This is a genomic window from Paenibacillus sp. FSL W8-0426, assembly GCF_037969725.1.
Taxonomy (GTDB): domain Bacteria; phylum Bacillota; class Bacilli; order Paenibacillales; family Paenibacillaceae; genus Paenibacillus; species Paenibacillus hubeiensis.
Map to the genome: position 1 here is coordinate 3,714,706 of NZ_CP150203.1, position 922,746 is coordinate 4,637,451.

807 protein-coding genes, 6 pseudogenes, 4 riboswitches and 5 other annotated features (2 of these 822 cut by a window edge) are annotated in these 922,746 nt (G+C 49.7%); of the genes and pseudogenes, 158 read left to right on the forward strand and 655 right to left on the reverse strand.

The window, feature by feature from the left end; genetic code table 11:
• The 3 genes from MKY59_RS16615 to MKY59_RS16625 all read right to left on the reverse strand — a co-directional run.
• Positions 1–279 carry the 5' end (the start) of a MerR family transcriptional regulator gene (locus MKY59_RS16615; RefSeq protein WP_339272443.1) on the reverse strand. 504 nt of this gene lie to the left of the window's left edge, so 279 of the gene's 783 nt are visible here — the first part of the coding sequence; the start codon lies at positions 277–279; the stop codon falls past the left edge of the window.
• A 466-nt stretch (positions 280–745) separates the two neighbouring features.
• Positions 746–2,443, reverse strand: a complete 1,698-nt coding sequence (locus MKY59_RS16620; RefSeq protein ID WP_339272444.1) for a cellulase family glycosylhydrolase — start codon at positions 2,441–2,443, stop codon at positions 746–748.
• A gap of 235 nt (positions 2,444–2,678) precedes the next feature.
• Positions 2,679–3,965: a DUF418 domain-containing protein gene (locus MKY59_RS16625; protein WP_339272446.1), complete on the reverse strand. Its 1,287-nt coding sequence runs from the start codon at positions 3,963–3,965 to the stop codon at positions 2,679–2,681.
• 143 nt (positions 3,966–4,108) lie between these two features.
• On the opposite strand from MKY59_RS16625, the gene MKY59_RS16630 reads away from it, so the two are divergent.
• Together MKY59_RS16630 and MKY59_RS16635 are read left to right on the forward strand one after the other, a co-directional pair.
• Positions 4,109–4,837, forward strand: coding sequence for a response regulator transcription factor (locus MKY59_RS16630; RefSeq protein ID WP_236412602.1), 729 nt, complete (start codon positions 4,109–4,111; stop codon positions 4,835–4,837).
• Positions 4,834–6,633: a HAMP domain-containing sensor histidine kinase gene (locus tag MKY59_RS16635; RefSeq protein ID WP_339272449.1), complete on the forward strand. Its 1,800-nt coding sequence runs from the start codon at positions 4,834–4,836 to the stop codon at positions 6,631–6,633. Before MKY59_RS16630 ends, MKY59_RS16635 begins: the two co-directional genes overlap by 4 nt.
• A gap of 101 nt (positions 6,634–6,734) precedes the next feature.
• On the opposite strand, the gene MKY59_RS16640 is transcribed toward MKY59_RS16635, so the two are convergent.
• From MKY59_RS16640 to MKY59_RS16685, 10 genes are all read right to left on the reverse strand, one after another.
• A complete protein-coding gene (locus MKY59_RS16640) occupies positions 6,735–7,502 on the reverse strand; it encodes a response regulator transcription factor (RefSeq protein ID WP_339272451.1) in 768 nt (255 codons plus the stop codon).
• Between the two features lie 66 nt (positions 7,503–7,568).
• Positions 7,569–9,296: a thiol reductant ABC exporter subunit CydC gene (gene cydC, locus MKY59_RS16645; protein ID WP_339272453.1), complete on the reverse strand. Its 1,728-nt coding sequence runs from the start codon at positions 9,294–9,296 to the stop codon at positions 7,569–7,571.
• Positions 9,293–11,113 (reverse strand): thiol reductant ABC exporter subunit CydD, encoded by a 1,821-nt coding sequence (gene cydD / locus MKY59_RS16650; RefSeq protein WP_339272454.1) that lies wholly within the window; start codon positions 11,111–11,113, stop codon positions 9,293–9,295. Before cydD ends, cydC begins: the two co-directional genes overlap by 4 nt.
• A gap of 64 nt (positions 11,114–11,177) precedes the next feature.
• Entirely contained in the window at positions 11,178–12,194 is a 1,017-nt protein-coding gene (locus MKY59_RS16655) for a cytochrome d ubiquinol oxidase subunit II (RefSeq protein WP_339272456.1), read from the reverse strand.
• A complete protein-coding gene (locus MKY59_RS16660; protein WP_339272457.1) occupies positions 12,191–13,555 on the reverse strand; it encodes a cytochrome ubiquinol oxidase subunit I in 1,365 nt (454 codons plus the stop codon). The genes MKY59_RS16655 and MKY59_RS16660 overlap by 4 nt, the downstream gene beginning before the upstream one ends.
• A gap of 479 nt (positions 13,556–14,034) precedes the next feature.
• Positions 14,035–15,216, reverse strand: a complete 1,182-nt coding sequence (locus MKY59_RS16665) for a family 43 glycosylhydrolase (protein ID WP_339272459.1) — start codon at positions 15,214–15,216, stop codon at positions 14,035–14,037.
• A 947-nt stretch (positions 15,217–16,163) separates the two neighbouring features.
• Positions 16,164–16,355, reverse strand: coding sequence for a hypothetical protein (locus tag MKY59_RS16670; RefSeq protein ID WP_339272461.1), 192 nt, complete (start codon positions 16,353–16,355; stop codon positions 16,164–16,166).
• 20 nt (positions 16,356–16,375) lie between these two features.
• The gene (locus tag MKY59_RS16675; protein WP_339272463.1) at positions 16,376–17,011 is read right to left on the reverse strand and encodes a TetR/AcrR family transcriptional regulator; all 636 of its coding nucleotides are present in this window, start codon (positions 17,009–17,011) and stop codon (positions 16,376–16,378) included.
• Between the two features lie 60 nt (positions 17,012–17,071).
• On the reverse strand, positions 17,072–17,839 hold the full coding sequence (locus MKY59_RS16680) for an ABC transporter ATP-binding protein (RefSeq protein ID WP_339272465.1): 768 nt from the start codon (positions 17,837–17,839) through the stop codon (positions 17,072–17,074).
• A gap of 12 nt (positions 17,840–17,851) precedes the next feature.
• Positions 17,852–20,185 (reverse strand): FtsX-like permease family protein, encoded by a 2,334-nt coding sequence (locus MKY59_RS16685; RefSeq protein ID WP_339272467.1) that lies wholly within the window; start codon positions 20,183–20,185, stop codon positions 17,852–17,854.
• Positions 20,186–20,683: 498 nt separating this feature from the next.
• Between MKY59_RS16685 and MKY59_RS16690 the strand changes: the two genes are divergently transcribed.
• Positions 20,684–22,678 carry an S-layer homology domain-containing protein gene (locus tag MKY59_RS16690; RefSeq protein ID WP_339272468.1) on the forward strand — a complete coding sequence of 665 codons (1,995 nt, stop codon included), beginning with the start codon at positions 20,684–20,686 and terminating at the stop codon, positions 22,676–22,678.
• A 205-nt stretch (positions 22,679–22,883) separates the two neighbouring features.
• On the opposite strand, the gene MKY59_RS16695 is transcribed toward MKY59_RS16690, so the two are convergent.
• The 33 genes from MKY59_RS16695 to MKY59_RS16855 form a co-directional block, all read right to left on the reverse strand.
• Positions 22,884–25,190 (reverse strand): beta-L-arabinofuranosidase domain-containing protein, encoded by a 2,307-nt coding sequence (locus tag MKY59_RS16695; protein WP_339272470.1) that lies wholly within the window; start codon positions 25,188–25,190, stop codon positions 22,884–22,886.
• A gap of 38 nt (positions 25,191–25,228) precedes the next feature.
• Positions 25,229–27,904: a LamG-like jellyroll fold domain-containing protein gene (locus MKY59_RS16700; protein ID WP_339272472.1), complete on the reverse strand. Its 2,676-nt coding sequence runs from the start codon at positions 27,902–27,904 to the stop codon at positions 25,229–25,231.
• Positions 27,905–27,906: 2 nt separating this feature from the next.
• The gene (locus tag MKY59_RS16705) at positions 27,907–29,124 is read right to left on the reverse strand and encodes an FAD-dependent oxidoreductase (RefSeq protein WP_339272474.1); all 1,218 of its coding nucleotides are present in this window, start codon (positions 29,122–29,124) and stop codon (positions 27,907–27,909) included.
• Positions 29,121–29,459, reverse strand: coding sequence for a (2Fe-2S)-binding protein (locus MKY59_RS16710; RefSeq protein WP_339278416.1), 339 nt, complete (start codon positions 29,457–29,459; stop codon positions 29,121–29,123). The genes MKY59_RS16705 and MKY59_RS16710 overlap by 4 nt, the downstream gene beginning before the upstream one ends.
• Positions 29,453–29,725: a (2Fe-2S)-binding protein gene (locus MKY59_RS16715; RefSeq protein WP_236412573.1), complete on the reverse strand. Its 273-nt coding sequence runs from the start codon at positions 29,723–29,725 to the stop codon at positions 29,453–29,455. Before MKY59_RS16715 ends, MKY59_RS16710 begins: the two co-directional genes overlap by 7 nt.
• Positions 29,726–29,738: 13 nt before the next feature.
• Positions 29,739–31,175 carry an aldehyde dehydrogenase family protein gene (locus MKY59_RS16720; protein WP_339272476.1) on the reverse strand — a complete coding sequence of 479 codons (1,437 nt, stop codon included), beginning with the start codon at positions 31,173–31,175 and terminating at the stop codon, positions 29,739–29,741.
• Positions 31,176–31,230: 55 nt separating this feature from the next.
• Positions 31,231–32,118, reverse strand: coding sequence for a dihydrodipicolinate synthase family protein (locus MKY59_RS16725; protein WP_339272478.1), 888 nt, complete (start codon positions 32,116–32,118; stop codon positions 31,231–31,233).
• A gap of 47 nt (positions 32,119–32,165) precedes the next feature.
• A complete protein-coding gene (locus tag MKY59_RS16730) occupies positions 32,166–33,188 on the reverse strand; it encodes a proline racemase family protein (RefSeq protein WP_339272480.1) in 1,023 nt (340 codons plus the stop codon).
• A 22-nt stretch (positions 33,189–33,210) separates the two neighbouring features.
• Positions 33,211–34,212, reverse strand: coding sequence for a proline racemase family protein (locus MKY59_RS16735; protein WP_339272482.1), 1,002 nt, complete (start codon positions 34,210–34,212; stop codon positions 33,211–33,213).
• The gene (locus MKY59_RS16740; RefSeq protein ID WP_339272484.1) at positions 34,209–35,405 is read right to left on the reverse strand and encodes an FAD-dependent oxidoreductase; all 1,197 of its coding nucleotides are present in this window, start codon (positions 35,403–35,405) and stop codon (positions 34,209–34,211) included. Before MKY59_RS16740 ends, MKY59_RS16735 begins: the two co-directional genes overlap by 4 nt.
• A 23-nt stretch (positions 35,406–35,428) precedes the next feature.
• Complete coding sequence (locus tag MKY59_RS16745; protein WP_339272486.1) at positions 35,429–36,499, reverse strand: Xaa-Pro peptidase family protein; 1,071 nt, start codon at positions 36,497–36,499, stop codon at positions 35,429–35,431.
• Between the two features lie 120 nt (positions 36,500–36,619).
• The gene (locus tag MKY59_RS16750) at positions 36,620–37,450 is read right to left on the reverse strand and encodes a carbohydrate ABC transporter permease (RefSeq protein ID WP_339272488.1); all 831 of its coding nucleotides are present in this window, start codon (positions 37,448–37,450) and stop codon (positions 36,620–36,622) included.
• A gap of 6 nt (positions 37,451–37,456) precedes the next feature.
• Positions 37,457–38,281, reverse strand: coding sequence for a sugar ABC transporter permease (locus MKY59_RS16755; RefSeq protein ID WP_339278417.1), 825 nt, complete (start codon positions 38,279–38,281; stop codon positions 37,457–37,459).
• Between the two features lie 142 nt (positions 38,282–38,423).
• Entirely contained in the window at positions 38,424–39,794 is a 1,371-nt protein-coding gene (locus MKY59_RS16760; RefSeq protein WP_339272490.1) for a sugar ABC transporter substrate-binding protein, read from the reverse strand.
• 99 nt (positions 39,795–39,893) lie between these two features.
• Positions 39,894–41,699 carry a sensor histidine kinase gene (locus MKY59_RS16765; protein WP_339272492.1) on the reverse strand — a complete coding sequence of 602 codons (1,806 nt, stop codon included), beginning with the start codon at positions 41,697–41,699 and terminating at the stop codon, positions 39,894–39,896.
• A 34-nt stretch (positions 41,700–41,733) separates the two neighbouring features.
• Positions 41,734–43,248, reverse strand: a complete 1,515-nt coding sequence (locus MKY59_RS16770; RefSeq protein WP_339272494.1) for a response regulator — start codon at positions 43,246–43,248, stop codon at positions 41,734–41,736.
• 15 nt (positions 43,249–43,263) lie between these two features.
• Positions 43,264–43,809 carry an XRE family transcriptional regulator gene (locus MKY59_RS16775; RefSeq protein WP_339272496.1) on the reverse strand — a complete coding sequence of 182 codons (546 nt, stop codon included), beginning with the start codon at positions 43,807–43,809 and terminating at the stop codon, positions 43,264–43,266.
• Between the two features lie 326 nt (positions 43,810–44,135).
• Entirely contained in the window at positions 44,136–45,548 is a 1,413-nt protein-coding gene (locus MKY59_RS16780; protein WP_339272498.1) for a HAMP domain-containing sensor histidine kinase, read from the reverse strand.
• Complete coding sequence (locus MKY59_RS16785) at positions 45,545–46,258, reverse strand: response regulator transcription factor (RefSeq protein ID WP_339272500.1); 714 nt, start codon at positions 46,256–46,258, stop codon at positions 45,545–45,547. The genes MKY59_RS16780 and MKY59_RS16785 overlap by 4 nt, the downstream gene beginning before the upstream one ends.
• A gap of 306 nt (positions 46,259–46,564) precedes the next feature.
• Positions 46,565–47,719, reverse strand: coding sequence for a VanZ family protein (locus MKY59_RS16790; RefSeq protein ID WP_339272501.1), 1,155 nt, complete (start codon positions 47,717–47,719; stop codon positions 46,565–46,567).
• 172 nt (positions 47,720–47,891) lie between these two features.
• The gene (locus tag MKY59_RS16795; protein ID WP_339272503.1) at positions 47,892–48,476 is read right to left on the reverse strand and encodes a TetR/AcrR family transcriptional regulator; all 585 of its coding nucleotides are present in this window, start codon (positions 48,474–48,476) and stop codon (positions 47,892–47,894) included.
• A 30-nt stretch (positions 48,477–48,506) separates the two neighbouring features.
• Complete coding sequence (locus MKY59_RS16800; RefSeq protein ID WP_236412548.1) at positions 48,507–48,821, reverse strand: multidrug efflux SMR transporter; 315 nt, start codon at positions 48,819–48,821, stop codon at positions 48,507–48,509.
• 1 nt (position 48,822) lies between these two features.
• Positions 48,823–49,176 carry a multidrug efflux SMR transporter gene (locus MKY59_RS16805; protein WP_339272505.1) on the reverse strand — a complete coding sequence of 118 codons (354 nt, stop codon included), beginning with the start codon at positions 49,174–49,176 and terminating at the stop codon, positions 48,823–48,825.
• A gap of 307 nt (positions 49,177–49,483) precedes the next feature.
• Entirely contained in the window at positions 49,484–51,688 is a 2,205-nt protein-coding gene (locus MKY59_RS16810; RefSeq protein ID WP_339272507.1) for a M1 family metallopeptidase, read from the reverse strand.
• Between the two features lie 62 nt (positions 51,689–51,750).
• Entirely contained in the window at positions 51,751–52,119 is a 369-nt protein-coding gene (locus MKY59_RS16815; RefSeq protein WP_339272509.1) for a YxeA family protein, read from the reverse strand.
• A gap of 13 nt (positions 52,120–52,132) precedes the next feature.
• Positions 52,133–54,064, reverse strand: a complete 1,932-nt coding sequence (locus MKY59_RS16820; protein WP_339272511.1) for an ABC transporter permease — start codon at positions 54,062–54,064, stop codon at positions 52,133–52,135.
• Positions 54,051–54,818 (reverse strand): ABC transporter ATP-binding protein, encoded by a 768-nt coding sequence (locus MKY59_RS16825; protein WP_339272513.1) that lies wholly within the window; start codon positions 54,816–54,818, stop codon positions 54,051–54,053. The genes MKY59_RS16820 and MKY59_RS16825 overlap by 14 nt, the downstream gene beginning before the upstream one ends.
• Positions 54,819–55,063: 245 nt before the next feature.
• Complete coding sequence (locus MKY59_RS16830) at positions 55,064–56,041, reverse strand: DUF5643 domain-containing protein (RefSeq protein ID WP_339272514.1); 978 nt, start codon at positions 56,039–56,041, stop codon at positions 55,064–55,066.
• Positions 56,042–56,096: 55 nt separating this feature from the next.
• On the reverse strand, positions 56,097–57,071 hold the full coding sequence (locus MKY59_RS16835; RefSeq protein ID WP_339272516.1) for a DUF5643 domain-containing protein: 975 nt from the start codon (positions 57,069–57,071) through the stop codon (positions 56,097–56,099).
• Between the two features lie 19 nt (positions 57,072–57,090).
• The gene (locus MKY59_RS16840; RefSeq protein WP_339272518.1) at positions 57,091–58,299 is read right to left on the reverse strand and encodes a DUF4179 domain-containing protein; all 1,209 of its coding nucleotides are present in this window, start codon (positions 58,297–58,299) and stop codon (positions 57,091–57,093) included.
• Complete coding sequence (locus tag MKY59_RS16845; protein WP_339272521.1) at positions 58,286–58,843, reverse strand: sigma-70 family RNA polymerase sigma factor; 558 nt, start codon at positions 58,841–58,843, stop codon at positions 58,286–58,288. The genes MKY59_RS16840 and MKY59_RS16845 overlap by 14 nt, the downstream gene beginning before the upstream one ends.
• Positions 58,844–59,182: 339 nt before the next feature.
• Positions 59,183–65,278 carry an S-layer homology domain-containing protein gene (locus tag MKY59_RS16850; protein WP_339278418.1) on the reverse strand — a complete coding sequence of 2,032 codons (6,096 nt, stop codon included), beginning with the start codon at positions 65,276–65,278 and terminating at the stop codon, positions 59,183–59,185.
• 240 nt (positions 65,279–65,518) lie between these two features.
• The gene (locus tag MKY59_RS16855; RefSeq protein WP_339272522.1) at positions 65,519–68,872 is read right to left on the reverse strand and encodes a DUF5107 domain-containing protein; all 3,354 of its coding nucleotides are present in this window, start codon (positions 68,870–68,872) and stop codon (positions 65,519–65,521) included.
• 250 nt (positions 68,873–69,122) lie between these two features.
• Between MKY59_RS16855 and MKY59_RS16860 the strand changes: the two genes are divergently transcribed.
• Positions 69,123–69,944, forward strand: coding sequence for an AraC family transcriptional regulator (locus tag MKY59_RS16860; protein ID WP_339278419.1), 822 nt, complete (start codon positions 69,123–69,125; stop codon positions 69,942–69,944).
• A gap of 30 nt (positions 69,945–69,974) precedes the next feature.
• On the opposite strand, the gene MKY59_RS16865 is transcribed toward MKY59_RS16860, so the two are convergent.
• A complete protein-coding gene (locus MKY59_RS16865) occupies positions 69,975–71,981 on the reverse strand; it encodes a glycoside hydrolase family 2 TIM barrel-domain containing protein (protein WP_339272523.1) in 2,007 nt (668 codons plus the stop codon).
• Between the two features lie 114 nt (positions 71,982–72,095).
• On the reverse strand, positions 72,096–72,932 hold the full coding sequence (locus MKY59_RS16870; protein WP_339272525.1) for an AraC family transcriptional regulator: 837 nt from the start codon (positions 72,930–72,932) through the stop codon (positions 72,096–72,098).
• Positions 72,933–73,074: 142 nt separating this feature from the next.
• Here MKY59_RS16870 and MKY59_RS16875 point away from each other — a divergent pair, with 142 nt between their 5' ends.
• The 4 genes from MKY59_RS16875 (at position 73,075) to MKY59_RS16890 (ending at position 78,447) form a co-directional block, all read left to right on the forward strand.
• A complete protein-coding gene (locus MKY59_RS16875; protein ID WP_339272526.1) occupies positions 73,075–74,820 on the forward strand; it encodes a glycoside hydrolase family 2 TIM barrel-domain containing protein in 1,746 nt (581 codons plus the stop codon).
• Positions 74,821–74,922: 102 nt separating this feature from the next.
• A complete protein-coding gene (locus MKY59_RS16880; protein WP_339272528.1) occupies positions 74,923–76,518 on the forward strand; it encodes an extracellular solute-binding protein in 1,596 nt (531 codons plus the stop codon).
• A 111-nt stretch (positions 76,519–76,629) separates the two neighbouring features.
• Positions 76,630–77,550 (forward strand): ABC transporter permease subunit, encoded by a 921-nt coding sequence (locus tag MKY59_RS16885; RefSeq protein ID WP_339278420.1) that lies wholly within the window; start codon positions 76,630–76,632, stop codon positions 77,548–77,550.
• 15 nt (positions 77,551–77,565) lie between these two features.
• The gene (locus MKY59_RS16890) at positions 77,566–78,447 is read left to right on the forward strand and encodes a carbohydrate ABC transporter permease (protein WP_339272530.1); all 882 of its coding nucleotides are present in this window, start codon (positions 77,566–77,568) and stop codon (positions 78,445–78,447) included.
• 181 nt (positions 78,448–78,628) lie between these two features.
• Here the strand turns inward: MKY59_RS16890 and MKY59_RS16895 are convergent, their stop codons facing one another.
• The 5 genes from MKY59_RS16895 to MKY59_RS16915 all read right to left on the reverse strand — a co-directional run bounded on the left by MKY59_RS16895 (position 78,629) and on the right by MKY59_RS16915 (position 82,531).
• Positions 78,629–79,348, reverse strand: coding sequence for a CPBP family intramembrane glutamic endopeptidase (locus MKY59_RS16895; RefSeq protein ID WP_339272532.1), 720 nt, complete (start codon positions 79,346–79,348; stop codon positions 78,629–78,631).
• Positions 79,341–79,898, reverse strand: a complete 558-nt coding sequence (locus tag MKY59_RS16900; protein WP_339272534.1) for a PadR family transcriptional regulator — start codon at positions 79,896–79,898, stop codon at positions 79,341–79,343. Before MKY59_RS16900 ends, MKY59_RS16895 begins: the two co-directional genes overlap by 8 nt.
• Positions 79,899–80,139: 241 nt before the next feature.
• The gene (locus tag MKY59_RS16905) at positions 80,140–80,403 is read right to left on the reverse strand and encodes a hypothetical protein (RefSeq protein ID WP_339272536.1); all 264 of its coding nucleotides are present in this window, start codon (positions 80,401–80,403) and stop codon (positions 80,140–80,142) included.
• A gap of 217 nt (positions 80,404–80,620) precedes the next feature.
• Positions 80,621–81,358 (reverse strand): MBL fold metallo-hydrolase, encoded by a 738-nt coding sequence (locus tag MKY59_RS16910; RefSeq protein ID WP_339272538.1) that lies wholly within the window; start codon positions 81,356–81,358, stop codon positions 80,621–80,623.
• Positions 81,359–81,505: 147 nt separating this feature from the next.
• Entirely contained in the window at positions 81,506–82,531 is a 1,026-nt protein-coding gene (locus MKY59_RS16915) for a hypothetical protein (RefSeq protein WP_236412520.1), read from the reverse strand.
• 630 nt (positions 82,532–83,161) lie between these two features.
• Between MKY59_RS16915 and MKY59_RS16920 the strand changes: the two genes are divergently transcribed.
• Positions 83,162–83,701, forward strand: coding sequence for an SUKH-4 family immunity protein (locus MKY59_RS16920; protein WP_339272541.1), 540 nt, complete (start codon positions 83,162–83,164; stop codon positions 83,699–83,701).
• A 1,176-nt stretch (positions 83,702–84,877) separates the two neighbouring features.
• Here the strand turns inward: MKY59_RS16920 and MKY59_RS16925 are convergent.
• From MKY59_RS16925 to MKY59_RS16960, 8 genes are all read right to left on the reverse strand, one after another.
• Entirely contained in the window at positions 84,878–85,096 is a 219-nt protein-coding gene (locus MKY59_RS16925) for a hypothetical protein (protein ID WP_339272543.1), read from the reverse strand.
• A gap of 321 nt (positions 85,097–85,417) precedes the next feature.
• A complete protein-coding gene (locus tag MKY59_RS16930; protein WP_339272545.1) occupies positions 85,418–86,443 on the reverse strand; it encodes a hypothetical protein in 1,026 nt (341 codons plus the stop codon).
• Between the two features lie 304 nt (positions 86,444–86,747).
• Complete coding sequence (mmsB, locus tag MKY59_RS16935) at positions 86,748–87,911, reverse strand: multiple monosaccharide ABC transporter permease (RefSeq protein ID WP_236412515.1); 1,164 nt, start codon at positions 87,909–87,911, stop codon at positions 86,748–86,750.
• Complete coding sequence (gene mmsA, locus MKY59_RS16940) at positions 87,895–89,445, reverse strand: multiple monosaccharide ABC transporter ATP-binding protein (RefSeq protein ID WP_339272549.1); 1,551 nt, start codon at positions 89,443–89,445, stop codon at positions 87,895–87,897. The genes mmsB and mmsA overlap by 17 nt, the downstream gene beginning before the upstream one ends.
• 21 nt (positions 89,446–89,466) lie before the next feature.
• Entirely contained in the window at positions 89,467–90,552 is a 1,086-nt protein-coding gene (gene chvE / locus MKY59_RS16945; protein ID WP_290371405.1) for a multiple monosaccharide ABC transporter substrate-binding protein, read from the reverse strand.
• 326 nt (positions 90,553–90,878) lie between these two features.
• Positions 90,879–92,192 (reverse strand): response regulator, encoded by a 1,314-nt coding sequence (locus tag MKY59_RS16950; protein ID WP_339272552.1) that lies wholly within the window; start codon positions 92,190–92,192, stop codon positions 90,879–90,881.
• Positions 92,189–94,081 (reverse strand): sensor histidine kinase, encoded by a 1,893-nt coding sequence (locus tag MKY59_RS16955; protein ID WP_236412512.1) that lies wholly within the window; start codon positions 94,079–94,081, stop codon positions 92,189–92,191. The genes MKY59_RS16950 and MKY59_RS16955 overlap by 4 nt, the downstream gene beginning before the upstream one ends.
• A gap of 52 nt (positions 94,082–94,133) precedes the next feature.
• Entirely contained in the window at positions 94,134–95,141 is a 1,008-nt protein-coding gene (locus tag MKY59_RS16960; protein WP_339272554.1) for a substrate-binding domain-containing protein, read from the reverse strand.
• A gap of 228 nt (positions 95,142–95,369) precedes the next feature.
• Between MKY59_RS16960 and MKY59_RS16965 the strand changes: the two genes are divergently transcribed.
• The 4 genes from MKY59_RS16965 (at position 95,370) to MKY59_RS16980 (ending at position 99,484) form a co-directional block, all read left to right on the forward strand.
• Positions 95,370–96,038, forward strand: coding sequence for a phosphatase PAP2 family protein (locus MKY59_RS16965; RefSeq protein WP_339272556.1), 669 nt, complete (start codon positions 95,370–95,372; stop codon positions 96,036–96,038).
• A gap of 164 nt (positions 96,039–96,202) precedes the next feature.
• Positions 96,203–96,877 (forward strand): response regulator transcription factor, encoded by a 675-nt coding sequence (locus MKY59_RS16970; RefSeq protein ID WP_339272558.1) that lies wholly within the window; start codon positions 96,203–96,205, stop codon positions 96,875–96,877.
• Positions 96,862–97,956, forward strand: a complete 1,095-nt coding sequence (locus MKY59_RS16975) for a HAMP domain-containing sensor histidine kinase (RefSeq protein WP_339272560.1) — start codon at positions 96,862–96,864, stop codon at positions 97,954–97,956. The genes MKY59_RS16970 and MKY59_RS16975 overlap by 16 nt, the downstream gene beginning before the upstream one ends.
• A gap of 52 nt (positions 97,957–98,008) precedes the next feature.
• Complete coding sequence (locus MKY59_RS16980) at positions 98,009–99,484, forward strand: serine hydrolase domain-containing protein (protein ID WP_339272562.1); 1,476 nt, start codon at positions 98,009–98,011, stop codon at positions 99,482–99,484.
• A gap of 44 nt (positions 99,485–99,528) precedes the next feature.
• On the opposite strand, the gene MKY59_RS16985 is transcribed toward MKY59_RS16980, so the two are convergent.
• Both MKY59_RS16985 and MKY59_RS16990 read right to left on the reverse strand, forming a co-directional pair.
• Positions 99,529–100,188, reverse strand: coding sequence for a DUF4386 domain-containing protein (locus MKY59_RS16985; protein ID WP_339272564.1), 660 nt, complete (start codon positions 100,186–100,188; stop codon positions 99,529–99,531).
• A 78-nt stretch (positions 100,189–100,266) separates the two neighbouring features.
• Positions 100,267–102,399 carry a LuxR C-terminal-related transcriptional regulator gene (locus MKY59_RS16990; RefSeq protein WP_339272566.1) on the reverse strand — a complete coding sequence of 711 codons (2,133 nt, stop codon included), beginning with the start codon at positions 102,397–102,399 and terminating at the stop codon, positions 100,267–100,269.
• A gap of 409 nt (positions 102,400–102,808) precedes the next feature.
• Here MKY59_RS16990 and MKY59_RS16995 point away from each other — a divergent pair, with 409 nt between their 5' ends.
• Positions 102,809–103,921 (forward strand): hypothetical protein, encoded by a 1,113-nt coding sequence (locus MKY59_RS16995; RefSeq protein ID WP_339278421.1) that lies wholly within the window; start codon positions 102,809–102,811, stop codon positions 103,919–103,921.
• Between the two features lie 223 nt (positions 103,922–104,144).
• Here the strand turns inward: MKY59_RS16995 and MKY59_RS17000 are convergent, their stop codons facing one another.
• The 9 genes from MKY59_RS17000 to MKY59_RS17040 form a co-directional block, all read right to left on the reverse strand.
• Positions 104,145–105,308: an alpha/beta fold hydrolase gene (locus tag MKY59_RS17000; protein WP_339272568.1), complete on the reverse strand. Its 1,164-nt coding sequence runs from the start codon at positions 105,306–105,308 to the stop codon at positions 104,145–104,147.
• Between the two features lie 125 nt (positions 105,309–105,433).
• A complete protein-coding gene (locus MKY59_RS17005) occupies positions 105,434–105,580 on the reverse strand; it encodes a hypothetical protein (protein ID WP_339272570.1) in 147 nt (48 codons plus the stop codon).
• The gene (locus MKY59_RS17010; RefSeq protein WP_339272572.1) at positions 105,577–106,602 is read right to left on the reverse strand and encodes an LCP family protein; all 1,026 of its coding nucleotides are present in this window, start codon (positions 106,600–106,602) and stop codon (positions 105,577–105,579) included. The genes MKY59_RS17005 and MKY59_RS17010 overlap by 4 nt, the downstream gene beginning before the upstream one ends.
• A gap of 40 nt (positions 106,603–106,642) precedes the next feature.
• On the reverse strand, positions 106,643–107,332 hold the full coding sequence (locus MKY59_RS17015) for a hypothetical protein (protein WP_339272574.1): 690 nt from the start codon (positions 107,330–107,332) through the stop codon (positions 106,643–106,645).
• Between the two features lie 36 nt (positions 107,333–107,368).
• Positions 107,369–109,198, reverse strand: a complete 1,830-nt coding sequence (locus MKY59_RS17020; RefSeq protein ID WP_339272576.1) for an acyltransferase family protein — start codon at positions 109,196–109,198, stop codon at positions 107,369–107,371.
• A 176-nt stretch (positions 109,199–109,374) separates the two neighbouring features.
• Positions 109,375–110,520, reverse strand: a complete 1,146-nt coding sequence (locus tag MKY59_RS17025; protein ID WP_339272578.1) for a WD40 repeat domain-containing protein — start codon at positions 110,518–110,520, stop codon at positions 109,375–109,377.
• Positions 110,513–111,976, reverse strand: coding sequence for a HAMP domain-containing sensor histidine kinase (locus MKY59_RS17030; protein ID WP_236412490.1), 1,464 nt, complete (start codon positions 111,974–111,976; stop codon positions 110,513–110,515). Before MKY59_RS17030 ends, MKY59_RS17025 begins: the two co-directional genes overlap by 8 nt.
• A 5-nt stretch (positions 111,977–111,981) precedes the next feature.
• Positions 111,982–112,674 (reverse strand): response regulator transcription factor, encoded by a 693-nt coding sequence (locus tag MKY59_RS17035; protein WP_339272581.1) that lies wholly within the window; start codon positions 112,672–112,674, stop codon positions 111,982–111,984.
• A 316-nt stretch (positions 112,675–112,990) separates the two neighbouring features.
• Entirely contained in the window at positions 112,991–113,584 is a 594-nt protein-coding gene (locus tag MKY59_RS17040; protein WP_339272583.1) for a TetR/AcrR family transcriptional regulator, read from the reverse strand.
• Positions 113,585–113,688: 104 nt separating this feature from the next.
• Here MKY59_RS17040 and MKY59_RS17045 point away from each other — a divergent pair, with 104 nt between their 5' ends.
• Positions 113,689–114,705: an alpha/beta hydrolase gene (locus tag MKY59_RS17045; protein WP_339278422.1), complete on the forward strand. Its 1,017-nt coding sequence runs from the start codon at positions 113,689–113,691 to the stop codon at positions 114,703–114,705.
• A 415-nt stretch (positions 114,706–115,120) separates the two neighbouring features.
• Here the strand turns inward: MKY59_RS17045 and MKY59_RS17050 are convergent, their stop codons facing one another.
• Positions 115,121–116,548 carry a hypothetical protein gene (locus MKY59_RS17050; RefSeq protein ID WP_339272585.1) on the reverse strand — a complete coding sequence of 476 codons (1,428 nt, stop codon included), beginning with the start codon at positions 116,546–116,548 and terminating at the stop codon, positions 115,121–115,123.
• A 322-nt stretch (positions 116,549–116,870) separates the two neighbouring features.
• Positions 116,871–117,140, reverse strand: a complete 270-nt coding sequence (locus tag MKY59_RS17055; protein WP_339272587.1) for a hypothetical protein — start codon at positions 117,138–117,140, stop codon at positions 116,871–116,873.
• Between the two features lie 138 nt (positions 117,141–117,278).
• On the opposite strand from MKY59_RS17055, the gene MKY59_RS17060 reads away from it, so the two are divergent.
• Positions 117,279–117,755, forward strand: coding sequence for a tautomerase enzyme (locus MKY59_RS17060; protein WP_339272589.1), 477 nt, complete (start codon positions 117,279–117,281; stop codon positions 117,753–117,755).
• 113 nt (positions 117,756–117,868) lie between these two features.
• Here MKY59_RS17060 and MKY59_RS17065 read toward each other — a convergent pair whose 3' ends face one another.
• The 3 genes from MKY59_RS17065 to MKY59_RS17075 all read right to left on the reverse strand — a co-directional run bounded on the left by MKY59_RS17065 (position 117,869) and on the right by MKY59_RS17075 (position 120,705).
• Positions 117,869–118,507: a L,D-transpeptidase family protein gene (locus MKY59_RS17065; protein WP_339278423.1), complete on the reverse strand. Its 639-nt coding sequence runs from the start codon at positions 118,505–118,507 to the stop codon at positions 117,869–117,871.
• 343 nt (positions 118,508–118,850) lie between these two features.
• The gene (locus MKY59_RS17070) at positions 118,851–119,507 is read right to left on the reverse strand and encodes a response regulator transcription factor (RefSeq protein WP_339278424.1); all 657 of its coding nucleotides are present in this window, start codon (positions 119,505–119,507) and stop codon (positions 118,851–118,853) included.
• The gene (locus MKY59_RS17075) at positions 119,503–120,705 is read right to left on the reverse strand and encodes a histidine kinase (RefSeq protein ID WP_339272591.1); all 1,203 of its coding nucleotides are present in this window, start codon (positions 120,703–120,705) and stop codon (positions 119,503–119,505) included. The genes MKY59_RS17070 and MKY59_RS17075 overlap by 5 nt, the downstream gene beginning before the upstream one ends.
• 193 nt (positions 120,706–120,898) lie before the next feature.
• Between MKY59_RS17075 and MKY59_RS17080 the strand changes: the two genes are divergently transcribed.
• The 4 genes from MKY59_RS17080 to MKY59_RS17095 are packed head-to-tail and all read left to right on the forward strand — an operon-like array spanning position 120,899 to position 123,968.
• Positions 120,899–121,831 carry an ABC transporter ATP-binding protein gene (locus MKY59_RS17080; protein WP_339272593.1) on the forward strand — a complete coding sequence of 311 codons (933 nt, stop codon included), beginning with the start codon at positions 120,899–120,901 and terminating at the stop codon, positions 121,829–121,831.
• 36 nt (positions 121,832–121,867) lie between these two features.
• Complete coding sequence (locus MKY59_RS17085; protein ID WP_339272595.1) at positions 121,868–122,668, forward strand: ABC transporter permease; 801 nt, start codon at positions 121,868–121,870, stop codon at positions 122,666–122,668.
• Positions 122,665–123,762: an ABC transporter permease gene (locus tag MKY59_RS17090; RefSeq protein WP_339272597.1), complete on the forward strand. Its 1,098-nt coding sequence runs from the start codon at positions 122,665–122,667 to the stop codon at positions 123,760–123,762. Before MKY59_RS17085 ends, MKY59_RS17090 begins: the two co-directional genes overlap by 4 nt.
• 29 nt (positions 123,763–123,791) lie before the next feature.
• Positions 123,792–123,968 carry a hypothetical protein gene (locus tag MKY59_RS17095; RefSeq protein ID WP_236412474.1) on the forward strand — a complete coding sequence of 59 codons (177 nt, stop codon included), beginning with the start codon at positions 123,792–123,794 and terminating at the stop codon, positions 123,966–123,968.
• A gap of 77 nt (positions 123,969–124,045) precedes the next feature.
• On the opposite strand, the gene MKY59_RS17100 is transcribed toward MKY59_RS17095, so the two are convergent.
• Positions 124,046–124,666, reverse strand: coding sequence for a hypothetical protein (locus MKY59_RS17100; RefSeq protein ID WP_339272600.1), 621 nt, complete (start codon positions 124,664–124,666; stop codon positions 124,046–124,048).
• A gap of 100 nt (positions 124,667–124,766) precedes the next feature.
• Positions 124,767–125,684 carry an ArsR family transcriptional regulator gene (locus MKY59_RS17105; RefSeq protein ID WP_339272602.1) on the reverse strand — a complete coding sequence of 306 codons (918 nt, stop codon included), beginning with the start codon at positions 125,682–125,684 and terminating at the stop codon, positions 124,767–124,769.
• Between the two features lie 140 nt (positions 125,685–125,824).
• On the opposite strand from MKY59_RS17105, the gene MKY59_RS17110 reads away from it, so the two are divergent.
• The gene (locus MKY59_RS17110) at positions 125,825–127,348 is read left to right on the forward strand and encodes an alpha-N-arabinofuranosidase (protein WP_339272603.1); all 1,524 of its coding nucleotides are present in this window, start codon (positions 125,825–125,827) and stop codon (positions 127,346–127,348) included.
• A gap of 178 nt (positions 127,349–127,526) precedes the next feature.
• On the opposite strand, the gene MKY59_RS17115 is transcribed toward MKY59_RS17110, so the two are convergent.
• Positions 127,527–128,546 carry an alpha/beta fold hydrolase gene (locus MKY59_RS17115; RefSeq protein ID WP_339272604.1) on the reverse strand — a complete coding sequence of 340 codons (1,020 nt, stop codon included), beginning with the start codon at positions 128,544–128,546 and terminating at the stop codon, positions 127,527–127,529.
• Positions 128,547–128,688: 142 nt separating this feature from the next.
• Between MKY59_RS17115 and MKY59_RS17120 the strand changes: the two genes are divergently transcribed.
• Positions 128,689–129,579, forward strand: coding sequence for a LysR family transcriptional regulator (locus MKY59_RS17120; protein ID WP_339272606.1), 891 nt, complete (start codon positions 128,689–128,691; stop codon positions 129,577–129,579).
• 127 nt (positions 129,580–129,706) lie between these two features.
• Here the strand turns inward: MKY59_RS17120 and MKY59_RS17125 are convergent, their stop codons facing one another.
• The 9 genes from MKY59_RS17125 to MKY59_RS17165 all read right to left on the reverse strand — a co-directional run bounded on the left by MKY59_RS17125 (position 129,707) and on the right by MKY59_RS17165 (position 137,735).
• Positions 129,707–130,873: an MFS transporter gene (locus MKY59_RS17125; RefSeq protein ID WP_339272607.1), complete on the reverse strand. Its 1,167-nt coding sequence runs from the start codon at positions 130,871–130,873 to the stop codon at positions 129,707–129,709.
• Between the two features lie 91 nt (positions 130,874–130,964).
• A complete protein-coding gene (locus MKY59_RS17130) occupies positions 130,965–132,014 on the reverse strand; it encodes an LLM class flavin-dependent oxidoreductase (protein WP_339278425.1) in 1,050 nt (349 codons plus the stop codon).
• A 62-nt stretch (positions 132,015–132,076) separates the two neighbouring features.
• A complete protein-coding gene (locus MKY59_RS17135; RefSeq protein WP_339272608.1) occupies positions 132,077–132,358 on the reverse strand; it encodes a metalloregulator ArsR/SmtB family transcription factor in 282 nt (93 codons plus the stop codon).
• 146 nt (positions 132,359–132,504) lie between these two features.
• Positions 132,505–133,302 (reverse strand): undecaprenyl-diphosphate phosphatase, encoded by a 798-nt coding sequence (locus MKY59_RS17140; RefSeq protein WP_339272610.1) that lies wholly within the window; start codon positions 133,300–133,302, stop codon positions 132,505–132,507.
• A gap of 256 nt (positions 133,303–133,558) precedes the next feature.
• Positions 133,559–134,833, reverse strand: a complete 1,275-nt coding sequence (locus tag MKY59_RS17145) for a diguanylate cyclase (protein WP_339272612.1) — start codon at positions 134,831–134,833, stop codon at positions 133,559–133,561.
• Between the two features lie 200 nt (positions 134,834–135,033).
• Complete coding sequence (locus tag MKY59_RS17150; protein WP_339272614.1) at positions 135,034–135,546, reverse strand: ClbS/DfsB family four-helix bundle protein; 513 nt, start codon at positions 135,544–135,546, stop codon at positions 135,034–135,036.
• A 387-nt stretch (positions 135,547–135,933) separates the two neighbouring features.
• On the reverse strand, positions 135,934–136,380 hold the full coding sequence (locus MKY59_RS17155; protein WP_236412461.1) for a GNAT family N-acetyltransferase: 447 nt from the start codon (positions 136,378–136,380) through the stop codon (positions 135,934–135,936).
• 165 nt (positions 136,381–136,545) lie between these two features.
• The gene (locus tag MKY59_RS17160) at positions 136,546–137,469 is read right to left on the reverse strand and encodes an IS3 family transposase (RefSeq protein WP_339278426.1); all 924 of its coding nucleotides are present in this window, start codon (positions 137,467–137,469) and stop codon (positions 136,546–136,548) included.
• Complete coding sequence (locus MKY59_RS17165; protein ID WP_339272616.1) at positions 137,418–137,735, reverse strand: transposase; 318 nt, start codon at positions 137,733–137,735, stop codon at positions 137,418–137,420. Before MKY59_RS17165 ends, MKY59_RS17160 begins: the two co-directional genes overlap by 52 nt.
• Positions 137,736–137,785: 50 nt before the next feature.
• Here MKY59_RS17165 and MKY59_RS17170 point away from each other — a divergent pair, with 50 nt between their 5' ends.
• Entirely contained in the window at positions 137,786–138,130 is a 345-nt protein-coding gene (locus MKY59_RS17170; protein WP_339272618.1) for an aldo/keto reductase, read from the forward strand.
• A gap of 53 nt (positions 138,131–138,183) precedes the next feature.
• A pseudogene (locus tag MKY59_RS17175) lies at positions 138,184–138,318 on the forward strand (MFS transporter); the annotation flags it as partial.
• 489 nt (positions 138,319–138,807) lie between these two features.
• Here the strand turns inward: MKY59_RS17175 and MKY59_RS17180 are convergent.
• The 3 genes from MKY59_RS17180 to MKY59_RS17190 form a co-directional block, all read right to left on the reverse strand.
• Positions 138,808–140,739, reverse strand: coding sequence for a fructose-1,6-bisphosphatase (locus tag MKY59_RS17180; RefSeq protein WP_339272620.1), 1,932 nt, complete (start codon positions 140,737–140,739; stop codon positions 138,808–138,810).
• A 446-nt stretch (positions 140,740–141,185) separates the two neighbouring features.
• The gene (locus MKY59_RS17185) at positions 141,186–142,112 is read right to left on the reverse strand and encodes an alpha/beta hydrolase (protein ID WP_339272622.1); all 927 of its coding nucleotides are present in this window, start codon (positions 142,110–142,112) and stop codon (positions 141,186–141,188) included.
• A gap of 108 nt (positions 142,113–142,220) precedes the next feature.
• Positions 142,221–143,003 carry a TetR/AcrR family transcriptional regulator gene (locus MKY59_RS17190; RefSeq protein ID WP_339272624.1) on the reverse strand — a complete coding sequence of 261 codons (783 nt, stop codon included), beginning with the start codon at positions 143,001–143,003 and terminating at the stop codon, positions 142,221–142,223.
• Positions 143,004–143,228: 225 nt separating this feature from the next.
• On the opposite strand from MKY59_RS17190, the gene MKY59_RS17195 reads away from it, so the two are divergent.
• On the forward strand, positions 143,229–143,825 hold the full coding sequence (locus MKY59_RS17195; RefSeq protein ID WP_339272626.1) for a sigma-70 family RNA polymerase sigma factor: 597 nt from the start codon (positions 143,229–143,231) through the stop codon (positions 143,823–143,825).
• 76 nt (positions 143,826–143,901) lie between these two features.
• A complete protein-coding gene (locus MKY59_RS17200) occupies positions 143,902–144,744 on the forward strand; it encodes a DUF4367 domain-containing protein (protein WP_339272628.1) in 843 nt (280 codons plus the stop codon).
• 81 nt (positions 144,745–144,825) lie between these two features.
• Here the strand turns inward: MKY59_RS17200 and MKY59_RS17205 are convergent, their stop codons facing one another.
• From MKY59_RS17205 to MKY59_RS17240, 8 genes are all read right to left on the reverse strand, one after another.
• The gene (locus MKY59_RS17205; protein WP_339272630.1) at positions 144,826–145,248 is read right to left on the reverse strand and encodes a tetratricopeptide repeat protein; all 423 of its coding nucleotides are present in this window, start codon (positions 145,246–145,248) and stop codon (positions 144,826–144,828) included.
• Positions 145,249–145,806: 558 nt separating this feature from the next.
• The gene (locus tag MKY59_RS17210) at positions 145,807–147,795 is read right to left on the reverse strand and encodes a methyl-accepting chemotaxis protein (protein ID WP_339272633.1); all 1,989 of its coding nucleotides are present in this window, start codon (positions 147,793–147,795) and stop codon (positions 145,807–145,809) included.
• Positions 147,796–147,985: 190 nt separating this feature from the next.
• Complete coding sequence (locus MKY59_RS17215; RefSeq protein ID WP_236412451.1) at positions 147,986–149,224, reverse strand: MFS transporter; 1,239 nt, start codon at positions 149,222–149,224, stop codon at positions 147,986–147,988.
• Positions 149,225–149,300: 76 nt separating this feature from the next.
• The gene (locus tag MKY59_RS17220) at positions 149,301–150,410 is read right to left on the reverse strand and encodes a zinc-binding dehydrogenase (RefSeq protein WP_339272636.1); all 1,110 of its coding nucleotides are present in this window, start codon (positions 150,408–150,410) and stop codon (positions 149,301–149,303) included.
• Between the two features lie 182 nt (positions 150,411–150,592).
• The gene (locus MKY59_RS17225; protein WP_236412449.1) at positions 150,593–151,054 is read right to left on the reverse strand and encodes a MarR family transcriptional regulator; all 462 of its coding nucleotides are present in this window, start codon (positions 151,052–151,054) and stop codon (positions 150,593–150,595) included.
• A gap of 429 nt (positions 151,055–151,483) precedes the next feature.
• Positions 151,484–151,966, reverse strand: a complete 483-nt coding sequence (locus MKY59_RS17230; protein ID WP_236412448.1) for a GNAT family N-acetyltransferase — start codon at positions 151,964–151,966, stop codon at positions 151,484–151,486.
• Positions 151,967–152,591: 625 nt separating this feature from the next.
• A complete protein-coding gene (gene uidA / locus MKY59_RS17235; protein ID WP_339272637.1) occupies positions 152,592–154,379 on the reverse strand; it encodes a beta-glucuronidase in 1,788 nt (595 codons plus the stop codon).
• Positions 154,380–154,444: 65 nt separating this feature from the next.
• A complete protein-coding gene (locus MKY59_RS17240; protein WP_339272639.1) occupies positions 154,445–155,809 on the reverse strand; it encodes a glycoside-pentoside-hexuronide (GPH):cation symporter in 1,365 nt (454 codons plus the stop codon).
• 261 nt (positions 155,810–156,070) lie between these two features.
• Here MKY59_RS17240 and MKY59_RS17245 point away from each other — a divergent pair, with 261 nt between their 5' ends.
• Positions 156,071–157,300 (forward strand): helix-turn-helix domain-containing protein, encoded by a 1,230-nt coding sequence (locus MKY59_RS17245; RefSeq protein WP_339272641.1) that lies wholly within the window; start codon positions 156,071–156,073, stop codon positions 157,298–157,300.
• A 104-nt stretch (positions 157,301–157,404) separates the two neighbouring features.
• On the opposite strand, the gene MKY59_RS17250 is transcribed toward MKY59_RS17245, so the two are convergent.
• Entirely contained in the window at positions 157,405–157,788 is a 384-nt protein-coding gene (locus tag MKY59_RS17250) for a nuclear transport factor 2 family protein (RefSeq protein ID WP_339272643.1), read from the reverse strand.
• 229 nt (positions 157,789–158,017) lie between these two features.
• Here MKY59_RS17250 and MKY59_RS17255 point away from each other — a divergent pair, with 229 nt between their 5' ends.
• Together MKY59_RS17255 and MKY59_RS17260 are read left to right on the forward strand one after the other, a co-directional pair.
• On the forward strand, positions 158,018–158,419 hold the full coding sequence (locus MKY59_RS17255) for a MerR family transcriptional regulator (protein WP_339272645.1): 402 nt from the start codon (positions 158,018–158,020) through the stop codon (positions 158,417–158,419).
• A complete protein-coding gene (locus tag MKY59_RS17260) occupies positions 158,416–159,189 on the forward strand; it encodes an SDR family NAD(P)-dependent oxidoreductase (protein ID WP_339272647.1) in 774 nt (257 codons plus the stop codon). Before MKY59_RS17255 ends, MKY59_RS17260 begins: the two co-directional genes overlap by 4 nt.
• A gap of 87 nt (positions 159,190–159,276) precedes the next feature.
• Here the strand turns inward: MKY59_RS17260 and MKY59_RS17265 are convergent, their stop codons facing one another.
• From MKY59_RS17265 to MKY59_RS17320, 12 genes are all read right to left on the reverse strand, one after another.
• Entirely contained in the window at positions 159,277–160,221 is a 945-nt protein-coding gene (locus MKY59_RS17265; RefSeq protein ID WP_339272649.1) for a hypothetical protein, read from the reverse strand.
• Positions 160,222–160,620: 399 nt separating this feature from the next.
• Positions 160,621–162,669, reverse strand: coding sequence for a glycoside hydrolase family 16 protein (locus tag MKY59_RS17270; protein ID WP_339272650.1), 2,049 nt, complete (start codon positions 162,667–162,669; stop codon positions 160,621–160,623).
• 261 nt (positions 162,670–162,930) lie between these two features.
• Complete coding sequence (gene map, locus MKY59_RS17275) at positions 162,931–163,671, reverse strand: type I methionyl aminopeptidase (RefSeq protein ID WP_236412436.1); 741 nt, start codon at positions 163,669–163,671, stop codon at positions 162,931–162,933.
• Positions 163,672–163,766: 95 nt separating this feature from the next.
• On the reverse strand, positions 163,767–164,369 hold the full coding sequence (locus MKY59_RS17280) for a DJ-1/PfpI family protein (RefSeq protein ID WP_339278427.1): 603 nt from the start codon (positions 164,367–164,369) through the stop codon (positions 163,767–163,769).
• 60 nt (positions 164,370–164,429) lie between these two features.
• Positions 164,430–164,511: riboswitch (ZMP/ZTP riboswitch) on the reverse strand.
• Positions 164,512–164,604: 93 nt separating this feature from the next.
• Positions 164,605–165,918, reverse strand: coding sequence for an ABC transporter substrate-binding protein (locus tag MKY59_RS17285; RefSeq protein ID WP_339272653.1), 1,314 nt, complete (start codon positions 165,916–165,918; stop codon positions 164,605–164,607).
• 24 nt (positions 165,919–165,942) lie between these two features.
• Positions 165,943–166,767, reverse strand: a complete 825-nt coding sequence (locus MKY59_RS17290) for a carbohydrate ABC transporter permease (RefSeq protein ID WP_339272655.1) — start codon at positions 166,765–166,767, stop codon at positions 165,943–165,945.
• Positions 166,768–166,785: 18 nt separating this feature from the next.
• Entirely contained in the window at positions 166,786–167,658 is an 873-nt protein-coding gene (locus MKY59_RS17295; RefSeq protein ID WP_236412432.1) for a sugar ABC transporter permease, read from the reverse strand.
• On the reverse strand, positions 167,655–168,743 hold the full coding sequence (locus MKY59_RS17300) for an ABC transporter ATP-binding protein (protein ID WP_339272657.1): 1,089 nt from the start codon (positions 168,741–168,743) through the stop codon (positions 167,655–167,657). The genes MKY59_RS17295 and MKY59_RS17300 overlap by 4 nt, the downstream gene beginning before the upstream one ends.
• Positions 168,744–168,767: 24 nt before the next feature.
• Positions 168,768–169,604, reverse strand: a complete 837-nt coding sequence (locus MKY59_RS17305) for a metallophosphoesterase (RefSeq protein ID WP_339272659.1) — start codon at positions 169,602–169,604, stop codon at positions 168,768–168,770.
• A gap of 37 nt (positions 169,605–169,641) precedes the next feature.
• Complete coding sequence (locus MKY59_RS17310) at positions 169,642–170,481, reverse strand: HAD-IIA family hydrolase (RefSeq protein WP_339272661.1); 840 nt, start codon at positions 170,479–170,481, stop codon at positions 169,642–169,644.
• Positions 170,482–170,493: 12 nt separating this feature from the next.
• Positions 170,494–171,207 carry a glycerophosphodiester phosphodiesterase family protein gene (locus tag MKY59_RS17315; RefSeq protein WP_339272663.1) on the reverse strand — a complete coding sequence of 238 codons (714 nt, stop codon included), beginning with the start codon at positions 171,205–171,207 and terminating at the stop codon, positions 170,494–170,496.
• Positions 171,208–171,347: 140 nt separating this feature from the next.
• A complete protein-coding gene (locus tag MKY59_RS17320; RefSeq protein WP_236412427.1) occupies positions 171,348–171,887 on the reverse strand; it encodes a glycerol-3-phosphate responsive antiterminator in 540 nt (179 codons plus the stop codon).
• A 327-nt stretch (positions 171,888–172,214) separates the two neighbouring features.
• Here MKY59_RS17320 and MKY59_RS17325 point away from each other — a divergent pair, with 327 nt between their 5' ends.
• From MKY59_RS17325 to MKY59_RS17335, 3 genes are all read left to right on the forward strand, one after another.
• Complete coding sequence (locus tag MKY59_RS17325; protein ID WP_339272665.1) at positions 172,215–172,955, forward strand: LytTR family DNA-binding domain-containing protein; 741 nt, start codon at positions 172,215–172,217, stop codon at positions 172,953–172,955.
• Between the two features lies 1 nt (position 172,956).
• Positions 172,957–174,255 (forward strand): ATP-binding protein, encoded by a 1,299-nt coding sequence (locus MKY59_RS17330; protein ID WP_236412424.1) that lies wholly within the window; start codon positions 172,957–172,959, stop codon positions 174,253–174,255.
• A gap of 113 nt (positions 174,256–174,368) precedes the next feature.
• Positions 174,369–176,420: a serine hydrolase domain-containing protein gene (locus tag MKY59_RS17335; protein WP_339278428.1), complete on the forward strand. Its 2,052-nt coding sequence runs from the start codon at positions 174,369–174,371 to the stop codon at positions 176,418–176,420.
• A gap of 108 nt (positions 176,421–176,528) precedes the next feature.
• On the opposite strand, the gene MKY59_RS17340 is transcribed toward MKY59_RS17335, so the two are convergent.
• Positions 176,529–177,041, reverse strand: a complete 513-nt coding sequence (locus MKY59_RS17340; protein ID WP_339272668.1) for a hypothetical protein — start codon at positions 177,039–177,041, stop codon at positions 176,529–176,531.
• 426 nt (positions 177,042–177,467) lie between these two features.
• Between MKY59_RS17340 and MKY59_RS17345 the strand changes: the two genes are divergently transcribed.
• On the forward strand, positions 177,468–178,022 hold the full coding sequence (locus MKY59_RS17345) for a stalk domain-containing protein (protein ID WP_339272670.1): 555 nt from the start codon (positions 177,468–177,470) through the stop codon (positions 178,020–178,022).
• A gap of 32 nt (positions 178,023–178,054) precedes the next feature.
• Here the strand turns inward: MKY59_RS17345 and tnpB (MKY59_RS17350) are convergent, their stop codons facing one another.
• From tnpB (MKY59_RS17350) to MKY59_RS17365, 4 genes are all read right to left on the reverse strand, one after another.
• Positions 178,055–179,248, reverse strand: coding sequence for an IS200/IS605 family element RNA-guided endonuclease TnpB (gene tnpB / locus MKY59_RS17350; protein WP_339272672.1), 1,194 nt, complete (start codon positions 179,246–179,248; stop codon positions 178,055–178,057).
• A 254-nt stretch (positions 179,249–179,502) separates the two neighbouring features.
• Positions 179,503–181,812 carry a stalk domain-containing protein gene (locus tag MKY59_RS17355; RefSeq protein WP_339272674.1) on the reverse strand — a complete coding sequence of 770 codons (2,310 nt, stop codon included), beginning with the start codon at positions 181,810–181,812 and terminating at the stop codon, positions 179,503–179,505.
• Positions 181,813–181,999: 187 nt separating this feature from the next.
• Positions 182,000–182,416, reverse strand: coding sequence for a hypothetical protein (locus MKY59_RS17360; RefSeq protein ID WP_339272676.1), 417 nt, complete (start codon positions 182,414–182,416; stop codon positions 182,000–182,002).
• On the reverse strand, positions 182,400–182,756 hold the full coding sequence (locus tag MKY59_RS17365) for a hypothetical protein (RefSeq protein ID WP_339272678.1): 357 nt from the start codon (positions 182,754–182,756) through the stop codon (positions 182,400–182,402). Before MKY59_RS17365 ends, MKY59_RS17360 begins: the two co-directional genes overlap by 17 nt.
• Positions 182,757–182,970: 214 nt before the next feature.
• On the opposite strand from MKY59_RS17365, the gene MKY59_RS17370 reads away from it, so the two are divergent.
• A complete protein-coding gene (locus MKY59_RS17370) occupies positions 182,971–183,153 on the forward strand; it encodes a hypothetical protein (protein ID WP_339272680.1) in 183 nt (60 codons plus the stop codon).
• Positions 183,154–183,450: 297 nt separating this feature from the next.
• Here the strand turns inward: MKY59_RS17370 and MKY59_RS17375 are convergent, their stop codons facing one another.
• Together MKY59_RS17375 and MKY59_RS17380 are read right to left on the reverse strand one after the other, a co-directional pair.
• Positions 183,451–183,915, reverse strand: a complete 465-nt coding sequence (locus MKY59_RS17375) for an NUDIX hydrolase (RefSeq protein WP_339272682.1) — start codon at positions 183,913–183,915, stop codon at positions 183,451–183,453.
• 181 nt (positions 183,916–184,096) lie between these two features.
• A complete protein-coding gene (locus MKY59_RS17380; RefSeq protein ID WP_339272684.1) occupies positions 184,097–184,513 on the reverse strand; it encodes a YjdF family protein in 417 nt (138 codons plus the stop codon).
• Positions 184,514–184,765: 252 nt separating this feature from the next.
• On the opposite strand from MKY59_RS17380, the gene MKY59_RS17385 reads away from it, so the two are divergent.
• Positions 184,766–185,167 carry a VOC family protein gene (locus MKY59_RS17385; protein ID WP_339272685.1) on the forward strand — a complete coding sequence of 134 codons (402 nt, stop codon included), beginning with the start codon at positions 184,766–184,768 and terminating at the stop codon, positions 185,165–185,167.
• 155 nt (positions 185,168–185,322) lie between these two features.
• Here the strand turns inward: MKY59_RS17385 and MKY59_RS17390 are convergent, their stop codons facing one another.
• From MKY59_RS17390 to MKY59_RS17415, 6 genes are all read right to left on the reverse strand, one after another.
• The gene (locus tag MKY59_RS17390) at positions 185,323–191,676 is read right to left on the reverse strand and encodes an S-layer homology domain-containing protein (protein WP_339272687.1); all 6,354 of its coding nucleotides are present in this window, start codon (positions 191,674–191,676) and stop codon (positions 185,323–185,325) included.
• Positions 191,677–191,694: 18 nt separating this feature from the next.
• Positions 191,695–192,576 (reverse strand): carbohydrate ABC transporter permease, encoded by an 882-nt coding sequence (locus MKY59_RS17395; RefSeq protein WP_339272689.1) that lies wholly within the window; start codon positions 192,574–192,576, stop codon positions 191,695–191,697.
• The gene (locus tag MKY59_RS17400; protein WP_236412410.1) at positions 192,576–193,553 is read right to left on the reverse strand and encodes a sugar ABC transporter permease; all 978 of its coding nucleotides are present in this window, start codon (positions 193,551–193,553) and stop codon (positions 192,576–192,578) included. The genes MKY59_RS17395 and MKY59_RS17400 overlap by 1 nt, the downstream gene beginning before the upstream one ends.
• Positions 193,554–193,599: 46 nt before the next feature.
• Positions 193,600–194,991 (reverse strand): extracellular solute-binding protein, encoded by a 1,392-nt coding sequence (locus MKY59_RS17405; protein WP_236412409.1) that lies wholly within the window; start codon positions 194,989–194,991, stop codon positions 193,600–193,602.
• Positions 194,992–195,389: 398 nt separating this feature from the next.
• Entirely contained in the window at positions 195,390–197,852 is a 2,463-nt protein-coding gene (locus MKY59_RS17410; RefSeq protein WP_339272691.1) for a hypothetical protein, read from the reverse strand.
• 172 nt (positions 197,853–198,024) lie between these two features.
• Positions 198,025–199,062 (reverse strand): LacI family DNA-binding transcriptional regulator, encoded by a 1,038-nt coding sequence (locus MKY59_RS17415; RefSeq protein WP_339272693.1) that lies wholly within the window; start codon positions 199,060–199,062, stop codon positions 198,025–198,027.
• Between the two features lie 308 nt (positions 199,063–199,370).
• On the opposite strand from MKY59_RS17415, the gene MKY59_RS17420 reads away from it, so the two are divergent.
• The gene (locus tag MKY59_RS17420; protein WP_339272695.1) at positions 199,371–200,351 is read left to right on the forward strand and encodes a hypothetical protein; all 981 of its coding nucleotides are present in this window, start codon (positions 199,371–199,373) and stop codon (positions 200,349–200,351) included.
• Between the two features lie 194 nt (positions 200,352–200,545).
• Here MKY59_RS17420 and MKY59_RS17425 read toward each other — a convergent pair whose 3' ends face one another.
• Positions 200,546–200,950, reverse strand: coding sequence for a hypothetical protein (locus tag MKY59_RS17425; RefSeq protein WP_339272697.1), 405 nt, complete (start codon positions 200,948–200,950; stop codon positions 200,546–200,548).
• 1,066 nt (positions 200,951–202,016) lie between these two features.
• On the opposite strand from MKY59_RS17425, the gene MKY59_RS17430 reads away from it, so the two are divergent.
• The gene (locus MKY59_RS17430; RefSeq protein ID WP_339278429.1) at positions 202,017–203,378 is read left to right on the forward strand and encodes an alkaline phosphatase; all 1,362 of its coding nucleotides are present in this window, start codon (positions 202,017–202,019) and stop codon (positions 203,376–203,378) included.
• A gap of 119 nt (positions 203,379–203,497) precedes the next feature.
• Here the strand turns inward: MKY59_RS17430 and MKY59_RS17435 are convergent, their stop codons facing one another.
• From MKY59_RS17435 to MKY59_RS17470, 8 genes are all read right to left on the reverse strand, one after another.
• Positions 203,498–204,337, reverse strand: a complete 840-nt coding sequence (locus MKY59_RS17435; protein ID WP_339272699.1) for an alpha/beta hydrolase — start codon at positions 204,335–204,337, stop codon at positions 203,498–203,500.
• Between the two features lie 187 nt (positions 204,338–204,524).
• Positions 204,525–204,866, reverse strand: a complete 342-nt coding sequence (locus MKY59_RS17440) for a DUF1801 domain-containing protein (protein WP_236412400.1) — start codon at positions 204,864–204,866, stop codon at positions 204,525–204,527.
• A gap of 43 nt (positions 204,867–204,909) precedes the next feature.
• Positions 204,910–206,223, reverse strand: coding sequence for an RNA polymerase sigma factor (locus MKY59_RS17445; protein ID WP_339272701.1), 1,314 nt, complete (start codon positions 206,221–206,223; stop codon positions 204,910–204,912).
• The gene (locus MKY59_RS17450; protein ID WP_236412398.1) at positions 206,223–206,657 is read right to left on the reverse strand and encodes a YciI family protein; all 435 of its coding nucleotides are present in this window, start codon (positions 206,655–206,657) and stop codon (positions 206,223–206,225) included. Before MKY59_RS17450 ends, MKY59_RS17445 begins: the two co-directional genes overlap by 1 nt.
• A gap of 418 nt (positions 206,658–207,075) precedes the next feature.
• Positions 207,076–208,206, reverse strand: a complete 1,131-nt coding sequence (locus tag MKY59_RS17455) for a hypothetical protein (protein ID WP_339272703.1) — start codon at positions 208,204–208,206, stop codon at positions 207,076–207,078.
• Complete coding sequence (locus MKY59_RS17460; RefSeq protein ID WP_339272706.1) at positions 208,203–208,889, reverse strand: hypothetical protein; 687 nt, start codon at positions 208,887–208,889, stop codon at positions 208,203–208,205. Before MKY59_RS17460 ends, MKY59_RS17455 begins: the two co-directional genes overlap by 4 nt.
• Positions 208,890–208,892: 3 nt before the next feature.
• Positions 208,893–209,753: an ATP-binding cassette domain-containing protein gene (locus tag MKY59_RS17465; protein WP_339272708.1), complete on the reverse strand. Its 861-nt coding sequence runs from the start codon at positions 209,751–209,753 to the stop codon at positions 208,893–208,895.
• Between the two features lie 174 nt (positions 209,754–209,927).
• Positions 209,928–210,353, reverse strand: a complete 426-nt coding sequence (locus MKY59_RS17470; RefSeq protein ID WP_339272710.1) for a hypothetical protein — start codon at positions 210,351–210,353, stop codon at positions 209,928–209,930.
• 281 nt (positions 210,354–210,634) lie between these two features.
• Between MKY59_RS17470 and MKY59_RS17475 the strand changes: the two genes are divergently transcribed.
• From MKY59_RS17475 to MKY59_RS17495, 5 genes and pseudogenes are all read left to right on the forward strand, one after another.
• On the forward strand, positions 210,635–212,083 hold the full coding sequence (locus MKY59_RS17475; protein ID WP_339272712.1) for an alpha/beta fold hydrolase: 1,449 nt from the start codon (positions 210,635–210,637) through the stop codon (positions 212,081–212,083).
• Positions 212,084–212,282: 199 nt separating this feature from the next.
• On the forward strand, positions 212,283–212,921 hold the full coding sequence (locus MKY59_RS17480; protein ID WP_339272714.1) for a hypothetical protein: 639 nt from the start codon (positions 212,283–212,285) through the stop codon (positions 212,919–212,921).
• A 152-nt stretch (positions 212,922–213,073) separates the two neighbouring features.
• Positions 213,074–213,577 (forward strand): VTT domain-containing protein, encoded by a 504-nt coding sequence (locus MKY59_RS17485; RefSeq protein WP_339272716.1) that lies wholly within the window; start codon positions 213,074–213,076, stop codon positions 213,575–213,577.
• 70 nt (positions 213,578–213,647) lie between these two features.
• Complete coding sequence (locus MKY59_RS17490) at positions 213,648–214,202, forward strand: methyltransferase domain-containing protein (RefSeq protein ID WP_339272718.1); 555 nt, start codon at positions 213,648–213,650, stop codon at positions 214,200–214,202.
• A 56-nt stretch (positions 214,203–214,258) separates the two neighbouring features.
• Positions 214,259–214,513, forward strand: a pseudogene (locus MKY59_RS17495) (response regulator); the annotation flags it as partial.
• 122 nt (positions 214,514–214,635) lie between these two features.
• Here the strand turns inward: MKY59_RS17495 and tnpB (MKY59_RS17500) are convergent.
• Positions 214,636–215,724 carry an IS200/IS605 family element RNA-guided endonuclease TnpB gene (gene tnpB / locus MKY59_RS17500; protein ID WP_339272720.1) on the reverse strand — a complete coding sequence of 363 codons (1,089 nt, stop codon included), beginning with the start codon at positions 215,722–215,724 and terminating at the stop codon, positions 214,636–214,638.
• A gap of 124 nt (positions 215,725–215,848) precedes the next feature.
• Between tnpB (MKY59_RS17500) and MKY59_RS17505 the strand changes: the two are divergent.
• Both MKY59_RS17505 and MKY59_RS17510 read left to right on the forward strand, forming a co-directional pair.
• Positions 215,849–216,274: pseudogene (locus MKY59_RS17505) on the forward strand (response regulator transcription factor); the annotation flags it as partial.
• Entirely contained in the window at positions 216,267–217,364 is a 1,098-nt protein-coding gene (locus MKY59_RS17510; RefSeq protein WP_339272722.1) for a HAMP domain-containing sensor histidine kinase, read from the forward strand. The pseudogene MKY59_RS17505 and the gene MKY59_RS17510, both read left to right, overlap by 8 nt.
• 118 nt (positions 217,365–217,482) lie before the next feature.
• On the opposite strand, the gene MKY59_RS17515 is transcribed toward MKY59_RS17510, so the two are convergent.
• Positions 217,483–217,980, reverse strand: coding sequence for a tunicamycin resistance protein (locus MKY59_RS17515; protein WP_339272724.1), 498 nt, complete (start codon positions 217,978–217,980; stop codon positions 217,483–217,485).
• 45 nt (positions 217,981–218,025) lie between these two features.
• Entirely contained in the window at positions 218,026–218,433 is a 408-nt protein-coding gene (locus MKY59_RS17520; protein ID WP_339272725.1) for a GNAT family N-acetyltransferase, read from the reverse strand.
• A gap of 436 nt (positions 218,434–218,869) precedes the next feature.
• On the opposite strand from MKY59_RS17520, the gene MKY59_RS17525 reads away from it, so the two are divergent.
• On the forward strand, positions 218,870–219,979 hold the full coding sequence (locus MKY59_RS17525; RefSeq protein ID WP_339272727.1) for an MFS transporter: 1,110 nt from the start codon (positions 218,870–218,872) through the stop codon (positions 219,977–219,979).
• Positions 219,980–220,066: 87 nt separating this feature from the next.
• Here MKY59_RS17525 and MKY59_RS17530 read toward each other — a convergent pair whose 3' ends face one another.
• Complete coding sequence (locus MKY59_RS17530; RefSeq protein WP_236412373.1) at positions 220,067–220,510, reverse strand: Lrp/AsnC family transcriptional regulator; 444 nt, start codon at positions 220,508–220,510, stop codon at positions 220,067–220,069.
• A gap of 253 nt (positions 220,511–220,763) precedes the next feature.
• Here MKY59_RS17530 and MKY59_RS17535 point away from each other — a divergent pair.
• Positions 220,764–220,829 (forward strand): annotated as a pseudogene (locus MKY59_RS17535) (hypothetical protein); the annotation flags it as partial.
• A 384-nt stretch (positions 220,830–221,213) separates the two neighbouring features.
• Here MKY59_RS17535 and MKY59_RS17540 read toward each other — a convergent pair.
• The 4 genes from MKY59_RS17540 to MKY59_RS17555 form a co-directional block, all read right to left on the reverse strand.
• Positions 221,214–222,290, reverse strand: coding sequence for a DUF4179 domain-containing protein (locus MKY59_RS17540; RefSeq protein WP_339272729.1), 1,077 nt, complete (start codon positions 222,288–222,290; stop codon positions 221,214–221,216).
• Between the two features lie 94 nt (positions 222,291–222,384).
• On the reverse strand, positions 222,385–222,966 hold the full coding sequence (locus MKY59_RS17545) for a sigma-70 family RNA polymerase sigma factor (RefSeq protein ID WP_236412370.1): 582 nt from the start codon (positions 222,964–222,966) through the stop codon (positions 222,385–222,387).
• A 347-nt stretch (positions 222,967–223,313) separates the two neighbouring features.
• On the reverse strand, positions 223,314–223,721 hold the full coding sequence (locus MKY59_RS17550) for a carboxymuconolactone decarboxylase family protein (RefSeq protein WP_339272732.1): 408 nt from the start codon (positions 223,719–223,721) through the stop codon (positions 223,314–223,316).
• Positions 223,722–223,967: 246 nt separating this feature from the next.
• Complete coding sequence (locus tag MKY59_RS17555; protein ID WP_339272734.1) at positions 223,968–225,266, reverse strand: NCS2 family permease; 1,299 nt, start codon at positions 225,264–225,266, stop codon at positions 223,968–223,970.
• 402 nt (positions 225,267–225,668) lie between these two features.
• Between MKY59_RS17555 and MKY59_RS17560 the strand changes: the two genes are divergently transcribed.
• A complete protein-coding gene (locus MKY59_RS17560; protein ID WP_339272736.1) occupies positions 225,669–226,238 on the forward strand; it encodes a DUF4062 domain-containing protein in 570 nt (189 codons plus the stop codon).
• 78 nt (positions 226,239–226,316) lie between these two features.
• Here the strand turns inward: MKY59_RS17560 and MKY59_RS17565 are convergent, their stop codons facing one another.
• Positions 226,317–227,087, reverse strand: coding sequence for a glycosyltransferase (locus MKY59_RS17565; RefSeq protein WP_339272738.1), 771 nt, complete (start codon positions 227,085–227,087; stop codon positions 226,317–226,319).
• A gap of 275 nt (positions 227,088–227,362) precedes the next feature.
• On the reverse strand, positions 227,363–228,052 hold the full coding sequence (locus tag MKY59_RS17570; RefSeq protein WP_236412933.1) for a glycosyltransferase: 690 nt from the start codon (positions 228,050–228,052) through the stop codon (positions 227,363–227,365).
• A gap of 244 nt (positions 228,053–228,296) precedes the next feature.
• Here MKY59_RS17570 and MKY59_RS17575 point away from each other — a divergent pair, with 244 nt between their 5' ends.
• Positions 228,297–228,467: a hypothetical protein gene (locus MKY59_RS17575; RefSeq protein WP_236412365.1), complete on the forward strand. Its 171-nt coding sequence runs from the start codon at positions 228,297–228,299 to the stop codon at positions 228,465–228,467.
• An 11-nt stretch (positions 228,468–228,478) separates the two neighbouring features.
• Entirely contained in the window at positions 228,479–228,658 is a 180-nt protein-coding gene (locus tag MKY59_RS17580) for an H-type small acid-soluble spore protein (RefSeq protein ID WP_339272741.1), read from the forward strand.
• A gap of 110 nt (positions 228,659–228,768) precedes the next feature.
• Here MKY59_RS17580 and MKY59_RS17585 read toward each other — a convergent pair whose 3' ends face one another.
• The 3 genes from MKY59_RS17585 to MKY59_RS17595 all read right to left on the reverse strand — a co-directional run bounded on the left by MKY59_RS17585 (position 228,769) and on the right by MKY59_RS17595 (position 231,055).
• Positions 228,769–229,125, reverse strand: coding sequence for a hypothetical protein (locus MKY59_RS17585; RefSeq protein ID WP_339272743.1), 357 nt, complete (start codon positions 229,123–229,125; stop codon positions 228,769–228,771).
• A 227-nt stretch (positions 229,126–229,352) separates the two neighbouring features.
• On the reverse strand, positions 229,353–229,778 hold the full coding sequence (locus MKY59_RS17590; RefSeq protein WP_339272745.1) for a MarR family winged helix-turn-helix transcriptional regulator: 426 nt from the start codon (positions 229,776–229,778) through the stop codon (positions 229,353–229,355).
• Positions 229,779–229,948: 170 nt separating this feature from the next.
• Positions 229,949–231,055 carry a Gfo/Idh/MocA family oxidoreductase gene (locus MKY59_RS17595; protein WP_339272747.1) on the reverse strand — a complete coding sequence of 369 codons (1,107 nt, stop codon included), beginning with the start codon at positions 231,053–231,055 and terminating at the stop codon, positions 229,949–229,951.
• A gap of 234 nt (positions 231,056–231,289) precedes the next feature.
• On the opposite strand from MKY59_RS17595, the gene MKY59_RS17600 reads away from it, so the two are divergent.
• Entirely contained in the window at positions 231,290–231,643 is a 354-nt protein-coding gene (locus MKY59_RS17600; RefSeq protein WP_339278430.1) for a helix-turn-helix domain-containing protein, read from the forward strand.
• A 128-nt stretch (positions 231,644–231,771) separates the two neighbouring features.
• On the opposite strand, the gene MKY59_RS17605 is transcribed toward MKY59_RS17600, so the two are convergent.
• Genes MKY59_RS17605 through MKY59_RS17615 form a run of 3 tightly spaced genes read right to left on the reverse strand, consistent with a single transcriptional unit; the run spans position 231,772 to position 234,170 of the window.
• Positions 231,772–232,629: an alpha/beta hydrolase gene (locus tag MKY59_RS17605; protein WP_339272749.1), complete on the reverse strand. Its 858-nt coding sequence runs from the start codon at positions 232,627–232,629 to the stop codon at positions 231,772–231,774.
• Positions 232,630–232,657: 28 nt separating this feature from the next.
• Entirely contained in the window at positions 232,658–233,047 is a 390-nt protein-coding gene (locus MKY59_RS17610; protein ID WP_339272751.1) for a tautomerase family protein, read from the reverse strand.
• A gap of 46 nt (positions 233,048–233,093) precedes the next feature.
• On the reverse strand, positions 233,094–234,170 hold the full coding sequence (locus tag MKY59_RS17615) for a nitronate monooxygenase (protein WP_339272753.1): 1,077 nt from the start codon (positions 234,168–234,170) through the stop codon (positions 233,094–233,096).
• 130 nt (positions 234,171–234,300) lie between these two features.
• Here MKY59_RS17615 and MKY59_RS17620 point away from each other — a divergent pair, with 130 nt between their 5' ends.
• The gene (locus MKY59_RS17620; protein WP_339272755.1) at positions 234,301–235,182 is read left to right on the forward strand and encodes a LysR family transcriptional regulator; all 882 of its coding nucleotides are present in this window, start codon (positions 234,301–234,303) and stop codon (positions 235,180–235,182) included.
• A 481-nt stretch (positions 235,183–235,663) separates the two neighbouring features.
• Here the strand turns inward: MKY59_RS17620 and MKY59_RS17625 are convergent, their stop codons facing one another.
• The gene (locus MKY59_RS17625) at positions 235,664–236,092 is read right to left on the reverse strand and encodes a DUF1259 domain-containing protein (RefSeq protein ID WP_339272757.1); all 429 of its coding nucleotides are present in this window, start codon (positions 236,090–236,092) and stop codon (positions 235,664–235,666) included.
• A 135-nt stretch (positions 236,093–236,227) separates the two neighbouring features.
• Positions 236,228–236,536: a winged helix-turn-helix transcriptional regulator gene (locus MKY59_RS17630; RefSeq protein WP_339272759.1), complete on the reverse strand. Its 309-nt coding sequence runs from the start codon at positions 236,534–236,536 to the stop codon at positions 236,228–236,230.
• A gap of 62 nt (positions 236,537–236,598) precedes the next feature.
• Here MKY59_RS17630 and tnpB (MKY59_RS17635) point away from each other — a divergent pair, with 62 nt between their 5' ends.
• From tnpB (MKY59_RS17635) to MKY59_RS17650, 4 genes and pseudogenes are all read left to right on the forward strand, one after another.
• Positions 236,599–237,687: an IS200/IS605 family element RNA-guided endonuclease TnpB gene (gene tnpB / locus MKY59_RS17635; RefSeq protein WP_339272761.1), complete on the forward strand. Its 1,089-nt coding sequence runs from the start codon at positions 236,599–236,601 to the stop codon at positions 237,685–237,687.
• 117 nt (positions 237,688–237,804) lie between these two features.
• Positions 237,805–238,100: pseudogene (locus MKY59_RS17640) on the forward strand (NAD(P)H-dependent oxidoreductase); the annotation flags it as partial.
• A 100-nt stretch (positions 238,101–238,200) separates the two neighbouring features.
• Positions 238,201–238,761: an XRE family transcriptional regulator gene (locus MKY59_RS17645; protein ID WP_339272763.1), complete on the forward strand. Its 561-nt coding sequence runs from the start codon at positions 238,201–238,203 to the stop codon at positions 238,759–238,761.
• A gap of 221 nt (positions 238,762–238,982) precedes the next feature.
• Positions 238,983–240,218, forward strand: coding sequence for an MFS transporter (locus tag MKY59_RS17650; RefSeq protein WP_339272765.1), 1,236 nt, complete (start codon positions 238,983–238,985; stop codon positions 240,216–240,218).
• A 173-nt stretch (positions 240,219–240,391) separates the two neighbouring features.
• On the opposite strand, the gene MKY59_RS17655 is transcribed toward MKY59_RS17650, so the two are convergent.
• Positions 240,392–241,219: a manganese catalase family protein gene (locus tag MKY59_RS17655; protein ID WP_339272767.1), complete on the reverse strand. Its 828-nt coding sequence runs from the start codon at positions 241,217–241,219 to the stop codon at positions 240,392–240,394.
• Positions 241,220–241,562: 343 nt separating this feature from the next.
• Between MKY59_RS17655 and MKY59_RS17660 the strand changes: the two genes are divergently transcribed.
• Positions 241,563–244,199: a PAS domain S-box protein gene (locus MKY59_RS17660; RefSeq protein WP_339272769.1), complete on the forward strand. Its 2,637-nt coding sequence runs from the start codon at positions 241,563–241,565 to the stop codon at positions 244,197–244,199.
• Positions 244,200–244,384: 185 nt separating this feature from the next.
• On the opposite strand, the gene MKY59_RS17665 is transcribed toward MKY59_RS17660, so the two are convergent.
• On the reverse strand, positions 244,385–246,082 hold the full coding sequence (locus MKY59_RS17665; RefSeq protein ID WP_339272771.1) for an ABC transporter substrate-binding protein: 1,698 nt from the start codon (positions 246,080–246,082) through the stop codon (positions 244,385–244,387).
• Between the two features lie 188 nt (positions 246,083–246,270).
• Here MKY59_RS17665 and MKY59_RS17670 point away from each other — a divergent pair, with 188 nt between their 5' ends.
• A complete protein-coding gene (locus MKY59_RS17670; RefSeq protein ID WP_339272773.1) occupies positions 246,271–247,152 on the forward strand; it encodes an AraC family transcriptional regulator in 882 nt (293 codons plus the stop codon).
• A 135-nt stretch (positions 247,153–247,287) separates the two neighbouring features.
• Here the strand turns inward: MKY59_RS17670 and MKY59_RS17675 are convergent, their stop codons facing one another.
• The 5 genes from MKY59_RS17675 to MKY59_RS17695 form a co-directional block, all read right to left on the reverse strand.
• Positions 247,288–247,968: a DUF421 domain-containing protein gene (locus MKY59_RS17675; protein ID WP_339272775.1), complete on the reverse strand. Its 681-nt coding sequence runs from the start codon at positions 247,966–247,968 to the stop codon at positions 247,288–247,290.
• Between the two features lie 232 nt (positions 247,969–248,200).
• On the reverse strand, positions 248,201–248,959 hold the full coding sequence (locus tag MKY59_RS17680) for a MerR family transcriptional regulator (RefSeq protein ID WP_339272777.1): 759 nt from the start codon (positions 248,957–248,959) through the stop codon (positions 248,201–248,203).
• Complete coding sequence (locus tag MKY59_RS17685; protein ID WP_339278431.1) at positions 248,934–249,860, reverse strand: DUF2268 domain-containing protein; 927 nt, start codon at positions 249,858–249,860, stop codon at positions 248,934–248,936. The genes MKY59_RS17680 and MKY59_RS17685 overlap by 26 nt, the downstream gene beginning before the upstream one ends.
• Positions 249,861–250,304: 444 nt before the next feature.
• Entirely contained in the window at positions 250,305–251,261 is a 957-nt protein-coding gene (locus MKY59_RS17690) for an alpha/beta hydrolase (protein WP_236412929.1), read from the reverse strand.
• 139 nt (positions 251,262–251,400) lie between these two features.
• A complete protein-coding gene (locus MKY59_RS17695) occupies positions 251,401–252,366 on the reverse strand; it encodes an alpha/beta hydrolase (protein ID WP_339272779.1) in 966 nt (321 codons plus the stop codon).
• A 303-nt stretch (positions 252,367–252,669) separates the two neighbouring features.
• Here MKY59_RS17695 and MKY59_RS17700 point away from each other — a divergent pair, with 303 nt between their 5' ends.
• The 6 genes from MKY59_RS17700 (at position 252,670) to MKY59_RS17725 (ending at position 259,062) form a co-directional block, all read left to right on the forward strand.
• Positions 252,670–253,347: a response regulator transcription factor gene (locus MKY59_RS17700; protein ID WP_339272781.1), complete on the forward strand. Its 678-nt coding sequence runs from the start codon at positions 252,670–252,672 to the stop codon at positions 253,345–253,347.
• Between the two features lie 232 nt (positions 253,348–253,579).
• Complete coding sequence (locus tag MKY59_RS17705; protein WP_339272783.1) at positions 253,580–254,416, forward strand: HAMP domain-containing sensor histidine kinase; 837 nt, start codon at positions 253,580–253,582, stop codon at positions 254,414–254,416.
• A gap of 520 nt (positions 254,417–254,936) precedes the next feature.
• The gene (locus tag MKY59_RS17710; protein ID WP_339272785.1) at positions 254,937–256,451 is read left to right on the forward strand and encodes a spore germination protein; all 1,515 of its coding nucleotides are present in this window, start codon (positions 254,937–254,939) and stop codon (positions 256,449–256,451) included.
• 30 nt (positions 256,452–256,481) lie between these two features.
• On the forward strand, positions 256,482–257,687 hold the full coding sequence (locus tag MKY59_RS17715; protein WP_236412340.1) for a Ger(x)C family spore germination protein: 1,206 nt from the start codon (positions 256,482–256,484) through the stop codon (positions 257,685–257,687).
• 10 nt (positions 257,688–257,697) lie between these two features.
• Positions 257,698–257,934 (forward strand): hypothetical protein, encoded by a 237-nt coding sequence (locus tag MKY59_RS17720; protein ID WP_339272788.1) that lies wholly within the window; start codon positions 257,698–257,700, stop codon positions 257,932–257,934.
• Positions 257,935–257,955: 21 nt separating this feature from the next.
• The gene (locus MKY59_RS17725; protein ID WP_339272790.1) at positions 257,956–259,062 is read left to right on the forward strand and encodes an endospore germination permease; all 1,107 of its coding nucleotides are present in this window, start codon (positions 257,956–257,958) and stop codon (positions 259,060–259,062) included.
• A gap of 248 nt (positions 259,063–259,310) precedes the next feature.
• On the opposite strand, the gene MKY59_RS17730 is transcribed toward MKY59_RS17725, so the two are convergent.
• From MKY59_RS17730 to MKY59_RS17740, 3 genes are all read right to left on the reverse strand, one after another.
• Entirely contained in the window at positions 259,311–259,814 is a 504-nt protein-coding gene (locus tag MKY59_RS17730; protein WP_339272792.1) for a PTS glucose transporter subunit IIA, read from the reverse strand.
• Between the two features lie 82 nt (positions 259,815–259,896).
• Positions 259,897–261,345: a PTS transporter subunit EIIC gene (locus MKY59_RS17735; RefSeq protein ID WP_339272794.1), complete on the reverse strand. Its 1,449-nt coding sequence runs from the start codon at positions 261,343–261,345 to the stop codon at positions 259,897–259,899.
• Between the two features lie 26 nt (positions 261,346–261,371).
• Positions 261,372–263,564: an alpha-galactosidase gene (locus MKY59_RS17740; RefSeq protein WP_339272796.1), complete on the reverse strand. Its 2,193-nt coding sequence runs from the start codon at positions 263,562–263,564 to the stop codon at positions 261,372–261,374.
• A gap of 318 nt (positions 263,565–263,882) precedes the next feature.
• Between MKY59_RS17740 and MKY59_RS17745 the strand changes: the two genes are divergently transcribed.
• On the forward strand, positions 263,883–264,701 hold the full coding sequence (locus tag MKY59_RS17745; RefSeq protein WP_236412328.1) for an AraC family transcriptional regulator: 819 nt from the start codon (positions 263,883–263,885) through the stop codon (positions 264,699–264,701).
• 157 nt (positions 264,702–264,858) lie between these two features.
• Here the strand turns inward: MKY59_RS17745 and hmpA are convergent, their stop codons facing one another.
• The 7 genes from hmpA to MKY59_RS17780 form a co-directional block, all read right to left on the reverse strand.
• The gene (hmpA, locus tag MKY59_RS17750; RefSeq protein ID WP_339272798.1) at positions 264,859–266,079 is read right to left on the reverse strand and encodes an NO-inducible flavohemoprotein; all 1,221 of its coding nucleotides are present in this window, start codon (positions 266,077–266,079) and stop codon (positions 264,859–264,861) included.
• Positions 266,080–266,285: 206 nt separating this feature from the next.
• Positions 266,286–269,954: a GH32 C-terminal domain-containing protein gene (locus MKY59_RS17755; protein WP_339272800.1), complete on the reverse strand. Its 3,669-nt coding sequence runs from the start codon at positions 269,952–269,954 to the stop codon at positions 266,286–266,288.
• A gap of 275 nt (positions 269,955–270,229) precedes the next feature.
• Entirely contained in the window at positions 270,230–271,126 is an 897-nt protein-coding gene (locus tag MKY59_RS17760; protein ID WP_339272802.1) for an ROK family protein, read from the reverse strand.
• Positions 271,127–271,145: 19 nt separating this feature from the next.
• Complete coding sequence (locus MKY59_RS17765) at positions 271,146–272,627, reverse strand: glycoside hydrolase family 32 protein (protein WP_339272803.1); 1,482 nt, start codon at positions 272,625–272,627, stop codon at positions 271,146–271,148.
• A gap of 98 nt (positions 272,628–272,725) precedes the next feature.
• Positions 272,726–274,336 (reverse strand): ABC transporter substrate-binding protein, encoded by a 1,611-nt coding sequence (locus MKY59_RS17770; protein ID WP_339272804.1) that lies wholly within the window; start codon positions 274,334–274,336, stop codon positions 272,726–272,728.
• 56 nt (positions 274,337–274,392) lie between these two features.
• Positions 274,393–275,274 carry a carbohydrate ABC transporter permease gene (locus tag MKY59_RS17775; RefSeq protein WP_236412317.1) on the reverse strand — a complete coding sequence of 294 codons (882 nt, stop codon included), beginning with the start codon at positions 275,272–275,274 and terminating at the stop codon, positions 274,393–274,395.
• Between the two features lie 15 nt (positions 275,275–275,289).
• Complete coding sequence (locus MKY59_RS17780) at positions 275,290–276,225, reverse strand: ABC transporter permease subunit (RefSeq protein WP_236412926.1); 936 nt, start codon at positions 276,223–276,225, stop codon at positions 275,290–275,292.
• Between the two features lie 462 nt (positions 276,226–276,687).
• On the opposite strand from MKY59_RS17780, the gene MKY59_RS17785 reads away from it, so the two are divergent.
• Entirely contained in the window at positions 276,688–277,755 is a 1,068-nt protein-coding gene (locus MKY59_RS17785; protein ID WP_339272806.1) for a LacI family DNA-binding transcriptional regulator, read from the forward strand.
• Positions 277,756–277,808: 53 nt separating this feature from the next.
• Here the strand turns inward: MKY59_RS17785 and MKY59_RS17790 are convergent, their stop codons facing one another.
• A complete protein-coding gene (locus tag MKY59_RS17790; protein ID WP_339272808.1) occupies positions 277,809–278,390 on the reverse strand; it encodes a YetF domain-containing protein in 582 nt (193 codons plus the stop codon).
• 227 nt (positions 278,391–278,617) lie between these two features.
• Complete coding sequence (locus MKY59_RS17795) at positions 278,618–278,758, reverse strand: YjcZ family sporulation protein (RefSeq protein WP_236412306.1); 141 nt, start codon at positions 278,756–278,758, stop codon at positions 278,618–278,620.
• Between the two features lie 553 nt (positions 278,759–279,311).
• Here MKY59_RS17795 and MKY59_RS17800 point away from each other — a divergent pair.
• Positions 279,312–282,320, forward strand: coding sequence for an ATP-binding protein (locus MKY59_RS17800; RefSeq protein WP_339272810.1), 3,009 nt, complete (start codon positions 279,312–279,314; stop codon positions 282,318–282,320).
• 122 nt (positions 282,321–282,442) lie between these two features.
• Here the strand turns inward: MKY59_RS17800 and MKY59_RS17805 are convergent, their stop codons facing one another.
• The 3 genes from MKY59_RS17805 to MKY59_RS17815 form a co-directional block, all read right to left on the reverse strand.
• Positions 282,443–284,485: a serine hydrolase gene (locus MKY59_RS17805; protein ID WP_339272812.1), complete on the reverse strand. Its 2,043-nt coding sequence runs from the start codon at positions 284,483–284,485 to the stop codon at positions 282,443–282,445.
• 507 nt (positions 284,486–284,992) lie between these two features.
• Complete coding sequence (locus MKY59_RS17810; RefSeq protein ID WP_339272814.1) at positions 284,993–286,273, reverse strand: SGNH/GDSL hydrolase family protein; 1,281 nt, start codon at positions 286,271–286,273, stop codon at positions 284,993–284,995.
• Positions 286,274–286,302: 29 nt separating this feature from the next.
• Complete coding sequence (locus MKY59_RS17815) at positions 286,303–287,835, reverse strand: glycoside hydrolase 43 family protein (protein WP_339272816.1); 1,533 nt, start codon at positions 287,833–287,835, stop codon at positions 286,303–286,305.
• 282 nt (positions 287,836–288,117) lie between these two features.
• Here MKY59_RS17815 and MKY59_RS17820 point away from each other — a divergent pair, with 282 nt between their 5' ends.
• Positions 288,118–288,915, forward strand: coding sequence for an AraC family transcriptional regulator (locus MKY59_RS17820; protein WP_236412301.1), 798 nt, complete (start codon positions 288,118–288,120; stop codon positions 288,913–288,915).
• Positions 288,916–289,005: 90 nt separating this feature from the next.
• Here the strand turns inward: MKY59_RS17820 and MKY59_RS17825 are convergent, their stop codons facing one another.
• Together MKY59_RS17825 and MKY59_RS17830 are read right to left on the reverse strand one after the other, a co-directional pair.
• Positions 289,006–289,293: a WGxxGxxG family protein gene (locus MKY59_RS17825; RefSeq protein WP_339272820.1), complete on the reverse strand. Its 288-nt coding sequence runs from the start codon at positions 289,291–289,293 to the stop codon at positions 289,006–289,008.
• Positions 289,294–289,427: 134 nt separating this feature from the next.
• The gene (locus MKY59_RS17830) at positions 289,428–290,282 is read right to left on the reverse strand and encodes a manganese catalase family protein (RefSeq protein ID WP_339272822.1); all 855 of its coding nucleotides are present in this window, start codon (positions 290,280–290,282) and stop codon (positions 289,428–289,430) included.
• Positions 290,283–290,435: 153 nt separating this feature from the next.
• Here MKY59_RS17830 and MKY59_RS17835 point away from each other — a divergent pair, with 153 nt between their 5' ends.
• Positions 290,436–290,954: a DUF3231 family protein gene (locus tag MKY59_RS17835; protein ID WP_339272824.1), complete on the forward strand. Its 519-nt coding sequence runs from the start codon at positions 290,436–290,438 to the stop codon at positions 290,952–290,954.
• Positions 290,955–291,163: 209 nt separating this feature from the next.
• On the opposite strand, the gene MKY59_RS17840 is transcribed toward MKY59_RS17835, so the two are convergent.
• From MKY59_RS17840 to MKY59_RS17890, 11 genes are all read right to left on the reverse strand, one after another.
• On the reverse strand, positions 291,164–292,126 hold the full coding sequence (locus MKY59_RS17840; RefSeq protein WP_236412296.1) for a glycosyl hydrolase: 963 nt from the start codon (positions 292,124–292,126) through the stop codon (positions 291,164–291,166).
• Positions 292,127–292,162: 36 nt separating this feature from the next.
• Positions 292,163–293,845: an ABC transporter substrate-binding protein gene (locus MKY59_RS17845; protein WP_236412295.1), complete on the reverse strand. Its 1,683-nt coding sequence runs from the start codon at positions 293,843–293,845 to the stop codon at positions 292,163–292,165.
• Between the two features lie 91 nt (positions 293,846–293,936).
• Positions 293,937–294,875 carry a carbohydrate ABC transporter permease gene (locus tag MKY59_RS17850; RefSeq protein WP_236412294.1) on the reverse strand — a complete coding sequence of 313 codons (939 nt, stop codon included), beginning with the start codon at positions 294,873–294,875 and terminating at the stop codon, positions 293,937–293,939.
• A gap of 15 nt (positions 294,876–294,890) precedes the next feature.
• The gene (locus MKY59_RS17855) at positions 294,891–295,850 is read right to left on the reverse strand and encodes a sugar ABC transporter permease (RefSeq protein WP_339272828.1); all 960 of its coding nucleotides are present in this window, start codon (positions 295,848–295,850) and stop codon (positions 294,891–294,893) included.
• Positions 295,851–296,064: 214 nt separating this feature from the next.
• The gene (locus MKY59_RS17860; protein WP_339272829.1) at positions 296,065–298,239 is read right to left on the reverse strand and encodes an alpha-galactosidase; all 2,175 of its coding nucleotides are present in this window, start codon (positions 298,237–298,239) and stop codon (positions 296,065–296,067) included.
• 82 nt (positions 298,240–298,321) lie between these two features.
• A complete protein-coding gene (locus MKY59_RS17865) occupies positions 298,322–299,872 on the reverse strand; it encodes a glycosyl hydrolase (protein WP_339272831.1) in 1,551 nt (516 codons plus the stop codon).
• A gap of 188 nt (positions 299,873–300,060) precedes the next feature.
• Complete coding sequence (locus MKY59_RS17870) at positions 300,061–301,602, reverse strand: response regulator transcription factor (RefSeq protein ID WP_339278432.1); 1,542 nt, start codon at positions 301,600–301,602, stop codon at positions 300,061–300,063.
• Positions 301,589–303,391: a sensor histidine kinase gene (locus MKY59_RS17875; protein WP_339272833.1), complete on the reverse strand. Its 1,803-nt coding sequence runs from the start codon at positions 303,389–303,391 to the stop codon at positions 301,589–301,591. Before MKY59_RS17875 ends, MKY59_RS17870 begins: the two co-directional genes overlap by 14 nt.
• 285 nt (positions 303,392–303,676) lie before the next feature.
• A complete protein-coding gene (locus MKY59_RS17880) occupies positions 303,677–304,702 on the reverse strand; it encodes a phosphotransferase (protein WP_339272835.1) in 1,026 nt (341 codons plus the stop codon).
• 511 nt (positions 304,703–305,213) lie between these two features.
• Positions 305,214–306,461 carry an MFS transporter gene (locus tag MKY59_RS17885; RefSeq protein WP_339272837.1) on the reverse strand — a complete coding sequence of 416 codons (1,248 nt, stop codon included), beginning with the start codon at positions 306,459–306,461 and terminating at the stop codon, positions 305,214–305,216.
• Positions 306,462–306,828: 367 nt separating this feature from the next.
• The gene (locus tag MKY59_RS17890; protein WP_236412287.1) at positions 306,829–307,314 is read right to left on the reverse strand and encodes a GNAT family N-acetyltransferase; all 486 of its coding nucleotides are present in this window, start codon (positions 307,312–307,314) and stop codon (positions 306,829–306,831) included.
• 205 nt (positions 307,315–307,519) lie between these two features.
• Between MKY59_RS17890 and xerS the strand changes: the two genes are divergently transcribed.
• The gene (xerS, locus tag MKY59_RS17895; protein ID WP_236412285.1) at positions 307,520–308,608 is read left to right on the forward strand and encodes a tyrosine recombinase XerS; all 1,089 of its coding nucleotides are present in this window, start codon (positions 307,520–307,522) and stop codon (positions 308,606–308,608) included.
• A gap of 98 nt (positions 308,609–308,706) precedes the next feature.
• Here the strand turns inward: xerS and mobB are convergent, their stop codons facing one another.
• The 7 genes from mobB to MKY59_RS17930 all read right to left on the reverse strand — a co-directional run bounded on the left by mobB (position 308,707) and on the right by MKY59_RS17930 (position 313,692).
• Entirely contained in the window at positions 308,707–309,276 is a 570-nt protein-coding gene (gene mobB / locus MKY59_RS17900; protein ID WP_236412284.1) for a molybdopterin-guanine dinucleotide biosynthesis protein B, read from the reverse strand.
• Positions 309,277–309,282: 6 nt separating this feature from the next.
• On the reverse strand, positions 309,283–310,572 hold the full coding sequence (gene glp, locus MKY59_RS17905) for a gephyrin-like molybdotransferase Glp (protein WP_339272842.1): 1,290 nt from the start codon (positions 310,570–310,572) through the stop codon (positions 309,283–309,285).
• A gap of 196 nt (positions 310,573–310,768) precedes the next feature.
• Complete coding sequence (locus MKY59_RS17910; RefSeq protein WP_236412282.1) at positions 310,769–311,506, reverse strand: DUF4247 domain-containing protein; 738 nt, start codon at positions 311,504–311,506, stop codon at positions 310,769–310,771.
• A gap of 11 nt (positions 311,507–311,517) precedes the next feature.
• Complete coding sequence (locus tag MKY59_RS17915; protein ID WP_236412281.1) at positions 311,518–312,024, reverse strand: DUF4178 domain-containing protein; 507 nt, start codon at positions 312,022–312,024, stop codon at positions 311,518–311,520.
• 24 nt (positions 312,025–312,048) lie between these two features.
• Positions 312,049–312,450, reverse strand: coding sequence for a DUF350 domain-containing protein (locus MKY59_RS17920; protein WP_236412280.1), 402 nt, complete (start codon positions 312,448–312,450; stop codon positions 312,049–312,051).
• Positions 312,451–312,553: 103 nt separating this feature from the next.
• Positions 312,554–313,219, reverse strand: a complete 666-nt coding sequence (locus MKY59_RS17925; protein ID WP_236412279.1) for a PspA/IM30 family protein — start codon at positions 313,217–313,219, stop codon at positions 312,554–312,556.
• A gap of 104 nt (positions 313,220–313,323) precedes the next feature.
• Positions 313,324–313,692, reverse strand: a complete 369-nt coding sequence (locus tag MKY59_RS17930) for a hypothetical protein (RefSeq protein ID WP_236412278.1) — start codon at positions 313,690–313,692, stop codon at positions 313,324–313,326.
• A gap of 151 nt (positions 313,693–313,843) precedes the next feature.
• Here MKY59_RS17930 and MKY59_RS17935 point away from each other — a divergent pair, with 151 nt between their 5' ends.
• On the forward strand, positions 313,844–314,659 hold the full coding sequence (locus tag MKY59_RS17935) for a polysaccharide deacetylase family protein (protein ID WP_339272846.1): 816 nt from the start codon (positions 313,844–313,846) through the stop codon (positions 314,657–314,659).
• Positions 314,660–314,721: 62 nt separating this feature from the next.
• Here MKY59_RS17935 and MKY59_RS17940 read toward each other — a convergent pair whose 3' ends face one another.
• The 3 genes from MKY59_RS17940 to MKY59_RS17950 all read right to left on the reverse strand — a co-directional run bounded on the left by MKY59_RS17940 (position 314,722) and on the right by MKY59_RS17950 (position 317,997).
• On the reverse strand, positions 314,722–315,384 hold the full coding sequence (locus MKY59_RS17940; protein ID WP_236412274.1) for a 3D domain-containing protein: 663 nt from the start codon (positions 315,382–315,384) through the stop codon (positions 314,722–314,724).
• 9 nt (positions 315,385–315,393) lie between these two features.
• Positions 315,394–315,589, reverse strand: a riboswitch (cyclic di-AMP (ydaO/yuaA leader).
• 235 nt (positions 315,590–315,824) lie between these two features.
• Positions 315,825–316,547, reverse strand: coding sequence for an amino acid ABC transporter ATP-binding protein (locus MKY59_RS17945; protein WP_236412272.1), 723 nt, complete (start codon positions 316,545–316,547; stop codon positions 315,825–315,827).
• Complete coding sequence (locus tag MKY59_RS17950) at positions 316,534–317,997, reverse strand: ABC transporter substrate-binding protein/permease (protein WP_339272849.1); 1,464 nt, start codon at positions 317,995–317,997, stop codon at positions 316,534–316,536. The genes MKY59_RS17945 and MKY59_RS17950 overlap by 14 nt, the downstream gene beginning before the upstream one ends.
• A gap of 186 nt (positions 317,998–318,183) precedes the next feature.
• Between MKY59_RS17950 and MKY59_RS17955 the strand changes: the two genes are divergently transcribed.
• Complete coding sequence (locus MKY59_RS17955; RefSeq protein WP_339272851.1) at positions 318,184–319,359, forward strand: M20 family metallopeptidase; 1,176 nt, start codon at positions 318,184–318,186, stop codon at positions 319,357–319,359.
• A gap of 204 nt (positions 319,360–319,563) precedes the next feature.
• Here the strand turns inward: MKY59_RS17955 and glgA are convergent, their stop codons facing one another.
• Entirely contained in the window at positions 319,564–320,997 is a 1,434-nt protein-coding gene (glgA, locus tag MKY59_RS17960; RefSeq protein WP_236412264.1) for a glycogen synthase GlgA, read from the reverse strand.
• The gene (gene glgB / locus MKY59_RS17965; RefSeq protein WP_339272855.1) at positions 320,994–323,021 is read right to left on the reverse strand and encodes a 1,4-alpha-glucan branching protein GlgB; all 2,028 of its coding nucleotides are present in this window, start codon (positions 323,019–323,021) and stop codon (positions 320,994–320,996) included. Before glgB ends, glgA begins: the two co-directional genes overlap by 4 nt.
• A 196-nt stretch (positions 323,022–323,217) precedes the next feature.
• Between glgB and MKY59_RS17970 the strand changes: the two genes are divergently transcribed.
• The gene (locus MKY59_RS17970; RefSeq protein ID WP_290371402.1) at positions 323,218–324,444 is read left to right on the forward strand and encodes a glucose-1-phosphate adenylyltransferase; all 1,227 of its coding nucleotides are present in this window, start codon (positions 323,218–323,220) and stop codon (positions 324,442–324,444) included.
• 224 nt (positions 324,445–324,668) lie between these two features.
• On the opposite strand, the gene MKY59_RS17975 is transcribed toward MKY59_RS17970, so the two are convergent.
• The 5 genes from MKY59_RS17975 to MKY59_RS17995 form a co-directional block, all read right to left on the reverse strand.
• The gene (locus tag MKY59_RS17975; RefSeq protein ID WP_339272857.1) at positions 324,669–326,129 is read right to left on the reverse strand and encodes a HAMP domain-containing sensor histidine kinase; all 1,461 of its coding nucleotides are present in this window, start codon (positions 326,127–326,129) and stop codon (positions 324,669–324,671) included.
• Complete coding sequence (locus MKY59_RS17980; RefSeq protein ID WP_339272859.1) at positions 326,126–326,824, reverse strand: response regulator transcription factor; 699 nt, start codon at positions 326,822–326,824, stop codon at positions 326,126–326,128. The genes MKY59_RS17975 and MKY59_RS17980 overlap by 4 nt, the downstream gene beginning before the upstream one ends.
• Complete coding sequence (locus MKY59_RS17985) at positions 326,817–328,019, reverse strand: hypothetical protein (RefSeq protein ID WP_339272861.1); 1,203 nt, start codon at positions 328,017–328,019, stop codon at positions 326,817–326,819. Before MKY59_RS17985 ends, MKY59_RS17980 begins: the two co-directional genes overlap by 8 nt.
• Positions 328,020–328,154: 135 nt before the next feature.
• On the reverse strand, positions 328,155–328,880 hold the full coding sequence (locus MKY59_RS17990; protein ID WP_236412257.1) for an ATP-binding cassette domain-containing protein: 726 nt from the start codon (positions 328,878–328,880) through the stop codon (positions 328,155–328,157).
• 81 nt (positions 328,881–328,961) lie between these two features.
• Positions 328,962–330,149: an MFS transporter gene (locus MKY59_RS17995; protein WP_339272864.1), complete on the reverse strand. Its 1,188-nt coding sequence runs from the start codon at positions 330,147–330,149 to the stop codon at positions 328,962–328,964.
• 215 nt (positions 330,150–330,364) lie between these two features.
• On the opposite strand from MKY59_RS17995, the gene MKY59_RS18000 reads away from it, so the two are divergent.
• Together MKY59_RS18000 and MKY59_RS18005 are read left to right on the forward strand one after the other, a co-directional pair.
• Positions 330,365–331,285, forward strand: a complete 921-nt coding sequence (locus MKY59_RS18000) for a helix-turn-helix domain-containing protein (RefSeq protein ID WP_339272866.1) — start codon at positions 330,365–330,367, stop codon at positions 331,283–331,285.
• A gap of 50 nt (positions 331,286–331,335) precedes the next feature.
• Positions 331,336–332,109: an HAD family hydrolase gene (locus MKY59_RS18005; RefSeq protein WP_236412920.1), complete on the forward strand. Its 774-nt coding sequence runs from the start codon at positions 331,336–331,338 to the stop codon at positions 332,107–332,109.
• Positions 332,110–332,274: 165 nt separating this feature from the next.
• On the opposite strand, the gene MKY59_RS18010 is transcribed toward MKY59_RS18005, so the two are convergent.
• The 9 genes from MKY59_RS18010 to pdhA form a co-directional block, all read right to left on the reverse strand.
• Positions 332,275–334,590 (reverse strand): DNA topoisomerase 3, encoded by a 2,316-nt coding sequence (locus MKY59_RS18010; RefSeq protein ID WP_339272870.1) that lies wholly within the window; start codon positions 334,588–334,590, stop codon positions 332,275–332,277.
• A gap of 122 nt (positions 334,591–334,712) precedes the next feature.
• A complete protein-coding gene (locus MKY59_RS18015) occupies positions 334,713–335,204 on the reverse strand; it encodes a Fur family transcriptional regulator (protein WP_290371401.1) in 492 nt (163 codons plus the stop codon).
• A gap of 290 nt (positions 335,205–335,494) precedes the next feature.
• Entirely contained in the window at positions 335,495–336,982 is a 1,488-nt protein-coding gene (locus tag MKY59_RS18020) for a glutamate synthase subunit beta (protein ID WP_339272872.1), read from the reverse strand.
• Between the two features lie 657 nt (positions 336,983–337,639).
• Positions 337,640–338,128 (reverse strand): dihydrofolate reductase, encoded by a 489-nt coding sequence (locus MKY59_RS18025; protein ID WP_339272874.1) that lies wholly within the window; start codon positions 338,126–338,128, stop codon positions 337,640–337,642.
• Positions 338,129–338,156: 28 nt separating this feature from the next.
• Entirely contained in the window at positions 338,157–338,951 is a 795-nt protein-coding gene (thyA, locus tag MKY59_RS18030) for a thymidylate synthase (protein WP_236412248.1), read from the reverse strand.
• 405 nt (positions 338,952–339,356) lie between these two features.
• Positions 339,357–340,772, reverse strand: a complete 1,416-nt coding sequence (lpdA, locus tag MKY59_RS18035) for a dihydrolipoyl dehydrogenase (RefSeq protein WP_236412247.1) — start codon at positions 340,770–340,772, stop codon at positions 339,357–339,359.
• Positions 340,773–340,775: 3 nt separating this feature from the next.
• Positions 340,776–342,071, reverse strand: a complete 1,296-nt coding sequence (locus MKY59_RS18040) for a dihydrolipoamide acetyltransferase family protein (protein ID WP_339272877.1) — start codon at positions 342,069–342,071, stop codon at positions 340,776–340,778.
• 182 nt (positions 342,072–342,253) lie between these two features.
• Positions 342,254–343,231 (reverse strand): alpha-ketoacid dehydrogenase subunit beta, encoded by a 978-nt coding sequence (locus tag MKY59_RS18045; protein WP_236412245.1) that lies wholly within the window; start codon positions 343,229–343,231, stop codon positions 342,254–342,256.
• A 109-nt stretch (positions 343,232–343,340) separates the two neighbouring features.
• Positions 343,341–344,408: a pyruvate dehydrogenase (acetyl-transferring) E1 component subunit alpha gene (gene pdhA / locus MKY59_RS18050; protein ID WP_236412244.1), complete on the reverse strand. Its 1,068-nt coding sequence runs from the start codon at positions 344,406–344,408 to the stop codon at positions 343,341–343,343.
• 256 nt (positions 344,409–344,664) lie between these two features.
• On the opposite strand from pdhA, the gene MKY59_RS18055 reads away from it, so the two are divergent.
• A complete protein-coding gene (locus MKY59_RS18055; protein WP_236412242.1) occupies positions 344,665–345,399 on the forward strand; it encodes an alpha/beta hydrolase-fold protein in 735 nt (244 codons plus the stop codon).
• Between the two features lie 143 nt (positions 345,400–345,542).
• On the opposite strand, the gene MKY59_RS18060 is transcribed toward MKY59_RS18055, so the two are convergent.
• Together MKY59_RS18060 and MKY59_RS18065 are read right to left on the reverse strand one after the other, a co-directional pair.
• Complete coding sequence (locus tag MKY59_RS18060; RefSeq protein ID WP_339272882.1) at positions 345,543–346,016, reverse strand: low molecular weight protein-tyrosine-phosphatase; 474 nt, start codon at positions 346,014–346,016, stop codon at positions 345,543–345,545.
• Positions 346,017–346,020: 4 nt separating this feature from the next.
• Positions 346,021–346,689 (reverse strand): trimeric intracellular cation channel family protein, encoded by a 669-nt coding sequence (locus MKY59_RS18065; protein WP_236412918.1) that lies wholly within the window; start codon positions 346,687–346,689, stop codon positions 346,021–346,023.
• A gap of 165 nt (positions 346,690–346,854) precedes the next feature.
• Here MKY59_RS18065 and MKY59_RS18070 point away from each other — a divergent pair, with 165 nt between their 5' ends.
• A complete protein-coding gene (locus MKY59_RS18070) occupies positions 346,855–347,496 on the forward strand; it encodes a thiamine diphosphokinase (RefSeq protein WP_236412238.1) in 642 nt (213 codons plus the stop codon).
• A gap of 282 nt (positions 347,497–347,778) precedes the next feature.
• Entirely contained in the window at positions 347,779–348,279 is a 501-nt protein-coding gene (locus tag MKY59_RS18075) for a C40 family peptidase (RefSeq protein WP_236412236.1), read from the forward strand.
• A 63-nt stretch (positions 348,280–348,342) separates the two neighbouring features.
• Here the strand turns inward: MKY59_RS18075 and MKY59_RS18080 are convergent, their stop codons facing one another.
• From MKY59_RS18080 to metH, 25 genes are all read right to left on the reverse strand, one after another.
• A complete protein-coding gene (locus MKY59_RS18080; protein WP_236412234.1) occupies positions 348,343–349,038 on the reverse strand; it encodes a response regulator transcription factor in 696 nt (231 codons plus the stop codon).
• Positions 349,039–349,168: 130 nt separating this feature from the next.
• Positions 349,169–350,224 (reverse strand): ThiF family adenylyltransferase, encoded by a 1,056-nt coding sequence (locus MKY59_RS18085; RefSeq protein WP_339272886.1) that lies wholly within the window; start codon positions 350,222–350,224, stop codon positions 349,169–349,171.
• Positions 350,221–350,988 carry a thiazole synthase gene (locus tag MKY59_RS18090; RefSeq protein WP_236412229.1) on the reverse strand — a complete coding sequence of 256 codons (768 nt, stop codon included), beginning with the start codon at positions 350,986–350,988 and terminating at the stop codon, positions 350,221–350,223. The genes MKY59_RS18085 and MKY59_RS18090 overlap by 4 nt, the downstream gene beginning before the upstream one ends.
• Before the next feature lie 2 nt (positions 350,989–350,990).
• Positions 350,991–351,194 (reverse strand): sulfur carrier protein ThiS, encoded by a 204-nt coding sequence (gene thiS, locus MKY59_RS18095; RefSeq protein WP_236412227.1) that lies wholly within the window; start codon positions 351,192–351,194, stop codon positions 350,991–350,993.
• The gene (gene thiO / locus MKY59_RS18100; protein ID WP_339272890.1) at positions 351,191–352,411 is read right to left on the reverse strand and encodes a glycine oxidase ThiO; all 1,221 of its coding nucleotides are present in this window, start codon (positions 352,409–352,411) and stop codon (positions 351,191–351,193) included. Before thiO ends, thiS begins: the two co-directional genes overlap by 4 nt.
• 14 nt (positions 352,412–352,425) lie before the next feature.
• Positions 352,426–353,112, reverse strand: coding sequence for a thiamine phosphate synthase (locus tag MKY59_RS18105; RefSeq protein ID WP_339272892.1), 687 nt, complete (start codon positions 353,110–353,112; stop codon positions 352,426–352,428).
• 203 nt (positions 353,113–353,315) lie between these two features.
• A riboswitch (TPP riboswitch) is annotated at positions 353,316–353,425 on the reverse strand.
• Positions 353,426–353,576: 151 nt separating this feature from the next.
• Entirely contained in the window at positions 353,577–354,563 is a 987-nt protein-coding gene (locus tag MKY59_RS18110) for a hypothetical protein (RefSeq protein WP_339272894.1), read from the reverse strand.
• On the reverse strand, positions 354,550–355,101 hold the full coding sequence (locus MKY59_RS18115) for a hypothetical protein (RefSeq protein WP_339272896.1): 552 nt from the start codon (positions 355,099–355,101) through the stop codon (positions 354,550–354,552). Before MKY59_RS18115 ends, MKY59_RS18110 begins: the two co-directional genes overlap by 14 nt.
• Positions 355,094–355,495: a hypothetical protein gene (locus tag MKY59_RS18120; RefSeq protein WP_339272898.1), complete on the reverse strand. Its 402-nt coding sequence runs from the start codon at positions 355,493–355,495 to the stop codon at positions 355,094–355,096. The genes MKY59_RS18115 and MKY59_RS18120 overlap by 8 nt, the downstream gene beginning before the upstream one ends.
• 16 nt (positions 355,496–355,511) lie before the next feature.
• The gene (locus MKY59_RS18125; protein ID WP_339272900.1) at positions 355,512–355,997 is read right to left on the reverse strand and encodes an ABC transporter permease; all 486 of its coding nucleotides are present in this window, start codon (positions 355,995–355,997) and stop codon (positions 355,512–355,514) included.
• 31 nt (positions 355,998–356,028) lie between these two features.
• Positions 356,029–358,098: a hypothetical protein gene (locus tag MKY59_RS18130; RefSeq protein WP_339272902.1), complete on the reverse strand. Its 2,070-nt coding sequence runs from the start codon at positions 358,096–358,098 to the stop codon at positions 356,029–356,031.
• A complete protein-coding gene (locus MKY59_RS18135; RefSeq protein WP_339272904.1) occupies positions 358,088–359,914 on the reverse strand; it encodes an ATPase, T2SS/T4P/T4SS family in 1,827 nt (608 codons plus the stop codon). The genes MKY59_RS18130 and MKY59_RS18135 overlap by 11 nt, the downstream gene beginning before the upstream one ends.
• Positions 359,915–359,919: 5 nt before the next feature.
• On the reverse strand, positions 359,920–360,750 hold the full coding sequence (locus tag MKY59_RS18140; RefSeq protein WP_339272906.1) for a hypothetical protein: 831 nt from the start codon (positions 360,748–360,750) through the stop codon (positions 359,920–359,922).
• Positions 360,747–361,460: a hypothetical protein gene (locus MKY59_RS18145; protein ID WP_339272909.1), complete on the reverse strand. Its 714-nt coding sequence runs from the start codon at positions 361,458–361,460 to the stop codon at positions 360,747–360,749. Before MKY59_RS18145 ends, MKY59_RS18140 begins: the two co-directional genes overlap by 4 nt.
• A gap of 71 nt (positions 361,461–361,531) precedes the next feature.
• Positions 361,532–362,527 carry an SAF domain-containing protein gene (locus MKY59_RS18150; RefSeq protein WP_339272910.1) on the reverse strand — a complete coding sequence of 332 codons (996 nt, stop codon included), beginning with the start codon at positions 362,525–362,527 and terminating at the stop codon, positions 361,532–361,534.
• A gap of 118 nt (positions 362,528–362,645) precedes the next feature.
• Complete coding sequence (locus tag MKY59_RS18155; RefSeq protein WP_339272911.1) at positions 362,646–364,115, reverse strand: serine/threonine-protein kinase; 1,470 nt, start codon at positions 364,113–364,115, stop codon at positions 362,646–362,648.
• Positions 364,116–364,359: 244 nt separating this feature from the next.
• Positions 364,360–365,415 (reverse strand): SAM-dependent methyltransferase, encoded by a 1,056-nt coding sequence (locus MKY59_RS18160; protein WP_339272913.1) that lies wholly within the window; start codon positions 365,413–365,415, stop codon positions 364,360–364,362.
• 6 nt (positions 365,416–365,421) lie between these two features.
• Entirely contained in the window at positions 365,422–366,195 is a 774-nt protein-coding gene (locus MKY59_RS18165; protein WP_236412916.1) for an ATP-binding cassette domain-containing protein, read from the reverse strand.
• A 2-nt stretch (positions 366,196–366,197) separates the two neighbouring features.
• On the reverse strand, positions 366,198–366,515 hold the full coding sequence (locus MKY59_RS18170) for a thioredoxin family protein (RefSeq protein ID WP_236412203.1): 318 nt from the start codon (positions 366,513–366,515) through the stop codon (positions 366,198–366,200).
• Positions 366,512–366,853, reverse strand: coding sequence for a cyclic-phosphate processing receiver domain-containing protein (locus tag MKY59_RS18175; protein ID WP_236412202.1), 342 nt, complete (start codon positions 366,851–366,853; stop codon positions 366,512–366,514). The genes MKY59_RS18170 and MKY59_RS18175 overlap by 4 nt, the downstream gene beginning before the upstream one ends.
• A gap of 22 nt (positions 366,854–366,875) precedes the next feature.
• A complete protein-coding gene (locus tag MKY59_RS18180) occupies positions 366,876–367,724 on the reverse strand; it encodes a deoxyribonuclease IV (RefSeq protein WP_339278433.1) in 849 nt (282 codons plus the stop codon).
• Positions 367,714–368,535 carry a bifunctional DNA-formamidopyrimidine glycosylase/DNA-(apurinic or apyrimidinic site) lyase gene (mutM, locus tag MKY59_RS18185; RefSeq protein ID WP_236412201.1) on the reverse strand — a complete coding sequence of 274 codons (822 nt, stop codon included), beginning with the start codon at positions 368,533–368,535 and terminating at the stop codon, positions 367,714–367,716. The genes MKY59_RS18180 and mutM overlap by 11 nt, the downstream gene beginning before the upstream one ends.
• A 7-nt stretch (positions 368,536–368,542) precedes the next feature.
• Positions 368,543–369,352 (reverse strand): TIGR01457 family HAD-type hydrolase, encoded by an 810-nt coding sequence (locus tag MKY59_RS18190; protein ID WP_339272918.1) that lies wholly within the window; start codon positions 369,350–369,352, stop codon positions 368,543–368,545.
• A gap of 393 nt (positions 369,353–369,745) precedes the next feature.
• Positions 369,746–370,690 carry a ribonuclease Z gene (rnz, locus tag MKY59_RS18195; RefSeq protein WP_339272920.1) on the reverse strand — a complete coding sequence of 315 codons (945 nt, stop codon included), beginning with the start codon at positions 370,688–370,690 and terminating at the stop codon, positions 369,746–369,748.
• 80 nt (positions 370,691–370,770) lie between these two features.
• A complete protein-coding gene (gene metH, locus MKY59_RS18200; protein ID WP_236412195.1) occupies positions 370,771–374,211 on the reverse strand; it encodes a methionine synthase in 3,441 nt (1,146 codons plus the stop codon).
• Between the two features lie 179 nt (positions 374,212–374,390).
• On the opposite strand from metH, the gene MKY59_RS18205 reads away from it, so the two are divergent.
• Entirely contained in the window at positions 374,391–374,930 is a 540-nt protein-coding gene (locus tag MKY59_RS18205; protein ID WP_339272922.1) for an acireductone dioxygenase, read from the forward strand.
• 103 nt (positions 374,931–375,033) lie between these two features.
• Here MKY59_RS18205 and MKY59_RS18210 read toward each other — a convergent pair whose 3' ends face one another.
• The 8 genes from MKY59_RS18210 to MKY59_RS18245 form a co-directional block, all read right to left on the reverse strand.
• Positions 375,034–375,708, reverse strand: a complete 675-nt coding sequence (locus MKY59_RS18210) for a GntR family transcriptional regulator (RefSeq protein WP_236412193.1) — start codon at positions 375,706–375,708, stop codon at positions 375,034–375,036.
• 102 nt (positions 375,709–375,810) lie between these two features.
• Positions 375,811–377,442 carry an extracellular solute-binding protein gene (locus MKY59_RS18215; RefSeq protein ID WP_339272925.1) on the reverse strand — a complete coding sequence of 544 codons (1,632 nt, stop codon included), beginning with the start codon at positions 377,440–377,442 and terminating at the stop codon, positions 375,811–375,813.
• Positions 377,443–377,510: 68 nt separating this feature from the next.
• Positions 377,511–378,380, reverse strand: coding sequence for a carbohydrate ABC transporter permease (locus MKY59_RS18220; RefSeq protein WP_236412191.1), 870 nt, complete (start codon positions 378,378–378,380; stop codon positions 377,511–377,513).
• Between the two features lie 12 nt (positions 378,381–378,392).
• The gene (locus MKY59_RS18225; RefSeq protein ID WP_236412190.1) at positions 378,393–379,355 is read right to left on the reverse strand and encodes an ABC transporter permease subunit; all 963 of its coding nucleotides are present in this window, start codon (positions 379,353–379,355) and stop codon (positions 378,393–378,395) included.
• 581 nt (positions 379,356–379,936) lie between these two features.
• The gene (locus tag MKY59_RS18230; RefSeq protein WP_339272928.1) at positions 379,937–380,728 is read right to left on the reverse strand and encodes an HAD family hydrolase; all 792 of its coding nucleotides are present in this window, start codon (positions 380,726–380,728) and stop codon (positions 379,937–379,939) included.
• A gap of 29 nt (positions 380,729–380,757) precedes the next feature.
• Positions 380,758–381,270: a hypothetical protein gene (locus MKY59_RS18235; protein WP_236412187.1), complete on the reverse strand. Its 513-nt coding sequence runs from the start codon at positions 381,268–381,270 to the stop codon at positions 380,758–380,760.
• A 130-nt stretch (positions 381,271–381,400) separates the two neighbouring features.
• A complete protein-coding gene (locus tag MKY59_RS18240) occupies positions 381,401–381,610 on the reverse strand; it encodes a DUF896 domain-containing protein (RefSeq protein WP_339272930.1) in 210 nt (69 codons plus the stop codon).
• A gap of 99 nt (positions 381,611–381,709) precedes the next feature.
• Positions 381,710–382,084, reverse strand: a complete 375-nt coding sequence (locus MKY59_RS18245; RefSeq protein WP_236412183.1) for a LysM peptidoglycan-binding domain-containing protein — start codon at positions 382,082–382,084, stop codon at positions 381,710–381,712.
• A 276-nt stretch (positions 382,085–382,360) separates the two neighbouring features.
• Between MKY59_RS18245 and lexA the strand changes: the two genes are divergently transcribed.
• From lexA to MKY59_RS18260, 3 genes are all read left to right on the forward strand, one after another.
• On the forward strand, positions 382,361–382,987 hold the full coding sequence (gene lexA, locus MKY59_RS18250) for a transcriptional repressor LexA (RefSeq protein ID WP_236412171.1): 627 nt from the start codon (positions 382,361–382,363) through the stop codon (positions 382,985–382,987).
• Between the two features lie 313 nt (positions 382,988–383,300).
• Positions 383,301–383,582, forward strand: a complete 282-nt coding sequence (locus MKY59_RS18255) for a hypothetical protein (protein ID WP_339272932.1) — start codon at positions 383,301–383,303, stop codon at positions 383,580–383,582.
• A gap of 1,230 nt (positions 383,583–384,812) precedes the next feature.
• Entirely contained in the window at positions 384,813–385,670 is an 858-nt protein-coding gene (locus MKY59_RS18260) for a hypothetical protein (protein ID WP_236412163.1), read from the forward strand.
• Between the two features lie 578 nt (positions 385,671–386,248).
• Here MKY59_RS18260 and glnA read toward each other — a convergent pair.
• From glnA to MKY59_RS18355, 19 genes are all read right to left on the reverse strand, one after another.
• Positions 386,249–387,577 carry a type I glutamate--ammonia ligase gene (gene glnA / locus MKY59_RS18265; RefSeq protein ID WP_236412161.1) on the reverse strand — a complete coding sequence of 443 codons (1,329 nt, stop codon included), beginning with the start codon at positions 387,575–387,577 and terminating at the stop codon, positions 386,249–386,251.
• Positions 387,578–387,708: 131 nt separating this feature from the next.
• Complete coding sequence (locus MKY59_RS18270; RefSeq protein ID WP_236412159.1) at positions 387,709–388,122, reverse strand: MerR family transcriptional regulator; 414 nt, start codon at positions 388,120–388,122, stop codon at positions 387,709–387,711.
• Between the two features lie 83 nt (positions 388,123–388,205).
• Entirely contained in the window at positions 388,206–389,459 is a 1,254-nt protein-coding gene (locus MKY59_RS18275) for a methionine gamma-lyase family protein (protein WP_339272935.1), read from the reverse strand.
• Positions 389,460–389,543: 84 nt separating this feature from the next.
• A complete protein-coding gene (hflX, locus tag MKY59_RS18280) occupies positions 389,544–390,830 on the reverse strand; it encodes a GTPase HflX (protein ID WP_236412154.1) in 1,287 nt (428 codons plus the stop codon).
• Positions 390,831–391,325: 495 nt separating this feature from the next.
• Positions 391,326–392,303 (reverse strand): AAA family ATPase, encoded by a 978-nt coding sequence (locus MKY59_RS18285; RefSeq protein WP_236412912.1) that lies wholly within the window; start codon positions 392,301–392,303, stop codon positions 391,326–391,328.
• A gap of 229 nt (positions 392,304–392,532) precedes the next feature.
• The gene (locus tag MKY59_RS18290) at positions 392,533–393,096 is read right to left on the reverse strand and encodes a DUF402 domain-containing protein (protein WP_236412153.1); all 564 of its coding nucleotides are present in this window, start codon (positions 393,094–393,096) and stop codon (positions 392,533–392,535) included.
• Positions 393,097–393,335: 239 nt separating this feature from the next.
• The gene (locus tag MKY59_RS18295) at positions 393,336–396,029 is read right to left on the reverse strand and encodes a PBP1A family penicillin-binding protein (protein WP_339272939.1); all 2,694 of its coding nucleotides are present in this window, start codon (positions 396,027–396,029) and stop codon (positions 393,336–393,338) included.
• Positions 396,030–396,199: 170 nt separating this feature from the next.
• Positions 396,200–396,442 (reverse strand): RNA chaperone Hfq, encoded by a 243-nt coding sequence (hfq, locus tag MKY59_RS18300; RefSeq protein ID WP_056689929.1) that lies wholly within the window; start codon positions 396,440–396,442, stop codon positions 396,200–396,202.
• A 345-nt stretch (positions 396,443–396,787) separates the two neighbouring features.
• On the reverse strand, positions 396,788–397,738 hold the full coding sequence (miaA, locus tag MKY59_RS18305; protein ID WP_236412149.1) for a tRNA (adenosine(37)-N6)-dimethylallyltransferase MiaA: 951 nt from the start codon (positions 397,736–397,738) through the stop codon (positions 396,788–396,790).
• Complete coding sequence (locus MKY59_RS18310) at positions 397,719–398,504, reverse strand: class I SAM-dependent methyltransferase (protein WP_236412148.1); 786 nt, start codon at positions 398,502–398,504, stop codon at positions 397,719–397,721. The genes miaA and MKY59_RS18310 overlap by 20 nt, the downstream gene beginning before the upstream one ends.
• A gap of 17 nt (positions 398,505–398,521) precedes the next feature.
• Entirely contained in the window at positions 398,522–400,675 is a 2,154-nt protein-coding gene (gene mutL / locus MKY59_RS18315; protein WP_339272944.1) for a DNA mismatch repair endonuclease MutL, read from the reverse strand.
• Between the two features lie 23 nt (positions 400,676–400,698).
• The gene (gene mutS, locus MKY59_RS18320) at positions 400,699–403,494 is read right to left on the reverse strand and encodes a DNA mismatch repair protein MutS (protein ID WP_339272946.1); all 2,796 of its coding nucleotides are present in this window, start codon (positions 403,492–403,494) and stop codon (positions 400,699–400,701) included.
• Between the two features lie 205 nt (positions 403,495–403,699).
• A complete protein-coding gene (locus MKY59_RS18325) occupies positions 403,700–404,950 on the reverse strand; it encodes a hypothetical protein (protein ID WP_339272948.1) in 1,251 nt (416 codons plus the stop codon).
• A 180-nt stretch (positions 404,951–405,130) separates the two neighbouring features.
• Positions 405,131–405,691: an outer spore coat protein CotE gene (locus MKY59_RS18330; RefSeq protein ID WP_339272950.1), complete on the reverse strand. Its 561-nt coding sequence runs from the start codon at positions 405,689–405,691 to the stop codon at positions 405,131–405,133.
• 75 nt (positions 405,692–405,766) lie between these two features.
• Complete coding sequence (locus MKY59_RS18335) at positions 405,767–406,744, reverse strand: aromatic acid exporter family protein (protein ID WP_236412138.1); 978 nt, start codon at positions 406,742–406,744, stop codon at positions 405,767–405,769.
• A 312-nt stretch (positions 406,745–407,056) separates the two neighbouring features.
• Positions 407,057–407,890 carry an ABC transporter permease gene (locus tag MKY59_RS18340; RefSeq protein ID WP_339272953.1) on the reverse strand — a complete coding sequence of 278 codons (834 nt, stop codon included), beginning with the start codon at positions 407,888–407,890 and terminating at the stop codon, positions 407,057–407,059.
• Complete coding sequence (locus MKY59_RS18345) at positions 407,887–408,681, reverse strand: ABC transporter ATP-binding protein (RefSeq protein ID WP_236412135.1); 795 nt, start codon at positions 408,679–408,681, stop codon at positions 407,887–407,889. Before MKY59_RS18345 ends, MKY59_RS18340 begins: the two co-directional genes overlap by 4 nt.
• A 30-nt stretch (positions 408,682–408,711) precedes the next feature.
• Positions 408,712–409,716 (reverse strand): ABC transporter substrate-binding protein, encoded by a 1,005-nt coding sequence (locus MKY59_RS18350; protein WP_236412133.1) that lies wholly within the window; start codon positions 409,714–409,716, stop codon positions 408,712–408,714.
• Positions 409,717–409,908: 192 nt separating this feature from the next.
• Positions 409,909–411,423 carry a carboxypeptidase M32 gene (locus tag MKY59_RS18355; RefSeq protein WP_339272958.1) on the reverse strand — a complete coding sequence of 505 codons (1,515 nt, stop codon included), beginning with the start codon at positions 411,421–411,423 and terminating at the stop codon, positions 409,909–409,911.
• 246 nt (positions 411,424–411,669) lie between these two features.
• Between MKY59_RS18355 and MKY59_RS18360 the strand changes: the two genes are divergently transcribed.
• From MKY59_RS18360 to MKY59_RS18375, 4 genes are all read left to right on the forward strand, one after another.
• The gene (locus MKY59_RS18360; RefSeq protein WP_236412129.1) at positions 411,670–412,236 is read left to right on the forward strand and encodes a carbonic anhydrase; all 567 of its coding nucleotides are present in this window, start codon (positions 411,670–411,672) and stop codon (positions 412,234–412,236) included.
• A gap of 189 nt (positions 412,237–412,425) precedes the next feature.
• Positions 412,426–412,989 (forward strand): PadR family transcriptional regulator, encoded by a 564-nt coding sequence (locus tag MKY59_RS18365; RefSeq protein ID WP_236412127.1) that lies wholly within the window; start codon positions 412,426–412,428, stop codon positions 412,987–412,989.
• Between the two features lie 105 nt (positions 412,990–413,094).
• Positions 413,095–413,589, forward strand: coding sequence for a hypothetical protein (locus tag MKY59_RS18370; protein ID WP_236412125.1), 495 nt, complete (start codon positions 413,095–413,097; stop codon positions 413,587–413,589).
• A gap of 5 nt (positions 413,590–413,594) precedes the next feature.
• Positions 413,595–413,876, forward strand: a complete 282-nt coding sequence (locus MKY59_RS18375; RefSeq protein ID WP_339272961.1) for a YxcD family protein — start codon at positions 413,595–413,597, stop codon at positions 413,874–413,876.
• 93 nt (positions 413,877–413,969) lie between these two features.
• On the opposite strand, the gene MKY59_RS18380 is transcribed toward MKY59_RS18375, so the two are convergent.
• From MKY59_RS18380 to MKY59_RS18400, 5 genes are all read right to left on the reverse strand, one after another.
• Positions 413,970–415,748: a glutamine--tRNA ligase/YqeY domain fusion protein gene (locus MKY59_RS18380; RefSeq protein ID WP_339272963.1), complete on the reverse strand. Its 1,779-nt coding sequence runs from the start codon at positions 415,746–415,748 to the stop codon at positions 413,970–413,972.
• A gap of 77 nt (positions 415,749–415,825) precedes the next feature.
• Positions 415,826–416,094, reverse strand: a binding site (T-box leader).
• A 51-nt stretch (positions 416,095–416,145) separates the two neighbouring features.
• A complete protein-coding gene (locus tag MKY59_RS18385; protein WP_236412121.1) occupies positions 416,146–417,183 on the reverse strand; it encodes a glycoside hydrolase family 18 protein in 1,038 nt (345 codons plus the stop codon).
• 28 nt (positions 417,184–417,211) lie between these two features.
• Positions 417,212–419,848, reverse strand: a complete 2,637-nt coding sequence (locus tag MKY59_RS18390; protein ID WP_339272966.1) for a transglutaminase-like domain-containing protein — start codon at positions 419,846–419,848, stop codon at positions 417,212–417,214.
• Complete coding sequence (locus tag MKY59_RS18395; RefSeq protein WP_339272968.1) at positions 419,824–420,864, reverse strand: carbohydrate-binding family 9-like protein; 1,041 nt, start codon at positions 420,862–420,864, stop codon at positions 419,824–419,826. The genes MKY59_RS18390 and MKY59_RS18395 overlap by 25 nt, the downstream gene beginning before the upstream one ends.
• Positions 420,865–420,878: 14 nt before the next feature.
• Complete coding sequence (locus MKY59_RS18400; RefSeq protein ID WP_339272970.1) at positions 420,879–422,165, reverse strand: alpha-L-fucosidase; 1,287 nt, start codon at positions 422,163–422,165, stop codon at positions 420,879–420,881.
• A gap of 210 nt (positions 422,166–422,375) precedes the next feature.
• On the opposite strand from MKY59_RS18400, the gene MKY59_RS18405 reads away from it, so the two are divergent.
• Positions 422,376–424,661 carry a helix-turn-helix domain-containing protein gene (locus tag MKY59_RS18405; protein WP_339272972.1) on the forward strand — a complete coding sequence of 762 codons (2,286 nt, stop codon included), beginning with the start codon at positions 422,376–422,378 and terminating at the stop codon, positions 424,659–424,661.
• Positions 424,662–424,724: 63 nt separating this feature from the next.
• On the opposite strand, the gene MKY59_RS18410 is transcribed toward MKY59_RS18405, so the two are convergent.
• The 9 genes from MKY59_RS18410 to MKY59_RS18450 form a co-directional block, all read right to left on the reverse strand.
• Complete coding sequence (locus MKY59_RS18410; RefSeq protein WP_339272974.1) at positions 424,725–426,344, reverse strand: extracellular solute-binding protein; 1,620 nt, start codon at positions 426,342–426,344, stop codon at positions 424,725–424,727.
• 39 nt (positions 426,345–426,383) lie between these two features.
• On the reverse strand, positions 426,384–427,292 hold the full coding sequence (locus tag MKY59_RS18415) for a carbohydrate ABC transporter permease (protein WP_339272976.1): 909 nt from the start codon (positions 427,290–427,292) through the stop codon (positions 426,384–426,386).
• A 13-nt stretch (positions 427,293–427,305) separates the two neighbouring features.
• Complete coding sequence (locus tag MKY59_RS18420; RefSeq protein WP_339278434.1) at positions 427,306–428,229, reverse strand: ABC transporter permease subunit; 924 nt, start codon at positions 428,227–428,229, stop codon at positions 427,306–427,308.
• Positions 428,230–428,650: 421 nt separating this feature from the next.
• Positions 428,651–429,913, reverse strand: a complete 1,263-nt coding sequence (tyrS, locus tag MKY59_RS18425; RefSeq protein ID WP_236412103.1) for a tyrosine--tRNA ligase — start codon at positions 429,911–429,913, stop codon at positions 428,651–428,653.
• A 136-nt stretch (positions 429,914–430,049) separates the two neighbouring features.
• Positions 430,050–430,276, reverse strand: a binding site (T-box leader).
• 82 nt (positions 430,277–430,358) lie between these two features.
• The gene (locus tag MKY59_RS18430; RefSeq protein WP_339272979.1) at positions 430,359–430,922 is read right to left on the reverse strand and encodes a DUF4375 domain-containing protein; all 564 of its coding nucleotides are present in this window, start codon (positions 430,920–430,922) and stop codon (positions 430,359–430,361) included.
• Positions 430,923–431,096: 174 nt separating this feature from the next.
• On the reverse strand, positions 431,097–432,569 hold the full coding sequence (locus MKY59_RS18435; RefSeq protein ID WP_339272981.1) for a YdiU family protein: 1,473 nt from the start codon (positions 432,567–432,569) through the stop codon (positions 431,097–431,099).
• Positions 432,570–432,804: 235 nt separating this feature from the next.
• Complete coding sequence (locus MKY59_RS18440; RefSeq protein WP_339272983.1) at positions 432,805–434,127, reverse strand: nucleobase:cation symporter-2 family protein; 1,323 nt, start codon at positions 434,125–434,127, stop codon at positions 432,805–432,807.
• 222 nt (positions 434,128–434,349) lie between these two features.
• Positions 434,350–434,814 carry a hypothetical protein gene (locus tag MKY59_RS18445; RefSeq protein ID WP_339272985.1) on the reverse strand — a complete coding sequence of 155 codons (465 nt, stop codon included), beginning with the start codon at positions 434,812–434,814 and terminating at the stop codon, positions 434,350–434,352.
• The gene (locus MKY59_RS18450) at positions 434,811–435,017 is read right to left on the reverse strand and encodes a Dabb family protein (protein WP_339272987.1); all 207 of its coding nucleotides are present in this window, start codon (positions 435,015–435,017) and stop codon (positions 434,811–434,813) included. Before MKY59_RS18450 ends, MKY59_RS18445 begins: the two co-directional genes overlap by 4 nt.
• A gap of 159 nt (positions 435,018–435,176) precedes the next feature.
• On the opposite strand from MKY59_RS18450, the gene MKY59_RS18455 reads away from it, so the two are divergent.
• A complete protein-coding gene (locus MKY59_RS18455) occupies positions 435,177–436,037 on the forward strand; it encodes an AraC family transcriptional regulator (RefSeq protein WP_339272989.1) in 861 nt (286 codons plus the stop codon).
• Positions 436,034–436,954 carry a DMT family transporter gene (locus tag MKY59_RS18460; RefSeq protein ID WP_339272991.1) on the forward strand — a complete coding sequence of 307 codons (921 nt, stop codon included), beginning with the start codon at positions 436,034–436,036 and terminating at the stop codon, positions 436,952–436,954. Before MKY59_RS18455 ends, MKY59_RS18460 begins: the two co-directional genes overlap by 4 nt.
• 178 nt (positions 436,955–437,132) lie before the next feature.
• Here MKY59_RS18460 and MKY59_RS18465 read toward each other — a convergent pair whose 3' ends face one another.
• The 10 genes from MKY59_RS18465 to MKY59_RS18510 all read right to left on the reverse strand — a co-directional run bounded on the left by MKY59_RS18465 (position 437,133) and on the right by MKY59_RS18510 (position 451,481).
• Positions 437,133–438,797 carry an alpha-glucosidase gene (locus tag MKY59_RS18465; protein ID WP_339272992.1) on the reverse strand — a complete coding sequence of 555 codons (1,665 nt, stop codon included), beginning with the start codon at positions 438,795–438,797 and terminating at the stop codon, positions 437,133–437,135.
• A 52-nt stretch (positions 438,798–438,849) separates the two neighbouring features.
• Positions 438,850–440,478, reverse strand: coding sequence for an alpha-glucosidase (locus tag MKY59_RS18470; RefSeq protein WP_339272994.1), 1,629 nt, complete (start codon positions 440,476–440,478; stop codon positions 438,850–438,852).
• Between the two features lie 252 nt (positions 440,479–440,730).
• Entirely contained in the window at positions 440,731–441,624 is an 894-nt protein-coding gene (locus MKY59_RS18475) for a carbohydrate ABC transporter permease (RefSeq protein WP_339272996.1), read from the reverse strand.
• A gap of 13 nt (positions 441,625–441,637) precedes the next feature.
• Positions 441,638–442,552 (reverse strand): ABC transporter permease subunit, encoded by a 915-nt coding sequence (locus MKY59_RS18480; RefSeq protein WP_339272998.1) that lies wholly within the window; start codon positions 442,550–442,552, stop codon positions 441,638–441,640.
• Between the two features lie 60 nt (positions 442,553–442,612).
• Positions 442,613–444,349 (reverse strand): sugar ABC transporter substrate-binding protein, encoded by a 1,737-nt coding sequence (locus MKY59_RS18485; protein ID WP_339273000.1) that lies wholly within the window; start codon positions 444,347–444,349, stop codon positions 442,613–442,615.
• A gap of 333 nt (positions 444,350–444,682) precedes the next feature.
• Complete coding sequence (locus MKY59_RS18490; protein ID WP_339273002.1) at positions 444,683–446,107, reverse strand: response regulator; 1,425 nt, start codon at positions 446,105–446,107, stop codon at positions 444,683–444,685.
• On the reverse strand, positions 446,104–447,816 hold the full coding sequence (locus MKY59_RS18495) for a histidine kinase (protein WP_339273004.1): 1,713 nt from the start codon (positions 447,814–447,816) through the stop codon (positions 446,104–446,106). Before MKY59_RS18495 ends, MKY59_RS18490 begins: the two co-directional genes overlap by 4 nt.
• A gap of 405 nt (positions 447,817–448,221) precedes the next feature.
• Positions 448,222–448,854, reverse strand: coding sequence for a spore coat protein (locus MKY59_RS18500; protein ID WP_339273006.1), 633 nt, complete (start codon positions 448,852–448,854; stop codon positions 448,222–448,224).
• A gap of 215 nt (positions 448,855–449,069) precedes the next feature.
• On the reverse strand, positions 449,070–451,019 hold the full coding sequence (locus tag MKY59_RS18505) for an FUSC family protein (protein WP_339273008.1): 1,950 nt from the start codon (positions 451,017–451,019) through the stop codon (positions 449,070–449,072).
• 21 nt (positions 451,020–451,040) lie between these two features.
• Complete coding sequence (locus MKY59_RS18510) at positions 451,041–451,481, reverse strand: MarR family transcriptional regulator (RefSeq protein ID WP_236412073.1); 441 nt, start codon at positions 451,479–451,481, stop codon at positions 451,041–451,043.
• A 299-nt stretch (positions 451,482–451,780) separates the two neighbouring features.
• Between MKY59_RS18510 and MKY59_RS18515 the strand changes: the two genes are divergently transcribed.
• On the forward strand, positions 451,781–452,608 hold the full coding sequence (locus MKY59_RS18515) for a sugar phosphate isomerase/epimerase family protein (protein ID WP_339273011.1): 828 nt from the start codon (positions 451,781–451,783) through the stop codon (positions 452,606–452,608).
• A gap of 101 nt (positions 452,609–452,709) precedes the next feature.
• Here the strand turns inward: MKY59_RS18515 and MKY59_RS18520 are convergent, their stop codons facing one another.
• The 5 genes from MKY59_RS18520 to MKY59_RS18540 are packed head-to-tail and all read right to left on the reverse strand — an operon-like array spanning position 452,710 to position 458,955.
• Positions 452,710–453,651 carry a family 43 glycosylhydrolase gene (locus tag MKY59_RS18520; protein ID WP_339273012.1) on the reverse strand — a complete coding sequence of 314 codons (942 nt, stop codon included), beginning with the start codon at positions 453,649–453,651 and terminating at the stop codon, positions 452,710–452,712.
• A gap of 47 nt (positions 453,652–453,698) precedes the next feature.
• A complete protein-coding gene (locus tag MKY59_RS18525) occupies positions 453,699–455,411 on the reverse strand; it encodes a discoidin domain-containing protein (protein WP_339273013.1) in 1,713 nt (570 codons plus the stop codon).
• Positions 455,412–455,438: 27 nt separating this feature from the next.
• Positions 455,439–457,124, reverse strand: coding sequence for a hypothetical protein (locus tag MKY59_RS18530; protein ID WP_339273014.1), 1,686 nt, complete (start codon positions 457,122–457,124; stop codon positions 455,439–455,441).
• A gap of 19 nt (positions 457,125–457,143) precedes the next feature.
• Complete coding sequence (locus MKY59_RS18535) at positions 457,144–458,013, reverse strand: carbohydrate ABC transporter permease (protein ID WP_236412062.1); 870 nt, start codon at positions 458,011–458,013, stop codon at positions 457,144–457,146.
• Positions 458,014–458,031: 18 nt separating this feature from the next.
• A complete protein-coding gene (locus MKY59_RS18540) occupies positions 458,032–458,955 on the reverse strand; it encodes an ABC transporter permease subunit (RefSeq protein ID WP_339278435.1) in 924 nt (307 codons plus the stop codon).
• Positions 458,956–459,233: 278 nt separating this feature from the next.
• Between MKY59_RS18540 and MKY59_RS18545 the strand changes: the two genes are divergently transcribed.
• Complete coding sequence (locus tag MKY59_RS18545) at positions 459,234–460,955, forward strand: histidine kinase (RefSeq protein ID WP_339273015.1); 1,722 nt, start codon at positions 459,234–459,236, stop codon at positions 460,953–460,955.
• Positions 460,943–462,292, forward strand: coding sequence for a response regulator (locus MKY59_RS18550; protein WP_339273016.1), 1,350 nt, complete (start codon positions 460,943–460,945; stop codon positions 462,290–462,292). Before MKY59_RS18545 ends, MKY59_RS18550 begins: the two co-directional genes overlap by 13 nt.
• 109 nt (positions 462,293–462,401) lie before the next feature.
• Here the strand turns inward: MKY59_RS18550 and MKY59_RS18555 are convergent, their stop codons facing one another.
• The 3 genes from MKY59_RS18555 to MKY59_RS18565 all read right to left on the reverse strand — a co-directional run bounded on the left by MKY59_RS18555 (position 462,402) and on the right by MKY59_RS18565 (position 464,574).
• Positions 462,402–462,584, reverse strand: coding sequence for a YjfB family protein (locus tag MKY59_RS18555; protein ID WP_236412057.1), 183 nt, complete (start codon positions 462,582–462,584; stop codon positions 462,402–462,404).
• Between the two features lie 200 nt (positions 462,585–462,784).
• Entirely contained in the window at positions 462,785–463,855 is a 1,071-nt protein-coding gene (locus MKY59_RS18560; protein ID WP_339273017.1) for a HAMP domain-containing sensor histidine kinase, read from the reverse strand.
• Entirely contained in the window at positions 463,852–464,574 is a 723-nt protein-coding gene (locus MKY59_RS18565) for a response regulator transcription factor (RefSeq protein WP_339273019.1), read from the reverse strand. Before MKY59_RS18565 ends, MKY59_RS18560 begins: the two co-directional genes overlap by 4 nt.
• Positions 464,575–464,867: 293 nt before the next feature.
• Here MKY59_RS18565 and MKY59_RS18570 point away from each other — a divergent pair, with 293 nt between their 5' ends.
• A complete protein-coding gene (locus MKY59_RS18570; RefSeq protein ID WP_339273021.1) occupies positions 464,868–466,775 on the forward strand; it encodes a serine hydrolase domain-containing protein in 1,908 nt (635 codons plus the stop codon).
• A 162-nt stretch (positions 466,776–466,937) separates the two neighbouring features.
• Here the strand turns inward: MKY59_RS18570 and MKY59_RS18575 are convergent, their stop codons facing one another.
• From MKY59_RS18575 to MKY59_RS18605, 7 genes are all read right to left on the reverse strand, one after another.
• Positions 466,938–467,462, reverse strand: coding sequence for a GNAT family N-acetyltransferase (locus MKY59_RS18575; RefSeq protein WP_339273023.1), 525 nt, complete (start codon positions 467,460–467,462; stop codon positions 466,938–466,940).
• Between the two features lie 191 nt (positions 467,463–467,653).
• Positions 467,654–469,099, reverse strand: a complete 1,446-nt coding sequence (locus tag MKY59_RS18580) for a 6-phospho-beta-glucosidase (RefSeq protein WP_339273025.1) — start codon at positions 469,097–469,099, stop codon at positions 467,654–467,656.
• 64 nt (positions 469,100–469,163) lie between these two features.
• A complete protein-coding gene (locus tag MKY59_RS18585) occupies positions 469,164–471,086 on the reverse strand; it encodes a beta-glucoside-specific PTS transporter subunit IIABC (RefSeq protein WP_339273027.1) in 1,923 nt (640 codons plus the stop codon).
• Between the two features lie 355 nt (positions 471,087–471,441).
• The gene (locus MKY59_RS18590; protein WP_236412032.1) at positions 471,442–472,281 is read right to left on the reverse strand and encodes a PRD domain-containing protein; all 840 of its coding nucleotides are present in this window, start codon (positions 472,279–472,281) and stop codon (positions 471,442–471,444) included.
• Between the two features lie 486 nt (positions 472,282–472,767).
• The gene (locus MKY59_RS18595; protein WP_339273029.1) at positions 472,768–473,328 is read right to left on the reverse strand and encodes an AAA family ATPase; all 561 of its coding nucleotides are present in this window, start codon (positions 473,326–473,328) and stop codon (positions 472,768–472,770) included.
• 197 nt (positions 473,329–473,525) lie between these two features.
• Entirely contained in the window at positions 473,526–474,614 is a 1,089-nt protein-coding gene (locus tag MKY59_RS18600) for an acyltransferase (protein WP_339273031.1), read from the reverse strand.
• Between the two features lie 153 nt (positions 474,615–474,767).
• Positions 474,768–477,473 (reverse strand): family 78 glycoside hydrolase catalytic domain, encoded by a 2,706-nt coding sequence (locus MKY59_RS18605; RefSeq protein WP_339273033.1) that lies wholly within the window; start codon positions 477,471–477,473, stop codon positions 474,768–474,770.
• A gap of 133 nt (positions 477,474–477,606) precedes the next feature.
• Here MKY59_RS18605 and MKY59_RS18610 point away from each other — a divergent pair, with 133 nt between their 5' ends.
• Entirely contained in the window at positions 477,607–478,494 is an 888-nt protein-coding gene (locus tag MKY59_RS18610; protein ID WP_339273035.1) for an AraC family transcriptional regulator, read from the forward strand.
• An 8-nt stretch (positions 478,495–478,502) separates the two neighbouring features.
• Here the strand turns inward: MKY59_RS18610 and MKY59_RS18615 are convergent, their stop codons facing one another.
• From MKY59_RS18615 to MKY59_RS18640, 6 genes are all read right to left on the reverse strand, one after another.
• Entirely contained in the window at positions 478,503–479,078 is a 576-nt protein-coding gene (locus tag MKY59_RS18615; RefSeq protein WP_339273037.1) for a hypothetical protein, read from the reverse strand.
• Positions 479,079–479,246: 168 nt separating this feature from the next.
• Entirely contained in the window at positions 479,247–480,710 is a 1,464-nt protein-coding gene (gene ascB / locus MKY59_RS18620) for a 6-phospho-beta-glucosidase (RefSeq protein ID WP_339273039.1), read from the reverse strand.
• Positions 480,711–480,728: 18 nt separating this feature from the next.
• The gene (locus MKY59_RS18625) at positions 480,729–482,636 is read right to left on the reverse strand and encodes a beta-glucoside-specific PTS transporter subunit IIABC (protein WP_339273041.1); all 1,908 of its coding nucleotides are present in this window, start codon (positions 482,634–482,636) and stop codon (positions 480,729–480,731) included.
• A 109-nt stretch (positions 482,637–482,745) separates the two neighbouring features.
• The gene (locus MKY59_RS18630) at positions 482,746–483,603 is read right to left on the reverse strand and encodes a PRD domain-containing protein (RefSeq protein WP_236412022.1); all 858 of its coding nucleotides are present in this window, start codon (positions 483,601–483,603) and stop codon (positions 482,746–482,748) included.
• A 307-nt stretch (positions 483,604–483,910) separates the two neighbouring features.
• The gene (locus tag MKY59_RS18635; protein ID WP_339273046.1) at positions 483,911–485,314 is read right to left on the reverse strand and encodes a glycoside-pentoside-hexuronide (GPH):cation symporter; all 1,404 of its coding nucleotides are present in this window, start codon (positions 485,312–485,314) and stop codon (positions 483,911–483,913) included.
• A 26-nt stretch (positions 485,315–485,340) separates the two neighbouring features.
• The gene (locus MKY59_RS18640; RefSeq protein WP_339273048.1) at positions 485,341–486,630 is read right to left on the reverse strand and encodes a family 1 glycosylhydrolase; all 1,290 of its coding nucleotides are present in this window, start codon (positions 486,628–486,630) and stop codon (positions 485,341–485,343) included.
• Positions 486,631–486,802: 172 nt separating this feature from the next.
• On the opposite strand from MKY59_RS18640, the gene MKY59_RS18645 reads away from it, so the two are divergent.
• Complete coding sequence (locus tag MKY59_RS18645) at positions 486,803–488,047, forward strand: AraC family transcriptional regulator (protein WP_236412010.1); 1,245 nt, start codon at positions 486,803–486,805, stop codon at positions 488,045–488,047.
• Between the two features lie 56 nt (positions 488,048–488,103).
• On the opposite strand, the gene MKY59_RS18650 is transcribed toward MKY59_RS18645, so the two are convergent.
• The 5 genes from MKY59_RS18650 to zwf form a co-directional block, all read right to left on the reverse strand.
• A complete protein-coding gene (locus tag MKY59_RS18650) occupies positions 488,104–490,893 on the reverse strand; it encodes a family 78 glycoside hydrolase catalytic domain (protein ID WP_339273052.1) in 2,790 nt (929 codons plus the stop codon).
• A gap of 210 nt (positions 490,894–491,103) precedes the next feature.
• Positions 491,104–492,207, reverse strand: a complete 1,104-nt coding sequence (locus MKY59_RS18655) for a metallophosphoesterase (RefSeq protein ID WP_339273054.1) — start codon at positions 492,205–492,207, stop codon at positions 491,104–491,106.
• Positions 492,208–492,398: 191 nt separating this feature from the next.
• A complete protein-coding gene (gene gndA, locus MKY59_RS18660) occupies positions 492,399–493,817 on the reverse strand; it encodes an NADP-dependent phosphogluconate dehydrogenase (RefSeq protein ID WP_236412007.1) in 1,419 nt (472 codons plus the stop codon).
• A gap of 91 nt (positions 493,818–493,908) precedes the next feature.
• A complete protein-coding gene (gene fsa / locus MKY59_RS18665) occupies positions 493,909–494,574 on the reverse strand; it encodes a fructose-6-phosphate aldolase (RefSeq protein WP_236412006.1) in 666 nt (221 codons plus the stop codon).
• 62 nt (positions 494,575–494,636) lie between these two features.
• Positions 494,637–496,163 carry a glucose-6-phosphate dehydrogenase gene (gene zwf / locus MKY59_RS18670; protein WP_236412005.1) on the reverse strand — a complete coding sequence of 509 codons (1,527 nt, stop codon included), beginning with the start codon at positions 496,161–496,163 and terminating at the stop codon, positions 494,637–494,639.
• Between the two features lie 112 nt (positions 496,164–496,275).
• Between zwf and MKY59_RS18675 the strand changes: the two genes are divergently transcribed.
• Positions 496,276–497,163, forward strand: coding sequence for a LysR family transcriptional regulator (locus MKY59_RS18675; RefSeq protein ID WP_236412004.1), 888 nt, complete (start codon positions 496,276–496,278; stop codon positions 497,161–497,163).
• A gap of 88 nt (positions 497,164–497,251) precedes the next feature.
• On the opposite strand, the gene MKY59_RS18680 is transcribed toward MKY59_RS18675, so the two are convergent.
• Together MKY59_RS18680 and MKY59_RS18685 are read right to left on the reverse strand one after the other, a co-directional pair.
• Entirely contained in the window at positions 497,252–497,839 is a 588-nt protein-coding gene (locus MKY59_RS18680; RefSeq protein WP_236412003.1) for a cupin domain-containing protein, read from the reverse strand.
• A gap of 159 nt (positions 497,840–497,998) precedes the next feature.
• On the reverse strand, positions 497,999–499,072 hold the full coding sequence (locus MKY59_RS18685; protein ID WP_339273061.1) for an ankyrin repeat domain-containing protein: 1,074 nt from the start codon (positions 499,070–499,072) through the stop codon (positions 497,999–498,001).
• A 346-nt stretch (positions 499,073–499,418) separates the two neighbouring features.
• Between MKY59_RS18685 and MKY59_RS18690 the strand changes: the two genes are divergently transcribed.
• On the forward strand, positions 499,419–500,441 hold the full coding sequence (locus MKY59_RS18690; RefSeq protein WP_339273063.1) for a serine hydrolase: 1,023 nt from the start codon (positions 499,419–499,421) through the stop codon (positions 500,439–500,441).
• A 92-nt stretch (positions 500,442–500,533) separates the two neighbouring features.
• On the opposite strand, the gene MKY59_RS18695 is transcribed toward MKY59_RS18690, so the two are convergent.
• From MKY59_RS18695 to MKY59_RS18750, 12 genes are all read right to left on the reverse strand, one after another.
• Positions 500,534–501,562, reverse strand: a complete 1,029-nt coding sequence (locus tag MKY59_RS18695; protein WP_339273065.1) for a serine hydrolase — start codon at positions 501,560–501,562, stop codon at positions 500,534–500,536.
• A gap of 9 nt (positions 501,563–501,571) precedes the next feature.
• The gene (locus tag MKY59_RS18700; RefSeq protein WP_339273067.1) at positions 501,572–502,270 is read right to left on the reverse strand and encodes a DUF1361 domain-containing protein; all 699 of its coding nucleotides are present in this window, start codon (positions 502,268–502,270) and stop codon (positions 501,572–501,574) included.
• A gap of 642 nt (positions 502,271–502,912) precedes the next feature.
• A complete protein-coding gene (locus tag MKY59_RS18705; RefSeq protein WP_339273069.1) occupies positions 502,913–503,878 on the reverse strand; it encodes a sigma-70 family RNA polymerase sigma factor in 966 nt (321 codons plus the stop codon).
• Positions 503,879–503,920: 42 nt separating this feature from the next.
• Positions 503,921–504,367: a carboxymuconolactone decarboxylase family protein gene (locus MKY59_RS18710; RefSeq protein ID WP_236411995.1), complete on the reverse strand. Its 447-nt coding sequence runs from the start codon at positions 504,365–504,367 to the stop codon at positions 503,921–503,923.
• 106 nt (positions 504,368–504,473) lie between these two features.
• Positions 504,474–505,505: a leucine-rich repeat domain-containing protein gene (locus MKY59_RS18715; RefSeq protein ID WP_339273073.1), complete on the reverse strand. Its 1,032-nt coding sequence runs from the start codon at positions 505,503–505,505 to the stop codon at positions 504,474–504,476.
• Between the two features lie 57 nt (positions 505,506–505,562).
• Positions 505,563–506,186, reverse strand: coding sequence for an SMI1/KNR4 family protein (locus MKY59_RS18720; RefSeq protein WP_339273075.1), 624 nt, complete (start codon positions 506,184–506,186; stop codon positions 505,563–505,565).
• A 28-nt stretch (positions 506,187–506,214) separates the two neighbouring features.
• Positions 506,215–506,643: a hypothetical protein gene (locus MKY59_RS18725; RefSeq protein ID WP_339273077.1), complete on the reverse strand. Its 429-nt coding sequence runs from the start codon at positions 506,641–506,643 to the stop codon at positions 506,215–506,217.
• A gap of 48 nt (positions 506,644–506,691) precedes the next feature.
• Positions 506,692–507,993 carry a hypothetical protein gene (locus tag MKY59_RS18730; protein WP_339273079.1) on the reverse strand — a complete coding sequence of 434 codons (1,302 nt, stop codon included), beginning with the start codon at positions 507,991–507,993 and terminating at the stop codon, positions 506,692–506,694.
• Positions 507,990–508,748 (reverse strand): SMI1/KNR4 family protein, encoded by a 759-nt coding sequence (locus MKY59_RS18735; protein WP_339273080.1) that lies wholly within the window; start codon positions 508,746–508,748, stop codon positions 507,990–507,992. The genes MKY59_RS18730 and MKY59_RS18735 overlap by 4 nt, the downstream gene beginning before the upstream one ends.
• Positions 508,749–508,846: 98 nt before the next feature.
• On the reverse strand, positions 508,847–509,404 hold the full coding sequence (locus tag MKY59_RS18740; RefSeq protein ID WP_236411984.1) for a hypothetical protein: 558 nt from the start codon (positions 509,402–509,404) through the stop codon (positions 508,847–508,849).
• A complete protein-coding gene (locus MKY59_RS18745; RefSeq protein ID WP_339273081.1) occupies positions 509,401–510,057 on the reverse strand; it encodes a hypothetical protein in 657 nt (218 codons plus the stop codon). Before MKY59_RS18745 ends, MKY59_RS18740 begins: the two co-directional genes overlap by 4 nt.
• A 39-nt stretch (positions 510,058–510,096) precedes the next feature.
• Positions 510,097–510,705, reverse strand: coding sequence for a hypothetical protein (locus MKY59_RS18750; RefSeq protein ID WP_339273082.1), 609 nt, complete (start codon positions 510,703–510,705; stop codon positions 510,097–510,099).
• A gap of 400 nt (positions 510,706–511,105) precedes the next feature.
• Here MKY59_RS18750 and MKY59_RS18755 point away from each other — a divergent pair, with 400 nt between their 5' ends.
• The gene (locus MKY59_RS18755) at positions 511,106–512,095 is read left to right on the forward strand and encodes a multicopper oxidase domain-containing protein (RefSeq protein WP_339273083.1); all 990 of its coding nucleotides are present in this window, start codon (positions 511,106–511,108) and stop codon (positions 512,093–512,095) included.
• Between the two features lie 95 nt (positions 512,096–512,190).
• Positions 512,191–512,616, forward strand: a complete 426-nt coding sequence (locus MKY59_RS18760) for a YlbF family regulator (protein ID WP_339273085.1) — start codon at positions 512,191–512,193, stop codon at positions 512,614–512,616.
• Positions 512,617–512,791: 175 nt separating this feature from the next.
• Here the strand turns inward: MKY59_RS18760 and MKY59_RS18765 are convergent, their stop codons facing one another.
• Positions 512,792–513,505 (reverse strand): YwiC-like family protein, encoded by a 714-nt coding sequence (locus tag MKY59_RS18765; protein WP_339278436.1) that lies wholly within the window; start codon positions 513,503–513,505, stop codon positions 512,792–512,794.
• Between the two features lie 69 nt (positions 513,506–513,574).
• Here MKY59_RS18765 and MKY59_RS18770 point away from each other — a divergent pair, with 69 nt between their 5' ends.
• Positions 513,575–514,279, forward strand: coding sequence for a Crp/Fnr family transcriptional regulator (locus MKY59_RS18770; protein WP_339273087.1), 705 nt, complete (start codon positions 513,575–513,577; stop codon positions 514,277–514,279).
• A gap of 162 nt (positions 514,280–514,441) precedes the next feature.
• Here the strand turns inward: MKY59_RS18770 and MKY59_RS18775 are convergent, their stop codons facing one another.
• The 6 genes from MKY59_RS18775 to moaA are packed head-to-tail and all read right to left on the reverse strand — an operon-like array spanning position 514,442 to position 523,570.
• Positions 514,442–515,953 carry an MFS transporter gene (locus MKY59_RS18775; protein WP_339273089.1) on the reverse strand — a complete coding sequence of 504 codons (1,512 nt, stop codon included), beginning with the start codon at positions 515,951–515,953 and terminating at the stop codon, positions 514,442–514,444.
• Positions 515,954–516,679, reverse strand: a complete 726-nt coding sequence (narI, locus tag MKY59_RS18780; RefSeq protein WP_339273091.1) for a respiratory nitrate reductase subunit gamma — start codon at positions 516,677–516,679, stop codon at positions 515,954–515,956.
• Positions 516,676–517,311 (reverse strand): nitrate reductase molybdenum cofactor assembly chaperone, encoded by a 636-nt coding sequence (gene narJ / locus MKY59_RS18785; protein ID WP_339273093.1) that lies wholly within the window; start codon positions 517,309–517,311, stop codon positions 516,676–516,678. Before narJ ends, narI begins: the two co-directional genes overlap by 4 nt.
• 20 nt (positions 517,312–517,331) lie before the next feature.
• Complete coding sequence (narH, locus tag MKY59_RS18790; protein ID WP_339273095.1) at positions 517,332–518,801, reverse strand: nitrate reductase subunit beta; 1,470 nt, start codon at positions 518,799–518,801, stop codon at positions 517,332–517,334.
• Entirely contained in the window at positions 518,791–522,513 is a 3,723-nt protein-coding gene (locus MKY59_RS18795; protein ID WP_339273097.1) for a nitrate reductase subunit alpha, read from the reverse strand. The genes narH and MKY59_RS18795 overlap by 11 nt, the downstream gene beginning before the upstream one ends.
• Positions 522,514–522,568: 55 nt before the next feature.
• Positions 522,569–523,570 carry a GTP 3',8-cyclase MoaA gene (gene moaA, locus MKY59_RS18800; RefSeq protein ID WP_339278437.1) on the reverse strand — a complete coding sequence of 334 codons (1,002 nt, stop codon included), beginning with the start codon at positions 523,568–523,570 and terminating at the stop codon, positions 522,569–522,571.
• A 326-nt stretch (positions 523,571–523,896) separates the two neighbouring features.
• Here moaA and MKY59_RS18805 point away from each other — a divergent pair, with 326 nt between their 5' ends.
• The 6 genes from MKY59_RS18805 to MKY59_RS18830 are packed head-to-tail and all read left to right on the forward strand — an operon-like array spanning position 523,897 to position 527,084.
• Entirely contained in the window at positions 523,897–524,130 is a 234-nt protein-coding gene (locus tag MKY59_RS18805; protein WP_236411958.1) for a DUF2249 domain-containing protein, read from the forward strand.
• A gap of 17 nt (positions 524,131–524,147) precedes the next feature.
• Positions 524,148–524,522: a hypothetical protein gene (locus tag MKY59_RS18810; RefSeq protein WP_339273100.1), complete on the forward strand. Its 375-nt coding sequence runs from the start codon at positions 524,148–524,150 to the stop codon at positions 524,520–524,522.
• Positions 524,503–525,153 carry a DUF2249 domain-containing protein gene (locus tag MKY59_RS18815; RefSeq protein WP_339273102.1) on the forward strand — a complete coding sequence of 217 codons (651 nt, stop codon included), beginning with the start codon at positions 524,503–524,505 and terminating at the stop codon, positions 525,151–525,153. The genes MKY59_RS18810 and MKY59_RS18815 overlap by 20 nt, the downstream gene beginning before the upstream one ends.
• Before the next feature lie 13 nt (positions 525,154–525,166).
• Positions 525,167–526,399 (forward strand): hypothetical protein, encoded by a 1,233-nt coding sequence (locus MKY59_RS18820; RefSeq protein ID WP_339273104.1) that lies wholly within the window; start codon positions 525,167–525,169, stop codon positions 526,397–526,399.
• Positions 526,400–526,419: 20 nt separating this feature from the next.
• Complete coding sequence (locus tag MKY59_RS18825; RefSeq protein ID WP_339273106.1) at positions 526,420–526,719, forward strand: metal-sulfur cluster assembly factor; 300 nt, start codon at positions 526,420–526,422, stop codon at positions 526,717–526,719.
• Positions 526,720–526,742: 23 nt separating this feature from the next.
• A complete protein-coding gene (locus tag MKY59_RS18830) occupies positions 526,743–527,084 on the forward strand; it encodes a cupin domain-containing protein (protein WP_236411946.1) in 342 nt (113 codons plus the stop codon).
• Between the two features lie 148 nt (positions 527,085–527,232).
• Here MKY59_RS18830 and MKY59_RS18835 read toward each other — a convergent pair whose 3' ends face one another.
• The 11 genes from MKY59_RS18835 to MKY59_RS18885 all read right to left on the reverse strand — a co-directional run bounded on the left by MKY59_RS18835 (position 527,233) and on the right by MKY59_RS18885 (position 544,594).
• Entirely contained in the window at positions 527,233–533,208 is a 5,976-nt protein-coding gene (locus MKY59_RS18835; protein ID WP_339273109.1) for an invasin domain 3-containing protein, read from the reverse strand.
• 221 nt (positions 533,209–533,429) lie between these two features.
• Positions 533,430–536,024 (reverse strand): LuxR C-terminal-related transcriptional regulator, encoded by a 2,595-nt coding sequence (locus MKY59_RS18840; protein ID WP_339273111.1) that lies wholly within the window; start codon positions 536,022–536,024, stop codon positions 533,430–533,432.
• Positions 536,025–536,314: 290 nt separating this feature from the next.
• Positions 536,315–538,255, reverse strand: a complete 1,941-nt coding sequence (locus tag MKY59_RS18845; RefSeq protein ID WP_339273113.1) for an FtsX-like permease family protein — start codon at positions 538,253–538,255, stop codon at positions 536,315–536,317.
• Positions 538,230–539,000: an ABC transporter ATP-binding protein gene (locus MKY59_RS18850; RefSeq protein ID WP_339273115.1), complete on the reverse strand. Its 771-nt coding sequence runs from the start codon at positions 538,998–539,000 to the stop codon at positions 538,230–538,232. The genes MKY59_RS18845 and MKY59_RS18850 overlap by 26 nt, the downstream gene beginning before the upstream one ends.
• Before the next feature lie 176 nt (positions 539,001–539,176).
• A complete protein-coding gene (locus MKY59_RS18855; RefSeq protein WP_339273117.1) occupies positions 539,177–540,166 on the reverse strand; it encodes a sensor histidine kinase in 990 nt (329 codons plus the stop codon).
• Positions 540,163–540,873: a response regulator transcription factor gene (locus MKY59_RS18860; RefSeq protein ID WP_339273119.1), complete on the reverse strand. Its 711-nt coding sequence runs from the start codon at positions 540,871–540,873 to the stop codon at positions 540,163–540,165. Before MKY59_RS18860 ends, MKY59_RS18855 begins: the two co-directional genes overlap by 4 nt.
• Before the next feature lie 100 nt (positions 540,874–540,973).
• Positions 540,974–542,008: a sugar kinase gene (locus tag MKY59_RS18865; protein WP_236411934.1), complete on the reverse strand. Its 1,035-nt coding sequence runs from the start codon at positions 542,006–542,008 to the stop codon at positions 540,974–540,976.
• A complete protein-coding gene (locus MKY59_RS18870) occupies positions 542,005–543,045 on the reverse strand; it encodes an SPFH domain-containing protein (protein WP_236411933.1) in 1,041 nt (346 codons plus the stop codon). Before MKY59_RS18870 ends, MKY59_RS18865 begins: the two co-directional genes overlap by 4 nt.
• 245 nt (positions 543,046–543,290) lie before the next feature.
• Complete coding sequence (locus MKY59_RS18875) at positions 543,291–543,413, reverse strand: hypothetical protein (RefSeq protein ID WP_290371397.1); 123 nt, start codon at positions 543,411–543,413, stop codon at positions 543,291–543,293.
• A 1-nt stretch (position 543,414) separates the two neighbouring features.
• Entirely contained in the window at positions 543,415–543,942 is a 528-nt protein-coding gene (locus MKY59_RS18880) for an accessory gene regulator B family protein (RefSeq protein WP_339273122.1), read from the reverse strand.
• Positions 543,890–544,594 carry a hypothetical protein gene (locus MKY59_RS18885; protein WP_339273124.1) on the reverse strand — a complete coding sequence of 235 codons (705 nt, stop codon included), beginning with the start codon at positions 544,592–544,594 and terminating at the stop codon, positions 543,890–543,892. Before MKY59_RS18885 ends, MKY59_RS18880 begins: the two co-directional genes overlap by 53 nt.
• A 487-nt stretch (positions 544,595–545,081) precedes the next feature.
• On the opposite strand from MKY59_RS18885, the gene MKY59_RS18890 reads away from it, so the two are divergent.
• A complete protein-coding gene (locus tag MKY59_RS18890) occupies positions 545,082–545,795 on the forward strand; it encodes a stalk domain-containing protein (protein ID WP_236411930.1) in 714 nt (237 codons plus the stop codon).
• Positions 545,796–546,015: 220 nt separating this feature from the next.
• Here MKY59_RS18890 and MKY59_RS18895 read toward each other — a convergent pair whose 3' ends face one another.
• Positions 546,016–546,780: a YheC/YheD family protein gene (locus MKY59_RS18895; RefSeq protein ID WP_236411924.1), complete on the reverse strand. Its 765-nt coding sequence runs from the start codon at positions 546,778–546,780 to the stop codon at positions 546,016–546,018.
• Positions 546,781–546,975: 195 nt separating this feature from the next.
• On the opposite strand from MKY59_RS18895, the gene MKY59_RS18900 reads away from it, so the two are divergent.
• Positions 546,976–547,791, forward strand: coding sequence for a DUF6492 family protein (locus MKY59_RS18900; protein ID WP_339273127.1), 816 nt, complete (start codon positions 546,976–546,978; stop codon positions 547,789–547,791).
• A 178-nt stretch (positions 547,792–547,969) separates the two neighbouring features.
• On the opposite strand, the gene MKY59_RS18905 is transcribed toward MKY59_RS18900, so the two are convergent.
• Together MKY59_RS18905 and MKY59_RS18910 are read right to left on the reverse strand one after the other, a co-directional pair.
• Positions 547,970–552,343: a glycosyl hydrolase 53 family protein gene (locus MKY59_RS18905; RefSeq protein WP_339273129.1), complete on the reverse strand. Its 4,374-nt coding sequence runs from the start codon at positions 552,341–552,343 to the stop codon at positions 547,970–547,972.
• A gap of 282 nt (positions 552,344–552,625) precedes the next feature.
• Positions 552,626–553,342, reverse strand: a complete 717-nt coding sequence (locus MKY59_RS18910; protein WP_236411915.1) for a YceI family protein — start codon at positions 553,340–553,342, stop codon at positions 552,626–552,628.
• Between the two features lie 212 nt (positions 553,343–553,554).
• On the opposite strand from MKY59_RS18910, the gene MKY59_RS18915 reads away from it, so the two are divergent.
• Positions 553,555–554,241: a response regulator transcription factor gene (locus tag MKY59_RS18915; RefSeq protein WP_236411913.1), complete on the forward strand. Its 687-nt coding sequence runs from the start codon at positions 553,555–553,557 to the stop codon at positions 554,239–554,241.
• Complete coding sequence (locus tag MKY59_RS18920; RefSeq protein ID WP_339273132.1) at positions 554,226–555,689, forward strand: HAMP domain-containing sensor histidine kinase; 1,464 nt, start codon at positions 554,226–554,228, stop codon at positions 555,687–555,689. Before MKY59_RS18915 ends, MKY59_RS18920 begins: the two co-directional genes overlap by 16 nt.
• Before the next feature lie 82 nt (positions 555,690–555,771).
• On the opposite strand, the gene MKY59_RS18925 is transcribed toward MKY59_RS18920, so the two are convergent.
• A complete protein-coding gene (locus MKY59_RS18925) occupies positions 555,772–556,584 on the reverse strand; it encodes an ATP-binding protein (RefSeq protein ID WP_339273134.1) in 813 nt (270 codons plus the stop codon).
• A 295-nt stretch (positions 556,585–556,879) separates the two neighbouring features.
• Between MKY59_RS18925 and MKY59_RS18930 the strand changes: the two genes are divergently transcribed.
• On the forward strand, positions 556,880–557,032 hold the full coding sequence (locus tag MKY59_RS18930) for a DUF1540 domain-containing protein (protein ID WP_339273136.1): 153 nt from the start codon (positions 556,880–556,882) through the stop codon (positions 557,030–557,032).
• Between the two features lie 198 nt (positions 557,033–557,230).
• Positions 557,231–558,688 (forward strand): 4-hydroxyphenylacetate 3-hydroxylase N-terminal domain-containing protein, encoded by a 1,458-nt coding sequence (locus MKY59_RS18935; RefSeq protein WP_339273138.1) that lies wholly within the window; start codon positions 557,231–557,233, stop codon positions 558,686–558,688.
• A 22-nt stretch (positions 558,689–558,710) separates the two neighbouring features.
• Here the strand turns inward: MKY59_RS18935 and MKY59_RS18940 are convergent, their stop codons facing one another.
• The 3 genes from MKY59_RS18940 to MKY59_RS18950 form a co-directional block, all read right to left on the reverse strand.
• On the reverse strand, positions 558,711–559,277 hold the full coding sequence (locus MKY59_RS18940) for a nitroreductase family protein (protein ID WP_236411905.1): 567 nt from the start codon (positions 559,275–559,277) through the stop codon (positions 558,711–558,713).
• Positions 559,278–559,363: 86 nt separating this feature from the next.
• A complete protein-coding gene (locus MKY59_RS18945) occupies positions 559,364–560,173 on the reverse strand; it encodes a hypothetical protein (RefSeq protein ID WP_339273141.1) in 810 nt (269 codons plus the stop codon).
• A gap of 5 nt (positions 560,174–560,178) precedes the next feature.
• A complete protein-coding gene (locus MKY59_RS18950; RefSeq protein WP_339273143.1) occupies positions 560,179–560,631 on the reverse strand; it encodes a flavodoxin in 453 nt (150 codons plus the stop codon).
• 227 nt (positions 560,632–560,858) lie between these two features.
• Between MKY59_RS18950 and MKY59_RS18955 the strand changes: the two genes are divergently transcribed.
• From MKY59_RS18955 to MKY59_RS18965, 3 genes are all read left to right on the forward strand, one after another.
• On the forward strand, positions 560,859–561,722 hold the full coding sequence (locus tag MKY59_RS18955) for a class I SAM-dependent methyltransferase (protein ID WP_236411899.1): 864 nt from the start codon (positions 560,859–560,861) through the stop codon (positions 561,720–561,722).
• A 3-nt stretch (positions 561,723–561,725) separates the two neighbouring features.
• On the forward strand, positions 561,726–562,454 hold the full coding sequence (locus MKY59_RS18960) for an RNA pseudouridine synthase (protein WP_339273146.1): 729 nt from the start codon (positions 561,726–561,728) through the stop codon (positions 562,452–562,454).
• A 157-nt stretch (positions 562,455–562,611) separates the two neighbouring features.
• Complete coding sequence (locus MKY59_RS18965) at positions 562,612–562,956, forward strand: MGMT family protein (protein WP_339273148.1); 345 nt, start codon at positions 562,612–562,614, stop codon at positions 562,954–562,956.
• Positions 562,957–563,089: 133 nt separating this feature from the next.
• Here MKY59_RS18965 and MKY59_RS18970 read toward each other — a convergent pair whose 3' ends face one another.
• The 23 genes from MKY59_RS18970 to leuC form a co-directional block, all read right to left on the reverse strand.
• Positions 563,090–564,604 carry a DHA2 family efflux MFS transporter permease subunit gene (locus tag MKY59_RS18970; RefSeq protein ID WP_236411891.1) on the reverse strand — a complete coding sequence of 505 codons (1,515 nt, stop codon included), beginning with the start codon at positions 564,602–564,604 and terminating at the stop codon, positions 563,090–563,092.
• A complete protein-coding gene (locus MKY59_RS18975) occupies positions 564,601–565,065 on the reverse strand; it encodes a MarR family winged helix-turn-helix transcriptional regulator (protein WP_339273151.1) in 465 nt (154 codons plus the stop codon). The genes MKY59_RS18970 and MKY59_RS18975 overlap by 4 nt, the downstream gene beginning before the upstream one ends.
• A gap of 222 nt (positions 565,066–565,287) precedes the next feature.
• Positions 565,288–565,725: a MarR family transcriptional regulator gene (locus MKY59_RS18980; RefSeq protein ID WP_236411887.1), complete on the reverse strand. Its 438-nt coding sequence runs from the start codon at positions 565,723–565,725 to the stop codon at positions 565,288–565,290.
• A 240-nt stretch (positions 565,726–565,965) separates the two neighbouring features.
• Positions 565,966–568,431: a DNA gyrase subunit A gene (gene gyrA, locus MKY59_RS18985; RefSeq protein ID WP_339273154.1), complete on the reverse strand. Its 2,466-nt coding sequence runs from the start codon at positions 568,429–568,431 to the stop codon at positions 565,966–565,968.
• Between the two features lie 12 nt (positions 568,432–568,443).
• A complete protein-coding gene (parE, locus tag MKY59_RS18990) occupies positions 568,444–570,423 on the reverse strand; it encodes a DNA topoisomerase IV subunit B (RefSeq protein WP_236411883.1) in 1,980 nt (659 codons plus the stop codon).
• A 75-nt stretch (positions 570,424–570,498) separates the two neighbouring features.
• Positions 570,499–571,488, reverse strand: coding sequence for an ABC transporter permease (locus tag MKY59_RS18995; protein WP_339273157.1), 990 nt, complete (start codon positions 571,486–571,488; stop codon positions 570,499–570,501).
• On the reverse strand, positions 571,481–572,446 hold the full coding sequence (locus MKY59_RS19000; RefSeq protein WP_339273159.1) for an ABC transporter ATP-binding protein: 966 nt from the start codon (positions 572,444–572,446) through the stop codon (positions 571,481–571,483). Before MKY59_RS19000 ends, MKY59_RS18995 begins: the two co-directional genes overlap by 8 nt.
• A complete protein-coding gene (locus MKY59_RS19005) occupies positions 572,446–573,303 on the reverse strand; it encodes a GDSL-type esterase/lipase family protein (protein WP_339273160.1) in 858 nt (285 codons plus the stop codon). The genes MKY59_RS19000 and MKY59_RS19005 overlap by 1 nt, the downstream gene beginning before the upstream one ends.
• Positions 573,304–573,527: 224 nt before the next feature.
• Complete coding sequence (locus MKY59_RS19010) at positions 573,528–574,283, reverse strand: CAP domain-containing protein (protein WP_236411875.1); 756 nt, start codon at positions 574,281–574,283, stop codon at positions 573,528–573,530.
• A gap of 180 nt (positions 574,284–574,463) precedes the next feature.
• The gene (locus MKY59_RS19015) at positions 574,464–574,922 is read right to left on the reverse strand and encodes a GNAT family N-acetyltransferase (RefSeq protein WP_236411862.1); all 459 of its coding nucleotides are present in this window, start codon (positions 574,920–574,922) and stop codon (positions 574,464–574,466) included.
• On the reverse strand, positions 574,912–576,099 hold the full coding sequence (purT, locus tag MKY59_RS19020; RefSeq protein ID WP_339278438.1) for a formate-dependent phosphoribosylglycinamide formyltransferase: 1,188 nt from the start codon (positions 576,097–576,099) through the stop codon (positions 574,912–574,914). The genes MKY59_RS19015 and purT overlap by 11 nt, the downstream gene beginning before the upstream one ends.
• A gap of 137 nt (positions 576,100–576,236) precedes the next feature.
• Positions 576,237–578,087: an ABC transporter ATP-binding protein gene (locus MKY59_RS19025; RefSeq protein ID WP_236411861.1), complete on the reverse strand. Its 1,851-nt coding sequence runs from the start codon at positions 578,085–578,087 to the stop codon at positions 576,237–576,239.
• On the reverse strand, positions 578,084–579,856 hold the full coding sequence (locus MKY59_RS19030) for an ABC transporter ATP-binding protein (protein WP_236411859.1): 1,773 nt from the start codon (positions 579,854–579,856) through the stop codon (positions 578,084–578,086). The genes MKY59_RS19025 and MKY59_RS19030 overlap by 4 nt, the downstream gene beginning before the upstream one ends.
• Positions 579,857–580,129: 273 nt before the next feature.
• Complete coding sequence (locus MKY59_RS19035; protein WP_339273163.1) at positions 580,130–581,938, reverse strand: dynamin family protein; 1,809 nt, start codon at positions 581,936–581,938, stop codon at positions 580,130–580,132.
• A gap of 73 nt (positions 581,939–582,011) precedes the next feature.
• Positions 582,012–583,802 (reverse strand): dynamin family protein, encoded by a 1,791-nt coding sequence (locus tag MKY59_RS19040; protein ID WP_339273165.1) that lies wholly within the window; start codon positions 583,800–583,802, stop codon positions 582,012–582,014.
• A gap of 355 nt (positions 583,803–584,157) precedes the next feature.
• Complete coding sequence (locus MKY59_RS19045; RefSeq protein WP_236420091.1) at positions 584,158–584,430, reverse strand: NAD/NADP transhydrogenase alpha subunit; 273 nt, start codon at positions 584,428–584,430, stop codon at positions 584,158–584,160.
• Between the two features lie 20 nt (positions 584,431–584,450).
• Complete coding sequence (gene nth / locus MKY59_RS19050; RefSeq protein WP_339273167.1) at positions 584,451–585,149, reverse strand: endonuclease III; 699 nt, start codon at positions 585,147–585,149, stop codon at positions 584,451–584,453.
• A gap of 166 nt (positions 585,150–585,315) precedes the next feature.
• The gene (locus MKY59_RS19055) at positions 585,316–588,057 is read right to left on the reverse strand and encodes an S-layer homology domain-containing protein (RefSeq protein WP_339273169.1); all 2,742 of its coding nucleotides are present in this window, start codon (positions 588,055–588,057) and stop codon (positions 585,316–585,318) included.
• A gap of 80 nt (positions 588,058–588,137) precedes the next feature.
• Complete coding sequence (locus MKY59_RS19060; protein ID WP_339273171.1) at positions 588,138–588,857, reverse strand: GerMN domain-containing protein; 720 nt, start codon at positions 588,855–588,857, stop codon at positions 588,138–588,140.
• 33 nt (positions 588,858–588,890) lie between these two features.
• Positions 588,891–590,300: an N-acetylmuramoyl-L-alanine amidase family protein gene (locus MKY59_RS19065; protein ID WP_236419666.1), complete on the reverse strand. Its 1,410-nt coding sequence runs from the start codon at positions 590,298–590,300 to the stop codon at positions 588,891–588,893.
• Positions 590,301–590,559: 259 nt separating this feature from the next.
• Positions 590,560–591,963 carry an N-acetylmuramoyl-L-alanine amidase family protein gene (locus MKY59_RS19070; RefSeq protein WP_339273173.1) on the reverse strand — a complete coding sequence of 468 codons (1,404 nt, stop codon included), beginning with the start codon at positions 591,961–591,963 and terminating at the stop codon, positions 590,560–590,562.
• Positions 591,964–592,174: 211 nt separating this feature from the next.
• Complete coding sequence (leuD, locus tag MKY59_RS19075; RefSeq protein ID WP_236419670.1) at positions 592,175–592,777, reverse strand: 3-isopropylmalate dehydratase small subunit; 603 nt, start codon at positions 592,775–592,777, stop codon at positions 592,175–592,177.
• Positions 592,778–592,806: 29 nt separating this feature from the next.
• Positions 592,807–594,228 carry a 3-isopropylmalate dehydratase large subunit gene (gene leuC / locus MKY59_RS19080; protein WP_236420093.1) on the reverse strand — a complete coding sequence of 474 codons (1,422 nt, stop codon included), beginning with the start codon at positions 594,226–594,228 and terminating at the stop codon, positions 592,807–592,809.
• 440 nt (positions 594,229–594,668) lie between these two features.
• Between leuC and MKY59_RS19085 the strand changes: the two genes are divergently transcribed.
• The gene (locus MKY59_RS19085) at positions 594,669–595,586 is read left to right on the forward strand and encodes a LysR family transcriptional regulator (protein WP_236419672.1); all 918 of its coding nucleotides are present in this window, start codon (positions 594,669–594,671) and stop codon (positions 595,584–595,586) included.
• A gap of 277 nt (positions 595,587–595,863) precedes the next feature.
• Here MKY59_RS19085 and MKY59_RS19090 read toward each other — a convergent pair whose 3' ends face one another.
• From MKY59_RS19090 to MKY59_RS19115, 6 genes are all read right to left on the reverse strand, one after another.
• On the reverse strand, positions 595,864–596,787 hold the full coding sequence (locus MKY59_RS19090; RefSeq protein WP_339278439.1) for an IS3 family transposase: 924 nt from the start codon (positions 596,785–596,787) through the stop codon (positions 595,864–595,866).
• Positions 596,736–597,053, reverse strand: a complete 318-nt coding sequence (locus tag MKY59_RS19095) for a transposase (protein ID WP_339272616.1) — start codon at positions 597,051–597,053, stop codon at positions 596,736–596,738. The genes MKY59_RS19090 and MKY59_RS19095 overlap by 52 nt, the downstream gene beginning before the upstream one ends.
• A 234-nt stretch (positions 597,054–597,287) precedes the next feature.
• Positions 597,288–597,512, reverse strand: coding sequence for a hypothetical protein (locus tag MKY59_RS19100; protein WP_339273178.1), 225 nt, complete (start codon positions 597,510–597,512; stop codon positions 597,288–597,290).
• Positions 597,513–597,571: 59 nt separating this feature from the next.
• Positions 597,572–598,390, reverse strand: coding sequence for a carbon-nitrogen family hydrolase (locus MKY59_RS19105; protein WP_236419676.1), 819 nt, complete (start codon positions 598,388–598,390; stop codon positions 597,572–597,574).
• Positions 598,391–598,500: 110 nt separating this feature from the next.
• A complete protein-coding gene (locus tag MKY59_RS19110) occupies positions 598,501–600,132 on the reverse strand; it encodes an AraC family transcriptional regulator (RefSeq protein ID WP_339273180.1) in 1,632 nt (543 codons plus the stop codon).
• Between the two features lie 222 nt (positions 600,133–600,354).
• The gene (locus MKY59_RS19115) at positions 600,355–601,377 is read right to left on the reverse strand and encodes an ABC transporter substrate-binding protein (RefSeq protein ID WP_339273182.1); all 1,023 of its coding nucleotides are present in this window, start codon (positions 601,375–601,377) and stop codon (positions 600,355–600,357) included.
• Between the two features lie 250 nt (positions 601,378–601,627).
• Here MKY59_RS19115 and MKY59_RS19120 point away from each other — a divergent pair, with 250 nt between their 5' ends.
• From MKY59_RS19120 to MKY59_RS19150, 7 genes are all read left to right on the forward strand, one after another.
• On the forward strand, positions 601,628–602,836 hold the full coding sequence (locus tag MKY59_RS19120) for a pyridoxal phosphate-dependent aminotransferase (protein WP_339273184.1): 1,209 nt from the start codon (positions 601,628–601,630) through the stop codon (positions 602,834–602,836).
• 109 nt (positions 602,837–602,945) lie between these two features.
• Positions 602,946–603,158, forward strand: a binding site (T-box leader).
• Between the two features lie 100 nt (positions 603,159–603,258).
• On the forward strand, positions 603,259–604,362 hold the full coding sequence (proB, locus tag MKY59_RS19125) for a glutamate 5-kinase (protein WP_236419685.1): 1,104 nt from the start codon (positions 603,259–603,261) through the stop codon (positions 604,360–604,362).
• A gap of 258 nt (positions 604,363–604,620) precedes the next feature.
• Positions 604,621–605,868 (forward strand): glutamate-5-semialdehyde dehydrogenase, encoded by a 1,248-nt coding sequence (locus MKY59_RS19130; RefSeq protein ID WP_339273186.1) that lies wholly within the window; start codon positions 604,621–604,623, stop codon positions 605,866–605,868.
• 37 nt (positions 605,869–605,905) lie between these two features.
• On the forward strand, positions 605,906–606,766 hold the full coding sequence (gene proC, locus MKY59_RS19135; RefSeq protein WP_236419689.1) for a pyrroline-5-carboxylate reductase: 861 nt from the start codon (positions 605,906–605,908) through the stop codon (positions 606,764–606,766).
• The gene (locus tag MKY59_RS19140; RefSeq protein WP_339273189.1) at positions 606,763–607,986 is read left to right on the forward strand and encodes a 2,3-diketo-5-methylthiopentyl-1-phosphate enolase; all 1,224 of its coding nucleotides are present in this window, start codon (positions 606,763–606,765) and stop codon (positions 607,984–607,986) included. The genes proC and MKY59_RS19140 overlap by 4 nt, the downstream gene beginning before the upstream one ends.
• Positions 607,983–608,660 (forward strand): 2-hydroxy-3-keto-5-methylthiopentenyl-1-phosphate phosphatase, encoded by a 678-nt coding sequence (locus tag MKY59_RS19145; RefSeq protein WP_339273191.1) that lies wholly within the window; start codon positions 607,983–607,985, stop codon positions 608,658–608,660. The genes MKY59_RS19140 and MKY59_RS19145 overlap by 4 nt, the downstream gene beginning before the upstream one ends.
• Positions 608,661–608,662: 2 nt before the next feature.
• Complete coding sequence (locus MKY59_RS19150) at positions 608,663–609,316, forward strand: methylthioribulose 1-phosphate dehydratase (RefSeq protein ID WP_236419695.1); 654 nt, start codon at positions 608,663–608,665, stop codon at positions 609,314–609,316.
• A 97-nt stretch (positions 609,317–609,413) separates the two neighbouring features.
• Here the strand turns inward: MKY59_RS19150 and MKY59_RS19155 are convergent, their stop codons facing one another.
• The 25 genes from MKY59_RS19155 to MKY59_RS19275 all read right to left on the reverse strand — a co-directional run bounded on the left by MKY59_RS19155 (position 609,414) and on the right by MKY59_RS19275 (position 634,204).
• A complete protein-coding gene (locus tag MKY59_RS19155) occupies positions 609,414–610,664 on the reverse strand; it encodes a multi-tm2 domain protein (protein WP_339273193.1) in 1,251 nt (416 codons plus the stop codon).
• Between the two features lie 28 nt (positions 610,665–610,692).
• Positions 610,693–611,139, reverse strand: a complete 447-nt coding sequence (locus MKY59_RS19160) for a hypothetical protein (RefSeq protein ID WP_236419699.1) — start codon at positions 611,137–611,139, stop codon at positions 610,693–610,695.
• Positions 611,132–611,719 carry a sigma-70 family RNA polymerase sigma factor gene (locus tag MKY59_RS19165; RefSeq protein WP_236419700.1) on the reverse strand — a complete coding sequence of 196 codons (588 nt, stop codon included), beginning with the start codon at positions 611,717–611,719 and terminating at the stop codon, positions 611,132–611,134. Before MKY59_RS19165 ends, MKY59_RS19160 begins: the two co-directional genes overlap by 8 nt.
• 174 nt (positions 611,720–611,893) lie before the next feature.
• A complete protein-coding gene (locus MKY59_RS19170; RefSeq protein ID WP_236419702.1) occupies positions 611,894–612,598 on the reverse strand; it encodes a DnaD domain-containing protein in 705 nt (234 codons plus the stop codon).
• Positions 612,599–612,612: 14 nt separating this feature from the next.
• Positions 612,613–613,908, reverse strand: coding sequence for an asparagine--tRNA ligase (asnS, locus tag MKY59_RS19175; RefSeq protein WP_236419703.1), 1,296 nt, complete (start codon positions 613,906–613,908; stop codon positions 612,613–612,615).
• Between the two features lie 100 nt (positions 613,909–614,008).
• Positions 614,009–615,214, reverse strand: a complete 1,206-nt coding sequence (locus MKY59_RS19180; RefSeq protein WP_236419706.1) for an acetate kinase — start codon at positions 615,212–615,214, stop codon at positions 614,009–614,011.
• Positions 615,211–616,083: a 3-hydroxyacyl-CoA dehydrogenase NAD-binding domain-containing protein gene (locus MKY59_RS19185; protein ID WP_339273196.1), complete on the reverse strand. Its 873-nt coding sequence runs from the start codon at positions 616,081–616,083 to the stop codon at positions 615,211–615,213. Before MKY59_RS19185 ends, MKY59_RS19180 begins: the two co-directional genes overlap by 4 nt.
• 134 nt (positions 616,084–616,217) lie before the next feature.
• Positions 616,218–617,720 carry an AAA family ATPase gene (locus MKY59_RS19190; protein WP_236419710.1) on the reverse strand — a complete coding sequence of 501 codons (1,503 nt, stop codon included), beginning with the start codon at positions 617,718–617,720 and terminating at the stop codon, positions 616,218–616,220.
• The gene (locus MKY59_RS19195) at positions 617,713–618,240 is read right to left on the reverse strand and encodes a hypothetical protein (RefSeq protein ID WP_236419712.1); all 528 of its coding nucleotides are present in this window, start codon (positions 618,238–618,240) and stop codon (positions 617,713–617,715) included. Before MKY59_RS19195 ends, MKY59_RS19190 begins: the two co-directional genes overlap by 8 nt.
• Before the next feature lie 293 nt (positions 618,241–618,533).
• Complete coding sequence (locus tag MKY59_RS19200; RefSeq protein WP_236419714.1) at positions 618,534–619,070, reverse strand: DUF5590 domain-containing protein; 537 nt, start codon at positions 619,068–619,070, stop codon at positions 618,534–618,536.
• Between the two features lie 43 nt (positions 619,071–619,113).
• Positions 619,114–620,418 (reverse strand): amidohydrolase, encoded by a 1,305-nt coding sequence (locus MKY59_RS19205; RefSeq protein ID WP_339273200.1) that lies wholly within the window; start codon positions 620,416–620,418, stop codon positions 619,114–619,116.
• Complete coding sequence (locus MKY59_RS19210; RefSeq protein WP_290371477.1) at positions 620,405–621,112, reverse strand: redox-sensing transcriptional repressor Rex; 708 nt, start codon at positions 621,110–621,112, stop codon at positions 620,405–620,407. The genes MKY59_RS19205 and MKY59_RS19210 overlap by 14 nt, the downstream gene beginning before the upstream one ends.
• 166 nt (positions 621,113–621,278) lie before the next feature.
• Positions 621,279–624,134: an ATP-dependent DNA helicase DinG gene (dinG, locus tag MKY59_RS19215; RefSeq protein WP_339273204.1), complete on the reverse strand. Its 2,856-nt coding sequence runs from the start codon at positions 624,132–624,134 to the stop codon at positions 621,279–621,281.
• Between the two features lie 162 nt (positions 624,135–624,296).
• Entirely contained in the window at positions 624,297–624,929 is a 633-nt protein-coding gene (locus tag MKY59_RS19220) for a tetratricopeptide repeat protein (protein ID WP_339273206.1), read from the reverse strand.
• A gap of 93 nt (positions 624,930–625,022) precedes the next feature.
• Positions 625,023–625,406, reverse strand: a complete 384-nt coding sequence (gene panD / locus MKY59_RS19225) for an aspartate 1-decarboxylase (protein WP_236419724.1) — start codon at positions 625,404–625,406, stop codon at positions 625,023–625,025.
• Positions 625,399–626,301 (reverse strand): pantoate--beta-alanine ligase, encoded by a 903-nt coding sequence (gene panC, locus MKY59_RS19230; RefSeq protein WP_339273209.1) that lies wholly within the window; start codon positions 626,299–626,301, stop codon positions 625,399–625,401. The genes panD and panC overlap by 8 nt, the downstream gene beginning before the upstream one ends.
• Positions 626,298–627,173, reverse strand: a complete 876-nt coding sequence (gene panB / locus MKY59_RS19235) for a 3-methyl-2-oxobutanoate hydroxymethyltransferase (RefSeq protein WP_236419728.1) — start codon at positions 627,171–627,173, stop codon at positions 626,298–626,300. The genes panC and panB overlap by 4 nt, the downstream gene beginning before the upstream one ends.
• A 492-nt stretch (positions 627,174–627,665) precedes the next feature.
• Complete coding sequence (locus tag MKY59_RS19240) at positions 627,666–628,643, reverse strand: biotin--[acetyl-CoA-carboxylase] ligase (RefSeq protein WP_339273212.1); 978 nt, start codon at positions 628,641–628,643, stop codon at positions 627,666–627,668.
• A complete protein-coding gene (locus MKY59_RS19245; RefSeq protein ID WP_339273214.1) occupies positions 628,630–629,940 on the reverse strand; it encodes a CCA tRNA nucleotidyltransferase in 1,311 nt (436 codons plus the stop codon). The genes MKY59_RS19240 and MKY59_RS19245 overlap by 14 nt, the downstream gene beginning before the upstream one ends.
• A 54-nt stretch (positions 629,941–629,994) precedes the next feature.
• Complete coding sequence (bshA, locus tag MKY59_RS19250) at positions 629,995–631,155, reverse strand: N-acetyl-alpha-D-glucosaminyl L-malate synthase BshA (protein WP_236419732.1); 1,161 nt, start codon at positions 631,153–631,155, stop codon at positions 629,995–629,997.
• A 113-nt stretch (positions 631,156–631,268) separates the two neighbouring features.
• The gene (gene bshB1 / locus MKY59_RS19255) at positions 631,269–631,964 is read right to left on the reverse strand and encodes a bacillithiol biosynthesis deacetylase BshB1 (RefSeq protein ID WP_236419734.1); all 696 of its coding nucleotides are present in this window, start codon (positions 631,962–631,964) and stop codon (positions 631,269–631,271) included.
• The gene (mgsA, locus tag MKY59_RS19260; RefSeq protein ID WP_236419736.1) at positions 631,961–632,401 is read right to left on the reverse strand and encodes a methylglyoxal synthase; all 441 of its coding nucleotides are present in this window, start codon (positions 632,399–632,401) and stop codon (positions 631,961–631,963) included. The genes bshB1 and mgsA overlap by 4 nt, the downstream gene beginning before the upstream one ends.
• Before the next feature lie 15 nt (positions 632,402–632,416).
• Entirely contained in the window at positions 632,417–633,220 is an 804-nt protein-coding gene (dapB, locus tag MKY59_RS19265; RefSeq protein ID WP_236419738.1) for a 4-hydroxy-tetrahydrodipicolinate reductase, read from the reverse strand.
• A gap of 77 nt (positions 633,221–633,297) precedes the next feature.
• On the reverse strand, positions 633,298–633,822 hold the full coding sequence (locus MKY59_RS19270) for a tetratricopeptide repeat protein (RefSeq protein WP_236419741.1): 525 nt from the start codon (positions 633,820–633,822) through the stop codon (positions 633,298–633,300).
• Positions 633,823–633,874: 52 nt separating this feature from the next.
• A complete protein-coding gene (locus MKY59_RS19275) occupies positions 633,875–634,204 on the reverse strand; it encodes a nucleotide pyrophosphohydrolase (protein WP_236419743.1) in 330 nt (109 codons plus the stop codon).
• Positions 634,205–634,416: 212 nt separating this feature from the next.
• Here MKY59_RS19275 and MKY59_RS19280 point away from each other — a divergent pair, with 212 nt between their 5' ends.
• The gene (locus MKY59_RS19280; RefSeq protein ID WP_236419745.1) at positions 634,417–635,286 is read left to right on the forward strand and encodes a YitT family protein; all 870 of its coding nucleotides are present in this window, start codon (positions 634,417–634,419) and stop codon (positions 635,284–635,286) included.
• A 99-nt stretch (positions 635,287–635,385) separates the two neighbouring features.
• On the opposite strand, the gene MKY59_RS19285 is transcribed toward MKY59_RS19280, so the two are convergent.
• The 32 genes from MKY59_RS19285 to mtrB form a co-directional block, all read right to left on the reverse strand.
• A complete protein-coding gene (locus MKY59_RS19285) occupies positions 635,386–636,261 on the reverse strand; it encodes a sporulation protein YpjB (protein WP_236419747.1) in 876 nt (291 codons plus the stop codon).
• A 79-nt stretch (positions 636,262–636,340) separates the two neighbouring features.
• Positions 636,341–636,967: a DUF1405 domain-containing protein gene (locus MKY59_RS19290; protein WP_339278440.1), complete on the reverse strand. Its 627-nt coding sequence runs from the start codon at positions 636,965–636,967 to the stop codon at positions 636,341–636,343.
• 275 nt (positions 636,968–637,242) lie between these two features.
• Positions 637,243–638,133, reverse strand: a complete 891-nt coding sequence (locus MKY59_RS19295) for a c-type cytochrome (RefSeq protein WP_339273221.1) — start codon at positions 638,131–638,133, stop codon at positions 637,243–637,245.
• Positions 638,134–638,154: 21 nt separating this feature from the next.
• On the reverse strand, positions 638,155–638,826 hold the full coding sequence (locus MKY59_RS19300) for a cytochrome b6 (protein WP_017687726.1): 672 nt from the start codon (positions 638,824–638,826) through the stop codon (positions 638,155–638,157).
• 15 nt (positions 638,827–638,841) lie between these two features.
• Positions 638,842–639,387, reverse strand: coding sequence for a ubiquinol-cytochrome c reductase iron-sulfur subunit (locus MKY59_RS19305; RefSeq protein ID WP_236419751.1), 546 nt, complete (start codon positions 639,385–639,387; stop codon positions 638,842–638,844).
• Positions 639,388–639,580: 193 nt separating this feature from the next.
• Positions 639,581–640,003: a DUF2487 family protein gene (locus MKY59_RS19310; protein ID WP_236419753.1), complete on the reverse strand. Its 423-nt coding sequence runs from the start codon at positions 640,001–640,003 to the stop codon at positions 639,581–639,583.
• 237 nt (positions 640,004–640,240) lie between these two features.
• Positions 640,241–640,420 carry an IDEAL domain-containing protein gene (locus MKY59_RS19315; RefSeq protein ID WP_236419755.1) on the reverse strand — a complete coding sequence of 60 codons (180 nt, stop codon included), beginning with the start codon at positions 640,418–640,420 and terminating at the stop codon, positions 640,241–640,243.
• Positions 640,421–640,443: 23 nt separating this feature from the next.
• Positions 640,444–640,950 (reverse strand): gamma carbonic anhydrase family protein, encoded by a 507-nt coding sequence (locus MKY59_RS19320; RefSeq protein ID WP_339273227.1) that lies wholly within the window; start codon positions 640,948–640,950, stop codon positions 640,444–640,446.
• Between the two features lie 44 nt (positions 640,951–640,994).
• A complete protein-coding gene (locus MKY59_RS19325) occupies positions 640,995–642,113 on the reverse strand; it encodes a hypothetical protein (RefSeq protein ID WP_339273229.1) in 1,119 nt (372 codons plus the stop codon).
• Between the two features lie 222 nt (positions 642,114–642,335).
• The gene (locus MKY59_RS19330; RefSeq protein WP_339273231.1) at positions 642,336–642,935 is read right to left on the reverse strand and encodes a histidine phosphatase family protein; all 600 of its coding nucleotides are present in this window, start codon (positions 642,933–642,935) and stop codon (positions 642,336–642,338) included.
• 23 nt (positions 642,936–642,958) lie between these two features.
• Positions 642,959–643,609, reverse strand: coding sequence for a hypothetical protein (locus MKY59_RS19335; RefSeq protein WP_236419763.1), 651 nt, complete (start codon positions 643,607–643,609; stop codon positions 642,959–642,961).
• On the reverse strand, positions 643,606–644,199 hold the full coding sequence (locus tag MKY59_RS19340) for a sigma-70 family RNA polymerase sigma factor (protein ID WP_236419765.1): 594 nt from the start codon (positions 644,197–644,199) through the stop codon (positions 643,606–643,608). The genes MKY59_RS19335 and MKY59_RS19340 overlap by 4 nt, the downstream gene beginning before the upstream one ends.
• Before the next feature lie 562 nt (positions 644,200–644,761).
• Entirely contained in the window at positions 644,762–645,856 is a 1,095-nt protein-coding gene (locus tag MKY59_RS19345; RefSeq protein WP_339273233.1) for a prephenate dehydrogenase, read from the reverse strand.
• A 23-nt stretch (positions 645,857–645,879) separates the two neighbouring features.
• Complete coding sequence (gene hisC, locus MKY59_RS19350; RefSeq protein ID WP_339273234.1) at positions 645,880–646,980, reverse strand: histidinol-phosphate transaminase; 1,101 nt, start codon at positions 646,978–646,980, stop codon at positions 645,880–645,882.
• A gap of 81 nt (positions 646,981–647,061) precedes the next feature.
• Entirely contained in the window at positions 647,062–647,868 is an 807-nt protein-coding gene (gene trpA / locus MKY59_RS19355) for a tryptophan synthase subunit alpha (protein WP_236419771.1), read from the reverse strand.
• Complete coding sequence (gene trpB / locus MKY59_RS19360; protein WP_236419773.1) at positions 647,865–649,064, reverse strand: tryptophan synthase subunit beta; 1,200 nt, start codon at positions 649,062–649,064, stop codon at positions 647,865–647,867. Before trpB ends, trpA begins: the two co-directional genes overlap by 4 nt.
• Positions 649,061–649,798, reverse strand: a complete 738-nt coding sequence (locus MKY59_RS19365) for a phosphoribosylanthranilate isomerase (RefSeq protein ID WP_339273236.1) — start codon at positions 649,796–649,798, stop codon at positions 649,061–649,063. Before MKY59_RS19365 ends, trpB begins: the two co-directional genes overlap by 4 nt.
• Positions 649,795–650,586: an indole-3-glycerol phosphate synthase TrpC gene (gene trpC / locus MKY59_RS19370; protein ID WP_339273238.1), complete on the reverse strand. Its 792-nt coding sequence runs from the start codon at positions 650,584–650,586 to the stop codon at positions 649,795–649,797. Before trpC ends, MKY59_RS19365 begins: the two co-directional genes overlap by 4 nt.
• Entirely contained in the window at positions 650,576–651,649 is a 1,074-nt protein-coding gene (gene trpD, locus MKY59_RS19375) for an anthranilate phosphoribosyltransferase (RefSeq protein ID WP_339278441.1), read from the reverse strand. The genes trpC and trpD overlap by 11 nt, the downstream gene beginning before the upstream one ends.
• A 34-nt stretch (positions 651,650–651,683) precedes the next feature.
• The gene (trpE, locus tag MKY59_RS19380) at positions 651,684–653,252 is read right to left on the reverse strand and encodes an anthranilate synthase component I (RefSeq protein WP_339273240.1); all 1,569 of its coding nucleotides are present in this window, start codon (positions 653,250–653,252) and stop codon (positions 651,684–651,686) included.
• A 524-nt stretch (positions 653,253–653,776) separates the two neighbouring features.
• Positions 653,777–654,154, reverse strand: coding sequence for a chorismate mutase (aroH, locus tag MKY59_RS19385; RefSeq protein ID WP_236419779.1), 378 nt, complete (start codon positions 654,152–654,154; stop codon positions 653,777–653,779).
• A gap of 5 nt (positions 654,155–654,159) precedes the next feature.
• Positions 654,160–655,254, reverse strand: a complete 1,095-nt coding sequence (gene aroB, locus MKY59_RS19390) for a 3-dehydroquinate synthase (RefSeq protein WP_339273242.1) — start codon at positions 655,252–655,254, stop codon at positions 654,160–654,162.
• A gap of 1 nt (position 655,255) precedes the next feature.
• Positions 655,256–656,425, reverse strand: a complete 1,170-nt coding sequence (gene aroC / locus MKY59_RS19395; RefSeq protein ID WP_339273244.1) for a chorismate synthase — start codon at positions 656,423–656,425, stop codon at positions 655,256–655,258.
• 243 nt (positions 656,426–656,668) lie between these two features.
• Positions 656,669–657,460 (reverse strand): protein-glutamate O-methyltransferase CheR, encoded by a 792-nt coding sequence (locus tag MKY59_RS19400; RefSeq protein ID WP_339273246.1) that lies wholly within the window; start codon positions 657,458–657,460, stop codon positions 656,669–656,671.
• Between the two features lie 24 nt (positions 657,461–657,484).
• Positions 657,485–657,928, reverse strand: coding sequence for a nucleoside-diphosphate kinase (ndk, locus tag MKY59_RS19405; protein ID WP_236419787.1), 444 nt, complete (start codon positions 657,926–657,928; stop codon positions 657,485–657,487).
• A gap of 167 nt (positions 657,929–658,095) precedes the next feature.
• Positions 658,096–659,070, reverse strand: a complete 975-nt coding sequence (locus MKY59_RS19410; RefSeq protein ID WP_236419789.1) for a polyprenyl synthetase family protein — start codon at positions 659,068–659,070, stop codon at positions 658,096–658,098.
• A 347-nt stretch (positions 659,071–659,417) separates the two neighbouring features.
• The gene (locus MKY59_RS19415; protein WP_339273250.1) at positions 659,418–660,035 is read right to left on the reverse strand and encodes a flavin prenyltransferase UbiX; all 618 of its coding nucleotides are present in this window, start codon (positions 660,033–660,035) and stop codon (positions 659,418–659,420) included.
• Positions 660,036–660,902, reverse strand: coding sequence for a UbiA-like polyprenyltransferase (locus tag MKY59_RS19420; RefSeq protein WP_236419793.1), 867 nt, complete (start codon positions 660,900–660,902; stop codon positions 660,036–660,038). It abuts the gene before it with no gap.
• Position 660,903: 1 nt separating this feature from the next.
• Positions 660,904–661,623, reverse strand: coding sequence for a demethylmenaquinone methyltransferase (locus MKY59_RS19425; protein WP_236419795.1), 720 nt, complete (start codon positions 661,621–661,623; stop codon positions 660,904–660,906).
• Positions 661,624–661,634: 11 nt separating this feature from the next.
• Positions 661,635–662,495 carry a heptaprenyl diphosphate synthase component 1 gene (locus tag MKY59_RS19430; protein WP_236419797.1) on the reverse strand — a complete coding sequence of 287 codons (861 nt, stop codon included), beginning with the start codon at positions 662,493–662,495 and terminating at the stop codon, positions 661,635–661,637.
• Between the two features lie 100 nt (positions 662,496–662,595).
• On the reverse strand, positions 662,596–663,147 hold the full coding sequence (locus MKY59_RS19435; protein WP_236419799.1) for a hypothetical protein: 552 nt from the start codon (positions 663,145–663,147) through the stop codon (positions 662,596–662,598).
• A gap of 211 nt (positions 663,148–663,358) precedes the next feature.
• Entirely contained in the window at positions 663,359–663,580 is a 222-nt protein-coding gene (gene mtrB / locus MKY59_RS19440; RefSeq protein ID WP_236419801.1) for a trp RNA-binding attenuation protein MtrB, read from the reverse strand.
• A 166-nt stretch (positions 663,581–663,746) separates the two neighbouring features.
• Between mtrB and MKY59_RS19445 the strand changes: the two genes are divergently transcribed.
• A complete protein-coding gene (locus tag MKY59_RS19445; RefSeq protein WP_236419804.1) occupies positions 663,747–663,902 on the forward strand; it encodes a hypothetical protein in 156 nt (51 codons plus the stop codon).
• Between the two features lie 88 nt (positions 663,903–663,990).
• Here MKY59_RS19445 and MKY59_RS19450 read toward each other — a convergent pair whose 3' ends face one another.
• The 24 genes from MKY59_RS19450 to MKY59_RS19565 form a co-directional block, all read right to left on the reverse strand.
• Positions 663,991–664,263, reverse strand: coding sequence for an HU family DNA-binding protein (locus MKY59_RS19450; protein ID WP_236419806.1), 273 nt, complete (start codon positions 664,261–664,263; stop codon positions 663,991–663,993).
• Positions 664,264–664,479: 216 nt separating this feature from the next.
• Entirely contained in the window at positions 664,480–665,466 is a 987-nt protein-coding gene (locus MKY59_RS19455) for an ABC transporter permease (RefSeq protein WP_236419808.1), read from the reverse strand.
• Positions 665,456–666,979 carry a sugar ABC transporter ATP-binding protein gene (locus MKY59_RS19460; protein WP_339273258.1) on the reverse strand — a complete coding sequence of 508 codons (1,524 nt, stop codon included), beginning with the start codon at positions 666,977–666,979 and terminating at the stop codon, positions 665,456–665,458. Before MKY59_RS19460 ends, MKY59_RS19455 begins: the two co-directional genes overlap by 11 nt.
• A 128-nt stretch (positions 666,980–667,107) precedes the next feature.
• Positions 667,108–668,205: a sugar ABC transporter substrate-binding protein gene (locus MKY59_RS19465; RefSeq protein WP_236419812.1), complete on the reverse strand. Its 1,098-nt coding sequence runs from the start codon at positions 668,203–668,205 to the stop codon at positions 667,108–667,110.
• Between the two features lie 217 nt (positions 668,206–668,422).
• Positions 668,423–669,901, reverse strand: a complete 1,479-nt coding sequence (spoIVA, locus tag MKY59_RS19470) for a stage IV sporulation protein A (RefSeq protein WP_236419814.1) — start codon at positions 669,899–669,901, stop codon at positions 668,423–668,425.
• A 386-nt stretch (positions 669,902–670,287) separates the two neighbouring features.
• Positions 670,288–671,070, reverse strand: a complete 783-nt coding sequence (locus MKY59_RS19475) for a hypothetical protein (RefSeq protein ID WP_339273261.1) — start codon at positions 671,068–671,070, stop codon at positions 670,288–670,290.
• A gap of 62 nt (positions 671,071–671,132) precedes the next feature.
• On the reverse strand, positions 671,133–671,483 hold the full coding sequence (locus MKY59_RS19480; protein ID WP_339273263.1) for a 2Fe-2S iron-sulfur cluster-binding protein: 351 nt from the start codon (positions 671,481–671,483) through the stop codon (positions 671,133–671,135).
• Positions 671,484–671,494: 11 nt separating this feature from the next.
• Positions 671,495–672,112, reverse strand: coding sequence for a hypothetical protein (locus MKY59_RS19485; RefSeq protein WP_236419820.1), 618 nt, complete (start codon positions 672,110–672,112; stop codon positions 671,495–671,497).
• A gap of 92 nt (positions 672,113–672,204) precedes the next feature.
• Positions 672,205–672,384 (reverse strand): DUF2768 family protein, encoded by a 180-nt coding sequence (locus tag MKY59_RS19490; protein ID WP_236419822.1) that lies wholly within the window; start codon positions 672,382–672,384, stop codon positions 672,205–672,207.
• A gap of 163 nt (positions 672,385–672,547) precedes the next feature.
• Complete coding sequence (locus MKY59_RS19495; RefSeq protein WP_236419824.1) at positions 672,548–672,823, reverse strand: stage VI sporulation protein F; 276 nt, start codon at positions 672,821–672,823, stop codon at positions 672,548–672,550.
• Between the two features lie 110 nt (positions 672,824–672,933).
• Positions 672,934–673,974, reverse strand: coding sequence for an NAD(P)H-dependent glycerol-3-phosphate dehydrogenase (locus MKY59_RS19500; protein WP_236419826.1), 1,041 nt, complete (start codon positions 673,972–673,974; stop codon positions 672,934–672,936).
• A complete protein-coding gene (gene plsY, locus MKY59_RS19505; protein WP_339273267.1) occupies positions 673,967–674,590 on the reverse strand; it encodes a glycerol-3-phosphate 1-O-acyltransferase PlsY in 624 nt (207 codons plus the stop codon). The genes MKY59_RS19500 and plsY overlap by 8 nt, the downstream gene beginning before the upstream one ends.
• A gap of 11 nt (positions 674,591–674,601) precedes the next feature.
• Positions 674,602–675,924, reverse strand: coding sequence for a ribosome biogenesis GTPase Der (gene der / locus MKY59_RS19510; protein ID WP_236419829.1), 1,323 nt, complete (start codon positions 675,922–675,924; stop codon positions 674,602–674,604).
• Positions 675,925–676,210: 286 nt separating this feature from the next.
• Complete coding sequence (rpsA, locus tag MKY59_RS19515) at positions 676,211–677,425, reverse strand: 30S ribosomal protein S1 (protein ID WP_236419831.1); 1,215 nt, start codon at positions 677,423–677,425, stop codon at positions 676,211–676,213.
• A gap of 142 nt (positions 677,426–677,567) precedes the next feature.
• Positions 677,568–678,155, reverse strand: a complete 588-nt coding sequence (locus tag MKY59_RS19520; RefSeq protein WP_236419833.1) for a lysophospholipid acyltransferase family protein — start codon at positions 678,153–678,155, stop codon at positions 677,568–677,570.
• On the reverse strand, positions 678,152–678,856 hold the full coding sequence (gene cmk / locus MKY59_RS19525; protein ID WP_236419835.1) for a (d)CMP kinase: 705 nt from the start codon (positions 678,854–678,856) through the stop codon (positions 678,152–678,154). The genes MKY59_RS19520 and cmk overlap by 4 nt, the downstream gene beginning before the upstream one ends.
• Positions 678,857–679,068: 212 nt before the next feature.
• A complete protein-coding gene (locus MKY59_RS19530; protein WP_339273271.1) occupies positions 679,069–679,293 on the reverse strand; it encodes a hypothetical protein in 225 nt (74 codons plus the stop codon).
• A gap of 76 nt (positions 679,294–679,369) precedes the next feature.
• Positions 679,370–680,023 carry a flagellar brake domain-containing protein gene (locus MKY59_RS19535; RefSeq protein WP_236419838.1) on the reverse strand — a complete coding sequence of 218 codons (654 nt, stop codon included), beginning with the start codon at positions 680,021–680,023 and terminating at the stop codon, positions 679,370–679,372.
• A gap of 124 nt (positions 680,024–680,147) precedes the next feature.
• The gene (gene ypeB, locus MKY59_RS19540; RefSeq protein ID WP_236419840.1) at positions 680,148–681,497 is read right to left on the reverse strand and encodes a germination protein YpeB; all 1,350 of its coding nucleotides are present in this window, start codon (positions 681,495–681,497) and stop codon (positions 680,148–680,150) included.
• A 346-nt stretch (positions 681,498–681,843) separates the two neighbouring features.
• Positions 681,844–682,536 carry a glutamic-type intramembrane protease PrsW gene (gene prsW, locus MKY59_RS19545; protein ID WP_236419842.1) on the reverse strand — a complete coding sequence of 231 codons (693 nt, stop codon included), beginning with the start codon at positions 682,534–682,536 and terminating at the stop codon, positions 681,844–681,846.
• A 42-nt stretch (positions 682,537–682,578) separates the two neighbouring features.
• Positions 682,579–683,193 carry a genetic competence negative regulator gene (locus tag MKY59_RS19550; RefSeq protein ID WP_339273274.1) on the reverse strand — a complete coding sequence of 205 codons (615 nt, stop codon included), beginning with the start codon at positions 683,191–683,193 and terminating at the stop codon, positions 682,579–682,581.
• Positions 683,194–683,378: 185 nt separating this feature from the next.
• Complete coding sequence (locus MKY59_RS19555; protein ID WP_339273276.1) at positions 683,379–683,729, reverse strand: hypothetical protein; 351 nt, start codon at positions 683,727–683,729, stop codon at positions 683,379–683,381.
• Positions 683,730–683,815: 86 nt separating this feature from the next.
• Positions 683,816–684,280 carry a hypothetical protein gene (locus tag MKY59_RS19560; protein WP_236419848.1) on the reverse strand — a complete coding sequence of 155 codons (465 nt, stop codon included), beginning with the start codon at positions 684,278–684,280 and terminating at the stop codon, positions 683,816–683,818.
• Positions 684,277–684,870, reverse strand: a complete 594-nt coding sequence (locus tag MKY59_RS19565) for a type II CAAX endopeptidase family protein (protein ID WP_236419850.1) — start codon at positions 684,868–684,870, stop codon at positions 684,277–684,279. Before MKY59_RS19565 ends, MKY59_RS19560 begins: the two co-directional genes overlap by 4 nt.
• Before the next feature lie 326 nt (positions 684,871–685,196).
• Positions 685,197–685,428 (forward strand) — a binding site (T-box leader).
• A gap of 207 nt (positions 685,429–685,635) precedes the next feature.
• Between MKY59_RS19565 and serA the strand changes: the two genes are divergently transcribed.
• Complete coding sequence (serA, locus tag MKY59_RS19570) at positions 685,636–687,231, forward strand: phosphoglycerate dehydrogenase (protein ID WP_236419852.1); 1,596 nt, start codon at positions 685,636–685,638, stop codon at positions 687,229–687,231.
• A gap of 195 nt (positions 687,232–687,426) precedes the next feature.
• Here serA and MKY59_RS19575 read toward each other — a convergent pair whose 3' ends face one another.
• The 35 genes from MKY59_RS19575 to MKY59_RS19745 form a co-directional block, all read right to left on the reverse strand.
• On the reverse strand, positions 687,427–688,806 hold the full coding sequence (locus tag MKY59_RS19575) for an ATP-binding protein (protein WP_290371480.1): 1,380 nt from the start codon (positions 688,804–688,806) through the stop codon (positions 687,427–687,429).
• 55 nt (positions 688,807–688,861) lie between these two features.
• Positions 688,862–689,578, reverse strand: a complete 717-nt coding sequence (locus MKY59_RS19580) for a response regulator transcription factor (protein ID WP_339273280.1) — start codon at positions 689,576–689,578, stop codon at positions 688,862–688,864.
• Positions 689,579–689,731: 153 nt separating this feature from the next.
• Positions 689,732–690,994 (reverse strand): cytochrome c biogenesis protein CcsA, encoded by a 1,263-nt coding sequence (gene ccsA, locus MKY59_RS19585; protein WP_236419855.1) that lies wholly within the window; start codon positions 690,992–690,994, stop codon positions 689,732–689,734.
• Positions 690,991–692,664 carry a cytochrome c biogenesis protein ResB gene (locus MKY59_RS19590; RefSeq protein ID WP_236419857.1) on the reverse strand — a complete coding sequence of 558 codons (1,674 nt, stop codon included), beginning with the start codon at positions 692,662–692,664 and terminating at the stop codon, positions 690,991–690,993. The genes ccsA and MKY59_RS19590 overlap by 4 nt, the downstream gene beginning before the upstream one ends.
• A 14-nt stretch (positions 692,665–692,678) precedes the next feature.
• A complete protein-coding gene (locus tag MKY59_RS19595; RefSeq protein WP_236419859.1) occupies positions 692,679–693,206 on the reverse strand; it encodes a redoxin domain-containing protein in 528 nt (175 codons plus the stop codon).
• Positions 693,207–693,345: 139 nt separating this feature from the next.
• Complete coding sequence (locus MKY59_RS19600) at positions 693,346–694,095, reverse strand: pseudouridine synthase (RefSeq protein WP_236419861.1); 750 nt, start codon at positions 694,093–694,095, stop codon at positions 693,346–693,348.
• Positions 694,096–694,315: 220 nt separating this feature from the next.
• Entirely contained in the window at positions 694,316–695,137 is an 822-nt protein-coding gene (locus tag MKY59_RS19605) for a serine protease (protein ID WP_339273284.1), read from the reverse strand.
• Positions 695,138–695,204: 67 nt separating this feature from the next.
• Complete coding sequence (locus MKY59_RS19610; RefSeq protein ID WP_290371481.1) at positions 695,205–695,738, reverse strand: spore maturation protein; 534 nt, start codon at positions 695,736–695,738, stop codon at positions 695,205–695,207.
• A 5-nt stretch (positions 695,739–695,743) separates the two neighbouring features.
• Complete coding sequence (locus MKY59_RS19615) at positions 695,744–696,370, reverse strand: nucleoside recognition domain-containing protein (protein ID WP_339273286.1); 627 nt, start codon at positions 696,368–696,370, stop codon at positions 695,744–695,746.
• Positions 696,371–696,421: 51 nt separating this feature from the next.
• On the reverse strand, positions 696,422–697,600 hold the full coding sequence (locus MKY59_RS19620; RefSeq protein ID WP_236419868.1) for a D-alanyl-D-alanine carboxypeptidase family protein: 1,179 nt from the start codon (positions 697,598–697,600) through the stop codon (positions 696,422–696,424).
• Positions 697,601–697,754: 154 nt separating this feature from the next.
• Positions 697,755–698,231 carry a GerW family sporulation protein gene (gene ytfJ, locus MKY59_RS19625; protein WP_339273289.1) on the reverse strand — a complete coding sequence of 159 codons (477 nt, stop codon included), beginning with the start codon at positions 698,229–698,231 and terminating at the stop codon, positions 697,755–697,757.
• Positions 698,232–698,364: 133 nt separating this feature from the next.
• Positions 698,365–699,093, reverse strand: a complete 729-nt coding sequence (locus MKY59_RS19630) for a DUF2953 domain-containing protein (RefSeq protein WP_236419872.1) — start codon at positions 699,091–699,093, stop codon at positions 698,365–698,367.
• Positions 699,094–699,270: 177 nt separating this feature from the next.
• Complete coding sequence (gene scpB, locus MKY59_RS19635) at positions 699,271–699,948, reverse strand: SMC-Scp complex subunit ScpB (RefSeq protein ID WP_236419874.1); 678 nt, start codon at positions 699,946–699,948, stop codon at positions 699,271–699,273.
• The gene (locus tag MKY59_RS19640; RefSeq protein ID WP_236419875.1) at positions 699,917–700,717 is read right to left on the reverse strand and encodes a segregation/condensation protein A; all 801 of its coding nucleotides are present in this window, start codon (positions 700,715–700,717) and stop codon (positions 699,917–699,919) included. Before MKY59_RS19640 ends, scpB begins: the two co-directional genes overlap by 32 nt.
• A 103-nt stretch (positions 700,718–700,820) precedes the next feature.
• Positions 700,821–701,288: a 6,7-dimethyl-8-ribityllumazine synthase gene (ribE, locus tag MKY59_RS19645; protein ID WP_236419877.1), complete on the reverse strand. Its 468-nt coding sequence runs from the start codon at positions 701,286–701,288 to the stop codon at positions 700,821–700,823.
• An 86-nt stretch (positions 701,289–701,374) separates the two neighbouring features.
• Positions 701,375–702,619, reverse strand: a complete 1,245-nt coding sequence (locus MKY59_RS19650) for a bifunctional 3,4-dihydroxy-2-butanone-4-phosphate synthase/GTP cyclohydrolase II (protein WP_290371485.1) — start codon at positions 702,617–702,619, stop codon at positions 701,375–701,377.
• Positions 702,620–702,652: 33 nt separating this feature from the next.
• The gene (ribE, locus tag MKY59_RS19655; protein WP_236419879.1) at positions 702,653–703,321 is read right to left on the reverse strand and encodes a riboflavin synthase; all 669 of its coding nucleotides are present in this window, start codon (positions 703,319–703,321) and stop codon (positions 702,653–702,655) included.
• A 24-nt stretch (positions 703,322–703,345) separates the two neighbouring features.
• Complete coding sequence (gene ribD / locus MKY59_RS19660; protein ID WP_339273294.1) at positions 703,346–704,449, reverse strand: bifunctional diaminohydroxyphosphoribosylaminopyrimidine deaminase/5-amino-6-(5-phosphoribosylamino)uracil reductase RibD; 1,104 nt, start codon at positions 704,447–704,449, stop codon at positions 703,346–703,348.
• A 371-nt stretch (positions 704,450–704,820) separates the two neighbouring features.
• Positions 704,821–704,976: riboswitch (FMN riboswitch) on the reverse strand.
• A 181-nt stretch (positions 704,977–705,157) separates the two neighbouring features.
• The gene (locus MKY59_RS19665) at positions 705,158–706,471 is read right to left on the reverse strand and encodes a hypothetical protein (RefSeq protein WP_339273296.1); all 1,314 of its coding nucleotides are present in this window, start codon (positions 706,469–706,471) and stop codon (positions 705,158–705,160) included.
• A gap of 242 nt (positions 706,472–706,713) precedes the next feature.
• Complete coding sequence (locus MKY59_RS19670) at positions 706,714–707,145, reverse strand: peptidylprolyl isomerase (RefSeq protein WP_339273298.1); 432 nt, start codon at positions 707,143–707,145, stop codon at positions 706,714–706,716.
• A 214-nt stretch (positions 707,146–707,359) separates the two neighbouring features.
• Positions 707,360–708,691 (reverse strand): diaminopimelate decarboxylase, encoded by a 1,332-nt coding sequence (gene lysA, locus MKY59_RS19675; protein WP_236419887.1) that lies wholly within the window; start codon positions 708,689–708,691, stop codon positions 707,360–707,362.
• A gap of 102 nt (positions 708,692–708,793) precedes the next feature.
• A complete protein-coding gene (locus tag MKY59_RS19680; RefSeq protein ID WP_339273301.1) occupies positions 708,794–710,461 on the reverse strand; it encodes a spore germination protein in 1,668 nt (555 codons plus the stop codon).
• A 27-nt stretch (positions 710,462–710,488) separates the two neighbouring features.
• Positions 710,489–710,911, reverse strand: coding sequence for a stage V sporulation protein AB (locus MKY59_RS19685; protein WP_236419889.1), 423 nt, complete (start codon positions 710,909–710,911; stop codon positions 710,489–710,491).
• Positions 710,898–711,554 (reverse strand): stage V sporulation protein AA, encoded by a 657-nt coding sequence (locus tag MKY59_RS19690; RefSeq protein ID WP_339273304.1) that lies wholly within the window; start codon positions 711,552–711,554, stop codon positions 710,898–710,900. Before MKY59_RS19690 ends, MKY59_RS19685 begins: the two co-directional genes overlap by 14 nt.
• 287 nt (positions 711,555–711,841) lie before the next feature.
• Entirely contained in the window at positions 711,842–712,597 is a 756-nt protein-coding gene (gene sigF, locus MKY59_RS19695; RefSeq protein WP_236419893.1) for an RNA polymerase sporulation sigma factor SigF, read from the reverse strand.
• A gap of 11 nt (positions 712,598–712,608) precedes the next feature.
• Positions 712,609–713,064: an anti-sigma F factor gene (spoIIAB, locus tag MKY59_RS19700; RefSeq protein ID WP_236419895.1), complete on the reverse strand. Its 456-nt coding sequence runs from the start codon at positions 713,062–713,064 to the stop codon at positions 712,609–712,611.
• A complete protein-coding gene (gene spoIIAA / locus MKY59_RS19705; protein WP_236419898.1) occupies positions 713,061–713,414 on the reverse strand; it encodes an anti-sigma F factor antagonist in 354 nt (117 codons plus the stop codon). The genes spoIIAB and spoIIAA overlap by 4 nt, the downstream gene beginning before the upstream one ends.
• Positions 713,415–713,578: 164 nt before the next feature.
• Positions 713,579–714,754 (reverse strand): D-alanyl-D-alanine carboxypeptidase family protein, encoded by a 1,176-nt coding sequence (locus MKY59_RS19710; RefSeq protein ID WP_290371482.1) that lies wholly within the window; start codon positions 714,752–714,754, stop codon positions 713,579–713,581.
• Between the two features lie 280 nt (positions 714,755–715,034).
• Positions 715,035–715,859 carry a purine-nucleoside phosphorylase gene (locus MKY59_RS19715; RefSeq protein ID WP_339273307.1) on the reverse strand — a complete coding sequence of 275 codons (825 nt, stop codon included), beginning with the start codon at positions 715,857–715,859 and terminating at the stop codon, positions 715,035–715,037.
• A 176-nt stretch (positions 715,860–716,035) separates the two neighbouring features.
• On the reverse strand, positions 716,036–716,926 hold the full coding sequence (locus tag MKY59_RS19720; protein ID WP_236419902.1) for a tyrosine recombinase: 891 nt from the start codon (positions 716,924–716,926) through the stop codon (positions 716,036–716,038).
• A gap of 76 nt (positions 716,927–717,002) precedes the next feature.
• On the reverse strand, positions 717,003–717,245 hold the full coding sequence (locus MKY59_RS19725) for a DUF4227 family protein (RefSeq protein ID WP_339273310.1): 243 nt from the start codon (positions 717,243–717,245) through the stop codon (positions 717,003–717,005).
• Positions 717,246–717,455: 210 nt separating this feature from the next.
• Positions 717,456–717,923, reverse strand: a complete 468-nt coding sequence (locus MKY59_RS19730; RefSeq protein ID WP_236419905.1) for a Fur family transcriptional regulator — start codon at positions 717,921–717,923, stop codon at positions 717,456–717,458.
• A 106-nt stretch (positions 717,924–718,029) separates the two neighbouring features.
• A complete protein-coding gene (spoIIM, locus tag MKY59_RS19735) occupies positions 718,030–718,659 on the reverse strand; it encodes a stage II sporulation protein M (RefSeq protein WP_339273313.1) in 630 nt (209 codons plus the stop codon).
• Positions 718,660–718,794: 135 nt separating this feature from the next.
• Entirely contained in the window at positions 718,795–720,030 is a 1,236-nt protein-coding gene (locus MKY59_RS19740) for an endonuclease Q family protein (protein WP_339273315.1), read from the reverse strand.
• Positions 720,031–720,032: 2 nt separating this feature from the next.
• Positions 720,033–720,626 (reverse strand): NUDIX hydrolase, encoded by a 594-nt coding sequence (locus MKY59_RS19745; protein ID WP_236419911.1) that lies wholly within the window; start codon positions 720,624–720,626, stop codon positions 720,033–720,035.
• Positions 720,627–720,755: 129 nt separating this feature from the next.
• Between MKY59_RS19745 and mciZ the strand changes: the two genes are divergently transcribed.
• Positions 720,756–720,890: a Z-ring formation inhibitor MciZ gene (mciZ, locus tag MKY59_RS19750; RefSeq protein WP_236419912.1), complete on the forward strand. Its 135-nt coding sequence runs from the start codon at positions 720,756–720,758 to the stop codon at positions 720,888–720,890.
• Positions 720,891–721,119: 229 nt separating this feature from the next.
• On the opposite strand, the gene MKY59_RS19755 is transcribed toward mciZ, so the two are convergent.
• Entirely contained in the window at positions 721,120–722,253 is a 1,134-nt protein-coding gene (locus MKY59_RS19755) for a tripeptidase T (RefSeq protein WP_339273317.1), read from the reverse strand.
• 99 nt (positions 722,254–722,352) lie between these two features.
• Between MKY59_RS19755 and prli42 the strand changes: the two genes are divergently transcribed.
• The gene (gene prli42, locus MKY59_RS19760; protein ID WP_236419919.1) at positions 722,353–722,454 is read left to right on the forward strand and encodes a stressosome-associated protein Prli42; all 102 of its coding nucleotides are present in this window, start codon (positions 722,353–722,355) and stop codon (positions 722,452–722,454) included.
• 29 nt (positions 722,455–722,483) lie between these two features.
• Here the strand turns inward: prli42 and lipB are convergent, their stop codons facing one another.
• The 5 genes from lipB to lpdA (MKY59_RS19785) all read right to left on the reverse strand — a co-directional run bounded on the left by lipB (position 722,484) and on the right by lpdA (MKY59_RS19785) (position 728,541).
• Positions 722,484–723,188: a lipoyl(octanoyl) transferase LipB gene (gene lipB / locus MKY59_RS19765; protein WP_339273319.1), complete on the reverse strand. Its 705-nt coding sequence runs from the start codon at positions 723,186–723,188 to the stop codon at positions 722,484–722,486.
• A gap of 118 nt (positions 723,189–723,306) precedes the next feature.
• Entirely contained in the window at positions 723,307–724,770 is a 1,464-nt protein-coding gene (locus MKY59_RS19770; protein ID WP_339273321.1) for a dihydrolipoamide acetyltransferase family protein, read from the reverse strand.
• A gap of 138 nt (positions 724,771–724,908) precedes the next feature.
• Positions 724,909–725,895 carry an alpha-ketoacid dehydrogenase subunit beta gene (locus tag MKY59_RS19775; protein ID WP_236419924.1) on the reverse strand — a complete coding sequence of 329 codons (987 nt, stop codon included), beginning with the start codon at positions 725,893–725,895 and terminating at the stop codon, positions 724,909–724,911.
• A 2-nt stretch (positions 725,896–725,897) separates the two neighbouring features.
• Positions 725,898–726,926 carry a thiamine pyrophosphate-dependent dehydrogenase E1 component subunit alpha gene (locus MKY59_RS19780; protein ID WP_236419926.1) on the reverse strand — a complete coding sequence of 343 codons (1,029 nt, stop codon included), beginning with the start codon at positions 726,924–726,926 and terminating at the stop codon, positions 725,898–725,900.
• A gap of 190 nt (positions 726,927–727,116) precedes the next feature.
• The gene (gene lpdA / locus MKY59_RS19785; RefSeq protein WP_339273324.1) at positions 727,117–728,541 is read right to left on the reverse strand and encodes a dihydrolipoyl dehydrogenase; all 1,425 of its coding nucleotides are present in this window, start codon (positions 728,539–728,541) and stop codon (positions 727,117–727,119) included.
• Positions 728,542–728,725: 184 nt separating this feature from the next.
• Between lpdA (MKY59_RS19785) and MKY59_RS19790 the strand changes: the two genes are divergently transcribed.
• Positions 728,726–729,043: a DUF2627 domain-containing protein gene (locus tag MKY59_RS19790; RefSeq protein ID WP_339273325.1), complete on the forward strand. Its 318-nt coding sequence runs from the start codon at positions 728,726–728,728 to the stop codon at positions 729,041–729,043.
• 146 nt (positions 729,044–729,189) lie between these two features.
• Here MKY59_RS19790 and MKY59_RS19795 read toward each other — a convergent pair whose 3' ends face one another.
• Positions 729,190–729,402, reverse strand: a complete 213-nt coding sequence (locus tag MKY59_RS19795; protein WP_236419930.1) for a hypothetical protein — start codon at positions 729,400–729,402, stop codon at positions 729,190–729,192.
• A 185-nt stretch (positions 729,403–729,587) separates the two neighbouring features.
• Here MKY59_RS19795 and MKY59_RS19800 point away from each other — a divergent pair, with 185 nt between their 5' ends.
• A complete protein-coding gene (locus tag MKY59_RS19800) occupies positions 729,588–730,184 on the forward strand; it encodes a thymidine kinase (protein WP_236419932.1) in 597 nt (198 codons plus the stop codon).
• 171 nt (positions 730,185–730,355) lie between these two features.
• Here the strand turns inward: MKY59_RS19800 and MKY59_RS19805 are convergent, their stop codons facing one another.
• The 4 genes from MKY59_RS19805 to MKY59_RS19820 form a co-directional block, all read right to left on the reverse strand.
• Entirely contained in the window at positions 730,356–730,832 is a 477-nt protein-coding gene (locus tag MKY59_RS19805) for a hypothetical protein (protein WP_236419934.1), read from the reverse strand.
• 507 nt (positions 730,833–731,339) lie between these two features.
• Positions 731,340–731,984 carry a hypothetical protein gene (locus tag MKY59_RS19810; protein WP_339273328.1) on the reverse strand — a complete coding sequence of 215 codons (645 nt, stop codon included), beginning with the start codon at positions 731,982–731,984 and terminating at the stop codon, positions 731,340–731,342.
• 200 nt (positions 731,985–732,184) lie between these two features.
• Positions 732,185–733,222 (reverse strand): NAD(P)/FAD-dependent oxidoreductase, encoded by a 1,038-nt coding sequence (locus tag MKY59_RS19815; protein WP_236419937.1) that lies wholly within the window; start codon positions 733,220–733,222, stop codon positions 732,185–732,187.
• Between the two features lie 312 nt (positions 733,223–733,534).
• A complete protein-coding gene (locus MKY59_RS19820; RefSeq protein WP_339273331.1) occupies positions 733,535–734,500 on the reverse strand; it encodes a GGDEF domain-containing protein in 966 nt (321 codons plus the stop codon).
• Between the two features lie 370 nt (positions 734,501–734,870).
• Here MKY59_RS19820 and MKY59_RS19825 point away from each other — a divergent pair, with 370 nt between their 5' ends.
• Positions 734,871–736,193 carry a hypothetical protein gene (locus MKY59_RS19825; RefSeq protein WP_339273333.1) on the forward strand — a complete coding sequence of 441 codons (1,323 nt, stop codon included), beginning with the start codon at positions 734,871–734,873 and terminating at the stop codon, positions 736,191–736,193.
• A gap of 306 nt (positions 736,194–736,499) precedes the next feature.
• Here the strand turns inward: MKY59_RS19825 and spo0A are convergent, their stop codons facing one another.
• The 25 genes from spo0A to spoIIIAA form a co-directional block, all read right to left on the reverse strand.
• Entirely contained in the window at positions 736,500–737,315 is an 816-nt protein-coding gene (gene spo0A, locus MKY59_RS19830) for a sporulation transcription factor Spo0A (RefSeq protein WP_339273335.1), read from the reverse strand.
• A 195-nt stretch (positions 737,316–737,510) separates the two neighbouring features.
• Positions 737,511–738,848 carry a SpoIVB peptidase gene (gene spoIVB / locus MKY59_RS19835; protein WP_236419945.1) on the reverse strand — a complete coding sequence of 446 codons (1,338 nt, stop codon included), beginning with the start codon at positions 738,846–738,848 and terminating at the stop codon, positions 737,511–737,513.
• 102 nt (positions 738,849–738,950) lie between these two features.
• The gene (gene recN / locus MKY59_RS19840; protein WP_339273337.1) at positions 738,951–740,687 is read right to left on the reverse strand and encodes a DNA repair protein RecN; all 1,737 of its coding nucleotides are present in this window, start codon (positions 740,685–740,687) and stop codon (positions 738,951–738,953) included.
• A 128-nt stretch (positions 740,688–740,815) separates the two neighbouring features.
• Complete coding sequence (gene argR / locus MKY59_RS19845) at positions 740,816–741,265, reverse strand: transcriptional regulator ArgR (protein WP_236419949.1); 450 nt, start codon at positions 741,263–741,265, stop codon at positions 740,816–740,818.
• Between the two features lie 37 nt (positions 741,266–741,302).
• Positions 741,303–741,791 carry a hypothetical protein gene (locus tag MKY59_RS19850; protein ID WP_236419951.1) on the reverse strand — a complete coding sequence of 163 codons (489 nt, stop codon included), beginning with the start codon at positions 741,789–741,791 and terminating at the stop codon, positions 741,303–741,305.
• 82 nt (positions 741,792–741,873) lie between these two features.
• Complete coding sequence (locus MKY59_RS19855) at positions 741,874–742,719, reverse strand: TlyA family RNA methyltransferase (RefSeq protein ID WP_339273340.1); 846 nt, start codon at positions 742,717–742,719, stop codon at positions 741,874–741,876.
• Positions 742,720–742,910: 191 nt separating this feature from the next.
• Positions 742,911–744,818, reverse strand: a complete 1,908-nt coding sequence (gene dxs / locus MKY59_RS19860) for a 1-deoxy-D-xylulose-5-phosphate synthase (RefSeq protein WP_236419955.1) — start codon at positions 744,816–744,818, stop codon at positions 742,911–742,913.
• 272 nt (positions 744,819–745,090) lie between these two features.
• Positions 745,091–745,996: a polyprenyl synthetase family protein gene (locus MKY59_RS19865; protein ID WP_236419957.1), complete on the reverse strand. Its 906-nt coding sequence runs from the start codon at positions 745,994–745,996 to the stop codon at positions 745,091–745,093.
• The gene (xseB, locus tag MKY59_RS19870) at positions 745,989–746,246 is read right to left on the reverse strand and encodes an exodeoxyribonuclease VII small subunit (protein WP_236419959.1); all 258 of its coding nucleotides are present in this window, start codon (positions 746,244–746,246) and stop codon (positions 745,989–745,991) included. The genes MKY59_RS19865 and xseB overlap by 8 nt, the downstream gene beginning before the upstream one ends.
• On the reverse strand, positions 746,236–747,600 hold the full coding sequence (gene xseA / locus MKY59_RS19875; RefSeq protein ID WP_290371484.1) for an exodeoxyribonuclease VII large subunit: 1,365 nt from the start codon (positions 747,598–747,600) through the stop codon (positions 746,236–746,238). The genes xseB and xseA overlap by 11 nt, the downstream gene beginning before the upstream one ends.
• 8 nt (positions 747,601–747,608) lie before the next feature.
• On the reverse strand, positions 747,609–748,466 hold the full coding sequence (gene folD, locus MKY59_RS19880) for a bifunctional methylenetetrahydrofolate dehydrogenase/methenyltetrahydrofolate cyclohydrolase FolD (RefSeq protein ID WP_236419961.1): 858 nt from the start codon (positions 748,464–748,466) through the stop codon (positions 747,609–747,611).
• 50 nt (positions 748,467–748,516) lie between these two features.
• The gene (gene nusB / locus MKY59_RS19885; RefSeq protein WP_236419964.1) at positions 748,517–748,969 is read right to left on the reverse strand and encodes a transcription antitermination factor NusB; all 453 of its coding nucleotides are present in this window, start codon (positions 748,967–748,969) and stop codon (positions 748,517–748,519) included.
• A 250-nt stretch (positions 748,970–749,219) separates the two neighbouring features.
• Complete coding sequence (locus tag MKY59_RS19890) at positions 749,220–749,453, reverse strand: DUF2273 domain-containing protein (RefSeq protein WP_236419965.1); 234 nt, start codon at positions 749,451–749,453, stop codon at positions 749,220–749,222.
• A 14-nt stretch (positions 749,454–749,467) separates the two neighbouring features.
• Positions 749,468–750,007, reverse strand: coding sequence for an alkaline shock response membrane anchor protein AmaP (gene amaP, locus MKY59_RS19895; protein ID WP_236419968.1), 540 nt, complete (start codon positions 750,005–750,007; stop codon positions 749,468–749,470).
• Positions 750,008–750,150: 143 nt separating this feature from the next.
• Positions 750,151–750,561, reverse strand: coding sequence for an Asp23/Gls24 family envelope stress response protein (locus MKY59_RS19900; protein ID WP_236419971.1), 411 nt, complete (start codon positions 750,559–750,561; stop codon positions 750,151–750,153).
• A 209-nt stretch (positions 750,562–750,770) separates the two neighbouring features.
• Entirely contained in the window at positions 750,771–752,114 is a 1,344-nt protein-coding gene (accC, locus tag MKY59_RS19905; RefSeq protein ID WP_236419972.1) for an acetyl-CoA carboxylase biotin carboxylase subunit, read from the reverse strand.
• A 56-nt stretch (positions 752,115–752,170) separates the two neighbouring features.
• The gene (gene accB / locus MKY59_RS19910) at positions 752,171–752,641 is read right to left on the reverse strand and encodes an acetyl-CoA carboxylase biotin carboxyl carrier protein (RefSeq protein ID WP_236419974.1); all 471 of its coding nucleotides are present in this window, start codon (positions 752,639–752,641) and stop codon (positions 752,171–752,173) included.
• Positions 752,642–752,779: 138 nt separating this feature from the next.
• Positions 752,780–753,607, reverse strand: a complete 828-nt coding sequence (locus MKY59_RS19915; RefSeq protein WP_339273346.1) for a SpoIIIAH-like family protein — start codon at positions 753,605–753,607, stop codon at positions 752,780–752,782.
• Positions 753,608–753,668: 61 nt separating this feature from the next.
• Positions 753,669–754,307, reverse strand: coding sequence for a stage III sporulation protein AG (gene spoIIIAG, locus MKY59_RS19920; RefSeq protein WP_236419978.1), 639 nt, complete (start codon positions 754,305–754,307; stop codon positions 753,669–753,671).
• A 16-nt stretch (positions 754,308–754,323) separates the two neighbouring features.
• The gene (gene spoIIIAF / locus MKY59_RS19925) at positions 754,324–755,172 is read right to left on the reverse strand and encodes a stage III sporulation protein AF (protein ID WP_339273349.1); all 849 of its coding nucleotides are present in this window, start codon (positions 755,170–755,172) and stop codon (positions 754,324–754,326) included.
• A gap of 25 nt (positions 755,173–755,197) precedes the next feature.
• Positions 755,198–756,388 carry a stage III sporulation protein AE gene (gene spoIIIAE / locus MKY59_RS19930; protein ID WP_339273351.1) on the reverse strand — a complete coding sequence of 397 codons (1,191 nt, stop codon included), beginning with the start codon at positions 756,386–756,388 and terminating at the stop codon, positions 755,198–755,200.
• Between the two features lie 21 nt (positions 756,389–756,409).
• Positions 756,410–756,799 carry a stage III sporulation protein AD gene (gene spoIIIAD / locus MKY59_RS19935; protein ID WP_236419984.1) on the reverse strand — a complete coding sequence of 130 codons (390 nt, stop codon included), beginning with the start codon at positions 756,797–756,799 and terminating at the stop codon, positions 756,410–756,412.
• Positions 756,800–756,830: 31 nt separating this feature from the next.
• On the reverse strand, positions 756,831–757,034 hold the full coding sequence (gene spoIIIAC / locus MKY59_RS19940) for a stage III sporulation protein AC (RefSeq protein WP_056696521.1): 204 nt from the start codon (positions 757,032–757,034) through the stop codon (positions 756,831–756,833).
• A gap of 29 nt (positions 757,035–757,063) precedes the next feature.
• Positions 757,064–757,582 (reverse strand): stage III sporulation protein SpoIIIAB, encoded by a 519-nt coding sequence (spoIIIAB, locus tag MKY59_RS19945; RefSeq protein WP_236419986.1) that lies wholly within the window; start codon positions 757,580–757,582, stop codon positions 757,064–757,066.
• Complete coding sequence (spoIIIAA, locus tag MKY59_RS19950) at positions 757,575–758,585, reverse strand: stage III sporulation protein AA (protein WP_236419989.1); 1,011 nt, start codon at positions 758,583–758,585, stop codon at positions 757,575–757,577. The genes spoIIIAB and spoIIIAA overlap by 8 nt, the downstream gene beginning before the upstream one ends.
• Positions 758,586–758,807: 222 nt before the next feature.
• Here spoIIIAA and MKY59_RS19955 point away from each other — a divergent pair, with 222 nt between their 5' ends.
• Positions 758,808–759,641: a 2-phosphosulfolactate phosphatase gene (locus tag MKY59_RS19955; RefSeq protein WP_236419990.1), complete on the forward strand. Its 834-nt coding sequence runs from the start codon at positions 758,808–758,810 to the stop codon at positions 759,639–759,641.
• Between the two features lie 53 nt (positions 759,642–759,694).
• On the opposite strand, the gene MKY59_RS19960 is transcribed toward MKY59_RS19955, so the two are convergent.
• The 5 genes from MKY59_RS19960 to MKY59_RS19980 form a co-directional block, all read right to left on the reverse strand.
• Positions 759,695–760,948: an aspartate kinase gene (locus MKY59_RS19960; RefSeq protein WP_339273353.1), complete on the reverse strand. Its 1,254-nt coding sequence runs from the start codon at positions 760,946–760,948 to the stop codon at positions 759,695–759,697.
• Positions 760,949–761,205: 257 nt separating this feature from the next.
• Entirely contained in the window at positions 761,206–761,763 is a 558-nt protein-coding gene (gene efp, locus MKY59_RS19965; protein WP_236419994.1) for an elongation factor P, read from the reverse strand.
• Between the two features lie 39 nt (positions 761,764–761,802).
• Complete coding sequence (locus tag MKY59_RS19970) at positions 761,803–762,876, reverse strand: Xaa-Pro peptidase family protein (RefSeq protein ID WP_236419996.1); 1,074 nt, start codon at positions 762,874–762,876, stop codon at positions 761,803–761,805.
• A gap of 39 nt (positions 762,877–762,915) precedes the next feature.
• The gene (aroQ, locus tag MKY59_RS19975) at positions 762,916–763,359 is read right to left on the reverse strand and encodes a type II 3-dehydroquinate dehydratase (RefSeq protein ID WP_236419998.1); all 444 of its coding nucleotides are present in this window, start codon (positions 763,357–763,359) and stop codon (positions 762,916–762,918) included.
• 80 nt (positions 763,360–763,439) lie between these two features.
• Positions 763,440–764,006, reverse strand: a complete 567-nt coding sequence (locus MKY59_RS19980; RefSeq protein WP_236420000.1) for a YqhR family membrane protein — start codon at positions 764,004–764,006, stop codon at positions 763,440–763,442.
• Between the two features lie 214 nt (positions 764,007–764,220).
• Between MKY59_RS19980 and MKY59_RS19985 the strand changes: the two genes are divergently transcribed.
• Entirely contained in the window at positions 764,221–765,213 is a 993-nt protein-coding gene (locus MKY59_RS19985) for a DUF1385 domain-containing protein (protein ID WP_339273356.1), read from the forward strand.
• A gap of 5 nt (positions 765,214–765,218) precedes the next feature.
• Entirely contained in the window at positions 765,219–765,545 is a 327-nt protein-coding gene (locus MKY59_RS19990) for a hypothetical protein (protein WP_236420004.1), read from the forward strand.
• A 59-nt stretch (positions 765,546–765,604) separates the two neighbouring features.
• Here the strand turns inward: MKY59_RS19990 and MKY59_RS19995 are convergent, their stop codons facing one another.
• From MKY59_RS19995 to mntR, 3 genes are all read right to left on the reverse strand, one after another.
• The gene (locus tag MKY59_RS19995; protein WP_236420006.1) at positions 765,605–766,618 is read right to left on the reverse strand and encodes a patatin-like phospholipase family protein; all 1,014 of its coding nucleotides are present in this window, start codon (positions 766,616–766,618) and stop codon (positions 765,605–765,607) included.
• A gap of 82 nt (positions 766,619–766,700) precedes the next feature.
• On the reverse strand, positions 766,701–768,326 hold the full coding sequence (locus MKY59_RS20000; RefSeq protein WP_339273358.1) for a family 10 glycosylhydrolase: 1,626 nt from the start codon (positions 768,324–768,326) through the stop codon (positions 766,701–766,703).
• A gap of 199 nt (positions 768,327–768,525) precedes the next feature.
• Complete coding sequence (gene mntR / locus MKY59_RS20005) at positions 768,526–768,954, reverse strand: transcriptional regulator MntR (RefSeq protein ID WP_236420010.1); 429 nt, start codon at positions 768,952–768,954, stop codon at positions 768,526–768,528.
• 237 nt (positions 768,955–769,191) lie between these two features.
• On the opposite strand from mntR, the gene splB reads away from it, so the two are divergent.
• Entirely contained in the window at positions 769,192–770,262 is a 1,071-nt protein-coding gene (splB, locus tag MKY59_RS20010) for a spore photoproduct lyase (protein WP_339273361.1), read from the forward strand.
• A 208-nt stretch (positions 770,263–770,470) separates the two neighbouring features.
• Here the strand turns inward: splB and MKY59_RS20015 are convergent, their stop codons facing one another.
• From MKY59_RS20015 to adhE, 17 genes are all read right to left on the reverse strand, one after another.
• A complete protein-coding gene (locus tag MKY59_RS20015; protein ID WP_236420015.1) occupies positions 770,471–771,184 on the reverse strand; it encodes a cytochrome c biogenesis protein CcdA in 714 nt (237 codons plus the stop codon).
• A 64-nt stretch (positions 771,185–771,248) separates the two neighbouring features.
• Positions 771,249–772,052 (reverse strand): metal ABC transporter permease, encoded by an 804-nt coding sequence (locus MKY59_RS20020; protein ID WP_236420017.1) that lies wholly within the window; start codon positions 772,050–772,052, stop codon positions 771,249–771,251.
• Between the two features lie 50 nt (positions 772,053–772,102).
• Positions 772,103–772,861, reverse strand: a complete 759-nt coding sequence (locus tag MKY59_RS20025) for a metal ABC transporter ATP-binding protein (protein ID WP_236420019.1) — start codon at positions 772,859–772,861, stop codon at positions 772,103–772,105.
• A 53-nt stretch (positions 772,862–772,914) separates the two neighbouring features.
• Positions 772,915–773,892, reverse strand: a complete 978-nt coding sequence (locus MKY59_RS20030; RefSeq protein WP_339278442.1) for a zinc ABC transporter substrate-binding protein — start codon at positions 773,890–773,892, stop codon at positions 772,915–772,917.
• Positions 773,893–774,245: 353 nt separating this feature from the next.
• Positions 774,246–776,261: a methionine--tRNA ligase gene (metG, locus tag MKY59_RS20035; protein WP_339273364.1), complete on the reverse strand. Its 2,016-nt coding sequence runs from the start codon at positions 776,259–776,261 to the stop codon at positions 774,246–774,248.
• A 50-nt stretch (positions 776,262–776,311) separates the two neighbouring features.
• Positions 776,312–776,569 (reverse strand) — a binding site (T-box leader).
• A 52-nt stretch (positions 776,570–776,621) separates the two neighbouring features.
• Positions 776,622–776,876 carry a membrane protein insertion efficiency factor YidD gene (gene yidD / locus MKY59_RS20040; RefSeq protein ID WP_236420023.1) on the reverse strand — a complete coding sequence of 85 codons (255 nt, stop codon included), beginning with the start codon at positions 776,874–776,876 and terminating at the stop codon, positions 776,622–776,624.
• A gap of 3 nt (positions 776,877–776,879) precedes the next feature.
• Positions 776,880–777,338 carry a Fur family transcriptional regulator gene (locus tag MKY59_RS20045; protein WP_236420025.1) on the reverse strand — a complete coding sequence of 153 codons (459 nt, stop codon included), beginning with the start codon at positions 777,336–777,338 and terminating at the stop codon, positions 776,880–776,882.
• A gap of 578 nt (positions 777,339–777,916) precedes the next feature.
• Positions 777,917–780,274: a copper amine oxidase N-terminal domain-containing protein gene (locus MKY59_RS20050; RefSeq protein WP_339273366.1), complete on the reverse strand. Its 2,358-nt coding sequence runs from the start codon at positions 780,272–780,274 to the stop codon at positions 777,917–777,919.
• 252 nt (positions 780,275–780,526) lie between these two features.
• Entirely contained in the window at positions 780,527–782,113 is a 1,587-nt protein-coding gene (gene nagZ, locus MKY59_RS20055; protein WP_339273367.1) for a beta-N-acetylhexosaminidase, read from the reverse strand.
• Positions 782,110–783,762, reverse strand: a complete 1,653-nt coding sequence (locus MKY59_RS20060) for a response regulator (protein ID WP_339273368.1) — start codon at positions 783,760–783,762, stop codon at positions 782,110–782,112. The genes nagZ and MKY59_RS20060 overlap by 4 nt, the downstream gene beginning before the upstream one ends.
• Positions 783,763–785,598, reverse strand: a complete 1,836-nt coding sequence (locus MKY59_RS20065) for a sensor histidine kinase (protein ID WP_339273370.1) — start codon at positions 785,596–785,598, stop codon at positions 783,763–783,765.
• Positions 785,599–785,628: 30 nt separating this feature from the next.
• Positions 785,629–786,459 carry a carbohydrate ABC transporter permease gene (locus MKY59_RS20070; protein ID WP_339273372.1) on the reverse strand — a complete coding sequence of 277 codons (831 nt, stop codon included), beginning with the start codon at positions 786,457–786,459 and terminating at the stop codon, positions 785,629–785,631.
• The gene (locus MKY59_RS20075) at positions 786,459–787,343 is read right to left on the reverse strand and encodes a sugar ABC transporter permease (protein ID WP_339273374.1); all 885 of its coding nucleotides are present in this window, start codon (positions 787,341–787,343) and stop codon (positions 786,459–786,461) included. Before MKY59_RS20075 ends, MKY59_RS20070 begins: the two co-directional genes overlap by 1 nt.
• Positions 787,344–787,394: 51 nt before the next feature.
• Positions 787,395–788,759, reverse strand: a complete 1,365-nt coding sequence (locus MKY59_RS20080) for an extracellular solute-binding protein (RefSeq protein ID WP_339273376.1) — start codon at positions 788,757–788,759, stop codon at positions 787,395–787,397.
• Positions 788,760–789,006: 247 nt separating this feature from the next.
• Complete coding sequence (pflA, locus tag MKY59_RS20085) at positions 789,007–789,759, reverse strand: pyruvate formate-lyase-activating protein (protein WP_339273377.1); 753 nt, start codon at positions 789,757–789,759, stop codon at positions 789,007–789,009.
• A gap of 56 nt (positions 789,760–789,815) precedes the next feature.
• Positions 789,816–792,074, reverse strand: a complete 2,259-nt coding sequence (pflB, locus tag MKY59_RS20090; RefSeq protein ID WP_339273379.1) for a formate C-acetyltransferase — start codon at positions 792,072–792,074, stop codon at positions 789,816–789,818.
• 642 nt (positions 792,075–792,716) lie between these two features.
• Positions 792,717–795,329 (reverse strand): bifunctional acetaldehyde-CoA/alcohol dehydrogenase, encoded by a 2,613-nt coding sequence (gene adhE / locus MKY59_RS20095; RefSeq protein ID WP_339273381.1) that lies wholly within the window; start codon positions 795,327–795,329, stop codon positions 792,717–792,719.
• A 414-nt stretch (positions 795,330–795,743) separates the two neighbouring features.
• Between adhE and MKY59_RS20100 the strand changes: the two genes are divergently transcribed.
• Complete coding sequence (locus tag MKY59_RS20100; protein ID WP_236420047.1) at positions 795,744–796,460, forward strand: Crp/Fnr family transcriptional regulator; 717 nt, start codon at positions 795,744–795,746, stop codon at positions 796,458–796,460.
• Positions 796,461–796,521: 61 nt separating this feature from the next.
• Here MKY59_RS20100 and MKY59_RS20105 read toward each other — a convergent pair whose 3' ends face one another.
• The 6 genes from MKY59_RS20105 to MKY59_RS20130 all read right to left on the reverse strand — a co-directional run bounded on the left by MKY59_RS20105 (position 796,522) and on the right by MKY59_RS20130 (position 802,105).
• Complete coding sequence (locus MKY59_RS20105; protein ID WP_339273384.1) at positions 796,522–797,232, reverse strand: hypothetical protein; 711 nt, start codon at positions 797,230–797,232, stop codon at positions 796,522–796,524.
• A 182-nt stretch (positions 797,233–797,414) separates the two neighbouring features.
• The gene (locus tag MKY59_RS20110) at positions 797,415–798,119 is read right to left on the reverse strand and encodes a hypothetical protein (RefSeq protein WP_236420051.1); all 705 of its coding nucleotides are present in this window, start codon (positions 798,117–798,119) and stop codon (positions 797,415–797,417) included.
• Between the two features lie 212 nt (positions 798,120–798,331).
• Positions 798,332–798,628 (reverse strand): helix-turn-helix domain-containing protein, encoded by a 297-nt coding sequence (locus tag MKY59_RS20115; RefSeq protein ID WP_236420112.1) that lies wholly within the window; start codon positions 798,626–798,628, stop codon positions 798,332–798,334.
• A gap of 496 nt (positions 798,629–799,124) precedes the next feature.
• Positions 799,125–799,853, reverse strand: a complete 729-nt coding sequence (locus tag MKY59_RS20120) for a ThuA domain-containing protein (RefSeq protein WP_339273386.1) — start codon at positions 799,851–799,853, stop codon at positions 799,125–799,127.
• Between the two features lie 25 nt (positions 799,854–799,878).
• Positions 799,879–800,847: a sugar phosphate isomerase/epimerase gene (locus MKY59_RS20125; RefSeq protein ID WP_339273388.1), complete on the reverse strand. Its 969-nt coding sequence runs from the start codon at positions 800,845–800,847 to the stop codon at positions 799,879–799,881.
• A 199-nt stretch (positions 800,848–801,046) separates the two neighbouring features.
• Positions 801,047–802,105: a Gfo/Idh/MocA family oxidoreductase gene (locus MKY59_RS20130; protein WP_236420057.1), complete on the reverse strand. Its 1,059-nt coding sequence runs from the start codon at positions 802,103–802,105 to the stop codon at positions 801,047–801,049.
• 154 nt (positions 802,106–802,259) lie between these two features.
• Here MKY59_RS20130 and MKY59_RS20135 point away from each other — a divergent pair, with 154 nt between their 5' ends.
• On the forward strand, positions 802,260–803,078 hold the full coding sequence (locus MKY59_RS20135) for an AraC family transcriptional regulator (protein WP_236420059.1): 819 nt from the start codon (positions 802,260–802,262) through the stop codon (positions 803,076–803,078).
• Positions 803,079–803,231: 153 nt separating this feature from the next.
• Here MKY59_RS20135 and MKY59_RS20140 read toward each other — a convergent pair whose 3' ends face one another.
• Both MKY59_RS20140 and MKY59_RS20145 read right to left on the reverse strand, forming a co-directional pair.
• Complete coding sequence (locus tag MKY59_RS20140) at positions 803,232–803,540, reverse strand: hypothetical protein (RefSeq protein ID WP_236420061.1); 309 nt, start codon at positions 803,538–803,540, stop codon at positions 803,232–803,234.
• A gap of 42 nt (positions 803,541–803,582) precedes the next feature.
• On the reverse strand, positions 803,583–804,524 hold the full coding sequence (locus MKY59_RS20145) for a Gfo/Idh/MocA family oxidoreductase (RefSeq protein WP_339273393.1): 942 nt from the start codon (positions 804,522–804,524) through the stop codon (positions 803,583–803,585).
• Positions 804,525–804,786: 262 nt separating this feature from the next.
• Between MKY59_RS20145 and MKY59_RS20150 the strand changes: the two genes are divergently transcribed.
• A complete protein-coding gene (locus MKY59_RS20150) occupies positions 804,787–805,398 on the forward strand; it encodes a VTT domain-containing protein (RefSeq protein ID WP_236420064.1) in 612 nt (203 codons plus the stop codon).
• 139 nt (positions 805,399–805,537) lie between these two features.
• Entirely contained in the window at positions 805,538–806,497 is a 960-nt protein-coding gene (msrA, locus tag MKY59_RS20155) for a peptide-methionine (S)-S-oxide reductase MsrA (RefSeq protein ID WP_339273395.1), read from the forward strand.
• 196 nt (positions 806,498–806,693) lie between these two features.
• Here msrA and MKY59_RS20160 read toward each other — a convergent pair whose 3' ends face one another.
• Positions 806,694–807,500 (reverse strand): lipid II flippase Amj family protein, encoded by an 807-nt coding sequence (locus tag MKY59_RS20160; protein ID WP_236420068.1) that lies wholly within the window; start codon positions 807,498–807,500, stop codon positions 806,694–806,696.
• 273 nt (positions 807,501–807,773) lie between these two features.
• Between MKY59_RS20160 and MKY59_RS20165 the strand changes: the two genes are divergently transcribed.
• Entirely contained in the window at positions 807,774–808,244 is a 471-nt protein-coding gene (locus tag MKY59_RS20165) for a DUF2188 domain-containing protein (RefSeq protein ID WP_339273398.1), read from the forward strand.
• 110 nt (positions 808,245–808,354) lie between these two features.
• Here the strand turns inward: MKY59_RS20165 and MKY59_RS20170 are convergent, their stop codons facing one another.
• A complete protein-coding gene (locus tag MKY59_RS20170; RefSeq protein ID WP_339273400.1) occupies positions 808,355–809,074 on the reverse strand; it encodes a YitT family protein in 720 nt (239 codons plus the stop codon).
• Positions 809,075–809,764: 690 nt separating this feature from the next.
• On the opposite strand from MKY59_RS20170, the gene MKY59_RS20175 reads away from it, so the two are divergent.
• From MKY59_RS20175 to cysK, 4 genes are all read left to right on the forward strand, one after another.
• On the forward strand, positions 809,765–810,802 hold the full coding sequence (locus MKY59_RS20175; RefSeq protein ID WP_236420074.1) for a nucleotide-binding protein: 1,038 nt from the start codon (positions 809,765–809,767) through the stop codon (positions 810,800–810,802).
• Positions 810,799–811,038, forward strand: coding sequence for a hypothetical protein (locus tag MKY59_RS20180; protein ID WP_236420076.1), 240 nt, complete (start codon positions 810,799–810,801; stop codon positions 811,036–811,038). Before MKY59_RS20175 ends, MKY59_RS20180 begins: the two co-directional genes overlap by 4 nt.
• Positions 811,039–811,399: 361 nt before the next feature.
• Positions 811,400–811,786 carry a hypothetical protein gene (locus tag MKY59_RS20185; RefSeq protein ID WP_236420078.1) on the forward strand — a complete coding sequence of 129 codons (387 nt, stop codon included), beginning with the start codon at positions 811,400–811,402 and terminating at the stop codon, positions 811,784–811,786.
• A 454-nt stretch (positions 811,787–812,240) separates the two neighbouring features.
• Positions 812,241–813,176 (forward strand): cysteine synthase A, encoded by a 936-nt coding sequence (gene cysK / locus MKY59_RS20190; RefSeq protein ID WP_339273403.1) that lies wholly within the window; start codon positions 812,241–812,243, stop codon positions 813,174–813,176.
• Here the strand turns inward: cysK and MKY59_RS20195 are convergent.
• Positions 813,173–815,140, reverse strand: a complete 1,968-nt coding sequence (locus MKY59_RS20195; protein ID WP_339278443.1) for an ATP-dependent DNA helicase — start codon at positions 815,138–815,140, stop codon at positions 813,173–813,175. The genes cysK and MKY59_RS20195 overlap by 4 nt on opposite strands.
• A 204-nt stretch (positions 815,141–815,344) precedes the next feature.
• Here MKY59_RS20195 and MKY59_RS20200 point away from each other — a divergent pair, with 204 nt between their 5' ends.
• The gene (locus MKY59_RS20200) at positions 815,345–816,943 is read left to right on the forward strand and encodes a catalase (RefSeq protein ID WP_339273405.1); all 1,599 of its coding nucleotides are present in this window, start codon (positions 815,345–815,347) and stop codon (positions 816,941–816,943) included.
• A 210-nt stretch (positions 816,944–817,153) separates the two neighbouring features.
• Here the strand turns inward: MKY59_RS20200 and MKY59_RS20205 are convergent, their stop codons facing one another.
• From MKY59_RS20205 to MKY59_RS20220, 4 genes and pseudogenes are all read right to left on the reverse strand, one after another.
• Complete coding sequence (locus MKY59_RS20205) at positions 817,154–817,735, reverse strand: zeta toxin family protein (RefSeq protein ID WP_339273407.1); 582 nt, start codon at positions 817,733–817,735, stop codon at positions 817,154–817,156.
• Positions 817,728–817,907 carry a hypothetical protein gene (locus MKY59_RS20210; protein ID WP_339273409.1) on the reverse strand — a complete coding sequence of 60 codons (180 nt, stop codon included), beginning with the start codon at positions 817,905–817,907 and terminating at the stop codon, positions 817,728–817,730. The genes MKY59_RS20205 and MKY59_RS20210 overlap by 8 nt, the downstream gene beginning before the upstream one ends.
• 96 nt (positions 817,908–818,003) lie before the next feature.
• Positions 818,004–818,362 (reverse strand): annotated as a pseudogene (locus MKY59_RS20215) (sigma factor); the annotation flags it as partial.
• On the reverse strand, positions 818,342–819,001 hold the full coding sequence (locus MKY59_RS20220) for a hypothetical protein (protein ID WP_339278508.1): 660 nt from the start codon (positions 818,999–819,001) through the stop codon (positions 818,342–818,344). The pseudogene MKY59_RS20215 and the gene MKY59_RS20220, both read right to left, overlap by 21 nt.
• Before the next feature lie 336 nt (positions 819,002–819,337).
• Between MKY59_RS20220 and MKY59_RS20225 the strand changes: the two genes are divergently transcribed.
• The gene (locus MKY59_RS20225) at positions 819,338–820,690 is read left to right on the forward strand and encodes a right-handed parallel beta-helix repeat-containing protein (RefSeq protein ID WP_339273411.1); all 1,353 of its coding nucleotides are present in this window, start codon (positions 819,338–819,340) and stop codon (positions 820,688–820,690) included.
• A gap of 126 nt (positions 820,691–820,816) precedes the next feature.
• Here MKY59_RS20225 and MKY59_RS20230 read toward each other — a convergent pair whose 3' ends face one another.
• From MKY59_RS20230 to MKY59_RS20310, 17 genes are all read right to left on the reverse strand, one after another.
• Positions 820,817–821,098 (reverse strand): DUF6809 family protein, encoded by a 282-nt coding sequence (locus MKY59_RS20230; RefSeq protein WP_339273413.1) that lies wholly within the window; start codon positions 821,096–821,098, stop codon positions 820,817–820,819.
• Between the two features lie 28 nt (positions 821,099–821,126).
• Positions 821,127–821,405 carry a hypothetical protein gene (locus MKY59_RS20235; protein WP_339273415.1) on the reverse strand — a complete coding sequence of 93 codons (279 nt, stop codon included), beginning with the start codon at positions 821,403–821,405 and terminating at the stop codon, positions 821,127–821,129.
• Positions 821,406–821,736: 331 nt separating this feature from the next.
• Positions 821,737–822,189 carry a hypothetical protein gene (locus tag MKY59_RS20240; RefSeq protein ID WP_339273417.1) on the reverse strand — a complete coding sequence of 151 codons (453 nt, stop codon included), beginning with the start codon at positions 822,187–822,189 and terminating at the stop codon, positions 821,737–821,739.
• 590 nt (positions 822,190–822,779) lie between these two features.
• Entirely contained in the window at positions 822,780–823,037 is a 258-nt protein-coding gene (locus MKY59_RS20245; protein WP_339273419.1) for a hypothetical protein, read from the reverse strand.
• A 536-nt stretch (positions 823,038–823,573) separates the two neighbouring features.
• Entirely contained in the window at positions 823,574–823,999 is a 426-nt protein-coding gene (locus MKY59_RS20250) for an ASCH domain-containing protein (protein WP_339273421.1), read from the reverse strand.
• Entirely contained in the window at positions 823,977–825,029 is a 1,053-nt protein-coding gene (locus MKY59_RS20255; RefSeq protein WP_339273423.1) for an N-acetyltransferase, read from the reverse strand. Before MKY59_RS20255 ends, MKY59_RS20250 begins: the two co-directional genes overlap by 23 nt.
• A gap of 17 nt (positions 825,030–825,046) precedes the next feature.
• Complete coding sequence (locus MKY59_RS20260; protein WP_339273424.1) at positions 825,047–825,574, reverse strand: ATP-binding protein; 528 nt, start codon at positions 825,572–825,574, stop codon at positions 825,047–825,049.
• Between the two features lie 113 nt (positions 825,575–825,687).
• The gene (locus MKY59_RS20265; RefSeq protein WP_339273426.1) at positions 825,688–826,062 is read right to left on the reverse strand and encodes an ArpU family phage packaging/lysis transcriptional regulator; all 375 of its coding nucleotides are present in this window, start codon (positions 826,060–826,062) and stop codon (positions 825,688–825,690) included.
• 69 nt (positions 826,063–826,131) lie between these two features.
• Positions 826,132–826,635, reverse strand: coding sequence for a hypothetical protein (locus MKY59_RS20270; RefSeq protein WP_339273428.1), 504 nt, complete (start codon positions 826,633–826,635; stop codon positions 826,132–826,134).
• Between the two features lie 378 nt (positions 826,636–827,013).
• Positions 827,014–827,769 carry a peroxide stress protein YaaA gene (yaaA, locus tag MKY59_RS20275; protein ID WP_339273429.1) on the reverse strand — a complete coding sequence of 252 codons (756 nt, stop codon included), beginning with the start codon at positions 827,767–827,769 and terminating at the stop codon, positions 827,014–827,016.
• 246 nt (positions 827,770–828,015) lie between these two features.
• On the reverse strand, positions 828,016–828,864 hold the full coding sequence (locus tag MKY59_RS20280; RefSeq protein WP_339273431.1) for a cell wall hydrolase: 849 nt from the start codon (positions 828,862–828,864) through the stop codon (positions 828,016–828,018).
• Between the two features lie 277 nt (positions 828,865–829,141).
• Positions 829,142–830,359: an MFS transporter gene (locus tag MKY59_RS20285; protein ID WP_236416356.1), complete on the reverse strand. Its 1,218-nt coding sequence runs from the start codon at positions 830,357–830,359 to the stop codon at positions 829,142–829,144.
• 453 nt (positions 830,360–830,812) lie between these two features.
• Positions 830,813–831,505 (reverse strand): hypothetical protein, encoded by a 693-nt coding sequence (locus MKY59_RS20290; RefSeq protein WP_339273435.1) that lies wholly within the window; start codon positions 831,503–831,505, stop codon positions 830,813–830,815.
• Positions 831,506–831,764: 259 nt separating this feature from the next.
• Complete coding sequence (locus MKY59_RS20295; protein ID WP_339273437.1) at positions 831,765–832,577, reverse strand: carbohydrate ABC transporter permease; 813 nt, start codon at positions 832,575–832,577, stop codon at positions 831,765–831,767.
• A gap of 46 nt (positions 832,578–832,623) precedes the next feature.
• The gene (locus MKY59_RS20300; protein WP_236416361.1) at positions 832,624–833,496 is read right to left on the reverse strand and encodes a sugar ABC transporter permease; all 873 of its coding nucleotides are present in this window, start codon (positions 833,494–833,496) and stop codon (positions 832,624–832,626) included.
• Between the two features lie 3 nt (positions 833,497–833,499).
• A complete protein-coding gene (locus tag MKY59_RS20305; protein ID WP_236416364.1) occupies positions 833,500–834,771 on the reverse strand; it encodes an extracellular solute-binding protein in 1,272 nt (423 codons plus the stop codon).
• 44 nt (positions 834,772–834,815) lie between these two features.
• Complete coding sequence (locus MKY59_RS20310; RefSeq protein ID WP_339273441.1) at positions 834,816–836,030, reverse strand: LLM class flavin-dependent oxidoreductase; 1,215 nt, start codon at positions 836,028–836,030, stop codon at positions 834,816–834,818.
• 400 nt (positions 836,031–836,430) lie between these two features.
• On the opposite strand from MKY59_RS20310, the gene MKY59_RS20315 reads away from it, so the two are divergent.
• Positions 836,431–837,303, forward strand: a complete 873-nt coding sequence (locus MKY59_RS20315) for an AraC family transcriptional regulator (RefSeq protein WP_339273443.1) — start codon at positions 836,431–836,433, stop codon at positions 837,301–837,303.
• A 93-nt stretch (positions 837,304–837,396) separates the two neighbouring features.
• Here MKY59_RS20315 and MKY59_RS20320 read toward each other — a convergent pair whose 3' ends face one another.
• The 6 genes from MKY59_RS20320 to MKY59_RS20345 form a co-directional block, all read right to left on the reverse strand.
• On the reverse strand, positions 837,397–838,305 hold the full coding sequence (locus MKY59_RS20320; RefSeq protein ID WP_339273445.1) for a hypothetical protein: 909 nt from the start codon (positions 838,303–838,305) through the stop codon (positions 837,397–837,399).
• 23 nt (positions 838,306–838,328) lie between these two features.
• Positions 838,329–839,696, reverse strand: coding sequence for a nucleotide sugar dehydrogenase (locus MKY59_RS20325; protein ID WP_339273447.1), 1,368 nt, complete (start codon positions 839,694–839,696; stop codon positions 838,329–838,331).
• 357 nt (positions 839,697–840,053) lie between these two features.
• Positions 840,054–840,857 (reverse strand): response regulator transcription factor, encoded by an 804-nt coding sequence (locus MKY59_RS20330; protein ID WP_339273449.1) that lies wholly within the window; start codon positions 840,855–840,857, stop codon positions 840,054–840,056.
• A gap of 106 nt (positions 840,858–840,963) precedes the next feature.
• The gene (locus tag MKY59_RS20335) at positions 840,964–842,364 is read right to left on the reverse strand and encodes a glycosyltransferase (protein ID WP_339273451.1); all 1,401 of its coding nucleotides are present in this window, start codon (positions 842,362–842,364) and stop codon (positions 840,964–840,966) included.
• A 22-nt stretch (positions 842,365–842,386) separates the two neighbouring features.
• Complete coding sequence (locus MKY59_RS20340; RefSeq protein WP_236416381.1) at positions 842,387–843,595, reverse strand: HEAT repeat domain-containing protein; 1,209 nt, start codon at positions 843,593–843,595, stop codon at positions 842,387–842,389.
• 32 nt (positions 843,596–843,627) lie between these two features.
• The gene (locus tag MKY59_RS20345) at positions 843,628–845,853 is read right to left on the reverse strand and encodes a hypothetical protein (protein ID WP_339273453.1); all 2,226 of its coding nucleotides are present in this window, start codon (positions 845,851–845,853) and stop codon (positions 843,628–843,630) included.
• Positions 845,854–846,741: 888 nt separating this feature from the next.
• On the opposite strand from MKY59_RS20345, the gene MKY59_RS20350 reads away from it, so the two are divergent.
• Both MKY59_RS20350 and MKY59_RS20355 read left to right on the forward strand, forming a co-directional pair.
• Entirely contained in the window at positions 846,742–847,986 is a 1,245-nt protein-coding gene (locus MKY59_RS20350; RefSeq protein WP_236416385.1) for a DNA polymerase IV, read from the forward strand.
• Positions 847,983–848,321, forward strand: coding sequence for a YolD-like family protein (locus tag MKY59_RS20355; protein WP_236416387.1), 339 nt, complete (start codon positions 847,983–847,985; stop codon positions 848,319–848,321). The genes MKY59_RS20350 and MKY59_RS20355 overlap by 4 nt, the downstream gene beginning before the upstream one ends.
• A 369-nt stretch (positions 848,322–848,690) precedes the next feature.
• On the opposite strand, the gene glsA is transcribed toward MKY59_RS20355, so the two are convergent.
• The 9 genes from glsA to MKY59_RS20400 all read right to left on the reverse strand — a co-directional run bounded on the left by glsA (position 848,691) and on the right by MKY59_RS20400 (position 860,399).
• Positions 848,691–849,638, reverse strand: coding sequence for a glutaminase A (gene glsA / locus MKY59_RS20360; protein ID WP_236416389.1), 948 nt, complete (start codon positions 849,636–849,638; stop codon positions 848,691–848,693).
• A gap of 54 nt (positions 849,639–849,692) precedes the next feature.
• A complete protein-coding gene (locus MKY59_RS20365; RefSeq protein WP_339273455.1) occupies positions 849,693–850,181 on the reverse strand; it encodes a GNAT family N-acetyltransferase in 489 nt (162 codons plus the stop codon).
• A gap of 209 nt (positions 850,182–850,390) precedes the next feature.
• Entirely contained in the window at positions 850,391–851,680 is a 1,290-nt protein-coding gene (locus tag MKY59_RS20370; protein WP_339273456.1) for an OFA family MFS transporter, read from the reverse strand.
• 126 nt (positions 851,681–851,806) lie between these two features.
• The gene (locus MKY59_RS20375; protein ID WP_339273458.1) at positions 851,807–852,739 is read right to left on the reverse strand and encodes a LytTR family DNA-binding domain-containing protein; all 933 of its coding nucleotides are present in this window, start codon (positions 852,737–852,739) and stop codon (positions 851,807–851,809) included.
• 23 nt (positions 852,740–852,762) lie between these two features.
• A complete protein-coding gene (locus MKY59_RS20380; RefSeq protein WP_339278444.1) occupies positions 852,763–854,400 on the reverse strand; it encodes a sensor histidine kinase in 1,638 nt (545 codons plus the stop codon).
• Positions 854,401–855,237: 837 nt separating this feature from the next.
• Positions 855,238–855,525 carry a stage VI sporulation protein F gene (locus MKY59_RS20385; protein WP_236416404.1) on the reverse strand — a complete coding sequence of 96 codons (288 nt, stop codon included), beginning with the start codon at positions 855,523–855,525 and terminating at the stop codon, positions 855,238–855,240.
• A gap of 111 nt (positions 855,526–855,636) precedes the next feature.
• A complete protein-coding gene (recG, locus tag MKY59_RS20390; RefSeq protein ID WP_339273459.1) occupies positions 855,637–857,685 on the reverse strand; it encodes an ATP-dependent DNA helicase RecG in 2,049 nt (682 codons plus the stop codon).
• Between the two features lie 7 nt (positions 857,686–857,692).
• Complete coding sequence (locus MKY59_RS20395) at positions 857,693–858,559, reverse strand: DegV family protein (RefSeq protein ID WP_339273461.1); 867 nt, start codon at positions 858,557–858,559, stop codon at positions 857,693–857,695.
• Positions 858,560–858,593: 34 nt separating this feature from the next.
• The gene (locus MKY59_RS20400; protein ID WP_236416410.1) at positions 858,594–860,399 is read right to left on the reverse strand and encodes a DAK2 domain-containing protein; all 1,806 of its coding nucleotides are present in this window, start codon (positions 860,397–860,399) and stop codon (positions 858,594–858,596) included.
• A gap of 629 nt (positions 860,400–861,028) precedes the next feature.
• Here MKY59_RS20400 and rpmB point away from each other — a divergent pair.
• The gene (gene rpmB / locus MKY59_RS20405; RefSeq protein WP_024631107.1) at positions 861,029–861,217 is read left to right on the forward strand and encodes a 50S ribosomal protein L28; all 189 of its coding nucleotides are present in this window, start codon (positions 861,029–861,031) and stop codon (positions 861,215–861,217) included.
• Between the two features lie 181 nt (positions 861,218–861,398).
• On the opposite strand, the gene spoVM is transcribed toward rpmB, so the two are convergent.
• The 19 genes from spoVM to MKY59_RS20500 all read right to left on the reverse strand — a co-directional run bounded on the left by spoVM (position 861,399) and on the right by MKY59_RS20500 (position 883,056).
• A complete protein-coding gene (gene spoVM, locus MKY59_RS20410; protein WP_019424875.1) occupies positions 861,399–861,479 on the reverse strand; it encodes a stage V sporulation protein SpoVM in 81 nt (26 codons plus the stop codon).
• A 175-nt stretch (positions 861,480–861,654) separates the two neighbouring features.
• The gene (locus tag MKY59_RS20415) at positions 861,655–861,906 is read right to left on the reverse strand and encodes a hypothetical protein (RefSeq protein WP_236416411.1); all 252 of its coding nucleotides are present in this window, start codon (positions 861,904–861,906) and stop codon (positions 861,655–861,657) included.
• A gap of 3 nt (positions 861,907–861,909) precedes the next feature.
• On the reverse strand, positions 861,910–862,569 hold the full coding sequence (gene rpe / locus MKY59_RS20420) for a ribulose-phosphate 3-epimerase (protein ID WP_339273464.1): 660 nt from the start codon (positions 862,567–862,569) through the stop codon (positions 861,910–861,912).
• Between the two features lies 1 nt (position 862,570).
• Positions 862,571–863,488: a ribosome small subunit-dependent GTPase A gene (gene rsgA / locus MKY59_RS20425; RefSeq protein ID WP_339273465.1), complete on the reverse strand. Its 918-nt coding sequence runs from the start codon at positions 863,486–863,488 to the stop codon at positions 862,571–862,573.
• Between the two features lie 69 nt (positions 863,489–863,557).
• On the reverse strand, positions 863,558–865,813 hold the full coding sequence (pknB, locus tag MKY59_RS20430) for a Stk1 family PASTA domain-containing Ser/Thr kinase (RefSeq protein WP_236416414.1): 2,256 nt from the start codon (positions 865,811–865,813) through the stop codon (positions 863,558–863,560).
• Positions 865,810–866,583 carry a Stp1/IreP family PP2C-type Ser/Thr phosphatase gene (locus tag MKY59_RS20435; protein ID WP_236416415.1) on the reverse strand — a complete coding sequence of 258 codons (774 nt, stop codon included), beginning with the start codon at positions 866,581–866,583 and terminating at the stop codon, positions 865,810–865,812. Before MKY59_RS20435 ends, pknB begins: the two co-directional genes overlap by 4 nt.
• A 7-nt stretch (positions 866,584–866,590) precedes the next feature.
• A complete protein-coding gene (gene rlmN / locus MKY59_RS20440) occupies positions 866,591–867,631 on the reverse strand; it encodes a 23S rRNA (adenine(2503)-C(2))-methyltransferase RlmN (RefSeq protein WP_236416416.1) in 1,041 nt (346 codons plus the stop codon).
• 276 nt (positions 867,632–867,907) lie between these two features.
• Positions 867,908–869,359 (reverse strand): 16S rRNA (cytosine(967)-C(5))-methyltransferase RsmB, encoded by a 1,452-nt coding sequence (gene rsmB / locus MKY59_RS20445; RefSeq protein WP_339273468.1) that lies wholly within the window; start codon positions 869,357–869,359, stop codon positions 867,908–867,910.
• Entirely contained in the window at positions 869,356–870,309 is a 954-nt protein-coding gene (fmt, locus tag MKY59_RS20450; protein ID WP_339273470.1) for a methionyl-tRNA formyltransferase, read from the reverse strand. The genes rsmB and fmt overlap by 4 nt, the downstream gene beginning before the upstream one ends.
• Positions 870,310–870,321: 12 nt before the next feature.
• A complete protein-coding gene (def, locus tag MKY59_RS20455) occupies positions 870,322–870,810 on the reverse strand; it encodes a peptide deformylase (protein WP_236416423.1) in 489 nt (162 codons plus the stop codon).
• A gap of 152 nt (positions 870,811–870,962) precedes the next feature.
• Positions 870,963–873,512: a primosomal protein N' gene (gene priA, locus MKY59_RS20460; RefSeq protein WP_339273473.1), complete on the reverse strand. Its 2,550-nt coding sequence runs from the start codon at positions 873,510–873,512 to the stop codon at positions 870,963–870,965.
• A gap of 1 nt (position 873,513) precedes the next feature.
• Entirely contained in the window at positions 873,514–874,782 is a 1,269-nt protein-coding gene (gene coaBC / locus MKY59_RS20465) for a bifunctional phosphopantothenoylcysteine decarboxylase/phosphopantothenate--cysteine ligase CoaBC (protein WP_339273475.1), read from the reverse strand.
• Positions 874,783–874,893: 111 nt separating this feature from the next.
• Positions 874,894–875,109, reverse strand: coding sequence for a DNA-directed RNA polymerase subunit omega (gene rpoZ, locus MKY59_RS20470; RefSeq protein WP_236416426.1), 216 nt, complete (start codon positions 875,107–875,109; stop codon positions 874,894–874,896).
• 94 nt (positions 875,110–875,203) lie between these two features.
• Entirely contained in the window at positions 875,204–875,776 is a 573-nt protein-coding gene (gene gmk / locus MKY59_RS20475) for a guanylate kinase (protein WP_236416427.1), read from the reverse strand.
• Between the two features lie 13 nt (positions 875,777–875,789).
• Positions 875,790–876,050 carry a DUF370 domain-containing protein gene (locus MKY59_RS20480; protein ID WP_006209218.1) on the reverse strand — a complete coding sequence of 87 codons (261 nt, stop codon included), beginning with the start codon at positions 876,048–876,050 and terminating at the stop codon, positions 875,790–875,792.
• 51 nt (positions 876,051–876,101) lie between these two features.
• The gene (locus tag MKY59_RS20485) at positions 876,102–877,001 is read right to left on the reverse strand and encodes a YicC/YloC family endoribonuclease (protein ID WP_236416428.1); all 900 of its coding nucleotides are present in this window, start codon (positions 876,999–877,001) and stop codon (positions 876,102–876,104) included.
• A gap of 19 nt (positions 877,002–877,020) precedes the next feature.
• On the reverse strand, positions 877,021–878,910 hold the full coding sequence (locus tag MKY59_RS20490) for a bifunctional homocysteine S-methyltransferase/methylenetetrahydrofolate reductase (protein ID WP_236416429.1): 1,890 nt from the start codon (positions 878,908–878,910) through the stop codon (positions 877,021–877,023).
• A 329-nt stretch (positions 878,911–879,239) separates the two neighbouring features.
• Positions 879,240–880,073, reverse strand: coding sequence for a diaminopimelate epimerase (dapF, locus tag MKY59_RS20495; RefSeq protein ID WP_339273479.1), 834 nt, complete (start codon positions 880,071–880,073; stop codon positions 879,240–879,242).
• Positions 880,074–880,212: 139 nt separating this feature from the next.
• A complete protein-coding gene (locus tag MKY59_RS20500; protein ID WP_339273481.1) occupies positions 880,213–883,056 on the reverse strand; it encodes a calcium-translocating P-type ATPase, SERCA-type in 2,844 nt (947 codons plus the stop codon).
• Positions 883,057–883,418: 362 nt separating this feature from the next.
• Between MKY59_RS20500 and MKY59_RS20505 the strand changes: the two genes are divergently transcribed.
• On the forward strand, positions 883,419–885,170 hold the full coding sequence (locus MKY59_RS20505; RefSeq protein ID WP_339273483.1) for an NFACT RNA binding domain-containing protein: 1,752 nt from the start codon (positions 883,419–883,421) through the stop codon (positions 885,168–885,170).
• A 157-nt stretch (positions 885,171–885,327) separates the two neighbouring features.
• Here MKY59_RS20505 and MKY59_RS20510 read toward each other — a convergent pair whose 3' ends face one another.
• From MKY59_RS20510 to MKY59_RS20545, 8 genes are all read right to left on the reverse strand, one after another.
• Positions 885,328–886,203, reverse strand: coding sequence for a PHP domain-containing protein (locus MKY59_RS20510; protein WP_236416437.1), 876 nt, complete (start codon positions 886,201–886,203; stop codon positions 885,328–885,330).
• Between the two features lie 84 nt (positions 886,204–886,287).
• Positions 886,288–887,190: a selenium metabolism-associated LysR family transcriptional regulator gene (locus tag MKY59_RS20515; protein WP_236416440.1), complete on the reverse strand. Its 903-nt coding sequence runs from the start codon at positions 887,188–887,190 to the stop codon at positions 886,288–886,290.
• Between the two features lie 139 nt (positions 887,191–887,329).
• Positions 887,330–887,767, reverse strand: a complete 438-nt coding sequence (locus tag MKY59_RS20520; RefSeq protein WP_236416443.1) for a hypothetical protein — start codon at positions 887,765–887,767, stop codon at positions 887,330–887,332.
• 212 nt (positions 887,768–887,979) lie between these two features.
• Positions 887,980–888,243: a YlbG family protein gene (locus MKY59_RS20525; protein WP_236416733.1), complete on the reverse strand. Its 264-nt coding sequence runs from the start codon at positions 888,241–888,243 to the stop codon at positions 887,980–887,982.
• Positions 888,244–888,335: 92 nt separating this feature from the next.
• Positions 888,336–888,776, reverse strand: coding sequence for a YlbF family regulator (locus tag MKY59_RS20530; protein ID WP_236416445.1), 441 nt, complete (start codon positions 888,774–888,776; stop codon positions 888,336–888,338).
• Between the two features lie 184 nt (positions 888,777–888,960).
• A complete protein-coding gene (locus tag MKY59_RS20535) occupies positions 888,961–890,829 on the reverse strand; it encodes a helicase-associated domain-containing protein (protein WP_339273489.1) in 1,869 nt (622 codons plus the stop codon).
• Positions 890,830–890,884: 55 nt separating this feature from the next.
• Positions 890,885–892,537 carry a DNA repair helicase XPB gene (locus MKY59_RS20540; RefSeq protein ID WP_339273490.1) on the reverse strand — a complete coding sequence of 551 codons (1,653 nt, stop codon included), beginning with the start codon at positions 892,535–892,537 and terminating at the stop codon, positions 890,885–890,887.
• A gap of 129 nt (positions 892,538–892,666) precedes the next feature.
• A complete protein-coding gene (locus MKY59_RS20545) occupies positions 892,667–893,842 on the reverse strand; it encodes a M20 family metallopeptidase (RefSeq protein WP_236416454.1) in 1,176 nt (391 codons plus the stop codon).
• Between the two features lie 208 nt (positions 893,843–894,050).
• On the opposite strand from MKY59_RS20545, the gene MKY59_RS20550 reads away from it, so the two are divergent.
• Together MKY59_RS20550 and ftsW are read left to right on the forward strand one after the other, a co-directional pair.
• On the forward strand, positions 894,051–894,398 hold the full coding sequence (locus MKY59_RS20550; protein ID WP_236416457.1) for a YugN family protein: 348 nt from the start codon (positions 894,051–894,053) through the stop codon (positions 894,396–894,398).
• A gap of 14 nt (positions 894,399–894,412) precedes the next feature.
• Positions 894,413–895,708, forward strand: a complete 1,296-nt coding sequence (ftsW, locus tag MKY59_RS20555) for a putative lipid II flippase FtsW (protein ID WP_236416461.1) — start codon at positions 894,413–894,415, stop codon at positions 895,706–895,708.
• Between the two features lie 76 nt (positions 895,709–895,784).
• On the opposite strand, the gene MKY59_RS20560 is transcribed toward ftsW, so the two are convergent.
• Positions 895,785–896,147, reverse strand: coding sequence for an Asp23/Gls24 family envelope stress response protein (locus MKY59_RS20560; protein WP_236416464.1), 363 nt, complete (start codon positions 896,145–896,147; stop codon positions 895,785–895,787).
• Positions 896,148–896,327: 180 nt separating this feature from the next.
• On the opposite strand from MKY59_RS20560, the gene cax reads away from it, so the two are divergent.
• Positions 896,328–897,398 carry a calcium/proton exchanger gene (gene cax, locus MKY59_RS20565; RefSeq protein WP_236416465.1) on the forward strand — a complete coding sequence of 357 codons (1,071 nt, stop codon included), beginning with the start codon at positions 896,328–896,330 and terminating at the stop codon, positions 897,396–897,398.
• Between the two features lie 165 nt (positions 897,399–897,563).
• Here the strand turns inward: cax and MKY59_RS20570 are convergent, their stop codons facing one another.
• The 5 genes from MKY59_RS20570 to MKY59_RS20590 form a co-directional block, all read right to left on the reverse strand.
• Entirely contained in the window at positions 897,564–897,857 is a 294-nt protein-coding gene (locus tag MKY59_RS20570; protein ID WP_236416467.1) for a YlaN family protein, read from the reverse strand.
• 230 nt (positions 897,858–898,087) lie between these two features.
• Positions 898,088–898,333, reverse strand: a complete 246-nt coding sequence (locus MKY59_RS20575; RefSeq protein ID WP_236416469.1) for an HPr family phosphocarrier protein — start codon at positions 898,331–898,333, stop codon at positions 898,088–898,090.
• Between the two features lie 98 nt (positions 898,334–898,431).
• Positions 898,432–899,547 (reverse strand): aminopeptidase, encoded by a 1,116-nt coding sequence (locus tag MKY59_RS20580; protein WP_236416471.1) that lies wholly within the window; start codon positions 899,545–899,547, stop codon positions 898,432–898,434.
• A 167-nt stretch (positions 899,548–899,714) separates the two neighbouring features.
• Positions 899,715–900,584 carry a hypothetical protein gene (locus MKY59_RS20585; protein ID WP_339273493.1) on the reverse strand — a complete coding sequence of 290 codons (870 nt, stop codon included), beginning with the start codon at positions 900,582–900,584 and terminating at the stop codon, positions 899,715–899,717.
• Between the two features lie 138 nt (positions 900,585–900,722).
• Positions 900,723–902,699 (reverse strand): GGDEF domain-containing protein, encoded by a 1,977-nt coding sequence (locus tag MKY59_RS20590; RefSeq protein ID WP_339273495.1) that lies wholly within the window; start codon positions 902,697–902,699, stop codon positions 900,723–900,725.
• A gap of 464 nt (positions 902,700–903,163) precedes the next feature.
• Here MKY59_RS20590 and rpsD point away from each other — a divergent pair, with 464 nt between their 5' ends.
• Both rpsD and MKY59_RS20600 read left to right on the forward strand, forming a co-directional pair.
• The gene (gene rpsD, locus MKY59_RS20595; protein WP_236416476.1) at positions 903,164–903,763 is read left to right on the forward strand and encodes a 30S ribosomal protein S4; all 600 of its coding nucleotides are present in this window, start codon (positions 903,164–903,166) and stop codon (positions 903,761–903,763) included.
• Between the two features lie 256 nt (positions 903,764–904,019).
• A complete protein-coding gene (locus tag MKY59_RS20600) occupies positions 904,020–907,112 on the forward strand; it encodes a transglycosylase domain-containing protein (RefSeq protein WP_339273497.1) in 3,093 nt (1,030 codons plus the stop codon).
• Positions 907,113–907,261: 149 nt separating this feature from the next.
• Here the strand turns inward: MKY59_RS20600 and acsA are convergent, their stop codons facing one another.
• Complete coding sequence (acsA, locus tag MKY59_RS20605) at positions 907,262–908,986, reverse strand: acetate--CoA ligase (RefSeq protein WP_339273499.1); 1,725 nt, start codon at positions 908,984–908,986, stop codon at positions 907,262–907,264.
• Positions 908,987–909,263: 277 nt separating this feature from the next.
• On the opposite strand from acsA, the gene MKY59_RS20610 reads away from it, so the two are divergent.
• Positions 909,264–909,896, forward strand: coding sequence for a GNAT family N-acetyltransferase (locus MKY59_RS20610; RefSeq protein ID WP_339273501.1), 633 nt, complete (start codon positions 909,264–909,266; stop codon positions 909,894–909,896).
• 120 nt (positions 909,897–910,016) lie between these two features.
• Here MKY59_RS20610 and MKY59_RS20615 read toward each other — a convergent pair whose 3' ends face one another.
• From MKY59_RS20615 to MKY59_RS20630, 4 genes are all read right to left on the reverse strand, one after another.
• Entirely contained in the window at positions 910,017–910,712 is a 696-nt protein-coding gene (locus MKY59_RS20615) for a 5'-methylthioadenosine/adenosylhomocysteine nucleosidase (RefSeq protein WP_236416489.1), read from the reverse strand.
• 182 nt (positions 910,713–910,894) lie between these two features.
• Entirely contained in the window at positions 910,895–911,902 is a 1,008-nt protein-coding gene (gene ccpA, locus MKY59_RS20620; RefSeq protein WP_236416492.1) for a catabolite control protein A, read from the reverse strand.
• 92 nt (positions 911,903–911,994) lie between these two features.
• Complete coding sequence (gene ytxJ / locus MKY59_RS20625) at positions 911,995–912,342, reverse strand: bacillithiol system redox-active protein YtxJ (RefSeq protein ID WP_236416493.1); 348 nt, start codon at positions 912,340–912,342, stop codon at positions 911,995–911,997.
• A 122-nt stretch (positions 912,343–912,464) separates the two neighbouring features.
• Complete coding sequence (locus MKY59_RS20630) at positions 912,465–912,866, reverse strand: hypothetical protein (protein WP_236416495.1); 402 nt, start codon at positions 912,864–912,866, stop codon at positions 912,465–912,467.
• Positions 912,867–913,147: 281 nt separating this feature from the next.
• Between MKY59_RS20630 and MKY59_RS20635 the strand changes: the two genes are divergently transcribed.
• Positions 913,148–913,675, forward strand: a complete 528-nt coding sequence (locus MKY59_RS20635) for a type 1 glutamine amidotransferase domain-containing protein (protein ID WP_236416498.1) — start codon at positions 913,148–913,150, stop codon at positions 913,673–913,675.
• A 154-nt stretch (positions 913,676–913,829) separates the two neighbouring features.
• Here MKY59_RS20635 and ptsP read toward each other — a convergent pair whose 3' ends face one another.
• The 4 genes from ptsP to aroA form a co-directional block, all read right to left on the reverse strand.
• On the reverse strand, positions 913,830–915,590 hold the full coding sequence (gene ptsP, locus MKY59_RS20640) for a phosphoenolpyruvate--protein phosphotransferase (RefSeq protein ID WP_236416500.1): 1,761 nt from the start codon (positions 915,588–915,590) through the stop codon (positions 913,830–913,832).
• Positions 915,587–917,467, reverse strand: a complete 1,881-nt coding sequence (locus MKY59_RS20645; RefSeq protein WP_236416502.1) for a glucose PTS transporter subunit IIA — start codon at positions 917,465–917,467, stop codon at positions 915,587–915,589. Before MKY59_RS20645 ends, ptsP begins: the two co-directional genes overlap by 4 nt.
• 345 nt (positions 917,468–917,812) lie before the next feature.
• Positions 917,813–918,247 carry a CoA-binding protein gene (locus MKY59_RS20650; protein WP_236416503.1) on the reverse strand — a complete coding sequence of 145 codons (435 nt, stop codon included), beginning with the start codon at positions 918,245–918,247 and terminating at the stop codon, positions 917,813–917,815.
• A gap of 36 nt (positions 918,248–918,283) precedes the next feature.
• Complete coding sequence (gene aroA / locus MKY59_RS20655) at positions 918,284–919,579, reverse strand: 3-phosphoshikimate 1-carboxyvinyltransferase (RefSeq protein WP_236416504.1); 1,296 nt, start codon at positions 919,577–919,579, stop codon at positions 918,284–918,286.
• A 151-nt stretch (positions 919,580–919,730) separates the two neighbouring features.
• Between aroA and MKY59_RS20660 the strand changes: the two genes are divergently transcribed.
• Positions 919,731–920,036 (forward strand): rhodanese-like domain-containing protein, encoded by a 306-nt coding sequence (locus MKY59_RS20660; RefSeq protein WP_236416505.1) that lies wholly within the window; start codon positions 919,731–919,733, stop codon positions 920,034–920,036.
• Between the two features lie 55 nt (positions 920,037–920,091).
• Here the strand turns inward: MKY59_RS20660 and MKY59_RS20665 are convergent, their stop codons facing one another.
• The 3 genes from MKY59_RS20665 to MKY59_RS20675 form a co-directional block, all read right to left on the reverse strand.
• Entirely contained in the window at positions 920,092–920,601 is a 510-nt protein-coding gene (locus MKY59_RS20665) for a shikimate kinase (RefSeq protein ID WP_236416506.1), read from the reverse strand.
• Positions 920,602–920,916: 315 nt separating this feature from the next.
• Positions 920,917–922,326, reverse strand: a complete 1,410-nt coding sequence (gene gndA, locus MKY59_RS20670; RefSeq protein ID WP_236416507.1) for an NADP-dependent phosphogluconate dehydrogenase — start codon at positions 922,324–922,326, stop codon at positions 920,917–920,919.
• A 203-nt stretch (positions 922,327–922,529) separates the two neighbouring features.
• Positions 922,530–922,746: the final stretch of a hypothetical protein gene (locus tag MKY59_RS20675; protein ID WP_236416508.1), read on the reverse strand. Its footprint extends 383 nt past the window's final position; only the last 217 of its 600 coding nucleotides appear in the window; its start codon lies off the right edge, out of view — the gene reads right to left on this strand; it ends in the stop codon at positions 922,530–922,532.

The following is a 922,746-nucleotide window of genomic DNA, read 5'->3' on the forward strand; positions in this document are numbered from 1 at the left end:
CATCCCGATCTCCAGCTGACTCAGCATCCCATCCCATTCTTCCGCAGCCGTATCCGATTCCAAAATGTCCCGGATCTGCTTAAGGGGAAAACCTAAAAATTTCAGTGCCGTGATTTGCTGCAGCCGTTCCATCTGCTCCAGCCCGTATACCCGATGCTCGCCCGTCCCCTGCCGATCAGGGGATAATAGTCCCTGCTCCTCGTAGTAGTGCAGCGTCCGGATCGATACACCCGCCTGCTCCGAAAGCTGTCCCACCGTCAGCCACGTCTGTCCATTCATTTCTGCAAAAAACCTCCTCCATGAACTGTCTTCTCTATGCATGAGATGATTTCATTCTACTCCCTCACGCAGCGTCAGGGGCAAGCAGAAATTAAAATATAGTCGGACTTCCATACTTTATGATACATGCCTAATCAGTAATCATATAAGTTGTTGTCCTTGGATAGGGTCAAGAACTTGTACTGATATAATAAAAAAGCCGCTATAATAGCGACTTTGAATATAACAATGTTCTTGTCCTTCAACAACAAGCTTCCCCAGCTGAGCGTTACACGTGGTTCACACTAACACCATGCCAGAGCCGGAGCATTCCATTCTAAAAAGTATACCAGCCTTCGTCAATATATACCTCTAACAAGGGGAACACCTTACAGCAGCACAAACTCCCCTACTTGCAGATCATCCGACTATGAAAAATCCGCTTGCAGCCGTCGACAGTCCCCCTGGTCTTCGATGCATGGCAGAGCTAGGGCTCGATTCCCCAGACGAGCTTTCCTTTCCGGTACAGCGTAACTTTGTTCCAGTCGCTGAACGACGTCTTCGTCCCGTCGAACGAGTAGTCGTCCGACGGGTTGAAATCCGACCAATCGCTCTTGGCGATACGCACCTGGATGTCGCCGGATTGGCCGCCTGCCGGAATCGAACCGGCCATCGCCGCGAACCGGATTTCCAGATACCCATCCGTTCCTGTTCGCGCCGGTTCGATCGGTGCAAACGTTCCGCTAACGGTGTTTGTCCCGACCTGGGCCCAATCACACCAGAATTTGAGCTCTTTGCTGCCGTCTTTCGTGAAATAATAACGAATCTTCACTTCACTCAGCGGGATGTCTGTCTTACCGTTATTGGTGATGTTAAACGCAGCATGGATCATATTGTCCTCTGCCGCGCTACTGTTGCTCGTTTTGTACTGGACGGCGAGTCCCTCGGCAGCGTTCGTTCCGCCGCTCGCAGGCGCCGTCGCTTCTGCTGCCTTTTTCGATGGCGCCGGATCTGCTGCCTGTTTCGGAGCGGCTGGCTTGCCACCGTTCACGGGCTTCATGATCCTGGCAAGCATCTTTTGCTTCGGCTTGTTCCATGTCTGCCAGTCGTCTAACAGCAGCCCGCCGGTATCTCCGCTGTTCGGGTTGAGGCTCCAATATGTCCAATACAGATCATTCCGGCTGATGTAGTCGACAAGCGCATTTTGCCACTTGCCTTCCTTCGAGGCCGTATCGACGCTGCGTCCGCCGAACTCCCCCAGCAGGATCGGCGCGATTTTTTCCTTATGGATGTAACCCCAGTTCGCATCCCATACACCGGACAGGTTGGCGGGAAATTTCCTGTCGGCAAACCACGGCTGCGACGAAACACCCGGGCCGTAATCGTGCGGCGAATAAACGATCCGGTTTGCCACCTTCAGCCGGACCGGATATTTGCGGACCCCTTTCAGATTGCCGCCCCACCAATAGGAGCCGCTCTGTCCCTTTACTTTCGCGTCCACCCCTTCCACAACGATCAGCCAATCCGGGTTAACGGCGAGAATCGCATTGCCCGCCCGTTCGGCAGCCAACCGCCAGTCGGTGGCCGAATCGCCGCATCCCCAGCAAACGGAACCGTGCGGCTCGTTATGCAAATCGGCGCCGATCACCGTGTCGTTGCCCAGGTAACGCTTTGCAAGCATCTTCCAGTCTTTGATCCATGTCTTTTCCGGAACCGATGGCGTATACCATCGCTCCGTTTGCCCCGAGGCCGTTGGACGGTGACGGTCAAGAATGATTTTCATCCCGCGTTCTCCCGCTTTTTGCACGAGCTTGTCCAGCAGTTGCAGCGGCGTCAGCCCCTTCAGGTCAGGATTTTTCGCATAGTCGATTCCGCTTGGCGTTTTGCCTGGCAACAGCATTTCGTTCGTATATGGAATGCGCAGCAAGTTGTAACCTTCCTTGGCAAGCTGGTCCAGCACGCTGTCCATCGACCGTGTCCACAAGCCATGGGGAGCAAAGTTGTCCGTTTCAAATCCAAACCAGTTCACTCCGTTGAAGTTGGCCGGTTTGCCCTGCGCATCGACGATACGGTTGCCTGACGTGTGGTAGTAGCCCAAAGAAGACAAGGAATTGGCTGATGCTGCAGCCCCGATACCCGAGACGAGCATGGCCACCAGCAGCAGACAGGTTCCTATTTTTTTCATCCGATCCTCCCTTTCTATGATCCAGAATAACCTTAGGAAAGCAGTGTATAATCTCGCAGGTACATCGCGCCTGCAATGACATGCTCCTTAGAATATATCGGTTAATCAAGGCAGTTGTTGTAGATATATTTCGTGTGACAGGGAGAATACGAGCTTCGTTTGGACTTATACCATTCGCTCCGCGAAAAAATATGGACTGATCCTTTGCAATACCGCAACCGGGGTTTACCTTTGTTTAGCGGTTTGCGGCAGCACCATCAGGCTCAAGTGAGTTTGCCTCGCTTTCTAATAGAGTCCGTTGTTTTCGTTTCTTCTTTCTTGGCTGTCCTCTCCAAGACAGGTACGTCCAGATGCGCAAAACGTATTCGACGGGCCCACTGCTGAACTTCTTCAAGTAAACGGGACTAAGCCACAACTGAATGCAATAAACGGCAAGCGCGATGAGCGCCCCGACGAAAACACCTGCACGGCCAAACAGTCCGAGTCCATATCCGTAGAAAATCGTCGTACAGATTACGCTTTGCATCAGGTAATTCGTAAGCGAGAGACGGCCTACCGCTTCAAATCTTGCCATCAGGGCAGCACGGCCGCTTCCCGTATACAGCAGTGCAAAGGCGTAAATGTAGCCAAGCGCAAGCAGCATACCTCCGAGCGTTGTTCCAATTCCGGTGCCTGGCCAACTTTCCACGCCAAGCTGCGGGGCTAATACGCCGTATGCTTTCAGTAACAGTCCAACAGGAATCAGAAATGCGGCGCGGTGAGAATATGTACGTCTCATGGCTGGCGGATCGTCAAACGTTCCGATTCTAGCGGAACGCATGCCGAGCAGAAACATCGGCAGCGTGATAACCGGGGCCAGCACGAGAGCAAGCAAGATGAAGTTCTTATCCATCTCCCCGAAAGGGTCGGCATTGTTGCGAAAATCCTTGATCTCCGTATAGCTGCCGTTGCCGTATACATCCTGGCTTTGCACAATGTAATTGATCATCTCCTGAGACGGAGCAGCCAGTGGGTCTGACGGATCTGAAGCCGGGAGACCAAGCAGACCCGCACCCGTTAGTAATATTGTCGCCCAGATGAATAATGTTTTTGGTTTCCGGTTCAGAAACAGAAGCAGAAGGAAACCGGTGATGCCATAAAACGTCAAGATATCCCCTTCCCACAGAAATGTCGAGTGCAGCAGCCCGATAATGAATAGAAGCAGAAAACGGCGGGCCAGGTGACACTTCGGTCGTAGTTCCCGTGTTTTCAGGCTTTCCGATAGCTTGATCATTCCGAACCCGAACATAAATGCGAAGATTGGCATGAAGCTGCCCACCACCGTAACCTCCAGGAATGAATGAAAAGCCATGTCCGCCCCCTTAATCCCAAACAGATGCAGTGCGCTTTCGCCGAACAGGCCGTACTGGAAAATCAACATATTGGCCAGCACAATGCCCACCAGGCTGAATCCGCGCAGCCCATCGATTAATTGAACGCGCTTTTTATATGTACTCAATTCGATCACCTCGGTATTCAGCATAACGTCCCGTCCTAAATGAGCGTTAAAGCCTTCCTTAACATTTCCTTAACGCGGCATTGGAAACAGGCCTCTCCCTTTAAGCAGCGTTAAGGTTTCTCTGGTACAATGACTAATGCAATATGTAGACAAGGAGAGATTTCCCAATGAATTCTGCAAAAATTCTAATTGTGGACGACGAAAAAGCGATCGTGCAAATGCTCGAGTTCGTGCTGCGCAAGGAAGGCTTCGAGCATATCTATACAGCAGACAACGCGGAAGACGGCATGCAGCTTCTGCTCGAATACGGCGCCGATATTATTTTGCTCGACGTCATGCTGCCCGACCGTACGGGCTTTGAGCTCGGACCGCAGATTCGGGCGCAGTCCGACGCACATCTGATCTATTTGACGGCACGCACGACGGACTTGGATCGACTGACGGGCTTTGCCGTAGGTGGAGACGATTATGTGACCAAGCCGTTCAATCCGCTGGAAATCGCAGCCCGAATTAAAGCGCGTCTGAGGCGAGGAATAGCCGAAACAGCGGTCCAATCCGCCGTCACGCCTAACGCGGACCCTCGTCAGCGATATGACTTCGGGGGATTTGTCCTTGATGAACGGGCCGGTGAGCTGCTTGTCGGCGGCCGGAACGTGCCCTGCCCTGCCCAAGCCTACCAGCTGCTGCTGTTCCTGTGCCGAAATCCAAACATCGTCTTCTCCAAAGCCCAACTGTATGAATCCGTCTGGGGCTTTGACGGACTCGGCGATGACAATACGGTCATGGTTCATGTCCGCAAAATACGTGAACGCATTGAGTCAGACCCAAGCTCGCCACGTTATCTCCTGACCGTTCGCGGACTCGGGTATAAGCTCGTGAAGGGTGAAAACGTATGAAAAAGCAGGCAAAAATGAAACGGAGCCGTATCGCGAGGCGGTTGGGATTCCATTTTACCCTCCAGTTCTTCACCCTTTGGCTGCTGGTGCTGGCCATTGTATTAATTTCATTATTTACAATGATGTATTACATCGGTAACGAACAGTTGAAGACCGACTTACCTTCAGAAGTGCTGGATTCGCTGTCGATGGAGGCGATCATCGAGGGCGACAGCGTAGAGCTCCCTTCTTTCTGGCAGGATCAGCTGGAACAAAAAGGATATTGGCTCCAGATCGTCAACGAAAACGGACGGGAAGTTTATGATCTGAACGTACCTGAAGGCGTGCCGAAGCAATACGCTGCTTCTGATCTGCTGCGAATCAGTGATACGGGAAGGCTGAGCGAATACAATGTCACCACGTTATACGAAGAGATTTTCGGCTCCCGAAATCTTTATCTGCTGGGGCGGAAAGATGCCGACGGATCAAGGCTTGAAGCATGGTACGAGCTGTACTCCGAAAATGGACGGGTACCAGACTCCGCCGCTGCAACATTAGACGATAAAGTGAAATCGATCGGAGCTTCGCTTGTAATACTGGACGAAGCCGGCCGCGTCGCACAGAACTTTGGGCTTCCGTCAAACTATGCGACGTACGGGGCGCTGGCCCTGATTGAGATGCGTCAGCAACCGGCCAAATCGAAGATGGAAGTCTCCTATCATTACGATCCTGCTTCCGAATATACATGGCTGATTGAACGGCCGCGAGCGAGTGAACAACCAACGAACCAGCCGATATTGCGTACGCTGCTGATCATTCTGGCTATCGTCGGCATAGCGATTTTACTGCTTTCCCTTGCTCTCGCAGTGTGGCACGGCTACCGATACGGCGGTCCCCTGCTGCTGTTCATGAGAGGCTTCGAACGAATGGGCAGGGGCGAATACGAACAGGTCTTTACCGAGAAGGAACGCCGGAAGATTTTTGGCAAAAACGGCCGCTTCCGCGCCCGGTATAAGCTGTACCACGAGGTCATCGCAGGCTTCTCCGAAATGGCAGATAAACTAGCTCGTGCGCGTAATGAACGCCTCCGTTTGGAGCAGTCTCGGGAAGAATGGATGACTGGCATCTCGCACGATCTGCGTACACCGCTCACAACCGTCCAAGGTTACGGCCATCTGCTGGAAAGTGGGCAGTTCAGCTGGAGCGAGAAGGAGCTGAGAGAGGTTGGAGGCACAATCCGCGAAAAAAGTACATATATGTTAGAACTGTTGCAGGACTTTTCGCTGACGTTCGAACTGAAAAATCATACGCCAGGTGAAAAGCTGGAACCGCTGGAACTCAATGAATTCGTTCGCCGTGCCGTTCTTCGTTATGTTAACGACGTAACGTTGCAAAACGTCGTTTTCGATTTCGAAGAAAGTCCGGCTTCTCTACGTATTCTAGCCAATCCAAAGTGGTTCCAACGTTTGCTCGACAATTTAATTTCCAACGCTGTCAAGCATAACCCGCCTGGGACGGAAATCGTACTGAGCGTTATGCATGAAGGAGAGTTTGCCTTCATCACCGTCCGTGATAACGGTGTAGGCATGGACGCGGAGACACAATCCCGCCTCTTTGACCGTTATTACCGAGGGACGAACACGGACGAGGGGATGGATGGAGCGGGACTCGGTATGAGTATCGCTTACGCTGTCGTGGCCGCGCATAAAGGCACGATTACGGTGGAGTCCGGCGTTGGCGAAGGCACAATGATCAAACTGACGTTCCCCGCGCTGCCATCTCCGGCTTCCGAACGAGAAACAGGAAGTCACCTGTAGTCGTGGATTAGACGTACTTCAAAAAATGAGCAGCCTGTTTACCCTACAGGCTGCTCATTTCTCATTAAACCAACGTTTCCTTTCCAACTCTCCCTCCTTCTCTACCCTTTTGACTTATTTTCGGGCTTTGCATAGTTAAACTCGTGGAACATATAGCCGCATCCCCATAATGTCTGAATGCATTCATTTCCTTCCGGATAATTGGAGAACAGCTTTACACGCAGACGTTTAATATGGGTATCTACTGTACGTTGATCATAAATCTTCCGGTGCGAAGATTTCCAAACTTCCGTAAGTAATGCCTCACGAGAATATACCTTTTCTTGATGTGTGACTAGGAAATAGAGCAGATCATATTCTTTCGGAGTCAGATGGACCTCATGTTGCTTTACCATCACACGGCGTGCTGAAGGGTAAAGAACGATTTCACCGATGATGATGGCGTTGTTATTCGAGTCATCGGCTTCGGGAACATGGGGGTTGGGAGCATGTACACGAGTTATCATGTTTTGGATGCGCAACACAATTTCTCTTGGACTAAACGGCTTGATGACGTAATCGTCTGCACCTGCTCTAAAACCTTCAATACGGTCCCTTTCTTCCGATCGCCCGGATAACATCAGTATCGGCACATCGGGTTGTGCCTGTTTCAACCACTTGCAAACATCAATCCCATTCATGTCAGGCAGTAACCAATCCAACACGATCAAATCATAATTGACATGCTTCACGCAATAATTTTGGATGGCTTGTGTGCCGCTCTGCGCTTCTTCGACTGTGAATCCCTCTTTCTCCAAATACATTCGCAGCATACTGCGAATGCGCATTTCGTCATCAACCAATAATACTTTTCTATCGTTTTTCATCATTTCTGCCGCCCTCCAACTGCATGAACAACGTGAACCCACCGATTCACTTGCATCACTTCAAGCTTGTTAAACATCGGATGCAATCATCTGCGATTCAATCTGTTTCAACGTATAAAAGTATCCCTTCTGCTCCATCAATTCCGTAAATGAGCCGATCTCCACGATTTCGCCCTGTTCCATGACGACAATCTGATCCATGCTCTCCAGGCCGGTGAGGCGATGACAAATGAGAAGAAGTGTGTCTCCAGCCGCTTGTTCGTACAGTTGCTTCAGGACATGCTGCTCGGTGACGTAGTCAAGAGAAGACGTTGGTTCGTCCAGCAACCATAGACGTCCTTTGTGCAGCATGGCCCGTGCCAAGGCAAGCCGCTGTTTTTCTCCATCGGATAAATTTTCACCATTCTCATAGACCACCTGATTTAGAGAAGCCGTTGAAAATTGCGCTTTAGCAAGCACATCTAATAGTCGCTCGTCGGAATGTTCTTCCGCATTTAATAGTAGATTTTCACGAAGCGTTCCTCGGAAAAAATGGCTTTGTTGCAGCACCACATTGGCCAACTCCCAGATGTTCGCCTCGTCCAATTCGTGAATGGAAACGCCATTTATTGTTATGCTGCCCGACGTTGTTTTTCGTAGTTTGAGCAGCAACTCGATTAACGTAGATTTCCCTGATCCGCTCGGCCCAACAATCGCTGTTTTAGAGCCTGCCGCAAGATGTAGTGAGATATTGTTTAGCGCTGGCCTCCACTCCCCCTCATATTGAAAAGCAAGATTGTTTATTTCAATCGATATGGGCACATCTGTTGTAAAAGGAGTCGACTTTCCCATTGGCGATCCTGCAACTTGAGTCGATAATGTTTCCGCCAGCCGATTGGCAGCATGTTCGCTATCTTGTTTATATGCAGGCAATACGGCCATAGCAGCCGACTCTTCAAAAACCGTTTGCGTGGCCAGCACCAGCATGGCAAGAAATACGCCAGCAAGTCTTCCGTCCACAATCAAATATGCACTGAGCGTCAGGACACTCCAAGCAATGAAAAAGGTAACAAATACATGCATGGACTGTCCCAGCAACAATTGAGCGGAAGCTCGCTGCTGCTCGGCTGCCAATGAAGTCGAATCGCGCTGAAGCTGCTCCTCACGCTGTGCCAATTGCCCGTAAACCTTTAAATCCCGGAAGCCATACAGCACTTCCGTGATTTCCGTGGACAGTTTCGATCGCTGCTCGCGGACACGCTCATGAATTTTCCGTTGTCCCCACAGAACGATGCCAGGCACGACCACTGCAGTAATTACCATTCCCAGCACCAGCAAACCGGCAATCCAGATGGAATAGGACGCGGTAAAAAGCACTGTTGCCAAAAACACCATAATTACAATAACCGGCGGATATGCAACACGCAAAAAATAGTTTTGTAAACTTTCTACATCCCCCACAATCCGTGTGAGCAGGTCCCCGCTTCGATTTTTATTCAGTATCCCGGGTGTCAAAGGGATGAGCTTGGCAAAAAAGGAAGTTCGCAAACGGCTGAGGATGGAGAACGTTGCCCTATGGGTATATAATCGTTCTCCATAACGGCTCGCGGACCGGAGAAAACCAAGCAATTTCACAAGAGATGTAAGAATAATCAATGTGTAGAGCGGTGGCTCAAATACCGTTTGAGAAATCAGATACCCGCTTGCGGAAAAGAGAGCTACACCGGCTATGCCAGCCATAAACCCTCCTAATATCGAAATGACAATATCTTTCCGCTCTTGGAACATCGCCTTTGACAACATAGCCAACTCACTCATGTTAATCCCCCTTTTTGTTGGACAGCGACCATTTCAGCATATTGGGGCAATCGTTTCAGAAGTTCCTCGTGACGGCCTGAATCCACAATCGTTCCTTGATCTACAAACAAAATGTTGTCGGCATGTTGAATCGTATATATTCGATGTGCCACCGTAATCATGGTAGACGTTTTCGATAATGTAGAAATGGAACGCTGCAGTATGCGTTCGGTGTGCAAATCGAGCCCTACTGTAGGTTCATCGAACAATATGATGGCAGGTCGCTTTATAAAAGCTCGTGCCAAGGCAAGACGTTGCTTTTCACCACCAGATAGTCCGCGTCCTCCCTCGCCAACGAAAGTATCCAATCCTTGATCCAATTGTGCCGCAACCGTCGTTAGTCCGGCTTCCTCTGCCGCTTTCTCGATTTCTTTCCTGGAAACGTCCCGACCCGCACCGATCGCGATATTTTCGGCGAATGTGCCTGCGAAAATATAAGGGTGCTGCGTTATATAGATAACTTGTTTAAACCATACTTCTTCATTCTCTTGCGAAAGCGGATTTCCGTTCACCAGAATGGTCCCCGAATCCGGTTTCAGCAAACCGGCAATAAGATGAAGCAGTGTCGTTTTACCGGCACCGCTTTTTCCAACAATGGCAATGTTGCTTCCAGGTTTAAGAAATACACTTCCCGAATAAAGTTCGAATGAATCCGGAGCATACTGAAACCGTACATTCTTTAGTTCTATCGAAGGCGGTATTGGAAGCGACTGGACATGGGGCATCGGGAAGGCTTCATCTGCTTTCGTCATTCGATCGTTCTCATCGCTTTCCTCGGTTCTCACCATGTTCTCCATTAGAACGGGTTTACCGTTACCCCTATTCTTCTCAAGCATGCTTTCCACCCTACGGATCGCCCCCATGCTTGTTCGTCCGCTGTGAAAAGCAGTGCCTGTATTTTTTAAGAGATTATAAAATTCCGGAACGAGCAACAAAACGAGAAATGCCGTGTGGAACGTCATGGATTTGAAAACAACCAACTGAATGGCCAATTCAAGAGCGACAATACCGATACTAAGCATCACAATGGATTCCAACATGAACGTATTCATGAATGCGATTTTCAAAATATCCATGGTTGTATCACGGTAGTTTAAACTGCTATGCTCTATCGCCTGCTGCTGTCGTTGGGCCCGGCCGAATATTTTCAATGTAACCAAGCCTTGGAGGGAATCCAAAAACGTACCGGAGAAGTGGGCCAGCTGCGCATATTTTTCTTCCGATTTATTTTTCGTCTTCAGTCCCACCAAGATCATGAAGATGGGAATAAACGGAGCCGTAAACAACATGATAAGACCTGAATTCGCATGTTGAGTAAACGTAACGACCAGAATCAAAATAGGGATGATCATGGCTTCTACCATTTTTGGCATGTACTGACTGAAATAATGATCGGCCTCATCTACTGCATCCAATGCTACGCTGACCTTTTCTCCCGTCTGTCCCCGAACACTTAAACCCATGGAAGAACGGGTCAAGCTACGCATAACAGATGCTCGCATGCTCGTCTTTGCGTTGGCCGCCATGTGCAGACCTATTCTCCCATTGCCAAATGATAACAGTGTACGTAAAGCCATAGTCACCAAAAGCATGCCAAGGATCAAAACGACGGATGAAAAAGAGGCTTTTTCCACGAAAATACGCTGGACGGCTTCTGCAAGCAGTGCAGCTTGAACAACGATGGCTGTACCAAGTACAAATGAAATGAGGGCAAGAAGAACGACGGATTTTCGTTGTGCAGACATTTGTTGAGCAATGAGGCTCGTCTTTCTTTTCACGTTAACCCTCCTCCTTTCTGGAGGTTGCGTTGAGGGATGCCCCTCAAGGCAACAATGAACTTGTCTATTTCTTTCCTTTCACATAATCCGCATCAAATAGAAAGAGTCTGAAGACCAAGATCAGTGAAGGAACCAAGAGACACATACCGCCGATAAACGCGACCACCAGTGCGAAGCCCATGGATGAGGAGGTGACGCTGCTTTGAATGGTGATGTATGGGTCAAGAATGTATGGATAATGTCCAATTCCGTAAGCAAAAAAAGCGCTGAAGAATTGCAGCATGATGCATATAAACGCCCAGCCGTAACGACGTCCTCGATATAACAGCCACATGGCGATCATAAAGAAGGCCACAGAAAATGCGAGCAGCCACCACAAATCCATCATATTTTGAAAATGCCGTTCATTGTGTTGGCCCAAAAAAATAAATGTCGTCAATGCGATCACGATTGTAGGTGTGCTCCAAAAAAGGGCATAGGTCCGCATCAATTTCAATGCTCCATGATCTTCAGCCCTCGAAGCGTAAAAAGCCAGAAAGGAAGCGCTGATGAATAAAACAGAAACAATGGCCAGCCCAACGATGCTCCAGGACAATGGACTGCTAAAGAGCGCCCAGTAATCCAACGAGGCCGTCTCTCCTTGTTTCAAAATAAATCCGCCTTCGGATAGCGTCAGCGCGACTGACAGTGAGGCAGGAATAAGCACCCCGGTTGCTCCATACAGAAACAGATAAACCAGATTATTTTTTGAACCATAATTCTCAAATGCATAAAATGAACCGCGAATCGCGAGCAAAATGACGGCAAGACTTCCTGGGACAAGCATGGCTGATCCATAATAATAGGAGGTTTCCGGGAAAAAGCCGATTATGCCAATGTAGAAAAAAACGAAAAATACATTCGTAATTTCCCAAACGGGCGATAAATAACGAGAAATCAGCTTATTGGTTACATGATCCTGTTTCGTTAATCGAGCATAAAAAGCAAAGAAACCTGCTCCAAAATCAATAGAAGCGATAATGATATATCCGTACAAAAACAACCAGAGCACCGAAATTCCAATCAATTCGTAACTCATCATGCGTGCTCACCCTTCAATGCTGTTTTATCGCTTGCATGCTGCATCCATTTCTCCATCTCAACTTCTGCCGGATTATGTTTGAACATGCGACGAAGGACAAGACCGCTAACGGTCCCCAACACGATGTATAGAAGAAGGAAGAAGAAAAAAAGGATTCTGACGCTTGGGGATGTCGTCGCGGCTTCCTCTACACGCATAAATCCTCGAATAATCCAAGGCTGCCTGCCGAGTTCTGCGTAAAACCATCCCAGCTCAACGCCTAAAATAGCAAGCGGTGCGCCTAATGCAACTAACCTCAGCAGCCACTTGTTGAATTCATTTCGCTTTTTCCAAAATACGAAGAGGAAATACAGAAAAGAAATGCCTAGCAATGCAAATCCAATGCCTGCCATCAAATCGAAAAAGTAATGAACGATAAGAGGCGGTTGTTCGTCGATCGGAAACTCATTCAGACCCGTTACTTCTGCATTGAAATTTCCAAAAGCCAAGAAACTTAGAAGTTTCGGAAGGTGAAGTGCACCTATAATTTCATGTTCAACATTAAGCCACCCTAAAAATATCAAATCGGCCCCGCTCTCCGTTTCAAAATGCCATTCTGCCGCTGCGAGCTTTTCGGGTTGATGCTCAGCCAAAAACTTAGCGGAGACGTCACCGGCCAATGTATTTATTAAACTGAACACCAAAACCACTGCCATCATCAGGTTTAAGGCTTTTTTGTGGTATCCAGAAGCTCCTTTTCGAAGCATTGCAAAAGCTGCAACGCCTGCCAGCAGAGCCGCTCCTGTTAAATAGGCCGAACTTAATACATGAAACACCTTGGAAAAGGTTGCCGTACTCAGCATGGCTTGAACGGGGTCAACGGCTGTGAATTGTCCTCCTTCAAACGTAAAACCTCCCGGTTGATTCATAAATCCGTTTACCGTTGTGATAAATACGGCTGACATCCCTGCCCCGACCACAATCGGAATGGTTAGCAGCCAATGCATCATGGGGTTTTTAAACCGATCCCATGTGTACAGGTAAATCCCTAGGAAAATGGCTTCAAAAAAGAAGGCGAACACCTCCATAAACAATGGAAGCGCAATAACATTACCCGCAAGCTTCATAAAATGAGGCCATACTAAAGAAAGCTGCAGCGAAATTGCTGTTCCCGTGACTACGCCTACCGCAACGGAGATAACGAACCCTCGTGACCACCTCTTTGCCATAAGTATGTAGTGCAGATCTTTTTTGCGGATGCCTATTAACTCGGCCAGTGAAATCATTAAAGGGATCCCCACGCCAAGTGTTGCGAAAATTACATGGAATGCTAGCGTCATACCAGTCACCAGTTTGCTCCATAGTACCGTATCCATCCCCATCTTTACCTTCTCCCCTCCAACTTTGTTTTTGTCTAAAATGAAGAAACAAAACATCAGGTTTAGATGCTGAACTTCATGACCTTCGGGGGCTAATTGATGCTTAGCTGCTTTGTGATTAGAAAGAGATTTTTTTCACATAGTAGGTTTGGCCGTAACCCGAAACTGTTGAAAGTGCGGTCCAAGTATTACAAAACCTGATATTTAAAATTTATTATATACTTGACGTTTAGCGTTGCAATTGTGGTCACGCCTTCTCCTCTAAACGTTCAAGGAAGGATCAATTCTTTCTTACAACTCCGTGAAAAATGTAAAAATCACCCGATTGGGCTATTGCGTAATAGAGCTAACCTATGGAGAAACATTACAGTTGGACCAACATGCTGAATTAATACTTCTTTAGTTTCATCTCAAAAAAAAAAAACTTTCTTCTAATTCATTGTTAGTCACACAATAACTAGAAGAAAGGTTTTGGGTTGTCATTAATTCAAGCTATTCGTAGCATCTTGCACCGTGATTCTTAATTTCGCTTTGTTTCCAGCCGGATCAAGCTTCCATCCCGGTTCACCGAAGTATGGCGTACCGTCCGGCTTCCATAAGAGCTGCTGAACTCGGGCGTGTCGGTTCGGATCATACAAGGGCTCTCCCGAAATCTCCTTATAGGGACGGGCATGGTAGACAAAAAGGAGCTTTGAGCCGTCTTCGGACATCGTAAAGCTGTTATGCCCCGGCCCATATTGAGAATTAGACTCGCTGCTTGAGAACACCGGTTCTTTCGATTTGGTCCATGAAGACGGATCAAGCAGATCACTCGTTTCATCCGCCGTGAGCAGCCCCATGCAATAACGATCATCAGTCCCGCTGGCCGAGTAGGCCATGAAAACACGCCCGTTCTTGATCAGAACTGCCGGCCCTTCGTTCACGCGGTGCAGCTGAATCTCCCAATCATATTCCGGAGAAGAGATTTTTACAGGCTCGGTCGAAATGGACCATGGCGTATCCATCCGAGCGATATAAAGGCAAGATTCCTCAACAATCTGAGCCCAAACCAAATAACGCTGCCCCCGATGTTCGAACGTGGTGGCATCGAGTGAGAAGCTTTCAACCGGCAGCTTGATTCGCCCCTTTTCAATCCATCTTGTCGTAAGTGGATCGTTGTCCTCACATTCCAGGACATAAGGACGGATTGCCCACTTGTCTTCTGCCGTTCCGGCCGCGAAGTAGATATACCACTTTCCATCAATATGATGAAGCTCTGGTGCCCAAATATGGCTGCCCATCTCCCCCTCTTCGTGTTTCGTCCAGACGACCATCTCCTCGGCATCGGAAAGGCCGCTGATGGTCCGGGATCTCCGCAGCACGATGCGATCGTACTCTGGCACAGAACCCGTAAAATAGTAGTATCCGTCCGTATGCTTAAGCACATAAGGATCGGCGCGATTCAGCACAAGCGGATTCGGATACTCGTCATCTTTAACGGTTCCTTCAACGGTAACCGTACCTGACTGCTCAAGCAGAACGGGCGGGATGCTTTCCCATACCACCGGCAATGTCGTATTTATGCCATTCTCCAATTCGGCCTCGACGAAGCTCGGTAGCTGCAGCGGCTCACCTATGGCCAAACGGATCGAATGCTCGCGAATGTCTTTTATTTTCATCATCATCGTTATGTCCCTCCCTAAAGTTGAACGATCTTGATCACTTGTTAACCTATCAAGCCCTTGAGCGATATATGCCAATCTCTTATGAACATGGAAATCCAGCATCCTCCACATAACCTATAATAAAACTACATCAGTAGTCTAGATCAGAACTAAAGGTCTTACCTTGCAAATTTAAGTTCATTATAATGAGCTCCAACGATTCTTTATTTGTTATAATCTAAACACAATTACTCCCAAAATATAAAGTTCACTTCTCCTAATAGGGGTTCTCAATCTTCTTTATGGGAGTAGTAAGTCGTAAGGTACCAGCTCAACATGCCTCGTAAGCCCCTCGTCCTCTCCCTATCTAATTTTAAAGCATCTTAATCGGATGAGCTTGAATGCCTTGTCATTAGCATCTCTTGAGCTTTTTGCGGATCGTTCATAAGTAGAGTACGATACTCCAGCATCTTGTTAAGGGTGTCCAGCATTCGGTCCCTTGAGCTCTATTCCTAATTAATCCCCTTAAGTCGCGACCTTATTGTCAAAATACCCGCTATGAGGTACATAAAAGAAGTAACTCCAAACAATTTAAAAATACTCGGGGTCATCGTCATATATAGGCTGATAGGAAGCGACCACAAAAATGCAATAAACATAAGTGATGGCTTATGGATAACGGATGCTAACAACGCTACACAAGCTGGAACGAAAAGCGAAAATAGTGTGCTTATTATAACATCGTTCTCAGCACGTTCATGCGTGTAAGGATTTAATAAAGCTAATATAATCCATAGAATCATGGTGCAAATTGAAGATATGACTCCAATACGTTGTGCTATTCTCATTTCCATCCCTCCGTTGTTATACTAGATTGTTGGAATGTCAACGCGATCAGAACAAATTCTGTTTAATATTCCCCTTTGTTCGCTTGCTGATCTAGATGGCATCCGAATGGGCCTCTTTCCTTATAACGAGAGCAGGATGTTGGGCAGAAATGTAAACAGGGTAATGAGGGGAACACTCGTTGCCGTATTCGTCTTTTCGAAGGCATACACTCCCAGTGAGAAGGCCGTAAGGCCAATCCCGATCATGGAGATGAGCTGACCAAACCATACAACCAGAAACTTGCCAAAGGATTTTTGAACCGTATGTTCCATCGATGCTGCTCCTTTCTCTTCTAGGCTTGATGTGGGAAATATAAACGGGTGATGTAGGTGAAGCTTCCTTGTTCCGCTCCCAGAACACGTTCCGTGATATGAGCGAAAGCTTCCACCTTTTTCCGGAGCTCCTCTTCCTCCCATTGAAAAATGCCCTGATCCAGTAAAAATTGTGAGGATACCAGCAAAAATTCAATAGCTTCCTTGGGATTAGGTGTGTGAAACACTCCTTCCTGAATGCCCTGCTCGACCACTTCAGCCAAGATGGGGCTTAATCGGAGAACCGTCTCAACAAGACTTTTTTGATGCATTTCCACATTTTGCACATGGTGCAATTGCTCAATCAGCCCGAGCTTTTTTTCGTCAGGCTGATTTTGCGCCATAATAATGCGAAAAATTTTGTCATGGGCGTTCAGGTTCGGATCAGATACTACACGTTTGGCTGATGCCTCCCCGTTCAGAATAAAACGCATGACGATGGCATTCATAACCTCTTCCTTGGACTGGAAATAATAATAAAAGGTGCCCTTGGCAATGTTGCAAGCCTGGAGAATATCCATGACGGTCGCTTTGGTGTACCCTTTTGTCACGAACAGAATCTCGGCCGCATCCAGTATTTCATTTCTGCGTTCTTCCGGATTTTTAATCAATCTCATATTCTGTCCTCCGATCCATTCGACCGACTGTCGGTCTATTCCAGTCGTGAAGTTTTTGAATTAGAACCCCATTTCAGCTAACCATTGTGACAGATGACTTTCCCTGTTTTTCAGATCCTGACGTTCTCTTGCATATTTGCCGATATGTTTATCTGCGACCAGTTTGCCGTCCATCATGAACAGAACTCGTTCTGACCTGGCAGCGACCCTGACATCATGCGTTACAAGCAGAATGGTAGTACCTGCGGCATTGATGTCGCCAAGAATATCCATGATCTCGTGTGTAGACTTGGAATTCAGTGCCCCTGTCGGCTCATCTCCAAACAAAATATCCGGATTATTGATAAGCGCCCGGCAAATGGCAATCCGCTGCAGCTGCCCTCCCGAGGCTTGCGTGATGTTGTGATGAGCCAGCCCGTCAATTCCCATCTTTTTCATGAGTGACAGCGCCCTTGCATTAATGGCATCCCTGCTGCTGTTCTTGGCAAGATACGCGGAAAGTACGATGTTATCCAGCAAGTTCAGATTCTTGAGCAAATGAATGTTCTGAAAGATAAACCCCATCTTGGTCAAGCGCAAACTTGCGAGGTCGCTCTCCTGGAATGCGGATATTTTTTTGCCGTTAAAGTAGACACTGCCGGCACTGACCTGATCCATGCCGCTGATGTTGTACAATAACGTAGACTTGCCTGAGCCGGACGGGCCCATAATGGATACGAACTCTCCTTTTTTTAATTGGAGATTAATATCTTTCAAAATGCTATGCTCTTCATTCTCACCGATTGCTACGGATTTATTCACGTCTTTGGCTTCTAGTATCGTTGTCATCGTTGTTCCTCACTATTCCACGATCATTTTGGATATGCTGGCTTCCTTGATCGACTGGATGCTGATCCAAGCCGTCAGTACGATGGTTCCTGCAAGCAACAACGGACACAGAATATACGCCTGTATCGGGTCAATAACGAAGACAATACTGGAAGCGCCAAATGTGGACATAATACTGCTGACAAGCAGTGGTCCGAGCGTATTGGACAGTACTGTTCCGGCAGCAACTCCGAAAGTCAATATGATAAGTGACATGACTACATACTTCAGCTTAATCTTGGACAAGGCAAAACCGAGACTTCTTAGCACAGCAATATCGTTATTATCCTTGGCTACCAACATTTGAAGAAACAACGAGGTGATTAGTATCGATATGAATACCCCGATGGCCAAGGCCAGCATGGTGACCAACTTTAATTGCTGAATGGTTCCCCCGAGCGTCTGATCCAGATACCCTTGAAGATCCGTCACTTTTGCTGGAGAGAAGGATGTTTCAAATTCGGCAATTTTGGCAGCCATTTGACTGCGATCTTTCAGATCAAGGCTGACCACATACCACAGCACACTATCCTTGTTGTATGGCAGCAGAGCTTTTGCCGTTTTTCCGCCATTCGTTACGTCCTGATAGATACCGCTGACCGTCATGACCTGGTCTTTGCCATTAACCAGCAAGGTTAGCTGTTCTCCCGTCTTCAGCCCGAGCTCGCTGCTGTTCGCATCGGACAATGCAATTTCGTTCTCGGTCGTTGGCGCATTACCGCTGACATAAGACAACGGGAAAATGCTGAAGTCGCCGCTTTCCACGCTCAGATTATCATAACTGCCCTCTGCATTCCGAACTTTGAACCGGCTTGTTACCAGCGGGGAATACGTTTTGATGTCGGGATCGGTCTTGATCCGGGAAATCAGATTTTCATAGCGCTGCTCAACATCGTCAGTATGCCTCAAGTCAATGCGAATATCGCTTTGTCCTACACCCATATAGGAAATAAAGCTTGGTGCCTGCAAAGTGTTAAGGAAATTAATCGGCACGATCATGATGAACGAACTGACGACAAACACGAATAATAACAAACGGAACATCTTGATTCGCTGTACGACTTCTTTCAGTCCCAGAAAGATCGGCACGGAAGACCAGCGATTGCGGGACAGACTGAGACGATTGCGAACGATCTGTGTATCTCCCAGACTTCCCGTCCGAAGCGCCTCCACGGCAGAGATGGACCGAAACCGCCGCAGCACCGTCCGGCAGAACAGAACGACCATGGCAAATATCAATCCGGCAGCCAGTAAAGGCACGGCAAAATGCAGCAGGGTTGCAGGTGCTTTGCCCATATACAACAAAATATTTGAGACAAAAAGTCTGTTAACGCCTAGTGATGCAACGTAACCCAGCAGGGAAGCGAACCCGGCCATAAATACATACTTCATGAGATACAGTTTCTTAATGTCTTTCTCTGCGATCCCGATGGCTTTCATGACACTGATCTCCCGGTAATCCTCTTCGATCGTAGCCAGCATCGTGAACCGGATACAGAGCATGGCGATCAGAATCAGCACAAGGCTGACCAAAATAATAACGGCTGCTATTACGCCATCAGTCATGGCATTCAGTAACTGAAACAGTCCATAAGTCACAACCGGACCGGCATTGGGAAGTCCGGCGTTCTGATAGGCTTGTGTGAACTCTCCTGTCTTTCCGGGATCGGTCAATCGAAATTCGATGAGATACTCCATCTCTCCGACACCCTGCTTCAGTTCCATCAGGTTGTCCGGGCTCACCACGAAACGTTTGGAGTGTACAACTGACGGGTTCATCTGGGCATCCCGGACAAAATCGACAATGGTATACGAACGCTCAAATGGTCCATTATCGATTCGTATCTGGTCCCCCACGCTTAATTGATTCTGCTGCATGTAATATACGGGGACAGCAATCTCGCCATCCTTAACCTGTATAATTTCACTGTTCAAATTCAGTAAGTAGTCGAAATCCTGATTCTGAGCAACAAAATCGATGTCCATGACGCTATTTTTTTCAGATTCTGCTCCGAGAAACAGATTGGCGCCATCAATATTGACCATCTCTACAATCTGATGCTGCGCGACCATGGGTTGATCCTCGGCCCATGTGTGTACTTTGGCCTGATCCATCTCTCCGGCATGCATTTGCACAAAGTGTGGTGTCTTGGATTCAGAGAATAAATATTGAATGGAACTCGTCAGCTCCATAATCATCCGTGACCCCGAAGATACCAGCAAGGCTGCCAGCAGTACAAAAATAAACAACGCAGCCGTGATTCCTTTCTTTCTGGAAATATCATTTCTCAGCATTCGTAGCAGCATAAACAAACATGGCTCCTCTCATCTACAAATTCCTGCCCCATTCCCGACGTGTAGATATCCACATTATATAATCGCTTTTACATTTGTCAATTAGTACATATTTTTCTAATTTGTCGAAATATTTGTCATTTTCATTCTCATATATGCAAAAAGTAAATCCATATAGTTCTATCAATCTTCAAAAAATTGTACTTCAACCCTGAATTTACATTATTCGTCATAGATCAAAAAAAGTATGAATACATTCATCCATGCCCCAACGTAAATCGTCAGACCCTTTCTTTACCACAGGGACTCTACTTTTGGATGTCTCACTTGGATGTATATATGTATATGCAAGTTCAATGGATTGATTTTAGAATGGGCGACCTTCCATTTTCATCTTTATGTATATACACCGGGAATTCTGAAGTGAATTTTGTAATAAAATAGTATTAAAAATCCCCTTGCTGAATCCGATATAATATAAGTCTTTTATACTGTATTAAGGGGATATTTATGAAAACACGTAAACTGGCTGCAGCATCCATCCTTTCAACGACTCTTTTGCTGGGAGTTTTAGCATCCCCAATTGCAGCGTCTTCATCATCCCTCACGGATATTCCAAACAATTATGCCAAAAACGCCATCATCGAATTGGCAGACGCAGGGATAATGAACGGGACCGGCAACGGAAAATTCAATCCATCCGGCAACATTACAAGACAAGATTTTGCAATCGTATTATCCAAAGCATTAAATCTTGATTTAAGTATAGCCTCATCGCAATCAACAACCTTCTCGGATGTACCTGCAAGCTCCTATGCATTTGCTGCCGTTGAAGCAGCGTATAAAGCAGGATTAATTCAAGGTGTCGGCAACGGAAAATTTGCTGGTACCGAACCACTCACGCGCGAACAGATGGCAGTCATTTTTGTGAATGCTTTAAACGTTGATACAACCGGCAAGGGTTCAAAACTTGAATTTTCCGATTCTTCATTTATTTCAGACTGGGCTAAAGAATATGTGGCAGTTGCCATCGAAATGAAATTAATGGAAGGAAACAAAGATGGGAGTTTTAATCCTTCAGGAAGTGCAAAGCGCCAGGATGTAGCTTTGGTTACTTCTAAATTTCTCACGAAAAAAACCGAGTTAGATCAAGAACAAGCAGAAGAAGCAACGACCAAACCTGAGCCGGAACAAAAGCCAGAGCAGGAGCCTGTGAAAGATCCCGTCAAGCCTGTACAGCAACAACCATCGACGCCTGTATCAAGCTCAACTCCTGAGCCAGCTTCTCCATCGGTGCCTGATCGTGACCCATCGCCAACACCATCTCCCGCACCAACTCCAAATCCAGAGCCAAATCCGAATCCAGAATCACCAATTAATGCGGCTCCTGTAGCTAAAGATTTGCGTTTTATGTTTGAAGAGGAAACCGAAAAGTTGGTTGTTGGTCAAAAGGTCACTATCGGCTTTACCTATGATGATGCAGAAGATGACCAACAACAATCTGTGAATTATGCTTGGTATCGCTCAGCGAATAGTGAGGGAAGGGAAAAAGTATTAATTCCTGATGCCAATAGTAGTTCCTACACTTTTACTTCAGATGATGTTGATCATTATATCAGCGTTGAGGTAACACCGATTGCTGCTACAGGAACCACGACCGGGGTAACAAGTTATAAGGTTTTAGAACAGGTCGTAATGGAGCCACCGACTGAAGAAGCGCCTCTCACAGTGGACGCAAGCAAATTTTCAGTCATTGATAATTACTCGAATGAGGTTGACCGAATCATCGGGCAGGCATCTGCAGTAAGCCGTGCAAATGCATGGGTGTATATCTACCCATGGGATGACAAAAATGGAAATAATGTTGTTGACGACGGTGAATTGGGATCAGGATATTTCAAGGGAACAAGTCAAAGCGACGGCTCATTAACTGGCGATCTCGGATACCTTGAACCGGGTGACTATACCTTTGTAATAACTGCCATGTATACTGGAACACAATACGAGTCTGCAAAGAGTGCCGAAAATGCATTTAAATTTACTTTGACTAAAGGCGTACAGACTCCTACGATTGGCAGCGACCTTTTTCTTTTTGGAAATTATGAGTCACGAGCAGCGTTCAACTCAGGGGATAGCGGTGTAAACCTGGACTTCTATTACCAGACTAATGATGATTTCAACAATGGTACTTTAGAAGTAACTGTCGAAGGAATTACGTTTGCAGAAGGTGATGAATACTCTATAAGTAACGAAACTCTTAATGATGTACCATTGATCACTCGAATAGCTCCCGAGCAAATCAGTGATGACGGCAAAACACTTACTATATCCGGAATAAACGGTAAATACACTTTGGTGTCCTTCTATTTGAATAATAAGGATATACCAGAGCAAGGCAGCTACAATATAAATGTTAAAGCAGACGCTGACGGAACAGAATCCAGCAAATCTCCAGCTCCAGACCAATACATTACATTCGTTTCAGAACCAATTTTTGAATATTAAAATCCTGTTAGCCACCTCTTTGGGTCGTATGAACGATCATAGAGGTGGCTCTTTTTTGTTATGGAACTTTAAGATGCTGCTTACCTTTAGCCCGTTCCTGCTGCTACCGATTATTTTAGTGTAATGTCCAAAGAAATAATGAACTCCCCTGTTCTTGTCTTACGAAAAAACGCACACTGCAAAAGTGTGCGCTTGCATTTCCACCCTATGATCCCATCGGGTTCCGTTCAATATAGACGTGATATCGTTCGTGAAACACACTCGCCAGCGGAATGAACAACAAATCCTTCAAAGTGTATCGGAAAGCAAACCCATGCTGCCCAATCTCCTTGGTGAAACTTCTCATCAGGTCATCTTCGTGCAATTGAAGCTGCAAATAGTCATTTGCATCAGAGAGCGCAGCCAAAATGTACGGTCCATACGCAAGAGATGCCAGTTCTTCCCGATCCGGCGCCGTTTCCAGGCGGAGCCTGCAGTCGAAAAAGAGCTTGATCTCGTCTCCATCCTGCCAATCCCGACTGATGCAGATATATCCTGTAGGGTCATCGGCCATGTTGGCAGGCTTGCCGTTGATCTCCATGCGGCATTCCGGTCCGGCCCAGTATGGACGGCGAATCTTCAATGCAAAATCCCCCGTTCCCTCCATCCGCAGCGCCGCTTTTCCGGGATCTTGCGGCTCCACGTCCAGCGTCAGCTTCATCTGCCGTTCCCGCCAATGGAGGGTTGAAGGAACCAGCAGGTTCACATACAGCGCAGATTTATCGTAATGATAAATAGCTTCGGCATATTTAAAATGATTCTCCAAGCCCGTGCCATGGCAGCAAGTATTCCCCGTCACGTCAAAAGACTTTGTCCCGCCGGGTGCCAGCGGCATGAAATACGTGCTGCCTCCCGTCGGCTGATGATCGCATGAGGCCAAAATGTGATTAAACATCGTACGCTCGTAATAATCCATATATTCCGCTGCCGGATGATACGCAAACAATTCCTTCGTCAGTTTCAGCATATTGTACGAGGCGCAGGTTTCTGCGGTTTTTTCGCTGAGAAATTCTCCAATTTTGCCTGGCTGCCGGAACATTTCGCCTTCTCCCGTGCCGCCAATCGAATAGATATGCGCACCCGTGACGGCCTGCCAAAAAAAGCGGGACATGTCGTAATACGCCTTCTCCCCGGTTGCCTGGAATATTTTCAGGGAGCCGATCACCTGGGGGATATGCTGGTTGGCGTGGAGGCCGCCGAGGGCATCTATACCCGCGCGCAGCGGAACGAACAAGCGGTCGTTGTCAAACAGGTTCGCCGCCGCCAGATGTTCAGACTTGCGCGTGATGGAGTACAGCTCGGCAAGCGATTCGTTCATCCCGCCGAATTCGCCGGCGATGTACATGCCCCACATCGTTTTGAGCACGCGGTTTGGAAGCCGGTTCAAACGGCGGTATACCCAATCGCCAAGCTGATCGGCGATCTTCAGCGCCGTATGGATTCCCAAAAGGCGATAACAATCGAGCAATCCGGCAAAAATTTTGTGCAGGGTATAGTAAGGAGCCCATATTTCCGGATACCGGGTAAACTTCTCCAACAGGTCAAACTGCTCCTCGGAGTAACCGCTGAGGAAGCCGGCATCAAATCCAGGCTGACCAGCAAAAGCATGCTGGCACTCTTCCAGCGAAGCGATCATATACTCCGCCTTCCGCTTGATGTCCTCATCTCCCGAAGCTGCGTAGCACAACGCCAGCGCAGACAGATAATGTCCGGTCGTATGTCCCCTCAGCAAGCACCCTGGCGAATCCCAACCGGTCATTTCCGGAGCATCGCGCGTATCCAGTCCGGCAGCGGCTCGGAAATTATACAGCATCTGATCGTCATTGACCTTTTTCAAGAAGGCAAGGCTCCTGTCCTGAGCCGCTTTAAAGGCGGTTCCTTCCTTCAGCGCCACCGCCACAGCGGGAAAGCCATGCACGGCAGGAATTGTGTCCATCGTTTCCCGATCCTGCCCGGCTGCCGCCCAAACCTCGGCGCTTACCGGAATGGCCGTGTCTTTAAGGACACCTTTAACCATGATGGGACCGGGCTCATCCATCGTATATTCCTCTCCCGGTTCCCAATCCACGGCATGGGAAATGATCTCCCCCTCGGCCGTTTCGACCACGGCCACCGCCGGCAAATAAAATGGTTTCCCCACATCCGCTTTCAGGCGTATCGGATAAATCCGAGACACGCGAATTCGATTCTCTTCCTCCAAAATGGTCACGTTGTAGACTTTTTCCTTGCTGCAGCCGCCGTATCGAAACGTTGCCCGCAGCGGAACCGTGCGTGTGCCTATGCCATATTTCGGCCGATTTACCGTGCCGTCGTCCTGGAGAAAACGGGAGTCTCCCGATATCCAGCTGATTTTCGAGCCGTTTTTGCCTTCCCGGGGCAAACGGAGATCAAATTCCACCGTGGCCAGATTGCCCAAATACAGCGCCTCCATATCCTGGATTACGATGCGTTCCTCCTCTTTAACCGAACCCATATCATGCCCCCCCTATTCGCTTGTGGTACGTCCGACCGTTAACCTGGAGATGGGACGGACGTTCCGATCACCTTCCACTGTTGAATGCCTGTGGATGTCGTTTCCTTGGCCTTCATGGTAAGGCGGATTTTCGTCGTCGTCACCGGATCGAAGGAGGTCACGTTATACTGATCCGGAAGCACGCCATATGCAGAAGGATCAGGCACCTCCACCCAATCGGTTCCCGTCCAATACTGGATGTAAAACGATGCCGGCAGATCGATCCCATCATTGTCGTCAAACCAGTAAACCTCGCTTGAGGAGAGGGTGAACGGTCGGTCGAAGTCATACTGCACCCACTGCTCGCTCCCGCGGGTATCCCAGTTTCCGTAGACCGGATGCCCCCTGTCCGCCGAGCTTGTCGGCTCGTATTCGTCATTCAGCCCCGCCAGGCTTTCCCAAGGCGAGACGTAGGAGGCTGAGACGGTTCCTTCGATCGCCACGTTCGGATTTGCGGGATCCGGCGGTTCAACAACCGGCGGCGATGGTTTATCCGCGGCTAGAGCGGCGATCTCTTCACCAACCAGCGCACGCGAATAGAGCTTGATTTCATCGAGGCTGCCGGCAAAATAATGTCCGTCCGTCCCGGACTTTCCGATATACTTGTTCACTCCGTTCAGCAGGGAACGAATACGTCCTGGATTCATTTCCGAGGTCCTGGCCTGTTCTACCCCATCCAGGTACAGAACTGCCGTGTTTCGGGATAGGGTGACCGCCGCATGATGCCATTGTCCGGATGTCAAGCCGCTGCCGGCAACGCTCACGGCTCCTGTCCCTTGCGGGCCCGGTGCTGTGAAGCGTAACGTACCGCCGGCTTCGATGGTTAGGTCCGCCGACGTGCCTGCGGCTGAAACAAATTCGAAAATGCGCGCGCTGGCTGTGTTGATATCCGAATTGTCAGAGGATGCACCGTCCGGACTCGGACCCCCGTTAACGTTTACCCAGGCGGAGAATGTAAAGTCCCGGGTTCCTTTCAGCATCGTATCGGGTAGCTTCATGTAGCTTGACGAGCCGTTCAGGCCCAACCCTCCGCCTCTTGCGCCGTCCGTGCGCGAAGCATGGTAAACGGCGGCATCATGGCCCGCACCGGAATAATCAAGGGCGATACCGGAATCCCCGGCCTCTTCTTCATCAAACAAGTAATTCCCTGCCAGCTCTCCCTGACCGACGTTTAACGTGAATTCCTTTTGCACCGGGGCGCTCTTTTCGTCATAATCCCGAAGCTGTACCGTAAATGTGTAGCTGCCCTTGGCTTTGCCGGATACCTTGCCGGCGATCGTACCTGTAAAGCGGTCCAGCGTCAGCCCCTCCGGCAGCGATCCCCCTGTGATATTCCAATCATAGAAAGGAACTCCGCCTTCGGCCTGCAGCTTCAGTTCATATTGCTGTCCTGTCTTTGCATTGGGAACCGGAACGTTTTTAATCGACGGGCTAAGAAAAGGTGTCAGGGAACGATTCAATTTCCAGCCCGCTTGTTCCGCAATCAACAGCGTCAGTTTGGTCAGCATCCAGCGCTTGTTGTGAAAGAGATGAGTACGGCCGCCGTTCTGGCCGCTGATCCGGTCCCAGTATTGCGGTTCCCCGGGAATATGATAGGTGTCATCCAGCGGGACCGGGACCCCTTGGTAGGCAACGATATTATCCGCCGTTCCTCCGCTGCGCTTATAAGCAGCCATGCCTCTCCAACTATGGGAAAACGCAAGCGCATGCCCGAATTCGTGCATGATGAGTCCGTACACGTCCGTAGATGTGTCGGACATCTCCGTCAGGTACCACTGCTCATCATCCAGCGAGGTAAACGGCGTTGCGGTATCGTAAAAGTCCAAAATGGTGAGAAGCGACCGGTGAATTCGGTCAGGGACCGTCACGCCGTTGCGTTTATGATATTTCCCGTTGTCGGACGCTCCGCCGGTCGAATAAGGGCCGTTGAGCCCTCTAAGATAGATCCACATCCCGTTGTAAGGCTCATCATTGGTCACGGAGTCATGACCGTCAAAGTTATCCTTTGGCAGCCGGGTGACTTCCGAATTCGCCGGGACGGTATCAAAGGGCTCCATATCAAAGAAGTAGAACCAATCCTTGATCGCCTGTTCGCTGGCCTCTCGGATCGCGGGATCGCTGAAATAGGGCTGGATCGTATCGTATCTGTAATCAAATTTCAGCGGCAAGCTCGGCTCTCTGGCATCATCCTGGTCCCATACGCGAATCGGGGTGGTTTGTTTTCGGACAGCGCCATTGGCATCCGTGACCGCGAGCTCCAGCGTGTAATGTTCGATCTCCCCATTGCCTCCGATTCGGTCGGGATGGATTTCGAGCAGAAAGGGCTTGCTTTCGCCGGCATTTTGGAACGTTAACGTCTTTGCCGCCCCGGTTGCGCTCAGCGTGCTCGGACGGTCCATCATCAGGCGGGAAGTGCCTTTGGCTTTAATATCGATCGTCAACGGATAGGCGGCGTCCTCGGGCGGAACCACGTTCAGTTTCACGTAAGGATTGGCGATGTATCCCTGCCAATCTACCAGCTCAACGCCGTAATCGTTAAGCGTTCTGCCAAAAATGTCAATGATCTTCGCCTCTTCGCCGGTGGATTCCGCCTCCGCCGGCTCGGCCGCGGCCGGGAATGCAAATAAGGACACCAGCAGCGAAAAGCTAAGCACCATGGATAACCACCTTTTCATACTCATGCCTCCTTATTCCATGTCTTATATAATCGGTCTCTGGCGCCCGAAATACCTGAATGAAATTGGATCAAAGCAGCGGCGCGAATCCGGCGAACATGCTCCATCGCTTCAAGCAGGTTACGTTCCCGGTCCTTCCCCGGTGCTCCGGCATCGCGGCAAATGGCGGCCGCCGCGACTCTTCCCTGGGCCATAGCCACCTGCGCGCTTTCGATACCCGTTATGTTTCCGGCGACGTACAAACCCTCGACCGGCGTCTGCATATCCTCATTGTGCAGCGGAACATGACCACCGAGTTCCTCTGCATACACCAATGGACATCCGGCCACCGCGGCCAATTCGGCGAGCGGGGATAAACCTCCGGCAAGAGCCACAAAATCGACGTTTTCCTCCCGTTCGCTGCCCGGAATGATTTCACCTGTCCCGGTTACATCCGCCAGCGTCACGGATTCCACATGATGTTCGCCATTGATCGAAATCGCGGAAGTGCGCAGCCGTAAAGGGATATCCCATATTTTCAGCCCGCGCCGCGGAAAAAAGCGGGATATTGCACCAGCCATCCCCAGGCGGGCGCCCAGCTTTCCCCCGATCCTCATCAGCGGAGACGGGGCCAAATGAGCAAGGCCCAGCAGACGTTTCACTGCTTCTTTAGGCACATCTTCCTTGCCGAATACCGAATTTTGTTCTGGCAGCACGATTCCGGCGAGCGAAATTCCGCTGACGGACAGCTCGCGGGCAATCGCCATGGCGAGCACATTCACGCCGATGATCAGCCCGCGACGGCCCGGCTTCACAAAGTGTACATTGGTCATTACCTGGGCGGCTCCGATCGACATGACCCCTGGCAGCATCCAGCCCGGCGTCGGCTGGGGAATTTCGGCGGCGCCGGTGGCGAGGAGAACCCTTGCAGCCGTGAACGACGCGCCTCCGGCTCTCACGACCCAGCAACGTTCATGCCGAAACATGCCGTGAACGGAAACGCCGCAGCGGATATCCACTCCCAGCACGCGGCATTGTTCGATCAACTGCTCCGCAGCCTGCCTTCCAACCCACCACTTCCCCTTTTCCTCGTGGAACTGTCCCAGCATGCGCCCGCCGGGCTGCGGGAATTCATCCAGCACAGCTACGCTCAAGCCATGCCCGGCCGCCACTGCGGCGGCCGATAAGCCCGCCGGGCCGGCTCCGACGATCAACAGATCGAATGACGTCGCCGGGGTCATGGCAGCTTCCTCCCCGTAATTTCATTGGACAGCTGCCGCCCTTCGGAAATGCGCATCCCCTCTTCAAGCGGGGTTAGACAGGAGCGCACCTGCCCCTTGCCTTCCACGGTCAGCCGGCATTCCATGCAGTGGCCGATGGCGCAATACAGGCCGCGGACCGCACCGGACTCCTCATGCCTGCGCAGCCTGCGAATCCCCGAGGCCAGCAGGGCAGCCGCAATCGGCTCGCCCTGAAGTCCGGTCAGCGTCCTGCCGCCAAACATAAAGCTGACCGGTTCCCTGCCTCGTTCCCACCGGCCCAATATCGGATGATTCGTAATCCGTTCCATCACAATTCACCATTGGCCAACTGGCCGAAGGTCACGGGCCGCACCGGAGGACGATGGGACAGGAGCTCCGGGTCTCGGGGTGACTCCGGATTTTGGGCATGCACCCAGGTCTCGAGGAGATGTCTGCATACCCTGCCCTGACAAGCTCCCATGGCGGCCCGCGTTTTCATTTTTAGCTGCCTCGAAGTATGGCATCCTGACCCGTAGGCAGTCTCCAATTGAGCGAGGGTTACTTCTTCGCATCGGCAAATGATCATGGAAGGGCGTTTCATAGGAAACCTCCTATCAATAAGAAATGGCGCACGTCTTAAGCTCGGTGAAAAAATCCAGTCCAGCCTGGCCCTGTTCGCGCGAATGGGAGCTTGACAGCTTCATGCCGCCAAACGGGGACTGATACTCGACACCCGCGGTTTCCTGATTGACACGGACCATTCCGGCCCGAGCCTCGTCCAGGAACCGATGGGCAGCCGATAAATTTCGGGTAAACAGCGAAGCGCTCAGCCCATAAATCGATTGATTGCACAAAGCTACCGCTTCGTCAAAGTCGGCCGCTTTCAGCACCGCGGCGACGGGGCCGAATATTTCCTCCTGGATCAGTGGGTGACCTGCGCTTACGCCGGCGGCTACGATCGGCCGAATATAATACCCCTCTGAATCTCCGGAGACAGGCGGGCCCTGCGCCAGAATATCCGCTTGTTCGTTCGCCATATGCACATAGGACATGACGGTTTCATACTGTCCTGCGGAAGCCACGGGACCGAGGTAAGCCTCGCTGTCCAATGCCGGGGCCAGCTTGATGTTGGACATGGCATGCGACAATTCCCTGACAAACGAATCGTAGATGCCTGACTCCACGATAATCCGGCTTGTTGCCGTGCATTTTTGCCCCGCCGATCGAAACGCGCCGCTGACAATGAGCGGCACAGCCGTTTCAAGATCCGCGTCGTTTAATACGACGGCAGCATTTTTGCCGCCCATTTCGGTCTGATATTTGATATTGCGCCTGGCGCACATTTGAGCAATGCCAAGTCCTGTGGACGTGGAGCCGGTAAAACTCACGGCGTCCAAAGGCGTTTCCTCCAGCAGCGCCTTGCCGATCCGGCTGCCCTTGCCGATAACCAGATTGATGACGCCGGGCGGAAGCCCAGCTGCTTCAAACAGTTCCGCCAGCCTGGTCGCGGTCAGCGATGCAAGCTCGGCCGGCTTCCATACGACCGTGTTTCCGCAAATCAGCGCGGGCGCTATTTTCCAGATCGGAATGGCCACGGGGAAGTTCCAGGGCGTAATGATGCCCGCCACACCGAGAGAAACCTTCCTGGTGAATTGCAGCACATTCCGCTCACTCGAAGGGATGACCGCACCGTTCGCCCGCAGGCCCTCGGCGGCGTAATAACGCAGCAGATTCACCCCCCGCCTTACTTCCCCGTGCATTTCGGCAATCGGTTTCCCCATCTCCAGGCTTGAGAGAAGGGCGACGTCATCCGAGGCCGACTCCAGCAGATCCGCCATCCGTTCCAAATGACCGGCTCTGGCGGGGCCGCTCAAGCCAGACCAAGAGCCGTAAGCTATTCGCGCCGCCTGCTCCGCCTGAACGACCTGCGACGAATCCGATAAATGCAGCACCCCTACCTGCTCTTTGGTATTGGATGGGCTGAATACGGCGCACTCTCCCGCCGTCGGCTCGATCCATTCTCCCCCGATCCAGTTGCGGCTGTTTTTCATTGGCGTTCCTCCTTTTGCAGAGCTCATCATTCAGCTGATCCCCCAAGTCCAGTGATCATGGCTGGCTCCATTCGCGCTTCACGGCAAACTCAAATGCTTCCTTAATGGCGGCATACTCGGCTTCCGGGAGAGGAAGGCGGGGTGGACGCGTCGGTCCTGCCGAAAATCCGGCCAGTTCCATCATATATTTGATCGATTGCACGAGCTGCGGACTGGCATCGAAGTGAAACAGCGGGAGAAGATGGCGATATAGATCGGTTGCCTCCTGAACTTTTCCTTGTCTCGCCAGATTAAACAGCTCCACGCCTTCCTTGGGCAGGGCATTCGGCACGCCCGAAATCCAGCCCGTTGCTCCGCACAACGCACCTTCCATGGCTAAATCGTCAACGCCGATCATCACTTCCAGATCGGTATGGGCCAAAATAGCGTGCACGCGGCGGATATCCCCGGAGAATTCCTTCACGGCCACGACATGTTCAAGTCCGGAAAGCCTGGAAAGCAGCTCTGGCGTCAAATCGACTTTGTAATCATGCGGGTTGTTGTAAACGATGATCGGTAACCCCACTTCATTCAGTGCTTCATAATGAGCGACGACCTCAGACTCGAGCGGCTTGTAATTGATCGGCGGCAAGGCCATCACGCCGGCGGCTCCCGCATCCCTGGCGTGCCGTACCCAATCTACAGCCTGCTTGGTGGAAGGCGCCGCGGAGCCGACGACCACCGGCACTCGTCCTGCCGCGGCTTCGATGACCGTCTCTACCACCTTGGCCCGCTCCTCCTGCGTCAAAGTTGCATATTCGCCCAATGATCCGGCTGGAATCAAACCGTTCACGCCCTGTAAGATGAGCGTATCGCAAAGCTCGGCAAGACGCTGGTAATCGACCTCGTAATCCGCTGTAAACGGTGTGACAAGCGCGACATAGACCCCTTCAAATGTTGGCATATTGATATTTCTCCCCTCAGTGTTATCCAGCCTGCATCGTACTCGATTCAGTACAGAACAAAGCCTTCCGGCAGCGGGTCCGACGGATCGAGCAAAAAGTTCATAAAGCCCAGAATGTGAGCAGTTCCGGTAAGGCTGGGAATGACGGCATGATACCCGTGAGTTTCCGTTTCACTCGCGATGCTTCCTACGATTTGGGCGCCAGTGATGCCTTCATATATAACCTGCTGCCCGGGCTCCAGCGGACAGCGGGCATGCAGAACCGCCATGTGGGCGCAGGCGGCGGCCCCTCCGGGCGACCGATCAAGCTGCTCTCCGGCCAATGCAGCCGCACAGCGATATGCGAGCCGGTTCGGGTGTCCGTCATCGCCCGTTGCATCGTGCCTTTGATAAAAAAAGACGCCGTGAATTCCGGTTATCCAGTCCAATTGCGGATGCCTTACCTCAAGCTGCCGCTCGATCTCCTCCCGGATCAGCCTGCCCCATTCCCGCAGCTTCGGAAGCGCAAAAACATCACCGGTTTCCCACATCGACGTATCGACGACAGCATAAAACTCACCGCCAAAGGCGACATCGACCCTTGCCTCCATGCCTTGAACCTTCACCGCAAGCTGCTCGGCATACACGAAGCTTGGGACATTCCAAAAAGAAACCGAGCGGACCTCATGCCCGTTGCAGTCGGCAAATGCCTTGACCGTTCCGGCAGGGCAATCGATCAGAATGCCTTTGGCCGCTTCCGAAGGAGACAGCTGTCCCGTCGACGTCCATGCCGCGACGGCGGCGATGATTCCGTGGCCGCTAATGGCCGAAAGGCCCGCCTGGTTCAGGAATAACAGCCCGAAGCTTGCTTCCTCCGTCGTTGGTGCCGTCACAATCGCCCCCGTCATCTCGCGGTGTCCACGCGGTTCAGCGAGCAGCAGCTTTCGGACGGAATCGAAATGTCGTTTGAAAAATAAAGACTTCTCATACTGGGAGGAGCCGCTGATCTGCGGCAGCCCCCCGGTGATGATCCGCAGCGGCTGACCGCAGGAATGCGTATCGAGCGCCGCATACCATTTCGTTGTTTCCATAGCTGGCCTCCGATTAACTTCGTTAGAGCAGGAAGAATCCCTTACTCAACGGGTCTTGGTCCTGGTAAACAAATTGATGAAAGCCCGTAATCCACGCCGAACCGGATATTTCGGGAATGACTGCCGTCAATCCGCCCACGGTCGTTTCCTCCAACACTTTGGCCCGGAACATGGAGCCCACGATGCTTTCATGCACAAACTCCTCTCCCTTTTGCAGTTCCCCCTTGGCGTAAAGAACAGCAACCTTCGCCGAAGTCCCCGTGCCGCAGGGAGAGCGGTCAATGCCGCCGGGGGGCACAACAACCGTATTCCGGCAGCTGGCCGACGGCGATACGGGATCACTATAGAACTCGATATGGGTGAGTCCGCGAATGACGGGAAATTCGGGATGTACCACCTCGATTTCACGATTGACCGCCTCCCGGATCTTGATCGCCAGCCCGACGATTTCCGAACCCCGGCCGGGAACGAGCGGCAGACGAAGCGGACGCGCATCCACAAGCCCGTAAAAATTGCCCCCGTACGCAATATCCACGGAAATGACGCCAATGCCCTCCACGCGAACCCGTACATCCGACTGGTATAAAAAGGAGGCGATGTTGGTGAACGAAACCTTTTTCACCTTTCCGTTCTCCACCGTAAGCTTTGCTTTCACCATACCCGCCGGCGTATCCAAATGGATGACGTCCTTGCTTCCCGGGTAAATTCCTCCCTCGATCAACGCGGTGCATAAACCGATGGTGTCGTGTCCGCACATCGGCAAATATCCGCCGCTTTCAATGAAGACAACCCCGATGTCTGCCTCTTTATTGCATGGCGGGGTCAAAATGCAGCCTGACATGACTTCGTGCCCCCGCGGCTCCAGCATCAGGGCCCGGCGAAAATCGTCGTAATGCTCGGACATGTACACCATCTTCTCGGTCATTGTGCAGCCGATCAGCTCGGGTGCTCCGCTTGTTACGGTCCGGGTGGGGTTTCCCCCCGTGTGCGTGTCGATGGTGGTCACCAGCTTGGATATTTTCAAAAGACTACCTCCTGTCTGCCCGCCTCTCGGCGGAAACGGTCATAACGCAGCGGATCAACCGGAATGCAGGTCGGGACTCCTTTCAGCATTTCGCTCATGACCTTTCCCGTAACGGCCGCGAGGCTGATGCCATCGCCTTCGTGCCCTGCCGCGACATAGAATCCGGGAATTTCATCAACAGCAGATACGATGGGCAAATGATCCGGCGTCCAAGGGCGCAGCCCCGCGTAGGTTCGAAGCAGCGGAACCTGTTTCAGGACAGGAAAAAATCGAATCGCCCTTTCAGCGATAAGCTGGATGACCTCCTGATCCACCCGGGCGTCCATCCCCGCAAATTGGCGGCTCGAGCCAATCAGGAAATTTTGCGAAGCAGTCGGTTCGAATACGAGCGCGATCCCGTATTGTTCAAATTTCGGTTCCACGCTGCGTTTTCCGCCAAACTTGCTCATCAGGTAACCGAATTCCATCACCTTTCGCTTCCCGATGCTCTCCCAGCGGGAAGCGACCAGAATGTGACCCTTGCGGGGTTCGATCGGAATATCCAGTCCGACCATTTGTCCAATATGCTTCGACCATACCCCTGCAGCATTGATGACGGTCCGGGTATGAATCGTGCCGGCGGCAGTCTCCACTCCGCGTATTCTCCGCTTTGCATCAAGCAAAATCGCCGTAACGGGCATATGGTTCCGCAGCCTGGCTCCGTACCGTCGGGCGGCAGATGCCAGCGAATAGGCGAGCAGCACCGGATTCACCGTCGAATCCGTGGCACACTCCAAGCCGCCGGGCAGATCTTCGGCCAGTGCCGGCCATTCGCTGCGGAGATCTTTTTGGTCGAGCATGCGGAACGGAAGGCCGGCCTCACGCTGGCGTATAACCCAGTTTTCGGCGGCAAGCATCTCCTCTTCCGTCTCGCAGACCAGAATGCTGCCCGGGGCGCGGTATTCGAATTCCTCACCCAGCTCCCGAGCCCATTCCGCCACCAGCTCCTGCGATTTTAAGGACATCTGGCTGTCAAAGCCGGGGTCCTTGTCAATCGCAAGAATATTGCCGTCGCATTTGGAAGAGGTTCCTCCGGCGAGCTCCCCTCGCTCCACCACAATCACGTCCATACCTTGCTTCGCTGCATAATAAGCAATGGACAGGCCGATAATGCCTCCGCCGATGACAACAACTTCCGCAGATTCCGCATTCATGAATCGCTCCCCTGCCTCCCCTCTTACAACACAATCAGTTCTTTATTCGATGTTGTCAGCACTTCAATGCCCGTATCGGTAATCAGAATGTCGTCTTCGATGCGGACGCCTCCAAAATCAGGAAGATAGATGCCGGGCTCAACCGTCATAATCATGCCAGGCTCCAGCCGATCCTCCGTTTGTTTGGAAAACCGCATAAGCTCGTGAATCTCCAAACCAAAGGCGTGACCAAGGCCATGGCCGAAATACTCCCCGTACCCGCGGCGGGAAATATACTCCCTGGCCAACGCGTCGCCCTCCTTCCCGGTCATGCCCGGTTTCAGTCCCTCCAGAACGGATTTGTTAGCGTCCAACACGATCCCGTATATTTCCCGATGGCGTTCGGTCGGTTTGCCGATAAAAACCGTGCGCGTCAAATCGGAACAGTATCCATCGTAATTCGCGCCGAAATCCAGGGTCACGAATTCATTCATGCCCAGCGGCTTGTCGCTGGCCAATCCGTGCGGAAGCGCCGAGCGCGCACCGGAAGCGACGATGGTCGGATACGCCGACGACACCGCGCCTTTTTTACGCATGAAATATTCCAGCTCCGTCGCCACCTCCCTTTCGGTCACGCCCGGCTTCATTACGCCCAGAATAAACGCAAAAGCCTGTTCCGTAATTTCGATCGCCTTGCGGATACAACGCTGTTCCTCCTCGTCCTTGATGCCGCGCAGCTTTTCGATGACATTCCCGGTTGGCGCCAGCTCGATCCCTGCAAACGTCCGCTCGTACGCTTCATAGTCGGCAAAAGGAACATGATGTTTTTCAAACCCCATTTTCTTGACGCCGGCAGTACTCAGTTTTTCACGGATGAATTCAAGAGGCTCGCCCCCATGCTGCACCACTTCAAATTCCATGGCTTGCTGCTCCGCTTGGCGAACATAACGAAAATCGGTCACCAGCCATGCCTGCTCCTGTGTAATTACGGCCCAACCGGCGGTGCCCGTAAAACCGGTAACGTATCTCCGGTTAAACGGACTGGAAATCAACAGTGCATCCAGTTCCTGCCGCGCAATTGCTTCTCTTGCCTTGCCGAGTCGCCGAGCTTTCATATTGGATCACGCTCCTTCCGTATTGTGACAAAGCGAATGTATACAGTCTCTTCAGCATGTAACGAAATTGGGTTGAATTTTCTTCAACCATGTTGAATCATAGGGATGCCGACTCTTGAATTACCCCTTCATTCCGGTCAACGTAATCCCTTCGATAAAATAACGCTGGCCTATGAAAAAAACGACGATAACCGGTAAAATAACGACGGTCGAGGCCGCCATCAAAAGGTGCCACTGCGCGCTGTGAAGCGACTGGAACATTTGCAGGCCCAGCGCCAGCGTGAACTTTCTCTCCTCATTCAAGTACACCAGCGGTCCCATGAAGTCGTTCCAGGAATTCATAAAGGAGAACAATCCGATCACGATCAGAGGCGGTTTGGACAAAGGAATGATGATCCGGGTGAAAATGGTCCACGGGCCTGCACCATCCACATATGCAGCTTCGTCCATATCTTTCGGTATCGTGGAATAAAACTGCCGGAGCAAAAAGATATCAAAGGCCGAGCCAAACCATACCGGCAGAATCAGCGGGACATACGTATTGATCAGGTCGGCAAACCTCCACCCGATAAACGTAGGAATCAAGGTGACGGCGCCGGGAAGCATCATGCTGGCCAGCAGCAGGCCGAAGAAGAGCCGTCTTCCCGGCCATTCCAGCCTGGCGTAGCTGTAAGCTCCAATCGAACTGCTGAAGAGTGCTCCAAACAGACAGCTGATCGTAATGATCAGTGTGTTGCGGAAAAACAGGAAAAAGTCGATGGTGGTTAGCGCCTCCACATAGTTTTGAAGCTGAAAGGGCGAAGGAATCCACTTCGGCGGCATCTCGAAAATTTGCAGCGAATTCATCATGGAACTGCGTACCAGCCAAAACAGGGGCAGCAAGCAGAAGGCAGCTCCCGCAATGAGGATCGAGTAAACGATAATCTGCTGAATACGGCGGCTTTTCTTCACAGGGAGCTACACCTCGCTTTCATAGAATACCCAGGATTTCGACGTGCGGAAGAATATGACCGTGACCAAAAGCACGATGATGAACAGAATCCACGCAATGGCGGATGCTTGCCCCATTTCCCCGAACTGAAAGGCCTGCCGATAAATATAGTAGTTATAAAACAGGCTGGCATTGTTGGGCCCTCCCTGCGTCATAATCAGCGCCTCGGTAAATACCTGGAAGGCTCCGATCGATCCCATGATCAGGTTAAAGAAGATAATTGGCGTCATCATGGGAATCGTAATATGCCGGAATTTCCGGAATGCGCCGGCACCGTCCACAATGGCCGCCTCATACAAGGATCGCGGCACCCCTTGCAAGCCTGCAAGGAAAATGATGATGGTGCTCCCCATCCCCCAAAGGCTCATCATCACAATCGAAGGCACCACCGTTTGTTCGGAATACAACCAGTCGAGCGTAGGCAGATTCAGTGCTTCAAGAAAGCTGTTGAACAGTCCCAGATCAGGACTAAACAGCCAGAGCCAGATCATGGAAGAGGCGACCGCAGGCACGATGGACGGCAAATAAAAGATCGTGCGAAAGACGGATTTGCCGCGAATGAACTGCATGTTCAGCAAAAAAGCAGCCATAAAGGAGAACACAAGGCCAAGCGGAACACGGAGAATGACGTATTTCAAGGTGACCCACAACGAATTGTAGAAATAGGGATCCGTCCCGTCAAAGAGCCGAATATAATTGGCGAATCCGATAAATTTAGGCGTGTTGACGATCCGGTAATCCGTAAAGCTGAGCAGCAAACTGGCGAGCATCGGCAGCATGACAAACAACATCAGTCCCACAATGCTGGGTAGGGCGAACAGGATGCCCGCCATGGCGATCCGGCGTTTGTGCTGAATATGAATCCCCCCTATCTTCAATGAATACCGTCAAAGTCATGGACAGACCGCGGTTTGCTGCTTCCGCCGAAAAGGATCACCTTCCGTAATAACCCTCGATCAGCGGCACAACTTTGGGCTCCACCCCTTTTAGCGCCTCTTCCGCTTTTTGTTTGCCCGTCCATACCAAGTCAAGTGCCGGCGTGACGAGCGCGTTGATTTTGTCCAGATTCTTTACTTCAAAGCCGGGCGTGCGGATTCCGTTTTCAATGGTTTGTTTCATAAAAGCCTCCGTGTAGCCTTCCGGGTGCGCTTTGTTCCCCGCCGCCCATTTGTTGATCAGTTCGGGATTCGTGTACCACTCCTTCTTCAGCGGCATCCATAATCCGCCCTCGATCAACGGCAGTACCGATTCGGGATCGGTCATATATTTATACAGCAGCCAAGCTTCTTCCGGATGTTTGGTTGATTTGAAAATGACCGTTGGTGCACCGTCCAGCAGCGTGTTGCTTTCCTTCAGCTTCGGCAGGACTCCGACGCCGAGATTAAAATCCTGTTCCGCAAAGGCTTGAAGCGCCCAGTTGCCGGATACCGTCATGGCGACCTTTTTCGTCTGAAGCGCCGTATCCGGCATGTTTTTGGCCTGCAGCGGCGTAGGGGAAACATGGTGCACATACATCAGGTCCGCAAGCTTTTGAATCGCCTCAATCGCTTCCGGCTGGGCCAGCCCGAAGCCTTTACCGTCTTCGGTCAGGAAGTTCCCGCCGTTGGATACCACCGCCGCCATCATGTTGTACGGATCATACTGAAGGCCGAACTGCCTAATTTTATCCGGGTTGAAATTCGGGTCCAACGCATTTCTTCCCTGATCATCGAGCGTTAATTTTTTGGCATACTCCACAAATGTGTCCCAATCCCATGCTTTGTCTGCATCCGTTGGAGGCAGCTCGACTCCCGCTTCCAGCAGCAAATCCTTGTTGTACATAAGACCATACCCTTCAACAGCGGTACTCGTCCCGATGATGTTGCCAGGAGCAATTTCATACCATATCTGATCCAGGTAATCGTCCTTGTTGAAATCGGGATCGTTTTCCATGAGCGGGGTGAGGTTCAGCAGCTTCCCGTCACGTCCCCAGCTCAGAGCGGCCCCCGATGACAGGTAACCGAGATCCGGTGCAACGTTGCCTGCAACCATCGTCGTCAATTTGGTCAAATAATCCGCTGGAACATGCATCGGTTCGACCTGGATCCCGGTTTCCTGTTCAAAACGCTCAAGCGCCTCCGTAACTGTTTTCTTTTCAATGGTGTCTCCCCAAAAGGAAAATTTAAGTGTGACGGGCTCCTCTTGACCGTTCTGGCCGCCTTGGGCTTCAGGAGCATTTCCGGTATCCGAGCAGCCCGCCAGCAGCAAGCTGATCGCCAGAGCAGACGATAATATCGCTCCTGTGAGACGTTTGGCTATGTTCATCTGCGAAACCTCCATTCATTGGCTGATGGTTTGTATATTTATTGTAAAAAAAATCCGTCGCCCAAAAAATTCGAACATATTTGTATAGGTGGAGTATTTTCACATGTTTGATGCCGGCAGGTTGATTTGTACCCTAGTGCCCTGTCCCTCAACTGAAGTCAGGGTGACGCCATAGCCGTCCCCATAGATGAGTTTGATTCTTTTGTCCACATTCCGGATGCCGATGGATTCGCCTGCACGCTTACCCAACTCTTCCAATTTGCTCGGAGCGATGCCCGTGCCGTTATCCTCGACCGTGAAAAAACGTTCGCGTCCGGTCACCCATCCCCGGATGACGATCTCTCCCCCGCTATGCAAACGGGAAAATCCGTGAACGATCGCGTTTTCGACAAACGGCTGCAGGAACAGCTTGGGCACTTGGTATGCATACAGCTCGGGGGCAATGTCATAGCTGACGGTAAACCGGTCTTCGAAACGCTGATTGGTAATGAAAATATAATGCTTCAGCCAGTTCAGGTCGTCGGCCAAATCGCCGGTGTCCTGGCTGTTCCGGGTCGTATACTGCAGCATGGAGGATAAACTGACGATCATGCGGCTCAGCTCGGTCTGGTTGTTTTCAAGCGCCGTCCAATTCATGATGTTCAGCGTGTTGTACATAAAATGGGGATTCAGCTGAATGTTCAGCGACATGATCTCGGTCTCTTTTTCCCGCAGCTTGACTTTGTAATTCTCTTCGATCAAATTGTTGATTTTGACATTCATTTGATTGAATTTGTGGATTAACAGTCCCATCTCGTTATAGGATTCAACGGGAATTCGCGTATCGAACTCGCCTTCACCCGTTTTTTTGATGGCTTGCAGCAGCTGATGAATGGGCTTGGTAATGGAATTGGCAAAAATATACGCGAGCAGGAGTGAAAGAAGCAGGAGGATCACGGCCAAGTAAAAGGTGTAGGATTTGATCTCCGGCAAAAAAGCCGACACCATCGCTTCGGGCGATATGGTGATCCCCGAGATCCATCCCGTCACCCCAGACGTATCAAAACAAATGATAAGCGGCTTTCCATCCTGCGTCACATTCAAGGTTCCGCTTTTCCTCTCCGTCATTTCATCCAGCCAAGCGGGATCGATGGCAGCCGTTTCCTGCTCCATGGATGTGCCCGCCACTGGCTGCCCTTCCGGGCTGATCACAAAAAAAGAAGCTCCGGCGGACGGGAGCGTGTCGGCGAAGCGGGAATGGTACATTTCCGGCCGATACACAACGGCCAGCACGGGAAGCTCGGCCTTGCCCTGCAGTTCGGCGACTTCGCCATTATTGATATTGAACAGCTTCAGCAAACGGACGCCAGCCAGAAGGCGAACATATTCGGGAGGCTTGGAACGGCGGATATTCTGCTGAAACATGTGATCAAACGAAAAGGTAGGTACCCACTCCATCGCCCCGTCCCCCCGTAAAGCTGCTTGGTATAATGCCGTTTGGTTGAAGCTGCTATACGGAATAAAAGGAGAGGCGCCCGTGGAGCCAATATTGGAATAACTGGTTATGAGATGGATGGAATACATCTGTCCCAGGTCCGTAAAGTACGTGTTTAACGTCCGGCTGACCTTTTTCTCCATCGAGATCATGCTGTATTCGTCATCAGGGTTTGCATGCAGGTACTGCTCATACAACGTTTGGTCCGCGATCATGGCCAGGCTGCTTTCTTCTACCCGCGCGAGTTCGGCGTCCATGATTTCATTGTTTTGTTTAACGATGGAATACCAATTTTGCTTGGCAAATTCGGAGACGAAATCCCTGCTTGAATGAAAATACATCCAGCTCAGGATGCTGAGGGGGAGCGAAACGATGAGTGCATAAGTCAGGAAAAGCTTGGACCTGTAGGTGAGATCTTTAAAACGCGGCAATGGGCAACGTCCTCTCAAATGGCATCCCTTCCTTTTAGCGAATAGCAGATAGATGGCGATACTCTTCGGGGCTTGTGCCAAACTCCTTGCGAAACAGACGAATGAAATACTTTGCGTCCTTGTACCCTACGCTTTCGGCAATTTGGTACACTTTCCGGGGGGTCTGCAGCAGCAAGTCGGCGGCAGCCTTCATTCGGGTATGCGTGATGTACTGATGAACGGTCATCTGGGAGTGAGTTTTGAAAAGCATGCAAAAATACGAGGGATTAAAATGAAATTTCGTTGCCAGCGTACTGAGCGACAAATCATCTTCGCCATAGTGCGTATCAATATAAGCCTTGCAGCTGTCGATAATGGATTCGGCTTTGCACTGCCGTCGTTGTTCCAGACGTTCCGTCAGCCCGAAGATCCATTCCCGCGCCGCCTCTTTAAGTTCATTTACGGTATGACAGTGAAGCAGTGCTTCCTCATAGGCTGTGCTATTCAAGGGTGCAAACCCTTTTTCCATTAAAAGGGAGGCCGCTTGATGAATCGATGCAGCGAGAAAATATTTCAATTTTTCCGGCTCGGGAAAGGCGTTCCCGTCATCCTGGCGAACAGCGGAATCCAGACAGGCCTCAATTTCCGGCTTGTTTCCGGACAACACCGCTCTGATCAGCCCGTTGATTTCAAGCTTCACGACGGCAGGCGGGTCTTCGCTATTGATCAGCCCGGCTCCGTACAGCGCCCCTCCGCCTTTATAAAATCTGGCTTTGAGCGCATGGCAGGCTTGCTGGTAAGCTAGTCTGACGCCATGCCATTCGGCAAAACAACGCCCCAAGCCAAACGTTAGTTCCGCTCCGTATGTCTGCAGGAAGTGTCGAATGACCCCATGAAGGCTGTCCTCGAAGCCGGGCGGCACCATGGAGGTCGACTCGGAGTTCATAATCAAGACGGTGAGCATTCTTTCCTTCATGCAAAATGCGCAGGAGAATCCGAATTCCTCCATGATTTCCAGCAGTGTCCCTTTGAGGCTGCTCAGCAGAAGCTGATGGTCTTTCGCCATGCCAAAAACTGCGGCCAGCACGACCCCTTGCTTGAATGCCGGGAATGTGCTTTCCAGCAATCGATAATTCTGGTCAGATGGATATCCTTCCAGCAGTTCGGATAGTGTGGATTCCAAGCATGCCAGACGCGCAGTGCTGGCTTTACGCTCTGCTTTCGCAAGCAGCGGCATGATGTTTTTTTCCTCCACCGGTTTAAGCAAATAATCGCTGGCGCCTAACTGGAGCGCACGCTGCGCATAAACAAAATCGGAATAAGCACTCAAAATGACAACGCTTTCATCTCTTCCCCTGCGCGTCAACTGTTCCATTAATTCCAGGCCGTCCATCACCGGCATCTGAATATCCGTAAACACCAGATCCATCGAATGAACATCCAAACTTTCCAAAGCCTCCTGCCCGTCTCTGGCATCAAAGATGGTATACTCCGGTTTCAGAGCCTTCAGCATGCTGGACAGCCCTCTTCTGTGCCTCGGTTCGTCATCCACAACCAAAATATTTAACATGTTTCATCCCCTTTCCTACCCATTCGTATCGGAACAAAACACCGACAAATACTTGACTTCATCGGATACCAGCACATATTTGTGGTTCTCTACCGAATCAAAATACAGGCTGTCGCCGGCATTTAAAGTGTATTCTTCCTTCCCTACGTAATAAATCATCGTACCTTCAAGCACATAAATAAATTCCTGCCCGAAATGGGAAAACGTCCTTTTGCCTGTCTTGCCTTTCTGTACGACAAAGTAAAACGGCTGCATCAGTTTTTCCGGCCGTTTGGCCGCAATGGCGGAAAACGCATACCCTTGGTCCGTCTGTACCATTTTTTCCATGTTGCTCGCTTTTGGCGTGTACACCGTTCCGTTAAAATCGTTATCATCCAGCAACATGGAAATTTTGGTTCCAAGCGATTCGGCAATCCTGATCAGCGTGCCGATGGGAGGGACCGTCTTCCCGTTTTCGATTTTGGACAATAAGCTTTTGGTAAATCCGCATGCCTGTGCGATCTCCTCCTGACTCCGGTTTTGTTCCAGTCGAAGCTTTCGGATTTTGCTTCCCAATTCCATTCCATTGCTCTCCTAACCAAGTGTCATTCAACATAGTTTAATCATATGAAACAACATTAAATTCAAATTGTCAATAAATTTTAACAAATGCATCTAGACAATTTAACATAGCCGTGATAGAACAATGGCAAGGTTGTGTTTTTTGCGATGATTATTCCATCAACAAACAAAAAAGCCGCTAAAATAGCGACTTTTACTAGGTTTTGTTTTGTCCCTCGACCATTTTGGCGATCGAACGCTGCCCATTTCCAACACGTATTATGATGGGGTATTCAGCGATGATCGAAGCAAGCGTTAGTTATCTCTGATGGAACTATCGTTCTCCTTCAGAGCAGAATTTCGATTCTTGTTCCGCTATGAAACTCGCTCATAACGTGGATTTCCCCATCATGGGCCTTCACGATATCGTTCGCGATGGCCATGCCGAGTCCTGCCCCTTTATGCAGCTCGCCTGTATTTGTCCCGCGATAATAACGGTCAAATATCCGTTCAAGCTCCTCTTCACGGATTCCTTTCCCGTTGTCTTCGACAGCGATTCGGACCGTATCGCCTTTCTTTTCGACGCTTACAACAATAGAAACATCCTCGGAGTTATGGACTACCGCGTTGTAGATCAAATTGGCGACCGCCCGGCGGATCAGGATTTCGTCAACCTCTTTGAGGATTACTTCGTCGCTGTACAGGAAATCGATATTCCGATTGCCGTACCGGGTATCGTTCAACGTATCAATGACCGTGTTCCGAACGAGGCTGACAACGTTTACGCTCTTCAGATTGAGCGTGAGACCCTTGTTTCTCAGACGGGTGGAAAGGTTCAGATCTTCAATCACGTCTTTTAAATAAAGCGACTTCCGCTCGATGATTTCCGCGTAATCCCGCATTTCCTCGACCGTAAAATCATAATCCTTATCCCGCATCATTTCGGAGTATCCCTGGATCGAAGCTAGCGGCGTTTTGATATCGTGCGAAATGTTCGCGATCCACTCCTCTTTCATGCGGTCCAGCCTGTTCCGTTCCAGTTCGCTTGCCCGCAGCTCCTCGGTCAGCATGTTGACGTTGTAAAACACGTCCTTGTAAATGCCCTTCGTTTCGTAGTGTCCCCGGTAGTTCTTATGGGCCAGCTGTTTTATTCCGTCTATAAGCGCGGAAAGCGGCCGGGTTAACCTCTTGCTGAACAGATAAGCGATGCAGAGCGCAATGAAACCGTCGACGCAAAGCACGGTCACGATCCCGATTTGAAGAAAACGTCCGACCTTCCGAATATCATAGGTGAGGATATTCCGCTCCAGATAAGGGTCCTGAAAGCCGATCAAATAGCTGTAGCGCTTCCCGTTCCCCTGCTTTTCCCCGATAAATACGGTCGACATCAATTCTTTTTCCATATACTTGTAGGTTTGCACGATATCCATCGGTGTGTATTTGGTCTTGGCCTCTGGCGGCACACGAAAGCCATAGACCTGATTCCCGTTTTCATCCAGAATTTGAATCCAGGCCTGATTACGCTCAAGCGTGTCCTTCCCCTGACCCGTAATGTCCATCCCCGTTTCGGAAAGAACAATCTCTTGTCCGAACGAACGGGTGATGGCCTCGGCCGAGTTGTCTCCTTGAAGAAACGGATACTTTGGTGATTCATTCTGGTATATATAAAGCCCGATGATTACCAAAATGTTTATGAAAATGACGATGACGACAATAAGAACGACGGATGCCAGATATCTGCCGGTCAGCCGCCATTTCATCGTCCCGGTTCCTCCACGGCAAGCTTATACCCGAGTCCCTTTACGGTCACCAAATATTGCGGGCTTGAGGGATTCTCCTCGATCTTTTCCCTAAGCCGCCGAATATGAACCATGACCGTGTTGTCATAACCGAAGGAATCCTCTCCCCACACCTGGTCGTACAAGCTTTCCTTGCTTATGATCCGGTTCGGGTGCTTCAGCAGATAACTAATGAGGCCCAGCTCTTTCGGTTTGAGCTCAATGATTTCGCCGTTTTTCTTCAGCTCCAACTTATGTTCATCAAGCTCGAACGGGCCGGCTTTCAGCATGCGTTCCTTTTTTTCCTCATCCAAAGCAGCCTCCGTTCTTCTGAAACGGGCTTTGATCCGGTAAGCCACTTCCTTTGGACTGAACGGTTTGGTAATGTAATCGTCACCGCCTATGGCAAATCCGAGTATTTTGTCGATTTCCTCCGTTTTGGCCGACAAAAAGAATATCGGCACGTTCGAAACGCTGCGGATTTGTTTGCATACGTCATAGCCCTCGCCGTCCGGAAGCATAATGTCCAAAATAACGAGGTCGGGCTGCTTGTCCTGAAACCGAATCCAGCCTTCTCCGGCGGAAGAGGCGGTATACACATGCTCGAAACCTTCCTTACCCAGCACGGTTTTCAGCAGCTTGACGATATCCTCCTCATCGTCCACGATCAATATTTTCTGACTTAGCGGCAATTGGTTCGATCTCCTTTCTGCAGGCAGGAAAAAAGACCGGCAGCTAGAACCTGCCGAGTCTTCAGTAATCATCTTCCCCGCCTTTCCACGACTATAACCATATACCGAAATGGGCATATTGGCCAGCGACTCTATGATTATTCTTCACTTTTTTAGATACTCATTTTCCATTTCAAGCTGCTTGGGAATGCAAGATGGAGAAGAAAAATGCACCTTCACTGTTGGAGTGTGTCCTAACAATTGGGGTGCAGTTCAAAAAAACTTTTAATGGGCAATGTTCTTGTTCTATAATTACTCCCGCATTTGTTATTTAGGATCAAATTTATGTTTCCTTGGTACTAAATCCGCAACATAGTCAAAGTAAAAGTTCCGTCTCCCTCTTTTCATTAAGATGAACATCGTATGGATAAATAATACGGCCCACATAATGATGAGAAATGCAAGTATAATCATTGTGATCCATACGTGATAGGGATTAAGAGTTATATCTAACTCAACACCAGAAAATATATTTAGGGCCCATGATATTGCGAAGGGTAAATATATCGCAAAGGACCTTTTCAGCATGGACTGCCACGGAGGTGCTTCACCATCAACATGAACTAGTTTAAAACGAAGTATTTTGGTTCCAATTGTATTTCCCCTCCAAATAAAAGGAACTACAAAGAACAGAATAAAAAAGCAAGTCGTTTTATAAACAAATTCTGCGAATCCACTTGTTGGAAAAAGTCCAGCTGTAAGGTTCCAACTCATCTTGATCAATAGATAGTCTATAATTACAGCCAGCAATTGCGACAAAGGAGGTACGAGAGAATTTTCTTGCATTTTTTCTCCCTTGGCAATAAGGCTCTTTCGAGATGGAAATAGAGCAAGCAGGACAGGAGCAATGACGAATCCAAACAAAGCACCAGTACTGTTTAATATAAGATCATCCACATCAAAGATACGATACGGACAATTATAGATCCCATAAATACCTGTTATTTGTGTTGTCTCAATAAAAAGGGATAACGCAAATCCAAAACCAAGTGCTTTCTTCCAGAATCGTTTTTGTTGGAAAAAATACCTTAGATAAACACCTAGGGGCAGCAACAATAGGAAATTGAACGCCGCCTGCAAAAATGCACTTTGCGTTAGTAATCTCACATAGGTGGAAGGCTGTGACCAGACAACGGAACCGCTATTCATAATATCCCTAACGAAATTAAACGGGATTAGATTATAATGCACCGTATCAGGTGATTGAAGAGCACAAGTATTTCGAGTATCCGGAAGAGGCAAAAGAACTAAAAACAAAACCGATAACATATAAAAAGTAAAGGAATAAGCCACTATTGAAGCCCAAAGACTTAAATAACCATATTTTCTATAACTATAGACTAACCAAGGGATAATTAGAAAAAAGCTCAACACACCGAATAAAATAAAAGCGATTTTTATTGGAATTAAATATACAGACATATGGGTACCTCTTTAATAATTTAGTTCTTCAGCAATAAACATATTTCCCTATTCATTCTTTTCATATACCCCTTTAACAAATTCCAACGAAAACCTGTACATTCTACATGATCGGAAGAAGGTACTGCCCTCGCAGTGGCCTTCTGTGATCGATTAGTGCGGTTTATACAGATCACATTTCACGGATCCCCTTCCAAAATACAGACCAGGTCATATTTAATCTACGTTCATATTCTTGATAAGGGGAGCTCATCATATGAAAAAGCATACCGTCTAGTATGATTGTAAAAGAAGTAACGATAGTCTCCTCATCGATAAGCTCATTCTCTTTGTTGTTTCTTAAGATGGAAAAAACAAGTTCTCGAATCCCTTCTTCTACCTTCTTATTTTGGGCTGTTATGAGTTCTTTAAAATTATCCGGAGGGTAAATCCCATACCTTTTTAGAAAAGAACCTTTATCATTCATATAATAGTATTTATTCAATTCAACTAAAACATGATATAATTTTTTTTCTAATGATAAATTTTCAATAACATAAAATTGTTGTTGGATAAACTCTAAATAATCTTCAATAACAAAATTTACAATTTGTTCAAAAAGATCTTGCTTGCTCTCAAAATAAGCATAAATCGAAGGCGTTTTAATGTGCACATTTGCAGCTATATCTTTAAGTGCTGTTTCCTCGTAACCATACGAGGAAAACAGCTTTAAACCTTGTTCCAGTATCATTCTTTTCGTTTTTTCACCCTTTTTCAATTCACTTTTCACCTCATTTGTTGGCATTCATCAAGATATCAATTTTAAGCTTACTATGCTGAAAATAATTCCTGCAACCAAAATAAGTTTCTTCACATTCTTCGGTTCTTTAAATATAAACATCCCAAGTAACACACTTCCTGACGCGCCTACCCCAGTCCATATACCATAACCGATACTAATAGGTATTTCGATTAATGAGACGGAAAGAAAGAAAAAACTTAAACATAAACATAAGATAAAAAAGATGGTTGGCTTTAATTTTGTAAATCCTTCCGTCAGCTTCAGATTAATGATACCTCCAACTTCAAACAATCCAGCTAATATTAAGGATAACCAATACATTTTACACACTCCCTCTTGATCGTTTCTCTTCCTTCGGTTCATCCGAAATTAATTTTAGTCCAATAATACAGCTAATTAATAGAATGACTAACACAATCTTGGTTAAACTTACGGGGTCGCCTAAAATTGTCATGCCCACTAAAGCCGTACCAAAAGCACCCAGGCCAGTAAATACTGCATAAGCCGTCGAAACGGGAAGTATTTTTAATGTTTTAGCGAAAAACCACCAACTCAGGACTAATAATACAACTGTCGGAATAACAATTTCTATTCTTGTAAACCCTTCTGAGAAACCTAGACCAAGTGCCCAACCTACTTCAAGAATTCCACCAATAATTAAGTACAGCCATGCCATGATAACCTCTCCCCTTTAAAAACTTAAATCTAACTAATGAACGTTAGATTTTTTGTTTAAAAATTTTTGTCGCTTTGTAATGAAATATGACGACCATTGAACAGCCTTTCAAATAATTTAACTAACGTTCATTAGATTTTATGATAGTTATGCTGATTTTGCAAGAGTACAATTGATTTTCAATCCAAAAAGCAAATCCTACGTTCCTTAAGCATGATTCGTTGGATGTTATACTTTCTGCAAACAGGGAAAAAGACCGGCAGCTGAAACCTGCCGAGTCTTCAGTAATCATCTTCCCCGTCCTGCATTATTCTTCGCCGAAAAATTTCGCCAATGGGTTAGCGATCTTTTTATCTGTTGCGACGTGGCCTGTTTTGTTCAAAACGTAATACTGATAAAAGCTGCCGCTAAAACCGAGCGATTGCAGCATCTGCTCCGCAAACGGCTCGACCGCGTTGTCGCTCAAGGCGTCACCGTTCCAGAAAAAATGCACCAGCAGACGGTTTTGATTGTAAGGATGCTTAACGACGTATGCTCCCGAAGCTGACTTTTGGTTCATGTTGCTTTTCCAGTCGAAGCCGATGGCCTTCGATTTTGGGATGATGCCAGGTTTAAGCGCCTGGATGAGTCCGTTCGTATTCGCGCTGCCGATGGCAATGATATTGCTGGTTCCGAGCTCCTTTTCCAGCTTTTTCTTGAGCGTTTGCCGATCGGAAATGACCTCGTATGGAATACCCATGATCCCCAGAGTCCCTTTAAGCTGTGTCAAGATCGTCTGCTGCTGCTTTTTCGCTAGGCTGCCGGCCTGGTCGCTCAGCACAATCGTCAGCGGTTCGCCCTGCAGCGCCTTATCCATGATGCGGCTCATCGTTTCCGCTGGGAGATTTGCAACTTGAGCCAGGGACGAATGGTATGAGTTCTTAAACTGTTCATGCCAATACGAAGCTTCTTCCGCCTCAGACAATCGGTATTCGGGCTTTAGAGCAAACTGCGGATCATGCAGCGCCTTGTCCATTTCCTTTCGTGCTTCGTTTCCGAGCGTATCCTGTATTGTTTGCAGAAGCCCTTGGATCGTCGCGTTTTTGTACTGGTACCGCTTAAAATATTCCTGCATGAACGCATCGAATTTGTCCTCGCCCACCATGCGATACAACTGGTAGATGGCCTGGCGTCCTTTATTATAAAATGTCGGGCTTTCCAGGCCCCCCGCTTCCGTATTGGTTGCGGCGATCGGCTTGTCTATCGAAGACAAATCATCCATTTGGATCGACTTGAACCCGTTCAAGTCGTCACCTTGTTTTTCCGCGAAATAGACCTTCGAAAAATCGGCAAATCCTTCATCCAAAAACGATTCTGTCTCCGAATCGTTGCCAATCAAGGCATGGAACCATTGATGGGCAATCTCGTGCACGAATGTAGTATCATGTGCCGGATCCCTGTTCGGCCGGATTTGTCCCATTTGAATGACCCGGGCAAACTCGACAGCCACTCCCTCGACATACGACTCTGCAATCCGGAACTCAGGGTAAGGGTATTTCCCGTATTTTTCGCTGAAAAATTGAATAGTCTTAAAAGCGGCGTCGATGTATTCATCGACGATTTTTTTCTTGCCTGGCATATTGTCGAAATAATAATATTCAATGGTCAGGCCGTCACGCGTTACGCGCTCCACCTTATAATTCGGGCTGGCAAAAAAGACATGCTCCCGGGTGTTATCGGCAACGGCGGTAACGACTTTCCGGCCGGGCTCTCTCGGGTCCGCCTGCGTGGTGATCGTCCCCGGCATCAGTACTTGATAGGCTTCCGGGACGTTAATATGAACTTCGAAATCCGCTGAATCATAATAATCGGTTTCGAAGGTCTTGCTGTACGGCTTTTTGTTCCACTCATGCTTGTTCTCGTCATAGACCGACATGACCGGGAACCAATGTGCGCCGTTGATGATGTCTTTGTAGTAAGACAGGCGCTGCATGCCGTAAGGGATTTTCACCTCAAAGTTGATTTCAACCGTCACCGCTTCCCCAGGCTTTAGCTCCTGCTTCAATTCAACGGTCAGAGCCTGATTGATGTTTGAAAAAACCAAAGGTTGTCCGTTAGCCGCCGCGCTGCGAATGTCAATGCCGCCAAGAAAATCCTCCGGCTTCTTCTGTGGATTTTCCTTCTGGATCTCCTCGTTGTTTTGCTCAAACATCGAAGTTTGGGTCGCTTTGGACCGATTGGCGTCGGCGAACGTATGGAAAACGATCTCCCGCAGTGTATCGTTGGACCCGTTCCGGTAAGTGACGGTCTCGCTTCCTTGAATGCGCATATTTTTCGCATCCAGCCTTGCATCGATCCGATACTGGACCTGGGCGTGCGCTTGTGACATTTCTATGGATTCCGCGGATGCGGCGGCTGGTGCTGCAAGCACTTGGCCGGCACCGACGACCGGACAGGCCGCAAGCGTAAAAGCCAGCGAGTAAACCAGCGTTTTTTGGGATACCGTTTTAAATTTAAAGGTTTTTCGATACATTGGATTCTCTCCCTTGTTCACATGTTTTAGTAGACTACATCCTGGTTTTCCGTATAATCGTGTTATTTCACGGCACCCTCGAGCTTTTGCTTTGCTTGTTCGGGCAGCTCGTCCGCCTGAACTTCCTGGTAGGAGCTGACGTCATTCCCTTTCACATAGATTCGAAGGTACGCATCTTTGCGCAGTTCTTTAGCTGCCGTAAAGGTCAACACCTTTTCTTTTCCTTTAGAGTCAAAGCCCTCCTGAGTGTATTCGTAAGAAACATACTTCTGTCCACTGTCCGACTTATCTTCGATTCTCTTTCCGTCTTGGTTAATCTGCACGTAATATTGCTGCGCGCCGATTCGGTTCACATTTACGTTTTGGATGAATACGACGAATCCGACCAGAGCGATCACAACGACCGCTACAGCGGTAATTCCCTTTTTCATTCCCGTTCACTCCTTATTTTTTATAGGTAACGATTTTGCAGTACGCATGTACGGTCAACAAATAATAGATCAGATAAATGCAAACATAGACACCCATGCAGATCATGACGGGCACGACCAGATTGGCCATCATCAGCTTCGACAGTGCCGACAGGGCGACTGCACAGTGCGCGATGCCGAAAGCAAGCGGCAGGGCAAAGATGAACAGTACCTGCTTGGCGACGGATTTGCGGATTTCCCGTTTTTTGACGCCGATTTTATGCAAAATCACATAACGGGCTTTGTCGCTGCCGGCTTCCGTCAACTGCTTGAAGTAGATGATGCTGCCCGTCGCGGCGAGAAACACAAGGCCGAGGAATCCGCCCATAAACATCAAAAGGCCGGTGGATTCCATTCCCCGCGAATAATCGCTGTAATAGCTTGAAAGCCCGGCTTTCTCCGGTAAAATCTCTTCCAGCTGCTTTGTCAGCTCTTTCGCCTTGTCCTGATGCGTGATGCGATATGCTTCGACAGCCATGGCTTTGGCATTCGGCTTAAGCTCCGCAAACATATCATCGCTGACGACAATGGTGGAGTAGACCGTTCCAAGATTCAGCACATTGTATTTTTTTACTGTTTTGAATTGAATGGTTTCACGGATCCCTTCACCCTTCAGCTTGATTGCCGAACCGACATACTCCGGCGAAATGCCTTCCAGATAGGCAGGTTCAAGCGCTGCGGCTTCGCTGCCTTCAAGGCTTATGGCATCCTCCCTCCCCTGCAGCTTGGCCAATCGGTTAAAATCGCGGCTTGATATGACGGTAAACGACTGCTCCTTTGATCCTTGGGCATAATCCTGACCGGAGGTGTCCGCATCTACCTCCAGGAGAGGAATGGACTCATGGTAGAGCACGTTATGCCCCGCAGCCTGCTCGATCGCCTTATCGGCTTTTCCTGTGGCCGTGCTGTCCACGCCGATAAACATATAGCTGTTCGGATTCGAAACCGCCGCGTTCGTCCGGGTGTTGTAATACGTGCTGTACGCCGTTCCAACCGCTGTCAGCGTCGTTGCGCTCAGCACAGCGATGATCGTAAGCGTCCGTGCGTTGCCTTTAATCCGGTACAGCAGCTGGGAAGTCCCGATCAGGTTCAGTCCGCGCCAGTAGCTTTTTTTGTGTTTGCGCGCCAGCTTCAGCAGCGTAACGGTCAACGTGTTAAACAGCAGATATGTGCCCAGGATGACGGATACTAAAATAACGAGCGGAGTCAGCATGAAGCCGATCGCAGCCCATGCCTTGGAAGTAAACATATTTTGCAGCGCAAGCCAGTAGCCGAACCCGATGAGCACCACAGACAATAACGCAATGAGCAGGGAAGACTTGGGCTCTTTCTCACGCTCTTGATCTGCTTTGAACAGCTCGATCAGCTTAAATCGATAAATCAAGCGATAGCCTTGGACTGAAGTGATCAGCGTGATGATCATGAACACCAGAAACGTATTCAGGATCGCAGCTGGGGAAATAGAGAAATTAGCCACGACAGCGTAACCCATCACCTTCATCAACATCATTACAAAAAACCGACTAAGTACCGCTCCCAGCGCGATTCCGGCGATCAGGGCCAGGATGCCCATCAGAAAGTTTTCATAAAAAAGCATCCGTCCGATCTGTTTTTTTCGGACGCCAAGCAGCGAATACAGCCCGACCTCTTTTTTGCGCTTGCGCGTGAAAAACGAATTCGAATACCAGATGAACACCGCCACGAAAACGATCAGCACGACCGCTGCCCCGCTGAACGCCGAGCTGATCTTCTGCGATCCTTCCGATGCGGATGCGATCGTGCTGTCGTATTTCAAGGACACGAACGTAAAGTAAATGACGATGCTGAATATCATCGAAGCGAAATAAAGAAAATAATTCATGAAGTTCTGGCGGATGTTCTTCCCGGCGATCCTAAACAGCGTCATGCTGACCACCTCCGAGCTCCGCTAATACCTCGAGAATCTGTCCGAAAAATGCTTGTCTCGTCATGCTTTCCTTATGAAGCTCCTTGAACAGCCGGCCGTCGTTGATGAAAATGACCCGCTTGCAGAAGCTCGCCGCATAAGCGTCGTGCGTAACCATCAGGATGGTCGCTTGATTGTGCCGGTTCAGCTTGCTTAAGCTTTCCAGCAGCCCGGTCGCCGATTTCGAATCGAGTGCGCCGGTCGGCTCGTCCGCCAAAATGAGGCTCGGATTCGACACGATGGCCCGCGAGGCGGCAGCCCGCTGTTTTTGACCACCAGAAATATGATATGGGTACTTATCGAGAATCTCGCGAATGCCGAACGTATCGGCGATTTCCTCAACCCGCTTTTCGATTTCGACTGCAGGAACCTTGGAAAGGGCCAGCGGCAGCAGGATGTTTTCCTTGACCGTCAACGTATCAAGCAGGTTGTAATCCTGAAAAATAAATCCGAGTTTATTGCGGCGGAAATCAGAAAGCTTTTCCTCGTTCATGGCCACAATGTTTTGCCCGTCGATCGTAATTTCACCGGAGGTCGGCGTATCGATGGTCGAGAAGATGTTCAGCAGCGTCGATTTCCCCGCTCCGGACGGGCCCATAATGCCGGTATACTCTCCTACTTCAATGCTTAGATTAATGTTTTGCAGCGCCGGATATAGGTTTCCTTTTGTGCCAAAGGTTTTGTTTACGTTTTTTGCTTGCAGTATGGTTTTCATGGTGTCGCTCCTTAACATCGATAAGAATAAATCCAATTTTAAAGACCCCACCTTACACCGTGATAATCCCAACCTTACAGCAACCTTACAGTTATGCAAAAACCCTCAGGGTCTTTATTGCATCCCTGAGGGTAAAATTTATTTTGAACGATGCCGTTATCATTAACTCTAGCTCTGAAGCAAAACCTCTGGTCGCACGAAATGCGCCGGAGGCTTCTATCGTCATGAAAGGACGTTTGATTCCATCACTTCACTTTTACCGTCATTTCCAGTTCTTTCACGTATGATTTGACGATATTGCCGTCGGCATCCAATTTATACGCTCCGCTCGTCGCTCCATCTTCGGCATATTCGGGTTTGAAAGCTTTGACTATAATCGACTTGGCGTTTTTCCCCAAAGGGCTCAGCACGAAATCGTGGTACATGTGGCCGGCTTTATTATTCTCGTCCGATCCCCGGCCCGAAAGCATATCCAGCTCGTTGCCTTGGTCATCCCAAAATTCGTAACTGATATCGGAAGACTTGCCCTTCTCCAGCCCCTTGACGATCAACTGAACGCGGGAAGAGGTGGAGGTCAGGTTCATTTTGCTCAGCGTCACGGTGAGTTTGCCCGTTTTTTTCGTCAAATTCGGTTTCAGGGCAGTCGCCTTATCAGCACTCTTTTGCATTGAGAGGTCAAAAGTGTAAGGTTTGCTTACGCCTTCCAGGGTGATCTTTGCCGTCAGCTTGAACTTGTCCGGGAAGGAATACTGCTCACCGCCGAGCCAGGAAGGATCGGACAGATGAATGATGGCTGTATCCGGGGTAGAACCCGGGCCCCAGCGCATGTCCGGCCTTTTGTCCATTGATCCGCCTCCGAGATCATAAGTGTTTTTGCCGTTGATCAGCACCTGGATATCTTTGATGGCGCCTTTCTCCACAATTTCCTTCTCGGTTTTTTCATCAAATTTGCGTTCGGTCATGCCGCCGACAAGTCCCTTTCCGCTCCGCTGCAATGAAATGTGGATGTAATTTCCGTCATGGACCGCTTTGCTCACCTTCAGCGTAATGCCGTTCTGGGTGATGCCAGCCGTTTTTTCCGTTTTCTGCGCCGCAATGTTTTGAACCTCCGGAGCCTTGGCAGCCGCCGCATCGCCGGACTTTGATGTAATTGCCCAAGCTCCTCCACCAACCAGCACCCCCGCCAATGCAGCAGAAGTCATGACTTTGTACATTTTGTTCATTCGTTTGAATCCTCCAATTGTGTTTTATCTCTTTATACAATTCCGTTTCTGTTGTTTACTTTACGTTTACCGTCATTTCCAGCTCTTTAATATAGTGTTTGACGATATTCCCGTTCTCGTCCAATTTATACGCTCCGCTCGTTGCCCCCGGTTCTTTAAATTCAGGTTTGAACACCCGGAGCGTAATCGACTTGGCATCTTTCCCCAATGGACTTAACACGTAATCGTGATACATGTCCCCGTCTTTGTTATTCTCGTCCGTGCCAAAGCCTGAAAGGAAATCCAGCTCATTGCCTTGGTCATCCACAAATTCATACATCAAATCGGAAGGTTTGCCCGATTCATACCCTTTCTCGATCAACTGTACGCGGGAAGAGGTCGACGTCAGGTTCATTTTGCTAAGATTAAGGGTCACCTTGCCCGATTTTTTCGTCACATTCGGCTTCAGGACAATCGATTTGTCTGCGGTCTTTTGCATGGGAAGATCAAACGTATACGGTTGCTCCACGCCTTCCAACGTGACTTTTGCGGTCAATTTGAACTTGTCCGGAAAAGCAAACTCTTGCCCGCCAAGCCAGGAAGGATCGTTTAATTCAATGATAGCCGCATCTGGCGTAGAGCCTGGCCGCCAACCCAAGCTCGGTCTTTTGCCAAGAGATCCACCACCGATCTTATACATGTCTTTGCCGTCAATAAAGATCTGAATATTTTTGATTGCCCCCTTCTCATGGATCAGATCCTGGGTCTTTTCATCAAATTTGGAGTCGGTGATACCGCCGACCAAATTGTTGCCGCTGCGCTGCAGCGAAATTTTAATGTAATTTCCGTCATAGAAGGCCTCATTCACCCCAAGCGTAATCCCGTTTTGCGTAATCTCGGCCGTTTTTCCCGCCTGCGTCGCGTTGCTCTGTACTGCTGGAATCTTGGCCTCCGCCTCAACGGTCGCCGGTTTCATCCCCCACGCTGCCCCGCTCAACAGTAAACCTGTCGTCAGTGCAGCAGTGGTCATTACTTTGTAGATTTTATTCATAAGGGAACCCTCCAAATTTTCACTTTGAAATATCATATAATTTATCCAAACCGGCACGGTCCACCGGAACCGTGATTTCAAGCTCCTTAACATACTTCTTGATCAGTTCTCCATGACTGTCGACTTTATATCTCCCCGTGGAAGCTGACGGGTCTTCCATTTCCGGCAAAAACGCTTTAAGCGTCACCGATTTCGGGGCATCCACAAAACGGTCAAACAGCAGTTTGTTGATCATTTGCTTTTGTTCATCGTTATTAAAAAATCCAAAGCCGCCGACAAGGCCAAGCATCCTGCCGCGATCGTCCCACAGCTCAAAGGATAGATGCTGTCTAAGGAGCCTGGCCTCTTTATCGTTCGACGTGATGTTAAAACCTACTTTTGTCGTAATCGGCGTGAACTCGATTCGTTCAAGCGTAACGATGTTTCCTTTCCATTCCCTCGCCTCATTGAAAGCGGCAGCGAGCTGATCTGTGTTTTTGCGTACAGGAAGCTCGAAGACGAACGGCTCTTCGATGCCCTCCAATCCAATTTTGGCCGTCAGCACAAACGAGTCCGGCAAAATGGGTCCAGGTTCACCCGTTAAGGAATAAGCCGTCAGTTCGTAGAGCGCCGAATTCGGATCAGAGGTTGGCTTCCCGGAAAGACCGATTTCTCTCTTTCCCGTCGTTCGATGAACCGGTTGGCCATCGATCAACACGTCAAATGAATGTATTGCTCCTTTGGGGAAAATTGCCGGCATTCCATTCCCCGTCGACTCCGAATCCATGATTCCACCGACGAGCCCTTCCCCCTCGCGCGTTACGGCCAAAGATAACCGGGTTCCGTCATACACCAACTGCGGAATGCGAAGGGTAACCCCCTCATGGGTTACACTGGCGTCGGGATGGGCCGCAAGCCCTGTTTCGTCCGCTGTCCGTAACCCCAGATCGTCAGCCAGCTTGAAAATGCTGCCGATCAGCGGAATGTTCTTCAGCGAATCCGCCATCGCCGGTGATACCATGGCACCGCCTATACCACCAACCAGAGCGATCGCTGCGGCCGAGGCCGCAACCAAGGCAATCCGGCGGGTCTTGCGCAACCCCGCGGTTTGGCCGCCTCTGCCATGCATCGGAAGGTCGGCCAAGGAGGCATAGACTTCATCCTGCCGGCGGCGGACGATTTCGGGAACCTCAGGCAGCGGTTCTTTGCCAATTTCCCGAAGCTTTCGATCGATATCATAGGTTTTCATAAGCCAGCTCCCCCTTCCGAATTTGCTTTACTTCATCGGCCAATATCCCGCGGGCTCTGTGCAGGCGCGCCCTTACGGCTCCATCGGAAATATCCAGCACGGATGCGATCTGTTTGATCGGCAGATCCTGATAATAAAACAAGTGGATGACGATTCGTAACGATTCATCCAGATTTTCCACCGCTTCCCGAAGGTCGAGCTGACGGTTGTCCTTATAATAAGGCGCTGAGCGATCCAGGTTCGCCTGTTCCGGGAGCTCCGCCATAACTACCGTTCTTTTGCGCATCCGCAGCAGCTGGTTGCATTCGTTAATCAGAATCCGGATTACCCACGTTTTAAAATATTTCGGTTTTCGCAATGTCGACATTGATTTATACGCCTTAAGCGTCGTTTCCTGAAATGCGTCCGCACAGTCTTCATCACGTCCGACAATGGACTTTGCCAAACTGTACAGCTCGGGCTCCAGCCTCCGGAATAGCCGGATAAACGCTTCACGATCTCCCCGCTGCGCTCGCTTGACTTCCAGTTCCATATCTTGCTGCACGAATTTCATCTCCTTTTGAGGGCCCTCTATAGGATTAGATGGACTCCCCTGCCAAAATGTTATATTTCGCCGTAAAAAATTTTATCATCGTACGGACTTGTCATCGTTAGACATCCGTTTGGCCTGCTCCTCCAATGCTCATTTCGTCGCTCACACGAGCCTTTCTGATGACCAAGCTTGGAAATGCTGCATCCAACGGCCGGTCGTGCAGACGCCCAAAGCCTTGTTTCTCCGACGTAATTATACAGGGAATGCAGCATGCAGAATCAAAAAAGGCTGCGATGAACGATCTATCGCAGCCTTTGGGCTATTCCAGGCTATCCTTTTTGCCTTTGAATCCTAAAGCGAAAGCTTGAGCATCTCACTCATCATTTTGGCCATTTCGGCCCGGGTAACGAAACCCTTCGGTTCGAAACGTCCATTTCCTTTTCCGTTCAGCACGCCGAGTGCCTGCATTTGCGTGACGGCATCCCTTGCCCATGCAGAGATCGACCCGGCGTCATTAAACGCTGCATCATTTCCGAGAGGCATCGCCGAAGGCTCTGCCTTAAGGACTTGAGCCATTTTATACAGGATGACCGCTGCTTCCTCCCGCGTAATGCTGTCCATTGGCCGGAAGCGCCCGCCGCTGCCCTGAATGAGCTCCAAGCGTGCGGCTTGCTTGACCGCTTCCGTATAATAAACATCCGGTGCAAGATCGGCGAATTGCACATCCGCCGTTTCCGCCTCTCCTCCAAGCATTCTCGTCAGCACAAGCGCAAAATCAGCGCGGGTTACCGGTGCTGCAGGAACAAACCGCTCCGCGTCCACACCTTGAATCAGGTGCTTGGCTGCCAATTGGCGTACGATATTCTCTGCCCAGTGACCCCTCAGGTCCGAGAACGATTTGCGCAGCTCAAGGATCTCGTAGGTTCCCGGATGATCGGTTGTAAAAGTTACCGTGCGTCCGGCAAACGAACCGCCTGCATAGCGCAGTTCCCCGTTCACCCTCTCATAGACGCCGGCGTAGTCCGAATCGAGAAGTTTGGCTTGCTCATCTGTAAGGTTGAGCTGAATTTCCGCCGCCGCATCCAATTTGCTAAGTTTTCTCGACTCCGTTCCCTTGATCAAGAACATGCCGAGCTCATAGGCGATTCCGGTGGAACTCATTCCTTTTTCAAAACCCGAGTTCCCCGGTACCCCTGTTCCAAATGTAATGCTGAGCTGGTCCGCTTCCCCGATCTGATTTGGCAGCGAACGGTGCATAAACGCGATCTGGCTGCCCGGCGCACGAACGACCAAAGATCCCTGGTGTTCCTCGAAAAATTCGCGGAGTGCGGCCGCGTCCAATTTCAAGGTAACAGGCTGCCCGGATTCGGCATTTCCCGGTTTGATCTGAATCTCGAGCTTTCCGTTCGAAGCCCCGGCTCCCGCCTTCCGCAGCAGTTCCGCGCTCACCCCGTACGTTCCGCTGCCGATTGGCGTTGCTATGACTACTCCGTTGCTTGCAGGCTGCTCGGCTTCCGGAGATCCGACCGGTGTGGATATGCTACCACCGGAGGACGGCGTACGGCCGGAATCCCCGCCGCCCGGCTGAACGGTTCCCGGTGGATTCCCTTCGCCCGAAGCAGAACCGGTATGGAAACCCCATATTTCCGAGAACGTTTGTCCGCTGTTCGCATCCTCTGCTTTGGCATACCATTGATAATAGGCATCGTCCGCCAGTCCGGCCCAACGAACCGAAGCGTTATCCCCGCTATCCACGTTCTCCTGCCGGCCGATCAACTGATCGGCATACACGCTCACCCCGATGTAATCGGTGGCTACCCGTTTGGTGGCAGCCTGGAGATTCAGGTCGAGCGAAAATTCGTCTTTGCCCGGGTACTCCTGGGGATCATAAAAATTATAGTCATCGAGATAAGGGGAATACGTCTTGATATGAAGCTTGTTATTCGCCATATCGAACTGCATGAGACGAATGTAACCCAGGCCCCCTTCCGGAGCTCCCTGGTAATCCGCCAGCATCTGGTACACATTGCGGTCCGGAATGCCGTCCCCGTCATCGTCCAGTTGGTCGATCTTAAGTTCGGCATCATGATAATGGCCGGACAATGCCGCGATGACGTTTTTGTTGGGTTTCACCACCTTCTCAAAAATCTGGTCCGCGATCGGCGCACGATTGTTGGAAACGAGCAGATATTCATGCAAACAAAGGATCGCTTTGCGTTCCGGATACATGGAAACCACCTGATTCATCCACTCGATCTCTTTCTCGCCCAAGCCCCAGCCCATATAGACGATAATGAAATCGTTGCCGTTCGCGGAGACGAGATCGTAGTGGCCGCGGTTGTTTTCATAGGAGCCTGCAAATACCGGGCTGTCCTGAAAGCGGGAGTTCCCGAAATATTTGCTGAACTGGGAGTAATCATTGTCCTGATGGCCCACATCATGATTGCCGGCAAGCACCCCGTACGGAATATTTGCCTGCTCCAGCACCTTCATGTTCTGGTCGGCTTCGATCCATTGATATTCCTGATCGGCTTTATCGACGACATCCCCGGTATGAATAATGTACTTCAGCTTGAGCTGATCCTTGTTCTCGGCGATCCACTGCACGTTTTTCCGGTAAATGTATGGATAGTCCTGGGAATAATATTGGGTATCCGACATCCACAGGAACGAGAAATCGTAAGGGTCCTCGGATATCGGCCCGCTTTTTGCCGTCCGAGCTGCCTCCTCCCCGATTCCGGCGCCTGCAATCTCGTCCTGAACCATGACCGAAATCATGCCGTTATGCGCATAATCGCCGGCTTTGACGGTCGACTTAAGCGTAAAGTCCTCCTCACCCGCAATCACCTGTTTCAGGGTAATCCATTTGGATTGCCCCTCGCTCCAGACATAAAGACTGACTTTACGGCCCGGCAGGGACTTCCCTTTCCATACCACGTCCACCCGGTCGCTAGGCTTCACGGAAGGGTCCAGTTTGATTTCGAAACGCTGATAGGGAAAACGATCGTCCGAATCCGTCGTCAGGTACTGCCCGTCCTCCGCCCCGATTTTAGCGTAATCCTCAGCATCCAGACTTTTCTCGCCCGATGGAGCAAGCTCTCTTGGGGGCTCCGTGTCCGCGGTATTCTGGAAACCCGTAAAACCGTGCTTGCTTGTTCCGTCATACAAAAATCCCCGATAAAACGAGACGTCCATCCGATCCCCCGTAGGGTCTTTAACGTTCACCTTCAGATCAACGGTGCTGCCCACTCCGGTTTGGCCGTTTGTCGGCGAAATCAGCCGCGGCGATTCCGGATTCTCGGCAGGCACCTCGAAGCGAATCGTCTTCTCCGTTACGTTTCCGGCCTGATCGGCGGCCTGGATGTACAGCTCGTGCGGTCCGGCAGCCAGCTGGGACGAGCTCGTCTCGATCGGGAGCCGAATCGGCTCTCCATCAAGCTTCGTTTCGACCTTGGCAACCCCGGAGAGGGCATCGGTGACTTCCGCTTGAATCGTAAACTTGCCGCGGTACGATTTACCGTCTTCGATACTTGCGGCGATGCTTGGAGGCGTGTTGTCGACCGTTACTTTGGCACTGGCAGAAAACCCGCCGCTAACTGCTTTAATGACATGCTCCCCATCCGACTCTTGCACAGTATCCCAGAGCCAGGACTTGGCCGCAAACAGGCTTTCGGGGAGCGTAAAACGGAACCCGATCGCTTCATGCTTTCCTGCGGAGTCGCCCATTTTGATCTCCACGTCCCGCTTGGCATAAGCCGGGTCCATGATTTCGGTACCGTCGGCCAAAACAAGTCGCACGTTTTTGATCTCGAAATCATCCTTGTTTTCCTCTACCCGGTCATCAAACGGACCGGATTTGGAACCTGCCCGAATATAGATCGTGTTGTCCTCGCCCGGCTTGAGGCGGCTGGCTTCGATCGGAAAGCTAAGCGTCTGGTAGGATGTAATCGGGTCCAGGAAGGTATATAGAATGGTTTCGTCCTTCAGTTCCTCGGGTCCCATCGTGATCGCATTTTTGAAGTAATAGTCCACGTTTTTAACATCGAACACAAAATAAGCGTCATGCTCCAGCGCGGTTCCCGTCGGCGTCGTGACTGGCTGCCCGTCCATTTCAAAGATAACGCTGTCCGGATTGCCCGTCTTGGCCGTGCCTTTGATCGTTTTCGTACCGCTGACCAGATCGCCATCCTTCACGTTTAAACGCAGATCGGATTGATCGGGCCCGCCGGTAATATCCACCTTGTACTTCGGCGATGTCACTTCGTTAAACCCATCGGACACGATGTAGTAGTACTCGATGGTTTTTCGTCCAATCAGGCCCGCCGCATAAATGGTGTGGTGATAGTGCAAATCACCGTAGTCCTCGGTAAGCTGGTACGGAATATAATCGGATTGTTTGTCGGATTTCACGTACAAAGTCACGGATGCGACCTGCTGGTCATCCTCTGCCCAGGCCTTGATCTCGAAGCCTTTGCTTTGGTCCGTCGCCGTGATTCCCGTCCGGTCCTCGAGAGTCGGCGGCACGGTGTCGATCACGACAGTAACCGGAACATCGGGGACTTGCTTGGCTTCCAACGCGCCGGGGCCGGGGAATAGGGTGCCGCTGCCGATCTTGATCATTTGAGTGCTGCCATTGACCGGGTATTTATATTGGAGTCCGGTATTTTCCTTCGTTTCCGTTTTACCGTCCTCGTACACGGTATCCGCATCATAATAAGCAGCAGAGATTTCCTTGCCGGTATTCGTTTTCACCACAAATCCGCGTTTCCCCGAGTTGGAAATGCCTCCTGCCGCAACTTTAAACAAATTAACGTTTTCCTGCAGATCCGTCCCGTAGAATTGGTTAAAATCGGCGACCGTCAAATGCGGGATGCTGCTGTTGATGATCCAGAAGACGACAGCTTGCCTGGAAGGAATCACAAAGTCCTGTTTATCCGGAGACCATATGACATCCGCTGCCGGTCCTTTATCCGTGTAACGGTAATACAGCTTGTAGTTCCGGAAATCGATGTCCTGATCCGAATTGTTGTAGATTTCCACGAATTCATAGCCATCGGCTCCATTGACATTCGTGGTATTCGGAACGACCTCCGTCACCAGCAGCTGCGGAGCCTTTTGCGGGTCAAAGGCCGGAACATTGCGGATCTGCACCGTATAGGAATCGGTGATCACCGACTTCCCGCCGCTAACCGCTTGAATCCGGTAGTCCAAAGAGGGCTCGACGAGCTGTTCCGCCGGGATCGCAGCAGCATATACACCGCCCTGCGGTTTCATCGCCACGACCGTAAACTTGGATTGCGAAGCGGTTTTATATAGAAGATTCACAGTAGAATCCGCCGGCTCCGCTCCGGCATGTTCCAGCGACGCATCAATCGTCAAATCCGCCGCCGCGTCCGCCGCGGTTACCGGTGTATGCTTAATGAGAAGGCCAAGGTCGGCCTCCCCCGGGGCTTCCGTTTGCTCCTTCGTTACCTTTCCCGGCGTTGCCGGAAGTGTCCCCGGCCCGTCCATCATGATCATGTCGACGCTGCCTGCCGCAGGGTGCCGATAAAAGATTCCCTTGTTCGGCTGCGTCTGTTCATCGTTCTGATACGAGGCCGAAACCAGCGTCATGCCCGAAGCAGCCAGGATCTCAAGGGTTCTTCCGGCGCCGTTGGCCATTCCGCCACCTCCGTCGATCCGGAACAAATCCGAGCCTTCCGTCAACTGGGTTCCGTAGTTTCGGTTAAAATCGTCGACGGTCAGATGGTTGTTGCTGCCGTTCATGACCCAGAGCACGATGGCTTTTCCAGCCGGAATGACCGCTTGGGAGCTGCCTGTAAGCGGCCACTCCACATTCGTATTATATCGGAGCCTGAAGTCTGCAAAATCAAGCTCTCGCCCGCTATTGTTGTATACTTCCACGAATTCGTAGGCGTCGGCCGAGTTCACGTTATCACTGTCCGGCACCAATTCGGTAATCAATATATCCAGCGGTGCCGACATGTCGGGCTGCGACTGGCCCGTGATCTGTACCGCATACTCGCTGCTGCGTACCGGCACGCCTTCCCCTTCGCGAGCTTCGAAATAATAATTCAGGCTGCCTCCGACGATCTGGTTGCCTTCAATAGTTGCAGCATATTCCTGCCCGCCAATATTCGTCAAAACCACTTCTTTCGGCGTTTGATCATCCACCCTGTAATACACCGAAGCGGTTACCGTGGTCTGCCCCCCCGAGATTTGGGCGGATAATGTCAAAGGCTGCCCCGACGCATGGGTAGCCACTGCGGGCGTATGTACAATTTGCAAGCCTTGAGCTGCCGTGCTCTCCGCTGTCCGGTCGGCTTCAGCCGCGCCCGTTTCTTGAAGAACGTACGGAAGGCTGGGATCCGCATATCCGGCAGGGGCCGCAAGCCCAAACAGCATTCCGGTAATCGCCGTGATCGCGCCCCATTTTTTCAGGTTCACTCGGTTCAAATTCCTTGCACCCTTTCTGCTTTTACTTTTTTTTGGATTTTTTTGTGCATAGGTACTTTGAAAAATATACATTTGTTTTGTAAACGCATGATAATACGAAGGTAAATTCAAGTCGCACCCTTCAAAAGGGATGCCGCCTTGAGACAACGTTTCAGTAGTAAAAACAAACCACCGGTATCAAAAGCATACCGGTGGTCTTATGATTCACGCCAAACTGGGCCCTGTTTTAACTCAACATAATTGCAGATGAATTTTCGCTCCCTGGTGGTTTGGTTCCAACTGCAGCGCTTCATTGAATCGTTTCTTCGCTTCTTCTTTATGACCAAGACCAAGCAACCCAAGCCCGAGCATGAACAAGCAGTGCGTTTGATTTCGCTTGTTCAAATCATCTTCAAATACCAGAAAATCGGGTAAGGATACGGCGAAGTAATCGATTTTAACATCATCAAACCAATGTTTTTCTGCAAAATCGATCAGCTTGTTAAAGCGTCGTTTTGCTTCTTTTGAATTGTTCAGTCGATCCCAAGCAAGGCCTTGATAAAAAATCATCTCTGGCGGCTGGTCATTATAATACATCGCACTAGCCGGTTCCTCCAGCCCCTCTGAAGCGAGCGTCCAGTGATAGACGGCCTCTTTTGGCTGTCCGAGTCCCTGGTAGGCAATACCCAACTCATAATGAATATTGTTCTCCTGCGCGCCTTCAAGTTTGCCTTCACCCAGATTCTCCGGATATTGGAGTGCTCGTTGAAGCAGCGAAACGGCATCTTGATAAGATTGGCGTTTATTCTCTTGCTTGGCGAGCTCAACTAGTGCAAGCGTATATTGTCCTGTCGCTTTTCCCTCTCCGCCTTCCCAAGGATGGAAACGACGACTTAATAATGACGACAATGCTTCATGATGTTGGCCTAATGTATTCAGCAGCGTAACATATTCGAGATATAGGTCGTCGCGATGTTCTACAAGGTTCATATGCTTCTGAAGCTTCGTTAATCGTTCTTGTGCAGGAACGCCCGTTTTTTTATGCAGCTGATCGAGCTCGTAAAATACTCGGGCATCGTTAGGATTACATTCGAAAGCCCGGTTAAGCGACTGCAATGAAGCCTCGGCATCGTTGCGTTTATTGTAGTAAGCCAGCGCAAGATTGCGGTGGGCCGTGGCGAATTGCTGATCCAGGCGGACGGAGGTCTCCCAATGTTTTATGGCATCTTCCGCCCGTTTTTTATCATAGTAGAGGTTGCCCAAGTAATAATGAGCTTTGCTATCCGATGGATTTTTATCGAGCGTGTGAAGCAATACGCTTAACTCGAACAAGCTGTTCGGGAAACAGTAATCAGGTGCAGCTGCACTCCCAAGCTGACGTTCATGTTCCGCTGTTTCGCTTTGTCCCATTTTGTCATAAACAAATGCAAGTGTGTAATGAAGCATTGGATAAGCCTTTTCATTTTGGATGGAACAAATCTCTTCCAACACACGGGCTGCTTCCGCGAACAAACCACATCCCGTATAATCCGAAGCCAGATTCAAGTAATTATGAGCGTCATCCCTCATAAATCGGCGGAGCTCCGAACGCACCAGTTGAGCCTCTTCGTTTTTTCCCATGGCTTCGAGAATCATGAATTTCTCATATCTGGCTCCGAAATCGGCAATATCCATCGTCAGCGTTTCGTCCGCAAATGCAATGGCTTCCTCATGACGGTCCAACTTGCGAAGCAGCGCGGTTTTGAGCAGCCTTGATTTGTAGTTTCTTGTATTTCGAACCAATGCACGTTCTACCAGCTCCAGCGCTTCCCAGAACGCTCCCTTTTCGCATGCGATCTGGCTTAATGCATAGTAGCCGCTATCCTGGTACGCTGCCGACCAAACTGCCTTATAAAACGCCTTAAATGCCTCTTCATTCCGTTCTTGAAGCCGGAGAGCCAGGCCAAGTTGGTAGTAAGCTTCGCTATCATACGGATTGGGATTCCGCCAGGTCAATGATTCGATTGCCGTACGGAAGTGTGTTTCCGCCTTTTCCAATTCCCCTCTTCGAAGCATCAGTGTGCCATAAGCGACATTGAGCCGAATGTCAGAAGCATCTCTTCTTAATCCCTCTTCGTAATAGGCTTCCGGTTCGAACGTGGCATGCCGGTACTGCTCCAAATGAAGGCCGGCAAGATACAACTGTTCTGTGCTCCTCAATTCTTCCGGGAGAGGAAGCGGCTTGGCAGCATCCGGGATTTGTTCGATGGAAGGTTTCGCCGGCTTGTAGCTGATGAGCAAACTCTGTTCGGCATTCCGTACGGTTAGGAGCAAATCATGCGGTTGATCCCCCTCGTCCAACGTAACGACGGTTTTGTAAGTGGATTCTGGAGAAAGTGTGACTCGATCATCTACATACGTACGCTTACGACCCTTTAGTTCGATGGTCGCTCCTTCAAAGACGGATGTAGCATAGGCCATTACCGTCGCAACGCGGAGCGTTTCATCTACCTCCAAATTCACTGCCGCATCAATGGAGGCGTTTTTGACGACGCCGATGTTTTTGTACGGCATGAAATACTGGGTGAACGACTTTTCTTCGTACGGCTGGAGCCATGTAAAATCAGGCTGGTTGTCCGTGAATACGCCGGTCATCAACTCGATGTAAGGTCCGTCTTCGTCCGTCAGGCTTCGGTCCCAGGCTTGACCGAATTCCCCGTTGCCCCAAGTCCACTGCTTTTTGCCCGGGGAGACATGATGATTGGCTACGTGCAAAAGGCCAGCTTGAACACTGTGGTCGTACCCTCCCACAAAGTTATAGTCGGATTTGTATGCCATATAGGAAGTCGGGACCGGAATATTTTTGTACCTGGAAATGTCGACGCCCTCGGAATAATCCATTTTGTAATATGTCCCTGTAGCAATCGGGAATCTGGACACATCGCGTTTTCCATGGTCGAATACTGCCGTTACATCAGGAGGAAATACCGTTTGCGTATGATCATTGACGGCGACGGCCGGATTGGCCCACCACAAAAACGTTTGCGGCTCCGACGTACGGTTGTACAATTGCGCTGTAATTTCGATATAGGCCTTGCCTGGATGCAAGGTGAAACCTGTCGTTACTTTTGTGCCGTACATTCGATCAATCTCACTGACCCAAACGGTCGCGCTGCCGTCTTCATTCTCCGTTATGGTGTGCTGCACAGGTCCAAATGTGTTCGGTCGATGATGCTGCGGCCAGTTAAACTCGATGCCCCCTGAAATCCAGGGACCCGCAAGCCCGACAAGCGCCGGTTTGATGACGCGATTATAGTATACGAAATCATAATTGTTCGTTTTATCTAATGCACGGTAGATCCGGCCACCGATCTCAGGCATGATTTCGACTCGAACGTATTCGTTTTCAAGAATGGCCATGCCATATGACTTTGTTTCTTTCTCATCCAATATTTTATCGATGACCGGAAGCGGGTAAACTCGTCCAGAGCTCCCCTGATACACACGCTTCTCCAGAAACATTGGATTTTTGTCCGGTTTACCCGTTCCGTACGTGGGGATTTCAACTTGTTCCTCCCAAACCCGAACCTTACTCGAAACAGCCGATGATGGCTCTTTTGTGCTCATTGCGTAATCCTCCTTTGTGTTTATAGGTTAAATTTAACGGCTCTACCCCCTTTATACAATTGACGAAAGTCGGTAGTTCATGGATTATATTCTTACAATAGGTTTATGAATTCCCCTTTTGGATAAGGGAGTGTATGATATTATTGAAGGATATTCTGATACAAAGGCGGAGATACGTATGCTTGGGGCAGATCTGAATTTGAAGTCCGACGGATTCGAAGAAGAAAAGATTTTTATACAGCCTGAATTTATGCTCAAGGAACTACAGAATGACGCATTAACAAGTCATTTTCATGTAAGCGATATCGGATTTTTTCCAGAAGCAAAATTTCATTACAGAGAAAGGCCAAAGGGTTGTGAAACTCATATTCTCATATACTGCGTCAAGGGCGAAGGCTGGGTGGAAACGAACAGAACCGTTCAAATTCAACCTCGGCAGCTTGTCGTTATTCCATCGGAAACCCCGCATCGCTATGGTGCCTCTAATGAAAACCCGTGGTCCATTTATTGGATGCACCTTACAGGGACAGACGCCGAATCTCTGATCCGAGCCTATTCCCTGAACGTCGGACCTCTCCCTTTTACATTGAACTTGCACTCCCGGTGGATTGAAGATGTTGAACAATGTTATGCCTTGTTGTCGGATAAACCGTACGCCATGAACAATCAGATCTATGTGTCACAGTGTATCCGGCACCTCATTAGTCACGTCGGCTTTAGTTTGATGCATTCGCTTCAAGACAATAAAAACGAACGATATCTGGAACAGGCCGTGCAATACATGACGGAGCGGCTGACGGAGTCCCTTTCGCTTCCCGATTTGGCAAGTCATTTAGGGTTATCCAAACAACATCTGATCTACCTGTTCAACAAGGAAACCGGCGTGCCTCCTATTGAATTCTACCTCAGACTTAAAATGCAGCGTGCTGGACAAATGTTGTCCTTAACCTCTAAAAGCGTCAAAGAAATTTCCGGAGCTGTCGGTATGAAGGACCCCTATTATTTCTCCAGATTATTCAAAAAAATAATGGGATGCTCCCCGACCGAATATCGGAGCATCCCAAAAGGTTGATATAACATATAAGAAATGAAGACAACCGTATCACGGAACCAAGTTATCGGTGAAATAACCGACATAACTGGTTAATGAACCGCTCGTCACCGAAAATCCGGTAGGTCTTTCAACATGTAAACGAATGTCATCCCATCTGGTCTGAGGGATGTCCATAAAATGTAATACGCATCGCTCTCCAGGTTCCAACTCGGGAATTTCTTGTTCATAAAAATCACCGTGTGGATCAATAAGCCTTAAAGTATATCCAGATGTCCTATAAGATGGGATGTCATCCGAAGTTTCTATAGTTACTGCCACCTTACCCGCACCATTTTCCAAATTTACGGCAACGCGAATCGGGGAAGCCAATTGACGCAGGGCTTCATATGAAGGCTTGGGCGTGCCATCCAAAGTCATGGAACCGTGTACACGTTGGCGCAGCATGCCTTCCCCTGCTTCGCCCATCTGTGTCCGATAATCGTTCAGACTGAAATAGATAAGGGCAGCAATCCCAGGGTGTTTCCGGTATTCCGTCGTGTTGTCCGTCAGGATTTGCTTTCGTCGTTCGTCTCCACCCTCGTAAGCAGGTTCACATAGTCCATACTCGGCAACGATCACAGGTTTATCTTTATGAGCCTCTGTAATGGTTCGAATCACCGCGGGTCTGTCCAAATCGCCGTGCCACGTTCCAATGTAATCATTCCACATGATAACATCGCCTACACCCGTCGCATCCTGGGAGGGATTTTCATGCACCGTATTGGAAACGTAGTTCATAAATCGGGTGTCATCCAGTTCGCGAACAAGCGTTTTTAATTGTTCAAAATAACGGACCGTGACCGCAGATTGCCCGTTTACCTCGTTGCCTAGCCCCCAAGCATAGATACATGGATGGTTGTAGTGTCGATGAATCATTTCCTGGGCATGCTGCATGGAGGTCTGGAGCCATTCGTCGTCAGGATCATGCGGCGTTTGCCAGTGGGGAATCTCCTCCTGTACTAATAAACCGTTTCGATCACACCATTCCAGCAGCTTGCGATCTTGCTGCCAATGAAAACGGGTGATGACGCAATTGGCTTCTTTAATATGTCGGAGCATCTCTTCAAGTTGGCTCGACGTTTCAGCCATCCCTCGATCCGGATGTGATCCAGGCATCCATTCGACCCCCATAAGACGCACCGGCTCTCGGTTAAGCAGCAGTGTACTTCCTTCTGAACGAATCTCTCTGAAACCAACCTCAATCGATACCTCATCCGAGAGTATATCCCCCGAGTATAAAGCAAGATCCACCTTGTACAAATGAGGATGGTCGAAATGCCACAATTTTGGGCTGTCCACCTTGATATCTTTAAAGCGTAAAATGCCTTTGTTGCTAAGGATCTCCCATTGCTCTGAAATTTGTGCGCCATCTTCACTCGCTGCGGTCACGACAAGCCTTAGAGAGGTGCTATTCGCCGCCTCCCCACTCTCCCACAAATGAATCTCGCCTGATAATAAACCGTACGGAGAGCAACGCCTGTCTCCTTCTTCGTTAAAGACAGGAACGGCCTGGATTTTGGCATAATCGATCGCTGCGCGACCGCTAACGATAAGCGATACGCCGCGTATAATTCCGCCATCGTCCGCCCAATCAAAGCTATTCCCTACGGGTAGGGCTGTCTGACTGTTCTCATTATTTGCCGATACCACAATCCTGTTGTTTTCTCCAAAGATGATGGCGCTTGAGATGTCTAAAACAAACGCGGTGTAACCTGAATCGGCATGTTCTCCTACCTTCTGTCCATTGATCCATACAACGGCATCACGATACACCGCATCAAACTGCAGACGAAGCAACCTGCCTTCCCATTCAGGAGGTGCAAAAAAAGTGCGGCTGTACCAGCCTGTGCCACGAAACTCCTGCAAACCCTTTTGCACATTCCATGTGTGCGGGATTTGAATGTTCTCACCCATGGAAGGGCCATGTTCATGCCATTTCAGTTTCAACCCTTCATTCTTTAGATCTGCCTGAAATGTCCAGGATTCTTCCAACGGAATATTTAATCTGCCGTGCATGCGATTTCCCCTCTTTCTCACATTTGTGCTTTATTATAGGGAAGCAGAACGCTCAAAGCCATTGAGCATCTTCTGATTGCATGGACAATATGCTGGACTTTTCTCAGGCGAGTATCACTCTCCCTGCATTCTGCGATATTCGGTCGGAGAGAAGCCGTTGCGCTTCTTGAACGTTTTGCTGAACTGGTAGACGTCAGAGTACCCACATGCTCTCGCTATGTCCGTGACGGAATCACCTGTGTACCGGAGTCGGCGAACGGCATGCTCATTGCGAAGCTGATCCAGGTACTGCTTGGGACTGCACCCGTACCTGTCTGCGAAGGTTCTGCGTAAGTAAACAGGAGAGAAACCCGTCTGCTCCGCCAATTCGGTGATGCGAAACTCGGTGGCAAATTCCGTATCCAGTTTCTCTTTGAACCTGCGAAGAGCCGCTGTTATTCCTTCCTCACCGCTGTGTCTTCCCCCTGCTTCCGCCGCCTCGTGTACCTCTTGCACCAAGCGATACCAGACCGATTTCACTCGTGCTTCCCGCACAAGATCCCCAGGTACCCATTCCCTTTCCGCTTCCCGGAACAGTTCCCCGATCTTCCCCGTACGCTCACTCTGTAAAGGCAAAAGAAAGGGCAGTCGCAGCCGCTCGATCGGCTCCGGCCCAACCCATTCATTCTCATTTTTCCTTAACGAAGCGCAATCGAAGAGCAGCATCGTCATTCGGAGTGGATGCGCCTCGGAAGACTTCATATAAAGAGGCAGCCCGGGCCAAAGGTAGACCAATGTGCCCCCCTCCACTTCCACGTCCCTCTCCTCGCAACGAAAAATCCCCTTGCCGCTGTAAATGTAATAAAAGGTGTGCCCGGATACGGTCTGCCGAATATCTTCCCAGCCTGGCAGCGCCGGCTTGGCGATGACCCAGTGCAGATGCACCACCATATTTCCCAAAGCATACTCCATAGATACTTCCCTTCTTTATTTGTATCATTTTTGACAAATGATTAAGATTGTTTTTACCATTGTCGCTTCATTGCTACGAATGCTAAACTCCGAACATACAGACCATCGATTATAGATGTTCTACTGGAAAAATGAATTGGAGATGATGAAATTGATCCGCACGTTTCAGCAGCATCGACGTAGAGAATGCCAACTGCTTGATGGATTATGGGATTTCGTTTTTGACAAGGATGACATTGGATTATCGGAAGATTGGCACAGGAACTTCCCTTCCAACCACGATCGCATCCCCGTGCCAGCCTGTTGGAATAACGAGCTTGGCAAATTCGACTACGAAGGAGTAGCATGGTACCGCACGTGGGTAACCCTTGATGATATCAGCCATCTGCGTCTACTGTTCCACGCTGTGATGGGACATGCCGATGTGTACTGGGATGGACAGCATCTGGGATACCATTATGGTGGATTTACTCCTTTTGACTTTACGATTCCTAGCGTGACTGCCGGAGTCCACGAACTCGTCGTCCGCACAGACAGTACGCTGGGGACGAACACGTTGCCATACCATATCGTGGACTGGTTTCATTACGGCGGAATCATTCGACCCGTTGAGGTTCAGCGCTTACCTGATGTTTGGATCGAGGGGATGCGCATTACCTATGACATGAAAGAAGATTCCAGCACTGACGTCCAAATCCGGCTCACGCTCCGCTCCATGTCGGATACTCCAGTCGAAGTGCCCGTATCCTTCTATAGGAATGATGAGATATTTCGAAATGATAACGCTTACCTCCCAGCTAAGGGTAGCATGGAACTCGTTGTGGAACAAGCCTGGTCAGACCTCAAGCGATGGGAACCGGAAAACCCGGCCCTTTACATGATCAGAGCCGTAGCCGGCCATGACGACCTTACAGACCGCATCGGGTTCCGTACCGTGGAGGCCCGGAACAAGAAGATTTGGCTCAACGGCAGGGAGCTTTATTTGCAGGGAGTTAACCGCCACGAAGAGCACCCCGAATGGGGCTTCGCATTTCCCAACAAATTGATGACCAAAGAGCTCGATATCATCCTGCAGATGGGATGCAACACTGTACGCGGGTCACATTACCCCCAAAGTGAATATTGGCTCGATCTGCTGGATGAGCGAGGCGTACTCTTCTGGAGCGAGATTCCGATTTGGGGCGCAGCGTTCCCGGCGGAACATACGGACGACCCGCTCTTCGTAAAACGTGCGATGACCATGATGGATGAGATGATCGAGCGAGATCTTCACCATCCCTCGATCCTGTTCTGGTCTGTCCATAATGAAATTGATACACGTTCCAAAGAGGCCTATGAATTGTCCATCAAGATGACAGAGCTTGTTAGGAGCAAGGATCCGTCAAGGCTGGTGGCTTATGCCACGATGCACCCTATGACAGACATCTGCCTTGGACTATTCGACGTTATCGGAATCAACTATTATGGCGGATGGTATTTCGGACATGTCGAGTTCGAAGAGATGCTCGAAATCTTTCACGAGCGCTGCAAGGAATATGGAGCAGAGCAAACCCCTGTGCTGATGACCGAGTTTGGCGGAGCAGGCGTATACGGCGATTCCGGCTGGGAACCCCGCCTATTCAGCGAGGACTACCAGGCGGATCTACTCGGAAAGTCGCTGAAGCTCTTCCGGGCCGATCCGAAGATTAGCGGAACTTATGTGTGGCAATTTGCAGATACAAGGGCTCAACTTCAGAGTCATTTTCCCCACTTCAGAGACCGGGCACGCTCCTTCAACAACAAAGGACTGGTCAACGAATATCGCAAACCAAAGCTGGCCTATCGCGTAGTCAAGGGCATTTATACCGACCATAACGATCCATACGACTGGGGCTCCACATTGAGATGATAAGCAAAGGGCTATCCCTGGAAGGGATGGCCCCTCCAGATCAAAAAACGTCATTCCAAATTGATGAATACCATGATGGAGAATGAGGAGGACGATTTGTTCATGTTCATGTACACGCGAAAGATGAGCAGGCATGCCGTTGTTTTAATGATCTTGGGACTGTTTACGACTACGCTGGCTGCGTGCAGCGAAGGAGGAGCTGAGCCAACAGACTCGTCAGGAGTAGAGCAGAATCAACCGCTAACCCAATTAACGTATTGGGTGGACTTGTTTCCGGATGCTGCTGCCATTATGAAAAGTTATGGAGAAGTAACTGCCTGGAAGGAAATTGAAGCCAAAACCGGTGTGAAAATCGAATTTCAGCACCCGGCACAAGGCCAACTCGGAGAACAATTCAACTTAATGGTAGCATCGAATAAGCTGCCTGATGTTGTAGATTATGGATGGAACGCATACCCAGGCGGCGCACAGAAAGCAATCCGAGATAAAAAACTCATCCCATTGAATGATTACTTGGATCATGCCCCCAACCTGAAAAAACTGCTGGACGATCATCCGGAATGGAGAAAAATGGCTTCCACAGATCATGGGGATCTCATTGGCTTCCCGTTCATTCGTGAGGATGTCACCCAACAAGTGTTCCTGGGACCTGCAATACGCAAAGACTGGCTGGACCAATTAAATTTGTCGGTACCCACGACAATCGATGAATGGCACACCGTTTTGAAAGCGTTTAAAGAACGGGACCCGAACGGTAATGGTGAAGCGGATGAAATTCCGATTCTAATTTCGGCAGGAGAATTAACTTTTGCGGGTGCCTTCGGGACACCTAACGATTTCTACCGGGAGAAGGATACTGTCAAATACGGGCCGATTGAACCCGGCTTCAAGGAATACCTCGCCACAATGAACCAATGGTATAACGAAGGTCTGCTCGACAAGGACTTTGCGACGACGGATGCCAAAATGACCGATGCCAAAATAACAGGCAATCAGGTGGGGTCGGCGGTCCTGTTTCTCAATGGCGGCATTGGAAAATACATGGACTTGATGGCGCAAAGCCAACCGGATTTCAAATTGGTCGGAACCCCCTATCCGACATTAAATCCTGGCGAAAAGCCGGTCTTCGGACATATGGATAATCCCGTTACCGGCATCTTCGCAGCCATAACCGGAAGCAACCAAAACGTTGTTGGTACCGTGAAATTTCTGGATTATTTATACAGTGAAGAAGGAAAACTCATTATGAACTTCGGCAAAGAAGGCGAAACATACACGCTCGTTGACGGCCAACCCCGGTATACGGATGCGATTTTGAATAATCCTGACGGACTGCCGATTTCCCAAGCCTTCAGGAAGCATATTATGGGCGCTACCTCCGGTCCTTTTGTGCAGGATGTACGTCACACGCAGCAGTATACGACCAAGCCGGAACAAAAAGAGGCCATGACGTTGTGGTCAAACACTACACAGGAAAAAAGAATGCCTCCCGTTAGTATCTCTGTAGAAGATAGCAGCCGATACTCCTCGATCATGACCGACGTCAATACATTTAAAGACGAAATGATTCTGAAATTTATTATGGGTACGGAACCGCTTGATCATTTCGATAATTATGTAGAAATGCTGAAAGGGTTAGGCATCGAGGAAGCGATCCAAATCCAACAAGCAGCTTTGGAAAGATACAACAACCGATAAGCAAAGCTTACCATTCCGGAATATGACGAGCATGCATGTCATATTCCGGACATCCGGGAGGGAGAATTTGTGCCTGATTTAGACAGAAACGCTGTACAAGCAGCAGCCAGAATGCCCGCGGAAAGCAAAAAAAGGATCATCATGAGGGACTTGGTTCGTAATCGCTACATTTATTTGATGCTTGTTCCCGTTATTGTTTATTACGCCATCTTCCATTATGGTCCTATGTACGGCTTGCTCATTGCTTTTAAGGATTACGGGATCGCAGATGGCGTATGGGAAAGTCCTTGGGTCGGTTTTACCCATTTTAAGAACTTTTTTGAAAACCCTTACTTTTGGCGTCTTCTTCGCAATACCTTAATGATCAGTATTTATGAATTGTTGTTTGCATTTCCTGCCCCGATCATCCTTGCTCTATTGCTGAATGAGATACGTCTTGTCATTTTCAAACGAGTCGTACAGACGATTAGTTATCTTCCCCACTTTATTTCAATCGTGGTCGTAGCCGGCATGCTTGTTGACTTTGCTGCCCGTGATGGCCTGGTGAATAACATGCTCGGCTTTTTTGGATACGAGCCCATCGCATTCCTGCAGGAGCCGGGATGGTTTCGCTCGATCTATGTATCCTCCGGGATCTGGCAAGGAATCGGCTGGGGTTCCATTATCTATCTCGCCGCCATGTCCTCCATTGATCCTACGCTGTACGATGCGGCTCGTATTGATGGTGCAGGACGTTGGAAGCAAACCTTGCATATCACGATTCCAGGCATTATGCCTACCATAGTCATCTTGTTTATCCTTAATATAGGATCCATGCTTTCCGTGGGAAGCGAAAAAATCATTCTGTTATACAACCCGCTTACTTACGAAACGGCTGATGTCATTTCAACCTATGTTTACAGAAAAGGTATTCTTGGAGCCGATTTCGGATATTCCGCTGCAGTAGGTTTATTCAATTCGGTCATCAGCTTCATTTTGCTCATACTCGCGAATACGATCAGCAAGCGAGTAAGCGAACATAGACTGTGGTAAAGGGGATCGTGAAAAATGACATATAAACGTTCTCTGGGTGAAACGGTATTTTCATGGTTTAATATTTGCTTTATGCTTTTACTCTGCTTCGTTACGCTCTATCCATTTATTTATATCCTGTTTGCATCTCTAAGCAATCCTGCAGAAATGGCCCAGTTTCGCGGCATGCTGTTCTACCCGCAAGGATTTAGTTTCGCTGCTTACAAAGCGGTACTGGAAAATCCCATGGTTGCAACCGGGTACCGGAATACGCTCTTCTATGTCACAGCAGGTACGGCCATCAATTTGGTGATGACAACGCTCGGTGCCTATGCCCTCTCCCGTCGCAACGTTTATTTCAAAAACCACATCATGCTCATCATCGTGATTACTATGGTGTTCAGCGGGGGACTTATTCCTTCTTACCTGCTGATCAATCATCTCGGGATGTTGAATACACCTTGGGCACTTCTCTTGCCAGGGGCCATCAATTCGTTCAATTTGATTATTATGCGAACCGCATTTCAAGGCATCCCGGCAAGTTTGGAGGAATCCGCGCGCATCGACGGAGCGAATGACTGGGTTATTATGACAAGAATTATTATTCCCCTGTCCATGCCCGTCATTGCCGTCATGATTTTATGGTACGCCGTAGGCCATTGGAATTCGTATTTCAATGCATTGATTTATTTGCGGGACCGGGAATGGTTCCCTCTTCAGCTGGTGCTCAGGGAGATTCTGATTTCCAACAGTACAGACAGCATGATGACAGGAGCAGCAGCCGGCGATCGTCTGGATATCGGGATAACGATAAAATACGCGACGATCATTGTGTCTACACTGCCGATCCTGATCCTGTATCCGTTTCTGCAAAAATATTTTGTGCACGGCGTTATGATCGGTGCGCTCAAAGAATAATGGACAGATGGTTTCAAGGTTGCACACATTTGCTGCAAAACCTTGAAACCATTTTTGCCAAAAGCGTGATATATCTAAATTCAAAACAATCTGGGGATAACAGTGATCGGAAGATGGTTCTGACCACGTAGTGACTCCGTGTAAAAATCATCGGTTCAACTTATATAGGGACCCTGGGCAGCTATTTCATAAATAAGGCACTGAAAATCACGACATCCTGCAAGAAATGGATCGTTAGCGCCCAGAAAAATCCTTTTGTTTCTAACATTGATTTGGCCAAAAACCATCCGATAAAAGCAGCCATCAATACGCCTGGTATCCCGCCCGGATTTCCAAAATAATGAACGATACCAAAGATCGATGCGGCTAATCCTTGCGCTACATACGGAGAAAATCCATATCTGCTAACAACGGCAACAAACGAAAACCGAAAGATGATTTCTTCTGAAAAAGCATTCATAAGCGCAAATAGAAGGATGAGTATAACCCCGGGATATAGCTCCAGACTTACGCCCCCTCCATGAACCACTTGGAAGTAGATGACGACAGACGTTACCAACGTAATCACGATTGCGAAGTTTACACCTAACTTTTTCCACGTCTCCGTCTCTTTTGGCTTAACGCCAATCCACGGTTCTGGCCGGATTATTCCATCCCGCCTTTTAAGGTTTAAATACGCAAGTCCCTCTTTCCCCGCGATTCCATAGACGATGCCGATCACAATAAAAGCCAATAACAATACCGTGATTTGATAACTCATCTCTAGATTGTATCCAGCACTTTCGAATATTTTTAATAGGAGGGGCGGACTGCTTTTGAACCATACCAAGAGAGGGGCACAAGCAGCAACCACGATCGAAATGAACAGGATGGGAACGATATTGAACCGTTTTTTATTCATTCTCTTGCCCCCTGTCTGGACGGTTTAACGATTCCAACGCATGTTGGCACCATTCGATGGTCATTCGCAGATATCGCTCACCGTAGTCGAGGGTCAACAACCAGAGCTGGGCCTGTTTGCTTTCCTTGTCAGGAACACTCGCTTTAATTCCTGCAAGCATCGCAGTTAACCGCTCGCTCTCTTCTAATTCTTCCTGGAGAAAAGCGATTAATTGGGGGATATGCCGTTCATCGGAGACAAAGAGCTTCATAAGCAATTCGTTCCTGATCACAGATTCCTCCGGCGGGAGGGCTAACCATGAATCAAGCTGTTCACATCCTTGTCGCGTAACACCATAGACGATTTTACGCCTCCCCGTCTCAGCTTCTTCCACAACGGACACATAACCCTCTTGCTCCAGTTGTTTGATGCTCTTATGAATATGTCCGTAGGATTCGTTCCAGAAAAGGCCGATGCTTTCCTTCGAAAACTTTACAAGTTCGTAGGCACTCATGGGTTTAATGCGAAGTAAGCCGAGAATGGCAAAATGGGTGGTATTGATTCTTTTCATACGTCCCTCCTCCTTCACAATATATCTTTGAGATATATCCAATTAGCATAATACTCCATAAGGCTAAGGATGGCAATCCATTTAGAGAAAAAATAAGCTCAAGCCATTTTTAGCATTGGAAGCTCCACAACTTGAATTGCCGTTACTTCAACAAAAAAAGCAGCCCCGAACGGACTTCCCACACTGCTAATCAGTTAACAATGGAGTAGTTCATTCAAGGGCTACCTTTTTTATTTAATATTTACCAAGTAATCCAACCGCTTGTTCGTTTATAATTGTGAAGAAGTTCGTATTCTTCACTACGCATCAGTCGTTTCATTTTTGTTCTATAAAGGCGATAATCATCTTTTCGTGCTGCTTTACACTCTTTGTTGTAATGAACGCTCTTGATTCCTTTACGGAAATCTTTAAGCTTCTCTCTCCTTGGATCAATGGGCTTCCTGTTGATCTCCAGACTACGCTGCTTCTCATCTTCCCAGGATTGAATCTCTTCACGCGTAAACATCTTCATCCCCGTTGTGCCGGGTTAGATTTTGGCTTTTGAAGCCATGACCTTAGACACAACTAATAGAAGAAGATCTTCGGATTGAACATGAAATCACCTCGGTTTTTATTCAACCTAATTTTAACATATGGTAGCAGATTGGTGCATGGCCTGAAGGTGGCTGCATAACGTTTAGATATCCATTTAATCGGCAACCGGTTCAAGTTCTCAGAATGACTCAAGATTTATATTTATGGATTAATTGTTGGATCGCTTGTCGAACATCACCATGAAATAAACCTCCATGATAACAAATCAGCTGCTCGATATCGTAGTCAAGCAATCGCTGTACCGATCGTACGGCCTCATCCAGATCCATTGTATACTGGGGATTAGCAATGGCGAGCTCGCCTTCCTCGATGACGGCGGCGTCTGCAGCGATCAGTGTTTTACTGGCTGGCAAATATAATGAGATGTGCCCGGGCATATGACCTGGCGTGTGGATGATCTTAATCCCGCCGCACCAAGGCAGCCAATCCTCATCGGCTACCGTCCGGTCAACGGCAACCGGCTCGATCGACTTCAAGAGGCGAATAAATTGCTCCGCATATGGCTTTGCTTCATCGGTCAATGCGTCAAACGTTGATTCTGCCTGTTCAAGCCGCAATGATTTTTTCGTTCCTTCAATGTAAGGCGCTTCTAGCTCGTAAGCAACGATTTCGATGTGTGGATGCGCCCTCTTCAAAGCAGCGACTGACCCCATATGATCCATATCGTGATGCGTCACGATCAGTTTAGTCATTGAATCGAGAGTAACGTTATACCGGTTAGCCGCTTTTTCAATAAGAGGCATGAAATCGGGATAACCGCAGTCGATAAGAATCGTGTCAAACTCATCTTGAAGAAGGATTGGGGTAATGACCTGTTTTTGTCCGTTATATTCAAACTCAATATCAAGTAGATGATAAGTACTCATCAACATACCTCCTAACTAAACAACAATAATTATTGCATATTATTAACACATGACCTTCTCCTGCGATACGAAGCGCCGAAAGCCCCCATAGCCCCTGCGTCATCACGCTCCAAATGAAATTTCACCGTCATACGGTGCCCTTCTTCATTAATCTCCGCCACCGCCGCAGGATGAGCAGCTGGATGAGCTGCAAGAAGAATCTGAGGATGATCCGGAACCTCCGGATGAACCACTGCTGTCTGTGCAATGATCTGCATAACAGCTGGCACTGCTCGTGCAACTGCTGTTTGACGAAGACCCGGAGGCAGTCTTTTCCTGCGGGAGGATTTCCTGCTCCAGGCGACCCATGCGCACCCCGTATGTCGCTTCATGATGTATGGAATGGTACACCATGGCACTCGCCATGAGAAGAGCCACATCGCCCGTACCCGGAGATTCAAGAGAGAGTTCATTTGCGCTTAGACTTGCCGATCTTTGCAGTTTTTCAATCAAGTAGGTAATAACCTGCGCAGCTTCAGGACTCTCCTGCATGCGCCTGGCATGGAAGAGTTGATTCACCAGTTCGGACGGGTCTCCCTGCGCGATCAACTTTTGCACATCACCGGATAACGGATACCTGAAGAAATCGCCCCAGATCACGGAACTATAGGGAGTAAACGCGAATAATTGACAGTACACCCAGTCAAACCAGGCACGTGCTCCTGGCGTTTCGCGGCGGGTAACAGCCGGCTCATGATGTACAGTGGAACCCATAAACTCTGCGCAAAAGTCAGCGTAGGATCTCGTAAACATCAGCATTTCATGCCAAAATTCGTCTACCTCCTCGCTGAACATGGGCACCTGCTTAAGTAAAGAAGCCATAATGAAGTATCTCTTCAGCTCCAGCAGCTTCCATCGATATTCGTGCGTTGTCATATGAGGATATTCCTGTCCCATACGGATCTTCAGTTTGTTGGAAAAATGTTTATTGAAACTCTTTTCCAATTGAAGAACGGTTTGTTTATAGGAGACCTCTTCGCGAAGTCCAAGATTCAAAGGTAACTTTTTGCGTCTGTACGTCACTTTTGCATGCCTTCTGCGGCTTCCCGCCGGACGGAAAATTCTGATCTTACGCCGAATCAAATATACCCCAATAACCAATAAAATGGCTGCGATGTAGTAGTAGATAGGCACAGCGCCTCTCCTCTCCGTTGATATCGTTTCTATGTATGGGTTAAACTCTCACTATTATAAATGACGACCGGTAATGACTAAAAGAGCCCTTTGGCATAAATGCCAGGGATGTATGTTTCTATGCCTGCCCATTCCTTCAAAAATCCAACGTTCAGGGAATTTACCCCTAACCTACGAAATTGCTCGAACATCGAATACAAGCAGGAGTTGGTCTGCTGGTTTGACTTGTCATCTGATATAACAATTATCAATACTAGTCAATAAACCTATTTTTGTGATTGCTACTCTCTCCATTGGACATAGCCACGCCACCGACCTGTGCCAGTGCTTCCAACAGATTTTTTATCTTCATCAATTTCCTCCAAGATTCGATCAACCCATAGAAATGGATTTCTATGCGGTATTACCTCTTGTATTCTTTCAACATCAAACATGATTGCCTTCTCTTGTAGTTTATTTAAAAACCGATTCAAGTAAATTCCGGGACATCTTAGATGCTTATCTAATCGGAAATAAGAACATGTTCTTGTCCCTCGACATTTAATGACCAATTAATGGTATGATTATAATACCCTGTTTTCGTTTTTTATTTTGCCGACCAGTCGACTAAATTTTCAGTGAGGTGCAGCTATGGAGCCTGTTATCCGAGAACTTAAATCCAGTTTTGAGAGTCTGGATCCCTCCGAAATTGAGCAATCCGAATACTTGTCGAATCTAACAACCGAAAGACTTCGGCTGATCCCCTATCCGAACTTCGCTATCGAATTTGACAGTCCTTTATACCTCTTCCGGTTTGAAGATCGAACGCTTGCGATATTCGGACATGATCTCGGTGGTTATTACGCGGTCGATCTCGAGAGTGGCACCGTAACATATATCCACCAGGAAGACGCCCTTTACCGGCTGCAATTTTGCAATTCAAGCTTTGATTCTTTTTTGCAATTTCACAACTTGTTTATGCAGCAGGTAAAGTGGCGAATTGAATCCGGCAACGATCCGCAAAAAGCGGTGGAAGCGCTGGAAACAGAGTTCAGACGCTATGATTCTCAAGCCACGGAAAACGACGATTCCTTTTGGCCGATGCGTTTGTACGAGCTTTCCGACGACCTGTTTCCGCTGAATGATCTGCGTATAAACTTTTACCGATCGATCCTCGACAAAACGAAATGAGATCGTTACCGATACCGCGAAACGTTTTTCCGTGACGATCGCTAAAATGTCCGTATTGCGTTTTTGTTGTATTTATGCACCAATTCTTCCCTTAGTGGACTATCTTGTCTAGTATATAAAGCATCTTCGTTTCGCCATAGATCAAACCAGGGAATGGCCTCATTCTCTACAAATAACAATATTTGATTTGCACATCTATTTATAGAATCCTCATCTTTATGATACCTGAAGTTATAATGTATTGAATATTCATTTTTGTATCCATTTGCTTGGATTCCGTTTAAAGCTATAAAGTCCAGATCATCTAATAGAAATCGTATCCCCGTATGAACTCTATAGAAAGGACCAGATCTCAATTTATGCAGATGGATAAACTCAATTCTTTCTTCGTATATCCTTGTATAAAAGCTCGGCTTAGTTCTAAAAAAGCCATGGGGCAATAATAATTCTCTTATATAGGTTGAACCAATGATTTTTACACAGAGACACTACCGCGGTCAGAACCATCTTCCGATCGCTGTTATCCCCAGATTTCTTTGATCCCCTTTTTCAAGGGGAACATCCGGTGATCAGCCTATGCTTCCGATGCAGCTTTCTTACAGAAAGCTTTTAAGCGACCGCTTCGCTTCTCCAGATTCTTTCTGCCCTCTTCGTTATCGTGTAAATTTCCGGTTCAATCTATATAGTCTCTTTTTTACGAGTCCTCCATGCTTTTTCTCAGGGAATTTATCTTTCATTGCGATCATGTCCCCTTCTTCAGTGGCTCGTCTATGTCTAAATTCATGATTACTTTCAGAAGGAGTATCCTCCAGCATTTAAGTACTCTTGGTTCCACTCGTGTACAGGAACTGGAGTAATGCAATTCATATAATACTCCTTATACTTATCCAGCCCGAAATTAACAGAGTATGACCAGTAGAGCCTATGCATCAAATCTTTAGCTGTATGTAATGCGGTTAGTTCATAAGGCTCTAATCGTTCAAGTGGATTCGCGGGATAGATATCCGTTTCCACGATGGGATTTCCCATTCCCAAATCGCCGATTCCTGGATCAATATACACCAGATTGAATCGAGTAGAACATGAATCCGGACGATTTCCAAAATCTTGGCTAATATAATGTTTGGGTACATCCACATCTGTTTTAGGAGCTATGGCTGCATCTTTCAATTTTTGCTATGCGGTCAACTTTACAGCTGAATTCAACACTCGGATCACTCGAAATTCTTGAATATCCTGTAATTTAACCTCATCCCAAGCAGAGATTGAATTCTCCAAAAAGATATTAAACATGATAATATAAGGCTTTTTGAGTAATTGAACAACTGTTGAAACTGAGTCTGTCACAGGTACAAAATAAACATCATTTTCTTTCCAGCTGAATCGATTTAACATAATGTCTGGCGCCCCCTTTAGATCCATTTTTGTAGTTGTAGAAGAGACCCTTTTCTACTATATAGGTTTGAACCAATGATTTTTACACAGAGACACTACGCGGTCAGAACCTTCTTCCGATCGCTGTTATCCCCAGATTTCTTTGATCCCCTTTTTCAAGGGGAAAATCCGGTGATAAATGCGACCGCTTCGCTTCTCCAGATTCTTTCTGCCCTCTTCGTTATCGTGTAAATTCCGGTTCACTCTATATAGTACATCGTCTTTGGAGAGTAGAAGGCATGCCTGGTCTTATGGCTACTTATGAATTTACCGCTATTTATTTTATCCTATATGATTTTGTAAATGTATTCGCCACATGGACTTCATTCGCTTGTCTTCAGCAATATTCTCATAGAGGATATGCTCCTTCCCTGCTTGTTTAAACCAATCGCGTAATGCTGCAATCCTTCCTTTATTAAAATCAATAAACTGAAAATCTAGTTGTTGTAAGTGCTCCATTTCAAGTAATGCCTCTAAATCCTTGGCTTTAATACTTGTAGAAATCTGCCTTAATTCTAACATTTCAAGAAGGGGGGCTGACCACAAAAGATCTATATGTTTTAACGCTTTCATATTATCCAGTTCCAACTGTCTAAGGTTATGCATTTTAGAGAAGTCACATAAAGCCTCCACCTTAGATAAGGACAATCGTAAATAAGTAAGATTATGCATTGAAGCTATATCATCCAGATTCGTTAAGTTTCGTATATTTGCTAAGCTAAGCATTTTAACTGTAGAATTCGCAAGTGCTGCTAGGGAACCTTTCAAAGTACAATCATGAATAAAGAGACACTCCAATTTGGTTAACTGACGAACAAAATCAACTTCATGAATAGTAGTACTCAAAATGAGCGTGTCAAGTTCAGTTGCATCGCCGATCGGTGTTAAGTCTACAAATTCCCCATTTAATGAAAGATATTGAAGATTTCTAAAGTTAGAAGTAAAGTTTAAGTTTACCGGCTTTTTACTTGTAATTGATAAAAATTGCAATCGCTCTAGTTTACCAAGTATACTCAAATCAATATGATGTTGAAGGTTTAATTGTAAAGCTGTTATATGCTTTAAGTCAGCGATGATCTGTAATAATTCCTCTGTATAGCGCCCTTTCATATCAATTTGACGAATAGACAATACTAAATCCGGACGTTTAGCAAATACATGCTTATCTAATTCTTGTAAATCTTCGAGCTTATCTATATCAATGACAAACGAAATAAGCGCCCGATGTCCCAGTTGCTTAATCGCTTTATTCATTTTCCCTATTGTCCAAGGTGCACCATGCATAGAGCTCGTCCATACTTCTCCCATAACGACTCCCCCAATTGTTTTATGCTACCCATAATCTACCTAAATATTATTGTTAACCAAGCGATCAGAATCTCTATCTGAGATAGTTTTAATTTTACTGCATTTTACAGCGAATCCATATGGGGAGCAAGTTTATGGTTTATTTCTCCTTTAGAGCATCCTTCCTTGGGCTATTCTCTCTCCTAAAATAGCGGCTTCAATGGGATCATGTTCTTGTCCCTCGACAGAAAACAGACCCGCTATGATCGGTAGCGGGTCTGTTCTTCATTTCCATATCTGTACAAGAACGTGCTATTCTACAGTTTTAGGCCGATCTTTTGTTTTTGTTGTAGATATCGAAAGCTACGGCAAGCAGAAGCACCAAACCTTTGATTCCCTGCTGCCAGTCAATGCCCAAACCAATGAGGGACATCCCGTTATTCAGTACCCCCATTACCAAACCGCCGATGATTGCTCCAAACACGGTTCCAATGCCACCGGAAGCTGAAGCCCCGCCGATAAAGCAGGCTGCAATGGCATCCAATTCGAAGTTGGTACCCGCTCTTGGAGTGGCCGCGTTCAGACGGGCAGCGAAGATCAGACCGGAAACGGCGGCGAGCACGCCCATGTTTACAAATACCCAGAATGTCACTTTTTTGGTTTTGACTCCGGACAGTCCTGCAGCCTTTTCATTTCCTCCAAGCGCGTATACATGACGTCCCATTACAGTACGGTTCATGACAAAGGAATAAACGATGATCAGTACAAACAGCAGGATCAAAATATTCGGAATTCCGGCGTAACTTGCCAACACGAAGGTAAACAGGTTCGTCACCGCAGCCACCACAATCAGTTTGAGCAGGAAAAGCCCCTGCGATACGACCGCGAATCCGTATTTCCGCTGGGAGCGGCGTTCCCGCAGTTCATTCACGATGTACCAGACCGTAAGCGCAACGCCGACAAGGATCGAGATGAGCCCGAAACCCGAGAATTGAATATCAGGCAGGAACCCGGAGCTAATCTTTTGGAATCCTCCCGGAAAAGGAGAGATGGACTGCCCTTCGAGCACGATCATCGTCAACCCGCGGAAGAGCAGCATGCCCGCAAGGGTCACGATAAACGCAGGGATCCGCACATAGGCGATCCAGAAGCCCTGCCAGGCTCCGATTAACGCCCCGACCAGCAAAGAAGCGATCACCGCCATCCAGGCCGGAAGCTGCCAGTCGACCATCATGATTGCTGCCACTGCACCGACAAAGGCTGCAACGGAACCTACCGACAGGTCAATATGTCCGGTAATAATGACCAGTACCATCCCGATGGCGAGCACAAGAATATAGCTGTTCTGCAGGATCAGATTCGTAATATTGATCGGTTTCAGTAAGAGCCCGCCAGTCAGCAGCTCGAACAAGATCATAATGACAACCAGGGCGATGATCATCCCGTATTGGCGTATATTGTTTTTGAACAGTTTAGTTAGCATTTCCATGCTTCTCGCCTCCAGACTTCGTCATATATCTCATCAACGTTTCCTGCGTAGCTTCTTCGCGGCTGACTTCTCCCGTGATGCGCCCGGCATTCATGACATAAATCCGGTCACACAAGCCCAGAACCTCCGGAAGCTCGGATGAGATCACCAGCACGCCCTTGCCCTCTGCAGCAAGGCGGTGAATAATGGTATAGATTTCGAATTTGGCGCCCACATCGATTCCGCGGGTCGGTTCATCCAGAATGAGAATATCCGGACCGGCAAAAATCCATTTGCTCAGCACCACTTTCTGCTGATTGCCACCGCTCAGGTTTCCGGTTTTCTGCAAAATGCTCGGTGCTTTGATATTCATGCTTTTCTTCATTTCTTCGGCAACCAGCACTTCTTCACGTTCGTTCACAACTGCATTTTTGGTCAGCTTGCTCAGACCGGTCAGTGAGATATTGCGTTTGATATCATCCATAAGAATGAGCCCGTATTCCTTCCGATCCTCCGTCACGTAGGCAAAACCATTTTGAATCGCCTCCGTTACGCTGTTGTTCTGAATCGGTTTGCCATCCTTGATCAGCTGGCCCGATATGTTTCGTCCATAAGATTTGCCGAAGATGCTCATGGCCAGCTCCGTACGTCCCGCCCCCATCAGACCGGCAATGCCCACGATCTCGCCACGCCGGATGTTCATGTTGACCTGATCCAGCACCTTGCGTTCGGCATGATGCTCGTGATAAACGGTCCAGTCCTTCACTTCCAATATGACTTTACCGATATTGGCATGACGTTCCGGGTAGCGGCTTGTCAGGTCACGGCCCACCATTCCGCTGATAATCCGGTCTTCGGTGACGTTATCCTTTCTCATGTCCAGCGTCTCGATCGTCTTGCCGTCCCGCAATATCGTAACGGAGTCCGATACCTTGGACACTTCATTCAGCTTGTGGGAAATCAGGATACACGCAATTCCCTGCTTTTTGAATTCCAGCATTAATTGGAGCAGATTTTCGCTATCATCCTCATTAAGCGCTGCCGTTGGTTCATCCAGAATGAGCAGACGAACCTTTTTGGAGAGTGCTTTTGCAATTTCGACCAGCTGCTGTTTACCCACGCCGATGTTGGATACAAGCGTGTTCGGATTTTCGCTGAGCCCCACTTTGGAAAGCAATTCACGTGTACCGACCAACGTTTCTTTCCAGTCAATGATGCCTTTGCTGGCACGTTCATTGCCCAGAAAGATGTTCTCCGCGATGGACAGGTAAGGGATCAGCGCGAGCTCCTGATGGATAATGACGATCCCCAGATCCTCGCTCTGCTTGATATTTTTGAACTCGCATGTTTTGCCCTGAAACAAAATATCCCCTTCGTACGTTCCATGTGGATATACACCGCTAAGCACTTTCATCAGCGTGGATTTTCCTGCACCGTTCTCACCGCACAGCGAATGAATTTCGCCTTCCCGGACCTTGAGATTGACGTTCTCCAGTGCTTTGACCCCAGGAAAGGTTTTGGTAATGCCCTTCATTTCCAATATGATTCCGGTCATGGGATTTGCTCCTTTCCATTATTATTTCAATCCAATTTCTTCTTTGGTGTAATATCCGGTGCCTACAATGTCCTTCTCCACGTTTGTGCGATCCACTGAAATCGGATCCAGCAAATAGGCTGGTACGATCTTAATTCCGTTGTTATATGACTTTTCGTCATTCACTTCCGCTTGTTTTCCTTGCAAAATGCTATTGGCCATCTCTACCGTTTGTTCCGCCAGCTTGCGGGTATCCTTGAATACCGTCTGCGTCTGCTCTCCCGCAACAATGGATTTGATCGAGGCCAGCTCCGCGTCCTGACCCGTAATGACGGGCAAAGGTTTACTCTTTGATCCGTATCCGACGCCTTTTAGCGACGAGATGATGCCAATGCTGATTCCGTCGTACGGGGACAAGACCGCATCCAGGTGATCTCCCGAATAATAGGCGCTGAGCAGGTTATCCATCCTCGACTGAGCCAATGCTCCATCCCAGCGCAAGGTCGCGATCTGCGCCATCGTGGTTTGGTTGCTCCGCACGACAAGCTTGCCGGAATCGATATACGGCTTCAGCACAGACATCGCACCGTCAAAGAAGAAATACGCATTGTTATCGTCGGGCGAGCCGCCAAACAGCTCAATGTTGAACGGGCCCTTGCCTTCCTTGAGGCCCAGCTTCTGCTCAATGTAAGAAGCCTGGAGCACGCCCACCTTAAAGTTGTCGAACGTCGCGTAGTACGTTAAATAGGGCGTGTTGCGAATCAGACGGTCGTAGGATATGACTTGAATGCCTTCATCGTGAGCCTTCTTGATCACATCCGTCAGCGTATTGCCATCCACGGATGCAATCACCATCACATCCACTCCCTTGGTGATCATGTTCTCAATCTGTGAAATCTGATTTTCGACCACGTCCTCAGCGTATTGCAGATCCGTTTTATACCCCTGTTCCTGAAACAAACGGACCATGTTCTCTCCGTCGCCGACCCATCGCTCGGAGGATTTGGTTGGCATGGAGATGCCGACATATCCTTTTTCCTTGCTGCCTGCCCCACTCTCAGCCAGATTGCAAGCCGACAGCATCAGGGTCATCACCAGAAGCCAGATCATCACTGCTCCTTTTTTCATATCAAGTTCCCCTTTCCTCAAAATCATGCGGATCGTGAACGAATCATAAGATAACGCTTACAACGTTCGAAGTGACCCATACTGCTTTCTGTTTCCGCCTGATCCAATCGTAGCATTATGACGTCGAGACCGTCTTTGCAGCTTTTGAACCTTTTTTATAATATTTTAACTTTTGTATAACCTGTAGAAGTTAAGGTGCTGAATCCCTTGCCTCGAGTATCGTTCATCCACCGGGTATAAAAAAAGAGCTGATCCGCTTCGCAGAAGCAGAACAACTCCGTTGCCCTTGTCCATGTCCGGTGATGTTATCCCTGGTCCGCTTGATGTTATACCAGGTCCGCGGAGGCACTGTGCCCTGTGCCCCCGTCTTTTCGGTACTGCGCAGGCGAGATCCCCATCTTTTTCTTAAACGCCGTGCTGAAATAATGCTGGGTGTCGTAACCGACCCGTTCTGCAATGCTGTGGATGGGCATCGTCGTGGAATCCAGCAGCTGCACCGCTTTACGGATGCGGGCATGCGTGACCAGGGTTACGAAAGTATCGTTCAGCTCTTTCTTGAGCACCCGGCTGAGATATACCGAGGAGACTTGCAAGCGGGCAGCGAGCGATTCAAGCGTCAGTTCCCGATCCGCGTACTCCTCATTGATGATCTGCCGAGCCCTGCGCACCAGCGGAGACAATCGGGCTTCCCCATAAACAAGTTCCCGGCATAGCCGGTAAGCATTCGGGGCCTCTTCTAATGTACCTGTATTTTGCACCACACGGGCATGAACGGCAATATTGAGGCAGGAACCGATCTGCTGTTCAATGATGCAATCCAGCTCTTCCGGAGCCGCCTGCCACAAGCAAAAGCCGATTAACCCATTCGGGTCCCTGAACAGGACATGCGGAAGTTCTCCCAGCAGTTCGCCGATAATATTCTCCACGGCAAAAAGAAACAATTGGCGGTCATTCTCCCGCATAAGGGACTGACGGGCTTCGGCCGCAGGCCAGCGGACGATCCCGAGCTGCACGGGCGGATCGGATGGCAGACGCAGGAACGCCAGCTGCTCTGTCAGATCTTTTCCTTCCGCAAGCCCTTCCAGCCACTCCAGACAAAAACGCTGACGCAAAAGCGGAATATTGCGTTCGATCTGATCCGCAGCCTGCTTAACGTAAGCGGTCCGCTTGCGTTCTTCGTCCATCCGCCGATGCAAACGCTCGAGCGCAGCATGCAGCCGCTCCGCATCTACCGGCTTTAGGATGTAATCCTCCACGCCAAGTCGCACGGCCTCCTGAGCATAAGCAAACTCATCATGACCGGAGATGATCAGACAGCGGCAGCCCGGACATTCGTCCTGAAGGCGGCGGATCAGATCAATCCCGTTCAGAAATGGCATATTCATATCCACAAGGATGATATCGATACCGAGCTGGACAGCCAGCTCCAGCGCTTCTTCACCGTCTTCCGCTTCACCGGCAACCTCCATGCCCAGCCGATCCCAATCAATGGCATCCCGTATGCCTTCGCGAATGATCGGTTCGTCATCTGCAATCAGAACTTGGTAGCGCCCTGAAGTCTGCAATGTCTGGACTCCCGCCACAGAAACTGCCGCACTCTCCAATTCTGTCCAAGCTGCTTGCATGGTTGCTCTCTTCATTGACTCTCCCGCCTTCCTTCAATATCGAATTGCAATGCTTGTGGTAGTTCCTTCATTAACGGCTGAGTGATGGTCACGCAGGTCCCTTCACCTTCCTGACTATCCAGGCTGATTCCGTATTCTTCGCCAAAAGAAAGCCGCAGACGTGCCTGTACATTCAGCATGCCATAACTTTTGCCACCCTGGCCGGCTTCCTGTATTTCCATGCTCTCCAGGGGTGTGCTGAGGAGACGAGTCATCTCGTGCAGCCGCTCGCCTGTCATCCCGGCGCCATCGTCCTGTACCGTAAGCAACAGCTTGTCGTCTTTTACTTTAGCTTCGATCCGAATGTTACCCGGCCCTCGTCTCCCCTTAATCCCGTGATAAATTGCATTTTCCACTATGGGCTGCAGCACCAGCTTAAGCACGAACAGCTCCTTTAGGTCCTCGGGAATCACCAACTCACATTGAAGCCGGTTCCGGTACCGGGTCTGTTGAATCTGCAGATAGCTGGATATATGTTCAATCTCGGAACGCAGAGGAATGAAATCATTGCCTTTGCTGAGCCCGATCCGAAACAGTCTGGAGAGGGCACCCACCATCTCGGATACATCGTCTACGCCTTTCCTCTGTGCCATCCAATGAATCGTATCCAAGGTGTTATATAAAAAATGAGGTTTGATATGCTCCTGCAGGCTTCGCATTTCCGCATCCCGTTTCTGCCGCTCCCGCAGTTCATTAAGGGACATGAGCTGCTGGATTTGCACCAGCATTCGGTTGAAGCTTCTGCCGAGCATGCCGATTTCATCGGCACGATCGCTCCAGCGGCCGGATCTGAGATTTCCCGTTTCCGCTCTGCGCATATAAGACATCAACCGGAAAATAGGCTGAGCGATGGAATTGGAAAATCGCAGGGAAGCGCTCAGGCCAAAGAGACAGACCACGAAAACAAAACTGACCACGTAAAACTGGATCTGGCGGACTTCCGCCGTCGATTCCTTGGCCGGGAACACCCCTACGGTTCTCCATCCCGTAAACGCGGAAGACTGGTACATGAATAACAATTCCTTCCCTTCTGCTTCTGCGTTAAATGTTCCGCTATCTCCCGATGTGAACCACGCGGGTGGAATCTGCTCAACGAGTGGATTGTCCGGCATATAGACGCTTCGCCCTTCTGCATCGGTCACCATGACATATCCGGATTTCCCCAGCGTTACATCCCTGGCGGCCTGTGAGACGGTACGCAGCTTGAGATCAATCATAATGACACCGAGCACGCGTCCCGATGATTCATCCGTGATGGAACGTGCGACGGACACAATTTCACTGTCTTTATACCGGACATGCGTCGTGATGTTACGATGTCTCGGTTGGCCCAGAACGGTAAAAATGCCGGCATTCCCGGCCGCGCTTTGGTACCATTCCTCCTGAACCAGGCTTTGATTGGTTTTCGGATACATCTCATTGCTGATGTAATCTCCGTTTCGGTTAACGAGCACGATCCCTGCGATTTCCGGGTACAATGTCGTGAAGCCCTGCAAATATTGCTTGATTCCATAAAGCTGATCCTGATCTTTGGCCCGATTCAGATCGTTATAAGGTACAGCTGTGCCTGTATGGCCGTCAAAATCCGTTTTCCCTTCCATAAAAGCACGGATATCCGGATCAAAAGCGATCAGATAGGTCATATTCTGCAAATTCTCCATCTTGCTGTCAAGGGCTTCATTGACTTTGCCGATCAGCTGCATCGTGTGCCCTTCAACCTGTCGTTCGACAATCCGTTCCACCGTCCAGTTCACCAGCAGCCCGAGTCCCACCGAAGGAACGATGGCAAAGAGCAAAAAGAGCAGCATCAGCTGATAACGCAGCGGCATATTGCGCAAGCGCAGCCGCTGCAATCCGCCCTTCATCCGGAAGCGGATTTTCCTCCAGCTGAGGGACATAGTTGACCGATTATTATTTTTATTTGGCATAGTAATCATCTACATTCGAACGTGTCACCACAGAGATTCCGGTGTCTACCCTAACAGGCAGCGGTGCGTTCTCATCGGAAGAGGACGGTGCGGGTACGGTCAATTGGTGGTGCAAATGAAACAGATATTGAAGGGACCAATATCCCATGTTCCAGGTTCCTTGTGCGATCGTTGCAGAGATGGTGCCGCTCTTGATCATATCCAGCGTAGCCTTATTCGTATCAAAGGAGATGATTTGGAGCGGATGTCCCGCATTTGCATTCTGAACCGCTTCGCCTACGCCTGCCGCTCCCGTCGCCTCGGTTACAAAAATTCCGCCGAGCTTCGGATACGCCTTCATCATTCTGAGCGCTTCATCTTTTGATTTCATTACATCTCCGTGTCCATCGGCAACTTCAACGACCTTCATGGAAGGGTACCGGTCACGGATCGTATCGCGGAACCCCTGTGTTCGTTCTTCATGATTTTGCTGGCCCGGCATGGTCAGAATGGCGACTTCTCCCTCCCGGCCCAGAAGCTCGGCCATTTTGTCCGCAGCAGTCACCCCTGCCTGGTAATTGTCCGTACCGAGAAAAGAATAGGCTCTGCTGTCCGGTGCGTCCGCATCAAACAAAACGACCGGGATACCCGCGTCCAACGCCTTGTTTATGACGGGAATCAGCGATTGCGGGTCAATGGCGGAAATGGCGATGCCTGCCGGTTTTCGTGCAATCGCCTGCTCGATGACTGTGGTCTGTTCCTTCGGATCATACCGCGTAGCTCCCCGGTATTCCACCGTTACCCCGAGCGCATCCCCGGCATCCTCGAAGCCTTTGAGCACACTTTTCCAATATTCCAAGCCGGACTGGAACGTGATCATGATGTAAGTTTCACCGATATCTCCGCGCAGTCCCCGGTCCTCCCATGAGCCATTCGCTTCGCTTGCGTATTCGTACCTGAACACATACAGCGCAAAAGCCGAGATGAGCAAAATATAAACCAGCAGCGTTTTTTTCATATTCGTCTTCACTTCCTTAGAGGTCTCTCCACCTGCGTTCCGCTTAAATTGTAAACGCAAACACGAAAAAAAGAAACCGCTTTCCGTTTTAGCCAGAGTCATCTGTGTATGGAGACACAGGGCTAACATTTACTCAAGCAATATTTATTGTAAAATTATAGCATAATACAAATATCATATGGCCGGCTCGACCTATGAAATTCAGGCATCTTGGAGGATCACGACATTTTGGCACAGCATGAGAAAAAGACCTTCTCTATCCCGCTGCTCATTGCAGCATTAAGCCTTACCGTATTTGCACTGATTGCCTTGTCCGTCAGTGATCACCAGATCCACCGGTTTGATGACAACCTGATCGGATGGGTTCAGGGCATGGAATCACCCGGCATGACCAAGTGGATGCGGGTATTCACATGGATCGGCAGCGGACGGCCTGTCATCACCATCACGATCATGTTTATGATCGTATTGTATATTTTCCTGGGACACAGGCGGGAACTTCTGTTTTTGGCCGCGGTCATTGCAGGTTCAGCAATGCTGAACACCTTGTTGAAACTGGCATTTCAGCGTGCCAGACCAACCATCCATCGCATTGCAGAAGCGAACGGATACAGCTTTCCGAGCGGACACTCGATGGCGGCGTTCAGCCTATATGGCGGATTGGCCTTTCTGATCTGGAAGCATATTCCTACAGCAGCGGGCCGGGTGATGATGATCAACGTCAGTGCGGCCTTAATTTTGGCGATCGGCCTGAGCCGAGTTTATTTGGGCGTGCATTATCCCAGCGATATTGCCGGAGGTTACTTTCTGAGCGGCAGCTGGCTGGCGATCTGCATTTGGTTTTATCAGCGTTATTTGGAGCGGCTGTCGCTGCTTCATTCCAAACCTCAGACATAGAACTTTATAATGAGAAAAAGTCAAAGACCCGCCACCCTCAAGCTGAGGTTAGAGCAGGTCTTTTTCCCTATTAGTTCAGGTCCCCCCGATGAGATGGAGATTTTATTTTTTGTGGATTTTTGCTATGCTGGGTTACATATTTGGATACGGGAGACTGAGCATGAATGCATAAAATACTGATCGTGGACGATGAAGCAGATCTTCGAAAGCTGCTGACCGATTATTTTGAAATCAACGGGTATTCCGTCCTAACTGCCAAGGACAGCAGGGAAGCGCTGCGAAAAGTGGAACAACAACCCGATCTTGTTTTGCTGGATATCAACATGCCTGAGCAGAACGGCCTTCAATTATGCGAGAAAATCCGAGACTTCATCTCGTGCCCGATTTTATTTTTAACGGCTCGAATTGAAGATGCCGATAAAATAGCCGGATTTCAGGCCGGAGGCGATGACTATATCCTGAAACCTTTCAGCATTCACGAGCTGGGGGCCAGGGTCGAAGCGCATTTGCGCAGAGAACAGCGAATCCAGACCAAATCCTCGGTAAGGTTTAACGATGATTTGGTCATTGATTATACAGCCCGGGAGCTTTACTACCAAGATAAGCAAATTCCACTCGTGAAAAAAGAGTTTGACATTATCGAGTTACTGTCCACACATCCCAATATCGTGTTCGAAAAGGAACGCATATACGAAAAAATTTGGGGGTGGGACAACCAGGGAGACAGCAGTGTGATCGCGGAACATATCCGGCGAATTCGTTCTAAATTAAAGGAACATGGCTGCGTTGACCGAATCGAGACTGTTTGGGGAGTAGGATACAAATGGCCAAGCTCATGAATGCACTGCTGCTCAGGCGATTTACCTTACGGCAATCTTTTATGCTGTTATGCGTAGTCACGCTCATTGCCGTACTGGTCGTCATCACGCTGGAGTTTGCCTGGGCGGAGAAGCTGCGGCTGCGTTTCGGAGAATCGGAGTGGGTGCTGCCCTCCCTCGTCGCGGCAGTGATGCTTACCGTAGCAGCCGGAATCGTCACCATGGCCATCTTATTTTACAGATGGAAACTGAAACGTCCGCTGGAGCTGTTAAAGCAGGCATCCGAGAAAATTTCGGCAAACGATCTGGACTTCCACATCTCCTATGACAGCCGGGACGAGATGGGCGAGCTGATTGCGGCATTTGAGAACATGCGCTCCACATTGGAGAAAAACGTAAAGACGCTCTGGCGGTCGGTGGAGGAACGCAAGAAACTCAATGCCATTTTTGCTCATGACTTGAGAACGCCGCTGTCCGTGTTGAAAGGAAACACCGAGCTCCTCGCCACCTATCTGCCTGAAAAGAAATTGTCGGAAGAAAAGGTGCTGGATCTAATCCATACCATGAATCTTCACATCGTGCGTCTGGAGAGCTATGCGGAGGCTATGAGCTCGATTCAGAAGCTGGAGGATGTCCCGGTGCATCGCCAGTCGATCGATACGATCTCGTTGACGACTTTGTTAAACGACAGTGCCGAACAAATCGCAAGGCAATTCGGCAAAACCTTCGTGTCATCCATGGAATATGATCATGCCGTAATCAACGTGGACCCCTATATCGTCATGCAAATTTTCGAAAACATGATGGCCAATGGGGCTCGATACGCAGCCAGCCAAGTGAACGTTCACTATGACATTCAGAAAAGCACGATGAAGATTACCGTCTCAGACGACGGGCATGGTTTCTCGGATGAAGCCCTGCACAAGGCTGTGCTCCCTTTTTATCGCGGCGAAGTGTGGGACGCGACCGAACATCGCGGGCTGGGCCTTTATATTTGCAAGGTGTTTTGTGAAAAACATGAAGGGGACCTGCAGATCGCAAACGGTCCTCATGGCGGCGGGAGCGTTACGGCAAGTTTTGGGACCCGAGTTGATAAATAGTTGAAAAAGTGCTGATAGCATTTCCTTATCTTGAATTTTAGGAGTGCTAATGATGCCAAAACTGAAAAAAAGAATGTTTGTTGCAATCAGCTGTTTATTGTTGTTATGTTCCGTGTGGCCGAACCCCATGTCCGCCACGGAAGCCCCGGACAGGTCGGAAATCCTGCAAGACATCGACGAATATATGAATCGGAGCATGAAGGCCAATCACATCAAGGCTGCTTCACTGTCCATTGTTAAGGACGATGAGGTCTACTACGCCAAAGGCTACGGAACATTCGCAGACGGCCAAAGCGTGACGGACGACACTCATTTCCCCATTGCTTCGTTAAGCAAGTCCTTTACTGCGTTGGCCGTGCTGCAGCTGGCAGACCATGGACAAATTGACCTGGATGCGGCTTACGATTCTTATTTTCCCGAGCATTCTCCACTGGATCCCCGCGTACATGACATTACGGTCCGTCATTTATTGAATCAGACCAGCGGTCTCAATGACAAAGTAAATCCGGATATGACGAGGAACGCGCCGTTCCAAACCCTGCATGAGGCGAATCGATTATTAACGGAGGTTCAACTTGCCCATAGCCCCGGAACCGCGTACAGCTATCATAATCCCAATTACGTGCTGCTGGCGAACCTCGTGGAAAGCGTAAGCGGAGAGCGTTTTTCGGATTATCTGAACAACCATATTTTTGAACCGCTAGGAATGAACCATTCCTTCAGTGTCAGCACGACGCAGCAAATCAATGAGAATGAAACGATCCCGTTAGGACATTACTTGATTTTGGGACGTTCCGTAGGCCAATCGGAACCGCTCTGGTTCATTGAGGGCCCGGCCGGCATCATTTCAACCGCAGAGGATATGTCCCTCTGGATGCTTGCCCAATATCACGGACAGCTCCTTTCTCCTGCCCTAATGAAGCAATATCACGCAGCCGGGGCCATCGGTCCGTACGGCATGGGCTGGCTTGCAAACCAAGACGAATCCGGGGGCAAAATGATCTCCCATAGCGGCATCTTCTGGACGTACAAGTCGGAAGAAATGATTTTTTTGGACGAGAAAATGGGCGTTGCGATCATGTTTAATTCGGGTATAAATGCTTTTGTGAATTACTCGGCTTTTATTCATGATATTGCGAAGATCATGAGAGGGGAAAAGCCTGAAACCTCATTTGTGAACGGTCGAAACATGGAAATGATCATGATTGCGCTGATCATCGCAACGCTCGCATGGGGCGTATATGCCTATTTTCGCATCCATCGGAGGAACAAACGCCTAACGATGAGTAAATTGATTCTGATCACGGTTAGAAAGCTGATTCCGGTCCTAATACTCTTGTCCCTGTCCCCATTGATGACGTTGATCGGCGGAGGACGCGTGCTGCCTTGGTTCGGCATCTGGACTACTCTGTCGTCTCCAATCATATGGCTTGCTGTATGGTCGCTTGTCAACTTCGTGCATTTGGCTTGTTATTATTACATTTATGTTCAGAATAAAAAGAACGGTCGTTGGGATTTACCCCAGTAGTTTTATTCGCATAAATGAGCTGCCGTTCTGGCGTGTGTCGATCATCAGGAGTTTGCTGTGCGCTGATTGAATCCCTTCACGATGAGCCAGAGCGGCAGAACTATTTCAAATATTGCCCCTGGAACATAAAGAATCGTTCCGAGGTCTAGACCAGCGATCGCCAGGCAGCTGGATGTTAACAATCCGGCATACCCGATAAATCCGATCATGGACAATAAGCGCGGAACCAACCTGGACTGGTAGAGCACATAACAGAATAACAAGCTGCCCAGACTCAGTACGACCATAGCTAGTTCAAAAAGCATAAAGTGAGATTCTACCGCTACCTTTGCTAGTACTTGAAAGTATCCGCCACCTGATTCTGTCTCCCTGTAATCTCCGCTCAACGCGAGGAGCAGTATCGGAACGATTAAACTAAGGATAAGAATCGCTGACTCGATCACCCTGGAAGCGAAGTACCCTAGCGTAAACGCTTCGTTCTGTTTTTTTAATACAGGGTACAGCAGCATGGCAATTCCCACAACCGCTATCGCGTTGATTAACTCCAAAAACAATCCTAAGATTACGTTGGTTCGGTCCAAATTTAAAGCTGCCAGTTGTTCGGGCTGCTGAAGAACGGGGTTCAGCAACCCGCTCCCTAACAGATACGCAACCGTCGACAACAGAAAGAGTGACCCTGCTACCCTTAAATTCCATTTGCTCATGCTTATCTCCCCTTCGCTCATGTTATAGAAATCATAGCTTAGGGGCTTGGGGATCAATAGACACTTTAGTGTGGTTTTTTATCGTTCTTTGGGGAGTAAATTCAGCTCATGAGCACGTGCAACCGCTTCAGTGCGCCTCCGAACTTGAAGTTTCTCGAAAATTCTGCGATTATGCCCTTTTACCGTGTCCACAGCCAAGGAGAGTTTTGCACCGATGTCCCGGTTGGAAAGTCCCTTGGCAACAAGCGCTAGCACATCGAGTTCACGCTGGCTGAGCGGCTCAACCAAATTGCAATTCTTCGTTGATTGAAGGATCGTCCTGACACGCTCCAGGCCAGCTTGTGCTTCGCGAAGAGCCGGAAGCGGAAGATCGCCGGCCAGCTTGATAGCCTCTTCGTAGCATTCTCCCGCCAGGTTGGGTCCATTGTCTGCTTCATGTAATTGACCCAGTCCGATAAGAGACATAATGGCCATCAGTTTATGTCCCATCACGTGACTGTAAGAAATAACTTCATTGTAGGCTTTTTGAGCTCCCGCATAGTCTCCCCGCCGTTGGCTTGAGATGCCCAGCATCCATGCCGCCGCCGTCCGAACAGGAAGATTATCCTGGCGGAGATACGCTAACGCGAGCCTGGATTGGTTAATAACTTGATCGATCTCATAGGCTGCACTCCTCAAAACATTCTTGCCCGGAGCAATAAGCTCGATGAGGTCATCGCTTTTGTCGTCATGTTCCGTCATTTGCATGAACTTTTCAGCTGTCTGTAATTTTTGATGGGTCCCGTTAGGATTCACGGCCATCATTAACGAACCCACTGCAGCCCGGGTTGCCGCAATCAGCCCGATCAAGTCTCTTACGCGAACGTCCTGTCGGGCGCCTTCGAGCGCTGCCTCTGCCGCTTGCAGCTTGGGTTCAACGTGCGTCGGCTTACCTGTGATTAGCAAAGCTGAACCGTACATCACCCACAACGCCGGTCTGGCGTCCAATTCTGCAGCAGGCAGCGACTCCAACCATTTCAGCGAAATGCCTGCTGCCCCGCGAAGATGCAAAGGCATCCCATTGCCTTCCAAAAGAAGCGCGGAGCGTTCAACATCAGCTGTTTCAACGGCATGGTGAAATGCTTCGATTTCAAGGCCGTGATTTTCATACCAAACGCTTGCCCGTTGGTGTAGTTCTGCAACATTGGAACCGTTGAGATGATCCTCTAACCGTCTTTGCAATGACTCGGCGAACAAGTGATGGTAGCGATACCATCTTCGTTCATGGTCCAAAGGAATAACGAACAGGTTTTGGCGCTCAAGATCCAGCAACCGTTGCTTCCCTGATATTGCCGGATCGAGCAGAATAGCATCGCAAAGAGAACCGCACAGGCGGTCGAGAATCGAGGTGCGTAACAAAAAGGTCTGAACAGCCTCCGGTTGCCGCTCCAGAACCTCTTCTACCAAATAATCCAGCACAAAATGATGGCTGCCAACAATAGACTGAATAAACCGGTCTGTACCACGATCGCCTTGAATAGAAAGGGCGGCCAACTGCAAACCGACAATCCATCCTTCCGTTCGTGATGCCAGCTCATCGATGATATTCTCAGGTAGGTTTAGTCGCATGACTTCGTTAAGAAACCCTTCAACTTCGGGACGCGTAAATTTCAGATCTGCTTCACGCAGCTCTGTTAACTGGTCTTGAGCTCGTAACCGGGCCAATGGAATAAACGGATCCTCGCGTGTGATCATGACCAGATGGATATGCGAAGGCAGATGATCGAGGAGAAAGGAAATCGCCTCGTCTATCGGCTTCGATTTCGCTGCGTGATAATCATCAAGGACAAGAATGAAAGGTGATATGACAGCAGCTTCCTTTAGGAGCACCTCTATAATGGACTCCATCGGAGGCAGTGCTGGAGATTGAAGCATTTCAAGCACGCCTTCCCCGAGCTTCTCGGCAATCGTTTGCAGCGATGAAATAACACAGGTTAAAAACCGCGTAAGCTCATTATCTCCTTCCTCAAGTGATAGCCATGCAACAAGCCGCCCGCATTGGGGAATCCATTCGCCAACCAATGTGGTTTTGCCATAGCCAGCGGGCGCGGAGATCAAGGTCAATTTACGATGTAATTCACATTGAAGCCTTTCTATCAAGCGTTGACGGAGAACTGTATTTTGCCGAAAAGGCGGTATATTGAATTTAGTGGAAAGGTTACGCTTAGACATAAGCATATTTTACCATTAGGGTTTGCCGCCATCAATGAATCGAATTACCAAACTTGAATGAAGACCAAAGGATTTCTTTTTCGATTAGATAGCGGCATTAGAAGACCGTATATTGCTCTGGGTTGGGTCATTTCTCGGTTAAACTTTAGTCTCCGGCCGCCATCCAAAAAAAACGAAAGCAAATAAAAAGTTCTGTGACATTTTGTTTACAAGTTGATCAAACTTTGGCGACAAGTCCCTTCTATATTGAATTAGTGAGTGCTGTAAAGGAAGCACAAGCTAACAAGTAATAGAAACAGACTAGGAGGAATATGAATTGTCATTAAACTTTTTGTCACCGAATGAGATAAGGCATCAAGGCGTGGAAGTTGACCCTGGTGCCCCCAATTCTCAGCAAAATAACGCGGATTTGTCGCATAAGCGAGGTAACCCACGTGGGTCCGGACGACTTATGGCTCTAGATGCTGTAAGGGGTCTAGCCGTGATCGGCATGTTTTTACAGCACTTTGCTTTGAATGAAAGAAATGCTATCGTTGCAGGCAATACGACGCTATTATTTGTTCTTTGCGGAGGTATTTCGTATTCGCTTATGGCTCAGCGGATGAAGGAGCGCGGAACGGATGCAACCGTTTTTCGGTCAAGAATGCTAGCGCGGGCTGTATTTGTGGATGTGATCGGCTACCTCCTAATCCTGCTGAATACCCCATACGGCATCATCCTGCCTGCTTACGCTGTCATGTTCGTGCTTGGATTAGTGCTCATTCACCGCTCAACTCGTGTATTGGTTTACACTGCTTTATGTTTACTGGTGTTGGCACCGCCACTTATGCTTCTGGGGTTGAGTTACTTCAATGGAGCAGATCTGCTTCAAGATATTGCCGGGGGGCCGATGTCTGCTCTCGCACTTTCTCCTGCTTTTGTAGCAGGAATGGCGATTGCGCGATTCAATCTAACCAATAAGCGAATTGCAGTCTCGCTTGCCATAAGCGGTTTCGTCATGCTTGTCATTGGTAAGATGCTGGAAGCTTATGTCCTTCCTGATCTAAGAACATCTTTTGAATCGTGGATCGTTCATGTTCAAGGTACGAATTTCGTTCCAGTTGACGAATATGCCATTTGGCCTTTTAATGTAAATCCACCGCTCTGGCACATGCTTCTCCAGACAGCACCGCATACCGCGTCAACGTTCCAGACGTTAATCGGGCTCGGAATTGCATTTCTGGCCATAGGACTTGCATTCCTGATCCCGAGTAAAATAAGCGTCATTTTAAGCCCTTTTGCAGCAGTTGGTCGTGTCGCCCTTACGATGTACGCCGCTCAGTTCATCGTTGTTTGGGTGTTGACCCTCCTGGGAATCGATTATGGTTTAGGTGAATTTCCGCTTGGTGATCTAATCGTAGTTGTAATCACACTGGTGGTGGGCTCTATTATTGCTCTTAAGCCTACTGGTCCACTCGAGTTAATGATGCGACGATTCGACCAAAGATTCAGTTCCATCGGTCCAGCACCAGCATCCAAATGAAAAATCTAATCCGCAATTATACATCTTCAATGAGCAGCCCACCCTCGGGTGGGATACTCATTAAAGAACCCAGAACAAGATATGTTCCAGGTTCACAGAGCAAATATAGGTAAGATCACAATAAGCAACGATAATGAATATCCAAGTGAATATATGTAACTTCCTCTCAAGTTGAAAAGAACTTTAGAGACTCCCTTCATTCAACAAAATACGTTACATTGATTCACTCCACATTAGAGAAAATACGCACGGTTAGCCCATCTTGAAATCCCTCAAGAGAAGCGGTCAAATCCGCATGATTAAGAAAAGAAAGAGCTCTGCTATCTGTATTTACTGTTGGCTTTAAAGCCCCATTTACAGACTGGTTAACAATGTGCAGTTGACATGATTCGCCATGATAATCTGTACCCTCCAAGGTATACACCGCTCGAACATGGACTAATTTATCTTCCAAGTAATCCTGAATATCTACTGCTCCTGGTAAAATTAAACCTTTGAAGTAAGGACTCTCGCTTTCTCCTGTGAAAAAAACTGCAGTTTGTCTTCCAGCACCTTCTTCCATACGTACCTCGCTGCCCGTAATCCGAACATCGATTGTCAAGACTTCTTTCCTGCCCAGTAAAAATTGCTGAATGGATATCATCGAACTGCTTGTTTGTTTCTCCGTAAATTGATGTCCGGCTCCTCTGACCAGTTGCAAGTGACATTGACCTGGCGCATACGATTCTTGGGCTTTAATAGAATAACTATAATGTACGATTTCATCCGCAGTACCATGGATAAGCAGCACCGGTCCGTTATACGGAATGATCTCTTCGAACGGATTCATATTAACCACTGTTTCATGGAAGCTCTTGCTAATGGACATCCTCCCGCAATCAATAACTTCCGGAACATGTTCGACATCATATGAAGAGTTGGCTAAAGCACCTTTACGAGCATCATCGGGGATACAAAATGCTGGATAAAGCAGAATTAACGATTCTACTTCATGTGCGCGCTGAGCTGCTGTCAATGCTGATACAAACCCTCCCTGACTGAAGCCGATTAACGTCAGACGATTCTGATCAATGTAAGGTAATCCTTTAACATAATCCATCACCGCCATTAAATCCTCACATTCAGTCAGCACCGTCATATCTGTTGATGCCCCGTCACTTCTTCCTTCTCCATGAGCAGAACCTCCACAAAAATCAAAACTATAGGATGCGTAACCCCATGATGCAAAAGTTCTGCAGCATTCACCTAAATCGTTGGAATTCCCACCAAATCCATGACTAACAATAACGGCTGGAAGGCTATTTCCCTTCGGTAGAAATTCTGTGCCGCGAATCGTTAACCTGTCCCTTTTACAACTAAAATCACGTTCTACAACATGGCTGCACATCGTTCAACATCTCCTTTAACAAATAAATTCGCTTTCACCCCACTTATTGTCATTATATTATAAAACTGAATAACGCCGCTCAAATTTCCCATGATATCAACTATTTTAGCGTAATTGACGTAATGTCATGTCCCTCCCTCAGCGGCTGCCGATTCACGGATTTCGTCTCCTGCCCAAGATTCAACACGGTCCAGATCATGAAGCTCTGCCGTTGTTCCCTGTACCTGAGTCTCTGCCGAAACCGCATTGAAGATGGATTTTCTCTTTTTCATTCTGCAACCTCCCCACTCTCCCGTTCCTGATCAAGCGGTGAATTACCGGTTTCTATAGTCTCGAACTCATCGGCTTCAAGTATGTTCCGAACGTAATCCTTCAGTTCATTGTCGTTTGTTACGCCAAGTACAGCTGCTCTTCCGACATAGGTTTCTTTAAGCAGCTTCATCGGCGGGATTTGCTCACTTGCCTCCATTTTGCTCTTGTAACCAACCGATGCCAGCTGCCACATATCATTTACCGACAAATTCGTGTCGATATACGGACTGACTTCTTGGAGGATCGATGGAAGCTTCATGATGGATGTTGTGCTTTTCATTTTTTCGACGATGGCATTGGCAAAATCGCGCTGCCGCTTCGTTCGGGAATAATCCGATAGGGCATCATGGCGGAAACGAACATATTGAAGTGCCGTCTTCCCGTCAAGATGCTGCTCCCCTTCCTTCAGGTTGATATCGTACTCATGATGATCAGCTTTACTTTCATAAGTCATATCCTTCTCCACATAGAAATCGACGCCACCGACTGCATCCACGAGTTTGATAAAGCCTTGGAAGTCTGTGTATACGTAAAATTGGACCGGTATACCAAGCAGCTCGCTTACGGCGCGCATTGCCGTTTTAGGTCCATGGGTGACCGCTGTGTTGATGCGGTTCTTCCCATGCTCCGGAATATCAGTATAGGTATCCCGAAGAATGGAAAACACATGAATACGTTTTTTAACAGGGTCGAGGGAAACAACCATCATGCTGTCAGATCTCGGAATCTCGTTTTTCTTGTTGCCGCGTGCATCTACGCCCATCAGCAAAATATTGACAGGTTCCTCGCCAGCCCATTTTGGAGGTTCTGCGACGTTCTCCTCGCTCGCCATCACTTGGGCAAAGGGAGAATCCTCCGACGTTTTTTTCAACCCCTCTAACCCTCTGTATATGGATAAGGAATAATAAAGCCCGAAAGCGACAACTGCTGCTAAAATCATGATGCTTATTACCGCTGTAAATTTTTTCTTTTTGAACGCCATGGCGGACACTCCTTTTCTTGGTACTCAATAGACAAAACACTCAATGTTCCTGTAATCCTTGAACGAGAAGCGAAGCATAGAATCTGCTGCCATCCGGCTTCAGATGAACGCCGTCTTTGTAGAAGAACTCATCTTTGCCTTCGCTCGCTGCGTACCAATCCACCACTCTCGCATTATCAAATTCATTTACAACATCCTTAATGTTGGCGTTCACTGTATCCTGCCATCTTTTTGGAACCCGGGTTGTCACGACCAAAACCTGTTTGGCTTCCGATAATGATGTAAGCAAATTGCGCAGTTGATCTTTGGAAAAGGGGCCGTTCGTGCCAAGCTCTATAATGATGCGGTCTCCCAACTTCCCCTCAGCACTTAATTGTTGAATTAATTTTCCGGCCTGGGACATCTGTCTGCCGACCTTTCCATCAACGGTGACTTTCGGAAGCTTCTCTTTCAGGTAAGGCTCAACGCCAACCATGACGGAGTCTCCAATGACGGTAACTCCTTGCCCATCGATGGACGAAGATTCAGCTATGTCTGCCTTTAGGGAGCTGATGTCTTCCTTTACTTCAGATGGGGTCAGGCTTGAACTATTCTCGAATGTTTCAAAAGATCGGCGATCCGCTTTTTCTTGTTCACCTTTGGAAGAAGCCTGGTTATGAAAAGCAAGATACCCAAGGATGGAGATGAGGAGGACAAGCCCCCAGTACATCCACGTTTTTCGTTTTTTCATCGTATATTCCACCTTTCTTATCCATAAAAATGGATGCTACGCGTTTTGCTTAAGATGTTGGACGAGTAAAGAAGCGTAATATTGAGCTCCTTCGGAAGTGAGATGAATCCCATCAGAAGTAAACAGTCCACTTTTTTCCTCACTGGCTGCATACCAATCGATAATGTTTACATTGGAATAATCACGTGCAACTTCTTTCAAAGCATCATTCACAGGATCCTGCCAAGCTCTGGGCACCCGAGTAGTTACCAGATAAAGCTGCTTGTCTTGCAGCGTATCTATTAGCTTTCTTAGTTTGCTTTGATTAAAAATCCCGTTGCTCCCCAGTTCAATAATGATCTGGTCCCCCAGTTCTCCTTCTGCTTGCAGCTGATCCACAACCTCTTGAGCATGCGTCATCTGCCTGCCGACCTTTCCGTCCACCACAATGCCCGGAAGCATCTCTTTCATGTAGGAATCCACATCCAGTGTGATCGAATCCCCGATTAGTGTGATGCCTTTTCCTGAATAAGACGAGCCGGCAGCAGCATCATGACTTGTTTGGGGCATGTCATCAGTGATCGGCTGATTGTCATTGATCGATGGCTGTTGCTGGTTAGGGATCTCCTGTTCATCCTTTTGCAGTGTATCGGGAATGCTCACGGCTTGGGCGAATTCAGGCTGATCCTTCGAACCGCTGGTTATCCAGGATAGGGCGATAAAGAACGCAATCAACGTCAGACTTATGCCGACCATGGGTTTAAAACGTTGATGACGCCGGATATCACGCCATTTCGCGTGAAAATATCCCTTGCGAATCGGTTCTTCGATGAACGTGTACGAAAATACGGACAGCAATAGGATCAGGCCGAGACGCAGCATCAATGGCGCCAATCCAAGCCCTTCACTACTCGCCCCGTCGGGTTGCATCAAAATAATCACGGGATAATGCCATATGTAGAGGCTGTAAGAACGCTTGCCAAGCCAGGTCAGTGACCGGCATCCCAAAACGCGGCCTAGACGACTAGCCGGATGCGCCAAGACAGAGATCAATACTGCCGTAACCAGAGAGAGAAGGAGAAATCCATACTGATATAGCGAATCTTCATACTCATTCGTGCGAAGAATACACATGATCAGGATGAACAGTGCACATGCACCAGTGACATCAAGCGATCTCCGTGCCCCGGGTGAAATCTCCTTCCCCAACTTCCAGCTTGGCCATGCAACCGCTAAGGCCGCACCGATCAGTATGGCAAACGCTCTGGTGTCTGTTCCGTAATACACTCTGCTTGGGTCTGTTCCCGGCACATACATTAGAGCCATGGCCATCGCAGATACAAGAGCCAGCACCAACATGCATGAAAGCAACTTTCCGCGCCGAGGCGCAAACCTTAGAAAGATGAGCAGTACGATCGGCCAAACGACGTAAAACTGTTCCTCAATGGAAAGAGACCAGAGATGTCCAATGGGCGAAGCTGGGCCGAAGCTTTCAAAATACGAAACTTCGTGAAAGATGAGATACCAGTTATTCACATAGAAAACAGAAGAGATAAAGTCTCCTTGCAGTAACAGAAGTCTCGCGGGATCTGCAGCCAACAACCACAATGCAACCAGCAAGAGCATACTTAACATCGCAGGCAGCAATCTGCGAAACCTTCGCAGCCAAAAGTTCCAAAGCGATACATGATTCACTTTCCACTCCATTAGAAGCTGATCCGTAATCAGGTAACCGGACAGGACGAAAAATACGCCTACTCCCAGTAATCCTCCCTGGGCCCACTTCAAGTCCAAATGGTAAGCGATGACAGCCAGTACGGAAATGGCTCGTAAACCATCCATTCCAGGCATATAACGCTTCATCGGTTGATTCAATTTCCCACGCATTGTGCTTCATTCCTTGTCTGTATTGGGGCTAAATCTCTTTAATCAATATAAACAGCGGATGTCGCCAAAGTTTGATCAAGATGTAAACAAGTTGTCACAACAGGGACATCGTTATTGACAACGAAAACACCCTTGAAATGGAATGTAATCCGTATCAAGGGTGTTTTAACGAAGTGCTATTCAAATTCGATGATAAATGCCGGCTCCTCTGTGGAATCATCATTGGGTATGCTTTTCGGATTCACAAAGGTTTTAGGCCCTTGTATGAACAAACTTGTATTGTCCAGACTCCATTTCATATTCAACGGCAATATACCACGGTAAACGGGCTCGTTATAAAGCACATTTCTGCCTTGCATTTTCCCCACATAAACAGCATCTTCATCTTGCAACGTATATGCAATAAATTTTTTGTCCGGTGAAAATTCAAATGTAGATACTCTCTCCAGAATAACGGAAAGCTCACCGTTCCGCTGATCGTATTCGTACAACGTATCATCTCTACCCAAAAAAGCAAACTGATCGTCGCCAATCCAGATCATTGGTTTATCAGCAATTTGACGCTTGTACTTTGTCTCAAAATGCCCATCGATCAATTTGCCAAGCGCGATGGTGGGCCTGCCCGATTGACGGGTATCAAGCAGCTTAATCAAGGCACTGCGGCCATCATTGGATACCTGGACATCAAGAAGTGTATCATCCGAATTGAACTCGTTTAATGTGTAGGATTTGGATGCCTTGGTCTTCGTATCATACACCCGCAGACTGTTCTTTTCGCTTTCAGCAGCGTCCAGAACCAGATAACCTATCATTTGGCTGTTGTCAGACCAGGACATATTTTGCAGGTAACTCTGACCTTTGGGGTTAAATGTGTCGACCTCTTTTTCTTTTCCGTCACTGGCAGAAATGAAAACAGTCGTGATTGTCGTTTTGTTTATACGTACATCGGCGACATGCCTACCGTCCGGCGACAGTGACATTAGAGAGTGGTCCACATCGTTCTGCATAATGTCTTTACTTTGTTCAAAAGGGAGAGTCAATTGTTTCAACATGAAACGCTCAGGGAAACCTGTACTTTTGAATGAACCCAATAGCGTGTCGATTGTTGACCAGCCCAACCAGTACCCTTTATCCACTTTTTCTTCCGGAAGGCGGTAAATTTTTTTGACCTGAACGGGACTTAAGTCTTGATGTGTTTGTTCGTTTGCCTCGTTCCCTGATATGATGATGGTTTCGTTTGGAAAGCGGGCGCCACAACCTGTTAACAGAAGGACAAGCAGAACAATCACGCTTAAACCAAACCCACCATATTTCTTAGCCATGATTGTTCCCCTCCTCTACGGATACATGGTTAAACTCTACCGTAACTGCAGTATGGTAATCTTGACTGACGACAGAAATGGTACCCTCCAGTTCATCGACAATGGATTTGACGATACTTAATCCGAGCCCCACGCTGCCCTCTTCTGGATCTTTGGAATGAGCGAAGTAGAAAGGTTCGAACAGCTTGGAAAGCTGCTCCGCATCAATGGGATCACTTGGATTGTCAATGATAAAACGGACTTTCCCGTCCGTACGAAGCCCTTTTACCGTTATCTCGGAGAAGTCCAAACTGTATTTAATAGCATTATCCAGCAGGTTAATAAAGAGTTGCCGAATTCGTTCCTCCTGGGCGAGCATGTATAATTCGGTCTCCATGTCTACAGATATGCTTTTTTTGTAGCGTTGTGCACGTATGGACATGGATTCGCATACATCTCCTAGAACGGCTCCGACTTCAATGCGGTCGAGTTCATGGTTGGTTGCATGACGACGCGAGACTTCAAGCAGCTTGAGCACCATCTTATGAAGACGTTTGCTCTCTTCGATGATGTGGTTCATGCCTTTTTCAAAAAAGGTGCGATCCCTCTCTCCATTCGCCTTGATCAATTCTGCATAGCCCAATATGGAAGTTAAAGGTGTTTTGAGTTCATGGGTAACATTATCAAAGAAACGCTTTTCCTGCTCATGAAGATCCTTGAGTTGATCCCGATCTTTTCGGATAATGTTCATTTGCAGGCCGATCTGATCAATCATGTCATTAAAATTTTCGGCAAGCCGTCCGATCTCATCCTTTCGTTTGAACCGGATGCGAACGTCCAGATTGCCATTCTTCACTTCGGACGAGGCACGGGCCAGTTTCCCAAGTGGAAGAGTAATGTGTCTTGACAGAATGAAAGAAAATAAAAAAGTAACTGCAAAAATAGCAAGTGTGATATAGAGCGTAGTATCCAGAATTCGACTGCTTTGCTGATACAGCTGGCTAAAGTCCTTGTAGAAACGTAGAATCCCTACTTTTGATCCATCGATCACGACGGGGTAAGAGAACAGAACCGTTGTTTTGTCATCGTCATAATTGATGTTATACGCAGTTTTTCCATCGATCGCTTCTTGCAGATCCGTTCTCTGCGGCTGTGAAAATAAAGACTTGTCCGAGGCAAATAACATCTCTCCGTCAAGGGTATATACGCCGACACTATTTCCAGTGGCATGATTCAAATTAATGCCGAGTTCCTCAGCCATTTCCCCAAAATATAGCTCGTTACTCGAAAAATGGTTGATCAGAAAGGTTTGACGAACATAAACATTGCTATTATTTTTGAGTCCAACGAGTTCGGTTGTGATCAGATTTTGGTTGCTTGTATGAATGATCTCCTTCACCGTTTGGCTCAATACTAGAAATGAAAAGGAGAAAATCAACAGGAATCCGAGAAGAAATTTGATGCTGATTTTACGCATGTTAATCACCTGCTTTTGAACTTGTATCCGATTCCGAATACCGTTGCAATATGATCTGTTGCATCCAGCTTTTTGCGAAGTCGCTGGATATGCGTATCTACCGTCCGAGTATCACCTGCAAAATGATAGCCCCAGACAACATCAAGCAATTCAGATCTGCTAAATGTTCTCCCTGGATTCCTCACCAGCGTCATAAGCAAATCATATTCCTTTGGCGTTAATTCAACCGGTTGACCGTTTTTGTTTACAAGCCGTTCTTCGGACCGAATCTCAATATGATCAATACGGATGATATCCGGTTGCGAATCGTTCTGTTGCCTGTGATTGGATTGCTCCAAACGGCGAAGTATAGTTCTAATCCGGGCAATGACTTCGCGGAGGTCAAATGGCTTGGTGATATAATCATCTGCGCCGAACTCTAGTCCGAGCACTTTATCCGTTATATCGGATTTGGCCGTTATCATGAAGATGGGGATGTTATACTCGGCGGTAACCTTTTTGCATATATCCAGCCCGCTCTGGTCTGGAAGCATCCAGTCCAGGAGCAGCAGATCAGGCTGAAAGGACTGAATTCCGCTTATTCCAGCGGCTCCATTTGATGCGATAAGTGTCTGGTAGCCCTCCAATGAGAGTCCGTACGAGAGCAGGTCCGCAATGGGGGCATCATCTTCAATGATTAGGATTTTCGCATTCTTCATTATAATCTCCGTCTCTTCTAAGTACTTATGTCAGATGTAACACTGACATTGTTTCTTATGTTAACGAGTTGTGCAGAAATAATCAATTCTCGTTAAATCGAAGAGTTACGATCATGAGTACTGTGAAATAGTCAAACTTCTTTTGGATGGAAGTTAGATCACGATAAAAGAAAAAGACGAATCAATTTAAGATTGACTCGTCTCTCGTACACATATTAACGTTCTCCCTGTTTTGATTGATCGCTAAACATTTCTCCGCCAATAGCATAACAATTTGCATCAACTTCACGAAATCCCCCTTCTTCTTTTGCTTCCGTTACCCCTGACAGAGCATGTTCAAATGCTGTTCAATGACTTGCTCCACTCGCTCAGCTGTAAGCCTTTCAGGCTGCATTAACATATGAATGGCGAGTCCATCGATCAGTGCATACAGCTTCTCTGTCTCGACACCGGCATCCATATCCGGATCGGTCAAGCCCTGCGTTTGCAGCTCCTGGATCACATATTGGGCTGACATATACATCCCCTGATGCATCTGATCACTTAATTTTTTTAATTCGGGGTAAACAAGCACTTTGGCTGTAAAAGAAAACCAGACCTCCATTTCTATTTTCCTGTCCTCGTCCAACGGCAGAAATTGCAAGAGCAGATTTTTCATGTTCTGCAGTACAGATTCATTCATCTGCAATGCCTCCACTCTCTGCTGCACCCGGTCAGCAAAAAGATTCATGCAAAAGGCAAACAGCTCAGCCTGTGTGGCAAAATAATGCCTCATTGAACCTACGGATAGACCCGCTTCCTTCGCGATATTCCGAACGGTGGCATGCTCCAGTCCGTGGTCCCGGATGACGCGGATGGCAGCAGCGGCAACCATTTTTCGTTGTTTTTCATGATCTACGATTTTTGGCATAGTCCTATTATACACCAAGCTTCTCTTTTATAGTACACTGTGCTATAATCCTTTTTAGTACAATGTACTATAAAAACGCACAACAAGAAAGGAATTCGTGAATGATGGGCACAAATATTCAAAGCAGACCAAAGCGCAAGTTTCGAGTATTAAAATTCGCACTCCTATTTTTCTGTTCGGTTCTGGTGGTTATCGGGGCAGGGTTTCTCTATGAATGGTATGCCTCTTCTCAAGCCAAAGATGATTTTCCTCCTCCAGGAAAGCTGGTTGAAGCAGGAGGCTACAAACTTCATATTCATAAACAAGGAAACGGATCACCTACCATAATTATGGAAGCCGGCAGCGGTGAAACCAGTTTATCATGGAGAGACATTCCCTCGGAGCTTGCTAGACATGCAACTGTGGTGACCTACGATCGTGCAGGTTACGCCTGGAGCGAGGCCGCGCCCACAGAGCGTACAGGAGCCAACATTGTCCAAGAGTTACATCTGGCGCTTCAGAATGAAGGCATTGATGGACCCTATGTCATGGTAGGTCACTCCTTGGGGGGCATGTATGCCAGACTATTTACGCAGATGTACTCCAACGAAGTACAGGGCCTTGTCTTAATTGATGCCCGCCCTGAGGATGATGAACGGAATACGAAAGCTTTACTCCAACAGGATCATTTCAAAGGCAACCCACCTGCCGCATTACTATCCTTGTTGAAGTTATCTGGAAGCTTTCGTCTATTTCCGGACTTCATGCTGGAAGGATTGGTTGCAGAGCAAGATCGGGATGCATTTATTAACGTGATTGCAACGCCTTCCTTTTTCCGTGCCAAAGAAGAAGAAGGCAACCTCGCATATACGACAGAAGATGCCATTCGCGGGCAGAAACTCGGGTCCATTCCTGTTCGGGTCATTGCGCGCGGTCTCCCTCAGAACTATGCCCAGGCGGGAATTTCAACTGAAGTTGGGCACCAGCTTGAAGCGATCTGGCAAGCAGGTCAGCGTAACATGATGAATCTGTCCAGTGACAGCAAGTTGATCATTGCCGAACAGAGTGGTCATATGGTGATTCATGATGAACCGGAGTTGGTTGTGAAGACCATTCTTGACTTGGTTTCGAATATAGACTGAACGAGACGGATTGAAACATAGTCCTGTACCGCAGAACATTTTAGCAGAGACTGTCCTTACAAAAAAAACGCCTGACGGCGTCCTTTAGGTTCGAGCATCTATTTCATTGTAGGGTTCGACAATGGCGTTGTGGGAGGCGGGGCTGAACGCAAATTTTAAACAAAATATGGCCACATTATCAATTGAAGCAAGGAAAAGCCTTTGACGACTCCCGATGTCAGCAAAGGCTTTCCGATTCACATACTTTACTTGTCACTCAAGTTCGTGACTTTCAGCATTCTTACGATAAGTGCCGTCACTTCCGCACGCGTCATTGATCATAAGGTTGGTGAATCCATCCAATTGTTCTCGGGTTTAGCGTAGTATACAAAAAATGTAGATCTGTTTCCAAACGCCAAAATGGCACAATGAGAACTTACCAGACGATATCACGATTCAATATATTGGATAATTTCTCTGCTCCCTTGTAATTCATGTGAGAAGGATCGTAGAAATCAGAATCATCAAACTCATCGGATGAATAGTAGTCCAGAAATTGAAAATGATGTTCCGAAGAAAGTTTATTAATGATTTGATATAATTCATGCTTAAAAGCCATAGGGGTAAAACTCTGATACAGTTTGGTAACAGGACATATCATGATAATCGGTTTAATTGAGTTCGTCAGGAGGAATTCCAGATATCCCCTCAATATTTCTTTGTTCTCAGCTACGGTGATCGGATAATTTTTGTTAAAATCTCTTTTTATCGATTTTATCCCCTCAACAATTTCCTCGTACGTTTGTTTCTGACAGTCATACTCTACCGAATAACCATCGCTTATTATTTTTTGAAAATAATCTTTTTCAGGTTCAAAAGCAGCCGAGAAATGATCTTGCTGTAAAATAGCATCTTCAACTTTCTCGAGCATATGATGATAATAAAGATACTGGTCGGTTCTTTCGTTATTATGCATCGTATTGGTTATTGGATAATAATAATTCACTCTGGCTTCGTTAGTACTTTTGGATAAATCATAGTGAAAACTATAATAACTTAACCCAATGACTGCATGCTGCAGATTTTCTCTGACTTCTTTATGACTATACGCATATTTAAACATTTCAAAATCATAGAACAAGTCTTGGCCCGGGTTCGCCAGATTAACGAAATTTCCCCTGAGCAGCTTTTCATTTACACCCTTTTGTACATAAGATAACCCTGTTAAAATACCAGTATAGTTTTTTTCGTTAGACAAGAAGTCAAAGTGTTTAATATAAAATTCAGGGCTGCTCAAAATCAGGGTCTTCAATAAATGATAATCAAGGAAGCGCTCGTCCCCTAGAATCCTTTTCAGATTACTAGCTAAATGATCATTCGTACTAATACTAAATACATAGTCAAACGTTTTATGAGCAATATCATTGAGGTCAATAATTTCAAGTTTGTTTATGTATTTTCCCGAATTGTCGCCACCATCATCAATAAAAGCAACGATATCCGCTTTATTTCGATCAATAAGTCTATCTACGCATAGGGAAAGGTGGTTTACGCCCAAAACAAGTATTTTATATTTCATATGTTTGTTCAACAACTCAGCCCAGATCTTAAACTCATTTTGCAATTTCTCTAAACTTCCGGAAGTTTGATTGCTTTCATTGTAGATTTCAACGATTTCAACTAAAACGCTACTGAGCCGCTCGGTACCTTCCCGCACCTCTTCGAAATCGGGACATCCATTCATTGACTTGTTTGTTATTAAAAACAAGTCAATGAATTCATTCAAATGCTCTTTACTGGCATCTGTATTCTCATTTTCTTTTGCAGCGAGAAGACAGTTATCCATCAATTTAAGATTGTTCATAGTGGAGATCCTATAACTACCCGTATTCAAATTCTATTCCACGCTTTCCTGAGATTAAATTATCTCTTATTTTTTCATATAAACTCTTATGACATTATACCCTAAATTTCAAAAAAATTTATACTCCTTTTTACACTTGCCTACGCACTATTCGGCTAACTAATCAATGCGCACTGCCCTGTTTTAAAATGACCCTGTAAGATACACACTTTATCTTATAGGGTCTTTTTGTTAATCATTATGAAAAAAACGAAATATGGTAAAATGAGTATTTACGCACTAATTTTGGGTTTCATCATCAATTATCGGATTAAAGACTTGGTCAAGACTGTAACACTTTCACACTGTCCTGGCACCATTGAATCAAACTAGAGAAATGACTTTTCCCGTATTGGTTGGCGATCATCCAGTATTTATAGTTCACATCGGATCGATCCATGTTCAAAAGCCATTTCTCGAGATTCTCGAATACCCTTAAGCTTTCTTCAAGCTTACGTTGATAGGCTTCAATATGCATGATGATTATATCCGGCGATGAGTTGCTGCCAAAGAAAACCCTCAGCAGCAGCTCGTTTTTCTTAAGCTCTACCAAATAATCCGCTGGCTGGGATAACCAATCAGATATTGTCCGCCTGCCTTGATCCGTAATTCGGTAAAGCTTGATCTATATTTGATTTGCCGGCAAAAATCCATTTTTATAAAATGTATATTCTTTTAAAGGAGCATATTTATGACAATTATCAATGTGAATTACCCTGTTGGTCGAATGACCGTTCAGCAGCGCAGTCAGTTGGCTGAAGCTTTAACGGATGCAGTATTAGTTCCGGAAGTAGGACAATATTGCCCGCCTGCAAGAGAAGGATTTCAAGTCCATTTTACGGAGCGTCCTAAAGATTACATGGCAATCGGAGGAAAGTTATTATCTGAGCAGCCTGACCGAGACGTGATTACGGTCAACATTCTCGTCATGGATGGAGACTGGCCAAACGAGGTCCGCAGCATCGTGATTTCAAATATATACAAATGCCTGACCAGCATCCTTGAAGTTGAGGAACCTTCACCGAATTGGTGGGTAAGTTTTCAAGTCATAGAAGATGGAAGCTGGGGATCTCGCGGCGGTGTGCTTTCCATACTTGACTTGGTGGAATCCGGAGTCTTTACAGATGAAAAGATACAAGCCATTCGGAAGAACATGTTACCTGAATAAAAACAATCGACATATTGAAAACACCTCCAGTTAATCTCTACATCTTTCGATATAGATGCTTTATCTTGAGGTGTTTTGATTTGCGCCTGCGGTCCCTTGCCTTGGATTCACATCTATTCAACCAAACCTAACTCTTCATATACCTTCTGAGAAACAACACCATTCGGAATAAGGTGATGATCCTTCTGATATTTCTTAAGTGATTCGGTTGTATTGAAGCGGAACTTCCCGTCACATTCCCCATTGTAATATCCTGCGCTTTTTAACCGGGATTGAATAAGCTGCACGTCTCCACCAACATCCCCCTCGGCTAAATCCCTCGGATTTTGATTGATTTCTCCAAGCACATGACCATATATCGTTACTTTGGTTCCAATCGGGATTAATTCGTACAGTTCGATGACATCCCGGTTAAGCATCCGGATACAGCCATGGCTAAGGTGTTGACCGATGGAATAGGGTTTATTCGTACCGTGTATTCCAAAATTGCCCCACGGAACATTCAATCCGATCCAACGCGGGCCAAACGAGGGCCCCCAGTTGGTTCCTTTATATTCGACTCTATAATCTCCAACTGGAGTCGGTGTTGACGGATTGCCAACGGCTACAGGGTAGGTCTTAATGACTTGCCCCTGCTTTCGTACAAGCAACTTGTGACGTTCAGGATAGATCGCAATCTCAAGATCGCTTTGCTCATGTATAATGGGCAAGACGGGCGGAGTTAAATGAAACACTCCAAGCATTGCCAACATGATTAGAATCCATTTTTGATTCGTTAGTATCATGTGTTTTCACCATGTTAAGTCAATTTCATATTGATCAAACATCTTTAATATTTAATCAATAACGACATTTTATACACTTCATTTTGTTGATTTCCCCTCCTTCCCCTACGAGGTCGACCATGGGCTCAAATCAAGTTTTTTCAGTCAGGTTAAACCAAAAAATTTAGAGCTGTATACTAAAACCGTTAAAAAAAGGAGCGCTGCTAATTGGCAACTGCTCCTCGCTTTTCTTCAGTAATTCACACAGGCTGCAAATTTTCCTTATAGTATACATGAAAGGCAATGCTTCGTAGCATGATCACTGCTTTCGCTAAAAAGACTCCCACCGACTTAGTAGTAGTCCAAGCTCCGTTCGGTTTCGGCATTCTAGTTTCTCAAGAATGCGGGACACATAATTTTTCACTGTGCCCTCTGTGACGTATAGAGCAAGCGCAATGCTTTTGTTGCTTTTCCCTGATAAAATTTGCCTGGCCACCTCCAATTCCCTTGGAGTCAGCAAGTCCAGTTTTTCATGATGAGTATCCGATGAAAACCCTTCATGGGGAGCATAGGAACCCGTCAAGCCTTTCACCATCTGCTCTGTTACCCGAGAAGTAAGCAGGATGCTGCCGGAGTTGGCCGCTTTAATGGCATTCATAATTTCCGCAGAACCCGAATCCTTCAGGATATACCCGTCGACCCCGTAGCTTAATCCCCTGATTATATAATCCTGTTCGTTGAACGTGGTAAGAATAATGATTCGAATATCGGGGTATTGATCCTTGACCCGCTTTGCTGCTGTAATTCCGTCCATCACGGGCATTCGGATATCCATTAACACGACGTCTACTTGCAGCTTGTTCAAAAGGTTAAGCAATTCTTGTCCGTTCACTGCCTCTCCGACGACTTCAATTTCCTCATGCAGGCTTAGAATCATTTTGAGTCCTTCCCTCACGATTTCCTGATCATCCACAATCATAACTCTAATCAAGGCAGATGCCCCCTTTATCCATTGAATTCAATTCGGTTTTCCCGCTCACGACAGGAAGCCGGACTTCTATTGCAAATTCGGGATTAAGATGAATCATCATTTGTCCCCCGAGGGCCGTGATCCGTTTTTCCATGCCAAGCAACCCATAGGATTTGTCCAGCGAATGGCTGACCTGGCCGTTATTACGGATTTGCATGTAGATCCCCTCTTTGCTTTTCACGATCCGAATATGGAAACGGGTTGCTCCCCCATGCCGAATTCCATTGGTCAGAGCCTCTCTAACGGTTTTAAGCAGGCAATCTTTAATCTTGGAAGGTTGTTCCTCTATGGATGAATCCAGTTCAAGCTCGAATCCGACCCCTGTCGTTGGATCAAAATTGGAAAACAGTTCGTTTAGCGCGACTCTCAAATGGTCGATCTTGTTTGTGGGATTGAGCGTATCCACCGCTTTCCTTAAACTGGCCATGCCTTCCTTGGAGATCAGCAGCGTTTTGCCCAACACCTCTTTCGTTCTCTCGGGGGATTGGTCAACCGTTTGGTACGCATACTCCAGATTCATGCCCAAGGCAACCAGCGAATGGCCGATGGAGTCATGCATTTCCTGGGCGATTCTTGTCCGTTCTTTCGTGATGGTTAGCTCCTGGACCATGCTTGAATATAGCTGCAGCTTGCGATTCGCATCCTGAAGTTCGCTATATAAACGTTCTGTTCTGGTCTTCTCCGCAATAATCGTTCTGAACAACAAACCCACAACCAAAAAGCCGGCAAAGTTGATGACATCATTGAACAATTGGTCTCCCAATGGGAACGAAACCAGATCTGGAAGAACGTAAGCCATACCATCCAGACCTACGAGAAGGGGGATCAAACGATCGCCAAAAATAATGAGTTCGATCAATATAAGCTGAATCAGGGCAGAGATGCCTATCGAGGGTAACAGGAGGTTTAGCGCAGCCAAAATGAACATGCTGGCGGCCATGGAATACACGAACGCACTGCGTTTACGATAAGATAACAACCCGTATCTCCCACGAATGAAGTCATTCAGAGCAAGCGCACCGACCAACGGCCAAACTGCAAACGGAATGGGTCGATCCAGGTTCCATAACTGATGGACGAAAGACATAAACAACAATACTTTAAACGTAAGCAGTACATAAATCCGGTTATTAACGGAGGCAAACAACTCCAACATCAAATCTCCTCACTCCACGTGGTAAATAGACAGTTCTTCCATCATACCACGGTTGAATCTCGCAGAGTAGATAACGAAAGTCATGTTAACAAGACACCCCTTCGAATGGTTACTTTCGTGAATTGTTGCCCCCGCAACGAGCTAATACACTGGTATAGCAGCAATGCCAAGTCAACCTTCTGGAGGGAAAACATTGTTAGAACTAATTCAAGTAACTAAAGCATACGGCAACCGAAAAGTCGTTCAAAATTTAAGCCTACATGTCCACCATGGCGAAATTATGGGACTTCTTGGCCCCAATGGCGCGGGAAAATCCACAACCGTTTCGATGATTTCGACGATTTCGGAACCGGATCGCGGTGACATAAGAGTAAATCAACAAACCGTCAAAGGACGTTTAGCCGAGGTCAAAAAGATCATGGGCGTTGTCCCTCAGGACCTCGCCTTGTACGAAGCGTTGAGCGCCCAGGACAATCTGGAGTTTTTTGGCTCCCTGCATGGAATGAGGGGACAGACACTCAGAGACCGCGCCCAAGAAGTTCTTGAGCTCATGGGACTGCATGATAAAAGATATCAAAGCGTCGGAGAATTTTCCGGAGGGATGAAGCGCCGGATCAATATAGGCATTGCGCTGATGCACAGACCCCAATTGCTGATTTTGGACGAACCGACCGTCGGCATTGATCCACAGTCCCGAAACCATATCTTGGAGATGGTCAAACAATTAAGCCGGGATCAGGGAACAACGATTATATATACCAGTCATTACATGGAAGAAGTTGAATATCTGTGCGACCGTGTAGCTATCATGGATCACGGCAGGCTTATCGCCTGTGGAACGAAGCAGGAACTTAAACAACAGTCAGAGGCTCTGGATATCCTGACAATCACCTATCAGCCGAACGGGTTTGAAGATTGGGAGGCAGTCAGCCGGATCGGGGGAATTCAAAAGATGGAACTGGAAAGCAGCCGATTGATTCTTTCCATTAATACGGCGATCGGAAGTGTTATAGACATTTTGGATGCATTGAGAACATTGGGCGTACAGATGTCCTCTTTTCAATATGAGGAAGTTATCCTGGAGCATGTGTTTTTGCAGATGACGGGAAAATCTTTAAGGGATTAAGGGGGGATTTTTGTGCATCCATGGATTCGCATTCTATTGCTGGATATCAGGCTTTTATCTAAATCGAAAGTGTTTTATTTCAAGCTTGTTTTGCTGCCCATTGCCATGATTTTTAATTTGGGCACTCTGTTCGGCAAATCCTCGCTCCCTTCCCATTCTCATCAAGAAGCTTCCACCGGACGGGTAGGCACGGATTCAAACATTGTTTTTCCTGTCGAATGGGTATCCGCCACAAACCAAACGGTTGACCCGATGCAATATGAGGCCGTAGCCATGACGGTACTGTTTTCCTTTCTCACGGCTTTCGAGCTCGCACACAGTCTGGTACGGGACAAACTGAATCACACACTGGGCCGCATTCAATCCTCGCCTTTGCCCATGATTCATTATGTCGCGGGAAAGCTTCTTGGCATTACTCTTGCCATTGTTGTTCAGATGGTAGTGGTTATGTTCAGCAGTCGTCTGTTTTTTCAGGTAACCTGGGGCCATGTTCCGGCGGTGCTCTGTATTACGGCCCTTTACGGGCTTTGCATTGGTTCGGTGGTCTTAAGCTGTGGTTTCTGGGCCAAAGATCATGCTTCCATTTCCAGTTTTTCCGCCCCCGTACTGTACGGGCTTGGTTTTTTGGGAGGCAGCTTTTTCAATAAAGACAGCTTCCCGTACATATTAAAAAAAATCCAGGAATGGACACCCAATGGGCGAGCCATCGATGCCTTCTTACACGTAATGCAAGGGAAGAATTGGTCGGCACTTTTCTGGGATATGCTCATACTGGCGGGAATGGCAGGCCTGTTGTTATTGATGGTCTTGCTCTCCGCGGGCAGGAAGGTGAAATGAATATGCAGTTATGGCTTATGGTAACAAAACAAATGAAGTTGATGCTTGCGAATCGGATCGCCCTGTTGGCACTTTTGGCCGCCCCTCTCCTGCTCACGTATTTATTCGCGTTTGCCCGGGATGAATATCCGATTACGATCTATATCGCCGACCAAGACCAGAGCGGCTACTCTCACCAGTTGACCTCAATGCTTAAGGAGGACGGCAGCTTTAATGTCTTGATCCTGCCGGAAAACATTATGCATGAGAAAATCATGGAACAAGATACGGCTGCGGGCATCGTCATTGAGCAGGGGTTTGAATCAGGCGCTGGAGAAGGAAATGTTCCTTCACACATTAAATTGGTGCTGCCTAAGAGCAGTGCTCATCAAAACGTCGGACAATTTATCGGTGCAAAACTTGAAGCGTTCCTGCTCCATCAGGCGGAACCGGATCAACGCCTTCTTTCTTACAAAAAAGCGATAAATTCGTCGGAGGGATCGGTTCGTTCAAGGCTTGACGGATTCCTGCTGATGTTCCTGTGGTTTGCGGTGATCCAGGGATTCCGCACCTTGATGGATGAACGCGAGAACGGCCTTCAGCGCAGGCTGCTCATGGTGCCGGTACGCTTTGCCAAATACCTTCTGTCCAAGGTCATTTCGGCTTACCTGGTTGGCATTTCGATTGCCTTCCTTGTATTGATCGCCAGCACATGGTTTCTGGACACGACGGTATGGGATCATTTCGGATTTGACATGGCGATTTGGGCCTCTTACCTGCTGGCTATTACAGGGCTGGTGATGCTGCTTGTGCCCTGGATCCATTCCCACCAAAGTTTTACCGTAACCGGGTCTGTCATTATGGCTTTAGCCGGGATTTTGGGAGGGTCATTCTTCCCGATTGAGGACAGCTTCCCCAAATGGTTCAGGCTGATTTCCGAGTGCGTACCCGGTACATGGGCCATGAGGGCGTTGAAGGACCTAAGCATGGGGAGCTATTCCCTTACATCAACCCTCGAAGTGGTTGGCGGATTGAGCGGGATTGGAATTGTGACTATAGCGCTATCGTTCCTGCTGATGAATTATACACTGCACAAACAAAAACGGAACGGTTAAACGTTCAGGTAAAAGGAGTTTGTTCGTTCATGAATCTAATGGGTTTGCTCGGCATGATCGAGATCATTTCAGGAATACTTGTCAACGTATATATCGGCCCTCTGGCCAACATTCTTTTTCGGAAAGACGGGACAGGTCCGCGCATTCCGCTGCGCGTAGCAGGCATATATTTAATCATTAACGGCTTTTCTAGATTGACCAGCTGAATCGATTACCGAAAAGCCAGAACAGCGGGGAATCCGCTGGTCTGCTTCAAGAATGAATTGGCACAGCATCTCGTCCGTCACGCTTTCGTATATTGCAAAATGGCCGCTGCTGCACGGACGCGCAAGTCCTCCTTGTCGCTGTGCAGCGCAGCCTTCAAAATATCGAGCGCAGATTGTACCGTTGCTCCATCCACATGGACCGAAGGTGCATCGTTCGATTTTTCGATGGCATCGGTCGTCATATGCTCCAATTGGGCCTGGGATACCGGGTGTCCGAATTTTGCAAGGGTTGAGGAACTGTGGCAAAGCTCCCGAACTTTATCGTTTGCCTCTTCTAGGGGAACTCTGCCCAGCCAGGTCACTCCTCTTCGATGGCAAATCAAATCTTCTCCGATTCCGCAAGAATCATCGTAATAGTAATCACCCACGTCTCCAATATAGATCCAATGGCCGTCGTGAATCAAAACACGGTCCCCGTCTTGCATGACTTCTGCAAATGTATGCAGCGTCTCCATGGAAGCCGCAAGCTCGCCCCCTTCCAGCTTATAGCTTGAAACAAGCCGTTCCTTCCATGCTGCCGGTGGATGCATTTCCAAATCTCCTGTTCCCGGCCATGCAATCCCGATGAAGTTGTCGGCAAGAAACGACGATCGGCGGTCAATGTCGTGCACCGCCGTTTGAATATGAAAGAGATTCATCTTGATTCCTCCAAAAGCTTAAATTAATGTCTACTATTCAAATTTACTTGTCGAACAGAACTCAAGCCAAATACGTTTGCAACATGATGGAGCATTCTTCTTAGGTATCGGTCGGCAAATCGTAATAATATCGGATCACGATATCCTGATCGTAATTGCCGAAGCCCTTTCCGAACAGCGTTAACCCGCCTCTTCCCCGCACCGCTTCTTCGGGATGGATCCGAAAGGCCCAGTTCGTGGCCTCTAGCTGCAAATCGTGAATTCCGACATCCGAGATGCGCTGTCCGTCGATGAAAGCACCTTGGTCATTGATGCGTAGAACCTTCAATAGGCCGTATTGGTTCACGTCGGAATGCCACCATTGCGGTGTAAGCCTACCCCTTCGGTTCCCGAAATCTCCCGGGCTTGTCCAGGTTCCTAAATGTTGCCCGTTCAGCGAAAAACGGATGTCCGAAGGCCAGTTTTCATTGGTTTGAGGAGCCTCTGAACCGAGTTCCAGCGAAATTTCAATTTCTCGGAGTATCTCATCCTTATGTAAATAATTCGGGATTTTATACTCGACGAATCCTCGCGCCATCCATAATATGCCCGCATGAACCCGATCCGGGTCCATGAAGCAGGCCGGCGTGTCGTACTGTCCGATCATCCGGGTCGTCGTGGCAATGCCGCATGTCGGCCACGCTTCGTAATCCGTGTATTGTCCAACGGGAATCGACACCTCGTGGTAAGAAGCATCCACCTGCTCGGGAGACAGTTTGATCAGCATGTACTCTTGCGTGACATAACAATATTTATAGGTTCCCCCGTTCTTTCGCTTCATCCGGCTTCCCACAATGCCGGCCTTTTGCAGCTTGCTGACATGAGTGCTCACAATGGCTTTGCTGAGATAAAGCTCGTTTGCGAGTTCATTGATATGCATTTCTTTATTCAGCAGCAGCAAACGAATGATATTCAAGCGCGCTTCGCTTGCCAACGCCTCGTAGACCGCAAGAGAAGATGCGTCCGTACTTAACTGCATCGTTTAGTCCCCTTTGACTAGAATTCGCTATTTAGCGAACTCATAAAAATAAGCTTGCCCCTTATATCTACATTATGATACACATTAATTATCAAATCAACCTATTGATTTCGCTATTTAGCTAATTCAAAGATAAAGATATGGAGGTTTTCCTTTTGCTCAAATCCAAAATGCTCATCGACAAAGACTTTCAGATCGCTTCGGTCGACTCCCGTATATACGGGTCTTTTATCGAACATCTGGGGCGAGCCGTTTACGGCGGTATTTATGATCCGGGGCACCCTACGGCCGACGAACGCGGGTTCCGCAAGGATGCCATCGAGGCGATCAAAGCGCTGAACGTGCCGATTATCCGTTATCCCGGCGGCAATTTCGTATCTGGGTATAACTGGGAAGACGGTGTAGGTCCGGTAGAAGAGCGGAAACGCAGACTTGAGCTTGCATGGTGGACTATCGAAACCAATGCGGTAGGGACGAACGAATTCGCGGATTGGGCCAAGCTCGTCGGAACGGAAGTCATGATGGCGGTCAATCTCGGCACGAGAGGCATTGATGCGGCAAGAAACCTTGTCGAATACTGCAATCATACTTCAGGCACCTATTGGAGCGACCTGCGCATTTCTCACGGCTATAGGGAGCCTCATAAGTTCAAAACCTGGTGCCTTGGCAATGAAATGGACGGCCCATGGCAGATCGGAGCTATGACGGCTGCCGAATACGGCCGAATCGCCAACGAAACGGCAAAAGCGATGAAATGGGTCGACCCGAGCATTGAACTCGTGGCGTGCGGCAGCTCCAGCCGGGGCATGAGCACATTCGCGGAATGGGAAGCTACCGTGCTTGACCTGTCCTACGAGAATGTCGATTATCTGTCTTTGCATGCCTACTACAATAACAACAAAAACAACACTTACGATTTCCTGGCGACATCGCTGGATCTCGACCAATTCATAGACAGCGTAGCATCCATCTGCGATTTTGTTCAGGCCAAGAAACGCAGCAAAAAGAAGCTTATGCTGTCGCTTGACGAGTGGAACGTTTGGAATTCCATCGGAACGAGCCGGGCCGAGGAGCGTTGGCAGATCGCGCCGCCGGAATTTGAGGACGTGTACACGCATGAGGATGCGCTGGCGGTGGGATGTTACCTGATTACGCTTCTCAAGCATGCGGATCGTGTGAAGATGGCCTGCATTGCCCAACTGATCAACGTTATTGCGCCGATCATGACCGAAAACAACGGAGCCATCTGGTTTCAAACCACGTATTATCCGTTCATGCATGCATCCAATTTCGGACGCGGCACCGTTCTGCAATCCATCGTCTCTTCGCCGAAATATGATTCCAAGGATTTTACCGATGTGCCCTATCTCGAATCGATCAGTGTGTACGACGAGGAGCAAGGAACCATCACGATCTTTGCAGTAAACAGGCATCTTGACGAAAAGATGGAGCTCGACGTCGATCTTCGTTCCTTCGGGGAAACGACGTTCATTGAGCATATCGTTTTGGAGAACGATGATCTGAAAGCCGTCAACACCAAATCGAACCCGCACAACGTCGTCCCTCACTCCGGCGGACATACAAAGGTAGACAACGGCCAATTGCAATCCGTCCTGAACAAAGCATCATGGAACGTCATCCGTCTGCAAACCAAGCAAGTTTAAATTGGCTTGATCATCACCAAGAACCATTATCCCGATAAGCTGAACCTAAACGTAACATTTGCAAAACCATAAAGACCTCCGCCCTGAATTACAGGGTTGGAGGTCTTTTCGACTTGGATATAGGATACCCCTTAGCATTCAGGAGATTCGGCAATATCGTCCAAAGCAAATAACCGATCTATTCATTTGTGCTACGTGCCAACAAGTCTTTCAGGTTGTCATCAATAAATTGATTATCGATCCTGTTGATTCCCCGACCGGCAAAATGGCCCCAAACCGACGGGATTGGGTTATAGACAGCATTAGGCATAAGCTTAGCCTCGTATTCATTATCTTCTGCTGCACAGAAGAGATCCGTACTTCCCGGCATGATGCAGGCAAGAGCTTTAATGCTTCTGAGCGCTTTATCGAAATCTCCATTATAAGTGGGGTTTGCACTAATATCTGCATGCTGACCCGTCCATAACATGGCCAGAACATTATGAGGGTCCATATTCATAAAGCTATCTTCCCAGACGCCGGATATAAAATCTTCCAAGGATTCAAACCCCAGCTCTCTATAAAGCTTCTCCCTATAAAAAGCATGCGACACCCCCCATCCCCCATAGACCCGGCCAACGGCACGCATGTCTGCAGAAGTCAGCTGGTTAAGCTTACTTGAATCGAAACGGGCTGCAGCCATGAGCGCAGCTTTCATACCGTCCAAGACAACAAAGGTATGGGGCCAAGACTTGGAGACACCCGCGAAAGGTGCAATTCGTTCCACCATCTCCGGATAACTTGCACCCCATTGAAATGCCTGAATGCCTCCCATGGACCACCCAACGACGAGAGCAATCTTCTGAATACCGAATGTTTCGGTCACCAGCCGATGCTGAAATTTAACGTTGTCGTAGATAGTTACCTGCGGAAAATGAGCCCGGTCGAATGGTGGAGGCGTATTACTGGGAGACGAGGATAAACCGTTGCCCAGCAGATTTGGAACGATAATAAAATATTTTTCCGGATCCAGGGCCATCCCGCTGCCAATCAGCCATTCATTCTGAACATGCTGGTCGCCAAAAGCAGTCGGATAGAGAACGACATTATCTTTCTGTTTATTTAATTTTCCATAAGTCTTATAAGCAAGAAAAGCGCTTGGCAACGTCACTCCCGATTGCAAGGTTACATCACCCAAATTAAAAATCTCATAATCCATCGTATGTTCGCTCCCTTCAAAATAGAAACCACACGTCCAATGTGTAATTTCTTGTACATAGTATAGAGCTGTGATACTCTCAGTAAAAGTGAATAGAATTCAAGATAGTATTCAATTAAATTGAAAGTAAAGGGGATGTATGATGGAGCTGCGTCAATTGATCACGTTCCGCACCGTTGCTGTAACATTGAATTTCACTCGGGCTGCGGAAGTTCTGAACTACGTCCCCTCCAATGTGACAATGCAAATTAAAGCTTTGGAGGAGGAGCTTGGCATTCGTCTCTTTGATCGTTTGGGCAAACAGCTTGCTCTCACTACGGCGGGCAAACGCTTTTTAACGCATATCCAAGGCGTTCTTGACAAATTGGACGAAGCCCGCAGCGTTGTTCATGACAACGAAAATCTAAGTGGCACTCTAACGATAAGTGCCAATGAGGTCATTTGCGCCTATCGCCTTCCAGCCGTCTTTCAACGGTTTCGTTCCCGGCATCCTGGAGTTCGTCTGATTTTCCGCTCCGTTCCAAATCAAGAGCTCAAGCAAACCCTTTTGGAGGGAACCTCGGATGTCGTCTATATGTTGGACGAACCCATTCGCTCGAGCGCGCTTGTCGTGGAGCCTTTACTGGAAGAAAATTTCCGCTTGTTCGCTGCACCCGACCATCCACTTGCCAAACAAACGGATTTACGACTGGAAGATTTCCATAATGAAGTGTTCCTGACGAATGAAAAAGGTTGTCCCTATCGAACCATGTTTGACCGGTCATTTGAAAAAGAGGGCATGGACAGCATTACGTATTTAGAGTTTCAAAGTGCCGAAGCGATTAAACAATGTGCAATTTCGGGAATCGGCATTGCTTTTCTTCCTGAAATCGTAGTGGAAGTCGAAGTTGAACGCGGAGAACTTGTGGCCCTTCCATGGCAAATTCCAGACTTGCACGTGTTTACACAGATGTTGTGGCATAAAGACAAGTGGCTTTCACCTATCATGGAATCTTTCATAGAAGCATCTAGGGAACTTCTTGCAAAAGAATAACAACGACGTTAGATTACTAAAACAACACTTTAGTTGAACAAAAAGAGCCGATCGCATTGATCGACTCTTTTGTTTTTTGCTCAATAAAGAGCGCTTCCCGGAATTGAATCTCTGCCCGTGACTGTTCTTATCCTCCAATATTAGATTTGCTCTTCATGGAAAAAGATAACACCGCCGGAATGATCCCAAGCGCAACACCGATCGCTCCAAATAAACCAACGGATTGAAGGGATATGTTTTCCACGACCATTCCCCCAATTATAGCCCCACCGGCCATACCCAATTGAATGATTGAAGTGTTTAAGCTCAGGACAATCCCCGAGGCTTTTGGAGCCATACCAATTAGATATACCTGTTGGACGGGGCCTGTTGACCAGGCAAAAAAGGACCACAACATAAGTAAGGGCAGCATGATGAATACGGAAGTTTGGGCGAGTCCTGTCATTAAAAGCAAGATCCCGGAATGGAAAAGCAGGCCTCCAATCAATGTACGGGGAATCCCCCATTTATCCGCACCATAGCCGCCGACCTGGGAACCTAGCAGACTGGCTATACCGAATGCAAACAGCCCTATACTGACCATGCGGTCGCTCATTCCAGTAATGTTCAACAGGAATGGAGAAATATATGTGTAAATGATGGTATAACCAAGTATCCAGAAAAATCCTATGGATAGAGCTATAGAAATTCGAGGCGTTTTAAGCAAGGATAACTGCTCCCGTATCGGCACAGGAGTCTCTCCCTTAGACTTAGGAATAGTCAACCCAAGTACAAACATTGCAATCAAGCTGAGTATGCCGATTCCCGTAAAAATGATCTTCCAATCATAGGAACCAGCAATCACTCTTCCTAAAGGAACACCGAGAATAAGCGCAAGGTTAAAGCCTAAAAGAACGGTAGCAATTGCACTTCCTTGCTTGCCTTGTTGAGCAATGTTGGCGGCGACGGTCAAGGCAACCACCATAAATACACCCGTGCCAACCGCCAGTATGATTCTAGCTCCCAGCAGCATGGAGAAACCGGTCGTTAAAATCGTGACTAGATTGCCTATGAAAAATAGCGTCAACGCAGCCAGCATAAGCTTTCTTCGATCCATTTTTGCAGTGATTGCAATCAAAATCGGGGTGCCGATTGCGTAAGCAAGTGAGTAAACGGTGATGAGTTGTCCAGCGGCTGCCAGCGTCACTCCGGTATCACTTGCTATTCTATCCAGTATACCCGCGATTACAAATTCAGATGTGCCTACCAAAAAACTGACAATGGCCAGAATATAAATTTTCCAAGGATTTCCCATGTTATTCCCTCACATTCATTTCTATAGTTCCAAAACTGTAGAACTCATGTTTAATATTGAGCTGTATCTGATTAGCTCACATCCTGTCTTCTTATTTTCTGGCGAGCTCCTTACGAACAATAGGAGCAACTTTAGTGCCGAGAAGCTCGATCGTCCGCAGCAATTCCAAATGAGACAGTGAGCTGAAATCAACATACATCAGAAAACGGGTCAAACTTAATTTCTCTTGCGCAAGCAGGATCTTCTCGGCTACATATTCTGGATCACCAACATATAGAGCACCCCGAAGGCTGCAAGCTTCTTTGAACGTGTCGTGAGTATAAGGTGCCCACCCTCGTTCCCGTCCAATCTTATTCATCTGCTCGGCCATAACGGGAAAGTACTGTTCAGCGGCTGATTCAAAGGATTCCGCAATAAAACCATGGGAATGTGTTGCAATTTGCAGCTTACCGGGATCGTGTCCGGCTTTCTTAGCAGCTTCCTTATATAGCTCCACCAATGGTGCAAAACGTTCCGGCATGCCACCGATAATGGAGAAGATTACGGGAAGACCCAGTATACCGGCTCGAATGGCTGACTCCGGGTTACCGCCAGTGGCGATCCATACCGGCAATGGGTCTTGTTGTGCACGGGGATATACGCCCATATCATGAATAGCCGGACGATGTCCGCCACCCCACGTCACCTTTTCATTAGCGCGTATTTTTAATAAAAGTTCAAGTTTCTCTTCGTACAACTCTTCGTAGTCGTTCAAGTTATACCCGAACAGTGGAAACGACTCAACAAAAGAGCCGCGTCCGGCCATGATCTCAGCACGCCCTTTCGATAGAACGTCCAGTGTTGCGAAATCCTGATATACCCGGACAGGATCATCCGAAGAGAGCACCGTTACAGCGCTGGATAGCCGAATCCGCTTCGTTGTGGATGCTGCAGTCGCAAGAATGACCGCCGGTGATGAGCTTGTATAGTCGATTCGATGATGTTCGCCAACAGCATACACATCGAGCCCAACCTGATCAGCCAATTGAATTTCCTCGATCGCTTGCCGCAGCCTCTCTGCTGGCGATACACCACCATGCTCTGGATTGGTATGTAGAAAGGTAGTTATGCCCAATTCCATGTTTTTTGACCTTTTTTCCATCATTATTTGCTCCTTTATCATTTCTTCACTTCTAGAAATGTAGAACTGTTGCTCAAAAAAATTTACGCCAGCAAATAAGGCGCAAATTTCTCTGCCATTTCCCGATCAACACAATAATGAATATACGATCCACTTTTAGACGAATGAATTAAGCCCGAGTCAGTTAATTGCTTCAGGTGATGTGACAACGTCGAGCTAGCTACGGTTTCCAGTTTCTCTCCAATAGCTGTAAAGCATTGATTGCTCTCTTTCACCAGCAGCAATGCAATTTTTAAACGTGTGGGTTCACCTAACGCCTTGTATATTTTGACCGCCTGGCCCATTTCTTTTTCGTTTTCAGTCATGGTTAATGACCTCCTTTTCAAGCACAACTCTACATTTCTATAAGTGTAGAACTGATGATAACACCTTATTGTTTAAATGTAAAGGGAACTATGGCTTGCCACCAGAGCTTGAGTTAACGAAAGTGGAACCGGTGCGGATCGAGCTGTTACTGCATGACGATGGAATAAAAGAGAGCTGCCAGGATGAAACGATATAGAGCAAACCACTCCAGTCTCAGTCGCTTGATGAGTTTAATAAACGTCACAACCGCAATCATGGCTATAAGGAAGGAAGTTATAAAGCCAATTAACATCAGATATATATCGTCTGAGCGAAGTAAATCGCGACTATCGTATAAATCCAGCAAGGTTGCACCAAACATGACTGGTACTGAAATAAGGAAGGTAAAATCCGCGGCTGCTTTTTGGCTGGTCCCCAGCAAAAGGCCGCCTGAAATTGTCGATCCTGATCTCGAAAACCCTGGCCACAAAGCCAAACATTGGAACAGGCCAATACCGAAAGCTTGTTTATAATTAATGTTATCCATCGTATCAGCGGTTTCTTTTCTTCTGCTCCGTGCTGCGACAATCAACAACACGCCACCTGCAACCAAACCAATCAAGACAGGAGTTGGACCGAATAATTGGCTTTTGATCGTATCCTTGAAGAGAAGATATACAATTAACGCTGGTACCATAGCTAAAATCATATGGATCACGTTTAGTCCTTTTGAAAAATCCATCTTGATTAAATTTGACCCAATTTCCATATATCTTTTCCAGTAAAGAATGAGCACTGCCATTACTGCGCCCAACTGTATAACTATTTTAAAGGTTGTTGACGCTTCTCCCTCAAAGTTAAGCAAATCACCTGCCAAAATAAGATGTCCAGTAGACGATACTGGTAAAAACTCGGTTAAGCCTTCTATGATACCGAGTATTATTGCTTTAATTACATCCGTCATCCGTAAATATCCTCCTTAGGAAAATAAACTTGTTTAACAATTATAAGTATAAGGGGTTTTGTTTGTTCCCTCCCATCGATTAACGTAACAATATTCGATTCAGCGTGACATTATTGTCACATAGGATGTGAATCTCTTTCGAATATGGCAAAACGGATAACGATGTTCGATTCGAAGAAAAAACGAAACGACCGTTCTCCGGTAAAGTGCCGGGAAACGGTCGCAATTTCATATTGTTTTTTGTTACACCGATATTTTACGAATGAAAAAAGGAGAATATACGATATGTATTTTTTCCTTCTGCCTTAGCCAGATAGAGTGCGGCATCTGCTTTTTGAAGAAGCTCTTTGACGGTATCCCCTTTTTCGCAAAATGCGATGCCTATGCTGGAAGTCGTACGAAGTTCCTGCCCTCCGATATTCCAAGGAAGCTGCAATTGTTCTAAAATATTTTCGGCCAAAACACGGGTATCCGAGAACGTGGTGCGAGGAAGGACAAAGACGAATTCGTCACCGCCCATTCTCGTTAAAACCTCATGTTTACGAAGGCAAGCCCCTGCTCGCTTTACAAATTGCCGCAGCAATTCATCCCCTGCTTCATGACCTAATGTATCATTGATCTGCTTGAAATGATCCAGATCGGCAAACATCACAGCCACCTGTTCTACGCCCGTTGTTTCTTCATTTAAAACCTGATTTAACATTTTCGTTAGAAACCTTCGGTTTGGCGCTCCGGTTAAAGCATCACGGTAACTTAATTGCTCCAGTTGTTCCTGATGCTTTTTTCGCTCTGTCACTTCCCTTCCGACCAGCATCATATTTTTAAAATTACCGTGTTCATCAAACATGGGCGTTCCCTTCAACTCCAGCCATACGGGATCTCCCTGCTCATGTTGGCGTTGTATTTCATAGGTAAAGGGCTGTTGCAAGAGCAGCATCTCCATAAAAACGGCACGAAACTCCTCATCCACTTCGTCATTCGGGTTGTAGAATACCCACTTGCCTATATACTCTTTTGGATCAAACCCAAGTACCATCTTATGAGAAGGAGACGCATACTCCACGATTCCGTCAAGATTGATCAGCTGGATCAAATCCAGCGAATTATCCGCTAACAATCGATAACGTTCTTCGCTTTCCTTCAGAGCCGTAAGCAGCTTTTTTTGCTCCGTAATGTTCTTGCCCACTCCAAAAACGCCATTGACCTTCCCTTCATAAAACAATGGAACCTGCTTTATTTGCAAGTAAACGATATCTCCGTTTTTATGCTGCGCTTCGGTCACGTATTGACAGGATGCACCCTTTAGAACCTCACCGAAAAACTGTTTAATCAAATCAAGCTCATGCTGACAAAATAAATCTTTGTACGACACACCCATAATTTCTTCCTTGTTATACCCTAAACATTCAGTAACCCCTTCATTCACTTCTACAATTTTTCCCTCGTTGGAAACGATAAAGATGGCATCTGGATTGTAATTAATGATCGATTTTAATGCCTCTATAGACTGCTCGCTCAAAAATTCTCTCATTCTTCTTGTTTAATCCTCCGCCATGATTACGAAATTTGTTAACGTTATACGATATAGTAGCAAATTTTGACTTCGTTTGGTATTACCAAAACTTACCAGTTGGCGTCTCGCAAGAACTTCGTTCCTTAAAACAAAAAAAAGCCGCTGTAATCGCGACTTTGAATGGTACAAGTTTTTTTTATCCTTAAACACTACATTGACTATTTCCCTTGCAACTGATTCTTTTTCCACTTTCTTATTTTGGTCCTGAATGTTGTGAATGGTGCCACGGAATTGATGTGAATATACCTTATGGCAGGCCACCTCGGATTGCTTCCCGTCCATTTTAAAGTGCCTTGAGTATATAATTCTTCGGTAGTAAGCGTATCAATCCAGGACTGGAATTGCAGCTCCACTTTTTTGAATTCTTGACGCAGCTCAGTTAACGAAAGATGAGCATAATCGTTATAAAAAGATTGATAGAGCGCACCTAACTGGTTCCATTTGTAATCAGGAGAAGGAGTTACGACTTTTTTTCCAGCACGCTCATCCTTGTCCCAACTCATCACAAGATTTAGCCACCCGAGTTGGTAAGCAATCATTTCACTTGGTGTCCGATCTACATCCTTGTCACGTGTATCTTTAAGTTCTTCAGGAATTTCGTCAAACTCACCATCAAATAACAAAAAGCGTTTATGAATCTCTTCCTTTAAACGGGTTTTAGACTCGTACATGGTACCACTCCTTATCCGTCTTTAACTGAGGTGTGTATATTATTTAATGAAAAGAGTTTCCGGTGAAGAACACTAGTGTTCGTTAGCTCATCGGATGCCACTCCTCTTTAATAAGACCGTATATAACTCGGTCAACATATTGATTGTGAAGCAGCTCATAGTTTCTAATAATTCCTTCTTGAGTAAAGCCCAAGCGTTCTGGTATCGCTCTGCTTTTGAAGTTGTTAGTTGCATGCATGTGACTGCTGGAGAATCGAAAGGTATGTCTGATCATCAATGATGGCTTTGTACATAGACTAATCGCCCCTTATTTGGTCGCCCACAATTTGGTTAGAGCTATTGTAGCAAAATCCAATAATGTTAGCTACCTAAGATCAAGAGAAGTTTCTATAATTTCCATTCATATTGAATATCAGGCAAATTCTCCTCATTCTCATGTCCTCGACCAATCATTTCAAATCCATTTTTCTCATAAAACCTTTGGGCATTTTTATTAACTTCAAATGTATATAAGGTTAATTTTCCACTGGCTTGTGCCTTTGCTTTATTAAGCAAAGTTTGCCCTATACCCCTACCTTGATAATCAATATGAATATAAAGTTGGCTGATCTCCGTTTCATTATAGGCAATCATTCCAACGACTTTGTCATCCATTAACGCTAAATCGATTTGATACTGTTCAGCTAATATATGTTTTAAGAAATAAAGATGGCTGTCGAAACTATGGATTTCAGCCTGACCAATGGCCCGTTCCTTACTGTCTCTCCACATTTTCACTGTAGGTTCAGCATACTTGGGATGATACTTAGATACTTTAATTTCTAATTTGTTCATTACATACCGCCTTTCAATGTATAGATTTTCAGAATGCAGTACCGTTTGTTTCTGTACAACTACTTTCGAGTATACAAGAATAATTATCTTATGTTAATTACAAGGTGCACTCACAGGCAAATATAATGCCAATTGCTCTTCTGTCAATAAAGTGGACACTCTCGTTTATGAGGTTTTTTGGTAATACTGTTGCTCGAATTCCCAAGGAGACAGGTAACCCAGTGTACTGTGTGAGCGTTTGCGATTATAAAAGAATTCCAAGTAGCGATATAGTGCTTCATAGGCTTCTGCCTTCGTTTTAAATCTAGGGATGCGATAGATCAGTTCTCGCTTCAATGTGCTGTGAAAGGCTTCAATACAAGCATTGTCATAGCAGTTTCCAGGCCTGCTCATACTCGCTTTCATCCCATACTGTTCCAACTTGCGTCGATACTCCTTGGAAGCATATTGTGCTCCACGATCAGAGTGGTGGATGAGCCCTTTTGCTGGCTTTTTCGCAGTATAGGCCTGGTTTAATGCATCCATGACGAGATCAGTGGTCATGCGGTCGCTCAGCTTCCAACCTACAATTTGCTTGGTATACAGATCCAAAATGCTGGCTAAATACAGTCTGCCCTGACGGCATGGGATATAGGTGATGTCTGCGACCCATTTTTCGGCCGGTTTTGAAGCTGAAAAGTCTTGCTGGAGCTCATTAGGCGCTACCGGAAACGTATGTCTGGAATCCGTTGTACACACTTTAAACTTAAGCGAAACACAGGAACGAAGTCCGTTTTCGCGCATGATGAAGCCGACCGTACGCTCCGATACGACCCAACCTTCTTTTAAAAGTTCATTGCGAATACGAGGACTACCATACCTCGAATCCGAGTCATGATAGTGCCACAAAATTCGATTCGTAAGGCGTTTCCTCCGCTGATCTCGGTTGGATGGTGCAGCCAAACGCCATTTGTAGTAGCCACTCCGAGACACTTGCAAGACCTTGCACATCTTCTCCACTCGAAAGTCGGAGCGATACTCTTCGATGAATTGGAACCTCAGTTCTTTTCCTTGCTGAAGATGTGCAGCGCCTTTTTTAGAATAGCCAATTCTTCTTTGAGATCTTCAATTTCACGGTCTTTCCGGCGTTGTTCTGCTTCATTGGCCCGTAGTGTTTGTTCGAGATTTCGGATCTTTTCGGGATGATTGACGCTTTCCTGATCGAACTGCCGATACTTGGTCATCCATTGACTCAGCGTACTTTTAGGAATATTTAAATCTTCCGCTACATCGGATAACGTCTTCGTTTGCTCCTGAATGTACTTTACCGTTTGTTTCTTAAATTCTTCATTATAGCGTTGCCGTTGTTCTCCCATGCCGTGGACACCTCTTCTTTCGTTAGGTCTATTATTTCTGTTCCTTAACGATGTGTCCACTTTTTATTCTAGCTGCAAATCATCCGTTTAAAAGCAATACAAGAAGAGGCGAAGCTTTTAATATAGAAACTCTGCGAAAACTTCAACATTTAATCGATGTAATGGGCGAGATTGGAGACAAATATAACGTTGGACCGGCGACCACAGCAATGGCTTGGGCCATTGCAAAGGGAACTGTACCCATTATAGGAGTTACCAAAGAAGCACAGATCGACGATGCATTAGCTGCTGTTCATCTCACATTAGAAAGAAAGGACATTCAAGATTTAGAACAAGCTGCTATGGAGACAGGTATATCCGTCAGAGGGGCATGGGAAAAAAGCATGAAAAAATAATTTTGCGGTTTATACTAAACGCTCTTCGGATTTGGATGGAGGAAGATCATCCCCCCAACGCAGGAATTTTCCTGATTTCTTCCCTGTTCATCGGCCTTGGCTCGGTAGTCGCCCAGATTCTTGTACCTTACGCTACTTTTTTATCTTCAGAAAAACAACGTGGACGAGTCGTGGACAATGTCTTGAGCGCGGCTGGAAGACTGCAGCTGTTCTGGGCATCATTCTTCCGGCTGCAGCGCTGCTTTACTTCTTCACCGAACGAAAATCCGTCTTTTGCAAGCTGGAACAAAGCTAAACCTGGTCACCAATACGTTCAGCCAGTCAACAGGACTTGAAACATGTCTTTTGACTGGCTTTTATCTGGTTTGCTGCACCCTTACGTGAAATGAAATAGTTGTCGCACAGGGTTATGACCATCGGGCAGCTCTTTTTTTATCTTTACTATATAGGTTGAACCAATGATTTTTACACAGAGACACTACGGGGTCAGAACCATCTTCCGATCGCTGTTATCCCTAGATTTCTTTGATCCCCTTTTTCAAGGGGAAAATCCGGTGATCAGCCTATGCTTCCGAAGCAGCTTTCTTACAGAAAGCGTTTAGACCGCTTCGCTTCTCCAGATTCTTTCTGCCCTCTTCGTTATCGTATAAATTTCCGGTTCAATCTATATAGTCGTTTCACTTCATGTAACGATATTCCAGCAGTTTTTTCAAATTCGAAATTTTTTGCTGCAGCTTCTCCCCAACATTGGTTTCCCTCACAAGCTTCCGTTCCAGTTCTTTGTCCACCAGTCTTTTTACAGACAATACGTCCGTGCCGTTGCATAACACGTCTTCTTTTGAATTAAACTTCTGATGGGCGACGAGCTGCATGCCAAAGGAATTATACAACAAGGTATATCCGGCGATGCCTGTTGTGGATTGATAGGCTTTGGAAAAACCGCCGTCAATGACGATCATTTTCCCGTTTGCTTTAATGGGGTTCTCTCCACGAATTTCTCTAACTGGCGTGTGGCCGTTAATGATATGTCCGTGATCCGGATTCAAATCAAACTCCAGCAGAATTTTCCGGCAGATCTCTTCATTTTCACGCAAATAGTAGTAAGGGTTCTTTCTCTCCTTATGGGTTTCTTTATCCTGGATAAAGTACCGTTCAAAGGTGGTCATTTCTCTTTTTCCGAAGAGCGAGGAACACTCCCCTGTCCAGATGTACCATACCATATCCGTAGCCAGATCATCCGTCTCTTCCGGATGCGCAAAGGAGTAGCGCAAGTAATATTCAAAAACATCGAGCAGCTGGCGGCCCGAATACGTTTTGTCTTCAATCTGCATTTCTTCCATGTTTCCTTCTTCATCCAAAGGAATACAGCCGTGGATTAACAGATTCCCGTTGTATTTTAAATAAAGGCTGCCCTTTTTCATCAGAAAATTCATATGTCTGGCCAGCTTTTCGGAATGCTGAACGGAGAACAGCAGCTTTTCCATCACCTCGTGTTCTTCCTTCAGCAATTGTTCAGGCTGCTGCGGGTCTACGGTTGCGAAACAGGTGTTTTCCAGCGGGTACGTTTTTTCGCCGATTTTGATTTCATTTTTGTCGTAATCAATCTGCTCAAGCAAAAGTCTTTCTGCCATATTAAAGTATGGGCGTCTCTTGATAATCGGAACTTCAAGCTTGAACTGGATCATGGCAATAGCTTGATGAATTTTGGTGATCTGCAGAATTTCTTGCTCCGTTACATTATGGCCTGCCTGCAGCTTCGGTCTGAAGGCCGCATTGTCATCATAGTATTTCTCCGCCAAGTTCAGCAGTGGGCGAAGATTGATACCGTAAACGTCTTCGATGATATCCAGATTGTCGTATCTGGCGCAGATTCGGATAATATTCGCAAGGCAGACCAGGGAACCCGCGTAGGCGCCGATCCACAGGACATCATGGTTCCCCCACTGAATGTCTACAGAATGGTAGTTGATCAGCGTGTCCATAATTTTATCGGGGTCCGGTCCCCGGTCATAGATATCTCCGACCACATGAAGATGGTCAACCACTAAGTGCTGGGTCGTATAAGCAAGGCCGATAATGAGCTTGTCCGCCTGGCCCAAGGAGATGATTTGCCGGTATATTTCCTCATAATAAGGATCCTTATTGTTGGTCGAATCTGTTTTGTATAAAAGCTCTTCTACAATATATACATACTGCTCCGGCAGAGCTTTACGCAATTTCGAGCGCGTATACTTGGAAGAGGCATACGAAATAAGCTTAAGCATTTGTTCAATCGTTTGTCTATACCATTGGTTCAAGGCTTGTTTACTGCATAGGGCTCCTTTAACCAGCTGTATTTTTTCTTCCGGATAATACACTAATGCCGCAAAATCATTGATTTCTTGATCCGTCCAAACCTCTCGGAATAAATCTTTGATTTTCTCTTTGACGGTACCCGAACCGTTTCTTAGTACATGCTGAAAAGCCTGGAACTCCCCATGCAAATCACTGACAAAATGCTCGGTTCCTTTGGGGAGATTGGAGATCGCTTCAAGGTTGATGATCTCGGTGATGACTTTTTCTTCCGTATCATATTTCTGGGCCAATAAATCTAGAAACTGCGCATCCAAAACAGATGTCCCCCTTCAAGGAAATAAGTGGTTATGATCCATACTTACTAACAAATGAATAGAAACTTACATTTAATTATTCATATCATAACATATACCCAACATTTTAGCTTACTCACGTTGAGAAGATAAATTTTAAGGTACCGGGCTCAGCGGTTTTGCTCAGGCTAGTCAGGAGTTCGAACTACCGCCCAACAGGAGATCACTATGCAAAAGGTGATCAAGATGTTTTGAATGTGAATTTGATCAGTTCTTCACCTCATTAATAGATTTGCCGAGCCGATTCGCGGCGCCGTAGCAACAGCAGTTCCCCATACGATACGTTTATCCTTCAAAGTTAATTATATTCACATTTTCTGAATTACAAAAAGGCCAACCAGTAATTGCTGGTTAACCCGATCTTACGAAAAGGGGTAATTTAGCGACCAGCAGGCAACGATCGCGGTTCATTTCAAATGGAGGGACTCTATCGCTTTCATAACTACCTCTGGGTGATTTTGGGGAATCATGTGTGCAACGTTTTCCTGTACGATCAGTGTGGAGGTCGGAATTTCTTTGTGCAGTCGGAAACTATGCTCCTTTGTTTCGAAAGGATCGTCCGCGCCTACCATAATGACTAGTGGCACCTTGATTTCTTTGTATCTCTCCGAAACAGCCTTGGCAGCGGGAACAAAAGCAAGAACATCTTCTCGGTTGGCCCTGAATTGGGATGGTCGAAGCCAGAAAGCATATGTTGCTTTTCGATACGCTTCGGGGACCTGTTCCGGCTTAAAGGTGTTTTTTAGAATGATATCGGCCAATGAAGGTCCAATTACAGCCAACAACATGTTCATCAGGACTCTTCCCAACACAGGAATGGTAATGATGGTGGAGATGGGGTCGCCTCTCTCGGCAGGGTATCCTTCCGAGTACATGCCAGCGCCTAGCGTGACAAGCCCGGATATGTCATCTGGATAATCCAGTGCATACGTTAGCATCAACACCCCGCTCCATGAATGGGCAACCAGTATCGGCTTTTCGACGCCCAGCGTCTTTAAGGCTTCGTGAATCAGCTTTGCTTGCATTTTGGGTGTCATCTGCATGTTTCCGGGGCGATCACTATACCCGTAGCCTGGCCGATCAAACGCAATTCCGCGAAAACCGCTGGATGCCGCTAGATCTATCACCTGTTTGAAATCATTCCCGGTCAAAACGCCGCCATGAAGAAAAACGACCGTCCTTCCTTCGCCTTTACTTATATAATGAAGTTTCATTCCTTTTACCGTTACAAACGTTCCGGTTGGAGGAAATTGCTTCTCTGCCCGCCGAAATTGGAATTGGCCATACCAATAAAGAGCCGCCATGAACATCACGATGATCGCTAACACAACCACCCGTATTCCTCCTCACGATCATTATATTCACATACTTATATATACATTAAAAACGTACTATATAGTATGTTAATGGCATAATAACGCGTTTAATCTCAGGACAAATGTCTAATGGTTGGCAGGCCCTCTAATTCCATGCCACAACGTTTTTGATATCGTATGGATAAGGGCGCGCAATGAATCCGGCCGTGGGTCGAGCATCCATTCGATGAGAACGCCTTTTAGCAATGCATCCAGCATCAAGGCGATCGAACGGGGATCGACGTCTTCTGCCATGTACCCCCTTCGTTGCATTTCTTGCAGCAATATCCCTATTTCATCCATCATGTGTCCGTGAAGTTTTTGCAAGTTTTCGCGGATCTCGGCTTCTCCGGAAACTAAAAACTCCAAAAATAGGCTGGATCGTTCTTCTCCAGCCTCAAGGCAATTAAACTGGGACTCCAACCATTCCGACAAGGCAGTCATCGGTTCGTTCGATGACAGTATATGGTCCACTTGGTGGGGAAGCAGTCGAAGCTGCTGCTCATAAGTTTGTTTTAAAATCGAAAGAAACAAATCTTGCTTGCTGGAGAAATGCCAATAAACCGCCCCCTTGCTTAGCCCGGCATACTCGGCAACTTTATCCAAAGAAGAGTTTACATATCCGTTTGAAGAAAAGACATGTGCAGCTGCTTCCAGTACGCGGGAACTTGTGTCCGTAAGATCGGCATGGAGTTCCGCTTGCCTTTCCTTTAACCATTCCCTCATCTGCTCCTTGCTGCCAAAATGTCTGCGGACAGCAGTCCAATGTACGCCGGCCACTCTGGCTATGTCAGCAAATGTAATCAGGTCGAATGCTTTCGTCTTGACTAATTGTTCTGCTGCTTGAAAAACTTTGTCACGAACATTCAAATCGAATCACCTCCACACACCTACTATAGATGTGTTATTCAGATACCCATCAGTATGCTAAATATAATAAAACCCCTTCAGTATGTTGTCAATTTAATGCATTGTTCTTCCCCCGTAACAGCTCCCGATTTACCGATGAATGACGTCATATCAAGTTTTTTCGATCGATTTGTCACATTTGCCTGATGCTGTTCCGTAATACAAGTTGTAAGGAGGGGAAGCAACTTGGACGAACCGATTCAACAAATTGTCAGTGACGTTCTGAAAGGGGAGAAAGACAAGTATGCATTGATCGTCATGCGTTGCGAAAAATTCATCTTCAATTACTGCTACCACATGCTCGGGGATTATGGAGAAGCAGAGGATTGCAGTCAAGAGGTGTTCTTGAAGGCATACCGCAGCTTGCACAAATACGATCCAGACAGACCCTATGAGGCATGGTTGTACCGGATTGCCTTTAACCATTGCATTGACTTGCTGCGCAAACGCAAAATCACGCGATTTCTGCCCTTTTTGTACAAAAGTGACCGGGACAACAACCAGGTCGATCAAGCTATTGATCACAAATATTACAATCCGTCCGTGCTGCGTGCGCTGGCCATGTTGTCCGCCGAGGAACGAAGCTTGCTGATTCTGCGCTGCGTCGAGGAAAAGAGCTATAACGAAATTAGCCCTATTCTGAATCAAAACGCGACCTATTTACGAAAGAAATACGAGCGGGCCGCCGCCAAATTCAGAACATACTACGTCAGTACAGAGGAGGAAAGAAAAAATGAGCATCGACCCCGGCCAAGACCTGAAACCACTATTTCAAAGAGTTGAACCTTCAGGAACCGCCCTTCAAGATCGGATCATGAACAACATAGGAGAAAAACCTTTCAAAAGGGAGCGATTTTTTGTGAAAAATAGAGTGAGCTTTCTCCTCTTAGCCGGCATGCTGCTGACTGCATCAACGGGATTTGCCGCCGTAAAATACCAGTCCTTGGCCAACGACAAAGGGGAGATTCTTTTTCAAGAAAAGCCGTTCTCCACTGCCCCTGCATCGAATCGCACCGAGGACGAAGCAAAACGAATTTCCAGAATGAACGAAATTTGGGTGAATGACATCAAGCCCGGCGAGGCTGCGATCATCTACGTCGTGCCGAACAATCCGAACCATGTCCTCGATCTCAAAGCCAATTCACATATCGTAAAGAGTTTCGCCGAATTAAAGAAAATGCTGCATGTACCCGGCATGCCCCTATCCAAGGAACTCTCTGGCTCAAGCACGTATACGTTCCAAAAGGCAAGCGTACATATGGAGCACGGGATGGATCTGAATACGCTCTCCGAAGAGGAAAAAACAAAAATTGCAAAGAAACTGCTGGCCGAAGCCCAAGCTTCCGGCAAAGATTATGCCTTGATGCCGGTGAATTTTACGGATGATTTCTGGCTGTCGTTCCTAACCTATGCCAGCGGCAAAAATGAAATTTCACTAAGTATCCTAAACGCCAAAAATACCGGCCCTGTCACCGCCTCATATGAAGACGGACTGAACAGCACCAGCCAAAAAATAAAAATAAACGGACAGGACGTCATTCAGAGAACCTCTCGCGGGGGTTCCACCGAGTTAATATGGGTCTATGAGGAACCTGAAACCAGCTATGTTTATCACTACACCCTAAGTGTCCGCAAAGGTAATATCTCTCCGGAAGAGCTGATCCGCATTGCCGAAACGATCATTCCCGGCTCGAAACATTGAGCATCCCCGCTTCGTTCTACACAAGACTAGACCCGCTGGTGAGCCCCGGTGGGTCTTTTCATTATGTTCTTATCCTCTCAATCAAATCTCTATTTTTGTCTCTAAAAACTCCAGATACTTTGGATCATCCTCCATAAAAATCCCAATACCCGCACCCATGTAAGCCCGTGTTAACTCGTCCGCCGCCTTTTCAAGGTTCCCCTGTTCATAATACAACTGCCCTAACCGGAGATGAATATAGGGATTCCCTACTCCCTTCGGACATTGTACAGCGTTATAAAAGCATTTGAATGCCTTATCGTAATTTTTCATATGGAAATGGACATCCCCGATTGCCACGTATAACCACGTAGCGGCCTCCCATTCTTGATGATTTTCCGGTAATAATCGCAGGGCCTTAACATACTTATGCTTGCCCGCCTCAAAATCGCCTGCCTTCACCAAATCATCGCCTTGTTTACTTAGAGCTGTAATCTCGCCATAGGTTGAATCTGAAAGCTGCATCGCTATTTCTCCTGTCCTATTCAATTTGTATCATTTTCTAACGAATGATCGTTTTTTGATTTTCATCAAAAATGATTGCGCCTTGTATCGCCAACAAATATTCTATCGCCCAAATGAAATGATTCGTGAAATCCAGAGTATTTGCCCACTAACCTGACACGTAAAAAACGCGCGCCCTGAAAATGAAAGTTCTTCAAGGCCTGCTTTTGATTAAAAATACCTCCATACATCCTCAGTCCAGCAAAAACCATTCTTCGCCCATCGGTCTCCGAAATTACGGTGCAATCATGCAGTTCCAGTTTCGGACCCAATACCTTACCTGAGTCCGAATAATAATCATATTACCCTCTGTTCATTCTGCCCCAGATCGCGTTCTATGAAAATCCTGCAAATTTACCAATTCAAGTCTTCGATCTGCAATATTCAACAATAATAAACCTCCTTCTGATTCATTGTTGGTCATACAATAAACTAGAAGGACAGTTTCTGGTAGCGCAATGGATTAACGTTTTTAGAATTCTATTTCCTCATATAGACCTCAACTGATTTTGGTGGTTTTTATAAAACAAATCGTTTCACTTTTTGATTCAGAGAATGTGAAATGCCCTGAATCTCTTCGCTGGTTGACTTAATCCCATTTATCGCGGTTAATTGTTCTTGACTTGCCGCCACTACTTTTTCAAAAGCATTAGATGATTGATCAGCAATATTAGCGATCTCATTGACGGAAGCTGTAACTTCTTCTGAACCCGCAGACAGTTCCTCCGTCACAGCGGACACATCTATAATCTGTTGAACAACATTTTTCGTAGCGTTTTGTATCTGTTCAAGCGCTAACTTGGCACGGTCTGCTAACTCTACTCCCTGAATGGATTCTTTGTATACTTTCAAATTCATAACATGATGAATTTGCTGAACAAGCGTATTCACTTGCTTAATATTATCTTCTATATGATTAGCTGATTCTTTTGACTTATTTGCTAGCTTCTTAACCTCGTTAGCCACCACTGCAAAGCCTCTTCCTTCTTCACCTGCCTTAGCTGCTTCGATCGCTGCATTTAGAGACAATAAATTGGTCTGCTCGGCAAGCGAAGAAATCATCAAACTCATGTCCGTAATTTGAGTATTAAGTAAATTCAACTTTTCAATATACAAAGAAGATTCTTCTACAGACTGAAGGATGATATCCATTTGTTGGCTGACCAAATCCATTTGTTGATTGCCGTGTTCAATGTCTTTCTCCGTTCTCTGAGACAATTCTGCGATCACAGTTGACGACTCAGCAATTTTTATAGTTCCAGCCGTCATTTCTTGCATCATCATCGACGATTCTTTGGTTGCCAATGCTTGTTGTTTCGTACCTTTCGCAGAAGTGTCTATTAAGCCGCTAACAAGCTCAACAGTGGTTTTGGTTTGTTCAGCCGAGCTATTTAGCTCCATGCTGGTTGACAATAATGCATTAGATGACATGGATACATCCGCAATGATGTTATGTAGGGCGGTAATCATTTGATTTGAATATTCGCTTAATCTTCCAATCTCATCCGTTCGTTTGACAATAACGCGTTCATTTAAATAGCCTTGACTTACGCGCTCAAGAACATGAACGATTTTTGCCAGTGCAGTAGTGATGCCTCTAGTCATCCAAAACAGTATGCTTATTGCGATAATAATACTTATCGTTAGTATCGTTACCAAATTTCGTAGAATGGGCTTTGCTGCTTCGTTAAATTCATCGAAGGGTAGAACTGAAATGACCTTCCAGCCTGTCATTGCATTTGTAACAAAGTAGGCTTGAGCCTGGGTGTTATCATCAGGATTATGGAGCGTAGCTTCTCCCTGATCTGTTTTAAGGATGTTTCGGTTACCGGAATCTGACAATAGTCTTCCCGTCTCGACGAAAGGATTGTAGATAACTCTCCCATCAGAATCAATGACATAAATAAAGCCTGTCTCGCCTAGTTTTGTACTTTCAAACAAATATTTAAGCGTATCCACTGAAGATTCAATAGTTATAACGCCTGATCCATTTTCAAGTGATTGAGAAAGACGAATACTGTAAGAACCATCAACGGGTGATTGCTCTATCTCGGAAATATAGACACCATCGCCCGATAATGCTTCATTATACCAAGCGCTGGATAGGATGTTTTCCGTTTGTTCTTTGTTTGGGATCTGGACAGCTTCACCTGTAGCAGAAATGGCAGATATGGATTTCAGTTCAGGATGAAGCTCTAAAAAATCCGTCATCATTTTCCGGTTATGCGGATTATCCATTTCACTTCCATCTATAAGCCGGCTTAGTTGAGCAACATTTGCCTTTTGTGCAAAGAACGTACTGTCTAGAGTCGAGCTTAGTGAAACGGAACTGGTTTTAGCCGTCTCCCCTAGTTTTATTGCAATTTGCATTTTGGATGTTTCATATGATCTCCAACCTAATGCAAGCATGGGGAGAATTATCAGTAAACTAACGATAATAGTCAGCTTAGTTCCAATCCTTCTAATCACAAATTTTTCTTTCATTCTTTTCATCCATTGCTTCTTCATCCATTAATCTCCTTTACCATCTTAAGTATACAAACGCTTGTTGAACTTAAAATTCATATCATATACTTTATCGGTAAGATACTTAGTAGTGTTTATATCTTCTTTTGTCATACTACGAATATGTCGATAATGTTCCTACATATAGACAGCGCCCGTCCTTCGAAAAAGAAGAACAGGCGCACTTTCGAGATTATTTATTCTTTTTACCGATCGGCCCCGTTTCAGGAAGCATTGCGGTCGAAATTATGGCGAACAAAGCCAAGAAGCTGAAATACAGTAAAGCGTCACGCAGTCCCGTATACTCTGCGATCCAACCGATCACAAGTGTTGAGACAGCGCCTCCGAACATGCCCACGCTTAGAATTAGTCCCTGCGCCGCGCCTGCCCGTTCCGGAGTCATGCCCTCCAATTCCATTACACTTGTAAACATGGCTGGCAGCCAGCCATTCAATGCAAGTCCAATCAAAATCACGGAAGTATACAGTAGTATTCCATCCGGAAAAGTGACGGAACCAATACATCCGACCAGCAGCAATGTTAACAATGGCCACATGAATATTTTACGTCTTCCCAAAGCGGCCATGAGAATGCCCACAAGGAGTCCCGCAACAACCGAAGCCAGCGAAATAAGGCTCGTAATGGTTCCAGACTTCGCAGCAGACATGGCTAAATCGGTTTGAAAGTAAGTGGGCAGGAACGTCTGCAAGCTTTGCGTGGACAGCATAAAGGAAAGATATGCAATAACCAGCAGAATGACCTCTTTTTTTCGAATGACCGATTTCAATGGGCTTTCTTTGGAGGAAGGTTTGTTCTGTGATTGGTCTGACATATTTCCCTGACTCGTTTGAGCGTTGTTTCTTGCAAAGATAACCCAGAGAATCGTTGTTATCAGCATAGCAATTCCAAACCACTCAAGTGTAAGTCTCCAATTTTGACCAACCAGATTATACAACGGAATCGCAACAGCCAGAGCAATGAAAGATCCAGCCAGAGACAAGATGGAGTTCAATGAATTAATCAAAGGCCGTTCTTTTGGAGGATACCAATCCATCGTGACGGCAACCGATGTTCCTGCCGAAATGCCCATCCCAACCCCGATCAACACGCGACTGATTAACAATATGGCATAGCTGGAGGTGAACAGAGGAACGAGTCCTCCGACTGTATAAAAGAGCAGTGCTATCGTACGCGTGCGTGCAATACCGAACTTGCCCATCAAGCTGCCCCCCATAGTGCCGGTCAAACCAGCTCCTAGCAGCACGATCGTAACCATGACGCCCGCCTCAGCTGTTGTGATGTGCAAATCAGTCATCATCATAGGAATGAATACTGTGGGACCAACAAAAACAATGGTTGGAATAAGTGAAGTTAACGCTGACAATATCAACATGATCCAGCGGTATTTGGAGTAAGTCACATGATGTTCCATGAGTTTATGCCACCGGAATACAATACGTATTGGACGGCATGATTCACCTCTTTAGTTCATTTTTTGGAGTATCTGTTTATATTTTTGGAAGTTCAATTTGATCTGGAGCATATATGCCGTCTCCATCCAGTTGAGGGACAATCAAGATTTTGACTTGTTCAATCTTTTGCTCCCCTCCCGGTCGTAGCGCGGCAAACGCATGTTCAACTCCATCGAAGCCGGTATATGCTGTTACGATTTCCGATGGATCAAATTTCCCAGCGATTAGGTCCTCGAAGGTTTCTTTCAAAGCCGTATAAGAGGTTTCACCATAACCTGGCCCTGTAATAAAGTCCAAGGTGATGTTTTTGTTGATGAGACTTGTCGGTTTAAGCAGATTGTCTTCCATGGAGGCTCCAACTATCAGGAATTTGGTATAGTGAGGCACAGCATCAATCATGTTATAAATCAAGTTTTTTACGCCGGAGGCTTCAAAAACGTGTAGACGCTGACTGTCTTTGGCCAACCCTCGATACACTTCGACCGGATCCTTTTCCAAAGGATTTACGACGGCATGAGCCCCATATTTCATGGCAATCTCCCGTCTTTTGACAGATGGATCGGAAACGACGATCGGGTGGATGCCACGAGAAGCAAGTGCTATGACGGCACCAAGGCCAACGGTTCCGGCTCCTGTCACAATCGCTCCTCCATCCGGTCCAATATCCGCTCTCAAAACACTATTGTAACCGGTTGCGAGTGGCTCAGTAACCGCAGCATGATAAGGATTGACTCCATCGGGAATCTTGAAATGGCCTCCGTTGCCCACAAGCACGCGCTCCGAAAATCCTCCCGGATAATCGTTCGAGTATCCTACGGTATACATCACTCCGTCATCACCGATCACCCAAGGCAGTACAACAATCAAATCCCCTGGTTGGTAGTCAATGACATTATCACCGACCTCGATGACTTTTGCTGTAAACTCATGTCCCAAAACCAAATCCTTGTTCGGATCAAATGCTTGCCCGACGCTCCCCGCTTTGCGTACACTCTCGAGGAAATCCTCCGTGTGTGCTACTGCAGAGAGATCACTCCCGCAGATTCCGATCGCTAATGGTTCAACCAACAGTTGGTCCTTGTTTGGTTGAAGATCCCCTATTTCTTTCATTTGAAATTGACCTTTTCGAAAAACAACCGCATTCACACTCAACACATCCTTATATATTATTTATTAAATACTTATAAATAAGTATCTTAGTACTAATACAAATACTATAATACGGTTAACCTACTTTTACAATTCATAAATTAGTCACAATACCATATTGTTAATAGATGATATCCATCACTATTTTAGATAAAAAAAGAACAGTACACGTTCAGAAATTAATCTGAATGTGTACCGTTCCTCTTTTCAAGAAGGTGGTGAATCAGTTTCTTATACAATTTGTTCCACAGCATAATTTCTTCATCAGTCAACACGCTGAAGTGTGAACTTACCAAATCCAGTCTCATGGCATAAGCTTCATCGACGATCTTTTTCCCTGCATCCGATATCTCCAACATGACGGAACGCCGGTCAATATCTTCGTCTCTCCGTCGAAAGATCAGTCCTTTCGCCAGCAATTTGTTACAGATCCCCGTAATTCCCCCGGAAGTAATATGTAGTGGTTCTGAAAGCTCTTTGGCTCGTTTGGGGCCTTCATCATTCAGTATTTCCAATATGCTGACTTCCGTCATGGAGAGATTTAAATGATTTTTTTTATTCCAATCCGTCAACCATAGTTTGTTGTGCATGGACGACATATAAGAATTCTCAATTAGCAGTTCTTCTCTTTTATTCCTCATAATCCCACCCTAACTTTAACGAATATTATTATGGTTCATTATAACCCCAATAAAGAACAAATGCACTTAGTCCAAAATCTCCAAAATAAAGAGTCGTTTGGCGATTTGAATTAACCTTATACAATAGACAACAGTAAACCTTATGAGCTCCCTCGTCTGACTGCCAAACCATGCCGTTGCAGGGCGGAACTTTGGGAAATGTGTGTTATCACCCCAAGCTCAATGCTTAAGAAAGTGAATTCCGATTCTCGTCATCGTCCTCTGTGTGGAGAAACGCTGAACAGCACAAAAAAGGTGCGTCCTCTTGCAAGAGGACCACCTCACCGATATACAAGAAACACGAGGGCATGAGTACATGGGAATTCTGCTATAAGGATACACCTACATTTATCCGCTTAGCGATCTGCCACAAAGGTTCATGCCCCGTATTCAATGTAGTTCTAACTCCATAAACACATCCGCTCTTACATAGGGCATGGGCCCGATCTGCTCGACAGGAACGTGTTTGAACCCAACTGATTCATAAAGATGAACGGCATTCGGCAGCTTGGTGCTGCTTCCCAAAAAGAGCGATGTAGCGCCTAGTCCGCGTGCGCGGTTAATGGCCGCTTGAATGATTTTCCGTCCGTATCCACGCCCGCGCATCTCGGGTGCAACGCTCATCTTCGAGAGCTCGAACACGCCGGCTCCGGTCGGCACGAGCGCAACACATCCGACGATCGAATCGCCATCACGTGCGATGAGTACGTCCCCTCCTCTGTCCACGATGTTCTCTACCGGGTTATCGAGGATGACCAGGTCCGCCTCTTCGACGGCGAAGATACGGGCAATCCATTCCTCGTTAAGTGTTTTGAAGGCCCGAGCTTCTTCGGGCGTCTGCATCGAAGTGATCGTAAGCGCTGTTTCAAGCATCCAATGTTTCCTCCTCTTGTAGGGGTTATTCCCACTATAGAAGAAACCAAACGATTGATCAATATCGGTATTCCTATTACGTTCATGGACAATACCTATATTCGGATGGTCACCCAATGTTGGGTTTGCGGATTCATTTCGTCTGACCTTGATGACGGCAACAACGCAGAACATAAAAAAGATGGCGATCCACCTGGATCGACTGGGGAAGCGAAGCTCCCCTATTCTATAGCTTTTTTTCAATCACACTCCGGCATACGAGGAGAAGCCGTCATCTATTGGCAATACTACACCAGTTACAAAACTAGCTGCCTGTTCGCTAACCAAGAATCATAATCCTCCAATGAGCTCTTCAGGTTCCCCAAATCTTTCCGTGGGTGTATTTTCAGAATTTTCCTCTCTCTCGGAGCAGGGGTATCTTCATCATTGAATAATAATGCTTTATTTTGATGCGTAACAAAAAAATTGGGGGCAATCGCATTAACCCGAAAACCCGTTTAGACGGGCCAACTCTGCAATGGCTTCATCGGCTCCGGGCGTAGAGAAAGTGACTTCGATAGAGCGTATTCCGCCCGCAAATGCTTGTTTGGGGAAACTTGGGTAACAATCATAATCTCCCTTTCAGCTAGTTCTTGTAATAAAAATCAGGAATGGCCGTCCATCGTCTTTTAAGTTCATGGGCAATGGCTTTAGGTTTTCGATCACGAGTGAAGATCCCCTTTTTGTTTCCTTGTACACGAATGATTCCCTGGCTCGTTGCAAAATCGGCAAAGTTCCACACTTGCTCGCCAACAAACTGTTGAAATTCATCAAAAACTTCATGGTTTGCTTTATAAAACGCAACTTGGTATTCTTCTGTAAACATAATGGGTTCGACATCATGCAATCCGGCGACAGTGTCCGCTCCATATTCGGTCATCATAAATGGTTTGTCTGGACATCTTTTCAGCCATTCCTTAAATTCAGTGCGCAGCATCTCTTTGGCTGATACCAAATCACCACCATCTACATACCATCCGTAATAGCGGTTAAAGGTAAGGATATCTAATAACTCCGCCACTTGATCCTTTTCAGGTGAAGATTCAATTTGAGTGACAATCGTAACAGGACGCTTTTGCGGATCTAAATCTCTGGCTAATTCGATTAGCGGTTTAAAATATTCATAAGCACCCTTTTCCTCTGAGGCAGGCTCATTGGCTATATTCCACATCACAACAGAGGGATGGTTTTTGTCTCTTTCAATGAGTTCCCTGATCACCTCTTGGTGATGTTCGAACGTTTTAAGCTCATCCCACGTATTTCTAAGTTCTCCGCCACGATGCAGCACCATCATGTTTAAATGCATTCCCACCGCGGGTACTTCATCAATGACAACAAATCCTTCCCGATCCGCAAGCCTCATCACTTCTTCTGAATATGGATAGTGAGCGGTACGGAATGAGTTCGCTCCCGTCCATTTCATCAGATTAAAATCCAAAACATTGGCTGCTTCATCTAACCCTCTTCCATGAATAGGCGTATCTTCGTGCTTACCATAACCTTTGAAATAGAACGGTTTATTATTGATCAGGAACTGCCCTCCGCTCACCTCAACCGTTCTCACACCAAATGGCTGTTCATAAACATCGATCGTTTCACCTTCATCTTCCAGTTCAATCCGAAGGGTGTACAAATAGGCATTTAAAGGTTCCCACAGCTTAACGTTGGGAATCGTAAGTGTGCTTGATTTTCCTTCTGACTCTGAAATAACGATGCCCGATTCATCTACAATCTTTGCTTTAACAGATGCTGAACCAACCACATCAATGGAGTAATGAACTGTCCCATCCAGTTCAGTTACGATCGTCACATCCTTAACATAAATGGTCGGCGTCGTATATATTTTTACAGGACGATGCAAACCGGCATAGTTGAAGAAGTCAAAATTAGGATGATTCCGAACAACCTTTCCAACACCAGCAACGTGCTTCTCGGTTACAAAACCAACGGGTAAGGTCGTCTCATCCACAATATTGTTCACCGCAACGGTTAATCGATTTTTGCCTTTTTGTAAATATCGATTAATTTCAGCCTCAAAGGGTAAAAAGCCCCCTTTATGCTCTACAACGAATTCCCCATTCAAATAAACTTTTGCGAAATGGGTGGCAGAACCAAACCGTAAAACCACTCGTTCTTCGGTCATCGAACTTGGCAGAGTAATCTCCCGCTCATACCAAACCCAGCCAACATGGTCACGGATGTTTGCACTGACTGCCATATCGTTAAATGAACCAGGAACCACCATACGGCTTGGATCCTTCAACGTTTGCTTCTGCCAGTTCTCTGTAAATCCCATGCCAGAATCCAGTTTAAAGTTCCAAATCCCGCTTAAATCTATAATGCTACGCGTTTCGGTAAGTGTAGGATAAAGCATATATAATCTCCTTTTTTTCATTCATTAAAGTGGTTGAAATCCTTAATCCAAACTAAGTTGGGTTATCACAACGAGTCTTTATCACTTCTCTTTTTATTTAAAACGCTTACAAGTTCAGCCGTACGCTTTTTGTTTAACGGATAGAAAAAGGCCATACAAATAAATACGAGCAGAAGGCCGATCGATGGTACTAATGTCGCTAATAAATGAATCCCGTCCAACGTACTTGCAGCTTGGGATTGAAGTTCAGCATTGTAACCAACGGCGGCCACAGCTATACCGCCTATTCCTCCAGCTACAGCCTGTCCTACTTTACGCGCAAAAGAATAGATGGAGTAGATGGTTGCATCCTCTCTCATACCGGTTACATGTTCATGGTAGTCAACCAAGTCCGTTATAAAAGCCCAACTTATTAAATTGAAAAGAGCATATCCGAATAAACCCAGCGATAAAATACAAATATATTGAACCGCCGATAGGTTTGGAAGCAAAAATAAAATAAAGTAAACGATGGTCGATAGTAGAAACCCAGAGGCAGCTACTTCTTTTTTTCCGAACTTGGCTACCAAAGGTTTGACAATCGGCATTCCTATAAGGATCGTTGCCGATTGAACGAGGCTAAACACACTTAACAACTGGGCATTTCCAAAGTAATCCTTAAACAAATACGTATTCACTGTTCCAATTAACATTAAATTGATTAAGAAAATAAGTGAGCCAATGAGAAATACAATTAACGGTTTATTTTTAAGAAGACCTTTTAGCGTTTTTTTCAAATTCATATTCGGTTTATGATTTTCATCCATGACCACACGTTCTACGGTTAATTTATAACAAGCCATATAACTTGCGATCGACAGAATGCCAAAAATGACTGCCCCCATTAAAAAGCGATTGGCATTCGCCTCGTTATTCACAAACATAAGCAGTGGACCCAGAACACCGACAATCAATTGAGCTAATGTCGCTCCAAGTGATCGCCATGTGGACAGCGTCGTCCGTTCTACAGGGTCAGCTGTAATGACTGAAGCCATTGAACCGTATGGAATATTAACCGTGCTATACAACGTGCCCCATAAGATATAAGTAACATAGGCATACGCGATGTAAAATCCATTGGACATTCCCGGTATGTGAACAAACATTAGAACGCCTGAAATGACGAGAGGGATCGACATTCTAAAGATCCAAGGTTTGAATTTCCCGTTCTTTCCGGCTTTTCTGGTATCGATAAAGCGCCCCCACGTGATATCTGCAATCGCATCCCACAGACGAGCCAGCAAAAATAATCCCCCTACCGTAGCAGGATTAATTTGAAAGACATCGGTGTAATACACCATCAAAAATGACCCCACCAGAGCAAAGAAAAAATCATTCCCAAAATCACCAAACAAATACCCAAACTTATCCTTGAACCCAAATGGACGCATAGAACCCACCTCTTCATATATGTTGGCCGTAACAGTTTGTTTGAAGTGCAAATTGAATTAATGATTTGTTGGCGCTTTCACGATTAAAAAGGATGGTGCTTTAACGATTGGTTAGCCCCCTGTTTCCTCCCTCATTTCAATTGTTGAAATCGATTTCACAGAAAAGTATAATCACTATTAGATATTCTTTATGGTAAATTCCACAGATAAAAAGGAATTAACACATCTAATTTCTTCACTCTACAACCTGGAGGTTTCAACATGCATAACTTTCAGCAGGAGAATATCGAATTTATATGTAACTTGGCACACAATATCTATAAAATACCTATATACTATTTTGACAGTGAGAATACGTTAACTTATGAAGCGGCTCTTGATTTCCGGCATAACCCTTTGTACACGTCCAACCCCGCCATTATTACAGAGTTATTTACCGAAATGGGATCACAACATTTTCCCGTTATTCGCGAAACCCTGTATCATGAGAAATTTTTCGCAATAAATGTCCATTTTAATCAAGAATGCAAAGGGAGAATCGTCGTCGGTCCAGTAATTAATTTCAGGATGACCGAAGAGACTATTAAAATCACGTTAAGGGATTTAGTAACCCGGGGAAACAAAGAGGAAATAAAGCATTACTATGATCAAGTTCCGGTAATCAGCAATTTTAATTTTATTAATCTGAGTATGATTATTTATTTTATGCTTTATCAACAAAAGCTGGAGCTGGCTGACATTTTGCTGAATAATGAAGGTCTTGATCAAAATATGCTAGAGATTGAACAACCCTATTCCCAAATTATTGATGGACGTCAAAATAATTTAGTACACACTGAAATAGATAAAGAGAAGAAGCTTTTGGATTTTATACGGTTAGGGAGAACAGATAAAGTATTGGAGAATTTTCATGCTATTCATAAACAAGGAAAGAAAGGTGTGTTATCAAAGACCAGTTTTTTGAGAAGTCAAAAGAACATCGCCATTTCTCTGATCACGTTAACCACCAGAGCAGCAGTAGAAGGAGGATTGTATCAAGAAATCGCCTATAACCTTAGTGATTTGTATATCCTTAAATTAGAGGAATTAACCGAAAGTAGAGCGGTCGATGAATTGATTGAGGATGTTTTAATTGATTTTGCTGAACGAGTCGCAAACAGTAAAAAACATAAATACTCAAGACCTATAAATATTTGTCAAAATTTTATTTTTAATCATCTGAATAAAAACATTACCGTTTCCCAACTGGCCGAATTAACTTCCCTGAATCCCAATTATTTATCTAACCTTTTTAAAAAAGAAGTCGGGATTTCGATTCCTCAGTTTATCCAGAAAACCAAAATAGAAGAAGCTAAAAACCTGCTGTCTTACTCCAGTTATTCTTTAGCTGAGATTTCAACGATGTTGAATTTTTACGATCAAAGTTATTTTGCTAAAGTTTTTAAAAAGTTTACGGGATGTACGCCTAAACAGTTTATAAATCAAAATTGAAGCACCTAAATTTTAATGTTGAACTATGATCATAAGAAAAACCGCCTTTGGTGAAAAGGCGGTTTTTTGAGCTATCGTTCTCTTTCGTTGAAACGTTGTATTACTCAACTGTAATCTTCAATCAATGAGATTTTTCCTTCCTTAAACTCGAATTTCGACTTTCCATTTAATTGCAGCTTATCTCCAATTTTTAATCCGTTAGGTAAATCCACGGCAAGAATACCTTCATAATCAATTCCAACCTCTACTTTGTCATTGATGACACTGTACTCGGTGATGATCTGGCGACGGCTGGTGAACATCGTTGACGACTGTTCTGCCAATTCCCTGAATGCTTGTATTCCTTTGGTTTCCGTAGTGGTTTCGCCATTGGAAATATTCCTAAATATGATATCCTTCTGCAAGAGGTTTACCATGCCTTCAATTTCAAATGAATTGTATGCCTCAAGATAATTTTCAATGATATCCCTTATCTCTTTGCTAAGCATAACCGTACTCCCTCCTTGATCTTGTTATGTAAAAGATATACTCCTAATTCTATAGTACCATAATAAAGAAAAAATCCGACACGTCCCGTTATTCCGTTGCTCAAGTCCAAAAAAGCAAATAAATAATCGTTTGATACATATTTCGTTTTAAAAAATGTTGACTTAAACCATGGTTTAAGACGTATCCTATTCCTGTCGGCAATGAAAGATAAAATTTGGAGGCCTCCAGATGAAGTATTGTTCCATTAGCGAAGCTTCAGCCCGATTCAACATTCCGGAATCAACCTTGCGTTATTATGAAAAAAAAGGACTGCTGCCGCTAATCGAGCGTGATGAAGCCGGCAGGCGGTTATTTTCAGAAGATCAAATGACGCTCCTTAAAATCATTATTTATTTGAAAAACACGCATATGCCAATAAGTGGCATCAAGAAATATATTGATCGGGTGGTAGAAGGAGACCAAACCACGGAACTCCGACTGGAAATGCTGAAGAAACACAAGCAAGCCGTGCTGGCTGAAATAACTTTGATGACAGAAGCCTTAGAAGGCATTGATGTAAAAATTGCACGTTACACCAAACGGGTTCAGGAAAGAAGAATAAACAAAACAGAAAAGAGGCGCCATAAATGAAACCTTCAGGAAATACAATACTGATTACAGGCGGAAATACGGGAATAGGATTGGCTTTTGCAGAGCGCTTTTTAAAAGCTGGAAATAACGTCATTGTTTGCGGACGGCGTGAACAGGCCCTTCAACATGCGAAAGAAAAATTCCCTGATCTTATTACCCGTGTATGTGATCTGGGCATTGAATCCGAACGTGCAGCATTGTTTGATTGGGTAACAACGAACTATCCAGCGGTGAATGTGCTGGTGAACAATGCAGGAATCCAGCAACGGTTTAATGTGTTAAAAGCGGATGCAAAGCACGATTGGAGTTATTTCAATCAAGAAATTACAACCAATATTGAAGCGCCTTTCCACCTATCCATGCTGTTTGCTCCGTATTTTGCAGCCAAAGAAGAGGCGGCCATCATTAACGTGACATCCGGGCTGGCTTTTACGCCGTTTGCAATCGCTCCGATTTATTCTGCGACCAAAGCGGCCCTTCATTCGTTTACCATGAGTTTAAGACACCAGCTTTCCGATACGTCCATAGAAGTCATTGAGGTTGCTCCTCCGGCAGTGAATACAGAGTTGGGCGGAGCGGGACTGCATGTCCAAGGAGAACCGCTGGATGCCTTCGCAGATGGAATTTTCAAAGGATTGGAAGAGGGGAAAGCGGAAATTGGATATGGTACATCGGTGAACCGTTTGCGCATGTCGCGAGATGAAATTGATGAGTACACGGAGAAGATGTATCAGGCTACGAAAAACGCAAAAGGGACGAAGAGCAGATAGCCCTCTGCTTCGTCCCTGTAATCTATCGGTGTTGTTTCTATTCACCGATGTGTTTTTTAAAGGCATTAGAGATAGCCCCTCTACTTCTCAATGTTTCACACTGAGTTGTGTAAGAACATACCTATACTCCTTGCCTTTCTTCACTTTTTTTACAATAGCATCAACGCGGCTAACCAAATCGTCATTCGGATAATCAGGATCGTATAAATGTCCATACACTCTATAATTGTTGCTCCCCATATCGTAAAGTTCATCTACCTGAACATAGAAGACTCTCTCGCCGTCAGCACCATCAAAGGTATAACCTTTACCATTGTATTTAAGATTAAGCACGGACCGATGATTGCTAAATTTGATATTGAAATATTTTAATATTGAGGTTTCAACAGATGATTTAGTGATATAAAGTTTTCCGTGAGATGAACTTATTCTTGAATTAAAGTTGTTTATGTAGTTATGCCATACGCCGAAGCGAATAAGATCGGAATTATTTATTTTCTTAGCATCAAATTTGTATAGCTGCAGCTCGGTAAAATTGCTAAGAAAAACCCCTAATTTCTTGGACTCGGAAGAGGAAAGATCCACCTTTTTGTATAGCTTAAATGTCCCCTTAGGGAAAGAATAGTCCGTTGTTTCTGTACCTGACCAAGTCAACGTGACCGTTTCTTTTTTTACGCTAATCGTCATTTTCCCATTATTGTACTCATCCTTATATTTAAAGCTCGCCGTACCTTTTGCATTAAAAGTAACCGTTCCGGTGATGAAACTGCTCCTGTATTTTCCCTTTGAATTCAAAAAACTATTTCTGCTATCGTTAGTGGGGAGGTAATAATCGTTTGTCACCTCTACTTCTACTTGTGTTCCTTTGTCCTTCATTCTAAGATACATTTGATTCATTCCATATGAACCAATGTCATACTGATCACTCCACGTCCCCGTATAACTACTTGCAGCATAGGAAGCCGGACTAATTACAAGCTGTGCCATAAGAATCATTGCGACTATACTGAACACCATTAATTTTTTGATCATTTTCATTCTCCTTCAATTCTACATGATCTAACCTGTCCATTGGACTAAACGCATATAAACCGCACTAATCAATCACATAAGGACACTGCGAGTGCAGTAGCATCTTCCGATCGCTGTTATCCCCTGTTTTTTGATCCCCCTTTCCAAACTCAGCGAAACCAGTTTCATTTTAAAATGCAATACCTCCCTTCCTCATAAATTTAGTTACATTGGTATATATTCCAAACACCTAGTTGATTATAGGTAATTTGGACTTGCCCTTCAATTCTTTTCTACCTGAAACAGCACTATACTTGTAATTTTTTGTTCCAACAGCACATCCATCTCAGGTTGAAACGCAACATACATACATTAAAAAAAGACCAGCAACAAAAAAAGCTGCCGGTCTTTCGCATTTCCTTACTGTTCTTTGTACACTCGGACATAATCAACTTGCATAGTGGCGGGGATATCAGACGCGTTCGGAGTACGTCCGCCGTCAAAGTTTCCACCGATCGCCAGGTTCATAATAAGATAAAATGGCTCATCAAAAGGAGCGTTCGGGTTGTTCGGTGCGGCTGCCGAATACCACTGCTCGTTGGTGACTTTATAGAAAAACTTGCCGTCAACATACCATTTAATATGGTCCTCTTCCCAGACGACCGAGTATACATGATAATCATTGACAAACGTTTGCCCTTCCGGGAAGTGATATTCGCCGCCGGCTGACTGGTTCATCGGCCATTGTCCGCCAAAGTGTACGGTGCCACTCGTTGACCCAGGCAGGCGCCCTCTCGCTTCCATGACGTCGATCTCTCCCGATGCGGCCCATGTGCCATATACGGAATGTTGGGGAAGCATCCAAAGCGCAGGCCAAACCCCATCGCCTGTGGGCAGCTTGGCACGAAAATCCACTCTGCCGTACTTTAAGGAAAGCTTATCCTTGGTGTTAATCTTGCCGGAGGAATATTGTGCATACCGACTAGGATCCTGCGGGAAGGATCTGATATCATTCATCGCCCTGATATTCAACTTCCCGTCTTGCACAAAAATATTTTGAGAGCTGTTCGTGTAATGCTGAAGCTCCGCATTGCCCCAACCCCAGGTACCGGGATCGTCATTGAGATAATAACCTGTTTCATAGTTCCATTTACTCAAATCAAGCGTGGTGCCGTTGAATTCATCCTGCCAAATGAGATTCATGCCTGCGATAGCCGGATCGGTCGGTGTTCCAATAGCAATGTCCTCTTGGTCAGAAATATCTGGACGCGGAGCATTCGGATTACCGATCAGCGTATAGTTGACGAAATTGCTGCCTACATTTCCGCCCGTCTGTCCATTCAGCGGATAGCCGATACGAATCTGCATATCCACCTGAATCGGTTGAAACCACAGGCCATAGATAGTATCGCTCCAATATCCCCACTGGTTGGCATCAGACATATTATTGTAGCCATTACCGGAGTATGCAAACTTGCTCTGACTGGAATTACTCAAATCCACCCATTGCCCATTGATATTAATCTGGTATACGAAATTACCCAGCTCTTTGGCAATTGGCGCACCTCCATCAATTTTGGGAAGCGGTATGCCGACAGAGCCATTCGCATCTGCCGTAAACGTTGTTCCTTCATAGGGCGTAATCACATAAGAATGACGTACGGGTTCATTAAAGATAATGGTATAGACCACGTTAGCCGAAGAAGTTTTGGATTGTAATTTGACATTGATCGACTCCGTAACGTTAAACCAGTACCCTCCTCCGCCGTCGGTAAATTGGCCAAAGTTATGATCATAGATCCAGCCGCTGGCTGCATTATTGTCGATATCAATCCATGTGCTGCTGTTTACAGGTTTTACATATACCTTCAAATCCTCGGCAACGGCTTCATAAGTTACCGCCGGATCATTGTTGAATGTCGGATATGTAAATCCCGCGCCGCCTGTGAAACCTGCCGTTATTTGCGGCCCCTGTGTCGGATGCATCGCCGTGATGGTCGTTTTGTTTATATTTTGAAAAACAAGCCGATATTCAAGTGTAACGCCATTTGCTTTGGAGTATAGTTGAATATCGGTGGTTGCCGAGACCGTGAACCAATAGCCGTTAAAGCCTCCATCGGCCCAGTGCCCCCAGTTTTGGTTATAGATATAACCGCCGGCTTGATCAATATCCACCCAGCTGCTGCCTACTTTCACATTGACACCGACGTCATTGTAAACATCGTTCCACGTCGCCGAGCCTCCGTTGAATTTAGGCATGACAAATCCGTAGCTGGCTTTGCCAACCCCTGATTTGGAGATTACAGGTCCATCTGCGGGCGAAAAGTAATCCATCGAGGTCACCGTAGTTCCCGCTGCCTGAACTTTCGAAGCAGGCATTACGCCAATGCTGGCCAGCATTACAATCACTAAGAACAAACCAAGTACCTTTTTCACCAATCGTTTCTCCATAAAGTGAAATGGTTTCATCCTAGTCCTCCTTTTTTTCGCCTCCATGTTGAATGAATACGACCATCAATCTTGCTATAACCCATTTCACGATCCCTGGATCGAAATGGAAACCAACTCCTTTCGATGTCTCGATTTATGCAGCATTTACTTCCTTTCGTTCCACAAAATAAAAAAAGTCGCTATTACAGCGACTTGAACCCATTATTAGGGTATTCCTATTTTTCATGATAATTACCATTGAAATGAAGTCAATTATCCGTGAAAGGTTTCACCAATCGTTCAAAGCGTGATAATCATCGGACCATTTTTGGTAAGGATTATCGTATGTTCCAATTGTGCCACAGAGCTCTTGGCCGTAGCAAAGGTCCAGCCATCATCTTTTTGGAATACTTCCTCTTCCAAGGTAGAGATAAAAGGTTCGAATGCAATAACCATGCCTTCCTTTAATAATTCATCATCCGATAGATCATTATAATTATAAATATGGTCAGGTGCTTCGTGGATGGTGTGTCCAATGCCATGCCCTGTAAGATTTTTGATCACCGTGAATCCATGCTGTTTGGCTGTTTGGAATACCGCTTTTCCGATCCCGCTTTTTTTGGAGCCAGGTTTTGCTTTCTTAAGTCCTGCTTCAAATGCTTGCTTAGCAGCTTCGCATAATTTCGTTAACACTTCTTCACCTTTGCCTACGACAAACGAGATTCCCGTATCCGCGAAATAACTGTTTTTTGAGCCGGAAACATCGATGTTTACCAGATCCCCTTCTTGGATAACCCGATCTCCCGGAATACCATGTGCCACTTCTTCATTAACGCTGATACAAGTATAACCAGGGAAATCATATTCACTTTTTGGAGCTGAAACTGCGCCTTCTCTGGCAAAAAGCTCTCCAGCAATATCATCAAGCTCTTTCGTCGTTATGCCAGGAATCGTTCGTTGTACCAATTCATCTCGAATAGAGGCAACAATTTTCCCAATTTCCTTCAACCCATTGATGTCTTCTTCTGTCTTTGCAATCATCTGTTCTACCTCGCAATCTTTTATCTTCAATTCATTATATAAGTGTTATCTCCTCAATGCACCCGATACATGCAAAATATTTGTATATGATCCCTCTATCGCAAATTCGGCTTATAGACATCCCTTAGGTTACCAGGTTCGTAAAATGGATACTCCAGCTTTTGCTGGACTTGAAGAACGGTCTCCGTGGACGTCAACATCTCGACGACGTATAACCCAAGGTCAATGGAAGCTGTAACTCCCGCACCGGTTACCGTGTTACCGTCACGCACTACACGCGCAGCAACGACTTCCGCACAATAGGGAGCCAGTAAATCATAAGCTGACGAGTTGGTCGTAGCCTTTTTTCCATGCAGGAAACCGGCTTCTCCCAATAGCAAAGCCCCGGTACAAATCGAAATCTTATAAGACACGTTCTCTGCCGTGCGAATCCAGCGCATGAAATCCTCATCAAATCGAAGCGTTCTCGTGGATCGGCCACCAGGGAAAAAGACCAGATCAAAATCACCTAGATCAGGCAACACCGCATCGGATTTCATTTTCAGCCCCCGGTCATCTGAAATTTCATCCTTGTCTGCACAGAATGTCCAAGATACGTTTTCCTTCGCTTTCAGAATCGCCAGCCAAGTCACCGCTTCATAAAATCCAGCCAAATCCATGCTTGTCATTCCATCAAATAATACAAACGCCATTTTCATCGCCGCCACCATTCCTTTCATTTCCTGAAAATAAATAAAGTGTTCGATCAAAAAGATCAAACACTTTGCCCAGGCGTACGGCATATAAAATATGTGCTTCCTTGTGGTTCACTCCACGTTTACGCCAGTCGCACATACCGGATATTTAGCTCTAAGTATACATGACCTCTTTCACTATTGTAAATAAATGAAATGGTTCAGTCCTTCCCTTTCCTTTTGTGTTTAGGATACCGAGCTACTTGTTTAACAAGGCATCGGCTTTCTTCGCTGCTTCAGCTATGGCTGCCTCTGGCGTAACGGACGAATCCACAACCGCGCGAAGAATTTCATCCTTGATGATCTCCCCAATTTCCGGATAAACCTTCTGCATTGGACGCGGACCCGCATATTCCAGTTGGTCTACCGCCACCTTGAACAGCGGCTTTTCCTCATAAAGCTTCTTCATCTCATCGCTTTCCACAGCACTGATTCGGCTGGGCAAATATCCCGTAAAGGAGCTTGCATAAATCGTTTGCTCTTTGGAAGTCATCCATTTAATGAACTTCCACGCCGCCTCCTGCTTTTCCGGGGACAGCCCCGATGTCATAACCAGATTGGCACCGCCTGTCGGCACTCCATACGTATCATTGGCAGGCATAAATGTCGTTCCGAGTTCAAAGCCCTGCTCTTCGGCAACCTTCATATTATTGGTCAAGTCCGCGGTCGAGGAGAACAGCATCGCAGAACGTTGATTGTGGAAATCCGTCTTGGCTTGCGTACCCGCATCATCGGTCGTGCCGATATTCATAATGCCTTCATCCTTCATCTTTAACCACAGCTTCACGGGCGCAATCCCGGTTTCATTATTGAATGCCGCACTTTTTCCATCCTCGCTGACCATCGTTCCTCCACTCTGCCTTACAAAAGCTTCGTAGAACCAAATGTCGACAGGCATCGAGATGCCATAACGCTCATCCTTCACCGTCAGCTTGCGTGCATAATCTTCAAACTCGGTCCAATTCTTCGGTCCGGCAGGATCAAGTCCCGCCTCCTTCAGCATCGTCCGGTTCAAATACAGAATCGGCGTACTGCGCAAATAAGGAAGAGCATACAGTTTGCCATTCACATAGGAATTCCCCATGAGCCCTGGAATGAAATCTTCCGTATCGAGCTTGTCTTTCTCAACAAAGGAAGTCAAATCCTGTGTCATGCCGGATTCGGCGAACACCCCAACGGAAGCAATTTCATTTTGCCAAACTTCGGGGGCATTGCCCGCTGCAAAAGCCGCCTGCGCCTTGGAATGCTGGTCTGCATACGATCCCTGGTATTCCGCCTTTACGATCACTTCATCCTGGGATTCATTAAACAGTTTCACCAAGTTCTCATTGTTCTCGGCGATCTTGTCACCCCAAGAGTACCAATATGTAATCTCGACCGGTTTATTGGCCGTACCATTGGAACTGTTACCTGAAGCAGCCGTATCGGTTGAACCAGCGGAGTTGGAATCGCCGCAAGCCGTCAAAGCAAGCGCAAGCGTTGCCGCTAACATCATAGAACCAAATTTTTTCATGGATAAGTCCTCCTATGAACCTGATTATTTTACGCCCGAATAAACAAATGCTTTAATAATTTGACGTTGTCCAAATAAGAAAACGATAAGGATCGGAACGACCAGTATCATGTTTCCAGCCATCAAAATGTGCCAGGCGGCTCCTCCGTCGACCTCGCGCAGCTTGGAGATTCCGATCGGCAGCGTTCTTGCAGCATCGGAGGTGGTCATGACGAGCGGCCAGAAATAATCATTCCAGTGTGCAATAAAGCTGAACAATGCAAAGGTCACCAAGGTTGGCCGTGCCAAGGGCACCATAATCTTGAGAATGATCTTCCACTCCGGGGCTTGATCCAGTCGCGCCGCTTCAATAAGCTCTTCCTGTACCTGCTTGAACGACTGCCTGAGCATGAATATGCCGAAGGCGCTGGAGGAGAAAGGAAGAATGAGTGCCAGCAAATTGTTGATGAGTCCCCACTTGCTAAGCAACAAATACACCGGCAGGAAAATAAGCTGACCAGGAATCATCAAGGTCACCATCGTGATCCCGAATAACAGCTTGTCTCCTTTGAAGGAGTATCTTGCGAACGCATAGGCTGCCAATATAATGGTTGTGAATTGAAGCAGGAGTATACTGACCGATACGATAACGCTGTTCATCAGGTATTTCAAAAAAGGCCCCGATTCCCACGCCGCTTGGAAATTGCTCCACATGATCCTGGAAGGAATCCATTTGGGTGGAAAGATCACCGTTTCCGGGTAAGACTTCAATGATGTTGAAATCATCCATAGAAAAGGGACTGCAAAAATCGCAACCAATGCGACCGTGGCAGTAACGTTCAGGATACGCAGCCATGACTTCATTGCCATGATATTCCCTCCTCCTTTCTATTGGTAGTGAACCTTACGGCTTAGCAGCTTGAAATAAACTAGCGTCAGCAAACCAACGACAAGGAGCAATATCACTCCCGCTGCAGAAGCGTAACCGATCTTGAAGTAACGGAATCCGTACTCGTAAATGTAAAAGACGAGCGTGTTGGTTGAATTGATCGGCCCCCCGTTGGTCATGATGGCAATGGTCTCAAACACCTGGAACGAGCTGATCAAATTAATGATAATCAAGAAAAACAGGGTCGGCGAAAGCATGGGCAGCGTAATTTTGTAGAACTTCCGCCACCAGTTGGCCTCGTCCAGAGCGGAGGCTTCATACACATCCTTCGGAATGCTTTGCAGACCGGCGATGAAAATAAGAGCGTTGTAGCCGACGCCTTTCCACACCGAAACAAGGACAAGCGACAGCAATGAACTATCGGGACTGCTCAGCCATTCCAGCTTGGGCAAACCAACCATATCCAGCAACCCATTTAGCAAACCGAATTTGGGATCCATCAGCCACATCCACACCAGGGATACGGATACAAGCGAAACAATGTGCGGACTGAAAAGCGCGCCCTGAACAAACCCATACCATGCCCCTTCCCGATTCAGCCATATGGCTAGCAGCAGCGAAATCACAATGGATAACGATACGGAAAGAAGCGTATAGTTCAAGGAATTGCTCAGCACCTGAAGAAATGCGCTATCCTCAAATAACTCGACAAAGTTGTTGAAGCCCACGAACTCCTTGACCGGATTAATGAAATCCCAGTTGTAAAAGCTCAAAAAGATCATATAAAAGATCGGATAAATGAAGAAAATGGAAAATATCACGATCGAGGGAGCCACCATGACATAGGGACGGAACCTGGACCACACGGTCATGAATAGTTCCCTCCCAGGACAATCAGCTCTCTCGTTTCGGACCGCTCATGCTGACGAGCACGTACACCGCTGCGATCAAAATAGTACAGGTCCTGCATCGACACGGAGATGTACACCTCGGAGGCTGACTCCAGAGGTTTCAAGAAGCTCTTCACGGACACTTGGCCAAGTGCGGAGTCCAGTTGATAGATGATTTCTGCCCCTAGCGTCTCACGGGTCAGAATCCGGGCCGGGAACTGCACATGTCCGGGCTGCGACCGGTTCTCAAGCATCATTGCCGTTTTCTCCGGACGGAAGCCTACCTGCCCGATTTCGTCATGCAGCTGCCCGTTCAGAAACGGCAGGAGTTGTTCGCGGTCAATCACATTCATCGGCGGCGTGCCGATAAACCGGGCTGTGAACACATTATCCGGGTCATCGTAAATTTTCATTGGACGATCCGCTTGTTGAATGCGCCCTTTATTCATGATCACGATACGATCTCCCATCGACATCGCCTCAACCTGGTCATGCGTAACAAAGACAAAGGTTGCGCCCAGCCGTTTGTGAAGCTGGATCAGTTCCGTTCGCATCTGATGGCGAAGCTTGGCATCCAGGTTCGACAACGGCTCATCCATCAGGAAGACCGCGGGATTCTTGACCATGGCCCGAGCCAAGGCCACCCGCTGACGCTGACCGCCGGACAGTGCCTGCGGTTTCTTATGCAAATACTCGGCCAGACCGACGACCTCGGTGATCTCTTTGACGAGACGTTCTCGTTCAGGCCGAGGCACCTTGCGGTTCACTAATCCGAATTCGATGTTTTCCTTAACCGTCATCATCGGATATAATGCATAGTTTTGAAATACCATGGCGACATTGCGCTTGCCCGGCTCCACTCCATTGACACATTGGTCTCCGATCCAAACTTCTCCCGCCGACTGCTTGTCAAGTCCTGCGATCATGCGGAGCGTCGTCGATTTTCCACAGCCGGACGGGCCGACCAATACCGTAAAGGAGCCATCCTCAATGGTCAGATTGAGATCTTCGATGACTTTATCCTGCTTGAAGCTTTTTTCAATCTGCTTCAACACAATTTGTGCCATGCCATTCCCTCCTTTTTCTTGACATTATTGTGCCGCCGCTGCTAGCTGAACGGATAAAGTAAGGTCGCTTTCCTCTCCCAATGCATTAGCGACCGGTCCAAAGCCCGGCAGATCATAACAAAAGCTCTGAATGTCTTCGTTTAAACCAGCATCCTGTATAAGACGGTGAGTTATCGCTACTCCGCCCTCATGCACTTCAATAACGCGATATGCCGGCACATCTAGACAAGCTGCGGTCTGTACGTAATGCCATTTACCTTGCTCCACGATGGAGTTCAAGTGATTATGTCCGCAGAAATAGATGCCTCCCTCTGGCCGACTGTTTAATATGCCCTTCAGTTCCTCCTGCGGACGGATGTACAGCTTATCGAGCGTCGAGCGCGCAGTCGTATCAAACACCGGATGATGGCCGAAGAGGAGCACTTGCTTCTCGCGCGAATCGGCAAGCTGGTCTTTAAGCCAATCCAGCTGCTCTTCGTCCAGCTCTCCTCCCCAATCTGTGCGGTTCATTTCCTGGGTAGTGTCCAGAAAAATCAATCTGGCGTGAGGCGTATCCATCGCCCGATAGCGCTCCTGACCTGTTAGCATGGAAATCTCACGTTTTGGCATCGAATACGTATCATGATTTCCCAGCACATGAATGAAGTTCCGTCCGCTTCCTGCAAGCATGGAAAACATCGAACGGAGTTCCTGATCCGTTCCTTCATGCGTCAAATCGCCAATCGAGACATGAACGTCCGCCTCCTCCTTCAGAAAAGCGTTAAGCATATGCTCGTATGCCCGGACTCTCGCTGCCTTCATTTCTTCGGTTCCATGACTCATGGTTGAATAGTGAAAATCACCAAGTAACGCAAGACGCATGCATGCCACCTCCACTTTTATTTTGGAACATTGCTGCTCAAGCTTTCTCCATCTCCAGCACCGTGGAATGCTTTGAATGATTCTGCTGCTCCATGCTGCATTCATTCAAGGAAGGCCATATATAATCCGGAACGATATCCGCTTTTCCGATATCCTCTCTTGAGGAGATGCCCGTAAGCACGAGGGCAGTCTTCATTCCATTCAGCTTTCCAAACAAAATGTCCGTCTCCAGCCGATCGCCGATCATGAGGCAGCTGCTGCGATCCACGTCCAGAAGCTGAAGCGACTTTTCTGCATAATAATTTGAAGGCTTGCCGATCATTACCGCTGCTTTCTGCTGGCTCGCCGCCTCGATCGAGCTCAGAATAGCTCCGGTGTCCGGAATAATGTCCCCTTGGACGGGACAGCAATTGTCCGGATTCGTTGCGAGCAGAACCGCTCCATGACGAACGGCTTTTGCCGCCAGATGGAGCTTATCGTAATGGAATTGCCGATCCATTCCGACCAACACATGCGTTGAACGGTACGGATCCTCGGAAAGGTTTATCCCCACTGCCCGAAGTTCTTCCTTTAGCGCCTCCTCCCCTACAACCAGCACCTTGGCATCCGGTGCATGCTCTACAAAATAAAGTCCGGATACGTAGCCTGCAGTCAAAATTTCATCAAGCTGGCACGAAACGCCCAAACCCAGCAGCCGCTTGTAGCAATCCTCCCTCGTATGAACGGAAGTATTTGTAAGGAACAGCAGACGTTTGCCGCGTGACCGCAAGCTGCTTAAAAAGCTCTTTACGCCAGGCAGCCTCATTTGGTCAATATAAATCGTTCCGTCTAAATCGAAGCAGTACGCATCGTACGCATATACACTCTCCATAACCATGCTCTCGCCCGCTCATATTGAGCCGGACATCTCCAATACGTCCATGAAGCCTTCCAGCTCGTCGGTACAGATCCAGACGGACGGATACTCCTGAAATTGTTTCATGACGGAAGACTCGTTGATGGTCCAAGCCATCAGTTGAATCCCCAGATCTTGACATCGCTGAATGTAGTGTTCGGTCACAAAGGCGTAGTGCATGGACAAAAACGTTGCCCCCATTTCCAAGGACCAGTCAAGAATAGCCTTTGAACCGCCAAAAGTGATGAGACCGATGCGTACATCGCGAGATAACTGCCTGATTCTCTCCAGAGCATCAAAATCAAACGACGTAATGACGACCTGATCCAGCATGTCGAATGCTTCGATAACTTCGAGCACCCTTTTCTCAAGCTCAGGGTAGTAGTCTCCCATCTGCTTCAGCTCAATGTTAAGTTGAATTTTACCCTTTAAGGCACGCAGCACTTCTTCCAGGGTTGGAATATGCTCATCCTGTTTCACTCTGAAAGATTGCAATTCCGAAGCCGTATAATCGACTACCCTGCCCGTTCCATTGGTCATGCGGTCCAGAGTATGGTCATGGATGACGACTGGAATTCCATCCTTGCTGAGATGAACATCCAGTTCGAGATGCGAGAAGCCAAGCTCTACCGCCTTTAAAAAGGAAGACAACGTATTTTCAGCATATTTCTTTGGATAGCCGCGATGAGCAACTGCTTGAATGATCATGCTTCATTCCCTCCTGTTGTATTTTTTGGACAACACAAAAAACCCAGCAGCAAATCACCCTCCTTCAACATCAAGGTTGTAATTGATTTACTTACCACCGGGTTTTCTCGTCGTCTCCACCCAAGGATAAATGTATGAAATTAAGTCCAGAATTTCTCATGCCCGATCGAAACAAAATCTGCGCCGCTCTTCAAGGCTTGCTGTATTTCTTCCTCATGCCGGATGAGGCCGCCCACGATCAAAGGCTGCGTGATACGTTCTTTGAGCTCTTGGATGACTCGGGGCATCAGTCCCGGCATCAGTTCAACCTCATTCGGTTTGTAGCTCATAATCATCCGCACGGCCGTCTCAATGGCTGCGGAATCGATCGCAAATATGCGTTGAATGCTTAATATGCCTGCCTGCTTTGCCGCAGAGACCGCATTGCTCTTCGTCGTCACAATCCCGTCCACTTTAAACACATCCGCAAGATATTGAATGGCAGAGGCATCTCGCCCAATCCCCGATACCATCTCGGTATGCACATAGACCTGTTTCCCGCTTTGATGCAGACTGTCTACGATTGTGCCCAGATTGGTAATGTTCCCTGTCATGAGAATCACTCGTTTTACATCGCTTGCTAAAGCTCGGGCAATTTGTTCGTCTACCGTGATGGAGGCGATGATCGGATAATTCTTCATGATTCAGTCCTCATTCCCTCGTTTGTCATAATAAATATTAAAGAGGAAGTATTCGTAATAAATCATCCCCGTGTAAACGGCGTATTAATTTTAGATCTATATGAACCGGCATAAAACATGCACACGTTAACGGAGAGGCAGAACCAATCTGGGGATAACAGCGATCGGAAGATGGTACTGCACTCGCAGTGGCCTTGTGTGACTGATTAGTGCGCTTTAGGGTCAGACTCATGCGTTTCACCCGATTTTGCCCTGAAACCTATGATAAAATAGTATATTTGAATGTGAAATTCAGAGTCGATGTCAATGAAAGGCGGATGTTCAACCATGTTCAATGTTGCAATCTGTGACGACGAGGAAAAACAAAGAGAGCTTGTAAAAACGATGCTGATCTCCCTATCTCTAAAAAGCAATATCGATTTCCAGATTACGTTGTTTGCATCCGGCGAACAGCTGGTCTCCCATTATCAAGACGTTGGGGACACGTTTCATATTCTCATCATGGATGTGGAAATGAGCGGAATGAACGGAATCCAGACGGCCAAAGAAATCCGAAATATGAAGCATTTGGATGTGCAGATCATGTTTTTGACCAGTTATCCGGAGTATATGGTGGAGAGTTTTGACGTGGTCACCTTTCAATATTTGATCAAACCGATCCAGCCTCATATCTTTGAAGAGAAAATGATTAAACTGTGCCAGTACTTTAAAGCGATGGACAAAAAGTTTGTGCTGATCAAATCTGACTATGAAGAATTGCTGTTGAAATACGATGATATTCTGTGGATTGAGGTCGTGAAGAGTTTGACGATCAAAAACAAATTGAATGTTGTAACCAAAGAAAATACCCATGTGAGCAAAGGCATTCTTTCCCATTATGCGGACGCTTTGAAAGACCATGGTTTCTTGCAAATACACCGCTCGATCATCATCAACCTGATGCATGTTCAGAAGTTTGCCGGCGCACAGGTCGTCATGCTAAATGGCACTGTGCTGCCTATTGGACGATCCAAAGTCAAAGAAGTCAAGGATGCCTACACTAAATTTATGATCATGAGGATTCAATGATATGGATGCGTATGTATTTTTGTCCGTCATCGTCGTTCCCTTACTTATGGCATTTCAGGTGAATTTTTATTTCGATTCCGTGCTGGGCAAGCCCAAACGAAAGCCCCAAAGAGTCATTTATTTTATCGTATTCGTTGTACTGGGTAGTTTCTATCTGGGAACTTCATTTTCACCAGTCGTTTCGTCTGCTCTGGCTTTGCTGTTCATCTTCAGCCTGGCGCAATCCTATAAGGTCGAATTCATCATTAAACTTGCTTTTACCGTCCTGTATGCAGTGCTGCTCACAACGGTGAATTACATTGCGGTGTATATTATGAGTGCGCTGGACGCTACGGATTACACCATATGGGATCATTACAACCCGGAGAATCATTGGGTGTCCTCCAAAGTCATGCTGCTTGGCTGCAGCATGATGTTCGTTGTCATCCAGATCGTTCGTTTGATCGCCAAACGCAGAAGTTTCGCCATGCATTATCGGTATTATTTCTTGTTTCTGATCGTACCCACCATAACGATCTATCAGATCAATGTGGCCTCGAATTATAGTGAAAAAAACATATTTTATATCGTTTCCGTGCTAGGGTCCCTTTTTCTTAATGTGTTCATTGTATACGTATTCGATAATATGGTCGAAAAGGTTCAGCTCGCGCATGTAAATGCCCAGCTGCAGCGACAGATGGATTATCAGGATGCCAACTATGAGAAGACGGTGCACAGTTTCAAAAACGTGAAAAGCATCATCCATGATATCCATCAGCAGTTTCTGTACATTGAAGAATGTATCCAGCAAAACAAGCTTGATGCGGCAGGTGATCATATTAGACTTACGTTAAACAAGATTGAAGGAGCATACCAACGGGTAAACTCGGGCAATCTCGTGATTGATGCCCTTGTTACGAATACCATTGCCGTGGGGCAAGCAAACGGGATCCGAATCGATACCCGAATCGGGCTTCATTCACAGCATGTGCACATCGATCGATATGATCTGTGCGTGGTGCTTGGCAATATGCTGGATAATGCCGTCGAGGCTTCCAAGAAAGTGAGGCAAGCTGAAGACCGATATATTCTGATCGCAATCCACTCCACGGCCTCTGCACTCGCCATCCAGATTATGAATCATGTGGAGCAACCATTAACTCACTTGAAGAGTGAGAAGCCCAATCCGGAGTATCATGGGATCGGCCTCACCAATATATCGAGGATGTGTGAGAAATATGGAGGACATATGAGTATCGAGAATCACCATCGGACATTCAATAACATGGTTGTGCTTCCTTTCCACACAAATCATCCCTGAACATGCCGTTCAAGGATGGTTTTTTTCCATTCAGGGTTCGTTAGCGCACGGTGTACCTCCTTCCGGATATGATGAATCTATCATACAAAAAGCACTTGAGGGAGGATGTTATGATGAAGAAACTGATCAGTATATTATGCACGGCGGTGCTTGTGATCACACCAATGACGGGCGTCATGGCCAAGACGAACCCAAACGCGACCGTTGAGGTGGCTGCCAACAGAATCGCTACGGATTTGCTGCAAAATTACGGTGTCACAAGTCTGCAATATGCCATTATGGATGAAGGAAAGATCATTTTGTCAGATGGCGCGGGGCTTCACGACAAGGCATCACAGATCCCCGTGGACAAAGAGAGCATGTTCGGAATCGGCTCGGTGAGCAAAATGTACGTCACGGCCGCTGCCATGATGCTGGTCGATTCCGGCAAAGTCGATCTGGACCAGCCTCTTACGACGTATATTAAAGACTTCGAGATGGCCGATTCTCGCTATACCCAAATCACGCCGCGCATGCTGATGAATCATTCTTCCGGTCTGTACGGCACGCACTATGGAAACAGCATGTTGTTTGATGATAATGACACCATGAATCATGATGAATTACTGCTCAAACTCAAGACAGAACAACTAAAGTCAGACCCGGGAGCGTATTCCGTTTATTGCAATGACGGTTTCCAGCTGCTTGAAATATTGGTTGAACGGGTGAGCGGGTTAAGCTACAGCGAATATATCGCCAAATTCATCAGCAATCCGCTGCAGTTGGAATCGACCAAGACACCGCTAGATTCATTCGACAGAGACCGGTTATCCGAGACGTATTGGCCAACGATTGAAACTAAACTGCCTGCCGAAAATGCCAATATCCTCGGCACAGGCGGAATCTACTCGACTGCAGAAGAATTAACCCGGTTTGCAGAAGTATTGATGGGGAACAGACCGGACATTCTGTCCGAATCCGCGGCAGAGTCCATGCAAAATCATGAATATCGTCAAGGAATCTGGGTGTCTGAAGAGAGAAATACGTTCAACTACGGTCTTGGCTGGGATGCCGTGGATCTGGCACCGTTCAGCGATTACGGCATTACTGCACTCACTAAAGGTGGAGACACCATGATGTATCATGCATCGTTAATCACGATCCCTGAACATGATATTTCGATGGCTGTTCTGTCCTCAGGCGGATCTTCCATCTACAACCAGATGTTTGCCAGCAAAGTTCTGCTCGAGGTACTGGAGGATCAAGACATCATTGATGAGATTCAGCCGGATCAAACATTCCCACCACCCGTGAAAGTGAACATGCCGGCGGAGTTGACTGCATATTCCGGTCTATATGGTACGGTAGGTACTACGCTGGATATAAACATCCAAAATGGCGAGATCAAACTGCCTGCCTTACAAGGAGGACTCATCCCGGAGCAGATTTATGTGTACACAGGTGAAGGACAATTTACGAGTCCCGATGGAAGTGTAAAGATTAGTTTCGAGAAAGAAAGCAACGACAAGGTGTACGTTAAAGTGCTGGCAAATATAACGTTACCCGGTCTGGGACAAACAGTGATGAATACTTATGATTATCAGAAATTGGAGCATCAAGCGCTGGATACAGCAACGAAAGAAAAGTGGGCTGCTCGCAACGGTTCGAAATATTACGCACTGGATGAAAAAATAACGTCGATCTTCTATCTGCTTCCTTCGATGCTGATCAAGAACCTGACCGTTGATGCTGAGAACGGCTACGCCAACGGCACACGAGTGGTTGATCCGAACTATGCAGAGAATGTCGCCCAGATTCCTGTGATGAACGGAAGAGATGCCTTCGATCTGCAGCTCTACACGAAGGGTGATGCCGAGATTTTGATTCAGGATGGGCAGGAATATATTGCAGAGGATGCCATCGCTCCGATCTTCGGCGGGAAAACAGGAATCACTACCATTCAGGCAAACGGTCAAGCCCGGTGGTATGCGATTGACGCCCGCTCGGCGAACAAATCGTTAACGGTGGATTCTCCGGATCGCGGAGGTTATGCCGTATATAACGCCAAAGGGGAAGTAGTTCACTTTTCCGTGGCAACCCATCAACAAACAACACAGCTTCCGGAAGGTGGTTTTATCGTTTTTGGCGGTGAAGCCGGGGATGTCTTCAACATCCATCTGAAATAAATGGAATGGATTAAACAATAAGAGGAATTTTCATGAAGCGGCGACTTTCTTCCGAAATTCAATCGGCTGGAGGTCGCCGAGTTTGTTTGGTCATCTGATCTAAAGATCTTAATCAATATCTGCAATAACCCATCGAGCTGAATCTCCCTCTTCTTTCTTTTTCCAAAAAACCATGATGTTGCTGTATTCTTCGTCGTTCTCCTTCAGTTCAGTAACCATTACGACTGCCTGATAAAGCTTCTTTTGTTCTTGAATGGTAATGTCACTCATGGAGGTAACCTTGCGAACTTTGAGTTTTCCCATACCCGATATTGGCGCTTGAGGATCAATAAGGCTCATATACCCCTTTTCATCCTCTTCCCATATATATCGCAGGCGGGCATTCATTAGTTTGACGATCTCCAGCTCGTCCCCTGTATACTTCGTTTCATCAAGGTAAACGGGCGGGATATCTTCAGCCTCTTTGGCTGTCGTTATTTCTTCGTCCTTTTGCTTGTTTTCCTCTTCAGTCACACTTTCCGTCACTGGAATCGTTGGCTTCTGTACCTCTTCACGGGTTGTTTTATCTTGACAAGCGATTAATAATGCAAATAATCCAAGCATAGCGGTAAGCTTTTTCAAGATCCCATCCCTCGCATTCTTTATTCGTGAGGTGCTTCATCATCTCCGGATGTTCCTACCCCCATTGACAACTCACTAACTAGTACTCAAGTTTTAGCGAGGTCCAAAGAAAAATAACCAATATAGCTGAAGGAATCGTGATGCCCATGATCAATGCGATATAGGGTAACGGTGTTTTTAGATAATTTTTAAATTCCCTATACTTCTCCTTGCTTTTTATCTTTGAATGGGTTTGCCTCTTAATACCTTCTACTATTTTTACGATTTCCTTTTCATCTAATTCTCGAATATCTTCCCACAATTTTATATACGTGTCTTCGTAGTTTTTATTGTAATTAATTGTTCATATCATGATCACTCCCAACATTTATATGGCGTATAGCGTTTATGTTTCGAATGAACAATATTATTTTAGGAGGAATCAAGATGAAGCGACTAATTTCTCTGTTGTTGATGTTAACTTTAGTTGTCGGTGCAGCGTCCGTTGCATCTGCTAAGGCCCCCTCTTTAAATGACCTCTCTTTTAAAGAGCGCGCGGCGTACATGTATAGTGATTCAATAAAAAAATCCGTATTAAATGTCTCGAAAAGCGGTAAGTTAACCACCACGACCTATAACTCCATTTATATTCCAGTAAAGGATGTCTTTAAAGCATCCGGAGTAAAGATGATGTGGGATGGAAAGAACAAAATAACTAAAATTATAAATCGAGGACAAGAACTCATTCTTAATTTCTCTGGAAAGGAAATCACGGCGAGTGAGAACCAAGTCGTTCTCCCTGAAGATTGGGTACAATTGAACGATGGAGTCTCGACTATTAATGCATTTGTCTTAGCGTACATCTTTGAAGAATATGCCGATGATTCGGATCAAGAAAGACTGGACTGGGCAGAGAAACTTGAATTTTTGGATATCAAACAAACGACGGGGATCCCAGGGGTCGATCGATATATGCATGTATTTGTTGAGTTTAACGATTAGAAGGACCATCGTTCATTGAACACTCCCACCACTTAGCCTTCGCTTGAAGTGGGGGATTCTTGGGTCATCGAACCTCTTGGTTCGAAGTGGACCAAGCGATCCCTGTGGTTCCCACAGTTCTCGGGCGATATGACGATCGATATGGCAACATCCTTAATGTTTCGGGCTGCATTGACATCCCGATCATGGAGGGTCTGGCAGGATGAGCACACCCATTGCCGTACCGAAAGATCTTTAACCCCTCGGTGTAGTGCTCCGCATACATGGCAGGTTTGACTTGTCGGAGCGAACGTATCCGCAATCTTGAGGGTGCGCCCGTACCATTCCGCTTTATACGTGAGCTGCCTTCTGAACTCACTCCAGGATGCATCGGCGATCCATTTGGCCAGCTTGTGATTCTTAAGCATGTTTGAAACTTTTAAGTCTTCGATACTGATCGTTTGGTTTTCACGAATCAGCTTGGTGGACAGCTTGTGCAAAAAGTCATGGCGGATATTCACCATTCTCTCGTGGATCAGGGCGACCTTCCGTTTGGCTTTTTGCCAATTAGAACCGTCTTTCGTACGCCGGGCCAGCCTCCGCTGCCAGCTTGCCAACTTCTTTTCATACCGGCTCCAGGCTTTCGGATGAGTATCCCGCATACCCTCGGAGGATACCGCAAACGTTTTAAGTCCCAGATCGATCCCTACCGACTTCTCGTTATCCGGTAAGGGCTCTATCTCCACTTCACAGATGAGGGAAACAAAATACTTCCCCGCGGCATTTCGCCGTACCGTAGCCGAGAGAATGCGTCCTTCACAGAGGCGAGAGTTTGCAAACCGCAGCCACCCCAGCTTGGGGAGCTTCAGCCTATTTCCATTCACAGCGATATTTCCATTCGTATATCGGGTCGTGTAGCTTTGTACCGGATGTTTACGGTTTTTGAAACGCGGAGCCTGCGTCTGCTTCTTGAAAAAACGATCAAAGCTATCGGCTACATGCCGAACAGACGATTGTAGAGCAATACTATCCGTTTTTTTCAACCATGGATGTTCTTGCTTTAGATCTGGAAGCTGCGTGGCACAAGCATGGTACGACAAGCCCTTACCCGTGGCGGCAAACGTATCCTTCCATTGTCCTAGAAAATGGTTGAATACAAAACGGCAACATCCAAACATCTGATGGATTAGCTGCTGCTGTGCACGATTGGGGTAGATCCGATACTTGTATGCTTTATGGAAGAGCATGCCATACACCTCCGTTCCTTGCAGTTATTATAGCACATATGTTCGGTTCTGAATACCAAAAGATGGCGATTCATCCCCCACCTAAAGCTGACGCTTTTGAGGAGGGAGTCTTCTCGCCTTCAACGATAAAGCACTTTTAAATTCTTACATCTAAAACCTCTCCCTGTGTTGTTGGGAGAGGTTTTAGCATGTTTAGAATGAAATCATGTTGACCGAAACCACCCGTTTCCGCTCAAGCTTATAGGAGAACTACATTACTTCTCCATCGGGAGTGGCGTAAAGAGCAGATTGACCGGCAGGTTGCTTCCTGGCGCGGCAGAGAACAGAATCGTTACGCTTTCTCCAGAGGATCCTGTGCGGTAGAGAACGCTTTGTTCACTCGACGTGTTGACGGAAGTGCTGTTTTCAGCAATCTGCACAACCTGTCCGTTCACAAGAGCTACTCCAAAATATTTTCCTCCGCGAGGGTTAAAAGAGATCAGCGTACGCGGAGCGACATTGTTCAATGTGATTTTGTACAATACGCCAAAGTTGCCCGCATTGGATGCGTCTATGTAGGCCATTGGATCTTTTCCGACCAGATTCGGATCGCTCGCATTGTCGCCGAGCGGCAGGCGGGCTGGTTTGTCTCCCAATGGCTGATCGTACGTGATGATGCGAGTAGCATTCGGGTACGTTCCGCGGTTGTGCACGCCGTCACGATCAAGCACAGGCAGCATCGGCAGGGCTTCGAACGGATCTTTATTTTCTTCGACCATGATCACGTTATAGTCCAGTGGATAATCGCTGAATGCGTCCGAATAAAGTGAGATCACTTGTCCTTGTTTCATCGGAGTTTTATTGAGCTCGGTCAAAATCAGTTTGCTTTCTCCAGGTTGAATATACTCTTTCTTTTGATCGGACCCAGTCTGAATCGACTTGAACCATTTATCGATAGACAATTTCCCGGCTACGGTAGCATATGGAGTAGGTCCCGCAAAGCCCATATTTTGTTGTTCGAATACTGCCGGATATGGATTGTTATTCGTTGCGATAACATACATTTTTACTCTTTTGCCTGTATTGTTCACATGGTGAATCATGAAACGGGTCTGCCCCGTAGATGATTCTTTATATACTATGCCTTCCGTATTCACCGTTTCCGGGCTGTTGCTGCGGATCAGCAGGCTTGGCTCATCGGTGTACGTATAAGGCACTTTTTCCATAGAATGCACTTCCCCGCCGTTGAAGGCAAATTTCTGTCCGACCGGGGTGAAGAGTAAATTGAAATCGGATTGAGTATACAACGTCTCATCGGTTATGGTGATGACTTTGCTGTACGTGTCGGTTGCACCGTGTTTGTCCGTAACGGTAATGGTCACCGTTTTGGGACCCGGAACAAAGAATGCCAATGAGTTGTTCTCCCATTCCACTTCGTTGATAGCATTTTCATCATCCGTGCTTTGGTCGATATACGTGATTTTTTCACCCATCTTGTACTGTTCCTTGTCCGTCGTGAACATGGCTACTGGAGGAAGATTAGGCTTCAGAACTTCAATCGTCATCGAGTAGGGATCGCTCCATTGGCCGTTGGAATCCTGAACTTGATATGAAATCGTATATGTACCCGCCTGATCAAACGATTCCTGACGACCTGTCCAGCGCTCGTCAACGATCTTCAGTCCATTTGGAGAACTGTAGGAAGTCACGTAGTTCACCTGATCGCCCGCAACAATTTCCTTTTGGGAAATCGTAAAGCTTGCAACAGGTTTCGTATTTAGATTCAGCACAACCGTTTTAGCCGACTGATTCACTTTGTAAGTGATGTTCAGAGCTTGGGTGATCGAAGTTAACGGCACCATGAACGTATTTTTTTGCTGGTAAGCAGGGCCTTTCATCGTTCTGGACTCGCCATTCACGGTATAGACCTTGCTGTTGGTTTTGAATCGGAGCTCGTTATCACCACTGATGATGATCGTTTCCTTCGTTTTGCTGTCGTATTTGACTCCATATCCCACACGATCCACCAGTGCACGAATGGCAACATAGGATACACCGTTTTTTACAGTCATCGGCTGGCCAGCAAGATACGTTTTCCCGTCCTGCTCCATTTTGTTGCTATTCATGTACAAAGTCAGATCTCCGCCCGATGTTCCAGCAGCCGTTCCATTTGTAGCAGGCTGCTCGACTTGAGCAGGGGGCGCTTTCGTGTCGTCATCCTTTGAAGCTTCCGCAGCTCCTTCCTGCCCTGTGGAACTCTCCCCGGGTTTGTTCGTCGTTGTCTCTTCGCCAGTGGCAGTCGGGGTCGTATTGGTTGCAGGCGTAGTCCCCGTGTCTGTTAGTGTGGAAGCTTCCGTTCCTTTCTCAGTAGATGGAGCACTGGAGGATGCGTTGCTGCTTTTTGTCACCACTTCACTCTCGGCAAGCGGCTGCTCTTGCTTTATGACCTCCACCGATTCTACGTTGGCGGACTGCAAAGCTTCAACGTCGGCTTGACCCACCGATTGCGCATTCACCGAACCAACTGCAAATGCTTGAATAACAGCTAAAGCGGTAAAAATGGACATGTTCTTTTTCAGATTCATTTCTTGTCTTCGGCTCCTTCTGCTCACATGCAAATTTCATTCTTTCGAAAGTCATACTATTAAACGCCTGACTCCAAGGAAAAGTTACATAATATTTTGTATATTTTGGATCTATATAACCGCAATAATAAATCCCACCAGGCCACTACGAGTGCAGCACCATATTTCGCTTTATAGTTAAAGAATTTTATTCGGCAATTAACTGCTTTCGACTCAGATCTAACTTGTAAATTACGTCTTTCATATCTTCCTCCGGGGTACCTGCACCAACAGGCGGATGAATAACCAAACCCTCATCTTCAATACGTAGTGTGGGTGCAGTTTCAGAGTAGAGAAGGGTTTTAGAAACGTGATCCTTTTTTACAATCTCCAATGGAAATGCCTCACCATTTTGTTTATCGATCGCGAACACAAACCCTTCCAATCCATGCCCAGTTTGATATTGCGGGGTGAGGACAAAAACTTCAGCATCTTTAAAACCAACCTTTTCAAAGGTTATGTTTTGGTCAGATGGCCGGACAAATAAATATGCCGGAAGATCTAATAAAACTTTATTCTGACCATCGTATTTGTAGACGATAGAGTAATTACTCTGAAAGGTCAAAATCCCCCTCTTGCCCCTGAGTGCTCGATACGTTTAAGTGCCCTCGTTCTTCTTTACCATTAGCAATCATAAGGAGTGTTCCCTGATCTGTTTTTTGTTCGGCACGAATCGATGGATCTTCATGAACTGAATCAATGGTCATTGAATCGGTGAGATCTGTTTTAGGGTATGTACTCGCTATATCTCGGGAAGAATTTTGCTTTTCAGCGATTGAATGGTTGGAATTATTTTGAGTGCTTTCCGGATTCCCAGTATTGTCAGGAACGGCCGTCCCAGCATCTTGTTGAGCTGTACAAGCAACCAGCAATCCAAACAATAAAACCGATGACGCTAACAGCAAAATATGTTTCTTGTTAATTGTAATCTCTCACTTTCATATTTGGATTCATTTTTGAAATTATACAGTTACACCAGGTGCCGTATATATTTATATTATCTATTAAATCCCCTATATTTTTCTCTTTAATAAAACAACTTCAAGTTATAATGTAAACAAATCCAATTATTGCATTAAAAAAAGAGATCCCTTTCCAAACAAGGAGGTGATACATATTATGAGCAGATCAATAAGGAAATGGCTTGCGTTTCTTGGCACGATTATGTTTGCTTCAGGTTTAGCCTTCATTATTATTGAAGAATTCGCTCCATACAAAACAATAGGTATCATTTTAATGGTTATTGGCATTGTAATCATTCTTATATCCAATTTCTATAAAGAAAAAAGAAGCCAGGACTGAGCTTGGCCTCTAATATCAAGGATCCTGCTCTTATGTGTGAGATTCTCCCCCCATTAGTTTTGTTTTTACGAAAACAGCTTAAAGACATTTTCAGTTTTTGGATTTCATGACAACTTCATATACGTTAGTGATTAATAGCAGTAACAGTCCTGGATACAATGTAAAGTACAGACTCTCTCTAGAGAGAATTCCCATTGGAACAAGAGTAGTTCCACAAGTCATTAATATATAAGCGGCTATTTTTAAAAATTTGGACATGACAAGTCCTCCATTCTCCAATTAAGCGAAGTCCGTGCGTTAAAATCTCCCCTCCATACGTTTGGCAAATAACGCCAATGGATATTCCTTTTGGGAGATCACATTTTCCGTAATCTGTTTAATGACCTCTTTATCGCGCAGCTCCAGTAAATCTGGATCCAACAGGTCCGAAGGCTCGATCCACTTCGAATCAATGATCTCATTTGCATTTAACTGGAGAGAACCACCGATGATTTCACCAGTAAAATGAAATAAAATCACCTGATGATTGGTACTGCTAATAAAATTATAAACACCTGTAGTGGCTGTAAGTTGGACATCGTAGCCGGTTTCTTCTTTTGCTTCTCTACATGCTGCCTCCAGAATATCTTCGCCATGCTCGATTCTCCCTGACGGAAAGTTCCAGGAATTTTTAACAGATGCTTTATTTTCTTGGATCATAAGGACCTGATCTTCATGTCGTATCGAAACACTCACAACCAACACAATTCCGTTTTGCGTCACGTTAAACAACCTCCATAGTTAGAAATGAATACTATCACCAGTAGAACATACGTTCCGTTAATTGTAAATGACTAAACTAGCACTCGTAAAGTAGCGGTTCGCTACTGCAGCGTCCCCTTCCTCATAAAAAAAGAAGCAAGTCTATAAGACCCGCTTCCCTTTAAATTCTTTTTTGTTTTGACTACTTGCCCCTGTGCTTCTTCTTCGCCTTTTGAACTCTAAGCTGATATTTTCTTTCATTTTCTTCTAGAATTTGTTGGCGATTCTGCACTTTTCGCTGCAGTTTTCTGGATTCAAGGTCCAGCTTGATCGCTTCCTGAGCATGGCTGGATAAACCTCGTTGAGCAATCTCCTTAGAAGCCTGGCGAGCCAGTCTTTTCGGATTGACTCGGATGCTTTTACGTCGTTTCGTATCCGTTCCTACCTTCGTAAGGCTCATCAATTCCATCATGTTCTTACCAACGAACTCTAATATCTCCGAATCCCTCGGCTCGTTCCCGAAAATATGACGACAAGCTTTCAGACGTCCCTGCTCTTCCTGCTCAACCACACCAATCCAGTACTTACAACTTTCATCAAACAATACGGTAAGCTTCATACTTACTCCCCCTCAATTCATGCTGGAGTGATGGACATCCCGAGGGGGGAAGGTCACTGACACCAGGGCTATCCCAGTGCGACCGGACTACCAACCGATCTGTGTTTCTACACTCCTGTTAAAGTTATATCACATTTATCACCTTTGGTGAATCCTCCACGAATTGGCCCTTTAGTTGAAGAAGATTCGCTTCTGATGCTGAGGTAGAGTATAGTAGGAGTGGTTGAGAATATATTCCAGGAGGCCACAGCCATGTCGAAGGAAATCTGGATTAACCTGCCCGTCAAAGATGTTGAACGATCAACTGCCTTTTTCAATGAAATTGGATTTCATGCGGTGAGCGTTGGTAACGAGAGAGCCCAGCTTGTTATAGGCCAAACAACGATCCTGCTGTTCCCGTATGCAGCCTTTGAGAAATTTACAGGTTCAAAAACCGCAGATACTTCACATAGCGCAGAAGTGATTTTTTCCATCGGCGCTGAAAGCAGAGAAGAAGTAGATGCCTTTATTCAAAACGTAGAGATTGCCGGGGGAAGCATCTTTGGCAGGCCGAGCGAAATTGACGGCTGGATGTACGGCGCGGGATTTGCCGACCTGGACGGCCACCGCTGGAACCTGCTGTACATGGATGAGCGTAAAATGCCGAAACGATAATATTGAAACGCCGGTAACCTGCTTAAGGGCACCGGCGTTTTATACTCCTTATCATTTCAATGCTGTAATTCAAATCAAAAACGTTGCTTATACCGGGAAAAACATAGACTTTGTGTGATGGATTCGTGCGGTTTCCTGGCTTATAGTTTTGACTGTTAATCAACGTTTGTAAGCAATCGGTAAATGACCGTCGCCGCTTGTGCGCGTGTGGTCTGACCGTTAGGGTCAAAGCGGCCATCCGCCATTCCGGCAATCAAACCGCCTTTTCGCACAGCTTCCACTGCTGCTAAAGACTCTGCCGAAAGCTGCTCCAGATCAGCAAACGCCGCAGAAACTTCTCCTTCTCCGGTCGGTAACGCAACTTCCAAGCTGCTTGCAAGGCGATAAATCATGACCGCCATCTCTTCGCGCGTAATCGGTTCATGGACGCCAAAAGAGCCATCCGCTTTCCCTTTGACGATCCCGAGCTTTTGCGCACTAGCGATTGCGTCGCTATACCAGGCCCCTTCTTTAATATCGCTGAAGGTGGGAATTGCTGTTTCATCCAGCAGATCAAAGGTGTTCATCAACATGTTCAGGAACTCTGCCCGGGTTACTTGAGCCGCAGGATTGAAATGGCCTGCTTCCGTTCCCTGAATGGCTCCTCTGGCTGCAAGTGCTTCAATCGCCTCCACGGCCCAACTCACGTTGGTCAGATCGTTGAAGGCAACATTCACGCCAAGGACGCCAAACATACCGTTCTGTCGCATGTTGAACTCAAACATTTTTGACGTTTCATCATATTTTCCGCCAACCACAGCTTGGGCCGCTCCCGCATCGTTCAACGTAAAGGCAACCACCTGATGCCCCTTCATCCCTGCCTTCAAAGCATAAGGCATCGCTAACCTGAGTCCTTTACCATTTAACTCTTCCGCGGAGAGGCTTTTGCCGTCTGCATTCAGCGTAATGTTGGCAGCTGCTTCCGCTTCACGGAGTTTTCCTGCAGGTTCAGGCATCTCGGCAGGTTCCACAACTTCTACGATCAGCCCCAGATTATTGATATCCTTATACGTGGTCAGGAATCGATGCGGCACCGTCAATACGGTCGAACCTATTTCGATCCTCATACTCGTTAAGGACTTTGCAGCAATAAGCGCTTTCCACGGGATCTCTGCTTCGACTTGTTTTGCATCCGAGTCCGTTTGGATGACAATGGTTAACTTCCCGCCCTTCATATTTTCCAACGCTGCTTTAATCTCGCTGTCTGTGAGCTGGGCCTTGGCCTTGCCACCCTTGCCGGCAGCTGCTTTCACTTCGATTCTGCCTGGGCTCACCGTACCTGGCGTAGATTCTTTCGGATCCGTAGGCACAGGCGTTGGAACGGGTGCCGGAATTGGAGCCGATGGCGATGGACTTGGTGTCGGTGTCGGAGTGGGCGTTGGTGTTGGCGGCGGCAGCAGCTTTAACCCCGCCATGGCCGAAGCCAGTGCGCCGAGCGCAGCATCGATGTCTGCCTGTGAAGCGGTTCCGCTCGTCAGCCATTGTTCGGCAGATGCTATTTTTTCCGCCAGGTCCTTCCAGCTTGCCGCCGTGTACCGTTCCTGCTTCAACGCTTTTGCCTCGTTCAGCTTCGCTTCCAGCGCCGCTGTATTCACTGGCGGATTTACTGTGACCATGATGACGGTATACGTGTTGGACGTAATCAGGTCAGAAGCTGTTACCGTTACTTTGTATCCCGATTTCAAATCGATTGCTGTCGTAAGCCCATCGGACTCGTACACCGTAAATGTCACACTTGCAGGAACGGTCAGTCCTGCTTTGAGTTCCTCCAGCGTCGTCGATTCGGGAACGACAATTTCCTTGGCCAACGGGTCCACCGAACCGCCCGGAATGTTGATCCCGCTAATGATTGCACTGTGTTCCTCTATGGGCTGCAATGCTTCAAAAGCTTCCAACAACGCTTTGTACGCCGAATCGATATCTCCCTCGGTCGAAGCGTCATTGTTGTACACGTCATCGGCCGTCCGCAAAGCCGCCTGCAACGTTTCCCATTGTTCCGGCGTGCCGACATAGTTCTCTTCGTTCACGGAAGGATCGGAAGCAGCATCGATCGCCGCTTTCAGGCGGGACTTATCGTATTTGACATAAATACGGCAGCTTGCTCTCAAGTCGCTTCCTTCCACGCTGCCAAGCACGACAAAATCGGTTGCGATGGACAGCTTGTTTTCCGGGATCTCATCCCACACGACGTTGACCCGCCCTTTCGTCTTGTCCGCATAGGTCACGGTGACTTGGGAAGGCAGTTCAGGCATGACGTTGATGGTCGTATTGACCGAAACCGGCTCAATGGCCGTAATCGCGCCGTGGTCCGTTTCAGGTGCTTCTTCTCCCTCAGGTTTGGCCGAGATGGCCCGCCATTCCTTTAACCCGGTGTACACCGAACTGCTTTGATTTTTCATCGTTAAACGCAGTTTGTCGGTCGTGACTTCATTAAAGGTGACTTGGTTGAATTTCCCCTTTTCCATCTTCTTCTCGCTGAGTCCGCTAACAGGAACATACTCGCCCGAGGCTTGATCCCAATACTCGAAGTCGTAATCGGCCGGAACCTGTACGCCGCCACCATCATCATAAAAGTACATGGAGCTGCCGGAGAGGGTCACAGGGCTTTTCCACGTATACTCCACCCAATGACTCTGGCTTGGCGACCCCCAGTTTCCGTATTGGGTTTCGATCTCCTGGTTGCCGATGCTTCCTGGGACCAAAGGGATATATCCGTCATTTACCCCGTTCAAAGATTCCCATGCCGACGTATATGAAGCGCTGGGCGTAGCCAACAGAGCCGCATTGCGGTAACGAAGGCTCTCTTCTGCCAGGCGCAATCGATTCGTCATGGATTGCACTTCTTCAAGCGTGTAGTCATCTTTGGCAAGCAGCTCCTTGGCCTCCACCAGCGCTGCCTGCAGCGTCTGCCAAGAGTCTGGCGTGAAATCGTCGGCATTGCGGACAAGCTTGCCCTGAGGCGATACCCGGTCCGCAAACTTGGCAATAGTCCCGGACAACTCAGCCGTCGCTACGTATACCGTGATAGGCACTTCGACCTTCGTGACGTTGTCTCCGTCGCTGACGCTCAATTCGTAGCGATATTCGCCCACCGCGCCGAATGTGGCATTCAGCGTTGCCTGGTCCAGCGCCTCGGCCTGCACTGCATCGGCGTCGCCCGAAACCAGATTCCATGCATACGTCAACCGCCCGCTCGGCAGACCGTCATCTGTAATGATGGGCGCCAGCTTCAACGGGGCTCCTTGCTCCACGGTCACCGGCATGTCCAGCTGTACCTTGGGCGACAGATTTTCCGAAGGGGTTACGTTCAGTTGATTGTTGTAGATCTGAATTTCCTTTATGCCTGTCGAGTAGCCCGAGGCATGCGTAAAATGGACTCGGATGGCGGCCGTGTTCACCGCATTGAATTCAACATTGTTGTAATTTGCGGCCACATAGTCCGGATAACGGAATTGCCCCTCTACAGGCTTCCATGTGGTGCCGTCCGCATCCAGGTATTCCACACCGAACGTTTGCGGGGCAGCATACCCGTTGGGCCGCCGATCATTATAGAAGTACACTTTGACGTTATCCACCGTTTGGGTTCCATCGAATTGGAACGTGACCGAATCGGACGGATTCGGCGATCCGCCGAACAACGCCGTATTCGACGTATGGTTCATCGAGGCAATCGTGGACCCGTCTGCCAGTCGGTTCACATTCGAATTACTATGAATATAGCTGGATTCCACCGTTGTTCCGGGCGCTGTCGCCAGGTTTACACCGTTGTGCACCACGTCAACGCCGGCTTTATTAAACATGTCCACTGCTTTTTCATTATCTCCAATTGAAGTGTCATCTGCCGAAGCCAGTTGAACAGCGCTGCCCTTTTCATAAATGACGTTGGTGTTTGTGTTGTCTCCGACAGCTCCTGGCACGTCACCATCGGGTTTTTCCACCTTGCCCGTCGCCGTATCAAAAATGATATGCGACATTTCATCCGTGGTCATGACACGTTCGCCATTAATGAACAGCGAGTATCCGGCAGGGATGTCCTTGTAGTATGGATCGCTGTCGCTATACTTGGCCGGGTCCTGCCACACAATGGACAGATTGGCATCATGATAACGTACATTGTCCACGGCGAAATGGTCATACTTGATGCCGAGCGGCCACAGCTCGATTTTATCGTCTGCTCGTGGCTGCAGGCCTGCCATATCCTCCATGACGGAATAATTCATCATGCCCAGCGTATCATGGTGAATCCACGCCCGCACCATCTTGCCGCTTGGATTCGGCGGATTTTCCGGCGTCCAAGGCGTGCCGAAGAAATAATCCTCCAACCAGAAAAACTCGTTGGAATCCAGGTGATCGGTATTGCCCGGTTCAACCGTGTGCAGCCAAGCCCCCCAGTCAAACAACGTTTTGTACGTGTCGCTGTTGATGTTTTCCACCGGGTAATGGCGTAAGGAAGCGCGAATGGTGTTAATGTAGTTCCCGAAGTTGCACCAAGCGAACTGGTCGGTGCCAAATGCGCTTGTCTCTCCTTTCCGGAAGGCCTCCACGCGTTTCATGATACTGTGCTGATCTGCCGTGAAGAACGGGAAAATCGGATAATAGTTCGGATCTCCATAGTCGGACAACTGGGTCAAGTATTTGGATTCATACCCTTGCTCGCCTTCTTTCGGCACCACGCCGAAGTTAAACACAAACATGTTGTTGTCACGCCATGGATTGAATACGTCTTGTTGATTGATGACTTTTTTGTGCAAAAAACTGCCTTCCCCGTTCGTATCGGCCTTGCCGTCGCCGTCAAAGTCCGCCTGGTCAAACCACATATTGTTCAGGATCGCATTTCGAATCCGCTGCGCAACCTCTTCCATACGTTTGGCGTTCGCGTCATCCCCGAGCTGTTCGTACATTTGCTGCGTGGCTACCGCATTCGCATATGCTGTAGAAGAACCGTCCAACCGGGCATAGTTTCCGTTTCCTTTCCAGTGCATGGATACTGTGTCCCCGTCATTGCCGGTAATCGGTCCGTGATTGTAATAAACCAAGTCGGGATGGGTTCCCCGGAAATGATTCAGCGTGCCCGTCACGTCGTTTGCCGAGAAATCGGCGAATTTTTTCAGCACCTTTTCTCCGCCGCCATAAATTTTATAGGCTTCCCAGCCCACTTGCGACGTGTTCTGCATCATATCCCATGTCCAGATATTCGGGCGTCCCGGATTGTTTTTGTAGTTGGCGTTTTCGGAATACTCACCCTGGGCTAACCATGTCCCGTACGCATAAGACGGATCGCGCAGCCACTTCAAATCCTGCAGTACCCAAGGCACGCTGACCGTAATTCCGTTGTTATAACCGAGCACGCCTTCCATGTTCATCGGAAATTGCCAGTCGTTGCCGGGAATGTTGGCTTCCAGCAAATTAAAGCGATTGGACCACCAACGGTAATACAGTACCTTTTTCACGTTTTCGTCCGGAATATCGATATAGGGGATATTTTGCGCCCACCATTCGTTGTACTCCTTTACCTGGTCGCTGAAAGCCTTTTCATTATTACTTGCTTTAAAAGCAGCATACTGCGTTTTCGAGGCCGGGATTTCGTCCGCCAACCACCCCATGACCACCTTCTCGTCCACCGAACCGCCTGCAGGAACCGTAATTTCTTTGACCAAATCATTACCGACAGGCATCATGCCGTCCCCGCTCAAATGCACGTCGACATGGGACATCGCTTCCACGTATTTTTCTCCGGCACGTCCAACCATGATTGGAGCAGCCACCCGTTTGCCGATCAATTCGTCTCCCTCGGTGTCGGTTACGAATGGGGATTTAACGGTCATCGTTAACGTAATTGGCGCATTACCGTTGTTGGTTAACTTCAGCAAAGTAACGGCGCTGTTTGAAGAGGTAATGAATTTACGCTGGTTGATGTCCAGTCCGCCGCTTGTGTAGGTCTGGTCCGCGTGGCTCGGATAATTTTTGCGCGCAGCCTTGTTTTCCACGACGGCTCCTGTAGACAGGGTAATGTTATACATCGTGTCCTTGTTGAGGGTATCCGCATAATGTACCTGTCCGACAAAACCGAGCTGCCGGTTGTCCTGCGTTTTCATATACAGCGCGCTCCCGCGGCTGAACAGCGTGTTGGCACTGCCATCATCGTTGTTGTCGTCCGGGATGACACCCTCGTTTACCAGCAATTGGTCGAGCCAAGGCAGGTCGGCATGATCGGCGGCGAATTGGTCAAAATCAAAATTTTCGATCGCCTTCATCATCTGGCCGACGGTGGCTTGGCTGAAATCTACGGGCTCACCCACGATCCGATTATTCTTCCACGCTGCTTCGCCGTAGTCAGTGCCTACGCCTTCATGGACGAAGTCTGTCGTATAATTTGCCGACGCAGGCACGATGCCCGTATTCAAGGTTACGACGGTGGCCAAGGCGGCCACCCACATTTTCGTTGCCCATTTCCTCTTCTTTGTCGCCATTGCTTCGTCTCCTCCTTATTAACCTTTAATTCCCGTCAACGTAATGCCTTCTACGAAATATTTGTTGCCGATCAGGAAAAACACCAGGCAGGGAAGCGTTACGATCAGTGCAAGCGCCATGACCTGCTCATAGTTCGGAATACGCATTCCGTTCACCATGTACAAGCCCATAGGCAAGGTATAATCGGCCTCTGTTTTCAGATAAATCATCGTATAGAAAAATTCGTTCCAGCAGTTGATGAAACTGAACAGCGCAACCACGATCATTGCAGGGCGAATGAGAGGCAGCATGATCCGGTAGTAGATGCGGAAATAACCCGCGCCGTCGATTTTGGCCGCCTCGCTCAGCTCAGCAGGAATCGTCATAAAAAATTGTCTTAGCAGGAAAACGAAATATGCATTGCCGCCTGCGCAAAAAAAAGCCGGAATAATCAGCGCTGGTTTGCCCGCAAGCCCAAGCGACGTATATAACGAAAACTGCGGCAGCAATGTAACCGCGCTAGGCAGCATCATGCTGCTGATGACGAGTACAAACCAGGTGCCGCGCATCGGGAAACGCAGTTTGGCAAACGCGTAAGCGGCAAAGCTGGTGGTAATAACGGTGCCAATGACATAAGGAACGACGATGGAAACCGAATTCCACAGCTGCCGCCAGAACTGAATCCGTTCAAGCCCCAGCCTGAAGTTATCCAATCCGAGCTCCTTCGGAAAAAATACGGGCGGCCTGGCCAAAATTTCCGAATGGCTGACCATTGCGCCGCGTAACAGCCAGTACAACGGAAAAGCAAAAATCAACGCAAGCAGGCAGGACAGCAAAATCAACCCGATATGAAACACTTTTCTTCGGTTTTTCGCCTGCTTGATGCTTGTGTATTTCATCGCTGCAGGTACCGTCGCCATTATCTCACCCACTTTCGTTTGCCCATGGCATCATCACGTTTCAGCGCGCCTTGAAAGTAAAACAACACGCCTGTAATGACCAAGGTGATCAGGAATACGATCCACGCTTCGGCTGATGCCAATCCGCGCATGCCCACTTGCACAAAGGAGTGGTCGTAGATCATGACGTTGATAAAGTACGTCATCCGATCGGGCGCACCGTTTCTCGACAGCACCACGCTCTGGGTGTAAATTTGGATCGACGTCATCATACACATGATGAGTTGAAAGAAGAGGACCGGTTTAATCGTAGGGTAAGTCACCTTAAGAAACTTGTGCCAGGCGTTGCCTCCGTCCATCTCTACGGCCTCCAGCAGTTCTCCGGGTACGTCCTGCAGCGTGGCAATAAATACAACGATCGTCCCGCCGCATGTCCACAGGCTCATGATAAACAAAGTGTAGAAAATCCGCAGCGGATCGTTGAGAAAATCCAAAGGCGCGATACCCAACTGCAGTAAAATCCAGTTAACCAGTCCGCCTTTGGCCTGATTTTGCAGCAGCATCTGCCATACGATCGTTGTCGCCAGCATCGGCACGACCGATGGCAGGAAGAAGATGGCCCGCAGCAAATTTCTCCCGATAAACTTGCGGTTTAGCAGCAGGGCAACGATCAGGCAAAACACGATAACAAGCGCCACGTTGACAAAGGCGTAAACGAGCGTAACCGTAATCGACTTTTTGAATTCGGAGCTGGGGTTGCTGAAAATATACCTGAAGTTGTCCAGCCCGATCCATTCCATGACTTGGCTGCCGCCCATCATCGTAATTTTGTGAAAACTGTAATATAAACTGGCGAGCATCGGGTACATCGTCAGCACCAAAAATCCGATAATGGCAGGAGCGGCGAAGAGATATCCGGCAAAGGCCTCTTTGGTGGCACCTTTGGCAAATCTTCTGGCAGGGATGGATTCCGAACCGATTTTGCGTTCTGGATTCATAAGCATAGCCTCTCTTTTCAAATTCAAACTTCAGACATTCCCGGCGTTAAGATACCTTGCCGCTTTCCCACAGCGACTTAATGGCCGGCATAATCGCATCGTAAATCTCCTGAACGCTTTTCTGGCCGGATAACGCCTGGTCGATCGATTTTTCGTATTCCGTGTTCATTTTCAGGTAAGCCGGAACGTAGTACGCGGGCCATTGCACGATGGCATCCTTGGTCGTGGCGTAGCTGAGAATCGTTTCCTTTGCGCTTGCCGGCAGATCAGCCGTCCATTTGTCGATCAGAGCAGGGTCCGTGTACCAGTCCGCCTGATTCGGCAGCCATGCGCCGCTTTTCAGCAAGTCCAGGCTATTTTCCGGGTTGACCATATAAGCATAGAATTTTTTGGCTTCTTCGATATGTTTGGAGGTATTGTACACAACCAGCGGGGCACCGGCATTCATCGTTACCGCTTTCTCCATTTTCGGAAGCACGCCTACGCCGATATCTTCATTGCCCTTGATGTTTGCCAAATCCCATGATCCGCTGACGGCCATGGCATATCCTCCGCTTAACGCATCCACGGCCGAGCCGATTCCGGAACTCCAGGTATAGCTGAAAGCAGAAGCAACCTTGTCCTTGTTCACGAGATCAGCCAGCTTCTGAATGCCTTCCGCCGTTTTGGGTGAATCCCACTGGAACTCTTTCCCATCCGGCGATACGATGCCCCCTCCATTCGCGTTCGCTGCCCAGAAATGGTGAAATTCACGCCCTGCGGTAAAACCAAGCCCGTAGTTTTCGGTCATGGCCGCGTCGAAACCGGCATCGGCGGCCGTCTTACCACTTGAATCCTTGGTCAGCTTCTTGGCATTGGCGACAAACGTATCCCAATCCCATGCGTCTTCAACCTTGGTAGGCGGATAAGGGACGCCGGCTTCATCAAACTTCGATTTGCTGTAGAACAGCAGCTCCATCTGGTTGGACAATCCGACGCCGATTACTTTCTGTTCCGGAGAATGGATGGTGATTGCGGGAAGTTTCTCCGGAATGCTTCCGTCTGCAAGCAGGTCGGAAATGTCCTCCAATATGCCCATCTCATTATACTTTTGAATGTCCGCTTCCCCCATGTAACTGATGTCCGGCAGTTCGCCGGATTGCATTCTCGTTTGGATGAAGGTGTCGAATGTGCCGTCCGCGGGCAATACCTGCGCATTGATCTTCACCCCGGTGTCCGCCGTGTATTTCTCTGCAGCAGATTCCACCAGTTGCTTCTGTACATCATCCCCCCAATACAGCAGCTCTAGGGTAATGCCAGTGGCGGACGTGTCACCGCTGCCTGATGTCGCATTATTGGCACTGCCGGACGTGTCCGAATTGCCGGAACAGCCTGCCAGCGTGGAGAAGGCCAAGGTTAATGCGAGAGACAGAACCAACTTGCGCTTACCAAACCTCATGATTGTTTCCTCCCTTTTTCAAAGCTATTTATTTCAAGCCAAACGAATTTAATCGTTTAACTTAAAAACAATGGTCAATTAATATCCGAGTGATTATTACATGGCTAAACGTTGGCGGACCTGTACTTTCCCTGTTATATAGATTGAACCGGAAATTTACACGATAACGAAGAGGGCAGAAAGAATCTGGAGAAGCGAAGCGGTCTAAAAGCTTTCTGAAAGAAAGCTGCTTCGGAAGCATAGGCTGATCACCGGATTTTCTCCCTTGAAAAAGGAGATCAAAGAAATCTGGGGATAACAGCGATCGGAAGATGGTTCTGACCGCGTAGTGTCTCTGTGTAAAAATCATTGGTTCAACCTATATAGACCGAAAGGACGAAGCCATGCTGGAGGACCGGTCATAAGCAGGCGCAGAACTTTCCTTGTTCCAGGCGAATGCTCTGCAGCAACGTTCCCTGTGGAGCCCGAAACTCCAAGCGTTCTTCACGGAACACGTATCTGGACGGATATGCCGCATAACTTGTCACGGTCCACCCGTCATGCTCTTCAGTCAAGAATCCGTTGACGCACCTTAATGTGCCGTTTCCATCCCGATAGAGATACGTCGTAGTTCCAAACCCGAGCAAATAAGCCGCTAACTCTTCGCCCATATCCCAGTCATCCCCCGAAACGTCGGAGAACAAAGCGGCAAACAGCGGATCGTCTGCTCCCACAAACACCGATTGTCCGAATCGATTGCGCGACAGCTCCGGCATGTTCAAATTGGGTGCAGCCACACTATACGTCGATGCGGCTTCACCCGGCTTCAGCCGTCGCGGCGTGGATCTTACATTCCAGTCATAACAATGAAAGATCGCCATGGTTGAGCGGTAAGCGGCTTCCAGATATTCAGGATCGCCCAGATGTTCATAGGCAGCCAATGCCGATGACGCCGCAAGTCCGCCCCACAAGGAATGAATCATCGGGGACAACGCTTCCCACCAGCGGTCCGGATTCTGCAGCCGATAGTCGTTGCTGAACCCGATATTGGCCAGAATAAGCTGGCCATATTGTGCAGCTTCGTCGGTTAGCCCAAGGAAACATAACGCCATGCACGTCGGGCCAAATCCGGCATTATCGTAAAAGTGCTCCGTGACCGCCCCGCCATAGTGCCGAACGCCGATTTCCATGTCCCGACCGAAGCGATCCCACAGCTGTCGCAGCCGTTCGTGCAATTCACCATATCCCTTGTCTTCCAACTCCTGCAGCAGTTCTCGTATGTAAAGAATGAATACACCATTTAGACGCGACTCGTCCTTCTCCCGCTGACCGGGATGGCAATCCGGATCAAGCCGCATGCACATCACTTCGGCGGCCCATTGCAAATATTCGGAAGGAGAATGCAGATGGAGCAGCCCTGCTTCCATCCGCGATAACAGATAAAAGACGTGCGCAATATAATCGAAATCATACATGCGGTAAAAGCTGCCGTACAATGGTCGCGGCCGGGACAAATCGCCGTCCATGAACCAGTGTACCTTCATATCCAGCACCGCCGCCGCTTCCGCCTTCGCCACCTGCTCGGGAACAGGCGTAGTCATCCTATTTTTCATCAGCAAAAATGCCAATTTGCCCAGCGATTCCCCCTGGTTGGACAACGGACGGAACGCGTGGGGTCGAAGGGCGGTCTCCGCTCCTTCATAGCTGTTGGCCGCCAGCCATTCTGCCCGCTTTTCGAGCAATGCATGGACCGGTTCAAGCACATTCCAAACCAGCACATCACGTCGTCCGTCCCGGAGCACCAATTCCAGCTTGCGTTCCCCCGGCTCGTCAGCAGGCAGGATGACTATGAACTCCCGTTCAATGCCGTGATTGTTGTTACGGCCGAAAGCCTGGTCTGTAGACGTTGGCTTTTCCGAAGGGATCACGCGTGTCGTGATTTCCTGCTCCACGATGTCACTCGTGGTTCGAAGCGCACTATATAGCTTTAACGTGCCTATTTCCAGCCCTGCTGGCAGACTGAACGAGGCCTTGAATTGACCTCCTTCAGGCACTACGGGTGTATAGCTCCATCGCGGATGTCCAAGGGTTTCGCCTTGACGATAGAAATCCGCCTCGTTTTGGAATGACACAAACGCGTACTCCCAGCTTTCCGTTTGTCCAGGCGTTAACACCAAAGGATTGTAAGCGTCTCCATATATCCAATCGGCAGCTGCCGATTCCTTCAATGAAGTGCCATCCTCCACCAAAGAGAGCCTGTGGTACAACAACCCGTCCAAAGATGGCGAAACCTGTTCGAGAAAGCGATTGCAATATCGGCAATGAGAACCCATGACTGACGTCGTTCCTCTGAGTGTGTAAATTCCCAAATGAGGTCCTTCGTTGCTTCGCCGCACGGCGGCAAATTTGGCGAAGCTCCCGCCGAGATGCGTAAATACGGCACAGGATTCATGCATGTTGCGATACACATCCTGCGTTCGAAACATGATGTAGGCGAGAGAAAACCAAACATGCAGCCCTTGAACTTCAATACTCTCATCCGATTCATTCGTCAGATCAATCCCCCAACGCAGCCGATCCTCTTCGAGCGAATATGATAACAAGATTTTGACCGGTAAATCTCTGAACTCCACGGTAGCATATTGCGAATTATGTTTCGTTACCTTAGGCACAAACGCCGAACTTTGGACGTCCCTCCCGTTCAACCGCAAGCTCCATTCCCCAAAAAGCTTGTCCTCATCCTCTTGAAATCCAACCTCTCGCAAATAACGAGGATCGACTACCCAATTCATCGTATGGGGATCATCTTTCATCACCAAGGAATGAACGGTTCCACGCTCTCCCAATTCGATCTTCAACCTATCATTGCTGAGAGTCGTCATTCAAATCACCCTTTCATCGATCAGAAATGAAGTTAAACGTTTAAATTATCTTCAATAAAGAGAAACGCCAATTCGTCTATGATATGACGCGATCGGTTTCTCAAGTACAATAGCGGAGTTTTCACCTGCGGTTTGCCCTATGTATTGAAACTATTCTGCTCCGATCCAGCCTTTACGCTTTCAAACTCCGAACGGAATCACGCTCGATCAAGCGGCATTCCGGCATGGCAAGGTCTTGAACGTCTTCCCCTTGAATTAGACGGTAGAGCGTTTCACTTGCCAAATATCCCATCTCATGAAGCGGCAAACTCATCGTTGTCAGGCGCGGGCTGAGATAATCGCTAAACTCCCTGTCATCAAAACCAACTACCGAAATGTCATCAGGAACGCTGACTCCCTTCTCCTTTGCAGCCTGAAGCACCCCGACGCCCATAACGTCGTTCATCGACAGAATGGCTGTCGGCGGATCGGGCATGTCCAGCAGCTCATTAGCCAACCGATAGCCTGAATCCCGTTCCCAATCCCCCATCTTAATCAAGGTCGGGTCAAACGGCAGTTCAAACTCGGTAACGGCTTTGTAATAACCGTTTAATCGCCGCCTGGAAGGAATCGAATCCATCAAACCGCTAATGATTGCGATGCGACTGTGACCTTGTTGAACCAGGTATGACATCGCTTCATAGGAAGCCTGCTCATCATTATACTGGATTGATATGTCGTCTTGTGTGTACCCGTAAGTATATACGATCGGTTTGCCCTCAACATTGATCAGCCCTGTCAAGTCACGAGTGTGCACGCCGATATAGATGATGCCGTCCACCTGTTTACCAAGCAGCTCGGATACGGCATTGGCTGCATACTTGCGGTACGCTTCGACATCGTGAAAATGACGGCCAATTCGCTTGTCGAGCCTAAGGTTGACGAGCAGAATATGAAGGTCGTGGCGGTCCCCGAAATCGTTAATGCCATCGATAATGTCCGGCGCATTAAATACGGTCACATCCTCCGCAATGACACCGATGGTGTTCGTTCGGTTGCGTTTGAGACTTTTAGCAATCTCGTTCGGTTTGTAATTCAAAGCTTCGATGGCCTCCATGACCCGTCTGCGCGTTTCCGGACGAACATTCCGAGTTCCGTTAAGCACATAGGAGACGGTGGCAATCGAAACATTTGCCCTAAGAGCGATGTCCTTTATGCTGGTTTTTCTCATAGGTCTCTCCTGTCTAAGCATACGAACCATCGTTCATCAGCTGTTTAAACGTTTAGATTTTTGAGTTGATAGGTGAATCTTACCTTACAATCTCCGATTTTGCAATCGTTATTTTGGATTTTAATTCCACGTTTTTTTCCCCTCACTAGCATGAGTTAAAATATTGTTGTGCAACTTATAAAACAAAAAAAGAGTGCATAGCCGATCATAATGTTCAGTAAAAAGAGTGTGGTTGGAGCATAATATTAACTTTTAAGCAGCGTGTTCCGAACTTACAAAAAATATCAGATTAAGGAGTTATATTAACAATGAAACAAAAACTATATTCTTATTGTTTAAAAGGAGATATCAATAAAGCTTATGAATATCTCCTAAGCCTTGATCATAATACAGGTTTGGAAAAGCTTAAAAATAAATACGCCAACCGTTTTTTTGCTGAAAAACCAGTATTTCGATATAAAACAAAAGATGCATGGATTAGAAGTGTTATTAGAGCATATTACGAATACTTTAGATCCGTCTTAACCAATAGAAAACGCAAAGAGGAAGCAGAACAGATCTTAGCGGAATCCCTAATAGAGTTGTTACCAGGCGGATACGAAACTACAGATGACCTAAATTCTATTGAAGAAAAATTATCTAAAGCGTTTAACTCGAGAGGTTTTTACTTCCAAGGAGGAATTACCCCGCCCTTTAGGGGGCCATATATATGGAGAAAACAAGAGAAGGTCGAGTATGAAGTCACCCTTCCAGAGAAATCCAAAAAGGTTGATGTATATTTTATGTCCGATTTTATTATGCAGAGCTGGTTACATTTCGCTACCTTTGGAGGGAGAGCTGCAGGAGGATGGGCATCTGAAAATGCCTTATATTGTGTAAAAGACAGGTATGAAAAAGTAATAAATAAGCCCGATTTTTTATATTCATACCTTGCTCATGAAGCGCAGCATTTAGCGGATTATGAAGACTTCCCATGTCTTCTTCCTGTCGATCTGGAATATCGAGCCAAATTGGTAGAATTAATTTACCATCCTTTAAATAATAAAGTGTTAATGAAAAAGTTTTTATCCGATGCTGATCATAACAGAGAGAATCCTCATCCATATTCAAGCTATGTAATTTGTTCCAATTTGTCCAAGAAAATATATAATCAGGATTATGTGCCTGATCCTGAAAAATGGAGGAAAGTCGACTTTAACATACTTAGCAGCTCAGCTGAAGAGCTGTTTCATAAACACACCACATTATTAACCAATGAAGGTAAAGAAAACGTAGAGAGTGTTATTTAAAAATCACTTAAAAAGTCAGTTCCTTACGTACAGGAATTGACTTTTTAAGTTAAAGTCTAGCTTAGCAAAGCATGAGCCCGGTATAATACCGAGCTCGTGGCCTTGGTCTGACTTTCAAGTGGGTACTTTATTGCATCCGTTGGCTGCATTCTAGTTTTAGGAATACCTTTCTTCCATGTTCTCATAAGGTGTTCTTATTCTTCCTCGTTTTCGCAAAACACTTCAGTAAATAAATTCAATGGGAAAATAGTAGGCACTCTTCGGCCTGGCGTCTGAACAAACTCGACAAAGCCCCGTCCGACGCGAATTAATATTCCACTCAGTTCACCGATATCTTCCGCTGTAGCAGTCAATTCAAAAGGCTGCGTCCGTCTAACCCTTTCGTTGGTTACGATATAGAAGGAGGTTTGGATTGCGACTACCGTAGATCCAACGGTAAAAGAGGATTTAGTCACATTGGAGAGCTTGCCTGTCGTTTTTGTTAATTTCGGGAATCCGGGTTGGAACACCGTAACCGTCCGTCCTGCAAGCAACTGCAGGCGCTGAATCAATGTAATATTCTGCGGGGCCGGACAACCGTGAATATTGTTCTTTCGCATAATATCTCCTCCTAGTAAATCATAGCTTGATTCTATAAGTGTATGCCGTTCTTGTAATAACGCTTGGGTGAAGTCGACAGCGATTCAATCCTTCTTATCGTGTGTAATGGTTCTCTAAGCACACAATCACCTGAAGGAGATGATTCAAATGAACGAGCCGCATCGTACAGTAGAAGTAGAGCATAAGGATGTTCAGCACAAGTCTGATTCAAGTTTGGTCGCTTCCACGTTTATTAAATATGCCGCATATATCATTATCTTTTTTGGACTTCTCTACTTTCTGGTTAAATATGTATTCCCGAAATTCTAATCAACGCAGATCCGTGCCGACTCACGGGGCTGCTCACCTGCGAAGGGTACAGACTCTTCACTTTGGGCAGCTACGAGATAAAATGCTTTTTATAAAGTGCACTAATGTACATTTCAAAAATGGTATTGGGAATAACATACAGAAAAAGAAAAGAATCAGGATTTTTCCCGTTTGGGAAAGATCCTGATTCTTTATGACTGGCGAATTACGTTCATAGCTACTTAAACGAACTTAACACCTCAATGTTAGTGTTGAATTGCAATGTAATTTCATCCAGATTTGCTGTGACCACTTCGCCAGCTTTGGCGTAGAGCTCTCAAGCTTGGTTTGTGCGTATGAACTCGCTGGAACCATTACTCTCCGGGCTCCATATCTCAAATATGACCCATAACCCATCACGAATCCATCGACTCATCGAGCATGGCCTCAATACGGGACCCATCCTGTGATCCCCATTAAACCTTGATCCGCTCATCAGATATCCCCCCTGTTCCAGCAATCGGCGTACTACACCCGGAAAGAATCAAGATTACAGCAAGTAAAAACATGTAAAATACGGGTCTTTGCCTCCTCTTCCCTTCATTCAATGAGTTGATTCGATAAAATAGAGAACCTGGAATAGTTAATGTTTTGTTAATCTTTTACTCCTCGTGTACATATGGCTTGAATTTTTTTTACAATCGAATGCTAATCTTCATATTGTCAGACAAATGAATAAAGATTCATGCATTCATGTTTAATATAAAAGGAGGATTTATCGTGAAATTATCAAAAAAAGCACTCCCTGCAGTAGCACTTAGCATGGCCGTCGCTGCTTCTACAGTCTTGTCTGCCGGACAAGCCAATGCAGTACAAGCGATTAGTGTAGAGAAGAAAAAGGTCAAAAATATCATCTTCCTCATTGGTGACGGCATGGGAACTGCTTATACTTCCGCTTACCGTTATATGAAAGATGATCCTTCTACAAAGGTCATGGAGAAAACCGTATTTGATCCCTACCTTGTGGGAGCTCAAATGACGTATCCGGATGATGACACTCAGAACGTGACGGACTCCGCTTCCGCGGCAACCGCGATGTCTGCTGGCGTGAAGACCTATAATGCCGCCATTGCGGTCGATCATGACAAGACTGAAGTTAAAACGGTATTGGAGCAGGCCAAAGAAGACGGAAAATCCACCGGGCTTGTTGCTACCTCGGAGATTACCCATGCTACACCGGCTGCATTCGGTGCCCATGACATCAGCCGCAAGAACATGGATGCGATCGCAGATGATTACTATGATGAATTGATCAATGGAAAACACAAAGTGGATGTCCTGTTAGGTGGGGGAAAATCAAATTTTGTACGTAAGGATCGCGACCTGACGAAAGAGTTCCGGGAAGCCGGCTTTAGCTATGTGACAGACCGCAGCGCCCTGCTCGCAGATACCAATAAACAAGTTCTGGGCCTTTTTGCGGACGGAGGGCTGGACAAATATATCGATCGTACTAGCGAAACGCCTTCGTTGGCCGAGATGACAAATACGGCGATTGATCGTTTGAGCACAAACGAAAATGGATTTTTCCTCATGGTTGAAGGCAGCCAGATTGACTGGGCAGGCCATGATAATGACATTGTTGGCGCCATGAGCGAAATGGAGGATTTTGCTGCAGCATTCCAGGCAGCGATCGATTTTGCCAAAGAAGACGGCGAAACCCTTGTCGTTGCCACTGCCGACCATTCAACAGGCGGACTCACGCTCGGCAAAGACGGTGAATATAACTTCTTCGTGGACCCGATCAAAGCTGCGGTACGCACTCCAGATTTCATGGCAGCCCAGATTGCTGAAGGTGCTTCCGTAGAGGAAACGCTTAAAAGCTACCTCAAGCTTGAGCTGACGGCTGAAGAAATTCAATCGGTAAAAGATGCAGCTAAAGACGCCGATGTAACGAAGATCGACAATGCCATTGAAACGATTATCGATAACCGTTCGTTTACGGGATGGACAACAGGCGGACATACGGGAGAAGACGTGCCAGTCTATGCTTACGGTCCGGCAAGCCACCGCTTCTCCGGCCTGATCGATAATACGGATAATGCAGAAATCATTTTCGATATTTTGAAGAAGCATAAATAATCAAAGCTTTATCAGCAGTCCCTCTCTTTTTTCCGTCAGAAATTAGAGGGGGACTTTTGTATCATAAAAAAACATCAGAGGGGCGGAATATTGTCCATAAATAGACGTCTTAATCATCATTAGCGCTCTTGCACAGTACTAACCACATCACTGTCCTGATCAAAAAAGGCTTTTAACTCAGAAGCAATCCGTTTGGCATTAAGTTTTTTCGTATGGCCCAGTCCTTTCTTGCTTCGCAGCTCCGCATTCGGGAGTATGCTTGCAAGTGCCTGTGCCCCGCTGCGTAGTGCGGATGGACTTTCGATACCTTCCAATACTAAGGAGGGTTGGGTGATCTTTTTTCCAAAATGAGCGGGTAAAGACTTGCCAGACATATAACCTTGCATCAATTGAGCATCGTAAGGAAGAGTATGGGCAACAGACATCAGATTAGCCCACACGCCAGGCATCATACGCATCATGGATACAACAAAGGCAGGAGCGCCCATGCCTTGCGTCATAAAGTATTTAATGGCTTCTGCACGCTTTTCCTCCGCGATCAGCCGAGTCACTTGATCCAGAAAATCTACAGGAGGTGTGCGGTCAGACGCATTGACAATGAAGGGCGGCTCATGCAGGGCTAATTTAGTGATTTTCGCACCATTCTCGGCAGCTTTCATGGCCAGAACCGCCCCGGAAGATAAGCCCCAAACGTATGCTTTCCCACCGGCTTCTTCGATCAGGGCCTCCAGATCCTGAATCTCTCTCTCTATGGCGTAACGTTCTCCGTCCCCGCTGTCCCCTCTGCCCCGCCGATCGTAATTATACACCGTGAACTGATCGGACAATTCCTTGGCTAACTGTACCTGTCCAGGAAATTTGCGGTAGCTGAAAGCTCCTGCCACGAGAATAAGCGTCGGTCCTTGCCCGATTCTGTCGTATGCGATGTTGGTTCCGTCTCTGGAAATGATCGTATTCATGTTTGTTCTCCTTTAAGGTTGAGATATGTGGTTATTCCAATAAGCCATTTTTTGCATCTATACTTACATGACGAACACAACTTATGGAAATCGACATCGCTAGGAATTTTTTTATTTTCCCTTGTACCGTTATATCCATGGCAACAAAAAAGCCGCCAACCCCGTTGGCAGCTATTTAGTACAAAGTTCATTCCAACGTCGAGGCAGCCTGACTCAACAAGGAAGTTAACGATTCCTTGCTCCATTCTTGCCCCTTACGCAGTTTAATCGTTTTTCGTTCCGCGGGTCCATCGAAACCTTCAGGAAATGTCACAGCTGCGGCATTAAAGATGGTGAAACTCACTGCATCTTTCGAAGCGGAAATGACGGCAGCATATTTCCCGTTTTTCAGATAATGGGGTTTTTTATATTGCATCCGCTCCTGTACATCAGGAATGACGGAGCGTACAAGCTCCCGCAGTTCGTTACACAGCTGGCTTTGCCAAGGCTCTTTCAAGGATTGGATATATTCCGTAACTTCTTGGTTCATGGTCATATTCTCCTTTGCGCACACGTTATGTCGTTTTGATTATTTACAGGCCCATTTGATTTTTCAATTCGGTTTCCATCCCTTTCTCTGTTCCTTCCCCTTGGAAAGTCTGTTTGCATTTTGCCGCGCGCTTGAGCAGCAGTGCCCGTCCCTGATCGTTCTGTGCAAGCGAGGCTGCGAATTGAAACGACTGATAAGCCTCGTTGTTTCGTCCGAGCCTTTCAAGGAAATCCCCCTTCACGCTGGGCAACAAGTGATACTCCCGCAGCGCTTTTACCGTTTCCAATTGCTCCACAAGCTGAAGGCCAAATTCCGCGCCAAATGCCATACCGATGGCTACCGCTCGGTTTAACTCAACGACCGGCGAGGGAAGGACCCGCGACAACGCTTCGTACAATGCGGCAATTTTGATCCAGTCGGTGTCCTCGGCAGTACGGGCCTCAGCATGGCATGCGGAAATGGAAGCCTGCAACGCATAAGGACCAAGCGGTCGACCGAAAGATTTTGCTCGTTCAAGCGCTGCCAACCCTCGACGAATTAATAGATGGTCCCATAATCCCCGATTTTGGTCCTGCAAAAGGATCGGCTCCCCTGAGGAATGAACTCGGGCTCTAAAACGAGACGATTGGATTTCCATTAATGCCACCAAGCCATGAACTTCCGGCTCTTTCTTTACAAGCTCTGCCAAGATTCGTCCCATCCTCAGCGCTTCCTGACATAATAACGGACGTATCCAGGAACTCCCCGCAGTCGCGGCATATCCTTCATTGAATAAAAGATAGATCACTTCCATTACGGTTTCGAGACGCTCCTTGAGTTCGTTTCCTTCAGGGATCTGAAATTCCGCTCTGGCATCGCGCAATGTTCGCTTTGCACGCACGATCCGCTGGGCAATGGTCGGTTCGGCAGCGAACAGCGCATGAGCAATCTCATCTGTTGTCAATCCACAGAGCAAACGAAGGGTCAATGAGAGGCGAGCCTCGCGGGACAATATCGGATGGCACGTCATAAAGATCAAGCGCAAGAGATCATCCCCCACGGACCCATCCCATGCACTGTTCATCTCTTGTTCATCAAACATGTCGGAGCTGCGGCCGACCTCTTCATATTTTCGCTGCTGCACCTTGTTTCTTCGCATCATGTCGATGGCACGTCTTTTTGCCGCGGCCATCAGCCAAGCACCGGGATTGTCGGGAACGCCCACCTCCGGCCACTTTTGCAGCGCAATGAGCATTGCGTCTTGGGCCAGATCTTCGGCAAGGCTGATATCGCGCACCATTCGGGTTAATACGGCAATGATCTTCGGCGACTCCATTCGCCAGATCGCATCGACCTTGCGATGGACATGACTCTCCATTATGGCTGATTGCGTTGCTTCAGTTCTGCACTCAGTGCGTCATGGGCGGCTAACATCTTGGGATCATCCGTCAAATCCGTTCCTTCGAATACCTGTCTGAGCTCAATCTGTCCCTCTCCCAATCCGTGCGGGTCTGGCATTCTCAAGGCCCACTCGATCGCCTCTTCCCGAGATCTCACCTCAATCAGGGTATACCCAGCAATCACTTCTTTGGATTCGGTAAATGGACCATCCACAATCGTAGGCTTTCCTCCAGGCTCCGGATAAGAAATCCGAATGGCTCCAGAGCTTGGATGCAGTCCGTCTGCGGCCACCAACACCCCTGCTTTTGCCAACTCTTCATTAAACCGCATCATTGCTTCAAACAGTTCGGGGCTAGGCGGTTTCCCAGCCTCAGAATCCTTGGTTGCTTTGACAATCATCATAAACTTCATGTGGTAAGCTCCTCCTTTTTAATAGACGCTATGAGATCCAACCTTTCCGGCCTCTAAACAGGACGACGAACGCCAGAAACCAAAATCGACAAACTCTATTGAAAATTTCGAAAAAAATTGAAATCCGGTCCTAAAATACAAATTAGTCACCCGCATTTTACTTGAATTATTCTTCAAACAAGTTCTTTTTACCTTCATGTTTTGCAGTCACATGGCAAGGGTGAATACCGGAATCCACCTCTTTGCTTGTCGTTCATTTTAAAAGATTCCTTTATAGGACAAAAAAAGGCACCCGCCAGCCATTTGCGCTTGGGTGGTGCCCTGAAATTAAGAACACAGTATGTAGATGCTGATTGAACGGTTTTTTTGAATGTGCTCAATAGCAGTTGGGTGTTACCTTTACTCAAAATCATATCTCTTATTCGTAGGTTTCGCTAAGTCCCCTGCGTTGAAGTGAATCGAAAAAGTGATGTTTGTTTTTACGGATCAAACTCTCGGTTATTTGTTGTTCGATTTGATGGTCAATTCCCGAGAGTTCAAGCATGTCTCGAATGATATTATACCCATAATTGAACTCATAGAATTTATTTGAATAGGGTTCAATATATAGCGTCTTCTCTTCTAACTTCATAATATGCTCCAGTTGAGTACCTTTGGGGACTCGGCCTAATCGAGTGATGTTGATTCGAGTCATTTCCGGATTCATTTCATGTTCCTTCAACTCCTCAATAATATCAGAGACCACCTGACTATATCTTGTTGCTATACTTTGAGGGATACCTTTATATTGCACAACGATGTTATTCACTTGAACCTTTTGATAAGGTTCGTTTGCTAAATGTCTTTCATTCCATGTTTCTTTAATTGGGACTGCAATGTATATGACAAGGATCATCATGAGAATGAAAAGCAGCGTTCTTTTTTGCCGACGAGGCCAATCGACTCCTTTCCAAAAATAGATCCCCATCATCAGGATTCCAAGAAAAAATATCGAGAGCATATTCCTCATATCAGGGTAATCCGGATACATGAAATTCAGAGTTGGTGCAGCATACCGGATACTCTCCAGCTTATAACCATGCATTAAAGTGAGGAGCATGTACACAGATACACAGCATAGGATAGCCGTTTTGAATGATAATAAAGAAATTACAAACGCAAAGCTGATGGCGAAGTAAGATAATCCGAGAATAACAAACACCAGCAGATAAACGGGAGTGTCTTTAAAAATTTCGCGAACCGTGAAAAATAAGAGGGTTGAAGCTGGAAGGGTACATAAAAAACTAAACAACCATGACTGCAATGTTCTTCGTATAGGATTCCAGTTGGTAAGTCTTATTATATGAACCATATTGTAACGTCTAGGTGAATTCAATATAACCAGTGTCATGATTGACATGAACAGTCCATATAAAGGAATAGTAACAGGCAGTTCATCGATAAAGAATACAAATTTGCTCAAATATAAAATGAAAAGTCCCATGTAGAAAGCCCAGATCTGCTCACTGCGCCACAGGACCTTTAATTCTAAAAACCATAACCGTATCATGTGCGTGCAACCTGCTTTCTGAACAACATGGAGCTGATCAAAAGCATGAGCACTACCCATAAAACCAAGACGTACCGTTGAAGCATAAAATGCGGCTCTAGGATCATTTCCGATACATAATCTGGATTAAACCAGATCGCAAACATCGGTTGTTGGACATATTGAATACTGATCATCAGGTAAATAAAAACGAAAATGGTACTGTAAATCGTCCTCTTAAAAACAAGAGAGCACAGTCCAGTTAACGAGACAACAAAGGATACGGTTAAGATGATTTGCAAGAGTGTGACTAACCATAAGAGACTAGAACCTTGATTGGATAATGCAAACCAATAAATAGAATCAATCAGTATCAAGATCATGCTTATTCCGGCCCCAACAGCTGCAAGCTTAGAGATTAAATAATTGGAAGGGATAATTAGATAAAACAGGATCGTTTTCAGTTCGAAGTCTCTAAGTTTTCCGCCCCAAACAGCATTGACGAGAACAGGAACCAGAGGTGTCACAATAATCATTTGGAGCTGAAGCATGGAAAGCCAACGATTTTCAAAGCGGGTCTCTCCGCTCATTTGTGCCAGAACAAGCGGGATGATCGTTGTGAGCAAAAAAACAGTGATGAGCAGCAATCGATGTTTTAACAATGATTTAAACGAAAAATGAAGCTGTACCATAAATTCATGCAATGGTTATACCTTCTTTCTATTCGTATAAATATAGGCGTGCTCCAAAGTAGGCTCTACTAACAGGCTGCCTTCCAATGGGGTATCCGATATATAGCGAACATGTACACCACTTGCAGTGACCTGTGTTGAGATGATGAGTGCACCTTGCTCTTGAAGCTTCTCCGTCACATTCTCTCCGCTGTAAAGCCACACCTTTCCCTCCACCGATTTGATGAAAGCAGGGATATCTCCAAAATAGTTCACAATCCCTTGGTGCAGTACAAGAACCAAATCTGTTGTAAGTGCAATATCTTCGACAATATGGGTGGAAATAATAATAGATCGGTCTGTAGAAAGAGTGGTTAGCAGTTGTCTAAACGACACACGCTCATGAGGATCAAGTCCCACGGTGGGTTCATCAACCAAAAGTAACCTGGGGTTGCCAACGATGGCTTGGGCAATACCTAAGCGCTGCTTCATCCCTCCAGACAAAGCAATGAATTTTTTGTTCCTATGTACCAGCAAACCAACCTGCTCGAGCTTTTCTTCAATTTCTGTTATCCGCTGCTTGCCGTGAATATTTTTCAAACGACAAACATATTCAAGAATCTCCTGCACGGTTAAATGGGGAAAAAAATCAAATTTCTGTGGCAAGTAGCCAATCTGTTTTCGGATCGCACGTAAATCCTGACTGACATCCATGCCTTCATAGTCTACTTGACCTGTATGGGGAGCAATCAGCGTGGAGATGATTTCGAGCAATGTCGTTTTTCCAGCTCCATTTTCGCCTAACAAACCAAGTATCCCGGTGTTCATTTCAAAAGACACATTCTGAAGAATGGGCTTATCGTAATGTTTAGAAAGATTTTTAACGCTCAGTTTCATATCCTTCTCCTGCTACCTTATTATTTTTGACATCCTCTACCCTTAGTTCAATAATGAAGATAATCGTCTAATTATCCAGTCAATTCATTAAATCAACAGTAAAAAAAATCACTTACATTTCTTGTGTTCGACTAAAGTAGGTAGCACACGGCTCGGTTATGCTACAAATCAAACTCACTTTATCGCATTGAAAAGCTCTGCCATTCGGTCTGCCAATTCCGATTGCGGTTTCATGCGCTGATGATTCATATCGGTAGGCGTCATATAGAACACTTCGTTCCCCTGCTTAAACAGCGTAACATGGAACAAAACCCCTGCTGCATCTTCCTGATCCGGATCAAGGACGATGTTTATATGGCGCACCTTTTCAATCCATTTCTGAATGAGCGCTTGATCTGTAGTCGTTTTTTTGGTACCATCACTGCCACTCATGATTTCGATAGAATCAACCTGTGTCATATCGCCGGGAAAGAAGGTTTCTAATTCCTTTGGTTCTTTACTTGCTCCCGCCTGGTTAGGCGTATTAGAACTTTGGCAGCTGCTTAGAAACAAGGCCGTTAATAAAGCAAACATGAAGGTGAAAAACGAATATTTCTTCATCGTACGCCCCCCTTGATCTTCCAACGAAATTTACATTTAAAATGTTCCGCCGATGCTCCATCGTGTTCGCTTGATTTGACATCATTCCTTCAAATCGATAAGATATTCGTGTGTTACTATATAGTTTTATAAAAAACCAAATAGTTTCCAAGTAAGTCGCCGTCTATAGGGAGAAGAGCCTTTTCGGTTGAAAATTTTACAGAAAGAAGGGAACGTCCATGTACAAACCATACTTCAGGACTGTTGGGACTACAAATGAATTTACTGGGAGGATATAAACTTTGAGGTTATTCGACATCGTACTTGTATTGCTAATTTTCATTCTTGCAAATCTATTCATATGGAAACCACGTTTTTTTGAAATGCCCAGGCTTTTTGCAATTGCCTTGCTGTTCATCGCTACGATTTTACAATTCGCTTTGGATGGATACCGATGGCAGATGGTTCCTGCATACATAACAGTAATAGCTATGATTCTGTTTTTAAGTATAACTCGGAAAAAGAGGGAACGAACGGATCGCAGAAAGATCGGATGGAAAACATCGCTTTGGACGATCATGTCTCTTTTCCTATTAGGAATGATGGTCGCTCCTTCATTCCTGATGCCTGTGTTTACCTTTGAAAAACCGACCGGGCCTTATCAGGTTGGAACGACCGTATTGCATTGGACGGACTTGGACCGGAAGGAAGAAAACGCATCAGAACCCAACGCATATCGGGAACTGATGGTTCAGTTGTGGTATCCTGCGGACACCACGGAATCCAAACCGGTTGAACCCTATATCCTTCATGTGAAAGCTGTAACCAAGGGTCTTGAAAAAGCCCTTTCGTTTCCATCGTGGACACTTGATCACCTCAGCCTGATCGATTCGCACTCGTTTACGAATGCCTCCTTGTCCAATGACCAAAAGCAGTATCCTGTTTTGATTTTTTCTCATGGGCTGACCGGTTTTCGTAACCAAAATACCTTTCAGGTCGAAGAATTAGCCAGTCATGGTTATATTGTGGTTGGCATCGATCATGCATACGATGCAGCAGCGACCGTTTATCCCGACGGAAGAGAAATTTTGTTGAAGAAAAATAATTTGAGTGGTTTCAGTGAACTTGGAAGCCATATCACTCTCTGGGTTGATGACGTGACTTTTGTATTAGACCAGCTTGAACAACTGAACGCTCAACCGGAGTTTAAAGATCATATTGACCTGACACGTATCGGAATGTTTGGGCACTCTTACGGAGGCGCGACCGCAGCACAAATGCTCATGAAGGACTCACGTATCCGGGCAGCCATGAATATGGATGGCACGCTTTATGGCGATCCGCCTCCTGATGATGGTTTCGCGAAGCCTTATCTGCAAATGAACGGGGAACAGAGTATCGATCGAACCGTGTTCGAAAACTCATTGGACAAAGCCGTTGCCCAGAGCGGGAAATCAAAAGCATACTACGAGTCATTTTGGGAGGAATCGGCGGAACGCCGCAACCTTGCTTTGAAAAACGGAGGGTATACGATGACGATCCCAAAGACGTCCCATATGAGTTTTACGGATTTTCACCTCTTCTCCCCGCTGCTGTCAGCTAAAAAAGCCCAACCGCGCGAGGTTCATCAAATCATCAATGAAGTGAGTCTTGCTTTTTTTGACCAATATGTCAAGGGTACAGGCAAAACAGAGATGAGCGACCTCTCCGATAAGTATCCCCAAATCCATTTAGAACAGCCTAGTCGGTAGAGGACAGCCGGCTTAACTTCAACAAGCGTTTCTTATATGAGAAACGCTTGTTTCCTATAGCAGATCATGATAACCGGCCTTACCCACAATATCCACCTCTCCTATGACTCTCTTCAGAGTTTCTTTAGAAATCCCCTATGATATTCTTCAGGATTTATGATTATGATGGCTCTAATAAATGACGGAGTGATCGCCAATCATGAATGAAAATCGTTCAACAGCCTTTAGAATAACCAATATCTATGTAAAAATATTAATTTATCTGGGCAACCGTTTGTTGATTGCATTTTTCTTCACATGCTTTTCCTCTTATTATCTCACCTGTTATCTTGCCCATTTTTCATACTTAATGGAAGGCCCCACTCCTCATTTTATGGCAGCCAATCTCATTCCGATGTTTTTTATCGTACTGTTTGTAATAACATTCAGTTTATTGACACTACCCATTGCGAAAAGAATGATCGTATTGGAAAAGGCATTACTGATGTTTAATGGAGAGAATTTAAGTTATAGGATTCCTCATCTGGGGTTTCATGAATTGGACAACGTCGCAACTACCATCAATTCATTGATGGATCACCTGCAGCAGGAAACAAAGAAAGAACATGAAACGCAGCATTTCAATCAAAAGTTAATGGAGGATATCATATCGGAATTACGGCCAACGTTAAACAGTCTTATTCATGACATAACCCTCTTGAAAACTTCATCGTACAATAACCCGGACGACTACGGAAAACGGATTCAAGAAGCAATCACAAAAGCAGTGTACTTAAAGAAAAGAATTAACGAATTGTTGCGATTTGCACGTGATGTTTCTTCGGACGCTCATTCATAAACCGCATGGCCATTTTTAGATCACATCAACAATGGTTATGCGGTTTATTTTTTGTTCTTTAGGTTTTCTTCAGATTTTCTTTAGAAATACTCTCATTCTTTCCTTAGTTTTTCTCGTTAAGATAAAACGATCAATAGGAGGAGCTGAAAAAAATGATTGGAAACGCAGTGTTAGATCTGATTCATCAATATGGGTACCTTTTCTTTTTTCTCGCCTTCTCCCTAGGCCCATTCGGAATTCCGATTCCTAATGAAATAACGATCCTTACCGGTGCCGTTCTAAGCCGCTCGGATGTTATCGACCACTGGGCTGCCTATATCAGTATTTTGGCTGGTTTGCTGACAGCGATCACGCTTGCTTATTCTGCTGGTCACGTATTCGGCTACAAATTCAAGAAAAAGCTCTCACACAACAAGCACTATCTCAAAGCCGAATCCATTCTTCGAAAAAAAGGCAATCTAGCCATGTGTAGTAGCATGTTTATCCCGGTTGTACGTTATTTCATGCCATTGCTCATTGGGCTAAGTGGTGTTCGTTATAAAGAATTCGCTCTGATCACGTATTTGAGCGCGCTGCTTTGGACGATCATCTTTTTTGCTTTAGGAACTTTTTTTGGAGATTCAATTTTATCATTGCTGCATTCCTTGAGTTTTTGAGCCAAGGCCTGAAAAATGCGATTTGAAACGAACGGAGCCGTTCATAATAAACCCAATGGAGGTATGTATAATGAAAACTAATGATAAATTGCTTTTTTTAAAAAGCTTTGTGAAAAACCCGAAAAATGTGGGGAGTATCATTCCAAGCTCTCGCTTTTTGGCCAGCGCAATGGTTAATCATGCCATTTGGCAAGAAAGCACTGCCGTTGCGGAGCTTGGCGCAGGGACTGGGGCCATTACCCGATACATTCAAAAAAATGCAAATGAACATACAAAAGTTTTATTATTTGAAATGGATCAAACGATGCGGAACAATTTACAACATGAATATCCGGAGTTCATCTCTTACCCGAACGCTGCCGCTTTATTGGATACCATGAAGAACGAAGGCATCGACGAATTGGACTATATTTTTAGCGGTTTGCCTTTTTTCAATTTTGAGCGTACATTAAGGGATGCCTTGTTTGAAGAGATTCACCAAGCTTTAAAACCTGGAGGACGGTTCATCGCTTTTCAATATTCGCTGCAAATGAAGAAGCATCTTTCCGAAAAATTCACTATTGAGAACATTGAGTTTGTTCCTCTGAATGTTCCCTCCGCTTTCGTCTATGTGTGCCGTAAATAAAGAAAGCAATGAAAATTCAAAGCATTATATATGAGAAAGGGTAGATATTAAAGAAAATGAATACCATTTTAGTCGTAGACGATGATCCGGAAATTCGAGATGTGATCCATGTATACTTGCGCAATGAAGGATATGACGTCATTGAAGCAGCCGATGGCTTAGAAGCCGTGGACATGATCCAATCGAGTTCGGTCCAACTTGTTATTCTGGATGTCATGATGCCACGGATGGATGGGATCACGGCATGTATGAAAATCAGGGGAATTTCAAATACTCCAATCATCATGCTGTCTGCCAAGGAAGAGGATATCGTTGAACACTCCCACCACTTAGCCTTCGCTTGAAGTGGGGGATTCTTGGGTAATCGAACCTCTTGGTTCGAAGTGGACCAAGCGATCCCTGTGGTCCCCACAGTTCTTGTCGATATGATGATCTATATGGCAACATCCTTAATGTTTCGGGCTGCATTGACATCCCGATCATGGAGGGTCTGGCAGGATGGACACACCCATTCCCGTACCGAAAGATCTTTCACCTCTCGGTGTAGCGCTCCGCATACATGGCAGGTTTGACTTGTCGGAGCAAACGTATCCGCAATCTTGAGGGTGCGTCTGTACCATTCCGCTTTATACGTGAGCTGCCTTCTGAACTCACTCCAGGACGCATCGGCGATCGATTTGGCCAGCTTGTGATTCTTGAGCATGTTAGACACCTTTAAGTCCTCGATACTGATCGTTTGGTTTTCACGAATCAGCTTGGTGGACAGCTTATGCAAAAAGTCATGGCGTATATTCGCCATTCTCTCGTGGATCAGGGCGACCTTCCGTTTGGCTTTTTGCCAGTTGGAACCGTCTTTCGTACGCCGGGCCAGCCTCCGCTGCCAGCTCGCCAACTTCTTTTCATACCGGCTCCAGGCTTTCGGATGAGTATCCCGCATACCCTCGGATGATACCGCAAACGTTTGAAGTCCCAGATCGATCCCTACCGATTTTTCGTTACCCGGCAAGGGCTCCATCTCCACTTCACAGACGAGCGAGACAAAATACTTCCCCGCAGCATTTCGCCGTACCGTCGCCGAGAGAATGCGTCCTTCACAGGGGCGGGAGTTTGCAAAACGCAGCCACCCCAGCTTGGGGAGCTTCAGCTTACTTCCATTCACAGCGATATTTCCATTCGTATATCGAGTAGTGTAACTTTGCACCGGATGTTTACGGTTTTTGAAACGCGGAGCCTCCGTCTGCTTCTTGAAAAAACGATCAAAGCTATCGGCCACACGCCGAACAGCCGATTGTAGAGCAATACTATCCGTTTTTTTCAACCATGGATGTTCTTGCTTTAGAGCTGGAAGCTGCATGGCACAAGCATTGTACGACAAACCCTTGCCTGTGGCATCAAATGTATCCTTCCATTGTCCCAGAAAATGGTTGAATACAAAACGGCAACAGCCAAACATCTGATGGATCCACTGCTGCTGTGTACGATCGGGGTAGATCCGATACTTGTATGCTTTATGGAAGAGCATGCCATACACCTCCGTTCTTTGCAGTTATTATAGCACATATGTTCGGTTTCGAATACAAAAAGATGGCGATTCATCCCCCACCTAAAGCTGACGATTTTGAGGAGGGAGTCTTCTCGCCTTCAGCGATAAAATTATCGGTTTGACGACCGGAGCAGATGATTACATGGTCAAACCATTTAATCCTTTGGAATTGATTGCACGCGTAAAAGCACAATTCCGTCGTCAATCCTTAATGGGCAAAGAAGAATTTAATTCGTTAATCCTCATCAAGGACCTGGCGATCGATAAGAATAAACATTCCGTTAAACTCAAAGGAAAAGAGATTTCGTTGACCCCTTTGGAGTTCGCCATTCTGCTGCTATTAGCGAGCCGGCCTGGTCAAGTTTTTAGCTCGGAGCAAATCTACGAAAGTGTATGGAAAGAGCCCTATGGGTATTCTGACAATACGGTTATGGTTCACATACGTAATTTAAGAGAGAAATTGGAGGAAACGCCAAGAGAACCTCAATACATTAAAACCGTATGGGGGGTTGGTTATAAAATTGATTAATTATGTTCGAAAGTTAAAACAAAACAAACGAATTCAAGTCAATATTCTCATTCGAATGATCCTAAGCCTCGTTATCTCACTTGGCATTAACTATGTTTTCCTTTTGACTTCGATTTATCTTGGTAACTCTATGGAATCTGATTGGTACTCTCGATTTTTTCCTTATCTGATTACCCCCTTGTTTATCGTTAGTTTCATCGGTGTTTTTCTATTTTTGACCCGGAACATTGTAAAAGACTTGATCAAACTAGAGCAAGGGCTTGAAAAAATCGCCGTGGGGAATTTAGGATATCGGGTAACGATTGACCGTCAAGACGAACTAGGTAATGTCGCTTTAAACATTAATAGAATGGCAGAGCGTTTAGAAGCACAAATTGCGAAGGAACGTGAGATTGAACAGTCAAAAATGGAAATGATTACAGGTCTCTCCCACGACTTGCGCACTCCTCTTACAAGTATCATTGGTTATATTCAGCTTCTAAAGACCGAATCTTTCCGAGATCAAGATGAGTATTCACGTTTTGTCCAAAATACGTACAACAAAGCCGTCCATTTGAGAAAACTCCTCGACGATTTGTTCGAATACACCCGGCTTACGTCTGTCGACGATACCCAATTGAATCGGAAAGAAATCGATTTATCCCAACTTTTGGAGCAAATGTTATTTGAATTTGAGCCGCTTGCTCAAGAAAATGGGATTCGTATCGTCAAAGAGATTGCCCCCTCTCCGACGAATGTTTATGTGGACAGCGAAAAAATCGCCAGGGCAATCGACAACTTGTTGATGAATGCTTTGAAATACTCACACAAACCCGGTGCTATCGAACTTCGAATGGAAAAATTCAGTACACACATCGCGATAGAGATCCAAAATAAAGGGACACCGCTTAATGAGGATCAAGTGAATAAGCTGTTTGACCGATTTTATAAAGTAGACTTTTCAAGGAGCAGCGAAGGCATTCAGGCCGGCTCTGGGCTCGGTCTTTCCATTGCCAGGAATATCATGGAATTGCATCAAGGTAGTTTGACCCTGCATCATACCGATGATGTTTTTTTGTTTACAATGTTGCTGCCGCTATATCACTCCTGAGCTTAACGCTTCGAAAAACCACCACAAAGAATGACGACGGAGGATGGATCATTGCGTAATGTGATTGGATGATAAACATGCTCTCCCTTATCTCCCCAAAATCATATTAACAGGAACCTCAGCAATGAAGCCTTTCTCGTTTCATACGGAATCGGGGCGAGTTGATAAATCGACGATGCGAAGACTTATACTGCGGCCTGAAATCCGGCGTGGCTCGCATGACCTGCCGCTCAACACTGCAATCATTAGCAATTCGCAGAGCGATGTCGTCAGGCGTCAAGTGATCCGTGTGGATATGCGTGCGAAACAAATTCTGAGATAAACTGGACAGACATCCATCCACCTGTTGGGCAGGCCATGAGTTTTGATGGTCTCCCCGGCCTCTCAATCGTTTTAATAACGTTTCTTTGCTCGCCAGCAGTGCAAAATGATGAACTTCAATCCCTCTGGATCTTAAGCTGCCGATGATTTCATCGAAGTATGGGGGGTGAACCATCGTCATGGGAACAATTATGATGCCGGAGAATTCTCGGTTTAGGGCCTGAAGCATCGAAACGTTCATTGCCCGCCATACGCCATGATCCTGGAAATCCGGCTTCAGCATTGGTTTAGGCATGTTCTTCCGGATGAAGTATCCTGCATCACAATAGTTTCTCGTGGGTTATCGATCCACGTCCATTTTCATGCCGCTCGTAAATTTCCTGAACCCTATGGCTTCATAATAGGATTCCAAGCTCTCCACACACATGAGCTGAGGAATGATTCCGTGTTCCTTGCAGTGTTGAACCAACCGGCCCATCATCTCTTTGCCAATCCCCTTGGATTGGTATTCCGGCAATACCCCGACGCCACAGATCAGGCCGGTAATAACGCCGTCCGAAATAATGCGCCCTGAACCGACTAATCGTTCGTGGTCATATGCATATATGGCAGACCAGCTTCCATGAAACATCCGTTCCAACTCATTCACAGTGAGTTTTAGTGAATTCCACCCCAACCGCTCGTATAAGGCTAACACCTTCCCAAAGTCTTCAGGCGGAGCGGTCGTATATCGAATGCGCTCTTCCAAACATATCATCTCCTATGCTGCATGTAATAAGCAATCATACTGATTCGCTGACAACTCTTTTATCGAATATCAATCTTCAATCGCAATGTTCAATGCCTTTCTATTATTAAAGGAGCTAAAGTTTCTCAAGCTCTTCGATTACGATTTGTCATTAGGCGGCATCTGACGATGCTGCCTTTTTGCCTTTAAATTCATGGAATTTCAATAAAAATAAAAGTATATTCCTTTTCATTCGCTTCATTCTCCTTTAATCATCCATGTAAATAAATGTTTTATTTATATATGCTTATACGAAAGCCAAAGCTTTTTAAACGGCAAAAAATAAATAAAGGAGATTTTTTTCGTGAACTCAAACACTGCTCTTATACGAAAAGGCGGCGGAGCAAATGTGCCGTCTTCCCAACGTCTTCCGTGGGTCGGGCTGCTGGCCTTAGCCATGGCGGGGTTCATCTGCATTCTTACGGAAGGGCTGCCTGCTGGATTACTGCCGCAAATTGCGCAGGATCTCGGGGTCACAGAAGCTCTTGCCGGACAATTGGTTACTCTCTATGCGGTTGGATCTGTTCTGGCCGCCATTCCTTTGACAACGGCTACCCGCGGGTGGAAGCGCCGGCCGCTTCTGCTGCTGTGCATCGTCGGCTTTTTTGTATTTAACACCATCACCGCCTTATCTTCTATTTATGTGCTGACGCTTGTCGCGCGTTTCTTCGCAGGTGTTTCGGCAGGTGTACTATGGGGGATGACGGCCGGTTATGCGCGGCGCATGGTGCCTGATTCGTTAAAGGGACGAGCGATGGCCGTAGCCATGGTTGGCACCCCGTTGGCATTGGCGCTGGGCGTTCCGCTTGGCACTTTTTTCGGTACTTATACAGATTGGCGTCTCATTTTCGGAGCTGTATCATTACTGGCTGCAGCCCTTATTGGCTGGGTGCTCTGGAAGGTGCCGGATTATGCCGGCGAGCCTGCCGGTGATCAGCTCCCTTTTCACAAGGTTTTCCTGATTCCCGGTGTTCGGTCGATTTTGTTTGTCGTGTTGGCATGGGTATTAGCTCATAATATTTTGTACACTTATATTGCACCGTATCTTGCCGAAACGGCGTTTGCTCAGCGAGTGGATTTGGTTCTTCTTATTTTCGGCATTACCTCGATTGTCGGCATTTGGGTGATAGGCATGCTGATTGATCGTTTTCTAAGAATGCTGGTTTTAATCAGCATCACGGGATTTGCTTTGGCTTCCGCAGCCTTGGGAATCGGAATGAATCAACCTGCAGTCATCATTCTTGGTGTTACGGCATGGGGGCTTACATTTGGCGGGGCAGCCACTTTACTGCAAACAGCGATAGCACAAGCAGCGGGAAAAAGCTCAGATATAGCCCAATCGATGCTGGTTACCGCGTGGAATGTGGCCATCGGCGGCGGAGGCATTATCGGCGGGCTTCTTCTCGAACAGCTTGGAGCCGGATTCCTTCCAGGCTCATTAATCATTCTGCTGCTTCCCTCCTTGCTTGCAGCTCGGTTAGCTAAAAAGCATGGCTTTCCTTCCTAAAGGAATTCACGAGCATGCGCAACATAATCAAAAAATGAATTCGCTGCAAAGGCGGATTCATTTTTTTGGGGATTACAGGATTACATCCTATGCGAGCAAATTCGTTTCACCAATGAGATTTTTATAAGCAATCGGTGAAGACATTACGATCAGAGTCGTATAGGTTCCGTATTGATCGCACCTGTTTTCAAACTCTTCCAACTCCTGAGTTGTTTCCGTGAGGACCTTCAATAAATAATTATGCTCTCCGCTTATCCGGTAACATTCCGTGACTTCTGGTGAAGAACGGCAAAAATCAAGGAAAGGATAGCAATTCCGGGTCCGAACAAGCATATAGGCTGTGCATGGCTTACCCACTTTTTGTGCGGAAATGACGGTTCGGTATTCCTCGATAATCCCCTTTTCTTCCATGCGTTTTACACGTTCGGTTACCGCTGGCTGAGACAGTCCCACCAGCTTTCCTAAATCCGTCATTGATAATCTCGCCTGGTTTTGCAAATGGAGCAGGATGTTATTATCGATCTCGTCCAAGAACATCGACCACCTTAATTTTAAAAGTTATTTGTTCTAAATCCCTTTGGAATCATCGGAAACTACTTCATTTAACTTGTTTGTTTTATGTAATGCGGTAGAAATTATTTATATAATAAACACACTTGCTATAAATAATCAAGTAAATTACAGCAGGAGAGGATGAGAAACATGAGAAATATAGATCTGGAATGGCTGCACAAAAGCGTCAATGAGGTAGGTCATTGACCGTACACTCGAGGAAAAAAGGATCGTGGGTACCGTTGTTCAAATTACATTAGGCGGAAACCTCGTTTACAGCAGGCCTGCTGGTTGGGCCGACCGCGAGCAGAAACGACCGATGCAGGAAAATGCTTTGTTTAGATATGCTTCGGTAACCAACCAAAAGGTTCAATCGCGACGACTTTATAATAAGGAGTTAACTCTGATATGAGTGGCTTAAAATCAAGTGCAGGTGCCGCCGTTCCTGGTTGCGTCAAACTTCTTCAGCTCCTCTTGTTATCATTGCAGTGGCCTTGCGGTCGGTCCTCTATTGTAAGTCTAACCAACCCAAATGTCCTCTTAATGAATGCAATATGAACGGAGCATGAACGAAGTTGCCGGCAACCGTTGCATTTCAAGCGCTCTTTGACAGGCTATGCAAGTCAAAGAGGCGTATCTCTATGAGAACGCCTCTTTCACTCGCACAATCACAGCGGAAGACTTATTTCTGAATGACCGGAATGGTCATTTCAAGATCTTTATGATAGGTTTTAACCAGATTGCCTTTATCGTCCGTCACCAAGCTCCAATCCCTTTTTGCAGTCAAGGTATAAGGCTTAATCGTAATGGAGGTCGGTGTATTGGCAAATGGCTTATAGGCCTCGTCTTCATGATATTCGGTATCAGGAACGCTATTGGGGTATTCGATCAGTTTCTGCTGCACCGGATTACCATCCTGGTCAACGATGTCGTAGTGCATTTTAGACGGGCTTAAATCACCCGTTTGCTGGGCAGTTGCGGGAACTTTGCCTTTACTGTCTAGAACCAGACGTGTCGTTACCGGCGTCAACTCAAGCTGCTTGACCGTATAGCTGAAGTCACCGCTGCTTTTCGTTTGGTCCGGGTGAAGGACTACCGATCCTTTCGCCAGATTTTGGACCGGCACGACGAATTCAAACGGCTCCTTGATCCCGGTGACGTTCAGTTTTACTGTCATGTCAAACGCTTCGGGGAGGTTCATTTCCGCCAATCCCTTCATAATTTCATACAGGGCTATATTGTGGATGTCTTGTCCGTCCTCCGTTTTGCCTACATCTTGCGAGAACATGCCAAAAAATTTGTTCTTTCCTTGAATGCTGACATCCGGCATATGGATATACCCTTTTTTCTGTTGTTCCAAAGGCGGCGATGGAATCAATTTTCCATTCTCGTCCTTTGCTCCTTCCGGCGGATAAGGGGAGAACATCGTATCGTCGTCCACGCCCTGACGCTCAATGGCAAATGCAAGCCGGTTTCCATCGAACATCACCTCTTTAATGCTGAGCGTCACCCCGTCCTTGGTCACACTCAAGTTCGGCGCCGTTGTCAGTCCTGTTGTGCTGGCCTTCTTCAAAGAGCTGTCCTCATTGTATTGGAACACACTGCCGATTAACGGTACATTTTTCAAGGCATCCGCCATTACCGGGGAAACAAATCCACTCCCCATCACCACGCCTCCAAGCATCGCGGCAGCGGTCACGCTGATTGCTATCTTTCTCTTCCACTTTCGAGTACGTTTGATTTCACTCGATCTGCTCATATGATCCAACCTCTCTAAAATTTGATTTACATAGCTTTCTTGCGGCATTTCTTTTTGTTTAACGATCCTTCTAATTTGATTTACCTGCTCTTCTTCAGTGGGATCTGACCATTGCTTCATGCGTTGTCCCTCCTCTAGATTTCTTTTCTCGAATTAGTTTTTTTCTGATGCGTTCATACTTTTTCCGAAGGGTCGCCGGTTTGCATTCCATGATCTGTCCGATTTCTTCGAAGCTGTACTGTTCAACGGCTCGTAATAGTACGAGATGCTTCTCTTCCACTTTCAAACTCATAAGTAGTTGTTCGACCTCGGGTATGTTCTCCTTCAAGTGCTGATGCTCCAACTCTTGAATTTCTTTTTGCAGGAATAACGTTTTCTTCTGCCTGCTTTTCTTTCTGAACATATCCATACAATGATAATAGGCTATTTTGTAAAGCCAGGAAGAAAACGAAACCTGATGTTCGTATTTTTGAATAGAGCGGTATAACTTAATAAAAATTTCTTGCAGCGCATCCTCCGCTTCTTCGCGATTTTTCAACATATAATAACAATACGTATAAATTTGTCTCTCAAAGGTACGAATGATGACGGCAAAAGCTTCCTTGTCCCCTTTTTGGGCATCGATCACATACGGTTCAATATCCATCAATTCTGCTCCGGTGTCTGTGTGCTTCAAACCATTCACCTCCCTTTTGTTTCATCTTCACCTTGTATAACGTCCAGCATTTTGCGATATGTGACATTTGCAAAAAAAAAAAGCCGCTCTTTAGCGACTATTTCAAATAAATGTGTAAAGATACATGGTTTGAAGTATACGTCCAAATCAAATTCTCAATTTTGAAATTGTTGTTAAATTTCTCGATCCACACTTGCTTTGCATTCAATAAGGCTGTTAATTGCGTGTTATTCAGCAATGCTTCTTCCAGTTGTTCATTCTTTTGAGCAACGAAAATAACGTTTATCATATCTTCATGACTTGTATACATCGTCGGTGTTTTTTTCCTCCTCTCTTTTGCAGTATTTTCAGGGCTGTAAATCCATTAGCGAACCAAAGGTTTGGGATGCTGTCGTAAAACAAATGAACGAGCACAGCTCTGCAATCTCGGGTTCGGAGAACTCGTTGCGCAGCACATCGAATGTTCCTTGATTAATGGCTGAGCGATGATTCAGAAACAATTCAGCAAAAGCTACAGCCAGACTGGTTTTAACATCAGCTTCGTTCAGATCTGGTTTTCCTTTGGCCTGGCAGTACTTGCATCCGTTGCCGTAGGCAAGGGTTCGACGAACCTGTTCTTTTAATTCGCTGCTTAATCGGCCGTCATCATAAAAAGCTTGTTCAAGCTTGGTCCAATTTGTTTGAATACCTGGATTATGACCCAGCAAGCGTTGAAAAGGAGTTTCACCTATACTGGAGTAAGATAACCTGGTCATCCGTTCTCCTCCTTTCGTTCAACTAGAAATGGTGATTCCAACTGTAACTATAAAACCAAATACGTGTGTGGATAACAGCAACTATCCTAAACGGATGAGTACAGAAACGGATATTAAAATCATTGTATTACGACTATTCGGTTTTTTCAAGAACTGTTCGTTCTTTATCATGTTTTTCCAGTATATTGAAATAAAAAAGGAGAACCGCCTGTAAACTAGCAGTTCTCCTTTTTATTCGACCATTTCTTAGTGATCCAGGAATACAAGCTGGATAAAGAACAATACCGCAAAAATGTAAAATATAGGATGAACATCCTTGCCTCTTCCACGAAGCAGCTTAAGCACAGGATAGAAGATAAATCCTACGCCAATGCCTGTTGCAATGCTGTGTGTCAACGGGGTAAGGATGATAATCAGGAAGGCAGGAAAAGCTTCTTCGAGATCCTTCCAATTGATTTTGCTGATAACGCTGATCATAAAGTACCCGACAATAATCAATGCCGGAGAAGTGATCGCAGGGATGCCGGATATGACACTTACGATAGGTGTAAAGAACAACGTAAGCGCAAGCAGTACACTTACCGTTACCGCCGTCAGTCCCGTTCTTCCTCCGGCAGCCACCCCTGTGCTGGACTCGATATAAGCCGATGTCGGGCTGGTACCGAGCAAAGCGCCGGTGGTCGTCCCTACGGCATCCGCCAAGAGCGCGCCGCGCGAGCGCGGAAATTTACCATCCTTAAGCAATCCGGCTTGTTCAGCCACGCCGAGCATCGTTCCCGTTGTATCAAACAGCGTGATTAACAGGAAGGTAAAGATGATCGTATACAAGCCGTTAGAGAATACGCCTGCCAGGTCCAGTTGGAAAGCCGTCGCCGTAAGGCCTTCGGGCATGGATACCATCGATTCCGGCATTTGAAATAGTCCCATCATCCAGGCAAGGATCGCGGTAATCACCATACCGATGAACAGATAACCCTTGACATTGTAAGCCATCAGCACAACCGTGATAATCAATCCGATAATCGTCAGGTAAGTCATTGGCTCTGCCAAGTTCCCGAGGGTAATCAGATTCGATTCCGAATCGGCGATAATTCCGGCATTTTGCAAGCCTACCGTCGTAATAAACAGTCCGATCCCTGCTGTGATCGCGTGCTTAAGGCTCGCAGGAATGGCATCCAGCAGCATGTAACGGAATGAAGTAAGCGATAGAACAATAAACAAAAGCCCTGCTATAAATACTGCTCCCAATGCAACCTGCCAAGACACGCCATATCCGGCGACTACACTGTAAGCAAAGAAAGCGTTGAGACCCATACCCGGCGCTAAGACGATCGGATAGTTGGACCATATCCCCATAATCAGAGTCGCCACAATGCTCGCAAGTACCGTTGCAATGAATACTCCGTTAAATTCCATCCCCGTGCTGCTGAGTATGCCAGGGTTTACGATCACTATGTATACCATGGTGAAAAATGTCGTGATCCCTGCGATGATTTCTGTTGAAACGCTCGTGCCTCTTTCTTTGAGTTTGAACCAATTATCCATGGTCAAGCCAGCCTCCAACCTTCATATTATGCTACGTTAGATAAAAACAAAAAAATCCTAATCTGCGTATAGGATTGTTAAATTCCCGCTCCTATATTCGTCATTAGGATTTAACAGCAAGCTTCTAACTTAAATAAGGATACTTATACCTGTTTTCAACCTGATGTCCATTTCGTATTTTAATAAACGTAACACTCATTGTCAACGAATTAACCGATTGTTCACAGTTATTTACGAACGATATCGATATTACATATCGTATTTATTCGTTTTTTTAGACTCTTGACTGCCTTCAGGCTCAAAGATATTTTGATTTTTCTCGTACCCCAGTCCATTTTGACAAATAAAGAGTGAGAGTGATAGATTCTATAGGATACCGATTCTTACATTTGGGTGGGACCTATGAGAAAAAAATTACAGATTTACATATCGTCTACTTACTACGATCTGATTGAGGAAAGGCATACCGCTGTCGAAGCCGTACTTCAAGCTGGTCATATCCCTGCTGGCATAGAGCAATTTTTCAAGGAAAGTCCAATGAAAATCAGGCAAAGATGGATCGACGAGTCCGATGTATATATTCTGATTCTCGGCGGATTCTATGGCTTAACGCTTCCTGATGATGAAACCAAGAGTTATACGCAGTGGGAATACGAGTATGCGGGAGAAGCGGGTAAACCTCGATTTGCCTTTGTTGTCACGGATGAAGCATTAAGACATAAGCCATACGACTTCTCAGCCATTGAATATTATCAGCAGTTTCAAGAGTTCAAACAATTCGTCATGGAACAAATCCCGATCTATTATGTTGAAGATCTACGGCACATTAAAATGGTGCTTCGCGATCAATTGCCGAAATATGCAGCTAGAGACGATTTATATGGCTGGGTATCCGGCAAGGATATCCCGGACGTTCAAAAGCTGTTGGAGGAGAATGCAAGATTAAAAGCAGCATTGGAGAAAAAGAAATGAAAGAGGGGCTTGCACAACCGGCCCCTTTCTTCCGTCTTCCCTTTATCTTTTCCTTTAATGACTATTGGAAAGACACCTTTAAAAAAAGTTTTTCAGTATCCGTTCGATCTCATTGGGCTCTGTAATTTCAGGACCGAAAAAAGCTCGAGGCTGCTTACCGTTATCCCAAGGGTCCAACGAACAAGCATCATGAACATTGGCTATTTTCCAGGTCAACACATTGTCAAAAGTGGTTCCTGTATTCTGTCCATGAATATGATTGATCCAGATAGGTTCTTTGATATTAATGAACTCCCTGGGCACCTTAAACGCATCGCGCCAGGAAGTACGGGCCGCTTGTCCTCTCAAATATTCGTCCACACGGATCAGGGTTGCACCGTAGCTGGGAAGCCAGAAAAAAAATTTCCCCAGTCGATGTTGTACCGAATCGTAGATGTAACCGTATTGTGGGATCAGGGCAACCGTGTCTTTTCGGGGTGTATAGTCATGCAGCTTTTTGATAAAATCTTTGTGATACATATCGTCACTGGACAGATAGACGCGATACAAATACTTGAACTCTCTAATATCTTGGATGACATGAGCTTGGTAATCTTTAGGGGTGACGAAACGGATATTGGAAGGCAAGGGAGGATACTTTTTTAGTGTTTCTTGTATAAGCTTCTCTGAGTTCGGATCATACAGCAAGTAGCAGGTAAAATCCTGAGAAGATTGAAGAAGCAGGCTCTGAAGTGCATACTTCATGAATAAATCTATTCTGTATTCGATCCATCCCTTGGTCAGTCGATCCGCTGTCGCTCCCCAGTTATTAAAGAGCATTTCTACGACAAGCTTTTTTTCTTTAGACACGCACATAGCCCTCCTTTGATGTTCAAGGATGTTACCCCGGATTTTTTCAACTCCTCTTAATGAAAGGGAAATCCGGTGGTCAGTCTACGCTTAGTATATGTATGTTCGGTAAAACAGCAACGGACAAATTGCTTTGATGCATCGATTCAAACGACCGCAGAATCTGGATTCCACCTCTATAAAACCGGGAAAAGAAGAGAGAGTGCGGATATCCGATCTCTCTTCGTGGTAACGTCAATGACATCAGCTTTCTCATCGATTAAGAACGCCTCTGTTCAGCCCATGAATTCCCGTAATACTTGTTCGATCTGATCTTCACTCAGCCGGTCTTTAAGCGGAACCTTTTTTACCGAAGTATTGCTGGAATGAATGACATTGATATAATTGCGTGGAGGCAGCAGCTCATGCGGCAAATCGATGACATTCCCATGGGTGCCTCTCCCCGGTAACTTGACGCGGTATCCTGAGGCGTACTGCTCCGTTTTATACAGATACACATAGAACTGCGGTGAACGATGAAACGTCGGTGCCATCTCATTGTTGACGCTGTTCCAGAGATACCCGTTCTGATTAATTAGCGCCATCGTCTCTGGCTTTGGCTGCACGTTATAAAGCTGCTGAACAAACGTTCTGTGATAAAGGTCATCCGAATCCAGTCTGGCAATGTAAATGTCTTCATATCCTTCCGCAAAGGCGAGTATGGCGCGAACGCTCTCGATATGCGTACCGAAACGGATATTGGCCGGCAACGGTTCCTGCTCTGCCAAAATTTCCTGCATCAACTCTCCCGATTCCTTCGAGAGCTTCACGACGGCCAGGAAATCCTGATTCGTCTGTGCCTTAAGGCTGTTCAGCGTAAACTTGCGAAAAATGCCCATTCTCCGCACCAGCCATTCCCTCGTTAGACGCTCCGGGTCAAAACCATAGTTGTTGAAATTAATCTCGATCACGACTTTTCTTGTCACCATACCGCCTCCTCATAAAATCCCTAAATCCCGCAACCCAATTCCTGTCTCAACGAATTACGGTCTTGATCTCTTTATTCAATACTGCCGACTCTATAAAGTATGAAAAACGGAGCAAGACGTAACGGGCACTTGAACCGATCTTGGCGATTGAACGAAAAACTATTGCATAAGGTCCTACGCTTTGGAGCAATGTAGTGATGCAGAGGAAATAAAGATCTTATCATGACATGGAGGGATCGTTTTGGCCAAGAGCAAACAACAACAGGAAGCGCACGGAATCGGACAGATCGAACAGCAGTTGAACGATCAGATGGAGGCTGCCGCAGAAATTCAAGGACCATCCAAACTCGACCAAGAAATAAAAAGAGCCGCCCATCGTCATATTGATCCATCGAATGAGCCTTCAGAATAAGGAGAATTCCCATGAACAAACAAAGAGCGATTGAAATTTGTGAGTCAGGCATTATGAAACATGTAACTTATCAGGATGCGCCTATCTTCATCCAGCATGTCAATGAGGATGAAACCGCGCGGATCTATCCGATCGGAAACTCGGAGCAGGAAATGACTGTCCCTTTATCCAGTCTGGTTGAACATCCGTAGAATAAGGCGGGTTTTGGAACACTCTTTATCTTTACCATGCAGCCATATCCCTTTTGACCTGCAAAAAAACCGGAGCATTTAAGCTCCGGTTAACTCGTATAAGTTCTACCTTAAGATAATTTCCAAGCAGGAATCAAAGAATGAAACTCAAAAAAGTAACTTCCGATGACGTGAATTAATGAATATATAGCAAGAATAATCAAATATGTAATAAACCAGATGTATAGTGGCTGATGTAAAAATAGAAATAACAACAACATCCCAACCGGAAACGGTATAAGAACAATCAGCCAAATAGGTAATCCAAGCGCCTCAGCGATAGCACCGAGTGAAACTACGGATGCACCGATCACAACGGCCTGCCACATTGCAATTCCATTGGTAAATATACGGCTGCCCAAAAAATAAGATAGCGATGTGAGCAGTACGGCTATAATAAAACTGACGGCATATGGCAAGAGCGCCACCTCCTTCCGAGTGTGATTTTACTATATTATATAGTAAGGAAAATAGCAGAAGATGCTTATTTTTGTAAAATGAGTCCATGGAAGAAATCTTATCATAATTACAGCTCCATCCCTTCGACCAGGGACAAAAACTTAAACGATATAACAAAAAAGCCGCTAAATTCGCGACTTTTAGAGTGAGAATGTTTTTTCCTCCACAGCGGAACAATGAAGGACAGAATATCTAGTTATATAATATTACTCTCCATTTTCTGCATTAATTGTCTTAAAACCAACCGATCCTCCGCAGAAATGGATTGAAGTAATTTCTCCTGCTGCTCTCTCCATTTCATCTCGACCGGTTTCTCTAATGCCCTACCTTTCTCCGTAAGAAAAATACGCATGATTCTTGCATCTTTTAAATCACGTTTACGATATATAAACCCGTTCTGTTCTAGGGATTTAACCATGTTCGTTACCGTTGGCGGTTCACATTTCAAATGTTCACATAGCTGCATTTGTGTTACACCATCACCCAACCACAGACGATACAGCAAATTATCTTGCCCTACATAAAGATGAAGTTCCCTTAAGGATTCACTATAATTTCGACGCATTTGGGAGGAAATTCGATCTAATAACTGGCGAATATCGCAATCTACGGCATCTGTCATCCATTAACCTCACTGTCGTACAAATTATATTTAGCAGACAAAAATGTATCACGAGTATATACAAGTGTCAATTTACCCTAGAGCTTCATCTTATGGGCACCTTTATGTTTATGTTAAATGATTCTGTTCAGAGACATGCTTGATCGCTGCAGATTCGAGTTCAAGTCGTATTAAAGAAATTGACGTTCACCGGTGCGGGCTGACTTTTCAATGGCATCCAGTAACTGGTGAAGCTTAACCGCATCCGCAAACGTAGGGGTTAAGGACGTTCCTTCCTGAATATCCTGGCCGAACTTACGATAAGCCTGAGCCACATTCAGAACCAATCCTGAGTCTTCTTTTAAAGATTGTGGAGCCGTGTAATAGGAATCCGGGATGACTAGCTCACGAAGCTCCTTGTCCGCATGTCCAGCACCACGTAGTTGGTGTGAGCCGAATTGAATCGATGCAGGCGCGCTCAGCACGATGGTTCCCTTGTCTCCGAAAATTTCAAGCATTAGTCCTGTCTGATGCTTGACGCCACCTTGAATATGAACACTGGCGGCTGCACCACTCGATAATTTTCCAGCAATCAATATTTGATCATCTGTCGTCTTCTTGATGACTTTCTGAATGTCTGCCAATTCGACTTCAGGAAACTGCTGTGCTGTAAGGGCGGACAGCTCGGTAAAGTCTCCAAGCATATAGGTAAATGCATCCAGATTATGTCCGCCTACAATGGTCAACAAATTCCCTCCAATCTGTCGGTCAAACAAGTATGCCGTGGACTTGTCACCAACGCCACCCATACCCTCAATAGAGATCTTTAAATGGGCAGACAACACTCTGCCAACATAACCTTTTTCCAATAGATCTTTCACATACTGAATGGCTGGGGCTTGTCTGGCCTGTAGCCCAATCGCATTTGGCATTTGGGCGGATGCCACCCATTCCTGCATTTCAAGTGCTTCAGCCGTATTAGAGCCCAGCGGCCATTCACAATAGATCGGTTTACCGGCAGGCACCATAGCTTTAACCGCATTATAATGTTCCTTCACGTTAATGCTGACAACGACCATGTCGACATCGGCATGATGAGCCAAATCCTCCATGTTATCAAAGGCGTGATCAGCGTGGAACGCTTCTGCGCTTTTTTTCGCACTTTCCATATTGCTTGTCCCCACTGCGGTAAGCTTGAATTCATCCAAATGCTCGATCGCAGGAATATGTGTCCCGCTGGCCCATCCGTTATGAATCGAAGCACCTATGATTCCTGTGCGAATTATTTTATTACTCAATGTAAAACATCTCCTTTATTTTTAAATTTATCATCTTGGCCGCAGCCTGATCTTAGCCCTTGCTAACTATAAATTCAAAAAGTATAATCATTACTTAGCCTGCTAACTATAAACCGAAATAATATGGTTTTGGCTGTCGAACACAATCTTAAGTATATTCGTTTCGTTTGCAAAGAGGGCAATATAAATGAACATAGTACATCTTTTTGTACCTTTGGATGAGGAGTGAGTTCAATGAAGGTTTGCAATCAAGGATTTGATCCGAAGTTTATGGATGAACATAGAGATATGTACGCGATCGCTTTTACCCAGAACGTCCTATCCGGACGTTGGAAATACTTTATATTATGGTATCTGAAAGGAGAAACACGCCGTTATTCGGATGTCAAAAAATTTCTGGGGAATTTATCCCAAGGCTCGCTCACTAAGCAGCTCAAAGAGTTGGAGAACGATGGAATTATTAAACGCGATGTTTATCCGGAAGTTCCTCCGAGAGTAGAATATTCGTTAACAGACAAGGGAATCAAACTGTTGCCCGTCCTTGAGAAGATGGGGGAATTCGGTAAAGAATACGGAGATACACCTTAATCAGATGATACTACCGAAACTTTAATTTTATTTAGCCTGGCGGACTGCGGAACTCATTACATGAAGGGACAAAAATAAAGGAGCCCGATGCGATGTTCTCTATGGCATCCTTTATTTTTATATAGAGTTTATAGATTAGCACAGCCGGCTAAAAATGGTATGATCAATTCTCCTATTTCCTTAGCATGTGTTTCCAAAGCGAAATGGCCTGTGTCCAATAAATGAACCTCTACTTGGGGCAGATCCTTTTTAAAGGCTTCGGCGCCTGCAGGAATAAATGAAACGTCATTCTTTCCCCAAACCGCCAATAGAGGTGGCTGGTACTCTTGGAGATATTGCTGGAACTGCGGATACATGTTCACATTCGTTCGGTAATCGTAAATTAAATCCAACTGTTTTTCGTCATTCCCAGGTCGAGACATATACGCGCTGTCAAGCGTGTAGCCGTCTGGAGAGACCAAGTTGCCCTTTGTTCCATCAACATATTGATGTTTAATGGTCGTTGGGGCAAAGGCCGTTCTATAACTTTCTCTCTTTTCTTGGGTTGGGTTATGCCAATACTCCTCTCTCGCGGCCCATTTCTCCCCCAGACCTTCCCGGTACACGTTACCATTTTGGCTGATTATTGCTGTAATTTGTTCTGGATGACGCATTGCAATACGGAATCCAATGGGTGCTCCGTAATCAAAAACAAATAGTGCATACTTCGTAAGATTTAGCTTAGCGATCAAACGCTCCATTACATCGGCAATATGATCAAATGTATATTCAAAATCAGTTCGCTCAGGGGAGGCGGAGTTCCCAAAACCCGGATAATCCGGAGCAATTATAAGAAAATGCTCTTCTAATACAGGGATCAGGTCTCTAAACATATGACTTGCGCTCGGAAAACCATGAAGTAAAATAAGCACCGGCTTGTCTGCTGACCCGGCTTGACGATAAAAAATTTCAACCCCATCGATATCAACGGTATGATACGTCGTCATGGTAACACCTCTATTCTATAAACACCTTTTATAATTTCCCATTCAAAAATTGGGCCTCACCCAGCCCGAAGCTCCAATCCGCTGCTCCATTTTCAACGATGCTTACCATGACATCACTTGGAGATATTCCACAATGCTGCTCGAGCCTTTCAGCTAATAACGAATAAAGCTTCTCCTTTTTGTCATCGCTTCTGGTTTTGCTTATGATCGTTATGACCACAACATTGTTTGTTCGATGAATCCCTAAGCCGGTATCTTCAATCACCATATGATCATTGGGGTGTTCGTGAACAATTTGATATCGATCTCGCTGGGGCACATCAAAAGCTTCAACAATGACTTCATGGGAGACATCCAATAAACGCTTGATACTCTCCCGATCTCTGCCTTCGATTAAATCAAAACGAATAAGAGGCAATATCATCTACTCCTTTTAGGGTTAGTGATTCTCGTCTACGAATGCGTTAGATCAAAATTTTTTTGGCATCGTCAACGATCTGGTTCACAATATCGCCTGCGGCTTGATCCGCTGTAAGCATTCTCGTGCCTTGTCCCGCCCAAAGCGCCATATATTCCGGGTTGTTCTGACGGGCAGAAGCATTTCTGATTTCTCGTGTTAGTGTATTTTGTGTAGGAAAAGGAAGAGGCTTAATATCGCTTGTTTCCCAATGTTGGATAAACGTATTGCGTATTCCCCTTGCCGGCCGTCCCGAAAATGCATTGGTGATCACGGTGCTTTCCTCCGTACTTTCAAGCAGTGCCTGTTTATAAACCGGGTGTGCACCCGACTCCGCTGAGGCTAAAAATCTTGTCCCCATTTGTACCCCTTGCGCACCTAAAGCAAGCGAAGCTACCAGCCCCCTGCCATCCATAATTCCGCCAGCCGCAAGAACGGGAACCTTCACCTGATCAACAATCTGCGGGACAAGCGCCATCGTTCCGATGTTGGCTCCAGATGGTCTGGATGACGTATCAAATGTCCCGCGATGTCCTCCGGCTTCACTGCCTTGAGCAACGATAACGTCGCATCCTCGTTGTTCAGCCTGGATCGCTTCGTCTACAGTTGTTACTTTATTCATAATTTTTATACCTAATGATTTCGCTTGCTGCATGTGATCATCAGATAATAAACCGAAGGTTGTACTAATAATCGGAACGTTTTCCTCTAACAGCACGCGAAATTGTTCATCAAATCGATCTGGTGTATGAATTCCATTTTGATCAGGTTGTACTATCCCTAATGAGTCACGGATCGCATTCAGTTTTTCATTAACGGCATTAAAATTTTCATAATGATCCGGTCCAACGTTAGCAAAAATGTTAACAGCAAAAGGAGCTTGAGTCAGCTTCCTGATGGCTTGTATCGCATCCCTTATTTCTTCGGGTGTCATATAAGCAGCGCCCAGGGTTCCGAGACCCCCTGCATTAGAAACTGCGGATACGAGCGGAACCATGTTCGCAATTCCAGCCATGCCTGCAAGTACAATGGGATAACGAATATCGAAAAGTTCACAAAATTTGCTATATAGTTGTATGGCCATCGTTGCTCCCTCCTCATTATGAATATCTTCAAATTAGTTTACACCGACTTTATCCATCATGTATAATTCGAAAACATGATCTTATATATCTCGTTTTCAGATACTTCAGTTTCAGGGAGAGATTTCACTTATGGACATTCATTTATTGGAGATTTTTGTTCAAGCAGCTCGTGAAGGCAGCATTTCCAAGACCGCCAAAAAGTTAAACTATGCGCAATCCAATGTGACAAACAAGATTCAGCAATTGGAAGCTGAGCTTCAGACGACGTTGTTTTATCGCCATAAAAAAGGAATTACCCTTACTCCTTCCGGAGAAGTTTTAGTATCGTATACCGAAAAGATATTAAATATGATGGATGAAGCCAGGGCAGCGGTCGGGAATGCGTCCATTCCTACGGGCCCTCTGTCCATCGGCTCGATGGAAACGACGGCAGCCGTTCGGCTGCCTGCCGTCTTTGCTAAATATCATTTAAAGTATCCTCATGTCGATTTCTCTCTCATGACCGGGCCCACCGAAAAACTGCTTCATGCCGTTCTCCATTATGAACTGCATGGCGCATTTGTTTCTGGTCCGATCCAGCATCCTGATTTATGTCAAGAGAACGTTTTTGAAGAGACACTCGTACTGGTAACTTCCCCCGAACACCCTTTGGTTGATTCCATCCATGATTTGCAGAATCATACGATGCTGGTGTTTCCTAAAGGATGTTCATATCGTGCCAGGCTTAATTCTCTTTTCCAAGAAGAAGGATTATTGCCGGTAAAATTAATGGAATTCGGTACGCTTGAAACGATTCTTGCTTGTGTTCATGCGGGGCTGGGCATTACGTTACTCCCTTACTCGATCATTGCTGATTATGAGGAGCGAGGAAAGGTAATCAGTCACCGGCTGCCGACTGAGTATTCCTCTGTAACGACTCTGTTTGTTAAGCGCAAAGACACCTTAATTACACCAGCACTATCGGCTTTTTTAGACGAAGTGAAAAATATTCTCTCGACAAGCCTTCTCTAAAGGAGTCTACGTATGTAAGCACAGGCATAAGAAAGTACAGCTGCAGTATAACCCGATTTCCGGGCATTTTTTCTGTCCTTTAATCGCCATAAAATATCCCCCTTTAGAATTCATAGGAATACCCAAGGGGGTTTCCATGTCCATTCTAAAGGGGGCATTTCATCCTAACTCGTTTGATAAGATTACTCACTTACTCTTCCTGGTTCTCGTAGCGGTAAGCTTCTCGGCCATCGATGTGGGATGTACTGGTTCCTGCCTGATATCCAGCCGTCCGTGGTATCCCCGTGCGCTGGATTATCGGTTTCTCCGTTATGCCTTTCCAATTTCTTAAACCGACGCGTAGCCCGTCTTGGTGACCACAGCGGTCCAAGAAGCTTCTCCCATTCCCTAAAAACATCTGGTGTCGGACGTACAGATTGCTCCCCGTTAATAGAGGCTCCCCTTCTAAGAGGCATCCTGTGGTCCATTCAAATGAACGGTCTCATTTCTTGATAACAACAGGCCGAACTGTTTTTGTTGTCAAGACGTTAAGTGCATCACGCACGTCTCTCGCGAAAGTTAGCGGTTTCTCGTTCTTTTCGAAGTGGATATACCACAGGTTAGGGTTGGTAAATAACCAGTGGTTATGAAGCGCAGTGACCTTGATGCCATGGCTGCGCAGCCGGGAAATAAATGGATTGATTTCCGCGGTCAAAATGACAGTTTCGCCAAGACACAATGCTCTCCCGTTACGGCCAATGTTCTCAAAGGAAAATGCCTGAGGGATGGCTAGAAACGATCTGGTTTTTTTGCCTAAAATCGTAGGTTTGATGTTATTTCTGACCGTAGAAGCTGTACAAACACCGTTAATCACCTGCGGTGTTGCCTTCAAAATAGAAGCGAATTGTCTACAAAGCGGACTAACTGCCATCTATTCATTCCTCCCATCTCGTAATATACCAACATACTATGGAGAGATGAAAGATATGGTGAAGGCTGCTAGCATGTATAATAGGACCATTTTTATAAAGCGGCGAATGAAAACGGACTAGCGTAATGTCGAACGCTAGTCCGTTTCGGTTTGTTCATTTTTCGCCTTGTTGAGCTGCTTGCGCTCAATATGGGCCGCTCCCCATTGATGTAAGGTTTCCAAAATCGGAGACAGGCTCATTCCGTATTCCGTGATAGAGTACTCCACTTTCGGCGGGATTTGCGGATAAACGACACGTTTCACGATCTCTTCCTCTTCCAATTCGCGCAGATGGAGCGTAAGCATCCTTTGAGTGATATCAGGCAGCAATCTTCTTAGCTCATTAAACCTCAGAGGTTTGCCTTGAAGTAAATGATAAAGAATCATCGGCTTCTGAATTTCCATTTTTTTCTATTCGAAACCAAACATATGTGCTATAATAACTACAAGGAACGGAGGTGTATGGCATGCTCATCCATAAAGCATACAAGTATCGGATCTACCCCAATCGTACACAACAGCAGCTAATCCATCAGATGTTTGGCTGTTGCCGTTTTGTGTTCAACTATTTTCTGGGACAATGGAAGGATACGTTTGCGGCCACGGGCAAGGGCCTGTCGTACAATACTTGTGCTACGCAGCTTCCAGGTCTAAAGCAAGAACATCCTTGGTTGAAAACAACGGATAGTATCGCTTTGCAGTCGGCTGTTCGGCATGTAGCCGATAGCTTTGATCGTTTTTTCAAGAAGCAGACGCAGGCTCCGCATTTCAAAAACCGTAAACATCCGGTGCAAAGCTATACTACTCGATATACGAATGGAAATATCGCTGTAAATGGGAGGAAGCTGAAGCTCCCCAAGCTGGGGTGGCTACGGTTTGCAAATTCCCGCCCCTGTGAAGGACGCATTCTCTCGGCTACGGTACGGCGAAATGCCGCAGGGAAGTATTTTGTTTCGCTCGTCTGTGAAGTGGAGGTGGAGCCCTTGCCGGGTAACGAGAAATCGGTAGGGATCGATCTGGGACTTAAAACGTTTGCGGTATCGTCCGAGGGGATGCGGGATACTCATCCGAAAGCTTGGAGCCGGTATGAAAAGAAGTTGGCAAGCTGGCAGCGGAGGTTGGCCCGGCGTACGAAAGACGGTTCTAATTGGCAAAAAGCCAAACGGAAGGTCGCCCGGATCCACGAGAGAATAGCGAATATCCGCCATGACTTTTTGCATAAGCTGTCCACCAAGCTGATTCGTGAAAACCAAACGATCAGTATCGAGGACCTAAAGGTGTCTAACATGCTCAAGAATCACAAGCTGGCCAAATGGATCGCCGATGCGTCCTGGAGTGAGTTCAGAAGGCAGCTCACGTATAAAGCTGAATGGTACGGGCGCTCCCTCAAGATTGCAAATACGTTTGCTCCGACAAGTCAAACCTGCCATGTATGCGGAGCGCTGCACCGAGAAGTTAAGGATCTTTCGGTACGGCAATGGGTGTGCCCATCCTGCCAGACCCTCCATGATTGGGATGTCAATGCAGCCCGAAACATTAAGGATATTGCCATATAGATCGTCATATCGCCCTGGAACTGTGGGGACCACAGGGATCGCTTGGTCCACTTCGAACCAAGAGGTTCGATGACCCAAGAATCCCCCACTTCAAGCGAAAGCTAAGTGGAGGGAGTGTTCAAAGAAGCTTATCGTGATCCAACCGATGAAATTATTCATCTCGATCTGTACCAAGAGGATATTCGGCCAATCGATGCCGATGTTTTACGGGGGTGGGGAAAGATTCGGTCGGGTTCGTCTTTCGATCAACTGTCCGATGGGCAGAGAAATGAAAAGTAGCCCGTCATGAAGCCATTATTGATCAATTCGTGGCTGCCGATAAGTACGTGTATGTTTCACCGATGTGGAATTTCTCGATCCCGCCGGTTTTGAAAGCCTATACGGATGCGACTTCCATTCCGGGCCAAACGTTTCTAATCGCAATTATGGCTTCTTCATATACTCATCTTATGGAAAAGAATTCAGATAAACGATATACTAGCTGTAGCTGTTTTTTGTTGAGGTGAATATCCAATGGATGAAGTCGATGAATCCAAACAACTTGTGTTGCAGATAGGCGGTGCCTTGAAAAGGTACAGAAAAGAAAAAAGCATGAGTTTAGACGACTTAGCGGAAATAACGGGCGTAAGCAAACTTACTCTCGGGAATATCGAACGTGGCGAAACAAATCCAACCTTGGCGATTTTATGGAAAATTTCAAAGGGCATATCTTTACCGTTAATGGCTTTGTTTAAATCAGAAGACCCCGTTAGTTTGTATCGAGCAGGCGAGGGTTTGCGGTTTTCGAATGACCAAAAAAATTGGATGATTGAACCCGTTTTTAAAAGTAACGATACTGAAATGTGTCGGGCTTACTTACAGCCACATAGCTCGTATCACCCTGAAGGCCATCATGTGAATACAACTGAAATTGCGACAGTCATGACAGGCTCCATTGAAATTCAAGTCAATGGAGAGACTTACACATTGAATCAATATGATACGATCAGTTTTCGAGCGGATCGTCCTCACGCTTATACAAACCCTACAGATAGCGAAACCGTGCTCCATATCTCCCTAAAGTATGGTCCATAAAATTCGAAAATATGACTTACTAAATAGAACTCCACACTTCCGTAACGGAATGTGGAGTTCTTTTTTTGTTTTGATTATTTTAAATATATTTAAATTTGTTTATTGTAAAAAATAATATATTATAATATACTTTTATTGTCCGCGCGGACGTTATTGCATCGTTTTTTTCAATCAGCAGAAAACAATTTATCCGTTTAAAAATACAGGAGGAGAAATGAAGAATGCCGAACAAACAAATAAAAAAAGCCGTACCATCCTCTATAGGATTTATCATTCTCGGCATTATTTTTATCGCAGCTAATTTACGTACTCCCTTAACCTCGGTCGGTCCGCTAGTCAGTCTCATAAGGGATGACGTTCATATTTCAAATACATTAGCAGGCCTGATCACAACGGTACCTTTGCTCGCCTTTGCCTTATTATCACCTCTGGTACCGAACTTAGGACGTAGGTATGGGGTTGAGCGTCTCATTTTGATATCCCTCGTCTTTCTGACGGTTGGTATTGTAATCCGTTCTTTATCTGGCGCAGTTAATCTGTATATAGGGACAGCCATTCTCGGATTCGCCATTGCCGTATGCAATGTATTATTGCCAAGTATAATCAAAAGGGATTTCCCGAATAACATTGGCTCCATGACAGGTGTTTACTCCATCTCAATGAGTTTATGCGGGGCGATCGCATCGGGAATCAGTGTACCGTTAGCCGTGAACGCAGGTTTGCAATGGCAGGGAGCATTGGGAATATGGGGGATTCTCAGCTTTGTATCGATCCTCTGTTGGTTACCTCAATTAAGAAATCAAATGAAGCAAACAGCTACGACGAGTCAACAAACGGCCCGTAACGATGTGAATGTTTGGCGATCTCCTCTTGCCTGGCAAGTAACCTTGTTTATGGGGATACAGTCCATGGTTTTCTATGTGTTGATCGCTTGGTTACCTGAAATTTTAAAGCAGCAAGGAATTGACTCCAACCAATCGGGATGGTACCTTTCGATCATGCAGTTGGCACTGCTTCCATTTACTTTTATAGTTCCCGTTATTGCCGGGCGCATGTCTAACCAACGTTTGTTAGTGATCATCACAACCATTTTGCTCTTGACGGGGACGCTCGGACTTCTTTACGGAAGCTCCGATATCATTCTGCTGTGGATCATCATCCTGGGAATTGGTGGAGGCTTCGCTTTTAGTTTGTCCATGATGTTTTTCGGATTACGTACTGAAAATGCGCATCAAGCAGCGGAACTGTCTGGCATGGCTCAATCGGTCGGATATCTTCTTGCCGCAATCGGCCCAGCCCTTATAGGATATCTGCATGATGCGACGAATAGTTGGAGCCTGCCGCTCTTTATTCTGCTTGGCGCTTCGGTCTTACTCTTTGTAGTCGGTATGGGAGCAGCAAAAAACCGCGTTGTCGGCGGCCGAACTAGTTCCGTGCCGGTGCGGAAAGAACGATAATAGGCTTGAAAAAATGTTGCAGCCATTGATGAAGGTGAAATAACGAACAAAAGCCGCAGTTCATGCGGCTTTTGTTGTTGGAATCAGAATACTCTGTATTTTTTCCATCAAAGCACGCCACATCGATCGCTCTCGGCGGCTCTCGCATTCGATCAACCTTACTCTCTTCCAATTCAATTATGATCCAAATCATGATGAAGTTCTTTGGCGGGAACAACGGGCTCGTATTTTTGCCCTTTTGCAACAGGTTGTGATATATAAACGAAGTCCCCCGTTCCGTCGGGCGCGCTTCCTTTAGCCCATAACCCTTCGCTGGATTCGGTTCCTTCAGAGAGATTCCAGAACTCATAGGCTTCAGGTTGAGACTCCTGCTCTGCCTCCGGCGGAAAGGAAGCCGGTACCACGACGCCATTCTTTTCTTCCAGCTCCTGAATGGCGGCCATCCATTGATATTGATGATAACGATCCCGTGCCAGCATTTTTCGTAAAGTCGCGCGGACGCCTTCATCGTTCGTCATCTGATATAGTCTCGCCACTTGCAATCGGCCCTGACTTTCGGCATGCAGATTAGACCGCATGTCTGCAAGAAGGTTGCCGCTGGCCACGATATATGAACCGTTCCATGGTACGCCGGTAGAGTTGGTAGGTAAGCCGCCCAATCCGCTTACAAGCAGATGTTGGGGATTAATGCCTCCCATAATGGCAGCTGTAACGGGATCCTCAGCGGCTTTCTGCTGCTCGGCAGGTGTGGCGCCATCCAATAGCTGGCTAATCAATGCGCATAACATTTCGACATGGCCAATTTCCTCCGTGCCGATATCCATCAGCATATCTTTGTATTTTTCCTCGCCCCGACAATTAAACCCTTGAAAAAGGTACTGCATCATCACTGTCATTTCACCGAACTGCCCTCCCAGTACTTCCTGGACCTGGCGTGCTAATGCCGGATCAGGGCGATCTACTTTAACCTCGAACTGTAACTCTTTCTGATGTCGAAACATATGATTTCCTCCGTTTGTAAGTTGGATTGATTTCTAAAAGTATATAACCCTTTCACATCGCTCTAAACAGAGGGTAAACTCTTTCCGATCAACCAACCTTCCCGTTTTCCTGCTTGTTTCACCCATCGTTTCGACGGGATTCGATATGCCTCACTGCTCCAATAACGCTCAGCTGCTTCCGCTTCTTTGACACAAATCTCTTGAAAAGAGGTGTTTCACTGGCTAGAATACTGGGTATTAAGCACATATTGTTGTTTTTAACCGACGATTTCTTATTGAACATAAGATATCCGCAAAACACTAAATTTCGACGATGTATTATACACCAAAAGGAGAGCTCAAAATGCAGGTTCAAAAGGTTGATCATCATGAATTATTCGAGCAGATATATAACCTAGCGCCTATTGGAATTGCACTCGTTGCTCCGACAGGGCAATGGCTGAAAGTGAACCCTGCTTTTTGCAATATGATGGGCTTTACCAGTGAGGAATTATTGAACCTCAGCTACCAGGATATTACGCATCCCGAGGACTCGCCGCAAGATGTGATCTATGCCTGTGAGCTGTTTGAAGGTATATCGAAAGAACATAAATACGAAAAACGATACATCAAAAAAGATGGCAATGTCCTTTGGATTTCATTACATGTTTCCTTGGCTCGAGACGAAACGACGGATGAGCCGCTTTACTTCATTTGCCATATTGTGGATATTACGGATCGTAAAGCGTCCGAACAGAAGCTATTGCACAGTGAAGAGATGTTCAAACTGATTTCGGATAATGCTCAGGAGATCATTTATATCACGAATTGTGAAGGCGTCTGTCGATTCTGCTCCCCTTCCGTTCAGCATTTGCTGGGCTACTCGCCCGAAGATATAATTGGCAAGGATAACATTGCATATTTCCATCCCCAAGATCTGGAACGTATCTCACAGATGGACCTGTCCTCTGGCAATATGCTGAATGTTAGGATTCGCCATAAAGACGGTCATTATCTTTGGTTCGAAACTACGTATAAAATCATCGGAAATGCTGAGCATGAACAGCAGATCCTTTTCATTGGACGAGATGTCTCCGAACGAAAAAAACATGAAGAGATCGTTGCAGAGGCAGAACGTATCGCGATGATCGGCAGTTGGGAATGGGATATGGTCAATGACCAAATCGCCATTTCAGATCAAATCTTTGAGATTCTTGAACTCGAACGCACTCCCCAACGATATCGCGCAAATGATGTTTTTAAAGCCATGAATCCCGCGGATGCAGCATCTCTGCAACAAAAAATCGGCTGGGTAAAACAAGGCGAGCCGCTTGACTTCGAGTACAAATACATCAGCAAGAATGGCAGCGAGAAATATCTTCACTTGCGCGGATTGATTACGTTTGATGAATACTGCAAGCCATTACAGTTAAATGGGACATTGCAGGATATTACCGAGCGGAAACTCATTGAATTCAAGCTGCAGGAGACCGTGGAACGGTACACATCGCTGAAAAAATATAATCATGACGCCATTATCTCGTTTAACATGGATGGGAACATTATGAATGCCAATCCTGTAGCGGTGAAAATGACAGGCTGTCCCGTGGCTGAAATGAGCGGCACAAGCATACAAAGGTTTATCGGGGCCGTTAATCTAGGACTGATTCTCCGCAGCAATTACGAGTTGGCCGAGAAGGAAATCAACACCATTCGCCATAAGGACGGCCACGAGACCGAAGTCTTGGCTACGCTTGCTCCGATCATTATCAACAAGGCCAATGTGGGGTTTTATCTGATCGCAAAGGACATTACCGAACAGAAAAAACTGCTCGTTGCCAAAGAGACGGCCGAAAGAATGAATCAGGCCAAAAGTGAATTTCTAGCCATGATGAGCCATGAAATTCGCACCCCCATGAACGGCGTAATCGGGATGACGGACCTGCTGCTGGATACGCCGGGACTCAGCGGAGAACAAAAGGAATATATCAGCATTATCCAGAAGAGCGGAGATTCCTTGCTGGCCATCATTAATGATATTCTTGATTTTTCCAAAATCGAGTCAGGCAAAACCGAGCTGGTCGATGATCCGTTTGATCTTCGAGAAATCGTGACAGAAACGGTGCAGATCGTAAAACCACTGGTTCGCGAAAAGAATCTGGATATCCGTGTATGTCTGGATGATGCCATTCCGACTCCGGTGCATGGCGATGCTTACCGTCTTAAACAAGTACTGACCAATATCATCGGCAACGCGGTTAAATTTACTTCAGAAGGCGGCGTGGAAATCAATGTCGGCGTTAAAGAGCAGTGCAGCAGCAACGTGCAGCTGCAATTCACGGTGAAGGATTCGGGAATAGGGATTCCGGTGGAGAAAAGACAACAATTGTTTGAGCCGTTCTACCAGCTGGAAAACTTCATGACTCGCAAACCTCAAGGCACCGGTCTCGGGCTTGCCATCAGCAAAAAGCTGGTGGAGCTGATGCAGGGTGATATCTGGATCGAAGAATCGGATGAACCGGGTACAACCTTTGCATTTACCGCATGGTTCAAGTTGAACAACAATGAAGAGAGCAGCACATTCGATCAACAACAGAAAAAGAACAAATCGGCATCTCTTCGGATTCTGATCGCGGAAGACAATGAGGTGAATCAGCTTGTCCTTGGCAGAATGATCGAGAAAAAAGGACACTTTGTAGACCTGGTGGTCGACGGTGCCGAAGCTGTCGAGGCTGTCAAACGGCATGCGTATGATATTGTTTTTATGGACGTGCATATGCCGCGGCTGGATGGCTTTGAAGCGACTAAAGCGATTAAGGAAATGCTTGACCCCCAATCATGTCCATTTATTGTTGCGGTAACGGCAAATGCCGTAAGAGGAGACATGGATAAATGCTTGAAGGCAGGCATGGATGCATATGTAAGCAAACCTATTAAAGGCGAGTCGATTACGCAAGTGCTGGAGATGTATTATATCAAGAACCAGATCAATCATTCATAATTTGCAAACAAGGCTAACGATGAAGGTTTCGTATCAAGCCATAGATGAACATCCGTCCATCTATGGCTTTATTGCATGCATTCCGCCACTGGATAAAAATTTGTTTTCTTAAAACATAGAAAAACCGCTGTTCCAGCGGCTTTCCACGAAACGATGTTTTTTCTCCTCTCAATAAAAGAATCCCTTTAATCTATATCTTTTCCTGTCCATAATCTTACGCGGTCCTTGATCCACTCGGTATATTGTTGTTCCATGCCTTCCGCTCCCGCTTGGTTGAGTTCTGCAATCATGTTGTCGTAAATTCCGTCAAATGAATCCGGAGAGGATGTAACGGCTTCAGCAATACGCTTTTGTATGATATCCTGCGTCTTCTGGTATACAACGTTGTAATCTCCGCTATCCGAAGGGATCGGCATATTGTACGCAGCTCCCCATTCTTTGACAGGAAATTGTTCTTCGGATGGGAACAGATCCTTCCAGGTCGTGATACCATAACCTTGTAGCGCTTCTTTTTCGGCATTGGAGTAACTCTGTTGAATTTGTTCGGGATAATTGGTAGTGTAGTAGTTCCCCGTCGAATCTTTGACGCCGTCTCCATAGTGCGCCCCAAAAATATAATACAGACCGATTCCGGATTCGGCAGTGAAGGCATTATTGTCCTTATTTTTTCGCTCTTGCACTTCTTCCGGAATGGTGCGAACTCCGTCTTTGACGACGTAGTGTTCGCCTTCAATCCCCCAGTTCCGCAGGATTTGCCCTTCTTCCGAGGACATCCAATCCAAAAATTTAATGGCTCTCACGGGATCTTCGCAATTCACGGTAATGCCGATGCCATATCCGTCAAAACCTATGTCCTGAAAGTCTTTTCGCACAAAGTCTTCATTAAGCGTGACGGGATAATATCCATACGTCATCTCATCCTTCCCTGCGCTTTTGAGCGCATTTTCCGCATCGCTGTATCCCCAATTCGGATCAAGCAAGGAAAGGACGCGTCCGCTCGCAATTTTGGATTTATACTGATCATCCTTCTGTACAAAACTATCTTTGTCCAACAGTCCCTCGTTGTACATTTTATTCAACCAACGGAAGTACTCCTTTTCTTCAGGGCGTTTGTAATGCAGTACAGCCTCATAGGTTTCGGGATCAATATAATACTCACCGTCCCCTGGACTTCCCGTGGACATGGCAGCCGGGTCGGTAACCGTAATCATTCTTCGCCAACCGTCAGCGCTAAGAGACAACGGGATGGTGGGTTGACCGTCTTCTGTGGTAGGATGTTTTTCGTAGAATTGTCGCAGTACTTGTTCAAAGTCTTCCAACGTTTTGATTTCCGGGTATCCAAGCTCTTTGACGACCCGATGTTGAATGGCAGCCCCGTTATTTGCATCGAAATATATTTGGTCAATGGCGCCATTTGTCGGAATCCAATATATGGACGGATCTTCATTGCTATATTTCAAACGGTTAAAGTGTTCTCCATAAATCTTTTTCAAGTTCGGCGCGTGTTCTTCAATCAGGTCCGTCAAATCAATCATCGCACCGGCATCGACCAATCTAGTTAAATTCCCTTTAGGAAAAATCAAATCCGGATAGTCCCCGCTTGCAGCCATGAGCGAAATGCGGTCGTTTCCTCCCCCGCTGGAAATATCGTATTCCGCGTTAATCGTCACGCCCGTCAATTCGGTGATTTTCTTTCCAACCGCATCTTGCATTTTATTCCAATTGGGACTTGCGTCAGCTCCGAAAAAGGTAAACGTAACGGCCTGATTGGACTCGCCTCCTTCCGAATCCGGCGTGTTGGCTGCATTTCCATTTCCACAACCGGCAATGAACAGCGTCGTCGCAAGCATGAACGCTCCCAGTTTCATCTTTCCCGATTTCATTGATCTTCGCCCCCCGCATTTGGCTCTCTTGATATTAGGATGCAAACAAGATGAATAGAATGCGCTTTCAAATGTTATTTTTGCTCTACCTTCTTCAACATCCTCTCTTTATCGTAAATCTCGTCTATGAAGCAAACCTTGATTTTTTAGACCAATGAATAGCATTATAAAGACATCCTTCCTGATAAGTGGTGATTACGATCAAGAATATCCCTTTAAGATGGTTTACGAAAGATGAGGAATTCCCTTTCTTTATTCAGCATGGCGGCCATGATGAAGATTTCCCCTTACACAATCATCTGGACTTTCTGGAGCTCGTCATCGTTCTTAACGGTCATGCAACGCATGTCGTTAACCATGAAGTTACGTTTATCAAAAAAGGGCATGTTTTTATCATTCATGGACATGACGCACATGCTTATTTAGACCCCTGCAGCTTCAGAATATGTAATATCATGTTCAAACCCGAATTATTGGACCGCATTGGACCTGACTTACACTCGTTAAATGGGTATTTGTCTATGTTTATTCCGCAGACCTCCTGCACAAATAAAAAGGTGAAGCAGCATCATCTGTCCATGCCCTTAAATGATTTCGAATACGTAGAAGCATTTGTTGCCGAAATGATCGATGAATACCAGTTAAAGCAGCCAGGTCATAAAACGTTATTGACTTCAAAATTCATTGAATTGGTGATTTACTTGTCCAGATTTCATGAATCCGGCGGAAGAGGAACAAAAACCCATTTAGTGCATTTGTCTACGGCGGTATCTTATATCGAGGATCATTATTTAGAACAAATTAGTCTGGAAGACATCGCATCGCATTCCAATATTTCTACAAGGCATTTAAACCGGATTTTCAAATCGTTTTATCAGACATCGCCTATGGCGTACCTTCAGCGTTTGCGGTTGGAACGCGCTTGTCATCTTCTAAGATTGACCCAGTGGCCTATTACTCAAGTCTCTTATCAATCGGGATTCAATGACAGCAATTATTTCTCAAGGCAATTTAATAAAGTATACGGAATGTCACCTAAGCAGTTTAGGCAAAAAGAGTCCACTTCCTGAACTACAGTAACAATAGCTTGACGCGGGGCGTTAACGATGTATGCAACCTAATTCAAATGAAAACAGCCGATCCTTTGATCGGCTGCCGGGCAGCAAAAACTCGAAATGGAGTAATCGTCCTCAAATGAATTTTTTCTACTTTGTCTCTCTAGGGATGATATAAAGCGTTCCATCCTCGCCATACTCCGCATATGCAATATCCTTAATATTGTCATACCCCTGTCTTTGCATATCAAGCTTGACCTTTTCCGGGTCCATTTTCTTTCCTCTCATGGACATCGTCAGGAGTTCCCCTTTATCAATGACCGTAATAGCCAAGCTATTGGAAATATCCTGAAGACCCAAATCTTGGGCAGTCGGAGGCTCGTACTCCGGCTTGCGAAGGACGGACAGAGATCCGTCGATTTCCAGGACGGCATGTTTGACCTCCTGAAGCGAAAAAACGTTCTGTTTTCGAAGCATGGAGAGCAATTGTTTATACTCAATGTCATATTTTTTTAATAAACCCTGATTCACTTCACCGTTATCAATCAAGAGAACAGCCCGCCCCTCTGCTGCATACCCGAATTTAACGAAACGGGTTGTTGCTTTCTCAAAAAGGTAGGAAAGAATGGCCCAGACTGCCAAAGCAAATAAGAGATGGGAGATCTTGACCTGATCGTCATACAGCGTATTTCCCACAATTTCGCTTAATACCAACGAAGATAGGAAATCCAACGGCGTAAGTTGACTGAGCGTTTTTCTTCCCGTAACGAACGTGATGACCCAAAGTCCGAAAAAACTGATGACCAGCTTGATGCTTAATTCCAACAGCATATCGACCAACCTCCCCTTAGAACCAATCATTGATGAACCATTACCCACTTCTTTCAACTAAAAACAACGGCGCCCATCAAGCCAAAATGAAAAGGCATAAACCTGGTATAATACCGAGCTCATGCCTAACAGGTTGCATAAAACACTTGTCTACCTTTAAGCGAGATCACTTCAAAATGACGCCGATTCCATCAGGTTGTTGTTTTAAGATCGGGAGTCGAGCATTCACCATTCATGGAGAGGTTTTCGGATGGATATTATGCATTATTGCACTGTAGAGAAAATCGGCTAAACCTTCATGGCCATATTGATCAAAATAGTTTCTGAATCGTGCATCGAATTTGTAAGTATTGGCAATGCAAGCCAGTAATTCTGCATCACATGTCATGAATTGCATCAGATTTTCTTTCCACTCTTCGATTAATCGCTGAGCTTCATCGGAGGAAGGATCCTGATCGACACAAGCTGCCATTTGTTTGAATATTTCCTCCATGGATTGAAACTGTTTCTCTTTATCGTCTGGCGATAATTTTTCCAACGTTTCATTATACTCTTTATACGCTTCTGTTTCGCCATAAATGAATCTTGCCTCATTTGCATACTGTTCTTTCAATGGTAAAACGGAAGAATCCTTGAAGATTTGCAAATCGCTAATATCCATTCCCGAATCGTATTCATCGATCGCTACCATCATGGTTTCCAGTCTTTGTTTTCTCGATAATAACGTTTGTTTCTGCTTCTTCAAAATTTGTTTACGTTCTTGTCTGGTCAGCTTTAAAATGTCTGCAATTTCTTTCAAGGAAAACTCTAACTCCTTTAGGAACAGAATCGTTTGAAGTTTTTCCAAACTGCTTCGCTCATATAAGCGATACCCTTTTTCCGTCAGATGCGTCGGTTTAAATAAATCGATTCGATCGTAATAATGCAGAGTCCGGCCTGTAATGCCTGTAATCCGAACAATATCTTTAACCGTTAATAATCGTTTCTTCATCCCAAAATCCTTTGACTTCGTCCAGTATTTGAGCAGCAGGCGTTATTGTCGCCTCAAAAATCGTTTTTCCCGTTTTTCTTAAATAATATCGGATTAAATAATATCCGCAAGCGTATCCGGCACTATAAGGCATGTTGACCGGTTTGAAGTTTTGAAGGGTGGCGATCTCGTCCCCGTAAAGATACGGAGCCAATTGATCAAACCCGGTTAATTGCAATCGCTCTCTAAGCACAGGCTTTATGCGTTGGTTAAGTGTTTCTGCGTTCGTTTTCGTGACCCAAGGGCCGAGCAATTCTTCTCCAAACATGAACGTCGCATAATTTTCGGCTAATCCTTCACTTACGATGAGCTCGCCCAAATGAACGTTGTGATCCCACTGAATAAATTGATAGCGCACATTATGGTTGCATTCATGCGCCAGCGAAGCTTTCATCCGCGGAATCGTGTACTCATTTGGCAGGAGCGTCCCCCAGATAAATCCGGGAATGCCGCCAAAACCGCTATATCCTTCATTTATGGTTAAAGCACGGTTTTCCGGATTCCCTAGTTGAATGGTAAACAAATACTCGGATACGGGGAGACTTATACCATGTTCCACAAATAGACCGAGGCTTTTCCTTACAGCGTGCTCACACTCTAACCAAAAAGAATCTGACGAAATCAACTCTACCTCATGTGAAATCTGCCGGGTAATCTGATCAGGAGATCGATGCATCATACTATTAAACGTAACCACGTCAAAACCGTTCGCCTCTTCAGCTCTAAAAGGGATCTGTTGAATTTCCCATTGCTTCATAAAAGGGGCCATCATTTCGTTTCTGAATAATTCAAGCTTTTCGTCGGGCGAAGCCTGGATTATTTTTTGATAAATGTGGTCTGAACGCAATGTTTTTATGTTCATATCTCTCACTCCCAGTGATGTATTCATAGAGAGAGTATGGACTATGACCTAACGTCATAGTCAAGAGAGAAATTCGTAATGCTTTGCCTGGGATATTCTCGTCGACCAAATCCGGTGATTTCAAGTCACCGATGATGAAAGCGCCGTCCAGTCACTAGATAAGAAAAGGAAAACGTCGGGCAAGCCTGCAAACAGGTTTGCTCATGCTCATCGTCTTCCTTGCATCGAAAAGAGCAAACGTTGAAATCCAACCCGTTTTGCCACCTCCAAACCCATTACAAGTGGTATTGTAAAGAAATTCACGATAAGAGCCTTAATATGCGCCAGGAGCATTCGAAAAATATTTAGAACGGAACGTTCATATGGATCCTGTGTCATGAGTGAGATGTGTTATTAAACATTTTTTTATACTGAAAGGGATGGGTGGGATGGATTTGGTGGCATTCAGCGATTTCTCACTACATCCCGCCAGTTCGCATTTGTAAGGATCTCTGCATCGTCACCGAAAAATACGTTTCCCGCTTGTTGATCGCCTTTCAGCCAATACATAAACCATGCAGTCATATATCCGTCAGCATGGTTCAGCATATCGCCGTGGTCCGTGTTTACGCGCCTTGCCATAACTTTGGTTACCGTATCGGGAATATTGGCATAATTTTGGTTAAGTGACCAAAGCGGGGTAATACCTTGCCCTTCTGTTGCCGTTATATCTTCAGCAGTTCCCGCATCAAAATATCCCGTACCAGCAACCATGAAATAGGGGATTTTGACCTTAGATACGTCGTAGCTCCATTCCTTTCCGAATACGCTGTCCTGTCCCCAGTAGCTTGAAGTGGCGCTTGCTGTATACATGACTTTGTAGTATCCGCCGTTATCCTGATTGGTTACGGCGTTTATTGTCCCCACGCCTCCCTGCGAATGTCCGCCGATTCCAATGTTGTCCACATCAATTTTACTATAAAAATCACTTTCGCGATCTTCATTCAGACTTAGCATAAAATCAAGGCTTGCAGACGATGATGCTCCTGTTCTTGAATTTTCGTCCTCATTGCCAACAACAATGAATCCCCATGAAGCAAGATGTTTAAACACAGCTTTATATTTTGAAGCAGGGATCCCCGTGCCGTTTGCCATTATAACGAGGGGATACGCAGACGAGCTTTCTTTCAATTCAGATGGAAACCAAATCTCATATTTCTTGAAGGTATCATTACCTGCGTCAAATTCCACATAAGAAACTTTATTTGTACCAAGTGCTGTATATTGTGCTTCGATGGGCTTGTCGGTCTTTACAAATTTATAATAATGTCCATTGCGATATGAAAGAAATGCAAGCACCGCCACAATTACCGCAATAACAACGAGAACCACAATCAGCAATATTCGTTTAAAGATTTTCATAAACTTCACCTCATTGCCACCTAATCTTCCCACATGCTCATTTTCTTTTCGAGATACAGGCGATATTGCTTTTTGTCGTTTTGCAGTTCGTATCCGGAGTGGGAAACTCGATATTATTATGTTTCGACAATTGCATCCCTTAATTCGGCATATATTTATCCAAATATTCATTGATTTTTTCAAAATAAAGTTTTGCTTCTTTTGGATCATTTTGTAAGCCGTGACCCGAACGCTTAAATTCAATGAAATCATGGGGAACGTTATTTTCCTTTAGAGCTTCAAGCAGATTTTTCGTTAGACCGAACGGCACGACTTTATCATAAGTGCCATAGGCAGCTAATGTTGGAACGGAATTCTTGGTAATATGTGTATAAGGTGAAATTTCATCTACGTACTTTTTGTACTCACCATTTCTCATCATTTCTGCAGTGATGCTTTCCCCTGTCATGATCGAGGCAAAAGCTGCACTTGCTTCAGCAGCTTCGTCAGATTCATATGGGCTATCGGTATTATCGATACCAAGCCATATGGATGGTTCGAAGCTAGGAGGGCCAACTCCTTCGAAGACCAATTTTACCGGAATTGGAGAGGAATCCGCATCACGGTACGCATAAAGTAAAGCAAGAGCTCCACCAGCAGATCCCCCAGATATAGCCATTTCATCAAGGTTATACCCCAGTTCAGCAGCCTTTTCTTTGATGACAGGTATACTTTGCTTAATTTCTTGAGACATTTGATAGAGGTTAACCGTATTTTCATCGGTGCGTAAGCTATAATTGATGCCCGCAGCTACATAGCCTTTAGAAGTAAAATATTTAAGCATATCGGCATCGTCATTTTTATCTCCGCTTGTAAATCCGCCCGCGTGAAGATAAACGACAAGACCATATGATTTTTTAGAATGATCTGCTGGAACATAGAGGTCATATTTGTTCAATTCTTCTTTGCCATATTCTAAATCTGTATAAATGGTTCCGACTGAATCACTCCAGTCTACATGTAATGGGTTACTAAACGTAGGAAACTTTAGTTTCAAGAAGGCCGAACCGGAAAAAACCAATACAAAAGTAAGAATGCAGGTTAATATCCACATCATTTTTTTCATCAGAATAATTTTCCTCCCAATAACAGATCCAACATCAGACGGACTGCTAATCTGCCTAACACAAATGCGGCTACCGCAATTATGGCAAGAATGACAAGACGTTTTTTGGTTATCATCGTTTCTCCTTTTCTTCATTCTCGAGATATTAATGAATTGTTTGCGCTGGAGCAAACATTACCATGAAAAAATAAACTGAAAATAAACCACTATAAACGAATTGAACTTTGTTCACTTGAAACAGTGCTTTATGATAGAATGCAGTTCTAAGTTACGCATACACATCAACGGAAAGGAATGAGGGTGATGTTCCAAATCCTCGTTGCAGAAGACGATAAAAATACGGCCAAATTAATGAAAACCATTATTGGCTCTGCCGGATATGAGGTATATTTGGCGGAGAACGGCATGGTGGCGCTAGAAATATTGGACAAGCAGCATATTGACCTGATTGTGCTCGATATCATGATGCCACACCTGGACGGATTCGAACTGACTCAAATGATCCGAGAAAGCAGGAATGATATCCCTATACTTATGGTCAGTGCAAAACATCTGCCTGCAGACAAACGAAAAGGCTTTATGGCAGGAACAGACGATTATATGGTCAAACCTGTGGACGAAGACGAGATGCTTCTTCGAATCAAGGCTTTGCTGCGAAGGGCCAAAATCCTTAACGAGCGAAAGCTTCATATCGGGAAGATTACGCTTCAATATGATTCATTAACGGTGACGAGGGAGAACGACGTGCAGACGCTGCCGCAGAAAGAGTTCTATTTGTTATATAAGCTGCTATCTTACCCCGACAAAATTTTTACCCGGATTCAGTTGATGGACGAAATTTGGGGCATGGAATCCGAGACGAACGATGTTACGCTCAATGTTCACATCAACCGGCTAAGAAAGCGATTCAGCGATTATCCGGAATTCGAAATCATTGCGATTCGAGGCATCGGTTATAAGGCGGTTAAACACGGTGATTAAAAAGAAAATCAACTTTACCGAAAAGGGTTACTTACGCGGCTTTGGTTTGACTTTCATGTTTACGTTCATTGTGTTGTTTATTTTGCTCATATCCATTTTTCTTTCGTTTATCATTATCGTGTTTCTAGCATACATCGGGCTTTACACGCTGCCTCCAGCAGACGAGCCGAATTCCGGAGGCGGGGTATGGCTTATCTCTTATTTCGGAACCGTAAGTGTTCTGGTCAGTGTTTTGGCGTCGCTTATTTTTAGCCGGATCCCCCTCTCCCCCATCCGCGAAGTCATTGATGCTTCCCAAGAGCTTGCCAAAGGAAATTTTGCCGTCAGGATCCATCTCAAAGGGGCGAAAGAGCTGAAAAAATTGAACCAAAGTTTCAACCACATGGCAGAAGAACTGGGGAGCCTTGAAATGCTGCGTTCCGATTTCATTAATAACTTTTCACATGAATTCAAAACGCCGATTGTTTCTTTAAGGGGATATGCGAAGGTATTGAAAAAAGACAATTTGTCGGAAGCAGAACGCAATGAATATTTGGATATCATTATTCATGAATCGGAGCGTCTTGCCGAACTGGCCACGAATGTCCTTCAGTTGACCAAAATTGAAAGCCAAACCATTATCACGGAAAAGACGTTGTTTAACGTAACCGAACAAATAAGAAATGCTGTCGTATTGTTGGATTCGAAATGGTCCGCTAAAAACATTCGTTTCCACTTCGATTCGGCCGAAGTCATGGTTGTAGCAAATGAAGATATGCTCAGCCAGGTTTGGATCAATCTTCTGGACAATGCAATCAAGTTCTCTCCCTCGGATTCAGAGATCAAAATCGATATCGAATCAAGAGATCAACAGACCCGCATCTCTATTCATGACAATGGCCCGGGGATCGACTTGAGTAAGCAAAAATACATTTTCGACAAATTTTATCAGGGAGATGCCTCACACGCCTCTCCTGGATATGGGTTAGGTTTGAGCATTGCTCACAAAATCATTGCCTTGCACAACGGAACAATTAGAGTTGCAAAATCCGATGACACCGGCACAACATTTGAGGTGATTCTTCCGTGAAGGCTACGATCTGCCCTTTGGGCTTGTTTTGTCCTGGCCACCAACCTGATTTGTTTTCAACATAAAGTTTAGCAAAAAACAGCTGATCAACGGATCGACTGTTTTGTTGCCTTTATTCTGATTTTTTTAAAACAATTGCTGAAGTAAATGCGTAAACTGCCACCCCACTCGCCTCCAAACTACCAGGTCCCGATGCCGATCACCAATACGTCAAACCCCGTTTTTCCATTCTGCGATATTCATAACCAACCCCTCCCGCTTGATTTTTTATGGACTTCGGTGTCGATTTCAATGTAACACGGGACTGCTCGTCACAAAAATACTTATTGCAGCGTCCTCCCCGATGGCTTGTTATTATGATTCTCTGCCGAGTTTAAGCGCCGGATGCTTCGGAAATAATGGGGCTAGCAATATCGAGAGAAAGAAGACCCCCATGCGGATTCGCAGAAAAAACAGCAAGACCGGGAACTTCGACAGTAACGGGAAAAGTTCGAGTCATTCGCCCCCTCCATCGGAGGACATGCTGCTTTCCGATCTGCAGGCCAGTTTGCAAAAGATCCGGCAGACGCTCGGAAACAGCACCGATATCGGTATCCGGGAAATTCCGTTTGGTGAGTCGGGTGAAGCCAGCATAGCGCTTCTTTATACCGACGGACTGGCCGATCAGAACATCATCTACGAGTCGGTCATGAAAACCGTCGCTCACATGGCCAAAGCCGACGGGCAACAGGATCCGGAATGCTCTATCGTTAACGACGGTAACCGCCTTTTGAAAGAAATCTCACTGTACAATCAGGAAATCAAGATGGTAAACGACTATAGAACTCTGTTCCACGCCTTGTTGTCCGGGGATACCGTCGTTTTGATGAATGGCTCCGCGGAAGGCCTTATTGCTGGTACAAAGGGATGGAAGGACCGTGGTGTGACAGAAACCTCGGCGGAGAATGTCGTCCGCGGTCCCCGGGAAGCTTTTTCCGAGTCCCTGCGTACCAATACATCGATGATTCGCAGAAAAATCAAGGACCCTAATCTATGGCTGGAATCGATGCAGATCGGAAGGGTGACGCAAACCGATGTCGGCATGATGTACATCAATGGAATTGCCAATCCGGAGATCGTCCAGGAAGTTCGCGATCGCCTGAGACGGATCGATGTGGACAGCATTCTGGAAAGCGGATATATCGAAGAATTTATCCAGGACACCACGTTTACGCCGTTCCCTACCATCTACAACTCCGAACGCCCCGATGTTATTGCGGCTGAACTGCTGGAGGGAAAGGTTGCCATTCTGGTGGACGGAACCCCGTTCGTTCTGATCGTTCCGGCCCTGCTGGTGTCTTTCCTGCAAGCTTCCGAGGACTACTACCAGCGGTGGGACATCAGCAGCTTTTTACGCATTCTGCGCTATCTGAGTATCTTTATATCGCTGCTGGGGCCCTCCCTTTATATCGCGATCACGACTTTCCACCAGGAAATGCTTCCGACCCAGCTTTTGTTCGGGTTGGCCGCGCAGCGGGAGCAAATCCCGTTTCCGGCTTTCGTTGAAGCCTTATTGATGGAGCTGACCTTTGAGATTCTGCGGGAAGCCGGGGTTCGGCTGCCTAAAAATATCGGCTCCGCGATTTCGATCGTCGGCACCCTGGTCATCGGCCAAGCAGCCGTAGAGGCGGGGATTATATCCGCGACCATGGTCATCGTCGTGGCGATTACGGCCATATCCAGCTTTGTACTTCCGTCTTTCAATATGTCGATCGCCTTCCGCATGCTGCGCTTCCCGTTGATGGCGCTCGCCGGGTCCTTCGGCCTGTTCGGCATTTTTGTCGGTATCATGGCCTTGATCCTCCATTTATGCAGCCTTCGTTCCTTTGGAGTTCCCTATATAACGTCTCTTGCTCCGTTAATACCGGAATCCCAAAAGGATGCCATCCTGCGTTTCCCGCATTGGATGCTCAATAAACGTCCAAGGATGACTACCGGGCGCAACCAGACGCGCAGGCCGGGCAATCCTCCGAAGAAATCGCGAAATGAAAATTGAAGCCATCACGGGAAAGCGGGTGAATGCGACATGAAACGAATCGGGGGGTTGCTTCTGCTCTACATGCTGATCGCCCTGTTGTTGAGCGGCTGTTGGAACCGCAGAGAACTGAATGAACTCGGGATCGCGGTGGCCGCCGGGATTGACCGTGTGGAGGACCGTTACCGCTTGTCCGTCCAGGTCGTCGTGCCCGGTCAGGTCGCTTCCAAAAAAGCGGGCGGCTCCCAGGCACCGGCCACCTTATATACGGCCGAAGGCGACACGATTTTTGAAGCGGCCCGGAGGATGAGTCAAGTGAGTCCGCGAAAAATTTATTTTTCGCACCTGCGCATGTTCCTGATCGGCGAGTCGATGGCCAAAGATGGTATCGCCAAGATTCTCGATTTTTTGCTGAGGGATCATGAGTTTCGAACCGATTTCTATCTCGTGGCCACCAAAGGCGCCACCGCCGAGGAGGCCCTGAAAATCATGACGCCCCTGGAGTCCATACCAGCCAACAAATTGTTCAGTTCGCTGCAAGCTTCAGAGCGGGTATGGTCACCCAGCATCACAGTGACGTTGGATGAGTTGATTAACGACCTGAGCAGTGAAGGAAAGAATCCCATATTAACCGGTTTGGAAATCATCGGAGACCGTGAAATCGGGGAAACCCCAGAGAACGTGAATACGATCAAGACCCCCGGAAATCTCCGATTTGTCGGACTCGCCGTTTTTAAAACAGACAAGCTGGTTGGTTGGCTAAACGAGAGAGAGAGCAGAGGGTACCGCTATGTCACAGGCGGAGTAAAAAGCTCCGTCGCTTTCGTCTCCTGCGGCGATAAAGGAAAAGTAACCCTGGAAACCGTCCGAAGCGATACGAAAGTTACAGGAAAGGTCATCGACTCCAACCCGGAAATTGAGATCAAGGCGTACGTCGAGGGGAATGTGGGCGCCGTAGAGTGCAAAGGACTGGATCTGACGCAGACAAAATCCATCGAAGAATTGGAAACCAAAATGGAAAATAAGGCGGAGCAGTTGATGAAATCGGTCGTTGCAAAAGTACAGGAAGAGTATAAAGTCGATGTCTTCGGTTTCGGCGAAGCCATCCGCCGTTCGAATCCCGGTTTCTGGAAACGGGTCAAACAGGATTGGAATGAACGTTACTTTCCGAACCTGCCCGTCAGGGTCAAGGTGGATTACCATATCCGCAGAACGGGAATAACCAACAATACGTTCATCAATAACATCGAGGAATGAGGCGAGACGATTGATCAAAATATTAATGATTCTGGTCGTTGCTGCCTTGATCTCCTGGATTGAGCTTCCCCGGCTGATCCGGGAGAAGGAAAGGAGCACCGTTTGGGGTTTCTCCGTTCTGCTCCTTATCGGCGTCGGAATTTCGGTAGCTCAGACCCTGTTCACCGACCTTCCGACACCTTTGGCTTACATTACGATGGCACTCAGACCACTCAGCCGCTTTCTTACGGACTTGGATCTGATCTAATTTCAAGAAAGGAACATACCTATGCCGGAGTATAAAATATCTTTGCCCCAGCTTATGATTGTGACGGCGATGTTTACGATCGGCAGCGGCATTCTGCTCGTCCCCTCGGGCATGGCCTCCATCGCCAAACAAGATGCCTGGATCGCCGCGTTGATTGGCGTTCTCTTCGGCTTCATCACGCTTTCGGTACATATGTTGCTGGCCAGAATGTATCCCGAAAAGAACCTGACGCAAATCTGTGAGGCCCTGCTGGGCAAATGGGTCGGAAAAGCCGTAGGCTTTGTTTTTCTGGTCACTTTTTTTCTGTGCGGTCCCACCACGGTTCTTCAGGAAATTGGAACCTTTGTGACGATCCAAATGATGCCCGAGACCCCGATCGAGGCGATCATCATTCTTTTTGGCGTGATCGTTGCCCTGGGGAGCCGACTGGGCCTCGAAGTCCTGACCCGCTCCACCGAGTTGATGTTTCCCTGGGTTTTGTTTCTGTTTACGGCCATGACCCTGCTGCTGCTATCCGAGGTAAAGTTGGAACAGGCGCTTCCCATATTGGAGTTTGGGGCCGCTCCGCTGTTTCCGGCCGGCCTTTCTTTTGCCAGCGTGGTGTTTTTTCCACATATTATACTCCTGATGATTTACCCGGCTTCCGCAAACCATCCGGAGCAGGCCCATAAAGCCGTGTATATTGGAACCCTGATCGGCAGTATCATGCTGGTCATTATTGTTGCGCTAACCATTCTGGTACTCGGCCCCAATATTACGGCAGAAAGCATGTACCCTAGCTATTTGCTCGCCCAAAAAATCAATATCGGCAATTTTTTGCAGCGGATCGAGGCGGTCATGGCCATTATGTGGTTTATCTCGCTGTTTTTCCGAATTTCCCTCTACCTGTATATGATCGTCGCCGGCCTTTCCCAAATCTTCGGGATTAAAAATAGTCAAGCTCTCATGCTGCCTACCGGGTGGATCATGGTTACCATGGCGGTCTTTATCTATCCTAATGTGGCTTATAGGCAGTCTTGGGACGCCAAAGTGTGGATCCCTTTTACCCTTGTCATAGGGGTTCTCCTTCCCTTGCTGCTGCTGGGCCTGCACGGAATCCGGAAACTTCGGTCAAGGAAGTCGGCGTAGCTGCGTCTAGCCTTCTATGAATGTCGTAACCAGCATTCTTCTTCCATTTGTAGTCGCCCGCACGTGAAATTTCAGCGATTTTGCACAGCCAAATCACAGGAGCTCACGTAATAGTAAAGCACGCAAACAAGCAACAATGATCAAATGTATGAACGAAAAAGAAGGCAGATTCCATCCATAAACGGATGACTGCCTTCTCTAGGGGGCATGTACTTTCCATGAAAACGTCGAGTACAAAGTTCGTCTAATTATGAATTCAAATGCACCGTCATGATCGGCTCATCAGAGCCTTTAGGCTTCTGGATGTCATGTATCTCTACATGGTCTACACATTCCAGCCCATCCGGAACAATGACCGGACTAATCACTGACAAGCCCGCTGCCTGAATAGCGGAAATATCAAATTCTAATAACAGTTGTCCTTGGTTTACTTTAGTACCGTTTTCCACATACAGTGTGAATCCATTTCCTTTTAGCGATACCGTTTCAATGCCGACATGGACAAGAATTTGGATACCGCTTTTATGTTCAATGATGACTGCATGTTTGCTTTTATCCATGACATGGACAATTTTCCCGTCAAATGGAGCGTAGACCTTTCCCTCCATTGGTTCTATGGCCACTCCCATACCCATGTGGCCTCCTGCAAAGGCTGGATCAGGCACCTGTTTCAATGCTAATACTGCGCCTGAAATTGGAGCTGTAATCTTGAGCATATCAATTGTCTTTTTGTTTTTTCTCCAATGAAACATGTAAATCTCCCTCCAAATCTACGTATATCTCCTTCGTTTATTGGCAATCGACGCGGCTATTAAGGAACATTCTTCATTTGTACTATTCTTGTTGAGAGTTAAGTTTAGTCTTTTTTCGATTAATGTTTCCATATATTACTGTGAAGACTGCTCCACAGGATAATGCGATTAAATGTGCGATTATATAATTAAGATGCCCATGGTTGTCGGCGGAAGCAATGGCTAATCCCGGAAGAGCCGTGGTTCCAAATCCTATTGCAGTGAGTTTGCTTAAATACACATAACCACCAGCAATCGCTCCCCCAATACATCCAGCGATCAGCGGGAATTTATATTTTAAAGTGATCCCAAAAATGGCTGGTTCTGATACGCCAAAGATCACAGAGCCAAATGCTGAAATTCCAAGTTCCTTTACTTTCGTATTCTTACGATGTAAAAGGACATATCCTAATACGGCCCCTCCTTGTCCAAATAAGGCAACAGACATTAATGGATTTATGAAGTTTCGCCCTGTATCTATAAGAAGCTGTGCTTCCACTGCACCTAAAACATGGTGTAACCCCGTAATGACGATAATTTGTTGAATACCAGCAAAGAACATATATCCAAAAATGCCCAAGTTTTGTGTACTCCATAATAATGAGGTGGTTACGAATTGAGCTAATTCGCGGCCCAACGGTCCAATCATTGTGAATAACAATACGCTAGAAACAAATACTGTCAACAAAGGTGCTAAAAACAGTTTGATCATATTAGGTACTTTTTTAATAAAGAATTGGTCTAATTTGGCAACGACAAAACCCATCATCAAAGCAATGATAATGCCGCCTTGGAATCCAACGAGTTCGATGTTCAACCCTAAAATATTTATGGTTTCAGGCTGAACGTTGCCTTTAGCGACTTCATAAGCATCTGCTAAGTTCGGGTGAAGCATAATGGCACCAAGCACTAAACCAAGAATAGGTCTGCCGCCATATCTTTTGGTTGCAGAATATACTACCAATAATGGTAGTATCGTAAATATTCCAGATGATACGATTGATAATAAACGGTTAATCCCTTGCAAAGCTGGGTACATTTCTACAACCGATTTCTCACCAAATAAACCTTGTTGGCCCAACAAACCTGTAATTCCCATCAATAATGCGGCTGCAAGAATTCCAGGCATAATCTCAATAAAAACATCAGATAAAGATTTTATGGCTTTCTGTAAAAAATTCTGCTTTTGTGAAGCCTTTGTCTTTACGTCACTTAGAGACATATTTTCTGTTTCTGTAAGCATAGAGAATGCGGCATAAATATCGTTTACTAATCCGGCTCCAAAAATAATTTGAAGTTGATCGCCTGCTATAAAAACCCCTTTGACTAAATTTATATTTTCCACTTTTGTTAAATCAGCTTTATCGTTGTCATCTAATACGATTCTTAATCGAGTGGCGCAATGTGTGACTCCAGCGATGTTTTCCTTTCCCCCTATGTTCTTCAAGATGTTTTCAGAAATTTCTCTGTATTGTTTATGCTTATCTTCCATGTCTCTTTTCCCTCTCTCTTGACTGTTCAATTAGGATGTTTTGTAAATCTCCAGAACATACTTAGAAAGTCTTGCTTAATCCTTGGCAATGTGAGCCCTGCATGCATAAGCTCATCTCCACCAAACAGTTCACCAGTCTCGACATTTTTATACATAAAATCTGGATTCAACCCTTTAAATTTGATCGTTCGAAGAGATGCAGCCGGTTGCGAAAGCACTTTGAAATAACTCGCGACGACTTCCGATTGATCATCGGAAACAAAGTTCCATGCGGCTTCATTTCCATCAAAAGGGCTGAGTATTCTATGAAAACTTCCAAATTGGATAATTGGCCGAATCTCTTTATATAAAGCAACTTGTTTTTTAATTTCTTCTTTTTCTTGTTCTGTAATGGTTGTAAGGTCCAGCTCATAACCAAAGTTACCAGCCATTGCGACATGTCCTCTTGTTTCCAACGGGGTTATTCTTCCCACTTGATGATTAGGGACGGTTGAAACGTGGGCTCCCATTGTAATTGGCGGGTAAACCAGACTTGTACCATATTGAATTTTCAACCGACACATCGCATCGGTATTATCACTCGTCCATGTTTGAGGCATATAGTAAAGCATACCGGCATCAAAACGCCCGCCCCCACTAGAACAACTCTCAAACAATACATCAGGAAACCTTGATGTGATTGCTTCCATTACTTTATAAAGACCTAACATATATCGGTGAGCGGTTTCACGTTGTCGTTCCGGTGGTAAAGCAGCTGAACCCAAATCCGTCATATGTCGATTCATATCCCATTTCACATAGGTAATCGGTGCACTTGATAAAACAGAGGACACGGATTCGATGATGTAATCGCACACTTCCTCACGGGTTAAATCCAAAACAAGTTGGTTTCGGCCTAGTGTGGGAGGGCGATTTTCAACATGTAAACACCAATCTGGATGTTTTCTATATAAATCGCTGTCTATTGAAACCATTTCAGGCTCAAACCACAATCCAAACTCCAGTCCGAGATCACAAATCCGAGTTGCGAGGTCCAGCAATCCATTTGGAAGTTTACGCTGATCGACAACCCAATCCCCAAGTGAGCTGTTATCGTCGTCTCTTTTTCCGAACCATCCATCGTCCAATACAAGCAGCTCTATACCTGCTTTTTTTGCTTCCACAGCTATTTCTTCAATTTTCTCCGCATTAAAATCAAAATAAGTAGCTTCCCAATTATTAATTAGTATTGGCCGCAACTTATCTCGGAATGTTCCACGACATAATCTTTTACTGTAGAGCTTATGATAGATCCTGGACATATCACCCAACCCATTTGCTGTGTAAGCCATTACAACTTCAGGAGTTTGAAATAATTCCCCAGGTTCTAACAGCCATGAGAAATCAAAAGGATTAATACCTATGGACACTCTCGTATTGCGATAGGGATCCACTTGAACTTGAGCCGTAAAATTGCCACTGTAAACGAGGTTAAACGCATATACTTCCCCTTGATCCTCATCAGTTCCTTTTCGTACTAACGATAGAAACGGTGCTTGTTGAGGACTGCTCGCGCCCCGGCAGCTATCAACCAGTTGAATCCCTGGAACAATGCTGCGCCTCACGATATTTTTTTCATTGTTATGAGCACCATATAATGTAATCAATTCGTACTCATCATCCCGAAAATCAACACTTGCACTAAGTGCCCGAAGGATCTTCAAGCGTTGTGTTCCTTCATTGTTAAAATGAGCCGACCTTGTGATCACATCTAATTCAGGGTACAAACTATAGCATAGTGTCACAGTCAATCCTAACAACTTATCCTCCATGATAAGCTCCAGTGTCTCTGCTTCTTCTTCGTCCTCTACATAAGTAGACGGCAGTCCGTTTAACTTGGGTTTTCCTTTATATGTCCTGTACTCTTTGTAACGAAGATCCGTCAGCGTTGATCCATTATTTAACTGTATTTGATAAGCCGGTGTTCTAAAATCTCCATTTCCATAGGCTGGATATTCTTGGGGCAGCGTATCGAGTGAAAATGTTCGATCAGAGGCATCCGGGTTAGGCGAAAATCCTCGATCCATATAAATAATTTTGTTGCTTCCACGATAGGTATTCACTTTTTTTCCCCAATATAAATGAGCTAAATATCCATCACGAACGATCTGCATTACATAGCTGGAATTTTTCCCTTGTAAATGAAATAACCGTTGATCGCCATTAATGTGGATTGCCATAGAATCCTCCTTGCATATTATTAAAACTATAATTGATAAGGTTTTGGGAATAGATGGAACCAAGCTGTATAAGAAAGAAAAATGTGGAATTACAAATCAGCTTGAATCATCTCACAACGAATACAACGATATAACAACGTAATGAAAGATAGCGCTTTAGTTATTGCTTTACCTAGGATTAAACAATGAATTAGTTGCTATACAATAATTAGTATGCTCTTATTCTAATGGTTTAAATGGACAATGAATATGGAATAATGTAGACTGACTATTAAAGAATGTGATAACTTTTCAGCGTTTTAAAGAGAGGTGACAAGAATGGCCGCCAGTTTCTCCAATCATTCCCGCAATAATCTGGATCTTAATTTGTACACATGCGGTAGAGAAGCTTGTATGGGAGGACACTCTTATGGTCCTGCGATTCGAAGCGGATATATGATTCACTATGTATTAAAAGGAAAAGGTGTTTTTAAAGTTAATGACAAAATTTATCACCTCGAACAACAAGAAGCTTTTTTGATAGAGCCGAACGTTTTAATTTATTATGAAGCAGATGCTGATGATCCTTGGGAATATATTTGGATTGGTTTTAGTGGAATAAAAGCAAAAGAATATTTGCTTCGAACGAGTTTATCTATAGATCATCCGATCTTTAGTTTTGATCAAACGCACAATCTGGCTGATTGTATGCATCGTATTCTAAGTCTGACGTCCCTGACTTCGAACAGAGACTTTTTATTGACGGCAAAACTTTATGAATTTTTGTATGAATTGTGTGAACTTTACCCGAATATCAAAGTCCCTAGTGAAGTAAAACAACAGAAGTATATTGAAGATGCATTGCATTTCATTGATCAGAATTATGCACATCATATTACGGTAAATGATGTCGCTAGACACATTTCTATTGATCGTTCCTATTTGCATCGTCTGTTTAAGCAATACATTCATCAGTCTCCCCAGCAATTTTTACTCCATCTTAGAATTGAAAAAGCATGTTATTTAATGACCAATACTTCACTCAAAATTGGAGATATCGCCAGGTCGGTCGGATATAACGATGTCCTTTTGTTTTCCAAAAATTTTAAAAAGGCAAAAAACTGCACACCATCAGAATTTAGAAACATGCTGCTTTAGAAAGCTGCCTCAAAACGAAAAAGTCGCTAATTTAGCGACTTTTCATGAAAACTTTCCCAACTAACGCCGATCAAGGACCGGCGCCAGTTCGATATTTGTTTTTTTAATGTTACGAAACAGAGTCTTAACCAAATATAACCATCAACGTTTCACGATGCTATTCCTCGCCTAACATAGCCAGGGGACTAAATGCTTCGTAATGGATGTTAGCCTGATGCACACCCCACTCTGTCAACATTCGATACATGGATTCCATAAACGGAATAGAACCACAGATATAGAAATCCGCTTTTTTGGACGGAACGACGGATTGCAGCCAGTTTAGATCTATTCGTCCGTCTACATCGTAGTTATGTGATTCTCGATCATGCGGAGTCGGAGACGAGTAGCATACCAATGACTTCACATTCGGGTGATTCTCCTCCATTTCAAGCAGGTGTTCCCTAAAGGCATGTGTCTTGCTGTTGGCCGTTGCGTGGATAAAGGTTACCTGACGATCACGCTGCTCCCTGACAACCGTGTTTAACATACTCAACAAAGGCGTAATTCCGATTCCGCCGCTGATCAAAACAAGGGGTGCGTCTGCAGTCGTTAAAATGAAATCGCCGGCAGGCGCGGAAAATGGTAAAGCATCGCCGACTTGAACATGGTCATGCAGGTAATTGGATACGATTCCATCCGGGTCGTTATGACTTGCATCTTCACGCTTCACGGTAATTCGGTAGACATCGTTTCCCGGAGCATCAGACAGACTGTAGTGGCGAATATGAGTATACTTTTCGCCCGGTATGTTTGCTTTTATCGTCAAATACTGGCCGGCCTTGTACTTGGCAATCGCTAGGCCATCTTGCGGCTTTAAATAAAACGAGGTAACGTCTTCCGTCTCCTTAACCTTTCGATCTACGATAAAGGTCCGGTCATCGGCCCAACCTCCCGACTGATGCTCGGTCTCCTCATATAAGCTTTGTTCGATCCGAATAAATGCATCCGCAATGTAGTTGTAAGCTTTCCCCCAAGCGGTAATAATTTCATCCGTGGCAGCGTCACCCAAAACATCCTGGACAGCTTCGAGCAACGTTTCGCCTACGATGGCATACTGCTCGGGTTTGATTCCGATCGCTCGATGTTTCTCCGTAATTCGCCGGATAACAGGAGTCAACGCATCCAGGTTGGTAATATGTTCTCCGGCTGCATAAACGACATAACCCAACGCTTCCTGCTGTGTCCCTCTTTTTTGATTCGTCTGATTAAAGATGTTGTTCAGTTCCGGCGCTTTGGTGAATAACCGTTCATAAAATCGTTTTCCTATTTGAGCACTGTGCTGCTTCAGCACAGGAGCTGTTGATTTGACGATGTCTATTGTTTTTGAATCAAGCATATCTCGTACCATTCCTTCAGCTGGATTTGGGGTTAAACGCTAAAAGCTTCTCCAAACCCATGAAATGGTATACGTCTACGGACAGCGTCATTCTTTTCTTTCCTTCAAACCATTGGATGAATGGAGCCAACGCGATATAGCCCCCTACCATCTGATCGGATTGCCGAAAGAGTTCGTTCAGAAATGAACCCACTGACTTGCGTCGGTCAACGGCCGGGTATTACATTCCATTTTTGATGCTCATCCTCAAAACGGGGTTCATTCATCACCAGCGTTGTACCATCGTCCGACACGCCGAGCGCACTCCCGTTGTGCACGCTTGTAATGCGCATCGTTCCATCATCGTTTTTTGAAATGTTCCAGCGTTGATTAGGGTACCCCAGATACGGGTAAAGCTGGATACGATTCTGCCCAACATCCCAATCCAGCGACAGCCCGTTTATCGTTCGGATCGAATAAGAGCCGAAATCGTCGCCGGTCGGCATAAGGATCCACATCGAGCGCTCGGCTTCATGATCCGTCTCGGCTCCCACGTTCACGACCTCGCCTTCCGGGGTTGGAATGGATTGCATGGCAACAGGATATCCTGCATTGCGAATCGTCACGGTCTTCAAGTCCGCTTTTTTCATATCAAAGGCGTTCACGTTCTGGAAAGACGCACTTCCGCCAAAGGCATGAACACCGAAGTGACCCTCTGCAAACGTGCCATCTTGAACGTCCATGATTTGCTTGCCGTCCACATCAACCCGAATACGAGTACCTTCCGCCTGAATTTGGATGCGATAGGTTTGACCACCGCGAATGAATCTTGGAACGCGGGCAAGTACCTGCCGATTCTCGAAGGCTCCGTTCACTTTATAAAAGAGACGAATCGCCTGCAAGTTGGGATCGATGTTCAGATAATAACCGCTTCGTCCATCCTCGCTTGCCCGAAACAGAAGAGAACCGGCTCCTCCTTCCGGGTCCAGCTGCATGTCAGCCTCATATCGGAAGTCTCCCGCCGTCTCTTGTGCAATATACTGTGAGTCGCTGCGGTCGCTTCCCTGTATGCCATGGTCCGATACAAACCACTGGGCAGAGGGCCGATCCGCCTGCCAGCCGGATAAATTGGTATGGAATTCGCCGCCAGTTACCGCGATGGGTATCTTTGCAGAAGCTTTGCCGTTGGCCGTCGAAGCCGTCACCCAAGCTTCTCCCTTGCCTACGGCACGAATCGTAGCACGCGTCTTGTCAACATAGACAACGTTCACAACTTTAGGATCGCTTACGGTCCATTTCAACGGTTGAGCCCCTTTGCCTGGCCCGCCCTCAACGGAAGCATAAAGCCTTATGTCCTGTCCAACATTCATCGTTCTTCTCTGCGTATCCGCAACAACCCGCGGATTGGAGGACATGCCCTCCCTCCAGATATTGTTCATGGCGTACACATTCATTGAAACGACCTTCACATCTCCACCAAGGCTGTAGAACGCCATCGACCTTCCAGCCGGATCCGGAAAAATGACATCCGAGAAAACAACTCTGCCGTCATTGCCGAACACTTCAACGGAAGATTCATCGACAAATATGCGAAGCTTTACTCGGTTCTGCTCAGGTTGTAATGGAGCCTCATGAACTTTGGTGAATAAACCAGAGAAACCCGAATCCCCCGAATTGGTGCGATCCACGAACATCATCTGCTTTTCGGCCTTGTAGCCCACTGTCGTTTTTTGCCCTTCCCTTTGGCGCAGGTGAAAACCAAACTCGGTTACAGAACTGCCTGGCGGAATTTCCAATTCAGCTTCAATTTCGTACGCTCCCGCAGCCAGACCTTGAAGCAGATTCTGCGATTTCGGTCCAACTCTGAATGGTTGTGCACTGTACAGATTTTGCCGCAGTGCCCGCAGTTCAGCGACGGGCGTTTGCGCCAGACGAACTCCTTCATCCGTTGTCCGGAGAGAGACTTCTCTCGGAATCGTCAATTGACCTTTCCAAGGGGCGGTTGGGAAATCAAACGGATAATCCCAATTCGTCATCCACGCAAGCATCACTTTGCGCTGATCCGGCATGCTCGCGAATGACATCGACGCGTAAAACTCCTTGCCGAATTCCGTTCGCAGTACTTTCCCCGCCGGATGATCGTTCAGGAATTTCCCTTCAGCGGTGAGTTCGCCTATAAAATATTCCGCATCCGATCCCTGGGTCTTCGGATTAGCTCCCGTGCTGATCATAAGCACCCACTTACGCTGATCCGTTCCGTCTACAGGCAGTTGAATCAGATCAGGACACTCCCATACACCTCCACGAACGTACTCCCCGTATCCGAAGTTATCCGTCAACGTCCAATCAAGCAGATTGGTTGAGGTAAAAAAACGAATATGGTCCCCGCCCGAAACCACCATGATCCAGCGGTTGTGATCTTCGTCCCGAACTACCTTCGGGTCACGGAAATCCCAACTGCCCGGGTCTTCGCCATGTTTGCCGGGATTCTCGATGACGATCGGACGGTCTTCAGCGTATTGCCAATTCCGTCCTTGATCCGTGCTGTATGCGAGACCGATGCGCTGATTGCCGCCGGGTTTATCCGGATGATAGGATGTGTAATACGCAATCAGGCCTTTTCCGCCGGAATCCGAGAACAGGCCGGAGGCATTGTGCAGATCGGCAATCGCTGACCCTGACCATACATGACCCAGATCATTCCATGGCAGGGCAATGGGTAAACGCTTCCATTTTATAAGATCCGTACTGACGGCATGCGCCCAGGTCCCTCCATCCTGGTGAAACAGGTGATACTCCCCCTCAAAATAGACCAGCCCGTTCGGATCGCTTGCCGATCCCCGCATCGGAGAATAATGATATTGGGGGCGGTATTTTTCCGTGTAATACATCGACTCTTCCGTCATATACACGTTCTGAAAATAAGCCGAGCCTTGTTCAACAACCAGTCCGGCATATCCATCAGCATAGCTTGAATCCGTGACTTCAATCGCCGGAGCCGCGTATCCATCCACATACACCTTGATCAGACTGCCGAAGACGACCGCTTCGATATGATGTCTTGCTCCCGGTTGACTTGGGTACTTGCGATCCGAGCTCGCGAGCACCGTACCATCGGCTTTTCGAAGCTGCACGCGAGCTTCGTCCCCTTCCCTGATGAGGGCCGCTTCATATCCCTCTGTCCCGTCCGCATTTGATCTGAATAACAATGCCGCGGAGGACGTCGTGGCTGCCAGAGACACGTTTCCCTCATATACGACATCGCCTGCCGTTTTCTCGTAAATCATCCGCGTTTTCCCTTGAACGGTTCCTTTACCTCTTAATCCTTTCACATCAGGCTGCCAGTCACCGGTACTGTGGATCGGCTTGCCCAGGTTACCGTTCATGGAACTGACCTGTACATTCTGGAACAAGGCTGATCCGTCCCATACGTGGAGCCCCAGTTTCCCTGATGCATAGGCGCTGTCTTTTACATCAATCACCGGGTCGTATCGGCCATCCCAAAAAACCTGGAGACTCTCGCCGACCGCCTTCACTTTCAGATGATAAATCCCCCCGGGTTCCACGCTTACCGAATGCTCTTCAAACAATGATCCCGACTTTCCGCCGGCATCCCTTAGTCTGATCACACCGGCCTGAGGAACCACCTGCAGCATATAAGAAGACCAACCCGTATCATCAGCCCGAAAAACAAGGCTGGCATCTGCCTTCATATCCTTGATCATCAAGTCAGCTTCATACACAAAATCATCGGTGCGCGTGGCCGATAAGGCCATTGCATTCTCCCCCGCATCGGAAGCCAAATGAAGTCCTTCATCCGTATCCTCAAGAGTGCCTTTGCCGTGCAAGGTCCAACCGGACAAATTCGTTGCTGCCCTGGACACGTCAGTGATCATTTGAATCCCCTCCATATGTGATGTATCTGATCGTTTGAGTGATGGTTCTCTCTGCAGCATTGCAACCTTGTCTACAGCGGAAGGTGTTGAATACGCTTCCACGGAAGCGGAACCAAGGACACATGATAACAGAACGCAGCCAATGGATCTGAAAATGAATCTCATGAGCATCCCCTCATTTCTCCTGATGGTAAAGACTATAGCCCAAAAAGGACGGTGCACTCCCTTAAGCAAATAAGCGAATCCGCATCCGTCCTTCCGGGACGTGCTTACGATTATAAGGATGAAGCTGCCGCTGCTTGTTCAAGCGCTTCGAGGCCCAGGGCTAGCGCACCGCACAGGCCTGCGCGTTGTCCCAATCCGGGAGGGACAATATATTGGTCGATATGATGCATCGTTTCCGGCATGTTTACATACCCATTCAGATTTTGCACAACCTGCTTCCGGATGATGGGAAACAGATGATCCTGCTGCATGACCCCGCCGCCTAGGATCACCTTCTGCGGCGAATGCAGCAGGATGGTCGTCGTAATGGATTCGGCAATGTAAAAGGATTCGATCTCCCATGCCAGATGGTCGCTCGGAAGCTCGCTGCCAGGGCTCTGCCAGCGAGCTTCAATGGCAGGTCCCGCGGCCAAACCCTCCAGGCAATCGCCATGGTACTTGCAAATGCCGGCAAAGCGATCCTTCGGATGCCGCCTTGTTCGCATGTGTCCACCCTCCGGATGCAGCAACCCGTGGACTCTTTTTCCTCCGGCGATCAACCCGATGCCAACGCCTGTGCCGATTGTATAATACGCACAGTTGTCCAGCCCCTGTGCAGCTCCCCATGTCATCTCGCCGAGTGCCGCTGCATTCACATCCGTATCCCATCCGAAGGGAACCGGGAATTCACGTTTCAAGGCTCCGACAACATTGCAGTTGCTCCAATCCGGCTTGGGGGTTGTCGTAATGTAACCATACGTAGGGCTATCCGGTTGCAAATCGATCGGACCAAAGGAACCGATCCCGATCGCGTCCACTCCTTTATCCCTGAAATAATCGCACACCCTGGCAAGCGTGGTCTCGGGATGCTCCGTCGGAAAGCTGCACCAGTCTTCCACGCTCCCTCGCTCGTTGCCTACGCCGCATACAAATTTCGTTCCGCCCGCTTCTATGGCCCCAATACGCATTTTACTGTCCGCCTTTCCTTTAGTTCCGTTTACCGTTCCCCTTTATGGGAGACAATTCGTAGATATGCAGGGATGAGAAGACCAGGTCTTCATGATCGGCATGAACAGAGATTCCCTTGGACTCTGCATCCGGATAGATCAGATCGGTAATCACGGCCTGACCATCGTGGGCAAATACCTCAACCGATGAAGAATCCACATAGATGCGCAAATGTTGAACCCCATCCACTGCTTGAACACTCGCTGCATGACGTCCCACGAAATGTTCATGGAAACCGACGATGCCTGATCGACTGCGATCGACGTACACTTCACCCTGACTTGCATCAATGCCAACGACCGTTTGGTTACTCGCGTTACTTCTCAATGCAAATTGAACAGAGAACTCGGAAGCCCATTTCGCCTCAATTTCATAGTTTACTAGCTGCAAAGCGTTCAGCTGCGCATTCGCCTCCCGGATCGATACGTCCTGCAAGGTCAAAATCGGCGTTCTCGCTTGCTCCAGCTCGCGGGCAGGGCGCTGAATCAAGGTAACTTCTCCGTTCCTCATCTCCAAAGTCAGCTCCCGGGCAATCGTCATGGCGCCGCGGTAACCTTCTGTTGGCGTTTGGTTGGCATACATCCAGTTGCTCATCCAGCCCATGAACAGGCGTCTGCCGTCTTCTGCCGGAATGTCGGACCAACTGACTCCTGCGTAGTTATCCCGGCCATGATCTATCCAGCGAACGGTATGGGAAGCGTCGTCCGGAACAAATGTCGACCCATCGAAATCTCCGGTAAAGTACTGGGTTCGGGAGCCTTCTTTGAAAGCAGGATCTGCACCGATGCTGACAAGCATGACCCATTTTTCCTGTTTTGCGTCCCCGTTCACTGCCAATGGAAACAGATCCGGACACTCCCACACGCCGTCATGCGAACCGATGCCTGCGCCGAATTCGCTGCCCAGCGTCCAATCTTTCAGATCGGGAGAACGATACAGGCATACCGTTTGGCCGCAAGCAACAATCATCACCCATCCCTTGGTCTGCTCATGCCAGAACACCTTCGGATCACGGAAATCCACGATCGATTCGTGCTCCAATACCGGATTGCCCTCGTATTTGATCCACGTTCGGCCGTTGTCCTTGCTGTACGCAAGGCTCTGCCGCTGAATCGGATCACCGTTCGGCACCTCGAGGTGATGAGTAAAAATAGCCACCAGTCCCGGCTCATCGTCGAAGAACCCGGATGTATTGTTCCAATCCACCACAGCACTGCCGGAAAAGATCATCCCGTGTTCATCCGGCGACAAGGCGACAGGAAGCTCTTCCCAGGTAACCAGATCTTTGGTCACGGCGTGTCCCCAGTGCATCGGACCCCACGTTGTGCCAAACGGATGATGCTGATAGAACAAGTGATACTCGCCTTTAAAAAATACCATGCCATTGGGATCGTTCATCCACTTCTCCTTCGGTGAGAAATGATAGATGCCCCGGTAATCGGAAGTTGATATTGTAGACATGTTGGTTCTCTCCTTTGTATCAAACAGGTTGCCGGAGACTCCGATACCTTGACTCACCCAAGAGCCATGTATGGCAAAGCCTCCGCGTCCAGTTTGTTCTATTGGGTATTGCGGTCATATCCCGCTTGTTTGATTTGCAGCCATTCCTGCAGCCCGAGACGATCGAGTTCCTTCAAATAAGCATCCCACTCCTGCTCGATTTTTCCGTTTTGGTACCACTCCGTGCGCATGCGCAGCACATAAGCAAACAGATCGGTCTCGATGGTGGACAGGCGGTCGAGCTCATCGATCGAGAAAAATACGCTTGGATATACGTTATCCGCTTTCATATGCGGGACCATCACCCGATCCAGAAGTTCCATGCGCCAGGCGGCATCTTCCGGTTTGGTCGTATATTTGCCGTAATAACTGTCGAGAATCGCCAGCGGTCCGGCAATGCTCGTTTTTTGCCGAAGTTCGACGGGTGCAGCCCCTTCCAGCGGCAGATGCTTCAGCATGCCCTTGGCTTCATCGAATTCAAAAATATTTTGCTGCGTCTCATCGCCATACGTTCCCCAGTTGTTTTGCACGGATTGGAGCGGATCGTACAATTGGTCCACCCACTTCGCCGTCGCTTCCAGATTTTGATTGCTGCTCGTGATGACCATTCGTCCCCGGTCAAGCCCGATCCCGTTCGTTCTTGTGACATTGACCTCTCCATCAGGGCCGGCAAGCGGAGGCAAAACGTCATAGGTATCGTTCATGCCCGTAATGTTGGCTTTATCCCAAGTGAAATACACGCCGTACCTGTGGTCTTTCCCCTTGGCCAGGTATGTGTTCCAATCCTGCTGATAGGCTTCCACGTCCACAAGACCTTCCTTGACCAGTTCATGGATATATTTCACCGCTTCCTTGTATCCCTCATCGGCTGCCGTAAAGACCACCTTTCCATCGTTGGTCACCACGGTGTGGTCCCAGTTCTCCCCGAGTCCGAATGCGGCAAAGAGGAATGTCAGATCTTCGCCGCCCGGCTTGTTAATGAAAGACAACGGAATCTCGTCGGCTTTCCCATTGCCGTTCGGGTCCTGCGTTTTGAACGCAATTAACACGTCTTTCAATTCTTCGGTGGTCGTCGGCATCTTCAGCCCCAGATTATTCAACCATTCGACATTGATCCAAGGCAAGTTATCCACAGCCTGTATCCGATGTTTGCCGCTTCCGAGCTCCTCGATCCAAGGGAACGAATAAATATGCCCGTCTGGAGCCGTGATCATGCTCTTGTACTCGGGAGCCTCTGCCAGCACCTTTTGCAGATTAGGCATGTATTGTTCGATCAAGTCTTCGAGCGGAATGATCGCTCCGTCCTTGGCCAGCTTCAGGAGGTCATAGTCCCCGTAACCTGCGTCAAAAATGGCATCCGGCAAATCTCCGCTGGCGACCGCCAAATTTCTTTTTTCCGCAAACACGTCGCTCGTATAGTTCTTCCAGTTGATATGCACGTTGGTCTTTTCCTCAAGTCTTTTGTTAATCAGCTTCTCGTTCGGATCGGCCGGAGCCAGCGGAGAGCTCTGCGTGATGAAATTCAATGTCACTTTTCCGTCGGGGGATTGGGCTTTGCTCGCTGCTCCTCCTCCGTCCCCGCCGCCGCAGGCCGAGAGCAGAAAGACGGCGGACAACATGGAAAGGGATGCCGCTGTAATGGCTTTTTTGGATGTTTTCACTTTTTTCATGATGTGACCTCCATGGTATATTGTTGGACCCAACTTGCTGTATCTCAGGCAGTTCACTATTTCAGTGAACCGACCATGACACCTTTTTCGAAATATTTCTGGAAAAACGGATACATGATGATCAGCGGCAGACTTGAAATGACAATGGCCGAATATTTGATCATCTCGGAGAGCCGTTTGAGCTCCGCCATCGCAAGCTGATCACTGATCATGCCCGGTGCAGCCTGGTTCTGAATCAGAATGGAGCGCAGGACGAGCTGCAGCGGGTGAAGGTTGGGATTATCAAGGTAAATCATCGCATCAAAATAAGAATTCCACTGCCCTACGAACGCGTACAAAGCGAGGACAAAAATGATCGGTTTCGACAACGGAATGACAATCTGGAAGAAAATTTTCATGTCGGACGCGCCGTCTACGTTCGCGGCTTCTTTGAGTTCCCTGGGTACCCCTTTGAAAAAAGTTCTGGAGAGAATGATGTTCCAGACGTTAACCGCTCCCGGGATGATGATGGCCCAGACGGTATCCAGCATGCCGAGGTTGCGCACGAGCAGATAGGTGGGAATCAAGCCGCCGCCAAAGAACATCGTAATGATAAACAGAACCATGAAGAATCCCCGTCCGGCCAGCCTTTCCTCGGATAATGCATAACCTGCAAAGATCGAGACCGTGACGGTCACGAAGGCAAACGAAACGGAGTACAGCACCGCATTTGCGAAACCTCGAATCATGGCCGGATTGGACAGAATCATCTGGTATCCGTCCAGACTCCAGTCGGATACATTGAAGGACAATCCGCGGTTAAGAAGCACGGTCGGGTCCATGAATGAAGCGATGACGATGTAAATCAGAGGAACGACCACAACCAGTACGGCGCAGGTGAGAAAGATGGCGTTTAACGCAAGAATCAGACGGTCCAGTCCCGTAGGTTTGATTGCCATAGGTAACACTCCTTTCTAGTAAAGGCCTTCGCCTTCGTTCAATTTTTTCACGATCAGATTTACGGTAACGAGCAATATCACATTAATGACGGAGTTAAACAATCCTACCGCCGCAGAATAGGCGTAATCTCCGGACTGCAATCCAACCTTGTAAACATACGTTGCAATAATTTCGGAGGATGGCAGGTTCATGGATGTCTGCATCAGATACGCCTTCTCGAACCCGATGGACATGATCCCGCCGGCAGCAAGAATAAACACGATGGCCATAATCGGACGAATGGTCGGAAGATCGATATGGCGGATACGCTGAAGGAGATTGGCTCCATCCAGATTGGCTGCATTATGAAGCTCCGGATCGACGTTGGCCAAAGCCGCCACATAAATGATCGAAGACCAGCCCGCTCCGGTCCAGATATCGGACAAAATGTATATCCAGCGGAAATATTCGGGTTCGGACATAAACATGATGGGCTGACCGGTAATCCATATGGCGAATTGGTTCACTGGCCCGGTCGGTGATAAAAAGATGAACAGCATGCCCACAACGACCACGACCGAAATGAAATTGGGCGCATACAGAAACAATTGGATGTTCTTCTTCACTCCGGCTTTGCGCACTTGATTCAGCATGAGCGCCAGCAGAATGGGCACCGGAAAACTGAATATCAATCCCAAAAAGCTGAGCTTAAGCGTATTCATGAAAATGACGTCAAAATTGGGCGATGCCAGAAACTTCTCGAAATGCTTCAATCCCACCCAATCGCTGCCCATAATCCCTTTAATCGGACTAAAATCTTTGAATGCGATAATGGCTCCATACATCGGAATGTATTTGAAAACCAACGTCAGGATCAGGGCTGGTGCAAGCAATGCATACAAAAAATAGTTCTTTTTGAGCCGCTGCCATGCATGACCGATGGACGGCCTTTCCCTCAGGCCCCTTTCCATCCCCTTTTTGGTGTCCACTGTGTTATCCACCACGCTACCTCCGTTCATTGATGAAGTTGACAATTGCTCATAGAAAGGGCTTTCAATATTTACAATTGCTCATTTGATATTTTACAATTTATCAGGAAACCTCTCGTTTAGTCAATACATAATGTAAAAAAATAATTGTGCATTTGCTAATTTCTTTTGCGTTTTTTCGCTCATAATTAGATGGGATTGTGAACTCACAGCCCTGAAATCGTCTTTCCAAACCTGTTTCTTCTCGTCTTAACGAGGACCAACCTGTTTTATATCGTATAACCCCTAACTACAAAACCACAAAAAATGGAACCGTCAATATTCAAAATGTAAATTTAATTGTTCATATGTAAAGTCGAGATTGCTATTTACTCCGATATATTATACATTTGACTTAGATAATCATTGGGGATGACTAATTGATCATTAGAGGTGAAGCACGACATGGCAAAAGAGAAAGTCACAATACAGGACATTGCGGATGCTCTGGGCATCTCCAGAAATACGGCTTCCAAAGCGCTGAATGACAGTGGAAACATTCCGGAAGAGACGCGGAACCGGGTCGTTAAAAAAGCCATTGAGTTAAAATATAAACACTTCGCTTATATGGAAAGCGAGCATGTCCTGGGCAAAACGCCGGGCAATATCGCCCTGTTAACCGAAAACCTGCCCAATACGTCTCATTTTGGATCGTTGTTAATCAGCGGTCTGGAAAAAAGGATCAGTGCCGAGGGGTATAATCTCTCGATCCATATCGTGCGTGAAGTCGACCAAGACGCTCTGACGCTTCCGAACAACTTTGATATTTCAAAGGTGGACGGCATTATTTGCATCGAATTGTTCAACTTGGAATATACCCGTCTCATCACGGAGCTCGGCATCCCCACGATCTTTATCGATTGTGCTTCCGACATCTGTTATCCGGATTTTCATGCCGACCTGCTGTTAATGGAGAATGAACATAGCACCTATCAGTTAACCAAAAAATTAATTGATAGCGGCTACAAAAGCATCGGGTTCGCCGGAGACTATAATCACTGCAAAAGCTTCAATGAACGATGGGTGGGCTATCGACGCGCGATGCTGGAATCGGGGCTGCAGGTCGATCCATCCCACTGCATTACGGATAATGATCGGCTGTTCTTCTCGAAGCCTGGTTGGATGAACGAGCGCGTAGCCGCGCTGGAGTCTTTGCCTTCCGCTTATGTATGCGCGAATGACTTCATTGCGGTCGAACTGATCAAGGCTTTGAAAGCAAGAGAGGTGACGGTTCCGCAGAATATTGTGGTATGCGGGTTCGATAACGCACCCGAATCAAGAATTATTGAACCTCCGTTAACGACAGTGCACATTTACAGCAACGAGATGGGGATCAAAGCGGCCGAGATGCTGTTATCCCGGATTGATAACCCGGAACAACCTTATCAGGTCTCGCATATTGCGACCAAACCGATTATACGGGAGTCGACGCCAGCAATTATGCCGGCCAATTCTACTCTTGTAACGGGTTAATCCGATCTAAAAGAAAAACCGACTCTCAGCGAGTCGGTTTATGATTCAGAGCATTATTGAAATTGGCGGGGTTTCTCCTCAACATGAAGTTTTGCTTGAAGGCCGCTCTCTCCGGATAAGGGTTCCGTTTCAGGGTGAGGAAAATAGGCCTCGAACATTCGCTGCAAGTCCTTTCTCGTTACCGGCGCGGCTTCGGGGTACAGCTCATAGCCAAGCTCTCCGTTATTTTCAATGGTACCCGACTTTACATCTTCAACTCGAGAAATGCCTGCCATGCGCAGGCGCTTTTCCAGATCGTCAACAGAAATTCGCAGCTTGTGCAAATTGTTCGTGTCAAGCTTACCTTCGCGGATCACCGACACGCTTTTTCCCTTTAAGATCGATTCCATAACGTTTGAGCGTAAAGTAATCCATTCAACAAGGATGAGGAAACCGATAAAAACGGCAAGTGCCAGAATCGTTTCCTTCATCCCCTTCCCGCTTACTTGAGTGCCAAGCACCGTGCCAATGCTCAATAAAATGATGATTTGAGGAATCGTCATTTGTGAGATGGATTTCCGCCCCGCAATCCTTAAAAAGAGCGTGCCGATGCAAGCTAAAAAAATCGTGCTCCAGAATATCATCCACATTTGCATTCCTCCCGATGTTTCACTGTTCTACAAGCGTTCCCCAAAATAAAGGAAATCATGAGAAAAGCTCCATCGCAAAGTCTGGAGGAAGCCGGCGAGAGCCGAATTCAACTTTCGAGTCTTGGAAAATGAACGTTTTCAAAGAAACATGAAAGAAAGCCGCTAAATTAGCGACTTTCAGGAGAATAATGTTCTAGCCTCGCAACCATAGCGAGAAACGAAATCTCATTTTATTAGACCAAGAACGCCTTGGAGATAATAACCAACAGAATAAAGAGCACAAGAATTGCGCCGATGGAGGTAAAGCCACCGTATGCACCTGCTCCTCCTACATTTCCACTTCCTACTCCATTGCCGTACCCAACATCACTCATTCTTCTTCCTCCTCTTTTGTGGTATAGAATAGATTATTCATGTACATCCGAATTGACAAGGCTACTTGGAAAAAGGGCTTTAAAGAAACTGCAGCGCCTATATAACTCGATATGTCACTCCGTCTTGTACCCTTTCTCCACTCCGGGTTAGAACCACCTTTTTACGGCAATATCCTGCGGCAAATCCTCGGGAGTCACTTCATATGTTAAAATCTTTATAAAGATCAAAAATCACCATAACTGCCGAAAACAGCTTTACGTTTGAAATCGTTACATTTATATTTGAATGTGAGAAATGTAACTACTTTGGCACCCGCCACTATCGAAGTGGGAGAATTCAGACAATACGTTGTTAAAAGGAATGTTAAACATAATGCCCACCAAAAAACATCACCGTGTTAAAGTTGCCAAATTATTCTTGCATATTGTTGTATTTGTTATTTTCCTAAGCATCCTCTTGGGAATCCGCTGGCTTTGGCTCGATACATATGCTCCTCCTTCAGATCAACCGAAAGCCGCCGGCGGAGTTTTGGATCTAAGAGGCTGGGATCTAATGAATTCGAAGCCCATCAACTTAAATGGGGACTGGGCCTTTTATTCGAATACGCTAATCAATGAAACAGAATGGAAAGAGCTAGCGAAGCAGACCTATGCAGAAGTACCCGGGGACTGGAAAAGTGCTAACGGAGCTACATCTTCATTAGGTAACGGTACGTATCGGCTCCGTATATTGCTGGATCGCCCGATTTCGGTCCCCATATCATTATGGGTACAGGGAATCCAATCTGCCGCCACAGTGGATATCAACGATGAAACCGTAGCCAGAATGGGAATGACGGGAGAAGCCGGTCAAGCCTCCTACCTCCCAAACCGCAGCTCTTTCATCGTCGATTACATGCCTGACCCTGATGCTCGTGAGCTGGATATCATCATCCGTGTCGCCAACAATGAACATCCGTTTTTGGGAGGTATAGTAAAACCGATCAAGTTCGGAACACACATCGCGATCCAGAAGGAAAACGGAACCTCCGTGGACCTTCAGCTTGTCATGTTTGTTGTCTTGATGCTCCACGGCGTATATGCTTTCATCTTGTACACATTCAATCCGAGGCAGCGGTCCATACTTGATTTCTTCTTGCTGCTGCTCGCAGCCGCTTTAACCGTTGTACTATCCAACGACACCCTATTGGTTAGATGGTTACCGATCAACTATGAATGGGAAGTCAAGTTAGCCATGCTTTCGTACTCCTGGCTGTCCTATTTTATCTGGAAGCTGAGCCGCAGCATTACCTCTTCGAAGCCTAGAGTATGGTTTACGATATTCAGTTCATTTTTTGTCCTTTACACGGCCGTGATCTTCATCGCCCCCGTGCCTTGGGTTCATTTTCTCTCCAAGTACCGGGTGTTTGCCGTATTTTACCTATTCCCCATCCTGCACTCGCTTCTGTTATTCGCCAAAATGGTCATCCATCGCAAGGAAGGTTCCATTTTTTTGCTTCTTTCGGCCAGCGGCGTATTAGCAAGTTCACTCTGGGGTTCTATAGGGAGATATCAGGAACTCCCTGCCGTGTATTATCCGGTCGATGTACTCGCAGCCATTATCGGTTTTTCCGCCTACTGGTTTAAGCAGTATTTTCGTAATGTCCGCCAAATCAGCAAATTGAACGGCAAGCTGAAGATAGCGGACCAAATGAAGGATCGTTTTCTAGCCAATACGTCTCATGAATTACGGACACCGCTGCACGGAATATTGAATATTTCCATCGGTCTGGCAGAACGCGAGAAAGAAAAGCTTAGCAAGCAGAGCAACGAAGACCTGAGCCTTTTGATTACGATCAGCCGCCGGATGTCGTATTTGATCAATGACTTACTGGATGCCATCCTTCTTCAGGAGAAACGAATCCAGCTGCAGACCAGCAGCGTTTCCCTCGTTTCCGTCGTCAAGGGGGTGTTCGGTTTATTAAAATATATGACCGAAGGCAAACCTGTCCGGCTGATCATGGATATTCCGGATTCGCTCCCCGTCGTTCAGGCAGATGAGAAACGGTTGAGTCAAGTTTTCATTAATTTGGTGCACAATGCGATAAAGTACACGGAGAAGGGCTCCATCACCGTATCAGCCGTTGCAAACGGCAGTACAATGACCATCATGGTATCCGATACAGGAGTCGGGATGGACCAAGAAACGATGCAGCGGGTATTTCTTCGATATGAACAAGGCGATCAAGGGTTAAACGAGGCGCAGGGAATCGGGCTTGGCCTGAACATCAGCAGGGAGCTCGTAGAGCTGCACGGCGGCGAACTTACCGTTTCATCCGAACCGGGAAAAGGAACGACGTTTTCCTTTACCCTGCCGCTGGCGGATACTGCTGCAGATCGCTTTGTATCGCAAACAGTGTTGCCGGTAGTCGGGGAAGATGCTTACTACGAGCTAACAGCTAGCCAAGAATTCAATAAAAATGATGATTCGATGGGAATGCCGCCAGCCTTTCTGTCGAATAAACATCCCGTTCAGATCTTGGCTGTGGATGACGACCCTGTAAACTTGAGAATTTTGGCCGGCTTGCTCTCTGTAGAACCGTACCATTTGAGATGTACAGTTTCGGTTGCCGAAGCGCTCGAGCTTCTCGGTTCGCAATCCTGGGATCTGCTTATTACGGACGTCATGATGCCGGAAATGTCAGGCTATGACCTTACTCGCGCTGTAAGAACCCGTTATAATGCTTCAGAACTTCCTGTGCTGCTGTTAACGGCGCGAAGCGAACCGGCCGATGTGTATGCCGGTTTCCAGTCCGGTGCTAACGATTATGTAACGAAGCCGGTTGATCCGGTGGAATTAAGATACCGAATCCATTCCTTGATCACATTGAAGCATACGGTCGACGACCGCATGCAAATGGAAGCTGCTTATATGCAAGCTCAGATCCACCCTCACTTTTTGTTCAACACGTTAAATACGATCGTGGCGCTTAGCGACATCGATATTAAACGCATGCAGAACCTGGTGCAGTCATTCAGTTCCTACTTGCAAATCAGTTTCAGTTACGGAAATCGGGATCGGCTGGTACCGCTGCAGCAGGAGCTGGAGCTTGTGCAAGCTTACTTATACGTAGAAAAAGAGAGGCATGGAGATCGTCTTAACGTTGTATGGGAGGTTGACTCGGAAGTGAACGCCCTCATCCCGCCGCTGGCCATTCAGCCGATCGTGGAGAATGCCGTTCGGCATGGTATGATGGCAAAAGTCAACGGAGGCACAATATGGATTCGAATTGCTCGGGATGCAGACTCGATATCGATTGAATTGAAAGATGACGGGCCTGGTATGGAACCTGATACAGTTGCCCAATTACTGAATGCTCCTCATCCGGGGGACAGAGGGATCGGAATTTACAACACGAACCGTCGACTGATGCAAACCTTTGGCAGCGGGTTGGTCATCCAAAGCGTTAAACATCAAGGTACCACCGTTTCTTTTAAAATCCCGGCCGATTCGCAGGTGATTAAGGATTCTTTCAACCCATTAAACGTTTATGACATAAACAGAAATTCAAATCGACATTGATGCAGTCTGTGAATGAATAGAAAGAAACGACCTGGATGACGATTTCACAATAAAAGCAGCGGATTTCCGTTAAAGCGGAAAGCGCTGCTTTATTGTTACTTGCTCCGTAGCGGATATGTTTATTATAATCCGGATATCAGAACTTGAATAAACCGATCCCAAATGACGGCAGCTTCCTTGCGCAGCAGTGAATCTTGCGACCGGTAGTTTACGACCCCCGTATTGCTAGTGGTTACATCAGGACCATAGATCCCCGCTCCCACGACAAATTTGACGGCTTCTTCAGCCCAGGGAGCAGGATGATCGGCGATCTTCGCCGAAATCTTGGGCATGTTAAAGCTTGAAGAAAGCCTCCAGAGAATCGTAGCCGCTTCTTGACGGGTAATGATACGATCCGGATGGAACATTTCATCGGAAGTGCCTGTCAATACTCCGATTTCTGCGAGTTTCTGAATCGAAGCTCCGTATTTGTGTCCTTCGATATCTTTAAAAAATGGCGGCTTTTCAGAAGGTTTTACATTGGCAAACTTCAACAATTGGTTTGCAAATTCACCTCTCGTAACAGCCTCTTCCGGAAAGAAACGGGAGTCTTGCTTTTCGTTGTCGTCTTGCATGAACAGTTTGGCAGAGGTATATATAGCCTCCGAGTATGCGTCATTACCTACGTCAACGTATTTAGGAAGATCCGGGATTTTAGCAAACCATGAGTCGGGTGCAATGTAATCCAGATCGATGATTTCTCCCTCGTCATCCTTCTTGAATGCAGCTTGATTGCCCTCTTCATCGACGAATAACAGATCCCCGACGGGTTTTAACGTATGTGTTCCATTCGGACCGGAAATCGAAAGCTTTCCCGCTTGTTTCTTGATATCAAAAAACAGGAAAGGCTGCCGAAGATGGCGATATGTTCCGACAAACGCATCCAGCTCATTGGCATCGAGCGGCCACTCTTGTTCTTCCTGCTTTTCTTGGGGGAAATAATGGTCCATAAATGCAGTGAACAATTCTTCCCTTATGTCTTGACTCGCGTCACTGTTCGTAATGACAAAACCACCCACTTTTTGATCCGGCATTAACCACATCCAGGAATGATATCCGGGCAGATCCCCTCCTTTTCCAATAACCAATTGGCCATTGTAGGCGTGGCGATAAAATTTTTCGAATCCTAAAGCCATCGTGGGCACCTGCTCTTGAATGGACACCTGCGTGCGATGCATTTCCTCTGTCGTTGATGTAGAGAGGATCTCGGCATTGCCGAGCCTGCCTCCATTCAAATGGGCCAACATAAATCGAGCCATGTCGCTGCTCGTGCCAAACATTCCTCCGTCCGGGACAATAAAAGGAACGTTCGGATACTGCTCCTTGGGTTGGCCATCGGCACCGTAACCTGTAGCCAGATTTTTTTTGATTTGTTCCGTCATGCGGAAATCACTGTTATTCATTCCTAGAGGTGCAAAAACGTGCTTCTGCACATATTCCTCAAAAGGATCACCTGCTACTTGCTGAAGAATGTATCCCTGGAGATTAAAAGCAAAGTTATCATACCGGTAACTCTCACCTGGTGTTCTTACAACGGTCGGCATGTTTTCTTGAATAAATTGTTCTAAAGACTGTTCTTCGTTATTCGATGAAATGTAATCCGTATAATCGAAGCCAGTGGTATGCGTCATTAAATGTCTCATGGTCAGGGGGCTTCCAGTCTGGTTCTTGATGGGGATTCCTTCAAGATATTGTTCTATATTTTCGTCGAGATCGATCTTCCCCTGCTCAACGAGCCGCATTACCGCAGTCGCAGTCATTACTTTCGAGATGGAGGCCATTCGAAAAATCGTCTGATCAGGATCGACCAAAGATTTCGTTTCCAGGTCGGAAAAACCGTACCCTTTGTTTAACAACACCTTGTTATCTGCAACAACTACAAAGGCTGCACCGACAAGTTTCTTTTGGATATCAGGCCGGTTAAAAAATTCATCCGCAAATTGCTCCACTTCGGCCGCAGTCGACGGCCCTTGATCATGGAGGGTTTGTTCTAATCCGGACCTGTTTTCGCTCCCGGCGACGGAGTACCCAAATGCCGTCTGACCTGATATTAGTGCAGCCATCAATAAGCTTACCGTAATCAGATTAAGTTTCTTTGAAGCCCGTAGGCCTCTTCTCTTTTCCATCGGATAACCTCGTTTCTAAAGGAATTGTTATTTTCACTTATATAAACCGCACTAATCAATCACACTAGGGCTCTGCGAACGCAGCACCATCTTCCGATCGCGGTTATCCCCAGTTTTTTTTGGTTCCCCTTTTCTAAGGGGAAAATCCGGTGATAAGCCTATGCTTCCGATACAGCTTTCTTTCAGAAAGCTTTTTAGAACGCTTCGCTTCTCCAGATCGGTTCTGCCTCTTCGTTAACGTGTGTTTGTTTTTTTGCGGTTTATATAAATATTTTATTTATTAAACCTTTATTTTCCATCCGTCTCGAGAAGGATTATACCTACGATTAAAGACGGAGCCGTTTCTCGCGGCTGCGCCCCGCTCTATTCATGCTGCATTTGTCCTAGCCGTTCGGAAGCGCCCTCACGGGAGATTTTCCCGGTTGCCCCTTCCGTACATCGCCGAAAAACCTCCGGGCATGTACCCCGAAGGTTTGTGAAGTGTTTCTCTCTTTTTGTTTCGCCGATTTACGGCACGTACCCGAAACCCAGTATCGTAAACGACCGGTCCGCATGGTGATCCGCCATGGAAATTTCCACGATGCGTTCCTCCGTTTCCTCTTCATCGCAGATCAACATCGCGTGGCAGCGCGTCCAATGAACCTGATGAGGATCGGCAGTCCTCACGAATGCGCCGTTCACCCGAACGTTGGCCGTTCCAAACTCGTCGCTTCCGGAATCTTTGAAAACCATGATAAGCCGTTTGGCTCGTAAAGTCATTCGAAACGGCGCTTTGCCTGCGGAAGCCGTATGCATCCAGTTATCGGGAAACAGTGGCGTGCCGTGCGAATGATCGTCCAATTCGGTCCGCTGCAGGTCCTTATCCGTCTCACAGAAACCACCCGCATCGACCCGGGCGACTGTGCCGGCATGTTTTCGGTCGATCAGCTTCATGCCGACGAACCGGTCGCCGATGAGCGGCGGCAGGGCTTGCAGATCGTTCTCTGCATCAAGGAAGGAATGATGCGTCGTCTCGAACAGCCAGCCCAGACAGTCGGCCATGATTTGGTGCCCGGCATTGGTCGGATGATAGATATCATGGAAAAACTGCGCTTTGCCGATGACCCGGCCTTCCTCCTCGCTCCGTCCGAACTGCTCCACGACGGCATCTTTAATGCTCACCATCGGCAGCTCATAATGCCATCCTAAGGGGGCGAGGCGGTCCTGAAGATTCCAGTCATTCTCGAACACGCTGAACAGCAAGATGACCGCCGGTTTGTTGTCCGCCTGCAGCGCCTGCAGCACCAGACTCTCGTAACATACGCCCCCGGTCTCGTCGTCGGCATCGTTGACCGCAAACTCCACGACGACGACATCCGGCTGAACCGTGCCTTCCCGGAGCACGTCCCGCTCGTAGCGGACGATGCCCAGCTCGGAAGGAGTACCGCCGACGCCTGCCTTGATCAGGCGAACCTTGCCTTCGTCCGCAGGTGCGAACATGCTTCGGAAAAGGTCGAAAGACCGATATGCGTAACAGTTCAGGTGCAGGGGCGCCGCCCCCGCCCCGTGCGTAATGGACCCGCCGATATAAGCGATCGTTACGGGTTTGCCGTCTCGAGCGTTGTCGATGGCCCGTTTTAATCGGGCATTGTTGCCCTTGTTCAGCAGCGAAGAAGCGATCATTTCCCGGTAGGCGAGGGAATCGCGGTTCAATGCCGCATGGTCTGTTGCATCCGGAATACCGATCGGATCTCGCGGCGCTTTGGGACCTTCCGATGGTTGTACCGATCCTGATGGGGGGTCAAACATGGCTCATCCTTCCTTTCCTCGTCACGGGGTCATTTCACTTTGTATTCGAAATTCGAGAAATCGGCCCAGCCTCCGGCCGCCTGGGTCGAGAACATGAACAAGCCGATCCGGCAGCCCATGAAATGGTCGAGCTTATAGATCATCTTGTGTGGCGTGCCCAGCTGCACCCATTCGTTTTCGTCTTCGTAGTAGAAGGTGCATTCGTCCTGATTGTTCGCAAACTGGCCATAGGCTCTGAGCGTAACCCGGGGGCTCGCCACGGGAACTCTCGCATGCTCCGCGGCCGGCTGAGCGTCGATCAGGCTGCCGAAAATCGAGGCATCCTCCGCCTCCCGTGCCGCCATGACCAAATAAAACCGGCCGTGCTCTTTCGTGAGCCCGATGAATCCGTAAGTGCCGATCAAAAAGCATAACCCCGCATAATCCCCGTCGCTCAGGCCGCTTCCATCGAGCGTAACCGTTGCTTCGCACGCAGGCCCCATTGCACGCTGCGTCAGCGTATTCACCGCGAACGTCAGATTGGGGCGGATCTGCCCGGTCCGAATCCGGTACGCGCCCGGTTTCTCGGTTACGGACCAAAGTGCGTCGTCGGGAGTATGGTTCCATTGCCACACGTCCTTCAGCCGCACCCGGCCATCGTCCTGTTTTTCGTAGCGAAAATCGTCGCTATCCACCAAGGGTTTGTACACATACCCCGGACGGGTGCTCGGTATGTCGATTTCCTTCGGCGCTTCCGAGGCAAAGACCGGGGTGCCGTCTTCAAAGTGCAGCGGCACCAGAACGGGAATGCGGCCGACCGCGCCATGGTCCTGAAACAGCATCGCATACCAATCGCCGTCCGGGGTATCCACGATGCCTCCCTGCGCGATGCCTGAATTGAAATACCCCATGTCGTCGTTGAATACGTCCCCGCCGGCAAACTCCCCGTTCAGGTCATCGGCTATGTAACACGCCTGCGTCCTGCGTCCTGCCGCCTTGGTCAAATGAATGAGAAACACGTAATACCGGCCGCCGATTTTGTAAAAATGCGCTCCTTCATAGCCCAGATGATAAGGCTGACGGTCTTCGACGATGATGCGGTCCAATCCGCCGGGCTTCGGTCCGGACAAGTCCGCGTTCAGCTCGGTCAGGCGGATCTTGGCATTGCCGTACACCAGATAAGCCTTGTCGTCTTCATCAAAGAACAATGAACAGTCATGATAAAAACCGTCGATATGGCGTTTGCTCCAGGGTCCCGTTACCGACGCCGCCGTGTATAAATACGTTTTGCCCGTGTCGTTCGCGACGAAAACGACGTAAAACGTGCCTTTGTGGTAACGGAGCGAGGCAGCCCACATCCCTTTCCCGTAAATGTGCCTGCCGTCCTCCAGCCGCTGGGCAGGCGTATCGTCAAGCCTGTCGTACACATGGGTGGCCACTTCCCAGTTGATCAAGTCATACGAACGAAGAATGACGCAGCCCGGCATCATGTGCATCGTCGTGCTGACCATATAATAGGTGTCCTCCACCCGGATCACGTCCAAGTCCGGATAGTCGGCCCATAGAATCGGATTTACATGCATATTACACTTTGCTCCCTTCCTTCGATGCTTCAATGTGATTTCAGCCGAAAGATGACGGCGCTTTCACTTCCGGCATTGTTTTCTGTTATGATGGATGCATGTCCAGTTTATTGATCAATTCACATACCGAATCAAGGATCGGGATGAATAACGAATTTAGGACTCCTTTGTCTCACTTGCTTTAATCCAAGCATATCCATTAAATAGTATAGAGCAGAATGCGCTTCCAAAGAATGATCTATGCTTACAAAAAATTGATCTATCCTGCGATAGGAGGAAATGATGACAACCATTTTCTATGCCGGCTATGATGCCGCCCATCCGTCCGATTTCGTCTACGACATTCCGAAAGGGCATGATTTCTGGCTGCTGATCCATGCGCATACGCCGGCCGAGTTTTGGGTGAACGGCGAAATCAAGGCCTATCCTGCCCACTGCGCCGTGCTCTATCCGCCCCACCGGAAAATTTTGTACCGCGCCTGTTCGGAACGATACGTCAATGATTGGGTTCGCTTTGATTCCCGCGAGCCTTATGTACTGGAAACGACGCTGCCGCTAGGCGTGCCGATTCCGCTGAAAGATCCGGCATACTGCCATCAGCTGTTCCAGCTTCTGGTGACCGAGCATTTCCTCGAAAGCGATTATCACGAGCTGTCGATCGATTACCTGTTCCGGATCTTGTTCAACAAACTGCTCGAAGCCTCGCAGTCCAACGAATCTACGCCGCATTACCAGAACCTGCTGGACTTGCGAAAGGCGATTCATAACCAACCCGGCCGAGATTGGTCGGTAGCCGAAATGGCCAGACAGGTCCATCTTAGCCCAGGCTACCTGCAATCGTTATACAGGGCCACATTCGGCCTTTCCTGCATGGACGACGTCATTCAATCCCGAATTCGATTGGCGAAGGAACGGCTCGTTCACGGTCATTCCCGCATATCGGACATCAGCGAGCTCTGCGGTTACCGGAACGTCGAGCATTTCTCCAGGCAATTCAGGAAACTGGCGGGCTGCACGCCTCGCGCCTACCGCCGTTCCGCTCATGCCGGTTTGGCCGAGACGACAAGCAAATCATTATAAATGCAAAAAAGTCGCTATAGTAGCGACTTAAATGACTTGAATATGGTAGTATCGTGTATCATCTTTGGCATTTAAAATACCACTTGCGGTTTATCGATTGGAACGATCCGGATCCGATACTCTTTTTCGCATGCCGGCTAATCCAAACAATCCTAACAAGCCGAGCCAGCCCCAATCGATACCTCTGTTGTTGTCGGTGGTTGTAGCTGAGTTCGCTCTGACGTTGTTCGTATTATACCTTGCATCATGGGTATACACGGTATTTTGGTCATTCACAGCAGCCGTCGAAACTTGTGTTGCTTCTTGAGCAGATACCGGAATTGCCAAAGCGAAAACGAAAAGAAATGTTGCAATAACAGCCGATATTTTTTTCTTCAAGATTAGCCCTCCTTATTGGTTATGGCTTTAGCATCTCCAACATGTCGGTTCATATTCTACATCATTTTTCCACCGTTTTTATCAAACGGGGTTGCATGCATAAGGTGCATGATACAGCGGCATTTTTCAACGGTTTACGCGTTCAAATCATGCAAGCCGGGACTGTGCTCATTAGGAAGCTCCGGCATTTGTGGAAGCGGAAACCCCTGCGGAGGATCGGTCACACGAAGCTGTCCGCCATTTCGGCTTGGGGTTTGTCCATCGAATATTTCCGCAATGCGGGTCTGATCCAAGCGGAAGTTGAACTGGGCATTGTGAAAGCCGAGATCTACATACTTCCGGCATTCCGGATATTTGTTAATATCGTAATTGGGTATGGGGAACAGCTTGCCCCACTGAACGCCTAACGTCTCCAGCGCTTTTGCGAATGCATTCTGGTGCGCATTATCGCGAACGATGAGAAAAGCCAACGTTTCCCGGAACGCTTTATTGGTGCTCATTTCATAAATTCGCGATTTCTGAAGAACCCCCGTGGATTCCAACACCACGTTATCCAGCAGGTTGCTTACGAGGTTACCGTGATCATATACATAGTTCCCCAGCCAAGGATTGCCTGCAGCATCCACAGGCAGCGAGCTTTGGGCCCCCATAATGTAATGATGAGGATTGGCATGTTTAATCGCTTCGTCCAGCGGAGCGCCGTCAACGCCTGCATTGCCTGCACCCTCGGCACCTGCCCCGGTCAACAATTGATTGATCGTTTGTTGAACCAGTTCGACATGGCTTAGTTCCTCGAGAAAGATGCCGCGGATCAAATCCCGGAACTGCGTTGCTTTGCCCCGGAAATTGCTGCTTTGGAAGAAAAATTGCATCATGGTACGCATTTCCCCGAATTGCCCGCCAAGCGTTTCTTGCAGCACTTTCGCCGCTGCCGGATCAGGCTTGTCCGGGACAATCATGTTAATGAGATCTTCACGATAAAAAAACATGCTTTTCCTCCATTCAAGTGAATTACCGCTTTAGCTTCCGGCTGCATTTGTGATTTTATGTGAAATGGAGCCTAACCAATGTTTGGTTGTACATGCATAGATCTCTTGATCATGGAAAGCATAAACCCGTAAAAATCGAGGAGGGATTATAAGATGGGTATTTTGAGCGGCAATCCGAAAAATGAACCGATGCATTACGGGGAGATTTTCAGCATATGGCAATGTTCCGTGGCAGCCAAGGGAGCGGTATCCTGTTATCAGGCCTATCTGAATCATGCCGGTGATCAGGATTTGAAAAAGATTTTGGATACTTTATTGGATCAAGCAAAACTGGAGATCAAAGAATGTGACACCTTGCTGACCGAAAACGGAATTACTCCTGCTCCCGTTTTGCCGGAAAGGCCCCCTGTGAAATGGGAAGATATTCCGGTTGGAGCGAGATTCACGGATCCTGAAATAGCGGCAAAGATTGCAGCCGATAACGCATTAGGGTTGGTTGCAGCCAGCCAAGGCATGGGTCAATCCATCCGAGAGGACATCGGGGCATTGTTCGCCAAATATCATGTCACTAAAACGGCATTGGGCGTAAAGATTCTGCAAATGAATAAAGAAAAAGGGTGGCTTGTGCCACCACCTCTTCAAGTTAAACGACCTGATTCTGATGAAAAATAGGTTTCAATTCATGCTTCTCCAGCAGGATTTCGGTGGAACCGATGATATTCCGAAAGGCATTGTTTAAATGTCAGGAATAGGGGCCATACTTGTATGGACCCTCCCCCACAAGCATGGGCGATGAAGGCTCTACCGGCATGAAGCCAGTAGAGCCTTTTAGTTTGGTCACGACATCCAGGTCGGATTCCCTGCATATTGAAATCAACTCTTCAATAAAGCTGCGGCAGCTTGTCTAGCGTGATCGCATAGTCGCAGTGATACGCGCTGCGCAGCTCTTCATTGGTCGTGAACTTTTCCGTTCTGGCAAAATCCTGAGACCAAGTCATAAACCACAGCCACGGAATACGCGAGGCGGATAAGTCTCTGATACTCGGAATCGGACCGATCTCTCCGATCGCGGCAAGTTTTGGGGTTGGTGTAATGCCAACCAGTTCCTCGTATTCCTTGCGCAAATCGGTATGTTGGTGAGCCGGGGGATACATATCTCTCGAAATGATGTCAACCACGTCATCTCCAACATAACCTTCGGCCAACGGTGAGTTCCACACCCAAATCAAATTCGTCAGCGCATGATGATTCGTATACCTTTCATACATGATCCGGTATAACTGTTTCGCAATGGTTGGACCTTGGCTCCCCCACCAGAACCAGGTTCCTTCCGATTCATGAAAGGGTCTCCACAAGATCGGAATGCGTTTGTCGCAAAATTCCCGCAGAATTTCGGCCATGTGGTCCATATCGGACAGCAAGGCTTTGTATTCCGGCGTCCCTTCCACGATCGCTTTCTTCACGTTAAAGTCCGTATGTTCCGTATAGAAGCTTTTATCCCGCCCGCGAAGTGGAGAAAACCAATGCCATGTGAACGTAAGCAAGCCTTTGTTATTCTGCACCCATTCCCAAGCTTTTTGCAGCGTATCCTGATTTTCGGAAACTTCCAGCAAACAGTCTTCGCCACTGTCTTCATAATTGATGTTCGGAGAATAACCCAGAAGTTCGAATCCGCATAGCGCTGGCAGCTTTCCCGTTACTTGATGGATATAGTCCAATTCCTCTTGCGCCATCGTTTGTGTGTGCTGTCCAGTAATGATGCCTTTCCCCTGAATCTCGCTGAAATAGTTCAGTACGGACCGTACTTCATCCGAAGCTTTAGGATTGCAAGGTATCGATTTCATATTGTCCTGCCTTTCTGTCGATCATATATCGAGTGCTTATTGACCACTCCACAGCTTAACGCGGTCTTTGACGTATTGGCCAAAAGCCTCTTCCATTTCTTCTACACCTGCTTTGTCCAGCTCCGCCATGTACTCGTCCCAGACTTTATCGAAGTTTTCCGGTTTGGCCATAACGGCTTCCGGAATTCGTTTCCATGTGATATCCTTCATTTTGGCCATAAGAATGGTCGCCTTGCTATCGCTTGGCAGAGCAATATTGTACACTGCGCCGGCTTTTCTTTCAGGAAACTCTTCTTCTTTCGGGAAAAGATCTCTCCAGTGCTCGACGTTGTACGCAGCCAAGGCTTCTTTTTCGGGTGCGCTGTACGTAGCAGTCAGGAGATCACTGTTGGTTTTCGTAAAGTAATTTCCAGTAGAATCCTTGATTCCGTCGCCATAATGAACCGAAAGGTTCCAATACAGGCCGAGGCCCGATTCCTTCATGTAAGCACTGCCTTCTTGATCCATCTTTTCTTGCACGTCTTGCGGTACGACTCTTTTTCCATCCTGAACGATGTAATCTTGTCCTTCGATCCCCCAGTTCATAAGGATCTGTCCCTCTTCCGAAGCAAGATAGTCGAGAAATTTTATGGCGGCTACGGGATCCTTGCATTCGCTGGAAATCGCTATGCCGTATCCTCCGTCAAAACCGGCTGACCAAAAGTTGGTATCCTTATACTCCTTGGACAACGTTACCGGATAATGGCCGTAGGTTTGATCGAATTTACCGGCAGCCTTCAGAGCCTGCTGCGCATCGCCATAGTCCCATGCGGGGTCGATCAGTCCAAGCACCCGCCCGGACGAAACTTTGGATTTGAACTGGTCCGTCTTTTGAACAAAGCTTTCTTTATCCAGCAAACCTATATCGTTCATGTGGTTCAGCCAACGGAAATATTCCCGTTCCTCCGGACGGCGGAAATGGTAGGTGACATCGAATGTTTCCTGATCCACATAGTACTCGCCGTCATCTGGCGCGCCTGTCGTGAAGAATCCCATGTTCGTTACTTGATACATATGCCAATCGTCCGCGTTAATGGTCAATCCGATATTTTTATTGCCGTTTTCATCGGTTGGATGTTTGGCCAAATAGTCCGTAATCACCTTTTCGTAGTCCTTCACCGTACGAATTTCGGGATAGCCTGCTTCTTTGACGACGCGATGCTGAAGCTGGAAGCCGCCGTCGGCTTTGAATTTTCGCTCATCGACCGCAGACCAGGTCGGAATGGCATAAATGGCCTGATCTTCCAAACTGTATTTGGCGCGAACAAGCTTGTCGCCCAGCATTTTTTTAATATTAGGAGCATGCTCCTCAATCAGGTCCGTCAGGTCGAGGACTGCACCGACATCCACCAGCTTGCCGAGGTCCGCTTTGGCGGCAATGAGATCAGGAACTTCACCGGTGGCAGCCATGATGGATACCTTTTGCACAGGGTCACCTACCGCGAATTCGGCATCCAGCACGACGCCGGTTTTCTCCGTGATGACCTTGCCTATACGGTCCTGCATATTATTCCAGTTCGGACTTCCGTCCTCGGAAAAATAAGTAAGGGTAATTGGACCCGTGCCGTTTCCGCCCTTGGCGGATTCCCCATCCCCACTTCCTGAACAGGCCGCGAGCTGACTAAGCAAAAGACCAGCCGCCAGCAGTGAAACCGCTGTTTTTCGGGTACGCTTTTTCATAAAAACAAACACTCCCCATTTTAAATTAAACGAAGTTATACAGGTCAACAGGATACCGCGATGATCCAAGGGCATGTTCCTGCTCGCCCGATCAGCTCTTGACGGCACCCAGCGTCATGCCTTTCACGAAGTACTTCTGCAAGAAAGGATAAACGATGAGAATCGGAACCGTAGCTATGATGGTAATCGCCATTTTGACGGAGTCCGGAGATACTTGGGTTACCAGTTGAGACATGTTCTCCCCGCGGACGTCGTTAGCGTTGGTCGTCGTGCTCTGAAGCACTTTCATCAGCTCATACTGCAGCGTCGTCAGAGAGTCATTGGAACCATTATAAAGGTACGTATCGAACCATGAATTCCATTGTCCCACAGCGAGGAACAACGCCACCGTTGCGAGAGCAGGCTTGGTAAGCGGGAGAATGACACGCCAGTAAATGGTGAAATCGTTCGCCCCGTCAAGCTTGGCTGATTCTTGCAGAGCATAAGGAATGCCGTCGATGAACGAACGGATGATAAAGATGTTGAAGGCGCTTACGAGTCCAGGCAAAATATAAACAGCGAACGTATTGATCAGATCCAGGTTTTTGATCAGAATAAAGCCCGGAATCAAGCCGCCGGATACATACATTGTGATCGCCAGAAATACGGATACAAAACGCCGTCCCTGAAATTCCTTGCGCGCCAGTGTATAAGCAACCATCGATCCGCTGACAAGACCTGCCAGCGTACCTATGACCGTTCGAAGCACCGAGATTTTAAATCCGGTGATCAACCCGTCGTAACTAAAGATGAGCTTATAATTTTCCAGAGTGAATTGTCTAGGGAAAATCGATATCCCACCCCGAACGGTATCTACGGAATCGTTAAAGGAAATAGCGAGCACGTTGAGAAACGGATATAGCGTGGCGATTGTAACGATTCCAATAAACACGTAGACAAAGGTATCAAAAATCCAGTCTTGGGGGGATTTGGCGGCAATCTTCGGTCGTTTGGGTTTGATGGAAGATGCTGTCGGCCCGGATGCGTCCATGTCTGTTCCTCCTCCTTACATAATGCTTTCGTTAGCGAATTTTTTGAAGATCCCATTCACGACGAACAGCAAAATCACGCTGATGACCGAATTGAAAATACTGATTGCGGTACCGAAAGAATATCTCCCCATGGATAAACCGTAATTCAAAGCATACAAATCCAATACTTCGGAATAGTCGCTGACCATATGGTTGCCGAGCAGGAACTGCTTTTCAAATCCGATACTCACAAGATGGCCGATCGACATAATAAAAAGCACGATGATCGTTGGCCTGATGCCCGGGAGCGTGATATGCCATATTTGTCTCAGACGGCTGGCACCGTCGACTTTCGCCGCCTCATACAGCTCAGGCCCGATTCCGGAAATGGCCGCCAAATAGATAATGGCATTCCAGCCTGTCTCCTTCCAAACGTCGGCTCCGGTCACGATTCCCCAAAACAGCTCTCCCTTCGCCATAAACTGAATCGGCTGGTCAATCAAATGCAGTCCAAGGAGCAAATCGTTGACCGCGCCACCGTCGGTCGACAGCATTTTGATGACGATGCCTGCGGCGACGACCCAAGACACGAAGTGAGGCAGGTAAGATACGGTCTGCACAAAACGTTTCATCACCTGAGCACGTACCTCGTTTAGAAGCACTGCGAACAATACGGGAAACACGAAACCGGCCACAAGCCCCATCAAGCTCATGGCAAGCGTGTTCCTTAACACCAGGTAGAAGTGCTCGTCTTGGAACAACGCTTGGAAATGTTCAAATCCGACCCATTTCTGATCGAAAAATCCTTTGCCGGGTCTGTAGTTTTGAAATGCCATCGTCCAGCCCCACAGGGGCAAGTACTGAAATATGAACACCCAAATTACAAACGGAAATGACATCAAATAGAGATACTTCTGGTTCTTAAACACTTTCCACTTTTGCGAATGCTTGTGTTTCCGTGTGCGGATGCTTTTCTTTTCTGTTATCGCTTTCATTTCATCCCCCCCTTTCCTCTCTCATCATAAAACAATGATGATCATGGCGACATATCGGAGATTTATTATGAATTCATTCAAAAATCTTCGATCCTTTCAGAAAATTCAATCTTGTTTTCAATCGTTGTAAAATGAAATCCCCTGCGGTTAAAGAAGATTGCAGGGGACCCGATCCTTAAAATTTGAAATTCAACCATTGCAGATTAACGCTGAGCTATGCCCTTTCTTGCCGAGTAGCGCTTAATTTGAACCATACGCTATTAAAATCACCCGCAAGAGGCGGGATAATCAAGCCTGCTTGCATCAAGCGATCTCCGCCGTATGTTCCAACGTCCCCATCCGCCCCTTGAACGGTATAAACAAGCGAATGATCCAATCCCTTGAGCTGCAGCATATCCGTTGCAGGATTGGGCTTGGCCAGTACGCGAAAGAAAAATACGATCGCTTCGGATCGATCTTCCGACACGAACATCCAGGATGTTTCATTCCCTGTAAATGGACTGCGAAGCCGATACAGATTGCCTTGTTGAACGAGAGACCGGAGTTCCTTGTACATCGCGATCTGTTCTTTTGCCTGAGATTGTTCAGCATCGCTAAATTTCGTCAAATCAAGCTCATAGCCAAAATTCCCCGACATCGCAACGTCACCCCTGAATTTGAGCGAAGTTTCGCGGTGCACTTGATGATTCGGCACAGCGGACACATGAGCTCCGATCGTGCTTACCGGATACACCAGACTGGTGCCATACTGGATTTTCAGTCGTTCCACGGCGTCCGTATTGTCACTTGTCCAGGTTTGGGGCATGTAATATAACATCCCTGGATCAAACCGGCCGCCACCGCTGGAACAGCTTTCAAACAGAATTTCGGGAAAGGCTGTAGTCAGCTTGTCCAACAGTTCATAGAGACCCAGCACGTAACGATGCGCTATCTCCTGCTGATGCTCCGGCAAAGCCGCTGCAGAGCAAATTTCGGTCAATGCGCGATTCATGTCCCATTTCACGTAAGAAACGGGCACGCCGGTGAAGATGTCAGCCAGTGCGTCATACAAATAATCCCGGACTTCCGGCCGCGAAAGATCCAACACCAGCTGCCACCGTGCTTCCGTCCGACGACGGCCCGCAACGTGCAGGCACCAGTCCGGATGCTTGCGGTACAGGTCGCTGTCCGGCGAAATCATTTCCGGCTCAAACCACAGCCCGAACTGCAATCCGTGACGTTCAATGCGCTCCGCCAAATCGCGCAGGCCATTCGGAAGCTTTCGGCGATCTTCGACCCAATCCCCAAGGGAGCTGTTGTCGCTGTCCCGCTTGCCGAACCAGCCGTCATCAAGCACCAATAGCTCAATGCCTAGCTCAGATCCTGTTTTGGCAATCGCTTCAATCTTTTCGGCAGTAAAATTAAAATACGTCGCCTCCCAGTTATTTACGAGAATGGGGCGTTCTTTGTCCCGGTGCACCCCACGGCATAAGCGATTCCGATAAAGTCGATGATAGATTCTGGACATGCCTCCAAGTCCTTCGTTGGAATAAACAAGCACTGCCTCGGGGGTTTGAAAGGATTCCCCAGGATGAAGCACCCAGGAAAAATCGAATGGATTCAGTCCAATGCCCAACCGGACGATTCCAAAAGCATCGACTTCCGCTTCAGCGTGAAAATTGCCGCTGTACACCAGATTTGCCGCAAACACCTCGCCATGATCCTCGTCTGTGCCCGGACTGACTACAGCCGCGAACGGATTGTGCTGGTGGCTGCTCATTCCCCGACGACTGCCGAGGCTGGTCCCTCCAGGACCAAGCGGCCTGCGTTGAATATGCGCCTCCCGTGCCCAATGACCAGCAAGGTACACCAAATCATAATGGCTCTTCCCGTACAAATCCACACTTGCACTTAGCGCGCGCAGCAGTTTAAGCGTTCCTTGACCATTATTCTTAAAATGGACTGATCTGGTAATGGCTCCATCGCCGAAAATGCTATATCGCAGACAAACAGTCATGCCTGTGTACGCATCCTCCAGTTCCAGTTCCAACGTATCGGCTTCATGATCCGATTCCGTATAAACATACGGCAAACCTTCAAGAGGGGGTTTGCCAACAGTGGTCGTATACCCTTTGTAGCGAAGCTCTGTAATCCGGCTCCCGTCTTCAAGCTGAACTTGATATGCAGGCGACCGGAAATCGCCTGTTCCGTATTGCGGATATTCTTGGGGCATGGAATCCAGGGCAGGCTTCTCCAAACCCGGGACTAGATTTTCCAAGTTTCCATCATGGGACAACGGTTGTCCCCAATATACCAGTAAAGGAAAGCCTTCTACGATTTGAACAACATAGCTGGTCACCCGGGATTGCAGATGAAATATTTGCCGTAACTCGTCAACGTATACTGCCACTACATCATTCACTCCTGTTCATCTAGATTTATGTTTAAGTTCCTGCAACCATAAACGAATTAAACGATCTGTCGTTCCAGAGCTAAGGATTGCCGTACAATCCTTCGGGAAGTTCGTCCAGGGTAATCACGGCGTCGTGATCATACACCTTTTTCAAATGGGCCTTCGTATTCGTTTTGCCGTCTCGAATATATTCACCGGTCCAGGTATTGAAAAAGCTCCAATATGCGCCATAAGTCCGCAGCAAATCCGGATCCGGGATCGGCCCGTTTTCGGCCAGCGCGACAAGCTTCCTATGGTTGGACAGAAACAAAAGTTCATCATACTTGGCAATGTTCGGGCTGTAGTCACCTGACGGGTTGTAAACGTCAACGCTTACAATGTCGACCACATCATCTCCGGGGTACCATTCCTCCTTAACGGAGTTCCAAACCCAGATGAGATTGTTCAAATGATGGTGATCGGTCAAACGCTCATACATGAGCCTATATAGCTTTTTGGCAGGTTCGGGGCCTTTGGCTCCCCACCAAAACCAGCCGCCCTCCGCTTCGTGCAGCGGTCTCCAAAGTACGGGAACGTTATGCTCCTGCAATCGCTTCAATTGAACGGCAATGGCATCGATGTCCCGAATTAAAAGCTTGTAGTCTTCCGATTGCGGATGGCTAAGGGCATATTCTACATCGAAGGTCGTGAACTCGGTATTAAAACCTCGCCACCATTCGTGCCCGGGTTCATTGCCTCCGATCCCTTTCGGCGCATTCCAATGCCAACTCAGTGATACGATGCCTCCACGTTTATGCCACTCCATCATCTCCTCAACCTCATTCGAGGTGGCTCCGTTTTCGACACGGGATGGAGAATAGTCCATCAAATCACCGGAAACAAGCGCAGGGTACTTGCCCGTCTGCCGATTGACCCACTCCGCATCCTCCAGCGTTTGCTGTCCCGAAATGATCTTCTTTCCATACTGGCTGACCATGAAATCGAAGAGTGCTCTGGTTTGCGGCATCGCTTCGGAGTTGCTTAAGGCGTCGATCTGTACCTTGCTTTTGATTGCGGGGGAATGTATACGTTCAAGCTTTATATACTCGATACCATAGTAACCCCAGCCTCGAAAAATGTTGATGGAGTTGCTGCCGGCGTTAAGAAGCACTTTCGTCATCTTTTTTTCAGCCCGGACCGTTCCCGCTTTTGGAGCATCGAGCGTCAATTCACCAGCCCCTGAACCATTAACTTGAATAGACGTGGCCTTATCTCCATTGCCTTCAGGAATGTAGTATCCCAAGCTTAACTCATAAAGCCCGCCTTCCGGCACGTTAACGCTGAATGCAGCGCTTCCGTTCTTCACCGCAGCATCCGGATCCTCCTCGAAAAAAAATGAAAGATAGCCTTCGCCATCGTATGACTTGTCTTCTGCTTTGGCGATGGTCCCATACCGCTTCTTGATGCAGTACCCTTCTATGGAAGCATCTTCAAAGGTTACTTTCAGCACCTGGGTTGGATGGGGAAGCACCGCTTCAGCCCGATCAACGACAAATCCTGGTACCGTTATGGCTGCGTCCGCCCTGCAGCAGGCAAAACCCGACATGACGATGCATGAAAAGAGTATGGCTGGTCCTGTTATCGCTTTCATTTTGTGAATTTCCCTCCTTTCGTTTCAACTATATTGGTAAAGGGGACTTGCGGACATATCACAAATTTCAAATCATTTCATACGGATATTCACTGTTTTTTCAGAAAAACAGTTCGGTTTTCATTTAGAAATCAAAAAACTCCCCTACAATGTCGTTTACTGACTTTGCAGAGGAGTGATGCTGCAGATCATTCTTTTTTCTGATAAAAGGAAGGAGACTTCCCTTCCAGCTTCTTGAATTTCGTGTGGAAATAATTCACGTTGGAGTACCCTACCTTTTCAGCGACTTCGTACACCTTCATGTCCTGTGCCAGCATTTCTTTCGCTTTTTGGATCCGGATCCGATCAAGGTATGCGTTAAAATATTCCCCCGTGTAACTTTTGAAGAGCTGGCCCAGATAGGAACTGCTGTAATTGAACAACACGGCGAGCATTTCCAGTCTTAGATTATCCCCATAGTGCCGATCTATATAATCAAGCAATCGCTTCATCTCGTTGTCTTTGCTGTTATAATCGGAGCAGCGTGCCAGCTTTTCCATCACTACAGAAACGTGGCCGACGAGCTCCCGGATATAACGGGAATTATATATTTCGGCTAGAAATCGCGCCGGTTCTCCTGGATAACCTGATAAAGACCAAATACGGGGATGAATTTTTCGAACCGTTTCATTGGCGAGGTAAAAGAAATGGTCGCGAATGTCCTTTTCCTGCGCGTGATGAACCACCTGCTGCAATGCTATTTCATCCAGAAAGGAGGAGATCGTTTCCGCATGACCAACATCTACCAAATAATGCAGCCTGAACGCCTCTTCCTCCTTGCTCGATCGAGATAAAGCTGGAGATGGGACGGTTTCTTTTTGATAGCTTTCCGGCGTTTCTTCAGTCAGAAGCCTCCCCTTATCGTAAAAAAAACTACGCTCCAACAGGGAGCGGGCCGTTCGAAAAGAATGAAGGATCTCATCCAACGATCGAACGGGTTGTCCAACCGCAACATCCATTTCAAAGCGAAGCTCTCCCGACAAGAGTTGGAGATTCTTATGCAGCTCTGTCCAACCATAGTCCCCGACAGGCGGGTCCCCGAGCAATAGGACGATATACGGAGCAAAATATAAAACGATTCCTTGACGCTCGAAAGTATACGTTCTGCTCAATACATCCTTGAAGCTATGAATCCGCTCGCTTTCTTCCGGGTGCGAACCCGGGAAGCCGATTAGAAGGATTTGATATTTGGTCCACTTTGCCTGAAATGAGCCAGACCATTCCTTTAATAAGGAATCTTCTGAATCGTGTCTGCCGGACAGTAAAGAATAAAGGATCCATTCTGGCGAATTGGTCTTTTGTACCATGCTTTTTTCCTGCTTTTTTGCAGAAAGCTGGCCATGAATCTTTTGAAGCAATGCTGACAGCTCTTCCTTGTTTACAGGTTTAAGCAGGTATGCTTCAACGCCGAATTGAAGGGCTTGGCGCGCATACTCAAAATCCGCATAACCACTGAGTATAATGACGTGAATGTGCCAGCCGCGGAGGCGGATCTCCTGAAGGAGTTCCAGCCCGTCCATGCCGGGCATGCGGATATCGACTAACAAAACATCCGGAATCTTTTCTTCAAACATGCGGAGCGCCTCATTCCCGCCAGCTGCCGTCCCCATGACTTCGAACCCGAGGTCTTTCCACGGTATTAACGTTTGCAATCCAAGACGCAGCTTCGGCTCATCATCAACGATTGTCACTGAAAACAACAGGTTCCACTCCCTTCTTCGGTATGCAAAATGTAATGCAGGTTCCTCGGCCCTCTTCGCTTTCGATGGAAAGCCTTGCACCTTGACCATAGGTAAGCTGCAGTCGATCGTTCACGTTGCGAAGGCCAATACGATTTCCAGGTTCCTCGGAGTCCATTAACCTCATCGTTAAATCCTTCATTTTCTTTGGAGGAATACCCGCACCATCATCCTGGATCTCGACGAATAACTCTCCGTGATCGTTCAGCCTGGTCCGAACGGTGATCAGTGTCGGTTCCTCTTTGCGATCTAACCCATGAAGAATCGAATTTTCAACCAAAGGTTGGATGATCAGCGGCGGAATCTCGATGCCTTCGGTTGCCGGATCGATATCCATTTTGTATTGCAGCCGATCCTCAAATCGGAATTTATGAAGTTCCAAGTAGCAGCGGACCATATTCAACTCTTCCGATAGCGGAATTTGGCGGCTCCCCACCTCCAGGCTGTTGCGAATCAAAATGCTAAGCTGCCATACGGCTTGGGCCAAGTCCTCTTCCCCTCGAAGGTGCGCTTCCATCCTAATCGACTCAAGGGTGTTGAACAGAAAGTGGGGATTCACCTGACTTGCTAACATTTTGAATTTGATGTCGTTTTGTTTTTGCAGAAGTAACTGTTTCTGCTGGTTACTCTCTTCCACTTCGAACATCAGCTGGCTTATTCGATGAACAAGGGCATTAAATTGTCTGGAAAGTTGTCCGATCTCATCCTTTCCGTCCAGGTCGAGATAAGAATCCCAAGACAATGTACCTACTTGGGACATATGTTTGCTAAGCCGGAGCAGCCTACCCGTAATTAATGATGCCGATGCATAAACGAGCAGGACGGCAATGACCAAACATCCGCCTACAACGAATGCAGATATACGGATGACAGCGTTTGCATCATGAACAATATCGGATATCGTAAAAATCGAAATGATCCGCAGCCCGTTCCAGCTATTCTGCGGGTTCAGGTTGGCAATAACCACCTTGGAATTTTTACCGTTCATGACCGCATCGAAACTGCCTTCGCTTTGCCATAACATATTGCTCTCCGCATGTACTGCCGAAAGGTTTTTGCCATAAAGATCCGGCCGGTTGGCTGCTACGATGTTATTGCTGTCATCGACGATCATGGTAGCAAACGACTCTTGGGAAAGAATCGAGTTCAGCAAATCAGAATTGACGTTGATCACCAGAACGCTTTCATTTTTCAAATCATCCAGATTAATTTTCCGAACCAGACTTAGGTAATGCTTCTGATCCCTCTCATCCTGAATATAACCCCAACCTGCCAGTCCTTTTTTATTCAGGGCAGACACATACCACGCTTCCTTCGTCGTTTGTTCATCTGGCTGCATAAATTCCCAGTTATTCAGCATCGTTGGGTTCGACGCATACAACCGAATTGCTTTTATTTCTTTATAGAGCCGCACATAATCCCGGATATCCGTATATTGGCGATAGGTTTGGATGACTTCGTTGTAGCTGTCATAACTGCGGCTTGCTATGGATTTCATGCGGTTATCGTTAGAGAGCTGATAGGAAATATCCAGCGCTACATTAATAACCTCCGCAGTCCTTTTCTGAACGCGCTCCACGTTATCGCTGGCCTGTTCGAAGGCATTCGAGACCATGACTTCGCGCAGCTTGTTCGTTAAGTAAATACCGCTTATTAAAAGCGGGAGCACGGCCACAGTGATAAAGATCAGGGAGAGCTTTCTTTTCAGCCTGATATCGTTGATGATTTGGATCAAACGCATCGCACAGTCCTCTTTCCTTCCATTCGTTCAGTCCTCATGAGAGTAATCACGTTGTCATAGATTGGTTTCTCCGTGGTTCCTTTTAACACCAAACAATGTACTCTACTCATTTGGGTTAGTCAATGAAATGTTAAAGTAGGATTCATGTTATCATTGAATATCAAAACGCTCAACATGATCTTTTCTGATGCTCCTGATTTCAAATGAACGAAAAGACTGCCGGTCAATGCCGGCAGCCTCGTTTATTAATCATTGGATTTTACTTTTTCGCACCCGTCCGTTAGCTCATCCCTCGTACTCAAAAGGCTCATCACTAGAATAAATATCATGGAAAAATCCCTTATACGGTATATCGTCTTCCAGACATTTGATGAGATACGACAGTTCCTCGTCACACTTCGGTTCCTCGCCGCTACGCTGCACTTCCTCAAATTCGTCTAGAATATTTTCCAGGAGGGTGACTTGAATAAATAAGGGCAGCTTCTCTAACATCGAATCATCGATTGCGGTCTCGGATCGGTATCCCGCGAGGACGGTTTCAAAATAATCGTCCATAAACTGTTTACGTTTAGTCGCGTCTGGTTCAAATTGTATCCAGCCTACTCCATGGGTCCAGAGATCAGCCAGATCGTACATATACCAGCCGAAACATGAATTATCGAAATCATATACGGTGATTTGCCCGGTATCAAAATCGATCGAATAATTCCCGTCATTAAAATCAAAATGGATCATACCAAAAGTCTCCCGGTTCGTATCCAATTCATTTAAAGAGGCAAGGAGTTCAACCATCTTTTCCTTCAACAGAGTGAAGGATTCGGGTACTCGTTTATCGATATACGCGGCATTGTATTTGTCAAAAAAATGATGCCGGCGATGGACCGGAGCATACCCTTTCGATATGTGGTGCAGTTTTCCCAGGACTTTACCGCAATTATAGTAGTATTCGGTAATCGGGGCTCCTTCACGGTACTGATAATGATTCTCCACGAGCATTTTACCTTTGGCCTTCATGAACAGGCAAATAAAAAAGGTATGGTCATCATAAGTGACCTCTTCCAGTAAATTCCCCTTCTTGGAGCTGACTACATTCGAGACACTGCCTCCATGCTCGAATAAATACCTGATATACTCCACTTCTCCCAGAAAATCTTCCCGGCTCCGGTCCGGCAAGAAAGCGATTCGAAGTATTCGAGGGTCGAAACCCTCTTTCTCACAGGTATAAACAACATTCCGCCCTCCTTGATGCCCCGGAATAAGCAGGAATTCATAACCTTCCAGTCCGAACAACTGGGATCCTAAAGCAAGCAAATGCTCACCACAATTTTGAACGACCTCGTTATAATTTATACGATCTCCTCCAGTCTACAATCTTGCCAACGACTTCCTACATTGAAATGCTGCAGAAAAAAACTGAACATGTGAAAATCCTTCTGCGGCCTTAAATGATACCTTGTTTAACATTGAAATCCGCTCCTTTTCGTTTCATGGGTATATTTTACCGAATAATTCCAACGGTTTCTAGGCATAGTTTTTTTACGATAAAATTGATGTTGCAATATGGTTTGGAAGATGGCACGCTTTTTTATACGTCAAAGGAAGGATGGTAGAATCTTGTTCGATGAGAGGAACTAAGGAGCGGCTTTGTTTGTTCTATTATGAATTTTTCATATGTTGAAATTTTGATGGTTATCGACCTGAAAAACCCTTGTTCCATCGACTTTTGGAACAAGGGTTTCGTTCGTTTGTACGTTTGTATTGCGGGCTCCATCTTTACGTTTCTATCTCAACCCTGGCAATCGCCCATTTCATTGCCGCCCAACTAAGACGCTGCCGTGACCCCGCCAACGGATTGCTGCTCCTCTCGCATACGAAGCCGTTTGTGCGCTGCCCACAAAAACGGAACGCCGCATACCGCGGTCACCGCGATGGGGATAAATACGAGCAAAGGGTGCTCTGCTCCGAACGTATCCAACAAAACACCTCCGAAAATCGGGGCACTGACGTTGCCCAAGTTGTTAAAACCGATCATGCCAAAATACGTGCCGCGCAGCTCCGGCTTCGCAATCCGGTCGACCAGAACGTCCATAAGTGTAAACATCAGCACTTCGCCTACCGTAAAGATGATTACCGCAAGCACGAGCATCCACGGACTTTGCGCCAGGCCGAACATCAGCAAGCTGACGGACACCATGGCATTCCCGACGATCAGCGGTACGACAGGGGGAAATTTGCTTGCAACGCGCACGACCGGAAATTGCACGGCAAGCACAACGACGGCATTGAGCGAGAGCATGTATCCAAACCATTTCGCACCGTCGTGCATATGGGGATTCAATGACATGAACTGCGGCAATGTGGAACTGAAGTGTCCGTACCCCAGCACGCAGAAGATCGAACCGATCAATATATACATAAAAATCGGGTCCTTCCCCGTCGTGCGAAATGCCTCACGGATGCGGATCGGCTCTGTATGCGCTGCGGCTTGTCCGTCGGATGGCAATGGATGAATCATAAACTGCACGATCAACAAAGCTCCGTAGGCCACATATACGCCTCCAGCCACGAGAAAGGACAGATTCGAATCCGACAAACCAAGATACAGCCCAAGCAGCGGCCCAAAAACCACCCCAAGATTGATAGCTGCATATCTCAGATTAAAAACCAGCAATTTGTTGGAAGCGGATGTGATATCGGATAATAACGCCCTCGACGTGGGCTCGAAAGTGGCTCTGCATATGCCGTTCAATGCATTCATGACAAAAAACATCCAGATTCTGTCGGCCACCGCAAAGCCGATGAATACGATGGCCCAACCAAACACGGATATGAACAGCACTTTTTTTCGGCCGATCCGGTCTGATACATAACCGCCATAAAAGCTTGCAAATACGCCGACGAGTGCGCTGACCGCCACGATCACGCCCGTCTGCGACGGCGACGCTCCCATCGTCTGCGTCAGGTAGATCGACAAAAACGGTATGCTCATCGACGTTGCCATCCGTCCGAAAATCGTGCCTACAATGATGGTCCACGCAAGCGGATGAATCTGTTTCAACTGCGAATTCATGCTGCTGCCTCCTTGCTGCCTTACAATATTCTATGCCTATGTAAACATATGTTCTCCATTATACGACGGAGGCCTGTTTTTGGAAATTAATATTTTTGATCATTCGTCCTTGAATGTTGTAAATAAAGGAACGATCCGTTGATGAGAAATCGCCAGAAGTAGTCTTGTTAATTATTGTGAATTTTTCATATAATGAAATTTTAATTTAAATTGCCTATCATTCTATCTCATTCTTTTGTTCTTTTCACAAAAAAAGTCGCCCAGGGGCGACTCCGATCCGATCTGAACGGGTTTGTGCTTTCGCAACTTCCAAATCTCATGCACGGCCTGCGCAAAGCACCACCATGCAATTAATATCGTATATCACTCACGTCACGAAGTACTGGCTTGGATTTCCGAGCTCGGGATGGAACTTCTCGCGAAAGCGGCCCCCCGTATACGCTCCGATCACCTTGCGCCAGAATGCCTGGGCAATGACATTCGACCGAACCTGCGTCACCTTCCAGCGCCCCGAAAAACGATTGAACAATTCATGGGCAGCCCATGTTCCCACGCCGCTGCGCCGATATTTCTGCATGACGAAAAACTCGGTCAGATAATAGTCGTTTTCCTTGTTCCCCGGCTGTTTCTCTACAAGCGCAAACCCGGCCGGCACGCCGCCGCTGGTAATTAAAAAAGCAAACTTGCGGCCTTCCTCCGTCCAAAAGGATTCCAGGCCCGGATATTCTGGAAAAATGCCGTTCACGTCCACGTCAATATTCAAATATTTCGTAAAATCATACAAATAAAATTGCATCAAATGCCGAATCACCTGACTGCGTTCTTGGGGAACCAGCTCGATCTGCACCCTCATCCGGTCCACTCCTCTTTTCTATGGATATGCCTGCCGTTTATACTAATTACTTTACTGGTTTATAAGTCATGGGGCAAGAAAGCAATCTCTTTGCTCTCTGTTCGTTGAACAGGCTGTGACCAAGCAAAATATGGTACACTGGTGTTACTATGCCATGCGAATGCGATCGTTCGCAATGATAAACACATTTATGGAGGTGCCGAACATGACCAATGTGCAAAAAGAGATTGACCGACGCAAGCTGGATGAAAAACTGCCTTCCATGCCTTGGTTCGTTCAGCAATTCATTGACTATAAGCTGCCTGACCTGTCTCCTTCCACGTTATTGGAATACTTGCGGGATTACGACGCATTTTTCAGCTGGCTTCGCGCCGAAGGGCTGTCCCAAGCTGTGACGAACAAAGATGTTCAACTCACCGAGCTGGAAGTGCTGCGAATGGAGTCCATCACGTCGTTTCGACTGTTTCTGGGCACCAAACGCGAAGGAGCGAACTCACGCATTACCGTTTCCCGCAAGCTCTCCTCCCTGCGCTCCCTGTTCCACTATTTGAGCCAAATTGCTGAAGATGAGGATTTCTACCCCCTGCTGAAACGAAACATTATGGCCAAAATCGAAATCAAGCGCACGCACAAACCCAAAGACACGGCAGCCAAGTTGAAGGGTAAAATTTTGGAAGAAGACGAATTGCTGGAGTTCATTGGTTATATTCTGGAGGGTTACGCTGTGGATATGCAAAAAAACAAGCAAGCCCTCTATGCCCATGAACTAAACAAAGAACGGGATGCCTGCATCGCCAGCCTTATCCTCAATTCCGGTCTTCGCGTGTCAGAGGTCGTCAACTTGAACGTCGACGATCTGGATCTGAACAACAAGATGCTGCATGTATACCGAAAAGGAAACAACGACGAAACGTTCAAAACCCCCGTTTATTTCAGGGAACAAGCGAGAGACGAGCTCGCCAACTATATGCAGCTGCGTCAGTCCCGCTACCGCACTCCGAAACGCGAAAAAGCGCTGTTCATCGCGCTTCGCAACGGGGAATCCGAAGGCAGCCGTATGACGAAAAGAGCCATTCAGGCCATGATCATCAAATATGCGAAGAAATTCGGCAAACCGTACCTGACCGTGCATAAATTGCGTCATTCCTTTGCGACAGACTATTATTTGCAAAATGATATCTATAAAACCAAGGAACAGCTGGGTCACGCTTCAACCGAGACCACTGAAATTTATGCCCATCTTACCGATAAAACGATGTCCGAAGCGATTGAGCGCCGATTGGAGGAAAACTAACTCTCCGTTTCGTCATCGTAAAAAACAAATGATAATCAAACCCCAAAAGCCGCCCCAATGGCGGCTTTTGAACGATCAGTGATGCACAGTGTCAACCCTTATCGAGAACTAGACAGCAGGACGTTAGCAACCTGTCCGGGCTCATGCACGGAATGCCAAGCGATTCCTTTGTTGTCAATCTCAATAACATGCTGGCCATCGAAATCCGCCTCGTTTTGTACCTCTTCCTTCGGGAACCACGAAACAACTCCGATGACCCTCTCCAGCTGCTGCACTAGGAGCAGGTCTTCGCCGCTCCTCGCCATCACCAGTTTAGGGTAAGGCGCTTGCTTGTGGCCTTCGATCAACACCCAATCATAATCCTTGAAATAATGGAGCATATCCTCCAATCTGGCCGCCCGCTTCTCAAGAATGGCCGTCCGTGTATCGGACATGACGGCCACAGCCCCTGCCCCCGCTTCGGCAAAACGATGCGAATCGGTGCCTTCCCGATCCATTTGAAAGTGGTCATGCCCATCATGTTTGATCACCGCGACCCTCAGTCCGCGGTTGGAAAATTCACGCGTAAGAGCTGCCGTAAGCGTGCTTTTGCCGGTGTTTTTGTACCCGACCACCTGCACTACTTTTGGCCCCGGTCCCGGAGTGTTGGCATAGCTGGTTATCGACATCCTGCCTCACCTGCCTTGAGGGAGTTTGATAATGCGGACCTTCTCCCCGGCCGCGATGCCCTTCCTTTCCGGCGGCACCACGATCAGGCAATCGCTGTCCTTGATCGTAATCATCACGCTGGATTCATCCACCCGCGATGGAGCCGGTGCAGCGTAAACGGTGCCCTCCCTAATCTGGATGCGTCCGCGGACAAAACGGGTAAAGTTGTTTACCTTCGTATACTCCGTATCCATAATCGCCGTCCACTCCTCCAAATAAGGGTGCGGATCGCTCTGCATCATCCGGATGGTAGGCCAAACAAACAGCGAGAAACCGACAAAACAGGCCCCTGGATTGCCTGACAAAGCAAACAACAGCTTTCCGTTCACCACCGCCGCCGTCGTTACGCTGCCCGGGCGCATCGTTACCTTGTTGAACAGCATGTCCACATCGCTTTCGCGCACGAGATCTCCCATAATATCGTAATCTCCTACGGAAACGCCACCTGTCGTGACCACGATATCGTTGTCGCGCACAGCCTCTTCCACCTTGGCGCGGGCAGCAGCAACGTCATCTGCGATCGAACCGTACATGACCGGTTCTCCCCCGGCCTCAACGACCAGGGAACGAAGCATGTAGCTGTTGCTGTTTCGAATCCGTCCAGGCTGCAAAGGCTCGTCCACGTCAAGCAGTTCGGTCCCCGTCGCAAAAATCGCGACCTTGGGTCGACGATAGACACGTACATGAGCCACGCCGAATGTCGCAAGGACCGACTGTTCCCCTGCCCGAATGGTCGTGCCTGACTCCAGCAGCAAGTCGCCTTCCTGAACCTCCAGCCCAATGGGCGTAATATTGGCGTTAGGCTGAATGCTTCGTTTCAAACCGATCCAATGCTGCCCATCCTGTTCCCTGCTCTCGGTCATCTCCAACATGACGACAGCGTCGGCTCCTTCGGGAACCTGTGCACCCGTCATGATTCTCGCAGCAGTGCCTTCCACAACAATCTGATCCGAAGTGTAACCACACGGTATTTCATCGATCACGCGCAGCCAGATCTGTTCATCGCTGGAAGCATGCAAGGTGTCGCCGCTTACAATGGCATAACCGTCCATGCCTGAACGGCGGAAAAACGGATACGGATGCGGTGCATGAACGGTTTCGGCCAACGTTCTCCCATGCGCGAGTTCAAGCCTGACCAGCTCGGTCGAGCCAGAGCTTGCACGCGCCGCAATCTTGGCCTGAGCATCGGGCACCTGAACGGCGGTCCGCATAAATTTGGAACTTTTCATGTCAGCATGAGGCATGTTTGATTTCATGTTCGTCGCTCCTTCTTGGAGAAAATCTCCCTATGTAAAAAAGTGTAGCCCGAAACAGGCAACGATGACAAGTGACAATGTCACGTCAAAGCATGTTCGCAATTCCTGATCTAAAAAAACAGCCAGCGTGCAAAAGGGAGACGACTCCTTTTACTCGCTGGCTGTTCAATTGGGGGCGGCTCAGCATCGCAAAAATCTATCGTCGCCTTTTGATTTTTCCTCCGCCAACCCTTGTTTTCGGTTTTTTGTATGAGCTTTTCGGTGAGTCAAACCATCCTCCGCTCTTGTTGCGTTCAACGGTGCCTGTGCTCGGTTCTTTTTTCCGGCTGAACAAACCGCCGCCTGAACCTACGCTCGTGTCCGTATCGCCCCCGCGTCTCGTAATGGAGCCTTTTCGCTCAACGGTAATCGGAGGCGCTGCTTTTTTATCGTTGCTGGTTGGCGTTCGGTAGGAACCGGCATTGGGCTTATACGTATCCTTGCTTGTATAGCCCCGGTATTTCCCCGAAGATCCGCTGCCCCCAAGAGCATCGAACAAATTGCCGAGCAGCGTGGCGGTCAGATAACCCTGCAAAAAGGAGGAATCGTAATTTTGACGGACATATTCCTTTGAATCGACCTCGATCAGCGTATCTTCCTTTTTGTTCGGGTCCTGCTGCAGGTGGTAATATTGGTCCGAATATACCAGGAACATCCGCTCGTCGTTTACCGCCGAGATCTGGTCCGGCTTGCGTTGATCGGACAGTTCTTCAGCCACTTCAGGCACGGTGCGGTCAGCAGCCCGATATACATAGGATGTTGAATTCCCGCTCCCGCTAACAGACTCGAGTGGATAGGTATCCTGAACGGAAGGTGCTCCGCACGCGGACAGCAAAGACATCAGAAGGCTGAGCACAAGCATTAATTTCAATCCATACGCCGTGCGCTTTTTCATTTGCACCTCTCCTAGCTCGAACGAATCACTTTAATGTCTGCGGGAATGACGGACTCGCCCTCGTACAGAGCAAACCTTCTGTCTTGCCACTCCACGCGTAGAAGCAGATGATCATCCGACTGATACTGCCATACAAGCTGCTCGCCTGCTTGCCCGTATGGCGTTTTGCCCGCTGTCGTAACCATTCCTCCGTATTCATCTTCCAAGTGGTAGGCACGGCCATCCAAATCCAGCAGCGTCGGCACCTCATCCGGTGCATCAAGTCGGCCATCAATCGGTTGATACAAAGCATAGCGTGTCGTTTCGCGCTCTTCGATATGCAAATAGCGGACGGACGTGCCGTCCTTCAAGGTAAGAACAACCGCATTTCGGGACCGATGATGCACTCTACCCACCACTTCATACGTGACTAGCGACACTTCGCAAATATCGCCTGGCGCAAGCTGAAGCATCGTTTTCTCTGCCTTGGGTGGTTCCGGTTTGGCCATAATTCCTTTAATTCGTTTCCATACGCTCATGCGAATTACTCCCGTTCTTCAATCTTATAGGCAAGCCGCAATAATCAGTGCGCCCACGATATGCAGGGCACCTGAAAACAGGCCGTACCCTGTTTTTCCTTGCTGGATGCCTGTATCCAAGTCAAGTGCTGCCCATTTTCGAATAATGAAATGAACCACACTTTCCAATATAAGTAAAATGACAAACGAAACAACCGATACAAGCAAGGCTTCACCCAGATGTCCTGCCGTCGAAATCGAAGTGGCAAGCACGTAGCCCTGCGCAAACAGCTTCATGACCATTCGCGTCGTCACAGCCATGTTTCCGGCCTTCACTTCGGCAAAATCCTTATATTTTGTAAACAAGGAATCCACGAACATCAATATAAAGAGCAGCACTGAGCCTGAAAGCGTCCAGACCAACATCGCCAAAATGTTCAAATCCATTTACACAGCCTCCAAAGTTCAACATAACCCACATTTAAAAGCGAAGAAGAAACCATGTTTCTTCTCCGCCAGATGGGTACACACACTCTCGCTCGTTCGAATCTTATTTTTCGTACTGTTTCAATAAAGCGGCAAGTTCATCTTCAACCGCTTGATCTTTGCCCAGTTTCTCGAACTCCTCATCGAGCGATTTGCCTTTGGATGACATTTCATTGCTGGCTTCGGCTTGAGCTTCCATTTGCAGCATTTTTTCTTCCATGCGTTTCATGCCGGCGCTCGCCGTATCGGAACTGAACCCGTTAAGAGCCTTGTTGATTTCAGTCTGCGCCTTGGCTGCGTTATAACGAGCAACGAGGGTTTCGCGTTTGTTTTTCATCTGTGTCAGCTGTTTGCGCATCTCATCCAGTTTGCCGCGCAGATTGTCGGCTGCCGCCTTGTTCTGGTCGTAGCTGACTTTGTATTCGGCCATTTTTTCTTCAGCGGCTTTTTTCTCTTCAAGCGCCCGCCGGGCCAGGTCTACGTTCTGGGCGCGTGCTGCGGTATGAGCTTGTTCCTCGCGTTTTTTTACGAGCGCTTCCTGTTCTTCATAAAGCTGTTTGAATTTTTTCTCGATGGCGATCTGGGCTGCAACGGCTTTCTCCGCATCCTCCAGATCCTCTTGCATGTCCCGGATATATTGGTCCGTCATTTTGATTGGATCTTCCGCCTTGTCGATAATAGCGTTAATGTTTGACATCGTTAAATCACGCAATCGTTTGAAAATGGACATTTAATTTTCCTCCTAGTCGATAATACAACCCTGTATATAATTATACATACGTCGCAATCGTCTGTCCGTTTCAATTTTCAATCAAAAATTTGTGAACCGCCGTTTTAGGAATGAACGGCATCGTTCACCAAACCATTCGTATGTTCGGACGGGTTTAAATGTTCATCAAGCAGCCTTTCCGCAGTCTGCACAATTTCGTCGATTTGCATGCGCGTAATGCCATTGTAATGAATGCCCATAATGACGGTTACGGTCGTTCTGAGATGCTGCGCCGCTTTACGGGCAAGACGCTCGCACAGTTCCTGTTCCTTATGCCCCGGAATGTGCATGACCGAACCGTTAATGCGTTCCCCATCCGGATAATATGTGGCGACTGCACCGATATGCGCTTTTCCTCCTGTCACCAATAATACGCGGTCATCCCCGGTTTGAATTGCTTGAAGCTTCATCGTTTTCAAATCGAACTCATTCATCTGCGTCCACCCAACCTTCATGTTTTATGTATTTGCTGGAATTATGAGCCTCATTCGTCGCAAAGACAATGAAACACTTCACATCCCGCATAAACCATTGCGATCCCGGGAATACCAAAAAAGAACGCATTCTTGAAAGGAGGCTGCTGTCATGCGTGTTCGCCTCAACGTGGCCATTGGGATCGTCTGCATGCTGCTTTGCGTTAGTTTCTCTCCCTTACGACCTGCCGCGGCAATGGGGGATCATTCGGTGCCTTCAGGGGAGTCCAAGGAAACCATCCATTCGTCGGAGGAAGAACAGCTGACTCTGGGACAGCTTCGGCGAAAATATGCAGATACTTTCAAGACCAACGGTCCGTCGACCAAACGGGTCGCTTTAACTTTTGACGATGTGCCTGATCCTCGATTCACGCCTCAAGTGTTGGATGTTTTAAAAGAACATCATGTACGGGCTACTTTTTTCATCGTAGGCAACCGTGCTGAGAAACATCCTGACCTGGTCAAACGCATCGTGAAAGAAGGGCATGTCGTCGGCAATCACAGTTACAATCACCCCCAATTCAGCAAATTGTCCATGAGCGCATTCCGCAAACAGATTTTGCGAACCGGGGAAATCATACAGAGACTGACAGGATATACTCCAAAAATGATTCGTCCTCCGTACGGGGATATTAATGAAGAGCAGCTCAAATGGGCAGCAAGGAACCACTACAGCATCGTAAACTGGAACGTGGATTCATTGGATTGGAAGGGCATCCCCAAAGAAAAGGTCAAAGAAAACATATTATCTGCCGTCAAACCCGGCTCCATTATTCTTCAACATGCCGGTGGCGGCGTCGGGACCAATCTCAGCGGGACGGTAGAGGCATTGCCGGAGGTGATCACGGAGCTGCAAAAAAGAGGATACAAATTGGTCACTTTAGATGAAATGCTGCAAATGCCCAAAAACAGAAAAACCGTAAAATGACCGGATGCAAAAAGGTGTTCGCTTCACTCACGCTTCGTGATTGAACGAACACCTTCGTCGATTTATTTCAAAATAAAGAGTTTCACATCCTGAAACCCGAATGAACTCACGGATTGTTTGCTTCCGGGGATGAAAATATCAATGCGGTTTCCTTTGATGGCAGAACCCGTATCACGCGCCGTAGCCACAAAAGCCTGTTTAGGCAATCCCGGATGGCTGTGTCCAGTCACCAACACTTTGGTTCCGAGCGGGATGATCTTAGGATCTACCGCGATGGTACCGAGCTCAAGGTCGTTGCCGAAATAATCAACAGATCCCCACTTCCCGTTCTCGGAAGGGTCCGCCGAATACCCTGTAGCGACAACGTTCAATGTCTTGCTGTAATCAAACGTTTTGCCCCACGCCTCTACGACTTTGTCTTCATTGTTTACGTCCAGACTGGCAGCAGTTACTGCATTGGCCTGAACTTTCGATGCTGAAGCTGCAGCGGATGCGGTGCTTGTTTTGCCCGGAATGTTGATTTTCACCCCGTCATAGATATTGTACGCGGAGATGCCCGTATTGGCCTTCATCAACGTGTCGAGGGCAATGTTGTATTTCTTGGAAAGCGTATAAAAGGTATCTCCTTCTTTGGCCACATGGACGGAATCTGCGTGAGCCGGGACAGCCTGGATCAATACGGCTGCTGCTAACATGGCTGTTGCGGTTTTGACGATGCGTTTCATCGAATTAAGTCTACCTCCCTTATTATGCCTGCGAAGTTAGTTGTCGGATTCGGATGGAGGAGACCACCCTATAGGTATAGATTTACACGTATTGCTTATGTACGCCCTAATTCACCCCAAGCAGCTGCAAGGATGCGACTGCCCCTCTACTGCATCATTACTTCCCCCGCACCTTCCGTTAAGAAAGTTTCGGCACGACTAATATATCACAATATTGTAACCATGGTGCCTAGTAATTGTTACCAATCTGCAATCGCTTCCCCTTGTAATTCAGCGTATGTCCCTTGTTTCATGGGAATCCGGGGTTTCGAATGGTCGCTCGTTCCCGCTTAGATGGTAACAGAAAAGTTACTTTTTCAATCCATAGCGCACCAATCCAAGCAAAAAACCATGCCTCCTTAAACAGCAGGCATGGTTTATCTTGATACTCCAATGATCGGCTAAAGAACCTTTGCCAAAAAATCGCGGGTACGTGCATGTTTGGGTGCACCGAACACTTCTGAAGGCGTTCCGTCTTCTACGATCACTCCGCCGTCCATGAACAAAATGCGATCCCCAACTTCGCGGGCAAAGCCCATCTCATGGGTTACGATGACCATGGTCATGCCGCCTTCGGCAAGTCGTTTCATGACATCCAGCACCTCGCCGACCATTTCCGGATCAAGCGCGGAGGTCGGCTCATCGAACAGCATAACGTGCGGCTGCATGGCGAGCGCCCGGGCAATGGCGATACGCTGCTTCTGTCCGCCTGACAATTGGCTTGGATAAGCATTCTTTTTGTCGTAAAGGCCCACCGTTCTCAGCAAATCCTCCGCAATCTTGGTTGCTTCCTGGACGGATTGTTTCTTCACCTTGATCGGGGCGATTGTCACGTTCTGCAGCACCGTTTTGTGCGGAAACAGATTAAAATGCTGGAAGACCATGCCCATTTTTTCACGGGTTGCGTTAATGTTGTGTTTAGGGTCGGTGATGGATACCCCTTCAAAATTGATTTCGCCTGAAGTCGGTTGCTCCAGCAGGTTCAAGCAGCGCAAAAACGTACTTTTCCCCGAGCCCGAAGGTCCGATGACCACCACGACTTCTCCTTTTCCGATCGTTACGTCGATGCCTTTCAGCACTTCGTTTTTTCCGTAAGATTTATGCAGTTGTTTAACGTCGATCACTTGCACTCAACTTCCTTTCCAGTCGTCCCAACAGCTTGGACAAAATGAATGTCAGCACGAAGTAAATGGCTGCGGCGATCAGGAATGGATTCAAGCCCTGATACGTAATGTTTTTGACCACGCTGGCCTGATACATGATATCGACCATACCGATCACCGAAATGATGGACGATTCCTTGATAATGGTAACAAACTCGTTACCGATCGCCGGAAGGACCGCTTTGAAGGCCTGCGGCAGGACAATAAAGCGCATCGCTGCAGCTTTGCCCATCCCCAAAGACCGAGCCGCTTCCATCTGTCCGCGGTCCACGCCTTGAATACCTGCGCGGAAGATTTCCGCCAAGTAAGCACCGCTGTTGATGGACAACGTAATAATCCCTGCCTGAAGCGGCGAGAAGTTAATGCTTAAGGTCAAAGCCAGGCCGTAATAAATGATCATCAACTGGACCAGCATCGGGGTTCCACGGATCAATTCGACGTATGCCGTACCGATCCAGCGCAGGATGGCTGCGTCATGGAGACGGAACCAACAGATGATCAGACCGATGATGACACCGAAAATGACGCCAAGCGCAGACAACAGCAAGGTATAGCCCACACCTGTTGCATAAAAGCTTTTGTATTGCCAGAACACTTCCAGAATATTCGGTGTTTTGGTTTCTTTTCCCGCCATCATTTGGCTCGCTTCGGTAACCATCTGAGGGATTTTGTTTTCGCTTTTCAGTCGGGCAAGCGTTGCGTTTACGGCATTCAGAAGTTCTGTGTTTCCTTTGCGGATACCGATGGCGGCCTCTGCTTCTTCTTCGTCCGGCACTGCAGGCGCAAGCACGATGTTGTCATCCAGGTATCCGACGGCAACGGTGTCCTCCAGAATGGCTGCGTCGATACGATTGGTCTCCAATTGCAGCACAATATCGGAAATCTTGTCCAATGCAGTCAGCTTAGCACCGGCAATCTTCTGACCGATCTCTTCTTGAATAGAGCCTTTCTGCACGCCGATCTTCTGGTTCTCCAGCTCGGCCATCGTCGGGAACTTGTCCTTGTCCTCAGCGCGTACGACGATGACTTGCTTCGATTTGTAGTAGGTTTCCGAGAAGTCGATGCTTCTTCTGCGTTCATCGGTCGGGGTCATGCCCGAGATGACCATGTCGACGCGACCGCTCTGCAACGCGGGCAGAAGTCCGTCAAAGCCCATATCCTCTATGACAAGTTCTGCACCCATGTCGGCTGCAATCGCTTTGGCGATCGCGATATCGAAACCGACAATTTGGTCCTTGCCGTCAATCACTTTATGAAATTCGTACGGCGCGAAATCGGCACTTGTGCCGAGCACCAGCTTTTTGCCCTCTGAAATGCCCGTCGTGCCCGCGGCCATGGCCGTTGGAACAGCCATTGTCAGCATGACCACAAAGGCCATAAGCATCATGGTGTAACGACTTATTAATTTCAAACCTGTTCTCCCCTTACTTTATTCACATGCTTATTTCTCATAGGATGCCTGAGTCATTATAAAGGACAATGTATGAATATGCAATGCATTTTCATATTTACAACGCATGACAACGCCCTGAAAAAAATGGAGAAGCATGCTATAATCAAGAAATCGTTTTTATTTTTGCAGAAGGAGTACACCACCATGACACCCATCCAAACACAAATTTTAGCGGTTATTGATCAATATGCTTCCCGTTTCAAGGACATTTCATCATATATCGGGGCCAATCCGGAATTAGGAAATGAGGAATATCTCGCATCCGCACGTTTGAAGGAGGAGCTAACATATCACGGCTTTGCCGTTGAAGCTCCCGTTCTCGGTCTGGAGACGGCATTTATCGGCACGTACTCGGCTGCCAAATCCGGTCCGACCATTGCCCTGCTGTGCGAATATGATGCTTTGCCTGAGATTGGTCACGCATGCGGCCATCACTTGATCTGCATGATGAGCTTGGGTGCTGCCGTTGGGCTCAAGTCCATATTAGATGAAGTGGGAGGAACGCTTAAAGTTTTCGGCACACCTGCGGAGGAAACGCGGGGAGCCAAAGTTCCGATGGCGGAAGCCGGCCTGTTCGATGATTGCGATGTGGCTCTTATGGCCCATCCGTTTTACGCTTACGAAAAGTCGGGAAGCTCGCTGGCCATCGATGCCGTTCAGTTTGAGTTTCACGGCAAAGCTTCGCATGCCGCAGCTACGCCTCATGAAGGCATTAATGCGCTGGATGCGGTCATTCAAACCTTTAACGGCATCAATGCATTCCGGCAACAAGTCAAAAGCAGCGTTCGGATTCACGGCATCATTAACAGCGGCGGACAAGCGGCCAATATCATTCCCGATTATGCTTCCGCCCAGTTCTATGTCCGCGCGTCGACACGCAAAGAGCTGAACGTGCTTACGCAGCGGGTCATTCAGATCGCGGAAGGAGCCGCCCTGCAAACCGGGTGCAAACTGGTGACTTCAAATTACGAAACTTCTTATGATGAAATGGTCACCAACGAGACGTTGTCCGGCGCATTCAGCGACAATTTGCTGAAGCTCGGCATTCCTGCCCACGAAATCGTTACTGGCAATGACCACGGCTCCATGGACATCGGAAATGTATCGTTGCGTTGTCCCGCGATTCACCCCTATATTCGCGTTGTGGACGAGGTACACACGCTTCATTCCATCGAGTTCCGTGATCTGGCCTTGCAGGAACGGGCTTTGGATGGCATGATTCTGGGGGCAAAGGCAATTGCCTTAACGGCCGGCGACGTGCTGACCAACCCGCAGCTGCTTCAATCCATTCGTAAGGAGTTTGAACAATCGACTCGGTAATACCATGTTATCGGCTTCGACGTGTCTGTCTGGTCACTTATCCGTGACTGGACAAGCACTTTTTTATGTATACGGCAAGGCACGCACGATCAGCCAGTTAATCCCAGCTCCCCTTCTATGAAGTATTTCCTATAAAAAAAGCCACAGTATAGTTATACTGTGGCCATTATAGGTTGCTTTATAAAGCGTCTTGGAAACCAGAATTCATCCCAGCGAAATTCGACGGTAGATATCCATATATTGTTCTGCAGAAGAATCCCAACTGTAATCTCCGCCCATCGCGTTTTTCACTATTTTCTTCCAGCTTGCTTTATCCCGATAAAACGCCTCTGCCCGACGGATCGTATGCAGCATATCATGGGCGTTGAAATGGGTGAACGAAAACCCGTTCCCCTCTCCACTGTGTTCATTGTATGCCTGCACGGTGTCGTTCAGACCGCCCGTTTCGCGTACGATCGGCACGCTGCCATAACGCAGCGCCAGCAATTGGCTAATTCCGCAAGGTTCAAAACGCGACGGCATCAGAAAAAGATCGCTTCCGGCATAAAAACGCCGGGAAAGCCCGTCGTTAAACAAAATCTGCGCAGACATTTTAAGCGGGTGGCGGTGGGCTGCCTCGCGGAACCAGTGCTCGTAAAACTCGTCTCCCGTGCCCAAAACGGCAAATTGAAGATCATCGTAGTGCAGCAATTCATCCAAAACTCGACAGACGAGATCAAGTCCCTTTGAATCCACCAGACGCGTAACCATAACCATAAGAGGCGCATCCGGACGCACAGGCAGTCCCAGCTCCTTCTGAAGCTCCATTTTATTCTCTGTTTTTTTGGAGAGGCTTGATCTGAATTTCACCGCAATTTTCTTGTCGGTAGCCGGATTGTAGCTCATCGTATCGATGCCATTCACAATTCCGCTGAACCGATCGCCAAGCGAAGACAACAACCCGTCCAACCCATAACCGTAATAGGCCGTCTGTACTTCCTGCGCATAAGTCGGGCTTACTGTCGTGACGTGGTCGGCATAAACGACCCCTGCTTTCAGGAAATTGACGTTACCATAATATTCTGCGCCTTCCATCGTAAAGTAACGACTATGCAGCTGAAGCAATTCACCGAACACTTCATAGGGAAAAATGCCTTGGTACAGCAGGTTATGTATGGTAAACACCGTACGGATCTCCGTATAAAACGGATGGTGGGCGTAATGTGCCTGAAGCAGCAGCGGGATCATTCCCGCGTGCCAATCGTGAGTATGCAAAACGTCTGGCTTGAAATCAATTTTAGGAAGCACTTCGAGCACCGCCCGATTGAAAAAGGAAAACCGTTCTCCGTCATCCATGTAACCGTACACGCCATCCCGCGCAAAATAGTACTCATTATCGACAAAGTAAATGGGAATGCCTTCATGGACTAACATCTCGACTCCGCAATATTGCCTTCGCCAACCGACCGGCACTTCCGTAACCGCGACCGTTTCCATGGCCTGTTTGAATTCGTCCGGAATGCTTTTGTATTTGGGCAATATCACCCGAACGTCGACTCCAGCCTTCTTCAAGGCGAGCGGCAAAGCCCCGATGACATCGGCCAAACCACCCGTTTTGACAAAAGGATGTGCTTCAGCTGCTGCAAACAATAGTTTCATGCCTTTTTCCTCCTCTTTGGTTGCGTCTGAACTTCGTCTTTGGAAGCTTTACCCGATGGGGCCTTCTTTGAAGCTTTCACTTTGCCTTCGGCTGCATCCAAAGCGGGTTTCGCGGCTCTCTGGCGACCCGCTTTCTTCAAAATGACAATGCTGAGCGGAGGCAGCACCACTTCAAGGCTATAGGGCCGCCCATGAAATGGAATCTTTTCCGTAGGCAGCTGCATATGATTGAGAGTACCTGATCCTCCATAATCGGAATGATCGCTGTTCAGCACTTCGGTATACATACCGGGACGCATGACTCCGATTCGGTAACGCTTCCGTTCGATCGGCTGAAAGTTAATAATGACCAGGAGTGTATCCGATGGTTTTTTTCCTTTGCGCACATATGAAATGACACTTTGACCATGGTCATCCGGAGTGATCCATTCATATCCTTCAAAGGAATGATCAAGCTCCCACAAGGCTTTTTCGTTAAGGTAGAACTTCGACAAGTCGCGTACGAAACGATGCAGTTTGCTGTGGCTCTCATAATCGAGCAAAAACCAGTCCAGTTGGTCTTCGTCCTTCCATTCGATAAATTGGCCGAATTCGCCGCCCATGAACAACAGCTTTTTGCCTGGGAATGTCATAAAGTAACCCAAAAACGCCCGCATACCGTCAAACTTCTGCTCATATGTTCCCGGCATCTTGTCAAGCAATGATTTTTTGCCATGAACCACCTCGTCATGGGACAGAGGCAGCACGTAATTTTCACTAAAGGAGTACATGATCGGAAAGGTTAGCAAATGGTGTTTGGCTGGGCGCTCATGAAACGGGCTCTTGATGTAATCGAGCGTGTCGTTCATCCATCCCATATTCCATTTGTAATTAAAACCCAGTCCTCCTGCATCCGTAGGGGACGTCACCATGGGCCATGCACTGGACTCTTCGGCCATGACTAACGCGTATGGGAAATAGCGGAATATCGTCTCGTTCAATTCCTGTAAAAAAGATACGGCTTCCCTGTTTTCCAATCCGCCGTCCGGATTCGGACGAAACTGGCCCGGAGATTTTTCAAAATCCAGCCGCAGCATGCTTGTTACCGCATCAACGCGCAGCCCATCAAAATGATACATTTCCAACCAATAAACGGCATTGGAGATGAGGAAGGAGCGGACTTCTGGTTTCGAATAGTCAAAACTGAGCGTGCCCCACCCCGGTCTCTCGGCTAACATCGGGTCAGCATACTCGTATAATGGCGTACCGTCGAACAATCTGAGGCCATGGGCATCTTTGGCAAAGTGGGCAGGAACCCAATCCAACAGAACGCCGATTCCTGCCTGATGAAGCTTGTCTACAAAGTACATCAGATCTTTTGGTTTTCCGTAGCGGCTCGTTGGCGCAAAAAAACCGGTATTTTGATATCCCCATGAAAGGTCATAAGGATGCTCCGTCAAGGGCATAATCTCTACATGGGTGTAGTTCATCTCCAACAGGTACGGAATCAACAGGTCAGCCATTTCACGGTAATTATAAAGCGAACCGTCTGGACGGCGTTTCCAGGTTCCCAGGTGCATCTCGTAAATGTGCACGGGTTTGTTGTATACGCCTCTTTGCTTGCGCCTCCATGCTCCGTCGTTCCACTTGTAACCGTCGATGGAGCTGGTGATGGATGCCGTGCGCGGTCTGACTTCGGCGTGAAATGCATAAGGGTCGGCTTTGAGCAATTCTTCTCCGTCTTTGGTCAATAAGTGAAATTTGTATAGGGTCCCTTCCTGAATGTCAGGAAAGAAACGAGTCCAAAATCCGGAATTGGGCACTTTATGTAATGGATCCTTTTTTCCGTTCCAATGGTTGCGGTCAAGGGCCAGACCCACTTCCTTCGCATGGGGCGCCCATACCGTAAACCGGTACCCTTGTTGTTGATTTTCGACGACAGGCTGCGCACCCAACATACGATAACTGTGATGAAGGCTTCCTTCATGAAACAAATAAATAAGTTCCGGTGAGATGACCGGATCTGTGAATGGTTCAATCGCCATAAAATCACCTGCTTTTCCCAGAAAATAATAATAACGTTAACCATTACCCCATTCTAGCCAAATTGAAAAGAAAAATGACCGATTTCGAAAATGTTGTAATTTTACAGATTTTTAACCGTATATATCGTTTCATCAGCTCCAAATCGCGTTAATGTATGTACAACTTTCAACAAAAATTTCCGGGAGGGAAACGATTATGTTTAATAAAGATTGCATCGCTATGCTGTTGGCGGGAGGAGAGGGTAAACGTTTGGCACCCCTGACTTCAAGTATCGCTAAACCCGCTGTGCCGTTTGGCGGGCATTACCGGATCATCGATTTTCCTCTCAGCAACTGCGTAAACTCGGGAATCGATACTGTTGGCGTGCTCACGCAATATCAAGCAGGATCATTGCATGAACATATTGGAAGCGGAGAGCCTTGGAGAAAAGAGAACTCGTCTGAATCTGGAATATCGTTGCTTCCATCTTACCATACAGGAAATGACGAATACTTGGGAACTGCGGATGCCATTTATAAAAATATCGACTTTATTGATAAACAAAACCCCGAAAATGTGCTGATTTTGTCGGGAGACCACATTTATCATATGGATTATCGCGAGATGCTGAACGCTCACAAATCCAACAAAGCAGCCGCCACCATTTCGGTGATGGAAGTCCCTTGGAATGAGGCTCACCGTTTTGGCATCATGGCCGCAGACCATGAATTGCGCGTAACCGAGTTCACCGAAAAACCGGCCAAACCAAAAAGCAATTTGGCCTCAATGGGTATTTACGTGTTCAACTGGGAATATCTGAAGCGCCATCTCCTCGAGGATGCTCAAAATCCGGATTCCAGCCATGACTTCGGCAAAGACGTCATCCCGCAAATGCTGAATGAAAGCAATTCGCTTTACGTTTATAATTTTAACGGGTACTGGAAAGATGTCGGCACGGTAAAAAGCCTATGGGATGCCCATATGGATCTTCTGCACAATGATCAGGACTGGAGTCTTCACAAAGAACATTGGCCCATGTTCACGCGTGGCTGGAGAAGCAAAACGAGTACGTATCGAATCCCCGCTTCCCGTACCGAGCATGCCATGTCCATGATCCATGAATCCTGTGCCATTGATGGGCGTGCCGAACGTTCTGTCATTTTCTGCGGGGCTGAGGTCGGCAAAGGTTCGGAAATCAAGGAGAGCGTAATTATGCCTAATGCTCGCATCGGCCGCGGCGTCCACATTGAGCATGCCATTATCGGCGAAGGAGCCATTATCAAGGACGGTGCCATCGTCAAAGGCAGCGCAGACGAAATTGCCGTGATTGGCCCAGGAGAAGTCGTTTCTGCCAAACCGGCATTGCGTACACAATCCGCGCGAATTTTGAAGGAAGTCTATGAGAAGACCGGTCGACTGCGTGCAGGCGAACTTTCATCATAAGTTTCACTTGGGAATATATAACGAAGGATTTGTATGAGGTTAATTATTCCTGATTTTATAAACAAAAAAGGCGAGCCGTTGAACGGTTCGCCCTTTTTGTTGCTTCATCCTATATCCTTTATTATACATCTTATTTCATTTGAACCGGGACGGATGTAACGCAGCCCTGTGTTTCAATTTCCTAACCATTCTGCCCGGTTCAAACAAGGGATATTCTCTGTTTCTTACGTTGTTCCGATATCCGGCCCTGCCTGTTGATCGTCATGTTTCATTAAATCATCCTCTTCAGCCAAAGCTGGCAAAATCACCGTAACCGTCGTTCCCGAACCCAGCTCGCTTTGCATCGAGATCGTTCCTTCATGCAGTTCGACCAGCTGCTGGGTGATGGCAAGCCCCAACCCTGTGCCTCCGTTTTGATGATTAACCTGAAAGAAGCGGTCCCTGACCTTGCTCAAATGTTCTTCGCTAATCCCGATTCCCGTATCCTGGACAGCAGCAATCACCTTGCCGTCTTCTTCTTTCACGGACAAGTATATCCACGAATTTTCATGCGAAAATTTAATGGCATTATCGACGATATTAAGGAACACCTGCTTAAGCCGATTACCGTCTCCGAACACATTATAGGCCTTCGTTTCATCGGCATCCAGCTTGAGATGGATCTGTTTCTGTTCGGCTTTGGCCCACACGTTCAACATCGTTTCCTGCACGATTTCCCGAATGCTGACTGTTCCTTTGACCAGTTTCATCTGATTTTGCTGCAATTTCGAGAAATCCAACATCTCTTCAACCAAACCGATCAACCGTTCCGTTTCCTTGGAGATGATGCTCATGCCGATTCGCGTCTCATCCGGATCGTAGCCGCCGGAATCCAGCGTCTCGCTCCAACCCTTGATACTGGTCAGCGGGGTACGCAGTTCATGAGATATCGAGGAAATGAAATCATCCTTGATCTGATTGCTGCGCACGATTTCCTGAGCCATGAAATTCAGCGTTGAAGCCAGTTCCCCCAGCTCATGCTTATAGTTTCCTTTGACCCTCACATCCAGACGGCCCCGGGCCATCTGTTCCGACACTGCGGTGATGTTGTTGATCGGTTTGACGATGGAATTCGCCATACCGATGCTAATAATGAGCACAACCGCAAGGACGGCCGCACCTACCAGAATGGCTAGTGACCCCATTACAAGCAACCTCGAGTTCACATCCTCAAGTGACGTCAAGTAACGTATAATGTATGTGTTCTCCCCACCTAAATCCATCTTGTGGGATACTGCCATGATCTGCTCACCCGTGTTAGGTTGCCTTCCGACCCAGCGTCCAATGCTGCCATTCATGGCCTGAGTGATGTCACTTGTCTGTATGACGGCTCGCTCCGATTCAAATTCCGTTGAACTTGCGAGCACGCGTCCGCTCATGTCCAGAATCTGCAGCTCCGTGTTATCCAGATGCAAATTTACAAGCAGATAAGACAAATTGTTGCCATCCTCAGCTCCACTTACGAGAGAAAGTGGTTCTTTGAAGTCATTTGTCGCCGTAATCCTTTGGTTAATCGTATTATAGATGCTCTCATAGTAGTATCTCTGCACCGCAAGCATGAAGATGAATTCAACCAGCAGGAGTGCCAGGAACACCACGAAAAAATAATGCAGAACAATCTGCCGGGTAATGCCCTTTTTGATCATTGATCCCTGCCCTTCCACTTATACCCGTGTCCCCATACGGTTTGCAGGTATTCTGGTTCGGAAGGATTGTTTTCGATTTTTTGGCGCAACCGGCGGATGTTCACATCAACGATTTTGGGATCTCCCATATACTCTTTGCCCCATACGTGATCCAGCAGCAGATCGCGGCTCAGCGGCGTGTTTTCTTTTTCGAGGAAGAACTGGATCAACGAAAATTCGGTCGGCGTCAGTTCGATCAGCTCGTTGTTTTTCTTGAACTGCTTGGAGATCAAGTCCAGCGAAAACGGTCCTGACTGGAACGTCACCTTGGCAGCCGTCTCACGATGCACGTTGACCCTGCGGAGCAAAGACTGGATGCGGGCAATCAGCTCCGTCGGACTGAACGGTTTGCTCACATGGTCATCGGCTCCTACAGAGAGCGCATAAACCTTATCCTGTTCTTGGACTTTTGCAGTTAAAAAGATAATACCCATGCGTTCATTCGTTTCCCGAATGCGTCTGCACACTTCAAAACCGTCTATGCCCGGCACCATGACATCAAGCAATGCCAGGTCGATATCCGGCACGGATTGCAAAATGCGGAGCGCCTCATTTCCGTCTCCTGCTTCCAGCACTTCAAATCCGTTTCGTTTCAGGTTGATGACGATAAAACTGCGGATCGATTCTTCATCTTCAAGAATAAGCACTTTACTCATTTAGTTCTCCCTTTCTGTTCAGCTGCGATATATTGTCCAGTAATCCATCATTACCATCCAATTGCGAGCCGCGCGAGGCAATTACATGATCACTCGTTCGAGTGATTTCTTTCCACTTCTTCCCCTTCTCCTGTTCCCATTGGGACATAGTGAAGTAACTGATCTCTCCAACCGTTTCATCGGAATCAATCATTTTGAAGCGAATGTATTTTTCCTTCTCCGATTTGGTATCAATGGTGATTTTGCCATACCACTCGGGTTTTAGATTCAAATGGAACAAATTCGCGTCATCTCGGTATTGGAAGGAAACGAATTTCTTGCCTTCATTTCCATCCCATTGATAAAACGTGTAAAACCACATCCGGTCGTTGAACACATAGTGATCCCAACCCTTTGGCGTCTCTTTCAGTCCAAATTCAATAATACCATCATTGTTGACGTCACCGCTTAAAATTTTGTCATCTCTGTACGTTTGGTCTGGAGATTGGAATGCATTCACCAGTTTGTTGTCTTTTACGTAAACAATCTGGGTAAACGTGCTCCGGTCATCCAACTCGACATCCAGCACGATGCCTGTCCGGTTTTTCGCAACATGGCCGCCAAGAGCGTTATAAATGTCTTTGACAGTATAATCTGACTGTATTCTGTCTACTTCCTTAAAACTTTCTTCATTATATTGGTATAAAGCAACCGATTCGAACCCGCTCGTATTGACCGATACGTTAATAAAGTCGTTCTCCCCATCCCCATTCAAATCCAGTGGATTACCCTGACCGTCATCGATAACCAACTGGTTGTAAGGAACACCGCCCATCACCTGTTCGAGGGCCCCTCCTTTATAGGAGTACACCATCAACGCTTTCTGGGCTTCAAGGCTCACTCCCAGAACGATATCGGGATGGCCATCATTCGTAATATCAAGCAGCTTGAAAGACTCCAGACTGTTACCTGGAACATCGAATGTCAACTTTTTAACCCATGTATCTCCTTGCTCTTCGAGCAGCATGCCATGGATTCGCACATTTTCATTTGGCGTGTCGTAGAAAACGATAGCCTCCCGCGTGCCGTCCCCATCCAGATCAGCTACACGGATCATGCTTGTATTGTTCAGGTCCTTGGGTCGGATCAGTTTACTCTCCGGAGGCTTTTCCTTCTGCACGATATTCAACAGTTTCTCCTTATCCGTCGACATCATCGGCGGCCTCATTAAAGTCAGGGGATCCTTAATAACCGTACAACCACTCAGAAGCGAAACAAGCATCATGGAGACGGCTCCGCCTATCAACACTCGCCCCCAGCGCGAATTAAGCAATTTCATCACTCATTTCAATCAAATCAGATTTTTTTCTTGCTGCGTCAGTCTCCGTCCGCGGATATCGAAAACGATGCGGCCTTCTGCAAGCCCCCAGATCCGGGTCGCATGCTTCTCGGCCAGTTCGATCGGCAGCACCGCGATGACGGTTGCTCGTTCCTGTTCACACAATTTGCGCAGCGTTTCCAGCACGGAATCCGCCGTATGCGGATCAAGCCCCACCACAGGTTCATCGGCCAGAATGACCTTTGCGCCATGAGCAAGGGCCCTTGCCGTAGCGACACGCTGCCTCTCGCCACCGCTCAACTTTTCGGCGGTTTGGTGCGCTTTATCCAACAGCCCCAGCCCTTCCAGCACGTCCATGGCTCCCATGTAATCGTCGGATCTTACCATACCGGTGAGCATCCTCCACCACGGTGTTTGTCCGGCCCGGCCGATCAGCACATTTTTCAGGGCCGTGCGCCTCGGATACAATTGCGGGTTTTGCTCCAAGTATGCCCATTCGCGCTTGATTTTCGTTTTTCCGGACCAGCCTTGGCTCAAAATGTCGACTCCGTCGACGGTAAACTTGCCGCTATCCCATTTTTCCATGAGGGCAAGGCATTTCAAAAGCATGCTTTTGCCGCTCCCGCTGGCGCCTACAACGGCGATCATTTCCCCCTGTTGCATATCGAATCGGATATCGCGCAGCACCGGAATCCGGTCCGCTCCTACGAATTTATTCAAATTCTCTACTCTGATCATCGCGACGTCTCCTCTTGTCCATGTTTTCCTACTACTAGTGTACTCGGAAAAGGACATACATTTCCATGCGAACACCCGCTTCTATTCTACCACAAATTCCTTGGAAGGTTTACGCTTGAATAACAGTCCTCCGATGCCAAAAAGCATGTATAACACCCCCAGCAAAACAAACATGCTTCCCGGCGAGAACCAATGAATGAGTTGACCGCCCAGATTGGGGCCGATCATGCTGCCGATCGTAAAGTAAAACGAAGCGACCACATTCGCCGCAGGCAAAAACGCTTTAGGCAAAATATCAGCAGCGTAGGCCAAGCCAAGCGAAAAAAAGGAGCCGACCAGGCCGCCAGCCACGGTCAAGAGAACCAAGGCCCACCAGAAATGCGTCCCGGCCAGCGGGAAAACCAGAAACGTCGCTCCTCCCATGATCCCGGCAAACATCAATACCGCTTTGCGCCCAAAGCGGTCGCTGAGCATGCCCAGCGGAAGCTGCAGAAGTAGTCCCCCAATCCCCACAAACGGCAGCAGCGACGAAATCTCATTGGCATCGAAACCAATGCGCAAACCGTATACCGGGAAATTGCTGTTCATTCCGGCTTCCATGTAACCGTATAAAAACGCAGGCAGCAAGGCATACCATGCCCATGCAAAGCTGCGCCGAAAACGTCTCTCCGGCCGTTCGCCCTGCTCCGTCTTTTCCGGTCTTGCATCCGGAAGTTTGATCAAAACCAGCATGAACACGGCCGCCAGGCAAACAAACAGCACCCAGAACGGAACCGCTTCTCCATAACCAAGCAGCTTGATTCCCAGCGGCCCGATGCTAAAGCCAAGTCCGTAAGACATGCCATACAAAGAGATGTAGCGCCCCCTCTTTTCGGGCGTTGTTACCAGCAGCACCCAGAGTTGAGCTGCATAATGCAAAGCGCTGTCCCCCAAACCTACGATCAGCCGCAACATAAACCATACCCTGATATCAGGGATATAAGGAAAAAGGACAAGCGCAAACATGACCAAAACCAGTCCGCTCACGATCAACCGCTTGAACCCGATGGCACCAAGCAATCGTTCCGCAATAAGTGTCATCGCAAAGGAGCCAATATACAGCGCTGCGGCGTTTAAGCCGTTTAGGCCGGGCGAAACGCCTCGCTCCTCCAAAAAGATCGACAGCACCGGCAATAATAACCCCTGGCTTATTCCGGCAACGACAATGACGGTAATCAAGATGAAATAATTCGATAATGAATGTGTGGCGATGCTGCTGTTTTTTGACATAAAATGATTCCCCCTGCGTGCATACAAAGAAAAATCGCCATCGCTGACGACTTTTTTACATTAAGTGGATATTCAGTTATTCGCCCAGGACACTGCCCATGCAAGGCCGTTTGTCCCGGACTTGAACATTATAGTGGACAACGCCCTCCAAAACAAGCCATAATAGTACATAAGTCGCTGCGTATAAATGATGTGACGGGAGGATTCCGCATCGTATGTCTTATCAAGTTAAAATTGATGTTTCACCGATATATGAGATGCTCAACAGCTTCATGGTTTATGTAACGAAGAAATGGATCCAGCATCTGGATATTGGTCCTGAATGGATTCTGGACGTCGAAGGCAAACTAAGTTCCAACGTAAAGGCTGCATTGGCTCCGGCAGCCGCCTGGCCTTTCGACGATTTTGACGTTCTGTTCGCTTGGGCAGCCTATCGCGATTGCGGCCAAGAAAACGAGGATTTCCTTGGCATGCTGGCCGATTCGACCCCCGAGCAATCGCTCGCGAGGATCTCTGCCCTTATGCCGCATATTACAATAGAAGAAACTACGCGCATTTGCAGCAGTTATCTTCCTTTGCTTCGTCTTTGGAACGAGCACTACTGCCAGGATATCAGCCAGGATTACCGGTGCTGGATCGAAGAAGACGCCGAAGAGAAACGGATACTGCTTGACAAGATGGGTCCTGAGCTGCTCGTGGAATACGCCACCGCAGGCGTAATCGTCGAACCGACCCCTGGTGTCAAAGAGGTCATTTTGTTCCCGACCGTCCATAATCGGCCTATTAATATGTATAATTTCTATGAAGGCGCGATGATCATGCAGTATCCGATTGATGTTCCGGAAGAGGACGAGGATCAGCCGCCTACCTGCTTATTGCGTTTTACCCATGCCCTTTCCGATCCGGAAAGGCTTCGCCTGCTCCGCTACGTCTCCGGGGAACCCCGATCACTCGCCGAAATGTGCGAAATGCTTGGCAAGGATGAGGATACGGTCAAGGATCAGGTTATGGCGCTGCGCATTGCCGGACTGCTGCGCACCCATTTGCTCGGCAGCAATCGCAAAGAAAAATACAGCATCCGTCCCGATGGCGTTTCCGAATTGAACATGTTTTTGGAATCCTACATACGTATTTGATCCGTATCGGAATGAAATGCGTAGCCGTCGGCTGCAAGGAGTGATTAATGATGAACACCTGGAAACAGCACATATTATTCGATCTCGACGATACGCTCGTCTATTGCAACAAATACTTCAACCTCGTGCTTGGCGAGTTTTTCGAAAATATGCAGGAATGGTTTAAAGGCGATGCCTTGTCCGTTCAGCAGGTTCGGGACAAACAGCTGGAGATCGATGTTACGGGAGTAAACAAAGTCGGCTTCGCGAGCCATCACTTCCCTCAATCGCTGATTGACACGTATCGCTACTTTTCGCAAAAGTATAAACGACCGACGGCTGCTTCCGAAGAGGCTTACCTGCACAAGCTGGGAATGAGCGTATACGAACAGGAAGTCGAGCCTTACCCGCACATGGTTGAAACGTTGGAGAAGCTGAAATCGGAAGGACATTCCCTTTATCTGTATACCGGCGGGGAAAAAGTCATTCAACAGCGCAAAATCGATCAGATGAAGTTATCTCTTTACTTCGATGACCGGATCTATATCCGGCAGCATAAAAACATCGAAGCATTGGAAGGTATTCTGTCAAACGGACCATTCGACCGCACTGCAACCTGGATGGTGGGCAATTCGCTTCGCACGGATATTATGCCGGCAGTAACGGCGGGCATCCACAGCATTTATATCAAACAGCCGAACGAGTGGCAGTATAACATCGTGGAGCTTCAGCCCAACCCTGATGTGTCCATGTACACGATCACTGCCTTGAAAGAAGTGCCAGAGATTATTCATGAAAATCTGCAGCACCATGCAAAACGAATCTATCGGCACCAGTCGAAATGAGATAGGACTCTTTGCTTCTTTGATCCGTCTTCCGAATTAGTCATAGGGCACTGAAGCCAAAATGAAGAACCCAACCACAAAAAAGGACCCGTCTCTATCTCTCGGGTCCTTTTTTGTCATTCCAGTTTTGGCTCGTGCCGTTATCGATCGGCGCCAACCATACGCCTAAACACGTTCTGCAGACAACTTACCGGTGGAGCGGTCCTCAAGGATAATCCTCGCCTTAACGGTGCTCCCGTCTTTCCGTTTAAAGGATAGCACCTGAGTGCTTCCTTTCTCAATCAGCGACTTCAGCATCGTGCCCGTAATTTTTTTGCCCGCATATTCCTTCCAAATGACGAATCGACAGCCTTCCTTATAGCGGGTGCATCCGAAACCTTTATTGCCCTCGATAATATGTCCCGTACACCCCTGCGAAGGACATGAACCTAAAGCTTCCCTGCTTCCTGCGGTTGCCTTCTCCGGGGCTTTGATCGTGCCTGTAGGGGCTGCTGCAGCTGCTCTGCTTCGCGTCGCAACTGACTCCGCCTGCCGAGAACCTGTTGAAGACGAGCTGCTTTTGCGCGTGCGGTTTCCTTTCCCTTTGCCCTTGCCGCGGCCGCCACGCGCTTCGTCACCAAACGCGTCCGCCGGAGCCGGTGTCTGGACACGCACTTTATCGATGATGGATAACGTAAACTTTTTCACGTTTTCCATAAATTTGTCCTGCCCGGCTTCGCCTTTGGAAATCTGGTACAACCTTCGCTCCCACTGGCCGGTCATTTCGGGCGAAGTCAGCAGGTCGACCCCGGCACGCCGAATCAACTCGATGGCCGTTCGCCCTTTCAGCGTCAATTGCATCTTTTTCCCCTGCATGGTGATATAACCGACGTTTTTAAGCCGTTCGATCGTAGCTGCCCGCGTTGCAGGGGTGCCTAGGCCGCTGTCTTTCATCGCGTCGCGAAGCTCCTCGTTCTCGATCTGTTTGCCCGCACTTTCCATCGCACGCAACAACGTGCCTTCGGTATAGCTTTTCGGCGGCTGGGTCGCCTTCTCCTTGCATTCGCTTTTGTGGCACTGCACCGGGAGCTCAGGCCGCACCGAGAACGCCTTGTCCGTCCATTCTTCGGGTTCCTCCTCCTGAGCGCCGGCTTTGCCCCTCTTTTTGCCCGACGTCTTGCCCTTTTCCTGATCCGCTGCGGGAAGAACCGCTTTCCACCCCAACGAAATGAGTTCTTTTACGGATGTTTTGAAAGTGTGTTTCTCCACCTCGGTCAGCACGGTATGCTGCTTATACTCTGCCGGAGGATAAAAATGGGACAAAAATCGCCGGACGATCAAATCGTAAATGTTCTGCTCGTCCTTCGACAACGTTCCCGGCCGCTTCAGCGTAGGCAGGATGGCATGGTGATCCTCCACCTTGGATGGATTGCAGACACCCTTGTTGTTTTTATGCACCAATTCAGGCTTCGCGCCTTGGGCAAGCTCACTGTATGCTCCTGTTTTGAGCATGTTCAGCGTTTTATGCATGCCGTCCAAATTTTGTTCGGTCACGTAATTGGAATTGGTCCGCGGATACGAAATGACCTTGTGCTTTTCATAAAGGGCTTGTGCAATATCTAACGTTTTTTTCGCACCGTAACCGAATTTCGCATTGGCCTCCCGCTGTAAAAGGGTCAAGTCGTATAACCGGTACGGATACTCCTTTGTCGGTTTCGCCTCGTATTTGGCAATGCGGCCCGTCTTCCCCTTTACGCTCGCTGCAATGCCCTCCGCCGCCTCAAGATCAGTCAGCTTGTCTCCTTGAACCTGCAGCACTCCGCGGTACTCCACATCCTCCTGGCGGAACCAAGCAGCAACCTCGTAGTACGTCTGGGACTGAAAAGCTTCGATCTCCGTTTCACGGTCATAGATCAGCGCCAAAACAGGGGTCTGCACACGCCCCACAGACAAAAGCGCATTGTGGCGGGTCGTGAACGCTCTCGACGCATTCATGCCGATTAACCAATCCGCCTCGCTTCGCGCCCGCGCAGCATGCGTCAGATTTTCGAATTCGGAAGCATCCTTTAGCCCTGCGAATCCCTTCCGAATGCTTTCGGCCGTCAGGTCCGATATCCACAGTCGTTTGACCGGTTGACGAAGCTTTAGCTGCTGCTGGATCAATGCAAAAATGTATTGTCCTTCACGCCCCGCATCACAAGCATTAACGATCATGGAGCATTTTTTGGCCAGTTCACCGATCGTTTTCAGTTGATCCTTCGTTTTCGGGTTAGGGACAATTTTGAACTGGTCCGGAATGATCGGCAAATCCGCGAGGTTCCAACGCTTATATTTGCTATCATAAGCATCCGGTTCTGCAAGTCCGAGCAAGTGTCCGATCGCCCACGTAATGATATAGCTTTCGCCTTCCAGATACGTGCGATTGTTCTTGGCCCCGGGTTCCATAACGGCGGCAATGGTTCTCCCCATGTCCGGTTTCTCCGCGATAACCAGTGTCTTCATCCGTCTCAATCTCCTCCTATACCGTCACATGACGGCAAAAAGGGCCTTCCGCCCACGGAAGCCCCTGCTTCTATAATCCATTATATCAGATTTTGATCGCGGGAGCATCCTCCCCCATTGAATTAACCCACTGCCGGTTCATTCACGGCTTGCTTCTGTCTGCATTCGCGGCACACGCCTTGGAAATCCAGACGATGATCCATCACTTTGAAACCGTACTGTCGTTCCACCATTTGCTCCAGTTTCAACAATCCATCCTCCATAATCTCCTCCACGCTGCCGCAGTGCATGCATATCAGATGATGATGATGGTGCGACCCGTCCGTGCTGCGGAGATCAAAGCGGGCAGCCCCGTCGCCGAAGTTTATTTTTTCCACAACCTGCAGATCGCTAAGCAGCTCCAGCGTGCGATAAACGGTAGCCAGACCGATTTCGGGAAACTGCTCCTTCACCAGCAAAAACACTTCTTCTGCGCTAAAATGGTCCTTTTCATGCTCCAGAAGCACTCGGACCGTGACTTCCCGCTGCTGCGTCAGTTTGTACCCTTTCTCGACCAGCTGCTTCTTTATATATTGAATTTGCTCTTGAATGGATTTGCCCTGGTTATTTGTCATAGCAGGCCGCACCTCCGAAATGTGTTTTCGTGTAAATGACTAGTTCAACCTAAATATTGCTTTGGTTAGTCGTTGTCAGAATATCTTATTTATAATAATTATAATCTAATAATAAGTCTTTCTGGTCAAAAAAGCAATGCCGCTGATCACACTTTCGATCACACTTTCAATGAAGAAACCGCGCTATCGCATTCATGGCAAAAACCCCCCGCATTTCTGCGGAGGGTTTGTTTGCAGCCAAGTTATAATCATGCTGGCAAAACATGCAAAACTATTATTTTATAAACGTATTATACGAGAACGGTGGAACCCATCAAATATTTATCCACTTCGCGAGCTGCTTCGCGTCCCTCATTGATCGCCCATACCACCAAGCTTTGGCCACGACGCATGTCGCCTGCGGCAAAGACTTTATCCACATTGGTGTTGTATTTGCCATAACGTGCTTTCACGTTGGTACGGCGGTCCGTCGCCAGGCCAAGCTGTTCCACCAACGTTTGCTCCGGTCCGTCAAAACCGATGGCGATCAACGCCATTTGCGCAGGGAATACGCGCTCTGTGCCAGGAATCGGCTGATAGATTTTGCGGCCCGTTTCGTCCACGATCCGTTCAATTTGAACCGTGTGCAATTCTTTAAGGTTGCCTTCATCGTCACCCACAAACTTGGTTGTCATGATCGAAAACTCGCGCGGATCTTGACCAAAGATGGCTTTGGCTTCTTGTTGCGCGTAATCCAGTGTATATACGTTAGGGAATTGCGGCCAAGGGTTATTGATTTGATCGCGCTCCAGCGGAGCTTTGGCATGGGTACCGAATTGGGTTACGGTACGGCAGCCATGACGGAGGGATGTCGCCACGCAGTCCGAACCGGTATCTCCGCCACCGATGACAATAACGTCTTTTTGTGCTGCAGACAGGTAATTTCCGTCTTCGAGTTTGGAATCCAAATAACTTTTGATGCTTCCGTTCAAAAAGTCCATCGCATAATGCACGCCGTTCAATTCGCTGCCTTCGATGTTGAATTCACGCGGTTTGGTTGCGCCGCCGCACAACACAACAGCATCATATTCGTCAACCAATTGCTGTGCAGGTATGTCCTTGCCGATCTCCGTATTGGTCACAAACTGGATGCCTTCAGCCTCAAGCAGGTCAACACGACGTTGTACGACTCTTTTATCCAGTTTCATGGTCGGGATTCCGTACGTCAGCAAACCGCCAACGCGGTCAGCACGCTCGTACACCGTAACGAGATGGCCGGCTTTGTTCAACTGCGCTGCTGCGGCAAGTCCTGCAGGACCGGAGCCAACGACGGCTACGCGTTTGCCTGTACGCTTTTCAGGCGGTTGGGGTACAACCCAGCCTTCTTCAAATCCTTTTTCGATAATCGCTTCTTCAATCGTTTTGATGGTAACCGGCTGCCCGATCAACCCGACCGTACAGGAGCCTTCACACGGAGCAGGACATACACGTCCTGTAAATTCAGGGAAATTGTTGGTTTTGTGCAGGCGATCGAGTGCCTCTCTCCACAAACCACGATACACCAAGTTGTTCCACTCCGGAATCAAGTTATGCACGGGACAGCCCGACGTACCGCCGATCATATCTATACCTGTATGGCAGTAAGGAGTTCCGCAATCCATGCAGCGCGCCCCTTGCGTTCTCAGCTCTTCTTCCGCCATATGTTTATGAAACTCTTCCCAATCCTTGATACGCTCTGCAGGCTCCCGATCCGCGGGCAGTTGGCGTTTGTATTCCATAAATCCAGTAGGTGTAGACATCTTACATTTCCCCCATCCGTTCTTTTATCTTAATCCCTTCATAACCGAGGCCCTATATGAATGAATTATGCAAACTTCTCATTTTTTGAATATTGTATCACAAAATCTTGTCGAAGATATTTCAATAATAGTAGCATTTCAACATTTGAATATTAAATGGATTATCCGCATAATAATTTGTATTTTATACATCATAGAGGGCCAAAGGACCGCAGGTCAACAACCGAATTTTGGTTATCCAGATACGGGTATTTCGTCTTGCACATTACTTGATCATAAAGAAAAATGAATGCACGTTACGTAAATGTGAGATAATTTGCCATCAAAATCAACGTTTTAAGAAATAAAAGCTAGACAAATTGAACGAATTGTTCGAATTTAAAGCTTTACAACGGTAAAAAGGCACATCGTTTATACTTTTTCACCAAAATATATAAACCCAATTCACATTTCATTCCTGATGTTGGTGCTTTTTATGTTAGTTTTATGTAAAATCTTCGGTCAGACCTTCATATCCGTTTTTTTCGCTCGAGAATAAAGAAAGGGCTACTGTCACGAACCATTCGTAACGAGCGCCCTTTTTCTGCGTGCATCATTTTTTGGGATCTTGACCTTTGATGTCATATCTGGGCTCTTTGATCTCAACGTATGCTTTATTTATTTTTTTCGTTCATAAAATTCAAACGTGTAGGGGTAAATATTTTTTTCGTCCTGTTTGCCTTCGATCTGCTCAACGAGCTCCCACTCCGACCAATCGATGTTGGGAAAAAAGGTGTCCGCTTCAAAATGTTCGTGAATTTTGGTCACAACCAACCGATCGGCAAACGGAAGGAATTCACGATAGATCTCAGAACCCCCGATCACGCACAATTCTTCGCCTTGGGTTGCACTCAGACCTTCTTCAATAGTATGGACCACTTCTGCCTGTTCAACCTTATAGTCCAGGTCCCGCGTAATCACGATGTTTCGGCGCTGCGGCAGCGGTTTGCCACCGAAAGATTCCCACGTTCTGCGCCCCATGATGATGGTTTTGTTCAACGTACGCTGTTTAAAAAAAGCCATGTCTTTCGGCAATCGCCAAGGGATCGCATTATTAAGGCCGATCGCTCCGTTCTCTCCCATGGCCCATACCAGTTCAATACTCATGTGTATGCACTCCTTTCACCGGATGCAATCAGATGGCAACCGGGGCTTTGATTCCAGGATGATGCTGGTAGTTCTCGAATTCGAAATCTTCAAACTTGTAGTCGAAAATCGAATCCGGCTTGCGTTTGATCACCAGCTTCGGCAATGCAAACGGCTCACGTTCCAATTGGGTTTTGACTTGTTCCAAGTGGTTCGAATAGATGTGCACATCTCCTCCGGACCAAATGAACTCGCCCACTTCCAGATCGCACTGTTGAGCGATCATATGGGTTAATAACGCATAGCTGGCGATGTTAAACGGCAGTCCAAGGAACGTGTCCACCGAACGCATGGTCAACATACAGGATAATTTACCCTCAGCCACGTAAAACTGAAACGCAAAATGGCATGGCGGAAGCTTCATGCGATTGATTTCGGCCACGTTCCACGCGCTAACCAGATGGCGCCGGGAATCGGGATTGTTTTTGATCGCGTCCACCACGGCAGCGATTTGGTCGATTTTTTCGCCACTCGGAGCTTCCCAGGTCCGCCATTGCGACCCATATACCGGGCCAAGATCGCCGTTCTCATCCGCCCATTCATCCCAGATGCTCACGCCGTTATCCTTCAGGTAGCGAATGTTGGTATCTCCGCTCAGAAACCATAACAACTCGTGAACGACCGATTTCAGATGGATGCGCTTGGTCGTAACCAGCGGAAAACCTTCGTTCAGATCAAAGCGCAATTGGCGCCCAAAGACGGACAATGTGCCCGTGCCCGTGCGGTCTTCTTTGTGAACCCCGTTGTGCAGCACGTCCTGCAGCAATTCCAGATAATTTTTCATGTATTCATCGCCTCACAGTCGTTTCTATATAAGTTTGAACGAATGGTTTTACATCGAGCCACTATGTAGTCAGAACCATATTCCGATTGCTGTTATCCCCAGATTTTTTTGACTCCTTTTTCAAGGAGGACATCTGTCGATAAGTCTCAACCTCTTGGAGAAGCTCATTGTAACAGTTTATCATATATCATTCTTTCACGGAAAGGCATCATTATTCGGTGACTTCACACTTCGCATATTTCATAACCCAGTCAACGAAAAGTTTTCCGCTTTTCATCCTCACTGTGTTCGAAGGTTGTCGTTTCGTGCAAGTCAAAAAAAAGGACAGGTAACGCTGTGGCGTTACCCATCCCTTGTACGTTCATCTATAAGGCCGGACGAATCCAAGGCCATTGCTGTTCTGAATTAACGGGAAATGATGTGGATCGGATGACCCATAACCAGTTCCGCTGCTTCCATCACGATTTCGCCCAATGTTGGGTGAGCGTGAATAGTCAGAGCCAAGTCTTCCAGAGTTGCACCCATTTCGATAGCGAGACCCAGCTCAGCAATCAAGTTGGAAGCTTCCAGACCTACGATTTGGCAGCCAAGAACAAGGCCGTTCTCTTCGTCAGCAACGATTTTTACGAAACCTTCGGCATGGTTCAAAGATACGGCACGGCCGTTACCCGCATAAGGGAATTTGCCTGCTTTTACTTTGTAGCCTTTTTCTTTGGCTTCTTTTTCAGTCAGACCTACGCTGGAGCACTCAGGATCTGTGAACACAACAGCCGGCATACATTTGTAGTCAACTACGGACGGTTGTCCTGCAATGGCTTCTGCAGCCACTTTACCTTCGTAAGAAGCTTTGTGAGCCAATGCCAGACCAGCCACGATATCACCGATTGCGAAGATATGAGGAATGCTAGTGCGTCCTTGGTGGTCAACTTTAACGAAGCCACGCTCATCAGTTTCAACACCGATCAAGTCCAGACCCAGTTCTCCGTCTGTGTTTGGACGACGTCCAACCGTTACGAGCAGATAGTCTGCAGTAATTTCTTTGGACTCGCCGTTTACGGAATATTTAACCGTTACGTCTTTGTCCGTTTGCTCAGCGCTTTCCGCTTTTGCACCCGTTACGATTTCGATGCCGGTTTTCTTCATGTTTTTAGCCACAAGGCTCGTCATGTCTTTATCGAAACCTGGCAATACCGTGTCCATACCTTCGATGATCGTTACTTTCGCACCGAATTTGGAGTACATTTGACCAAGCTCGGCACCGATATATCCGCCACCGATCACGATCAGGCTTTTCGGTACTTCAGGCAAGTTCAACGCTTCTGTCGAGGACAGAATGCGACCGCCGAACGGGAAAGGTTTCAGTTCGATTGGACGGGAACCTGTTGCAATGATTGCATTTTTGAATTTGTAACGCGGTGATTCGTGATCGTTGAATACACGCGCTTCGTTTTCGTTGATGAACATGCATTCACCGTTGAAAACTTCAACTTTGTTGCCTTTGAGCAAGCCAGTCACGCCGCTAGTCATTTTCTTAACAACGCCGTTTTTGAATTCTTGCGTTTTGGCAAAGTCCACTTTTACGTTCTCCGCAGAGATACCAAAAGCGTCGCCATGCAATGCACTTTCATATTGATGCGCAGCCGAGATCAAAGCTTTGGATGGAATACATCCACGGTTCAAACATACGCCGCCCAGTTCGGATTTGTCTACGATCAATACGCTTTGGCCCAGTTGTGCAGCACGGATGGCAGCTACGTAGCCGCCAGGTCCTGCACCAATTACCAATGTGTCGATATTGAGAGAAGCGTCGCCTACTACCATATCTTACACCTCCATAACAAGCAGCTCAGGGTTAGCGAGCAGCTGTTTAATGTAGTTCATAAAGTTTTGTGCTGTTGCGCCATCGATGATACGGTGGTCAAAGCTCAAGGACAGAGCCATTACAGGTGCTGCAACGATTTCGCCGTTTTTCACAACCGCTTTTTCGCTGATGCGTCCGGTTCCGAGAATAGCAACTTCAGGGAAGTTGATGATCGGAGTGAAGAACATGCCGCCAGCAGAACCGATGTTCGTGATGGAGATCGTGCTGCCTTTCATTTCGTTAGGGCTCAGTTTGCCGTCGCGGCCACGAGCTGCCAGGTCACGGATGGAATCAGCGATCATCCAGATGGATTTACGATCAGCATCTTTGATAACAGGAACGATCAAGCCGTTGTCTGTATCTGTAGCGATACCGATGTTGTAGTATTTTTTGTATACAATTTCGTTAGCTTCTTCATCAATCATCGCGTTAAGAGCCGGGAATTGACGGGAAGCCGCAACCAGAGCTTTAACGATGAATGGCAGATAAGTCACTTTTGTGCCTTTTTTCTCTGCAATTGGTTTCATGCGAGTGCGGAACGCTACCAGTTCAGTGACGTCCACTTCATCCATGATTGTAACGTGTGGAGCTGTGTAAGCAGATTTAACCATGGCATTGGAAATCGCTTTGCGGATTCCTTTGAATGGTACGCGTTCTTCTTCCAGACGCGCATCTGCTGCTGCGGCTGCCGGAGCTGCGGATTTTTTCTCTTCTTGAGCTGCTGGAGCTGCAGAAGAAGCTGCTGCTTGGCCGCCACCGTTTTTGAAAGCTTCAACGTCTTCTTTGGTTACTTTGCCGTTGTTGCCGGTGCCGTTCACTTGAGCAATGTCAACGCCTTGCTCACGAGCAAACTTGCGAACGCTTGGCGTAGCCAAAACGTCTTTGGCCGGAGCTGCTGGAGCAACGTTGTTGCTTGCTTGAGCAGGGGAAGAAGCGTTAGTGTCTGCTCCGCCTTGAGCCGCATCTTTTTCTTGTTCAGCTTGATCGCCAGCGTCGTCGCCTTGATCCGGAATGTCACCTTCTGCATCGATGATCGCAACAACTTCGCCAACGTGGCAAACTTGACCATCTTTTGCAAATACTTCAGTTACTGTTCCGTTAACCGGACAAGGAACTTCAACGACCGCTTTATCGTTCTGTACTTCCATGATGATGTCGTCGTCTGTTACCTTGTCACCGGGTTTGATGTGCATCTTGATGATTTCGCCTTCGTGCAGGCCTTCACCCAGTTCAGGGAATTTGTATTCAAATTTAGCCAACTGAAAAACCTCCTTGATTATGTGCTCAATCCTGAAAACAACCCTTAGCTCCAAGTCTATTACCGTTACTGCGAGAGCAAATAACTGTGACTACTCAAGGGGCTAATGGCTGTTTTCAGTGCAGCTTTGCAGCTGCGATGTGAATCACCATACTGCGCCTTGCGGCATGTCAGATGATTGAATTAAAACTCAACTACTTTGTTCACTGCATCGATGATCCGAGCAGGAGTAGGCAGCCAAGCATCTTCGATTTGCGCGAAAGGATATACCGTGTCAGGACCTGCTACGCGCAGAACCGGCGCTTCCAGGTGCAGGATAGCTTTTTCATTGATTTGGGCAATGACTTCAGCCGCAACGCCTGCGCTCTTTTGAGCTTCTTGAACCACGATAGCGCGGTTGGTTTTTTTGATGGAAGCAACGATGGTATCGATATCGATCGGGCTAACCGTACGCAAGTCGATAATTTCAACCTTGATTCCTTTTTTCTCCAACTCTTCAGCAGCTTTGATGGACGTGTGCACCATCATGCCGTAAGTAACGATCGTTACGTCCGAACCTTCGCGAACCACGTTCGCTTTACCCAGTTCAACCACGTAGTCTTCTTCAGGAACCTCTGCACGGAAAGCATGGTACAGGTTCAAATGCTCCATGAAGAATACAGGGTCATTGTCGCGGATGGAAGCGATCATCAAACCTTTTGCATCGTAAGGGTTCGAAGGGATTACTACCTTAATACCCGGAGTTTGCGCAAGCAAACCTTCCAAAGCGTCTGTATGCAATTCGGCTGCTTTTACGCCGCCGCCGTAAGGTGTACGGAAAACGATTGGGGAGTTGTATTTGCCGCCGGAACGGTAACGCATGCGCGCAGCTTGCACAACCATTTGGTCAAGGGCTTCGAAAATGAAACCTACGAATTGGATTTCGGCAACCGGACGGAAGCCTTGAATACCCAAACCTACAGCCAGACCGCCGATTGCGGACTCAGCCAGCGGCGTATCGAATACGCGCTCTTCACCAAATTCTTTTTGCAGTCCTTCCGTTACACGGAAAACGCCGCCTACATGACCTACATCTTCACCGAAAAGCACAACGTTAGGATCACGTTTCAATTCAACGCGAAGCGCATCACGGATTGCTTCTTTCATGTTCATTTGTGCCATTTGCTTCATTTCCTCCTTAAACATTGACAGTTCACATTCTCGAAATCACACAAGGAACCGTAATCCGGACGATCGTCCGGACACGATATATGCTTTTAATGGAAAAAACTTATTGGAAGTCTGCTTTTTGCTCTTCCAAGTGCTTAGGCGTATGTTCGAACATGCTGTCAAGCAAGCCTGGAATCGTCATTTTTTCTGTTTTTTCCGCTTTTTTGATCTCGTCGTTGACTTTCGCTTTTGCTTCTTCTTTCACGCGAGCTGTATCTTCTTCGGTCCACAGACCTTTTTTCTCCAGATATTTCGCAAAACGCGCGATTGGATCCTTTTCGCTCCACTCTGCTTCTTCATCTTTGGTACGATATTTGGAAGCATCGTCCGAAAGGGAGTGAGGACGGAAACGATACGTTACAGCTTCGATCAATGTTGCGCCTTCGCCATTGCGGCCGCGCTCAGCAGCTTCTTGAACCGCTTTGATGACAGCCAGAACGTCCATACCGTCAACTTTAACGCCTTTGATCCCTGCTGCAACCGCTTTATGAGCGATGGACAATGCAGCGGTTTGTTTAGCAAAGGGAGTTGTGATGGCGTAGCCGTTGTTTTGCACAAAGAAAATAACAGGCAGCTTGTAAACGCCGGCATAGTTCAAACCTTCGTAGAAGTCACCTTCGGAAGAACCGCCGTCACCTGTATATGTGATAACGACTTGTTTTTGTTTTTTCAATTTGTATCCCATTGCAATCCCCATCGCGTGCAGGATTTGCGCGCCGATGATGATTTGCGGCATCAATACGTTAACGCCGTCAGGCACTTGGCCACCATGCTGATGTCCACGGGAATACAGGAATGCTTGGTACAATGGAAGTCCATGCCATACGAGCTGCGGAATGTCGCGATAGCCTGGGCAGATAAAGTCTTCTTTTTGAATGGCGAATTCACTACCCACCATTGTTGCTTCTTGTCCGGATACCGGAGCATAGAAACCGAGACGGCCTTGGCGACCGAGGTTAACTGCACGATCATCCCAAGTGCGGGTAAATACCATGCGGTACATAATTTCTTTTAATTGATCGTCGGAAAGTTCTGGCAACTTGTCTTTGTTAATAATTTCACCATCCGGAGACAGTACGGACAGAGCTTCTACTTCCTCCGTGTATACTTCATAAGGAACCTTGCTCATTTTTTTCTTCACCTCAACAAAAAGTTTGAATATCAAGTTCCGCTGTTATAGAATTATTATACACCTGTTTCACCGCATACGTCAAAGAAATCCGTAATTTTTTTATATTTCCTTTCGGATTGTATGTATAACAGGGGATGAATAATGGTATAACAGCATAGTACATGGCTGCTGGTCTGACCTATCCGCGCACAAGGTTAATCTTACCGTATTGTGCAGTTGAATGCAAAAAAATAACCGAGAAAGGTGACGTTTTATGACGGATTCCCGCTATTTGAAACGGACGATTGTGAAAGAAGAAATCGAGAGTCGCCATCTTGGCGAAAAGCGTGTCCTGCGCATCTACCTTCCCCCGGGGTATAACGAACTGCTAACTTATCCTGTCGTTTATTGTCAGGACGGAGAGGAGTTTTTCAATTTTGGACGCATCGCGACGACGGCGAACCGGATCATCCTGGATGAAGGCGCCGAGCCGTTCATTATTGTAGGCGTTCAGGTGGATGTCTCGGTGAGAACCCAAGAGTATGCTCCGTTCGGCGATCGCTTCAAAGCATACACGGCCTGCTTCGCTGAAGAGATTATTCCCTATGTGGAAGAGAAATATCCTGTACGCCGCTCTCCCCAGGAACGTGTGCTTGCGGGAGATTCCCTCGGCGGCAGCGTATCGCTGCACCTCGCCCTGCTTTATCCTCACCTTTTTAACCGGGTCATCAGCCTGTCAGGAGCCTTCTATTCCGCTTCCCAAGAAATTTACGCTGCTGAGGAAGACTTGTCGTGGCTGAACATCTGGATGATCGTTGGCTTGCAGGAGGATGCATTTGAATCCGATACAGGCATCTACGATTTCGTGCAGCTGAACCGCGATACGCGCGACATTTTGGAAAACCGCGATGCGGTTGTATCGTACCGGGAAAAAGACGGGCGTCATCAATGGGGGTTTTGGCAAAAAGAGCTCCCCGAGGCTCTGCTTTATTTCCTGAGCGAGCGCTAAGAACATCTGTCCGGCGGCGGCTGAAAGGCCGCTTTTTTCCCGGCATATTTGTTAGCGTTTACATTTAAGATCAAAAAAGAAGCAGGACGCCCTGCTCTTTCAGTCGCTTTTTGTTGCGCTCAGTATGGAAGAATTCCGAAATGTTATAATGATAGTGAATGCTCACTTTCAATCCGTTTCAATAATGCGTCGCACCCGGCATCCACGAGTCTGTAAACCTCTTCGAAATTCCCCGTATAATACGGATCAGGCACTTCGCGCAACGTCTCATCAGGCAGCAAATCCATCAATTTGAGCAGATCGGCTTTCTCTCCGCCAATGACTTTGCGTACGTTCGCCACGTTGGAATCATCCATGCACACAATATAATCGAACTGTTCAAAGTCTGCGCTTGCGAATTGCCTGGCGGCCATATTGGCATAGGAAATCCCGTATTCATCCAACAATTGGCGCGTTCCTTCATGAGGCGGCTTGCCGACATGCCAATTGCCTGTCCCGGCCGAGTCTACGCGAATTCGGTCCTGCAGTCCGCGCTGCTCTATTTTGTGCCTCATCACCGCCTCAGCCATCGGGGATCTGCAGATGTTCCCCAAACATACAAACAAAACATGAATCATCTCGTTACTCCCCTTTTCCGAACGTACGATTTAATGAGCTTTGTGCCGCCTGAGGCTGCACACGATCCGCCTGTACCAGCGAACGGCGCGGCAGCTTCCATTTATAATGGACGGAACACATCCGGAAAAATACGACCGCAACAAATCCGATAAGCAATCCCGTATTGGTTGTCAGCCAGCCCATTCCGATCGCAAACCCGGCAGCGATCGCCCATACCGCATAGATTTCATCCCTCAACACCAAAGGTTTGCGTCCTGCCAACAGATCGCGAATGATCCCTCCGCCGATGCCTGTCATCACTGCTGCCACAATGACCGCACTGATGGGATGACCCATGTTAACGGCATATAGGGCACCCTGAATCGCAAAAGCGGCAAGTCCAATGGCATCGAAGAGCGCCTCCGTCCGCTTCCAATGTCCGATCCATTTCAGCGGGAGCACAAATGCCACGGCTACGGATACGAGGGCAAGCATAATAAGTGCGCCTTGGCTCCACAGCGTGGTCACGGGCACACCGATCAGAACATTCCTTACCACCCCGCCACCGAAGGCGGTGACCAATCCCAGCACCAGCACGCCAAGAATGTCGTATTCCTCTTCCATGGCCACGAAAGCCCCCGACATCGCAAACGCAATGGTGCCGATGATGCTGAACACTTCAAAAATGTGCAAGTCCAATTCCGTCCAAACCTCACTTTTCAAGTCATCTCCATGTCGCTCTCATCATTGTATCCGCGAGTGCCGGAATTGTGCAACTAGATTTTGTGATTTATACTGGAAGGGTTCGCAATATAATGATAAATGAAAACTTTCTTCATGGCAGGAAGGATGAATAGAATGACCATGAAACGCGTCGTCATTTTTACGGGGGGAAGCCTGTCTCCCGAATTTCTCAAAGAAATCAGGCACGATGACGTGCTCATCGCTGCAGATCGCGGGGCACTGTACCTGATCGATCACGGCATTCGACCCCACTTTGCCGTAGGCGACTTCGACTCTATTACTGACGAGGAACGGGAAAGGGTCCGCCTGAACAGTGAACGCATGATTTCCGTCGATGCCGTCGAGAAGGACTGGACGGATACGGAAATGGCTTTCGAAACCGCATTGGATATGGAACCTACCCATATTCTCATGCTGGGCGCTACAGGTACTCGCCTTGATCATACGCTTGCCAACGTACATATCATGGTCCGTGCGATGCAGCATCATATCTCTTGCACGCTTCAGGACGAACACAACTATCTGACACTGACTACGTCCGAAGCCTCGGTCGAAGATCGGGGGTATCAGTACGTTTCATTGCTGCCGTTGACGCCCGAGGTCACCGGAATCAGTCTGGAAGGCTTTCAGTACCCTCTGGATAAAGCAACGCTCCGGATGGGACAATCCCTTGGCATAAGCAACAAGCTTTTGGGACCTGCGGGGACAGTTACCATCGATAGCGGATTGCTGCTCATTATTCAGAGCAAGGATTAACGTTGGTTCATATGAAAGTTACATTTTTGTAACTTGCTGAAAAATAAAAAGAGCAACTTATTATTCGAAAAAACCTTTGATTTTCAAAGGTTTTTTCTGTTTCAAACCTTAAATGCATCCGTCAACGATTAATTTTTTGACATTTTTAATGGTATTTTAATAAAACGCTCCAAAACCAGTCACTTCAAGCACTTCAAGCTTCTACTCCAAATTTTAGGGTGTTACAAACCTGTTATACTCGCTCTAGCAAACGAAACGAAAACTTAATTTTGGAGGTACTACATGAAAACAAACATCTTTGTCCAAAAGGCCGTGACCGTGGGATTGTGCGCAGCACTTGGTTTTGGAGCCATCGCAATGACATCGGCACCTGCTGCTCAAGCAGCAAGCGCAACCGTGTCCAAAGGACAACAAATCGTCAATTACGGTAAACAATTTATGGGAACGCCATATAAATTTGGAGCATCCACTTCGACGACCAAAAATTTTGACTGCTCTTCCTTCATGAAATATATCTTTAAAAAGTATGGCGTGGACCTTCCGCGTACCAGCGTCAAACAATCCAAGGAAGGCGTAGCCGTATCCAAAGCGAACCTGCGCGTCGGAGACCTGGTATTCTTTTCGAGCGGCAGCCGTTCCACAGGCAGCAATATTACGCACGTAGCAGTTTACGCGGGCAACGGAAAGATCCTGCACACTTACGGATCTCCAGGGGTAACGTTCTCTGACCTGAACTCGGGAAACTGGAAAAAAACGTATATTAAAGCACGCCGTGTACTGTAATTTCCCTACGAATCATTGAATATATGTCTAAAATGGCCGGATCCATTAAGGATCTGGCCATTTTTAATGGGAAGAATGAAGCATATAACCCACTCCGCGCACAGTTTGAATGAGTTTGACGCCCCTACCCTTGTCCACTTTTTCACGCAAATGTTTGATATACACATCCACCACGTTCGTATCCATTTGAAAATCATAGCCCCATACTTCCGATAAGATCGCCTTCCGCGAACAGGCTTCGTTTGCATGCCGCGCCAAAAACTCCAACAATTCGTATTCTTTCGGCGTGAGCGTCAAATACTCCCCAGCCCGGCTGACTCTCCGCGAGCGCAAATTGATTTTAAGGTCATGCACCATGATAACTTCTTCGTCGAACTGCGAACCTTGAGAAAACAAGCGAAGCAAATTTCGAATCCTTGCCATCAATATACTCGGCTCGCTCTCTTGCTCGAGTATGTCGTTTGCCCCGCTGTCCAACCATTCCACGATTCGATCCGCGGATATTGCGGTCGTAATAATTATAAACGGAATGTTGTGATGGTTCTGTCCGCGATGCCACTTCAATCCTTCGTCGGGCTGGATTGTGTCTTCAGGAGCAGCGGTCCAGATGATCATAGACAGATTCTGCTTGACCATCTCCAATTGCTGCTTGTATGTACCTGCGCTGGCCAAGAGCACGGCATAGCCCTCGGCACTCAGCGCTTCTTTTAGCGACCTTGTCTGTTCCTGGGCGCCAACAAGTAAAATGGTCGTTTTCATCCGTTCACCCGGCCTTGGACAAATTCTTTCTCTGTAGAGGTCGCGTGCGATCCTCCATATGTCGTTATGATGCCGAAAAACGAAAAAGTCCATTCCTCGAAAGGAACGAACTTGAATTTGGTGCACGGCATTAGCCAAAATAGCGATGGACAAGCGTGCGTGCTTCAGCAGTATCTTTGGTCCCGTGGACGAGGATCCGACCGTCTTGAAAAATAACCATCCGATGTTCCCCTAGGCTGAACGAGACCAGAAACGGATTGTGTTCCACGACCCCTTCCCCAAGCTTACCCAAACGTTCAGCGGTCTGTTGGAGATCCAGCTTCAATGGGCGGGAAGGACGGATCTGCACCGTATCCCTGCCGCAGAGCACGTCCGTTTTTTCGAGATTCGAGGCGGATAAATACGGAAATGAAGCCGATGCGCTGCACGAAGGACAATCCGGCTTCTTCGCGCCATCCACGTTGATCGTTATGTACTCGTTCCGCCACAGGTCAAACGACAGCAGCTTGCGCCTTAAGGCGCCATGATTTCCGCTAAGAAGCTTCATGGCTTCTGCAGTCTGATTGGCCGTGACCATCTGCACGGCTTGCGGAATGATTCCAGAAGTATCGCAGGTATCCCCGCCCAACGGCACCTCTCCGAGCAAACAATTCAAACAAGGGGTTTCCCCTGGCATAAAGGTGTAGGTAATCCCGTAGCTGCCTACGCACCCACCGTAAATCCATGGTTTGCGATGTTTTTGGCACATATCGTTGATCAGCAGTCTTGTATCAAAGTTATCCGTTGCATCCATCACCAGATCGACATCCGCAATGAGTTCTTCCAATTCATCCGTCCGCACATCCATGACTTTTCCAACGATGTCTACTGTGGAATTAATCTCTTTCAGACGCTTTACAGCAGCGATCGCTTTCGGCATGCGCTCCAATGCGTCCTTCTCTGTGTAGAGCTGCTGGCGCTGCAGGTTGCTCCACTCCACGTAATCGCGATCGGCGATCGTGATATGCCCGATTCCGGCACGTGCCAACGTCTCGGCGATTCCCGTTCCCAGCGCGCCTGCACCAATGATCAGTACACGGCTTCCTTTCAGCCGCTCCTGTCCGTTTTTGCCCAGCGGCGCGAATCGTTCCTGCCGTGAGTAACGGTTTTCTTGCTCTGGATGCTCGTTCGTGTTCGGGTTTGTCATGACTGAACCATTCCTTCCGCAGGACTGCTCGCTGCTGCATAACGCTTGACGGGGATCATGCCTGCCTCGTATGCCAATCTCCCTGCTTCAACGCCCATTCGCATGGCCTTAGCCATCTTAACCGGATCGCGTGAACCTGAAACAGCCGTATTAAGCAATACGCCATCTGCCCCCAGCTCCATCGCTTGGGCAGCATCTTTGGGAGAACGAAGGCCTGCATCCACAATGACCGGAACCGCAGCCTGTTCAATGATCAGCTCAAGATTGTACGGATTTATCAGCCCTTTGCCCGCACCAATCGGCGAGGCCCCGGGCATCACGGCGTGTACACCGAGCAATTGCAGACGTTTGGCCAAAATGACGTCATCCGAAATATACGGCAGCACCGTAAATCCTCTTTCAAGCAGCATCTCGCAAGCCCTGTACGTTTCGATCGGGTCGGGCAACAACGTTCGCCCATCGCCGATCACTTCTACCTTAATCATATCACAAAGTCCCGATGCCCGTGCCAATTCGGCGATGCGTACCGCTTCTTCGGCATTCGTCGCTCCAGCGGTATTCGGCAGCAACGTGAATCGACTCAGGTCCAACGTGTCGAGAAAATGCTTGCGTTCCCGCTGCTCCAAATTCAAGCGCCTTATAGCAAATGTCAGAACCTCTGTACCTGATGCCTCAACCGCCTGTCGTTGTACATCCAAGTCTTCGAATTTCCCTGTTCCCAGCAGCAATCTCGATTCAAAGGCATATTTTCCAATGTTTAACATACTTATCCGCCTCCCACAAAATGTACGATTTCGATTCGGTCTCCGTTTTTCAGCGGCGTCGTCTCATGAAGCTCTCGCGTTAAAATTTGCCGATTCAGTTCAACAACGACGGTTTTCACCTGAAGATTGAAAGAGAGCAACAATTTGTCCACACGATTCAACTGGTCTTCAATCTCCATCGATTGTCCGTTGACGATAATATTCAATGCATCATCCCCTTTCCGCTTAAGCGCTCCGGATTGAAAGCAGCAATCCCGAGTTCACCGGCCGATTTCCCCTCGATCAAATCCGCCAACACACTGCCTGTGATAGCGCTGAGCAAAATACCGTTCCGATAATGTCCGAAAGCGGCATACAATCCCGAATATTGTTCGCTTTCCCCCAAATACGGCAAACCATCCGGAGTCGATGGTCTCACGCCGGCCCAGGCTCGCTCGAATCGGGCGTGCGCAACGGCGGGAACCCATGCTGCCGCGGCGGAGATCAGTTTCTGGATTCCTCCAGGGGTCACATGCAAATCCGAAGCTCCCGCCAAGCTTGTTGCACCCAACCACACTTCTCCATTCGCTTTTGGAACGATATAAACATCTTCCGCATAAACGGTCCTGTCCGGTATATTTCCCCGTGCAGCGTCATGATGCGAAAACCGGACAGCAACCATTTCTCCCTTTACCGGCACGACAGGCATGTTCAACCCTACGCTTTCCATCAACTCTACTCCTTGCAGCCCGGCCGCGACTATGACATTTTTACATGTCAACATGCCAATGGAGGTTTGAACCCCTTGTATGCGCCCTGCCCCGGTTTGCAGCGTTACATTCTGAATGCCTTCCATGATTCGAGCCCCGTATGCTTGAGCGGACTTGGCATAAGCTGTGACAAGGTTTAACGGCAGCACTTCGCTTTCAGCTTGCCTGTACAACCCGCCATACGTATCCCGGCTTAGCCAGGGTGCTTGACGCTGCAGTTCCTGCCGATCCCAATACGTGCATGCATTCGAATCTGTTTCATATGCGGCTGCATATAGTCCTGCCTTTTGTCCGCTTCGAAAAGGCGTAATGAACCCGGCCTGCCGCAAGCCAATGTCAATTCCGCTCATCGCTTGAATATGCTCCCTCTGCCGGTGAACCCGTTCACGGCTGCGCCGGGCAAGCTCCGCCATGGCCGCATGATGAAAGTGCTCACTGTCGGCAGCCAGCATGCCGGCCGCCGCCGATGACGTCCCTCCACCCATTCGGGCTCGTTCCAGGAGCATTACTTCCTGCCCGCGGGCTGCCAATTCATAAGCAATGGAACAACCGATGACACCCCCTCCGATCACGATCGTTTCGGCAGACATGTCCTTTCGCGAACGTGGATTCTCTTTTTTGTCGAGAATGTCGAACCCCGAACTACCGTCTAAGCTAATGCGATCATCAAACAACGATTGCCCCTCCTTCATCTTCGTTCAATGGCGTCATTCATGGGCCGTACACCGGACATAGCCTGTTTGAATGCAGCGGCTGCTTGCTCAGGTTTACTGTTCTCCCATATGGCGGACATGACCGCAATCCCGCTTGCCCCGGCTGCGTAAATCGCATCCACGGCATCAAGGCGAATTCCGCCGATCGCAATGACGGGAATGCAAAGGGAGCTGCATATCGCTTTCAATGCAGGTATGCCTCTTGGCGCAGCGCCAATTTTGCTGTTGGTAGCAAAAACGTGCCCAAAAATAACATAATCTGCGCCTTGGCGCTCAGCGGATTTCGCCCCTTCCAAGGAATGCACGGAAACGCCCAGACGGATCGGTTCATGCTTGTTGTCCATCCGGATGGTTGTGCCATACTGTTTGAAATCCGATTCCCCCCTGTGCACGCCGCACAACTTAGGAACAGAAAAACCATCCATTCGATCAGGAATGCCATTAACGACAATTTGCGAAGCCGGGATACCCGCTTCTTGCATTCGTTCGGCCCAATGCAATCTTTGGTTGATCGCAAGATGTTTTTCCCGAATATGAATGTAATCCACCCAAGGGGTCACCCGGATCGCCTTTTCAAGAAAAACATCAAGGTCCCCCGTTCCGTTTGAAATGACATGGAGCTCCAATGATGAAGGTACTGATTGAGTTTGCGAAGCAACCATAACTCGGTTCACCTGCCTTTCGCTGAAAGAACACAAAAAACCACTCCCGCAGGGGAGTGGCGACTTATTCGTATCTTTCGTGCAATGCAAGGCAAATGCGAAACCAATGGGCATTATTCTCACGCGTTTATGCATGGAACGAGCATTGCCGATAATCGCATTGCAATCCAAGCGACGGCTGAAATACAGCCTTCCTTGTCATGACGAAAAACGTGCCACTTCCCTACGCTGGTATGATCCAGATCAGGTACAAAGGGTCCGGAATCGAATTATTCCATCTCAGCCGCATCGCGCGGCACCCCTAGTGCTCTTATGAAGTTGTAGCCTATATTACCATAGGCATCCTGTTTTGTCATCGATCATTTTTGCGTGCACTGCCAAAAATCAGGAAGATCAGCGCTTTTTTAGGTTAGACTACGCAGCTGAAAATATCGCACTATCCAGTGCCTTTTCGTCGGAGGATACTAGCGATTGATATAACAATTTTGCTCAAAATAGCCTCGAGCCGCTGCCTCCTGGGCATCCGTAAAAACTTCCTCCGGCCTGTATCCGTTCGAGCATGTGGCCGGATAATAATATTTGATGCCGCTGTCAGGATCCACACCGCCGATCACGGCCGCCCTCTTAACAAGCCGGCCGCCTCCGATGGCAAAGTTGTTGATTTTTCGGCCTCCGCTCGGAATACCCTGAATGAAAGCAATGATCCCTGTGTCATTTATAGAGTTGTACCAGTCTTCCTGGGAGATGAGCGGCAGAGTAAACGTGTATGAGATGCCATTTCTTCTGGCAAATTCGTTGTGACGATTGATGACCTCGGCCAAATCCTCCTGAACGGCACTGACAATCCGGCTTCTGCGCACATGTTCAAAATGTTGATCATCTCTCAGCAACGGGATCCGTGTCGACGCGATGAGTTCGTTCCGAAAGCCTTCAAGCCACATTTGCTTTTCGGCATCATAGGCGTAGACATAACTATCCAACGTGAAATTGATGCTGTTTCCGTCTTCGTCTGCATAGGTATAGGGTTTCTTTGGGCTCCACACGTGACGAAAAGAGTTTTCGGACTCCCCCATCATTTCCGTCTCATTGGCATACATGTAGTAACCGTCGTAGTCCAGAACAACGATAGCCGGGATATAATCGAACAAGGAGCGAATCGCTGGCGGATCGTCCTGAATCCCCAAATTAAGAGCCATCGTTTGCGTAAACGTCTCCAGCGCCAAATCTTTATCAGCGTTCACAAACTTTGATGAACCGTAGCCCGCTTCTCCACTTTGCTTTTCGTTCTGGTGCATGACCATGCCAGCGTCCATGACGGCAGTCCTCAGCGCTGTCTCGTATCTATTGCTGAGGATCTGGGCCTCTTGGAGTTCCCGACTGCTCTGCGACACGATCCAAAAAAACGGAAAAAAGACAAGCACAAAAACGATGGACAGCTCAGTAATCTTCATTCAGCACCATCCCTCCATACGTGGTAAACACGGCGGGAGATTGGATTGTCCCATTTAGCCATTCGCGGATAAGCATTGCGGGGGTTCGATTCGTATTTCTGACGGACACGGTAAAAAAATCCCCTACTGTAAACGTGTATCTTCGAGCAGGATCCTCCGCGGTTTCTAAACCGTCGGTCGGAAAAAGCTTCTCTTTGATTTGGCTTGAATAATATCCATCCAAAACCGTCTCGTACGTCCCCGTAAAAGTCGCAGGATTTTGGGGATCGATGTAATTCGGCACATATTTTTTGTGCAAATGCTCCATTGAAATGTCGTAGACATTGCCCGTGCGCGCCAATTGTTCTTCGAATTCGGCAAACATCGCTGGAGAAATGTAACCTTTGGTGCGAGCGGAATCAACAAAACGCGTGACGGTCTGGTAAACGGTCATCCGGGAAATCTCATCCTGCCGATCTGCCGTTTCGGCAGCCGGATATACATATAGCAGAAGTACCGCCAACAAGACGGCAAGCAGTTTGGATGCGGCATTAATCAATATCTCCGGCCTCCTTCCAGAACGAGATTTTATTCAGCTGCCCGGACTCGTCTCTGATAAACTCAGGCCTGTAGAGACCCATAAGCTGGACCGGAACGGTCGCCCCCCTGTCTGCCAAAGGGTCTATACGATAGGCGCTTCCGTCCACCTCCACCTGAATGGTTGTCCCCGTCATCTGTCTGACCGTATGCAGCACTTCCGCTCCGCTATAACGTTCCGGCTCAGAAATTCTCAGCGTTGCTGTCAACTTGCCCTCCATAGCTTCCGTTCCCTGGATGGTCTGATCAATGGTCTGTGCCAAGTGGCGAACATGATGCTGTCCGTGCATACAAGCTGCAACAAACATAACTACCGCCGTGCAAAACAACATAAGCTGCTGCGTGTTTCGGGACATCACCCTCCAGCTCCTGTCACGATTGTGTGAAAATAAGCCCTCTCACCACATTGGACTTATCTTTCACGATGATCGCTTTGAATTTCCCGCTCGGATTGACGTATTGGTTGTCTTTCTCGTTCATCGTTTGATTAATGCTCCCTACCTTGTTATCAGGCGCGATCACCGAGCCATAATCTGCGTTATTGACGTCACGTGAAATGTTCAATTCATTGCCGTACCATTGTCCCGCTGCGTTTTTGCCAGTAATGATCTGAATGCCGAACTGGTCCTTGTCCGCATACTTTCGCAGCGCATTGGTCACCTGGGAGCCGCTGATCGTTGTTCCGTCATAAACGGTGAATGCAGCCTGAGACAATTCGGTCTGAATGTCCGCGAAGTTGTTTTGTGCCGTCTTGGTGGCCTCCTGGGCCGATATAAACAGCAGCACCACGATCGTAATCAAGGCAATCGTCAAAAAAATCCCGGCAGCAACCTTTAGCGCACTGGATGCATTGTTCATTTTCAATTCCTCCCAAAATAAGTTGTATGATTTATAATTGTTGGATTTGTTCGTAATACATGTTCATCTGCAGGAAGCTCATGCCAACAAGCGGGACGACCAAGTAGAGAAAGACCAGTGCATACATAGGCGCAAACCCGATCATTTTTCCCCATGCAGCCTTGGCATCGACCATTTTGGCGTACTCCTGCTTGCGTTGTTCAAAATAAAAAGACATCATGCTATCCAGATCATCAAATGCTTCCTGGATCGAAATTTTGCCCAGCGCAAGCTGCAGCTTGTCCACAAGGCGTTGAAACTCCGGGAGCCGCGCATCCGCCTTTAAATGTTCAAGGGCATCCTCCGGCCCATGTTCGAAATGAAGCAGGCACTTTTGCAAAGGGCGTTTGAAAATGACGGCAAACCGGTTAAGCCACTCCAGAATCTCTTCCACCGACATCCGCTCCATGTCGCGCAAAATTGAGATGACCGTCTGGAACTGGTAAATTTCATGCAGCATGTCCATGCCGCGCATTTTGCGCTGAAACAGCATCAGCCATATGGGCAAATAATACCCGGACGTGCCGATCAGAAAAGCAATGAGCAGTTCCCACCACTGCAAATATTGACGTTGAAGCTTCTCCCATTTTTGCGTGATCCGGGCAACCGTTTCATTCTGCACCTCGTCCTTAAGCTTCCGGGAACTAACGCGCTCTAGCGCTTGGACGATTTCGTCATGAGTCGCATTCCCTGCTTTGGAGACCTGCTGCAGCACAGCCCGGTCCAGATCCGCCGTATCCTGGGCTTGTTTCAATTCATCTGCGGACATGGCTCCGAACATTCGGTCATCCCGGACAGGCGCATATAAAATATGGTTCCGTTCCACCTGGTGAAGCGCAGCAATGCAACAAAGAGAGAATAGAAAGCATCCTACAAAGAGGACAAACCTTCGAATAGCCAACCATTCATACTTGAGCTCCGAGCTGCTCTCTCTCATCAAACGTACGGATTGGCCGTACTTGATGCTGCCGGGTTTGGCTGCAAGCAGAAATGAGCATTTTCGAATAAAAGGCTGCTTGTAAAGGATTCGCTCCCATACGGTATTGCTGCGCCCTGCCCGAAAACGCGTTTCATCGTACTGTTGCAGGCGCTGCAGCAGTAAATAGGCAGCAATAATCACCACATAGATGGATATCTTGGTTACGAACCCCAGCTTGCTTCCGTAAAACTCATCCATCGAAGGAAAGCTGCTTCTGGCCCAACGCTCGATCGGCGCCGTAAACAGTACCGGGGCAAGCGCAATGATATTGAGCCCTTTCAACAGGTAATCCAGCTTGTCCCTGCGCAAAATTTCCAAGTGGATTTCCTGCGTGAGGTTGCCGAGCCCCTTCAGATAGATGGAGCCGTGCGCCCTGTCCTTATCCCCGAATTCCATGACCAAGTAGGACATGCCCGCAAATCCTTTCAAAAAACGGTTAGGAGCAACCTCATAATACCTTTCCAGCGCCTCGTTCGGATCCGGTGAAGTCAATGCCTCGTAGATGAGCATGACTTGCTGCGCGGCTTCCCCTTTACCTGTTTCCGCTGCCTCGTATAGCGCTTCTTCGATCATGCCGTGCTGGTGATAACGATGACGCACTTCGGCAAACACATCCAGCATCTGCATCAACAAACGTTTCTCCAAGCGATTTAGCCACATATCCAAGACCAGGCTGTTCAACACAACCGCGCACAGAACAACCAATAACAAAAAGCTCCATCCAGGTTGAACCATCAACAGAACGATACCGACTAAACTGAAGCTTCCTGCGACGATGAGCACGATCCCCATCGTCGTTTTTCTCAGCGCCATTTCATCTCCGACATGGCGGAACGAAATCCTCTTTTTGACCTGCAGAACGTATGCAGACCATAACGGCAGTTTCATGCTCCAACGATAGCTCTGCAATAAGAACGATCTCCAACCGGCAAGCCGCCGGCTTCCTGGTATGGAAAATACGGTTTGCCGTCTGGTTGCTGCAACACCTCCTTTATGGCGGAGAATCGCTAGAATCAGCATGACAACCGCCAGACCTACAGCACAGCATGCAAGCAGCAATAACAGGATCGATTTAAACGGCATGGGTATCCCCCCAATATTTGATCAGAAACCGCTCGAACCGGTCTGCATCCTGCATCGTCATTTGATCCCGCATATCGGACATGCTTTCAGCAGTTAAAGGCGCAGCCGCAACATAACTTCCGTCCCGATACTCGACCACGTTGCGGAACGAAAACCCTACCCGCTCTTCAACGCTCTCGATCTGCCCGGAACGCGGCAGGCATTCGGTGATTCGCTCGATGTATCTGCGTCCCTCCGCATCTTTTTTCATGTGCACGTCGAAATTGATCACGCTGACGACCTGCTCTTCGGCAATATGTTCATGTTGAAACATCCCTGTTTTGAGCAGTGAATTGCGCAGGGAAAACACAAGATCCCTGAACGTTTTGGCATGGTGAGTGAACAGCGTGAACAGACTGGCGACTTGAGACATTTGAATCATCCAGGCAGCTACTTCGTCACTCGCTACTTCGCCCAAAATATTCACGGTTCCGTCCGTCTTTTTCTGTAAATCGAGACCTTCCTGACCGGAAATTTGCTCGGTTTCGCGAAAGCTCAATATGTTGCGCCGGCTATAAATACGTCTCAGCTGCAGCTCGAAGGCCATCTCTTGCACACGCAAGGTATACGATGGATAAATGTGTTTCACCATGGCCATAAGGAGCGTTGTTTTCCCCGAACCCTGAGCTCCGGTCACAGCGGTAATCCGGCTTCCTTTCATCAAATAACACAACAGCATGATGGGCAGCTCCGCATTTTCGCCAGTGACAAGCTGCTCCAGCGAAGCATTCGGAATATCGAACTTCCGTACGAAAAAGGCCCACGATTCCGCAAACGGAGGACGAACGACAACAACGCGCGAACCGTCTTTCATCTCGTTCACTTTATATCCGTTCGCCTCGGACAACTGTCCAGGGTAGTTGTATTTGTAAATGTTCTGGCATACCCTTTTCAGTTCACGGACGCTGCCAAAGGACAGAAACGACAGGTGGATCGATCTCCCCTTGTAAAAAATCCAAACGCTCTCCGCTGCGCTTAAAGGCTCTTTCGCTTCATCCACAAACGATGTATCCTGTATCAGATCATTCCACGATGCAGGTAACCGACTTCCTTGATCCTGCGTATCCAATATGCCGCTGACTCCGCCGCTCACGCCATCAATGCGTTGGTCACGAATCTCGTCAACAATCGAAAACCCTTTGTAGTGTTGATAGATTCGCTGCACGACGATATCTCTTTTTTCATGAAATTCTAGCCTGCGGTATTCGCAATCGAAAACGTAATGGATGTCTTCCTCCGAAATGTAGTAGCTCCCCCCGTTCTCCCCTTCTGCCTCCATTCGCAATTTCCCAAGATCATACGTTTCGATCAGCCGGGAAAGAGCATCCACCCCGAATTGCTGTTTGTACAAAAAAAACACGATTTCAAAGCGATCCTGAACCGTTAACAGCTCCTGATCTTCAAATGGAATGACTTCATCAATGGTGGTCTTGTTCAATCCAAGAGTCCGCGTGAGCAGATCGCCGATGAGTCTTTTAACATAAAGTTTGTCGCTCAGGCTGCCGGAGACACAGCCTTTCAGCGCTTTCCGCATCTCGGCACGCTGGTTGATTCTCCGCTGATACTCCTCTTCATGCAAGCCGGCGTCGGCCAACTGGCTGTGACTTAACTCATGCAGCGAATGTTTTACTTTCTCCGTCAAACCTTCGATGGTTAGCGATTCGTGATTATGATCTTTCCGTTCTTGTTGTTCACGATCAAGCTTCCTGTATTTCGCCCCAAAAAATAGGATGATTCCAAGCAGCATTACGCCGATTAATGTACCATTCACCCCCATGAAGGTCAGGCTCCCCTTTCAAGCCTTTTCAAGATCGTGCGCATTCCTGCGCCGTCCATGATCAGGCGAGCGAATTCAGCCATATGCTTGCTGAAACTGTCTTTCCCTTTTCCTTCATTGCCACCCCACCCGTGCAATTGCAGAAAGCTCCCCACATCGCGCCGGTTGGCTGCATCAAGGTACCCCGTTGTGTACGGGATCGCCGACATCGTCCCCTTATATCGGAAACGACGACGAATGTTCGCTAGCGTTGCTCGGGCATGCGGGTCATACTTGCCAATTACCAAATGCATTTTTCGGTCTTTCATACAAAAAGGCATTTCTCCTTCAAAAAACTGTTCAAGCTCCCTCATGTTCTGCGTCAAATGAACGACCACGAACTCAGCGCGCTGCAGAAGAAGACTTGCATCTCTCCCTTCCTGACCCGCCTCTACGATGACCAGATCATAGTATTCGTTCGCGGCATTCAGCAGCGAGTTCAGCGGTTCAGCCTGCCCTTTATGCAATCGCTCCATATTGTTCATGGAACCGGTCAGCAAGTCCAAGCGGTCTTTGATCAGCGGTTTGGCATGATCCTTGACGTTATGTTTGGTCAATGCGCCGCTGGCATGCAGCCGCTCGATGGCATCCCATCCCCCTTCGTCAAAACGGTGAAGCGAGTCTGCTTCATACTCTTGAATCGGAGGAAGCAACGCCTCCACTCCGCTGCCCGCCTGTCCTGAATTCACCAGTAAAATTCTTACTCTGTACTGCAAACCCATAGCATACGCGCCAATCAATGAGCTGGAGGTGCAGCCGCTTCCGGCAAACGGACTCCAAAACGCTACCGTACTCATGCCCTCATCCTTTCTGCTTCTTTCATCGCCTTGCGGCTCTGAACCGGTTCCCAGCCTGTCAGCTGCTCGATCAGGCGGCGAAGCGATTTTTTGTAGTTTCGAGAAAGTGGGCCCAGCCGTATTCGGCGATGATGCTCATTTTCCAATTTGACTGCCGCAATCAGTTCATCCCAGGGCAGCACCAGAGATTCTGCAGTCCACTCAAACGGGCCTCTATCAAGATATGTCCATAAATATTGAACATCCAGTTTGCAATCCACCGCATTGATCAAAATCCGTTGAAACGAAAGATTGCCCGGCAAGTCCTGTTCCTCCAGCAAATGCTCCAGCCAGCCCTTGCTACGCTCGAGATTATAACGCTCGTAATCGCAGACCCAGAGACGGATCTCGGCTTGCAGCCATAAATCTCTGGAAGCGAAATGGGAGCTTTCCACGTCATAAACGATGTAATCATAAGCGTCAATCCCTTCGCCGCTTGCTTCGAGATGGCCCTCAACCGCTGCGGACGTAACGAATTGGCAAGCGACGTCGAATCCTTCAAACTCAGTAATGCGAAGCGAGTGATTGCCTTCACCCACGCTATACATGTATTTCTGTTGAAGCGTACCATCTACAAGCAAAACCCTTTTACCGGACGCCGCCAAAATTTTGCACAAGTACAACATCAGATCCGTTTTCTCGCACAATCCCGCAAAAATCCATGCATGCAATTGAACCCCTCCTAAACAATCGCGTTGTTATAAGAATCATTAATAGAATACATCGCTTGTTTTTCTGTGTCTCATTGCCCGCCAGTCAGCACCCGTTGTTGTTGTTCCTCAGCACTGCCGCTGTCCGCCGGTTGGTCAAACACGCTTCCTGGATCAACGTTCGCGGACTGATCCGTTCGTTCGCCAGCGCCTGGACGGTTATTGTACGAAACAGAGGATTGCGCCACATCCTGTTCAACGCTCCGCGAAGGCGCGGCAGCAGAGATTGCAAGCGAGCTTTCCAATGAGCTGCGCACTTGGCGCACCAGTTCCTGCTCGGCCCGCCTGACGATATTCGGATCGCTCTCCAGCAATTTCAACACCTCCTGATTCGCTGGATACGTCGGTATGGCCGCAGTTTGAAACTGGGGTTCCACATAGGTAAGGGCGTAGATTGAAGCTTTATGTAAGTAGGCATCCACGATCGCACTGGATAGCGACAAGATCTCTTCTTCCGTCATCGTAATCCATAATGTAGAGGCATTGAGGCGCTCCACCTTCTTTTTCGACAATAGAATGTAGTCCTGGCCTGTCGGAAACTGGATCCGAACATCAATGATATCACCCTGGGCCAACGACGAAGGCAGCAGAACAACTTGAAGCTCCCGGTTCCTTAAATCCGGAGGAGCAGGCGTATCTTCGTAAACCATTTCCGTCGTAATGGCTGTTCCTTTTTTAAGCTCGATCTTGGCTCGCTGATCTTCGGGTTGTTTGCTGCTGGACCACAAATTGCGCGGTGCCTGTGCGTCGGGAACGGCAAAAAGCTTAATGTCTTCCGCGAGAATCGGCTCCCCCGCTTCAATATCCCGCACGGTCACCCATGCCTGCGCCCCCGACTCCCATTGCTGGAGAAGCTCGGCTTCTTTTTGCTCGAAGGCTGCTGTAAACTTCGCTTCGATCTCCGCTTTGGTGTCGTTTAGCGTAATGAGGCTGTAAATCACGTATCCCCCAAACAGCAGGCCTGCTGCACCCGCACCAATCAAGCCAGCATAAATCCGTTGTCGGCTTTGCTTTCGTAATTTGGACAAAAAAGGCTCTCCTTTCCCTTAATTGCATGTTCTGCTTTGGAATTGATCGTCATTTCTTGATGATCTCAGCTTGCTTCACCACACTTCATCCTGTAAGCCTTACCATCATATACACGGCTCATTTCTTTCTGGTAAACCACGAACGCTTCGCCGGCGTATGCCCTGTCAGATGATGCAATAATTGCCCAAGCACCTTATCCATGTGCGGATCCTTGTCAAAAGGATCTGTTTGCAACGGAAGGCTGTATACGCGTTCCGTATCCAGTGATTTGCGAATTCGCTGCACTGCATCCGAAGCGGCCAATGGCAGGCAATAGGTCCACTTGTCCCGCGGGAAACGATGATGCGAGCGAATCAAAGCTCCAATCTCGGCTTGCCTCCACTCCGCGCCTGAACCTACAACGATGGGCAGGTCGGCTCTTAGAAATTCCTCCAGCCGCTGCTGATCCTGACCACTGCCCAAATCCATGACGATAAACTGGTAGCTGCCCCCAAGCAAAGACAAAATATCTGCCCTTCCGGATTGCTTCCAGTAGTGGACACCGTTGACCACAAAATTCCGGCCTGCAGCAGGCGGCTTGCCGCCATGGGCAATTTGCTGGATACGGCTAAACGACTGCGAACGCGGAGACATTTCAATAATGGCTACCTTGCCGTTGTTCCGCTCCAAATAATGGCTTATCGCTATGGATGTATGCGTTACGCCTACACCGGCGGCCGTTCCCATCAGAGCGATGACACGGGTACCGCCATTCATCGTTACCGATACATTTCCTGAAAGCGGAGTACTCCCGGGTCTTCGCAAAATTTCTGCACGCACTTCGCCGGCCGATTGAAAGCGTTCCTGGGGTTCCTGGCGCAGCAACCTTCGCACAACAGGAATGTACATGCGCGGAACGTCGCCTCGTACACAAGCCTCTACCCCATGAATCCACTCCGTATAAGCACCGCATGTCAAGAGATACAGCATTAGTGCTCCAAGTCCGTATAGGTCTGAACGGGCATCCGTTTGTCCCGATCCGTATTGTTCCGGAGCGGCAAACCCGGCAGTTCCCAGCTTGATCGTATCCTGATTTTGAAGCGTCTTATAGCTTCGAGCAATGCCGAAATCAATCAACCTCACTTCCTGCTCCGGCGTGATCATGATGTTGGACGGCTTCATATCCCGGTAAATAATGGGCGGATCGAGATGATGCAAATATTCCAACACATCGAGCAACTGAAGCACAAATTCGGTCACTTGCTCCATCGGGATTTTACCGCCGCATTGTTTGAAATATTCAGCCAGCGTCATGCCTTCGATTCGCTCCATGACCAGGTAAGCATACCCTTGTTCATCCGGGGCAAAGAAGTCGACAATCTGCGGAAGCCTCGGATGTCGAAGGGAAATGAGCAGGGCCGCCTCCGTGTCCATGGTGCTCTCATATGGCAGGCTCATCACGCTTTCCTTAACGGCCCACGTTTTGCCGGGAAGCTTCAAATCCTCGGCTTCGTACACACGGCTCATGCCGCCTGTGCCTAGAACCGAAACGATGCGGTATCTGTCGCCAAGCAGTCTTCCTGGCACCAATCCGGCCGAATGTTTCACTGTCAATCCCTCCTTTCTCGCACGACAAAAAGGGAAAGCACTCCAAAGCCGCACTACCGAAACATCGGTAGCTCTGACTCTGGGATGCTTTCCCTTTAAACGTCATGGTTAATATTGGTATCATTATAGTACAGGCCGGTGTTGGTTGTAAAGTACAAAATCCGTTTCAGATCATGTCATACACAGTACGCCCGATTTTTCCATCCATTGCTGGTAAAGCAATCTGTTTCAGGAAGCGAGTCTGTTAATATTTAATCATGTAAAGCGTGATCTCTTCACGATTATGGAACAACTGCTTTGAGCGTTGAATTTGCAAGCGAGAGCGTTCAAAGGTGTCGATGACTTCCTTGATGAGGGCCAGCGGCTTTTTGTGAAGCAGCTTGACCGTAACGATCGCGGTCCCCCCGGACTGAAGGCTGTACATCAGATCGGAAACAAGCCTGCTCATCAGCTTCGGACTCCAGCTCATATCACATACCAGCAGATCGAATTCGCCTTCCTTAAACTTCACGTCACCCGCATTTTTTTTCAAAAACGTAAGCTTGGGCGATTGCAGCAGACCCGCATCCATCTTGGCCGGATCCACAGCGGTAACCTCAAGGCCGCGTTCCAACAGAAACGATGTCCAACCTCCTGGCGCGGCTCCGATGTCCAGCGCTTTGCGAAAAGATCTGAAGTCGATGCCAAAGGTCTGCTCCGCTTCCAACAGTTTGAATTTGGCCCGCGAAATCTGACCCTCTTCCTTCTGAAAACGGATGGCTCCTCCATTCCAGTCCGACAAATTTTGTTCCGGTTTCGAAATTCCCGCGTACAAGGTTTCCTCAGCAGCGAAAACGGATACGATGTAATCTGCTTCGCGAACAACCCATTCGCAGCCCAGATCCTCCAATTTGTCGGTGAGGTATTGCTTCAGCGACGCAGCGTTTTCGTGCCAGAACGCACCTTCGGTTTTGCGCACCTGCAACGCCACGCGTAAGCCGCCCAGCTCTTGATGATTCGTTATAAAAGCAAGCAAGCGTTCCAGCGCTTGTTCGGAATCGGCTGCATTTTCCTGAAATTGCACCGGTTGAATATGACGCAGAAACGTCGGATCCTCCGCCTGCAGCATACTGGCAACTTGTTCTTCCGCAACAGGCAAGCCGGCAAGCAACACCTCGCCGGGCACAAGCACCGTGCTCTTGACCGCTCCGAACGTTCGGCGCAATTCTTCCTGCGCGTAGGGCGCAAAGCCATGATTGGCCGTGCAAATAAAACGGGAGAAGTTGCCTTCCTCCCAAGGTGACTGTGACTGTGTACTCAAAATGTGTTACCCTCCAGAACGTACGCGAATCCAAGGCCGTCCTTCCACCCATTGGATGTCGACCGGAATGTCGTACGTAAGCTTAATGGTTTCTTGCGTCAAAACATCATGTTTCGGACCTGCCGCGGCAATGCGGCCATCGCGAACAAGAGCGACATGCGTAAATAAAGGCATGATTTCCTCAATATGATGCGTGACATAAATAACGGTCATGTCCCGCTGGCGCAGCCGGTCGATTTCGGCCAGCATTTTTTCGCGTTCATACAGATCAAGCCCCGCACAGGGCTCGTCCATGATCAGCAGTTTGGGATCGGCCATGAGCGAACGCGCCAGCATCACCTTTTTCCGTTCCCCCTGGGACAATGTACCGAGCGGTTGATCGGCGAGTTTGCCAAAGTCCATTTCTTCTAACAGCTGCCGCGCTTTGTTTTGAACCTCGTCCGGAATCGCCTGATAAAAACGCAGAAATGCGTAGGCCCCGGTAGCCACAACTTCCCAGACAGGATCTCGCAAAGTCAGCTTTTCGATCAGCGTCTGGCTGATGTAGCCGATCTGCTTGCGCACTTCCCGCACATCGCATTGCCCGTACCGGTTGCCCAATACGTCGATGCGTCCCTGGCTTGGGAACATGTACCCCGTCATCAGCTCCAGCAGCGTTGTTTTCCCGGAACCGTTGCGTCCCAGGATCACCCAATGCTCGCCTTCCTGAACATGCAGCTGCACATGGTCCAAAATTTGACGTTCCTCTCTCCGGAGGGAAACGTCTTGCATCTGAATGATACTCATCCCAGCACCACCTTTCGAATTTCGCCGAGAAGATGTTGGGTTGAATTCATTCGATAAACCATTGTTGGCCTTTCTTGCTCACCGTCAAACAGCATAAGTGCCGGCACGCTGGATATTTGATACTTCTGCACCAACTCGGGAATATCGTTGATATTCATCTCGACCAACACATCCTCCGGCAGCAAATGCTCGGCAACCTCCAGCATGCGCCGGGCAGCGGCACACGTGCCGCATAGCGGAGTATGGATGAAGACTGCTTGTGGCAATCCTTCCCATACGTTGCGCAAAAGCATTTTTTGCGTGATCGGCTTCATCGGGAACCCGCTCCCGCGGCAATGCGAAGCATAACCTCACCTGTCATTGGTCCGTTGTGCATAATGACTTCTGCCGGCTTGTTTGAGTAAAGGATTTCATACATTTGACGTTTGCCAAACATGCTCGAGGTATGCAAATAAATCTCGCGCGGATAGAGGCCTTCTCTTACGATCGCTGCAGCGACATCGCCACCGTTCGGGGAATCGGGACCCAGCTCATAATCGAGCGACAATATATCTACTTCGCATTCCCTGAGCAGCATCAGGCATTCCTCCGCGTTTTTTGCGAGCACAAAGCCTTTCGGACATGCCCGATAGTCATCCAAAAATACATGCATGGTATCTCTCCTCTCCCCGCTTTTATTGCCAGGAACGCATTAACGCGATGTCTTCGCGGTGCGTTCCGTCTTTGCCCGTCTCCGTTTCCATGACAACGACGGCTTTTCCGAACTCGGGAGACGCCAGCAGCGCCTTCATTCCATCACTTCCGATGCGACCGGCGCCAATTCGGGCATGTCTGTCCTTGCATGAGCCGGATGCAAATTTTGAATCGTTGAAATGTACGGCCGCCAAGGCATCCCAATAGCCAAGCTTTCTTCCTTTTTCTAACATGGCCTGCTCTTCCCCCTCAGACCACATGCCTGAAGCAAAAGCATGGCAGGTATCAAAGCAAAAAGCAATATGTTCAGGGTGGCTGCATAGTTTGCGAATCTGCACCATCTCTTCCATCGTTGTTCCCATAGGTCCATGATCGCCTGCTTGATTTTCGAGCAGCACCTTTGCCTTCCCGTCCCATTGCTCCAGAACCATGTCAAGGGTCTGTATAATATGCTGATAACCCACCAAAGGGTCGTCGCTTTTCATATGGCCAAAATGAACCACCGTACCCACGGAGCCGCAAGCATCTGCGATCTCCAGGTCATTGCGAATCGAAGCGATCACCGCATGATATCCCGCCTCTCCACGGGACATGCCCAAAGCAGGATTAGTAGGATAAGGCGAGTGGGCGATGGACGCCAATCCGTACTCCATGCAATAGTCCCGGCATTGCCGGGCATCTATGGCATCCAGAGCCTTAAGCGAGAGACTGCGGGGGTTTTTCGGAAAGTACTGAAATGCCGTTGCCCCCTGTGCGTGAGCCCGCTTGGCCGCCTGGACAAATCCGCCTTTGGTGCTGACGTGCGCGCCGATGCCGCTGTTAGGCGTCATGCTGGCAATCCGGACAGAAAAATGCCTTCTTGCCCGTGATTTCCACACGTTCGATCGTTCCCCCACAACGCGGGCACGCTTCGCCTTCGCGATCGTACACCCTGCATTGGTCATCAAAATTTCCTGTCTTCAAGTCGCCTTGCATCAGCGGCATTTCAATATATCCGCCTTCGCTGGCTGCCTCGCGCAATACCGATTGCATGGCATGATATAGACGTTCGCTCAGTTCCGGAGAAGCGGCAATATTTTGGGTTTTGGACCCGGGTCTTAAGCCCGCAGCAAACGCAATTTCATCCGAATAACAGTTGCCGATGCCCGCAATGATATGTTGATTGACCAGCGTTGTTTTGAGCGTGCCCCGACGCCCCTTGAGCAGCGCGGCAAACCGTTCTGCGTTCATGCGGCGGTCCAGCGGCTCGGGTCCTAACTCAGACATCGCTTCTTCGGTTTCCTTCGAAGTCAACAGATGCAAATACCCCAACCGCAGACCGATAAAGAATAAAATTTGTTCACCGAAATGAAGCTCTACTTGGGTCGTGCGGTCTGGTCGATCGTCCTCGGTTCCCCAATAAAGCAATCCGCCCAGCATCAAGTGCAGTACGAGGCGCTTTCCGTTGGAAAGGTGGAAAATAAGATGCTTCGCCCGACGCTCCACAAAAATGATGCGATTGCCCACCAGCTGCTGTGCAAACTCATCCGGCGTTTTGTTAATGGATTTTTCGCGGTTAACCGCTACGTTCGTAATCGGTTTATCCAGTATGTGATCGGACAATAGCGTCCGGTAGTTTTCCATTTCCGGCAATTCCGGCATCGTACATCTACTCCTTCGTCGTTGGATGGCCGACTTGCTCAGACAGCCACTCGATCAAATTGTTCAAATCTTCAAACACATGGTCTGGACGTACCTTTGCGGCATTGATGTGGCTATCCATGTTGTCGCGTGTCGTCACTCCTGTCAACACCAACAACGTTTCACAGCCAGCTGCGGCGCCTGCACCAATGTCGGTACGCATATTGTCCCCGATGACCGCGACTTCTTCCGGATTCAGGTTCAAACGTTGGATGGCCGACTTCATGATGATGCTGGACGGTTTGCCAATAACGGTAGGTCGGATGTCGGTCGCCGCTTCAATGGCCGCGCCAAGCGTTCCCGCTCCCGGCGTAAGCCCGTCGTCCGAAGGAAGCTGCAGATCAGGGTTCGTCAATATGAATTCCGCACCTGCATTGATCCACCGAAGCGCCTGCGTCAATTTGACGTAATTGAAATCACGGTCAATCCCCTGGATCAGGTAATCAGGATCGTGATCCGTTAAAGTCAATCCAGCATCCTGAATCGCCTGCAGCAGCCCTTCTTCTCCGATGCAAGCGACTCGCGCGCCAGGCGCAATTCCTGCTACGTATTCTGCCGCGGCAACCGCCGAAGTACACACTTGTTCAGCTTCAGCCGGAATGCCCATCCCTTTCAAATGTTCCGCCACGCCTTGAGGCGTACGCGACGAGTTGTTTGTGACAAACAAATAAGGCACCTTTTGCTCATTCAAAAAATGAATTAACCGATCTGCTCCCTCGATTCGATGTTTTCCGTGATAAAGCGTACCATCCAAGTCAATCAAAAAAGCTTTAATCACTCAGACACTTCCTTTCTTCATGGCATGAACCATTAGGAAAGCATTGCTGGAAGCCCAAATTGCAGAACAGTTCCACAAATGGTTGGCTTCCAAACAATACTGTCCGGCGATACTATGTATAGAGACAAAAAGGAAACGCCCGCTTCGCAGCACGCAACACGTCGAACTTGATCGAAGATAGACGTCTGCCTTCGCGCGCCTTCTGTACAAGCTTGTCATTTCCTGCGCTTTCCCGGAAAATAATTCGGTTCATTTCCTCATGCTCAATGCCCATCCTACACCGTTTACCAACAGATTGCAAAAGGGACTGCGGGAAATGCTTCCCCAGTCCCGAGCCATAATAGGCTTTCCTAATCAACGCCCGTCTGCAGATGCCCAACCATCCATTCATATTCAACCTTTTGGGGCTGGACCCGAATGAGCAATCGGCATAAGCTGGTGTTCCACGGCAAGACGGGTATTCGGAAATATTTCCTGAGCCTCCTGCAGCAGGGGCTGCAGCTGCTCCTCATCCTTATAGCGTGAGCTGAAGTGCGTCAAAATGAGCTGCCCCGCATTCGCCGCCATTGCCGCTTCGGCCGCTTGCCTAGCCGTGCTATGATAATACTCGTGCGCCGTATCCGCCAGCTCATGGGTAAACGTCGCTTCATGAACGAGCACATCCGCATGCTGCGCAAGCGGCAGTACCCCTTCGCACGGGCGTGTATCTCCCAGGATCGTTACTATCTTGCCGGGTTTCGGAGTGCCGAGCACGTCTTGCGGAGCAATCGTCCGACCGTCATCCAGCGTAATGGATTCGCCTCGCTTCAAGCGGCCGAACAAAGGCCCTGGTTTCAAACCGTACTCCGCCATTTTCGACGGGTCAAGACTGCCTGGACGATCCTTCTCGGTCACCCGGTAGCCGTAACTGTCGATGCGGTGCTCCAAAAGGCCGGCTTCCACTACAAAACTCTCGTCTTCGAAAATAATTCCACCCGTATGTTCAACGATAAGAAGCTCATAATTCAGTCGGGACTGGCTTAGCTCCAGCGTTGTCGCAATCATGCGTTCCGTCCCTGGAGGACCGTATACGGTAAGCAGCGTCGTGCCCCCTTGATATGCCCTGCTGGAAAGCAGGCCCGGCAACCCGAATACATGATCGCCATGCAGATGGGTGATGAATATTTTCTCCAGTTTGCTCAGTTTGAGCGGAGAGCTCAAAATCTGATGCTGCGTTCCTTCCCCGCAGTCAAACAACCACAATGCCTTGCGTTCATCGAGCAAACGAAGCCCAATAGAGGTCACATTGCGCTGCAGCGAAGGTACACCAGCGTTAGTTCCCAGGAAATATAGTTCCACTCCGGATTGCACCTCTTTCTGTTGCCAGCAAAAAGCCTCCGACGATGCGGAGGTCTTTGCATGACCATTGCTCTTTATTGTTATGCTTTATCCACGTTAAAATACTTCGCTTGCGGGTGGCTGAATACCATCGCCGAAACGGAAGCTTCGGGCTCCATCATGAAGCCTTCTGTCAGCTGTACGCCGATATCTTCGGGACGCATCAGTTTGAACAACGGCTCCTGATCTTCCAGGTCCGGACAAGCAGGATATCCGAAAGACACCCGAATGCCCTGATAGCGCGCCCCGTGGCGCTGCTTCATCGTCATTTCTTGAGGATCCGGGAAGCCCCATATATCCCTCATCATATGATGCACGCGTTCTGCGAGTCCCTCCGCTACTTCCAGCGCTACCGACTGCAGCGCATGTGAACGAAGGTAGTCCCCTTGTTCTTTCCAGGTGGTGGAGAGCTCACGCACACCGTGTCCAGCCGTCACCACAAGGAATCCGACGTAATCCATAATACCGGACTCTACCGGCTTGAGGAAGTCGGACAAGCACAGGAACGGATCGACCTTTTGCCGCGGGAACGTAAAAGTATGCAATATTTGGCTTGTATCCTTCGGATCATACACGATAATGCTGTTTCCGCTCGATTGTGCCGGGAAAAATTGATACATGGCATGTGCCTGAATAATGCCGTCGCGAATCGCGTCGTTCATGATGCCATCCACGACCGCTTTAAGATCGGTTGCTTTGGGGTCACCCGCAGCGAGCAATTGCTCTACCGAACCACGAAGCCCCAAATGATGTCCGAGCAGCATCTGCATGTTGACGTAAGGCAGGATGTGCGAAATAGGGTAGTTCCGCAGCACGTGCCGTTCCAAATCAGGCGGCACAAGCACCGGGTTATCGATCGCGATGTCGGACCGTTCCACGCGAGTAAGCTCTGGCATCGACTTCACGTTGTCCGCGTTGGCTGCATCAGCCTCTTTTTCCGCGTCCATCTCCAGCTGCATCTGCGCGCGGGTTTCCGGATTCATCAGCTTGTTCGCCAGATCCAGCCCGTCCATGGCATCCTTGGCATACACGACCATGCCGTCGTACTCCGGACGGATACGCGTTTTGGTGAATTTGCGAGTCAGTGCCGCCCCGCCGACCATAATAGGAACGTCCACTCCTGCCGTGCGCAAATCCTGAGCGGTTACGATCATCTGCTGCGCTGATTTTACGAGCAGTCCGGACAAACCGATCGCATCCGCTTTTTCCTTGCGATAAGCCTCAATGATCCGTTCAGGTGGTACTTTTATACCCAAATTGATGATCTGGTAACCATTGTTGGAGAGAATGATTTCCACGAGGTTTTTTCCAATGTCATGCACGTCACCTTTAACGGTGGCGAGAATGATTTTCCCTTTGACCGATGATTCGTTTTTCTCCATGAACTGCTCCAGATGGGCAACGGATGCCTTCATGACTTCGGCGCTCTGCAGCACCTCGGCAACAATCAGCTCATTGTTGTTGAACAGCCGCCCCACTTCCTCCATGCCCGCCATCAACGGCCCGTTAATGACTTCCAGCGCGGAGTATTTGGTCAACGCTTCATTGAGGTCGGGAATAAGTCCTTCCTTACTGCCTTCGACCACATAAGAAGCAAGCCGTTCTTCCAACGAAAGGTTCGAGATTTTCTCTTTTTTCTCTACCTTTTTGTTGCGGAAAGCAGCAACGAATGCAGCCAGCGTTTCGTCGTTCGTGTTATAGAGCAGCTCTTCGGACAATCTGCGCTCTTCCTCCGGAATAGAGGCATAGCGCTCCAGCTTCTCCGTATTTACGATCGCATAATCAAGTCCCGCCTTGGTACACTCGTACAGAAACACGGAGTTCAGCACTTCGCGGCCTGCCTCCGGCAAACCAAACGAGATGTTACTGATTCCGAGAATTGTGTGACATTCCGGCATGGCTTCTTTGATCAGACGAATGCCTTCGATCGTTTCCTTGGCCGAGCCGATATATTGCTCATCCCCCGTACCGACAGGGAAAACAAGCGTATCAAAAATCAGGTCTTCCGGCTGCAGGCCGTACTTTCTTACGAGCAAATCATAGGAGCGCTTGGCCACGTCAAGCTTGTCCTCTCTGCTGATCGCCTGGCCTCGCTCATCGATCGTACCTACAACGACGGCTCCGCCGTACTTGTGCAGCAAAGGCGTGACAAGCTCGAATTTTTCTTCGCCATCCTCAAGGTTAATGGAGTTAATAATCGCTTTGCCTTGAGAATATTGCAATGCAAGATCGATGACCTTTGCATCGGTCGTATCGATCATCAGGGGGACCTTGACCTTTTTGACGACGAGCTCAAGGAACTTGATCATGTCCTCGCTTTCCTCGCGGTCAGGGTCCTGTACGCAAATGTCGACAATATGCGCCCCGTTCTTCACCTGTGCACGCGCAATTTCCGAAGCCTCTTCATACTTCCCTTCGACAATAAGGCGTTTGAATTTGCGTGATCCGAGCACGTTGGTCCGCTCTCCCACCATATATGGGCGATTGTCCTGCTCGATGTATACCGGATCAATGCCGGATAACGCCGGCGGATGTGTTCCGTTCAGTTCTCTTGGGGGGTACTTTGCCAGGGTATCGCGCATCGCCCTGATATGTGCAGGCGTCGTGCCGCAGCATCCGCCCGCGATGTTCAGCCAGCCTTGCTCGGCAAAGGCACCGATCTTCTGGGCAAGCGATTCCGGCGATTCATGATAGTTCCCATTCTCATCCGGCAAACCCGCGTTGGGATAACAGCTGACGGCGGCCGAGGCCATGCTCGAAAGCGAACGAATATGGTCACGCATGAACTCGGGTCCTGTCGCGCAGTTTAACCCCACCGAAATCGGGTTAAGGTGTTCCAGAGAGATATAGAACGATTCGATGTTTTGACCTGCCAAAGTGGTGCCCATCGGCTCAATCGTGCCCGAGATCATCAACGGCAATTTGACGCCCGTCTGTTCGAAGGCTTGTTGAATGCCGATGCTCCCTGCTTTTACGTTGAGCGTATCCTGTGAAGTTTCGAGCAGTAACGCATCAACGCCGCCCTCGATTAAAGCGACGGCCTGTTCGAAATAACTGTCAACCAGTTCCTGGAAGGTCACTCCGCCCGTAACCGACAGCGTTTTGGTCGTTGGGCCCATTGCACCCACGACGTAGCGCGGATGGTCAGGCGTAGAGTAGCGGTCGGCGGCAGCTTTCGCGATCTTGGCCGCAGCCAGATTGATTTCGCGCGCGCGATCCTGTATTTCATATTCAGCCAGTACAACCGAAGTCGCACCAAACGTGTTGGTTTCTATTAAATCGGCACCGGCTTCCAAATAATCTTCGTGAATCCGCTGAATGAGATCCGGGCGTGTTAACACGAGCATCTCATTGCATCCATCCAGCTCTTCGCCGCCAAAATCTGCGCCGGTAAGTTCAACTTGCTGGATCATGGTCCCCATTGCACCGTCGAGGATTAATATTCGTTGTTTTAATGCATCGTGTAGACTAAGCTTATCCAATATGGTCACCCCCGCAAAACGTTAAATCTTAGTTTAACAGAAACTAACTTATTGTGAAAGATCGTTTTCATCAGCCGTGTGGCGCCGTTTGGCATCGACCCGAACGAATTAATGAATCGACAAAATCGAAGCGTTCCGATATAATGTCTATCAAACCTAGTGGAAAAGAGGGGAAGAAAATGGCTGAAATCGTGATCCGAAAAACGAACGAACGCATCACCGGAGAAGAAAACGTTCGAAATTTCTTGAACAAATATGACGTATTATATGAAAAATGGGATGCCTCCAAATTAAGCCCTGAACTGCAAACCAACTTCAACCTGACCGACGAGCAAAAAAAACAGGTTCTGGAGACGTACGATGCCGAAATCAAGGATTTGGCTGCGCGCCGCGGCTATCAAATCTGGGACGTGATCACCTTGTCTGAAGATACGCCCGACATTGAAGCGAAGCTGGCCAAATTTGAAGAAATCCATACGCACTCCGAGGACGAAATCCGCGCCATTGTTGGCGGTAAAGGCATTTTTGTCATCAAAGGAACGGAAGAAGAAGGTTACTTTAATGTAGAACTGCTGCCCGGGGACGTCATCTCCGTGCCTGAAAACATTCCGCACTTCTTTACGCTGATGGAAAACAAACAAATCATCGCTGTACGCCTCTTTATTGAAAAAGACGGCTGGATTGCAAGCCCTTATCCGGATCCATCCTTTATCAAATAAGATGATTCACAGCATGAATATGTAATAGGCTAAACAAAACCCCTGTTCGCCATCGAACAGGGGTTCGTTGCATCTCTTGAGGCATTATTCACCACTATGAGTTTTATATAAAATAATGCGGGAATTTGGCTTTGACCGGCTCTTGTTCGATCATGACCAAACGAAGATGCTCTTCCATGGCCTTAACGGCCAGCTCGGTCTCCCGTGCCGTAATCAGTCTATAGATCTCTTTGTGCTGGGAAACGATGACGTCCAGGTTGGAAACTTCGGACAAACGGAGCAGGCGCAAGCGATTAAAAGGAATGTTCAACTGCTGCAGCATCTTCCATGTCCGCATTTTGCCTGTCGCCTGAAACAGTATTTGGTGGAATTCTTCATCGAGCTCATACAGCCTATAAACATTATTGTTATCAAGGCATACTTCCTGCATCGCAATGTTGGTCTCCAATCGGAACCTGAACTCTTCCTCAAGAGAAGCACAAGCAAGAGCCACAATTTCCATTTCGATCTTTTCCCTGATGAATCGCCCTTCTTCCACGTGTTCCAAATTAATGAGCGACACGACCGTCCCGCTCTGCGGAATAATATCGAGCAGTTCTTCTTCGGCGAGTTTCATAAACGCTTCCCGGACAGGGGTCCTGCTCACCTGCAATTCATCCGCAATTTCCTTTTCGGAAATCTTCGTGCCCGGCTCAAGTTCAAGATGCAATATCCGCTCTTTAATCAGATTGTATGAATATGCCCGGGTCGATCCTCTAATTTTTTGATTAAGTGACATTCCTTAACCTCTTCCTCTCAGCCGTATTCATCCATCTTAGCACAAATTGCCGCTCCACTGAAATGCTCAAGTGAAACGGCAATCCGGGCTTTGGGCATTAGGTTACTGTTGTTTGCTCTCTTTATACTTCTTGTAAGTGTCGTTGGCAAGCTTCACGTATTGGGACAATCCTTGACTTTCCAGTTCCTGTACAAAGGTATCAAACTCAGACAATTTGCGTTCGCCCAGAATAAACTTCAACGTGTTTTGGTCCGTGTAGTCTTTGAGCGGCGTGCTCAGCAGCGTAACCTGTTCACGGTCAATTTCGGAATACGGGATCGGCGGTTCTGCCGGAACCACTTCTTTGGTCTCCTTCATGTCCTGCTGGAATTTCAGTTCTTCTTCGCTGAACATGGATTGCAGCAAATCGGTCGTTCCACCATACGCGAACACCCCGCCAGAGAAACCATAATCAATGCGTAGATCTTTGGTTCCCTTCGGATTCAGTCCGTTGTAGTTGATGTCGTCTGCCAGCTTGCGAACGCCGTTTTCTTTGGTAAAGGTCTCGCCTTCAACGCCCCATTTCGCGAATTCTTGGCCTTGGTCGCTGTAGTAGAGCCAGTCAATAAACTGCATAATGGCTTTGAAATTGTCGCTATCCTTGATCTTGCTCGAGATCATGACACCGTTTTCAAGTCTGGATCCGGACATCAGCTGCCCTTTTGGACCGCCTGGAACCGTAATTTTGGCAATGGAGAAGTTCCCTTCGCCGAGCGTTTTGTTCATGTCATTGCGATGCAGCACGAGCGTTTGCGAGTTACCGTTAATGATGAAGGACTTGCCGGAAACGAATTTCTGCGTGGCCTGATCATCATCCTGCGTAAAGCTTTCTTTGTCGAGCAATCCTTCCGTAACCAGTTTGTTGAAATACTCCAGCATTTCTTTGTACTCCGGCGTCGTCGCCGTATACACGAATTCATCCTGATCTTTCTTGTACGTCAGTCCGTTGCCGAATCCCCAACCTGCTTTCGTTCCAAAACCGGTGGCAGCGATGTTCAGCGTGCTGTTGAATTTGAATCGATCCGAGAACGGAGTGGAGTCCGGATAAATTTCTTTTAGTTTTTTGGCTGCCTGGTACAATTCATCCCAAGTGGTCGGAATCGGAATATTATTTTTTTCAAACAAGTCCGTTCTTACGATAAGCGTATAATCAGGCCATACTTCTTCATGCAGACCTGGAAGCACGTAGTATTTCCCATCTTCCTGCCGAAGGCCTTCAAGTTCATCCTCCAGTCCCCACTTTTCCACTTTATCTTTAAAATTCGGCATCAGATCAATGTAATCGCTGACCGGCAGAACCGCACCCGACGATACAAATGCCGATTCTTCGCCCGGATAAGTTTTAGGGATTACCAGAGGTGCATCCCCCGAACTGATCAGGAGGGATCTTTTTTGGGGATAGTCGCTCATCGGAACGATGGTAGGTTCCAACGTTACACCAGTCATTTCGGTGATTTTTTGGAATAACAGCCAATCCTTTTTATACGGATACGCCGGCTGATCGCTGTACAATATCGATAGGTTGAACGGTTCGCTCGCCTTGAAGGTATCCCCGACATTATACGTTTCCATGGCGCCCTTCGTTTTTACATCGGCTTCGCCGCCTCCTGCACCGCTGCTGCATGCTGCCAGCACGACGCTCATCAAAGTTGCCAAAACCATTTTGCCTACAAGCTTGCGTGGCTTCTGTTTCATCCTTTTAGTCCCCCTGCATGTGGTATAGGTTGGCCTTGCGTAAACAAGCTTATATATCGGGCTGGAGCCTATTGTTTCACGGACCCCAGCATGATACCGGTTACAAAGTAACGCTGCACAAACGGATAAATCGTCAAAATCGGCAGGATCGTCAGAACCATCGTCACTGATTTGATGTTGGCCGCAATCGAAGTAAGGTTATCCGCGGATGCTCCCGCAGAAGCTCCCCCTGTTGCTCCGGCGATCATGTTGCGAAGATAAATCGTGACCGGAAACAGTTCCTTTTTGTCCAGATAGAGAAATGCAGGGAACCAAGAGTTCCAATGGCTAACGGCATAAAACAGTACCATCGTTGCCATAACTGCTTTACTTAACGGTAAAATGATGCGGATCAAGATGCCATACGTATTCAGGCCGTCGATTGCTGCCGCTTCCTCCAGCTCTTCCGGCATATTTTCAAAGAAGGACTTCATGATCAACATGTTATAAATGCTGATTGCCCCCGGCACGACCAGTGCCCACATGGTGTTGTTGAAGCCCAGCGAATTGATCAAAACATAGTTCGGAATCAGACCACCGCTGAAAAACATCGTGAACACGGCGAACATCGTCAGGAACTTGCGGCCCATCAGACGCTTTTTGGACAGCGCGTAGGCGAAGATCGTGGTCATGAACATGGAAATCAATGTGCCCACAATGGTGTATATCACCGTGTTTTTATAGTTGGTCCAGAACATGCTGTCCTTGGAAATCGTTTTATAGGTGTCGATATTGAATCCTCTTGGGATAATGCTCACCTTGCCGGAGTTGATATACGACTCACTGCTGAAGGATTGCGCCACGACATTCAAAAACGGGTAAAGCGTAATGAACACTACGAACAATAAAAAGATGACATTGAATACCTTGAACACTTTGTATGATTTGGATTCAAACATGATGCTCCTCCTTTACCACAAGCTTCTTTGCGTCAATCTGCGCGAGATCGCGTTCACCGAAAATACGAGAATGAGCCCGATAATCGATTCGAACAATCCGATGGCTGTCGCATAACTAAAGTTGCTGGATTGCAGGCCGACCCGGTACAGATAGGTGGAGATCACGTCAGATGTTTCATAAGTCAGCGGATTGTACAGGAGCAATATTTTCTCGAACCCAACCGCCAGGAAGTTGCCCAGATTCAGAATCAGCAGTGTAACAATTGTGGGCAAAATGCCAGGAATGGTCACATGCAGCGTTTGTTTCCAACGATTCGCGCCATCGATTCGGGCAGCTTCATACAAGGAGTCGTCGATGGTTGTCAATGCTGCCAGATACAAAATCGCCCCCCAGCCCATTCCCTGCCAAACTTCGGAGGTAATATAGACGGTTCTGAACCATTCAGCCCGCTGCATGAAGGGAATGGTGTCTCCAGTGAAGAAGGATACCAAGCTGTTAATGGAGCCATTTACGGCTGTCAGCTGCAGGATCATACCGGCAACGATGACGATGGACAGAAAGTGCGGAAGATATGAAGCCGTTTGCACGAATTTTTTGAATCGTTTGCTTTTCACCTCGTTCAGCAGCAATGCAAAGATGATCGGTACCGGAAAGGTGAAGAGCAGCGCCAAACCGCCAAGCATCAGTGTATTTCCAAACACTTTCCAGAAGGTCGGGTCTTGAATAAACATTTGGAAATATCTGAATCCAACCCACGTTTCCCCGAAAATACTTCCCCCGGGAACAAATCGTCTAAAAGCAATGATGTTTCCAAGCATCGGACCATATTTAAAAATCAGCAAATAAATGATTGGAAGAATTAACAATGAGTACAGCTGCCAATCTTTACGGAACAGCGCTGCAGCTGTCTGTAATCTGCTTTCTTTACGCAAAGAGGTCATCGTTAATGTCGTTTTAGCAGTTTCCGTCTTCATGTGTCCTCACTCCGATCCATAAACATGAATTAAGGCATGGGTCCAATCGCTGTAAACCCACACTTTTCCTGTGACCTGACGCTTCTTGATGTATACTGAATGTTCACCCCCATAACAAAATAGATCCATCAAACCATGTAAACGGTATCATTTTTGTGTAAACTGGTATAATTGATTTCTCTAAACCGCCAACATCGAAATGGAAGCTTAAAAGTACAAACCGTCGCTTCCCAAATTCCAGTGGTTTCACAATAACTATAAAGCGCTTACAATGAATACGAAATGAATAGCGATTACACTCTTGCTCCCTTCACGCTAAACATGGTGTACGATCATTCCTTTCACCGTTTTTGTTAGCGGGATGCTTAACGTCGTTGCATCGTTTAGTTACAAGATGAATCGCTTTGTACAAGCGCATACTAGTCATACTAGTATGTTAGTTATATTCTAAATCAACCGTTCCAACATTTCAACATCTTTTTTATAAAAAAAATGTTGGCTGCTTCAAATGGATGGCAAAACAGCTGCCCCCAAATAAAGTACCAACATTCCTTCTGTACGATATGTTAATGCATAAGAACTTAAAATTCAGCAATAATACGCTTCAAATCTGCCAAATGTTTAATTTCATGATCAGGTGCATACGACTCTGGATTCTCTTTATTTTCCCGGTTAATCCATACAGCTCGAATACCCGAAGATAATGCTCCCCGAATATCCGTAGTAAGCTTATCCCCTACCATCATGCTCTCTTCAGGTTTGACGCCGAGTTGGGCTAAAGCATGTTCAAAGATGGACGGATCCGGTTTTCCCTTTCCGAAAGAACCCGAGATAATAATATGATCAAAAAATGGAGCCAATTCGGGCACGCCGTCCAATTTTTCTTGCTGCAAAGCAGGACAACCATTCGTTAAAAGCAGCAATTTGTAATTCCCTTGCAGTTCACGCAGCGTATCCATCGTTTCTTCGTAGATATGGGGTCTCGCTCGACGCTCAGCCGCAAATTGTTCAGCCAAACGCTCGGCTAATTCCTCTTGGTCTACGCCCAATTTCAACAAGCCACGTCGCCATGACTCCTTCCGATACACCGGAGCGAGCTGTTCCAACTGGCGGAATTCCGCTTGTTCTCCTCCTGTGAAATTGGCCCAAAGACCTTCAAAAGGATTGATTCCAATCATCTTGGTAAACGGAAACGTTTCGTAAGATTCGTACAAGTTACGAGCTTCATTGCGAACGGCTTCTTCAAGCTTTTCCGGATCTATGCCCGTTTCTTGGGCTGCCACAAGACATGTCTCATGAAAAGCTTCTCTTACACTGCGCTCATCCCACAACAAAGTATCATCAAGGTCGAACAAAATCGCTTTCAACGCCATCCCGGTCATCTTCCCCTTTATGCAATGGATTACTTTTTATCGATTGTTTCCACGGTGATCTGATGTGCTTTGGCAAATTTAAGAAGACGCTCTGCAAGCGCATCGGTATCGTAACGGTTAATCAGTTTCGTAAATACCCATCGTTTTCCACGGCTGTTGTGCTCAATGACCACTGTGCCTGGTTCAATACGGAATCTGACAATATCGTCCACGCCAATGGAGCGCTCGCGGTTTCCTTTGAGCGTCACGATTCGATTGCTGCTCACTTTAACGTAAGGTCGGCGCAGAAAGAAAATGAACGCCAAAAATACGTATAACAGCATCGTTACCCAGTCCCAGGTCGTCATGGAAGTTTGGGTAAGAAACGTGCTCATAAACAAATAAAGCACAGCAAGCCCCAACAAAAATACGGGAAACAGAAGACTGCGGCCTTTAAATACGTCTTCTCCCGGTGTTCCTGATACAGGTTGGCCATTTTTCTTGCGCTGTTGATTCAATTGTTTCGAATTTCTTCGAACCGTTCTCTCGAACGAACGAGCCATGAAAATCCCCCTTATATGTTCTTTTATGCAGGTCGGCACAACAACGATTAGCCAACACTTCCCCCTATATTATGGACACTCAAATATAAACAGAAGAAACCTAGATATCACAAGGATAGCTTAGGTTTCTCTAGTGTTTGAGTTTGCCCTGGCGGCCCTGATCGTTCTCGTCATCAACAATTTCAATGGAATCCAGCTGCTGTCTGAAATTGTTGCGAATGTTGTTCAAATAAATTTCTCTGAGTTTGGCGCGTTCTTCAAGTTCTTCTTCTGTCAATCCAGTGGATTTATGTTTGCGAGCCAACTCATTAATGCGTCCTACCAGGCGATCTATATCCAAACTTGTCCCCTCCAAAAATACAAAGTCACATTAACTTTGACATGTTCGGGTCTGCTTGTCAAGATTGATGCATAACCAGGGTGCAAATCTTCTATATAATTATTTAAAGCGAGGTAATTCCAACACTTGCCCGACTTGAATTGAACTTGTTTGTAACTGATTTGCTTCCTTAATTGCTTCTATATATACACGCGTATCCATATTTTCCGGTTTGTGTTCCAACGAGATGCTCCACAGCGTTTCCCCTTGAGACACCGCCACCTTACCACCAGGAATCAAATTTTCCTCATCACCTGCGAACACTGTTAGCACTGCGCTGCAGCCAATAATGACGATCAATGAAACGATCGTTAATTTTAATAGCAGAGCTGCTGCCTTGTTCTGAATCAGCCGTTTCTTTAGCAATCCCATATTGGATTTGACAGCCTCTGTATTGACAGGTTCGTAAATGCTTTGATAAGTGGAATATCTCATGGTTCCTTCGCCCTCCAAACATTTGTTCCGGTTCGTTGAAATCAATATAGCACGAACACATGTTTCATACAATAGTTTTTTAGAACAATTGTTCGCTCTTTTTTTGAGCATGGCGTTACAGCGGGATACGTCCAAAATTCGATGCATCGACGACGATTCAAACCAACCCTCCACGAAAACGTTGATTTTATCGCTTTTTTTTAGAACTTATGTTTGTACGAACGGTAGTTCTATGTTATAATTTTCCCAAACGTTACTAAATGGGGTTGATACGGTATGTCGAAGATATCCAGCAGGCAACAGGCTATTCTGGAGTTTATACGCAATGAAGTCCGGTTGAAGGGGTATCCTCCTTCCGTACGAGAGATTGGTGAAGCCGTCGGGTTGGCATCCAGTTCAACCGTCCACGGTCATTTGGATCGATTGGAGAAAAAAGGACTAATCAGACGCGACCCAACGAAACCTCGGGCGATTGAACTGCTCAGCCAAGAAGAGTCCGAGCATTCACATCAGTTTGCCCATAGCGTCGCTCGTGTTCCCGTTGTCGGTAAAGTAACGGCAGGGGTACCGATTACGGCAACCGAGAACATTGAAGACTACTTCCCGCTTCCAACACACTATGTCGGCGAACAGAAAGTCTTTATGTTATCCGTTGTCGGAGACAGCATGATCGATGCAGGCATCGTCAATGGAGACTATGTCATCGTTCGCCAGCAGCAAACGGCGGATAACGGCGATATCGTCGTCGCCATGACGGAAGAAGACGAAGCGACGGTAAAGACGTTTTATAAAGAAAAGGATCATATTCGTCTGCAACCGGAAAATGCCACTTTCGAGCCATTGCGTCTCAAACATGTCAGCATTTTGGGCAAGGTCATCGGTCTTTTCCGTGATATTCACTAATTTTGCGCAACATTTCACATCATGAATGACTACAACAAGAGGCTGGCCCGTTTAATGGGTCAACCTCTTTTTTTATGTCTTAGATATTGTGAATCCCCCCCCTCCTCCTCCGACTCCATTCCGGAAACTTCCATCTTCTTCTCATTCGATAAGAGGTTATTCGTGATTTTCCACGATTCATGATAATAAAGAAGATTGCAGAATAAAATTTTTCTTAATTATATTCTCAGAACACATGTTCCTATGTTATCATCTAGTCAAAGTTCATGTAATGAGCACAAGTTATACCGGCTTCAAAGAAAGGAGATAAAACATGAATCTATATAAATTCGAATTGACAGTGAATGGATTTCCACTGCGCGTCCATTTTAGTGCAACGGAAGAAAGCGGATTACGATGGTGCAAACGAACCGCTTCTGACTTCCAAAGGAATGTTGCCAATTTAGAGATAAAAGTTTCTGTACATAAAAAAGAGAAACAAAAGAATGCATGGGAATATCATGGAAAACCATATCTGTATGATCGAACTTTGCGAAAAAAACCTCTACCAGCGAACCACATAGCAGAAGATGATTCAATGACAGCTATACAATAATAACTTGAAAAACCCCTCACGCCATATGGCGCAAGTGATTAGGGATTCTAGTACAGCGTGATATATTGATCGCGTGTTTACAGCAAATCATAGCTTTTCATGACTTAGGGGAGTTTTTGGGGATAAACTGGGGGACAGTTAAAAAAATGAGCAATGAGACTTTTTATCATCTCATTGCTTATTTTAAGTAATACTTTTATTTTGTATACCCAACAGAAGCGATATAAATCAAATCAAAAATTCACTATATTTTGCACCTGTGGAACGCTGATTCAAAAATCAGCGCCCCAACTAGAATCCCATATTATTTGTAGGTAGAGAAAATTATTTAAATAGATCTAAAATTTTCGATAACACTTTAAACGATAACACAGTGACTAGCAGTATCCATACCCATTCCATAAAACTCCGCTTTGTACGTTTATTATTGCTCATTAAGATAATCCTTCTCGGGAATCACCTTGGGTACCTACCCTGACATTCTAATATGATACGAAGGAAATAACAAGTAATTAAGTAATTATTCGATTACGTACCCTTTGTAAAGGACTTTTCAAAGTGTCTATCTTATAGAATACAGTTTAAAATAAACTTAGCGGGGCCTTTGTTTAAATGAAATAACCTACTGTAAGTGAGTGTGGTGTAAAACAACAGCCCCTGTCTTCATCATTTCTCACATAGCATAACAACAAGAAGGCATTACGATACCTGGAAACCAAGCTGCTTGTGTATATCACCTGATGCAACAACCAAGTATCCTACCAACTGCCTTTGCCTCAACATCCCTTTTACCTCACTACGAATCGATAATACTTTTTGGATCAACATTTATCCACCTCTGTTCCCCTAAATTCAAACTTATCTTTAAAATATCTATTACCCGCGATCCTCACAGATACATGATCGGATGCTTCTAAATTACACCATAGTCCATAATTTCTTCTAGGTCCTGTGAAAAAGCCAGACAGATACACGAGTCTGGCATAAAGCAAAGACAAAAAAGTCTGTTTCCGATTTACGATATGTATTATTCATATACTCTTAGGCCACCTAACATATAAAGATATCACCAATATTACAATCAGTATATCGAATCCCACTATTTACACAAAACCATTTTAACACCTTGTTTGTTGTAATTATTGAGCACCCCAAAACGAGTCCCTCTCTGAATAAATTCCTTGATTTTTGTAAAAATAAGTTTAAATACTTTTATAATGGAGGATAACAATGGTCGCTATTCAACATACTGATGGACTCTTATTTAAAACAAGAGCTGGTTATTTCTTGAATACTGACAATGGTACTGGTCCTGTTGTTAAAATGCAGAAAGAGGCAAACCGCAATCCCGGGGTTAGTGATGAAATATGGTTCATTGAGCGGTTAGATGGCGCTGGTTCGATTCAACCGGGAGAACCAATTTTAATAAAATCGCGAGCTGGTTATTTCCTGAATACTGACCACGGTATCGGTCCTGTTGTTAAAATGCAGAAAGAAGCAAACCGTGATCCCGGGGTTAGTGATGAAATATGGTTCATTGAGCGGCTAGATGGCGCTGGTTCGATTCAACCGGGAGAACCAATTTTAATAAAATCGCGAGCTGGTTATTTCCTGAATACTGACCACGGTACCGGTCCTGTTGTTAAAATGCAGAAAGAAGCAAACCGTGATCCCGGGGTTAGTGATGAAATATGGTTTACTGAGTTAATAGTTCAAAATGACGAAGTACAACCTTGTTCAGATGGGAAGGGGGAATTTATTTATTCTGGGACGGCAAGTGTCGATATTGTCTCTGTAGATTACAAAATTTATGAGTGTGAAATTGAGTTGTTACCTAAAATAATCGGAATAAGAACTGGAGGAGAATATTTTCTAAGAAAAGGAAATAATTCAGTTACTGCCACATGGCCTGAAGCAGACGGGATTACCAGATATCAATTTAAAGCATGGGTCAATAACAAAGAGCTGTGGGTAGAAATTGAACATCAACACAAAACTGTAGAAGTTAGTATACCGCCAAAGACTCATTGGACAAAAACAGCAGGAGCTAAAACCAAATTAGGTTCTTGGTCTAACTTAAAAATATAGGATGACTATAAAAGAGCCCCTTTGGGGTTCTTTTAATGTAAAGGTTATTATCATTTTGAATGGCCTGCCACGTATGCGATCTTCGGTAAGCTACCACTCATGGAGCGCAAGGCGAATCTTCACTGCCTCAATTTGCCGTCCAGTAGCTTTGGAATTGTGTTACACATTGAAGGCGCAGGAGAAAGGTTTAACAGGACCGTTGAAATCATCAAGTTATGCTGAAATAGAACAGGCCGTAATTCAAGGAAAGTTGGAGCGGAACCCATGTAAAGGTTCTATTATTAAAGAGATGCGAAGAAAGAAGTCAGTTGATTTCACTGCCTCTGAGGATATAACTAATTTTCTTCACGCAGCTAGAGAGTTTTGATATATCTACTGGATATTCTTCGAGTTGCTCCTGTAACTGATAAACCGATCATCAACAAATACGAGCTATATACCTCAAATACTCTTGGTTCAGACAAACAAAAAAACATGGGGACGTTTGGGGGATACACCTCAATAGAAGCGTAATCTCCTCACTAAACGTCCCCATATGAAATCTCATTAAACCCCGTGATTACAAGGTTTTAACCCAATTAGTACAGCGTGATATATTGATCGCGTTCCCATTGGTGAACTTGCGTGCGGTACATATCCCACTCGATTTCTTTCAACTCATAGAAGTGAGCCAAAGCGTGGTCGCCGAGCGCGTCGCAGATGACTTCGCTGCGGATCAGCTCATTAAGAGCTTCTTTCAGGTCAGCCGGCAAGCTTGGGATGCCTTCTTCCACACGCTCTTCTTCGGACATGATATAGATGTTGCGGTCGATTGGAGCCGGCAAAGGAAGCTCGCGTTTGATGCCGTCCAAGCCTGCTTTCAACATCACAGCCAGTGCCAAGTATGGGTTCGCAGCCGGATCCGGGTTGCGCACTTCGACGCGTGTGCTGAGACCGCGGGAAGCCGGAATACGAATCATTGGACTGCGGTTACTTGCAGACCATGCTACGTAACAAGGTGCTTCGTAACCAGGTACAAGACGTTTGTAGGAGTTTACGCTAGGATTCGTGATCGCCGCGTATGCACGAGCATGCTTCAGCATTCCTGCCATGTAATGGCGAGCGGTTTTGCTAAGGCCAAGCTCATCGGACTCGTCCACGAACGCGTTCTCATTGCCTTTGAACAGGGATTGGTTACAGTGCATACCGGAACCGTTCATGCCGAACAACGGTTTTGGCATGAATGTAGCATGCAATCCGTGCTGGCGAGCAATCGTTTTAACGACCAGTTTGAACGTTTGGATTTGGTCAGCCGCTTTCAACGCATCCGCGTATTTGAAGTCGATCTCGTGCTGACCTGGAGCTACCTCGTGATGGGAAGCTTCAATTTCAAAGCCCATTTCTTCGAGCGTAATAACGATGTCACGACGGCAGTTTTCGCCAAGATCCGTTGGAGCCAGATCGAAATAACCGCCTTGGTCGTTCAATTCGTTGGTTGGGTTACCTTTTTCATCGGTCTTGAACAAGAAAAACTCTGGCTCAGGCCCGACATTCATCGCTGTAAAGCCCATTTCTTCCGCATCCTTCAGGCTGCGTTTCAGAATGCCGCGCGGATCTCCAGGGAACGGCGTTCCGTCCGGCAAGTATACGTCGCAAATCATGCGAGCAACGCGGTTGTCGGCCACCCATGGGAAAATGAGCCAAGTATCGAGATCCGGATAGAGGTACATATCGGATTCCTCGATGCGCACATATCCTTCAATGGAAGAACCATCGAACATCATTTTGTTGTCCAAAGCCTTTGTCAGCTGGCTTACCGGAATTTCAACGTTTTTGATTGCACCGAGCAAGTCTGTAAACTGCAAACGAACAAACCGTACATTTTCTTCTTTTGCGATGCGGAGAATGTCTTCTTTAGTATAACTCACGATACTCTCTCCCTTTCTTCTCTGCTTATTTAGCTTGCATGTTATATTTGTACATTAGAAACCCGCATGGGTCAAGAAAAGGCTCAACCTATGACAGGAACATTTCCTATGACACGCGAGATTACGCAACATTATTTTTTGTTGAAAAATCGGGAAAGCTCTCCTTGAATAAGCGATACTTGTCCCGGTCTTTTTCCGGAAACCAGCTGTTGTTTCAACAAACGATGAAGCTGCGTATCCGATAGTTCCCTGCGTTTCACTTCCGTATCGGCCGTAATGACGGTTGCTTCCTCGGATTCCTTGGACACAGGGTTCATTACCTGTTTGATGCCCGCGATGTTTACTCCTTTTTCGATCAAAGCCTTGATTTCGAGCAAACGTTCAACGTCATTAAACGAAAACAAACGCTGATTGCCTGACGTTCTTGCCGGAACGATCAGATTATGCTGCTCATAATAACGAATCTGCCGTGCGGACAGGTCCGTCAGCTTCATAACGATGCCAATCGGGAATAAGGCCATATTTCTGCGAATTTCGTCGCCCATCACTCATCAACCTTCCAGTCATCTATTCTTCACCTTATTGTACATTTACTTGTTACAAAGTGTCAATAACGTGTTAGATAAACTCACAATAATTTACGATCTTTCATGGCTTGTAATGCCATCAAAACGCCATATTTGACATGCGAGTACGTTAATCCCCCTTGCATGTACCCGATATAAGGCTCTCGGATCGGTGCATCCGCAGACAGCTCAAGACTTCCGCCCTGAATGAACGTACCTGCCGCCATAATAACAGGATGTTCGTATCCCGGCATGTCCCAAGGCTCGGGAACGACATGGCTATCCACCGCCGCTGCCCGCTGAATCCCTTGAACGAAGGCAATCAAATGCTCAGCGGAACTGAACTGGACCGCCTGGATCAGGTCAGTTCGTTTATCATTCCATGCAGGTTTGGTGACAAATCCGGAAGCCGCAAACATCGCTGCCGCAAAAACGCTTCCTTTAACGGCTTGTCCAACGATCGTTGGAGCCATGTAAAGTCCCTGATAGATTCCCCGTGTCGTGCCAAGCATTGCACCAACCTCGCCGCCGATACCGGGGGCCGTCAGACGATAGGCTGCAAGCTGTACATATTTTTCCTTTCCGCATATGTATCCACCGGTTTCCGCAAGACCGCCGCCAGGGTTTTTGATCAGCGATCCGGCCATCAGGTCTACGCCCACTTGGGTAGGTTCCAATGGCTCGGTAAACTCCCCGTAACAATTGTCCACGAACACGATGACATCTTCCTTGATCGCCTTCACGCGTGTGACCATGTCCGCAATTTCGTCGATACAAAAAGACGAGCGCCAATCATACCCGCGCGAACGCTGGATACCGATCACTTTGGTTTTTGACGTCACGCTATTTCGCACTGCTTCCCAATCGATCCCGCCATCGGGAAGCAGTGCCGTTTCCTTGTAATCGATGCCGAAATCCATCAGGGAACCCGTGCCATCACCAGGCTTGCCGATGACTTTATGCAAAGTGTCATAGGGTTTCCCCGTTATATATAACAATTCGTCCCCCGGGCGCAGAACGCCGAACAAGGCCGTTGCAATCGTATGCGTTCCCGAAGCGAAATGAGGGCGGACAAGCGCCGCTTCCGCTCCGAAAACATCTGCATATACCTCGTCAAGCACTTCCCGTCCGCGATCGTTGTAGGCATAACCTGTCGATCCCGCAAAATGAAAGTCGCTCACTTTTCTCCGTTGAAATGCATCGATGACTTTCCATTGATTTTGATCGACCAAGCGATCAATCTCTTTCATTTGTTGCTCGATCTGGCGTTCAACCTGTTGTTGAAGCTCAATGATTGCTGTATCAAAACTGGACATCCTGCTTTATTCTCCTTTATTGCATGAATCTAACGTCAAATATATATTGTTATGTCAACTTACCATACAAATGTATCGCCAATGTTACGAAACGATGAAATCTTCGAGTAAATAGCCGTATTTTTCATATTCGCCCTTTTGCAGCTCCACTTGATAGATCACATCATTCTCTTCGAACGACGTGTCCACCACGTCTCCGATCTTATATAATACCGAAGTCAGATCACCGCGATCCGCCGGAATGCGGAAACGTTTGGTATCGCCTGTCAGCTCGGCCTGAATGCGCTCCCGGATTTTGAGCTGGTCAACTTCATCGTATGCACTGATCTTCATATGTTCCTTGTCCTGCGGCAGCATTTCAAGCTGTTCAGGAGTACATGCATCCTTTTTATTAAACAGGACCAGCTGCGGCTTGTCGCCGGAACCCAGCTCCTGCAAAATGGCATTTACCGTTCTCATCTGATCCTCGCGCATTTCGGAAGATGCATCCACGACGTGCAAAATCAGGTCTGCTTCATTCACTTCCTCCAGTGTAGCGCGGAATGCAGCAATCAGATCATGGGGCAGGTTCTGAATGAAACCAACCGTATCGGTAAGCACGATTTCTTTGCCGCTGGGCAATTCCATCGTACGGGATGTAGGATCCAGCGTAGCGAACAACTGGTTCTCAATATATACATCGGCTTCTGTAAGCTGTTTCAACAGTGTCGATTTGCCTGCATTCGTGTATCCGACGAGTGCCACTTGAACTATCCCCGTTTTTTTGCGGCGCTCGCGATGAAGTTTGCGATGTCGCGTTACTTCCTCCAAATGCCGCTTCAGATCATCGATCCTTCCGCGAATGTGGCGGCGATCCGTCTCAAGCTTGCTCTCCCCCGGTCCGCGGGTACCAATCCCGCCTCCCAGTCTGGACAAGTTTTTGCCGTGTCCGGACAACCGTGGCAACAAATAGCTCAATTGGGCCAGCTCTACCTGGATGATCCCTTCCCTCGTATTGGCGCGTTGCGCGAAAATGTCCAGAATCAACTGGGTACGGTCGATAATTTTTAGGTCGAGCGCTTCTTCCAAGTTACGAACCTGAGCCCCGGACAACTCCTGATCGAAAATCGCCGTCGTTGCGCCAAGTTCTTCCGCCACTGCACGCAGCTCATCCACCTTGCCTTTACCGATGAACCATTTCGTATCCCGCGTTTCCCGGTTCTGGGTCAGGACGCTCAAAACCTCAACGCCTGCTGTTTCGGCAAGCTTGACCAGCTCTTCGAGCGAATATTCCGGATTAATACCCGATCGTTTGACCTCATCCGTAATCAGGCTGACCAATATGGCACGATCTTTTTGTACTTGATTGGTATCATGTGTGACATTTGCCATCGTATCATTCCCTCCTTCTGCATGGTACGATCGTCAACCTCCAACGTCTTGCCATGCATGCCAAGCCGGACCGGATGGGCCCGGCCGGCTTATCCAAAGATATTCATTATCGCTTACTTTCACCCAAACTTCAAATCCTCCGTCCAGTCGGTTTCCGTTCCAGATTTGCCGAGATTGAACTGAAGGCGAGGTCCAGGCAAACGGACCATCGAATAGCGGATGGAACGTTCAATCCCATTGCCTTGGAGTACGGTTTCATTGTTCCCATGTCGATGTTCCCTTATTTAGTTTAACATCGGATGGGAAATTTATAAAACATCGCCCGGCAATGCTTGCTATCCTAACCATTCTCCCTGGAACATGATAAATCCTTCCGCCTTCTTAATCATGATGGCCTATGCGTTGAAATTATGTACTCCGCCGCCAGTCCTTACTCCCCACCCTAAGCAAGAAAGAAAACGAACGATCACCTCCTCTATCGAAAAAGTACACCGACTAATTGAAATGTATCCCTTCCGTAATGTCTGTAAGCTTGGTTTTCGCTGCAGGAACATCACGGAATGTAATCTCGGTAAGCTTTTGTTTGGATGGTTTGCCTCCCAAACTCATTAGTCGAACAGCCTGGGTTCGTATTGCCTTTTCAATGACGTTCCGCACGTACCGAGCATTGCTAAAGTCTAACCTGCTTTCCTTTTCCAGGTAAATCAACTCCTTCAATCGGTCCATGGCATCTGAGTTGAGATTGTATTCTTTCTCAGAAGCCATTTTCAGCGCAATCAGCATCAGTTCATCCACGGAGTAATCTTCAAAATTGATTTGAATAGGAAACCTGGATGGCAGCCCTGTATTTATTTGCATAAACTCATCCATTTCATCGGGATATCCGGCAAGTATGATAATGACATCGTCAGCACGATCCTCCATCACTTTCACTAAACAATCGATGGCCTCTTTCCCGAAGTCCTTTTCTCCGCCCCGAGCCAGACTATAAGCTTCGTCAATGAATAACACTCCCCCCATGGCCTTCTTAACCAAGTCCCTCGTTTTCTGAGCTGTGTGACCAATATATTCCCCCACCAAGTCGGCTCTTTCAACCTCCACGAGATGACCTTTGCTAAGTACGCCCATCCGGTTCAGCATTCTCGAAATGATTCTTGCAACGGTGGTCTTCCCCGTACCCGGGTTGCCTTTGAAAATCATGTGATACACTTGTTTGCTGCTCTTCAGCCCTTCTTCGGCACGGAATTTGTTTATTTGAATGAGCGCATATATTTCGTAAACGAGATCCCTAACCTTATCTAATCCGATCATTTCATCGAGTTCTTTGAAAATATCCGCCACAGATTCATGATGACTATTTGATGGAAGAGGCTCCTCCGCTTGCTCAACATAAGGTTCACCCTGATTCTGAGAATTAAACACGATGTTGATTCTTGATTCGTTTACAGTTATTCTTCTCGTTTTTTCGCCCACAGTCATCACCTCAAGGCTCATTATATGCTCGAAGCTATCGTTATAATTCTGCAATCGAACAAATGCTTTGAACAACAAAACCCCTATTGAGATCTAAATTTCTCATTAGGGGCTTTTGGTTTGGGCATGACGTTCATTTTAATCTGCTGAAATGAAGGCCCATCGTGAAAGCAAGAGGACTTTCCGTGGCAAATGCTGCTGGACGGCAGCCGGACACGTTCCGTTTCATTCAAAGCTGGACGTTTTTGCGAAACTCCCCGTTCTCGAACAAGGATTTGCGATGTTTAAGCGATAACTGGAAATAAGGAAACATGTGTGCATCGATGGCACGCAGCAGCTCCTTCGCCGTTCGATTGGCCAAATCATAGTCGGCGGTCGTGATTTGTTTCCGCGCCAGCGCCTCCTCAAGTTCATCCTCGTCCAACAAAAAGATCTCTCCATCCTTCAGTACAACGACGTCCAGATAAAGGTCATCGAACCAAGGCACGCCTTGATCGGTAATTCCTTGGCTTCTGCATGTATCAATATACCATTCCACGATGCGCTCTTGGTTATCAAACATGGCAGTCACGACAAAATGTTCGCCTTTGGGATAATACTGCAGCCAGGAATACCCTTTGTCTGCAATGCAAAACGTGCTTCCTCCGTAGGTTTTCCACAATGGTTCCTTCAAATCCTGTATCGTGTACAACGTGATGTAGCCTGTAAATATTTTGGATTGCACGAACCGGCATGTAAATTGTCGGTTCGTAATCCGGCGCCAATTTGCGCGATCCCCGAATTTCCGTTTCATACGAACCCCTCTTTGCCGACAACAGGCCCACCTGGCCTGCTCTAATGTGGTGAACAGCGAATAACGTCTGCATGGGAGCGATTCCTGAACATGCTCTGCACGACGTATTACAATAGCTACAGCTTACCATATTTAAGGTATACACTCAAAATCGCATGATCGGAAACAGAAATGCAAAAGGCCCTGTATCCCAAAGCCAATCGGGATGCAGGGCCTTTCATTTCTTCGAATATGTTTCGTTAACCTCCGTTGCCGGCTTGCGGATCGACGACGTTCGGATCTGACTCTACCGTACTGCCGCTATCTCCGCCATCCGGCGTAACAACCTCTCCCGGGATGACGACAGCCCCGTCACTCGAGCCATCCCCATTCCCGCCTGGTTCAGTCGTGCCTTGATCGGGCGGTGGGTTGCCGTTGCCGGATTGTCCATCCTGGCTCGGTTCCCCATTATTCCCGTTTCCGTTATTTCCGTTGTTGCCATGCCCATTGCCGTTGTTTCCATTGCCATTATTGCCGTTATTGCCATTATTTCCATTCCCGTTATTGCCATTCCCATTGTTGCCATTGCCGTTATCGGGAAGCTCGCCGCCCGGATTGTCTATTCCCGGCTCCTCCGTCCCCGGATCCAGTCCCGGATCCGTGCCAGGATCAGGCTCCTGCGGCTCCAATTCCTGAGCTTCGATGAAAAGTGAAATGGTGTTGGTTGGTGGCGTCTCTGCTCCCGTAGACGGGTCATACGCAGTTACGTAGTATTCGTAAGTCAACCCTGGAAGGGCGCTTAAATCCTGCGCATTAGTCGTTCCAACAGCGTCGATGAGACGTGTGAACTCCGACTCAGACGTCTCTTTACGGTACACCCGGTACTGAGTTTGGGAATCTCCTGATCCGCTCCACGACAACGATACCGTCTGCGTTGTCGGATCATAAGCCCCGCTCAGTCCTGTTACGGACAATTGTGGTGTCTCCGGTTTTTGCACCGGCGGCGCCGTTTTCTCTCCTTCCGGAACGGTAAAGTCCTTGACAGGAACACCTTTGAGCGCATCGTTCATGACTTTCGCAAAGAACGCAGCGGACAATTTACTGCTGTTTTTGAGCATATGGTTCGCATCCGGATTGTCATATCCCATCCAGACCGCCGCAGTCCATTCCGGCGTGTAACCAACAAACCACACATCCCGGTTGGAACTGTTGCCGGAAATGCCGCTCTGCGTCGTACCCGTTTTGCCGGCAACCGGACGATCCAAACGTGCAGCGCGTCCTGTCCCGTCGTTGACGACGTTCTGCAGCATTTTGGTCAACTCGTAAGCATTGTGCTCACTCATGACCCGCGTCGTTTTGGACTTGTGCTTATAAATCTCTTTGCCGGTACTGTCCACCACCGATTTGATGGAGTACGCTTCCTGATATTCGCCAAGGTTGGCAAAAGCGCTGTAAGCCTGAGCCATTTCAAGCGTATTGGTCCCTTTGCTCAGCCCCCCGAGGGCAATCGCCAGGTTTTTGTCTTCGTCCGTAAGCTGAATGCCCAGCTTCTTGGCAAACTGCACGCCGGTATTGACGCCGATTTTGTCCAAAAGCCATACCGCCGGAATATTTTCCGATTTCGTAATGGCATCGGTCATGCTGATCGTTGACGAATAGCCATGCAGGTTTCCCGGGCAGTAGTTGCCAAAACACTGCTTTTGATTGCTGAGCGGAGAATTGGCATTATACTCCCCGGACTCCAGTGCAGGCGCATAAGATACGATCGGTTTGAATGCCGAACCCGGCTGTCTCCGGCTTTGGGTAACGCGGCTGTAACCTTTCGTTTGATAGTCGCGTCCGCCCAGCAAGGCAACCAGGCTTCCATTTTCATGGTTCATGATCACCATCGACCCCTGCACCTTTTGGTCGTCTTTGCTTTTTTCGAACAGGCTGTCGTCGGAGAAAGCTTTCTCCATCGCCGTTTGGGCCTGCACATCCATGGTCGTGTAAATTTTGTATCCGCCGATGTTCAGATCATCTTCCGTTTTGCCCGTCACTTCTTCGGCTTCACGCAAAACGTAATCGATAAAGGCCTGGTATTTTCTCTCTTTCTCCGGCGGCGTGTAGTCGTAATCGACCGCTTTGGCTTCGTCCATATCCGCTTTGCTGATGTATCCTTGCTCGTACATCAACTGTAACACTACCGCGCGGCGTTCCTTGGACGCTTCCGGATTGCTGAGCGGGTTATATGCCGACGGCCCTTTGGGCATAGCCGCGAGCGTGGCGATTTGCCACAGCTCCAGTTCTTTCAAGTCGGTGACCCCGAAATAAAACTCGGATGCTGCCTTGATTCCGTACCGTTGATGGCCGAAGAAAATCCGGTTCAAGTACATCGTCAAGATTTCGTCTTTCGTAAATTTGCGCTCGAGCGCCATCGCGATGGATACTTCCGTAGCTTTGCGGAAAAACGTTTTGTCGCGCGACAAGAACATGTTTTTGGCCAGCTGCTGGGTCAGCGTACTGCCGCCCTCTACCATCGAGCGGGCCATGACGTCCTTGACGGCCGCACGGCCGATCGCCCAGATGTCGACGCCCTGGTGCTCATAAAATCGTCTGTCTTCCGTAGCCACAAACGCCTCTTTCACAAGCTTCGGAATCTCGTCTCCATCGACCGGCTCCAGTTTTTTGATCGACAGCTCGCCCATCAATTCACCGTTACGGTCGTACACTTTCGACGTTTCGTTGATCGTCGTTTTGTCCATGTTGGCCGTAAGCAGGCGTTCCCCGCTGACCATAATAAATAGATATCCGCCCAGTGCACAGAAAATGGCGATTGCCATTGTAAAAAACAGCGTCCATCCAACACGTTTACCCGTAATTTTTTTCTTTTTAGAGGTCTTTGGTTTCGCTTTATTGGATGACTTGCCACTGTTGTTGTTGCGATTAGACCTCGACAACGGATCGTTTGGCATGTTTCCTCCTGACTCCCTTTCGGTTGCTTGATTTCTATTCGCCTATTGGGCAAGGGCTGACGGCAAGCCTTTTTTGCCCGGAATGAAAAGAACAACCCTTTATTCAGGTTGCTCCGCTTCAAATCCTATACATGTAGACGAAATGGCTGTGAAAAAGGTTTCGCAATTTTTTAAGCTTCGCCGTTGTTATCCTGCTGCATCAACGATACGCTGCGTTGCGGCGTGAACGTGGAGATGGCGTGCTTATAGACCATTTGCTGGCGTCCGTCGCTATCGATCACGATTGTGAAATTGTCAAAAGCCTTGATCGTTCCGCGAATTTGGAACCCGTTCGTCAAATATACCGTTGCTGGAATATTTTCCTTCCGCAGTTGGTTTAAGAACGTATCTTGGATGTTGATGGACTTGTTCATTAGCCGTACCCCCATTGGTTCATTTGAATTCATGTTATGGTTCGTATTCAATATCGCTGAGTAGCTTTCGTGCTATTATATCATGAACAGTTTCATATAATCCACAAAAACCCCTTGTCTGTCAACTCGCCCCTCAGCATGAGGCTCATGACGATTAGAAGACTTATCCATTATACACCGCTTGTCACAATTGCAAAAGGGGGGCAAATTTTCAATCGTTCTTCCAGCGTTTCGTTGGCCCCCACCGTCCAGAAACCGACGAAAAATGGTCCCCTGGTTCCTGTTTGCAAAAAGAACCCCCATCTTCTCGCCTGGAGAAGACAGAGGCCCAAAGTCCCGATGTTTTTAATAAAATTGTTGCTCGATCCGTGAACGAACCTTCCTGAAATTACCTTCGAAATCCTCGGTGTCCGTAACGTCCACCCACTCGATATCCTTCATGTGCCGGAACCAGGAGAGCTGGCGTTTGGCGAAACGGCGCGTATCCCTTTTCAGCCATTCCACCGCGGCCTCCAAGCTCACCTCGCCCTGCAGGTAAGCGACAATTTCCTTGTACCCCAATCCCTGCATGGAGATGTGTCCAGGACCTACGCCACGTTCCAGCAACGATTTCACCTCGTCAACCAATCCTTGTTCCATCATCAGATCGATCCGTTCTTCTACGCGCGCATACAGCTTTTGCCGATCCATCGTCAGGCCGACAATCAGGAGATCGTACGGGGATATTTTCTGCTGGGAAGCCAACTGCTCGGACCACTTTTGCCCGGTCAAATGAAAAATTTCAAGCGCGCGCACGATGCGGCGCTGGTCGTTCGGATGCAAACGGTCTGCGCTCGCGGGATCAACGGCCCTTAATCGGTCATGCAGCGCTTGAGCCCCATGCTGCTCCGCATAGCGGAATTGCTCATTCCGAAACGCTTCGTCCGATCCGCTGTCCGAAAATTGGAAGCCGTAACAAACCGACTCCACGTACAAGCCGGTGCCGCCCACGATAAACGGCAGCTTGCCGCGCCCATGGATTTCGCCGATCAGACGCGTGCAGCTCTCCTGGAACTCGGCCACGGAATAGGGATACTCGGGATCATGAATATCAATAAGATGGTGGGGAATGCCCTGCATTTCATCCCGGGTAATTTTGGCGGTTCCGATATCCATCTCCCGATAGACCTGCATCGAATCGCCTGAAATAATTTCGCAATCGAAAGCCTTGGCCAGCTCGATGCTCATTTTGGTTTTTCCTACCGCCGTCGGCCCGACAAGCACAAGCAGCTTCGGTTTAACTTCCGCTTTCAACATGGATCACTCCGTACAGTGTTTTTGCATTGGCCCGATCGAGAACGTCGAAGCCAAGCCTCGTAAATTCGGCGCTGCCGCGCTTTTCCTTCATGACGATTCGCTTGCGGGCAACCCGTTTTGCCTCTTCGATGCTCTCGATGTCCAGCGCGCTCGGATTCGCGTAATCACGCAAAGGCTGGATGGCGCTCGAATCCATCATCGGTTCGCGAAACATCGGGTCAAAATAGACGGTGTCGCAGCTGTTATCCGGCAAGGAGCGCAGCAAATCCAGATGATGGGCATGATGCAGCTCGATCCGGCGAAACGCCTCGTCCACCTCGGGCAGTTTGCTTTCATAGTGGGACATGCCCTCGGCTAACAGCGCGTAGATCGGCAGCGAGCTCTCGCAAGCAATGGTCCTTCCCGTTGGGCCTGCCGCTACCGAAAATACGAGCGCATCCGTCCCGAGTCCGGCTGTGCAGTCGAGGATCGTATCCCCTTGGCGGACCGCTCCGGCATCCAACATCGGATCAGACTCTCCCGCAAGCACGCGCTTCGCCCGGATAAACCCCATGCTGGGATGAAACTCAAGCTGTTCCGCATGTTTGCGATATAGTCGTGCCCTTCCTTGCAGAACAACCAGAATTTCGTTGGCTTGGTATCGGTCGGCCATTTTGGACAGGGACATATTGCCGCGCGGCACATATGTTCCGCCTGTCAATTGCGCCAAGCGGCGAGCGCGTTCCACCAGGGAATCGGCTTGCGTGTCACCGGTTGTAATATACATAACTTCCTCCTAAACAGTCACATGACCCGTTTGAACAATTTTTCCAGATCATACGTTGAAAATGAAACGACGATGGGACGCCCGTGCGGACAAGTGTATGGCTGGCGGCAAGACGCAAGACGCTGAATCAGCACCTCGGCCTCTTGCTCCGTCAGCTTTTGGTTCGCTTTGATGGATGCTTTGCAGGAGCACATGATGGATGCAGCCTCCCTTAGCTTGCCCACGTCGATGCTGCGTTCACTGAGCACCCATTCGCACATTTCTTCTATAATATCCTTCTCGTCTCCATGCGGGAACCAATATGGATGGGAGCGTACACGGAACGTCTGGCCGCCGAAATGCTCCAGATAAACGCCGGCTTGCTCGAACCAGGCCAACCTGGATTTGATTTTTTCGGTCTCGGAAGGCGTAAATTCCAGCGTGATCGGCAGCAACAGCTCCTGCGAAGCCTGCGCGGGATTACCGAATTTTTCGAAATAATATTCGTAATTCACCCGTTCATGCGCAGCATGTTGGTCGATCAGGTAGAGACCGTCATCGCTTTGCGCGATCAAATACGTGCCATGGTGCTGTCCGATCAGGCTGAGCTCCGGAAACGACGGCACGGCCGCATCGGATTTCAGCGCAGCAGCCAGTTTGTCGACATCCGGCAGCGGCTTGCCCGTTCCGGCATACTCCCGCTGCGCAGCTGGCGAAGGTGGCTGGTAAGCCGGACGGCTTTCTTTCACCGACACCGGCGAAGCCGAAGCTTTGGAACGATAGTCTGCACCTCGGCTATGCTCGGGAGGCTGTGAAGTCGACGGTTTTGCAGATGCAGGCACGATGACTTCGTCCGTCCCTGCCGAGCCGTAGGCAGTGGTCTCTTCGGGAGGAACCTCGGGAAGAGGTGCCAACTGGGCCGAGAAATCCAAACGTTCTCCCTCATTCACTTCAGCAGGTGCCTCCAGGTCCATATCCGGATCGACTTCAATGTTCGCACTCTGTCCGGAAGGCTTCGAGGCAACCGCATCCTCGTTCAGGCGAGGCGCTTGAATCCGTTGATCGGGATGGAATTCCGGACGTCCCTCCCCCTCCGCGGGCAGCTCGTCTTTGTACGGTGCCCTTGGAAATACAAACTGCTCCTGAATGATGGCCCGATCATCCCCGCGTCTGACCTGTTGTTTCGTGACTTGAGGAATCAGCACTTCTTTGCGCAGAATGCCGCGAAGCGTCGTCTCCACGAACTCGTACAGTTCAGTCTCCTTGCTGAACCGCACTTCCAGCTTCGCAGGGTGAACGTTGACGTCCACAAGCGAAGGATGCATGTCCAGCTGTACGACGACGAGCGGGTAACGATTAATAGGCAGAAGGGTATGATATGCCTTGAGAATGGCCTGATTCAGCCCATAATTCCGAATATACCGTCCATTTACAATCGTCGACATGCCGCCCCGATTCGCTCTGGTCCATTCAGGCAGACTGATCAGACCTTTGACGCGGTAATCCAAATTTTCGCCTTCAATCGGCAGCATCGCTTTGGCCGCGCTCGTGCCATAAATGGCTGCCACCACCTGCAGCAGGTCTCCGTTCCCCAGCGTCTGGAGCAACGTGTTGGCATTATGCCGCAGCGTGAACGAAATGTCGGGATGGGACAATGCCATCCGGTACAGCACATCCGAGATGTGCCCCAGCTCGGTTTGAATGGTTTTCATGTATTTGAGCCTGGCCGGCGTGTTATAAAACAGCTCCTTCACCACAAATTCCGTCCCTTGCGGCGAAGCTGCATCCTCGTGCGAGCACAGCTTGCCGCCCTCGATGACAATTTTGCGGCCCCGGCCGTCGTCCGCGCTGGCCGTCAGCACCTCGACCTTGGACACGGCCGCGATGCTGGGCAGCGCTTCTCCCCTGAAGCCCAGGCTCGTGATCTGAAACAGATCCCGCCCGTGCGCAATCTTACTCGTGGCATGGCGGTAGAAAGCCGTTTCGAGATCATCCGGCTCAATGCCGGATCCGTTGTCTTTGACCCGAATGCTGAGCAATCCGCCCTCTTCCACGCTCACTTCGATTTTGCTTGCCCCTGCGTCGATCGCATTTTCGAGCAGCTCCTTGACGACCGAGGCCGGGCGTTCAACGACTTCCCCGGCCGCAATCTGGTTGGCAATATGTTCATCCAGCACATGGATTTTCGCCATCGTTTATTCCCCTCCCGCTTGAATCAGGATAATTGCTGGGCTTTGACTTTAAGTTCGTTTAACAGCTGCATCGCCTGAAGCGGGGTCATGTTCATGACATCCACATCCTTCATCTGGCGGATAAGTTCCTGGGTACGCTCATCCGGCACGGAAGTAATCGGTTCAGGGGTGTGCAAAGGCTCCTCTTCATCAAAGATCGAGAGCTGAACCACTTCCTGCCGTCCTTTCCCCTGACGGTCCTTGCCTGTATTGTCCAAAGGTCGGTAGTCCTCCCGAATCACCGATCCGGTCGATCCATTCACTTGCTTCTCATCCCGAAGAATGGAGGATCCGTCGGATGCGGCCTGATCTGTTTCATAACTGGCAGACGGCACGCCACTTGAATTCTTTTCTTTCGCCGCAAGCTCGCTGCCCACCGCAACCTGTGCAGCCGCCTGTTCAAACCCGTGCAGCAGGCCGTTCGCCCTTTCAATGATCGTATCCGGCAATCCGGCGAGACGCGCGCAATAGATGCCGTAACTGCTGCTCGCTGCGCCAGCAATCAGTTTGCGCAGGAAATGAACTTTGTCTCCGCTCTCCTGCACGGCCATGGAGTAGTTGGCCAGCTTGTCCAAACTTTCCTCCAGATGCGCAAGCTCATGGAAATGCGTCGAAACCAGCGCTTTGCAGCCGATCACGTCATGCACGTATTCGATCACCGATTGCGCAATGGCCATGCCTTCGCTCGTGGATGTTCCCCGGCCCAATTCATCGATAATGATCAGACTGCGCGGCGTCGCCTTTTCGGTCATGACCTGAATGTCGGCCATTTCCACCATGAACGTGCTCTGGCCGCCAATCAGATCGTCCGCAGCGCCGATTCGTGTGAAAATGCGGTCCATGATCGGCACTTCCGCTTTGCCGGCAGGAACGAAACAGCCGATTTGAGCCATGATCGAAATCAGCGCCACCTGACGCATGTACGTGCTCTTGCCGGCCATGTTCGGTCCGGTGATGAGCAGGATGCGCGCAGCGTCCTTCTGGATCGCCGTACTGTTGGCAATGAACGCATCCGAATGCATTACCGCTTCCACGACCGGATGGCGGCCCTGCTCCACCACAAAATCATAACCGTCCGTCAGCACGGGACGAACGAAGTTGCGCTCTGCGCTGATCGCAGCAAAGGATTGGTACACGTCGATTTCCGCCACTTGCTCAGCCAGTTTCTGCAATCTGGCCACCTGCCGGTTCAACTGGTCACGCAGCTCCGTGAACAAGGCATATTCGATATCGACCATTTTGTCCTGTGCCTCAAGGATCAGCGTTTCTTTTTCCTTCAGCTCCGGCGTAATGAAACGCTCCGCATTGGCGAGCGTCTGCTTCCGTTCATAACGCCCTTCCGGCAGTGCCGACAGGTTCGATTTGGTCACTTCGATGTAATAGCCGAACACTTTGTTATAACCGATTTTCAGCGACCGGATGCCGGTTGCGTCGCGTTCCCTTGCTTCCAGCTCGGCAATCCACTGTTTACCGTTGACAGAGGCTTCGCGCAGCTCATCCAGCCGCTCATGATATCCTGGACGAATAATTCCGCCGTCACGCACGGAAACCGGAGGCTCGTCCACAATGGCGCTCGCGATCGCATCGCGCAGGTCACTGCAATCGTCCATCACTTCCGCGATATGGCGAAGCGTGGCGGAAGTCGAATCCGCACAAAGCCGGCGCAGTGCCGGAACCTTGTCCAACGACATTTTGAGCGCGTTCAAATCCCGTCCGTTCGCGTTGCCGAAGGCGATTCGTCCAACCAAGCGTTCCAAATCGTAAATATCCTTAAGTTCGGCCCGCAGATCCTCGCGCAAAATAAACTGGTTATACAGCGTGTCCACCGCTTCGAGCCGCTCGTTGATCTTCCCTTTTTGCAGCAAAGGTTTGTCGATCCAGCGGCGCAGCATGCGCGCTCCCATGGACGTTTCCGTGCGATCGAGCAACCACAGCAAGGAACCCTTTTTGGAGCGTTCGCGCACGGTTTCAACCAGCTCCAGATTGCGCCGTGTGAACGGGTCCAAAATCATGTAATGATCCGGCTCATAAGCGCTGATCTGCGTCAATTGTCCTAATGAACGTTTTTGCGTTTCATTCAAATAGGAGAACAGCCGCGCGATGCATGCCTGACGCTCAGGCTCGAGACGCGCCCAGACCGCTTCCCCGAACTGCTGGCGCACAAGCTCTTCTTTATTTTTCACCCATGGGGTGTATACGACAGGTCGCCCGATTGGCGATGCTTGGGCAGCCACCTCATCCAGCAGCGCAGCGTCTCCGATCAGCTCGGATGGTTCGTAAATGCCGATTTCGTCCTTCAACCATTCCTTTGAATAGGGAACCGACGTCACATACAGCTCACCCGTAGACAAATCACATGCCGCAAGCGCAAGCGTGTTCGCATCTCCCGTCAAACAAACGATATAGTTGTTGGACTTGTCCCCGAGCGTTTTGCCCTCCATCACCGTGCCAGGCGTAATAACGCGCACGATTTCTCGCCGCACCATGCCCTTGGTGACCGTCGGATCCTCCATTTGCTCACAAATCGCAACTTTATGCCCCTTCTCGATCAGACGTTGTATGTACCCTTCTGCTGAATGGTACGGCACGCCGCACATCGGAATTTTCTCGTCCGAACCTCCGTTGCGGGCAGTCAACGTGATTTCAAGTTCACGCGCCGCATTAATGGCATCTTCAAAAAACATTTCATAAAAGTCGCCCAGCCTGAAAAAAAGAAAAGCGTCCTGCGCCTCGGCTTTGACTTGCAAATATTGTTGTATCATAGGCGTATACTGAGCCATCGTTATCCTCCATCCGTTGCTGCAAATTGCCAGGAGGGAAGCAGCCGGAAGGTACAATAAAGGCGGTCAGGCACCGATGTGCCGCCGCCTCACGTTTCTTCCATCAGCCGCTCCCCTTACAGGCTCCGATTCTTCCACTTCTTGTTATCTCATCGAAATTGACCTGATTTCCATTATATCAAAAACCAAAAAAAGTGCCCATACCTCATGTGTCTGCCCGAATATTCCATAACTTGCGAATATCACGGCTCTCATCCCAGGTGTTTCCTTCTCTCATATGGGCGACTAGCGGAGCGACATACCGTTCGTAACGCCCGTAATCGCTCAATGCGGTCAAATCGTTCAGCAGCGAAGGAAGCTGCTGTCCCAGCACCTCCCGCCTCGCACTGTAAAAAGCGGCATGCACGGCCGCCCCTGCGAGCGGACGCTGGCGCAGCCTTCTGTAATTGGAAGCGATCAGGCCTGCGAGGCCAACCACCCCCTTTGCCACCAACGGAGAAACCAGAAAACTCGGCAAGGTCCGGTACTCGAAGCCTCCATGGGATTTCAGGCGGAAATCGCCGAGGGCTCCGTAACGCGGACGCCGGGCATCGCCGCGAGGATCCTGCAGCATGGCAAGCGGCAAAGCCAAATAGTTGTCGAGCGTCCGCAGCAGCTCCCCGTTCAGCGTTATGCCGCTGAAATGAACGTGTCCGCCGAGCGGAAGACCCCGCTGCGGCATGCTCCCCGCCTGCCAGATCAACGTATGGTCCGTAATGCTGCGCGAAGCCGATCCGAACGCCCGCAGCAGATGAGCAATCAGTTCCCGCGGTTCCGAGCTCGGCTCGGGCCGAAGCTCTGCCACCGGATATACGCGTCTGCCGCCGATCGTTACGGCATCGCACCCGGCTTGCCCGGTACGCTCCAAAAACCTGGAGGCCGGCACAATTTTGGCTTCGGGCATCTGCACCAGCAGAAATTCCGGATCCATGCCGAGGACAGGCGACACTTCGTTTGCCTGCTCCTCGTCCAAAGCCGTTTGATGCTGCTTCCATGCTTCCCGGTACAGGGAGGTAAGCTCCGTCCATCCTTTCCATGGACGGGGGTCAATCGATACGACGCTGCAGCCATTCCTGCCCCCCGCTTCCAGCCGGACCTCTCCGTGGTCCAGTCCCAGGGCATACAGCGTCTTGACTGCCATGCGCTCCAATCTTCGAAATAACGTCGAGGCGTCGTCCCGTTCCAACAAACTCTCCCGCAGCCTGCTCGCATCGCCGGTATCCCTGCGTTTGATGCGGATCGCCTGGAGGCAGCAAATGTGTACTTCATAGGCTGCGCGCAAACCCGGGCCGCGAATCTGCTTGCTGCGACCGGCAAGATAATCGATGCCGGATCGCTCAAGCCGACCGGACCGTTCGGCCAGGGTCATTTTTTCGTAACGCTGTACGGCCGACTCGGCCTCATCCATCACATGCATGCCCCTTCTCCTCTTTCGCCCGCAAATTGATAACCATCCCATTCATCAGGCCAACTCCCTTTTCGGGTGAACACAAATAATTAAAAAAAGAGGGCTTCCGCCCTCTCATTGCCGCTTGCGGCGCATAAGATACATTAACTTCAAAATGAGTGATCCCCTCACACGGCGGCTTCGGCCAACTTACAGTTCGTCATCCAGCAAATCGGGATCGAGATCGTCATAGTCTCCATCGGTGCTGTTGAAGTCATAATCCTTGTCTTCGTAATCCCCGCAGCCCTCGGTGCACACTTTCACGCACACCTTGGTTTCGGCGATCAATTCAACAGCGAATTCCCGCTCCACCCGGATGATGACGCTGCCGCCCCCCGCCGACACCGCGGCCTCCACACAGCTAGGCTCCTGCGTTGCCTCCGCAGACACCTCAACCGTGGACGCCCGGTGTTTGGAATCCAGATACGACAATGGCACAAGTTCTACATAGGACACCGTCTCTTTGGCTACATCTGTCTGCGAGTTCTGGTCATAGGAATACCAGATGTTGATATCGTAAGTACCAATAACTTCAATTCCGTCTCCCGCTGATACGGCTTCATACTGGTGGTTGATAATCCAAGCCCCCAAAATGCTTGTCGGACCATTTGGCGGAGTCACGGTATGTGTTACGGTAGAGAACTTACGACCCTTGCCGCAGATCGCTTTCGTAATGATCTCTCTACATTGATGTTTATGACTCAATGACATCTCTAAACCTCCTCCATGCAATCATTCACTACAAGTGTATGCAGGGCATCCGTCTAGGGTGACAACTATTTTCTATTATTCGTTTGTAGAGTGGACACGGTCGGCGATCGGCGAAGGCGCTTTGTCTTTCTTCGCGATTTTCAGATACAACGCGAGTTCGCGGCATAATTGGAGAATGGCCGAACGAATCTCGAATTCTTCCCTTGTATCCGGCAGCTCCATCCTCCTAAATTCCTCTTGCACTTCGGCCAACAATTTTTCCGTCCGTCCGGTATAGGATTCCGTCAACACGTCCTGGCTGAGCTGTTCGAACAGCTCGGCAACCATCTCGGCATGCGGCATTTTCTGATAAACTTGCGAGACTAGATGCATCATATGCTGAATGGAATCCAGCTGCGTTTTGCGCATATAAAAATATACGCTCCAGCCCTCGTTGGGATGAATCACCTGGTTTTCCAACGAACGCTTGGCCGCTTCTATGCCTCCAAGCACCGCTTTGTCCGCTTCGATCAGTTCCTTGCCTGCCCACACCTCGTTCGGATTGCGCAGCGTCGTGGCAAACTCCTTGAAAATGATCGAAAACAACTCGTCGATCCGTTTGCGGATGCGGAGCATTTGCGGATCTGCCGCAGGCATGTAGGCCAGGTTGACCACCATCGCGGAACCAAGACCGATCAGGAGCAGCCCGATTTGGACAAGGATGACGTGCAGATCCATTTCCCCGCCGCTGAACACGCGGAACACTACGACGGATCCCGTGACGATGCCTTCTTTGAACCCGGCCCTGACGATCACCGGAAAGGCAGCTAATATGTAAATGGCCAATACCCAGTAGTGGAATCCTAATACGTGAAAAAGTACACTTGCAAACAGGAGCCCTACCACGGACGCGAAGAACCGCGCGGAAATGGTCCGAATGCTCCTTTTGCGCGTGACGTCAACGCCAAGTATGGCCAGCAAACCTGCCGAAGTTGGTCCAGGCAAGCCGAACCCGTCCGCAATCAGAACAGCCATCAGAGCTGCGATTGCGGTTTTGATTACCCTAAAACCCATTTCTAAATGTCCTCTCCTCTTAGCTGCACATATGTCCCGGCCAGCTTTCATCCCCTAAATCAGGCGGGCGGAATCCGTTCCGGCTCTTTTGAAACAAGATAAACGGAGTCAACCGACATGCACAGCATGCCGGTAACACAACAATGCGCCCCGGAACAGGGACGCTGGCAAAAGATTGATGCGGCGAAAGCGCTCAAGCCACGTTGTCCATCGCCGCATCCATTCCGGACTGCGCGGAATATTCGTCATCGTTATGGTACTTGATTTTAAGTTTTCGGGCAACGTGACACCTTCTGTGAAATTCGGTACATATCATTGGCGTCCTGCCAGCAATTTGCGCTCTACGTATACGACCATCTGATACATCGCGGTAGCTACCGCTGCAATGATGAGCAGGCTCGAAAGCACCAGCGTGAAATTGAACACTTGAAAACCATAAATGATCAAATACCCAAGCCCCTGTTTGGCGACCAAAAATTCTCCGACGATGACGCCTACCCACGCCATGCCCACGTTCACCTTTAAGGTGGAAACGATCGCCGGATATGAAGCCGGAAGCACCACTTTGGCAAAAATTTCGGATCTGCTTCCCCCAAAAGTACGGATGACTTTAATGTAATTGTCGTCGACTTCATTAAAACTATTATAGACAACAAGGGTGGTAATGATCACCGTAATCGATAAAGTCGTCATTACGATCGCCGTAAAGCCCGCGCCAAACATGACGATAAAAATGGGACCAAGCGCGACCTTCGGCATGCTGTTGAACACGACCATGTACGGATCGAGCACTTTGGACAGAAAAGGGGACCACCAGATCAGCACGGCAAGCAGGGTTCCGACAAGTGTACCCAGTAAAAAACCCACTGCCGTTTCACCTACGGTAACCGCCAGATGCGTCCACAACTCTCCGCTGACCGCATCTTTGCCGATCTGGCTGAATATTTTGCTCGGATAACTGAACAGCAGCACGTCAATCCAGCGCAGCCGCCCGGCCAATTCCCACAATACAAACATGGCTACCAGCAATGCCAGTTGTACGGCAAGCACTTTACGGCGCCATGCCGACACCTGCCGCAGGTGCCCTTGATGCAATTCTCGCAGCCATGTTTCCCGGATCCGCGGTTTCTCTTCGGTCTGATTCACCTGCTTTGCTCACCTCCTCCGGACTGATCCAATTCGTTCCACAACGCTTGAAAAAGCTCGTTGAATTCTTCCTGTTCCCTTGCATAAAAAGGCTGGACATTTCGGATGGCGTCCGGGATGACAAATTCCCGCCGAATTCGGCCGGGATTCCGGTCCAGCACGATGACCCGGTCGCTGACGGCAATGGCTTCCGACAGGTCATGCGTTACGAGCACTGACGTCTTGCCGGTTTGTTTCAACGTATCGGATACCAGATCCTCCAGCTGCAGCTTCGTTTGATAGTCGAGCGCGGAGAACGGTTCATCCAATAAAAGCAGCCCGGGTTCCGTCGCCAGCGTGCGAACAAGGGCTACGCGCTGCCTCATACCGCCTGACAGTTCCGAGGGATATTGATTTTCCGTGCCGGAAAGCCCCATGCCGGCCAAAAGTTCGCGCGTCCGCGCACGGCTGCGCTCATCAAGCCGGCCCGTTAATTCAAGCCCGATCAAAGCATTGTCCAGAATCGTGCGCCATGGAAACAGATAATCCTGCTGCAGCATGTAGCCAATATGCGCCGAGGGACCGTCTACGAGCCTGCCTTTGACGTTTACTTCCCCTGAAGTAGGCACCAATAGCCCTGCGATGATGGATAACAGCGTCGTTTTGCCGCAACCGCTTGGCCCGACCAGGCTCACGAATTCTCCCTGCTCGACCTGAAGATTCAAATCTTCAAGGACCAGGGAAGCTTCCCGCTCACTCACGTAAACTTGCGAAACGCCTTGCAATCGTATCATTGGTTCGGATTCAGGCATCGGCAATCACTTCCTTTCCCGAACTCCGAATCACTTGGAAGACGAAGCCGACTCGGCATAAGCATTGTCCACGATCGCTTCCAACGCTACCCGCTCTTTCAGCTCGCCTGCCGCGCTCATCACGTCAAGCAGGTTATTCCATTCGCCTTCGTCGATCATCGGATCGGTAGCATATGTTCCCTGTTGCTTGTATCGATCCACGCTGCTGACGAGAATGGCCGGATCGATGTCCTTGAAAAATGGCGCAATGACTTCGGCGATTTCTTCGGCTGAATGGGATTCGACCCACAACTGTGCTTGATGCAATCCGTTTGTGAATTTTTGGATCATATCGCTTTTTTCGTTCAAGTAGCTTTTTTTGGTCATAAACACCGTATAAGGCAATTGGCCGCTCTCCGTTCCGAAGGAGGCAACGACCTTGCCGCGCCCTTCCTGCTCGAAGATCGAAGCCTGGGGCTCGAACAGCTGCACGAAATCTCCCGTGCCTGAAGCAAATGCAGAGGCAATGTTTGCGAAATCGACGTTCTGGATCAAATGCAGATCGGCATGCGGGTTAATGCCGTGTTTGTTCATCGCGAACTCCCCTGCCATTTGCGGCATGCCGCCCTTGCGTTGACCCAGAAATTCGGATCCTTTCAACTGTTCCCAGTCGAAGCTGCCTGCGGCATCCCTGGCAAACAGGAACGTTCCGTCCGTCTGCGTAACCTGGGCGAAATTGATCACCGGATCCTCTGCGCCTTGTTGATACACGTAGATGGACGTCTCGGCGCCAACGAGCGCGATATCCACCGATCCTGCAAGCAGCGCCGCCATCGTTTTGTCGCCGCCGGCCGTCGTCTGAATTTCCACATCCAGTCCCTGCTCTTCGAAAAAGCCTTGGGCTGCCGCGACGTATTGCGGGGCATAGAACACGGAACGCGTGACCTCGCCGATCGTGATTTTGGCTTCGTTACCGTTCTGCCTGCAACTTGTCAGCGCCACGATGATAATCAGCAATATGACGATGGCCCGGATAAACCAGGGCGTATATTTCATGCTTTTCCCTCCTTTTCGTGTGCGGTTTGTTCTCTCTACCATCAATATGCGCTCGCCCATCAAAATGTTAAGAACTCGGGTACGGCAAAAGAATGGATTCCGCCACCGGTGTTCATCGCCTACCGGGAGCACAAAAAAAGCCTGACATGAGATGTTCTCACGTCAGGCTTTTCCTTGAATGGACGAATGTCCTTACAGGTTGTAAATTTCCGTGTATTTCGCTTCCAGATAATCGGCCAGATAGTCCGGGTTCAGCTCCTCGCCCGTAATGGCGAGAATCAACTCCGAAGGTTTGCGGCTTCTGCCGTAACGGTAGATTTTGTCCGTGAGCCATTCCTTGATCGGAATCAGGTTGCCTGCGGCCACCAGTTCATCGAATTCGGGAAGCTCTTTGCGGAGGGTATGTACGATTTGGGCGGCATACATGTTGCCCAGCGAATAGGAAGCAAAATATCCGAAATCGCCGCCCGACCAGTGAACATCCTGAAGGACGCCCAGACCGTCGTTCGGCGGAACGATGCCGAGATACTCCTCGTATTTGGCGTTCCATGTTTCGGGCAGGTCCTGCACAGAAAGCCCCTCGTTAAACAGCATTTTCTCGATTTCATAACGAATGATGATGTGCAGATTGTAGGTCAATTCATCCGCTTCAATGCGAATCAGCGAGCTTTCCACCCGATTGATCGCACGATAGAAATCTTCCAGCTCCACCTCGGCCAGCTGAGGGAAATGCTGCTGCAAATCTTTGTAATAACGCGTCCAGAACGCACGGCTGCGGCCGATCATATTTTCCCATAGACGGGACTGCGATTCATGAATGCCCATCGAGGTGCCCTCCGCGAGCAGCGTGCCTTCCAGGCTTGCATCAATGTTTTGCTCGTAAAGTGCGTGTCCGCCTTCATGCAAGGAACTGAAAATGGCGCTTGTCACGTCGTCCTGCAAATAGTTCGTCGTGATGCGAACGTCCCCGGGATTAAATCCGGTTGCGAACGGATGAACGCTTTCGTCCAGTCTGCCTGCTTCAAAGTCGTACCCCATTTGACCCAGAATAAAGAGGCTGAATTTTTCTTGCTGCTCCTTGTCGAACAACTGGTCCAGGAAATCGGTTTTGGGTTGGTTCGGCGAAGCGTTGATTTTCTCCTGCAGCGGCACAAGACGTGCCTTCAGCCGATCAAATACGGCATCTACCTTTTCCACCGTAAGGTCCGGCTCGTACATATCCAGCAGCGTATCGTAACGCGTGGCCTTTACGCCCCAATAGTCGATGAACTCCTGTTTCATCTTCACGATGTCTGTCAAATAGGGCGCAAAGCCCGCAAAATCGCTGTTATGTTTGGCATCTTCCCAAGCGGTTTCCGACTTGGCGGCAAGTACGGCATAAGCCTGTACCTTTTCGGGCGGCACGGACTGGCTTCGTTCATATTCCTTTTTGCAGTCCTCAACCATGCGGCGGTCTATGTCCTCGAGCTTTTCCCATGCGTCTTTATGAGTCAACGCGTCGAGCAGGGATTTCATCTCTGCAGAAGTTTGCAATTTGAATGCTTCGGTGGATAACATGCCAATCGTTTCGGATCGGGTCGGAACGCCTTTTTTGGGCGCACCCGTGCGCAGATCCCAATGCAGCAGGCCGATCGCCTCGTGATAACTTTTAATTTTGCGAACCAATTCATGGAATGAATCCAGCTGTTTCTGTGTATTTTCGTCCATAATGGGCCGTCACCTCTCCAAAAATATTTGCATCCCCTATTGATGATACTTTTTGCAATGCGTATAATCAACTTTTAACAGATGCAATTTTTAATATGCCCTTGTTGGGCGGAATACCAGTGCAAGAGATGTAGGAATCATCATGATGGGTCATGGGCAAACCATGATAAGCTTAAGAGCGTAGGACAAGCTGCGAATTATGCAAGCGGCCGTGCTCATCGTATTGGATAACAGGAGGCAATGGACATGAACAACATTCAAGAGATTTTGGAGTACAACAAAACATTTGTCGAGACCAAAGAATACGAAAAGTATACGGCCGGTAAGTTCCCGACCAAAAAAATGGCTATCATCACATGTATGGACACTCGTCTGGTGGAAATGCTGCCGAAAGCAATGAACCTGAAAAACGGCGAAGTCAAAATCATTAAAAACGCGGGTGCAATCATCTCCCAGCCTTTCGGTTCCGTAATGCGCAGCGTGCTCGTTGCCATCTACGAGCTCGGCGCGGACGAGGTTGTCGTTGTCGGTCATACCGAGTGCGGCATGGCATCCTTGCATGCAGACACGATGATCGGCCATATGGTAGAGCGCGGTGTATCCGAGGAAGTCATGAGCACCCTCGAAAACTCCGGAATTCGCCTGACCAAGTGGCTGCGCGGGTTTGACAGCGTTGAGGACGGGGTAAAACATACTGTGGGAGTCATCAAGAATCATCCCCTGCTTCCACCGGGCGTACCTGTTCACGGCATGATTATCGATTCCTACACAGGCAAGCTTGATCTTGTCGTTGAAGGGTATGAACAACAATAGGCATCTCTCTTTATATCGCTTTGGGTGCGGAGCCGTTCTCCGCACTCTTTTTTTTGTCTAATTTTAGACACTTGGTCTGTCAGGTTGTCAAACCATACAGTTTCAGTGTACACTTTTATGAAAGCGGTCAGCTCTACGCCATTGGCGTGATTTTCACTGACCGAGCCCTAATATTAAGGAGACATGTGCATGAACATACTTTCCTACGGATTGCTCGGGCTTCTTACCCGCGAGGAGTCGTCAGGTTATGATTTGATGCTGAAAATTCAGCCACATTGGCAAGCCAAACACAGCCAGATCTACCCTCTCCTATCCAAAATGGAAAACGAAGGTTTGTTATCGTCCCGCTGGGTTCAGCAATCCGACAAGCCAGACAAAAAAATGTATGCCGTTACGGACCAAGGGATCGAAAAGCTGCTTGAGTGGATGATCACTCCTGTAACCGCTCCCGTCACGAGGGACGAATTCAATTTGCGCATCCTATGCGTAGGAATCGCGGAAGATGGCAGTATGAGACGGATCCTGAATGAACGAAAAAATTGGTTTTTGGAACGAATCCGTTATTATGAAGAGCTGAAATCCCGCATTCCTCACGATAATCTGCGCGTAGGCAGCCGCGAGTTCGGCAGTTACATTCTGGTTCAGAAAGGGCTGATGAATGCCCAAACCGGACTGGAATGGTGCAAATGGGTGACTCAGCTGCTTGACGGACAAAAAGCCATTCATTCCACACCAAGCATTGCGCAAAATTAATTTAAAAAAATTTGAAACTTCTCTTCAGATTCATTCGTATTAACGCAGTAAGGCCCAATCGGGCAGCACATCAAACACTTTAATCAGGGGGTTACGATCTTACCAATGAAAAACAAATTCGGCATCAAACATCTCATGATGGTTTTCATGGCGTTCACACTGTTGTTCGGTACAGTCTCTGCTTTCGCTCCAGACTACGCCGACGCCAAACGCGGCGGTTTCAAATCGGGGACAAAAAGCTATACCAATACACCGAAAAAATCCGACAACAACGTGAGCCAATCCAATTCCAATAACAATTCAACTACAGGCGCTTCAACAACGAACCGTGGCGGATTCTTCGGCGGTGGCGGCGGTTTCATGAAAGGCATGATGCTGGGTGGTCTGGCAGGAATGCTGTTCGGCGGACTGTTCGGCGGCATGGGCTTCCTTGGCAACATCCTCGGACTGTTGGTTAACGTCATTGCCATCGTAGCGATCGTCATGCTGGCTATGGCCCTCTTCAGAGCGATTGCCAATCGCCGCAAACCGGCAACTCACGGCCGCTATGACAGCCGCGACGATCGTGACGATGACCGCAACAGAAACGGACGGTATTAATCCGTATGATTCTGAGCATGGATGAAATCGTCAACGCTATTTGCATTCATACCGCCGAGCGAAAAGGCGTACGTCCAACGGAGGTCAACGTTGAGCTGAGCTGGGAAGAAGATACGGGATACACCGCAGAAGTATGGGTTGCCGGTCGCAGCCAATACTTGGTGGAGTCCAATATGATCGAAGCAATCCTGCGCTATCTTCACAGCGAATACAATATTCGGGCATATCGCGAAGATGTGCGCCTGGATCTGGATGAAGAGATTACAGCGATTGTGAATCAGCACTAACTTGCATCGCATAAAACCAACCGTCTCCCAATGTTTATGACATTTGGCTGGAGACGGTTTTTTAGTTTTTTTAATTTCGCTCGCAAGAGTGTTCTATCGCTTCCATCCGTCCTTTAGCGAAACAATCCGATTGAAGACGAACTGTTCACCTGAAGACTCATTCATCGAGTCAAGGATAAAATAGCCATGGCGAATGAACTGGAATCGTTCTCCCGGATTCGATTGCTGCACATAAGGCTCAACCACTGCTTGTTTAACAATGTGCAAAGAATCGGGATTCATCCCCAACCTCTCATTCCCACCAATATCGTCCAAATTCACTCCGGGAATCAGCAGTTGATCGTACAGCCGCAGTTCACATGTTACAGCATGCTTGGCCGATACCCAATGAATGGTTCCTTTGACTTTACGCTCTTTGAAGCCGCTGCCACTCTTCGTTCGGGGATCGTAGGTGCAATGCAGTTCAATGATTTCGCCGGATCGCGGATCTTTGATAACCTCCTCGCAGCGAATGAAATATGCACCCTTGAGCCGCACTTCTGCACCTGGCGCCAACCGATGAAACCCCTTCGCAGGAACTTCCATGAAATCATCGCGGTCAATGTATAACTCCCTCGAAAAGGCTACCTCGCGCACACCCCGATCAGCGGTCAACGGGTTGTTTTCAATAGGCAGCATCTCTTCACCTTCATTCGGGTAATTGATGAGTATCACCTTTAGGGGATGAACAACCGCCATGATCGCCGGAACATTCGGTTTAAGCTCCTGACGGAGCACATGGTCCAACAAGGATATATCCACCGTTGTTTGCTGTCTTGCGAGTCCAATGCCACCGATGAATTCTCTAATGCTCTCGGGAGTGTATCCCCTGCGTCTCAGGCCGGAAATCGTTGGCAGCCGGGGATCGTCCCAGCCATCTACCCAGCCGGATTCAACCATTTTCCGCAGGTAACGCTTGCCGGTCACCGCACCGGCGATATTGACGCGTCCAAACTCCCACTGCCTGGGCGGTTCCAAGATCCCCAATTCGGCCAGCACCCAATCATACAGTGCACGATGGTCTTTGAATTCAATGGAACAGAGGGAATGTGTAATGCCTTCAATCATGTCTTGAATAGGATGAGCGAAATCATACATTGGATAGATGCACCAAACATTTCCTGTCCGGTAATGCGGGGCATGAATGATCCTGTACAGCACCGGATCACGAAGATTCATGTTCGGAGAAGCCATATCGATTTTTGCACGAAGTACACAAGATCCGTCCGGATGGATTCCATTTCGCATCTCCTGAAACAAGCGCAAATTTTCCTCTGGGGTTCGATTGCGATAGGGACTGTCGGTTCCTGGTTCGGTTAACGTTCCCCTGCTAGCTGCCAATTCCTCCGGAGAAAGATGACATACATACGCTTTGCCTTGTTGAATGAGTTCAACTGCTGCGGCATAGATTCGGTCGGAATAATCAGACCCATAATATACGTGCCCCCCAGGACTGTAACCAAGCCATTCCATATCTTTGAGAATGGACTCAACGTAAGAGATGTCCTCTTTCAATGGATTCGTGTCGTCGAACCTTAAATGAAAGGTACCCTCGAATGTTTGAGCTGTGGTGTAATTGATGTGAATAGCATAGGCACTGCCGATATGAAGGTGCCCGTTCGGTTCGGGTGGAAAGCGGGTACAGATCGGACGTTGAAAACGGCCAGCCATCACATCTTCCCGGATGAGGTTCTCCAGGTAACTCCCACCTTGGGTGGAGCTGCGTTCGTCCTCGTCTTGCCGGGATTGTTTATTTTCACGTCTCGCCATCACGAATTCCCTATTCAACTCATGTTCTGTTTCCTTTTTCGGTTTGTCGAAACCTGCTTCCATGCTAGAATGCCTCCCCTGTTATGATCAACCACGTAATGATCAACGAAAAAAGAACTTCACCTCCCAAGACGATATGTCTTGGGGACGAAGTTCTCGTGGTGCCACCCCAGGTTCACCGAAATGTCGCCATTCCAGTCTCATCAAGTCCATTTCCGTTCATACTGCGAACCGTACTGAACCCTGTGCTCTATATCGGGAGCACCCGTTCCACCATCCCTGACGCTGCACGTTTTGTTCCGGCGGACCGTTCGGAGGCTTGCTTCAATGCTGTTTTTTCACCCATTCTCAGCATCAGGGCTCTCTGTATAAAAAAATCAGCATCTACTCTTCTCGTCATCACGTTCAATATTTCCTATTATTGTAATCAAAGCCAAAATGAAAGTCAAACCCTTTTCGTTTACGATTGGCTGTCAAATTCATGATCCATCGTTTCGAGCAATTGATGTGTCTTGTCACATTTATATTCCCAAAACATAATGCCGCCCAATTCATGATCATGTACATATCGGCATTTGGCTCGGATGGAGTCAGGATCGTCATAAGAAATAAACGTGTGTCCATTAAAGAGATACGGCGCCTTTGCTTCATCATCCCAATGCCTGGTATACCCGTTCAACCCAATGTAATTGGCGTTTAACTCCGTATACTCCGGACCGTAACCGCCGGTCGTTTCTGCCATTTGATGCAATCCATCGTTCCGGTCGGGCACACCCTTCCACATGCGGGAATAGAACGCGGCACCGATGATGATCTTGTCCTTGGGCACACCTGCCCTGTGAAACGTTTGGACCGAAGCATCAACGCTGATGCGGAACAAATCCCCAGTTGGCGTAAAGAGATTTGTATGATGTCCCGTTAATACCTGAAAGCCGCCCCGCATGTCATAGGTCATCAGCTGCACGTAATCGACGTACCTTTGCACCTGATCCATTTCCGTTCCATCCACGTAGTATTGGTCCGCTCCCGCTGCAATGGTCAGCATATAATACTTCCCGTCCAACTCACCCTGCCGTGTCAACGCTTCCCTGATGGTTTTCAGCAGCATCGTGAAGTTCGGCTTGTCACTTGCGGATGCCGCAATCCCAGCCTCTCCATAACATGGGTATTCCCAATCCAAATCAATGCCATCAAGTCCATAAGTGGTTACGGCTAGCACAGCAGATTCGGCGATTCTATTCCTGCCCTCTGCCGTCGCCGCTGCCTCCGAAAAACCGCCGGAGCTCCAGCCTCCAACGGACAAAATAAAGCGCAAATCCGGATGGGTCCTCTTGATCACGGAAACTTGATCCATGTTTTGCAAATGCTCGGTGTGAATGGCTCCCTCCCGAATACCGGCAAAAGCGATATTGATGTGCGTCATTCGTTTCAGATCGGCCTCTGTCACGCTCTTCAGATCACGATGACCGACGTATCCGATGATCCATTTTCGGCTCATATGTCACCTCTCCCTTGATCACACTAGGTCACTTCGCGAGCATAACGCCGACACGAACAGCTTCCTTCACGGCTCCGATGCGATAACCGTAAGAAACATACCGAATGCGGTATTGTTGATCCAGCACCGCAAGGTGAGGGAATCCCGACTCTAACGCGATTGGACTGCACAGCACTTCGGGTATTGCGCCTTTGTTCATTTCTGCGAATCGAACCTGTGCCGGTAGCTGCTTCAACGGATCTGCGCTAAAAGGACTGATCGTACCCAAGGAAGGTGTAATCAGCACGATCGGGAGACCGCCTTCTGCCAACGCTTGGTTCGAATCGGCCAGCTCTCTCAACAAATGCATGGTCGGTTCCCTTCCTGGTTCGATCCAGGCCAGCAGTGCGCCTGAAGTCAGGCCAAGACTTTGGTCATTGAGTCGGGTTACGGTTCCGTCCTGCCAACGCAGCTCCATTTGTTGATCTACCGCGCCAAGAACGGGAAGGTCCTCCTCCACACTCCGGAAGTTTACGTCAACATGGGTTTCTTCCCCCGCCTGCACCTCGAAGTACGTCAACTTCACGCTAACCGTGCCGTTTTTCAAACGTACGCCTGTCGTCATGCGATAAGATCCTTGCTCGACCTCCAGCGGAGCCGCGAACAGATTCGTTTCTCCATGCGGCAAATGCAGCGTTACGTATTTCCCTTCAACAAGACGTGCAATCGTGACATTTTCATAATAAGATGCTTTTGGCGTCGCCAGCGCCGTTTCCATCCGTTTGAGTTGAATAAAACCGCTGCCCTGCTCCACATCTTCCTGATCTCCAAAATCTGCACTCATCCATGCCCCCTGTTTCCAGTATTGAGGTTTGCGTTCCAGGGGATGCAGGCGAGCGGGTATGCCCAAGCTGCGGCACATGGAAACAAACAAAATCGCCAGCGACTCTTCATCTCCGGCCATCAGCCGATAGGTGCCCACAGCTGTTCCCTTGCCTTTTAGATTCGGCAAATTTTCAACATAAACATAATTCCTTTTCAGTACAGCGGCAAGAAGCGCCGGGTCCTTCACCATGGAACCACACTCATCCGCTTTGAAGGAATCACGGAATTCTCTTCGGTACAAGCCAAGCATTTCATAGGAAACGCGCGGGCACAGGACATAAGGAATGAACAAATGATCCGGCAGCATGCCGCGAAGAGGCAGCGATTCATTCAAATGTTCATTCAGGACAGGACGAAATGTGTCGATCAAATCCTTGCTATTCAGCGATTCCAACAACAGCAGCGGCCACTCCCCATGCTCGGGCGAGCTCTCCCGAAGAAATCCGGCTATTTCATGCCCGTTTCCACGCGCCTTTTGCAAGATATCCCACACCCGTGCTTCAGAAAGGCCAAGTTGCCGAGCTAAACGATGGCTCTCCGACTCCGTCACAAATGTGCCTTCGAACAATGCGCGAACAGCGTCCCCGTTCTGCAATCGACGTTGATGCAAGGACTCGGCTGCATCCGTCACTGCCGGCAGTTCGTCGCCTTCCGTCTCGGGTGGAGGAACCATATCCAAATCAACGACGCCCCGTTCCTGAACAGGTTCGCTGTTCAGGTCCAAAACAAGCTCCAATGAGTCCAATTTGCCAATGCTGACCTTGCGCTCCTGCCACCGCCCACGATACACGGCCCTGATGAGCAAATCGCCAAATCCTGTCTTAAAGCCGACCTGCCCTTCCCCATCCGTCATCAGCTCTGCAATGGGGTAGAATTCGGCCATGTTATACAATTCGAAGCGGACGGCAGCACCTTCGATCATCCCGCCGTCTTGATCTCTAACCGCTACGGTGATCGTTTTGGCAGGCGCGTAGTTCTCCAGCAGGTTCAGTTCGGTAAACCCTTCTTCGGCAAGAGTGATGTCATCCGGACCCTGATAGTTTCCCAGCACTCTTGTGTTCATCAGCATCGAGCGGCGGGCAGGCGGCGTAAACCAACCTTGGTTCAACCTCGCTTCCGGCTCGCACGCCCCGATGTAATGCCACCTTCCATCCGCCCACGCTTCCACCCAAGCATGGTTATCGTCGCAATGCGCCCAACGAGGCGTGTAGACTTGGCGAGCAGGAATGCCGATGCTTCTAAGGGCAGCCACGGCAAGCGTCGATTCCTCGCCGCATCTTCCCCTTGCGCTCCGAATCATCGTGAGCGGAGAAACGGTGCGCAGATCGCTTCCGGTATAGACCGCTTTTTCGTGGCACCAGTAATTAGCCTCCAGGATGGCATCGGCCATGGACAGACCGTGGATGCGGCCCGCCAGTTCTGCGTAAAAGGCAGCTCGCCAGTCTTCGATGTTTTCTGTATTTACCCTGCATGGCAACACAAAGTACAGGAATAAATCATCCGGAACCTGTTCTCCCCAAGGCACCTCATGCCGAATCTTCAGCGCGGCCCTGACATGACTGAGAAGTAATGCACCAGGGACATCGGCTAAATCCTGAAGCGGGCTGTATGCATACAGATATTTGAGCGCCCATTCCTCTTCCGGAGACAACGTTTCTTGGAATACGGCAAACATTTCATTCAGCCTTGACCCGACTAGCTCCCTTTTTAACCGCAGCTTATCTTCAATCCGATTCATCTCTTCGGGGGAAAGGGAAAAAACCGACGTTTGCACACTCATCTCGCATTCCCATCTTTCCATAGTTTACCGTCTTCCCTGATGATCCATTTCCCGTTCCCATCCGCCGTTGCCGCTGAAATTTGAAACAAGCGGTCCGCGGCAACGACTTCCGTAGTAATGTCCAGATCAGGTGACCCATCCAACAATGACAAGTCCTGAGCAAACGTACCTTCCTTTTCTCTGTAGTTACGCTGCAAATAATAAAGCTTCCGCAGCTCCCACTTGATCTGCTCATCCTCCGGAATGGAAAAATGGTTTAATTCCTCCTGTTCATCCGTAAACACGACATATCCCCACAGCTCAGGATAATGCATGTTGACCAGCCCCATCGGCGACCACACCCAGTTATCCTCAGGATAAGGCTTCCCCGTGCCGGGATCGATCACTTTTTGATACGTCCCATCCACCACTTCAGCCTGCCATTCCACCCGCGAGAAGTTCACTCTCCAGAATTCGCCGGATACCGGGGCACGATGTTCCTTGGCACACTCTTTCAAGCTGGTCCATGGTATCGCGATCTCCACAGACCATTTACGGTTATCCGCTTCCGGCTGATTGAGCTTGCCATCAATGTGCACGGCGGTCTTCAACCCTTTCATATCCCAGCTGTCCAGCGGAGGACCCCCATCCCTGTAAGGTTTGATCAGAAGCAAATCCCATACCGTGTTCAGCGCATTGATCTCGAATTCGTAATATCCGTGGCTATCCCCGTCCGGATCGATGAAAATTTCAAAATCGTTGTCATAAAAAATGACGGAATCGCGCTCGGTCAGCGTCGCCCAGATTTGATCCTCCCACAGCTCTGCGCCGAAATAAAAATGTTCATCGTCCCACAGCATTTTGACCCGCGTATCCTTTGCGGGAGCCGGCCGCAGGTCTCCTTCAATGTCGACAAACTTCTCCGTCCACTCCGCCCGATCCCAGAAAGGTTTATCCAGCTTCCCGTCAAGCTCCAGCTCACCTTCCGCGCGGCGGCAAAAATAGTGCTTTGGCTGATAAACGTCTATTTGCGGAACAGGTACACCACTTAGCGTCATTTCGTTCCCTCCATTCAGTGATGTGTAACGACGGCTCCCGAGCCGCCATACATGTTGACTTTTTCGGCAAACTCCAGCTTGATTACCGTTGTCAGCTCATGGGTATCTTCGCGAGTCAGATGAATCCAGGTTGTGCCGGGAATTTGGAACCAGGGAACCCCTCCGTGGATGTCATAGGTCAGTGGCTTGCCGGAGTGAAGCACCGATACCTTTTGGATCTCATTGCACAACCCTTTCATGCAGATGCTTTCCTTCGGATCCCCATGCACAAAGAGATACAGTGTCTTCTCATCTGCCGAGAGCGTGCTGCCATCCCCGTAATATCGGCTCATGACCCCCTCCTTTGTCCCATAGACGGCTTCTTCGTGCGCTCTGATCCAACTGCCCAATCCAAGCAGAATCGCTTCTTGTCTCCCATCGATCGTGCCGTCTTCCTTCGGTCCGATATCGAGCAGCATATTGCCGCCCATCGAGATACAGTCGCAGAACATGCGCACGATCTGATGCAGCGATTTGTAATGCTCATCCGCAGGAACATACCCCCATGAACCGTTGATCGTTGTGCAAAATTCCCACGGCCCCTCTGGACGGGTAATCGGAAGGCCTTGCTCCGGCGTCTTGTAATCCCCATGCCCTTGTAAACGCGAATTAATGATGATTTCCGGCTGGAACGATTTCAAATAATGCTTGAAATGAGGCAAATTCCATTGCTCCGCGCTGCGTTCCCAGTCCCCGTCGAACCACAGCAGGTCTACCTTGCCGTATCCGGTAAGCAGTTCTTCCAGCTGCCGGTTGTTAAACTCGAGAAACTTCTCCCATCTGGATTCATCCTGGATGCCGTCTACGGGGCTGGAGAAGCGATTGGCCGAAGCAGGATCTTCGGGCACGTTCCCGCCTTCATATACACTCGGATAATCCGGGTGGGACCAGTCGATCAGGGAAAAGTAAAACCCGAGCCGCAACCCTCTTTCGGTGATTGCATCCGCGTATTGCTTGACAATATCCCGCGCGGCGGGCGTCTTCTTCACGGTGTTCAAATGGCTGTGCTTCGTATCCCACAGAGCCACGCCATCATGGTGCTTCGTCGTCAGCACCGCATATTTGGCGCCCGATTTCTCGATCAAGTCGGCCCATGCATCTGCATCAAACTTGGAAGCGGTGAAACCGTCCAGCTGCTTCATATAATCCTCGTATGACATGCGCCCATTGTAAAACGACCATGACTCCGCCACGCCGTGCACCGCATAAATGCCGTAATGAATGAATATTCCTAATTTCGCATCCTCAAGCCATTTCTGCACGACGATCACTGCCCTTCACTTTTGTAAAATTTATATTTGGCTGAATATATAAACCGCAAAAAACATACACACGTTAACGGAGAGGCAGAACCAATCTGGAGAAGCGAAGCGTTCGCCTTAATCAAGAAATAATTGGTGTGCAAACCGTTTCAATATTGCTATCATTTAAGGAGAAATGACCATTTCCCAATGGAAAGGAGTCGCTTTCACTTGAGAATAAACTATTTCAAATCCAGGCTGTTCCTCAAATACATCTGTTCTTACCTGCTCATTCTGCTGATCCCCCTGGTGCTCATGACCATATTCATCTATGAAAATGCCGTGAAGACGCTCCGGACAGAGATCGAAAACTCACGACTGGCCCAACTCTCACAAACCAAAACGATGATCGATAGCCGCATGAAAGAGCTCAGCGATATTGCTTCCCGGATTTCGTACGACCATCGGCTGTCCCATTATAAGGCGACTCAAACGCTGACCAGCCCGGAAGCGATTCGCGCATTGGATCAATACAAAGCCACCAGCTCCATCATGGATGAAATCTATCTGTACTTCCATAACGGCAAACATATTTACTCCAGCAAAGGACTTACCGACTTCGACGTATTTGCGCACAATCTTGGCTTCGCTAATTGGGACAAAACGTCCTTGCAGCATGATCTGAATGAAATCAAACATCCGATGGTAAGACCCGCCGATACGGTCAGCATTAAAGAAGGCTTGCAAGACCGCAAACTGGCTTATCTGATCCCGATTACACCCAACAGCTTGAACCCGCATGCAACCGTGATGTACTTCATCAAGGAGTCGGCAATTACCGATTTGATGGATTCCATCCTTGGAAGTTATCAAGGCTTAACCTTTGTACTTGACGGAGAAGGGCAAGTACTTGCGGCCAACCATCAAGGCGATACGCTAAGCGCAGACGCTTCAGAAATGTTGTTGAATCAGATGGTTCCAGGCATACAAGAACGAGCACTGGATGGTAAAGCCTATTCCATTGTCGCCGTACAATCCGAAACCAATGGCTGGACGTACATGACCGTCATGCCCAGCTCCCAATTTTTCAGCAGCGTGCTTAACGTTCGGGATGTCATGCTGATGATCATCGGAGTCGTACTGCTTGTCGGAGCGGTTATCGCATTGGTGCTTGCCAAAATGCAGTATCAGCCCATCTCAGCATTGGTTGAGTTTGTTTCATCCCGCGTTCCGAAGAAGAATGGCGAAGAAACAATCGGTTACGGGAACGAACTACAGCGAATACACACTGCACTGCAAGATTTCAGTTCCCGGATTGATATGCAGGAACCGTTCGCCCGCAATCAATATTTGTCCACGCTCATCAAATCCGGCAACCCGGAGCTGGTTTCACCTGAAATGATGCAGCTCTTCGATCTGAAACTGAACAAGAAGTATTTATTCGTCATGGTTGTCGGCTGGAACGAATCCAATGCCGATCGGGAGCACCGTCGCCGGATTGCAAGCACACTTGCCCATATCGATATGCCTGATATGTGCGCTACCGGGTATGGCGTTGAACTGCCGCAGCTGGACCGATTCGGCATCATCATGAATTTCGATGCAGTAGCGGGACTAGACGAGACCGTTCAAATGAAGCAAACGATGGAACACGTGCAGCGCATGCTCGTTGAATCGCACTCCATTGCACCGATGATTGGCGCCGGAAGCATTTATCGACAGCTGCATGAGCTGAATCAGTCGTACATCGAGGCCTGCTCCGCCTTTGATCTGCTCGTTCCGGGTGACCGCGGGGCTTCCGCATTGTTCGAAGAAATGTATAAGGACACAACTCCTTCCTACTGGATCCCGAACCAGACCCATCTGAAACTGGCCCAAAGCTTGAAGCAAGGCAATATGGAGATCGCGTCACGGACGATACGCTCTTCCATAGAAAACCTTCAATCTTCCATGCAGCCGGCGCTGATTCTGCGTTGCGTCAGCTTTGATTTGTTGAACACGGTGTTGAAGACCGCTTCAGAGCTTGGCGACTATCAACTGATACAACGACTGACTCCCGACATGACGGTCGGCGGTTCGCTGAAGGAGCTGGAATCCATGCTGCTGTCCCTGGCTTCGCAAATTTGTGCCGAAGTGCAGCAAGGGGCTCTGCAAGAAGAGCAATCGTTGATCGATCGGATCGTTAACTATATCGATGCACATTACAGGGAACACAGTTTAAGTCTGGATACCCTTGCTTACGAGTTTGAAATTTCGCCCTCGCACGTCAGCCGTTTCTTCAAAGAAAAGACGGGCATCAATTTCCTGCAATATATTTGGCAAAAGCGGCTGGACATGGTCGTGCATCAGTTGAAAACAACGGATACTCCCATTAAAGACCTCATTCAGGAGGTTGGTTACTTGGATACGCCGAACTTTATCCGCAAATTCAAAAAGGAGACCGGACTTACGCCAGGTCAATATCGCAAGCTCCATCGCGTCACGGCAAGCGATGCGGAGAGCGGATCTGCGAGTTGACGGACAGGAAAGCCAACATGCAGACGGGCTGCACTGTCCGCGAATGTTGGCTTCTTTTTACTTTTATTGACCGGCAGCATTCCAAGTATCGTAAACTTCCTGATAAATTTCCTGGATGCGGTCCCCGCCCATCTTTTTCATCTGGGCTACATAGCTGTCCCATTCGGACATCGGCACTTCTCCGGTCACAAACTTCGCTTCCATTTGTTTGACATACGTACTCAGGTCCGACAGCAACGCTGAAGCTTCATCCTGCTGTTCGTTGGTCAAATAGGCGTTAGGATATGGCGCTTTGCCGATCGGGATCAGCTTCGCTTCGTTTTCTTTCTTGATCCATTCATCGAATTCCGTGGTCAGGCCATTCGTCAGTTCGGGCGAGTTGTGTCCTGGCGTCAGCATGCCGAAGTTCGGCGTAATCGTGCCTCTGTACTCTTCGCGGTCGCCGCCTCCCGGGACAGGCAGCCATTCTTTTTCATACGTAGCTTTGTTGGTATACTTCCAAAGCGTGCCTTCCGGGCCTTGGTTAAATAGGGTTTGGCCCTCAATCGAATACAAATAGTCGATCCAACGCATCGTCGCTTCCGGATGTTCATTCACGCTGGTAATGGCAAACGTTCCGTTAGCCGAGAGTCCAGGGTGCATACCGTAAACGGGCGAACCTTCAATCTCGCTGGCCACCGGTGTCATGAGCGGATTTTTCATCGCTTCATTCGGATCGCCGCCCAATGTAAAATAGGAATAATAATCGTTAAAGAGCGCGATTTGATTGTTTTCTCCTTTGGCTTTTTTCTGCTCAGGCGTTTGGGAGAACGTTTCATGATCCAATAACTCTTCCTTCCACAGACGGTTCATGAACTCCAAATAACCTTTGTATCCTTCCTGCATCGGTGTATAAAAAACATTGTCCTGCTTATCGACATATACAACCGGATCATACATTCCCCAGAAGCCCAAAAAGTACATTCGCAGATCATCCAATTTCACGGAAGTGAGCGGAATTTCGTCGGCTTGCCCGTTTCCGTTCGGATCCTCGGTCTTCACTCTTTTCAGAAATGCGTACAGTTCCTCCGTCGTCTGCGGAAGTTCTTTTACACCAAGCGCTTCGAGCATTTTGCCGTTATACCACATCGGACTGCGATACCAGACGGCTGCACTGTCGATGAAGGGGAGCGCATATATGTGACCTTCGGGTGTTGTGAATGATTTGCGAATGTCCGGATTTTCATCGAAGAGTTTTTTGAGGTTTGGCGCATATCCTCCGTCAATGTACGGTTCAAGCGCAATCAGCGAGCCTTGGGTTCCGTAAGTAACCTGTTCTGCTGGCGTCAGATCCGCACCGTAGAGCACGTCGGGCAAATCGCCGCTGGCAAAAACGAGGTTTTTCTTCGTGGCGAAGCTGTCTATGGGCGTGAGTCGGAATTCAAATTTAATGTTCGTCAGCTTCTCGGCTTCCTGAATGACAGGCATGGTGTTCCAATCCGCGACACCCACATCCTGGGACATCATGGTCAATGTAATCGGCTCGTCAACGATCGGAAAACCTTCCTGCTTCACTCCTGTCTCCTCCGGCGTCCCCGGTTCGGCGGTTGAACCACCGTCAGAGGCATTCCCGCATGCAGCCAGCAAACTGGCAACTAACGTCAAACTGAGCAGAACCGTCGACTTCTTGCGAACTCCTTTCATGACAACAACTCCCTTTCTGGATGATTTATTTGGTATAGATCAGCCTTTAACCGAACCGATCATGACACCCTGGACGAAGTAGCGTTGCAAAAACGGATATACGATAATCACCGGCAGCGTTGACACAATAATAACCGCGTAACGGACGAGTGCTGCTACCTCCGCTTTGTTGTTGAGCGCGGAAGCGGAAGATCCGTCCATCATGCCGGAGCCTTGGGCAGACATTTCCTGAAGAACGAGAATCTGCCTCAGCACGAACTGCAGCGGGTATTTTGCCGAATCGTTCAAATAAATCATCGCCGAAAAGTAACTGTTCCAGTGTCCGACGCCATAGAAGAGAGCCATAACGGCAATGATCGGCATCGACAAGGGCAGGACGATGCTAAAAAACAGCTTGAAATTGGAACATCCGTCAATCTGGGCGGCTTCTTGAAGCTCGCCGGGGATGGTTCCTTGAAAGAAGGTACGGGTAACGATAATGTTCCATACCGAGGCCGCGGAAGGCAGAATCAATGCCCACATGCTGTCAATCAGCCCCAACCCTTTGATCAACAGATAACTCGGAACAAGCCCGCCGCCAAAAAACATCGTGACCATGAACATGCCCATAAAAAAACCTCGGCCAACGAAATCCTTTCTGCTAAGCGCATAAGCCGCCGGAATGGTGACCATGAGATTCACTGCCGTACCCACGACCGTATATAAAATGGTGTTTGCGTAACCTGACCAGATCCTCTGATCCTGAAGCACTCTGTGGTACCCTTCGAACGTAATGTCCTTGGGAAAGAGCCACATCGCACCGGAAGCGACCTCTTTGGGATTGCTGATCGAAGCACTGATCATGTATGCCAACGGATAAGCGACAAGCAGAAACGCAATGGTGACGAAAATATAATTCAGTGTCAGAAAAATCCGGTCTTGCCTCGTTTCTTTGATGCCTGTTGTCATTCTGCTACCTCCTTTACCACAGACTGTTCTCACTCGTTTTGCGCACGACTTGATTGACCGTAATGAGCAGAATCGCGTTAATGACGGAATTGAACAACCCGACGGCGGTGGAGAAGCTGTATTGTGCATTTTCCAGACCGGAGCGGTAGACGAATGTTGAAATCACATCGGACGACTCCATGTTTAACGGGTTTTGCATTAAGAGAATTTTCTCAAACCCCACGCCCAGCAAACTTCCCATATTCAGAATGAGCAAAATGGTCATCGTTGGCACCAGCACGGGAATGTTGATGTGACGAATGCGCTGCATCCGGTTCGCTCCGTCAATGATCGCCGCTTCATGAAGGCCCGGGTCGACGGCTGACAAGGCGGCAAGATAAATGATCGTGCCCCACCCTGCGCTCTGCCATACGCCAGAGAGAACGTAGACCGTCTTGAACCAGGCCGGGCTTGTCAGAAAAGCAGGTGCATCGATGCCCACCCATTCGAGCAAACGAATAACGATGCCTGTGGACGGCGACAGGAAAGCAATGATCATGCCGACCATCACTACGATGGAGATGAAATGCGGCGCGTAAGTGACCGTTTGCACCCATTTTTTGAAACGTTTGTGTTTCAGTTCATTGAAGGCCAGCGCCAAAATGATCGGGATCGGAAAACCAACCGCCAGCTCATACAAACTGATCGCCAGCGTGTTCCACATCAAGTCCCAAAAATAATACGAATCAAAAAAACGGTTGAAGTGATCGAAACCCGTCCATGCGCTTCCAAAAATACCGCGGGCCGGATTGTAATTTTTGAACGCAATCTGGATGCCGTACATCGGTCCGTAATGGAAAATGAGGAAATACAAAAATGCCGGCGCAATGAACAGATAGAGCTCCCAGTTTTTCCAGACCTTCTTCCATCGTTTCTTGTTGATCTTGGCCCTGTTCAGGACCTCCTGCCGATGGATCGGATTGACTTCCTGCACGCCGGATCGCCTCCTTCTGTTTACATGTCAGCTTTGCTTGCGCACCTTCATGTTAACGATAGTGGATCATGCTTTTTTTCGTAAACATGTGATTTTAGCGCATCCCCCACCCTTGATGCATCAACGCTTCCCGTCGTTGCGGCATCATTTTGACCATTGGTGAATGTGTTGTTTTCGCGCAAAAGGAAGCGGTTACAATTTTCCGAAGTGGAAAAATGGCAATTGAAAGAATGCGGAGTTGTTGATCTAGATGGCGATGATTTTACATTGCGCCGATAATAATGAACGTATAGCGACAGGTTATATCACATAAACAAAACATGAATAAGACGTAACAAAGGCCATGTTCCCAATGGAACATGGCCTCAGCACATGCATCGAATGCTTACCCTTGCAGCTTCACAAGGCTGTAATTCTTTTTGCCTTTGCGGATAATGATAAACTTGCCGCCGATGGCATGCTCTGCCGAAATGGTGAAGTCGAGCTCGGTTACTTTCTCCCCGTTCATGGAGATGGCACCCTTCGTGATGTCTTCGCGGGCTTGGCGTTTGGATGGCTCCAGGCCCAGATCCACAAGCCAGTCAACGATGTTTTTCGCCTCGCCGTTGGTTTCGAACGTTGGCATTTCCTTAAAGCCTTGCTCGATCTCGTCCGCTGTCAGCGAGCGAATGTCGCCGCTGAACAATGCGGCGGTAATGCGCTTGGCTTGTTCCAGCATTTCTTCGCCATGCACGAAACGGGTCATTTCTTCGGCAAGCGCCTTTTGCGCCTCGCGTTTGTGCGGCTCGGTTTCCACTTTTTCCGCCAACGCTTCGATTTCTTCTTTGGACAAGAACGTAAAGTATTTCAAGTATTTGATGACGTCGCGATCATCGGTATTCGCCCAGAACTGGTAGAATTCGAACGGCGTCGTTTTGTTTGGATCCAGCCAGATCGAGCCCCCGGCCGATTTGCCGAATTTCGTTCCGTCCGCTTTGAGCATCAGCGGGATGGTCAAACCAAACGCTTTGGCATCAGGGCCTTCTTTTTTGCGGATCAGGTCAAGACCGCTTGTAATGTTGCCCCATTGGTCGGAACCGCCGATTTGCAACTGCACGTCTTCGTTCTGGAACAAATGCAGGTAATCGAGCGATTGCAGGATCTGGTACGAGAATTCCGTGAAGGAGATGCCGCCTTCCAGTCTGCTCGCCACGACATCCTTCGCAAGCATCGTGTTCAGGTTGAAGTTTTTGCCGTAGTCGCGCAGAAATTCGATCACATTGATTTTGTGCGTCCAGTCGTAGTTGTTCACCAGGCGTACCTGATTGTCGCCTTCCGTAATGAACAATTTTTTCATCTGTGCCGTCAAGGCGTTTACGTTCTCCTGCACCTGTTCCAGCGTTTGCAAGGAACGTTCGGACTGGCGCCCGCTCGGGTCGCCGATCGTGCCGGTTGCGCCGCCGATCAGAATGACCGGACGATGCCCTGCTAATTGGAAACGCTTGAGCATCATGAACGGAATAAGATGTCCGATATGCATGCTGTCGCCGGTAGGGTCAACGCCGCAGTACAGCGAAATGGATTTCGATTCGACCAGCTCGCGCAGGCCCTCCGCATCCGTTTGCTGGTTAATGGCATCGCGCCATTGCAGTTCGTCCAAAATATTCAACACAAACAACCCCTTTTCTAAAGTTAAAGAAATCATGAATACGCGTGATGAAGACACACTGCGCAGAACTTTGCCACGGCAAGCTACCTGTCCATGGCCAAAAAACAAAAAAATCGCCACCCGGTCTGCACGCAGACACAGGGACGATTGAATAACCGTGGTACCACCCAGTTTGCATGAACAGCCCGACGTTGCACGCTGCCCATACCACTTATGACGAAATAACGTTCGCCAAACCCGCTTGGCATTACCCAAGATACTCCAGAGTGTACTTCGCAGTCCTTGTATGTGTCAGGTTCCATCAACCCCTGACTTTCTGGAAACAGGGACAAAGCTGCTACTGCGCTCCTTCAACGTAATTCATGTTTCAGATTATAGACAGTATATCCGAACGTTTGAACGTTTGCAAGCCGTTTTCCTCAATGGAATGTTGCCATACCAAGTATTATGGAACAGCGATTTTCAACGTTCTGGCGTAATGTTCATACGCCTTGGGGGCAATTTGGCTTTCTCCGTTCCAGAACTCTTGATCCAGCGTATCCAACTGCTGCTCCTCCTGGTCCGTCAGAAACCGGGGGATATCCCACAGTTCCGTCAGGCGTTCATCGTTCTCCAGATGTCGGATGCAATCGAAACAAGCGTTCACGTATGTTAGCTCGTCTGCGGCTCCGATCGTTTGCAGCGCACGAACCGCATGGACCAGCGCTTCCTCCCCCCAATTGCAAAAAAACTGCACAAAACCGCCGTTGAACACATCCGCCTCCAGCAGCCACAATGCGGCGATTTCCTGTTGTTCTGGCGTGAGGTCGCCCCATCCCCGTGCGGAGTTGTTTTTCAAGCTTACGAAAGCGATGGCATAGTCGTACCACAAATCATGTATATCGTTATTGTCCAACAGAATGATCCCTCCCCAATAGAGAACCACATCTTTATCGTCCAGTTGTCGTTCGTACACCTCGCTGCCCCGTTCATGGATGCGAACGACAAATCCCTGATCGGATACCTTCACACAAGGGGCGCCATCTTCCCGAAATGTCGAAAATCTGCGATTGACATAACCCTCCATCTGTTCACTAGGAAAGTCCGTGAAATCCGAATAACGCTAATACCTCCTCCCGGAACCGGGACAAGCTTCGCAGCTCTGGCAAACGGCTTCCTCCCTCCAAGCTATCCGCCTCGTTCGTTAGGTACCGCAGAACGTGCGATAGTTCGGGTCGCAAGCCATGGGTGCAGCGGCGTACTCCGCCTGTTCGGAACTATGGGCATAGGGATTCTTCAACACGGCAAGCAGCTTGTTCATCACGCTGTAATCGCCATGCTGCTCTGCGCGCTCCAACGCTTCCTCCACCCGATGATTGCGCGGAATGACCGCAGGATTGGTCTTGCTCATCTGTTCGCGCACGGCCTCCGGGCCCTGTTCCTGTCTCGCGAGTCTGGCTTGCCAGCGTGCATGCCAATTCGCAAATTCCGCATCGTCGCTCAGCCCATGACCGACCGCCTGCCCAAAGGTTAGTGCCACGAACGTGTTCGTGTAATCAGCCTGGTGTTTCTCCATGAGGTCCAGCAAGTCTTTGACCAGTTCTTCGTCCGCCGCTTCTGCGTTAAACAGCCCCAACTTGGTACGCATACCCGCCAACCAATGATGATGATACAATTCGGAAAAGGAAGAGATGGCATCCTGTGCCATTTGCACGGCCTGTTCTTCGTCAGTATGCAGCAATGGCAGCAGCGATTCCGCAAAGCGCGCCAAATTCCAGCCTCCGATATAAGGCTGATTGCCGTAAGCATAACGTCCCTGGGTATCAATCGAACTGAACACCGTCGCCGGATTATAGTTATCCATAAAAGCACAAGGGCCATAGTCGATCGTCTCGCCGCTGATCGTCATGTTGTCCGTATTCATCACGCCGTGGATAAAACCGATTTGCTGCCATTTCGCAATTAAGGCAGCTTGACGCCGTATAACGTTTTCGAGCAAACGCAAATACCTGTCATCGTCTGCTGCCAGTTCGGCATAATGCCGCTGAATGGCATAATCGGCCAATGCTCTAAGGTCATCCACATTGCCCAGAGCGGCTGCATATTGGAACGTCCCAACGCGCAAGTGGCTTGCCGCCACTCTCGTCAGAACGGCACCCGGCCGCTCCGTCTCGCGATAGATCGTTTCGCCCGTGGATACCACGGCCAAAATACGGGTTGTCGGAACGCCCAGCGCTTGCATCGCTTCGCTAATGATATATTCGCGCAGCATCGGCCCGATCGCGGCTCTTCCGTCCCCCGCGCGGGAATACGGCGTAACGCCGGACCCTTTTAACTGAATGTCCATTCGTTCGCCGGCCGGCGTCAGCTGTTCACCGATGAGCAGCGCACGTCCATCGCCCAACCTGTTGAAATGGCCGAATTGATGCCCTGCATAAGCCTGCGCCAACGGCTCCGATCCGACCGGATTTCGGTTGCCCGCAAAGATTTCGACGTTTTCCTCCTGTTCCAGCAGGTCTGCATTCAACCCGAGCGATGCCGCTAACGCGTCATTCAACACCAATAATTTGGGGCGAGCAACGGGCTGGGCGGATTGCTTCGTATAAAAAACGGATGGCAGCCTGGCATAGCTATTGTCCAGATTCCATCCGGCATCCATCAGTTGCTTCTGCATCATGATCACCTCTCCTTTGTTATATTGTTCGATATGGTTCCTCATAACATTCATCGTTTACGGCGGTCATGAAAAAACTGTAGCATATTTGCCTTATTTTTGCATGGTTCGGCTTATTGAACTTTTCAATATGACCTTTCAAAAAGCAAAAAGTCCATGCGCGCTCTGAAGAACGATGATGAACTTTTAGCAAGCCGACTGAATGGAAAACGATGCTTTATGTGCGCTTAATTCAACGTCAAGAATGTGCTTCGTTCGCCTGCGAAGGGGACGACTGAAGCGGAATGCTTTCTTTTTTGATGCCGAGATTGAAAAATACGTTGAGCAGAATGGCAGACAAACTGCCTGTAATGATGCCATCGCTGACGATGATGCGGATCGCTTGCGGCAGCTGGGCAAACAAGTCGGGAACTGCCGTCACCCCGAGGCCAAGCGACACCGAGCACGCGACGATCAGCAAGTTCGACTGTTTGCTGAAGTCAACGGATTGCAGCATTTTAACGCCGGACGACACCACCATGCCGAACAGCACAACCGTTGCCCCGCCAAGCACGGCACTCGGGATAATGGTTGCGAAAGCGGCGATTTTCGGGATCAAACCGAGGAAAACAAGGATGCCGCCTGCCGCCATGACGACATTGGTCGTCTTCACCCGGGAGAGTTGAACGAGACCCACGTTCTGGGCAAACGTATTGTACGGAAAAGCATTGAAGATGCCCCCTAGCACAAAAGCCAGACCTTCCGCACGATATCCGCGGGCAAGATCTTTATCGGTGACGGGTTGGTCGCAAATTTTGCCGAGCGCCATGAACACACCCGTCGATTCGATGATAACCACCATGCCCACGATGATCATCGTCAGGATCGGACCGAATTCAAAGGTCGGCCATCCGAAATAGAACGGCTGCGGCAGGCGAAACCAGGAAGCTTCGAGCACGGGAGCAACATTGACTTTGCCCATCAGGACAGCGACCAGGGTTCCCGCAATGATGCCGAGCAGAACAGCCAACGATTTGACAAATCCGCGCGCATAACGGTGGAGGATCAGGATGAACATCAATACCCCGAAGGAAAGTGCGAGGTGGCTGAGTCCCCCGAAATCCTCGCTTCCGCTGCCGCCCGCCATATTGCGGATGCCGGTCGGAATAAGCGCAAGGCCGATAATGGTCACTACCGTACCGATCACGACCGGCGGAAACAGTTTCACGATTTTGCTGAAGAAGGTCGCACAGATCATAATGAAGAGGCCTGCCGCGATAATGGAGCCGTAGATGGCCGGAATCCCGTACTGATTGCCGATTGCGATCATCGGTGTAACCGCCACGAAGGAACTTCCAAGCACTGCCGGCAAACCTATGCCCAGAACCTTGCCTTTCCGCGCTTGCAGCCATGTCGCGATTCCGCAGGTCAGCAGATCGATGGAGACCAGGTAAGCGAGTTGTTCTGCCGTCAGGTTCAACGCCCGGCCGACCAGCAGCGGAACCAGAATCGCCCCGGCATACATGGCCAGGACATGCTGGATTCCCAATGAAAAAATGTTCATTTTTTTTGTTTCGTTCATGAAAGCTCTCCCCCCGAATGATCATTATCCGTGAACCTCTTTGAAGAAACGCCGTTATGTTAGTTCACATTATATAAACAATTCGGAAGATTTCGAGCAGGTGGCATGGAGAATTGTTGGAGGAGATAAAGAAAGACACACCACTTAGGCGTTCTTAACAATAAATCCCGAAATCCAAGTTAGATTATCTGACATCGATTCCTATGTATATTGAACGAACCATTAATCCTTTGGCTCTAACTGATTTGCAACATAGGTCCAACCTTCCTCGATGCTGCGAAATACCCAACCGATATCCTCGATGGTTTCCTTAGCGCCGATACCCAAAATAAGCGTGCGCACCGCCTCCTCTGAAGCCGGTCCAACGGTCAAAGCCACCGGGAACGGTTTGATTCTCGCCAGCTCGCTCCCGATGTCGAACACGCGATCCAGTTTGTCTCCCCATTCGTACTTGAGCTCGCTCAAATCGATGACCAATCCCCAGGGAGCCCAGGCGTCCAAAACGGCCTTGCCGATGGCGCTCATGTATCTGGCATCGCTATTGCCTCTGCTGCCGAAACCGTACTCGCCTTTGAAGGACAAAATCATGATGGATCGGTAACTTTCTGCGGATACTTTGCCAATGCGTACGCTGTATTCGAGCTTGCTCAGATCCTCCAGTCGCACCGAGCGGGTGTTCATCATCATTCAACAGCACTTCCCTTCTCTTGTTCAGCAATCGGGTAATCGGATACGAATGACGCTGCTCCATCCAGTACGGACACGAAGGCCTGATGTGCCGGATGGGGGCAATAAGCGCGCAGCGCGTTTTGATTTTCAAATATCACCCTCAAGCCAATGGTATATCCGTGGATATTTTTCCGTTTCTTCCGTGACGTTAACGCCTGCACTCAATTCCACTATGCCGGGAATCTTTCATTAATATTCATTATAAATAGCGTATGCTCAGGCAGGCAACACACATCTAACATGAAGCAATATCATCCAAGAACACGGGAGAGGATTTCGTTTATAATGGCAGAAACATCATTTGAAAGAAGGTGCAGCATGTGACTCGCGAAGTGCGAACCGTCGTATACGATCCCGATCTGCAGTTGGAAGCTTACCGCTTCGAGGGTATCATGCAGAAATTTCCGAACCATTTTCACGATTATTACGTGATCGGTTTCATCGAAGATGGCAAACGCCATCTGGTGTGCAACCAGGAAGAATATGTGTTAAACAGCGGCGATATCATTATTTTTAATCCCGGTGATCCGCATGCTTGCGAGCAGGTGGACGGTCGGACGCTCGACTATCGCTGCTTGAACATCGAACCGGAGGTGATGCGGCGATACGCTGCGGAAATGACCGGGCATGACGTCATGCCCCGATTCACCACGCATGTCCTTTGCCAGAACGAGCTGGTAGAAACGCTGCAGGAGCTGCATGACATGATCCTTGCGGAGCGGCAGGACTTTTGCAAAGAGGAATTGCTGCTCGTCCTTCTGGAACAATTGATCAGCGAACATTCGGATACCGAACGGACAAACGCCGAACAGGAGCAAACCGCCGAAATTACGCGCGTGTGCGCTTATATCGAATCGCATTACATGGACAGCATCGCATTAAACGAGTTATCCGATCTGGCAAGCCTGAGCAAATATCATTTGCTGCGGCTGTTTACGCGCCAGAAAGGCATCTCCCCTTACCGATACCTGGAGACCATTCGCATCAATCACGCAAAGCGGCTGCTCGAACAGGGATTGTTCCCGATGGAAGTAGCTGCCAGGACAGGTTTTAGCGATCAAAGCCATTTTACGAATTTTTTCAAAAAACTGATCGGGCTGACGCCGCGGCAATACCGGCGCATTTTCAATCACGAACAACTAGCGGTACCGCATGCAGAAAAGGCGGGCAATCCGACATGACGAAAACAACCAAAGCTTCAACCGGCCATTTGCTGGCCTTGTTTACGATGCTGGTCTGGGGCACAACGTTTATTTCCACCAAATGGCTGCTCGTGGACTTCACCCCGGTGGAGATTCTGGTGTTCCGGTTTGTGCTGGGGTACGCTGCATTGCTGTTGATCTATCCACGCTTCCAGCGGATCGCTTCTTTCCGGGAAGAGCGGCTGTTCATGGCAGCCGGGCTGTGCGGGGTTACGTTATATTTCCTGATTGAAAATGTGGCTCTGGAATATACGCTCGCCTCCAATGTAGGCGTCATCGTATCCATCGCTCCGTTCTTCACCGCGGTGGTCGCACATTTCGCGCTGGACGGGGAACGATTGAACCGCAACTTTATGCTTGGATTCGGCATTGCGCTTATGGGCATTATGCTCATTTCGTTTCATGGACAAACGGTGCTGCAAATCAATCCGCTCGGTGACCTGCTTGCCTTCATTGCACCTGCGGTGTGGGCCTTCTATTCGGTCCTCATGCGAAAGATCGGCCAGCTTGGTTACCATGCCATCGGCGCAACGCGCAAAGTATTTGGCTATGGGCTGTTGTTCATGATCCCGGCGGTATGGCTGAAAGGCGTTCATCCTGATCTGGCCCGGCTGCTCGTGCCCGCTAACGCGGCCAACCTGCTATTTCTCGGTTTGGGCGCTTCCGCTCTCTGCTTTGTCACTTGGAGTCGGGCGGTTCATTTGCTCGGTGCAGTGAAAACAAGCGTGTACATCTATCTCGTGCCGGTAATTACCGTGATTGCGTCTACCCTGCTGCTCCGCGAACCGTTGACCTGGGGCACTGTCCTCGGTGCACTGTTAACGCTGGTCGGATCGTATCTCTCCGAACGTCCCGCCCGTGCTGGCCGAGCATCCAGGCTGAGAGCCATAAAATGAAAGAACGAGGATACCCTTTGAGCGCAGCGCGTAAAAAGGAACCAAAAGAATGGCCCGACGAAGACCGAATGGGTCGGGCTGTTTCTTGGCACACGCCTCGTCAAAGAGCAAAATAGGCTAACCAGTATCCTGGCTAGCCTATTCATGCCTTTGCCGCAGCAACGACGCTTCGTACTTTTCATTTTCCGGTTAAACCTATGATCGTTTCGAACGGTCTCAGCTGTATTGGCAGCCTGCAGTCGTCGTAGTTTGTAAGCCAGATCTCCGAAAAGTCGGGATACTTCTCTTCTCCACCGAGCTCCACGATTTGTCCCGTAAGATTAATGAGTACCAGCACTTGTTGGTCTGCCAATGTACGGGTATACGCAAATACGCTTGGATGATCCGGCATAAGAAGCTCATAGGTCCCGTATATGAGCGCGTCGTGTCCTTTTCGCAGCTGAATCATTTGTTTATAAAAGTGAAGGATCGACCGTCGTTCCTGAAGCTGTTTCTCTACATTAATATCGACGTAATTGTCGTTCACCTTTAGCCACGGGATGCCCGTGGTGAACCCGGCTTGTTTGTCCGAAGACCACTGCATCGGCGTTCTGGAGTTGTCGCGGCTCGATGCCCAGATGATGTTCATGATTTCCTCATGGGACATGCCCTCTTCGCGTTTGATCTGATATAAATTCCGATCGGCTACGTCGTTATAATCATCGATGGAAGGGTAAGCCACATTCGTCATTCCAATCTCTTGCCCTTGATAAATGAAGGGCGTGCCCTGCATGAAAAAGTACATGGCTCCTAGCGCAGTGGCGCTCTCATACCAATACTCCGCATCATTCCCCCAAGACGAAACTTTGCGAGGCTGATCGTGATTTTCAATAAACAAAGCATTCCAGCCGATGCCTTCAAGCGATTTTTGCCACTTGGTCATGACGTGTTTCAATTTGGGAATGTCAAGCTGCCTGTCCGTGCTGTTGTTCCAAAGGTCCAGGTGTTCAAATTGGAAGACCATATTGAATTTGCCTCTGACTTCACAAATCCAATCCAGCAGATCTTCCTGGTCCTCTACTTTTACTCCATTCGCTTCCCCAACGGTCACCACATCATACTTGGATAACGTTTCCTCTTTCATTTCTTGCAGATAACGCTGGATTCCTTTGACGTTCATATGTTTTTCAAAAGAAGAGACGTATTTGACGCCCTCGATGTTTGGCATGTCCGGCAGGCCCTCTTCTTTATGAATATGGCTGATTGCATCGACGCGGAACCCGTCAATCCCCTTATCAAGCCACCAATTCATCATTTCATAAATGGATTTCCGAACTTCTTCATTTCCCCAGTTCAAGTCCGGCTGCTTTTTGGAGAACAGATGAAGATAGTACTGTCCCGACACCTCGTCATATTCCCATGCAGATCCGCCGAAAATGCTCTCCCAGTTGTTCGGTTCTTCCCCGTTTTTCCCGTCTCTCCAGATGTACCAGTCCCGTTTGGGGTTATCCTGCGAAGCTCTTGATTCCATAAACCACGGGTGTTCGTCGCTGGTATGATTGATCACCAGATCCATGATGAGTTTCATGCCGCGGCGGTGAACTTCGTTCAGTAATTGATCAAAGTCTCCCATCGTGCCGAATTCACCCATAATGGAACAGTAATCGCTGATGTCGTAACCATTATCGTCGTTGGGCGACTGATACATGGGACAGATCCATATCAGATCAATGCCGAGATCCTGGATATAATCCAGTTTTGAAATGATGCCCTTGATGTCGCCGATCCCATCCCCATTCGAGTCCATAAAGCTTCTTGGATAGATTTGATAAGCTACGGCTTCTTTCCACCATACTTTTTTCATTTGATGCAATCCTTCTTTCTCAACCACTAAACTTTATTTATAGTATTATGTTTCAAGCCTGGATAAGGTACATTCTCGCTTCATATGGACGCAGCTCACTCTCCGACATTTGGCCTGAATAATTGGATATTAACAGCTGATTTGTCTCTGCCAATTGTTCCTGGAGCGGGAGTTCGGCCTGTTGTCCTTGGAAGTTGCATACCACCAGGATTTTGGTTCCATTGAGCGTCCGGGTGTAAGCAAATACATCTGGATGATCCGGGAATATCAGCTCATAATCCCCATATACGATCACGTCATGATCTTTTCTTAATTGAATTAGTTTCCGGTAGTAATGGAATATGGATTCAGGGTTATTCAAATTTTCCTCAGCGTGAATGTGCTTGTAATTCGGGTTCACTTTAATCCAAGGTTCTCCTTGCGTAAAACCCGCGTTATCGGAAGCATCCCATTGCATCGGTGTTCGCGCGTTATCACGGCCCTTGGTATAGATCGACTCCATAACGTCGCGTTCAGAATATCCTTTTTCCATTCTTTCCTTATAAAAATTCAGCAATTCAATATCCCGATAATCTTCCATCGCATATTGCACATTCGTCATGCCTAATTCTTCACCCTGGTAAATGTAAGGCGTACCTTGCATGCCATGAAGAAGCGTGGCCAACATTTTAGCCGATTCGATCCGGAATGGTCCGTCATTTCCCCAACGGGAAACGATTCGAGGCAAGTCGTGATTGTTCCAGAACAAACTGTTCCAGCCTTCCCCCTTGAGCTCTGTCTGCCACTTGGACAGCACTTTTTTTAATTCCATCACATCCAAAGGTTTAAGATCCCACTTTCCTTTCCCTTCTTGTTCATCCAGGCTGATGTGTTCGAATTGAAATACCATGGAAAACTCGCTGCCGTCCGGGTTGCTGTACCATTTTGCGATGTCCGGGGTGGCGCCCCATGTTTCTCCAACGGTGAGCAGGTCTCCCGCTTTTTGAAACGTTTCCTTACTCAGTTCCCTGATGTATTTATGCAAATGAGGTCCGTTCCCCGTAATCTTCAAATCCGGCTCTTTGCCGATGAGATCAATGACGTCAAGTCGAAAACCGCCGACGCCCTTATCGATCCACCAATTGATCATATCGTAAATTTCCTGCCGGACTTTGGGGTTTTCCCAGTTGAGATCCGGCTGTTTGGCCGAAAACAGATGCAAATAATATTGCCCGATCTCAGGCACCCACTGCCAAGCTGAACCACCGAATGTGGAGCCCAAGTCGTTTGGGGGCGTTCCTTCTACGCCATCTCTCCAGACATAATAGTCATGGTACGGATTGTCTTTGCTTTTTTTGGCTTCCTGGAACCAGGGATGTTCATCCGAAGTATGGTTCAACACCAAATCCATAATGATCCGGATGTTGCGTTCCCCGGCTTCATGAATTAACGTTTCCATATCTTCCAAAGACCCGAACATCGGATCGATATCCTGATAATCGGAAATATCATAACCAAAGTCGTCTTGCGGAGATTTGCAAACCGGCGATAGCCAGATGGCACCGATTCCGAGTTTCTGCAAATAATCCAGCCGGGACACAATGCCCTTCAGGTCGCCGATTCCATCCCCGTTGCTATCCTGAAAGCTCCGTGGATAAATTTGATACACGACAGTCTCTTTCCACCATTTTTTATGTTCCATCGTTCATACAACCTTTCTAACACATGTATATAGAAACCGCACTATTCAATTACACTAGGCCACTACGAGTGCAGCACCATCTTCCGATCGCTGTTATCCCCAGATTTTTTCGATTTCCTTTTTCAAAGGAGAAAATCCGGTGATAAAGGCGACCGCTTCGCTTCTCCAGATTGGTCCTGCCTCTCCGTTAAGATGCGTATGTTTTTTGCGGTTTTTATACTCGGTTTATCTTCATGGTTTCACAGCATCTTATTATTCCTTGACCGATCCGACGACAATGCCGGTGACAAAGTATTTTTGCAGCAAGGGATAAATCAGCAGCAGCGGGATGACGGCGACTACGATTTTGGCTGCATTCAGGTTTTTGTTCGAAATTTCGGTCAGACTGCTGAGCTCGGAAGAATTGGTCCCGGCTTGCAGCAGTTCCGCAATATTCACGTTAAGGGATTGAATATAGGTCATTAGCGGATAATTGCTGACTTTGGTCATGTAGATCAAACCGCTGAAGAAGTCATTCCACGTACCGACGATACTGAATAACGCAACCGTCGCCAGCGCCGGGATGGATACGGGAACATACACTTTGAATAAGACCTGGAGCGGGTTCGCCCCATCGATGAATGCGGCTTCTTCCAGCGCTTTAGGCACGGCAGAGAAGAAATTCATCACGAGAATAACACTGAAAATAGGAACAGCCCCCGGCAGAACAAGCGACCAGATCGTATTCAGCATATCCAGGTTTTTGATCAACAGGTAGCTGGGAATCATGCCCCCGCTGAACAGCATGGCAAAAATCATAATATTCATATAAATGTTTCTGCCCTTGAATTCCCTTTTCGACTTGGATAGCGGGTATGCCATCAATATGATAAGAATCATGTTAAGGATCAGTGTAAGCACGACGCGCAGCACGGATATGCCGAAAGAACGCCAGAACTGGGCATCGTCGATAATTTTCGTATACGCTGCTGTTGTAAAATTGACCGGAATGAGGCCTACCGCATTCGCGGATACGGCCTCGCTGCTGCTGAATGAAATCGCAACGATGTTCCATAACGGAAGAAGGCAGATCAATGCCAGGAAGATGACGATGGCATAGATGGCAAACCGGCCAATTCGGTCTTTTACATTTGCGGAATAGGGCACGGACGTTGCCTCCTTAAAATATTTTTCGGTCGGTATATTTTTTGGCCAATTGATTGGCGGACAAAAGCAAAACGATTCCGATCACGGATTTGAACAAGCCGACAGCCGTACCGAAGCTATACTGACGCCCGACAAGTCCGATGCGATAAACATAGGTATCCAGAATATCTCCCGACTCATAGACGACCGGGTTATACAGATTATAGATTTGATCGAAGCCGGCACTCAAAATATTGGTCAGGCTCATTACACCCATGAGGAGGATAATAGGCAGCATGCCCGGCAGGGTAATATGCCATACTTTTCTCCACCAGCTGGCCCCATCCATTCCTGCCGCTTCATACAGACCGGGATCGATCGAAGTGATGGCAGCCAAATAGACGATGGAACTGTAACCGAACTCCTTCCACACGTCCGTTCCAATAATCAGTGGCTGGAACCAGGTGTTGCTGCCAAGGAAATTAATATTTTGCAGGCCAAAGAACGCCAACATTTGATTCACGATTCCGTCCAGACTGAACATGTTGACAACGACGGACGCCAGAACGACCCAGGATAAAAAGTGCGGCAGATAAACGATCGTCTGCACGGATTTTTTGACGAGTTTCAGGCGGATCTCATTTAACAAAATGGAAAAAATGATCGCCATCATCGTTCCGAGCACAATTTTGGCAATGGCAATCACCAGCGTATTGCTGATGACCTGCGCGATATCCGGCAGCTTAAACATATAAATAAAATGCTTCAACCCGACAAACTCGGAGCCGAACATGCCCTTGGCCGGTATGTAGTCCTGAAAAGCCGTAATGACGCCGACCATCGGAACATAGCTGAATACCAGCAAAAACAAAATGCCCGGCAGCATCATCATATGGTACATGGCACCCGTGCCTAACCGGCCTCTTGCTTTCAAATTCCCCTGCTTCATGGATGAACCCCTTTCGTGAAGAAAGGCTGCAATCGCAGCCCTGCCATTGTTCATGGATGTTTATTTTTTCGATGCGATCTCGGCTTGTATTTCCTGAATGACTTGGTCGCCGCCTTGTTTCTTCCAATTGCTGACGAAGGTATCGAAGTAGTCCAGAGACTCTGAACCTGTCACGATTTTGATGAACGATTCCTGCTCCAGCTTCGTCAGATTCGCCCACGTCTGTTTCATGCTTGGCGTCGTTCCGGAGAATGCAGGTGTCATCCATACGAATTTATTTTCCTCTGTCAGTTTGTCGATCAGCCCGACTCCGTTGATCCGCGAGTGATATTTCGACCAGGCCGTAACGTTATCCGTATCCATATCGCTCAAATAGGTTTTGATGCTTCCGATATTGTTTTTCGATTCGGTTGTACGAACTTGATCCAGACCGATCTCTCCTTTAATCCCGCGAACGACGTCGGAATAATCATCCAGCAGCGACGTAGCGGAGTTGACTTCGATATTAAAAGGTCGGGTCGAACCGTCTACCCCGGTTTCCTGATACTTGGCGGCTTCCGGCATCGTTGTTGCGACATCTTTATCATTGGCCAGTTTGTCGTAGAACAGGTTTACAATTTTGACGGCCAGTTCAGGGTGCTCATATCCTTTTCTTACCACGATGAACTGATTGGATGGATTGGCATGCGCCACGTTCACTTTACCGTTTGCATCCTCCAACGTATATGCCGTGAATTTTGCATCTTTATCCATCTGTTTCACGCTGATCAGTCCCCAGTCGGGAATATGCCATGGTCCAAAAGCGATCCCGCTTTGGCCGTTGGTGTAGAGTGCGGTAATATCATCAAACGTGCGTGTCCCGAATTGCGGGTCGATGATCCCTTTCTTGAACCAATCCGCCATGATGCCCAGCATCCGCTTCGTTTCTTCTGTTGTGGAACCATAAACGATGCTGCCGTCTTCGCCATTCATCCAATATTGCGGGAATGCGCCCTCTGTTGAGGCAACTCCCAGCATGGTATAGGCAGAAGCATTATAATCTGTTGTGTTCAGCGTATTCACAAATGGAATGCCGACCGGGTTTCCGGATTGACCAGGATCTCTTTTCAGAAATTCCAGCGCCGTTTTCTCCACTTCATCGAGCGTGAGGGCTCCGTCTCCATCGGCATCTAGTTGAATGCCCAGCAGATCCAGCCAATCTTGACGGACCCAAACCATCGCTGGTGCGGAATCCAAAGCAGTTGCCGGAAGGGCCATCAAACGTCCATCGATCGTTGCATTGTCCAAAGCGCGTCCATCATAGGAATCATAAATCTGCTTGATGTTATCCGTGGCATATTGATCGTAAACGGCCGTCAGATCCTCAATCAGATCATTATCCACCAGTTCCTTCAGCTCATCCTTGGAATCGACGCGCATCATGTCAGGCAGTTCCCCGGATGCGATGGCCAGCGAAACTTGACGGCTGTAATCTTCGCCATTAGCTTCAAATTGATCTTTAATCTGAGCGTTAAACGTGTCTTTGACCAGTCGGGTATATGCGTTATTCTCATAGGTGTCTCCCGCCGGCAGTTTCGGGTTGGCCGTAGTTACGCGACCCATGGTGACGGTGATTTCATCTTTATAAGCGCTGAACGGATCTCCCGGCGTTACCTCATATTTGCCTGCTTCCTCCGCCGTAGGAGCATCGGAGGCGCCCCCACATGCCGCAAGGGTTGTAACCATCAGCGCAGACATCGACAGCACGGCCAGGCGTTTCGTCAACCGCTCGCTTTTCATGGACCATTTTGTTCTCATCGCATTCGATTCCCCTTCGTTCTGATTGTTTATTGTTGTTTGCGCTTTCATTATAAAATAAAGAGAAGACTCATCGAGATAGGGATTGAACGTCTGTTTGGATAGAAGAATGGTTACAGTTTCAACCGGAATCCCTGAAACAGCGGTTCACTTGTGAACATTTATCCTACCTGCTGACATACAATCGTCTATCCATGCGATTCGTCGGTCAAAAAACAAAAACCGGCAGCTCCTGAAACAGGAATCTGACGGCGTTCAACGATCATCGTGGGATTTGGTCACCCAGCCCGCTTCCTTGACCTTTATATTCGTTTTTTTCGTCTAGATCGTCGGTCATCTGGAAGAGGTTTGCTGTTTATCCCCTCTCCCGGCCTGCCGATATTCGCTTGGCAGCATGCCTGTCAGTTCGCGAAACATGCGGCTGAAATATTTTTCATCCGTATAGCCTACCCGCTCCGCAATCCAAAAAATCGTATTATTCGTATTCAGTAAATACTCTTTGGACTTCTCTATTCGTATGAATCGGGAGTACTCATTAAAGGTTTTCCCCATCAGATCCTTGAAACATTGGCTGAAGTAGCTTCGGCTGATATTGAGCTGTTGGGAGAGGCCGGAAGCTGTATACGCCTGGTCCAAATTATGCTGCACGATCATCACCGCTTTTTTCACGGCATCGATGATCTCCTGTGAATACGAAGTCTGTTCATCGGCCTTTCGAATGCCTGAAGCGGTCTGTTTGATCCAAGCCTCTACCTCGTGCCAGGACTGGAAAGAATGGATCATGGAGATTCTTCCAAGCGTCGTTTGGGCAAAAAGGCGGTTCCACTCCATAACGATCGAGTACAGCAATCCCATCAGCTGGCCTCGATGCAATCGCAATGATTTGAACTGTTCAATCAGTTGGTTATAGTAACCTTCATGGTGGGTCCAAGGGGTTTGGAACCAACTTTGCTTAATCCGATCGATGTCCTCATCCCTCGGTTCTTCAGGAAAGGTGTCTTCCTCATTCATCGAAACGGCAATGACCGGGTCATCCGGATTGTAGGCATAGAATAAAGACGTCTCTGTATAATTCATAATCCAGTTCTGGATTTGCGACCACGTTCGTTCCTGGATATCGGATATAACCAGCAGCGTACCTTGAGGAACTTGATTGAGGGATTGCTGCAATTGTTGAAACAGTTGATCCTCTCTGTGTTCAGGTGCCGCCCACATCCAGCTATTCCGCTCAACCTCCCACCTGATCTCATCTCCATGGGCAGTCAGTTCCAACGGCCACCGCTGCTCGGATTTGCGATCCAGCGAAACCAGCGCGTATACCTTCCGGTAATGAACGTTGAGTTCATGCAGCGAAGGCAGCTTTCGATTTGTTTTCGCCAGCTCGTCCATTCGGGAACGGATGCGGTGCAAAACATGTTCGAACTGCTCTTTCTCAAGCTGAACCTTGGCTATATAGTCGATGGCTCCCAGCCTGAGCGCTTCCTGGATATAATCAAAATCCTGATGCAGCGTCAACACGACGATATGCAGCTCCGGATAAAGCTGCCTTGCAGCTCGCATCAGTTCAATTCCCGACATCACCGGCATCGCCAGATCCGTCAGCATCAGGTCGACCGGCTGGGATTTCAGGAAATCCAGCGCCTTCGACCCGTTGCTGGCTTCTCCGACAACCTCCATGTTGAACTCGCTCCACGGCATCGCAGAGCTTATGCCTTTGCGTACCAGCTTATCGTCATCCACAATCAATACCTTAATCATGCCGAGATCTCTTCTCCTTTAATAGGCAGTATGAGCAATATGCTTGTCCCTGTTCCCAATTCACTCTCAATCACCAGTCGTGCCTGATCCCCGTACTGTGCCTGCAGCATGCGGTGGACATAGTTGAGCCCGATGCCCATTCCTACTTTTTGTTGTTCAGCCACACGATTGTTCAGCAGTTTATGAATGGCCTCCTCCGTCATGCCTGCTCCGTTGTCTTGGATCATAATGTTCAACGTTGCCGTACGCGTAACTTCAATTTGAATAAAACCTTCGTCGCTCAATCCATGATAAAGCGAATTTTCAACCAGCGGTTGCAAAATAAAACGGGGTACGGGGATTTGAAGGACTTGTTCATCCGCGGTAATGCGGACGTCGAATTCAAAGTCATACCGAATCTGCTGCAAAATCAGATACTGTCTTAGCGCATCGATCTCCTCTTCCATCGTGGACACTTGCCCTAATTTGCCCAAATTGTAATAGAGCAGCTTGTTCAAAGACTGCACCAGCTTGTCGATTTCCCCTTGTCCGTTCATGACGGCCAGCCAGTGCACCGTATCCAGCGTGTTCATGAGAAAATGCGGATTGATCTGATAAAGCAGCTTTTCCACTTCCAGATCGGCACGTATTTTCTCTTTCTGCTGCACTTCCTTGAAGAGGGCCCGGATTTGATGCTGCATATTCGAAAATTCACCGAGCAGAAAATCAAATTCGGGAATCTGCGTGCGAGCCTGGCTGCCTGTCGTTTGCGGATTTTTAGACATACCGTTGATCTCCGAATGGAACAGGCCGAGCGGTTTGTAGACCATCTTCCACAGCAGCCAAGCAAGAAACACGGTAAAGCCGAGGAAAAATAAAGCGACCAGCAATATTTGAAGCAGCCACTGGCTTTTCTCCTGTTGATACTGAGCCTGCGAAATGACGGATACGACGCTCCATTTCTGCGAGGAATCCTCCTTGAACCAATGATAACCACGGGATATTCCGTCTTTGGCCGCCCCTTCCGACAAGCTGGAGAAATTTTCTCCGACTCTCATGGCTTCCGGTATTTCACTATAAACGATGTTACCCTCCCCATTCAGGATCAAATGCGATAAAGCGCCTTTGTATTGATTGTAGCCAAGCGTTTCCTGTGTCAGGCGAAAACCGGATTCCACGTATATATACACATCGTCCCTTTGAGGCAGTTGTACTTTTCGCATCGCAGACAACACCAGTTGATCATCGAATCGGTTCATGCTGGTATGAGGACCATAGTACGCAATGCCATATGATTTGAAAAGTACGGGCAGAGACTCGGGAGCAAAACGATCTTTGATCGGAAAGTTGCCGAACTGGGTCGTGCCTTCTTTCTGAAAGTAATACAAGGTCAAGCCGATATTCGGATTCGTAAACGTAACGACATTCAGCTCACTCTTTAAGGCATCTCTGGCCTCGATCAATTCGAAAATATCGGCGGAAGGCTTCAAAAATTCATCCAATTTTTTGCCCAAAGTTCCGCTATAGGACAACTGCTGTGTGACATGATTCATATTCGTGATCGAATTCTCCAGCGAGGACGTCACCTGCTGCAGATTACTGCGGATGCCATCATCGATTTTATTGGCGAAAATGGAATCAATGGTGTAGTAAGAAATCGCGAATATGCTGATAAAAGGGATAAACGCACTGAGAAAAAACAATAAAAAAATTCTTTTTTTAAGTGTCATGTCGGCCTGCTCTCTCTCCTTATAAAAATGAAACAGCAAGCTCCTGGTTATGGAAGCTTGCTGTTTATATCCATACAGCTGTACCGATTATCTTTTTCCCCGTAGGCATCGGCCTACTTGAAGCTTGTCGGCATCTCAATCCATTCAGGCAGAAAAAACCAGGGACCCTTTTATCTCCGGCCGTCCAAGTCCAATTTCTTTTCATAATTATAGATCGATATTCAAATATGTCAAACGCTTTCATTCGTGCTGGGAGTTAAACCGATATTGAATCGTAATACAGAAAAAAATGTTACGGAATGAATCGCTTAACAATGACGAAAAAACCTTTGCTGATTTTCATCAGCAAAGGTTCTCTGTTTCAACATAATTGTAATTCACCGAAATCCATGTGCTTCAAACGGCTTAATGCGTGAAGTTTGTACCCGGAATGGACTGGATCGGCGCAGGAGCAAAGCCGTTTTGGATTTGCGTCATGTCCTGCTGAGCCAGCTGAGGGACTTGATAAAAACCGTGTTTATTTTGATAGATCGAGATTTCATAAGCCATTTCGATGCAATTCGGCAGCGAATCGGCCAAGACGCGACGTACAACCGGGTTTGTGGTTTCCATCGCTGCCGTCGTTTTCATGACGGCTCCTGATTTGACCGCATTCAGCATGCAAGTGGAAATGGTTTGGTCACAAATTTCCGATGCCGACTGCATAGGTTTTCTCGGTTGGCTTGGTTTCATGCCAAAAATAAAATCATTGCCTTGTTTCATTTTGTAGCTTTGCGTTTCTTTGGATGGATTCTGACCGGATTTGAAACAATCCAATGTAATATTGTATTCATCGGCGATGAATTGTTTTTGACGCTGTAAAATGTCCTTCAATTCAGGATCTTGCACATGTTCGCTCAGCAAGGTATACGTGTTCAGCGTATTGATCGCTCCGGTAAGCACCTCCTGAACGTCAAACATCTCGTGGCCGCCATGATTCAGTTGTGGGGGAACCGTTCCTGTGTGCATGTTTTGATGGTTTTGGTTTTGCAGTTGCATTCGCGCATTGCCTCCTGTTTTTTGGTCGATTAGCTGCACAAGGAACAGTGTTAGGTCCGGATTTTTACCTTTGGCCATCACTTGTTCCTTATTTGTCAGTCCACCGATATTATGAGCATCCTGACTTTAACTATTCGGAATATTTATTGGTATTGCATGGAACCAGGATCATTCCAGATGAGGATACAACCAGCCAATAGGATTCGCTGAGGCCATCAAATGATGCGCAAAGAACGTTGAAATTGGGCAATATCTTCATAGATGGCAGGGTATTCGGGCAGCTCCGGAATGTCCATAACGGGTTTCTTCTTAGCTTTAATGGAGTTTGCAAGCCTTTCGAAATATCGACCGTACTCCATCGTCCGTGCCTCCGGCATCGGTTCCCCGGCAGGATGGCGGGACGCTGCCAGCAGCATGTATCCGAGATGCAAACAGTCCCCCACGGCCGGCCAAAGGCTCGTGATCTTTGCATCCCTGCTGATCGACTCGGCAAACGCACTGTCATAAACCGAGCGAAGCCGTAGCAGGGCGTGTTGAAGCTCCTGTCGTTTGGACTCTTTAAGCTCTGCACGTTCACTCTTCAACATGGCAATCAAGGCTTCCCCTTCCTTCGCAACGGCATCCGACAATACGGCAAGCAGTCGTCTGGAATAAATCTTCCTCCATAACAGCGTTGTTCCGACGATGGCCACGAAGCTCCCGATGATGATATCGACGATTCGAGCAGATATGAAATACCCGCTGGTCAGCACCGGATTAATCGTCGTTCCGATCAGCAACGTACTGGGGGTGATGAAAATAACCGCCAACGAGTAATTTCGGGCATAGATCAGTTCGACAATAAATTGAAGCCCGGCCAACGTTAACGGAACCCATACCCCCTGAGGTTTCAGCCATAACAAGGCCGCACCGACCAAAATGCCAATCATCGTGCCCGCGGAACGCTGAATCCCCCGATGCAGACTGCTGACGTAAGTTCCGCCACCCATGACTGCAGCCGCGGATAAAGGAACCCAATACGAACGGTTCAAATGAAAACCATAGGCAATAGCCGCTGAAATCAAAAGCACGATTCCATAGCGGAGAGCGGCGTAGTGCAAATGGGATTGCTTGTTGAACGCGTTTTGGAAATTGTCACTGAAACGGAAATCGATATTCGCAGCGGGCTTAGGGGAAAGAACCGAATGAGTTGTATCGCAGTTCATCTCAACCGCGGACTTCACGTTTGAATATAATGCGATAAGCGAAGCACTGCTTCCCTCCTCGGGCATTCGGACGTCGAAATGCTTCTCGCTGTTGTTCTGATGGAGCTGATTGCCTATGATCCGCAGCGTTTCAGCGAGTTGATCTTCGATCTCGTGTTTCGGCTCCAGCGAAACATCGAGAATCGAAAGAAATATTACGCCGGCTTGCGCGTTCAATCTTTTCCATTTTTCCAAAGCGCTTATGTTATCGTTCCGTTTTCCAAAAACATAGGAATGGGATAATGTCCGATCCGCCTGTTTCATGAGAAACGCCGCCTGATGCTGCCGCTCTGTATAATGATCCGTTCCGATGGAGGACAGCAGATTCGACAGGCTATGATAGACGGCAGAGACCGCCTTGGTCTCGGCAGCGTAAGGCTTTACGAGCACTCCCGCCATTCCGACGATCCAGGCAAAAATCGCCCCGCACAATACGCACAGCACATTGGGGCCCAAAGCACTCGGTTCATGCGGCATGGAGGTGCCAATCGAATAAGCGAGAACAAAAAACATGCCGCCAGGGCCGGCCATCTGAAAACGTTGAAACAGAAACGTGGCCAGCCCTCCGATCACCCCAAACATGAGCACCATAAACATGTCATTATAGGAGCTTAACGCGCCAAGCGCAAATGAAGCGGTTAATCCAAGCGCAACCCAGAATAATCTTGCCGCTCGCTGGGAATAGGTTTCATTAGTTACATATAGAAAGGTGAAACCTCCGACGGATGCCAATATGCCGAGGGCAGGGTCTCCGATCAAAAAACCGGTCAACGAGGGAATGCCCACACTGATCGCAGAGCCGACTCCCCTGAACCAGTTTAACGGGCTAGGTTTGATTCGAAAGGCTTCTTTAACCGTTGTTTTCTTCGGAAAATGATGCTTTGCCCGCCTTCTGTTGTCATGAGTCTGTTGATGATCCATCTTACCTACCTCTGTTTCAAACTAATTTTGGGTATGGGCTATCGCATTTTTTTCGATGCGGGATAATACACGGCTGAACATGGTTAATTCATCCTCCGTAATCCCTTCCAATACTTGATCGAAAACCTGTTCCAAATCCTTTTCGACCTCGTTTCTTAATTTCGTGCCATCTTCTGTAATGAAAATCAAATATGAACGACGGTCCTGACGATTGGTTTGGCGAACGATCAGCCGATTCCTCTCCAGGTTATCCAGTATTTTTGCCAAGGTGGCAGGGTCCTTATCCGCAATGACAGCCAGCTCTTTTTGTGTAATGCCTTCATGCTCAAACACCCTCTTCAATACCGTCCACTGTTCGGGCGTAATGGAAAAACGCTTTAAATGGCCTGTAAGAAAACGAAGAATCGCTCTGCTTGTTTTCGTTAAGGCATATCCATATAATTCTTCGGAGCTAAGATTCATAAGTGTCTCCACCTTCAAAATTGATTAGTATACATATAATTCGTATACATATTAATTTTAGAATTTATCGTGAGAAAAAGCAAATATTGCACTAAGCGGATCAAAAAAAATCTGGGGTTAACCGCGATCGGACGATGGTTCCGACCACGTAGTAGCTCCGTGTAAAAATAATTCGTTCAACTTATATCGTTTCTTTTTTGGATGCTGCTGTTATTATGAATGTATATCCTGAATTTGAGTGGATTGGGTACAGGAGTAGTTGCATATCTGACTAGTGACGTTCACAGGAGGCGATGAGGATGATTAGAGGATTAACGAAGGCTGGTTTGGGAAAGATCGAGTCGGATGAACAGTATATTACAGATGCGGCAAAGCACGGTTTCCAGTCCGTCGATTTGAATCCGCTCTCATTGGTTCGACAATATGGCAAGGAACAGGCCGCACACCTGTTGGAAAGCAATCAGATCATCATCGGTTCATCGGATTTGACGGTGGACTGGAGAAACTCGGAACAGCAATTTCGCGAAGGCCTTCCATCTCTGGTTGAAATGGCCGAAGCCTCTGCTGCGCTGAATTGTTTCAACTGCTGCACCTATGTTTTACCTTCGACGGACCAGCCGGCGGCGCCATTTATGGCAGCGGCTACAAGAAGATTGAGACTTTGCGCCGATATTTTGGGCGCCTACGGTATTCGGCTCGGGCTGGAGTTCGTGGGCTGCCATCATTTGCGGACCCAATGGAAAAATCCGTTTATTTGGAGTGTGGAGCATACCCTGGACTGGATCGATGCCATTCATGTTCCCAACGTAGGCTTGTTGGTAGACTCCTATCATTGGCATACGAACGGTTTACGGATCGAAGAGGTGCTGAATTTGAAAAAGGAGCAGATTGTTCACGTTCATATCAATGATGCCTACGATTTGCCGATTGAACAATTGCTTGATCATGAACGCTTATATCCCGGCGAGGGGGTCATCGATTTGAAGGGCTTCCTGAAAAATTTGCAGGCCATTGGTTACACAGGCGTTGTAGCCCAAGAAGTGCTGGCGCCTGCACCGACCCTTGCTTCAAGCGAACTGTTCGCCAAATCGAAAGCGGGTTTTGATCGCGTGTTCGAAGCTTTGTAACGGATGGAGTAATGAAAGAGCTGCAAACAAGCCGGGAACCTTGGTTTCCGGCTTGTTCTGCGAAGGAGTACATCGTAGTTTGTTTACATTAACCGCAATTCTTAACGTTCAAACATCATCGAACGGGTTTCTCTTTCGAATAATAACGAAGAATAATCATTCAGGGTCGGAACGTCCCCATGGAATTCGATCGGCAATACCACATAGCTGGATTGAAAGTAATCGGCTCCGTTCCAGCGATCGGAAAAGTACAGGAATTCCTGCTCCGACCGCTTCAGTACAAAGGCGGGCTGGGTATGGTACGTCGTTTCGTCCCCGAAATCGCTAAGCATGCTCCACGGACCCTCCATGGAGTGGGCCATCGCATATTTCCCTTGATTCGGCTCCCAACCCGTGCAAAAAGAGGTGAGCATATAATACTTCCCATTTCGCTTGAAGACGGCAGGCGCTTCCCGGTACTCACCCTGCCATAGCTTCCCGACAAGACATTCGACATTAAGGTAATCTTCCTGCAGCCGATAAACATGAAGATCCGCATTGTCTCTGGCAGCCGAAATAAAATAGGCAGTACCGTCATCATCCTGAAAAAGGGTGCAGTCCCGCGACATATACCCAAAGGGATTAAAGCTGCCATGATACACGAAATGGCCATCGGGAGAATCGGATGTGGCAATGGCGCATGCAGCGTCGTTGTAATCGTTCCCGTTTTCATAGTGAACCCAGAGAACAAATTTCTTTGTCGCCGGATTAAAGAGCACCTTAGGCCGTTCCAGATTGACTTTTCCACCCTTTTCGTTCACTAATCCCAGATTCGTTCGGACTCTAATCGGCGCCACCGGAGTTGAAGTCGTCAGGATATGATTTCGAAACTCCCAGTTGAATAGATCTTTGGAACGATAACAGCTAACATACATATCTCCTCTACGGTCTTCGCCGTACCAATAATAAAAATCGTCATGGAACAGAATATGTCCGCCATGGGCATGGATCGGCTCACCGTTTATATCATTCCAAATGCCGCCATTGGTTAGTTTAGTATTCATGCCGCTGCCTCCCTTCTATTTCACTTCATACTTTTAGGAAAAAATCGTTAATCGATGTCCGTTCCGAATATCTTCACTTCCCACAGCCTTGGAGTATACCAGTTGTTAGGGTTATTGTGCAGCTTTGCGCCTTGCATATTTATTCTCACATACCTGGCCGTATTGGAGAGGCTATCGGAGGTGAAGCCGTAAGACGTATTGCCGGTCCGATCCAAGGCTACCGTCCAATGGACATTGTCTGTGCTCGTCTCAATGTTATACTTGTAGAATCCTTCAGAGCCTTTTTGCATCCACCAGGAAATCTGCACGTTATTGATCTGTTGAACCGAGCCCAGATCTACCTTCCACCAATGCGGCCAGGCGCTGCTTGCGGCGGTCCATTCGGTTTGGTAGCTTCCATCATTGGCGTAGCTGGCCGGTTTGGTTCCCGACGCCGTTTGCGCCGTGGCCTCTTTGCCTTGCGACAGCAGTTTGCCGTTCTGGACGGGAACGACGACATCATCGTTTGCATTGTACAGAATTTGATCAAAGTAATCATAGAATGCGTAACCATTGGAGAACCAGACAGGGAGCAATCGTTCCTCGGTTGTACCGTTTTGCGTACCTGCCCAACCGAACATCCAGCGATAAGCCACCATCACGACGTTGTCGCCGGTGTTTGGCTTTACCCGCATCACGGAGCCCGATTGCGCCGAGAAGGTCGACGTATTGCCGATCACGCGCAGCTCAGACCATTCCCCATCCATGCTTGTGGCCGAGGAATACATCGGTATGCTTGGATACCAGCCGGCAGCCTGGGAAGAAAACAAATAATACATGCCGTCTTTTTTGATGACTTTCGGCAGTTCCCTATGTTGGTTCTGGTAAATCACGGAAACTTGATGATCCACGTCCAGCCAATCGGAGGTCAACTGATACAAAACCGTATCCGAATTGTTATTCGCCGTGGAGATCAAATAGGCTGAACCGTCGTCGTCCTTGAAAATGGAGATGTCCCTGGACTCGTTTCCTTCCGGTCGAAAGCTTTTGTGAAACGTAAAGTGCTCTCCAGGCGTCGCCGAAGCCACCGATACTCTGGCCAGCGTGTAGTCCCTGCTGTTCTCGTAGTGGGCCCAAAATACAAATTTATTTGTAGGCGCATGGTACAGAATATTGATACCCTCAAATTTGGAATCGGCCAGGTCCGGATGATCCGTATAGGAAAGTACCACTTTGTCGTTCCCATAGGTTATATCGTCGGTCGACGTCTGTTGGATCATTTGGCCAAATCCGCCAGATGGCTTTTGCACGAAATTGAACCTGTAGTAGGTATCCCCGACTTTAAGTTCATTCGGAAGGTTTAGGGTTGATTTTGTTGTATTATCAAATGTGGTGAGGTTATCCGGAAGGACGTAAGGTGTGTATTCGGGCGAAACGGCGGAAGTTAACAAGGAATTGCCGGCATACGCCTTCACTTGATACCTGTATGTGCTGCCCATGTTAAGGTCATAATCATCCGTCGTAGTTCCGCCTAGTGTCTGCAATAATGCAAAAGGTTCATTGTTTTCGGATCTGAACAGCTCGTATCCCGTCGCTCCGTCGACAGGTGCCCAGTGTATTTTGGCATTGGATACTTCCGATTCGTTCTTCAGCACAAACAGGGTTGCGGCAATATTCGTTTCCTCGCCGGCAGCATGAACGGTTTGTGCCGAGGACGAAAAATGAAAGGCCAGCAACAACAATGCAATGACGATCGCCATCCCTTGTTTCCCTTTAATCACGCTTCATCATCTCCCTCTAACCAAACTTTATTTCAACTTCATCATGGCCATGACATCCGTCTCGCTCGCCTGGTTGTACCATTCGTTGACTTCTTCGATCACGTCGTCTCCGCCTTTTTCGTGCCACTGTTTGACAAAGGCATCAAACGCTTCAAGCGGCTCATTGCCATAAATGATTTTGGTGAATGTTTCCTGTTCCATCGTGGTCAACTGCTCCCATACATTTTGCATCGTTGGTGTAGGCGGCCCATTAAATGCATTTGGCAGCAACGCATCCCGGTTTTCGTATGAAATCCGATACCCGTCTTTGGTCGTTGGATCACTTGATGCACTTCGGATCAGGACGCCCGTATCGGGCTTCGCACCATTCGCCAGATCGTAATACGATTTGCCGGGGCCGTCTACGCTCGGCGTATTTTTGGTAAATGCCATTTTCCCGACGCCTTGCACGGCATCCAAAGGCTTGTTGAATTTCTGCGGATCAAACGTGACTTCGTCATTGACGATATCATAATCGTATCCCTGGGCGTAGCCGTATTTAAACTCTCCGGTACCGAACGCGGCATCGTACATTTTATCGTAGTACAGGAAGAACGCTTCCATGTTCTGAAAATCCTTGTTAAACATAAACACGCCATCATTCAGCTGGGCGGATTGATAGGTTTTGTCACCGTTCACGCCTTGAATGGTCGGATAAGCGCTGATTTTCGCTCCCTCTATATTTTTCTCCACATCCATCACACTGCCGTATAGCCAAGGACGACCGATGATGATGCCTGCTTTCCCTTGAGTAAAATCCGACAGTGCGTCCCAAGCGCCCTGCGTGGCTAGTTCCTTGTTCAAATACCCTTTGGCATACCAATCGCGCAGCTTTGCAAGCGCCTCTTTGTTGCCGGCGGCCACCGATCCATAGGTCAGTTTGCCGTTATCGTTATACCATTGGCGAGGGAGATATTTGCCCGTATATGCGCTGAAAATCATGACCGGATCGCTGACCCAACCCGTGTTGTACGAATCTTTACCGGAGAACGTAAAGCCGTATGTATCTTGTTTGCCATTGCCGTCCGGGTCGTCATTGGTAAACGCCGCGATGACCTGCTCGAATTCCTCGATCGTCGTCGGCGCCTTCAACTGCAATTTGTCGAGCCAGTCCTGGCGGATCAGCATGACTTCGCCTTCCGTCAAATTCGGCGCGATCGCCATCCCGTACACTTTGCCATCCCTGACAACCGGATTGAAGGTCGACGGGTATTGTTTGTAAATTTCTTTAATCCGGTCAGGCATGTAAGCTGCGATATCTTCGGTAATTTCCTTGACCCGCCCGGATTCGATCAAATCATTCACCAGCATGGTGTCATACACCGGCAGAACGTCAGGCAGCTTCTCCGAGCCCGTGAGCGCCAGCCGCAGCTTGGTATTGTATTGCGAAGCGTCACCGCCCAGCAAGGTGGTTTCGACTTTGATCCCCAGCTTTTCCTCGCCCCAACGGGTCAGCACATTGTCGTTCAAACTTTCGCCATTGATGTATTTGCCCGCGTTTTCATCCTGCTGTTTCGCAATCGTCATCGTGATCGGAGGATCGTATTTTCCGTCCTTGAGCACCGATTCCGTCGTGGAGACGGTTTTGCTTTCTCCACCGCTGCAGCCGGCAACAAGCGCCGTCGACAGCATGATCATGCTTGCCATTTTCCAACCATTACTTCTTTTTTTCATTGAAATAATCCCCCTCGCTTTATTCTTTGACAGCCCCCAGCACGATGCCCTTCACGAAATATCGCTGCAAAAAAGGATAGACCAATATGATCGGCAGCGTGCTGACAAAAATTTGGGCTGCTTTAATGCTTTGCTCCGACATGGCTTCGACTTCGGCCTGGCTCATGGCCATATTCTGCATGTTGCTCTGCACCACCACCGTTTGCAGAAAAGAAGCCAGCGGATATTTGCTCGCATCCGACATGTACAAAATCCCGTCAAACCAGGAATTCCAGTGCCCCACCATAATAAACAGGGATACGGTCGCCAGTCCCGGCAGAGACAATGGCAAATAAATTTTGCTGAGGATGGCGAAAAAGGACGCTCCATCAATAAATGCCGCTTCTTCCAACGCTTTTGGAATCGTTTTGAAGAAATTGACGAGAAGAATCAGATTGTAGGCTCCGAACGCTCCCGGCAGCACAAGTGCCCAAATGGTATCCTTCAATCCAAGGCTTGTCACCAAAATGTAAGAAGGGATCAATCCTCCGGAGAAGAGCATCGTAAAGATAAAAAACCACATCAGCGCGTTGCGGCCCCGGAACTCCTTGGAGAGGGCATATCCTGCACAGGTAAGGATAAACATGCTGATTGACGTGCCCAAAACCGTTCGAAGGATGGATGTCAGCATGGAACCGATGAAATTGGAATTGTTGAATGTTTTTACGTAGCTATCCACATTGAATCCGACCGGCCAAAACGACACCAGGTTGCCGCTAACGGCTGCTTTGCTGCTGAGCGATTGCGCCAATAGATGAAGGAGCGGAAGAAAACACGCCAGTCCCGCCAAAATCATAAACGCATAGTTGAACACCGAGAATACTCTATAGCCTGTCGTCTTATGGTACACGATCCCTCTCCCTCCCTGTTAGAATATTTTATAATTGGCATACTTATAGGCCAGCCTGTAGGATACGACGATCAAGATCAGGCTGATCCCCGATTTGAACAGTCCTACCGCGGTCCCGAACCCGTACTGTCCGTTCAGCAAGGAAGAACGATAGACATATGTGTCGATGATATCTCCCGTACTGTAGACCAGCGGGTTGTACAAATTGAACACCTGATCAAATCCCGCGTCCAGAATATTTCCCAGACTGAGCGTAGAAATGACGATAATCATCGGCAGCATGCTGGGCAAGGTGACGTATAGAATTTGCTGCCGGCGCGTGGCGCCGTCGATCTCGGCCGCTTCATAATAGGAAGGATTGATTCCTGCAATGGTCGCCAAATAGACGATCATGCCGAACCCGAAGCTCTTCCAAACGTCGCTGACCACCACCGTGAATCTAAACAGGTCAGGGTCCCCCAAAAAATAAATCGGATCGCTGCCGAACATCCACGTCAATAGCTGGTTGACGCCCCCATCCAATCCGAGAATGTCGATCATCAATCCCGCAACGGTGACCCAGGACAGGAAATGCGGCAGATAAACCAGTGTCTGCACGCTTTTTTTGATGCCGACATTTCGCAGCTCGCTGAGTAGAATGGCCATAATGATCGGAACGATAATGCCGACGATAATTTTGGAAACGGCGATTATGAGCGTGTTGACGATCGCTTGGGTCGCCTCGTCGTACCGAAATATTCTTTCGAAGTTTTCCAACCCGATCCACCGTGAGCCGCTAATGCCCAGCCATGGTTTGTAGTCCTGAAACGCCATGAGCAAACCTACCATGGGACCGTAAGAAAAAATGCAGACAAACACAATAGCAGGAATACATAGTACATACAACGGCCAGTTTTTCTTGATTTCCTTTTTCCATGAATTTCGCCGGGAAACGGCTGTTATCGTTGTTTTGGCCGATTTTGCGAAACCGATGTCATTAATACTGCATACCTCCTTTATGACGACTCTTGGAATGCGATCCTCGTATTTAGCTTAACAAAAGCGCTTACATGCCAAAATGCCAACATTTCAAGATCATCACCTCAACCTGAATCATTTTGAAACCGCTTTTATTAAAATGCACATCCCACTCTTCCGCTTTTTGACAGTTTATCTTATGATATAGCTAATTCGATACGGGAACGCCGTAACTCAAGTTTTGCTGCGGAAAGGGAACGTCTATGATCAAAAAAATGTACATGAAACGATTTATTTATTTTTTTGTATTTTTTCTGCTGCTGACGTTAAGTTTGTTTTTCGTGATGAATCGCCTGAGTTCCAAAACGCTGGAAGAAAATCTGATCGGCGCTTCCAAAAACCAGCTTGATTACGTGAAGGGCATTCTTGACGGGATTATGTATGAGGCAAACATGTACGGGGTTCAGTTTGCGGCTGACAGCGATGTTCGCTTCTATCAGAACCATGTGATCGAGCTGAGCAATTACGATTCGCAAATGAAAAAAAATGACATCGTCGACCGTTTGCGGCAAACGCTCCTGTCCAGCCGATCCATTGAATCGATCGGTATTTACTGGACGTCCGAAGAAACGTTCCTGTCGACCAACAATACGCTTGAAGCGAGGCTTCCTTTCCAAAAGGTTCATCGCCAGGGATGGCAAATCCAGGGCGACAGCTTGTATTACTTTGCCGTCTACCCTTACATCCATAAATCCGGGCAAACGGAACCGGCTCAGTATGTAGTCGGCGTAAAGCTGAATACCGATTATTTGAAAAGCCTGCTAAAAAAGGCGGTGAACAATGACAGCTCCAACGCCTTTTTCCTGTTTAATCAGCAGCGGTTGTGGAGTGAGGGAGAAGTCGATACCGACTTGTTGAAAGCGATTACGGATATGCTTTCGCCCGGGCAGGACGCAACGTTAAAATATGATTATCATACAAATTCGGACGATTACTATGTTCTTTCCCGATACATAGAACCGATCGATGCCTACCTGATTACATATACGCGCACGAATGATTTTCTGCAACCGCTCGACCGCAGCCGCAAAGTTTTCCTTGCCAGCATTTTAGCGGTGCTGACGCTCGGCCTGGTTGTCATTTTTACGTTTTACCGAAACTACGACCGCAATATCCGATTAATGGAGAAAAAATTTTTGCAGGTCGAGCAGGGCAATCACAGCACGCGCATTACCGAAAACACCGATAACGAATTTTACGGCCTCTTCCGGAGCTTTAACCACATGGTTGCGGAAATTCAGGGTCTGTTCGTATCTTTAAAGACTGAAACGGAGCTGAGAAGAAGTGCGGAGCTGAAACAGCTGCAAGCCCAGATTAATCCTCATTTTCTGTATAACAGTCTGTTCTTCATCATGTCGGTGGCCCAATTCTCTCCGGATGCCGTCATGCGTATGAGCAAACATCTGGCCGAGTATTATCGCTATTTAACCAAATTGGATCAGCATGAAGTCACTCTGGAAAGCGAGCTGCAATTTGCGGAACACTATCTCATCATCATGACGCTCAGCAAAAAGATCGAGTACAACATCGATGTACCGCCGGAATTGGCCTCCACCCCCCTGATGCCTCTCATGATTCAGCCCGTCGTGGAGAACGCCATTCAACATGGAATCGAAGGACAGCAGGGAGCCCATCGGGTAACCATCGATATCAAAAGGGCGGAAGCAGCCATTCTAATCAAAGTGTCGGATGACGGAAAAGGGCTTGCACCGGACGAAATTCGCCGTTTGGAGGCTCAGCTTGAACACGCTACCCCGCCGGAAGGGACAAGAGGCGTGGGTCTCTGGAATGTGAACCGGCGCTTGAAAAATACGTACGGAGAGGCTAGCGGATTGCAATTTTCCGTGAATGATTGGGGCGGCTTATCCGTCCTGCTTGTAATCGAGATGTCTATAGAGAAAGGGGAACGCCTATGCGATTATTAATCGTGGATGACGGACATTATGTCGTCGAGTATATGAAACACTTGCTGGATTGGAAAGCCTTCGGCATCGATCAGATTGAAACGACGACCAATTCGATCGAAGCGAGGGACATGCTGAATCGAAGCCCTGTAGATATTTTGATCACGGATATCCGCATGCCTGAGGTTTCGGGATTAGATTTGCTTCAACATATTCACATAAACAGTTTGCCGACGAAGGTCATCATCCTTTCCGGCTATTCGCAGTTCGATTATGCGCAGCAAGGCATCCGGTTAGGGGCACTCGACTATTTACTGAAACCCGTGGATAAAGATGACGTCGAGAAAGCCATGTCTAAAGCCATCCAACACATTGTGAAGACAAGGCCCGTTCAACCTGCCTCATGGGACAACTTTGACGGTTTGGGGTACATGCTCTCCCTTCTTGGAGAAAACGAGGCATTAAAGAAGGAATTCGCTGCTTATTCGGAAGGTTTAGGGCAGCATCGTTTTTGCGGTTTCAGGGCAGAGGATTGTTCCCCAGAGGATGTGAGTCGTTTAAAGGATGCTGTCGGGGACAAATGGAGCCGTCTCGTTTGGACTGCAGGCAGGCGGCTGATCGCTTTTGTTCCGGAAGACGCCGCGGGGAAACTGGCCGATCAGTTCGATCACGCGGTCTTGTCCCCTCCGTTTTCCTTGAACGATCGCAACGAAACCCGGCAGCTGTTTTATGAATTTTTCCTGAATGAGGACGTGTCGTCAGACGACTTTACAAGGGTATTCAAACAATTGCCGTCATGCGGGGAATGGGAATCCTTCAAAATTGTTGTTCATCAATATGAACGAATCGTTCACCGAAAACAAAAAATGATCTTTCTTATGGAGAGGATTATTGATATATATCTTGCAGATCAACATCGGAATGCCTCTGAAGCCGCGGATTGGATATTCAATCGGCTTCGGAATCCCGACGAACTTTGGCCGATTCTAAAGGGCAGCGTCAGCCGGATCAGCAGCAGCAAGCAGATGTCCATTCAGAACATCGTCACGAAAGTGCAAAGGCATATCGAAGACCATCTGGCTCATGGACTCAGCCTGGATGAGCTGGGGAAAGTCGCCCATCTTCATCCTGTCTACCTTTCCAAACTTTTCAAACAGGAAACGGGTGAAAACGTCTCTAACTACATCTCCAGGAAACGGTTGGAGAAAGCTTCACAACTGCTGCAGGACTCCGAACTTCGCATCGCCGACATCGCCCACATGGTCGGTTACAAAAAAAATCAGTATTTCATCCAATTGTTCAAGGAAAAATACGGAGTTACGCCCTATCAGTACCGCAGAAACACAATCCATCAATGAAGCGGAAAGTTACGCTGCCGTTGTCATTTCCATCGATACAAGAAGTCGCAAGGGAAGCGACTTCTTGGCATCCAAGGGTTTATTCGTCTGCACGAACTCATTGATGTTCTTATACGGAAATATCCAGACTTCCGCCCAAATTCGGATGCGGCGCCGGAACCGTCTTGAGCATCTCGGCCATCTGTTGGCCTTGTTGCTCCGCCATATTTTTGGACATGGACAACACCTGCAAGCTGGCTGACTGGGCAAGCGAAGTTTGGCTCATTGCGATCGACAAAGCGGCAATATCCATCCTCTCTCCTCCTTTCTCCCCTTGTATTCGGGTCTTTCCTATATATCGGTTGAACGTGCGCAAATTGAAAGCTTTACCCCAAAACCTTCAGCTCGCCATCCATTTCACGGCCTCGAATCGTTACCTTTACGAGCAGCTGTTCAGGCTGGGAATATGTCGATCCATCCCTTCCTTTTCTCCGGAATTGCGGCGTAAAGCCTTCATTCCGCTCTTCTGTTTGACATGGACTTGGGAAAAAGCAGTTCAAATCTCGTCCCGTCAGACGCACCGTTTAAATGAAGCGTTCCCCTATGCAATTCCGCAATCTGGCGGACGATGGATAACCCGAGTCCTGTACCGCCGTCCTCCGTCCGTGCGGCATCCCCTCGCACGAAAGGATCAAAGATCACCTCCGTCAAATTCGCCGGAATGCCTACGCCGTTGTCCGCCACCGCCAATGAAACGAACTCTCCCGCCTCCGCCAGCTCGATCGTTACCTTCGTTCCCGGCGGATTGTGCTTCATCGCATTGGTCAGCAAATTGGACATCGCCCGATGCATCAAGCGTAAGTCGCAATCCGCCATGAGGTGTTCCGGAGAGCAATCCACTTCCAACGTGTACTGTTCCAGTTCGAAGAGCTCGTAAAATTCCGCGGCAACCTCCCTCGTCAACTCGGCGATATCCGTATGTTCCAGCATGAGCGGATAATCCGGCCTGTCCAGCTTGGACAACATGACAATCTGGTCGATCATCGCGGTAACTTGCTCCGCTTTGCCATACATCAAACGATACGTTTTGACCTTGTTCTCTTCGCCCTCAACCATGTCAAGCTCCAGGGCTTTGGCATATCCTTGGATGATGGTGATCGGTGTCTTCAAATCGTGGGACAGATCGGCAAGCATTTGTCTTTTTTCCCGTTCCAGCTTGCGATTGTCCTCCCGTGCCCGTTCCAGTACTTCCGCCATCTCGTTGAACGACTTCTGAATGACCTCAAATTCATAACCACCATCGATGATCAGGCGCTCTCCATACTCTCCTTCCTTCATTCCCTGTATGGCAGAGGCGATCCGTTCGAGCGGTCTCGTCACCCGTCTCGCACTCCACAAGCTGTAGACCACGCAGCAAGCGCCGAATCCACCGAACAACAACGTGAGATGAATATGATTTATCTCCAAAGTCTGGTTTTCCACATCAAGCACAAGCAGCACAAATACCCCTATCACGACGCTTAGCGCTGCTGCAAACCAGACGGCCGACTTCAGCATGGCATCAAACCATTTTTCCTTCTTCAAGGGATATCCTCTTTTCTGGCAAACTTGTATCCAAGCCCCCGAATGGTCTGAATATATATCGGCTTTCGGGGATCTTCCTCCACCTTGTCCCTGAGCCTGGAAATGTGAACCATGACGGTATTGGCGTCTTCATAATAAGGATCGGACCACACCTGCTCGAAGAGCTGTTTTTTGGTATACACCCTGCCGGGCGCCTGCATCAGCATGGAAAGCAATTTGTATTCCATTGCGGTCAGCGCGATGGCGCGTTCTTTTTTATACAGAATGCAGTCCCGGTGGCTCAGCCGCAATTCGCCGACCACCGTAACTTCGTCACTCTCCGCCTCCCGGACGGGAAGGGACGCGTCATTAAAATCATACGTCCGCCGAAGCAGCGCCCGGATTCGGGCCACAACCTCAAGCGGATTAAAAGGTTTCCCGATGAAATCATCGGCGCCAAGCAGCAGTCCGTTGATTTTGTCATCATGGCGATTTTTGGCAGACAACATGATGACTGGAAGCTTATATTCCGTGCGCAACAGCTTCAGCAGCTCGATTCCATCGATGCCTGGCATCATAATATCCAGCACCGCAAGGTCGATTCGCTCGTTATGCAAGCACGCCCATGCCTCTGCACCATTATGGGCCTCGATCACACGAATGCCTTCCTTAGCCAGAAATAAGCCGAGCAATTCCACAATCTCGTGATGGTCATCCACCAACAGCACTGTTCGTTCCACGCCAATCTCCCTCTTCCATCATTTGTACATAATCCCAGTGTATCATGCTCATCCTCTCTTGGCGTATTTTGTAAGGTTAATTTATGATTCGTGACAGTCCCATGAAAGAAACCGGCATTACAATGGGTCCAACGATATAAACCGCACGAATCAATCACACTAGGGCACTGCAAGTGCAGTACCATCTTCCGATCGCTGTTATCCCCAGATTGGTTCCTGCCTTCTCCGTTAACGTGTGGATGTTTTTGGCGGTTTATATAGGAACTTATTCTGCTTGAGGAGGCACATAACACATGAAACACCGATGGTCTTCTATATTGCTGGCCTTGCTCATGACGATCATGGGAACGGGATACTTCCCGGATCAGGCCGCAGCCCAAGAAGCGATTCGCCCGCATGAGTTGCAGCAGGCGGCCGATTCGGCCGTGGAAAAGGCACTGGCGCGCGAGTCCATTCCTGGCGTCGCCGTCGTTGTCACGCTGCAAGACCGGATCATTTTCCAGAAAGGATACGGATTCGCGGATGTTGAACATGGCGTACCGATGGACCCGGAACGAACGATTCTGCCGGTCGGATCGCTAAGCAAAAGCCTCGCGGCAACAGCCATTATGCAATTGGAAGAACAGGGAAGGGTATCGCTGGATCAAGACGTGAACCGTTACCTCTCATCCTTCCATGTCCCGATGTTCCAGCAGCAGCCCATCACACTGCATCACTTGCTCACACATACTGCAGGTCTGGATGATGCCATGTACGGCGTAGAGGCCGCCTCTCCCTCCAAAGCCGTGGAGCTTAGGACATTCATGAAGCATTATTTCGACGAGCAGCCGCCTGTTCGTCTACCCGGCGAAGCATTTGCCTATAACAATGCCAATTATGGCCTAGTCGCCAGTCTGCTGGAGGATGTGTCGGGAAAACCGATCGATGATTATATGTCCCGGTATATTTTCGAGCCGCTGGATATGCCGAGTGCTGGCATTTCGGCCCCTCTATCACCGGACATGGCCCGTTCGTACACGTTTGAGGACGGATCATATGTCCCTCTCCCCCACTCATACGTCAACATGCCGGGTGCCGGAGGCGTAAGCATGGTGCCGGTGGAATGGGCGCATTACATGATTGCGCAATTAAATGACGGCATGTTTCGCGGGAAACGTCTCCTTCATGCCGACACGGTGCGGCAAATGCAGGCACGCCACTTTGCCGAGCATCCCCACCTGGAAGGCGTAGGGTACGGTTTTTTCCGTACACGGCTGCGAAGCGGGCTGTTGACGTTGTCCCATACTGGCGATATTAACGGTTTTTCGGCCAAAATGGTGCTCGTGCCTTCCCGCAAGCTGGGCATATTCGTCATTAGCAACGCACCGTCGCAAGGCGGGAAATTGCACGATTCGATCATATCCTCCATCGTTCAGCTTCTTCCTGAAGCAAGACAAGAGCTTAAAGTGAATCAAACGCCGGTTTCTTCCCAGCTGCAGCAATATGCCCGGACCTATACGTTGACGCTTGGACCTTTGCATGGCTGGGGCAAGTGGCTGCGGTGGCTTGGGACAAGGGACTACGAAGTGAGCGCATCGGAGAACCACCTTGTTATCCATGGGATCTTTCCGGATGGGCCGGGGGAGAAGGAAAGTCGCATCTATGAGCCCATAGGCACCGGACTGTTTCGGGAACAAGAAAGCGACAATACCGTTTCGTTTAAGCAGGGTCGCGATGAATGGAGTATGAGTTTTACTCAGGGAGTTACCTTGGCTGAAAAACCTCCCTGGTGGCGCCATCCTGCCACATCATTAGCCATATATGTTACGATTGCGGTGTCATGGGTGCTTTTATTCGTCATCGGGGTCGTCCGCTGTCTGCTGCGTGTTATTTCGCCCAAACGATTCGGCCCTGCCTCGGCCTGTTCATCTACATGGATTGCTGCCATATTTACCTGTTACTTGTCCGGGCAATTGTTGTATGGCAATTCGGAAGCAATGATTCACGGTTATCCCTGGTGGTATGTTTGGTGTTTCTCGGCCTTGCCCTTCATCGGGCTGGTTCGTGCTTGGTATATCGCCGTCATGAAGCTCAGGCCTCTGCAACCGCACATTCGCAATCGGATCGTGCCCTCCTTGACTTCATGCCTGATCGCCGGCCTCAGCTTGCTCACCGTTGCTTTTCTTTTTTATTGGAACATGCTTCCTCTACATTATAGTTGACTCATGGAGGCTCGTTCTCCATAAACATAGACAAAGGCGGCTTCGCATCATGCGAAACCGCCTTTGTCTTTTTGCCGGGTTCTGTCCGCTTCGTCCAGCAGACGATAGCTCAAAATCGTTTTGTTGTGAAAAACAATGGATTCCACGTCCAGAAACGTTCCCTTAGAATGCCTGCAGATTCTCCATATGCACCGTTTGCCACTCGTCATACTGCTCGGTAACGATCGCAAATCCTTGCCGCATCCAAAAATCCACGGCCCCCGGAAGGAAGCGATGAGTATGCAAATACAGCGTATTGTACGCCATTTCCCGCACGGCATCCTTCAATGCGCCGGCAAGCAACGAACCGATGCCGTGTCTGCGGTACTCCGCATCCACGTAGCATTTCACCACTTCGGCGGCCGCCCCTTCGGGATACCGTCCTTTGATTTCTTCGATGCGCCCGTCGTACGGAACAATTCCTATGGAGCCAATAATCTCGTTGTTCTCGGTTATTGCGACCAGAAACTTGCTTTGATCCGAATGCATGTAATGCGCATGGAAATGCAGCAAGTCCTGCGGCAGCGTTTCGTGATTCAGCATCGGGAATACTTCGCGCCGCACCTTCATCGCAAACCGGACGGCTGCGTCCACCTGATGTTCCTGAATCACCATGACTTTCGGCATGGCTTGAAGCGGTATGGCCATCTCCTCATTCCTTATCTCTTGGTTTGGGCTTGCCGCCCTCGGATCGGCAGGAAGCGAGCATTGCGATCAGCGGCTTCCATTCCCTTTCCATCTTATAAGAAATACGGCCGAACCAGCAATACGATAAAAAGGAAAGCCGGTCCCTGCGAAGGGAAGTCGGCATTCCTTTTTCCAAGCAAGCTTCTGTACGATTACTCAAAGTACTTTGCACCATTGCTCGAGATGACGTCTTTGTACCAATGGAAGCTTTTCTTCGGAATTCTTCTTAACGAACCGCTGCCATCGTTGTTCCGGTCTACATAAATGTAGCCGTACCGTTTCTTCATCTCCCCAGTTCCGGCGCTGACAAGGTCAATCGGTCCCCAGCTCGTGTAACCGATGATGTCGACGCCATCCTGAATCGCCTCGGCCATTTCGGCAAAATGGCGATCCAGATAGTCGATGCGATAATCGTCCTCGACCGTATCATTTTCGAGCAGCACGTCTGTCGCGCCCAACCCGTTCTCGACGATGAAAAGCGGTTTGCCATAACGGTCATGCAATTGGTTGCATGTAATGCGCAGCCCTTTCGGATCGATCGTCCAACCCCATTCGGAGGCTTCTAAATACGGATTTTTCACCGATCCGAACACGTTGCCCTCCGTGGAATTTTTCAGCACCTCCGGATCGGCGCTGGTGCAGCGGCTCGCATAATAACTGAATCCGATGTAGTCCACCGTGTTTTCCCGCAGCAGTTCGAGATCGCCTTCTTCCATTTGAAGCTCGATGCCGTGTTCCCGGAAAAAGCGTTTCGTATATCCCGGATATTCGCCTTTGGACTGCACGTCGATGAAGAAGAACGATTCACGGTCCAACTCCATCGCTTTCCATACATCTTCCGGATTGCTCGTATACGGATATACCGTTCCCGCCGCAAGCATGCAACCAATCATCGCATTTGGAATGATTTCGTGACAGGCTTTGACGGCAAGCGCGCTGGCAATCAGTTCATGATGGGCTGCCTGGTACAATACCTTTTCCTTGTCGTCGCCGTCGTTCAGGACGATGCCCGCCCCGATATAAGGAAGATGCAGCAGCATGTTGATTTCGTTAAACGTCATCCAGTATTTCACTTTGTTCCGGTAGCGTTCAAACAATGTGCGAGCATATGTTTCAAAAAATCCGACCATCTTGCGGTTGGTCCACCCGCCATAGTTCTTCACCAAACTTACAGGTACATCGAAATGGCAGATCGTAACGACAGGCTCAATGTTGTGCTTGAGCAGCTCGTCAAACACATCGTCGTAAAATTGGAGTCCGGCTTCGTTCGGCTGCGCGTCATCCCCGTTCGGGAAAATCCGAGCCCAGGCTATAGACATCCTGAAGCTTTTGAATCCCATTTCCGCGAAAAGCGCAATATCTTCTTTGTAACGATGATAGAAATCGATCGCCCCATGGGAAGGATAAAACTCGCTTTCTTTGGGCTCAAATGAATCCAGTGCTCCCATTGCGATCTTCATGCGGTCCGGTCCAATCGGGATCAAGTCCACCGTGGTCAGGCCTTTGCCATCTTCCAGATAAGCGCCTTCGAGCTGATTGGCTGCAGTAGCTCCTCCCCAGAGAAAATTCTCCGGGAAGGACGTATACGTTTTAAACATATATTTCGTTTCCTCCTATCCAAACTTGAAATCAAGTCATCTGAAAATCATTGATTCGGGGAAGTTAACCCAAAACCGTAAGCAGTTTTTCTTTTTCGTTCACGGTGGCGTGTTTGGTCCCTACGACATCCAGATAAGCGGACGTGTTCGCAACGATAATCGGCGTTACCGTTTCATACCCTGCATCCTTGATCGCCTGCAAATCGAATTCCATGATCAGATCACCCACGCTGACGCGGTCCCCATCTTTCACATGCGGCGTGAAATGTTGGCCTTTCAGTTGAACCGTATCTTGGCCGATATGAATGAGCATTTCCACGCCGTCGTCGCTGACCAGTCCAATCGCATGTTTCGTGCGATACACCGTCTGTACTACGCCGTTAACAGGGGATACGACACGGCCGCTTGTTGGACGAATCGCAATGCCTTTACCCATATGCTCTCCGGCAAACGTCACGTCGTTGATCTCTTTCAGCTCGACCACTTCGCCAGCCATCGGACTTGCGATTTCGAATCTTTGGTTCGGGTTTGGTTCCAATTCTGTTTTTGGCGCAGGCGCCGCTTCTGCCTTCTTCTCTTCCGGTTCTTTGAAGCCAGTCACATAGACGAGAATGAAGCCCAGGATGAATGCAATCAGCGTAGCCGCAATCGTCCAGAAGAATATAGCGTCCATGCCTGTTTCGGGGTTAACGTAGCTCGGATATCCGAAAATGCCCAGACCACCGATGATGTACCCTTTTGTGCCCACATATCCGAGAATGCCGCCTCCGATGGCCGCCGCGATACAACTCATGATGAACGGTTTTTTCAATGGGAGCGTCACGCCGTAAATAGCCGGTTCAGTTACTCCGAAAATACCCGATATAAAGGCCGGAGCGCCCAGCGTTTTCAGTTTGGTGCTTTTGGACTTGACGATAACCGCGAGCACAGCTCCGATCTGAGCAAAGGATGCCGCGAAAGACATCGCCAAAACCGGATCATATCCCAAATTCGCCAAGTTCACGAAGGCCACAGGAACGAGTCCCCAGTGAAGTCCGAACAATACAAACACTTGCCATAGACCACCGATCACGAGACCTGTAATCAGAGGACTCAGTCCGTAAATCCAAGTTGTGAACGCTCCCAGCAATTGACCCGCCCATGTAGAGATCGGACCGATTAACAGGAACGTAAGTGGTACGATGACGAGCAAAGTGCAAAACGGAACCAGGAAGTTGCTGACCACTTTAGGCATAACTTTTTTGAAAAACCGCTCTATCTTCACCGCGAAGAACGTGGCTACGATGATCGGGATAACCGATGAAGCATAATCCATCAAAATGACCGGGATACCTAAAAATTCAATGCGAATAGGTGATTCGAACAAGGTGCCGGCAAACAACGTATACATGGGTTCTCCGGCTCTGATGCCCGCCAATGTCGGGTAGACCAGCGAAGCACCGATGGCCATGCCCAGGAACGGCGTTCCTCCGAACTTTTTGATGGCCGTGTATCCAAGGAAGATCGGGAAGAAGTAGAACAAGCAATCTCCCACTGCATTTAACAACGCATACGTCCCTGACGTATTGTCGACCCATCCCAGCGATACAAACATGGCTGTGAATCCTTTGATCATCCCGGTCGCGGCAAGCAAACCAAGAACCGGAGTAAACACGCCCGAGATCATGTCTATAAAGCGGTTAAACAAGTTGCCCTTCGGACCGGAGTCTGCTTTGTCTTCATCTACCTGACCTTCGGCAGACAAATTCCCTGCTTTGACAACGGCTTTATACACATCAGGCACTTCATTTCCAATAACGACTTGGTATTGGCCGCCACTCTGCATGACGGTGATGACGCCTGGCAAATTTTTAAGCTCTTCCGTTTTGGCGACGCTTTCATCTTTCAGTTTAAAGCGCAATCTCGTTACGCAATGGAACACGCTGTTTACGTTTCCGGGACCACCAACGCGGGACAGAATGTCCTTAGCCAATTGATCGTAGTTCATTGTAATTCTCCCTTTCTGATTGAACTTTCTACGGTGAAACAAAGAAAACCTGAACTACTGAATCCACGCAGCGCGCCGGTATTTCTCCGGAACACAGGTCGTGTGATTCAGCAATTCAGGTTTTGCCCTTAACGGTTGCAACCCTGTAAGGCTGTACACAATAGATATTTGGTTGTGAACCCCACATCTTGTTTCAAAAGTAAGTTGCAACCCATCTTTATCGTTTCAAGGTGGTCGGAGTTGCCTGATTGAACAGTTACAACCCGTTTGTTGTATGCGCTTACTTTATGTGATTATAATAGCTCATCCGTTTTACAATTGCAAGCGTTTTATTATTAAAATTAATAAAATTATTTTACTCTGTCGTCGCATGCACTACACGCTCAATATGGATGGACAGATACATCAATTCTTCGTTGGTCAGTTGATACGTGTAGTTGTTTTCGATGAACTTTTTGATTTTGAGCGAGCATTTGTGAGCTTCCGGATATTTCTTCTGGATCATTTCGAACAACTCGTCATCGTTGTTGTTTTTGTAATGTTTGCCGTTGACCAACCGCTGCGAAAAAAACTTCAAATGGGTGACGAAGCGATAATACGTCAGTGAATTTTCGTCAAAGTCCATTTTGAAGTGATACTTGATGATCGTCAAAATCTCCTGCATCACTTGGGTCATGCTGCGAATATTGGGCATTTCCTCGTTGAGAGCGGCGTTTACAAAATGCAGCGCCATAAATCCGGCTTCGTCCTCGGGCAGCAGGATGCCGAACTGGTCGCAAATCATGTTCAGCGCCTCGAGCCCCACTTCGAATTCGTCCTTGTAGAGCTGCTTGGTTTCCCATAACAACCCGTTCCGAATAGGCAAATTGTTTTTGTAACGCTCGATGGCAAAGTGAATGTGATCGGTCAGGTGAAGATAAATGCTTTCGTTCAGCTTTTTGCCCAGCTTCAATTTGGCATAATTAATGATCTCCTCGGATACCTTCATGTACTCCAAGGGAATGCTTGCGATCAGCGCTTTGAAATTTTCCTGGATGTCTTCGTTTTGAAGCGTGAATATTTTATCAATATGCTCTTCGGCAACCATGTCGCCCGCACGCTTCTGAAATGCGATTCCGCGCCCGATCACGATGACTTCCCGCTCGTCCTTAACGGCAACGACAGCATTATTGTTGAGGACCTTTTCAATTTTCACTTTATCACTCCAATATACAGAAAAAGGCAAACCTTACCTTCGTCAGGTATATGGCATCGCCCATTTCAATGTCAACTATTGCGTGAAATTATGTTATTACATTTTTCTACATTATACAACAGTAATTTTAATGGGTTTGAAACGATCTTGTTTTATTCGCAGGGATGAATCACGGCGGAAATCATGGCGTTTGCATTTAGACAATATAGTTACTTTGAGAACGATAAAGATTAAAAAATCTCCTTTTCGGTACTCGTCAATTATAGATCTAAGTTTCCCTCCTGAAACCGGTTTTCATGCAAGTCCTTGCATCGTTATATGATATTCAGGCTGTCCTGATGCGATATGCGCCCCGTTTTCTGCGGGTGAACATGCGTGGTTATATGAGGCCAAATATAAATCGTTTGTAAATGTTGGGAAATTTCAAATTCCGGAAACCAACATGTTTTGATCCGAAAATGGATTTATACTTTCTTTCACAAAAGGTTACAGATTGAACCTTTCCTTGATCTGCCGAGCCGTCTCCTCCGGACTCAGATTCGTATTATTGATTCTAACATAGTGCTGATGCGTGATTTCACCTGGTTCTGAATTCAGCCGATACTTTTCCATGCTTTCCAGCAAGTCCTGCTCGGACCATGCCACATCCCGTTTCGTTGGTTTGTGCAGCAGCCTGTGCGGACTGCGATTGCGTTCAAGCCGTTCCGCCGGATCGGCCTCCAACTCCACGTAGCACACCTGCGCCCCTCTCGATTCGAACATTTCACGAAGCTGCCGGATGTATTCCCCATCCTCGGCCACATCAAATGCCCACACATATGTAAAAATTAATCCGGGAAGGTCGCTTTTCGATACCTCTTCGAAAATTTCCCGGCGGAACAAGCTGACGAGCCGTTTGCCCTGCGGGGTACCGTAACTGAAATAAGGCGATACCAAATCGATCGTCATGTGATTGTGAAATAGCTTTAGGCCGGTGATCTTCTCCAGCTCCTGCCCTACCGTCATCTTGCCTACCGCTTGCGGCCCAACAATAATAACCAGTTTCATGGTGATCACTCCTCGTTTTGTTCGTATATCCCACCTAAGAATATATTGGATATCCATCCATATTACATGTGAACAGGAAAATTAGATATACTTCAGTCCACGTTTTTGCAAACCAAAAAAGAGACTTCAGCCCCTTCGGCACATGCCGGAAGTCTGAAATCTCTCTTGTTGCTGCGCATGAGCTCAGCCATCGAACATCATTGTCCAATGAGCACCCATCCCCATTTCACTTTGCGCAAACCGACTGCAAACATCCAGGATAGAAGCAGCGCAGCCGCATAAGACATTACGATGCCGAGACTGAAGTGCTGCAGCAGCAGGGCCGCAAGTTCGCGCCGCCAGAAGAGCAGAATCATCGGATGGATCAGGAACACGCCGAACGAAACGGTACCCAGGGAATTCAACACTTTGGCGACACGTTCGGCAGCAGGCCTTTTCCGGCGCTCAATCCATGCGCATACGAGCAGCAGCAGCAAGCAGGCAGAAAGTGTAAACAAATTCCGAAAAACGAATAATAGCGCATAAGCCACGAATGAATCGGAAGCAAACATGCTTTTGATCATTCCGCCGCCATAGATAAAGACGGCCCCTCCGGCCATCAGGGCGAGCAGCAGAGCGATTTTCCATGCCCTTAACCTCTTCAGTGCCGCCTCGTAATTCAGGCCAGCCCATGCACCGAAACCGATGACAATCAGGTAGCTTGGCAGCAGGCTGCCGAGCCGTTCAAAGTGGAATTGCAAATGGAGCGCATAAAAAACGGCTTGCCCTGCCACAAAAAACAATGGGAAGTAGCGTTTCACCAACCGATATCGCGTCAAGGCAAGGAGCCAAGGAAATACGATGTAAAATTGCAAAATAATAAGGAAAAAGTACAAATGGGTGTGCGCGCGTCCCGTCAGCAGCTGCTCCGCCAAGCGTGGCCAATGGTCCTGCGGCTGTTCGCCGGCAAGCCATTCCTTGACGACAAAATAAATCAGCGACCAGACGAGATACGGGACGAACACGTATAGCAAACGTTTTTTGTAAAACTTCAGCTTCCAGCCCTGCTCATTGGTTCGTGCGCTATAGTTGTAGAATAACACCAGTGACGATAAAAACAGGAATGCCGGTACGGCAAACTGCAAAAAGCTGTTCCAGAAAAAATAAAACTGGTGGTCCAACGTCTGTTTGGGATAATGCGCGACCGCCGTAGACGTTGCATGAATGGCCACCACCGCCATGATCGCAAAGGCCCGGTAAAAGCCCAAATACGAAATGCGCTGTGGCCGAGTAGCCGGTAGTTCCATACGAAAACCTCGCTTATGCCTGATATGATAGTTTCCGGCCGCAATCCAGATTCCATCTTCATTCTAGTGGGCAAGCGAGGTTTTTTCAATCTTTATCCATATTATTTTCGTCATTTTTCAACAAAATTTGCGGTAATCCTTGGAGACTTGATCTTAACTCGATCGTACTTTTTCCGCTTCGAGTTCAGGATGTTCGTCAGCCTTCGGCAGAACGTAGGTGAACGTATAACTGCCCGAGCCAAGCTCCACGCGGGTATCCGTCCCTTCTGCCCGGAACGCGCGGATCGCCGTCACCTCTTCCAAAGGCTGCCCCTGCTCCTTCACTGCAGCTTTCGCAGCAAGCGGAAGGAGCACCGTACCCGAAACGTTGGCCGGAATGTGAACCTCCACGATCATTTCGCCATGGTCGTGGCGGTGCCATGCGGACGAAACCGTGCCATACATGGTGTCCACCTTGGCTTTGACCCAATCCAATCCGGGTCCCGGCTGTGGTTCGATATGCACCATGCCGAAGCCGGGGCGGTTTTCATCCGGACGTATGCCTGCGACATCACGATATAACCATTCGCCAATCGCACCGTACGCATAATGATTGAACGAATTCATGTCCCTGCTCCAAAGGCTGCCATCCTCCCGCATGCCGTCCCAATGCTCCCACACGGTCGTGGCACCTTGCGTCACTTGGAACAGCCAGGATGGGTAATCCTTTTGAAATAAAAGGGTATACGCCAAATCGCGGTGACCGGCAGCGCTGAGCACAGGGTTCAGATATGGCGTTCCGACAAAACCGGTGGTCAGATGATTGCCCGCCTCTTCAACCAATTTCACCAATTGATCACCGGCCCGTTTGCGGTGCTCCGGTTCCAGCAGGTCAAAGTGCAAAGCCAATACATGCGCTGTCTGCGTCGGCACGGAAATGCGGCCGGCAGGTGTAACGAATTCGTTGCGGAAAGCTTGGATGATCTGTGCATGCAATTGGTCGAAGTAAACCGCATCCTGATCGAACCCCAACACGCTGGCTGCTTTCCGTGTAAGGGAAACCGAGTAGGCATAAAATGCGGTCGCGACATAATCCCGGTCGGTAGCCCCGACATAACTTCCCGGTTTCGAATCGAGGCCAAGCCAGTCCCCGAAGTGAAAGCCCGTATTCCATAAGTAGGGGTTATCGCCCTGTGATCGAATGTATTCGATCCATTGCTTCATGCTGTCATATTGTTCGGCGAGCAGTCTCGTATCTCCATACATTTCATAGAGCGTCCACGGACAAATGACCGCTGCATCGCCCCATGCCGCCGACGAATGGGCGCTGTCGCTCCCGGATACGTTGACGTCAGGCACAAAAAACGGAATGCCCCCGTCCTCATGCTGGTCTGCCCGCAAATCCCGCAGCCATTTCGTGAAAAATGGAGCGGTGTTCATCAGATAAGACGCCGTGCGGATGAACATCTGCGCATCACCCGTCCAGCCGAGCCGTTCGTCGCGCTGCGGGCAATCGGTCGGCACGTCGAGGAAATTGCCCTTTTGCCCCCACAAAATGTTGTGGTGCAGCTGGTTGACGAGCGGACTGGAGCAGGCGAATTCGCCCGTGCGTTCCATATTTGAATGAAGCACAACACCTGTAAAATCGTCGATCTGAATCGGTTCGGAGAAACCGATCAGTTTCACGTATCGGAACCCCTGGAACGTAAAATGCGGTTCATACGTTTCAACGCCCCCGCCTTTCAGCGTATATTGAACTTGCTGCTTGGCGGAACGCAAATTTTCCGTATAGAAGTTGCCGGCATGGTCCAGAATCTCCGCATGCAGCAGTTCAACCGTTTGCCCAGGATCACCCTGCACGCTGAACCTCATCCAGCCCACCATGTTTTGTCCCATATCGAGCACACGATCGCCTTCCGGCGTGGTCAGCAGCGCAATCGGCTTCAGCTGCTCCATCGCCGTAACCGGGACGTTCTCCTGCGCAACGATGATGTCTTTGGCATGGTCCAAAATCGCTGCCGGTGACCAGGATGCGCGGGATTCGTCCAGCCAATCGGACTCCAGCCGGGCGTCGTACGTTTCCCCCATATATATGTCCGACATGGCAATGGCGCTGGCGGATGCCATCCAGTCCTTTCCCGACAAGATCCGATCCTCGGAGCCGTCTTCATATCGAATATGCAGTTCCAGCAGCAGCGCGCGATCGTCGCCGAATAATCCCTTTCGGCCGTCCCAGCCCAAATGCCCGCCGTACCATCCGTCTCCGAGAACCGCGCCGATCACGTTTTGCCCGGCCACGAGCATGGACGTAACATCATACACCTGGTACTGCAAACGTTTGTCGTAACTGGTCCAGCCTGGCGTAAAATAATGATCTCCTACCCTGGCACCATTCAGGTGCAGTTCATATAACCCGAGTGCTGTCGCATAAATGGTTGCCCTGACTACCGCTTTTTGCAGTTCGAACACTCTGCGCAAGCGCGGGCAGGAAGGATCGTCCTTCAAGGCTGCACCGGCCGTGATCCAATCGGCTTGCCATCGGTCTTCCGCATCCATCAGGCCTGTTTCGAAAAAAGCCGGTTCCGACCATTCCGATTCATTGCCCGCACCATCCCAAGCACGAACGCGATAATAGTATCGGGTTCGGGGGACAGGCTTCCAACCGGTCAGCTCCACATGAATGGAACGGTTGGAATGTTGCCGTCCCGAGTCCCACTCGATTCGGTTCATTTCGGGTACGAGGGATAGCTGGATCTGATAAGCTTCCTGGACGGCGTTCCGGGCATCGGATTGCAGGTGCCAGCTGATCCGGGGGGACGAAATGTCCAGTCCGATCGGATTTTTCCGATATTCGCAGCGAAGATGATTAACGATGAACATGGTTGCAGCATCCTTTCCGCATGGTCTATTGTAAGGGCTTACGATATAATTATATCGACCCGAACCTGAGAATTACCCGGCAGAACGGACTTTTTCACCCGGCAATCCGGCCACGAAGCAAGGAGGTTTGATCATGAAGCCTGTCATTGAGATATTTAAAGGAGAGTACTTTTTCCGCGACCAGCTGAAATTGTTCGTCAACCGCGTCTCGGAAAATTTTGCGGGTCCCTTCCATGCGCATGATTTCGTGGAATACAGCTATGTTTCCGGGGGACGAGGTTTCCATCATATCGGAAACGAGGTCATTCCGGTGCATCAGGGCATGCTGTTCGTGATTCCGGTCGGCGTTCCGCACGTCTTTCGCCCGGCTACGACCGACGTTTCCAAACATCCGCTCACGATCAGCAACTGCCTGTTCAACGCCGAATTGATCCAGGAATTGGCCGGCATGATTCAGGAACCCGAGATCCTTTCGCACCTGAACGAATTGGAGCAAAACAAGGCCCCTTACGTTTTCATTACAGACCATGGGAGACGGATCGAAGACCTGATGACCAGGCTGCACCGCGAGTGCGCCGTTCCCGGGATCGGCTCGTCCACCATGCTGTATACGCTTGTCAGCCAACTGGTGGTAACCACCTACCGCTTCATCCATAGGGTGGAGCCGAACGACCCGGTCAAACCACCGGAGCTCGACCATATCATTCAATATTTGGAGCAGCATCTCGCCGAGAAAACGCGCCTGTCCGACCTGGCACGCCTCTGCAATTGCAGCGACAAACAAATCCAGCGCATGTTCCGCACGCAGACCGGACAAAGCTTCGGCTCGTTTTTGCAGTTTTTGCGCATACAAAAAAGCTGTGAACTGCTGAAGCGTTCACAGCACAAAGTCAGCCTGATTGCCGAACTGGTCGGGTATCGGGATGTCGACTCCTTTTATGCGAATTTCAAAAAAATTACGGGCGATACGCCGCTGGCGTACCGCAAGAAGCATACATCCCATTTCACGCATCATGGTTGAACCGTATTTTAATTGGAGATCAAGGAATCCGGCGCCAACAGGCGATCTACGATTTCCTTTGCGTCTTTCCACGTTTTCATCAGTGGGAACGCATGCTGCTCCCGCTCTCGCACGTTCCAAGGATGAGGAATGCACAGTACCTTTTTGCCTTCAGCGAGCGCAGGAAGCAGGTTGTGCGGCCCGTCATCGATTAACAGATCGAATCCGAGCAAGTTTTTGCGTTTGCAGGTAATGAACTGCTCCGCAGTAATAAACGGCATGTGGCGCTGAAGCCAGTTCCACTTCTCCACCACGGTGGCGGGATCGGCCGCGGTTACGATAATGACATCGTACGCCTCGTTCAGCTTCTGCATCTCTTCCACGACGTAGTCGTCATACAGCTCCAGCTCTTCGAATAATCCCGGCCTGCCATAAAAGATGTCGTGCGTCGAATCCGGATGGCGCAAATGCGTCGTGTCCCACGTTACCATATCTTCATAACGCAGCGGATGCGTCGGAAACTGCAAATTGTTATAATGAATGGCCCGCTTCACCAGATGGCAGATCGTATCGTCCATGTCTACGGCAATAATCGCTTTCTTCATATGTATTCCCCCTACTCGGAAACCAGTATATCACCATCCGTGTCATCATTCCATCCTGTGGCGCGTTACACCAATGCATATTCGATCCCTTACTAAAAAAAGCCCATGCACGCGGCATCATCCGCTGCGCAAGGGCTTTGAACATGTTATTTTACGCTTGGCATACGCTTAGCTCAGGTCTGCACCGTTGGATGCAATCACTTTTTGGTACCAGCCAAAGCTCTTTTTCTTGATTCGGTTCAGCGTGCCTTGTCCCAGATCATCCTGGTCGACGTAAATGACGCCATATCGTTTGGACATTTCGGAAGTCGATGCACTGATAATGTCGATGGCTCCCCAGCTCGTATATCCCATAAGATCGACGCCGTCCATAACGGCTTCTTTCATTTGGGTGATATGTTTTCTGAGGTAGTCGATGCGATAATCGTCCTGGATGGAACCGTCCGGTTCAACCGTATCTTTCGCGCCAAGACCGTTTTCAACGACGAACAGCGGCAATTGATAGCGGTCATAAAGTTCTTTCAGCACGATGCGCAGTCCGATCGGGTCAAGCTGCCAGCCCCACTCGGTGCGTTCGAGGTTCGGGTTTTTAATCGTGCTGTACAGGTTGCCGCCAGTTACGCCATAATCCTCCGGATTTACCGCAGACACCAGGGACGTGTAATAGCTGAACGAAATGAAGTCCACGGTGTGGTCGCGCAAAATTTGCTCGTCGCCTGGTTCCATGACGACGGACACCCCGTTTTCTTCCCAGTAACGGTCCATGAACGCAGGGTAACTTCCGCGCACCTGCACGTCCGTATGCAGCAGGTTCAGCTGGTTGTCGATTTGCGCCTGCAGCACGTCCTCCGGTTTGGATGTAGCCGGATAATGGATCATGCGTGCCAGCATGCAGCCGATTTGGAAATCCGGATTGATTTCCCGTGCCTTCTTCGCAACCAGGCTGCTCGCCACAAACTGGTGGTGGAGGGCTTGGTAGGACGCCTGCATCACGTTGTCCACGCGGTCTTCGATCACGCCGCCTCCTGTAAACGGTTCGATGATCGTTGTGTTGATTTCATTAAATGTCAGCCAGTATCTGACCTTGTCTTTGTAGCGAGTCATCACCGTCTCTGCGTATCTCAAGAAATGGCCGATCACTTCACGACCAACCCAGCCGTTGTACTTAAGCACCAGCCCCATCGGCATTTCATAGTGGGACAGCGTCACCAGCGGCTCGATGCCATGTTTGTTCAGCTCGTCAAACACTTCATCATAGAAGCGCAATCCTTCTTCGTTCGGCTCTTCATCGTAACCGTTCGGGAAAATGCGCGGCCAGTTGATCGACAACCGGAACACCTTGAACCCAAGCTCTGCAAACAAGGCGATGTCCTCTCTGAACCGATGGTAAAAATCGATGCCGTAACGCTTCGGATATCCTTCGGCGCTGTGATGAGCCATCGCTTTCTCCACCTTCGCGCTCGTTACGTGCATCAATTCCCGCAGGTTGGTGTAATCCTTTTTCGCAAAATAAGGAACCATGTCCGCCGTCGAGAAGCCTTTGCCGCCCGCGTCGAATCCCCCTTCTGCCTGATTGGCGGCAATGGCGCCGCCCCACAGAAATCCTTCCGGAAAACCTTGTCGTTTGTTCATCTCGCTCTCTCCCTCTCCTCAGATTTTGGCTTCCAATACTTCTTCGCCGGCAACGATGTCTCCCAGTTTCACAGGAAGTACTTGACTGTAATCGGCTGTATTCGTCACAACCATGGCCGTTGTGATGTCGTATTCTTTCGCGATTTCTTCCAGATCAAACGTCAGCAATTTATCTCCAGCCTTAACGCGCGCACCTGTCGCCACATGCGCTTCGAAATGCTGACCACGCAGTTTCACCGTGTTGATGCCCACATGCATGAGCAGTTCCATGCCGTCATCGCTGCGAACCACGATCGCGTGTTTCGTTTTGAACACGTTCATGATCGTGCCGGTCACCGGAGAAACCAGTTCACCCACGGTTGGCACAAATGCAACGCCTTTACCCATCATTTCATCACCGAACGTTGGATCGTTCACTTCCTTGAGCTCGATGGATTTGCCTGTCAGCGGTGCATAAGCCATCGCATTGCTTGACGGCGCCGGCGCTTCCATGGCATTGACGTCAAGCACTTCGGTTGCTTTGGCAGGCGTCGCCGCCGCATTCGGAGCGAATGGGGCAAGCGCCTCAGCGTCGCCTTCCTCTTCTTTGATGCCCAGCAATACGGATGCAATCGTACCCACAACGAACGCAAGGATCATGCCGATCAGAGAGTACCAGAACGTTTGTCCAATCAGGGCAGGAAGACCTGGAAGACCGCCGTTACCGGCCAGAACGTACGCTTTTGCACCAAATGCCAGCGCAAACCCGCCACCGACTGCACTACCGATCATCGCAGCAGCGAACGGACGTTTGAACTTCATGTTCACCCCGTACATCGCCGGTTCCGTAACCCCCATCAAAGCGGTAAAGCTCGTCGACAAGGCTACGGTTTTCAACTTTTTATCTTTTGCACGGAAGAATACGCCCAGTGTGGCACCAGCTTGACCCATGTTGGAGATGTATGTGAGCGGCAGGAATTTATCGAATCCAAGCGTTGCAATGTTGCTCAGGATGATGGGTACAAGCGCATAGTGCATACCCGTCATGATGATCAAGGCCATCGCACCGCCAAGCACAAGACCTGCGATCAATCCGCCTTCATTCAGCAGCCAGTTGATACCGCCCGACAAAGCGCTGCCTACGAATGTTCCCAGTGGGCCGATGGCGATCAGCGTAACCGGAACCATAATGATCAGCGTAATCAGCGGCACCAGCAGCAGCTTCAGCGCAGCCGGGATGACACGGTCCACCCATTTTTCCACATAGGACATAATCCATACGGCCAGCAAAATCGGAATGACCGAAGAAGCATAACTCACCGCTGTTACCGGAATGCCGATAAAGGATACCGACTCCCCGCTGGACAGTAATGTGCTCATGTCCGGATACATCAGCGCGGTTCCGAGCGCCACGGCGACGAACGGATTGGCACCGAATTTGCGCGCCGCGCTAAACGCAATCAGAAGCGGCAGGTAATGGAACACGCCATCCCCAATGGCCGACAGAATGCGGTACGTGTCCGTTCCGGCAGCCATCCAGCCGAGCGATACGAACAGCGCCAGCAACCCTTTGAGCATACCGGCCGCCGTAATGGCGGGCAGCATTGGTGCAAATACACCCGCAATCGTTTCGAAAATGCTCAGGATCACGTTTTGCTTTTTCTCCGGCTTGGCGGTTTTGTTGTCCTGGCTTTGCTGCAGCGCAGGCTCTTCCTTCACCATGGCGTCGAATACTTTGGACACGTCGTTGCCGATAATGATCTGGAACTGGTCTCCGGAAACGTTTGTCCCCATGACTTTGTCCAGATTTTTGAGCGTTCCGTTGTCCACTTTGTCATTGTCTTTCAGATCGAAGCGAAGACGGGTAACGCAGTGGTACACCGAATTGATGTTGTCTTTTCCCCCAACGGCTTTGACGATGTTTTTCGCCGTTTCCTGATGATTCATCTCGTTTTCCTCCTTCTGTGTCCACAAAAAATACCCGAATGAAACCAACGCTCGCGTGCGTCAGTGATTCATTCGGGTATTGCCTGATTGAACAGTAACAAGCCCATCGTTATTCGCTTTCCTTGGCGGCATCCCGCTTCGTTTTCATCAGGCGTTCCAGATGGAGCGTCAGATACAACTGCTCGGAATGCGTCATGTCGTATTGATAGTTTTTATGGATAAAAGCTTCGATCTTGCGTATGCATTTGAACGTTTCGGGATAGTTCTTGCGAACGACCTCGTACAGGTATTCCTCCGCATCGTCTTGCGACGTATGGGTGATGACCCGTTGGCAGAAATATTTCAAATGCGTGATGAACCGAAAATAGTTGACGCTATCTTCATCCACTTCGACGTTGAAGTGATATTTGATGATGTTCATGATCTCCTGAAGCAGCTGCATCAGGTGAGTCACGTCATTCATGGAATCATTGATCTCCGCATTGATGAAATGCAGCGCGATGTTGCATATTTCCTCCTTCGGGAATTCAATGTCCAATCTCTCGCGCAGCAAGGTGAGTGCCTCGCGGGCCACATCATACTCTGCCTTGTAAAAATGCTGTACCTCCCACGATAACGGATTGCGCGCGATATGTCCCATTTCCATCCGCTGTACGGCAAAATGGATATGATCCGACAGGGACACATAAATGCCGTCACTGATCGTTTTGTTCAGCTGCGTCCGGGCCAAGCTCACAATATCGTCGGTCGCCTGCAATATCTCTACAGGCACCTCGGTGACGATCGACTTGAATTTCTCGTAGATCGATGCATCCTGGAGACGAAAAATTTTTTCGATCCGCTCTTCATCGATCGGATCGCCCGCTTTGAACTTGAATCCGATACCCCGGCCGAGGATCAGCAGTTCCTGGTTTTTGTCATCGACGGTGCTGACGATATTATTATTAAATATTTGTTTAATGATCATGTCTGGACCCACCACTTTATTTTGAGGATTAAAAAAGGGCAAAACCAAAACAGAAATAATGATAACATCATTTCTATTGTGGTTTTGCCCGCATTACCGGTAACAAGCCTCGGGACTAATGTACCACAAGCTGAAAACGGTGTCAACGAAAAATCGTCTCGAACATGGCATAATCCATGCATCATTCCGGCACCGACGCCGTCGTCATTGTCAATGACATGAGATTATTCCGTATTGTCCGAGTCCGATGATTCCTGCCATAATTATGCCCTGTCTGGACGCAATTATAATTTCCGACGCAAAAGGATTAACTTTTTTGTTGCCTGCGTTCTGCAAGTTCCTTTGTAATTTGCTTCTGTTTCTCTTCCGAAATGTCAAACCATAGGATCGACGCGGTAAATAATAGAACGAATGCCGGAAGCACGCCCATTAACAATTTCAAGCCAAAAATGGTCTCGCTGCTTTGTTCGACTCCAGGTACGTACCCCACTACATGCAATGCCCACGCTGCGATAGCCCCGGCCAATGCCATGGCCAACGTTTGCACGAAACCTTGAATGGAACCCATCAAACCGTTTACGTTTTTTCCGGTCTTCCATTCGGTATAATCCATGGCAGCAGGCATCATGGAGCCTTGCGCCGGCGTCGATGCGCCCAGGAAAAACGCCGTGATCGCATTCAAGGCCATAAAAATGATAATTCCAGCCTTTGTATCGGGAATAACCATCACTGCAAGCATGCAGATCACGTTTACGACGGAAGCGGCCAGCACATTGATTTTGATGCCAAACCGTCTCGTGATCGGTCCGCTCACCATGACGCCGAGAAACGTGGGCAGTATGCTTACCGCACCGTATATGACCACAAGCCCTTCGTTATTAAAGAAATATTTGAAGTAATGGATCATGATTGCCGTTCGGATTCCGTTGGACAAGTTCAAAGCCAGCACGTAGATGTACAGAACAACGGCCGACCTGTTCGTGAACACTGCTGATATCATTTCTTTCAACGGTGTCTTTTGGCTGTTATTCGGGTTAATGTATCTTTCTTTCAAAGATGTTACCTGGAAAATGGATACCAAAATCCCCACCAATCCGACCAGGCCCATGATCAACGAGAAACCTCTGGCATCATTCCCGTTTCCCAATGCTTTGTAAAGCGGTTGAAAAGCCAATGATGCAAACAATGCACCGAGCATAATGGCGATATAACCGATTTGCCCCATCGAGATCCGGTCATCGATTCTTTTGGTGATCGCGGGACCTACGGCGTTGCTCGGCGCATACTTTATGGAGATCAGGATGCTGTATACCAGGTACGTTGCCGTAACATAGATAACGTTCCCGTTTGCCCCCAACCCAAAGTCCGTAAAGGTCAGCCATCCGAAAATGGCGATCGGTACTCCCAGAATGGCAAAGTACGGCACGTATTTCCCCCACGGCGTGCTCACTTTATCAACAAACACGCCAAATACGGGAACAAGAATAGCATCGATAATCCGTGCTACCAGAAATAAACCTGCCACGTAAGCGGGGCTTATTTCGAGAATGTCCGTATAAAAGAACAGCAAAAACGTGGCAATGATTTGATTGTGCATCGTTCCCGTCATGTTGCCGATCGTGGCTGCCACTTTCTCCCGGAATGAAAGCTTTCGATCTTCTTCCGGCATGCTCGCGACTGGCTGACTCTGAGTGACGTTGACTACTCCCATAATGATGCCCCCTTGAATGTATGCGCTTACCGATTTCTTAACGAGCCAAGAAACGACAAACTTTCTTTCGGAGTTCGGATTTGCGTGGATCGGTCGACGGCGATCAATCCAAAGGTTTGAGCGTAGCCAAGCTGCCACTCGAAATTGTCCAACAAGGACCAATACATGTACCCGATCACATCAATCCCGTCTTCCACACACTTCTGTACGCCAGCTGTGGCCTGTCGGATGAATTCCACGCGTTCGTCGTCTTGATCCGTGGATATGCCATTCTCGGTTACGATGATCGGTCCATCCCAATGTTTGGCCACAAATTGAAGCACGTTCGCCAATGCTTGAGGATAGTTTTCATATCCCATTTTGGTTAACTTCGCGTGGTCCGGCGGCTGGACAACCCCACTTGGTCCATGGATCTTTCTGGAGTAATTTTGAACGCCGATGAAGTCATCGCCTTGGAGAAACGGCAAATAGTATAAGAAGTCCTCATGCTGTTCTTGTTCTGCCAGCTGTTCCCCACCGGGTAACGCCTGATGATCGTACAAAGATAACGTGATGCCAACCTTGATCGACGAATTCAATTCCTTGATTACACTTCTGGCTGCCTGATGGCATTTCATAATGATCTGTTCGCCTTGCTCCGTCCGTGGGGAGAGAAATGGTTGTACTTTTGTTGGATCCATGCCAAACACCTGTCCCAAACTGGCAAAGTATTTCTCCATGCTGCTTTGCACATCGACGTTTAAACCCACCTGCACATCCGCGGGTGTTGTGGAGTTCGAATCGTTCGCTGCGGCGCCGATCATTCGTTTCATAATTTTGGTGATCTGTTTCCCCATGTTCGCTTCGTTAATCGTACAGATGTAAGGCATCAGGGGCCCCAGCTCTGAAACGACATGCCGGCAATAGTTCTTGAAATGCTCCACCGTTGTTTTGCTCTCCCATCCCCCTTCGGCAATCAGCCATTTGGGAGACGAAAAATGATGCAATGTCACGACAGGATTCACCTTATGTTGATGGCAGCATTCCAGGACCTTCCTGTAATGTTCGATCTCTTCTGCAGCAAACTGCCCTTTAACCGGCTCAATTCTTGCCCATTCGATGGAAAAGCGATACGTATTCAAGCCTGCATCCACCAACATTTGAATGTCTTTTTCGTAAAAATGATAATGGTCCACCGCCTGTAAAGAAGGTTCTTTGTACAACGAGTGCGGCATATGCTCCATCGCCCAGAAATCGCTATGGATATTGTTTCCTTCCACCTGATGCGCGGCCGTAGCCGCACCCAACATAAAATCGCTCCTAAATGGTTTTGTCATCGTCCTCTACCTTTCCATCTCAATTTGTTCCCCCGGGGAAGCGTTTTCAATTCCTGACTTGACGCTATGACCATAGTAGCATTCACCCTGGATTTGATATGGTGATTTCGTATGTTTTTTAGTATTATTGTCCTGAATACAGCATGAAATCTCCAGCAGGGAGTTGATCCTGATGACCACATGCATTACCATCGACGCGATGTGCAGTCTCGTTTCCAATACGTTTGAACTGCCTGTTTTCTTTATCAGTCCGAAAGGAAAAGTCATCTATGACAACTTGCGCGGCCAACCGATCAACCCATTGATCGAACGTCGCACCGGAAGTTATTTGAACCCGTTATATTTCGAACCCAGAAGAACATATCGGATTCCTGTTATTACCAAATCGGTATTCTCCGAAAAGTTCATATTAATCAGCTATTTCGATGGCGATCTGTTTGAAGGCACCCTGATTATGGGTCCTACCCTGTCCCACCCCATACCTAATGAAGTATTAACTGGCATTATCAATGATAGGGATGCATTTTTTTATCGCGATCAAGTCGCGCGTTATTATGAACGTTTGCCGATTTTGAGCAATGACAAGCTGAACCATATCAGCGTTTTTATTTATCACTTGTTCAACAAGGAGCTGCTTTCTCCTCAATCCGTCTTGTATGAAGATTTTCAGTTCGATGACTATGAAAAGGCAAAGGGATTCGTGAATCTTGAATTCACCCAGTATTTGCAATCTGCGGATCACAATCAGGTTCGATTGTTCGAAAAAAAGCTTTTGTTCATGATCAAAGAAGGCAGGGTTGAGGACATCGACGAACTGTCCTTCATCAAGGAAGAAGAATCCTCATCCGTCTTGTCGAAATCCAGCTTCCTTCGTTCGAACAAAAACCATATCATTACGCTGATTGCTTTGGTAACGAGAGCTTCTATGGACGGAGGCTTGAACGAGGATACCGCCTTTGCATTACACGACAGGTTCATACAACGGCTCGAGGAATTGGACCGGCTGGATGAAATCCGAAGTTTGGCACGCGAAGTCCTGCATACGTTTGCAGAGAAGGTGAAGCAAGCACGGCACGAAAGATATTCCAAAAAAATCATAGCCTGCAAGGAGTACATTCATAAACACATTTATGAAGAAATCCACCATAACGACATCGCCTTGGAGATTGGACTTAGTCCCAAATATTTGTCGGCCCTGTTCAAAAAAGAGGTCGGCATTTCGGTAAGCGAATACATTCAACAAACAAAGATCGAAGAAATCAAACGTTTACTGGCGTACAGCGCCATCTCGATATCCGAATTAGGCTCGCTCTTTCATTTTAATGACCAGAGCTATTTAACCAAAGTATTTAAAAAGATCGTGGGCGTGACCCCGAAACAATATCGCGAAAAACATCATTTGATCGAAAAAGGTTGACCCAACGTAAAAAACGAGCCCAATGAATATTGGCTCGTTTTGGTCTGTAAGGCGTATTACAACGCGATCGTGTACTCCCCGCTTCCTGCAGTAAAGATGATATGCCCGTCTTCATAGCGGACATCGGGAAACTCGGCAGACACTCGCTTGATGTCAACCTGCTTGCCCGGAAGCATAACGGTGGCCCTGGAATTCGCAGGAATGCCAAAATCGTAGGTAACGCCTCTTTCCGTCTTCAACCAACCGGATTGGATCACGCCATAGGGAGATTCATACGTTGCAGATGCATGTGTAAGCGTTCCTCCAACCAGCGGTTTTATCGTAAAATGTTTGAAACCCGGCGTTTTCCATTGCGGGCGAATGCCTGCAATGCCTGTAAATAAGAAGTCGCATACCGCTCCATAGGAATAATGGTTCAATGAACCCGTAAGTTCCCCGTCCGGTTTGATTCCCCTCCAGCTTTCCCAAATCGTTGTAGCGCCATGGCTCACGGCATATAACCAGGAGGGATCGGAGGTTTGCTCCAGCAGCCGATAGGCGATTTCGGGATACCCATGATCCGCCAGAACATGAAGGATGAACGGCGTGGACAAAAATCCCGTATTCAAATGATGCTTCTGCGCTACGACCATCTCGGCAAGACGGTCCGCAACCGCTTGTCGTTTGGCTGTATCCGCCAACCCAAACGCCAGCGTCCGAACATTCGGCGCCTGCCGATCGTCCAGAATATGCCCGTTATCCTGAACAAAGTATGCATTGTACACACGCTTGATCTTTTCATATCGACGCAGGTATTCTTCTGCTATCTCGAGCTTTCCGAGTACGGAAGCCATTTCGGCCAGGAGGCGCGTGGAATAGGCGAAATACGCTGTCGCAACATCGGGATGACAGCCTTGGGACTTGCTCATCGCCGCGACCAGATCGTTGAATTCGGAATCGGCTTCGAGCCATTCTCCCCAGTGGAAGCTGGTATCCCAAATGTAATCCGCATCAAGCTCGCCGTCGGTATAGTTCTGATAGGCGGGAGAGTCTTTGAAACGTTCATTGGCTTTCCTGGCGCTGACGGCCATATAATCCACCCATGCCTTAGCCGAATCAAACTGCTTCTCTAGAATGGTTTGGTCTCCGTAACACAGATACAACGTCCATGGAATAATAACCGCCGCATCCCCCCAGCCGGAAGAACCGTCAAGCATGCTTGCCGTTCCTGGCTCTGGCCTGCGTATGGCCATCATGGGGTCTTTATTCTGCTTGGAGAACCTCTCCCATTCCTCTTTGTTGTGATAGCCGATCACGGTAGGTACCGTACTCCCTACGGATCCATTCGAGAATTGTTCGGACGCCAGGTCGGCCAGCCATTTTTCATAAAACGAATGCACGTTCATCAAATTGGCTGCCGTTTTGCAAAATACTTGTGCGTCCCCCGTCCAGCCTGCTCTCTCCCGGGTCGGGCAATCCGTCGGCACTTCCATGAAATTGCTTTTTTGGCTCCAGCGCGAGTTAGAGACCAATTGGTTGATCAAGGGATTGGAACACGTAAATTCACCCGTTTGCTCCATATCCGAATAGATGGCCACTGCCGTAAAATCTTCTGCTTTTACAATGCCTGGATGCTTCTTGACCAGCACGTAGCGAAAACCAAAGATCGAGAAGCGCGGACGATAATGCTCGATACCCTCACCCTTCAAAATGTAGCGAACTTCTTGAAAGTCCTCTAACGGCCCGTGATGGGCCAGGTTTTGCAAGGTAAAGTTCCCGTCTTTATCCAGCGTTTCCCCATGGATGAGTACAACATTGGTACCGGCTTCACCGCAAACCCTCATGTCCACCCAGCCTGCGATGTTTTGTCCAAAGTCCAGCACGGTCTCGCCATTCGGCGTGTGTAATACCGTTGGCGAAAAGGTTTCCTTTTGTCTAACCGGCACGCTGCGGGTCGCAATCAGGCCAGTTAGTTCATCTTTGGCAGCCTGTACTTGCCCCCAGGAAGAATCGTCATATCCGGGTTGGTTCCAGCCTTCCATATCTATTCGGGCATCATAAAGATCGCCAGCCTTCATGTCTGATTTCAGCAGCGGTCCGTATGATGTCTTGAATGTCCCGTCACTGCAAACCCATTCGATCGTTCCGTCCTCGTATTGCAGCATCAGTTGTCCCAAAAAAGCCAGCTTGTACCCGAAATTATTTTTCAAGCTAGCCCCGCCGGTAGAACCTCTCCACCAGCCGTCGCCAAGAATAATGCCAAGCGCGTTAGCGCCTTCCTGCAGCAAATGAGTCACGTCATAGATCTGATATTGCAATCGCTCGTGATAGGATGTAAATCCGGGAGTAAACAGATGGTCCGTACCTTCCACCCCGTTCAAATAAAAGCTGTATAGCCCTTTTGCCGTCAAACATGCCCTGGCCCGGACAAGTCCCTTCCTTACAATGAATTCCTTGCGAATATAAGGGGCAGGTTTATAGGCATCGATCTGCACTTCCTTTTCCGGTTCAATCCAGCAGGCACGCCAGTCACTGGCATGCAGCAGCCCGATTTCAAAGAAGGCGCATTCGCTGAATATGGACTCTTCACCGTGATTGTCCCAGACTTTAACCCTCCAATAGACGCGCTGCAGCGATTCCAGCGGCGGACCTGCATACAAGATGACTTGGGACTGGTCAGATTCTACTCTCCCCGTATCCCAGATCAAATCGTTAAAGTCTTTTGTTCCGGATGCTTGTACATGATATGCCGTTTGCATAACGTTCGTCTCTGAACTGTACACCTTCCAACCTAATCGTGGTGATGCTGCGTCCACGCCCAAAGGATTTTCCAAATATTCCGTTCGCAATGATCCGACTTCAAGCACGTATAATCCCCCCTCAAGTTCACCCCGCCGTATGCTTCTACCATCGAGAAGGATCGCGGTGACTCTCTTAGGATAATAAAAACAGTACATTTTTTATGGTACATGGGGACGCATTTTTGTAATCAGGTATCAGAGCAGCCGAATCACCGAGATCAAATGCCGAATAGCCCTTCAACAAGAAGGGCTGTGACGTTAAATATACGACTCGCGTTATTGCTTGAATGTGACATGAATCTGCACGATTTCGGAGCGGCTGCTTGTACGGATCGGCGGCCCCCAAAATCCATAACCCGACGTGACAATGGAATGCATGGCGCCTTTCTGCAAATATCCCCAATCGTTCTCATAAATGGCCTGCGTGATGAACTGGGCCGGGGCAATCTGCCCGCGATGCGTATGGCCGGACACAACCAGATCGATGCCGTTTTGTTCGGCGATATCCAGATCATACGGTTGGTGGTCCAGCATGATCACCGGTTTGCTTTGATCCACGTTTTCCATTAAAGCAGCGACCTCGGCACGATCCGTCTCGGTTCTGTCTTTGCGCCCGATCAAGGTCAATTTGTCATCCAGCATAATTTGCTCATCATATAACACCTTCATGTTGCTTTGTTCCAAGGCTGCAATCAACGCTTCGATCGGACCGTCGAATTTGTCATGGTTCCCAAGGGTTGCGTAAACACCGTAGGGTGCCTGGATATCACGAATAATGTCCGCGATCCCGCTTTTCTTGTACAGTTCAAGGTTATCGTCGATCAGGTCGCCAGGGTACAGCACAAGGTCGGGCTTCAGTGCATTAATCTCATTTACCATTCGTTTAGCGTGACTCGGTCCCGACAGCAATCCAAAATGGGTATCTGCTGCCATCACGATATTAAGCGTGTCCAGCCCTTCGACTTTTTTATCGATCTGAATGCTGTACTCCCTTACGACCGGACTATATGCGTTGAAAATGCCGTAACCCAGTGTCGACAACAATAAAACAAGCGTCGCCGCGCCGGCCCATTTGTGTGCATGATGCCTGGGTATGCGCGTCAACCGCAGCAGCCAAAGGATGATATGTACAACCGGCAGAATCATCAATAACAATGAGAAGATGGCCAACCAGTATGATCCAATGATGCTCAGAAACGATAAGCTTCCAAACATCCGCGCCAAAATAAATGAACAAGCCAGAAATGCGATGATTCCAATATACAGCCAGCGGAAACGTGCGCTCACAACGGGTTTCATCCAGCTCCACCCGCTCCAGCCTATGTAAAATACCAGCAATCCGTATACGAGCAGAAATGCAATACCAGCTACGACAAACATTCTACGACGATCCTCCTCGTTCATATTCAATTTCTAATGATGCCTTTAACCCGTCTGCACCAGTATAACCCAGAAGCCCTGTTCCAGGCATCTTTCCAATGCAAAAAAGCATTCCCGCGTCCGCCGAGAGCCAAGGGCTTTCGCATCGGACACAGGAATGCTTGAACTTTTATGATTGCGTCGTCTAACGATTATTCGCTTGCTTCCATCCAGTTGTGGTGGAATGTGCCTTCTTTGTCCACGCGTTTAAACGTGTGCGCGCCGAAGTAGTCGCGCTGAGCCTGCAGCAGGTTGGCCGGCAGACGCTCTGTGCGGTAGCTGTCGTAGTAGGACAGCGCGCTGGAGAAGCCCGGTACCGGAATACCTTGGGTTACCGCTACGGACACCACTTCGCGCCATGCATCCTGGTACGATTCCACGATGTTTTGGAAATAAGGGTCGAGCAGCAGGTTTTTCAGCTCGGCATTGTTGTCGTACGCTTCCTTGATGTTTTGCAGGAATTGCGAACGGATGATGCAGCCGCCGCGGAAAATCATCGCGATGTTGCCGTATTTCAAATCCCAGCCGTACTCGTCGGAAGCTGCGCGCATTTGTGCGAAGCCTTGGGCATAGGACACGATTTTACTTGCGAACAGCGCTTTGCGCACGCTCTCGATGAACGCAGCTTTGTCGCCTGTGAAGGCGGACGCGGACGGGCCGTTCAGGATTTTGCTTGCCGCTACGCGCTCGTCCTTCATGGCGGACAAGAAGCGCGAGAATACGGATTCCGTAATCATGGACAGCGGTACGCCCAGATCCAGCGCGCTTTGGCTTGTCCATTTGCCCGTTCCTTTTTGTCCGGCAGCATCCAGGATGACGTCGACCATCGGTTTGCCGGTTTCCGGATCGTATTTGGAGAAGATGTCGGCCGTAATCTCGATCAGGTAGCTGTCGAGTTCGCCTTTGTTCCACTCCGTAAAGATTTCATGCAGCTCTTCGACCGAGACGTTCAGCACGGATTTGAGCAGGTGGTAGGCCTCACCGATCAACTGCATATCTCCGTACTCGATGCCGTTGTGCACCATTTTTACATAATGTCCGGCACCGTCTGGTCCGATGTATGTACAGCAAGGATCGTCGCCTACTTTGGCGGAAATCGCCGTCAGGATCGGTTCGACGAGTTTGTAGGCACTTTCCTGTCCGCCCGGCATGATTGCAGGGCCTTTCAGCGCGCCTTCTTCACCGCCGGATACGCCTGTGCCGATGAAGCGAATGCCTTTGTCTTCCAGCTCTTTGCTGCGGCGCTGCGTGTCAGGGAAGTAGGCATTTCCGCCATCGATGATGATGTCGCCTTCGTCCAGATGAGGCAGCAGCTGTTCGATCGTTGCGTCCGTTGCGCTGCCCGCTTGAACCATGATCAAAATTTTGCGCGGGGATTCCAGGGATGCCACGAACTCTTCGATGGAGAACGTGCCTGTCAGGTTTTTGCCTTCCGCTTCTTTCAAGAGGTCATGCGTTTTCTCCGGGGAACGGTTGAATACCGACACCGTAAAGCCTCTGCTTTCAATGTTAAGGGCCAAGTTTTTGCCCATAACCGCAAGTCCGATAACGCCGATCTGTTGTTTGCTCATTATATCCTCCTGATCATTTTAATATTCTAAAGCTTTATTATGGGGCGGAGCGGTGGCAAATCTAACGGCCACCTGCTCCGCGTCATCATCATTATTTTACGGAATTTTTCCAGTCTGCCGCAAATTTTTCCAGACCTTGGTCTGTCAGCGGGTGTTTGGAGATTTGCTCAATGACGGAGAATGGAACCGTCGCAATATGTGCTCCTGCCAACGCTACACGTGTTACGTGATCCGGATGTCTTACGGATGCAGCAATGATTTGTGTATCCAGATTATGCACACGGAACAGTTCGGCTACTTTGCTCACCAACTGCACGCCATCTTCGGAGATGTCGTCGAGACGACCCAAGAATGGGGATACGTACGTTGCGCCAGCACGAGCTGCAAGCAAAGCTTGGTTCACCGTGAAGATCAGTGTTACGTTGGTTTTCACGCCTTTTTTCGTCAAGTAGCGGCATGCTTCCAGACCTGCCAGCGTCATTGGCAATTTGATCGTGATGTTTTTGTCGCTGTTGTTGATTTTGATCAGTTCTTCCGCTTGCGCGATCATTTCTTCTGCTGTTTCTGCATCCGGCGTTACTTCTGCGGATACGGATTCCACTTCAGGAACCAGCTTCAGGATTTCTTCGATGCGGTCCTCGAATTTCACGCCTTCTTTGGCTACGAGAGAAGGATTCGTCGTTACGCCGTTCAAGACGCCGATTTTATATGCTTTTTGAATTTGCTCCACGTTTGCTGTATCGATGAAAAATTTCATGTTGATTCCCTCCACTGGATAGTTTATTATTTGGATTTGGTACTACTTCAGCATGTTACATATTACATATTACCATTAACCGCCAACGGAACTCCAGAAGCAGCTTGTTTCACCTGTTCTTCAGGCTCGTCAAACCACCAATGATGTCCCTCCTCGGCGAGCAAGGCATCGGACTCTGCCGGGCCATAGCTTCCTGCGGCATAGGTGTGCAGCGGAAGCAGGTTCTCTGCAAATGCGTCCAGAATCGGCTGGACCCATGCCCACGACAATTCAACCTCATCCCAATGCGCAAAGAACGTAGGATCCCCATGCAGCGCATCGCGAATCAGGTTCTCGTAAGCTTCGGCCAGATTTTCCCGATCCGGGGACAAGTCGATATGCACCGGCTTGAATTCGCCTTTGTTTTCCGGATCGCTTGCGTTCAGCTGGAGCGTCATGCTCTCGCCCGGACTCATTTCAATGACAAGCAGATTCGGTTTGGAACCGTTGTTGCTCTCGGAATGAGTCTGACCGGATGGCTCCTTGAATTCGATGACGATGCGCGTGGACTTTTCTTTCATGCGTTTGCCTGTGCGGATATAGAATGGAACCCCGCGCCAGAAGAAATCGTCAATCTGCAGCTTCGCGGCGATAAAGGTATCGTTCATCGTGTTCTCCGCAACGCCCGGCTCATCCTTGTAGCCTTGCACCGGCTTGCCTTGGATGCTGCCCGCCGCATATTGGCCGCGAATGACGCTTGCGCCAACGTTTTGCTTTTGCAATGGCTCAATCGATTCCATGATGTGCTTTTTCTTCATGCGGACTTTGTCCGAGTCGCTTTTGTTGTAAGGAAGCTGGATCGCCATCATCATGAGCAATTGCAGCATATGGTTCTGGAACATGTCGCGCACGGCGCCCACGTGATCGTAATAAGATGCCCGTTCCTCAACGCCAACCGTCTCGTTCGCCGTAATTTGCACATTGGAAATGTACCGATTGTTCCAAAGCGCCTTCATGATCGGATTGTTCTGGTGCAGCGTCTCCAGGCGCTGTACCATCGGTTTGCCCAAATAGTGGTCAATCCGGTAAATCTCGTCCTCCGTAAACGCCTCGCTCAATTTGCGATTGAGATCCCGCGCCGATTGCAGGTCATGGCCGAACGGCTTCTCGATGACAAGGCGTTTCCAGCCTTGCGTATCGCCAAGACCGCTTTCCTGAATATTTTCGGCTATAGGCTCGAAGAACTCCGGTCCTACCGACAGGTAGAACAGACGATTCGAAGCAGCTCCGCGCTGCGCTTCCCCTTCTTCCACCATGCGAAGCAGCTTTATATAATCTTCCTTATGGCTGATATTCAATACACTGTAACGAAAAGCCTGCACAAAAGATTTTACTTTTTCCGCATCAGGCGCGCGTCTCGAAAATTCCTGCAAGGATTTTTCCACTTGAGACTGGAAAAAATCGTCGCTCCATTCGCGGCGTCCAAGCCCGATCAACGAGAAGGAAGCCGGCAGTTTTTGTTCGATGTATAAATTATACAAAGCAGGATATATTTTTCGCTTGGCCAGATCGCCAGTCGCACCAAACAGTATGATCGTCGTTGGTTCCATCTCCCGTAACTCCTTCCGAATAACTCTGGTTTCTTTGCTGTAGTTCCACTATAATACTTTTCAGAGCCATACAAGTAATTAATATATTTCACAGGAGATATAGATAATATCTATGACTACAAATTACGAGTTGTATAAAGTTTTCTATTGGGCCGCCAAAACCGGAAGCCTGACCCAGGCCGCCAAGGCGCTTTACATTACGCAACCCAGCGTCAGCCATGCGATCAAACAGCTCGAGGACAGCTTCGGGCTTACGCTCTTCTATCGCACGTCCAAAGGCGTTGCACTGACCCAGGAAGGCGCCAGTCTGTATTCCTACATCGAGCAGTCGCAGATCCTGATCTCGATGGCGGAAGAAAAAATGGCCGCGCTCAAAAGCCTGGACAGCGGAGAGCTGCGCATGGGCGGCAGCGATTCGCTGTTCAAGCATTACATGCTCCCGTTTCTGGAAGAGTTCCATACCCAATATCCGGGCATTAAGCTCCACCTAAGCCATGGGACGACGCCGGAAGTCATAACGTTCCTGAAAGAAGGCAAAATCGACCTGGGCGTCGTGCGCATGCCGATCGTCGATCCCCAGCTTGAGGTCAAGGAAAGCCTGCAGCTTAACGATACATTCGTTGCCGGGGAGCGTTACGCGGCCGAATTGAAAGGCAAAATCATTACGTTGGAGCAGCTGCTGGAGCATCAGCTGATCCTTTTTTCACGGAACAGCCGGGTACGGATGGCGATTACGGAGTTGTTCAACAGTTACGGTTACACGCCAAGGCCCGAAATCGAAGTCGGCAGCGTTGATTTGCTGATCGAGTTTGCTCGGCGGGGATTGGGTATTTCTTATGTGACGCGCGAATTCATTACCAAGGAACTTGAAGAAGGTTCCCTGTTCGAAGTGCAGCTGGACGTTACTCTACCGCCGTCCCAGGTGGGCATCATGACCAAACGCAACATGCCTATTTCCTTGGCAGCAGGCCGGTTTATGGAACTGATTTTCAAAAATTAAGAAAGAGCCTTTTCGTCCGCGGAGGATGAAAAGGCTCTTTCGTTTTTCGAGGCAAACTAACTTTGAGACAAACTCATGAAAACAAATTTTATTCCCAGCCCTCCCTCTTGGGAGGGTTGGAACCTTTGGTCCCCAGATCGGACACAGCGTCCATACAACCGATGGGCGGACCCACAATAGCATCGCTTCTGATGGATGCGATCGCCTTGGCGTAAGCCTCTTCATCCAGGCAGTACGCGCGCTGGGCCACTTCCGGAGGCGTCGCAGCCAGAAAGTCCGCGCCAAGCACGATATCCGGCGTAGGCACGTCAAAGATCGTCAGCACGTGCACGTCATCCGTTTCTGCCACGAACCAGTGAAACCAGCCTTTCGGAAAGATCGACACCTGCCCTGGCTTCAGCCGGTAATTCAAACGTTTGCGCGTAAACGGGTCAAACACGGACGTGGTCACTTCGCCTGAAATGACAACGACCATTTCCGTTGAATTGATGTGGTAGTGTGGCTGCACAATGATCCCTTTGGTCATATGAATATTGAAAAATCCATTTTTGATTGCAGGCAATTGCTCACCGAACAGCTGGGTTACAACGTTGCGCGGATCACGCTGATAATTAATCACGGCTGTGGAATCGGCCGCCAGCTGCACATTCGGGTCTTGCAAAATCGGATCGATCATGCCACGCTTACCTCCTTTATTGGGCAAATTGCTCATTGTTGTACTGTATGCGTCCTAGAGCAGAGTCATGCCGGAAGCCCTAGAATCTGCCCCGCAAATGAAGGAAAGCCTGCTGACGCATTACGCGCCGGACAGGCTTGTTGTCATGATTGTAATGGCTCACATTTCGTCGATAAAACGGGCAAACTCCCGGCCCGGATCGGCCAGGAAATCGTTCAATGCCGCGATGTCGCCCTGCTCCTGATGTTCAAGATCGACGTATCCGATCCGCTTCATGCCCGGATTCCAGACGATGGCGATGTGCGAATACTGGTCGACTTGGGAAGATAGGCGCAGCAGCTTTTTTCGGCCTAATTTCATTTCCACCGCATCGACCAGATGGAAAAATTCAATATAACCGACGCCCGAATCGTTGGTTGGCAAATCCACCCGGCCCGGATTGTCCATCATAAAATCAATCAGCGGCTGTGGCAGCTTGTACGCTTTCAGAGCATGCAGCTTGTTGCTCACGCTGTGAAATTCCTCGGGCTCATGCGCCTTGAGATATTCCGCCATTTCCCCGTTGTTCTGCGATACGGCGATGGTATAGGCTCGTTCCCCGTCCTTCTCCTGAATCGTCACGTCCGCCCCCTGTTCGACCAAAAACCGAACCATGTTCAAATTGTTGTTGCGGGCAGCGACGGTTAACGGGGTCGCCTTGTATGGATACACCATGTCCGGCTCGTTGTAATTGATGTCGACGCCGTGATCCAGCAAATAACGGACTGTTTTCATGTCGTGATCCGACACCGCTGTGCGCAGCGTTTTGCCCGCATGTTTCCGAATGTCCAGCCCCAGTTCGTTGAACAGGGGAATGTTGTTCTTGTTGCCGTAATACGCCTCGTCGTACGCGGTGGATTTCACCTTGCTGCGGCCGTCGAGCCTTGCTCCCTTTTCATGCAAATACCGAATCACGTCTTCCCCGCAATAACGGGCCGCCTGAAGCATCGCTGGTCGGTCTTTCGCATTCAGTTCCGCCCCGTGTTCGACCAGCAGCTTCACCATATCCGGTTTGTTCAATGTCAATGCGATGTCCAGCGGAGTCATGGATATGTATTTGCTCAGCACAAGCGGCTCTTCGAGCGCCAAGCCTTCATCTATCGCCTGTTCCACCACAGGCAGGTTGTTCTCCCAGATCGCCTCCGCAATCGCGGGCAATGTTTCGAATTTCCCCATATGGCCGATTTTGAACATTAATGATCCCTCCTTGCGCATCTTGATCCTATTCTGCAGTTCTAGCAACCCTCAAATATTTATCATACAAAAGGCGGCCGCCTCTTTCATCGTCTGATTGTCCCAAAACACGGGAACGTCCTGCTTGGCTTTGCCAAAAAAGATGCGCACAAGCGCATCATCGGGCGGGCTTCTTCTACTTCACCCATATTTTTTTGTCGATCTTGCCCCAAGCGCCCAAGAATGGGGCTGAAAACCGATCCTATGGCGGAATTTGAGAACTTCATTCATCTTATGATAAGATTAGGGCTATCCGTTTTTCAGCAGAGTGCCGGTCGGTCTGCAGACCGGATTCGGAAAGGACCTTATGAAATCTACCGGAATATTTGACATACAGTCCAACTTGCACGAAATGATTCCCCCGTTGGATCTGCGCAGCTGCCTGGTAAGCGTGCGGGGTGAAACGATCTATGAGCACTACCGGAACCCGGAGATCCCCGGGCAAATTGCCAAGATCAATTCATGCACCAAAAGCATACTGTCTTCTCTCATTTGCATTGCGATGGATCACGGATGGTTATCCGGGCCGCAAACGGAAATTTCCGCCTTTTTCCCGACATTGCTGGATGATCCCGATCCTCGCAAAGCACGCATAACGCTTGAGCACCTGTTAACCATGACTGCCGGGTTCGATTGGGACGAATTCGGCGGGCAAAATTCCTTTCCGCGCATGACCCGTACGGAGCGCTGGGTCGACTTTGCCTTGGAGCAGCGACTGAGTCACGCTCCAGGTACCTATATGGAATACAATTCGGGCGTGTCGCAGATGTTATCCGCCATATTGATGCAGGCAACGAATATGCCTGTTGCACGATTCGCGGAACGTTTCCTGTTTGGTCCCTTGGACATTGAAACGGTTGAGTGGGAATCTGATCCTCAAGGCGTACATACGGGAGGTTTTGGCCTGAAAATGCGGCCAGGCGATCTGCTCAAATTCGGGCAGCTGTTCCTGCAGCAGGGCATGTGGAATGGCGAGCAAATCATCTCCACCGAGTTGGTGCATCGCTCCACCCAGCCGTTCATCGACGTTACGCCTCCGAACCGCGGCCGTTATGGCTGGCATTGGTGGGTGGATGCCCATCCCGGAGAAGCAAAGGCGGCTGCCGAACAGCTATCCGGCACGAAGCACTCAACGGGCGCAGAAGCTGCCGATGCCGCTTCACTCGATTACTACTATGCGCGCGGCTTCGGCGGTCAGTACGTTTACGTCGTGCCTGCGCTGGAGCTTGTGACCGTGCTGACCAACGATAAGCGCAAACGGGACAAGCCGCCGTTGGACGTATTTCCGCGCCTGATTGCGCCCATGCTTTACGGAGCATCCAACATATAACGGACCGCGCACTCTCCAAAAGGGGGAGCAACAAAGAGCGAATTCATTTCCGGACAGCCGTCCGATTTGAATTCGCTCTTTGGGTTGACCGTTCATTCTTTATCCCATTCCTCTTCAATCGCGCGGCTGATCCGATACGGTCCCGATTCCCGATTGGAGCAAATGACCAGCTGTGCATTCTGCTGCGGGTATACGGCAGACATAAAGGATACGCCCGGATCAAAACCCATCACGTGCATTTTGAATGGTTCTTTACCATCCAGATCAATCCATACGCCTCTTCCATAATACTCGTTGTCTTCCTGGCGGCTATAGGGCTTGAGCAGTTGACTCGTTCCTTCTCCGCTCAACAATTCGTGGTTCAACAACGCACTCCAAAAGCGAAGCATATCCGGCCCCGTGGTATAAGCCCCCCCATCCGCTCCGCCTTTGACGGGAATCGAAAAAACATTGGATGTCCACGTCCCGTCTTCATGATCCACATACCCCGTTGCAGTGTTGCGAGGAAGCCGGTCTGCTTCAAAATAACCGCTATCCTCCATTTGGCAGCGGCGGAAAACATGCTCTTCGACATATTCAGCAAACGAAGTTCCCGATTGTTGTTCGATAATGAGCCCAAGCACGATATAACCTGCATTGTTGTAATGGAATCGTTCGCCCGGCGCAAACTTCATCGACAGGTTTTGAAACATCGGAAGGAAATCACTGGGTTCACGCATCGCATAGACCGGTCGTTCCTTCCACAAGGACGCAAAATCGTGCATTTCCTCCTCGTCGAAATAATCCGGGATGCCCGCGGTATGCGTCAGCAGTTGATGCACGGTGATCGATTCATCCCAAAGCGGAAAGTCGATATCCAGCACCTCGGACAGCCTGGACTCGTAAGTCAGTTTCCCCTGCTCGACGAGTTGGCCAATCGCTACGGCGGTAAAGATTTTGCAGCCGGACGCAATCCCGAATCGGGTATCCGGCATAATGGGCAGCTCATCGCTTCGCTGGGCATGCCCTCGTGTCAGGTTGAGCAGCGTTTCCCCGTTTTTCCGGAAAAGCACTATACCTGAAAAATCAAGCTGTTCCATAATCGCCGACACCTTGTTTACCAGTTGGCTTCCTTGCACCACCCGTACCACCTACTCCCTCAAAACATGATTTTCCCTTCGTCGACCCTGATGAATCAACGCATAAATAGCCACGTATACGCTCAATAGAAATACTCCGAAAAACATGCAAAAGGCCAGCGAAGTTCGGCTAAGACTCTCATGCATGAGTTCGATCAGCATATCCCGGTTGGTTAACACGTCCCAACTGTTCAGGCGATAGACGCGGCCCAGCAAAATGCCGTAACTTCCAAGCGCGCAGCCGACAAGCACGAAAATCCAGGACACGATGCGCCCAAACTTTCTCCAGATCAGTTCATGAATCTGGTACATCGACAGGAAACCAAGCAGCAGCCCTGTCCACACAAACATCATGACGACAATCAAATCATACCAGTATCTGAAATGGATTTCGTCTCCCGCAACATATTTGCCGCTACGTACGGTGAGGTGCAACAGGTCGGTGACGATGTAGGCCGCATTAGGGAAAAACAACAGCCATACCAGCCCGCTTGCAGCAGCCAGCCACCCAGCCGCTTTCCATTTCAAATGGGCAAGGGCATAGGATACCGAAGAAAAAACGAACGGCAGCCATGCCAGGAACAGATTCCAGATCAAAAAGCGGAAATAGCGCTGATCCAGCCAATCCGCAGCGGCATAGTATAATCCGACCGTGACCGCAGTTAATACACACATGATGAAAAACAAGTTTATGTAGTTCAGCTTCTTCAACGATCAAACCTCATTTCATGCGAGCCTGCGGCTCCGATATTGGGCGGTCTTTCATTTCTATCGAAATTCCAAAATTCTACTTGATATACCTGATCATACCATTCCGAAACTCAACAATCAAAGGCCGTAAGGACTGGCAGACAAAGACAATATTCGTAACCTTTTTGTGCCTGATTAGTTTGCCGGCGACGGGTTGAGTCATTTCAATTCCGATTTAACCTATACCGCTTTGGTAAAAGAAATCAATGTGCCGAGTGTCCGAAAACTTCTGCAGCAGGCCAACCACCTTGAAGGTTCGTTATACGTAGGTTATCTGTTCAGCGGCAGCGATAACTCGCCCGGCCTACGACTGGACTGCCGACGATGAAGAGCGCTGCATCAATTCTGTGGTCAAGGAGGCTTATGAAAAAGCCGTACAAAACCGGGAACCCGGGTCCCAAAGCGTACTTCTGGATGCCATCGAACAGATTCTCCCGCTCCTGGACGAGAACAACGGTCAGCTCACTCCTGAAATTCGGAATATCATCGAATCACTATATGAACGTTTTACGGAAGAATAAAGTTGTATGCGCAGCGAAAAAAGCGGCAGCCCCTTCTCTTCGGGTGCTGCCGCTTTGTGTGTCAATATGTCGGATAGGGTCTTCATTCTTGGAGATCAATGTTCTCCTGTGTTATTTTGATCGATCTCAATTTGTCCGGGTTTACGATCAGATAACATCCCTCAAGCCGCTCTCCCGATGCATCGGCCTGCAAACAGAGCACGCCTCTCAGCTTACCCTCCACAAACAAAGCCGCCTGGGGTTCTCCGTTGATCCGAACGACCATCCACTGCATTTGCCGCAGTCCATTCAGAACCCGCCGCGAGGTCAGCAGGGCCACAACGCCTTTTCGCACGTTCATCGTTCTCATGACCGTATGCACCTTGCCTCCGCCATCGGAGGTGAATACAGGCTGCTCGGCCAGCAATTCCATCATGGCCCCTACGTCATAGTTCATGAATGCAGCCGTGAACCGGGAAAGCAATTTCTGTTTGGCGGCAAGCTCGGCTTCGCCATATTCCTTGGAAGGAACGCTGCTCGGCAAATTGCGTTTCGCGCGGCTGAAAATTTGGCGGCAGTTGCTTTCGCTTTTTCCAAGCCACTCGGCAATATCACGATATTCGTGCCCAAACGCCTCGCGCAGCACAAAGACGGCACGCTCCACAGGCGACAGACGCTCCAGCATGACCAAATAGGCATAGGAGATCATTTCCTTTTGCGCCATCGTTTCCTCGGGCATCAGGCCGGGGTCGGTCATCGGTTCGGGCAGCCATTCGCCCACATAGCTTTCCCGCTGATTACGGGCAGAAGCGAGCAGGTTCAAGCTGCGATTTACAATGAGCTTTGCGATATAGGATTTGGGATTGTGAATGGGTTCATCCACTTCTCTCTGCTGTTGCTCCTGTGCCTGCAATGCAGCGAAACAGTCCTGGACGACATCCTCCGCTTCGACGACGCTGCCGAGCATCCGGTAAGCAATCGAAAAGGCATACGCCTTGTATTGCCTGTATAATTTGCCAACGTCCAGAGAAGCACCCTCCGTTGCATTGGCAGATGTGTCGATATTCATGGTCTGTGGCCTCCTCTGGACCGTTGAGTTATGGGCAAGATCTTATTTATAACATCCCGGGAACATGCCGGTCGTAATGGCAATCCGGTTCCAGCTGTTAATGGTGTTGATCGCCATCACAAGGTCCATCACTTCAGCTTCGCTAAAGTGTTCGCGCACACGCTCAAACAATGCATCAGGCACGCCTTTCCCCGCAATCAGCGTAACCGTCTCGGCCAACTCCAACGCCACACGCTCTTTATCCGTATACAGCGGAACCTCCCGCCATACGCTCAGCAGCAAAATGTGATCGGCATAATCGCCCAGTTTCATCAGATCCTTCGCATGCATGTCGAGGCAAAATGCGCATCCGTTGATTTGGGACACTCTGATCTTGATCAGCTCATACAATACCTTGTCTTCGAACTGTCCCGATACGTATTGCTCTAGCGCCGACATCGCCTTATATGTGCTTGGGCTGGCTTTCATGTGGTTCATTCTCATTTTCATTAGGTTCGCCTCCAGTTATGGTTTCATACTGAAGACAAACGAGGGGACCGGTTTGTGACAAGATTCAGGATTTCGGATAAAAAAATGTTTCTGCGACATAGATCCATCAGAAATATGTATCCAATACGTTCTTCCAGCTCCATTCGGCAGATGACAAATGGATGCTCTTCAGCCAAGGCATGCGTTCGATTACATCAGGTACACTCTCAATTAGGCTGTTGGAGATGTTCAAATATTTCAGCTTGGCCAACTTTTCCAGTTCGGGAGGAAGTTCCTTAATGGCAGTGTACGCAATATGAAGGCTTTCCAACTGGCTGAGCTCGCCAATTTCCGGAGGAATGCGATCCAATGCGATGTCCTGCTTCGGTTTGGGCTTCCAATCCGAATCTTGAATGAATGAAGTTCCGCAATATATGGTCAGATGCTTCAGTTTCTTTAGTCTGCGAATGTTTGCCGGAAGGCTTTCCAGATCTCCGGTCATGATGCTTAATTCCTCCAATGACGCAAGTTCAAACAATGCTTTCGGGAGCGTGAACAGATCCCGCTCGACAATCTCCAGGCTTTTTAACGCTTTCAATTCCCTGATACGGTCAGGTATAGCTTGGATCCCCATAGAACTGATCTCCAGACGATCCGTCTGATTTCGAATGGCGTCATCAAGTAGACGGTCCAGCTCCTCATGCCGTTTGAGCCTAAAGAAGAGCCCGGGAATTCGCTCCATGAGCTGAATCGCTTCTTCTTCGGAGATGCGCATGCCGAACATGTCTTCATGTGCGACGCTGAAGAAATAATCACTCCCGTCTTTTTGCAAAAAACAGAGATCATCCGGCAAATCGGGATAGAACCAGTCTTTGAAACGTCTGGCCTCCTGTTTCAGAATCTGTCCGGATTCCGGAGTGCAGCGAAAAATGTAGTACGTTCCCTCGGTATACATGGCCCCGCTGCGGAGCATCAATTCTTCCATCGAACATTTTTCGATCAGATACGGTTCCAGTTTGCTCAATACCTCGCTTACTCGTAAAGGCATTTCATCATAGTACCCCCGATCCACCAGCATAAAGCGATCCGTGCGCTTAATCAGCTCATCAATGAGCTGTTCATAGGCTTCATTCCTCGGGTCTGTATGAAACGGTATCATTGTCAACCTCCTATTCGAGTCCAATTCAAGCATTCTTTGCAGCAACAGGAGGACCGATCAATAATCAATCTCCTCCATCGTGCTCAGGTTCCTGTTCGATTGTTCCAGCATCTGCGTGAACGTCGGCGCCACGTAATAAACAAAGTCCGGGTCATGCACATAAACGATAACCTGGCCATATGTTCCCTGCTCCGTCGGATCGAAATCCAACATCAAATAGAGCGAACCTCCGGCAATGGTCGCAAACGGAACCCGTGATTGGTGGAAAAGATAAGGCCGGATTTCCGGGTCCAGTTTACCGATTTCCTCTGCCGAATAAAACTCGTCCAGCCTCTGGTTCTCCCCGCTGATCATTCGCATCCCATCCCGCATCTCCTCTAGCGACATCAAATAAAACGGCGTCCATTCCCCCGCCTCTTCATCGCCGGGATACAACACATGAAGGGCATAACCGCTGCCGTTTTTGCGCTCGTAAAACGCACGGAAATCGGCAGGCAAGCGAACGCCAAACTCCTGTTCAAAGGCGTTTAGCTCTGCCGCCGAAGCCCCGCCAATATCCCGATACTGGTCAAGCAACTCCCGAATTTCTGCCTCTTGGACCTTTTCCTCCAACAAGAACTCCAATTCATCCATCAGCGTATGGACATGGCTTATCGATCCCGACGTCTCATCCGGCTTCATCCTCTTTCCCCTTTCCTTTTCATGTACGTTATTTCTCCTTGGCATTCTCGCGAACGTATTCCCTATACTCCCAAAAAGCTTCTTTTTCACCGCCATCTTCCAATAGAATCATGATGGCATAGGATAACATGCCCAGCCATTGATCCATCTGGTCGATTTGTTTCTGCGAAATCAATCCGTTTCTGCGCAGCATGCCTTCCGGTTCTACCGCCCAAGCCCGTCCAAGATGCACGATGCTCCACAAGCAGGACATGATCTCCCGATCAACGGCCGGCTGCGACAAATCCGGAGACAGGACCCGCACAATCTCCATCAGTTCATGAAAATTTTCTTCAAATAAGGTGCCTCGAAACGGGCGAAGACTGCCCAGAAAACCATGCTCCATCTTTGGGTGCTGAACGTCATCAAACGCAAAAGCATGGCATTTCAGGAGCAGCACCGCTTCATCGCGCGTCATTGGCATCCCTCCCCTTTCCGTGATGCATTCATCCCGTTTAACAGGCGGTTACCAACGCACAGGGTTCTCGCCGCGCAGCAATACGAACCGTTCCCGCTCACGCAGCGTCCCCGTACCGATGCTGTATTCATCCATGACCGGCGATGCGAGATCCAGCACATGAAGCATGCCGCTGTAGGTACCTACCAATAGCTCGGACCGATCGGGTGAGGTCGCCAATGAAAAGATCGTGCCGCCGACATAATAACGCCACTGCTCCTGTCCCGCCTGATCGATGCAGCGCAGATAACCGTAAGCATCTCCGACAACGATGCCTTCTTTGACTTCAACGGCGGCATACATGCGCGCATGCTCATCCACTATAGGCCAATCCTCTCTTTTTTCGTTGCCTTCCACCTCTTCCAAAGGAATTCGGATCGTAACGCCATTGTAGAAATGGCAGGAATTGAACCAGACATTGCGGTTGTCGCCAGAAAAAACGGCATAGTGCGGATAGCTCGATTCGGGATAGAACATGTACTTTTGGCCTTGGCGGCGATTGAGCAGCATATGCTCACTCGCTTGGCTTCCATAGGCAATCCATGTGCCGTCCCTGGAAACCGCAGCATGCCCCATATCCAAACGCGTGTCTTCGAGTTCATATTCCTCGATATCTTCCAGATCCGGATGAAGCAGTTCTACTTTATTAGGTTCGATCAGATAGATGCCATAATAGGATTGCAGCAGCAGCGCCTTTCCGTCTTCCAGAGGGACGAGCAGCTCCAAGGTCCGCTCCGGGAACTCGCAGTCCGCAAAGGACTCGGTATTCGGCAGAATTTCATGGATCAGATCCTGAATGTCTCCCCAACGATAGGTGGCTAACCGTTCGCCTTCCAAGGCCCCGTCCGGCCTGCTCACGACATGAATGCCATCGGCAGAAGCAAGCGCCCATACTAACTGATCGGCGGAACATCCGGCAAATGTATATGCTGTGCCGCGCAGCTCTCCTTGCCGGTTGGCCGTATATACTCGTCCCTGGTCAGCCATCGAACCGCTGCTGAACACGATAGATCCATCGTGCAGGTATCCGATCGCGCGGATAGGCTGCATTTGCTTGTCAAACGCTTCAGCCATCGGCCAAGTCGCAGCAGGAAGTTCCTCGCGAAGCCGACTGATTTCACCGGCTTCATTGGCTTTCTTCACCATTTCCCACACCGCTTTGGCCCACTGTTTCCGCTGATCTTCCGCAATTTCGGATTCATCCGTCTGCTCGCCGGCCATGCTGCGCCGCACAAATGCGTTCACATTGTCCGCATACCGCCTGCCTTCCGCTCGCCATGCCGCAGCAATGCGTTCATTCAACCAATTCAATATGATTCCTCCGCTCCCATAGGATTGATAGCCTTGCAGTCATGTTCCTGCAATACACGATCGATCTCCGTCTCAGGCGCCCCGCCTGCTTTCCCCGCCTCATAAAATAAGGCGATCTCCGATCCGTACGCATAATTGAAGCGGAGATATCCACCCATGGAAGCCGAAAAAAGTTTGCATGTATGCTGATTTTCCAGTATAGCATCCCATTCAAAACGGGCCTTGAATACTTGCGCAACCTCTTGCAGCGACAAGCCTCCCTGCTTCGCTCCAGCATAATGGTAAAACGTATGCTGCCGCAGCTCGTTCCATGGCTCGAAATACCGAGGTTCGGCCAATGAGGCATCAGAGTACACGTCGCTGTAGATTCGATTCAGCTGCTCGCCGAATCCCTCTTCCATGTCGTGCCACAAACGGATGCGTTCATCGTGGCGCGGAAGCCACAGCAGTCCTGCGACGCCGGGATGTATCGCCAGAAAATCCCCATCGACCGAGCTGCCGATGCTTATGCATTCCCCGATCTGCTCCTGGTTGATCGGCGCTTCTTCGTCGTGCAGCCAAAAGTCATATTCGGCAAAGGGTTTCAATACCTCGGCATCGGGGCGCTGTACGTTCATCCAGCCCGAGTACGTCCCTTCGCCATATTTGCCCAGCCAGCCGCGGTATGAACGAGGCAGCGTGACGGCATGCCGTTGTTCGAATGAATCCAGTTCCTCGGCGGGTACCGGGTTGAGCATGCGAGTCACAATATACATGTTTATGGCTTCCTCCCATCATTAACGTCATGAACATGTCGACATTTCATGTATAGAAACCGCAGCGTCTGTTTGTTTTTCGCGGCTTATATAGGCGGTTAAGCCAGTTCTTCCTGCAGCACTTCGGTTGCCAGCCCTTTGCGATTCACGATCCGAATGGCAAACGCGTCGTACCCGTCCCGCTGGACTTGCTCGAATTCCACTTTTTCGCCTGTGATCAGTTCGAACCTTCCGTCCTCATCGACCTCTTCCCCGAACTCTTCATCCCATGGGACGTTGTAAAAGGCAGACAAATGCACTTCAAACACATCTTCTCCTTCAATGTCCAAATACGGACGAAGCGGGCGATTGGCAATATCCTCCTCGGGATATGTCTCGCATACCATCGCATCGTACCCATGCTTGGCCGAATCGATCAACAGAAAGCGTTCTCCGGTTACGGTATGCTCTGCATAGACGATCGAAGGCGTCATTCCATCCCAAGTGATCACTTCATCATCCAGCAAGTCCCCATAATAAAAAAGATGGAACTTGTCATGACCGTCTGCCGTCTGCAGTTTGCCGCGCCACTCCACCTCATGTTGATTTTCATCGGACACCGCCGTGACCAAACCTTCCAAATAGGAAGGTCCTTTATGTACGCCTGTATTGTTCATTGTTTATTCTCCTCCATTGGCTTCATGTGGATCGTTACGATCTTCTGTTCTTCATCGACTTCCAGATTTACGTTTATCCCCAGTTTATCGCGGAACAGGGCGGTGATGTTGAGATAGGGATCACGCGCAGGTTCGCTGCCTCCGTTATGGGTACGGGTCATTCCTTGGTGGATGATGGACTTGACGAGATCGCCGTCTCCTTTTCCCGTTTGCCGATACATATAGATCGGCCTATTGTCCCGATCGTAAAAATTCAACACCGTATCATAGTCATTGGCATTTTTGTATTGATTTTCAGAACGGACATAGTCCGTTTGAGAGCTCTCATAATCCACCCTTCCCGCAAGGTAAGGATTGTCTCCTCCCGTCTCAATGGCATATTCTCCATAAGCCAGTTGGAACAAATATTGAATATGACTCATATCCACCCTGTAGTACAGCTGCCGGTCAGGACCTTGTTTGTCCATGGCGGCAAACCCGTTCACCAACGGCAGAGCATTATACGATTCGCCGTCAACGTCTACTGCCAGGGCATAATCTGATAACACTTTTTCTTTTTGAAAAATACCGTATGTCTGAGCAATGAAATAGGCCGGTATAAGCAAAACAATGAATACCACCAATACAATGAACCATTTTGCGCCTTTTCTCATATGTCTGCCCTCCCCCAAAAAAGGTGCCTGATGGCCCTCTTATCCTGTCTTGTATTGGAGTCTGGTCAATGTGCGAACGACGGCTGAACGGTTTTTGGCCTGTTTCATGTACGCCGGAATGGTATGCGATGCCGTCTTGAGCGGAACGTTTGCCCGTCTCACACGGAGATCGGCGGAGATATACGAAATCAAATAATTCAGATGGGCACGGTTCAGAGCCCAGACCAGCTTGCCCCTGACGTTATCCAGAAAATAAAGTTCCATGCCGAACACCGGATCTCGCCCGTCCCGGGTATCCGGGTAATAACTTCTGCATGCCGGTTTGCGCTGCAACTCGCATTGGTTGGTCGCCCCGCAATGCGGGCAATCGATATGAGCTGATTTGTGACGAGTGCGTTTCTCATCCGTTAACTGCACATTAAACCATCGTTCGCACTGTACGCAGTTGCTCTTGGCACGATATTCGTGCAGCGGCTTTTCATTTGCGCCTGCGTAACATTGGTTGCATCTCCATGTGAATTGTCCGTTCTTCTCCACGATTTGAGCATGGCCCCTGCACATTGGGCATCTAACGTCAACCGGCTCCCCTCGGCGAAGAACGGAATAGAAGCTGTATTTGTAGGCTCCTTCATCCTCGAAACGTTTCATGTCGGACTCAGTCCCCCTTTCTATAGAAACCGCCTTAATCAATCACAATAAGCCACTCCGAGCGGAGTACCCTCTTACGATCGCTGTTATCCACCAATTTTTTCGAATCCCTTGTTCAAAGGGGAAAATACGGACCACCACTTCAAATTATAAGTAAGCCAATCATTCAGCACAAGAAACGAAGGTCTTTGTTTCCGATCCGCGACCAACGTCCTAGGTCCACAAAAGTTCTGCGCGATGGGGAAGTGTGTCTCACGTCACACCCGAATTTCTCATTGTATCGTATTTTATATAGAACAAAACATCTTTCATGTACGTTCAAAGAAGCCAGACTATACTTGATGCAGCCTTTTCGCTGCTTGATTTGTGAAAACGATCACTTAAATAAGGTTGTGTTCCTATGCTCACTTGGTTGAATTGGTTCAAGCTTTCCTTGATCTTTACCGTGTTTACAGCTGCCCTCTCCCATTGCAGTTCCGCCGAAACTGTCGATGTGGAGCCTAAGAACGATTCGGCTTCCGTATCCGTCAGCCAGCCGCCGGTAGACCCGGTCATCCGCAGGGACGGCAATAACGTATATATCGAAATGACCGCCCAAGTTACCGACCTCGAAATTTCCGAAGGCACGATTTACAATGCATGGACGTTTAACGGAACCGCTCCCGGGCCGGTTCTTCGCGTAACGGAAGGCGATACCCTTATTTTCACGCTGAAGAACCTGGATGAAAGTATGCCGCACTCCATGGATTTCCATGCCGTGCATGCTTCGCCCAGCAGCAAATTTATCGATGTTATGCCCGGTGAGCAAGGTACGTTTACATATCCAACGTCTTCCCCTGGCGTGTTCATGTACCATTGCGGCACCAAACCTGTGCTGGCCCACATCGCCAACGGCATGTACGGCATGATTATCGTTGAACCCAAGAACGGTTATCCTTCCGAGAACTTGATCGATCGTGAATTTACGCTCGTTCAGAGCGAATGGTACAAGGAACACGATTATGAATCGTTCCTGAACGACCAACCGGATTACGTCGTATTTAATGGCAATGATTACGGTTTGACCAATTCGCCACTTCTCGCCAAGGTAGGGGACAACGTTCGCATTTACATTAGCAATGCCGGCCCCAATGAAGTATCCTCATTTCATATCGTGGGCACGATCATGGATCGGGTCTACATCGATGGCAATCCAAAGAATATCCAGTACGGCATGCAGACCGTCATGCTTCCTGCGAGCGGCGGCGCCGTAGTGGAGTTTACCGTCACGGAAGAAGGCGATTATCCGATCGTTACGCATCAGTTCAACCATGCTTCCAAAGGAGCCTCCGCCGTGCTTCGCGTGACCAAGGATGGCCTCGATCATGGCGGTCCGCCCATGAAACATTAAGAGACACGTAAAATTAACATTTCGTGTGAGTATCGTCACAGTAGCCCTTCCTTTTACACTATACAGTTAAGACAAGAAGGTTAGGAGGTCATATCATGAATGCGATTGTTAAACTGAATAAGGAACCCCTGATGAGCAAAATGCAGGAATTGTGCACTATACTGCTTCAGGATGAAGGATATCGGGAAATGCGTGCCATGATCGACGAATTCGCCGCGGATGAACAAGCGACAGACCAGTACGAACGGTTTATGGAGATGCATCAGGCCATGGAACAAAAAGAAAGCCTGGACATCGAGCTGCAGGAATCCGAAATCCAGCATTATGAGCAAGCCGAACGCGCGTTGTACGATCATCCGTTAATCCGCCGTTTCCTGTATGCCCAGCGCGAGTTCAGCCAGCTGCATCAAGAAATCAGTCACTATTTCACCAAATCGGTGGAATTGAACCGCCTGCCGGAGAAGAAAGACCTGCCTAAACAAACATGTGGTTGCGGCGGCAGCTGTTCCGGTGGTCACTAATTGATCCGTCCATAATCCAAGAGAGTATCCGCCAGATTCCGATCTGAGCAGATACTCTCTTTTCATTGGCTTGAGTATGGAAGCAGTCAACATGGTGAGAGTCTCAAGCCGAGGTCAGTTGTGATTAAAATCACCCGGTCTGTCAAACGGACGCGTTATGATAAAATGATGGGCATCACAACAGAAGCGCACATGCCACGAACAGGACAGAACCAATGATTTCAATGATGCCGGTCTTCATCGGTCTAAGCGGCTTCCCTGCATACACAAAGGCCCGCACAGCCGGAAAAACATAGGCCAAGGCCATCCATGGATATCCGATCGCCACCGGGATGAGCAGCAGCACGACGTGCAGGATTAGGGTTAGCCTGGTCCACCGCCGATTGGTTCGTTCCCGAAAGACCGATTTCACAAAAAACGTGCTTCCTGTAAAATAGAGAAAGCTGAACAGCATCACGATCGCCATACCGTAATCCCATCCACCTGAACCGATGAGATAGGCGGCAGCGCCGCCAAGCGAAAATACGATCATCGCACAAAGGTCGTTTACCAGGGAACGCTCCCTTTTTTGTCGCACATGCCAGATGTTTACGACCAGCAATCCACATAATACAGGGGCAAACCAAACCAGCTGCGGCTGCCCGATCAGCGGCGGAATCAGGCAGATCAACGCAGCCGTGCCGTAGATGGCAGCCCATTTGTACAACCTGTCCCGACCTGCTTTGCGCTTCAGCGATTGAAGCAGCGGATATGCCGTCAAATAAAAGCCGAGCCAGGCCAAAAATAGCGGAATATGCAGCCATCGCGGGCTGCTGGCAATGACGCCTACCAGAAAGGGCACACTGACCATGGCCCAGCCGCCATGCTCATGCGGAATAACCATTTTCATGTTCGTCACGAAGCAACCAGCCTCCTATTCATTCCATAATATCATCTTACAGAGAGGAAGATTTCGAATATGCGCAGGGAAAACAAAGATACGGCTGCGGAGTTTCTGCAGCAATTCCCCATTTTTCAGGATCTGACTCCCGAAGAATTGAAACAGGTGGAGGACATCGCCATCTCCAGGAAAATGGTCAAAAAAACGGTCATTTTTACCGAAGGCAGCGAAAAGGAAGCCGTGTTTTTCATTCGCACCGGGATCGTCAAAGCCTATAAAACGGACGAAAACGGACACGAGCAGATCGTTTCCTTCCTCAAAACGGGCGACATGTTTCCGCATACCGGCTTCTTCAATGCCCATCCATACCCGGCTACGGCCGAAGCCATTACGCCATCCGAACTGCTCGCCATTCCGGTAAGGCACTTCGAACGCGTAATGTTGAATACGCCGGCCATCGCCATCAAAATCATGCGCGTGCTCGGAGACAAAATCCGCGAGCTTCAGGACAAGCTGCAAGTCATGTCCGGACAAGACGTGCGCAATCGCGTGCTCTCTTTCCTGCTCATGCTGGCCGAACAGCATGGACAGGCCGACGGCAGCAAGATCGTCATCAACCTGCCGATGACCCACCAGGAATTCGCCAATTCAATCGGAACGACGCGCGAAACGGCCAATCGGCTGTTGAACCAATTGTCCAAGGAACAGCTGCTCGATGTGGATCGAAGCCGGATCGTCATTTACGATTTGCCTGCGCTGAAACAGCAGAGGGACACCGTCTGAAGCCTCCGCCGCTTTACGCCACCCACGTTTGCCCTTCCGAAAACGAAGTTATTTCTGTTCCCGGATCGAAGCCCTACGTTTCGATCGTATGAAAAAGACCTTAACATCAGTCGTGGCGTTAAGGTCTTTTGTGTGTCGATGAAGCAGAAGCATGCGATGAAACTACGTTGCCGGGATATCCCGTTTTCCCATGTCGCTGAACATGCCTGCGTAATATTTCACTTCGCCCGCTTCGTTGCGGATCGCGGTGATGCTAAGCCATTCCAGGTAGACCTCCCCGTTTTTCTTCCGGTTCCATATCTCCCCTTGCCAGTACCCTTTCTGCTTCAGCTCCGACCATAATTTTTCGTAAAACTGCCGATCCTGCTTGCCTGATTTCAGCAGGCTCGGCTTCTGCCCGACGGCTTCTTCCGCACTGTAACCCGTCACGGCGGTGAATGCCGGATTCACGGAACGAATGACGCTATGGGTGTCCGTGATCAGAATCGCCTCCACCGTGTTTTCCAGAATGCTGGCCGACAGCTGCAGCTTCTCCTGGTAGAACATCCAGATTACGAGCACCAGGCTCACCAGCGCGATTTGGGACAACGCCATGAAGCCGATGGCATAATGCCCGGTCATGCCGTAAAGCATCGTAAGCATCAGCGGCGGGAAGAAGCCGCCCAGACCACCCATCGCGGAGATGATACCATTGGCCACGCCCGGCTGCTTGACGAAGTAGAGCGGCACCAATTTGAATATCGTGCCGTTGCCCGTCCCGGCGCACAGCGCAACCGTCAGGCAGCCTACGGTGTACATCATGATGGACGGCGCGAAAGACAGCACGATGGCTGCGATCGTTAATCCGCCGAACACAAACATCAGAATTTTAAACGGATTGAACCGGTCTCCCAGCCAGCCGCCGACAGGGCGCATGATGGTGGCAAGCAGGATGAATCCCGCGGTCCGAACGCCTGCGTCCACTTTGTCCATTTGGAAATGGCTGACGAGGAAGTTCGGCAGATACACCGTAAACGCCACAAACGAACCAAATGTCAAGAAATAGAACAGGCACAGCAGCCACAGCTTGTTGTTACGCGATACTGCCTTGAGCTGCTGCATGAGCGGCACATTGACACGCGTTTCCTTTTTGTCGCCGAGCGCAAAGTTGAGGGCGGCCATGACGACCAGCAAAATGCTGTACAGCAGCACCGTTGTCGACCAGCCGAACTTGTCGGCAACAAGCGGCGCACCGAATGCGGACAGAGCCGTTCCCAGGTTGCCGATGCCGTAAATGCCGTTCACGAAGCCGTGACGCTCTTTGGGGTAATATTTCGGGAGCGACGTTACGCCGACAGAGAATACCGCTCCGCCGATGCCGAGAAAAAATCCCCCAATGGCAAGATCCGCAAACGACGTTGCGCGGCTGACCCACCACACGGGAGCCAGCAGCAGAATGAAGCTGATCATGAAAATGTTGCGCGCACCGTACCGGTTCGTCCAATAGCCGATCGGAACCCGTGCGATCGAGCCGATCAAGACCGGAATGGCCGTGGACCATGCCAGCTGGGAAGAAGTCAGCGCAATGTCTTCTTTGATGAACGGCATGAGCGACGACAGGATCACCCATACCATGAACCCTAGAATCAAACTGGCCGTTTGCAAGGGCAATTGCACCTTACCTTTGTTTTGCATTTACATCGCCCTTTCTTTTTTGTGTTCTTGATTCGGGTATACCGCCCCGTCCCGTCTGCGATATACGACGTAACTCCGTTTCAGGTAGCCCAAGGGCATGCTGAACATGTGAACGAGACGGGTGAACGGAAACGCGCAGTACAATACAAACGTCAGCAAAATATGAATTTTAAAGTTCATCGGCACCGTCTGCATAAGCGTCGGGTCCGGTTGGAATATCATCAGGCCGCGCAGCCACGGATTAATCGTGGTCCGGTAATCAAACCCCGTGTGGTTCACCGCATTGGCCGAAGTAGCCAATAGGCCGGAGACGATAACGACGACCAGCGCGATCAACGCAATCCAGTCGCCGGCGCTGCTCGTTGCGCGAACCCTGGGCGACGCATAGCGTCGGATCAGCAGCAGAACCACCCCGGCAAAAGCAATGATTCCGGCAGGCATCCCGCCTGCAATCGCAACGAGGTGGTAGCCCTCGTCACTTAACCCCATCCAGTGGTAAAACTCTACCGGCACCAGCAAACCCGCAATATGACCGCATATAACGGCAAAAATTCCGATATGGAAGAGCAGGCTCCCCCAGCGAAGCATGCGTTTCTCCAGCATTTCGCTCGATTTGGACGTCCAGCCGAATGGATTAGTGACATATCTCCAGATCGTGGCCGTAATGCAGAAAATGACCACCATGTAAGGCAGAGCCCCCCATAAAAATAGCTCCAATGTACTCACCGTTTCACCCCACCTGTCCATAATCCGTTCTGCGAGCCGACGTCGGCGCTTGCCTCCACGGCTGCATCGTTATCCGCCTCGGGAAGCACCCGAAGCAGCAATTCAAGCAGCGGCGCGTATGGCGTCGTTAGCCTGGACAGGCTTTCCGCCATTGCCGTCAGCGCTTTGCGGTACACGGAGATTACGCCAAGCGCCTCTTCCTCGGAAGCTTCAGCCGCAAATTCAAGCACCATCGGCAAATAATCCGGCAATTCGCTGCCTTCCATATAGAAACCTGCAGCCTCGTATCTGCGCTTGAGTTCGATCAACGCAGGCCCACGGTCGCGTTCATCCCCGTACACGGCATAGGTCAAGTACAAGTTCGACTTTTTGTCAAAATCGAATGTGCGCACGTATTCGTCCTGCCAGCGGATCGCATCCGCCTCCTCCGCTTGTCTGGAGAACGCTCCCAGTACCTCCTGGGCCTCGCCATCTGTAAGGGAGCCTGCAGCTTCGCGGAAGCCCTGCAATCCTGCACGCCATTCGGCATCCGGATACTGGAGCAAATACGAGAGGAGCTTACACACCATTCTCGCTGCATCCCAATCATGAACAAGGGTCGTGCCAGCTCCCTCATTGACATCGGTTGTCATCGTTGCTGCCTCCTTTCACATCAAAATACACCGCAGGAACCCGGACCGCCGGCAAAGCTCAATCCGCAGCTGCCCTGCTCGCTGAACAAATCCTCCACTTCCTCACGGTGGGCCGGCGGGATGACGAAGCGGTCGTTGTACTTCGCAATCGCGAGCAGCCGGTACATGTCTTCAACCTCCTGCGCATCCATACCCACGCTGTTCAGCAGGGACGGCTCGCTTGGTTTTCCGGTCTGCTGGTTGCGCATGTGAATGCGCATGACGGCCATTTTGCGCAATACGGCGCGGATGCGGGTCGTATCTCCGGCGGTCAGCAGGTTGGCCAGGTATTCGACCGGAATGCGCATATTGTCGATCGCCGGGAAAATGTCGTTCGCCTCCAGCGAACTGCCCTGGCCTTCGATCCGGTTCGTGATCGGGCTAAGCGGCGGAATGTACCATACCATCGGCAGTGTCCGGTATTCCGGGTGAAGCGGGAGCGCAATGCCCCAATCGACGACCATTTTATAGATCGGCGACTGCTGGGCTGCAGTGATCCAATCCTCCAGAATGCCGGAATTACGTGCTTCCCGAATGACTTCCGGATCGTTCGGATCGAGGAAAATGCCCATCTGCGATTCGTACAGATCCTGTTCGTTATCGGCTGAAGCCGCCGCTTCCACACGATCCGCATCGTACAGCATCAGGCCGATATAACGGATGCGGCCGACGCATGTTTCCGAACAGATCGTCGGCAATCCGGCTTCGATCCGCGGGAAACAGAGCGTGCATTTCTCGGCTTTGTTCGTTTGCCAGTTGAAGTACACCTTTTTGTACGGACAGCTGGAGACGCAGAAACGCCATGCCCGGCAGGCATTCTGATCCACGAGCACGATGCCGTCTTCCTCCCGTTTGTACATCGCGCCCGATGGGCAGGAAGAGACGCAGGCCGGGTTCAGGCAGTGCTCGCAGATGCGGGGCAGGTACATCATGAATACCTGCTCGAAGTCCATTTTGATCGAATCTTCAATGCCTTTCATATTCGGATCTTCCAGCCCGGTAACGTGGGCGCCCGCCAGGTCGTCTTCCCAGTTGGGACCCCATTCGAGCTCCATGTATTTGCCCGTAATCTGGGATTTCGGTCTCGCGACGGGCTGGTGTTTTTTCTCCGGACTGTTCGTCAACTTCTCGTATTCGTAGTTCCACGGCTCGTAATAATCGTCGATGGTCGGCTGGTCGGGATTGTGGAAAATGTTGAGCAGCCGTTTGGCGCGAGCGCCGGACTTCAGCTCCAGCTTGCCGTTTTTCATTTCCCAACCGCCGTTGTAACGTTCCTGATCCTCCCATTGCTTCGGATAACCGATGCCCGGTTTCGTTTCGACGTTATTCCAGTACATGTACTCGGCGCCCGGCCGGTTCGTCCACGTGTTTTTGCACGTTACGCTGCACGTGTGGCAACCGATGCATTTATCCAGGTTCATGACCATGCTGACTTGTGCTTTAATCTTCAAGCCAATCCACCTCCTGCAGTTTTCTGATGATGACGTTCAGGTCACGCTGATTTCCTGTCGGGCCGTAGTAGTTGAATCCATAGCTCAATTGGGCATAACCGCCGATCATGTGCGTCGGTTTCACGTGAATGCGGGTCGGACTGTTGTGCGTGCCTCCGCGCGTTTGCGATATTTTGGTGCCCGGCACGTTGATGTGGCGGTCCTGGGCATGGTACATGAAGGCTACCCCGCGCGGGATGCGGTGCGTGACGACGGCACGCGCCACAACGACCCCGTTGCGGTTGAAGCATTCGATCCAGTCATTATCGGCGAGGCCGGCTTCTGCAGCATCCTCATGGTTCATCCAGATCGTGGGCCCGCCCCGGAACAACGTCAACATCGGTTGGGCATCGTAGTACATGCTGTGAATCGACCACTTGTTATGCGGCGTCATATAGTTGAGCACGATTTCTTTGCCGCCTTCGACCGGACGTTTGCTGTTCGGATGAAACGGCGTATGTTTCAGGATCGGCTTAAAGGTGGCCAGCGTCTCCCCGAACTCGCGCAGCATCGCGTGATCGATGTAAAATTGCTGTCTGCCCGTGAGCGTCCGCCACGGGATGAGTCTCTCCACGTTCGTGGTGAACGGGGAGTAGCGGCGGCCGCCTTTTTCCGAACCGCTGAAGGCGGGCGACGTAATGACCGTCTTCGGTTTCGACGTGATTTCGTCGAACGTGAAGCATTCCTCAGAACGTTCCTCCGCCAAATCCTTCAGGTGCAGCGCCGTTTTCTTCTCCAGCGACTCCCAGGCGCGCACGGCCATTTTGCCGTTCGTGGTGGTGGAGAGCGTCAGAATGGCTTCGGCTACGTTCCGGTCCGTGCTGAGGTCCGGACAGCCTTTGCCGATGCCGTCTTTGCGCTGTTTGCCCAATACGCTCTTGAGTTTCTCGTACTCCTCGGCTGCCGTCCAAGAGATTCCCTTCGTGCCGATCGGTTTGTCTTTTACGTTTGGCCCCAGGCTGATCATTTTGTCGTAGACGGCGGCGTAGTCCCGCTCCACCACATGGATGTGCGGCATCGTGCGTCCGGGAATCGCCTCGCATTCGCCGGCGCTCCAGTCGTGAATCTGCCCGTAAGGCTGGGCCAATTCATCCGGGGAATCGTGCAGGAGCGGCGTCGCTACGATCTCCTGCTGCGGCCCTTCGAACTGCTGTTCCGCCATGCCGGAAAAGACGCGCGCGATTTCCTTGAACGTGTCCCAGTCCGAACGGGATTCCCACTGCGTGGCGACCGCCGGATTGAACGGATGCACGAACGGGTGCATGTCGGTGCTGCTGAGATCGCTTTTTTCGTACCAGGTCGCGGCAGGCAGCACGATATCGGAATACATTGCTGTACCTGCCATGCGGAAGTCCATGTTAACCATCAGATCCAGCTTGCCTTCGGCCGCTTCATCAGCCCACTCGACATGTTCGGGACGCAAACCGTGATCGTCATCGTTAAGCAGGCCGTTCGTTGCGCCGAGCAAATGCTTGAGGAAATATTCATGCCCTTTGCCCGAGCTGGAGATCAGATTGGCCCGCCATACAAACAAAACGCGCGGGAAGTTTGCCGGATCGTCCGGCGCCTCGATGGAAAACTTCAGGTTTTTGTTCTGCAGCTCGGACGCCACATATTTGCCGATCTCTTCCTTCGTCGATGCCCCTGCTTTCAGCGCATCTTGATGCAGGTCGATCGAGTTGCGGTTGAATTGCGGATACGACGGCAACCATCCGAGCCGCGCGGCCATGACGTTGTAGTCCGCCACATGTTGGAATCTCGGATTGCCTTCCAGCGCGGATGTCAATTCGCCGACCGGGGTCTCTTCATAACGCCACTGGTCTGTCGCGAAGTAGAAGAACGACGTCCCGTTCTGCAAACGGGCAGGTCCCGTCCAGTCGCGGGCAAAAGCAATCGTCTGCCAGCCTTCGGCCGGACGCAGCTTCTCCTGTCCGACATAGTGCGCCCAGCCGCCGCCGTTTACGCCTTGGCAGCCCGTCATGAGCAATAAGTTGATGATGGCGCGGTAGATGACGTCCGAGTTGTACCAGTGGTTGATGCCCGCGCCCATGATGATCATGGAGCGGCCTTTCGTGTCTACCGCATTCTGCGCAAATTCGCGGGCGATCTGCACAACCGTATCCCGGTCCACGCCCGTGATGCTCTCCTGCCATGCAGGGGTAAACGGTTGAGGTCCCTCGGCCTTATGAGCCGCTTTTCGTGCCGGCACCGCATCCGCCGAATCGGCGGAACGCGTCATTTCGCGCTCGACGCCGTACTTCGCCAACACGAGGTCGTACACCGACGTAACCATGATCCACCGATCATCGACCCAGATCTGGCGTACGGGAACTTGCCGCTCCATGACATGTCTGCCCTGATCATCGAAGTATGGCAGCTGCAGCGTCATCACGTCGTGGTGAACGCCGAGCATCGACAGGCGCGGATCGATCGGTTCGCCGGTTTCCACCTGCTCCATCTGCAGGTTCCATGTGCCTTCTTCGCCCCAACGGAAGCCCAAGCTTCCTTTCGGAATGGCATATGTCCCGCTGTTCTCGTCATATACCAGCGTTTTCCACGCCATGTTGTTGCCTTCCATGCCCAAATCTTCGGCCAGCAGGAAGCGGCCCGGAACGAATGCGCCGTCTTTTTCCTCAATCATGAGCAAATTCGGGAAATCCGTGTACTGCTTCGCATACTGCATGAAATAATCCGTCGGGCGATCGACGTAAAACTCCTTCAGGATGACATGCCCCATCGCCATCGCGAGCGCGCCGTCCGTGCCCTGTTTCACCGACATCCAGGTGTCCGCGAATTTCACGTATTCGGCATAATCGGGGCTGATCGATACCACTTTGGTCCCGCGATATCTGGCTTCGGCCAGGAAGTGGGCATCCGGCGTGCGCGTCATCGGCAGATTGGAGCCCCATACGAGAATGTATCCCGAGTTATACCAGTCGCTGCTCTCCGGCACGTCCGTCTGGTCTCCCCAGATTTGGGGCGAAGCCGGCGGCAGATCCGCATACCAATCGTAAAAGCTGAGCAGCGGCGAACCGATCAGGGACAGAAAACGCGAACCAGCGGCATAACTGACCATCGACATCGCCGGGATCGGCGAGAACCCGATAATCCGGTCAGGTCCGTACTGCTTGATCGTATGGATCATCGATGCCGCAATGATTTGCGTCGCCTCCTCCCAGGAAGCCCGCACCAGCCCGCCTTTTCCGCGAACCGCCTTGTAGGCTTTCACTTTGGCAGGATCATCCGCGATGCTGGACCATGCTTTGACCGGATCGCCATGCGCCTTGAGCGCTTCTCGCCACAGTTCCAGAAGTTTGCCGCGAACGTAAGGATATTTGACGCGTAATGGACTGTACAAATACCAGGAAAAGCTTGCGCCCCGTGGACAGCCGCGCGGTTCGAATTCGGGCATATCCGGCCCTGTCGACGGATAGTCGGTCGCCTGCGTCTCCCAGGTCACGATGCCGTCCTTAACGTAAATCTGCCAGCTGCAGGAGCCCGTACAGTTGACCCCGTGCGTGGAACGAACCACCTTGTCGTGCTGCCAGCGCCGGCGGTATACGTCCTCCCAGTCCCGGCTGGCCGGGGACATCTCGCTCCAGCCTTCCTCGTTTTTTTCGCGTTTGACAAAATATTTGAGTTTGCCCATCCACGGCATCTTTTTGCTGCTCATCGTTGTCCTCCCACAAATGTGACATTTTGTTGCGAATAAGAAGCCTTGTTCATGTTCAACCTCCGATTTGAGACATGCGGCGATGCGTCGGAACCCCGCCGATGTCCTGGTCCTTCAATGCCTGCGCCATGGCATGCGTTTCGGGTTTGGAACCGAGCGCTTTGAAAAAGAGCTCTTGCACGGCTTTGTCGTCCCCCGCGAGCGGACGGACGTTGAATTCGTCCGACCAGTACAAGCACGGCTTGATGTTGCCGTCTGCCGTCAACCTGAGCCGATTGCAGCTGCCGCAGAAATGGCTGCTGACCGGATGGATCAGCCCAAAACTGCCCGCCGCCCCTTTGATGCGGTAGCTGTCGGCGGGCCCGCTCCCGTAAACTGCGGCATCCTGCTCATAACTCCATGACTGCCCGCAAGTTTCGAGCACCTTTTCGAGCGGCAAATAACCGGCTTTCCAGCCCGAAACGCTCCCGCCGATCGGCATGTACTCGATGAAACGCACCTGGATCGGCTGATCCAGCGTCATGCGCAGAAAGTCGCTGATTTCGTCATCATTGACACCCTTCATCAGCACCACATTGAGTTTGACGGGATGAAAACCCGCCGCCCGGCCTGCCTTGAGGCCGTCGAGAACGCGCTGCAGTTTGCCGCCCCGCGTAATCAGGGCAAAACGGTCGGGCTTGAGCGAATCCAGGCTGATATTGACGCGGGTTAATCCCGCGGCCCGCAAACGCTCCGCACAAGATGCCAGATACATGCCATTCGTCGTCAAGGAAATATCCTCTATTCCCGGTATGTTCGCTAACATCGAAATAAGCCGGTCCAAATGTTTCCGCACCAGCGGTTCCCCGCCCGTGAGCCGCAGCTTGCGAACCCCCAGAGGAGCGAGGGCCTTTACGACGGACGTGATCTCTTCATAAGTCATGATGCGTTCGCCGGGTTCGAACTGCATGCCTTCTTCAGGCATGCAGTACACGCACCTGAGGTTGCAGCGGTCCGTTACCGAAATCCGCAAATAGTCGTGCACTCGCCCGAACGGGTCCACCAGTCTGCTTTCCATGCGCATCGTCCCCCTTCTGGTCGGCATGTTCCGGCTTGTTCTCGGATCAAGGATCATGCGAATCCTCCCATCACCTGTCATCTAGACGCTAAATATAAGGATGGTTTGGCATGCAAACTGTGAAAAAAGTCACCACGCCTGATAACTAGCGCACACGCCAACTGCCGTTTTTCCTTGGCCCATCCTGCTTAGACCCGATTTTTGCACAAATAAGGCAAGATTATGACAATGCCTCAGGTGTGAGCATGCTCACACAGACGCCTTTACGGCTTTTCTATAATGATCGTGCAGCACAAAAAAACGATATCCGCTTGGAGGAATGTTCCATGAAGCCATATGCAGCAACCGTTAACGCGACCGAGTATCCACCGCATCTGAAACATAAAGTCATCTTCGAAACGTTCGAAAACCTGCAGCCACAGGAAGCCATGCTGCTCATTAACGACCACGATCCGGTGCCGCTTCGCTTTCAGTTCCAATCCGTTCATCCGGACCAATTCGAGTGGGAGTACATTGAGCAAGGTCCTGCCACGTTCCAGGTCAAAATCAGCAAATTATAGATCGGAGCTGATCCATCATGGCGCAAGTCGACATCATCGACGACCAAACGCTGCGCATCACCCTCGGCCTGGACGACGCCGTAACCATGGTTCAACTGGCCGGGCGCGAGCAAGCCAAATATGCGGAAGATATCATCACCATTTATGAAAAAATGCCTGGCTTCGCGTTCACCCATTTTTGCTTTTACGCATACGACAGCGCGTCGTTATTCGAACACATGCTCGGGATGGATCCCAAACAATATATGTCCTTCTCGCTGGATGCGCCGGACTCGTTCTTCCATGCGCTATACGGCGGCATGGCTGCATTGTACGAATCGGCAAAAGAACTGGCTGGCCCGGAACCGGGCCGTGAAACAGGAGGGGATGTGAATGACCATGTCCCACGCTGAACATCCGATCGTGGAGCTGGACGTCCGGCCCCACCTTAGCAAGAAGCTGGAACCGTTCCAGTTGATTATGGATACCGTCAAAGGGCTGCATCCCCAAGATGTGTTCGTACTGCACGCGCCTTTCAAACCGACGCCGCTGCTCGGCATTCTCAAAATGAAGGGATACTCCAGCACGGCGGAGCGGATCAGCGCAGATCATTGGGTGACCACCTTTGTACACAAAAAAAACAAGACTTGGCCCAAAGGGCAGTCAGGCGTATCGGCGGTCGAGTCCCGCACCGAAGCCCACGACGAGCTTTCGGCTTGTGCCGGGAAACCGGATCTGCCGGATATGGCCGCGGACGCAGATTTCCACGCTTCCCCGGCTGCCGACCGGAATTCCGTTGATGAGCCGGTCGCTGCCCAGGCGGAAGCCAAGGCCATCACGCTCGATAACCGCGGGCTGGAGCCGCCGCAGCCGATGATGCGCACGCTTGCAGCGCTTGATCGCTGCCGACCCGGGGAAGTTGTGCTGATCCACAACGACCGCGTTCCCGTTTTCCTGATCGAGGAATTGAACCGGCTCGGCTGCAGCTACACGGTGGAAGAACAGGAAGACGGCACAGCCAAAGTGAGCATCGTGAAAGGGTAAGGAGGGAGTCGCCATGTCCAGGCTGCCGTTTTTCTTTATCCTGACGGGCATCCTCGGTTTTTTCGCTTATCATTTGTTTTCCCTGCTATCGCTGACAGGCTGGCTTGGCGACGATCTAAGAGGTCCTGAAGGCTGGTTCCATGCCCACCTTTTCGTGCTTGGGTGGGCATCCATGCTCGCTATGGGGGCGGTGTACCAGTTGATTCACGTCATTTTGCAATCTGACATCTATAGTCTGAAGCTGGGCTACGTCCACTACTTTACGTTCCTGATCGGGCTGGCCGGCATGCTGTACGGATTCATCCAGGGCGATGTACGTTGGATTGCCGGATCGGCAACGCTGGCTTTGATCGGCATACTGATATTCGCATGGAACATGGGCTTCACCCTGTTCAAAGCCTCCCGCTGGAATACGGTCACCGTCAGTGCCGCCTTGGCCTGCCTATATCTTGTCCTGACCGGCTTGTCGGGCATGCTCATGGGTTTGAACTTTGCCTTCGGCCAGTGGAACGGGCTGCATGAACGATTGTTTGGCGCACATATCTGGATGGGCACGCTCGGCTGGTTCGGCATGCTGATCACGGGATTCAGCTACAAAATGCTGCCGATGTTCTACCTGTCCCACCATTATCCGGCCCGATTGCAGCATGCCGTTCTCTATCTCTGGAACGCCGCTGTCATTCTGGGCGCGGCAGCATTTCTGACCGGCATCCAGGGCCTCATGCTCTGGTGTGCGCTCCTGCTGCTCGCGGCTGCGCTTGTCTGTTATGCCTATCATCTGGAACAAATCCAGGACAAGCGAAACAAGAACAATCCGGGGCCCGGTATTCGTTGGTCGGTATATGTCACCAGAGCTGCTGCCGCTTTTGCCCTGGCACTGCTCATATACGCTGCCCAAGATCCGGATCTATTGCTGGATTCCAGGGTTGTGCTGCTGGCAGGGTGGATATATCTCGGAGGCTGGGTATCGCTGACGATTCTCGGTTATGCCTCCAAAATCGTGCCTTTCCTTTGGTGGACACATAAATATGGCAAACAGGCAGGCCGTCCCGGCGTTCCGCTGATGGCTGGCATGCTGAGCGAGAAAACCGTTTGGCGAGGCATGACGGCAATGGCTGCTGCGAGCATGCTGCTCGTAAGCGGCATCCTGCTGGATTTGGCGGAGGTCATGATGGTTGGCGGCACCCTGCTGTCCCTCATTTCCATCGCGTACATGGTCAACATTGCATGGGTATTCAAACGATAGAACAATGGAGTGTGAGAGAGATGGAACAGACACCGAATCTGCTGGAAAGTCTGAAAGAAGTCTACGACCCCGAGCTCGGGGTCAACATCGTTGACCTGGGTTTGGTATACGAAGTGAAGGAAGAAGCAGAGCGGGTATATGTTCGCATGACGTTGACGACGCCCGGTTGCCCTTTGCATGACACGATCGTTGGCGCCGTTCGTTGGGTATTGCAGCAGAAAACCGGTAAGGATGCGATCGAGGTGGAGCTTGTCTGGGAACCGCAATGGACCCCGCAGCTGATGTCGGATAACGCCAAGGAAATGCTGGGATACTTCTAATTCGTTCACAGGGAGGAATTTCAATGCTTATTCAATCCTTATTTGAGGTCAAAGCATTCGACGATGAACGCTTTACGAAACGCGTCTTGTTCAAACAAGGCGACGGCGTGACGTTTGCGCTTCATTTTCGGCCGGGACAACAGCTTCCCGCGCATAAACATCCAGGCACGGACGTGATTCTGCTCGTCGTCGAAGGTTCCGGCACGCTGATTCTGGACGGTGAGGAACATGGCGTAGAGCAGGAAGATGTCGTCTGCTGCAGCGGCGACACGGAATTTGCATTCCATAATACCGGCAACACCGAAGCACGACTGTTTGTTGTGCTGAACAAAGTGCCGGGCGCTTCTTATGCACAGAACGTCTAATCGCGCGCAGTGTATCGCATTTGAACATTCGTTACCACAGCATCCGTGTTTGCTGGGAACACTTGCGAAGCAGTTCCGGATATATCAAAGGCAGTTGATCGCACCCGATCAACTGCCTTCTTCATACACAACGATTCATCAAGTTATATCAAAGTGAACCGGTTTCCTGAGCTTGCACTTGATCATTGGACGAGAGTTCCATCATCCGTTCAAGCAGCACAGCAGCCTCTGCCCGAGTGACCTTCCGTAAAGGCTGCAGCCTGTTCGACGGATCGCCAGCCAGGAGATTTGTTTCGGTGAGCTGCCGGACCGCACTCTGCGCCCACGCCGAGATGGATGCCTGATCCGAGTAAGGCAGATGTGCACCTGTCTCTTTTACGGGATATCCCATAGACTCAAGTGTTCTGGCCAACATAACGAACAGTTCCTGGCGGGATACACCGGCTTCCGGACGAAACGTCCCGTCCGCATAACCATGAATCCAGCCCTCTGCATACGCAGCCTGCACGTCGCTGGAATACCAATGACCCGAAGCATCGCTGAACGGTTCGGACGTTCCTTGCTTGCTGGATCCAAACATCCGGACCAACATGCTCGCGATCTCGGCTCGCGTTACAGCACGTCCCGGCTCATACTTTCCTTGGCCTGTGCCTTGAACGATCAATCGGGTCGCCAGCCGCTCGGCAGCGCTCTCGGCCCAATGCCCGGACATGTCCGTAAATGAGGAGCGGACTTCGAGCACCGCATATAACCGACCCGGGTTGATGTGAAACTCCAATGCATCATCGCTTGCTTGCGAAGGTACATAGCCGAGTTTCCCGGTAATCGGATCCAGCGTGGCTGCAGTTGTTTGCTTGTCCCCCTGGACCATGGCCCTGCCGATACGGAACTTGATCGAATGATCGGTAGAAACCATCGGCGCCGCATTACCTTCTCGATCCAGAGTTTCCATCGACAGAACAAACGGTTTCATCCTGAGATTTGCCTCGAGTCTGCCGGCTATGTTCTCCACATTGGATTGGACCTCACTCTCCGCTTCCCGCAGGGATATGCGAATCTGTTCTTGAGAATCGGACAAATCTTGATCTCCGATCTGGCCCAAGGGCAGAACGATGGTTCCAAGAGGTGTCTTCCATTCCACAATCAAATCGTCGTTGATCATCCTTAACTGATTCAGGACGGCTTGGGACGTCAAGAGGCTCCATTGGCGGCTGCCTTCCTCGGTATCGATCACAATGCGTCCGGACGAAAGCTCCTCCGAACTCAACCGAACAAGCTCACGCTTGGTTTCGTCGAATTGGATCTCAAACTCGAGCATCTGTTTCGGATCATGGTTGGTCTCGATCGAACCGGACGGCGGGGACGTCGGTAAAGTCACGCTTCCCGCTCCGTTCTCTCCACTTCCCGTTCCAGGCTGGGGAGGAACGGTTGCAGCCGAAACTTTAACATCGGCGGATGCGCTCAACCCTTCGAACTCCGCGTTTAATCCCGTGGTTCCCGCCCTGATCCCGAGCAATCGGCCCGAGGCGTCTATGGCGGCAATGCTGTCGTCTTGCATGGCATATGCCGCTTCCGCAGTCACGTCTTTCGTCGTTCCGTCCGAATATTCGGCAACGATGTTAACCTGGGCACGCTTGCCTTCCTCTACCGAATAACTCGGTTCGGCGAACTCCAACCGGGTCGGCACTGCAAACACCGTAACGGGCACGCTTGCCGTCAGAGGACCGGATTCGCCGGCGTATACTGCCTGAAGCACGGTTTGTCCCGTTCGAAGACCGGTGATATACCAGTCCCCATCATCGGCTTGAGACACCTGTATGATGCCGTCCTCATACTGAAAATCAACATCGTCCGTGCGGTCCGATGCCTGATCTTCATAGGTGACCTCTACGACCGTACGAACAGATTCCCCCAACGGTATTCGATAGGACGAAGGCGAGAACCAAATTCCATCCGTAAAAGCAACCTGTGCTTTGCCCGAAACAGGCTCACCGTCGATCCAAGCCTGAATGTCAGCGATCCCCGCTTCCGTTGAACGAAGTTCCGCCGTGTATGTCCCAGGACGGACATAGGTTGCTTCGGTGACGGTTCCAAGCGTAGATTCGAGCCGGACTTCGCCGGCGGCAGCATTCCCGTATGCATCCCGTACGCTAAGTTCGAGCGACGCATGCTCCGATCCATTGGCCGGCACAGCCGGCCGGTCCACCGTCAGAGTAGACGCGAGTGCGGACGGGACGTCCGGAAGCCATTCTACTTGGAGCCTGGAATCAAGCAGGATACCATCGATCGTTGCCGTAATGGCAGCGATTCCGGCACGGGTCGACGTTAACTCGGCAGTGTATTTGCCTCCCCCTGCATATTCCGGCGCCGAAAGGCTGCCTAACGAGCTGTAAAGCTGCACGTCGGGCAGAACGGCTTCATCCGTTAACGCATTGCCTGAGGCATCCGTCAACTGCAGCGTAATCTTTGCGGACTGGATGCCGTTTGCGGTCGAACGTTCGGTATCAGTAACCATAGACGAGGTTGAAGGCGAAGCTTCACCAGGCAAGAACTGCACTTCTGCTTCCGTGGGCAGCATCGCTCCATCGATCATGGCCGTGATCGTTGCTTTACCGGCCTGGCTCGATTGGATTTGGGCCGTATATCGGCCTTGCCCGGCATAAACAGGCGCGGTAAGACTGCCTAGCGTGGCAGCCAATTGCAGACGACCCGCACCCTCATCGGTGATCAATTCGTTGCCATAGGCGTCCTTCAACAGCACCGTCACTTCCGCACTGCTTCCCGGATCCGTCGAGAGGACGCTGCGGTCCACCGTCAACGTAGATTGATCTGCTGCAGGAGGACCCGGAAGAAATTGTACGGCAGCGGCGTTCACCATAGGGACACCATTTAAAACGCCGGTGACTTCAGCAGTTCCGGCCGTCGTGTCTGATGTCAATATCGCCGTATATGTGCCGTCCTGCATATCCAATACCGAACTCAAGGTGCCTGCCGTGGTCCGAAGATCCACTTGTTCTCCGCCCGTTGTAAGCAGGTTTCCGAATTCGTCCTTCAGCTGCAACAGAATCGATGTCGAACTCACGCCGTTGGCTAGGATTTGAGCGCTTTCGGCCATCAGGTCGGAGGTCTTGTCCGAAGCTGTGCCAGGCACGAACTCGACATGGACCGAATGATCCAGAATCTGACCGCTCACGGAAGCCGTGATCGTCGACGTACCTGTGTAAGTGCTCGAGGTCAGGACCGCACTATAGATGCCGTTCCCCTGATCTTCCACCTGTGTCAAGGTTCCTGCTGAAGCAGAAATCTCTACCTGCTCCCCGCCAGGGGTAACGGGATTGCCGTAAGCGTCCTTCAAATGTACCGTAATCGTAGTCTCGCTAACGCCGTTCGCCGTTAAGAAGGAATCACTCGCTTCAACGGAGGAGGCCGCAGCGGATACATTCCCCGGTTCAATACGGATCGTTAGCGTCTCGGGAAGTCGTGAACCGTTTACCGTGACGGATAATTCGGCGTTCCCTATGCTCGTCGGAGCGGTAAAGGCAGCCGTATATGTACCGTTCCCTTGATCCGTCACGTTGCCGACTTGTCCCTTGTCCGCGCTAATGGCCACCTTGTCTCCGCCGCTTGTAAGGCGATTCCCGTAAGCATCGAACAGCTGGACGGTCAACTTGGCTTCGCCTGTTCCGGCGGTTACCTGCTGACGGTCAGCGATAAAAGTAGAGCCCGCGGCAGAAGCCGGACCCGGAGAAAATTCAACAAAAGCCTGTTGAGTCACCGCAGCACCGTTCAATTTCGCGGAAACAGCAGCCGTGCCGACTTTGATCTCACTTTTAAGCGTCGCTGTGTAGCTGCCGTTGCCAAGATCGGTGACTTTGGAAAGGAGGCCTGCCGTTGTACTCATAGTCACTTGTCCGGCGGAAGCCATCCAATCGTTGCCGTAATCATCCCGGATTTGCAGCTTGATCTGGGTAAGGCTTGTCCCGTCGGCAACAAGGATGGGTTGCTCAGGGATAAGCGTCGATTTCGAGAGGGATGCCGCACCGGGCTCAACCATGACTTCGGCTTCATCTTTTAAAGGGACCCCATTCAACTCGGCACCGATCGTTGCTTTGCCCGAAACCGTACCCGCCTGCAGCGTAGCTGTAAAGGTTCCATTGTTCAACTCGCTCACCTTACCGAAACTTCCCAAAGTCGACTTCAAATCGACGGTGTTTCCGCCTGATGCAATAGGGTTCCCGTAAGCATCAAATAACCGGAGGGTAACTAACGTACTGCCCGTTCCGACTGGAATCGCATTTGCCGATGCGCTGATGGTCGATTTGTCTGCCGAAGCCGGACCGGCCAGAAATTGAACCGTTGCCGTTTGCCGGATCGGGACTCCGTCTACCGATGCGGAAACCGTGGCAGAACCGACGGTTGTCGGCGAGGTTAGTATCGCGGTATACGTGCCGTTGGCGTTATTCCGCACCGTTCCGAGCGTCCCGGAAGTCGCGGAGAGCTTCACGGCATGGCCTCCGGAAGTCAACGAATTGCCGTTTGCATCCTTCAGTTGTACCGTAATCGTGGATGCGCTGCTCCCGTCCGCCATGATGGACGAAGGGCTTGACGACACGGTCGATTTCTCGGCCGAAGGTGGCAGGGGCACCAGCGTGATCGTTGTCGTTGCGGTCATGGGATAGCCATTCAGCGTACCGCTGATGACAGCATTCCCGGTCGTTGTTGATGCCGTAAATTCGGCGGAATACGTGCCGTCTCCATGATCGGTGACGGGTCCAAGCTCGCCGAGGGTAGCCTGAAGCTGCAGCCTACCCTCACTTTTTCCGATCGGCAGTTTACTGCCTTCGAGCAAAGTAACGGTGATTAAAGCTTTGCTTTCGCCATCCGCAGTAAGCCGGTTCTGGTTCGACGTCATTCGCAAGGTAGCGGGGTATACCTGTATGGGACTGGTATAATAGATATATGTCGCTTCATTGGAAATACCAAGCTCGCCTTTCGAAGTCCATCCACCGCCCCATATGGTTCCGTCTCTTTTGGTGACGAGCACATGAGTGTCTCCAGCCGCGATGTCGGACGCATCGTTAATCAAACGCGTGGCCACTTTCAGACTTCGATTTTGCATGCCCCACCACCATGCGGAGCCGTCTTTCTTGAGAACCACGGTGACCCGGCCTCCGCCTGCCAGCTCTGCCACGTCGGTTAACGGGACAGAACCGGTTTGCAGTACCTGCAAGGCCTTGGTGCTGCTTGTCACGCCATCCCCGATGCCCAGGTTATAATTTTCATTATATCCCCATCCCCATACCGTACCGTCGGATTTCAAAGCCAGTCCGCCCAAACGATGGCCCGTAATGCCGACGACATCGGCCAAGGGCTGATCGGACGCATCGATGACTTGGACCGGGTATGCGGAATCATTGGTGGAACCGTTACCCAAGGCACTAAAACCACCGTATCCCCATGCCCATACCGTCCCGTCGTTTTTCAGGACCATCGAATGATAATCTCCGACGCCTACGGCCTTGACATTTGTAAGATAGGAGCTGCTGGACTGTTTTAATTGTACGGCTCGCGGCATTTGATAATCGTTGTAATCCGTTAATACATTCGAAGAATTGGAACCCCATCCCCATACAGAGCCGTCTTCCTTTAGCGCCAGCACATGATAGTAACCTGCGGCAATGCTTTGCACCCCTTGGATCAGGGTTCCGTTGGACTGCATCACCTGCACCGCCCGGTATTGGTCAACCGTCGCTCCATTCCCAAGAGCTCCGCTGCTTCCCCTGCCCCACGCCCAGACGGTTCCATCTTCCATTAAAGCCAGTGAATAATAACCGCCCCCTGCCACCTCTTTGGCTCCCGTTAAGGGGGTTCCGTCGAATTTGATGACTTGGACCGGACGAAACGAATTTTGTGTCGTGCCGTCGCCCAACTCACCCGCGCTGTTATCTCCGAACGTCCAGACGGTACCGTCTTCGGCGATAAACAGCGAATGCAGGTATCCTCCCCCGGCGGTTTTGATGGAGGTCGACAGACCGGAGGCCGCCTCGGCAGGCCGGATTGCAATCTGCGGCATCGCCAGCGCGAAAACGATCAGGACCAAGACGATTTTACGTAATAAGTGCAAATAAACCTTCCCCTTCGTGTTGATGGATGCCATTCTCGCAAGAATAAAAGACCGGCCCGCGAACCGGGCCTTTATTCCTATCGACATCCTATCAAAGCCTGCCGTGGCCTACAATTAACTAAAGTTAACTCCCGGGATTTTAAGCAGGGGAAGCGGCCGCAAACCGGAAGAAGCTCCACTCGTGCTGCGGCTGTGCGGAACTCCTATTTGTAATCTGATACCTATCCTGGATAAGGCGGGTAAGCGAGAGGTACCGGAGTGGTTACCAGAACAGCCTGCGTCCGGGTGCGCACGCCAAGCTTGTTGTAGATTCGGTTCAGGTACACCTTGACCGTGCCCGGCGAAAGCCCCATCTGATCCGCGATCTCGCGATTCATGCAACCCAGATGAAGCAGTTTGACCATCTCGATTTCTTTGGCGGTCAGTTCATAACCGTCGATGTCAAGCTGCGCCTCTGCTGCTTCGCCATTCCCTTCCGCTTTCAGGACGGACAACAGCTCGGCGGCGTAGGATTTCAACGCAGGTTGGTTATCGAATGCCGAATGGACCATCATTTCTTCCAATAACCTTTGCATCCAGCCTCCTTCATCCACGAAAGTACGGGTATAACGAAATGGCATCACACGTTGAAGGGCAGTAGAGATGCGTTCTGCCGCTTGTTTTCTTTTGCCTTGAACCAGATCCCCCCAAGCTTGCAGGACCGATGACGAAACGGCCACGTTGGCCATACCCGATTCCTCTGCCAGCAGGGAAAGCTGCATCAGCAGCCTCTGTCCTTCATCCGCCCTGCCCTGGGCAAGCAGCAGCCTTGCAAGAACAAGGGTCTCTTGAATCGACCCTAGATGTACCCGATGATCCGGGGAAAGGTGTATCTCCTTGAAACGCATTTCAGCCTGATCCACGGCTCCTTCTGCCAGGTCCATTTCGGCAAGAAACGTTATTAAAGACCGATGCCATGGCATGTCGGATACGCGATCCATTCGCTGAAGCGTCTGTTCGACGATCACTCTGGCACCTGCACGGTCTCCCGACGCCACACTTAACCGGGCCATCATCAAACGGACGGGAACGAACAATCCCGGAACCTTCAAATAACGCCCCTTTGCCGTAATTCGGTCCAACAGCGTTCTGCATCGATCCAGATCATTCCACTCGTAGTATCCCTCGACCAATGACTGCATGACATATTGGCACATCAGCGATTCTTCCCATCCATTCTGTTCCAGGATCGTTGTTATCCTTTGCCCCAGCTCTGCCGTCGTTTCTGTCAAGACGCCCCCGAGGCCAAAGGTAGTATAGCGGACGAGGGGCTGGTTGAAGTTATAATTAAAATCGAAAAAAACCGGGTCCTGCGGAAGCCGAAGCTGAAAAGATTCGGCAAACCGAAACCATTCCTGGAATTGGCCAGAATGAAACGCCGCATTTCCTTTGACGAAAAACAGTCCGCTCAAGAGCTCCAACTGTTCCGGCTGCAAAGGTGTTCCGAACAATTCATTTTCCATCGTTTCCATCATCGTACGCGCATCCTCGTGCTTGCCCAGCACCGAGCTTACGAAAACACGGACCAGCCTGATCCGGTCTGACACCGGAAACTTTGCCGGGAAGCGCGCAAGCCAATCATGGAGCAGGGAAAATTCCCCCCGCTGAACGAATCCATGAAGATGCTCCTCCAGGATTGCGGAGGCTGCATCATAAGCTTTGCCTGCAAAAGCAAATTCCACCGCTTCTTCATGCCAGCCCATGCGTGCATAAGCCTTGCTGGTATTCCGCTTTAATTCAAGCCAGCGCTCCGGGGAACGCTCTCTTAACCTCGTTTCGTAAAAATGGCCGACCAAATGATGATAACGAAAGTACCCTCCTTCAAGGGGGATCAGGAACAAGCCATTACTTTGCAAAAATTCCAACTTTTCTCCGCATTCCGCAAGACCGGTTACCTCCTCGCACAACATGGCATTGAATCTGGCCAAAGCGGACGTTTCCAGCAAAAAACGTTGGACCTGTTCATCCAATCCGTTCCATATCTCTTCCAACAGATATTGTTCAATATATTGGTCCATATCGAGATGCCGAACCCAATCGGCCCACTCCCCGCTTGGCCGCTGCTGAAGGGAAATCAACGCCAGCTGAAGACCGGCAGCCCAGCCTTCCGTGCGCTTGATCAGCACATTCACCCATTCCTTGGGAAGTTCTCCACCCAGGATCGTTTTGCACATTTCCTGCGCCTGTTCGGCCGTAAACGCCAATTGGAGTGCATTGACTTTTCGCAGTTTGCCCTTGACGTTCCACGTCTGCCATCCCTTAAGGGGCGGTTCTGAACGTGAACCGATCAGGACGTGAATGTTCGCCGGCAAATGATGAAGCCAGTAATTCAGGGTTTCATGAATCTCTTCATTCCAGATTACATGATAATCATCAAGGACAACACAAATCGATGGTTGGATATCGTATACATCGTTAAGATACTGGTCCAGAAACGGTTTCAACGAGCGATCGGCATACTCCGCAAGCAGCGATAACAGACGGTCACTCGCGCCCGCCGTCAGGTAGGGATGCAGCATATGTACGAGGTAACGCCAAAATCTCCGCAAATCATTATCATGTTCATCCAGCGCATACCATGCGATCTGGTGATTGCCGCTGTGCGCGATCTGCGTCATCGCTGTTGTTTTCCCACTCCCGGCAGGTGCGGTGATCAAGGTGATTCCTTGAGGCAAATCTCCTGCTGAAGGTGGTTGAATCAGCTTTCGGTTTATCCAATGTTTACGGGGTTCGGGGACTTCCAATTTGTATTTCATGATGTCGGGGTTCGCTCTCAATGTGTTGCCTCCGTTCGGGATAATAAAGAACCAGAATGTGTTACGGTCATAACTAAATTGAAAACGAAATTCGGCTTTCATTCAAGTCCTTCGGCTAATCTTAGCATGCAAATGCATACCTAATTCGACGCCCTTGCCGGTAAGAAGCCGCTCAAGCCCCTGCGAAGCACCTCGTTATGTACTGCCCGTAAACGGACAACGGCCCGGACACCCTTGATAGCAATCAGGGTTCCGGGCCATTTATGTTTGTTGAAAATCATGTTAAACCGACCATATGCTCCAGCATGTATTCATACCATCTTTTTGCGCAAGGAGGAAATATAGCGACCACGAATGATGAAAAAGTAAAGGGTCTGCAAGCCGAGGAACGCCCCGAAGACGCTCAAAACGGGCACCGTATAATCCGTAACGCCGAATTGGGTCAGAAACGGTTTGACCACAACCAGCGTTTCAACGATGGCCGTCAGCATCGGGAAGAAAAACAGGATCGCAATCTGCACGGTGGACGAACGTTTCATCTCCTGAAAACTCAAACCGATTTTCGACAAGCCATGCACCATCCTCCCGTCCGCCTCCAGATCGGTATGCAGCCTGAAGTACAGGAAGCTTGCCGAAGAGATGGAGAACACAAGACCGATCATCACACCCAGAAACGTAATGATCGAGGTGGCTTCCCGCGTATTTTCAAAGTTGGCGTATCGGGTTGCCATGTACCCGGAAAAATCGTATTTCTCGGGATCCATTTGTATGTCGTCGTCCAATGCCTGCAATTCCCTGCTAATCCGCGCCTCAGGCGAATGGTTGGCAGGTATGTCTTTGCCCCATGACGGAACGCTGTACAACAAAACGTTGGCTCCGGAATTCTTTTCTCCCACTTGTGAAAAGTCCTCATCCGGCAGAACCAATACGCTTGAAGCAAACATGGTATCCCAATACATAGTGTCCTTTATCGACTTGTCAATCTGAACGTGGGTTGAACCCGATTCCTGCTGGAGCGTCATCATGTCACCGGCTGCATAAGAATGAAATGTCGTATGGCTGTCCATTTCCGCAGAATTGCGCGAGTCGATAAATATCCCTTTGCCGGACGCGAGCTGCTCAGCCTGCTTTCCGCGAAGTGCATTGATGCGATTGTAATCGCTGAGCGACAACAGTGCCGTATGGCTGCCCTCCGCTACGCCCCAATCATAATGTACGTAAGCTCGTTCATAATTTACGCCTGCCTGTTTGAAAACAGAATCAATGATGCCAAAATCCTCGCCTTCCTCAGCATCATAGATACGGTACTGAACCGGGAACTCGCTTTCCCGAAACTTCTCCCGATTATCCTGGTCCAGCGATAAAATGACGACGGCGCTCATCGAAGCCAGGGCGATCACGACCGTAACCATGAACAGCATACGTGCGTTATCCTTGATTTTGTACGCCATTTCCGACACCCACAAGAGGCGTGTCCCCTTCCATCCCCAACGCCGGCTTCGCTTCAATAATCGCATGACCAATACCGAGAGCTGGGAGTAAAAGAAGTACGTTCCCGCAATGCCGCTAATCGCAGCGATCAAAATGTTCACCTCTTGCAGGTCATCGTACAGTGCAATGAACCCGGTCGCCAGCAATCCAGCGCCGATCAGCGAGAACAGCCATGACACCCTCGGTTCTTTTTTCGGCCTGCTCGTTCCGGTCAATAGATCCAGCGCGCGCCTGTTTCCAATAAACGCCAGGGTAAAGAGCGAAACGCCGACAAACAAAAGCATAAACGCCCCTACCGTCAGTCCAATCGCCTTCAGTGGAAAATAGAACGGCAGATCCTCCATGCCAATGAAACGGGTGGCCACCATGAGAAACAATTTGGATAAAAGCATGCCGCCGGCGATGCCCGCCACGATCGACACGGCTCCGATCAGCATATTTTCCAGCATGATCAAGCGCCGGATCTGGCCCGGCGCGGCACCAAGAATCGTTAAAATGCCGAACTCCTTATTTCTGGACTTCAGGAATGCGCCGATCGAATAGATGACAAAAAAGATGGCAAACACGTATACAATGCCTGATGCAATCCCCATCCCCACTGATGTCGTCTCTCCCATGGGCATAGCCTTCACCGAAGGATGATAGATAAACATCGCATAGGCAAAAAAGATCATGACCATCACGACACTGCTCAGGAAAAAAGCAATGTACGCCCGCCCGTTGCGGCGAATGTTGTTAAACGCGAACTGAGGAAAGCTCATGCGAATTCCCTCCCCAGAAAGATAACGTGTCGATGATGCGCTGGAAAAACGTCTGGCGGTTGTCACCCCGGTGCACTTCGGCCGCGAGCCGGCCATCTTTGATGAATACGATGCGGTCACAGTAACTGGCCGCAAGCGGATCATGCGTCACCAGCATGATCGTCGTTTTTTCCTGCTGGTTGATCTGCTCCAGCGCTTCCATGACGGCCTGGGATGATGCCGAGTCGAGCGCTCCCGTCGGCTCGTCCGCAAGCACCAGGGACGGTCTGTTGATGATCGCCCTGGCGATGGCCGTCCGCTGCCGTTGGCCGCCGGAAATTTCGAAGATGCGTTTGTTCCGAATCTGATCGATCCCCAGCCGGGTCGTGATCGCTTCCAGCCTGTTCTCCATCTCTTTCAGGCTGACGTTGTCCAGCGTCAAGGGAAGCACGATGTTTTCGGCCACGGTCAACGTGTCGAGCAGGTTGAAATCCTGAAACACAAATCCGAGCTCACGGCGGCGGAATTTGGCCAGCTCCTTTCTTTTCATCGCAAACGGGTTTTGTCCATTGATCTTCACCTCGCCCGAGCTTGGGTCGTCAATCGTCGAGACCATGTTGAGCAGCGTTGTTTTTCCACTCCCCGAAGGTCCCATAATGCCGACGAACTCCCCTTGCCGGATGCTCAGATGTATATCGCTAAGGGCTTGGGTCTGCACCTTTCCCGGGTAGGTTTTGTTTAAAGCCGTAACTTGAAGCATATCCATTTTCTCGTGTTCTCCTTCGTGATTGGTGTGTTACATTACAAGCATATCCGACCGCAACTTGCCGTACCATCGATTTACCTTAAACTTTCCTTACACGGCCTTTAAGGTTGTGTTCCCATCACAAAAAGGCGCTTCGCCCCAGGCAAGCACCTTGCTAAACCACGATTAAATCTCACTCATTTCGCCATATCCCAACTGAATCGCACCAGGGTGCCTTCCTCCGGCCCAGAAAACAATTCGACCCGGTTGTCGAGGCGTTTGCTGATTTCACGTACCAAATACAGGCCCATCCCCGTCGATTCATGATACTGCCTGCCGCGCTCCCCCGTAAAATACGGATGGAACACCCGCTGAATGTCTTCGGCCGAAATACCGATGCCCTGATCCTGGATGTCCAAAATGATGCGATCATTTTGCGAATAAGCGGTCAACGTGATCTTTTTGTCCGAACCGCCCTCCGAATAGTTGACGGCATTGGTTAAAATCTGAGTCAACATAAAGCGCAGCCATTTGGTATCGCTATATATTTGCCATTTCGGTTCAATATGGATTACCGGTATCACTCCCTTACGGATAAACAGGCGGCGGTTTTCGGCGATGCTGGCTTTGACACTCTCCAGCAACGAAATTCGCTCTACCCGGAAGTCTCCTTCGAACTGTTCCAGCCTGGACGAGTGCAGCACCATTTCCAGCCCTTTGCGCAATTTGTCCAATTCGTCCTGAATGCTGCCGGCGGTCTCGTCTTCCACATCCTCCAACGTGAGCTGAATGATGGATAACGGCGTTTTCATTTGATGCACCCAGCGGTTCATGAACACGGTCTGCTGTTCGCTCCGTGCACGCAGTTCATTGATTTCGTTCTGCTGCCGGCGTTCCAGTTCAGATACCAGATTCCGGGTTGCGAGCGCAAGCTCCGCATCGCCGAGCGAATGATACGGTTCGCGAACGAGCCGTTCCGGCTCCTGAAGCGCAAGGTACACTTCACGAAGCTGGATATAGCGCACGACCAGATACACCGCAAGCACCGCGGTGCCAAGCAGTACGCCGTACAGCATGATGCTTGGCGGCCTCTTTTCGCCGGAAACCCAGTATACACACGGAACAAGCAGCATTTGAGCAACATAACATCCGAGCAGAAGGCGGTGGTCTTTCAGAAAAAGCCTCATGCGCCTCCTCCCCATTCGCCATCAAGGTCAAGCAAGCGATATCCCACACCCCGCACCGTTTCCAGCGCATCTCCCGCTCCGAGCTCTTTCAATTTTCGGCGTACCCGCGTAATATACACGTTGAGCGTGTTGTCGTCGATGAAATGCTGGTCCTCCCACATCACATCGAGCAACCTATCCCGGCCGACGACCCGTCCCGCCTTGTTCATAAGCACCTCCATAAGCGCTGCTTCCTTCTGCGTCAATTCGACCGAGTTTCCTTGATGCTCCAGCACGTATCGTTCCGGATACAGCACCAACGCGCCATTCGCGATTTTCGGTTCTTGCTGAACGGCGGCATACGTTCCATAGGCTCTGCGCAGCTGGCTTCTGATTTTGGCAAGCACGACTTCGTATTGAAACGGCTTCGTGATATAGTCGTCCGCTCCGTTTTCCAATGCCATCACCTGATCCATGCCGCTGTCGCGCGCGGAAATGAACAGGATCGGACAGATCGAATGCGTGCGGATTTGCCTGCACCAATAAAAGCCGTCATATTGCGGTAAGTTCACATCCATCAATACCAGATCGGGTCCCCGTTCAGCAAATTCATGCAAAACATCGCGAAAATCCCGCACCATATGCACCTGAAACCCGTTACGGGTCAAATATGCGGCCAGCAGCCCGGCAAGCTTGGTATCGTCCTCAACCAACAAAATCGATTGCATGGTCAACCCTCTTTCCAATCCCTGACATCACTTACTTCATCCAGTCTACCATTCTAGCCGGAATTGATATGGAAATAAAGGGCCGGCGGTCAACTAGCTCTTAGATCACCAATTGCCCACGCTTCTCCGCAAGGCTGATCGTCGCTTCGATGCCTGAATTGAATTCCAGGAAGTCCTGCTCCACCCCATCGCTGAAAATAACCCCATCCTCCGGCATCTGCGATACAATGCGCAGGGGCTGGCGCGAATGGATCTGCCCGAAGACAAGGTCTGCCGACGTCGTTCGGCTCGGAAACGGCTCGCGCACCGTGAAATACAAATACGGTGCATCCCAGCCGAATGGGCTGCTGATGGAAGCTGTTTGGCGATAGGTTTTATCCGAGTCTTCATTTCCATGCTCCCTGTCCTGCAGCTGCATCCAGGCCTCGGAACGAGTGATGCCGGATGCCCCGGCCAGCACGCTTTTGAACCAGCCCGTCGATCCCATGCCCGTCGACACGATGATGCCGCTGGAAGATTGCCGCTCATGGGCCGGGCCAAGATGCATTTCATATCTGGCGGAAACATGGGTTTTGCGGCCAATGAACAAATCGTTGACGCCGTACAGCACCTGCCCGTCGTTCAGTTCGGCCTTGGCCAGCGTCACTTCCTTTACCTGACGGCGCTTTTGCATGACATCCGGGATGATCAGCCCCAGATCCTCGGTCGTAAAAGGCAACAACACGCCTTCCCATCGCAAAGGATCCGGATTGACGCCAATCAAGGGCTGGCCCGTGACATACTTGAGCGTGTTTGCCACCAGGCCGTCCTGACCGACAACGACAACGATATCCTGCTCGCCAAAAATGAAGTTGGGCACGTGCTCCCGCTCGACGACCTGCACTCGCCCAAGCTGCGCCAGCTGCTGCCTGACTTGCAACACCGCCTGCTGATAACGTCGGTCTTCTTCCATGTAATCGCTGAAGTCCGCACCCATCCGCTCGATATAAAATTGGGCTTGCTGCACAGTATTGTACCTGACGACCAGTTCCTCAAGCCTTGTTTTGCGTTTGATAAGAACCAGCTTGTTTTCGGTCATTCGCCCCTGTTCCGCAGCTGGCGCTCCGGCGTTCTGTCCGCTGTGTCCCCATCTCATCTTGCCCGGCCTCCCTGCTCGCGCGCAGACGGGGACATCAGTCCTTGCAACAGGTCCGGCGAGATGTTCAGCTGCCCGATTTTGCCGGCATTCTCCGCAAGCTCCTGAAACGCAAGCGCGATCAGCTTATCCGAATTCATGCCCATGTTGGCCATCGCCTGCAGCACGGCCGGTTCCACATCCTGCAGCGATTTCATGACGGCCGCGAGCGCATATGCCTTCGCGTCCGCTTCGGCGTTCTGATTCGCCACCGTCAGCTCGATGAGCTGCCGCTTGCGCTCCTCCATGCCTGTGTCGAACTGCAGCTGCTCCTGCTGCATCTCGTTCTGCTTCTGCCTTACCGAACGCTCTGCCTGCAACTGGGTTTCACGAATTTGCCGCTTTTTCGTTTCCACCGCGATCTCCGTATTCAATTCGTTTTCCTTCACTTTGCGTTCCTGCTCGATGGAGGCATTGCGACGTACATACAGCGCTTCGTCGGCCTGGCGCAAAATCTCTTCCCTCGCCTGTGCTTCCAAGGCACGCATCGTCTCCTTATTGGGCAGAATGGCCAGAATGGACAGCCCCATTAATTCCACGCCAAGCTTCTCCAATTCTTCGCTCTGGGCCACCTCTTGTTTCATATTGCGCGCCAGCCGTTCGCTCGACTGGATGGCTTGGCGCAAGGGCATCTGTTCCAGATGTTTTTTGGTCAGCACTTTGGCGATCGTGATCACCCGCTGGTCCAGCTTGCCGGGATCGTCGGAAATATGCTGGTGTTTGCGCAAATTATAGGCATAATTGAGGCTCTGGGTAATTTTCATGTAATCCACGATCCGATAGCTTAACTGCCCCTGAACGGTAACCGTCTGATAATCGGCGGTAATCTCTTCGAACATAAAAGGCACATCCACGGACGAAACCGGCAGCACCACGACCGAAGTCGTCGGCTCATAGTAATAGAACGACAAACCTACGCCCTGACGCTGTACTTTACCGTTCTTGATCTTCATTACGTACTCGCTGGGCTGAAACTTGACGAAGCGAAAACCAAACATCGCTCATTCCCCATTTCTTAATATAGTCATTATGATATTATCGAAATGATAACAAACAAAAACGTTAATGTCAATATGACAATATCACTAAACGTAAACAGGTTTCTTCCTTTTCGATCTTGGACGCGAGAAGGCTTTTCATGCTCCGATGCGCATCGTATCATTTTCAGAAAAAACAAAAAGCGAAGGCCGTAGGAGCCATCGCTTTATTAAACACCTATTATTCATCGATCATTCATCAAGAATCATTTCTTTTTCAGTGCTTCGGGCATTTTCATCGCTCCAACAATGCTTTTGCGTTTCTCGGAAGATTTCTTTGCTCCTTTTGTAAGGCCTGCAGCAAACACTCGCGCTATTTTTTGATTCAATTTAATCACCTCCTTCCCGTTTGGTCCATACTGGAAGGATGAGAATGGCTTGAATAAAAAATGCCCATGTTATTTCTGATGACTTGACTGCAAAATTGGCGACTACGAGCCCGGCTGAAATCCATTTCAGCCATCGATCCCACGATGTTGGATTGACATACTCAAATTCGTTTGGCGCATAAAGCAATACAATAATAAGACTGATTGCATTCAGTACAAGCATGGCTTCTACATTCAAATGGATCAACGGAATGATCGCCGCAACAACTCCCGTTACAACAGAGCAGATCGTTATCGGCAGATGCACTCCGCCTGAAAACTTTCTCAGCATCACAAATGAAAACAGAGCGATCAGAGCTCCGATAAACGTCCCGAATGCCAAACCTAAAAGGATTGTCAATAACAACCCTGTATACCAGTTAAGACGAAGGCCCAGCTCGTACTCCAAAATTTCAACGGTTCCAGGTCCTTCAGGATCAGCTGCTTTTATGCTTAGCGCGATACGCCTCGACAACCGCTCTAATATCACCTCGTTCCCTCCTTATGGAAAAGAAATAGGAAACTCCAAACGTTAGAATGGCTAGAACTAAAAGCCGTGTTGGATCAGAGCTGTATAATAAGATCAACGTCATGCAGATCATAAATGCAGAAATGATGGTTCCTATTAAGTAAGGTAAATTAGTGCTGGATAAGTAGTTCTCTTTTGTCAAAAAGTCATGCGGTGGCCTGATGATAAATGAGAACCCATAGTCGAAGATGGAGAGCACAAAGCCGATCGCATAGGTAATCAGGATGGAAGCGGACTGAAGCAAATAAACCATACTTCCCTCATTCTGTTGAATCACGCTTATGTGCATAACATCAAAAAAATGAAACAGATGGTAAATGGCCATTTGTATTGCTGCATAAGCGGATATTCCCGCCCCAGCTATAAAAGCGGACAAGTGCACTTTCAATTCCATCCCAAACCGTAAAAAAAGCACGAAGAAAATATACTGCAAAGGTAAATCCAGCTTTGGCGACTCTAAAGTAATGCGAATCATATACGAAAATGTAGAGATAAAGAAAACGAAATATGTAATTTTGACGCCATACGCTCTAAACGGTAACATGTACAGTTTCAGCATCAATAACAACATCGCTAATGCATCAAAAAATCCAAGGATAATATAAATGACCACGGTTACTTGGCACCATCCCTATTAGAATAACTATTGTAGTTATTATAAAGGAACGTATGGCAATTCCATAGCCAATTTAATACAGATGGATACCATAAATCGCTATTATTTCTTTTTTATACAAGGAACGTTTGTTCTTATTATAATGTAAATATAGCATTTTTGTAAAGGATAATATTGTTATTTAGAAAAGGATACATCATGAGTTCTCAGAAACGATGTTCAATTGATCGCTGTCATGTTGCTGATTTGTCGAGGATTTCAGCCCACGTTCGTTCATAAGCTCATCCCGCTTCAATCTAAATCATCGTCATTACTTCACAAACATCATACATAATTGAAACTTTTTTTGAGTGAAGCCATTATAATTTCCATCACCGAAATGTAAATTTAAGTAATTAAACCCATGCTAGACACTGTCCATTTATTTGAAATCATACAATAATGAGATATAGCAAATACATATACTAGAAAAGAGGAGATTGACTTGAAGAACAACACGTTCAAAGGAATTATAATAGGTGCTTCTGCAACCCTTCTACTAACCTCTGGGATTGCTTATGCAGCTGACTATCCTTTCAGTAAGAAACTGACTGCAGTGTACAACAACATTAAAGTAATTGTAGACGGCGTAGCAATAACACCAAAAGATGCAAACGGAAATACGATCGAGCCTTTCATTGTAGACGGTACTACATATCTGCCAATCCGCGGTATATCTTCAGCTCTAGGAAAAGATGTTAGTTGGGATCGGACGACTGCCACTGTCTCCATTGGAAAACAACAGGGAACTGGTAAAATTGTTGGCTTGCACCAACTCACTCCTTGGGAAGGCAAGTTTGAATGGGATGATAAATTAACAGCCTTTGAAATTCTACAAGAAAAGATTCAACCATCGTTAAACTTACGTTCAAATGGGGATCAGGCAGTGTATTTATTAAAAGGAAAATATAAAACGATTTCAGGAAATTACGCAGTATCAGACAAACTGGAAGACGGTTATCTTCGTTCAGTAGTAATCACTGTTGATGACCAAAAAATCTATGAATCCCCGACTCTTTCAAGAGGGATGGAACCGATAAATTTTAATGTTGATGTAGTAGGCGGGAATAAATTGACGATAGAGTTTAACACGCATGGAACGCCTTCTTCATCGGAGCCTTCCAAACTTTGGGATGTTAAACTCACCGAACTCAACTAATATTTGTTCAATCACATCCAACGTTTTCATCATTTCCCTCATAACAGCACATTAATGAAGGCACGCTATGAGGGAAGTGTGTTTCTCCTAATATACTAGAGGCGCTTAACTTGAAGGGAGTTATTCCTGCAGGGGGCATTTTGGACAAAACGGCCCTTACGCGCAAAAAAGCCATTTAACGTGACGTTTTTTGTCTGCCGCTGTTTTTGGATACTCCCTATTATTTCGGCTCGGTTTGCAGTTTGCGATAACAATGAATGACCCTGCGGTACATCGCTTTATCCTTTAATTGATTGAAAATATAAGGGTCTGGCTTGATGTTCACCTCAATGATCCACGGCTTCATCATATGATCCAGGCCAAAATCCACGCCGATCTGCTTCAGATAAGGGTATTTTTTCTTCATATGGCGGGCGATTTGCAATCCGAGCTCATTCATATCCCGAACCACTTGTTCTCTACGTTTTGAGGAAGCATGCGATCCCAACAGCTGGTGAATGTCCATCGGTTTGCCGCCGCTGTGATAATTGGTCACGATTTTCGCGGGGTGGCCCAGCCGACCGATCACCCCGGTAGCTTCCCACTGTTTGTTCGGATTGATCTGGACCATGACCCGGATATCAAAATGCCTGTTGTTGTGCTTGAGCAGGTGGATTCCTCTCTGAACCAGGTACTCCTTTTTCCCTACACGTCGATTCAGGCTGGCATGAAAGGAATCGAAGTCCTCGAATGTCCAACGCCGCTGCTCCCATTGATAGGCATAATGCCGCCGCCCCGCCACTTCCGCTTTGATTACGCCTTTCCCATGCGTACCGCGCTCGGGTTTGACATAAACCATGCCGTATTTGTGGATCATCGATTTCAGATTGGCCGCATTATATCTCTGCGTATCAGGAACGAACGGCCTGATGTAATCGTTACTGAGAATCGCCTTCGTCTTTACCCATTTGCTGCTTAATGGCTGCGATTTACGGACTACCACCACGCTTCCTCTCCCCTCATTCGATGAAAGACTTCCTGCCTCCTCATTAAGACCATGCATTATATGCATAAGGGAATCGGACACCCTACGCAAACGCCCCCGATTAACGAAAATGGATGCGTTCATGCGCCCTGACCATCTCCCTCATGCACACATACCATGAACAAAATGAAAACCAACGCGCAAGGAGCTGAAGAAATGGCCGTTCAGGCTAAAGCGGAAGCCAACAACTCGACCCGAATCGACGTGCTGATCCCCGCGATCGATAAAGACTTGAATACCCTTCCCCATGTCATCGATAGCGTTCGACGCCATGTCCGGCATCCCATTGGTCGAATCTACATCGTATCTCCGGAGAGCAGCGGTATCCGAAAGCTCTGCTCCCGTAAAAACTGTACGTTCGTGAACGAACGAACCGTCCTCCCCTTCACCAAAGACGATATTCATTATCAATCGTACCGGTGGAACCGGTCGGGATGGTTGTACCAGCAACTTTTAAAAATGAACGGAGACCGCGTCGTCAAAGCGCAGCACTTCCTGGTCATCGATGCGGATACCGTCCTGATTCGCCCCCACTCGTTCATGACCGGTAACAAAACTGCATTTTATTGTCGCGATTGGAGCCAACCCGAATATTTCAACACGTACCGCAAGCTGCTGCGCAGCAAAGCCCCTCGGCCCCGTTCATTCGTCACCCACTACATGCTGTTTGAAAAAACGGAGCTCGCTTCATTAAAAAAGAAAATCGAAACGATCCACCGCTTGCCGTGGTATAAGGCAATCCTGTCCAGCATCAACAAGAAGAAGCAATTCGGCTTTTCCGAATATGAAACCTATGCCAACTATATGTACTCAAGTCATGCCGAGCGCATGATCCTGAGGAGCTCGAAGAACAAGAGCCTTTCGAAGGACGCCTCTTCTTTATCGAATCAGGAAATCCGCACATTATCACGCCGATACCGCTCATTGTCCTTTCACAAACGGAAAATCTACAGCAAAGCTCCAAGAGCTTAAGGAGGGCCTCGTGGAAAGAGCGCAAACGATTCCATTCCCCGATGATCCGAAATTCAGGCGGATGCCTAAAGGCTTGTTGGCCTATGGTTAACCGAAGGTCCGTCAGTTAACTGATCGGACTCCCGCAAACGAAAAAAAATCGGGCCCATTTATGGCCCGATCCTTTTGACGTTCCAACTTAGTATAACTGCCGCAGCATACGTGCAGCAACGACGGCACCCTGCGCCCGGCTGGTCGTCCCTTGCGGCTCGAACCTGCCATCTGCCATGCCTTGGAGCAGCCCCAGATCCTGCATGGCCGCGACCGCCTGTTTCGCATACGCGGAAATGCTTTCGTCATCGCTGAATCGGGAAGTCGCCGCTGCTGAAGCATTCGCTGCCTCGCCACCGTGCATAGCTTGCAGCGCCCGCTGCAGCATGACGGCCATCTGCTCTCTCGTCACCGGCTCATTCGCTCCGAACGTGCCGTCTGCTTTGCCGGTCACGATGCCCATCTGCATCCCCCGACGCACCGCCTCGGCATACCACGCATCTTCGTTCACGTCCGCCGGAAGCAAAATGCTCTCCTTTTCGTGATTCATGTCGGCCAACGCGCCCGTAAGCAGCTGCAGGAATTGAGCCCGGGTCAGCGCTTCTTGCGGTTTGAAGCTGTCCCCGGTCATCCCCGACACGACGCCTTTGCCGTACAGTTCACCCACTTCGTTCAAAGCCCACGCATGCTGCTGGATGTCATTGAACGGCACCGCAATTTCGGTCAGCACAAATGTGCCTTGCTCATTCGGTTTGAACGCAAACCGCTTGCCTGCTGCGTCATAATGACTGAACAGAATCGGCTTCAGCTTCCCGTTATCCCGAAGCGTCTGCATAATCAGAACCCGATGATCCGCGCTTGGCCCGGATAGCTCCTCCAACAGCACTTCAATGCCACGGTTCGTCCATGCTACGGGCTCTCCATTGACCGACAACCGGAGCTGTACGATCTCTCTCCCGCTTTTCATGGCCGCTTGTTGTTCGTCGGTTGCATCCGACGGCATTCCCCCTACTCGAATCTCCAGGGCTCCGGAAACGTTGCCCTTCAGCGACTCAAGATCTTCGAGATATACGCGTACACGCGTCTGTTTGAACGATAGCTCCAACACCTGCAGCGATTCGGATCGTACCCATCCGGCGAATTGTCCGGCATCCAGCTTGAAGGTGACCGCTTCCGCGGAATCCGGCACATCGGCAATCAACGTCAATGATTTTTGCCCGCTGCCTAACGCCTTCACTTGCTGCGCCACCTGTCCCGGCGTCGGTTGAACCACATACTCTACGCCTTGGGTCAACGTGCCTTGAATCGTCATCGAAGAACCCCTCGGATCGTTCCCTGTCTCTGCAATGTTCGGTATCGTACCTTCATGGGCTGCATCGCCATGATTTCCGCTGCCGGATGTGCCCGGCTGGGAGGGCTGGGTTGTTCCTCCTGTGCCTGTGCCTGTTCCCGGGTCCGTGGTCTGCGGCTGCTTCACCAGTCCGTTGATCGCTCGCGACAATGCATCGTTGGCGGCGGCAAGCTCCGCCGAAGACGTCTCTTCATCTGCCAGCAGCGTATGTGCCAAATCCAATGCCTGGGTCAGGCCGCTCCAGCTCTCTCGCGTATAATCGCTCTGACGCAACGACTTCACCGCATCCACGGTGGAAGCAAGCGCGGAAGAATCTGCCGGGAACACGCCATACGCTTCAAAATCCAGGAATCCGACCCAGGTCGAACCTGCAGTGACCGTAACCCGGATATAACGGCCTTTCGTACCTTCCGGCAAAACATGCCTCGGGCTCGTCGACACCACGACGTCGCTCGTCGTATCGATCACCGTCGTGAAATGTTCGTTGTCATCCGACACGTCGATGCGGTATTTGATGCCGCCGCTCCACATCGACATTTCGATTTTGCGCAGCACGGCCGTTTGCCCCAGATCGACTTGCCACCAGCTGCCGACGCTCTGATCCGTTCCCCAGGACGTGTTCGGATTGCCGTCGATCGCGCCACCCGGCGAATTTGCCTGCCCGCCGCCCGTACCTGCACTGCTGGATGCTTCAGCCGTCTTGCCTGTCGTCAGCGCTTCCAGCGAAATCAGCCCTTCGGCTGCCCGCTCCAAATCAGCCAGCGACTGGCTCACCTCCGCTTGGATCGCATCCGCCTTGTCACGAACGGCGATGGCAGCCTGCAGCGCTGTTCTGAGCGCATGCCAACTTCGCTTCGTGTAGGAGGATTCCGCAAGCTGCTGCACTTCCCCGATTCGGATGGTCAGAGCCGTTTTGTCCACATCGGATAATCCCTGGATGGCCTTATCCAGCTTCTCTGCCGCCGCATTGACCTCGGTCTGCGTGGAACGCGGATCTGCCCATACACGTTCAGCCTGCTCCAGCGCCTTTGCCAATACCGCCCACGTCGCAGCAGACCAGTCTGCCTCCTTATACGTGCGAGCCTCCTCGATCTTCGCCTGAAGTGCGGTAAGATCGGCCGGAATGACTTCCATGTGCAGCATGACCTCTTCCAAAGCCTGTGCTGCAGCATCGGACGCCGCTTGGGTCAGCCCCGTATTCGCATAGGCTTGTTCGTAGACTTGGCGCGCCTGCTCGATCGCGGGTGCAAGCGTCTTCCAGCTCTCCGCCTCAAAATCGCTCTCCACCAGCGCTTCGGCACGCGAGATCGCTGCCCACAGCCGCTGCCGGTTGGCAGGCTCGATGGCTATGCCGCGTTTATACACATCCAGCGAATCCAGCGCGCGCCCTTCGTAGGAGTAACCCCCATTGCCCGGATATTCGTCGTAATCGAACATGGCCTGGTTCTCCCACGCATCTCCTTCCGAAGCGATCCAGCCTACGTCCGCCGCGATCCAGGCCGGCTCCCAATAGAAAAATCCTGCGCCTTTGTTTCCCGGAACTTTGGCGATCATGTCCATGATACCGGCGATGACATCATATTGACCCTGTACCGTGGCGGGAAATGTCGCTCCGCCTACATGCAGCGATTCCGGCGTGCCGATAATGTTGCCATGGGCATCCCCATTTTTGAACGAAAACGGATAGGACGTCTCCGCGATGATGACATCTTTTCCGTATTTCTCGGCGATAAGGTTCATCGTTGCCTGCACGTCGGCAAACGTGCCGTGCCAGAACGGATAATAGGATAATCCGACGGTGTCGTAATCCACGTTGCCCTTCTCTAGTTCGCCAAAATACCAATCGAACATTTCCGACTTTCCGCCCTCGGCCAGATGGATCATGATCCGCACCTGGTCGCCGCCTTCCACGTCGCGCACGCCTGCAATGCCGCTGTTCAGCAAAGCCGCGTTTTCATCAAAATTCACATTGCTGTTCAGACCGTTTAATACGCCGCTGTTGATCTCGTTACCGATCTGAACCATGTCCGGCATTGCACCAGCCGCTTTAAGCTCGCTTACCACTTTCTGCGTGTATTCCCGAACCGCTGACTTCAATTCCTCGAAGGACAGGTTCTCCCATGCTTTGGGGCGAATTTGCTGGCCAGGGTGAGCCCACTCATCCGAGTAGTGGAAATCGACCAACAGCTTCATGCCTTTGGCCTTCACCCGTGAAGCCATCCGAATGACATCTTGCTTGTCGTTGTAGCCATTCGACTTCTGCGGATCATTCCATAAACGAAGGCGAACATAGTTCACCCCCCGATCCTTCAAAATATCGAGCAAATCCCGCTTCGTACCGTCACTGTCGACATATGTACCGCCATTGTCTTCAATCGCCGTAAGCGTGGAAATGTCCACCCCGCGCGCATAATCGTCGCGATATTGCTGCACCGTGACCGTGGCGGAAGGCTGCACGGAGGCGCCGTACACCGTCCCCGTTACGGTAAAGCTGCCTGCTGCATCGTACTGCCCCGGATCGATCGCAGCCCAGTCGACGGGCACGGCCGCTCGTCTGCCATTGGAATAATGGGCATTTACCTCTTTCGGCAGCTCAGGGGTTACCCTTCTCAGCGTCGACACGCTAACCGAATCATAAGAAGTAATGTCCGCAGGCTCCGTGCCTTCTTCCTGTCCCCAGATTTGAAGCTCGGAGATGGCAGCCCAAGCACCGGTTTCTTTGTAAAATGGCATACTGACTTTCACGTATCTTGCGCCCGATGCCTGAAACTCCAGACTGGCCGTGCTCTCTGCATGATCATTATCCGTACGGTCCACTTGTTTCGTCCACGTTTCCCCATCCACGGATGTCTCGACGGCATACCGAACGACCACATCCGAATCCTTCCAGGTCACCTCGGCGCCGGACAATGCATACGCTTCTTGCAGATCAACCATGACCCATTGCGGACTGTCCGCCGACGTTGCCGCCTTGGCCATCCAATGTGTATCCGGACTCCCGTCTACCAAATGCTCCTTCTTGCTGCCGTACTCCTGGTATTCCGAGCTTACCGATACCGGTTTGTTCAGGGCAACATTTACGTTTGCCGCAGCAGCGGGCCGCGCCGTCCATCCCCAATCACAGATGATCAGCAGCAAGGCCAGACAGCCGCATATGTACTTTTTGTTCACTTTCCGATCTCCCCCTCATGCATTGGCATGCCTTGATTTGTACAAGTGATGCACTAAATCACCTCTAATTGTAAGCGCTTCTATTTGGAGAGGAACACGGCATTTTGCAAAGGAAACAGCAGTTATTGCAACAAAATGCGCCTATCCTTCACGCGCACGGCCCAATGCAAAAAGCCTGTCCCCCTGCCAGATGCCGGCCGGAAACAGGCTTATTCTACTTGAGAGCTGGATATGGGATCGAAGCGGCTGCTGCATCAGATAATAGAGTGTTTCTTCGGCCGATCATTTGTCCAGTTTCAATTCCAATTGAACTTGAATGTCGTTTTCGGTGGACAGTACAACCGAGTGTGGGTTCGTCATGCCAAAGTCTTCGAATGTCACGACCGTGGTTGCGGACAACAGCAATTGGTTGTTTTCTTGCGCCGCTTTGACATCAAACGTGACTTCTTTCTCAATGCCTCTAACCGTTAACGTGCCGTTCATTTTGAAGTCGACCGTTTGGCCTGCCGGCCATTCTGCCGGAACGCCTTCAAACGATGTTGCTGTAAACGTCGCCTGCGGATTCGTTGCGATGTCGAAGAAATCGGCCTGTTTCACGTGCTCGTCGCGCTGAGCGTTGCCGGAATCCAGGCCATCCAGTTCGATCTGTCCGCTGGCGGACATCTGGGATGGATCGTCCACATTCACTGTCCAGGAGCCGCTAACCTGCTCGTCCACGAAGTTGACGGTTTCGCGCGATGTCGTTACGGAGAAATACACTTTCGAACCTTCGGCAATGTTCCAATCGCCATTCAGCTGCTCCGCTCCCGCAGCTTCGCCCGTTGTGGAGCTCGTCTCTCCGCCATCGCTCACCGCGGAACCCGAAGTGCTGGCTGGCAGTACCTGCTCAATCTCGACGTTGTTGCCCAAATAGCTGTTCGCGAAATAATAACCCCCACCACCAAGCACCGCTATCGCGGCTACGCCGGAAATCACCCAAGTCTTCGTCTTTTTATTCATCTCTATTCTCCTCCAATGATTGGTTATTTGTTTGTTCGTTGGAAGTATCTTATCAACCGAATGTGTCAAGATGACGTCAAAACGAAAACCAAGGGAAATTTTCCTTCAATTTTCTGAAAAAAGGGGCCTTGGCTTTGAGAAATGTGATCATGTACAATCAGTTCAGGCCGTGTGCCGATAATAATCGAAGGCAATGGAAAGGAGAAGCCGCTTTGAAATCCATACTCATCGTCGAAGATGAGGAAGCTATCGCACGCGTGCTGGCTGCCTATCTGAGAAAAGCAGGATTCGATGTGCGACATGCCGCGGACGGGCCGACGGCCCACAGCATGTTTGATGCGAGCACGCCTTCCCTCGTTCTGCTGGATGTCATGCTGCCCGGCATGGACGGCTGGGAGCTGCTGCGAATGATTCGTGATAAAAGCGCATGTCCAGTCATCATGCTGACGGCACTGGACGATATACAGGACCGCCTGAACGGCTTGAATGCCGGGGCGGACGATTATATGAGCAAACCCTTTGTGCCGGAAGAGGTCGTGGCACGGGTCAATGCCGTGCTGCGCCGCAATCCCTACTTGACGGCGGGCGGTGCAGGCAAGCGATATTTTGGCAGCCTGGTGATTGACCTGACGGCCAAGCAGGTTTTGCTGCACGGTGCAGAAGTGGCGCTCACGCCAAGAGACTTGTCGCTGCTGCTGTTCCTGTCCGAATATCCCAACCGGACCTTCACGAGAGACCACTTGATCGAACAGGTATGGGGGCTCGACTATGATGGAAGCGACCGGGCCGTGGACTTGTCCATCAAGCGGCTGCGCCAGGCTCTAGGCCAATGGGAATCGGAAACGGGAGAAATTCGCACGCTGCGGGGAATGGGGTATCAATTTTGGATCGCCAACTAAAACCGAATCCGCCCACACGCAAAACATCCATGCTGTCCTACTGGACTCTTCGCTATTTTCTGATTCTTTGTATCGGATTCACCCTGATTGCAGCAGGAGCGCTCTATTGGATTCGCAGTACGTCCATTGAGAAAAGCATGAAAACCGCCGAATTGCTCGGCCTTGAGATCGCGGAAAAAGTGACCGGACCGGGAAACAAGCTGCTCATCCCCCCGGACATCGATATGCTGGTGGACAAGCGGATCAAACTGTTCAACACGGACAACTATTTCTGCATCATGGTGCTGGACAACAACCATCATTTGATGTACTCCAGGCCGAAAATGACGCAGGACGATGTGCGCTATCATCTGTCGGATGACTTGAATGCGCCAAGGAACAAGAACTACGCCGGCGTTACCGTCAACATTACAGACTCGAATGAAACCCTTGGCAAAGTATGGGTCATGCAGTCCAAAAAGTCGCTCACGTTCAGCACGGAAACGTTTGTCATCGTGGTGCTGCTGCTCGCCGCCTTGATTCTGTGCGGCTGGTTCACCATATATTGGTTGTCGCGCAAGCTCTCCAAACCGATCCGGCAAGTCGCCCATGCGGCAGAACAGATCCGAATCGGCAATTATGAGGTCAATCTGGACATCGATACGAAGGAACAGGAAATGAATGAACTTGTCAGCTCCTTCCGGGATATGTCCATTCGCCTGAAACAATTGGAAGAATGGCGCGCCTTGTCCTTGGCTGGGGTCACTCATGAATTGAAAACCCCGGTCACCTCCATCAAGGGTCTGGTCATGGCCGTACGGGATGACATTGTCAGCCCCCAGGAAGGAAAGGAATTTCTCGATATCGCTCTGAAGGAATCTCAGCGGATGGAACGTATGGTCGCCGATTTGCTGGACTATAACGCCATGAGCGCCGGCAGCGTGGCGGTGCGGCATGAACGTATCGATCTCCATCTGCTGGTAAGGGAAATCATCTATCAGTGGAGGATCACCTGCGAGGACAAAATGCCCGAGATTGAATTGGAAGCGTCAACGGGCACGCAGTATGCGATCGGCGATGCGCTCCGCGTTCAGCAGATCATCGTCAACTTGCTGAATAACGGGCTTCAAGCCATGTCTGATGAACAAACGCCTGCGTTCCGGATTCGCCTGCAAGCCGAGGGAGAGCATCTCTCGATCGATGTACGGGACTATGGCACAGGCATTGCTCCTGAAGACCAGCCCAAAATCTTCGAACGCTTCTACCGCGGCGAACTCAAAAAACGCCGGACTCGCGGACTCGGACTTGGTTTGACTTACAGTCGTCTGCTCGCCGAAGCGCAGGACGGAGAACTGTTCCTCGCTTCCAGCAGCCCGGAAGGCAGTATCTTTACGCTAAGGCTTCCGCTCTGGACCCCGGCGGATCAGCACAAGCGCGAGCAAACCTACCGTTCTCCGGTCAATGCTTGACACACCGATGGCAGACCAAAAACACCTCCGAAAGATTCTCTGACGAAATCTTCGGGGGTGTCAATTTCTTCAAGATCAAAAGCTAAGTCGTTACCGGTCTCGGCATGTATTCGGAATAAGCCTCTGTCACAAACTGCTCTTGCAGCGAACGGCCGGCAATGATCGCTTTCCGCTTGGCTTTGAGAACGATCTGCTCCACGTCGGCGAAGCTGCAGCCTTCGAGGCGGTTGCATATGTAGTCCGGTAATCCCGGTTCGTGTTCGAAGGAACCGATCAGCTTGCCCACATACGTCTCACGGCTTTGGCGATCAGGCATGGTATAATTTATTTTTGTATCGAAACGACGCCATATCGCATGATCCAACTGTGCGTCCAGATTGGTCGCCGCCATAAACACACTTTCCCCTTCCCACTCATCCATGCATTGCAATAAGGTGTTGACCACCCTCGCCATTTCTTTCACTTCATCATTCGATTCCCGGGTACGGGCAATGGCATCGAATTCGTCCATGAACAGCACGCACGGATTCGTTCGGGCATATTCAAACAGCTTGCGGACGTTAGAGCCGGTCTCTCCGAGATGACTGTGGATGATCGCATCCAGACGGACGAGCACAAGCGGCAGCTGCAGTCGGGCTGCCAAATACGAAGCGGTTAGCGTTTTACCCGTTCCCGGCGGGCCAAACATGACCAACCTGTTCGGCAAAGGTACATCGTGAGCCGCAAATCGCTCCTTCATGCCTTGGATCGCAATAAATTCTTCGACGATTCTTTCATTTTCTGCGGAAAATACGATATGTCTCGCTTTGCGCTCACATTCTTTGCTTGTATAAAATGCAGCCATATCCATGCCTTTAGCTCGCGGCATACGGTAGGAATTCATAGATTTGCCCATGATCTCGGATGCTCCTCATTTCATCGTGGTTTAATCGTAATTATTACTATTAAACAATAACATAAGAAGCCCATTTTGCAAAGGCTGTCTAGTTATTATGCAAATCATCCATGGACTACAGATCATCCTGTTGCAAGCGTGCCCAATATTTGTTATTCTTAATTTGCATTCTTGTAAAACGCAAAAAAGCCCTGCATCTCATGCTAGAGCAAATGATCAGATTCGCAAGCGGCAACTTGCTAAGTCTGGAGCGTTTTACCATGAATGACAATTCCGATAAAGCGAGGTCACAATCATGGCAAAAGACGTATTGTGTGAAGTTAACTCCTGCCGTTACTGGGCTCAAGACAACAAATGCAGCGCTTCTTCCATCTACATTGTAAGCCACAGCAACAAAGAGGCGAACACTTCTTCTGAAACAGATTGCAAAACATTTGAAGTAAAATAAACATCTCTCTTGAAGGAAAGGGACCCTGGCCGGTTCCTTTTCTTTTTGTATTGTAACAAGAATGATAATTATTATCAAGCTTTATTTTTAAAATGTTCCCCGGTTTTGCTCACGGATGCACATTCGGGCGCCTCCCCACGTAAACTACGGCAGCAGGAAATCTGCCCATGACCGAATCGATCCAAGAGGTGAATGTGTATGCCCGCTAAAAACGGCCAGCAGTATATCAACCGCATCGACGAACAAACCGTCCCTTGCTGGTACAAGGGAGAGCTTTTGAGCGGTAAACGCTCCGAACATTTCGCGTTCTCCGGATTGATGCGCACGCAAGCGAAAATGTATGACTTGCAGCATGACCCGCAATGGGCCGACGTGATGACCTATGCTTCCCCATCCGACGGGAGCCCTGTAGGCATGTCTTTTCTTCCGCCCACCGATGTCAACGATTTGCGCAGACGCCGAAAAGCGATGAACATCTGGTCAGGCATCCACCATGGTTTTCTGGGGAGATCTCCGGATTACATGAATACAGCGATTATGGCCTTCTATACTGCCGCAGAAGTACTTAACGAAGCATCGCCGCAATATGCCGAAAATTTGAAAAATTATTACGCCTACTGCCGGGACAATGATATCACCCTCTCTCATGCCTTCATCCAGCCGCATGCGAGCAAAATTTCGGGTCTGTTGGATTCCACGGAAGAATCGATCGCCGCCAAAATCGTGGAACGCACCCATGAGGGCCTGATCGTCAGCGGCGCGTTTCTGATGGCGACCCAAGGCGCCACCTCGGACGAAGTCCTTGTGTATCCTTCGCCTTCGCCTGCACCATTCGAAGACGAGAACCCGTTTGTTTTTGCCTTCGCGGTGCCCAATGACTTGCCGGGAATTACAATGGTATGCCGGGATAGTTACGCGGCGGAGTCGGATTTCAATTACCCGCTCAGCTCCAAATACGAGGAAATGGACAATTTGGTGATCTTCGATCATGTGCTGGTGCCCAATGACCGAATTTTTTTCGCCGGAGAAGAGGAACTGTCCCCCCTCCTGTTTCGGGAAAGCCATTTCCACGTTCATGCCGGTCATCAAGTGCTGTGCCGGTATATTGCCAAAACCGAGTTTCTGCTCGGAACGATCCAATTGTTGACTGATACGCTCGATTTGGGCTCCGAATCACATGTTATCGAAAAAACAGCCCGCGTGATGGCAGGCCTGGAAACGTTGAAAGCATTATCCGTTGCGGCAGAGGAAGGTGCCATTCCGGACGGACGGGGGTTTGTTTTGCCTGCCCCCAAACCGTTATTGGCCGCCAACCTCATCTATCCCAAGCTGTATCCCGACATCATCGAAATTTTGCAGCTCGTCGGTTCGAGCGGCATGATCATGATCCCGCAAGAAGAAGACTTCCGCTCGGCTGCGGCGGCACACCTGGAAACGTACCTGAAAGGCAGCGATTTGGCATCATTTGAACGGACCGCTTTATTTCGTCTCATATGGGAACTCGGCGCCGGATCATTCGGCGGGAGACAAAAGCAGTTCGAACGTTTCTTCTTCGGCAACACGATTACAGCGTCGGGCCGACTGGTTTCGGCTTATTCCGGCGATGATCGCTTCCGCAAACAAGTGCTTGATTTCATCACGGATACAAACCGCTAAACGTTAGGCCATTCGGCGGACACTACATCCGATGGTCGTAGACGGTCATTAGCTCCGAGGCCGGTCTGCCCACGCTCAGATCGCCGAAAGAAGGCCGGTCCCCATAGCCGATGTGGAACACGCCCAATACCCGTTCCGCGCTCGTTAAACCCATCAGATTCATAAACACGGGATGCTGCTGGTAGTCATTTGTTTTCCAGACTGCCTGCAGCCCCTGCTCCGCCGCAAGCTGGCTGAACCTTCTGCTCCATGCTTTGGCCTGCAGCGGATCATCTTCCCGGGCGTTAAACGGTGCCACGACGACAAGATGCGCGGGAATGGCTTCGGTGTATTGATACGCGGCCCAATCCCCGTAACGATCCGCCAGATGAGGGGGATAACTCTGACGAACCGCCTCCAGGTAGAGCTGGCGCCCTTCTCCGGAGAACAGCATAAACCGCCAGGGCTCCGGCGTCATAACGTATAATGAAGGATCTGCTTGATCAAGCAACCGTGCGATTACGGATTTCGGAACAGGCAGCGGACTGAACTCGCAGCCGCCTGTGCGCTTTTTGCCATGCCCCATATCTTGCCTCATACCTGCCGACATTTCTTCGCTCCCCCCTTGTTCCTCTGTCCATACGAATCGGCGTATCCATGCATGCTTCTGTCAGCATTCCGCCACTATAAGTGACGTTACATCACCCAATTTTTCTTGGGCTCGCCTTCGCATTTCCAGCGGTCCGTTTCGTCATGTATGCGTGCCTTATCCCGAGGTGTAAACCGATCCGAATCCAGGCACGACTCCTTCGCTCGGGGAATGCTTTCCCGGACAAGCCGGATGTAATCCTGCGAGCGCTGCAGCGACCTCGGCCCGGGGAGATGGCGGATTTTGCGCCCCTCTAACAGGCAATACGTTTCGATCATGCCCGGCAGCTGCCCGAAAGCTTCCCAGCAAAATAAGGTAGCCATATGCTGGAATGCTTCAACCACATTGGGGTCGTAAACGACCATGTATTTCTGGATCAGCAGCGAGTCCCAACCGGCAGGCTGCCAGACCGTCTGAAAAATCATGGACAAATGCATGGACATGGACGGTATTTCCGTTTTCCACTGTTCGAACACGATGGACGGATAATCCAGATCTTCGTTCATGGCCGCCACGAGGGACAACTCGTCGGTAATCCGGTTTTTCACGTCCCAATAATGCAATACGGAATCGAAACCGGTCGTTTTTTTGGGCCACCATTTTTCCAGCAAATACTGGATGGGCACTTCCTTGCGAATCCCCGGCTCCATGCTGTAAAACGCATTGACTGCGTGGCTGACCGCGTATTGCACGCGGTGCCTCCATTCCAGGGTGACAGGCTGGTCGGCATTCGGTTCCGGGCGGAAAAACCGATGCGGGCTGCGCAGCATTTCTTCAAGCCTGTAATCTTCAAGCAGACGTTCGGAAAAACGTGTCGTTTCACGTTCCGAAGCTGCTTGAATGTTATGCTTCAACATGATGATCAGGACACCCTTAATCCGTCGGCAGCGAACGTTTTGCCGAAATCGCGGCAAGTCACCTTCTCCTGCTCCGTCGGACTGTATTCGATCTTCAGCGTTTCTGAATGCACGTCCGCCCCGCGCTCTTTCAGCTTATCCACCACCACATCCACGGCACCGCAGAATTGCTCGTAAGCCGTATCTCCGCTGCCAAACACCGCCGCCCGCTTGCCGCTCAGGTCAAGCTCATCCAGTTCTTCGTAAAAGTCCAGAAATTCATCCGGTACTTCCCCGTCTCCCCAGGTATATACTCCAATGAGAAATGCATCGTAATCCATGAGGTCGGCAGCGTTGCAGTCCGTCACGGACTTGAGAACCGCTTCGTGCCCTGCCTGCTCGATTCCCTCCACGACCAACTCTGCAATCTCTTCCGTATTTCCTGTCAGGCTTGCATATGCAACCAATAACTTAGCCATCTATTGTCCCCTCGCTTTTATAGGTTCATGTCATGTCAATCCAACGATACGATATCATCAAAATAATAGATGATAATGATTATCATTGTCAAATATTATTTTAGTTCCCTTCTCAATTCTGCTCACGCTTTGTGGCCAAGCAATTCATCCGCGCCTTAGCTGGCGTGCAGGTGATCATTTGTTGTACAATAGTATCCAAATGACTTTCGAAGGATGGATAAACCACAATGTACGTAGCACAGAATTGGAAGGATTACGAAGTAATTGATACGGGAGACGGCGAGAAGCTCGAGCGTTGGGGCGACATCATTCTGCGCAGACCGGATCCGCAAATTATTTGGCCGAAAAAACAAGAAACGAACGAGTGGCGTCAAGTGCACGGGCACTATCACCGCAGCTCTTCCGGCGGCGGCAGCTGGGATATGAAAAAGCCTATTCCCGAACGCTGGACGATCGGATACGAAAACCTCAAATTCCATATCAAACCGACCAGCTTCAAGCACACCGGGCTGTTCCCTGAACAGGCAGCCAACTGGAGCTGGATGATGGATAAAATCAAAGGCGCGAACCGCCCGATTTCTGTGCTGAACCTGTTCGCCTACACAGGGGGCGCCACCGTCGCAGCCGCGTACGCCGGGGCTTCCGTCGTTCACGTCGATGCAGCCAAAGGCATGGTGCAATGGGCCAAAGAAAACGTACAGCTGTCCGGTCTGGCCGACCGCCCGGTACGCTTCATTACCGATGACGTGTTCAAATTCGTGCAGCGCGAAATCCGTCGCGGCAACCGCTACGACGCGATCATCATGGATCCGCCGTCCTACGGGCGCGGCCCGAACGGCGAAACCTGGAAGCTGGAGCAGAACCTGCATCCGTTCCTCGAATCCTGCATGGAGATTATTTCGGACAACCCGTTGTTTATGCTGATTAATTCCTATACGACAGGCATTTCCCCAACCGTTCTGCGCAACATGCTGACGATGACCATGTCCGCCAAATACGGAGGCACGATCAACGCCGGAGAAATCGGCCTTCCGATTACGCGCAGCGGCCTGAACCTGCCTTGCGGCATCCTTGGCCGTTGGGAGTCCTGATCCATGTCCGCGCACAAACATTTGTCCGGTGCGGATATCCCTGTGCTTTTTGAGGACAATCACTTGCTTGGCATCAGCAAGCCGGTGAACGTGCCTACGCAGGAAGACGCATCGGGCGACCCGGATTTGCTTACACTGCTCAAGCAGGACTTGAAAGAACGCTACAACAAACCCGGCAACGTATATCTCGGTCTGGTCCATCGGCTGGACCGTCCGGTTGGCGGCGCGATGATCTTCGCCAAAACGTCCAAAGCCGCTTCCCGCCTGTCCGATACGGTGCGCGGGCGTGATTTTCGCAAAATCTATGCTGCGGTCGTACACGGCAAACTGCCTGCGCTGAACGGCACGCTGAAGCATACGCTTTATAAAGATGCCCGTACCAATACGGTCAAGGTTGTGCCCAAAGGCACTTCGGGCGGCAAAGATGCCGTGCTCGACTATTGGGTCGTCGGTCAAACGGAGAAACACAGTCTCGTTCATATCGAGCTGCACACAGGCAGATCACACCAAATCCGGGTTCAGATGATGGCTGTCGGCTGCCCGCTCTATGGCGACCAGAAATACGGCGCACACCTGAACAAACCCGGACAACAGATCGCGCTCTGGTCTTCCATTGCTGCGTTTCCACATCCGGTCACGAAGGAAGAGGTCGTGCTCCGATCACTGCCGCCACGGGAGTATCCATGGTCCGAGTGGTCCCTCGATCTCTATGAGAAAACCTTCGGCAAATAGACTTTCCAACCGTGCAGATCCGGATCGATATCCGGTTTGCACGGTTTTTTCCTTATCTATGTTCCAACCGAAGTTCCGGTTGTTCGAACGATGCATCGCCGAAAGCATTTTCCGATACCCTTTTTCTCCATCACCTAACTTCAAGGAGCTGATTTTCGTGACACCGTTCACCAAACAAGTCGTCGCCATGATCGCCGCCATTCCCGAGGGCAAAGTCATGACTTACGGGCAGATTGCCGCTCTTGCGGGAAGCCCGCGAGCCGCCAGACAAGTGGTACGCATTCTCCACTCCATGAGCCGTAAAGAGCGATTGCCTTGGCATCGCGTCGTAAACGCCAAAGGCGCCATCTCCATCCCCGATGAGCACTCCCGTATGATGCAGGAAACGGAGCTCATCAGCGAGGGCGTAGAGTTTCAACTGGATGGCACGATTGATCTTCAACGCTTCGGCCATGATCCGGGTCCCGATTTTCTGCTGGAACCTCCCCTCGATGAAGAATAACGCGCAACATGTACGCTGCCCCAAATAAAAATCCCCTCCGGGCTAGCCAATTCGACTAACCCGGAAGGGATTTTTTTTATTTTATGGGCTGATCCTCATCCCTGAATCCACGTTCCTGCAGGACAGGGTTGTATTACGCTGTTGCACTGGATTTTTTCGGTTCCGTACTTGCTTCGTTCTCTACGGCTGGTTTGGTTTTGCGGATGAAGAAAGCCAGCAGCATTGCCGCTACCGTCATCCACGTAGCTACCGTAAAGGCATAGTTAACGCCATAAATCGTAGCGTCTGCCGTCGCATTCAACATGGCTGCCTGATCCGTCGGCGAAATATGGTTCGCTGCCATCGTATCAGCCAGATGGGATTTGAGTTTGCTGCTCATAATCGTAACGAGAATGGCCGTACCGATTGCACCGGCAACCGTCCGGAGCGTATTCGACATCGCCGTACCGTGCGCGTTCAGGCGCTGCGGAAGCTGGTTCAGACCGGCTGTCTGAATCGGCATCATCAGCATGGACATCCCGAACATACGCGCTGTGTAAATAAACATCATGTATCCGTAAGATGTGTCGATCGCAAGTCTGCTCAGACCCCAGGTTGTGACCGCCGTTACGGCGAGTCCGGCAACGGACAACCAGCGCGCACCCACTTTATCGAAGATCCGTCCGGTAATCGGGGACATAATCCCCATCAAAATGGCACCCGGCATCATCAGCAAGCCGGATTCGATCGGCGTGAACTGGCGAATATTTTGCAGAAAGATCGGAAGCAGGATCATACCCGCGAACATCGCCATCGTCACCAGCATGTTGATGATCGTGGTCAATGTGTACATATTGTATTTGAAAATGCGGAACTCAAGCAGCGGATGATCAGTCATCAGCTGGCGAATGACGAACAGGACCAGAGCGACGGCGCCCACAACAAGGCAAGTGATAACGACCGTACTGCCCCATCCGTCTGTACCTGCGTCACTGAATCCGTAGAGCAAGCTGCCAAATCCCACTGTGGACAAAATAACGCCCGGATAGTCCAGTTTCGGTTTGGATTGGCGCGTTACGTTTTTGACAAAAGCGATACCAATCGCTGTTGCAATAATGGAGAATGGCAAGATGATATAAAACAGCAATCTCCAGGAATAGTGCTCGACGATATAACCCGACAATGTTGGTCCAATGGCCGGAGCCAAGATCATCGCGATCCCCATCGTACCCATGGCCTGACCGCGTTTCTCGATCGGGAAGATGGTCAAAAATACAACCGTCATCAGAGGCATCAGAATACCCGCGCCGCCTGCCTGAATAACCCGTCCAACCATCAGAATGGCAAAGTTGGGACTAATTCCGCAGATCAGCGTACCAATGGTAAATAATAGCATGGCGGTAATAAAAATTTGGCGCGTGGAAAATTTTGCAATCAAATATGCGGTTACCGGAATCAAAACACCATTGACGAGCATGTAGCCCGTTGTCAGCCATTGGGCCGTGTTGGCTCCAATCGCCAGGTCTTCCATGATCTTCGGAAGAGCCACGTTCATCAATGTTTGGTTCAAAAAGGCCACGAATGCTCCGATCAATAGCGCGGCAACAATCGGTCCCTTCTTGATGCTGTCCATCGCTGATGATGGAGCAGCTGCAGTTGTTGTACTCATTCGTTGTTCATCTCTCTTCCTTGTAGCTTTTCAATCATCAGATTATGAATCCGAAGCAGGTGGTCCAAATCTTCTTTGGGAATGTCCAAAATCGGAGACACTCTTTCCATCCACAGCCGATGCGTTTCCTTTTGTGCGCGTTCCCCTTTGTCCGTCATCTGCAGCACAACGGAGCGGCGGTCGGAGTCGGAACGGGTGCGAACGATGTATCCGCCTTTGACCAAACGTTCTACGACGGCGCTCATCGAACTGCTGCCGACATGGCACAATTCGGCCACGTCGTTGTTGCCGATCGAAGGGCGCTCCTTCAAAATGGATAACACCATGAATTGGATCGAGGTCAATTCAATTTCTTTGTTTTCATTCCAGAATTCTCGAAACAGCATTTGATTAACCTGTCGAAACGAATTGATGATGTAGAAAACTTCATATGTGTCCTGTGTATCTGACAATTGTTTCACCCTTTTACTTTTGGAATATAATATTTCGCACACGAAATATCAGGGGAACAATTATTTATTATAAGCATCTTTTTTTACATAGTCAACTCTTTACATATTGGTTTTTTTCGATTTTTTGGAGATTGGCTAAATCCTTGCAAAACCCGCCTTATCAAAAAAATAACCATAGGCAGCCTGCCTCAAACGAGCAGGTTTTCCTATGGTTACCCAAAGACCATCATTTTATGAAGTGGATAAGGCATGCTCCTTATTTTTGGGGGCAGTCATTTTTCCCAGCAAATATACCAGCAGCTGCTGATTATGCATCGAAATGTTGCTGAGCACAGAGTTCATGAATTCATTGCGGATGGCGAGCCCGCGCTGTGTTTCGATCCTGCCTTTTTCGGACAGGGACACCCAAACGATTCTGCGATCCTGATCGTCGCGCTCCCTATGGATCAATCCGTTCTTTTCCATTCGGTCAAGCAGCATTGTAACCGCTGCAGGGGTCGTCGCCAAAAATGGAATCAGGTCGGATGGTTTCATGCGCCCATGATCATCAAGTACCTCGAGTGCAGTCAATTGTGCTTCCGTTAAGGAAGGGGCCAGCTCCTGGTCCATGTGAAGTTTGTAATCCTTGGTCAGCCTCGACCAGCATTTGGTGAAATCGGAATAATACATGTTGGTATCGCTCCTCTCTGCGGTCAGGTAATCACTTCATCTGCTTAAGGTTTTCGCGCTTCAAAGCCGCATTCCTGCTGCATTTTTTCAATTTCCCAGCGATCGACCGCAATCGACGAAGGTTGTTAAACTTCGCATGAAGTCTCTCTTTTAATCCGTGTCCGAACAACAAAAAAAGACGGTCCGCCCGACAAAAGCTGCTGCGCTTTTGCAAGGCGAAACGTCTTTGCAAGGAAAGGGTCAAGACGAAACGTCATGCGAATTGGTTTCATCCAAGTCCTTCAGAAGCTCCACGACCTCATCCTTTTTGTCTACATGTACGAGCAGTTTGCCGATATGCTTCCGCTCTTGGATCGGCATGCTCTCGGAGGACAGCGTGAATACCTGGCCCTCTTTGGTCATTACGTTCACTTTGCGTTCTTCACGGCAGTAGAAAGCCCCGGCGATGCGGCTGCCGTTCGGTTTGACCCGCTTGCCTTCCTTGAATTCAAAGGTAGCCACGCCTTTGCCGCCACGGCTCTGAAGAGCGTAATCGAGAAGCAAGGAGCGTTTGCCGTATCCCAGATCGGACAATACCGCGATTTCGCCTTCCTCTCCTTCCACCCAAAGAGCGGTAACCACTTCATCCGTATCCTTGAGCTGAATGCCTCTTACCCCGCCGGACACCCGTCCCATGGCGTTCACTTCGTCCTCGCGGAAACGAATAGCCATCGCTTCCTTGGTAATCAACAAGATGTCCTTATCTCCCGTGCTCAGATGCACCGAGAGAACTTCATCGTCTTTGCCCACTTTGCAAGCAGCTACGGCTCCGGAACGTTTCGTCACGTACTCTTTCAGTTCGGTACGTTTCACCTGTCCCTTGCGCGTGACAAATACAAGGCTGTGATTCGGCTCATCAAACGATTTGATCTGCAGCACGTTGGTGATTCGATCATCTTTCCCAAGGGGAATCACGTTCACGATCGCCGTACCCGGGTCCTTCCACTTGAATTCGGGAACCTGGTGCACAGGCAGGAGGAAGTATTGGCCTTTTTGCGTAAACACAAGCAAATTGTCCAGCGTATTCACTTCAAGCAGTTGGGCGATATAATCGCCCTCCTTCACGCCGCTTCCGCTGCGTTCCCCGCCAGAGCGAGTGAAAGATTGCATTCCCGTGCGTTTGATGTACCCTTCTTTGGACAATGACACAAATACATCCTCGGCATTCACCAGAACTTCAAGGTTTACCTTGAGTTCTTCGACTTCGCCCTGAATGGCGGAGCGGCGGTCGATGCCGTATTTCTCGCGAATCTCCAGCAGCTCCTTGCGAATGACGCCGATCAGCTTGCGGTCACTCTCCAGAATGCCACGAAGCTGCGCGATTTTTTTCATCAGATCGGCGAGCTCCTTCTCCAGTGAGGTGATCTCCAGGTTGGTCAGGCGATAGAGCTGCAGGGTGAGAATCGAGTCGGCCTGCCGTTCCGTAAAACCAAACATCCACATGAGGTTGTTTTGCGCGTCTTGGCGGTTTTTGGACGCTTTAATGGCCGCAATGACCTCGTCCAAAATGTTAAGCGCTTTGACGAGCCCTTCCAGTACATGTGCGCGATCTTCGGCCTTCTCCAGTTCAAACCGGGTGCGGTACGTGACCACTTCCCGCTGATGCGCGATGTAAGCTTCCAGCATCGCTTTTAGCCCGAGCTGCTGCGGCGCCTTGTTGACGATGGCAACCATGTTGAAATTGTACGTCACCTGAAGATCCGTCTTTTTCAGCAAATAGGCCAGTATGCCCTGTGCATCGGCATCCTTCTTCAACTCGACGACGATGCGCAAACCTTCACGCCCGCTTTCGTCCCGGACCTCGGCGATGCCTTCGACTTTTTTCTCAAGCCGAATGTTCTCCATCGAGGTCACGAGACGCGATTTGACCACTTGATACGGAATTTCCGTAATAACGATCTGCTGTTTGCCGCCGCGCATGTTTTCGATATCGGTTTTGGAGCGGATATAAATGCGGCCCCGACCCGTGCGGTACGCGTCCATAATGCCTTCGCCGCCCATAATCAATCCGCCTGTCGGGAAATCCGGTCCTTTCAGGAACATCATGATTTCTTCCAGTCCAATCGATGGCTTCTCCATAACAGCCAGGCAAGCATCGATAACTTCCCTTAAATTATGGGTCGGAATTTCCGTCGCAAAACCGGAGGAAATGCCGCTGACGCCATTCACGAGCAAATTGGGATATCGGGATGGCAGTACAACCGGTTCTTTGGCCGTATTATCGAAATTGTCCTTGAACAGCACCGTCCGTTTCTCGATATCGCGCAGCATTTCCATTGCAATCGGCGACAACCGGGCTTCCGTATAACGCATCGCCGCTGCCGGGTCATCATCCTGGGAGCCCCAGTTGCCGTGGCCGTCCACCAATACATGGCCCATTTTCCAAGGCTGCGCCATCCGTACCATACCCTCATAGATCGAAGAGTCTCCATGGGGATGGTAATTCCCCATCACGTCCCCGACCGTTTTCGCCGATTTGCGATAGGGTTTGTCCGGTGTGTTGCCCGAATCGTACATGGCGTACAAAATCCGCCGCTGAACCGGCTTCAGACCATCGCGCACATCCGGGATGGCGCGATCCTGGATAATATATTTGGAATAGCGACCGAAACGGTCACCTACGACCTCTTCCAGAAAGGCCGGCAAAAACTGCTCTGATAGACTCATTCCAAACACCTTCTATTCTTCGTACTCTGTAAAGTCGACATTTTCGACAATCCAACGCTTGCGCGGATCAACCTTGTCACCCATGAGGGTGGAAACACGACGTTCGGCCTTTGCCGCATCCACGATCTCCACTTTAAGCAAGGACCGCGTTTCCGGATTCATCGTTGTCTCCCACAGCTGCTCCGGATTCATCTCTCCAAGTCCCTTATACCGTTGAAGCTCCACATTTTTGCCAAGCTCCTTCATGTAGTTCGCCAACTGCTCATCCGTCCATGCGTAACGCACGGTCGACATTTTGCCGGACTTGCTGGTGAGCTTGTAAAGCGGAGGCTGGGCGATAAATACTTTGCCTTCGTCAATGAGCGGTTTCATGTAGCGATAGAAAAAGGTCAGCAGCAAAACCTGAATATGCGCACCGTCCGTGTCCGCATCGGTCATGATGATGATTTTGGAATAATTGCTGTCCTCCACCGCAAATTCGGTACCGATGCCGGCGCCGATCGCCGAAGTGATGGCACGGTACTCCTCGTTTTTCAATATATCCGCCAGCTTTGCCTTCTCCGGATTAAGCGGTTTGCCCTTCAGCGGAAGGATCGCCTGAATTTTGGAGTCGCGGCCTTGCTTGGCCGATCCGCCGGCAGAATCGCCTTCCACGATAAACAGCTCGTTGCGCGAAAAATCTTTGGATTGCGCCGGCGTCAATTTGCCGTTCAGATTGGAACTTTCGCTCCGCTTTTTGCCGCTGCGCATCTCGTCGCGGGCCTTGCGGGCAGCCTCCCGCGCCTTGGATGCCAATACGGCCTTGCGGATCAGCGTTTGCGCGACCTGGGGATTTTCCTCCAGGAAACGCTGCATGTTTTCGGCGACGACCGAATCCACGGCACTTCTCGCCGAAGCGCTGCCGAGCTGGTCCTTGGTCTGTCCGACGAATTCGACCTCGGACATCTTCACGCTGATGACGGCCATCATGCCTTCGCGCAGATCGTTGCCATCCAGATTTTTGTCTTTTTCCTTGATCATGCTCGTACGTCTCGCATACTCGTTCATGACACGGGTATACGCCGTCTTGAATCCGGTCTCATGAGTACCGCCGCCCCTGGTCGGGATGGAGTTCACGAAGGAAGCAAGCGTTTCCGTATAACCTGCGTTATATTGAATGGCTACTTCGACTTCGATGTCATCCTTTTCCGCATAAAAGTGAATGACATCATGCAGCACGTCTTTGTTTTCGTTCAAAAACGCCACGAATTGGCTCGCTCCGCCTTCATACATGTATTCATCCTGATTGCCCGAGCGTTCGTCCTTCAGCACGATTTTCAAACCGGAGTTGAGGAATGCGATTTCCTGCAGACGTTCGGCAAGCGTATCGTAATTCAGCTGAATGCCGTTCTGGAACACCCGGACATCCGGTTTGAACGTCACTTTGGTGCCCGTGCGATTGGTGTTGCCAAGCACTTCAAGCCCGGTTACAGGTTCGCCGACGTGCTCGATTCCTTTTTTGTCCTGCCAATATTCGAACCGCTGCCGATGGATCTTGCCATCCCGGTAAATTTCGACTTCCAGCCATTCGGACAACGCGTTCGTAACCGATGCGCCAACGCCGTGCAGCCCCCCGGATTTCTTATATCCTGCCCCACCGAATTTTCCTCCTGCGTGCAAAATCGTAAACACGACCTGGGGAGTGGGAATTCCTGTCTTATGTATACCCGTCGGAATTCCTCTTCCGTTATCCTGAACCGTGACAGACCCGTCCTTATGCAGCGTGATATCGATTTTGGAGCAGAATTTGGCGAGATGTTCGTCGACGGCATTGTCCACGATTTCCCATACCAAATGATGAAGTCCCGAATTGCTGGTGCTGCCGATGTACATACCCGGCCGTTTCCGGACCGCGACCAGCCCTTCAAGTACTTGAATGTCGTCCGCGTCGTAGCCCGAGGTTCCTTGCCCCCCGCCTGTCGAACCTGCCGACATATCGATTTGCTCGACCATTCATGCTCCCCCTTCTTAACTTGCAACTAAAAAAAGCGAAAAATGCAAACAGATGTTTTCTTATCCTTGTCCATTTTAATTCAAGATATCCCGTTTCGTAAAGACAAGGAATGACACAACCAATGACGCTATGCCCCAAACGCTTAACACAATAAGGGAAAAACCCAAATTCATTCCTTCGATCGGAGGCAGCCCGCCGGACAAATAATCCGGCAATTGCAAATTAACCATAAACAAATATTTGGCGGAATTCCACGATGCGGCCATGCTGGTCAGAATCGTTCCCGCGATCAGCGCCGCCATCATGATCACGATGCTTGCCGCCGTACTGCGAACAAGCACCGACACCATGAAGGCAAGAACGGCAACGATCACGCTCACGAACCAGATTAGTCCTGCCTGCATCAGCAAGTACAGCCATTGCTCCACCGCATGCACGCCCGACATGTCCACATCGGTGCCGACAATTTTGAAACCGGTGAAAATCGGCATGCCAAAGCCTTTATATCCGAAGACCACGCCCGAAATGGCATAACATATCACGTATGCAGACACAACGATGATGGAAACGAACATGAGCAGCGTTACCAGTTTGCTCAGCAGCACTTTCCATCGTTTGACGGGACGGGTCAGCAGCATTTTAATCGTTCCCGTCGTGCGTTCTCCCGACACCAGATCCGAAGCGATCGCCATGATGAGCAGCGGAATGAACAAACCTACCGCATTGTTCATGAACTCCCGCGTAAACGTTACGCCGTTCGGCTCTTTGGGATTCACGTCGTTTTCCAGATAATACTGCATCTGTTGAATATACACCGTGCGATATTTTTTGTATTCTTCCGGCACGCGATCGCTGCCGAGCGAGTTTTGATTGTCCGTAATGGCTTGCTGAAGCTCCAGACGCCAATCGCCGCCGAATTTGTCGCGGTTATTTTCCGCAGATTTCATCTGGGCATACGTAAACATGGGCACCAGGACCGCAAGCACGATGAAAATGATATAAAGGCGTTTTTTCTTCACCATTTTGATCGTTTCGTTGCGAATAAGCGGCATGATGTTACTCAATGGATTCACCTTCCGTCATTTTAAGGAATAATTGCTCCAGGGTCGGCTGAATCCGCTGAACGCCCTCGACCCGGATCCCTTCCCGGACCATCCGGTCGACCAATGCGGGGATTTGATCTTCATCCATTTCGGCGACGACGGCATTTGGTCCCAAACCGGCAATAATGGTGTCGTCCATCACTTCGGCCGGTCGGTCAACCAGCGTAATCCCGGCTTCCAACAGCATGTTTTTCCCGGCTTCCAGCGGGGTCAGATGCCAGATGGCCATGCGGGAATGGTCCTCGATCAGTTCATTCACGCCTCCGACGGCAAGCACTTTTCCGGAACTGATGATGGCCACCCGGTCGCACAGCAATTGTATTTCGCTTAACAGATGGCTGCTGACGAACACGGCCATGCCTTCGCCGGCAAGCTGCTTGATGAATGCGCGAAGCTCCTTTATGCCCTTGGGATCCAGCCCGTTGGTCGGTTCATCGAGAATGAGCAGACGCGGTCTTCCAAGCAAAGCCTGGGCAATGCCCAGGCGCTGGCGCATGCCGAGCGAATAGGTTCTTACTTTATCATGAATCCGCTGGTCCAGGCGAACGATATCGACAACTTCCTGTATTCGCTTATGATCTACGCCGGGCTGCATCCGGGCAAAATGCTCCAGGTTCTCCCACCCTGTCAAATATGTATACACTTCGGGATTTTCAACGATAGAACCTACAAACTGCAGTGCCCGTTCGGGATCCCGGTTCACGTCATAACCGCACACCATAATTTTGCCTTCCGTCGGTTTGATCAGATCAACGAGCATACGGATGGTTGTCGTTTTGCCCGCCCCGTTCGGACCCAAAAAACCGAAAATTTCCCCAGGCTGCACATCGAACGTAACATCTTTGATAATCCATTTGCGTCCGATTTTTTTCTTGACATGCTGAACGGAGAGCACCGGTACGCTTTGCTGCTCAGACATCACTTTGCACCCCCTTGCGTTTCATTGACGTTCTGGTACTCCTGTGCAATGCGGACCGCGATGGCCTGGTAACCGTCCCCGTTCGGATGGAAATGATCCGAAGAAAGATATTCGCCCAAATGGTTCTGGAAAATGTCGAAGGTCGGCACCAGCGACATGCGGTCTTCCTGGTTCAAAATCTCGAGCGCAGCGTCATTCCATGCCGCAACGACCGTATTCCCGGGAACCTTGAGTTCCTTCACGTCACCAAACGGATTATACAATCCGACATAGGAAATCTGGGCCTGCGGATTAATTTCTTTTACTTTTTTTAAAATGTCCTGCAAACGTTTGGAGGTTTCCGGAAGAACCTCTGCCAGTTTTTCCGGAGTTGGCGGATCTTGTCCCTGAAGCACTTGACCGCCTTGAAACAGATCATTTGCGCCAATCGACAACAAAATAAAATTCGCTTGCTGCAGCACGTACCGCACGCCCTGCTCATCCAACTTTTTCAGCAAAGCATCGGTTCTCAGCCCGTTAACGCCAAGATTGTTCAGCACCTGCACGTCATGACCCTGCTGTTGCAGCAGGTTTGCGGTCCGGCGGATAAAGCCCAGACCTTCGTCATCTCCCGTCCCTCGTGCAAGCGAATCGCCGATGACGGCCATGCGAATTTTCCCGTCTTGAACCGGTGCGGCTTCGCTTGGGGACGGTTTTCCAGAGGTTTGCCCGGAGGCTGTTCCGGCGTCCCCTTGGGGAAACATGACATCCTTGATCGCGTAAACAAATCCGAATAATAACAGCAGCGTAGCCAAAACGGACACCGTGCTGATGATCCGCCAAATCCAAGGCGATGAGTCCACCGTTCTTCTTTTCATTCATCACATCTCCGCTCATGTACTCCAAGTACTTAAAATTTGAAAAATGGCTTTACATTCAGATGATGCTTCGTCTAATTAACATAAATGTTCTGTGCCAATTTTGCAAATTTTGACGCACGCTGTATCCTTTTGCTCTAACAGCGAAAAAAGGCTATGCCCGCACAGACCTCGCTGTACGGACATACCCCTTTTGTAACTACGGAATGAGTCCGATGTCTTTATTATTTGCCGATGAATTCCTGTGCCCAGTATCCATTGTAGTATCCCACGCCGATGTGCGTGAAGCTGGCGCTCAAAATGTTTTTGCGGTGACCGTCACTGTTCATCCATGCAGTCACGACTTCCTGAGGCGTTTTTTGGCCTTTTGCGATGTTTTCGCCAGCGGCTTTATACGTTACTCCGAATTGTTTCATCATGTCGAATGGCGAACCATATGTCGGCGATTGATGATCGAAGTAGTTGTTGTCGCTCATGTCTTTCACTTTGGCTACAGCGACTTTGTTCAACAATGCATCCGAAGTCAGAGCACTAAGACCAGCTTTGGCACGCTCTGCATTCACCAGCTTGACCACTTGCGCAGCAAAGTCGGATTGGGACGTTTCGCTTCCGCTGTTGCTGTTATTGTTGCCTGTGTTGCCTGCAGTGCTTCCATTGTTGCTGCCGTTATTTGATGTACTTCCGTTATCGGAAGGTTTCGCAGGTGTTGGATTAGCTGGTTTAGCCGGCTTTGTTGTTTCCGTTGTTTGATCCGCCGGTTTTTGAGCTGTCGTTCCTTGATTGAGCTGTTCTTCGATTTGTTTCTTCCATTGTTCCAGGACAGCTTTCAAGCTTGCCGCATCCGTAATTTTATAAGTGACCGTAGAAGTAGTATATGTGGTTGGATTTGCAGCAGCAGCAGAGGCCGGCAGCATAATTCCCACCGCCAGTGCAGCTGTCAGACTTCCAGCAGCAACAGTTTTCAACCAGTTTTTCTTCAAATTGATTCATCTCCTTGAAATTAATTGTTACAAAAATGTAATTAACACTCTTGCAGTATAACAACTGTCACTGGTGTTGTGAACCTATTAAAAAATGGAAAAGTAACTTTTTTGTCATTTTTACATTAAAAAAGAAGGCATCCAGACAACAGCAATGGTTTGTCGGATGCCCTATTCATGCTATAAAAGAACCTTACTGAAACGATAGCCTCTCTTCTGAAAACCGATATGCTCGTAGAAGCTGTACGCAGAAGAAGCCACATCACGATTGGCGCCAGTAACAAATAGCTGTTTGCCGCCTTGTTTCCTGCCCCAATCCTCGGCATGCGACATCAGACGGCGGCCAATTCCGCCACCACGATGCTTCTGGCCTACGATCAAGGAAGTAATCTGGGCAGCCGGTTCCGGATAAGCATGGCTTTGCACGCACTGCAAGCCGATCATCCCAATAATTTGTTCATCCACTTCGGCAACAAGCATGCACGCGTTCGGATTGTTTTCCAAACCCTGAATACGCTCTCTCATGACATTGGCCGTTGTCGGATAGCAGACCTCTCTCATCAGTCCCGTTACCGCTTCAGCATCGCGAAGTTCACATTCCCGGATCGTCAGTACAGGAGCCTCTACATTATTGGACATGATTTACCTCCACTTTCAGCATATTTGCGGCTTGTACCGCTGTTTTTCGAGCTTCTTGCACATCCTGGGCTGCACTCAGTGCTACTGCCATTCGGCGCCCTACTTTGGTCTCAGGTTTGCCAAACACGCGGATTTGCGTGCGCGGCAAAGCGAGTGCTTCTTCCATACCTTTGATTGCAAAATCGGCGGTTTCATCATTAGCCTTCAATGTAGCCGAGGCTCCAGGTGTAAGCAGGTGTACATCTGTCACCGGAAACCCAAGAATCGCGCGAACATGGAGCGCAAACTCGGAGTTGTCCTGCGTGACCATCGTAACCATGCCCGTATCGTGCGGACGAGGAGATACCTCGCTGAACACGACGCCTTCGGCCGTAAGGAACAGTTCGACGCCGAACAAACCGTAACCGCCAAGCTCATCGGTCACCGTTTTGGCAATGTGGCAAGCCTGTTCCCACTGCTCGGCTGTCATGGCATGAGGCTGCCAAGATTCGACATAATCCCCATCCTTCTGAATATGTCCGATGGGCGGGCAGAAAACCGTACCCGAGACGGACCTTACCGTCAGCAATGTAATCTCGCTGTCAAACTTAACAAAGCTCTCCACAATGACGCGTACGGATTTGCCGCGTGCCCCCGATAGGGCAATGTTCCAGCAATCCTGCACGTCGTCCAGCGTATGGCAAACGCTCTGGCCTTTGCCTGAAGAGCTCATCAGCGGTTTGATCACGCACGGCGTTCCCAACTTGCGAACCGCTTCGTGAAGCTCGTCCAGACTGTCGGCAAAACGATATGCAGCTGTCGGCAATCCAAGCTGTTCTGCCGCAAGACGGCGAATGCCTTCGCGATCCATCGTCAAACGGGCAGCTCTTGCTGTCGGAACGACGCAAAATCCTTCTTCCTCCAGTTCGAGCAAAGCTTCCGTCGCAATAGCTTCAATCTCCGGCACAATATAGTGAGGCTGTTCCTTGCGAATGATTCGTTTCAGTTCATCGGCATCCAACATATTGATGCAATAGGACCGGTGAGCAACCTGCATCGCGGGTGCATTCTCGTAGCGATCTACCGCGATCGTTTCCACACCGAGTCTCTGGGCCTCGATAACGACCTCTTTCCCCAATTCACCACTGCCCAAAAGCAGCATCTTTTTGGCTTGAGCCGTAAAAGGAGCACCCCACATGTTCTTCTCCAATCCTCCCAAAGAGAAATCTTCTATATCTTTCTCTCTATTTTCGGGGTTTTGGTGAAAGATTGCAAGAGTGCTCCCTATTTTTCTTGTGAATTTTACAAGATTTTTTGTGTTTATTCGATCATTTTTTACAAAAATCTGTATTGGGCTTCGATTAACCCGCTGTAAATCCCTTGTTTCTGGATCAATTGTTCATGATTTCCTTCTTCCTTGATCTCGCCGTGATCAAGCACGATGATGTTATCGGCGTTGCGGATCGTAGAGAGCCTGTGGGCAACCATGAACGACGTTCTTCCTTTCAACAGAAGCTTCAAAGCATCCTGGATTTTCAATTCCGTTTCCGTATCGATGCTGGCCGTCGCCTCATCCAGAATCAGAATGCGAGGATCGGCGAGCAATGCGCGGGCAAAGGACAGAAGCTGTCGCTGCCCCATGGACAACACGTTCCCGCGTTCTTCGACTTCCGTATCGTAGCCGCCAGGCAATTTCATGATGAATTCATGGGCGTTAACGGCTTTTGCAGCCTGCTCGATCTCTTCATCCGTGGCATCCAGCCGGCCGAAACGGATATTGTCCCGGATCGTCCCGGAGAAAATGAACGTATCCTGCAGCACGATGCCGATCTGGCTTCGCAAGCTCTCCACCGTAATGTCCCGCACATCATGCCCGTCAATGGTCAGGCGACCGCTCGTAATATCATAGAAACGGCTGATCAGGTTGATGATCGTGCTTTTTCCCGAACCGGTATGCCCGACAAGGGCAATCGACTGGCCGGCCTCGGCTTTGAAGCTGATGCCTTTCAGTGCCTGGCGACCTTTCTCGTATTCAAAGACGACGTTATCAAACACGATGTCCCCTTTGATGGAAGGAAGCGGTTTGGCTCCCGGTTTATCCGCGATGCTTGGCTGTTCGTCCATAAATTCGAAGATACGCTCCGATGAAGCCATGGCGACGAGCAGTTGGTTATACATTTGGCCGAGCCGGTTGATCGGGTCCCAGAAGTTGCCGACATAGTTGGCAAAGGCAACAAGCAAACCGACGGTCAGGTGGCCATGTTGAATGAGATAGGCACCGAACCAGAACAGGATCAATGTTCCGAAACCGCCCGTAATCTCGATCAGCGGCCCAAACCCCTGGTTCATCGCGGACGCTTTGTCCCAGGATTTTTTGCTCGACAAGTTCATGTTGTCGAAATATTTCATGTTCTCTTTTTCCTGCGTATACGCCTGAGTGACACGAATCCCTTGAATGGACTCGTTCAAGTGGGAGTTAATGCGGGAGTTCTTCATGCGAACATCCTGCCATGCCCGTCGAATCAGGACGCGAAGCTTCGTGGAAATGATGAACATGATCGGTACGGTAATGATGACTGCCAGACCCAGTTTCCAGTTAATGAACAACAGGATCACGATGATGCCGAGAAGCTGCACGCAGTCAATCATGACGTTGACCGCACCGTTCGTAAACAGGTCCTGCAAGGAGTTGATGTCATTCGTTACCCGTACCAACACCGAGCCTGCCGGTCTTTTGTCGAAAAAGTTGAATGAAAGCTTCTGGATATGTTTGAACAAATCCGAACGAAGGTCATAGATGACGCGCTGACCGATAATATTCGTCCATTTGATGCGATAGGTATTGGCCGCCCACTGAATGATATACAATACGAGGATGGCTCCCCCGATCAAATAGAGGAGATTCATGCTCGGCGCACCTGAAGCGGGTGCAATCGCCTTATCGATGGCCAGACTCGTCAGGAACGGAACCGACAACTTCGTAACCGTCCCTAAAATCATCATCAACAAGATGAGAGGCAGCAGCTGTCTGGCGTAAGGCTTCATGTAACCAAACAACCGCCCGAATTCCTTCCAATTAAATGGCTTTTCTATTACTTCATCGTCCTGATAAACAAAACGTTCATTCAGTTTTTTGTCGGAGACCCCTTTCGTCTCGCGCCTGACTGCCGCCGTTTCGGAACTCATGAATTCACCTGCTCCCCAGCCTCACGCTTGCCGCGGGCGATATAATCTGCATATTGGATATGATACACGTCCTGGTACGGACCAGGTTGTTGAATCAATTGCTGATGCGTTCCTCGTTGGACCACCCGGCCTTCATCAAGGACCAGAATTTCATCGGCATGGCGCAAGGAGGAGATCCGGTGCGCAATAATGAACGTCGTTCTGCCACGCATGACTTCCTGGAAGCCGGACTGAATTTCATGCTCGGTTTCCATATCCACCGCGCTGGTTGCATCGTCGAGCACCAGAATTTTCGGATTTTTGAGCAGTGCCCTTGCGATCGCAATCCGCTGTTTCTGCCCTCCTGAAAGTCCCATGCCCCGTTCACCAACGACCGTGTCGTAGCCTTCCGGGAATTCCATAATGAAATCATGCGCCTTCGCCAATTTGGCCGCACGCTCGATCTCTTCCATCGTGACGTCCTTCAGTCCGTAGGAAATATTGTTACGAATGCTGGAGGAGAACAGGAACGTCTCTTGGAATACGGAAGCAATCTGGCTGCGCAAACTGCGAATGCCGATATCGTTGATGTTGATGCCATCGAGTTTAATCGTCCCCGAACTGACGTTGTAGGCACGCATTAAGAGCTGGATGATGGTCGATTTACCCGAACCCGTTCCACCGAGGAAACCGATGACCGTGCCTGGAGGCGCATCAAAATTAATGTTGTTTACCGCTGGCATTTTGTTGCCGTACGCAAACGTGACGGCGTCGAACGTAACATGCCCGCGGACCTGATCATTCTTCAGAATGACGGGATCTTCCGATTCCCGGACATCCACGGGTGTATTCAGCAGCTCCAGCACGCGTTCGCCGGAAGCTTTGGATTGCGTATAGTTGTTGATATGGAAGCCGAGACCCCACATTGGACCGATTATGTACCAAATCAAACTGAAAAAGGCAACCAGTTGACCCAGGGTAAGCGTTTGCTGTATAACCATGCGTCCCCCGATAATCAGCAGCAGCACCACGCTTAGCGAGGCCAAAATTTCCATGATCGGGAAATACCGGCTCCACAAGGTTGCAGCATGAATCTGGTTCGTTTTGTAGCGCTCATTCCGCGTCGAAAACTTGTCGACTTCATAAGGTTCCCGGGCGAACGATTTGACGGTGCGCACGCCTGTAATGTTCTCCTGCACTGCGGTCGTCAGCGAGCTGAGGGCCAGGCGCATTTCCTGGAACGCAGGGTGTATCCGGGATTCGAATCGCAGTGCGACATAAGCGAGCAGCGGAATGCAGATCAATGTCAGCAAAGTAAGCTGCCAGCTCATGGTCATCATCATGATGGCCCCGAAAATGACCATCAGGAACATGTTGAGAATCTGTGCGAAACCAAATCCGATGAAGTTGCGGATCGCTTCCAGGTCTCCGGTAAGGCGGGACATCAAGTCTCCCGTTTTGGCTGTGTCATAATAACGGAAGGATAAAAACTGAAGCTTTTCATAACAAGCATTGCGCAAACGGTATGCCAAGTAGTTACCCAGCCTTCCGCCGAAAAACCCGTGTAAAAACTGCATTCCCGCCTTCAGGATAACGACACCTAACACCGCCAAGGCAAGTATGGGAACGTCTTCAAAATTGCGCGGAACGATCACATCGTCGATCAGAATTCTCAGCAAGTTCGGATAGACAAGGCCGAGTGCGGTCGCTATGGCGAGGCATAAGATCGATAAAAACAGATACTTTCGCTTCTCCCAAAAAAAGGTTTGCAGCTGCCTGAGAACATCCATGTTTCTCCTCCTTTTATCTCGTTCAAATTAATATGAACATTTATGAAGTTTATCACCGTACCTCATCGGCGGCAAAGCGAATAACTGCCCATATTCAGGCGGCTTTACCCTTAATGCGTCATAAATGAAACATAAGACCCGGCTTTCAAGCAAATGTTTGAATATTCTCTGGCTTTCAGGTTGTTCGTACAAAAAAAGGCTCCCTTGTTGACCTTTCGGGTCGGGAACCTTTTTTTCGATCGATATGACCGGACATATTTCATTATGAAAACGCTATTCGCTTCTCCAGCCCATAACTTGTACGGACAGGTTATGCCACTCTTCGGCAGGCACGCCGCTGGTCATCGTTTCATTCAGGGCGGCTGCCGCTTCTTGCACCCGTTCCGTCAAGAGATTGGCTTGATGCCGCAGCGACGCCCGCACGCGGTCATCGTAGAATCCGACGAGCTGCTCCTGAGCCGCCGGCAGCGCATCCGCAGCCATCTGTTTAATGACCGGTTCGATGGCCTCCTGCAATCGTCGTCTGCCATCACCTTCGAAAAATTGTTTCGGATTACGGAAATAGCTTTGGTATGATTTCCAGCCGGATGGCTCCTCCAACCGGATCTCTTTCAGCACGGGCGTTGCCCATTGCTCGTCAAACGCCTGCGACAGATCCATGCCCTCCAGCATTCGTTCCAGATCGGCGGTGCAGTCAGCGAGCTGCTTCGCGATCCAGGACTTCCCGGCCTGCTCGAGACGCAGCGTCGTGGCGAGCAATTCCTGCTCCAATTCCACGGAAATCATGCGCAGCAGTTCGCGGCCGCAAGCAGCAAAAGCCGCCTTCAGGTTCCCGCGGTCCTCCCTTAACACGGAAGGATGGAAGGCTTCAGCCACAAACTGGCCCAATTGGAAGCCCAAACGCTGCCGGACATGAAACAACAGCTCACCCGTTTCCTGCGCAAGCTCCTCCTTCATCGTACGCCCTGCAAACGCCTCGATCCGAACTCGGGACTGCTCCATACCGGCTGACAGCTCGGCTCTGCGCCGCTGCAGCACTTCTTCGCCCTGGGCAGCGTCCTGTGCGCGCTGCTCCAAACGCTGCGCCACTCTGGACAGCTCTTCGGCAGCCCCGCCCACGGCCAGATCGGCCAATTCGCGTCCGGCAAAACGGTTGAATTCCTCTTCGAACGTGCCAAACCCGGATCGGGCAAGACGATCCGCATCGCCGTCGCTTTTGGATTCCAATGCCATCAAGCTGGACACCGGGAACAGGCGCGGAGAACGGATGCCGTTGGCGCGAAGCTGAGTGCTGACATGATCAAGTACCTGTTCCAGCTCCTCTTCCGAGGAAGCAAGGTCACTGGCATTTACGACGAAGAACATCTGATCCATGGCGGAGCTGTCCTTCACCCGTCCCAGTTGCTGCAGGAATTGCCGGTCTCCCTGCGAAAACGCGTGATTGTAATAGGTCACGAAAATGAGTGCATCCGCATTCTTCATATAATTGAAGGTCACGCCCGTATGCCGCGCATTCACGGAATCCGCTCCAGGGGTGTCCACCAGCACGATGCCTTGTTCGGTGACCGGGCAGCTGTAATGGAGGTCGATGCTGTCGACGAAACAGGATTTCCGCTCATTGGCTACAAAGCTGCGGTACCCCTCCAGGTCGACGTGTACCTCCTGTCCCAATAGCTCCTCCGTCTCCGCCCAGCCTGCGGCGGCGGCTTGGAGGAAGCTGTAATGCGGCCGTCCCGCCGGATGCACGTCCTGCGGGGACAGCCCTTTGACCCGCTTCTGCCAATCGGCTTCCGGTTCGCCCAAGCCCAGCAGGCGGAACGAATACGCCAAATCCTCCTGGAAGGCGGCCCGGGTCTTCATCCGGACCCGGGCGGTTCCATGCTCCGCGCCATCGGCCGGAGCCATGATGCGGTTGATCGCCGCCGTCGTCGGATGCGGCGAGACAGGCAGCACAGCTTCGCCGAGCAGCGCGTTGGCGAAGGAGGATTTGCCGGCGCTGAACGCACCGAACAGCGCCAGCGTGAACGTGCCGCCCGCGAGCGAAGCCGCGCGTGCACGCAAGTCCCGTACCGCCGACCCCATGGCGGGGTACGGCTCCACCAGCGCTGCGGCGGCCTCCAGCCGCGCCGCCGCAGCGTCCAGGCGCCGGCGGCGTTCAGCGCCAGCCGCCGGGTGCCCCGTGCGCCGCCGCTGCGCGCGGCGGCGCTTCCGTCCGTGGCTGCGCAGCCACGGACGCGGCCGTGCCCGCCTGCGGGCCGGGGGCTTCGCCCGGCCCCGGCGCAGGCACGTGCGGGCCCTGCACCTCCGGCAATACGCCGGAGGGCAGCGGGCCCGCCGAAGGCAGCAGGCTGCGCAGCCCTGCCTCCGCCTCGGCGGCGCGCTCCAGCGCCACGAGGCGCGCCGCCGAGGCGGATTGCGCCAGCAGCGCTGCGCGGCTGGCGTCCAGCGCCTGGAGCGCGGCTTCGCCTTGCGCGCCCAGCGCATCCAGCAGGCGGTCGGCCAGCATCATGGCCGACCGGCGATAGCGGGCCTCGATCTCGCCCCGCAGCTCTTTGCTGAATTGCAGCACATACTCAGGGGACACTTCGGCCCCTTCCTTGCGAACCTGATCCAGCATCGCTTCATCCAAAACGGGAAGCTCCTGATTCAGCCACTCTTCCCATTTTGCATCCCATAACCCGTGCTTTTCGCCCAATTGCCGCAGCATCGTGCGAATGTGCACTTCGACCTGGCCGCCAGCCTGATCCCGGAGCATGCGCAGCAGTTCCGTGGACCGCCGTTCTTTCTCCTGTTCCGTTTTGTTCCCCGCGAACAAAAATCCAACGCGGAAACCCGGTTTACGGCTTTCCAGAAATGCACCTGCCGCTGTTCGAATATCCGCAGGCGTCAGATTGGCATTCGACAAGAGCGATTCCAGTTCTCCGCGAAATGTTTCGCGTTCGCTTGAAGGCTTGGTACGCAGCTCTTTTTCTTCGCGGCTCAGCTCAGCCAGTTGGCGTTCCAGGCGCTCCACGCCTTCACGGCCTCCAATTTGCTCAAGCAGCCCAGACTTCTCTTCTTCCTGCTCTTCCTCTCGTCTGAGCAAATGCTGCTCGGTAACATGGCTTGCCGAACTGGCCAAGCTGTGACGGATAAGCGGTTCCTTCTGTTCGAGCAGATGGCGAATGATGATCGGAATGAGCTGCCACTGATTATAGAGATGTTCCTTATCCCTCAAGGATGTGAACAGCAGCCCGTCATACTTCACTTCCCATGCTTCAAATATGGCTTCTACGCCGCGTACATACTCATCAAAGGCCAGTTCACGGTCTCTGTGCTTATCAATTTGATTCACGATGAGAAACAAAGGTTTACCCCAATCCGACAGGCTTTTGGCAAATGACAAATTGCTTTCGGACTGTACGTGATTGTAATCCATAACATAAAAGACCACATCGGCAAGATGAAGCGCCGAATGGGTTGCCAAACTATGCCCTTTATCCGTCGAATCGACCCCAGGCGTATCGAGCAGCACGCCGTCATCGCCCAGCATCGGGATATCGTCCCAGACTTCAATGGCGCGGTAAGCTCCGCCGTTTTTGCAATACTCCTGTAATTGCTCGGGAAATACTTCAAGCGGAGCATGTGAATTCCCATGCATGTCAGCGCTTTCGTTATCGGCAGTATAGATCAGTGCGCGCGGTTCCCCGTTTCGGATCGATACCACGTTTGCGCTTGTCGGTACGGGGCTGGAGGGCAACACGCGCTTCCCGCACAAACTATTGATCAAACTCGATTTCCCTGCCGAAAAATGGCCGCAAAACGCAATCGTCAATTGCGTTGTCTCTGCCTTGCCGATCAGATCCGTTATTGCTTGTACAGCTGTCTGGTCCCCTGTCTGTTCCAGCGCTGCCCGCAGCGGAAGCAGAGGTTTGGCCAAGTCGGGCGCGTTAACTGTTCTGGTCATGGTTGGCCTTCCTCTCTCTCTGTAAACTTGGAAAATATCGATGTATCACTTGACCTGCATAAACGTTATTGTAACATTACCTTGCCATAATTTGAATTGGCTTCCTTCACCCATACGTCACATTCTCGGTCTGCCGCCCACAAGAAAACGCATACAACATGACTGCAAAAAAATAAAACCGATCTTGTCGGTTTTATCGTCTGCCGCCGCTGAATCTCCTGTCGACGATCCCGCTTGGTTGCTTCTATGTATCCCCAATGAACGGGGAGTATGTTGCATGCAATGCGTGTGACCGTCCCGACGTGCGAACATATCCCAGAAACATTGATGCAACATTTCAATATGCGTTCCTGAATTAGGAAACGGCGTTCTCCAGCGAAGGCAGCAAAATTTCGAAAACTTGGCCATGCTGCAAAATCGTGATGCCTCTCACTTTGTCTTTCATGACAACAACCTCTGGCTTAACGGACATGCGCTCCAAATAATGTTCTGGCACATCGCCGGAGTGGCTTACTGTGATGCCTTCTACTTCTTTTTCTTCATTCTCGGCCATATCCTGGTCTACGATTTGCTCGAAAATGTCCGAGAAAGCTTCAAAATTGTCTGTGTACACGGAAATGCATTTCATCATTACTCATCCTCTTCTGATTAAGAATTTAATTTTTGCCTTGAGGTGGTGCCACGTACCTTATCTTTCCTGATTTTGGGCGTTTTCATACGCTTTTTCCCTTCCCTGCACACGTCCAGCAATGGACAAACTTCGCATTGGGGGTTCTGCGCCTTGCAATGATAACGTCCGAAAAAAATGAATCGGTGATGAGTGATGGTCCACTCATCCCGAGGTACCCGCTTCATCAGTTTTTTCTCGACTTCAAGGACGGAATCGTCCCAGCCAGCCAAACCCAGACGCTTGGATACACGTTCAACGTGGGTATCCACCGCAATTGCCGGCACGCCAAAAGCGTTAGAAACAACGACATTCGCCGTTTTGCGTCCAACTCCCGGCAGCGTCACGAGCTGATCGTGTTCCTGCGGCACATCGCCATCGTACTGATCGATCAGAATCCGGCACATGTTCTGAATATGCTTGGCCTTGTTCCGATATAAGCCGATCCGCCGAATATCCTGCTCAAGCTCTTCCAAAGGCACAGCCAAATAATCGGCAGGGCTTTTGTACTTTTGGAACAGGTCTGCGGTGACTTTGTTTACCGTTTCGTCGGTACACTGGGCAGACAACAAGACAGCTACGGTCAATTCGAACGCATTCTCATGGTTCAATTCACAGTGCGCATCCGGAAACATGGCTGCCATCGTATCAAGGATATGTCTTACCGTTGCTGCATTCATGAAGAGCTACCTCCCGCAAAATCACCACACAATATGGGCTTATTAATCAAATGCCCGATTCGAGTCAGGGCGGTGTGGACGCCGGTTCGCTTGCAAAAAAAACGTCCTGATGCGGGAAAGATCCCGCATCAAGACGGTCATTCTTTTGATCCTCGAAAATAATTGATTACTGTTTTTGGATCTCCAGGACCACGTTGCCCAAAAGATACAATACAATATTATCATTATCTTTGAGAGATTGCACGCTTAAAGTCGTGTCACCCTGATGAACATATGTGCCCGATGACAGTGCGAAACGGTAATTGGTGTCGGAAGTGGACTCCCGTTTTACCAAAATTTGATTGCCCACGGCATCATACGACCAGAACTGCCTGTTTGCTACGGTCATTACACGAAAACGCGTGGAATTGTCCGTATCTTTCGTCACTTCCACGCGATCTCCTGCCGTCAGGCTTCCAATCGTCGTCAGCGTCGAACCGGATTTCAGCACTTTGATCGTTCCGCTCACAGGCACGGTTTCGGTTTGTCCATTGAACAACTTCAATGTAACAGAACTTGCATCCACCGCCGTCACTTGGCCCAGTGTACGCTTAACGACCTGAACCGCTTTTGCCGTCGTTCCTTCAAATGTAACATTAATCAGATTGCCTGCGGCCAATTGAGCCGCAGTGATCGATTGACCATTCTCTCCGGTGAGCACAGCTTGGTCCACATAGAAGTGGCTGGTCAACAAATCGGATTTTACTAGAATGCGGCCATTGGTTTCAATGGACAATATTTCGAATTGAGCTGTTGTATTCAGCGCAATCTTCTGCACGGCATCTTGAGCTCCGTTCAGCGTGATCGTAACGGAATCGCCTACCTTCAGATCGCTTAGTCCGGCACCCGCTTTGTTATAAATTTCGATCGTTGGCACCGAGTAATACGCCACCGTCACCGTTTGGTTATTGGACAGCAGACTGATCTTTTTGTTCGCCGTGTCAATATTGCTCAGCGTACCCTCGTATTTATAAATGACTTTCACTGACAGTGCGCGAGTACCCACATATGTCAGGTCTATTTTGCGGCCTTCATTCAGAAGGGTCTCCAGCCCGGCAAGCGTTGGTTTTGCTGCATTATAGTCCAGCTTCGTTTTTTCGTCCAGCGTGAACACGTACGGTCTTTTGTTGCTGTCCAGCACGGTCAGCACTTTCGTTTTGCTGTTGTACGATACGACTGAAGCGCCGTTCATCGGCTCCATCTGACGACTCACGACCTGAATGCGTGTCACGCGGTCATCGGAGTTCAACGTCAATTCGACTTGATCCCCATTGTCTGCATCGGTAATCAGATCGCTGAGCGTTGCTTTTTCGATGCCGCTAATGATCACTTCAGGCTGGTCAACCAGCAATTTGGCTTCAAGAGAACCACCCTCCCGCTTAAACGTCAGCGTGGATTGATTGCCACCGATCTCTACCAGCGTAGCGCGTACGTTTTGTTCTACGCCTTGCGACAGTTCAACCGTTTGCAGCACGCTATCCTTCACCGTGTACTTGATGGCACTGCCTGCAGTAAGCTCGGCAACAGGCAAAATACGGTCACGATAACGAATGATGAGGTTGTCATTGTACGTGTACTGCTCCGACTGGCCGGCAGCATTCGTGATTTTGATCGTTTTGCCCGAAGGATTGACCTCGGTTACCGTACCGCTGTCGCTTTTGTTCACGATGCCCGATTTCACCCGAATAACAACGGTTTTTTTGTCAGCAGAGAACGTTTCGCGCTGAATTTCAACCGTACTGTCCGCGGTAATGTCGGAAACCTTGATTGCATTCCCGTTCTGGTCGATGAATGCCGTAGACTCATCATACGCATATGTCTCGTAGTTTTCACCGACAAAGATGCCGACTTTGTTGCCGGACAAAGCGCGCGCGAAAGTGCCTTCCACGCTCTCTACTTGAGGGGTAGCGTCCAGCAATTCGACATAGGAAGCAGCACCATTCGATCCTCCGACAATCAGCACTTTGGTGTACAATTGCACATTGGGTCCGGCCGCGCGTACTTCACTGTCTTTGGTGAAATACGGAGTACTGGAGTTCACCGTGAAATTCATCGTTTTTCCATTGGCAACCAGCGTGATTTGATTTTCTTTCAAACCTGTGACATATCCGGTGTACGTGTTGGGGTAGGCCGTGTCCGTCAACCCTTCGCCGCGGCTGAAAAACGTTGCCAGCTGCGCACGCGTAACGGTCCCCGTCGGATTGAATTTGTTTCCGTCTACACCTTTGGCCAGATCAAGACTGACAGCAAGGTTTACATAACCTTTGGCACTGTCCGAAATGCTGTCATTGTCAGCAAATCCTGTGGACTGGGCATTTTGCGCTTTCGCTTCGTCATTTTTGCCCAAAGCGCGGATCAGCAGCTTTGCCGTCCATTCCCGGGATGCCGGTTTTTGGCCCCAGGTTGTATTCGCTACATCAGCAGCCGTTTCTTCGGTTTGATTAATAAGCCCCAGTTGAAGCGCCAATGCGACATACGGCTTGAAATAGTTGCTCACTTCCATGTTTGTCGGTAATGCTGCAGTCGTGCCGTCATTCAACTGGTTTTCTTTATTCATGAAACGGATGGCCATTGTTACGGCTTCTTGCTGCGTTACGGCGTCTCCCGGACGGAACAGACCGTTATTTCCGAGAAGGATCCCTTGGGATGCCAGCTTGTATACATGTTTTTCAGCCCAGTACCCTGCTTTAATATCGCTAAACAGGCCTGTTTGTGCGGCCGAAGTGGTGGTTGCCGCTGGCTGTCCTTGTCCCGTTTCGGTCGATTCGGCAGCCAGTGCGGCACCTCCTCCGCTCAGGGCCATCATGCCTGCAAGCATGGCGGACATTACTTTTTTCGAGTGTGATGGATTGTTATATTTAAAAGTCACCTATGATTCCCCTCTCTCATGTAAACGGTCGTTCCCCGTAGACTCACGATTGACAGCGTGCCATCCTTTTCGTAACCGAATTATTTCGTCATCGGATGTTCCAGATCGACATGTCCCATCAGGCTTTCCAGCTGTTTGCCGTCGACCAGCAGGTCAAGGGACTTCACTTCGTCGAATTGGAAATACGTATTTTTCAAAGCCTCGATAGCAAAAGACTCGCCGCCTGCACCCAAACGTGCCGTATCGGGCATGTGGATATCAAGCGTTAACGCGCCTTCTTTGAATGTGACGGACTTGAGTTCAATTTCCTTGGCCCAGAGCGGGACAAGCTTCTCGTCGCTGCTTTGCTGCAACGCTTCGAATGCGGACTTGTACTTATCCTGGTCGCTCGCATATGAAATGCCGGCTGTCGATTCGTGCAGCTCAAGCTCTTCCGGGTCCGTGAAAAACACTTTGATCGTTTCTTGCTTTACGCTTTCGGAATTCCCTTTGGTTTCGGAGCTTTGCGAACTCGCATTCGTTCCGTTGCCCGAAGTATTCGTAGAATCGGTTGTATTCGCAGACCCCGTAGAACCGCCTTCCGATCCATTCTGTGTCACCGTATCCGTTCCGGTCGAGTTTTGCTCCGGATCTGCCGTTACGGGATCCGTAATTTGCGTCTCGCCTTCTGTCTCGGTCACATTGTTCTCGGTTGTCGCACCTTGGGTCTGAGCTGGAGCTGCTGTCGGTTTACTGCCACATCCGGCAGCAACTGCCATCACTGTTACTAGCAATGCTGCAATCCATATCTTTTTGTTCATCTTAACTCCGCCTCCTATCATAAGGAACAACCCTTAATTGATTCCCAGATACTCCTTGATCCCTGCTACGATGCCTTTGGCCACACTGTTCTGGAAGCTTTCGGTGAACAGGACGGCCTCGTCGCTTGCGTTGCTGAGGAATCCGCCTTCCAGCAATACCGCCGGCATGGTTGTCTCACGGGTTACATGAAGACTTGCCGTTTTCACTCCACGATCTTTCAGTCCCGAGGACTGGACGAGGTGTTTGTGCATAATATCTGCCAGGGCTTTGCTGGTCGAACGCGTATAGAAGGTTTCTACACCATTCGCTGCAGCAGGACCGCTATTCGCATGAATGGAAACAAAGATGTCTGCTTTGATGTCCTCTGCAATTTTCACGCGCTGCTTCAATTCAAGAAACGTATCGTCACTGCGCGTCAGCACAACGTTAATGCCTGATTCCTGTTTCAACAAGGCCTGAACCTTCAAAGCCATTGCAAGATTAAAGTCTTTTTCCTTTTTGCCTGTAATACCAATGGCCCCCGGATCATGATCACCGTGACCCGCATCGATAACAACCACCTTTTTTCCGTCCCCAGTACCTGGAGTGGTTGTGTTTTGTCCTTCTTTGTTCAAGTTGATGACGACAAGGCCTGAGTCGCTCTCCACTTCATAGCCTTTCGCACTTGTCAAATCAATGACGAAACGAATGGTGGATGGGCTGTTGTTATAGAGCGAATAACGAATTTTCGACACATCCGGATAACCGCTAACCACGAGCTGTCCATTCTGATTGCTGTCCAAGGCTTGTCCTTCGCTGAAAGAATCTGCGAAAGCAGTGTTCGGCAAATCGATAACGATTCGATCCGGTCCTGTCATCGTGAAAACATTCGGCTTCGTGCTGCCGCTTGTGGCGATCATGAAGCGGTTTTCGCTGAAGCTGATGGCGTTCACCAGTACAAGACCTTCCTGATCTGAACTTCCGCTTTCATTTCCTGCATTCGGAGGTGTGATCGTTCCGTTTCCGGAGCCCGAGTTCTGGGTAACTAATGTTACCGTCTTCGTAGTGTTGTTCCAACCCACCTTAAGGCCCATTTGTTCGCCTACAAAACGCAAAGGCACAAGTGTAGTACCGTTTTTTACGATTGGCGGGGCATCAAGGCTAACGTTACTGCCGTTTACGGTTGCCGTTTTCTTTCCAACGACCATCTTCATGACGGTGTTATCCTTGGAAATCGTTACGGTGCTTGTTTTTTGCTGCCAGTCCACGCCGTATCCGAGACTTTCGGAAATAACGCGAATCGGAACCATCACTTTGCTGTTGATGTTTTCCGCTTTGGCGTCGGATGGCTGCACGATTTCCTTCCCATCAAGAACAATTTTTGTGTCTGCGGCCGCATGGCTATAGCCCGGGAAAACGAGCCCAAAGACAAATAACAGTGCCAAAAAACCGAACTTCTTCATCCTTCACCCCTACCATTCTCACATTTTATTGCCGCATGTTAAGATGACCTTGATCCGCCAGGTCAACTAGGCATTACCGGACACCTCATTAGACGTCCGCTTCCACCAAAAGTTGCGAATATATTCCAACATATCTGAGAATAAACGCTGTCAAATCAAGCTTTTTCTACATTTTCATGTCAAACTTCGCCCAGTTTTATCCATCAAACATCTTGAAACAACGAGCGTTCTTAAATCCTACACAAGAAACAATTACCAGCTAATTGCCCAAATATTCTACGATTCCATCCACGATGGCTTGCGCGCATTTATTCTGGTACTCCTCTGTAAGCATAACGGCTTCATCCGCGGGATTGCTCAAAAACCCAAGCTCGAGCAGTACAGCGGGCATCGTTGTTTCCCGCGTGACATGAAGGCTTGCCGTCTTAATCCCCCGGTCCTTAAGTCCTGTGGCCTGCATTACGTGTTTGTGCAATACATCAGCCAATGCCTTGCTTTCCTTGCGGGTGTACAACGTTTCAATGCCATTCGGGACGGGAGTCGTAAACTTGTTTCCATGAATGGATACAAATAGCACCGCCTGATTCAGCTCAGCGATGTCAACGCGCTGCTGAAGCGATAGCTCCGTATCGTCCTGACGCGTCACCACGGTCTGAATGGTATCGTACTGTTGAAGCAAAGCCTGCACTTTAAGCGCCACCGCAAGATTGAAATCCTTCTCGTGCGCTCCGGTCACGCTCTCCGCGCCCGGTTGTCTTCCGCCATGTCCCGGATCGATCACGACGACCTGCTTTCCTTCCTTCCCCGGTGTGGAAGGTTCCGCTGTCGATTCTCCAAGGCCTCCAGTCAAATCTACCAGCAGTACATTGTTATCTCCGAGCGACCATTTGGCTGTCGCAGGCTGCTTCAGGTCAAACACGACACGCACCGTTGAAGGCGAACTGCTGAACAACGCATAACGGATTTGGGATACCATGCCGGAGTCATTTACGGCAATCCGGCCGCTGCCATCCGGCGATCCGGCTTGTGCTTCGATAAACGAAGACGAGAACGCCGTTTCGGGCAGGTCAACCATAATTCGATCCGGTTCGGACAGACTCGATATCTTCGGAGCGATGCTGCCGTCTACAGCCACGATCAAACGATCCTTGTCATAACTGATGCTTTGCAGTAATGCCGTTTGTGCAATCGGTGCTTCACTCGGCTCCTCCTGCTCGTCCTTCTCGATAACAGGCGGGACGCTTTCCAAACTGACGGTTTTGGTACCATTATCCCAGCCAACGTGAAGCCCCATGCCCTCACCGATAAAACGAAGGGGGACCAGTGTCGTGCCTTGTCTGATCAAAGGAGGAGCATCCAGATTGACTACGGTACCATTCACGGTGGCCGAGGTCTTGCCTGCGCTCATTTCGATATGGCTGTTGTTTTTTTCAACCCATACCGTTTGGGTGGCTTTCTCCCATTTCACCTGATAACCGAGATTTTCAGACACGATGCGAATGGGAACCATCACCGTTTTGCCGATGTTTTCGGCTGGTGCTCCAGCTTGCTCCACTCTGACGCCATCAATGATAATGGAAGGTGTGACGTTAGCAGCATGTGCAGCTACAGGCAACAAACAGAGGAATAACAAAGCAAAGACAGCTGTCGACCATTTCTTCATAAATCCTCCACCAATCTGTTTTCTTTTGAACGTCCGTATGTATCTTTCCATAATCTACTAACCAGTTTATCAGATAATGTCCTGCAATCCGGTTACAACGTTGTCATATTTCGACGGCATAATGACTGCATCGAAAAAGAAAAACCGCCGACTGAAGCAGAGACGAATGTCCCCGTCCAGTCCGACGGTTTAGTTTGAGGAAAGCATTGGTTTAGCCAAAAAGTTTGGCGGCATGACGTTGTTCGTAAGCCGTGATGGCATCATCATGCTGAAGCGTCAGGCCAATGTCGTCCAAGCCTTGCAGCAGGAACTGGCGGCGATGTTCATCCAAATCGAAATCGATGTGCAGGCCGTGCGCATCCGTAATCGTTTTGTTTTCCAGATCCACGTTCAGCTGATAACCTTCATGCGCTGCGGTACGCTGGAACAGGTCCTCGACCTGCTCTTCCGACAGCTTGATCGGCAGAATGCCGTTTTTGAAACAGTTATTGTAGAAAATGTCCGCAAACGTTGGTGCAATGACGCAGCGGAATCCATAATCCATGATCGCCCATGGTGCATGCTCACGAGAAGATCCGCAGCCGAAGTTGGCGCGCGAAATGAGAATGGATGCCCCTTCATAACGGGGTTTGTTCAATTCAAAAGAAGGATTGTTGTTTCCCTCTTCGTCAAAGCGCCATTCGTAGAACAAAAACTGTCCAAATCCGGTGCGCTCGATCCGTTTCAAAAACTGTTTCGGAATGATTGCGTCCGTATCCACGTTTACGCGGTCAACCGGTGCCACGATGCCTTGCAATGTTTTGAATGCTTCCATATCTTCCGTTCTCCCTTCGTTCCCTGCTCTTAGATAACTGCTTCCGTTTTGAAATTCCAGTCACGCACATCGACGAAACGGCCTTTGACCGCTGCGGCTGCCGCCATCGCCGGGGAAACCAGATGAGTACGTCCGCCGCGTCCCTGACGTCCTTCGAAGTTCCGGTTGGATGTCGACGCACAACGCTGGCCCGGTTGCAGTACATCCGGATTCATCGCCAAACACATGCTGCATCCCGCTTCGCGCCATTCAAATCCTGCTTCGATAAATACTTTATCGAGACCTTCCTTCTCGGCTTGCAATTTAACTCGGCCCGATCCCGGCACCACAATCGCTGTAACGCCGCTGGATACTTTGTGCCCTTTAGCCACTTTCGCAGCCGCACGCAGGTCCTCGATCCGTCCATTCGTGCAGGAACCGATAAATACGTAGTCAATCTCGATGTCAGTGATGGCCGTTCCCGGCTCAAGTCCCATATATTCAAGCGCTTTTTCAGCTGCTTTGCGTTCGTTTTCGGTCGGCAGTTCAGCCGGTACGGGAACTCGGGAAGAAATGTCCGTCCCCATGCCCGGGCTAGTGCCCCATGTAACTTGCGGAATCAATGCTTCCACGTCGATTTCAACGACGCGGTCAAATTCAGCGCCTTCATCGGTTACGAGCTGTTTCCAAGATGCGACGGCTTCTTCGAATTTCTCGCCTTGCGGCACATACTCGCGTCCGCGCAGGTATTCGAATGTCGTTTCATCCGGCGCGATCATGCCGGCTCTTGCTCCACCTTCGATGGACATGTTGCAGACCGTCATGCGCTCTTCCATACTCAGTTCGCGAATCGCTTCGCCTGTATATTCGATGACATATCCTGTCGCAAAGTCCGTGCCGTATTTGGCGATGACCGCAAGGATCATATCTTTGGCCGTTACGCCAGGGTTGCGCTTGCCGACGAAGCGCACTTCCATCGTTTTGGCTTTCGCCTGCTGCAAACATTGCGTGGCCATGACGTGTTCCACTTCGCTCGTACCGATCCCAAATGCCAGCGCACCGAATGCTCCGTGCGTCGAAGTATGGCTGTCGCCGCAAACGATCGTTTTGCCCGGATGCGTCAAGCCGAGCTCTGGACCCATAACGTGCACGACCCCTTGATCAAGCGTGTCCAGGTCATACAGCTTCACGCCAAAGTCACGGCAGTTTTGGGAGAGGGTATCGATTTGCTGTTTGGAAATCGGATCTGTAATGTTGTAACGGTCTTTCGTCGGTACGTTGTGGTCCATAGTCGCAAACGTCAGCTCAGGGCGACGGACTTTGCGGCCGCTCAGGCGCAGACCTTCAAACGCCTGCGGCGAAGTCACTTCGTGTACAAGATGCAGATCGATGTACAGAATGCTTGGTTTGTTTTCTTCCTGATGAATTACGTGGTTTTCCCAGATTTTCTCAAACATCGTTTTTTTACTCATCATTTTCACCCCATCATAAGTTCGGTCCTTGGAAGAGCTTCGACGTCTTCAATTGGCTCGGCTCTTGAATGACATAAATATATCACTCGTCTCTTCATTGTTCCAAGATATAAAAACTATAGATGCGATAGGTTTTACCTATACAGGATGAAACGCAAATAAACCATTGCAAGCTGCAGCGGTTTTATTGATAACAATTATCATTATCATAATTACATAGTACGCTGTCGGTGCTTGTGTGTCAATGCTTTTCCAGACATTTGATCGTGTAAATAAACGTTATGGGGCAGGCCTTTGCGTATTTTCCCCAAAGATGTTGAAGGGACTGCGCTCCGTAATCCGTTCCCGGCCGGGGCAGCTGCGAGCGTTTTATCCCGACAAGTGATTTCTTCGCGGGGAATGATTATAATGTAGGCATAACGAAAGGAATGACAAGAACGATGGAATTAAGACAGCTTCAATATACGTTGCAGATCGCCGCCGAACGCAATTTCTCCCGGGCCGCCGAGAAGCTGCACATTGCGCAGCCATCCCTCAGCCAGCAGTTGTCCAAGCTGGAGAAGGAGCTTGGTGTGCTGCTTTTTCAGCGCAATACCAGCACAGTGGAATTGACCCATGCAGGGGTTACTTTTGTGGAGCAGGCGCAAAAAATCGTCGATGCCGTGGAGCTGCTCCGCCAGGAGATGTCCGACATCTCCCAGCTGCGCAAAGGCAAGGTTGTCGTCGGCAGCATGCCGATCACGGGCTCACATCTGCTTCCTCACGTGCTTCCGGCATATAAACAGGCTTACCCCGACATTGAAGTCACCCTGCTGGAGGATGCGGGCGGCGCGCTGGAAAAGCTGACGGCGAGCGGCAAAGCCGATCTCAGCCTACTCTCGCTGCCGCTCCAGGAACCAAGTCTGTCTTACGTAGCGATCGGGGAAGAGCGCATCGATTTGGCCGTTCCGCCTCATCACCCGTTGGCGAAGCGCGCCGATCCCGAGCATCCGGTTCCCGTCACGATGGAAGAGCTTCGCGATGAGTCCTTTATCGTACTCAAAAAAGGACAGGGATTCCGCAAATTGACCTTTGACCTTTGCGAAAAGGCTGGGTTCGATCCACAGGTCGTGTTCGAAAGCAACAACATCGAAACCGTGCAATCCCTTGTGGCCACAGGCATGGGAATCACCCTGGTGCCGCGTTTCATTGCACGGGCCCCGCGGAGCGAATTCGTGCCCGTTTACGTTCCGCTCGCAGAACCTGTGCCCAGCCGCACGCTCGTGGTTGCCTATCGCCAAGGCAGGGTGTTATCCAAGGCGGCGGAAGCGTTTATCCAAACGTTCAAAGACACGGTATCCGGGTTATCGGAGGAGTAACAAAAGTGAAGAAGTATACAAACATCAAACGAATGAATTTACCCTGCACTACAGCCCATTTTGCAACAAATGAGGCACTACAGCGACTGAAAGGCGTATCGTCAACATGTTCCTGAAGCTGTAAGGAACCTGAGACACCTTATGAAGTCTAATTTCGTGGATATAGAATGCTAACGAACTCAGCACACGTTATTTAAGCAAAACATCCCTCTCACCGCTGCTTTTGCGCCAAATAAGGTGGCTAGTGCTCTTCTGTCAATAAAGTGGACACTCTCGTTTATGAGGTTTTTTGGTAATACTGTTGCTCGAATTCCAAAGGAGACAGGTAACCCAGTGCACTGTGTGAGCGTTTGCGATTATAAAAGAATTCCAAGTAGCGATATAGTGCTTCATAGGCTTCTGCCTTCGTTTTAAATCTAGGGATGCGATAGATCAGTTCTCGCTTCAATGCGCTGTGAAAGGCTTCAATACAAGCATTGTCATAGCAGTTTCCAGGCCTGCTCATACTCGCTTTCATACCATACTGCTCCAGCTTGCTTCGATACTCTTTGGAAGCATATTGTGCCCCACGGTCAGAGTGGTGGATGAGTCCTTTTGCTGGCATTTTCGCAGCATAGGCCTGGTTTAGCGCATCCATGACGAGATCAGTGGTCATGCGGTCGCTCAATTTCCAACCTACGATTTGCTTGGTATACAGGTCCAAAATGCTGGCTAAATACAGCCTCCCCTGACGACATGGAATGTAGGTAATGTCTGCAACCCATTTTTCGGCCGGTTTTGAAGCTGAGAAGTCTTGCTGAAGCTCATTGGAAGCTATCGGAAACGTATGTCTGGAATCCGTTGTACACACTTTAAACTTAAGCGAAACACAGGAACGAAGTCCGTTTTCGCGCATGATGAAGCCGACCGTACGCTCCGATACGACCCAACCTTCTTTTAAAAGTTCATTGCGAATACGAGGACTACCATACCTCGAATCCGAGTCATGATAGTGCCACAAAATTCGATTCGTAAGGCGTTTCCTCCGCTGATCTCGGTTGGATGGTGCAGCCAAACGCCATTTGTAGTAGCCACTCCGAGACACTTGCAAGACCTTGCACATCTTCTCCACTCGAAAGTCGGAGCGATACTCTTCGATGAATTGGAACCTCAGTTCTTTTCCTTGCTGAAGATGTGCAGCGCCTTTTTTAGAATAGCCAATTCTTCTTTGAGATCTTCAATTTCACGGTCTTTCCGGCGTTGTTCTGCTTCATTGGCCCGTAGTGTTTGTTCGAGATTTCGGATCTTTTCGGGATGATTGACGCTTTCCTGATCGAACTGCCGATACTTGGTCATCCATTGACTCAGCGTACTTTTAGGAATATTTAAATCTTCCGCTACATCGGATAACGTCTTTGTTTGCTCCTGAATGTACTTTACCGTTTGTTTCTTAAATTCTTCATTGTAACGTTGCCGTTGTTCTCCCATGCCGTGGACACCTCTTCTTTCGTTAGGTCTATTATTTCTGTTCCTTAACGATGTGTCCACTTTTTATTCTAGCTGCATAAAGTTCGTTAGCCGTCAAGGAGCATGAAATCCACCATATAAGGTGGCTGGGGTTCGTTAGCGCCGCATCAAAAAGGAGCTAATGTGCCGGGTTGCGGTGACCCGGCACATTAGCTCCGCCCACTTCTCTTCAATCTTCGACCTCAGTTGCTTTTCTCATGCACCGTTGGCTTGCCGAATCATACGGACAATCTCGTCATTTCCCGCTTCAACTGCCCGATCCAGCGGGCTTCCATCGTATGACCTCATCTTGCCTTTGAATCTGACAGGTTGGGTAAAATCTACCTCCCGTTCAAGCAGCAGCCCCACAATCTCTTTGTGTCCAAGCCCGCATGTCATGGCACGCTTGATGCAAAATTTCTTTGGTTTGTGATCGCACATTGGACATTTGGGTATCCTCCCAAAGCTTTAACCTGATTGGTCTTCAAAGTTTCGAACTCTTAGTTGCCAAAGTACTTTTCCGGTCTGCGGTCCTCGAACACAGGAATGCGCCCACGCACTTCATCCACCAGCGAAGGCCGGATCAATCCGGTCACGATCTCTTCCTCTTCCCCGCCTTCGGCCACAATTTCGCCCCAAGGGTCGATAATGAGGGAATGCCCGAAAAAGGACGTATCCCCTGCATTGCCTACCCGGTTGCACGCAATCACGTACATTTGGTTCTCGATCGCGCGGGCAGTCAGCAGCGTGCGCCAGTGATGCAATCTCGGATGAGGCCACTCGGCAGGCACAATCAATGCTTTTGCTCCATTCAGCGCAAGAGTCCGGGCCAATTCGGGAAAACGAATGTCGTAACAGATGGACGCACCGGCCGTCAGCCCCTCTTCCAATTCAAACAGCTCCGGTTCGGCGCCAGGCTGCAAATATTTTTCTTCATCCATCAGGCGAAACAGATGCAGCTTGTCATATCGAAGGACCTCCTGCCCTTCTTTGTTATAGGCATACATCGCGTTGTAGATGTGGTCGCCCCGTTTCTCGGCAATGGAGCCGCCCACGATCGAAATGCGGTGTTTTTTCGCAAATGCCGACAACCACGCTCTCGACTTTTCTCCTTCCGGATCGGCCAGTTCATGAATTTGCTCCAGGGCGTAGCCCGTATTCCACATCTCGGGCAGCACGGCCAGCTCCAAATCCGGATACTGCTCTACCGCTTGTTCGAGCCGTCTTTGCATATGTTCATGATTCGCTTCCGGGTTCCCCAGTTGGATATTGCCTTGAATCAAAGCCACTCGCATTTCTGCCTGTTGTTGTTCTGTCATGTCAAGCACCCCTCCGACCATAATACTTGTAATCATAGCTTGATTCCCGGAATGCCTGCAACATCCTTTTGAACAAGCCTGGTCATCGCGTCAAGCGCCAAACAGGGCGATTAGACCGACACGTCCAATCCGTTCAGCAGCTCCGGCAGCAGGGTCTGCAGCCTGCAGCTCGTCAGCGCATCTCCCATATTCCAAACACGCTCCTCCAGTTTGTATACTTGCCCGCTTTTCACCGCATGCAGCGCCTTCCATTCATCGCTTTCAAACAAATGCTCCGTCGCCATTCGCGCTGTATCGCTCTCAGGCATCATGACAAAGATGCGGTCGCCGGCATACTGGCTAACCGAATCCGTTGAGATTTCCTTATATGCCCGGCCTGCGGACAAGGCATCCTGCACCTTGCTCACCGGAATAAATCCTTTTGGATGATACAGAAACGGGGCCAGTCCGATGTTGCCCATGACGAACAAACGAGCTCCCCGGTGATGCACCAGCACCGATGCCGTTTCCCCAGGCCGAATCCATGGCTGCACGCTGTCCCACATCTCCTCCGATCTCCGATGGTAAGCGCCCAGCCACGCCTCTGCTTCCGCTCCCATGCCAAACCAGCTGCCCACTCTGCACATACGTTCTTCCAAATCCGCATGGGAGTTGTACATCAGCGTAGGCGCAATGCGGGAAAGACGCTGGTACAGCTGCTCGTTGCTGCTGTCGAACAAAATCAAATCCGGCTGCTTCTGTACGGTCCACTCCAAATCGAGGGGCGTCAAAGCGTCGTGCGATGCGTGGTCAAGGACGGGAATGCCGAGCGCAAGCAGGTCCCCTGCCGACTCTCCGTAAAACAATATGCGCTCGGGGGTCCGGGGAATGTTCAATTCATGCCCTGCCCAATCCTGAACAAGCGTTTGCCGTTGAAGGGATTTGTCATATTGGCGGGGGGCCAAACCGGTGTGCTTACGGAAACGTCTGCTGAAATAATATTCATCCCGAAAACCTACCCGGCTTGCAATATCCCGCAGCGGTTCATCGGACAACGCCAGCCATTCCTTGGCCTGTTCAATGCGTACGTAATTTACGTATTCAAGGGGCTTGCGGCCCGTAATTTGCCTGAACAATGCCGTAAATTGTGCGGGGCGCAGATTGGCAAGCCTGGCCAATTTTTGAACGCTGATATCCTGCGCATAGTGCTCGTCCACGTATTGAATCGTGCCTTGTACCCGGGCTTCCGGGCTTTGTTCCGTTTTGGGCAACGTGTACCGGGTCACGATCAGTTCCATCAATTTATGAAATTGCACGTTCAGCCGGCTATATTCCGCATCCGTCCGATACTGTCGACCCGAATGCAGCAAATCAAGCATGCCGCTGATCTGGGCCGGCGAAAATCCGTTCAGCCGATCCCTCATTTCAAAAAGAGGACGTGTGTACAGTTCGGGATCACCGGTTACCATATGTACAGCATCATAATGGAGCACTATATATTTCAAGGCATTCGGGCGATCATGCTCCAGCTGATAGTTTTCTCCCGGAGCCAAGGGATAGATTTTTCCTGAAACAAACGGATGAGACTCTCGGCCAATATATATGCGGCCTTCTCCCTGCTCGCAGAACAGGAGGGTGTGACGGTCACAGCTCACTTCAAGCATGACTTGACCGGATTGCTCGATGCACCGTTCGATATGACGATATCGAAACAGGAATGCCGCGAAAAATAAAGGAGCGCCGTTTGCATTCATTTTTTGCATTGCCGTTCACCTCATGACTCTTCTAGTGAGAATTGTTATCAACCATTTATTTCTTCTGATTATACGTCAGCACCCGTCATTATTCCAGCATATATGCTCACACAGCTATACATGAAGAGGAACCTGAAGGACTGCGTAAAATTCGCATGTTTCGAAATGAAAAAGAGCCGTCCAACAAAATACGTTGAAGGCCCTCTATTCCAATACAGATTAACACGTCTGTTATTGAAGCATCTGTTTCGGCAGCTCCTTTAAGAGCCACTCTCTGGAAGTGGCATCGCTCGATGCTTTGACGATATCGAAGCGATACACCTTTCCCTCCTTCACAGCGGGCAGGTTGTTCCATACCTCGCTCTTGGTCAAATCTTCCGTCGATTGCTGCGCTTCCTGGCCCACGGCATTAAGAATGAAAATGCGGTCTCCGGCGATTTCCGGCAATTTTTCCTGCGAAATCTCGATAAAACCAAGCCCTTCGTCCAACACCTTCTGAATCTCGGGAGTCGGTTTCATGCCGCCCTCTCCGTAAAGCAGCTGTGGCAATCCGGCACCGGCCATCACGAACAATCGGTTCCCCGGATACATCGTGAATACCGACGCGGTTTCGTCTTCGTTAAGCCCGTGCTCGCGCAGCTGCTTCCACATGTCCTCTGTCGCTTTGGCATGGGCAGCCAGCCAGGTCTCTGCCTCTTGCTTTTTGTTCAACAGATCGCCCAAAAAGCGAATTCTCTCCTCTAACGGCCAGAAGGAATTAAACGTCACGGTCGGGGCAACTTTTGAAATGCGGTCATACTGCGCTGCGTCGTCATTAGAGAAAATGATCAGGTCGGGATTCAGCTCAAGCGACTTTTCAACGCTGATTGGAAAGCCGACGTCCTCCGCTTCAGCCACTTGATCGTCGAACACGGTCCCTTCATTTTTGAGGATACCTACAGGAACAACGCCAAGGACCAACAGATCCCCCGTAACTTCGCCATGGTAAATGACACGCTGCGGATGGGTCGGAACCTCTACCTCATGACCGCTCCAATCTTTAAAAATTCTGGTCTCGCTTGTGTTTTCCGCTTCTGCAGTAGTCTCTTCTTTTCCGGCTGCTTCGGTTGTTGCCTGAGACTCGTTCGACGCGGCCGCCGTTGTTTCTCCTTCGCCTGAACCATTGGAAGACGGATTGCCGCAAGCAACCAGCAGCGCGGATAACGCCGCGATCATCAGTGCTGCGCTCAGTGCGCGAAAGCCTTGTTGTTTCATTTTTCTTTCCCCCCATAAATATGCGCTTCAATCAAATTGATATTGATTATCATTATCGTAAATCATCATAAAATAATGGCATTCTCGAAAGCAATGGACAAACCTGAATGCTGAGCTTTGAATTTTGTGCAAATCCGCTTCGATGCTGTACGGAAAAGAAAGATGATACATTATCCCCTCTATACAGCTCGGGATTGGCGTGATAAATTAAGGGATACGATCCATTCTAAGAACCGGAGTGATGTTGACCATGAGCCAAAAAGAGCAAATACAAGGCCGTTCTGCCTTTCCGATTCCTACAGCCGATATCATGGGACAGCTGCCGACGCAATTTTTCGCTGCCCTTGTGCAAAACGTAAACCGGGAAATCGCCGGCGGGCATGACGTGATCAACCTGGGACAAGGCAATCCGGATACGCCAACCCCTTCCCATATCGTCAAAACGTTGCAGCAATCCGCGGAGAATCCGCTTTATCACAAATACTCCCCTTTCAGCGGCTACGCCTTCCTCAAGGAAGCCATCGCGCAGCGTTATAAGGAAGATTACAAGGTGGATCTGGACCCCGAAACGGAAGTTGCCATTTTGTTCGGAGGCAAAACCGGGCTTGTTCAACTGCCGCAAATTTTGCTGAATCCCGGCGACGTCTGCCTGGTCCCTGACCCGGGTTATCCGGATTACTGGTCTGGCGTTGCGCTGGCCAAAGCCCGCATGTCCTTCATGCCGCTGCTGGAGTCCAATGCATTCCTGCCCGATTACGAGGCCATTTCTCCCGAGGACCGCGTGCAGGCCAAACTCATGTACCTGAACTATCCGAACAACCCGACTTCGGCAACGGCACCGCTCTCCTTTTACGAAGATACGGTCAAGTTTGCAAGGGAGAATCAAATCGTTGTTGCCAGCGATTTCGCATATGGTGCCATCGGGTTCGATGGCCATCGACCTGTGAGTTTCCTTCAGGCTCCCGGAGCCAAGGAAGTCGGTATCGAATTTTATACGTTGTCCAAAACGTACAACATGGCCGGTTGGCGGGTCGGATTTGCGCTTGGCAATGCGGAGATCATCTCCAGAATCAACCTGCTCCAGGATCACATTTACGTCAGCCTGTTTGGCGGCATTCAGGCAGCGGCTGCGGCGGCACTGACTTCCTCGCAGCAATGCGTAACCGATCTGGTGGCCAGATATGAATCCCGGCGCAACGCGTTTTTCGATGCCCTCGCTTCCATCGGATGGCATGCGTCCGAACCCGGAGGTTCCTTCTTCTCCTGGCTGCCTGTTCCGGAAGGGTTCACCTCCGCCTCCTTCGCGGACCTGTTGTTGAAGGAAGCCAAAGTCGCCGTCGCCCCAGGCATCGGATTCGGCGAGCATGGCGAAGGTTATGTCCGGGCAGGACTGCTCAGCGATGAAGCACGGTTATGCGAAGCGGCTGAGCGAATCGGCAGACTGGGCCTGTTCCGATAAGCAAAACAGGCCTCGGTACCCTTTGCATCTGCCAACTTTCCGTGGTATGTTATTAAAAACGTCTGCTTTATCGTGATGACTGTGATAATGGTCATTTATCCATATGAAATGAAACGTAATGACGGGACCAGTACAAAAGAACAAACCGCGCCCAGAGAGCAAATTTCGCCGGGCTGAAAAAATTTGCCGCGGTTTCTTTTGGAATCCTACCCCCGAACGGCCTGTGAAAGCAGGACAGTGCCTTCTGTTACAAGGCTCGAGCCGGATGATGGGAACATCATCAACAAAGGTGGTACCGCGGAAGATAACTTTCGTCCTTTTGAAATTCAAAGGGACGGGAGTTTTTTTGTTATATCAGCGTGTTCGTTCCGGGCCCATCGCCTGGAATCAACGCATTCAATTCAGTCTAAGGAAGTGAAAGCATGTCCTCACGTATTGTCGTTAAAATCGGCAGCAGTTCCCTTACATCGGATGAAGGTGGACTAAACCGCGATGCCATCGCGTTCTTTGCCCGAGAGATTGCCGCCCTTATGGAACAAGGCCATGAAGTGCTGCTGGTGACTTCCGGGGCGGTCGCTGCCGGATTCCGCGAAATCGGCTATGCCCAGCGCCCGAAGCTTCTGCATGAGAAGCAGGCTGCCGCCGCTGTCGGACAGGCGCTGCTCATGCAGGCATACCAGCAGGCTTTGGCGGCGCACCGCGTCACCCCGGCGCAAATTTTGCTGACCCGTACCGACTTCCACAGCCGCAAACGAATGGGCAATGCGGGCATGACCGTGGAAGAGCTGCTCAAACAGCGGGTTTTGCCCATTTTTAACGAAAATGACACCGTCTCCGTGGACGAGCTCAAATTCGGCGACAATGACCTGTTGTCCGCACTCGTGGCCAATCTCGTTAAAGCACAGCATCTTGTGATCATTACGGACACCAATGGCCTCTACACGGCTGACCCGCGCAAAGATCCGAACGCCTATCGCTATGACCGCATCAGCGAGATTACCGAGGAAATTTATGCATATGCAGGCGGCTCCGGATCATCCGTCGGCACAGGCGGCATGCGTTCGAAGGTGGATGCAGCCAAAGTGGCCACGCGCGGAGGCGTTCCCGTCTTCGTAGGCAGCGTCAAAGAACCCGGCGACATGCAGGATGCGGTAAACGGGACGGGTAAAGGAACGTATTTCGAAACACGACTCGGGGCTCTCTCCCGCAAAAAGCAATGGCTCGGCTTCATGTCCACCCCTCTGGGCACCGTCGTCGTCGATGCAGGCGCCGAAGAAGCGCTGGTGCATGGCGGCCATAGCCTGCTGCCGGTCGGCGTGAAGCGTGTGCTCGGTTCGTTCCATGCCGGAGACGTCGTCGAGGTCGTCGGCCCTGACGATACGCTGCTCGGCCGGGGCATCGTCAACTACGACGACGATCAGCTTCGCCTCATTGCCGGCCTGCCGAGCGGCGAAGTGATCCAACGGCTGAACAGCATCCATCGCCTCGAAGTGATTCATCGGGACGAGTGGATTACATTAAAATAAATGAGATCCAGTTGAACCAACCATTTATACGATAACGGAGTGGGCAGAAAGAATCTGGAGAAGCGAAGCGTTCTAAAAAGCTTTCTGAAAGAAAGCTGCAGCGGAAGCATAGGCTTATCACCGGATTTCCCCATGAAAAAGGGGATCCAAAAATTCCGGAGATAACAGCGATCGGAAGATGGTTCTGACTACGTAGCGGTCCCGTGTAAAAATCATTGGTGCAACTTATATTGAACTACTATTAAGGGGGAACTGATCATGAGTGAAGTAAGAGAAAAAGCAACGAAAGCCCAAGCGGCCTTGACGCAGCTCAACCGTCTGACCACGGAACAAAAAAATACGGCCCTGCTTGCCATGGCCGACGCATTGATCGCCGAATCCGATTCCATCATTGCCGCAAACGCGGAGGATCTGGAGCGCGGCAAACAACAAGGCACGCCTGAATCCATGCTTGACCGGCTTGCCCTGAACAAAAGCCGCATCGAAGGCATCGCGGATGGCCTGCGCCAGATTGCCGGCCTGCCTGACCCTGTCGGCGAAATCCTCGAATCGTTCACCCGTCCAAACGGCCTTCACATCGAGAAGCTGCGTGTACCGATCGGCCTGATCGGCATCATCTACGAAGCTCGTCCAAACGTGACCGTCGATGCGGCGGGATTGTGCTTGAAAACGGGGAATGCCGTGCTGCTGCGCGGCGGCTCCTCCGCCCTTTCGTCCAACCGCCGAATCGTTGAGGTGCTGACGAAGGCGCTGGCGGCGACCGATCTGCCGCCGGACGCGCTGCAGCTTGTCGAAGATGCGGATCGCGCATCGGTGGATGAAATGCTGAAGCTGAACGGCCTGCTGGATTGCATCATCCCTCGCGGGGGAGCTTCCCTGATCCGCAACGTGGTCAACAACGCCACCGTGCCCGTCATCGAAACCGGTGCTGGCATCTGTCACACCTATGTCGATGAAACGGCAAATCCTGAAATGGCTGCAGAGATCGCCTTGAACGCGAAAGCGCAGCGTCCGTCTGTCTGCAATTCCATGGAAACCCTGCTGCTGCATTCCGCTTATGCCGAACAGCATCTGAATGCAATGGCTGAACAATTCCGTGAAGCCAGCGTAACGATGAAAGGATGCGAAACGGTACGCCGCCTGGTGCCCGATGCACTTGAAGCGACGGAAGAGGACTACGCTACCGAGTATAATGATTACATTTTGAATATTCGTGTCGTGGACAGCCTGGATGAAGCGCTTCGTCACATCGCGAAGTACGGCACCAAGCACTCCGAATGCATCGTGACCGAAAACGCGGATCATGCGGCCCGGTTTCTGCAAGACGTGGATGCTGCCGCCGTGTACCACAATGCGTCCACGCGCTTTACGGATGGTTTCGAATTCGGATATGGCGCCGAGATCGGCATCAGCACCCAGAAACTTCACGCACGCGGTCCAATGGGCCTGCCTGCCCTGACATCCACGAAATACCGCATTACCGGAAACGGCCAAATTCGGCAATAATACACAGCTGATAGCTGACTAGGAGGAACGATAAACCATGAGTCAAGAACAACAAACACTGCTGCAACAAAAGATTACTTTCCATGGCGCGGGCGCGATGGCGGAAGCCATCGTCCGGGGACTGACTTCCCGCCTGGTCGTTCGGCCTAGAGACATTACGATGCTCAACCGCAGCAACAAAAAGCGCCAGGAAGAACTAAGCGCCAAATACGCGGTGCATACGGGAACGGCATCGGAGTCTTTGGATATCCTTGCGGATTCTCCTGTCATCGTGCTTGCCATGAAACCGAAGGATGCAGCAGCGGCTTTGCGTGAATTAGGCCCGATCCTGAAGCCGGATCAGCTGATTGTTTCCGTGATTGCCGGATTGTCCATCCGCACCATGCAAAGCATCCTTGGACGGAAGCAACCCATTGCCCGGACCATGCCGAACACGTCCAGCACCATTGGGCTCGGGGCTACCGGCATTGCGTTCTCGGCGGAGATTACGGACGATCAGCGCAGCACGGTCATGACCATGTTTGAAGCCGTAGGCATCGTAACGATTGTTCCGGAAGAAAAACTTGAGGTCCTTACCGGCATTTCCGGAAGCGGCCCGGCTTATGTATACTATTTGATGGAAGCCATGATCGCCGCGGGCATTCGCGGAGGACTGTCCAGTCAGCAATCGCATGACCTGACCGTTCAGACCGTGCTCGGCGCAGCCCGCATGGTGCAGCAAACCGGCATGGAACCGATGAAGCTTCGCAGCGACGTGACCTCTCCTGGCGGAGCGACGCAAGCCGCGCTCAAAACGCTGGATGAAGGCGACTTTTTCGAAAACGTAATTGCAGCCGTGAACCGCTGCGCAGAGCGCTCACGGGAGATGGGGGCTGCTTTGGAAGGGGATTTGAAATGAGTAACATGTGTACGGCCACGTATCGTCTGCATGATGATCGTGCCGATTTTCGCAAAAAAGCGGAATCGATCGCGGTTGGCATGACCGTCGGAAGCTGGACCGAGCTGCCTCAAGCCAAACGCGAGGAAATGCAAAAACATCTTGGCGAAGTACTTCAGGTACACGTTCATGAAGCCGAAGGCATGGCGCCTGGCGAGCGTTATGCCGACATCACGATCGGGTACCCCGACGTCAATTTCAGCCGGGATATCCCGGCTTTGCTCGTCACAGTCTTTGGCAAAATCTCGATGGATGGACGTATCAAGCTGACGCGTCTCGGGTTCTCCGACAACTTCCTGCGGGCATTTCCGGGCCCAAAATTCGGATTAAACGGCGTGCGTGACCTGCTTGGCGTGCATGACCGTCCGCTCTTGATGAGCATTTTCAAATCCGTCATCGGACTGAACGCGGATGAACTGCGCGAGCAGTTTCTGCGTCAAGCACTCGGCGGCGTCGATCTGATCAAGGACGACGAAATTTTGTTCGAAAATCCGCTCACGCCAATCGAGAAAAGAGTCGAGGTCTGTATGAAGGCTGCCGAGCAGGCGAGCCGGGAAACCGGCAAAAAGCTGCTCTATGCCGCCAATTTGACTGGACCGACGTTCAGGCTGAAGCAGCAAGCCGAGCGGGCTATTCATGCCGGCGCAAACGCATTGCTTTTTAACGTTCTCTCTTACGGCTATGACGTGCTGCATGAGCTGAGCAGCGATCCGGACATTAACGTACCGATCATGGCCCATCCGGCTCTGGCCGGGGCAGTGTATCCTTCGCCGCATTATGGCATTTCTGCTTCCGTGCTGCTTGGGCAACTGATGCGCCTGGCCGGAGCGGACTTGGTATTATTCCCATCCCCTTATGGCTCCGTAACGATGCCCAAAGAGGAAAACATGGCCATTACCGAACAGCTGCTCAGCCCGGAATTGCCCGTGCGCGCCAGCATGCCTGTGCCTTCCGCCGGGATCCATCCGGGACTGGTTCCACTCATCCTGAACGACTTCGGGACCGACGTCATCGTCAACGCCGGAGGCGGCATCCATGGTCACCCGATGGGCACGGAAGCGGGAGGACGAGCCTTTTTGCAGGCCATCGAGGCTGCAGGACGTTCCATCCCGTTGACCGAATACGCCGCAGAGCATCCCGAATTGAAGACCGCACTTGATTTGTGGGGTGCAGGCCGATGAGAAGCGACAAAAAAACGGTGATTTTTTGCGATTTTGATGGCACGATCACCCTTTCGGACAATATCGTCGCCATCATGAAACATTTTAACCCCGAAGGCATCGCACCGATCATGAAAGATACGGTCGAGCAACGAATTTCGCTGCGTGAGGGCGTAGGTGCCATGTTTGCCCTGCTGCCATCTTCGCAAAAAGACGAAATCGTCGAATTCGTGCTTGGACAAGCGGGCATTCGTGAAGGGTTCGGCGACTTTCTGGCATACGTGCGCAATGAAGGCATCGAATTTAACGTAACGAGCGGCGGCATGGATTTTTTCATTGAACCTCTGCTTGCGCCATTTGATATTCCGCAGGATCATGTATACTGCAACGGCGCGGATTTCTCGGGCGATCGCATCCGGATCGAATGGCCGCATCCCTGTCAGCCTCCATGCGAAAATGGTTGCGGCATGTGCAAAACGACCGTCATTCGCTCCTATGCAGCCGACCAATATAACCGCATTCTGATCGGGGACAGCCTGACCGACTTCGAAGGCGCCAAAATCGCCGATCTGGTCTACTCCCGCTCCATTTTGACGGACAAGTGCATCGAACTTGGGGTCGATCATGTCCCGTTCACCACGTTCCACGATATTATGGAAGACATGAAACAGAAGCAAACACAAGGAGTGCTGTAAAGATGGGCTTTGAGAAAATAACGACCGAACAGAAACGCCGGGTGCTTGAGGAACTCGCGGATATCAAGGCACTGTTCGCCAGCCGCAATTGGTTCCCCGGAACGAGCGGCAACCTTTCGATGCGCGTGGGCGAATTCGACCCCGAGCAATTTTACTTCGCGGTAACTGCTTCGGGTAAAGACAAATCCCTGCGCACACCGGAGGATTTCCTGTTCGTAGACAAACACGGCAAAGCGATTGAAGCGACCGAGCTTAAACCGAGTGCCGAAACGCTCATTCATTGCGAAATTTATCGCCTGACGGGTTGCGGCGCCGTATTTCATGTGCATACCGTGTTCAACAACCTCATCAGCGAATTTTTCGGGGCGCAGGGCCAAGTGCCGATTCAAGGCATCGAGTTGATCAAAGCATTTAACATCTGGGAAGAAAATGCGGAAGTACGCGTGCCGATTTTGCCTAACCATGCGCATATTCCATCCATTGCGGAGCTGGTGCCCGGCGTGCTGGATGCCAACGTTCCGGGCATTCTGCTGCGCAATCACGGCATTTATGCCTGGGGCAAGGACGCCTTTGAAGCCAAACGTCATCTGGAAGCCTTTGAATTTTTGTTCGAGGTATTGTATCGCCAACTGTTGTTAAAAAATGCTGCGAACTGAAATCATGATTTTTGCTTATCCTTGAACGCTGTACTCTTCTGATCGATGAAAAAACACGCCTGCGGCTGGATTTACCCAGCGCGAGGCGTGTTTTTGCTTAATACCGATCCTGCCGATCCTTGAACAAGAACAAGGAATCCGAATCATGATCCCCTGCGCTTGATCCACTGGAGGAACGCTGCTTGCCGAACAAAAGCTTCAGCCCTCCCCCAATCAGAAGCAAAGAGACGATAATCGTGTTAATGTAGGAATTGATCTCATAGGTTACGAAGAAATCGGGGAACAGTTCATTCAGCTGTGGAATAATTAACCGGATCGTAAGGTAATAGGCTCCCATCAGCACGATTCCAAATCCAATCAGACGCTGGTGCCGCACCCAATCCTTCAATATCGGCTGATCATTCAAAGGCTCACGCCCATAACGGCTGGAACACTGAAGTCCGTCGAAGAAGCTGTAGAACCAGATCAGCGGAATCATGAACAGGAAAACCGAGAGCCTGAGCAGGTCCAGGACATAAATGCTTCCAAGGAACAGGAACATCAGCTGTATGCCTCTTTTTTGCAAGCCAAGGTACAAATGCCCTGCGCCGGGAAAAGCCGATAGCAGCGTTGCCAGCACCTTGCTGCGCCGCCCGGAATCCCGTCCCATTTCGAGCTCCTCGAACAATGTGCGGTCCTGCAGCACCTCTCCGGCCTGTTTGCGGTGCACGTGCTGCACGGCATCGAACATGCAATACACCCAAATAACAGGCAAGACAAGCAGGAACATTAAAATGGATTCGTCGATGATCGAGGCGACGAAAACCATCATCGCGAACGATCCGAAAAAGGCGATCAGGAACGATAGACCGCGGTGCAGCAGTCCCAGGTGCAGATGGCCCAATCCCGGGATAAACGAGAGCAGAATCGTGAAAAAACGCTCTCCCTCGCTGCCTTTGCGATACATAGGCTGTTGTGTGTACGGGGCTTCCGCATGAAGGTAATCCGCTTCACCCTCATGCTGGTGGTACATTCCGTCAGGATCCATGCCCCCCATGTTTCCCGCATAAGCTCCGGGATATGTGTTCAGATAGGCATGATGTCGGGCCGGCGTACGCAACAATACGATCAACATATCCAGCATGTTGATGCCCCAGAAGAACGCGGCCGCGATGCAGCCAGCAAGCATCACTACTCCCCCGTCATGTGACACGATGGCCAGCATGAAGGAACCGACCAATGTTCCAAAAAAGAGTAGCGGATAGATCGCGGCTTTTACTGGACGCCTCCAATATAAAAAGCCGAGTCCCGGAATGAAATTAAACAAAAAAGCGAGTAATCTGCTGCGTTCAGGTTGCACAGTCGTCATCCTTTCTTTTCAGGCAATGCGATAATGTTTATGGTTTGGGCTTGAGGCGATCCAGCCACGACGTGGCCGCCTCCGTCCATTTTTCTGTGAAAGAGCTCCCGTGTTCAGTCTGGAACTTATGGTAAGGGGCCATTCTGTCAAAGACTCCGGATGAGAGGAAGATTAGTGTCAGGCATGCAGCAACCGCATAATGAAATACCTTGTGCTCCAGTAAGCGCCGACGACGGTTTGATCGGGAAACGCGCTTCTGTTTGGCCGATTCCAACTCCCCAATTCGGTCCATGACGTTCTCGGCAAATTGGGCGGGATCGGCAAGGCTAGGTCGCTGTTGCTGGCGATCCAGCGCTCCGAGATAGTGTTCCATCGCTTGCGGATCATCCAGCAAAGCCTGCTCCATGCGTTCCATCTGATCAGCCTTCAAACGGTTTTCGATATAATCCGACCATTCATGGGCTCCAAATACCTCTTTACTCACGCCACTCTTCCTCCTTCCAATGATTTCGTATCCACTGCCTCGCCCGGTATAAACGCGATTCCACCGTCTTTACGGCGACTTGGGCATCGTGGGCAATCTGCTCGTAATTTTTCTCGCTCAGATAGAACGCGGTGATAATGTCCCGATGCTGGGCAGGCAGTTGATTGATCCGTTCCCTCAGAAATGCTTTGCGCTCTTCACGCACAAGGCGGGAGAGAATGTCTTCTTCGCCCCCCGGCAGACTGGCCAATCGTTCGTCTCCACCGGCTTCTTCGGGAATTCGCCTGCTCAGCTTGCGTTTGGCATCTATCGCTTTATGGAAGGCGATCCTTGTGATCCAGGTTTTAAACCCTTCGGATCGGTAGTCGGAGAGAGACTTATAGATCTGAATGAACGCCTCCTGAGCCGCATCCTGGGCATCCTGGTCGTTCCGCAGAACGGAATAGGCCACATGGTACACATGCTGGCTGTATTTGTCGACCAAAAGACGAAACAAGGATGTTTCTCCTTGGCGGATTTGTTCGATTAAGCGCGCTTCGTCAATGACTCTCCCCTCCTTCTCCACATGTATAGACGACATCTGTCCCGGTCACCCCTGCACATTTTACCAAACCATTTTAAAAAATTGTTCATTTGCCTGAAAAGCTTACGTTCTTTTTGGCGGGACTCACTCCCTGTGCAACAAAAAAACAGGACCAGACTATGCCCTGGCCCTGTTTGTGCACGAATCTAACGATTATGAAGGGATCACGGATTAACGCCCGCCGCTGCGGAAACGCTGGGTATACGCTTTGGCGTCCTGGGCGGTTTTGACCCGATTCCTGCTCCATTCCAGCAAAATGCGATCGATGTACCGGAAGTGAACCTTCCCTGCAAATACCGCTTCTTTCAACGCCATCAAAATCAGCTCTTCCGGATAGCGGTCCTGGTCCAGCCAGCCCGAGATCGTCTCGCACTCCATCGGGGAGAGGGGACGACCGAACTCCTTCTCGAAAATGGAGAACATGTTGCGTTCTTCCTCTTCTATTTGAACACTGTTCGAATTCGGTCGTACGTTGTCAAAGCTTCGCGCATTTTGGCTTGTTTTGCTCTCTTCCGCCAAACATGCCGCAAGCTTGGCGTACAGGCCGTACAGATCGTAACGCTCATATTGGATGTCGCGGTCCTCGTCCTGATATTCCTCAATGCGGATATAACCGTCCTTCATCAATCGCTGCAGCATTCTCGCGATGCCCTCGGGAGGTTGTCCCGTACGTAGCGCGAGCTCTTCCAGCGTTGGGAATGCATTGAATTCCACTTGACGGAATCCAAGCAATTGGACGAGCAGAAGCACCTCTGCATCCGTTAATCCCAACTGATGGTAATAGCGAAGCAGCGCGTATGGCAATGGGACAGTCCCCGATGCCATGCCGTACGCCATGCCGCCAACCCAGTCGTTGGCGCCGAATTCCCCCATCATGCCACGGTTCAGCATTAAGGGTACAGACGATACAGCATGCGCGGGAATGGAATCGTCTCACGCACATGATCCAAACCGCAGATCCAAGCTACCGTCCGCTCCAATCCCAGACCGAAGCCTGAGTGCGGAACCGATCCGTATTTGCGCAAATCCATGTACCATTGATACGCCTCTTCGGACAATTTATGCTCCTCAAAGCGCTGCTGCATCAGTTCAGGGTCATCGATCCGCTGCGATCCGCCGATGATCTCGCCATAACCTTCCGGCGCAATCATGTCTGCGCAGAGAACAACCTCCGGACGATTCGGATCCGGTTTCATGTAGAATGCCTTGATTTCGGCCGGATAATGCGTAATGAATACCGGTGTTTCATATTTCTCGGCAATCGCCGTTTCATGCGGGGCACCGAAGTCTTCTCCCCAAGGAATATCGAAGCCTTGTCCGTTCAGGAACTCGATCGCTTCATCATACGTAATGCGCGGGAACGGAGCGATTACGCGTTCCAGCTTGGATACGTCGCGTCCGATCGTTTCCAGCTCGGTACGGCAGTTTTTCAGCACGGACTGTACCACGTGAGCGATGAAACGTTCTTGCACGCGCAAGTTTTCTTCATGATCTACAAACGCCATTTCCGGCTCGATCATCCAGAACTCGATCAGATGGCGGCGCGTTTTCGATTTTTCGGCACGGAATGTCGGCCCGAACGAATACACTTTGCCGAGTGCCATCGCAGCCGCTTCCATGTAAAGCTGACCGCTTTGCGTCAAATAAGCATCCTCGTCGAAATATTTGATGTGGAACAGGTTCGTCGTTCCTTCCGCGGACGAAGGTGTCAGGATCGGAGGATCAACCAAAGTGAATCCGTTATCATCAAAAAACTGCTGAACAGCGCGCACGATTTCGGCGCGGACGATCATGATCGCGCGTTGTTTCGGGGAACGCAGCCACAGATGGCGATGATCCATCAGGAAATCGACCCCGTGCTCCTTCGGCGTGATTGGATAGTTTTCGGTCAAATGGATGATCTCGATGCCCGTTACCGTCATCTCATAGCCGGAATTGCTGCGCGGCTCTTCGCGAATAATGCCGGTCACGTACAAGGAGCTCTCTTGCGTCAAGCTTTTAGCGTCGTTCCAGAGTTGTTCGCTAACTTCGCTTTTGACAACGACCCCTTGAATATATCCGGTTCCATCGCGCAGTTGCAAAAACTGGATTTTGCCGCTGGAGCGTTTGTTGTTGATCCAGGCACCGATCGTTACGGTTTCGCCCACATGCTCGTTCACGTTACGAATAACACAATTCGTAGTCATGCCCATATCTCTCCTTGATTCCTGAATTTGAAAATGCAGCAGGCAGGCGTTTGCCTGCCCCTGCACTTCCTGATGCTGCTATATCCACTTTACAATCCAATTACTTGGAATTCAATACGATTCGATGCGTATCTCTCGCAATCACCAATTCTTCATTGGTCGGAATAACCAAAACTTCCACTTTGGAGTTTGCAGTCGTGATTCGGCGAGGTTCGCCCGAACGGATGGCATTCAATGCTTCATCCAGCTCAACGCCCAGATATGTCAGCTGCTCACATACTTTCTGACGCAGCACCACGGAGTTTTCCCCGACTCCGGCCGTAAAGACGATGACGTCGACGCCATTCATTGCAGCGGCATAAGAACCGATGTATTTGCGCAGACGGTACTCGTACATTTCGAAAGCGAGCGTGGAATTGGCATCTCCGTTTTCCATGCCTTCCGTGATTTCGCGCATGTCGCTGCTGATGCCGGAAATGGCAAGCAAACCGCTATGTTTGTTCAACATGGAGCTGACTTCGCTTACGCTCAGTTCTTCCTTGTTCATGACGTATGGAACGATCGCCGGATCAAGGTCACCGCTGCGCGTTCCCATCATCAAGCCTTCCAGCGGTGTCATCCCCATCGATGTATCCACGGAAACCCCGCCTTTAACCGCTGTTACGCTACCGCCGTTACCGATATGGCAAGTGATGATTTTCAGATCTTCCAGCGGACGGTTCAGGTATTCCGCCGCAGTCTTGCTTACGTAATCATGGGAAGTACCATGGGCACCGTAGCGACGAACTTTGTATTTTTTGTAAAGCACGCGCGGAATGGCATACAAATAAGCCTTTTCAGGCATCGTTTGGTGGAACGCCGTATCGAATACCATGACTTGCGGAACGCCAGGCATGTTCGTTTCAGCCGCGCGAATCCCCATCATGGCAGCCGGGTTGTGCAGCGGCGCCAGATCGAACAAACGGCGAATCTCGGACTTCGCTTCAGAATCAACCAGCGCGGATGCCTTGAACGCTTCCCCGCCGTGAACGACGCGGTGGCCGACGGCTTCGATCTCTTCGACCGATTTCAGGACGCCGTATTCCGCATGGGTAAGCATGTCGATAACTTTGCGGATCGCCGTGGTGTGTTCCAAAATTTCGCTGACTTCCGTTACGTCCTCGAAACCTGTCGGTTTATGGGTCAGAATCGAAGAATCCATGCCGATCCGTTCAACGAGTCCTTTGGCCAATACGGATTCATCCGTCATGTCGTACAATTGATATTTAAGCGAGGAACTTCCCGCATTGATTACGAGTAATTTCACAGCCGGTCACCATCCTTGTCGTACTTGAAGAAGCCTTCGCCCGTTTTCACGCCGAGATGTCCGGCGCGCACCATTTTTTTGAGCACGGTGGAAGGACGATATTTCAGTTCGCCGAATTCGCGGAACATTCTTTCCAGAGCCGCTTCAACGGAATCCAAACCGAAACGATCGGCCATTTCGAGCGGTCCATGCTGGAAGTTGTATCCGATGCGCATCGCGTCATCGATGTCCTCTGCGGAAGCGACGCCTTCCTGCAGAACGTGCAGTGCTTCGTTAATCAGAAGGCAGATCAGGCGGGAAGTAACGAATCCAGGGGATTCATAGATCATGACGCCTTTTTTGTCCAGGACCTCTTCAACGAACCTTCTGGTTTCGTCAAAGGTGCCGTCCGAAGTTTTCAACCCGCGAATAAGTTCTACAAGATCAACCCGGGATACCGGGTGAATGAAGTGCATGCCAATAACACGCTCCGGATATTTGGTCGAGCTGGCTAGCTCGGTCAAACTCAGCGTGGATGTGTTGCTTGCAAGAATGACGTTTGCAGGACAAACTTCGTCCAGTTTGCTGAATACAGCCTTTTTGGCTTCGAGATCCTCGGAAACCGTTTCGATCACCATATCGCAAGAACCCAGCTCGGCCAAGTGCGCTACCTTGGTAATCCGGGAGAGAATCAATTTTTTCTCGGCCTTCGTAATGGCCCATTTCTCCAGTTGTTTATCGAGGTTCGTCTCGATCATGTCGTAGGCATGATCCAGCTTCTCCGCCGTTTTTTCTACCAGAAGCACATCCAGTCCTTTGGCTGCGAGCATCTGGGAAATCCCTTGCCCCATCGTGCCGCCGCCGACAACTCCTATTTTTTTGAAAAACATGGTTTCTGCTCCATCCTTTCGCTTCTCTATTTCTCTATTGTACCCTGTTCGCCGAAAATTACAAATTTCGACCCAACAACTAATAATATCTTAGCACGAGTAAAAAGTAAAAAAAAATAACCGGCATACATAAATTATGCCGGTAAAAGGGCGTTGTCACGAAATTGACAACGAAATTGCTCCCCTGACAAAACTTCCTCCTTCATGAGGATATCCAGGGAGTTGTCGAAGATCGGTCTCTGTTCTTCAAGCAAGCGTTTCGTCTCATCCATCAGGCCCTGCAGAATCTCTTTATTTTCCCGCATCAGCTCTTCGGTCGTCACCATGTCCATGTTGACGATGCCAAGCGACGTCAACCCGGAAGACATCATCGTCTGCACGACGTTGGTTGCCTGCTCGAAGTCATTGCGCGATCCCGTACTGCGGCCGCCATAATACATCTCTTCGGCAGCTGCGCCGCCAAGCGCAATCATGATCTGTTCTTCCAAAAAACGTTTCGTATACAGGAATTGCTCCTGCTGAGGATTGTGCCGCACATATCCAAGAGCCTGTCCGCGAGGACTCAAGGCCACCTGGCTGACACTTCCCGGCCGTACCAGTTCGGCCATAATAGCATGGCCCAATTCGTGAATGGCGACCCGTTTCTTCTCTTCCACCGTGGACTCGCGGTCGGTCTTTTCGCCCATCATGACCTTATCAATCGCCAAGGACAGATGACGCTGTTCGATCAGCGGCAATCCTTCGCGCATCGCATAAATGGCCGCTTCGTTCATGACACTTTCCAACTGGGCTCCCGAAAATCCGTACGACTCCTCGGCCGTTTTCTCAAGGTCCACATCCTCTGTCAACGGCTTGTTGGCCGCGTGCAATTCCAGAATGTGCTTCCGTCCCTTCTTGTCGGGCAGATCAACCTGAATGTGACGGTCGAAGCGTCCAGGACGCGTGAGCGCACTGTCAAGCATCTCCTTGCGGTTGGTAGCTGCAATCAGCAAAATGCGCGGCGTGTCGGAGGAATAAATCCCGTCCATCTCGGTCAACAGCTGGTTAAGCGTCTGGTCGTATTCGCGTTGCTGGCCGCCTTCGCGTTTGCCGCCAATGACGTCGATCTCATCAATGAAAATAATGGCATTTTCCTTGTTTTCTTTGGCAGCACGCGTTTTTGCTTCACGGAACAAATCACGTATTCTGCCGGCGCCGACGCCAACGTACATCTCAACGAACTCACTGCCTGATGCTGCTACGAACACGGAATCCGTATAGTGAGCCGCCGCTTTGGCCATCAGCGTTTTGCCCGTTCCCGGAGGCCCTGTCAACAAAATGCCCTTCAACGGCCGAATGCCGAACTTCCGAATCTCCTCGTGACGAATCAAAAAGTCCAGTGCTTCGCGCAGCTCTTGTTTGGCGCTGTCCTGACCACCGATTTCCTCAAAGGTGAGCTTGGAAGGCCCTTTTTTCTTGCGTTTGCGCTCTTGCCCGGCTCCCACCGTGATTCCTCCGCGCATTTGCATCGTCAGAATCAGTGCTCCGACCAGCAAACCTGCAATGAGAACGGGAATGATATTAAACCCTATAAATGCGAGAAAAATCAGCAACACGGGTATGAATCCAATGATAATTTCCTTTGTCCATTTAGGCATTCGGCCACACTCCTATCTGTCCCGGAACACGCGGCAAAATGACAAACTTGCTCGCATTTCCGTCCCTGAGGCTAACGTATACGTTTTTATCGTCCATCGCTGTATTGACCTTAATGCCGCCTGTAGCCATCTTGCTTAGCGTTGGCGTAATTTCAGCATACTGTTTGTTTTCCATAGCCTGAGCCACGGTGAACAACGCCTCTCCCCACCAGTTGTCAAGCGTTTCGTTGGAACGGTCGACGACGTCCAGTTTGATGGAACGTGAACCGATTAAGGTTTGTCCTTCTTTATGAATATATTGAACCAGCTTGCCCAGATCGACATCCGGCTGCAAATCAAGTTTCAACAACACGTCATTGCGGTTAATGGTTATTTGAGCGTCTTTGACCCCGTCATACTGGGTCACCATTTTTTCAATGGGGTTATGCACGGCAACCTGACGATATGCAAACCAACCTCCAAACAATACGACGGCTGAAATCACGACAGTTAAAGCAATAGGCAATACTTTTAACTTCAAGTGTGCTTCCCCTCCAAAATTAGCCCGCATGAATCCATACAGGGCGTTGTATAGTCATCTGCGGAAATGCTGCAAGCCGACAAGCACGTGCATCTTGCTAAAATTCCAGCATTTCCGTCATTCGAATTTGCACAACAAGTACATATCTGAGTATATCACATCGTATATACGATTTCGAAGGCGATTATTTGAAGAATTTATTAATTTTAACTACTTAAATCCAAAATTTTCATCAAAGTACGGCAAACAACCGATCAGCAACATTCGCTGTCGGTTGTTTGGTCGTAAGCATGTCAGCTGTTCGGAATCGTATATACCAGATCCACTTGCTCCCCATTGCTAAAACGATAGAAACGATAATAACTGTGTGTATCATCATGATAATAAACTTGCCATACATAAATGCCGTTCACGACGCCAGGCAGGATTCGCTTGATTTCGCCATTCGGGACTTCGGAAGCGAATCTTTGGCGAATTTGAGCTTCGGACATTCCGTTCTGCAGCAGCTCGCTATGCACTGCCCCCGCCCCGGACAACGGTTTCCCCGTCTCGTCGAACTTGACCCACACAATGACGTCCTGGTTATCCTTATTGGTGCCGCTCAGCGTCCAATAGATGCTGTCTTCGCCCTCTTTCTGTCCCCATACGAATTTTTGAAAATTATCGTAGGACGTCAGCTCCAGCTGCTGCTGGGCGGCCTGCAGGGCGAGCGCCTCCTGATTGCGCTGGTCCTTGGTCACATAGACGTAATAGCGCTGCAATACAATCAACGCCACGATCAGGATCAGCAGCGATATCCATATCCACTTTTTCTTTTTCTTTTTCTTCAAAAGCCGAACTCCCTTTCCCTGATGAGGCTGCGCCCATGAGAAATTAACGGGCGAGCAGGCCCTCAAACGCCGATTGAGCTTCACGCAAAATGCGTTCCTCGTCCATCGTCAGGCACTCGCCATGTTTCACCACTTGTTTGCCATCTACCCACACATGCTCCACGTCTTTGGCCGACGCCGAATAAATGGCATGGGAAATCAGATCGGTATGCGGGTACAGATGAGGCTGGTCTATGTTGACCCCGATGAAATCCGCCTTCATTCCCGTTTCAAGCAAGCCGGTATTGTCGAGGAAAATCGAGCGTGCTCCGTATGCCGTTCCAAGCAGAAGCGCTTCGCCGGCCGGAACCGCAGTCGGATCACCGGACACGCCTTTATGAATCAATGCCGCCAGACGCATCTCTTCAAACATGTCCAAATTGTTATTGCTCGCCGGTCCGTCTGTTCCCAAAGAAACGGTCACGCCCGCTTTCAGCAGCTCAGGAACTCGCGCAATGCCGGAAGCCAGCTTCAGATTGCTGCCCGGATTATGAGATACTGCAACGTTATGGCGAGCCAAAATCTCGATTTCCTCATCGTTTAAATGCACGGCATGAGCCACGAGGGAAGGCCGCGAGAAAAAGCCAAGCTTCTCCAAGTGCGCTACAGGACGCAGACCGTAATCGGTCACGTTCTGTTCCACTTCGCGCAGCGTTTCGGACATATGGGTATGAAGCGGCAAATTCAGATCATGGGCAACCTGCACAAACTTTTCTATGTAATCCGGAGGGCACGTATAAGGCGCATGCGGAGACATTACGGCAGTAATCCGTCCATTTGCCTTCCCGTTCCAGTCGCGGGCAAACGCAGCCGCTTCGCCGAGCTTGTGCTTCTGTTCCTCTTCGGAGCAAAGACCGATGACGCCGCGAGCGAGCGCTGCACGAATGCCGGATTGCTCCACGACTTTGGCAACCTGATCCATGTGATCATACATGTCCAGAAAAGCCGTCGTTCCTCCTTTGAGCATCTCAAGCACCGACAAGGACGCCCCCCAATAAACGTCCTCAGACGTCATTTTCGCCTCCATCGGCCACATTTTCTCCTGCAGCCATACCTGCAGCGCCAGATCATCCCCGTGGCCTCTCAGCAGCGACATGGCGGCATGTCCGTGCGTATTGATCAAACCTGGCAGAAAGAGCAATCCTTTTCCGTCCACTTTCGGCAGGCTTTCATCTTCTGCCGGCAAGGATTCGCCGATATACTGAATTTTGTCGTCTTCCACCACCATGTATCCTTGAACCACGTTCCATTCCAAACCTTTGTTTACGGCGAATTTGCCGTTGTGTATAACCCATTTATTTGTCGTCATCCTGCTCGTCGTCCTTTCCATTTTCCAAATAATACGCAAGGCTTAGCAAATCCGTCGTAAAGTCCGCATTATGAATACGAACATGCGGCGGGGTTTTCAAGATGGTTGGCGCAAAATTCAGGATGGCTTCGATCCCGGATTCGATCAACCGGTCGGCCACATTCTGCGCTTCGGTATCGGGGACGGTGATGATGCCGATGCGAATATTAAGGTTTCTGACCGATTCCGTCAGCTCATTCATCGCTTGCACTTTCAAGCTGTTGATTTGGGTGCCGATCTTGGGTTCATATGCATCGAACACAGCCACGATTTTCATGTTGTCCTTTAAGTAAGCATTATAGTTGGACAAGGCATGACCCAGGTTACCGGCTCCTACCAACGCAACATTGATTTGCTGGTCGATCTTCAGGATATGGCGGATTTTCTCAATGAGATACGATACGTCATACCCGATGCCCTTGCGGCCAAAATCGCCGAAATAGGCCAAATCCTTGCGGATCTGGGCCGGATTGAGGTCCAGGCGCTGTCCCAGCTCCTGCGAAGAAACCGTCGTTACCTCACGTTGGTGCAATTCACTCAAATAACGCAGATATACCGGCAACCGCCTCACGACGGCTTCCGAAATTTTATCTGATTTCATGTTTTTTTTGCTCCTCCTTGCCAAAGCGCGATAAATAGATGAAAAGGGAGGCATCCCGCCGTGTACTCTAATTCGAATCATTTTAGAGGAAGGATGCCGCCTTATATTTGATGTACTTCTTTAACGTATCAACCCGCAGCCATGTAATCTCAACAAGTGTACCGCCTTTTGCAGGCGTTTCGCAACATTGCCGAAAAATGTTCTGTCGTTTCTACCTGAATTAGGTTTGTTCAACGTCTTGTTCGAGCCATTCGCTGATGCGCGGAACCATTTGCTCGGTCAGCATGTGTTCCATTTTTGGCCCAGGCAAGGAATATAAAAAGTATTTTCCGTAATATGATTCGATCACCCGCGTATCGTATACGATAACAACGCCGCGATCCTTGGCTGTGCGAACCAGCCTTCCGAATCCTTGCTTGAAACGAATGACCGCCTGAGGCACAGACAGCTTCATGAACGGGTTTTTTTTCTGCTGCTGCAATAATTCACTTTTGGCTTCCAGGAGCGGATGATTCGGCGGCTGGAACGGTAACCTGACAATAGCCAGACATGTCAATGCATCCCCAGGTATGTCCACGCCTTCCCAAAAACTGCTCGTCCCGAGAAGCACCGTCGCTTTGGCGTCTTGGAACCTGCGGGTGAGCTTGGACCGGCTGCCGCTGTCCACGCCCTGACCGAGCAAGGAGATTTCGTTTCCGGACAATGCTTCCTTAAGCGGGTCATACACTTGGCGCAGCATGCGGTAAGACGTAAACAGCACCATCATGCGCCCGCGCGTAGCGATGGCCGTCTCGGCCAACGATCGTACCAGCATGTCCACGAAATGCGCGTCCCCGATCGACCCTTTCACGCTCGGGAAATCGCGCGGTATCACCAGCAGCGCCTGATCGCGGTAGCGGAACGGAGACGGCAGCATCGCCGTGAGCAAACGATCATGCTCCGCGGCTTCCTGCAGGCCAAGCTGGTCAATCATGAATTGAAACGACTTATCCACGGACAGTGTGGCAGACGTAAGCACGACGCTTCTTTTTTTATCGAAAAACATTTCCTTCAGCTGCGCGCTCACGTCCACGGGAACGGCATACAATTGCAGCGATTTGCTGCGGAACTGGCCGCTTGCTTCCATCCAATACACCGTGGCAGCATCGTCCATTCGCATGAAGAAGCGCAGGTTTTCGCGCAGCGTGGAAAGGTCTTTGAACAAGCCCGTAATGTCCGTGATCAAGCTGTCCGACTGATAGTCGTCCTGATCCTCTTTCAGCTCGAGCATCAGCTTGTCTCCCTTGCGAATGAGATCGCCAAGCGTGACGTAAAGCTGATTCTCCTCGTTCTGCAATTCCTCCCACTTGGCCGGCTTCTGCGTGCTCTTCAAACGCAGGGAAAATTGTCCCGTCTCTCCCGGAGAAGCGTCGGTCCGTTCCGGCAGCAGGTTAAACAGCGCCTCGCTGAGCCGATCCCATATTTCTTTGGCTTCCAGCGCAATCGGGAACATCTGGTCAATGGCCGATCCCCATTCGACGGAACGTTCATGTCCCGACAGCTGAGAACGCAGCAGCGGAAGCTGTCCGTTGCGGCTGTCTTTGAACAAACGCGTTAACGTATGCACCAATGTGAAATATTTCATATGAAGTCCAAGATGTTTTCCTGCTACATCTTCCAAGTGATGGGCCTCGTCGATGACAAGGCTCTCGTAGGACGGCAGCAGCTGATGGCTGGCCTTTACGTCGGTAAACAGCTTCGAATGGTTCGTGATGACGATGTCCGATAAGCCTGCTTCATGCTTGGCCCGGTGATAATAACATTTGCGGAACCAAGGACAGGAGCGCCCCAGACAGGATTCCGATTCGCTCTGCACCGTCTCCCAGAAGTCCCCGCCGCGGCCGCTGAGATTCAGTTCCTCGTCGTCCCCGGTCTCGGTCTGGGTAAGCCAGACGATCATCTGCGCCGCGGTAAAATAATCTTCCTTCGGCGTCGAAAATTCGCGGCCGTTAATCTTGTGCTCGAATTTGCGCAGGCACAGGTAGTGTCCTCGTCCTTTAAATACCGCAGCTTTAAAAGGAAAAGGCACAACTTGGGTCAAAAGAGGAATATCCCGCTCCCGCAGCTGTTCCTGCAGGTTGATCGTATGCGTGCTGACCATTACCTTTTGTTCCTGCTTCACGCTCTCATAGATGGCTGGCAGCAGGTAACCGAGCGATTTCCCCGTGCCCGTTCCGGCTTCGATGAGCAGGTGTTTATCCTCGCTCAGGGCTTGCCGGACGCTGCTGAACATCTGGGTCTGCGCCTCGCGTTCTTCATAATGCTCCAGCGTATTCTGCAGGTTGCTCCGAACCTGCTCCATATATTGCTCAAAGCTGATGCCTGCCAGCGGATTACCGTCCTTCTCGTCGCGAGGCGCGCCGATTTCGGTCCAATCGCTTACATTGAGCGCGAGTTGGCGATAATAGGTTCCATCCAAATCTTGAATGGGCTCGGCTTCCTTTTCCATGCGCAGCCCGTCAAAAAACCACCCCAGATCGCTGTCCTCGGGGGCAAAAAGGTCGCTCAGGCGCTGGATCGTAATGAGCGGCAATTCACGCAGCTCGTCAAAACACTTTAACAGCACGTATGCCGTAGCCAATGCATCGCTATCCGCCTGGTGCGGACGATCATGTTGAAAGCCGAACTCGGACGAGACGTACCCGAGCTGGTACGAGCTCAGCGAGGGGAACGTGATTTTAAGAAAATCGATCGTATCCAGAATGCGGCCGGTGAACGGCAAATAACCGCAGCGGTCCAGCGCGTTCTGGAGAAAATGAAAGTCAAAGGCGACGTTGTGCCCGACCAGCACGACATCATCCAGCAGCGGCACCATTTCCATCATCATCTCTTCCAATGATGGCGCGTCCGCCACATCTTCGTCCGTGATTCCCGTTAACCCCGTAATGAACGGCGGGATCGGAACTTCCGGATTTACATACGAACTGTATATTTGAGAAATGCTGTAGTCATGATCTATTATGGCAAGCCCGACCTGAATAATCTCGCCGTCGGACTGTGTGCCGGTTGTTTCAAAATCCAAAACGGCAAATTTCATTGCAATTTACGGTCCCTTCATTTCAGTCTATGTTACAGCATAGCAAAAAAAAGGGCTTTTGAAAATTAACTGACAAAAAAGCGGTGTCCCATCCGCTATGCCAAAGGAGGGGACACCGTTTTTCGCTCGCCGGCCGGCACGCCCTGCGGGCTATGCCTTGCGTCAGCTGATTCCATATTGCATTGGTCCGCTGCTGCGCCTGCAGGCGTCCATATTGTACAGCGGTTCGGTCAAAGTCGGGTCATGCTGCAGGGCCTGCGCAAACAACATCTGTGCTGCCTTGGTGTTTGCCTGTTTGGCTTCGATGCAGCCAAGGGCATTACACACAAGACCTTTGAGCCTCGGGGACCCATTCAGATGCAGAATGCGCTGCAGGTGTTCTTGCGCATCGGCGTTCTGCTCGAGATGAATATGCGAAAGCCCCAAATAATAACGGGCCAGCGCGCTGTCGGGATAGTCATTCACCACACGGGAAAATTGCATGATCGCTTGCGGGTACATTTGCAGCTTAAAGTATCCTTGGCCACGACTGAAACATTCCAAATGCAATTCCGGAAGGGCCGTCACTGCTTCCTGTTCCGGTTCAAGCTTGGCCGCAGGCCTCATGTCCTGCTCGCGAACCTGGCTCATTTTCTCCTCGAACATCAGCCATTCGTCGATGACGCTATCACTCATCCGCTTGAGCAAATTCCACTTTTGCAGCAATTCCTGTTTTTTCAGGCCCTCGGCAGAAGGGTAGCGCTTGATAATCTCATCTAACATGTCATTCATTTCCGCGAAAACATGCTGGAACATCGTTGCATCCCCACCCTTGAAAAAATGGATTAGTGCAGTGACCTGTACTCATTTTTTGCAGGGGGGTCCCTTTTCATTCTCGTTCCCAGCCGATTACATCACCGTGGCGTGAACTTCCTTTTTAGACGTTTGTACAGGTCGGTTATGCTCGTCGACGAAGACAACCGTAGGCTGGTGAACGTTTGCTTCTTCCTGGGACATCATTGCATATGAAATGATAATGACCGTGTCGCCCGGCTGTACCAGGCGCGCCGCCGCACCGTTCAAACAGATTACGCCGCTGCCGCGCGGACCAGGAATCACATACGTTTCCAGGCGAGCGCCATTGTTATTGTTGACGATCTGTACCTTCTCATTCTCCATCAGATCTGACGTTTCCATTAAATCCTCATCGATGGTAATGCTGCCCACATAATTCAAATTGGCTTCCGTTACGGTCGCCCGATGGATTTTCGATTTCATGAGTGTTCTAAACATGAGATGGCACCTCCGTAGTTTGCAGCATGGTATTGTCGATCAGTCTGGTTTTGCCGAACTTTACGGCGAGCGCGATCAAGAGATCGTCCCTGCCATGGACTAGCGCCTCATCCGCAAGAGGTTCCAGACTTGGAAATGCCTGAATTTCGGCATAATCAATGACCGCTCTCGGTGAACGGCCGATTTCTTCACGCAAAATGCGGCGAATATCTCCGGCAGTAATGTCCTTTTTGGCACGAACGGCATCTTCGGCGGAACGCAGCGCCTTGGACAGAACCAAAGCCTCCTGCCGATCCTCTGCGCTCAAGTAAACATTGCGCGAACTCAGGGCCAACCCGTCGCTCTCACGCACGATCGGGCACGGTACAACGGTAACCGGCATATTGAGGTCATTGACCATTTGCTGGATAACCGCAACCTGCTGCGCATCCTTCATGCCGAAAAATGCACGCTCCGGCTGCACGATATGGAACAGTTTGGAGACCACCGTCGTAACTCCGTCAAAGTGACCCGGACGGGAAGCGCCGCACAGGCGCTCCGTCAAACGGGATACCGACACGGTCGTTTGCGTTGGGCGAGGATACATCTCATCCACCGAAGGGATGAACACCAGATCAACGCCTTGAGCTTGAGCCGTGTTCAGATCTCTTTCTTCGTCCCGCGGATAGCTGTCAAAATCTTCGTTGGGACCGAACTGAATCGGATTGACGAAGATGCTCAGCACCACGATGTCGCTCTGGCCCCTGGCAGCCTGCATCAGGCTGGCGTGTCCCTCGTGCAGGTATCCCATCGTTGGAACCAGGCCTACGATAGGTTCTTTTCCTTCGGATAACACAGCTTTGCGCATCAAGCCGATCTCGCGTCTTAATTCCGCGATTGTACGAATAACCTTCATGCGTTGCTTCCCACCTTCTCTTTGCGATGTCCGTACAACTGCTCGACAACGCCGTCGGCAGCATTGAATACATGTTCTTCGGCAGGGAAGGAACGTTCTTTAACTTCCTTGACGTAAGCTCCGATGCTATTGCGAATAAGCGTTCCAACGTCTCCATAGGTTTTCACGAACCGCTTCGGCATATAAGGAGACGCGTATTGAACCACGTCATGGAATACAAGCACCTGGCCGTCGCAGCCTCTGCCCGCACCGATGCCGATCGTCGGAATGGAAAGTTCCTGCGAAATCGCTCTCGCGACTTCTTCGGTGACAAGTTCCAGCACAATGCCGAAGGCGCCGGCCGCTTCCAACGCCTTTGCCTCATCCATCAGACGTTTCGCGTCCGCAGCATCCTTGCCTTGAATGCGATATCCGCCGATTTGGTTGACCGATTGCGGGGTCAAGCCGATATGACCGAGCACAGGCACACCGGCCTGAACGACGGCTCTAACCGTATCTGCGATTTCGAGTCCGCCCTCGAGCTTCACGGCATGAGCATGGCCTTCCTGCATCAGCCTGCGCACGCCCTTCAACGTCTCGTCCACGCTGCCGTGATACGTCATGAACGGCATGTCGGCCACGATAAACGTATGGGAGGCTCCGCGCACAACCGAGCGGGTATGATACACCATATCGTCCAGCGTGACGGGTAAGGTAGAGTCGTATCCAAGGACGACGTTTCCCAATGAATCGCCAACGAGAATAAGATCGATTCCCGCTTCTTCCGCAAGCAGGGCGGTCGGATAATCGTACGCCGTAATCATGCTGAGCGGAATTCCGTCCTGTTTGTATTTTTTCATTTTCACGATGTTTAACGCCTGTTTGTTTGCCATTCTTGTATGGCTCCTTTCTCCTTTTCATTTGAAACAAAACAAAAAAACCTTTTAGTTTCCCACTAAAAAGGTCCCGAAAAGTTAGAAAAAACGTCCAACGACGCGCTTTCTGAAAGGAGACAGACCGCTTGCAGCGGAAATATTCTTGCAATACCAGGAACGAGTCGAAACCTCGAGGTTCGCGCCACTGATATTATCAAAAAAGAATCACCTGCGATCGTCCCTTCTGTCTCGGTCCTCTTCGGCTCAGAGCAGAATCCAACAACTCACTTTAACCGCGCCCGAAGCTGGTAATGCAGAAGCTCGTTCTTCATCCAATCAGCTCAAGCGGCGCATTGCTTATGTTGCGTTTCATCGCAAAATGGCATACTGCCCCGGAGTGCAATTCGGCATGTCTTTAACCGATATCGCCTCACGAAGACAGTATACCAGAGTTCTGCCCAAACTTCACGCGTAAATGTTCACTTCAGTTGCCGATATTCGACAATGTTTTCAGTCGATCAGCGATATTTCTCCCGAAACGACCATAACGCGTTCTCCGTTATCCTGTTCCACGAGCAGAGCGCCCGAAGGGTCAAGGCCGATCGCACGGCCTTCGATCGAGCCTTGCGCATTATACACCTTCACCTGCCGGTGAACGGTAACCGATAACGCTTCCCAGAGCGAGGCAATGATGCCGAAGCCATCTTTTTTGTACATGGAATATAACCCTTCCAGCTCGTTAAGAATGGCTGCCGCCAGCGGGGCGCGATCGACCATGTGTCCCGTCTCCATTCGAATGGAGGTGGCGATCGATCTCAGCTCTTCCGGATAGTCGTTCTCCTCGAAATTGACGTCCACGCCGATGCCGGCGACGCAATAACGCAGGACGTGGTCCTCCACCGCCGATTCCACCAATATGCCGCACATTTTGCGGCCGCCGATCAACAGGTCATTCGGCCATTTGATGCCGACGTCCGCCCCTGTGCATGCCCGAATGGCCCTGCAGACAGCCACCCCCGCCAGCAGTGTCAGCTGAGGCGTGCTTTGCAGGGGCAGATCCGGACGCAGCAGCAAGCTCATCCAGATCCCCTTTCCTGCAGGGGAATAAAACTTTCGGCCAAAGCGGCCCCGGCCCCCAGTTTGCTCCTCTGCCAGGACAACGATGCCTTCTTCATGCCCTTCCTCGGCCAGCTTCTGGACTTCGCCTTGCGTCGATACGGTCGAATTCAGCAGGACCGTCTTTCTGCCAAAAACGGTCGTTTTCAGGGCCAACTGGAGCGCGGCTGCGTCAATGCTGGCCGGCTTGGAAACGAGCCGATATCCTTTGCGGGATACTGCCTCAAATTCGTACCCCAGCTCCCGCAGCTTGTTGATCTGTTTCCAGACCGCTGCTCTGCTAATCGACAGATTGCGGCTTATTTCCTCCCCGGACACGAATTCGTCTCCGGAATTCAGCAGCATATTCAGCAATTCCTCATGCTTGGTCAAGCTTACTCACCCGCTTTACTTCAGCGACCAGCGCTTCCTGCTGATTCGCTATATTTCCGATCGCTGCTTCCTTCAGCAAGTGTTTCATCAATTGCCCAAGCCAAGGTCCTCCCTTGCGATCAAGCAGCCGTAACACATGTTCCCCCGTAATATCGAGGTCCTTTAATGCATGAACCTGCATGGAATCGCTCCACTCTGCAGCATGTGCATGCAAAACCCTAAGCCGCGCGTTTTCCTCTTCCTTCTCGTCCCGCCAACGCTCAGGAAGAAGCGGCTGGATGTGAAGCCAATCCCGGGTCGCCCGATCTCCGTAGGTCAACACGCCGGTAATCCATTCGGACCGTAAGCCCCGATCGTCATGATGAACCTTGATCAGATTACGAACGTGATCTTCCACTCGCAATACGCCGGTAATGCGGGCACGATCGTCATTCGAAAATGTCCAACCGCGCAGCAGGACATCCGCCTCGTCCCACGCATAACCACCGGACAACAGTAACAGCGACCAGCGCAAGATGGCACGTTCACCGGCCAGTTTACCGAGCTCGCCCAAACGTTTTCGGGAGAACCGTTCAGCGCTGACCGGAGCTTTGACATGTTCCAGCACCTTGCTCCGGAACAACAGCTCCAAACCGCGTAACGGATGCGGTCCTGCCATCATTTTAACCATTTCCGTGCGGACCCGCTCCATCGCGATATGCTGCAGAAGCTCACGCTGCAACACAAGGGCCTTCCATGTATTGTAGGTGATCCGAAAATGGAATACAGAGGAAAACCTGACGCAGCGAAGCATTCGCAGCGCATCCTCGCCAAAGCGTTCGTTCGGTGCACCCACACACCGGATTAACCGATGACGAATGTCGTCCTGTCCTCCGAAAGGGTCAACGACCTTCCCGTTTATGTCCATGGCCAGCGCGTTCATCGTGAAGTCTCGCCGCTGAAGGTCTTCTTTCACGTCCTTGACGAATTGCACGGCGGATGGTCTGCGGCTGTCCTTATATTCCGATTCGGTTCGAAACGTCGTTACCTCAAAAAAGCATCCTCCGGACCGCACCGTCACCGTCCCGTGCTGCAGCCCTGTCGGGATGTAGTCCGGAAACAATTCCATCACCTGTTCCGGAGCGGCCGAGGTCGTAATATCCATATCGTCCACGGCTCGGCCGAGAAGTTCATCCCGAACGCATCCTCCGACCCAGTACGCTTCATAACCATTCTCGTTCAATATGCGCAACACGTTTTCGCTTTGCCGTGCCATCTCCCGATCTTCTACATGTGTCCACTGGATCACATCATTCACCTCATTACTTCCCGGCAGCGGCTGCTTCGTTCCAACGGCCTCTACCCTTTGGAATCAACCGCAAACCGGTTTCAGGTCAGGCACTTCACGCCCGAGCACCCGATAATAAATTTGTTCATACTCGTGACGAATGGCGTCGTTGCAAAAATCATGGTGAGCCCGTTTCAGGCAAGCTTCTCTAAACTCAGCGGTCAAACGGTCATCCGTCAACAAACGGATCGCGTTGTCGGCCATGGAAGCCGTATCGCCGATCGGCGACAGGAAGCCCGTTTTGCCGTGAAGCACAAGCTCCGGAATGCCTCCTGCTTGCGATCCGATGGTCGGCACGCCGCAGGCCATGGCTTCGAGGGCCACGAGTCCGAAGCTTTCCTTTTCGGAAGGGAGCAGCAGCACGTCAGCCATGGAGATCACTTGAGCGATATCGTCCTGTTTTCCCAGAAACTGAACTTTGTCGCCCAGTCCCATATCGTTGATTTTCCATTGGATTTTCGGCAAGTCCGGTCCTTCTCCGACAAACAGCAGCTTCGCCGGAACCTGCTCCTGCACCTGACGGAACACTTCAACGACGTCCTGCGTCCGCTTTACCGGACGGAAATTGGAAATATGCATCAGTATTTTTTCATGCGGAGCGGCGAATTCCCTGCGCAAACTGGCGGCGTCACGCGGGTAATACACCCTTTTATCGATAAAATTGTACGTCAGGTCGATGGGCCGCTGAATATCCAGCAAGTCCACGGTTTCCCGGATCAGATCGCGGGAAACGGCGGTTACGGCATCACTTTCGTTTATGGCCAGACGGATGAGGTCCTTCAACGATTCGTCCTGAGCCAGGACGGTGATATCCGTCCCATGCAGCGTCGTTACGACTTTAAGATCGTCGCCGACCATTTGCTTGGCCAAAAAGGCACAAACGGCATGCGGTACGGCATAGTGCACGTGCAACAGATCGAGTTGTTGAGATTTGGCTACCTGCGCCATTTTGGTCGCAAGAGACAGGTCGTAAGGCGGGTATCGAAATACATAGTAATCGTTGACCTCCACCTCATGGTAAAAAATATTTCTTTGAAATGTGCCCAATCTAAACGGGATGCTGTTCGCTATGAAATGAACCTCATGCCCCTGTTCGGCAAGCAATTTGCCGAGCTCCGTTGCGACAACGCCAGACCCTCCGAGGGACGGATAACAGGTAATCCCGATTTTCAGCTTTTGATCCATCCGGTTGGACGCCCCCTTGTTCTCCTGCTGATCTGCAGGTTGATAATGATGCAACGGAAAATAAAATATATGCATTCACAACAGGCTATCTTGCCTGATTGACAACGATGATTTTAAACGGAATCGCCGAACCTTTGAACGACGTAAGGCGTCAGCGTTGCGAAACCTTCGGCATATGCGATCTGGCTCCGCTGCCCCAGTAAGGAATCTCTGGCCTTTACCCGTTCCACGTAACCCGCATTCAGCGGCGTAGCTACAGAACCCGCCTCCATCTCGAACTGGGAGCGGTAACTTCGCAGCGAATTCTCCTTTTGCGCGTAGTATTCCGTAATGTCCATGATCAAATCCGTAGGCCCAATGTCGTTGATAAAATAAAAATACTGCTCCTTCACCTGCACGGCAGGCATGTCCGGCATGTAATTTCTCAGTTTGGCGTTAAATACGGCTTCTTGCACCAGTTTGCTGCACATGACATGGTCGGGATGACGATCCTCCCAATAAGGCGCAAACACGATGCGAGGAGCTTGGCGGCGAATTTCGGCGGTCACGGCCTGCACGTTATCCGGCGTAATATATAACCCCCGGTCTGGCAAAGCCAGATTGGTTCGACACGAAAGACCGAGGATGCGGGAGGCTTCCTCCGCTTCCTCGGCCCTGCGCTCTACCGTGCCGTTGGACGACATTTCCGCGCGCGTCAAGTCGCATATCCCGACCTTCAATCCCAACGCGGTATGTTTGGCAATCGTTCCGGCCATGCCGATCTCGGCGTCGTCCGCATGCGCCCCGAAAACAAGGATATCGAGGCTCATTGGGAATCCCCTGCATTTACTCCCGCTTCGGGCTTGTATTTATGTACGAGTTCCCTCCAAGCGAAATCGCCGCGATCCAGCGCCTTCACCAATATTTCGGCCGTCGCGATGTTGGTTGCCAGCGGAATGCCTTGTACGTCGCACAAACGAAGCAGTGCGTTAATGTCAGGCTCATGCGGCTGGGCCATCAACGGATCACGCAAAAATATGATCAAATCCATCTCGTTTTGGGCAACAAGCGCGCCGATCTGCTGGTCTCCGCCAAGCGGGCCGGATTCGAAGCGATGAATTTGCAGCGACGTGCCTTCCATGATGCGAAGCCCCGTCGTGCCCGTCGAGTACAATTGGTGACCATCGAATACGGATTCGTAGGCGGTCACGAAATTCACCATTTCCTCTTTCTTGCGATCATGGGCGATAAATGCGATTTTTAACATGATGACGGTCTCCTTTTAGTCGATAAAATGGTCAAATCCATAAATAAGCCCCGTATACTGCATCACTTTCTGTATGCCGATCTTGACGCCTGGCATATAGCCTGCGCGTTCGTAAGAATCATGCCTGATTTTCAGCGTCTGCCCGAAATCGCCAAACACTACTTCTTGCTGTGCAAACACCCCCGGCAAGCGCACGCTATGAATTCGGAACCCGTTGAAGTAGCCTCCGCGCGATCCTTCGATGATCTCTTCTTCGTTCGGATTTCCCTGACGGAACTCTTTGCGTGTCTCCGCGATCAACTCGGCCGTTTTGACGGCCGTTCCCGAAGGCGCATCCAGCTTCTGATCACCATGATATTCGATGATCTCGACATTCGGCATATGTTTGGCCGCCATCGCCGCGAAACGCATCATCAAAATAGCGCCGATCGAGAAGTTGGGTGCGATCAGCCCGCCAATTCCTTTTTCGGTGCACAACTTGTCCAGCTGTTCAATTTGCTCTGGCGTAAAACCGGTCACTCCCATTACAGGTCTGACGCCATGACGTATGGCAATTTCCGTATGTTGGTAAGCGAATTTAGGGATGGTGAAATCTACCATGACCTCGGGTTTTGCCTGTGCAAAAGCCTGTTCGATATTGTCTGTAACGATAACCCCGCATTCAGGCAAACCTACCAAAGTGCCTGCATCGAGGCCCGCACCGGAACGGTTGACCGCCGCGACCAGTTCAAGCTCTGGATCCTGGAGGACCAATTTTACAACTTCCCGGCCCATGCGGCCTGCCGCTCCGATTACGGCAACTCGAATTACTTCACTCATCTTAGCTGCAACTCCTCACTATTGTTCGTTCGATGTTTTCCCTTCTCGTGACCGTGAGATGCTCACGGGCGAGATCTCTAATGGATGGACTTCATACGTTGTTTGATCTGCTGTAACAGCTGCTGCAGCTGTACATTCTGAGGATCGAGCGCAAGCGCTTCGCGCACCGTGCTCAATGCACGTTTGAATTCGTTCAGCTCGATATACGCAAGCGCAAGCAAAACATGCGCTTCCAATTGCAACGAATCCAAACGGATCGCCTCTGACAGCAGTGCGACTGCCTGTACGCAGTGCTCCGGCGATTTGCCGTCCCCCTGCTCCAACAAGGCCTTAGCTTGATTGGTCCGCTGCTTGGCCTCAAGCGTATGCAAATGAAGAAGATACTCTTCCGTACCGCCGGACAAATCCACCGCTTTTCGGGCATATTCAAGCGCAGAGCTCAAATGCTGGCTGCGGGCCTGCGTAATCGAACAGCGGTAATACAGTTCCGCATGTCCCGGATAAGCAAGGATGGCTGTCTCGAACCAACGGATCGCCTGTTCAAAATCATTTTGCAAAATACAACGGTAGGCCCGCTGCAAATAGTCCTCGGGTTTCATCATGCACACTGTCCCTCCCCCTATAGGGTGATGGTACAGCATATGTAATCAAGGCCTAATCGGTGTTTTTTGGCGTCCAGCGATTAGCGTCCCGGGTATTGAATTTATGCATGACTTTGTCGTGCGCCTCCGCAAGGTCGATCCCCAGAGAATTCGCAAAACAAATCGTAATGAATAAAATATCGCCGAGTTCAAGCTCAATGGAGTTGTCCTCTTCGGTAGCCTTTTTGGGCTTTTCACCGAATTGATGATTGACTTCCCGTGCCAGCTCGCCCACTTCTTCAGACATGCGGGCAAGCATCGCCAGCGGACTGAAGTATCCCTCCTTGAATTGGGATATGTATCGGTCTACTTCGCGCTGCATTTCTGCGATGCTTTTCTCCATGAGAACGGATTCCCCTTTTGAAATTAATCATATTGAATTTTTCAACTTTCATTTGTTCCTAATATATCAGTTATTGCGTTTTACTTCCACCATCGGCGTGCACAAATCATTTTTGAAACCACCGTTAAACAGGTATACTATATAAATCGCATTAATCAATCACATATTCGCGAAGGAATATAAATCAATTTACATATTGGAGTGAGAAACCTATGAGCAATGCCAAAGTCTGGTCGCAATTCAAAATCGTATTGCCCATTTTGCTGGGCACGGCGTTATATGCATTCGGCCTCCTGTATTTCATCATTCCCAACAAGCTGATGGAAGGCGGAGTCACCGGGGTCACTGTGCTTCTGAATTACGCGTTCGGCATTTCGCCGTCACTCACGACCTTGATTATCAATATCCCCCTGTTCTTGCTGGGTTTAAAAATTCTTGGCGGAAAACAGATGATCTACACAGGGATCGGAATCGGCTCCCTTACCGTGTTTCTATGGTTATTCGAGAAAATGATTCACGGAGGATGGATCGAGCCCCTCCATACAGAGAACGATCTCTTGCTTGCAGCCCTGTATGCCGGCGTCACCTTGGGCGCAGGTCTGGGCATTGTGTTTCGCTGGGGAGGTACGACAGGGGGCTCTGACATTATCGCCCGCATTTTAAACCGCAGGTATGGCTGGAGCATGGGCCGGGTACTCTTGGGAATCGACTTTATTATCATCGGCCTTTCCTTGATCTACATTCCCAAAGAAAAAATATTGTACACCCTCGTCGCTGTGTTCATCGCTTCAAAGGTCATCGACTTCATTCAGGAAGGGGCCTACTCGGCGCGTGCATTCATGATTATCAGCGATTACGCGCCCGAGATCGCGGAACAGATTACACGTGATATGGACCGCGGCGTCACACTTATTCCAGCCATCGGGGCATACTCCAAGCAAGCAAAACATATGGCGTATTGCGTGATCTCGCGTCAGGAATTCAGGCGTTTGCAAACGATCGTACGCTCCATCGACCCTCGTGCATTTGTCATTATTAACGACGTGCATGATGTGCATGGCGAAGGTTTTAAAGAAAGCTGACATTCAGCCCGGATACGGTGCGCAACGACAACAAACAACCTCTGCCGTCAAGAAGGCTTCTCCGCGAAAGGCTTCTTGTGAGCAGAGGTTGTTCGGCGGTCAGCGTTGAAATGGTACGATTCCATCCTGCTGCGCCCGGTATTTTCGATATCCGGCATATCCGAGCGCGATGACGATCACAGAAGTGATCAGCAATCCTGCCGTTCTTCGGTCAGGTCCATCCACGAAAGCGACGAAAGCACTCTCGTCCTTTTCCCTGCCGAACAGTAGGTTTACTTGCTCGCTTCCATGTTCAAACATGCTTCTCAGCTGTCCCCAATCAGTTTGTTTGGACGTGACCAACCCTTTGATATGGGAAAGCCATGCATCCAGCTGCTCAATCTGGGAAGGCTCACGACGAATGAGTGCAGCAGGCCGAATGGTCTCGTAATGTTCCTCCAACGCATTGAATAGACCTGCGAGCTCGTCAGAACGAACGCGCTGTTCCGCAGCGAGAGTAAGTGCCTGCAGGTCATTTTGCATAATTTTGAAATATTGCAGCCACAAGGGCTTGGCCGGATTCGCAAGGCTATCAGCGGCCAGCCGCAGTTTGGCGGAGGCCTGCTGCAAGGAAACCTCATCGTTTCTGACCCGGGCTGCCGCCTCCTTCACTTCAACCACCGTTTCGGTTAACGCATGAATTCCCTCCACGGTGGCCTGACCGTCAAACGAAATATGCTCCAGCCTTTGGCTAATGCGCGAAATGCCCTCCTGCACCTGTTCGATATCCTTGTCCAACACATGCCTGTAAAGGGCTGCCGCGGCTTCATTCAGCTGCTGAATCGAATGATTGACCGTTACTCCCTGATCCGTTCGACCAACTTCCCCGCTATCCTGTGCAGACACGCTGGATGACAAGTTTGTCCACGTCCATGCCGACAGCACGGTGAACAACAATGCCAATCGTCGCAGTTGAGCAATCAATTTTTTTTCCATGGACATCCCCCCACCATCAATGTATGGCAGAGGACTTGCCCTTAGAACAAAGCCATAAGTAAGATCTGGATCGGATCGCTTAAGCTCGCTTTGCCTGTCTCAACGCAAGCCAGGCAGCCAGAATGCTTGCCAGCGTGAGTCCAATGGTGAAGTTTCGAACGCCAGCCACGTATGGCATCAACGCTCCCGGCAACCATGGGAAAATATCGTATGTATAGTCCATCGTATCATTCAACAACGTCCATGCGCTTGCAAAGAGAAGCGCTCCCCAGCGAAAACCACAGAATCGAACGTAAAACAATGCTTCCACCGCCATGGCTCCGTGAGAGGCAATCAGCATCCAGTGCTGCCAGGAGACCGGTCCGCCAAACGACCAGCCTGCAAAAATAATCGAAATGGCCCATACACCGTATTTAACCGAAGTGACAACCGCCAATGCTTGAATGACATGGCCGATTCGGTTTAGAAACCTGGATTGCGGCTTGTAAAGCACCCACAGCAGCGACAAGGTGAAAAACAGGCTTGCCGTCGGGCTGTCAGGGACAAACACGATTTGCCACAAGGGCTGCTCGGCCAAGGTCTGTTCAAGCTGGTCTCCGTACCATATGTATCCATAAACCGTTCCTACTGCGTTGCACCAAAAAAGAAGCCATAGAAAATAACGATTCGTCAAAAATTCCCGACTCCAAAAATACGATAAAGCCAATGTCGCTGCCCCTTCCATTCAAACTTCCTTTATGCGCTATAGAAACATAGAAACCGCACTAATCAATCACACCCGGTCACTGCGAGTGCATTACCATCTTCAGTCCTGTGTGCCCTTCGCTTCTTCAGATTGGTTCTGCCTCTCCGTTAACGTGTGTATGTTTCTTGGCGCTTGCTATACTTTCTTCCTTCGGCTTCAGCCTATTGCCGCGCCTTTTGATCTTACCAAAAAAACCTGACCGTATCCACGATCAGGTTTCATTAGAGTGCCGATGTTTATTGTTCCGCCTTTTGACTGGCTAACCATGCCGTCAACTGATTGATGTCCTCATCCGTCAGGCCTTGGGCTATCGCGTTGTCATACTGGGCAGGCATGCTGTTGTAACCTTCCTTGATAATGGTCAGGATTTCCTCCTGGCTGTGCTTGTCGCCTACGCCGCGAAGCGTAGGTCCTCCCGCGCCTTTCATGTCTGCTGCATGGCATGCGACGCAGCCTGCCTTTTTGTACGTTTCCATTGCCGGATTATCCTTGTCCACGATCGCGATGTCCTGCTGTTGGCCCGGGGCATTGGACGTCGGAAGCCCCTGTTCGTGCTTCTCCCGGGCTTCCTCTTCGCGCTGGATATGTTCCGGTTTCTGTCCGGTTGCCTCCAGTTCATGCTTGTAATGGGTCCAAGCGACATTGGTCAGATAGAATACCGAAATCACCGACAAAATCATAAGCGAGGACGCAATAGGGCGTTTATAAAACCGACGCTCCTTGCCCGTGTCGAGAAACGGTGCCAGCAACAAAGCTCCAAAAGCCACGCCGCTGACGCCTAACACGCCAAGCAACACATAGTCGCCTGAGGCGTACGGGTACTTCAAATACTGATAGAGAAACAAAAAGTACCAGTCCGGCATCGGAATGACCGATGCGCTCGGGTTAGCCGGATATCCTAGCGGAGCCGGTTCCGAAATGGTCAGAACCAATATGCCGACGAGTACAACGACGCCAACCATCCATTCCTTTAACAGAAAATTAGGAATAAACGCTTCGGACTTGCCGGGATACGCCGTATAGTCGGGCGGAGTAATAAAGCCGCTGCCTTTACGGACCCTCGAGTCGCCAACATAAACGACTTTTTCCTGCTTCTCCGGTTGATCGGACTTGTGTCCGTGAGCCATCGCAATTCCTCCCTTCTACGTTTATAAAGGTCCCGAAATGCCCTGTCTGCGGATCATGATGAAGTGTCCGACCAGAAGCACCAGAAGCACTGCGGGGAGGAAGAATACATGCAGGGCAAAAAAGCGTGTCAGCGTCTGCGCACCAACGATGGTACCGCCTTGCAGGAACTCCTTGATGATCGGTCCCAGCCATGGAACCGTGTTGGCGATTTCGAGCGTCACTTTGGTCGCGAAATACGCCTTGTTGTCCCAAGGCAACAAATAACCTGTCAATCCCAAACCAAGCATTACAAAAAAGATCAACATGCCGACAACCCAGTTCATCTCGCGCGGCGCTTTATACGAACCGGTAAAAAACACGCGCATCGTATGTAGAAACATCATGACGATAACCAGGCTGGCTCCCCAATGATGCATCCCGCGCACGATTTGTCCAAAGGCAACCTTTGTCTGCAAATACTCGACGCTGGCATAGGCATTGATGATATCGGGCACATAGTACATCGTCAGAAACATCCCTGACAAAATCTGAATTACGGTAATAAAGAACGTCAATCCGCCGAAACAATACACGAATGCCGAGAAATGATGCGCGGGGTTTACGTGCTCGGGAACTTCATGGTCCGCGACATCCCTCCATATGGGCGTGATATCAAGACGTTCGTCGATCCAGTCATAGACATTTTTAAACATCCGCTTTCACGCCTCCTATTTCACCCGGGTATTCGGAATGATCTCGCCGAGATACACCCAGCCCTGCTCTTCTCTGACGACGTATTCGTCCAACGGTTTCGGGGCAACGGCCAGATTCTTTCCTTCCTTGTCATAGTGCGCGCCATGGCAGGGGCAATGGTACTCGTCGGGATAATTTTTGTCGCTGTTCCATCCGACGGTGCAGCCCAGATGCTTGCAAATCGGCGAGAGCGCATAAATTTTGCCTTGCTCATCCTTACGGATCCAGGCTACCAACGAGGCATTGCTCAAATACCAGCCATCCTGCTGCTTTAATTCAAACGTAAATTCCTGAGGTTCGTTCGTGATCTTGCTGATTTCTGCCACTTTGACGGACGTTCCTTCTCCCTTGTGCTGCAAAATCGGATCCACCGCAAAACGGACCATGGGAAGAATGGCGCCAGCGGCCATGTAGGCCGTGGCTCCTCCAAGCGTGTAGGTCAAAAACTGCCTGCGCGACATTTCCTTTCGGCTTGGCGGTTTGTCCATGGCTTCGTGCTGGTCATCATGCTCGCTGCTCATAATGTCTCCAACCCCCTTTTTCAGCCAAGTTTCGCATACGTTTTCATTTTCATAAATTCCATGACTTACTAGAACATACATAATCATATAGTAGCCCTAGAACACCGTCAAGAATTTGTCACACATTTTTAAGGTAGTGTTGTAAGCGTTATTATAAAATTGTTGATAATTTGTCACATTTGTCACCAGAAATTCACTTTCTCCACAACTCACGAATTTTTTCGCCGATATATGTACTTAGCGCCTGCTCTCCAGCCTCCCGAACACCTTCAGAACGGCAAAAAACAAGATCTGCAGCGGGAATCTGTTTCGGGTTCAACTCGCCGTCGGCAGACATGATCACCACGAATTTGAATCCGGAAGCCTTCAATTGTTCAGCAAGCAAGTTCAAATTCCTTGACATTTCCGGAAACGTGTAATGAACAGCCGGATACGTCATGATTCGACCTTTGAAAGGAATTTCAACCAAATCCAGAAAATCTCTGAGCCGTTCCAATGCTTCGGTTGCCTCCGCCGGGGAACTCCCTCCAGACAACGCCGTGTAAGGAATCAGGCAAGTGTCCATGTATAACTGCAGTTCAGCCCAGCTATCCTTTGACATTTCACTGAATTTCATTTCCCGAAGACTCCTTTCCATCCATTTTATTTCCATATTATACCTGAACACTGGATATATTCATAGCGTTTTTCTATCGTTCACTTAATGCTTATATAAGACAGTCTATATAGCTATATAGGCCTTAAAGCCAGGCACCTAGAATTTCATATAAAAAGAGAATGCGCCGGTTGCGCATTCTCTTTTTATGGATTGTGGTTACTTTACAACACTTGATATTTTTTTACTTTCAGCTCTTCAGTTTATGGCCTTCAGTTCATCCGTCAGATTCCGGAAAGCTACCTTGTCTCCTGTAGCCAACGCCTTGTCGATTTCCATATACAGCTTTTCACTGCGCTGTTTGCGCAGCGCTTCGTCCCATACCATCTCAGCAGCCAGCCCCAACATGACTTCATACGTAGCTTTCATTTTATCCAATAGGATGCACCTCCAAAACGGTTTTAAGAGCTCCTATATTCCCTTCCTTTGGAAACGTATCCACTTGAAGTTCGGGACATCCGTTCCAAATCGGCGTCCGTCAATTCGCGCACAACTTTTGCCGGCGTTCCCAAAGCAAGGGTATAGGGCGGAATTTTTGCATTTTCAGTAACAACAGAACCGGCCCCGATCAGCGTGTATTCGCCAATTTCGGCTCCATTGAGAAGAATGGCGCCCATGCCGACCAGTGAACCTGTTCCAATATGGCAGCCGTGCACGATGGCCGAATGCCCTACGGAAACGTCATCCCCCATGATCAGCGGCTGCCCCGTATTCACATGACCGACCGCATTATCCTGAATGTTGCAGCGCTCGCCTATGATGATGGGCGCCAAATCGGCACGCAGCACTGCGTTGAACCAGACGGTCGAGCCCTCACCCATTCGCAAATCCCCGATGAGTTTGGCTCCTTCAGCAAAGTATACCGAGGGATGCAATATCGGGCTTAACCCTTTGTACGGAATTATCATTCATATCACTCCTTAATTTGGGAGTGATTGTAGCAAGTGATCCCTCACTTGTCAAACACAACTGGCGCCTGATGGCCCGATAGCGACCGGCAGGATGCGGCAAGACGCGAACCCCATGCCGTCATTTGCATCGTGCGCAAGCCGGAGTGCTCCCCGATGCGCAGCATACCCAAGTGCAGCATCATTTTGGTGATCCGCTGATCGAATATGGCTTCCGGCGTATCGTAATAAAAAGGCTGGATCAAGGGGCCGATCTGATGAAACAGCGAGCTCGAGGTTGACCATTCTCGCGCGCATTCCCCGATCCAGTACACCACGGAAGCCAAATTGGGAATGGCCCCTTTATAGAGTCTTAACCAAAATCGGAACATCTGGACCATCTCGCTGCCGTTTTCGGTAACCAGCTTGTCCTCACCTTCCGACGTCAACTCCAGCCCATCCCTGTTTTCCCGGATAAGCCGATGGTGGTAGGCATAGTCGTAAATGAAAGCAAAACGGTCCGGGTAATCCTTGAATGAACGCCCGTATCCGAATCTCCATCCCGCTTTTCCCACCAATGTCTCCCGGATGTGCAGATGTTCCATGATTTGCATCTGGGAACGGCGATACATCATGCCTTCGGCATTCAATGCGATGTCATGCCTCGATACATATTGCAAAAACAGCTTGAGGTCCTCGGCAAGCAGATGATGCTCGTCCCTGTACATGGCGGGTTCATCCGTTGTTTCGATCCCCTCTTTTAAATGGGCTGCCAGCACGTCTCGAAATCTCGCCTTCAAATCCTGCGGAACCTGATACAGGTATTTGGTTTGTTGGGTGGTTCCGTTAAACAACCATCCGCTTTTGCTGAACCGCACGATCAGGTCACGGGGACTCATGCCGGCATCGCCCTCCTGTTTCTCGAGCGATTGCCGGGCAATCGCAATGAGCTCCTCCATACCGAAATATTGGCGCGAATCAAACAGCAGCAGGTTTAAGAAACGTCGATTGGGCCAGTCCAGTTCGGAAACCTGCTTTTCAAAAAAAGGCCTGTTGCCCAATGTAGTGAGAATGCTCTGGATGAGTTCATGTTTGGAATTGGGCTTGCATTTGCAGTTGTAATAATCCGCGATTCGGTTAAGCTGGCCGATATCGGCAAACGTTAGCATATCCGCTAGATTCATGGGTCCATCGCCTCGCCGTTGACTACTGTCGGCTGATTCGGGGCCTGTAGTAGTTTGGTTTTGTAAACATCGTTGACGGAATTTCCATGATCTAAACCTGCAGTCGGCAAATCTTTCATTCTTTTTTTACTATTCTATGCTCAGATTTGGTTGCTCAGAAGAATATGGACCTCCCGATCCCATGCTGAAGTGAAAAAGACACAAAAAAACAACCTGAATGGGTTAGTCAGGTTGTTTTACGGTATCCAATGTCAAATGACGTGTGCAATTGTACAGAAGCGGCGTCCAATCGTGCTTCTCTTTCTCAAGAATGGTCAAAGACAAGTTGCCGATTCGTTCCGAGTATCGATCCTTGAACAAAGCGGACAACAAATTGGCAAGCAGGGCACCGTGTGTTACGATCAGGATGTTTTTGTGCGGATGGGCACACCAGAGATCCTCCAAAAATGCAACTGCCCGCAGCTGAATATCGGCAACCTTCTCTTGTCCCAGATCCAGCGTCTCCCAGTCGGTACCCCAGCGGGAAACACGTTCTTCGGACGTAAGGCCCTCGATCTGGCCAAACCCTCTCTCTTTCAGGCGTGCATCCGGCTCAAGCATCGGCACATGGAGCATCCCGGACAAAATTTCACCCGTCTCCTGCGCGCGGGACAAGCCGCTTGTAATGATGTAATCCCATTGCTGTTCCTCTGCAAGCAGACGGCTCCCCAGCCGTTCTGCCTGCCTTTTGCCTTCGGCATTCAGGGGAATGTCCGTCTGTCCCTGAATGCGTCCTGCGGCATTCCAATCGGTAAGACCGTGACGAATCAGCCCAATCCGCATTTCATCCCTCATTTCTCCATTCGTTAGACAGCCGTCGTCTCGGGACCGGAACGCTGCTTCCGTTTGCTCGTCGTCCGATGCATGCGCCCAAGCGAGAACAACGCCATTCCAATGGCAAGCAAGGATAGCCCCATCCAATATTGAGGATAGGCAGGCCCCATGCTTACGACCAGTGGTTCGACAATACTGCCCCGGTCCATACCGGACAGGCTGTACTGATACATCACGGATGAAGACGAATCTCCGCCCGCTACAGCCGTTTCCAGAATGCCCGTAGTGAGCACGCTTGGCTTCTCGGCTTCCGTTACATCCGGCTTAAACATGGCCATGTACAAAAAGCTGCACAGGAAAATGGCCATAAACGCGGCAATCCACAAAGACATGTGCTTTCGAAGTGCGGCAGAGAACCGGTTGACTTTCACCTCTTCAGGCAGCAGCCATGGAGACTCCGCATATATCCGGTCCATCACGTTGCGGTTGACTCGTTCCGCTTGCTGCTCCGTAACCGGCTCAGGTATGCTGTGCAACAATATCCGGGCTTCTTCCCAGACTTCGAACTGCTGCGAACATTCCTTGCATCCGGCTAAATGGGCATCGAACGCTAGCCGCTGAGGATGATTTTCCGGCAAATCCCAGATATAAGCAAACAGCTCCTGGGCTTCATCGCAATTCATCGGTTTTTCATCCCTTCATATGGCTCGTACACCGGTTCGAAGAAATAAGGCTCCAATTGGGATTTCACGCTGGATCTCGCTCTGAACAACAGCGATTTCACGGAGCTGACGCTTTGTCCGAGAATGCTGGCGATTTCCTGATAGTCCAACTGATCATACTCACGAAGTATGATGGCCGAACGCTGCTTCTCAGGCAAATTGTTTATGGCATCTCTCACCAGCGTTACCCGTTCACTTCGCAACACGGCGTGCTCCGGAGCATTCTCCGAAGGAGCAACCGGAACTACCCCGCTCTCTTCGAGCGGCACGTTGCCGCTGCGCTGTTTGCGAAGCTCGCTTAGCACCGTGTTGCGCGCGATGGTGTACAACCAAGTAGAGAAAGATGCATCCACCTCGCGAAACGAGTGCAGGCTGCGAAACGCCTTATAAAATGTCTCAGAGCACAGATCCTCTGCAAGCAGCTCCATATTGGAACTCTTCAACATATGATATACAAAAGCCAGTATTTTACGCTGATAACGGCGCATCAGCTCGGAATATAACTCCAGGTTACCTTCCTTGATTTCACGAATCAACTGGGAATCCGTCATTTGAGTGCGACCCCTCCTCGCCCATCCATGTGCTTCTCCCCGTTCGACTCTACTCATTATTACCGAACAGGCACAAAAAAGTTGCGGTATTCACCGCATGGAATATGCAAACCATGCCGAAGCATGGTCATTCGTCAATTTCCCCTATGTAATGGTAATTTCCCCAACGTTTCTACATAACAGTACATATTGTACAACGGTCTGCAGCACTCTGGCAAATCCAGTGCTATCCAGTGCAGTCCGACCTGACATTTATATGCGGCCATTTTGGCGACCATAACCGCGATTTGCTCGGTTTTTGTTTCACACATTATTTAATGACGTAACATACCTGCTAAAAGGTTGCACATTTGCGAAATTTATTTTCTAAAAACAAAAAAAAGACCGCTTACATAAGCGGCCATTGCTCATTCCGAGCAATACAGTTATTGGATAGGAGTGGAGAGAAACCATACTGTACTTTTATTATATGTATCCGTTTTCATTTTGTCAACCCTTCGAGAAAAATTTGTTAAACTTCATTAAAACTTACAAAAGAAAAGAGGACCCGCGGGCCCCCTTTTTATATCCATACCTGATATCCAAGCGAATCCAGCAGTGTCCGGGCACGCTCCATCTCCTCTTCCTGACGGAAAGAGAGGCGCATAATACCCGGTACGTCCACCCGGTTCTCGATGATTTCCATGTTGCTCAAGTTAATGTCATGCTTCCCGAGTTCAGTCGCGATTTTGCCGATCGCTCCGGGAGCATCCTGTACATCCGTATACAGATCGAACAACGGGGAAATCATGCCCTTTCGCCGTTCTGGCAGCACGCTGCGGAATTCGCGCGCCTCCCGGAATGCCTGCTCGATACGTTCGCCGTTATGCTCCTCCAGCATTTTGGTGAACGCCGCAATCTGGCCATTCCAATCCTTGAGCAGTCCAAGGAGCACATCCCGATTGCTGAGCAGAATATCGCGCCACACGATGGCATCGCTGGAGGCAATGCGCGTAATGTCCCGGAATCCGCCTGCTGCAAGCATTTTGTATAACGGATTCGATTCATTATACTCACGCACCTGATTCACCAGCGCAACGGCAATCACATGCGGCAGATGGCTGATGGCTCCTACGATGTCGTCATGAAGCAGCGGCTCCACGCGGACGATCTGCGCCCTTGTGTATGCCAACAGCTCGGACAACCGCCCGTACGCCTCCTCGGGCACATGTGCCGAAGGGGTAAGGACATAGTAGGCGTTCTCGAAAAGCACGGCAGAAGCCGCCTCGACGCCCGCACGTTCCGACCCTGCCATCGGATGTCCGCCTATGAAGTAGGCGTCCTTCAAACGAAGATGCTCGGCGCAAGCCACAATGGAAGCCTTCGTGCTGCCAACATCGGTGATGATGCACCCTTTTTTCAACGGAAGGGCCGCAAGCTGCTTGAAATACGATTCCAGCAAACCTACAGGCACGCACAGGAAAATAAAGTCGGCATCCTTCACCGCGTCTTCCAAGGAGAGCGTGGCATCATCCACCACGCCGCTGGCTATGTACTTCTCCTTAAGCTCCGGCAAGTGGGCGTAGCCCACCACCGTCACGTCCGGCTTCCCCTTAAAGCAGAGTGCCAACGAACCTCCGATGAGTCCTACGCCGATCATTGCAATTTTACGTGTCATGGTTCCTCGCTATCCGCAGCCCGCTAAGGGCGAGCTACCGCTTTCTCCGCGAGGGTATTCTCGAGCGCCGCCACGAAAGCCCGGTTCTGTTCGGGCGTCCCGACAGATACACGAATGTAAGTAGGGTACAAGCGGAAGCCCGGTCGAACGATAATGCCTTGTTTAAGCAGGGATTGGAACGCTTCCTGGGTAGGCATGTCGAGATTCACCATAATAAAGTTCCCTTGCGACGGGAAATACGGCAAACCCAGCCGCGTAAACTCTCCTTGCAAAAAGTCGCGCTCCGTCTGGTTGAGCGCAGAGCACTCCTGCACGAAAGCTTGGTCAGCCAAGGCGGCTGTTGCAGCGGCTTGACCGAAACGGGACGTATTGAACGGCTCCCGCACACGGTTGATCATGTCAATGACCTCAGGACGTCCCACCCCGTATCCGATGCGCAGGGAAGCGAGGCCGTAAATTTTGGAAAATGTACGCAAAATGACGAGATTCGGATAACGTTCCAGCATCGGGATGGACTGCGGATAAGCTTCATCCTTGACAAATTCGTAGTACGCCTCATCCAGCACGACCATGACATGGGCAGGCACCCGGTTCAGGAAGGAAGTCAGTTCCGCATCGGTAACGATCGTACCTGTCGGGTTGTTGGGGTTGCACACCCAGACCACTTTGGTTTTATCATTGATTTTGGCGAGCATGGCTTCGAGATCATGCTTTCCATCCACAAGCGGCACTTCGATGCTTACCGCACCCTCGATGACGGCATTGCTTTTGTATACGGAAAACGTCTGGTCTGCCATAATCGTTTCGTCGCCTGGGAGGAAAAATGCCCGGGCGATCAATGCGATGATTTCGTCCGAACCGCAGCCAAAAATCAAATGGTTGCTCGCAACGCCGAGATGTTTGGCGAGCGTGCTCGCCAACTCCGCCGAGCTGCCATCCGGGTAAATGCTAATGTTTGCAAATTCATTCTTAATCGCTTCAATCGCGGCAGGTGAACTGCCGTACGGATTTTCGTTGGAAGCGAGCTTGATGACTTTTTCGAGCCCCAGCTCACGCTTCACTTCTTCAACCGGTTTGCCTGGTTGGTATACAGGCAGATTGACAATCTGGGATTTCGGTTTCAATCCGACCGCCTCCTTCATGTTGTGCTTATAAACAGGAACGGCATGCCGAAGCATGCGCCACTAGAATCCCCTAGTCTCCTACTAACCTTTTAATTGTGCCACAAAGTTGCGGATTTGCAACAGACCTTCCTCGCGCGTCTCGGCCTGCTTCAGCAAAGGAATGGCCTCTTCGACTTTGCGTACGATGGCGCTGCCCACGACAACCCCGTCGCAGATGCGGGAAAAACGCGCAACTTGTTCGTGGCTCGAAATGCCGAAGCCTACGGCGACGGGAATGTCCGTGTAGCTTTTGACGGTCGAAATGAAGCTCTCGATTCCGTCGAAGAAGGATGCCCGTTCCCCTGTAACGCCAAGGGAAGATACGCAATAGATAAATCCGCGAGCGCCGGACACGATGCGTTCGATCCGTGCGTTCGATGTCGGAGCGACGAGCGGAACGAGGTGGATGCCCGCGGCTTCCGATCTCCGGCGCATATCCTCGGATTCCTCGATCGGCAGATCGGGAATGATCAGACCGCTGATTCCGTTATCGACCAATAGCTCGAAAAAAGCATCCAGCCCGGTTTGCAGTACCGGATTATAGTAGGTGAACAGCACGAATGGCATTTTGACGCCTTCTTCGCGTGCTCTCGCTGCGGTTTCAATGCAGGTGCGAATCGAAATTTGGCTCTGAAGCGCACGTTCCGATGCACGCTGGATGACAGGGCCATCGGCAAGCGGATCGGAGTAAGGCACGCCAAGTTCCAAAATATCGGCGCCTGCCCTTTCGAGCTCCTTGATGATGGCAACCGTAGTATCCAGATCAGGATCCCCTACGGTCAGGAACGGAATCAGTGCGGTGCGTTTCTGCTCCTTCAGCTGTTGGAAGGTCTGGTCCATCAAGTTCATGCCAATTTACCTCCCGTATACTTCATGATCGATTCGACGTCTTTGTCTCCACGCCCCGAGAGGCAGATCACGACGAGATCGTCCGCCGTCAATTCGGGCGCAAGCTTGATCACCTGGGCAATGGCATGCGAGGATTCCAACGCCGGAATGATGCCTTCCGTGCGGCAAAGCAATTGCAGGGCATCCAGCGCCTCCTGATCCGTGATGGGAACGTACTGTGCCCGCTCGGCATCCTTCAAATACGCATGCTCGGGGCCAACGCCCGGATAGTCCAGCCCTGCCGAAATCGAATGCGCCGGCTGCACCTGGCCGTACTCGTCTTGGAGCAAATAACTCATGGAGCCCTGGAATACGCCATGCGTACCCTTGGTCATGGTCGCGGCATGGAACTCGGTCTCCACGCCTTTGCCGGCAGCTTCCACGCCCACCAGCTTCACATTTTTGTCGTTAATGAACGGATAGAACATGCCGATGGCATTGCTGCCTCCGCCGACGGCGGCAACGATGACGTCCGGCAGCCGTCCTTCCAGCTCCTGAATCTGGCGACGCGTTTCGTCGCCGATGACACGCTGGAAGTTGCGAACCATCATCGGATACGGATGAGGCCCGACGACCGAACCGAGAACGTAAAACGTATCCTCCACGTTGCTGACCCAGTAACGCAGCGCTTCGTTGCCCGCGTCCTTCAGCGTTCGGGTACCCGATGTCACCGGGATGACCTCCGCACCGAGCAATCGCATGCGGAATACGTTCAGCTGCTGCCGCTGCGTGTCTTCCTCGCCCATAAACACCTTACATTCAAGGCCGAGCAACGCGGCAACCGTAGCCGTTGCTACGCCGTGTTGTCCTGCGCCCGTTTCGGCGATGACTTTCTTTTTGCCCATCCGTTTGGCCAGCAATCCCTGTCCGAGGGCATTGTTGATTTTGTGCGCGCCCGTATGGTTCAGGTCCTCGCGTTTGAGGTAAATTTTCGGTCCGCCCAGATGGCGAGTCAGCTGCTCCGCAAAATACAAGGGGGTTTCCCGTCCGGAGTACTCGCTGAGCAAATAGTTCAGCTCCTTGTTGAACTCCTCGTCCTTCGAGAAGCGCTCGTAGGCTTCTTCGAGCTCAATCAGCGCGTTCATGAGCGTCTCAGGCACGAAGCGGCCTCCAAAAAGGCCGAAACGCCCGTTGTGATCTGGTAATGTATGTGTCATGCCTGCTTCACCCTTTCTACAAATGCTGTTATTTTTGCTATGTCCTTCACGCCGCCCGTCTCCACGCCGCTGGATACGTCAACCCCATCCGGTTGATAGGTCCGAATCAGGTCCTCTACGTTATCCGGCTGCAGTCCGCCCGCAACAAACCATTTGACGCCATTTTCCTTGCACCAGTCGGCATAAGCAGGGATTCGTTCCCAAGCAAAGGTTTTGCCCGATCCCCCGCCATACATGGGGTCATGGGTATCCAATAAAACAGCGTCCACTGTTCCTTCGTATGGGGTCAAGGCGCGTACCGCCGAATCGTTCTCATCATCGCCTGAGCCATCTTTCGGAAACGAAAACACCTTGAAAACCTCCGCTGCCCAGCGCTGCTTTACTTGGCGGCAAAATTCCGGCGTTTCCTGCCCATGCAGTTGAATGACGTCAAGGGGCGCCACATTCATAATATGTTCCAGCTCTTCCAGCGCAGGGTTTACAAATACCCCCGCCAATCCGGGTCGTTTCCCGGCCTTCCAGTCCATCAAAACTTCGCGTAAATCAGCTGCCCGTTCCGGTTCAATGCGGCGGCGGGATTTGGCAAAGACAACACCAATGTAATCCACAGGCAAGTTTATCATTGATTTTAGCACTTCAACGTCCTGAAGTCCACAAATTTTTGCCGCCGTCGAAGCCTGCTGCTGCCCAATTCCTTCACGGCTCCCTGCTTCGCCTTGTATGTTTTCGGTCATGCTTTTGGACCCATAAGCTCGTATACCGCAGCTTCCACATCATCCTTGCGCATCAGATGCTCCCCGACCAAAATGCCGCTTACGCCGGCCGATTCCAGCGCCTGCAATCGATGAGGACCGTCAATGCCGCTTTCGCTGATCAGCGTAACACGCTCGGGAATCCTTTCCATCAATCGAAGAGTGGTGTCCAGGCTCGTTTCAAACGTCTTGAGATTGCGGTTGTTAATGCCTACCAGGGTCGCCTCGGGTAAACTTAACACTTGTTCCAGTTCCGCACGGTCATGGACCTCGATCAGCACATCCAGCCCGATGCTCCGGGCAAAGCCAAGATATTGCTCCATCTGCTGTGACGTCAATATACTGGCGATCAGGAGAACGGCGTCTGCGCCAAGCAGCCTTGCTTCAGCGATTTGCCGCTCGTCAATGATGAAATCCTTGCGCAGGAGCGGAAGGTTCACTGCTTCCCGAATGGCCTGAAGGTACTCCCCGCTGCCCTGGAAATAAGAAACGTCCGTCAGTACGGAAATGCAATCCGCACCAGCCCGTTCATATGCCATCGCGATGTCCACCGGATGGAAATCCGGACGAATGAGTCCTTTGGAAGGCGATGCCTTCTTCACCTCCGCGATCAATCCCAGCTTGCGATGACGCCCTTTCGACAGCGCATGCTCGAATCCGCGCGTGGGCGGCAGCTTTTCGATCTGTTTCAGCGCTTCCTCCATGCGGAACGTTTTGCCTAGTTCTTCCACTTCCTGTTGTTTGGTAACTACGATGCGATCAAGATACATGACTGTACGCCTCCGTTGTGTGAATTAATTGATTCAGCTTCTCCGCAGCCCTGCCGGAATCGACGGCCCTCGCTGCCATAACGACGCCATCCGCAATCGAATCCGCAAAGCCTGATACGTAAATGCACGCTCCCGCGTTCAGCAAAACGACATCCCGGTAGGCGCTCCGTTCGCCTTGGAAGATCCGTTTAATGATTTCGGCATTCTGCACCGCATCTCCCCCTAGAACCGCATCCAACTTGTGCAGGGGCAGTCCCATATCCCGTGGGTCGATGTCGTATGTTCTTACTTCGCCGCCCCGCAGCTCGGATACCTGCGTCGGTGCCGAAATGCTGATTTCGTCCAGCCCGTCATGACTGGCAACAACCAACGCACGCTTCAGACCCAGACGATTCAGTACCTCGGCGATCATCGGCGTGCGGCTCCGGTCGTAGAGACCGAGCAATTGGCGATCCGCTCCCGCCGGGTTCGTAAGCGGTCCAAGCATGTTGAAGATCGTCCTTACGCCGAGTTCCTTCCGAGGCCCTGCCGCATGTTTCATGGACGGATGGTAAACCTGGGCAAAACAGAAGCAGATGCCGATATCGTCAAGGCACTGGCGCGCCTGCTCTCCATTCAGGTGAATATTGACGCCAAGCGCCTCCAGCACGTCCGCGCTTCCTGCCCGGCCCGAAGCGGAGCGGTTGCCATGTTTGGCGACGCGTACGTTAACGGCTGAAGCGATGATCGCAGAGGCGGTGGAAATGTTGAATTTGTGAATGCCCGAACCGCCCGTTCCGCACGTATCCAGCAAGTTGCTGCCATTGGTGAGGATGCGTCCGCCCTGTCCGCGCATCGCTTCGGCGAAGCCCGTAATTTCGTCCACCGTTTCCCCTTTCATGCGCAATGCCATCAGCAGCCCGCCAATCTGAGCAGGAGTAGCTTCACCGCCCATGATCGAAGTCATCAGATCGCGCGCCTCCGCTTGCTCCAGATGTCGACCCTCCAAAATTTTGGTCAGCCCTTGCTTCATTCCTTCCGCAGTTGCGCCGGGCGCAACGCTGCTTTTCGAGTCATCGTTCATCACCGGATTCATGTTCATGTCGGTCTCTCCTCTCTCAGTTCGGCATCGCTGCCGGAGTTACGAAATAGTCCGCGTTTGCCATATTGGCGTTGCCCAGTCTGTTCTTGGCGGGGAACATCGCTTCCGCCGTCCGAATCGCCGTGAGCAGGGCTTTGGCCTTGTTCACCGTCTCCTGGTACTCGTTCTCAGGCACGGAATCCCATACAATGCCGGCTCCGGCCTGCACGTAGGCTTTCCCTTTTTTGAAAATGATCGTCCGGATGGTGATGCAGGCATCCATATTGCCCGAGAAGCCCAGATAGCCGATCGCTCCGGCATAGGCTCCCCGAGCCTCTTTTTCCAGCTCTGCAATGATCTCCATCGCCCGCAGCTTGGGCGCGCCGGATACCGTTCCGGCCGGGAGGCAAGAGAGGAAGGCATCGAAGAAATCCTTGTCGTCCCGCAGTTCGCCTGCCACGTTGGACACCATATGCATGACGTGGGAGTACCGCTCAATCTCCATGAACATGTCGCATTTCACGCTGCCGAATTTGGAAACCCGCCCGATGTCGTTCCGTCCCAAATCCACCAGCATCAGATGCTCCGCACGCTCCTTCTCGTCCTGCAGCAAATCGGCCGCCAAAGCACGATCCTCGGCTTCCGTGGCCCCTCTGGGACGGGTACCGGCGATCGGCCGCGTCTCCACGCGCGTTCCGTCTACCTTTACGAGCGCTTCCGGGGAAGTGCCCACGATGATCTCGTCATCCATTTTCAAATAATACATGTACGGTGACGGGTTCAACGTCCGAAGCACGCGGTACACATGCAAAGGAGATACGTCGGTATCGATGTGGAAACGCTGCGACAGTACAACCTGGAAAATATCCCCTGCCCGAATGTACTCCTTGGCCCGATCCACATTCGCCATGAACTGTTCTTTCGTGACATTGGATTGAATATCACCGAGCTCCACATGACCCGGAATGGAACGCGGATTAAGATTTTCGCCCGGTCCTTGCTGCTGCAGCCGCTCTGCGGCCAACTCCAGCTTCTCCGACGTGCGTGCATACGCTTCGCGGATCTCTTCGTCGGTCGCCCCATATTTCACATGTACGTTTCCTACCAGCAGCATCTGCTGCTTCACATGGTCGAACACTACGATCTGGTCGCAAAACATAAAACGGATGTCGTCCATATTCAGGTCATCCAGCGCATGTGCCGGAAGCTTCTCGTAATACTGAAGCAGGTCGTAGCCGAAAAATCCGATGGCCCCGCCCGTGAACGGCGGCAGCTCATCGCTTTTGGGGCTGCGATACTTCCGCAGTAACGCCTTGAGCTCTTCTACCGGCTTGCCCGGCAGCTCCCGCGTCCGGCCAGCCTCTTCCACCACGATACGGCCTTTTTTCGCCGAAATCATCAGGAACGGATCCGTGCCGATGAAAGAATATCTCGCCCATTGGATCCCACCTTCTACACTTTCCAGCAGGAATGCCCGGTCGTTGTCAGCAAATCTGCGGAAAATCCGAATCGGGGTCTCCATGTCTGCCAAAATCCGTTTGACGACCGGAATCAGATTATATTCATTCGACATTTTCAGCACTTGGTTCACGTTTGGCGTTATCATCAGATCACGTCCTTTCAAATTTGGGTGGCGAGGCGGTACGGTTAAAATAACAACAAAAAAGCCTCTACCATCTGGTAGAGACTTCGTTTATCTGCTGAATTTGATTAGGTGGCATTCCATTCGTGAACAGATCCATATACGTACTGCAGCTGCAAAATAAGATACACAGGTCATGGGAAGAACGATACATCATTCCATCGTGTCCTACGGAATCCAGACGCCAGCTTCGTGATCCGTCAATCCTTACAATCCGACCCTCGATCCCAAAATTAGAAAAAGGTGTGCGGATTGTACAGACGAAAATGGTCCGAAATTGAACGCATCGTCCAAACACGCTTTTATCCCTGCTCTGTCTCATCTTGCAACCAGACGTACCGCGAATCAATTAACCGGATCCTTCCCCGGCAATCACCCGCTGGACTCTGCTGCATGCTCCACTATCTCAACTAACCTCAGCTCAAACTCATACTCTACTCAACTGTTTATCACTATACAGGAATGCGGAAGATTTGACAACCGCAATCTTACGAATTGGATGGTGCAACCAGATCGGGGCGCAAAGCCTGCGCGCCGTTCAGGTACACATGATTGATTTCATGCTGTGCCTTTTCCGTATTTACATGCACCATAAAGCGGATGCATTGCGGCAAAGCACCGGCAACCGGCACCTCCAAAGCGCACATCAGCGGCACAAGCTCCCAGCCTTCCAATTGCCGAATCGCTTTGGCCGGGAATGCCGCATCCAAATCACCGGTCATCGTGATCCACACGCTGCAAATATCCTCCGGCACAATACCGTTGCGATCCACGATTTCGCGCAGCAATACCGCTGTTTCGCGCAAAATCTCTTCTTCGTTGTTTTGCGTGACTGTCGTAGCCCCGCGGACTCCACGTGTTACCATTGGCTTTACACTCCTTTCTTGAGCAATTCAATAACGTCCCGAACCATGGCTACGGGAACGTCTTTTTCGATTCTTGCCGATCCGATGCGATCAGGTATGATAAAGACCATATGGCCTTCACGGAATTTCTTGTCATGCATCATCGCATCCATTAAGGCATCCGTGTCCAAATGTTCCGGCATCGTCACCGGAAGGCGCAATGCGCGCAGCATGCGGGTTGTTTCCTCATGCAGCCCGGCCGGCGCACCCAGCTTCTCGCCCAGCAGCGCCGAACCCGCCATGCCGATCGAGATGGCCTCGCCATGCAAAAACTCGCCGTATCCGGCAATGGCTTCGATGGCATGGCCGATCGTATGCCCCAGGTTCAACAGGGCACGCTCTCCGTTCTCCCGCTCGTCCTTGGATACGATTTCGGCTTTGATCGCACAGCCGCGTTCCAGGCCATAACCGAGTGCTTCCGCGTCGAGCGCGAGCAGCTTCTCCGCATTCTCCTCGCACCAGTGCGCGAAGGCTTCGTCGCGAATGAGCCCATGCTTCAGCATTTCGGACAATCCGGCCGAAACGTCCCTCGGAGGCAGCGTCTGAAGCGTGTCCACATCGTACAGCACCAGTTCAGGCTGATGGAACGCGCCGATCATGTTTTTGGCTAGCGGATGGTTCACCGCCACCTTGCCGCCAACGCTGCTGTCATGCGCCAGAATCGTGGTCGGCACTTGGACGAACTTGACGCCGCGCATATATGTAGCGGCTACAAATCCGGCCAAATCACCCACAACGCCGCCGCCGAGGGCAATGATCGCCGAGCTGCGATCCAGCTTGCCCTCGATGGCTGCCGTCATCATATCCTGATAGACGGCCAGCGATTTGGACGTTTCGCCGGAAGGAACCACGGCTGAGACGACCGTAAATCCGGCGTCCTGGAGTACCTGTTCCAGTGCAGGCAGGTATCGTGGCCCTACTTTGTCATCGGTAATGATCAGCAGCGGGCTCTTTTTGGTCAGACCATACTGTTCGAAGAAACGCGGCGCCTGTCCGAGCAAACCGCTGCCGATCAGGATCGGGTAAGAACGCTCGCCGAGCTGGACCGTTAGCTGGCGCATCTTAGTAGCTCTCCAATTGTGCCTTGTAGCTCTCGTAATTCGAGCGGATCTCTTCCATGGAATCCCCGCCGAACTTCTCAAGGAACGCTTTGGCGATCTCCCATGCCACGACATGCTCCATCACCACGCTGGCTGCAGGAACGGCACAAGCGTCCGAACGCTCGACTTGAGCGGTGAAAGCTTCTTTCGTATCGATATCCACGCTTTGCAGCGGTTTGTACAGCGTCGGGATCGGCTTCATCACGCCGCGAACGACAACCGGCATGCCGTTGGTCATACCGCCCTCGAATCCGCCAAGACGGTTCGTCGCGCGGTGGTACCCGCGTTCCTCGCTGTAGAGGATTTCGTCATGGACTTGCGAACCGCGGATCGTGCCTGCTTCAAAACCGATGCCGATTTCCACACCTTTGAATGCGTTGATCGACATAACGCCTTGGGCAATGCGTGCATCCAGCTTGCGATCATACTGCACGTGGCTGCCCAATCCAACAGGAACACCTTCCACGATGCATTCCACGATGCCGCCGATGGAGTCGCCTTCTTTTTTGATCAAGTCGATGTACTCTTCCATCTTCTTCTCGGTTTCCTTGTCGGTCACTCGTACGGAAGAAGCCTCCGTAATTTCGATCAACTCGTCGATCGGCAGATCCTGGTATGGCGCTTCGATCTCGCCGATGCGCAGTACGCGGCCTGCCACCTTGATGCCGAATTCGGCCAGGAACTGGCGTGCCAACGCGCCGCAGGCGACACGTACCGTCGTTTCGCGCGCGCTGGAGCGCTCCAGCACGTTGCGCAGGTCTTTCAGGTTATATTTCAAACCGCCGTTCAAGTCGGCATGGCCCGGACGAGGACGGTGCACCCGGCGTTTTTCTTCGTCACTGCCCTCGATCGGTTCGATGTTCATAATGTTCTGCCAATGCTTCCAGTCGTTGTTCTGCACCACAAGCGCAACCGGAGCTCCCGTCGTATATCCGTGGCGCACTCCGCCGACAAAGTTCGCCTGATCTTTTTCAATCTGCATCCGGCGTCCGCGTCCATACCCTTTTTGGCGACGGTGCAGCTGGAAATTCAGCTCTTCGAAATCAATATGCAAATTGCTTGGCAATCCTTCGATAATGGCGGTCAATTGGGGTCCGTGCGTTTCCCCTGCGGTTAAATAGCGTAAACTCATTTTACGTTCCCCCTTTAAACTGTTAAACTGCGCATTGCTAAAATCCCATAATTTCTTTGCTCATTATAGTATAGCTGACCGGCTTTGACAAGAAAGTCCGCCTTTTCGCTGCATGTAAAGACAACATTCCGGCCGATCCGCGCCCGGTCGCTGCATCCAAGGAAATTCAGGCAACGGCTTATGTGCAAATAACCGCCCGGGCACATCGCAATGTGCAACCGAACGGTTAACCGTTGGCGAATCCTATTTTTTGCGATAAAAGAACGTTTCTGCCGTTTCCAAACCGTATTGTCCCGGGGAAAAAATCTGCTCCGTACTGCCTACGAAAAGAATGCCCCCCGGCCGCAGGCTGGCTGCGAACTTATGGTACAGCAAGTTTTTCGCTTCCTCGGTAAAATAGATCATGACATTCCGGCACACGATCAAATCGTACCCTTCATCGAAACGGTCCGTCAGCAGATTCTGCTTCATGAACTTGACGGAGCTTTTCAGCTTGTCGTCGATTCGATACATTAAGCCATCCTGACGGAAATATCGGCTTGCCACGTCTTGGGGAACATCCTTGAGCGAACGCTCCATGTACCGACCTTCCTTGGCTTTGGCCAATGCACCTTCATCGAGGTCGCTTGCCGTGATGGAGCTGTCCTTCAACACGCCCAGAATGTCCAAAATCATCGCAAGGGTGTAGGGCTCCTCTCCAGTGGAGCAAGCGGCACTCCACACTTTGACACGCCTTTTGGACCCGATCAGATCAGGCAAAATGTCGTCCCGCAGCACTTCCCAGCGGTTGGGGTTGCGCCAAAACTCCGAAACGTTGATGGTCATGCGATCCAAAAACTCATAAAAAAGTGCCTTGTCCTTCTGCATGGCGTCGAAAAATAACGCAAACGTATTAAACCCGTTTTTGTTGCGAAGCGTGGTCAGCCTTCTTTTCATCTGGCCTTCCTTGTATTGAGCAAGATCAATGCCTGTGCTCTCTTTGATTTTCCGGATAAATCCGGCGTAATCCTGATCCAATTGTTCCTGCTCCAGCATCGTATCACCCTTCTGGCTAAAAAATTACAACCAGGCTGCGATGCTCTTGTCGTACGCTACCAATTCCTCTGGTGCAAAGAAGTTCGCTGCTTCACGTTCGGCACTCTCCGGAGAGTCCGCCCCATGAATCAGATTATGCGGCGTATGGCTGGCAAAATCCCCACGAATGGTCCCCGGGGCAGCTTCCTTCACATTGGTTTTGCCAATGACGATGCGCGCCAGGGACACGATGTCGTCCCCTTCCCAAACCATCGCAAAGACGGGGCCGGAAGTAATAAATCGGACGAGCTCATCGAAAAACGGCTTTCCTTCATGCTCCGCATAATGACGCTTGGCCTGCTCCTCGGTCATTTGCACCAATTTGCCTGCCACCATTTTAAACCCTTTGTCCTCCAGGCGGCTAACGATACGTCCGATCAAACCACGCTGCACGCCATCCGGTTTCACCATCAAAAATGTACGATCCACGGGATCACTCCTCACTCACGGCTCATAATTATTACCAAATATGTAGACGCAATCTTCTTGATTGTAACATAGATGTCCAATTCCTCCCAATGAGAAACATCACATCCAAGTACATTTTTTGCGCCAGTAGTCGCCAAGAGGCAGGCCCGTAACGGTTCAATGGAAAATTAATGAGTGCGTTTGACGACGAAATGCGCAATGTCGCGCAAATTTTTGCTGGTTTTGATCTTTGGCAGCTGATCCAGAGCATCGAGCGCTTTCTTCATATATCGGTCAGCCAGTGCTTCGGCTTTAGCGATTCCTTGACTTTCGCGAATCATTCCAATCGCGTCCGATGCGCTTGCGCGCCCTTCTTCCTGTCTAACGCGCGAAATCTCGGCTAGCAGCGGCTCTCGCAAACGCTCTTCCTCCAAGGCATACAGGACCGGCAGCGTAATGTTGCCCTGCTTCATGTCGCTGCCTGGCGGTTTGCCCAATTGTTTTTCCGTTCCCACCAGGTCGAGCACGTCATCCTGAATCTGAAAGGCCATGCCCACATTGTATCCGTAAGTATAGAGCAGCGAGGACACTTGTTTAGGCGCGCGGGTAGCAAGCGCCCCAAGCTGACAGCTGACCGCGATCAGCAGTGCTGTTTTGCGACGGATGCGCAGCAAGTAATTGCGTACGCTTTGCCCGGTGTTGAAAAAGTCACGGATCTGTTCCATTTCGCCGATGGACATCTGCACCATGGCCTTGGCCAGAATACGATGAATTGCCGGATCGGACAGCCCGGCCGTCAATTGCAATGCTTTACCGTAGATATAGTCGCCGGTATACATGGCAATCCGGTTATCCCATTTTGATTTCACGGTTGGTTTACCGCGGCGCGTCTCCGCATTGTCAATCACATCATCATGCACCAATGAAGCGGAGTGGATCAATTCCAGCGGAACCGCAATCAATTTCAAGCGTTCAATGTCGTATGTACCATACTTGCCGCCAAGCAGCACGAACACGGGACGCAAACGTTTCCCACCCGCTTTAAGCAAATGAAGGGATGTTTCGCTTAACAGCTGCTGCTCCCCTTCAACGCTGCGGTACAGTTCTTTTTCAATGTAATCCATATCCTTCTTCAGCAACCCGAAAATATCCAGTAGTTTCATTCGTTCACCCGTGTCAGCGTATTGTCAGTCCCTAATTCCATGCTACCTTCCCTTCCAGCAGGTCGATGGGCAGACGACTTCAATGATCATCCGCCCGCCCTTCCTGCTTATGCTCATCCATGTTCGATCACGCCATTTCCCGCCGTCTGGCCGACACCGGGAATTAAACTCTGCGACGATTTCTGAAACAAAAATTATACAGAAGCTGCCGGAGCATGGGTCAAGGCTGACTAAATACACTATACGCTGCTCAACTTTCACCCATACCCCGGAAAATCCGGGATTAAAACAGATCCGACCTCACGCTGCAACGGCATATCGCCCATGCAAAAAAGGATATCTCCGGTTTAATCCCTTGAATCCGGTTCTCCCCATCTCCGGAACAACTGGTGTGGAATACGCAAGCTGTCCAACACCTTGCCCACCAGAAACATGATCAAGTCGTCCATCGTTTGGGGTTTGTAATAAAAAGCCGGCATGGCCGGAATCATGCGCACGCCAAGGCGCGAAAGCTTGAGCATGTTTTCCAGATGGATCGCATGCAGCGGCGTCTCGCGCGGCACCAGAATGAGCGGCCTTCCTTCTTTCATCATGACATCCGCAGCGCGGGCCATCAGGTTATCGGAGGCGCCTTGCGCGATGGAAGAGAGCGTCCCCATGGAACACGGCATGACAATCATGCCGTCCGCCAGAAAAGAGCCGCTCGCAATCGAAGCTCCTATATCGCTTACCGGATGGTAGATCAGGGAACCGGAGCGGCCCCCAAACTTTTCGTCCAGGATCCGCTCGCGATTCGTTACTTCCCAATCCAGCTCTTCTTTTAGTACGCGCCAGCCGGCGTTGGAGATCACCAGATGCACCTCGTAGCCCAGATCAAGCAGCGTTTCGATCAGCCTGATGCCGTAGATGCTGCCGCTGGCTCCCGTAATTCCGACAACAAGCCGTTTGTTGTCCAGTTGGAACATTTATTTCACCGCCAGGTCGATCAAGGTAAACGTAAATACTACGATGCTCAGCACGCTGTTCATCGTAAAGAATGCGGTCTGAACCCGGCTCATGTCGTTCGGCGACACAATGTAGTGCTCATAGAACAAGATGCCATAAGTAATCAGCATGCCTGCGCCATACCACCAGCTCAGATCGGTCATCAGAAGCAGCGCCAAAAATCCGACGGCGGTAATCACATGGAAAAACTTCGCGATCTGCAAAGATTTGTGCAGTCCGAAGCGCGAGGGAATGGAATGAAGTCCCTCGTCTTGGTCAAACTCAAGATCCTGGCACGCATAAATGATATCGAAACCTGCCGTCCAGAACACGATGGTGACATAGAACACGATGGCCGTCCAGTCCATGGTACCGGTCACGGCTACCCATCCGCCCAGCGGCGCCAGTCCGATCGTCATGCCCAGCACAACATGGCACAACCACGTGAAGCGTTTGGTATAGGAATAAATGACGAGCATAAATACCGCGATTGGCAGCAGCTTCATCGAAAGCACGTTCAGGTTATATGAAGCCCAGAACAGCAAAATAAACGATACGATAACGAAAATGATGACTTCTCCGTTTTTCAACAACCCCGCGGGGATGGCACGCATCGCCGTCCGCGGATTTTTGCCGTCGATCACCTGGTCGATCATGCGGTTAAGCCCGAAAGCGGCGCTTCTGGCACCGACCATCGCCAGCAGCACCCACATGATTTCGAGCCAGCTTGGAAACGTGTTGTTGACCACCATCGAGCCAAGGATGGCTCCCATGAAGGCAAATGGCAATGCAAAGAGCGTATGCTCGATTTTGATCATTTCTAAAAAGATGCGAATTTTCCTAAACATGCTAATTCTCCTTGGTCCCAATATGCAGTGCCGCGATGCCTCCGGTCAGGGGGTAGGCCTGCACTTTCTTTAATCCGGTTTCTTCGAAAATGTGCGCCAGTTCCTTTCTTCCCGGAAATAGCGCCAACGAATCCGGCAGCCATTTGTATTGTTCGTAACGCTTGGCAAACAACTTGGCAAGTCTCGGCAGCACCTGTTCGAAATAAAAATAATAAATGCCCTTGAACGGCTGCCAGGTCGGCTTCGACAATTCAAGGCACACAACCATGCCGCCCGGTTTCGCGACGCGCTTCATCTCCGACAGCACCTGTCTCAGGTCCGGCACGTTGCGCAGCCCGAAACCGATGGTGACATAATCGAACGAATTATCTTCGAAGGGGAGCGACATGGCGTTTCCCTGCACAAGCGTGATCTGATTCTGACGATTTGCGGCGTTCACTTTTCCCTGCCCGACCTGAAGCATGTTGTTGCTGAAATCCAGGCCGTGCATGTGCCCCGTTTCACTTGCCTCCGCCATGGCAAGGGTCCAGTCGCAAGTACCGCAACAAAGGTCCAGGCCGGTATCCCCTTTTGACATGTTCATTTTTTTCATCGTGAACTTGCGCCAGGCCTTGTGCCTGCGAAAACTCAAAATGTCGTTCATGATGTCGTATTTCCCGGCGATGCTCTCGAATACCGAATGGACGAATTCCTCTTTCGGTTTTGTCTCTGCGTTACCCATTCGTCTCCCCCTCAATTCTCCCCCGCTGCCGCGCGCGAAGGCTGCAAATAGGCCAGGTAAGGCTCAAGAATCAAATGCACTTCCTCAAGCCCATGCTCTTTTGCGTCGTCCTGCAGCAGCAGTTGCACGCGGTTCACGGCACTGCGAAGCTTGTCCAGCAAAATGTCCTCGACCCGATGTTTTTTCAGCATGTTGCTCCGAACGTCCGGTGCCGGGTCGGATTGGCGCAGTGCATGCCGTTCTTCGTTGGACCCTTGCTCATATACATGCCAGAAGGCATAACTGTGAACAAAATGGCCGTCGTTCAAACGATGCAGCTCCGTCACGATCGTTTCACAACGGCTAAACTCCTCAAGCAGGCATTCCCAGATCTTGCGATCCCCGGATTTGATCATATGCCCAAATGAAAGAAACAGCTGCATTTTCAGCTGCACCGTTTCACGCATGTATTCATCAGCAGAAACGAAAAATTTTTGCATCCGTGCATACAAACTCATCTTGCGAACATTGACTTCGGAAACCGCCCCGCTGAGCTTGCCGATCATCTCGATGCGCCCCGCATGGGCAAGGAGTTGATAGAAGCGGCTGCTTAAATAATCGCCGGCAAGCACATTCAGCTGCCTGGAGCGCATTTCCTGCTCTTTGCGTTCCCCGGCATCCGTATCGATCAGGTCATGCGTATCCATGGCCAATTGAACCAGCGACGTGGCGAGAGCGTACAGCTCGTCATGTCCCCTTTCATCCGTCCTTCCCACAAAAACCTGAAGCAGGCGCGCACGGCTATCCGGGAATGGCGGTATTTCCGTGTGCCGTCGAATCATGTCGTATTCGGTATATTTTTTTGCTAGTTCAGGTACGCGGTATGAATTCATTTTCAGCCTCCGAGCCTTTCATTGTAAAACCCATTCTGCACTACAATCTTATATATTATAGCATATGTTTCTTCGGCACGCACTGAATCCTGACATTCATTTACCCTTGATTTGCCCTTTCGAATTGCTTCTTCCACAATGCCGTTTCCATGATATGGAACCATTCCTTCAAATTATCCGACAGCTTGGGGCTTGACCAGCCGCGCAGTTCGCCGATGGCACTTTCGGGCCATTGATTGCGCCGAATATCCGCAGCCAGCAGCAGATGCCGTTGACGGGTCCATTCGTCCTCGGCCAGAACGCGGAGCAGCACCTGCTCCACGTTGGAGAAACCACCGAAAGACAGTTCGGCAACGTCTGCCATGCTGCCATAAATTTTTTGATATCCAATATCGGTGCCTGTGACCTTCAGGTCCAATTTCAATATCGATTTATCCCATTCTACTTTGGCGATCGGCGCAGCCAGCTGCATCGATGCCAAGGCGTCCACCAAGTTGTCCTGCGTAAGCTCGCGCGGCTGCTGGGCCGCGGTCACGGGCCGGGCATGCTCTCCTCCCAGCGTGCGATGCTGCATGGACTGCAAAGCCACAAGCAAAAAGACGGCCGCAAAGGTTGCCAGAACCGAAGCAGTTACGATCAACCGCGGTTTCATATATGCCTCCTCGTCCCTACATGATAGTGTAGTCTGTCCAGTAAAGGCTCATACCTCATTGTACAACGAAAAAAAGCAGGCTATGCCTGCAATTTTCATCATTTTTGAAAGGTCAGAACTCCATCGTTCAGGTCGCTGAGCATACAAGGAAAACATGATGCATACCTGTGTCGATCCTTTGGAAAATCAGGATCTTAATACGCTTCTGTCATTACTCGGACTGAAGCTCGCCATGCTTGGTGATCAACGTGGCTTTGCCGCGGATTTTAATCGCCGAGGTATGGTTCGTGAACTGGGCAATCATGACCTCACCCTTGTCCAACTTCTCGGTGTGGTGGAAACGCGTGTCCTGTCCACGGGTCAACCCGATGACCTGCACGCCGTTCTCCTCTGCCTTGATAACGATATAATCACTACCGGTTGGATGGTCCATGGCGTAACGTCCCCTCTCTCCTGGTTCAATAGCGTTAATGATGGGCAACAACGATTCATTTGTCAACCCGTTGCTTGCCTTTCTGGAATCTCGTCGTTTTGGAGCGATGCAATTCTCCCCCCAAGGGCATACTACGATCAGCCTCAAAGGGAAAGGAGCAAACGACATGAAATATGACCCTGCACCGCTTTCGGAAGAACATGTTCACAAGCTTCGGGAGCTGGAGCGGCAATTCACCGAAGTTACTGGCGAACCGCTGGTTCTGGTAGCTTATGCTCCGCAAGCCGAAGACAAAAGCAAGCTCCCCGATTCAGGCCGCTGAAGGCTCTGCGCGGACGGATTCAAAGGCAAAAGAAAAGGCCGTGAACAAGTCACGGTCTTTTTGCTGGCATATGGAATATGTAGAAATCTTATTTAATTCCGTCTTTGAGCGCTTTGCCTGGTTTGAACGCAGGAATTTTGCTCGCAGGAATTTCGATTTCTTCCCCCGTTTGCGGGTTGCGTCCTTTACGTGCAGAACGCTCGCGCACTTCGAAGTTCCCGAAGCCCACCAATTGCACCTTGTCTCCGTTCTGCAAAGCCTCGGAGATCGCTTCGAATACGGCATCAACCGCTTTCGTTACATCCTTTTTGGACAATTCAGTCGCTTCGGCCACGTGGTTAATCAGGTCCGATTTATTCATTATTTTCACCTCCTGGATCAATATCCTGAATGTTATACTGTGTTTCCGTTTTATAGCGAAATATACGTTCATCCGCAAAAAATGTCAATCCCATCTCTGCTTCACAAACGAAAATCTGCGCTTCCGGTAGACAGTCATTTCCGGCAATGAGATCGCCTGAAATCAAGCATTTCAGGCGCCGAACAAATTTTATACTAATACAGACAGCCCACAATTTCAAGTCCGGTTGCGGTTCAGTACGTAAAATGTAACAGCCAAAGCCAGCACGAGTACGCCGCCTTTGACGATATCGTGAGCAAAATACTGCACGTTCATCATGGTCAGGCCGTTGACCAGCACGCCAATCAGCACTGAACCGATAAATGTGCCAATGACGTTGGGTTTGCCGGCTCCGAATACCGAAAAACCGACAAATACGGCAGCAACGGATTCCATCAGCAGCGGCGAACCCGCATCGATCTGGCCCGAACCTACTTTGGAAGCGTACAGAATGCCGCCAATCGCGGCAAATACGCCGGCAGCCACATAAGCAAGCGTCCTCACCTTTTTCACTTTGATGCCCGAAAGTCTGGCCGCTTCTTCATTGCCGCCCGTCACATACATCTGCCGTCCATACTTGGTATACGTCAGGAAAATGTGCACGCCAACCACCGCGATGATCAGCAGAATGACCGATATCGGCATGCCGAGCCATTTGCCCTGCCCAAGCTGCAGGAAAGTCGGATCCATCTCGCCTGCAGCCTTGCTGCCGTCGGGGAACTGCATATGATTATAAATGGTATATCCCTGAGCATACGTCTTGTGAATGCCGCCGATGATATACATCATGGCCAGCGTGGCGAGCAAGTCCGGAATGCGCAGTTTTACAATGAGTAGTGCATTCAGCAGTCCGATTATCGCCCCAAGCACCAGCGGGACAATGATAACGACCGCGAGCGGCTGTTGATACCAAATCATGAGCGAGGCCGTGACTACCGTCGTCAATGAAACTGTAGCGCCTACGGACAGATCAAAACCGTCCACAATGAGAGATAAGGTTACGCCGATCGCAACAAAGGTTACGATTGAGATGGAACCTAAAATATCCGTCATATTGCTGTACGTAAAAAAATAAGGCAGGCGTATGCCAAAAAAGGCTATAACCGCAATAATAACGATAATCGCTCCGTACCGGAACGCGAAATCCATAGTTTTATCCTTCATGTCGCACCTCTTGTCCACCGCTTGCGTAATATAGCAGTTGTTCTTGATTGGCTTCTCCCCGCTTGAAATGCTTCACGATCGTTCCTTCGCACATGACGGCGATGGTATCTCCGATGCCCAGCCCTTCGTCCAACTCGCAGGTAAAATAAATGATGGCTTTGCCGGCTTGCGCCAGTTCGTTGATCAACTTGAAAATATCGCTTTTGGCGCCGATGTCCACGCCTTTGGTCGGCTCGTCGAAGACGAACACTTCCGCATCCGTATTCAGCCATTTGCCGATCGCTACCTTCTGCTGATTGCCGCCGCTTAAATATTTGACCTCCTGGCGCACCGAAGCCGTTTTGATGCCAAGCTGAGCCACCAGGGATTCCGCATTTGCCCGTTCCTGCTTCCGGCTTACAAAACCCAATGTGCTAAGACGACCAAGCAAGGGCAAGCTCAAATTCCGTTCCACATTTTCATGGATCAGGATGCCCTGCTTGCGGCGTTCCTCGGGAACGGAAACGATCCCTGACGCCGCTGCGTCAGCAGGCTGTGATAATCGCAGCTTTCGCCCATCCAAAAAGATTTCGCCTGCCTCGAACTTGTCCGCTCCGATAAGCAGCCTCGAACACTCCGTTTTACCGGCTCCGACCAGGCCGACGACAGCAAGCACTTCACCCCTTCGGACCGAAAGGTCCACCCCTTTAACTTTGAGGCCTCGACGCAATCCTCTGGCCTCCAACAGCACTTCTCCCAGCGGCACTTCTGTTTTGGGAAATTCCTCGTCAAAGGTTTTGCCCAGCATTTGCCCCACCAGGTCGTGAATCGTCACCTCCTGCGCATTGCCTGTGAACACATGCTGCCCGTCCCGCATGACCGTTACACGGTCACAGTGAGCGGTAACCTCGACCAATCGATGCGTAATGAAAATGCAGGCGACACCGCGATCCTTCAAATGATGCACGATCCGGAAAAACGCATCCGTCTCTTCTTGGCTGAGCGGGGCTGTCGGTTCGTCAAAAATAATGACTTTGGCGTCCTGAACCAAAATTCTCGCCAGCAAAATCATCTGTTTTTCCGCAAGCGTGAGCTCGGCTACTTTTTTGTGCAAATCGATGCTTGCCCCAAGCTGTTTCAAAACTTCCCCGGCCCGCTGCTGCTGCTTTCGCGGACTGCTCCACCACCCCCGCGAAGAGGATGCCAACTGATCCAGCATAATATTCTCCGCGGCAGTCAACTGAGGCACCAGCGCGGCATCGACCTCTTGATACACGCAGTGGATTCCGTTTGCCTTGGCATCGCCTGGCGAAGCCAGCCGAAGACGTTGCCCATTCAGCGTGATCGAACCGCGATCCATCTGGTACGCGCCGGACAACATTTTCATCAGCGTGCTTTTTCCGGCTCCGTTGGCGCCAAGCAATGCATGGATTTCCCCGCCACGGACGGAAAAATCAACGTCCTTCAGTGCAGGCACGCCCGCAAATTGCTTGCTGACCTGTTCCATTTGAAGCAAAATTGGCGCATCTGTCATGATGCTTAACCTCCTATCGCCTATGGCTCCCATAAGGAGTCTTTCTTTATTGTGAATTTTTCATCTATTGAACTTGTCATATATGATTGAAAAAAACGCGCCTTGCGGCGCGCTCCTGTTACGCTGCTTTATTTCGCAGTGATGCCATATTCCTTCATCCAGTCCTTGATGCCCTGCGTGCTTCCGCCCCAGCCCTCCACATATTCGGACAGCTCCGAAGTAGAGATTTGCTGATCAGGCAGCGCATCACGCTGCACATACACGGGATTCAGCACGACCTTGTCCTCGGTCTCGTCCCCGTTCAGCTTCTGGTAGGCGTAACGGACCTGGACGCGCCCGATGTCTGTCGGGTCTACGGCCGCGGAGGCCACCCAAGGATTTTTCGGATCCTGAATCATTTGCAAATCCTCGTCGCTCATATCGATGCCGTATACTTTAATTTCGTCGCGGCCTGCTTGCTGGATCGCACGTGCCGCTCCTTTGGCAAACTCATCCCAAGCGGCCCATACCGCCGTGATCTCGCCTTTTGGATATTGTTTCAGAATGGCTTCCATTTTGGCCTGCGTATCCAGCGCCGGGTTTTGCGCGGAACCAAACGTTGCGATTTCCTTGATATCCGGATTCGCTTCCATGAATGTTCCGTATGCCAGCTGGCGCCGCTCCATTGGCGCAAATCCCGCCACCCAAACTTTAACGATGTTCCCCTGGCCGTTGATATCCTTCTTCATCTGTTCCAGCGTCAGCTCGGCCATTTTTTGGTCATCCTGGGACATTACCGTGGCACCAGGGACGTTGATGTCTGCATCAAAAACGACGATCGGAATGTTTTGTTCCACGGCCTTTTTGACACCGGGTTCCAACAACGCATCGCCATGGTCTGTCAGGATGGCATCGAATTTCTGATTGATGGCGCTGTCCAGCAGCGATACCATTTTGGCTTTGTCGTTATCCGCCACGAACGTGGTCAGCTCGCCGCCGAATTTCTCGATTTCTTCCTTCACGCCCTGTACGTATTGCTGCGAGAAGGTTCCCGTATTAAACTCCATGATCAGTGCGATGCGTTTCCCGCTTAACGGCCCCGTAACCGCTTCGGTTTGAGGCTTGTCCCCTTCAGTCCCAGACGCTGTGGTCGAAGCCGGTTCTTTTTTGATTCCGCATGCGGATAGAGCCAGTGCAAGCACCAATACAAGCCCGAACCATGCCCATTTTACCGTTTTCGTTTTCATGTCTATATCCCCCTGTTCTCACTCGCTGTGTGACCTGGATCACAATAGTTGAGTATTAATATAACGACTAATTCCAAGCATGTAAATAGGTTTTAGTAATTTAAAGCTAGAAACCACTACATTTTTTCTTTTCACACTCTTTCATATCCAGTACAACCAAAATCATGAAACGAACGACAAAAAAGATCGCAAGGATCATCCTCGCGATCTTTCCAACTTACAGTATGATGGCAATCAGTCCACCCGAGCCTTCGTTGATGATACGGCCGAGCGTTTCCTGGAGCTTGTAGCGGGCATTGTCCGGCATCATGGCAATTTTGCCCTGGATCCCCTCCCGCACGATCGAATGCAGGGAACGGCCAAACATGTCTGAATCCCATACCTTGATCGGATCGTTCTCGAAGTCCTGCATCAAATACCTGACGAGTTCCTCGCTCTGCTTCTCCGTACCGATAATCGGCGCGAACTCGGACTCCACGTCAACGCGGATCATATGAATCGACGGGGCAGTTGCCTTCAAGCGAACGCCGAATTTCGTGCCTTGGCGGATCAGTTCCGGTTCATCCAGTGCCATCTCGGCGAGAGATGGCGCCGCAATGCCGTAACCGGTCGTTTTGACCATCTCGAGCGCTTCGGCGAAGCGATCGTATTCCCGCTTGGCATGGGTGAACTCCTGCATCAGCTGCAATAAATGGTCTTTGCCCCGGATTTCGATCCCGACGACTTCGTATAGGATTTGATCGTACAGCTCATCCGGAGCGTACAAGTCGATTTCCGCCACGCCCTGCCCCATGTTCATGCCGCTGAGGCCCGCACGGTCAATGAATTCATACTCCATGAATTGCGACACGACGCGGTCCACGTCCCGCAATCTGCGGATATCTTTGACGGTGTCGCGCACCGAGTTTTCATAGTTGCTGCGCAGCCAGTGGTTCTCATTCAGCACCATGACCCAGCTGGGAAGGTTCACGTTGACTTCATGCACCGGGAATTCGTACAACACTTCACGAAGAACTCCCGTGACATCATCCTCCGTCATCGTCGCCGCGCTGAGGGTCATGACCGGAATGTCGTACTTGGCCGCGAGCTCGGAACGCAGCTGCAGTGTCTCGTCGCTGCGAGGACGCGTCGAGTTGATGACCAGGACGAACGGTTTGCCCACTTCTTTCAGTTCGGCAATGACCCTTTCTTCGGACTCGACATAGGAACTGCGGGGAATTTCCGCAATCGTGCCGTCCGTAGTAACGACGACGCCAAGCGTCGAATGTTCCTGGATCACCTTGCGCGTGCCGATTTCGGCCGCTTCCTGGAACGGAATGGGCTCTTCGAACCAAGGCGTGGAGATCATTCTTGGCCCGTTTTCGTCTTCGTAACCTTTGGCCCCTTCCACAGCATATCCTACGCAGTCGACGAGCCGAACATTGACTTCCAGCCCTTCCGTCACCTTAATCTGAACCGCGTTATTCGGCACGAATTTAGGTTCGGTCGTCATAATCGTTTTACCCGCAGCGCTTTGAGGCAATTCATCCACTGCCCGGGCACGATCCGCTTCATTCGTGATGTTGGGCAGTACGATCGTTTCCATGAAACGTTTGATAAATGTTGATTTCCCCGTCCGGACCGCGCCAACAACCCCGAGATAGATGTCCCCTCCGGTCCGCTCGGCAATGTCCTTAAAAATGTCCACTTTCTCCAATGAAATCCCCTCCCTAAAATACTCCGAAGGAAAAATGCTAAAGAGCATCCGCTTCGTTTTTTCAATCAGAAGACTGAAATCCCTGCAACGGTAGAGCCGCCTTTGTGAGTGCCCGGAAGTCGTCCGCCGCCGAACATTGCATTCTGATGAAACCGGTGAAAGCGGCGTTAACTCGTACATGCAATTGGACTAGTATCATCTTATGTATCCGTATGCAGCAATATGACGCGTTTTTTCATTTTTTGTCCAACCCCTTTTCGCGGGATTAAGGCCTCTTTTCGGAGTATGACGCCTTAATTTCAATCTACTTTATGAGACTGGTCGTGCTTTTATGCGAAATTAAAAAGAGATACCCCTAACACAGGAATATCTCTATCAGAATTGAATTATTCTATTAGTCTGGCAACAGGCGTATTATTCTCCCATACATAGGCTACCGATTTGACCGGAACAAAATAGGAATGCTCCAACAGGACCTCCCGGGCATCTTCGGTCTCCGCCGGAGCTTTGCCCTCTTTCTCCACGGCCTGCATAATGTCAAAGGCATAGTCCACGTATACATTTCCCGCTTCATCCATGATGAACGGCAGCTCCTGGCCGGAGTACACGCTGTTCAACTTCACTTCCGTTGTCTCAGGGCGCCCAGCCTTTTGCATATCCACCGCAAACAGTCCGTCGTACAGTTCTTCTCCTCTCGGCAGCTCATTGTTATGCTGCGCCTTGTATCGGTCCACCATCCGCTGCACGTCATTCACCTTCTGCACGGTTTGCAGATCCATGACCTTGACTGCAGGCTCCGTTTCTTCGTTTTGAATCAAAAAGTAAGCGCTGCCGCCATTCTCAAACGCGGTCACCGGGATATCTTCCAGATACCCTTGCTGCTTTAATTTGGATAAATCCACTCTGAATTTTTCATATTTCGGGGTGCTCATGTCCGCATTCAACATCGGGAGAACCCCCTGGTCCTGCTGAAAAGCCTCCACGGCATCCTGAATGCGGTTTACGCTTTCACGGTAAGCCGTTTTGGGCTCGGTAACAGCCTGGGAAGGGTACATGCATCCGCTCAAGGCAAAACCGCTCAGTATGAATAAAAGCATTGCAAAGGTGGTCTGTCGCCCCAGACCTGACCTCCCATGACTCTTTGCATGTTTAATCCAATCGATGATCATGTGCACCCTCCTCGAATCTGATGCATGGCTTCGTGTCTGCCCCTCTTCATGAAGTGAGACGTTTACAACCAATCGTCTTCTTGCCTTTGCCGTTCCAATTGTTTGCGGATCGCTGCCTTCAGCGGATCTTCAGGTACATGTACTTCTACATCATGTCTCACTTTTGCCTGACATGCCAAACGCGTTCCCTGTTCCAGCAGCATTCCCAATTTTCGCTTCTCTGCATCAGCCGGAGGCTCAAGCCCCTTGAGCTGTTCTGCATCTACCCTCACTTTGCACATCAAGCATGCGGCTTTGCCGTCACAACGAGTCGTTATTTTTATGCCTGCACGTCGCGCCGCACTTAGCAGGTTCGTGCCGGATCTGACCCGAATGCTTTTGTTTTGAGGCAGAAAAGTAACCGTCTGATCCATATGTCTCCCCCCTAAATGCTCCATGCAAAACCAATAAGCTCCTGCACCTGCTCCCGAAAAAGGTTTGTCCACACATTTTGCTTGCCGAGCTCATCCAGCAGCGGCTGGTGCTTTTGCGGTTGTTTTCGAATCGCTTGGGCTATCGGTTCATACCGATCGGCCCGGCCTCGAAGCAGGTTGAACAGCAATTCGTGCGCAAGGGGCATCAAATGAACATGATGCGAGCCCAACCGAACGGACGGCGCATGGAATGCAAGTACACGTTCGATTTCGGTTCGATACCAATTGTTGCGTGACCACATCTCAAATCCGCCGACCAGCTCCATTGCGCACGCTCCGACTTGATAATGGCTTAACAGGGAAGCGTAGGGTCCCGTTGTATCCACAGCAGGTTCGTCCAATTTCCGTCCAGGCGCCACGCCATGAAGTTGTTTTGCTGCGGCAATATCCGCATAAATATCAATATCCCTTGGAGCCTGATTCAGCTCTACTTCTTGCAACAGCAGCCCGCAGCTGCCTCCTAACAACCAGGTGTACGGTTGGTTGATCCAAGCCGCGGCCGTTTCCAGCAAAGCGGCGTGCAGATCAGGATATCGAGTCGTTAGACCCTCCGTTTCATGTGCTCCCATCCGTCAGCCTTCCCTTCTTCATCCGTATTCATTGTGCCAACTCCCATGATGTGCGTATGCGGATGCAATGCCGGGCATGTCAGGCATGCCCGTCAAATCAAGGCAGCCATTCCACCGATAAACCCAATCAGCATGACCAGAAACGCGATTAACGACAGTATGCCCCGTACAATGCCTTTGGTTCTGGCCCTTGCAAAAGTAATCAGGAAAACCGACAAGCCCATAATTAGAATGGCCACCAATGACAGCCACATCTTGTCCATTGCGCTCATGTTCAGCGTCTCCCCTTCGATCCGTCATTCATCACTGAAAGTGACAATTGCACACATTATATCATGAAACATCGCTCATCTTTCCAAAAAAAAGACAAAAAAACAAACCGGAATGATCCGGCCTGTTTTGTCTCGTAAAACGATCCGCGTACGCAGAATCGATTTATTGTTTTTTCATCATCATCTTCATCAAAGCTTCCATGTTGCTTGGGTTTAGTCCGCTCTTTTTGACTGCACTCACGATCTCCTTCACCGTATCTTCCGATACCGGAACCTTGGCCATGGCGGATACTTGCTTGATCAATTGGCGAAGCTGGGCCTCATTCTGCATCGTGGTTGGTTTAACCGTGCTTGCCAGTTTCTTGACGGCACCTTCCGTAATCGTTTTGCCCGTTTTTTTATTGATCGCTTTCAGTGCATCCTTGGAAATGTTGCTCATTCGTCTCCCCTCCTCCGGCAATACTCATGTGCATTATATGAGTCCACCAGGTAAAGGGTGAATAAGCTTCCACTACGCAGTCCGCGGCCCCCTTGTCTTATTCAGATCCATCAGGAATGCCATTGCTCCCACGTTTCGAGTTTCATGCTCTCCATCTCCGTTTTGGGATCCCGTCCCATCAATGCCTCAACCGCATCGCGGGGCTCCCGTCCTTGGAACAGAACATGGTACAGCTGATCGGCAATCGGCATTTGCACGCCGTACTTTTCGGAAATAAAATAGGCGGCCTTTGTGGTTCGAATCCCTTCGACAACCATGCCCATTGAGGCGAGCACGTCATCCAGCTTTTTGCCCTGACCCAGCAGCGAGCCAGCTCGCCAATTCCGGCTATGTTGGCTCGTGGCCGTGACGACAAGGTCGCCAACACCCGCCAAGCCGGAGAAGGTCAGCGGATTGGCTCCCATTTCAACGCCGATTCTCGTAATTTCGGCGAGTCCGCGCGTAAGAAGAGCGGCTTTGGCGTTATCGCCAAACTCCAGTCCGTCGGACATGCCTGCGCCAAGAGCGATGATGTTTTTGAAAGCCCCGGCAAGCTCCACGCCAAGCATATCCCGATTCGTATACACGCGGAAAAACGAGTTCATGAACAACGCCTGGGCAGCTTCAGCCGCTTTCTGATTCAGGGAGGCAACAACGACCGTTGTAGGGCAACGCTTCACCACTTCCTCGGCATGGCTTGGCCCTGACAGTACGACAATGTTTCCTTCCTCGCATTCCAGTTCCTCGGCGATGACCGTGGACATGCGTTTCAGCGACTCGGTCTCAAAGCCTTTGGTTGCATGGATAATTAACATTTCGGGTCGATAATATGCCTTAAGTTGGTGGGTCACCGAGCGCATTGCTGAAGACGGAGCTACGATCAACACCGCGGATGCACCTTCGACAGCCTCTGCCATGATTGTCGTCGCCCGAATGTTCGGCGGGAGCTGTGCGCCAGGCAAATAGCGTGAATTCACATGCGTATCGTTAATTTCGGCAGCGTGTTCCTCGCTGCGCGTCCACATGACCACATTCAACTGGTTGGCTGCCAAAACGCTGGCAAGCGCGGTTCCCCAGCTGCCTGCTACGAGAACGGCAACTTTTTTAGACAACGCGTTTCCCTCCTCCGGCGTTTTTCGATCCCAATTTGTTTTCTTGTCCCTTCGCCAGCTTGACAATATTCGTACGATGCCTCCAGAAGGCGAAAAGGCAAATAATCAGGCTGCCCCAGAACATCGTTATGGAGTACCCGGGGAATACCAGAATGAAAATCGGAGTCAACGCCACGAAAATGAGCGAGCCGAGCGAAACGTAACGCGTGAATACGATGGAAAGGATCGCAATGATTCCCGCGCACAATGCGGGTGGAAAGGCCAATGTCGCCAATACACCGATCGCCGTGGCAATGCCTTTCCCGCCACGAAAACGGAAATAGAGAGGCCAATTATGCCCAGCAATTGCTGCGATACCTGCAAATGCAGGCGTCCACTCCGAACCGTTTCCAAGCCATATCCCAAGCCATACAGCCACAATCCCTTTGACCACGTCCAGCAACAGTACAAGAATGGCAGGGCCTTTGCCCAAGATGCGAAGTGTATTGGTCGCACCCGCATTGCCGCTTCCGTGCTGCCGAATGTCAATGCCCCGGATTGCTTTTGCCAGCAGGACACTAAAGCTGATTGAACCTAGCAAATAACTCAGGACAATCGCTGCGATTTGTAAGATCACAAACTTCTCCCCTAACTTTCGTCGGACTTCCTCCGAGTAAATATGCGGATTGGCGTGCCTTCAAAGTCGAACGCACCGCGGATTTTGTTTTCGAGGTAGCGCTCATACGAGAAGTGCATCAATTCCGGATCGTTCACGAAAATAACCATGGTCGGCGGTTTGACGGCAACCTGCGTCACATAGTTGATTCTCATGCGGCGTCCTTTGTCCGTAGGCGGCGGATTGATGGCAACTGCATCGGATACGACGTCGTTAAGCAGATGCGTTTGTACACGCATAGCGTGCTGTTGCGCTACATGCTGCACAACCGGCAGCAATTTTTGTAAGCGTTGTTTTGTTTTGGCTGACAAAAATACCACGGGAGCATACGTCATGAAGAGGAAATGATCCCGAATCTTTTTCTCGAATTCATGCATGGTTTTATCGGTTTTGTCCACGACATCCCATTTGTTGACAACGAAGAGGGAAGCCTTACCGGCTTCGAATGCATAACCGGCTATATGCTTGTCTTGCTCGATGATGCCTTCCTCGCCGTTGATGACCACAAGAACGACATCCGCACGCTCAATGGCGCGCATGGCGCGCATCACGCTGTATTTTTCCGTGGTCTCGTACACTTTGCCGCGTTTGCGCATACCTGCCGTATCGATCAACACATAGCGCTGCCCATCTTTTTCAAAAGGAGTATCGATGGCATCGCGTGTCGTGCCGGCAACGTCACTGACAATGACCCGTTCTTCACCCAGGATGGCATTAACAAGCGAAGATTTCCCAACGTTCGGACGTCCGATCAAGGCTACGCGAATGACATCGTCATCGTATTGATCGTCCTCCAGTTCGGGCAAATTCTCCACGATGGCATCCAGCAAATCGCCAATACCTGTACCGTGGCTGCCGGATACTCCGATAGGGTCGCCGAAACCGAATGAATAAAATTCATAAATCAGCTCGCTTCGCCCGATATTATCTACTTTGTTGACGGCTACAACGATGGGTTTGCCCGAGCGGTACAGCATTTGCGCAACTTCCTCATCGGCTTGAGTCACGCCGGTTTTCGCATCACACATGAATACGATAACATCCGCTTCTTCAATGGCGAGCTCTGCCTGCATCCGGATGGACTTAATAATAACGTCCTCGCCATCAATTTCGATACCACCTGTATCGATAATGCTGAATGGTTTGCCGTTCCATTCCCCGATGCCGTAAATACGGTCACGGGTAATTCCCGGCTTGTCTTCCACAATGGCCAACCTGTCGCCGATGATCCGATTAAAAATCGTGGATTTGCCCACGTTCGGCCGACCGACAATCGCCACAACGGGTCTTGCCATACATTCCACTCCTCTTGTCCATACTTCGATACCCATCATAGCAAAAAACACATGTCTTGGCTAACTTTTCATCACATTGTATCTGAAGGAAAAATGCCTCGGCTAATGGTTTTTCAGTAAGGGAATCCACGGTTATCGGAAGTCCCCTCGCCTTCCATGATGCGAATTTCAGTACGTTGTTTTTTTTATATAACGACAATCGGCGAACCCTAGCGGGCTCGCCGATCTTGCTTTATTGTTCAGCAAAATATGCAGTATAAACTAAGAACCATGCATCGATTAAAGCTTATTTGAATTTGCTGAGTTTGTCGCCGAACAGTTCGCCAAGCGTAGTGCTCATGCCTTGATTGCTCAAGGAAACGTTCGGGTTGTTGATTTCTTCACGCGGTGCGCTGTTTTTCGCAGGTCTTTCTGCTTTTGGCGCTGGAGCAGGAGCTTCTTCCGTTTCTTTGATGCTCAAGCTTACACGTTGTTCGGCAGGGTTCATTTCCAAAATTTTGACTTGAACTTCCTGACCTTCTTTCAGTACTTCATGCGGTGTTCCGATGTGTTTGTGGGAGATTTGCGAAATATGCACAAGTCCTTCAACACCTGGAGCAATCTCAACGAAAGCACCGAAATCAACCAAACGTTTAACCACACCAGTTACGATGTCGCTAGCGTTGAATTTGTCGCCGGCAGTTTCCCAAGGTCCTGGTTGCGCCGCTTTGATGCTCAAGCTGATTTTGCCTTTTTCCGGATCAACTTTCAGCACTTTTACGGTCACTTTGTCGCCTTCGGAAAGAACGTCGGATGGTTTGTCCACATGAGTCCAAGCCAGCTCGGAAACGTGAACCAGACCGTCTACGCCGCCAACGTCAACAAATGCACCAAATTGAGTCAGGCGCTGCACAGTACCTTCGATGACTTGGCCTTCTTGCAGGCTTGCCATAACTTGTGCTTTGTTAGCTTCGAATTCAGCTTCAAGCACATCCTTTTGGGACAGGATCACTTTGTTGTTTTCGCGGTCAAGTTCTTTGACTTTAACGCGCAGCGTGCGTCCTTTGTAATCGCTGAAATCTTCAACGAAGTGACGCTCAACCATGGAAGCCGGGATGAAACCGCGAACGCCCACGTCAGCAACCAGTCCGCCTTTAACGACGTCAGCCACAACAATTTCGAATACATCCTGATCTTCAAAGTGCTTCTGCAGTTGATCCCAAGCATTTTCGCTGTCGATCGCGCGTTTGGACAGTACGAGCTTTTCTTTCTCGTCGTCGATGCTAAGAACTTTAGCTTCAACTTCTTGTCCTACTTCAACGGCTTCGGATGCGCTGCCCACATGCAAGGAAGACAATTCGCGGATTGGAATGATACCGTCATATTTATATCCAATGCTCACATAAGCTTGGTTATCTTCCAATTTGACGATGGTTCCTTTAACCGTATCTCCTTTTTTCAAGGAAACGAATTGATCCAACTCATCTTGGGTTGCTTCTTGATTCTTGATTTCTTCCGACATGTCAAATACCCTCCTCAATTCAAAAACCCCATTATATTCAAACCTGCCTTGGCAGAGTTCAAAACACTTTCAGCACTGAACGTTCAGGCTTAGCTTCCCTCAGCCCCCTGAAATCATGCATTCAGTCGTTCCAAGCAGACCTTTATTGGCTCGGTTTGCCTGTCCGCACCATCTCGTTGATTTTGGACATGATTTTCTCGGTCGCCCTTTCCAGCGCATCGCCGGCTTGGTCGTCCTTGAATTCTTCCAAATCGACAGGTGCTCCATACACAACTTTCATTTTACGAAATAATTTATAATTGCCAATAATAGCAGCCGGAATGACCGTTGCGCCACTCCGGAGAGCAAAACTTGCCGCTCCCTTTTTTCCGATCCCGCCGTCATTGTGACGACTGCCCGAAGGAAAAATTCCCAACACTTCCCCATCGCGCAAAATATTCAGCGACGTTTTGATGGACTCTTTGCTAACGCCCCCGCGCTTGACGGGAAAAGCGCCAACCGCCCGAATGACTTTACCTAAGACCGGGATGTCAAACAGCTCGCTTTTGGCCATAAAACGCACTTGACGATGGATCATGATCCCTACGGTCGGCGGATCGAAATTGCTGATATGGTTGGAGCATAATAATACGCCGCCTTCGCGGGGAATGTTTTCCCGTCCGACTGCTTCCAGCCGAAACATGATGGCGTACAGGATCCGCAGAACCGTTTTTGCAAAGGTGTAAATCATAGACCTACCTCTCCTCTGGCCATTGTGCAATAAGCAACAATTTTGTCAACCACTTCACGGATGCTCATTTCGGTTGTATCCAGAACTATGGCGTCCTCGGCACAACGAAGCGGCGAAATTTCCCGCTCTGCATCCAGTTTGTCACGGGTGGCAATATCTTGTTCCAGTTGCTGCAATGTCAATCCATCTGAAGGGTCCAGCTCCTTGAAGCGCCGAAGAGCTCGCTCCTGTACGCTTGCGGTCATGAAAATCTTCACTTCTGCATCCGGCAGCACCGTTGTTCCGATATCGCGTCCATCCATCACGACGCCCTTGCGCAAAGCCATTTGCCGCTGGGTATCCACGAGTTGTGCACGCAGCCCCTCGATTTGCGCATATCGGGACACGATTCCCGTTACTTCACGAGAGCGGATTTCCATCGTTACATCTTCCCCATTACAGAACACTTTCTGTCCGGAGGGGTCCGGTTGTAAATCAATGCTCAGCTCGCGGGCTTCCCGAAGTACCTCCGGCACGTTGTCCGGCATGATGTCATGCCGCAGCATGTGCAGAGTTACCGCACGGTACATTGCGCCGGTATCGACGTAAACATACGCTAGCGTTTCTGCGACCAAGCGGGCTACGGTGCTTTTACCGGCACCAGCAGGTCCGTCAATCGCAACGTTCATCTTCCCGTTCTCTGATGTGTTCTGGCTTGCCAACGGGGCATTCCTCCTCAAACGATAAGCTTCAAAAAACGCCAAAATAATGCATTCTGCTGAAGCCGGACCGCGATTAGCGGCAGTTTATCTTGCAATATCAGCAAGCATAAGCGCTCGGGCTTGTTTCTTGTCTGATATTTAAAAAACACAGGCATTGCCTGCATCGTGAAAATTATACCACACTATGCACATGGATGCAAAAACAGGCAAGTTCAATGGCCTTGAACCTCGGCTGGATCCTGCATGCGGACGGGCGTGCCCTCCATACGGCCGATCGGGGTCAGGTACTTATTCAACCAAGGCACCTGCATCAGCAATTGATACGCGACGAGAAGTACCACAAGTATGCCGATCAGTTTAAGAGCCCCTTTTTCCATTCGGTCCGACAGTTCGCAATACAGCCTTACACGGCGATGAGATGTATGGTCTCGTTCCAAGGCTAATCCCCCGTTTTTCTTTTACGTTGCCCGGCGGAACTCCTTTTTATTCCAACGCGCGAAACACGCAGAAGCTTTATTTGGTTCGATACTCAAGCTGCCGCTCAAAGCAAAATTTAATGATTTTCTGCCGTTCGGAATCCGTGATCTGGGTGAATTTGAGCATGTGCAGCAGCCTCCCGCTTTCCAGCGTTTTGATCCGAACCACCTCGGCTTCGAACGGGACGTGTTCGATCGTGGAATTGCGGTAAGGGATGAGCAGCCAGCAATTCAGCTTCTGTCCTTCCGAAATGGAGAACCCGGATTCGCCAAAAATGGATAGACCGCCTCCGCCAATGTCATCGGTAAGGGCCACCGCCCGGTTCAAATCCTCTGCCTGGATGGCGATTTCAAGGCTGGCGCGAACGCGCAAGAAGCTGCGACGCTGAATTTTGGTAATATCGTCCGCTTGCGGCTTGCGAATTCTTACCAATCGGACGACGTCTTCCTCAAAGCCGGTTACGTAAGTATTGAAAAAATGCCGCACGCCTTCTTCATTCATGTAATAAATCGACAACTCTTCACCAAAATAGAGCCTTTTCAGTCGGCTGCTACCCTGCTGCATCGGGACCTCGATCAAAAAACTGTTCTGGTCTTCGTCGGCGATGCGGGATTTGAATTCCTTGCCGGCTTCTTTCTCGTCTGCAGACGCAATCTGAATATATAGAACTTCATTGATTTTGGGATACAAGCTGTCACCGCCACCTTAGCCTTATAATCTTCGTATGTACGAAAGTATTATACCATGATGCTTCTCACATTGGACAACAAAAAAACAGGCCCGAAAAGGCCTGTCATTTTGTCTTATGCTCAATTCAACGCGTTGCAGCGTTAATAGGTTTGATTTGTTCGATCGCTTCTTCAACACCGTTATCGGCATTTAAGTAAATGCGGTACTTGGAGCCATTGATCCGGCCGCCGTATTCGTAGCACAATACTTCCTTGCCGTCATCGTTTTTGATCAACGCTTTGCGGGCGTAATTGACCTTGAAATCCGGATTTAGCTTTTCGCGCGTCTGTTTTGCGGTCATGCTGGCTTTGGGAATCTGGCGCTTGTCATTGTGCTCATACACGAAATCGCTAGCCTGGAAACCAGTCACATCACCGTTGTCGAGACCTACGCGAACGGCCATCTTCTCAGGATAGATCAACGTGTCCCCGTCCTGGCGCACAAATGTCAAATTTCCCATGTTTCCGAATTCGTCATAGTTCACGGCCTTCATATTTTTGTATCCTTTATTGGTGAGGAAGCGCTCTGCCTTCGCCACGGCTTCCTGGCGTGAAATCTTTTTCGTTCCCACCGGACGGGTGTCATTATATGAAATCAGCAGGCCGCCATTACGGGTGAAGTCCATAGTTACCCTTTTGTCTTTGGCGTGTTCGACCGTGGCGGTGTAAGATTCCCATTCCGTCCCTTTGCCGTTTTCTTGAACTTGAACCTTGCTGGCGTCCGCGTCGGCAAACTTGGCAGCCTTTTCTTTGATTTGTTCTTTGGTCATGGGCGGACCGCTCAGTTTTTTTACCGTGCGTTTGGAATAGATGCTGGCCACCGACGGTCCCCAATCCAGTTCAGGGTACTCACCAACTTTTTTGTCAACGGTACGGAAGCCATCCACGATGGTGTTGTCCATCGCTTTTTCCTCCGTGGCCATGGCGGTTTCAGCGTCCATCCAGCGCAACCGGTTCGAGATGACTTTTTGTTGAACGTCTTGCAAATTTTTTGTGATCTCGGATGAATTTTCATACAATCGTTTCAAATTCCCGATTTCTTTCTCCGACAGCGGCTCTTTCGATAAGTCCCTCATGGATGTCTTGTAGGCAAAATTCGAAATGCGGGACAGAAAGTCTTCGGTTTGATTGAACGGCAGCATGGTCAAAGGAAGCTGGTTGATCTCATTCTGCGCTTCGCTCGTAAGCCTCCATACGTTCATCAAGCCTTTGCGATGCATTCCATGCGAGGTCGAATGAACCGCTAACGTATTGCCGATCTCGGAATGCAGCTTGTCCATATGAAAAGACAGATCGTGAAAAGCACGCTGATACTGGTTTTCCGCTTTGATCAGTATCGCGTTTTTTTCCTGATTCTCTTGGTAGCCCCACACCAGGGCACCGATCAACAGGATCGCGCATACCGGGAACATGACTGAGCTTAGACGTTTATACATCGGTATAGTCTCCTTTCTTCTGGACCACTGTCTATATTGTGGATCGAAGAAAGGGCTCTTATGCATCGAATTCCAGTACTAGGCCAGAGAACTGTCACCAACCTCTTCAATTTCGAATTGATCGCGGTTATCGCAGAGGCATTGCTTGAATCCCGTCTCGATTTTCCCCCGCTCCCTCTTGCCCCTTAACGTGAATCGCTCTCCGCACCGTTGGCATCTGATTTTGATTTTGATCCTCATGACTTTTGACTCTCCGTTTCCACTCTTTCAAACTCCCGGGCATTAAAAAACACACCGAGGCTCCGTAACGCGTTAAGCGTTCCATGCCACCAGTGTGTCCAAATATTCACAATTTAACCTCTTCCTCCCGCTTCAAATAACGGAAAGGTGAGCGGTTGTTTGCCCGCGTAATCTTGCCAATGGCCCCGTACCACAACCCTGCCATCAACGGTGCAATGAACCATAACCAATTGTTCACCATCGTGTTCATGATGACGTCGTACAGCGAATGCCAAAAGAACGGAAGGATCAGGGATAGTGCAAGAAACCAGCGTTTCCTGTCTGGCGTGAACTTGGCCCTGCCCAGGTAATACCCCATAATGACCGCGAACATCGCATGCCCCGATACCGGCAGCAATGCTCTAAGGAACATGACGGATACGGAGGCGTTGCCCGCAAAAGCGTATAACACGTTCTCTACCGTAGCAAACCCAAGCGAAACTGCCACGGAGTACAAAATGCCGTCATAAGGCTCGTCGAATTCGGTATGGTTATAAATAATGTGGTAAATCACAAACCATTTGACGAATTCTTCGACCCCGCCTGAAATGACGATAGCTTCAAGGTAAGGGTTTTCGCCGAGCCACATCATCATGCCTCGCTGAATAATCATGACGGGCAGTACCATCAGGACCCCCATGATGAACACGCGCAGCACCATATGAAGCGGCTCGGAATCATAACGATCTTTCAAATAAAAATATGTTAACAAGGCGAGACCCGGAGCTACTGCTGCCGCTAAAACCGAAAACAAAAGCACCGAAATTCCCTCCCCTGACTAAGACGCGTATACAACTGGAACTTAATCCTGACGTTTAAAATGCGTGCAGATCACTTCAATGGCCTGCTCAGGCATGACCACTTTTCCGTATTCTTCCATCACTGCCGGAGTAACGGAAGAGCCTTCGCCGAATTCGGCGAGCAGCGCGATCAATGCCGCATGTTTATTCGAATCAACTTCGTCTGGTTCAAAATGCAGGAACCAGCGATCCTTATAAGAGTATAGTCTTCCTGCATTCGTAACATGCTCACGAAGCATATGAGCCGCTTCGATCAGTACCTCGAAATCTTTGAACGCATACACGATGGAATCGCTCTGCTCCAGAGTAACTTCCATTTCGTATACTTCCTCAGGCAGATCATCTTCATGACCTGAGCCATATTGCTGCGGATCGTATTTCCCACGGGTCACAATGACAACCATGCCTTGAGCGGGAAGTGCAAACACTTCAACGGCAAGCGGACCTGTAGCATCGAATCCAAGCTCGGAATAGGCCTGATCCATCATCTCGGTGAACAGTTCATGAACCTTGGGTATTTCCTGCCACATATCTTCTTTTTGTATTCCGCGCTCGCTCAGATCGTCAAAGGTCAGGAAAATCCGTATCTTATCGTGACTTAAACGTTCTATTTTCATACAGGATCTCCCCTTTATAAGCAAGTCTTATAACAGATTATGAAGCACCAAACAATATGTGCTGAAAATAAATCTATGTAGACATGTTATCATTTTATGCCTTCAATTGCACGAAGTAAAATCGACAAAAAAAGAATCAATCCACAAAAATAAAGCTGTGGTTGATTCCCAATCCGAATTTACGATTATAATCCGGGAATTGTCGTGTTGGTTTGGCTCAAGATCTGCTCTACTTCACGTTTGACATCCGGATTTGTTCGTATGAAATCCATGAGCATGCCCATGTTCTCTTCTTTTTCTTTCGGAGATACGGTTCTGGCGGTTTTTTTCGCCGAATTCCGATCAGAGTCGTGGTGCCCGTTCTGTTTGGCACTGAACCCATCCATGCCGGGGAACGTCATTTCCATCATTTTGTGCTTGGCCTGATCCATCATGCGGGAAGAACCGGAGGAAAACATCGGGATTTTGCCCTTGGCCAGCCAGGAACTAGCCACAGCTCCAATGACCACTCCAAATAAAAAGGATGACGCCTTCATCAAACCAACCTCCTCATTTTGTAAAAGCAAGAGTATTGTTTGCGTGAAGACGCCAACTCATTCTGCATAAAAACAGGAAAATGCCATTATGAAGGCCACCAAGGCAAGAACGTGCTTGGCGCAGGTGCCCCCTTAATCCCCCACCATACCAAGCTGATGGTCAACATCACAAAGATAAAAATGAGCGAGTTGACAAAACGTTTGCTGAAACGTAAACGTCTGGACGGATGCAACTGGGTACGCGTCGGCAGCTCTTCAGCGACAACCGTCGACTCCTCATCCCCGTTCGCTTGTTTTGTTTTTTTGGAACGAGCAGGAATTCGACTTGGAAGCACAGGGCTTTCCAAAGAAGAGGCAAGCGCCTTGCGCTTTGATCTCGGCACGGATATGGAAGTCAATTGCACTTGGCCTGCTTCCTCAGCGATCACGGCTGTTTCGACGACAGAGACCACCTCGTGAGGTTCGAGCAAGCGATCTTGCGACTTGCTTTTCTCCGATTGGCGAGTACGCTGACTGCCATATGTCTTTATTCTGCTTAACTGCTGATTCATGATCCCCTCCGAAAACGTATGGCTAGACCGGACACCAGATCAATGACAAAATGACACAAGATCGGTGCCCACAGGGTTCCGGATTGTATGTAGATGTATCCCAACCCATAGCTCGAAACAAATACCCATCCCGTTGGAATCCAATGGCGTAAATAGCGAATGTGGATCACTGCAAAAACGATGCTGGTCCAATAAGGCCCGATCGCATGCTGGATTGCACCACGAAACAACAATTCTTCACATATCGCGACGATGGCCGCGATGCATATGATGTGCCACACCGGGCGATGTTTGAAAAGCATCTCATTGATTCCGCCGTCGTCCATGCTTTCCTGTGGAATGACATAGGAAAGCACAAGATCCATCACAAGCATCACGCCGGCCAAACCAAGCCCCCACCAGACAAAATGGATTTGTTCAGGCAAAGCCAGCACTTCCAGCAAGTTTCTTTTTTGCAACAAAACCCAGATGACCCCGATAACCAATGTCAAACCTTGCGTAAAATACAGATTCACCAAGAGCAAACGTTCGGTGAGCTGCTGCGGCTGCACTTTTTGAAACTTGAATTTGCGAAACTTCGGCTTTTTCATCCTGGATGCATGTCCTTTTGATTTCATATTTGTCGTAACAAACCATGTTTGCCCAACTGGATAGTATACTAAATGATATCCAAAAAAACAATTCGATTCAAGACCTGCCTCAAGTCCCGGTTTTTCGGGATTTTCGGCCAAAAAGAACGATGGCTCATCCATTTTCACTTCCCCAAAAAAACAAACCCTTATTTAATTGTTCGAATAATGTCTTATCATGGTTTCTAATCCTTGTTACATCGACAATATCCGCATCTCCATGAAAATGTTCAAGCCTATTGACATGCTCATGTCAGCCATGATACATTATGAAAAAATTAGTCAAGCCAAACACGATGATGGAAAAAAGACATTGCATTGTACATTCAGAGAGCCGATGGTTGGTGCAAATCGGTGGCAGGCAAATGTTCTTGAGCGCTCCTGAGTTGCTGCGTTGAAATTGGAGTAGGTGCAGCCGGTTAAGACCCGTTAACCTCTTCGGTCTATATGACCGCTAAGACTGTCGTTGCGAAGCGACGGTGAATTAGGGTGGTACCACGAATAACTCTCGTCCCTTATTGCGCAAGCAGTATGTGGATTGGGAGTTTTTTTGATTTCGCATGAAGAATAGCAGATATGGTCACCATCCTATTTTCTATACCCGCCTTCTCTACTGCGACACCGCGTTGTCGAGCGGAAGAATCCATCCGGTTTTAAGGAAAAGACCTTTTTGATAGGGACTGGACCTTGACGATCATAGATAACCATTTCAAGGAGGAAGAAACCATGTACAAAGTGTTAGTATCAGACCCGATCAGCGATCTGGGAATTCAGCAGCTGGTGGAAGCAAATGATGTGGTAGTTGAGAAAAAGACCGGGCTTAGCGAAGACGAGCTGGTTGCCATCATTGGCGAATATGACGCTCTCCTCGTTCGCAGCCAGACGCGTGTAACGGAACGCATCATGGAAGCAGGCTCGAATCTCAAGGTGATCGGACGTGCCGGCGTTGGCGTCGACAATATCGACCTTCAAGCCGCAACTCAACGCGGAATCATCGTGATTAATGCACCTGACGGCAATACCATCACAACCTGTGAACACACATTCGCAATGATGATGGCTTTGGCACGCCATATCCCGCAGGCCTATGCCAAAACGATACAAGGTACATGGGATCGCAAAACCTTCCTTGGCGTCGAATTGCGCAACAAAACGCTCGGCGTGCTGGGAATGGGAAGAATCGGCAGCGAGGTGGCCAAACGCGCCAAAGCGTTCGGCATGGATATTCTTGCTTATGATCCGTTCCTGACTGAAGAACGCGCGGAGAAACTTCAAGTCAAGCTGGCAAGCGTGGATGACATTATCCGCAATGCGGATTTCATGACGGTTCATACGCCGTTGACGCCGGAAACCCGCCACATGATTTCCAGACCACAATTTGAAGTCATGAAAAAAGGAATGCGCGTGATCAACTGTGCCCGTGGCGGAGTCATTGATGAAATGGCGCTGGTTGAAGCGATCGATCAAGGCATCGTAGCCGGTGCGGCATTCGACGTCTTTGAAGTGGAACCGCCAGCTGCAGACCACCCGTTTCTGAACCATCCAAACATCATCGTGACACCGCATTTGGGAGCTTCGACCGTTGAGGCCCAAGAAAACGTAGCGATTGACGTTTCGGAGCAGGTTTTGCATATTTTGCGCAACGAGCCGTTTAAAAATGCGGTAAACATGCCAGCCGTGGCTCCATCCGTCATGAACAAATTGCAGCCATACTTCAAACTTGGCGAGACCCTTGGCAGCTTCGCCGCTCAAATCACGCAGCAAGCCGTTCAGGAAATTCGCGTCGAATATGCCGGCGATTTGGCAGAGGTGGACATCTCTCCTCTAACTCGCTACATTGTCAAAGGCGTGCTTGCAAGACATCTCGGACCGGAGGCCAACATCGTCAATTCCATGCATTTGGCTAAAACGCGCGATCTTAACGTCGTCGTAAGCCAAACGTCGAAAACCAAAGGTTTCACAAACCTGATCACGGTAACGCTCGTAACGACCCAGGATGCACAAGAGCGGCGCGTGGCAGGCACCTTGCTCGCAGGCTACGGCGAACGCATTGTCCGTTTGGACAAATTCCCGGTAGATATCGCTCCGGAAAGCCATCAAATCCTTATTTCGCATAACGATAAGCCTGGGATTATCGGACGTGTCGGCACACTGCTTGGTCAAAATGATGTGAATATCGCCTCCATGCAGGTTGGACGCCAAATCATCGGCGGCGAGGCCATCATGATTCTGACGGTCGACAAGGAAGTGCCGAAAGAGGTGCTCGTCCAGCTGACTGCACTGCCGGAATTGAATACGGCGGTAGAGATTGTGTTGGAGTAGTCATTCATATTGTATTTTTAGGAAAAGAGTCGACCCTTCAAAGGTTCGACTCTTTTTTGTGTTCCACGTTGAACAAGATTAAACGGTAGCGTTCAACAAAAAAACACCCCTGGAAGAGAGGGTGTTTTCGCATTTATTGTATAAAGACTGCTCATGGGTAGGGATTCTACCGAATTTTGCAGTTCTTTCGGGAATTCAAACAAGCAGAATAAACTCGGTTCCTTTCCCAAGCGCGCTGTTGACGGTAATCGAGCCTTGATGGGCATCAACGATATTCTTCACGATGGCGAGGCCAAGCCCCGTCCCTACGCTTTCGCCGCGTACACGCGCTTTGTCCGCCTTGTAAAACCGCTCAAATATAAACGGGACATCCGATGGCGGTATGCCGGCTCCTTCGTCGCGAATGACAATCTTGGCTGATTTGGTTCGATTGTCTGTCAGTGCGCCAGCCTCAATGTATACATTTTTGCCCGAAGGCGTGTGGCGAAAGGCATTGTCGAGCAGATTGGTGAACACTTGCTCCAACCGATCTTCGTCCGCCTCGTGAAGCGTGATGACAGGCTGCTCGCAGCGCAAATGAAGCTGAATCCCCTGTTCCTTTGCACGTACCGAAAACTTGCGGTATATCCGTTCCAATAACTCGACCAGATTGATTTCCCTCATGGCCATATCGGTGTGTCCCGCATCCATGCGGGCCAGATCCAAGAGATCCTTGACCAATCTGCCCATACGCAGCGATTCGTCGTGGATAACTTGGATCAATTCTTCGCTTTCTTCCGGCGAAGCCGCCATCCCGTCTAACAAAGCCTCACTATACCCTTGCATCATGGATAAAGGAGTACGGATTTCGTGAGACACGTTCGCGACAAAATCGCGGCGCATCTTTTCCATCCTGACTTCCTCGGTAACGTCCCTAAGTACGGCAACCGCTCCTCGAACCACGCTGTCCTCGTACAGCGGGGCCATCTGCACGGACCAGACGCCCTGCTGGACATGAACGTTCGAACTCTGATCCTCGCCATCTTCCATCACTTTCTTGAACAAAGGGATCAACGGCTCGGGAACATCCCGGGATGAAGCGCCCCTATGTGCCGGTTCGCCTGCCTCCTCTTCTCCGGCCCAGTCCAGCGACTCCCACGCCTGCATAATCTTCTCTCCAGGCGGGTTGGTCAATATAATCTTGCCTTCGCCGTCAAATGTCACGACTGCATCCGTCATGCTCCTCAGGACGCTGGCCAAATGCTCCTTTTCATGATTCAGGTTGCGAATGTTGTCTTCCAATTGTGCCGCCATGTGATTGAACGTGTTGGCGAGCTCTCCGATTTCGTCGCTCGTAACCAGAGACAAACGCGTGCCATAGTTTCCCTTTCGAATGGCATTGGCCGCCTGAATCAGCTGCTGCATCGGCTGCGTGATTTTCGTAAACAAAAAGAGCGCAAAAAATGTCGTCAAGCTGAATCCGATGATGCAGACATAAGTAAACAGACGTTTGATGTCACGCGACTCGGATTCCGCAAAATTGGTATCGATATAAGGCAGCAAAAAAAGACCTAACGCAATAAGTACACAACCCACAAGGCTAATAATGGTTAGCCACAGCTTCCCGACCAGTGACCTCCAGAAAGCGAAACTACTTCGGAACTTCCAGTTTATACCCGACACCCCAAACGGTCGTAATCATCGCTGCCGACTCCGGCGATACTTTGTTCAATTTCTCGCGCAAGCGCTTGACATGTGTATCGACGGTACGAAGATCACCGAAAAATTCGTAATTCCAAACATCTTTAAGCAGTTCTTCTCTGGAGAATACCTTGTCGGGCGATGTTGCCAGATAATGCAACAATTCGTATTCTTTCGGCGTCAGACTGATCTCTTCCCCGCCGGCTGTCACGCGATGTGCATCGTGTTCGATGACCAGATGAGGGAAGACGATATTGTTGCTGGAATTGCTTTCTTTGGACAGGTAAGCCGTCGCGGAAGAACGTCGCAGGATCGCTTTTACCCGGTAAATGACTTCACGCGGGCTAAACGGTTTAACGACATAATCATCGGCTCCGACCTCAAAGCCCTGTACCCGGTTAATCTCTTCTCCCTTGGCCGTAAGCATCAAGACGGGGGTCGACTTGACCTGTCGCAAACGGGTGCATACTTCCACACCATCCATGCCTGGCAGCATGACGTCCAACAGAATCAACCCATATTCCCCTGAAGTCGCTTTTCGCAGCGCCGTTTCCCCATCCTCGGCTTCATCGATTTCATATCCTTCTTTTTCAAGATACATCTTTAACAGTCTGCGGATTCGCTCTTCGTCATCCACGACCAGAATGCGGTTCTCATTTTCTGCCATTCCAAAATCCAGCCCCTTTGCAATAACTGCTTATCCACTTCTATTATGTTCGACTTTGCGAACAATATTTGAATGCCCCGATTGAACGCAGGAGCCGCATGTGTATTCCATCGTTTCTTGCCGGAACGTAGAGCAAACGCCCGACTTTTCGTCCTAGTCCGCTCCAGCGTAGGAATGAAGGCCGGCAATAATCAAGTTCACGCCGACCAGCGTAAACATGACGACCAAAAATCCCAGTACTGCAAGCCATGCCGATTTCCGCCCCTGCCATCCGCGGGATAAACGCAAATGCAGATAAGCGCTATAGTATAGCCAGGTAATGAGCGCCCATACCTCTTTGGGATCCCACCCCCAAAACCGGCTCCAGGCAATCTGTGCCCAGATCATCGCGAAGATCAATGCCCCAAGCGTGAAAATCGGAAAACCGATCGCGATGGCCCGATAGCTGATCTCGTCCAGATCGTCCGCATCGATGCCGTCCAACAGCGGTTGCAAAGCTTGTCCTAACGGCCTTCTTACAATCAGTCGGATGATGCCGTAGAGAATCAGGCCAACGATGATGGACCAAACTACGGTGTTTAGTTTGCGTCCCGCATTGACCCCGTTCATCCAGGATGGTGTCTCCAGCAGCGGTTGCTTCATGCCGAGAAACGGTTTCATGCTCTCCACTTCACTATTGTATGGTCCAAAAATGGGGGGCATGCGATAAATCACTTTATCTATTGTACTATTTTCCTGTACCTCTGTGTCAATGGCAGCAGGCTTTTGCACGAATACTGCTTCATATCCCGCACCGCGAAACGCGAAAACCACGCCGATAAAACCAATCACAACGACGATGGTTACCATCGTGAACTCGACCCAGCCGCGCTGGCGGCGCGAGTTTTTGTCTTTGCCGCTGAAATCTACGGTGCGCAGCAAATACATGAAGCCGGCGGCGAAACCGACGGCGAAAAATGCCTCGCCGAGCGCAGCCAGCGTTACATGAATTTTCAGCCAGATCGACTGCAGCGCAGGAATCAGCGGCTGCACCTCCTGCGGAAACACGGCGGCATAGGCCATGATGAGGATGGTCAGCGGCAAAGCGAACAAACCAAGCAAAGATTTGCGGTAAATCGCATAGACGACGATGAACGCAACCATGATCATCATGGATAGAAAGCTCATGAACTCGTACATGTTGCTGACGGGAATATGTCCCGCCCCCATCCAGCGGGTCGCAAAAAATGCCAAGTGGGCGATCAGTGCAACGATGGAAGCAACGAAAGCCCTTTTGCCCCACTGCGCAACATGCTTTTCGGGTTCGCGATTGCTCCATTTCTTGCCCATTACGGCGACGGCATATAACAAAAACGCTGCACAATACAGAAAAAAGGATACGATAAATGCATCGCTGCTGAAATCCAATAAGCTCATGCCCGATTCCCCCCGTTATCCAACGACTTTTCGTGCGCCTCCAGATTCATATGCTGTAAAATGGCAGCAACTTCACGCCGGAAACCGAACCAGTTTTTATTCGTGTGTCCCCCGAGCGTAAGCCGGCCGTCGTCGATGCGTATCCATATGCGGCGGTGGTTCCAATAAAATCCCATAATCAAACCAAGCATAATAATTGCGGCCCCGACCCAAACGAAGGGCATTGCTTTGTCGACACGAATGTTCAAGTAGCTTATCGATGGGATGATGTCAACGTTGTCCATGCTGTCCACTTCCAGCCGCAGCGGCACCTCTCCACCGACAAGCTGTTTGTTGATTTCGTCCTGCTGAAACCGCTGCTGGTCGATCTGTTTTGGAAAATACAAATACTGGATGCCGTCATCCGGAAGCTCCGGGCCCGCAATGTGCAATAAAAAAGCGGGTGCATTCGGCGATGGTGATTTGGATATCGGCTCGCCCTGCTCGTCAAGCGCGAAATCCATAAATTTTTTCCTGACCTCGATCGTATACGGCCCAGCTTCAAATTGTTGCTGTGTATCCACCATATCCAGCTTAATCGAGCCGAACTTTTCACCTGTCGATGCGCTGACCAGCTCCGGGGTAACCGAACGAAGGGTCGGAGTTAAATCATAATCGAATTGATATGCCTTCAAGCCCTTGTAATTCAAAGGGTCATTCACCCTGATATCATGCCTCGCAACCTCGACGAGCCGGGGTTCCTTGGTTAAATCGGAACAATCGGCCGTACATTCGTACAAGACCGCTTTGGTTTCAAACAGTTTCGGCACGGTTTTGTTCAAGTTGCGGAACTGCTCCGGCACCTCGTTCTCATCGTAAAATTCCACCGTAAACTTCTCGTTCTTCAAGTACATGGACGTATTGGGGATTTTTCGGATCTCCCCTTCCGGAAAAGCGACATGCTCGTCCAGATTCAGACCAGGCAAACCTCGCGCAAGCACGGCCAGCAAAAAAATGATCAAGCCGATATGAATGACATAAGGTCCCCATCGGCTGAATCGCTGCTTCTCGGCAAGCAATGCACCGCCTTCGGTGTGTACGCGATATCCTTTCTTTTTCAGCGGCGTAACCGCTTTCGTAATCCAATCTTCGGCAGCCTCATCAATGTGGCCTTGGTAGGTGAGTCGTTGCCTCGTCAGAAACTGCATATGTTTACGTATTTTTTGCTTGTTCAGCGCCTTGTACAGCGGAAGGACCCGGTCAAGGCTGCATATAACCAGCGAAGCACCGATCATGACAAGCAGCAGAATGAACCACCATGACTCATATGTATGGGATAACCCCAGCAAATAATAAACATGCCCCAATTGCCCGTAGGTTTCTTTGTAATACACGGAAGGATCGATATTAAGAAAAGTGCTTTCCTGAGGATAAATCGTTCCCAGCATCGAGCCGAGCAGCGTGAGCACGATCAAATACACAGCGATCTTGACGGATGAAAAAAAGTTCCAAACGCGATCGATGATATTGGGATTCTTTCGTTGTGAACGTCTCGCCATGCCGTCATAACGCATCTCGAGCACTTCGTTCGATTGGGCTTCCGCCTCCAGCAGCGGCTTTCCGCATGCTTCGCACAACACGGTGCCGGTCGGATTCTGGTGTCCGCATTCGCATTTCGTATTTTGGAACACGACTAGACCTCCTGTCAGGGCTGATTGGCCAGTTGCGAAATTTTCGCGTCAAGCGTGTTCAGATCAAGCTGACCGATGTGAATGGTCGAGATTTTGCCCGTATTCGATACAAAAAACGTGGTTGGCATCGGCGATATGCCATAATTCCGGATCGAAGTTTTGTCGCGGTCGAGCATAATCGGGAATGTAATGCCAAGCTGCTGCACGAAATTTTCAACGGTCATCCGATCCTCGCCAGCATTAATGCCGATGAATTGAACGCCTTTGTCTTTCCATTTGTCCGCTTGAGCTTGAAGGGCAGGCATTTCTTTGACGCAAGGCTCGCACCAAGTTCCCCAGAAATTAATGACCAAGGCCTTCCCTTCATACTCATCGGACGCATGTACCTGACCATCCAGGCCCAGCAATTCAAAAGAAGGAGCCTTGTCTCCTTCTCTCGGCTTGCCGTTCGAGCCGGATACGGACGTGGAAATGGCGTATCCGCCCAACACCAGGATCAATAACAAAATGACGATTTGCACCGTTCTTCTTGATTTCCCCATGTGCCGCTCCCCTTTTGAATGACTGGTTCTTCCCATGCTTTTTCCTGTTCATCGATATTTCTGTGAACATCCTATGAACAATTATAACGAATTTCGTCACAAATCCGCGGCGGTTTTATGAATTTTGTGTGTCCTTCGTTTACCTTTTTTTCATTTTTTTGGCTGGTTCCGATTTAGCGAGCTGGATCAGGTTGTTCACCTCTTCTTTGGTAAGCGGACGCGTGAGCCCTCTCTTCAGGTTTTGCAGCAAAATGCCGCCAAACGCAATCCGCTTCAGCCGGGTCACCGGATGGTTGATCGCTTCGAACATACGTCTGACTTGACGGTTACGGCCTTCGTAGATCGTAATCGAAATGACAGCCTCTTTGCCATTCGGGTCCACATCCTTGTATTCCACTTCAGCAGGTGCGGTCATCCCGTCTTCGAGCATGATGCCGTCCCTTAATTTCTCCAATTCGCTGCCGTGCGGCACACCTTTCACCGTAGCGAGGTACGTTTTGGGAACATGGTGCTTCGGATGCGTCAGCAAGTGGGCAAACTCACCGTCATTGGTCAGGATCAGCAGCCCTTCGGTATCGTAATCCAGACGGCCTACAGGATAGACCCGTTCCTTCACACCTTTGAGATAATCGGATACGATTTTGCGGCCCTCCGGATCGGATGCGCTTGTAATGACGCCTTTCGGTTTGTTCATCAGCAAGTACACTTTCTTCTCGCTGCGGATCGGTTTGCCGTTTACCGTGATAATATCCTCGTCGGGGTTCGCTTTCGTACCCAGTTCGGTTACGACCTCCCCGTTAACTTCAACCTTGCCGGACAGGATCAGTTCCTCGCTTTTGCGGCGGGATGCAATTCCTGCCTGTGCAATAATTTTTTGTAATCTTTCCATGTTTGTCATGTCACCTCACCCTAATGATACCCATCAAGGGCAGAAATCACAAGAAATATCCGTTCGAATGGCAAACTGGATATCGCTCATGCTTTCTATTCTTCTCATAATGCTGCCAAATAAAAAACCCGCCTTCAAGCTCCTGCATAGGAACAGGCTTGAAAAACGAGTCTTTTCCGGACCAGCTCAATATGGTGCCGCCAAATCGATCAGAAATCGTTTAGTTCACTTTTCCTTGCACAACCACCGTTTTTTTGGATGAAGCGGCGGATGCGCCACCGTTAATAAAGGACTGCAGCGTTTTTGATGTGATGTAATAGGTGCGTCCCCCGTACGTAAAGGTCATCATCCCGACAACCTGGTTGTTCTGATTAAGCACCGGGCCGCCGGAATTTCCTTGAGCCATCGCTTTCACAATGCTGCCGATGCCCTTTTTGCCCGGAACGTCCGTTGCGGCTGTATCGGCTACACGGCTCTTGGCAATCGTGTTATAGGTGGAAGGAAACTCCTCTCCTAACAACAACAAATCGCCGTCCGGATTTTCCGGAAAACCGATCGTGTAAACGATCTGGTTGTCTTTGGCATTGGCGAACGTAACCGGCTGTGCATCCAGCGGTTTCTCCAACTTCAGCAGGGCCATATCCGTCACCGGGTCGGTCTTGATAATGTCCGCTTTGATGGGTTGTTCCGGATCGGCCGGACTGGCAACGGATAACGTCGCCTCATCGCCTTTCGGAAGCTCCGCATAATCCTGCACCACATGATAGTTGGTCAACACCATATCTTTAGCAACCAGGATGGACGTACCGACATCGTAATAAACCGCGTCAGGCTCGTCCTGTTTGATCCATCGAACGTTCACAACAGGAAAAGAGTCGGCCGAGATCGCCAGCTTTTCGCGCAGTTGTTGATCGAAATAACCCGTAAAATGAATGGTGCTTGTGGACTGGGCGGCAGCCATGCCCGTTTGGCCCGCAAGCAGCGCCATTGCAACCATTCCCGACATGCCGAATCGAAGCACACGTTTCCATTGGTTCTGCATCTGTTGTTCTCCTCCCCCGCGCTATCCATCTAGCATATCTGATATATCGGAAGAGAAGCAACATTTTTTAACCAAACACAATCAAACAGATAGCAAGCGCAGCGATGAATCCGACAACGTCGGAAAAGAGCCCCACTTTAAGAGCATACCGGCCATTTCGTATGCCCACCGCTCCAAAATAGACGGTCAACACATACAACGTCGTGTCCGTGCTTCCCTGGATGGTCGAAGCCATTCTGCCAATCATGGAGTCGGGCCCATAGGTTTTGATCAGATCTGTCGTAAAAGCAAGTGATCCCGTGCCGGTCAGCGGGCGCAAAATGCCCAGCGGCAGCACTTCGCCCGGGACCCCCATCCAGGAAAACAGCGGGGCGATCAGGCTGATGACGAAATCGAGCGCACCCGAAGCGCGAAACACGCTGATGGCTACCATCATGCCCACCAAATGCGGAATGATGCTGATCGCCGTTCCGAATCCCTCTTTGGCTCCATCAACAAAGGATTCATAAACCGGTACCTTTTTGGCGAACGCATATAATGGTATAAACGCGATGATAACCGGAATGGCCCAGACCGAAATCCAGTTGATGAAGGTTAACACAAGACTCATCCTTTCATGAGTGGTTTGCCGCCTGAATGCACGTTTGGCGGTCTTTTCATCGCTCTTCTCCTGTACCATCGATCCGCCCCGAGCGCAGCCACAGTCGCGATCACGGTGGCCATCAACGTTGTGCCTACAATCTCGGTCGCGTTCGCCGAATGATAATTCAGCCTGATCGCGATGAGCGTGGTCGGAATAATCGTTATGCTTGCCGTATTCAATGCCAGCAGCGTGCACATGGCCGGAGAAGCCGTCTGTTTGTCTGGATTAAGCTCCTGCAGCTCCTGCATCGCCTTGATGCCCATCGGGGTTGCCGCATTCCCCAGTCCCAGCAAGTTGGCACTCATATTGGACAGGATATATCCCATTGCCGGATGATTGCGAGGCACGTCCGGAAACAGGAACGCGACGACAGGGCCTAACAATTTCGCGATTCTGCCGAGCAATCCGGCATCCTCCGCCATTTTCATCATGCCCATCCAGAAGACGAGCACGCTGATCAGTCCCAAACATACCGTGACGCCCGTTGCCGCCCCATCGAATGCCGCCTGGGTAACCACTTCAATATTGCCTTTAGCGGCTGCAAACGCAAATCCCGTCACAATCATCAGCAGCCAAATGATATTAATCACAAGCTGGCCTCCTTTCCAAAAACGATTTTCGTTTTGCTGGCTTGCACCATATCACGGGGACAATAATCGGCTAATCACGGCTTTCCATGCCGACGACCAGGCCTTGGATCCGGTTTCTTCTGCAAAAGCGGCATCGTCCAGCTGCGGCTCCTTGGGAATATAGCTGCCTTTGCGATAGACCGGAATCGAACCGATCTGTCGCCCCTCGAGTTCGATCTGAATGCGGCCCGCCAGACCAAATGCCGGATCGGAAGATGCCCCCTCTCCTCCAGACTTCGGTTGGCTCTGCAGCACAAGACGTTTGTTCAAAGCTCCTTTTTCGCCCTCCGCAAGCGGATATTTGAAGCTGCGACCTGTAATCACATCGGTTCCTTCCACTTGCTGTTCCCTCTTGGCAATCTCAACCAGCGGGAAATGTTTAAATCCGAAGTCCAGCATGCGAGCATGGTCGTTCCAGTCGTCGCCGTCATTCAAGGTAACGGCAGCAAGCTGCTGCCCATTGCGCGTGGCCGAACTGACCAAGCACCGGAATGCCTTTTTGGTATACCCCGTTTTGACGCCGTCGGCCCCTTCGTACAATCGGAGCATCTTGTTTTTGTTATGCCACGAATAATCCCAGCTCTCATTCGGGTTCGGGGCAGATTTTTGTTCGGTGGCCACAATCCGCTTGAAAACCGGGTTCTGCAGCGCATATGCCGTCAAGCGGGCCATATCGCTCGCGGTAGAATAATGCCCATCGGCGTCCAATCCATGCGGATTCATGAAATGCGTGCCCCTTAATCCGATTTCCTCCGCTTTTTGGTTCATCATCAGCACGAACCCTTCTTCCGAACCGCCCACATGCTCCGCAATGGCCGTGGCCGCATCATTTCCCGACCGGAGCATCAAGCCGTACAACATGTTTTCGAGCGACATTTCCTCTCCCAACTTGAGGTATATGGAGGAGCCTTCTTTGCCGAATGCGGCTGCACTCACCTTGACTTTGTCATCCAGCTTCCCGTTTTCGATCGCCACGATTGCGGTCATGATTTTGGTCAAACTGGCGATCCGCATCTGTTTATCCCCCTCCTTGCTGAACAAAATCCGCCCGGAAGTCACATCGATCAGCGCTGCGCTCTCCGCGTGCGTCGACGGTTTGGACAGCTCTTCGGCCATCTCCGCTCGAATCCATGACGGCCATGCCAGCAGGGGGATAAGTATTAACACAATCACTTTTAATCCATTTCGCATGTTCATTCCTCCGGGTACTTGGAATCTTGTACTAGCCTATGTTTTGTCCACATGAAGTATGTCCCATCCCTTAAAATACAGCAAAAATCCCTGCCGCGGCCGAAGCTGCGACAGGGCACTGTTTTAAATCAAGCCATGCCTTGAATCAAGGGTATTAATTATACGCTGTGCCTTCCGACGTAACCGTTACCCGGGTATGCTCCTCGTCCGCGTTGCCACGAATCATGCTCTGAATGCGATCCAGCATGTGAGGTGCGGAATCGATGATCTTCTCGAACAGATGCGTGGAGTTGTCCAGCGGCACGATATGAACGCCTTGCTTGCCCACGACCAGAAACGCGATCGGACGGATGGAGACGCCTCCGCCGCTGCCTCCGCCAAACGGTGAAGCAACTGTCGCAGATTGTGCATGCTCCGTTTTGGCTCCGGAATTAGAGCTGTGCGATCGGTCGCCGTTCACATTAAAATCGCTCCCGCCCGCAGCAAAACCGAAGCCTACCTTGCTGATGGGCAAGATGACGGTTCCATCCGGCGTTTCGACGGCATCGCCAACAATCGTGTTGACATCCACCATCGCCTTGATGTTTTCCATTGCAGTTTCCATTAAACCTTGTATTGGATGATCGGACATTTTGATTCCCTCCACTTTCATTTTGAACTAGGTTCAGCCTAACCCTATTCTCTCCAGACCCAGATGAACTTATGTACAGCATCAATTGGGTGAATACGAATGCACTTCCTCCTGTATTTTACAGGCATGTTCGCTATACCCGGGAATCTCCCCGTTGCCGGTTTACTCTCCGTTGGCCGTGTCTCCGCTGCTTTAACAGCCTCATCCACATACGCCATCCTCCCCGAACAACAAGGACTCTGGTCGTTAGCCTTATGCCTGCAACAACGATTGACCATATTTTTATTTTCATACGGCAATCCAAATCCGTGCGGAACTCCATTTCGTCACTCCACTCGGGAATAATGTCCAGTTGAGGCGGCTGATCGAAGCGGATCTGGTAAGACAAAAAACCAACGATACCGGATTTGACCCCCCATAACCAGCCTGTGAGCATCGCCGTATGCGCTGCGTCCCCCAGACTGACCCGGGTTGTCCAAATAAATCGAATCATATGTACTCGTTCCAGCGTTTGCCTGATCCATTGTTTTAATTCAGCCGTACTTCTAAGCATGACGCTGACATCGTCGCTCCATTTTTCGATTTTGCGTTTGTTTACCCGCTCGCTTCCTTTATTTTCGTTACGGGTCGTGTTCGCTCTCTGCTCCGTTTTCACAAGAAAGCCTTCCTTCATATTCTTGAAAACGATGGAGGGGATCTCATAATTCAAGCGGATCAGACCATATAGGAGCCGTACGTTGAATCGGGCAAAATCATCGCTCTTATGTTTACTGAATGAGACGTGGATATGAACATTCGAGACGAGAACTGCAGCAAGCAGCAGCACGACCGCCGCACCGATTCCTCCGAGCCAAATTAACACAGGCCTTACCTCCAAGCCCTCGATTCTTTTCCAGTTTAGTATGCACCGCAAATAGGAAAAAATTCACTGGACACGTTAAAATCCCGCTGCACGAAAAAGGTTTTCGCATAAAAAAAAGGCTCCAGTGCTGGAGCCGATCCAATATTGCCGCCATTTTTAATTGGTTTGCTTCGTTCGTTAATCCGATTCTTTCATATCGGGCTCGTTTTCCGCATCGCTCCGATCATTCGATGTTTCCGTTCCTTCTTCCATGCTCTGCTCCAGGCTGTCGAGCTCGGATTGCTGCGCATCCAGCTTGTCAAACAGCATCTGGGTCTCTTCTTCCAGATTGTCCGTATCTTCAAACAGCCCCGGCTCCGGCAATTCGCTGAGCGAACCCAAGCCAAAGTAATCCAAAAAAGCTCTCGTCGTCCCATACAGAATAGGCCTTCCGATCGCTTCAGCGCGTCCCACTTCCACGATCAGATCCTTGTTCACCAGGGTGTGGATGGCCCTCTCCGACTTTACGCCGCGAATCTCCTCAATCTCCACCCTCGTAATCGGCTGGCGATATGCAACGATGGCGAGCGTTTCGAGTGCCGCTTGGGAAAGGGTCGTTCGTGCCGGCGAGTAGGCCAGTTTCTCGAAATAGACAGCATGTTCGGGCAGTGTCCCCAATTGAACCATGCCTGCAATTTTCAAAATTTGCACGCCTCTGCCATGCTCCGCAAATTCTGTTTTCATCTCTTCGATGGCATCCGATATCCGTTCTTCCGATACGTCCACGATTTCAGAGATTTGTTTGATGCTCAGGCCTTCCTCCCCGGACAGAAACAACAGGCCTTCAATAATCGACTTCAATTTCGGAAAATCCATGATTCCTTGCTTCTCCTCTCCACTCCATCACAATGTCCTCAAATGTCCGCTCCTGGTAACAGACAATTTGTTTCATCTTCATCAGCTCAAGCACCGCCAGAAACGTCACGACAATTTCATGGCGGTACGTCTGTCCCTCCAACAATCCGGAGAACAGCATCCTGCCTCCCGGCTCCAGCTTCTTAAAAACCTGTACCACGTCCCGAATCCGGTCTTTGACCGAAATTTCATCACGCTGAATCCGGGCTACCGTCGTTCGCTTCTCCGCCTTGCGCAGGGCACGTTGAAAAGCTGCAATCAGGTCGGCCGCATGCAATCCCTCCACCGGGTTCGATTCGGTCTCCAAAGGCATGTACGGGCGCAGATCCTCAGGCTCTTTCGAGAAAATAAGGCTGCGCTCCCATTCCCGTTCATGAAGATGCCGCGCAATGCCTTTGTATTTGCGATATTCTATCAGACGTGCAACCAATTCAGCACGTGGATCATAATCATCGTCCTGCCCATAATCATAATCTTCGAAGTCCTCGATCACCGGCGGTTTCGGCAGCAACAGCTTGCTCTTGATGGACAGCAGTGTCGCTGCCATGACAAGAAACTCGCTCGTAATATCCAACTCCAGCTCCTGCATAGAATGCAAATATGCCATGTATTGGTCCGTAATATCGCTGATGGGGATATCCTGGATATCAATTTCGGCCTTGTCGATCAAGTGCAGCAGCAGATCAAGCGGCCCTTCAAAGGTCTCCAGTTTGTAGGTAACTACCGTCACGAAACGAATCCTCCTGCAAAAAAAATACAAAACCCCGCTAAGCCGCCGAAATCCGGTCTCCCGTTTTCGTCTGCGCAAAGCAGGGCACTACATTAACTAAGCACTATTTTAGCTGATTCGTCAAGTTCGCCATCTCAATTGCCGCCGTAGCCGCATCCCATCCTTTGTTCCCGGCTTTGGTTCCGGCACGTTCGATGGCCTGTTCGATATTTTCCGTCGTTACCAAGCCAAAGATCGTAGGTACGCCTGTTTTGAGGTTGATCGCCGCAACCCCTTTGGCCATTTCGTTGCAAACATAATCATAATGGGTGGTTGAGCCCCGAATGACCGTGCCCAGCGTAATCACGGCGTCGTATTTGCCGCTTTCGGCCATTTTTTGGGCAATCAGCGGAATTTCGAATGCGCCCGGTACCCAGGCTACATCGATCTCCTCGTCTTTTACGCCATGGCGTTTGAACGCATCAAGCGCTCCGCTCAGCAGTTTGCTCGTGATGAATTCGTTAAAACGACCTACAACGACTCCGTATTTTAATCCCTCGGATACTAAATGTCCTTCAAAAATGTTAGGCATGCTGTCATCTCCCCAAAATTGTTTTTCATATTGTGCCGCCGCCGCTGGCGCAGCCCTGATTTTTCCCGTTTTCTGGCTTGCTGCAATTAAATTTCGTTCTTTTCCTCATTTTGCTCGATGTCGTCGAATTTGAGCATGTGGCCCAGCTTCGCTTGTTTCGTGTGCAAATAAGCCGTATTGTCCTCGTTCTCCTGCATCTGGATCGGCACGCGTTCAACGACTTCGAGTCCGTAGCCTTCAAGGCCTTTGATTTTGCGAGGATTGTTCGTAAGCAGCCTGATTTGGCGCACGCCCAGATCCTTCAGGATTTGCGCTCCGATGCCGTAATCACGCAAATCTGCCGCAAAACCAAGTTTCAGGTTGGCATCGACCGTATCCAAACCTTCCTCCTGCAGTTTGTAAGCCTTCAATTTATTGATCAACCCGATTCCGCGGCCCTCCTGGCGCATGTAGAGAAGAACCCCGTTGCCCTCCTCATTGATCTGATTGAGGGCCGCATCGAACTGTGGTCCGCAATCGCAGCGATGGGAGTGGAATACGTCGCCTGTCAGACACTCCGAGTGCACCCTTACCAATACAGGCTTGGAAGAGTCGATTTCACCCTTGACCAGAGCCACATGCTCTTTATTATCCACCGCATTGGTATAAGCAACTGCCTGGAATTCGCCGAAGTCGGTAGGCATGCGTACGGCTACCTCGCGCTGAACCAGCTTTTCTTTTTCGTTGCGATACTTGATCATATCCTGAATGCTGATCAGCTTCAAATCATGCTTGCGGGCAATTTCTTGCAGGTCGGGCAGTCTCGCCATCGTGCCATCTTCCTTGATGACTTCACAGATGACGCCCGCAGGATAAGCGCCGCACATGATGGCCAGATCTACCGCGGCTTCGGTATGCCCGGCACGACGCAGCACGCCCCCATCCTTGGCGATGAGCGGGAACATATGTCCCGGCTTTCGGAAATCGCCGCTTTTGGCATTCGGATCGATCAGTCCTTTAACCGTAATGGAACGTTCATGCGCCGAAATGCCTGTCGTGGTGTCTGTATGATCGACCGAAACGGTAAAGGCCGTGCCGTGGAAATCGGTGTTTTGCTGCACCATCGGCTTCAGGTCGAGCTCATCTGCCCGTTGTTGCGTAATCGGCACGCAGACAAGCCCGCGGCCTTCCGTAATCATGAAATTAATCACTTCAGGCGTTGCTTTCTCCGCCAAGGCGATGAAGTCTCCTTCATTCTCCCGGTCCTCGTCATCTACCACGATAACCGGTTTGCCTCGCATGAGATCGTAGATTGCTTCCTCAATGGTGTCCAGTATGGATTGATCGGACATCATTCCACCTCCCGGTTCTGTTGTCTATATCTTTCATGCGAATCCATGATTCGCCAAAAATTGTTCGCTGATGCTCTGTGGTTTCTCTGAAGGCGCTGCCTGAGTACCTCTGCCGTATTGGAGTAAATGGTCCACGTATTTCCCCAAAATGTCACATTCGATATTCATGGAGTCGCCCGTTTTTTTGTAATTCAACACCGTCTCCCCGATGGTATGGGGAATGATCGACACCGTAAAAGACGTTTGCATCGTCTGAACCACCGTCAGGCTGATCCCGTCCAAAGTGACGGAACCCTTCGGAATCAAATATTTGAACAATCCTGGATCATCCGGATGAATTTCGAATACAACCGCATTCTGATCGCGCGTCATTCGGACAATCGTACCCGTACCGTCCACATGGCCCTGCACGATATGGCCTCCGAAACGTCCCCCGGATTGCATAGCCCGTTCCAGGTTGACCCTGCTGCCGGACTGGAGCTTATCCAGGTTGGTGTGACGGTACGTTTCCGGCATGACGTCAGCGGTAAAACCTCCGCCTTCAAGCGTTGTCGCAGTCAGGCATACGCCGTTAACGGCAACGCTGTCGCCGATTTTCAGGTCATCCATAATGAGGGAAGCGCCAACGTTCAGCACCATCGCTTCGCCTTTTCGACCGATCCGTCGGATGTGGCCGACTTCTTCCACCAAGCCGGTAAACATGCTGCGGCCTCCTTCCTGATTACGTTATTCAGCCCAGACCGGAATTCCGCCGATGCTGATATTATCCCCCACTTGCTCGATTTCCAATTGGCACAGCTGGATCGCCTGGCTCATACGCTCGACGCCCTCGAAGCGGAAGCTTCCTGGCGTGTCGTATCCGCCAACGATTTTGGGGGCAATGAACATGAGCAGCCGATCCACCAGTTTGGCCTCTAACATCGCACCGTTCAGCGTGCCGCCGCCTTCAAGCAAAATCGAACCGATCTCCCGTTCTCCGAGCTTGCTGAGCGCGTTCAACAGATCCACACGCGGCCCAGGCCCGCAGCGAATGATCTCCACGCCATAAGCTTCAAGCCGTTCGGCCGCTTCTTGACTTGCTTCATCGGTTGTCAGTACCCAGGTCGGCGCCAATCCATCCTTTACCAATTTGGAAGTCAAAGGAAGACGCAATTTCGAGTCAACCACGATCCGTACCGGGTTGATCCCTTCCACCTGCAAGCGTGTCGTCAGTTCCGGGTCGTCTGCGATCACCGTATCGACGCCGACCATGATGCCTTGATGACGGTGGCGGAGGGCGTGAACGATCTCACGCGCGGATTCATTGGAAATCCATTTGCTGTCCCCGCTGCGGGTTGCGATTTTTCCATCCAGCGTGGAAGCGGTTTTTAACGTGACAAACGGCAATCCTGTCGTAATATATTTGATGAATTTTTCGTTCAGTCGTCTTCCACGCTCGCGCAGAACCCCGACCTCTACTTCAATGCCCTGCTGGCGAAGCATGGATATGCCTCTGCCGGATACTTGCGGATTCGGATCTTCGCAGCATACTACGACGCGTTTCACCTTTTCATGAATGAGTCGTTCGCTGCACGGCGGAGTTTTGCCATAATGGCTGCACGGCTCCAACGTGACGTAAACGGTACTTCCTTCCGCATCGCTGCCAGCCATATTCAGCGCATGAACCTCCGCATGGCCCGTGCCGCGCTTCAGATGACTTCCGAGACCGACTACGCGGCCGTCTTTCACAACGACACAACCTACAACCGGGTTGATTCCCGTCTGTCCTTGCGCCCGTTCTGCCATATCCAGTGCAAGCGCCATATAAAATTCGTCGTTAATCATTTCCAAGTCAGTTCACCCCGCTATGTCTAATATGTCAGGAATAGCCTGTTCAATGAGGCTGCGTTCAGCCAATCATGCAAAATCCAAAAAATCCCCATCGAACAGTCTGTTCAATGGGGATGATGAGAGATCCGCTGCTACTAGCGGATGGAACGTTGATACATGGGTACCCGAAAACAAAGGCTCTGCGGATTCAAGCAAGTGAAAATCGACACATGCCCAAAGATAGAATCCCCGTCAAAGCTGCAGTGATTTCTCTAAAGTCATTTCGCATATGGTTGAAGGCAGCACAAGAAAAATTCTCGTAACTGTCTGCATTTTCGCATAACGAACAGTACCATGCACAACATTTTGCCAAACGCGGCCATAGACCGCATCCGCTCCTTCTCCCATCCAGACTATACTGTCGGTTCTGGAATCGCACCAGATCAGCCGTCTGCCTTGGCAAACGGGTCACGGACTTTGCAGCACGCATCATTGTGGTGCGCTGCATCACCGCCGGTAGGGAATTGCACCCTGCCCCGAAGGAATGTTGTTTTGTTAATTTGGATGTTAGCACTTTAACGGTAAAAAATCAATCGTTTTTTATTCCTTTTTGTCATATACTAACTTTTAATAAGCAATGAATACTGGCAGGACATTTAGCCGTTACCAGATTGTGGCTCCTTTCCTTCCTCTATTGCGGTCCATTCAACCTCTGAGATGAGCGACAGTTTAAATTTCAGGAAAACACCAGCTTGCCAAATGTTTCAAATCTTTTGCGCGTTGAAAAGGAACGCGTTCAGGCTCCGGCATCCGAGATGCCGGGCACGGCATATCCCTTGCCACCCGTCTGACCCAGCTTGTCGAATCCAGCGCACTTACCAGGCTTTGCCAACGCCCATCCCTTCTCGGACGAAACGACAAGCTTAATTCTGCTTTGGCAGGCATCTCCTCGTAGATCCCGTCCAAATATTCGACCTTGACCCGCTTATCCTCGATGTGATGGCAATACACCGTGATCCACAATCCTTCCCTGACGCGAATGGCGTATACATCCCCTGCCTTGGCTTCTCCTTTTCCGGCATCTGGGGAGGCTTTGGGGACGCTAGTCCGAGCCGCCCTTTTGTGCTCGAACGCTCCAACCACCGTTTCCTTAACGCCAGGGTCCTGTTCGGGCCTTTCCTCAAAAGATATGTCAGTAAGATCAAACCCTTCAAAAAGCTTTGCCAAAACACGTTCGTTGATTCCGATGGAGGAATCCCACCACGCCAGCGGGGCCTGGACTTCAACCCGAATGTTGGGCCGCTGGTCGCGCTTGACATAGGTCGTAAATTCCGTGGCCATTCCAGGGTAGTCCTTCGTATCCAGTATACCGATCAGCGCCAGCGTCTCGAGCAGGTCACGGTAAGCGTACTCGCTGCGCGTAGGCAGAAGGCGTTCCTTTTTAAGCGCTTGCGCCGCTTTGCTGTAGCGTGTTTTGGGAGGCAGCGAGCGAAGTACGGTCAGTATGGCACGAAACGTCCAGCGATCATAATCGTTGGGTACCGGAATCCGATCTTCCTCAGCCAATTGTTCCAGTGCCAGCACGTGCCCGAATAGATTGCCGTCCAGCGGCGTTCCATTGGTCATGCGCCAATACCATTGCAGACTTGTATCCGTTGCCTCATTCACATTCAATCCGCAAATTTGGCAAATGCTTGAGGACGGATAGGGGGTATATTCATGTTCCGGAACTCCGTCCGCGAGCAGCTTCCCCGTTAGCAGCGAACGCCAAATGAACGGCGCGGACCATAAGGAGGATACAAAAGCTTGCGCTGCTTCGGCAACGTTCCAGGATTGGGCGAGTTTTTTCAGTGCGACAATCGTCTGCTCATGCTGCGGCCGCATGAATTGGTTCGGGGAATGCCCTGCTGCCTCAAGCCCTTTCATCTCCGTTTCTGCGATCGTTCCCGGCACAGGATGCCAAGATGCCTCTACTTCCTCATCCCAATATGTACGTTGACTGTATACTTGCTTTAAAAGCCATAACTGATGGACTACATCCATTGTATTTACCACCTTCCTCGGAAAATCGTCGATACTATCAAGCCTTCTTATATCCTGCTTACTTCACTCTATATTATAGAATCATTGATGGACAAGATCAGCAGGCTTCACACCCATCCATCAATGGAAATAGGGGTACTTCGACTCATTTTGATGCGTTCGTTATATACAGCTGTTTTATAAAAAAAGCCGTTTCGCAAATATCGCGAAACGGCTCTCTTAAGTTGAAATGAAAATGGGGATTAAGCTTCCACCACTTCAACGGTTTCCATTTTGTCACGGCCTTCGAAAGCATCAACGAATTCCATGCCTTTAACCACTTTGCCAAACACCGTGTGTTGGCCATCCAGATGCGGCTGCGGTTGGTAGCAGATGTAGAACTGGCTTCCGCCCGTGTTGCGGCCGGCATGTGCCATAGCCAATGTACCACGCTCGTGTTTGTTCGGGTTGATTTCGCAGTTGATGGTGTAACCAGGACCGCCGGTACCTGTTCCGTTAGGGCATCCGCCTTGAGCTACGAAGCCCGGGATGACGCGGTGGAATACCAGACCGTTATAAAAGCCGGAGTTCGCCAATTTCTCAAAGTTTGCTACCGTGTTTGGAGCGTCTTGTTCGAACAGGTCGATAACGACTTCTCCGCCGTTTGCCATTTTGATTTTCGCTTGTTTCGCCATATGTAAATGACTCCTTTCATATTTACAGCATTCATGATGCCAAGGACCGCTTTCGCCAAACCCTAAGCACTTTTCTTAGTGTACACCGAAAATCGTTCCATCGCAAAAAAATGGACAAACTTTTTTTCTTTCCCCGCCAGAAAAGAAAGAGAGAACAAACGGGAACCGTCCCGCAAGTTCTCTCTTTTTGCCTTCGATTTCAGTTCAACTGTAATTAACGCACTACAGGCTGTTTGCCGAGGCGCGCAGGAACCAGGTCATTTTGAATGATGTCCTGATAGCTCTCGCGACGAACGACGACATCGCCTTGACCATCCTTAACGAATACGACCGCCGGGCGGCGAATCCGGTTGTAGTTGCTTGCCATGGCATAGTTGTATGCACCCGTGCAGGATACCGCCAGCAGATCGCCGCTTTGCACTTTCGGCAAATCGAGATCCCAGATCAGCATGTCACCGCTCTCGCAGCATTTGCCGGCGATCGATACGGTCTCTTCGGACGCTTCGTTCGCGCGGTTGGCCAAAATCGCTTCATATTTGGACTCATACAGCGCCGGACGAGGGTTGTCGGTCATGCCGCCATCGACTGCAACATATTTGCGCACGCCGGGAATATCCTTGCTCGTACCCACCGTATAGAGGGTCGTTCCCGCTTCGCCGACAATGCTGCGGCCTGGCTCTACCCAGATTTCAGGCACGTCATAACCGATTTGGGCAAAATGGTTTTTAACCGCATCCGTGATCGCTTTAACATATTGGGAGACTTGAAGCGGAGTATCTCCGTCGATATAGCGGATCCCGAAACCGCCGCCAAGGTTTACGACTTTGAACGCAACATTCAGGCGCTCGTACACGCTTGCGGCGAATTCAGCCACGCGTTGAACCGCCATTTGAAAACCTTCCACCTCGAAAATTTGCGAACCGATATGGGAATGCACGCCAAGCAAAACGAGATTGGATTGCTTCGAGGCCAGCTCGATCGCTTCAAACGCGGTTCCGTTGCCGATATCGAATCCGAATTTGGAGTCGGTTTGGCCTGTGGAAATGTACTCGTGTGTATGTGCTTCCACGCCCGGAGTGACGCGCAGCAAAATGTTCACCTTGCGCCCTTTGTCCGCCGCTACCGCTTGCAAGAGATGCAGTTCGTTGAAATTGTCGACGACGAAACAGCCGATTTCGGCGTCCAGAGCCATCTCGATCTCTTCCAGCGTTTTGTTGTTGCCGTGGAAGTGAATGCGCTCAGCCGGAAAACCTGCTTGCAGTGCAGTGAACAGCTCACCGTCGGACACAACGTCGAGGGAAAGGCCTTCTTCCGCAGCAAGGGCACACATGGCCATCACGCAGAACGCTTTGCTTGCATAAGCAACCTGGAAGCCCAATCCGGAAGCGCGGAACGCATCCATGTACTCTCTGCAGCGCTGGCGAACAAGCTGCTCATCCACGATGTACAGCGGGGTACCGAACTGTTCTTTCATGACGGTGGTGTCCATGCCCCCGATTTCCAGATGTCCTTGATCATTTATTTTACTTGTACCGTGCAAATGCATATTTTTCATTCCTCACTTTTATATACTGGAACAGTGACTATTCCAAGGATTTTAAACCAGTATACCAAATTCGGAGCAAAGAAAAATGGATTTTTCGGCAAATCATTTGTGTTTTTTACTTTTCCGCAATTCACCATCCGGGTCCTGGGACATTTTGGTGTTGTCCCGCGCCTTATTGAAAGATGGTCGTTTCTTGCTTTCCAGAAGTGGCAAGCGGAATAAAAAGTTGCCGAAGGCCTTTGCATTAAACGGTATAAACGGCCACAGATAAGAGGAATTGTAGGAACGACGAAGCGTCAGCGCAAGAATAAGCAGCGTTGTTCCAACTACTAGGCCCGGCACCTTGAAGATGGCGACGGCCGCCAGCAAAACCAGCCTGACCAACCTGTTGGCTAGCCCGAGCTCATAACTCGGCGTCGCAAACATGCCGATTGCCGCGATGGCCATGTACAGGACGACCTCATTGACGAAATAACCGGTTTTTACGGCAATGTCTCCAATGAGAATGGCTGCGATTAAGCCCATCGCTGACGCTAGCGGCGTCGGCGTATGCACTGCGGCCATCCTCAGTAAGTCGACCCCCAGCTCGATGAGCAGGAACTGAAGAATGAGCGGCAGCTTGGCGTTCTGCTGCGGGCCGATGAATTCCAGGCCAGGTGGCTTGAGGGACGGTTCGATGACCATCAGCAACCACAGCGGCAGCAGGAACAAGGAAATCAGAATACCCGCAAAGCGAACCCATCTCAAGTACGTGCCCATAAAGGCCGTTTGCCTGTTCTCCTCCGCATGTTCGCAAAGGTCGAAAAAGGTCGTCGGCAAAATCATCACGCTGGGCGACGTATCAACAAAGACGACCACCCTGCCTTCGAGCAGATGCGAGGCCGTCACATCTGGACGCTCGGAGTAACGAACCAGCGGAAAAGGGTTCCAGCCTTTGTTGATGATCGCCTCCTCCAACTGCTTATCGGCTGCGGGAATGCCTTCGATGTCAAGCCGCTTGATCTTTTCACGGACGGAATCGACCTGTACTTTGTCCACAATATCGTCGATATACACGACGCAGACGTCGGTCTGCGTCCTGCGGCCCACCTGCATGAGCTCGAATTTCAATCCGGGGTCGCGAATTCTGCGCCTCACCAAGGTTACGTTGGTTAACAGCGTTTCGGTGAAACCGTCGCGCGAGCCGCGCACCACCCTTTCCAGTGAAGGCTCTTCCGGAGACCTTACGGGATAATTCCGCGTATCCATTACAAGGGCGGAGCGGTCTCCTTCGACAAACATGGCGCTCATGCCCATGAGGACCTTGCTAATGACCTGGCTCATTTTCTCGACCCGCTCGACTTGAATGTGCGGAACGTAACAATCGAAATACGATTTGAGTGCATGCCCGGACACTTGGTCGGGCGACAGATACGTCAATCTTTTCAACACCTCAAGCAGAATTTCATCCTTGGCGAACCCGGTCAGCATCAGCAGCCCGATCTGTTTGCCGCCCATCACCATCTCCCGAAGGTTCACGTCGAACGACTCGCCGAGACCCATGATTTGTTTGAGCGTATATTTGTTGTCGTTCATACGCGGGGAAATATCGTCGTTGTTTTGCCAATAATGCACCGATTCCTCGACGCTGTCGGACATTTCATCCTGTTTTTTTTCGAGGTATGCCTTTTCTTCTTTTTCCTTCCGGATTTCGTAAGGCGATTTGCCCGCCATGTCCCCCGGCAGGCCTTCGACCGTTTCCTGTCCGGTATGATCGGATCTTGTTTCCATTCTGTCCTTCCTCCTCCGCATCGTGATCTAACGCTGATATATAAAAAAGTCAAACAGAGACCCCGTCATCTTGCCCAAAATCATCGCCAGAAGCAAACCGAACAAATAAGGCTTCATGCCAAGCCGCTTGGCCAGCACCGGAAGCACGTTAAGCACCTCGGTCAGCGCCGCGGCCAACAGGCCGATGAATACGCCGCAGAACAAGCCGGCAATCGGGCTGAGCAGCATCGCTCCGTTTACTTTCCAATGCCAGAAATCCGCGACCGTGCCAAGCAGACATCCTCCAATCAAGGCTCCTTCGTACCAGTGGCTTTTATCATAAGTTCTCGTCAGCTGAGCAAGCCTCGGAATCATATCGAGGACCAGAATGAGGGCGATAATCCCGCTGCCGACGGCGATTCCTCCCGCAACCCCGAGCACGATGCTGATTGCACCATTAAGGACGCTCATCGGTGCTCATCTCCCTGTTATCCCGTTCCAACAAACGTTCGCTTTCCTCGATCACGACATATTGGTCGACGTTTTGCTGATATAAGAACATCTCGACTTCCAGCGGGGTAGGTTCCTCATTCCACTTTTTCTTGAATAAATGGTTGAAGAAGACGGTCATGCCAAAACCGATGCCGAGGGAATAGGCGATCTGAAACAGATACGGATGCTCGTCCCGGGTGCCCGTGAGCATTTCCACAATCCGGATCTGGACCTCCTGCATGTTCACATCCGCATGAAAATTCATGATGGTCAGGGCCGAACCAAAAAAAAGCAGGATCCAAACCAAAACGAACAATGATTTGGAAGGTTTGCCGTTCCCTTCAATCACTTCCACCAGGGTGTGACCCGAACCGATGAGCTCGACGTTGGCTTGCGGCAGAACCCGCCGAATTGCCGGAATGACCTGCAAGACGTCGATCAGGATCAGATTGCCGTCCATCGGTCCGGGATGCAGCAGCTCGAGCTCATGCAATCTCGCCTCCTCCTGTTCCGGTGAAGTAAGCAAATGGGCGATATCGCCAAGCGTGACCCCTTTGCCTCTCGGAATGCGAATGCGGCTGCGCAGACGAATGTAGACCGTTGGAGTGGGTGCCAGAGACATCCGAAACACTCCTTTACTGCGTAATTTCGCTTAGTATTTGAAAATCGTGCAAATTTATTACGAAAAGAGAATATTCTCCTTTTATGCATGAAAAAAGGCCGGACCGGCAAACCGGGCCAACCTGCCATTGTCGTTCAATCGATCCATGAAGCTTTCCAATGACCGTCTTCATTTTGCGTGAATGTGGTTGTGGTAACGTTGCTTTGATCCTTATTCACATAAAAACTAACAACCTTCCACGCACGTCATATGCGTTAGAAGGTTGTTAGTTGTCGTTTATTGACGATTCATTGCGCGATCTGGTCGCGAATCGATTGCAGTATTTTTTTCTCCAGTCGCGATACCTGAACCTGGGAAATCCCCAGCCTGCTCGCCACTTCAGATTGCGTCTGATCGCGATAATACCTCAGGTAAACAATCAACCGCTCCCGCTCGCTCAGCCCGCCGATCGCCTCGCTGAGCGCCAGCTTGTCGAACCAGCGTTCCTGCGATTCGTCGGCGATCTGATCCATCAATGTGATCGGATCGCCATCGTTTTCGAACACCGTCTCATGAATCGAGGTTGGCGGCTTGTTCGCTTCCTGCGCGAATACCACTTCCTCCGGCGTCACGCCCAATTGTTCGGCCACTTCCTTAATCGTGGGCAGCCGATCGAGGTGTTTGGAGAGCTCGTCGCGTTTCTTGCGGACTTTGTTGGCCATCTCCTTCAAGGAACGGCTGACCTTGAGCGTGCCGTCATCGCGCAGGAATCGCTGAATTTCCCCGATGATCATCGGCACGGCATACGTAGAAAACTTGACGTCATAGCTCAGATCGAATTTGTCCACCGATTTAAGCAGGCCAATACAGCCGATTTGGAACAGGTCTTCCGGTTCGTACCCCCTGTTCATGAACCGCTGTACAACGGACCAGACAAGCCGGATATTGCTGTTCACCAGCGTATCCCGGGCGACATGGTCACCCGACTGACTGAGCGCAATCAGCCGTTTGACCTCGGCATCATCCAAGTAGGCCTGTGAAGATGATTTCACTTCAGCATCCATAAGACCAGCTCCTAATTAAACAATGCTTTCTTGGATTCAATCCTTTTCATCATCCTGATGGAGGTGCCCCTGCCGGGCTCGCTGCTGACTTCGAATTCATCCATGAAGTTTTCCATAATCGTGAAGCCCATGCCCGATCGCTCAAGTTCCGGCTTGGACGTGTACAGCGGTTGTTTGGCCAGTTCGAGATCCTCGATCCCTTGGCCCCGGTCCTCGACGATGATCGTGACCATGTCATCGCGAATCTGCGCCTGAATGGTAACGACGCCCTCGGGATTGTTGTTGTAGCCGTGAATGATGCTGTTGGTTACAGCTTCCGAGATGACCGTCTTCAGGTCGCTAAGCTCGTCCATCGTAGGATCAAGCCGGGAGATAAAAGCCGCAACGGTCACACGCGCAAACGATTCGTTCTCCGATTTGGCCGCGAACTGCAAATTCATGAAATTTGTACCGTTTCCTTCACTCATGAGACGACCTCCAGACCCGAGAGGGCAGTTCCCTCATTTTCGTAAATCGGCATAATCTTGAACAATCCCGACATTTCCAGCAAACGGTACACCGGCGGGTTCACGTCGCATACCACCATTTTGCCGCCTTTATTTTTAATGAGCTTGTATCTGCCCAAAATGACGCCCAGACCCGAACTGTCCATAAACTGCAGGTCCTTCAGACTGAGAATCAGATGCTCGCATTGTCTGCGCTGGATGGCCTCATCCATTTGCATCCGGACCAGATCAGCGGTATGGTGATCCAATTCCCCCGATAAGCGTACGATCAGAACCCCACGGTGATGCTCCATATCCACATGCATGTTCACGTTAGCTCACTCTCCTCCCTGTCATGAACAAGGATTTCTACGCCCTCGAAGGCTTTTCCTTCCCCACGACAAAACTAGAAGAAAACCCCTATTTAACTACAAAAAATGTTCCAGTTCATCCAGGAAAAGCAGCAGTCATGCTCTCAAAGGCTGCCGCCACATACTCAATCGAACAAATTGCTCGTCGTTCGTTTGAACAGCTTCCACCAGCCCGCTTTGTTCACGTCCTGCGGTGCCTTGATGTCAAATTCCTTAATGACCTCGCTGCCTTGATAAACAACCAGCTTTCCAACGCTTTGCCCGGCCTTGACTGGCGCTTTTATGCTTGGCTGGAGCTGAAGCTCATGCCGAATTTCCTCGGATTTGCCGCCTTTGCGCATCAGCACGCTGTAATTTTGCGTGGCCTTCAGCGGCAACTGCGCCACTTCGCCCTTTTCGATGTTCAGCTGACCGAGCATCTCTCCGCTTTTGTATAGAGGTTTCATCGTATATTGGCTGAACGCATAATCGAACATGGCAGACACTTCGCTATTGCGCGTTTTGGTGTTCGGCTCGCCAAGCACGACCGCGATCGTGCGCAATCCGTCCTTCGAGGCAGTGGCTGAAAGGCAGAACTTCGCTTCGGACGTATATCCCGTTTTCAGTCCGTCAGCTCCGGAGTAAAACCGAACCAGCTTGTTGGTATTGACGAGCCAAAAGGGCTTCGCCGTATCCTTGCGCAAGTAATCCTGATATGCTCCGGTGTATTTGGTAATGGAAGGATGCTTAAGCAGCTCCCGGCTCATCAGCGCAATATCGTAAGCGGACGAATGGTGACCTTTGACAGGCAGTCCATTTGGATTGACAAACCGGGTATCCTTCATGCCAAGCTCTTGAGCCCGATCGTTCATCATCTGCACAAAAGCTTGTTCCGATCCGCCGATCTTCTCGGCGATCGCGACCGAAGCGTCATTGCCGGAGGCCATCGCAATCCCTTTCAGCATGTCATCCACGGTCATCTCTTCGCCAGGCTCCAGAAAGATCTGGGAACCGCCCATGGAAGCGGCGTATTCACTTGTTCTGACCTTATCGGTCAGCTTCAGCTTGCCTGCATCGACGGCCTCGATCGTCAGCAGCATCGTCATGATTTTGGTAATGCTGGCCGGCGGCAGTTGGTCATGGCTGTTTTTTTCATAGATGATCGTTCCGGTATCCGCATCCATCAGAATCGCCGAACGCGCCGACGGGGCCAGGTCTGCCCCTTCTGCCGGTTTGCGCGTTTCTTCGGCGAACACCGAAGAGGTCATAGCGGATAGCAGCATACAAATCGTCATGAACGATGCCATAATTCGTTTCTTCACAGTGAATAACCTCCTTGAATGACTAGGCTTAGAAGCTGCGACGAAATAAGAGGTACTTTTTTCGCCCCAGTCTCTTACTGCATGTTCCATGCAAGTACTGCTAATCATTGTCGGCGCGTTTACAGCAAATTATTCCATGCAAATCATGTTTTTCCAAACTTTTTCCAGAGCTGAAATCAACAAAAAAACAGCCTATCCCGAAGCACCGTTTGCTTGGGGAGGCTGTTCGCTTGTTTTTTGGAATGGCTGCGCTTCTTTATCAAGCCAGAGCCTGTGTATATTACATTTGCGGGATGACCGCAAGCACCAGGCTCAGGAACGATTCGCGAACACGTTCCGTCGTTTCCATGACTTCGTCATGAGACAAAGGCTGGTCTAAAATGCCTGCAGCCATATTGCTGATGCAGGAAATGCCCAGCACTTCAATGCCGGCATGACGGGCCACGATCACTTCAGATACGGTGGACATGCCTACGGCATCCGCACCCAACGTACGGAGCATACGGATCTCCGCCGGCGTCTCGTAGTTCGGGCCAAGCAGGCCTGCGTAAACGCCTTCGCGCACGTCGAAGCCTTGCGAAGCCGCCGTCTCCTTCGCCAAAGCGCGCAAGCGGCGGCTGTACGCTTCCGACAGATCCGGGAAGCGCACGCCCAATGCCGGATCATTCGGCCCGATCAACGGATTTTTGGCCGTCAGGTTAAGATGATCCGAAATGAGCATCAAGTCTCCCGGCTGATACGACGTATTTACACCGCCGGCTGCATTCGTCACGAGCAGCGAAGCAACGCCCAGCTGCTTCATGACGCGTACCGGGAACGCGGTCAGCTCGGGACCGTAGCCCTCATACATGTGGAAACGCCCCTTCATCATGACGACTGCACGGCCTTTGATCGTGCCGAGCAAGAGCTCGCCTTCATGTCCTTCAACCGTCGACACCGGAAAATGCGGAATGTCCTGATAAGCAATGCTCACGCCATCTTCGATCAGGTCTGCCAGGATTCCCAGGCCCGATCCGAGAATCAGGCCCACCTCTGGCTTGATCTCGCTTTTGCTTTGGATATAAGCGGCCGCTTCCGTAATCATTTGTTGATTCAATGCTGTCATTAAAATGCTCCTCCTAAAATCGTGCTGTTTTGTCATGCACCCAAGTATTCGCCATCAACGAATGGATATGCATGTATATCCTCCTGAACTCGTCCCAAGAAAAACGCCGCTGCACTAACCGATGCAACTCCGATCTACCCAGTCACCGGCTCATGGACGATGTGCGCTCCCTTCGCTTACTTCGCCCTCGGATGATGATTTTCATAAATCTCCTTCATCGTTCGCCGCCCGTGGTTGCCGTACGGATTGTTGGATTGCTCCACATGTCCAAGCATATCCTGAACTGCCCGGGTATCCGCTCCGTTCGCAATCAGGTGGGCGGCGAAGGAGTGGCGCAGCGTATGAGGCGTGATCTCCCCCGAAATGCCGGCGTCGAGCGCAGCCTTTTTAAGTAATTTCCAGAAACCTTGGCGTGTCAAACGCCGTCCCGAGACATTCACGAACAGTGCCTGCTCGTCCGCATCCGTTTTGAGCAGCTCGCCGCGAAAATCACGGATGTACGTATTGACCCAATGGGCTGCAGGAGCTCCAATGGGCAAAATGCGTTCTTTACCTGCACCCCCGCAACGAATAAAGCGCATATCCGTATGTATGTCCCGCACATCAAGCGCAATCAGCTCGGAGACGCGAATGCCCGTCGCATACAGAAGCTCCAGCATGGCCCTGTCGCGAACGCCCTGAGCCGAAGCCGTATCGGGCGCGGCAAGCAGCAGCTCAATCTCCCCCACGCTGAGCACCTGCGGCGGTGTCTTGTCGGCCTTTGGAGCCTCCACATCGAATGTCGGGTCCTGCATCAACGCTCCGCGCCGCATCAAAAAATGAAAATAGGAGCGCAGGGAAACGATACTGCGGGCAATGGTTGCATTGGCTCTGCCCGCCTGCTTCAGCTTGCCTATAAACAGAACCACATGGGTGCGGCGTACTTGATCCGCCTCCCGAATCCCGTATTCTTTGTCCGCAAATTCGATAAACTTGTCCACGTCCCGAAGATACGATTCCAATGTGCTGCTCGACATTCCCTTGTCTTCTTCAAGGTATAAAGCATAGGCGTGTATCGTCTGCTTCATGCACAACGCTCCTCATCTGACAGACTGCCCGAAGGGCAGCCTGCATCCGTAATTGCATCCCAGGTGTTCAAGTCGGCTATTCCCCATACCAATAGAACAAACGCAGACGCTCGGCAAACGCGGGACGCTCATCGCCAGGGCCTGGCCAAGCCGTTTCCTGAAATACTTTGATCGCGTTTCCCACAGGCGCCTGGTATTGATCCACAGGCGAAATCCAGCCATTGAACAAATCCAGAACATGATAGAACAGATAAACCAATGCTGCAAAAATCAGAATAAACCGAACAAAACGAAGCCCTTTCCGCACAGAAATAACCATGGGCAATCCCCTCCCGATTCGTTCCCTTCCTTTCCTGTATTCAGGGCGAGATGTTCCAGCACCTGCTTGTCTTGCTCAGGAAAGCGTTCAGAATCAGCCTATGCCGGGATTTGCCGAGATATGATATGAAAGCGCAAACCTTCCATACCCTGCGTGACCAAAAAAGCTCCCCCGTCAAAACCTCCGGTGAGAGCTTGAAGACACGCTATGTTATTCTTCATCTTTGGGCTTCTGGTCATTTTTAGCTTTGCAACGATAACAAATCCCGTGGAAATCCAGACGGTGGTCCACGACGGAAAAATTGAATTCCTGCTCCAGGCGCTCTTCAAGCGGTCCGAGCCAGTCTTCACGAATTTCATCCACACTTCCGCATTGAACGCAGATCAAGTGATGGTGATGATGCTTGGACGTATCTCCGCGCAGATCATAACGCGCTACACCGTCGCCGAAGTTGATTTTCTCTACAACATGCAGCTCACTCAGCAGTTCGAGGGTACGGTACACGGTTGCCAGACCGATTTCGGGAGCTTTTTCTTTAACAAGCATGAATACGTCTTCCGCGCTCAGATGATCTTCTTCATTCTCAAGAAGTACTCTGACGGTGGCTTCCCGCTGGGGCGTTAATTTATATCCTTGGGACTGTAGTTGCTGCTTGATTTTATCGATCCGTGCTTCCATTTTCTCCCTCCCCCTAGGAAATCACTGCACACTGCAACTTAACCCACTTCTTTCATTATAGGGGGAGTGCGTAATCAAAGTCAACAATTTACACATTGCTATCAAGCTAGACGGGCAGCAGCATCGGCGTGACCCAGCGCATCATTGCCGGGGTAACCCAGGTTTCGAAGGAAGCCACGCCCAGCAAAAGCCCGGCCATAACCAACGTCAAGAGAAGATAAGAGGCAAACGGCCGCTGCCCTGCAGGAGCTCGCTGCGCGAGCAGCCGGTTGCGAATGATGTAGATTGAAAAAGTCATTGCCGCAACGCTGCATACAAGCAAGATGGGGATGACGAACAAATTGTGGGGAGCAACGGATACAAGCGCGAACAGCAAGCCTTTCCATGAATACTGCCCCACCAGGTATCCCACCGTGAATCCGATCAGCACGCCCTTCATAAAATCGAGAACCAATATGCCGGGTAATCCGATGACGGACAGGCCCAAAATCCAGATCAATCCGATCCACTTCAGATGCAGCATCGCAATGTCCCAATAAGCTCCGGTCTCCCCTCCGGATGTGCCATGGTGAACCGTAACGAAAAAATTGCCCAAATACCCTTCGAGATCCTGACGCTGCTCCAGCGACAGTGCATTGACCATCAGGGCACCGAAAATGACACCAACCAGAAACAGGACGGCCACGAATACATAGAGCGAAGTTTGGCCTTTGAAACTGAAGTGAGAAGAACGCATACGAGCAAGGGTCTCCTTTCCGGTTACATGAACAACGTTCATCGATGTTTGGGAGCGGATGTTCCGTTCCAATTTTCCATGTAACCATACGTATGATAGAGACGCCCTTCGTATGACTTCTTGTCCTTTTCCCGATTAACGATCTTTGGACATGCCAGGCTCTTTTCCTTGCACGCTCACTTTGCCGTACGTGCCGCCGCCTCCTGAATCCAATTCCAGGCGACCTTCCCGCGCTGCCACGATCATGCCGGCCAAATGAGATCCTACCACCTGCGCCAGTTCCTCCTCGCTTGTGCGGTGCAATACATTCATCTCCGTACCAAAGTGCTCCAGTAACTGCTTCAACTTGGCCTTCCCCAAGCCGGGAATGAACTCCAACGGCACTTGGTAGCAGTAAGGGGGCCTGTAGGCCGGAACTTCAGGAACATTCCGATCCGCGATGGACAGTATCCGATCCAGCACGCCTTGGACCAGCTTGAGACTGCCGCAATAAGGACAGCGTTCTGCAGAGAGCTCCTGTTCGTCCATGATGCTGCCGCAGGCCGCACAATAGGTGCGGTGATATTTCCCAAGCCGCGGGTTCAGTCCATAATTCGCCCGGATTTTCCGGCCTTCCATACCCTTCAGGGCCAACCGAAATTCGTCGAACGAAGGCGAGGCAATGAGCAATTCATTGTACTCACGGCCGATTTTGCCAAGGGAGTGTGCATCCGAGTTGGTCAAAAAAGGAATAGGGTCCAGCTCCGTAATATGGCTGGCCATGGACGAATCGGAACTGAGCCCGAGCTCGACGGCGTCGATCATATCGGTATCGAGCACCTCGGCCATTCGCGCGGCCGTGCTGCCATAGATGCCTTTATGCGGCGTGAAGACGTGTGCCGGCACGATCAACCCGCCCCGGGCTCTGATCTCGGCCTGCATCTCCCGCGCGGGAACATAGATCCGCTGTGAGCTAAGGTTGACGTTTTTCATGTGACGAGCAATCCACGCCGTGAACGACTTCATCGTGGCCAGGTCCCGGAAATAAGCCAACATATGGAACTCACGCCTGTCCGGTTCCCGCAGCTCCAGTTCCGTCCCCAGCAAAATCGTCGTATCCCTGTACCCAATGCCTCCCCCCGCCAGTTCGGTCATGGTGCCTTTCTCCAGCAGCTGTTCGATGTCCAGCTGCACGACGGGGGCGTGGCAGTCGATGACCCCGAGCAGCCGGATCCCTTTGCGTCCGGAAGCTTCGCGGGCAATATTTTCAAACGTCAGGTCCCTGCTGCCGCTGATTTTGACCGCTTCCCCTCGGGAAGTCCGGCCGATATGGATGTGAAGGTCCGCGTAGGTAGGCTGCCAATCGTTTGCAGATGCCATGGAATTCCCCATGGTCAGAACCGCCCCGTGGCCCGGTACAGATCCCATGCATACACGGCCAGCATCGTTTTGGCGTCGCTGATCCGGTTTTGGTCCATTAACGCATAAGCCTCATCCAACGTGATTTCGGACACTTCCAGAAATTCGTCTTCGTCCGGCTCCATCTCGCCTACTTCCAGGTCCTCGGCCAGATAAAGATGGATGATTTCGTCCGCAAAACCGGGGGAAGTGTAGAAGGAACGCAGATGGCGCAGCGATTTGGCCGCATATCCGGTTTCTTCGCGCAGTTCGCGTGCCGCTGCCACTTCCGGCGCTTCGCCCGGATCCAGCTTTCCAGCGGGAATTTCCACTTCCGTCCGGCCCAGTGCTTGCCGGTACTGGTCGACGACCAGCATTTTATCGCCCCTCAAAGCGAGAACGGCGACGGCTCCGGGATGGCGAACGACTTCCCGGGTCGCCCTCTGACCGTTAGGCAGTTCCACCGTGTCGATTTGGAGGGAGATCACTCTCCCCTCGAACATCTGCTCCGTGGAGATCGTTTTTTCATCCAGCTTCGGGTTGGACGATTTGGCGGAAATATTCGCTTGCGACGTGTTTGCGTTGTTCATGACTTAGTTCAGCTCCGTTCTACGAGTTTGAATTTCAACGTATTCGTGCGGTATAAACCTTCCTGTTTTGGCATATGGTGATTTTATACCACACCCGGTCATAAAGATAACCAATCAGGGGGACAACCGATGAACAGTTATTACACCAAACAATCCGTGCATTTGGTAGGACAGGCCCGGCAAGTAAAACTGATCCTTAAACAGTGGCTTAACGAATGGGGACCGGATGCCCGTGTTGCAGACCTGATCGCAGGGCGGAAATAACGCCCCTTTATTTCAGTATTTCAGCATGGCGGCCGATTCAATCCAACCCTGTTGCATGTTCAATCGCTTGTTTGCGTTTTTGCAAAAAGTCCGAATCGGCTTGCGCCGGATTCGGACTTTATTCAACTTGTGGAGCGCACCTGGTTTCAGCCAAGCCGCTTCCGGTTGACGGTGGCATGCCATGCATAATGCCGAATCCACGCTATTGCTTAACCGGAGGCTGCTGCAATCATTTCCGGACGGCAGCCGTTTCCTGCACGATGGCCACGACGACTTCCGCCAGCTTGGCGAGATCCTCGGCCCGAATGCGCTCATTGGTTGTATGAATTTCTTCGTAACCTACGGCCAAGTTCACCGTCGGAATGTTAAAGCCGTTGAAGATGTTGGCATCGCTGCCGCCGCCGGACATAAACGTCGACGTCTCCAGCCCAAGGCCGCGAATGGCTCGCTGTGCAAGCTGCACCACCTCATGATCATCCTGGAATCCAAATGCAGGATACAATATTTCGCTGTGGAATTCGGCTCTGGCACCAAATTTGTCGCAGGTTGTTTCGAGCGCTTCCCGCATCTTTGCAACTTGCTGCTCTACTTTCTCCTGAACGATGCTGCGTGCTTCCGCTTCGATTTGCACGAAATCGCAGACGACGTTCAGCGCCGAACCGCCTTGGAATTTGCCGATGTTCGCCGTTGTTTCATCGTCGATCCGGCCAAGCTTCATCGCCGCAATCGCTTTGGCTGCCACTTGAATGGCACTGATGCCATCTTCGGGGTTCACCCCGGCGTGTGCGGATTTGCCGTAAATATTCATCTGAATCTCGGCCCGGGCCGGTGCAGCAACGCAGATTGTGCCTACAGCGCCGTTCGAATCGAGTGCATAACCGAACTCGGCATCGATATCCTGCGGGTTCATTGCGCGCGCCCCAACCAGGCCGGATTCTTCTCCGACCGTGATGACAAACTGGATTTTGCCGTGTGGAAGGTTGTTCTCCTGAATGACGCGGATCGCTTCGAACAGGGCGGCAATGCCCGCTTTGTCGTCCGCGCCCAGGATCGTCGTTCCATCGCTGCGAATCCAGCCATCCTCTCCCAGTATAGGCGTAATGCCCGTACCCGGCGTCACCGTGTCCATATGGCATGTAAAGAAAATTGCAGGAGCATCCGATGCTCCCTCAGCTTCCCAAGTGACGACCAAATTTCCCGCTCCATGACCGGTTTTGGCCGTCGTATCGTCTTCATAAACGCGAAGTCCCAAACGGGCGAACTGCTCTTTCAGGACGGTTGAGATATTTTGCTCGTGTTTCGTTTCGCTATCGATTTGCACCAGTTCCATGAACTGCTCGACAATCCGCTGTTGCTTGATCATAAGGCTTTTCTCTCCTTTAATGATAGGGTACAATACATATATTGTGGGCGTTTTCTTACGGGTCCGGCATAACTATTTGATGAAAGGAGTCCTCGCATCATGCAAAATAAAAAATGGTTTCGCATCTTCATTTACATCATGTTGATCGCGATGGTGGGGTCCACTTTGTTTATCGCGCTCGAACCGTTGTTTTACGGATAATCCCCTAGCCCTTGCACCATTTTGAATCATTAGCGGTGAAGGGCTTCTTTTTCGTCTACCCAACGGATGTCATAAGAAAAATGCCGGCTGAAATAGGAGACGATCTCCTTGGCAACCAACTCCACGGAAAAGGCTCTGCCCGTAATATCTTCCAACGACGTCACTCCGTATTGCTGGATGCCGCAAGGAACAATTCCCTGGAAACCTTCATTCTGGATCCCCGATGCGATGTTGAAAGCAAACCCGTGACTCGTCACGAAGCCGCGCCGACGCTTGCAGCGATTGAATTTGACGCCGATGGCGGCAATTTTCAAATCCCCGATCCATACACCCGTGTAGCCTTCCTTGCGTCCGGCCTCGATCCCCTGATCGGCCAGATAATCGATAATGACCTGTTCAAGCTTACGCAAATACCCGTGCAGGTCAAGGTCCTCGTCGCGGCCGAGAACAATCAGCGGATAACCCACAAGCTGTCCGGGCCCATGATAGGTGATATCTCCGCCACGATCAATCTGAAACAATGAAATGCCCTGCTCCCGAAGCTGCTCTTGACTGAGAAGCAGGTGCTCGGGATGATTTTGCGAACCGATCGTATACGTCGGTGGATGCTGAAGCAGCAGCAACCGCTCGTTCCCTTCTCCCTCATCCAACTGCTGTACAATTGATTTTTGACTGTTCCAGGCTTCTTCATATTCAAGCATCGGTATGTATGCAACATCCAGCGGCTTATGCATGATATCTCCTCACCCTTCTGCTTCATTATTGATGTGCTGACGGATCAACCAAACGACAAACAACGGGAAAAGTGCACGGCCTCCGGCACATACACTTTCCCATAACCCTGCTATTCTGTTAATACACTGTCGTTTCCATGTTATAACCTTCCAGATTCTCCTTGACGCGCTGCAGGAATCTTCCGCAGATGACGCCGTCCAAAATCCGATGATCCAACGAGAGGCACAGGTTGGCCATCGAACGAACCGCGATCATATCGTTGATCACCACAGGTTTCTTGACGATGGATTCAAATGTCAGAATGGCTGCCTGCGGATAATTGATGATCGGCTGGGAAAGGATCGAACCGAACGAGCCGGTGTTGTTGACCGTGAACGTTCCTCCCTGCATATCGTCCAGCTTCAGCTTGCCTTCACGGGTTTTGCGCGCCAAATCATCGATTTCCCGGGCCAGTCCCGCAATATTCCGCTGATCGGCATGTTTAATGACAGGTGTCAGCACCGAATCCTCCGTACCTACCGCCATGGACAGGTTAATGTCCCGTTTCACGATGATTTTGTCCACGGCCCACACCGAGTTCATGATCGGATAGTCCTTGATCGCGTTGACGACGCCTTTCATCATGAAGGACAGATACGTCAGGTTAATGCCTTCCTTGCGCTTGAATTCATCCTTCAGCTTGTTGCGCAGCAAGACCAGATTGGTTACGTCGACCTCGATCATCGTCCATGCATGCGGAATTTCGGATACGCTTTGACGCATATTGCGGGCAATGGCGTTGCGGACAGGCGTCACGTCGATAAAGTACTCGGAACGTCCTTGTCCGCCGCCTTCCACCTCGATTTGCGGGATTTTCGGGCTTTCCGTCAAATGAATGCCTGAATGTCTGACGGGCACACCCGCGTCAGCCACCGGAATTCCTTCGCGCGTTGAGGCAGCGGAAGGCTCCACCGGCCCGCGGTTGATGCCGCTGAACGGAGATGCTGCTGACTCCGTCGCATGCGCCGCTGCTTCAGGAGCGGCGACCTGCTGAACGGGGGGCGAAGATGCAGCTCCGCCCTGCGCGACGTAGGACAGAACATCTTTGCGCGTAATGCGCCCCCCCATGCCTGTTCCGTGAATATGCTGCAGATTCACGCCATGTTCTGCAGCCAATGTTTGAACTGCCGGCGAGTAACGTCCGCGCATTGGCTGGTCGGGATCATGAGCAGGCACCCCGGCATTAACGACAGTTCGGGCGTCCGTTCCCGTTTGCGATGCCGATCCCGCCGCAGCAGAAGACGGCTGGCGGTTCTCGGTAATTTGCTCCGCTGCCTCTTCCCCGGAAACAGCGACCTGCATATGGCAGATCGCTTCGCCAACGGCAATCGTAGCGCCTTCCTCAGCGAGGTGATCGCCCATGATTCCATCCACGGTGGACGGAATCTCGGCATTCACTTTATCGGTAATCACTTCACAGATCGGCTCGTACTGCTCGACCGCATCGCCCGGTTTTTTCAACCATTTTGCAATCGTCGCCGATACCAGCGATTCCGCCAGCTGCGGCATAATGACCTCGATCCATTTCATGCGTTCAGCCATTTCGATATCACTCCTAACTTTGCTTGTATCTAAGCCGTTGCCATCACGTTACGCACGCCGTAACGGGGCAACATCGGGATTGAATGTATATCAATCCTTCCTCTCTTGTAACCGTCCCCGAACATATAGGCAAAGCAATCAATACTGTGCCAATGCACGCATCGCTTCCTTAGCCTTGTCTTTGCTCAGCATGTAGAACTTTTCCAGCGTCGGGCTGATCGGCATCGCCGGCACGTCCGGACCGCAAAGGCGTTGAATTGGCGCGTCCAGATCGAACAAGCATTCCTCGCTGATGATGGCCGCAACCTCTGCTCCCACCCCACCGGTTTTGTTGTCTTCATGCACGATGAGCACTTTGCCCGTCAAACGAGCGGAAGCAATGATCGCATCGCGGTCGAGGGGCTGCAGCGTGCGCAGGTCGAGAACGTGCGCGGTAATGCCCTCTTCACGCTCAAGCTCTTCAGCAGCCTGCATTACGAAATGCAGCGGCTGGCTGTACCCGATGACGGTAATGTCGGCGCCTTCGCGCAGCACGTTCGCTTTGCCGATCGGCACGATGTAATCGTCGTCAGGCACATCTTCCTTGATCAGCTTGTAACATTTTTTGTTCTCGAAAAACAGGACGGGATCCGGATCGCGTACAGCCGCCTTCAGCAGGCCCTTGGCGTCATATGCCGAGTACGGCGCAACGATTTTCAAGCCCGGTGTGCCAAAAAAGATCGATTCCGGACATTGGGAGTGGTAAAGGCCGCCAAAGATACCGCCGCCGATCGGCGCACGGATCACGACCGGACAGCTCCAATCGTTGTTGGAACGGTATCGGATTTTGGCCGCTTCGCTGATGATCTGGTTGGTTGCCGGAAGCATGAAGTCCGAATATTGCATTTCCGCAATCGGCTTCATGCCGTACATGGCAGCCCCGATCGCTACGCCTGCAATCGCCGATTCGGAGAGAGGCGTGTCCATGACGCGCATTTCGCCGAACTGGTCCTGCAATCCTTTGGTCGTGGTAAATACCCCGCCTTTGACGCCAACGTCCTCGCCAAGCACAAACACGTTCTCGTCGCGTTCCATCTCTTCCTTCATTGCCAGACGGATCGCATCAATGTATTCCATCATCGCCATGATTACCGTCCCCCTTCGTTGCTTTCTGCATATACATGCGTCAGCGTATCTTCAGGCTTCGGATATGGCGCGTTGTCCGCGTATTCGGTCGCCTCTTTCAATTCCAGCGCGAGCTGGGATGCCAAATCCGCATCCTGGGCTTCATCCCAAATGCCGCATTCGAACAAATAATTTCTCATGCGAAGGACTCCGTCCTTTTTCCAGTTCTCTTCCACTTCTTCCTTGGTGCGGTATGCAAGGTCATTATCCGAGGTAGAGTGCGGCGACAGACGGTACATCATCGCTTCGATCAGAGTCGGACCTTCGCCGGCAATGGCACGTTTGCGCGCTTCCTTCACCGCCGCGTATACCTCAAGCGCATCGTTTCCGTCCACACGCAGCCCCGGGAATCCATAACCAAGTGCACGATCGGATACTTTGCCGCTCAGCTGTTTGTGCACAGGCACCGAGATGGCGTACTGGTTGTTCTCGCACATGATAATGACAGGCAGCTTGTGCACGCCCGCAAAATTCGCGCCTTCATGAAAATCTCCCTGATTGCTGGATCCTTCCCCGAACGTCACGAATGAAACGAACTCTTTTTTTTGCATCTTGGCGGCAAGGGCGATGCCCACCGCATGGGGAACCTGCGTCGTTACCGGGCTGGAGCCCGTTACGATGCGCAGCTTTTTGTGGCCGAAATGGCCCGGCATCTGCCGTCCGCCGCTGTTCGGATCTTCCGCTTTGGCAAACGCGGACAGCATCAGTTCGCGCGGAGTCATGCCTACGGCCAATACGAAGCCGTAATCCCGGTAATATGGTAAGTAATAATCGTGATCGCGGTCCAGGCCAAATGCTGCGCCTACTTGCGCCGCCTCCTGACCGATCCCTGATACGTGAAAGTTGATTTTGCCGGCTCGCTGCAGCAGCAAGCATCGTTCGTCAAACTTGCGTGCAAGCAGCATCGTTCTGTACATATCCAACACTTCTCCGTCGCTAAGCCCCAGCTCAATGTGCCGATGGACTGCTCCTGCAGTACCTTGTGAACTCATTATGAGGTACCTCCTTTAAATTCAGAGCCTGAGGAGCCGCGAAGAAATGCTTAATGTACTTTATTTCGTCGCGGTCCCCCTGCCAGTCTTACAACCCGATCTTATAACCTGGTACTAAGACTTGGCTTAAGCCTATTATAATCCCTTTTACCCAAAAAAGGAAAGGTCCTTTCTATCGAGGCTCTTCAGCCTACATGCCGATCGCTTTTCCGTCCACCGCCAGCATCGCTTCGCCCATGATTTCCGACAAGCTTGGATGCGGATGGATCGTCTGCCCGACTTCCCATGGCGTAGCATCCAGCATCTGGGCGAGCGAAGCCTCGGCAATAAGTTCCGTCACATGGGTGCCAATCATATGTACGCCCAAAATATCGTTCGTTTCCGCATCCGCGATCACCTTTACAAATCCATCGCGGCTGCCATGGACCAGCGATTTGCCGATGGCTTGAAACGGAAACTTGCCAGTTTTGACGCTGTGGCCGCGTTCCTTCGCTTCGCGTTCGGTAAATCCGATGCTCGCCGCCTCCGGACGAGTGTATACGCAGCGCGGAATACGATGGGATTCTACGGCGTGTACCGTTTCGCCGGCGAGATGGTTAGCGGCCAGGATGCCCTCATGGCTGGCTGCATGCGCCAGCTGCAAACCACCGATCACGTCGCCGATCGCGTAGATATGCCCTTCCCCTGTCTGCAGGTTTTTGTTCACGGCAATGAAGCCGCGCTCAAGCTTGACATCCGTATTTTCGAGGCCGATGTTCTCCACGTTGGGCTGACGGCCAACGGATACAAGCATCTTGTCCGCGCTCAGCGCCTCGCGTTTATCGCCGGATAACTCCACTTCGATTTGAATGCCGTCCTGACCGGACTTGTACGTTTCCGTCAGCACCTTCGCTTTCGTCAGGAAACGAACCCCGCGTTTGCCGAGCAGACGCTGCATTTCCTTCGCGATATCTTCGTCTTCTGCCGGAAGCACATGCGAAGCCGCTTCAACGACCGTCACCTGCACGCCGAAATCGTTCAGCATGGAAGCCCACTCCAGTCCGATGACTCCACCGCCGACGATGATCAGCGAAGCTGGAAGCTCGTCCATGCGGAGCGCCTCGTCGCTGCTCATAATGTATCGTCCGTCGGGTTCCAATCCGGGAATAACGCGCGGCCGTGAGCCTGTGGCGATGATCAGGTTTGTCGGCACAACCGTGTCCATCTCGCCATCTTCGAATTCGATGGCCACCGCTCCGCTTTGAGGCGAGAAGATCGACGGACCAATGACGCGCCCGTTCGCATGTACGACCTCAATCTTGTTTTTTTTCATCAAATATTGAACGCCCTGGTGCAGCTGCTCCACGATGGCATCCTTCCGGGCCTGCACCTTCGGAAACACCAGCGTTGCGCCCGTCGTCTCAATTCCGTATGTCTCGCTTTCCTGAATTTCCGCGTAGACTTCCGCGCTTCTCAGCAGCGCTTTGCTTGGGATGCATCCCCGGTGAAGGCATGTTCCTCCCAGCCTGTCCTTCTCGATAATGACAACCTTTTTTCCCAGCTGGGCGGCACGAATGGCGGCAACGTAGCCTCCGGTTCCTCCCCCAAGAATGGCAACATCGCAATGAATTGGCATCTCATCTTTTCCCCTTTGTCAACGTTTTACGCTATCCTTGGTTCCATTGTACTCTCCCAAAGCAGCGAACTCAAAATTTCGCGCCGTCTATGCATAGACAGCTTAAGTAAACCAAGCTATGATGAAAACAGGCATATCTTGTAAACACAACCTATTTTGCTCCATTTCTAACGGTCGGGAGGTTATGGTGATCCACACAAAATTGGTTTTTGCCCGTTTCTTGGCCATTCTCGTTCTGGTCGTCCCCGGCCTGATGGCGATGAAAGGCTTTCTGATGATGAAGGACGCTTTGTTTCTGTATTACGCCGATCATGGGAACGATCAGGTTTCCCCCGCGTTTGACTGGCTTTCCTTTGGCGGCGGGCTGCTCCTGTTCGGAGCAGGCATGAGCTTTCTGGGGGGCTGGATTTTGTTTAGGGATCGCAAACGAAACTATGTAGGTCCGCGTTTTCGTTCGAAAACAGCTCATCCGGGCCCGGAAAAACAGCGGCATTCCACATGAATCACCCGGCTGGGCATCGCAAGCCTTTAACGTTTGCCCAAGCTCAGTTATAATCCTTATTGAATCGATATGTGCGCGTGGAACGAACCTGAAAATAATGATTGCCTGCATTCGGAAACGGCAAGTAACCCGGAGTGATCCCCGGGTTATTCGTATAATGCGTCCCGCAGCTTGGACGACATGCGCGATTCTTTCGAGGAAGCTTTCAGCATCGTGCGGCGCAGCGTTTGGTTGCTGGCCTGCAACCGCCGGGCTTCGGCAAACAGATCGGCGACAAGCTCCCTCGTCCGTTCATCCAGATCAACTTCCTGCACCAGTTGTTCATATTTCTCCTCCAGGGCATGTAAAGAATCGTTCATCGGTACCCTTCATCTCCTTTGGACTCCAGAATCATCAACTGCCGTGACCAGCAGCTTACCATTCCATATAGTAACACAAAGAAGTAATGATAGTGCTGGCCTAGACCCAAGTTTTTGTGGTACTCTGTAATGGTCGCTTTTTTTGAGCAGGTAGCTAATAGATAGGTGAGAGGAGCAGCAGCAACGTGCAAACAGGACGTATTACCGTTATTACAGGGCCCATGTTCAGCGAAAAATCCGGTGAGCTTATTCGCCGTTGTCAGAAATGGATCCAGTTCGGCCGCAAAACGGTCGTGGCTTACAAACCCGCTGAAGACAATCGCTTTGCGCAAGACGAAATCGTAAGCCGGATCGGTTACCGATTGCCGGCCCATTCCATTCCCCGTCAATTGACGCCCGAGATCGTTGAGCAAATTATTGCCCAAACGAAGGACGCCGACGTCGTCGCCTTTGATGAGGTTCAATTTTTTAGCAGCGCCATTATGGAGCTTGTCTCCGAGCTTGCCTACTGCGGCAAACATGTCATCGTGGACGGACTTAACATGGATTACCGCGGCAAGGAGTTCGGTTATATCGGCGGTTTGTTGGCCATGGCGGATGATATCGAGAAACTGTCGGCCTTCTGCGCCGTATGCGGCAGCCCGGATGCTGCCTTCACGCAGCGCATTGTCAATGGCGAACCCGTTACGCTCGGACCGGTCGTCATGATTGGCGATTCGGAGGCTTATGAGCCACGTTGCCGGCACTGCTTTGTTCCTCCTCATAAAGTGGATTGTCCATAAATCCGGTCTCTCCTGCAGCTTTAATTTTGATTCGGACTATTACAATACATTCTTCTAATATGAAGCCCTACGGGGCTTTTTTATTATGGCGAGGCGTCCACTTTCGCTATTTCCGCGATATCCATACACAAAAAAGCACCGCTTTGCAGCGATGCAACAGGTGTTCTTTTTTTAGTCGCGTGTCACGAAATATTTATTGGTCATATAATAGGCGTCGCCTCGGGACGTTTCGACCATTCCTTTTTTGGCATCCAGAAATACGATTTCCTTGCATTTGGTGCAATACCACTTGGTTCGCTTATATGGAGATTCCGTTACGTAAGCCGTACCGCATTTGCAATCGATCTTCATCAAAATCTCGCTGGATTTATAAGCGCTGGACAAGCGTTCCATGTTATCCTGCTGCTGTGTGGGCATTATGGTTTGCTGATAATCGGATAGATGATTCTGAACCTTGAAGTCTGCCACAAGTCCTGCGTTCAACCCAAAAAATTCCTTGCCGATTTCGGTCACGAAGCGCTTCTCGTTTTTGTAGCAATCAAGCCACTCCATAATCTGTTTGTTGGACAATGGAACCGTACCCTTGATACCGCTATTTAAGGTGTAGGTCATGATGTATAAAGTATCGTCTTGTCTACCTGAGTACATTAGAATCCTCCTTCGAATACATTTGCTAATGTACTACAAAAGCGCCCATAAATCAAAACCATGTTATTTCCTGAACGCTCCTTTTTCATTTAAATGGGAAAAAAACCTCGCCGATCCGCCAAATTTTTGCAGGATGCGCATACGCCAATCACATTTCCTTGTGGACCCGCATAATGTACGACCGCTTTGACCTTATTGCTGCAGATCGAACAATGGTTCCTCCTTTCACGTTTGGGGGTGTAGTCCGATAGCTTCACTACGTTTTGGCTATCCTTGAAACCGCGTAGAAAGCGCAACCATCTCATCTGGCACTCACTCTTTCTAGTCATCATAATCTCTCGATCTCATCCAAAATAAACCTTCGTTCTCTATGTAACATCTTCCATGCTGTACAAGTCTATCTCATATCCTATTCGACGTTTCGATGCTTTTTCCTGTTTTCCTCTTCATGCATATGAAAAAAAACCGACACTCCTTTGACGACAAAGGCGTGCCGGTCTTGCACGTTCACTTATAAAATGTCCCCAGCACGTCAAGGTCTGGAGAACGTTCAATCCGGAAAGGATAAATGTATCCTTGCGTCAAGCTGCCGGCGAATTTGCGGCTCCACAGGTCGATTCCTGACGTGAAACGATAGGCCTGGTACACGAATTTGGAGCAATAGTTACGCTCGATGCTCAGCAAATTGGTTTGCAGCCGGTAATGCTTGACTTGCTTGTAGTGTGTTTGCACCCATTCGGCGGCCTTCTGCCCTGCCTGGCTTAAACGGGAACGAAATACGATAAATCGGTCACCCTCGTAAAAACGGGTCAAATATCCGTCGATGCTGTCCGCGAAGACAGGTCCGTACGGGTGTACATGATAGACTTTGCCGTCCAGCCCTATAATGCCCATATGGCCTGCATAATACGTGGATTCGGAACTTGGCGTATATATGATATCCCCTGGCTCGAGTGCCAAATCAATCAAAGCCGCGAGTGGCTGATCGCGATCTGCGCGTCTGGCAGCAGCACGCTTGCGGCGTCCTTCGACGAGAAGCCGGTGAAGCATACCGGCCGACTTGAGATATATTTTCGCATAGGGAATGCGTTTATTCATTAAATGGCCATACCATTGACGGACGGATGAAGTGATGTCACGGAAATGATTCATCAAGCTTGCCCTTCTTCCTGAAAGAATGCTCTTTTTTCGCTACGAGCGTATGATGCTGCATTATATGTTATTATAGCCCGCTTTCCCGAATCCGATCAAACATGCCGAACCTGTTCCGTCCGCCTTCCGGGCACACCAAAAAGCAGCTTCGAATCGATCCGAAGCTGCCATGAATCATCGCTGAAGCAAAGGCGGGGGAATTATTCCTCAACCACGCCAAGCGCTTTGTTTTTTTCTTTGAAGCGCGAATTGTGGGACGACACGTAAGCTACCTTTTCGGCATCAGGATCCATGTACAATTTGGCGCTGTTTACGGCCAATGCGGCATCCGTAAATGTACCTGCGATGAGATGCAGCTTGCTGCCATAATCGACGAAATCGCCTGCCGCAAATACACCTGGAATATTGGTTTGCAGTCTTTCGGTAACGCTTACGTGCCACTCGCCAAGATCCAATCCCCAATCACGGATCGGTCCGAAATCGCTCTTCATGCCATGATTCACAATGATTGCGTCCACATCAAGCAACTCGCTCTCGCCAGTCTCCACATGGCAGATGGTCACTTGTTCAATCGTTTCACCGTTTTGGCTGTGCAGCTTATCTACGGCAAAAGGTGTTCTGACGTCGACCGAAGACTCTCGCATCCGCAGCACATTCCGCTCCAATCCGCCAAAACGGTCACGACGATGCACCACCGTTACCTGCTCGGCCAGCGGCTCCAGCTCATTCGCCCAATCGACGGCAGAGTCCCCCCCGCCCGAAATCAACACTTTTTTGCCTCGGAACGGTTCCAATTCCTGCACGGTATAATGCAGATTCGTAACCTCGTATCGATCGGCGCCTTCAAGTTCGAGTTTAGCCATTTTGTATATACCGTAACCGATCGCCAGGATGACCGTACGCGTCCAGTGCTTTTCACCCGTTGCGGCTGTCAAGATGATGGTGCCGTCGGGCTGGCGCTCGAAGCCTTCGATCTGCTGTTCGAATACAATGGTAGGCTCAAACGTTCTCGCTTGTTCCTCCAGCTGCTGGATCAGTTTTTCACACAAAATAGGGGTAACTCCGCCAACGTCCCAGATCATCTTCTCCGGATAAAACAGCATGCGTCCGCCCAAACGGTCCCTGGCTTCAATCAGTTTTGTTTTCATATCGCGCATGCCGCTATAAAAAGCGGAATACATCCCGGCAGGGCCTCCACCGATAATCGTAACGTCATATAACTCCAACTGTTGTTCCATGAAAGCTACCTCCATTATTTCATTCAGGCACGCCTGATTATATGATATCGATTCTCATTATCACTAATTCTAGTTTACTGGGAAACATATCAAAAAACAATGGACAAATCACGCACATTTCTTATACCAAAAACATATATCCTGTAATTCTATGAGACAGACAGGGAACCTGAATAAATCAAGAGATTCTTCGGAACAATCGACTTCCGGTATGTAATTAAACATCTGCTCTACTTCAAAAAAGGCCACTGGCGGTTGTATACACTGTATCTGACAGCCATGGCCTGAACCAAAAATACGCTTTGTTTTGACTTACTGCTCTACCCGCTCCTCATTTACGCACATCATGCTGCCCGAGACGGATTTGCATATTTTTTTGATCCGTGTCGCTTCACTGATGATGTCTTCGATTTTCTCATATTTTCGCAGCATGTTGGACACAACGGCAATGGACACCGAAACAAGCGGAATGCATCCGAGCGTTCCCGAACGGCCTTCTCCCATCACATAATCATTGCTTAGATCATCGGCATTGTAAAATTCCCGTTTCATCTGCTCGAACCCTGCCAGCACCTGCTCGCCAATTTCCCGAAAATTGTGATGGTGTAAAATCGTGATGAAGTCGTCACCCCCGATATGCCCAAGAAACGTGTCGGGAAACATGAAATGTTTCCGTAACAGATTGGCCGTGGCCTGAATCAACTGATCCCCCATTTTGAAGCCATAGCTGTCGTTGTACGACTTAAAATGATCCAAGTCGATATACAGCACGCTGAACTCATCCAATCGAAGCAGTTGTTGAAGACGCTCGTCAATGATACGGTTGCCCGGCAAACCTGTGAGTGGATTCAGGAAAATGGCCATTTCCGCACGAATATCGGCAACGGCCAGCAATAATCTCCGAATGCTGACCGCTCCCATCAGACCTCCGGCCGATGTCACCAGCACTAGGTCGTACAGCTCTTCTTCATTACGGTTCATCGCTTGAATGCTGACGTCCGTAATCTGTTCTGCATAATCCACCACCAACGGTTCACTGTTCATTACAAGCCCAATCGCCCGGCCCATATACAAATTATAGCCGTATTGCGTTCCGATTTGCTGAAAAAAAAGGGTCCTCATCATTAATGCGGGGCTGCCCTTCGCCCCCACGACAGCAACGCCTTCCAATTTGGCATTCTGCTTGAAAAGCTGATAGACGGTATCGCATCTGGTCTCAGGCGTTACGGTTGGAATGGCTTCAGCGATCTCACCTATTTGCGTAAAAATACCGTTCACCTTCTCTTCCCCTGCGATATGAAATCCTTAAAATTCAGGCAAACTCCGGCTTTAATATGGGAAGACGTCTCTCTTCATGAAGTGTATTCATTCTTTGTGCCTAGATAAGATGTGTATGTAGTTCAATCGTATCATTCAGGTTCTGCTAATATGTTAACCAAAGGTAAATGTATGTAAAAAAACTTCACAAAAGAGCCGTCAAAATGAACAAAATTTATATTATGACCTTACATGACAAGTTACTTCATTGTTGCTAACCGATGCAGCTGAGTAAAATAGCCTCTTGCTAGAAGTTCATAAACATGTTCTAATATTTTTAATACAAACGATACATAATGTATCATACAAAGTGAGTGAGGATGAAAAACTAATGACATTGTCCGATTCTAAACCATTCGATACCTTGTTCAAAATATGGGCTATTGTATTGCCTATAAATTCTTGGGTCCTAATCCCTTCCAATCCCGGGACGACCCCTGGGTTGTTGCTTTCATTAGCATCTCTTGTATTTACTCTCCTTATCGCAATCAGTTTTAAAAGAAGAAATATCATTGGAATTGGACCATTAACCAATAACTTTTATAGAGATTTTATTATTTTTGTTTACATATTAACCATGATGAACGGCTTGGCGCAGTTGACCATTTTATTCAAAATAAATGAGGGCTACGATTATAATTTCAAACATAATGTTATTCTGGTAAATGAGCTTGGAGGCACCTTTTTAAGATCCAGTCTTTTCACTCAATCCATTTATCTGATCGCGGCTTCTATTATCTGCTTCTTCACCAAGTATTTTTACAAAGCAGATTGGAACAAATATATATTTGTAGGAGCGTCCCTGTTTCTGATTTATGGATTTTATGAGTGGTTTTACTACTTATTGTTCGGCACGACAGGAGACTTTTTAAGCAACAGGGTCTTTGCATTAGATATTCACGGAAATCCGAAATTAGGAAGTGTCAATCAATTTACGGATGTTTTCGGATTTCGCTCGCTGAGAATGAAAAGCTTATCCAGTGAACCCAGTACTTTTGCGCTAACCGTATTGCCTTTATGGATATTTGCGGTCCATATACACAAACCTTTACTTCACATACCGATGTTAATCGCTCTCATTTTATCTAATTCTTCAACCGCTTTTTTAGGAATCGTACTTTATTTCATTTACAGAATTGTTCGCTATCATCTCAAAGATCGGTATTGCCAACTGTTAATCTATTTTTTCGCGATCGTTGCAGTCCTGAATTATAAAAGAATTACGACGATATTCGGATTTTTGCTGTTTGATAAATTAGATTCCATTTCCGGCAACGAAAGATCCTCCTCGATGATGCTGCATTTAGATTATTTTGCTCAAATGCCATTTCTGAATAAGTTATATGGAATTGGATTTGGATATGTAAGGTCTACCGATTTCTTTTCCACCCTGATGGTCAATAGTGGCATAATCGGATTTATTCTTTTTTCTTTATTTTTTTTGTATCCTGTTTTCAAATTGCAGCGCAGCTATTTCAACGATGGACTTAAAATCATATTGTTGGTGGTCTATGCTTCGTTAATGATTTCCGTTCCGGAATTTTCTTATTTAACGACTTGGTTATTTTTAGGGATAAGTTATAGTCAACTAGCGAAAGAAAAGGCACTAAAAAATCAAATCCAGCTTAAACCTGTACCATCGCTTCTTCGCTGACATTCTTCCATAAGCAAAAGGATGAATTCACTATTACATTCCGCCAAATGCCATGCTATGTTCGCGAAGCATGGCATTTGGCGATGAATAAAACCTGTACTGCTATACCTGGTCCCAGTTAAGGTCATCATAGCTTAATGTCATGACATATCTGATCTATACAGAATATCGCCGTTTATTGGTTTTTAAATCCCAATAACGGCGATATCGACAAACAAAATTCATATTATGATTTCAGCATTTAGCTTTTGCCCGCACGTCAAAATACGTTTGAAATCGACTGGCTTACCTCTATTCCTGATCCTTTCACGACACCTTATGCTCAATTCTCAGCTTGTCGGCCACCATCGCGATGAACTCGCTGTTCGTTGGCTTCGACTTGCTGATGTTGATGGTGTAACCAAACAAATGGCTGATCGAGTCGATGTTGCCGCGTGTCCAGGCGACTTCAATCGCATGGCGGATGGCGCGTTCCACGCGGGAAGGCGTCGTTTTGAATTTTTCGGCAATGGCTGGATAGAGTGTTTTGGTGATGGCACCTAAAATTTCAATATTGTTGTACACCATCGTAATCGCTTCGCGCAAATACTGATATCCTTTAATATGCGCTGGAACGCCGATTTCATGTATGATGGACGTAATGCTTGCATCCAAATTTTTGTGTTTGCCCATGGGCACCACGTTGGACTTGTTCACGAACGAAGATGAACTGCTGCTGGAATTGGAAGAAACTGTAGTTTGGGTTCCCACCAATTGACGCACCCGATTCGCAAGCACTTCCATGTCAAACGGCTTCAAAATGTAATAAGAAGCACCGAGCTGCACGGCGCGCTGCGTGATGTTCTCTTGTCCGAAAGCCGTCAGCATGATGACTTTGGGCTGAGGCGTAAGATTCAAGCTGCGCAACCGCTCCAGAACGCCAAGTCCATCCAAATGCGGCATAATGATATCCAGGATCAATACGTCAGGGACGTTGCGTGATTGCTCCAACATTTGCAATACCTCTTCGCCGTTGTATGCTACGCCGGATACTTCCATATCCTCCTGCTCCGATATATATTCAGCGAGCAAATTCGTAAATTCACGGTTATCATCAGCAAGCAACACCTCGATTTTTTGCAAAACGGTATCCTCCTTTGAATGTAAACATTTTGGTTCGTACATCTCCTTACAACATAAATTTTCGACACAGCACATTAAATTCCTTCTGTCGAAAATTATTTTTCTTTATTTTTTTTATCCCTTGATTTATAATAAATATTTTATTTCATCATGCGATATATTATGTTAATGTTCGACAAAAAAATCTTAAGGCCGTTATCCAGCCTTAAGATTTTTTGCTTCATCCTTATTCATCATGACGCCGGCATCCTGAAGCATCCATTCGATGAAACAGCCATAGCCGGACTTGGGGTCGTTCACAAAGACATGGGTAACCGCTCCGACAAGTTTGCCATCTTGAACGATCGGACTACCGCTCATCCCTTGAACGATGCCCCCGGTTTTCTGAATCAGCTTCGGATCGGTAATTCTGAGTACAAGACCTTTCGTTGCAGGGACTTTTTGATCGGCTACATGTACGATATCTATGGAGAAACGTTCGACCTGCTGTCCATCAACAACCGTTAAAATTTCGGCAGGTCCTTCTTTGACTTCATGGGAAAATGCCACGGGAATGCCCTTGGAATACAAGCTGTGCTCAGGATTGGCCGACATTTTACCAAAAATGCCGAATGCCGTGTTTCTTTCGATATTGCCCAAAATTTTGCTTTCCTTTAGGAAATGAGCTCGTTTCTCGCCCGGATCGCCCGATTCGCTTTTGGAGATTGACGTTACGTTCGATTGCACAATTTGACCACTGCCAACAACGATAGACGTTTGCGTATTCATGTCGGTAATGACATGTCCCAAAGCGCCGTATACGCCTTGATCGGGAGCATAAAAGGTCAATGTTCCTACCCCTGCTGCTGAGTCGCGAATATACAGGCCCAGTCTCCAGGCTTGATCTTCTGCGTCATAAGCTGGATTAAGTCTGGTTTTGACCGTTTGCCCGCCACGCTTCAGCACTACATCAATGCCTTTTTTGCTTTTGCCCGCACGTTCCACAGCTTCGGCTACTCCTGAAACGCCTTCAAGCTTTTTCCCGTCCATGTGAGTGATCAGGTCACCAAGCTTGATGCCTGCTTCTTCCCCCGGGGAAAAGCGTTGGTCTGGCCCGGATCGGACAAGGTGATGGCCTACGACAAGAATGCCCGCCGACTTCACTTTGACGCCGATCGTTTGGCCGCCGGGAACGATGCGCAGATCGGGAATGACGTTTACATCGACCGTTTTTAACGGGATTTTGCCCCACAGCTTCAGCGTTAATCTGGCATGGCCCGTCTGCTGAGGGTGAAGATGCAATGGTTGCTGCTTCGTTACGTGCACGGCTTGATTCTGCCCTTGACCATCCAGACCGACAATGTCCGGACGATCTACAACTGCACTGGAAGTCGCAGGTACCGCAAAATGCAGATCCGCCCGCCTGCCCGCAAAAACCTGCACTTCGTCAGGCAATGAAGCGAAATTTTGCACAGGCTGAATCACCTGGCTGATCACACATAGAAAGAAGGCAAATAAAAGACCTAGAAATTTCTTCCTGAGGGGGGATTTCAATGGCTGTCACGCTCCCTTTGCTTCTTTCGCTTGACGAAAGGTGGTCGCCAATTGCGTACCTATAAGATAACCTTGCCCCCAGGCTTTTATTACTGTCAATCATTACGCCAGCCGCTCGTTTCCCCCTTTTTTGGCTTCCGCCAAATTGAGCATTTCCTGTGCATGATGGAGCGTTTTCTCGGTAATTTCGACGCCGCCGAGCATACGTGCCATTTCCTTGACGCGCCCTTCATTGGATAGTGACTCCACTTGAGTCATTGTGCGTCCGTCCATGACGTGTTTTTCGATCAAATACTGGTGATCAGCCATGCAGGCTACTTGAGGCAAATGCGTAATCGAGAACACTTGGCATGTCGAGGAGAGCCGGAATAATTTCTCGGCGATGGATTGTGCCGCTCTTCCGCTGACCCCCGTATCCACTTCATCAAAAATAAGTACGGGAATACGATCGTGGCGCGCAAAAATGCTCTTCATGGCGAGCATGATCCTCGACATTTCTCCACCTGAAGCAATTTTGCCAAGAGGCCGCAGCGGCTCTCCCGGATTCGGCGAAATGAGGAATTCTGCATTGTCCGCGCCTTGGCGGGTTAGGCGAATCCGTCGCCCATTCCACTCAATGCCTTTGGGATCTTCGAATGGCGTAATTTGGACCCGTAACGACGTCCGCTCCATTTGCAAATCCTTAAGCTCGCTTTCCACTTGGGTTGCCAGTTCTTCCGCACATTGCTTTCGAACCTTGCTCAGCTCCTCGGCGGATTCGAGCACCCGTTGAAGCAGCTTATCCCGCTTTGCCCGAAGCTTCTCCAAACGTTCGTCCTTATTTTCAAGCTGATCGGTTTCGTGACTGATCTGCTCGTAATATTTCAGAATTTGTTCTACGGTATCTCCGTATTTCCTTCTAAGGCCGGTAATCAGGTTTAGCCTTTGTTCAACTTCTTCCAGCCTGCCGGGATTGAATTCGATTTTGTCACGATAGTCCCTAAGTTGGAATGCAACATCTTCAAGCAAATAATAGGCGGATTGCAACTGCTCTACGATCGGCTGGATGCCTTTGGTATCATATCCTGAGACATCTTCCAGACGGGATAGCGCAATGCTGACCGCTTCCAATCCGCGCTGACCGCTCAGCAGTTCATATGCACCCGCAACCGTGTCCATCATTTTCTCGCTGTGGGATAGTTTGACCCGTTCTTCGGCGAGCAATTCATCTTCGCCCCCGGTCAAGGATGCCGCTGCAATTTCCTCCAACTGAAAACGGTACATATCGAGCAGCTGGTATGCCCGCTGGCTGGACTCCTGAAGTGCCCGCAGTTCCTTTTCAGCTGTCACGAATTCACTGTACCGCCGTTGGTATTCGGCTTTGACCGACCCAATTACTGCTGCTCCGTATGTATCCAGCAGACCTAAATGACTCTCTGCCCGAAGCAGGCTCTGATGTTCATGCTGACCATGAATATTGATCAGCTTCTCGCCCACTTCGCGCAGCATGGTCAGATTAACAAGTTGTCCATTAATCCGTGATGTGCTCTTGCCTTGTGTGTTCAACTCTCGTCGAATGACGAGATGTTCCTCCGGATCGCATTGAATGCCCAATTTCTCAAGCGTTTCCCACACCGGGTGGTTCGACTCCAGCTCGAACAATGCCTCCATTTCGGCTTTTTCACATCCATAACGAATGAGGTCAGCCGAACTCCGCCCGCCGGCGATCATGCCGAGCGCATCGATGATAATCGATTTCCCGGCCCCAGTTTCCCCTGTAAGAACGTGAAATCCGGGGTGAAATACCACATCCACCTCTTCAACCACGGCCAGATTACGAATCGATAAAGTAACCAACATTTGTCAAAGCACCTCCGGATGCCAAACTCTGCAAGTTGTTGTTTCGGACTCATCTCAGGACGACCTTCCCGAGCGATAAATGAAAGCTTATTTCGTGATTTCGCCAAATATCATTTCGGATTTATTTCTCAGGAAATATACCCCATGATGCGTTCAATCACGGTGACGCTATTGGCTTCTGTCCGGCAAATGATGAGAATCGTATCATCGCCGCAGATCGTTCCCATTACTTCTGTCCACTCTATGTTATCCAGAAGGGCCGCAATCGAATTGGCGGTTCCCGGCAAACACTTCATCACCACCAAGTTGTTCGTGTGGTCAATGTGAAGAAAATTGTCCACAAGCGCTCTCTTCAGCTTCTGAATCGGATTGTAACGCTGGTCGGTAGGAAGCGAATACTTGTACCGCCCGTCATCCATCGGAATTTTGATCAACAGCAGTTCCTTGATATCTCTGGACACGGTTGCCTGAGTGACCTGAAAACCTGCTTGACGCAGCGCTTCCACCAGATCATCCTGTGTTTCAATATCGTTTTGGCTTATGATTTCACGAATTTTAATATGTCGTTGTCCCTTCATACATGCCTCCAGTTTGAATAATCCCTATAGCAACGACCTAGTCAAGATCGTCGCCATCATACACGTCTTCGTCATAATCAAGCAAACGGATCAATTTCACGCTTGCCTCTTCCAGATCTACGTACAACAGGCCATCACAACCTGGGTACAGAAGCAAGTAATGCAGGAAACGATCCCTCAAAGCAGGACCCGAAAATTCAACGGGCTGTCTGCGACGGGACGTTTTGACCAAATAGCGCGCATCTTCCCGCTCGGCGACGAAATCAATGAACAGCCTGCTGTAAAGGACCGATTCGTTGGCTTCAAACGCAAGCGGTATTTTCATTCTCCCCCCGATGACTTCATAACCTTCCGCTTCAAGCAAGTCAATTGCAGGAGAATCCTGAATATCCTCATTTAACGGAAGCCCTGACAAACTTACAGGAATTGGACGGTTCAACCAGCTTCGCCAGCCGTAAAACAGCCACAGCATTAAGCAAACGGCAAGCACTCCGATCACAATCGAGTCATATTGCCCTTCCATCATCGTTCACCTCATCCACTAATTCGAGGTTCGGAAGACATTTTCCTGTTCTTAGCATCACCTTTCCAGCGAAAAGAAACCCATCCTATGATGAGTTTCCCTTAAAAGTATGCGCAGCTTCCATTGCGATCCGATGCGCCAACGCATCAAATGGAGCCAGTTCGTTCTCTTGTTGTGGAGCATCCGGTTCTTCCAGACGCCAGTGCGCAAGAAATTCGATATTCCCTTCTCCGCCGGTAATCGGGGAAAAAGTAAGGCCTTGAAGACGAAGTCCAAGCTCATTCGCGAAACGAAGCATGGATTCCAACACTTCCTGATGGACCTTCGAGTCACGAACGACGCCGGATTTACCGACCTTCTCCCGACCGGCCTCGAATTGCGGCTTGATCAAAGCGACGATATGGGCAGGACGCTTCAACAAGGCCATAAGCGGCGGCAAAATGATTTGCAGCGAAATAAAGGATACGTCAATGCTCGCGAAATCAGGCACTGGACCTGTCAAATCCTCGGGTGTTACGTACCGGAAGTTGGTTCGCTCCATAACGGTAACCCGCTCATCATTTCTTAGCGACCAATCTAATTGGTTGTAACCGACATCGATGGCATAAACATGCGATGCGCCATGTTGAAGGGCACAATCCGTAAATCCACCGGTGGAAGAACCGATATCCAACATAACACGATCATTCATGTCGAGTCCAAAATGGCGAATTGCTTTTTCAAGCTTCAGTCCGCCACGTCCCACGTATGGATGCACAGCACCCTTCACCTTGAGTTCGGCTTCGCGCGGAATTTTCATGCCGGCTTTTTCGATCCGTTCATTATTGGCATATACCAGTCCTGCCATGATGGCTGCTTTTGCCTTTTCGCGACTCTCGTAAAAGCCTTGCTCAACCAGCAGAACATCAATTCGTTCTTTCGGGAGTGACATGTCTTTCTCCTATCCTGTAGTTAATCCAATGCTATAGAAATCGAATAAACCAATCACACTAGGCCACTTCGAGTGCAATACCATCTTCCGATCGCTGTTATCCCCAGATTGGTTCTGCCTCTTCGTTAATGTGTGCTATGTTTTTTCCGGTTTATATAGGTCTATAAAAACATTTTACGACTTCCCTTAATCTAGGAAGGAAAGCGGGTTCTTGACATCCCGTACGAGGACTGGGCTGCCATGCTTCGCAGCTCGGCGCAAACATTTTGGGCCGTTAAGCCCACTTCCGCGCGCTGCTCGTCAATGCTGCCATGTTCGATGAACCGATCCGGAACGCCCATGAGCTGTACATGAATGTCATGCAGACCCTGTTCTGCATAAAATTCAAGCACAGCGCTCCCCATGCTTCCTGCCTGTGATACTTCTTCAAGAACAATCAGCTTGGTTCCACGCAGCGCCAGCTCGCGCAGCATCGACTCATCGAGCGGCTTCAGGAAACGCGCGTTGATGACACCTGACGATATGCCTTCGCGTTTCGCCATATCTGCTGCCTCTTCGGCGATCTGCACCATCGACCCCGAGGCAATGATCGCATAACCTTCGGCAGGCCGCAATTGCTCCCAAGTCCCGATCGGAATCGGTATCAGCTGTTCGTCCATCGGAACGCCAACCACATTGTTTCTAGGATAGCGATATGCAATCGGTCCATCGTTATAATCAAGCGCCGTCTTCATCATGTGACGCAGCTCGTTTTCATCTTTCGGCATCATCAGCACGATGTTCGGGATATGGCGCATAAACGCCACATCGTATACGCCTTGGTGCGTTTCCCCGTCCGGACCGACGAATCCGGCACGGTCAATGGCAAAAATGACGTTTGCGTTATGTCTGCAAATATCATGCACGATCTGATCATAAGCACGCTGCATAAACGTGGAATATACCGCATATACAGGCTTAAGCCCTTCCATGGCTAACGCAGCGCACATCGTCGCCGCATGCTGCTCGGCGATCCCCACGTCGATCATGCGATCCGGAAACGCCTTGCTGAACGGAATAAGTCCGGATCCGGTTGGCATTGCCGGGGTTACCGCGACGATTCGCTTATCCTTTTTGGCAAGCTCCACCAGCGTTTCCCCAAAGATTTCGGTATACATCGGTTTGCCAACGGCCTTAAGCACTTGGCCGGATTCAATTTTATATGGCGAGATGCCATGCCACTTATGCGAATCCGCTTCTGCAGGCTGATATCCTTTTCCTTTGGTTGTAAGGACATGGACCAGCACCGGACCATCCACGTTGTCAGCCTGCTTAAATGCCTCGATCAATTTGGGAATGTCGTGTCCATCAATCGGCCCCAAATACTTGAAGCCCAGTTCCTCGAACAGCACGCCTGGAACCATCATGTATTTCACGCTATCCTTGATCCAGCTTGCCGATTTGGCCAAACGATCGCCGATACCCGGGATCCTTTTCAGCATGCCTTCTACGTCGTCCTTTGCCTTCAGGTAATGACGATCCGAGCGGATTTTGCTCAAATATTTATGCATTGCGCCTACATTGGGTGCAATAGACATTTCGTTATCATTCAGAATGACCATCAGCTTCTTTTGTTCGTGACCGATATGGTTCAACGCCTCAAAGGCCATGCCGCCTGTTAATGCCCCGTCACCAATCAGTGCAATCACCTTATTGTCCTCGCCCTTAAGGTCGCGTGCCAGGGCCATGCCCATAGCCGCCGACAATGAAGTGCTGCTGTGGCCGGCTTCCCAGACATCATGTTCGCTTTCATTTCGCTTGACGAATCCGCACAATCCATTGTGCTGCCGTAACGTATCGAAACGGTCCATGCGTCCCGTAAGAATTTTGTGAACATATGCCTGATGCCCTACATCGAATATCATTTTATCTACCGGACTGTTGTAGCAATAGTGCAGGGCCACCGTGAGCTCAACCACTCCTAAATTCGGGGCAAGATGCCCCCCTGTCACAGACAGCTTCTCGATCAGAAACTGCCGAATCTCTGCCGATAATAATACAAGGTCATCCTCAGACATCGACTTGAGATCGCTCGGTTGTTTAATTTGTGGAAGCAGCACGAGAATCTCCCCGCTTTCCTAGATTGATTAAATAGCCGTGATGTATACAGCTTATTTGTTAACATTAAAAAACATTATATCATAAATGACCAAGAAACCTAATTTGCGTCAGCAACCTTCAGTCCGCGAGCCGTTTCGCCAAAATGGCACACGGGTTACAGCCTATGTATCTTTTACGTCCGTTCACCGATATGGATGCAAAAAATGCATCAAATCCATGTACCCTGATCCGAATGTATTGAAACATCGACTTACCCTGCTGCTTCTGGAAGCTAGTGATCCCTGTTCATTAAATAATCGGCAATTTCCATCAACCGGGACGAATCCGGCAGCCCGGCTCTGTCAAGCGCATCCTTCGCAGACCGGGTCAGCACGCGGACCTGCTCCAGCGAGGCTTCCATTCCGATAAAAAACGGATAGGTAACCTTCTGCTGGTTCACATCACTCTGCGTTTTTTTCCCCATCTTCTGTTCATCGCCGGTTAAATCAAGAATGTCGTCCTGAATTTGGAAGGCCAGCCCCAGATCTCTGCCGAACACGCGCAGCGCTTCCAATTGTCCTTCCGAAGCTCCGCCAATCCGGGCTCCTGCCAGCAAGGAGAACACGATCAGATCGCCGGTCTTATGCAAATGAATGTACTGCAGCTGCTCAAGGCTGGTCATGCCTTGCTCGCCTTCCATGTCAGCCACTTGTCCGCCAACCATGCCTCTGGCACCCGCCAATTCCGCCAGGTCTTCCACGATGGACAGCAGCGCTTCTGCCGGAACGCCATGGGAACGCCCCGCTTGCACAATACTGTAAAACGCATGCGTAAGCAGTGCGTCACCGGCCAATATAGCCGCGGCCTCCCCAAACACTTTATGGTTCGTAGGTTTACCTCTGCGATAATCGTCGTTATCCATGGCAGGCAGGTCATCGTGGATCAGCGAATACGTATGAACCATTTCCACGGCGCAGGCCACCGGCATTGCAGCACTGCGCTGCGCACCGAGGGCTTCCGCCGCGGCGACGACCAACAATGGGCGCAGGCGCTTGCCCCCGGCCATCAGCGAATACTGCATGGCTTCGCGCAAAGATTTCGGCACGTCCCAATGAACAGGCAGCGCTTCCTGCAGCGCTGCCGTAACCTCATTAGCCGTATTTTGCAGATACTGTTCGAATGATAGCCGATTACTCATTCGGTTCACCGCTTTCGTCAAGCGAAGTTCCAAACGGTTTTTTGCGCAGCTCCCCGTCTTCTTCCACGATCATTTCAATTTTGCGTTCCACCTGCTCCAGTTTGATGCCGCACAATTGCGAAAGCTTCATCCCCCGTTGAAACAGATCAATGGCCTGCTCAAGGGGGACATCCCCATGCTCCAGTTCGCTCACGATCTCTTCCAGAGCGGCCATTGCTTCTTCAAAGTTCAATTCCGGTTCATTCGCCATGGGTAGTGTCGTCCTCCTTCATTCCCCAAACCTGACAGTCCAGCTGCCCGTCGGTGAGTTTGATCTTGATTGAGTCTCCGGGCTGCACATCCTTCAGGGACTTGATCAACCGTTTCTCCTGCTCATCATAGACGAGGCTGTATCCGCGAGACATGACTTTAAGCGGACTGAGCGCATCCAGATGGCGTACGGCAGATGCCCATTTTTGCTGTTTAGACTTCATGATGGAATTCATCGCCAACTCCAGTTGGCGCCTCGCAGCAGTATGTTCCCGGCGTGCCGCGCCCACTTGTTCACGAGGATTGAACCGCTGCAGCGCGGCGTGAAGGCGCTCCCGCTTTTCTCCCGTCCATTTCATCCGCGAATCGATGCTCCGCATCAGTCGCTGCTGCAGCATATCGAGCCGTTCGGCGTGCTGGAGCAGCGTCCTTCTCGGGTGTACCAACACCGGCGAACGCTGCAACCGCTCCAGCCGCTCGCGGCTTTGTGCCGCCCGCTGACGAAGCCGATGCTGCAGCTGCCTTTGTCTTTGCGCGATCTGCTGCGCCAGTTCAGCCCGGCTTGGCACCGCAAGTTCCGCGGCAGCAGTCGGCGTTGCCGCGCGCAGGTCGGCCGCAAAGTCTGCAATCGTAAAATCCGTTTCATGACCAACGGCTGAAATCACCGGAATCCCCGAGCCTGCAATCGCCCTTGCAACCATCTCTTCATTAAAAGCCCACAGCTCCTCCAGCGAACCGCCGCCGCGTCCAACGATCAGCACGTCCGCTTCTCCCATTCGGTTTAAACCTTCAATGGCTTTGACAATGGAAGGTGCCGCACCTTTCCCTTGCACCAGCACCGGATACAACACGACCCGGGCAGAAGGAAATCTTCGCTGCAGAGTGGTAAGAATATCCCGAACCGCAGCTCCCGTCGGAGAAGTGATCACGCCAATGGTTTGCGGATATCGGGGAATATCCCGTTTTCGCAATGGCGAAAACAAACCTTCATCCTCCAGCTTTTTTTTCAGCTGCTCATAAGCAAGATACAGGCTGCCAATGCCATCAGGCTGCATATGCGTGGCATAAAATTGATACTGGCCATCGCGTTCGTACACGGAAACATTGCCTCGCGCAATAACCCTCGTGCCCTCTTTGGGCACGAAGGGTAATCGCTGATTATGCGAAGCAAACATGATCGCTTTAATCCGGCTGTCCTTGTCTTTGAGCGTAAAATACATATGTCCGCTGGAATGGTGGGTGAAGTTGGAAATTTCGCCTCTAAGCCACACGTCCGACAGCACCTGATCGGATTCCAGTTTCATCCGGATATACCGATTCAGGTCCTTGATGGAAAATATCCGTTGTTCAGCCACGGGTATACCTAGCTCAAGCCGTGAGCGCGTTTGGCTGCAATCAACGTATTTTGCATCAGCATCGTAATCGTCATCGGACCTACGCCGCCGGGAACCGGTGTAATCGGTCCAGATACTTCCTTCACGCTCTCGAAATCAACATCGCCTGCGAGCTTGCCGTTATCCAAACGATTCATGCCTACGTCGATCACGACCGCACCCGGCTTGACATAGTCTGCGTCAACGAAGTTGGCGCGGCCGATGGCTACAACCAGAATGTCTGCTTGGCGAGTAATCTCTTTCATGTTCGCCGTGCGGGAGTGGCACATGGTGACAGTTGCGTTCTCGCGTTGCAAGAGCAAGGATACGGGTTTACCGACGATGTTGCTGCGTCCGATAACTACGGCATGTTTGCCGGACATTTCAATGCCCGTGCGTTTGATGAGCTCGATTACACCGGCTGGCGTACAAGGCAGCAGGCTGTCGTCACCGATGACAAGATTGCCCACGTTGACCGGATGGAATCCGTCCACGTCTTTTTCCACCGCGATGGCATCAATGACAGCTTTCTCTTCGATATGATTCGGCAATGGAAGCTGAACCAGAATCCCGTTAATGCTATCCTGTTTGTTCAGCTTGTCCACGAGCGCAAGCAGGTCTTCCTGGGAAGTAGCTGCATCCAAACGATGAACTTCCGAATAGAAGCCCAGATCCTGACAAGCTTTTTCCTTGTTGCGTACGTAAACATGGGAAGCAGGGTCATCTCCAACGAGTACCACGGCGAGGCCGGGAACAACTCCCTTCTCTGCAAGCTGCTTCACTTCGGCGGTAATGCCTGTACGAATTTCCTGGGATACTTCTTTACCGTTGATAATAGATGCTGTCATTTACTCTCTCTCTCCCTTATGTGAACATAGAATAAGTAACCTGCAAAAAATTAAGACAACTTCTCCTTGATGGTACCCACTTCCTGAATCATGCGGCCAAGAACGCCGTTAACGAATTTTCCGGACTCGTCGGTCCCGAAGTGTTTGGACAGTTCAATCGCTTCGTTGACAGATACTTTGGCAGGGACATCATCCTGGAATACCATTTCGTAGGCGGCCAGCCTGAGAATCTGGCGGTCAACCCTGGACAAGCGGCTGATTTGCCAACCTTTGAGATAATCCCCAAGCAAACCGTCAATCGCTTCCTTACGATCCCATGTCCCTTGCACCAATGCCGTTACATACTCGCGCATCGCATCCGCGTCGCGAATGACCACATCGGTTTCGTTTTCTTCCGCCGCTTCATTGATCAACATGTTGACCGCTTCAGCAGCGCCAACCTCATTCATTTCCATCTGGTACAGGCTTTGTACCGCAATTTCCCTAGCCAAACGTCTTTTCATATCCTGCCTCCTGCAGCATTCCGTCCGGAATGCTCCTCATGCTTATTTTCAAACAACCATTTCCACACTGACTTGCTTCTGCATCCGATTGAACACCATGCATTTCAAGCAAGCTGCAGCTTGGTTTGATCTACATCTTTGGTATTATTGTGTTCCCTTTTCACAAAAAAACCTGCAATACGTTTCCTCCAAAAAAATGCATATTAAACTACAGCCATTTTGGAAGAAACCTATTGCAGGGTTCAAGCGGCTACTTAAACGGACGCCAGCGATCACCCAGCCATTGCCCCCACTCCCGCCAAGGAATGTGGAATTCCAGCTTTGAATCACTTCGTCTGCCCAAGGTATACCCGACGAACACCAAAAGTGCAAAGAACAACATATCCCAAAATCCAATCCATACGTAAAGAAAACCAAAAAAGATGCCGCCGACTATGCCGAGAATCCGGCCTTTGTAATTATCCCAAATCTCTCTCCACAGCATCAGTGAAATTCACCTCATTCCACTCGACTCTTGTAGTTAGGCGACTGGGTAACGTTCGCAATATACACAGTAACAAAGGAAACCGGAATACCCGTAATCTCCTGTACATGATCATGTATTGCCTTTTGCAGCTCGGTCGTCAGTGCCGGAATCGGCGTCTCGCCATCCACCACGGCCCTGATCTTGATCTCCAGTCCGGACTCAACCACGCGAATTCTTGCCTTGACATCACGTACGCCACGGAAACGCGAAGTGGCTTTCATGCACAAATTTTCGATCGTTTCCATCGAAATCTGCACATCGCCATATTCGGTACGCTGGTCGACGGAAGGCAGCGAAGCACGCTCGCGCCGGACGGAAATGTAGAAGAAGCGCAAACTCAGGATAAACAAAACCGCGGCCGCGATCACGGCGGCAACAATAACGTTCTGTTCCTGCTGGTAATTCAATTCGTAAGGCAGCACTCCGCTGATCAGGAGAATGACCACTGCCGATATTGCTCCAACGCTTATGCTGTATAGAAACAACAGAAGCCGATCCAGTATTTTTGCCACGAACTGCACAGCCTCCCTTGCTTACCTACGTTTCTTGATACCCAATCTTGTGCACCTGTCTCGGCTCACTGTCCCATTGGCCGAAAAGATCTGTCCAAGAAGGGATAACCCCCGGCACCCATGCCGGGGGAATTGAACTTCTTTTATTTCACGCGCTGAGTGGTAGGCTCAACTTCCTCCACCTTCTCGGCGCTCTTGAATTGAACGTCGTGAATATGCACGTTGACTTCGTTCACATTCAATCCGGTCATGTTTTCAATCGAGCGCTTCACGTTTTGCTGGATTTCTGTAGCCACTTGCGGAAGGCGATACCCGTATTCGATGATTACCGATACGTCAACGGCTGCTTCACGCTGTCCGACCTCAACCTTCACGCCTTTGGACAGGTTCTTGCGGCCCAGCAGCTCGGCAAAACCGCCAGCAAAACCGCCGCTCATGCCAGCTACGCCTTTAACTTCAACGGTAGCCAGTCCGGCAATAACTTCGATAACCTCAGGTGCGATTTGGATTTCACCGATATCCGTCCGTTCAAATTCTGTCGGCAGTGTACTCATTACTGTTCAACACACCTTTCGCGAAATAAGTTGGCGGCCATCCGTCAGGGCCAGTCCCGATTCATTCGGGCACCCTGCGGTCCGGGAAACCGGAGCCCCTGCAACCTTCATCCGCGTGTGCGGGCTCATCCACTGCAGGAGACATGCGCTCTTATTATTCATACTATATCATTTGAGGTACATTATGACAAACAAGTCCAATATACCTGTTAAATCTCGTTTTCCTCAAGAAACTTGATATCAAAGTCCCCGCGAACGAACGTCGGGTGATCAAGCAGCTTCAAGTGGAAAGGAATCGTGGTCGATATGCCTTCGATGGCAAACTCGCTCAGTGCGCGCTTCATCTTTGCAATGGCCTCTTCCCGCGTTGCTCCCCATACGATCAATTTCGCGATCATGGAGTCGTAAAAAGGGGAAATCGTATACCCTGGATATGCTGCGCTATCCACGCGCACGCCCGGGCCTCCCGGAGCCAGATAGAACCCGATTTTACCCGGAGCCGGCATAAAATTGCGATCCGGATCCTCGGCATTGATGCGGCATTCGATGGCCCAACCGTTAATCACGACGTCCTCCTGACGGAAAGAAAGCGGATGCCCTTCGGCAACGGCAATCATTTCGCGAATCAGATCCACGCCGGTAATCATTTCCGTCACCGGATGTTCGACCTGAATGCGTGTATTCATTTCCATGAAATAAAACTCGCCCGTCGGACTAAGCAGAAACTCAAGCGTACCTGCTCCCGAGTAATTGACCGCCAACGCTGCTCTGACAGCGGCTTCCCCCATCAGGGTGCGCACTTCTTCCGTCAACACAGGGCAAGGCGCTTCCTCGACAAGCTTTTGGCGGCGGCGCTGCACAGAGCAGTCACGTTCGCCAAGATGAACGGCATTGCCGTGTTTGTCGGCCATGATCTGGATTTCCACGTGTTTCATACCCGTCAGAAATTTCTCAAGGTATACGCCCGCATTGCCGAATGCCTTCTGGGCTTCCTGCTGGGCCGTCGTGATTTGTTTGACGAGCGATTCCTCGTCTTCAGCGATACGAATTCCTTTTCCCCCACCGCCGGCGGTTGCCTTGATGATTACCGGGTATCCGATATCTCTGGCGATCATGATCGCTTCGTCCATATTTTCGACCAATCCGTCCGATCCCGGAATGACGGGCACGCCCGCATCCTTCATCGTCTGTTTGGCAACGGCCTTGTCACCCATTTTGGTAATCGCTTCTGGGGAAGGGCCGATAAAGGTGATGTTGCAAGACGCACAAATTTCGGCGAAATCGGCATTCTCTGCAAGGAACCCGTAGCCAGGGTGGATCGCATCGCATTCAGTCAGCGTAGCCACGCTCATCAGGTTGGTAAAATTAAGGTAACTGTCCTTCGACAAGGTCGGACCGACGCAATATGCTTCGTCCGCCAGGCGCACATGCAGGGAATCCTTGTCCGCTTCCGAGTAAACCGCTACCGTCGAAATGCCGAGCTCACGGCAGGCACGAATAATACGTACCGCGATCTCGCCGCGGTTCGCAATCAGTATTTTATGAAATTTCATTTCGATATTGTCCTCCTTCGAAGCTCATCCGGTTGCCGTTCCTACGGCGATGGCCATTATTCCGGTTTGACCAGGAACAGAGGTTGTCCGTATTCGACCAGTTGGCCGTTCTCAACCAGCACTTCAACGATTTCGCCCTTGACGTCGGCGTCAAGCTCGTTCATCAATTTCATCGCTTCGATGATGCAGACCGTTGTTTTTTCAACAACCTTGTCGCCCTTGCTTACAAAAGGACCCGCTTCCGGCGAGGAAGCTCTGTAGAAGGTACCCACCATCGGTGATACGATTTTATGTAAATGGCTTGCAGGGTCAGCTTGCGGAGCAGCTTCGGAAACGACCGGAGCCTGCTGTACTTGCGGCGCAGCTGCAACGATTTGCGGAGCTTGCACGGCTGCGGCCTGAATCACCTCGGTTTTGCCAGGCTTGCGAATCGACAGGCGCGATCCTTCATTTTCAATTTCCAATTCCTGAACGGAACTTTCATCCACCAGTTTGATCAGTTCTTTGATCTCACTCAATTTAAACATTTCCATCATTCACTCCTTTGGCATCATGCCAGTCTCACTAGGACGGTCATATGGCTTTATGTATTATATCACAATCGTTCAAAATGGAAAGGGCCCGGCAGAATCCCACTCTCCGGGCCAATGTCCAACTTACGCTGCTTATTGCTCCGTCACGTATTGCACGCTGATTTGGTTTTGCGATACGGCCAGCTCTTTCATCACCAGATCCACGATCGATACCGCTTGCTTTACATCCAGTTTGTCACTAAGCACAAGTACTTTATACTTGTCTGCTTCTTCCTCTACGATGGCATTGGCGTATTGTTGCGACAATGTTTCTTCGATGCCTGTAATTTTCGCTTCCTTCTCTTCCAGGGCGCGAAGCTCTTCGGTTGCCTTCGCATTTTCTTCCGGCGTTTTGCTAAGGTCGCCCGCGATGGTCATCAATTCCTCATATTTGCGATTGTTGCTTTCTTCCCGCTGCCATTGATAATTTTGGAACTGGCTGCTTGCGGAAACGGCTGTATTTTGTTCCTCCATTTCCTTCAGCACCTCTTCGTCGGTTTTGGCTGTGCCTGCATCCGTTCCTTCGGTACCTGTTCCGCTGACGTCAGGGGTCGTTGCGGTTCCTTTGTCGGCCTCTTTACCGGTTTCGCCTTTCTCTCCCGATTCGGCCGCAGGTGTTTTGCCCGTATCGCCAGTTTTCCCTTCATTAGAAGACGGTTCTTCAGCCGTGCCTGCTGCAGGCTGCTGTCCTTCTGTAACAGCGCCTTCGCTTACGACTTCATTCACAACCAGCCCTTCTGTCGGATCAATAATGGACGTTGTTTCCGTGACATCACCTTGCTTCATGCTGTCGACTTGCTGGCTGTCTGCTACAGGCGTATTTACAGGGCCGCTGTCCTCCGTGAACAGGTAGTAGGCTGACAAAATGACCATTAAGCTTAACATCGAGACGAGCCAGATTGTTTGGCGTTTGTTATTCATTCCAATTCCTCCTCAGATTAACTTGGCTTTGTTTCCATCAAGCTGCCGTTCCATCAAACGGCTAATCCTGCTTGCGCGGCACAACCGAAATCCGGTAAGCGGCGACGTTCAACCCTTTTTCCACGGCATCCGTAATCAGGTCCTTCACGACTTTGTTCTCGGCTCCCTTCGCTACGACGAGCACACCTCTGATCTGCGGTTTGAGCCTCTTGGTGACGATCGGCGTCTGATCACCCGATACTTCATACGTGATGATCTCCCCGTCCCGGGTATACTGGGTCATGTGCCTTTTTCCGCCATTGGCATCCGTTTCTTCCGTGAGCTGTTGGGAATCCTTTACGTTCCGCTGAACAACCAGCTCCTCGGTGGAATCGACGGTGACCATGACGTCGACCGTCCCCACGCCGACGATGTTTTCCAACACACCTTTGATTTTGTCTTCAAACGCGGTTTCAATCACCTGAAACGGATTGGACTCGTCAAGGCCCTCCTGAACGTTTGCTGCCATGGATGCAGCAGGATTGGGCGGTTCTCGCCCGATGTTTTCGGAATCTACTTTTTTGACGTTGATGAATGAACTGAACACCATGATGCCCACGCCGATCAAGCCAAGAATGATGAGCCATCGAAACGTGTTGCTGCGCTTCTGGCCTTCACCGCCGCTGAACAACGATTCGATCTTTTTAAACCACTGCTTCATTCGGACCCCTCCTTCTTCATAGTGGTTTTGCCCCCCGCTGTTCCTGAACGTGCACTTTGCTCGCATCCACGTCCCAATTCTCGCTGAGCAGGGTCATGATCTGGACGGTGAGTTTGGAGTCGGGGCCGCCTTCCTTCCCCTCCTGAACGATTCCCTGTTGTTCTTGTTCACCCATCGCAGGCAAAGCCCCGCTCTCCGGATCTTTCGGCTTATCCTCCGCAGCATTGGCATCTGCGCCAATCTGCACGGCCGGAATGTGAACTTCTCCGATTTCGATCGGCTCCCTTGTTGCCAAAGATTCTTCTTCCAAAGCTGCCGGATCGGTTTCGTTCATGGACTTCGTCCCCGCCCCGGTGCCCTGCAGAGCCTCTTCTTTTCCCTGCTCTTGATGTTGTGCAGCCATCGTCACCAGCACCTTGCGGATGACGGGTAATTCAGCCTGCGCAAATGCCGAGTCCGGCGATGAGTGCAGCTCCATGCCCAGTTGAACCTCTACGGATTGAACCCGTTTGCCGGTTTCCTCCTCAATCTGATCTTTCATCGCGCTGGAGAGCTCCCTTGCGGTCCACTGTAAGGACTGTTCCTGTTCGCCGGCTCGCAATTTTTTGCCCTCAGCCAGGATTTGCTCCAACGTTACATTCCCTTCATCCATATCTCCCATAGTCGACATGGCCCGCTTGAGCTCGGCCACCGGATCGCTTCGCAGCAGCTTGGTCAGGGGGGACAACAGCGTAAGCAGAATAAGGAGGCTCAGCACAAGCTTGACGTACCGCTCCATGGAACGATTGGGCAGCAGCATCTCCACAAAGGTTGCGAGCAGGACAATCATGATCAATTCCTGAAGCCAGTTGCTCAGCCACCCCATCCTTTCCGCCTCCCGTCCCTTTCCTTTATCGCATCATCACCGTCAGATTACCTGCTGTGAGCAGTATGGTAATTGCCAGAAAAAACATCAGTCCGACCGCAGCCAGGGCGGCAAATACGTAGATCATCGCTTTCCCGATTGCCTGCAGACACCCGACGATCGGAGTGTCGCCCAGCGGCTGCATGATCGCACCCGTTATGTTGTAGATCAAGGCAAGGGCAAGGATTTTGAGTGCCGGAAAGGCGCAAAGAAACAATATGATAATGACTCCCGTCAGCCCGATCGCATTTTTGACGAGCAATGAGGCCGTGAATACGGTATCGGTGGCATCCGCGAACGTCCGTCCCACAATGGGAATAAAGTTCCCTGCAATGTATTTTGCTGCCTTCAGGCTAACCCCGTCCGTGACGGAACTCGTCGCTCCCTGCACGGAAATGACGCCGAGAAACATGGTGAGCAGTACGCCCAGCAGTGCCACGCTAATGTTGCGGAGCAAGTCGGCAAGCTGTGTGAGCTTGTATTTGTCGGAGATCGAGCTGACCAGATGCAGCACCGCCGAGAAGAACAACAACGGAAAAACGAGCATGTGAATGAGCGTGCTTACCAAATGAATCATGAAAATAATCATGGGATGCGTCACGGATACCGTTACGATGTTCCCCATCGATGCGAGGAGGGTGAACAGCAGCGGCACCATCGCCATCATGAAACTGACCATGCCTTCAATGGCATCTTTGGCGTATCCGATCGCCACGCTGAAACTGTTGATGGCAATAATGATGATGACCATGTAACAGATCGCATACGCGATTTTGCTGATATTGTTTTTCTCAAACGCGGTCTGCAGCGTTTCCAGGATCATGCTCAGCACGCTTAACATGACAATGGTGACCAACAATTTGCCGTTGTACATGATCTCGTGCAGCATAAAGGTTCCGATGGCAACGAAAACCGATTTCAGGCTGAATCCTTCATTGCCGGGAACGAGCATATCCATGAAAGAAGGCGTCTTTCCTTCGGGAAAAAAACCGCCATACTGCTTCATAAGCTGGTCCCAGTATTTTTCCACCTGGTCTTTGGGCAGCTCATTCGCCTGTTGCTGCAGCCATTCGTCCGCAGGCGCGGTTGCCGCAGCCTGTCCGATAAAGGCAAACAGAAAACACGTCACAAGGATAAAAGCAAGGCTCCAGCGCGGCTTCTCTCTGATTCGGTTCATGAATAATCCGCATGCCTCCTTTTACACCGGCATCAGCTTCATGACGGTTTCAATAATGATACCGATGATCGGAATTGCCAGCACGAGGATCAGCACCTTGCCGGCAAGTTCGATTTTGGAAGCGATGCTTTCCTGGCCGGCATCCCGCACGATCTGTGCGCCGAACTCGGCGATGTAGGCAATGCCGATAATTTTAAGCACCGTTTTCAGGTAAACGCTCTCCATGCCCGAGTTTTCGGCCAGCCGTTTCAGCACATCGATCACGGACCCGATCTTTCCGATCAGCAGCATGAAAATGACAATGCCGGTAGCCGCGGCGATCAGAAACGCAAACATGGGCTTCTGTTCCTTGATGACAAGAATGAGAACCGTTGCGATCAGCGCCAGACCCACGACTTGAATAATCTCCACAGGTCACCACCATTCCGGCTTCATGACCGCATCATTGGAACAGGAATATCGATTTGATTTCCTGCAGCAGGCCGTCCAGCATGCGAACAACCATGAACAGCACAACGACGAATCCAATCACGGTCACCCAGTGCGCCATATCTTCCTTTCCCATCTGTTTCAGAACGGTATGAATCATCGCAATGATGATACCGATTCCCGCAATCTGAAAAATTGCGTTTACTTCCAAATTCATGACCTTGGCACCTCACTATCCCGGCAATTTCAGAAGATCAGAATTACGATTAACGCTCCTACAAGCATCCCGAGGTTACGGCTCATCCGTTCATACTTCATTTGATCGGCTTGTGCACGGGACTCTTCGTGCATCAGTTGCTGAATGGCTAGCGAGATATGTTTGGTCTGATCCTGACGGTCGCTGGTGCCAAGACTATAACTCAATTGCAGCATGACTTCCCGCTCATCCTCTTTCATGGCCGACTTGGCCCAAGCCTGCTCGATGCCTGATTGCAGACTGTCACGCGCCGTTTGCCCGTGAGGTCCCTCCATTCGGTTCCCCGCGTGCAGAAAAAGCGTGCGTACCGGCTCTTTGGTCTGAGCGGCCATTTTGTCCATTGCTTCCGGCAGGGGAGTCAAGCCGTAATTGATTTCCGTCATCAACCGCTGCAAGGCAGCAATCAGTTCCCGGAGCTGTTTGGGTCTGAGCGCGTATTGCCGGGCGCGATAAAAACCGATCATCGTACTTGCCAGAAGGATCAGCACCGCACCGAGCATGTTAAGCATAAGCTTCTCCTCCTGCTCCCGCCGGGGTAACCTGCAAACCACGCATCTTGCCGTCCGCGAGCCTGAAGCTGGTGCCCCGGCTCGTCCGCCGCAGCTGCACGTAACGCTGGAACGTCTGCCCTTCAATCAGGGCGCGCAAGGCAGGTCTGGAAGCAAGCTCCATGAAGTCGCGGCCGTGAGCGGTTGCGATGACGGATACTCCGGAATGCAGCGCCTCCATGACTGCTTCGGCATCTTCCGGACGACCGATCTCGTCCACAATCAACACGTCCGGTGACATGGAACGGAGCATCATCATCATGCCTTCGGCTTTCGGGCAACCATCCAGAACATCCGTCCGCGGACCGACATCGAATCCGGGCACGCCGCGGTGGCTGCCTGCAATTTCGGAGCGCTCGTCCACGATGCCGACCTTGAGGCGGGAAGATAATCCCTGGACGCGCTCACCTGCCCCCGGCAACCCGGTACCGCTGCTGATCTGTCTCGCCAGATCCCGCAGCAGCGTCGTTTTCCCTTGCTGGGGAGGCGACAGAATCAATGTATGGAATACCTGTCCGCTCTTGGCATCCCACAGATGAGGCAGGATGCGGTCAGCGATGCCGTGTATTTCGCGCGCGATTCTCATATTGAACCCCGTGATGTCCCGCAAGTATTCGACGCGTCCTCCGCTAACCACGGTCCGTCCAGCAAGTCCAATCCGGTGGCCCCCGGGAATCGTGATGAAACCCCTGCGGAGCTCCTCTTCCAATGTATACAGCGAATGGTTGCTAATCATGTCAAGCAGCTTGTGTGCGTCTTCTTTGGAAGGAACATAAGCATCGTCCGGCTTGTCCGTCAGACTGCCGTCCGGGCACAGAAAATGATAGCTGCCCCCGGCATTGGCCTCAAGCGGCCTTCCCGTGCGTATGCGAACTTCTTCCACTTGTTCCGATACAGCGGGCGGCATTCTTCCCAGAATGGTTTGGATCGGTTCCGGGAAGAGCTCCCTCCAGTTCACTTTCATGATCGGCCCTCCAACCCCACAATTGTGATGATCTCTTTTCTGATGCTGTTCCTATCTCAATTCTATGCCTGTACATTCGAATTATGACGACGAACTCTAGCAATTGTTCGAAAGGGAGAGAGTAGCGCAAGTGGAGAGACATAGAACTTCCAATTTTATTTATTTCTGAAAGGGTGGGGAGGCTGCAAACGATAGGCACCTGTCTATGGAAGGGTGCATATAGTGCACAAACAGATTCCGTTATCCCGATTCCGCTATGCGGACGATGGAGACATTTCCCCCAAGAGAAGAAAGGAGTTGTGGGGTGTGCAAGTGGATGTGATAGGGAACGTGGACGAGGTTCGAAAAATGGACATCGCCGGGCGGAGTGTCGTGGTGATCGACGTGCTGCGAACGACGAGCACCATCGTGACCGCACTCGCCTTTAACGCTGCGGCAGTGGTTGCGGTAGAGACCGTTCCGATGGCCAAACAACTGGACTTGAAGGATTGCATTCGCGGCGGTGAACGTTTCGGCAAAAAGCTCGCCGGATTCGAAACAGGCAATTCACCCTATGAATATATGACAGAAGACATTGCGGGCAAAACGGTTGTACTCACAACGACGGATGGAACACGGGCATTGATCAAAGCTGCCGGAGCCAAGCATGTCCTCGCAGGTGCATTTTTGAATGTCAATGCCGTAGCATCGGCCCTGAGCAGGCTTCGAAGAGACGTTCTGCTTTTATGCGCAGGTCATCAGGGAGAATTCGCGCTGGAAGACGGCCTGTGCGCAGGCATGATCATCGGTGCCATGAAGGATCAAACGCCTTGCGAATTAAGGCTGAATGATTTGGGCATGGTCCTGTATCAAGCCTCGCTTCAATGCGAAAGCAAGCTGTTCGAGCTCATAAGAGCTTCCGCCGGGGCCAAAAGTCTTGAACGGCAAGGGAGGCTGCCCGATATTTCCTATTGCGTGCAGACGAACCTTCTGGACTGTGTACCCGAAATGGACGCCAGCCACCCGTTGCAGCTATTTCGCAAAATGGGGCGGGAACAGGCCTCTAATTTGTCGTAAACAAAAAGAGGCGTCCTGACCCTAAAGGGATGCAGAACGCCTCTTTATTTATTTTATCGACGGACTTCCGGGCCGCCAACAAAAGCTTGTTCTTCCGTATCCAGGTCGAATGCGGTATGCAGCGCTTTAATTACATCATGAAGTTTGTCTCCGTCAATGACGCAGGAAACCTTGATTTCGGACGTGCTGACCATTTTGATGCTGACGCCTTCGCCGGAAATCACTTTGAACATTTTGGCAGCTACACCAGGATGGCTGACCATGCCTGCTCCGACGATCGAAATTTTAACCAGCTTTTCTTCAGAGGTCACTTCGCGGTAAGGCAAACGGTTGCGGAGCCCTTCAATGACAGTCAGTGCTTTCTCGCGATCCGTCAAAGCCACCGAGAACGAGAAATCCGCTTTCCCGTCCATTACACCGCTCTGAACGATAATATCAACATCAATCTGTGCGGATGCGAGTTCGCCGAACACTTCGGCCAGTACTCCCGGAACATCCTGTACACCCATGATGCTGATGCGCGCTACGTTTTTGTCATAGGCGATTCCACTAACCACTACCCCTTGTTCCATTGCTGCTTCCTCCTTCACAACCGTTCCTTCATTATGGTTAAAGCTGGATCTGACGATCAAAGGCACACCGGAATGCTTCGCGTACTCTACCGCACGCGGATGCAGCACGGCCGCTCCCAGATTCGCCAACTCCAGCATTTCGTCGTACGAGATTTCCTTCAGTTTGCGGGCTACTTTCACGATTCGCGGATCGGTGGAGTAGATTCCGTCCACATCCGTGTAGATTTCGCAGGCGTCAGCCTGGATCGCCGCCGCAAGCGCTACCGCTGTTGTGTCCGATCCCCCGCGCCCGAGCGTGGTAATTTCCCCGTCTTCGGTCATGCCCTGGAACCCGGCCACGATAACGATGTTGCCTTCGTTCAGCGCAGCGGTTACCCGCTCCGGACGGATATCGTTAATGCGTGCCTTTCCATGAACAGGCTCTGTCACAAAACCAGCCTGCCAACCTGTAAAAGACACCGCCTTGCGTCCAAGTGCCTGGATCGCCATCGCTAGCAGCGATATGGAGATTTGCTCTCCTGTCGTGAGCAGCATATCCATTTCCCTTGCAGGCAGATCGCTGTTCAGCAGTTTCGCTTGATCGATCAGGTCATCCGTCGTATCTCCCATGGCCGAAACCACGACGACACATTGATGCCCTTCATCTGCTTTTTCCACAACACGCCCGGCTACACGTTTCATGCGCTCCGTATCTCCGACCGAGCTGCCCCCAAACTTCATGACGTACAATGACAACGCAAATCCACTCCCTACCTTGTGCAATATGCATACTTGATGCCCATCGCCATTATTCTCTCTGGAACATGACTTTAACCCAGTATAATACGAAAGTGTCAGATCGGCTAATCTTTTTTAACAAAAATGCTTTTCCGGTATAACGGAAAGGTCCAACCTCGCCTCAAGCATAACGATTCTAAAATGTGAAAAAACCCTTTGTCATCGAAATGACAAAGGGTTGGTGTATACACGGGCATACGCTTGTTCCGGCACGATTACGCGCGGGAAGAGTATTTGCCTTCGCGAGTGTCGATGATCAGCACGTCGCCTTCGTTAATGAACAAAGGAACTTGCACGTTCAAGCCGGTTTCCAGCTTCGCGTTTTTGGTTGCACCTTGGGCAGTGTTTCCTTTTACGCCCGGCTCGGTTTCAACGACCTTCAGCTCAACGCTTGTAGGCAGGTTGATCCCCAGAATTTCACCTTGATAGCTGACGATGTGCACGTTCATGTTTTCTTTCAGGAAGTTCAGTTCCCATTCCAGTTGATCGCTTGTCAGCGTGAACTGGTCGTATGTTTCGTTATCCATGAATGTGTGCTCGCTGCCGCTGGCATACAGGTAGGAAACGCCACGGTTTTCGATCATGGCACGGCCGATCGTTTCACCCGCACGGAACGTACGCTCAACCGTGTTGCCGTTGCGCAGGTTTTTCAGTTTGGAGCGCACGAATGCTGCACCTTTGCCCGGTTTAACGTGTTGGAAATCCAGCACGGTAAAGATATCTCCGTCTACCTCGACGGTCAAGCCTGTTTTGAAATCGTTAACTGAAATCACGAATAAATCCCTCCTGGTTGAGTTAAAAAATTACATGGTTTATCCGATTACGGTAAACTTCTTATCCGACTTCGTCAAAATACGAATGCCTGTCTCCGTAATCACGACATCATCTTCGATACGTACGCCGCCCAGACCGTCGATGTAAATGCCCGGTTCCACCGTAACGACCATGCCCGGTTTCAGCACATCGTCACTAAGCTTGGACAGACGCGGAGCCTCGTGCACTTCCATGCCCAGACCATGACCTGTGCTATGCCCGAATTGTTCCCCGTAGCCATGCCCTGCAATGATATCGCGCGCAAGGGCGTCCGCTTCGCGTCCGGTCATGCCCGGCTTCAGGTTTTCCAGCGTATGTAACTGCGCCTCCAGCACGATGTCGTAGATTTTTCGCAGCTCGGGCACCGGCGTTCCTGTTGCAATGGTACGTGTCAGATCGGAACAATATCCGTCCAGCAGTGCGCCGAAATCGAACGTGATCAGTTCATTTTGCCCAATGGCCTTGCTGCTTGCTCGTCCATGAGGCAAGGCAGAACGCACGCCCGAAGCCACGATGGTATCAAACGAAGAGGATGTCGCCCCGTTTTTCCGCATGAAAAATTCCATTTCAAGATCGACTTCCGCTTCAGTCATGCCCGGTTTTGCAAACTGCAAAACATGGCTGAACGTTGCATCCGCCAGATCAGCCGCTCGCTGCATAACAGCGATTTCGTTCTCGTCCTTGAACATTCGCAAATGCTCCACGATACCCGATACGGCTTTTAATTCAATGGATTGAAGCGCCTCGGCATAAGCGCCATACGTTCCGTAAGAAACATGGTCCTGTTCAAAGCCGACTGCCGTGATGCCGCTTTGGGCCAGCAATTCGCGTACCGTTTCAATCGGTTTAGGACCATGCTCGACCACGTTGAAGCCTTCGGCTTGCTGCGACGCTTGCGCCATATAACGGAAGTCGGTCACCAAATAAGCTTCTTGCTCCGTAATGAGCACATAGCCGGATGAACCCGTAAAACCCGTCATATATTGACGGTTCACCGGACTTGCGATCAGCATCGCTGCCAATCCGCGCTCCTGCATCGCCTCGCGCAGCTTGTTCACTCTTTTGTTTTCCATCGGTAACCCTTCCTTCTCTCACATTCCCGGGTTCCCGGCTCAGGTTTGTTTGTCCAGATGACGCACGAGAGCCAGCAATCCCAGTTCATAGCTTACTTCGCCAAATCCGGCAATCTGCCCGATCGTCACTGCAGCGATGACTGATTGATGTCTGAAAGCTTCACGCGCATGAATGTTAGATAAATGAACCTCCACGGTAGGAACCTTTACCGTACTGATGGCATCGCGCACGGCATAACTGTAATGGGTCAGCGCGCCGGCATTCAGAATGATTCCGTCCGCCTCGCCCAAGGCCGCATGGATGCGATCAATAATGTCCCCCTCGTGGTTGGATTGGTAAAAAGCAATGGAGACACCCAGCTCCTCGGCTTGTCTGCGAATGTTGTCCTCAATCTCCTTCAGACTAAGCGTTCCGTAGATGCCCGGCTCGCGTACGCCAAGCATGTTCAGGTTCGGGCCATTGATCACGACGATTCGTTTCATAGCTGCTCCATCCTTTCTGCAAATAACCATCTGCTATTTTAACACAGCCATTGCCGGATTGAGAAGCTTTTTTGCGGCTGCTAGCCCGCTTCTTCGGGCTCGCGCTTCCGCTCGTCCGTATACTCCATCGCCACGGTGTAACCGATAAAGAGGCCCCACAGCAAAAAGAAGCACAATTCGGTGAAGATGGAGTCCCAGGTCAGGCGGTTTATAGGCTTCATCATTCCCAGCTTGGGACCGAGAATCACGAACAGGATGACCCACCATACGATGCCGTAAACCATGCCGGGAATCGGCCCTTTTTGTTTTCTCAGGCTAAACGTGTAAATCACCGACACGAGGATGGAAAATGCGATAAAAAACAACCATCCCGTCAAATGGCCTGCTGCCGTATATATGAACCGGTGCTTGAAAAAGGGTTCCGCCAGAAAGCCTATAGGCACGACCGTAAAGTGAAGGAAATAAAAAAACCAATGAACCCCGCCCCAAATAAAGCCGGCAAAAAAACCGAGCTCAATCGCAAAAGGCAGCGGCTTCGTATGGCCTTGTTGCTGGCTTTGCCTCGGCCTCGCCTTTCTCTTCGATTCTTTCGAGCCCGTCTTGGGATCTTCCGCATGTATTGTCCGTTCTTCCACATACTCTGCCATTTGCATTCTCCTCAAGATTTAATCGTTCTCCTGCCTGCAGAATCCTTGCTGCCTTGTTTTCCGTCCCAGGTAGTATGCTCCAGTTCAGGCGAATTTAACAACCATCACCGCGGATATCCCCTCAACTAGAAATTGCTTTCAAAATTCGATACAATAAGGATATTAATCGACCTTCGAGCCTGAAGGGATATAAGAGAATAGGATGGTGAATAATTTGCCTCAACAATCCAAACCTGTCAGCTACGGGGGGCAAGCCGTCATCGAAGGCGTCATGTTCGGCGGCAAACACGTGAACGTTACCGCTGTGCGGAGAAAAGACGGCGAAATAACGTATCTGGAAGTTCCCAAGCAAGACAAGTCCTGGGTCATCAAACTGCGACGCATACCGCTTCTGCGCGGGATTGTCAGCATCATAGATTCCAGCGTCAAAGGCAGCAAACACCTTAATTACTCGGCCGACGCCTACGCGGACGATGAGCTGGAGCCGGAAGAACGCGAGAAGCAAAAGGACAAACAAGGCTCGGGCTGGAGCCTGAGCATGATTATCGGCGTAACCGCTGTAGCCATCCTTTCTTTTCTTTTCGGCAAAATTGTTTTGACGCTGCTCCCGGTAGTCGTTGAGAATTTCCTCTTCAAGAACGCATTTGACAACCAGTTCCTGCATAATTTACTGGAAGGCGTGATCAAGCTGATCCTGCTGCTCGCTTACTTGTGGCTGATCTCGCAAACGCCGATGATCAAAAGATTGTTCCAATATCACGGCGCGGAGCATAAAGTAATCAGTGCCTATGAAGCGGGCGAAGAGCTCACACCGAAAAACGTTCAAAAATACAGCCGTCTCCATTATCGCTGCGGAAGCAGCTTTATCATGCTGACGGTGATCATCGGGGTATTCCTCTATTCGCTCTTCACATACGACAATCTGTGGGAACGCATGGGACAGCGCCTGCTCTTGCTGCCGGTCGTACTGGGCATTTCGTTTGAACTGTTGAAAATCACCAATGCGATGCGCGATATTCCTGTACTTCGCTATCTTGGGTACCCAGGACTGTGGCTGCAGCTGCTGACAACCAAGGAACCGACCGACGAGCAGGTCGAAGTATCCATCGCATCGTTTAACCGCATGCTTGAGCTTGATGCCAAGCTCGCCAATGCTTCCAGCACGTCGGAGATTCCTCTTGCAACTCTTGATCCTGTGAAAGGGTGATTGATATGAACAAGCAGGCGATCGTATTTTGGGCTTTTATCGTTCTCGCCGCTTTCGGAGTACTCAGCTGGTTGTCCAACGCTAGCATCGTCCAGATTTTGATTCCAGTGGTGGTCTTGGGGGGTGCATTCCTGCTCTACAAATTTCCGCCCCGCCGCTGGCAACGCAAACAGACGCCGAAGATCAAGCCTTCAGCGAAAACGATGGCCAAGGTCAATGCTCAGAACAGTGCCAGAAAGAGCCACTCCACGCGTAAACGCAAAGATTACCCGTTCCATGTCATTCAGGGACAAAAGGGAAAAAACGATGAGGATGTACCGAAATTCCATTAACACATTCGTGTGAAACATGAAAAAGCAATGCTTTTGCCCCATAGGCGAAGCATTGCTTTTTATTTATTGGAGGGAGCGGCTTTGGGCAATGTCCCCTGCACTGCTTTGCTGCTCGAATTCCGCCGTTCCTTGTTTAATTGCTCCCCGTATGTCTTGACGTTCCAGCCGTTGAAAAAGTCGGTGCCCGAAGCAACCCCTGATTCGTACAACGCCAAGCTTTCGTCCGGGGTTAAGCGGAATTGGGTTGGCTTGATTCCAAGCGTCGGTATTTTAACGGTTCGGAAGCGGTTGATCTGCTCAATGTAACGCTCATCATGAGCCGTCAGCATCGTTTCTACCAAAGCTTGAAGCATGCTTAGCGGGCCCTTGATCGTCGCCGGCTGTCCCTCCGTTTTGCCGACCATTTTGAATCCGACCACCGGAATGATCTCCCCGCTCCGCTTCGAGCGTTCCCCTTCAAACAACCATAACGGGAAATTGCTGAGCAATCCCCCGTCCACGACGTAAACAAATTGTTGGCTGAACGGCAGCCCTTTCGAGAATGCCGGCGATTTGCGAATGACAACCGGGTCGAAAAAGTAAGGGATGCTGCAGCTCATGCGCACAGCTTTGGCAACATCCAGTTTGCCGGGTTCGATGCCAAATCGGCTGATGTCGTCAGGCAAAACCAAAATGTTGCCGCCGGAAATGTCGGAGGCAATGACGTTCAGTTTGCCAGGGGGCAGGTCGGCAAAGGAACGAATGCCCTTTTGCTGCAGCATGCTGCGAATCCATGTTTCCAATGCTTCGCCAGAGTACAGTCCCTTTTTCAAAAAAAGCCTTGCCGCCGGACCAAGCCAGCGCACATCAAAAATCGGGGCACGACGCAGCAATGATGCAAATGGCGTATTCTCAATAATCCCCCGCATTTCGTCCGCTTTATACCCCGCGGCAATCAACGCCGCAACGATCGAGCCCGATGACGTGCCTGCAACGCGATTGAATTGCACCCCATGATCTTCTGCGCTTTTCACCGCCCCGGCGAGTGAAATTCCTTTCACTCCTCCGCCTTCAAAGACCGCATTGATCAACATAAACAAACCCCCGTTCCCATGCAACAATAGTTCTACTGTCACTGTATGAGAACAGGGGCCCGTCATATGTCGTCAATATGCATTACAAGCCGTAATATGATTTCAACCTTGCGATTAAACCGAGCGGGTCCTTCGTCAAGTATTGGGAGCTGAAATAAATATCTCCGCCAATGGCGTTGTATCGTTCATTGTATGCCAATTGATCGATGATTTCCTGCGAAGTCTGCCACCCCGATTCGGTGGTTCCTATTTTGTACGGGGAGTGTCCGATATACAATTTGACATTTGTATTCGCGACTTCGTTAACCCACCAATCTACGACTTTGTCATAACGTGCGGCGCTCAACGTCATGCTCCAATATACTTGCGGAGCCACGTAATCGATCCATTCCTGTTTGATCCAAGTACGCACATCCGCATTCATGCTGTCATACGCGGTTACACCTGCTTTGGTGTCTGAACCCGTCGCATCCACCGCTTTATTGCGCCATACGCCAAATGGACTGATTCCGTATTCCAGGTTCGGATTCACCTGATGAATGCTTTCGCCAAGCTGCTTCACGAACTGATTGATATTGTCGCGGCGCCATTCGGCACGATCATTGGTGTTTAATGTGTTATAAGTCCTGAATGCCGCATCATCATTGAAGGCCACGTTGGACGGATAGAAATAATCATCCAAGTGCACCCCGTCAATATTGTACCGGTTTACCACTTCCATAATCGTATCGATGATATGCTGCCTTGCCTCCGGAATGCCGGGGTTGATGTACAGCTTGCCTCCCGCATTGACGATCCACTCCGGATGAAGCTTGGATACATGATTCGCCGCCAATCCCGTTGTGCTCGCCGAATTCGTGGCGCGGAACGGATTGAACCAGGCATGGAACTCAAGCCCGCGTTTGTGCGCCTCCTCAATCATGAATTCCAGCGGGTCATAACCCGGATCTTTGCCTTGCGTTCCCGTAAGCACACTGTTCCAAGGCACCAGACCCGAAGGGTAAATGGCATCCCCGTTGGCTCGAACTTGCACGAACACCGCATTGATACCCATACCTTTTAATTGGTCCAGCTGCTGCGTATAATCCAGCTTCTGTTTCTCGATATTGCCTTTTGCGCCGGATGACGGCCAATCGCCATTCACCGTGGAAATCCATGCTCCGCGCATCTCGTCGGTTGCAGGCACATTGCCCGATTGATCTGAATTGCCCGGATCGACCGGTGTAACCGGCGTAGGATCAGGCGTCGTCTCCGAACCGGAGTCGTTTGTCAGCGTGAACAGATCAATCGTCTGCGTCGCCTGGGTCCAGTTCACGCGAATGCCCAGGTTTTCGCTGACGAACCGGAGCGGCACCATTACGCGCCCCTGTTTCACCTCAACCGATGCATCCAGGTTCACCGTCGCGTTATCCACCGCTGCTTGCTGTTTTCCCTTCGTCATTTGAATGATCGTGCCCGACTTGTTGATCGTTACCGTTTTGGTGGCTTGGGACCAGAATACGGATGCTCCCAATCCTTCGCTAATAACTCGGAGCGGCACCATAGTCACATTCACTTTGGGCAAAATATAAGGCGCCACATCCGACTCCAGACGCTGCCCGTCCAGATGAATCACAATGTTCTGACCGGCTGCTTGAGCAGACAGCCCTGCCGTTTGCAAACCCAACACAAAAATCAGCAGCATAACCAGGCTCTTACGAAACTTCATCCATTCAATCCTCCATCATATCCTTTTTCGCGGAAAATTCTGCTAGTTTAATAGACGCGTCAAGTGACCGTTTAGTTGCGATAAATGGATAAAATGCTGGCAAAAAAACGAAGGATGCCCTCGCGGCCTCCAATGGCACGGGGACATCCTATGTTCTTGCAGCATGATGGATGAAGCGGCTCCTTATTCCGGATCAGAACTAGGACTCGGTGTTGCTCATGACTTCCTGCAATTTCCGGAGATCGTTCAAGCGGTTTTCGTTCTGCCTGAAATATTCGACCAAGGTTTCGATGCATGTAATCGAGTCCCAGCTCAAATGATGCTCGATGCCTTCAACGTCTTTGTAAATGTTCTCTTCCTGCACGCCGATGGTCGTCAAAAATTCCTCCAGCAAATGATGACGTTCCATTAATCGCTTGCCCATCTTTTTCCCTTTTGGAGTCAGTACCAATCCACGGTACTTTTCATAAATCAGGTACTCGTCCTTGTCCAGCTTCTGGATCATCTTCGTCACCGAAGAAGGATGCACTTCCAATCCTTCAGCGATATCGGATACGCGAGCATAGCCCTTTTCATCAATGAGTTTGTATATACGCTCCAAATAATCTTCCATACTGGGCGTTGGCATCTGCTTCCCTCTCTTCTCTCTGACCGACACACGACACGATTCGCGCCTGGTCCCTATCCTTTAATGATACATGTTATCAATGCGCATTGGCAAGTCCTGCGCGCCCCTGAACCATGCAATCCATCCTTCTGCCCACCATGAACGCAAAAACCGCTCAAGTATTTGGCATGCGTGCATCTGCTCCAAATAACCCAAACTAATCTTGGCAGCCAGCCATGAAAGGAGCAAACCAACCTTATGAGTACGAGCACAGCGTCTCCTCCCGTCCGGAAGGCAAAGGGGACTAAACCCTTTATTCCCGATTTGGTCTATTTTGAACCCGGCGCGCTGGAATACGACAAAGGAAAACGCATCATGGAGTGGGTCAAGTCCCAAGACATTCCTTACCAAATGACCACTTCCCATAACAGAATTACGAATTTACCGGGAGAGACGGAGCAGGAAAAATATCGCATGGCCAAACGCACACTCGTTGTGGGCGTACGAAAAACGCTGAAATTTGACCAATCCAAACCTTCAGCGGAGTATGCCATTCCGATTTCGACAGGATGTATGGGCCATTGCCATTATTGTTACCTGCAAACTACCTTGGGGGCCAAGCCATATGTAAGGGTCTATGTAAATACCGAGGAAATCATCCAGGCAGCGAAGGGTTATATCGACGAACGAGCACCTGAAATTACCCGCTTCGAGGCAGCCTGTACATCCGATCCGGTGGGCCTGGAGCATATTACGGGAAATTTGGGGGACCTGATTCGTTTCATGGCTGACGAACCATACGGACGCTTGCGTTTTGTGACCAAGTACCATCATGTTGAACCGCTGCTGGATATTAAGCATAACGGCCATACCCGCATTCGTTTCAGCGTTAATGCCGATTACGTTATTAAAAATTTCGAACCCGCAACTTCCAGATTCGAAGAACGAATCGAAGCTGCAGGGAAAATTGCCCATGCCGGTTATCCGCTCGGTTTTATTATCGCTCCAATTATTTGGTACGACGGCTGGGAGAAAGGCTACGCCGAATTGCTGCAAAAGCTCGCGGATACCCTCCCTGAGGAGGCGACCAGCAATCTTACCTTTGAAATGATCCAGCACCGTTTCACCAAAACGGCCAAAGCCACGATCGAGAAACGTTACCCCAAAACCAAACTTGAAATGGATATCGAAAAACGCAAAATGAAATGGGGCCGTTGGGGGCAGTATAAATACGTCTACAAAGACGACCAGCAGGACGCGCTGCGCGAATTCATTACGGAGCAAATTTTTGAACATTTTCCATTAGCCAACATCGACTATTTCACTTGACTGTTTCGCATCCAACCAAAAAAGCCCCATGAACCGGATTCGCATCCAGCGTTCATGGGACTGCTACTATCAAACTATGGCTATATAAGCCACAAATAACACACGATCACGGAGAGGCAGAACCAATCTGAAGAAGCGAAGCTAAAAGCTTTCTGTAAGAAAGCTCCATCGAAAGCATACGCTTCGCATTTATCACCAGATTTTCCCCTTAAATAATCATCCAATCCGGCGTAATCTGCTGCAGCCAAATCGTAATCTTGGTCATCTGGTCAGTGAACAGCAATATGCCAAGGAACAGCATTAACGCCCCGCCCACTTTCATCATCGCATTGGAATAACGCAAAATCCAGCGGGTCGAGCCGATAAAAAAAGCAAGAACAAAAAACGGAACGGCAAATCCGACCGTATAACCGGTAATCAACGCAAACCATGTCGTCGGTTCACTTGCAGCCATCGCAATGATTGCCGTTAAAATGGGGCCGATACACGGGGACCATCCTGCAGAGAAGCCAATGCCGAATACAAAAGACCCTACATATCCCGCAGGTTTCCATTTCAACTCCAGCTTGCGCTCTTTCATCAGAAACTGCGGTTTGAACACCCCAAGCAGGAATAACCCCATCAACATGATCAGAATGGCGGATAGCTGCCGGATGAGCTCGCGATTATCATTGAAAAAACGTCCGAACAGCCCTGCACCCAATCCAAGCGAATAAAATACCGCCGAAAAACCTAAAATGAACGCCAGCGTGTGCGTCATCGTTTTCATGCGAACTTCGCGCTGGTTGCGCTCATCTTTCAGGCGCTGCACCGTCATGCCGGTGATATAGGAAAGATATGACGGATACAGAGGTAAACAACAAGGGGATATAAATGATGCAAATCCGGCTATAAAAGCCAGCCATACGTTAACATCAGGCATGAAGCGAATGTCTCCCTTCTGTGGAAGCTCACTTGCCAATTGCACATTTGATCACGTTCAAGCGTCAGGCACGGAATCCCTTTTTGGCGACCATCGTCATGATCAGCATCATAATCAACAGCAGTACAATCGTAGCACCCGGTGCCAGGTTCCAGATCCCTGCTACAACCAATCCAATGACCACGGCAATCTCACCGATGACCACGGACAATACTATTGCCGACTTGAAACTTCTTGCCATCAACAAACTGACGGCAACCGGTATGGTCAGCAACGCAGATACGAGCAAAGCACCCACGATTTTGATGGCTGTGCTAATGACCAATGCCGTCATGACCGTAATCAACATGTTCAGCACACGAACCGGCAATCCCGTCACTGCCGCTGCATCCTCTTCAAAGCTAAGCAGAAAAAACTCCTTATGAAGCAAGGCAACGATGACAACGACAATCAACGTAACGATGCCGACCAGCTTCAGGTCGGTTGCATCCAGCGTATAGATGCTTCCGAAAAGATAACTCATCACATCGGTATTGTATCCCTTGCCAAGCGTAAAGAACAGCGAGGCCAGCGCCACGCCGCCGGACATAATAATCGCGATGGACAATTCCGCATAGCTTTTGTAAGCCTTGCGCAATTTCTCAATCGCAAATGAGGCAAGCACCGCAAACACAAGCCCTACCGCAATCGGATATACCTCAATCAAAAAACCGAGGGCAACCCCGGCAATCGTAACGTGAGAGAGCGTATCTCCGATCATGGATAGACGGCGCAATACCAGAAACAATCCAATCAGCGGGGCGGTGATGCCAATCAGCAACCCGCCTGCCAATGCCCGCTGAAAAAAATCACTCATTAAAATTTCCAAAACGTACACGACTCCTTCGGCCTTGCTCTATTCTGGCGGACAACTGCCGTTTACCGCACCTGCGCCGTCGTATGCTGCAGATTGGTTTCCGCGCAATCCTCCACCTCATGCGAGTGACGAACATGAAAATGAATTTTACCGTTCGTTACCGCCGGCTGCGAACCTAGATAATTTTCCATTCGGTTCATGTCATGGGAGACCATAAGGAAAGTCATCCGGTGATGCTCATGCATATGGGTAATCAGTTCAAAAAAAGTATCCTGGGACTCCGCGTCAATCCCCACGGTTGGTTCGTCAAGAACAAGCAGATCCGGACGGTTGATGAGCGCCCGCGCCAGAAACACGCGCTGCTGCTGCCCGCCAGAGAGCTGTCCAATCCGTTTGTGCGCAATGTCCTCGATTCGCATGACCTGCATGGCATCCGCACATTGCTGGTTGGCCTGGCGTGTCATGCGGCGAAACATGTTTTTGTTGTTGTACAGGCCGGACATGACAACCTCTCGCACCGTTGCCGGAAATAATGGATTGAAAGCATTTTTTTGCGGAACATATCCGATGCGCTGCCAATCCTTGAATTTGCGAATGGACTGGCCGAACAACTTAATGTCGCCTTTCGCAGGCGGCAGAAGCCCGACCAACATACGCAGCAGCGTTGTTTTGCCGGCGCCGTTCGATCCGATGATGCCCACGAAGTCCCGCTCTTGCACCATGAAATTCAAATGTTCAATGACTTTCTGTTCACCATAGGAAAACGACAATTGCTCGATTTCGATGATGGGATCATGACATAGTGGCATGATTTGCTGCATGGCAAAGCCACCCTTTCTTTCTATTTCAGGATTCGGACGAATCCCAGTCTATCTTATTTTAATGCGATCAGGAGATTTTGCAAATTTTTCTCCATTAAAGTGAAATAATCGTCTCCGCTTGCTGCCTGCTCTTTCGTCAGCCCCTCTACCGGGTTCAAGACCATCGTTTCCACGCCGGCTTCGCCAGCCAACGTTTTGGCCAGTTTGTCGGATACCAGTTCCTCGAAGAAAATGTACTTGATGCCTTCTTCCTTTACAAGCTTAGACAGATTCACGATATCCTGACCCGTCGGCTCAGCGTCCGGGGACAGTCCCATGATCGCATGCTGTGTCAGGCCGTAATCGCGTGCCAGATAACCAAACGCCTGATGGGATACGACGATTTCCTTGTTCGGCACTTTGGAAAGCTCGTCGGCAAATCGTTGATCCAGTGCTGCCAATTTGGTTTGAAGCGCTTTGTAACGCTGCTCGTAGCCTTCTTTGTGAGCAGGATCTGCTTCCACAAGGCTGTTTTTGATATTTTCGGCCATGATCAAGGCTGATTTCGGACTCACCCATGTGTGAGGGTCGATATGATGACTGTCTACCTCTTCTGACCCCGCGTCGTTTGCATGTTCGTCGGCATGTTCATCCTCATGAGCGTGTTCTTCCGATTGTTCCGCACCATGATCGTGGCCATCGTCGCCTTCCGCCATCAAGAGATCCACGCCGTCGCTGACCGCCACTGCTTTAACCTTGGAGTCGCTATCCAGCGACTTGAGGAAATTCGGCACCCACCCTTCAAGCCCGGCACCGTTATATAAGAAAAGCTGGGCTTTGGACGTGTTGACGATATCTTGGCTCTTTGGCGTCCAGTCATGCGGCTCTACCCCGGTTGGCAGCAAGTTGATTACGTTCGCATCATCTCCGCCGATCGCAGCCGTAAAAGCGTACACCGGATAAAACGTCGTTACGACGTTGACTTTGCCTTCTTCGATTTTGGCACTATTGGAGCTGTTTTGCCCACAAGCGGACAAGATTAGCAAACTCATAACCAGCAAACTGCTCCAAAGCAGACGAGACCGCTTGCCTTTGCGCCGGGCAGTCGCCTGAATCAATGACGGTTTTTCTCTCAAAAATTTCATTTTTTCTATCACTCCGCATCACTTAATCGTAAATATTACTGATAGAATTATAGGTAACCTACCCACCGTTGTCAAGCGTGCTCTCCTTTTCATTCTATCCAGATCTGCGGAGCTTTTATCAGTCTATGCCTGGTTGTCCCCCTTCATGGCCCCTTTCTGGCTAAAAAAATGGTGAAAAAAGTGACCCGACGAATCGGGTCACTTTCATGCAGCACATACGGGTGCCATAGTTTATTTATGCATACAAGCATGCTGTTCCGTTATTTTACTTGTGCGCCATTGGGCATGCTGTCAGGAACGGTAGCAAGCGTAAGCTGATCGCCATGCGATGCCGCCAAAATCATGCCTTGGGACAGCTCGCCGCGCAGCTTCACCGGTTTCAGGTTCGTTACGCAAATGACTTTGCGGCCGACCATGTCTTCCGGCGAATAAAACTTCGCGATACCGGATACGACCTGACGCTGCTCATAACCGAGGTCCAGCTGCAGCTTCAGCAATTTATCCGCTTTTTTGACGGGCTCGCAGGCGATAACCTGCGCTACGCGCAGCTCGACTTTCGCGAAGTCATCGATGCCGATCTCTTCTTTGCTCTCCGGTGCCTCCACGGCTTCAGCCGCTGTGTTTGCTTGCGGCGCCTCAGGCTGTGCATCCGCCTTTTTGCCGCCGGTCATGGCTTCGGAGATGTAAGCCACTTCCTGTTCTGCATCCAGGCGCGGGAAAATCGGATCTCCCTTTTGCAGCGCATTTCCTGCCGGGATCAGTCCCCATTGCTTCGTTGTATCCCAAGCAGTAAGCTCGCCTTCCTGGATGCCGAGCTGTTCCCAAATTTTAAGCGGTGCACGCGTGAGGAACGGTTGCAGCAAGATGGAAGCGATGCGCAGGCTTTCGATCAGATGGGACATGACCGAAGCCAGTTCGCTGCGTTTCTCTTCGTCACGAGCCAACGCCCACGGCTGAGTCTCGTCGATGTACTTGTTGCTGCGGCTTACAAATTGGCTGATTGCCGTTAACGCAACGGAGAACTGCAGATTTTCCATCGCCTGCTCCACTTTTTCCACGGCCGCATGGCCCGCTTCTTCAAGAGAAGCATCGAATTCGGTTACGCCGGAAGCAAATGCCGGTGCTTTGCCTTCGAAATATTTATCAACCATCGCTACGGTACGGTTCAGCAGGTTGCCGAGGTCGTTCGCCAAATCGGAATTGACGCGTTCCACGAAGCTTTCTGGCGTAAAGGTGCCGTCCGAACCGAATGGAACTTCGCGCAGCAGGTAGTATCGCAGCGCATCCAGACCGTAACGGTCAATCAGCGTAACCGGGTCAACCACATTGCCTTTGGATTTGGACATTTTACCGTCCTTCATCAGCAGCCAACCGTGCGCAAATACCTTTTTCGGCAATGGCAGGTCAAGCGCCATCAGCATGATCGGCCAATAGATCGTATGGAAACGTACGATCTCTTTACCGACCAAATGTACGTCCGCCGGCCAGAACTTGTCGTAGAGCGACGAATCGGCGGAGCCGTAGCCCAGTGCCGTGATATAGTTGGACAGCGCATCGGTCCATACGTATACGACGTGTTTCGGGTCGCCTTTTACTTTGACGCCCCATTCAAACGTCGTCCGGGAGACGGCCAAATCCTCCAAGCCAGGCTTGATGAAGTTGTTGATCATTTCGTTTTTGCGGGACTCCGGCTGAATGAAGCCAGGGTTCTCCTCATAAAATTGCAGCAAACGATCGGCATATTTGCTCATCCGGAAGAAGTAGGATTCTTCTTTCACCAATTCCACCGGATGACCGCTGTCCGGGCTTTTCGCGGCAACAATGTCGCCCTGCTCGTTCCGCTCCACGTCCACCAGCTGGGTTTCCGTATAATAGGTTTCGTCCGGAATGCTGTACCAGCCTTCGTACTCTCCTTTATAAATGTCGCCCTGTTTCAGCAAACGGTCGAAAATGTCCTGCACCACCGTTTTGTGACGCTCTTCCGTGGTACGGATAAAGTCGTCGTGAGAGATGTCCAGCTTTTTCCACAGATCCTTGATGCCTGCTACGATGCCATCGACGAAAGCTTGCGGCGTTTGGCCTTTCTCTTGCGCTTTTTGTTCGATTTTTTGTCCATGCTCATCCGTGCCCGTCAAATAACGGACATCGTATCCGCGCAGACGTTTGTACCGGGCCATCGCATCGCCAGCCACCGTCGTATAAGCATGCCCGATGTGCAGCTTGTCGCTTGGATAATAGATTGGTGTCGTCAGATAAAACGTTTTTTGTTCAGCCATGGCTGATTTGCCTCCTTTTCGGTTTAAAGAACACAAAAAAACTCCCGCCCCAATGGGACGCGAGTTGTTCTCACGTGTTACCACCCAAATTCCCCGCGCTTTTCGCAAACCACGGGCTCTGTCGGTCCTCAGACCGTCCATTAACGCTGGATCACGCCCCAATCTTACAGCAAGCGGTTAATCCCGCACTGCATGCTCGAAAGAGGTCCCTCCAGGACCATTTTCCAGCCTCCTCCCAGACCGGTTCTCAGCTTCTCCGGCTCTCTGCGCTGGGGGTGTGTCTGTACTTATCCCTTCACTGGAAATTATTATACATGAAATATACTGAAACGCTGCCCCTTTTGTCAAGTCGGCTGCAGACTATTTGGAAGAAGCTATGACGGATTTGTCCGCTTTCGGCGGGACCAAATCCACGCCGCCCGGATGGAACGGATGACATTTGGCGATGCGCTTTGCGGCCAGCCATGATCCTTTCAAGGCGCCATGCACCTCAATGGCCTCCATCGCGTACGCCGAACATGTCGGATAAAAACGGCAGGTCGGCGGCTTGAGCGGAGAAATGCAGCTGCGATATACCCGAATGGGCGCCTGTGCCATTTTTCGCGTCAGCTTCATCGCTTAATGCTTCCCGTGAGAATGTCCCGAAACCGCTTTGGCCGGAGCATGCTCCGCACAATCTTTACAATACCCGAACACTTCGAATTTATGATCCACAACCTGAAATTGTTCCGGCGCATCCGCAAGCTGCATGGGGCAAAATACGATCGGATATGTTTTTTGGCATTTCAGGCAAATCATATGGTGATGGTGATGATCCTCGCTGCAATGGGCGCGGAACTTCACCCCGTCCTCAAAAATAATCTGCTCCAGTACACCCAATTCCTGCATCACCCGCAAATTGCGGTACACCGTGTCGAAGCTGAGTCCGCTATAGTTTTTGCTCATATATTCATAAACGTCCTTCGGTGTCAAAAAACCGGGAGATTCGGCAAACAACCTGGCCAGCGTTTTCCGCTGATCCGTGATGCGAAGCCCCTGCGAGGACATCGTGCTAATAATCTGCTCTGTTGTCAGCATGACCTGCAACACCTCCTGCCATACATATGCTCATGCAATGGGTCAAGCAAAGCCGACAGAGCGGTGCTGTAACCGATGCAAATGGCCGCTTGTATTTTCTTACTACTAATAATGCCTCAAATTTCGCTTCGAGTCAACGAAAGCAGTCAGCCGCCCGATCGATCATCCAGCATGAACTTCCCTGAGGAAACCTCGCATGAGCGTATCTATGCACGGACGGAATATGTGCATTCAGCTGACTGCAAACCTACGAAAAAGGACTCCTTGCGGAGTCCTTCCATGACGGTTTAGAACAAGTTTCTGTTCGGGCGACTTTTGGGGTGACAGGGTATACGATAATATAAGCTCTCACTCCAAACCGTCCGTTTTCCGGTCCATCTATATAAACCGCACTAATCAATCACACAAGGCCACTACGAGTGCAGCACCATCTTCCGATCGCTGTTATCCCCAGATTTTTTTGATTCCCCTTCTCTAGAAGGGAAAATCCGGTGATAAAGGCGACTGCTTCGCTTCTCCAGATTGCTCCTGACTCTCCGTTAACGTGTGTATGTTTTTTGCGGTTTATATAAAAATTGTTATTTTTTCTCTTCTGGAAGCGGTGTGAACAACAAGTTAACCGGCAGATTGCTACCCGGTGCGGCAGAGAACAGAATCGTTACGCTCTCTCCATAAGATCCGGTGCGATAAAGCACGCTTTGTTCATTCGGCGCGCTAACGGAGCTGCTTTGCGCAATCTGTACAACCTGACCATTGACCAGGGCAACGCCGGAGTATTTGCCTCCGCGAGGGTTCAGGGAAATCAACGTCCGTGGAGCAACGTTGTTCAGCGTAATTTTGTATAACACGCCAAAGTTGCCTGCATTGGACGCATCCGTGTAAGCCATCGGATCCGTTCCGACCAGATTCGGATCGCTTGCATTATCGCCAAGCGGCATGCGGGACGGTTTGGCACCGATTGGCTCATCGTAGGTAATAACCCGTGTAGCATTCGGATACGTACCACGGTTATGAACGCCGTCGCGGTCAAGCACAGGCAATGTAGCCAAAGCTTCCATCGGATCTTTGTTTGCATCGATCATGATGACGTTATAATCGAGTTGATAATCACTGAATACGTCCGAATAGAGCGAAATAACTTGTCCTTGTTTCATCGGCAGCGCACTAAGCTCCGTCAAAATCAGCTTGCTGTCGCCAGGCTCAATATAGATTTTCTTTTGATCCTTACCTTCCTGCATCGACTGGAACCATCGGTCAATGGACAATTTCCCTGCGGCTGTAGCGATTGGGGAAGGTCCCGCAAAGCCCATGTTTTGCTGTTCGAGTTGCGCCGTATACGCGTTGTTGTTCGTTGCGACAACATACATTTTAACGGCTTTCCCCGTGTTGTTTACATGGTGAATCATGAAGCGGGTCTGACCGAAAGAAGACTCTTTATATACAATACCTTCGGAATTCACCGTTTCCGGACTGTTGCTGCGGATCAGCAGGCTTGGTTCGTCTGTATACGTATAAGGCACTTTTTCCATAGCAGGCACATCGCCGCCGTTAAAGACGAATTTCTGTCCTACCGGGGTGAAAAGCTGATTGAAATCAGAAAGAGTATACAACGTCTCATTGGTAATTGTAATGACTTTGCTGTATGTGTCGGTTTCACCGTGTTTGTCCGTAACGGTGATGGTCACCGTTTTGGGCCCTGGAACGAAGAAGGCCAGTGCATTGTTATCCCATTCCACTTTTTCGATGGCGTTTTCATCATCCGTACTTTGGTCGATATACGTGATTTTTTCGCCCATCTTGTACTCTTCCTTGTCGGTCTCGAACATGGCGACAGGAGGCAGGTTTGGTTTCTGTACTTGAATGGTTACGGAATACGGGTCGCTCCATTGACCGCTCGAATCCTGAACTTCATAAGTAATCGTATACGTGCCGGGCTGATCGAACGATTCCTGACGGCCGGTCCAGCGTTCGTCAACAATGTTCAACCCTTTCGGAGAACTGGATGAAGTCACGTAATCTACCTTGTCACCTGCAAAAATTTCCTTTTGGGAAATCTTGAAGCTTGCAACCGGTTTGGTATTCAGATTCAGCACAACCGTTTTGGCCGACTGATTTACTTTATAAGTAATGTTCAAGGCCTGCGTAATGGAAGTTAACGGGACCATGAACGTATTTTTTTGCTGATAGGCAGGGCCTTTCATCGTTCTGGACTCGCCATTTACGGTGTAGACCGTGCTGTTCGTTTTGAAACGAAGCTCGCTTTCGCCGCTAATAATGATCGTTTCCTTGGTGGTGTTGTCATATTTGACTTCATATCCTACACGGTCTACCAATGCCCGAATGGCAACATACGACACGCCGTTTTTGACCGTCATGGGCTGCCCAGCCAAATACGTCTTTCCGTCTTGCTCCATTTTGTTGCTGTTCATGTACAGCGTCAGATCACCGCCTGATGTTCCGGAAGACGTTCCTCCTGCAGAAGGTTGCTCTGCCTGAACAGGGGTCGTTGGAGTCTCGACATCCTCCGCGCTGCCGTCTTCTTGGTCCGCAGCATCCGGATCAGGTTCAGTCGCTGATGTTTCCCCATCTGTGGTTGGTGTATCCACACCTGTTGCTGGTGTTGTTGGCGTTACTTCTTTGGTTGGTGTTGTTCCGGTTGTTGGCGTTGTTTCAGTTGTCGGTGCTGTTTCGGTTGTTGTAGAAGTTTCTTTGCCTTCAGTGGACTGAGCACTGTTGGAAGCGTCGCTGCTCCCTGTCTTGACTTCACTCTCGGCAAGCGGCTGTTCTTTCTTGATGACCTCTACGGATTTTACTTTGGCAGTATGAACTGGTTCTGCATCGCCTTGAGCTGCTGGTTGCGCATTCACCGAACCAACTGCAAATGCTTGAAAAACAGCTAAAGCGGTAAATATGGACAATTTTTTCTTCAAATTCATTCTTTTTCTTTGGCTCCTTCTGCTCCCACGTAATATTATCCCCCTCAAAAAGTCATACTATTAGACGCGGGTGACCGGGAAAAGTTGCTAAAATTATTTGATTAGAAATGTAAAGTTTTAATAGAGCGATAACACTATGAAAATAGTTAGTTATCATTTCATTGCATTCATAGCTTCATCCATCAAAAAAACCTTGCCGCTATATGGATGAACTTCACCACATAACGGAAAGGTTTGTCCTTGCCTTCCATGTTAACTTAATCGGACGGGCAAGCTTCCACTCGGATTCAATTCGCCCGTAATCAAAAGGGAGAGTCCACGTACCACGGCAGGCGTATTTTCATATGTGCACACGTAAGCTCCCGGCCGGGGAATTTCGAACAGATCATAGGGATTACGCAAAGCTACGACAATCAATGAATGTTTCTCACTCAGCCGTTGGATTATGTTGCGCTGACCTTTGGGAAGAACTCCTGCCGAGGTATAGGTGCATACGATGACTTGGTCTCCCTTTATCACGCTTTGCAAAATTCGTTCTGCTTCATCATAGGACGGCTGGGTCGTTATTTTATACTCGCGGACATGATTCCTGAATTGCCCAAGCACCCTACCAAGCGAATCCGAATGGGACCAAGGCTCATCCACCTCTGTTCGCTGTACAACCTCGGGCCATATAACGAACACGTTTTGTTCGGGTTTTAAGGGCAGTAAACCGTCATTATGTACCACGGTGATGCTCTGGCACGCAATTTCGTGTAACAGTACATCGTGCGGGACGGATGAAAACGAATCTGTCATACTCGATGGTTCGCTTGGTTGATCGCTACAGCGTTTTAGCTTCCAATTCACGACACGCTCCAGCGCCTGGTCAATGATCTGCTCGTCGATTTCTCCGTGGCGAACCGCTTCTGCCACTGCCTCTATGGCTGCGATCTGTTCGTCAAGGGTATGACTGACCAGGATCAAATCCGCTCCTGCCTTCACAGCACGGACAGCCGCCTTCGCGACTCCATACGGTTTGGAGATGGCATGCATCTCCAGGCAATCTGTGATGATTATTCCTTCGAACCCCATTTCTTTGCGCAATAAACCATGTAATACGCTGCGGGACAACGTTGCGGGAATCGGCTCTGGTTCGATCGCCGGAAAAATGACATGTGCTGTCATGATGGCATCCACGCCCGCCTCAATGGCCTGGCGAAAAGGCAGCAGTTCTACCTCCTCCAGTCTCTCCCGCCCATGGGGAACGGTTACCATGCCGAGATGAGAATCCACGGCCGTATCTCCATGCCCTGGAAAATGCTTCGCTGTTGCGGCTATGCCCCGCGACTGATATCCTGTAATGGCTGTCGCACCATGAGCGGCCACCTTCTCCGCGTTTTCCCCATAGGATCTCACTCCAATCACCGGATTTAGCGCGTTATTGTTCACGTCGAGGACTGGTGCAAGGTTCATATCGATTCCAATCCGTTTCAGCTCATCCCCAAGAATCCGTGCACATTGATACGTGTAATCCGGGTTGCCTGTCGCCCCGAGCGCCATATTACCCGGTACTCTGGTCACGCCGTCTTTATCGATTCTGGCAACCATGCCGCCCTCCTGATCCACCGAGATCATAAGCGGCAGTTCACTGCTTTTAGCGGCCATCCTTTGCAATTCGGCAGACAAGCGGGTCAATTGTTCCACGCTCTCCACATTGCGCCTGAAATAAATGACGCCCCCAACATGGTAGTCCTGGATTAAACGGGTGATCTGTGCATCCGCTCGCTGTCCATGAAAGCCGCACATAAACAGCTGGCCGACCTTCTGCTCCAGCGTGAAATTTTCCCATGGTCTCATGAAAGCATTCCCTCCTCCAATGAAGTAGCTGCTCTCTTGCTCTGCCTGTATTCCGATGGCTTCATATGAAAATGTTTGTGAAATACTTTGGAGAAATAACGCCGTTCTTTATACCCCGTGGCTTCCCCGATCGCTGTAATGCTCCACTCCGTTGTACTCAATAAGTGCGCTGCGCTCTCCATCCGTTTATGGGTCAAATATTCAACAAATGTGACTCCTGCATGGCTTTTGAACAGCTGACAAAAGTAGCTTGAACTGATTCCCAGCCAATCTGCAACCTCATCGATGCCAAGATCACGGTCCAGATGTGTGTCCATATAATCACATGCAGACTTTATCAAATCTGAAGTCGAAGGACGTGACGTGCCTTGTTTGTTATGCCAGGCATGGGCGATCGCTTCCGCCAGTTCGATCAATTCCTTCATGGAGGCTGCCATTTGCAGCGCGTCCCAGAACTGCTTTTCTTCCTGTTCGGCAAGCGCATGAACCTCCCTCAACTCTCCCAGCATGTGTACGAGCAAAAATCGAATATTGCTTTCACCTATGCTGTCCGATGAAAATTTAGTTTGGTTCAGCTGCTGCTTAAGGGAATGCAGCAGATTGAACACCCCCTGCTTGTTCCCCTGCCGAATACAGCGAGTCAGCAGATCGAGGTCCTCTTTGGTCACCCACGCCGCCTTTTGGAATGCTTCGTCGTTTGGCCGTAAGATGGGGTGAGCGGAAGTGGGTAGCGACCTCGTCTCATCGCTGGTTTCGAATGAAATCATCAACCTGCGCTGACAGTGCAGGTATCGCTCGGTAATCTGTTGATCCAAACGCACGGGCTGATCGTCCCGAATCGTTCTTGCCTTCATTGCCGGGTCTTTGGCAAACATGGCATTAAGCCTCCATCGGATACGCTGTTCCAATTCATCTGCCTGCTGCTCCCATCCGGTCGCAGCCTTCAGCAGAATCCCCCATTCCCCTTTGCGTACGGCAATAATCATGCTTTCTTCCAGGGCTTCCGTTAAATCTGCAAGACTGGCATTGATCACATCATGCCATTGCTGATGCTGGTCAGCAGACCAGCCGATGGAATGGCGGAAGTAACCTTCCGCATTCACAAGGATGAGAATATAGCGATCAGAAGAGCACAGCCCTTCTGTTGACGGCACAGAGCAGCACGGAGAAATTCCCTTTTCACCCCGCAGTAAGTCGGTCACATGTTTATGTCTGATCCAGTTTTCCATCTCTACATGACGATGGTGCTCAGACTCGCTTGCCCTGCGCTTCTTATGAATCTGTTCGGTTAACTCGCGCAGTTTGTTCTCCAAATCCAAGTAATCAATCGGTTTGCATATGTATTCATGTACGTTGTAGCGGATGGCCGTTCGGGCATATTCAAACTGCTGGTATCCGGTCAGCAAAATAATTTCACATGACTCGCCCCGTTCGCGCAGTATTCGAATAAGCTCCAAACCATCCATGGCAGGCATGCGAATATCGCACAGCATGATGTCCGGATGACAATCAGCCGCTTTATCCAGCGCTTCAGCCCCGCTTCTGGCCGTGCCCGCAAGTTCAATCCCCATGTCCTCCCAGGGCAGGATCAAGCTCAAATTTTCCAAAATCGGCAGTTCGTCATCAACTAGCATTGCGGTCAGATTCATCTAGGCATCCCCCTGCTCATATCGTGGAATTATGCATTGAATCACTGTCCCGTGGCCTGGAGCTGAACAGATGAATATGCCGTATCCTGCCCCATATCGGATTCGTATCCGATCCGCCACACTTCGTAAACCCAGCCCGCGGCGCTCGGCCATTGAAGACGGGGACTGCTCCCCTTCATTTGCATGCGGATGTACCGGAGGGTCCTCTGCCATGTACTCGAATCTCCCCAATATTTCCTGGGGAATGCCAAGTCCGTTATCCTCCACCCGCAGTACCAGATTATGGCGATCCTCGAATGCACGGATCCGAAGCACTCCCTTGTACTCAATGCCCTCGAAGCCATGCTGGATGCTATTTTCTACTAATGGCTGCAACGTCAGTTTAAGTACGAAGGATGTGTACAAATGAGCAGGAATATCTATTTCGTACGTAAACAAATCACTGAATCTGTATTGTTGTATTTCAAGATAACTCTGGAGATGCCTTACTTCCTCGCCCAGTGCTATTTCCTCCTGATCTTGAATGCTGATCCGAAGAATATTGCCGAGACGGTTCACCATTTCGCTGACTTTCCGTCCTTCTCCACGCATGGCCAGCCCGTTGATCGACTCCAATGTATTGAACAGGAAGTGTGGTTTGATCTGAGCCTGCAGCACACGCAGTTCAGCCTTGGCCTTCTGCTGCTGCTCTGCCCGCACACGACGAAACAAGCTTCCGATCCGGTCCAGCAGTTCATTAAATCCATGGGCTAGAAGCTGCATCTCATCGAACCCTGTTCCCTTCACCCGTGCGCTAAAGTCACCATCCTCCACTCGCCGCATGAAGCGGACTAATACCGCAATATTGCCGGTAATACGGTTCATGAAAAACAAATTGAAGACCATTGCCGCAAGAAGGCAAACCAGAATGATAATGACCGACCAGCCTGCAAACACATTCGTTTCAGCCGACAGCGCTTCCCATGAAGTTACGCTGATTAAACTCCAGCCGTAGTTTTTCAGATGATACTGGGACAGGATGCTCTCCGTGCCGTCAAATACCGTCCGAATGCTGCTGAAGCCGGGCCCGTAACTGACTGTGTTGACACCGAGGTTCTCTATCTTCTCCCCGCTGTACCGGCCGGTAGGGTCATAGACGATCAAACCTTCTTCATTCATTAATAGAAAGGATGTATTTTGTGCGGAATCGCTAATCTGCAGATGTCGGAAGATCCGATCGATCTCTCCCTTTTTGATCTGAACAACAAGAATCCCGATATTTTGAAAATAACTGAGCTCCTTCACCAGCCTGATCTGCGTAAAGACAGGATCGACGCCGGTAAGTTCGGGATACTCCAGTGGTGCAAGCCATTTGGGCACACCGTTAAGCTGCTGGATTTCCTGGAATAAGGGATGAACCTTGAACTGTCGAAATGGAAGCGCTTCAAAATTTTCCTTGGTGAATATGGAGACGATCTGATTGTTCTGGGATGAACGCAAATCATACAAGAAAGCATAGCTGATAAACGGATAGTTATATAGAAGGGAACGAAAATTGCGCTGGCTGGCATTAAGCGACAACTGGTTACCGGTTCCGAGATCCTGTTTGGTCGGGTCCTTGGCGTTAAGTGCCATTTGAAATACCGACGTGGCGATTCCGTTATCGGTGACATTGTTAATCTGCTGAAAAACGTTCTCGATATTGTAGCTGATGGCCTGAAGGGCGTATTCGGCCTGCTGGTTGTATTTTTTCTCGATCGTATGTGAGGTGACCAGAAACATCCCGATCCCTAATCCGCACATCGGTACAATGATCAGCAGCAGAAAGGCCATGGCCAGCTTCATGCGCAAGTTCATATCCGTTCTCCCCATTCACCGCCTCGTCCATCAACCTTTGACACTGCCGGCGGTCACACCTTCAATAATTTTCTCCTGCAGTATGGCGTAGATGACAATAACAGGCACAACGCTGTATACGATTCCTGCGGACATCTGGGCATAGTTCATCTGATACTGATCACGAAACTGGACCATGCCTACAGGCAGGGTGCGCAGCTTATCTGTAGATAGGAAATAGTTGGCGAGCAAAAATTCGTTCCAGTTGCCGAGGAAATTCACGATAAATACCGTAACGATGGCTGGAACCGTAAGAGGTATCACTATTTTAGCAAAGATTCCCGGGGCCCTCAAGCCATCCATCACCGCTGCTTCTTCAATCTCTCCAGGGAGGGATCTTATGAATGCAGCCAGTATGATGATCGTGAATGGAATCGCATTCGCTACATAAGGAACGATCAGAGCCAGATGCGTATCCAATATGCCAAGCTTGCGGACGAGCAAATAAATGGGCAGCATCAGCGCATTATTCGGAATGAGCATGCCAGCCAGAACGAGACTGTACAGGAACAGGCTCCACTTGCGGTGTCTCATGCGGGTTACGGCAAAAGCAAACATGGCCCCCAGTATAATGGTACCTGCCGAGGACAGAACCGAAATGTACATGCTGTTCCAGAAATACGTACCGATCTTGGCGTTGACCCAGGCTTCCACGTAATTGCTGAACACCCAGTGGGTCGGCAGACTGAACGGATGGAGTGCGATCTCATTGTTATCCTGTTTGAATGAAGAGAAGATGACAAATAAAAAGGGAAACAGAATGGCGATTAAATACAGCATCAACAGCACATGAGGAATGGTGCTCCGTATACTCTTCACCATCAATACTCCACCCTTTCGTTGTGCCTCGCTACCAACAGCTGATATACAGCCGTAAGCACAAGTGTCAGCGCAAAGATCAGGACCGCGACGGTATTGCCGTAGCCGTATTTAAAATTGGTGATCGCGTATTTGATCATATACGTGGCGAGCACCTCGGTGGACCCGGCGGGACCGCCTTTGGTCATGACAAGCACAATATCTGCCGCCTTCATCGCTCCGGCAATGGACAGCATGATGACGACCGAAATAATGGGCCTGATCAAGGGCAGCGTGATTCGGGTGGCCCGCTGTACGGCCGTTGCACCATCGATGGCTGCAGCTTCCTCCAGGTCACGGGGAATGGCCAGAATAGCCGCCAGCACCATAACGATGTAAAATCCGGTCCACTGCCAGGCATTGGTTACCAGAATGGACAGCATCGCAAAGCGATTATCGGAGAGCCAATACACCGGCGGAATGCCAAACGTATTCAGCAGTTGGTTCAACAACCCGATGTTGGGCTCATAGATAAATCCCCACAAAATGCCGATGACCGCCGTTGACATAATGGAAGGTAAAAAAACAGCCGTTTTGTATAACCCCTTGAATCGTTTGACGTTGGCAATAAGCAATGAGAATAATACAATCAACGGAACCTGGATCAATACGGAAAACCCGATAAAAAAGCCGTTGTTCCGCGTGGAAATCCAAAACCGCTCATCAGACAACGCCTTGGCGTAATTCGACAAACCCACAAAGCGTGGGTCTGTCGAAACGCCGTTCCAGCTGGTCAAGCTATAATACAGGGAGCTGCCGATCGGATACAGAAAAAACATTACAAACAGAATCAATGCCGGCAATACAAACAGCGCATAGATCAGCGGGCTGCGGAGTGAAGTATTCATGTTCAGCCTCCTTCAGTAACTTCAGTTGCAGCGATGGTCCAGGTGTATCCGTTATTCCACGGATGCGTTCGCTTCCTCCTGAACTTGCTGCAGCTCCTCCGCCATCTTCTCCGGCGTGGTCTGCCCGCCGATCAGTTTTTGAATCTGCAGGTTGCTGATCTCGGTGGTTACATCCGCCTGAACCAGCGCGTCGAATGCCGGAAATGACGTTTTGGATGCATTCAGGACAGCAACGATTTCTTTCATCAGTTCATCGGTAATACTGTCCGTCAATACCTTCTCATCCAGCTTCATGGCAGGCAGCACCCCATCTTCCACAAGTCCGCGCACCTGCATGTCTTCATTGTAGAAGTTTTTGATAAACGCTTTTACCGCCTCCAGCTTCTGAGGATCTTCCGCTACGGCTGCCGAGAAACCATAGCCATTATTGACGTCACGCATGAGTGAGGTCTGATCGCCCACTCCGTTCTCTACTGGCGGCATATTGAAAAATCCTACCTTGCCGATGAGCGATTCCCCGCTCTGTCCTTCCTTGAATACGGATGATTTCCATGTTCCGTCATACATCAGTATCGCTTCGCCACTTGTGAATTGAGTCGTGTACTCTGCGTATTCGAAGCCGAGCTCGCCTTTTTTGAAATAACCCTTATCGACCCATTCCTTATGCTTCGCAAAGCCTTGAACCACGCCCGGGTCGGTCCACTTGGCTTCACCTGTTGCAAACTTCGCGGTAATCTCGGGCCCGGCGTAACGGGACCACAGATGGTTCGTTAACATCAGCGGGACCCAGCCCGCCTTGGAAGCAGATGCAAGCGGTACTTTGCCATCCGCTTTGATCTCGGCCAGCATGTTTTCCAGTTCAGCCATGGTGGTCGGTGCTTGCCAGCCCTTTTGTGCAAAATATTCTTTGTTGTAGAAAAAGCCTTCTCCCGAACCCCCGATCGGCAGTCCGTATACTTTGCCTTCATACGTGAACGGTTCAAGGGATGTAAACTGATCCTGGATGCCCAGCTCTTGCAAAATCGGCGTGAGATCCAGCAGCATGCCTTCCTTGGCATACACCTTCGAATCCGGACTGCCGAACAGTTCGAATATATCCGGCGGATTGCCGGCAGCCATCTCTCCGCGAAGCTTTTCCTTCCGGTTCACATCGGATTCGACCCCGTCCAGCGTAAAGGTCAGATTAGGCACCTCGCTCTCCACTTTGGCGACGACGTCCTGCAGAATGGCCAGCCGTTTCTGTTTATCCGCCCCTACTTGGGTGTGACGCAGCAGCATTTCCACCGGTTCCTTGCTCGTTTCCGGGGCCGAACCTGAGGCTCCCTGCGGATTTTCGTTCCCTGAGCCCGCACATGCAGCCAGCGTCCAGGAAGTGACAAGCAGCAGTGAGAGCAGCATGATCATTCTTTTTTTCATCGTCGTTGACCCTCCTCGGCATTTTGCGCTTTTGGTTTTACACTCTGATTATAAAAAGCCGGAGCTTCCATCGTAAGGATGACAATTCATCAATGAGGGGATAAAATCCTTCACTGAACAAGCCTCTTCGTGTTCCTCCTGTAAAATGCAACAAAAAAACAGTCTCGGCGACATCGGTCGCAAAGACTGCCTGAATAGCGGATCCATATATACGTTTGTTGATTTCTAGCAGACCCATGGATCTGGATCATTTCGTCCCAGCAAGTGTGCCAGCCGTTTCCTTCCGGCCCTGTTCAATCAGGCGATACGCCCGTTCCACCTCTTCTTCGGTTGGAGAAGGCACGCCATCGAGCGGGTACACCTTACCCAGCGCCTGCCATTTGTAGATGCCCATCTGGTGATAGGGCAAAATCTCAAACTTCTCTACCCCGTTCAACGTGCCGATATATCGGCCCAGATTAAGCAAATCCTGCTCATCATTATGAATGCCGGGCACGTATACGTGGCGAATCCACATTTTCCGATCATGATCGGATAACCAGCGGGCCATACGAAGCGTTCTCTCATTGGATTTCCCGGTAAGCTGGATATGCTTTTCATCATCGATATGCTTCAGGTCCAGCATGACCAGATCGGTATGGTCCAACAAGTCAAGAATGCGATCCGGTTCATTGTAGCCGTTGCTGTCTAAGGTAGTATGCAGTCCCCAACGCCGCTTCACTTCTTTGAAAACTTGGGCCACAAAATGAGCCTGCAGCGTCGGTTCACCTCCCGACACCGTAAGTCCGCCACCGGAACTGCGATAATAGGTCAAGTAGGGCTCGATTTCCGCAAGAACTTCTTCCACGCTCATATCCCGGCCCCCATCAAGCGCCCATGTATCCGGGTTGTGGCAATACTGGCATTTCAGATGACATCCTTGCATAAATAGCACGAAGCGGATGCCTGGGCCGTCAACCGTCCCGAAAGTTTCGAGTGAGTGAATATGTCCGTTAACCATGCTGCCTCTTCCTTTCTTTTCCGCATCCGCTGTGCGTTTATGTTGTTTCTTCTCTATTACATCGAACCGTGGAACGTACGGTTAATGACGTCGAGCTGTTGTTCGCGAGTCAGCTTGATGAAGTTGACGGCATAACCCGATACCCGAACGGTCAGCTGCGGATAGTTTTCCGGATGCTCCATCGCATCGATCAGCTGTTGACGGTCAAACACGTTGACGTTCAGATGATGAGCGCCTTGGCCAAAATATCCGTCCATCATGGCGACAAGGTTGGATTTACGGATATCGCCCTCTTTACCCAGTGCTTTAGGCACGATGGAGAACGTGTTGGAGATACCATCAAGGCTGTGCTCGTAAGGCAATTTGGCTACAGAGCCAAGGGAAGCAAGGGCCCCTTTTTTGTCGCGTCCGTGCATAGGGTTGGCTCCCGGAGCAAACGGTTCGCCCGCTTTGCGTCCATCCGGCGTTGTGCCTGTTTTCTTGCCATATACCACGTTCGATGTAATGGTCAGCACGGATTGGGTAGGCAGTGCGTTGCGATAAGCTTTGTGTTTCCGGATCATGCCCATGAAAGATTCGACCAGTTCAACCGCAATGCTGTCTACACGATCATCGTTGTTGCCGTAGCAAGGGAATTCGCCTTCGATTTCGAAGTCGACCGCGATGCCTTGCTCGTTGCGGATCGGTTTGACTTTGGCGTATTTGATCGCGCTCAGGGAATCGGCGGCTACCGACAATCCGGCGATGCCGCAAGCCATCGTACGCAGGATGTCACGGTCGTGCAATGCCATTTCGATGCGTTCATAGCTGTATTTGTCGTGCATGTAGTGAATGACGTTCAGCGTGTTCATGTACAGTTTGGCCAGCCATTCCATCATCGGTTTGAAGCGTTTCAGCACTTCGTTGTAATCGAGCACCTCGGTGGTGATCGCCGGATATTCCGGTCCGACCTGCGCGCCCGATTTTTCGTCGCGTCCACCGTTGATCGCATACAGCAGCGCTTTGGCCAAGTTGGCGCGGGCGCCGAAGAACTGCATTTGTTTGCCGATCTTCATCGCGGATACGCAGCAGGCAATGCCGTAATCGTCGCCATAGATCGGGCGCATCAAATCGTCGTTTTCATATTGGATCGAGCTCGTTTCGATCGAAACTTTAGTGCAATATTCCTTGAACGCTTCCGGCAGCTTCACGGACCAGAGAACCGTCAAATTCGGTTCTGGTGCAGGGCCCAAATTATAGAGCGTGTGCAGGAAACGGAAGCTGTTTTTGGTTACGCGGGTTTCGCCGTTAACGGACATTCCGCCGATGGATTCGGTAACCCAGGTCGGGTCGCCGCTGAACAACTCGTTGTAATCCGGCGTGCGCAGAAATTTCACGATGCGCAGTTTCATGACGAAATGATCGACCAGCTCTTGCGCCTGTTCTTCGGTCAGCACGCCTTCCTGCAGGTCGCGCTCGATGTAAATGTCCAGGAAAGAGGATACCCGTCCGAGAGACATTGCCGCACCGTTTTGTTCCTTGATGGCAGCCAGGTAGCCGAAGTACAGCCATTGGAAAGCTTCTTTGGCGTTGGTGGCCGGCAAGGAGATATCGAAGCCGTGCATTTCGCCCAACTGCTTCAGTTCTTGCAGCGCACGAATCTGTTCGGAGATCTCTTCGCGCAGACGAATGACATCTTCGTCCATGGCGTCCACTTCCAGCGAATTCAGCTGTGATTTTTTGTCCCGGATCAGGAAGTCTACACCGTACAAGGCCACTCGACGATAGTCGCCGATGATGCGGCCGCGGCCGTATGCATCCGGAAGGCCGGTAATGATCCCCGCTTTGCGCGCTGCGCGCATTTCGGATGTATAGGCATCGAACACGCCTTGGTTATGCGTTTTGCGAATGTTCGTGAATATGTCAATGACTTCTTGAGGCATCTCGAAACCGTAAGCCTGACATGCATCAATCATCATGCGAATGCCGCCGAACGGCTGAATGGAACGTTTGAACGGAGCATCGGTCTGAACGCCGACGATCTGTTCTTTCTCTTTATCCAGATAACCCGGCTGATGGGACACGATCGTGGAAGGCGTATTCACGTCCACGTCCAGGACACCGCCGTTCTCGCGTTCCTTTTTCGTCAAATCGGAAACGATTTCCCACAGGTCCTTCGTATTTTGGGTTGCGCCTGCAAGGAACTCTTCGTCCCCGTAATACGGCGTCAGGTTGCGCACCAGAAAATCGTTTACGTCTACGGATCTGTTCCAAGTACCTTTGACAAAGTTTCTCCAGCCTGCTTGCACTTTGACATCTTTTTCAATCACCGACATCGTTAATCCCTCCGTAATTTGGATTTCCGGACACGGGACAGGTTGTCTCGCACGTCGCATCCGTGTCCAGAACCGCGATATAATGTGAAGATTTTCACATATGCCGGATCGATACTCTCTCTTATAGGAACCCGGAACCGCGGAATTAATTGTTTTCTTTCTGTTTTCATTATACGTTTACGTTGTTTCACACTCTGTGATTTTTATCACAAAGTCAGTGAGCTTCTTCACTCCACCATTGCTGAATCATAGTGAATTACATTAATTCACATTAGCCACTGCGAGAGTAGAACAACTTCCGATCGCAATCCACTCCATATCTCCCGATTGAATTTTATCAACTGAACAAAGAACATTTACATTTACACTTGCCCACTCCGATGACAGAACTACCTTCCGATCACTGTTATCCCCCGAGTTTTTTTGATCCATTTTTCAAAGGATACACTCCCGGGATAAAGGCGAACGCTTCGCTTCTTCAGGTTATTTCTGTCCCTCCGTTGTCGTGTGAATTGTTGAATTCAACAGATACCGCAAGGGTTCCGTTGAACAGAAAGACGGCAATCGGGGCTCCCCATTTCGGGGAACCCTGATCCTATTGCCTTAACCTCAAACGAATGGTTTGCTATGCTGCACTATTGTTTATTCAAACCGTCCATAGAAGGCGTTGCGGTATACATCGGCTAGTTCGGTAACCAGCGGCATCTTCGGATTGGCCGTTGTACATTGGTCCTCGAATGCACGGTCGGCCAGATAGTCTACGCGTGATTCGAAATCTTTCGGATCGAATCCGAGCTCCTGGAACGATTCCTCGATGCCCAGCGTTTTGTTCAGCTTGCGGATGGCGTTGATCAGGCTGTTGACGCCTTCTTCAGTCGTGCGTGCCGGCAGCCCGAGGATGCGGGCAATCTCGGCATAACGCTCATCGGCAACGAAGTGCGAATATTTCGGGAACGAAGCGAATTTGCTCGGTTTTTTCGCATTGTAGCGAATGACGTGCGGCATCAGGATTGCATTGGTGCGTCCATGCGCGGTGTGGTACTGACCGCCCCATTTATGCGCAAGGCTGTGGTTGATGCCCAAGAACGCATTCGCGAAAGCCATACCTGCGATCGTCGATGCATTATGCATTTTTTCGCGGGCGAGTTTGTCGCCTTGCAAAGCCGATTGCTCCAGGTATTGGAACACCAGTTGGATCGCTTTGATCGCCAAACCGTCCGTATAATCGTTCGCCATGACCGACACATAAGCTTCGATCGCGTGGGTCAGAACGTCCATGCCCGTATCCGCCACTGCGGTTCTCGGCAAGCTGTACACAAACTCCGGATCCACGATAGCCACGTCAGGCGTCAATTCGTAATCAGCCAGCGGATATTTCGTATTGCCTTTCTCTTTGTCCGTAATGACCGCGAACGAGGTAACCTCCGATCCTGTACCGGATGTCGTCGGAATGGCTACGAATTTCGCTTTGATGCCCAACCGCGGATATTTATAGATCCGTTTGCGGATGTCCATAAATTTTTGCTTCAGGTTGTTGAAGTCGGTATCCGGGTATTCGTAGAACAGCCACATCGCTTTCGCGGCATCCATCGGCGAACCGCCGCCGAGGGCGATGATGCAGTCCGGCTGGAAGCGATTCATCATCTCGGTTCCGCGATTAACCGTCGTTGTCGATGGATCGGGTTCGACTTCGGAGAACACTTCGATCGCAACCGGAGTCTGGCGCTGACGCAGGTAATGCTCTACTTTTTCCACATATCCAAGCTTCACCATCACAGGGTCCGTAATGATGGCAACGCGGGTGATGTCCGGCATTTTGGCGAGATATTGCGTTGCGCCTTTTTCGAAATAGACTTTGTTCGGCACTTTGAACCATTGCATATTCACGGTACGGCGAGCCACCCTTTTCACGTTGATTAAGTTGACGGCAGATACGTTCGACGACGTCGAGTTGCGTCCATACGAGCCGCAGCCCAGCGTCAGGGACGGAATGTTCGTATTGTAAATATCGCCGATCGCCCCATGCGTGGATGGCGAGTTGACCAGAATCCGGCCTGTTTGCAAACGATCCGCAAATTTGGTGATGACATCTTCATTGTTCGAATGGATCACCGAGGAGTGGCCCATGCCGCCAAAAGCAACCACTTCCGCTGCGCGCTCAATGCCTTCGGCTGCGTTTTTCACTTTGTAGCAAGCCAGCACCGGGCTCAGTTTTTCGGCCGACAGCGGGTATTTCGTGCCTACGCCTTCGATTTCGGCAACGAGGATTTTGGTGCCTACCGGAACGTCAATGCCGCACAGTTCGGCGATTTTGACGGCGGATTGGCCTACGATCGCCGGATTGACCGCACATTTATCGACATTGATCACGCCTGGCGTCAACTTTGCCAGCTCTTCTTTGTTCACAAAGTAACAGCCGCTGGCGATCATTTTCTTTTTCACCTGGTCGAAAATCGCTTCTTCGATGATGACGGCTTGCTCGGATGCGCAGATCATGCCGTTGTCGAACGATTTGGACAGAATCAGGTCGGTCACCGCCTGGTTGATGTCCGCGCTTTTCTCAATGAAGCAAGGAACGTTACCTGGTCCGACACCCAGTGCCGGTTTACCACAGCTGTATGCGGCCCGTACCATGCCTGATCCGCCTGTGGCCAGAATAAGCGCTACGTCAGGGTGATTCATCAGGGCATTGGTCCGATCCATGGAAGGATCGTCGATCCATTGGATGCAATCGGCCGGAGCACCATGCTTCACGGCTGCTTCAAGCAGGATTTTGGCAGCTTCACGGCTGCAGTTTTGTGCGGACGGATGGAATCCAAAGATGATCGGGTTGCGCGTTTTGATGGAGATCAGCGCTTTGAACATCGTGGTGGACGTTGGATTCGTAACCGGTGTGATCCCCATAATGATGCCCACCGGTTCGGCAATTTTCTGGAAGCTGTCGAATTCGTTGTCTTCGATCACGCCTACCGTTTTGTCGTATTTAATGCTGTGATAAATATATTCCGTGGCAAAAATGTTTTTAGTGATTTTATCCTCATACACGCCTCGACCTGTTTCTTCGACGGCCATTTTGGCAAGCATCATGTGTTTGTCGAGTCCTGCGAGTGCCATCGCCTGCACGATTCGGTCGATCTGCTCCTGATCCATGGACATGAACGCTGCGTGTGCCTTGTTTGCTTTGTCAATCAACGTTTGGATATACTGGCCTGCTGTCGGTTCTTTTACTGGGGCGACTTCGTTCTTTACAGCCATCTCCCTCATCCTCCTAAAGGTTCGTATTGTTTGTCTCTCTGCTTACGATCACATCGTACCATGGCGAATTCGGTCGGTATGTGATTTTTTTCACAAAGTATAACAAATTTAATTTATGTTTTGGAGCTTTGTTCCACTCCCCTTACAGCTCTTCATATTTAAAATGATATTCTGTCATCATCATCCTTTCCTTAGAAAAGTGAATTTAATCACAATGTTTGAAATATTGCCATTTTTGCCTCCTTCCCAGCCCCTGCATTAGGTATATACTGAACTTAAAAATTGAACCACCGCAATTTGTACCGTCCCTCACCGGCCGGATTCACCTGATCAGGACGGCGGCTTGCGGCGAACCACGGCAGCTCATTCACCTACATGAAAGAACGCCGGCGGATACAAAGGGGAGATAGACTTATGAGAGAACCATTGAGTGTACTGGAAGAGCGCGGAAATACAAGCTGTTTCTCGGAAGTGAACTTCAACCATCTGCTCGTAACGATGAAAGAACGCACCTATCCCGAAGGTACCCACCTGTACTGGGAAGGCGATGTCTCCGACAAATTGTATTATCTGAAACGGGGACGCGCCCAGATCACCAAATCTACGGATGAAGGCAAAGAGCTTATCATGTATATGTACCAAGCCGGGGACATGATCGGCCAGGCCGACCCGTTCTTTGGTTCCCGTCATTCCTTCTCGGCCGAAGTGCTGGAGGACAGCGAGATCGGCGTCCTGGAGCACAAAGACCTGGAAATGCTGATCTGCCAGCATTGCGATTTTGCGATTGATTTCATGAAATGGATGGGTATCCATCACCGGTTGACCCAAACCAAATTCCGTGACCTCATGTTGTATGGTAAACCGGGTGCCCTATGCTCCACGTTAATCCGTTTGTCCAATTCGTACGGGGAGCCTCACGGCGAACATGTCATCATTCATAAAAAAATTACCCACACCGACCTGTCCAACATGATCGGTGCCACTCGCGAGAGCGTGAACCGCATGCTTAGCGACCTGCGCAAAAAAGACGCCATCGAATATGAGAACGGCATGATCGTCATCAAGGATCTGCAAATGCTGCAAGGCATCTGCCATTGCGAATTGTGCCCACGGGAAATTTGCCGGATCTAACCCCCAAAAAGCCCAATCCTCCCGCTAGGAGGATTGGGCTTCTATCTGCACGGCTTGTCCATCAGGATGCCGTCAATTCCAGTTTAACCGCATCACGCGGATTCAATTTCATGTCCAGGCCGTTGTCCATCAATTCTTTGTCATTGACCATAATCACCCAGCGTTGATTCATGCGCGGGCTAACGTTTTCCACGGACAAGACGTATTTGTTGTTTTCCGACAATCGGACCACGCCGCTGGATTTCAACACATCGCGCACCGTGCATTCCGGCACGTATACGCCTGCATACTGCCGATTGAGCGATGGCAGAATGTTACCGCCGCTCACCTTGAGCAGGGTTGTCTGATAAGCAACCCCCTCATTAGAGCTGTCGGCGGCTTTGACATAGATGACCACTTCGTCCTTGGCATGCAGCTCCATATCCCAATGCTCGGGGTCGACGTCCTCTCCATTCAGTTTTACGGCCCAGCTCAGCGAGGCATCCAGCGATACTTCTCCAACCGATTGGATTCGTTTGCCGTCCGCCGTGAAATCGACAAGTCCGCTGTTCAAAAGCGCTTTTTTAAGCGTCATTCCTTCGCTGAAATCCCTTTTGATCGATTTGGTTGCATCCGGCAGGAACGTGCTGCCATCCACTGCAACCGTAATCGTATTCGCCGAATCGGCGTCTTTGACGACAGGCTGCTCGGAAGGCTGGGGTTCCGTACATCCTGCCAATATGGCCAGTAACAGCAGGCAAAACCCAATTAGTCCCGGGAATTTGTAGTTCATGTAGGTAACACCACCCTGCGTAAAATCATTTGTCTGTTGTCCATAACCATTATTATGGCACAGATTTTAACCGAAAAAAGTGTCAAAGCCGTTACTTTTCATTTCCGGGAAACACAAAGAGCCTGCAAGCAGGCTCAATTTGGATCATATGACGGTTCTTAAAAGAACCGTTGCATGTTTGACTATTGAATGTTGGCCTGCATGTACGTTCGGCCTCCATCCCCGTTTTTCACGTAAGGATTAAGCCCGAAAACTTGTTCCTCCGCAACGGTGACTTCCGTCAACAGCTGCCCTTCAAGCAGTTCCCCGTCGACGTGCACGCACAACAAGGGAGCTTTCACATATTCCTGATATAACGGAATGGAGGATCCGGGGCTGCGATGGACCTTGTACAGCTTGCCTTGCTCATGTAACGGCCGTTCGGAAAAATACGTCGGAACGACGTATTTTGCGATAATGTCCATTTCCTGTGGCGTATAAAAGGTGTCTTGGCCAAGCCAAGGCTCAAGCATTCTGATCTCTTCGTATTGCGACCAGACAATGGCCTGAATGAGCAGTTCTTTCCGAATCGTTCGACCGTCAGGCATCTTGGCCATCGTATTCGGGAACCACGCGCCCTGCAGCGGAAGCTGCCCTATTCTCACCTCGCAGCCAATGCACTTCCAGCCGGATGACGTCCGGATCCACTTTTGCAGCACGGCCGGACGAGGGCCCTGTATCTTGCCGTCAACCGTCTTCCGATCGGATGCAGCATGCGTCCGTCCGTCCGTTTGAAACAACGATGCTGCTTTTTTGTAAATGAGATGTACCTGAATGGATGCGTTCTCAAGTTCAGCAATGTCCTGCTCGCCGTAGCGTACTTCACGGGATAAGCGTTCTTCTCTCATGACAAGTGGCCTCCTCGCTCCGGCCGCGTGCGGCCATTTTTGGAAACGAAACGACTTTCGGAGATACGACTGTGAACGTTGATCATCCCATTATACTACAACTCTCAGGCAGATGTGCAAAAGGCGCGAAACAAAAAATCCCAATTTCTTGTGGAAATCGGGATTTTTTGTGCCATGGGACCGCTTCATGGAGTCCAACACCGAATATTCGATTAATCGACCCACTGCTCAGCCCATTCCTGAATTTGATTCATGACCGGCTGCAGCGCTTTCCCTTTCTCCGTCAGCTCGTATTCAATCCGAACCGGCGTTTCAGGATAAACGTGACGGATCAAAATACCTTCACTCTCCAGATCCTTCATGCGTTCCGACAACATCTTGTCACTCATGGATGGAATCAGAGTGGAAATGTCCTTGAATCGCTTGGAGCCACTCATCAACGTTTGAATGATCAAACCGTTCCAGCGTTTGCCCAAAAACGAAAACGCCGTTTCAAAACGCGGACACATCCGCAGATCTTGGCCTTCCACATTAATCACCCCTTAATGAATCATTACAACTTACATTTCGTTAGTATATATAATAATAACACATTTGCGTCACATTTAAAACGTCTGCGTGCAAAAAGTTAAGCAAAGAACGTCCAAATGCAGCTATACCAGTATACCTCACCGCGTTCCCGGGGGCCATGGGGAATTTTCTGCTAACACTTTTTACCACAAACAATTCCAAAAAGAACCCTGCCGCCATAGTCGTTCTGACTCGGAGAAGGGTTCTTAGTGTGACTATGCTGTTTATATAAACCGAATTAATCAATCACACTAGGGCACTTCGAGTCAGTACCATCTTCCGATCGCTATTATCCCCAGATTTTTTTGATTCCCTTTTCCAAAGGGAAAATCCGGTGATAAACGCGAACACTTCGCTTCTCCAGATTGGTTCTGCCTCTCTGTTAACGTGTAGATGTTTTTGCGGTTTATATAGTTATATTGTTGTCTGTTAAAGTCAGACAACTACGCCGCCAAACGGTCTGACAGGTGCGCTGTTCCCGTATTCAGGCTTCACGTTGCGAGATGGATACGCCCATTTGATCGCATTGCCGATGACTTTCAGCACGTCAGGCTGGTAATACGTCGGATACGTTTCGTGGCCTGGGCGGAAATAAAAGATTTTGCCCTCGCCGCGTTTGAACGTACACCCGCTGCGGAACACTTCTCCGCCTTGGAAATTGCTGACGAATACAAGTTCATCCGGTACCGGAATATCGAAATATTCGCCATACATTTCTTCATGCTCCAATACGATTTTTCCTTGAACGCCCTCCGCAATCGGGTGCGAAGGATTGACGCACCAAATGATTTCCTGTTCGTTCGCCACGCGCCACTTCAGATCACAGCTGGTGCCCATAAGCGCCTTGAACGGTTTGGAGAAATGGCCGGAATGCAGCACGATCAGCCCCATCCCGTTCAAAACCCGCTGAACCACCTTGTGCGTAATCTCGTCACTAACGCGATCATGTGCCATATGTCCCCACCATACCAGCACGTCTGTCGTATCCAGCACCTCGCTGCCCAGACCATGGTCCGGCTGATCCAGCGTCGCTGTCCGGATGGCAAAACCTTCGCCGCCCAGACCGTCAGCCAGTGCCCGATGCAGTCCGTCGGGATACACCTCCCTCACTTCATCATGAATCTTCTCATGGACATACTCATTCCAAATGGTGACGTTGATCATGCTTTAATTTCCCCCTAAAATGGCCCTACACCCACCACATTTCCCCCAGCGGCTCTTCGATCAGCACTTGCTGGAGATTTTGCACGGCTTTGGAGAAGCCTTCTTCGACAGACATCAGTCCGTCTTCATGTTCGATGCTAACGACATAATCATATCCGACCAGACGCAGGGCACTGATGATGTCGGCCCAAGTTTTGTTGTCGTGGCCGTAACCTACAGAACGGAACTGCCATGCCCGATCAAGCATGTTCGTGTAATCCTGCATATCGGTCAATCCGTATTTGTTCACATTCACCGGATCGATCGTTGTATCTTTCGCGTGGAAATGGTGGATAGCTCCTTCGCGTCCAAGAATATGAATCGCTTGCACCGGATCGATGCCTTGCCACCACATGTGGCTCGGATCCAGGTTGGCGCCGATGACTTCGCCCGCTGCTTCGCGGAGTCTCAGCAAAGTTGCCGGTGTATGCACCGAGAAGCCACCATGCAGCTCCAGACCGATTTTTACGCTGCGGTCCGCGGCGAATTTGCCCCACTCCGTCCAGTAAGGAATGACTTTGTTTTCCCACTGCCATTTCAAAATTTCCTGATAGTCGTTCGGCCATGGCGCTACAGGCCAGTTCGGGTATTTGGCGTCCTCATGGTCCCCAGGGCAACCGGAAAATGTGTTAACGACAGGCACTTCGAGCTTTTGTGCCAGTTCCACCGTTTTGACAAAATCGTCATGGAACGATTTGGCGATATCCTTTTGCGGATGAAGCGGATTGCCGTGTACGCTGAGCGCGCTGATGATCAAACCGCGGGATTCCACCGCGTTTTTGAAGTTTTTGAGCGCTGTCTCGTTTTCGAGAAGCTCAGCCGGGTTGCAGTGCGCATTGCCCGGATATCCTCCGGTGCCGATTTCCACGGCTTTCAGCCCTTTTGCAGCTACGTAATCAAGTGCGTCCTCCAGTTTGCGTCCACCGAACAGTACCAAAAATACGCCAAGTTTCATTTGAGATTCCTCCCTGGATTATAAGTTAAATAAATGGTATGAATGCTTGCTGCTCCGAATCCCGGTTCCGCCGTTATGCCCTTTGCATTGTACTTATTGTGGAAAATCAGGCCTCATTCTATCCTGAAAGCCAAAAATTCAAAGCACGGCTGCATGAATGGCGGCAACGGAGTCCGGATGTAGTTCAAATAAAATCTGCTTACGCATAGGTGCTCTCAAGCGCAATGTGTTTGCCTTCCAACGAAGAGCGCTGGAACGCATGCATGGCCTCCAATACATGATAAGCGAGCTTGCCGCTTGCCTGATGCTCTCTTCCGGCCCGTATCGATTCCACCATCTCCGTGACGCCGATGCCGCGTTCGTTGTGCCCGCTTTCGAATGCCGGAGGCAGCACCTCCCATTCATCCTGTCCCGGTCTGCGCAGCTTCACGTCCCCGTTGAAAAAGTTCGGGTCCGGCACGCTCAGCACGCCTTCGGTACCGTAGATTTCGATCCGCGGCAGATCCGATCCGCCCCGAATATCGAAGCTGGCAATCATCGTGGCGATGGCGCCCTGCTCAAAATCGATCGTGCCTGAAAGATGAGTCGGCGTTTCGACTTGCAGCGAAGTGCCTTCCTTCGGCCCCGAACCAATTTTGCGATCCGCGATCTGGATGCCCGCAGAAGCGCTGATCCGGCGAATCGGTCCCAGAAGTTTAATCAGGGCGGTCAAATAGTATGGCCCCATATCAAACATCGGTCCGCCGCCGACGGTGTAGAAAAATTCCGGATTCGGATGCCATGCTTCCGGTCCGCCGCCCATGAAAAATGCCGTTGCGGCAACGGGTTTGCCGATCAAGCCGTCCTCGATGGCCCGGCGGGCCGTCTGGATGCCCGAACCAAGGAACGTATCCGGCGCAGAGCCGACATACAGTCCTTTTTGTTCCGCCAGTTCAATGACCTTGCGTCCGTCCTCGAGCGAAATGGCGAGCGGCTTTTCGGCATACACATGTTTGCCGGCCTCCAGCGCAGCCAGATCGGTCATGGCATGGCTGCCCGGAATGGTCAGGTTCAGCACAAGCTCGATGTCTTCGTTTTGCAGCAGTTCATCTACATTGTAAACGTTTGCGATATTAAATTCATCTGCCCGTTCCTGCGCGCGTTCGCGGATCAGATCCGCTACGGCGACCACTTCAATGACTGGGCTGTTCTTCAGGTTTTCGAGATAAATGGCGCTAATGTTGCCGCACCCGATGATGCCTGCTTTCATTTTCTCCACTATGAGGTCATCTCCTTGCACGTTGAGTAGCTGTGCTGAAAATCTTGCTAACAACTTCCTCTATGGTATTCCGTTTCACCTTCGATTAAAATGAATAATATGATCGAAACATGAACTATCTGGTCATAATTTTCAAGTTGCAAGGAGAGTGCCAATGCAATCCGATCACGCTTGTCAGGTTCTTACAGCGGGCTTTTCGTTTCACCGTAAACCTTACAACTCCATCATGCCTGAAGGAGTTAAAAACTATTTGCTTCGCCTTCAAACCGATGGCCGCTGCCGTGCCCGTGTGGACGGATCGTTGTCCCTGGTGGATGTGGGTGATCTGCTTTTATTCAGTCCGGACGAGCCGTACGAACTCAAAATCGATGCAGAGCTGAATCCGCTCGGGGAACGTCTGGTGGAGAGCGGCGACTATCACATTTTTTTCAACGGACCATGGGTGGACGATTGGTGGCATCACCACAAGCGGCCCAACCGCATCAAGGTCGAATTGACCGAGAGCCTGCTGACGCTGTTTCGCCAGTTGGTTCTGGAACAGCGCCGAATCTCCAACCCTTATCCCGAAATTTCCAGCTATTATATGCGCATTCTGTGCCTCGAAGTGGACAGGCTGCTCTCAGAGCACCCCACCATGGCCAAAACCAATTATGTGGCTTACGAGATCAAGAGCTACATCGAGGAGAACGCTTCCTCCCTGTTCAAACTTGAAGATATCGCTTCCCATGTCGGGATCAGCGTTTCGCGCGGAGTTCATTTGTTTAAGGAAGTGTTCGGCAAAAGCATCATGCAGTACGCGCTCGATGTACGGCTGAACATGGCGCGGGAACGCATCATTTTCAGCCCGATGACGCTCGAGCATGTCGCCGAATCCTCGGGTTTCAACAATTATACGTATTTCCATCGCGTGTTTCGCTCCCGCTTCGGCATGTCGCCCAGAGAATTTCGGGCCATCCACCGGGAACAAATGTAACCACCAGGCGGGAAGCCCCTGATCGGGCACTGCGGAAACGCAACTTTTAAAAAAACGGCTAACGAGCCGCGGGCTCTTTATGGGGAAAATGGATCTCCTTCATAAGACACTCCGCTTCGTTAGCCTGTCATACTAGCACAACGACCTGTTTTCTCACTTTCGCGCAGAGATCGTTTCGGCCACAACCATGGCCAGATCATCGTTGCCAAACATGGAAAGCACGCCGAGCACCGTCTCGTCCGGAATGTCGCCGGCTTCCTCCTTAGGCACGACCAGCTTCAGCACTTGCTGCAGCCGCTCGTTGCCCTGTTGGTTCGGGTAGGCCTGCCGATACAGCTCCTCCGGATCAACTCCCTGGTTAACGCACCATTGCGCGAACACAAGGATCATCATTTCCTCTTCCTGCTTGTAACTTTCGATCACCGCTTCTTCGATTTGTTTGCTGCGTTCCTTCGATTCCATCGTGCAGACAACCTCCACTTTCCCTTGGTTCTTCGTTCTTGCTTATTTGCGGAGCAATTGCTCGGCCAACTCATGACTATCCATCACATGGGTCGCACTAATGATGCATTCGTCCGGCGTTTCCAAACACTGCAGGAAATCGTTCACGGCCCCGGCAAATCCTCTGCGTTTCAAAATATCATCCCAGCTGCCAAACGTTTCACGCTGCTCCAGAGCACCGCGCTCCGTATACACGGCCGTCTCCATATTGACGACTTCGACGGACCTGCCGCCGCCATGCAGCTCCAGTTTCTCCAAATCAGCCCCTGCTTCACGCACCATATCGAACCGGCCAATCGCATGACGTCCCAATCGGGCTGATCCGGCGGCATGCAGCAATCTGCCGGCGTCGTTCGTGCGCAACCAATGCTGAACCAATTCCGTATCATGACCCGAGTACCACATCATCAGATCGAGAATATGGATCAGGTCGTCATAGACCGTTTCCGCAGCCGGACGATCTTGAATGCTTGTCCGGTGCTTCGTCACCGTCAAAGACTCAAAGCCCTTTCCCGCCTGCATCCATTCCTTCGCCTTTTGGTACATCGGCGCAAACCTGCGGTTGAATCCCACCGCGAGCAGCAGTCCCTGTGCTTCGGCAAAAGCCGTCATCTCCTCCGATTCCCGCAGCACATAAGACAACGGTTTGTCCACGTATACGGACAAGCCGCGTTCCAAACATTGCATGACGAGCTCAAAATGCGCTTCGGTTGCCGTATGTATGAACACCGCATCCAAATCCCAAGATAACAGTTCCTTTATATCGGTCGTCCCCTGCTCCAGCCTGTACAGCTGCTTTGCAGCGTCGACCGGCCCCGGGGAGCGGTTCATCGCGCCCACAAGCTCCACGTTCGGATGGGCGGACAGCAGCGGCAGGTAGACCTTGCGCGCAATGCCCCCCAGACCGACGATGGCGGCACGGGTGCGTTTCGTTGTTTCCGTCATGATCATTCCACCTTCAGATGAGTTCTTCGTATCCACGCCCTATAGTGTAACGCTTCCTGCAGCAACATGCCAGCTTTCGCGCAAGCTTTATGGACGGTTGGCGAGCAGGCGTATCCATATCGAGAATTCGATTCGGAAAGCCTCCGCTTGCGCGGTCTCCTGCTCTATCTCGATCGTGATCGAACGTGGTACACTTGAACGAGAAATCAACGTTCAGGCAATTCCCTTATTTGGCGGGTTGTTGAAAGGAGCTTTTTGGATTTTGCGAAAATGGTTATGGATTCTGCTTTATGTTTTGCTCGCAGGAGCCACGTTTATTTACAGATATGAAGTGCTCGCCTGGACGGAGGCCCACCAGTCCATCCCGCTGCTCATCCTCATTGCCATGCTGTTTGCGCTGGTTCCCGTCATTCCGTACAAATTCGTCATCGTTGCCCTGGGTTACGGATATGGCGCCACAACGGCCGCCTGGGTCAGCTGGATCGGTACTTCGCTGGCTGCGCTGCTCATCTATGCGGGAGCGAGAACCGTGTTCCGGAGCCAGGCGCGAGCCTATCTGGAGCGCATTCGCGGGTTGAGCCGGTTCACCGCATGGATGGAACAACACCCGTTCATGGGCGTGATGACGCTGCGTCTGCTGCCGATCGTGCCCCAGGTGGCCGTCAATATTTATGCAGGCATGACGTACACCCCGGTCTGGACGTTTATGCTGGCAACGGCGATCGGCAAAATCCCGGCCATCGTTGTCTTTGCTTTTGCAGGAGCGCAAGCGGGAAGTTCCATCTGGCTCAGCCTGCTCATCTTGGCCGCTTATCTGACGCTCATGGCCCTGGTGTTATTCGGGTTCAGGCTCCGTTCGCGAAGCAAACGTTGAACCGGCTCTGGGCTCCGTGCTTTAGGCAGAAGTTTTCTTTGTAATATTTGGTTCTCGGCATTTGGTAGTTGACAGCTTCTGATATTATAATAATGATGCAGCAAACATATCGTTCTTCAAGAAATGGAGTGAATCATACATGGAACAACATACAAGCGAAAAAGCAACGTTTGCAGGCGGGTGCTTCTGGTGCATGGTATCCCCGTTCGAGGAGCTGCCAGGTATCCAGGGAGTTGTATCCGGTTATACCGGGGGGCACACCGAGAATCCGACGTATGAAGAGGTCTGCTCCGAGACGACAGGACATGTGGAGGCCGTTCAAATTACGTTTGACCCGGCCATCTTCCCATATAGCAAACTGGTCGAGCTGTTCTGGCAGCAGATTGATCCTACCGATGCGGGCGGACAGTTCCATGATCGCGGTTCTTCGTATCAAACGGCCATTTTTTACCACACCGAGGAGCAGCGCGAGATCGCGGAAGCCTCCAAGGCCGCGCTAGAGCAGAGCGGACGCTTCGACAAACCGATTTTCACGCCGATTCTGCCTGCCCAAACGTTCTATCCTGCAGAGGAGTACCATCAAGGGTATCACCGCAAAAATCCGGGCCACTACAAACGGTACAGCAAGGGTTCCGGACGCGAGGACTTCATCGAACGCAACTGGTCGGGCAAACTCGACAAAAGCGACCTGAAGGAACGGCTCACGCCGCTGCAATACGAGGTCACCCAAAACAACGCCACCGAGCGCCCGTTCGAAAACGAATTTTGGGACCATCACGGCGAGGGCATTTATGTGGATATCGTCTCCGGGGAACCGCTGTTCAGCTCGAAAGACAAGTACGATGCCGGTTGCGGCTGGCCTAGCTTCACGCGTCCTCTACGCGATTACAGCATCAAGGAAAAAACGGATCTCAGCCATTTCATGATTCGTACCGAAGTGCGAAGCCGCGAGGGAGATTCCCATTTGGGTCACGTATTTAATGACGGTCCTGGCGAAAACGGACTGCGTTACTGCATTAATTCCGCTGCGCTGCGTTTCGTGCCGAAAGAAGACCTGGTCAAGGAAGGATACGGCGAGTACGCCATCCTGTTCAAATAAGAGCCGTATGGGACGGTTCGGATTGGTTTCCGCATCACCGTCCATAGATCAAGAGCATGGGCCCCAAGGGTCCATTCTCTTTTTATCGGGAATCGACACGCCCCGGCTCCAGCCGGTGCCATATTTATTGCGGCTCGTCGTGTATGCGGCCGGAACGAAAGGATTCACTCCAATCCATACTTTCCGCCCCTTTGCCTTATCCCATCAGGCTGACAACCCATCCGATCCAGTAAGCAAAGGGAATCAGCAGCAGCTGCGCCAACAGGGTTCCGAACAATCTCGATACGAGCATGCAGCCGTAAATTTGATTCATGCGGTCCAGACGGATCTCCCCGCGCAGCGATTTGTCGCTGAGCAATGAAATGCGCGGATCGATCAGAATCGTCAGCAATATGGTGGCCATGCCGTTGATCAGCCCCGTGGACTGCGATGCCGCAACAGCCCGGTCGGGATACAAATAGGCCGCATACAGGCTCGAAAGCACCCCGGTCGTATAAATGGCGGTTACGGCTGCATTCAACGCCATCAGCCTTCTCGGCATGCCATGCTGCACCAGCCGCTTGGCCATCGTCCAAGAGGGGGGAGTAACGTAATGCATGGCGTTTCTGATCTTATCCCGACTGAGCAAGCGACGCCCCATCGCCGGAATGGAGCCGGCCGCTTCGAAATGCACGACCAAGCGGGACGCCAGCTTCACCATCGTCGGAAAACAGAGGATCGCGATGAGCGTGCCGACGCTGGCCGCTGCCATCAGCCAGTGCAATTGGCTCGAAAAGGGGAGATGGCCCCCGCTGGTCGCATTGTCGACCAACCTGCCGACCATAGGGCCTTGCGCCATATTGGACGTGCGGGAGACGAGCAGCAATATGCCTGACAACGACAGCGCGAGCGCAATGCGCCGCGTTCTCAGCCCTCCGAGACGCAAAGCATAAGACAGGCTGTCAGCTGCATGAATGACCATCGTAAACATCATTGGAATCAAAAGACTCATCGTTATTATCAATGCTGTCCTTCTCCTTTGTCTTGCTTTTTATGTACATAAACTCATCTCTGCATTATACGCCTCATGACTCCCATTGTATATCATCCCCAATTTACCCATTATCGACATATCCCTTGAAGTTGGACCACCTGATTGAAGCCCCGGGCTGCAGCTTTCTCGAAACCTCGGGCTCCCCAACGTCATGCTCCCCGGCGTAGTGGCAGGAAGTCATCGTTTATCGCTCCCCATGCAGGGTAATATATCACTAACCGCTATTGCAGAGGAGGAAACGATATGCCTTGGAACAAACGGGATTACCCTGTATCGATGAAAAATCTGAAACCGCGCGTGAGGCATAAAGCCATCGAGATTGCCAACGCCCTGCTGGATGAAGGATATGACGAAGGCCGCTCCATCGCCATCGCTACGGCAAAAGCGGAGGAATGGGACGCGAATCATCCAGCGGATGAACATTCTGCCTCCGATTCGGACAGGCACGGCCATCCTTCAGGAAACTCCCGCGCCTCTTCCGGACAAGGCCATTCCGAGCCCGTCTCTTCTTCCAAGAACCATGCCAACATTCATGTCGTTCCGAACGACGATGACGGCTGGTCCATCAAAAAGGAAGGAAAGGCGCAGCCCCTTTCCACGTACCGCACCAAAAACGAAGCGCTGAAGGCCGCACGCGAAATGAGCGGCAAACAAAACATTCGGGCGATTATCCATAACCGGGACGGCCAGATTGCTGCATCCTTCCGTGCATGACCGATGGTTCGGTTCGCTCGTCTTTGAACCAAAAAAGTCCTTTCGCTGCCAGACCGGCGAGCAAAAGGACTTTGTGATTTTCGCATGGTTTGCGAATCATCCAATATAAATTAATGCGTGACACCTCTTGCTATGGTAGGACGCGGGGCCGACGCGCCGGCAACCGCTTTGGGTGCGGATGGCACAGGTCGTTTGACCGCCGAAGTCGTGACCGTTTGAGGCGTACGAACAGTAACTACGAAAGTGATGACTTTGCTGGCAATCCATACGGCCAGAATCGTGAAAAGCGTTTCTTTGACCGGCAGGAAGAAAAGCGAGAGCAACAGCACGACGGCGTCGCTGACAAAAAATACCGTACCGAGCTTCCAGCCTTTCCAGCGGCTGACCAGCACGGCCAGAATGTCGTCTCCACCCGTGGCTCCGCCAAAGCGAAGCACGATTCCTGCACCGATTCCCGTCAGCAATCCGGATAGAATTGCGGGAATCCACAGATTGCCGTTAAATGAAATAACCAATGTGGAATAACGTTCGAATCCGTCGTAGAACAGGGAAAACGCAGCAGCGCCTATCAGCGCTTGAATCATGAATTTCCAGCCTTTGATGAACCAGGCCAGAATCATGACGGGTATATCGAGCAGCAGTATGCCCACCGCAGGCGATAATCCGGTTGCGTATTTAGCAAGCAATGCCAGACCGACAAAGCCGCCTTCCGATAATTCGTTTTGAAAATTAATGTGATAATAAGCAAACGCCAAAATAAAGGTTCCGAGCAGCATGAGGAGCAATTTCCCCGCTTCTGCCCTGATGTGTTGCAACGATGTTCTCTTCATTCAGAATCCCTCGCAGTTGGTATAGGTTGGTGTAAACCGACCGTACCCTGCAAAAGGCAAGTCTGGAAGGAAACATCGTGTTCATCCTTCGACTATTCATTCCAATCCCCTCTTTCGCAGAGTCAGCCGTTTGACGACGGTGATTTACCCTGCAGAGGAGCTAAGTGTAAGATAGATCGTAACGTTTCCAGATCATCCTTGGGGAGCTTATCCTTCGGGAGCTCATGGTATCCTGATCCTTTCTGCCAGTTTGTTGTTAACGGGCTGAGTTCGTGAAGTGAACCGTCTAGACGTTCTGTTCATTTTCCCACCGCTAACTAGCTTGTTATTTAATTATATAACACCAGCGAAGCTTGGTCTAAACAGACTTCCTCGCAAAAAACAGCCTTATTCCACTCTGTTCTGCCTAAGAAGCCGAATCCTTGAGCCAAAGCAAGACAATCTTGCTAATGGTTCATCTTGCTCCTTCATTCTATGACATGAACCGGCTTCTAGAACTGTCCAGTCACCTAACCGCTGCAAATTGGGGCATTTTTTTATTTTAGGCAAAATTCACTGGAATCCTTTCGCGTCTCCACATACACTGTAACAAACGAAAACCGGCGCCTCGCCAAATATTACCAGCCTTTCCTAACTATTTATGGTATAATGTAACAATTCACTCCAATACCGTTTAAGCGAGGCGTATCCATGAAAACGTTCAAGCCAAGAGTATTTATTGGCTGCTCGCTGGAAGCGAAGCCGGTTGCAGCCGCCGTGCACGAAAATTTGCGTTTCTCTGCCGAAGTCACTCCCTGGTTTTCCGGGGTATTCCAGCCCAGCAGCTATACCATGGACGATTTGGAAGCCGAGGTCCGCACAACGGATTTTGCCATTTTTATTTTTCATCCGGATGACATATCCAAAATACGCGGCAAATATTATGCTTCCGTCCGTGACAATACGATGCTGGAAATGGGCTTGTTCATGGGCCGGTTAGGCCGCAAACGTATTTTTTTCATTCTTCCCGAACATATTACGGACAGCAAGGACGATACGAAGGTCGAGGGTCTGCGGATGCCTACCGACCTCCTGGGATTGAATCCGTTAACGTACGAAATCCGCTCCGACGGCAAATGGGCTCCGGCCGTGTCCGTCGCCTGCTCGAAAATCGCCGACAGCATCGAGGAGCAAGGACGCTGGAGCGATCCCGAACTGGAGAAGCGTTTGGCCGAATTGAAACAAACCGAGAGCGAAGCCCGGATCCAGCTGCTTAAGCTGCTGCGCTTCTTCAGGGAATTGCTGCGTTCCCGCAGGCCCGATCCGGCCATGCTGGAACGCATGAGCGATGCACTCCGCACCGCTTTTGTCTCCCATCCCCCTTTTGCCGTACGCGGCACGGCGATCTACCGCAAGGATGATCAGGGGTATATCGAACAATTGTGCGGAAATGTTGGAGAACCGGGCAGAAGATACGATTTGACGGCCAACGACGACAAACCGCCTGATGATCCGAAGCGAATTTTGGTTATTGATTGTTATAAAGAAAATAAAATCAAGATCAATCTGTTTGACGATTACCTTGAGAAAGAATATTTGCTATGCTATCCTGTAGCCAAGAGGTATGTAATTACGGTGCATATCATTGGGCATACGGAAGCAGACGAGGCCGTTTTTCAGCAAATGGACATACAGAACCGTCAGCTGTTCAACGCCATCAACGATTTATTAGGAGGCGAACCGGAATGAAACCGGAAATGAAAAAAATAAGCAAACGCTGGGGCAGCGAAAAAAAAGTACGCCTCAGTTCTGCGCACGATTCATCACGGCCGGTTCCGGAACCCAAGGAAAAGGATAAGGATCGCTTCCACAAGCCAGCCGTACCGCTTACGACCATCGGCCCTTCCCTCAAGGGCAAAGAACGGCCTTACAAGGTCATTCTGGAAAAAGAAGCTTTATACGAAAAGCCGCAATATTTGGCTTAACGCTGCTAGAGCAACGCTGCCGTCTGTTCGGCAGCTTGGACCCGCCCCGTCTCCGGACAGGGCTTTTTTGTTTTTACCTTCGCGGTCGAAATCATGCCTTTGCATCTGCGCGATGTGGTCCGCACTTTTCGTTCGTTCCAGGTCTTCTATGCTTAGATTGCCTGCAACCCCCGCAAATTATACCCACATTTTGGAGAGGCTCGTCCCTTTTTCGCAGGCCCCTTTTGGGCTCCCGCCAATTCGGCGCCATATTTTTCCGCTTGTTTTTGGGTATGCCCCCTGCATATATTGAATATAATATAAGAACGTACGTTCCGAATATAATATTAATTCCGATTTCAGGTTAAGGAAGTGAAGGCGAATGCCCCTCCCCTCCTCCGTTCCCTCCCCTGCGGACGAAGACCACCATCTGGTCAAAAGCATCGTCGTGCGCACGCTGCTGCTGGATGTGCTCGAGCGCGATATGCGCACGCTGGGCACGCTGCCGCTGAAAATGCCCGAGGTCTACGTCCTGTCCCTGAAGAAGGTGCAAAATGACGTGCTGCGAGAAATGCAAGCCTTGCGCAAGCGGATGCGGAAGCGCGGCGTCAAAATTTTCGCGGAAAACCGTCAGGTCCAAGGCATTGAAGCATTATATTTATGCCGGGGATACCAACAGAGATTCTATATGTTATGGTCATTTGCGCGCAGCGAGGTCAAAAAAGAGTTAAGCCTGCATCTTAACGTCGATTTGACGCAGACAGAATAGTTCATTCTCTCTCTTGATCACGATGATTGAAGTGGACTTCGGTGCAAAACAGGTTGACCTTGTCAGGAAGGGTTCATTAAGATGATAGATAGACCGTAAAAAACATACACACATTAGCGGAGAGGCAGAACCAATTTGAAGAAGCGAAGCGTTCTAAAAGCTTTCTGAAAGAAAGCTGCTTCGGAAGCATAGGCTTATCACCGGATTTTCCCTTGAAAAAGGGGATTCGAAAAAATCTGGGGATAAGAGCGATCGGAAGATGGTGCTGCACTCGTAGTGGCCTTGTGTGATTGATTAGTCCGGTTTATATAGATGTAAACGAAACCTTCCATCCATTCATCTGATTTCGACCCCAAATGCAGCTAAAGCACAAACAGGCCCGTCCGCCATTGGCGAACAGACCTGTTTGCAAGAAACGATGTTTGGGCGTGAACCTTCAAGGAGCTGGACCAACGTGAATTTACCTGTCAACCCTAAAGGCGTGGCTGCCAATGTCACCGAATTGATCGGCAACACCCCGGCCGTGAAATTGAATCGGCTTGCCGGGCCGGAATCGGCCGACGTATACGTCAAGCTGGAATATTTCAATCCGAGCGGCAGCGTCAAGGACCGTGCCGCCTACAACCTGATCGCCCAGGCCGAAAAGGCCGGGCTGCTGCGTCCAGGCGCAACCATCATCGAGCCGACCAGCGGCAATACGGGCATCGGCCTCGCCATGAACGCGGCGGCGAAAGGCTACAAAGCCATTCTGGTCATGCCGGACAACATGTCCATGGAGCGCATCAACATTTTGAAAGCCTACGGCGCACAGGTCGTGCTGACGCCTGCGGCCGAGCGCATGCCTGGCGCCATACGCAAAGCGAAAGAGCTGCACGCGGACATTCCGGGCAGCTTCATTCCGCAGCAGTTCGAGAATCCGGCCAACCCGGACATTCACCGGGTTACGACCGCGCCGGAGATCATGGCGCAGATGGAAGGCCGGCTGGACGCGTTCGTTGCGACCGCAGGCACGGGCGGCACGATTACCGGCACCGGCGAGGAGCTGCGAAAGCAGCTGCCCGCCATCCGCATCTACGCGGTCGAGCCGATGGGCTCACCCGTGTTGTCCGGCGGCGAGCCGGGGCCGCACAAGCTCGTCGGTACCAGTCCGGGCTTCGTGCCGGACATCCTGAATACCGACGTCTGGGATGCCATCATCCAGGTGTCCGACGAGGACGCACTGGAGACGATGCGGCAGCTTGCCGCCCGCGAAGGGCTGCTGCTCGGCCCTTCATCGGGCGCCTCGGTGTGGGCATCCCTGCGCATCGCGCAGGAGCTTGGCCCGGGCCGCCGCGTGCTTTGCATTGCGCCCGATACCGGGGAACGGTATTTGAGCACAGGTTTCTTTTAAACGGAACGGGGCAGTACTGTCCATTCCACCCCTTCGGGAAGCAGGGCCGCGATGCGGTCCTTGGCTTCCTTTTTGCTGTGCAGCGTTTCGTCGAGAATGGCCGCCATGCCGGAGTCGGAGCTCGTCCGGATCAAACGTCCCAATCCCTGCTTCACCCGCAGCAGCATATACGGCAGATCGATCTCTTCGTACGGTGCGGCCGACGCTGTGCGTTTGGCGTTAAACACAGGATCCTGCGGCGGATAAGGGAGAGACCAGATGATGACGTTCGACAGGGACGGTCCCGGAACATCCAGCCCTTCCCACAGGTTTACCGAACACAGCACGCTCTCTTCGTCTTCCTGGAAAGCGGCGATGAGATCACTTATTTCGCGATCCCCTTCAAACATGAATCGCAGCCCGGAAACTTCCGGCATGCCCGCGATGTCCTGCTTGAACGTCCGCAATTCCTCCATCGTCCGGAACAGAATCAGCGCGCGACCTCCGCTTTGCTGCAATAACGAAACGGCATCTTGCATGCGGCGCGCATTTGCATTTTGTCCCGGGGCAGTCTCAGCGGCAATGCGCATTTGCATTTTGTCCGCATATGCATACGGCGAAGCGACCGAGAAAGACACGAAATCGGAGATGCCAAGGCTGTCCGCGACGTACCGGAACGATCCGTCCACGGACAGCGTTGCGGAGGAGAACACGATCGGCATGTTTTTGTTGAACACGCGTTCGTTCAAAATCTCCTTCACCGTGCGCGGCATGATCGACAGCGTCGTTTCCTCGTCGTTTTCCTCTGCCCAGCAAATGTAGCCGTCCTGCTTGCGGAACAGCGACAGCGCCGTTTGGATCATATCCAGATGCTCCTCGACGACGCGCATTTGATAACCGTCCAGCGAGAAGAGGCCGCTCTCGAACACAAGCTCTTCCCCGATGGCATCCAGCACGCTCGTCAGGCGTTCAATGGCTGCCAGCAAAGGCGCGTCCACGCGCACTTCTTTACGGTCCGACCCCGGAATGGCTACCGTGCTGCGATCCAGCAAAGCAAACAGCTGCTCGCTGCTCTCGATCGCTTCGTCGATGCGCTCCGCGAGCGATTCGCGGATTTCGCCTTCCAGCAGGCGGGTCACCAGTTCCTCGAAGATGCGATGTTTCAATTTATAGCTCAGCGCGTTCAGCGCAGCTTCCTCCAGCAAATGCCCTTCATCGAACACCACCGAACTATGATCCGGAAGCAGCGGCAGTTGACCCTCGCGTTTGCGCGCTTCATATGTCCACACATGCTCCATGTAATAATCATGGGAACAGATAATGATATCGCGCGATCGGCGGTAATGGTCACGAGATAACGTCAAGCCGCAGCGCTGCCGTTTGGGACAGACAAAACAGTCCTGGAACGGGTCCCAGTTGATTTTGCTCCACTGGCGGTCATTCAGGTGCGGATATTGCTTGCGATCCCCGTAAGGATGAAACGCCTGCAGCGTGCCCGGCGAGTTGACGAAATCCGGCAAGCTGTCGTGCACGTCTTCAATCACCGGCGCGTCCTCATCCGCGAACCGCACTGCGCTCAGTTTGTTCAAACAGATATATTGGTCGGGCGATTTGCCCAGCCTTGCATCCACCTGCAAATCCAGATGGCGCGCCAGCTTTTCGATATCGCCACCCGGTTTGACGAGCTGTTCGATCAGCGATTCGTCCGCGCAGGCGATGACCGCAGGTTTGCCCGTATACCGTGCATAACATACGGCGTAGAGCAGGTAAACGAGCGTTTTGCCCGTGCCCACGCCGGCTTCGGCCATAATCGTTTTTTTGTCTCCGTACGCCCGCTCCAGCTGGTATGCCATAAAAATCTGCTCATCCCGAACCTCGAAGCCGGCCTCCGGCAAAATATCGTAAAACACATCGGCAACCCATTCCCCGAGCCGGGGAACGAACGACTCTGCCGGATCATATGCAAAAGGATAACGTTGTTCCATAGCCAATCCCGTGTCAGCCTCCATTCTTATACAAGCGGTCTGGCGGAACGGATTCCGTTTCAAAAAAAGACCGCTAGGCAAAAGTTAATTATCTCATGTCAGGCGCAGGCTGACAAGGTGTTTTTGTCTCCATTATGCATAGAACCACCGATCAGGGAAAATCTATACGGGAATCCAATGTCAGGAAAGGTGGGTTTTTCCATCATGAAAGAACATCATCCCCCTTCAGTCCAGTTTACCCCATCCGCAAACGACAGCGACACATTAACGAACCGGCAGGGCCATCCCGTCACGGACAATCAGAACGTACGCACCGTAGGCCGCCGCGGACCGACAACGCTGGAAAATTACGATTTTCTGGAGAAAATCACCCATTTCGACCGCGAGCGCATTCCGGAACGCGTCGTTCATGCGAGAGGCGCCGGAGCGCACGGCATTTTCGAGGCTTACGGCACCGCCGGGGACGAGCCGATCTCCAAGTACACAAGGGCACGCCTCTTTCAGGAGAAAGGGAAACAAACGCCGGTGTTTGTACGTTTCTCCACCGTCATTCACGGCGGGCATTCGCCCGAAACGCTGCGTGACCCGCGCGGATTCGCGGTCAAGTTCTATACCGAGGACGGCAACTGGGACCTGGTCGGGAACAATTTGAAAATCTTTTTCATCCGCGATCCGCTCAAATTTCCGGACATGGTTCATGCCTTCCGGCCCGATCCGCTGACGAACGCGCAGGATATGGAACGATTCTTCGATTTTATATCCCTTAGCCCCGAAGCTACGCACATGATCACGTTTGTTTTCTCCCCGTGGGGCATTCCGGCAAACTACCGCCAGATGCAGGGCTCCGGCGTGAATACATACAAATGGGTCAACCAGGAGGGCGTAGGCGTGCTCGTCAAATACCATTGGGAGCCCCTGCAGCAGGGGATTCGCAACCTGCTGCAGAAGGAAGCAAGCGAAATTCAGGGCATGGATTTCAACCATGCCACATTGGATCTCTATCACGCCATCGAGCGTGGAGACTATCCCGAGTGGGAGTTGTGCGTGCAAATCATGGAGGACGACTATCATCCGGAGCTCGACTTCGATCCGCTTGATCCAACCAAGCTGTGGCCGACCGATCGGTTCCCGTTCCTGCGCGTCGGCAAAATGACGCTGAACCGCAATCCCGAGGATTATTTCACCGAGGTCGAACAGGCGGCGTTCGGCACGGGCGTGCTGGTCGACGGGCTTGATTTCTCGGACGACAAGCTGCTGCAGGGCCGCACCTTCTCCTATTCGGATACCCAGCGGCACCGGGTCGGCACCAATTATTTGCAGCTGCCGATCAATGCGCCGAAGACACCCGTAGCGACGAATCAAAGCGGCGGACAGATGCAGTACCGCGTCGACCGTGCCCCGGGACAAAACCCTCACGTGAACTACGAGCCGTCCTCCCTCGGCGGGCTGAAGGAGGCGACCCAGCCCGGCAAGGAGCATGAACCGCTGGTCGAAGGGCGGCTTGTCCGCGAAAAGATCGACCGCACGAACGATTTCGGCCAAGCCGGGGATACGTATCGTGCGTTCGAGGATTGGGAGCGCGATGAGCTCATCAGCAATCTCGTCGGCGCGCTGGCGAAGTGCAAGCCGGACATCCGCGAGCGCATGATCGGCTACTTCACGCAGGCGGACGCGGATTACGGCCGCCGCGTGGCCGAAGGCTTGGCGTCGGTGCCGACCGACGACAGCGCCGCCGTTCAGCCGAAGCGCTCCGCAGCCGCCGAACAGGCGGAGCAGCGCGGTCGCGAGGCCGACCGGTATTGACCTGAAAGAAGCCAAGCGGGTTCCCGGACATGCCTGCTTCGGCAGGCACGGGGCGTTGTCGCTGGCTTCTTCTTCCCCCTGGATGCACGCAGCCATTGGCTGCCTGGCTCCAGGGGGATTTTTTTCGCAAGTACAAAGTACGATGTCAAAAAAAACCAATGAACATCGAGCCCGATTCGAATTGGTTTATTTTTGTGCTGTATATGTAATTTATAATTGTCTATCGATGATTCGGGCCCATTCAGGCAATTCGTTTGTATAATATTTTATCCCACTTTGATCTGACCCAAGAATCATCTCGCCATCGTGTTTACTATTATCAACAACAATTAACTGATCAATAAGATCTAAGTGAGATAACAGATTATTCATACTTGTTACATGGCGTCTAACAATATCCTCGGTTTCAATATGATGACCACCATTCTTCACGCGCAAAGCCACACGTTCAATATTAAGTCGAACATCCCCTAGTCCCACATAAAACATCATGATTTCAAAGCCTTGTTCCTTTGCGGCTCTCATCTGCCTTATGACGTTGCCACCCGCTAAAGTGGTTTCCACAGTGAAGTCCCACTTATTTCGGATACATTCCCTGGCTATTCGGATGGCTTCTTTCCCAGCAGATACTTTGCTCTTTTCAGGATGTCCATGATTCATTCTACGGGCGAGTGCATCCGGATCAATGTTTATACTTACCCCAAGCCGGTCAACAATCAAGTTACGAATGGTGCTCTTACCGCTTCCATTATTACCGGCAAACACAAACATCGTTGCAGTTGTCTCATTCATGAGTAAAGTCCTGTTCATTCATTTTCTCAATCTTACCCGTACTATATTCTCTAACAATTTGTCCCTCAGTTGTCTTATATACTACATATGTCCCATTTGCTTTAGCATCCAATTTTGCACGGTCACCTGTCAGTCTGATTAATTTGGCAAGGTCCTGCGTAAGGTCCGTCATATAGAAACACCTCATTTTCACTTTTATTTGGAGTATACCACAGTACTACATTCTATATCTGCCTAAAGCTTTACGAATAATTCAGTCGGTGTCCTGGCCGATGCGGCCGACAACACCCTCTTTGTCTAGCTCATCGAGATATCGAGAATGTGGTAAATGTTACTTCTTTTCTATCCCCAGATCCACTTGTCCGTTTCCGAGCCGAGAATATCAATTAGAGTGATCTCATTGCCTTCTTTATCCATCGGGAGGGTCATGAAGCGATACATCTTTACGTTTTTTCAAAGACCGAAGGTGCATCAAAATTTCATTTTCAATGCAACGGTCGGAAAAAAGTGGAAATCTTTCTCCCATTGGCGAGTCAAATCACTCTCAATCGCTTTAATCAATCCTATCGTGCCGATGGAAATCAGGTCTTCTATTTCTTCGCTGGTTTACCAACATTCTTTGATGATCTCTACAAGATGAGCGAGCGTTGTACCATCCGTTTGATCCGTGAAGACTTTCATTTCATCCGTTTGGCCTTGGAACGCAGCGAGAACATAGTTTTCATCCACGATATAGTAGGTGGCATATCTGGTGATGGAGTATTTGTCTTGTTGGGCCGGAGCTGTTCCTTTTTTCACCGAAACGACAATGTTCATGCCTGGCTTCAAATCAGGTTCAACGCCCTTGAAGTCCGCATTATAAAATAATTGAACGTGCCCTTCCACCTTCTCTCCCACAATCGTTTCCCGAACGTTTACGTTATAAGACACAAATGTAGGCTGGTATGGTTCGCCCCCTTGCTGCCGCTTTTTTTCTTTCAAGTCAGCTTCGGGAGTTCCGGGTTCTGCCGTTAAATCAACCTGAAAATCCGCGTCCCGCTGCAGAACTTCGGCAATAATGACCGCATCGGAATAATCCAGTATTTCGTCGAAAGGTACATCCCTCATCTGTATATTACTGGGATATCCTGTGGAGAAAGGATACTCCTTGCGCAGTTGTTGCATTCTTTCGTCTGAAAGACGGGGTGGCACATCTGGAACGGTTGAACAACCTGACACAATCAGGAAGGAAATGATCATCCACATGGTCCATCGAATCTTTTTCAATACGCCCACCTCCTTTACTATCATCGATTCGCCGTTTATCAGATCATACCTCCCTATGGGTAGCCGTCGTTTTGTACCTTGACTCACCTCGCCGTGCATCATTCTCAAGTTCAAACCGGAACAGCCAAGCTAATGCCAGCACAAATCACATGCAAAACCCGGAAAAAATACGTTCAATCCAGCTGATGAAGCGTTAAAAACAAACGATAACCTGAGTATAGGGATGGTTTCTGTATACCTAATCAAATGATTATTTATGGTAACGTTTACAACATTTACGATAAATATGTGCCGCAGGTGCTTGCCGCACATATTCCATCCAAGGAGGTTTTTGCCATGAATATCGTTTCCGTTTCGCCCACATCCCGTGACCGCTCATCTGCCCATCGCTCGTTGAAAAAGAAAATGACGCGTTTCTGCCTGGGTGCCGCCCTGCCTCTATTATTAATTAGCGGTGGAACGGCAGGTGCAGCTGACCTGAATCCGCCAACGTTGGCTGAGCCCTCCGCCATCGCTCAGGTGCTGGCCGCCGGGGATTTATATGTCGCGCCGAACGGCCTTGCCAGCAATCCCGGCACGTTGGACAGCCCCACGTCCTTGGCGAATGCCTTAACCCAGATCGCACCTGGCAAAACGATCTATTTGCGCGGCGGCACGTACAGCTTTTCCGAAACGATCACGATCCAGCGCGGCAATAGCGGCACGTCCGGGCAGCGCAAAGGGCTGGTTGCCTACGGCTCGGAGAAGCCTGTCCTCGATTTCTCGGCACAATCGTTCGGCTCCGCGAATCGCGGCTTGCAAATGTTCGGCGATTATTGGTTCGTCAAAGGACTTGAAGTGAAGGGAGCCGGAGACAACGGCATCTTCATCGGCGGCAGCTACAACCGGTTGGAGCAGATCGAAGCGCATCATAATCGCGACACAGGCATCCAGCTCGGACGTTACGCTTCCACCGCAGCAACGAGCGAGTGGCCGGCATACAACGAAATCATACGTTCTTACTCCCACGACAACTACGATCCGGATGATGGCGAGGATGCCGACGGTTTTGCGGCCAAGCTGACCGTAGGCCCGGGCAACGTGTTCGATGGCTGCATCGCGGCCTACAATGTGGATGACGGTTGGGATCTGTACAGCAAAACAGACACAGGCCCCATTGGCGCTGTGACGATCCGCAACAGCATCGCCTACAGCAACGGCGCAACTTCCGACGGTACATCCACCTCCAACAGCGACGGCAACGGCTTCAAGCTGGGCGGCGAAAAAATCGCTGTAAACCATATTGTCGAGAACAGCATTGCGTTTAACAACAAAAAACACGGCTTCACCTATAACAGCAATCCCGGTTCCATTACGATGAAAAACAATACGTCCTGGAACAATGGGCAGAGCAACTTTGCCTTTGACGTCGGCACTCATATCTTCACCAACAACCTGTCCTTCCAAGGCGGCGCCAGCGACAAAACAAGCGGCATGGATGTGGACAGCACCAACGTATGGTGGAAAAACAAAAAAAGCGTCAACGCCAAAGGACTGCTCGCAAGCGCGGACGATTTTGTCTCCCTGACACCGTCCGTCACCCGCGGCAGCGATGGCACGCCTGTGCTGGGTAATTTCCTTAAATTAGCCACCGGCAGCGACCTGATCGGTTCGGGTACGCCTTCGGGTACCAATATCGGTGCGAGGTAAGCGAAGTAAAGGCATAAATTAAAAGCAAAGTCCCCTTCCCCATGCCAGCCTAAGCGATGGTCATGAAGAAGGGGATTTTTGAATTGCCGTTTGGACCCTGCTGATTTCTAGGATGATAAAAAATACTCACGATTTGCCTAAAACCTCAATGATGAGTCTGCCGCCTGTGCGCAAACCTTGCTCGAACGCCGCTTCCACGTACATGGACGTAGACTGTCCGATTAAGTCTACCAGTTGCTCCAAGGTATCGTATTCGCTCTCGTTAAGTTGTGTTTTGTAATTTTGCATAATGTCGGATATCCGGCGGTTGATTTCCTGATATTCGGCTTGCACGGGATGTATTGACTCGTCCAACCGCAGGTTCCCGTGAAACAAATCTTCGATCAGGTTTGACATGTTATCCATCATGGTAAGGTCACCTCAGGAAGATTGTACATCAGAAGATGAGCTGATATGGGAATTTAGCGGGAAATCCGCTAGTATTGTTTTTTCGCTTTTGGTGAGATTGATCCAAAGTTAAACCATGCTCATTGAGGTGTGGCTGATCGATTCCTTCGAACTGGATCGCTTGAACCGGAATTGTTTTTGTATAGCTTTTAACGGATATGTCTATCACCCTTTCAATGTAATTAAAAAAGACGACCCACAAGAGATCGTCCTGTTGAAGCTTGATATCCAATTCGATGAGCCGTTCCAGATCCTGAACAGTCTGCATCTTTATATGACCAGCCTCCAATCCGTCAAGTTAATTGAAGGCTTTTCGCATTAAACTGATCGACACAATTTGATCAATTTTATTTTTTTGTAATTAATGTATTTTTTTAATTATAATAACAAGATATCCACCATATATTATCCGAGCTATTTGAGTTGAGTTGGTTTCACCTGTGGGCTTGGCTCAAATTCGTGCGTACGCTCACTCAGCGCCTGTTCTCGGCTCGTTTCTGTCTCCGTTCCTTAAAGCGAGACGTTCTCACTGTAATGGGCTCAGATTGGCTCACATTCTGTCGTATGAGAGCAAAAGAAAAAGTACCGCTCGATGGGTGCTATAATTTTTCGATTAGCTCTTTGATTTTTTGACCAACCTCTTTAGAAGCATCCCTGACCCCGGTCGGGTTTATAATCCTGTGGTATTCTGTTGTGAATGCTCCTGATTCATTGTCAAAAAAGTGCTTACTGTAATATTGATCAAATAAATCCCATATTTCTGTCACGATATTTGCCTGTTCTTGATTCAAAAATTGTGATAGTTCATAAAAGGACGGTTCGGAAATTGCTCTTGCATTTTGAAGAGCAGTAACACTTAGCTTTACACTCTGCCCAAATACTGCAGCTTGTATGTAATTCGCTTCCCTTACCAGCCTACCTTTGAAGATTGCGCTCATTACTGCATATTCTTTTTCTTGTTTTTTTTGTTGCAGCCTAACAAATTCCGTTGATTCCTTAGCCGATCTTGCACTTCTAAATGCTGCTATACAACTAGCCACTGCGACCAACAACAATAATACATTTACTATAATTGAAGATACTGCTGAAATAAGCCTCCCAGTTAATTTGACTTGTAGGTATATCCTCAGTTATGTCCATGATAAATTATTCCCCCTATAATAAATTTTTGACTTTAGGAAATTTTACCTCTTTCGGACAAACTGGTCTACTACAGAACTGTTTCACTCCATCCCATCTGCCCCAGACACAACCTTTGCACTTCTCTGGCTGCTTTCTAGGGCTGGCACGCTTCTTCTTCCGTCTTCGATTCACTGATATTCCTCCAATGCAAAAAAGCCGCTCCATAATGAACGACTTTTGCTGATATATGTACGATTATTGCTACTGAAATTACGTTTTCCGTATAAAAAATAACGGCTTCTGCTGCTATTGTAACGCTATTTAAAGATTGGCGTCCGTACCGTCCGCACCAAATGCGCTGCGCTCTTTGCTTTAAAAGCATACGCTCTTAGTTACAAGAGAGGAAGAACAAGACCATTTTACCGACGACGCAAAATCCCAGTCAATTAATGAGTTGTATCCTCACGATTCTATTACTCGACTATCCTGCGTATTCCGTCGGATTACTCACTAATTCAATTTAAGAGGGGTAGACAAACAATTGTGCTATTCCAAGTAATACAAACCCCACAATCAGTAAGAAAAATCCGTGTTTTGAAAATTTCCTCCGGTTACTAAACCCTTTGAACAATTCCTCCTTTTGTTGATTGGTCAAGGGAAAGCTACTTCTATCATCCAATCCAATTGTGTCCCTTGCTGCCCCTTTATAAGCGTAAATAGAACCCGCAAGTGAAATAAGAATTCCAATCATATTTATCCACCAGCTCCATAATGCCATTTAATCATCTCCTTTTTTATAATCATAACGAAGATTAGAAGAAGAGCAATAAAAAAAGAGTATCTCAAGGATACTCTCCAGTTAGAGTTTCAACTCAATAACATACTCTTATCAAACGGGCACAATTAATGCACCGTCTAGACTCATAAACTTGCGTTACCCCTGAAACTACTATAGTTCTTTTTCAATCACTTTTGTACAACTTTTACAATTAGTACACTTGATATTGTTCAAAATGTTCGCCTCCGTTAAAAGTTATGTACTAATTGTACCTAACTTCAAGGCTACAAACGAACTCGCTCAGCTTGCTTTCCTTACTACTGATATCATCAGATGTTGTTCTAAGCTCAAAAACTGTATATTAGCATAGATCAGCTGCTAATTTCTCGATTATTCAAGTGAAAGAGCAAGAAGAGGAGCGCCCCAGTCATATGCCGCTTTTTGCGGCTGTGCGTTTCATTCTCGCCCGTTTTCCACAATACAAATATATCACGTAAAAAGTCTAGCAAACCTCTCAATTAACAGTCAGAAATCAGTCAAAAGAGTACAGGCTCAGTCAACTCTGTTTTCTGTGAAATCGGACGAAAGTCGTCATCCACGTAAAAAAATGATTGAGGAGCCGTAAAGGGAAAATCAAAATCCTTGGGATTTATGGGCTCATCATACCGCTCGATTTCTCCAATTTTTATAGCATATGCATTTTCTTTATTATTGAAGTACTTCTTAAAGAAATTATGCGTAATTCCTGAGTATCGATTAGTCATATCCCAAATGCTGTCCGGATCATCGCTTAAAATCTTATCTATGCTGAATTCCCCTACGATTCTTCCTTCAGGCATTGTCGAGTAGATAACAACAGAATCTACTTTTTGCTTAAAGATAATTTTTCGATATTCATATCGTTTTTCTTCGCTGAATATCTTCTCAACAAACTCAGGTTTAATCGATAATAATACCTTCACTTACTCCACCTTCTTTAAGAATTTGTTTGAACTGATCATCTGTCAGTTCAAAAAAGGACCAGCGTTGTTCTCGCTCTAAGCCAATTTCATTGATTAGCTTTTGCCGTATCAATCTTTTGCTAAGAGCAGCATTGTAGGTCATCTTAATAGTATAACAGCGACCTTTAGTATACCAGTCTCTTAAGTCATTTTTATCAAAGACACTATACGTGCTCGCATAAGAATAGAAACTTTCAAAATTATCAAATTCGTTTTGATGTCTAACTTCTTCCACAACACATATTGAAGTCGCTACCGCTGTATATTCCGCTGCATAACCAGGAGTCGCTGTTCTATACATTACCACAATATCACCACGAGATGTCCTATTTACAGGCATAGTTGTAACATATATTTTATGAATACTGTTGGTAAATGAAACATCTTCCAAGATATCAACACTTTCATTATTCAAAATCGAATCAGGGAACATAACAGAATGATATTGAGGGTAGATTGCCAATAAAAACTTGTCATTTGAACTTGTTTTAATAAGTGGATAATCTTTGAGAATATCGTCCTGTGTATTTATCATACTTTTTACCATAACTAACTCTGTCCCATTTTGCGTGTCCTTTTTACCATGATCGCAAAACCCATATTTTCTCATCAACCTTATCAGTCCGCTCGTAGCTTCTTTATCAAATATTGTTACATAACAATATTCAGCCTGGTTAACTAGAGCGTAATCGAGTGCCTTTTTTATAAAACGCTCTCCTAACCTTGTTCCATGTGGATTGATTTTAAAAGTGCCAATTTTTAAAGCAGAAGAACAGTCTATTGCCGGCTCAATATCCTCAACAGGACCATTCTCTATTTTAAAATACAAAAATCCCTCAATTAATCCGTCCTCATAGAATAGGTAAGCCTCAGAATCACTCTTTCGGTTAAACCAGTCTTCAAACTCTTGATAGTCTGCCTTGAGTGAATCAAAAAAAGGATCGTCTAAGTTAATGTCCCTAAAGTGTTCTTTCACCAAGTAATCATTCATAAAAACCCTCCTAAGATTTAGATATATTTATTTAAAAAATCATACAACTTGTCTTTATCTTCCCTATTCTTATGTATAAGTAATGGGAGCATCAAAGTCTCCGAGAGCTGTCTGGCATATTCAAGTTCTTCCGTCTGAAACTTATCAAGTAAATCGATAGAATAGTCTCTAGAATCACGTTTTTTGAGTCGCTTTTGAATTTCTTCAGGGTCATCGATCAACACCAGCAAGCACGAAATCTCCATTCGTTCAAATGTATCTTGTGGTATCCTTTCTACTTTTCCTTCTTTGTTAATAATGCAAAAGTGTCCATCAAGAAGAAACACTAAAATATCAGTTACAAATTTGTTAATAGCCATAATCAAGGCATCTTGATTCCCTTTAACATCTGTTACGTTCTTCACCGATCTTGCTTCTTCTTCTTTCTGTTTTCGAATCAGATCACTTGCTGAAAAGTGAGGAGTATCGAACTCCTTGGAAATTTCCTTACACAAACAAGTTTTTCCAACCCCATGAATCCCCCCAACAAATACTATCTTCTTCAAAACTTCGCCTCCCTTTGTAGTTTTTTGGGTTACATGTAATATTTCAACGCAAGCAAGATTTTCTCCTTCAAATTTCTCCTTTTTTTTCGTTTTCGACAAAAACGAGGCAGGCTTCAGCCTACCTCGATCCCATCAAACTTTTCCAGCCTTAACGCAGTACCCAAGATACTGATTGCCTCATTTTTCTCTCGACGATAAGTACTGTCGCTTATTCCCATTTCTCCGCAACTGATGTAATCGAACTCGCCTTCATTGTCCAAATAGCTACGTTCAATAACCTCACGTTGTGTAGAAGACAGCTTTTCCATGGCTAAACTTAGCAAACGGTCCTTTTCCTTCAGCTCAGCTTCCTTATCCACATTATATATAGCGATTTTCTCCGTTTGTTTGCCGATTACATTTGTTGATTGGTGTTTTCTATAAATATACGCCTGTATGATCACGGCCCCACTGCGAATGAAACCAATCTGCCGGTACGGCCAGCGCATCGGGTATCTTTCTAGTCTTTTTCCTACTATGACCCCCCAACTTATAAACTAAGAGAATAGAAGCTAGTTTCATCTTACCTTTTGACTGATACACTTCCTATTTGTAGGAAACATGATTGGCTGAGGGGATCCTATTAAATATTCACCGAAGGTGAGAACATATGCGTCAGCTCTATCCGGTGACTTGAGACCACGTTTTTTCATGTCTTTTTTGCTCTCAAGCAGTATTTTCCCCTTGCTCGTCATAGACCATTTTCTTGTGGTCAATTGAGAAATCAACACATCATCGCTTGGCAATTGTAAAACAGCAGGAATGCCATTCATATAATTGCTCATGTTTTGCTCCAATTGTCCTTTAATGTATGCCCACATTTCTGCTCCTAAATTTTCGTAATGCTCGTCCAAAGAGGATGATCCATTGTTTATAGGGATGACTTCATAGGGCAGTCCTTCTTCAGCAATGACTTCATTAAGCCGATCCGTAACACCGCCACCTACGCCAGTATCGTCTATTCTGATTCTTGTGTGGACAATTTCCGGATACTGAGGAAGCAATTCTTTTATCAGGTTCAATACCCAGCCAGCAGTAACCATCGTATCTTTATTGATGTGATGATGCTAAACTAATGTTACGGGAACAATGCTCACGTACTAGATGTCTCATTACCACCAAAATAAGCAACGCTACGTTTATTAATTTTGTCTTGTGAAGTGAGTCTCTCAAAATAACAGATGCCAAACCAACCCCTAGGCAATGAGTGCATCGCCAGGAGCTTTATTTATAATTTCATTTATTTTCCTGCAAAATTTCTACCTACTTCATTTAATAAAAATCGTACTGCTCAATCACCAGAAACGTTTACCCGCTCTTAATATCGAAAGCGGTAATCTTCAGTTGTAATATAAGGCGCTCCATTCATTCACATGAAATTCATATCGTTTTGCGGCAAGCTAGTTCCCCTCTGCTTGTATGAAAACATACGTGTTCTCATCCGATCGCTCTTCTGAAAAACCAAAGTTCAGCCGATCGAAGCTTTTGGCGTCCTTCACATCTGTAATTTTATGCTCTGCCATATAACGTACCATCTCCCCTCTAGCCATCTTGGCTCGGGTTGCCTTTTCCACAACCTTCCCCTCTACCAGCTGTCCGAACACGCAGGTGATGAACCGTGCTTCTTCGCTCAGAAAAGGAGTGATGTTTTTACTATACTCTTTGGAAGCCAGATTCAAGATAACGTTGCTTTCAGATAGAAGCTGATCCGCCAATTTCCTGCCCCAAAATTGATAGAGGGAGCTGAAACCCGGACCTTGCAGCCTTGCCTGCATCTCCAACCGATAAGGAGTTACGCCATCAAAAGGCCGTAACATGCCATAAAAACCGGATAATATGCGTAAATGCTGCTCAAGATACTCCAGCTCCTCATGTTGAAAAACACCAGGCGCCATATATTGATACTGAATGCCCTCATAGGCATAAATGGCTGGCGTAAGATTGTCCTTTAAGTTCATATTCCGAATTCGCTCCACATTCAGTTCGGCGATGGCATCGTTACACTTCCACAACGCTTTGAGTTCGTCATAGGTTAGCTTTTGAAGCAAACGAAGCAGCCGTTCTGACTCGGTCATAAAGTGCGGCATCTGTTTGCAAGCCATACTGTCATTGTCTATCTTCATCTTTTTTGCAGGTGAAATAATAATTCGTATCATGCTGATCCATCCTTAATCTACCGTTGTTATTATCGTCATTCATTTTACATGACTGGTTAAGTGAAACCAATGTCAAAGTACATTCATTCGCATCGTGAACCCTTTTATTCATTATGGATTAGGCATTAGTTGCACCTATTATTTTCGTTATTCAAAAAGAATACCCCGGTACGTGTCTGCATTGAGCAGCACTCGCAACCGGGGTTTATTATTATATTCAAGCACTGCCTACTCTCTCAACCTATCTCACCGCGTAAAATCATGCTGCCCGATCGTCAGCAGCGTTGGTCTGCTCTTGCTCCACACGGACGTTGCGATCTTCGGGTTGTAATAATACAGCGCACCGTTCGTCGGGTCCGAACCGTTCAGTGCGGCGCGGGCGGCACGATACGACGTTTGGCTCGGCTTCTGGTTGAACTGGCCGTCATCAATCGCGGTAAACTGCCCTTTCTGGAAAATGACCTTCGAAATGGACGACGGGAACTTGTCCGACTGCACACGGTTGAGCACAACCGCGCCGACAGCCACCTGTCCTTCAAACGATTCTCCCCGAGCCTCACCGTGAATCAACTTGGCAAGCTGGCGCAACGTACGACCCTCAGCCTTTATTTTGGCGTTCAGCTTGGTTAACGTCTTCGGGCCAGCGATGCCGTCCGCGCTCAGACCGACATGGCGCTGGAAATTACGTACTGCGCTCTTAGTCACCGTGCCGTAATATCCGGTCAAGCCTGCATTAAAATAACCCAGGTCGCTGAGTTGTTCCTGCAGCCGCAGCACCTGATCACTCTGCACGCCCTGCGCCAGTTTCTGGGCTCCCGCCGAAGGTGCGCCCACCGAGAAGGCCAGGCCTGCTGCCAACAAGCATGTGCCAAGCAGTACAGCCCCCCTCCCCGGGCGTTTGTTGCGTGCTTGGCCGCGCTCCGGCCGCATGGACTCTTCCAAGCTTGCTGCCTGAAGCGTCACCGATGGATGCTCCAGCACATTCGCAGTGATGTTATGCATGTCGTTTGTGTCTATCGTATTTCGCGCGTTTTTCAAGTTTTTGAGTTGAATGAGTTTTTTCAGATCTTTCATCGATTTCAGCTTGTTCATCATTTCGGATTACCTCCACTTCAATGCATCCGGATTGGCTTCATGGATCGTTCATGCCGGTGATCGTTCCACGTTCTATAATCTTAGGCAATGCCGGAAACGAAGTCTATCGGACCGATGGAGCAGAGGCACACGCTCTGAAAACACAACGCAAAAAGGCATGAGTCCTTGGTCACGCCAAGCTCACGCCTTTCTTCTAACATTGCATTAAAACTTGCCCAATCACGTACAACTTAGGCTGACAGACCTGCACAGGGAATGATTGGTTTTCTTATGCCGTCTAATCTTCCAGCTCCTGTCCCTTGGTTTCCCGGCCCAGGAACAATACCGCCGCGGCTCCGACCAGGATGGTGACGAAGAAAATGGTGAAAATCGTGCTGATCTGCACCTCTCGCTGCACTAGCATGCCGACCATGAACGGGGCGATGACACCGCCGATCCGGCCGACCGATGTCGCCAAGCCCACGCCCGTGGAACGCACCGATGTCGGATAGAGCTCCGGACTGTAGGCGTAAAGCCCGCCCCATGCACCGAGGTTGAAGAAGGAAAGGAAAATCCCTGCCGTCAAAATCGCCGCTTCCGTCGTTGCCAATCCAAAGGCGATCGCGCTCACTGCGGTCAGGGTCAGGTAAACGACCAACACAAACTTGCGGCCGAACCGTTCAATGAAATACGCAGCGGTGAAATATCCCGGCAGCTGCGCCAGCGTCATGATCAACACGTACTGGAAGCTCTTCACCAGCGTGAACCCTTTGGCCATCACGACCGAAGGCAGCCACAAGAACATGCCGTAATACGAAAAAATGACGGTAAACCACAGAATCCACAGCATCAGCGTGGTACGGCGATGCGGAACGGACCAGACAGTAGCCACTTTTTCGCGGAACGTCGTTTTGCGGATCGTCGTGTTCTCCTTGAACCGTGGCGGATCCTGGATGACTCTGCGCAAATAAAGCGCATAGATTGCGGGCACCGCACCGATCGCAAAGGCGATGCGCCAGCCGTATTCCGGAATGACAAAGTTCGCCACCAGCGCGGATACGATCCAGCCGCCCGCCCAGAAGCTCTCCAGCAGCACGACGGCCCGGCCGCGTTCCTTGGTCGGAATCGACTCGGATACCAGCGTCGAAGCTACCGGCAGCTCTCCGCCCAGACCGATGCCGGCCACGAGGCGCAGCACGCACAGCACGGCAAATCCGGTGGCGAGCGCGGACAACCCGCTCGCGATCGTAAAAATTAACAGCGTCCAGATCAGGATCGCCCTGCGGCCGTAGCGATCGGCAAGCGCTCCCGCAAGAAGCGCGCCAAGCGCCATGCCGATGGAATTAATGCTGGTGAGCACGCCCACCTGACCTGCGCTCAGGTTCCATTCCTTGGCCAGCGCAGCCACGATGAAGGAGATCATGCCTACCTCCATCGCATCGAACAACCAGCTCATGCCGGCACTGAATAGCAGCTTGCGCTGCTTGGGATTACGCAATACTTCCAGATTGCTCATTCGATCATTGCTCCCTCGATCTCGTAATCGTCATAATGACACTAACCCATTATTATGCAGAATGATCCAGAAAGCAATGAAAAATACGTAGGAATGACCAACCGTTTACAGCCTGGTTGCGGCATTCATCCTGTTAATGGGAGAAAATAAAAAAACAGGATGCAACAACTCCTTGCACCCTGCGCCCTTACCTTCAAATTTGCCCTTTAAAATTTATATTCTGATATAAACCGCAAAAAAAATATCCGCATGTTAATGGAGAGGCAGAACCAATCTGGAGAAGCAGAGCCGTCGCTTGAAAGCCTTCTGAAAGAAAGCTGCGTCGGAAGCATAGACTGTTCTCCGGATTTTCCCTTTGAAAGATGGAATTTGAATAAATCTGGGGATCCCAGCGATCGGAAGATGTTTCTAACTACGTAGTGGCTCCGTGTAAAAATCATTGGTTCAACTGATCTAATCGCTGCGAACCGTGGATAAAGAAACGAGAACCGGGCTGGCAAAATCGGATGCTTCCTCGCCTTTCGGATTATGAAGGCGGAACAGGAACGCATCTCCCGTTTCCGATTCCCACACCATGTAGTCCCACACTCCGTCCTCGCCCGAGGTTTGAAGATACAGCGCCGCAAAGCCCAGCGGATGTTCCACCAGTTCGCCGCTGTAATCGGCCACCTCGCCGTGGGCACCCAGCTCTTTCTCGCCCGCGGCCCGAAGCTCTTCCAGATTGTATCCTTCAGGCAGCGGTTCGATATCTGCATAATAATCAGCGTTTTTTTCCAGCGACAGACGGCCTTTCTCCGCATCAAAAGCAAATCCGTCAAACACGTACAGGGAAAATCCTTCGCCCTGATGAAGCTGGGCGGTCAACGTCTGATTACCTTCCGGCGTCAACAGGCCAAAGCTTTCGCTCTGCGGACGTTCTGTTTCTGTAGCCGACGGTGACGTTCCCTCATGATCCTCACCCGGTTCGTTGCCCGGATTCGGTTCTCCTTCCCCAGCAGAAGGGGAAGACTCGGGCGCCTCCGTATTTTGCGATGGAGCAGATGATTCAGGCGAAGAAGACGGTGCGTTCGTTCCGGAACAAGCCGCAAGCATAAACACCAAGGCCAACATCGGTACGCTCTTCCATACGTTAGATAACGAAATCATGGCAGATCTCCCTTTCGATTCGGTAAGCTCACTTACCTTTGTTACACTTACATACCCAAACGCGCTCTGGGTTAAAAAGGTTACCGATATAAACGAAAATAGGTCCTCGTCCCTCCATTTCCCATATTACAAACCATAAACATCCTTTTAGTTTTTTACCCATATACCTTGCAAGCACTTCATTGGCAATTCAGCCAGAATGCAATGCTCACAAAAAAACGGATCGAACGTTAAGTTCGATCCGGTTTCATGCATCTTTCTATCCTTTCAGCGATCCCGCCGTCATGCCTGCCACAAAATACCGCTGCAGCATGACGAACAGCGCGATCATCGGAACGGCCGTGATCAACACGCCGGCGAGCAGCATCGGATAGTTGGTGACATACTCGCCCCGGAACTGCATCAGCGCAAGCGGCAGCGTCAGCTTGGACTTGCTGCTCAGCATCAGCATCGGAATCAGCAGGTCGTTCCAGACCATCACGAGCAAAAAGGTGGTCGTGGCCGCCAGGGACGGCGCGGCCAGCGGCAGCGCGATGCGGGTATACAGCTTCCACTCACTCGCGCCGTCCATGCTGCCTGCCTCCAAAATTTCGGCATTCAGCATGCGCATGAACCCGGTCAGCATAAAGACGGAAACCGGCATCAGCATCGCGGCGGATACCACGATCAGCCCGGTCAGGCTATCCGACCACCCCAGCGTGCGCGTCAAGGAATAGATCGGCAGCATGCTGACCTGTGAAGGTACGATGAGCCCTGCCACGAACATGGCAAACACCACCTTGCCCACACTGCCTCCCCAACGGACGATGGCGTAGGCGATCATGCTGCTGAGCAGCAGTTCGATCGCAACGGTCGAGAGCGTGACGATCAGGCTGTTGCCAAAGTACTGCCACATCGGCTGGTTGCGAAACATGCCCGTGATGTTATCCCATGTGAACGGGTCCGGCCAGCCGAAGGGGCTCGTGAAGAAATGGCTGCTTGTTTTGAACGACGAGATGAATACAAAGTACAGCGGCACCAGAACGAGCAGTGCATAAATGAGCAGAATCAGGCGGCTAAACCATTTGAACAACTTGAAAACTCCCTTCTGCCTCGGCTCAGTGACGGATGTTCCGATATCAGTAGCTGACGCGATCGGCGCGCAGTGCCTTGAATTGCAAGAGCGTCAGCAGCGCAAGCAATACCAGGAAGATCATGGACCCCGCAGAGGCCAGACCAAACGAGTAACTGCCAAAGGCGGTATGGTAAATGTAGGTCGTCAATATTTCGGTCGCATAGTTGGGTCCACCATCGGTCATCGTGAAGATCAGGTCGAACGCCTTGAACGATTGAATCGTCGTATACGCCACCACAATCGTTGCCGATGGAGCGAGCAGCGGCCAGGTCACGTTGCGGAACACCTGCCATCTGCCGCCTCCGTCCATACGTGCCGCTTCGTACAACTCGGCCGGGATGCTTTGCAGGCCAGCAATGAAAACGATCATCATTTGTCCGGCATGGGCCCACACCTGTACAAATGCAATGGAATAAATCGCGATGGACGGATCGCCGATCCAGTTGCGCGCCATGCTTGTCAGGCCAATCTCATTCAAGCCGTAGTTGATCAAACCGATGGACGGATCATATAAGAAAGCCCAGATCAGGCCGACCGATACCGAGGACAGAATGGCCGGCAGGAAATACAAAGCCCGTAATACAACGCTTCTTTTGCTATTGCGCACGAGCAGCAATGCCAATACCAGCGAAATGAACGTTTGTGCGATGACCACCGTCAGCATGAACTTGACGTTGTTGCCAAAGGCTTTGTGGAAAACGATGCTGCCGAGACTGTCCTTGTAGTTGTCCAACCCCACAAATGCATAGGACGGGGAAACCCCGTCCCAATCCGTAAAGGAGTAGAACAGCCCCGTCAACGTTGGAAATACGAACAGCGCAGCGTACAGCAGCAACCCGGGCAGCAGGAACAGGGATAGCTGAAACCGATTTTTCATGGCTTATTTCCCGATATTCTGATCAATGATCGCCTGGGCTTGCTGCGCCGCCTCTTCGGGAGACGTGCCGCTCAGCACGGCCTGGATCGAGTTGGTGACCGCCTTTTGGTTGTCCCCGTTCAGAATCGTAAAGCGCGGCTGGAATACCGTTTTTTTGCCGGACCAGCCGCCTGCCACCTGCAGCTCCGGCGAATCGTATTTTACGTTGTCCACCGTTACGTTCTGTCCGGTCGCATTGGCATACTCGGCGGCCACGTCGGGCTTGCTCAGGAACTCGATGAACTTCTTCGCTTCCTCCGGATGTTTGGATTTGCTGTTCACTGCCAACATAAATGTGGTGGTATGCACGCCCTCATATTTGGCCTGGTCGGCGCTGACCGTAATCGGAGCAAGCAGCCCTTGTTCCAGATTCGGATTCTGCTGCTTGTTCTGTGCGAGCTGGTACGAACCGCTGGCCAGCATGGCCGCTTTCTCTTGAATGAAGAGCGCTCCGGCCGCAGCGTCTTTCGTTCCGAGCGCGTTCGGCTGGAAATATCCCTTGTCGTTCAATTCTTTGATTTGGGTCAGCGTTTTGACCCAGAATTCGTCGGTCAGCTTGGCTTCGCCGGCTTCTACTTTTGTAAAAATGTCGTCACTCGGCGCATTGTTCATAACCATCGTGTTCATGAATTGCCCTGGTCCGATATCTGCTCCGGCAAAAGCAATCGGAATAATGCCATTATCCTTCAGCGTTTGGGCTGCCTTTAGGAAACCATCCCAGTCTTTCGGCGGCGTGAGGCCGTATTTTTCGAACAGTTTGACATTATAGATCGGCATGTTGTACACGAGCTGGTATGGAATGGCATACTGCTTGCCATCCTTCTGCCCGGCTTCGATCAGTTTCGGATTATAAGACGACAGGAAGGAAGATCCCGTCAGATCGGTGAACAGTCCCGCTTTGGCAAAGGCCTCGAACTGCGCGCCCGGAAACGAAGTAAACACGTCGCCTACCGACCCATCACCCAGCTTGGACTGCACCGTGGACTGATACTGATCGGAAGGAAGGGTCTGCATTTCCACCTTGATGTTCGGGTTCTCCTGCTCGAAGGCGGCAATCGTTTTGTTCAGCGCCTCGGAGTCTTCCCCGCGCCAGTGAATGAAGCTGATCGTCACCTTGCCCGAAGAATCCGAGGAGCCGTTTCCTCCTTCAGCCGCCCCGCTGCCGCAAGCGGACAGCACGATGGACAAGATGAGCAGGCTGACCAAGGGAAGCAGCATTTTTTTATGTTTTTTCATAAACATTGACCTCCAGATGAATAGTGAAATGAATTCGCCAAACCTTATGACTGCGGCTGATGTTGCTTACGCCGTTCGTTCCATTTGCTGTGGATGAGCGGAAGCGTTGTGCGGCCGAAATTCTCAGCCTCTTCCAGGTGCGGGTATCCCGACAGGATGAACGTTTTCACGCCAAGGTCGGCATATTCCAGCAACCGTTCCGCAACCTGGTCCGCCGTACCTACGATCAGAATGGCACCCCCGGAACGAACGACGGACAATCCGGTCCAGAGATTGGGTCCAACAACAAACTGCTGTTTCTCGGACAACTCCCGCAGCTCGTTCTGTCTGCGCTGATTGGTAGCATCTGTCTCGGCAAATGCCGCCTTCGCTTTTTCGATCGCTTCAGGCGGCACCTTGCTGATAATCTCCCACGCGGCGGCCCATGCTTCTTCTTCGGTTTCACGCACGAGCACTTGTGCCCGCATGCCGTAACGCATGTCGCGCTTCTGCCCCGTCTCCTGACGGATCTGCTCGCGGATCGTTTCAATTTCTTCGATCTGTTCCTGAATCCAGTCGTGCGGTTCTCCCCACATCAGGAACGTGTCCGCATGTTCCACCGCAATGCGTTTGGCAATGGGCGAGCTGCCTCCCAAATAAAAGGGCGGGTGCGGGTTTTGCACCGTTTCCGGCATGCCTACCGGCGTTTTGAAGTGGTAATATTTCCCGTTAAACTCCGTCTGTGATCCCTGCTCTTCTTCGCCTGCTCCGCTGCCTGCAAATTCCGTCAGGTTCAGGCCGGATGCCTGGGTCCAGGAACGTTTCATCACTTCCATGTATTCGCTCGCCCGTTCATAACGTTCATCATGGGCATGAGCGAGCGGATCGCCGAGCTCTTCCAAATCTTTGACCGAACTTCCGGTGACCACGTTGATCATGGCCCGTCCGCCGGACAGCTGATCCAGAGCCGCCCCCATCCGGGCAGCGAGTACAGGAGCCACCAACCCGGGCCGCACGGCGACGAGCGGGCGCAATGTCTGCGTATGGCTCATGACGGCCGAGCCGACGACCCATGCGTCCAGACACGCTCCGCCCGTCGGAATCAACACAAATTCAAAACCGGCCGTTTCCGCCGTCTGAGCGACCTGCACCAGGTAATCCAGGCTTGGCTCTCTTTCCGGCGCAACGCCTACATATTTTCCGTCTCCCGCCGTCGGCAAAAACCAGCCGAACGACAATTCCTCGCGTTTGCTCTCTTCGTGTTTACTCAACATGGTCATTCCTTTCATCCGATAATCCATCTGAAATGATATAAGTTGAACCAATGATTCTTACACGAAGTCACCACGCGGTCCGAACCATCTTCCGATTGGCATTATCCGGTCGCCATTATCTCAGATTTTTTTGATCCCCTTCGTATTTGTGTCATTGTTTCGTTCAACTTATATAGCTACTCATCGCTTCTGATCATCATATTCTCAAATGCCTATTAGTTAACTTGGTTTAATAAGGTATGCACATCATAACAATTGATTTGTCTGTGATCAATGTCATTTTACGACAACTTAAATTTGTCATTTTGTGGTCAATATAAAAAACGAGACGGATTCCATCTTGAATATATACAAAACCCACCTGTATAATAGGTTATATACTTCTAGGGATAAAAGAGGTGTTCCCATGATCGAGCGCATGAAGGAGGATCACCACGAATTTTTGGATATCATTTTTTTCACTCCATCCGAATTCGAAAAATCCGGCGGAGCCTGGCCGATCCGTATCGGCCGCAACATGGCCAAAACCAACTATCACATTGGACCACGGACCACGCCGTTCCATTATTTGTTGTTCGTGCTGGAGGGCGAGGGTACATTCATTCAGAACGGGCAGCGTCATGCACTGCGTCCGAGAGATGCCTTCTGTCTTTTTCCCCACGTCACGCACGAATACTGGACCCATCCGGAAGAACCTTTGCAAAAAATATTCATCGCTTTCGACGGAAAACTCGCGACCGAGTTGCTCTCGCGCATCGGCCTTACGCCCGACTCCCCGCACCGCTCAGGCGTACTCACGCCGGAAACAGCAAATGGCATGCGTGCTTTCATGGAGGAAGTGCGCGAGCCCAAAGGAGGTTCAAGCGACCTGGGCCGGCTTACCCGTTTTCTGGGGCTATTCGACCGGATCAGCCGTTCACCGGCAGCCCGTGAGCTTCAGCCCGACGTCTCCATCCCCTGGCTTCAAAAAGGCAAGGAGTACATGGACATTCATTTTGCGGGAGGCATTACGGTGGAAGGCGTATCGGCGCATGCCGGGGTGGATCGCACCCATTTCGCGAAACAGTTCCGCAAAGCTTACGGTCTTTCTCCCGTGCAGTATATCCAACAGCTCAAAATGAACCAGGCCAAGCGTTTGCTTGTTCAGACACCGCTGACGTTAACCGAAGTCGCGCACTCGGTCGGTTATCCGGACTTGTTTTCGTTCTCCAAAGCGTTCAAAAAGCAGGTCGGGCAGCCGCCCAACCGCTACCGCATGATGGAGCGCAGCCAACGCTGACCCACCGTGTTTCTTGCATACACCATGACAAAAAGACAAGCTTCCTTATCCTAAGGAAAGCTTGTCTTCGAATGCCACTTCCGCTTGCGTATATCAGCGATGTTCTTCCTTGGTGCCTTTTGCCAGAGGAATGCCGTTTTTCTTGGCATACCAGGCTTGGTAATGATGGATTGCCACCCCTGCAAAAGACGAATGTTCCTTTCCAAGGCGGAACACGTTCGCAATCTCTTCATCCATATTGCTCAGCGTTTTGTTGTAGAAGGTCAGATGCTCCCCTTCATGCGTGTCCCCGAGTTCAGCGCCGATCCACACCTTTTTGCCGAGTTCATCCGCTTCGTCGAGCTCCTCGCGGGAAAGGTCATACATCTGCTGTCCGCTGTCCCGGTAAGCCATGATGGCCACGGCGTCGAAGCGGTTAATGATCCAGCGGCTGAGCGTGCCGCCGCCATTTGCCGCTTCGCGCCCATCCAGCCAGAACGGGATCGCCGCGCTCATGTACAATCCCGCTTCCTTGCCCTCAGCGGTCCAAGCGCTCATATTGTCCTGCCATTCCGCAATGACTTCACTCTGCTCTTGCTCCCAGCGCTGAAGCTGATACGGCTCCACGTCGAATTGAATGCCCGTGAACCGTTCTTCCGGTGCTGATGCCTCATTATAGGCCTTTACTTTGTCCACGAACGCAAGACCCTCTTCGCGCTTCTCCGTATAAGCCCAATCCGCATGGCCGTTCAACGCATGCACTTCCATTCCGGCCTTGTGCGCGGCAGCAACGAAATGGCGGTATGCATCCTCCGTGACCTCATCCTGCAGCTGCAAGAAAATGACTTCAATCCCCTGCTCTTTCGTGAACGCAATGATCTCCGGCGTTTGCTCGGCAATGATCGACGCATCCCACAGCCAGGTCGACTTATGCTCCTCGGTTGCGAACCACCGGAAGAGCCAGGGCAGGAGCAGCAGGCAGAACGTCAGTGCCAGCACAGCCCATTTTGCCTTGGCCGGCATCTTGCCCTTGAATGTCATCGGCTTTAGACGAGCAGCGCTTCGCTATGTTCGAGCACAGGATGTTGAATGGAATGGCCAATTTTGTAAATATGCGGCTGCGTGTAGCTGCGGAACGCATTGCGCGTGTCCAGAATCGGCACGCCGAGGTCGGCAATGTCGCCATACGGCAGGTCTTTATGGTTCGTGATCAGCACGATGCAGTCATATTTCTTGAACTGCTCCAGGCTGAACGGCACGCTTGGCACGGTCTCTCCATGCTTGTCGCGGAAGGAAGCGGCATATGGATCATAGTAGCTGACGTTGGCTCCGCTCTCTTTGAACAGCTCGTATACCTCAAGTCCCGGGGATTCACGCAAGTCCGCAATGTTAGGCTTGTACGCCATGCCGAGCAGCAGCACGTTCGAATTGCGCACCGACTTCGCGTATTCGTTCAGAATGACGGAGGCTTTGTTCAGCACGTAATACGGCATGTTGTCATTGGTGGACTGCGCCAGTTCAATGAATTTGCTGTAGAAACGGAAGCCCTTCGCTTTCCAGGACAGGTACATCGGGTCGAGCGGGATGCAGTGGCCTCCAATGCCCGGGCCCGGGTAGAACGGCATGAATCCGAACGGCTTCGTCGCCGCCGCGTCGATGACTTCCCAAATATCGATGCCCATGCGGTCGCACATCATCGCCATTTCGTTCACAAACGCGATGTTAACGCTGCGGAACGTGTTTTCGAGCAGTTTGGACATTTCGGCCACTTTCGGGGAGGATACCGGAACGACGGTTTGCACGTATTTGCTGTACAGTGCCGTTCCGAGCTTCAGGCACGATTCTGTCGTGCCTCCGATGACCTTCGGCGTATTGAACGTCGTGAAACGTCCGTTGGACGGGTCCACCCGTTCCGGCGAGAAGCACAGGAAATAGTCTTTGCCTGCTTCATGCCCGATCTTGTCCAACTCCTGCTGGATGAGCTCTTCGGTCGTTCCCGGGTAGGTCGTGCTTTCGAGCGTGATCAGCATGCCTGGCTTCATGTGCCGTTTGATCTGGTCCACAACCGTTTCGATGTAGGAGGTATCCGGGTCCTGATTCTCGCTCAGCGGCGTAGGCACGCAGATGCTGAGCGCATCGATCACGCGCAGCAGGCTGTAATCCGTCGTCGGCTGGAAACGGCCGGTTTGCATCACCTTTTTCAACTCGTCGGACGAAATGTCATGAATGTAGGAATCGCCATGATAGATACGATCCACCTTCGATGCATCCAGGTCGATGCCGATGACCGTGAAGCCCTGATTGACCATTTCCACGGCCAGCGGCAGACCTACGTAACCGAGCCCGACAACGCCGAGCACCGCTTCTTTATTCTCAATTGCATTCAGTAAAGTGTGAACATGCTGATTCTCCATGGTATTCCCTCCAGGCTGTATTTTTGGTTTTTTTGTATTTATATAAGCCGAAAGAATGCTTCGCACCAAGACACTTCGAGTACAGTACCATCTTCTGATCGCCGTTATCTCCTTATTTTGTTGAATCCCCTTTTGCTAAGGGGAAAATCCGGGGATAAGTTTATGCTTCCGATGCAGCTTTCTTTCAGAAAGCTTTTAGGCGACCGCTTCGCTTCTCCAGATTGGTTCTGCCTCTCCGTTAACGTGTGTATGTTTTTTGCGGTTTATATAAATATGTGTTCGTAGTATGTCTCGGCAGACGCTGGTTTCCTGCTGTTATGCACTGTTCGTGGTTGATTGTCGATCATCCGAACCAACTCAGTGCAGGCACCGCCGGATTCTCGCATCCAGTTCCACCGGGGAGAACGGTTTGGTCATATAGTCATTCACGCCGCTGCTGAAGCATTGGCTGATCGTTTCCTCCACTCTTTGCTCGGTTAACACCACGATTTTGGGCGGGTGTTCCACCTCCAGTTTCTGAATGTGGTGAATAAACGGGAGACCATCGATGCCGTACAAGTTCAGTTCGGTTAACACCAGGTCAGGCTCCACCTTTCCGATCAGTTCGAGCGCTGCGAGTCCATCCACCGCTTCGTAGGTTTCGTACCCCTGCATCTTCAGCCGCAATTGCAAAAATTCGCGGATCGTCGGATCATTATCGACAATCAGGATACGCTCCGCCCGTTCTGCCATCTGATCCGGCGTATAGATCTGGATGTCGGCGGAATCGACCCGTCGGGCGGATTCCGCCATTTGCTGGATGACCGCCTGGGACGGCCGATCCTTGTCCTTGAAGCTGGCTACCGCGATCTGCGGCCGTGCTCCCGGAACGGTTTCCAGCAAATGTTGTTTGATGCAAAGACCCTCATAGTGGACCTCATCCAACAGCAGACCTGGCAGCAGCACGCCAACCGTTTGGGTTGTGCCATCCTGCCATAACTGGAAGCCATACTCGTTCGTTCGCTCCAGATACGTTCGGACCTGCTGCTCCGGCGGGGATTGCCCTGCACAATGGATGAACATGAGGCCGCATGCTCCGGCCCCGATTCCCTTTACTTCCTGCTCCATGCTTCGGTACACGTTCGCGGCAGCTTCGCGCTGCAATGTCGCCGCATTCGACATGTTTTCTCCACCCTTCTCCTTTGGTTATCTATCATGGTCTTGCCGTATTGCTTCCGTTAACACCGGCTTGCCTGAACCCGGATCATGATTGGATCACGGCGGGAACTCAAGCCGCTTCGGTTGTGTCCTTGCTTTCTTCGGACCAGCTCTGACGCGTCATCGTGCCCCAGGAGTTGTTGTTTTGCAAAAACTGGATGTGCCCCTGCAATCTCCACAACACGCCGAGCTGATGGTAACCGACGAATTTCAAGGCCGAGAATACAAGCATCTTGCCCAGATCGGACAGCTTGTTGTAACGTCTGAATGCGATCTCCTCCAGAATGAGCGCCCCGATGCTCAGCAGATAACCGCTCACCAGGTTGAGCGTGCCGAACAATACGAGGATCGGCCACTGTGTCATGTCCAGCAGCACATATCCAACCAGTGCCAGCAAACCGGTAATCCGGAAGTAGGGGTTCAGCGCTTCAAAAATGACGTTATACGGCATCGTGATGAGTCCCATCACCTTGTACTTCGGATTGAACAGCATGCCGCGGTTTTCCAGCATGTTTTTAAGGTTTCCGCGTCCCCAGCGCTTGCGCTGGCTGGACAGGATACGGTAAGAATCCGGCGCTTGGGTCCAGCAAACGGCCTCGGGACAGAACGCCACGCGGTATTTCAATTTATTTTCCAGCATGTAGCGATGCAGCTTGATAATGATGTTCATGTCCTCGCCCGGATACCCGTCGCGATATCCGCCGACGGCAATGACGTAATCCTTGCGGAACAGGCCGAAGGCTCCCGAGACAATGATCAGGCCATTGATATGGCTCCAGCCGATCCGGCCTCCCAAAAATGCTTTGAGATACTCGATGGACTGGAACATCGGCCACATTTTGCGCGGCAGCGAAACGTCCTGCACGGCCCCGTTCTCGATTTTGCAGCCGTTGGCGATGCGTACATCGCCTCCGATGGCCACCGTTTCTTCCGGATTCTCCATGTACATGCGCGCCATGCGAATCAGGGCGTCCTTTTCGAGCAAGGAGTCGGCATCGATAGAAGAAATGAGCGGATAATGCGACAAGTTGATGCCCGCATTCAGCGAATCGGCCTTGCCTCCGTTTTCTTTGTCGATGACGTACAGTCCCGGGAACTCGGGGTTGTGATAAATGCCGCGAATCGTCTGGCAAGGAATCTTGCCCCGAACCTGGGCATTGGATATCGGTTTTAGCTTGTATTCTTTCAGCAGCAGCTTCAGCGTATTGTCGCTGGAACCGTCATTGACCACGATGACCTCATACGTCGGATAATTGAGCGTCATCAGGCAGTTTACATTTTCGATAATCGTGAGTTCCTCATTGTATGCCGGTACCAGGAGAGAAACGGAAGGCACCAGCTGCGAACCGGACAATGTGTTGTACTTCGAATAATTCGATCGTCTGAAGATGGTCCAGATGTTGCGGAATGACAGGGCCATAATCGAAAAATAAAGCGTATTGACAAAGACGACGTAATAAATCGCCACCATGCCGTAAATGAACAGCAGATCCCTAAGCAGTGTAATCCCCTCCTAACGCGGCTACGCCTGCGCGTTTCTTGTTTGTCCTGCCGGCTTTCATGGGACCAAAATACCGCTCGTACAACAGTCGTTTTTGGTTATGTGCAATCATCTGCTCCACGCCGCGATCGCCGGGTCCGGGATGCTGCATGATGCTCTCGACGTGCTGTTTGGCAATCTCGCGTTCGGCTCCCGTTCCATGCATGGCCGCCTGGCACAGCGCCTCGAATCCCGGTTCGCCCAACTTGCCGAGGCTCTCCGCGCTGTTATGACGCACACCCCAGTCTTCGTCGCGCAGCGCCTTGCGCAGCAATGGAATGCTGCCCGCGGCATGCTTGGAACCAAGCGCCTGCGCCACTTCGGCGCGCACTTCCGGGCTCTCGTCCTGCATCAGCCGGAGAATGGTTTCATCGCTTAACGTCGGACTTGCGCTGAGATACAGCTTCACCGCTTCGGCACGCACGTCCTGATGCTCCGCACCGACCAGCTTGCCTAGCGCAGGCATCACTTCCGGTACTGCCTGTCCCCACATGGCGACAAGGCCTACCTTCACAAAATCCGGCTTGTCCGATTCAAGCAGCTCGATCAACAGTTTGCTGGGGTCCAGACGGGTTTCCAGCAAGATATCCGCCGCCAGGTGGTGAATCGATTTGCCCTTGGTCAGCAGCAGCTCCAGCATCTCCTTCAGTTCACCCTGGCGTGCGGAACATCTTGCGATCGAGCGGGCGATCATAATCGCCATCGGTCCCGGCTTCTCGTCCCGGAGCAGTTCCATCAGACCCGGCACCGCCTCGGGACAGCGCATGCCTCCCAGGCGGTATGCCGCATCGATCTGGCGTCCGTAACGCAGCCTGCCGAGCTCCTTCAAATCCTGTTCCACCATGCCGGCTTCCCGGCACAATGCAATCAGCTTGTCGCGGTACTCGCCTTTAAACTGGTCGATCCATTCGATGAGCCTGTTTTGAATCACCCGCCTTTCGAGCGGAGCCAGTTTGCCTGGCGGCAAACGCAGCGGACGTTGTTCCGCCAGCGCTGCCTGCAAATACGCGAAGTAGTCGCGCTGCTTTTGCTCATAGTACTGCGCCTTGCGCTCTTTGCCGTTATGGGATATTTTCATCGCAAACAGCAGAATGACCCCGATCACGACAAGCGCCGCACAAATGTATAGAAACAGGTAGGCCAAAGCCAAATTCGAAAACATGTGACAAAGCCCTCCTCATTCTTTTTTCTTAGTTATTCGCCTTGAAAACTAGGTATTTGTTCGAAGCGTTCCCGCATGGCATCATAGCTCAGCTTCAGGCGTTCGCTGTAGTTTACTTGTTCCCACGGTTTCCAGCTGTAGACCGGCAGCGTCCGTAAATCCAGCGTATTTTTCTCACCGCCTGGCCATGCAACTTTTCCGGTGGCACGATCCGTCAACCATGGAACGATGGTGATGCCTTGGGTCGTTTCCGTCTCAAATGTTCTTCCTCCCGGCAGCGGTCCGTATTGGATGACTTGCAGGGAGCTTGGATCGCCGAAACCGAGCAGCATCCACGGAATTCGCATTTCCACCTGGTTCCCGCTATACTGCCAAGCGGTTAGCGAATCTTCGTCCGCTTGGCCTGGAGCGTTGGTGCCACGTTTCAATATGCCCACCTCGGCATCGAGGAACGGATGTGCAGATCGTGTATCGGGCGGAGTCATGGTCAGGCTGACCGCCAGTTTCCAAGGCTGAAACGGATCATCGGATAACTCCTCTTCCTTGGGAAGCATATTGTAGCCGTCTTTCCCGTACAAGCGCCTGTTGAAATCATAGTCCCGCGCGATTTCCACTTCGGATTCGTCATCCTTGCCCAGCGTGATCACCGTTTCCAGACCGTCGCTCATCGTCCGGCCCGGAAGGCGCTTGCCTGGCTGATTGCCGCCGGTCAGCGTGTTCGTGCCAAGACGGAGCAGCGTTTGCTTCGGATCGAATGGCTTGTCCAGCGTCACGCCAATGTACAGGTAGGCTTCGTCATGGGTCATTCGGATTTGCTGAATGCCTTCCACCTTGCCCTGCCAAACGTTGACCTCGCCTTCTTGCAGCGCGTCCCAATCATCCAGCTTGCCGTCGATGGTCAATCGATCCTGTTTGCCGGGATCCATGGCGAGCAAGCCGAACATCTTCTCGTTGGTCAGTACATTAAGCCAATACGCGCGCCGATCCGCCGGAATTTCAAACGGCATCGTGTTCCACGTTTTTTTGAACCATTCGTCCTGCCACATGAACAAGATGGCTCCCGCGTACCCTTCGTCGTAAATATCCTGGGTCAGCGAAGCGTCGATCTCGCCTTGCTCGGTCTCATTGTGTCCCCCTTGGTCCCTTCCGCCCATGCCCAGATGGGAAATGCCAAGCGAGGAAGGAACGCCGTATTCTGTAATCATTACAGGCATATCCGAAAACTCGGCTTTGAGTTTGCGCAAATAACTTTTGTACGTATTGTACTCCCCGTTTTCATCCTTGATGGTCTGCAGCGTCTGATCCGTATGGAACAAATCGGGATAATACGGATACACGTGATACGCCGCGAAATATCCCCCTTGCCAATCCACCGGCTTAATGTGGCGGGCATCCACGCTGACAAGATCCTCCTCGTACAACGGTTCTCCCGGATGTTCGAGCACATCGGTCGTCACCCAGTTGGTGAAGGTGACCGGATGTTCCCAGCCGTATGTTTTCTCCAATCCGGCGGTGTAATCCAGCAGTTCAGCCAACCAGTTCTCGAACGGCGAAGCATCCGCCGTGCCCGCAAACTGGGCTCCCTTGTACTGCGGAACATCCGCATGCTTGGCATTGGTATTCTCCACCATGGTCGGGTCCCATTCCGTGCCCACATGCCAGGCCATCAAATATTTCCCCGCATCGGCCGTATATTCCCCGCTCGAAGCCCCTTGCTTCTCGGGAACGTCCGCATCCCCGTAAACGGCGGAAACCGCCTTTTCGATTTCCTGTTTGAACGTCTGCACGATGTGGTCGGCATAGGCGTCCTTGCCCTCGATCAACTGCTCCTCCGGCGACCATATGCCCTGTATAAAATATAACGGTTGCTCGCGGCCGCGATTGTAATCGACCAAAGCCGAGTAAAAAATCGGTTCATGGACCGTATAAATCCGGATCACATTGGCGCCCAGCTCCTGAATCTGCCCGAACCACCTCTGATAATCCTCCTTGGTCAGCGGAAACTCTCCCGGATAATGGCCCGGCGACGTTGCGCCCAAATTCACGCCTTTGACGAACATTTCCCGCCATATGCCATCCTGGCCATACTCCATGAACTTGGCTCCCTCGGTCTTGAACTTCATTTCCGCACCATTCTCCGCCGTGTACGTCGCGAGCCGGGGCTGCATAAACTGCCAGCCTGCCAGCACTCCGCCGGCCAGCACTGCCGTCCCAGCCAGCAACGTCAGCATCCAGCGCTTTCGTCTTCGTCTGCTCATGGCCTTCGATTGCCCACCTCACTATTATGCAATTTATCCTCACGCCTCTTTTTTTGCAGAAACCAGGAGGAACGCGGAATTTCTCGCATTCATGCTCGTTGACATCGTTCGGGATGTCTGCGGTGTAGTCTCACTATAGCGCCAAGACTCTGCTTTTGTAACTAGGCTGATGGAAGCAAACCTGAAAATGAAACATTTTGCCTATTATTCTCAAAAAATCAAGTAATTGAGCGTTTTGAGAAGCCTGCACCATCCATGAAAACAAAGCATGCATCGCCGCGATTGAGCACCCGTCCACATCTTTTCTTTCAGCCGTGTCCCCGCCCGAGGATGTTATGTGTATGGCGGGTTGAAGCTGACGTCAATCTTGGACGCTTACCCCATTAAACGCCTGTCATGTTGTAAAGTTGCGCTTTATTTTTACAGTATTAACCATAAAGATTACAAAATTGATACTATAGTCCGATAACGCAGCAGCGGAAAACCGCATGGCATCAAGGTTTTCTGAAAAGAGCAGAAAATGAAAAAAAGGACATCAGTCCCCCTATGGGACCGTGTCCTTGATCATATTTCTTTACAAACATCAAAACGACCGCCCAGACATCGCCCAGAGGTCACAGATAGATAACATATAATGTAAAAACACACTTCTTATTCCCTATATTTCTCCGTTTTCGCTCTTCTGCCCATCCCCTTTCCCATTTGCAAATAATTCCGGTTGTCGCAAGAAGCATTCTCGGATATGCTTATAAAAAGAGAACACTTGTTCTATACTATGGATAAATGATCATATACTACACTGTTCGCACGTCTAAAGACGCCGCGATCCTGCAGGCCCGATGTTCATTCGGAATATCCTGCCCACCAATGGACAAAGGAGAGAATCGCATGGAACGCCAAAAGGGGCCTGTCATTATGCTGGCCGACTGCCAGTCATTTTATGCCAGCGTGGAGAAATCGGCACATCCCGAATATAAGGACCGTCCCCTGGTGGTAGCGGGTGACCCCGCCCGCCGTTCGGGCATCATTCTGGCAGCTTGCCCTCTCGCCAAGTCGTACGGCATTACGACGGCCGAACGGCTGGGCGAAGCCTTGGCCAAGTGTCCGGACGTCGTCGTCATCCGCCCGCGGATGGCCGAATACATTCGGGTGTCGCTGCACATTACGAACATTCTGCAGTCCTATACCGACCTGGTCGAGCCCTACAGCATTGATGAACAGTTTCTGGATGTCACCGGAAGTCTGGACTTGTTCGGCGACCCGGAAACGATTGCCCGCAGCATTCAGGCACGGGTCATGGATGAGACGGGCGTACGGATTCGCATCGGCATCAGCGATACCAAGGTCGTGAGCAAGATGGCCTGCGACCTTTTCGCCAAAAAAATGCCTGGCGGCATCTGCACCCTGCCCCGGAAGGATATGCCGGCACTGTTATGGCCTAAACCCGTCCGGGACATGTTCATGGTTGGCTCCCGAATGGCAAAGCATCTGTACAACATGGGCATTCATACGATTGGCGACCTCGCGCAGACCCCTTTGCCCCGGCTGAGGGAACGCTGGGGAGTGAACGGCGAGGTGCTCTGGCGCATTGCCCGCGGCATCGACGATTCGCCCGTAAGGCCAGGAACCTATGCCCATCAGCAGCAAGGGATCGGCCACCAAATGACGCTGCCCCGGGACTACGATACTTGGGCGGATATTAAGGTCGTGCTGCTGGAATTAGCCGAACTGGTATGCAGGCGTGCCCGGGACAAAGCGCTCATGGGGCAGGTTGTGTCGGTCGGCTGCCGGGGGCATGATTTCGATCGGCCCACCGGTTTCTCCCGCCAAATGAAGGTGGGGGAGCCCACCAACATCACGGACGAAGTCTATGATGCTGCGGCCGCACTCTTCTTGCGCCACTGGGACGGTCTGCCCATCCGCCGCATCGGCGTATCCTTGACAGGTCTTATGTCGGATGCCGAAGTACAGCTCTCCTGGTTCGATGGACGGGATCGCAAGCGGGAACTGGAACGGGCCACGGACGGCATCAAACGCAAATTCGGGGACACCGCCATCATGCGTGCTTCCTCGCTGAATGCATCCGGGCAGGCTCAGGATCGTGCCCACAAAATCGGAGGTCATTACAAATGAGCAAAAAATTACAGCATAACGGGTTATTCGAATCTTCGCGCATGATGCTTCCCGAACATCGGGAGGCCTATATTTTGCATCAGGAGCGCCTCGCTCCCCGCAGCCGTCCTTCCCTCGATATGCAGGCGGCCGAGGAAATGTCGCGTTTGCTTAGCAGTTCCATGGTGCTGGGAGACCGAATCACGATCACCTTGTTCCACGAATACGACGATGTGCGCGTGACCGGTCAGGTCGTTCGTTTGGACCGTCCTGCACGTACGCTCCGCATGCAGACGGAAGACGGGATGCGTGATGTGCAGATGAATCTCATTACGGATGTTGCTCTGGCGGACTAGACGCATCCATCTCTTCCGTAATCAGGAAACAGGTTCTTGCTTTGAAGAAGATGGGCCCGTAGGTACTTGGACTTGGCTCGACCTTGATCCGGAAACCGGATGCGGTCATCGAGAAGGTGCGGTCAAACGAGGAATGAAACAGGCCGGGTTACGGGTCGCGATGGAATGATGGCAGTAACTGCAATATATAAGAAGCCTGATGCCCGGCTTGCAGGACCGTGTGCCTAGCATGCCAAACCTTTGATGTGTCGCAGCCTGCTCCCTGCACCGGCATCCATCGCTCGTTCGAAAGAAGCAATTTGGTCCGTGACGGTTTTTCAGGCTGCCACCAAGGGTAATGATAAAGTTACGGCTTCAGCTCGGCTTCAATCAGAACATGCTCCACTGAAATTCCTTCGACAAACGTTCCAACAAATGTACGCCCGCGATGCTGTTGCCCTTCCGGTTCAGTGCAGGACCTACCAGGCCGATGCCGAATTGCCCCGGAACCAGGGTCAGAATGCCTCCGGACACCCCGCTTTTGGCCGGCAATCCGACCTGAATCGCAAATTCGCCGGACGCGTTGTACATGCCGCAGGTGGTCATGAACGTTTTGGCAATTTGCACATAACGGCGCGGAATCAGTTCTTCCCCGCTAATGGGATCGGTTCCGTCATAAGCAAGCACCAGCGCCATGCGGGCCAAATCCGTACAGGTTACCTCAATCGAGCAGTGGCGGAAATACACGGCCAGCACATCTTCCACATCGTCCTTAAGCACGCCGTTATGCTTCAGGAAGTAGGCGAGCGACCGGTTCAGATGTCCGGTTTCCGACTCGGATTGAAATACGGCTTCGTCGTAGCCCAACCGGTCGTTATGCGCCAATTTCCGAAAAAAATCCAAAATGCGCTGCGATTTTTCCGTTTTGCAATCCCCGGCGACGAGAGAAGACACGGTAATGGCACCGGCGTTAATCAGCGGATTAAACGGAATGCCGGGTTCGACCAGCTCCAGCTTGATCATCGAATTGTAGTCATCTCCGGTAGGTTCCATGCCCACATTGAAAAAGACGGCCTCTTCTCCATGGTCCATCAAGGCCAGAATCAAGGTAAACACTTTGGAAATGCTCTGCATCGTAAACGTCACGCCGCAATCTCCTGCCGACACGCTCCGGCCCTCGGCGTCCATGATATGAATGCCCAGACCGTCAGGCGAAGCCTTGGCCAACTCGGGGATATACGAGGCGACTTTCCCTTGTCCTGTATGCAAGCGGCTGGTCTCCAACCATTCCGGCAAGAGCAGATTCAAGCGTTCCATCGTTGTGTTGCTCACTTCCATCTCCTCCAACTCCTTCTGATGTCTATGTATCACGCCCTAGATTTGGTGTAATCTCTATCTTTGACGTGTCAAATCCAATTCCAATATTTCACCCGGGAGACCGTCGTAATCGCCCACCCACACTGAAGCAAACTGCTGTTTCGTCAAAATACGGCGCGAAGCTGCATTCGAAGGATCAATAATGGCGTATAATACGCCAATTTGCCTATATTCTAAGGTAGCCTGTTCAATCAGGCGTGCAGCAATTTTGGTGCCATACCCTTTTCCCCAGTGCTCCGGCAAAATCATGTAACCCAACTCGGCCCGTGCCGGATCGGTTGCATCCGGAATCAGTTTCGCATAACCAACAGCGACTCCGGCAGTATCCATTACCCGATAATATCCGCCAATATGCCCGGCATTATAATCAAGCATCTGCGCGAACTGCGTTCGGGCTTCGGGTTCGGGCGTCGTGCACTCCGTGATCTGTTTCATGACTTCCATATTGGAGACAAGCGCGTAATAGTCATCGAAATGGGATGCGGCATATTTGACGAACTTCATTTATGTCCTCCTTTTGTACAGACACCAACCCGTACTGCGATGATGTAGATAGAGTATATCAGATGCCATATCATCCGTGCACGCCCGGAGAAAAGAAATTGGATACGACATGCAAAACAGGCGACCTCATGCGAAGCCGCCTGTTTTCTTTCATACGATCTATATCTGTTTGACTCTATTTTGCCGAATCGATGATTTGGATAGTATCTTCAACTCGCCCGGGAAGAAGGATTAAAGCTCATTTTCCGTTCGCGCTGTCTCATACGGCGGCTTTGACCCGGGGGCATAACGATCAGCGCAAGCAGCAGCGAGATGGCGCAAAGTACGGCAATGACGATAAACGTCAGATGAAATCCGCCCAGCATGGCGCTAATGAACGACCCGGCCAGTGCGCCAAAACCAAACCCCTGGTAGATGACGCCGTAGTTTTTGCTTTGATTCTTCAGCCCGAAGTAATCGGCCACAATGGCTGGGAAGACGGTGATGTTTCCGCCGAAACAGAAGGCCACGGCTGCCACGCAGGCAAAGAAGATGCCAAAGTTCAATGGAACCAGGCTTAACGTCATAACGGCGATGGCCGTCACGAGCAAAGCACCGGCAATGACTTTCATGCGCCCCACTTTGTCCGAAAGCGCCCCCAAAATAATGCGTCCAGCGGTATTAAAAATCGCGACCATCGCGACCGCATTCGCCGCAGTAGCCACGTCCAGCCCGGCCAATTGTACGCCAATGTCTTTGACGATGCCGATCAGGTACAGGCCGCTCATGCAAGCCGTGAAAAAGATGACGAACAACATGTACGCTTCTTTCGTACGCAGCATTTCTTTCACCGTATATTGATGGCGCGCATTCACCTGTGCCGTTCCTTGGGCCGTATCGGCAGAACCCTGCTCACGCATAACGGCTTCCCGAATCAGGAACGAACCTGCCACGATCAGCACCAAAACGATGATTCCCCAATACATGAATGCCTGCGCGGGACCAACCGAACCGATCAGCGCCGAGTTCACGTATTTGAAGAGCAAACTTCCCGTGCCGAAAGCACCCACCGAGATTCCCGAAATGAGTCCTTTGCGCTCGGGAAACCATTTGATCAGATTGGACAGCGACGTAATGTAGGCCGTACCGTCGGCGAAACCGACCACGAAACCGGCCAAAATATAAAGCAGCGTCAACGAGCTGGCTTGCGAGCTAAGCATAAGTCCCAGCCCAAGCACTACCCCGGCGATGCGGATAAGTCGTCTCAATCCCATTCGTTCCTGCAGTCTGCCGGCAAACAAGGTTGCGAATGCCAACGCAAAACTGGTGATCGAAAACGTAATCGCAACCGAGCTGACATCCCAGCCGAAGCGATCGGCCAGCGGTTGGTTGAATAAACTCCAAGTGTATATGGTTCCCAGTCCCATCTGTACAATGATGGTGCCAAGCACGATGAGCCACCGGTTCACGTTGATTGTTGTAGTGTCGGATTTAGCTCCGGATGAAATTGCCGCATTCATGATGATCTCCCCTTTATGGACGTCTGCTTCTCTGAATACCTTTCCTTTACAAACCCATCATACATGAAAGGGGATTCATAACGTCCATTTCGGCATGAGTTGCATCAAATGCGGAATGAATTGCCGTCAAATACGCATGAGCTGCCTGAATTCTTTGACCTTTCCGCGGCTGACCGGAACTTCGGCCTCCAGATCCCGCAAGCGAAGCAGGTACGTATTGTTGAACCAGGGCACGATTTCGCGAATCTGGGACAGATTGACCAAATACGAGCGATGGCACCGGAAGAACATTTCCTGAGGCAAACGTGCGTGAAAATCCGAAATGCTGACAGGCATCGTGTACTCCCCGCTTTTGGCATACACCTTCGTGACCTTCTCTTGCGCTTCCGCATAATAAATGTCCGCCGGATCCGTGACGATGATGTTGTCATTGCGCAGCAAATTGATTTTGCCGCTTGTTACGCTCGTGCCTTGTACAGCAGCGGAATGCGTTCCAGTTCCAGCATGCTTTTCTCCGGAACTCGTTCCCCCTTCCCCCACATGTCCGCCGATGCCAGGGTGCTCCATGTTTGGCTGTCCTTCAACAGCCTTCATTGGGACAGCATGTACATTCGAGGCCGTTTGACTCGCGATTTGTGCATATCCGGATTCCATGGTTTCCGAGGTTTTTGTACCCTCGCCTGGTTCTGCATGGTCCCGTCGAAAAGCAGCCTCTAATTTCTTCAACATGGCAGCAATCCGCTTCTCATCATACGGTTTCAGAATATAATCAAAGGCCTCCAGCTCAAAGGCTTCTGCCGCATGCTCCTTATATGCCGTGGTAAATACGATGTAGGGCTTTCGGGCAAACATGCCGATGTGGTGGGCCAACATCATGCCATCCAGGGACGGAATGTTGATATCAAGGAAAATGACATCCACTTCCTGCTCCTGCAAAAATTTCAGCACATCCAGCCCATCCTCCAGGCAGTCCACCACTTCAATAGCGCTATGCGCGCGTATCAGGTAATTCAGTTCCTCGCTAGCGGGGATTTCATCTTCAACAATGAGTGCTCTCATGTTCCGCTTCACCTCTTCAGCCATTATCTTTTCGGTACGTCAAAACGAATTTCCGTCCCTTGCTCAAGCCGCCGGATCGTCAGCCCTTGTCCATACATCAGTTTCACGCGCCGGTGCACGTTGTATAACCCGATCTGATTGCCAGGCATACGGTCATGGTACACCTTGTCGATAATATCCTCGCTGATGCCTGCGCCCGTATCGCTAACGCTGATCCGCACCGCGTCCGGCTGTTCCCGCACCTGAATGCATACCGTCCCAGGACCTTTCGTTTTGAGTATGCCGTGAATGATCGCGTTTTCGACCAATGGCTGGATGACCAAGCTTGGAATGTGCACGGCCACCTCGTCAATATCGTAGATCACCCGCAGCCTGCTGCCAAAACGTGCCTTTTCGATCTCCACATAGTTCCGGACCTGTTCCAGCTCCTTGTGAATGTCGATCAGTTCATCCGATAACTCCAAATTGTATCGCATGTAACCGGAAAGATTAACGATCAACTCGCGGGCCCGATCCGGGTTCGTTCGAATCGAGGAACCGATCGCATTGAGCGCATTGAACAGGAAATGCGGATGGATCGTCGTCTGGAGCGCGCGCAGCTCCGCTTTGTTCGCGGCAGCCTTCATCTCTTCGACCCGGGATACCTCCATCTGGGTGGAGATGATCTGGGACAAACCTACCGCCATCGTTTGCAGCGGGTATGTGATTTTGTACGCTTTGCGGTAATAGAGCTTGAGCGCCCCCGTCACTTCCCCGCGCTCCTTCAGCGGTATGATGAGCAGCGAATGGATGTCCGGCGTTTTCTCGTCGGTGACATCATTGCTGATCGTAATCTCGCCGCTCGCAATCGTGCGTTTCGTCATCTCGCTGATGATTTCGTTGCCGATATGGTACCGTTCCTCGCCAAATCCGACATAAGCAAGCACATTCCTCGTATCCGTAATGGCTACGGCATCTGCCTGAATGTCGTCCCGAATGATGCGGCAGATCGTGCGCAGCGAATCTTCGTCGATGGAACGGAAATAGGGCAGCGTTTTGTTGGCGATCTCCAGTGCCAGCTTGGCCTGGCGGGCTGCGATCATTTCTTTTTCCCCTTCCACGCTCTGCACCAGCAGCACGATCAATCCGATGTTGATTTCACCCAGAATCATCGGCAGCGCAATCTTCGATACGATATCAGCCCCCACAGGATCCGGATAGGAATATAACAAAATAAGCAGCATCGTCAGCGCTTCACAAATCATGCCGGCCGCAATGCCGACCAGCCAGCGTTTGGACTTGGGTGTGTATTTATGAATAGAGCCCGACACCAATCCAGCGAGGATGCTCGTAATCAAGCATGGAATGGCTGTCACGCCATTCATGTCGATCAGATAACGATGCACGCCAGATACAAGTCCTGTAATAATCCCTACTGGCGCGCCGAACAATATCCCTCCAGACATGATCGCGATAATGCGAACATTCACAAGCGAACCTTCCACATTGATGCCCGTATACGTACCAAAGATGGCAAATGCGCAAAACAGAAGAGTAACCACCGTCACTTCCTGCCACCGCAGCTTGTCCTTCTGCAAAATTTGCCTGAACCGCGGCACCCGCGACAGAAAGAACAAAAAAATGATCAGCAGCGCCGCCCGCTCGAACAACCCAAGCAGCATCGTAAATATTTCGCCCAACGGCGCACCTCCTTCAAGTCCGAAACAAAAATCATAACATTGATATTATAACCCAAACGTCAATCGACGTACGTTTCATGGAAGCAGGACCTACAAAAAACAAAGACGACCATCTCAAAAATGGCCGCCCACCTATTACATCATCCTATCTCATCGATGAAATGCATTTTTAAAAGAAGTTTCTTTTGTTACACCAAACGGAGAAGACAGAAAAAACCTGGAGAAGCGAAGCGCTCGCCTAAAAGCTTTCTAAAAGAAAGCTGCATCGGAAGCATAGGCTTAGCAACAAATCCTAACCTTTAATCATACCTCCAGTTCGATATAAGCCATTTTAAAAATAGTCCACGTTTACGCGTAACGGAGAATGCAGAACCAATCTGGAGAAGCGCAGCGTTCGCCTTTAGCAACGAATTTCTACCATAATCAAATTTTAAATCAGAAGAAATCCGGGGATAACAGCGATCGGAAGATGGTACTGCAGTCGGAGTGGCCACACGTCAACCTAACGCCAATCACGTATGTTTCATCGAAGCAGGACCTACAAAAAACAAAGACGGCCATCTCAAAAATGGCCGCCCACCTATTACATCCTATCTCATCGATGAAATGCACTTTTAAAAGAAGTTTTTGTTACACCAAACGGAGAGGACAGAAAAAACCTGGAGAAGCGAAGCGCTCGCCTTTAGCACCAAATTTTAACCTTATAAAACTAATCAAAAAAATTTGGAGATAACAGCGATCGGAAGGTTGTTCTGGCATCGCAGTGCTCTCGTGTAACATAATGAATTTCTTTTAACCATTTGCCTTACATCGATCCCCTCACCTAAACATGCCCCACAGCTTAATCAAATGAAACGTATTGTTCGGATCGATCTTCTGAGCAATGACGAAATTGACGAACTGCTCCTCTTGCGCAGGCGAAAAATGCTCGTTCATGATGAGCGCCGACGACTTGATCAGCCTGCGCACCTTCGCCCGGTCCTGGAGATCCGTCTTGGTCACACCTTCAATCAGCTTTTTGACCCGCTCTTTGATGGCAGGATTTTTCATTTTCAATTTGACCCGCTCCACCAGCTGCGGACTGATTCCATATTGTTGATAACCCAACGTCTATAGCACCTCCCGAAGTTTGAATCACTGTCTATACTTATGACGGGAGGGCTTGTACAGTTGACCCTTTTCAGAAGAAGATGTGCAAAACGTTTGAGACGGTCATGCTTAGTCGATCAGATCCCCTTGAAATACTTGCTGTTGCTGTAAATAGTCGCGGAGCGGGGCATACTGGGCAGAGGTCCAAAAGCCGGGATCGGCAATCAGATTGGAAACATCATCCCGGGTTTGCTCCAATACGGCGAAATCGGCAACCATGTCCGCCAGCCGAAACTCCGGCATGCCGCTTTGCTTGGTTCCGAAAAAATCACCAGGACCGCGCAAATCGAGATCCCGCCGCGACACCTCGAAACCGTCATCGGTTTCGGTCATCACCTTCATGCGTTCCTGCCCTACCTCGGATTTGGGATCGGCAATCAACACGCAAAAGGAAGCATGGGCGCCACGTCCTACCCGACCCCGCAGCTGATGCAGCTGGGACAAGCCAAAGCGGTCGGCATCCATGATGACCATCAGCGTGGCGTTCGGCACGTCGACGCCAACCTCGATGACCGTAGTGGAAACCAGCAAGTGCGTTTCATTGTCATAGAATGAACGCATGACTTCTTCTTTTTCCGAAGCCGTCATTCGTCCATGGAGCAAACCCACCTTGTAGTTCGGAAAATGCTGCTGCATCTGCACATGCAAATCGATCGCGTTTTGCACGTCCAGCTTGTCCGACTCCTCGATGAGCGGGCAAATGAGATACGCCTGCCGACCCTGATCCACCTCGCGGGAAATAAATCCGAGCACCCGATCCATCTTGTCATGCTTGACCCAATACGTGGAGATTGGGATACGGCCTTTCGGGCGCTCGGAAATGGTCGATACGTCGATATCTCCGAACGCCGTAATCGCCAGCGTGCGCGGGATCGGCGTCGCAGTCATCGTCAGCACGTCCGGATTATACCCTTTACGCCGCAGAACGCTGCGCTGATTTACCCCGAAACGATGCTGCTCATCCGTCACAACCAATCCAAGCGCGCGGAAAAAAACGTCCTCCTGGATCAATGCGTGCGTCCCCACAACGATATCGATCAAGCCCATTTGCAGGGACGCGATCAGGTCCTTGCGTTTGCGTCCATTTACGCTGCCTGTCAGCAGCCCGACCGTCACGCCGAATGGTTCGAACAGTTTCTGCAAAGACTTCATATGCTGCTCCGCCAAAATTTCCGTCGGCACCATCAGCGCCCCCTGAAAGCCGGAGCGAACCGTCGTATAAAGCGCGATGGCCGCAATAATGGTTTTGCCTGATCCTACATCCCCTTGAAGCAGCCGATTCATGGAATACGGGGAACGCATGTCGTGCAAAATCTCCAGCTCGACTTTTTTTTGCGCATCCGTCAATTCAAACGGCAGACTGCGCACGAACTCCCGGATCGTTGCATTGTCGGTCGTGTGTACAACCCCATCCATACGATCGCGGTTCAAAGCGCGATAGGCCTGCATCTTGAGCTGGAACAGGAACAGCTCCTCATAAACCATGCGCTGCCTGGCTTGTAGTCCATCCCTGTTATCCTGTGGATGATGGATGCCGGCTATCGCTTGTTTGCGCGGCATGAATCCGTATTTGCTCATCAACGAAGGCGGCAAAATTTCGGGAATCATGTCGCCGAATTGAACGAGTCCTTGATGAATCGTTTTGCGCATCCAAGATTGCGTAATTTTGCCGGTCACCGAATACACCGGCTGCAGCGTGCCGGAACGGCCCGTTCCCTTGTCCGGAAATTCCGAGTCCGCCACGGTCAGCTGCATTCGTTTCTGTTCCCATTTTCCCGTCAAAACGATTTCGCGGTTCGGCGTCAGCTGGTCTTTCAGGAAATGACGATTAAACCATGTTGCCGTTATCATCCATTCCTCCGTCATCACTTTACAGGTAAGACGAGACTTTTTGCCATACCGCTGCAGTACCGGCACGCCCATCACTTTGCCTTGTACCGTTATTTTATCCCCGTCTTTCACTTCACTGAGCGAGCGAAGGCGGTAATCCTCGTATCGAAACGGATAATATTCAAGCAGGTCTTTGACAGTAGAGATGCCAAAGGCGTGAAGCTCTCCCTCTTTGAGAGCACTCACGCCGTTAATTTGTTTTACCGATATTTGATCCAAATTCATCATTCATCCCTCATTCCGGAACAGGCCACATAAAGATGGCAATGACACCCGGACCAACATGGCTGCCAATGACGGCCCCGATATTGGTATAGACCACTTCATTCAGCGTAAAATGTTCCCGCAATTGCTCGGCGCAGGCTAGCGCAGCGTCAGGATCGGCCGTATGACCGACTGCCACGTTCACGCGCGCTCCCGCAAAATCCTGCTGAAACAGCTCAATGATGCGTGCCATCGCTTTTTTATGGCCTCTGACTTTCTCGACGGCATAAATGATGCCTTCGTCATCAATGGAAAGGATCGGTTTAATATTCAGCAATGCGCCGAATATGGCCGCAGCCTTGCCGATCCGCCCACCTTTTTGCAAATACTCCAGCGAGTCCACCAGGAAAAACAGCTTGCGGCCCCGCTGCAGCGCTTGAACGGCGGTCTTGATATCCGCGGCAGACTTGCCCTGCTCTGCCAGCTCAGCCGCCTGCACGACAAGCAAACCGTATCCGTACGACGCGGACTTGGAATCCAGCACCGTAATCATGTCCGACTCATGTTCGAGCAGCGATTTGCCGAGCAAAGCCGACTGATACGTACCGCTCATACCGGATGACAAATGGATGGAGACGATGGGCCTTTCCGGATCTTCATCCAGCAATGACTGGTAGACATTCATGAATTCCGTCGGAGAAGGCTGGGACGTCGTAGGCAGGGCTGCGGCTTGCCCCAGCTTGGTGTAAAACTGCTTCGGGGTCAGATCCACCCCGTCCGCATAAGTCTCTTCCCCAAAAAGCACGCGCAATGAAACGACATGAATTCCGTATTTGCGAACCAGTTCCTCCGGGATGTCGGCGGTGCTGTCGGTGACGATGGCTACCTTGTGGCTCATGTGATTCCCTCCTCGTCGCAGTAGGGGCCGAGTGTTATGCCTCTACCGAGAACAGATAATAGTACACGGGCTGTCCGCCGGGATGAACCTCAATCTCTGCATCAGGGTATCGTTCTTCCATCCACGCGACCAGATCGGCGGTAGTTTCCGGATTGGCTTCCTCCCCTTCCAGGATGGTAACCACTTCATCCCCGTGATCCATCATCTGCTGCATCAGACCTTCGCAAGCCTGAAGCAGGCTTTCGTCCGCAGCCACGATTTTGGAATTGTGGATCGCGATATAGTGCCCTGCCTTGATGTCCAGCTCATCATACTGGGTATCCCGGACAGCATGAGTTACCTGTCCTGATTGAACACGGCCGATCGCTTCAAGCATCTGCTCGCGGTTCGTCTCCGGAGATTCGTCCTCCTGGAACGCAAAGGCTGCTGCCATTCCCTGCGGAATCGTTTTGCTCGGAATGACCGTAATGCGGCGTTCGCCTTCCAACAATTCACGGGCCTGCTCAGCCGCAAGCACGATGTTCGAGTTGTTTGGCAAAATGAATACCTGTTCAGCCGCGATGGAACGCACTGCATTGACGAAGTCCTCCGTGCTCGGATTCATCGTCTGTCCGCCAGACAGCACGATGTCCACGCCAAGACTTTGAAAGATATCGGCAATGCCCTCTCCGGAGGAGACAGCAATAAATCCGTATGGGGCCATTTCGACTGCCGGAGGTTCAGCCGTTTCCGGGCTGCGTACCTCTTCCGGCGGGATCTCCGCAAACAACTCGGGCGAAGGAGCGATATCCATGCCTGCCGTCAGCAGCTCACGATGCTGTTCCCGCATATTGAGGATGTGAATTTGCGTAATTTCGCCATAGCGAAGCGCTAGGTTAAGCACATCCCCTGGCGTTTTGGAATGCACATGGACCTTAATGACTTCGTCATCGGCAATTACGATAATGGAATCCCCATTGACTGACAACGCTTTCCGGAATGCCTCGTCATCGAAAGTGGTTCCGGCGTGATCTCCCAGCTGGCGATTAATGAAAAATTCCATATCGTACAGGAATTCGATATCTTCCGTATCCAGGCGAGCCTGAGCCGATAACGGCATTTCCGGAGCGATGACCTGCTGTGCCGCCGGCATGTGAACCGGTTCAACGGCTGGCACGGATTTGACCGGAGCCGCCGGGGCAGTCTGTGGTGCCTCGGGTTTGGAAACAAAGCCGCTGCCATCGGTTTGCCGCAGCGCTTCCATAAATCCCTCATAAATATATACAAGCCCCTGGCCACCAGAATCCACGACGCCGACCTGTTTAAGCACAGGCAGCAATTCGGGAGTTTTGGCCAACGCCTCTTTTGCTTTTAATAAGACTTCGTTCATCAATTCCGTTACGTCATTCGTCCGTCTAGCGTAGTACGTGGCATGCTTGGCTGCCTCTTTGGCTACGGTAAGAATGGTTCCTTCGACGGGTTTGACCACGGCTTTGTATGCCGTATCCACGCCGCTTTGGAGAGCTGCGGCAAACTGAAGCGTGTTCAGTTCATCCTGGGAAGCCGCTGCACGGCTGAAGCCGCGAAACAGCTGCGACAGAATAACGCCCGAATTGCCCCTTGCACCCATCAGCAGCCCTTTCGAAAGAATCCCGGCTGCTTCGCCGATGGAAGCCGAACTTTTGCGTTTGATTTCGGCAACGCCGGCGGTCATTGTCAAATTCATGTTCGTTCCCGTGTCGCCATCAGGCACAGGGAACACATTCAGGGAATTGACGTGCTCTGCATGCTGTCCAAGTTGTTCCGCTCCGGCAAGGACCATTGCGGTAAAATCTGTTCCATTTAAAGAACGTATACTCAAGTGAGAATTCCCCTTCCTAGCTTGATACACGAACATCTTGCACCAAGAAGTGTTCTGGTCTGTTCATGCGTGACGCTCGTCACGCCATTCTTCGTCCATACCTTGTCCGGCACAGGCATACAATTTCATGATGTCGTCCCGAATCACGGTCTGGGCGGCCAGGCCACCGAAAGCCCGTGAACTCGCATCCCCCATCTCGGGGCATACGGATATGCACCGGTATCGAGAGCCGGCATGAATGCCGCATGGAGACTGGTGCCAGTGATGGGTTCACGGTGCACAGCATTGCCAAACAGGAAGAACGTCGGCCCCAGGCCGATATTGCTCTGCTTTACGCGGCAATGACTCCTCACCGCTATATTATGGACTATTCAACATTGTACTATATTAGACATGAGAAATAAATAAAGTTTTTGGATCAGTTGACGAAGCTTTTTTCAATATGATATTATATTCGAGTATTGTTTTATGCAGGTTTAGTAATGGAAATGATCCGGCCATGCCGGCTTGAACAACGCCATTAGCTACTGGAGCCTGGTCTTTTCGATCAGGAAGAACAATTGGTCCATTCGGAATGACACGAGTCTTCCCCTTGGACAACTGGTTATTATGGATAGGAGGTGTAATCTATGTCTCGCAAATGTTATGTGACAGGTAAGAAACCGGGCACCGGTAACCACGTATCCCACGCTAACAACCGTAACCGTCGTTCTTGGGGCGTAAACGTTCAAAAAGTACGCATTCTCGTGAACGGTAAACCGAAACGTGTATACGTAAGCACCCGCGCACTGAAAGCCGGTAAAGTGACTCGCGTATAATTTCACGCATAGCACCCTTACATCGGATAGCAAAAAGCACCTTGTTCTCATGCAGGTGCTTTTTTCGTATGCCGAAATCGTTCCAAAACATGAAAACAGCCGCCGCACAGCGCTGCCGGGACTCTGTCCAAGCCCGAACCCTTTCACTGCTGCCCGCGGCGGTATTCGTCTGAAACATGCTTCAATTTTTCTGAAACGTATTAAGAATCGCCTTGACAAACCCTCCCAGAAACTTCGGCAGTTTGAATGTGTAAAATTTCATGCTTCACCCTCCCTATCATGCTCATGCATCCGCCCTATCCTATGCTTCATGCCTTGCTTGCCGCCCATTAACCTCTACGACAAAAAAGGCTACATGAGAAACCTGCTCACGTAACCATACTTATGCGAAAAGCGTTGTCCCTATTCCACCGTGACAAGCCCGAATAACGGACCGGTCATGCTTGGGGAGGAACATATTGATAAACGGCGATCATGAATACACTTAACAAATAATACAGAATGCTGAAAATGACGAAGGTAACCCGCAGCCCGGTCCGGTCGAATTTGCGAAAATACATGATGACCACGCCGACCCCGACCAAGGACATGATGGCATTAAACGGGGATTGTACGACCGCAAAAAGCGCGAGTACCAAACCGGTTGCAAGGCTTGCCCCCATCGTCCATAGCGTTTCCCTGAGGTTCATGCCTTACCCCTCGTAACTACGGCGGATATCCGCAATCGCAGCCGCGCGATCCTCACGGCCGAATACCGCGCTGCCGGCAACCAGCACGTCCGCTCCTGCCTTCACAACAAGCGGTGCCGTATCGGCCGCAATGCCGCCGTCCACTTCGATATGTACGTCTTGACGGCCTCGTTCATTCAGCCAGGTACGAATCTGTTTGATTTTGTTCAGGGTGCCCGAAATAAAGGCTTGTCCGCCAAAACCGGGATTTACGGTCATTACGAGAACCAAATCCACATCGTCAAGCACTTCCTGGATAGCCGTGGCTGGTGTCCCCGGATTAAGGGCCACGCCGGCCTTGATGCCGTATTCCTTGATCAAGTGAATGACCCGGTGCAGGTGCACGCAAGCTTCGGCATGCACGGTAATGACTGCAGCTCCCGCTTTCGCAAACTCCTCGACGTAACGCTCGGGATTTTCAATCATCAGATGCACGTCCAGCGGCAGGCTGGTATGCGGAGCAATCGCCTTGACAATCGCTGGTCCCAGCGTAATGTTGGGAACGAAGTGACCGTCCATGACGTCGACGTGAATCCAATCCCCTCCCGCTGCTTCGGCTGCGGCAACTTCTGCGCCAAGACTGGCAAAATCGGCTGACAATATGGATGGAGCAATTTTAATCATGTTAGTACCTCCGCTTCTTTTCTTTCATTTCGTTTAAAAACTGTTCATAGTGCCGGTATCGGCTCTCTGCAATCAACCCGTCCTCTTTGGCTGCAATGACTCGGCAGCCCGGTTCATGGGTATGGGTACAGCCGCGGAATTTACATTCGTCCGCATACTGGGCGAATTCCCGGAAGCAGGTGGACAATTCCTCCACCCCGATTTCGAGAAAATCCAGCTGGCTGAACCCCGGCGTATCGGCGACAAAACCGCCATTATGGAGCGGAATCAATTCCACATGCCTCGTCGTATGCCTTCCCCGGCCAAGCCGCATGCTGATTTCACTCGTTTCCAACGAAAGGCCCGGGACCAGCGCATTCAGCATGGATGATTTGCCCACGCCCGACTGACCCGAAAATACGCTGATTCGACCTGCCAGCCGCTCTTTGAGCAGTTCGCTGCCCTCTCCCGTTCGGGAACTGGTCGAAATGACCTCATAACCGATCTGTCTATACATGGCCTTCACATCGGCAACCGTGTCCCGGCCATCGGCCTCGGGATCGGCCAAATCCTGCTTGGTCAGCACGATCAGGGCATCCAGCCCCGCTTGTTCGATATGAACGAGAAACTTGTCCAGCAAGTTCAGATTCATATCCGGCTCCTTAACGGAAAACAGCAGTACCGCCAAATTGACGTTGGCTACAGGCGGACGAATCAGCTCCGTCTCACGGGCATGGATCCGATCCACGGTTCCTTCGCCGTTTTCGGTCAGCACGTAATCCACGCGATCGCCCACGAGCGGGGAGATTCCCTTTTTCTTGAACACGCCCCTGGCTCTGCATTGAACGGCGGAGCCTTCAACCGAAGGCACCCCTCCGTCTTCCAGTGGCATGACATAGTAATAACCGCTTAGCGCTTTGACAATGATACCCTCCGGCATTAGCTCCGTCGCCCTCCTTTTCGTTCTGCGCGATATGGCATAGACCCCAAACGCCAGCATAAGCCGTCCTTACGGACGGCCTGATGCGTTAATAACTTCCTTTTTCTTGCCTTTCTCCTTGTTACCATGGCTATTGATCGCCGACGTGTCGGAGGCTTCTCCTTCTACGTCTCCTTCTTCTTCACCATCTACCGGCGTGGACGGCTCTTCGGTTCCTTCATTCGCCGCTCCGCTGCCGTCGTCTATGCCTCCGCTTCCGTCTTCGGCACCGCCTCCGCCTCCACTTTCGCCACCCGTTTCAGGTTCCTGCTTTTCAGGCGGCGGTGTAACGGTCTCCGGTTCGATCGAAGGCACGTTTACCGTTCCGTTTTTGGCTTCCCCGTAAGATACGAGATACGTATCCAGGAACTTGCCGTCGCGGTAAACGGAGACAGCCCCATTTTCATTCGGAGCCAGCACTAGCGGTACGCTGAGCGTCTGGGTGGAGTTAATGGATTGCGTTCCCCACTCTTGGCTCTTGCCGCGGGCATCCTCAAACGTAATCCGGATTTTGCTGGTTTTGCCTTCTTCTTTTGGTGCGACCATTATGTTGAAATTGTATCTTAAGGCTTCAGGCGGGTATCCCGTGCTGACATAGATCGTAATTTTGTCGCCGGGACTTACTTCCCCGCCAGCTTCCACAGGCCACTGCTGGGTTACCTTGCCGGAGTCAACCGTATAACTCGGCTCTTCCTTCACCTGGGCGAGCGTTAGTCCGGCGTTTTTCAACATCTCCTCCGCTTCGCTGCGGGTTTTGTTTTTCAGATCCGGCATTTTGACCGTTTCTACACCTTGGCTTACGGTTAGAACAATTTCACCGGCCTCGAGGTCGAAATCCTCGTTTACGCCAGGCGTCTGCGAAATGACATTGCCTGACGACACCTCGGTTGAATATGCGTTATCCCGCTTGATCTGGCTTTCCTTGATGCCCAGCTCGCTGGTCAATCTTTTGACGGCCTCGTCGTACGGAATGTTCTTCACGTCGATCATTTTGACGGATTCCTTCTCCGCCCCGACGCTCAGCTGAATCTCGGTGCCTTCCTTGACGATTTCCCCCTCATTACGGCTCTGGGCATAAACCATCCCCGGGTCAACGCCTTCTTGATACATCCGGATCACTTCATCGCTTACGACTAACCCTTTATCCTGCAGCGTTTGGCGCGCAGCTTCCTCCGTCTGGTTAACGACATTCGGAACGGTCACTTCCGGAACCACCAGCATGCCTTTGACATAAATGACAACACCGACCATTGCGGCCAGAATAAGAACAGTAAGCGAAATGAGCAATGTCGGCTTTTTCCAGCCTTTGGACTTGCTTTTATGTTGTCCGGCCTCTTCCTTTGGTTCCATCGTAGGCATTGCGCCCGTCGTGGTCACGCCTCTCGGTTCAGGCTTAATGGCCGGCATAACGCGGGTCTGGTCCGCATCGTCCTCATCGGCAAAATCGATTTTGGTTTCGTTCCGCCGCTCGGGAAGAAGACAGGTTTCCAGGTCCTCTTGCATTTCCCTGGCGGACTGATAACGCTCATGCGGATTTTTGCGCATCGATTTCAGAATGATGTTTTCCACGCTTTGCGGGATCAACGGATTGAATTTGCGCGGTTCATCAAACTCTTCCTGAAGATGCTTCAGGGCAACGCTGATCGGACTTTCGCCCAGGAACGGAAGCTGGCCAGTCAGCATTTGATACAGCACGATGCCAAGCGAATACAAGTCCGACTTCTCTCCGGTAACGATGCCTTTGGCATGCTCCGGCGAAAAATAATGGACCGAACCGACCACCGAACCGGTCTGCGTGATCGTTGTCGACGTCACAGCCCGTGCGATGCCGAAATCGGTGACCTTTACCCGGCCGTTTCTGCCGATCAAAATGTTGTGCGGCTTAATGTCTCGATGAATGATTTGGTTATGATGCGCATGGTCCAAAGCGTCCGCAATCTGGGAAGCGATGCGCACCGCCTCGTCAACCTGCAGGGGCGCCCGTTCTTTGATGATTTCGTTCAGGTTTTTGCCTTCCACATACTCCATGACGATGTAGTGGACGTCATCCTCTTGGCCGACATCGTAAATGCTGACCACGTTCGGGTGCGACAGCGATGCCGCCGATTGCGCCTCCCTGCGGAAACGGCGGATGAATTCTTCGTCATGAACAAACTGCTGGCGAAGCACCTTGATCGCCACGAACCGATTCAGCAGAAGATCCTGAGCTTTATATACGAGAGCCATGCCGCCGCCGCCGACACGTTCGATGATTTCATAGCGTCCGCCTAGCTGGTGCCCGATCATGATTCGCACCCCGTTTCCGTTGCTGCGGAATCCTTCTGCATTTCAAACAAGGCCACGGTGATATTGTCGTCTCCCCCGGCAAGAAGGGCCAGCTGCAGCAAACGATCGGCACGCTCTTCCAGCGGCAGCTCCAGATTGCCCGCAACCCGAATGATCTGCTCATTGCTGACCAAGTTGCTGAGTCCGTCGCTGCACAGCAGCAAGACCTCCCCTTCTTCCAGCTTGACGTTATCCATGTCGACCTTCACTTCGGCATCCGTGCCGAGGGCCCGGGTCAACACGTTGCGTCTGGGATGATGCGTAACGTCCTCTTTGCTGATCTGACCGTTTTTGAACAGCTCGTTGACGAGGGTATGGTCCTCGGTCAGCTGGATCATTTGTTGGCCGGAAATTTTGTAAGCCCGGCTGTCGCCGATATGTCCAATGACGCCTTCGGCATCGTTCAACAAGGCAGCAACGACCGTTGTGCCCATATTATGGTATTTGTCATTAGCGGAGGCCGTACTGTAAATAACCTCATTGGCATGGAGGATCGCATCGCTAAGCGCAGCGGACAAGGACGCATGGGACAGCCCCGGTTCCAGCGATCTCAGGTCGCCCACCAGCGTTTCCACCGCAAGGCGGCTTGCCGTGTCGCCTGCAAGATGCCCGCCCATGCCATCGGCAACAATGCCCAATATATAGCCCGTTTCCAGGTCGCGAATCCAGGCAGAGTCTTCATTGACGGAACGCACGCGTCCGATATGGCTTGCATGAACTGTTTTGATCAAAACGCTCTCACCCCAACTCCATATGCTTTGCACGAAGCTGACCGCAAGCGGCAGCAATATCATGTCCCTGTTCGCGGCGAATGGTTACGTTAATGCCCTGCTCCGAAAGAATGCGTTGAAAATTGAAAATGTCCTTGCGGGACGTTCTCACGTATTTACGCTCAGGCACATGGTTGACCGGAATCAAATTGACGTGGCACAGCATCGTTTTCAGCACGCTCGCCAGTTCCATTGCATGCTCCGGTTGATCGTTCATGCCGCCGATCAGCGCATATTCAAACGTGATTCTGCGGCCGGTTTTGGCCAGGTAATAACGAAGCGATTCCATCACGTCATCAAATGGAAAACGACGGTTTACCGGCATCAGTTTGGAACGGAGCGCATCGTTCGGCGCATGGATGGAGATCGCCAGGTTGATCTGGGTATCCTCGTCCGCAAAACGATAAATATTCGGCACGATACCGCTCGTGGATACGGTGATATGCCGCTGACCGATATTCAGCCCTTTTTCGTGGATCATGATGCGCAGGAACGTCATCGTTGCATCATAGTTTTCGAACGGCTCGCCCGAACCCATGATGACGATGCTGCTGACCCGTTCACCGCGTTCGTCCAAAATTTTCTGGGCCTGCACCACCTGAGCGACGATTTCGCCTGCAGTCAGGTTCCGTTTCAATCCCCCCAGCGTGGATGCGCAGAACGTGCAACCGATTCGGCAGCCCACCTGCGTTGTGACGCAGATGCTGTTGCCGTAGTTATGTTTCATGATCACCGTCTCGATGGCATGGTTGTCATGAAGGCCGAAGAGGAATTTTACCGTGCCGTCCTTGGACTCGAATTTGGTAATTTCGTTCAGCGTAACGAACTCGAATTGATCGGCCAGTTTGGCGCGCAGCGCCTTGGACAGATTCGTCATTTCGCTGAAGTCGTTCACCCGCTTCACGTAGATCCAGTCGAAAATCTGACCGCCGCGGAAGGCTGGCTCCCCGTTGTCCACAGCCCATTGCTGCAGTTCTTCAAGGGTGTAATCGTATATAAAAGGTTTCATTTTGTTGTCAACACCTATTCCTTCTTTATCTTTTCATTCTTTCTATTCTATCACAAAGACCGCCATACATCCATGTATACCCTGGCAACCCGCGATTCATGCATGATCACATCCGACTTGTACTATCGCATCCTATCATTAAGGGAGGTTCAGGGCAAGTCCGTTGGTTAGAAAAATAGAGCAAAAGCCGTTGAACAGCGCCATATGGACGGTGTTGACGCAAAAAATCCGCCATAGTCTCCTAAGGCGGACATCATTGCTGGCACGATCGGAGGTTCAGTCCGCGATACGTCTCAACCTGGCGATGAAAAAGCCGTCGCTGTGCGCATCTTGCGGCAATATCTGAACACCGCCGCGAAGGGTATTCCACTTCGTCGCCTCGGCTCCGGACCAATCGGCGTTCTCGGCACGGTACTCGGGATGCCGGTTCAGGAAGTTTGCTACCATGCGCTCGTTCTCGTCCGGCTCAATGGTGCACGTGCTGTAAACCAGAATGCCGCCCGGTTTAAGCAGCGGGGCAATCCGGTCAAGCAGCTCGCTCTGCAATGCCGCGATATCGGCGATATCGGCGGGAGATTTGGTCCATTTGACATCCGGCTTGCGACGGATCACGCCCAGGCCAGAGCAAGGTGCATCCAGCAAAATTCGGTCAAAGGACCCGGCCGGATACCTTTCGTCCAAGTCAAGTGCATTGCCGGTGATCGCATCGATGCATCCCAGTCCCAAACGTTCCGCCTGCTCCATGATCAAACGGCGTTTATGCGCATGCAGATCATTGGCTACGATCCGGCCGCGATCTTTCATCTTTTCGGCCATATGAGCGGTTTTGCCGCCCGGTGCCGCGCAGCAGTCCAGCACGACATGGCCTTCTTCCGGCGAGACGGCTTCGGCCACCAGCATGGAACTTTCGTCCTGTACGGACAACAGGCCGTCCCGATACCAGGACGTTAGCGCCATATTTCCGCCGCTGCGAACCAGGATGCCATCCGGGCTAAGCTTGGAAGCTTCCACTTCGACTCCCGCGCTTTCCATTTCCTGCATCAGCTTGTCCCGCGTCGTCATCGTTGTGTTCACGCGCACGCTGACGGCCGGAGGTTCGTTGTTGGCCTTGCAGATCGCTTCTGCCGTTTCCTCGCCATACTGGCTGATCCAGCGTTCGACCATCCATTGCGGGTGGGAATGCTGCAGCGCGATCCGTTCGGCGGCCGGCAAATGGTCGGGAATGCGCAGTTCGTCGCGCTGGCGCAGCATGCTGCGCAGCACGCCGTTTACCATGCCCGAGATGCCTTGGTGCCCCATTTTTTTCGCCAAATTGACCGCTTCGCTCACAACGGCATGCTCCGGAATGCGATCCAGATACATGATCTGATATACGCTGATCCGAAGCAGGCTGCGCACCCAGGGCTGCAGCTTGGCCAGTCCTTTGGCAACGAATTTTTCCAAGAAATAATCAAGCGTATTCCGCCGCGCAATCGTTCCGTAGACCAACTCGGTCGCAAGTCCCGCATCGGCCGCGCCAAGCCCGGCTTCGTTCAGCCGGCGGTTAAGCTCAAGGTTGCTGTACGCTCCCTCCTGCTCCACTGCGCTAAGCACGCTGACGGCAAGAGAACGCGCGGTAACCTTGGCTTTCCCCGACCGCCGATCGGCCTGGGCTCCCCGGCCAGCCGGAGCAGGACGCCGCGTGTCGCGCGAACCGCCCGGCTGCCGCCCCGATGTATTGCCGCTCATCGCAGCACCGTTCCCGGCTTCAGCGTGCCTCCGCGGGCAAAGTCAGCCGCCTTCATCGCCTTTTTGCCTGCCGGCTGGACTTCGGTCAGCCAGATCGAACCGTCGCCGGTGCGGACCTCGATGCCGTTTGCATTCGCTTGCAGCACCGTTCCCGGCTCGGCTTGTTCGCTGCCGGAAACCGAAACTTCGCCCGGCTCGCCCGGTTTGGCCACCGCCCACACTTTGAACACCTGCTCGTCCCAGAGGGAAAATGCGCCCGAAAAAGGCACCAAACCGCGCACCTGATTGAACAGTTCGCGCGACGTGCGCGACCAGTCGATTTTTTCGTCCTCGCGCGTCAGATTGCGCGCGTATGTCGACTGTGCATCGTCCTGCGGCACAGCCTTCGTTTCGCCTGCGATCAGACGCGGCATTTCTTCGCGCAGCAGTTCCGATCCGGCCTTGCTCAGCTTGGCAAACATCGTTCCGGACGTGTCTTCATCCGTAATCGGCACTTCCACGCGGGAAATCATGTCACCGGTATCCAAACCTTCGGCCATGTACATCAACGTAACTCCGGTTACGGACTCGCCATTGATAATGGAGCGTTGGATCGGCGCACCGCCGCGGTATTTCGGCAAAAGGGAGCCGTGTACGTTCACGCAGCCGCGAACAGGCATGTCCAATACCGCTTTGGGCAAAATCTGCCCAAACGCTGCCGTCACGATCAAATCCGGCTTCCATTCGGCCAAGCGGGCCACGGACTCCGGATCGCGCAATTTTACCGGCTGGAATACGGGCAGCCCGTGACGCTCGGCTGCCACCTTCACCGGAGTGGGCGTCAATACCTTTTTCCGCCCCTGCGGTTTGTCGGGCTGCGTCACCACACCCACGACGTTATATCCCTCGTTCAGCAGCATTTCCAACGAAGGAACGGCGAACTCGGGCGTACCCATAAATACAATGTTCAAATCGATCACTCCTTAGTTGCGTCGAGGTCCGTTCTGATCCGCCGAAATTTCGTACACCTTTTCGGCAATATCGGTGAAGAGCACGCCATCCAAGTGATCAATCTCGTGCTGGAATGCGCGGGCCAGCAAGCCGCTGCCCGTAATGATCAACTCGTTGCCTTCGCGGTCCAGGCCTTTAACTGTCACCGTTTCGCTGCGGCGAACGTCACCATTAATGCCAGGAATGCTCAAACATCCTTCCGGTCCGAACTGCTCGCCTTCTTTTGCGACGATTTCCGGGTTGATCATCTTGATCAATCCGTGCTCGTCCCCGGCATCGATGACGATGAGGCGTTTCAAAATTCCTACCTGCGGCGCCGCAAGTCCGACGCCTTCGGCGTCATACATCGTATCGGCCATATCGTCCAGCAATTTTTGCACATTTGGCGTAATTTTTGTGACTTCTTTGGCTCTTTTGCGGAGCACCTCATCCGGTTCTTTCACGATAATACGAATTGACATGTTGTAAGCACCTTCCCAATGGTTATCATAATTTCAGGATATCAAACTGTTGTTATCTAATTTATGTTTGGACCGCTTGTCTCCGTCCGCTTTTTTTGTCATTGCGGGCCATTCCCGCAAGCGAATTTCTTCCCGCCCTTATGGCGCAAAGCTTACATCAACATTTGCGGGTCTACATCCAGACTGATCTGCAGCTTCTGTGACTGGACATCATCGTCCATGCGACGCGCTGTCGCCAGTGCAAGTCCGATGGCGTCGACATCCCCCCGCCATTTTATCATACATTGGAATCTGTATCTATTCTTGATGCGCGGGATCGGGGAGGCGACCGGTCCAAGCACGTCAAGCGCTTCGCTGCTGAATCGGTCCAGGCTGCCCAACCAACCGGCGCCGTGGGCACGTTCCTTGAGCATCCGCACATAATTCTCCGCCAAACGAATGAGCACGGGCAGCTGCTCGTGCGAGAATGTGACCAGAATCAAACGGCAGTAAGGCGGGTACTGCAAATTGCGTCGGTGCAGCAGCTCTTCGCGTACAAAGGACAGATAGTCATGTCTGCTTGCATGTCCGATGGAATAATGCTCAGGGGTGTACGATTGCACGAACACCTCGCCAGGCAGCTGATGCCGGCCTGCGCGTCCGGCCACCTGCGTAAGCAGCTGGAACGTTTTCTCCGCTGCCCGGAAGTCAGGCAGGTTGAGCGCCGAATCGGCAGTAATGACGCCGACCAGGGTAACGTCGGGGAAATCGAGCCCTTTGGCAACCATCTGCGTGCCCAGCAGCACGTCCGCCTTTTTTTCCCGGAACTGCTTCAGCAGCTTTTCGTGAGCGCCTTTTTCCGTCGTTGTATCCACGTCCATCCGAATGACCCGAATGCCGGGGAAAAGCTTCGCCAGTTCTTCTTCGACCCGTTGGGTTCCGGTTCCGAAATAGCGAATATGCTCGCTCCCGCATTCGGGACACACTTCCGGCGCCGCTTCCGCATAACCGCAGTAATGGCAGCGCAGGTTGTTGGAACGCTGGTGGTAGGTCAAGGAAATATCGCACTCGGGGCATCCGGCCACATAACCGCAGCTCCGGCACATGACAAAGGTCGAGTACCCCCTGCGGTTCAGCAGGAGCACCGACTGCTCGCCTCGTTCCAATCGCTCCTCAATGGCCTTATGCAATGAACGGCTGAACATTGAGCGATTGCCTTCTTTTAATTCTTCACGCATGTCCACGATCCGCACGTCAGGCAAATTGTTGCCCAGCGCACGGGTGTGCATTTCAAGCAACAGAGGGGCGAAATCGTCATTGCTTTGCGAACGGGCCGCATAATAACTTTCCAGCGATGGCGTTGCCGAGCCGAGAACGACCACGGCCTGATGCTGCTGTCCTCGTTTGACAGCCACGTCGCGAGCGTGGTATTTCGGCGTTTCCTCCTGCTTGTAGGAGGTTTCGTGTTCCTCGTCCATAATGATGAGACCCAGGTTGCGAAAAGGGGCAAATACGGCAGATCGTGCGCCGATCGCCACTTTGACGCGGCCTTCACGGATCTTCCGCCACTCGTCATAACGTTCGCCGCCGGACAGGCGGCTATGCATCACCGCAACCTGGTCGCCGAAGCGCCCTTTGAAACGTTCCACCATTTGAGGGGTAAGCGCGATTTCGGGAACAAGCACGATGGCCTGGCGATCCTGTTCGATGCAGCGCTGAATCGTCTGGAGATATACTTCGGTTTTGCCGCTGCCGGTTACGCCATGCAGCAAAAAAACGCCATGGCGTCGTTCCCGCAAACGGCCGCTGATGCTCTCGTATACCGTTTGCTGCTCCGAAGTCAGCGCAAGAGGTTCGGTAGCGCGGAATCTGCGCCCTTGGTAAGGGTCCCGGAATACTTCGACGTCCTCGGTCACGACCAGCCCTTTTTCCTCAAGCCCTTTGACGGTAGCAGCGGATACCTGCAGCGTGGACAGCAATTCCTTCATCGGCATGGGCAGCAGCTCGTGCATCTCCAGCAAAAAGCCCAGCACTTCTTTCTGGCGCTGCGCCTTGGCCGGAAACGAATCCATCGCTTCCTTCGCAGCTGCGGCATCCACAGCGAGAGCAACGGATTTCAATGTTTTTTTACCCATTTTATCCTTGATGAGCTGGCTTTCGAGCAGCACGCCGGTGCGCAGCAGATTTTTGATCAGCTCTGCGTGATGGGGATACTTTCGGCTCAGCTGCTGTAAAGGCACTTGGCCCCGGTTCTGCACGAAGCGGATGATGTCCGTCCGAACCTTTTCGGAAGAGGATTCTTCGCCCCATGCCCACAATACCTCTTCCCCGGAGGTTGGTTCATTCGCTTGACCGTCGATCCCTTCCCCAATGGAGATGTACCGCTCGGCCTTTCCTTTCAGTGCTGTGGGCACCATAACCTGCAGCGACAGAATCCGGTTGCTGGCATATCGCTCGCTCATCCATTCCGCAAGCTCCACCAGGTCCGGGGACAAAGGCGGAACCAAGTCGAGCAGCTCCGCAATGGGTTTGAGCTTAAAGTTCTCCTCCCCCGTTCGCGGCACCAAATCGACCACAAAGCCCTGCACAGTCCGGTGCCCGAAAGGCACCCCGACCCTGCTGCCGATCTCGATCCATTCACGCATGGACTCCGGCACCAAATAATCGAACGGCCGGTCCGTCTGTTTCACGGGCACGTCGACGATGACCTTGGCAATCTCCATCTTAATCCCTCCCGGTCATGCGCTCCGCCGCAATGGCCAACAGCCGGTGTGCCACCGCTTGCTTGCTCATCAACTCAAGCTCTTCCACCAGGCCTTCCCGGTCATAGATATTCACCTTGTTCGTATCTGTGCCGAAGCCGGCATCCGTCCGGCTCACGTCGTTGGCGACGATCAGATCGCAATGTTTTCGCTCCAGCTTCTCGCGGGCGTATCTTTCGACATCATGGGTCTCTGCCGCAAAACCGATCAAAAATTGATGGTCCTTCCGTTTCCCGAGCGTCTCCAGAATGTCTATGTTTTTCACAAGCTCCAAGGACAGTGTATCGCCCTTTTTTTTGATTTTCTGGGATGCGACCGTTTGAGGGCGGTAATCTGCAACGGCCGCGGCCTTGACGACGATGTCGGCATCCGCCCATTCGGCCAGCACCGCTTCATACATATCCTGGGCCGACTGTACGGCAACAATCCGCACCCCTTCGGGAGGCGTTGCCTGGGTATTGCCCATAACCAGCTTTACCTCGGCTCCCAAATCACGCGCAGCCGCAGCGATCGCAAACCCCATTTTGCCGGAAGAATCATTCGTGATATAACGTACAGGGTCAATGCGTTCAATGGTACCGCCAGCTGTAACCACCACTTTTTTCCCCGAAAGCAAGGCGGTGTGCAGCGAAGCCGGTTCTGCTTGACCATCTGTCAGTCCCCGTGATTCCAGCATACCCGACTGTTGTTGCTCGAAGTACTGCTCGATCACTTCCACGATCGTTTCCGGCTCCTCCAGCCTTCCTTTGCCAACATAACCGCAGGCAAGCAGACCTTCGCCAGGTTCGATCATCATCGTACCCCGCTCCACGAGCAGCTGCATGTTGTGACGCACGGCCGGATGGTCATACATATGCACATTCATGGCCGGAGCAACCATAACCGGAGCGGTTGTGGCAAGCAAGGTCGTCGACAACATGTCATCCGCCAGTCCATTTGCCATCTTGGCAATGGTGTTGGCCGTAGCCGGGGCTACGAGCACCAGATCCGCCAGGTCCGCCAAATGAATATGCGACACGACCGCAGGTTCCCGTTCATCGAATGTATCGCTGTATACAACGTTTCGGGTCAGGGTTTGCAGCGTCAATTCGGTAATAAACTGTTTTGCGGAATCCGTCATGATGACGTGAACATCCGCCCCCTTTTGCACCAGTCTGCTGCATAATGTAGCCGCCTTGTAAGCGGCAATGCCTCCTGTTACGCCGAGCACGATTTTTTTACCGTTCAACATTGGTTACTTCCCCCGATATATAAGACGTAGAGAAAAAAATAACAACCTTGCGGTTGTCGAATGAATCCGGCCATGCCGGGTTATGCAATTGGAAGAAAAGCCGCAAGCGGCTTACTCTTCCTCTTCTTCGTCTTGCCCTTTGACAACGACGAGCAGATCACCATAAATTTCTTCGAGCGCCACGCCAACCTGCTTATGGGATTTCGGATTTCTCAGCTCCGATTTTTCCCCTTCACGCAGCTGTCTTGCACGACGGGATGCGGCAACAACCAACGAATATTTGCTGTCGACTTTGTTCATCATTTCATCAATAGAAGGATACAGCATGTTAACAAAACACCTCTTTGCATTAGTATAACCCCGGTCGCCGCCGCGGCACTTTTCTCTCTTTCCAGAATATATGCATGCGGCAGCGCCTAGATTATTTCCTGATCTTACAATGTTCGGCGATAATGATGCTTTCTATTCGTTTGCACGCCAGATCGATCTCATCATTGACAACCGCATAATCGTACTGCTCCAACAAATTAATTTCGTCGACCGCTACGGACATCCGGTGATCAATCGTCGCCTGACTCTCCGTACCGCGCCCCTGAATCCGATCTTTAAGCTCGTCCAACGAAGGAGGAAGCAAAAAGACAAAGATCCCTTCCGGGAACTTCTCCTTCACCTTCAGCGCGCCCTGGACCTCAATCTCCAGAATGATGTCGCGGCCTTCATTGATCGTATTTTCCACGAAATCACGAGGCGTGCCGTAATAATTCCCGACATACTCGGCATGCTCCAACAATTGATCCTGTTCGATCATGGCCATAAATTCTTCACGGGTTCTAAAAAAATAGTTCACGCCATGCTCTTCGCCAAGACGCGGCTGACGGGTCGTCGCCGATACCGAATAAATCAGTTCCGGCACCCGTTTGCGCAAAGCGCTGCATACAGTACCCTTCCCGACCCCAGATGGTCCGGACAACACAATCAGTAATCCCTTAGACATATTACACTCCATTTTATTCGTCGTTATCATCGTCTTTCGAGGAAAGACGATGGGCAACCGTCTCCGGCTGAACAGCAGACAGAATGACGTGGTCGCTATCCGTAATGATCACGGCACGCGTGCGTCTTCCGTACGTAGCATCAATCAGCATATGGCGGTCTCTGGCCTCTTGTATAATTCTCTTGATCGGCGCGGATTCCGGGCTTACGATAGAAATAATCCGGTTCGCCGACACGATGTTACCGAATCCAATGTTAATGAGTTTGATTGCCATAATCAGGTTCTTCCCCCTATACTTGCGACTCTTATGCCGAAATATGGCCGTTCATTCGATATTCGCCGCCTGCTCGCGAATCTTCTCCAGTTCCGCCTTCATTTCGACAACACGGTTCACCAGAGCCAAATGGTTGGCTTTTGAGCCAATCGTATTGACCTCCCGATTCATCTCCTGAATAAGAAAGTCCAGCTTCCGGCCTACCGGTTCATCACTTCTCAGCAGTTCCCTGCATTGTCCAAAGTGGCTCAGCAGACGCGTAAGCTCCTCCTCAATGTTGGAACGATCGGCAAATACAGCAATTTCCATACCCAATTTATGCTCATCAAAAGGGAAAGAGCCTTCTTCCTGCATTTCCGTTAGCCTTTGTCTAAGCTTGTTGCGGTAGTCACTGACGACAGTGGGCGCAAGAGCAAGCATCTCGGTATGCAGCGATTCGAGATGGGCGATTCGCCGATCCAGATCACTGGCCAGATGAAGACCCTCTCGGGCACGCATCTGTTCAAGCCCGGTCAGCGCTTCTTCCAATCCGGCATGCAGTACGCGCTCCCACTCCTGCTTTTCTTCTTCCGTAAGCAGGCCCACTCCGTCCGAATGAACCATGACGTCAGGCAACGCAAGCATGTCCTTGATGGTGGGTTTGCCCTGCATTCCGAAGCGTGATTCCAGTTGCTCCGCGGCCTGTAGATAGGCCCTGACCGCCTGCTCATTCAGCACGGCAGGCAGAGCCTCGTCCTCATCCTTTTCCTTCATTACATAAACATCAATCCGCCCGCGCTTCAAACGGCTCTGCACTTTCTTCCTCAAGCCGTCCTCATAATACGTCCACTCCTTCGGCAGGCGCATCATAACCTCGCAGTAGCGATGATTGACAGACTTGATCTCGAGCTGTACCTTGTAGCCGCCGAAATGAAAGGCGGATTGACCGTATCCGGTCATACTGAATGACATCGGCATCACATCCGTTACACTATTGTAATTGATTATTTGGGTTGAAACAAGTAGGACATTGGTGGGCGGATTTCTCCCACACATATCTCGTCAATTCCGCCGTCATGCCATAGAACATGAAAGGTGTCATCAAATAGATTCCGTTAAATTGCTCGGTTGCCACGTCGAGCAGCTCTTTGGCAATCGTCACGCCCATGGCTCGGCCTTGTTCGCCCTCAAGGCCCGCCATGCGGGAACGAACTTCGTCCGACAGCTGGATGCCCGGCACTTCATTATGAAGATACTCCGCGTTTCGTCCGCTTGCGAGCGGCATGATCCCGACAAAAATAGGCACTTCCAGATGTTTCGTCGCTTCGCGCATCCTTACGATCAATTCAGGATCATACACCGGCTGGGTCATGATATAGTCCGCTCCCGAAGCGATTTTTTTCTCCAGCCGCTGCACGGCTTTATCCAAATGCTTGACGTTCGGGTTGAAGGCGGCCCCGATCACGAAGCCCGCTTTTTGTTTGAGCGGTTTCCCCGAGAAAGCGATGCCGTCGTTCAGCTGCTTGATCATGCGAATGATTTCGAACGAAGTCAAGTCGTATACGGAGCTGGAGCCCGGAAGGTCACCAAAGCGGGCCGGGTCACCCGTAACGGCAAGCACATGGTTGATGCCGAGCGCGTCGAAGCCCATCATATGCGACTGCGTTCCGATCAGGTTTCGGTCGCGGCAGGCGATATGCACGAGCGGCCGCAAACCTGTCCGATCCTGAACGAGGTGGCCGAGGGCCATATTGCTCATACGGGTCACCGCAAGGGAATTGTCGGCAAGCGTCAGCGCGTCGGCACCCGCCGCCTTGAGTTCTTCCGCGCCTTTCATGAATTTTGCGATATCGAGGTCGCGCGGTGGATCAAGTTCCACAATGATCGTATGGCGCTGTTTGACCAGGTCAACGATGGTCGGCTGTCCGCCTCGGCCGGAACGCTCATCGAGATGTTCGTGCAATACAATGCGCGGTTTCGGCTCGGCCGGATCCGGCTCGGCAATCGGCAGCGGCGTATACTCGGCCAATGCGCGGGCCATGGCCGAAATGTGGTCCGGCGTCGTGCCGCAGCAGCCGCCGATAATGCGCGCGCCCAGTTCGGCGAATTGAAGCGCGGTCTGGCCAAAGTATTCCGGAGACGCGCCGTAGCGGAACTGACCGTCCACGTAATCCGCGGCACCCGCGTTCGGGTAAACCGACATCGGCAGTCCGATTTTGCCGGACACGGTTTCCATGGCACGCATGATTCCGTTCGGACCCGTGCGGCAATTAAAACCGATCACGTCGGCTCCCTGTTCGCGCATGATTCGAAACGCTTCAGGCATGGTGTAACCGTCAAGCGTGTGTCCGATGTTTTCAACGGCAAACTGTCCGATGACCGGCAGATCGCTCAGCTTCCGCGCTTGCCGCAATGCGATATCCATCTCCTCGATGTCATAGAACGTTTCAAGCAAAATGCCGTCAACGCCTTCGTCAAGCAAGGCGAAAATCTGTTGTTCATAGAATCGCTTCAGTTCGCTCGTGGACACGTTGGTCCGCTTGCCTCCGCGGATGGAGCCGACCGCGCCAAGTACGTAACCGTTGGCCCCGGCTACCTCCTTTGCAATCCGCACTCCCTCTCGGTTGACTTCCCCCACCTTCGATTCAAGCCCGAACTTGGACAGTTTGTCATAGTTGGCCGAGTAGGTGTTCGTCTCGAAAATTTCAGTCCCCGCGTCGCGATAACGGCGATGCACTTCCGCCACCACCTCGGGTGAAATCAAATTCAATTCCTCATAAGATATCCCCACAGGAAACCCCATCTGGTACAGAAACGTCCCCATCGCCCCATCCCCAATGAGAACCCGTTCCTGCAATGCGCTGCGCAAATCCGCCTTCATCCTCTTCCTCCCGCCTAACTGCAATCATTTTCATACTAATGTAACACAAAAAAAGCCCAAAAACGAAGAAAAACAAAGAATTTTCGGGATTAAACCCGTCACTTCATCTATTTGCGTTTTAATGTGTACTTCCCGCATGAGCGCGAATGGCTGAATAGGCTGCAAAATCCACGCATCATCTTGTTCGATATAAACAAATGGACGGCGCAACTCCCAAGGAGCGGACCGGGACCAACCATCGTTTGTCTCGCCATGACCAAGAGCAGAAATGCAGGATTGCAACCGAAAAAAGAGGCCCGCAGGCCTCTCTTGCTTGAATAGCGCATCGCTTATGCGATGACTCCTTTGAAAACAACTTCCGCCGGACCTGTCATGTATACATGGTTGTCCGACTCGTTCCATTCGATATGCAAATCGCCGCCTTTGAGGCTGATGACCGCAGTGCGATCCGTGTGCCCGTTCAGCACAGAGGACACGAGCGTTGCACATGCGCCTGTTCCGCAAGCCAGCGTTGGGCCGGCTCCCCGCTCCCATACTCTCATATCCACATGTCCGCGGTCGCGCACGGTCGCGAATTCAACGTTGATCTTTTTCGGAAACATCGGGTGAACCTCAAGCAGCGGGCCCCATGTCGCCAGATCGAAATGGACCGCGTCGTCCACATAAATAACCGCATGAGGGTTGCCCATGGAAACGGCGGTAAATTTGAACTCGCGTCCATTCGCTTCAATCGAGTGATCCAGTACCGGATTGGCATCCACCGTCGTCGGCACCTGAAGCCCGTCCAAAATCGGCTCGCCCATGTCGACGCGCACGGATGCGACTTCCCCGTCGTTAACGTTGAGGGAGACCGGCTGCACGCCGGCGCCAATCGTTTCGATCGTGATCTGCTCCTTGCTCATATGGCCGTGGTCGTATACGTATTTGGCTACGCAGCGGATGGCATTTCCGCACTGCTCCGCTTCCGAGCCGTCCGAATTGATGATCCGCATCTGAAAGTCCGCCTTTTCGGAAGGCAATATATAGACGAGCCCGTCCGCACCGATGCCGAAAAACCGGTTGCACCATTGAATAGCCCGTTCAGGCGCATCGGCGGGAAGCTGCTGTTCTCCATAAATCACGATAAAATCGTTGCCAAGCCCGTGCATTTTCGTAAATTCCATTGGCTGTACACTCCTTTTGGCATCTGCTGCCAAAGCGTTTATCGGCGTAAAAAAAGCTATCCGCCAAAATGCCGAAGCTCTCGCCCCGCATCATTTTGAGGATAGCATACCCGAAAACGGGCTTTATACGGTATTGATTTTATGCCGAAATTTTTGTACTTTTCGGTACGATGCGGCCCGGAGGGCCCATACGGCGGCGGTTGCGGCGACCGCCCCATACGCTTCCCGCACCCATGACAAACGTGGGGATCCCTGCGGCTACGATCGAGATCGCCCATTCGCGCAGGCCGAGCGGAACCGTCTTGAAGATCGGCTGCAATGGTGGAGCGTACATGACGACCAGCATCAGAACGACCGATGAAATAACCGCCAGCACGAGGTATTTGTTCTGCAGCGGGTTCCGGTGGAAAATAGAACGGGAGCTGCGGCAATCGAATACGTGAATGAGCTGAGCCAGAACCAATGTGGCAAACGCCACGGATTGGGCTTTGATCAGCTGGCCGGGATCATTCGGCGCTGCCTTCAGCGTCAGCCAGAACGCGCCCAACGTACATATGCCGATCAATACCCCTCGGCTGATGATTTTCCACCCGAGCCTGCGGGCAAAAATATTTTCTTTGGCCCCGCGCGGCTTGTGTTCCATCAAATCCTTTTCCGGTTGGTCGACTCCAAGCGCCATTGCCGGCAATCCGTCCGTAACCAGATTCACCCACAAAATTTGAATAGGCACGAGCGGCAGCGGCAATCCCATCATCATGGCGAAGAACATCGTCAGGATTTCTCCCACGTTTGAAGCGAGTAAATATCGGATGAACTTGCGAATGTTCTCGTAAATATTGCGTCCTTCTTCGATGGCAGCGACGATCGTCGAGAAATTGTCATCGCTCAAAATCAGCGCGGAGGCTTCTTTGGTAACGTCGGTACCCGTGATGCCCATCGAAATGCCGATATCCGCCGCTTTGATGGCCGGAGCATCGTTGACTCCGTCCCCCGTCATAGCAACGACGTGTCCCTTGCGTTGGAACGCCTTGACGATGCGCAGCTTATGTTCCGGGGATACCCGCGAGAAGACATAAGCGTTCTCCACTTGTTTATCCAGCTGTTCGTCCGTCATGCCGTCCAGCTGCTGCCCGCTCAAGGAACTGCCTCCGCGCGGGAGGATGCCGAGCTGATGTGCAATCGCCTCGGCTGTCGTGCCATGATCCCCTGTAATCATGACGGTACGGATGCCGGCACGGCGGCACGTGGCGATCGCATCCCGCACTTCCCGGCGCGGAGGGTCGATCATGCCTGCCAGGCCAACGAAGACAAGCTGGTTCTCGGCGGCTTGCTCATCTTCGACTCTCTCGTCAGGTCGGACCTCCCTGAAGGCCATGCCCAGTACGCGCAAGGCGGAAGCGGCCATATTTTCGTTGGCTGCCATTACCTTTTGGCGCAATGTGCCCGTGAAAGGCACCACTTGACCTTCCCATAAAATGTAGTTGCACTGTCCAATGAGCAAATCGGGGGCTCCTTTGGTATATACCATCCGGCCGCCCTGATGATGAACGAGAACGGACATGCGTTTTCGCTCGGAATCGAACGGGAATTCCACTTGACGAGCGTACAGATCTTTCAGGCTGGCGGGAGAAAGTCCCATTTTCGTGGCCAGCGTCACTAGCGCGCCCTCGGTTGGATCACCTTTCAATTCCCAAATGATGTTATTCTCGCCGTGCTCGACGTCGCTGCTTCCCTTTTTGGCATCCTTCTTGGCGTCTTTGCCTTTCTTTTTGTTTCGCTGATCTGCATCGCTGACCGGTGAAATGCTGGCATTGTTGCACAGCGCGCTGATTTGCAGCAATCGGCGCAGCGTCTGATCGCTCTTCAATTCCAACGTCCGTCCATTCTCCAGCATCTGCCCCTCTGGAGCGTATCCGTCCCCGGTTACCTTGATGCTGCGGCCTTCCACCCACACGTCCGTTACCGTCATTTTGTTCTGGGTCAGCGTGCCGGTCTTGTCCGAGCAAATGACCGAAGCACAGCCCAGCGTTTCAACGGAAGGCAGCTTGCGGACGATCGCTTTCCGTTTGATCATGCGCTGTACGCCGAGCGCAAGGGCAATTGTGACGATGGCTGGCAGCCCTTCGGGAATTGCGGCCACGGCGAGGCTGACCCCGGCCAGGAACATGCCCACCGCAGGCTGTCCATGCAGGATGCCTGCTACGACAACCATCACGGTTAACGCCAGGGCAACCATGATCAAAATTTTGCCCAATTGCTCCAGACGGTGCTGCAGCGGCGTTTCCTGTTCTTCGGTATTTTGGATCAGGTCGGCAATTTTGCCCATTTCGGTATCCATGCCGGTACGAATGACAATCCCTTTTCCCGTACCCCGGGTTACCATGGTACCCATAAAGCCGATGTTTTTCTGGTCCCCGAGCGGCACTGCCGCATCCGGGATCGGGTTGCAGTGTTTGCTGACCGGCACCGATTCACCCGTAAGGGCGGATTCCTCGACGTCCAGGCTGTTCGTTTCGAACCAACGCACGTCGGCCGGGACGCGGTCCCCGCTTTCCACAAACACGATATCGCCCGGCACCAACAGCTTGGCTGCCAGATGAACCTCTTTTCCCGATCGCCATACCTTGGCCGCAGGAGCGGACAGCTGTTTCAAGGCCCGCAGCGAACGTTCGGCCCGAAATTCCTGCACGAAGCCCAGAATGGCGTTAAGCACAATGATGGCCACGATCGTGATCGCATCCAAATACTCTCCCAGCAACCCGGATACCAGCGTTGCCCCCATCAGCACCAGTACCATGAAATCCTTGAACTGGTTCAGCAGCAGCGTGATCGGGGATATGCGTTTTCCTTCGCTCAGCTCGTTAGAACCTGCTGTTTTCCTTTTCTCCGCCGCAGCTTCATCCGTTAAACCAACCTCCGGACTGACGCCAAGCATTTGCTGGAGCTCCTCAACCCTCAGTTGATGCCAATTGGTCTGTTCCATGCTTCCAGATTCCCTCCCAATCTGTTTTCCCGTGCGAGACGTTCGGTCATGCTGCGCCGACACATGGCGTACAGGTTGTACGCCCTGCCGGACAAACTGCCTGCTCTATATCTATTCGGACAGGACCCCAATTATCACCCGGAAGGCGAATCCTTTCCCTGATGCCCGGAATAAGCTAAAATAAAAGTCTGAGGAAAACCCGTGACGGTTGCCGTGATTCCGTTTCGCCACCAGGCCGCCCGGGCAAAGCAGATTGAACACTTTTTTACATATCCGCAAATGCTAACGTGTTCAAGGAACGATCCACAGATTACCGACAGAGCATTTCACGAAATGCTTGCATAGAGAGGAAGTTGAAAAACATGGCATTGGACGGCATCGTTACACGCGCCATCGTACATGAACTCCAGGGCTGCAAAGGCGGCCGCATCAGCAAAATCCATCAGCCGAACGATCATGACGTGGTCCTGACCTTACGGGCGCAGCGAGGAAACAGCAGGCTGCTTGTCTCGGCAAGCCCGACCTACCCGCGCGTGCATTTTACCGAAAAAACGTTTATCAACCCCGCCGAAGCACCGATGTTCTGCATGTTGCTGCGGAAACATTGCGAAGGCGGCATTATCGAGGACATTCGTCAAGTCGGCATGGAACGCATCATTCACATCGACGTGCGTCAGCGCGACGAACTCGGAGATGTCTCGAGCAAACGCATCGTCATCGAACTGATGGGACGCCACAGCAATATTGTGCTGCTCGATCCGGCTACCGGAACGATTCTGGACGGCATTCATCATGTTACCCCTTCCATCAGCAGCTACCGGGTCATCATGCCCGGATTTTCCTACACTGCGCCGCCGGAGCAGCACAAACTGAACCCGCTTGAAGCCACACGGGAACAATTTGCGTTCAGCTTGCAGTCTTCCGAAGAGGAAGCCGCCCGCTGGTTCGTCGGTTCGTTCAGTGGGCTTAGTCCCCTCGTCGCCGGAGAAATCACATATCGCGCGTTCGGGACAGACGGGGAGACGTCGAATGGAACGAAAGATACGGAGCAATTATGGAATGCATTTCGTTCCGTCATGGACGATGTGCAGGAAAACCGATACACGCCGATGACGGGGGCCAATGCCAAAGGAAAATTTGTCTTCTCCGCCATCTCGCTGCATGGGATTCAAGATTCCGTCAAAACCTATGACACCATCAGCCAATGCATGGAAGATTTTTACGGCGACAAAGCCGAACGGGACAGCGTCAAGCAAAAGGTCAGCGACCTGTTGCGTTTTATTCAGAACGAGCGGAGCAAAAACGTCAAAAAACTCGACAACCTGCACAAGGATTTGCTTGAAGCCGACGACGCGGACAAATACAGGATATGGGGCGAGCTGCTGTTTGCCTCCTTGCACCAGATCAACAAAGGCGACACCCAGGCCGAGCTCGTGAACTTCTATGACGAGGACCAGGCGACCGTCACCATTCCGCTGGACCCGCTGCTGACGCCGTCGGACAATGCCCAGCGTTACTTCAAGCGTTACAACAAATACAAAAACAGCCTGGCGGTCATTCATGAACAACTCGGCAAGACGAAGGAAGAAATCGTCTATATGGACAACCTGCTGCAGCAGCTTTCCAGCGCATCCATGAGCGATATCGAGGAAATTCGCGACGAGCTGGTACAGCAGGGTTACCTGCGCGACCGGGCCAAAAAAGGCAAAAAGAAAAAGAAGAACGATCGCCCTACCGTGCATCAGTTTACTTCCTCGGAAGGCATCGACATTCTGGTCGGCAAAAACAATCTGCAGAACGAATACGTGACGAACCGCTTGGCTTCCGCCAACGACACGTGGCTGCATACCAAGGACATTCCCGGCTCTCACGTCGTCATTCGCAGCCAGGAATTCGGCGATGCCACGCTGGAAGAGGCGGCCCAGCTGGCCGCATATTTCAGTCAAGCCAAGGAATCCAGCAGCGTGCCCGTCGACTACACATACATCCGCCATGTTCGCAAGCCGAACGGGGCTAAACCGGGTTTCGTCATTTACGATAATCAGAAAACGCTGTTTGTTACACCGAACGAAGAGTTGATTAAAAGCCTGCCTTCTACCGTCAAGAACGGTTAAAGGTGTTGCTCCCCCATTTATGTACCGATGATGCATACGCATTAAAAAATCCCGCAAGCAGCCTTGTTTGACTGCTCGCGGGATTTTTATGTCGTTTCATGCCAAAACAAGGCTCTGCTTATGTGTCATGGTTAACTGTGGAGACATACATTGGCGCCTAGCTAACGCCTGTTTCATTTCGCTCTGCTGCAGCCTTCAGCTTGGCGAGCACATCGGCAGAGACCGTCCGGCTTCCCAAATCGCCATGAAAAACAACCCCTTGCCGCTCACCATGATAATCCGACCCTCCCGTCTCGATCAGGTCAAACTCGCCGGCGAACTGCGCGTACCTGCGTTCTTCCTCTGGCCCATGGTCGGAATGAAAGACCTCGATGCCATCAGGCTTGGCCTGGTGCAATATATCCCTAACCAGATCATCATCGCCGTACAGGCCCGGATGTGCGATCACCGCCGCACCGCCCGCTTCCCTAATCCACTGGCATGCATCTTGCGGCGTTACCCGGGGTACCGATACGAAGCCCGGCTTGCCTTCAGCCAAATATTGATCGAACGCGTCTTTCATGTTGGCAGCGTATCCTTTGCGTACCAACACGTCAGCCATGTGCGGTCTGCCGATGCTTTCGTCGGGCTGAAGCGGCCGTCCAAGTGCATCGATGACTTCTTGCCATGTGATATCCAGCCCCAGTTCCCGTAATTTCGCGATGATTTTATGGTTGCGCTGGTCTCTTGCCTCCCGCAGGCCGCGAAGTCTCTCCAAAAACCGAACATCGTTCGGGTCCATGTAATAACCGAGTACGTGAATGTCCTTGCCGCCGGCACGGGTACTGATTTCCACCCCAGGCACGACGTCGATCCCTTCTTCCAATCCTGCTTGAACCGCTTCGGCAATGCCCGCTACCGTATCATGATCCGTAATCGCTACCGCAGCGAGTCCCTTCCGCTTGGCCAACTTCACGTTCTCCGCAGGCGGCTGCATGCCGTCCGAGGCTTGCGTATGGGTATGCAGGTCGCATTGTCCATTCAGTGGTTTCATCCTTAACATCTCCTTTATCATCTATATAAACCGCACTAAACAATCACACAAGGCACTGCGAGTGCAGTACCATCTTCCGATCGCTTATTTATCCGTCCCCTGCTCCTGGTGGCGAAGATAATTGAGGAAAGCTATTGCCGGCAGCGGCGGGAGTGATGACTTCAAATGAATGGCGTAGAACTGGCGCTTGAACTCCAGTCCGCGAATATCCACGATCCGCACCAGCCCCAGAGCGAGTTCATGCTGCACCGATGAGGGGGACAGCATCGTGATGCCCACGCCCGCCTCGACTGCGGATTTTACGGCTCCCGTGCTGCCAAGCTCCATCACAACATGAATATGCCGGGCATCAATATCTCGTTTTAGCAGCTCATCCTCCATGACTTGGCGGGTTCCCGACCCTTTCTCACGAAGAACAAACGGATAAGTCAACACTTCCTCAAGCTCGACTTCTCCACGATCAAGGGCGTGTCCTGCCGGGACTACCAGCTTCAGTTCATCCTGCATAACCGTCTCCACGACCATGTCAGGGTGCTGTACGGGTGCCTCGATCAGCCCCAGATCAAGTTGATGTTTCAGGATATCCTCCATAATTTGTGCAGTATTCATGACCTTCATCACGATCGAAGTATCGGGATATTTTTTGGCAAAGGGTCCTAACATCCGGGGCAATACGTATTCGCCGATGGTGAGGCTTGCTCCCAGCTGCAGCCTGCCTTGAAGTTTCTCGGTAAAGGCGGACATCGCTTCGTCCGTCTGCCGCACCAGCTCAACGCTTCGTTTCGCATAGGGCAGTAAAGTCAGCCCCGCTTCGGACAGCTCCAATTTTTTGGTGGAACGATGCAGCAGCTTGATACCGAAATAGTCCTCCAGCGACTGGATCTGCATCGTTACCGCAGGCTGGGTCATATGAAGCGCTTGGGCTGCAGCCGAAAAGCTACCCCTCTCTGCCACCGTATAAAAGATATGTAATTGATGAAAATTCATGGCTTCGCCCCTCTTCTTTACACTCTCTCCATTGTAGCCCATTTCTTCGATTCCAACAAAAAAAGCATGCAGCTTGTCTGCATGCGATGTAGCCTAATGCTATGATGGTATACGTTCGGGATAAGGTTACTCCTAATCGTTACTTGTGCTTGCGGCTGTTTTTCACCAGCGTCATCCTTCTGGAATGTCTCAGCCAGGAATAATACGATTTCAAATCGCGAAGCTCGATCGTCTCCGACATCCGTCCGAGAAACGTTACGATGATCATTTTGTGCAGCGGATTGCCGGCAATATCGTATTCCCCTTCAAGCTCGGAAAATTCAGCAACCACTACCAAATCGTCATCAATCAGGTATACATCCTGCTCATTGCGGTAATATGGCGTAATACGGTCTTGCTTCAGGCACTCCCATAACCATGTCGCAATATGGTCATCGTCATTATGTTTCGGCTCGATCCGGTCCGTGTACCGAATCTTGGCATGGTGGGTAATAACGATGTCGGCCACTTTTTTGTCTCCAAGAGCCACAAAGAAGGGCTCGTACGTGCTCCAACGTTGCATCACCTTATCACGCATGGGAATCACTCTCCACCAGATAGGACTTTCTATCTATTTGTTAACCAATATATTACAACATAAGTCCCGCAACCTCAAGGCATATGTTTCATTTTTTTCACAAAACAAGCTTGCTGCATAATGGAACAAAAGAGCGGCCCCGAAAGGCCCCTCCATAAAGACGTTTTCCTGCATCGGCCATGGGCTTCGACGCTCAGGCGCGACAGCGCAGGTCACAATCCGTAATAACTCGTTTTATCTGCCGTTTTGCTTGCATACTCCGTCTTGATTTCGTTCCGGTAGGAACGCTCGATTTTGCGCACATAGGAAAGGCGCTTCACGTTTTTCATCGTATCGTCGGCCCGATCGGCATTCACGTACATGACCACATAATGCATGCGGCGGGATATGTAGTGAACGGTGCCATATTTATCGAGATTGCGGGCAGCTTTTAAATCGCTGACCCAAATAATGAATCCTGTTCTTTCGGCAAACATCATCTTTCCCGCCTTTCTAAAATGGAGGCCGGACGCTGCATCGGGTCCGGCCTGTCTGATATTATCGTTCCCTTCTCCGTGCCAGCGCCGGCTCAGCCGCCACAGCCGCATTTACCCCCGCTGCCGCAGCCGCCTTTGGGGTTCGGATCATTGCTTGGAACCTTGATGCTGGAGGATACCGCAAAAGCAATCGTCTCCGACATTTGGTGCAGCATGTCATCAAGCCGGCTCTCCGCTTGTTTGAAACGAACCACTGCTTCGAACTGCTCCAATTCCATCTCCACGTCGCGAACCTGATCTTTGGCCGCATGGTAATCCGGATGAAAATGCCCAAAACGCTGCGTTTCCTCGAAAAGCTGCTTTTTGCTTTCCAGTTTGCGGATCCCCGCCTGGATGTCGGGATTCGTATCAACTTGCTGCTTCCAATATAAATAATCCGATACTTCGGCAGATTGATTGATCATGTCGGCCAATTCATATGCGCCCGTCAACACTTGGGCCATATCGACCGTGTTTATTTCCGCTACGCTCATGAAATCATCCCTATCTATATATAAAGTTCTACGTAACGTAGACTACTTTATCATAGCATATCCCTGATGGGTTAAGAAGAGTTTTTCCTGCATTTAGAAAACAGGGCGCAACAACGACGCCCAAATCGAAAACACCGCATGGGAAGCATGGACGCAGCTCATTTTCACCATTCGATGCGGGGAATTACATCTCAGGTACGAGGATGCGCATTTCTTCCCAATCGCAGGGCGAGAAGTTTTCGCGTATGGCTTTGCCGTCAGGCGCAGATACGTTCCATCCGGTCAACGTCCATGATTCATGGCCATGGATCTTTTCGGGAATCACGAAAACTAGCTCATCCTTCATCTTCATGACCAGTTTTGTCTGCCACTCAATGGCTTGGGCCGCGATTTGGCGCGCCGTGGATAGATGATACCGCCTCCAGTCGTTGTGCCACACGTCCGGCACCCGGTCCAAATCCGGCAGTATATCCTCCTTTTGATTCCGGAAGGGGACGGATTCAAGACGAAGCCATCCGCGGCTGGACTCGACAAGCCCATCACCAAGGTGGTCGCGAAACGCAATCCGGTCGGGCTTTTCCTTCTCGAGGCCGCCTTCGACCGGATCCTCGCCGTAAACAGCGCCCATATCCGCCTTTGGCACCTCATGCTTCATGAGCAGCGCGCCGCCTCGCCTTTCCGACGGATGGCCCCCTCCCCATTCTTCAAGAGCAAGTTGGATGTGGGGATGAAGCTCCTCCATCGCATTTAGCGCGAGGCAGCGGATGACCTCTTCCGCCGATGTTCCGAAGTGCGCAGCTTTGGCAAAGCTCTCTCGGCTTAAACGATATACGCTAAGGCGATCGCGATGAACCAATTCGGCGCAGCACTCTGCCACCCAATGCACGGAAGGGGCTGCCTCGCTAGGAACGAGCAGTTCGAAATCAGGTTGAATGATGATACGAGGCAACCGCGCATCCTGCGTCCCATCCTCCCTCTCCGTTCCATACAACAGCGAATGAGGATCAACAAGCCAGCGAAACACGATCCCTTCCGCAGCGTCTTGGCCGATTTCGCCAAAACCCCAACCCGCCAATGCCTCCAACCACCCCAGAATTCGGGGGAATACATGGTCCCATTCGGGTTTCCACCCCGGATCAACCGAAATCGAAACGGTTTTGGCATGTTCATGTTCATGGGGAGCAGCAGCATCGCGCCATTCACGGATGAACGGCAGTACCTGCCGCAAACCAAACCATTGGTCTTTGCCCGGCGCGAGCAACAGCAGGCGATACTGCACGTGCTGCATGACGGGGTTCGTTGCAGCATACCTGTCCGCGCACAGCCCATAGATCTTCCTGTGCATCGCGCTCCAGGGCAAATCCAGCCATGAACTCAGCCGATCTTGAGATATGGCGTACACGTCCTCGTTCTTTTGAATAAGCCCCAATGAAAGCAGCAAGTCCAGCATGATCGCAACGTGGCGCGGATAAACCTCTTGATGCTTATACTGAAAAACCAGGCCATTCACATCTTCCGGCCGCATGCTGGTCATACGGTCAAGCTGGTTTATTGCTTTTTTGTGCAGTGTGCCCTTTCGGGTCAATGGCAGACCTTTGCTTCCGAACCAGGCAAGCACGTGCAGCAGATCGAGGGCTATGTTGGTTTTCCCTTCCCGCCATACGGCCATGCCCACGCGATGGGGCGAAGGGCTTAACCCCCCGCCCTGAAGCGGCGAAACGGAGCTGGAGGAGAAAGGCGGGACACCTTCCAAAGCGCGGCCGATTCTCCGTTCAAAGGCTGCTGCGAGTATAGGGAGGTGGGCAGCCGGGATGTAGTACAAACATTCGCCCCAAGCTTTGCGGACGGCCTGTATCCATCCCTTCTCCCATAATGAGGCAAACGCCGCTTTCGCCTCCGCCCGGCTAAGTCCTTCTTCGGCCCAATCGGCCGCAGCCATTACCGACGCAAAGGGTTGGCCTGCATGCTTGCAAAAAAAGGCTCCCAATACCGTCTGCTCCATTGCCGGCAATGCTGAAACCATGTTCGCCCCGCATGTATCTTCGAAATGCATCGAACCACCACGCCCTCCTTTTCAGAAACATTCAGAAAACAGGGAACTCACAACGCTATATATCCTCATGTCTAATCGTGTATTCATAACCTTGCTCAATCAGAAACAGTTGTCTGTTTATCGCAAATTCTTGTTCCCTGCTGTTCTCGGATACAAGCGTATAAAAGAAAGCTTTGTTCTCGCCCGATTTTGGTCGCAAAATACGGCCGAGACGCTGCGCTTCTTCCTGCCTTGATCCAAAGCTTCCCGATATTTCAAGGGCAACAGCCGCATCGGGAAGATCCACGGCAAAGTTGGCGACCTTCGAAACGACAATCGTTTTTATTTCACCGCGCCGAAAAGCCGAAAACCACTTGTTTCTCTCCGGTTGCGACATTTGACCCGAAATCAGGGGGGCGTTAATTTCCCGGGCAATCCCCTCCAGCTGATCCAAATACTGACCAATCACTAGCGCCGGAAGCTCTGCGTGAGTATCGAGCAGCCTGCGAACGACCTTGGCCTTGGCCGGATTTTCGGCAGCGATGCGGAACTGGTGTTTGCTGCCTGCCCGATCGTATTTCGATCTCCATTGAGGGGATAATGGGACGCGGATTTCCTGACACTGCACGTTAGCAATCCAACCTTGATGCTCCAGCTTCTTCCAAGGCATATCGTACAGTTTGGGACCGATCAATGAAAATACATCCTGCTCACGGCCGTCCTCGCGAACCAGCGTAGCCGTCAGCCCGAGCCTCCGCGTGGTCTGGATATCGGCAGTGGCCCTGAATACAGGGGCAGGCAGCAGATGTACTTCATCATAAATGATCAGCCCCCATTTCCGTTCGCTGAGCAATCGGATATGGGAAAATTCCGCTTGTTTCGATTTGCGGTGGGTCAAAATTTGGTACGTCGCAACCGTAACCGGTCTTATCTGCTTTTTCTGACCGGAATACTCCCCGATCTGTTCGGGAGCAAGCTCCGTTTTATCCAACCATTCAGCAATCCACTGACGAACCGACGTCGTGTTGGACGTCAAAATGAGGCATTCGCATTGCAGCCGCTGCAATACAGCCATGCCAATGACGGTTTTGCCTGCCCCGCAGGGCAGCACCAGCAGTCCGCTTCCGTTCATGGCGTCGCTTCCGCCAAAAGCTTCGACCGCTTCCTTTTGATAGGGACGCAACGAAAATGCACCAGCACGCCATCCAATGGACAACGGCGTTCCCTCCCGATATCCGGCGTAATCCAGCACGGGATATCCAAGTCGTGTCAGCTCCTGCTTCAGCAGGCCCCGATGCTCGCCGCCCAGCACGAATTCCGCACGGCTTGAGCGCTTCAGGCCAAAAGCGGATAAGGAACGAGCTTCGGCCAACTCGTCGAGCAGTTCTTCATCACCGACCAGCCGCAACTGCTGCGATTCCTCGCTTGCGTGCAACTGCAGCCTGCCATATTGGTTCATCGTTCTGCGAATAAACTCCGCCAAGGATGCGGGCATGTCCCAGCGCGAATGCTGGTTCAGGCTTGCCATGATTCCATCTGCATTCCATCCCATGGCCGCAGCGTTCCATAGCGATAAAGACGTGATCCGATACGTATGCCATGCAGACGGCGTCTTGATCAACTCTGCGTAAGCCGTCAGCTGCGACCTCGCCTGCTCGCTGCCAGGATGATCCGTTTCCAGCAAAATCGTAAAGTCCCGCTGCACGATGCAAGCCCCTGTCGTTTCCATGCTTTCCTCCTATGAATATCACATTGACCCGAATTCATCCTTTTCAACACGTCGAAGAAATTCCGGTCGACGCTACAAATAAAAAAAACACCCTATTCCTTAGGAATAGAGTGCCCAATACTGGAAAAATCATTCGAAAGACGAAGCATACCCCTTGGCCATCGCAATGAACAACTGAACGCCAAGCTGCATCGCGTCTTCATCGAAGTCAAACTTCGGATGATGATGGGGATACACGGCCCCTTTCTCCGGATTGCCTGCACCCACAAACATGAAACAGCCGGGAACCTGCTGCAAATAATACGCAAAATCCTCCGCAGGCATCAGCATCGGCGTTGTCTGGACGTTGCTTTCACCGAATACCTGAACGGCTTCACGGAAAAAACGCTCCGATTCCGTTTTGTCGTTCACCACGGGCGGATAACCCATGATGTAATTCACATCGGTTTGCGCGCCATAAGCCGCGCCTGTCTGGGCAACGACCGTATGTACCCTCTCCTTCATCGATGCCCGGGTCGCCTCGTCAAACGTCCGGATCGTCCCGCTTAGTTTGCAGGATTCGGCAATGACATTTTGAGCCGAACCGGCTTGCATCGTGCCAATGGTCAGCACAGCCGGACAGAGCGGGTCCACGGACCGGCTGACTACCGTTTGCAGCTGCATGACCAGCGCCGAACCGGCGACCACGCTGTCCACCGTCGATTGCGGCATGCCTCCATGCCCGCCTTTACCTGTAAGCGTGACGTAGAAATCGTCCGCCGCAGCCATCATCGGTCCTTCCTTGCTGGCTGCCACGCCCACCGGAAGCGGTGTCCAGAGATGAATGCCATAGATGACGTCCACACCTTCAAGCGCACCGTCGGCGATGACTTTGACTGCTCCGCCGGGAAGAAGCTCCTCCGCAGGCTGAAACAAAAAACGGATTTCGCCCCGAATGTCGGACCGATGGCGACTGAAATACAGTGCCGTTCCCAGCAGGATCGAGACATGGCCGTCATGACCGCAGGCATGCATGGCCCCCGCCGATTGCGAAGCGTATTCCACGTCTTTTTCATCCTGAATCGGGAGCGCGTCCATGTCGGCACGAAGCATGACGACCGGCCCGGGCTGTTCCCCGCGCAGAATGCCGATGACGCCATGTCCCCCCACATGGCGCTGCACTTCAATGCCGAAGCTTTCCAGCATGTCCGCGATGAAGGTCGACGTTTTCTCCTCATGAAAGGAAACCTCAGGATTACGGTGAAGGTGACGGCGCCATTCCACCATATGGATCTGCAGATCCTCCCACCATATTTTGTTTGTCATTTCTCCCATCCTTTCTTTCTTGAGCAGAGCTTCTATCAGGCCCGCAACAACCTTGGCAAACCTATTGCTGTATATTGTAGCAGAATTGGAAGAAATCCGATACGAAACGGTGTTCGAAAGCTTGCACGGGAAGGGGAAACATACTATCATGAATGAGAGAATGCACGAGAAAATACACTCGGAAGCTTGTGAGGAGGAGCAGACGCTTATGATTTTTAAAAATACAGGCTTAGATGGCTTGAAAAGCGACTTGGCATACCTGGATGAAAGCGCCGAGAAAGTCGGATTTATTCGATGGCAATGGGAATATTACCGGGCTACATATGACTACAAAATTGAAGACGAATCCACCAAATCGGAATATTTCGTACGAATCAACACCCGCGTTGTTGACGGCAAATTGGAAAAACCGGACAGCATTCTGGCGGTAGAAGCCGTGTATCTTGGAAAAGCAACGTTCCCGCACGGCCTGGACTATGACTCTTCCGTTCCGCAGCCAGTCGTGAAGCTGGCGAACCAAAAACTGCAGCAGCTGTTAGAACTGCTTCAGGCATAGGCTGGGGCCATACGATGAAACAACAAACGGCCCAGAAGAGAACGAAGAGAGGCACGCCGGATTTTCAACTGCTGATCCTCACTCTATTGTTGGTGGGCTTTGGACTGGTGATGGTATTCAGCTCCAGTTCCAGCATTGCAATTGCTAACGCGGATTATCACAATGATGCCCTTTACTTCACGAAAAAACAACTGATGTGGGCGGTTATCGGCCTGTTTGGCATGTTCTTTGCCATGAACATTCGTTTCAACAAGTATAAGAAGCTGTATGCACCCTTTTTCCTGTTTACAACGGTTATGCTCCTGCTGGTCCTGATTATGGGCAAGGTGCTTAACGGGGCGAGAAGCTGGATCCACATTTTCGGATTCAGCGTGCAGCCTGCCGAGTTCGCGAAGATTGCCATTATTCTGTACCTGTCCGCGCTAATTACCAAAAAAGGCGAGCGGTTCAGGGATTTGAAGACAGGGTATCTTCCCGTCCTGATTATTGTGGGATTCGTAGCCGGGTTGATTATGCTTCAGCCTGACTTCGGTACGACTTTTATTTTGGTCGCCACTTGCGGATTGGTCATTTATGCAGGGGGAGCCAACATGAAACACATCATGGGATCCATTCTGCTGGTGGTGCTTGGGGCTGCACTGGCTTTTGGAGGAAACGCTCTCCTTTCAACCTTATCCCCCTCGGACAACGCAGCCTCCACCACGGACGCTGCAGACGCGTCAAAGTCGAATTACAAGGTTGGACGGTTTCAAGCCTTCCTCGATCCGATGTCTGACCCGAACGGAAGCAGCTATAACCTCTATCGCTCGTTAGTCGCGATCGGGGACGGCGGCTTTACGGGGTCCGGAATCGGGCAAGGCACCATTAAATTGCATTACTTGCCCAATGCATACAATGACTTTATTTTTTCGGTCATTGGCGAAGAGCTCGGTTTTTTGGGAAGCATGCTCTTCCTGCTCGTCTATCTGTACTTCATATGGCGAGGCATCATCGTCTCCCTACGCTGCCCCGATCCGTTCGGAACGCTCGTCGGCATCGGCATCATGGGATTGATCGCCATCCAGGCCTTCATTAATATCGGTGGCGTGACTCAAACGATTCCGGTGACGGGAGTTACCCTTCCGTTTATCAGTTATGGTGGTACTTCCCTCTTCATTATGATGGTGGCCATGGGCATTTTGCTGAGTATTTCACGCACCAACAACCTGGATGTCATCAAGGAAGAAAAAACGAAGTCCGTCACGATTCAAACCCAAACACGCACTTCTCCGGCGGTACGTTCCCGCCAGGCCATTCGTCGCGTTCGTTAATCGGTGAATGGATAATCGAAAAAAGACTTCACATCCCTTGGGATGTGAAGTCTTTTTTCTTACCGCATATGGATGATTATACGTCGTCACCTTTGAAAGAAACGCCTTCGACCTTGACGTTGACTTCAACAACACGCAATCCGGTCATGCTTTCAACCGCTTCCCTTACGTTTTGCTGAAGCATGCGGGATACTTCATGAATCGGGGTCTCGTACAGGACGATGATGCGCAGATCAATGGCTGCTTCCAGCTGGCCGACCTCAACGCCCACGCCTTTCTGTACGTTTTTACCGCTGAGGCGCTTGGCCCAGCCCTCCGACAATCCTCCAGACATTGCGGCAATTCCGGGCGTCTCGAGCGCAGCCATTCCGGCAATTTTCGCCACGACGTCATCCGCAATCCGGATATTTCCGCCATCCAGTTGAAGTTGTTCTGCCATGCCACATCCTCCTTCACTTCGTTACTCGTATTTTATCCGGTTTCCATACCAAAAAGCAAATGAAAGTCATTTGCGGCGTTTACAATCCAGGATGATTTGGGTATATTGAGTTATAAAAATATTCTCATATGCTTTTCCATTTCAAATTGAAATAAATACATAATGCCGAGGTGTTAGCTTGTGAAAAAACGGATTTCATCAACCTTGCTGATCGTAACCTTCGTACTCAGCGCCATTGCACATTATGCGAACTGGAATCCGGTCCTGCAATTTGTAGTCTCGGCCCTTTCGGTCATTTTCGTTGCCGGATTTCTGGGCAAGGCTACCGAATCCGTTGCACATTATGCCGGACAACGGCTGGGCGGATTTTTGAATGCCACCTTTGGCAACGCGGCCGAGCTGATCATCGCCATATTTCTGGTCAAAGAGGGATTGTTCGACATGGTCAAGGCCAGCCTGACAGGCTCCATCATCGGAAACCTGTTGCTCGTGCTTGGATTAAGCATCTTTGCCGGCGGCCTCAAGTTCAAAATCCAAAATTATAACGTTTCACTGGCAGGCCTTAACGGTTCACTGATGATTGTGGCTATCATCGCGCTGTTTATTCCCGCCGTCTTTCTGAACACCCATTCCATTACGCAAAAGGATACCGACACACTTAGCCTGGTCGTGGCAGGCTTGCTCATTCTGGCTTACATTGCCTGGCTCTTGTTCTCCATGGTGACGCACAAAACGTATCTTGCCGATGTGACGGAAGACGAAGACGAGGAGCTGCCGCATGAACATGCGCCGGTATGGTCCAAAAGCAGATCTATCCTGTACCTTGTGCTCGCTACCGTCATGGTTGCTTTTGTCAGCGAATGGCTTGTCGGCACGCTTGAGGTGTTTACGGAACAATTCGGATTGAGCGAGCTCTTTGTGGGTGCCTTCCTTGTGGCCATTATCGGCAATGCAGCCGAACATAGCGCGGCCGTCATGCTTGCCATGAAAAACAAGATTGGCGCCGCCGTGGAAATCGCGGTGGGCAGCAGCCTGCAAATTGCCCTGTTCGTGGCACCCGTGCTTATCTTTGTCAGCTACTTTATCGGGGACACGATGGATATCGTATTTACAACGATTGAGTTGGTCGCCATCGGGGTGTCCGTATTTATCGCAAAATCCATCACGCAGGACGGCTCGACCAACTGGTACGAAGGCTTGCTGCTGCTGGTTGTCTATGCCATTCTCGGTGTATCGTTCTTTCTTGTCTAGTCCATTAACACAACAAAGAGGAGCTGTCCCTGGTCATTCTGTTTTGACCTATGAGACAGCTCCTCTTTGCTTTGGCAGCGGTCTGCCGATTCTCCCGGAATCCGCACACAAAAAAAGCATGCATAGCCGCTGCATGCCTTCTATTCGGACCCGCGCGAAGGCAGGCTATTGCTCATTCTTCTTGTTCAAAGCCTCATATAAAATAGCCAGATTCCGCTCAAGGGCACTGACCATCTGCTTACCCGAACTTTCCGGGAGAAGCCCTGCGCGAACAGCAAAATCCACTTCCTTGGAGAACCCATACATCTGTGTATCCAGTACTTCCTCGTAGAGAGGGCAGTAGCGGGTAGCCAGATTCTCCATCTGTACTTCAATAAGCTTCTGTATTTTATCTGCATCTTCTTGAAGAAGACTGATCGCTTTCATATTCAGCTGTTCCTGCAGATCAGATGAAGTCATGCATTTCCCCCCCTATGTCCCAAAAATCGCGTAAAGACGTTCTACCCCTAATATTAGACGAAATCAGAAGCTAATACAAGAACTTGACCAAAATAACCACCTAATCCGAGTCCAGTTCGATGAAATAATACCCTATAGGCGTATTTATGGAAATCGGAGAGATCAATACGTCTCGGGAACAACGCAAAGAAGCACCTCCGCCACGTTAGGCAGAGATGCTTCCCGAACCATTACTCGGACGCGATCGTTACATTGAGGCCGTGCTTGGCAAACACTTCCGCCATCGCTTTTTTGGCTTCATCCTCATCCGGGCCATGAACGTGCAGCTCATAGCTGTGCGTGCTCACCAACGTTGTGAACAAACCCAGAATGCTTTTGACGTCGATATACTTGTTGTCCGAATGCAATACGATTGAAGATGTAAACTTGCCTGCTGTTTGAGCAATTTCCACTACCGCAGCGTTATTACTCGACATAGGAATCCCTCCGTCTTTTCACTAAATGGTATCATCTATGAATTACCCCTTCATGATACCGTGAATCCGCTTTCCTAGCAACAGCAAAATGGCAAGGATTACTTCAATTGATCTGGATTAAGGCATTCAAGCTCAGGGACAACGAAAATGCCGTCTTTGCGAATCAATACATCGTCAAAATAAATTTCGCCACCGCCGTAATCCGGACGTTGGATCAATACGAGATCCCAGTGGATCGACGAACGGTTGCCGTTATCGGTTTCCTCATAGGCTTGCCCTGGGGTGAAGTGCAGGCTGCCCGCAATTTTTTCGTCGAACAGGATGTCCTTCATCGGATGCAGAATGTATGGGTTGAATCCGATCGCGAACTCGCCGATGTGGCGCGCGCCTTCGTCGGAGTCGAGGATTTCGTTCAAACGTTTCGTATCATTGCTCGTCGCTTCAACGATTTTCCCGTCTTTGAAGGTGAATTTGATGTTTTCAAACGTAATGCCGTTGTACAGCGTGGCCGCATTGTAGCTGATTGTACCGTTGACGGAATCGCGAACAGGCGCGCTGTAAACCTCGCCATCCGGAATGTTTTTTTGGCCGGAGCATTTCACGGCGCCAATGTTTTTGATGGAGAAGCTCAAGTCCGTGCCAGGTCCGGTAATGCGGACTTTGTCCGTACGGTTCATGAGATCCGCGAGAGCATCTTGCGCTTTGTCCATTTTGGCGTAATCCAGATTGCAGACGTCGAAGTAAAAATCTTCGAAGGCTTCCGTGCTTGTGTTTGCAAGCTGAGCCATGCTTGCATTCGGATAACGCAGCACTACCCATTTGGTATGTTTGACGCGTTGTTCGCTATGTACCGGGTGGGAATACAGCGCATTGTACATCTTCATTTTGTCTTCCGGCACATCGGACAGGTCGTTTACGTTTTCCCCGGCGCGAATGCCGATGTAGCAATCCATCTGCTTCATCCGGTTCAGGTCGATTTCCGCCCATGTTTTCATCATGTCTTCGGTGGCGTTTTTGAGCATGGCGCGCTGCACCGTTCGATCGGTCAACTGCACAAAGACGTTTCCGCCTTTTTTGCCTACCTCTTCAATGATGGCGTTCATCAAATCGCGTTCCGTTCCGATCATCTCAACGAGCACGTTCTCCCCAGGCTGCACGTCTACCGAGTAGCCGACGAGGTTTGCTGCGAGTTTCTGAATCCTTGGGTCCTTCATGTCGTAACATCCTCCTGTCATCCGCCATTCTTTAAATTGAACAACGGTAAATTACGTTAACTATTGTAGCACGCTACAGCGTTCCCGTCAGCAGGCAGTGCTCAATTCCCGTTTTCGGCCTCCCAGAACTGCGACGAAATAAATTACCTCTAATTCCTTGCAGCTTCTTAGTTATAGGACTTGAAGTTAACGTCCGTCACAAGCGCTTCCTGACTTTTCTTGACGCCGTCTTCCTCAAGACTTACCTTGCTTTCGGACGATAATCGCAGCGGCAAACTGCTTCTCCGGTCTACGGTAAGATGATAAACGGTCTGCACCTCAGCGTTTTGCATCATCTGCATCAACCTGTCCTCTCCTTGTTTCCAAACCTTGTCCAATTCTTTCTCCATTGCTGGACGATTCTTCCCCCCGCTTGCAGCCGCTTTATGCAGGTACTCCGCCCGTATGGCTTCCATCTCGCCGTTCAGTTGGGCGACGGCCCAGGCCTTCGCGTCTTTCGGGGCCAGTTCAATCCGCAAAATCCGCGTGCGACGGCCTGATCCATATTCCGAATGGATGGTTTTGTTCATGCGATCAATGTTCTCCAATTGGGCAATCGGATTGAAACGGGATAAAGATCCGCGCAGCGGTTCATGCTCAGCGGATAATGCCTGCCATTTTCCACCCTTTCGCGCAAAAGAAGCGCTAAACCCTCCCTTCTTCCCATTGAGAGGCTTTCCATCCAGAGGCGCAATGCCGGATTCCTTACCGGCAGCCGCAATCGTTCCGGGCACTCTCGTCTGCAGCGTCAGGCGATCATGGTCTTCCAGCTTGCCTTCAAATTTGAACTGATTCTCGAACCGGGCGCTGTTCTCCCTGCGTAATCCGGCCTCTCCTTCGAAAACCAACCTTTCCTTTCCGGCAATGCCGGAAACCGCACGCGAAAATACTTCCTCAGGAGTTTGCTCCTTCTGGAACATTCCGCAACCACCCATACATAACGCCAAGACGATCAGCAAAAATGCAGTCGGCATATGACGTCTTATCCACACCCACATCTCGAATTCCACCTTTCGGACAAACGTTCTTCATAGCCTGCCCCGTGGGATTCGCCTTATACTTTGTCAGTATTGTAAGAGGGATGCCCCCATCCATCGCAAAAAGAGGACCATCCCGCACAACGGAATGTCCTCTTTTTATCGGTTGATCTCCTGTTTTTCGAGCACGATGCGATTGCGTCCCCCGTTTTTTGCTTCATACAGGGCCATGTCTGCGCGGTAAAACAACGATTCCACGGTCACCTTATCATCCATGCAATTCCACTCGGCAATCCCGCTGGACACTGTCACAAGCGGTCTTGTTTCTTCCGCCACTCTTCTACGGATGGTTTCCGCATAATGCCGAGCCTGATGTATTCCGACTTGCGGCATGTAAATGGCCAGCTCCTCGCCCCCCCACCTTGCGCATACATCCTCGGGGCGAACCGAACTTGTCACGATATCACTGACCTGCTTCAGCACCTGGTCTCCGGTTTGGTGCCCAAATGTATCGTTCACCTGCTTGAATTGGTCAATGTCCACCACGATCAAAGAACCGCAAAATTCGTGAGCCTGACGTTCATGAATGATATTATCCAGATAATGCCTGACGTATAACCCCGTCAACATGTCCAGATTGGCAAGCCGCCGCACTTCGGCGTGAAGCGTAGCGTTCGAAAGGGCCAGTCCGATATGAATGGACAACATTTGAAGCAGCCGATAGTTGTCATACGAAAAATAATGCTCGCGCCGGTGGGACAGCAAAATAAAGCTTTTCACCACACCATTCACTCTTACAGGCGCAGCCATGAGCGAAAGCGAATGGGTAACCTCCATAAACACGGAAGTCAATTGCCCGTACTCGGCATAGTTGGAAAGAATGATCGGTTCCTCGGTTTGGCGCAGCAATCCGGCAAATCCATAATCCAGAGGAAACGTTTTATGGGCGAAATCGGGTATATTCGAAGACATGACCTCAAATTGGTCTGTATCCTCCTTTAACTGCAGGATGCAGCACCATTCGGCTTGAAAAATGGCTAACAGCTCCTGGACCGAAAAATCGAATATTTCCATGAGCTGCAAACTTTTGTTCAATCGCTGTGTCAGGTCATTCATCAGGCGCAGCTCCTGGACGAGCATGTTCGACTGTTCATGCAATTTGGCATTTTCAAATGCCGTTCCCGTTGTGTCAGCCATCATGGACACCAGCTGCAGATCGGACTCCTCGATCGTTTCCTCGTTCATTTCCATGTGGAATACCCCATATACTCCCTGGTTTCCCTTAAGAGGAAAAGCCACCTCGGCAATGCGATTTCCCGGTTGTTCTGAACGGAGTACGATCATTTTCCCCTCTTTAAAGGAGCGCACGCAAATATCATTTCCTCGTTCGCGAACCAATAACGGCTTGATCCGGGAATGGGGGCTTTTCTGATCCTGCGACATGTACAAATTCATCCGGGTGGCCGGGTACAAGTAATCGATGCTTTCAAACACCTTGTCCAAAATCGCATCCGCATTCATCTTGTCATTCAACCGTTGAATGATCTGAAACAGAATTGATCTGCGATGTTCCTCGCGTGCCGTTTGTTCATGGGCTTTCAACAGATCCGTCATAAATATGTATTCAAATCTTCGGTAGAAGCAAGTACGAAAGTGCGCCGCCTCAGATCGAACTACAGCTTCAGACGTTTCATATCGATCAGGTTCGTGAATCAAGGCCGTGAAGACAGCAAACAAGTCTTGATTGATTCTCGAGTACAGCGGCTCTGCAAGCATCGCATATTGGCCATGAGCGCCCAAGTTTCGAGCGATTCGCGGCTGTCCGGAATCCAGACATTCCGAAACCAATTGCACGACAGCCCCGATACTCTCCTGTTCAATTGGAGCGACGCATATGCCTTCGGCATTCCAGACAGAATACTTCGTTTGCGAACGGTCAAAGTCCGTTAAACGCTGTACCTGCCAATCGGCAAAGGCTTGTTGCAGCAACGTGTCAAGATAGCAGAAGTCAAAAGGTGTGATGTCCATATGCTGCATCCAGAGCGTATGCTCTTCATGTGATTTTTTGGAAAATAACGTTTCGGTCGAGTTAGGCGAATTGACGCTCTCTGGCAACCTTCCTAGATGTTCCAACATGTCAGGCGCTCCTTTGCACCGTTTTTGCATCTGAAGATGCATGAATCTGCAGATCCTATCGCAAATCTGCAAAAGGTATGGAATAACGTTTGTTTTACGCAATCCTTTAAAGTTAAGATACACTTTATTCTACTCTCTTTAAAGGGTTTTTGCATCCATATTTCATAAAATCGTCCCATTTTTTTAGGCCCAACGACCTATCGACAAAATTAGACGTTTTTCTATCTTCGCCTTGCTCTTGACTTCCTTTCATCCAAACTGTAGAATATATTGTTGATGAAGACTGCTAATGGGTCTTTAAATTTGGGCATTACCGGTTGTGTCACCCTCATTTGTTTTGTTGCTTTCAGGACAGCGGCTGAACTTTCCTGATTGATGCTTGCGAGGCTTGCCCGCAACAACAAAACGAAGCGCAAACAGAGCCCTAACTATTGAATTTTAATTAAAAAGGAGCTACTTTACACATGGCACGTTACACTGGTCCTAAATTTAAATTGAGCCGTCGTCTCGGCATTTCCTTGAGCGGAACTGGCAAAGAATTGAAACGTCCTTTCCCTCCGGGTCAGCACGGTCCTAACCAACGCAGAAAAATGAGCAACTACGGTATGCAGTTGCAAGAAAAACAAAAACTTCGCCACATGTACGGCCTGGGCGAAAAACAATTCCGCACTCTGTTTGCTAGAGCGCAAAAAATGCAAGGAATCGCGGGTGAAAACTTCATGTTCTTGCTCGAGAGCCGCCTTGACAACCTGGTATACCGCCTTGGATTCGCTAACTCCCGTGCAGGTGCACGTCAGTTGGTATCCCACGGTCACGTTACTGTAAACGGCAAAAAAGTCGACATCGCTTCTTACCAAGTAAGCACTGGCGACGTAATCGGCCTGCGTGAAAGAAGCCGCGGTTTGTCTTCCGTGAAGGAAGCTCTGGAAAACCGTACGCATCTTCCGGCATACCTGGAATTCAACGACACAGCTGTTGAAGGAAAATACATCCGCCTGCCAGAACGCGCGGAACTTTCCCAAGACATCGACGAAAAACAAATCGTCGAGTTCTACAACCGTTAATCGTTGTTTTTCAATCCTGCTTTACCCCAAACAGCTGCCTGAGAAATTTCTCGGCAGCTGTTTTTTTGCTTCCATGCTAAGCCTATATTCCCCCACAACTTACATATACTAATCCGAACGACTTCGTCTCGATGACAACTTATTCAGTCATTCCCCCAAGAAATTGGCAATTTTCGTCGATTGCTTGTATTTCTCACGCATGCAAAGCCTCCTTTTTATGCTATAATAAGTGTCGTTAAAAGGAGGAAGACACTGAATGGTTGATGCAAATAAAAACAAGCCCGACGAGCAGCCTGTCCGCAAGCGGAGCTTTATCCGCAAACTCGGCAGCGTTGTCAAATGGATGGCTATCCTGGGATTCATGGGCGTGCTATTCGTTGGCGGTGCCTTGATGGGGTACGTCAGTTCCATCGTTAAAGATGAACCCGTTCGTTCAAGAGCCCTGATCGAGCAAAAAGTCAGCGAAAACTCCATTACAGGCTTTGCTTACTTCGCCGATGGAAGCCCGATCGGCCAGTTGCGAACCGAAGAAGATCGGCGCCCGGTCACCTTTGACCAGATTCCGCAAAAGGTCATCGACGCCGTCATTGCCATTGAAGACAATCATTTTTACGAACATAGCGGCGTAGACATGAGCGGAACGCTGCGCGCAGTGAAACAGAAGGTTTTGAACGAATCCGTTCAAACCGGCGGAAGCACCCTGACCCAACAGCTGGCCCGGCGTGTATTCCTCAATTTGGACCGAACCGAGGACCGCAAAGTCAAAGAAATTCTGCTCTCTCTGCGGCTTGAACGGTTTATGACCAAAAACCAAATCATGACCGCGTATCTGAATAAGGTTCCTTTCGGTAACGGGTCTAGCGGCTATAACGTCTACGGGATCAAAGCGGCCGCAAAAGGATTGTTCAACATCAATGATTTGGAGAAACTGAATACGGCACAAGCCGCTTATCTCGCAGGTTTGCCGCAGTTACCCTCCTCTTACTCTGCCTTTAACGGAAAAGGCGATTTTGTAGAGGAAAACTTCGAGCGCGCAATCAATCGTCAGCACCTCGTGCTGCGCCGCATGCTTGAACTCGGCAAAATCAATACGTCGGAATACGATGAAGCCCTTGCTTTCGATATCAAAAGTTCGCTTGCACCAAAAACCGTAAAAGCTTACAACACTTATCCTTACCTTATGATGGAAACGGAGCGGCAGGCTGCGCAGATCCTCATGGATCTGAATACGGAAAAAGACAAAACGAATAACTCAACCGGCAAGGACACGGATGGAAATACCGCCGATAAGGACAACAGCACATTGTTGGAGGAAGCACAGCAGCAATTGCGCACTGGCGGATATCGCATCTATACGACCATCAACAAAAATGTGTACAAAACGATGAGGTCGATCGCCGAGGATGATAGCAACTTCTCTGCCGAAGATCCTACCAAAGGCAAAGAACAAACAGCGGCCATGCTGATCGATCACAAAACCGGGGCCATTCTCGGCATGATCGAAGGACGCAGCTTCCAAGACGAACAGATGAACTATGCCACCCAAATGGTACGTCAGCCAGGTTCGACGATGAAACCGATCGCAGCATATTTGCCGGCCATGGAGGCAGGTCTCGTTCAGCCGGCTTCCATTATCGACGATGCTCCGATCATCCTGAAGAACGGCGGTGCCGGATACCATATTCCGAAAAACGCCAACAATCGCTATCAGGGACTCGTTACAGCCCGCAGGGCATTGAATTATTCATTGAACATCCCTGCACTCAAGCTGTTTAACGAAGAAGTCGGAATCGATAAAGCTTGGGCTTTTTCGAAAAAGCTCGGCATCACGACCATCCAGAAAAGCGATTACCAAGCGCAGACCGGTGTTCTTGGCGGCCTTCAGTATGGCGTAACCGTCGAAGAACTGACCAATGCCTATGGCGCAATTGCCAACAATGGCGTCTATAACGATGCGTACATGATCAGCAAAATTGTAGATTCCAAAGGCAACATTGTTTACAAACACGAAGCCAATCCCGTTCAGGCTTTTTCCGAGCAAACGGCATACTTGATGACCGACATGCTGCGGACAGTCATTACGGAAGGGACGGCCGACAAAGTTCGTTCCAATTACAAATATACCAAGAGCGTTCCTATTGTCGGTAAAACAGGATCCACTCAAAGTTACGCAGACGTATGGTTTGAAGGATACACGCCAGACGTCACCTTGGGTGTATGGGTTGGATACAAGCAGCCTGTGAATACGCTTGAGACCAAATCCCAACGCAAACGGGCGCAGCAGCTATGGACCCAGATCATGAATGAGTTGGTTTCTTCCCAAAAGGACTTATTCGTGACGGATTCGTTCAAAAAACCCGACGGGATCGTTAGCAAAACCGTATCGGCTTACAGCGGCAAGCTGCCTACTTCTCTAACGGACAAATTTGTGACGGATATATTCAACAGCAAATACGTGCCGAAAGAGAGCGATGACGGCGTTGGGCGGGCAACATATATCACTTACAATGGCGTGAATTACATTCCGCGGGACGGAACGCCTTCGGATATGCTCAAAGTAAAAACGGTCATCAAACGGAAAAAGCCGATTTCCGAGTTGATTAAAGAACTGCAAAATGCGTTTTCTCGCATGAGTCGTCACGAATCGCTCGCATACTATTTGCCTGAAGATGCCGGCAGTGATATGCCGACCAAGATCGATCCGCGTACGGACAACGGCAAGGCACCTGATGCGCCATCCAATGTAAGGCTTTCCGGGTCGGTCATCACATTCAGCGCAACGCCTGAGAACGACGTCGTAGGCTATCGTTTGTATCGATCCGCCAATGGCGGAGGATTCCAGAATCAAGGCAAAGTCGTCCTGACAGGAGAATCCAGATCGTTTAGCGTTTCGACAAACGGTAATTTTGCTTACTATGTCACTGCCGTCGATGTAGCCGGCAAAGAGTCTGCACCGAGTGCCATCGTCAGCACTGCAGTCAATGCAGCCGAACCGGACGTAGAAAATAATGAACCGATCGAGGTTCCAGGTACTGTCATTGATCCAACGAATACAGGGGAGAAACCGGCCGCGCCAACGCCTCCTGGCACGCCTGGCCAGGTCGGCGTTTCCGCCCTTCCCCAAGGCATTCGCATTCAATGGTCTCCGAACCCGGAGACGGATGGGGTCAAAAGCTACACGGTATATTACAGCGAAACCGGATCAGCACCGTTTAACCAAATCGGAACCACTTCGGGCACATCGCTTGATTTCGGCGTAGCCGAAGGAACCGGAGGTTGGTTCAAGGTCTCTGCGACTAACGATGCGGGTGAATCCAGCCCTTCGGCAGCCGTTTCTTTGCAGCCTTGATCGAAACCTGAACGCATTAAAACGTTAAGCCCCGCCTCCTTTGATTGGAGGCGGGGCTTATATGTCATACAAATAAGCCTGCTCTGGTGTGATCCAGAACAGGCTTATTTCTTTTGCTTTCATTCGAGAGACGAGCGAACCCTGCTGCTCTAATCCTCAATCGTGGATAGATCGCCAGCCGGAAGATCCAGCTCCCACGCCTTCAACACACGCCGCATGATTTTGCCGGAACGGGTCTTCGGCAGTTTATCCTTGAACTCAATTTCGCGTGGAGCAGCGTGGGCGGATAACCCTTCTTTCACAAAGCGGTAAATCTCCTCTTTAAGCTCAGGAGTAGCTTCATAGCCTTCACGCAATGCCACAAAAGCTTTAATGATCTCCCCTCGCATGACGTCGGGTTTGCCAATAACCCCCGCCTCGGCAACAGCCGGATGCTCCACCAGCTTGCTCTCGACCTCGAAGGGACCGATGCGCTCTCCCGAGGAATTAATGACGTCGTCAATCCGCCCCTGAAACCAGAAGTACCCGTCTTCATCCATATACGCGGAGTCCCCTGAGACATACCATCCAGGCAAACGGAAATATTCCTCGTATTTGGCAGGATTGTTCCATATCTTCGCCATCATGGATGGCCAAGGGGTGCGGATGGCCAAATTCCCCATGCTATACGGAGGGAGTACCTCGCCTTGATCGTTGATGATCGCCGCCTCTACCCCTGGCAAAGGCCGTCCCATGGATCCCGGTTTGATCGGCATGCCCGGATAGTTGCAGATCAGCTGTGCACCGGTTTCCGTCATCCACCACGTATCATGGATACGCTGCCCGTACACGTTCCATCCCCAACGAACCACTTCAGGGTTAAGCGGTTCTCCTACGGACAGCACATGACGCAGGCTGCTGAGATCATGCCGCTTTATTTCGTCCTCTCCCGCTCCCATCAGCATACGGAATGCAGTCGGCGCACTGTACCATACGCTTACTTTGCGTTTCTCAATGGTGCTGTACCAATCCTGCGGACTGAAACGGCCCCCGCGAATGACATTGGTTACCCCGTTCAGCCACGGAGCGAAGATACCATAAGAAGTGCCTGTGACCCACCCCGGATCAGCCGTGCACCAGTACACATCGTCGTCGCGCAGGTCCAATACCACTTTACCGGTATAATAATGCTGAATCATGGCATTTTGAACGTGATAGACCCCTTTGGGTTTACCGGTGGAACCTGAGGTATAGTGAATCAATAGCCCGTCCTCGCGAGTCAGCCATTCCACTTCCATCTCGTCCGAAGCGGACGACATCTCGGCATCATAATCAACGAGGCCTTCTTCGGTCTGCGCTCCGCCGCCAACAACGAATACATACTTAAGCTCAGGCAATTCGGAACGTTTGATCCGACCGAGCAGCTCCGGCGTCGTCACAATCGCAACCGCGCCGCTGTCTTCAAGGCGATCCTTGACCGCCGTCTCCATGAACGCTTCAAACAGCGGGCCCACTACGGCGCCTGCCTTCAGAATGCCGAGCAGGCTGAAGTAGAGTTCAGGACTGCGGGGCATGAATATAAAAACCCTGTCTCCCTTGGCAATGCCGTATTTTCGCAGAACGTTCCCGAAGCGGTTCGATTGCTCGCTTAGATCGGCAAACGTGTATGCCTCTTCTCTTGTGGCATCGCTGTACAACAATGCGGTTCTGCCGCCTCTGCCTTCGAGCACGTGACGGTCGACCGCCTCATGCGCAATGTTTACTTTTCCGCTGGTATACCACGTAAAATGTTTCTCAACCGATTCCCAATCGAAGCGGCTTCGAGCTTCCTCGTAATCACCCAGATTGGATTCGGACACAACCGTTTGCAGCATCTCACCATGTGCTTGACTCATGCTTGCCAGCCTCCTCAACTCGACATTTCGATTCCTTCAAAAAGGTGTTTCGCTTTGCCTTGGTGTTGACTGAACTTACAGTTAGCGCTTACATTATTTAGAGAGCAACTCTCTGCATGTACCCTGTCAGGTAGCCAAAATCGGTGCAGCTTCATTCTGCATTCCAATTGTGAACGTTTTATGTCAAGGCAATTATATCAAATTGCTTCCGGGACCGTCTATGGCTTTTCATTTTTTTGATTTTTTGCTATAAGTAGGGAGGAGAGGAGCATGAACCATGGAGCATTTGAAAGAATACCACATGCGTTCCATCTTCAAGTCCGGTTTCCATATTACCGTGGAAGGCCCTTTGCCTCCTGACAGGATCGCAGCGTTGTCTTTTCATCCGGATCTGGATGCGTTCCGGCGCCCTGCCGAGCAGCAGGAAGCGTTGATCGAGATTGCAGGTTTGCCCGAAGGGCGCATCATCATCGCTCGTGAACGCGAAACGATCGTGGGTTATATTACGTTTCACTACGCCGATGAGTGTGAGCGTTGGTCTGAAGGCAGCATGGCCGATCTGATTGAATTGGGAGCTATTGAGGTAGCGGATCGGTACCGCTCGCTGGGCATCGGGAAAGAAATGCTGCTTACGGCTTTTGCGGGCGGCCAGATGGAAAGATACATCGTGTTTACGACTGAATATTACTGGCATTGGGATTTGAAAGGCAGCGGTCTGTCCGTGTGGGATTATCGGAAAATGATGGAGCGTTTGATGCAGACCGTCGACATGACCTGGTACGCTACCGACGATCCCGAAATATGTTCGCATCCGGCCAATTGCCTGATGGTGCGTATCGGAAATAAGGTGCCTCTCGAATCCGAGCAGCAGTTCGATCGCGTTCGTTTCCGCCACCGGTTTATGTATTGATGCAAAAACCGCTATCCTTTCAACCATGTTTCATTTGAAAGACACATGGATGCAGTCATAGCGGTTTTTTACAACAATTCGCTCCCATCAAGGGCGCATTTACGATTTTTTTGCTTTCGCTTACATATTGGTGAGCATGTGTTCCACAATACGATGAGAACGTTGAGACGAATGTACGGTAAACTCCGCAAAATTGACATGGGCCGAACCGTCAGCCTTATCGGACATGCCGCGCAGCACCACAAACGGCACACGATTCATGAAACACACCTGAGCAACCGCAGCCCCTTCCATCTCGGCACAGGCGCCATCCATTTCGGCATATAACCTGCCTACCGTCTCCTTGCTGGCGATGAATTGGTCGCCTGACAACACTTTGCCGATCCGATAATGTGCCCCTTGTGCAAGGCATGCCTGTTCCGCCAGCGCAATCAATGTCTCATCGGCCGGAAAAGCCGACGTCTCCTGATAAGGGATGACGCCGCGTTCGAACCCAAGCGCGGTTACATCCATGTCATGCTGGACGCATACGGAAGAAATGACGATATCGCCGATATTCAACTCGGGATGCACCGCTCCGGCCACACCCGTAAATATAATTTTGTCCACCTGGAACCGGTCAATCAAAATTTGCGTGGTCACGGCGGCATTGACCTTGCCTACGCCTGACTTGCACACTACAATCTGTTTCCCCAGCCACTCGCCTGCGACATACGTAAGCCCGGTCTGCTTGACGGTCTCCGATCGTTTCATGCCTGCCAGCAAAAGCTCCACTTCTTCATTCATCGCACCGATTATTCCGATGGTTTCGCGCATCCTGTCCTGCCTCCATTTGATCCAAGCCTCGTCTTGAGATTCGGACGTATCTATTTCTTGTCAAGCACAAAAGCTCCGTTTCCGGAGCTTCGCCTGCATACTATGTAGAGAGGGAATAAAACTTCCCTTTCATCTTAATCCGGGCTGCGTCCGCCAGACGCGACATCCCTTTGCCGTCCCGTTTAGCCAGCGTGGCTGACAGACAAACGCAAAATCGTTTCATGCGGCAAAATCACGCGTGGATTTTCTACGTTTTCCTTCTTCATCAGCTTGGTCAAAAGACGCATCGCCACGGCACCCAGGTCGTACATCGGTTGGGCCACCGTTGTCAGCTGAGGACGAACCATGGAGGCCATACGGATGTTGTCCACGCTAATGATCGAGAAATCATCCGGTACTTTCAAGCCTTCATCCTGAATGCTGTGGATGGCACCAATCGCCATTTCATCCGTCGCGGCAAAGATCGCAGTTGGTCTCTTCTTCAAGCCCAGGAAGTACTTCATGGCTTCCACGCCGGACTCATAGCGGTAATTTCCGATACGTACCAGATCCTCCTGGTACTCCATACCTGCAGCTTCAAGCGCCTTCTTGTAGCCTTGGAAACGGGCATAACCGTTGGCCGGGTCTTGCAGTGTGCCGCTGATCATGGCAATTTCCTTGTGACCATGGCGAATCAGCGTATTCACCGCATCGAATGCAGCCGCCTCATGGTCGATGTCCACGGAAGGATATGCCCCCTTCTCGTCGCTTGTGGCGCAAAGCACGATCGGCACGGCGGCAGACTGGAACGCCTGGATATGCTCGTCCGTCACGGTTCCGCCCATAAAGAGCAGACCGTCCACCTGTTTCTCAAGCAGCGTGTTGATAACGCGAATTTCCTTTTCCTTCTTTTTGTCCGCATTACACAAAATGATATTGTAGTGATACATATTCGCGATATCCTCGATACCGCGGGCAATCTCGGCAAAGATGGAGTTGGAAATATCAGGGATCACAACGCCGACGGTTGTTGTCTTTTTGCTCGCCAGACCTCTGGCTACAGCATTAGGACGATATCCCAGGCGTTCGATTGCTTCATAGACTTTTTTGCGGGTTTGAGGTTTAACATTAGGGTTATTGTTGACAACCCGTGATACTGTCGCCATGGATACGCCAGCTTCACGTGCTACATCATAAATGGTTACCGTCACAGCACTTCTCTCCATTACCAGTAAATTTTCATACCATTTTCATTAAGATTTATATTACGACAAATTATTGCATTAATCAATTAAAATAGGCTTCAATAGCCGTTTAATACACTTGTAAGCGCAGTCGAAGTAATGTTTGAATGGGAGGTATGCCATACCGCTTTCCCATTCTGCACAAGAATGGCCTGCGGCGACTCATGTTTAACCCCGAGTATTGCCTCCGTTTCATTGGAAACAGGGCGATCTTCCACAACATAGACGATGCCATAGTCCACATTTTCGTTCGGCTGGTTCTGCAGATAATGGTCCATCTCCTGATAAGCTCTTGAACTGATTGGGCACCGAGTACTATGCTTAAACAGAAGCAATGGTTGATTATTCGTAGCTCCCAGTGCGGAGTTAAGCTGTTCAACACTTGTCATTTTGGTCATGTAAGCCATTGGATATACATCCCCCTTTATCAGGAATACCAATATGTTGAGCGTTTTCACTCTACGATATCTTAACAAAAAGTGCAGGAAAAAGCCAATTTTCATGAAAACAAGCATGAAACGCGTCAAAATCAAACAGCATTCGAGAAATAACTTCTCCATGCAAAGCCGGACAATTGTCCCAGCCTGCGCTGTGTCATTTGAATCCATTCCTCGTCACCGGATTTTTGGGCATAGTTCAATATATCCAGGAGCAGGTTGATGCGTTCCTGAACGGCTTGCTGCATGCGCTCTTCCATCTCCCGATCCGACGCGTCCGGCCACGACTGAAGCATTTCGTGAAAAAGGTCGGCGAGTTCGTTCTGTTTACCGAAAGATACGTCTTGCTGCACGGGATGATCTCCCAATTTGCTGATACATTCCTTAAGGTCCGGCTTTACCGGCTGAAGAACCTCGTATGTAACGCAATCCGTGCATGCGAATACAGGCACGTTGCGAATTTCCACCTTTTTGGCATATACTACCGTTCTCATTTCCAATTCCATTACATGTCCGCACTTGCATGATTTGCGCACATCCATCACCTCATTCGTTCTTTGCTCATGAGTAGTTCATTCGACCTTTTTCGGCGCAAATCCTGCCCAAAACCACAAATTAAACAAATTACCACCATCCCCAGAAGATGGTACCTTATGAGGAAAGCATACATCGACACAAATCGTTGTACCGACGAAAATGCTGACCGTGAAGCCGTCCACAAAATTTGTTACAATAAATCGCGATGGTGAACACGTTCAATAAAGGAGAGATGATCATGAGATTAACCGGTAAGAAAGTTATCGCCCTTGTCGATGAAGAATTCGAGGATTTGGAGCTATGGTACCCGGTCCATCGGGTTCGTGAGGAAGGTGCGGAAGTGCATCTGGCCGGCGAAAAAAAAGGAAAAACCTACATTGGAAAATACGGCGTTCCAGCCGAGGCCGAATACAGCTTCGACGAACTGGAAAGCTCGCAATATGACGGCATTCTCGTTCCAGGGGGATGGGCGCCGGACAAGCTGCGCCGATATCCGAAGGTGCTTGAGCTGGTCCGCGAAATGCATGCCGACCGCAAACCCATCGGTCAAATCTGCCATGCGGGCTGGGTACTGATCTCAGCCAAAATTTTGGAAGGCGTTACGGTAACCTCTACGCCAGGTATTCGGGACGACATGGAAAATGCCGGAGCGATCTGGAAGGATGAGGCGGTAGTCGTAGATGGCCATATCATCTCGGCCCGCCGTCCTCCCGACCTGCCTCCCTATGGCAAAGCGTTCTGCGATGCGCTCGCGAATAACCAATAATGACATCGCAACTTGGTTGACCGTCTGAAAACGCATATGCCAAACAGGCCGGACCGCTCCTTTTGCCCGTTAAAAGGCGTTTTATGGATGGCGGCCAATAAATGAACGAGCACCCAACCCGGTTTGGCTAAATCGGGTTGGGTGCTCGTCGTTTTTACGATGCATTCGAATCGTTTTGTTCGTCAGGGCTGCAATTGGCGTTATTGAAGGCTTGCAGCCTCTCCTCGATCTCTTCGCTAGTGCGAAGGCCGAAACATGCTCTCGCCGTTTCTTTCGCTGTGCTAGCCGTCGTGTTCAGGGCCCGGTGTTTGACCCGCAGGAGAGACTGGGGCGACATGCTCAAATTGAAAATGCCAAGCTCCAGCCAGAGCGGTATGGACCGCTCGTCTCCCGCCATTTCGCCGCAGACGCTGATTCCGATTCCCGCACGGTGCGCCGCTTCCGCCGTTGTGCGCAGCATCCGCAGCACCGCAGGATGATACGGATGGTACATGTGGGCAATCTGTTCGTTCATGCGGTCAACGGCGAGGACATACTGTACCAGGTCGTTCGTGCCGATGCTGAAAAAGTCCGCTTCCTCTGCCAGCAAGTCGGCAATCATGACGGCGGCCGGCACCTCGATCATGATGCCGACCTGAATATGCGGATCGTAAGGCAATCCGCGCTCATCCAGATCATGCATCGCTTCGCGCAAAATCGCATTGGCTTGTCTGAGTTCTTCCACGGAAGAGATCATCGGATACATGACCTTGACGTTGCCGGCAGCGCTGGCACGCAAAATGGCCGTAAGCTGCGTTTTGAACAGGTCTCTACGGTCCAGGCTTATGCGAATGGCACGATATCCGAGGAATGGATTATCTTCTTCAGGCAATTCAAAATAGTCCAACTGCTTGTCTCCGCCGATGTCCAGCGTTCGGATGACGACAGATTGGCCTGCGGTTTTTTCCGCAACAAGCCGATACACCTCATATTGCTCCTGCTCGCCAGGGAACGTCGCCCGGTCCATGTACAGAAACTCGGTCCGAAACAGTCCGACCCCCTTGGCTCCGTGCTTCAGCGCAAGCTCCAGTTCTTTCACGGAGCTGATATTGGATGCCAGGTGCAGCGTTTCTCCGTCCTTCGTAACGGCGTCCACCGTGGCAAGCACTTGCAATTGCTCTTTTTTCTTTTGCTGCTGGGCGCGGAGCACCGTATACCTTTCCACCGTTTTGCGGTCAGGCTCCGTAAACACCAAGCCGTTATCGCCATCGACAATCAGCAGGTCTCCGGTCTCCACCGGCATGCCAAGGTTCGCTTCCAGTCCGGAAACGAGCGGTATGCCCAGTGCGCGGGCCATGATGGCCGAGTGAGACGTTTTGCCGCCAATCAAGGTCACGATGCCCAGCACGTAGGTTGGATTCAGATGCGCCAATTGGGAAGGCGACAGCTCCTTCGCCACCAAAATGTACGGCTGGGTATCCGAAGGAAGCGTAATTTCGGGCGCTCCCAGCAGATGCTTCAGGAGCCGATTGCCGACGTCCTTGATATCGATGGCCCGTTCCTTCATGTATTCGTCATCCAACAGATCGAACATGGTGACGAAATGGTCGATCGCTTCTTTGACCGCCACTTCGGCCGCCTTGTACTGACGTTCGATGATCCCGCGGATTTCGTTCATGAACACCGGGTCTTCAAGGATGGCCAAATGGGCATCGAAGATGCTCGATTCCTCCGGACCGACTACTTCCTTGAACTCGTTTTTGATGTTTTCGATCTCGTCCTTCGATGTCCGTATTCCCTCATACAGTCGTTCGAATTCCTGGGCAAGGTCTACCGAGTCCATCTTCTGATCCGGCAGGTCCCACTCCCAGCTGGGCAGGACAAATGCTTTGCCGATCGCTATCCCTGCAGCGCCATTGATGCCTTCTATCTTCATTCTACCCCTCCAACGTTCCTGTCATAGAGCACCACGGACATAACGGATGCCTGACCTTTCTTGACATGCTTGAACGGAGCAAAGCTCCAGGACTTGACGCGATCCGGATTGGTGATCACCATCGGTGTCGTTAAGGACGCCGCTTCGGTCCGCAGCTTCGCGAGATCGAAGCGGATGAGCAGCTGCCCCGGCTCCACCGTGTCCCCTTCCTGCACAAGCGCTTCAAAACAGCCTTTCAATTGCGAAGTGTCGATGCCGATATGCAGCAATACTTCCAAACCTTCCCGGGTCGAAATGCCGAGTGCGTGCATGGTCGGATAGAGATGCATGATCGTCCCGTACACGGGGGAAACCAATTCCCCTTTTTCAGGTACAAATGCAACGCCGTCACCCACCAGTTTGGCCGCAAAGATCTGATCCGGCACTTCTTCGATCGGCAGCATTTTGCCTTGAACCGGGGCGCAGAACAGCACCTGCTGCAAATCCCGCTCAAGCAGCTTTGCGATCTCTTCCCGGATCAGCTCCGAATATGTACCAAACACCACTTGCACATTGCCGCCGCCCAGCTTGATCAGGCCCGCGGAGCCCAAACTCTTCATCGCTCCCGTATCGATAAGCCTGTCATTGTGAACCGTCAGCCTCAACCGGGTGATGCATGCCTCCACCTGCACGATGTTCTCCTTGCCTCCCAATGCTTCCAGCACAAGGGGAGCCTGGTAAGGAATGTTGCCCACCCAATCTTCCAGCACGGAGCCTTCCTCGCGGCCGGGCGTTGGAATTTTGAACGTGCGAATAGCCCAGCGAAACAGGAAGTAATACACCAATCCGTAAAGAATGCCGAGCGGAATCAGCTTCCAGGCATTTTCGGACAGATGGAAATTGATGATGTAATCGATGATACCTGCCGAATAAGAAAACCCGTGGCGTATGTCCAGCCAGTATCCCATCCACATGGCGATTCCCGACATTACGGCATGCACAATAAACAGATAAGGTGCCGCAAACAGAAATGCAAACTCGATCTGCTCCGATACCCCTGTCAGGAAACACACTAACGCAGACGTCAAAAACGTCTTTTTGATCTTGGGCTTGAGATCTTCCCTTGCTTCCTGAATGATGGCAAACGCGATCGCGGGAATCGCAAACATCATGATCGGAAACAGTCCTGCCATGAAATATCCGGCGGTCGGATCACCCGCAAAAAAACGCGGCAAATCCCCCTGAACGATATGGCCATCAGGTGTCTGATAGGTGCCGAGCTGGAACCAGAACACGTTATTGAGCAGATGGTGCAGCCCAAACGCCACGAGCACCCTGTAGAGCACCCCGTAAATGAACAGCCCGAACCCGCCCAGACTGTACTCCCACGAAGCGATCACATTAAGCCCGTTTTGAAGAATGGGAGCAATCCACAGCATAAAACAGGAAAACAAGGCCGAGCACAGCCCCACGATCAGCAAAACAAACCTGGAACCGCCGAAAAATTGCAAAATCTCGGGCAGTTTAATGCTTTTAAACCGATTATGCGTAACCCCGGCGAGCGCGCCAAGGATGATTCCGATTAATGAAGCAGGCTGAACCGTCCCGTCCCCGAAATGACGAATGACCTGATCGTAAATCACGATGCCCGCAAGCGCGGCAAGCCCCGCCTGTCCGGCTTGATTGGAGAGGCCAAGCGCTACGCCGACGGCAAACATGTAGGGCAAAAAATAAAAAATACCGCGTCCAGCCACGGTAGAAATCTCGCCAACAACGTTCAGTCCCCAGGCATCCCAGGGCAAACTGCCAACGCTGAGCAGAATCGCTGCGGCGGGCAAAACCATTGTGGGCAGCATGACTGCCCTTCCGAGCTGCTGCAAGGACCCGAGCCAATTCATGGCGTCCTCTCCTTTCTATCCTTGATGGTAAGCTTTACGGAACGTTTTGTCAAAACAAAACGAGTGCGTGCCAAAAATTAAAACATCCCTTGCGACACATGTCAAAAAGGCCGTATCCTCGTGCGGTTTGCCTTTGGCATCGGCACTCACTTCAACGCTTACCCGAAGCAAAAATTCCTCTCCTGCCTAACCGGTCATTTCCTTGGTCTGGAAGGTTTCGCAACGCCACCTTACGGATGCGAAACCCCGCCAACCTTGGGGGGTCAACGGGGTTTCGACAAGCGGTTTATGAACCTGTTATTCGCAGGGCACAAGTCACAGGGCTGCCTTCAACATGAAAAGGCCTTAACCTCTTCCGGCGCTGCGCAGTGCGTAATCTTCCACTTTGATGCAACGATTCGTAACAGCCGTCATGCCGTTGTCGGCTGCAATCTGCACGGCTTCGTCACTATGGATTCCGAGCTGCAGCCAAAGCACATTGGCATGGATGGCAGCTGCTTCGCGGGCAACGTCGGCGCAAAACTCGGCGCGGCGGAAAACGTCCACGATGTCAACGGGCTCCGGAATATCCGCCAGAGAGGCATACACCTTTTCACCAAGAATCTCGCCACCACTTGCCTGCGGATTGACCGGAATGATCCGGTAACCTCTGCTCTGCAGTGCTTCCGCAACCAAGTAGGAAGTCCGGTCCGGTTTGTCCGACAGACCGACAATCGCGATGTTGCCTGCATTGCGCAAAATGTGTCCGATCTCTTCACGTGTAGGGTTGTTGAATTCCATGCAAAGCACCGTCCTTTTCAGCAAACGTTTGTTATGTTATCCTTCTACCCATTCCACCGAGGCTCCAAGCGCCCGCAGATGGTCGAAGTATTGAGGATAAGACTTGGCTACATGATGTGCGTCCCGAATACGAATCGGCTGTTTGGCACGCAGGCCTACCACCGTCAGTGCCATAATTACGCGATGGTCGAAGTGGGCATTGATCTCCACGCCGCCCTCCACGCCTTCAGGACGTCCATGCACGATAATCTCGGCTTGGCGTTCCTCCACATTGGCACCAGCCTTGCGCAGTTCGTTCAGATAATCCGTAATTCGGTCGCATTCCTTGTAACGCAGGTTCTCTACATTATAAAACCGGGAGGTGCCTTCCGCAAATACGGCCGCCGCGACCATCGCAAGCACGGCATCCGTTGCCGCATCGCCATCGAATTCCACGGCCTTCAACTTGCCGTTGCCCTGTACGTGAACGACATGGTTCTCATGCGTCAGCGGCACTTCCATCATGCGCAGTACGTCCACGATGGCGCGCTCTCCCTGTTTGCTTTGTTCCATCAAACGCTGGATCTTCACGTCCGATTGCGTAACTGCCGCTGCGGCGAGCACAGCTGCAGACCCGGGATAATCCCCCTGAACGGTATACGTTTGCGGTTGATAGGACTGGCCGCCCGGCACCCGGAAAGACATGTAGTCATCGCTCGCGTGGATGACGATCCCCGCCTGCTCAAGCACTTCGAGCGTTTGCCCGATGACAACCTTGGATTTCAAGTCGTTCAGCACTTCGATCGTGCTGTCTTCCGCCAGAAGCGGCGTTACGAAAAGCAGTGCGCTCAAATATTGGGAGCTGACGGAACCGGATACGCGGATATGACCGCCTTTCGCATGTCCCCCCTTGATCGTGATCGGCAGGCGTCCTTGCTCGTGCTGAACTTCGACTCCCATTTGGCCGAGCGCATCGATCAGGTCGTCATGCGGGCGTTTGCCGAGTGATTCCGGATACGTGTTCACGAACGTCACCTCAGGGCAAAGCGCGGCTACCCCCATCAGAAAGCGCAATACGGCTCCCGCGTTCCCCACGTTGAGTTCGCGCACGTCGCGCGGGTGTTTGCCAAAACCTTGGATTACGATTTTGCTGTCGTCTTCCTCCAGCACGGCGCCAAGGTCGCGAATGCATCTGCGCATCGCATCGCTGTCCTCGCTGTGGGCAGGGAAATGAATGGTGCTTGTGCCTTCTGCCAGTGCTGCGGCAAGCAAGTAACGCGTCGTGTAGTTTTTCGAAGATAAAGCTCCGATGTCCCCTTTCAGGGTAGGTGTCGGTTTAACGATAACGTCCATCGATTAAATTCTCCTTCATTGATCAGATTCATTCGAAATAAGGTGCAATGCTGATGTCCATAACCACAATCGGCTGCAAGCCAAATTGACATTTCACTTGCCGCTTCGTATCATTATAGGCGTTAAGTCCATACAGAAAAGAGGACCTGAAATGACACAAATCGCTGAAATTCTGCCTTCCGAACTGCGCAGCCGCCTGCAAGCCGGCGAGAAGCTGCAGATGATCGACGTCCGCGAGGACGAAGAAGTCGCCCTGGGCATGATCGAAGGCGCCAAACATATTCCGCTCGGACAAATTCCGGACAGATTGTCCGAAATCGAGAAGACGGGCGAAATCGTCTTGATCTGCCGCAGCGGCTATCGCAGCGAGCGTGCCTGCGAATACTTGCAGCAGCTTGGCTACGAAGGATGCACCAACATGGTTGGCGGCATGCTGCAGTGGCAGCAGGAAGAATAGAGTGGATCAGGAACGGGCCGAAAGGCCCGTTTTTGTTTCCGGAACATTTACAGGCTTAGACGCGGTAATGCGCTAAAATTAAACGGGTCACTTCAGCGGCGGATAGCTCGGTTGTATCCACGGTGTGATGTGCGAAAAGGTACGCGTCTTTCCGCTCCTGCATAATGGTACGAATTCGTTCCTCCGCATTGCCGGCAAGCAGCGGACGATGGTCTGAGCCGCCGATGCGTTCGACAATGGCTTCGGGATCGGCCGTCAAGGCGACAACCCAGCCTTGTCCTGACATCTCGTCACAGTTATCCTGGCGCAGCACGATGCCGCCGCCCGTAGCGATGACCTGTGATTCGCTCGCGAGCACATTGCGGAGCACCCGGCTTTCCGCATCCCGGAAATACACTTCTCCCTTGTCTGCAAACATCTCGGGAATCGTACAGCCTTCCTCTTTCTCTACCTCGGCATCCAGATCTACCAGCTGATAACCAAGCTCATTTGCCAGCATCTCCGCCACGGTTGACTTGCCGGTACCCATCATGCCGATAAGAATAATATTGTTCGACTTGCTCAAGGTGTACACTCCTTTAATTCCAAGCAACTCATGGACACTTTTGTTTGTCCTATCATAACACACCCCCACGGACTGGGGAAGTCGTTTCATGGACCGGGACTGGCGCCTGTCATTCCGGTCAAGGATGTTCACCCGCGCTTGCACTGAAAGGGATGGGACAGATGCACATTTATGCCGCCTGCGTGTGTACTTCACTCCAAAAAGGCCTGGAGCCGTCCGGCATTGCCGGAACTCCAGGCCTTTCGCCGATCCATGCGCGGGAATCAACGTATGGATCGCAAACATTCGATTCGTCCAAAAACCAAAGAATGCGTATTATTCCATCCAGTTGTGGTGGAACGAGCCTTCTTTGTCCACGCGTTTAAACGTGTGCGCGCCGAAGTAGTCGCGCTGAGCCTGCAGCAGGTTGGCCGGCAGACGCTCTGTGCGGTAGCTGTCGTAGTAGGACAGCGCGCTGGAGAAGCCCGGTACCGGAATACCTTGGGTTACCGCTACGGACACCACTTCGCGCCATGCATCCTGGTACGATTCCACGATGTTCTGGAAGTAAGGGTCGAGCAGCAGGTTTTTCAGCTCGGCATTGTTGTCGTACGCTTCCTTGATGTTTTGCAGGAATTGCGAACGGATGATGCAGCCGCCGCGGAAAATCATCGCGATGTTGCCGTATTTCAAATCCCAGCCGTACTCGTCGGAAGCTGCGCGCATTTGTGCGAAGCCTTGGGCATAGGATACGATTTTACTTGCGAACAGCGCTTTGCGCACGCTCTCGATGAACGCAGCTTTGTCGCCTGTGAAGGCGGACGCGGACGGGCCGTTCAGGATTTTGCTTGCCGCTACGCGCTCGTCCTTCATGGCGGACAAGAAGCGCGAGAATACGGATTCCGTAATCATGGACAGCGGTACGCCCAGATCCAGCGCGCTTTGGCTTGTCCATTTGCCCGTTCCTTTTTGTCCGGCAGCATCCAGGATGACGTCGACCATCGGTTTGCCGGTTTCCGGATCGTATTTGGAGAAGATGTCGGCCGTAATCTCGATCAGGTAGCTGTCGAGTTCGCCTTTGTTCCACTCCGTAAAGATTTCATGCAGCTCTTCGACCGAGACGTTCAGCACGGATTTGAGCAGATGGTAGGCCTCACCGATCAACTGCATATCTCCGTACTCGATGCCGTTGTGCACCATTTTCACATAATGTCCGGCACCGTCTGGTCCGATGTATGTACAGCAAGGATCGTCGCCTACTTTGGCGGAAATCGCCGTCAGGATCGGTTCGACGAGTTTGTAGGCACTTTCCTGTCCGCCCGGCATGATTGCAGGGCCTTTCAGCGCGCCTTCTTCACCGCCGGAGACGCCTGTGCCGATGAAGCGGATGCCTTTATCTTCCAGCTCTTTGCTGCGGCGCTGCGTGTCAGGGAAGTAGGCATTTCCGCCATCGATGATGATGTCGCCTTCGTCCAGATGAGGCAGCAGCTGTTCGATCGTTGCGTCCGTTGCGCTGCCCGCTTGAACCATGATCAAAATTTTGCGCGGAGATTCCAGGGATGCCACGAACTCTTCGATGGAGAACGTGCCTGTCAGGTTTTTGCCTTCCGCTTCTTTCAAGAGGTCATGCGTTTTCTCCGGGGAACGGTTGAATACCGACACCGTAAAGCCTCTGCTTTCAATGTTAAGGGCCAAATTTTTTCCCATGACTGCAAGTCCGATTACGCCGATCTGTTGTTTAGCCATCTGGTCCTCCATCCTTTAATCCACTGTATTTTTGGGTTTGGAGTTGTCTCCCGACAACACTCTCATTTTAACGGTTTTACGCATGGAAGTGAACCCTGTCCCCCTTGCCGACAAGGCGAAAACACCTCAATCCGTTGAGGTGTTCATCGTATAGTCATAAATCGAAACCTCCCGCCACTCTCATACATCCAATAATTGTATATTTAACCTTCCATCATCAGCAATTGTCTGGAAAGACGTTCCAGCGTTTCCCGACAAGCAGCCGCTTTGTCTGCATTGCCTGTCAGCAGGGCGGCGTGCAGCCGCTCCAGTTCATCGTCAACCTCCATACGCAGCAGCATTAACCGCTCTTCGCCTTCATGAGAGAGAAACATTTCCTCCATATCCTCCGCCGTCGGGGCGGGTCCCTTTTGGAAAATG

Coding starts and splice junctions, on each gene's coding strand:
- der (WP_236419829.1), bottom strand. CDS start 675,924: ATGGCAAGACCCGTTGTGGCGATTGTCGGTCGGCCGAACGTGGGCAAA.
- MKY59_RS16680 (WP_339272465.1), bottom strand. CDS start 17,839: ATGACAACGATACTAGAAGCCAAAGACGTGAATAAATCCGTAGCAATC.
- MKY59_RS18435 (WP_339272981.1), bottom strand. CDS start 432,569: ATGATGCAGAAGCAACTGATGGATGCCGGATGGAATCTGGACAATAGC.
- MKY59_RS17655 (WP_339272767.1), bottom strand. CDS start 241,219: ATGTTTCGACATCAGAAAGAGTTACAGTTCGAGGTTAAAGTAGATCGC.
- spoVM (WP_019424875.1), bottom strand. CDS start 861,479: ATGAAATTTTACACATTCAAACTGCCGAAGTTTCTGGGAGGGTTTGTC.
- glsA (WP_236416389.1), bottom strand. CDS start 849,638: ATGGAAGTGAGCAACACAACGATGGAACGCTTGAATCTGCTCTTGCCG.
- MKY59_RS19915 (WP_339273346.1), bottom strand. CDS start 753,607: ATGAATAACAAACGCCAAACAATCTGGCTCGTCTCGATGTTAAGCTTA.
- MKY59_RS17690 (WP_236412929.1), bottom strand. CDS start 251,261: ATGAAAATCTTTAAACGAATATTGCTGATTGTGGTTCTCGTTGTTATT.
- scpB (WP_236419874.1), bottom strand. CDS start 699,948: ATGGATTTTCCGAAATTGAAGTCGATTATTGAAGGCCTGTTGTTTCTG.
- MKY59_RS20255 (WP_339273423.1), bottom strand. CDS start 825,029: ATGAATGATTACTTGGTGAAAGAACACTTTAGGGACATTAACTTAGAC.
- serA (WP_236419852.1), top strand. CDS start 685,636: ATGTACAAAGTGTTAGTATCAGACCCGATCAGCGATCTGGGAATTCAG.
- MKY59_RS20315 (WP_339273443.1), top strand. CDS start 836,431: ATGATCGAGCGCATGAAGGAGGATCACCACGAATTTTTGGATATCATT.
- gndA (WP_236416507.1), bottom strand. CDS start 922,326: ATGGCTAAACAACAGATCGGCGTAATCGGACTTGCAGTCATGGGAAAA.
- MKY59_RS20165 (WP_339273398.1), top strand. CDS start 807,774: ATGCCTTGGAACAAACGGGATTACCCTGTATCGATGAAAAATCTGAAA.
- aroC (WP_339273244.1), bottom strand. CDS start 656,425: ATGAGTTTACGCTATTTAACCGCAGGGGAAACGCACGGACCCCAATTG.
- MKY59_RS19400 (WP_339273246.1), bottom strand. CDS start 657,460: ATGCTGGAGCAGGAACAATTGGATCAGGATTACGCCGGATTTATCCGG.
- rpoZ (WP_236416426.1), bottom strand. CDS start 875,109: ATGCTGTATCCTTCTATTGATGAAATGATGAACAAAGTCGACAGCAAA.
- MKY59_RS18675 (WP_236412004.1), top strand. CDS start 496,276: ATGACTACAAATTACGAGTTGTATAAAGTTTTCTATTGGGCCGCCAAA.
- purT (WP_339278438.1), bottom strand. CDS start 576,099: ATGTGGGGTGCTCCTTTTACGGCTCAAGCCAAAAAGATGCTGCTTTTG.
- MKY59_RS18955 (WP_236411899.1), top strand. CDS start 560,859: ATGTACGTAGCACAGAATTGGAAGGATTACGAAGTAATTGATACGGGA.
- MKY59_RS18635 (WP_339273046.1), bottom strand. CDS start 485,314: ATGGGAGTAGTCAACGTCACTCAGAGTCAGCCAGTCGCGAGCATGCCG.
- MKY59_RS20170 (WP_339273400.1), bottom strand. CDS start 809,074: ATGAAGAGAACATCGTTGCAACACATCAGGGCAGAAGCGGGGAAATTG.
- MKY59_RS18445 (WP_339272985.1), bottom strand. CDS start 434,814: ATGATGATGAACACCCGCTCGGTGCGACTGGAGGATCTGAGCAAGCTC.
- MKY59_RS18945 (WP_339273141.1), bottom strand. CDS start 560,173: ATGTTGAAGCATAACATTCAAGCAGCTTCGGAACGTGAAACGACACGT.
- MKY59_RS20205 (WP_339273407.1), bottom strand. CDS start 817,735: ATGAATGAGACAACTGCAACGATGTTTGTGTTTGCCGGTAATAATGGA.
- MKY59_RS20330 (WP_339273449.1), bottom strand. CDS start 840,857: ATGTCGAATGCGGCGACATTGCAGCGCGAAGCTGCCGCGAACGTGTAC.
- MKY59_RS17800 (WP_339272810.1), top strand. CDS start 279,312: ATGAATTCGAAGCCCATCAACTTAAATGGGGACTGGGCCTTTTATTCG.
- MKY59_RS20615 (WP_236416489.1), bottom strand. CDS start 910,712: ATGCGCGAAACCATCGGAATAATCGGTGCGATGAATGAAGAAGTGGAG.
- MKY59_RS17170 (WP_339272618.1), top strand. CDS start 137,786: ATGTGTCCACTTTTTATTCTAGCTGCAAATCATCCGTTTAAAAGCAAT.
- MKY59_RS17830 (WP_339272822.1), bottom strand. CDS start 290,282: ATGTTTTTTTATCGTGAAGATCTCATTAACATGATTGTCCCGGACAAG.
- MKY59_RS17265 (WP_339272649.1), bottom strand. CDS start 160,221: ATGATCAAAAAATTAATGGTGTTCAGTATAGTCGCAATGATTCTTATG.
- spoIIIAC (WP_056696521.1), bottom strand. CDS start 757,034: ATGAATTTGGAAGTAAACGCAATTTTTCAGATTGCGGGAATCGGTATC.
- MKY59_RS19485 (WP_236419820.1), bottom strand. CDS start 672,112: ATGGGAGCACATGAAACGGAGGGTCTAACGACTCGATATCCTGATCTG.
- aroH (WP_236419779.1), bottom strand. CDS start 654,154: ATGGTAACACGTGGAGTCCGCGGGGCTACGACAGTCACGCAAAACAAC.
- MKY59_RS18870 (WP_236411933.1), bottom strand. CDS start 543,045: ATGTTTGGTTTTCGCTTCGTCAAGTTTCAGCCCAGCGAGTACGTAATG.
- MKY59_RS18860 (WP_339273119.1), bottom strand. CDS start 540,873: ATGCAATCGATTTTGTTGGTTGAGGACGATACCAAGCTTGCCGGGCTG.
- MKY59_RS19520 (WP_236419833.1), bottom strand. CDS start 678,155: ATGATTTACACCTTTGCAAAAACGGTTCTGCGGATCCTGTACGCCATC.
- MKY59_RS17710 (WP_339272785.1), top strand. CDS start 254,937: ATGCTGCTTTCCGATCTGCAGGCCAGTTTGCAAAAGATCCGGCAGACG.
- MKY59_RS18070 (WP_236412238.1), top strand. CDS start 346,855: ATGACCATGAAACGCGTCGTCATTTTTACGGGGGGAAGCCTGTCTCCC.
- yaaA (WP_339273429.1), bottom strand. CDS start 827,769: ATGATACGAATTATTATTTCACCTGCAAAAAAGATGAAGATAGACAAT.
- MKY59_RS17455 (WP_339272703.1), bottom strand. CDS start 208,206: ATGATACGGTTATGGTTTTTAGAATTAAAGGTCCTGTGGCGCAGTGAG.
- MKY59_RS18130 (WP_339272902.1), bottom strand. CDS start 358,098: ATGCCGTTTAAATCGATCCTGTTATTGCTGCTTGCATGCTGTGCTGTA.
- MKY59_RS16770 (WP_339272494.1), bottom strand. CDS start 43,248: ATGTTAAATATTTTGGTTGTGGATGACGAACCGAGGCACAGAAGAGGG.
- MKY59_RS18500 (WP_339273006.1), bottom strand. CDS start 448,854: ATGCAACTGCAAAACCAAAACCATCAAAACATGCACACAGGAACGGTT.
- MKY59_RS18210 (WP_236412193.1), bottom strand. CDS start 375,708: ATGTCACTTAATCAAAAAATTAGAGGATCGACCCGGGCATATTCATAC.
- MKY59_RS19005 (WP_339273160.1), bottom strand. CDS start 573,303: ATGAAAAGAAGAACGGTGGACTCATCGCCTTGGATTTGGCGGATCATC.
- MKY59_RS19280 (WP_236419745.1), top strand. CDS start 634,417: ATGAGCAATGCCAAAGTCTGGTCGCAATTCAAAATCGTATTGCCCATT.
- MKY59_RS17270 (WP_339272650.1), bottom strand. CDS start 162,669: ATGAAACCATTTCACTTTATGGAGAAACGATTGGTGAAAAAGGTACTT.
- recN (WP_339273337.1), bottom strand. CDS start 740,687: ATGTTGGTTACTTTATCGATTCGTAATCTGGCCGTGGTTGAAGAGGTG.
- MKY59_RS20145 (WP_339273393.1), bottom strand. CDS start 804,524: ATGACGGAAACAACGAAACGCACCCGTGCCGCCATCGTCGGTCTGGGG.
- MKY59_RS18685 (WP_339273061.1), bottom strand. CDS start 499,072: ATGTTCAAAATCGGCCATATGGGGAAATTCGAAACATTGCCCGCGATT.
- MKY59_RS20525 (WP_236416733.1), bottom strand. CDS start 888,243: ATGTTTGCCGAAAGAACAGGATTCATTATTTGGGTCAGCGATTTAAAA.
- MKY59_RS17490 (WP_339272718.1), top strand. CDS start 213,648: ATGAAAACTAATGATAAATTGCTTTTTTTAAAAAGCTTTGTGAAAAAC.
- ccsA (WP_236419855.1), bottom strand. CDS start 690,994: ATGAGCTTATTGGATTTCAGCAGCGATGCATTTATCGTATCCTTTTTT.
- MKY59_RS18170 (WP_236412203.1), bottom strand. CDS start 366,515: ATGAAGCCGATCACGCAAAAAATGCTTTTGCGCAACGTATGGGAAGGA.
- MKY59_RS16880 (WP_339272528.1), top strand. CDS start 74,923: ATGTTCATGTACACGCGAAAGATGAGCAGGCATGCCGTTGTTTTAATG.
- MKY59_RS19185 (WP_339273196.1), bottom strand. CDS start 616,083: ATGTTTTTCAAAAAAATAGGAGTTGTCGGCGGCGGCACGATGGGGCAA.
- MKY59_RS17310 (WP_339272661.1), bottom strand. CDS start 170,481: ATGGTTATGGAGAGTGTATATGCGTACGATGCGTACTGCTTCGATTTA.
- MKY59_RS17370 (WP_339272680.1), top strand. CDS start 182,971: ATGAGCAGATCAATAAGGAAATGGCTTGCGTTTCTTGGCACGATTATG.
- MKY59_RS19745 (WP_236419911.1), bottom strand. CDS start 720,626: ATGAACAACGCAAACACGTCGCAAGCGAATATTTCCGCCAAATCGTCC.
- trpC (WP_339273238.1), bottom strand. CDS start 650,586: ATGTATCTTGATCGCATCGTAGTTACCAAACAACAGGAAGTGGAAGAA.
- MKY59_RS20265 (WP_339273426.1), bottom strand. CDS start 826,062: ATGCGCTGGCCGTACCGGCAGATTGGTTTCATTCGCAGTGGGGCCGTG.
- MKY59_RS18010 (WP_339272870.1), bottom strand. CDS start 334,590: ATGAAGACACTGGTTATCGCGGAGAAACCGGACATGGGGAGAACCATT.
- MKY59_RS18395 (WP_339272968.1), bottom strand. CDS start 420,864: ATGACGCTAAGTGGTGTACCTGTTCCGCAAATAGACGTTTATCAGCCA.
- MKY59_RS17390 (WP_339272687.1), bottom strand. CDS start 191,676: ATGGCGACAAAGAAGAGGAAATGGGCAACGAAAATGTGGGTGGCCGCC.
- MKY59_RS16740 (WP_339272484.1), bottom strand. CDS start 35,405: ATGAATGCGGAATCTGCGGAAGTTGTTGTCATCGGCGGAGGCATTATC.
- MKY59_RS17330 (WP_236412424.1), top strand. CDS start 172,957: ATGGATGCGTATGTATTTTTGTCCGTCATCGTCGTTCCCTTACTTATG.
- MKY59_RS20300 (WP_236416361.1), bottom strand. CDS start 833,496: ATGAAAAATCGGTTTCAGCTATCCCTGTTCCTGCTGCCCGGGTTGCTG.
- MKY59_RS20310 (WP_339273441.1), bottom strand. CDS start 836,030: ATGACCATGTTGAGTAAACACGAAGAGAGCAAACGCGAGGAATTGTCG.
- MKY59_RS16855 (WP_339272522.1), bottom strand. CDS start 68,872: ATGAGCACAAAAGAGCCATCATCGGCTGTTTCGAGTAAGGTTCGGGTT.
- MKY59_RS17335 (WP_339278428.1), top strand. CDS start 174,369: ATGAAGAAACTGATCAGTATATTATGCACGGCGGTGCTTGTGATCACA.
- MKY59_RS19970 (WP_236419996.1), bottom strand. CDS start 762,876: ATGGAAAACAAAAGAGTGAACAAGCTGCGCGAGGCGATGCAGGAGCGC.
- aroB (WP_339273242.1), bottom strand. CDS start 655,254: ATGCGCCAGCTAACGGTCCAGCTCGGCGAGCGTTCTTACCCGATCCTG.
- MKY59_RS19140 (WP_339273189.1), top strand. CDS start 606,763: ATGAGTAACATGTGTACGGCCACGTATCGTCTGCATGATGATCGTGCC.
- MKY59_RS17420 (WP_339272695.1), top strand. CDS start 199,371: ATGAAACAAAAACTATATTCTTATTGTTTAAAAGGAGATATCAATAAA.
- MKY59_RS18645 (WP_236412010.1), top strand. CDS start 486,803: ATGACCACATGCATTACCATCGACGCGATGTGCAGTCTCGTTTCCAAT.
- mntR (WP_236420010.1), bottom strand. CDS start 768,954: ATGCCAACGCCCAGTATGGAAGATTATTTGGAGCGTATATACAAACTC.
- MKY59_RS18495 (WP_339273004.1), bottom strand. CDS start 447,816: ATGACACTTAAAAAAAGAATTTTTTTATTGTTTTTTCTCAGTGCGTTT.
- MKY59_RS19795 (WP_236419930.1), bottom strand. CDS start 729,402: ATGAACGATTCTTTACATGCCCTGGAGGAGAAATATGAACAACTGGTG.
- MKY59_RS17785 (WP_339272806.1), top strand. CDS start 276,688: ATGGCAAAAGAGAAAGTCACAATACAGGACATTGCGGATGCTCTGGGC.
- MKY59_RS17450 (WP_236412398.1), bottom strand. CDS start 206,657: ATGAAGTTTATGATGATTGTCAAAGCAACCAAGGATTCTGAGGCTGGG.
- MKY59_RS19650 (WP_290371485.1), bottom strand. CDS start 702,619: ATGTCCGATCAATCCATACTGGACACCATTGAGGAAGCAATCTACGAT.
- MKY59_RS18175 (WP_236412202.1), bottom strand. CDS start 366,853: ATGCATGTATTTTTGGATGACTATCGGGCATGTCCGAAAGGCTTTGTG.
- MKY59_RS18655 (WP_339273054.1), bottom strand. CDS start 492,207: ATGTTTGTCGTAGCTGGTATTGCATTTCTGCTCGTATACGGATTGCTG.
- MKY59_RS17590 (WP_339272745.1), bottom strand. CDS start 229,778: ATGACAGATGCCGTAGATTGCGATATTCGCCAGTTATTAGATCGAATT.
- MKY59_RS18510 (WP_236412073.1), bottom strand. CDS start 451,481: ATGAATCTTAGCTCCGAAGAATTATATGGATATGCCTTAACGAAAACA.
- MKY59_RS18515 (WP_339273011.1), top strand. CDS start 451,781: ATGATTAGAGGATTAACGAAGGCTGGTTTGGGAAAGATCGAGTCGGAT.
- MKY59_RS18855 (WP_339273117.1), bottom strand. CDS start 540,166: ATGAGGCTTTTTCTGAAAGACCACCGCCTTCTGCTCGGATGTTATGTT.
- MKY59_RS19990 (WP_236420004.1), top strand. CDS start 765,219: ATGAACAAGCAGGCGATCGTATTTTGGGCTTTTATCGTTCTCGCCGCT.
- MKY59_RS20600 (WP_339273497.1), top strand. CDS start 904,020: ATGGTTGATGCAAATAAAAACAAGCCCGACGAGCAGCCTGTCCGCAAG.
- nusB (WP_236419964.1), bottom strand. CDS start 748,969: ATGAAAAGACGTTTGGCTAGGGAAATTGCGGTACAAAGCCTGTACCAG.
- MKY59_RS17035 (WP_339272581.1), bottom strand. CDS start 112,674: ATGAAGAATGCGAAAATCCTAATCATTGAAGATGATGCCCCCATTGCG.
- mmsB (WP_236412515.1), bottom strand. CDS start 87,911: ATGGAAATGCTAACTAAACTGTTCAAAAACAATATACGCCAATACGGG.
- MKY59_RS17675 (WP_339272775.1), bottom strand. CDS start 247,968: ATGCTGTTGGAATTAAGCATCAAGCTGGTCATCAGTTTTTTCGGACTT.
- MKY59_RS17780 (WP_236412926.1), bottom strand. CDS start 276,225: ATGGAAAGGGGCCTGAGGGAAAGGCCGTCCATCGGTCATGCATGGCAG.
- def (WP_236416423.1), bottom strand. CDS start 870,810: ATGTCAATTCGTATTATCGTGAAAGAACCGGATGAGGTGCTCCGCAAA.
- folD (WP_236419961.1), bottom strand. CDS start 748,466: ATGACAGCATCTATTATCAACGGTAAAGAAGTATCCCAGGAAATTCGT.
- MKY59_RS16790 (WP_339272501.1), bottom strand. CDS start 47,719: ATGTCTGTATATTTAATTCCAATAAAAATCGCTTTTATTTTATTCGGT.
- MKY59_RS18140 (WP_339272906.1), bottom strand. CDS start 360,750: ATGAGTACGGTAGCGTTTTGGAGTCCGTTTGCCGGAAGCGGCTGCACC.
- MKY59_RS17580 (WP_339272741.1), top strand. CDS start 228,479: ATGAACAAACAAAGAGCGATTGAAATTTGTGAGTCAGGCATTATGAAA.
- MKY59_RS18215 (WP_339272925.1), bottom strand. CDS start 377,442: ATGAAACAGAAGCCACGCAAGCTTGTAGGCAAAATGGTTTTGGCAACT.
- MKY59_RS17525 (WP_339272727.1), top strand. CDS start 218,870: ATGGCGGGGTTCATCTGCATTCTTACGGAAGGGCTGCCTGCTGGATTA.
- MKY59_RS17230 (WP_236412448.1), bottom strand. CDS start 151,966: ATGCTTGAAACAGCGCTTACGATCACTTCGATGCAGACGCCCGAAGAA.
- MKY59_RS19430 (WP_236419797.1), bottom strand. CDS start 662,495: ATGAATTCATACCGCGTACCTGAACTAGCAAAAAAATATACCGAATAC.
- MKY59_RS20070 (WP_339273372.1), bottom strand. CDS start 786,459: ATGGTGAAGAGTATACGGAGCACCATTCCTCATGTGCTGTTGATGCTG.
- MKY59_RS17725 (WP_339272790.1), top strand. CDS start 257,956: ATGCCGGAGTATAAAATATCTTTGCCCCAGCTTATGATTGTGACGGCG.
- MKY59_RS16725 (WP_339272478.1), bottom strand. CDS start 32,118: ATGCCAACATTTGAAGGGGTCTATGTCGCGCTTGTCACACCGTTTACA.
- MKY59_RS19865 (WP_236419957.1), bottom strand. CDS start 745,996: ATGAGTAATCGGCTATCATTCGAACAGTATCTGCAAAATACGGCTAAT.
- MKY59_RS17550 (WP_339272732.1), bottom strand. CDS start 223,721: ATGACCAGGTTATCTTACTCCAGTATAGGTGAAACTCCTTTTCAACGC.
- MKY59_RS16875 (WP_339272526.1), top strand. CDS start 73,075: ATGATGAAATTGATCCGCACGTTTCAGCAGCATCGACGTAGAGAATGC.
- MKY59_RS16720 (WP_339272476.1), bottom strand. CDS start 31,175: ATGAAAAACAGCCGCAACTGGATCGGGGGAGAATGGATCGAGCCGACG.
- spoIIAB (WP_236419895.1), bottom strand. CDS start 713,064: ATGAGTGAAGGAAACGGTACAAATTTCATGAATTTGCAGTTCGCGGCC.
- MKY59_RS19115 (WP_339273182.1), bottom strand. CDS start 601,377: ATGAAACAACAAGGCTTTCGCGCACTGAGCGCAGCACTGATGATCGCG.
- MKY59_RS16925 (WP_339272543.1), bottom strand. CDS start 85,096: ATGTTAAATCGATTCAGCTGGAAAGAAAATGATGTTTATTTTGTACCT.
- mgsA (WP_236419736.1), bottom strand. CDS start 632,401: ATGTTAAAAATCGCATTTATCGCCCATGATCGCAAGAAAGAGGAAATG.
- MKY59_RS20100 (WP_236420047.1), top strand. CDS start 795,744: ATGAGAGAACCATTGAGTGTACTGGAAGAGCGCGGAAATACAAGCTGT.
- MKY59_RS17000 (WP_339272568.1), bottom strand. CDS start 105,308: ATGTGCAGCCATGTTGTAGAACGTGATTTTAGTTGTAAAAGGGACAGG.
- MKY59_RS18845 (WP_339273113.1), bottom strand. CDS start 538,255: ATGAGCTTTCCTCAGTTCGCGTTTAACAACATTCGCCGCAACGGGCGG.
- MKY59_RS16775 (WP_339272496.1), bottom strand. CDS start 43,809: ATGGAATTGGGAAGCAAAATCCGAAAGCTTCGACTGGAACAAAACCGG.
- MKY59_RS16980 (WP_339272562.1), top strand. CDS start 98,009: ATGCCAAAACTGAAAAAAAGAATGTTTGTTGCAATCAGCTGTTTATTG.
- MKY59_RS17005 (WP_339272570.1), bottom strand. CDS start 105,580: ATGAAAAAGAGAAAATCCATCTTCAATGCGGTTTCGGCAGAGACTCAG.
- MKY59_RS16950 (WP_339272552.1), bottom strand. CDS start 92,192: ATGAAGAGAGCAACCATGCAAGCAGCTTGGACAGAATTGGAGAGTGCG.
- MKY59_RS17395 (WP_339272689.1), bottom strand. CDS start 192,576: ATGGCGACGGTACCTGCAGCGATGAAATACACAAGCATCAAGCAGGCG.
- MKY59_RS17110 (WP_339272603.1), top strand. CDS start 125,825: ATGGAGGTTTTCCTTTTGCTCAAATCCAAAATGCTCATCGACAAAGAC.
- pflB (WP_339273379.1), bottom strand. CDS start 792,074: ATGTCGGTGATTGAAAAAGATGTCAAAGTGCAAGCAGGCTGGAGAAAC.
- MKY59_RS20245 (WP_339273419.1), bottom strand. CDS start 823,037: ATGGCATTATGGAGCTGGTGGATAAATATGATTGGAATTCTTATTTCA.
- MKY59_RS18410 (WP_339272974.1), bottom strand. CDS start 426,344: ATGAAAGGAGTTCGCAAGAAGTCGACGGTTCTGCTCAGTTTGACGTTA.
- MKY59_RS18295 (WP_339272939.1), bottom strand. CDS start 396,029: ATGCCAAACGATCCGTTGTCGAGGTCTAATCGCAACAACAACAGTGGC.
- MKY59_RS16730 (WP_339272480.1), bottom strand. CDS start 33,188: ATGGAAACAACGAAATGGTATGCGGCGCTCGATACGCATTCCTGCGGT.
- MKY59_RS17985 (WP_339272861.1), bottom strand. CDS start 328,019: ATGATGTCGACGGATAAGGAGAAACTGTTGAATATCGTGCAGAAGGAA.
- MKY59_RS19305 (WP_236419751.1), bottom strand. CDS start 639,387: ATGAGCAGCGAGCATGATGACCAGCACGAAGCCATGGACAAACCGCCA.
- MKY59_RS20015 (WP_236420015.1), bottom strand. CDS start 771,184: ATGCCTGATGTTAACGTATGGCTGGCTTTTATAGCCGGATTTGCATCA.
- MKY59_RS17040 (WP_339272583.1), bottom strand. CDS start 113,584: ATGCCAAAAATCGTAGATCATGAAAAACAACGAAAAATGGTTGCCGCT.
- MKY59_RS19330 (WP_339273231.1), bottom strand. CDS start 642,935: ATGCGGATTGGGCTGATTCGTCACGGTCTTACCGATTGGAATGCCGCA.
- MKY59_RS16840 (WP_339272518.1), bottom strand. CDS start 58,299: ATGAAAACCTATGATATCGATCGAAAGCTTCGGGAAATTGGCAAAGAA.
- MKY59_RS18025 (WP_339272874.1), bottom strand. CDS start 338,128: ATGAGTATTGAACTGGTATGGGCCATGGGAGAGAACGGAGCGATCGGC.
- MKY59_RS19060 (WP_339273171.1), bottom strand. CDS start 588,857: ATGAACAAAAAGATATGGATTGCAGCATTGCTAGTAACAGTGATGGCA.
- MKY59_RS17630 (WP_339272759.1), bottom strand. CDS start 236,536: ATGGAAATTCAGAAGCCGATGATTCTTTATCATTTACTTCAAGGCAAA.
- MKY59_RS18005 (WP_236412920.1), top strand. CDS start 331,336: ATGAACACCTGGAAACAGCACATATTATTCGATCTCGACGATACGCTC.
- MKY59_RS17385 (WP_339272685.1), top strand. CDS start 184,766: ATGTCGAAGGAAATCTGGATTAACCTGCCCGTCAAAGATGTTGAACGA.
- MKY59_RS20180 (WP_236420076.1), top strand. CDS start 810,799: ATGAAACCGGAAATGAAAAAAATAAGCAAACGCTGGGGCAGCGAAAAA.
- MKY59_RS19725 (WP_339273310.1), bottom strand. CDS start 717,245: ATGGTTATTTCTGTGCGGAAAGGGCTTCGTTTTGTTCGGTTTATTCTG.
- MKY59_RS20590 (WP_339273495.1), bottom strand. CDS start 902,699: ATGTTGGAACATCTAGGAAGGTTGCCAGAGAGCGTCAATTCGCCTAAC.
- MKY59_RS19425 (WP_236419795.1), bottom strand. CDS start 661,623: ATGGGTAACGCAGAGACAAAACCGAAAGAGGAATTCGTCCATTCGGTA.
- MKY59_RS19150 (WP_236419695.1), top strand. CDS start 608,663: ATGGGCTTTGAGAAAATAACGACCGAACAGAAACGCCGGGTGCTTGAG.
- MKY59_RS18125 (WP_339272900.1), bottom strand. CDS start 355,997: ATGAACAATGCATCCAGTGCGCTAAAGGTTGCTGCCGGGATTTTTTTG.
- MKY59_RS17045 (WP_339278422.1), top strand. CDS start 113,689: ATGGGCACAAATATTCAAAGCAGACCAAAGCGCAAGTTTCGAGTATTA.
- MKY59_RS18225 (WP_236412190.1), bottom strand. CDS start 379,355: ATGAAGACGGAAACTGCTAAAACGACATTAACGATGACCTCTTTGCGT.
- map (WP_236412436.1), bottom strand. CDS start 163,671: ATGATTGCAAAGACAGAAGAAGACATCAATGGGTTGAAGGAAATTGGG.
- MKY59_RS17970 (WP_290371402.1), top strand. CDS start 323,218: ATGTTTAATAAAGATTGCATCGCTATGCTGTTGGCGGGAGGAGAGGGT.
- MKY59_RS16900 (WP_339272534.1), bottom strand. CDS start 79,898: ATGAAAAGAATCAATACCACCCATTTTGCCATTCTCGGCTTACTTCGC.
- MKY59_RS19285 (WP_236419747.1), bottom strand. CDS start 636,261: ATGGAAAAAAAATTGATTGCTCAACTGCGACGATTGGCATTGTTGTTC.
- MKY59_RS18055 (WP_236412242.1), top strand. CDS start 344,665: ATGACGGATTCCCGCTATTTGAAACGGACGATTGTGAAAGAAGAAATC.
- MKY59_RS18345 (WP_236412135.1), bottom strand. CDS start 408,681: ATGCCTGAATCCGAACCAATGATACGATTGCAAGGCGTTTCGCAAGTT.
- MKY59_RS20370 (WP_339273456.1), bottom strand. CDS start 851,680: ATGAATGCGGCAATTTCATCCGGAGCTAAATCCGACACTACAACAATC.
- MKY59_RS18765 (WP_339278436.1), bottom strand. CDS start 513,505: ATGAAAATGGTTATTCCGCATGAGCATGGCGGCTGGGCCATGGTCAGT.
- MKY59_RS18980 (WP_236411887.1), bottom strand. CDS start 565,725: ATGTATTATTCCGATTTCACCAAATGCTGGTCGAGGCTGACCAAGGAT.
- MKY59_RS17745 (WP_236412328.1), top strand. CDS start 263,883: ATGGCCGCCAGTTTCTCCAATCATTCCCGCAATAATCTGGATCTTAAT.
- MKY59_RS20175 (WP_236420074.1), top strand. CDS start 809,765: ATGAAAACGTTCAAGCCAAGAGTATTTATTGGCTGCTCGCTGGAAGCG.
- MKY59_RS17115 (WP_339272604.1), bottom strand. CDS start 128,546: ATGGATTATGAGATTTTTAATTTGGGTGATGTAACCTTGCAATCGGGA.
- MKY59_RS18335 (WP_236412138.1), bottom strand. CDS start 406,744: ATGGGTTTTAGGGTAATCAAAACCGCAATCGCAGCTCTGATGGCTGTT.
- MKY59_RS18585 (WP_339273027.1), bottom strand. CDS start 471,086: ATGAACTACGATCAATTGGCTAAGGACATTCTGTCCCGCGTTGGTGGT.
- accB (WP_236419974.1), bottom strand. CDS start 752,641: ATGTTTAAATTGAGTGAGATCAAAGAACTGATCAAACTGGTGGATGAA.
- MKY59_RS19995 (WP_236420006.1), bottom strand. CDS start 766,618: ATGTTGATCAATGCGGTCTTTGAAGGCGGAGGAGTGAAAGGAATTTCA.
- aroA (WP_236416504.1), bottom strand. CDS start 919,579: ATGGACGTTATCGTTAAACCGACACCTACCCTGAAAGGGGACATCGGA.
- priA (WP_339273473.1), bottom strand. CDS start 873,512: ATGGAGATTGCCAAGGTCATCGTCGACGTGCCCGTGAAACAGACGGAC.
- panD (WP_236419724.1), bottom strand. CDS start 625,406: ATGTTTAGAACACTCATGAAATCGAAAATCCATCGGGCGACCGTAACG.
- MKY59_RS17145 (WP_339272612.1), bottom strand. CDS start 134,833: ATGAGAGAATTTTTGAGCGAGCAGTCTATAGAGGCATTAAAATCGATC.
- MKY59_RS19065 (WP_236419666.1), bottom strand. CDS start 590,300: ATGAAGAAGTTCGGTTTTTTGGCACTGTTATTTGTCTTTGGGCTCGTT.
- MKY59_RS18505 (WP_339273008.1), bottom strand. CDS start 451,019: ATGGATCATCAACAGACTCATGACAACAGAAGGCGGGCAAAGCATCAT.
- MKY59_RS17205 (WP_339272630.1), bottom strand. CDS start 145,248: ATGCAGCTTTCAGATTCAACCTATGGCGAGATTACAGCTCTAAGTAAA.
- coaBC (WP_339273475.1), bottom strand. CDS start 874,782: ATGTTGAACGGTAAAAAAATCGTGCTCGGCGTAACAGGAGGCATTGCC.
- MKY59_RS19490 (WP_236419822.1), bottom strand. CDS start 672,384: ATGAGCGCAATGGACAAGATGTGGCTGTCATTGGTGGCCATTCTAATT.
- msrA (WP_339273395.1), top strand. CDS start 805,538: ATGGAACAACATACAAGCGAAAAAGCAACGTTTGCAGGCGGGTGCTTC.
- MKY59_RS19120 (WP_339273184.1), top strand. CDS start 601,628: ATGAGCCAAAAAGAGCAAATACAAGGCCGTTCTGCCTTTCCGATTCCT.
- MKY59_RS20285 (WP_236416356.1), bottom strand. CDS start 830,359: ATGAGCAATCTGGAAGTATTGCGTAATCCCAAGCAGCGCAAGCTGCTA.
- MKY59_RS20140 (WP_236420061.1), bottom strand. CDS start 803,540: ATGGAATCGAAGGAACGCAGCAAACAAATCGAAGAAGCGGTGATCGAA.
- MKY59_RS18000 (WP_339272866.1), top strand. CDS start 330,365: ATGTCTTATCAAGTTAAAATTGATGTTTCACCGATATATGAGATGCTC.
- MKY59_RS17135 (WP_339272608.1), bottom strand. CDS start 132,358: ATGACTGAAAACGAAAAAGAAATGGGCCAGGCGGTCAAAATATACAAG.
- MKY59_RS20630 (WP_236416495.1), bottom strand. CDS start 912,866: ATGAGAACGGTAGTATATGCCAAAAAGGTGGAAATTCGCAACGTGCCT.
- MKY59_RS17940 (WP_236412274.1), bottom strand. CDS start 315,384: ATGAAACGCATCGTCAAAACCGCAACAGCCATGTTAGCAGCAGCCGTA.
- MKY59_RS17245 (WP_339272641.1), top strand. CDS start 156,071: ATGCATAACTTTCAGCAGGAGAATATCGAATTTATATGTAACTTGGCA.
- chvE (WP_290371405.1), bottom strand. CDS start 90,552: ATGAAAAAAGGAGCAGTGATGATCTGGCTTCTGGTGATGACCCTGATG.
- MKY59_RS17410 (WP_339272691.1), bottom strand. CDS start 197,852: ATGACGACTCTCAGCAATGATAGGTTGAAGATCGAATTGGGAGAGCGT.
- MKY59_RS16860 (WP_339278419.1), top strand. CDS start 69,123: ATGCTCAAGGAACTACAGAATGACGCATTAACAAGTCATTTTCATGTA.
- MKY59_RS17320 (WP_236412427.1), bottom strand. CDS start 171,887: ATGAAGAATTATCCGATCATCGCCTCCATCACGGTAGACGAACAAATT.
- MKY59_RS16670 (WP_339272461.1), bottom strand. CDS start 16,355: ATGGAACATACGGTTCAAAAATCCTTTGGCAAGTTTCTGGTTGTATGG.
- MKY59_RS17150 (WP_339272614.1), bottom strand. CDS start 135,546: ATGTACGAGTCTAAAACCCGTTTAAAGGAAGAGATTCATAAACGCTTT.
- MKY59_RS17555 (WP_339272734.1), bottom strand. CDS start 225,266: ATGGATAATTGGTTCAAACTCAAAGAAAGAGGCACGAGCGTTTCAACA.
- hflX (WP_236412154.1), bottom strand. CDS start 390,830: ATGGCAAATGTCACACATGATACCAATCAAGTACAAAAAGATCGTGCC.
- leuC (WP_236420093.1), bottom strand. CDS start 594,228: ATGAGTAAAAAAACGATGTTTGAGAAAATCTGGGAAAACCACGTAATT.
- ribE (WP_236419877.1), bottom strand. CDS start 701,288: ATGCCTAACATTTTTGAAGGACATTTAGTATCCGAGGGATTAAAATAC.
- MKY59_RS19465 (WP_236419812.1), bottom strand. CDS start 668,205: ATGAAAACGAAAACGGTAAAATGGGCATGGTTCGGGCTTGTATTGGTG.
- MKY59_RS20025 (WP_236420019.1), bottom strand. CDS start 772,861: ATGCAGCAAATCATGCCACTATGTCATGATCCCATCATCGAAATCGAG.
- sigF (WP_236419893.1), bottom strand. CDS start 712,597: ATGGATGCTGAAGTGAAATCATCTTCACAGGCCTACTTGGATGATGCC.
- MKY59_RS18120 (WP_339272898.1), bottom strand. CDS start 355,495: ATGTCCCGAAACACGCAGCAGCTTATGTTGTTTTGCACGGCGGTAGTT.
- MKY59_RS18750 (WP_339273082.1), bottom strand. CDS start 510,705: ATGAAACGTTTCGAGGATGAAGGAGCCTACAAATACAGCTTCTATTCC.
- MKY59_RS20645 (WP_236416502.1), bottom strand. CDS start 917,467: ATGAATTGGCTCGGGTCCTTGCAGCAGCTCGGAAGGGCAGTCATGCTG.
- MKY59_RS19595 (WP_236419859.1), bottom strand. CDS start 693,206: ATGGGGAAATCAAGAAGAACGGTGCAAATCGTCATTTTGTTATTGATC.
- lexA (WP_236412171.1), top strand. CDS start 382,361: ATGTCGAAGATATCCAGCAGGCAACAGGCTATTCTGGAGTTTATACGC.
- MKY59_RS17060 (WP_339272589.1), top strand. CDS start 117,279: ATGACAATTATCAATGTGAATTACCCTGTTGGTCGAATGACCGTTCAG.
- MKY59_RS20350 (WP_236416385.1), top strand. CDS start 846,742: ATGGAACGCCAAAAGGGGCCTGTCATTATGCTGGCCGACTGCCAGTCA.
- spoIIIAG (WP_236419978.1), bottom strand. CDS start 754,307: ATGAAGCAGTGGTTTAAAAAGATCGAATCGTTGTTCAGCGGCGGTGAA.
- spoIIIAF (WP_339273349.1), bottom strand. CDS start 755,172: ATGGGGTGGCTGAGCAACTGGCTTCAGGAATTGATCATGATTGTCCTG.
- MKY59_RS20560 (WP_236416464.1), bottom strand. CDS start 896,147: ATGGCAGAACAACTTCAACTGGATGGCGGAAATATCCGGATTGCGGAT.
- MKY59_RS19205 (WP_339273200.1), bottom strand. CDS start 620,418: ATGACGACAAATAAATGGGTTATACACAACGGCAAATTCGCCGTAAAC.
- MKY59_RS20105 (WP_339273384.1), bottom strand. CDS start 797,232: ATGAACTACAAATTCCCGGGACTAATTGGGTTTTGCCTGCTGTTACTG.
- MKY59_RS19740 (WP_339273315.1), bottom strand. CDS start 720,030: ATGGGGAATTCCATGGCATCTGCAAACGATTGGCAGCCTACCTACGCG.
- MKY59_RS17865 (WP_339272831.1), bottom strand. CDS start 299,872: ATGAAAGCGATAACAGGACCAGCCATACTCTTTTCATGCATCGTCATG.
- MKY59_RS17435 (WP_339272699.1), bottom strand. CDS start 204,337: ATGAATACGATCATTTCCAGAGACGGAACCAACATCGCATACGACAGA.
- MKY59_RS17095 (WP_236412474.1), top strand. CDS start 123,792: ATGAATCTAATGGGTTTGCTCGGCATGATCGAGATCATTTCAGGAATA.
- MKY59_RS17820 (WP_236412301.1), top strand. CDS start 288,118: ATGACAACCATTTTCTATGCCGGCTATGATGCCGCCCATCCGTCCGAT.
- MKY59_RS19980 (WP_236420000.1), bottom strand. CDS start 764,006: ATGGCAGAGTATGTGGAAGAACGGACAATACATGCGGAAGATCCCAAG.
- MKY59_RS18775 (WP_339273089.1), bottom strand. CDS start 515,953: ATGCAAAACAAAGGTAAGGTGCAATTGCCCTTGCAAACGGCCAGTTTG.
- MKY59_RS20305 (WP_236416364.1), bottom strand. CDS start 834,771: ATGAAAAAACATAAAAAAATGCTGCTTCCCTTGGTCAGCCTGCTCATC.
- MKY59_RS20230 (WP_339273413.1), bottom strand. CDS start 821,098: ATGATGGATAACATGTCAAACCTGATCGAAGATTTGTTTCACGGGAAC.
- MKY59_RS19810 (WP_339273328.1), bottom strand. CDS start 731,984: ATGAATCATTTCCGTGACATCACTTCATCCGTCCGTCAATGGTATGGC.
- MKY59_RS18740 (WP_236411984.1), bottom strand. CDS start 509,404: ATGAACAATACAGGCGTACATAAAGGACCTTCCTATTTGGAAGGTTTG.
- MKY59_RS17775 (WP_236412317.1), bottom strand. CDS start 275,274: ATGGCAATCAAACCTACGGGACTGGACCGTCTGATTCTTGCGTTAAAC.
- MKY59_RS18745 (WP_339273081.1), bottom strand. CDS start 510,057: ATGAGAAAAGGCGCAAAATGGTTCATTGTATTGGTGGTATTCATTGTT.
- ptsP (WP_236416500.1), bottom strand. CDS start 915,590: ATGAAGATAGAAGGCATCAATGGCGCTGCAGGGATAGCGATCGGCAAA.
- thyA (WP_236412248.1), bottom strand. CDS start 338,951: ATGAAAAATTATCTGGAATTGCTGCAGGACGTGCTGCACAACGGGGTT.
- MKY59_RS16910 (WP_339272538.1), bottom strand. CDS start 81,358: ATGAGTACTTATCATCTACTTGATATTGAGTTTGAATATAACGGACAA.
- MKY59_RS19420 (WP_236419793.1), bottom strand. CDS start 660,902: ATGTTTAGGAAAATTCGCATCTTTTTAGAAATGATCAAAATCGAGCAT.
- acsA (WP_339273499.1), bottom strand. CDS start 908,986: ATGAGTCAAGCACATGGTGAGATGCTGCAAACGGTTGTGTCCGAATCC.
- MKY59_RS17605 (WP_339272749.1), bottom strand. CDS start 232,629: ATGACGACGTATCATACCGTTGATATCGATGGGGTTGAAATTTTTTAT.
- MKY59_RS18385 (WP_236412121.1), bottom strand. CDS start 417,183: ATGAGCCGAAAATGGATCATCGGATACGTCGGTCATCGTGATCTGAAG.
- MKY59_RS18570 (WP_339273021.1), top strand. CDS start 464,868: ATGAAACACCGATGGTCTTCTATATTGCTGGCCTTGCTCATGACGATC.
- MKY59_RS19770 (WP_339273321.1), bottom strand. CDS start 724,770: ATGGCTGAACGCATGAAATGGATCGAGGTCATTATGCCGCAGCTGGCG.
- MKY59_RS19435 (WP_236419799.1), bottom strand. CDS start 663,147: ATGAAACCGCGGTTGATCGTAACTGCTTCGGTTCTGGCAACCTTTGCG.
- MKY59_RS18325 (WP_339272948.1), bottom strand. CDS start 404,950: ATGCATGTGATGGATGAGGCCGAGTCGGCCGTACAGCGTTACGAAAAA.
- MKY59_RS19220 (WP_339273206.1), bottom strand. CDS start 624,929: ATGTTCCAGCATGTTTTCGCGGAAATGAATGACATGTTAGATGAGATT.
- MKY59_RS20115 (WP_236420112.1), bottom strand. CDS start 798,628: ATGTGTCCGCGTTTTGAAACGGCGTTTTCGTTTTTGGGCAAACGCTGG.
- MKY59_RS17980 (WP_339272859.1), bottom strand. CDS start 326,824: ATGAGTAAAGTGCTTATTCTTGAAGATGAAGAATCGATCCGCAGTTTT.
- MKY59_RS18755 (WP_339273083.1), top strand. CDS start 511,106: ATGCTCACTTGGTTGAATTGGTTCAAGCTTTCCTTGATCTTTACCGTG.
- MKY59_RS17790 (WP_339272808.1), bottom strand. CDS start 278,390: ATGCAAATGTGGATGATATTCTGGAGCACGATTTTTTTAGCTTGCATC.
- dapB (WP_236419738.1), bottom strand. CDS start 633,220: ATGAGTGAAGTAATTCGAGTTGCCGTAATCGGAGCGGCAGGCCGCATG.
- spoIIIAE (WP_339273351.1), bottom strand. CDS start 756,388: ATGAACCGAATCAGAGAGAAGCCGCGCTGGAGCCTTGCTTTTATCCTT.
- MKY59_RS18355 (WP_339272958.1), bottom strand. CDS start 411,423: ATGGACGAAAATACACAGAAACAGCTGGATTCATTCCATGAATTGGTT.
- adhE (WP_339273381.1), bottom strand. CDS start 795,329: ATGGCTGTAAAGAACGAAGTCGCCCCAGTAAAAGAACCGACAGCAGGC.
- MKY59_RS18720 (WP_339273075.1), bottom strand. CDS start 506,186: ATGAAGCCGGATGAGACGTCGGGATCGATAAGCCATGTCCATACGCTG.
- MKY59_RS17065 (WP_339278423.1), bottom strand. CDS start 118,507: ATGTTGGCAATGCTTGGAGTGTTTCATTTAACTCCGCCCGTCTTGCCC.
- MKY59_RS16830 (WP_339272514.1), bottom strand. CDS start 56,041: ATGAACAAAATGTACAAAGTCATGACTTCTGCTGCATTGGCGGGGGTG.
- MKY59_RS19035 (WP_339273163.1), bottom strand. CDS start 581,938: ATGGGGTCGGCGGTACGGGACTTGCGTGCACGCGCGGCTTCGCTCGCG.
- MKY59_RS18940 (WP_236411905.1), bottom strand. CDS start 559,277: ATGTCGGCAGGTATGAGGCAAGATATGGGGCATGGCAAAAAGCGCACA.
- MKY59_RS18350 (WP_236412133.1), bottom strand. CDS start 409,716: ATGAAATATACGCCCTGGTTTATCCGGGCCATCGTCATATTGCTGATT.
- ypeB (WP_236419840.1), bottom strand. CDS start 681,497: ATGTATAAACGTCTAAGCTCAGTCATGTTCCCGGTATGCGCGATCCTG.
- MKY59_RS19815 (WP_236419937.1), bottom strand. CDS start 733,222: ATGGAACAACAGTTGGAGTTATATGACGTTACGATTATCGGTGGAGGC.
- pflA (WP_339273377.1), bottom strand. CDS start 789,759: ATGGTTAACGGACATATTCACTCACTCGAAACTTTCGGGACGGTTGAC.
- MKY59_RS18045 (WP_236412245.1), bottom strand. CDS start 343,231: ATGGCACAAATGAACATGAAAGAAGCAATCCGTGATGCGCTTCGCGTT.
- MKY59_RS20545 (WP_236416454.1), bottom strand. CDS start 893,842: ATGACAAACAAAATATGGTGGGAGGATCTGCAGATCCATATGGTGGAA.
- MKY59_RS17760 (WP_339272802.1), bottom strand. CDS start 271,126: ATGCGTATTGGGGCCATAGAAGCGGGCGGAACGAAATTTGTATGCGGC.
- MKY59_RS18795 (WP_339273097.1), bottom strand. CDS start 522,513: ATGAGCAGCAAAAAGATGCCGTGGATGGGCAAACTCAAATATTTTGTC.
- MKY59_RS18015 (WP_290371401.1), bottom strand. CDS start 335,204: ATGACAAATAACCAGGGCAAATCCATTCAAGAGCAAATTCAATATATA.
- tnpB (WP_339272761.1), top strand. CDS start 236,599: ATGCTCATCCATAAAGCATACAAGTATCGGATCTACCCCAATCGTACA.
- MKY59_RS17715 (WP_236412340.1), top strand. CDS start 256,482: ATGAAACGAATCGGGGGGTTGCTTCTGCTCTACATGCTGATCGCCCTG.
- mmsA (WP_339272549.1), bottom strand. CDS start 89,445: ATGACCGGAATCATATTGGAAATGAAGGGCATTACCAAAACCTTTCCT.
- rpe (WP_339273464.1), bottom strand. CDS start 862,569: ATGATTAAAATTGCTCCATCCATATTGTCAGCCGATTTTGCCAGTCTT.
- MKY59_RS18220 (WP_236412191.1), bottom strand. CDS start 378,380: ATGTTTGAATCCAAATCATACAAAGTGTTCAAGGTATTCAATGTCATC.
- MKY59_RS18825 (WP_339273106.1), top strand. CDS start 526,420: ATGGAACAGACACCGAATCTGCTGGAAAGTCTGAAAGAAGTCTACGAC.
- MKY59_RS17935 (WP_339272846.1), top strand. CDS start 313,844: ATGCGTGTTCGCCTCAACGTGGCCATTGGGATCGTCTGCATGCTGCTT.
- MKY59_RS20530 (WP_236416445.1), bottom strand. CDS start 888,776: ATGAGCGTAGCGGAAATAAACACGGTCGATATGGCCCAAGTGTTGACG.
- MKY59_RS18575 (WP_339273023.1), bottom strand. CDS start 467,462: ATGGCCATACCGCTTCAAGCCATGCCGAAAGTCATGGTGATTCAGGAA.
- MKY59_RS19190 (WP_236419710.1), bottom strand. CDS start 617,720: ATGCCTAAATGGACAAAGGAAATTATCATTGGATTCATACCCGTGTTG.
- MKY59_RS20490 (WP_236416429.1), bottom strand. CDS start 878,910: ATGAAGGCGGATTTGCGCAGCGCATTGCAGGAACGGGTTCTCATTGGG.
- trpE (WP_339273240.1), bottom strand. CDS start 653,252: ATGATAACGCCAAACGTGAACCAAGTGCTGAAAATGTCGAATGAATAT.
- MKY59_RS18760 (WP_339273085.1), top strand. CDS start 512,191: ATGAATGCGATTGTTAAACTGAATAAGGAACCCCTGATGAGCAAAATG.
- MKY59_RS16620 (WP_339272444.1), bottom strand. CDS start 2,443: ATGAAAAAAATAGGAACCTGTCTGCTGCTGGTGGCCATGCTCGTCTCG.
- MKY59_RS16895 (WP_339272532.1), bottom strand. CDS start 79,348: ATGAATAAAAAACGGTTCAATATCGTTCCCATCCTGTTCATTTCGATC.
- MKY59_RS19480 (WP_339273263.1), bottom strand. CDS start 671,483: ATGGATCAGACGGTTACTTTTCTGCCTCAAAACAAAAGCATTCGGGTC.
- MKY59_RS17325 (WP_339272665.1), top strand. CDS start 172,215: ATGTTCAATGTTGCAATCTGTGACGACGAGGAAAAACAAAGAGAGCTT.
- MKY59_RS18640 (WP_339273048.1), bottom strand. CDS start 486,630: ATGACAAAACCATTTAGGAGCGATTTTATGTTGGGTGCGGCTACGGCC.
- MKY59_RS17915 (WP_236412281.1), bottom strand. CDS start 312,024: ATGAGCGTATGGAAACGAATTAAAGGAATTATGGCCAAACCGGAACCA.
- panC (WP_339273209.1), bottom strand. CDS start 626,301: ATGAAGGTTATTCGTACAATCGCGGAATTAAGACGCGAGATCGGCTTG.
- hfq (WP_056689929.1), bottom strand. CDS start 396,442: ATGAACAAGTCCATCAACATCCAAGATACGTTCTTAAACCAACTGCGG.
- MKY59_RS17815 (WP_339272816.1), bottom strand. CDS start 287,835: ATGCATGTAAATCCGATTCTATGGGCCGACTATCCGGACTTGGACGTG.
- MKY59_RS17020 (WP_339272576.1), bottom strand. CDS start 109,198: ATGCGTGGGAAATTGAATCAACCGATGAAGCGTTATATGCCTGGAATG.
- pknB (WP_236416414.1), bottom strand. CDS start 865,813: ATGATCGGGCACCAGCTAGGCGGACGCTATGAAATCATCGAACGTGTC.
- MKY59_RS19030 (WP_236411859.1), bottom strand. CDS start 579,856: ATGGATGTTCTCAGGCAGCTGCAAACCTTTTTTTGGGAGAAGCGAAAG.
- MKY59_RS19755 (WP_339273317.1), bottom strand. CDS start 722,253: ATGATCAAGCAACAGCGGATTGTCGAGCAGTTCATGGAACTGGTGCAA.
- MKY59_RS19085 (WP_236419672.1), top strand. CDS start 594,669: ATGGAATTAAGACAGCTTCAATATACGTTGCAGATCGCCGCCGAACGC.
- MKY59_RS18380 (WP_339272963.1), bottom strand. CDS start 415,748: ATGGAAGCAGGTTTCGACAAACCGAAAAAGGAAACAGAACATGAGTTG.
- MKY59_RS17740 (WP_339272796.1), bottom strand. CDS start 263,564: ATGGCAATCCACATTAATGGCGATCAACGGTTATTTCATTTACAAGGG.
- MKY59_RS19455 (WP_236419808.1), bottom strand. CDS start 665,466: ATGAAGGATAAAACTATGGATTTCGCGTTCCGGTACGGAGCGATTATC.
- MKY59_RS17615 (WP_339272753.1), bottom strand. CDS start 234,170: ATGGCCATACAACTATATAGCAAATTTTGTGAACTTTTCGATATTCGT.
- MKY59_RS18105 (WP_339272892.1), bottom strand. CDS start 353,112: ATGGTTGCTTCGCAAACTCAATCAGTACCTTCATCATTGGAGCTCCAT.
- yidD (WP_236420023.1), bottom strand. CDS start 776,876: ATGAAGCTGACGCGAAAAATGGCACAGGCGCCCATTCGGGTATATCGC.
- MKY59_RS17400 (WP_236412410.1), bottom strand. CDS start 193,553: ATGAATCCAGAACGCAAAATCGGTTCGGAATCCATCCCTGCCAGAAGA.
- MKY59_RS20580 (WP_236416471.1), bottom strand. CDS start 899,547: ATGAAGGACCCAAGGATTCAGAAACTCGCAGCAAACCTCGTCGGCTAC.
- MKY59_RS17425 (WP_339272697.1), bottom strand. CDS start 200,950: ATGCGAAAGAACAATATTCACGGTTGTCCGGCCCCGCAGAATATTACA.
- proB (WP_236419685.1), top strand. CDS start 603,259: ATGTCCTCACGTATTGTCGTTAAAATCGGCAGCAGTTCCCTTACATCG.
- MKY59_RS18865 (WP_236411934.1), bottom strand. CDS start 542,008: ATGAGATGGGGACACAGCGGACAGAACGCCGGAGCGCCAGCTGCGGAA.
- MKY59_RS17125 (WP_339272607.1), bottom strand. CDS start 130,873: ATGGGAAATCCTTGGAAAATTTATATTCTGGCCATTGTCAGTTTTTTG.
- MKY59_RS17650 (WP_339272765.1), top strand. CDS start 238,983: ATGCCGAACAAACAAATAAAAAAAGCCGTACCATCCTCTATAGGATTT.
- MKY59_RS18440 (WP_339272983.1), bottom strand. CDS start 434,127: ATGAACGAAACAAAAAAAATGAACATTTTTTCATTGGGAATCCAGCAT.
- MKY59_RS18970 (WP_236411891.1), bottom strand. CDS start 564,604: ATGAGTACAACAACTGCAGCTGCTCCATCATCAGCGATGGACAGCATC.
- MKY59_RS18900 (WP_339273127.1), top strand. CDS start 546,976: ATGGCCGTTCAGGCTAAAGCGGAAGCCAACAACTCGACCCGAATCGAC.
- MKY59_RS16890 (WP_339272530.1), top strand. CDS start 77,566: ATGACATATAAACGTTCTCTGGGTGAAACGGTATTTTCATGGTTTAAT.
- MKY59_RS19155 (WP_339273193.1), bottom strand. CDS start 610,664: ATGACGACTGTGCAACCTGAACGCAGCAGATTACTCGCTTTTTTGTTT.
- MKY59_RS16825 (WP_339272513.1), bottom strand. CDS start 54,818: ATGAAAACCATACTGCAAGCAAAAAACGTAAACAAAACCTTTGGCACA.
- MKY59_RS18275 (WP_339272935.1), bottom strand. CDS start 389,459: ATGTCCAGTTTTGATACAGCAATCATTGAGCTTCAACAACAGGTTGAA.
- MKY59_RS17345 (WP_339272670.1), top strand. CDS start 177,468: ATGAAGCGACTAATTTCTCTGTTGTTGATGTTAACTTTAGTTGTCGGT.
- MKY59_RS16930 (WP_339272545.1), bottom strand. CDS start 86,443: ATGGGAGAAGTATGGACGAGCTCTATGCATGGTGCACCTTGGACAATA.
- spoIIIAB (WP_236419986.1), bottom strand. CDS start 757,582: ATGCTTAACATGCTCGGTGCGGTGCTGATCCTTCTGGCAAGTACGATG.
- proC (WP_236419689.1), top strand. CDS start 605,906: ATGAGTCAAGAACAACAAACACTGCTGCAACAAAAGATTACTTTCCAT.
- MKY59_RS17255 (WP_339272645.1), top strand. CDS start 158,018: ATGAAGTATTGTTCCATTAGCGAAGCTTCAGCCCGATTCAACATTCCG.
- MKY59_RS19850 (WP_236419951.1), bottom strand. CDS start 741,791: ATGATGGAAGGGCAATATGACTCGATTGTGATCGGAGTGCTTGCCGTT.
- MKY59_RS16905 (WP_339272536.1), bottom strand. CDS start 80,403: ATGTTTACGCGTGAAGAGATTCAATCCTGGGAAGATGAGAAGCAGCGT.
- MKY59_RS18260 (WP_236412163.1), top strand. CDS start 384,813: ATGGTCGCTATTCAACATACTGATGGACTCTTATTTAAAACAAGAGCT.
- MKY59_RS17260 (WP_339272647.1), top strand. CDS start 158,416: ATGAAACCTTCAGGAAATACAATACTGATTACAGGCGGAAATACGGGA.
- MKY59_RS16920 (WP_339272541.1), top strand. CDS start 83,162: ATGGAGCCTGTTATCCGAGAACTTAAATCCAGTTTTGAGAGTCTGGAT.
- MKY59_RS17735 (WP_339272794.1), bottom strand. CDS start 261,345: ATGGAAGATAAGCATAAACAATACAGAGAAATTTCTGAAAACATCTTG.
- MKY59_RS18580 (WP_339273025.1), bottom strand. CDS start 469,099: ATGTTTAAAACGTATACGTCCTTCCCGGAGAATTTTCTCTGGGGAGGA.
- MKY59_RS20585 (WP_339273493.1), bottom strand. CDS start 900,584: ATGTGGGTGTGGATAAGACGTCATATGCCGACTGCATTTTTGCTGATC.
- MKY59_RS18330 (WP_339272950.1), bottom strand. CDS start 405,691: ATGTCATTGAGTCATAAACATCAATGTAGAGAGATCATTACGAAAGCG.
- MKY59_RS17280 (WP_339278427.1), bottom strand. CDS start 164,369: ATGAAAATGGCGTTTGTATTATTTGATGGAATGACAAGCATGGATTTG.
- MKY59_RS19320 (WP_339273227.1), bottom strand. CDS start 640,950: ATGATAATTCCGTACAAAGGGTTAAGCCCGATATTGCATCCCTCGGTA.
- MKY59_RS20650 (WP_236416503.1), bottom strand. CDS start 918,247: ATGGAATTCAACAACCCTACACGTGAAGAGATCGGACACATTTTGCGC.
- asnS (WP_236419703.1), bottom strand. CDS start 613,908: ATGACTACGAATTGTGTTATTCGTAACGTGAACGAGCATGTGGGCGAA.
- MKY59_RS16800 (WP_236412548.1), bottom strand. CDS start 48,821: ATGTATTGGTTATCCTTAATATTAGCTGGATTGTTTGAAGTTGGAGGT.
- glp (WP_339272842.1), bottom strand. CDS start 310,572: ATGAAATCAAACATGCCTCATGCTGACATGAAAAGTTCCAAATTTATG.
- MKY59_RS18805 (WP_236411958.1), top strand. CDS start 523,897: ATGAAGCCATATGCAGCAACCGTTAACGCGACCGAGTATCCACCGCAT.
- MKY59_RS18290 (WP_236412153.1), bottom strand. CDS start 393,096: ATGAAACGGAAATTCGGGGATCGCGCAAATTGGCGCCGGATTACGAAC.
- MKY59_RS18365 (WP_236412127.1), top strand. CDS start 412,426: ATGAACATACTTTCCTACGGATTGCTCGGGCTTCTTACCCGCGAGGAG.
- mtrB (WP_236419801.1), bottom strand. CDS start 663,580: ATGGACCATCCAACCGGTAGTGATTATATCGTTATCAAGGCAGAGGAG.
- MKY59_RS17465 (WP_339272708.1), bottom strand. CDS start 209,753: ATGAAACTGAGCGTTAAAAATCTTTCTAAACATTACGATAAGCCCATT.
- MKY59_RS20520 (WP_236416443.1), bottom strand. CDS start 887,767: ATGCGTGATAAGGTGATGCAACGTTGGAGCACGTACGAGCCCTTCTTT.
- MKY59_RS16815 (WP_339272509.1), bottom strand. CDS start 52,119: ATGAAAAAGGGAATTACCGCTGTAGCGGTCGTTGTGATCGCTCTGGTC.
- MKY59_RS19680 (WP_339273301.1), bottom strand. CDS start 710,461: ATGGAAACAAGATCCGATCATACCGGACAGGAAACGGTCGAAGGCCTG.
- MKY59_RS20355 (WP_236416387.1), top strand. CDS start 847,983: ATGAGCAAAAAATTACAGCATAACGGGTTATTCGAATCTTCGCGCATG.
- MKY59_RS17925 (WP_236412279.1), bottom strand. CDS start 313,219: ATGTCCATTTTCAAACGATTGCGTGATTTAACGATGTCAAACATTAAC.
- rsgA (WP_339273465.1), bottom strand. CDS start 863,488: ATGCCGGAGGGTATCATTGTCAAAGCGCTAAGCGGTTATTACTATGTC.
- MKY59_RS17305 (WP_339272659.1), bottom strand. CDS start 169,604: ATGCGTCTTGCGTTACTTGGTGATTTTCACTATTCAACCATGAGTCAT.
- MKY59_RS18715 (WP_339273073.1), bottom strand. CDS start 505,505: ATGATACCGTTTCATACAGACCCGAGGAATGAAGCCTATGAACAGCTC.
- MKY59_RS17625 (WP_339272757.1), bottom strand. CDS start 236,092: ATGGCAGTTAGTCCGCTTTGTAGACAATTCGCTTCTATTTTGAAGGCA.
- MKY59_RS19600 (WP_236419861.1), bottom strand. CDS start 694,095: ATGGAAAGATTACAAAAAATTATTGCACAGGCAGGAATTGCATCCCGC.
- MKY59_RS17695 (WP_339272779.1), bottom strand. CDS start 252,366: ATGAAAAAAATGATGTGGATATTAACCTGCATTCTTACTTTTGTATTG.
- MKY59_RS20415 (WP_236416411.1), bottom strand. CDS start 861,906: ATGAACCTCAGGGAAACGCTATGGACGATGGGGGCAAGCCTTGCAACC.
- MKY59_RS18630 (WP_236412022.1), bottom strand. CDS start 483,603: ATGATCATTAAACAAATATTTAATAATAATATCGTCAGCACCGTCGAT.
- MKY59_RS18390 (WP_339272966.1), bottom strand. CDS start 419,848: ATGGAAAGATGGGAATGCGAGATGAGTGTGCAAACGTCGGTTTTTTCC.
- MKY59_RS16625 (WP_339272446.1), bottom strand. CDS start 3,965: ATGCTGAATACCGAGGTGATCGAATTGAGTACATATAAAAAGCGCGTT.
- argR (WP_236419949.1), bottom strand. CDS start 741,265: ATGAAGGGACAACGACATATTAAAATTCGTGAAATCATAAGCCAAAAC.
- MKY59_RS16955 (WP_236412512.1), bottom strand. CDS start 94,081: ATGAAGGGCGGATTGCAGCGGCTGCGCTTGCGCAATATGCCGCTGCGT.
- MKY59_RS17015 (WP_339272574.1), bottom strand. CDS start 107,332: ATGAAAAAACGAAAAACGTGGATGTACTGGGGGCTTGTCCTCCTCATC.
- MKY59_RS16675 (WP_339272463.1), bottom strand. CDS start 17,011: ATGAGATTGATTAAAAATCCGGAAGAACGCAGAAATGAAATACTGGAT.
- MKY59_RS20575 (WP_236416469.1), bottom strand. CDS start 898,333: ATGTCGAGTAATAACGCTGCGGTAGTGGAAATTGCTCAAACAGCAGGC.
- MKY59_RS16985 (WP_339272564.1), bottom strand. CDS start 100,188: ATGAGCAAATGGAATTTAAGGGTAGCAGGGTCACTCTTTCTGTTGTCG.
- MKY59_RS18470 (WP_339272994.1), bottom strand. CDS start 440,478: ATGGAACATAAAAAATGGTGGAAAGAGACTGTCGTGTATCAAATTTAT.
- MKY59_RS17855 (WP_339272828.1), bottom strand. CDS start 295,850: ATGAAAGCGATAACAGAAAAGAAAAGCATCCGCACACGGAAACACAAG.
- MKY59_RS18235 (WP_236412187.1), bottom strand. CDS start 381,270: ATGGCTCGTTCGTTCGAGAGAACGGTTCGAAGAAATTCGAAACAATTG.
- MKY59_RS16685 (WP_339272467.1), bottom strand. CDS start 20,185: ATGCTGCTACGAATGCTGAGAAATGATATTTCCAGAAAGAAAGGAATC.
- MKY59_RS17910 (WP_236412282.1), bottom strand. CDS start 311,506: ATGAAAAAGCGCACGGCGTATGGATTGAAATTAATGCTTGTGCTCAGC.
- miaA (WP_236412149.1), bottom strand. CDS start 397,738: ATGTTGAAAGCGGAAGTTAAACCGAAGCTGCTTGTGCTTGTCGGGCCG.
- MKY59_RS20320 (WP_339273445.1), bottom strand. CDS start 838,305: ATGCCGGCCAAGGCAAAATGGGCTGTGCTGGCACTGACGTTCTGCCTG.
- dapF (WP_339273479.1), bottom strand. CDS start 880,073: ATGGAATTTACGAAAATGCACGGGCTTGGCAACGATTTTATCGTGATT.
- MKY59_RS17770 (WP_339272804.1), bottom strand. CDS start 274,336: ATGAAAAAAGTGAAAACATCCAAAAAAGCCATTACAGCGGCATCCCTT.
- MKY59_RS16990 (WP_339272566.1), bottom strand. CDS start 102,399: ATGTCTAAGCGTAACCTTTCCACTAAATTCAATATACCGCCTTTTCGG.
- ytfJ (WP_339273289.1), bottom strand. CDS start 698,231: ATGTCCGATCATCCAATACAAGGTTTAATGGAAACTGCAATGGAAAAC.
- MKY59_RS17620 (WP_339272755.1), top strand. CDS start 234,301: ATGGACATTCATTTATTGGAGATTTTTGTTCAAGCAGCTCGTGAAGGC.
- MKY59_RS18735 (WP_339273080.1), bottom strand. CDS start 508,748: ATGTATATTGTGACTCGCATGCTCAACCCGGTACCCGCCGAGGAACTG.
- lpdA (WP_236412247.1), bottom strand. CDS start 340,772: ATGGTAGTAGGCGACGCTTCTCTCAATATCGACACATTGGTAATTGGT.
- MKY59_RS18830 (WP_236411946.1), top strand. CDS start 526,743: ATGCTTATTCAATCCTTATTTGAGGTCAAAGCATTCGACGATGAACGC.
- MKY59_RS18310 (WP_236412148.1), bottom strand. CDS start 398,504: ATGTATATTACAACCGGTGACACGCAAGCCGATTCCCTGGTGGAACGC.
- MKY59_RS18810 (WP_339273100.1), top strand. CDS start 524,148: ATGGCGCAAGTCGACATCATCGACGACCAAACGCTGCGCATCACCCTC.
- MKY59_RS18705 (WP_339273069.1), bottom strand. CDS start 503,878: ATGAATATCGACACATCTGCCAATGCAACGGAGGGTGCTTCTCTGGAC.
- MKY59_RS20635 (WP_236416498.1), top strand. CDS start 913,148: ATGAGATTAACCGGTAAGAAAGTTATCGCCCTTGTCGATGAAGAATTC.
- MKY59_RS18950 (WP_339273143.1), bottom strand. CDS start 560,631: ATGGCTAAGTTATTGGTTGCATATGCAAGCCTGACAGGAAATACGGAA.
- MKY59_RS16960 (WP_339272554.1), bottom strand. CDS start 95,141: ATGAAAAAAACGCTGCTGGTTTATATTTTGCTCATCTCGGCTTTTGCG.
- MKY59_RS19685 (WP_236419889.1), bottom strand. CDS start 710,911: ATGAGCGTCCTTAATGGTGCAATCAGCATCGTGCTCGGGGTTGCGGGA.
- MKY59_RS19495 (WP_236419824.1), bottom strand. CDS start 672,823: ATGAGCAACATTTCCAAGGATGCACTGAAAGCGATCAATAAAAAAACG.
- MKY59_RS19560 (WP_236419848.1), bottom strand. CDS start 684,280: ATGAATCAGCAGTTAAGCAGAATAAAGACATATGGCAGTCAGCGTACT.
- MKY59_RS19105 (WP_236419676.1), bottom strand. CDS start 598,390: ATGACAGAACAACAACAGGCAGAAATGCGAGTGGCTTTGATTCAAGGC.
- MKY59_RS18910 (WP_236411915.1), bottom strand. CDS start 553,342: ATGAATAAAAAGACGAAGACTTGGGTGATTTCCGGCGTAGCCGCGATA.
- MKY59_RS20045 (WP_236420025.1), bottom strand. CDS start 777,338: ATGCTGACAACAGAGCAGATTATTAGCACGATGTCCTCGCAGGGGCTT.
- MKY59_RS17440 (WP_236412400.1), bottom strand. CDS start 204,866: ATGAACCAAGAAGTTACGGAATATATCCAATCCTTGAAAGAGCCTTGG.
- MKY59_RS19110 (WP_339273180.1), bottom strand. CDS start 600,132: ATGCAAAAAATGAATGCAAACGGCGCTCCTTTATTTTTCGCGGCATTC.
- MKY59_RS17665 (WP_339272771.1), bottom strand. CDS start 246,082: ATGAAATCGGGAAAGATGAAACTGGGAGCGTTCATGCTTGCGACGACG.
- MKY59_RS18135 (WP_339272904.1), bottom strand. CDS start 359,914: ATGGGGGTGAATGGTACATTAATCGGCGTAATGCTGCTTGGAATCATC.
- MKY59_RS18625 (WP_339273041.1), bottom strand. CDS start 482,636: ATGAATCATCAGGAAACGGCGAAAAACATCGTCAAAGCCGTTGGGGGA.
- MKY59_RS18710 (WP_236411995.1), bottom strand. CDS start 504,367: ATGAAAATGAGAATGAACCACATGAAAGCCAGCCCAAGCACATATAAG.
- MKY59_RS17030 (WP_236412490.1), bottom strand. CDS start 111,976: ATGCGTAAAATCAGCATCAAATTTCTTCTCGGATTCCTGTTGATTTTC.
- MKY59_RS17890 (WP_236412287.1), bottom strand. CDS start 307,314: ATGAGGGTGCAGATCGAGCTGGTTCCCCAAGAACGCAGTCAGGTGATT.
- MKY59_RS19555 (WP_339273276.1), bottom strand. CDS start 683,729: ATGAAGGCGTCATCCTTTTTATTTGGAGTGGTCATTGGAGCTGTGGCT.
- MKY59_RS19670 (WP_339273298.1), bottom strand. CDS start 707,145: ATGGCGAAACAAGCGAAAATCAAAATGGCAAACGGCGGAGAAGTCGTT.
- uidA (WP_339272637.1), bottom strand. CDS start 154,379: ATGCTTTATCCTACACTTACCGAAACGCGTAGCATTATAGATTTAAGC.
- MKY59_RS19620 (WP_236419868.1), bottom strand. CDS start 697,600: ATGCGAAATGGATTAAAAGTGATTGTGTTAATACTTATCCCCCTGCTG.
- MKY59_RS18690 (WP_339273063.1), top strand. CDS start 499,419: ATGAAATCTACCGGAATATTTGACATACAGTCCAACTTGCACGAAATG.
- MKY59_RS19365 (WP_339273236.1), bottom strand. CDS start 649,798: ATGACCGAAAACATACAAGGCGAAGCAGGGAGCCGTGAAGGAATTGGG.
- MKY59_RS19345 (WP_339273233.1), bottom strand. CDS start 645,856: ATGACACGTAAAATTGCAATGATCGGCGTAGGACTCATCGGAGGTTCG.
- MKY59_RS18545 (WP_339273015.1), top strand. CDS start 459,234: ATGATCAAAAAAATGTACATGAAACGATTTATTTATTTTTTTGTATTT.
- bshA (WP_236419732.1), bottom strand. CDS start 631,155: ATGGATCAAAAGCTGAAAATCGGGATTACCTGTTATCCGTCCCTCGGA.
- MKY59_RS16865 (WP_339272523.1), bottom strand. CDS start 71,981: ATGCACGGCAGATTAAATATTCCGTTGGAAGAATCCTGGACATTTCAG.
- MKY59_RS18680 (WP_236412003.1), bottom strand. CDS start 497,839: ATGATCGATCCGATTTTGCAAGACCCGAATGTGCAGCTGGCGGCCGAT.
- MKY59_RS19335 (WP_236419763.1), bottom strand. CDS start 643,609: ATGAATTGCGATGAAGCCCAGGAGCTGTTTGCTTATATCTGGGATTTG.
- MKY59_RS17765 (WP_339272803.1), bottom strand. CDS start 272,627: ATGTCTACAATATCAACTTCCGATTACCGGGGCATCTATCATTTCTCA.
- MKY59_RS17755 (WP_339272800.1), bottom strand. CDS start 269,954: ATGATCACTGACGTGTCCAGGGCAGCAACGAATTTGTCCGGTTGGACC.
- MKY59_RS17485 (WP_339272716.1), top strand. CDS start 213,074: ATGATTGGAAACGCAGTGTTAGATCTGATTCATCAATATGGGTACCTT.
- MKY59_RS17155 (WP_236412461.1), bottom strand. CDS start 136,380: ATGAACAAATTAGAAATTAAAGTATCTAAGTATCATCCCAAGTATGCT.
- mutS (WP_339272946.1), bottom strand. CDS start 403,494: ATGGCTCAGTATACGCCTATGATACAACAATATTTGCAAGTCAAAGCC.
- MKY59_RS17875 (WP_339272833.1), bottom strand. CDS start 303,391: ATGCGTTTGATCCAAATCATCAACGATATCAGGCTGAAAAGAAAGCTC.
- fsa (WP_236412006.1), bottom strand. CDS start 494,574: ATGAAATTTTTCATCGATACAGCAAACGTGGAGCAAATTCAAAAAGCA.
- MKY59_RS18725 (WP_339273077.1), bottom strand. CDS start 506,643: ATGACGCGCGATGAAGCGGTGCTGCTCCTGAAATGCCATGCTTTTGCG.
- MKY59_RS17660 (WP_339272769.1), top strand. CDS start 241,563: ATGCAGGTTCAAAAGGTTGATCATCATGAATTATTCGAGCAGATATAT.
- xerS (WP_236412285.1), top strand. CDS start 307,520: ATGACCAATGTGCAAAAAGAGATTGACCGACGCAAGCTGGATGAAAAA.
- spoIIM (WP_339273313.1), bottom strand. CDS start 718,659: ATGCGTTCTTCTCACTTCAGTTTCAAAGGCCAAACTTCGCTCTATGTA.
- MKY59_RS20505 (WP_339273483.1), top strand. CDS start 883,419: ATGGCATTGGACGGCATCGTTACACGCGCCATCGTACATGAACTCCAG.
- MKY59_RS19475 (WP_339273261.1), bottom strand. CDS start 671,070: ATGATCATCGATTGGATTAAACATGCAAAGAGTCATGGGAGGTCAGGT.
- rpsD (WP_236416476.1), top strand. CDS start 903,164: ATGGCACGTTACACTGGTCCTAAATTTAAATTGAGCCGTCGTCTCGGC.
- MKY59_RS20030 (WP_339278442.1), bottom strand. CDS start 773,892: ATGAGTTTGCTAATCTTGTCCGCTTGTGGGCAAAACAGCTCCAATAGT.
- trpD (WP_339278441.1), bottom strand. CDS start 651,649: ATGAACGATGACTCGAAAAGCAGCGTTGCGCCCGGCGCAACTGCGGAA.
- ftsW (WP_236416461.1), top strand. CDS start 894,413: ATGAAACAACAAACGGCCCAGAAGAGAACGAAGAGAGGCACGCCGGAT.
- MKY59_RS18480 (WP_339272998.1), bottom strand. CDS start 442,552: ATGAAGCAGGGGAATTTGAAAGCAAGAGGCCGGTTAGGCACGGGTGCC.
- MKY59_RS19565 (WP_236419850.1), bottom strand. CDS start 684,870: ATGAAAAAGCCGAAGTTTCGCAAATTCAAGTTTCAAAAAGTGCAGCCG.
- MKY59_RS19025 (WP_236411861.1), bottom strand. CDS start 578,087: ATGAGTTCCGAAACGGCGGCAGTCAGGCGCGAGACGAAAGGGGTCTCC.
- MKY59_RS20485 (WP_236416428.1), bottom strand. CDS start 877,001: ATGTCATTCAGTATGACCGGATACGGTCAATCCGCCTTTCATTTCGGC.
- MKY59_RS20540 (WP_339273490.1), bottom strand. CDS start 892,537: ATGGAAACGACAGGGGCTTGCATCGTGCAGCGGGACTTTACGATTTTG.
- bshB1 (WP_236419734.1), bottom strand. CDS start 631,964: ATGAGCCTCGATATCCTTGTTTTCGGGGCGCATGCGGACGACGCCGAG.
- MKY59_RS17730 (WP_339272792.1), bottom strand. CDS start 259,814: ATGTTTCATTGGAGAAAAAACAAAAAGACAATTGATATGCTCAAGATT.
- MKY59_RS16780 (WP_339272498.1), bottom strand. CDS start 45,548: ATGAAATGGCGGCTGACCGGCAGATATCTGGCATCCGTCGTTCTTATT.
- MKY59_RS18255 (WP_339272932.1), top strand. CDS start 383,301: ATGAATCTATATAAATTCGAATTGACAGTGAATGGATTTCCACTGCGC.
- MKY59_RS17250 (WP_339272643.1), bottom strand. CDS start 157,788: ATGCTTAGCAAAGAGATAAGGGATATCATTGAAAATTATCTTGAGGCA.
- MKY59_RS19445 (WP_236419804.1), top strand. CDS start 663,747: ATGAAATATGACCCTGCACCGCTTTCGGAAGAACATGTTCACAAGCTT.
- MKY59_RS18460 (WP_339272991.1), top strand. CDS start 436,034: ATGACGAAAACAACCAAAGCTTCAACCGGCCATTTGCTGGCCTTGTTT.
- MKY59_RS18360 (WP_236412129.1), top strand. CDS start 411,670: ATGAACAACATTCAAGAGATTTTGGAGTACAACAAAACATTTGTCGAG.
- MKY59_RS19805 (WP_236419934.1), bottom strand. CDS start 730,832: ATGTACTCAGGTAGACAAGACGATACTTTATACATCATGACCTACACC.
- MKY59_RS17845 (WP_236412295.1), bottom strand. CDS start 293,845: ATGAAAAAGCGTACCCGAAAAACAGCGGTTTCACTGCTGGCGGCTGGT.
- MKY59_RS18110 (WP_339272894.1), bottom strand. CDS start 354,563: ATGAAGATTACTGAGCTGTCCATCGTTTTTGTGCTTGTCTTTTTTCCG.
- MKY59_RS20185 (WP_236420078.1), top strand. CDS start 811,400: ATGCCCCTCCCCTCCTCCGTTCCCTCCCCTGCGGACGAAGACCACCAT.
- MKY59_RS19825 (WP_339273333.1), top strand. CDS start 734,871: ATGACATTGTCCGATTCTAAACCATTCGATACCTTGTTCAAAATATGG.
- MKY59_RS19715 (WP_339273307.1), bottom strand. CDS start 715,859: ATGACAGCATTGAATCAACAAATGATTACGGAAGCGGCCGCTTATATC.
- MKY59_RS19095 (WP_339272616.1), bottom strand. CDS start 597,053: ATGGGAGAACAACGGCAACGTTACAATGAAGAATTTAAGAAACAAACG.
- dinG (WP_339273204.1), bottom strand. CDS start 624,134: ATGAAATTTGCCGTTTTGGATTTTGAAACAACCGGCACACAGTCCGAC.
- MKY59_RS16695 (WP_339272470.1), bottom strand. CDS start 25,190: ATGGGTTCGGTTAAAGAGGAGGAACGCATCGTAATCCAGGATATGGAG.
- MKY59_RS18555 (WP_236412057.1), bottom strand. CDS start 462,584: ATGGATATTGCCGCTTTGTCGATCGCAATGAGCCAAACTTCGCTTGCC.
- MKY59_RS17415 (WP_339272693.1), bottom strand. CDS start 199,062: ATGAGAAAAACCAGCATAAAGGACATCGCTCTTAGGGCAAATGTTTCG.
- MKY59_RS18370 (WP_236412125.1), top strand. CDS start 413,095: ATGAAAAACAAATTCGGCATCAAACATCTCATGATGGTTTTCATGGCG.
- MKY59_RS19270 (WP_236419741.1), bottom strand. CDS start 633,822: ATGATGAAACCCGAGGACTATTTGCAGCGGGCCTACCGTTGTATTTTG.
- MKY59_RS16745 (WP_339272486.1), bottom strand. CDS start 36,499: ATGAAAGCTCGGCGACTCGGCAAGGCAAGAGAAGCAATTGCGCGGCAG.
- MKY59_RS19580 (WP_339273280.1), bottom strand. CDS start 689,578: ATGGCAGAAAATGAGAACCGCATTCTGGTCGTGGATGACGAAGAGCGA.
- ascB (WP_339273039.1), bottom strand. CDS start 480,710: ATGAACAAACGACAAGGTTTTCCGGAAGGATTTCTGTGGGGCGGCGCC.
- MKY59_RS20060 (WP_339273368.1), bottom strand. CDS start 783,762: ATGAATCTGACCGCAATGCTAGTTGATGACGAACTGCCGATTTTGGAA.
- MKY59_RS19210 (WP_290371477.1), bottom strand. CDS start 621,112: ATGCCTCCCTTTTCATCTATTTATCGCGCTTTGGCAAGGAGGAGCAAA.
- MKY59_RS19665 (WP_339273296.1), bottom strand. CDS start 706,471: ATGGATGTAGTCCATCAGTTATGGCTTTTAAAGCAAGTATACAGTCAA.
- MKY59_RS18850 (WP_339273115.1), bottom strand. CDS start 539,000: ATGGATATGCTTCAAGTTACGGCTTTAAACAAAACCTACCCGGGAAAG.
- MKY59_RS17210 (WP_339272633.1), bottom strand. CDS start 147,795: ATGAAGAAGCAATGGATGAAAAGAATGAAAGAAAAATTTGTGATTAGA.
- MKY59_RS18770 (WP_339273087.1), top strand. CDS start 513,575: ATGCGCAGGGAAAACAAAGATACGGCTGCGGAGTTTCTGCAGCAATTC.
- lpdA (WP_339273324.1), bottom strand. CDS start 728,541: ATGCCAATTCATTGCGATGTTGCCATTCTTGGGGGAGGAACCGGAGGC.
- ribE (WP_236419879.1), bottom strand. CDS start 703,321: ATGTTTACCGGCTTGGTGGAAGAAGTCGGCCACATCCGACGGATCGGT.
- hmpA (WP_339272798.1), bottom strand. CDS start 266,079: ATGCTTGATTCAAAAACAATAGACATCGTCAAATCAACAGCTCCTGTG.
- MKY59_RS17645 (WP_339272763.1), top strand. CDS start 238,201: ATGGATGAAGTCGATGAATCCAAACAACTTGTGTTGCAGATAGGCGGT.
- MKY59_RS18230 (WP_339272928.1), bottom strand. CDS start 380,728: ATGGCGTTGAAAGCGATTTTGTTCGACCTTGATGATACTTTGTTGTGG.
- MKY59_RS18520 (WP_339273012.1), bottom strand. CDS start 453,651: ATGAATACTAAACTAACCAATGGCGGCATTTGGAATGATATAAACGGT.
- MKY59_RS17285 (WP_339272653.1), bottom strand. CDS start 165,918: ATGAAAAAATTTGGTTCTATGATGTTAGCGGCAACGCTTGCGCTTGCT.
- MKY59_RS18930 (WP_339273136.1), top strand. CDS start 556,880: ATGGCAAAAGACGTATTGTGTGAAGTTAACTCCTGCCGTTACTGGGCT.
- MKY59_RS17930 (WP_236412278.1), bottom strand. CDS start 313,692: ATGAATGAGTTCGATTTGAAAACGATGAAGCTTCAAGCAATTCAAACC.
- mciZ (WP_236419912.1), top strand. CDS start 720,756: ATGAACAGTTATTACACCAAACAATCCGTGCATTTGGTAGGACAGGCC.
- accC (WP_236419972.1), bottom strand. CDS start 752,114: ATGAAATTTCATAAAATACTGATTGCGAACCGCGGCGAGATCGCGGTA.
- MKY59_RS18020 (WP_339272872.1), bottom strand. CDS start 336,982: ATGTCTACACCTACTGGATTTATGGAATACAAACGCCAACTGCCCGCG.
- MKY59_RS17105 (WP_339272602.1), bottom strand. CDS start 125,684: ATGCAGTTAAGTACGGACGCATCTTCTCTTGCGGTCTACGAGGCGTTG.
- MKY59_RS17050 (WP_339272585.1), bottom strand. CDS start 116,548: ATGAACAATCTTAAATTGATGGATAACTGTCTTCTCGCTGCAAAAGAA.
- MKY59_RS19000 (WP_339273159.1), bottom strand. CDS start 572,446: ATGTCTGAGCAGCAAAGCGTACCGGTGCTCTCCGTTCAGCATGTCAAG.
- rpsA (WP_236419831.1), bottom strand. CDS start 677,425: ATGTCGGAAGAAATCAAGAATCAAGAAGCAACCCAAGATGAGTTGGAT.
- MKY59_RS18615 (WP_339273037.1), bottom strand. CDS start 479,078: ATGAAGAAAGCGATTATTGCCGTAGACATGGACGATACGATCTGCCAT.
- MKY59_RS17290 (WP_339272655.1), bottom strand. CDS start 166,767: ATGGCAATGAAGTCATGGCTGCGTATCCTGAACGTTACTGCCACGGTC.
- MKY59_RS19720 (WP_236419902.1), bottom strand. CDS start 716,926: ATGAAGCAGACGATACACGCCTATGCTTTATACCTTGAAGAAGACAAG.
- MKY59_RS16805 (WP_339272505.1), bottom strand. CDS start 49,176: ATGGCATGGCTGTACTTAATTATTGGTGGAATTCTTGAAGTAGGTTGG.
- MKY59_RS17480 (WP_339272714.1), top strand. CDS start 212,283: ATGAATGAAAATCGTTCAACAGCCTTTAGAATAACCAATATCTATGTA.
- gyrA (WP_339273154.1), bottom strand. CDS start 568,431: ATGAGTCTATCAGAGCAGTTTTTGCCGGCCTTTCTGGAAGAGGTCGTA.
- MKY59_RS19165 (WP_236419700.1), bottom strand. CDS start 611,719: ATGTCGTCTATACATGTGGAGAAGGAGGGGAGAGTCATTGACGAAGCG.
- MKY59_RS20120 (WP_339273386.1), bottom strand. CDS start 799,853: ATGATCAACGTCACCATTTGGAATGAGTATGTCCATGAGAAGATTCAT.
- MKY59_RS17025 (WP_339272578.1), bottom strand. CDS start 110,520: ATGGCTAAGAAATATGGTGGGTTTGGTTTAAGCGTGATTGTTCTGCTT.
- spoIIIAA (WP_236419989.1), bottom strand. CDS start 758,585: ATGAAAGTGAACTGGAGGGAGCTCTTCCCGGAACCGATCCAAACCATT.
- MKY59_RS16870 (WP_339272525.1), bottom strand. CDS start 72,932: ATGGAGTATGCTTTGGGAAATATGGTGGTGCATCTGCACTGGGTCATC.
- MKY59_RS17215 (WP_236412451.1), bottom strand. CDS start 149,224: ATGGAACATCATGTGACTTACTCCAAATACCGCTGGATCATGTTGATA.
- MKY59_RS18085 (WP_339272886.1), bottom strand. CDS start 350,224: ATGACAAACCCGAACACGAACGAGCATCCAGAGCAAGAAAACCGTTAC.
- MKY59_RS20510 (WP_236416437.1), bottom strand. CDS start 886,203: ATGAAACCACTGAATGGACAATGCGACCTGCATACCCATACGCAAGCC.
- MKY59_RS18485 (WP_339273000.1), bottom strand. CDS start 444,349: ATGAGAACAAAATGGTCCATGAAAAGCGAGCGGTTGACGAAACGCCTG.
- MKY59_RS18610 (WP_339273035.1), top strand. CDS start 477,607: ATGAAGCCTGTCATTGAGATATTTAAAGGAGAGTACTTTTTCCGCGAC.
- metG (WP_339273364.1), bottom strand. CDS start 776,261: ATGGCTGAACAAAAAACGTTTTATCTGACGACACCAATCTATTATCCA.
- ytxJ (WP_236416493.1), bottom strand. CDS start 912,342: ATGGCTTACATGACCAAAATGACAAGTGTTGAACAGCTTAACTCCGCA.
- MKY59_RS16690 (WP_339272468.1), top strand. CDS start 20,684: ATGAAAACACGTAAACTGGCTGCAGCATCCATCCTTTCAACGACTCTT.
- MKY59_RS17840 (WP_236412296.1), bottom strand. CDS start 292,126: ATGAAATCGATACCTTGCAATCCTAAAGCTTCGGATGAAGTACGGTCC.
- MKY59_RS19325 (WP_339273229.1), bottom strand. CDS start 642,113: ATGAATCTAGCGGATATGCTAACGTTTGCCGATATCGGCCAGCTTAAC.
- MKY59_RS16810 (WP_339272507.1), bottom strand. CDS start 51,688: ATGTATCGAAAAACCTTTAAATTTAAAACGGTATCCCAAAAAACGCTG.
- leuD (WP_236419670.1), bottom strand. CDS start 592,777: ATGGAAGCATTCAAAACATTGCAAGGCATCGTGGCACCGGTTGACCGC.
- MKY59_RS18415 (WP_339272976.1), bottom strand. CDS start 427,292: ATGACAACAGGCATCAAAGAAACGAGGCAAGACCGGATTTTTCTGACA.
- MKY59_RS17515 (WP_339272724.1), bottom strand. CDS start 217,980: ATGCCTAAACCAATGCTGAAGCCGGATTTCCAGGATCATGGCGTATGG.
- MKY59_RS16835 (WP_339272516.1), bottom strand. CDS start 57,071: ATGAATAAAATCTACAAAGTAATGACCACTGCTGCACTGACGACAGGT.
- MKY59_RS19890 (WP_236419965.1), bottom strand. CDS start 749,453: ATGCTGTGGAGAGAGATTTGGGATAATTACAAAGGCCGGATTCTCGGC.
- MKY59_RS19015 (WP_236411862.1), bottom strand. CDS start 574,922: ATGTCCAATAATGTAGAGGCTCCTGTACTGACGATCCGGGAATGTGAA.
- MKY59_RS20395 (WP_339273461.1), bottom strand. CDS start 858,559: ATGAGCCACAAGGTAGCCATCGTCACCGACAGCACCGCCGACATCCCG.
- MKY59_RS18490 (WP_339273002.1), bottom strand. CDS start 446,107: ATGATTAAGGTATTGATTGTGGATGACGATAAGCTGGTACGCAAAGGC.
- MKY59_RS17835 (WP_339272824.1), top strand. CDS start 290,436: ATGGGTATTTTGAGCGGCAATCCGAAAAATGAACCGATGCATTACGGG.
- MKY59_RS20570 (WP_236416467.1), bottom strand. CDS start 897,857: ATGACTTCATCTGATCTGCAGGAACAGCTGAATATGAAAGCGATCAGT.
- MKY59_RS16755 (WP_339278417.1), bottom strand. CDS start 38,281: ATGTTGTTTGTCATGCTGCCGATGCTCGCCAGTTTGCTGCTCAGCTTT.
- MKY59_RS19310 (WP_236419753.1), bottom strand. CDS start 640,003: ATGAAATTCAGTGAAATGTCAAAGGATAGCTGGGCTGAACTGCAGTTA.
- MKY59_RS18550 (WP_339273016.1), top strand. CDS start 460,943: ATGCGATTATTAATCGTGGATGACGGACATTATGTCGTCGAGTATATG.
- MKY59_RS18080 (WP_236412234.1), bottom strand. CDS start 349,038: ATGAAAACGACCATTTTACTTGTTGGCGCCCAGGAACAGACAAGGTCG.
- MKY59_RS20610 (WP_339273501.1), top strand. CDS start 909,264: ATGGAGCATTTGAAAGAATACCACATGCGTTCCATCTTCAAGTCCGGT.
- MKY59_RS17885 (WP_339272837.1), bottom strand. CDS start 306,461: ATGAATTCGCAGTTGAAACAGATTCATCCGCTTGCGTGGACCATCATT.
- MKY59_RS18465 (WP_339272992.1), bottom strand. CDS start 438,797: ATGAAAAAAGTATGGTGGAAAGAAGCCGTAGCTTATCAAATCTATCCA.
- MKY59_RS20535 (WP_339273489.1), bottom strand. CDS start 890,829: ATGCATTTCGAAGATACATGCGGGGCGAACATGGTTTCAGCATTGCCG.
- MKY59_RS20210 (WP_339273409.1), bottom strand. CDS start 817,907: ATGACGGACCTTACGCAGGACCTTGCCAAATTAATCAGACTGACAGGT.
- MKY59_RS16700 (WP_339272472.1), bottom strand. CDS start 27,904: ATGAAAAGGTGGTTATCCATGGTGCTTAGCTTTTCGCTGCTGGTGTCC.
- rlmN (WP_236416416.1), bottom strand. CDS start 867,631: ATGAAACCTTTTATATACGATTACACCCTTGAAGAACTGCAGCAATGG.
- MKY59_RS19450 (WP_236419806.1), bottom strand. CDS start 664,263: ATGAATAAATCGGACCTGATTAACCACGTGGCCGAAGCGACTGAATTG.
- MKY59_RS19790 (WP_339273325.1), top strand. CDS start 728,726: ATGGTGATCCACACAAAATTGGTTTTTGCCCGTTTCTTGGCCATTCTC.
- MKY59_RS17300 (WP_339272657.1), bottom strand. CDS start 168,743: ATGGCACAAATTGTGTTGAAGCAGATTGAAAAAAGCTTCAAGCAGGAT.
- MKY59_RS19070 (WP_339273173.1), bottom strand. CDS start 591,963: ATGAAGAAATGGTCGACAGCTGTCTTTGCTTTGTTATTCCTCTGTTTG.
- MKY59_RS19690 (WP_339273304.1), bottom strand. CDS start 711,554: ATGTCTCTGGCACCCACTCCAACGGTCTACATTCGTCTGCGCAGCCGC.
- MKY59_RS18600 (WP_339273031.1), bottom strand. CDS start 474,614: ATGGAACTACCGGCTACTCGGCCACAGCGCATTTCGTATTTGGGCTTT.
- MKY59_RS20225 (WP_339273411.1), top strand. CDS start 819,338: ATGAATATCGTTTCCGTTTCGCCCACATCCCGTGACCGCTCATCTGCC.
- gndA (WP_236412007.1), bottom strand. CDS start 493,817: ATGAGCAAACAACAGATCGGCGTTATCGGACTTGCGGTTATGGGCAAA.
- MKY59_RS19040 (WP_339273165.1), bottom strand. CDS start 583,802: ATGACCAGAACAGTTAACGCGCCCGACTTGGCCAAACCTCTGCTTCCG.
- MKY59_RS17225 (WP_236412449.1), bottom strand. CDS start 151,054: ATGAGGAATAAAAGAGAAGAACTGCTAATTGAGAATTCTTATATGTCG.
- glgB (WP_339272855.1), bottom strand. CDS start 323,021: ATGGCGATTGAACCATTCACAGATCCGGTCATCTCACCGGAACTTATT.
- zwf (WP_236412005.1), bottom strand. CDS start 496,163: ATGGAACCAACGACGATCATACTGTTTGGTGCGACTGGCGATCTGGCC.
- panB (WP_236419728.1), bottom strand. CDS start 627,173: ATGGCAAACAAACAGGCGTTAAACATCGTGAAAATGAAAAAATACAAA.
- MKY59_RS19145 (WP_339273191.1), top strand. CDS start 607,983: ATGAGAAGCGACAAAAAAACGGTGATTTTTTGCGATTTTGATGGCACG.
- trpB (WP_236419773.1), bottom strand. CDS start 649,064: ATGACACATACATTACCAGATCACAACGGGCGTTTCGGCCTTTTTGGA.
- xseB (WP_236419959.1), bottom strand. CDS start 746,246: ATGGCGAATGAACCGGAATTGAACTTTGAAGAAGCAATGGCCGCTCTG.
- MKY59_RS17355 (WP_339272674.1), bottom strand. CDS start 181,812: ATGAATCTGAAAAAGAACATGTCCATTTTTACCGCTTTAGCTGTTATT.
- aroQ (WP_236419998.1), bottom strand. CDS start 763,359: ATGAAACGAATCGTCGTGATCAATGGCCCGAACCTGAACATGCTTGGC.
- nagZ (WP_339273367.1), bottom strand. CDS start 782,113: ATGAGACCATGGGAAAATTTCACGCTGGAGCAGAAGGTCGGCCAGCTG.
- MKY59_RS19100 (WP_339273178.1), bottom strand. CDS start 597,512: ATGTGCGATCACAAACCAAAGAAATTTTGCATCAAGCGTGCCATGACA.
- MKY59_RS20365 (WP_339273455.1), bottom strand. CDS start 850,181: ATGAAGTTCGTCAAATATGCCGCATCCCATTTCGATGACTATTACGCG.
- MKY59_RS17075 (WP_339272591.1), bottom strand. CDS start 120,705: ATGTTGGAGTTGTTTGCCTCCGTTAATAACCGGATTTATGTACTGCTT.
- MKY59_RS17990 (WP_236412257.1), bottom strand. CDS start 328,880: ATGATCAGAGTAGAGAATTTGAATAAATTCGTAGGAGCGGACCGGATT.
- MKY59_RS20340 (WP_236416381.1), bottom strand. CDS start 843,595: ATGTTTTCGAATTTGGCTTTGGCCTACCTGTTTCTATACATTTGTGCG.
- MKY59_RS17600 (WP_339278430.1), top strand. CDS start 231,290: ATGAAGGTTTGCAATCAAGGATTTGATCCGAAGTTTATGGATGAACAT.
- MKY59_RS17165 (WP_339272616.1), bottom strand. CDS start 137,735: ATGGGAGAACAACGGCAACGCTATAATGAAGAATTTAAGAAACAAACG.
- MKY59_RS17380 (WP_339272684.1), bottom strand. CDS start 184,513: ATGAAGCTTACCGTATTGTTTGATGAAAGTTGTAAGTACTGGATTGGT.
- MKY59_RS17995 (WP_339272864.1), bottom strand. CDS start 330,149: ATGTCAAAAAACAGCAGCATCGCCACACATTCATTATCGAATTATTTC.
- MKY59_RS20200 (WP_339273405.1), top strand. CDS start 815,345: ATGAAAGAACATCATCCCCCTTCAGTCCAGTTTACCCCATCCGCAAAC.
- MKY59_RS16885 (WP_339278420.1), top strand. CDS start 76,630: ATGCCCGCGGAAAGCAAAAAAAGGATCATCATGAGGGACTTGGTTCGT.
- MKY59_RS17010 (WP_339272572.1), bottom strand. CDS start 106,602: ATGGCGTTCAAAAAGAAAAAATTTACAGCGGTAATAAGCATCATGATT.
- MKY59_RS16975 (WP_339272560.1), top strand. CDS start 96,862: ATGGCCAAGCTCATGAATGCACTGCTGCTCAGGCGATTTACCTTACGG.
- lysA (WP_236419887.1), bottom strand. CDS start 708,691: ATGCATTTGCACGGTACAAGTAAAATAAATGATCAAGGACATCTGGAA.
- MKY59_RS18075 (WP_236412236.1), top strand. CDS start 347,779: ATGAAAACAAACATCTTTGTCCAAAAGGCCGTGACCGTGGGATTGTGC.
- MKY59_RS20065 (WP_339273370.1), bottom strand. CDS start 785,598: ATGAACTTGCGCATGAAGCTGGCCATGGCCTTTCTGCTGCTGATCATT.
- MKY59_RS16760 (WP_339272490.1), bottom strand. CDS start 39,794: ATGAACATAGCCAAACGTCTCACAGGAGCGATATTATCGTCTGCTCTG.
- MKY59_RS17090 (WP_339272597.1), top strand. CDS start 122,665: ATGAATATGCAGTTATGGCTTATGGTAACAAAACAAATGAAGTTGATG.
- MKY59_RS19300 (WP_017687726.1), bottom strand. CDS start 638,826: ATGTTTAAAAATGTCTATGACTGGATCGACGAACGTCTTGATATCACG.
- mutL (WP_339272944.1), bottom strand. CDS start 400,675: ATGGCGAAAATCCATGTGCTGGATGAACATATTGCCAACCAGATTGCG.
- MKY59_RS20125 (WP_339273388.1), bottom strand. CDS start 800,847: ATGAAACTTGGCGTATTTTTGGTACTGTTCGGTGGACGCAAACTGGAG.
- MKY59_RS20500 (WP_339273481.1), bottom strand. CDS start 883,056: ATGGAACAGACCAATTGGCATCAACTGAGGGTTGAGGAGCTCCAGCAA.
- MKY59_RS19730 (WP_236419905.1), bottom strand. CDS start 717,923: ATGGAAGCACGGATCGATAAAATCAAGCAGCAACTACAGTCCCAAGGA.
- MKY59_RS19855 (WP_339273340.1), bottom strand. CDS start 742,719: ATGTCACTCCCGAAAGAACGAATTGATGTTCTGCTGGTTGAGCAAGGC.
- MKY59_RS17540 (WP_339272729.1), bottom strand. CDS start 222,290: ATGAGCAGATCGAGTGAAATCAAACGTACTCGAAAGTGGAAGAGAAAG.
- parE (WP_236411883.1), bottom strand. CDS start 570,423: ATGGTCGAGCAAATCGATATGTCGGCAGGTTCGACAGGCGGGGGGCAA.
- MKY59_RS17120 (WP_339272606.1), top strand. CDS start 128,689: ATGGAGCTGCGTCAATTGATCACGTTCCGCACCGTTGCTGTAACATTG.
- mutM (WP_236412201.1), bottom strand. CDS start 368,535: ATGCCGGAATTGCCGGAAATGGAAAACTACCGGACGCTATTGTCCGAT.
- MKY59_RS18925 (WP_339273134.1), bottom strand. CDS start 556,584: ATGGGCAAATCTATGAATTCCTACCGTATGCCGCGAGCTAAAGGCATG.
- narJ (WP_339273093.1), bottom strand. CDS start 517,311: ATGACAACCGATGTCAATGAGGGAGCTGGCACGACCCTTGTTCATGAT.
- MKY59_RS20080 (WP_339273376.1), bottom strand. CDS start 788,759: ATGAAAAAAAGAATGATCATGCTGCTCTCACTGCTGCTTGTCACTTCC.
- MKY59_RS17680 (WP_339272777.1), bottom strand. CDS start 248,959: ATGAAGAAACGATTATTAACGGTTAAAGATATTGTTCGGATTACAGGC.
- MKY59_RS17130 (WP_339278425.1), bottom strand. CDS start 132,014: ATGGAAAAAAGGTCAAAAAACATGGAATTGGGCATAACTACCTTTCTA.
- MKY59_RS17470 (WP_339272710.1), bottom strand. CDS start 210,353: ATGAAGAAATATTCGTTTTTCACCTTCATGTTTGCTTTATTAACGGCC.
- MKY59_RS20110 (WP_236420051.1), bottom strand. CDS start 798,119: ATGAGAGAAGAACGCTTATCCCGTGAAGTACGCTACGGCGAGCAGGAC.
- moaA (WP_339278437.1), bottom strand. CDS start 523,570: ATGGAAAGCAGACTGGTGGACCCGTTCGGGCGAGTGCACGACTATTTG.
- rpmB (WP_024631107.1), top strand. CDS start 861,029: ATGTCTCGCAAATGTTATGTGACAGGTAAGAAACCGGGCACCGGTAAC.
- MKY59_RS16630 (WP_236412602.1), top strand. CDS start 4,109: ATGAATTCTGCAAAAATTCTAATTGTGGACGACGAAAAAGCGATCGTG.
- MKY59_RS19605 (WP_339273284.1), bottom strand. CDS start 695,137: ATGCAGAACCAATGGAAACGTGTGCTTCGATTCGGCATGTCGGGAATG.
- MKY59_RS20480 (WP_006209218.1), bottom strand. CDS start 876,050: ATGGCAATCAAACTCATTAACATTGGATTCGGTAACATCGTGTCGGCG.
- rsmB (WP_339273468.1), bottom strand. CDS start 869,359: ATGAGCGGCAATACATCGGGGCGGCAGCCGGGCGGTTCGCGCGACACG.
- nth (WP_339273167.1), bottom strand. CDS start 585,149: ATGAATGCAGCAACGGTAAGACATATCCTTGATACGATGGCAGCCATG.
- MKY59_RS20195 (WP_339278443.1), bottom strand. CDS start 815,140: ATGGAACAACGTTATCCTTTTGCATATGATCCGGCAGAGTCGTTCGTT.
- MKY59_RS19780 (WP_236419926.1), bottom strand. CDS start 726,926: ATGAGTTCACAAGGTACTGCAGGAGCAGTCCATCGGCACATTGAGCTG.
- pdhA (WP_236412244.1), bottom strand. CDS start 344,408: ATGAGCAAGGTTCCTTATGAAGTATACACGGAGGAAGTAGAAGCTCTG.
- MKY59_RS16660 (WP_339272457.1), bottom strand. CDS start 13,555: ATGGGGATGGATACGGTACTATGGAGCAAACTGGTGACTGGTATGACG.
- MKY59_RS16635 (WP_339272449.1), top strand. CDS start 4,834: ATGAAAAAGCAGGCAAAAATGAAACGGAGCCGTATCGCGAGGCGGTTG.
- MKY59_RS17805 (WP_339272812.1), bottom strand. CDS start 284,485: ATGGAAAAGAGAAGAGGCCTACGGGCTTCAAAGAAACTTAATCTGATT.
- lipB (WP_339273319.1), bottom strand. CDS start 723,188: ATGCATAAGCCGCTGGATGTTGCATACATACCGATGCTTGAATATGAA.
- MKY59_RS20380 (WP_339278444.1), bottom strand. CDS start 854,400: ATGCTGCTTGGGTTGTTCGAGCGGGCGGCGCTGCTGATCATTTTTTTG.
- MKY59_RS19415 (WP_339273250.1), bottom strand. CDS start 660,035: ATGTTCCAACTGGACAACAAACGGCTTGTTGTCGGAATTACGGGAGCC.
- MKY59_RS20000 (WP_339273358.1), bottom strand. CDS start 768,326: ATGAAGTTTCGTAAGAGCCTGGTTATGCTGCTGATTTTTGTGTTGGGT.
- MKY59_RS18270 (WP_236412159.1), bottom strand. CDS start 388,122: ATGGGCGACGAAATTCGCAGAAATATGGCCTTATTCCCGATTGGCATC.
- MKY59_RS18820 (WP_339273104.1), top strand. CDS start 525,167: ATGTCCAGGCTGCCGTTTTTCTTTATCCTGACGGGCATCCTCGGTTTT.
- MKY59_RS17700 (WP_339272781.1), top strand. CDS start 252,670: ATGTTCCAAATCCTCGTTGCAGAAGACGATAAAAATACGGCCAAATTA.
- MKY59_RS17240 (WP_339272639.1), bottom strand. CDS start 155,809: ATGCGTCCATTTGGGTTCAAGGATAAGTTTGGGTATTTGTTTGGTGAT.
- MKY59_RS19410 (WP_236419789.1), bottom strand. CDS start 659,070: ATGAAACTACTGGATATTTTCGGGTTGCTGAAGAAGGATATGGATTAC.
- MKY59_RS17795 (WP_236412306.1), bottom strand. CDS start 278,758: ATGAGTGATGTTGGGTACGGCAATGGAGTAGGAAGTGGAAATGTAGGA.
- MKY59_RS20135 (WP_236420059.1), top strand. CDS start 802,260: ATGCAATCCGATCACGCTTGTCAGGTTCTTACAGCGGGCTTTTCGTTT.
- MKY59_RS18530 (WP_339273014.1), bottom strand. CDS start 457,124: ATGAAAAAAAGAAGTAATGGTTGGAAAATGGCAAGCATGATCATGCTG.
- MKY59_RS20280 (WP_339273431.1), bottom strand. CDS start 828,864: ATGATGAACAAGCTGAAATCGATGAAAGATCTGAAAAAACTCATTCAA.
- gmk (WP_236416427.1), bottom strand. CDS start 875,776: ATGTCTAAGGGATTACTGATTGTGTTGTCCGGACCATCTGGGGTCGGG.
- glgA (WP_236412264.1), bottom strand. CDS start 320,997: ATGAAACTATTGTTTGCAGCAGCTGAAGCACATCCTTTTGTCAAAACG.
- mobB (WP_236412284.1), bottom strand. CDS start 309,276: ATGTCGATAACCAGCTATGCCAACACTCCGGGACCGGGGCCAAAAGTA.
- MKY59_RS20375 (WP_339273458.1), bottom strand. CDS start 852,739: ATGAGAGCACTCATTGTTGAAGATGAAATCCCCGCTAGCGAGGAACTG.
- MKY59_RS16820 (WP_339272511.1), bottom strand. CDS start 54,064: ATGACGCTGTTTAGGATCGCCGGGAAGAACATCCGCCAGAACTTCATG.
- MKY59_RS19550 (WP_339273274.1), bottom strand. CDS start 683,193: ATGAAAATAGAACGTTTAAGTCACGATAAGATACGGATTTTCCTGACC.
- recG (WP_339273459.1), bottom strand. CDS start 857,685: ATGATGAATTTGGATCAAATATCGGTAAAACAAATTAACGGCGTGAGT.
- tnpB (WP_339272672.1), bottom strand. CDS start 179,248: ATGCTCTTCCATAAAGCATACAAGTATCGGATCTACCCCAATCGTGCA.
- MKY59_RS20335 (WP_339273451.1), bottom strand. CDS start 842,364: ATGGTGGCGATTTATTACGTCGTCTTTGTCAATACGCTTTATTTTTCG.
- MKY59_RS19295 (WP_339273221.1), bottom strand. CDS start 638,133: ATGGCTCACGGACACAAGTCCGATCAACCGGAGAAGCAGGAAAAAGTC.
- MKY59_RS18245 (WP_236412183.1), bottom strand. CDS start 382,084: ATGAGATATTCCACTTATCAAAGCATTTACGAACCTGTCAATACAGAG.
- MKY59_RS19775 (WP_236419924.1), bottom strand. CDS start 725,895: ATGGCGATGATGGAATACATTGATGCGATCCGTCTGGCAATGAAGGAA.
- MKY59_RS20515 (WP_236416440.1), bottom strand. CDS start 887,190: ATGAATTTTCATCAATTACATATCTTTTATACGGTGGCAGAGAGGGGT.
- MKY59_RS19340 (WP_236419765.1), bottom strand. CDS start 644,199: ATGACGGATTCCCAGTTGATTCGTGAAATCAAGGAAGGTAACCTGGAG.
- MKY59_RS18060 (WP_339272882.1), bottom strand. CDS start 346,016: ATGATTCATGTTTTGTTTGTATGTTTGGGGAACATCTGCAGATCCCCG.
- MKY59_RS17560 (WP_339272736.1), top strand. CDS start 225,669: ATGAGAAAAAAATTACAGATTTACATATCGTCTACTTACTACGATCTG.
- MKY59_RS20660 (WP_236416505.1), top strand. CDS start 919,731: ATGACACAAATCGCTGAAATTCTGCCTTCCGAACTGCGCAGCCGCCTG.
- MKY59_RS18605 (WP_339273033.1), bottom strand. CDS start 477,473: ATGTTCATCGTTAATCATCTTCGCTGCGAATATCGGAAAAATCCGATC.
- MKY59_RS19900 (WP_236419971.1), bottom strand. CDS start 750,561: ATGAGTACACTGCCGACAGAATTTGAACGGACGGATATCGGTGAAATC.
- MKY59_RS20075 (WP_339273374.1), bottom strand. CDS start 787,343: ATGAATACTTCACTCCGCAGCCCGCTGATCTATGCGCTGTTTGTATTG.
- MKY59_RS17295 (WP_236412432.1), bottom strand. CDS start 167,658: ATGACCGTGTGGTCCAGGTTCCGTCCCTATGTCATGGTGGCTCCCTCG.
- MKY59_RS17810 (WP_339272814.1), bottom strand. CDS start 286,273: ATGTTTGACCCCCCATCAGGATCGGTACAACCATCGGAAGGTCCCAAA.
- MKY59_RS16655 (WP_339272456.1), bottom strand. CDS start 12,194: ATGATGAGTTACGAATTGATTGGAATTTCGGTGCTCTGGTTGTTTTTG.
- tnpB (WP_339272720.1), bottom strand. CDS start 215,724: ATGCTCTTCCATAAAGCATACAAGTATCGGATCTACCCCGATCGTACA.
- MKY59_RS17315 (WP_339272663.1), bottom strand. CDS start 171,207: ATGATCATTCAAGCAGTTGCTCATCGCGGCTATCCAAAGAAATATGCT.
- MKY59_RS19275 (WP_236419743.1), bottom strand. CDS start 634,204: ATGGAGAAAAGCATCGCAGAAATGCAGCGCGAAGTAGACCGATACATA.
- MKY59_RS18205 (WP_339272922.1), top strand. CDS start 374,391: ATGGCTGAAATCGTGATCCGAAAAACGAACGAACGCATCACCGGAGAA.
- MKY59_RS20050 (WP_339273366.1), bottom strand. CDS start 780,274: ATGAATTTGAAGAAAAAATTGTCCATATTTACCGCTTTAGCTGTTTTT.
- cydC (WP_339272453.1), bottom strand. CDS start 9,296: ATGAGTGAGTTGGCTATGTTGTCAAAGGCGATGTTCCAAGAGCGGAAA.
- MKY59_RS17955 (WP_339272851.1), top strand. CDS start 318,184: ATGACACCCATCCAAACACAAATTTTAGCGGTTATTGATCAATATGCT.
- splB (WP_339273361.1), top strand. CDS start 769,192: ATGAGTACGAGCACAGCGTCTCCTCCCGTCCGGAAGGCAAAGGGGACT.
- MKY59_RS17920 (WP_236412280.1), bottom strand. CDS start 312,450: ATGGATTTGAACATTTTGGCGATGTTGGTCTGGACGCTTTCAGGCTCA.
- MKY59_RS18595 (WP_339273029.1), bottom strand. CDS start 473,328: ATGAAACTGGTTATTATTGTTGGGCCGCAAGCGGTAGGCAAGATGACG.
- MKY59_RS18375 (WP_339272961.1), top strand. CDS start 413,595: ATGATTCTGAGCATGGATGAAATCGTCAACGCTATTTGCATTCATACC.
- MKY59_RS16705 (WP_339272474.1), bottom strand. CDS start 29,124: ATGACCCCGGCGACGTCATTCGATCTGTTGATCGTCGGAGCCGGCCCG.
- MKY59_RS16970 (WP_339272558.1), top strand. CDS start 96,203: ATGCATAAAATACTGATCGTGGACGATGAAGCAGATCTTCGAAAGCTG.
- MKY59_RS17100 (WP_339272600.1), bottom strand. CDS start 124,666: ATGAATCTCTTTCATATTCAAACGGCGGTGCACGACATTGACCGCCGA.
- MKY59_RS17850 (WP_236412294.1), bottom strand. CDS start 294,875: ATGGACGCATCCGGGCCGACAGCATCTTCCATCAAACCCAAACGACCG.
- MKY59_RS19460 (WP_339273258.1), bottom strand. CDS start 666,979: ATGACAGATGCGCCAATTTTGCTTCAAATGGAACAGGTCAGCAAGCAA.
- MKY59_RS20550 (WP_236416457.1), top strand. CDS start 894,051: ATGATTTTTAAAAATACAGGCTTAGATGGCTTGAAAAGCGACTTGGCA.
- MKY59_RS19130 (WP_339273186.1), top strand. CDS start 604,621: ATGAGTGAAGTAAGAGAAAAAGCAACGAAAGCCCAAGCGGCCTTGACG.
- MKY59_RS20235 (WP_339273415.1), bottom strand. CDS start 821,405: ATGCAGACTGTTCAGGATCTGGAACGGCTCATCGAATTGGATATCAAG.
- trpA (WP_236419771.1), bottom strand. CDS start 647,868: ATGAACTTGATGGACCAGACCTTCCAACAGCTGAAGGAGCAGAAACGC.
- MKY59_RS20290 (WP_339273435.1), bottom strand. CDS start 831,505: ATGATTTCGTTATCTAACGTATGGAAGAGCGTACCGATGTTGGCCTTG.
- MKY59_RS16665 (WP_339272459.1), bottom strand. CDS start 15,216: ATGATGATGAAAATAAAAGACATTCGCGAGCATTCGATCCGTTTGGCC.
- MKY59_RS17445 (WP_339272701.1), bottom strand. CDS start 206,223: ATGGAGAGTCATGTCCATCGCAAGGTCGATGCGATCTGGCGAATGGAG.
- MKY59_RS18935 (WP_339273138.1), top strand. CDS start 557,231: ATGCCCGCTAAAAACGGCCAGCAGTATATCAACCGCATCGACGAACAA.
- prli42 (WP_236419919.1), top strand. CDS start 722,353: ATGCAAAATAAAAAATGGTTTCGCATCTTCATTTACATCATGTTGATC.
- MKY59_RS17975 (WP_339272857.1), bottom strand. CDS start 326,129: ATGATCAAAAAGGGCATTACCCGGCAGATTGTTCTGCATTATTTTTTC.
- MKY59_RS16640 (WP_339272451.1), bottom strand. CDS start 7,502: ATGATGAAAAACGATAGAAAAGTATTATTGGTTGATGACGAAATGCGC.
- MKY59_RS17405 (WP_236412409.1), bottom strand. CDS start 194,991: ATGAGGTTTGGTAAGCGCAAGTTGGTTCTGTCTCTCGCATTAACCTTG.
- MKY59_RS20325 (WP_339273447.1), bottom strand. CDS start 839,696: ATGGAGAATCAGCATGTTCACACTTTACTGAATGCAATTGAGAATAAA.
- MKY59_RS18960 (WP_339273146.1), top strand. CDS start 561,726: ATGTCCGCGCACAAACATTTGTCCGGTGCGGATATCCCTGTGCTTTTT.
- MKY59_RS19170 (WP_236419702.1), bottom strand. CDS start 612,598: ATGATGGGGGAATTCGGCGCCAACGACTGGGTTGGCGGCATGGCGTAC.
- MKY59_RS16715 (WP_236412573.1), bottom strand. CDS start 29,725: ATGAAACGCCCTTCCATGATCATTTGCCGATGCGAAGAAGTAACCCTC.
- MKY59_RS18815 (WP_339273102.1), top strand. CDS start 524,503: ATGACCATGTCCCACGCTGAACATCCGATCGTGGAGCTGGACGTCCGG.
- MKY59_RS18180 (WP_339278433.1), bottom strand. CDS start 367,724: ATGACGCCTAACAGCGGCATCGGCGCGCACGTCAGCACCAAAGGCGGA.
- MKY59_RS20345 (WP_339273453.1), bottom strand. CDS start 845,853: ATGAGCAGACGAAGACGAAAGCGCTGGATGCTGACGTTGCTGGCTGGG.
- MKY59_RS19045 (WP_236420091.1), bottom strand. CDS start 584,430: ATGAAATGCATTTCCGTGTACACAGACAATTTTGAAGCTTTCTCGGAC.
- MKY59_RS17140 (WP_339272610.1), bottom strand. CDS start 133,302: ATGACGGATGTAATTAAAGCAATAATACTCGGTATCATAGAAGGCTTA.
- MKY59_RS17685 (WP_339278431.1), bottom strand. CDS start 249,860: ATGAACATAAAAACATTGCGTTCAGACCACATTTATCAAAAAATAATC.
- MKY59_RS18090 (WP_236412229.1), bottom strand. CDS start 350,988: ATGTTAAACATTGGAAAATATGCCTTTGAATCGAGATTGCTGCTGGGA.